The following is a 918,154-nucleotide window of genomic DNA, read 5'->3' as shown; positions in this document are numbered from 1 at the left end:
CGCTGGCGTGAACGAGACTGCCATCGGCCGTGACTACGTCCGCCCCTAAGAGGTTGTCCGCTGTGAGACCGTACCTGCGGGAGAGCCAGCCGAAGCCCCCGCCGAGCGCCAGGCCGGAGATGCCCGTTGTCGAATTGTATCCGACGGGCGTGGCGAGGCCGAACGCCTGCGCCTCGTGGTCGAACTCTGCGAGTATTACGCCCGGTTCGACCCGCGCAGTCTTCGCCTCTGGGTCGATACGGACGGACTTCATGGGCGAGAGGTCAATCACGAGCCCATCGTCAACGCTGGCGTTCCCGGCGATGTTGTGGCCCGCGCCCTTCACGGCGACGGGCATGCCCTGTTCGCGGGCGAAGTTCACCGCCGCGATGACGTCGGCGACGCCCGCACACTGGGCGATCAACGTGGGCCGTCGGTCGATCATGGCGTTCCAGATCGTCCGGGCTTCGTCGAACTCCGCCGTCTCCGGTGAAAGGAGTGCACCGCGGAATCTCGTCTCAAGTTCTGATACTGTACTCTCGTCTAACGGGGTGGCGTGAATGGCCAAGATAATTTCTCCGAGGTAGTGTAGGCGGTGTGAGTATATGTAGTTATGCAAGATTATTAACCATATATTTTCCGTCATCTGTCTTGATTCCAGGTGGAGATTTCTTCCGAGTCATGGGAAATATGCCCACTCTATCTCGCAGTGCCACAACGAACTACCGGGGAGCTGTCAGTAGGGACGTGCAAGATAGAGGATGTAGTCTGCAGAGACGGTTCCGTGTTTCCACTTATTTAGGGAACAGTCGGGGTGATTTCATACTCCAACAACCGGCTGACAACGGTTGACAGAGGCACGCTCCACAGTGGTGGGCTCAGTGCCACGACAGGACGAAACATCTATTCTCGATCACCCGGGGAGAGAAAATTCTCAGTGAGGAACCGAGATTGAGCGGTTGATGCTCGGTCAAACGTCTCGCTGGGGTAATACAGCAGTCCGAAATGACCACCTGGAATATCGACCCACTCTTTTGATCCGGCGAGTCGCTCGAAGGCGTCGCGTGCCACGGCAGGGTTGGCCCGGGCCATCTCGTCCGTGGGCGACACCATGAACAACGCCGGACAGGAAACGTCCGGCGCGCACAGTCCGGGCGACCACTCGGGATCCGTGGGACGAACAATCGTAACCTCATTCTGCCAGTTCGTTCCCGGACGCGTTCCGTACCCGGTGAACCACCGAAATGCCGTCTCGGGTTTGAGTGCCGACGGGCTTCGATCTTGGTCGTCCCACACGACCGGCATTGGACCCGCGATCTCGTTCGCCCCGGGGTCGATAGTCCCCGAGCGTACCATCCGTTTCATCGATTCCCGGAGGGATCCATTGGAATCGGTCGGCGGCATATCCTCTCCGAGCGCTGGGCACTGAACGACCAGCGCCACAACTCGTTCGTCGAGAGCGGCCACGACCAGCGCAGCACCGCTACTGTAACTATCGCCCCAGACAGCGATACGAGTCGGATCGATGTTATCGAGCGTGGTCCCAAAGGTGATCGCATCACGATACCCCCGTGACTGGATCCAGGGGTTGATCTGCTGACGTGGCTCACCCCCACTCGCACCGAAGCCTCGGTGATCGTACAGCAACACCGCAAAGCCTGCTGCCTCAAAGACCTCCGCATACCTATCGAGCACCATCTGTTTGGTTGCGGAGGTTCCATGAGCCATGACAACCAACGGCCACGGTGGCGACGTGTCCGGCGAATAGAACCATCCGCTCAGTTCCGCGCCTTCCGATTCGAATGCCACGTCTTGTCTCATACGATTTAATACGCTGCGTGTGGCGAAATACTCGGTTGGCCTCTATCTGTCAGAACCGACCTGCGAGATTCAGAGCGTGCATGCAGCATGCTGGGAACTGGGGACAGGCACTCATTCTCTATTATTAATAACATAGGTTTATCCTCTCGCGAGCCGTAATTCTTTGTGACTCTCCGAGTTCGTCTCCTTGGTCAGTGTCGTCGAGACCCAGTAGGATTTTCTCAGAGGTTCAAACACCAGAGAAGCCTATGGCAACAGCACAAGAAACCCTGAAAGGGATCGTCACGCAACGGAACATGCGAATCCCTTGGAACATCGAATCCCAGCTCAGAGAAGAGCAAGTGGCCACGGAGGTGGCCGATGGGGTCTACCAGCTCTGTTCGACCATGACCAACATATACCTCATTGAGGACGATGATGGACTCACATTGGTCGATGCAGGAGTCCCTGCGCAAATGGAACTGCTGGAGGCCGGACTCGAGTGTATCGGCGCCGAAATGACCGACATCAAGGCGGTGATTCTCACGCACGTCGATCCGGATCATATCGGACTCGCAGAACCGCTACGCAAGGCCGGGATTCCCGTTTGGGTCCCCGAAGAGGGGTACGAGACAGCGTTGAACGGCTTAGGCAAGCCACCGCTCGCACTCTTCTTCTTCATGTGGCGGCCCGCGTACGCGCGATTCATCCGCGCGCTGATGCAGGCTGGCATGACCGACGCGGAACCCATCGCTGAGGCACACACATTCACCGACGGGCAGGTATTAGACGTCCCCGGTCACCCAGAAGTGATCGCTACACCTGGACATAGGAAGGAACACTGTTCGTTCTGGTTGCCAGAGAGACGAATCCTCTTCTCTGGCGACGCCCTGATTACGATGGATATCATGAGTGGGAAGGCTGTGGCGCCTGAGCCCGTGCGAGGCGGGAACCTGTTCAACTACGATAAAGGCCAACAGATGGAGTCCGCACGAAAATTGGGTACGCTCGGCCACGTCACCCTGCTCCCGGGACACGTGCAGCCCTGGGAGGGGGATCTCGGGGCGCGGTATCCTTCCGCAGAGTAACGGCCGGATTATGCGGTTCCATCCGCGCTGCATATGCGCCCTCTATTCAGCACGACCGCTGAGACCTATCACTAAATAATCGTTTCAACAAGGTCATGATATTAACATAACAGGGCTATACGTGATGGTTGTCACGGTAGGCTCGGAGGATTACTCCTCCCCTGTCAGAGGCACTACGTGGCCGGGCAAGACCCCTCAACTCCCCCCTCTCCGCTGTTCATGTTGTGTGTACTACGGACTCCCGTGTGATATCCGTCCCACGACGAACTCGCAGACGGACAAGCGCTACTCTACACATCATAGCCGTATATCGAAGCGCGATGATGACCCCAATCGTCAAACCCGGAGACACCGATACTCTACGTAATGGAGAATTCGCGGCCCCGATCAACTCCAGTGAGGAAGCCGCGCTCGATCATCTCGAGCAGTACTTCGACAGCGCGGGGACTGACGAGACTCTCACGCGCGAGGACGCCGTCGCTCATCAGAGTATCGAACGTGCCGACGCACGAGCACACATCGAGCAGCTGCTCCTGAAGGGCTATCTCTACGAGGTCGATGACGAACTGCGGCTGCCATCACGCCCCTGAGGGGATGGACGTCGACCGTCTCTCGCTTTCGTCCCTTACAGCCAGACCATCGCGACGGCAACAGTGAGGAGCACGAGTACAACCCAGGCCTTCGTTGCCCAGAGCTGTCGCCCGACCTGCCTACACAGCTGGCAGAGTTGATCCCGAAGGGCTGCATGGCGTTCTGCTTCGAGAACCTGCACTTCGTCGTAGTAGTCGCGTCGATCCGCAGGCAGCCTCCGCGTCTGTGGGGCCTCGAACTGGAGGACAATCCGGTCGATTCCCTCCTCTGAGCGGACGACCGTCTGTGTGACGCTGAGGTGCTGGTTTGTCGTGACGACCACTGGAGTGCTGTCCTGGACCGTGTGCGAGAGGGTGAGCGTCTCATCAGCCGTCGTATTCGATGGCTGCCAGCCACCGCCGTCGCGGGCATACGACGTCTTCTGAACGGTGACGGTCGAGTTGATCGTCGCGCGTACCTCCATTGTCGTCGGCTCGGTCGCGTTCGCCCCAGCGTACTCGAGTTGGCGCGGCGACGCTGAATCACTGTCCCACGTCTGAGTGCCGATTCGGACGCTCCGGTTGACCTGCTGATCGAGGAGCGTGTACGAGAAACAGGTCTTGGTGTCGCTGACGACGGTACACGTCCGGTTCGGAAGGAGCGTCGAGTAATCGAGATAGGTCAGGACCGTCCCGTTTCGGGGAATTAGCAGTCGATTGCTGGCGTTTTCGGTTTGGTTGCCCTCGCCAGTACCGATGCGTGTCTGTGCACCTTCCTTCGTGCCGAGAATCGTGATGTGGGCGTCTTTGACGACCGTCCCGTTCGAACGCTGGGAATCGGGCAACCAGAGGCTCGTCGATTCGTTGCGCCGAATCGAGTCCAACTGGGCGCGGCGATACTCACTGAGTGTCTGCTGGTTCGGGCCGGCGCGATAGGGCGGCTGTGTCGTCGCATACGAAAAATCACGCATCCGACTGATGTTCGCCAGCGAGGCGTTCTCCGTGCGGACGACGTCGTCGATGCCGGGGAGCACGAACGGGGGGAGCGTTCCAGCATCCGGGTCACGGTCGTCGGAGATGAAGGCGTGCGTCGAACCGTTGGGCGCGTCACCGACCGGTGCCGTGACCGCATTCCCGAGCGGGAGCGCGAGCAGGGCAACGACCAGCAGGCCAGTGAGAGGACGACGGTCCATCATAGAGGCAATGTGAGAGGTGGCGGAGTGGGGATCGACCACGGTACCCCGTACCCCGAATGCACTGCTCAGGGCAGGAGTGGGACAACCATCCCTGGAGCGAGGTTTTCGAAGAGACTGACGAACACGTTGTAACTGACCGAGAGGACGATCATCCCGGCACCACCCCACATCGCCCGCCAGCCCCATTGTGCCCGATCAGCACTCCGGCGGGAAACAAACCAGAGGGCCGCGCCGATGAGAAAGACGATCACGCCGATCTGGCCGAGCGTGGTCGCCACGAACTCCTCGATCTGAGTGAGCGAGCTGTTGATTTCGCTTTGTTGGGCGGCAGCGATGCCTGTACTTGCACTGAACGCGAGCAGGACGATCAGGGATCGTGCGACACCGTCACGATGGCGCATACGTGGTTTATTATAGTGACGGTACTAAAAACCTCAGATAACAACATCGATGTAACTTTCCTGGATGATAACAAGCGATTTCGGCACACAACATTAGCAAGAATACTCCGCCGAGACGGCTACCTATTGTGTTCCGATACCGGTAATCGAGCGTTATTCAGCCCAGCAGTCTTGCAGAGATACTCATTCAGAACAACCCGTGACCATACTTCAGTAGTAGACCATCTACCGTCTTCGGTACGTATGAATGGCCGAGGAGGTGCCACAGCAGGATCACGAACAGGAGCCGTACGTGATGACACCTCTGGGTGAGGACCACCGACGAACCGATCGTCCAATGCCTTATCAAATGTGATAATATTTCCTCCCGATCTAAATTGAAACGCAGAATTTTAAGTATTGGTACTAGAACGGTGGGGCATGGCTGATTCAGATCCACCAGACGAGACCGGATCTGCTGGCGGGAACCCCCCGAGCGCCAGTTCGGTTGATTTCTCGACGTATAATCTGCCGACAGACCTCACGGCCTTTCAGATCAACTTACTCTGTCTCATCTATCGATTTGGACCAGTGGCGGGCGTGACTCTTCAGAACGCGCTTGAGGAGCTCTATCCAGAGGACATCAATCACGGGCGATTGTATCCGAGTCTCGATCGCATGGTCGACTCTGGGTTAGCCAGTAAACAGACGAAGGAAAGCGATAAGCGCCGGAAGGAATACGACCTCACTGGTCGGGGGGAGTGGGTTGCTGAGGAGTATCTTCGGTTCGTTCGTAAGACGATCGTTCACGATAGCTGAAACAGCTAGCTAAGCTCTCTTTTATGAGATAATAGGAGACTACATGGATTCAGTAGACAGTACGTGATCGACCGGCGGTCGACACCCGTTCCCCATCGATCCATGCTCCAGCGTCAGCACAGCTGATGAGGCGGCCGTCGTTCGTGCCCGCCAATACTCTAGTCAGTACATCACCTGTACGTATCAAGCGTTTTGTCGTCATACTCCGCGAGAAAGCGGGAGATGCGATCGCGTCGCCAGCCGATGGGCGAGAAGACGCTCTCAGCCGCCCGAACGAGCAGGTCGCGATAGAACTCTACATCATACTCCTCGGGGTCTTCATGGATGAGCGCAACACGATCGCGGCCACTCGCGTCGTCGTCGAGTACCACGTACGTAACCGATTGGCCGGGCGAGTACTCGATTCCCTTCTGGGCCGCTCTGTCAAGTGCCGCCACCGACCGCGTCGCCTGGGTGTACTCCTCACGGAATTTCGACACTCGCGTTGTTATCGCCAGCTGGTCGGCCGGAATGAGTCCAGCCTGGAGTCGGCCGAGATGTGTCCGAAGCCGATCACAGACCGCTTCCGGCGATCGTGATCGATCGAACGTTCGGATGAGATCGCGTTGGACGGCGGCGACGAAGGGGGGTGTCGAGCGCTGGCGGCACTCGATCCCTCGATACTTGAACGCCTCGTCTGACTTGGCTGGCACACCCGCTCGTCGACCGAAGTAGTGGGTAAGCGTGCCCGCCTCTGAATCACGGAACGGACAGAACGCGATCCAGTCGTAGGCGGTCTCGTATTCGAGTCGAATCCCCACCTCCTCGGTAATTGCGTCGACGAGCGTGGCCAGTGGTTCTGGCTCCCGGTCCGGACTGGGCGTCACCCAGAGACTGTCGACGATGCCGTGAACGACGTGCCACCCGCCGGCTTCGAGACGCTCTTTGGCCGTCAGCGGGATCTCTCGCGCGTACGCGTTGATCGCCTCGTGACACTCGATCCGACCGAATTTCGCATTACTGAACCCCTGGTAGCCGAAACACGAGACGAGAATCCACTTGATCGCCGCCGACCGCCCGTCGAGAGCTGCTTTACGCTTTGCATCATCTGTCTCCGCCAGTTCCCGTTTCATCGCATCACGATCCGCGATGAGCGGTGCGAGGACGTCCGGCAGGTATCCTCGCTCGTCACAGATTGCATACCCGAGTTCGGGAACGTCCTCGCGTTCCTCGTGGCAGGCACACCGAATTGTCTCCGGCGAGACGTTCCGCGTGACGATGATGTTCGGATAGAGCGAGGAGAAGTCGAGTTCGTGAACGTCCTCGTGAACGCCGACCTCGGGGGCGAAGGTGAACCCGCCGCGGTCGGCGGCGTGCAGCTGGCGCATCGTCTTGAACTGCTCCGGCCGCCACGCCCGCCACGGCACGAGCACGTTCTGTGAGAGCGCTTCGCGGATCTGAATCGCCGTCAGGACGTTCCCGATCGACGCCCACGCGAGTTCCTGCAGGGGTTTTCGCGAGCGCCCGACGAGATCGAGTAAGCCCTCGAGGTTCGTTTCCCGCCAGAAAAACGCGTTCGACTCGTCGATGATCACCCGACCAGGAAGGTTATATCGCGCGGGCGAGTGACCAACGCGGCCGTAGGATTCGTACGTTGAACGCCCGGCGAGCTGTTGTATCCCGGGGAGCCGGCCGAGCTGGTAGTCTGCACGGCCAGCCAGCCGAGCCTCCTCGAAGAGCACCGGGAAGAGGTCGCTCGTCGAAACCACCAGCACATCTGGATCCCGCTTGAGCACGTACGCTTTGAGGGTTTCGGCGATGGTGAGGACGTCACCCTCCAGCGGGTCGCCGTCGACCGTCAGCGAGAGGTGATCCTCGCCGAGTGAGTGCGGTGGGACGTCGATCGTACAACGCGTCAGTGGAGCCTGCGGCGTTGGGTCTGAGTCCGTTTCCAGGCAGTAGCGGAACTCGCGAGAAAAATCCACGTTAAACAGTCGGAACTCGCCGGGCTCACCCCATCCTCGGATCGTGGTCGCCGTCTCCTGCACTGCCGATAGTGAGTCGAGATCGAGGCGTAAGACCGGTTCTGGTTCGTAACGGAAGCCGCGGCGCCACTGCTCGACGTCCGTCGCGACAACCCCCGGGAGGGTGCGGAGGTACTCGTGGATGGATCCAAGCGCGGACTGTGTGGTTCCGGCGACGTAGATCGTCGGGTGATACTGCTCGTGGCGGTCAGAAACGGCACCGGCATCCGTCTTCGACCAGACGTGCACCCCATCGTCGAGGTAGTCAATCGTGAACGGCATCGACGGACGTCGAGGGCTCGTCGGCTTCGAGATCGCTCAGTCGGGCTTCGAGATCGTCGAGACGGTGCTCCTGTTCCAGATCGACCGAGAACAGCAGCGGAAAGAGTGGCTCGCTTGAGTTGAGGTAGCCACTCGCATTGGCGTGTTGACGCGCGTACTCGAAGAGCTGATCGAACAGGGATTGATCCACCTGCCGGAGCGCTCGTCGATAGGCCTGCCAGCGATCCTCGTACGCCCGAAGGAGATCCCGGAACGTGGGATTAGTACGACCCATGGCTCACCCCCACCCCACTACCGCTGGCTGCCGTGTCTTCCCTGCATAAGCGGTCGCATGGCGCGTCTGAAGAACGCGCTCCCAGAACGCGAGCGTCGTCTGCAGATACCCGCGATCAGGATAGACGAGCGTTTCGAATCCGTCGGCCGTGAATCGCGGCCCGAACTGCGTCTGTTCACAGTGGATGGTCTCGACGGCAGCGCTCGTGATTGGTGCGCTCAATTCGTCGGCCTGCTGGCGCGTCACGAGAACGGGGACGTCGTACTCGCGCGCGAGCCCGGCCAGTCGCGCGAGCGTCTTCAGCAGCATCGTCTCCCCCTCGCCCCGGTGGAGTTCATCAGCGCGATACTGTCCGTCGAGCGCCGGGCACACGAGGAGTGTAAGCTCCTCACCGCCTGTCTCGGCGAGATGTTCGCATAGGTAGTTGACGAGCTGGTAGTGTTGCCCCGGCGTGAAGCCCCGGGCGACGTGAATCCGATCGAGGAAGCGATCACTCGGTGCCAAGCGTGTCAGTACAGAGGTCGTCGCGTGGCCGTGCGAATCGACCCAGTAGGCGCACCCCTCGTTCAGGAGTAGGTGATCGACGACGAGTGACTGTAACGGCCCGACGATCTCGTCCTCAGTGTCAAGTAATTGAATCCCCGACCCCAGTGCTGGCAGGTCAGGGCCGCCAGTTGTGTTGTGTCGCATGGGTCGCTAGTCATCAGTGGCTCGGATAAGCGACGGCGTGTCGCTTCCAGAGCTTCCAGATACCGCTGCAGTCGTACACCAGCGCTACTGTCGAACGCCTCTTAGCGGCAGAGAGATCGGGCTAAGCAAGTAATTTCAGACGTCAGCAGGACGTCGTGACGACAGGGTTTCCAGATACGTTTCCACGGCCTTGTTGAAACCCTCAACAACTGATACGAGTCGTGTGCAAGATGCAGCGGGCGTATCGCTCACCGCGGGTGATCTAGCTCCACGGTAGGATGAGTCAGACCGCGTGAGATGGCAACGTTCGCGAGACTAGCCGTTCTCAGACTCAGGACCGACATCGAACTCGACTACGACTGCTGTAGGAGTCCATCCGCCGATCCGGTATAGCTCGGACGAGGCGGCTGCTGCCGTGTCCTCAGCGTCAGGTGGTCGACGACGTACTCTGCATCCCTGCCGACGCCGGTGAACAGCCCTGACGTCATCGCGTACAGGAAGAATAGGCCGACGAAGTACAGTCCCGGCTCGTCCGGGACGACGCCGCGCACGTGGACGGGCTCCTTGGGCTGTTCCTTCCCGTCGAAGATCGGAAGGTCTATCCACGAAAAGTCAGGGCGGAAGCCAGTGCACCAGATGACGTTTTCGACGTCGAGAACGTCGTCGTCTCCGACGACGGGGCGACCGTCGCGGACGCCGGTCGTGCGAGGCACCCGTTCGACGCCGGCCGCGGCCAGGTCACTCGGCTTCGTGCGCACCAGCGGGCCGCCCTGTGAGAGCACCTTCGGGCGGATACGGCGCCCGATCGGCGTCCCCGTCGTGAAGATCCGGTGAAAGAGCACGCGCATCACGAACGGGACCCCAAGGTGACGGCCGACCCACGAGTCGATGTGGAACGGCACGTGGCCGACGTCCCGGCCTGACAGCCACGTCTCGTGTCCGTCGGCGACAGGGCGAGACGCTCCGCGTCTCGCTTGCAGCCGGCGCGAAGCGCCGGCGACGTCGAGGGCGATCTCGGCACCGGAGTTGCCCGCACCGACGACGAGCACGCCCCCATCTTGGAGCTGATCGGGGTTGCGGTAGCCGCTCGTGTGCAGCTGGACGATGTCGTCGGAGAGCTTCGATGCGAAATCCGGGACCTTCGGGACTTGATAGCTCGCCATCGCCACGACGACGTTGTCCGCCTCGAACCGCCGATCGCCGGCGCTCACGAGGAAGCCATCGCCGCTCCGTTCTAGCCCGTCCACGCGGACGCCGAGTTCGACGGGTAGGTCGAACCGCTGGGCGTAGGTCTCCAGGTAGTCGGCCACCTCGTCCTTCGTGGGGAAGGCGTACGGTGAGCCCGGAACGTCCATCCCTGGCAGGCTCGAGTAGCGAGCGGGCGTGAATACCCGGAGGGAGTCCCAGCGGGCCCGCCATGCGTCGCCGACGCGGTCGCCCGCGTCGAGGATGACGAAGTCCTGGTCGTGCTGCTGCAGGTAGTACCCGGTCGCCAGTCCGGCCTGGCCGCCGCCGATGACGACGGTGTTGTGTCGTTCGATCATGGTTCGTTCCTCGGCAAGCGTACGCGCCGGAAGGAAGTGATGATGCCGCGTGCAGAATTTCACGCCTTGAAATCTCGGGCATGACGGGTCCCTGCTACGCCAGAGGCAATCGGCAGACCGGTTTGCCAGTCCGACGGCGGCGGTCGTCGCCAGGGGTGTTACGACGGTGCACGGGATTCGAAGGCGGCGGGGTCTACCGGGGTCGCCTCCGCGCGAACCTGCTCGAAGACCGAGATGGCCCAGTCACGGGCCTCCGAGGCGTCGGTGTCGATGACCGCCACGAGCGCCCCGGTCTCGGCGTCATGGCAGCAGATTCCGGCCCGGTCGTCCACGATGCCGAGGCCGCAGCGGTCGCCGTCGGGGAGGTGGTCGTGGACGAGGACGGTCGCGTTCTCGCAGGCGGCGACCTCTATGATTCGGTCCGGATTCCAGGCAAACATCCCCTCCAGGGCCTCGGGCGTGAACACGTACTCGAACGTCATTTCCTCGAGGACCGCGCCACAGGCTGTCTCGAGGTTGCTCGACTTGTAGACGATGTTGTCGAACCCGCGCAATGACGAGGTCGACGCGATGAGCTGGCCGAGCCGCTCGACGGGCTCGTAGGGGTACCCTGGCCCGGGGTAGGAGACCACCGCGTCGGCGAAGAGGTCGACGGAGAAGCCCGGCATCTCGACCGGCAGCCACTGCCAGACGTCGCGGAGCTTCTCTTCGATTTCCATCGCGTCCCGGAGAGCCAGGAACCGGTCGGTGACGTACTCGCCGAGGGGGGTCAGCCCGTACGTGGGGCCGTCCCTAACGAGCCACCGACGCTCTTCGAAGTCGGCGAGCACCCGTCCGACGGTTGGCGAGGAGGCGCCGGTGGCCTCACACAGCTCTCGACGGTCGGCCGGTCCATCGCGCAACACTTCGAGGACGCCGACGCGGTGGGCCGACGTGGCCAGGAACTGGATGTTGTCGATTCCCACAGTCATATTCGGTGTAGGGAGGCGAGGAGCTTAGCGTTTCTACCGTGGGAATAGACAGGGTCAATGATGCAGATCCATCCCATCATACTGATAGAATAGGCCTGCTGATTCGAGGAGATATATTCACCACAGAGATTGACGGAACGGGTCGATCGGTCACCTCGCCAGTGGTAGAGCGGTAGCCCAGGGGCCTCAAACTGGACCACGAGGGATGCTGGCTCGTCGATCCTTCTCAAGGTCCTGGGCCCGACGTACCTTACTTAAGCAAATGCTTAAGTACTCTGCCCACAATAGTTTAGAAGATGCTTAAGCATCCTGACGTTGATCTGGACGCAGTCTTCGCCGCGCTCTCCCACCCCACCCGGCGCTCGATCATCGAGCAACTCGCCGAGGGTGAACAGAGCGTGAGCGAACTGGCCGAGCCTCACGACGTCAGCCTGTCGGCGATCAGCCAACACCTGCGCGTGCTGGAGGACGCCGGACTGCTCCGGCAGACCCACGAAGGTCGGGTGCGCAGGTGCGCGCTCCAGGGCAAGCCCCTGTCCGAAGCCTTCTCCTGGATCGTCCAGTACCGGATCTTCTGGGAGGACACGCTGGAGGCCATCGCGCAACAAGTCGAAAGAGACGATCAGTCATGAGCAACCAAACAGACGAACCGGAGACGGGAAGCATCGAAGTGAGCCGCGTAATCGATGCGCCGGCCGAGCGCATCTACAACGCGTTTCTGGACGCAGACGCCCTGGCGAAGTTCTCCCCACCGGCGGGCTACACCGCCACGTACGACCACGCCGACGGTGAGGTCGGTGGAACGTACCGCGGGACCTTCACCTCGATCGACAAGAGCGACGAGCACAGTTTCGGTGGCGAGTACGTGGAACTGGTGCCCCACGAGCGCATCGTCCAGACAGACGAATTCGAGACGGATGCACCCGAGATGCAGAGCGAGATGACCGTGACCATCACTCTCGAAGAGGTTGAGGGGGGGACCGAGGTGACCGTGCGCCAGGAGGGCATCCCCAAGCCGATCCCCGAAGAAGACGCCGCGACGGGCTGGGGCATGTCCCTGGAGAACCTCGCCCGGCTGGTGGAGGTCCCGAAGGCGGAGTAAGGCGGTCGCCGCCGCCCGGGCTACGGGCTTCACGCCGCAGCCTCCGTTGCTGACTGGCAGCCCACCCATCTATATCACGAATCAGCGGGGAGTCGCCACCCTGCGTTAACTACGCGGATATGCATTACAGCAATTCGGCCGTGTTGAAATCATCAATCAGTGATATGTTTCAGCGGTCGTGGTGAATATAGAGCGCGTATCGTGCACGGACAAGTTAGCGAACCTGGTGGTAACTACACCCGCGTACATATCGAAGACGCGTTATTCCATCCCTGCTGGCCGGTACGTGAGAGAGACAACGCCTGTACTGAATATCTGGGAATCCACTAAATCGAGGTCCACCCGCTCACTACCGTCCCCAAAGAGGCGCTTGCCACTTCCCACGAGCAAGGGGTGAACCAATATCATGAGCTCGTCGAGGAGACCATCGCTAAGCAACGATCGGACGAGAGCACCACTGCCGAGTATCGTGAAATCCTGATCTGACCGCTGTTTCAACTGAGTGATCTCTTCTACGATATTCCCGTTGATGAGTGTCGAATTGTTCCACTCGAGCGGTTCTTCCAGAGTCGTCGAAACAACGAACTTAGAGACGATATTAATGTAGTCCGCCATCGGGTCACCCTCCGGTTGGTTGGGCCAGTGGGAGACGAGGTCCTCGTACGTTATTCGTCCCAGCAATAACGCACCCGAATCAGTCATCATCGATGCACTTGCTTCCGCGATCTCGTCATTGTGAAAGGCGGACGCCCACTCTTCGGGCGTCTCCATGACGCCATCCGCCGATATCAACTCCCACGCAGTAATTTTGCCCATGTCTCCTAGTCTGGGCAAGGGAAAATAAACATGATACAGTTCAATCAATCCGCCTCGTTATCACCCTCCGCTGTGGAAAGCACTCTACTGAATATATCCTCTGTATGCAGCACGTCTGTTCGAGCCGATCACCGCTTGAGGGGTTCAACAGAGCCGTTTCCACCTACTCGCGGCGCTCGACGACGTAGGTCCGATCCCGACTCGTGCCGGTGATCGTGATGAGGTTGTACTGGGCGAGTTTCTGGAGGTAGTTCCGCACAGTGCGATCAGTCTTCGGCTCGTCGACGCGTTCCTGGTAGGCGGCGTACAGATCGGCCGGTTCGAGTTCACCCTCCTCGGCCAGGATGTCGTAGAGTGCGCGCTGGTGGGGCGTGAGCGTCTCGATACTCGTCACTCAGATGAATCCAACTTCGCTTCTCCGCTCTCCTGTTGCTCTTTATCTCAGCAAGTGGCGAAGACGATATGTGGCCCTCTACTCAGTGCTCGCACCAATACACCTCTGAACACGAATTCTTCTCAAGTGGTGAGACGGAGGAGCAGGAGCATTACAAGTCCCGAAGCAATGAGTACAGACCACGCACTAAACCCAGGCCCGTTTGCGACTGTCTGACCGCTATCATTCGGGGTGAAGGCGGTGACGTGTCTGGCTCGTCAGACGCCGGAGGCGTAGCAGGCGTCGCCGAGTTCGATCCTTCTCCCCTTCCTCGTTGCCGTCGTTAGTCGGCGTCTCTGAGGGAGATTCTGGAGGTTCGGACGGGTTCTCCGTCAAGAACGGGTCGAAGTGGACGTTCGACTCGTTGGGGTCGCCATCGACCCGACCACTAATTGGATTCCCGCTACTGTTTGCCAGCCTCCCCGTCACAGGATCAGCATAGTAGTGATCAGGCGTGTCGGTATTGCTCGACGGGCCATCGCTTGCCCCCCAGTAATTGTGCGTCGCATTGACTGGCGTATCTGGCTCGTCATCGCGGAAGAAGGGAATCCACGCCCCAATCCCGACAGCGTTCCCGGCGATGACACTGTGGTGGACTGTCGCGCTGCCAATGGCAATCGAAACGCGGGGGAGGGACGATGGCATTACGTCCACTATCTCAACAACCAGAAATTGTTATTGAAAACATATTTCTAATGTCTGACGTAATCACTTGGCGGGTAAATCTACAGAATATTATAGTATCATCTAATTTAGACCGGTTCTAATGGATAAATGATACCTGCGCACCAGAGAGAGTACTACCCTGGATACTATTCTACGGTATGTTGACGTGTAGTCACCTAGTAAACGCAAGCTAGGCTGTCGGTGGAGAGTGATATTATGCGAGTTCATATACTACTATTCGAGAGTTATCCGTGGTACCAGTGTACGCCTCCGAAACGGGCCGCTCGTAAAGCTGACGCTCTCTTTGATGACTGATCGGGGTTTCTATCAACAGCACGTCATCCTTACGATGCAGTATTATGTTCGAAGCGGCTAAGGAAGATATGGTTAGCGACCGCCTCACGGTCTCCCTTGACAAAGATTCGCGGGAGGCGCTCGACGATCTCGTGAGTCAGACGGGACAAGGACAGAGCGAACTTGTACGGCAAGCACTGCTCTTCTATGCAGCGAACTTTCAGGCTGCGAATACAGCTACAAGCACGAACCTGCAACAGTACCACAAGATGCTTTCGAGCGGAGAACACGTCCTACTCGACATCGATTTCCTTCACGGATTGCTCGACTACGTCGAGGTCTCGGCTGGAGAACCCGATCCAGAATTTGCCAAAGTCATCGATCGCGTCGCCGAGTACCATGCAGAGGAGTATCGCTCGCGGTTCTCGACACTCAGCGAGCTACTGGACTGGCTCTCGGTCTGTGGCTTTTTGAAGGTCAGGCAGGCCGATACGAACACCTACCACGTAGTATTCCCAACGGAGAAGATCAAATGGTTTATGACGAAGTTCATCCAGCAGAGTACGGCGAAACTCCCGTTCGAGATCGAAATCGCACAGGGTGTTTCGAAGGTCATCGTTACCGAACACAGAACTAGGTAGTCCGACTCCTCGAACAGCACACCTTCATACGGGTTCATATCCGCGAAGGGTGGGTTCTTAATCACCATTTTAGCGGTTCGTTGCTCACTGAGTGACAATGATTGCACCGCGGATGGGCGACCGGCCACTATTGATCGTGTATCGACACCCGATGGAATCACATGGGGTGTTGCAATGATCGAGGCCAAGATAGGTGTTGACGTTGGTGGAACCTTCACCGACGTCACACTCGTCGTTGAGGGGGATTTGATCACGGCGAAGGTTCCAACCACAACTGACCAGAGTAAGGGTGTCATGGATGGTGTCGAGAAGGCATGTCGGAAGGCTAACACCGAACCTGCCGATATCGGGGAATTCACGCATGCAATGACCGTCTCAACGAATGCACTTTTGGAAGGAAACGGTGCGAAGACAGCGCTCGTCACGACTGCTGGATTCCGTGACGTACTCGAAATTGGCCGTCAGTCACGACCTGATCTCTACGACCTCGATGCCGAGAAGCCGACGCCGCTGGTGCCACGGCGGCGTCGGTTCGAACTCGCAGAACGGACCACAACCGACGGTGTCGAACGGTCCATCGACCAGTCAGAACTTAACGAACTTGCGGTCGACCTCGGAGATAGCGACATTGAGAGCCTAGCGATCTCGTTCCTCCACGCGTATGCATCACCGGAGAACGAGCAGACCGCTGTCGAAATGCTCCGCAAGCGTCTAGACATCCCAGTCTCGGCTTCCCATGAGGTCCTCGCCGAGTTCAGAGAGTACGAGCGCACGTCGACTACGGTGATCGACGCTTACGTAACTCCAGCGATCGACGCATATCTCAGCCAGCTGGAGCGGCGCGCGACGGCCGTGGGTATGCCACAGCCGCGTATCATGCAGTCAAACGGCGGCATCGCTGATGCCAAGACGGTACGCCAACACGCCGTGACAACGGCGCTCTCAGGCCCAGCAGCAGGTGTTGTCGGCGCGAACCGGACCGCATCGAGCGTCACCAATACTTACGATCTCGAGGGCCTCGTTACGTTCGACATGGGTGGCACGTCGAGCGACGTCAGTCTCATCCGCGACGGATGCATCGAGCGAACGACGGATACGTCCATCGGCGGGCACCCCATCCGCGTTCCCGTCGTTGACATCAACACTGTCGGCTCCGGCGGTGGCAGCATCGCCTGGGTCGACGCCGGGGGCGCGCTCCGGGTAGGGCCCGACTCAGCCGGCGCAGAGCCCGGTCCGGCGAGTTACGGCAAGGGTGGTGAGGAGCCGACCGTCACAGACGCAAACGTCGTTCTGGGCTACATCGGCGAGAGCACTTCGCTCGGCGGCGAACTCTCGCTCGACAAGGCAGCGGCTGACGCTGCACTGGTGAACCTTGCGGCCGAAGCCGACATCGATACGGCGCTCGATGCAGCCGCCGGCGTCTATCAGGTGGCGAACGCGAAGATGACGCGTGCAATCCGTGCCGTGACCGTCGAACGGGGATTCGATCCACGGAACTTCGGACTGGTGGCGTTCGGTGGTGCTGGTCCACTCCACGCGGCAGCGCTCGCCGAACAGCTCGATATTACGACCATCGTCGTTCCGCTTCCGAGTGGCGTTCTCTCGGCGTACGGCCTCCTCGCTGCCGATGAAAAGTACGACTCTGTACGGACCTACCGGTCCCCCCTCTCGGAAGTCGATCCGGTCGATGTCGACCGCGTATACGAAACGCTCGTCGAGGATACGCTGACGGAGGTCGATGTAGCAGACAGAGCCACGGCGACGGTCGAGCGAGTCGCGGATCTTCGGTACCACGGACAGAGCTTTGAGCTGCAGGTTCGAGTCGACGACTCGTTCGACGCGAAGACGATTCGGGATCGATTTCATGCTGCCCATGAACGCGCCTACGGCTACCATCTCGACGAGGAGATCTACCTCGTGAACCTGCGGACGACGGCGACAGTCGAACGACAGACACCACCTACGACGTTTTCTGCTGACGAGCAGACGATTGAGACTGCACGCGAGGCGTACTTTGAGGGCGAGTGCTACGAAACGCCGGTGTACGACCGAGAGACGCTCCCGGTTGGTAGCGAGATCGTCGGCCCGGCAATCCTGGAGCAATCCGAGAGTACGACGGTCCTCAAACCCGGTTGGATCGGTACGGTTCAGCCTGACGGGACCCTCGTTATGGAGGTGAACGGGGATGAGTGAATGCATCGACCCCGTCTTGCTCGAAATCCTCCGGAACCAACTCGAGAGCGTCGCCGAAGAGATGGGGCAGGTCCTCATCCGAAGCGCCTACTCGCCGAACATCAAAGAGCGTCAGGACTGCTCGACCGCCCTGTTCGACGCGGATGGTCTGATGGTCGCCCAGGCTGAGCACATCCCTGTCCACCTTGGCGCGATGCCGCAGGCCGTCGAAGCAGTCCGTGGACGCAACCCGCAATCCGGTGACGCGTTCCTCCTCAATGATCCGTTCGCGGGCGGCACACACCTGCCGGACATCACTATCGTCTCGCCAGTTGCGCCCCGTGGCGAGATTCTGGGGTACGCCGTGACGCGTGCCCATCACGCCGACGTTGGTGGGATGACGCCCGGCAGTATGCCTGCTGATTCGACCGAGATATACCAAGAAGGTGTTCGGTTGCCGGGTGTACGCTTGCGGGCTGCCGGGAAGACAAATACGGATGTCCTCGAATTACTGCTGGCGAACGTCAGAAACAGTGCCGAACGGCGTGCCGATATCCAGGCGCAACTCGCGGCAAATGATCGCGCTGAGACGAGACTCGGTGATCTGCTCGACGAACATGGTGAGGTGCGCGTACTCGAGGCGTTCGACGCTGTGGTAGCGTACTCCCGAACACGTATAGAGACCGAGATCGAATCGTTTCCGGACGGCACGTACACCGCACGAGAAGTTCTTGAGGGCGACGGTGTCACCGAGGCGGACATTCCAATCGAAGCTCGGGTGACTGTGGATGGGCCGTCGATAACGGTGGATTTCGAGGGGACTGCGCCGCAAGTCGCGGGGAACATGAACGCGCCTCTCGCGGTGGCCAAGAGTGCCGTCTACTTTGTCGTACGAAGCGTGACTGATCCGAGTATTCCGCCAAATCACGGCTGTTATCAGCCCGTCACCGTGACGGCGCCCGAGGGTACCGTGCTGAATCCTCGCCCCCCAGCAGCAGTCGTCGGTGGGAACGTCGAAACCAGCCAACGGGTAATGGACGCGGTCTTCGCTGCGTTCGCCGAAGCAGTTCCCGACCGCATCCCCGCACAGAGTCAGGGGACGATGAACAACGTCATCATTGGAACCCGTGACGGCGAAGGCTTCACGTACTACGAGACGATCGGCGGCGGATTCGGCGCTCGCTCCTCGAAAGATGGAATGGACGGCGTCCAGGTCGGGATGACGAACACGCTCAATACCCCGATCGAGGCGCTTGAAAACGAGTATCCACTCCGGATTGATACGTACGCCCTACGGACAGACAGCGGTGGTGTTGGTACTTATCGAGGCGGTCTCGGTCTGGTCCGCGAAATAACCGTACTGACCGACGCGGTCGTCTCGTTGCTCACCGAACGGCGGCGTCATGCTCCCCGTGGTATGGTAGGTGGCGAAGCCGGTGCCAAAGGTGAGAATTACATCGGGAATAAATCCGTTTCGGCGAAGACAACCGTAGACGTGCCCGCCGGAACGACCATCACTATCTGTACCCCCGGTGGAGGTGGATATGGCGATCCAGCGAACCGGTCGCAGGATGCCCGACTCGAAGATAATCGCGATGGGAAGATCGTAGACCCAGAAGCGACGATGACGACCCGCAATTCGACCACTAAGGAAACCTATGACAACTAACGATCGCGGTTCGGTTTGGATGCAAGACCTCACCTGGCAGGACGTCGACCAATACATCGAGGACCACGACAGCCCGGTAGTGCTGGTTCCGATCGGCTCGACCGAACAACACGGTCCGCACCTCCCGCTCGGCGTCGATGCCTATCAGGCGCTTGACCTAGCCGAGGGTATCGCTGAGACTGCAAACGTCCTGACGACCCCTCCGATCTGGTTCGGTGACGCCGCTCACCACCTCGGCTTTCCGGGTACGATCTCGCTGTCCACGGAAACCGTCGTTGCACTCCTCACAGATGTCTACGACAGTCTCGCCCTCCACGGGTTCGAGAACATCATCACCATCAACGGGCACCGCGTCGCGAACCTTCCGGCCATCGAGACCGCGACGAAGCAGGCCACCGAAGCTCATCCAGAATCCCACTTTGCCATCGTCGATCCGCTCAGGATCGGAGTACAGGTCCATGAACGCCTCCGAGATGGAGGAGCCGAAGATGGTATGCACGGCGGTGAGTTCGAAACGTCGTTCATGCAAGCCAAACATCCGGAGCTGGTCAAAGAGAAAGCGTTCGTCCGTGAAACTCACAAAGGCTTCTCGCGGTTCCACTCAAACAACCTCATTGATCTCGACGACACCGTCTTGTCTCCGAGCACGCGTCGTCGCCCGGAAGAGGGGTATCTTGGACACGTCGGTGATCCGACGAAGGCCAGTCCAAAGAAGGGCGAACAGATCTATGACACCGTCGTCGAGAACACAGTGACGTACATCGAGGAGCTTCTCGCATCGCAGGAGGGTTAACCCGCTTCGCGTCGATTTCGAGGACGAGAGTGCCTTCCTTATACAGGCACGGTAGGGATAATGGCCGTCTCACTGGAAGTTCGAAGTCGGTCAGTTCGGCACGGCAGGCGTGAGGCGGTTAGGATCACTCTATGCGTCCGTTACTCGTGGGTCGTCGCGAGGTAGCGAAGCATGGTTTCGATCCCAGTCCGCATCGTCTCGAACTGCATGCTCGGATCGTCGGTCCCGCGTCGAGCGACCTGTTCGTGTGAGAACGGAGTGTGGACGAATCCCGATCTAATCGAGAGGCCGTTCGTCTCTATATGATGGCGGGTCGCGTAGAGGATGTTGTTACAGAGGTGTGTACCGGCGGTGTTCGAGATGCGAGCCGGCACGCCAACTGCCTGCAGCTCTTCGACGAGCTCGCGGACTGGGAGCGTTGCGAAGTACGCGTCCGGCCCCTCAAGATCCACGGGTTGGTCGACCGGTTCGGCCCCCGTGTTGTCCGGCACACCATCGTAATCGCGGACGTTGATGCCCACACGCTCGACCGTGAGCACGGCGCGCCCCGGCATCAATCCCGTCGAAAGTACTGCAACCGGCTCGTGTTCTTCGAGATAGCCGCGGAGAGCAGGGAGGGCATCGTCGAAGACGACGGGGAGTTCACGTCCGACGACCGTCGCTTCTCCTGTTTTGGTTCCGTCGAGCGCCTCAACCAACCGACTCGTGGGGTTCGTCTCGTACTCTCCGAACGGTTCGTATCCAGTGAGTAGAAGCGTCGTCATGGCGTGTCTTCCTCCTGTGTTTGGATGACCAAGTAGCCGACGACTACCAAAAGCACGATCGAAACCACGATCGTCACCCCGGAAATCGCGTATACAGTCGGGTCAAGCCCGAGGTTCTGGACGCGTCCCCAGATATACGTCGGCAGGGTGTCGGTTGCACTTCGCACAAAGACGGTTCGCGAGAACTCGTTGAACGAGAGTGTGAACGAAAATATAGCCGCACCGAGTAGTCCTGGCTGGATGTGCGGGAGTTCGATGTCGAGGAACGCGCGGATCTCGTTCGCACCGAGATCGTAGGCAGCCTCCTTCAGATGTGGATTAAACGAGGCCATGCTGGTGAGAATGATAATGTACGCAAACGGGAACGTCCAGAGGACGTGTGCGACGAGCATCGTCCAGCGCGAGAGCTCCACGGAAAGCAGCTTGAAGTAGACCGCTAACCCGAGACCGACGCTGGTCCCGGGCATGAATACTGGAAGGAGAAAAAACCCGATGACGGCACTCTTGCGGGCGACGTTGCGCGTCCCGGCAGCCGCGAGAAACGCGAGCGGTGTCGTCACGGCGGCCGTCAACAACCCGAGAGTAATCGACTGGCGTAGTGCCGCGATAAGCGCCTGGTTATTCAGGATGTCCGTATACCATCTGAGACTCGGGTTTAACGGAATTCGTGCCAAACCGGCAGGGTTGAGTGAAACCGGCAGGAGATACAGCAACGGAAGCAGCAACACGAAGATGACAAGTGCAGTATACATAGCGAAGAGGTTATCGACGGTCTTCTCTGAGAGGTCCGGTAGCGACTCCCACCGAGATCGACTGACGCTCACGGATTCGGTCGTGTCCGCCATTTAGTATCCACCTCCAAGCGTGATCATTTCCTCAAGATCGAAGAAGTACACCCACAATCCGAGCAACACCAACATCGTGACGATCGATATCGTGCTAATCGCGGCGGCGAGCGGATAGTTGAGTACCCCCAACACACTCGTGATGGCCGTGCCGATCGTGCTGAACCCACCGCCGCCCAACAGCACTGGAATTGCCGTCGAGCCGAAGGCCGTGACGAACACGAAGATGCTCGCCGCGAATACGCCAGGGAACGACAGGGGCAGAGTGATGCGACGGAACGTAGTGAGTGGGTGCGCTCCGAGGTCCGCGCTCGCCTCCAGCAATGAGTCACTGATGCTCCGAAGCGAGAGCCACACGGGGAAGATGACGAACGGAATAGTGGCTGTCACGAGTCCGATGATGACGGCTCCCTCGGAAAACAGTAACTGGTCGATTGGTCGACTGATGACCCCACTTGCCATTAGTATCTGGTTGATCGGACCGTTTCGACCCAAGAGGAAACGCCACGCGAACGTACGGACGATGCTGCTAATGATAAACGGGAGGACGAACACGAAGAGAATCGGGAACGCCACGTTTTCATCGAGTTTGCGGGCGAGGTAGTACGCGACGGGATAGCCGACTCCGAGCGCACCGACGACAGTTATAACACTGAGCTTGAGACTTCGAAGATAGATGTCGACGCGGCCGGTTTCGAAAAACGCTCGATACGCTTCAAGGGTGAATCCTGGCTGCATCCAGAAATCCACGCGAGGCCAGAATCCCCACAGGAACGTCATTACGAGCGGCACGACGAAGAATAGGCCAAGAAAGACGACTACCGGCAGCAGTTGGGCATAGGGAGCGTTATGTCGAGTGATAACATTCATGCTTAATAACACACTAGCTAGGCATTCCGAAGGCGCTGCCAGTGTCGTTCGTAGGCTTCGCGGTTATCGGGCCATCGTTGTTGCCAGGATCCGCCGACCTCCTGAAACTTTGCTTTGACGCCCTCGTGAATCTCCTCGATCTCCGAAGCGTCAAACTCATCGTCGTTCTTCGCGTATTCAATTGCTGCTGGATTAGTCATATATCCCGTCTGTGCCGTTATCTTGGCGCCATACCAGCCATCGAGTTGCCAGTCGACGAAGCTGTATACGAGGTCTTCGTGGCTATCCGACCACTCCTCCTGGGGGTTGATGAGGTAATCGACCATTGCCCACAGGAGATACCCCTCATCAGGAATGCCGTACTCGGCCTTTATCCCCTTATCGCGAAGCGAGAACACCACGGGCTCCCAGGTGTCCATGACGACGACCTCTTTCTCGGCCATGAGGTTGACGGCTGTCTGGAATCCACTCCACATCGTCCGGAACTGACCGTCTTTTTTCTGCTCAATGAGGAAGTCAACCACCGACGCAAACTCGGCCTCGGTCATGTTCCGCGGATTGTCGATATCGGCCTTTCCCGTCGCCTTCAGGTACATCGCCGTCTTTTGACCCGCGGTCGTGTAGTTGTCCTCGATAGCGGTCCTGCCCTTGAACTCCTCGTCGAACAGTGCGCCGTAGGATGTAATTTCTCTACCGGTTTCATTAGGGAGATACGCTACCGAATCACCTTGCCAAACGATAGGAATTCCATAGATATCACCGCCGTGACTTATGAAATCCCTTCCCTGGTCGGTCTGCCAGTAATCGTACTGGCGGTCCCAATTCTTCAGCTTATCAGTCTTGATGGGTTGAATGAGTTCCTGGGATGCCAGTGGCGGCTGAATTCCGCCGACCGGTGCTATGAGGTCATATAGCTGCCGGCCACCTCCTGCAAGGAGCGTGCTAAGCAGGTCCCCCGGTGAATTTCCGATAGTAACAAAATTGACGTTTGCGCCGTGCTGCTTCTTGAAATTTGCCCAGTCACCGGCGTTAACTGTCGCGATTCCACCATAGTTCACTGTTCCGCCCCCTGATTGCGCGTCAGCACCGTCCGACGGCGTACTCTGCGTCGAGTTCCCCGATCCGTTACCTGCAGGTTCGTTACTGAAACAGCCGGCCAGCCCAGCTGTTGCCATCGCCGCCAGTGTGCTCGTCCCCTTCAAATAGGTTCGTCGGGGTATGCTATCCGGTGACATTACTGGCATATGAGCCAAATCGTTAGATAAAGGTTGTTATGAATGCTTCACCAGTCCGCTTACAAGCGTTATGAAAACCTCACACGGCAGATTTGCTTCTGGGCAGTTGTGTACTACTATAATAAATAGGTATAACTACGAGAGTGGTCAACGCGACGCAAGAGCATGAGTAGCGTTATTGACTTGGATGGGGTTCAAAAGGAATTCGCGGACGTAACCGCCGTCAAGGACGTCGATCTCCAGATTGAAGACGGCGAATTCTTCACGCTTCTTGGGCCATCTGGATCGGGAAAGACAACTGTTCTCCGGATGGTCGCCGGATTCGAGCAGCCAACCGAGGGCACCATTCGCCTCGCTGGAACAGACGTCACCGACAAACCACCTTACGACCGAGCCGTTCATACTGTCTTTCAGGACTACGCACTGTTCCCACATATGACCGTTCACGAGAATATCGCGTATGGCCTCGAACTCCAGGGGGTCAGCGCGGGCGAGATTGACCGACGCGTGACGGAGTTACTCGACCTCGTGTCACTTGCTGGCCTCGGCGGCCGGTCTATTGACGAACTCTCCGGCGGCCAACAACAGCGCGTCGCCCTCGCTCGAGCGCTCGCGGTCAAACCGAAAGTGCTTCTCCTCGATGAACCGCTCGGCGCGCTTGACGAGAAACTCCGACGCGAGATGCAGGTAGAACTGAAAGACATCCAGGAGACCCTCGGAACGACGTTCCTGTACGTGACGCACGACCAGGAGGAGGCACTGAGTATGAGCGATCGTCTCGCCGTTCTTGAGGCGGGCAACGTCATTCAAGTCGGTCCTCCCGAAGAAGTATACGAACACCCCCGGACAGCGTTCATCGCGGAGTTTTTCCGAGGATCGAATATCTTCACTGGAGAAATAACGAGCAGCGACGAAAGGATGGTTACCCTCTCGTTCGCTGGGATCGAAATCGTCGTTTACACGGAACCAGACCGCTCGCTCGCAGTGGGTGAAAACGTGACGTTCTTTGTCCGGTCGGAGAACATCGTTGCGGGGGATGGCCGCTCAAACGCTGTGGACGGCGAGATCACGAATATCGTGTATCGCGGTAGTGTCACTGACTACACTGTTCGGATCGACGCTGATCACGAGTTTGTCGCCTCGCTTGGTGATGAACGCTTTAGTAAGGGCGATAAACTTACACTCAGCTGGGCACCAAGCGATGCTATTATCCTTCACGACGAGCCTACACAGTGCTGACCGAGCAATCTTGAGTAATATCATGGACGATTACATTAACGTTTTCCTTGCGCTCTCACCGCGTGTGTAGCGTCTTATAGCAGGCTTATATCACCTCCCGGGTCGTTCATTCCATGTAGCCACTACGTATTTCTATTGTCCACCCACTACGGAACGTACGTGATGGCCCTGACGACGCTCGACCTGTTCATCGACCTCAAACGCCTTGAAAACGAGTTAGGCCGGCTGCCGCGGGCGAACGACGTGGTGCGTGATGGCGCCCACAGCGTCAATACCTACTACAAACGCTTTGATGGCAACTGGCGGCGCGTCGAAACAGCCTATCGGCACTGGCGTGAGACTGGCCGACTGCCCGCTGATGCACCGTAAACGGCACGCTGATCGTGGCCGCACGTCTCTAAATGGCGGCGACATTCGCCCCGACCAGATACTCGAGAGTCATCACGACGGGCCGTCAACCAATCCGTTCCGGTCTCTGTTACTGTTCGAGTGCGCGCAGCGCGCCGACATCGATGTACTGGTCTATCCACGCGGCGCGGTCGGCGAGTTCACGCCGCCCACGTCGCGTGATCGTATACTCGTTGGTGCGGCGGTCTTTCTGGGATTTCTCGACGAGGCCTTTCTCGACGAGGACATCGAGATTGGGATATAAGCGCCCGTGGTGGATCTCCCGTTCATAATACGTTTCGAGGTCGTCCTTGATCGCGAGGCCATGGGGTTCGTCGAGGCCGGCAGTCACGTATAACAGATCACGTTGAAACCCAGTCAGATCGTACATTACATCACTGAAGAGTCTCCTTTTCGACGTAAAGATATGGGTGGTGATCGGTCACACCACGAGGACGAAGGTCACCTGACACTACATGGTAATGACCGCAACAGCGCCGGTCGTAGTGACTCGGCTCTCTCTCTAACCATCGCGACGGCTCCCTCGCTGCGATGGCTATGAATGTACGTAGCCAGTCACTGGCTCGTTCCGACTAGCTATCGTTGGCCTCTCTTTACTGTTCGAGAAGCATGGCGATGCTTCGGTCCAATGCACTTCATCGCCGGACACAGGTGGGGCGAGAGGGAGCGTCACAGCACATCGTGGGGATACTGGGAACGCCGCCCCCTCCGGATCCGAATTGCAACAGCCCCATTCCCACGTCTTCCTCCTCGTAGTTAGGCGGTTCTAATCGAATCGAGAGTGTATTTACTGGAATAAAAGTAGGTGTCCGTGAGGGTTACGTCACGGACGGTGGCTTCGGGGGGGAATCGCCAGCCAGTCGCAACCGGCGTTAGACACTCGCCAGCACTCACTACTGAGAGCGATAGAGTCACCGCTGTGACTCCCTGTCGGCCGCGAGCGAATCCGTTCATGCCCTCTCTTGGCAGACGATGAGCGGCTGGTTATGTCGGGGCGGCTGCTTCAAAGGGCAGGTAGTTATCTTCCCACTCGTGGCGCTCGACGAGGGCCTCTCGGCCGTTCTCGGAGAGCGCATACCAGTTGGTGCGCCGATCGATCTGGCCTTTGTCGACGTAGCCCTGATTCACGAGCGTATCGAGGTTGGGATACAAGCGGCCATGCGTGATCTCGCGGCCAGTATGGGCCTCCAACTCAGCTTTGATCTCCTGTCCCGACGGCTGGTCGAAGCCCGCGATCACGTACAGCAAGTCGCGCTGGAACCCGGTCAGCTCAAACAGTGTCATGTGCACTCACACGCCCCTAGTGTTGAGACGAGGATATTGTTAAGCAGGTGATACAGAGTCACCCAGATCGTTGCCCCGCACAACGATCACAAGCGTCTCGCTCTCACACCAGACATCAACGAAGAGATTCTATGACCGGTGTATGACGAGTACTAACCGGAGCCTCCTCTGCTCCGAATGATCACTCAACGAGGACTCATTGGTGGTAAGATGATATTTCACGGCGACTGTGCCGTGTTACGTGCCGACGCAGGAGCGGAGGGCACGTCGACAGCCCCCATCGGGGAGCCGCGATCGGGGTGAGTCAATGACCGGGCGCGGGGAGCACCGTAGCATGACGGACTCCGAGCGAGTGTGGGGACCAGCCGTCGACTCCCTCGGGTCATGCTAAGTGATCGAGACGGCTCGTATCGGCGGCCGTCCGATCGCTGACTGCCGACGCCTGCCGTTTCGCCCCCCTTGGCATCTGCTTTGTGGTCAGTGAAATAGACATTGCACGTATCACACGACAGCTCCAGACGCCGGATGGCTCGTAATCCAGTCAGGAAATCATTCACAAATGCGTCGAAAGTATTTACTCGAAATAAATGCGACACCATCGACACCGGCCGTGTCTGAGACGTGGCGCTAGACAAGATATGCGCCACGGCGACACGTCGGGCACAGCGTTACGAGGTGAATCAGCTAGTAGCCTCCAGTCGAGAATCGACGCGGTACGCCACTCTGTGGGGGTTCGCCGCTCCTGAGCAGTACCGCGGATGGGGCGCGTTGAGACAGGCCGATTCTCTCGCTGACGCGACTGAATCCTGCAACGCACACATCTTCGTTCTCGGCACATGCGCAGTATGAGCAGTCGGTGCAGGCCGTTCGACACCGGAGACCGAGTGAACGAGCACGCAATCGGACGTACCTGTGGCAGATCGGAGGTCAGGGCGTCGAAGCGACGGGTGTCGTACTTGCGGGAAGGACAAAATGAGATTCACCGTACTGAGATGATCGATGCGACCTCCGTCATCCAGTGCTGCGTCCGTGAGTGGGCCAGGGCGTCCACGGGACGGCAGACAAGCAGTATGCGTGCAAAAACACAAGTCACCAGACGCGTGTGTTCTCGAGCAATGTACTTCCCGTCGGTCACGTACCGAGGGTTCGTCGAATCCCGTCGGTCCCGCTAGCACTTGTTCGTCGAGCGACGGCCTCAGTTACGCGACGCCGCCACTAGATAATCGAGTAATTAGAATTAACTCTACCATGAGTGTCTTCGTGGACTTGAGTGATCTGACGCGATGAGTGCGTCTCGTGAGCGGAACGACGACCCGTTACGCATCGCGTCTAACCGGACAGCGCTGACGATAGGCGAACCTTGATGCACATTGCGTCCCTCTCTTCGCCTACAAACCGCACCGGCAGGTCGTGCGCTCACCGAGCTCTCGAGCGTCGCTTCCTGCCCGCCGCCTGTCCCCACGGATTCCGTATGCCTCGCCCGTCACTCACCCCGATCGACTCTGCCCGCACCCTGCTCACGGAAGAGTACGCACAGGTGCATGTTGAACGAACGGCGTTCGAGACGTTCGCCGAGCGGGTGCGCGCCCTCGACCCGGTACCAGTACCGTCCCAGTCACCGCTCACAGCCCCCTCCCTTCGCGATCGATCGCGAGCTCACGCAGGCGTAGCCACGACTCGTGATGTGCGCACTGCCTATCGGGAGACGGTGCTCGCGGTGGAGCACTACGCGAGCGTGTATGGCGAATCGCTCATGACGAACCTCGCCGCCGAATTAGGGCCAGAACTCGCAACGGCGGTCAAGGAGGAACGACTGCTCACACGAGCGGTCCTGCAGGCGGCCATCGCGAGCGTGGCCCACGCCATCCAGGATCGTCGCGCGTTCCTCGAGGTGCTTGATGCCGAGCAGGTAGCGCTCGATGAGGCCTACCGTGAGGGAGACGCCATCGCTACCGAACTCGCCCACCTCGATGAGCTGGATATTGTGACATCTAGGGGCCGCAATACCGCCTGTGAGCTGCTCGCCGAGCTCACCGAGCGGTGTCGCCAGCTCATCGACGCGCGTCAACAGGAGATACAGGAGCGAGTCGTCTCCCGATACACCGACGGCCATGATCTCTGTACGTACCTGTATGCGGACGGCCCGGGCGACTGGACCTATCCCGTACTCACTGTCGCCGTCTCACTCTACCGGGATCTCACGGCGGTACGGCATCGTCTCGGGCGACGTGGAAGTACTATTAACTGAGCGGTATTCCACGTGCTCCGAAACCGTGGTGATGTATCACACTGTGATGTTTGGCCCTCTAAAGTGACGGTATATCTGTAGGCCCCGACGGCACAGTCTCAATCTCAGATACGAGTACCATCGAACCCGGAGTGCCGTCGAACGTATCTTTCGAGAGATAAAACGGAGAATCACTACATTCAACGATAATTCACGCCTAGTCCAATGGATGGGACCCGCTCCGAAACCGGCGTTATTGCCGACCAGAGGGGACGAACAACGAACTACGTGTAGAGGGTCGGCGTAGGGTTCAGCGAGCGTAGCGTGTTTTAAACTCACGTTATCGGGAACTGGAACGACCGGTGGTTCTGGAACGACCGTTCGTTCTGCAAGCTCGCCACCCCAGCCAGAAAGCCCTATCGAACTTCCTACCGAAAATAGACAGTCGCCGCACTAAATGGCGGAATTTTCCGTAACGTGGTTTCCGGGTTCGAATGTCGCAACCTCGGCGTTGACATCGGTGACGGTTCCGCTGAACTCGTATTCTATGATCTATGGAGGTGTCTCGCCGGGTATGGGGGTTTATACGCTGGAATCGCGGTCGGATCTGCTTGGTACTTGTGGACATCCGACTCGTATATTCCGCAGTGCGCGACCTCGATACTGACGTCAGTTGACCGGACGATCGAGTTGAGACGATCCCAATGGGAGATCGCCTTTTCCGTGATAGACGGCGCCACGCATAACCGCTCATTAAGGGTGGAGAACAAATAGCTATGATCTGGACGAATGCGATCCAGACGGAGTGAGAACGAAGTTCAAGTTCGTCGCAGTCAGAACGGTTGTTTCGGGATACGAATAGCAACCAGCGACGGCGACTATTTTAATGATGTGACTGACCGGTTAAAGGCTTTGGAGCCCCAATAGCGCCGAGCCCTCTCGGCGGATCCCGGAGTTCGATCGAGCCTTTCAGTTGGTGTATCCTGACGGGAGAGATAGCTCTAAGTCGTTCCAAATACGGTCTACTGCACAGATGGTTAGCAGTAAGACTGACGCAGCCGACCTCGTAGTTGTCGGTGCCGGTCCGGGAGGCTACGTCGCTGCAATCCGCGCTGCACAGTACGGACGAGATGTCGTCCTCATTGATGAGGATACGTACGGAGGAACGTGTTTGAACTATGGATGTATTCCGTCGAAGGCGCTCATTTCAGGAGCCGAAGATGCTCATCGCTTAGGACACAGTCGCTCGCGAGGAATTTACGGAGAACCCTTCGTCGATACCGCCGAACTGGCCGCTTGGAAAGACGGCGTGATCCGCCAGTTGACTGGCGGCGTAGAATCGCTCTGCGTCCGTCACGGCGTTCGGTTCGTTCGCGGGCGCGCCTCATTTGCAAGCGACATGGAGCTGCGTATCGACGGCGACGGACCCGACAAGCTCACGTTTGAGGAGTGTATTATCGCCACCGGTAGTCGCCCGATCGAACTTCCCGGATTTCCATTCGACGACAAGAGCGTCCTCGATTCACGGACCGTCCTTGAGTTGGACCCGCTTCCGAGGGACCTGGTCGTCGTCGGTGGGGGGTACATCGGAATGGAGATCTCGACAGCGCTCGCGAAACTCGGAGTGGATATTACCGTTCTCGAGGCGTTGGAGTCGGTATTACCGACCTACGACGCTGATCTGACCGAACCGGTCGAGCAACGTGCGTCCGAACTCGGTATCGAGTTCGGCGTGAATCACCGCGTCGAGGGGTACGAGTCCACAGAGCACGGTGTACGCGTTCACGCATCGGTAGACGGTGAAGAACGGTGGTACGAAAGCGAACAGGTACTCGTCGCGATCGGTCGGGAGCCGGTGACTGATACCATCGGTCTCGAAGCGACTGACGTGGAGCTCGACGAGGCTGGATTTATCCGAACGAACGAACGCGGCCAGACGAGCGTCGAGGGGATCTACGCGATCGGCGACGTCGCTGGGAACCCAATGCTCGCCCACGCAGCTAGCGCTGAGGGAAAGGTCGTAGCGGCTGCCCTCTCAGGGAAAAAATCGGAAATCGGTCCGATTCCGACCGTCGTTTTTACCGACCCAGAGATAGCTACCGTCGGTCTCACCCTTGAAGAGGCCCGAACGAAGGGACACGATGTCGTCGTCGGAGAGTGTGGATTCGGCGCGAATGGTCGAGCGTTGACGCGCGCCGATCCCGACGGGTTCGTCCGGCTCATCGGCGCGAAAGACGGCACCGTCCTCGGAGCGGAACTCGTCGGACCAGAGGTCTCAGAGCTGGTCGCAGTACCGACCGTCGCGATGTCGATGGGAGCCTCACTCGAAGATCTCGCAGGCACGGTGTACGGTCACCCGACGTTGTCGGAGGCGGTGTCGGAGGCCGCAGAGAGCACGCTGGGTAGAGCGATCCACACGAACTAAATGCGAACGACCGAACTGAAAGGGTGGGCGGAACGGAGAGCGATCAGATGCCGAGATACGACTCACGGACCTTTTCGTCGTTCATGAGGTCCTTCGCCCGGCCCTCGAGACGTATCTGCCCCTTCTCCATAACGTAAGCTCGATCCGAGATACTCAACGCCTTGTTGACGTTTTGCTCCACCAGGAGGACAGTCATCCCCTGATTGGATATATTCTCTATTTCCGATAGGATGTCGTCGGCAAGCATGGGCGCCAGCCCAAGGGACGGCTCGTCGATGAGGAGCATGTCGGGATCGCGCATCAGTGCCGACCCGATATTTAACATCTGTCGCTCCCCTCCAGAGAGAGTGTCGGCGTACTGTCCGGTGCGTTCCTGCAGACGAGGAAAGAGGTCGTACACTCGCTCAAGTCGGCGACGTCGTTCCTCTTTATCGACGCCATACGCACTGACCCGAAGGTTCCCCTTGACGGTCATATCCGGGAACACGGCGTCGTCCTCTGGGGCGATCGTGAGACCGAGTCCAGAGCGATCCTGCACTGATACCTCGGTGATCGACTCGCCACGGAACCGAACATCGCCCCCGAAGAGCGGTAGTATTCCCATGATCGCCCCAAGGGTGGTCGTCTTACCGGCGCCGTTATTGCCAAGGAGGCTGACGAGTTCGCCCACCTCAACACGGAGCGAAACGTCCCAGAGCACCTGTACATCGTCGTACCCAGTCGAAACGTTATCAAGTTCAAGCATATTCGGCGGCGTCCTCCCCTATGTACGCTGCGACCACTTGGTCGTCATTTGCGACCTCGCTGGGAGGACCGTCAGCGATTTTCTCCCCGCTCTCAAGGACGACGATCCGATCGGAGATATCCATGATCGCTTTCATATCGTGTTCGATGACGAATACGCTTCGGTTTTCTCCCAGTCGGTCGATGAGATCGAGAAAGTTTCTCGTTTCGGCGGGGTTCAATCCGGCCATTATCTCGTCGAGCAGGAGAAGGTCGGGAGCCGTCGAGATGGCTCGTGAGAGATCCAGTCGCTTCTGTTCGACGATGGTCAAATCCCCGGGCGAGTCAGCTTCGCGGTGTCTGAGGTCCATGAGTTCGAGCACCTCGTACGCCCGTTCCACATTCGACTCCCCGTTTCCGAACCGTTGACCGACCAAAACGTTCTCCAGGACGGAGAGACTCTTGAACGGTCTGGGCGTCTGGAACGAGCGCGAGATGCCCCGTCGGCAAATTTCGTGCTGGGGGAGGGACGTGATGTCATCGCCCCGGAACCGGATCGTACCGGCCGTCGGTTTGATCGCTCCCGATACGACGTTGAACATCGTCGTTTTTCCGGCTCCGTTCGGCCCGATTAGACCGCATATCTCCCCGTCGTCGATATGGAGGTCGACGTCATCGAGGGCGACTAGTCCGCCGAACTCCTTTCGGATTCCTCCACAATCTAGTAGTCGGTCACCCGACGTGAGAGTCCCTGAACTACTCATCGCCTTTCACCTCTATTTTCTCCTGACTAACCGTTTCCGGCGGATCCGAACTCTTCCGCAGAGATCTCGTCGTGGCGCTCTGTTTCTTGCTGCGGATGTTGATAACCCTGTTCACTACCCCTTCAGGCATCGTCAATACGAAGAGCAAGAACAGCCCACCGAAGACGAGCCCGTGCAAGAACGGGAATTGAGCCCGCGTCTCGGCTCCGAGGGGTGTGAGAACCGTAGCTCCGATAAGGGGTCCCGCTACGGTACCCATCCCGCCAAGCACCGACATGATCATCATCTCCCCCGAGAGTATAGGGTCGAACACCGTCGACGGGTTGATATAGGTCCAGTAGATGGCGGCGATTCCCCCTGTGAGTCCCGGGAAAAACGCACTGACGGAAAACGCCAGCACCTTGTACCGGGTCGTGTTGACGCCCATTGCCTCCGCCGCGTCCTCGTCGTCATGGATGGACCGAAGTGCCAGCCCGATGTGTGAACGGGAGATGAAATACGACGTCAGGACGGTTACGACACACAGGAGGAACATAGATACGTAGACCAGCAGCGCGTAATCGCCAATCGGTAACGCCAGTCCTCTGACTCCCTCGGTGAGCCCCTCGAACGTCTGCGAGGCGACGAGCAGTATCTCCGCGAAGGCTAACATTACGATGGAGAACTGGACGTCGTCCAGTCGGAGTGTCGCCGTCGCCAAAGGTAGCGATCCGATAACGGTCACAACACCCGCGATGAGGATAGCGAGAAACGGATTGATTCCCGTTCTGATGACGAGGAGGGCCGTCGCATACGCGCCGAGCCCGAAGAAGGCAGCGTGGCCGAACGATATGTAGCCGGAATACCCAGAGAGGATGTTCCAGGAGCTAGCAAGTATGCAGAACATCAGAATTGAGAACATTAACCCGCTCACGTACGAGTTGAAGATGAACGGAACACCCAGTACGAATACCGAGAGGAGCAGACCGACGACGGCCCACCGTCGATCGTTTTTCCGGGGTCTGAAGACGAGATCGAGGCTCATACCCGCGCCTCCCCGAACACACCGTCCGGTTTGACGAACAACGTGACGACGAGGATACCGAGCAAGATCAAGTCTCGAGCGCCGGAGCCGAAGAAGTAGGCCCCAGTGGACCCGATCATGCCGAGTACGAGCGCGCCGGCCATCGCCCCGACGAAACTCCCCATTCCGCCGAAGACAATGACGAGGAACCCCATTACGACGAAGGAAAATCCCACGTTGACGGTGAACGGGTATATCATTCCAACCATCGAGCCAGCGAGCCCTGCAAGGACAACCGAGATGCCGAACGTGATGAAGTATACGCGTCGCGTGTTAATACCCGCGACCTCAGCCATCTGTCGGTTCTGAACGGTAGCGCGCATCGCGTACCCGAACTCCGTCTTCGTCGCGATGACGTACAGCAACACCATGGTGACGATAGCGACAACGATCGAGAACACCCGAGCGTACGAGACCCCCACGCCGAACACATTCACCGTCTGCGAGATGAACTCGTCCTGTATTGCCTCCGTGTCCGTGGACCAGATCGCCCGACCGACGTTCTGCATGATTAATAGGAGGGCGAACGTCGCCAGGAGCGACATGAGTTCGGCGTTCTCCGTTTTGATGATGCGCTCGATGACTAGGTAGTGGGTAACGAGACCGAGCACGAAGAACACCGGGATCAAGAGGAAAATGCCGATAAACGGATGGATTCCGAACTGAAGTTGGAGTTCGAGTGTAAGGAACGCGCCGAGCATCAGGAACTCTCCGTGAGCCAGGTTGATGACCCGCATTACGCCAAAAATGAGATTCAACCCGAGCGCGACGACTCCCCAGAGGACGCCCAACAGGAGACCTCCAGCGAGAACCTGCGATATTGCGCTGATATCGACCATGGGAAATTAGTTGGGTGCCGAATCGCGTTCGTTCCAGACCGGCGCTGGCGCCCACAGTTCACCGTCCGAGAACTCTGTCGGCGCGAGCAACGCAGGCTCACCGTTTTGCCACTGACGGACTGCCTCGTTTTCGCGGTGGTGAGGGTTGTACCCGTTCTCGTGGAACTGGATTCGGCCCATCACTCCTTCGATATCGAGATTCTGAAGTTCTTCGTTCACAGCGTCGGCGTCGGCCGTCCCGGCGTTTTCGATGGCAGCTTTGAACGCCTGCACTGCGCTCGGTCCGTACGCCGACGCCATCCCGACGAGAACATCAGGATGGCGAGACTCCCACTCCTCCGTGAGGTAATCGACGCCTGGGTAGTCGTATCTGGGATCCCACCAGGAACCGTGTAGCATGTAGTTCGCTCGCTCGCCGAGCGTTTTCGTGATGACCTGGTTCGAACTATAGTTCTGATAATGAAACTTCACGTTGAGGTTTGCGGAACGGGCTTGATCTGCGAACGTCGCCTCGGATTCAGGGAATCCGTAGACCGCGAGTAAGTCAGGGTCGGCTTGTTTCACCCGACTGATGAGATTCGAGTAGTCTTTCTGGTCCACTGGATGCTTCTGGTCGCTCACTACCTCGATTCCAAACTCCTCGAAGTTCTTGATGGCCGAGTTGCCCATGTCTGTCGTAAACGCCGACTCCGTGTACATGACGGCGGCGGTCTCCGGAGCACTCGTGTCGAAGTTCGACCAGTCCACTTCCTCCGTGAGATACCGAGGTAAGGCGCGAGCGTACATAGTGGTCGGTGCTTGGGTGCTGTAGTACATCTCGAGTCCGCGCTCAAACAGTCCCGGGTCGGAGGCAGCACCAGTCACCATCGGCGTGTTGTGCTTCGAAGACGCGTTGGCCGCCGAGTAGTTGATCGGACTCCCGAAGGGGCCGATAAGCAGATCGACATCGTCCTGATTAACGAGTCGGTCGTACTGGTTCAGCGCATTATCTGAGCTACTCGAATCGTCGTAGTGGACCAACTCGACGTCTCGGTCGAGAATCCCGCCGTTCTCATTGATCCGATCGATCCAAATCTCGATCCCTCGGAGGTAGTTCGTCCCAAGACTCGCATTCGACCCCGATAGCGAGGTGGTAAGCCCAAATCTGATGGGACCGCTATCCGAAGAACCGCTCCCAAAGCTGGAAGTACAACCGGCAACCAGGGCCGCGACCCCTGCGGTACCGGCACTGATAGCCTCTCTGCGAGTCGGTGGCATAGCACACCATTTATAGATATATGTATTATAGTTTTCGCATGAACAGACCCAACAGTAGTAGTATTACCGGGGTATCGAACGGTGCCTTCCGAGAACTCGAAACGACGGCGAAGGATTGCGCGGTGACGTCGGACGCGAATCCCGCATCAGCCCCATCTCCCCGTCAGGAGCGGTTGAACACCGATCATCGTCCGTCTGCTCCCCGTGCTCGAACACCTCGAAGTACCTCACCTCGTAGGACTCCATCGGAGATGAGAGTGCCGATGCGACTGACGGCAGGGGGACTCCTGGCGTCTGATCCAGGGGAGGCATGTGCAGCTTTAAATACTCTCTGCCCGACAATACATTGGGTGTAATCGCATGAGTACGTTCCCTTCGCTAGAGTGGTTCCGTGAGTTCACGGAGGTCCTCGAGGACGACCCGGAATTCCGACAGTCGATGCGTCATTTCGACGGATCGATACGCCTCGAGGTTGGCGATCAGACCATCTGGATGAAAATTTACCGTGGTCGAGTGATCGAGGTGCTCGACCAGGAGGCGGAGTTCGGCACCACATTCACCATCTCCGGGCCATCGGAGGAGTGGGAGCGCCTTTTGACCGCCGATCACAATCCGTTCGGCGAGCAACAAACCTTGGGGAAGCTCGTCTTCTCCGGGAATGTTCTGGAGTCGACCCGACTCATCGACGGTATCAACGCCTTAGTGGATTGTCTACGGTTGCAGGCGGGCAGCGATATCGTCATCGCTTCGGGAGGTGGTGAGTGATGGCCGACGACGGGATTACCGCAGGATACGTCGCCATCGACGGAGTTCGAACGTTCTACGAGGAGACAGGGCCAGACGACGGGGAAGATGTCGTCCTGGTCCATACTGCCGGGGCCGATTCTCTCGAGTGGCGATACGTACTGCCCGAACTGGGCGCGAACGGCTATCACGCGTACACGCTCGACCTGCCCGGCCACGGCAAGTCGCTTCCCCATCCGGACGGTCACCTGGCCAATATGCACGCTATAGCCGAGTTCGTTTGGTCGTTTGCTGACGCCGTCGGGGTCGATGCTCCGGTCGTCGCTGGCTGTTCAATCGGGGGCGATGTCGTCCTCGACCTCGCCGCACACCACGCCGATTCGCTGACCGGTGTCGTCTGCCTCGAAGGAGCACTTCGAACGCCGACGTACCCAGAAGGTTTCCTCGCGATGATGGAGACGGCGAGTGGGATGCCCGCGTTCGAGCGGTTCTACCACCACGCATCCATCCACTGTCACGGGGAGGATGCCATTCGAGAGCGCGTAGAAGAACACGCGTTCTTCCATCAGCACGCCATCCAGGAGGTCACCCACGCCGATCTGACGGCGTGGAATAAGCACGACGTCCGCGAGCGCGCCGACGAAATCACCTGTCCAGTGCTCTACGTCTACGGCGAGTACGACTACTTTCTCCTTAGGGAGTACGTCGAAGAGACGGCCGACGCACTTCCCTCCTGTCAACTGCTGACGATGGAGGGGATCGGCCATTACCCCATGCTCGAGTCCGACCAATTCGTCGACGAGATGCTTTCGTTCCTCGAACAATCATCCGACAGGTAGATCCTCGGACGGGGCATACTATCCCCTCTTCGGGGATCGTCGACTACTTCACTCGCGCCTCGCGAGGCCGCAGCCTGACCGAGGCGAACGGCCCGCTGGAGGTGTCCAACAATCCCTCATTGACCACGATCGATTCGCCGTTCACGTACCCTGAGAGGTCACTGGCCAGAAATACTGCGACGTCAGCGACATCATCCGGTTGTCCGAACCGCGAGGAGGGAATCGACTGCAGCGTCCGTTCGTCGCGGGCCTCCCAACTTGTGGGGCGTCTTCCGTCGTCATCGTTGCCTCGACGAGACCTTGATGAATCGCGTTAACGCGGATACCATCGAATTCGAAGGGTTCGGCTACGTAGGTCATTATCTTGACGGCCCTTTCGAAGCACAGTACGGGACGAACGTACCGACACCGACAATGCCCGCTTCGCTCAAGGTGTTGACACTGGTACCCTCTGATATTAAACCATCCGTTCAGCGATAATTTGCACCCTCGAAAAAGACTCCCTAGGCGTTGACGACCGTTGTCCTGCCAAGTTATTCCTCAGTCAACTTGAACAGTGGCATGGCGGAACTGATACCGACGATGTTGACCATGATGTCGATTCTCTCGACCGCTCTACTTCGTCAACAGCGATTCGGATATCGTCAGTGGACGTCACGTCACACTTGACGTACGTCGCCTCGCCGCCCCGCTCGCGGATGAGGTCATCGGTTGGCGTTCCATCTTCCTGGGGGGTCGCCTGAACGTCGACGACCACGACGCTCGCTCCGTGAGCCGCGAATTCGAGCGGGGTGCTACGACCGATTCCGCTGGAACCGCCCGTGACCGTCGCCACAGTATCGACCAGGAGGTCTGACATGGGGTGAGTCGCCGCCGACCGAGTTAAAACTCACCTGTGAACCCTCGGACTGACTGCCCGGTTCTCACATAACTATATCACGGTGAAGGTGACACCTAGTGAGCATCCGAATATGGTCGAATTTCCACGCCTCGATGCGTACCATTTCCATGAACGGAAGTGGGATAGCTACGAGAACCTGATGTCGGAGTTCGAGTGGGAAGTTCCGAATGAATTCAACATTGCGGACTACGTGTGCGACCGCTGGGCCGACGATCCCGGTCGCGTGGCCCTCTTCGCCGACAGTGAGGACAGCGGACGGCGAACGCTGACGTTCCGCGACATGGAACGATCCGCGAACCGGCTAGCCCACTATCTGACCGAGCTGGGAATCGACCGAGGCGACCGCATCGGTCTGAGCGGTCCACAGAAAGCTGAAACCGCGCTCACCTACATCGCCGCGTGGAAAGTGGGCGCGGTCCCCGTCCCGCTGAGTACGAAGTTCGGCCCGGAAGCCATCGGCTACCGACTCGACGACGCCGGAGTAAAAGGGGTTGTCATCGATGAGGAGTCCATCCACCCCTTCCGGGAGGTCAAGGACGACCTCGGAACGCTTGAGTTCGTCCTCACCGTCGGCGACGTAGTCCTGGAGGATGGCGAGGGGGAGTTCTGGGAGGCGCTTCGCGGCCGGCCCGATTCATTCGAAAACGCTGACACGGCCGCCGAAGACGACGCGGTTATCATCTACACCAGCGGGACGACCGGGGAACCGAAGGGCGTTCGTCACGCCCATCGATTCTTCCTCGGCCATCTGCCGCTATTTGTCTTCGATATCTGCAACATGACGATCGAGGAGTCGGACGTGTACTGGATGCCCTCGGAGTGGTCGTGGATCGCCGTCTTCGACATCATCTTCCCGGCCTGGTTCTATGGGCGTCCCGCGCTGGCATACAGCGCAACGCGCTTTGATCCCCAGAAGGCGTTCCGACTCATCGACGAGTACGAGGTGACTAACGCCTTCATCCCGCCCACCGCGCTACGGATGATGAAGGGGATCGAATCGCCCGCGCGCCGGTATTCGCTCGACAGCGTGCGAGTTATCGCGAGCGGCGGGGAAGCCCTAGATAGCTCCACGTACGAGTGGGCGTCCGACGCATTCGGCAATGTCGCCGTTCACGAGGGATACGGACAGACGGAGGCGAACATGCTGATTTCCAACTGTTCGGCGCTGGGGGAGGTCCGTCCCGGTCGAATGGGTCTCGCCGGCCCCGGCCACGTCATTCGAATTCTCGATCCAGAGACCGGGGAACCAACGGTACCGCGGGGAGAGGTGGGTGAAATCGGCGTCAAGTACGAGAACGATCCTGTTTGCTTCAAGGAGTACTGGAAAAAACCGGAGGAAACTGGTAAAAAAGTTCAGAACGGATGGGTGCTGACCGAAGACCTGGCCCGCCGTGACGAGGACGGATACTTCAGCTTCGTCAGCCGGAAGGACTACGTGATAATCAGCTCAGGCTACCGGATTAGCCCCGAAGAAATAGAGGAGTCGCTCTGCACGCACAACGCCGTCGAACAGGCCGGTGTCGTCGGAATCCCGGACGAGAAGCGCGGCGAAGTTCCGAAGGCGTACGTCCAGCTTTCCGACGGCTACGACGCGTCGGACGACCTGGTATCAGAGCTCCAGCGCCTCGTCAAGGAGTACCTCGCCCAGTACGAGTATCCCCGAGAGATCGAAATACTCGACGAGCTCCCGACGACGACAACCGGAAAGATCCAACGCGAACGGCTCGAACAGCGAGACAAGTAGCCAGAGAAACGAACGGGCGCTATCAGTACGTCAGTTTCAACTCTATAGTGTTCGCTGCACCCAGTACGGCATCCGGGATTTCCTCGGTGAATTTCGAGCCCTTCATTCGGTTCGCTGGCCCGGCCACTGTCACCGACCCGTGGACGATATCATCGACGATGATAGGTGCTGCGATGGCGCTAAGTCCATCGATGCCCTCGCTTCGGTCCTGCGCGTAGCCCCGTTGGCGGGTCCGTTCCAACTCCTCGGACAGCGTCTCACGGTCGGTAATCGTTCTCGCCGTCAGTCGCGGAAGCCCCCTCCGGTCGATGATTTGATCGACGCGCTCCTTTGGGAGGTGCGCGAGAATCGCCTTTCCTGCCGCGTGAACGTGCAGGTAGGTGCGCCATCCGACCCGCTCGGCCGTTCGAACGCCACGGTCGCCCGTCGCCCCCTCGAGGTTAATCCCCCACCCGTGTTCCTCGACGATGATCCACGCGGATTCACCCGTATCGTCCGCGAGTTGGCCCAGCGCGGGCTGGGTAACGCTCGTCACCGCCAACTGGTCTTTCGCGTGGATTCCAAAGTCGAGAAACCGTAAGCCAACATTGTATTCGTAGCCGTCTCGTCGAAGGTACTCCATCGACTCGAGTGTCGATACGTGACTGTGGACCGTACTCGGTGCGAGACCCGTCTGCTCGGCAATTTCTGAAATACTCGCACCGTCGAGGCGCTTGATCGCTTCGATGATGCCGAAAACCGATTTGGTAGTTTTAATTTCCCCTCGTGTCATGGTGTTTGTTGTATGTTGACGAGGGGCTCCGCATAAATCTTTCACCTGTCTGCGCAGCGAGCCGAGTGCGAAGATATTTTCGATGCTGTCGAAGAACCACACCCTGTCAGGGAGCGAAGAAGTCTGGCTACTCGTAAGCGGCACCCCATGGCTGGAACCGTCAGCGAACGAACGACCTCAGGACCGAACGGTTCGTAATCGTATCACATATGTACACTTGTGACGGCAAGGTTCGACATTGAATCAATCGGGGGCAGGTCGATGGCTGCCGGCGAGTCGGCCGAGTGAGCACTGTCCTCGACATCAATTCGACGTCGTCGAAAAGACGGCTGCTCACCGTCCTGCCTCTCACCTCCTCGAATTACGATATTTCGGCTTTCGGTCGAGAGTCAGTGCACCGCTGGATTCGTGAATCAGTGAGTCCGCCTAAATGTACACCCGTTTCAGCGTTATCGAATGCATCGAGACATTTCCCTCGTTATCTATTTGTCTCATATGAGTGAAAACATGGAATAAGAGATGCCGATTTCGATAGCTTCGACACTTCGGTGAACCGTGAACCGACCGTCAACGGTACGACGGCGAACTCAACACTTATTGAGAAGAGGGTCCGAACGACGCATTATGAACCTCTCCTCACGGACGGTTCTGGTAACCGGCGGGAGCGCAGGGATCGGACGCGCCATCGCTCTCGCAGCTGCTGATCGTGGTGCGAACGTCGTAGTCGCCGACATACGTAGAGAGCCGAGAGAATCCGGACGGACAACCGTCGAGGAAGTCGAGGCGCGTGGACAACGGTGTACGTACGTCGAGGCGGACGTCACGGAGTACACCGACCTCGAACGCGCGGTGGAGGCGGGCGAAACGTTCGGCGGGGTCGACGCCGTCGTAAACAACGCGGGGTTCGCTCAGTCGTTCTCGCTTACGGATACCGAGCGGGGGAACTGGGCGAAATCAATCGAGACGAATCTTACGGGCGTCTATCACGGCTGTCTTGCTGGCGTTGCGCGGATGTTAGAAGGGGACGGTGGCGCTATCGTCAACATTGCAAGCGGTGCCGGCGTCGTTGGCCTCGTGAATACGTTTTCCTATAGCGCTGCGAAAGGGGGCGTCATCGCACTCACCCGACAGATAGCTGTCGACTACGCGGACCAAAACATCCGTGCAAACAGCGTCTCTCCGGGATTTACCGACACGGAACTGTTCAGAAACGACACACATGACGGCACGCGCGAGTACGCGGAACGCCGGACCCCGATGAGACGAGTCGGTGAGCCGGATGAGATCGCGAATGCTGTAGTGTTCCTTCTAAGCGATGCCGCGAGTTTCATCACAGGCGAGAACCTTCTCGTCGACGGTGGGTACGCCGCCCAGTGACATAACCGCGGTATGGTAGTAAAAGGTAAGAGAGTGGAAGGCGCAAGAGATTGCCATACTGGACTATGAAAAGGGTAGATACGTACGACGACTTACGCAAAGAGTTCTCGTGGGATAAGTACCGGGACGCCTGCGACTGGGACGGTCGAACGGAACTGAACATGGGTCACGAATCGGTCGACAAGCACCGGGACGACCGATCGCGCGTGGCCCTGATCTGGCTTGACGAAGACGGAACCGAAGAGCCGTACACCTTCGGTGAGATCACCCGCGAATCGAACAAGTTCGCGAACGCGGTGACCGAACTGGGCGTCAGCGAGGGGAGTCGCGTGTTCACCCACCTTCCCCGTATTCCGGAGCATTACGCGTCAATGCTGGGAGTGATGAAGGCCGGTGCGATCTTCGGTTCGATCAACGAGCGGTACGGCGTCGACGGTGTAAACCACCGTCTCGCCGACAGCGAGGCAGACACGATACTCACGACACCGGCGAACCTAGAGAAAATCCAGAAGGCGACCGCCGACATCGACTCGATCGAGGATATCGTCGTCGTCGACCGGAATGACGTCGGGTATGATGGTGATCACGTCGACTACTATGAGCTGGTGGAGGGTGCAGACGAGACGTTCGAGACCGTCCGGACGGGGCCCGAAGATCCGGCGCTGCTCTACTACACCTCGGGGACGACGGGCCCCGCGAAGGGCGTCGTACACGGCCATCGCTTTGCGCTCGGCAACGCGGCCTTCCTCGACCAGCCGGCGGACCTCGAGGAGGACGACCTCTACTGGCTGACCGCTGACCCCGGTTGGCTCACAGGCCTCAATATGTTAGGGGCCTGGTTCTGGGGGGTCCCCGTGGTCATCTACGCCGGGGAGTTCGACCCTGAGATGTGGGTAAACATACTAAACGACTATCCAATCACCGTCCTCTGGAGCGTTCCGACCGCATACCGGATGTTGAAAGATCGCGACGAGTTATTCGAAGGCAAGGACATCGATCTCCGAAACATGCTTTCCATCGGCGAACCACTCAACGCACCAGTTATTGAATGGGCCAGGGAGAGATTCGGAACCCCCATTCTCGATGGCTATGGGACGTCGGAGACGTATGGGACTGTCGTGAGCAACTTCCCGTTCATGGAGGTCAAACCGGGCAGCATGGGCAGACCGTATCCCGGTATCGACGTCAAACTCGTCGAACCGGGGACGCTCGAGGAAGTCGAACAGGGAGAGATCGGTGAGATCGCCGTCCGCGAGTTCCCCAGTTCGTTCCAACGCTACTGGAATCGCGACAAGGAGACAGCCGAGAGGATCCGCGACGGCTGGATACTCACCGACGATCTAGCGGAGATGGACGACGATGGCTACTTCTGGTTCCAGGGTCGGGCCGACGATGTCATCCTCAGCGCCGGCTACCGGATCGGTCCCTTCGACATCGAGTCGACGCTCGTCGACCACGAGTCGGTCGCGGAGGCGGCCGTCGTCCCGAAGGCCGACAAACAGCGCGGGAATATCATCGTCGCATTCGTCGTCCCTTCGAAGAGTGCCCCCTTAGATGACGACCTGAAAGCCGATATCCAGCGATTCGTCAAAGAAAAGTTAGCGGCCCACGAATATCCCCGCGATATCCGATTCGTCGACGAACTCCCCAAGACGATGACGGGGAAGATCAGACGGACCGAACTGAAAGAGCAGATGCGGCGAGACAAGAACTGAGAAACATGGTCGAAATCATCACGCTTCCGAAGCTGGGTATCAGTGACGAAGGCGAACTCATCGCGTGGGAGTTCGACACCGGCGAGCACGTCGAAGATGGTGACGTCATCGCGGTGCTCGAATCGGATAAAGCGACCGCTGAAGTGACGGCGACGGCTAGCGGCATCCTCCTGGAGACGTACCTCGACGAGGGAGACGTCGTCCCGATCGAACCCGGCAGACCCATCGCGGTCGTCGGCGAGGAAGGTGACACTGTCCCCGATTACGAGGACCTTCTGGAGCGGGGGAGCGACGTCGACCGGAAAGCGGTCGAGTTGTCCGAAGAGGAGACGGTGACGTCGGCCGGCGACCGAGGGGAGTCCGACGGCCCTAATCGGGATGAAGCGGACGTCAAAGCCACGCCGCGAGCGAAGCGGCACGCGAGAGAGCAGGGCGTCCCCCTAGAGTCCGTCGACGGTACCGGCCCCCAGGGAGTGGTCACCGAGGCAGACGTGAACAACTACCTAGATGCCACCGACGGGGCGGCCACCATCGAGCCGACCGACTCCGACGAAGAGACTCGTACTGCGTCGGTGGACCGAAGCGCCGACGTGAAGGCCACGCCCCGAGCGAAGAAGATCGCCAAGGAGTGCGACGTCGATCTCTCCTCAGTCGAAGGGACGGGACCGCAGGGTGCCGTCACCGAGGACGACATCCGCGAACAGGGCGAGCGAGCGAGCGAACGGAGTGAACGGGGACTGACCATCACGGAACGGCGGTCGCTCACCGGAACTCGCCGAACTATCGCTGACCGACTCGCACGAAGCGCCCGAGAGAAACCGCACGTCATGGGAACCCGGGATATCTCCATCGAACAGCTCCTCCGCGTAAAACGGCGACTTGACGAGGAACGCTCCGAGGACATCTCGCTGAACGACCTCATCCTCGCCGCGGTGGTCCGGACGCTCGGAGATTTCCCTGAATTCAACGCTCTCTTCGAGGACGACGCTCACAAACTCGTCGAGGAGATCAACGTGGGCTACGCCGTAGACGCACCGAAGGGTCTCGTCGTCCCCGTCGTCCGAAACGCCGCCGAGAAGTCGATTTTCGCGCTGGCCGAGGAACGGCGGGCCGTGGTCAGGCGTGTCCTCAACGACGACCACACGAGCGAGGACCTCACCGACGGGACGTTCACCGTGACGAATATCGGCGTGTTCGACCTTGACGTCTCGTACTCCATCATCAATCCGCCGCAGGTCGCCATACTGGCCATTGGGCGGCGTAAGCCCGCAGCCTTCGAGCGCAACGGTGAGGTACGGTTCGAGAAGGCCATCACGTTCAGTCTCACTATTGACCATCGGGTGCTCGACGGAGCAGACACCGGAGCCTTCCTCGCTCGCCTGGCGGACTACATCGAGTATCCCGGGTTCGCCATTGAGGAACTCAACGGGGCGAACCGTAATACGGACGGTAGTTAGAACGCCGCTCGAATCGCGTCCACCACCTCGTCGGCGGAAGGGATCACCTCGTCTTCGAGGGCCGGGCTGAAGGGAATCGGGACGTCCTTCACCCCGACAGTCTTCGGCGGCGCGTCGAGGCTAAAGAAGTTGTTCGACGTGACTTCGTTGGCGATGTATCCTTGCGTTCCATAGCGAAGCGGTGTCTCGTCGACGACGACGATCCGGCCGGTCTTCTGAACACTCTCCGCGATGGTATCCAGGTCGAGCGGTGCGTACGTCCGCGGGTTTACGATCTCCACGTCGATGTCACCCTCCAACTGATCGGCCGCTTCGACAGCCCGGTAGTACATCAGTTGCGTAGCGACGACAGTCACGTCGGAGCCCTCACGCTCGACGCTCGCTTCGCCGATGGGGAGTGTATACTCCTCTTCGGGTACTTCGCCTCGCACCCCCATCAGCTTCTTGTGCGGGAGAAAGAAGACCGGATTGTCGTCGCGAATCGCGCTCTTGAGAAGTCCCTTCGTGTCGTACGGGGTAGTCCCCGTGACGACGACGAACCCGGGCTGGTGGCCCATCCAAGCGTGGACGCTTTGGGAGTGCTGCGCCCCTGCTCTGATACCCGCTCCCGCGGGTGCGACGATGGTCAACGGTAGCTTCACCTGTCCACCGGTGATGTACGGCATCTTGGGGATCTGGTTGATCATCTCCTCGCCGGCGGTCGCCGCGAAGTCCGAGAACTGAAGCTCCGCGACAGGACGGAGGCCTGCGAGTGCGGCACCGATGGTGTGGCCGGCGATACCGATCTCGGAGAGCGGCGTGTCGCGGACGCGCTCGGTGCCGTATTTGTCGACGAGGCCCTGCGTCTCGCCGAAGTTACCGCCGAACTCGCCGACATCCTCACCGGCGATGTAGACGTCGTCGTCTCGCTCCAGTTCCTCGTCGAAGGCTTCGCGGATCGCTTCCACGAGGTTGAGTTCGCGCATCTCACTCCCCCTCCCCGTAGAACGGCCGCACGTAGATATCCTCGTAGGCGACATCCGGGTTCGGCGGTGGGCTCTCCTCGGCGAATTCTACCGCATCCCGCACTTCGGCTTCGATTTCCTCGCGAATCGCGTCGTACTCGTCTTCGCTCATGAACTCGCTCCGAAGTAGCTCCTTCCTGAACCGGACGATCGGATCCCACTTCTCGGACGATTCCTGTTTTTCCTCCGCCGTGCGGTACACTTCCTTGTCTCCCTCGAAGTGACCGCGAATACGCCGGACGCGGATCTCGATGACTGTCGGCCCGCCGCCGTCACGCGCCCGGTCGAGCGCCTCCGAAACCGTCTCGTACACCTCAAGCGGGTCCCGGCCGTCTATGGACGTCGACGGAATTTTCAGCGGTTTCCCGTAGTCCGAGAGGCGTTCGATCTTGTAGTTTCGCTGCGTGTCATACGAGATGGCGAACCCGTTGTTCTCGATGACGAACACGATCGGGAGATCCCAGACGGACGCGAACACGAGCGCCGTGTGGAACGACCCACGGCTCGTCCCACCGTCGCCGATGGTCGTGACGACCGCGTTGCCCGTCTCGTTCATCTGTTCGCCGAGTGCCATCCCAACAGCGGGATTCTGGCCAGACCCGATGGTCGCGGCGTGTCCGTAGAGGCGCCGATCGATGTCTGCGAGGTGCATCGACCCTCCTTTCCCCTTGTTCGGCCCTGTCGCCTTCCCGTAAATCTCCGCCATGATCTCGGTCATCGGGACGCCCTTGACGATGTACTGACCGTGGAGGCGTGAGCCACCGACCGCGAGCCAGTCGTCGTCCCGCAGCGCCGCCCCCATTCCCGCGTGAGATCCCTCGTGTCCGTGACAGAGGTGCAGGAATCCGGGGATATCCCCTTCCTTGAACTGTTGGAGCGCCACGTCGTCGAAGATACGGATGCGGAGCATATCCCGGAGGAGATGTTCGACCGTCTCCGGTGAGTGCTCGTGTATGGTAGTCTCTCTCTCGCTGGCCATTAGCTCAGTTATCGGTTCTACCTGTCACCACCATAAATGTACCTACCGGTAAACTTGAGGGCGGCGATACAGATATGGGGGTTCGGTCGCCATCGGGCCCATGGACGTAATTGGTGTCGACCGTGTCATCATCGCTACCGAAAATATTGACGCCACCAGGAGCCAGTTCGAGGCGCTACTGGGGCTGTCGTTCGGGGACCTGCTAGAACCGACCACGAACACCGACGCGGGCGACGAAAACGTGGCGAACGTACTCAGCGCGTCCGGTATCGAGCTCGTTACGCCGCGTGAGGACAGCGCGGAGGTTGCGCGGTTCCTCGAAGAGAACGGACCGGGGCTGTACGCAGTCTCGATCCGCGTCCACGACTTGGACGGCGCGATCGAGGAGTTATCCCGGAAAGGCGTTGATCCTGTCGGCGAGTACGAGGCGAACGACTTCGCGGAGGTGTTCTACCATCCCCAACACTTCGGCGGTGCGTTCGTCATTCTCGCAGAGTACGACGCGCCTCACCCGGCCGAAACGGCATCTCTGTAGAACTGCCCGACAGTGTGGCGGATGACAAAAGCGGGACGCCGCCCCTCACGAAAAACGTTAAGAGCGTCTGGAGCACGCGTTCAGGTGCCATGAACTTCGAGCTGACGGACGAACAAAAGCTACTCGAACGGACCGCGGTCGACCTTATGGACGAGTACGGGCTTGACTACTGGTACGAGAAAGACGAAACGGAGGAGTTCCCCGAGGAGATCTGGGAGGACCTTGTGGATGCCGGGTTCATTGGGATGAAGATCCCGCAGGAGTACGGGGGAGAGGGATTCGGAATGAGCGAACTCGCCACGGCGTCGCTGGCCGTGGCGCGCAATGGCGGGGGTGTCAGCGGAGCGAATCTCCTCACGTCGCCAGTGATCGGGTCGACCGCGATCATTGAACACGGCACCGAAGAGCAGAAACGGCGACTCCTCTCGGAGATCGTCGACGGGTCGTTCGTCGCCATCGGCCTCACCGAACCGAACGCCGGCCTCGACACCGCGGGTATCGAGATGCACGCCGAACGTGACGGCGACGAGTACGTTCTGAACGGGACGAAAATCTGGACGACCGGTGGTAAACGAGCCGACTACATCCTCACGGTAGCGCGGACCTCCTCCCCAGAGGAGGGGGCGCGCCACGGGGGGATCTCCCTGTTTTTTGTCCCTACCGATGACGACGGTTTCGAGTTTAATAAGATCGACAAACTGAGCATGCGAGCGCTCGGTTCCTACGAGACGGTGTTCGATGACGTCCGGGTGTCCGCCGAGAACCTCATCGGGACAGAAGGTGAGGGATTCTTTCACGTGTTGAACACGCTGAACACGGAACGCATCAACTGGGCCGCGATTCCGGTCGGGGCCGGCGAACTCGCGCTCAATCTGGCGGTGAATTACGCCGGCGAACGGGAAGCCTTCGAGCGACAAATCGGCCGAAATCAGGGCATCCAGTTCCCACTGGCCGAAAACAAAGCCGATCTTGAGACGGCTAAGCTAATGATCTACAAGGCGGCGTGGCTCTATGACAACGGTCATGATTGTGCGATGGAGGCGAACGCGGCAAAACTCGTCGGTGCCAAAGCAGGATTCGACGCCTGCAATCAGGCGGTGCAGACATACGGTGGGATGGGGTTTGCGAACGAGTATCATGTCGAACGACTCTTTCGTGACGTCCGACTCGCCCAGGTCGCGCCCGTCAGCGACGAACTCGTGAAGGCGTACATCGGAGAGCACGTCCTCGACTTGCCCCGGTCGTACTAGAGGGTTGATTTCTAGGATCGACTGGAAGTGTATCGCAAAAGGTTAACTCCCAGGGCGAGGGAATCTCACATATGGGAGGGTCGTTCGACAATCTCGATATCAGTACCGCACAGTCCGTGACGACGATTTCCGTCGACCGGGTCGACACACGTAACTCGCTCAACATCGAGACGCTGACGGAGCTATCGACTGCTCTCGATGCCGCGATGGACGACCCCGAAACGAGTGTGCTCGTTCTGACTGGGGGGGGAGATGAGGCCTTCGTCTCCGGTGCGGATATCGGAGATTTTCATGGCCAGGATTCGCTCTGGTTCATCCGTGACTTCCGTCGCGCGTTTCGCGAGGTAGAAGAGGCGATCGAAGGGGGGCCGAAACCGGTTATCGCCGCCCTCGACGGGATTACCTTCGGTGGAGGGTTAGAACTCGCACTGATGTGCGATCTCGTCTACGCGTCCGATGCGTCGGCGCTCGGCTTTCCCGAGAGTAAACTCGGTGGGATCCCCGGCGTTGGTGGCACGCAGCGTCTGGCGCTCATCGTCGGATACCTCAAAGCGAAGGAGCTAGTGCTCACCGGACGAACGGTAATGCCCGAGGAGGCAGCCTCGTTGGGGATCGTCAATGACGTCTTTCCAGACGAGGAGTTCGACGACCGCGTCTACGATATCGCCCGGGATCTCGCAACCGGCGCTCCGTACGCCCAATGGTTCGGCAAGGAGGTCATTAATCAAACTCGAGAAGGTCTTGAGAAGGGACTCGCTCTCGAAGCGGCCCTAGGAGCCGTTCTCTTCGAAACAGACGACATCCACGAAGGCTTCCGAGCGTTTCTCGAACAGCGAAACCCAGACTTTTCAGACTGGAGCGAGTTCTAACTCGTCCACCTGTTCGAGGATAGCTAAATCAACCCCGGTTCGGGCGATCCACGCGGCTTGTTGGCTGGAGGCTATTCGAGCGTCGACGAGAACGGTAAGCGCTCAATGCCAGTGCCGATGTTTGACCGAATCCTTGACAGCGGCGGACAAATTGCCTCTCTAACTACACCGTTACGGTGTAACCGCCGGATAGAGCATCTTAAGCGAGCTCACAAGGCGTAATACGATTGATTCGCGTTCGCTTAGCCGAGTGCGCTGAACCACGTTCACGTCATCAAAGCCCCCGTCGAAATCCAGAGGCCCATTCCAAACGAGGGCTCACTCGCGCAAACGAGTACTTTCCCGGTGGACGACTGAAGACATCCGTTTCCGACTCAAGGCCGATGAGGATATCGTGTTCGATGAGATGATTCTCGGTACGGTTGCCCACCGGCGGGCAATCCCCGACAATCGGCCATATATCGTTTAGAAGAGAAATATATTTATAAGATATATAGTTAAGATATTTTATATTTCTTGGGCAACCCGTTGGGTCTTGGTCCAACACGACCGTTAGATCGACCAGTTGAACCCCCGGTCGAAGCGACCTCGTTTAGGCGCCATAGGGTAGTTATCAATCGAGTCGGTAACGAGACGGAGAGGTTATTTGATCAAGTTATCGATCTTCGAGATACTGCCGAATCATGCCGACGATACCATCGGAAGCGAGCAGGATAATGAGGATGAAGACGACCCCGATAAGTATTGTCCCAACGTTCGACAGGTCACGCACACCTTCTCGGAGAAGAACGAGGAAGAATGCACCGATGATGGGTCCGACCAGCGTCGTACTTCCACCGATGATAGTGGCAACGAGCACGTCGACCGACTGCTGCCAGAAGAACAGCCCCGTCGAAACGAATTGATTGTTCATCGTTTGCAGAATGCCGGCGATGCTTGCCAGTGTCCCCGATAGGGCGAACACGGTGAGTTGAACGCGCTTTACCGGATACCCGATGGCGCTGGTCCGGTCGTCGTTTTCCCGGATCGCCCCCATCACCTTTCCGAACGGGGAGTTGAGAACGCGATACATCCCGACCGTGAGTAAGGCGAGTAGTACGAGCGAGATGTAGTATACGTTTTCAGGTCCAGTAACTTTTATCCCGAGAATATCCGGAATCGTAACGATGAGACCGTCATCCCCACCGGTGAATTCAGTCCACCTGAACACGACTTCGTAGAGGAACTGTGCGAATGCGAAGGTGAGCAATGCGAAGTAGATCCCGCGGCCACGGAGTGAGGCGATTCCCATAAACAGGCTGAACACCAAGGCTGCTAGCAGTGCGACGATGACCGGAATCACGAGCGTTCCGGGTTCGAGATGCTCGAACACCAACGCGACTCCGTATGCTCCGAGGCCAAAGAAAGCGGCGTGTCCAAACGACGGGAGATCCGTGAACCCGAACGCGAGGTTGAACGACATGGCGAAGAACGCGAGTATGAATATTCGCGTGAGGAGATTCACCTCGTACGGTCCGATAAACAGCGGAAGCACGAGGAAAGCGATAAACGCAACCGTTCCGCCACCGACGATCGGCCAGTCGACTTCTCGGTCGTCGAAGACGTCGCGAAGGCTCATTCCTCCATCACCCCTTTGACGCCGAATAATCCGCGTGGCTGCAAGAGTAGCACTACGAGGAGAACCGCGATAATCGTGATCCCGCTCAATCGAAACGAGATGTACCTCGCGACGAGGACGTCAATCATTCCCAGTCCGAGCCCAGCCACGACACTACCCCGATAGCTCCCGAGTCCGCCGACGACAACGACGATAAACGCCTGGAGAAGAATTGACGCACCAGTTCCGGGCCCGATTCCACGGATTGGGGTCATCAACGCCCCCGCGAAAGCGGCGATGACAACGCCACTCGCGAACACGTAGGTATAGATTGTAGGGATGTCATTCCCAAAGGCCCGGGCCATCTCCTTGTCAGTGAGACTGGCTCGGATAACGAGGCCGATCCGACTGCGTTCGAGGAACAACCAGACACCTATTATGAGGACGCTTCCAATGGCGACAAGTGCCAGCCGGTAGATCGGGTACGTGCTACCGAACACGAGAACCGATCCGGAGAGCATGTTCGGGATCGCCACGCCCTTCGCCTGCTCACCCCATATGTAGATGACGGCGCCTTCGATCGCTAGTGCAAGACCGACCATGATGAGCAGTTGTGTGATCGGCCCGAAGTCGTACGAGCGCCGCAACAGCAGTCTCTCGGTTAGAATCCCGAGAATAGCGACGATGACGATGGCTCCGGCCACCCCGGCGAAGAATCCGTACCCGGCACTGATAACGGCGAAGACCATGTATCCCCCAAGCATGTAGAAGCCACCGTGTGCGAAGTTGACGACCTCAAGGAAGCCAAAGATGAGCGTCAATCCCATAGCGATGAGGACGAGCATTACACCCCAACTGAGACCATCGAGCAAGGGAGTCACGAACAGCGGAAAGAAGGACAACACGTTCATTGCACCCCCAGGTACTCTTCTTGAAGTGTGAGATCGGATGCGATACTTGCTGCGTCGTCAGAGTGAACGATGTGACCGTTCTCGATGATGTATGCACGGTCTGCCAGTTCGAGCGTCTCATCCGTTTTCTGGTCCGCAATCAACATAGTAATGTCTCTCTGGGAAAGCTCTGATAGCACATCGGCGACGTCATCAACGAGTGAAGGCATCAACCCCTCGAACGGCTCATCGACTAGAACGAGGTCCGGATGGGAGACGAGCGCGCGTCCGATAGCCAACATTTGCTGTTCTCCACCACTCATCGTGCCTGCCTGCTGGTCGACTCGTTCTTCGAGTCGGGGGAACAGGTCAAAGACCTCCTGGAAGCGTTCTTCACGCTGGTCTGGTTCGGTCAGGCCCATCATGAGGTTCTCGGCGACAGTGAGGTTCGCGAAGATGCGACGTCGTTCCGGAATCCAGGCAATCCCGTGGTTGTATACCTTATCTGGTGGCAAACCAATAATATCCGTGCCGCTCATCGTAATCCGTCCCTCGATACGTGGTAGGACCCCCATGATTCCACGACACGTGGTCGTCTTTCCTGCCCCGTTGCGACCGAGCAACGCGATGATCTCGTTGGCCTTGATTTCGAGAGACAAGTCCTGCAAGATGTGACTCTTCCCGTAGTACCCGTTGACGGAGTCAAGTACCAGCATCAATCACCACCTAGGTATACCTTCTGTACCTGTTCATTGTGAGCTATCTCGTCCGGTGTTCCTTCCGTTAAAATTGCTCCCTGATGGAGGACGGTGATCTCTTCGGCGAGGTTCATGATGATGTCGAAGTCGTGTTCGGTAATCACGGTTGTCAGCGAGGGGTCGTTGGAGAGTTCTTGGAGCACGGTCAGCATCTCCCGTCGACCGTCCTGAGACATTCCTGCAATCGGCTCATCGAAGAGGATAACATCGGGGTCCGTTGCGAGGGCGATCCCGATCTCGATCTTCCGCTGGAGACCGTGTGGAAGCTCGCCAGCCATCCGATCACGCTCGTCTGTGAGACCTACGCGCTCTAGTACTCGCTCCGTTTGATCGTTTACGGTCGTCAGATCACTCGCTTTCGACCACATGTTGAACGTCGTCCGATTCGTCTGTGCCGCGATGCGGACGTTATCGAACACCGTACTCTCCTCATAGATATTCGTTGTCTGGTGTGTTTTGACCAGTCCCCGCCGGGCGATTTTGTACTCCGGGTTGCCGGTGATCCGTTCGCCATGGAACTCGACCTCACCGCTCGTTGGTGGCAAGACACCGCTAATGAGATTAAAGAACGTACTCTTTCCGGCTCCATTTGGGCCGATAATCGCTTTGGTCGCCCCGGATTCAATGCCCCAGGAGACGCTATCGACGGCAGTCAGACTCCCAAACCGTTTCGTGAGGTCTTCTGTTCGAAGTACCACTGAATCGTTCATCGTCTACAACATCCACGTTCAGAACTCACACTCGACGTCCTCACACGGAGTTGTGAAATCAGCGCTGTCGAACTTGTCGATGATCTCGTGCGTTCCGAGACCGAGCTCATCGTCGACGCCGGTTACCTGTGCAATGTATAGCGGGGGCGTTCCCTGATGATCGCAGCCGCGGACGGTGTTCTTGCCCCGAGCGGTCTCGAAGGTAAAGTCTTCGAGCGCATCCCTTGCCTCCGACGGAGCGAGAGTGCCGGCTTCGTGGAGCCCCTCACCGAGGAACCGACCAACCATGTACCCTGTCTCCGAGCTATAGTTCGGGGGATGACCATAGGCGTCCTCGAACTCACTGACGAACGTCTGGTTCCGTTCGGTGTCGATCTCGCGCGTATAGAGTAACGGTGTTCGGTAGAGTTCACTGAACTGATCGATGATGTCGGATCCCACCTCCCCTGTTGCGTAGGAAGGCAGACTCTGGTTGCCCATCGGCATGTCGAGGCCGCGGTTAGCTGCCTGGGTGAGGAACGCAGTTGAGCCGCTCCCGGTGATACCGAACAGGAGCCAGTCAGCGTTACTCGACTGAATGCGGCCGATAACGGACTGGAACTGTTGGTTACCGAGTGGAACGGCTGCTTCATCAACGATCTCTCCGCCGGCTTCCTCGATCCCCATGCCAACTGCCTCGCGTGTCGCTTGGCCGTAGCTGTAATCTTGATAGAGGACAAACGCTCTCTCACCGAATTGCTCGGTACACCACCGTCCCGCAAGTGTGCCTGCTTGGTGAGTGTGGGGGTTCGGACGGTACGAGGTCATCTGGCAGTCTTCTCCACTAGTCAGTGCCCTATCGGCCGCTTGAATCATCGAGAAGAGCATGTCCTGGCTCATCGCATATTCACTGAGAACAGAGGCGACGGAACTGCTCGTCGCCCCAGCCATTAAGTCGATGTCCTCTTGCTGAACCAGTCGACGTGCCTCCGAGAGTCCCGTATCCGGGTCCGTCTCTGTATCACCGGAGACGATTTCCAGTGTTGTGTCCGGGAGGTACTTGTCGGATCCGTTGATCTTATCGACTGCGAACTGAAGCCCTTCCCGCTGGAATTCCCCAGCGAAACCGTACGCCCCTGAAAGTGGGGCTAACAGTCCGATCGTGATCGTTTCTGGGAGACCATCGCCACCGCCGCCACCGCCGCCATTGCCGGTGATACCGGTACATCCCGCCAGGAGCGATATCGTGCTACCTGCGCCAAGTGATTTGAGAACGGTCCGCCTGCTGGACCCTTCGGACCTTGTATTGCGTACCATGTGAGCGTCCACCAGTGGTTTCCAACAACATACGTATAAATGTATTTGTAATTTATTTTATATTTGTACGTCTAAATGTAGTGGTAGGGTAGTAAGGTCAGCGACTTGCGTGTCACGGAAGTCGGCATCTTGGGCCACAACCGCTACTCATCTTCCCTGATAAGTTAACGTGTCCCTCTTGGTTTATTGAAATTGATCAGTGTGATCGTGTTCCTGCTTGTAGCCCCGGTTCAGAGCTTCCTATACGTATCCACCGTCGACTTTGAGTGCACGTCCCGTCACAAACGAGGCGTCGTCGCTCGCGAGAAAGGCGACGCAGGCAGCCACCTCCTCGGGTTGTCCGTGGCGGTTGAGCGCGTTCTTTTCGCGCATTGTCTCCCTGATCCCCTCGCCGTAGAACGTCCGGAACATAGGGGTCTCGATAGTGCCCGGACAAATCGCGTTGATTCGGATGCCATCCCGACCCAACTCTTGGGCCACCGAGCGACTGAAGTGGAGTACTGCGGCCTTCGTCATCGCGTACGTCGTGATTCCGGCCGGCACCCACCCGGCCATCGACGAAGTGTTGACGATTGCTCCACCCCCCTGTTCACGCATTATCGGGATAACCGCATGACACCCGTTCCAGACACCGTTGATGTTGACATCAACGAGTCGATCGCGATGCTCCACCGAGCTCTCCGCGAACGACTGAGCCTCGCCGACGCCGGCGTTGTTGAACAGAACATCCACCCCACCGTACCGATCGGCGGTCGCTTCGAGCGCATCCTCGAATGCCTCGTAGTCCCGCACGTCGAGTCCGTGGAAAATCGCTTCGCCGCCGGATTCACTCACCATCCCGACGGTGTCGCGACCACCGTCAGCGTCCAAGTCGGTGACGACGACGGTTGAACCTTCCTCGGCGAACCTAACCGCCGTAGCGCGACCGATCCCGGATGCTCCACCCGTGATGAAGACGGTCTTATCATTGAGTCCACGCATGGTGCCACTGTCTCATTCATCCAACATAGAGTTACGGCCCTCGGTCGGACGGTGTCCAGTCAGTAGTCTATGTTACTGTCGGTGAGTAGCTCACGTTCTGCTTCACTATCGATCGCATTCAATACAGACTGACTACGGCAAGTTTCTCGATGCATCGGCGGATCGCCTCGAGTGCTCTGGTCGGATGTTCGACGCGTTCTAAGATTCGATCAGTAGCTTCACCGCGTCCTGTTCGGGATCGAGGAGCACTTCGAACGCCGTTTCGATCTCCGAAAGTGGATGTACGTCGCTAATCATCGGTTCGGGATCGAGACGACCGTCGGCAAGCATCTCCAGTACGGCGGGAAACTCCCCCCGATCGCGCTGGTGGCCGCCGCGAAACGCGAACGACCCGACGACGGTCCGTTCCGCCTGCATCACGTCGTTTGGGTGTATGGTCGCCTCCTCGACGAATACCCCCAGGACCGCAGTCGTACTACCGTACGCGCCGCTCCGGATCGCCTGAGTGAGCGTTTCGCTGCGACCTACCGCCTCGATGGTGATGTCAGCACCACCGTCCGTGCGCTCCCGAACGAAGGTGACCGGGTCAGTCTCGGTAGGATCCACGACTGCGTCCGCTCCCATCGCGAGTGCTGCCTCGCGGCGTGCCGCACGGGGTTCACTGACGACGATATCCCGCGCGCCAGCGGCGGCCGCCAAGCCAACGATACCGAGACCGATAGCACCTGCTCCGAAAATAACTGTCGTGTCCCCCGCTCTTAGCCCGGACTGGCGGACGCCATGGAGAGCGACGCTGAGGGGTTCAGTCAGCGCGGCATGTCGCGCCGAGACCGCCTCAGGAACGACGACTGTCGTCGACGCGGGAACGACGATAGAGTCGGCGAACCCCGGAGTCGCGACCGGACCGGTGATCCGTTCACAGAGGTGGTATTCTCCATCGGCACAGTACCGACAGTCGTCACACGGGAGGATGAGACAGAGTGTGACACGGTCGCCTGTCACGACTCGATCGACCCCGTCGCCGATCTCGGTCACGGTCCCGACGATCTCGTGCCCCATTGGCATCGGTAGGTGATCGTCCCACTCCGATTCCGGGATTCGGTGTTCTCGGTCTTCGGCACGAATCGGAGCGGGACCATGCTTGTACTCGTGGAGATCAGAGCCACAGACGCCACAGTACTCGATATCGATACGTACCGTTCCAGGACGAACAGGTCGAGGGGCGACCTCGTCGACGGAAAGATCCTCCAGTCCGTGCAGGCGGGCCAGACGCATACTCGTTCGAACGGGGTATCGTCACAAAAACGTATGGACTCGTCAGGGCGTGACGACGAGCTTCCCGAACACCGACCGATCGTTCATGTCGGCGAATGCTTGACTCGTTTGGTCGAGTGTGTACGTCTCGTTCACCACGGGATCGAGGTCGCCGGCAGCGATGAGATCGACGAGTTGTTCGAGGTCGGTTTGAGTCCCCATCGTGTTTCCGAGGACTCGCTTCTGATTCAGGAACAGGTCCCCGAGCGTCAGTTCGGAGGTAGGGCCGGCCGTCTGTCCACAGATGACCATTCGGCCGCCGCGCCGGAGGACGTTCAACCCAACATCGGAAAACGGACCTCCGAGGTGGTTGAGAGTCGCATCGACTCGGCTAATCTCGACGACGGCCGATCGGATCTCGTCAGGGTCGCCCGACTCGATTGTGTAATCGACACCGAGGTCCTCAAGTCGGTCCAGTTTCTGCTTCGATGTCGATGTCCCGATGGAGCGAGCGCCGATCGCGTCGATCAGCTGGATCGCTGCCACCCCGACGCCCCCGGTCGCCCCCGGAACGAACACGAGATCACCAACCCCGACCTCGGCCTGTTTGAGCATCCGAAGCGCCGTCATGTAGGCGACGGGGAGGGCAGCCGCGTCGACGAGATCGACGTCGTCCGGAAGGTGAACGAGTCGGTCCGCCTGCACGGACGCCTGCTCCGCGAGCCCACCGTGATACAGGCTAAACCGCTTACAGTGACTCTCCGGTCCCTCCCTACAGTACCGACAAGAGCCACAAGTTTCGTTGGGACAGAGAAGTACCCTGTCGCCCGGTTCGACGTTGTGAACGTCGGCGCCGACGGCAGTGACCGTCCCTGCGACATCCATCCCAGCGACAAACGGGAGGTCGTCCTCGCCGATCCAGAGGTCGCCATTCAGGATCCAGAGGTCGTGGTGGTTGATCGAGCAGGCACCGACATCAACGATTGCCTCGTCGGGTTCGGGATCAGGGTCGTCGAACGGCTCTACGGAGACGTGTTCCGGGCTGCCAAACCCGGTAAAGGCTGCTGCACGCACGAGACGACGGAAGACCACACCCCACAAATAGGTGTGGGTCCGACCGATTGATCCTCACGAACCGAACAGTTTTGACACTCGAACTGCACTATCGACGTGCATGCCAGACACTGTCAAGTACGAGGTCAGGGAAGACGCCACCGCCCACATCACGTTGGACAGACCCGACAAAATGAATGCACTCAGTGGTACACTCATCACGGAACTGCGTGATGGAATCGAACGGGCCGAGGACGACGACGACGTCCGTGTCGTCGTCCTGACCGGCGCCGGCGACGCTGCGTTCTCCGCCGGATACGACATCGAACCGGGCGACAACGCGGACGACCCTGTCCCGACAGTCGATAGCCTGCTAGACAAGTTCGAGGACTCAACGGTACACGTTCACGCGATCTGGGAGTGTAATAAGCCGGTCATCGCAGCCGTGAACGGATATTGCCTTGCCGGTGGAAGCGACATCGCGATGGCCTGTGACCTGGTTATCGCCTCGGAAGATGCCCAGTTCGGCTACCCGGGACTGCGCATGGCTGGCGTCCCACCGACGCTCGTGTACCCCTTCGTGATGAATCTCCACGAAGCCAAGGAACTGCTGTTCTCCGGGAAGGTGGTCGATGCCGAGCGTGCGAAGGACCTCGGGATGGTCAACAGAGTCGTCCCCGACGATGAACTGTTCGACGCCGTAGCAAACGAGGTCGAAGAAATCCGAAAGATGCCGGGGAACAACGTTCGCATCCTCAAACATGTCGTCAATGGGGTCGCCGAGATGCAGGGGGCCAAGCCGATGTTCAAGTACAGTGAACTGTTAGACACACTGGGTCACCATACGGAGTACGGAAAAGAGTACTATCGAATCGCAGAATCGGAAGGTATCGAAGCGGCACTCGAGTACATGAACGAACGGAATAAAGGAATGGAAAATCCGGACTCGGATTAGTCGGTAGCCGTGTCCGCGTCACTCTCGCGGAGCTTGAACTTCTGAATCTTCCCACTCGGGTTGCGCGGGAGTTCCTCGATAACGTAGTATTCTCGGGGGCGCTTGAAATCCGCGAGTCCATCGTGGTCCCGGCAGAATGCGTCGAGCGTGTCGGCGTCGAGGTCTTCGTCACCAACCACGTATGCGACCACGCGCTCGCCCCACTCGTCGTCCTCCTCGCCGATCACTGCCGCTGCTTCGACGGCGTCGTGCTCGTAGAGGACGTTCTCTATCTCCGTCGGGTAGATGTTCTCGCCACCGGAGATGATCATGTCGTCGATCCGATCGACGAGGAAGAGGTAGCCGTCCTCGTTGAAATAGCCCGCGTCACCCGTGAAGAACCAGCCGTCACGAATCGCGTTCCCCGTCTTTTCGGGGCGGTTCCAGTACTCGCTCATCATTGGAGGACCTTGGAGAATGATTTCACCGGTATCTCCCTGCGGAACGGTGTCGCGGGGAGTAACGGGATCAGCAGGACACTCAGTCTCCGTCGGTTCGACGATCCTGACTTCGTGGTTGGGGGCGGCCCGCCCAACGCTTCCCAGTTGGTCGCGGACCTCGTCCGGTCGGATGAACGTCGCACAGGGCCCCATCTCCGTCATGCCGTAAGCCGTCGCGTAATCCTCACAGAAGACCTCCATGCACCGCTCAAGCAGCGTGGGCGGCATCGGTGCCGCACCGTAGACCCCGAGGCCGAGGGACCCCCCGTCGAAGTCGTCCATCGTCTCGGCCGCCGCGAGCAACTCCGACCAGGTTCGGGAGGCGACGAACAGGTGGGTCGCTCGTTCATTATCTACCGCTTCTAGGACGCGCTCGGCGTCGAACTGGTGAAGGACGACCGTCTTGGCGCCGAGGTTCACCCGTGGAAACAATCCGCAGTTGAGTTCGGCGTTGTGGTAGAGAGGCATCGCCGACACTCCCACGTCCTCGTAGTCGAGGTCCATCCGACCGAGGTACATCAAGTTGTGGTAGGTCGCGTCTCGGTGGGAGTGGACGACACCTTTCGGGCGACCGGTGGTGCCGGAGGTGTACATGATGGCGTACTGGTCCTCCGATTTGACATCTATCTCGATGGGTGCAGTGCTCGCGTTTGCGACCGCACTGTGAAACCCCTCGGCGTACTTGGGCGTCGCCTCGACGTCATCGTCGACGTAGAGATATCTGTCGACCGTATCGAACTGGTCAAGCGCGCCCTCGACGGTGTCGCGCGTCACTTCCTCGAACAGTAGGACCGTCGATGCGGAATCGTTGAGGATGTAGGCGACCTCGCCGGGGGCGAGACGATAGTTGATGGGATTGAATACGGCACCGGCGCGGAGGAGGCCGAACACCGCAACCGCGAACTCCGCGGAATTGTGCATGAGAAGCGAGACGCGGTCGCCTTTCTCTACACCTGCCTCCCGGAGCGCATTGGCGAACCGCGTGACTCGTTCGTCAAATTCCTCGTAGGTCCATCGAATGTTCTTACGAGGGTACACAATCGCTTCTCGATCCAGATACTTCCGCGTAGTCCTTGTCAACGTTTCCGGAACCGTGGGAAGGTAAGCCATGTCGAACAACTGGGAGGGACGGCCTGTTAGAGTTTTCGTCTGGTCCAGTTTGCTGGAAATCGTTTATCTTCGTTCAGCTCTCGGCCACAGTGCCGTCCTCTTCGGATAGGTCCTCGTGCTCCACGATAGACATCCGCCAGAGGTCCGGGAGTGGACAGGCCGTATCGTTCTCGCTGTCGAGCGAAACCTGAACAGTTCTCGCCGTCGCAGCGGCTTCGCCGTCGTCGAGAAAGCGATATTCAAGGGGGAAACTCGTTCGACCGAGTTGGGGGACGCGAACCTGAACCGTCAGTCCCCCACCGTACCGAACCTGACGTTTGAACTCAATATGGCTACTGACAACCGCCATCTCAAGATCGTCGAGACCGACGTTGAGAACGTCGCCGAAGTAATCGGTTCGAGCTTGCTCCATGTAAGTCGCGTACATCGCGTTGTTGACGTGGCCCATGTGGTCGAGATCACGGACTCGTACCTGTAGTTCCGTCTCGTACCTGAACTCGGTATCGTCAAACATACGAAACGGTATCGATAGATGAACTATTTAGAGATTTCCCCTCCACACGAACCTTTATTATCCGTTCTATCGACGGTCGACTCGTCATGCGGGAGTACGACCACCTGGACGTGAGTCTCTCTGACGACGTCCTGACGATCGAGATCGACCGCCCGGACAACCTCAACGCCGTCAACGACCCCCTACACGCGGAGCTGTCGACGGTGTTCGACGACGCCTACGAGATGGACGCCCGGGTTGTGGTTCTGACCGGAAAGGGTGACGCGTTCTCGGCTGGCGGAGACGTCAACTGGATGAAGGACAACATCGAGAACCCCGAGAACTTCCACAAGACGATCCGGGAGGGGGAGCAGATCGTCGAGTCCATCGTCAATCTCGAGAAGCCTATCATCGCGAAGGTCAACGGCGACGCGACCGGACTCGGTGCGACGCTGGCGCTGTTCTGCGACATCGTTATGATGAGCGATGATGCCCGAATCGGGGACCCGCACGTGAAGGTAGCGCTCGTCGCCGGTGACGGCGGGGCCGTCATCTGGCCGTTATTGACTAGTCTCAATAAGGCGAAGGAACTGTTGATGACTGGCGACCTGATTTCGGCGAAGGAAGCCGAAGAACTGGGGCTCGTCAACCATGTCGTTCCGGCGGAGGAACTCGACGAGCGAACCGCCGAGATGATCGACAAGCTTGCGTCCGGGCCGCAGACGGCGATCCAGTTCACGAAGAAGACGCTCAATAGCTGGCTCGAACTCGGCAACACCATCGCGCTGCAGCGGGGAATCGCGCTCGAGGCCGTCGGGCAGCAACACCCCGACCACGAGGAGGCGGTCGATGCGTTCCTCGAGCGCCGGCGTCCGAACTTCCCGAGTGGGCGACCCCCGGAGAAGTGACCGGTAGGCGTTTCCGGCCCGCCGTTCGATAGTTTAAACAGAGTCCGCCGACTCTAGTGACGCTATTGGTGGATACGACGCGGCTCATTCTGTTCGCCGTGATCCCGCCCATGGCGACTTTTGACCGTTAATTGAGAGGTTCTGAAAAACGAGCGACCACAGACCGTACTGAGGTGACGGCCGTGGCGACACGTGTCGATCTTGGTCCTACACCTCGACGAGTATCTTGATGTCATCGCTCTCCGGGTCTCGAAGCGATTCGAATCCAGTGACGATATCGCTAAGCGAGATCACGCTGGTCACGAGCTGGTCGGGAGCAAGCTGCCCGTCCGCGAACATTTTTGTGACGGCTTGAAACTCGCCGTCAGCACGGTCGTTCGCTAGGTAGGACATCGTTCCTCGAACGGTTCGTTCAGCCATGACGATGCTGTTCGGGTGTGTCTCGACGGTGTCCTCGAATACGCTGACGACGACGACGGTCCCGTCCCGTTTAGTGCTCGAGATTGCAGCGTTGTACGTCTGCTCGATGCCGGCTACCTCGAACGCGGCGTCCGTGCCGCCGTCCGTGGCTGCCTTCACCCGTCGCACCGCGTCGCTCTCGATCGGGTTGATCGTCATAGCACCGAAATCACCAGCCAATTCTCGTCGAGCGGCGCGCGGTTCCACCACGAATACATCGGTCGTACCGGCAGCGTGGAGTACCTGGACGATCGCCAGTCCGATGGGCCCGCTCCCGTATACTGCCACGGAGTCGCCAACTGTCAGCTCTGCCCGCCGAACGGCGTGAAGCGCTACGCTGAATGGTTCAATCAGCGCCCCTTGTTGGGGAGGCACCGACTCCGGCAAGGGAACGACGTTCTCGGCAGGTATGACCGATCGTTCGGCGAATCCGCCACCATCGGCCGAGACGCCGATGAGCGCGATCGACGCACACAGGTGGCGCTTTCCCGCAGCACAGAATCGACAGTTCCCACACGACTGGATCGGGTTGACCGTGACGGTGTCACCGACGGAGAGATTGGTGACATCGCGGCCGACTTCGCTTATCCTGCCGGCGAACTCATGACCCATCCGGAGTGGGAGGGATACGCCGGTCATCGGGTGGGGGGCGTTAGGGACGAAAATCGGTCCCGCGGTGTACTCGTGGAGATCCGAGCCACAGATACCACACGCGGCGACGTCGACGAGAACATCCCCGGGACCGACGCGATCGGCGTCGACTGTCTCGACGCGAACGTCCTCCTGGCCGTAGTAGAGCGCTGCCTTCATGACGTTAGTATCTGAACTGATTAATGGTAACTGTTTGGTCCGATAGGAGTTCCATCCGTCGCGTCAGCGCCGAGCGCTATGGCCTTCGGCTTTATCATCCCCGACAGCGATTCGCTATTCGATGTCAGCAGATCACACAGCCGTCGTTACCGGCGGCGCCTCGGGTATCGGTCGCGAAATCTGTCGAGCGTTCGGTGAAGTTGGAGTGAACGTCGTCGTCGCGGACGTTCGGGAGGAACCATACGAGGACGTCCCGTCCGTCGCCGACCTGTTTGAGTCGCTCGACGGCGAAGTGGTTCACGTGCAGACGGACGTGACCGACGAGGAGACAGTCGATTCGATGTTTGAGTCAGCAGTGCAGCGGTTCGGACACGTAGACATTCTTGTCAACAACGCCGGTATCGCTCGGTTCGGTTCCGTTACTGAGACATCGACCGAGGACTGGCACGCGGAACTCGCCGTGAATCTGACCGGCGTATTCTACTGCTGCAAACACGGCGTTCCGTTGCTTACACGGAACGAACACTCCGCGATCGTCAACATCTCGAGTCTATACGGTATCCGTGGTGGTGTTGGAAACTTCGGATATAGCGTTACGAAAGGGGGTGTCGCGGCGGCGACCAAACAACTGGCCGCGGACTTCGCTGCCGACGGTCTGCGCACCAACGCTGTCGTCCCAGGATTCATTGACACACGGATGTTCCACGAGGACACCCCTGACGGAACAGAACAGTACGCGGTCAGGCACACGCCACAGAATCGTCTCGGTGACCCGGTAGAGGTAGCCCGAGTCGTCCGGTTTTTAGCCAGTGACAACGCCAGTTTCGTCAATGGGCAGATCCTCCCCGTTGACGGCGGTTTTACAGTTATTTGAGACGTCGGTCAGCGATTGTATTAATTCGTTTGAACGCACCGCAACTTCCCGAACCATTGAGAGGAGTTACTATATACCAGGCACCGAAAGACACGGTGACAATGACAGGGAGCCTGTCTGCGGAACACGAAGCCGTTCGCAACGCCGTTCGCGAGTTCGCTGAAGGGGAGATTGCCCCGGTTGCGAGGGAGTACGACGAACCGGGCGAGGTTCAGTTCCCGTGGGAGATCTTTAAGAAGTCCGCCGAACTGGATTTCCTCGCCCCGCACTACCCGGAGAAGTACGGCGGTTCTGGAATGGATTTCCTCTCGACGATCATCGTCCACGAGGAGTTCAACAGGGCGGACCCAGGAATCGGGACTGCCGTACTCTCCGGCAAGTTCGGCACCGAGATGATCCTTGAATACGGCGACGGGAGACAGAAGGAGGAGTTCGTTGAACCAGTTCTCGCGGGGGAGATGGCCTGTGGGACGTCTATCAGCGAACCCAATGCGGGAAGCGACGTCGCGGGAATGCGGACGACTGCCGAGAGAGAGGGCAACGAGTACGTTCTCAACGGGTCGAAGACGTGGGCCAGCACGAGTCCGGTCGCGGACTTCATGGTCGTCATGGCGAAGACGACGCCTGACGCCGGACATGGGGGTATTAGTGCGTTCATCGTCCCTACGGAGACGGAGGGGTTCACTATCGAGAAGGATATCCCGAAGATGGGACTTCGGGCCAGTCCAACAGCGGAGATCAGCATCTCTGACGCGCGTGTGCCCGAGGTGAACCTCGTCGGCACGGAGGACGAGGGGTTCTATCAGCTGATGGAATTTTTCAACGAGAACCGCATCATGGTCGCCGCGAATGCACTTGGCGCTGCCGCAGGCGCGTATCGCCACGCATACGAATACGCTCACGAACGGGAAGCGTTCGGACAGCGAATCGCCGACTTCCAAGGGCTTCAGTGGATGCTCGCCGACATGGCGACGAAAGTCGAGACGGCCCGCTCGACGATCTACCGGGCGGCAAACCAACACATGGCAGGTGAGGACCCGCGACAGCTCGCCTCGATCGCGAAGTACTATGCGAGCGAAATCTGTGAAGACGTCTGTTCAGATGCCATTCAAATCCATGGCGGCTACGGGTACACGCGGGACTTCCCCGTCGAGAAGTTCTACCGCGACTCGCGCGTCCAGAAGATCGTCGAGGGGACCAGCCAGATCCAAAAGAACATCATCTACGGCAGCATCGACCCGAACGACCTGTAACGCCGCCGGTTGAGGTCGTATTGCCGACGTCAGCGACGACGCCCCACGACGTGCGTTGTTAGCGGACCACAAATTCTATCACCCCTATCTATGGATACAGAGATATGGGTGTCATCGAAGACGTAACCCCGCAGCGGCTTTCAGAGGAACACCGGAATCGCTACCACGAACGGGGTGCCTGGGGCGACGAAACGCTAGTCGACATGTTCGACGCGGCCGTCGAGGAGCATCCGGAGTCGGTTATCGCCGGCCCTCGACGAACGGTAACGTATCGTGAACTGGCCGACGAAGTGCGGCGCGTGAGTGCTGGTCTCCAGAAGCTAGGTATCGAAGCCGGAGACATCGTATCGTATCAGCTTCCCAACTGGACCTGTGCGAGCGCCGTTCATCTCGCTATCTCCTACGTCGGCGCCGTTGCGAACCCGATTGTCCCGATCTATCGGCGCAGCGAGGTCTCATACATCCTCGGTGACGCTCAGTCGAAGTGTATCGTCGTTCCCGAGAAGTTCAGGGGGTTCGACTACCCCGAGATGATCGCAGGGGTGGTCCCCGACGTGCCGGACCTAGAACACGTTGTCGTCGTCGGAAATGCTCCCGAGATACACGACGATGTCGAGTCTGCAGCCTACGATGACCTTACGGTGACCGAGAGTGACTACACTCGACCGACACTCGAAGCGGACGACATCCACGCCCTTCTATACACGAGCGGGACGACTGGAGACCCGAAAGGTGTTCTTCACACACACAACACGACTCTGTTCGAGTTGCGGCGGACCGTCGAACTCCTTGGCTTATCGTGGGAGACGACCGTATTCATGCCGTCGCCGGTCACCCACGTGACGGGAATGCTGTACGCGCTCGAACTCCCGTACACCCGCGGGATGGACTTAGTGATGATGGACCAGTGGGACGCGGCGGAAGCAATCGAGCTCGTCGAGGAGTACGATTGTAATATGACCATCGGTGCAACGCCATTTCTACAGGGGATGACCGAAGAAGTATCAGAGGACTGGGACTCTTCACTCCGGCTCTTCGGGTGCGGAGGTGCGGACATTCCGCCAAAGCTAATTCGTGAGGCGACGGATGCCCTCGATTGCACCGTCCAGCGGGTGTACGGTTCCACTGAATTTCCCACGGCGACGTGGTCACCGTTAGATGCCCCCCTTGAGAAATTCGCCGAAACCGACGGTCCTCCTGCCCCAGCTGTCGAAGCAAAAATCGTCGACCTCGACACGGGTGAGGAATTACCCACCGGTCAGAAGGGTGAGCTTCTGGCACACGGTCCTGAACTCATGGTCGGGTATCTCGGAGACGACTACAACGACGAGGCGTTCGACGGGAGGTGGTTCAAGACCGGCGATCTGGCAGTGGTGGACGAGGACGGGTACATCGAGATCACCGGTCGAAAGAAAGACATCATCATCCGCGGCGGCGAGAACATCCCCATCAAAGACGTCGAGGATCGACTCTACGAACACCCCGCGATCGCGGAGGTCGCCGTCGTCGCGATGCCAGACCGTGAGATGCAGGAGAAGGGGTGTGCCTACGTGACGGTCAGAGAGGGCTACGAGTTCACCTTCGAAGACATGACTGAGTATCTGGACGAGCAGGGGATCGCGAAGCAAAAGTATCCCGAGCGTCTCGAGATAATCGACGAGTTCCCGAAGACCACGAGCGGCAAAATCCAGAAGAACGTCCTTCGCGAGCGAATCGCCGGTGAACTCGGCATGGATCCCGTAACGCGCTGAGGCAATATCGTCCGAGGGTCTACCCTTCCGCGGATTTCCCGGTGGACGACTGCTGGTTCATCAGACTGATACCTTTTTGCACTCCGCAGTCATACCGATGGTATGTTAGAAGCGGGGGAACCGGCAGTTACGGAGACGACGATCGAGACGAACGGCTTGAGGTTCGACACCATTCGTGCCGGTGACGGAGACCGGCTTGTCGTCTTGTTACACGGCTTCCCCGACAACGCTGGGTCGATGGCAAGTTTGGCAGCCGCGGCTGAACGAGTAGGATACACGGCGGTAGCACCAAATCTGCGCGGGTATGGGACGGCGGAGACGGAAATCATTCCCAGCGACGAATTCCACGTCGCATACGTCGTACTTGACGTGTTAGACATCATCGAGACGCTCGGATTCGAAGAAGCAGCTCTGGTGGGCCACGATACGGGGGCGATAGCGGCCTACTTCGCGGGGAAATTTGCCCCCGATATCGTCACCAGTATCGTCCCGATGGCGGTGCCGCCGCTGTTCTGGGAGAACATCAGCGATTACCCTCAGCAGCTGTTCCGGAGCTGGTATATCGCATTCTTCCAACTCCCCCAGATTCCGGAAGCCGCGTTACGAGCCGACGACTTCGCGCTCGTCGAGCGCTTCTGGCGGGAGTGGAGTCCGGGCTGGGACTACCCTGCTGAACGCCTTGAATCGGTCAAAGAGACGTTCCGCACGCCCGGAACGGCCGAAGCAGCTCTATCGTACTACCGGCACATGTTCCACCCGATCTCGGAGGTAGACGACTTTACGACGGACGAACGCGTCTCGCCGACCGACGCGATTGAGGTACCGACGCTCGTCCTCGGTGGAGAGACCGACGGGTGTATTGGGCCGGAGCTATTCTGGGACATCGACCGGGCGTTCGACAGAACGTGGGAGCGGGAGATAGTTGCCGATGCCGGTCACTTCCTACATCACGAGCGTGCAGCGCACGTCGAAGCGCTCGTCACCGAGTTCCTAACGCAGTCGTAGCGTCCCCGTCTGTATCGCTCCCCGGGACGAACGTTCATCGCTCCCCGGGACGAACGTTCAAATCGGTCGTTTCAGTTGAGGTAATATTGACAGAGCCACCCCGCCACCGACACTCAACAGAGTATCTGTGGTGGCTACACGAGGATCTTTCTTCGATTGTGTCGCCCTAGAACTTACAAACCGACTGGTAGAACATCGGTGCGATGGCTTACGACACGATTGTGGTCGAAGAGTCCGACCGGCGAATGACCGTGGTACTTGACCGTCCGGGGAAGAAAAACGCGCTGACGACGGCGATGTTCGAAGAGATGAGAGAGGCCGTCGAGACTGCTACCGAGCGGGACGTGGGAGTTGTGACGCTCCGGGGTACTGGTGGCGACTTCTCGGCGGGCGTCGATATGAGTAACGTACCGACGTGGATCGAGCAGAAGCCACTAGAGGTGCGCGACCAGCTCGAAGCGGTCCACGAAACGCTCGAGTACTTCGAATCGGTAAGTCTACCACTCGTCGCCGCGCTGGAGGGGTACGTCCTCGGCGGCGCGCTCGAACTCGCGATTAGCTGTGACATCCGAGTCGCCAAGAGGGGCGCACGGTTCGGACTACCCGAGTCGAAACTTGGGCTCGTGATGAACTACGGCGGTGCCCAGAAATTGCCGGGGCTAATCGGCGAAGGGATGACCAAGTACCTCGTCATGACCGGCGAGACAATCGATGCTAGGCGTGCTCACGAAATCGGGTTGGTCGAGACACTAGCGGAACCGAGTGAGTTCGAGGGTGTACTCTCAGATCTGGAGGAGACACTCGCCGAAAAACCCCGATACGTACATGATATGGCAAAGCGACAGATCCACTCGGCCCGTCCGCTGAACATAGACGAGTCGATGCAGCAAGCGATCCACCACGCGGTTGCGGCCTACCAAGAAGAGGAAACTCAGCAGCGTTCACTCGACTTCTTGACGGAGTAGAGTACCGCGTGCTCTCTCTGTCATGCTGACGGTGTCACTGCGAGTATCTACCCGGATGAAGGTCATTGATCGACCAAGTAGTGAAGGTAGTTGTGAGCGAGTATCTACACCGCTGTGACGAAACAGCGTCCGTTCATAGGGAGTCACTCCCAGTTCGAACTCCGTTTTGAAGGACACGACCGTCAACCACGGAGAAGGTATCCAGCGTTGCTGGCGATAGCGGTTGTAGAGTTCCATTCCGAATTCGGGTTTGCCTTGCACGACAGGTTTCTCTCCCTGAAAAAGACAGCATCACTAGACCAGAGTGGAGGACGGGCGGTTCAGCTACGTCGGAGTCGTGTGTCAAACGGGAGGTAGTTGTATTGTCAGTCGTGACGCCCGGCGAAGGCCGCTCGACCCTCCCTGAGGGGATTCTGTCGATAAGAACATCTTACACCGCCAACTCATAACGTCTAGGGGCAACGCAGGAGCGGAGAGGGATGGCGGCAGATAGGGCGCGCCGAGGGAGGCCACGATCAGGCGTGGGGCACTGACTGAGAACGGACTCCTTGGCGCGCCGCGATCCGAGAGAAGACGGGACACAGCTATCGGACCTTTCAAGACGCGCCGGGAGGTGGGATACATCAGTATCCGTCTATTCGTTGTCTGCTGACGCCTGCCGTTTCGGCCATTTCGGCTTTGCTTGGTGGTCAGTGAAGTAGAAGTTAGACGTTTCACGCCACTCTACCCTATCGTCAGTTCAGGTCACGCCGCTTATCAGATATGGATTGGAAGTAATTACTCGTACAGAGAACCACTTGATCGAACAATGAAGTATGCTTGGTACTGAGATATGGGTGTCGTGCGATCCTCAAAAATAACCCCAAGACCACCGCTATTGATTGTTTTAGATCCTATATTCCACCATATCTTGGGATCGATGCCTCGCTACCTATAGACTTCACCGCTCTGGATGCTCCACCGCGAACGAAAAACGGTGAAATAGACGCGCTCCCCCACTGCACACTGCTGAGTCCTCCAACGGCGTCAGTTCACGCCGTACGCACAACGAGAACTGTTTTGGTAAGCGGTTGGACACCGGACGCCAAATGAACGAACAAGCGGAGTCAGCGCACGGGATAGAGGGTAATCAGATCAGCGATAAACATTATACACTCATGGAGGAATCACTACGTGATAGCCATGATGCTGAAATTATCAGTATTACGTCTACTCCAGTGTGTGGCCGTGAGCGATCGCTGTCCTCCATGGTACGGCAGTTGAGCGGTATATGTGCGGAGACACCGGTAACCGGACGCGTGTATGAGTTCTCAAGAGATGGGCGCCCCATTACCCACATATCGAGTTCTCACTGTACCGTACTACGGCTATCCCTCTGACACTCGTTCGTCGAGACACGGTCTCGTTGAGCAATGCGGTCACTAGATAATTGAGTAATTAGAATTAATGCCACTACGACCATCATCAGGGGTTCGAGTGGTGTGATGAGACGACCGCCGCGCGTCGTGAATGGAGTATTACCACAATTATCTGAGACCGCATCAATCGCTCAACGGACCAACGCCGGTCAAGGAGGTCTTAAATTTGATAGTACTCACTAATCAATTACCCCAATAAAACGTCTGCTTGATATCTGCCTGTCTTCATGTGATTAGATCGTCATCTCCGGTCAGAATTTGCAGAGAATGTGCTTGGCCATCCGTAGAGCAGACTATTCGGGGATATAGTTGAGTTGGATGATGTTCGCGGCGTCCCGGACGAGCTCTGGAAATGTTTCAGTGAGCCGTTCTTCGGTCATCCGGCTCGTCGGTGACGCGATACAGATCGCTCCGTAGACAGACTGACGTCCCCCTTCACTACCGACGATTGGTGCAGCCACACACTGTAGCCCTTCGAGTTGCTCCTCGTGATCGAACGCGACACCGCTCTCCCGGATCTCCTCGAGTTCCTTATGGAGGACGTTGGCGTCTGTGACAGTGTTTTCGGTAGTCGCCGGCAGTCCGTGCCTCTCAAAGATCTCATTGACCCGCCTCTGCGTCAGGAATGCTAGGATCGACTTCCCCAGTGCGTTGTCATGGAGGTGACACTGATTTCCGAGCCAGTCAGCGCGAATCACTGCACGATCACCTCGCTTCAGGTCGAGGTAGATACCCTTGCCGCCCTCTTCAACCATGAGCAGCGCCAACTCCCCCGTCTCATCGGCCAGTCGGCTCACCTGCTCGCGGGCCGTGTGATAAATCGGTTGCTTATGCCGCACATCCGTCCCTAGGCTGAAGAAGCGAAGTGCAAGCCGGTAAACACCATCGTTGTCAATGACATATCCCGCGTCCGTTAACGTCTGCAGGTGGTAGTAGGCGGTGCTCTTCGAGACGCCTAGTTCGGCAGCGGCTTCGTCTGCTGTAGTGGAGTCGCGCTCTTGTAGGATCTCCATAATCTCCATGGCCCTCACAACAGCTTTAATCCGCTTTCGCTTCGACTCCATACTTGAGCGATACGACGGTTACGTATGAATATCCTTCTCTCATTTTTGATTTCCTGCTTCATGCAACCACACCACTGGGAATCCCCAATATATCCATTAACATCAGAATATGTACCTGTCTAGTTTAGCACTCCTCGAGCGGTGTCTTTCCATCGAGAGCTTGGTGCGGTCGCTGGCGGTTGTAGTAGTGCATAAACTGTTCAAGCCATTCACGGACGCTCGCCCGACTACTCACCCGCGAGTTATGGAAGCGGTTGATGCGCATTTTGAGGGTGTAAAACCACGTTGCGATCAAGTTTCGGTCGGTGTGATTGACCCAACCGCTCAATCCTAATTGAGCGAGTGCAGTCCGATAGCCGAATTGATCGACGAGGAACTCAGCCTCCGAGAGATCATGTTTCTCGCGGAGTCGATGCAGGAACGCAGCCGCCGGCTCGGTGCCGTGACGACCGAACGATGCGACATCGAGAATCAACGTTGTCTCAATGTCTATTGCAGCGTACAACCAAGACCACTCACCGTTAGTCTTGACAGCGGTTTCGTCAACGGCGACCCGCTTCGGCTGCGCCTCAGGTGGGTCACAACCGCTGTCAGCCAGCTAATGCACCCAATTCCAGACCCCTCCAATCGAACGTTCAACGCCTGATTCAGTGAGGATCGTTGTTGTCTCCCTGAGTGAACAACCGGTCGCGTGGAGGCGGGCGGCGACCGCACTGACGGGCGTTGCCGTCCACTTATCCGCCCAAGATTCTTCTAAATCCGCCGCATAGCTCTCGATGAGCAGGTCTGTGAGCATCGTTGGTCAAGATACTCAACGACCTACTCACTTCTCAAACTGATTCAACTAGACAGTACCCAGAATATGGCACTGTCTAGATAAGCGTCAGCGCGTGAATTCGGGACAGTGAAGCAGTCTCGGGGCAGAGCACAGTTTAACAGTTCTACAGCCGAGCGAGCACGGTCAGTGCTTCTGAATTCGATCGATCGAGAAGCAGTGGCAACGTCGAGTACCCCTTGACCGGAAACAGTGATTCGCGTCAATGGATAGCGTCACTGGTTGTTTGCGACGGTCGATCCCGCTATGAACCGGTTCCATCATGCTCGGCTATTTCAGACTCGAATGACGCAACTTACGCTGCTGTGTCTAATACCATGGTTTGTTATGCGTTATTTCCCGCGCCTGGATACGTGTCGATCCAAGGACGGTCGCGCTCCACGGCTGCAGCAGCCGCGAGCACGAGGTCGTCGCGGAATCGGGGACCAACGATTTGCATGCCGACGGGGAGGCCATCGACCAGGCCCGCCGGCACCGACGCCGCAGGGTGGCCCGTCATGTTAAACGGCCACGTAAGACACCAACCGAAGACGGGGTCGATCTTTTCACCGTTCACATACTCGGGGCCGAGGCTCTTCTTGTCGAACGGGGGGATCGACAACGTCGAACTGACTAATAGGTCATACTCCTCGAACAGCGATTGCACAACATCGAAAACGGCCGTGCGCGCGATATCTGCTCGCTTATATGTAGTAGCACTGTAACTGTCGCCGCGCTCAATTAGCGTCCGGAGGAGGGGGGTCACATCCTCCTTGAGCAAATCAATTCCTCGCTCGGCTCGAATCACCTCGCGAGTCCGCGCAAGCCGAACCTCGAACCCGCACTGCCAGGCCTCGCGCAGTTCCTCCCGGGAGTGTTGGAAGTCGGGATCGACCCGCTCGACGATTGCGCCCGCGTTCGCAATTGCCGTGACGGCCTCGCCGACAGTCTCACGCACCATGGGCGCAATAGGGAAGAGGCCAAGTGTCGGTGTCCAAGCCACGCGCAGGTCGACCGGGCGCTTGACTGCGTCGCAGAACTCACCCGCCTGTGTCGGCTGGCAGAGTGGATCAGCGGAATGTGGACCAGCAATCGCGTTGAGCACGGTCGCTGCGTCTGCGACCGTCCGGGTGATTGGGCCTACCTCGACGAACGGCGTGTGTCCGAAGCCATCCGGTCGGCTCCGACTCGCCACTAGGCCCGCTGATGGCTTGTGCCCATAGACACCACAGGCGCTCGCCGGGATGCGAAGCGACCCCCCGCCGTCCGTCCCCAATGCGACCGTGGCGAGTCCGTCGGCAACTGCCGCCGCGCTCCCGCCTGAGGATCCCCCGGCCGTCCGCATTGGGTCGAATGGTGTACTCGTAGGACCGTATAGCGGGTTGTCCGTCGTGCTGCGGTGGCCAAACTCGGGGGTGTTCGTCTTCCCGATGACGATCGCGCCCGCGTCCTCGACGCGCTCGACCGCAACGGCGCTCCGCCTAGGGACGTTGTCTGCCATCGGCACCGCGCCGAACGTCGTCGGTACGCCCGCCACGTCGATGTTGTCCTTGACCGCCACGGGGACTCCCTGGAGTGCGTCGCCATTCGTCCCATCACCGACGCCATCGGCCGCCGCCTGAGCGCGCTCCGATAGGACGTGGACGTAAGCGTTTGTGACGTCATTGCACTGGTCGATGCGTTCGAGGAAGTCCTCCACGTGATCGGTCGCAGCACGCTTGCCCGACCGGACAACCCTTGAGAGATCGGTAGCAGACCGGAACCACGGGTCGCTGGCCATATCTCTGGGATAGCGCCGAGCGACAAAAGGTTCCGGGGGGAGCCTAAAGTGAGATCGGCCGACGGAGCTACGATTGATGGCAACTGGCTGAAAAGTTAAAAATGTTCGCTTCTTTCGGTCGATCGACGCCTCTTTGTCGATTTACCTCCTGACTGGTGCATGGAAGCTGCGATGTCGATTACCCTCGCTGCGGTACTAGTTGGCATCGCCTTTCTGGCCGGCATCGGCTGTACGACGCTCGGTCCCGGCGGTATCTTTACCACCATCGCGCTTTATACGCTCACCACCGTTTCCTCATCGACAGTCGCAGGCACGGCACAGCTCACCTTCATCGGCGTCGGACTGCTTGGCAGTTTCGCCTACCTCCAATCAGGCGAGCTCGCAATCGAGGGAAACGCGCGCATGGCGGGACTGTTGAGCGTCTCAAGTATCCTCGGCGCACTCGCCGGAGCTGAACTCAACGCCTACGTCTCCCGTGAGGAGTTCGGATTGTTGCTTGGCGGCTTCGCCATCGTGACTGGGTTCCTCATTATCTACCGCGAGCGCTCGACGCGGCTTCCCCAATTCAACGTCGACCTTTCGACGTCGAGCGGGATGGCACTTATCAGCGTAATTGGTCTCATCCTTGGCTGTCTCAGCGGTCTATTGGGTGTCGGCGGGCCTGTCATCGCCGTTCCCGTGTTGATCGTACTCGGAGTGTCGATGCTCCCCGCACTAGCCGTCGCGCAGGTCCAATCAATCTTCATTGCGACGTTTGCGACCGTGGGCTACGCGTTGAACGGCGCAGTCTCCCTCCCGCTCGCACTCCTCGTCGGCATCCCTCAGCTCGTCGGTGCGTTCCTTGGGTGGCGCATTGCCCACTACGTCCAGCCGGATCGCCTAAAGATCGCCCTCGGAGTGACGCTGATCGTCGTCGGTCCGTACCTCGCGCTCCAGTAGTAGCACATCCGTCCTTGCGTCTCCTTACCGCGGAGTTTTTGTAAGCAGCTCCTGAGTGGAGGATATGCTAGCGCTCGCTGATATCTCCCTCTCCATCCAGACGCTTGTCCTTGTTGCCGTCTTTCTGCTGTTCGTCGGAGTAGTGAAGGGGTGTACGGGGTTCGCCATCGGCCTTCTCTCGGTGCCAGTGCTCGTCCAACTCTTCCCGCCGAAGATCGCGCTTGCTGCGCTTACACTGCCCATGTTCCTTTCAAACGTACCGTTACTCGTCTCTGACGGGATCCCGTGGCGTTTTCTCACTGACCGACCCGAGTTCTTCATCGCAATTCTCGTAGGCACCGTCGTCGGGGTATTGGGTTTCATCACCATCCCCGTCGTTATCATCAACCTCCTCCTAAGCGTCTATCTTATTGGCTTCCTTGTCAACCGCCACCGGTCGGGGAACCTCGGGAGCTGGACAACGTCGCGGGCTGCCGGCGCCGTTGTTGGTGGCATCGGCGGTGTCGTTTCCGGCGCCTTTCTGACCGGCGGGCCGATCTTCGTCAGCTTCCTCTATGGGTCCCGGGCGAAAAGGACGGGGGTCGCGACCCGGCTGGCATTGATATTCCTTATTATCACTGGCCTGCGTATCCTCACACTCTACCCGCTGGGTCTCTTCGGTCCGACTGAGGTTCTGCTTGGTGTGGGGTTTCTCGTCCCGCTGACCGCAGGCATCCTCCTCGGTATCCGCTTCCGGCCCTACGTTCCTCAGAGGAAATTTAATATTTTCGTCGAGATACTTCTCCTCGCCATCGCGGCGAAACTGACTTATGAGGTCGTCATAGCATTCTAGTGACCGCTACCGAACTAGGAGCCGACCCTTTACAAACATGATGTCCGTGTACTTATTGTGATGACCGACAACGTCGACCGTCCAGACCCGCTCCCAGGCTGGTGGACGCGGAACCAGCGGCTTCGCAAGGATCGCGGGCTCCCGCCGTACCAACCCCCGTGCTTCGCGGACGGCACTCACACCCACGAGATCGTCCCCGAATTAGAGGAGGAGTTCAACTGCTCGATCCTTTTCGCCGGCACTAACACGAGCTACCCGGACGACTGGATGGTCGAGGTGGACGGCCGACCGCTTTTTCGAATCGGCCGCCACCGAGACGACTCGGGCAATACGGTATACGAACTCTCCGCCGAGGAGTTCGAGACCTCCTTCCGATCTGCGGTGTGTGACGACGCATAGTGGCCAGAGGCTCGGTCAACACCAGTCAGAGGTCGATGACGATGTTTTCATCCTTGACGCTCACCGGATAGGACGGAAGCTTGACCTTCTGCCGGGAGAGACATGAGCCGCTCCGGATGTCGTACTCCCAGCCGTGCCAAGGGCAGTTGAGGACGTAACCCTCTTCACACCACTCCAGTTCATACTCCAGTGTTTCACGGTCGAACGACGCCTCGTACGTCCCGGTGATGTTCCCCTCGCAGACTGGACCGGATTGGTGGGAACACCAGTTGCTGTATGCGACGTACTCGCCATCGACGTTGAACACGCCGATTTCCCGCCCCTCGAGCTGGACGACCTTTCGATCACCAGGCTGTAACTCATCTACTTGAGCAACGATATGTTCTGTCATTTATAATGATGTGTGGATTAGATGTCGAGCTTGAACGCCTCGACGGGCGTGTCGTAGAGTACCTGCTTGCGCTGGTCGGCGGAGAAGTGACTCCGGAGGTGCTTGTCGACACCACTCGGATGGTCGAAGTCCCAGTGGGGGTAATCAGAGGCGTACATGAGATTCTCCGTACCGAGCATCTCGATGAGCCCGTTCATATGTGTAGGGTCGTTCGGCTCGCCTAGGGGCTGAGTAGCGAAGTAACAGGATTCGCGGATGTACTCCTCGGGGCTCTTCTCCAACAATGGGGCTTCGTTGCGCCGGATGGAGTACTCCTTGTTCAGCCGATACATGGTGTACGGTACCCAGCCGATGCCAGACTCAAGAAAGATGAAGTTGAGACTGGGGAACTTCTCTGGGACTCCCTCAGTGATGAGGCTAACGAGTGTGAGTTCTTGGCTCCATGTGTGCGCAAGAGTATGGACCTGAAGGAACTTGTTCAGTGCTTGGTTCTGTCGCGGAAACTCGAACATGAAGTCCTCGGCGTTCCCATGGAACGCGATCGAGAGGTCGTGGTCCTCCGCAGCCTGGTACATTACGTCGTAACTAGGGTCGCCGAGTGGCGGGTGCGATCCGGTAGTGCCAATGTACGCGCCGACGAATTGGTCCTCATCACCCAGTCGGTCGAGTTCCTCGGCTGCCTTCTCGGGGTCTTGGGTCGCTAGCGCGATGAGCGCCTTGTACTCGTCGTTCTCGCCGAGGATCCGATCAAGGACGTAATCGTTGTATCCACGCATTAGGTCGATCGCGAGTTCGTTCTGTGGGAACTTCCCGAGAGGATCGAAGGTGTTGATGATCGGATAATCGATGTGGAATTCCTCGCAAAACTCCTCGATGGCCTCTGTTGTAGTGAACGTAGACCAGTTGTCGTCGATCTTCCCACCCATCCACTGATCCCACCCGCTAGAGGGGAACGGTGTCCCGTATGTAGTGTTGCTAACATGCGTCCGGTGGGGCTCGTGGAGGTACTCCGCGAGATCCTCCGGATGAACGGTAAGATGGACGTCGGAGTCGATCACGGTCACCTCGTTTAAAGTGTTCTGTCTCGTTTGCGCCATGGTAATAAGAGACAAGGGGCAAATGGGCATTAAAACTAACGGATACACTAACGACTATTTCTCAAGGATCCTCCACTCTGTTTCACTCCTCCGAGAACTGGAAGTCATCTAGCGCCAGGGCGCCGACAACCAGTGTTCGAACGACGCCGATGGCGTCCAGCGGGTCGTATGCCCGCTAGGAAAAGATGGACTCGGCCGCGAACAGTTCTCCGGCCGAGACGATGACCTCGCCCTCTTCGGTATCAACGTGGGGGTGCCCTTGATGACGTAGAAGACTTCGTCCTGTTCGGTGCGGTAGTGATAGCACACAGCAGTGCTCGTTCGCCCGGCACGGTCTCTATGAGGTCACACCCCTATCCACGTGAACCGGAGGCGGGCAGCGATCGAACGACGCATGGCCGAACGATCGTCGTCTTGCGAGACATCGGCCGGATTGAGATGATGGTATCCCATACAACGAACGACCTGTTAAGGATTGTACGGTGTACGGGAAGAACGGAAAACGGATTCCGGCTCAGATCGACTCAGAGTGCGAGCATCAGCGCGATGACGACTACTGAGACGTAGATAGTCACGATCGCCGTGTAGCGCAGGTACTCGCGCCATCCAAAGCCGGAGATGCTCGAGATGAGGCCAATGAAGAGGAAGCCAAGCCAGAGGTTTGAGACACCTGCGCCGTACATCACCGAGATGAGCGACGGGACTAGTTCGGCGCCCGCCGAGGTTAGGGCGGGCCCCTGAATGACCCACAGTGAGCCGGGGTCAGGTACCAGTAGTCCGACGATCAGCGCGACGATGTACGAACTTACCTGAGTGACGCCGGTTGAGGCGAGAGCATCGCCAATCGGTGCGTACAGATCCGCCTTCGAGAGCAGCCCGTACACGGACGCGTAGAGCAGGAATGGGATGGCGAGATGGTTTACCCACCGGACCGCGCTATTGACTTTCTCGACGAACGCCATCGGTGGAAAGTTGACGACGACCCCGAGTATCATCAGCGTGAACAGGGCCCACAGCATTGTCAGCTTCCCATCTGTAAGAAAGTACGCGACGATCGAGATCGCGCCTAACAGGCCGGTGAGGACACTGATAAGTCGGGACTGTTCGATCTCATCGGCAAACACCCACTTATCGCGATCCGGCGGCACGTAATGGTCGAACGTATCCGCGATGCCTCCCTCGAGGACATCGGCGAACTCCGAGATGGATTTCCGGTCGTTCTCCGCCGATGGGGCAAGCAGCGACAGCAACATCGGGAGGGTAAAGAGGAAGATGACACACGAGACTATGTTCACCGGGGTGAAGAGGAACGCCCCCATGTCGATCACGAGTTCCCCCTGGTCGGGGTTCACGAGGAAGTTTGTTGTTCCCGAGGGGTCAGCCATCAGCAGCGCACCAGGGCTCGAGAGGCCGACGTTCGTGATGACAAGCGAGAGGAGCCCAGCCATCAGCACGAGCGGGTAGTGGACCCGGACGCCGTTTTCCTCGGCCGTCCTACAGAGGTGACGGCCGATGAGGATCGCACCGATGAGCCCCAGTGCCCAGTTGATCCACCCGAACAGCAGGGCGAGGAATCCGGTCGAGTAGATGATAGACCGCTGGCTTCCGGTCGGCAGAAGATGCGCCACCCAGTCGAAGAATCGACCGAAGAGGACTGACTCGACGACAGCCGCCGAGAGCAGCCATAGCAGGATCAGCGACATCTGTACCGAGATTAACGGGATAAACCCCGTCGCAAGCATCTCCAATTGCGTCATCGGTTGGAGGTACGGAATCGTGACGAGCAATGCGAGCACCGCCAGCAGGGCGGCGAGCGTCAGCGACTCCGGGAAAAACTGTCGCAGGAAGGGGACGAATCCCTCCTCGGCTTTCGGCACCGCGGACTTTGAGGTGTCGGCGGACATCTCAGATCACCCCCATCCCCATGAGCAGTGCACCACCACCCATGACGATACCGCTGAAGACGAGCAGGACGACACAGTACCCCATCATGTCGCGGATCGACAGTCCGGCGATGCCGAGCACGGGCAACGCCCAGAACGGCTGGATCATGTTTGTCCACTGGTCACCCATTGCGAAGGCGATAATCGTCTTCGACATCGTCGTTCCCGGGATCCCCTCCGTGGCGTTGACCAACACCGGTCCGGTGACGATCCACTGGCCGCCGCCCGCGGGGACAAAGAAGTTGACGATGCCCGACGCGAGGAACTCGAAGAAATACCACGTCTGCGGAGTTGAGTACTGCGCCGCGGTCGCGGCGATGAGTGTCGCCAGTCCAGACCAAGTCATGATCCCCATGATCCCGCCGTAGAACTGAAACTGGATCATGATCTGGCTTGCACCCCGGAGGGCGTCTCGGAAGACGGCGATGTAGCTTCGGAGCGTCCCGTGGAAGATGAAACCTAGACCGAACATCACTGCGATGAACATGTTGAGATCAAAGACGCTCATGAAGTCGTTCGTCGTGAACAGGTAGAGGAGGTACACCCAGATCAGCACGCCTATCCCCACGCCAATCACTCTACTGTTGAGGAGGAAGGATTTGTACCCCGCCTCTGAGCCGTGACGCTGTTCCGTCCCGCCGTCCGCCATGATATCCTCCGCCTCCCGGAGTTTCTCCTCTGGAACGGTAATGATGTCCTGCTTTGGCGTCATGAGGGGCATGACGATCAACGTCGTGATTACGACCGCCGCGGCCATGGTTAGACTCGTCAAACTGAACATGGTCTGGGAGACCGGGATGATGCCGATCTGGTCCTCAAGTGGGTGCCCTGGCGTGGCCGAGAGCAACTGCGATGCACCGGAGAGTCCCAAGTGCCACGGGAGCAACCCGGCGTAGCCAGTTGCGACAACCAGCGGATAGTGGACGTCGACGTTCTTGCGCTCCATTGCGACCCCGATCTCGCGGGCGAAGATCGCCGCCGCAATGAGGACGACGCCCCAATGGAACAGGCCGAATACCTGTCCAACGATGGCCGTCGCGAAGATGGCTTGTCGCTGCGTGTTCGGGATCTCCGCGACCCGACGGAGAACACGTTTGATCGGGGGGGAATCGGCGAATGCCCACCCCGTTAGCAGTGCGAGTGACGATTGCATCGAGAACGCGAGCACGAACCAGAAGCCTTCGCCCCAGTGTGTCACCACTTCAACCGCCCCCTTGTCTGTGAAGGCGGTTGCGAGGATCATCGTCGCGAACGTAAGTAGGATCGTGAACAGGAACGCATCTGGCAGGTACCTCTTGACGAGGGCACTCGACGCGTCGCCGAGTACCGTGAAGACCCCTCGTCTCGATTCGGTCGTTGGACTCATTCGTTCACCCCTCCCCCGTCTTGGAATCGGGTCTCGTACGTGCGCATGAGTAGCACAGCCGACAAAATAATCATTATCATATATGTATTTACCCCTTCTATCCGTCACAGTAAAGTCAGAACATAGAGGAATGGTCGTAGGATCTACGCTGTGTGTCCCCCGGCCGTATCGGATCACGACGTGGAGGACGATTTCTAGTTAATCTCCTGTGTACGTTACTTCTCTTCGGCTCGTTTGGCCGCGTGTTTCCCCGCAACTCGTCCACTGGCGAGCGCCATCGACAGCCCACCCGCCGCATAGTATCCCCGGTTCGGATTGCCGATGTCGACTCCCGTGGCGTACAGTCCCTTTATTGGTTGATAGAAGATATCCTCATCAAAATCGGGCTTCTGGAGAAGCCTACTTGTGCTCGTTGCTCGACAAAGAACTTCTGCATTTGCGTTGATATCGAGTCCGCCCATTGTGAAGGAGAGGCCAGGTCGGACATCTACAGCATAAAACGGCGGCGTATCGATAGGTTCCTGATACCGCCCTCGGGGTGGTTCTAAGCTCTCACCCTTGTTTGCCTCGACGGATTCATTGAACTCATTGATTGTAGCGACTGCCTCAGAGCCCTCAACCCCGTTTTTAGAGAGTTTTTCCCCGAGCTCCTCAAGCGTCTCGGCCATCAGGACGGTACCACCGAACTCCTTCGCGCGTTCGACCATTGAACCGACGTGTCCATTCACCCAAGAGTCGTTGTAGATATCCTTATCAATCACGAGGAAAACTTGTCCCCCGACCTCCTTGGCCATCGCATCGATCAGCTCTCGCTCGAAAATGTTAATCGACTCGTCGGTAAATCGGTTTCCACTCTGATCGATCGCGATTGATCGCGCTCCGTAATACTGACTCGCTTCCTCGAATTGGGCCGGGGAGTATTCTGCGGGAGGGGCAATCATCGGATGTCCGTCGAACTTCGAAAGCCCTGTCGTCGCTTTTGCACCCACTTCTTTGGCGGCCATAAATCCATCACCCGTGCTCCACGGATCACATCGGAGGACGAGCTCTTCCGTATTCTCGGTGATGTACTGCTGTATTAGTTCCTCACTCGCGCAGAATCCGCCGGTCGCCAAGATCACGTTCGGCGCGGTGATTTCGATCGGACCCTCATCACCGTGTGCAATAGCGCCAGCGATTTCCCCGTCTTCATCGGTGATGAGTTTTTTGAATGGAGTCTCTAGAAGGATTTTACCGCCCATCGATTCGATCTTGTCACCCATATGCTCGATGAAATCGGAGACATCGACTTCTTTTCCGCTCCACGGGACGTCCAGCGTCATCTCTTTGACATCCACCCCCATCTCTTCCAACCAATCCGTTCCTTCCTTGAGGGGCTCATATACGTCCATGTTGGCGTCCATCTCCTCGTCAACCATCATCGCCCCGGCCGTCATGATCGTTTTCCCCCCCATTCGAGGCGCCTTCTCAAGGACGATAACGTCCGCGTCGTGCTCAAGAGCTCTTACAGCAGATACGAGACCGGCCATTCCAGTCCCGGCAACGACGACATCCGTTTCTCTGGTTACGCGAACCATGGTGCGACTCTCTGTAGTACGATATATAAAACTTCGGTTGTCAGTGTCTAGCTAGTTTGAACTTGGCGGGCCAAACTGGAGTATCACATTTTCCATCACTTAGATTCGACTTCCGTTTCTCATCCTGCACGATCGGTCTTGCCCTCGTGACCATTGTCTCCGCGATCATTAAAAGCGCTCATTAGACGACCAAACGGTGCGGCGGTGAGATAAGGTATATCACTTCAAAGTTCACCATGTATGTACCACCAGTTCACATTCCTTCTGCGAATTTAATGCCTCGAACGTCTCAGTCCCGCAATAACGTTCTCTTTTGTAAGGACGAATGGGGAGGTATTTTTTCAGTTGCCAACGATCTGGCTATTCTTTTGCATAGAATCGAAGCTTGCTCCAGGTATCAGTTCTACGATCGACGTAAGCATCGTTTGCCTATTGTGGATGCCTCGTCCTCAGGTGCTTCCCCATGAGGATATTCGATAATGGTGATTGATCCGGTGGTCAGCGCTATTTTTGGTCGAAAGTATATAAATAATAGTGGTGATATGCGGTTTGGGTGCAAATCTGGTGAGACATCCTAATCGAGAGTCTACTAGGTCATATTCAATAATAGTGGTTACAGTACCTAATCTCTACTCCTGACAAGAACTCCGTTAAGTACTATCACAGACGTACATTTGTGAAGAGATGAAAGTAGAAATCCCTCCTCGTCATGAAGCTATAATCACTATTATTGACCGAGTCCAAAATGCCCTAAAGACCGGTTCCAGCTACCGATTTGTAATCAGAACCTAGCAGGATGATGATTCCCATGTGTTTTTACTTATTGAAGATAGAAGGGGGACTGCATATGGACAGTACACTTGACCATGTGATGATTCGCGTCGCAGACCTCGAAGAATCACTAGGCTGGTACCAGAAACACTTTGACTACGAAGAACAGGATCGCTACGAGGGGGACGGATTCACGATTGTCTACCTCGGCCCTCGAGAAATGCACGAGGGTAGCGCCATGCTTGAGATCACGCACAACGAAGGAGAGGATCCCGAGTTGGGCGACGCATGGGGCCACATCGCCGTTCGCGTCCCTGAGGGCGAACTTGAGGCCGTTTATAAGCAACTGATGGAAGAGGGCGTTGAGGACTACCGCGATCCCGAGTCCTGTGGTGGACGCTACGCGTTCATAAAGGACCCCGACGGCCACGAAATCGAGCTCGTCCAGCGCGATCACGGTGAAAAGTGGTCCCTTGACCACACGATGATCCGTGTCGAGGATGCTGACGCGGCACTAGGTTTTTGGACGCGAAAGTTCGAGTACCAAGAGGTCGGTCGTTGGGAAGCCGATACATTTGCGAACTACTTCGTCCAACCCAAGGATGCGGCACCCGAAGAAATGGCTGTGGAACTCACCTATAACTACGACGGCCGGACCTACAACTCCGGCGACAGCTGGGGTCACCTCTGTGTCCGGGTCGATGACCTCCATGACGATTGGAAGTTACTCATGGAACGTGAGGCAGAGGATTACCGTGATCCGACGGAGTGTGACGACCTGTACGCGTTCACAAAAGACCAGGATGGTCATGAAATCGAGTTGCTGAAGCGGGACCCCCAAACTGACTCGCTGTTTCCGTTCTAAGTGAAGTCAGCTTTTTGATTTATTGATCATAACGTTCGATTCGTTGTTACCTTTGCTCCCGAGAACTTGAGAGAGGAACTGGGGCAGCGAACAACGGCTGCCCACTCTGATCGAGATTCGTCCCCCAACTTTACCGTTGTTGAGCGTGTTTCACGCAAAGGTGAATGCGTACGACCAGCTTCCGGCGGACGTTGCTTCAGTAGTCACGAACTGATCAGTGAAATGGCTCTTTATACGATCCACCGTTTGATTGATGATCCTTAATTCGCATAGGCCTCCCAGTGGGATCAGCAAAGGGTGTCAACGTTAGCGCGGAGAGTGTGGTCGAAATGGTGAGTTGGTGTTTCAACAATGCTCAACCACGTGGTCAAGAAGGCGCACGAGCAGGAAGTACTTTCACATGAAGACACGCCAATCAAGGATCGTGTCTGGGCGGCGTTTTTGTACCACGCCGGTACTGTTCGAGTTCTTCATCGCGTTCGCGAATCTCGTCGGGTTGGTACTCCTCGTCGAGGACCATCGCATTGTCAAACACCGACGTGGTCCGCTCGAACATCCCCATAGATATGCCCTCTTTCTCAACTAACATAAACCTAGCCGTCCTAAGCATCCTAAGAAACGATGTTTAAGTACCACTGCATCCGATGCTGATTCTGTTTAAGTACACACCTCCTCCATACCATCCGATGCTTCGCCACGAACGAGGGAGTCCTAACTGGTTATCTTCTAGACTGAGCGAAAATATTAAGTCCTAGCTTATAGAATGATGTCCGTAGTACTCAGAGGAAGATAGAAGAAGAAATCATTCTGATAAAATATAAACAAATCTAAATATACTCTCGCTCCTCCTTGGAGGTCTTCCGGCATCTCACTTGCTTGAACTCTGTTCTACCAGACGTTCTTTCGAAAAAAGCTTCGGACGCGGTGGAGGGAGGGAGGTCGTTCATTAGTTTTCTTAATCTTCTATTGACACTCTATTTGATGAAATCAGCGCGATTTTCCGTTCCGAAAAGCTTCGGACGGATTGGTTCATCGATTTGGCCGGTCTCTATCCTACTCATCATCGTCGAGTCGCCCGAAAAGCTCCGGACGCACTGGCGTGTGTCCGACATAAACCGAGAGATATCTTATACTTTCTGAGGGCTATAGCGGGCTAAATCCTAGAGGGGTGATCTTGCTAAGGAAGATCCACCGGGAACCTTGATGACCAGTGATCGGAAAAGTAGAGCTAGCTTACCCCATGACATCATTTCACATCACTGACTGTGCTGACTACGATACCTTCGCCCGCTCGTGGCACCCCCACTCCCTCGACCGGGATGATGTGTCGCTGGCGACCGCTCGCGATCGGGGGCTTATCACCGAGGACGAGACGCGATTGTTCTGGCAGTTACTCGGCCAGCTCGCTTCTAATGAACTGCTGTTTCGCGTGCCCGAGTGGCTGGCCGAGGAGAAGGTCGGCTTCGTCGAGGGAGGCACACCGACGGTATTTGTTGGTCGGATCGAACGCGAGACAGATAAGGCGATTCTCGTCGTCGAATCAGCGGCCGCCCGCCCACTCGCGAAACTCGCCCACCGTATTCATCATCTCGAGGAAGCGCTTGAGACGCTCTCGGACGCCGATCCAGAACGGCGAACGTGGTTAGCGCAACGCCTGGAGACAGCGCGACGAGAATTCGAGCAGCGCGAGGATGTCACTGGTCTCCGTGAGGGATGGCTCCCGAAAAGCCAACTTCGTACTGTGATCAGACGGGTCTGACCAGACTTTGTCTCTCCACCGATGGCATCGTCTTGAGCGACACTCCCTAATCCTGGTCAAGGATGGTGAGCGAGCTCAGCGGCTACTGGGATAATAGTCGTAGAAGTACTTACTCATATCTAGTCTAAAATGTGCTCAGATATGGCTTTATCTGTGTGGAGATGAGAGCGCACGTGGAGCGTTGCGTACTGCGTCTCGCCTATCTGGTTCCGACTTCGCTCACGAGCTACTGAATCGCTTGTACTGTAAGTGGTGAAGAGAATCCTAGGATGACTCTAGGTTTTCCCGTCTTCAACTGCCCTGTCGTAGATATGTCCACGGTTGCACTGACGATCCCTGATCGATGGTACACACAGCTACAGATGAGGACGAGGAAAATTGATTACGCAGGAGATCGGCGAACAGCAGGATCCAGCACACCGAGACGACTCGCTGGGTGATAGTACACCCTCTACCTATCGGATACTCGATGAGTGATTACTTTTACCATCAGTGGAGAGACCAAAGAGTGCTTCTTTCGTTATCGATGGACCAGTGGAACTCCAACACGGTGTCGTCTGTCGTTGACGTATAACAAGCAGAAGCCCCGTCCTTCAGGGTGGGGAGGATGTCAATATTGATAGTCCTCGAAGACATCCTTTTCGTGGGTTATCGACTCAACCGCGAGATCGATGAGTCGCGCCCCAAGCCCACTGATCGCATAGTATGAGTAGGGCTGATGTCTGTCAGGATCGGTCTGCTTCCAATTCGTGATCAGGTTAGCCTCCACGAGCGTGTCGAGATGCGTATGGAGTGCGTTTCCGCTCCGCCCGGTGAGCGTCGAGAGTTCTTTTGCACTCATCCCATCAGCGTCACGCAACCGATAGAGAATGGCGAACCGAAGTGGATGAGCCAGCGCCTTGAACCGATCTGTGAAATCAGCGAGCTCGTGTGGGTCACTGTCGTCGAGCAGCTCTGCTGTGACAGCAGCTATCAACTGCGCTGCTGCAGTTTCTTCCTCGTCGGCTCCCGTTTGAGTGCTTGCCATGTAGACTGATACACGGTCAATAGACAAGAAGGTAACGACTGTTACTTTCTTCAACATAGCCGGTCTACAGCAGTCGTAGCGCGAGAAACGAACAGATGGTTTTTACTCACATTCGCAGTAGTGGTTAGCATGCGTGAGTATGATGGACGGCCAATGCGAGAGGTCCTCCTCGAGCGGCTTGCTGCCCCTGCCTTTGCGGACTTTCTCGTGTATCTCATGGATCCCTACACGACATTCGAACCGGACTACGTTCTCGCACCAGAGACGGATTCAGAGCGTCTCAAGGCGGATCTCGGCGCGTTCACAGCTGCTGACCGGGGATTTATCACGGAGCTCGAAGCGCCCTGTTCGGAGCTTCGTGCCGACCCAGGCGTGAATGCGTTCATCGCGACGGATCCTGCCATTCCATTCCCCGAGGATGAGAATGCGACCGCTGACACCCCGACAATGAACGCGATTGCACAGTCGAAGGCCTTCGCTGAAGCCAGCAATGCGGTCGGGTTCATTCTCCCGATTGCTGGCGTCCGAGACGGCGTGAGCGCTGAAATCGGCGCCGTCTTGGAAGCGATGGATCTCGAAAACGATGATCCAAGACCGCCGATAAAGGATCCACGGCGCTTTCGTATCTTTGTCGAAACCGGGATCACGAGTACCACAATTCACGCGACAGAAGACGAGTACAGCGTGCCGATCGTCGAATACGAGACGAAAGCGCAACTACGGAAAGAACTCCACGACTTTGTGACGGATGTCGCCACGCTCGAAGCCACGGGGATTCTCCCGTCGGTCCAGGACGAACTCACGCGCGACCATGTCTAATCCGTGGCACTCGTCTGCTAGTGATGGAACTGATGTCGATACATTGCGCTCATTACTAGTCCCCGAGTGAACGGTCAACATGCAAAAATTCGTACTGGTTTGCGTGACGATACACGCGAACGATCGTCACTAACCAGCCGACGCCCTCAGTGAGAGGACCTGTGAAGTGGGATGAAGCACACCTACTTCTTGTACCGCCTTCGGCGTCATGACGACACTCCTTCTACACCGTGGTTATGGTCCTTCTCGAGAGTGTGTCCCTTCTCTCTATTGCACTCGCTCGCATTCGACTGTGCCTCTCTGAGAACGATCGACGGTGAGGCGCCGGTGGACCCTCTAGGCGATCACGAGCGTAAGAACCCTCGTCCACGGGAACGTCGGTATCAGCCTGGAGTGAGATAGAGATGGTCGTTGACTTCGTAGAGATAGCCCCGACTGAGCAATTGCGTGAGCGCGACATCCGCTTCCGCCTCGGTAAACCCCTGGTTCCGCAGTACGTTGCGTACGGTCGCTGAGCGCATCCCGTCTGTTTCTTGCATGGGCGATTCGAGCTGTGCGAGTGCGTCGCTGGCGAGCAAGCCGAGTGGGGTTTGTCGTGATGAGGTAGGGTCCATGAGCGATCGTGGGGAGCGGGTAGATCGGCTGAGTAGATGATTGCGTAGTGTACTCTCTTGGGCAACACGTCTTGAAGCTTTGGCCGTCCGCTCCTCGCACGCTCCGATCTAACAGGGTACTCTCACATGCGTGGCCACCGTACTCTGGACGTGGCTGCCCCATTAGCTGTATGTCGAACTACCGATCGCTTCCTGTGTTCGTATGCGGACATCACGGGGGATGCCCGGCAATGCGGGGAGACGCAGACACCCCACATTGCAAGCGAAAATCGGCCGTAACGGTTGCGTGAGTTGGTTTCCAGGTGATCACTCCAGATCACCTGCGTTGTCAACTCCGGGGCTCCGCCGGTGGCTCAGACTGATCACTCGGCCGTGACGGGGTCTCGAAATGCCCTATGAATATCGCGATGCCGGCGCTGGCTGCGGTCACTCGTACCTTTCAGCCAGTCGATACTCGAAGAACGCCGTTGCCCGCTCCTCGAGGTGCTGCTGGACGTCCCATGGCTCCCCGTCGATCTCAAGCCCGGCGGTATGAACCGTATACATCCCACGGACGTGCTCGAGAAACGCCGAGCGCGCCGCCTCGACCGACTCGAAGTCGGTCGCTGGTCGACTCACAAGCAGGTTTCTGGCGTCGTGAAACGTCTGCTCGCGGACAGTCTCGAAATCAGGTTGCTGCTCCTCGCTGGCTGATTGCTTGTCTGCTCGCATGGGTACTACCGTTCAAAGCGGCGGAATCACGCTGAACCGTGGTCCCGTCGGCATGTGTGATACTAGTCAGACAACCTGAGTAATAACGTTTGCTCGTGTCGAAGGTACTGCCCAGGTGTACTTATACGGCCGCGTCGTAGCGAGCGCCATGACCGGCGACGAAGAGCCAACCCAGCACTGTGACGTGTCTGCCCCTATCGATCTCGAGGGTGTACTGTCGAGGGCTGGCATCGAGCATCTCGAGGTCGACGAGCAGCGGACGGTGGTGATCTACCAGACGGCCATCCTCATGCTCATCGTCATTGAGGGGGAGGCGACGGCCACCCAGCGGTTCGACGTCGAACTCTGGAAGGAACCAGCAGATGTACCCGACCGCGATCCGGCCGACCTCTTCTCGACATTTCTCGACGATCTGCTGACGGCCGCTGATAGCCCTCGTCAGTGAATAGCGAGTGAGCGCTCACATCAGCAACTGTGTCGACACATGCCGAGGTGCGGCGTCTTTCTGTGTCGTGTTGATCGCGCTTGCTCGGTTGATCGACTCCTCCACTGGTGTGTCTGCAATACCCTCTTTTTATGCGCTCACCGGCGGACTACCGCCATGCATGTCTGGCCTAATCGTCATATCGGTCGTCAAGGACTCTCCCGATGAGATGAACGTCGCCCGACGTCTACGACGCCCTCGATGAGCGCGCAGCAGATGTCTTAGACGATGCCACTCGTCGTGCCCAGGCAAAGATCGCAAGCCCGTCTAGCCCCGCGACCTCGAAGCAAGCACCTCGACGGCATCCTCATGTATCCCGAGGGTGTACTGGTTCGGCGCCGTCTCTCCCCAATGCCCGACCCAACAGACACGATCACAATCGAAAACGTGGTTGCGTCGACTGCACTCGACCAGGAACTCGATCTCGACCAGCTCACTGCTGACCCCCCCAGCGCCGACTACCATCCAGAACGGTTTCCCGGCCTCATCTACCGCATTGAGGAGCCGACGGCCACGACGTTGCTCTTTCGATCGGGGAATATCGTCGCCACCGGCGCTCAAAGCACCGATGCTATTCACATCGCGCTTGTGCACCTCTTCGACGCGCTTGCCGAGCTTGGATTGTTGGTGCCTGACCATCCCACGATCACCATTCAGAATATCGTCAGCAGCGCCGACCTCACCCAACCGCTCAATCTCCACGCGATCGCCCTCGCGGTGGGCCTGGAGCGGATCGAGTATGAACCGGAACAGTTCCCGGGCCTGGTCTATCGGCTTGACGACCCGCTCGTGGTCGTGCTGCTCTTCGGCAGCGGGAAACTCGTGATCACCGGTGGGACGACACCGACCGACGCAGAAGACGCGATTGAGACACTGCAGGCACGACTTGCAGCCTTCAATCTGCTCGACTAACTGTTCTGGCTGGCCATATTGGCGTATCACACCGACACTTCTCGCAGCTTCTCGTCCACGTCTCCCACGGACCCACACTTGGGCGGAGCCGCGTGCGGGGCGTATCCTGGGGCGTCTCCGTCGAGACAATTCATCATCGAATGTGTGCGCTCACCGCTCACCGACGCCGAGAGGAAGACACCACACTGCCTCCATGTGAGCTCCTACTGGGTCAGTGGCTCTGCGGCCCGAGCTGGCTGTCTCAACCGTCCACTGCCAGTGCTGCCTAGCCGATGGGGATACTGATTTCGGCGGCCATCCGCCGTAGGACCGACAGCAGGGCAACTGTTAACACGCACATGCTCGAACGTCTTACTGACCGGCTCGCGCGTGAACAAGTGTACGAGGTGTATGGCGAGCCGGTCTCTACCGAAGCGTGCTCCCGAAGCGGTGTGAGGATACTACGCGTAGCGACGCATCCATCGTCACCCTCGACAGAGACACTTCTCACCGGCTGACCGAGAGCCGGGGGGTAAACGACTGAGCGGCTCACTTGGGGGGCTTGGTCACCGGAACTGCCTGGTAGAGTTTTTTGCGCGCGTCCGGGACATACACGGAGTGATCGACGAGATCTGCAGACCGAAGATCGGTCAACGCATACCGAGCGGTTCGAGGAGCGAGTCTCGTTCGCTCGCAGAGTTGCTGTTGGGTGAGTGGGCCTTCGTTGGCAAGAACGAGGTAGACGAGTTTTGCACTCGGTGGTAACTCTAGCAGTCGCTCATAGCGGGCGGGCTCCGCCAGCTCAGGCGGCGTGGTGCTGTCCGCGAGGAACACGAACATTGGTGGTCCGTCTCTACGACGCTCTTGCGTAAATAACAGTACATCAGTATCCCTCTATAGAACCTAGACCGTCAGTGAGCCACATCCGTGCTAAAAGCTCGTCACGTGGCGACCGGTGAGCGACCGCTCCTGTCTTGTCCGGCGAGGCAAACCACCTATGCCCGAATTCCGGACACACCCCCTCCAATACTCCGGGCTCAGGAGTCGCCGTATGGATGGCCACAGGCCGCATACCGAGGGGCCATCTCCGCAGTTGTAGAATCCTGCGCTCTGCGTCCCACAGCGCGGACACCAGTACCCTGCAGTGCTTCCTGTCTTCTCTCCACGGCCTGTATGACGGGACCACCCTCTCTTCCACTCTGTGACTATCAATCCGCTGAGTGACACCGCCACAAGCGAGAACACATCCAGGAGGACACGGACGTCGTTCAGCGCCATGCGATGCGGTTCTGGGGAGACGGTCTTGAGTGTTCTCCTCTCTGTAGTGAAATAATTGTCTACGGATCAATCACATTTCTTTTGATGTTCCCCGGTTGCATCATTCTGTCTCTCTCTCTCTGGCGGAGACGATACGCTGCCCCGCTTCACTAGCTCTTTTCGACTCATCTGTTACGCTCGCAGTCGACGATGCGGCGTTCTGCCTGCTGTATCTCGGCGATATCAGAGCGCACAACCCGTTTTAGTGTTCCTTCGCGTTGTTCTGCCATGCTCCCGAACTCGACCGTATCCTTGTCCTGGTGATAGTCGACGAGACGGGCGTCGACCAACGCCGGCAGATGATCGTGGTAGAGCGCCATGTAGATCTGGAGTCGTTCGTCGAGGTGATCGTCCGCAGGCTCGCCGATCTCCCAGATTGTGAGTTGGTGGGCGATATCGGCGAGTTGCAACGGTGGTGTAAAGCGATAGAGACAGTAGAGGAGATACCGCCGCCGTCGATCGGCGAGCAACGCCTCCCACCTGTCAGCTGCAGACTCTTCATTCATCGGCTCGGATGAGCCCCGACGGCCGCTTCCGCTCCGCTCGGGGCGAAGCGTGGCGTTCGGTGATCGACGAGTCGGGAGACTCGGCCGGCGCTGCGTCTCGGGGCGTCATTCAATAACTCACTAAAGCTCACGGGTATCACTGAGTAGTCGTACTGGTCAGGCAGCTCCCCTAAAGCGATTGATGCTGTCAGTTCCTGCCGGGGACGATGAGGCTGATCGGTGACTATACCCTCTCCACCGAGAACCCATCCCAATCGCTCCGTCACCGTCAACACCGATACATCAGCTGTCGGCCTTTGGAAAGACGCTCAGTCATGGCGTCCTCTAACCCTTAACGATTGGAGTGTTCACCATGCTGGCTCGCTTCATTGTTGGCGCACGCTGGGCGCGGTCACGACGCCGGTTCCCAGTAGCTAGGAACCGAATACACATCACGACCCCTTCAGCGGCGGCGTTTCCTGACGGCAACTCTCCCCGTGAACTGACCAATACTCATCCACGGCCATACAAGAGGTGAGGGGGCAATAGTGGACACATATCACAACTACCCCCTCGTTCTCCCCTCTCAGAGACCTCTTACACGATAAGACCGTGTAGTACCCTCCCTCTCTCACCGTCACCGGAGAGAGACTCATCCCCGGAACTCCCTCCTTGTTCCCGAACGCAACAGCCGGGGCCGGCGGACGCAGGCGCACCGACGATGACAGCAGGGCAAGCCCCGTCGAGGTGGAGTGGTCGTTTACTTACCTCGTGGCGTACGAGTAGACCCCGCCCAGCACAGCGCCGTAGACGACGTGTCCGACGAGGCTCATCGGATTGAAATTCGGTAGCGGCGGTGCCATCGGGAACCCGACCGCCTGGAGCCAGATCGGCATCACGATGCCCGCCGCGACGATCCAGATCACGACGCCGTAGGCGACCCCGACGGCCGTCGTCCGTCCGAGCGAACCGGTGTACTGACGCACGGGCGGGGAGGCGACGATGGCCGCGAAGACCAGCCCGAAGATCGCGCTGTTCACGAGGTGGACCCCCCATCCCGCGGCGAGACCATTCAGGCCCCAGAGCGCCGGGATGGCGGCTGCGATGACCGGTCCCATCATGACGGTGAGCATGATCCCCATGACGACGCCGGCAACGAGGCCCGCACCGATCCCCGCCTTCCACTGGACGTCCGTTTCCTGTTCGGTACTGACTTGGGAGTCTACCTCTACTTCGGATCCCATGGGTGAGGGTGGATGACGAATTTGTAAAGCACTTTGCCAGTAGTGCGACCTGTGTGCACACTTGGCAGAGGCACTGGTACCCGTGTTCATTAGGGTCCGTTTTGGGACGGCGATGACCAGCGCACAGGTTGCGCTCCGTTTCACGCCGAGCAACGCGACGAAATGTCGCCCTCGAATACGTTCGCTAGTGTCGGTACAAGGGACATTTTCCACTACCCCATGTAGAGAAATGATCTATGGGCAGGCGAACGCTGTTACGGCTACTAGGTGTCACGACGGCCGCCAGACTCGCCGGGTGTACGAGTCAGGAAAGCGACGCCGAGGGCACCCCACCGACCGAAACGTCATCCGCCACCGAACGATCACCGAATACATCGATGAACGATAGTTCCGAGACGACGGCCGCGACGGAGACAGAACAGATGAACGCCGGATTCGTGACGGTCGCTGGCGGCGAGAGCGTCGATGCGACCGTTGAGCGCATCAAGGGGGACATCGAGGGAAGCCCCTTGACCTTCGTCACGACGGTCGATCACGCGAAGAACGCGGCCTGGGTCGATCGAACGCTACCGCCGCCGCCGTGCTGATCTTCGGCAATCCCGAGATCGGAACGCCGCTGATGGAGGCGTCCCGGACGGTCGCCATCGACCTCCCCTAGAAGGTGTTCGTTTAGGAGGACGGCGACCAGGCCAAGGTGACCTACAACGATCCCATGTACCTCGCCCGGCGACACGGTATCGAGAGTCAGTCCGATCGGCTCGAACAGATCGCTACGGCGCTCGAGGGGCTCGCCATAGGCGGCAACTGAGTGGACACAGGACCGGTATGGGGCGATGCCGGACACGCCTTCGATACGGAGGGGAGGGGGTACCTTCCGCTTCTGGGGGCATGAGGACTACGCCGAGGCCGAGCTACAACACCTGCTTGACGTTTTGGGAACGTGTCCGATGACCTCCTAGGGTTCGCGTTTTTGCTACTCGATTTTGGAAAGTAAGAAGGGAGTGATAACCGCTTGCCGTCAATCGGTCGCAGTGCTTGGGTATGTCTAGTCATGGTTCCCGGTGCGGGCCCTAGATCTGAGCGAACCGTTCCAGCATGCGCAAAGACTGTATCGGGCCGATCGGTTAGAGGATCATATCCGGCTTAACCGATAGAAAGGCTCTATCGCTCGTCATCTACGTGTTTTTTGAGCGTGGAGCTGGTGACGTGTTAGGAATCAATCCCAGGTGACCCAGGTGAGGAAGAAGAGGCCACCGAACTCACAGAGGCGGAGCACCGTCATGGCTCCTTGCGCGATCGGCGGGATGGAGGTTACCCAGACCCGCAGCGTCGGTTCGAACATGTAGAAATAAAGCGCCAGAAGGTTCTCGAGGAGTAAGAAGCCCGTGAAGAAGACGAGCCCGAGGGTCTGCTTCGACCGGAACCGACGGTAATTGTGGCCCCACACGTACCCTAGTGCAAGCATGAGCAGGATGTTTGCAACGATGGCGACCCGTGCAATGTCAACCCACAGCGTCATCTCACTCCCCCCTTACGAGCGGTGCGATCGTCGGTGCTAGTCAATCTGTTCGATGTCATTCAATCTTCTCGATGATCTCTTCGACGAGGTCCCAATTACGTTGTGCCTCGCCGGTTGGGAGATAAATCGCTCCGTAGTCGTCACCACTGTTCTTGACGATCCCGTTGTCGACGAGGACGTCGAGGTGGTGGCGGACCGTCTCGTAGTGGAGGTCAAGTCCCTCGGCGAGCTGGTTCGCGTTTCGTGGCTGCTCGTCGAGCGTCCGGAGGATGCGTGCGCGGTTCTCACCACCGCGTGTCCCAGTGAGCACGTACCAGAGGACGGCCTCCATTGAGGGTGCTCACCAAGCATAGCCACGTAAGTCCATCGACACCCACTGGGCTGTTCGGGTGGGCGACGAAACCGCGGGCCGACCAGAGCGATCCTTGGTAGGCATCCGCATTGATCGACGGGCCGTATAAATCATTGTTACAGGTGGGGGAAGGGAAGGCCAGTGCTGTCAACCGGAGACCGTAGACCGCGCTACGATCGTCGTCACTTCGCCAACGGGTATCCACTGGTCATCGGCCAAGACCACTGCGGTCGGAGGGCCCTCCCTGGGATCTGTTGTCCCGATCGCGGACGAGAGTGCGCCACTTCCTCCGAGAACGATGGCCGTGCCTGCGGAGGATGCTTGCTGTGAGTGGATATGCCCCTTCGTGCCATCCACTATCGGCGTGCATCCACATCGTGGGGATTCGGAGTGCTCGTCCGTCATGGGCCGATCTGTGCGAGTTATCGCACGAAAGAGCCGTCGATCTGCAAGCATATGATTGTTTTCAGAACTGCGGTCGAACTCAGACCGAAATTCGTCCAGAGTCTCCGGCCCGTACCGCCCGCACGCTCGCAACTGTTAGAACACGAGGGCGCAGAGCAGAGCGCCCTCGGAACGCGGCCGGTGACGTCCCTGCCGTTACTCGTCGCTGACGATGAACTGGCCGGCGGCGGCGAGGACCTCGTCCATCGTCTTCGCCGGATCGAAGGCGTTCGGATAGGGCAGGCGGAACTCGTGGAGGTTGAGGTAGCCGGCGTGGCGCGCCTCGACGCTGTGGATGCTGAGCGCCGCCGAGAGGATGTCTTCGTCGTCGATCAGGGGGGCGGCACCGGCGTACGCCGCCACCCCGAGGTTCTCGAAGGTCGCCGCGAGCCCGATGAACTCGTCGAGGGTCTCGTAGGGGAAGCGGAATTTCAGCCCGCTGACCGGCGTACCGCCGAGGTCCTCGATCGTCGCCGTGATGGCGTCGACGTGCGCCTTCTCGTGGTCACGGATCCTCTCGAAGCGCTGGTAGGTCCCGTACCGGGGCCGCGGGCTGTTGAACACCATGTCCCCCGGACTCCCCGGCCCCTCGAAGTCCTCCTCGGTGAACGTCTGGAGGCCGTCGCGGTAGAACGTGAACTCGAGTTTCTCGAGCGTCAGCGCGAAGTTCAGGATCTCCACGTCGCTCGGCCCGCCGTTCGCGTCGCCGTCGCCGTCTGTCGCGGCGGCCAGGCCGGTCCCGCCGAGCGAGAGCAGCGTCGCCCCGCCGCCGATCTTCGCCGCCGTCGAGAGGAACCCTCGCCGATCTGTGCTTCCATCGCTTCCGTCGGTAATGTCGTTCGACATGATACATTCAATCGCCAACGTGACGCGACAAAAGTGTTTATTGAATGTCATGATTCTGGGTATTGTTTTTTATACGTTCAGTGGAGACAGCGGTACGGTCTCCCTCCGGAGGATTGCCGGCGGGACTGTTCGGCCCCGCGTACCCGCATCGAGATCGGGACGACAGTCAGACGGCACCGTCGCGACGTTTCGAGCTACTTAGGCCGGAATTCGGTGTAATCTCGAAAAATACTCATCAGGGTGTTCATCCCTTGGTTAGCCTGTACCACTGCACGGTGCGGTGGGGTGGACTCGACATGAACGAGAACGACACCGACGTAGAGAGCGAGCATGGGCGTATAGACATCAAACGAGTGATCGACGAAGTCCAAGATCGAGGGCCATCACGCCGGACCTTCCTCGCCGGCACGGCAGTAGCAGGCGCTGGGGCGCTCGGACTTAGTCCGCTCACGGGAGCGAGCAGCGATGACAACGAAGGCAACGCGACCGCCGGCGGCAACAAGACGGCCGGGAAGCAGATGGGGATGGGGGACGTTCACGAGATGGGAACGGACGTGGACGTGCTCAACTACGCCCTCACGCTGGAGCACCTGGAGGACGTGTTCTACCGGGAGTTCCTGAACGACGTCAGCAAGGAGGAGTTCGTCAACTCCGAGGCGCTGCAGAACTTCAACGCCTGGGAGAAGCGCGCGTCATACGACTTCATCGAGAAGGTCGGCGAGCACGAATCGACGCACGTCGAGGTCCTGACGAAGGTGATCCAGACGCTCGGCGGCGAGCCGGTGCCCGCATGTACCTACAACTTCGGCGTCGAGAGCGTCGGCGAGTACCTGACGGTCGCCCAGGCGCTCGAGAACACCGGCGTCGCGGCGTACGACGGGGCGCTCGCGCTGATCGAGAGTCCGGATCTCACGACGGCCAGCGCGACCATCGCGACCGTCGAGGCGCGCCACGCGTCGTTCCTCAACTTCCTCAACGGCGACGTCCCCTTCCCGGGCGCGTTCGACGACGCGAAGGCCGCCGAGGAGATCCTCGCCATCGCCGGCCAGTTCATCGAGAGCTGCCCGGAGGAGATGGGCGCGAAGCCGGAAAACGGCACGCAGAACGGCTGACAACGTGGGGGAAGTCCCCGCTCGTCCTCGGTTTATTTAAATCGCAGGCGCTACCATCTGTCCTTCAAAACGGGGCTACAGCGCCGTTTTTGATCTCAACCCTAGACTCGCAAGGTATCGTCGTTCCGATTAGATCTACTGTTCTTTTTCGTGGAGAGGTCCGCATTGAACGAGGTCGTGGTAGGTACCATTGACGAAGGCGAACTGACGCCATCGTCTCTCGTCCGTAAAACCAGGTCAGATGGTCCTCTTCGACCGCTATGTTCGTGTGCTCGCTGGGGGGTTGGCAGTAGAGTGAATAAATACGAGAGACCGGTAATTGCGATGAGACAGCGGTAGCCTCGCCGAAGATGTCTTTCTCGGTTTCCGTATCATACTGAATATGGTAGAGACGAGTACCACCGATGAGTTCAGTCGCGAGGAGTTCGAGAGGGACCCTGCAGTCGAAATCGGACTCGGGAACAAGCGAGTGCGTTTCCAGCCGCCTGCACAGGTTGACTGCGAAACGACGATGGTCTGTTGATGAGCGAACACGAGACAGTCGAAATCTCTTAGAAACCAGAAAGACAGACGAATCGTCCCCGAACTCGGCGAAACAAACACACTTCGCGTGATGCCGCGATGCTCATGTCGGTTCACTGAACTCGATAAGATCACGTACTATTATTATAAAACGGGGTCGAACTAGTGTCGTCATGGGTCAGAGTGAGACGGAGTCACTGTTTGAGCGCCTCGGTGGTGTCTACGGCATCGCCGCGGCGGTGGACGATCTAGTCGATCGTCTGTACGAGAACGAGACAGCTAATCAGAATCCTGCGGTGAAGGAGTTTCACGAGAACTACGGAAAACCCGGCTTCAAGTACCTTGTGACGGCCTGGTCGATCGAACATTCCGGCGGACCTGAGGTCTATCCAGGCCGCGGCATGGAGGAGGCCCACGAGGAGCTCGAAGTTACCGAACGCGAGTTCGACGTCGTGCGTACCGAGATCAAGACCACCCTCTACCAGGTGGGCGTACCGGAACAGGAGATGAACGAGTTCATGGAGATTATCGACGAGTTTCAGGACGAGGTAGTCGCCGACAAGCACCGCGACGAGAGTTGGGAAGCCGCCGAGTAAACTACTCCCCTACGTCACTCGGTCTGTCGGTCTCACCCGTTGAGGTGGCCTTTCGCGTGGACTCTCGTTCTATGCCATCCCCAGATCCTCCGGAGCTGATGGGTTGCGCAAGACCTGTGGTCTTGCGAACACTGTCAGCGGTAACAGGGGGAACGTACTCCCCCACTCACCTTCAGCATCCCGTAATTCGAGCGCACGTCCACAGGTGCACCTCCATTGTCTGCGTTTTGTCGCCGGCGGAGATATCGAAAGCCGATGTTCTTCGTCGTCGCACTCGAGGAGGTCGAGCGGCCAATCGTACCGGGGGCCGCGATCGGCCCGCACCAGCGGACGACCGCGGCACCGCTTGAGAACCTCTCTGAGAAACAGCAACGCATCAAGGCTTGACCGACCGGGCGAGACGTCTACAGCCAGTACTTCCAGCGTGGCACGGTCGACTGCCGCCCAGACGTAGACCTCCTCGCCGTCGATTTCGACGGTCGTCTCGTCGATGGCGATCTCGTCTCGCTGCCGGCAGTCGGACTCGAACAGGTGCTTCAACCGGTGAAACCACTGTCTGATTGCCTCATGTGAGCGATCGACGAATGGTTCGATCTTCCGGCAGGACAGGCCAGCATGATACAGAAACGCCGTGAGGACACGCCGACGGAGCGGCGTGTCCTCACGCGAACATACGTCCTGCTGGCAAGCCTTCTCGACCATGCGGTCGAGCATTCTCTGACCACCCATCAGACTGCTCGACCGTGTTCTCCTTCACGCTACGGTTGACCCCTCTCTCGGTGAGCCGTGCAAGGGAAGTGTTTTACTGCTGCGCTCACAATGTACACACATGAGTTCCAAATCGGAGAAAAAGCGCGTGCAGTTCCGAGCGCCCCGAGGATTGGTCGATCGGGCCGACACCCTCGCAGCGGTGTTCGAGACGGACCGCACGGATATTCTCATCTCTGCCCTCCATGAGTACCTGCGGGACGCGGCACACTCCGACGAGGTGAAACAGGAGATTGCGGAGGCCTACTACGACGACGACATTACCTTCGAGGAGTTGAAAGCCCTCGTCGGTCACGAGGAGGCGGCGAACTTTCGCCTCCTGAAACAACAGCTGAGCGAGACGTTCGTCGACGAAGTGGCGGAGGAGCTGGCCGATCCATAGATGGTACGCATCGTCTCCGATACGTCCGCCCTCGTTAGTCTCGGAACCGTTGCAGATACCACACCGAACCCACTCGACCTCCTACTTGACTCACACGACGTCATCCTTCCCGAGCAGGTCGTTGACGAACTCGCTGAGACTGCCTCCTACGCCGATGCGTCGGGAGAAGCGGCACAGGCCGTCCTTGACCGTCTGGCTACGTTCGAGGTCCGTAGTGTCGAACTGGACGAAACGTTTCCGCTCGACGATGGCGAGAACGCGGCGGTCACACTGGCCAATGAAGTCGATGCCGTCCAGTTACTCTGTGACGAGTTCAATCGATTAGCGCTAATTCACGCATCGCTGGCGGACACACGCCTCGTGACGACACCGATTGGCCTCACGGCGCTCGTCCGAAACGACGTGCTCTCCCCGGACGCTGCCGAGGCATTCTTGGACGAAATGAGCGACGCCCGGAGCTGGTCAGCGAACACCTATGTCGCACGTGCGAGAGCCACGTTACAACAGCAGCGAGACGACGGCTGACATCCTCCCACGACTGAAGTCGTGGGGTTGCCCCGCCACAGACGGGGGCCGCCCCACGTCGGGAGGTTCGCAGGTCCACTCTATCCGCATCCGAGAGCGACCTGCGTTCAGGGCTGTGCCAGTCCGGCCCCCGACCGAGATAGCGGGCTTCATCTACCCCGTCCACCGCAGGACGGGTGCATATCCTTACCTCGGACTCGGTATCCCTCCCGTTCCGAAACGGGACACCAATATGGTAGTTGATGCTATGCACCACGTAGGTGTCGGATTCAGCCCACGACTTTAGTCGTGGGCCTTCTCCTCGAATCTCTGTAAGACGATTCGAGGAGATGACCTGTGGCCTCGCGTATGAGATACACATGGCTCCGTTGAAGTCCGCCGCTAACAGGCCCTGACCATCGATCGCTACGTATAGAGCGCTTAGCGAACAGATGTCGGGACTCGGAGTGAATGGTCGTCGAGCCGTTAGCTCGATTCATGGAGAAACGCGAGTACTTCGTCGATGAAGCGTTCCGGCGCGGTATACATCGTGGCGTGACTGTATCCAGCAAAGATAGCAGGACGACTGTTCGGAAGTGCGTCGTTGAGCACGTCCGTTACGTCCGTGAGAAACGGCGCACTCTTGTCCCCGGACAACAGCAAGGTCAGAACAGTCGACCCTGCGAACCACGCAGCACTGAATCCGTATGCCTTCTCCGCCCCTTCCTCTGGATGACCGTATGGACAGCGTCCACTTGGGCTGGCCAGTCCGGTGATGCCCGGTACGCGTAGAGTTCTGTGGGGAGGAACCGACGGTCTCCAGTGGACGCTCTGAACGAAATCACCGGAATCGAGTGAGGATCTGGAGGCAGTCCCGACGGTTGATGATCTCTCGCTCGTGGTCAAGGTCGTCGTCAAGCGGACGGATATGATCGAGGGCGACCCCGAGCTGACCAGGCCCGAAGAGCGCCAGGTACGAATCGCTAGGGTCTTCGTTCGCTGCTCGGGACCTGGAAGACGATATCGGACGGGTCTAGTCTGAATGTGAGAGTGCGTCGTCGTCGCCGAAGCGGGCACCACCGGTTTATACACGCCACGCAAAGTAACTGGAAAATGTCTGAAACGTACGACGACATCATCGTCGGCGGGGGGCACAACGGTCTCGTTGCTGCGCTATACCTCGCAGACGAGGGACGCGACGTCTGTGTGCTCGAACGTAACGAAGCCCTCGGTGGCGCCACTCGTAGCGAGGAACTCACACTGGAATCGCAAACTCATTCGGTTTCCTCAGCATGAACCCTGTGAGCGCGGGTATTGTCGACGACAGGCCCGCCAAGAAGTCGAACACAATACTCAGCTAACTGAGGACGCGACTGGATTACGCTGGCATCCGAAGACGGTTACCTCAGCGCGGTCGATTCCGTTTGACCTCTCACTTTGGATCGAACTGTGTATCGAACGCTTTGCCAATCGGTACGACCACTTTCCTCGATCGAGGTCAACGATCAATAGACGAATACAGGAGGCAACCGCCGACGCAGATCTCTCTGGTCGAATCTATCCCCGCGGTCTGCGAGCAACAGCCGCGAGCTATCATGCGTACAAGGGTGTAGCTCCAGTTCCTCTCCAAGCGTTAATGGGCCGGAGCGATCTCGCTACTGCTCAGAAATACTTCCGGATCTCGGGGACAGCGACAGCCGATGCCCTACGGCAGGTTCATCATCGGTAGCAAAACGCTTCGTCTCTGCTGATTCTATCAGCACACGATATAGAAAATAAATTGCCCAGCCGGAATGCCGGCTGGGTTGGGGGAAGACAGCTTTACCAGTGATCGGCTTTCACTCACCCTGTGAGAGAAGATTCTCGGTGAGGAATTGCGATTGAGCGGACGACGCCTGGTCGAACGTCTCGCTCGGGTAATACAGCAGCCCGAAATGGCCACCAGGAATCTCGACCCATTTTTTTGGCCCGGCAAGTCTCTCGTAGGCGTCGCGTGCTACAATAGGCGTAGAGCGAGGCATCTCATCCTCGGGAGACACTACGAACATGGCCGGACAAGACACGTCCGTAGCGCACAGCCCGGGATACCACTGGACTGGTCTCTTTGGACGTACGAGCGTGACTTCGTTCGTCCAGTTAGTGCCCGGACGATTCCCGTACGCGATGAACCATCGAAATGCCGTCACGGGTTTGAGCGCTGACGGACGACGATCCTGATCGTCCCACACGACGGGCATCGGACCGATGATCTCGTCCTCAGCCGGTTCGACAGATCCGGACCGAACCTTCTGTTTCATCGATTCACAATGGGACTCATCGAGATCGTCCGGGGGCAGCTCCTCTCCGAGCGCGGGGACCTGGACGACCAGCGCCGCGATCCGGTCGTCGAGAGCGGCCACGACCAGCGCAGCACCACTACTGAAACTATCTCCCCACAACGCAATCCGAGTCGGATCGACTTCGTCGAGTGTGGTCGCAAACGAGATTGCGTCGCGATACCCCCGGGCTTGGACCCAAGGGTTGATCTGCTGGCGCGGCTCACCCCCACTCTCGCCGAAGCCCCGATGATCGAACAGCAACACAGCCATCCCCGCTTCGTCGAAGACTTCCGCATACCTATCCGTTACCATCTGTTTGGTAGCGGAGAATCCATGGGCCATCACGACCAGTGGCCACGGCGGCGATGAATCGGGCGAATAGAACCAGCCACTCATCTCTGCCCCTTCCGATCTGAATGTCGCATCTCGTCTCATGTACCTCCGTACGAGACGTTTGAGGATATATTCTTGGCAGTCCAGTACCCCTAGCGAGTAGTTACCGTCGACTTCGTTCCTGATGAAGGTGCAAGATACGCGCGCTATATGCTACATGCCTGTTCGAGCCGATCACCGCTTGAGGGGTTCAACAGAGCCGTTTCCACCTACTCGCGGCGCTCGACGACGTAGGTCCGATCCCGACTCGTGCCGGTGATCGTGATGAGGTTGTACTGGGCGAGTTTCTGGAGGTAGTTCCGGACAGTGCGATCAGTCTTCGGCTCGTCGACGCGCGCCTGGTAGGCGGCGTACAGATCGGCCGGTTCGAGTTCACCCTCCTCGGCCAGGATGTCGTAGAGCGCCCGCTGGTGTGGGGTGAGCGTCTCGATACTCTTGCGGCGGACCTCGGCGCGCCCCTCGGGGATCGCCTCGTGGAGCATTTCGTAGGTGATCGCGCGGCTCTCGGCGCGCTGGGCCTGCCGGGCTGCATTCCGAAGGATGCCGATCGCGACGCGGGCATCGCCGGCGGCCGCATCCGCGATGATCGCCAGTTGTTCACGGGCGACCGCGCCCGTCGTCAACCCTGACTCAGCACGGTCTTCGAGGATGGCGACGAGTTCGTCGACCGAGTACCGGTCGAAATGGACTCGCTCGGCGGTATGCAACCGACTCTGGATGCGATCGTCGAGGCGGGCGAACAGCTCCTCCTCCCGGTTGGCGATGAGGATCATCGAAAACCGCGGGAGGTGATAGAGGTCGTAGAGGATGCGCATGTCCTCGAGCTGGTCGACCTCGTCGAGGATCACCACGCAGGGCGGTCCGTCGTACCGTTCGAGGCGTTCGAGCAGTTCGTCACGCGGCGTCGACTGGCGGTGAATGTCGATCGTCTGGCCGAGGCCGTCGAGGATGCGATAGAGCGCGCGGAAGCGCGAGTAGTTCTGCCAGCAGTTGACGTACTGCGTCTCGATGTCGAGCACGCGCTCGCGGAGCCGCGAGACCGTATATTGCGCGATGCAGGTCTTGCCCACGCCGGACGGACCAGTCAGCAGCGCCGTCTCTGCCGGTTCGCCATCCAGCAGTGGCGAGAGGGCTGCTGAGAGGCGGTTAGTTTCGGCGTCGCGATGGACGACCTCGCGCGGGACGAATTCGTCGCGGAGGACACGCGCATCGACGATCATCTACTCGACCGCTTGCACGCCGACTGGTATAATGGTGGAGGGGTCGCTTCCAGAACTTCCAGAAGTGGTGTCGACGCAGTCGTGATGTTTCCAAACACTCGTTACGAGTTGTTCATTCAGGGTATGGTACGAGCAGCAGCGTCAGGGGACGTCCTAGCGGGTTCCAACGGAACCGTGGCGTCGATTCTCTTAATGTGGGGTCGGCATCGTTACAGTGGCCACTCCGTGTCTAGTGGAGTACTCGGTCGAGATTCTAGCCCGTTTTGGCGTTGCAGTACATCAGTCCGATAATGATTGAAATTCCGGATTCACTGCGGCTGCTGTTCGAAACCACGCTCGAAGCGCACGACGATCGCTACGTCATCTCGATCCCGCCCGAACTCGTTGAGAACAGCTCGCTATCCGTCGACGAGTCGTATCGCGTTGCACTCCTTCCAGCCGCGGCCACCGCTTCCCAGGCAGAACCCTCAACCGCCACAGAACGGGATGTGACCGAGACCGCCTCGTCACAGTCGCGTGCGTCGGCTGCTTCGCCGTCACAGCCGTCGGAACGATATCAGCAGACCCCGCCGGTTGAGGAGGGAGAGATTCGCTCGGTCACGATCGACACGCTCGGCGACCAAGGAGACGGCATCGCGAAGGTCAAGCGCGGGTTCATCCTCATCGTGCCCGGCACCCAGCCGGGCGATCAGGTCGACGTCGAGATTACGGACGTCAAGGAGACGGTGGCGTTCGCTGAACCCGTGAGCGAAGCCACAGTCCGTTAACCTGCGACTGACACGCAAACTGCGGTTAGGACCGATCCATATCCACTACTTGAGAAGACGGTATTGACAGTGTTCTTTCACGAATCGGCCCTGATCGACAATCCAACCAACGCGTTATCCGTCTCGGTCTCAGTTCTCGAAGGTCACTGAGATCGCCTCGTCCAGGACCGTCAGCGCCCGTTCGAGGTCATCCCGATCCGCGATCAGAGGGGGCGAGAGGATGATCTGGAACGCCGGGCGGCCGCTACCGAAGATCACGCCTCGTTCGCGAGCGACCGCGATCACGTCGCCGACCGGATTGTTACCCTCGTCGACGCGGGGGTCGTGGAACCGCTCGCCGGTGTCGGGGTCGGCGAACTCGACGCCCCAGAGGAATCCCCGGCCGTGGACGGCGTTCACGACGTCGTGTTCGTTCCCGATGGTTCGGAGGCCGTCCCGAAGGACAGGTTCGAGATCCCGAACGTTCTCAACGACCCCGTCCGCGTACTCGTCGATGGCGGCGACTCCGGCGGCACAGGCGACCGGGTGACCGGCGAAGGTCTGGCCGAGATCAAAGCCCTCCCGACCGACGAACTCCGCCAACTCGGGGCCGATGACCACACCGGCCAGCGGCGAGTACGCGCCCGTGATACCCTTTGCGAACGTCAGCATATCCGGCTCGACGCCCTCGGTGCCAATCCCGAACCAATCGCCGCAGCGACCGAAGCCGGTGATGACCTCATCGGAGATGAGGAGAACGTCGTACTCGTTACAGAGATCCCGGAGGTGTTCGAAGTACCCCGGCGGAGCGGGGAACGCGCCGCTCGTCCCGGCTACCGGTTCGGTGAGGATCGCGGCGATCGACTCCGGCCCCTCGTTGCGGATGACGAACTCGAGGTGCTCCCCCGCTAATCGGGCGAGTTCCGCCGGGTCGTCAGTGCCGAACGCGTTCGGTAGGGGTGGAAGGAACTTGCTGACCCCGGACGTCGCCGCGTGACGCTCGATCGTCGCACGCGTATCCGGATCTCCCGTAAGGCTCCCGGCGCCGTAGGTTCCGCCGTGGTAGGACCGCCAGCGGGTGAGCACTTTCGGGGCGTCCTGGTACTCCCGCGCGAGTTGGACCGCAATTTCGTTGGCCTCGCTCCCCGAGACGGAAAAGAAGGTGTGAGAGAGTCTGCCGGGGGTGATCTCGGCTAACCGGCCGGCGAGTTCCTCGCGAACGGGCGACTGTTTCGCGGAGGAGACGTACGGGATCCGCCGGGCCTGCTCGTCCATCGCCCTGATCACCGCCTCGTTGTCGTGACCGAGGTTCGCACAGTAGAGTTGTGAGCAGAAGTCGAGGTACTCTCTCCCCTCATCGTCCCGCACGCGAACGTTCTCCCCATCGGCGACGGTCATAATGTCGTTCTTCGGGTCGTACCAGTGGGGAATGCTCGTCACTTTAGTCCGCGTCGTCGGCTCCTGTCGTGACATGTGGAGATAGTCTGTCTCCAAGTATATAAGCTTTATTCGGATTCCGTTCAATTATCTGCTGAAACGCGTAACCAGATCCAACAGAGATGGTGGCCGAGTTCTGCTGCAGTGGACGCTATTCCCGCAGAGGAGAGCAGTCGGAGCGGTGCTCGCCTCCTCGACGTACTCAGATCCGAGGGATCAGTTTCCGAGATTCGGCGAGGACCGACTCGAACTCGCCCACTGACTGCGAATATCCGGGTAGGGGAGGCACAACATCATACACCGCTACAAGCTTCGCCGAAGTTCCGCAATACACGTGTCGCGTTGCACTGATCGAACGAGTAGTTACCGCCATTCCAGTCACTCGGCTGTCCCGCAACCCGTTCCGTGAACTCTGGGTGGAATTGAACCGTCCAGACGGGTGCGTTCTCGTGTCGGGTGCAGAAGTAGTCGTTGTAGTCGGTCCGAGCGGTCGCGATCATGTTCTTACCGCACTCGGTCACAACGTCGGCGTGCAGCACGGGGACGACTGGGTTCACCCCCTCGAGGATCTCGTCTTGCCGCGAGTCGCTCATCTCGACAAACGTCGCCCGGCGACGGTCACCGTCGACTCGGCCTCCGAGCGCTCGATTGATCAACTGATGGCCGAAGCAGATACCCAGGACGGGCACCCGTTCGTCGATACATCGGTGGAGTAAGTCGGCCTGTGTTTCCACCCAATCGGCGTGTTCCTCGTCGTAGACGCTGGCTGTACTTCCGCTTATCACGATCCCTTCATAAGCGTCGAGGTCGGGATCGAACGGCTCGTCGACGTAGACGCGGTACTCCGCAGTCGGCAAAAAGCGCGCGATCTCGGGCGCGAGGTACCGATAGCCGGGTCGGACTTCGTTGTCCATGACCAGTATCATTACGCACCCTATTGACGCTGGTCCCAATAAATCGTTACGTCATTGGACTACATTCAGTGACTGGGCGGGGCGCGACGAGTTAACCCCGGGAGCGTGGTCGAGCCCAGGTGGTGCACGGAACGGTGTATATATCTCAGTTGGCCATCCTCTCGCGTGATCGCCGTATGGATCAGCAATAGGTGACGGGCGATGGACGCGCCGAAAGGTGGTCTACTGAACCATGTACATCGATAGAAATCTCGCTGGATCACTGTCCATCTCCTGCCACAGAAAATAGAATCTTATTCTAATACGGGGAAAATTATAAATACCCCTCCGACATCGACTCGACCATCCGCCGTTATGGCTACCACTGCCGCTGCCGATGAGATGGAGACGTGTTTGCGGGAGGAGGAGATCGAGCACGTGTTCGTCGAGTTCGTCGACGTAAACGGGATCTCTCGCTCGAAACAGCTCAGCGCCGATCACTTCCTCGAGTCCTGGCGGGAGGGGTTCACGATGAACGCGCTGTTGCTGGCCCAGACACCGCGCAGCGAGGTGCCCAAGGGGACCGGACTGGGCGCGGAGATCGACTACGGTGATGCGACGGTCTATCCGGAGCCGGAGACCTTCACACGGCTCCCCTGGCGACCAGAGACTGCACGGGTCCTGTGCTCGTTCGAGAGAGAGGACGAACCGCTCGAAGCCGATCCTCGGCGGGTTCTCCGTCGCGTACTCGACGAACTGATCGTCCCCCTCTCGCTCGAGTTCACCGTCGGCAGCGAACTCGAGTTCTACCTGCTCGACCCGACCGACGACGGTTACGCCCCGGCGACTACGCACAAACACGAGTGTGTCACCTGGGCAACGGAGTCGGTCTCACCGTTCTACGACCGCGTATCGGAGTGGGCTCCCGACTACGGGATCGAACTCCACTCGCTGCAGCACGAACACGGTGCCGGTCAGCTCGAGGTGCTGTTCGACTACGGCGACCCACTCGGACAGGCCGATACGACCTTCGACTTCAAGCGGTTGGTAAAACGCGCCGCTCACGAGAGCGGTCAGCACGCGACCTTCATGGCGAAGCCGTTCGGTAGCCGAGCGGGGAGCGGCTATCATCTCCACATCGGGGCCGTCGAAAACGGCGAGAACGTCTTCGGCAGCGAGACGACGGACGGTCTCTCCGAGCGAGGCCGTCATTTCGTGGGCGGACTGCTCGAACACGTAGATGCGCTGGTCGCGATCGGCACACCGACGCTGAACGGGTTCAAACGGCACGAAGCCGGCTCGTTCGCACCCTATTCAGCCTCCTGGGGCTACGATAATCGTATGGCCGCTCTGCGGATTCCGCAGGGAACGCCCCGGATCGAGAACCGCATCGCTAGCGCCGATGCTAACCCCTATCTCCTCATCGCAGCCACGCTCGCGGCCGGTATCGACGGCCTCGAACGAGACCTAGAGCCGACCGCGCCGGTCGACGTGACGTCCGAGAGAGCGAGCCCACGCCTCCCACACGCCCCTGAGCTCGCGCTTCAGTCGCTCGAGAACGACGATGTACTCGTTACCGCACTGGGCAGGGAGATGGTTCGAGCGTATACCGCCACTAAGCGCCACGAACTCGCGATGTTCCGTGATACGGTCACCGACTGGGAACGTGAACAGTATCTCGAGACGCTGTGAGCGCAGTGGTAGTCCCACGACCACGGCGGGAGAGCGACGAAGGATGTAACCGGAGGTACCGGTGACCGTTCCGAGGAGCGATCCCGCCACTCGCGGGCACGTATGTGCGTTTTGGCGGAACGGACGAGATTTCGGAGGTTGCGACCGGCGTCCCGTTTCCTCACCCTGACGGCGACGCCATCACGTCTGTGCGTCCTCGACCCCGGAGCCGTACTACCGCGATCGGACATCGGCACTCGTTCTCCATACAGCGTTGATCACCCGTGGACGACGCACCGACGAGGTTTCAGGGGGCTGCCATTGTATAGGATTTAGTCCAATCTAATACTAGATGATCGTAGCAGAGCTTAATACATAGTAGAATATAGGACGTGCTATGATGGACGATCGAGTCCCGGACGGAACGAGGATCATCAGCGCGGCCGATGTGCGAAAGCATATCGACATGTTGGAGGTCATCAACGGGGTCGAGACCGCCTTTTGCAAGCATCATCGTGGAGAGACCACGATGCCGCCGAAGTCGTACGTCGAACTTCCCGACATCGACGGGGATTTCCGATCGATGCCGGCCCAGGTCGGCGACAGCGCCGGCGTCAAGTGGGTGAACGTTCATCCCGACAACCCCGAGAGGTTCAGATTACCGACCGTCATGGGTCTCGTCATCTACAGCGACCCTGAGACGGCGTACCCGTTGGCGGTGATCGATGGGACGGAACTCACCCGCTACAGAACGGGCGCTGCCGCCGGCGTTGCGACCCGTTACCTCGCCCGACGGGGTGCGGATTCGTTGGGTCTCCTCGGGACAGGGATTCAGGCACGAACACAGCTAGCCGCCGTCGCAAGCGTACTCGACTTAGAGAGGGTCGTCGTCTCCGACCTCGATGATAGCGCACTAGAGGCGTTCATCGAGGCCGAATCTGATCGCGACTGTGACATCGTCAGGGGGACGCCACAGGAACTCTGCGAATGTGACGTGATCTCGACGACGACACCGTCCCGCGAACCCATCCTCGAAGCGGACTGGGTTCGGGAGGGGACACACATCAATGCGATGGGGGCCGACGCCGCCGGGAAGCAGGAGCTAGATCCAGCGCTCCTCGCCCAAGCCGCAGTTGTCGTCGACGACTGGGAGCAGTGTTCACACAGCGGAGAGATCAACACGTCCGTCCAGTCGGGGACCTTCACTCGGGGAGACGTCGCCGCAACGATGGGGGAAGTCGTCAGTGGGAGTCCGGAATCGCTCCGAAATTCCACGACCGTATTCGATTCCACGGGACTGGCGATCCAGGACATCGCCACCGCGAAACAGGTGTACACTACCGCCGAAGAGACCGGTACCGGGTCGGTTGTCGATATCGTCCTCTCCTAAGCGCCGCGCGGGGCCAATAGGAATCGGCCTCGGCCGAGGACCATCGAAGCGGTACGCCCGATCGCTTCGCCCTCACGCAAACGGACGGTCGTCAGCGTTCGAGAGGTTCGAATTCCTTCATGTAATGGACGAAGGATCCTGGAAACGCTCGCTGAGCACGAACCGCTCCACGTCGTGGAGATAGCTGCGCACGTCGGCGGTCACCCGGTCACGGTCGAGCGGACGTGTGCGCGCCTCTACCGCCACGACGAGATCCTGCCTGTCGGTCGCGGATGCTATCGTCTCACTGATCGCGGAAAGCGACGGGTCGAGGACGTGTCACCGTGATGAACGCCTTCACGCTTTGGGTGCTTCGACACAGACCACTAGATCTGCTCTCTCCGCGCACTCGTTGAACGTTCTTCTCGGGCTCGTACACAATTCCGAAGGAATTGAATTGTATTCTTAATCTCGGTCGAAAACAGGACCACAGCTAATAAAATATCTAAAACACGACTTTGTATCCATTTTGAATAGTTTTATTAGAAGTCCTATGGTAGGGGGTCCATGACTCATGAAGAGAGGTCACTCGTTCCGATCGACTCGCCTACCGCCATTGTTCGGGAGCAATCGGCAACAGCGGTCACTACGTTCCGGACCGCGGTAGTAGGGGGAGGCGCGTGATGGACGACAATCCATCTACTCGGGCGACGAGGTTCCGCGAGGCGAATCCCGGATCCAACGTCGAGCTCGCCTATGCGGGCGTCAGCACGTTTTTAAAGGCTCCGTATCGGCGAGTGGACGAGGTAGAGACAGAAGACGTGGGAGTCATGGGTATCCCGTATGACGGTGCGGTGAGTAATCGGCCGGGGGCTCGTTATGGACCGTCGGCGATTCGGGAAGCCAGCGGCTGGTGGGCGTACCTGTACGGGTACAAGGGTGGTCTGACGAACATGCAGACGGAAAAGCAGGTGGACTTCGGTGCCCTTTCGATTGCCGACTGTGGAGATGTCCCGGTCTTCCCGATGGACCGGGAGCGAACGGCGGAAAGTATCGAGGCGCACGTGGCGACGCTATCGGAGCGCGCGTTCCCGGTCCTACTCGGTGGGGACCACTACTGTACCTATCCGTCGTTCTGCGGGTTCGCCGAGGGGACGGCCGCAACGACGGTCGGCCTGGTGCAGATCGATGCGCACACGGATACCGTAGAGGAGAGTGCCGTGTTCGGCGAGCACTTTCACGGCTCGAGCACCAGCCTCATCGCTAACTCGAAATATTCGGACTACGAGCACGTGAGCCAGGTCGCGATTCGCGGTTACGAGGCGCCCTCCTTCTTCGAATTCGCGGAAGAAGTCGGACTAAACCTCTATACGATGCGCGACATTGAGCAATCGGGTATAGCGAGCGTTATCGAAGATGCCATCGCAGCTGCCGCGGCAGAGGCGGATGTAGTATACGTGACGTTCGACATCGACGGGGTGGATCCGAGCGTCGCCCCGGGAACGGGCACGCCGGTTCCTGGGGGATTGTCGGCACGGGAGGCGCTGACCGCCGTCGAAGTGATCGGTGCGAGCGATGCCGTCGGCGCCTTCGACGTCATGGAGGTCGCTCCGACGTACGATCCAACCGAGGGGACACAGCGACTCGCGGCGAACCTCTTGGTGACTCTTCTCGAACGGAAATTTGCGGAACGTGTATCGGAGTCGAATTAGAGGGACTCCGTATCGTTTGAAGCGGGATCGAGCGGATCTCTGGTTACTTCCGGAGATACGTCGTCGCGGAGATCGGGGCCGATGATAGAACTCTGCGCTAACTGACCGAGGGTAGAAGGGCGACGTCGAGACACACGGAATGTATCGCCACGCCCCTAGGTCCGAACGACCTCCGCCTCATTCTATCTAATACGACCTGAGTCCAGAAGTTAGCAGTTATATCAGATTACGTCCGGCAGCTACCATTAACTATATATTGCCGGCTATCCGTGTCCAAGTCAGTGACATGCGGAAACACAGCACGAACTCTGACCCTATGAACCGTTCCTCGCGGCGCCGGTTTCTGATCACTACCGGCGCTGTCGGTGCGTCAGCTTTCACTGGGTGTGCGCAGCGAGATCTCAGCGGAAACACTGGCGGAAGCACCAACAGCGGCAATAACAGTGATGGGGGTAGTCAGGGAGGAGAGCGAGTCGTCAATGTTCTAACGTGGGAAGGATACGGCGAGGAGGCGATCGTCCGTGAGTTCGAGAGGGAACACGATGCGACGGTCAACATCAAACTGATCTCGAGCGACCCCGAAGCGTTTAATGTCCTCAAAAGCGGCGGTGTCGACCAGTTCGACGTTCTGACGCTCAACAACACGTGGGCGCAGCGCCACGCGCAGGCGGGCACGATCGAACCGTTAACCCCGAAGGATTTTCCGGCAATGGAGGGGTTTCTCGAACAGTTCCAGTGGCCCTTTAAATCCTTCGAGTGGGAGGATGACATGTACGCTCTTCCCACACGGTGGGGATGGGACACAATGACAATCAATTCACGGAAGGTCCCGAAGGAGCACGTTTCTTCGTACGAGGTTCTCTGGACGGGGGGCCCTGATGGCCAATACGAGAACAAGATCGGGATCATGGACTGGCCGACCTGGAATATCCCGAAAATCGCGCTCACGCTCGGCTACCCGCCGTTCGAACAGACCGATGAGCAGTTAGCGGACATCAAGCAGAAACTCGTCGCGATGTTCTCCAACATGAAGGCGGTGTATACGGGAACTAGTGCCATTCGGCAGGCGTTCCTCCAGGGAGACATTACAATGTCTCCCGTTGGGAACTTCACGATGTCACAGTTGCGCGCCGAAGGGAACGAGTGGATCAATGTCGTGATCCCCGAAACCGGTGGAATGCAGTGGACGGAGGGGGTGTGTATGGTGAAAAACCCACAGAACCGCGATCTTGTCATCGAGTTTATGAAGAAGGTCGTTACTCCAAAGGGGCAGTTTAACATCGCGTGGAAGCCCTCGGCCAAGAGTCCACCGGTCAACACCGAATCGTTCGACCTATTCAACAAAGAACAGCAGAACGCGTTGATGTTCAATGATGCAGGATTTGACGCCGCAGATACGATCCTCGATAAGACGGTCCCGTACGAGTTCTCGCCGATCACTAACACGTGGACCGACCTGTGGACCGAGGCCAAGGCTCGCGCGGGGGTCTGAGATGAGGTCTACGGAGATCTCGGCAGGGATGAGCGATGTCGAGGAGGGTCAAGCAGTCACGGGGACCGTCGAACTGCAGGGTCTGAGAAAGGAATACGACGACATCGTTGCGGTCGACGGGGTGGACTTAGAGGTCGCCTCCGGAGAATTCCTGACGTTACTCGGCCCCTCTGGTTGTGGAAAATCGACGACGTTGCGGATGATCAGCGGACTCGAAACGCCCACGGAGGGAGACGTCTTCATCAGCGGCGAGCGCGCGACCGCACAGCCCGCAAACAAGCGAAACACGAGCATGGTGTTCCAGGAGTGGGCGCTCTTTCCGCATATGACCGTCGAGGAGAACATCGGGTTCGGCCTGCGAATGGACGGCGTACCGAAGGACGAGCGCAAGGGCCGAATCACGGAAGCGCTCGAACTCGTCGAACTGCCGGGCTTTCACGACCGAAACGCGACCGAACTCTCGGGTGGGCAGAAACAACGCGTCGCGATGGCCCGATCGATCGTCCGCGAACCGGATGTACTCCTGCTCGACGAACCGCTCGCGAGCCTCGACCGGAGGCTTCGCCAGCACATGCAGGTCGAACTGAAGGCGATCCAGGAGGACCTCGGAATCACCTTCCTCTACGTCACGCACGATCAGGAGGAAGCACTGACGATGAGCGATCGTATTGCCGTGATGAACGAGGGACAGATCGAGCAGGTCGGCGAGACGACTGAACTCTACGAACGGCCGACCTCGAAGTTCGTCGCCTCTTTCCTCGGCGAGACGAACCTCTTTGAGGGAGAGCTGCGCCGCGAGAATGGTCGGTTTTTGGTCGAGACCGGAGAGTTGACCGTCGAGACGACAGACGATGGCAATGATATCGATTTTGACGGGAATGACGTTGCGCTTACCATCCGTCCCGAACGTGTGATGCTCGCACGCTCGACGCGGACGCTCGACGCCACGAACGCCTGGGAAGGGACGGTAGTGGAGGCCGTTTACAAAGGGTCGCTGAAGCAGTACAATATCGATATCGGTGGAGTCAACGTACACGTCGAGAAACAGATCAACGATGAAACCGAGGTCTTCGACGTGGGAGATCGCGTCGTCGTCGGATTCCCCCGAACGGCCGTACGGCTAGTCCACAGTTAACGCGACGAGATCATGAAACAGACTACCATGCCGGCCACGTCTGTGTGCTGGCGTCACGGAACTCCGAATTCCCTGGGTGATCGCTATGTCAAGTGAATCGATCGGTCGAATACTTCCCGTTCACGGAGCGAGCGAACGCTTCGCGAAACTACGAAAACTGGCGGTGACGGCAGGTCCCTTGGTAGCGCTCGAACTGCTGTTTTTCATCGGACCGCTCGCGATCATGTTCATGATCGCGACGATGGAGATGCAGTCGTTGGTACTGATCCCGAACTACGGGATCGACAACTTCGTCTCCGTCTTCGCGGAGTACGTGAATCGAGTCGCGTTCACCAACACAGTGACGATCGCCGTCTCCACGACGGTAACCGCGGCGATCGTCGCGTATCCGATCGCCTACTACATCGCCCGGTTCGGCGGCGCACACAAGAACCAACTGCTTATCCTGGTCATGGTTCCGTTCTGGACGAACTACATCGTCCGGATCTATGGGTGGAAGATCATTCTCGGCTCGCAGGGCGTGGTGAACTCGGGGCTCATGGCCCTCGGCGTGATCAACGAACCGATCGGGTGGTTGATCAACACGAAGTTCTCCCTCTGGCTTGGCCTCACGTACCTCTGGCTCCCCTTCATGATTCTACCCCTATACTCGAGCCTCGAGAAGATCGATCGGTCGATCATCGAGGCGGCGTACGACCTCGGTGCTTCACGAACCAGCGTGTTTCGACACGTGATCTTTCCGATGTCGCTGTCTGGACTCGTCGGTGGATCGATCTTCGTGTTCATCTTCAGCATGGGCGCGTACATCGTTCCGGCGATGCTCGGTGGGGGCGAATTATTCGTCGGGACGCGAATCGCATACGAGTTCGGTATTGGCGGTGACTGGCCGATGGGTGCCGCGATCGGGAGCGTGCTCGTGCTGCTCGTCGGTGGGACGCTCTGGGCGCTGATCGGGTACGTCGATATGGAGGAGATGTTCTGATGAGTACACGTTCTGAATCACGCTTCGATGCAACGATGTCGCTCGAACGAGTCTGGGGCACCGTTGAACGCCATTGGATCGGTGTCTGGGCTGCACTGGTCTTTCTGTTCCTCTATGCTCCCATCATCGTGCTGATCGTCTTCTCGTTCGAACGAGGGACCTTCTCTACGCTACCGTGGAGCGGATTCACCCTCGAGTGGTACGGGCGGCTGTTCACGAATCAACAGATAATCCGGTCGACGATGAATAGCTTCTACGTCGGGGGGATCGTGACGATCGTCGCGACGTCGCTTGGTACGCTCGGTGCGATCGCGTTGGTCCGCTACGATTTCCGTCTCGCCGGCGTCTACCGAGCGCTCGTGATCGCGCCGATGACTCTTCCCGGTTTGCTCCTCGGCGTTGCCCTGCTCATCTGGTTCCGCTACGTCGGCGTGAGCACGACGCTTATGACCGTAATGATCGGCCAACTCGTGTTCGTGACGCCGTTCGTACTGATCACGGTCAGTTCTCGACTGCGGGGATTCGATCCACAACTCGAAGAAGCCGCCCGTGATCTAGGTGCGACGCGATGGCAGACGTATCGGCACGTGACGCTTCCCTTCCTGATGCCAGGGATCGTGAGCGGCGCGTTGTTCGCCTTCACCCTCTCGTTCGACGACTTCCTCATCGCGTTTTTCACGAGTGGCGTCGAAAACACGCTCCCGATCTATATCTGGTCGAAGATACAGCACGGAACGAACCCCGTTATCAACGCGATCAGTACGCTGGTGCTTCTCTTCAGCATCACGCTGATCATCATCAGCGAACGGCTGGGCGGTCGTGACTGAGGACAGTACTCCCGATTAGGCGGTGATGCTCCACGTACCGCCCCGTGGTGCCGTCTATGGCTTCCGACGACGCTCTGTCGATGGTGGTGGTGGGAGCAGACGCCGTGCCGGGCAGATGCCCGACCGATCACGCGACTCGTCTGCCTGTGACGCCCATCGTGTCGATAGCCCTCAAAGTAGCAGTTCGAGTAGCGTCTCTAGCTCGTAGTCGGCTACCGCGTTCGACTCGCTCTTCACGGTGCTGATGACGAACGTGGAACTCGTTCGGTGGATCTCATCAGTCGCCTCGAACTTCTCGACCATCCGTTCTACTTGCTGTCGGGATGGAAGGTGGGAGATGACGATAAAGTCCGTGTCACCGAGCGTGAAGTAGACCTGGTTTACGCCCTCTATCTCACTGAGTTTGTTCCCCACCGACTCGTGATATCCCTCCTCGAACTCGGCCCACACCTCCGAGATGAGCGTTATCGAAAGTCCGATCTTGTCCAGATCGACGTCGAGCAGGTCGTTCGTGATTACTCCCTCCTCCTTGAGTTGTTGTATCCGGTAGTGGACCGTCGATTTCGGAATGCCTGATATGTCGGCGATTGCGTCCGGACTCCCGGTCTTGTGCTTCGCGATCGCACTTAGAATACGAATATCTTTCTCATCAATGGACACAGTTCAATCTCGATCGGCTCTTTTGCTCTGCGTCAAAAAAACTTTATCGGTCTTCTCACTCCAGCCAGAGCGCCGAGAGGGAACCTCCGTCCGAATAAGCGCTCGCTGCAGAAAGCGATCGTCGCGATCGATTCATTCCCACCCCTATTTAATGAACCAGATTCTATAATATCTAACTTAATCGGACTTGGTACACGATAGTGAATATTTATTAGATAGTAGTGAATAGAGACGGGTATGCTTCACGCGGAAGGGCCGCTTCTCTCGATCGATGTAACCGACGGGGTCAGCGAGACGATCACGGTCGACGATGTCTGCTCGTCGTATATCGGCGGCCGTGGCGTCGCGACCAGACTCGCTTACGAGCGTATCCCGTTCGACGCCGACCCGTTCGGGCCGGAGAACCGCCTCGTATTCACCACCGGTCCGATGCAGTCGTCCCGGATGAGCTTCACCGGGCGGACGAACTGTACCGGCGTGTCGCCGCTGACCGACGGCCTGCTCTCGTCGAATGCCGGCGGATTCGTATCGCGGAACCTTGCGGCGACGGGCTACAGTGCCGTCGAATTCGTCGGCGCGAGCGACGAACTCGTCGTCGTCCACGTCACCGACGAGGGCGTCGAGATCGAGGCGGTGCCTGATCTCGAGGAAGCACCCGTTTCGGAGACAGTCGAGTACCTCGCATCCGTGCACGACCTAGACGCAGAACACGTCGCTTGCATCGGGCCTGCGGGCGAGAATCTGGTCCGCTTCGCGGCGATCATGACGTCGGAGAGCCGCGCGTTCGGCCGCGGCGGCCTCGGCGCGGTCCTCGGATCGAAGAACGTCAAGGCGATCACGTTCCGCGGAAACTCGCCTCCGGAGGTCGAGATTCCACCGGTACAGATGGACGTCCACCGCGAAGCCGCGACGAGCGATAATATCATGAAGCGTCAGGGGACGACCAGCATCACCGAACTCGCCAACGAGGTCGGGGCGCTCCCGACGCGCTACTTCTCGGAGTTGGCGTACGAGGGGGTCGACGGCATCAGCGGCGACCGGGTCGAGGAGAAGAAGTTCAAGAAGGGCACCTGCTCCGCGTGTGCGTTCGCCTGCAAACTCCCGACTCGCGACGAGGAGACGGGGATCGAGACCGAAGGCCCCGAGTACGAGACCGTGATGGCGTTCGGGAGCAACGCCGGCGTCGATGACGTCGTCGACGTAATGCGATCCAACGAGCTGTGTGATGAACTAGGGCTCGACACCATCAGCGCTGGCGACGTCGTGTCGGCGTACCTCGCGGCGGAGGACGAGTTCGGCAACGTCGACCTCATCCACGACCTCGTCGAGCGGATCGCCTACCGCGAGGACGAGGGGGACCGCTTAGCCGAGGGCGTCGCTCGCTGTCACGAAGAGTTGGGCGTTGAGAACTGGACAGTTAAAGGGATGGAGTTTCCTGCCCACGATGGACGGACGCTCAATGGACAGGGCCTCGGATTTGCGACGTCTAACCGCGGTGCAGACCACATGTTCGCCGTCTTCTACTCCTATGAGTACCCACTCGTCTCGTCCGACGACGCGCTCGATCCCGAAGGGTTGGCGAATAAGGCACCGCTGCTCGTCAAGCAGGAGAACGCTCGCGCGCTTGAGGACTGTGGAATCATCTGTCGGTTCTCCCGGGAGTTCATGACGCCTGAGCGAATGGAACAGCTGTTCGATGTCGATTACGAAGATCTGCTCGCGATCGGCGAGCGAGTCATTACTCTCGAGCGTCACTTCAACAACCAACGGGGGGTCGATCGCACGGACGACACACTGCCGTACGACCTCCCGAATTTCGAGGCTGCGCTCGATGAGTACTACGGCGTCCGTGGGTGGAACAACGACGGAACGGTACCGGATCACACGGTCGCTGACCTCTGAGGTACACGTCTCAGATAGTGTCGAGCAGTGCGCGAGGACTTTCGATGGATTAGCACGAGGCGAGTCGGATCACGTCCAACTTTAGGTAGCTCAATAGAACTAGGTTAAAGTTATATGAGCAGAAGATGGCTTCCGAACGCATGAGCGACGAGAGAACAGGTGGCAACCTCAAGCGAGTCCTGACGAAACGTGATATCTTCGTCCTGGCGTTCGGGGCGATGATCGGTTGGGGGTGGATCATTCAATCGGGCTACTGGATCAACGAGGGCGGTGTTCGCGGATCGATACTCGCATTCATCTTAGGTGGGATAATGGTTACCGTTGTCGGCCTCATCTACGGCGAACTGGCGTCCGCGATGCCGTACGTCGGTGGTGAACACGTCTACAGCCTGCGTGCGCTCGGACCGATCGGCTCGTTCGTGTGTACCTGGGCGCTCGTATTAGGTTACGTCGGAGTCGTCGTTTTCGAGGTCGTCGCGTTGCCGTCCGCACTCGCGTATATCGTTCCGGGGTTCAACGCGGTCCACCTCTGGACCGTCGCCGGGGAACCGGTCTACGCGACCTGGATACTCGTCGGGGGGGTCGGAGCGATCGTGATGACCTACCTGAACTACCGTGGCATCCGCCCTGCAGCGCAGTTCCAGACGCTACTCGCCGTCGTGATCGGGCTGGCGGGAGTCACGCTGGCCGTCGGTGCGGTTCTGAACGGTACCTCGCCGTCCACGCCGCCGTTCGGCGGGGTGGGGGTAGCCGGCGTGTTCACCGTCGCCATCATGACGCCGTTCATGTTCGTCGGTTTCGACGTGATTCCACAGGCCGCGGGCGAGGCCGACGTCTCGCCGCGAACGCTCGGACTCCTCATCCCGGTCGCGGTGGGGTTCGCAGCGCTGTTCTACATTGCCGTCATCTGGGCGTCCGGCCAGTCGATGACGGGTCCGCAGCTAGTCGAGAGTCCGCTGCCGGCCGCCGCTGCGATGGAGAGTCTGTTCAGTAGCCAGCTCATCGGTCGCATTATGGCGCTGGCGGGGATCGCGGGTATCCTCACGAGCTGGAACTCCTTTATGCTCGGTGCCAGCCGTGCCGTGTACGCGCTCGCCGAGTCGGAGATGCTACCTCAGCCGCTGAGCGAACTCCACCCCGAGCACAACACGCCCGTGAACGCCCTCCTTCTCATCGGGGGGATCTCGGTGTTTTCGCCCGTGTTTGGCGAGCAGATGCTGATCTGGATCGTGAACGCGGGCGGGCTTGGGCTGGTTTTCGCCTGGGTCTTGGTGGTCTTCTCGTTCTTCGTACTACGTCGACGCGAACCCGATATGGACCGGCCACTCGAACTCCCCTACGGCCACGTTCTCGGCGCGCTTGCGCTCGTGTTGACGGTGTTTTTCGTCGGGCTCTATCTCCCCGGAGCACCGTCGGCGCTCTCGTGGCCCTTTGAGTGGGGGATCATCCTCCTCTGGGCTATCCTCGGTATCGGCCTGTACGTCTTCTCGAGGAGCTCTCATTCCCGTGCGGAAACCGGTGTAGAAGAGGTCGACAGCTGATCCTTACCGGGATTCTTACGCTAGTCCGTGTCTGCCGGCATCTCGCCCAATGTGATCACTGGCGAAGGGAACATCTTCCCCCCACTCAATATACGGCAGGAAAGACGGCAGTATACTGAACCTAAACCTATATCTTTCCGATATATCGTCCGGAGTTCGATTCAGTGGAAAGATTTATGTGAGATTGGTATGGCTTCACACGTGGGATGATACTATGACTCGATCGGGCGTCGATATCGGGGGGACCTTCACGGACGTGATAGTCTTCGACGAGGAGACCAGGGAGATAGAAATCGCGAAGACGCCGTCGACGCCGGCGAATCCGGCGGAGGGGGTCGTCAACGGCTTGACGAAGGCCGAGATAGACATTGCGGACCTAGATTTCTTCTCCCACGGGTCGACGGTCGGGACTAACGCCCTCATCGAACGCGATCTCCCCCGTATCGGACTCATCACGACCGAGGGATTTCGCGATGTCCACGAGATACGCGATGCGACGAAAGACGAACTCTGGGACGCCTACGAGGACGTCGCCGATCCGTACGTCCAGCGGCGGGACCGCCTTGAGGTTCCCGAGCGTGTCGACGCCGCCGGCAATATCGTAGAACCGCTTGACGAAGACGTAGTTCGGACGGTCGCTCGGATATTCAAAAAGCGGGGTATCGACACGATCGCTATCTCGCTGATCAACGCCTACGCCAACGGTGAGCACGAGCGGCGGGTCGCCGAGATCCTCGCGGAGGAACACCCCGAGGCGTTCGTCTGTACCTCCCACGAGATTCTGCCAGAGATGTTCGAACACGAGCGGACCAGCACGACGATCATCAACGCGGCACTGGTCTCGGTCGTCCGTGGGTACCTGACAGATCTCTCGACGCAGCTCGCCGATCGCGGCTACGACGGCGATGTCCTCGCGATGCATTCCGGCGGTGGCGTAATGACGACAGAGGCCATCGCCTACTACGCCGCCCGCATTGCCAACTCCGGACCGACGGCGGGTGCCATCGCCGGCCAGTACATCGCTGAGCAGTGTGGCTTCGAGAACGCCATCGGCTTCGACATGGGCGGGACCAGCGCCGACGTCTCGCTCACCTACCGAGGCACCGTCGAGATGACCGACGAGTGGGCCGTCGAGTACGGCTACCCCATCATGTTCCCCTCGACGGACATCGAGACCATCGGGGCCGGTGGCGGATCCATCGCCTGGATCGACGATGGCGGATCGCTCCGGGTCGGCCCGAATAGTCAGGGCGCTGATCCCGGCCCGGCCTGCTACCTCCGCGGCGGCGACAAACCGACGACGACCGACGCGAACGTGGTGCTAGGGTGGGTCGATCCCGACAAGTTCCTCGGCGGAGACATGGAGGCGACGGCCGATCCTGCTCACGAGGTCATCGAGCGCGATATCGCCGACCCGCTCGGCTTCGACCTTACCGAGGCCGCCTCGGCCATCGAGCGTATCGCCGTCGCTAACATGTGCAACGCCGTCCGCCTCGTGTCGACGAGCAAGGGATACGACCCTCGCGACTTCGCGCTGGTTGCGTTCGGCGGTGCCGGTCCGATGTATGCCGCCCACGTCGCAAGCGAAATGAACATTCCGAAGGTCATCGTCCCGCCATACCCGGGCATCAACTCGGCGCTCGGCTGTCTGCTGGTCGATGTCGAGCACGACCTTTCGCAGACATTTATCGCCGACGCCACGGAGGATGTCGTCGACGATATCGAGAGCGCATTCGGAGAAATGGAGAGCGAGATCCACGAACGGCTCGCCAAGGAGGGCATCGATGACGAGGAGATGCGGATGGACCACGAGGTGAAGATGCGCTACGCCGGCCAATGGCGCTCGCTAGATGTATCCTGCTCACGGCCTCTCGACAGTATCGAGTCCGTTCGGTCGCGGTTTCACCGCCAGCATCAGCGGGCCTACGCCTACTCCGACGAGGACCAACCGGTCGAAATCTACGGCCTCCGCGTCACCGGCCGGGGCGTCGTCGAGAAACCCGCCTTCCCCGAGATCGAGGGAGGCGAGGCGGTGGGAGCTCACCGAGGCATCCGCGAGGCGTACTTCGAGAGAGTCGGTGAGTACGTCGAGACGGACATCTACGACCGCGACGCTCTCGGTGCTGGCGTCACCCTTGACGGGCCAGTCATCGTCGAACAGATGGACTCCACCGTCGTCGTTCCGCCGAGTGCGACGGCCGAGGTGGACAAAACGGGCAACATCATCATCACGGTGTAATCATGTCGGAGACACAATCACGGACGGACATCGACCTCGATCCGGTCACCTTCGAGGTGCTGCGCAGTTCCTTCAGGAACCTCGTCGACCGAATGGCAGAACAGATTCAGCGGACCTGCTACTCGTTCGTCATCTACAACCGCGACTTCAGCAACTGTCTGAACGACGCGGACGGTAACACGGTGATGCAGGGCTCACAGGACATCGCCGTTCACGTCGGAACCCTCCACTACACCTGCAAGGAGACCCTCGAGTACTTCGAGGGGAACATCAATCCAGGTGACGTCTATATCGTCAACGACCCGTATCTCGGCGGGACCCACATCAACGACGTCCGTATCATGCGGCCGGTGTTCTACGACGGGAAACTCATCGCCGTCACCCAATCCAACGGCCACTGGGCCGACGTCGGTGGCCCCGCGCCGGGGTCGTTCAACATCGGAGCCAACGATCACTTCGCCGAGGGACTGCGCATCCCGCCGCTAAAGATTTGGGACGCTGGAGAGTTCCGGAAGGATGTCGCGAACGTCCTGACGACCAACATGCGCCTCTCCGAGGACCGTATGGGCGACATGCGAGCCCAAGCCGAGGCGACGCGCATCGCCGAAGAGCGCCTGCTCGAACTCGTTGAGAAGTACGGCGTTAACACGGTGATGACCGCCTTCGAGGAGTCAAAGGACTACGTCGAGCGTATGATGCGCGAGCAGATCCGCGACCTCCCCGATGGGACCTGGCGCACGCAGGACTACATCGATGCCGACCCTAACAAGAAGGAAGGGTTCGTCACCGTCGACGTCGAGATGACCATCGATGGCGACGAGGTCCACTATGACCTCTCGGGGTCGGACGAGTACGTCGGCAACTTCCTGAACGCGACGTTCGGCACCGCCTTCTCGGGGGTTATCGCCGGAACGAAGATGTTCTTCCCCGATGTTCCACTGAATTCGGGTATGTACCGCGTCGTCAGTGCCGACCTCCCCGAGGGAACGGTTGTGAACGCACCGGAACCGGTTCCCGTCACCGGTTCGGTCGCCGGAGCCTATGAGAAGGTGATGAACGCCATCTTCGAGCTCTGGTCGGAGGTGTTACCCGAGCGCGCAATGGCCTGCGCGTTTAACCTCGAATATCTCCTCGCCGGCGGCCGGGACCAGCGCCCAGGTCGTGATGACCAGGAGTTCGCGTGGTACGACTGGATGGCCGGCGGCTGGGGTGGCCGCGACGGAAAGGACGGCGCGAACGCCACCGCGCCGGTGTTCGGCGCTGGCCTCGCCGTACAATCCCTGGAGGGCCAAGAGCGGGACGCTCCGCTTCTGACGAGCGAACACTCCATCGTCACCGATTCAGCCGGTCCCGGGAAACACCGCGGCGGCTGTGGTGTCCGGAAAGGTGGTCGCATGCTCGCGTGTGAGAATAGTGTTATCTCCTATTGCTCGGACCGCGCCCGTTCAGTCACGTGGGGTATCAACGGGGGGCTCCCCGGTATCCCCCACGGCGTCACGCTGAATCGCGCCTCTGGGGAATCCGAAGAGATGGGCACCGTGTTCTCGAATGTGCCCATCAAGGAAGGCGACCGGTTCGTCCGCCCTTCATCGGGCGGTGGAGGCTTCGGCGATCCGCTCGAGCGCGACCCTGATGCGGTCCTCGAGGACGTTAAAGACGAATACGTCTCCATCGAGCGTGCAGAGCGGGATTACGGCGTCGTCATCGAGCCGATCGACCCAGAGATCTGCGAGTACAGAATCGACCGCTCGGCTACGGAAAAGAAGCGAACGTTCATCCGCGAGAATCGGTCCGCCTGGCTCCGGGAAGACCCGGAGGATGTCGTCGCACGGTACCGTACAGGGGAACTCGACAGGCTCGACCTCATTCGGCAGTACGGAGTCATTCTGGACTGGTCGACGGACGAACTACTGGAGCGGACGACCGAACAGTTCCGCGAGATGCTCGAACAGCGTGCCAGATCCGAGTGGAAACAGTAGGACGTGCACACGCTGACTGCTGATTTTTTGTGTAATGCTGTTCTGTCGGATCTCATAATGACGTTCTGCACGGAGGGTATGAATTTAGCGAGAAGGTCTGAATGACGCACTGCGGTCGTTATCGGATAATACCATAGAGTCTAGTGATCAGTCCTATGGCCCATCAGGGCAAAGCAGAGTCGAGTGAGCGGCGTCGCGAGTATGGGTGCGCAATTGAGCGTCCGGATGTCCCCGACGAATATCCGCCTCCAGCGGCGCGAGGAGGCCGAGCGATGCACCCACAAGCCCGAGCACAAGGAGGCTAACGTCGAGCGCGAGGTGATCGGCCTCTCGTCGCTACTGCTTCAGAATCCGGCACTGTGTATACGTTCAGCACATTCCGTTCCCACTCCATCGGTGATCGTCTACTCGTCTGTGCGATCTCTCGTACCCCAGCGTATAGTTGTGTCTCCGAGTGCGATGTGTCTCGCGGGCGATTTAGATCACTGCGCGAGTCGTTCATTCCATGTAGCCACTACGTATTTCTATTGTCCATCCACTACGGAACATACGCGATGGCCTTAACGATACTCGACCTGTTCATCGACCTCAAACGCCTCGAAGACGAATTAGGCCGACTGCCCCGGGCGAACGACGTGGTGCGCGACGGCGCCCACAGCGTCAATACCTACTACAAACGCTTCGACGGCAACTGGCGGCACGTCGAAACCGCATACCGACAGTGGCGTGAGACCGGTCGACTGCCTGCTGACGCGCCGTAACCTGTGCTGCGGCTCGCGCGACCGCGTGTTGGATGAACAACCCATTATCGTTCAGCCCACTAAGAATCGGGTCTCGTCACGACGTCGGAGGGGCACTCGTCGCCAAGCCTGTTCTCCTACCAAGGTGAACGCAGTGCAGCGGTATCGATGTACTGGTCCAGCCATGCGGCTCGGTCGGCGAGTTCACGGCGACCCCGTCGCGTGATCGTATACTCGTTGGTCCGGCGGTCTTTCTGGGATTTCTCGACAAGGCCTTTCTCAACGAGGACATCGAGATTGGGATACAAGCGCCCGTGGTGGATCTCTGATTCATAGTACGTTTCGAGGTCGTCTTTGATCGCGAGGCCATGGGGCTCCTCGAGGCCGGCAGTCACGTACAACAGATCGCGTTGGAACCCAGTCAGATCGTACATTACATCACTGAAGAGTCTCCTTTTCGACGTAAAGATATGGGTGGTGATCGGTCGCACCACGAGGACGAAGGCCACCTGACACTACATGGTAATGACCGCAACAGCGCCAGTCGTAGTGACTCGGCTCTCTCTAACCATCGCGACGGCTCCCTCGCTGCGATGGCTATGAACGTACGTGGCCAGTCACTGACTCGGTCACGGATACCTGTCGGTGGCCTCTCTCTATTGTTCGAGAAGCATGACGATGCTTCGGTCCAATGCACTTCATCGCTGGACACAGGTGGGGAGAGAGGGTGCGTCACAGCACATCGTGGGGAGACTGGGAACGCCACCTCCTCTGGATCCGAAGTACAGCAGCCCCATGCTCATGTTTTCCTCCTCGTAGTTAGGCGGTTCTAATCGAATCGAGAGTGTATAAGTTGGAATAAAGGTAGGTGTCCGTGATGGTTGCGTCAGGGACGGTGGCTTCGGGTGGATCGTTAGCCACTCACGAAGCTGGGTCTAGTACATATCCATCACTCACTGCTGAGAGCGATAGAGCCACTGCTATGCTCCCCTGCCGCGCCGCAAGCCAGTTTCTTCATGCCCTCTCTCGGCAGACGATGAGCGGCTGGTTATGTCGGGGTGGCCGCTTCAAACGGGAGATAGGAGTCTTCCCACTCGTGACGCTCGGCAAGGGCTTCCCGGCCGTTCTCGGAGAGCGCATACCAGTTGGTGCGCCGGTCGATCTGGCCCTTCTCGACGTAACCCTGATTGACGAGCGTATCGAGATTGGGGTACAGGCGGCCGTGGGTGATCTCGCGGTCGATCTGCGCTTCTAACTCGGTTTTGATCTCCTGTCCTGACGGCTGGTCGAAGCCGGCGATCACGTACAGCAGGTCGCGCTGGAACCCGGTGAGCTCAAACAGTGACATCATCAACCACATGCGTCTAGTATTGGGCATGGAGTATTGTTACACAGGTGATACAGAGCCTCCCAGATCGTTGCTCTGCACAACGATCACAAGTGTCTCGCTCGCACACTAGACATGAACGAAGAGATTCTATAACCGGTGTATGACGAGTACTAACCGAAGTTCCATACGGACCGAATAATCACTCAACGAGGACTCATTGGTGGTAAGATGATATTTCACGGCAACTGCGCCGTGTCACGTGCCGACGCAGGAGCGGAGGGCACGTCGGCAGCCCCGCCGAGCGGGCCCGCGATCGGGCGTGAGTCAATGACCGGGCACGGGAAACACCCTGGCACGGCGGACTCCGAGAGAGTGCGGGGACCAGCCGCCGACTTTCTCGGGTCATGCTGAGTGATCGGGACGGGTCATATCAGTGGCTGTCCGATCCCTGACTGCCGACGCCTGCCGTTTCGCCCCGCCTGGCATCTGCTTTGTGGTCAGTGAAAAAGAGATTGCACGTATCACGCGACAGCTCCAGACGCCGGATGGCTCGTAATTCAGTCAGGAAATCAGTCACAAATACGTCGAAAGTATTTACTCGAATAGAGGCGCAACCATTGACACCGGCCGTGTCTGAGACTGAGTGCTGGACGAGAGATGCGCCACGGCAACACGTCGGACACAGCGTCACGAGATGAGTCGGCTGATACACCTCGTCCGAGCATCAACGCGGTACGCCACTCTCTGTAGAACTCACGGCTCTGAAGTACCCATCACGGACGAGACGCGTTGTTACAGACCGACTCCTCCTCGGCACGCGACTGGACTCTACATCGATCTTCGTTCGTAGGACACGCGCAGCATGAGCGGTCTTGGTAGGTGGCTGAACACTAGATACCGAGTGACCGAACAAACAATCGGAAGCGCCCGAGATGGATCGAGAGTCAGGACGACGAAGAGAGAGACGTCATACGCCCGTGGAAAGTACGATATAATACCCATCGGACTGAGATAATTGATGCAATATCCGTTATCCAGTGCCGAGTTCGTGAGTGGGGGCAATATCTCCCACAGCACGGCAGTCAAGCGGTATACGCGCGAGATACTGATCACCGGACGCATGTGTGTTCTTGAGCGATGTACTCACCGGTGCTCACATCCAGAGTGCTCGCCGTACCTCGTCTGTCCCGCTGGCGCCGTTCGTCGAGATACCGTCTTAGGGACGCAACTCGACCACCAGCTAAGCGAGTAATTAGAATTAATGCTATTATGAGTGTCTTCGTGAACTCAGGTAGTATGATGAGATGAGTACGGCTCATGATGGAATGACAATACATTACTCATCACCTCCGACCGGACAGCGCTGACGACACGCAAAGCTTGATGCGCGTCGCATTCCTTCCTTCGTCTACGAACCACGCCAGCAAGTCGCGCGCTCACCGACCGCCCGAGCGTCGCCTCCTGCCTATCACGCGGTCCCACGGACTCGGTATGCCTCGCCCATCACTCACCCCAATCGACACAGCCCGCGCCTGTCTCGCAGAGGAGCATGCCCAAGTGCGCGCCGAACGAGCGGCGTTCGAGACGTTCGCCGAACGGGTGCGCGCCCTCGACCCGGTACCAGCACCGTCCCAGCCACCGCCCACAGCCCTGGCCCTTCGCGATCGATCGCGAGCTCACGCAGGCGTAGCCACGACCTGTGACGTGCGAACCGCCTATCAGGAGACGGTGCTCGCGGTGGAGCACTACGAGAGCGTGTATGGCGAATCGCTCGTGACGAACCTCACTGCCGAACTGGGGCCCGAGATCGCAACAGCGCTCCAAGAGGATGGACCACTCGCATTAGCGGTGCAGCAGGCAGTCATCGCGAGTGTGGGCCCTGCGATCCAGGATCGCCGCGCATTTCTCGAGGTGCTTGATGCCGAGCAGGCCTCGATCGATGAGGCCTACCGTGAGGGAGACGCCATCGCTACCGAACTCACCGAATTCGATGAATCGGAAACAGCGACGTCAATGGACCACAGTACTATCTGTGAGACGATCGACGAGCTGCTCGAACGGTGTCGTCAGCTCATCGACGCGCGCCAACGGGAGATCCAGGAGCGAGTCGTCTCCCGATACACCGACGGCCATGATCTCTGTACGTACCTGTATGCGGACGGCCCGGGCGAGTGGACCTACCCCGTACTCACCGTCGCCGTCTCACTCAACCGACATCTCGAGGAAATACATCATCACCTCGAAACAGATGGCTCCACTGGCTCAACCATTCGGTGACTGCGTGGTGAGATGGATCGTTTCGCAGAGTAGTAAGTTTTCGACTGAAGCGTGTGGGGATGAAGTGGTCTCCGGGCGGGGTGCCACTACCTAGATTCCCATTGGACGTTGATGCCAGTGACAGGCGTCCCCCTCACTGACTGGCCCCGTCGCACACCGGCTTGCGCCGTCGGAGACCACTCGCTACTCACTCGTACTGACTACTAATGCCTCCCAAACACGCAAGGATTGGACTAATTAGCCCCTTCCTGGAGCGGGATCCCAGATACCTATATCCACGAAGCTGACTGGTAGGAGTGTGTATTAGTTGTAATCACGAATTCCCGGATACAACCGAAGAGGACGGTCATGCGGAGATGTTCGGTATTCTTACGTCGTGTGACTGTACGACAGAAATCCGTCCGAAATACGCTGAGTGGGTTATCACCGAGGTCTAGGGTTCACACTCAGTGAAAGCTGTCGTATGCACAGGGACAGGACCCACGTTCGGAGTGTCGGCTTCCTTTCGTAAGAAGTGGTCCAGAGCTGACCATCTGGGATCAAGACCGACAGACGCCTGCCACACCAACACCGGAACGGCCTGAGTTAAGGGGACAACTGTGGCTCTTCGAGATCTGTGAACGCGTCAACGAGGGTGGTAGGAAGCGGTGTCTCGGTCACATCGATCGAGAGCAACCGATACGCCTGGTCATGTGATAGCGGCAGCGCGATGAAAAGGTGCTTCATATCGAGACAGGCGAGCAGCGTCGACACCGCCTCGCTGTACTGACAGTGGATGTATGGCTGCTGCTCGGGGACTGGCCAGAATGTTTCGTCCTGGAGCGTACTCTCGGGATGGAGGAGGAGCGACACCGGCACCCCACGTTCGACGACCGCCGAGAGTGCCTCCCCAAAACGTCGTGCCTCGTCGGACGAGAGCCCCGGAACTTGGGCGGGAAGAGCAAGGTAAATGGCCTGCTGGGCGGTTGAGAGCGTCTCGATGAGGCGCTCGGTCGACTGCTCAAACCCGATCAACGCTGGATAGGAGGGAGAGTCGACGGGATCGAGCGCGTTGAAGTCCGCTGCGACGTCTCTGATCGTCGCTTCGTACTGCTCTGCTTGCGTCTCGAGTTCATCGCGTTTTGCCGTGAGGAGGCGATCGAGCGCGATCGCTGGCGGGACGGCCGTATATCGTTTCGGTCGGTGTTCATCCCACACCTGCACGATCTCCCGCTGGGCGAGGCTGTTCAGCACGTCGTAGATGCGGCCCTCTGGCACGTCCGTGAGGTCGGCGAGGGCGGGGGCAGTTGCTTGCCCATGCTCAACGAGCCCGCGATAGGCCTGAGCTTCGTATGTGGACAGACCGAGATCGCACAGACTGGCCATAGCGGAAGATACGTCGGGGCTGCTGGTTAACTGCTTCGGCTGGCCTACATATTACAGATAGACCACGATAGACCCGAGCTTCGTATATTTTTAGAAATCATCTCGGCAGAAAGCCACTCTTCGACAGAGGACGCTAAACGGTAAGAGACAATAGGTCGGAAGATAGGTTGAATCATAGACAACAATATCCCCGTTGAATGGGTTTACTATCCACCGATACTAGAGGGACGGTGCTGTCGATGATTATAGGATCAATGCCGGGGCCGTACCTTTTTAGGGAATTATTCTGATTCTTATTCGAGGCGCTAATTCGAATTCTAGGGGAGGGACAGTAACGATCAAGAGGCTATGGTAGTGTTCCCTAGCCATGATCGGTACTGGATAAATGGTAAAGTATACCATGCCTGGAAACAACATGATAGTTAGGAGGATGCTTCGAGAGATCGCTGTTGAGGAGGTGAGTTCTATTCCGAACGATGCGGCGGTGTATCACTACGACGAACTCGATGAAGAACTCAAACACGCCTTCCCCATGCTCGTACAAAAAGGGCGAGGAACACTCGTGAATCGATCCGAATCCCTCATTTCACACGGCGACTACGTGAAATTCACTGGATTCTACCGAATTACGTTCTAGTCCCGATGAGCCATCTCTTGGCGTACCTCTCGAATTATATCAAGATAACAAATCCTTGAACATCTCATCAGGACCCACTATTACACCTACTTCTCACTCACCGTCGTGCCTATAACCGGACAGCCTCATCCGACGGATCTCGGGAAACGCCAGACAGACCACTCCCGGGGGTCGTCTCTTATTACTAGTTACAATTAATCGTATTATTCATGCCACTTGTTAATTCTCGTCCCCCTGTACCTCTACTCATAAAGTTCTCCTGTACCAAGGTCGAATAGTGTACAATCATACAAGCAGCGCCAGAGAGGGAAGTTACACAGTCCTTAAGGAATGGCGGTTCGCGAGGGCGGAAATCAGGCTGAAGATCCTGACACGTGGGCTGAATCTCTTCGACCCACCTTAATAGACGATTTTCCGTCTCATATGCTATTTCAGGGTTTCGTTGCTGTGAACGAGTGACTGCGAAGGGAATTTCTGCTGTGTCACAAATGTATCTTTGTTATTTTCGTTTTCAGTCGGTCAATGGTCGTACGATCCGTTTGTCGTGGTTGCCTGATTAGCTCGGTGTTGTTCGCCTCCAGGAGGTGGTCTGGAACCGAATTTACACGGTCAGAGCGCGGACCGACCCGCCGATTGCGGAACCGTCACGGGTCACCGTTGACGAGAAACGGATTGAGACCAACGGCGAAGCGAAGTGGCTTATGAGGCCATCGAAACGGCGTCAAAGTCCCTCGTGGAGATCGGCGTGTTCAGCCGCTATAAGACCGATTCCGCGGCGTTCGCAGGGGACCGCCGTCGCGTGGCGCGGAAGACGGGTCGTGCCGTCCGTGCCCCGGAAACGGCCTTGTCGTATCTTCCACTGCCGGATCCCTCGATATGACCGATCCACAGCTCAGGAATCCCCGCTGACTCCCGGAACGAGAGGTCAGCTTCGTGGAGACAGACGCGAACACCCTGCCGGGCATCGCAGTCCGCTTGCGTTACCACTACTGAAAAGCTTCATCTCTAGCGTCTCTTTGATCAGGTCTTGCAGTTGCACAGACACCGACCGCTACAACCTACTCACTCCTCAATCTATCTGACTAGACAGTCCACCCAAGACTGTACTTCATTTCACTATCTGATTTTCGTCGTGGTCCGACATTTCTCCGATGGATCCATCACGCATCCCCTGTGTCCATACATTTTTCTTATCTGCCTGTGTGGGAAGACCACATGGAGAGACTATCGCTATCTAATGGCGCGTTTGAAGGAAACAACAACGCCTATCTCTTTCACGACACCGGAGAGACGGTCCTGATCGATACCGGCGATTGGATGGCGACAACCCAAGCACAGTTACATGAGCACCTCCGCGAATACGGCGTCACGTTCGAGGATATCGATCGCATTTTCCTCACGCATTGGCACGGCGATCACGTCGGTCTTGCGGGAGAGATTCAAGCAGAGAGCGGCGCTGAAGTACATGTACATACCGCGGACGCGCTGCTCGTCGAAGGCGACGAAGACGCCTGGGAGGACCTCCACGCGCTACAGAAATCCTACTTCGACGACTGGGGCATGCCAACGGAGAAACAGGAGACACTTCGTGATCGAATGGCCGGCCCAGATATGTCGAGCGAATATCCGACGGTGACGTCGTTCGAAGACGGGGACACCTTTTCGTTCGACGGCTTCGAACTCGGGGTCGTCCACGTTTCCGGGCATGCAGCTGGACTCTGTATGTTCGAATTCCAGACTGAAAACGGACGGGAGGTCTTCTCCGGTGACGCACTGTTACCTATATACACACCCAACGTCGGAGGGGCCGACGTCCGTGTCGATAACCCCCTTGAGAAATATCTCCGTGGGTTGCGACGGATCGTCAATTCGAACTACGTCCGAGCATGGCCGGGCCATCGCGAGCCGATCGATGAGCCGGCCGACAGGGCGGCGTACATCATCCATCATCACGAAGAGCGTGCCTGGCGGGTGCTCGATACGCTTCGTCGTCAGGGAGCGTGCGACACGTGGACCGTGAGCGCCGAACTGTTCGGTGAACTCAACGGGATTCACATCCTTCACGGCCCCGGTGAGTCGTACGCACACCTCGAACATCTCGAACAGGAGGGAACGGTCGTTCGCGATGGGACGGAGTACCGTCTCGCCGACGGCATTGCAGAGAAACTGGTCGAACTCGAGGACGATCGGTGGCCCCTGCCATACTAACACTTGATCGATCATCGTGTACAATCAGCTAGATGTAGATAGAGTAAACTACCCTACCCAACCGCTTGGGCTTGTGCCCTCGCGTCTGTGGGTAGGCTTCCTGCTTCCACGACAAGCTATGCATACAAAATGTGTCCACTGGAAGCGCAGTCTCCACAAGTCGGACGGAGGACGCTTCGCGTCCTCCGTGATGCTAAAAACCTTCTATTTTTTGGTTTGTTGATTCGGAACGTCTCGCCTCCCCCTTCTTTAGACCGTGAGAAAGAATGTTCCATGCCACATTCGGATCTCTATCCGGCTTGGACTCGCAAGTAGGGAAGGAGTGTTCGCGAGCCCATAGCGGCTTGACTGTCTCGACACCGCACAACCCACACTCCTTCGTCGTCTCCACCGAGTCTACCGCCACGAAGTGCATCTCTTCGCGTTCGCACTTGTATTCAGGCATCCGTGTGAACCTTTCCCGGACGGCGCACACTCGGTTGTGAGCGTTCTCCGGCAGTTTGACCAAGCTGGCGGTGTACAAGTTCCCCATTGTTATTAAATCGCACTTGCTGACGTAGTAGTTCGAGAGCTTGGAGGGAGTTCCGACGCTTGCGCATCAGTCGGCGTGGAAGTCGGTCAATTCAGTTTCATTGACAATGTATCGAAGCGCAGTGGACCGTCCCATCGGTCAGTTCGGTCGTCTTCATCTTACCTTTAGTACCCCTTCTTCGAAATTTGGTATTATTTCCCCTCGAACTCAGGGTCTCGCCCTTCGATCCTAGCTGTGAACCCTTCGGTGTAGTCGTTCGTTTCTGTTAATCGTTCCCCCATTGCAGATTCGAATGCGAGTCCCTCGTCGAGAGGCATCTCGAGTGCGGAATTAAGAAGTTCGCGCGCACTCTTCATCCCGAGTGGAGCGTTTTCAGCCAGGTCGTCTGCGTAGGCCATCGCCCGTTCGTCCGTCTCGTCGGGGTCGTCGACGATCTCATGGACGAGACCGATCTCCTTGGCATCCAGGGGATCGATATAGTCTCCCGAAAGAACGATTTCCTTGGCTTTCGAAAGACCAACAAGCCGGGGGAGCCGCTGGGTTGCCCCACCAGATGGGAATACGCCGAGAGTCACCTCAATAACGCCGTACTTCGCATCTCGGCTGATAATTCGAAAGTCCACGGGAAGGACGAGTTCAAACGCCCCTGCGATCGCCCCTCGCTTGATACTCGCCACCGAGACGACGTCCATCTCGTCGATAAAGTGGGTGATATCATCAAGTCCAACATCAAGAGTTTCACTGTCGTCTCTCCCTAGCTTGCGCATCATCTCTAGGTCCATCCCGGCACAGAACACTGACCCCTTCCCCTGGAGGGTCATAACGCGTACGTCGTCAGCCGCATCAACTTTTTCGAGGGCAGTCCTGAGATCACGGAGTAGGGATTCGTTCATCGCATTTCGTTTCTCCGGCCGATTAAGGATGACATCTGCTCGATGCCCCTCGACGTCGAGTAGAACGTTTCCATTGCCAATCTCTTTCATGGCATAGTACGTATCGGATTGTGCTAATAAGCATTTCCCTCAGGAGGCTAAGAGGGGACCATATCGTCGATCAACTGTTGGATAGAAGCAGCAACTGCTCGTCGATTGACCGTCGAAACACCCAGTCGATGCGTACGAACCCTTGAACGGAGACCAGTTCGACGCCGTCACCAAAACGTGGAGGCACTAAGCGAAGATGAGGGAGACTGTCGGCGACGGATGGAGACTCAGTGAAGCAACGCGAGGAGAATCTCCAATCAAGTAGTATCACGACACCTCGATCGCAGTCCAGACTCGCTGTATTGGGATGGTATATCGAGGCCGTCGGTCCCGGACGGTTCGAATGTATCGACGATGATAGTAAGGTAACGATGGCACCGGCTTCGTCGACATTCTCTAGCTTTGCCAACCAACTCAGTGTAATCCCGTTCACCGCTTTACCAAGCGGCATTCAATCTACAAACCATTCCATTTAACGATGGTGAATTGTATTGAGGAGTGACCCCGAGGTAATCTACCTCGATTATCTGAAGATCTATCCGAAGTAGCCGTCATGAGTATGTCGCGTCTGACAAGGCATCAGGAGTTCCGAGGACGGTAAGGTGACGGTCGCTGCCCTTATCTGACACTCATCCCACGAGCGAGTAGCGTCTCTCGCTCGTAGTTCCCCGGGCGATGCCAACGATCGAATAGTTAACCCAGTGAATAATCTCACCCGTGGAACGTTCGAACGAATAGAACGGGTGACGACACCGTGAACGGTCGGTTCTACGGACGAACGATCTCTATAGATGGCCTGTGTGGGTCCTTCTACGCATTTGCTCGTTCGATAGTCTAGAACGGTTGACGGACCCTGAAGGAGACGACGATTCCCTATCTCGTCGGTCTCGATGGCACGAGAAGCACCGAGTACGCTATTCTGGAGCCATCGACCGACGAACCTCTGTCTTCCCTCCTGAATAGTTTCTCGTAGAGCGAACTATCCGCGACTGAGTGAAGAAACAATCCAGCCGGTCGCTACATTGGTCCCATGGTTATCTCCAGACACTTGTCGCTGCCCCCGGATGGCACAGATGAGGGCTATATACTTCGACGGACTCCCCAACCCAAATCTGTAACTGCGTGGTGCATAACAGATATAGTGCCGTTATGGATCCCTCCTCCCTCAAATTCCTTGTTCCACGTTGTCCTCAGGGGATGATAGTGGGCCATCGCTGCTCGAATTGTCCGTCGTGGCTTCGTCTCGAAAATCGTTCAATGTCATTGAATACCATATGACCAATTTCGTTTAAATACGACCAATGTTAAGTAGCTGTCTCACGGATTAAACCATTATTACTTACGGTGTTCGGAGACCGGTAGACGTGATGACCAATTAGCCGGATGCGTCCAAGTTGCGGCCGTTACTGGTCGGCGTCGCGTCCCCGATCTAGGCGCGACGACTCCCCTGTTCAATTCGGTAGGACGATTTCTTATTGACAAATGAGGATGTAATCGTGCTGTGGGATGCGTTAGGGACTGTCAAGGATTCCTGGGTAGAATCGCTTCGACAAACACCATCGCATTCGAACTACACCGTTCCACCGCATGAAGGGGACTAGCGACCCTCGAACTCCGGGGTTCGTCCCTCACCGAACGCGCGGACACCTTCCCGGAAGTCCTCCGTCTTCGCCGTCTCTGCGATTTTGTCTGTCTCAGCGGCGAGTTGTGCCTCGATGCCCCGCGAGGTACTTTCGGTGAGTAACTGCTGGGTCCGCCCTAGGGCAACGGTCGGTCCCTCGGCGACACGGGCAGCGACTTCACGAAGTCGTTCGTCGAACTCGTCGTCCGCAACGGTCTCCGTCGCCAATCCCAGGTCGACGGCTTCCTCGGGCCCGACGCGCTCGTTGAGCAGGGTGATGCGTTTAGCCTGTCTGAGACCGGCGACCCGTGGCAAGAAGTACGTAGAGGCGCCGTCGCCAGTCGCGCCGATGCCGGGGTAGCCAAACTGGAAGTACGACGCGTCACTGGCGAGTACGAAGTCCCCGAAGATACCGAGACTGAACCCTGCACCGACCGCCGCGCCGTTGACGCCTGCGATAACCGGTACCTCCGTCTGGTGTAACTGAACGATGGCATCGTGGAGCAGCGAGGCCCCTTTGCGCATCTCGCCTGGGGCGTCCTCGCTGGCGAACGTCGTTACGTCGCCGCCCGCACAGAACACCCCGTCCGAACCAGTGAGCACGAAACATCGAACCGATTCGTCATGGAGGCAGACCGCGAGGTCCAGCAACTCCTCGGACATCGTCTCGTTGAGCGCGTTCATCTTCGAGGTGCTGTGAATCTCGGCACGCAACACGCCATCCTCGAACGTCGTCTCGAAGTTCTCGTAGCTAGCGTTCACCATGCTATCTACTCCGAGCACAGGGACAAAAATGGTAGGTACGACGATGAGTATTCGAGTCGATCCGAGACCGACCTGACGCGTTCAGAGGCTACACCCGGTCTCCTCGCAGGGCCGCAGGTTCGTGTCGGCTTTGTGCTCGGCGAGGAACTCCGGAATTGGGTAGTCGAAGTCGGTGCCCTCGGGCGAGACGAGTTTTGACGACCAGAGCGCGTTCGTCGCCTGATGGTCGCAGGACCGAATCTTCATCTCTCCTTTTGGACCGGTCAGTGACACCCCTTCGAGCGCGGAGACGAGGTCATCCGCGCTCGTCGACCCCGCTTCGATGGCCGCCTTCGCGAGGAAGCGAACCCCCATGTAGGACGTCAGGGAGTACGTACTGGGGTCAGTCCCGTCGCCGATATCACGGTAGTCCTTGACGAACCGTTCGTTCTGGTCGTTGCCGGTCTGTTCGCTGGAGAGCGCTGCGTGGTAGGGGACGCCGCCATAGTTCCCGACGCAGGCGTCTCCTGCACCCTGTGCCAGAATGCTCGTCTGATTGGTGACGACGTCCATCTGCTCTTTCAGACCAAAGGAGGCGATCTGCTTCGCGGAGTTGATGCCGTCTGTTCCCGAACACCGGACGAGGAAGAAGTCGGCGTCCGTCGATGCGACGCGCTGTATCTCCGTGGAGTAATCCGTCGCACCTAGCTTCGGCCACACCTGTTCGACGACCTCACCGCCGTTCTGCTTGGCAACATCGACGAATGCCTTGACGCTCGCCCGACCCCACGCGTAGTCAGCACCCATCGTCGCGAACGTCTTGCCGAGGTTCTGCATCGCCCACTCCGCGTTCGGCTTCTGGTTCTGGTATGTGTGGGTGTTCGACCGGAACGTGTACTGGTTGCAGTCCTTGCCCGTTAACGACTCGTTGGTCGCCGTGGTGATCATCAACGGTATCTGGTTTTGCTGGGCGTAGTTGGAGACGGCGGAGGCGACCGACGAACTACCGAGGCCAGTGAACACGTCGATGTTTCCGTTGGATAGCTCGCGTGCTCGCCGAAGCCCCTGTTCTGGATCAAGTTGCGTATCCGCGACCTGCGTCTCCACCGTGAGTTCCGCTCCATCCTCTTCGAGGTGGCGGAGGGCGACTTCCATCCCGACGCGCTGATCCACGCCGATGGCGGAGTACGGGCCGCTGGTCGGGAATAGCCCTCCGATTCGCAGGGTGAGATCACCCCCGCCACCGCCCGTTCCATTGCTCGACCCAGTCGAGTTGTCGCCACCACCGTCGCCGCCGCCGGCTTGCTCGCTAGTACAACCTGCGAGCACTGCTATTCCCCCTGCCAACGCAGCCCCGCTGGCACGCTGGAGAAACTGTCGTCTCGTGTCCGCTGGCTCGCCTCGTGACATGAGCTATCATAGCGTAGACGAGCGGCCTTTTAAATGTTGCCCCGATTCACCTAGCGTTCTCGCGTGACCGGCCGATTCGTCACGGTGAGCGGGTCGGTTCCGGTAACTCATTGAACGACCAGGCGAGAAGTGGGCTCATGACGACTGAGAGTTGGGTACGACGAAGGTGGTGGGGTCGGCTGTTAGCTCTCGTCGCTCTCGTCACTTCCCCGGAGGTCGGAGACGACGTCCCACGCGGAGCGACTTCGGTCGGTCAGGAAGCCGGCAATACCGTCGGGGACGAACAGGACGAACAGGACGTACACGACCCCTAAGACGATGGGCCACCCTTCGATGAAGCCCGTCAGTAATTCACGTGCGCCCAGCAGGAACACTGCACCGAAGATGACGCCCCAGAGCGTTCCCATACCTCCAATGAGCGTCACGAGCAGGGCGTCGCCACCGGTCGACCAGTACATCATGTTCGGCGTCAGGATGTTGAGGTACAACCCCTGCAGGATGCCCGCGACGCCAGCGAACAGGCCCGCGACGACGAACACGGCCAGTTTGTAGTGGTTCGTGTCGTACCCGAGGAATCGCGCGCGGTCCTCGTTTTCGCGAATGCTGACGAGCACCCGCCCGAACGGCGAGTTCGTGAGCCGTCGCATCAGCAGGAACGAAACTAGGACGATCCAGAGAGTAAAGTAGTAGTACGTCACGTAGTCCGAGAGCGGGAGACCGAGCAGGTCAGGACGGGTGACGAGCATGCCGTTGTCCCCGCCGGTGAACTCGGTCGACTCGAACACGGCGTAGTAGCCGACCATCGAGAACGCCAGGGTCAGCACCGCGAAGTACACGCCCGACAGTCGAAACGCGAGCCACCCCGTTATCAGCGATATGATGACGACTGCGAATAGTGCGATTCCGACCGCCACCGGGAACGAGACGCCCGCTTCGGGGATCAACGGAAGAGGTCGGCCCGTCATCGCCATCCCCATCGCGTACGCCGCCGCACCGTACGGGAGCGCGTGGCCGAACGAAACGACACCAGTATATCCGATGAGCAGGTCATAACTGGCCGCAAACAGCAGGAGGACGAGGAGTTCGACCGCGAGTCCCGTCTGGTAGCTGCCGTACACCTGCGGAACCGCGAGGAAGGCGACCAAGAGGGCGACACCGACGACCCACTGGACGCGACCGGAGAGCGACGCGACGCGCTGACTGAGACCGACCGCCATCAGTGTTCCACCTCCGGGTCACCGAAGAGACCGCTCGGCCGCACCAGCAACACGACGATCATCAGCGTGAAGATGATTATCGAGGAGAGCGTCGGAACGTAGAAACTCCCGTACGCCTGTGCCAGTCCCGCGAGTAACGCCCCGACGACCGACCCCCGAAAACTTCCCAGTCCACCGATGACTACGACGATGAACGCCTCGATGACCATATCCAGTCCCATGGCGGGGTAGACACTCAGCATCGGCCCGGCGACGACGCCACCGACGGCGGCCATCCCCGCGCCCACCGCGAACATGATGGTGAACGCCCGCTTGACGTTGATACCGTTGGCTTCTACCATCGTCCGATTGGCGGTGCCGGCCCGCACGACCAGTCCGTAGCGGGTCCGTTGCAGGAACAGGTAGAGTCCCACTGCGATGACCGCCCCGAGACAGATGACGAACACTCGGTAGACCGGGAGCGCGGCCCCGGCGACGTTGAACACGCCCGTGACCCACGACGGGGCCGCGAAGTTGAGCGCGTTCGGCCCCCAAACGAGGATGACTATCTCATCAAGGATGAGGGCAATACCGAACGTCAGGAGGATCTGATAGAGTGGATCGCGCCCGTACAGCGGTCTGAGCGTAAGGTACTCCATCAACACGCCGATGCCGGCGACGAAGAACGGTGCGACTAGGAGCGCGACCACGAATATCCCCGTCCGGTCGAACAACACGAGGCCGAAGTAGGCTCCGAACATGTACAGCGACCCGTGGGCGAAATTGACCACGCCCATGAGCCCGAAGATGAGCGAGAGTCCAGAGGCGACGAGCAGGAGCAACATTCCGATGGCGATACCGTTCAGTGTGAGGCCAACCAGGACGCTAGCTGATGTCATACACCCTCTGCAAGAGCAGGGAAGGGGGCACGGTTAAACTTATGGGTGGTGAACACACACCAGACGATAGGTTACCATGAGAGCGCCGACTGACCTGGGAGGGACATAGATGGGTGTACTGGAGACTAGCGGATTGACGAAGCACTTCGGGGGGGTGACGGCGGTCGACGACGTCGACCTCTCGGTACCGGAGGGTGAAATAACCTCGCTAATCGGACCGAACGGCGCGGGCAAGACGACACTGTTCAACATGCTGGCAGGGGCACTTGAACCCTCGGCCGGCGTCGTTCGGTTCCGCGACGAGGAGATTACGGGCCTCCCGCCGGAGGCCATCGCGCGCAAGGGTATTGCGCGCTCGTTCCAGATAACCAACGTCTTCGAGGGGCTCTCGGTCCTCGAGAACGTCTGTGTGGCCGTTCAAGCGCGTCACAGGGGCGGCTGGAACGTCTACCAGCACGTCGACAACCGCGACGACTACACTGAGGAGGCGCTGGAGATTCTCTCGGTTGTCGGACTCGAACACGAGCGCGACCAGCCGGCCAGCTCGCTGTCCCATGGGGATAAACGTTCGCTCGAAATCGGCCTCGCGCTGGCTATCGGCCCCGACCTGCTCCTTCTGGACGAACCGGCGGCGGGGATGAGCCAAGTGGAAATCAAGGAGATGCTTGACCTCATCAACGACCTCTCGGGGGAGTACACGATACTATTCGTCGAGCACAATATGGACATCGTGATGAACATCTCCGATACGGTAATGGTGTTACAAAACGGTGCGATCATCGCCTCTGGACCGCCAGCCGAGGTACAGGCGGACGAGTCGGTGCAGGAGGCGTACCTCGGAGGGGTGGCCTGATGGCGGGATTGACGGTCGACGCCATCGACACGTACTACGGTCAGAGCCAGGTGCTCCACGATGTCTCGCTGAACGTGGACGACGGAGAGGTCGTCGCCCTGCTGGGGCGCAACGGCGCGGGGAAGACGACGACTCTGCGCAGCGTCGCTGGTATTGCTCCCCCACGGAGCGGACGAATCCAGTACGACGGTGACGACATCACCAAACTATCTACTTTCGAGATAATCCGCCGTGGGATCGGTTACGTCCCCGAGGACCGGCAGGTGTGGGAACCGCTCACGGTCGCCGAGAACCTGGAGATGCCCGCCGGGCGGGGCGGCGAGTGGACGGTCAAGGACGCTTACGACCTATTCCCGACGCTCTCGGATCTCCGCGAGGCGAAGGCTGGCGACCTCTCCGGCGGCGAACAGCAGATGCTCGTCATCGCTCGCGGCTTGCTGGGTGGGACGGACCTGCTGTTGCTCGACGAACCGAGCGAGGGGTTGGCCCCACAGATCGTCGCCGACGTCCGGGACGCCCTCGTGGACCTGAAAGACGACCTCACGATCCTCATCGTGGAACAGAACGTAAAGTTGGCGTTAGCGATCGCCGACCGTGTCTACGTCCTCGCGAACGGACGGATCGTCTACGAGAGCGTGGTCGACAACCTCGACGCCGACGATCCGGCACTCCGCGAGCACATCGCCGTCTGAGGACCTCCAGGTGGGTGTGACGTGGCCGGTTGGGCGGTGAGGACCGCCCACGCCAGAAATGTAGGGAAAAGTCCTGCTTTCCGTTCTCGGCGCTCACCCGACCGTCATATCGACCTCGATCTGGTTCGCCGAGGAGAGGAGCTGGTTTGCCAATTCGGTCTCCGGCTGATCTTTCGTTATACGCATCGCTGGACCGTACACTGTGAGTGATCCGTGGATGCACTCCTCGCCGCGAATTGGTACGCCGATCGAGGCGACACCTCGCCGGTACTCGTGTTGACTGAAGAACACCCCTCGCTCTCGCCCCTTTTCTAATTGTTTTCGTAGCTGTTCGCGGTCCGTGATAGTGTGCTCGGTGAGCTGTGACATCCCCCAGCGGTCAAGTATCGCCTCGACTCGGTCATCTGGAAGATACGCGAGAATAGCCTTGCCGGCTGCTGCACCGTGCATATAGGTGTGAGTCCCAACACGGATATTGGTCTGAACTGCCCGTTCTCCCGCCTCGGCACAGAGTGCCGTCGCCAGTCCCTCCTGTTCAACCCAGCAGAACACTAGCTCTCCGGTCTGTTTAGCCAGGTCCTCGACAGCAGGTTTAGCTGCCTGATAGAGTGGTTGTGAGCGTTTGACATACTCACCGTAGTTTACGAATCGCAATCCGAGTTCGTACTGTCCGTCAGCCGAGACGACATAGCCCTTCTTCTCTAAGGTAGTCAGATGGACGTGGACCGTACTCTTCGACAGATCCAGGTGTTCTGCGAGTTCGGTAACGCCAGCGCTATCAAGTTTCCATAATCCTTCAATAATGTATAGGGTCTTATTCACCGATTCAATCGTTTTCGCATCCCCGTGCATGCCTACCATATGGAGACTTATTCTATAAAAATGTTCAACACAGTCATACGGAGAACTGAATTCGTTCAATCCAGTCGAATTGGATCCCGAGGAGGCGTATTTGCAATTACTGTGAGTAGATGAGGAGAGATGTGAAAGCTCTGGCTTGAACCGAGTGGTATCGGCGTGGCTATTGATCCCCACTTACTGTATCGAGAGCGTTGTTATAGGTCAAGGATTAACATTTAGGAGCCTACACATAGGGTTGATGTCCAAGGACTTCGAGACCGATGTGACACTTACCCCTGACCGTCACAGCTCGCTCCAGGAACTAGGGTCAGTTGCCCAAGACGCCGAGAAACTGGGTTTTGCCGTCGTAGGTTTTGGGGAGACGACCGGCTGGGACAGTGTCGTAGTTTTAACAGTTCTTGCCGAACAGACAACGACCATCGGAATCGCAGACGATGTGATCGGCCCCTTCTCGCGCTCGCCAAGTCAGATCTCTCAGGCCGCTGCGTCCATTCAATCACTTGCCCAGGGACGGCACAGACTTGGACTCGGGACGAGTTCGCCAGCGCTCGTCGAGGGGTGGCACGGGTTGTCCTTCGAACGGCCGCTTCGTAGACTGCGCGAGACGATCGACATCGTAAAACGCGCGGCGGCCGGTGAGAACGTAACATATGACGGACAAGAATTCACCCCAGAGGGGTTCCAACTAGACCTTCCGACGCCCATCGAGATACCCATCGACGTGGCCGCGCTTGGGCCGAAAGGTGTCGAATTGACTGGTCGATTCGCAGACGGTTGGGTACCGCAGTTGTTCACCCCTGCTGGCCTTGAACACCGGTTAAATGATCTCAGACGGGGGGCCGAACTCGGAAATCGCGATCCCAACTCACTCCGTACGTCGGTGTTACTTCGAGCGTGCGCCCTCGAGGATGGCGACCGGGCCAGACAACTCGGTCGCCAGCACGTCGCGTTTATGATTTCACTCTACGGCCCGTTTTACCAGCAGTCGATAGCCGAGCAGGGATACGTGGAGATGGTCGAGGAAGTCCGTGGTCATTGGCAGGATGGAGACCGCGAAGCGGCCGTCGCGGCCGTCGACGATGAGGCGCTCGACGGACTCGTCGCCTGCGGAACGCCTGAAGAGGTAAACGCTATCATCGACGAGTTCGCCGCCATCGACGGCTGTGATGCCGTCCGGATTGGATGGATCGGCCCCGCCGACGACGAAGCCATCGAGATGACGATGCGAGCCGTCGCGCCAGCGAATCGGTAACGAGATACGCTCACAGTGCCCTCGGCGTCCGCAGTCGCTGTTTCCTCACGCCGGGCGCTCGAACTCGGGGTCGAACAGTTTCGCGGAGTCGGGCCCAGGGTCTCCAGGTGTGCAGTTGTATCGGGAGAAGTTCTCGACGTCAGCCTCACGGAGGATCTGCTCGTCGTAGACAGAGTGACCGGTATACTCACTGGGATCGCGACGCAGCAGTTCGAGGACTGTGTCCGCGAGGATGTCGGGCGTCCGCCAGTCCTCTTTAGACCCCAGTCCGAAGTACCGGGTCGCACGCGTCTCGATGGTAGTTACTGGCCAGAACGTGTTGGCCGCGACGCCGTGATCGCGTAACTCCCCAGCCAGCGAGAGCGTGACGAACGTCATCCCCATCTTCGACCACGCATAGACGGCCTGTCCCGGTGCGCTCGTGACGGTGATGGGCGGGGCGTTCGTCAGAATGTGGCCGCCACCGATCTCTTTCAGGTGTGGAACAAACGCTCGTGAGGTCGCGTACGTACCGCGGACGTTGACGTCGGTCACGAGGTCGAACCGGTTGGCCGGCATCTCCTCGACCGAGGCGATCTGAATCGCGCTGGCATTGTTGATGACGATGTCTACCTCGCCGAACTCACCGATGGCCTCCTCGACGGCGGCTTCCACCTGGTCGACGTCCCGAAGGTTCAACTGGATTGGAAGCGCCTCGACGCCGCGCTCCTCGCAGGCGTCGGCCGTCTTGTAGATAGTACCGTCGAGGTCGGAGTCGCTGTCGTCGACGGTCTTACCTGTCGAAACGACGTTACAGCCGGCGTCGGCCAGCGAGAGTGCGATGGCCTTGCCGATTCCGCGCGTCGTCCCGGTGATGAAGGCGGTCCGTCCGCTCAGGTCGGGCGTTTCGAGTGTCATACGAGGGGCTGGACGAGACTGATTGTCAAACTTGTCCTCCCGGCAACTGTCGAGGTTACGACGGTAGTGATCGGGACTGCCGTCCGCGGCGACAGGTCACCTGCCCACCGCGGTCACGCTTCGCCCTCGACGATCCGTAGCGCCCGGTCGGCGAGTTTCGGCACGCGAGTTTCCATCTGGGGGTAGGTATCGTCGTCGGCGTTGCCTTCGAGGTGCCGGCGGAAGAACATCTCCCCGAGTGCCCCGAGTTTGTACACCGCCAGTGTCCGGTAGAACCGCTCATTCTCGAACGCGAGTCCGGTTACGGACTCGTACCGGTCGACGAGTTCGTCACGCGTTGGGTAGCCGTGTCGTCGGACGAAGGCCGCGCTGCTGGCGGTCCCCACTGCCGCCGACCGGTCGTCAGCGTCCGGCCAGTAGGAGAGGAGCCACCCGAGGTCCGCGAACGGGTCGCCGAGCGTCGACATCTCCCAGTCGAACACCGAGCGCACCATCGGCGGCGGGGAGTCACCGAACATGACGTTGTCGAGTTTATAGTCGCCGTGGACGAGGGCGTGGGGTGGGTTGTCGGGGACGTGGGCCTGTAACCAGTCGGTCACCTCCTCGACCGCTGGGACCTCGCGTTCGTCGGCGGTGACCTCGAACGCCCACTCGTACTGCCGCTGCCAGCGGTCGACCTGCCGCTGGGTGAATCTCTCCGGACGGCCGAACTCCGCTAGCCCGACGGACTCGTAGTCGACGCGGTGAATCTCCCCGAGGGTGTCCACCATCTCTTCCCCGATTCGGCGTCGGTGGCTCGGCTCCGCGAACTGGTCGGGTTCGGCGTCGCGCATCACGACGCCGTTTTCGCGCTCCATGACGTAGAAATCGCACCCCAGAACGTCGTGATCCTCGCAGGCGAGGACCGTCTCCGGGACTGGAACACCCGTCTCCTGGAGCGCCTCCATGACGGTGTACTCGCGGAGGACGTCGTGGGCGGTGTCGGCGGTCTCGCCCGGCGGTGGTCGCCGGACGACCAGCTCCCGGTCGCCCCACGTCACGAACAGCGTCTCGTTCGAGTGGCCGCCGGCGTGGCGGTTCACCTCGAACGTCTCCGCCGACCCGAGGTGCGTTTCGAGGTGCGATTCGAGCGCGTCGACATCGACGAGGCGCTCGAAGTACGATTCGTCACCGTCACTCATGGGATTCGACCCTCCGGTCGCTGCATACGACACCATGTGAGTCCCTCCCACATAAGCGTGGACGTACTGACTGACCGCGTCAGCGGACGTCCGCCCCAGGTTGCGTGAACGTCGTGAACGACTCGCCCGAAGGCGGAATCTCGATGTGGAGGTCCGGTGAGCGGAGGTCTGGTCAGCGTGTCCGGTCGTCAGTGATAGTCGTCAACAGGTCCTCGATCTGGCCCGGGACGATGTACTGGAACCAGGCGCTTCGGACGTCGTCGCTCTCCCCCGTGTGGTACCGATGCGCGCCGGCGACGCCCCTGGTCATCATGGTGAACGTCGAGAACGCCTGCCAGTAGCGAACCCGGTCGCGGTCGACCGTCCGACCGGTTCGCTGCTCGTACTCGTCGTAGAACCACTCGCGGTCGACCAGCGCGCTCGCCAGTTCCGGCCGCTCGGTCGGTTCGATGAGTTTCCCGGCGAAGTACCGCGTGCTGGCGTACCCGAGGTCGTACAGTGGGTCGCCGACCTGCGCCAGCTCCCAGTCGAGAACGCCCGTCAGTTCGTCGTCCGTCACGAGGACGTTCCCGATGCGGAAGTCGCCGTGGACGAGCGTCGTCTCGGTGACCTCAGGCTTGTTCACTCTGAACCACCGCAGCGCCTCCTGCACTGCCGGTTCCTGTTTCAACTTCGTCTCCTCGTAGATGCGTTCGTACGTGTCGAGTTCGCGGTCGACGACCGCCGCCGGATCCGTCTGGGTCAGGAACGGGACGTCCTCGGGGAGGACCGTGTGGATGGCGGCGACGGCGTCGACGAACTGGCTCGGCAGCGTGTTCTCCGGGTCGTCCCACGCGTCGTACAGCCGCTGACGGTTGCGGGGGTCCCAGGTGATGAGCGCGTCGCCGGCGAGGTGTTCCACGACGAAGAATGGCCCGCCGAGGACGGACGGGTCCGACTCGTAGAGGTGTGGCTCCGGGGCAGGAACGCCGGCCTCGTAGGCGGCCTTCATCGTCCGGAACTCCGTCTCAACGTCGTTTCGCGTGTCCGTGCTGTCGTCGACATCGTCGTAGTCGGTGCTGATTCGGACGACGAACTGTCGAGACGTCTCCGCTCGGTCGTCGTTCCAGTGAGCGGTGAACGACACGGTGCGACGCGACCACCCCTCCGTGTGACTCTGGACGTCGGTGACGTCGATAGACTCGTCGACCAATCGTCCCGAGAGGTACGTCGAGAGCGTCGCCGCCGTGACGTCGGCGTCTTCAGTCATCGTTCGTCTCGGCCGAGCATCACTAGTTGCGACTCGACACGGGTCTGGAGGAATCCATAGAGCGGCTCGCGGACGGCCTGTGCCGTCTCCCGGTCGAGATCTTCTTCGACGGTTTCGAGGAGGTCCGAACTGGCGCCGACGAGGACCCGTTCGTGTTCGTAGACGTCGGTGCGCGGAGCGTTCGACACGCGTTCTCGCGTCGCCTCGACGCTGGTCCGAACGTCGTCCACGTCTCCGTCCGCCTCGTCTACCACCTGCTCGACTCCGTCCAGGGCGTCGAGCAGCGCTTCGCGTTGCGTCTCGACGGCGTCGCCCCTCCCCTCCAGTTCCTTCGAGAGGAACGACATCGTACTCGACATCGATCCGACCTGCGCTTCGAGGAACTCGTCGCCCTCGCCGACGATAGAGGGACGAACGTCGTCGCGTGCGAACGCCGAGAAGCGGTCGAGGATCAGTTCCGGACGAAGGTATGGCATAGCACACGACACTCGGTGAACCGGTAAGTAACTGTCGTCAGCCGAGACGGGGAGCGGCCGTCGTGACGGGCACAGTGCCCCGCGCAACAACACTTATCCGGGCTGGTTCTGAATGCTGCAAGGATGCGTGCAAGCAACGTTATCGGAGAGATTGACTTCTCCGGCCAGACAGCGATCGTGACCGGCGGGGCCTCAGGAATCGGACGGGAGATCTGTGACACGTTCGCCGCACTCGGGGCGAACGTCGCCGTCGCCGACATCGAACAGGGGCCCGCCGAGGAGGCGGCGTCGGAACTGGAAGCCGACCACGGGGTAGAGGCTATCCCAGTGGAGACAGACGTCTCGTCGTACGATGCCGTCACCGAGATGGTCGAAACCGTCGACGAGGCGTTCGGGCGGATCGACAGTCTCGTCAACAACGCCGGCATCGGGGAGAGCAAGCCGTTCACAGAGACCGAACCGGACCTGTGGGAGAAGATCGTCGGCGTCTGTTTCTACGGGACGATGAACTGTACGCACGCCGTGTTGCCCCACATGATCGATCAGGGCGACGGCGGCGCTATCGTCAACTTCGCCAGCGACTCGTACAAGGGCAACGACCCGGGTCTCGCCGTCTACGGCGCGGCGAAGGCTGCCAACGTCTCGCTCACGCGGACGGTCGCTCACGAGGTCGGGGACCACGGTGTCCGGGTGAACTGCCTGTCACCGGGGACGACGAAGACGCCGGCCACCGCCGACTGGATCGACGAGTACGAAGACCGCATCCTCGAATCGTACGCGCTCGACCGTATCGGCGAACCAGCGGACCACGCCGACGCCGTGGCATTCCTCTGCAGCGACGCAGCCGACTGGGTCACCGGAGAGGTGCTCAGCGTAAACGGCGGGTACATCCGCGGGTAGCGCGACGACACCATCGAGCGGCCGTCACCGGCCGCCGAGTCGAGGAAGTGGTCGGTCCGTCGTCGTTCGGTCAGTCGCGCAGTTCCCTGACGATGGTCTGTTTCTGCATCTCGTCGGTTCCCTCGGTGAGTCGCTTCCCTCGAGACGTCCGGTAGCGCTCCTCGATGGGTTCGCGTCGGGAGTACCCCGACCCGCCGTGGACCTGCATCGCGACGTCTGCAGCCCGGTTCTCGAGGTTCGCTGCTGACAGTTTCGCCATCGCAATCTCCTTGCGAGCGTCGCGACCCTCGTCCGTCTTCCAGGCGGCGAACCGGTAGAGCTGGCGCGTCCGCTCGACGTCGGTCGCCACCTCCGCGAGTGGGAACGAGATACCCTGCCGTTCGACAAGGGGTTTGCCGAACGTCTCGCGGCGCTCCGCGTAGTCCAAGGCCTTCTCGACGAGGAACTGCGCTGACCCGACGCAACCGGCAGCGACGTTTAGCCGAGCGTTTCCGATCCAGTCCATCGCCTGGTAGAATCCTGCGCCCTCCTCGCCGAGGAGGTCGTCGTCTGTCACGCGGCAGTCGTCGAACCGGAGCTTCGAGGGGGCGACCCACGCGTGCCCCATCGGCCGGTGGATGTCGCCGACCTCGAAGCCGGGGGTGTCGGCGTCGACGAGGAAACAGGAGATGCCGCCGACCTCGCCGGGGGCACCGCTCGTCCGGGCGAACACCATCGCGAAGTCGGCGTACGGACCGTTACTGATCCAGGACTTCTCGCCCTCGATGACCCACTCGTCTCCGTCCTTCTCGGCGGTCGTCTCCAGAAAGTTCGCGTCGCTTCCGTGATCCGGTTCGGTGAGCGCGAAGCAGGTGGTTTTCTCGCCGGCCATCAGCGGGTCGAGGTACTCCGCTCGCTGGTTGTCGTCACACGCCAGCAGGATGGGTGTCGGTCCACCGCCCGCTCCCTGCACGGCGTACGTGTGGAATCCAGGGGATCGGTTCTCCAGGAACTCCGAGACGATGGCCGCGGTGAGCGTATCGACGCCCCGACCGCCGACCGACTCGGGCATGCTCATCCCCCAGAAGCCCGCCTCCGCTGCGCGTTTGCGGATAGTCTCTTTCAGGTCGAGGTACTCGGGCACCTGTTCGAAGTTCTCGTCGAAGATGTAGCGCTCCGCGTCGGGGCCGAGGAACTGAGCGTGTTCTTCCTCCAGCGGTTCGATTTCACGTTCGATGAACGTCGATAGCTCCTCCTTGAGCGACGTCGCCGCTGCCGGCTCGTCGAAGTCCATGGTACGGGATGGCATCACCACCGACATAAACCCCGGTGTGCGAACGGTTGGTAGTGGGAAGGATTTACATACCACAGCGCGGATTGGTCGCTCATGGACGGGATGACCATCGGCTACGTCTCGGAGCGTAACGCCCGCAGGTGGCCGGACCGGGAGGCGGTCGTGTACCGGGAGGACGGGGCCCGAGCCGTCACTCGCACGTTCGCCGAGTTCGACGACCGAACCGACCGACTGGCGACGGGCCTGGCCGACCGCGGCGTCGAGAAGGGCGACGCCGTGGCACTGTACATGAAGAACAACGCTGAGACGCTCGAGACGTTCATGGGGACGATGAAACTCGGGGCGCTGGTCGTGCCGGTCAATCACCGATTCAAGGGCGACGAGGTTCGCTACGTTCTCGAGGACAGCGACGCGACGGTCTGTCTCGTCGACGACTTCGGCGCGGAGACGCTCGCCGACATCCGCGACGCCATCGACCACGTCGTCACCGTCTCGGACCGGCCCTCGTTCGCCGAGTCCTACGAACAGGTGCTCGCCGAAGAGGGGGTGAGCGTCGACGCCGATGTCGGCCGTCAGGACGAGGCCGGCATCATGTACACGTCCGGGACCACCGGCGACCCGAAGGGCTGTATCTACACGCACGACAACCTCGTCCAGTTGATGCAGGACGCTGCCGAGGCGTGGGCGTTCCTCGCTCCGGGGAACCGCCACCTTGTCTCGACGCCCCTGTTCCACGTTGGGGCGTTCATCCCGTTTCTCAACAACTTCTACGTCGGCGGGGCAACCGTCGTCGTCGACGGGTTCGACGCCGAGCGAACCCTCGCGCTCGTCGAGGACGAGCGGGTGAACTCGACGTACCTCGTGCCGACCCAGACGCGAATGCTACTGGACCTCGACTCGTTCGAGGACTACGACGTTTCCACCCTCAACACGTACAGCACGGGTGCGGCACCGGTCGGCGCTGACCTCAAACGGGCGACGATAGAGCGCTTCGACTGCGACGTCCTGGAGACGTTCGGGCAGACCGAGGCGCTCTGTCTCCACCTGCTCCCGGAGGACGCCATCGAGAAGGCCGACAGCGTCGGTGAACCGATGTTGAACCTAGGAGCGAAGGTCGTCGGCGAGGACGGTGACGAACTGCCTCCCGGCGAGATTGGTCGCATCGCCTACCGCGGACCGACCGTCTTCGACCGGTACCACGACATGCCCGAGAAGACCGACGCCGTCTTCGACGACGGGTGGTTCGTCTCCGACGACCTCGTCCATCGCGACGAGGACGGCTTTTTCCACTTCGTCGGCCGCGCCGACGACATGCTCATCACCGGCGGCGAGAACGTCCACCCCGCCGAGATCGAAGAGGTACTCCACGGCCACTCTGACGTCGGCGAAGTGGCCGTCGTTGGCGTCCCTGACGACGAGTGGGGCGAAGCCGTCAAGGCGTGTGTCGTCCCCGTCGAAGGTGCCTCGCTCTCCGAAGACGACGTGGTCAGGTACGTCGCATCCCGGTTGGCGGACTTCAAGAAACCGCGGCAGGTCGAGTTCTACGACGAACTGCCGCGCAACCCGACCGGGAAGGTTCTCAAGAGCGAACTGACCTGAGGTGACCGCCGACCGGCGAGTCCCTTCGTTCTGCGCTCAGGCCTCGCGGAGGTCGGCGAGCACGTTGGCCCAGAACTCGCTGCCGTCGAACTGTAACTGAACCCGGTCGGCGACGCCGCCGTACTTCGCGAGAATCTCCTCGCCGAGGTGCTCCGGCGGTGCGCGGACGGCGAACGCGTCCACCATCTCGTCGGTGACCAGTTCGGTCATCTCTCCCCAGGCGTCCCCCTTCGAGAGTTCGTGGAGTTCCATGCCGATATCCTTCCAGCCATGGAGTTCGAGGACGTCGTGGTAGGTCCGCGTCGACCCGTAGAACGCGATGCGCTGTTTGGCCTCTTGGAGCATCGCCTGGCGCTCCTCATCTGTCTCGCCGGTCACGAGGAACGGACTGGCAGAGAGTTCGACCGCATCCGGGTCGCGGTCGCCGATGTCGGCGCCCTCGGCGACGAGGGGAGCGATGACCTCGTCGGTGTACTTCGGCGTGTTGAACGCATGCATACAGAGGCCGTCGGCGACCTCGCCGGCCATCTTGAGCATGTACTGGTTCACCCCGGCGGTCCAGATCGCCGGCGGGCCTTCCTCGATGGGTCCAGGATTGAACTCGTTGGTCATCAGCGAAAACTGGTAGAACTCGCCGTCGAAGTCGAGGTCGTCGGCCTCTCCCTGGAACACGTCGAAGATGTGGCGGAGCGCCAAGACCTCCTCGCGGAGTCGAGGGCCGGGGCTCTCCCACTCGAAGTCGACGGAGAACCGCCGTTCGTTGTGGCCTTTCACCTGCGTCCCGAGGCCGAGGATCATCCGGCCGTTCGAGTATCGCTGGAGGTTCCACGCCATGTACGCCAGCACCATCGGCGAGCGGGTGAACGAGGTAGCGATACGGGTTCCCAATTCGACGTCCGCCGTTTGTTCGGCGACGAGCGGCAACGGCAGGAACGGGTCCGTGTCGAGCTCCGGCGTAAATACGCCGTCGAAGCCGAACTCCTCGGCCCTTGTCGCGAGGTCGACGGTCTCGTCGGACAGTCCCTGTACACCGACGTCTATCTTGAGTTCGCTCATGCGGCTACACTAACCGGGTTCAGACTGTTAACTGTACTCATCTGTGCCCTCTGACGCGATAGATCCCACCGGTGCTCGGTGGAGCCCTCTCGGAGCGAGACGGGCGACCGACCGTCGTACCAACATTTATACGAACCGCCACGGTGGGTGAATCAGTGCTAGAGAACGACACAGGCGACGCCGTCCTCCTCGACGTCGGGGACGGGGTCGCCACGGTCACGCTGAACAGACCCGAACGCCGGAACGCGCTCTCCCCGGATGTGATGGACGGCCTCACCGACGCGTTCGAGGAACTCGAATCGAGCGACGTCCGCTGTGTCGTCGTGACGGGCAGCGAGGGCGTGTTCTGTGCCGGCGGGGACATCGAGAGCATGGGCGAACGCGAGCGAGCGGACCCAGCCGAGGCGGTCGAGCGCATCACGAACAGCGCCCACGAACTCGTCGAGACCATCGCCTCCCTCCCGCTGCCGGTCGTCGCGAAACTCGGCGGACCAGCGTTCGGCGCGGGCGGCGCTATCGCACTGGCGTGTGACGTCCGAGTAGCGAGCACGGACGCGAAGATCGGGTTCGGGTTCCGGCAGGTTGGCCTCACCATCGACTCCGGCATCTCACACTTCCTGCCGCGGATGGTCGGCCGGGGACGGGCCAAGGACCTCGTGTTCAGCGGCGAACTGCTCGACGCGGAACGCGCGGCCGACCTCGGCCTTTTCGAACGCGTGTTCGATGCCGAGGAGTTCGACGAGCGTGCCGATCAGTACGTTCAGCAGATCGCCAGCGGACCGACGGCGGCGCTCAGACACTCGAAACGACTCCTCGATAGCGGCGGTGACCGAGCCCTCCGGGACGCCCTTCAGTTCGAGGCGACCGCACAGGCGACGCTCATGGAGACTGCCGACCACGAGGAGGGCGTCAGCGCCTTCCGCGAAGGGCGCGCCCCCGAGTTCGAGGGGCACTGACGACTCGGGTCGGACCCGTCCGCCGGGTCGACGGTCGGGCGAATCTATTTGTCGGGAAGGACGTAACGACCCCTATGGAGTTCGGTCCATCGGAGGAGACGCAGGAACTGCTCGACGACCTCGACGAATTCATCGAGGAGGAGATCGACCCGCTCGAAGAGGAGCACAAACAGTTCTTCGACGAGCGGCGCGAACACGCCCGAACGGACTGGGAGGCGGGCGGCGCGCCGGCCGAGGAGTGGGACGACCTGCTCGCCGAGATGCGCCGTCGCGCCGACGAGGCGGGGTTCTACCGGTACGCCCTCCCCGAGCGGATGGGCGGCATGGACGGGACGAATCTCGGGATGGCTATCATCCGCGAACACCTCGCCAGCAAGGGCCCCGGCCTCCACAACGTCCTCCAGAGCGAGGCGTCGATCGTCGGTAACCACCAGTTCCCACAGATCCTCGACCGCTTCGGTACCGAGGAGCAACAGGAACTCATCGAGGACGTCATCACCGGCGACGTGTTCGTCGCGTTCGGCCTCACCGAACCCGAACACGGGTCGGACGCGACGTGGATGGACACGACCGGCGAACGCGACGGCGACGAGTGGGTCATCGACGGCGCGAAACGCTGGAACAGCGGGATGCACATCGCCGACTTCGACCTCGTGTTCGCCCGGACGAGCGGCGAGGACGGCGACGCGGAGGGCATCACCGCCTTCCTCGTCCCGACCGACGCCGACGGGTTCGAGGTGGAGTACTTCTGGTGGACATTCAACATGCCGACCGACCACGCGGAGGTATCAATCGACGGCGTGCGCGTCCCCGACGGTGCCATCGTCGGCGAGGAGGGACGGGGGTTACACGTCGCCCAGCGGTTCGTCCACGAGAGTCGCATCCGTCAGGCGGCCGCCAGCCTCGGCGCGGCGCAGTTCTGCATCGACGAGGCGGTCGAGTACGCCAAGGAACGAGAGACGTGGGGCGAACCGCTCGCCACCCGGCAGGCGATTCAGTTCCCGCTCGCGGAACTCCATACGGAGGCCGAGATGCTGCGCAACACCGTCCGGAAGACCGCCGCAGCGCTCGACGACGAGGGCCAGATGATTACCGAGTCGGGGTCGTCGGTGAGCGAACTGGTCGCGATGTGTAACTACACTGCGAACAACCTCGTCTGTCGGGCGGCCGACCGCGCGATGCAGATCCACGGCGGCGTCGGCTACAGTCGTCACAAGCCGTTCGAGCACATCTACCGCCACCACCGCCGCTACCGCATCACCGAGGGCGCAGAAGAGATTCAGAAACGCCGCGTCGCCGGCCACCTCTTCGACTTCATATGACGCGACGAGCGGGTGACGAGGACGAACGGGCCGCCGGCGAACGCGTCGTCGGCGAACGCGGCACCGACACCACGGCACCGACGACGCGTGGACGGCGACCCGCTTCCGTCGTCCCCATCACCCTTTATTGGTTGGCCAGCGCGTCCACGTCGAGGTCCACGTCGTGGCGGATGGATTCGTCCTCCGGGGCTAGTTCGTAGTCGAACAGCGTCGCGCAGTTCGGACAGAGTGCCCCGGGCGGCCGGGCCCGGTCGGGGCGATCGACGAAGGCCCTCCTCCCGGTACGGGTGCGTGTCCCCGTTTGGCGACAGTGTTAATACGCAGTGTCGGGATGCGTCAGGACATGACTCGATTGGAATCCTATCACTTCTACGAGCGCGACTGGGAGAGCTACGAGCAGCTCCGCGAGTCGTTCGAGTGGGAGATACCGGACCGGTTCAACATGGCTGAGTACGTCTGTGACCGGTGGGCCGAGGACGAGGACCGGGTTGCGCTCTACGCCGAGTCGAGCGGCGGCGACCGCCGGACGGTGACCTACCGCGACGTTCAGCGCGCGGCGAACCGACTGGCGAACTACCTCTCGGAGGCCGGAGTCGAGCGAGGAGAGCGTGTCGGCATCTGTCTCGGTCAGCGCCCCGAGGCGGTCGTCGGTCACGTCGCCATCTGGAAGCTCAACGCAGTCTCCGTCCCGTTGAGTACCCAGTTCGGGCCGGACGCACTCTCGTACCGACTCGGCGACTGTAGCGCGACCGCCTGTCTCGTCGGGAAGCGGAGTATCGAGACGCTCCGCGAGGTTCGCGAGGACCTCGATGCCCTCGACACTGTCGTGACGGTCGACGAAACCGACCGCCCGGAGGAGACGGACTGGAACATCATCCAGGAGGCCTCGCTCACATTCGATCGAGCGCCAACGGACGCCGAAGAAGACGCCATCATCATCTACACCAGCGGCACGACGGGCGACCCGAAGGGTGTATTGCACGCCCACCGACTGTTGCTCGGACACCTCCCATCGTTCGGCGAGAACTTCCTGAAGGAGGGGACCACCGATGGGACCGTCTTCCGGACGCCTGTCGAGTGGTCCTGGATCGGATCGCTGTTCTCGATGGTGATGCCGACGCTGTTCTACGGCCGGCCGGTCGTCGCCTACGACGCCGACCGGTTCGACCCGGAGGCGTCATTCGACCTCGTCGAGCGGTATGGCATTACGAACTGGGGGGGCCCGCCGACAGCCCTCCGGATGATGATGCAGGTCGAGGATCCGAACGAACGCTGGGACCTGACCTCCATGCGGGCCGTCGGGGCGGGTGGCGAGGCGGTCGGCGAGAGTGTCGTCTCGTGGGTCGCCGAGACGTTCGACGGTGCGTCGTTCGAGGAGGCGTACGGACAGACCGAGGTCAACCTCGTCGTCGGTGACTGTACCGCGCTCCGCGAACGCAGGCACGGCAAGATGGGTCTCGCGGTGCCCGGCCACGAGGTGACCATCGTCGACCCGGAGACCGCCGAACCGACTGTCGAACACGGTGAGGTAGGTGAGATCGCCGTCCGCTACGCCGACGACCCGGTCTGTTTCGTAGAGTACTGGCACAAACCGGACGCGACCGACGCCAAGGTCCGAGACGGCTGGTTGCTCACCGAGGACCTCGGCACGATGGACGAGGACGGCTATCTCTCGTTCGAGGGGCGCACGGACGACGTCATCATCACCTCCGGGTACCGCGTGAGTCCCACGGAGATCGAAGAGACTATCGCGAGCCACGAGGCAGTCGCCGACGTCGGCGTCATCGGCGTCCCCGACGAGCAGCGAGGGGAGGTCCCTAACGCGTTCGTCGTCGTCGCCGACGGGGTGACGGCCGACGACAACCTGAGAGCGACCCTCGAAACGCGCGTAAAGGACCGACTGGCCCCCTACGAGTACCCGCGCCGCATCAAGTTCCTCGACGAACTCCCGAAGACATCGACCGGGAAGGTGCGTCGAGAGTCCCTTCGCGAAGAGTTCGACACCGACGGCTCGTGAGTAGCTGATTCGGTTGGACAGACGGCAGATGGAAACCCGCCGCCGCCTCGTCGCTATCACCAGGTAATTGTTAAGTGCGCGACGGTGAATATTCTCCACAAGACATGTACACCCTTGGCATAGACATCGGAGGGACGTTCACCGACTTCACCCTCGTCGACGAGTCGGAACGGGAGGTCACTATCGAGAAGGAACCGACGACGCCGGACAACCCGGCGCTCGGTGCACTCGCCGGAACGCGACGACTATTGGACGAGCAGGGTATCTTCGCCGACGAGGTGGGAACAGTCATCCACGGGACCACGCTCGTCTCGAACACACTCATCGAGAAGACCGGTGCGAAGACGGGCCTCCTGACGACGAAGGGCATCAGGGACGCTCTCGAACTCCGTCGCGGGTCGCGCTACGACATGTTCGACTGGGGAATGGAGTATCCAGACCCGCTCGTCCCCCGCGACCGACGACTCGAACTCGACGAACGACTCAACGACAGCGGCGAGGTAGTCCGACCCCTAGACCGAGAGGAGGTCCAGTCGCGTGCGGCGATACTCGTCGAGGACCACGGCGTCGACTCCATCGCGGTGTCGCTGTTACACTCGTACGTCGACGACGACCACGAACGGGTCGTCGGGGACGTCCTCGCCGAGACGTACCCGGACGTGAACGTCTCGCTCTCCTCCGTCGTCGTCCCAGTCATCCGCGAGTACGAACGGACCTCGACCACGGCCATCAACGCCTACGTCGCACCGGTCGTCTCGGAGTACCTCGACTTCCTGCGCGCGGAACTGCGCGACGAGGGGTTCGACGGCGAGGTCTACCTGATGACCTCCAGCGGTGGTGTCGTCGACATCGAGACGGCAAAACGAGAGCCGATTCGACTCGTCGAATCCGGGCCCGCCGCAGGCGTCCTCGCCTCGCGTATCTTCAGTGCCGACCACGGCTACGAGGACATCTTCTCGTTCGACATGGGCGGGACGACGGCGAAGGGGGCTATCGTCCGCGACGGGGCCGTCTCGATGAAGTACCAGACCGACGTCGCCCGCGTCCACCGATTCCGCGAGGGCAGCGGCTACGATATCATCTCCCCGCAGGTCGACCTCACCGAGATCGGTGCCGGCGGCGGGTCGGTTGCTTCCGTCAACGACGCGGGCCTCGTCGAGGTCGGTCCCGAGTCCGCGGGCTCTGATCCCGGCCCCATCTGCTACGACCAGGGCGGCGACCGGCCGACGGTGACCGACGCGTCGCTCCTACTGGGCTACCTCGACCCCGAGACGTTCTACGGCGGCCGGATGGACCTCGCCGCGGAGCGGACCCGGTCCATCTTCGAGGACGAACTCGCCGACCCGCTCGACGTATCGGTCACCGACGCGGCCTGGCGAGTCTTCGAGGTAGTCAACGAGAACATGGCGACGGCGTTCCGTCGACACGCTGCGAGTCGTGGCGTCGATACGCGCGGGCTGAACATCACCGCCCTCGGCGGGGCCGGACCGTCACACGCGTTCCGCATCGCCCGGAAACTCGACTTCGGAGCCGTCATCTGCCCGTTCGGTGCGGGGGTAGGGTCGTCCATCGGGCTGACTGAGGCCCCACGGCTCTACGAGACCAGTTCGACGAACCAGTCGGTCGTCGACGTGCTCGACCGGAAGGCGTTCGAACGCCAGTTCCAACCACTCTACGAGGAGGCCGAGGACGTCCTCTCGCGAGCGAACGTACCGGACGACCGGATGGAGGCGAGGCTCAGCCTCGACATGCGCCACGTCAATCAGGGCCACGAGATCAAGGTCCCACTGCCGGGCTACGACATCAACGAGGTCACCCCCCAGGTCGCCGGCGAGGCGTTCGAACGCACCTACCGTGAGAAGTTTAACCGCGACCCCCTCGACTTTCCGGTCGAGGTGCTGAACTACCGCCTTGAACTCCGCGAAACCACCGACGAGACGGAGGTCGCCCAACTCGCGTCGCCGGACGGTGACGCTTCGGAACCGGACCAGCGGAGCGTCTACTTCGGCGACGAGTACGGGTCGGTCGACACCGACATCTACGGGTGGGTCGACCTCGACGCCGGCAGCGAACTCGACGGCCCAGTTGTCGTCGAAGCCGACCAGACGACGGTGGTCGCCGACCCGGATTCGACGGTATCGGTCGCGGAGAACTACGACATCACCATCGATCTGCACGACTGAGCACTCACGACGACCAACGAACGAACCCCGCCAAGCGTCGACGAATTCGAGACGCAGGTGCTGTGGAATTGTCTGCGCGCGACCGCAGACGAGATGTACGAGACCGGTAAGCGCCTCGTGTTCCCGCTGTCTATTCGGAGTGGTAGCGACATTTGCTCAACAGTGATGGCCGCCGACTGGAGGTAATCGGCCTCTCGAACAAGAGCGTCCCGGTCTTTTCGGGGGCGCTCTCGTCGACGACGTAGACCGTGCTCGAGGACAACTTCCCGCCGGAAGGCCTCGAACCGGGCGACGCCATCGTCACCAACGACCCGTGAATCGGCGCGGGCCACCTCTCGGATTTCGCCGTGCTCACCCCGATTCAGCGACGGCGAACTCGTCGGCATCGCCGGTATGTTCGGCCACACGGACGACGGCGACGGCAACCGTGGTGGCTGGTCGACCAACGTCGAGCAGTGGAGCCGAACCCCCAAGACGGTCGAGGAGTTCGGGCTGTTGACCATCGGCACGGGGGCTTAGCGCGCATATCGATCTCGTCGCACACCTCCTCGTAGTGGTCGAGGGTCATCATCGTCTCGCGGTACGCTCGCCTGATAGCGTCCGTTCCGGCGCATCGAGCGCCGTCGACGAGCGGCAAACTGTTCGACGGCAGAACCGCGACCGTCGGCCGTCTGATCTCCGGCGCAGCGATGCGGTCGGCGAACGCTTTGAACATGGTTCGCTCGGCGCTGAGTTGGTCGCGCTCCCTGGCGAGTAACCGCTACGCGGTGTCTCGATCGGTCCGAGTGCGTGACGGTGGATAGTCCAACGGCCCACTACCGTTCGACCGCGGCCGAACTGAGGCCGCGAGGCCGGATACTGTGCCGTGCTAACTCACACCTGAAATATAACTGTTGCCCTTGTACTCGTCCTGGCCAGACGACCAGTTCATCCGGCGGGGCGTCGAACGCGTCGATACCTCACGAACGCACCGCCGTAAATGTTAGACATAGATGTATTACGAGATCGAGATAGGCGTGAGCTATAGGTGGCCGTGTGATGAAGGTACGCACGATCGAGATGTTCACAAACGAGTCCGCCCCCGATGAGTCGATTTCCGCATGCGCCGACGACCGTCTCGACGGGAGACAGCCATGAGCAACGTCGATACGACGCCGAGCGACTTGGAGACCCAAGTGCTGTGGAACCGTCTGCAGGCGACCGCCGACGAGATGTACGACGCTACCGAACGGCTGGCGTTCTCGTTCAGCATCCGCGAAGCGGCCGACGCCTCGACGGCGGTGATGACCGCCGACGGGGAGGCCATCGGTCTCTCCGCCCAGAGCGTCCCCGTCCTCTCGGGAAGCCTTTCGCGGACGACGCGGACGATCCTCGACGAGCACTTCCCGCCCGAGGACCTCGAACCGGGCGACACCATCATCACGAACGACCCGTGGATCGGCGGCGGCCACCTCTCGGACGTCGTCGTCCTCAACCCGGTGTACGTCGACGACGAACTGGTCGGAATAACGGGGGCACTCGGTCACACCGACGACGTCGGCGGCAATCGTGGCGGCTGGTCGACCGACGCGGGCCAGGTGTACGAGGAGGGGCTGTTGATACCGCCGACGAAGCTCTACGAGGCCGGCAAGCGCAACGACGCGGTCGACGGGTTCGTCAGGAGTAACGTCCGCATCCCCCACCAAGCAATGGGCGATATTGAAGCGCTCCGTTCGGGCAACACCCTCGGCGAGCGCCGACTCACGGAGGTCGTCGAGGAGTACGGGCGCGAGACGTTCGACCGGGTGACCGAACAGGTCATCGACCGCTCAGAGCGCGCGCTCCGCGAGCGACTCGCGGACCTGCCCGACGGTACGTACGAGAGCGAGGTGTCGTTCGCGGTCAACGACCTGGATGTTACTATCGCGGTTGCCGTCACCGTCGACGGCGACGACCTGCTCGTCGACTTCGAGGGCACGTCCGACCAGGTCGACGGCGGTATCAACTGCCCGTTCGGGAACGTCGTTACCGTCACCGAGTACATCGTCAAGTGCATGCTAGTGCCCGACCTTCCGAACTCGGAGGGGTACTTCCGACCCATCGAGGTCCGCGCCCCCGAGGGCTCGGCGCTCAACTGCGACCGACCCGTGGCGACGATGGGGCGCCACCTGACGTACTCGCAGGCCGAAGACGCACTTATCCGCGCTCTCGGGCAAGTCGTCCCCGAGTCGGCGCTCAGCGAGATGGCGGGCATCCAGCTCGCTGCGTTCAGCGGACAGGACGAAAACGGCGAGGAGTTCATCGCCGTCTCCGGTACCGCCGGCGGGATGCCGGCTCGCGCGGACAAGGACGGGACGCCGGCGGTCTTCTTCCCGTACAACGGCAAGTCGACGCCGATCGAGATGTTCGAACGCTACGGCCCCATCCGGTGGGAGACGACCGAGATGGTCCCGGACCGCGAGGGAGCCGGCGAGCACCGCTCGGGCCCAGCGATGCGGGTCGCCATCCACAACCCGACCGACCGACCGGTTTACTACAGCCTCACCTCCGGCCGGGCCGACGAAGGCCCCGAGGGGTTCCGCGGGGGCACCCCCGGCCGGCCGGCGACCGTCTCCTCCGACGCGGGCGACGACGTCGCACTGAACGGTCCGGGCGTGCTCCGTCCCAATGAGACGCTCTCGTTCATCTCCGCCACGCCCGGCGGGTACGGCGACCCGGAGAAGCGCGACCCGGCGCTCGTCGAACGCGACGTCCGGTTGGGGTACGTCTCGGCAGAGCGGGCCCGCGAGGTGTACGACCACGACCCGGGAGAGGAGTCGTGACTCCCGCCTCATCAGTGAGCGCGGCCGGCGACGGCGAGATGCCCCCGCCTCGGGTCGACGGAGCGCTCACTACCACGACGGGAGGCGACGAGCGATGACGGGGTTCGTACGGTCGAACGCCGAGGTCGCCGCGATTCGAGACCGGATGGCGGAGAACCGGTTCGTCGACACCCGGTCGGTCTCAGTCAGGTATCTCACCCGACCTGACGTCGTCGAGGAGGTCCTTCCCCCGGGACTGACACCGACCGACGAACCGCTGGTCGAAGCGGAGGTCGTCGAAGTCGGTCGGAGCAACTGCGTCGGGTCGTTCGCGGGCGGTGGACTGTACGTCCAGGCTGAACACGAGGGCACGGTCGGCTTCTACTGCCTGTGGATGCCGATGTCGACGGACGCCGCGGTCCGGTGGGGTCGGGACCTGTTCGGCGAACCGAAGAAGCGGGCCGCCGTCCGACTGGACCGCGACGGCGACGAAGTCGCCGGTCGGGTCGCCCGGCACGACGAGTACCTCCTCGACGTCGACGCGACGATGGAGACACGACGGGACGCGACCCCCGCGCCGCGAACGGTGTTTCACTACAAGTACCTGCCCGACGCGACCGGCCGAGCGTTCCAGTTCGACCCGACGCTGGTTCGCGTCGACTTCGAGAGCGACCTCCACCGCTTCGAGACCGGTCCCGGATCGGTGACGCTCGGTCGGACCGCACACGACCCGTTGGGTGACGTAGCGGTCGAGGAGACCCGCGGGGCTGCCTACATCGAGGCCGACCTGGCGTCGAGTCAGACAGTGCTCAAGACGGTCGACCCGGACGTATTCGCCCCGTACGCCTTCGCCCGTGGAGCCGACGACTGGCTCGCACTTGACGACCTCTCGGAAGCCGAGGCGAGTCAGGGCCCGACGTAGGTCCCGCTCCGTCGACTTACGCCGCTCTGTCGTCTTCGGCGTCCGCGCCGTCGACCTCACGGTGATCGGCAAAAAACTCCCTGAGGTCGTCCACGAACAGGTCGGGTACCTCCATGGCGGCGAAGTGACCGCCCTCGGGCATGTCGACCCAGTGGTCGATGTCGTACACCGCGTCGGCCCACGCTCGAGGCGTCCGCGACACCTCGACCGGATAGCGGGCGTGGCCGGTCGGGACGTCGACGCTCTCGGGGACGGCCTTCGCGAACTCCGTCTCGTAGTACAGCCGTATCGAGGAGTTGATCGTCCCCGTCAGCCAGTAGACGCTCAGGTTGTCGAGCAGTCGGTCTCGTTCGAAACTCGACTCGACGTCGCCGTCGCAGTCGCTCCACGTCCGGAACTTCTCGACGATCCACGCCGCGAGACCGACCGGCGAGTCAGTGAGTCCGTACGCCAGCGTCTGCGGTTTCGTCGACTGTATCGCCTGGTACCCCGTCTCCCCCTCGCGGGCCGCTTTCGTCGCCCGGTAGTCTGCCATCCCGTCCTCGTCGAGCATCCCGGTCGGGTCGTCGAACTGGGAGGGGGCGACGAACAGGAGGTTGGCGTGAATCGCGGCCACACGGTCCGGGCGGGTCGCCCCCAGTATCGCGGTGATCAGCGCACCCCAGTCGCCCCCCTGGGCGACGTAGCGGTCGTAGCCGAGGCGGTCCATCAGGTCGTCGAACGCGTCGGCGATCCGCCGAGCGTCGTAGCCCGGTTCGTCGGTCGGTCCCGAGAACCCGTACCCCGGCAGCGACGGTGCGACCACGTGGAACGCGTCTCCGACGTCGCCCCCGTGGGCCGCCGGGTCGCTCAGCGGGCCGAGGACGTCGAGGAACTCCGCGACCGACCCGGGCCAGCCGTGACTCAACAGCAGCGGAACGGCGTCCGGTTCGGGCGAACGCACGTGGTAGAAGTGAATCCGCTGGCCGTCGACATTCGTCGTGAACTGGTCGAACCGGTTCAACCGGCGCTCGAACGCCGCCCAGTCGAACTCCTCGCGCCAGTACTCACACAGCGTCTTGAGGTACGTCGGATCGGTTCCGTACCCCCAGCCGTCGACCGGCGGGTCGTCGGGCCAGCGCGCGTTGGCCAGTCGCTCCCGGAGGTCGGCGACGGCCTCGTCGGAAACGTCAACCTCGAACGGTCGTATCGAGTCCTCTTCAGCGGCCACGGTACTCCTCCGTTCTCGCCGCGGTCCACGGTCGCCCGTCCCCGTCGTCCGAGCGGCAGACCCTGGAGCGTGCATCGCCTGTCCGTCGGTCGTGGTAGTTCATCCGTGCAATCGTGCGGGCCGACGACATATACCGTTTCACCCGCCGCGAGTAGCGCCCTGTGCTCGTGCGTGTGTGACGAATTCATCTCTCCGCCACGTCCATCTCTCCGTCACCTGTCGCCGAGTGGCGTTCGTGTCGCCACTGTCGAAACACTTTAGTAACGTTGTGACAAGCTATCGCACACCATAACGATGGGAACGAGAGAACGATCCAGACGAACAGTGTTGCGTCGAATCGGGTCGGGAGCGACCGTGGGCGGGTTGATGGGATTGGCGGGGTGTACGAGTGAACAAGCCGGTGGCGGGGGTGGAGGCGGCACTGGACAGTCGAACGGCAGTAGTTCGAACGGGACCGACGGCGGTGGATCCGGCAGCGCGTCACTCAAGGTTGGGTTCCTCTACCCGCTCAGCGGCCCGTACTCCAGCCTCGGTGAGTATCAGGTCGGGGGCACTGAAGTCGCACTCGAACAGATCGGCTCGGAGATGGACGTCACCATCGAGAACGTCGGCGTTCTCGATACGAAACTCGACCCGACAAAGGGGCTACAGCGGGCCCGTGAACTGACCGACCAGGAGAACGTCGATGTGCTCGTCGGGACGAACAGTTCGGCCGTCGCGGCGGCGGTGTCGGAACACGCCCAGCAGAGCGGAACGCCGCTCATCATCACTGGCGCGGCCGCAGAGCCACTCACCGGGGAGAACTGTAATCGCCACACGTTTCGGACCATTGGGAGCACGTACCAGAACACGCGGGCGCTGGCCGAGTGGTCGATGCAGAACCTCGGCAAGTCGTTCGCGACGATGGGGGCTGACTACTCGTGGGGGCGCGCGAGCGTCGGCGGGTTCGTCGAAGTCGCCAAGCAGAACGGTGGCGAAGTCGTCCAGCAGGTGTGGCCGAAACTGGGCGCGACGGACTACTCGACGGAGATTCAGAAGGTGGCGAGCTCCGACGCGGATCTCGTCTGCGTTCGCGCCGCCGGTTCCGACGCAGTGAACGCGACCAAGCAGATGGAGAACTTCGGGCTGATGGACCAGATGGACGTCCTCATCCTGAACTCGGTCGACGTGATGAAGGGTGCTGGGCAGGCCGCCGTCGGCACGTACGGCGCGGGCTACTACTTCGAGCAGGACACCGATGTCAACCGTGAGTTCGTCAACAGGTACATGGAGAAAAACGGCGGCGCAGTGCCCGACACGTGGTCCACGACTGCGTACCTCGCGACGCGCCTGGCCGCGAAGGCTGCCAGTGAGACGGGCACGTCCGCCGGTTCTGCCGATTCCGCGGCGCTCGTCTCCGCGCTCGAAGGGATGAGCGTCCAGGGACCGACAGGCGAAGTCCGCCTGCGGGAGTGCGACCACCAGGCGACCGCCAACATCTGCGTCTCAGAGACGGTCGAGAGCAAGGAGGGCTGGTGGGGGGAAAAGTCGTTCCCGACTCGCGAGATTCTCACCGTCTCGAAGGCCGGCGAGAACCTCCGACCGTGCGAGGAGAGCGCGTGTAGTTTGCCGGAGTGAGTGTGTTACCGGAGCGGATGACGGACCCCGCTTCGACTCCCTTGGCAAATTCCGGTCGGTGAGGCCGCCACGGCCCCGCCGTTGAGGATCGTGGTGACGCCATAGTAGAAGAGACAGCTCCGACTGTTCGTGTACGGCTTCCGGGCTCTGTCAACCGGTGCGTCGCCGTCCGGTCGAAAGTGGAGTTGGCCACTCGGCCACGCCGGATCGACAAGAAAGCTGTAACTCGGTCGACGAGGGGTTAGACGCGTTCGACGAGGGTGGCGATGCCCTGGCCGAACCCGATACACATGGTGCAGACGCCGTACCGACCGTCGCATTCCTCGAGCTGATAGGGCAATTTCCCGAGCAGCGCCGCTCCGGTCGCACCGAGCGGGTGACCGTGGGCGATGGCGCCGCCCCAGACGTTCGTCCGTTCCCAGTCTGCCCCCGTCTCCGCGAGCCACGCCGATACGACGGAGGCGAACGCCTCGTTCACCTCGAAGCGGTCGATGTCGTCGACCGTAAGGTCGTTCTCTTCGAGCAACTCGTTCGTCGCGGGAATTGGCCCCCTGAGCATCGTCACCGGGTCGACACCGACGACGTGCGTATCGACGATGCGGGCTTTCGGCTCCCAGTCGTGCTCCTCGCAAGCGTCGCCGGATGCGACGAGCGTAGCAGCCGATCCGTCGACGATACCCGAGGAGTTGCCTGCGTGGATGACACCGTTACCCTTCTCGCGGAAGGCGAGGGGCAGTTCGGCGAGCGTCTCGACGTCCGTCTCGGGTCGTGGGTGTTCGTCTTGTTCGACCATAACGTGCTCGCCGTCCAGTTCGACCTCGACCGGGACGACCTGCTCGTCGTACTTACCGCTCTCGGCAGCCTCACCCCAGCGATGCTGGGAGTCGACGGCGATGGAATCGAGCTTCTCACGAGTGTATCCACCGTTGGCCGCGATGCGCTCGGCACCCTCTCCCTGAGTCGTCAACTCGTCGAAGTACTCGAAGTAGCTGTTGGCGATACTATTACCAGCCGACCCCATCGGGACGCAGGTCATATGCTCGACACCGCCCGCGATAATGACGTCATGGAATCCCGAGCGAATCTGCCCCGCGGCGAAGTTAATCGCTTGCTGGCCCGATCCGCACATCCGGTCGAGCTGGACGCCCGGGACGTCGTCGCCCCATCCGGCGATCATCGGTGCGAGCCGTGCGATGTTGTTCGCCTGCTCGTCTACTGGATCGACACAGCCGTAGATGACGTCTTCAATGTCGTCTGGCCCCGTGAAACCGTTGCGCTCTTCCAGTGCCACCAGCGGTTCCGCCGCGAGGTCCTGTGGATGCGTGTCACGGAACGAACCGTCGCGCTTCCCGAAGGGGGTACGGACCGCGTCAACGATGTACGCGTCCTGCATAAGTGAACGGTTTGTCTCGACAGGCTTTAGTGTTCGTGTTGTATTTCCGAATAGTTTGCCCGGCCCGGATACGGACGCCAGCCGGGACGAGGAGAAGAGGAATTATGTGTCCGCTCACGCACGTAGGTACCACAGCATGGCAGAAGCTACAGGCGGCGCCTCGGGCGTCGCGTTTGATACCGACGAGGAGACGCGCCTCATCCAGCAGAGCCTCGATGACTTCGTAGAACAGGAGGTCGCACCTATCGCCGACGAGTTGGGGGAAACGCTAACCAACCCCCGCCTCGGCCACGAACCTGACGGTCGACTGACCGACGAGGTCATCGAGGCGATTCAGGAGGTCCGCCAGAAGAGCGCGGAAGCAGGATTCTACGCGATGAACCTGCCGGAAGATGTCGGTGGTGAGAACGTCTCGACGGTCACATGGTATCAAGCCAACAAACACCTCGCGTCGAAGGGTACGCCGCTGACTGAGCAGGTGCTCGCCGGCCCCGAGGGACCGAAACCACTGCTCGCACAGGCCGAGGGCGGGCAGATCGAGCGCTACCTCGATCCCGTCGTCCGCGCCGAGAAGTCGACGGGATTCGGTCAAACAGAACCTAGCGTCGGCTCGGACTCGCCGAACATGGCGACGCGCGCCGAACGTGATGGTGACGAGTGGGTGCTCAACGGGACGAAGCAGTGGATAACCAACGCGCCGTACGCCGACTTCCTGCAGGTGTTCGCGCGGACGACACCACAGGAGGAAGCCGGTCGCTACGGCGGTATCACCTGCTTTCTCATCGAGGCAGATGAGTACGACATCGGTACGCTCAACAACGCCGTCGGGTCGGAAGGTCTCCAAGCGGAGGTTCACTTCGATAACGTGCGACTGAGTGACGGGCGCGTCCTCGGAGAGGTCGACAACGCATTCTACGAGGCAATGGGCTTTCTCTCGCTTGGACGTGTCGAAATCGGCGCACAGGCGATTGGTAACACCGAATGGCTGCTCGACCAGGCAATCGAGTACGCCAATGAGCGCGAAGCGTTCGGCCGGCCTATTGGAGAGTTCCAGGGCGTCTCGCACAAGATTGCAGAGGGACGCGCAAAGGCGTACGCGGCTGACGCTGCCGGGCTACGCTGTGCCTGGACTATCGACCAGGGCGAGCAGGCGATTGCCGACTCCTCGGTTCTCAAGTGGTTCGCCACAAACACGTTCTGGGAAGTCGCCGACGACGTCGTACAGATCCACGGCGGCAACGGTCTCGCCGAGGAGAACGGTCTCATGGACCGACTTCATGAAGCACGTATCTTCCGCATCGTCGAGGGGACCGACGAGATCCAGCTCAACACCATCGCCGGACAGGAGGGTCTCGGACAGTAGGCCGACGGAACTGCTGTGGTGACTAGTGACCTCGCTCCGCCGCGTTACTCCAACTGCGCTTTGATGACTTTCCCGGTCGGGTTGCGCGGGAGGTCGTCGCGGAACTGGACCTCGCGGGGTTTCTTGAAATCCGCGAGTCGTGCCTCGACGTACGTGGTCACCTCCTCCGCAGTAAGCGTCGCACCGTCTTCGAGGACGATTACAGCCTTGACGCGCTCGCCCCAGTTCTCGTCAGGGACCCCAACGACAGCCGCCTCAGAGATCAATTCGTGTTCGTGGAGTACCTCTTCGATCTCGGCGGGGTGGACGTTCTCGCCGCCGGTGATGAGCATGTCGTCGGCGCGGCCGACGAAGTGGAAAAAGCCGTCCTCGTCGCGGCGGACGAGGTCTGAGGAGACGAACCACCCGTCGTCGAACACCTCTGCGGTCTTCTCGGGCATCCCGAGGTACTCTCGGAACGCCGTTGGCCCCTTGTACGCCGCCCGGCCGACGTCGCCCTGTACAACCTCCTCACCCTCCTCGTTGACAACTTTCAGTGAGACGTTGATGATTGGCTTGCCGATACTGCCGGGTTTTCGGAGCGCGTCCTCCGGGTGGAGGATGGTCGTAACCGGCGACATTTCCGTCTGGCCGAATACTTCGTAAAACTCCGCGTCGAACGCCTCGGTGACTGCCGCCTTTAGTTCCTTGCCCGAAGGGGCCGCGCCGGTCATGTAATACTGAAATGAAGCGACGTCGTAGGAGTCGAAGTCGTCGACGGCTAACAGTGCGCGGCTCATCGTCGGGACGAAGAACGAGCCGGTGATCGACTCTGCTTCGATGATCTCCATCGTTCGGACCGGATCGAAATCCTCAACGACGTATGACCTCGACCCGGTGTAGAACGTATTGTTGAACAGCCCGAACGCCGCGATGTGGAACAACGGGGTGACGACGAGGAAGGAGTCATTGGTTTCTTCGAACCCAGCGCTGTACACCGTGTTGACCGAGTTCTGGATGAGGTTGTCGTGAGTGAGGACGCACCCCTTCGGATCGCCGGTCGTCCCGCTAGTGTACATTAGCGCAGCGTTATCAAGGCGGCCGGGGACGACCTCGACCCGATCAGTCGAGGCTGCTTTGCGGGCGGCCGTGAAGTCCTCGGCGTAGTTAGGGCGCTCGTCGCCGACGTGGAGAAACTCGTCGACCGGCGTGTCTTGGTCGACAAGCGTCCCAACGGTGTCCGCGACATCGTCGTCGAAGACGATGAGTTCGGCCCCGCTGTCCCGGAGGACGTAACGGACCTCCCGGTCTTTGAACCGGTGGTTGACGGGCATGGGGAGCGCACCGAGTTTCATCGCGCCGTAGTACGTCTCCAGCGTCTCGACGTTGTTCTGCATGTATACCGCCACCCGGTCGCCCTTCTCGATACCGAAGTCCTCAAGGACGCGAGCGGCCTGATCGGCTCGCTGATTGAACTCGGAGAACGTGAGTCGCTCGGTGCTCGCCGCCGTCTCAACGACGAGGCACTCGCCGTCGGGATACTTCCGTGCGTTCGTTTCCGCGACGTGACCGAAGGTCAGTCCACGCATAGCGCTCGTTAATCAGCCACCCTACAAATAGCTGTGTTCTCGGAGTGTCCGCGTTGCCCCTCCTGGAACTCGATGACAGGCGGTCAGTAGGACCGTGGGAGACCGAGGTGGTGTTCGGCAATGTAGTTCCTCGCCATCTCGTTGGAGACGGGAACCGTCTGGGTCACTCGCGCGTTTTGCCAGATGTCGTACACCTCGTACTCGCGGGTGAACCCGTTACCGCCGTGAGTCTGGATCGCCCGGTCGGCGGCCTCGGTGGCGAACTCGCTGGTGAGCAACTTAGCGGCGTTCGTCTCCATTCCGCAGTCCTCGCCCGCATCCCACTTCCGCGCGGCTTTGTACAACAGTTCCCGAGACGAGAGGAGTTTCGCGTACGAGTCGGCGAGGGGATGCTGGATAGCCTGATGGGCGCCGATTGGTTGGCCGAATACCTCCCGGTCGTTCGCGTATTCCACTGCGAGGTCCACTGCTCGGAGACCGCCGCCCAGTGCGCTCGCCGCGCCGGCGATGCGTTCAGTGTTGAGGGTGTCGAATAGTAAGCGCAATCCCTCGTCCTCCTCACCGAGAACATTCTCCTCGTGGATCAGCAGATCGTCGAAATGGACCTGATACTGGTCTTCGAACCAGGGAACCGCCGTGTCGAGCGTTGACAGGGAGACGCTGTTCTGATCTGCAGGATCCGGAACGAGAAACAGTGAGACGCCGTGAGTCGGATTCGAGGGGTCAAACCCACTAGTCCGGGCAACGAGTAGCATCTCGTCGGCCGTCTCGACGCTACTAATGAACGTCTTCTCTCCGTTGACGACAAATTCGTGTCCCTCCTTTTCGGCGTAGGTGTCGATGTTGAGCGTGTTCGTCCCGGCGCGCGGTTCGGTCAGGCCCATGCAGAAGCGCATCTCGCCGTCCGCGATCTTCGGCAGGTACTCCGCTTTCTGCTCTTCGGTGCCATGGCGGGTGATGCCGATGCCGCCGAAGACGGGCGTTAGGATGAAGATGATACCGCCTTGCCCGCCGGCGCGCGCGAGTTCCTCAATGACGATGGCCATCTCCTCCATCCCGAGGCCCTCGCCACCGTACTCCTCGGGGATGGCGACGCCCAGCCAGCCGTCGTCGGCGAGCGCCTGCCAGTACTCTTCGGGGAATCGCTTCTCGTCGACGTGCTCGCGCCAGTACGACCGGTCGAACTCACCGGCAACGTCGCGGACGGTCTCGCGAACCATGTCATGCATCGCTGTCTCCGCAGTACCCATAGCTGATACATCTAGGGGAATGGTAATGAAGCCGTCGCAGTTTCAGTCGTCGACGGGCCGAACACGACGGGACGGTCGGCGTTCGAGCGATGGAAGACGTCGGACGACCACGGGCTCCCGTCTCGACCAGGTACGGGTACGAAGGTGCGTGACGTCCACTAACAGCCTCTGTTCAACCCCTTCGAATGCCGTCGGAACATCGAAACCTCCCAGCTCCGACGCAGACAGCTCCTAATACGGGGTGAACGGGGAGAATCCGACCCCTCGACAGCTACGCCGACTCCGTGAGCGACGAACCACGTTCAATGTTGCCAAACAACACTATGTGGTTCTGCTGGAGATCCTCCCAAAGTGCGATCTGCCGGGACAACGAACAGGCGCGTTGGCCTTCCTGAATCACAGACGTGGCTCTGTTATGCAGAATGCAGAGACGATGGATCCGAAGCATCGACCGACGGCGTTCAAGTCACAAACATAGTATTGTTATAAATAGATAGAGCAGGGTTCGTGAGATCGGTCCGGGGAGCGTGTCACGGGACGCGGTGCGGGTGCAGAGAAGTTCCGCGAGTCCGAGGCGTGTGACGTCGAATCCCCCCCGAACCCCTGGGGGTGTGGGCGGACCGACCGCAGAAATCGTCTCCGGACCGGAACGGCCGCTATTTCCGTGCGGTCGACACCCAGGCACGGTACCCGGACGCACCCGTGGGTGGAGATGGCGGGACGGTAGCGGGGCATCTGTACGTCAGCAAACGCTCACTGTCCAACGCACTCGGACGACACGCCTCGACGCCATCGAACGAGAGATGGTATCACCCACAAATCCGAATGTCAGCGACCATGTCGCTCGTTCGACTCGACCGTCTCCGGGGGTCGAATAGGTGTATCGGCCATGTAGACCGGTACGTAGCCCTCTCTAACGCCGACGACCGCGTTCGCCACAATTGGATGGAGTGTTGTCGCTCGTCGAGCAAATTCTGCCGGCAACATGGGGGAACGCAGGCGCAGAGCGGGGTATGTGAGAAAAACGCCGTCAAACGTGGAGGGAACGCGGTCATCCGCCAACGCTGGACCGTGGAAACGACACTGGACCGTCGCCGGAGTCGCGTCACTCCTCGACGGTCGAACGCCCGCTCCGACGTGCACATTTATTGCGCTCGCCCCGTCACGAGGTATCACGGTTCAAGGAAACTATGAACTTCGAGTACGACGACGAACACGAGGCGTTCCGGCGGGAGCTCCGCGAGTGGCTAGCGGAGAACCTACCGGCGGGCTGGCGAGACGGTGAACGGGAGATGTTGGAGGGTGACGAACGCGAACAGTTCCTTCGCGATTGGCAACGGACGCTCTACGACGGCGGGTGGGCGGGCGTCCACTGGCCCGAAGAGTACGGCGGCCGCGGCGCGTCGCTCATCGAACAGACCATCTACCGCGAGGAGATGGCGCGCGCGAACGCACCGCCACAGATCAACGTCATCGGCATCAACTTCGTCGGGCCGACGCTCGTCGCGGCCGGCACCGAGGCGCAGAAAGAGCGGTTCGTGCCGAACATCCTGAGCGGCGAGGAGATCTGGTGTCAGGGCTACTCGGAACCCGACGCCGGGTCGGACATCGCTAGTCTCACCACCCGAGCCGAGAAGCAGGGCGACCAGTGGGTCATCAACGGGCAGAAGATATGGACGAGTTACGCTCAGTACGCCGACTGGTGTTTCCTCGTGGCGCGGACGGACGACTCCGGCTTGAAACACGAGGGCATCACGACGCTCCTGGTAGACATCGACCAGGAAGGCGTGTCGATGGACCCCATCCACCAGGCCAGCGATGAGGAAGGGTTCAACCAGGTGTACTTCGACGACGCGGTGACCAGCGCCGACAACATCGTCGGCGAGGTCGGTCGCGGCTGGGAGGTGGTAATGACGCTCTCGGCGTTCGAACACAGCACGACGACCATCTTCTCCATCGAACAGAACTACCTCGACCTCCTCGAGTACTGTCGCACCGAGACCAGAGCCGGGGAACCGTTGATCGAGGACGCTCGCGTCCGCCGCAAACTCGCGGACCTCGACGCGCGGGTCCAGGCCGCGAAGGTCTCTCACTACCGGAACGTCAGCGAACGCAGCGAGACCGGCACGCCCGGCCCCGAAGGGTCGATGGACCTGGTCGTCGCCGACGAACTCAGGAACGACCTCACAAACGTCGCGATGGACGTCCTCGGCCCCGAAACGGCCCTCTGGGAAGACGGCCCGAACGACGGGCGACTCGCCGACGACTACCTCGGCTCCTACGGTTCGTGGATCGCCGCCGGGACGGGCGACATCCAGCGCAACATCATCGGTGAGCGGGTACTCGGACTACCGAAAGACGACAAGAGCCAGGAGAGCCACAGAACGTAATCACCATGGACGCAACACTCACCGACGAGCAGGAACGAATCCGAAAGACGGCCCGCGAGTTCATCGAATCCGAGGGCGGTATCGAACTGGCGCGGCGACGAATGGACGGCGATGCGAGCGTCGTCGACGACCTCTGGAGCGACCTCGCCGACCTCGACTACACCGCCATCACCGTCCCGCCGGAGTACGACGGGTTCGGCGAAGGGATGGTGTACCTGACCGCGCTGCTGGAGGTTACCGGCCGGTACGCGCTGCCCGGTCCGCTCCCGGAGACGGCGGCGTTCGCCGTCCCGCTCCTCGACGAACTGGGCACCGGCGATCAGCGCGAACGCCACCTCACCGCCGTCGCCGAGGGCGATCGAACGCTCTCGTTCGCGCTCTACGACGACCGCAACGAGTCGTTACCTGGGGCGGTCGACCTCGACGTCGACCGCACCGATGACGGCTACCGGCTCTCGGGGACGAAGACACTCGTCCCCTACGGCGGCGAGGTCGACCACCTGATCGTTGCGGGCCGGTCCCGCGACGGGCCCGGCCACGACGGCATCTCGCTGTTCGTCGTCGGCACGGACGAGGAGGCGGTCGAGACGAACCAACTCGACAGCCTCGACCGGACGCGCCCGATGTACGAGGTGACGTTCTCGGACCTCACAGTCGGCGAGGAGGCCCTGCTCGGTGACCTGCACGAGGCTGGAGACGCGCTATCCGCCGCCGCCGACCGGTACACGGTCGCGAGTTGCGCGATGCTCGTCGGCGCGGCAGACAGGGCGGTCGAACTGTCGACGGAACACGGTAACGAGCGGGAGCAGTACGGCCAGCCGGTCGGCAAGTTCCAAGCGGTCAAGCACCGCATCGCGGACATGTGGATCGAGATGCAGAGCGCGCGGTCGCTGGTGTACTACGCGGCCTGGGCGCTCGAAGCGGGCGAACCCGACGCGACCCGTTCGGTCTCGGCGCTAAAGGCCTACGCCGCCGACCGACTCCACCGGGTATTCGGCGACGACATGTGGAACCACGGCGGGATGGGGTTCACCTGGGACTACGACGGGCATATCTACCTGAAACAGGCCAAGGCGTGGCGAAACTTCCTGGGGTCCCCCGAGTATCACCAGGACCGACTCATCGAGGAACGGCTCGCCGAACGGTAACACGGCTTCGTTTCCTCCCCGTCGTCTCACTTGCCGGCGTCCGGACGTTGGCGATTACTCTCGAACTGGGTCGGCGGTCGGCCGAACGACGGCGAGCGTTCATCTCGCAGGGCGACGGTGTCTCGTCCAGTAGAACTATACTCTACCTCTGATATGCGCATCCATGGAGGAGTTCGACACGGTCGACGCGGAGTTCGACGAGGAGACGCACGTTGGGTACCTGACGCTGAACCGCCCCGACGCGCTGAACGCGCTCAGCGACCAGCTTCGACGGGACATCGTCGAGGGACTACGGTGGCTGGAGTCCCAGAACGAGGACGCCGAGGGTATCGCGTTGCGTGCGGTCGTCGTGGAAGGGGCCGAGGGGAACTTCTGTGCCGGTGCGGACATCACGGAGTTCAGCGAGGCGTCGCCCGGCGAATCCTCGGAGCGCCACCACTATCAGTTCGTCCAGGAGTTCCCGGTGCCGATCATCGCGAAAATCCGTGGATATTGCCTCGGTGGCGGTCTCGAGACCGCGATGGCCTGTGACTTCCGGTTCGCCCACACCGACGCCCGCCTCGGACTTCCGGAAGTGGACCTGGGGCTCATCCCGGGGGCTGGCGGCGTCCAGTACATCAGTCGACTAGCCAACCCGTCGGCGGCGAAGGAGGTGGCGATGACCGGCGACCACCTCTCGGCCGAACGCGCTCACGAACTGGACATCGTAAACCGCGTATATGACGAGGACCTCGACGAGGCCACACAGGGATTCGCCGAGACGCTCGCGTCCAAGCCGCCGCTGGCAATCCAGGCCATCAAGGACGCCGCGAACGTCTCGACCCAGATCGGTCTCGACGAGGGGCGCTCGTACGACCGCCGTCGGTTCGAACCGCTACTCGACACCGAGGACCACCAAAAAGGGGCGCGAGCGTTCGCGGAAGACGACTACGAGCCCGAGTTCGAGGGTCGGTAGCGACCGGGACGACCGGCGGACATCGACTGAACGTATAACGGGCTGTCGTACGAAGCGGTATCGTGTCACACGACTGCGGCGCTGACGACCGCACTCTCGAGGTTCCTTCGGCGCAGCGATGGCCGACCAGCGCGAGTACCTCGATCGACGGTACGACGAGGAACGATTGGCTCGGTTCCTCGAAGCGGAGGTCGGGCCCGGTGGGCCGCTCACCGTCGAGTACCACCAGGCCGGGCACTCGAACGAGACACTGTTCGTCGGGGGGGGGACGCCGAGTTCGTCCTCCGGCGCCCCTCCGCCGGGGAGACCGCCGACGCGGCTCACGACGTGCTCCGGGAGTATCGCGTCATGTCCGCGCTCGCGGACACCGACGTGCCGGTGCCGACGACGGTTGCCGCCTGCGAGGACCACGACGTCGGCACCGTCGGCCGCCGTGGCGTTCTCGACGCGGTCGATCTCTCGCTAGGGGCCGCGCTCCGAGAGGCGCGTCCGGTAGTCCTGTACGCGGTCAGCTGCTTTTCTCGCGTCGCGTGAGCCGACAGTGACTCGGTGGTTTGTGCCGGCGGCGTAGCGAAGCGCCAGTCCCTCGCCGATGTCGCCGGTTCAGCCGATGATCGCTATGTACCCACCTACCGTGGTGCGAAACCGAATGAAATCGGTTCCGGTTCGCAAACCGAGAGTTCGAGGCGCACGCATCTTCGAGGCTTCGACCCGTGGCTCGTCGACGGCGAGACGTTCCTTCCCCGTGAGCATCGCTCGACAACGCTTATCGGGCCGACGCGACGTCCGGTCGTCGAATTCCCCGAGCCAGGAGGCGCAGTGAGGACGACTGAATTGACATCCACTGGAGAGGCGAGACACATTAGGACGACCCGGCATAAGATCTATACTCCGGTCCGAAATATCTGATAACGTATGACATATTCCAGCGTTTACGAAGCAGTGTACGACCAGTACGACGTCGAACAGAGTTGGGACGAACACGTTCACGTGGGTGACAAACAGTCGTTGAATATCGCGGAGGAGGCACTCGGTCGACACGTCGACTCGGAGGAGACGGGGCTCAGGATCCGTGACTTCGAGAGTGGTGACACCGAGACGTACACGTTCGCGGAACTGAACGCCGCCGCCAATCGGGTTGCGAACTACCTCGAGACTCACACCGAGCGTGGCGACCGCATCGCGGCGATACTGCCGACGCAACTCGAACTGTACGCGGTGGTGTTCGGCAGCGTCAAAGCGGGACGGATATACGTGCCGCTCGCACCGGTGTTCGGCCCGGACGCGCTCAACTACCGCCTCAAGGACTCCGGCGCAGCCGTGCTGTTCGCAGGGGCGGCCGGCAGCGAGGCAGTCGACGGGGACCTCCCGGACCTCAAGCGAGTCGTCACCGTCGGCGACGTGGCCGACGTCCTGGGTGACGTCGTCGTTGACGACTACGACGTCGTGCGCGAGGAGGACGGGGCATTCGAGGCCGTCGAGACGCACCCGAACGACCCCTACTCGCTGACGTACACCTCGGGGACGACCGGACACCCTTCGGGTGTCCCGTCGACGCATGGCGGCGTCGTCGAACTCCACGCCTACGCCGAGTACGTCGCCGACATCCGTCCCGACGATGTCTACCTCGTCGCCGCGTCCCCGTCGTGGTCCTACGGTCTCACTATGGGGACCATCATGTCCGGACTCCGAGGGACGGCGATCGGGTGCTACCGCGGGAAATTCGACCCGACGACGTTCTTCGAGACGCTCGAAGCGTGGGACGTCGACAACACGATGATTCCGCCGACGGCGCTTCGGCAGTCGCGGGCGGCGGGTATCGACCTTCGAGAGTGGGACATCGACCTCCGAGTGCTAATCTCCGCGGGCGAGTCCCTCGACGAGGACACCGTCGGGTGGTGCGAGGAGGGACTCGGGGCGCCCCCGCAGGACGCGTACGGTCTCACCGAGGCGGGCATGGCGATCTGCAACTTCGCCTTCGATGACTGGGAGGTCAAACCCGGGAGCATGGGGAAGCCCACTCCCGGCTACGAGGTGGCGCTGTTGGACCCCGAGCGGGAGGCGGTTCCACAGGGCGAGACTGGCGAGATCGCGGTCCGGCGCGAAGAGGGCGACTTCGGGTGGTACTGGGGGCAACCCGAGAAGACCCTCGAGACGTTCACCGGACAGTGGCTCCGGACGGGCGACCTGGCCCGTCGGGACGAGGACGGCTACTACTGGTACGTGAGCCGTGCGGACAACGTCATCATCTCGTCGGGGTACCGCATCGGTCCCGAGGAAGTCGAGGCGACGCTGCTCAACCACGAGGCCGTCCAGGAGGCCGCCGTCGTCGGGAAGTCAGACGAAACACGGGGGGAGATCGTGAAAGCCTTCGTCACCCTCGTCGGTGGTCAGGAGGCGTCCCCCGAGTTGCGAGACGAGATCAGCGAGTTCGCACGCGAAAACCTCTCGAAACACGAGTACCCCCGCGAGGTAGAGAGCATCGACGAGCTTCCGAAGACCGCGAGCGGGAAAATAAAGCGGGCGCAGTTACGCGAGTGACCGACTAGCCCCCTCAAGGCGCGGTCATCCACGTCCATCGCCACCGACGGGGTCTGGCGGGTGGGTAACCTCGAACAGGGACTCTCAAACCGCGTCGCTGAAACGTGACGACCACTACTGGGCTTTATTATCTGTGTGTACGTCGGGGAGTCACATGGACCTGCAGTCCATCACGGTACTCGACTTGACACGCCTACTGCCCGGCCCGTATGGAACACAACTGCTCGCCGAGATGGGCGCGGACGTCATCAAGGTAGAAGCGCCGAACGGCGGCGACTACGCTCGATACTCCGAACCGACCGTAGAAGGCGACTACGGTGCGATGTTCGCGGCGATCAACCAGGGAAAAGAGAGCATCACGCTCGATCTCAAGTCCGACGAGGGTCGAGAAACGTTCCTGCGACTCGCGACCGAAGCAGACGTCGTCTTCGAGCAGTTCCGCCCCGGAGTCGTCGACCGATTGGGTATCGGGTACGAGGACGTCGTAGAACGCAATCCCGACATCGTCTACTGCTCGCTGTCCGGGTACGGGCAGTCCGGACCGTACAGGGAACGGGTCGGCCACGACCTGAACTACGCCGGCTTCGCCGGGCTCGTCGACATGACGCGTCGTGACGAGAGCGAGCGCCCCCGGATCACCGGCTATCCCATCGGCGACATGGCCGGCGGCGTGTTCTCGGCGCTCAGCATCGTCGGTGCGCTGCTCAGTCGTGAATTGGGGAACGCCGGCGGGAACTATCTCGACGTCTCGATGACGGACGCCGTCCTCTCGTTCTCGCAGGCGGTCGGGGCGCTGGCGAACGCCGGCGAGGACCCGCGCCCTGGCGAGACGAACCTGACGGGACTGTACCCCTGTTACGACGTCTACGAGACGAGCGACGGTCGATACCTGACGCTGGCCGCGCTGGAGCCGAAGTTCTGGGAGAATCTCTGTGCGGCCATAGATAAACCGGAGCTCGTCGAGAAACACCAGTCCGACGACGCGTCGGTCCGACAAGCCGTGCGCGACGAACTGCGCGATGTGTTCCGGTCGCAGAACCTCGCGGAGTGGGAAGACGAACTCGGCGAGAAGGACGTCATGATCGGGAAGGTGAACACGCCGCACGAGGCGCTTGACGACCCACACCTCAGGAACCGCAGCGTCATCAACACCGACAGTGAGGGGTTCCCGAAGATCGGCTACCCTGCGGAGGTTCACCACGGCCTCTCGGGTACAACGAGCGAGGCTCCCAAACGAGGCGGACAGACGAGTGACGTGTTGCGGCGGTTTGGCTTCGAGCAAGCCGAAATCGACGCGCTGTTCGAAAGCGGCGCTGTCGGGGGCTCTTGAACGTGACCACCCTATCGAGTCGCCTTCAGAACCGTCCGCGCTGAAGCGACCCCGACGCGACGGTCACCGACCGAGCTACCGCAATCTGTCTACACGTCGGGGTCACGCACCTCCATCATCCCGAGGCCGATCCAAGAGATGACGACCTCACCGTCCTGGTTCACACCTTCCATCTTGTTGTCCACGTAGCCGCGGTGCGGGTTGCTCTCGGAGAGTCGTTTGTCGACGATCTCGGCCCGAATGTGGAGCGTGTCGCCCGGTTTCACTGGCTTCAACCAGCGGAGTTCGTCCACGCCACGTGCACCCATGCTCGCCTGGTCCCGAAGGTAGCCGTCGACGAGCATTCGCATACACACTGCGGCAGTCTGCCACCCACTCGCGACGAGTTCGCCGAATACCGACTCACGAGCCGCCTCCTCGTCGGTGTGAAAGGGCTGTGGGTCGTACTTCTCAGCGAATTCGATGATCTCCTCCTTGTCGAACTGGTACTCTCCGAATTCCTCGGTTTCTCCGACCTCCACGTCTTCGTAGTATTGCACACTGGTGGTGAAGGGGTAGAGAGATATCAATGGAGGGGGCGGTGGGGGAAGTTCGAGTCAAGCGACCGGCGGCCGCTGATTCGCGTTTCCGACTACCCCAATAGGATTCCACGACCGTAACACGTCGGACCTTCATCATCGATCGACCGCTTCGGACTGCTCGCGCCCGGCCTCGACGGTCTCGTGGGTCGCCTCCTCGAATAGGAGGACGTTCGACTCGGCGTCGTCGAGGCTGTACGTGACCCTCCTGACGTGAGGCGGTAGTTGATGGGGTTGAACACCGCCCTGGCTCGAAGGAGGCCGAAGAACGACATCACAAACTCAGCGGAGTTGTACAGGAACAGCGAGACCTGGTCGCCGGGATCGATACTGAGGTCACGGAGCGCATTCGCACACTTCGTTACTGGCTGGTCCAGTTCCTGGTACGTCAACCGAACGTACTTCCAGGGGTAGACGATTGCCTTACGCATCGGGTACCTGCTAGTCCTCTGGGCGAGCGTGCCCGGTAGTGTTGGCAGGTGAGTCACGTCGGCACCTCGTCCGATCTGCTGTTAGAGCTTTCGTCCATTGAGCATACTCCGCAGCAGTGGCTCGGCCTCCGAGCATCGTCCGGTCCACGAGGTTCGGCTTCGAGTAGCGATCGAAATACGAGCGAACGCGGGGGTTGAGTGAGGTCGTCGACACCGTTACAGCGCTCACAGGGCAAGCCGAAAGTTACAATATCACAGCGTGAACGGGTAGTGCCATGGAATACCATGACTCCGAGAAAGCGAAGGAAGTAGCGACACGTGTCGAAGCGTTCATGGAAGGCGAAGTGCTCCCCCGCGAGCGAGAGGCCCTCCGTACCGGCGATCGGATTTCCTTCGACGAACTCGAGGACTACTGGGAGATGGCCAAAGACCGCGACCTCTTCGCACCCCAGATGCCCGAGGAGTACGGCGGTCAGGGACTCGGGTTCCGAGACATGCTCCCGTCGTTCGAGCAGGTCGGCCGGTCACTGTTCGGCGCGCTCTCCATCCGAGCCAATGCCCCGGACGAGGGCAACATGCACACGCTCGAGATCGGAGCCAACGAACGGATCAAAGAGGAGTACCTTCGCCCGCTGGTCCAGGGCGAGATGTGGAGCGCCTTCTCGATGACCGAGCCGATGAACGGAGGGGGCGCTGATCCAAAGATGCTCCAGACGACGGCCGAAAAAGACGGCGACGAGTGGGTCATCAACGGCCACAAGTGGTGGACCTCACAGGCGAAGATCGCGGACTTTCTGCTGGTAATGGCACGGACGGACCCCGACGCCCACCCCTACGAGGGTGCGTCAATCATCCTCGTCCCCGTGGACACCGACGGCGTCGAGATCGTCCGGAACTACGACCACCTCGGCGGTCACGGAATCATGGAGACGGAGTTCGGCCACGCGGAGATAACGTACGACGACGTTCGAGTGCCAGTGGAGAACACGATCGGCGAAGAGAACGGCGGCTTCCGGCTGGCCCAACTCCGGCTGGGCGGCGGGCGGCTGACCCACTGTATGCGCTACTCTGGGATGGCCGAGCGTGCACTCACCATCGCGAAGACGTACATGAGCGAGCGGGAAGGGTTTGGTAGTCCGATCGCGGACAAGCAGGCGCTGCGCCACCGCATCGCTGACGCCGAGACGAACCTCCACGCCGCACGAACGGTGTCTCGCCACGCCGCGCGGGAACTCGACCGGAGCGATGCCCGTATCGAGGTGGCAATGGCGAAAACATTCACCGCAAACGTAACGAACGAAATCATGGACCTCGCGGTCCAGTGCTGTGGGGGGAACGGCATCGCCAAGGACCTCCCACTGGCTCACTTCTACGAGGAGGTCCGCGCATTCCGTATCTTTGATGGACCCGACGAGGTTCACCGCCGCTCCATCGCGCGCGAGGTCTTCGAGGACACTGCGCCCGAGGAACTGGAGAACGTCCTTCGGTTCGGCGAACGATGAAGTGAACGATAGCGGCTGAACCGGTGTCCCGACATCGAGCGCCCCGGTTGTATCGGACATCGACAACGATGCTATCGCTGTTGTCATCGCCGTATAGCACCTGCTAATCTAGTGCCAGCGGTATCGGTTTCCGGTTAAGAGGTGGAACCAGCATACAGCGATTCATTCACCCCATCAAGAAGTATTTGGCGTGCTGGAGATGATTGTCTCGCTTCTAACACCCCGTATCTGGAAGATTCGGTTCGTAGCTCTATGAACTGACGATCTCAAAGAGAACTCGCCGGCGTACGACTAAAAGGTCGTCGCCCAGTATTCCGTCGGAAATACGCATTCGTTCCCCTGTTCGTGGGCGTGATCGACGGACAACCGAAAGACGGCTCTGCTGACCACCAGCGTCAGCAGAGCCGCCGTCACCTGGATCCAGACGATGTGTTCTTTCTCTGGAATCGGCCAAGGCTGTACTGCGACTTTAGCTCTCGAAACACCAGGTCGACGACCCACCGAGCACGGTACAGCGTCGCTATTTTCTTGGGACTGAACTCATCGCTTGGCATGTTCGTGGTCTACAACCGAAAGCCGTCGGCGGCCTCAGCGATTCGGACATCGACGATACGGAGCCACTTGCTATCCTACGACGTCCGCTCGTTATACTCCGGCGTTGGAACCTGACTTCGACCTCAACATCGATGTGTTCCCTACCGGTCACCGATAACATCGAAGACTCGCCCTCCTTCGAGTAGAATGGCACGACCGCGCCATTCCCGCAGTTCTTGGACGACCACCAGATTCGCACACTGTTTCAGTCGGCTGACGAAAAAGCCGTCATGCTCGTCGATCAGCGCGAACCGACGGTACCTGAAAAGCCGAGATCAAGCAAGAACAGCCGTCCACGCAGCCATGACCCGTCTTGAACAGGGTACTCTCGTGGGTTCGCTCATCGGCGATCGCCTGCACGCTCATCGACTAGCTGGTGGCACTGTGGACGAGATAGCGCTCGAGTTCAGAAACGTCTGGATACGTCGCAGGGAACGCTAAGAGGATAGATATAGCCGCACTACCGTGGCATCGGCGACGACCACGTCCCACAATCGATCGAAGGCTGGAGCAATCGTGAGAGGGACCGCGACCTCCTCGACAGGTGATCGAGGAGGTCGCGTAGGAGTTGTTCCACTGGTTTGGTGAACCAGTTGTAGAAGTTGGATGCGAAGAGTTTCTGGCCGGTAGCGCCGATATCCGTACGGCGATATGTGGCAATTGAGCGGCTTCGCCGATAACAGCGAAGCCCACAATGTCCGTCCAGGCGAGTATCTTCGCGTCGCGTTTTCGCTTTCGAGTAGACACAGAACGTAGAGTCAAAAACAAGATAGGTTGCGTCGGTTTCCAGCGAGGATTACAATAAAAGTAATTACTCGGGTAGAGAACTACTACAGTAAACAACGAGCGTGCTTGGTACCGAAGTGTGGATGTTATGCAGATATTGAAAATACACCGACATACGGGCTATAATTTGTTTCGTATCCCGTCTATAGCCCGGTATTGATCGAATACATTCAATAAAACCATGGAATCCCGTGTGCATACTACCTAGCTCTCGCAACTACTTCTCAGTGGGTACGCGATGTGAGGATTGTCTTCGCAGGTAGCGAGATACCGCAGACCGAGCGAGCAAATGAGCGGTAGTGCGTACGTTAGACAGACAATATTCTCTATAGTGGCAGCTGGGTAGTATAAGTGCGCAGAACCAGTCGTTTAGACACATGGATCTCTGAGAGACGCACTCATCGCGACGCCGAAAACGAGTTCTGGTCCTTTTTTGACGGTTGTTTTTCTAGCACTGCCACGTCAACATTTACCACCACTGGAGCAGCGCATCTCTCAGTAAATCGAGTAATTAGTATTACTGCTACCGCTGCTGCCGTCATAAGCGCGAGTAGCGTGCCGAAAGTGTCATTACGTATTATGAATGGCATGGTCGTGAGCCACCTACAGAACACCATCGAAGTAGCGCTGTCGACATACGAACCTTGATGCGTGTCACCTCCCCTCCTTCGTCTACGAACCGCACCGGTAGGTCGCGCGCTCACCGAGCCCTTGAGCGTCGGCTCCTGCGCACATCAGATGGCCTCAAGACACCCGTATGCCTCGCCCGTCACTCACCCCGATCGACACCGCCCGCACCCTGCTCACGGAGGAGTCCGCACAGGTGCATGCTGAACGAGCGGCGTTCGAGACGTTCGCTGAGCGGGTACACGCCCTCGATCCACTGCTCGCACCAGCCCAGAAACCGCTCACTATCCCGTCCCTTCGCGATCGATCACTGGCCAGTACTGGTGAAACGTGAGCAACTAGTCGTTAACGAGTTGCTCGGCAAGGATCATGAACGGAGGACAGTTGAAAGCTGATACTAAAGGCCCGACGACATTTTATCATAGGCACTGACGTTATGAGAATCCTGCCTGCTTAAGCCCCAGCAGTGTAAGTGAGGGACGGGGCTCGAGGAGGCCGGTACGAGACATGTGGCTTCGACCACGCGGCACTGACTGGCCGCTTGCAATGATGCAACCTCATGTGCCACCGAGCACGAATAGGTGTCTATCAGACTCACACGCCCCAGGACAGTCGCGTTCAAATCACTCGGACGGCGCGATCGCGTCGCGCCGTCCAAGGAGGTGCCAACCCGAATCGGAACGCAACTCCCACGCCGGCATCGTTGGCTCGTGAGGCCGCCGAAACCGGCCTCACGGACGCGAGCACGCCTCCGTCGAGCTACAGCACCGCTCTCACGTGTCCTCCGTCTGTCGGTAGAATCAGTCCCGATCCGTCCGCTGTTGGCCGCTTTGCACTCAAGCAGTACGCCTTCCGACACATCCGAATCATTATCGACTCACACCGCCTTCGATCAATCGGCAGGATTCTCATAGGTGTCTAGTTTAGCACCTCAGCTGGCGTTTGATCGTCGAGCGCTTGATGCGGTCGTTGCCGGTTATAGTACTGTACGAACTGTTCAATCCAGTCGCGGACACTCCGCCGACTGCCCACCCACGAAGTATGGAAGCGGTCGACACGCATCTTGAGGGTGTGAAGCCACTTCTCGATGAGGTTTCGGTCGGTGTAGTTGACTCGACCGCTCAGTCCTAACCGAGCAAGGGCAGTCCGATACCCGAATTGGTCGACGAGCAACTCAGCCTCCGAGAGATCATGGTGCTCGGTGAGGCGATGGAGGAACGCCGCTGCCGGATTGGTGCCGTGTCGTCCGAACAACTCGACACCAAGAATCAATTTAGTGTCGAGGTCTATTGCAGCGTACACTCACGACCACTCGCCGTTTATCTTGACAGCAGTCTCGTCGACCGCGACCCGATGGACCTACTGCCAGATCGCCTGATGCGACCGTTCAACGTCGAGAAGCCGTAGAATTTCTTCTGTTTCTCTGAGCGAACAACCGGCGGCGTGGACGCGAACGGCGAACGCCCAGACAGGTGTCTTGAGAGCCGTCCGCTCGTTCCCCCAAGATTCATCAAAATCCGTCTTTAAACTCTCGCTGGGCAGGTCTGCGAGCATCGTTGGACAAGAAACTCAACGACCTGCTCGTTCTTCAAACTGGCTCAACTAGACAGTGCCCGCTGCCCGAACACCTCGAAACCGAGATAGTGTCGCTCGACAATACATACGCATCTCTCGTCGATCTCACTGCCGAATTAAACACCATCATTTTACCGAATAGAGCTCAAGACTCGTCAGAACACCAACTCGTGCTCTGTTCCACTAGCAATATCGGGCGGTAATCGAGACACGGCAGGTACCCATCCAAGAGCGGTCAATCTTACCGCTCTTGGATGGGCATGATCTCTGTGAGTACCTCTACGGAACCGAGTCGACAGACGGGACGTATATCCCGTTCTGACGGTCGCAACAAAACTCGCGACGGACGCCGCTGGCATCAACCCCCGGTAACGGCCAGATCGAGTAAAGGTCCTGTCTCCTCTGAAACCATGCTCGATGTTTTTTGTGGTGCCGGGGCATCCTCCTGAGCAGACGGCTGCTGTTCGTGAGGTGCGAACAACTTTGTATGAGGACTGTATACGTCCACCTGACCCATGACAACCGTTGATTCACCACGGACCGTCCAAGCAGTCCAGATTTCGCTTGATATCGTCAACGCGTTGAAGCAGCGACGGGGGGCGGGCGTAACCGAACTCGCGGAGGAACTCGAGTACGCAAAAGGGACAATTCACAGCCACCTCGCGACTCTGATCGAGAACGAATACGTCGTGAAGGAAGAAGGGACATACAGACTGAGCCTCCAGTTCCTCGAACTCGGGCAACTGGTGAAAGACCGCATCAACGCCTATGATGCCATCAGGAATGAACTCGACGACCTCGCCGAAGAGTGCGATGAGCTGGCCCAGTTCGCGACACACGAGCACGGGCGGATCGTCTACCTCTACAAGGCGCGCGGCGAGAACGCAGTTCAGACTGCCTCGAGAGTCGGAATGCGAGAGTACATGCACTGCACCGCGCTCGGGAAGTCGATGCTCTCACAACTCCCGGAGGAGCGGGTCGACGAAATCGTCGAGCGACACGGTCTCCCGAAGTTTACTGACCAGACGATAACGTCGAAACCGACGCTAAAGATGGACCTCGAATCGATCCGGGAGCGGGGCTACGCGTTCGACGAAGAGGAGAAGATCGAGGGGCTTCGATGTGTCTCGACACCGATCCAGACGAACGACGGAGAAATCCTCGGGGCAATTAGCGTTTCGGGGCCGTCGAGTCGAATGGAAGGTGATCTCTATCGTGAAGAGATTCCACAGATGCTCGAACGGTCGGCAAACGTTATCGAGATCAATTCGCAGTTCGGGTGAAGTGGGCCCAGCCCCTTACCCGGAGTTCTTCACTCCGGCGGCGATTCCTTTCACCCTCAACCGCAGAGTTCACTCTTCGTGGACCGACCGTTCGTCGTCGTCGAGCAAGCGGACCTGCAGCAGGTGGGGCCGACGTAGGGGTTGAGCCGCTGAAGGCCCTCTTATACTATCCACCGTCGAGTAGGGAGTAGCGGCCGGGATGTCGCGCACGAGTTCTGCACCGCGGTCGTGCTCCCGACGCAGTCGGTAGAAGAAGCTCTCACGGAGGTCATCGTCGGCCAGCCCTGCATACTCGGCGGCGACGTCCATGTCGGTTCGGGCGAGCGCGAGTGCGGCGTTGTCGACCGTCTTCCGAAAGAACGTCCACTCGTCATACATCTCTCTGCAGGTTTCCACGTCGTCGCACGAATCGAGGTAGGTGTCGAGGCCCGAGGCCAACGAGTACCAGCCCGGCACCGTGCATCGCGACTGCATTCACGAGAACATCCACGGGATGCCCGCAGGTCCTCGGCGGACCGCCCGTCGGAGCGGGAGGCGGGCCGGGACCAGAGATTCAGATCCGCGATGACCGTAATGGGCGTCGCCTGCTTGAAGTATGACACGAACCGCGCTGTCGCTATGAGGTTATGGTATTCCTCGCGGGCCCCCCTCGCCATCGTCCCCATCGCGTCGAGCCACTCGTTAGGCACCTCTTTGGCCGGGGGCTCAAGGGGATACCCAGTGTGATGACACAGGTTGACATACGCTTTACTCCAAATGGATTCTCAGCTACTCACCGACGGTGGACGGACAGAGCGACAGTGGCCAGAATTATATTGGCTGCGCCCATCGAGTGGTCCGTATGGCGGACATCAGCTATCACTACGAAGACGAGACAGTGCTGGTCACCGGTGCTAGTTCAGGGATCGGTCGGGAGATCGCTCTGCGGTTCGGTGACGCGGGAGCGACCGTTATCAACGCCGACCTCCGGCGCGACCCGAAGGACGTCGGCGAGGAGGTCCCGACCGACAAGGCGATTTCCTGGGGAGCGGGAGAGGGACGGTACGTCGAAACGGACATTTCCGACCCTGAACAGCTCGAAGCCGCCGTCGCTGTCGGTGACGAGTACGATGGCATCGACGTGATGGTCAACAACGCCGGTCTGTTCATCAAGGGCGGCCTTTTCGAGACGACGGAAGAGGACTTCGAGCGCATTCACTCCATCAACGCGAAGGGGACGTTCTTCGGCTGTCAGGCCGCCGCGGCCGACATGGTCGACCGGGGGACGGCGGGGACCATCGTCAACGTCGCGTCTATCAGTTCGACCCACGCACAGAAACGCCAGATACCGTACGACTCGACGAAGGGCGCGATTCGGATGATCACCCGGGGGGCTGCGCTCGAACTCTCGGACTACGACATTCGGGTGAACGCGGTCGCACCTGGTCACGTTGCAACTGAGTTCGGCAGCGGAGCCGAAAAGAAAGTCGAGGCGGTCGCCAACGACGAGGTCAGTAAGACGGTCCCGCTCGGTCGGGCGGGCTTCCCCGAAGACATCGCCGGTTCGGTCCTCTTTCTCGCGAGCGAGGACGCGGGCTACCTCACCGGCGAGATGGTATACGTCGACGGCGGGTGGCAGACCTACTGATCTCCGAACTGGGCCACTGCGACGTGCTTCGTCTTCAGACCCCGTGTTTCCAACTGTCGATGGATTGCTGACCGCCGTCCACGTTGGAATTCGTTCCTGAGCGTCGAATTGTCCTTCTCCCGTGGGAAGGGCCCGGCTCCGCCGATACCGGCACTGTTGACGAGGATGTCAACAGTGCCGAAACCCTCGACGACTTGGTCCACCATCTGGTTGACTGCATCTGCGTCGCTAACGTCCTCCTCAGCGGCCATCGCTTCTCCCTCCTCGTTTTCGATTTGTGAGACTGTTTCGCCAGCGATGTCCTCGTCGATGTCGTTCACGGCGACCTTCACGCCGTGTTTAGCGAGCGACTGTGCAGTCATCCGCCCATTTCCTCTCGCTCTACTCGTCTCTACAGCTACATGGCCTGTCCAATTGGTATCTATGCTTGCGTCTGGCTGTCGAACTGCATTAGCGCTTGTGCTGTCGGACATTCCAACCGCTGCACGAACGTTCGTGAGATGCGAACGTCATCTTGGTGGACAGAGCTGTAAGGGGGTCGAGCCGGCCTAATATAACACAACTACACTTGTTACTCTGATTTGGCGAAGCACGGATCAGAACACAGTGTGTCATTGCCCAGTGTAAGGACCGCGACCCTGCGGAATTTGCGAAGAATCAGTCCGTTCGTCTCTTGCGAACTATACTTTCCGATATCTTCGTATATAGAGTCCCCCCGCATTCCCGTTCGTATCTCACGAACACCACTCAGCGAACACGAACTCCACCACTGCCGGATGCAGCAACCGGAACCACTCTTGGAAACATCAGAGATGACGCCCATGCTACGTGTCGGGGGACCACCCCGCTGTGCTACTTACGTGAACAGGAGAAGAGGCATCGCGAGCGGCCGGTCGTTATTCCGATTGGAGGTCCGCGAGGTCCCACTCGCCGGTGACGATGGCCCCCGAGTCCTCGTTGTTCGGTTCGACGATCGCCTCGACCATCGCCGGGCCCTCGTGTTCGATAGCCTCGCCGAGGATTTCAGCGAGATTTTCGGGCTTGACGACTCGCTCTGCGTACCCGACGTTGAACGCCTCGGCGAACTGCATGTAGTCGACGTCCGTCTCCTCGTTGAACTCCGTGTCGAGGACACGGTCCCAGCCGTACTTGCTGACCTGCAGGTTCCGGATAGACTTCCAGCCGTGGTTGTTGAGCACGAGGTACGTCACGTCGACGTCGTGTTCGACCGCGCAGGCGACCTCCTGGTTGCACATGAGGAAGCTTCCGTCGCCCTCGATGTCGACGACCGGCCGGTCGGGCTGGGCGAGTTTCGCGCCGATGGCCGCCGAGACGCCGAAGCCCATCGTCGAGAACCCACCACAGGAGATGTTCGTCCGCGGGTCGAAGACTGGGAACTCGGGGTTGGTCGTCTCCTGGGGCTGGCCGGCCGAGGAGACGACAATGCCTTCCTGCGGGAGGACCTCCCGGAGGGCCGCGAGCACGCGCGAAATACTCATGGGCACGTCGTCGGTGTGGCGCGCCTGGACCTTCTCCTGCCACTCGGCCCAGAGCCGGCGGATCTCCTTGTAGTACTCGTTGTCCTCCTTGTCGACCTCGTCGACGCGGCGCGAGACGCCGTCGTAGAGCTGTTTCGTGACGACCTTCGCGTCGCCCTGGATGCCGACCTCGACCGGATAGTTCTTCCCGATCTCCGTCGGGTCGATGTCCACGTGGACGAGTTTGCCCGGCGGGATGTCGAAGCTCACGCCGTCCTCGAACGAGGAGGTGTGCAGGTCCGAGAACCGACAGCCGATGGCCAACACGACGTCAGCGTTGCTCGCGAGTTCGTTGCCCGCCGTACTACCGATCCACCCGGCATAGCCGACGAACAGGTCGTGGTCCTCCGGAATGATGCCCTTCCCCTGGAAGGTGGGAATGACGGGCGCCTTCAGGTGCTCCGCGAGCGCCTGGACCTCCTCCCACGCACCCGAGAGCATCGTCCCGCCGCCGGGGACGATGACCGGCCGCTCGGCCTCGGCGAGCAGTTCGGCGGCCTCGGCCACCGAGTCCGGGTCGCCGCCCGGGCGGCTGTGGGGGCGTGACGTCGTCGGCTCCGGGAGTTCGACGTCCGCGACCGCTCCCTGGACGTCCATGGGGATGTCGACGTGGACCGGCCCGGGTCGGCCGCTCAGTGCGATCTGGAACGCGCGCCGAAGCGCGCGGGGGAGCTGTTCGACGCTGTCGACGACGATGCTCCGCTTCGTCACCGGTTCCATCACGCTCGGGAAGTCCCCCGGTTTCTGTCGGTCGAGTTCCTGTAGGATGCCCTGTCCGTACTCGTGGGTCTGGGGGGCGCCCGTGAAGATGACCATCGGGATGGAGTCCACGTACGCCGTCGCCGCGCCTGTCACCGTGTTCGTCGCACCGGGACCGATTGAGGTGAACACCGCCAGCGGCTTGCCCGACGCGCGCGCGTACCCGTCCGCGAGGTGTGTCGCCCCCTGCTCGTGGCGAGGCTGGATGACCTTAACGTCTGAGTCATTGAACGCGTCCAGCAGGTTCGTACTCCCGTGGCCGGGGATGCCAACCAGGTACTCTACGCCCTCCTTCTCGAGATACGTGGCGATAATCTCGCCACCGTTCAGCCTGGGCATGTCTCGTTAGAACGAGTGATATCATCCCTCATAAAGATTCGGCACACGGCCGAGGAACGTGTCAGTACTGTCGGCCCATCACACCGAGGGGATGACCTCGTCGCCCATGACCTCGAACAGTCGCTCCGGTTCGGGGCTCGTGTTCCCGATGGCGATACGGTCGAAGCCCATCTCGGCGAACTCCTCGAGTTTCCCCGCGAGCGTCGAGGGATCGTCGGCGATGAGGCACTTCGCCTCGATCTCCTCGCGCGTGGCCTTCTCGCCTTCGGCCTCGATCTCCTTCGGATTCGCGAGCGCGCGGTCGAAGACGTTCTGTGTCGTCGCCCACCACGGCCGGGTCGACTGAACGGCCTCGTCGTAGTCCTCGTCGTACGACGCGATGACGAGCAGCGTCGTCTCGATGGCGTCGGGGTTACGCCCCTCCTCCTCTGTGTAGCGCCGGACGGCGGGGTAGAGGCGGTCGGTGTACTCCTCGCCCTTCTTGACGGTGATGAACCCATCGCCGTACTCGCTGGTCAGCGAGGCGGTCGCCGGACCGTTGGCTGCGATGTGGATCTCCGGTTGTTGCTCGGGCTCCGTGTAGAGTTTCGCCCCGTCGAGATCGAAGTGCTCGCCCTCGTAGTCGGCGAAGTCCTCGGACTCCCAGAGAAGGTGGATGATCTCTAAGGTCTCCTCGAGTCGGTCGCGCCGGACGTCATACTCGGGCCAGTCGTGACCGAGAGGGATCTCGTTCATCGCCTCGCCGGTCGAGAGGCCGAGGACGACCCGTTCGTCGTGCATCTCCTGAAGCGTCGCGAACGACTGGGCCATGAGCGCGGGATGATAGTGCTCGCTAGCCGGCGTGACGCAGGTCCCGATCGGCACGTCAAGGCGCTCTACGGCCGCACCGAGCCACGACCACGCGAAGCCGGCCTCGGCGTCCGTGTGGTACCACGGGTGGAAGTGGTCGGAGGTCCAGATGAAGTCGTAGCCGGCCTCCACGGCCAGTTCGGAGTAGCGGAGTAACTCGCTGGGGCTGTACTGCTCCTGGTGGGCCATGTAATCGATACTGACCATCGCTACCTACGCCGTATGGAGACCGGGACTAAACCGTTTTCCCTCGTTCGCCCAGGGTTCGCTTCGGCCGTCCCCAACCTATATGAGCACCCCCGGGCCTTGTAGGGATACGGGTTCACCATGGGTATCGGATACACCACCATCATGTACGACACGACGGCGATCGAGGAGGCCATGAACGACGTCGCTGCCTGTCGGTACGGCGGAATCGAGATCGGATTAGAGAAGGTTCGGGCAAACGGGGCGACGTCCATCCGAAACTGGCTCGACGAGTACGGCCTTGATCTCTATCTCGTGATGAGCGAGTGGGTCACCGACGAGGCAGCTGTTGACCGGATCACCAGCGATATCGAGATGGCTGCGGAGACGGGGGCAGAGGGCTTCGGCATCCTCCCGCCGCAGCGCCACTGGTACGACGATGACACTGTCGCGCAGTGGCTCGGGACGATCGCCGACGCTACCGCCAGCGCAGGAATGACGCCGTTAGTCCATCACCACGGGGCGACCGCTGTCGAACAGCCCTCGGAGATACAGCGGTACCTCGATTCGTCCGACGACTTGCAGCTCCTGTTCGACACTGCTCACTACTTCCCCTACGGAGAGCACTATCCCGACGGGGACGTGACCGACGGTATCGAACGGTTCGCTGACGACATCGGATACGTTCACCTGAAGGACATCGCGCCAGCCTCGACGTTCAGCGAAAATCGGGACGCACTGACGGAAGGTAATTTCCATCTCGACAATATACTCAACTACTTCCGTTCGTTTACCGACCTCGGAGAGGGTGTCATCGACTTCAGTGCGGTCGAGAGTTCGCTCAGGAGCCACGGGTACGACGGCCACTACACGATCGAAGTCGAAGACCAGACAGAACAGCCGCTCGTTCACGCGAAACAAAACATCGACCACTGGCGCACGGTAACTGAGTGAGCCAGATACGGAGCACTTCCACGGAAGTCCCAACCCCTACTGATGTACTGCCCATGTCTCCCGTCTCTGATTAGCTAGAGCGACTGTTTCCGAAGGACGAACGATGTTTTCCGACGATTCGGGAGTTACTCTGATGTGGGTCACCATTACGTCTCAAGTTGTATCGAACACTGATTGACCGGCGGCCGCTGTCAGAGCCCGGCGGATAACCGGGCCGTCTATGACGCTGCTAAGCCTAGACTGCGATGACCAAAACGGTTAATAACGTCCTGACAGTATTACCGTCCATGGCTCGACAAGTGAAATCGCTACTGCTCGCGGTGGGACCGAACGACCACGACCACGTCACGGTCCTCCTCGATGAGGCCATTGGAATCGCAGAGCCGACAGGCGCGACCGTCTATCTCCTTCACGTGTTCCCGCGAGAGGAATACAACGATCTTCTCAGTGAGATGGACGTCGAACCGACGACCGGGCAACTGCCGCCGGACGAGCTCGCCGTGAGGCACGAGAGTATCAGAACCCCTGCCGGTCTCTTAGAGAAGCACGGTATCGATTACGCGGTCCGTGGCATCATCGGCAACCCGGCCCGTGAGATCGTTCACCTCGCCGAGGAAATCGACGTCGACCGAGTACTCCTCGGCGGTGCAAAGCGTTCGCCGGCCGGTAAAGCCGTGTTCGGCGACCACGCACAGCAAGTTCTACTGAACGCACCCTGTCCGGTCACCTATATTCAGCGCGATTGATGTCGGTTAGGCCTATCACTCCTATTACGATTTACGATACCAGATGCTTGCACGCTCTTGTGCACGCTAGCTATCACGACCACTCCATCCGTACGTCGGTTGTGGACTATCTAACCCCCCCGAGAGGCATGCCGTGGGTATCGCCGGAGAACCGACTGGCCATACGTAACGAACGAACGTATCGGATCGTTGAATAACACTACCGCGACTGTAATCTACCGCCCAGAAGGTGAAGAACCGTGTTAGATACGGGCCAATTCGTTCGCGTGTTACGAACCGTTTGGCCCGATTGCCCGACTGCGGCGGCAATACGTACTGTTCGTCCGTTGGGCTGATCGGATACCTGTGAGAAGGCCGATCAACGACGAAGCGTTTCGGACATCGTCGTGGGAACGGCGATGAACCATTGGATAGTAGATGATAATGCTTATATAGATGACCTCGGAAAGAGGCTGACGTATGACAGCGGATGACAGCCGAGGCGATGGGGACGACGTTATCTCGATCGAACTCGGCGTTTCGCGACGGAAGCTGATGAAGCAACTCGGGGCAGCCGGGTTGGCGGGCGGTCTGTCGGCACTCGCTGGATGCAGCAGCCTGCGCTCTTCACCGGGGAGCGACGCCGCACAGATGGGCCAGAACGACAACAGCAGTGGCGCACAGGGCAGCGGCGGAGATGGCTCTGATCTCCCGTCTGCACTCCGGGTACCACTGAATCCGCCGCCGACTGCGGACTCGATGAACCTCTCGAGTCCGACTCATGAAAAGCGAGAGATGGTGTTCGTCACGCACGTCGTCGACGAGTTCATGACCGGTATCATGGTCGGTATGAACGACGGGCTCCACAACCTCGGGTGGACCGGCGAGTTCATCGGGCCGTCGAGTCACGACCCCGCACAGCAGGTGGAGACGCTCAACACGACGATCGGCCGTCTCAGGAACGGACGGGACGCGATTGCGACCAGCATCCTGAACCGGTCGCAGTACAAACGACCGATTCAGAAAGCCCTCGAGAACAACATACCCGTCGCGTCGTTCAACACGAGCGTCTACGCCGGGGAGTTCAACGAGATGATGGAGACGTTCGGGAATGTCATTCCCTATGTCGGACAGAAGTTCGTGCAGGCAGGGGTGGCAGTCGGACTCACCGGCTACGAGCGGATCCGGGAGATGGTCGGGGATGGTACGCAGATCGTTGCTCAGCCGACGACCAGTGCGCCGGATCACCCGGCGCTCTCCGCCCGTGCAGAAGGGATCAGGATGGCGCTCGAGGCACAGGACAACACGAAGGTACTCGACACGCTGAACGTGAGCGGAGACCAATCCCAGGCGATCAGCCGGGTTGACACACAGTACAGGGCGAACCCCGGTATCAACCTCATCCTCGGCACTGCCCTTCAGGGTGCCATCGCCGGTGGTCGACTCGTCGGCAACAACGACCTGCAGGACGAGGTGGTCGTCGGGGGCTTTGACCTTCCAGAACCTACCTTGGAGGGGATCCGGAACGGGACCATCGAGTTCACCGCAGGACAGGACCCATACAGTCAAGGGAACATGCCCGTCCAGATGATGTGGCAGTACATGGAACGTGGCATTCCGATGAAGGACTTCAACACCGGTATCTCGATCATCGATGAGGAGAATATCGAGTTCGCGGCCAAGCGGTCGGGGTCCTGGGGCGCCTTGGAGAACTGGCAGAATCAGAACTACTAGACACTCCGGAGCAGAGGGAGGAAGCGACGAACGACCGATTCGCTCGGGCAGCGGCGCGACAGCCGTGGTTGACATTCATCCGTTCTGTTCACTTCATCTCCGAGGTTTTCCCGATGTTTTATTAGGGACGACTCTAATTGCCCAGTCATGGCAGAGGTAGATGCCTCGGTAACAAGAGACAGTGGGCCGAGCCTCGCTGCGAGGTTAGCCCAACGACGTGAGGTGGGAGCGATGCTCGCAGTGCTCGTGTTGCTGTTGTTGGGAGGGCTCGTTCGGTCGGACGTGTTCCTCAGTACGAATAACATGCTAGGAATCGTCAGGAACACCGCCATCACGGCAATCATCGGTTACGGGATGACGCTGTTGATGGTGTCGGGGGAATTCGACCTGTCAGTCGGGTCGCTCATGGCGCTTTCGGCCGCGCTGGTCGCGACACTGTACACTGGAGGGCTTTCAATCTCATTCGTCGTGCTCGTCGTGTTTCTCCTGGCAGCCCTGCACGGGCTGTTCCAGGGGCTTCTCATCACCAAGCTCGGCCTCCCATCGCTCATCGTCACCATCGGGACACTGACACTACTGCGCGGGTTGACGCTAGTGATACTGGGCGGTCAGACCGCCTCGATCACCGACGACATGTATCCGCAGTTGTTGTTCTACATCGGCGGCATCCTTGACGTGAGTGGCGTCCTGCCCGTCGTCGGCCAATTTCCGATCCAGATTGTCTGGACGTTAGCACTGATGGGGGTCGGGTACTACGTCCTCAACAAGACGGCGTTCGGCTACCGGTCGATGTTCACCGGTGGGAATCAGGAGAGCGCCCAACGGACGGGGATCAAAACCGACCACGTGAAGATCATCAACTTCATGCTCGTCGCCCTGCTGGCGGCATTCGCCGGTATGGGGCAGCTCGCGTTCACGCAGGCAGTGTCGCCGTCGACGGGGCAGGGAGTCGAACTCATCGTCATCGCGAGCGTCGTCATCGGCGGCACGAACCTGTTCGGCGGGGAGGGGTCGATCCCGGGAACGTTCCTCGGCGCGCTCATCTTTGCGCTCACCCAGAACATCCTCGTATTGGCGGGCCTCGGCGTCCGTCTCTTCCAGGTTTTCACGGGAATCTTCATCATCGCGGCAGTGCTCATCGAGGTCCTGAGCCGCGACCTCCGTATCGAGTACTTCACTGAGGGATACCTGCAGCCGCTTCGGCGGATTGGTACAGATACTGAAGGGTTCTTCGAGTACGTCGACCACGACGTGCAGCGGATCGACGAGCCGCTCGTCTTCGCCGCCGTCGGAACCGTCGTCTGGACGGTCATCACACTCGTCCTGATGATGGTCGTCAACGCGGTGTTGGGCTGGGAGTTCTCGCTCCTCATCGTTAGTGCTGGCATCGAGGCCATCGGGACGCTTCCGCTGGTAGCCTTCATGCTGATGGCAGGTCTCATCCTGCTGACGACCGTGATGCTCCATGCGTCGGCGAAAGCTATCGGGACGAGGGGTGACTTCGACAGGAGCCTTCAGTGTGTGATTTACAGCTTCGCGCCGACGGTGCTGCTGTTCGTCCCTGTTCTACTGTTCGGCTGGTATTTCGTCCTCCCGGTGGTGTACGCAGCCGTCGCAGTGATCGCACTCCCGTCGATCTACCTGCTCTACCGGTCGACACGGGTCCTGCACGGGTTCGACAGCCGCAAGGCTGCGATGGCCGTCGGAGCGACGGTCGTACTCTGGGGCCTCGTGGCGATGTACACGATTACACAGTTGGGCGCGTGAATCGACCCAAACTCCAGCATGGGCGGGACTACGCGTACTCTGTCTTCGGCGTGGATCAGAGGGGAGAGCCTCGCACCTACCACGAGTTCGTGTGATATCCTCAGATTTATTATGGTGGACAATAACACAGCACGCATGTCAAAAGCAGACGGACCAATCGCTAGCGGGAGCGGAGAAACGGCCGTGCAGTCCGATGTGTCGCCATCAGTGGACGCGGACGACGACGCGATCCTCGCCGTCGAAAACGTCTCGAAGCACTACGGCAGCATCGTCGCACTGGAGGACGTCAGCCTCTCGATAAAGGACAACGAAGTCCTCTCGATCGTCGGGGACAACGGCGCCGGGAAATCGACGTTCATCAAGCTCCTGTCTGGCGTCATTCCGGCGACTGCCGGCGAGTTCTACATGCGCGACGAGGAAACCGGGAAACTCGGGCAGATAGTACTCGACTCGCCGACGATGGCCAAACGCTCGGGGATCGAAACGGTGTTCCAGCACATGTCCCTCTCGATGCAACACGACGTCGCCGCGAACGTGTTTATGGGCCGTGAACCGCTAAAGGACGGTGTATCCGGGAAGGTGCTACGCCGCATCGATCGGGAGCAGATGGAACGGCGGTCCATCGAGGCGCTCGACGAGATCGGCTTCGAGATCGACCCGAGGGCGATCACCGGGGAACTCTCCGGGGGACAACAGCAGGCGATCGCAGTCGCCCGCGCGCTCATCACCGACCCGCGAGTGGTGATCCTCGACGAGCCGACCGCCGAAGTCTCCGTAGAGGGCTCGCAGAAGATCCTCGATCTCATCGAGGAACTCCAGGCCTCCGGGAAGACGGTCATCTTCATCACGCACAACCTGGAGGAGGTGTTCGAGGTCGCCGACCGCATCGCCGTTCTCCGGTCGGGGAGCCTCGTAACGGAACTGGAGAACGACGGGACCATCGATCGCGAGGAACTCGTCGGCCACATGACCGGCGCTATCCAGCAAGGATGACGAGCGCTGTTCTAGCGAGGCCTCGGCGTCCTTTCGGGCCACTGGTGGCAGTATCGGCTGATGTCGTTCGGCCGGACCAGGACCGTTCAGAAGTCTAATCCGAACCTATTTACTGACCTGCGCTATCAGTGAGCGTATGGGAGTCGGCTACACGACAATCATGTACGAATCGCTACTGGACGGCGTCGCGGAGATCAGCGCCAGCCAATACGACGGCGTCGAGACGAGTCTCAGCGAGATATCGGCCGTCGGCACCGACGCGTTCCGGGAGCAACTCGGCGACTACGACCTCGACCTCTACTGTGTGATGGGGTCGTGGCTCGAATCCGAGACCGTGGCCGACCGCATCGTGTCGGGCACGGAAACCGTCGCCGACCTCGGTACCCCCTACCTCGGCATCCTCCCACCCCACCGAGGGACGACCGACGACGAAGACCTGGAGCGGTGGCTCGGACAGATCTGTGACGCCGCCAGCGATGCTGGGATCACGCCCGTGCTCCACCATCACGGGGGCACTCGCATCGAGCGGCCGGACGAAATCGAGACGTGGCTCGATCGGACGCCGGACAACCTGGGTCTGCTATGGGACAGCGCACATCACTACCCGTACGGGGAGCACTACCCCGACGGGGACGTAACCGACGGCATCGAGCGCTTCGCCGACGATATCGAGTACGTCCACCTGAAAGACATCGCGCCCAGTGACGGCTTTGAGGACCACATCGAGGCGCTCTCGAACGGCCAGCGTCATCTCGATACGGTGTTCCTCTACTACGACTCCTTCACCGACCTCGGGGACGGCGTCATCGACTTTCATAGCCTCTACGAAGCACTGGAGGCCGCTGGATATGACAGCCATATCACTATCGAGATCGAGAACCGAACGGAGCACACACTCGTCCACGCCAAAGAGAACCTCGACTATTGGCGGGCAGTGACTGGTGACATGCAGTCCACCTGAAGCATCGACGTGAACTGTTGGAAGGTGATGAGTAGGCGGCGGGGAACTGCGGCGGTGAGTCAGCCGCGCGATAAAACTCTGTCAGCACCCTCTTTTCGCCAGTGTCCGTCTCGGACACGCCCAATCCGTCGAGGGAAAACTATAATTATGGTACTGTGTAACCAACGCACGCCATGCAAGTCGGACTAATAGGTGCCGGTAACATCGCACAGATAATGCACCTACCGTACCTAGTGGAGATTCCCGAAACCGAGGTCGCCGCCATCGCCGACCCCGGGACGAACGTTGTCGAGGAACTCGGCGACCGGTACGACATTCCCGGCCGATACACGAACAGTGACGACCTGATCGCCGAGGAGGCCGAGAGCCTCGACGGGGTCGTCATCGCCACGCCGATGCACACGCACGCAGAAACGGCCATCACCGCGCTTGAGGCCGACCTACACACCTTTGTCGAGAAGCCGGTCGCTGTGACCCCGGAAGACGCCGCGGACGTCGTCGCCGCTGCAGACGACACCGACGCCGTCTGTATGATCGGGTACATGAAGCGCTACGACCCCAGTTACAAGCGGTTCGCCGAGGAACTCGAGAACGCGGAGTCCATCGACCTCATCACGAACACGGTTATCCCGCCGGACGTGGGCAGTGTCATCGGGGAGGTGTACGACAATATCCCAGCGGACCTCGACGACGAGTTCCTCCAAGCCAGCGGAGAACAGCGCGCCGCGCAGCTACAGGCGGCCATCGGGACCGACGACGAGACGCTCACTCGCGCGTACGGGTATCATTTAGAAAGCATCTGTCACGACGTGAACGCGCTTCGGGGACTGTTCGGCGAGGTGACCGCCATCGACCACGTGGACGTGTTCAACGGCTGGCAGTATCTCACCGCCCAGCTCCGATACGAGGGCGACCGGCGGTGTACGCTCCAGTCGGGGGCGACCGAGCGTAAGTGGTACGACGAGCGCATCCGCGTCGACGCGCCCGAGGGGTCGTACGCCCTCGAGTTCTCGAACGCGTTCATCAAGAACACGCCCACAGAGATCAAGATCAAGCGCGGGGGCACGGAGGAAATCGAGGAGTCCCGTCAGACCCCTTCCCACGAGGAGAGCTTCAAGCTTGAACTGGAATATTTCGTCGAGTGCGCCGAGGGGCGCGAGGAGGTCCTGACCGGCCCTCGGGAGGCCAAGCGGGACGTGGAACTCATCGCCGACCTGATCCGGGCGCACGACGGTCGGGACCCCGTCGGCTCGTACTGACCGGTCAGCCGTCGTCATGGCGGGCTGGCGTGTGACGTTGTCCCACAGAGACCTCGTCGCTTACGCGGAGCCGTCCATCGTCACGTTACGATGTGCAACGTTTGTAGCACCGTCAGGGACGTCCCGACCCGGCCGGAGTAGAACACCGGGAGAGAAGTAGTGCGGTCTGCTCGGACTGGCGTCAGGGCGTGACGAGGACCTTTACCTGGTCGGTATCCGATGCAAGGAGGGCCTCGAAGCCCGATTCGACGATATCAGAGAGGGCGATGCGGTCCGTGACGTATGCATCGACGTCAATGTCCCCGTCGGCGAGTGACTGGATGACAGCGCCGAACTCGGTCCGGTTGGCCCGCGGCGGGAACCCATAGCAATACGTTCCTACGACGGTTCGCTCCGTCGTGACGATGTCGTCGAGATCCGTCGACACCGGTCCCCGGCTCATGCTCCCGACGGTCACCGTGCCGCCGCGGCGGGAGCTGTCGATCGCCGCGTTGAACGTCGCCTCTACGCCTGCGAACTCGAAGGCCACGTCGACTCCCCCATCGGTCGCGCTCGAAATCGCCCCGGGCGCGTCAGTTTCGAGTGGGTCGATAGTGACGTCGGCACCGAAGGACCCAGCGATACCGCGGCGGGTGTCGTTGGGTTCGGAGACGAAGACCCGCTTCGCGCCGGTCGCCGTCGCGGCCTGCACCACGGTCTGTCCGATGGGTCCGCACCCGAACACGGCGGCGGTGTCACCGGGCTGGAGACCCGACCGACGGACGGCGTGGAGGCCAACGGCGAACGGTTCGACGAGCGCGGCCGCCTCCGCCGGAACGCTGTCGGGTAACGGATGGACCTGTCCCGCAGGAACAACTGCGCTTTCGGCGAACCCGCCCTCGCCCAACTGGAAACCGACGGCGACGACATCCGGACAGACGTTGTACCGGCCGTCCTCACAGTAGCGACACTTGCCACACGGGATATTTGGATGGACGGCCACGCGGTCACCTTCGTCGACGCGCGTGACGGCCGACCCGACATCGGTGACGGTGCCGCCGAACTCGTGGCCCATGGGGACCGGCAGGCTAGCGCCGGTCACGGGGTGTGGTTTCTCGGGGGTGTGAAGCGGGCCTCGCTGGTACTCGATGAGGTCCGAGCCACAGATACCGCAGGCAGCGACGTCGATGCGAACATCCGTCTCGCCGACCGGCGACGGGTCTACCTCGTCGATGCGTATCTCTTCATTGTCGTGAAATCGTGCTGCTCTCATAGTCGTACTGTGAATCATCGTGGGTCATGCCGCCGTCCGTAACGTCGCACGTGTTCTGTGTCAGACGACCACTCGCTTGCCACGTCTATCACTCTCCTGTATGGCCTCGACGACACGCTTGACCCGGCAACCGTCGTCGAAGTCCGGGTGGTAGTGCGTGCCGTCCGCAACGGTACGGATGAATTCCTCGTTCTCGTGGACGAACGTGTGCTCCCAGCCGATGATGTAACCGTCGGGCCACCAGTCTCCATGTAAGGGTCGGCCGGTTCCGTGACCAACAGCTGCTGGAAACCGCGTCGTCGGGCCCTTTTACCTGTAACTCGTTGAGCCGGGGCAGGGAGAACGTCACTGTCCCCTTGGAGCCATAACCCGTAACTCTCGACAGCGTTGTCCGCCTTCCGCCCGGTCGCGATCTGTGACTCCTCCAGAACGCCCCTACATCGCTCTCAAACTCAACCAGCACCGAGTGTTCGTCGTCCGTAGTCACCTCTCGGACCCCGCTCCCGGTCGGGACGGATCGTTGGGTGACCCACGCCGACAGACTGCCGCTCAACCGCACGAGTCGTGAAATCGACGGTACGGTACTGTCAGCGACGCCTCGCTGTGGCGGTCCTGTCCGGGTGTGTTTCATACTGTCTGTGTCGGCAACGACGTTCGGCGATCATGTGCGGTCAGTATCCAGTCATCCACCGAAGCGTTCGGCAGTCACGAACGGGCGGTGACTGGAGTAGCTCACTACTCCTTTCGGTGTGCTTCGACGGCGTCCCAGTCGAGTTCGATACCGAGACCCGGGGAGTCGGGAATCTCGATACGGCCGTCCTGAATGAGTGGTACCTCCTGCACAAGGAGGTCCTCCCACCATGGGACTTCGCGGGCGTGGTACTCCAGCCCGTAGAAGTTCGGCACCGTCGCGCCGACGTGGGCGGTGGCAACGGTCGCGACTGGGCTACCGATGTTGTGCGGGACGAGCGTCTGGTAGTACGTCTCGGCCATGTCGGCGATCTTCTTCGTCTCGGCGATGCCGCCGACCTTCGGGACGTCCGGCGCGAGGAACGAGACGCCCTGTCCCTCAATGAGGTCGCGAAAGCCGTGGCGGCCGTAGCAGTTCTCCCCGGTGAGGATGGGGACGTCCACGCGGTTCGCGAGTGCCGTCATCGCATCCGCGTTCTCCGGCGGCAACGGATCCTCGACCCACGCGAGGCCGTACCCCTCGATAGCCCGACAGAGGCGGGTCGCCGTCTCCGGACTGAAGTTCCAGTGGAGGTCCACCGCCACCTCCGCGTCGTCGCCGATCTCCTCGGTGACCGCCGCGACGATGTCACGCTTGTGCTCGATTTCCGGACCGTCGAAGTGCCGCGACTTGCGGTTCTGGGACCGACCGGAGGGGACGTCGAGGTCGAACTTGACCACGTCGAACCCGTCGTCGACGGCGGCGCGGGCGGCCTGTGCGTACGCCTCGGGCTGGTAGGTCTCCTGCTCCTGGCCCTCCTGTGCGGAGGAGACCATCGCCTCCCCGGCGTGGCAGTCGGCGTACACCAGCACCGACTCGCGCATCTTCCCACCGAGCAGTTGGTAGACCGGCTGGTCGAGTAGTTTCCCGGTCAGATCCCAGAGGGCGATCTCGACGCCGCTGATCGCGATGGTCCCGACCCCCTGCTGGGAGCCGCGCCCCGAGAGGCTCGCACGCATGAGGTTGTACAGGCGCTCGACGTCCGTCGGGTTCTCGCCTTCGAGGACTGGTTGCAGGTAGTCGGTGATGATCTCGTGGACGCCCGGCGAGGGATAACACTCGCCGACCCCCACAGTCCCGTCTTCCGTTTCGACAGTGACGATGGTCCAGGGGAAGTTCCCGTCGACGACGACGGTCGAGAGATCAGCGATCGATACGGTCGGACCGTCACGGGCGGGCGTTTCGTCGAAATCGGCCCACATCGTGACGGCGAGGTCGGAAGCGAAGTCTTCGTACATTGGTGTTCCCTCCGTGGTTCGACGGTGAGTAGTTACGAGGAACACGATTTATACGTTGGGGTGAACGGGCCGCGTCGACTCCTATCGGCGGTTCCTTACTATTCCTGTATCCCTCCCACATCTTTATACACAATCGAACTAAAGGAGCTAGCGAACCACCATGAAGGCGCTAGTGGTCGATGCGGAATGGAACCCGCATCCCGACTATGACCTCACGAAGAGCGAACAGGAAACCAGAAAGGCACACAACAGTTCGAAGGTCTGGCAACACCCGGAGCTAAACGTTGAGGATACGGAGCGGCCCGAACCGGCAGCTAACGAGGTCCTCGTGAGAGTCGAGTACGCCGGCGTTTGCGGGAGCGATTGCTCGATGATCGGAACGGACGACGAAGGATACATGCACTACTCGGCGTACACCCAGTTCCCGAATATCACCGGCCACGAGTTCTCGGGGACCGTCGCCGAGACGGGGGACGACGCAGACCTATTCGAGGTGGGCGAACCGGTCACGTCGGAGGTCGTTGAGTACTGTGGTCGCTGCCAGCAGTGCCGGCGTGGGTTCCACGGTCATTGCGAGAACTTCGAACAGGTGGGGTTCACGATTCCGGGCGCGTTCGCCGAATACCTCGTTGTTCCGGAGAAGATACTGTGGAGCGTCGAACCGCTGGCCGACGCGTACGACGACGAGGATGACCTCCTGCGAGCGGCTGCGACGATAGAACCGAGCACCATCACCTACCACGGGATGTTCGGACGGGCCGACGGGATCTGGCCCGGGGACCACCACGTCTACCACGGAACCGGCCCCATCGGGCTCACCGGAATGAACGTCTCGCGCGCTGCGGGTGCCGGGAAGGTCATCGGGTTCGAGCCGTCGGCCGAACGTCGAGAGATCGCCCGGAGTATCGGGTTCGAACACGTGTACGACCCCTTCGAGGTCGATCCCGTCGAGAAGATCGACGAACTCACCCACGGTCGGGGTGCAGACGTACACCTCGAGACGGCAGGCGCGGTGCGACAGACGTATCCAGTCATCGAGAAGACGCTCGCTGAAGAGGCCAACGTCGTCCACATCAGCAACGCGAGCAGCGCTCCTGAACTCGACACTCGAAAGTACCAGGGGGCCAGCGCACAGATGTACGGCTCCGAGGGACACACTGGCCGGGAGATTTACCCGCGCGTAATTCGGCTGATGAGCGCCGGTCGGCTGGATAACCTCCCGCTCGTCACGTCGACGTTTCCGCTCTCGCAGGCGGATAAGGCAGTGGAGAAGGCTGCGGAGCGGGTCGACGGGAAGGTCCTTATCGACGTGTAGCGTCCGAATCCGACATCGGTTTGTAGGTGTGTCGGTCCTCGGAAGGGGAAGTACACTAGTCGGAATAGGGAGAACCGGAGGATGCTTACTTCGACCCGTGTTTTTATTGCGGGTGAGTGAATATCGCTCACACAAGCCAACGTGACTGGTAACCGCTCGGACAGAGCACCGCCACTGGAATCCAGTGGTGAGCCCGGGCAAGCGAACGACCACATCAACCATGAACACGAACCTGAAAACCGCACTCGAAAAAGAAACGTATCCGATGGGGACGTGGCTGTCAGTCGGTCACCCGGCTATCGCCGAGGTCAGTGCCTCGTCCGCCGTCGACTTCGTCCTCATCGACACCGAGCACACGACCATCTCCCTCGAAACCGTCGAGAACATGGCGCGGGCCGTCGAAGCGATCGACAGCCCCACAGACACCGTCGTCCGCATCCCGTGGAACGACCCAGTCCGCCTGAAACGCGTGCTCGACATCGGTATCGATGGCGTGATGGTTCCGATGATCGATACCGCCGAGGAGGCGCGAAACCTCGTCGAGGCGATGCGCTACCCGCCAGAGGGCACTCGGGGCATCGCCTCCGGGCGCGCCGCCGAGTACGGTGACAGCTTTACCGAGTACGTCGAGAACGCCAACGGCTCGTTCACTACTATCGCACAGATCGAGAGCAAAGCCGGGTTGGAGAACGCCGAGGAGATCGCCGCCGTCGGGGGCATCGACGCGTTGTTCGTCGGCCCCGCCGACATGTCCGGCGCGCTCGGCGTCTTCGGTCAGGAGAACCCACAGGAACTCGCCGACGCGATGGACCGGGTCATCCAGGCCGCCCGAAACGCTAGAATCGCCGTCGGGACGCTGACGGTCAACACCGACGACGTCACGGACCGCATCCAGCGGGGGTTCGACTTCCTCATCGTCGGCAAGGATACGGCGACGCTCTCGACTGCGAACCGTGAGGCCCGCGAGATCTACGACCAGGCAGTAGCGACACAGCACAAGACGCAATAGAACCGGCAGTAGCAGCGACCGTATTTTCCTGTCAGTCCTATAGCGGTGAGCTATGCGAGAGCCGAGAGAGGAGGCTCGTCCGTGTTAGCTGAACCAGCGTTCGATCTCGATGGTCTTCTCCGTATAGAAGTCGATCGCGTCCTCGCCCTGGGCGTGCAGATCACCGAAGAACGAGGCTTTCCGACCCCCGAAGTGGAAAAAGCCCATCGGCGCACAGACGCCGACGTTCACGCCGATGTTGCCCGCATCGACCTCGTAGCGGTACTGACGGGCCTCGCCCCCTCGCTCGGTGTAGATCGTTGAGGCGTTGCCGTAGTCGGTCGCGTTGACCATCTCGATGGCACCCTCAAGGTCGTCCGTCGAGGCGAGACAGAGTACCGGACCGAAGATCTCCTCCTGGGCGATGGCCATCTCGCTGGTAACGCCCTCGAGGAGGACCGGCCCCATAAAGTTCCCCTCGGGGTACTCGGGATGTTCGAAGTCGCGTTCGTCGAGGACGAGTTCGGCGCCCTCTGCGACGGCCTCGTCGACCATCTCGTCGATCCGGTCGCGCGACTCGGGCGTGATGACCGGGCCGATGTCGGTCTCCTCGTCGAGGCCGACGCCGACGGTCAGGTCCTCCGCACCCTCGACGAGGCGTTCGCGTAGGTCATCGTAGACGTCGCCGACGCCGACGACCACGTCGTTGGCCAGACAGCGCTGGCCGGCGTTCCCGTAGACCGATCCGAGGACGTTCGGCACCGCACGGTCGAGGACGGCGCTCTCGGTCACGACGGCGTAGTTCTTCGCGCCGCCCTGGGCCTGAACGCGTTTGCCGGACGTAGCAGCCGTCTCGTAGACGTGGCGCGCGACGCTCGAACTCCCGACGAACGAAATTCCCTCGATGTCCTCGTGTTCGAGCAGTGCGGTCACCGTCTCCTTGCCGCCGTTGACGAGGTTGACGACCCCGTCGGGGAAGTCGACGGCGTCGACGGCCTCGAAGATGAGCTGCGAACTCAGCGGGACGCGCTCGCTCGGCTTCAGGATGAAGGTGTTGCCCGTCGCGACGGCATACGGGAGGAACCACAGGGGGATCATCGCCGGGAAGTTGAACGGAACGACGGCCGCGAACACGCCCAGCGGTTGGCGAACGGCCGATTCGTCCATGCCGCTGGCGACGTCCTCGACGATTCCGCTGCCCTCCCGGAGCATGTTCGGGATGCCCGCCGCGACTTCCACGTTCTCGATACCCCGGCGGACTTCACCGCGCGCTTCACCGACGGTCTTGCCGTGTTCGCGACTCAGCGCCTCGGCGATGTCGTCGGCGCGCGCTTCGAGTTCCCCCTTCAGGTCGAAGAGGTACTGCGAGCGCTCGACTGGCGGGGTGCGCCGCCACTCCTCGAAGGCCTCGTGTGCGGTGCCGACCGCGGCATCGACGTCGTCCGCGGACGTGTAGGTGATCTCCGCGAGGTCCTCGACGGTCGCCGGGTCGACGACGGGGTGGGTCTCGCCGTCTATCGTCGTCCAGCCACCGCCAACGTAGTTCCGAACCGTATCAGGGGTAGTAGTCGCTACTACCTCCTCGTGCTGACTCGTCATACAGTTTATTTCTCTGGACGGCTGAATATATGTGTTACGGCGCACCGAGGTTCTGCCTCATCGGTCGGAACATCCAGGAGATCCGTCACGGACGATCCTGATGACTCCCCGTCCCGTCCGCCCCGGAGGATGCCGAGTCGGTCTGTGGGGTGTTCGCGACACACGAACGCGTCGATCACATTCACGAGCCGTCACAGGAGGCCACTGGTGGCCGGAACCCACACAAACCTGTACGGCCCGCCTGTGGGCATCAAGGTGGCACGCATTAGGGAGGTGTAGCCAACCGATTACGACATCGAGGAGGGACAGTTCGAGTCGGTCGAGGAGGGGTGGACGGTCGACATCGGTAAGTTCGCCGTCCGTGCCGAACCGGCGTACGACCCAGACGCCGAGCACCCGGCGTCGTACGTATTCGAGGACGACGTGGGGGCGTTCTTCTACGGCGGCGACTCGAAGCCCCCTTGGAGATCACCGGGATCGGCGAGCGATACGACATCGATCTCGCGGGCCTCGCGTACGGCACGGTCGGGGGAACGCCCGTCCACGAGACGGGCGAACAGAAGCTCACCAAGTAGTACAACGACGAGAACGAGTTCGTCAAGATCGCGGCGGCCTCCGGACCGATCGACTTCTCTCGAACCACTGGGATATGTGGAAACGACTCACTGGGGACCCAACGACGCTCTACCACCACACCCAGAGCTTCGAGCACCTACGACGGCTCGAATTACTCGAAGTCGACGACTGAACGGTGCTGTGAGCAGGATCCGACCATCAGATCAGAGATAGGAGCGATTCACGGCAGAGCAGTGACCGCTAACGGACGACAGTGGCGGACCAATAGCTATTTTTTCGGCCCCCACGAACTCGTACGCGTGTTCGAAAACGACAACTACAGGCTTGGTTTCGGGACGTACAGCCTCACAGGTGAAGACGGAACGGCGACCATCGAGACAGCTATCGAGGCGGGGTTCCGGCACGTAGACACCGCTCGGCTCTACGAGAACGAGTCGGAAGTCGGTGACGCTCTCGATCAGGCGTCCGTGGACCGCGAAGACCTCTTCGTCGCGACGAAGGTCGCTCACTTCGAGGAACCGGAGAAGACGCCCGAGTACGTCAGGAGCGCTGTCGAGGAAAGCCTGGACCGACTCGGCGTGGACACCATCGACCTGCTATACCACCACTGGCCGCGTGGCCGCGACGACATCGACACCGTACTCCCGGTCCTCGAGGGGTTCGTCGAGGACGGTAGAGTCGAGCGACTCGGCGTGAGCAACTACACCATCGAGGACGTCGACCACGCGTGTGATCTCATTGACATCCCCTTGTACGCGAACCAGGTAGAGATTCACCCGCTGCTCCAGCAGGAGGAGCTTCGGTCCCACCTCCGCGACAACGATATGTACGCTGTCGCCTATTCGCCGCTCGCACAGGGAAAGGTCTTCGATGTCCCCGAACTTCAGGACGTCGCGGAGAAACATGAGACGGCCCCTGCGGCGGTCAGCCTCGCCTGGCTCCTCGCTCAGGACGGCGTGGCCGCTATCCCGCGGACCAGTAGCGAGGAGCACATTCGGGTCAACCTCGCCGCGCGGGATCTCGAACTCGACGAAGAGGACATGGAGACGATAGCGTCTATTGAATGGACGGTTCGGTGTGAAGATCCTAACTGGATGGAGTGGTAAACTGAAGGATGCGTTCGTGACTCACGAACGGAGTTCGTGGCTTGTGGCTCTACCCCTGGAACGCGGATACGGGGCCGAGACAGGCGACGAAGCGCCCTAAATCAGTGAATCTGAATACGCCCACGATACTCACCGCGCCGTCGAAGACTGCCATAACAAGGCTATATTTGTTATTCAGAGTGCGATGGAACGATAGCCAACGGAACGATTTCCCATGACTGGGCAGTATGGCCCGTCGTCTCGAATTGGCGATAGCGAAGGAGGTGTTCGTAGGTCACGAACAAATTCCCTACCGTCGCGATCGAGGTTTTACTTAGCACCGACAGCTTTCGACTGCCGAGAGTGAGCGGACCACCAAGACCGGCCGGGGGATCTTCGTCGCGTCATCAGTGACCGATCGGACCGAGCCGATGCTCGCAAAGTGCGATGCTGACCGTCTTTAGTTGTTACTCCCTAAACTATCGTTTAGCCGACTTTCTCATCTAATGCCCTGCTGGTCAGATGTTCCGAATGCGGGGGTATCCTGCGTGAATCGGAGGACAGTCGACCGGTTGAGTATGTTCTAGCCACTGTACGAGCAGTAGGTTCAGAAGTTGAGAGTAGTGTTCTCAATGCATGCGATCACGGTGTGGGCTAACCGCTCGAGCGATTCGTGCCTGACGGTGAAATCGATCTGACGAGCAGTCGATCTGCTCGCCCAGGTCGGACTGACCGGAGAGTACGAGCACTCACCGATTGTGACGGCGGACAATACACTCACACGACTCAAGAAGGAGACCAATATCGGATGACCAATCTCTTAGACCGAGAGAAAGCCAGTTCTGAGTGGTAATGCTGTGAGCGGCTCGAGGAAATCGTCGGACCAGTTGAAAATTCGACAAGAGATTGAGTCTGGGAGTCGATTTGCAGCAGCCCTAGCTCAGAAATTCGTCCGATAGCACGCATTTCAGGTCCGATAAACCCGTTGTAGCCTCAACTTTGATCGGGCAGAAGTTCCGAATACGGAGGTGTTATGCATGGACCAGGGGCAGTCGGCCGGGTGAGTACGTGCTAGCCAATGCAGGAGCAGGTTACTATCAACCGCGACGTACCCGAGATATGCTCCCACAGAAACAGCGTCCACGGCCACACTCGCCTCCGCAGCCGACCTCGACACACAAGTACGGGAGCACTTTAACGCTGAAGCACTCCTGTTCGCCGCCCTCACCGACACAGACATTCCAAAGACAGCAGCCGACGACCAGTATCCCGCGTGGCACATCGGTGTATATCCCTTCGACGTGATCGTGAACGCTCTGTTCGTTCAAATAGCTGCGTAGGTTCAGCTACGCGCGGCTCCACCGGACACTCACCGCACAGCCTAGTCACGCAACTGTAGTCGGCTTCGATTGCGACCAGATTCCATATCGATCGGTGCTCGCGCGCGCTTAGCGGTATCGCCTCACCGACGAGGTTCGAACCCTTCTCACCGAGAGTGCAGAGCAGATCATCGCTGAGACGCATCCGCAGACACTGCAATAGCCGTCTCTCGCCGATGCCAAGCCATGAGCGTCTGCCGCTCCTGATCAACCGGTCGGAAACGGGTCCGCGGCGGAGAGCGATCTGATCACGACGCAGCAACTCACGGCTGTGACGACACAGCTCCGCCGACACGTCACTGCACAATAGGACGTTGGTGAGCACGCGTACGCAGGGCTAGGAATGAAATCGAGGACAAGCACGCGTGGGTGTATCGGGTTGTCACGCGAACGGCCGTGAGTGAGACGGTCGCATTCACCACTGCGATGGTGCCTGTCGAAAAGGGATAACCCAGGGCGACATCGTTTGCACTCTCGTTTCGACTGCTCAGGGGTACCTCCGGATTCGAACAGTACCGGTCGCCAGTGAATTCTCCCGAATCGGCGTGATTCACACGGTAGACGAGCTTGGCGGCGAGGATCTGATCGAACAGCCGCACAAGCGCCGTGAGGAACGGTTAAGCAGCTGATAGAACGGCGAGGTTGCGACAAAGCGGGACATAGAACATACAATCAGGAAGAGACAGGTCACGTCGGTTATGAGCAGTAGATTATATCAAAAGTAATTGCTCAGATAAAGAACCACTACAGTAAACAACGAGCGTGCCTGGTACCGAGGTGAGGATATTATACGGATATCGAAATTCACCCAATATATGTGTCATTAATTGTTATATACTCCATATAAATACTAATAGTGATTATATTATCTCAATAAATCCATAGAACTCGATGTACATTCTACTACGTCTCGTAACTACCTCATCCTACTCGGTACGCACGGTGAAGATCATCTCTGCAGGTAGCGAGAGACCACATACCGGGTGAACGAACTAGCAGTAGCCTTCGCGCTAGCCAGACAATGTCCGGCCTAGTAACAATTGAGTAGTATAAACGCGCAGAAACAGTCGTTTAGACACCGGGATTCTGAGAGCCGCACTCATCGCGATGCCCAAAACGAGTTCTAGCCCTCGCAGATCACGGTTGTCCGTCTAGCACTGCCGCGTCAATATCTCTCTCGACTGGAACAGCACACCGTCTTCAAAATCTGAGTAATTAGTATTACCGCTAGCGCTGCTGCCGTCATAAACGTGAGTGGGGTGATGAGAGTACCATCGCGTGTTGCGAATGGCGCGATTGTAAGTCGCTCTCAGAATACCGTCAAAGTAACTCTGTCGACGTACGACCCTTGATGTGCATCACAGTCTTTCATCAATCCGTCTCAAACCCGATCTTGAAGCATCCCGACACACGTTTCTATGGCTGGTATCGCCCTTGACTTGGCTGCCGGTCCACAGCGGAGAATGAACAGCACCACGACCTGACCGCCCTCGGCGAAGCGCTTGCTACGCTCGCCCATCACGACGACCTGTGGGGCTCGTGTCTCTGTACAACATCCAGCGGCACTCGATCGTCGGCCTCTCTGTTGTACCCCCTATCGGGCGTGCCGGTCTAACCAGCAGCGATCACTGGCCTCCGACAGCGGTACCGACGCTGTGAAGAGCCAGTTCGAGTAGGTCGATACTGGCGCCGGTCGGAGGCAGTAAGCTCCGAGGAGGGCTGCTCGCATAGTGAATGTGGGCGCGAGCGACATGGCCTGCCATCAAAAGGAACGGTGTCGCATGAGCCAAATGAGCAGGTAACATTCGTCGTTGTAACCACCCATAAATGATCGACCGATAAAAGGAGATCATGCCGAGATACTCGGCATTCCTCGCCCTTGGACTCACAGAGGGCCTTCTCAGCGGCCTGCTCACGTGATTTATCGTCGAGGCCTTCCTCCCCATTTCTTCAGTGGCTGCAATAAGCCTCGGGCTGACTACGTCTCTCCTGTTCTCGGTTAACCGTTTTCCACTATGAGCTGAGCCGAAGCGTCTGCGATCCCACGTGTCGGTGAGGGGTTCCCGCGAATATCCTCACCGATAACCCCATTTCACTGGGCAGCCTGCGTCTTGGATATACCCGAAACGAGAGTGACAAGGAACGCACACAGAAGTTGCTCCCCGTCCATGATTAGTGATACTGATTTCCCATTCAATGGTGCCGACCGTGCTATGTCAGTCAGTATCGCAGTTGCTCGGTCTCAGAGTTCACTCGGTGAGTCCGCCGTGTCCCTTTGTGAACTAACCGGGTGAATTTAGGTCGGTCCGACGAATCGGTCAACCGATGTCACAGCACACCCACCGTGATCCATCCCGTCTCAGGGATCGACTCGTTCGGGTTCTAAACCACTATTACCCGGACTGCATCGACACCCGATTCGGTGGCTACGTCGCGCAACTTGACGAGCGGGACGGACACGTCTACGACGGCCTGACCAAGCATCTCGTCGCGACGTGCCGGGCGATTCATAACTTCAGTGTCGGTATTAAACGCGATGGGCCGACCTACTGTCGAGCGACCGCCGAACACGGTCTGCACTTTCTTCGCCACGTCCACTGGGACGAGACTCATGAAGGATACAACTGGATCCTCGCCGGTCGCGAACCGCGCGAGCGGACGCGCTACTGTTACGGCCACGCCTTTGCCGTCCTTGCGGCGGCAACGGCCGTTGATGTCGGCCTCCCGTCTGCTCGCAAAGAGTTGGAGCGTGCAACGTCCGTCCTCGACGATCGATTCTACGAACCTGCCCACGGCCTTTACGCCGATGTGGCCGACCCGGAATGGGAGGAACTGGGCGCCTACCGTGGACAGAACGCGAACATGCACGCCTGCGAGGCGATGCTCGCCGCGTACGAGGCAACTGGGGAGAAACAGTACCTCAACCGCGCAGCCGAGATCGCCGACGCTCTCGTTTGTGAGAACACGGATAACGGTTGTCTCTGGGAGCACTTCGATGAAACCTGGACGCCGGATTACGAGTACAATTGGAAGGACCCAGACCATCAGTTCCGTCCCTGGGGCTACCAGCCGGGACACCACGTCGAGTGGACGAAGCTCCTGTTACACCTTCACGACCACCGGCCACAGGACTGGCTCGTCGAGACGGCAACCGACCTCTTCGAAACGGCGGTCGAAACCGGCTGGGACGACGAGTACGGCGGTTTCTACTACACGGTCGACCGGGAAGACGAGCCAGTGAGCTCCGATAAATACGGCTGGGCCGTTGCCGAGGGGATCGGTGCGGCAGCGCGTTTAGCCGTCCACGATCGGTCGTATCTCGACTGGTATGACCGGCTGTGGACCTATGCCGACCGCGTCCTCGTCAATCCACGGAACGGGAATTGGTACGAATCAGTCTCTCGAGAGGGCGAACTCCCCGACCAGACCCACGACGTCGCCGTCGAACCCGGATACCACCCGATCTCGAACATTTGCACCGCGATCGACGTGTTTGAGGCGAATCCAGGGCTGCTTGAGTAGCTCCCAACGGGTGAGACGTCACCGAGTCGGTCTCCGACACTGCACGACAAGCCGTTGCCCGCCGCTCGCCGGGAAATGCCGCCTCCGGACCGTTCCTAGATCCGTTATAAAAGAGATTCGATCGGTAGACAACGGTTCCCTTCACTAGAACGTCGCTCCGGGTATGGCGGGCGACGAGCCATCCTGCTGAGGCCCACCCCGGGACACGACAGCCGGAAAAGTTCCCATCGGGAGGACACGCACTCCTCGCGGCCCAAGATAGTTACTTAATTGATACTATTGAAATATATCCATTCAATACTCACTCGGGTGCGGCGTCGACGACACAGCGAAAGCCAATGTTGCTGGTCGAACTGTCGGGCGTGTTCTTCGACCGGGCGGCGACGCGGTAGCGGTTACACCACGAACGGTGACACAGATGTGACCCGCCTCGCATCACCCGCTGGTCACCCTCGGGCGGCCCCGTCGGGTTTACGAGGTCGTAGGCGTCGGTCGTGTGGTACTCGGCGTCGAACCAGTCCGCGCACCACTCCCAGACATTGCCCGCGACGTTGTACAGGTCGTAATCGTTCGGCTTGTACTCGTTGACCGGTGCGGTGGCGAGGTAGCCGTCCTCACCCGTGTTGTTTTCGGGAAACTCTCCTTGCCAAATATTACAGCGATGCTCACCGTCGAGGGTCAGCTGATCACCCCAGGGGTAACGCTTGCCCTTGAGGCCACCGCGTGCGGCGTACTCCCACTCGGCCTCGGTCGGCAGGCGTTTCCCGGCCCACTCGGTGTACGCCCGGGCGTCGTTCCAGGAGACATGCGTGACGGGGTGGGTGAGCAAGTCCTCTTCTACGACGTCCGAACTCGGACCGTATGTACGGAACCACGACGCACCCGAGACGGCGAGCCACCACGGCGCCTCTGAGACGGTCTGCAGCACCTGTTCGCGGTCGGCGTCGTTCACGAAGTCCTGGAAGACGAACGACCACCCGTACTGCTCTGCGTCGGTGGTGTACCCCGTTTCGCGGATGAACTCGAGAAACTCGGCGTTCGTCACCGCGTACTTATCGACGAAGAACGGGTCGACAGTGACCTCCCGGGCCGGCCCCTCGCCATCCTGCGGGAAACCCACGTTGTCGTCTGTCCCCATGGTGAACGTTCCCCCGTCGAGGTGGACCATCCGATCCGTCGAAGCGTCGGCGGAGTAGTCGCTGGTCTGGGCGTCATCCGATGCATCGCCGAGGGGCGCCGTCTCGCCGCGGCTCGGAGCAGCGTCGGACTCGCGAGAGGCCCCACAGCACGCCGGTTCCTCGTCGGTCATGGAGATGACTCGCCGGCGCACACAATAAATGGTTACGGTGACCTGGGACTGAGAATCGGGGTGGATAGCACGCGGAGAAGACGCACGAGACGGCGGTGACACGAAATAAACTGGTCGAGCCATTCGTCTTCGCTGTAGGAGTTGTCCCTGTCAGGGGTCTTCTAGATGGCCCCAGGATCTGGATGCTGACGGACTGTTATGGTTCACTCTAGATGTAACCTCAGAGGGCGGTCACACCGGATTTCCTGCATTTTCCGAGACTCGAGTATCCCTGGGAGTGGGACCACCGTCTATCGTGTTAGGCCAAGTCGGGCCCACTGGGTGGGCGGCGCATCGAGATCGCCGAGCCCCCGCTTAAGCAGCGTCCGCATTCGGTCCGCCGTGGTGGTTTCATCGTTAACGAGGTTTGTTTCCTGGGGCGCGTCCCGACCGGTTTCGTACAACCGCTCGTCTCCGTGCTGGAGCCAGGAGTCGGCGTTGTACCGCCACACGGTCGATTCGGTGTATGGGAGGTACTCACCTGCGTCAGCGTCGCTCCGTACCGTCGGTGGGGTGAACCAGGAGTGCGGGTTGATCAGGGACATCGAGTAACAGGCAGTCTCAGAGCCGGCCACTGGCGGCCGGTAATACGCGTACTCACCGTCAGTGACGTTGATGGACGACCCCCAGTAGCCGAAGAGGACGTAGTCCCGATGGTCCGTCGTATCGCCACGAACGAGGGGCATCAGGGACCGACTGTGTGTCTCGGACGGCATAGGAACGTCAAGCGAATCAAGTACGGTCGCGTAGAGGTCGACGGCCGTCGTTAGCGCGGAGACGCGCCCGCCAGCCGTCTGGTCCGGATGCCAGACCAAGAGCGGCGTCCGGGCGATGACGTCGTAGAGCGTGAAGTCGTTCTTGCCCATCCAGCCGTGGTCGCCAAGGGCGAATCCGTGGTCGGACGTGACGACGACCATCGTCTCGTCCCACAGCCCTTGCTCGTCCAGCGTGTCGAGGACGCGCCCGAACCACTGGTCGATCATCGTCACGTTGCCGGCGAACTGCGAGCGGACGAAGTCGAGTTGCCTGTCAGTTACTTTGCTCTGGCCCTCGTCAGTGCGGCCGTAGTACGGCCAGATGGGCATCTCGGGATCCGTCGGGTCTTCGTCAGTATACATTGACGCGTACGGCTCGGGGACGTGAAACGGCTCGTGGACGTCGAAGCTGTCGACGTAGCAGAACCACTGGTCCCACTCCTGATTCTCGGCCAGCCACTCCGCCGTCCGGGAGAACACCTTCGGAGCGAAGAAATCCTCCTCCTCGGTGAAATCGGCGACATTGCGCGCGTAGGCGTGGCGGTTGAGATACTGCATCGAGTCGGCCGGGTCGGTCTCTCGGTCGAGGATCTGGTCGATGAAGTCCGCAGGCGGCTCCTTCGGACTCGTGTGCCAAGCATCGTACTCGTTCCCCCGAAAGAACTCAAAGCCATTGAAGTCCTCGTAGTACCCGTGACTCCCGTGCTGGAAGTAGTGGAAGTGGTCTGTGATGAGCTTCGTGAGGATCTCTTCGTCGCGGGCAAGTTGGGGGACTGGGTCGTCGAAGGGCTCGATCGGGCCCCAGGGCCGCCAGAGGAACTCCTGGGTCCCCGTCAACCACTCGCGCCGGGCAGGCATGCAGGGGAGGCTCCCCGCGAAGTGTGTGTCGAAGACCGTCGCCCGCTCGGCAAACCGGTCGAGGTTGTCCGTCTCTACGTCGTAGTCGACGACGCTCGGCCGGTTCCGGTACGCTCCGAGGAAGTCCCGGCGCAGACTGTCGATGGAGACGAAAAGGACGTTCATTCGCGCTCACCCCACGTCCCGTCGGCGAGCGTACGAATGGCGCTCGACAGATCGGCCCCCGTGACCAGGTCACCGTCGACGACGGCGAACGGACCCGTCCGGCAGATTCCGCAGTGTTCTAGGCAACGGCGCTCTCGCAACTCGACCTCGCACTCACCTCTCAGCGCGTCCAGGTCAGCATGGTGACCGCTGAGGCAGTACTCGACTATCGGTGGCATCGTTCGTACGTGGGGATACCGGCGTTTAAATGAACGGGTCGGGTGTCGCCACGTTCCCTCGATGGCCGGAACAGACCGGCTGGTCACGCCCTGAACGACCTCACTCGACGGGCCTGCGCGGTGACGTAAGACACGAGTACGTTGTCCTCCTCGGTGACGCTACCGGTCAGGAAGAAACTAGCGACGAAGAAAGCCGTGAGGCCGAGGGACAGGACCACGAGACCGAGCGGGGAGACGGAACCCTGCACGGCCGTCGATAGGGCGGCCGCGACGCCGATGGTGAGCCCTAACGGCGCCAGTAGCGACCGCCGGACTGCGTGGATTCGACCGACCCGGTAGAGGAGCGCGAGACGGAGGAGGTTCCTGAGGACCATCGCCACGGTTGTCCCCATGGCAGCGCCCAGCAGTCCGATCTCGGGTATCAGCAGGACGTTCAGCCCGAAGTTAACAAGCGCTGCGACGAGGTTGAACCACATCAGTACCCTGGTGCGACCCATCGCGATGAGTGTCGCGCCGGTCGGCCCGATCAGGTTGCCCACGCAGAAGGCGACGGCGAGTAACTGGAGTGCCGGCGCCGCGACGACGAACGAGGGGCCGAACACCGCATGGAGGGTACTCGCCGGGAAGAACACGAAGACCAGCACGAGGGGGACGGTCGCCGAAGCGAACCATTTCGTGAGAACGTAGTAGACGCGCCGAATCGACGTCAGCTGCCCCCTAGCGGACATGGCCGACACCAGCGGGATGTACATGAAGATCATCCCGCGCCAGACGATCGGGATGACGCGAACCAGCGGCCGGACGCCGTCGTAGAGCCCGACCATCCGCGACGTCGCGAAGTACCCGAGCATCAGGATGTCCATCCAGGTCATCAGCTGGTGTAGCAAGGCGGTGAGCATCAGTGGGTAGGAGAACCGGACGAGGGTGACCGGAATCCGGACGTCCCGGAGCCGAGCGACGACGTCGTCCCTGAACCGCCCCGGGTTGTCGCGGTAGAGATGTGCGACAAACGCCGCGGTGGAGAGCGCGAGCGACGCCGGGAGCATCGTTATCGCCGCGAGGTAGTCGAGTTCGACCACGACAACTCCCAAGAGGAGTACGAGGAACGCAACGTTGCGTCCGAGCTCCTGGAAGACGACGCGTTCGTGGGGGCTGCTGTATCCACGGTACGCCGCCGACGCGATGCGGGTCAGCGTGAACAGCGGGATAGCGACGGCGACGAGGGCAATCGGCAACGCGTACGCCTCGTCGTGGAAGACGTGCGTCGCGATCTCCCAATTGAAGTGGAAGATGAGCGTCCCGACGACCGACCCGACCAGGCCGGCCAAGGTGAGCGACCAGAGGATCTGCGAGCCCGCCTCGTCTGACTCCTTGCCATCGGCCTCGTCGAACGCGATCTGTCGCGGGAGCCCGTTCCGGAGCCCGACCGTCGCAATCATCGAAAAGATCAACAGGATGGTGAAGCTGAGCGAGAAGACACCGTACGCGGCGGGGCTATAGGCACGCGCGAACACCGCTCGCGCTCCGACGTTGATCCCCATGCTGAGGAGGCTGCCCACGGAGACGAACACAGCGCCGCCGAGGACGCTCTCGAGGTCGCAGGTCACGTCGACATCGCTCGGACTATTCACGTCGCTCACCACCGGCGTCCGGATTCGCTGCCGGCCCGTCGTTCGTTCCAGCTCCGATACCAGTCCGTAGACTGATCGGCAGGGGTCGCTGAGCGCCCACGCGCTTTGACAGGACGAACAGGGAGGATACCAACCTTTCGGAACAGCCGATTCTCACCCCTTCCCTGGTACGATGTCGCTATGTCCGTTCGCGCGTCCGGATGCGAGGGCAGGTCGGACCGGATTGGGCATTCGTGCCGACGACGGACCATCGGGATGATTGAGGAGAGATATTTATTTGACCGGTCAGGATGAATTCGAGGTATGTCGAGGTCGCAGAACGTACTCTTGATCCTATCGGACGAGCATCGCCCGGGCGCACTCGGCTGCGCCGGCCACCCTCACGTCGAGACGCCCACCCTCGACTCACTGGCCGCGGAGGGCGTCCGTTTCACCGACGCGTACTGCTCCAGCCCGCTGTGCGTTCCCTCGCGCGCCAGTTTTGCGACCGGGCGATATGTCCACGAGATCGGGTACTGGGACAACGCCGCACCGTACGACGGGACGCCGCCGTCCTGGGGGCACCACCTAACCGACCACGGGGTCGACCATACGACCATCGGGAAGCTCCACTTCCAACCGGACGTCGACGACGGTTTCGACGACCAAGTGCTGACGTCGCACATGGAAACCCAGGACACCTTCGGGCTCTATCGCGACCCGCCGCACGTCCGACCTGGCGGCCGCGCCCGGATCGAACGGGCCGGCCCGGTACCGGACGGGGAGGCGTGGTACAACGCCGACGGTCCAGACCACGTCTGCGACGAAAACCGATTCGAACGCGCCGTCGAGTGGATAGAACGCCGCGGGGAGCGGGATGACGACGAGCCATGGCTGCTTTCGGTTAACCCCCTGATACCGCACTTCCCGCTCGAGGTTGAGCAATCCTACTACGACCTGTATCCCGTAGCGGACATGGATCTTCCAGTCGACTGTCCATCCGTCGACGACCACCCAGCGCTCGAACAGCTCCGGAACCACTTCGACGGCCGGGACCTCGACGAGGAGGCGCTTCGCCGGACCCGAAGCGCGTACTACGGGCTCGTAACCGCGCTTGACGACTACGTCGGCGACCTACTCGACGCCCTAGACCGGACGGATCAGGCTGAGGACACACTCGTGATCTACACCAGCGACCATGGTGAGATGCTCGGCGACCACGACCTGTGGTGGAAGTGCTGTATGTACGAGCAGTCGGCCGGCGTCCCCCTCATCGTTCGCGGCCCCGACATCGACGTGGGTCGGACGGTCGAAACGCCCGTCTCGCTGCTCGACGTACTCCCCACGATGACGGATGCGCTCGGTATACCCGCGGACCCCGCCTGGCGTGGGACGTCGCTCCTCCCGTTCGCGACCGGAAAACGGGAACCCAACCCGGATCGGACCGTCTTCAGCGAGTACCATGCGCACGGCGTCGGGCGCGGCTTCTACATGATCCGGCGCAGTTGCTACAAGTACGTCCATTATCTGAACGGACCGGACCAGCTGTTCGACCTCGACGCGGACCCGAAGGAGCTGGAGAACCTGGCCGACCACCCTGACCACCGGGACGTGCGGAAATCGCTCGAAGCCGCGCTCCGGGACCTTGTCGACCCCGTCGAGGCCGATGCGCGGGCTCAAGAGGACCAGCGGCGGCGCCGCGAACTGTCCGACGACGACGGACCGTCCAATACCGACCCGCACTAGGGCAGTTTCGTCGGACGGGACCGCGTGTTATCAGCCGCGCGATCGCCTCGTCTCGAACGTCACTCATCCTCGTCGACTCGGGGGAAGTACATCGGTGACAGGGCGGGGTAGAGCCACTCATCCTCCGGCAGTTCCGGGTCCTCCCGGTCTCGGAGGATCTCGCCGAGCCGGGATTCCAGGTGCTCCCTGGTGTCGGCGTAGTCGGGGTCGGCGACCCGATTCGTGAGTTCGTGAGGGTCCGCCTCCAAGTCGTAGAGTTCGCTCACGTCGCCAGCGTTGAGGACGAACTTGTAGCGGTCAGTTCGGAGCATGCGCTGCTCGTAGGGGTAGTTCAGGCCATGGAACTCGGCGACGACGTGGTCGCGCCAGTCGTCGACGCCGCGCCCGATGTCGAGGAGGCTGCGGCCCTCGTAGACGCCGGGGATGTCGACGCCAGCCAGGTCAAGGAAAGTAGGCGCGAGGTTGAGGAGAGAGGTGAACTCGTCTGTGACGTCTTCGTCGATGCCGAGGTTGCGTCCGATCATTGGAATATTGTAGATATCCTCATACATCAGCGGGCCCTTATCGAGGTTCTTGTGGGCCGTGACGAACGAACCGTGATCCGTGGTGAACAGAACGGCCGTGTCGTCGGCGAGGCCCTCCCGTTCGAGGGTGTCGAGGATACGCCCGATCTGATCGTCGATGAAAGTGACGTAGCCGTGGTAGAGGGCGATGATTTTGCGCCACTGCTCGACCGAGAGGTTCCGAAGGTCCGTCTTTTCATATCGGTGCCGCTGCACCCGCGGCTTATTCTCGAAGCACTCTTTTACCGCCGATTCCGGCAGGTGAACGTCGTCGGGATCGTACATCTCAAAGTACTCCTTCGGAATGAAGTACGGCCGGTGGGGACCGAAGAAGTGCGTCCCGATGTAGAAGGGGCGCTCTGGATAGTCGTCCGCGTACGACTCGATGCGCTCGATCGCCCGCTCGGCGATGAAGTACGTGAACGACGCCTCCACGGGGCGGGTGTCGATCCCGCCAATAGCGTACTCCGCGTCTGCAGACGGGTACTGATCGATGACGTCCTCAGAGTAGCGCTCGAACCCATGTTCGTCGAGGTAGACCTCGTAGTCATCGTGGTGCATCGGGTGCATGAAGCCAGGGTAGTGTTCGCCGTCGAACCCGAACGCCCCTGGGGTTTTTCCAGCGTGCCACTTCCCGTCCAGTCCAACGTTGTAGCCGGCGTCGCGGAGCAACTGCGGGTAGCAAGGGAAGTCCTCGTCGATGGTAGTCTCCCCGCGGAGATTGCGGGTGATGCCGTGCGTTGTCGGCGAAACGCCAGTGACGATCGACGCCCGCGCCGGTGAACAGATAGCGGTCGGCGTGTACCCCCGATCGAAACGGGTTCCTTCGGCTGCGAGGCGGTCGAGATTCGGCGTGCCGACGAACTCGTTGCCGTACGCGCCGATGCTGTCCTGACGCTGCTGGTCGGTGACGATACACAGGATGTTGTCAGGAGTTCCGTCGGTATTCGTGGGGGGCATACAGTCCCACGAAGGCGTGGAACACCAAGAAAGTACGGTATAGCGGGTGATGACGCCGGGATCGAATGGCCGCCTCGCCGCTCTCGGGAGCGACGGGCGAGAGAATGGCGCGTCGACGGAGTCGAATGCGTCAGGCAGCGTCGGGCGCCGGTTCGAAACCGAGCCGTTCGTACTGCCACTCTGGGGCGTTGAGGTCGGCCAGGGCCTCGAGGAGGAGCGCTTGCATCTCCTCAACGATGTCGGACCGCTCGGCGGCGATGTCGCGTTCCTGGTCCGGGTCCGCCTCGGTATCGAATAGCATCGGTTCATCGTGGCGGCCGTGCGAGGGGCCGGCGTACCGCCATACGGGGCTACCCGTGTACGGGAGCGAATCGGGTTCGGCATTGAGGTGGGGCTCCGGCGGTGCCATCCAGTCGACGGTGTTCATCATGCCGGCGGAGTAACAGTACGAGTCGACCGACTCATTGCAGGGGTGGAAGTACGTGTATTGCCCGTCGGTCACGTTGACCGACGACCCCCAGTAGCCGTAGACGGCCCAATCCCGGTGGTCGTCTGTCTCCCCGGCTAAGAAAGGGACGAGGCTCCGGCTGTGCCGGTGGTCAACATCCTCGACGCCCATTGCGTCGAGTACCGTCGCGTACACGTCTACGGCCGAGGTGACCTCCTCGACGCGCTCGCCGTTCCGCTCGCTCTCGGGATGCCAGATCATGAGCGGCGTGTGGGCAAGCACGTCGTACAGCGGCGCGAGGGGCTTGCCAACCCAGCCGTGGTCGCCAAGGTAGTGTCCGTGATCGGACGAGACGATGACCACGGTCTCGTCCCACAGCCCTTGCTCGTCCAACGTATCGAGGACGCGCCCGAACCACCGGTCGACCATCGTCGTCTTGCCGGCGAACTGCGAGCGGACGAATTCCTCCTCCCGTTCGGAGAGTTCGGAGTCCCCCGGTTCGGCCGGACCGGTCTCCGTGTCCGCGTCCGACGGTTTCCCGTCCGTCGGCCCGTAGTCGGGCCAGAACGTGAGTTCGGGATCCGTCGGATCTTCGTCAGTATACATTGACGCGTACGGCTCGGGGACGTGAAACGGCTCGTGGACGTCGAAGCTGTCGACGTAGCAGAACCACTGGTCCCACTCCTGATTCTCGGCCAGCCACTCCGCCGTCCGGGAGAACACCTTCGGAGCGAAGAAATCCTCCTCCTCGGTGAAATCGGCGACATTGCGCGCGTAATTGGTGTTATTCTTCTTCTTCCCGTCATACGGGTCGTCGTCACCCTTTAGTTTGGCCAGAAAGTCGGGGTCGAGGTCGTACGGCGTCGTCTTCCACGCGTCGGTCTCGTGGCCACGGATCTGCTCGTACGCCTTGAAATCCTCGTGGTAGCCGCGAGCGCCGTGTTCGAAGAGGTGGTAGTGGTCGGTGATCAGCTTCGAGACGGTGTCGTGTCTCTGAATCGCCGCCGGGAGCGTCTCGTCGAACGGTTCGACCGGACCCCATGGCCGCCAGAGGAACTCCTGGGTTCCCGTCAACCACTCGCGCCGGGCAGGCATGCAGGGGAGGCTCCCCGCATAGTGGGAGTCGAAGACCGCCGCCCGCTCGGCAAACCGGTCGAAGTTGTTCGTCTCGACGTCGATGCTGAAGGATTCGTTGTACGCGCCCAGACAGTCTACGCGGAGACTGTCGATGGTTACGAGGAGTACGTTGAAATCGTTCATTCGAATGGTAAGTCGTGGGTTCCTTCGGTCGGTTGGGAGAGGGTGGAATGCGGTTCTAGGTCAGAGGTTTCCCGTGATCTCGACGTCGTCCTCGGACTTGACGATCCGGAATTTGAATGTCTCGCCGTCCTCATCGAACAGGTAGGCCTGTTCGGGCGGGAAGTCGATACCGACCGCGTCACCCTGTGACGGGAAGATGTGTTCGCCGACCCGGGCGACGACCTGCTGACCCATGAATTCGAGGTGGAGGAGATTCTCGCTCCCGAGTCGCTCTACGACCGAAACCGTGGCAGTCGCCAGCCCACCGTTTGGGTCGGGGTCGATGACGATGTCTTCGGGACGGATCCCCAGGCGGATCCGCTCGCCGTCGCGTCGGTCGTTCACTTCGTCGACCGGCAGCGTGAACTCGTCGGTCTGGACGGTTCCGCCCTGGACGGTCGCGTCGAAGACGTTCATGCTGGGCGAGCCAATAAACTTCGCGACGAACTCGTTTTCGGGCTGGTTGTACACCTCTGACGGTGTCCCGACCTGTTGGACGTGCCCCTTGTCGAGAATGGCGATGCGATCGCCCATCGTCATCGCCTCAGTCTGGTCATGCGTGACGTAGATCATCGTCACGTCGAGTTCAGCTTGGAGCTGCTGGAGTTCAGCCCGCATCTGTGTGCGGAGTTTCGCGTCCAGGTTGGACAGCGGTTCGTCGAGCAACGAGACCTCGGGGTCACGGACGATGGCGCGCCCGAGCGCGACGCGCTGTTGCTGCCCGCCGGAGAGCTGCCCAGGCTTCTGATCGAGGAGGTGGTCAATGCCAAGCAGTTCGGCGACCTCCTCCACCTTCCGTTCTCGCTCGTCCTCGGGCATGTCCGTCGAATATTTCAGGCCAAACAGCATGTTACCGCGGACCGTTTTGTGGGGGTACAGGGCGTAGTCCTGGAACACCATCGCGAGGTTCCGGTCCTGCGGCGGTATGTCGTTCACGATCTCGTCATCGATGACGACCTCGCCGCTCGTCGGTCGCTGGAGACCGGCAATCATCTCGAGGGTCGTCGTCTTCCCGCAACCCGACGGCCCGACGAGGATCAGGAACTCCCCGTCCTCGATGTCAAGTGCGATGTCTTCGGCACCGATTACGCCGTCGTCGTACTGCTTCGTTGCGTTCCGGAGACTAACAGTTGCCATAGACTCTCCTCCGGTCTAGTCGCTTCTCGATTACCATTGTATTGATCATGGGGTAGCTCCCATAACTATTAAAGATTTCGTCGAGTATGTGTGCGATTCGTCGCGTCGCGCGCCGATCGATCAGGATTCCCTGGGTGCACGAACCGAGAGGAGAAGGAGGAACCTTTAGAGCGACGACCTGCCGGTGATCCCCTTAATGAAGTAGTTCTGGGTCAAGAGAAACAGGATAGCGACCGGGAGCATGAAGATGAACGACATCGCCATCATGAGGCCCCACTTGATCGTGTACTGGTTCGTGAGGCTCAGTAGGGCTACGGGCATCGTGTATAGGCTGTCGTCCTGGAGGAAAGTCAGCGCCAGCAGGAGTTCCTGCCAGGCGATGACGACGGAGAACAGCGCCGTCGCGATGATCCCGGGACGAACCATGGGAAGTACGATCTCAACGAAAATCTGAAGTTCGGAGAAGCCGTCTACGCGGGCTGCCCGGATCACGTTGTCGGGGATGTTCTCGAAGAACCCCTTAAGCATCCACGCGGTGAGGGGAAGCGTGTACACGAAGTACGAGAGTACGAGCCCTGGGTGCGTGTTCAGCAGGCCGAGCGTCTTCAGGATCTGGAACAGCGGTACCAAAATAACCACGATAGGGAAAATGCGGCTGAGGATGACGAACGTCGACGTGAACGTTGAGCCGCGGAACTCGAACTTCGCCCAGCCGTAGCCGGCGAAGACGGACAGCACGACGGACAGGACCATCGTGGTCAGCGTGACGATCACGCTGTTCAGGAAGTAATTCATCATGGGCCCGTCCAGTACAGCTCGATAGTGCTGGAACGTCAGCTCCCCTGGCGCTGGGAACAGCTTTGGCGGGGCAGAGAAGATGGTCGCCGGCGGCTTGAGCGACGAGCTGACGATCCAGAACAGCGGGAAGAGTACCAGTCCGAGCAAACCGTAGGCCAGCAGGTACCGGAGGTACCGCCGCGCCTTGGATTCGTACTCCGCGTTCGCACCGCTCATAGGTCGACCCCCCGGTTACGGAGGACGCGCATGTAGACCATCATGAACACGAGCATGATGCCGAACATGAAGACCGACAGCGCCGTACTTAGGCCGAAGTCGAGCTGTTCGAAGCCGAGTTCGTACACCTTCACGGGGAAGATCATCGTCGACCCGACTGGGCCGCCGCCGGTCGCGGCGTAAATGATCGCGAACTGGTTGAAACACCAGATGACGGAAAGCAACACGACAATCTTCAACACGGGCATTAGCTGTGGCAGCGTCACGTGACGCATCCGGGCGAGGTACGGGGCTCCGTCGATGATTGCTGCGTTTTGCAGCTGGTCGTCGACGTCTTGCAGTCCAGCGAGGAGCATGATCATCACGAAGGGGAACCGCTTCCAGAGCCCCGCGATGACGAGCGAGAACAACGCGAGGTCAGGGTTCGACAGCCACCCGATAGCCGAGTCGATGAGTCCGATCTGGATGAGCGCGTGGTTGATGATCCCGAACTGGGGATTGTACATCCACTTGAACACCAGCGCGACAACGACAGCCGGCGTGATCCAGGGAAGGAGATAGAGACCGCGCAGGACCTTCTTCCCCGGGATCTTCGTGTTCAAGAGGAGGGCCAGTGCGAACCCGAAGGTGATCTGGAGCAAGGCACCGAGGAGGACCCAGACGACGCTGTTTCTGATGAGCGGAACGAACCAGTCCGCCGAGACCATCGCCTCATAGTTCGCAAACGTGAACCCTCCCTCGGTGATCCCGAGACTGAGGAGGAAAGTATTGATCATCGGGTACAGGAGCAATCCCGCGATGAGCAGGAACGTCGGCAGGATGAAGACGACCCCCGGACTGAACCCGGTCTTCTCCAGCCGGTCTCTGATCCGACCGTAGACGGTGGCTGACTGTGTTGACTTGGTTTCTGACATGGTGTTTCGTGGATTGCGCCGAGATGCGTTCGTCAGTGTGAACGAGGTAGGGGAAGTAAAAGCATTTGGGGATGGGGATTTCGTCCTCGGCGCCCTTATAGTAGGTCGCGGACCTTGTCAGCCAAGTCGCCCATGGCTTGGTCTGCGTTCTTCTGACCGAGTAACAATTGCTGGTACTCCTGGCGTTGTGCTGCCCACATCTTCCCCTGGTTCGCGTGGATGGTCGGGAAGGCTGCGTTCAGGATCTCCTTGACGAAGATGTCGCCGACGTCGCGGCCGAGGCCGTCCTGGAACCCGTCGAAGGTGTTTTTCAGACCGTCGGTAAGGATCGGCGGGAGCTGGGCCCACTTGCTGATGTTCTCAACCTTCATGAGGTGTTCGATGAGGCTCCACGCCTCGTCTTGGTGTTCTGCGCCCTTGGGGATGGTGAAGAACCAGCCGCCGGAGAACCCGGACGGACGCCCATCGGGGTGCTGTGGGTTCCAGGTAATTCCGTAGTTGACGTCGGACTGCTCGTCGAGGATGGCCTTCTCCCAGCTCCCGGTCTGGTAGGCGAAGAGTTTCTCCGATTTAAACAGTTCACGAAGATCGATTCCGTTCATGTTCACGATGCCGTCCGGAACGAGACCGTCCTCGACGGCAGTCTGAGCGAACTTCGCTGCGTCGATACCCGGCTGGGAATCGAGTACTGTGTCGGACTTGTCGTCGGTCAGCCAGGAGTCGCGACCGGTAGTGTGGAAGAAGCCAGACCACTGGACCGTCGTCTGAATATGGTCGGCGCCCGAGAGTCCGATCGGTTTCACGCCAGTTGCGTCCTTAACGTCGCGCGCGACGTCAAGGAACTCGGGCCAGGTCTTGAAGTTCGGCTTCTTCGGATCGTAGCCCGCCTGTTCGAGCATGTCCGGATTGTAGTAGAGAGAACCCCAGTGGCCGGACATGGCGGGCACACCGTAAATTTCCTCACCGCCGAGTGACGCGATGTCGAACTTCCGTTCTCGGGTGAAGTCCGAACGGCTGAACGTTTTCGCCGAGTCGATGCGGTCCCCGACTGGTTCGAGGAAGTCGTTGGTGATCATGCCCAGGAGCCCGCCCGCCGGCATGAAGGCGAGGTTCGGCGGCGAACCGGCCTGTACCGCCGTCTGGGTCTGGTTGATGACTTGTCCGGCCTGCGCGATACCCTTGATTTTGACCGAGTAGCCGGTCTGCTCCTCGAAGGCGGCGACAGCTTCCTCGAAGGCCTTGATGTTCTTGTCCGTCGCTTGCCCCGTGAACATGTTGATGGTCAGCGAGACGCCCCCGTCGCCGTTCCCGCCGCCGTTCGACCCACCGTCGCTGCCACCTGTACAGCCCGTGAGAAGCGTCACACCCGCGGCACCTGTCGCCGAAATGAATCTTCGTCTATCGACACGATTATTGTTGGTAGTGAATGGCATACTGTGGCGAAATGCAGTCCCCGGTAATAAACGTTTCCCTGACAATACCGGGAAACTGAACGGGTTCACGGGCAATCAAGATCTCGATCGAGCCACGTGGGGTCACTCCACGGATAGTATAGTGATGCGAGTCGCCCTGATGTCCTCAAGGATGGCGCCGTAGCCGCCGATGGTGTAATCGCGCGACTCGTCGGTGACGACGATGGCGGCTTGTATGAACGGCTGGCGGAACGGCTGGTCGGTGGCGGCGTTAGAGTCCACGTACATGATGTCGTTCACCTCGCCGGTAATCGTGACTCGGTCGCCTGTCAACGTCTCGATCCCCTTGACCCGCACGGTCACCGTCTCGCCAGTGTCGCGTACGGATTCGAGGTCGCGGATCAGCTCGCGGATGCTCACGTACGTCATCTCGTCGACCTCCGAGGACGAGTACACTACGTCCCAGGGCTCCCAGAGCTGGATCTGGAAATACCAGTGGAGGATGGACGAGAGGACATGGTATTTGACAACCATCCCGTACTCCCTGCCGCGCTGGCTCTGCACTCCGAGTATCGTCAGGTCCCCATCGATCAACACGATGAACGGGAGTAGGGACGCGCAGAATCGCACTTCGGTCGCCACGTCGGGATACAGCGAATCGAACGCCGCCGGCCCTTCGAACCCGTCCGAACCCTCGTGCAACACGATCTGAACGACGACGCCGCGTTCTCGCAACGTCTTAAGAGAATCGCTGATCGCGTTCAGTTCGTCGGGCGAGACGGCCAAGTGAACGATGTTTTTTGCCTCCGCCAGCTGCTGGCGCGCGTGTGCGATAACGGACTCGTGTTCCTGGAATACCCGAACACTGTTCTGCGTTATCTGCGGTTGCTCCCAGGTCTCCTCGATACCGTCTGCAGCCTCAGCGAAGTCGCGCGAACGTTCCGTGAGGGTCTCGACGACGGCGGACGGATCTCTGATCCGTGCCCGTAGCGAACCCCTTTCGTACGTCTCGAGGTATCCTTCACGTTTGAGGTTACGGAGTACGTCGTACACCCGCGATCGGGGGACAGGAGAGACCTCCGCAATGTCTGCGACGCTCGCATCCGTGAGTTCGAGAACCGAGAGGTAGACCTCGGCCTCGTACTTCGAGAATCCCGCGTCAGTGAGGATTTCTTTTAGGGATTCGCGGTCTTCCATACCGTATCCACTGGACTCGCGATCATAAGCGTTGCCTGGCGCTCCGTCACCGATCAACGGCGCCGTGGGACCCGGGGTCAGCGGTCACCTCGCCCGTTCGGTCCGACCGGGGCGAATCGATGCATCCCGTAATGCAGCTCGCTAATCTGATAATCACCGGTCTCGCGGGCGATCTGCCACATCCGTTCGGAGAGCGCCTTCTTCATCTCCTCGTACTCCGCGTCGTCGACGACGTTCAACAGTTCGTTCGGGTCCGCGGCGAGGTCGTAAAGTTCGTCCTCGGCGAACGTGTTGAACACGTACTTGAGGTCGTTCCTCCAGTACACGCGCTGGGTCCAGGCGAAGTCCTGCCCGTGGAACTCCGCGAACGCTTCCTGCCGGTGGTTGGCCGGCCGCTCGTCGCGGAGGAAAGGGACGAGGGACGTGGCGGTGAACGACGGCTCCTCGTCGAGCGCCGCCACGTTCTCGCCGCCACGAGCGTGCGGATTCTCAGGCCCGATCCGTGACGTCGGGGGGAAGTCTTCGCCCGTCGCGATGTTGACTATCGTCGGGGCTAGGTCTTGGAGTTGCACGATGTCGTCCCGGACGACGCCGTCCGGATACTCGGTCGGCGTCCTGATAAGGCACGGAACCCGATACGCTTCCTCAAACGGTGCGACGCCCTTGAGGAACATGCCGTGAGCCCCGAGGTAATCGCCATGGTCGGACGTGTAGACGATTATCGTGTCGTCGAGTTCTCCCGTTTCCCTGAGTACTTCGATCACGCGACCGACCTGCAAGTCGATGAAGCTGCAGTAGCCGTAGTACGAGGCGATGGCCTCGGCATATTCCTCCCACGAGAGATCTTCCCAGATGTCACGCTGGCGGCCGTATATTCTTGGCTTGTCCTTCAACGTGTCGTGGAAGTTCGCCGGTTTCTCGATTTCGTCGATGTCGTACTGCTCACGGAACTCGGTCGGCGCGAGGTACGGGTCATGGGGAGCGTAAGTACTGATAACGGCGCTGAACGGCCCGCCGTCCCTGGCCGCATCTCGGATGAAATCCAGCCCCTGCGAGTAGACGAAGTGGTCGGACATCCCTTCGACAGGTTCGTCGATGTGACCGCTGAGGAGGTAGTCATCGTACCCCTCGTCCTCCACGACTACCGGATCCACGACACCGGACCGGGACCGGTTGGGGACGGGTGGGAGGTCGAGCGAGGCGCGGTAGTCATGGAATGTAGACTCGAACTCCGCTGAGCGTCTGATGCTGTACCGGTCGAAGCCGAACGCCTCCAGTTCGCCGGTCCGCTCAACGTGCCACTTGCCGAAGTACCCGTTCGTGTAGCCGGCCTCGGCGAGTTGTCCGCTCCACGTGTCCAGATCGGACCGGAACTGTGCCCCGTACGGTTCGACGCCGTGGGTGACGTTGATCATGCCGTGGACGTGCGGAAGGACGCCGGTCATGAAACTGGCTCGCGAGGGCGAGCAGATCGGATTTGGCGAGTAGCAGCGGTCGAATCTGGTTCCGGATTCCGAGAACTCGTCCAAGATCGGGGTCCTACAAGGCGAATTAGGGTGGACCGTCCCGGCCTGTTGTTGATCCGTAAATAACACTACAATGTTTGGCCTGGACATTCTGATACTAAGAGAACCCAACGGTTCTATTTAAATTTTTTGTGCCACCGTCGGTGAGTCCCCGATATCGGTAGGCGGGCGCTGATCGGACCGACTCCGAGTCGCCGCGTCAGTTCCCGTGTCACGCCGATGGCAGTGATACCGTCTCGTTCTTCAACGACATTGTTCGAAGATAGCGAACGCTTATTGACACTCGCCATGTGATTCTGGGTATGATCGCCGACGAGCGGTACCACGTCACCGCCATCGACACGGCCGTGAGCATCCTGGAGGTCCTCCAAGACCGCAAAATCACGGGCCCGACCGAAATCGCGCGGACGCTCGACGTCTCAAAGGCTAACGTCCACAAGCACCTCGTGACCCTCCACGACCATGGTTTCCTGCGTCGTGACGGTGACAAGTATCGACTCGGATACCGGTTCTATGAGTTCGGGTCGACCGTTCGTAACGAAGAGCCTCTATTCCAGGAGGCGATCGCTAGCCTTCAGGAGCTTGCGACGATCGCGGACGAAGTCGCGACGTTACTGATTCGCGACGGCGACGTGGGCGTTTACATCCACTCCATCGACCCGGACCGCGACGGCCAACCTGGCGTCAAAGCAGGGACTCGGATCTCGCTCGACGAAACCGCTTCAGGTCGGGCGATTCTGGCCAGTCTCGACAGAGTTGGTTCAGACTCGCCCGTCGGTCCGTCCGCAGCTAACGGCACCGGGCGCTTGGGGTCGGCGGGCGAGGGCTGGATCGCACAGACCGACGACGAGACTGGCCTGCGGGAGATCGCCGCACCGGTGACGATGGACGACGGCGAACCAATCGGCGCAGTCGCCCTGTTCGTCGACGCTCCAAGCGTGAGCGAACAGGTTGAGTCAAATTACACGAAACTCGTCAAGAAGACGGCCCAAACCGTCTCGAAACGGATGGGTATTCGCGGCGGCAACCGGAGGTCTCGATAACCATCGTCAGAGACCCATCCCGTTCAATCGTTATACTGTTGTTGCCGGAGTGCTCACACGTCAGTCCTCCCGATATAGCCCGGAAGACCGTCGTCGAGAGTGTAGGCGGCGTCCGGGCCAAGTGACTGAACCGTTTATAGACTTCGACCTCCTACCGCCGATCGATGCGCGTAGTCTACATCGACATCGACTCCCTGCGCGCCGACCACGTCGGCACCTACGGGTACGACGCGCCGACGACACCGAACCTCGACGAGTTTGCCGCGGACGCGGTCGCGTTCGACAACGCGTACGTCGCGAACTCGCCGTGCCTCCCGTCTCGGGCTGCCCTCCTGTCAGGCCGGTACGGAATGCGCAACGGCGTTGAGACGCACGGCCCGCGATCCCAGCGGCTCGACCATCCCGTCAACGACGTCGACTGGGCCGGCACCTGGAGCGACCACGTCCCGAGCCGGCCCTGGTGGAGCTTGCCGCGGCTGTTCTACGAGGAACGGGTCCCGACGCTTGCCGTCTCCTCGTTCCCACGACACCCCGCGCCCTGGTTCCACGATACATGGCACGAGGTCCACCAGCCTCAGGAACCGTCCGGCGGTTATGAGTCTTTCCAGACTCCGCGCGCGGAAAGCGTCGTCGACCGGGCGATCGACGTCCTGACCCGGTACGAGGACCGGAACTTCTTCGCGTACATTCAATTGTGGGATCCGCACGGGCCCTACCTACGGTCCCACGAGGAGGTAGAGGCGTTCGCGGACGTCCCGATGCCCGAGTATCCCACCGCCGACGCGATCGCCGATCACCAGTGCTGGAACGCCTGGCGCTCCGCCGACCACATGGACGTCAACGACCGAAACGACCTCCGCGAACTCATCGCAAACTACGACGCAGAGATCCGCTATACTGACCGGCACGCCGGGCGACTCCTCGCCTATCTCAAGTCGAACAATGTTTACGACAACTCGCTAATCGTCGTCACCGCGGACCACGGTGAGGAGTTCGGCGAGCACGGCCTCTACCGTGAGCACTGGAGTACGCACGACGGGACCCAGCGAGTCCCGCTGCTGGTGAAGCCGCCAGCAGACACCGACTACGAACCCGGCCACCGGCCCCAGCTCGTTACCAACGTCGACATGGCGCCGACCCTGGCGGCCTATGCCGGCCTGGATGCGCCTCCCCGGTGGCAAGGCGATTCGCTCCGGGCGGTCCTCGAATCGGCGGACGAACCCTGGCGCGACGCCGTCGTCTTCGACCACGGCCTCTACACTGCACAGCGGGCTATTCGGACGGACCGGTGGAAACTGATTAAGACGTACCACGCCGGCATGTGGGAAGGTCCGATCCCCGACGTTCAGCTGTACGATATGGAGGCAGACCCGTGGGAGCAATCGGACCTGTCCGAATTGGAACTAGAGGTGGTGGACCGGCTGGAGTGTAAGATGGCCGTCTGGGTCGAGGAACACCTCGGAAGCGACGAAGATGCGCTTCGAACCGTCGCGACGCATGGACCGGCAGGGTACCGGGCATTCCGTGACGAGTTCGAGGGCGTCACCTCGACTGACGGGAACTGAGTGAGCGCATATCTGACGGAAATCATCATATTGACCGCACGCGACAGCCCTTGGACTACCGCACTGACTTTCGGGGAGGTGACGTCCCGAACCGGCACCGAGTCGTTTGCAAACAGAGAACACGATCCGACTTCGACCCGCTCCTATGCGCTTTCCGGACCGATTCGAGAGCACGCGGGCGGCGACGAAGCCGATTTATATGGTCTAAAATGGTCGTTGACAATAGATTTGGATCGCCGTCGTCTTTGTCGCTGCGGCTGCAACAACAGTAATAACCCGATTCGGTCATAATAACATAACTACCTTTGTTATGCGTGGGCACTGTCTAGTTTAGCACCTCCTCGACCGGCATTTTCCCATCGAGCGATTGATGCGGTCGCTGGTGGTTGTAGTAATGTACGAACTGTTCAAACCATTCGCGTGCGCTCGACCGACTTGCCCACCCACGAGTTGTGGAAACGGTCGATGCGCATTTTGAGGGTGTGAAACCATTTCTCGATGAGGTTTCTGTCGGTATTGTCCACTCGATCGTTCAATCCTAATCGAGCAAGGGCAGTCCGATACCCGAACTGATCGACGAGGAACACGATCTCTCCGACGCCGTGTTTCTCGCAGAGACCGTGCAGAAACGAGCCGCCGGCTCGGTTCCATGCCATCCGAACAGCTCGACACCGAGAATCACTTTGGTGTCGAAGTCTTTTGCAGCGTACAACCACGACCACTCACCGTTGATCGTGACAGCGGTCTCGTCAACCACAACCCCTGGCGGCTGTGCCGCCGGGTGAGTCGTGTCCGCTATCAGTGAGTCGATGCACCCAATCCCAGACCACGCTGTGCAAGCCTTTCATGCCTAATCAACCAAGAATCGCTGTTATCTCCTGATGCTAACAACTGATTTGGTCAAGACGGACGGCGAATGCCCTGACAGGTGTCTTGAGAGCTTCCGCTCGTTCTTCCTACCTTTTCCTAAATCCGCCTCTCAGCGCTCTCTGAGCAGATATACGAGCGTTAAATCGAAATGGCGGGCAGTCAATCTACTGATACAGGTCGCGCTGACCGCTGAGTACGAACGCTCACCCTGCTAAAGAAGCAAACTGGTATTGGCTAAACCGCCGTCGGAACCGGTCGCGTGCCCGAGTCGGAGTAGCAAGACGATCCCGAGTTGCTTCGAATCGGCAGAATAGTTGCTTGAACGAGACGACACGCCGGTTTAGACGCAACTATTTGCGCTTCAGCGTCCCCAATTCTGCTGAAATCGCACATCAGAACCCCTCTAAACCCGGTGTAGTCTCAGCTTCACCAGTCGTCGATTTAATATCGCGCTATACAGTTTATGAAATGGCGTTCGTCCTAATTCGCCCGTTATTGTAGCCATATCGCGTGTTTTCTCCGGAAGCGGTGGTGTCTGGTGTTACTGCCGCGTAATTTAGTACACGACAGTAACCCTCACATATTCCCATTTAAAGTATCCAGAAAAGTGCTGGATGAGAAGGAAACTACCAGTGCGAGTTGATTATACCGACTCTATTAATAACTTATTAAGTGTAGTCATGAATTTAAAATGGTCGAGGTAGTGTTCGAGAAAGCCGTCGCCATTGTCCAAGAGAGAGGTGAGATAAGGGGTTCAACGACAACATTATGCACGACGACCGTTGCTACGCGCAATACCTCTAAAACCGCGACGTCGGCGGAGTAATTCATCCCTCGAACGATGCCCAAGAACTCCACTTTCGTCCATACCTCGTTCAACTCGTGGCAGGACGCCGATCAAAGCGCGTAGGAACCTCCAGCCCCAGACAGGATAAATAACGACTCGTATTGAGCGCCGGTTCAAGAGGCATGGCGTTGAGTTATCGAAAAAAGCCACCTACACTACATATCCGGTTGCGTTACACGGTGTGCACTCCAGTCGATCCCTCCAACTGTCGCTCGTCGGTTTACAGTCGGGAGATATCCTCGCAAAAAATATTGACTCAGGGGGTGATAGTCCTCTTCCGTTCCCCTGTAAAGTATAAAAGTGCCCGGATAGTGCGACTAGCAGTGAAGCCAGCTGATACCAGGTAAGCGTCTAAACGATAAACGTGCGGTCACTCACGATTTGTACGTCACGGGCCGGTACAGCCGCCTCGGCCGATCATATATCTCGGAGAAACTAGCGACGTCAATTGGTCAGTCAGCCCGAGGGACAGCGTGCCGGGATCGGTGAATCCCCGCGACCTTACCGTTTACATACGGTGGTTCTTCCTCGGCATTCCTAGCGACGTCACCCTCATGACGAAAGGCCCAGATCACCCGAACCACTGGCTCTCTCGTAGCGGCGAAAGGGAGACGAATATACCACTCATAGACGAGCAATTACTAGTAACTCTGTTTCGATCACCCCCCTCTATCGTTGTACGCCATGTAACATTCGCCGAGTAAGTAGGACGGTCTACCGTTCGCGTTCCGCGATAGCTATCGGCTTCCCGTCCTCCCGCGATCCAGTGAACCGGGGAACATGAACCTATTTCCCGGACGGTGCCGTCCTTTCTAGCGAATGAAGCTCGTAACGGAGACCGCGCGGACGTCGGTCGCGCGGGAGGCCGAGCGTGGGATCAGGTACGGACTCCTGGCCGTGTTCGTGGTCGGTCTCCGCCGGCGGAACGCGGGTGCGGTCGTGAACGCCGTACTCGCGCTCGCCGCCGCGTACCTCCCCGACGTTCTCGAACGCGAGTACGACGTCGAGTTTCGACCGTGGCAGCGCGTGTACGCGGAGACCGCGATGCTCACGCACGCCGTCGGGATGCTGGGCCCGTACGACGACGTCTGGTGGTGGGACCACCTCACCCACGCACACTCCGCGACCCTCCTCGGCGGGATCGTCCACGTCGTCGCCCGCCGACGCGGCCGCGATCCCGGGGCGCGCGTCGTCGGCGTCGTGATGTGCACCGGCCTCCTCTGGGAGCTCGCGGAGTACGCCATACACACCACCGCGAACCGCCTCGGTCTCGAACCGTTTCTCGTTTCCTACGGCAGGACCGACACCCTGCTCGATCTCGCCTTCAACCTCGTCGGCGCGGCGCTCGTCCTCGCGTTCGGCGATCACGCCCTGAAGAACTTCGCCGAGGACGAGACGTGATACCGCCGACCCGCGGCGAATTCCGAGGTCGGCGTCGGTGAAGGGAGAGACGCGGGGGTTAGAAGTAGAGGTCCGCGATGCGGTCGGCGGTGCGCAGCGCGAGCGCCTGCCCGCTATTCGTCGGGTTCGGTCCGCCGACGCCGTTCGCCAGCGCGGAGTGGTCGCCGACGAACAGCCGATCGACGTTCCTCGCCTCGGCGTTCGAGTCGAGCACCTCGCCCATCCGCATCGAGGACTGCATGTGCAGCAGGAGCGGCGGCCAGTCGCACCGGTGGACGTGCTCTGCGCCGGCCGCCCGGTGGATGCGCGCCGCGATGCGGGCGAGTTCGTCGCGCTTCGCGTCGTCGTCCGGGTGCGGCTCCCACCTGACCTTCGGGACGGCCCCGTGCTCGTCGGAGAAGGTGTCGTCGAGCGAGACGCCGTTGTCCTGACGGGGCAGGTCGTCGGTGAGTATCAGGAGCGCCTTCGTCTGCCGGTAGTCGGACATGCGGCGCTTGAGTTCCTCGCCGACGACGTAGCCGCGGGTGTCCCACGGCTCGTCCGGGTCGACCTCGACGTCGAAGCTGTAGCCGGCGCGCGTGAACAGGTAGTCGGCGTAGGAGACCAGCCCGGGCGACATCCCGATGTCCTCCATTCCGCCGACGCCGGGCTTGTCGAACCGGACGGCGGAGTTCTGCCCGACGTACGGGTCCATGTGCCGCGCCTCCGGGTTGATCTCCGCGATCGTCTCGTCGGAGTAGACGCCGACCACCCAGTCGAACCAGTGGGTGGTGAGGCCCCTGCCGACCCAGCCGTCGTCCGGCAGTCCGGAGTTGAGCCACAGCCGCGGCGACTCGATACAGCCCGCGGCGAGGACGACCGCGTCGGCCTCGATGGTGCCGGTCCGCCCCGACCACGTGTCGCGGTAGTCGACGCCGGTGGCCTCGAGCGCGCCCGCCCCCTCGACCGTGTTGATGTTCGTGACGAAGGTGTTCGGCCGCAGCGCCACGTTCCCCATCTCGGAGTCCGCGGTGGCGTCGAGCGCCCGCGGCACCCAGCCCACGTTGCTCGACTTGCGCGCCTTGTCGCGGACCGGAGCGTCGATCGGCGTCGAGGAGCCCTGGAAGTGGTCACCGACGAGGGTGTCGCCGCGGAAACCGTCGTCGTAGCTGAACGAACCGTCGTAGTCCGAGTCGAGCGGCTTCCCGTTCGAGGTCTCACGCCCCGGCACCTCGACGGAGTTGATCTGCGGTCGCCACCCCGTCTCGGTGACGTTCTTCGTGTCGATGAGGTCGTAACCGGCGTTCTTCGCCCCCTCGATGAACACCTCCTCCTTGGCCGTGATCGGCGCCTGCTGGCTGCTCGTCACCTCCTCGTTGAGCTGATAGTACGGGACGAGTTCCTCGTACGAGATGGGCCAGTGTGGCTGCTCGTCGATAGCGTAGGGGTACGCCCGCGGGTGGTTCCCGAAGTAGTGGATCGAGGTGCCGCCGACGGCGGACACCTGCCAGATGAACGCGTTCTGGTGGAGGTTCCGGAACCACGGGGCCCGCGAGTGGTCAGCGGGGCCGACGCGGAGGTATCCCCACGTGGGATCGTTGGCGTCGGCCTCGCGGTGGGTGAACTGCTCGTCCATCAGCTTCCCGTCCAAGTCGTCCGGGTTCGTACTCACGGTGCCGCCGGCGTCGGCGTGCGGTTTCGGCCACTTCGAGTTGCCGTGCCACGGACCGGCCTCGAGGACGAGCACGTCGAGGCCGTGTTCGCGGGCGAGGCGTGCGGCGGCGGCCGGCCCGTCGGCACCCGCACCGACGATGACGACGTCGGGGTCCTCCATCAGCTGTCACCCCCGACGCCGTCGAGCACGTCGTCGCCGGACAGGTCGTCCGGGAGGTGCAGGTTCTTCGCCTTCGGGTCCTTGAACCCGCCGGGGACGGCGTGGCGCCAGTCGGCGGCGTAGCCCGGGGCCGGACCGGGGTAGCCGCTCTGCCGGCGACTCTGTACCTCGCCGGCGGGCGTCTCGAGTTCCCGGTCGTTCGGCGTCGCGGTCTTCGTGCTCCCGTAGCCGGACCACTCGGTGTAGTAGCCGAAGCCGTGGAGGCCGTTGATCGCCATCACGACGAACTTCAGGATGCCGACGTCCGGAACCATCGGCGACAGCAGCTCGTCGAGCCGGTCGACGGCCCCGCCGTCGACGATGGTCCAGAGACACCGCAGCCGGTCGCGGGGGGCGAGCCGGGTGAACGTCCCGCCCCCGGGGAACTGTCCGTTGGGGGCCGGGGACTCCTCGTTCTGCCCGCGCGCGAGGAACTCCGCGGCCACGAGGTCGAACACGACGGTGAACACGGGCGCGTAGGGATAGTTCCGAAGCACCTGGTGGTACTCTTCGTCCGAGGTGGTGACGCGGATCTCGAAGTTCGCGGCCCCCTCGGCGGCGTCGAGGTCCTCGAAGGCGACCTCGAACCGCTCGACGGGACCGAACGTGAGGTGCTCCTCGAGCGCGTCCCCGTCGAGGCCGAGGTCGGCGAGATCGAGAAGACTGAGGTCGGCGAGCTCCAACACGGCGTCGAGGTCTGACCCCGGCCCGGTCGCGTCGATGGTGACCTCGAACGTACCCCGGGGCATCTGGAGACCCGTCGACGATCCGGCCTTCTCGGTGACCATCTCCGAGCGGATCTCCTGGAAGTGGTTGAAGTCCCAGATGAGGAACTTCTCCAGTTCGACGTCGAGCCCGCCCGGGACGTGCTCCGGTCCGAGTTCGTCCTCCAGTTCCGGCGTCCGGGGGACGATCGCGTCGACGATCGACCGGTAGGTGTCGGCCGTGTGCGGGTCGCTGGGGAGCGAGTCGGCTACGGCTGCCTGTGCCTCTGCGAGGGTCGCGTTGGACATCGACAACGCGGCGATACCGCCGACGCCTTTCATGACGCCGCGCCGTGTCATCGATGGAGTGTCGCGCTTTTTCATGATTTTTTCCGTCATGCCGCGCGTCGTATTTCGACATTCAAGACTTAACGACATCGCTGGTCATACGCGGGGGTTTAAGTCAAACGACGAAATGGTAAAAATAGTGTTCAGTATCCAGTCTGAACACCGTCGTCCCCCGGATAGAATACGGAGTATCGGACGTCGTCACGGTTCTCCCGATTCCCCATCTAGCCTTTTTACGGCCTGAATTGCGCTGTTAGCGGTTTTCAAGCGGTGCCGAGGGTCGGTGACTGCCGTCGGTGAATCTTCCCACCGCGCAGGTACGATAACCGTCGACACCTATGTCAATATTCTGAATAGCAGGGGTAAACTCGGTCAGTCGCTCTCGCCGAAACGGGACGCGTTCCCACATCGTGGGACAGGGCTAAGTGCGCTCTCGCCGAGAACGGGGTATGGACGACCCCGAGGTTCCGATCAACTCGGTGAAACGCTCCTACCAGGTGATCGACGAGATCCGCGAACGGGGACGAGCCGGCGTGACCGAGCTCGCGGCGGCGCTCGACCTGCCGAAGAGTACGGTCCACAACCACCTCCGGACGCTGGAGCGGCTCGACTACCTCGTCGAGGACGGCGGGCGGTACCGTCTCGGCATCAAGTACTTGCACGTCGGTCGGGAGTCGCGCAACAGCCGCGAGGTGTTCGTCCGCGGCCGCGAAACGGTCAGACGCCTCCAGGAACAGGCCGACGCGCACAGCCAGCTCGTCATCGAGGAGAACGGTATGGGTGCCATCCTGCTGGCGACCCGCTGGGACTACGAGGACCTCCCGCCGACGGCGCGACACGTCTATCCGACCCGCGCGCACCTCCACTCCAACGCCCCGGGAAAGGCGATCCTCGCGCACCTCCCCGACGAGCGGGTCGACGAGATCGTAGCGCGCCACGGCCTCCCGTCGCGGACGAACCGCACCGTGACCGACGCGGACGCGCTCCGGGAGGAACTCGAAACCGTCCGCCGGCGCGGACACGCGGTCGACTGGGGCGAACTCATCGAGGGGATGGTCGGCGTCGCCGCGCCCATCCTCACCGGGGAGACGGTGTACGGCGCGCTCGCCGCCTACGGTCCCGCGGCCGAGATCCAGCCTAGCATCGCCAGTGGCGAACTGGCCTCGCTCGTCACCCAGGGGGCCGACGCGATCCGCGCCGACATCGTCTTCGCCGGGATCGAGTAACGGGCGCGCGGCCGGGCGTTCGACAATGCGGGACGCAGCGCTCGACCGCGGTCGAGCGTCGGCCGCCCCGGTCGTCACGTGCTCGCGACCTCGTCGATCCTCGACACGTCAGACAGTACGCAAAGGAAGATATTGCTGGAGACAGTACCGTCGCGCGTGAACTTCGCTAACTTCGTCGACCTCGCGGCGCGGAACGCGGCGGTGAAGCCGGCCGTGGGCGACGAGACGGAACTGCTGACCCACGCCGAACTATCGGAGCGGACGGCCGCGGCCGCGAACGCGCTGGCGTCGCTCGGGGTCGAAGCCGGCGACCGCGTCGCCGTCTGTCTCTCGAACGGCGTCCCGTTCCTGACCGCCCACCTCGGCGCGATGAAACTGGGCGCGGTGTCCGTCCCGGTCAACACCCGGCTCAACGTCCCCCAGGTCCGCTACGTCCTCGACACGAGCGACGTCACGGTGCTCGTGACCGACGCGGCGTTCGCGGACGTCGCCGCGGGCGTCGAGACGGCCGTCACCGTCGACGGGAGCGTCGGCCACGACTACCGCGAGTTGCTCGACGACGCGGCCGAGACGTTCGCCGTCGAGCCGCGCAGGAGCGACGAGCTCGCGGAGGTCGTCTACACCAGCGGCACGACCGGCCGGCCGAAGGGCGTCCGGCACACGCACGGCAACCTCCTGGCGAACGCGCTCGGCATCGTGACGTACTTCGATCTGACTCGCACCGACGTTGGCCTCACGGCCTGCCAGTGCTTCCACGTCACCGGACTGAACGTCACGACGACGCCGCTGCTCGTCGCGGAGGCGGAGAACCGTCTGCTCCCCTCGTGGGACCCCGCTGCCGCGCTCGCCGCGATCGAGAATCACGGCGTCACCTGCACGTTCCTCACCCCCGGCATGCTCATCGACCTCGTCGACCACGACGCCGTCGACCGCTACGACGTCTCCGCGCTGGAGACCGTCTGCGTCGGCGGTACCCCCATGCCGACCGGCCGGGTCGACGACGCCGAGACCGCGCTCGGCTGTCCCGTCCTCGAGGGGTACGGCATGACCGAGACGACGCCGCTCGCGGCGTTCAACCGGCCGGGGGACGACCGGAAACGGGGGAGCGTCGGCCCGCCAGCGCGGGAGGTCGTCGAGCTTCGGGTCGAGGATCTCGAGACCGGCCGCGCCGTGGATCGGGGCGAACGCGGCGAGTTGGCGTGGCGGGGCGACACCGTCACGCCCGGCTACGAGCGTCTCCAGCACGACAGCGCGGCGTTCGTCGAGCGCCACGGCGAGCGGTGGCTCCGCTCCGGCGACGTCGGCTACCTCGACGACGAGGGCTACCTCCACGTCGTGGACCGCCGCGAGGACATGTTCACCACCGGCTGTGGGAACGTCTTCCCCCGCGAGATCGAGGACATCCTCTACGACCTCGAGGGCGTCGCCGCCGCGGCGGTGATCGACGCCCGCGACGACATCCGCGGGGCGGTCGTCACGGCCATCGTCCGCCCCGTCGACGATCTCGCCCCCGGCGACAGCGACCTCGCGGCCGAACGGGTGCGCGAGGTGTGCGAGGAGCGCCTCGAGCCGCACGAGGTACCACGGCGCGTCGAGTTCGTCGACGAGCTCCCCAGGACGGCGACGGGGAAGATCGACCGCGTGGCGCTGCGCGAGGCGTTCGGGACGACGAAGTCGCCCTGAACGCCAACGACCCCGTCGCCGAGTGCGGACGGCCCAGCGGGTCGCCAGACGCCCGTCGTCGGTAATCGAATCCCGCGCAATAATAGTACGTGTTATACCGGGGCCGGTGGGACAGCGTGATGATCCAAACACCCCTCGAACGTGTTCGTTTCGCGGAGTCGTGCGAGCGCCTCGGAGGTACGTACTCGTTAGTAGTTTATACTCGATCGTAGCGCGGAACGCGGTCGACCACGTCCCGTCCTCGCGTTCCGTCGAGGACGTCGACACAGCGACTCCGAGCGCGCACACGGAGAATCCGGTGGCGACGCGCCCACCGCGCTGCGCTACACCGAAAACCGGTGCGCTTCCGTCAGTTGTCCGGGGGCGACGCTCGACCGCCGGGGCGATCCGGTCAGCAGGGGGCAGGAGGGCGAGACCGGTACGGACGTCCTCGAACCGTGGAGCGCTCCAGAGGGAGAACCTCGTTCGACGAATCCGACGACGCGATTCCGCTTCGTCCTCGGACGAACGGCCATACAGAACGGGCAGATACATCCGATGTACTTGATCGCTCCGGGTGCCGCTCGCGCTCGTCGAGTCGGCCACGAGTTCGGAACGTTCGACGCGTTCAACACGTTTGGACCCCGCGTGGGACATCACGCGGGGTCCGTCGCTGATCGCCTCGCTATAGCCGCCGTACGCCCTGTCGACTCCCTCCGCATACCCCCCAGGATACCGGGACGAGTAGCACCCCGAGAACCGGACTGACCGGCCCGTTGGAGTGGACTACCCCCGATCGGATGGGATTACGACGTCCTTGACCCACCAGTCCCGTCGAGGGTAACGCCGAAGGGTCCACGAGGGAGAGGAAGACTGCTGTCGCGACGGGGTGTTCTCGCTACCGGTGCTAGCGTACTCGCCGGAGAGGTAGCTGACGGCCCGCCTCAGCGGGTGGAGAATTTCGTTCCGACGGGACGACACGATCGCGAGTGGGAGCCGAACGCGGGCATCACCCGTGAGATCGTCGAGACGGCGCGAACGAGCGCGTCCGCGAGGACTGACAGACGCGGGCCGACCGCGCCGTTCAGATGCTGGAAGACGGCGACGCCGACACGCACCTCTTCGACGATTCGCTGGGGCGCTCGTGGCCCCGGTCGCCGGTCCGCGCAGGTCTCGAGGCGCTTCTCCCGGTCGCTCGTGACCTCGGTCCTCCTCGCCGGACTCGCGGTCCGACCGGGGATCGGGGAGGCGTCATACGCCGAGGCGACCGGCGACGTCATCGTCCTCGTGGCGGTCGCGATCCGCGCCGCGTGCGTCGCACTCGGGTAACTGCTGAGGCTGATCGGGAGCGATCCTTCGCGGTCGGGCGTCGGTGCCGTCGAGACGGAACGGGCAGATCGCACCCCGTCTGACCCGGCCGTCTCTCCCCCGTCGGGAGGCGGCGGTAGATAACAGCGGTATTTTTGTTACAAGTACGGTCGGCGCTCGTACGCGGGAGCGTCGATAGATCACGGGGCGGGGCCGTTCGTCGCCCGTCGATTCCGACTGACCGACGTGGTGATCGAAGGCGGAACAACTTTACGGGGAGGGGTCATACACCCATCAATGACGAGTTCGAAAGTGAGAGGGTCGGGGAGGTCACCGAAAGTCAAGCGCATGATCGACAAGTACGGCCTCGGAGACGCCGGCGAGGAACTCGAAGCGCGGTGGACCCGGATCGACGACCGGTGGAGCCTCCGCGATCTGGCCGCGTGGTTCAACAAGCGGCTGCTGCGGAACGCGATGAGCGAAGCCGGCATGAACTCCGTGGAGGAGGAGATCGACAACCTCTATCGCCTTCTGACGGACGACGAGGTGAGCGGTGCATCGCGCATCCAGATCGAACGGCGACTGGAACGCGCCGGCCTCGAACCCGACGAACTGCAGCGCGACTTCGTCTCGTACCAGGCGATCCGCACCTACCTGCTGAAGTACCGGAACGCGGAACGGGTAAAGGACGACCGCGACCAGCGCGAGAAGGTCGCAGAGCGCGTCCAGAAGCTCGCCGGACGGACCGCCACCGTCACGGAGAGTCAACTGGAGCAACTACAGGCGGGCGGCGACCTCGACGTCGGTCCCTTCCGCACCATGGTCGACGTCCGGATCTACTGTGAGGACTGCAACACCCAGTACACGGTGGACGAACTGCTCGAGGAGGGCGGGTGCGATTGCGCCGCCGGTACGGCGTAGCCGCCTCGCGTCGGCGCTCGCTCCATCGGTCGGAAACGCGTTCCGAGATCGGTTGATTTATGCTCGTCTCGCCGGTTATCGGTAACCATGGAACAGAAGACGAAAGCTGACGTCGACCTCCACGTTCGCAACGTCGGCGGGATCGAGGAGACGGCGACGTCGCTCTCACCGGGAGTGAACGTGCTCTCGGGGCGAAACGCGACGAACCGCACGTCCCTCCTCCAGGCGATCATGGCCGCCTGCGGTAGTAACGGCGCGTCGCTCAAGGGGGACGCGGACGAGGGTTCAGTCGAGCTCGCGATCGGCGATGAGACCTACACGCGGCGGCTCACGCGGACCGACGGCTCGCTCACCTTCAGCGGCGACCCGTATCTCGACGACGCGGACGTCGCGGACCTCTTCGCGTTCCTGCTGGAATCGAACGAGGCGCGACTCGCCGTCGCGCGCCAGGAAAACCTGCGCGACATCATCATGCGGCCGGTCGACACCGACCAGTTGCAGGCGGAGATCGAACAGCTCGAAGCCGAGAAGCGCCAACTGCGCCAGGAGCTCGAGGACCTCGACGGTCTCGACGAGCGCCTTCCCGACCTCGAACAGGAGCGCAAGCGTCTCGAACAGCGGCTCGAGGAGAAGCGCGAGGAACTGGAGGAGAAGCAGGCGGAACTCGACGCGGCGGACCGGGACGTAGAGGAGACGCGGGAGGAGAAATCCGAACTCGAGTCGAAGTTCGAGGAGCTCCGCGAGACGCGCTCGCAGCTCGAGGACGTTCGATACGACATCGAGACCCAGCGTGAACGGCTGTCGTCCCTGCGGGAGGACAGAGCCGACGCCGAGGACGACCTCGACGAGCTCTCCGAGACGCCCGCGGGCGACATCGCGGACATCGAGTCCGACATCCGCCAGCTCCGCGAACGGAAGCAGCGCCTGGAGGCGGACATCAGCGACCTCCAGAACATCATCCAGTTCAATCAGGACCTCCTGGACGACGCGAACAGCGACGTGCTCGAGGCGTTGGACGCGAACACCGACACTGACGCCGAATCCGGCGGTTCGGTGACCGATCAGCTCCTCGAGGAGGAACAGGTCACGTGCTGGACGTGTGGCTCCCCGGTCGAGGCCGACCAGATCGAGGGGACGGTCGACCGCCTGCGTGAACTGTCTCAGCGCAAGGTCGGGGACGTCCGGGAGGTCGAGTCGGAGCTCGACGACCTCACCTCGGAGAAGCGGGAGCTCGAACGCGAACGGCAGCGGCGCGAGCAGCTGGAACGCTCCGTCGACCGGCTGGACGACGACATCGAGGGGACCGAAGGGCGCATCGCGGAACTGGAGGAGCGGCGCGACGAGCTGCAGTCGGAGGTCGATTCGCTCGAGACAGCGGTGGAGGATCTCGAGACCACCGATTACGGCGAGGTGCTGGATCTCCACCGGGAGGTGAACCAGCTGGAGTTCGAGATCGACCGCATCGGGAGCGACATCCACGACATCGACGAGGAGGTCGCGAGCATCGAGAGCCGACTCGCCGAGCGCGAGCAGATCGAAGCCCAGCTCGAGGAGCTTCAGGACGAACTGACCGACCTGCGGACGCGCATCGAACGGATCGAGGAGGGGGCCGTCTCCGAGTTCAACGAACACATGGAGACGGTCCTCGACATCCTCGAGTACTCGAACCTCGAGCGCGTATGGATCGAGCGCACCGAACGCGACGTTCGTGAAGGTCGACGGAAGGTCACGAAGTCCATGTTCGACCTGCACGTGATTCGGGCGTCGGAATCGGGAACGGCGTACGAGGACACGATCGACCACCTGAGCGAGTCCGAACGCGAGGTCACCGGCCTCGTCTTCGCGCTGGCGGGCTACCTCGTCCACGACGTCTACGAAACCTGCCCCTTCATGCTCCTCGACTCCCTCGAAGCCATCGACGCCGACCGCATCGCACGACTCGTCGACTACTTCGCCGACTACGCGAGCTACCTCGTCGTCGCCCTCCTCGAGGACGACGCGCAGGCGCTCGACCAGGACTACCACCGCGTGACCGAGATCTAACAGGTAGAGTAACAGACGTATACCTGTTAGCGGATCTCGTGGGCGACGGTGTCCATCCCCGTAGTCCACGCCGAACGGTCGGAACCGATTATAAGTTATCACTCGTTAACGGATCCCGACGAGAGGCCGCCGGCGTACATCGACGCGGGCGGATCGAGGGCTTCTCGACGCGCGTTCGCTCGACCCCGACTCGCCGGAGGTGCTAGCGGTCGGTGGAGTCGTACAGAGGAGTCGCATGTCGACGCCCACGACTCGCGGAGCCGGGTAGGCGGTCGAGTGAACTGCGCCAGTCTGACCGAGCGCTGCACGCGTTGCACTCGGGTTCGACGGTGAGGAAGGAAAGAAGGAAGGAGGGAACCACGGATCACCGTCACCCCGTCTGGACGATCCGAGGGCTGGAACGGTTTCGTCGAACCGGGACCGTCTACAGGGAGGCCCAGCCCCCTCGCCGTCGCGACCACGGCATCCACCACGTTCACAGTATCCACCACGTTCACGGCATCCACCACGTTCACGGCATCCACCACGTTCACGGCATCCACCACGTTCACGGCATCCACCGCGCCCACTACGTTCGCAGTCGAGGAACCCGAACGTTCACCGCGAGACCACCTCCGTAAGACGCCGAGTTCCCACGATCAAACCAGGCAAGTTTTCACGGTGTAATCGGGTAGATACTTTCGACGAGGCCTCGTCGTCGTCCGTCCCGTACCGGCGATCGATTCGACGATCCCTCATCCGAAGTGACTCGGTCGAGAGAGCACCTTTGGACGGCCTCACGGGGTCCGACCCCGGGCGCGTAGCCGAGTCGCGGACTCCGAATCGACCACCCCGAGGCTGGCGGATCGACTGCGTGCTCGATCGGATCACGGACCCTTGCCGAGCGCCTCAAGCACGATCTCCGGTTCCTTCATCAGGCGATGTGCGAGGTACGATCCCTGCCCCTTACCGCCGCCGGTCAGGTGCGATTCGGTGATCCCGAGAAACGACTGTTCCTTCAGTAGCCGGTACACCCGGTCGTGCGACAGCGGTTTGGTGTCGTCCCGCTCCGCGAGCCGTTCGTACAGGCTGTAGATCTCACTCGTCGAGAACATCTTCGTCTCGCTCTCCTCGCTCTGGGCGGTCAGCAACGCGAGCGCTCGAAGCGCGTACTTCACGTGCGGGGTGGATCCGGAGACGAGGTCCTGGAACCGCTTGACCTCCGTTCGCTGTTGGGCGTCGTCGACGTGATCCGACGTCACCTCCCCGTCCCCGCTCGCTTCTGCGAGTGCTCCGGCCTCGAACAGGATGTCGATGGCCTTCCGCGCGTCGCCGTGCTCCCGCGCGGCGAGCGCGGACGTTCGCGGGATCACGTCCCTGCTGAGGACGCCGTCGTGGAAGGCGTCGCGGCGATTCTCGAGGATGTTCCGGAGCTGCTCCGCGTCGTAGGGGTGGAAGGTGAGTTCCCGATCCTGTAGGCTCGAGTTGATCCGCTCGTTCAGGCGCTCCCGGTACTCGATCTTGTTGCTGATCGAGATTACGCCGACGAACGTGTTCGTCTTCCCCGACTCCTCGGCCCGGGACAGTTGCATCAGCACCTGATCGTCGCGGAGTTTGTCGATCTCGTCGAGGATCACGACGAAGACGTCGATCTCGTCGAGGAGGTCCCACAGATACCGGTAGTACTCCGAGGCCCCGATCCCCGCGATCGGGATCTCCCGGTCGGGGTCGATCTCGTCGCGGACCTGAAACGTCATGTCGCGGACGACGCGCGTTTCGGTGTCGGCGTCGGAGCAATCGACGTACGCGTGGAGCAGTTCCACGCCGTTCGCCTCGGCTCGGCCGCGTGCGCGTCGACAGATGTGTCGGGAGACGAGTGACTTTCCGGTCCCGGTCTTGCCGAAGATGACGAGATTGCGGGGCGGGTCGCCGTGCGTCGCGGGACCGAGGGCGTTCCCGACCTGCTGCATCTCGTTGTCCCGACCCACGATCCGGTCCCGGTCGGGGACGTGACCGACCCGGAGGAGCTCCCGCCGGGCGAAGATATCGCCAGTGCTGAACAGGTCGTCGTCCGACACGGGGTCGGGGTCGACCTGATCCGCATCCGGGGTCGCATCCCGGCCGGGCGATCGCGACGGGTTTTCTGTCATGGAGGGTTACTCATGAAGAAGCGTATTAAGCCTACCGACCTGATACCGAGTGTATCGGACGTACGTCCCGTATTAGATCACTGCCGCCTGTTTTTTGCCGATCAAGCGGTTGGAGGTGAGACACCCCGCAGGGACCGAGTGAACCGAGTGAAAGCGCAGGCGACCGAGTCCTCCGTCCGGGGGTCCGGCCTTCACTCGCGCTTCACTCCACTCCATTGACTCGTACCGGGACACGCTCGTCCGTTCACCCCCACCCCTCACACCGAGTGAAAACGGTGTGACTGTACCGGGCGACTCCTCCACACTCGATCCCCCGTCCCTCGACCTATCGCTCCCGCGGTCACCGCCACCCCCACCCCTCGCACCGAGTGAAAGCGGTGGAACGGGGGAGGGGGTGGGCCTCGTCCGTGGGTGAGCCTCGGTCCGTTGTGCGGCCGCGCGCACGCAGGCGGGGACATATCTCGAGCACCCCCTCCCCTCGCACCGAGTGAAAGCCGTGAGCGGTGGGGACGAGTGAAGGGGGAAGCGAGAAAGGGGCGAGAAGAGGGAGTAAGGAGAAACGTAGAGACGGAACGAAGGGTTCCAGCCGTTCCGGGGAGTTTTTCCCTGCTCAATCCTTGTTCTCCCTTCTCCCTCCCCCTTCCCCCCTCGTACCGAGTGAATACTCCGAGCGTCTACCCACCATCACCGAGCCCTCGCCACTTACCACCCCCTACACCGAGTGAAAGCCACTCGATTACGCTCTCGATACAGATGGCACGGTAGAACAGTGCGACAGGGTAGACTGCGATAAAGAGGACTCTGTGGAAATCGACCGTTCAAGAACGTACTGCGCCGATCCGTCCGATAGACGTAGTGAGAGACGACGCTTACCGCTCCCCCTCGTACCGAGTGAAACGGCGACACGGCGCGTCGTCTGACCGACGGCAGACACCCCTCACACCGAGTGAAAACGTAGAGGGTACATCCGACGCTACCCTACGTTACAGGGTATATCGCGTGCGGCCTTGACCTACATTTGTCCGTCCCCCGTGCGTTTTCTCCCTCTCGTCCCTTTCTTCCTCCTCTCTCCTCTTCTTTCCTTCTTCTCTTCTCTAGCACTAGTGCTAGTTAGTAGTATTTATACCTTACTGTAAGGGAAAATATCTGGTTGGTCCGGATCGGCTATGTCTAGCGATTACGTCACGGTTAGCGACTAGAATGGATTGCAATTTATATATCCAAAATGCGTGCGCGTTTCTACGGCCTCTACCCACTCGGGTTCTCTCGCGCTTTCACTCGGTGTGAGGGGTGGGGGTCTCCGATACGTTCCCTCCACCGACCCCGTTTCCTTCCGCCCCGTTCAGCATACACTCGGTACGCGGGGTACCTCCATCACCCTCCCCCGTTCCCCCGCTTTCACTCGGTGCGAGGGGTGGGTGAGTTGATCCGTACGGTGTTACGTCTGCCTCGATCCGGCGTCAGCTCGGATACACCTGTCCGAACAGGTATCGTTCCCACGGTGTACCACCGGCACGTCGTCGGATACAGTCGGGATTCGAGGTCGGAGCCGTCCGTCTTTCACTCGGTGTCGGGGGTACCGCTTTGCACGGCAGACCGACCGTTCCGATCTCCTCTCGTCGGACGATCGGCAGCGGAATCATCGTCGCCAGCGTGACCCAACGATCCGATGCCCGTCCGTCGTCCTATCGACCCGGAGCCGACGGCCGCGTGTGCACTCGTCAGCGAGGGGAGGCGGTACCTCGGCGTCCACGAGAGACCGACTCTGGTTCGAGGGTGCAACGTACGTCTAACGGAGCATAACCAGTGAGACAGCAGCTATCAGGTAGTGTGACTGGATAGCCACGCTATTAAGTCATACCATTCAGTTACACTATCTAGTTACACTGCGCAGTCACACTATTCAACAGTGCTTTTCGATGGCGCTACGTAGTCGCGTCCAGTCGCCGATCTACAAGGGGCCAGCGAGTCCTGATAGATCTCCTCTGGGGGTCCTCCGACGTGCCGGCGTCGGGTTCCGACGGGGTCGGGTCCCCCTCGTCCGGGAGCGAATCCGGTTGCACCCCGTGGCGGGTACGGCTGTCGAGATCGCCGACGTGATGGCGGGGCTCGAGGACGAGGGTTATTTCGCTCCGGACTGATCGACCCGCTCCGCCGCCGATTCCGAGACGAGTGGAACCGGGACGCGAGAGCCGCTCGTCGTTCCGCGAGACGGACGAGACGTGCGAGTGCGTCGTCTGTGGGAATCGGTACCGCGAGTCAGCTTCGAATACGTTTTGGCGTAGTGGGCGATGGAGCACGTATGACCGAAGGCGACTTCGAGGGCTACGGCGGGCGACACGTTCCCGAGCCCCTTCGAGAACCGCTCGAACGACTTGCGACTGCCTACGACGACGTCAGCGCCACCGACGGGTTCCGGACCGAGTTCCGTGACCTCCTGGCGGAGTACGCCGGGAGACCGACGTCCCTCTACTACGCCCGTAACCTGAGCGGGCGCTACGACGCCGATATCTACCTCAAGCGGGAGGACCTGCTCCACGGCGGCGCGCACAAGATCAACAACTGCCTCGGCCAGGCGCTCCTCGCGGAACGGGCCGGGAAGGACCGCCTCATCGCGGAGACGGGCGCGGGCCAGCACGGGACCGCGACCGCGATGGTCGGGGCGCTCTTCGGCCTGGACACGGAGATCTACATGGGGAAGAAGGACGTCGAGCGCCAGAAGATGAACGTCTTCCGGATGCGGCTCATGGGGGCCGAGGTCAACGCGGTCACGCGCGGCGACGCGGGGCTCGCCGACGCCGTCGACGCCGCGCTCGAGGACTTCGCCGGGAACATCGACGACACGCACTACCTGGTGGGGAGCGTCGTCGGTCCGGACCCGTTTCCCCGGATGGTCAGGGACTTCCAGAGCGTGATCGGCGAGGAGGCGCGGCAGCAGTTCCTCGACCGGACGGGCGACCTCCCCGACGCGGCGGTCGCGTGCGTCGGCGGCGGCTCCAATGCCATCGGACTCTTCCACGCGTTCCGGGACGACGACGTCGCCCTCTACGGGGCGGAGGGGGGCGGCGAGGGGGCTGATTCGAAGCGTCACGCCGCACCGCTCGCGCGCGGCCGGGACGACGTGATCCACGGGATGCGCACCCGGGTCATCGACGAGGACGTCGACGTGCACTCGGTCTCCGCGGGGCTCGACTACCCGGGCGTCGGTCCGGAACACGCGATGTTTCGCGCCGTGGGTCGGTGCGAGTATCGGGCGATCACCGACGACGAGGCCCTGTCTGCCTTCAGGGAACTGAGCGAGACCGAGGGCGTCATCCCGGCGCTCGAATCCAGCCACGCCGTGGCGCGGGCGATCCAGCTCGCCGAGGCGGGCGAGCACGACACGATCCTCGTGAACCTGTCGGGGCGAGGCGACAAGGACATGGAGACGGCGGCGGCCAGATTCGACCTGTAGCCGGCTCCCGCTCCGACTCGAGGGGAGCGACGAGGAGCACCACGCCGCACCGCTCGCAACACGCTCTTCGGCTCGCGGGCGAACGGGGGGAGGGGGAAACGGTCGTCTGATTGGGGTAGATCTGACAGCACCGAGCACCCGACACCTCCGTACTATCGAAGCGCGTGGATGTTCGGCTGATCCGAACGGTTAGCGGGTGCCGCTCTCGGGATCGGTCCAGATCGAATCCGACGACCAACCGACGTTCCGCGCGATGTTCGGCAGTACGACCGTTTTACCCGGAAGTGGGGGATGCCAGGTACGGCAAGGCGGCTCTCGCGATCGTTAGGCTCCTTCGAACAGCGGTCGAATCGGAACGGGGTCCGGCGCGCACCTCGCCGGTCGCGAACCCTGCTCGGAGGGCTGTTCGGTACGACGCATGGATAAACAAATAGAATTTGATACAATTGATCGAGTGGTAACTCGAGTAAAACCGGCGGGCTGCGGACGTCCGTTCGACTCTCTTGAACATATGCCTGTCTTTACTGTCTGATCAGATACAATAGCTTTATAATAAACAATTAGGAAGTACGTGCGTACTCATGACACGCAGAACGAGGGGCGGTCACACCCGCCGTGGGATGTTAAAGACGACAGCGACGGCTGCGGGTTTCCTCACGCTCGCTGGCTGCGCGAGCTCGGACGGAGCGGGGAACGATGGGGGAGACGGGTCGAACGGATCGGGCGGATCGGACGGGTCGGGTGGCACGGGTGGAGGAAGCGGACCGGCAAAGCTGACGCTCGCGACCTCGGTCGAGGGGTCCACCTCGTTCCGAATCGGCTCGTCGTTCGGTCAGTATCTCAAGCGCGAGGGAATCGAGGTCCCCTTCACCTGGAACGCCGTCGTCTCTCCGGGGGCGACCGGCGGCTACCGGATGATGGACAAGGGGGAGGTGAATCTCTCCGGACCGTCGACGTACGGACTGAACGCCTCCCCCGATCAGGGGCCGTTCGCGGAGCAGCCGCTCGAGCGCTTCGACGATGTGCGTCAGATCCGGGGGTTCTTCAGCGTCCAGCCGTTCGTCGTCGTCCGTGCGGACTCCGGCATCGAAGCGTGGGACGACCTGGCGGGAAAGACGATCTCCGTCGGTTCGGCCGGTGCCGGAACGCGCGTTCCGAGCGAGCGGATGGTCGAACTGGAACTCGGCGAGGGCGGCGCACGGATCGAGTACGTGAGCTACGGGGAACAGCCGGCGGCCCTGCGCGGCGGCCGCGTCGACGCTATCTTCGGCTACGTCAACAACGCCGGGACGTCGAGTACGGTCGTTCCCGGGTGGATGCAGGAACTCGATTCGACGGTGGAGTGGCGACACGTCCCCTTCACGGAGGGAACGCTCTCGTCGTTCGACGAGGAGTTGTCGTACGCCTCGACGCTCACCGTCGACGGGAAGGACCTGTTCTCCAAGTTCACCGGCGAGATCACGGTGTACAACCTCTCGTACGCCTGGGTCGGGCACGCCGATCTCGATGCGAGCGTGGTGAAGGAACTCGCGCGCGTCTCCCACGAGCACGGCGAGAAACTGATCGAGGCGGACAGCGCGATGGGGTTCTTCCCGGACGCCGACTGGTTCCTCGGGACGCTTCATCCCGAAGTTCCCGTACACGAGGGGGCGTACGAGTATTATCAGGAGGCGGGCCTGTGGGACCAGTACGAGCTGACGCCCCCGCCGGAGGCTGGTGAATGAGGGTGAACCGCGATCGGTCGGTCCCTCACCGAACGATCCAAGCATGAACGGTGGGGCAGGCTCGGACGAGTGGGTCACCGCGGACGACCTCGAGGCGAAGATCGACGAGCAGTTCAGCGTCGCGGCCGAGCGCCCGCTCTCCGAGAAGATTCGACGGGAACCCGCCGAACTCCTCGTGTACGTACTGGGGATCGTCTTCTTCGCCTACCACCTCTGGTACGCGTACTCGCTGCCCATCGTCCGCGCCAGACACGGCATCGTTCACCTCGCGCTGGTCCTGATGGTCTGGGGAACGCTCGGCCTCCTCGGAGCCGACCGGACGACCGTACGGGGGAAAGTCGCGACCGTGGGCTATGCGCTGTACACCGTCGCGACGGCGGTGCCGTTCTACCTCCTGTACGCGAGCTACCAGCGCCTCCTCATCAGCGCCGGCCTCTACAGCGACACCGATCTTCTCGTCGGGGCCACGATCATCTGTCTCCTGCTCGTCGCCCTGGCGACGCTGTCGCGATTGATCCTCGCCGTGGTCGTCCTCGGGCTCGTCTACTCGTACTTCGGCCCGTACATGCCGGGGATCCTCGCGCACGGCGGGCTCTCGCTCGAACGCATCGTCACGATGAACACGGTCGAGATGCAGGGGGTCTTCGGGACGCTCCTCCAGGTCGTCGCCACGTGGGTGGTCATGTTCGTCATGCTGGCGGCGTTGATCGAGCGCTACGGGGGTATGGCGACGTTCATCAAGGGCGTCACGCGGGTAACGGCCCGCTACCCTCGACTTCGCATCGGTCAGGTCGCGGTCTTCTCTAGCATGATGTTCGGATCCATCAACGGCGCGACCACGGCGAACGTGGTGACCACCGGCTCGTTCACGATCCCGCTCATGAAGGAGAACGGGTATCCCCCGCGGGTGGCCGCCGCGCTCGAGGCGGTCGCCTCCTGCGGCGGACAGGTGCTGCCGCCCGTGATGGGGACGAGCGCGTTCATCATGGCCGAGCTCATCGAGCCGAGCTACACGGAGATCATCGTCGCGGCGCTCCTTCCGGCCGTCCTGTTCTACGCGACGATCTTCGTCTCGATCGAACTGTACGTTCGGCGCTTCGGCGAACGGACGCGCCGCGCCGCCGTCGAGAGCGCCGGACCATCTGTCGGCGGCTACCTCGTCTCGTGGCTCCGCCACTACGAATACCTCGGCACCTTCGTCGTGCTGATGTACTGGCTGGTGTACGTCCAGTCGGACCCGATGCTGGCCGGGCTCTACAGCATCGCCACGCTCGTCGTACTCCGCTTCGTGAAGGTCCTCGTCGGGGTAGCCATCGCCCGCCGGGACGGCGAGACGGCGGCGGCCGACCTGACGACGGCGATTCGAACGTTCGCACGGGAAACCCTCGAGGGAACCCGGCGGAGCGCCGAGGCCGTCGTCGGCATCACGATCATCGTCGCCGCCCTCGGCATCGTCGTCCGTGCGTTCATCGTCACGGGGTTCGCCCAGAACCTCTCCGCGCAACTCATGGCCCTCGCGGGCGGGAGCGTCGTCCTCATGGTGGTGCTCGCCGCGCTCGCCTCGATCGTCTTCGGGATGGGGATGCCGACGGTCGCGGCGTACCTCCTGGTGGCGCTGTTCGTCGCCCCGCCGCTGATCGACGTGACGGGGATCGGGGCGCTTCCGGTCCACCTGTTCGTCTTCTACTTCGCGATCGTCTCGAACATCACGCCGCCGATCGCGGTCGCCGTCGTCATCGCACAGGGCCTCGCCGGGTCGAAGTTCCTGGAGACGACGGTCGACGCGCTCCGCATGGGCTTTCCCATGTTCCTGCTGCCGTTCGTCTTCATCTTCAACAGCAGCCTCCTGGGGATCACCCTCGAATCGGTGGTGCTCGCGGCGGTCATCGCCGTCGGGTTCACCTCGCTGGCGATCGCCGCGGTCGGGTACGACGACAGTCCGCCCGTCGTTCGAGCGGGATTCCTGCTGGCCGGCGCTGGCGCGGTGTTCATCCCCTCGTTCGCGGTACAGATCCCCCTCGTGACCGTCGTCATCGGAGCGCTCCTGTACCTGAACCCGACCGTGATCCGCTCGGTGCGCAACGTCGGAGGCCGTTAGCCGAATGACCACTACCACACCATGACACGAAAGATAATCACCGACATCGACAGACCGACCGAAGAACTCCTCGCCTCGTTTCGAGGCCACAGCGCGGCCGACGTCCACGAGGCGATGGGCAAGACGAACGCCATGTCCCCGGAGATCGGGCGGGTGACCGGCCGGCGGACGATCTGCGGACCCGCGACGACCGTTCGCCTCCCGACCGGGGACAACATGATGATCCACGTCGGCTCACACCTCGCCAGGCCGGGCGACGTGCTCGTCATCGAGGCCCGGACCACTCGCGCCGCCACGTGGGGCGAACTCGCGACGAGAAACGCCCTCCAGCGCGAACTCGAGGGCGTCGTCTCCAGCGGGAACGTCCGCGACGTGGACGCGATCGACGATCTCGGCTTTCCCGTCTTCAGCCGGGCCGTCTCCCAGATCGGTGCGGTCAAGGAGACCGTCGGCTCGGTGAACGTGCCCGTCACCGTCGGCGAGGTCGTCGTCGACCCCGGCGACATCGTCGTCGGGGACGCGGACGGGGTGACCGTCGTTCCTCGACGGGAGGCGCGCGACGTCCTCGACCGCCTCGAGGCGCACGTCGAGAGAGAGGAGTCGATAAAGCAGCGCATCGACCGCGGGGAGGCGTTGTTCGACATCGCGGGCTTCGACGAACTCCTGAGGGACCGAAACGCCGCGATTCCGCAGGACACGGATGACTGACACCGACACCACCGGCGGTGTTCGCGTCGCTGACGCTGTCGGCGGCGATCGCGGTGGGCCGATGCGGTGCGGGTACCGGAGACGAACGAGAGTACTTCCGAGACGGAACGACCAATGACACGAGAAGCGGAACCGAAGCGAGAAGCGGAACCGATGCGAGGAGCAGAAACGACACGAGAAGCGGAAGCGAAGCGGCGAGCGGAGAAACCGGGGCGTCTGAAGGGCCTCGAGGAGATCGTCGACTGCGACTTCCACCTGACCGAGCGCCAGGAGGACTTCCTGTCGTACCTCCCGGAGCCCTGGAGCAAGGTGTTCGGGCGGCGACAGGGCGATGACTACGGGTTCCTGAGTAGCCTCTACCCGTCGGCGGGGCTCGTCAACCCGATCACCACCGGGAAAGTCCAGTCCGACGCCGTCCGGAGCAGGGACGACGTCCGTCGGGGAATGGAGCTGATCCACTCCGACAGGGTCGTCGTCACGCCGACGCTGAACCTCTATCTCGGGTGCGTACGGAACGAAGACCTCGCCCCGGCGCTGGCACACGCGTACAACGAGTGGGTACTGGACGAGATACTCGACGCCGAGGAGGGGATCTACGGCGGGGCCGTCGTCGCGCCTCACCGTCCGGACCGCGCCGCCGAGGAGATCGACGACCGCGCGAACGAGTCGGCCGTCGCCGGGGTGTTCCTCCCGATGGGGGGCGTCTTCCCGCTAGCGGGCGACGAGAAGTACTACCCGATCTACGAGGCCGCGGAGGCGGCGGACCTCCCGGTGATGTTCCACAGCGCCTCGGGGAACATGATGTCGGCGTTCCCGAGTCCGTTCCGCCACCTGACCCGGTTCCTCTCCGCACACGTCGTGGCCCATCCCATGATCCACATGTGTACCATGGCGGACATGCTGACGCGGGGCGTGCCGGTGCGCTTCCCGGAGTTGAAGTTCGTCGTTCAGGAAGCGGGCCTCGGTTACGTCCCCTACTTCATGCGTCGGTTCGACCACGAGTACCACTCGAAGAAGGAGGACGCGCCGATGCTCGAGATGGAACCGAGCGAGTACGTCCGACGGAACTTCTACTTCACGAGCCAGCCCGTCGAGGGGACCGGCGATCCGACGTACGTTCAGAGCATCGTCCGGTTGATGAACGGCGAGAGCAACCTCCTGTTCTCCTCTGACTACCCCCACCTCGACTTCGACTACACGGACGAACTGATGAAACTCCTCCCGTCGTTCTCGGACGAGGAGATCAACAACGTGTACGGCCGGACCGCGCTGGAGGTCTTCGACTTCTGAGTGATCACGATGACGACGAAAGACGCTGACGACACGGAACGATCGCACGGCAAACGACACCACGTCATCGCCGCGGCCGCCCTCGAGGACGGCGAGCGCGCGATCATCGAGATCGAGGGACGGGAGATCGCGGTGTTCAGAATCGGAGACGAGTTTCACGCCCTCCTCAACTACTGCACCCACCAGGGGGGTCCCCTCTGCGAGGGGCTCGTCGACGGAACGCTCTCGATGGACGAGAACTGGGAGTTGACCTACGAGTGTGAGGGTGAGATCGTCTCGTGTCCCTGGCACGGCTGGGAGTTCGAGATCAAGACGGGGCGACACCTCTCCCACAGCAGGTACCGCATCCCGACGTACGAGACCGAACTCGACGACGGAGAGGTGTACGTCCGTGTGTGAGGTCACGGCGCGACGGAACGGAGCGCGCGGGTCGTCGCACCGCGATTCGCCGGACAGGAGCGCGGACGGTCCGCGTACCGGAATCCGTGCCGAGTGGAGGGGATCCGACGCGTGAGGGTCGGAATCCTCGGTGCGGGCGCGCTCGGCGGGCTGTTCGGGGGGTACCTCGCGGCCGACGGCGCGGACGTCACCCTCGTCGACGTCTGGGAGGACCACGTGGCCGCGATCAACGCCGAGGGACTGTTGATCGAGCGTCCCGACAGGGACGACCTCAGGGTGACGGTCCCGGCGACGACCGATCCGGATTCGGTCGGTCCGGTCGACGTCCTGTTCGTCTTCGTCAAGAGCCACCACACCCGTGAGGCGCTGCGCGACGCCGCGACTCTCCACGACGAAGGTACTCTCGTCGTGACTCTCCAGAACGGCCTCACGAACATGGATACGATCCGCGAGTTCGTGGCGGAGGAGCGGCTCCTCGGGGGGGCGACCACGATGGGCTCGAGCACGGAGGGTCCCGGTCACCTGCTCCACACCGGATGGGGGGAGACGAAACTCGGGGGCGTCGACCGTTCCGCGGCGGAGCGCATCGCTCGAATGCTGAACGCGGCGGACCTCCGAACGACGGTCGTCGACGATCCCGAACCCCACATCTGGAGCAAGCAGTTCGTGAGCGTCGGGATCAAGCCGGTCGCCGCGCTCACCGGGCTCCTCGACGGTCCACTGAGCGAACTCGAAGAGCCCGCCCACGTCATGGAGACGCTGGTGACCGAGGCCGCGGCAGTCGCGCGGGCGAAGGGCATCGAGATCCTCCTCGACGATCCCGTGGCCGAGACCCACCGAACGTGTCGTATCAACTACGATACGACGTCATCGATGCTCGAGGACGTCACCCTCGGGCGGCGGACGGAGATCGACCACATCAACGGTGCGATCGTCGAGTACGGTGAGGAAGTCGGCGTCGACACGCCGTACAATCGGATGGCGACGGCGCTCGTGAAGGGCAAGGAACACAGCTACTGACCTCGGCTGTCGGGTCGGTCGTCTGCGTCGAGTTCGGTTCGCACCTGCTCCGCGAACCGGGTGGACGACAGTTCGAAGAGAGTGTATCCCTCGGGGGTCCGACGGCGGTCGGTCTCGAAGGCGGGCTCCCCGTCGAGGAACACCGTCCAGCTATCACCGACCCTGACGTTTACTCCCATGATCGTTATCTCGACGCCGTGTTCGTCCTCCAGGCGCTCGATCTCCGGTTCGAGGAGGACGCCGTCGCTGAACCGCGGGGGGAGGTACGGTCCGAGGTCGTAGCGCTCGTGTTCCCGGATGGCGGCCCGCCACCACGGTGGAACGTCCTCGACCTCGGCGTTATCGGAACCGAGGGGGTCGCACCGCTCGGACGGACGACGCGAATCGGCGTGTGATCGGTCGGTCATCGTTCTCCCTCTGTGAGATCGGTGCCGGAACACATCGCCCCTACCGATGCGGACGGGTGTACTTGATGTTTAGTTCGAGTTCGTTGACCGCTCCCAGGAGCTGCTGGGCGAGGTCGGCCGTCCGACGGTCCCCGAGCCGATTCGACGGACCGGAGATGCAGAGCGCCCCAAGGACCACGTCGCCCGCGCCGATCACGGGTGCGCCGAGCGCCATCAGGCCGGGAATGTGTTCCTCGTCGTTTACCGCGTAACCGCGCTCGCGGACCGTCGCGAGGTCGGCCAGCAGTTGGTCGGTATCTTCGACGGTGGTTTCGGTGTGCTTCGGCAGCCCGCGTTGCCGCACGATGCGTCGAACCCGCCGCTCGGGGAGACACGAGAGGATCGCCTTGCCACCGGCGGTCGTGTGGAGGTACAGCGGCTTGCCAATCCTCGAGCCCGTCTCGACCGCCGACGGTCCCTTCTCGCGACAGAGGATGTAGCACCATCCGTTCTGTTCGACCATGAAGTTACACAACTCTCCGGTTTCGTCGGCGAGCGTCGCCGTGCGCGTCTCGGCGAGTTCGATCCACTCGATCCGCTCGCGGGCGTGGATTCCGTGGTCGAGAAACCGCAGTCCGACGTGATACTCGCCGTCCGTCTCGACGAGGTATCCCTGGGATTCGAGGTACCGTATGTGCCGGTGTGCGGTGCTCTTCGCGATGTCGAGATGGGCGGCGACGTCCGTGAGCCGCGCTCCCCGTGACTCCTGCACGTACGAGACGATCTCGAACGCCGTGTGAACGGTCGCGACGCGCTCCCCCGGTTCCTCCGTCACCATACCTGCCCATCAGGGTAGACGGTAATGAACCTTCAGGGGCCACCGGCCGGCAGATGCGGGTAGTGACTCCCGTTCCCGCCGAGTGCGACCCCGAGAACCGGCCGACAATGAACGAATTTCTACATATTGTTTATGTATTACTGCCGCCCACGTTATCAGTAGAATGCCCTCGGCCGACAGACCATCCGATCTCGGGTTTCCCGAACGCCGGGGAGCGTCGCCCCTCTCGGCGACGCTCAAGCGACTCAAGCGCGAGGGTTGTTCGGTGCTCGTCTGCGGCGTGGTGGGAGACGCCGTCCGCGCGGAGATGACGCGGCGGCTCTTCGGCTCGACGGAGGCGGACCGGTGGCGGATCCTCGGCCGCACGAGCACCGCCTCGCTCGCCCCGAGCGCGTATTTCCCCGTCGACCTCCAGTCCGACCGTCGCGCGGTCGTCGTGTCACACCCCGATGCTGCACGGACGAGGGCAACGGCCGACGGAATCGAGGCAGCCCCGGTCGCGTCCGAGCGCCAACAGACGCGAGCGACGTCCTCCGAGATCGCCGAGTCGGACGCGCTTCGCGCCGCGCTCACGGAGGCAGTCCTGAAGGTCGCCGGGCACAATCACCTGTCGCCGGGCGTCCTCCGCGTCGGCGTGACGTCGGTCGGTGCGTTCCTCGACAGCGGCGTCGACGAGGTGATCGAGTTCGTCCGAACGGTCGAGAGCCCCGTTCACGCCGCGAACGGTATCTTCCACGTGCACGCTCCGCTCTCCCACGACGACGACCGGATCGCCGCCCTCCTCCCGCACTTCGACGTCCGCATCGATCTTCGAATTTCCGACCCGCTGCCCCCGGAGCACCGGTGGTACCTCCCGGCCGTCGACGAGCGGACGACGTGGATGCGACTCTGAGGCGACGATCTCATGAAGGACGCGCTAACGATCACCGAGACGGAAGACCCGTACGGCGTACGAATCATCGACGACATTCAGGGCGTGCAGACGCAGCTCCGCCTCCCGTCGAGAGCCGCGATCGAGTCGTGTTCGACCGATCACTTCACCTTCCCGGTCGACCGCGCGGTCCGTCTCGACGCGACCGAAGTTCGCGTTCCGCACCTCGTCAACGTGATCGTCCGGAACGCCGACGCCGACGTCGTGGTCGAAGCGGCGAACAGAAAGCGCGCCGAGACCGAGTGCGGGTCGTACACCGTCGAGATCACCTCGCTGAGCATCGTGACGTACCTCCACGTCGAGGGTCGGCTCGTCATCACCGACGACGGCGGCGAACGCGTCATCGAGGCCCTCGACACCGACCACGTTCGGCTGGGCGTTCGGTCGCGCCACGAGTACCCCGCGGCGACCGTCACGACGACGGAGGATCCGATCGACGTGATGCGGGCGCTGTCGACGCTCGGGTCGGCGCTCAAGACCACCTCGGCGGAACGGTCGTGGCCCTCGCTTCGCGGACATCCGCCCCTCATCGAGTTCGGCGATCGCTTCGACCGGCCGTCGTCGCTCCGCGACCGGGAACACACCACGACGCTCGAACTCCCGCCGGAGTACGAGTACGTCTTCCCGGCCGCGTCGCTCGCCTACTACCTCGACGCGGAGGTGAGACCGGGGGACGCTCCCCGCCTGCTGCTCGACGACTCCGTCCACGAACTCGACTCGGAGCGCGGGTACGAGACGGCCGTCCACCGGACGCTGAAGCAGGTGTTCCTCCTCGACTGCGTGACGCGCACCGAAGGGTACTACCCGGTCGAGCTGAACGTTCGCGAACGTCTCGAGGAACGCCTCGACCTGGACTTCGCCGACCTCTATGACCGATCCGCCGGGAATCGCCTCGCGGCGTACCTCGACGTCCCGTTCGACGCGGTCGCCGACGAGATCCCGACGTGGAAACAGACCGCGGACGTCGCTCCCAGGGCCGACCACGTCGAGTACCTCCCGTTTCTCGCGGCGGACCTCGCGCTCGTCCGGTGTCCGCCGACGCGTCGTCCCACGGAGGCCGAGACGCCGGTGGTCCTCGCCGACTTCTTCCGATCCGGGGGCCGGTCCGTCGCGGAGTCGAACGTGTGGCGCGAGAGCGGCAGGGCGGAACCCACGCGACGGAATCGGGACGACGACATGGCCGAGCGCGTCATCGGCGTACCCCCCTCCGAGACGATAGAACACACCTGGATCGGCGACGGGTACCCGCTGGCCGCCTCGAAGCCGACGATCGCCGCGTGCAAACGGCGGCTGGCGGCGAAGCCGAGCGGAAGCATCCGGGTCGCGGTCGTCTCGAACTCCCCGGAGATGCGAGCGGAGAACGACGTCAGCGAGTACTACGGTCTCCGCGAACTGGTCGAGTTCGACGTCGCCCTCTACGAGGACCTCACGCGCGAGGAGCTGGCCGATCTGTTCGCGACCGAACTGGACTTCGTCCACTACGTCGGGCACGTCGACGCCGAGGGCGTGCAGTGCGCGGACGGGTTCCTCGATACGGGGACGCTCGACGCCGTCGGCACGCGCGCGTTCGTCCTCAACGCCTGCAACTCCTACGAACAGGGCATGCGCCTCGTGCGGGCGGGGGCGATCGCCGGCGTCGTGACCGCCTCGAAGGTGGGGAACGAACCGGCCACGCGGATCGGCCGCACCACCGCGCGGCTACTCAATTCCGGCTTCTCGCTCGCGGGCGTGCTCGACATCGTCGGTCGGACCACCGTCACCGGCCAGCAGTACGGCGTCGTCGGGGACGCGCAACTCGCGCTGACGGACAATCGGGCGGGAACGCCGATATCTATGGACCTGACCCGGGTGGCAGCCGACCGATACGCGGTGGCTCTCTGGGGGTATCCGACGCCGCGTGTCCCGCTTGGCACGCTGTATACACCGTACATCGCCCAGAACGAGCGTCGGTACCTCAATTCCGGTAGGATCTCGGAGTTCGTCGTCACGCACTCCGAGCTCGAGGAGTTTCTGGCGCTCGAGCGCTTCCCCGTCATGTATGAGGGTGTGCTCTACTGGAGCGACCGACTGCTAAACGGGGGAATAGACGACGTACTGAACCGAGAATGAGTGATCCGCTTCGTGGGGGTAGTACCGTTATGGGGAAACGACCACGATATTCACGGGCCGGTGGTCGAGCTCCCGTGCGCCGCGACGACGGCCTGCGCCTGCGTGAGGAGAAGGAGCGTCGTGAACAGGACGCCGGTCATCTTGGGGTGCTCTGCCAGGTACGTTGCGACCGCGGAATCGCCGGTTCTCTTCTCCGACATACACCTTCTACATCGGCACTACAAAAATAAAATTATCTTATTAAATTATACGAGTGGCTGGTTAATTTTAAATTCCCGGAAGTTCCGCCCTCGATGTTATAACTATTTCGAAACTGTTTGCGATGCGGTCCCTGTGTATAGGGAACGCGCGGACCGACGACGCGCGGTGACGCTTCACTCCCGCCGTTCGAGGACCGTCGACAGGACAACGTCGACCGTCGGTACGCCGCCCGCGGTCAGTAGCCAGACGCCGATCACCGCCGCGATCAGCACTAGCCAGTGGGGGTACGGCCCGATCGGTGACGCGCCGCCCCCGTGCAGGGGAACGGCGAGGAGCGGAATCACGCTCGATCACCTCGACTCGGCTCCCGAGCGCCCCGTCCAGTAGACGTACGCGCCCGCGCCGACGATAAGCAGGCTGATCACCGCCCAGTGGGGGTCGTAGTACCCCGGACCGTCCGTCGCGTGGTGGAGACCCAGCAGGGTGTGGTTGACGACCACGTCGAACAGGTCGAAGAGGCCGAGGCCGATCACCGCGGCTCCGGCGATCGGGCGCAGCGCAAGCGGTGCGCTCGCGCGTCGCTCCGCGCGCCAGAGGAGTCCAGCGCCGACGCTCGCGATCACGAGCGTCGCGACGGAGAAGAGGCCGTCCGCGCGGACGTTCGTGCGCAACCCCGCCACCGTCGACGTCGGGTAGATCCCCGACACCAGGTGGTGAAGCTGGAGGACGTGGTGGAGGACGACGACGTCGATCAAGCCGCTGAAGCCGAAGCCGAAGATCCCCGCGGCGAGAAGCGCCCGCCGCGTCCGCTCGCCGTCGGGCGCCGGACCTTCGCTGGCGGGTCGGTCGCTCATGTGGCGTCTAGGTGGGGTCACTCGCCCGGGCCACTCGACTGTTGTGCGTACCCTCGCAAGGTACCCTCACTGTACCCGGAAACCGACAGCTACCACGGTCGCGTTCCGATCGGCGGGTACGACGTCGGGTCACGGTGCGGTGGTCGCGCGGCGGGACCGACCCCCCGTCGCGTCGGCGATCACGTCGCCGACGCGCGCGCCGAGCGTCTCCCAGCGGTGGTGCTCGGAGACGAACGCCGCGCCGCGCCGACCCATCTCGGCGCGCGCTGCGTCGTCGGCGAGCACGTCGCGCATCGCGTCGGCGATCGCCGCCGGGTCGTTGTCGACCGCGACGCCGGCCCCCGAGCGCTCGGTCACGACCTCGATCTCAGTCACTCGGCTCGCCACGTAGGGCGTGCCGACGGCCATCGTCTCGAGGAGTTTCGTCGGCCGCGCGTAGTCGAGGCTGTGCTCCGTCTTGAGCGGCACCCAGCTCAGCGCGGCCGAGCGAAGGATCGACGGGATCTCCTCGCGCGGGACCGGCCCCTCGAACGAGACGCGGTCCTCGATCCCCAGGTCGCGGGCGAGGCGCTCCAGTTCGTCGCGGCGGTCGCCGAACCCGACGACGAGCAGTTCGCGGTCACCGTCGAGGCGGGCGAAGCCCCGGAAGAACGGTTCGAACGCCTGTGCCTGTCCGAACTTGCCCGTGTAGACGACGGGTCGGTCGTCGAGGGGGTCGGTTCCGTCGGCCGTCGCGGTCGTCGTCGCGAACTCGTCGAGGTCGATACCGTACGGGACCGGGGTGAAGTCGTCGTCGGGGGCGTCGTGCTTCGCGGCGTACTGTTCGGCCATCGTCGGCGTGAGTACGACGACGTGGTCGGCCAGCGCGAACGCGCGCCGTTCGAGCGCCTCGACCGCCCGGTGGACCGCCGAGTCGCGCTCGATGAACCCGAGATCGACCGCGTTGTCGATCCACAGATCGTCGACGTCGACGATCCAGGCGCGTCCGAGCGCCTTCGCGACGATTCCGGGAACGAGCGTCGAGTGCGGCCCGACGAACGTGACCACGCAGTCGTAGCGCCGCCAGTTCACGACGACGTACAGCGAGGCGAGGAGCGCGAACACCAGGTAGTTGAGGATCCGGCCGACGCCGGCCCAGTCGTCGTCGCCGGCGGGCTGGTACGTCCAGAGCCGCGTGACTGAGACGCCGTCGACGGTCTCGCGTCGCCACGGCCGGTTGCTCCGCTCGAACGTGCCGAGCGGCACGATCGGCGGCGGCGCGATCACGTGACACTCGAACCCGTCCGGGAGGTGCCGGGCCAGCTTGTGCCACCGATGAGCGCCGCCCATCGACTCCGGGGGGAACAGTTGCGAGATCGCGAGCACCCGTATCGGGTCGTCGCCCCCTCGATCGGTCATGGGCTGGGCTCGGGCTCGGGCTCGAGTTCGGGTTGGGGTTCGGGATCGACCGGGTTCCCGGTGCCGAACTGCAGCACGCGGATCCCCTCGGACTCGAGGGACGGGCGCAGTTCGTCGAGTTCGGCGACCGACTCGCCGTGCGGGACGAGCTGGAGCACGACGTCCGGGGACTCGCGGTCGATCAGCGCGGCGAGGTCGTCGTATCCCACCTCGTCGGCGTACCGGTCGTAGTGAACGACGTCGTAGCCGTCGGCGTCGAGGTCCTCGACGACCGTGACCGCCGCGCTGTTCCGGAGGTCGTAGGTGTCGGGCTTGTACGTCGCGCCGAGGGCCAGTATCCGCGGGTCAGAGAGGTCGGCGACCGCGCGGCGCACCTTGCCGGCGGTGACCTCGGGCATCCGCTCGTTGATCCGACGCGCGGTCGTGATGAGGTCCGTGTACTCCGGGGTGGCCTCGTTCAGGAACCACGGATCGACGGGGAGGCAGTGGCCGCCGACGCCGATGCCGGGCGTGAGGATGTCGACGCGCGGGTGGTGGTTCGCGAGGTCGATCACGTCGTTCATGTCGACGCCGAGCGCGTCCCCGATGAGCGCGAACTCGTTCGCTATCGCGATGTTGATGTCGCGGTACGTGTTCTCGAGGAGCTTACACAGCTCGGCCGAGAGCAGGTCGGTGTAGTAGATCTCCCCCTCGAGGAACGGTTCGTAGATCATCGCGGCCCGGCGGCGGCTCGCGTCGTCCGCGCCGCCGATCACGCGGTCGTTGTTGACGATCTCCTCGAACACGTTCCCGGGGAGGATCCGCTCGGGCGAGTGCGCCAGCTGGACGTCCTCGCCGACCGCGAAGCCCGCGTCCTCGAGCAGCGGGACGATCACCTGCTCACACGTGAGCGGCGGGATCGTCGACTCGACGTTGATGAGGTCGCCCGCTTCGAGGTGCGGCAGGATCGACTCGACGGCACCCTCGACGTGGGCCAACTGGGGGCTCTTCGTCTTCTCCGCGAGCGGCGTCGGTACCGAGATCACGAACGCGTCGCCGTCGGTCGGCGTGGTCCGCGCGACGAGGTTCTCGTTCACCCCCTCGCTGTCGAGCAGCGCCTGGAGGCGGTCCTCGTCGAGGTTGAGCGTGCCGTCGTTGATCGCGTCCACCAGGTTCTCGTCGATGTCGACGCCGACGACGCGCTTGCCGCGCTCGGCGAGGAGCAACGCGAGCGGCAGCCCCACGAACCCGGTCCCGACGACGACGACCTCGTCGATCGGGTCGAGTCGCCCCGCCTCCGTACCGCCGACCGCGTCGCTACTCGACGTCATAGACCTCGCGCATCCACTCGATCGTCTCCGGTACGCCCTCCTCGAGCGTGATCCGCTGTTCGTGGCCGAGGTCTCGCTTGGCCTTCTCCACGCTGGCCCGTTTGTTCAGCGTGTTGTGCTCCTCGGTGCCCCGGTACTCGACGAGGTCGTCGTCCTTGTCGAGGTAGTCGAGGACGATGTCGGACAGCTCCTCGATGTTCCGGTAGCGTTCGCCGCCGATGTTGTACACCTCGCCGGGGTTGAAGTGTTCCACGACGTTCGCGAGCGTCACGATCGTGTCGTCGATGTAGGTGAACGACCGGTGGTGGTCCTCGTAGACGTGGTACGGCAGGTCGTGGAGCGCGCGGTAGCAGAACTTCGCGACGACGCTCCGGTACTCGCTGTAGTACTCGCCCGGGCCGTACGTGTTGAAGAACCGAACGCGAACCGTCTCGGTGCCGTATCGGTCCGTCGCGTTCAGGATCTGTTGCTCGTTCACCCACTTCGAGATGGCGTAGTCGTTGAGCTGTCTCGGGCCGACCCGGCGCGGCACGTCCTCGACCATGACGTCGTCGTAGTCGCCGTACACCTCGCTGCTCGACGAGAACACCATCCGAAAGCCGTGCTCGCGCTGGAGCCGGAGCACGTTCTTCGTCCCGATGGCGTTCGACTTCCACATCGTCTCGTAGAAGTCCTCGCCGTTCTTCCGGCCGAACTCGGCGGCGAGGTGGTAGACGTAGTCGAAGTCCCGGTCTTCGAACACCGATTCGAGCTGGCGGTACTCGCTCACGTCACAGCGGTAGTACCGCTCGCGCTCGCTCCACGGCAGGTCGGCGATCCACACCTCGTGGCCGCGGGACTCCAGTTCCTCCGTCAGCGGTGCCCCGATAGCACCTAGTCCACCCGTGATCAGCACCTGAGACATTACAATCGCGTGATACCGTTGACGCGTAATTAATCTACGGATATATCAACCTATGTTTAAGTGTTTAAGAGATCATTAAATCCTCATAAGTAGTGAAATAATCTCGGCGACCGGCGCGGGGGACGCGGTCTGACGTCCACCTCCGTCGGCCCACGAGGGGCTTCGGTTGCGCTACCCGCACTCGTGACCGGCCGCGGCCCGGTACGCGGCGACGTGGCGCTCGACGCACCGATCGAGCGAGAATTCCTCCTTCGCGCGCTCTCGGGCGCGCTCGCCCCACCGTCGCGCGACGGCGGGGTCAGAGAGGGCCTCCCCGATCGCGGCGGTCAGCGCGTCCGGGTCGGCCGGCGGCACGAGCCGCCCGTGGACGCCGTCGTCGAGTTGCTCGGGGACGCCGCCGACGCGCGTCGCGACGATCGGCCGCTCCATCGCCATCGCCTCGAGCACCACCATCGGGCAGGCCTCCGCCACCGACGGGAGCGCGAACACGTCGAACAGCGACAGCAGCTCGGGGACGTCGGAGCGCCGTCCGAGGAAGTGCACCGACTCCTCGAGGCCGAGCTCCGCCCGGAGCGCCTTCAGGTCCCGAACGTATTCGGCGCGCGTTTCGGGTGCGCCGCCGACGATGAGTACCGTCACAGGCCCGAACTGATCGGTGAGACGCCGCGTCGCTCTCAACAGATACTCGTGTCCTTTCACGGGGTTTATATTCCCGATCGTACCGATGATCGGGCGACGGAGGTCCGCCCCGATCTCGGCTGCGAGCGTCTCTCGGCTAGCGGTTACCCGGTCGGGATCGAATTTATCGAGGTCCACTGGCGCGTGGATCACCCGGGCTTCAACCTCGTCACCCGGGAAATAATGGTCGGCAACTGCGTCAGCGACGACAGTCACCTCGTCGGCTATCCGTGCCGCGAGTACTGCCGCCGTTCGGCCGACGGGCCACGGCGTGGAGACGTCCTCGAAATTCCACAGGAGCGGGAGATCCGAGAACCCTGCGGCCAATCCCGTCGGGATATCGGTCGGCATGTTCGCTTGAACGAGGTCCACTTCCTCCTCGTCGAGTAACGTCCGTATCTTTAACACCGCTCTCGGCAGGTCGAGTACGTACTGCACGTTGGCCAACACTTGCCGAGGCGGACGCATCGTCCGGATGCCCGGACGTCGGACGGTAAAGCCCTCGGCGGTCGCCATCTCAGCGAAGGTGTCATCACCCTCCGGTAACAGGAAGACGGTTTCGATCCCCTCGACGCGTAATCCCTTAGCGACCTGAAATGAACGTAGCTGCGGCCCCCCCACGCGAGGGTCCGGGAGACTGTTGAGTACGCGCATCTGGTAGTGGAGTCCCATCCTGGACCCATATTTATTCCCATCATATACTGCTCGGATTTAGAACCGATCCCGCGACGGTGCCGAAGGGGCCCGTAATGACCGTTCGGAATAATCGGGCTTCCGTCCGGGGTGTGTGGCGGTTCGTCCCGGGATCGATACGCCCCTCTAGAGGGGACGTTGTCGGGGCCCTCTATCACCGTTGGGAGCAACTGCGTAATTTCGGTCGTTTCGAGAGTGACTGGGGAGAATCAAGGACGTGATCCGCTCAGTGGATCCGTCCGCACGTATCGCGCGACACGACCCTGGCCCCGTCACCAGGTACACCGACCAAAGTCATTAATAACGTACTCTACGACGACATACACGATGGAAAAAAGGAGGGGCGCGGGGGACGTCGTCTACTATTCACATCACGTACCCGATATTAGCAGTACGACACGGTACAATCACGCGGTAGCGCTTGCGAGACGGGCTCGGTCGTCGGTTCTCCTTACGAACCGGGCTCCCCCGGAGCGCGTTCAGGACGAGTACGACACCGTGCACGTACTCGGTGATATAACGAGCGGCAAGCACGTACTGGAACGGACACTACAGGCGCGAAGAATCGTCAATACCGTCCGCGATCGGTCGGCAGATGGTGACGTTACATACGTCACCGAGTTCACGTACGCACAGGTGCTTTCGGGATATCTCTCTAACGCCAAGTGGGTTGTCGATGTCTTCGATGACCCGTTACAGCTGTCGATCCGTCGTCCGATCTATTCTCCACACCAGATCACATCGCGCATGTTGCTTCGGGTGATCGACAGGGCGGATGTCGTAGTGACCACGTTACACCCCGATGGTCCTCGCTCGCATCTGGGCCGGTCCACGCGGTTCGCGCTAAACGGTTCCCCGGTATCGTCGATAACTCACGAACGAAAACCGACGCAGCCGCCCCTGCGTTGCGTCTGGGTGGGGAAAACCGGTCGCGGGTGGGGGATCGAGTCGCTACTCGAAGCGCTCACGTACGTCGACACGGACCTCGTGGTCGACGTGTACGGGGAACCCACCTCCCGCGCGGAAGCAGTGTCCGCCGAACTCGGTCTGAGCGATCAAGTGCGATTTCACGGAAACGTATCTCACGAACAGGTCTGTCGATCTATCGAAAAGGCGCACGTAGGGCTGTGTACGCTGACAGCGTTCGACGACTTTCGGTACGCGTACCCGATAAAAATTGGCGAGTACCTAGCGGCGGGTGCCATCCCCGTGATGTCCGATTTCCCTGGTATGCGAACGCTCGCACGCGAAGCGGGCGTCTACACCGACCCGACGCCGCGGGACATCGCTACGGCGCTTCGAGGGATTGCCGCGATGAGCGCGGATGAACTGGAGCAATTGGCCGTCTTAGCTCGTGAGCGGGCAGAGGATATCTCTTGGGAGAACGAACGAGAGCGGTTCGCAGAACACGTGTTCAGCGCGGGGTGAGTCGTCCCTGCTTCCGTCGACCGTTTACGATCCAGGCGAACTACGTCACGACGGGTGGCTGCTCGACGTACCCACGCTTCGACAGCTGATCACGTGTATAGGCGTCGACCTCGCGATCCGCGTCGGGGCGATCCTCGAACGTCGCCGGTAGCGTGTCGTCGTCGGGTGACACGGACGGTGGCCCGTACTGACGGTGTGAGTGAGCGTACGTGCGACTGAACGCGACGTATTGCCTCGGACTCCATTCGGAGCGCATCAGTGCAGCGTGAGGGGCTGCGTAGTAGTGGTGGTAGTGGGCGTGGACGATTCGGGCTACCGAATTCCCGCGATGGAATACGACGCCACTGTCGTCATCCGGTGCCCACACGGAGGTCGCTGCGTAGGCCGTTATCTCACGCTTTCGGCCCGACACGCTGTGAGTGGCTGGGTAATTGCCCGAGAGCAGTGATGGTATGCTGGAACCGGTGTGTGTACCCGGCGCAACTACCCGTGAGGTGACGCCACGCTCGGAAACGACTGCTGGCAAGGCATCGTAGCGAAGACTGTCCCGATGAATACGACATTTCTCACTGTCTCGGAATCAGTAAGGCTGCCGACCGAGAGGTCGCGACTCTTCGGACAGCGGACTCCGTTCGAGATGATCGTCGATCGAAGCGACAGGTCACGTGATCATTCGTTTCGAGAGCGGCCTCACTCGCCCCTACGAGTGTATAACGTGACGTCATTGTTCGAATAAATGCGGGAGTACTCCCCATCGAGGTAGCGTTGCGCGTCCCAGGTCACTCGCCACGTTTTCCCCGGCGTACGGTGGGTATCAACTCGTTCTCGATACAGCACGTAATCGTGTCGGGAGAGGTTTTCAGACTGATTCAACAGTTCCTCACCCATCGAGATGTACTTCTCCGACTCGCCTGATCGGGACGGATCGGCAGGGGGCTTAACCGCGTAGAAGAAATCGGTGTGCACCTCGCCGGGAACGTGGGCATGAGTAAACCTCTTCGCCTGCTGTTCACCCGCTGTGAGCCCGTCTGGAGAGCTAACGGGGTGATTCGGGAGCGCGACCGTCGCGAACACCTGCGTGCTCAGTAGAACGAGCAACAGCCCGAAAATGATCGCGCCCGTTACCGGTGTTCGGCCGCGAGCACCGGTGGCAACTAGCCGACCGATGACTACGGCGACGAGGACGAGGAGCAATACCTCCGCGAAGAACGTGAATCGTCGGGGATTCACCGCGACTCGCTGAACGTACCCCAAGACGACGAGGAACGAGATGAGCGCCGACGCCGTCAAGAGTACCCGGGTTGCCGGATCCGATCGGTGGCGAACGAACAACGCTACCCAGCCGATCGCTGCGAGCGGAAAGAGGACGACGGCGTACAGGTTGTTCATGAGGAACACCACTAGTGGACTGACGATGGCCTCGGAAGCGGGCCCCCCTGACGCGGCACCGCCTCCGAACAGCCTGAATACCCGTTCGAGGAAAATAGTGAGGAACGTAGGGGAGAACAATAGCGCTATCCGAAAGAGTACCCGGTCGATGAACTCGGCGATAAACGTCCAGTGGGCGAACAACGTGACGCCGGTGAGTAACAACAGCGAACGAACGGATCTGTCCCGCCACGCGTCCTGCATCTCGCTGACGCTGTGCGTAGAGAGCGTCCCCACGAACAGAAGCAGAAAGGTCCCGACGACCAGGACACCCGGGACTTTGTGAGTACTCAACATCGCCATGAGAAGTAACATGATCACCAGGAAATCGGCCGACGTTCGGTGTACATAGTACCTCGTAACCGATATAACGAACGCCAGCCAGAGTACGACCGCCAGCGTTTGCGCGAGGGGGTGGAACCCGTAGTGGAGGGACAGTGCTGCGACGGTCGCGGGGGCGGTGCCCACCGTGGCGGTTCGCAGCGGATCGACTGGCGCGATCCGACGTATGATCGCGAACGCCGACACGGGATACATGACGCCGACGATCACCGGGTACACGATCATAGCTGCCTCCGGAGTCACTCCACCGACGAAACTGATGGCGGCGACCAGAAGAAGGAAGAAGGGGGCCTTCGAATAGAAGCTGATCTCGGTCTCGTCGATAGCGCTGACCCTGTTCGCCTCTATCAACTGATCGATCTGTTGGACGTACAACCCCGGATCGTATCCGATGAGGCTCGCCGGAAACGAAAATATATACACTTTGTGTAACGTCGACAGTAGGACGAACATCGACAAGACGGCGTACGCCGTGCGGCGGTCGACGGTGGACCGTCGAAGTACTGCGAACAACGGTATCCCGACCGCGATAACTATCCCAACAGGAAGTATTGGGAAGAGGGAATTGACGGTGTGGGAATAAAGGATGGCGATCGAGAAAACACTGATCGACAATCCAAGACTTACTCTCATGTCCATTACGGATGAATTCAATACTCGCCGCCAAGTACGTTTCGAACGCATCGACCGATTCGTCATTTCTCGCCCGCCGCTCGTCGGAGCCCTCGCTTGAGCCGACTGGATTCGAAGTCGAAGCGGTGCTCCAAGCTCTCGAAGAGGGCGAGTTCGTCGGGACCGATCCCGAAGCGGAGAACGATTACAACGTAGGCGATGGCGAACAGGGACGCGACGACTACTACGGCGGCTAATCCCTCAACGCGTAGCCAGGAGGTAACGACCCAAACGAACGCGGCGAACGACCCGGTACCGGTGATCCCGATTCGAACTGTGTCGCTCGATATCGGAAATACCTGACTCCGCCGGTAGAGCTGTCCCGATACGAGTACGTTCAACAGAGTGAACGAGAGTGCCGTTGCGATAGCGGCCCCGAAGTACGAGTAGCGAGGGATGAGGAGAGCGTTGAGTGCGATATTAACGCACGCGATCAGGACGTGATCGACCAGTACCAATCGACTGGCGCCGAGGGAGGTGAGTGCCTCCGTATTCGGCCCGACGGCTGAGTGGACTAAGTACGCGAGGGAAAGTACCGCGAGCGTCGGTCCAGCGACAACGTACTCCGAGCCGAGGGTGTACAGGATGGCGGTGCGCGGAAAGGCGAGGAAGACGAGCCCGACGGGGAGCGTGAGAACGAAGATCCACTTCACCGTCGTCCGGTAGACTCGCCGGATCTCTGCGGTGTTCCCGTCGCTGTCGAGTTCGGAGAGTGCTGGCAGCAAAATGAATCCGAACGGTCCGGCGAACATGGAGAGGAGCTTCGAGAGCGGATACACTGCCTGGTATATGCCGACGGGTCGGGTCGTCGGAAGGTAGAAGCTCAAGAGGAACACGTCGATACTGGAGAGGGCGGTGAACGCCAGCGACGAGAGTACTAATGGCGTCGAGAAGACGAGCAGTCGTCGGTACATCCACTCCGGGCGGACACCGCGATCGAACAGGGAACTGTACTGGGCAAGGAACACCACGGAGAGCGTTGCTGCCAGGGCATACGCCGCGAGATAGGCGTAAGCGACATCGAGGACGGTACCTCCTGCGATGATAACCGCCGCAATGAGGGCGAGGCGTGCGACGGGTAGCGCGATGTCCTGGGAGTATACCCGGGGCATCGCCCGTTGGAGGCCGCGCACGCCACCGACCGAGAGGCGGAGCATCGCAGCGAACGGTACTACCAGGCCGAATATCTGGAGGACGGCGGCAGCGTCCGGAGCACCAAGCATACGTGCCGCAGTGTGTGGAAACAGGGCGATCGCTATGCCGGTGAACCCAGCGACGGGTGCGCTGATCGAGAATGCCGAGATGAGTACACCTCGTCGCACCCCTCCGTCGTCGAACCGAGGAAGAAACCGGGCGACTCCGATATCAGTGCCGAGTAAACAGATCGTAGAGAGGAAAGTCACGAGGGTGATCCCGAGTGCGAGTGCTCCGTAATCGACGCTACCGAGATAGCGGGCCGCTATTACCCTCGCAACGAAGCCGAGAGCGAGTTGAACTGCTGTCCCAACGAGTATCAGGCTCCCACCGCCTAAGACCGTCTGCAACGATTTACTGGTCATACGCACTCTCGTCCCGCCATCTCCGGGAATTCGATCCCTCCCCCCGGCACGTCTGGTCCCTTTGTGATCCTCCCGGAGCGTTTCTCATATCCATGAATGGCGGTTAGATGACCTCGGTAGCGTACGAGTCCCGAGGCCGAATAACACCCAGAGGCACTGGCGCTGTCCGAGGAGGCGTCCGAGTACGAAACCGCGACCCCTCTCGCGGCCTCCGACCGGGACGAGACCTCCGAAAGCGTACACACGACCGATTAGTCGATAGCCGGGTAGTGATGGGTTCACATTCGGTATTTTCGCGGGTTTCTCCTACATGTCGTTGCCCCACTCGATCCGTGGAACCGCCGCTCAAGCGTGTTGCGCCCGTACGGTCACTCCCTGACACCCTTGAATCTCACACCATTCTAGCATTATTTTAATACCCATCTGATCATATTTCGCAGTGGATATAGTTGTATATTTTGACCGAGTGTCGGACTGTTCCGTGACGTTGTCGGTGAGAATACGAGCAGCACGTACCTCCCGTCATTTGGCACCTCACGACCGCCGAACGACGATCCCCTCAGGCCGATTCGACGAGCGAGTGGAACGCCGCGGGATCGTTCCAGAGTTCGCCGACCGTCGCCGCGGCCAGATACCGGGTCGGGGCTACCACCCACTCGGAGTTCACGTCCGACTCGGGGTCCGGTGCCTCCGTGTCGAACCACCACGCGACGTAGCGTCCGTCCTCGAGCTTCGCGGTCGGGTACATGTCGCCGTTCACCGAGACGTCGACGCGGGTACCCGACTCCACGGAGGGCGTCTCCGTCCCGTTCGCGACGAGGATGTCGATCTCGATCGGTCGTCGGTTCATGTCGCGGACCCCCTGGTGGGTGCACCTCCGTTCGCGCTCGTTCCGATACGCCGCGCTCGATAGTAGACCATAGAATCACACGACGGCGCTCCCTCATAAGTTTCCGTCAGGCGCGTGTCTGGCGGGCGTCAGACGCGGTCCGAGATCGAGAACGAGCGGGCGCGGCCACCGCACTTATTTCGATTCGCGACAGTCAGCAGTCATAGACATGGGACGTCAGAGGCACATCTGCCCCGAGTGTTCGGAACCCCGCGTCGTCGTGCTGATCGAGGCCTCCGGAGAGGAGCGACGCGAGTGCGCGGAGTGCGATTGGCGGGACTACAGGACGTTCGGCGAGCGGAGGCTCACGGGCGACACGTGATCGGACAGCGGAGCCCGGAGCGTCTGACTGTTCACCTCCCGGGGCGCGACGATCGCCGGTCTGACGACACCGATCCCCGGTAGAGCCATCCCCGCGGACCGCGTAGCGAACACCCGCAAGGAGGTACAGGACCCACGATGACCGGACGAATCAAGCGCGTCGCGCGGGGTATAGACGACATTACGAGAGCCGTCTGGGACGACTCCGGACCGCTGCTGAAGGTCGGAATCGTCGTCGTCCTGGTCGTTACCGCGACGGCGATCCCGCTGATACCGATCGCCCTCGCCGCTCGGTACATCGCGAACCGCTGACTGCGATACCCCTGCGTGACACCGCGCCGAGCGTGTGAGGACGAACGACCGCCGGATCGAATTCCACCGTTGAACGTGTCTTCCCGATGGCTGTTCTACTGTCCCGTTCGATCAACGTCTCGCCCCGACGACGCCGAATTGATATCGCGACATACGGTGTACGAGGTCCGGGCGCACTCGATTTGCTCCCGGTGTCACTCGAGGGGGCTCCACTACCGTCGAATCCGCGTTCGGACTCTCGACGGGCAGGCTCCGGCCGTCGACGGACCGGGAAAACGACGCGACCGACGTATCGACGAGCACCGTGATCCGGGGGCGACAGCCCCGGGTCGTCGGGTCGGTAGGGACCGTAGCGCGGGGAGAGATACGCCGACGGTAAGCAGCGTCAGTAACACTGATTAGTTATTCTAACTATTCATACTAAATAGCATCACTAAATCAACCCACTATTCGGTGTCGATGATCGGCCCCGCTGTACCTGCTCCACGGGTCGAAGAGATACACGATCCGGTCAGAACGTCGGGTCAGTAACACCGGTCAAACTCACTGCCGGGGCAGCGTCACTACGAAACGTAACTATACAGCGCCACCAATCAATGTAACCAGATAGTGTTACAAATCAGTGTGACTGTATCGTTTGAATAGGTGACGTAGATGGACAGTGTGGTTATCCGGCGACACTGTTCAGTGAGCGAATCCCTCGTACCATTCCGCCGGCGGTCACAGTGTGCCGCCACATCGAACCGAGGCGGGCGCTGCGCGCGCTCGGCGACCTGCGAACCGCCGATCCCTCCGACCACCGGCGCAGAACCGGCTCGTCGGCCGACCGGTCCCTTCGACTTCCCACGGCGGGTGAGAAACCGACGGCGAATGTCGGGGCGACCCGACGTTGCATGACGCTCGCCGGGTCCACGCGATCCCGGACCCACCCCTGCACGCCGGCGGTTGCCCGCGTCCGCGATTGGTCTCCGTCGACCGTGGGGGTGCGTCCGTAGCCGCCGGGTCCCCTCGCGTCACCGATTCGAACGCGTCCGTCGACGTCGCCCGCCGATCCACGTATCCGACGTAACGCTAGCTCGAATAGACTCTCTACTGGTATCCTCTGTGATATTAGGCTGGATACCGGCAGATATGCGCTAGTACCCTCTCGGATTAGGGCACTTATCTCACAGAGTACGGTACACTCAATACCGATGCCCTCGTACGCCGGACAATGGCCGATCGCGACACGTCGCGTACGCAGATCACCACCTACCTTCCCGTCTATCAGAAGCGGGAGTGGCAGGCCCACGCCGAGGAGCTGGAGATGAGCCAGTCGGAGTACCTCCGCACGATGGTTCAGGCGGGCCGCCGGGGCTTCTCGCTCGACGTCGACCGGGAGGTGTCCGCGGACGCCCCTGCGGACGACGGTACCCCCGGGGGTGACGGTCTTCGAACGCGCCTCCTCGGGATTCTCCGCGAGGGCGACTATCGCTCGTGGGACGCCCTCGTCTCTGCACTCACGGCGGACATCGAGGACGACCTCGAGGAGGAACTCGAGCGCCTCCAGGCCGAGAACGTGATTCGGTACAGCGGACGCCGCGGCGGGTACACGCTCGTCGAAGCGGGGGGTGACGACCGGTGAGCGAGTCGGATCCCGCACCCGCGCGACGGGACGACGCCGTAGACGATCCGATCGCGTACTTCCTGCGGGACCTCGAATACCACGGGAAGAGCGAGCGCACCCGACGGGCCTACGGGCGCGTGCTTCGCACCTTCCGGACGTTTCTTCGGGAACGCGGTGGGACGCTCGCCGCCGCCGATCGGCGCGACTGCATGGCCTACGTCCACGGCCTCAGGGAGGAGCACGCTCCCAGCACCGTCGCCACCTACGCGTCGTATCTCAACCGCTTTTACGCCTACATGACGCAGGTCGGCGCGTTCGACGCGAATCCGATGGCCCTGGTCATAGAGGAGATGGACGAATCGGTCGACGCGGATCCCACCCGCCGGGAGCTCTCGATCCCCCAGATGCGCGCGTTCGTCGGTCGCCTCGGTCACCCGCTCGATCGGGCGCTCGTCGTCACCCTGCTGAAGACGGGGATGCGCGTCGGGGAGCTCTGTAACCTCGACCTGCGGGACGTCTCCCTCGACGACGAGGAGGTGCGGGCCGCCTACCCGGTGACGCCACGCGGGGCGCTCGACGGGCGACCCGATTCGATCTTCGTCGCGAGCGAGGTCGCTCGCGGCCGCGCGGTGAACGGCGAGGAGCGATCGGCCTCGAACAAACGCAAGCGCTCGACGGTGATCCCGATCGACCGGGAGCTAAAGCGGGTGTTGAAGGTCTGGCTCGCGATCCGCCCCGAGGCGGTGTCGCCGGCGGAACCGCTGTTCGTGTCGACGAGCGACGCGTGGGGCGAGCGGGTGACGACGGGCCTCGTTCGGCAACGCGTCGTCAGGCAGGCCGAGCGAAACGGCTGGTATCGGCCGGGCGGGGGGGCAGAGGAGAACGTGACGCCCCACTACTTCCGGCACTTTTTCACGACGCACCTGCGCGACCGCACCGGCGACCGCGGGATCGTCAAGTACCTCCGCGGGGACGTGGCCGCCGACGTCATCGACACCTACACCCACAACTGGGGCGACCGCGTCCGCGAGGTATACGAGGCCAACGTCTACTCGGTGGTGTAGAGTGGATTCGACGCCCGACGATCGCCAGGCGACACATATATCGCATTTCGCTATACCAAACTTCGGTCATGGAGTGGCGAATGCCGGTGTTTTGCCGAACCGGTACCGCTCGTCGTCACCGGGTGCTCCGATGAGCGTCGTGGTAGCGCGCTCGTTCGATGCACCGTGCTTCACGGGGCCGTAATGGAACACGGGGTCGGGTGAGTGACCGTCTCTGATGGGTGAGAGATCGGTCGAGAGCGTGTCGGCCTCGGCGTCTCTGTGCTTCCCTCCGTGGGATGAATTCTGGTTGGAGCACGCACCATCCGTTATCACGGGCTGTCGACGCAGGTCCGAGGTAATGAGTGGATGTGGGTAATTCCCGAATCGTCCGAACGGACCTGTAGAATCGCCCGATCACTTTTCCGCAGGTCGAAATGGGTATAGGCAAGTCTCATACGGGTAGCGGGGGTATAACTCGATAATGCGCGAGTTCGTCTTCGCCCTCGAATTTGAACCCGAAACTAACCCGGTCGCCGATCTCTTGGCGCAGTACCCGGAGACGAAACTCCGGTCGTTATCCTGCCACGTCACCGCCGAGACGCTCTGGCGAGTCGATCACGTTACTGGCTCCGAAGAAGCGCTCAATGCCGTTGTAGACGCCGTTACGACGGCGGACTACTACGCTGATTGTCTCGTGCGACGTGACTGCGAAGGTGAGTGGGAGACCCGAACGCTGGACCGGTCTGCTGAGACACTCATTCTCTATTCTTACTGGAACCGAACCCAGTCCTGTACGTCGATTCCGCACCTTGCGCTCGAACACTTCGGCGACGGACTTATCTTCGAAACGACGTGGCGTGGCCGTCGGTATCAGTGGCGGCTCATCCTTCCGGGCGATGTAACGCTCTCGGAATTCCACGGGGCGCTCGACGCGGAGATCGCGGACACTGGCGGCGTCGATATCGTTCGTGTTCGGGGCACCGGCGCGGACGAACTTGGGATGAGTGACCCGGACTCCGAGACGGTGCTTTCACCCGAGCAAGACCAAGCGCTTCGCGCCGCCGTCGAACGCGGATACTACGAAACGCCACGAGCGATCGAAACGTACGACCTCGCCGAGAGCCTCGGCGTTCCAGGTTCGACTCTCTCGTATCGACTCCGCCGCGCTGAAGCTAAACTCGCAGTTGCACACGTCGAAAATCGCCCGCTCTCCTCACTCAATGACGTGACCCAGTGACCGGACAACCCGCCTGGTTTGGTGTGTACCAACCGAAGCGGTAAGCCACCGAGAAGCCTACCGCTGGTAATGCGTAAGGAGTCGAACCGGGACTCGTCGTCTTCGGACGGTGGCCCACTCGAACCTGTTACCTTCGAGGTTCCCGAGATGGACTGTCCGTCGTGTGCGGAGAAAATCACGAAGAGCGTTACCTCCCTCTCCGGGATCCAGACTGTCGAGCCACGGGTGATGAGTGGGGTCGTGTCGGTCACGTACGATCCTGGGAGAACGAATCAGGCAGCGATCACGGATCGTATCGAAGCCGCCGGCTATACCGTACGTTCGAACGAAGAACTCGACTCCGCTTCGTTCAGCGTCCCGGGGATGGATTGCCCATCCTGTGCTCGGAAAGTCACGAGCAGTGTCGAGCGACTCTCGGGTATCCGGACAGTCGAACCGGAAGTAACCTCCGGAACCGTCCACGTCGAATACGAGTCCTCGGAGACGAGTCCGGAGCAGATCCAAAAGCGGATCGAGGTTGCGGGGTACTCGGTCGCGACACGCCAGAACGAGCGAACCGATACGTTCGACGTGCCCGGGATGGATTGCGCGTCCTGCGCTGGAAGGATCGATAACGCGCTCGAAGGCCGTGACGGCGTTCTCACATTCGACACGCAACCGACGACCGGAACGGTTACTGTCTCCTATGATCCCGACCGGCTTCCACAGCAGGCGATCATAGAGGTCATCGAAGGCGCTGGATACCCTGTCGAAGGAACGCGGACGGAAGGGGCAGATGAGGGCGGTGCCCGTCCGCGAGACGATCCGTCGGCGGTCTGGCGGAGCACTCGGGCGGTGAAAGTCTACACAGGTGGACTTTTCCTCGCCCTCGGACTCGCCGTCGAATTTCTCATCCCCGCGCTCGACGTGACGCTCGTAAGCGCGGTCGGCCAGGAGTTCGTTCTCGCAGAGCTCCTTTACCTGATCGGGATCGTCGCGGGCGGCGAGCGAATCATTCGCAACGGATACTACTCCGCGCGGAACGTCTCGCTCGACATCGACCTGCTGATGAGCCTCGGCATTCTCGGTGCCGTCGCTGCCAGCCTGCTCTTCGGCGAACCGCTCTACTTCGAAGGCGGTACCCTCGCGGTGCTGTTCAGCGTCGCGCAGTTGATGGAGCGATACTCGATGGGACAGGCGCGGAGCTCGCTGACCGAACTTATGGAGCTTGCGCCGGAGACCGCGACGGTCCGCCGTGACGACGGCGAGGTCACGCTCCACGTCGATGATATCGCTATCGGGGACGTGGTCACCGTCCGTCCCGGGGAGAAAATCCCGATGGACGGCGAGGTGCTCGACGGAGAGAGCGCCGTCAACCAGGCTCCCATCACTGGCGAAAGCGTTCCGATAGACAAAACCACTGGCGACGACGTCTACGCCGGGACCATCAACGAAGAGGGGTACCTCGAAGTCCGCGTTACCGCGACGGCCGCTGACAACACGATCGCTCGAATCGTCAAACTCGTCGAGGACGCCCAACGAGAGAAGACCGAACACGAACGATTCGTAGACCGGTTCGCCAGTTATTACACGCCGGTCGTGGTGACGGCGGCCGTCGCCCTCGTGTTCGTCCAGCCGCTCGTGTTCGGTGCGACGTGGCGGACGGGCTTCGTCCAGGGACTTACGCTTCTCGTCCTTGCGTGTCCGTGTGCGATGGTCATCAGTACGCCAGTCACCGTCGTATCGGGTGTCACGAGCGCGGCGAAGAACGGGGTCTTGATCAAAAGCGGGCCTGATCTCGAAGCAGTCGGCGGCGTCGATGTGGTCGCCATCGATAAGACCGGGACGCTCACGAAGGGGGAACTCACGGTTACGGACGTGATTCCGCTCGGGAGCGCAGGTCGTGACGCTGTGCTCCGAAGGGCGGGACGTGTCGAGGCGCGAAGTGAGCACCCGATCGCGGAAGCCATCGTGGAGGCAGCAGACGGGGGAGTAACGTCCGATCAGCCCGTCGAATCGTTCGAGAGCGTGACCGGGAAAGGCGTGACCGGTGTTGTAGACGGTGAGACGTATTACGTCGGGAAGCCGGGACTGTTCGAAGAGCTCGGGTTCGATCTCACTCACGTTCACGTTGCAACCGACGGCGGCGCAGCCATGGAAGGCCACCAGTGCGAACACGGGGCGTATCTGGATTTGGTCGATGACGCGATCCCTCGGCTCCAGCAGGAGGGGAAAACCGTCGTGTTCGTAGGTACAGAGGACCGGCTCGACGGGATCATCGCGGTTGCTGACGAGGTTCGGCCAGGTGCCAGGCGTGCCATCGAGCGACTCCATGCGAATGGCATCGAGCGCGTGGTGATGCTGACTGGTGATAACGAAGGGACCGCCCGCGCGATTGCCGACCAGGTCGGCATTGACGAGTACCGTGCGGAACTGCTCCCCGACGATAAGGTGGCCGTCGTTGAGGAGCTCGTTGAGGAATACGACGGGGTAGCGATGGTCGGTGACGGGATTAACGATGCACCGGCGCTCGCTACCGCGACCGTTGGAATCGCAATGGGCGCTGCCGGGACGGACACGGCGCTCGAAACGGCGGACATCGCGCTCATGGGCGACGACTTGACGAAGCTGCCGTATCTCTACGGGCTCTCCGGAACGGCGACGTCGGTGATTCAGCAGAACATCTGGGCGAGCCTCGGCGTGAAAGCGCTCCTGGCGATCGGCGTGCCGTTCGGTCTCGTGAACGTCATCGTCGCGGTCGTCGTCGGGGACATGGGTATGAGTATCGGCGTGACCGCGAACGCGATGCGGCTCTCACGGCTCAAACCGGACCGGTTCCTCTAGCGCCCGTACCCACTCACGATGATCATGCGTTCCGGAACCCGCGCTGGTGTGCGAATTCGCCGAGTAACCGTGGCGTGCTCGCTAACCCCTGCTACCGCTCCCGGGAAAACGCCAATCGAGACGAGGCCCGAAGAGGGCGGATACGGGCGGTGATAGGCGTCTTCGCTCACTGGCGTAAAATTCGAGCGCAAGCCGCCCTGAAGGGCGGGGAAGGATGTCAAATCGGGCGAGACGCTCGGCTACGTCACACTTGAACACCCCGGGGAAGTCACGGCACCGGAGATCTTGGCCGACCTGCGGATCGGCCTGTCGTTCGACGAGCCGGAGGTCGGAGAGAAAGGGGCGAAGGCGCTCGAACACGTCGCGCTGGGTGATCCGAATCGACTCCGCCATCAAGCGTCGAGCCTCGCCGAGCACATCGGCGACGGGGACAACCCGTCAGATATCACCCGTGTACCGCGCTGGTCGTGGTCGGGTGCGAATATCCGACGAAGCTCGCGGCGGTGAGCGACGCGCTCGCGGAGATCGTCACCGGAGGCCGCTGACACGCGAACCCGACACGACCGTTCAGTCCGCCGACTCGACATCCTTCCGCCCCGTCAGCGTCTCGGGGACGAGCCGGAACGGCCGGAACGTGATCTCCTCCGGCGGGCGTCGAAGATGTCGACGCGCGGGATCCGGACCGCCCACGTCCCCTGACCGGCGGACGATTCGTGCGGTGCCTCCGCCAACTCCTCGAGCCGGCCAGTGGCGACGACGCTTCGCCACCCGTCGTCAGTGTGGGCGTGCGCGACGAAGGAGACGGCCCTGCCGAGCACGTCCGCCTTCCCGCTGTCCGGCGGGGAGGCGAGGCGGTAGTAGAGGCTCCCGCTGTCCGCGTTGTAGCCGTACGACACCGGCAGCGAGAACGGCGGGTCGTCGCCCCCCGTCGAGAACGAGAGGACTCCCGTGCCGCCTCTCCCGAGGAACTCGTTCAGCTCCCCCTCGGCCATCTGCACCAAGCGGATCCCTTGCATACGATCGCCACGACTCGACGACGGTAGAGGGCATGGTCGGGGACGGCGACTGTCCCCGAGCGATGTGGGGAGCCGTCCGCTCTGCGATCACTCGGCCGCCCGATCGGGCAGGACGGCGTCGGCGAGCGCGTTCCGGTGGAGTTCGTTCGGGCCCCCCGCGATCGTGAGCAGGCGGGCGTCCCGGAGGTAGCGTTCGACGTCGCGCTCGGTCGTGTAGCCGATCCCGCCGTGGATCTGCATCGCGTCGTTCGCGTTCGCGACCGCGGCCTCGGTGGCCTGGATCTTCGCCATGCTCAGCTCCCGGCCGACGTCCATCCCCCGGTCGGCGCGGTCGGCCGCTCGGAGGGTGAGGAGGCGGGCCGTGTCGACCCGTCGCGCCATCTCCCCGATCTTCCACCGAATCCCCTGGAAGTCGCCGATACGTCGTCCGAACTGCTCGCGGTCGGTCGCGTGCGCGACCGTGTCCTCGAGGGCCGCGCGCGCGATGCCGACGCCGCGGGCGGGCACGTTGACGCCGATCGCGCCCTCGCCGCGCCGGGCGTACGCCTCGCCCACTCGCCCGACCAGCGCGTCCGCGGACACCCGGACGCCGTCGAGCGACACCCGCGGGGACTTCACGCTGCGCGCGCCGAGCGTCTCCCAGACCCGCTCGACCTCGAACTCGTCGGTCGGGACGAGAAACGCGCTGACGTTGTGCGGCGCGTCGGCGTCCGGGCCGGTCTTCGCGTAGGTGAGGACGACGTCGGCGTCGAGGAAGTTCGTCACCCACTGCTTGTGGCCGTTCAGCACCCAGTCGTCGCCGTCCCGAGAATCGTCCGCTCCTCGGGGATCGGCCGAGGAACCCTCGTCGGAGTCCCGAGAGGCGGTCGTCTCCATCGCGAGCTTCTCGCTCCCCGCGTTCTCCTCGCTCAGCCCGAGCGCGCCGACCGTCTCGAACCGCGCCATCGCGGGCAGGTACTCCTCCCGCTGGCGCTCCGTGCCGAGGCGTTCGATCGCGGTCGCGACGCCGAGGTGGAGCGCCAGCGCGCTCGCGACGGTCATCGTCGCCGCGGAGAGTTCCTCGATCACCACGGCGAGTTCGACGAGCCCCTCGCCGCGGCCGCCGTACTCCTCGGGGAGCGTCAGCCCCGCGAACCGCCGCTCCCCGAGCTCCGCGAGGATGGCGGCCGGGTACTCCTCCCGCCGGTCGAGGTCGGCGGCCCGCGGTTCGATACGCTCTCTCGCGAACGATCGGATTTCGTCGCGAAGGTCGCGTTGGTCAGCCGTCAGCACGGATCGCATACCTCCGTCTGTGCGGGAGCCGTCAAGAAGATTTGGCGTCCGCGGCGCTCGGGAGCCGGGCGGTCTCCGCGGACGGGGGCGAACACTTAACGTCGGTACGCGCTACCAACGAACATGGAGCCGGACGAGATCGCCGAGCTGGGTGTCCTGGGGATTCTCGCGGAGGAAGACGCCTCGCTCCCGCGGATCAGGGAACGACTGCAACACGGCTTCGGTCGGCACTGGACCGCCGGGCACGGGACGCTGGGACCGACGCTGTCGAGGCTCGAAGGCGCGGGCCGGGTCGGTCGAGACGGGGAGACCTACGCGCTCACGCGGGAGGGACGCGAGCGGCTGCTATCGCTCCTGCGGCGACCGATCGACGACGTCCTCGATCCGACGCAGCGACGGCACCTCCGCATGAAGATCGGCTTCCTCCACCACCTCCCGCCGCGCGAGCGGGACGAGGAACTCGCCCGCCTCGAGGACCAGTTCTACCGTGCGCGCGAGGAGCGGACCGCGGTCTATCGGGCCCACGAGCGACAGCTCGGCCCCGAACGGAGCTACCGCCGCGACATGCAGGAGCTGACCGTCCGACTCCTCGACGTTCACCTGGAGTGGATCCGCGAGCTGCGGGACCGGCAGCGACCGCCGGCCTGAGCGAGGGAGTCGAGAACGCCGGCGAGCCGAACGTGTTCGCCCGATTCCAGGGTGTCGAGAATCGGACTACCACGTCTTGAGGGGCGTCCCCGTATTCTGAGGTGTACTATGACGGATTCCATCGGCGCACCCGGGAAGGGCCTCTCCCGTCGCCAGTTCCTCGCCGCGACGGGGAGCGCCGGATTGTTCGCGACCGCGGGCTGCACGGCGGCGATCTCGCCGAGCGCCCAGCAGGTCGACCTCGACGGTGCCGCGACGGCGGGGGCGGACCTGCCCTCGACCGGTCGCCCCGAGGTCGTCGACCTCGACGAGCGCGGCCACGAGGTGACGATCAGGTCGGTGATGGCCCGCCACGACGTCCACCCCCTGGAGACGATGGGCGGTCCCATCTCGCTCCCGGTCGTCTGGGCGTTCCAGGCCGACGACGGCACGCCGAGCGTGCCCGGTCCCGTCCTCCGGACGACGGAGGGTAACGACCTGAAGATCACCCTCGACAACTCGGAGATGGAGGTCCCCCACACGCTCCACTTCCACGGCGTCCGGAAGTCGTGGAAGAACGACGGCGTCCCGACGACGACCGGCGTGACGGTCATGCCCGGGGAGAGGCACACCTACGCCATCCCCGCGAACGTCCCCGGCACGCACCTCTACCACTGCCACTACCAGACGCCGATGCACATGGACATGGGGATGTACGGGATCCTCCGGGTCGACCCGAAGGGGTACGAGGAGGCCGACAAGGAGTACTTCATGACGGCCAAGGAGTGGGACACGCGCCTCTCGCGCCAGCACGGCGGCGAGGACGTCGCGTACGACCTCCCCAGTCGGCGCGCGGACGCGTTCACCCTCAACGGGAAGTCCGCGCCCGCGACGCTCCACCCGGAGACCGGTTCGCCGCTCATCGTCGAGTCGGGCGACACCGTCCGGGTCCACTGGGTCAACGCCGGGTTCATGAGCCACCCGCTGCACACCCACAACCACCGCTTCCGCGTGGTCGAGAAGGACGGCAGCCCGATGCCGGAGGCGCTGCAGTACGAGCAGGACGTCTGTAACGTCGCCCCCGCGGAGCGCTACACCGTCGAGTTCGAGGCCGACGCTGACCCCGGCATCTACCTCCTGCACTGCCACAAGGTCGATCACGTGCGCAACGGCTCGTCGTACCCCGGCGGCATGCTCACCGGCATCGTCTACAGGGAGGCGATGGACACCGAGGTCTTCCGGCAGCTCATGACGTACGCCGGCTACGAGGGGTGATCGCGGTGAGCGACGCGCGCCACCCGATCGCGACCCGGCGACAGTTCCTCGCGGGCACCGCGGGCGCGGCGCTCGGCGCGGGCCTCCTCGCGAGCCCGGCGGTCGCCCAGAGCGGCGGGGGAGGCGGCGCCGACCTCGCGACGTGGTTCGAGAACACCGACAACGCCGACGGGATCGTGGACGAGCGCGGGACGTCGTCCGTCGAGATCACGGTCGGTGCTGAGGGCAACGGCGGGGCGTTCGCGTTCGAGCCCGCGGCGGTCCGAGTCGATCCGGGGACGACGGTCGTCTGGACGTGGACCGGCGAGGGCGGCACCCACAACGTCGTCGCGACGAACGGCGAGTTCGAGTCGGAGTACTACCAGACGGCGGGCGAGACCTTCGAGCACGCGCCCGAGGGGGAGGGCCTCCTCACCTACGCGTGTGCCCCCCACGAGTCGGTGGGCATGAAGGGCGCGCTCGTCGTCGGCGACGTCTCGGCCTCGCTGGGCGGAGACGGTGGGACGAACGCCGCGAACGCCACGAACGAGACGGGCGGCGGGGAGTCCGCGAGCGGCCCGGAGCGGACCTTCGGCGGCTGGCTCGAGAACACCGACAACTACGCCGGGGTGGTCGACGGGCGGGGCGAGGACCGCGTCACCGTGAAGGTGGGAGCCGAGGGCAACGGCGGGGCCTTCGCGTTCGACCCGCCGGCGATCCACGTCGACCCCGACACGATCGTCGTCTGGAAGTGGGTCGGCGACGCGGGCGCGTACGACGTCGTCGACGAGCGCCTCGGCTACCGGAGCGACCGCGTTTCCGGGACCGGCCACCGGTTCGCGGTGGCGTTCGGCGGTGGCGGCGTCAGCAAGTACGAGTGCGAGGCGTACGGCGAGCGCGGCATGCGCGGGGTCGTCGTCATCGGCGACCCCGACGACCGCGTCATCTCGGAGACGGGCACGGCCGCGCTCGGCGGGGGTGCCGCGCTGCTCGCCGCGCCGCTGCTTTACGGCCTGCGGTCACACGCGAAGAACACGACGGGGCCGAAGTCCGAGTAGAGTAACCGCCTCGCCGTCCCCCTCGTTCCGCTCAGTGCCGCCCGTCGGCCGCCTCGCGCCGCGCAGTCGCCTCGCACCGTTCGCCCGCCCACGCGGAGAGCGCGTCGTACCCCCCGCCCCGCCGCTCGACGCCGTGGACGTGATCGGCGATTCCGATCCCGTCGCGATCCGCCCGGGCGGTCGAGCGTCCAGGTCCGACGGCGTCACCCGTCGTATCGGGTCAGGGCGTCGAGTTCGGCGCGGTCGACGTCCTCGAACGCGTCGCGCGCGATCGTCCGCCGGTGGACCTCGTCCGCGCCGTCGATGATGCGGAACTGGCGGGCGGTCGCGTAGAAGTCGGCGAGCGGCAGGTCCCGCCCGATGCCGCTCCCGCCGCACAACTGGAGCGCCGTGTCGACGATCTCCTGGACCGCGGTGGCGGTGAACACCTTGGCCATCGCCACCTCGGTGCGCGCCTCGTGGCCGGCGGCGATCCGTTCGGCGGCGTTTCGGACCGTCGCGCGGGCGGCGTGCAGGTCCGTCTCCGCGTCGGCGATGGCGAACCGAACCGCCTGCTTGTCCGCGAGTCGATCGCCGAACGCCTCGCGCTCGGCGACGTACGCCGCCGCCACGTCGAGCGACCGGCGCGCCATCCCCGAAAAGCGCATGCAGTGGGTGAGCCGCGCCGGGCCGAGGCGCTCCTGGACGTGTCTGAACCCCTCGCCCTCCTCGCCGAGCAGGTGCTCCTCCGGCACCCGAACGCCGTGGTACCTGATCTCGGCGTGGCTGATCCCGGTCGGGCCGCCCCCGAGGTGGGGGATGTTCCGCACCACCTCGACGCCGGGCGCGTCCGACGGCACGAGGAACAGCGAACAGCCCGAGTAGGGATGCGCGTCGGGATCGGTTCGGGCGAAGACGATCAGTACGTCGGCCTCGACGCCCTGGGTCGTCCACCACTTGTGGCCGTCGATCACCCACTCGTCGCCCTCCCTGCGGGCGGTCGTGCGTATCGTCTTCGGGTCCGACCCCGCGCCGGGGAGCGGCTCGGTCATCGAGAAGCCGGACGCGATCTCGCCCGCGACGAGCGGTTTCAGGTAGTGTTCCCGCTGCAGGTCGGTCCCGACGAGTTCGAGCAGGTGCATGTTGCCCTCGTCGGGCGCGTCGACCCGCATCGCCGTCGGGCCGAGCAGCGAGCGTCCCGCCTCCTCGAACGTCGGGAGGACGTCCCGGAAGTCGATTCCCATCCCGTCCCACTCCTGGTCGATCTGTGGGGCGTAGACGCCGTACTCGCGCGCCGCCGCCCGGAGGTCGGCGACCGTCCCGGCGGAGACGGTCGCGCCACCGGACAGCGCTCGCTCCTTCGGTACGACGACCTCGTCCATGAGCGCCCGGGCCCGCGCCGCGAGTTCGGCCGCCCGCTCCGAGTCGTTGAACTCACTCATCCACGAACACGGGGCGCGGCTCGACCGTCACTGTGCCACCACCGTATCGGGGGGTTTTATAACGACGTGCCCGCGCCGTCCCCGGCGACGACACGTAGCCTCGACGCGTCACGGCGGGGGAGCGGGCGCAGTGGAGACGACGAACCGGCTCACGCGGTCGTGGTCACCGCGTCCGGTTCGGGGTCGGGATACAGGTCCGTCGAGAGGTAGCGCTCGCCGGTGTCCGGGAGGACGACGACGATCAGCTTCTCCCGGTTCTCCGGACGTCGGGCGACCCGAAGCGCCGCTTCGACGGCCGCACCCGAGGAGATCCCCGCCAGGATCCCCTCGTCGTAGGCGAGTTTCCGCGCGGCCGTGACCGCGTCCTCGCGCTCCACGGCGACGACGTCGTCGATCAGCCCCGGTCGAAGCACGTCCGGCACGAACCCCGCGCCGATCCCCTGGATGCCGTGGCTCCCCGCGGTACCGCCCGAGAGGACCGGCGACTCGGCGGGTTCGACGGCGATCGACCGGAAGTCCTCCCTCCCTCGCTCCTCCTTCACGTACTCGGAGACGCCGGTGATCGTCCCGCCGGTCCCCACGCCCGCGACGAGGACGTCCGCCTCGCCGTCCGTGTCGTCCCAGATCTCCGGTCCCGTCGTGGTGCGGTGGATCCACGGGTTGGCGAGGTTCGCGAACTGCTGGGGGACGACGGCGTTCTCGCGCTCGCTCGCGATCGATTCGGCCCGCTCGATCGCGCCCGCCATCCCGTCCTCGCCGGGCGTGAGCACGAGTTCGGCCCCGAGCGCGCGCAACAGCCGACGCCGTTCCTCGCTCATCGAGTCGGGCATCGTGAGGATCAGCTCGTAGCCCCTCGCCGCCGCGGCGGCCGCGAGGCCGATCCCGGTGTTCCCGCTCGTCGGTTCGACGATCGCGGTCCCCTCGTCGACGAGTCCGGCCTCCTCGGCGCGCTCGATCATCGCGACGCCGATGCGGTCCTTGACGGAGCCGGCCGGGTTGAACGCCTCCAGCTTCCCGACGATGTTCTCGCCGAACGAATCGAGGCGGACGAGGGGCGTGGTACCGATCAGGTCGGTGACGTCATCTGCGACGTTCATCGCCTGATTCGAACGGCGGCGACGTCCTTCAGTAGAGTACCAGGGTATGGCGGGGGTTCAAGGACGTCGCGTTCGCCGCCGGGGCGATCGTCCCCGGGATCAACCCCCCGGATATGATGGTCCCGCCTATTCGCTCACCGCGCTCCAACCGTCGGATCGTGACGCGAACCCACCTCGAGGCGGCGAACCGGGCGCTCATCCGCGCGATCGAGACGCCGCCCGACACCGGGATCGAACCGCGACTCGATCGGATCGCCGGGTCGCTCTGGGCGCTTGCGCGCCGCGAGTGCCGACCGCCGGATCCCGAACGCCTCCGTCGGTTGCAGCGCGAACTGGCGGCGCTCCGGGCGGAGGCGGCCGCGGAACGGGCGGGTCACATCGACCGGGCGCTGGTGTGCGTTCGCGCGCACCGGGCCTCGGCGGAGGTACCGGTCTGAGGTCGCGCGAGCCGGTCCGGCCGGGGCGATCCGGTCGCGCCACGGCGTGACGTGCCCGCACCGCGGGTTCGGACGGCTCCGGGTGAGCGGTGCCCCTTACTCGCCGTCGGCGCGCGGCGCGAACACGACGAGCGCGACGCTGTCGATCAGCGCGCGCGGCGAGATGTCCGCGTCGCCGTCGAAGCGGGCGACGTCGCCCGCTTCGAGTTCGCGCCTCTCGTCGCCGACGCGCAGCGCGAGCCGACCCTCCACGAGAAAGAGCACGACCTGTCGGTCGGGGTGTCGGTGCGGTTCGACGCGCTCGCCGGCCGCGAGCGCGAGCCGGATCGTCGTCGGTTCCTCGCCGGGGAAGACGTTCGCGTGGGGTCGCCCCTCGAGGTCGTCCAGTCGCTCGACCGACGTCATGGCCGGGGGTCGGTCGCCGTCGCGCTCATCGGTCCGGCCCCTCCCGCGACGCGAGCGGGTCGAACTCGTCGCGCCGGATGCCCTCGTGGACGGGGGCGTGCTCCTCCTCGGTGGGCGGCGGGGCGGTCACCAGCGCCGCCTCCAGGCGGGTCGTCTCGTCCGCGCGGACGCCCCGTTCCGTCCCCGCCTCGACGACCACCACGTCGCCCGGTTCCACGGCGTGCTCGTCTGCTCCGTCGCGGCCCCGGCCCGTCCCCGCCTGGACGACGACCGCGACGTCGCTGTCCGGCGCGTGGACCGGGATGAACTGCCCCGGTTCGAAGTAGCCGAGTACGACCTTCATCCGCTCGCTCTCGAAGACCGTCCTCGCGGTGAAGCGGTCGTCGTCGTAGCGTCGTTCGCTCGCGAAACTCGCGTCGACCATCGGTCACGCCCCCGCGCCGCTGCCGGTCGATCGGCACCCGACGCCGCGCGCGACGGACGCGCTCGTCTCTGCCCTGCGTAGATACATGCGTGTGAACGAAGCGGGGTGGAGTGCCTGTACCTTGCGCCGAAGGTGTTCGCTCCGGCGGGACTCCCGCCCTCAACACTCGATTCGCGAGCCGACGAGGCAGTGTTCGGCTCGGGCGGGAAGCTCCGGACACGACCGCTCGCACGGGCGTTCGATGCGGGTCCGGAGTCGGGCCACGCTCCGTTCCGGTAACGTGTACCCGATCAGGTAGGCGTCGTCGTCGCCGATGGCGGCGTCGAGCTCCGTCGCGAAGAACGACCGGACGACGCACTGTCGCCACGCGAGCTCCCCGGCCGCCCGCTCGCCGCGGTCGGTCAGCTCGACACCGCGGTGCTTCTCGTAGTCGAGGAGCGCCGCCGCGGCGAGTTTCGAGAACATCTCGGTGACGCTCGCCGGGTGCACGCCGAGGTAGTCGCCGACCGCACCGGTCCGGACGCGGGCCCCGTCGATCCGGCCGAGCCAGTACACGGCGAGGAGGTACCGTCCGGGTCGCCGCTCGACGGGGCGCTCGGAGCGGGCGGTGTCGCTGGGGTCGGCGGGTCGGTCTGACGTCGACGCCATGGCCGGAGTACTCGGCGGGAGGACGAAAGCATCGTGCCGAACTGGTTCGTCGGCCGGCTACGATCCCACCGCGTCCGCCGCCCTTCATCGCCCCCACCTGACGAACGCCGGTGCCGGTTCACCGTGGAAACAAATTAGAATTCGTTACTCGATCTTCCGTTTAACGGTCGTCGTCGGATCCCCTCTCCCCGCGCCCGCGAGCGCAGTGGCGAAACGCCAATCGGGGTCGTTGACGGGCGCCGAACCCGACAGATCTCCCGCCGTGGAGCGGCGACGATCGTTCCCACGTCGTTACGGGAGCCATTCACCCGGGTGGGATCCGTTGCGGGTCCTCCGTGCAGGACTGCCAGTGCCCTTACGGGGGTAGCGGGCCGGTGATGCCCGAACGAGCGACGGCCGGTACGGTTACGACGACGGAGCACGACCCGCCTCGGTAACGCGAGACGAATGCGGGTATTAGCGGGTTGTAACTTCTAATTGGAAATCCAGACGTGGCGACAGTCGTCCCGGTGACGCGCCGGTCCGTCACAGATCACGACAACACTTATCACGTGTCACGGCTTGGGGAGGCCGTGAGTTTCGACCATGTACGACACAGTGGTCCGTAACGGAACGGTCGTCACCCCCGAGCGCGCCTTCGAGGGGGACGTCGGCGTCCGCGACGGGGCGATCGCCGCGGTCGGCGCGCCGCGCTCGCTGAGCGGGGAGACGGTCGTCGACGCGACCGGACTGACGGTCTTCCCCGGGTTCGTCGACTCGCACGTCCACGTGAACCTCTCGCTCGGCGAGTTCACGACGAACGACTCGTTCGCGGACGCGACGGCGGCGGCCGCCCGCGGCGGAACGACGACGATCGTCCCCTTCGCGATCCCCGACGAGGGCGAATCGCCGCTCGCCGCGTTCGAGCGGCGGCGGGAGGAGGCAGACGGCAGCGCCTACGTCGACTACGGGCTGCACGGCTGCGCGACGCGCGCGGACGACCGCACGCTCGCCGAACTCCCCGACCTGATCGACCGCGGCGCGGCGAGCGTCAAGGTCTTCACCGTCTACCGCGACCGGCTGATGCTCACGCACGGCGAGATCCGCGACGTCCTCGAGGCGGTCGCCGCCGGCGGGGGGCTGTGCCTGGTCCACGCCGAGGACGAGGCGATCATCGCCCACCTGATAGAGCGACTGCGACGCCGCGGCGAGACCGACTACTCGGTCCACGCCGCGACGCGGCCGGCGGTGTCGGAGACGACCGCGATGTGGGCGGTCGCCGACCTCGTCGAGGAGACGGGCTGTCCGACTCTCCTTGTCCACGTCAGCGCCGGCCGTGCCGGGACCGTCCTCGAGTCCGCCCGGGACCGCCGCCTCCCGCTGCTCGCGGAGACGTGCCCGCACTACCTCGCGCTCACGGAGGAACTCTACGACCGGAGCGACGGCGAGAAGTACGTCTGCAGCCCGCCACTCCGCGACGGGACCAGCCGCGACGCCCTCTGGTCGATGCTCGAGGACGGCCTCGTACAGACCGTGAACAGCGACCACTGCGGCTACGACGCGGCGCAGAAGCGCCGGCACCGCGACGACGTCACGCGGGTACCGAACGGGTTGCCGGGGGTCGAGACGCGCAGCGCGGTCCTCTATTCAGAGGGGGTCGCAACCGGCCGGCTCTCCCCGACCGCGTTCGTTCGGCTGACCTCGACGAACGTCGCGAGGATGCTCGGGCTGTACCCGCGAAAGGGGACCGTCGCCGTCGGCGCGGACGCGGACCTCGTCCTGTTCGACCCGGACGCCGAGTGGACGGTCGACGGGTCGGCGCTGCGGCAGGCGTCCGACTACTCGCCGTTCGACGGGCGCGAGGTGCGCGGGAGGCCGGTGACGACGCTCGTCCGCGGCCGTCCGGTCGTGGAGGGGGGCGACCTCGTCGGCGCGCCCGATCACGGGACGTTCCTCCCGACCTCCGGCGCGGACGCGCCCGACCTGTTCTCGGGGTGGCACCGCCCCTGAGCGCTCGCTCGCGTCCGGTCGCCCGCCCGGGGCGCACGGTTAACCGTCGCCGAGACCAGTGGGACCCATGGACGAGGAGGCTCGATCCGGCGGATTCGTCGCGCGGAACCTCGCTGACGGCGAGCGGACGACGTTCCCGAACGGCGCGGTCGACGCGGTCGCGATCGCCGGCGTCACGGTGAAGCGGGCGACGATGCGGCCGGGATGGGAGTGGGAACGGGACGAGTCGCCGCTCGTCGGAACGGACAGCTGTCCGAACGCGCACCTGCTCTCCGTCGTGGCCGGCCGACTCGGATGCAGGCTCGACGACGGGACCGAGCACGAACTCGGACCGGGTGACGTCGCCGCCGTTCCCCCCGGCCACGTCGGCCGGACGATCGGCGACGAGGACCTCGTCTACCTCGACTTCGACGCCGGCGTCGATCCGTCGGTCTAGTCAGCGCCCCCCGGTTCGGGGGCGATCCAGGCGAACGCCAGGCCGGCGACCGCGAGCAGCGCGGCGTAGCCGAACGCCGCGTCGAACGCGCCGGTGTCCTCGATGAGCGTCCCGGCGACGACCGGGGCCGTGAACGACCCGAGGATGCCGACCGTACTGACGAACGCGACGGTCGTTCCGCCGACGGCGTCCGGGACGAGGTCGCGGGCGTAGCTGAAGAACACGCCGATGCCGAACTGGACGAAGAAGCCGACGAGCACGAGCAGGACGACGACGAGCGTCGCGTCGTTCACGGCGAGGAGGGCGGCGGTGGCGGGCGCGACGACGAGGAACGAGGCGCGGGCGATCGGGCGTCGACGGCGTTCCATGAGGCGGTCCGAGACGAGGCCGCCGCCCGACCGGGAGAGGATCCCGATCGCCGGAACCAGCGCGACGAGGAGGCCGCCCTCCTCGAGCGAGAGGTCGAAGGTCGCCGCCAGGTAGGACGGCATCCACCCGCTGAAGAGCAGGAGGAGCGAGTACGCGACGAACGCCATGGCGGCGACCGGCCACACCCGCCGGTTCCCGAGCACGTCCGCGAGCGCGCCGGCCGTCGGTCCGGGGCGGGCGTCGTTCGAGGGAGGGTCGGCGGTTCCGCCGACGAGCGCAAACGCGACGAACGAGAGCGTGAGGAGACAGCCCAGGACGGGGAAGGTCGCGAGCCACCCGGCACCGGACGCGGCGATCGGTGCGAGCGCGAGGCCGAGCGCGAGGCCGGCCGGGCCGCTCGTCGTGTAGAACCCGAGCGCGGTCGCCTCGTTACGCGGGTCGACCGACCGGCCGACGAGGTCGATGCTCGCGATCCAGAGGGCGGCGAACGCCATGCCGCCGAGGAAGCGCGACGCGAGGAAGGACGCGTAGTCGCCCTCGCCGCCGGCGAACCAGCCCCACACGATCGCGACGAGGAGCCCCAGCACGGCGGCCGTCACGACGCGGCCGGCGTCGAACCGGTCGAGGACGCGCCCCGCCGGCAGGCCGACGACGGCCTCGGCGGCGTAGGGCACGCTCACGATCCAGCTCGCGGCGGCCGCGCCGATCGCGAGCTCCGCGGTCAGCACTGGGAGGATGCCCGCCGGCGCGATCAGGTAGGCGGATCCGCAGACCGCGAGCAGCCAGGCAGCGAACAGGAGTCTCCGGGGGGATTCTCGTCTCTCCTCCATGCGTATCGAGGGGCCGATCCGCGTCGGACCGGACCCCGAGAGCACCGGAGAGTCGGCGGACGGGGTACATGTACGTTTCGCACGCCGCGACATCCTCCCCTCGCGTACTGTCCCGCGGCTGGACGCGAACGGCCGACGCATAGCTTTATCACGGGCTGAGGGGATAGTTAACGCGAGCCATGCGAATAAAGGCCATCAATCCGAACACCACCCTCGAGATGACGGAGAACATCGGGAAGGTGGCGGACAAGTACACGAGCGACGAGGTCGAGGTCGTGGCCGTCTCTCCCGAGCGAGGTCCGATCAGCATCGAGTCCTACTACGACGATTACCTCGCGATCCCCGGGCTGTTGGAGGAGATACGGAAGGACGAGGGGGACTTCGACGCGTTCATCAACGCCTGCTGGGGCGATCCGGGGATCGACGCCTGCCGCGAGGTGACCGAGAAGCCGGTCGTCGGGATCGCCGAGGGGTCGATGTACGTCGCCAACATGCTCGGGGCGACGTTCTCGGTCGCGACGATCCTCCCGCGGGCGAAGGACCTCATCGAGGAGACGGTCCTGACGACGGGACTCGCCTCGAAGTGCGCGTCCGTCAGGTGCACGGACCTGACCGTCGTCGAGACGGAGACGGCCCGCGACGCCGCGGTCGAGGCGCTGCTCGAGGCGAGCACGCTCGCGGTCGAGGAGGACGGGGCGGAGGCGATCTGCCTCGGCTGTGCGGGCATGGGCGGCCTCGACGAGGAACTCGAGAAGGAGCTCCCGGTGCCGGTCATCGACAGCGTCGGCGCGGCCGCCGTCCTCGCGGAGGGGCTGGTCAGGCTCGGCAAGTCGACGAGCAAGGTCATGACGTACAGGCCGCCGGAGCCGAAGGAGATCAAGGGGTATCCCGACGTCTACCAGTTCACGGAGCCTGCCCCGTCCGCGGACGACTGAACTCGCGACTCGTCCCGACGGTTTCGCCGTCCCATTTCTGTGCCGCGACGCGAACCCGAGCGTCGGCGTCGCGGACCGAACCGCGAACGGGGCGGCGGGAGGGCGCTGCGTCGCCGCGACTCTCCGTCCCCGTCAGCCGCGCAGCCGCCGGGTCTCCTCCTCGTCGACCTCGAGGTCGTCGGTGAGCGCGACGCCGTAGACCTCGCGCGCGCGTTCGACGCCGACGAGACCGTCGAGGACGTCGGCGCGGACCTTCTCCGGGTCGCGCTCGGTCGGGTCGCCCCACCCGCCGCCGCAGGGACCCACCAGGCGGAGCCGTTGGCCGACGTCCATCGACCGGTTCTCGAGCTTGGAGGTGAGCCGCCGCTCGCCGTCCGTCCCGGGATCGAGGATGATCCGCCCCGTCGTGCCGTCACGCCCGCCGTCGAAGCCCCACGGCGGGTACTTGTTGCCGTCGCCCTCGATGGAGACGCGGGCCGGGGTGACGAACTCCATCTCGCGAATCGTGCCGATGCCGCCGCGGTTGCGCCCGGCCCCCTCGCTGTCCTCGCGGAGCTCGTACCTGCTCACGCGGAGCGGGTAGTGGCTCTCGATGTCCTCGATCGGGTTGTTCCGCGTGTTGGCGTAGAGCGTGTCGACCGCGTCGAGACCGTCCTTCGCCGGCCGACCGCCGTAGCTGCCCGAGGAGATGTCCATGTACACCCAGTACTCGTCGTCCTCCGTGACGCCGCTGAACGTGCTCACCTTGAGGTTCCCGATGCCCGCGCAGGTCTTCTCCGGGACGACCTCCGCCAGCGCCTTCAGCGTGAGGTCGGCGATCCGGTTCCCCGGGCAGAACCGCGCGATCGTCGGCGCGGGGAACCGCGGGTTGACGATGGTCCCCTTCGGCGCGTGGACGGAGACGGGCCGGGTGATGCCGTTGTTCTGCGGGACGAGCTCGTGCTCCTCGGTGTCGAGGAGGGTCGACCGGATGACGAGCAACACCGCCGGGATGACGGTCCCCTTGAACGGCATGTTGATCGGTCGGTTGTCGATCTGCCCGTCGCACCGCGAGAGGTCGACGCGGATCTCCGACCCGTCGACCTCCAGGTCGACCGCGAGGAACACGTCCCTCTCGTTCGGATCCGGCGAGTCGAGGAACCCGTCGATGTGGCCCTCCGCGGAGTAGGTGCCGTCGGGAAGCCGCTCGATCTCCCGGCGCAGGCGCTCCTCCGAGTAGTTCATCATCGCCTGCCCCGCGAGCTTGACCGTGTCGTGGCCGTACTCCTCGAACAGCTCGTGCATCCGGTCGACGCCGACGCGGGCGGCGGAGATCTGCGCCTCGATGTCCCCCATGACCATGTCGGGCACCCGGATGTTGTCGGCGATGAGCTGCCAGGCGGCCTCGTTGCGCACCCCGTCGTCGACGATCTTCAGGGCGTCGAGCCGGATCGACTCGCTGTAGGCGTCGATGGTGTCGATGATGCACGTCCCGGGCTTGTCCGCGCCGACGTCGAGGTGGTGGGCCGTCGTCACCGAGAACCCCGTCAGCTCGCCGCCGTGGAAGATCGGGACGACGATCCCGAAGTCCGGGGCGTGGCTCGCGCCGTAGTAGGGGTCGTTGTGCAGGACGACGTCGCCGGGCCGGAAGACCTCGCCCCGCTCGTCGAAGACCTCGATCACGCCCTCCACGTAGGCCGGGATCGGACCCATCTGGAGCGGCGTGCTGTCGGTCTCACAGAGCTGTCGGCCCTGCTCGTCGAGGAGCGCGCAGCCGAAGTCCTCGGACTCCCGGATGATGCTCGAGTAGCTCATCCGGGTCAGCTTGTGACCCATCTCGTCGCAGATGTTGACCAGGCTGCCCGAGATGACCTGCTGCGTGATCGGATCGACCCGTCGGTCGGGGTCGTCGACCTCGAGTCGAGGCGCGGTCTGCTGTCTAACGTCGGTGCCGGTGAGGTTCCGTGTTTCGTGTACTTCTGCCATAATATCTCGTCTCCGTTTCACGCTCCCCGGGTCAGTTCGATGTCGCCGTACTCCAGCACGCGCGCCGAGAAGTCCGGCGGGACGATCGTCGTCGAGTCCTTCTCCCCGATGACGACGGGGCCGTCTATCTCGTGGCCGGCACCGAGCGCCGCCCGCTCGACGAACGGCGTCTCGAACGAGCGCGCCTCGCCGTCGACGCTGAAGTAGACGTCCTCCGTGAACAGCGCGAGGTCGGCCACGTCGCCCTCCGCGTCGGGGATCGGCACGAGCTTCGAGGAGGGGAGGCGACCGTACGCCGTCACCCGCTCGTTGACCAGTTCGACCGGGTTCTCCGGGAAGTTGTGGCCGAACTCGCTCCGGTGGATCTCGTCGAACGTCTCGCGGACCCGATCGACGGGCAGTACGCGCTCGCCGTCGCCCACGACGACGTTCAGCTCGTAGCCCTGTCCCTGGTAGCGGCAGTCGGCGGTCAGTTCGAGTGCGATGTCGTCGTCGCTCACGCCGTCGGCGCGGAGGCGGGTTCGAACCCGCTCGACCAGGTCGTCGTAGTCGGCCTGGAGCGTCTCGCGGTCGAGGTCGGCCAGCATCGAGAACTCGGTTGCGATCTGGTCGTACTGGAGGTCGGTCGTCGAGAGCCCGATCGCCGACAGCACCCCGGGGCTGGCCGGGATCAGCGTGCGCGGGATGTCCAGTTCGCGCGCGATGTCGGCGGCGTGCATCGGCCCCGCGCCGCCGAACGAGACGAGCGCGAACTTCTTCGGGTCGCGCCCCTTCTGGATCGTCTTCGACCGGATCGCGTTCGCCATGCCGTTGTTGACGATCTGGAGGACGCCGAGGGCGGCCTCCATGGTGTCCATCCCCAGCGGTTCGGCGAGACGCTCGCGGACGACCTCGCGCGGCTCGTCGGTCGAGAGGTCCATCTCGCCGCCGAGGAAGAACTCCGGGCGGATGCGCCCGAGGGCGACGTGGGCGTCGGTGACCGTCGGGTCGGTCCCGCCGCGCCTGTAGGCGACGGGACCGGGGACCGCGCCGGCGGACTTCGGCCCGACGCGGAACGCGCCCACCTCATCGAGGTAGGCGATGGAGCCGCCGCCCGCGCCGATCGTCTCGATGTCGATCATCGGAATCATCACCGGGTATCCGCCGATCTGCGTCTCGCGGACGTTCGCCTCGACGATCTCGCCGCCGGAGACGATGCCGATGTCGGCGCTCGTCCCGCCCATGTCGAGCGTGATGACGTTCGTCCCGGCGTCGTCGACGGGGTTGGCGTCGCCGCGCCACTTCCCGCCGAGGATGCCCGCCGCCGGCCCGGACAGCAGGAGCGTCACCGCCGTCTTCTTGATCATGTCCTCCGTGGCGATGCCGCCGTTCGACTGCATCACGTGGAGGTCGGCGCTCACGCCGAAGGCCTCGAGTTCGCGCTTGAAGCGCCCGATGTACTCGACCACCTTGGGGCCGATGAACGCGTTCATCGCGGTGGTGGTGAACCGCTCGAACTCGCGGAACTGCGGATAGACCTCGCTCGACGTCGTCACGTACGCGTCCGGGTGAACCTCCTCGACGATCTCCTTCGTCCGGCGCTCGTGCTCGTCGTTCAGGTAGGAGAAGAGGAACGAGACGGCGACGGACTCGACGCCCTCGGATCGCAGTTCCGCGGCGCGCTCGGCGACCGCGTCCTCGTCGAGCGCGACCGCGACCTGGCCGTCCGCGGTCACCCGTTCGGGCACCTCCTTCCGGTGTCGCCGCCTGACGAGGGGGTTCTTCTGCCACGGGATGTCCTGCTGGATGGAGTAGTTCTGCGGACGCTGGTGGCGTCCGATGTGGACCACGTCGCGGTAGTTCTCCGTCGTGATCATCCCCGTCGCCACGCCGTCGTGTTCCAGCACGGCGTTGGTCGCGATCGTCGTGCCGTGGAGCACGTAGTCGACGTCGCCCGGATCCGTCCCGGTCATCTCGCAGATCTCGCGTATCCCCGTCAGGGCCCCCGCGGAGGGATCGTCCGGCGTCGTGCTCACCTTGTGGATCGTCTGTTCCCCCGTCTCGTTGTCTATCAGGTAGATATCGGTAAAGGTCCCCCCGATATCCACGCCCAGGATTTTCATCGGCGTGTAGGACGATAGCGGCGACCGCTAAAAAAGATTTGCCCCTTGTTTACATGCCACGAGGTGGGGTGTTCCGCCCGGGAACGGGGCTCGACGTATCGGCCGACGCTCCGCGCGCCGTCGATGCGACGGCCGCCGACGGTCAGTCGGCGATCGGTCATCGAGGGCTATCGGCGGTCAGTCGGCGTCCAGGTCGAAGCCGTCTGCGATGGCGTCGATGCCGTAGCCGACGTTGCCGCCCATGACGCTCGGGACGACGAAGTCGAGGCCGTAGTCGAAGAACGCGGCGAGCCGCTCGACGCACTCGTCGGCGGTGCCGGCGGCGGCGAGTTCCTCGACCGCCCAGTCCGGGACGTACTGGGCGGCGCTCGCGCTCCCCTCGGCCTCGGTAGCCTCGCGCACGGGTCCCATGACCTCCTCCCGAACGTCGTCGCGGTCGAAGAACGGGTCGCCGACCGCCCGCCTCGCCCGCTCCAGCCCGGGGAGGTTGCAGACGTACTCCGCGACCATCGGTTTCACCGCCGCCCTGGCGGTCTCGCCGTCGGCGTCGATGGAGAACGCGGGCACCATCCCCACGTCGGGGCGTTCGCGGCCGGCCTCGCGCGCGCCCTCGTCGACGAGATCGAGGGCGTTCCTCACGTACCCCTCGCTGACGAAGACGTTCAGCACGACGCCGTCGGCGATCGCCCCCGCGAGTTTCAGCATCTTCGGGCCGGTAACGCCCATGTAGACCGGCACGTCGGCGCGCGGCGGCGGGACGTCGAGCCTCGCCCCCGAGATCGAGATCGTCTCCCCGTGGTAGTCGACCCGTTCGCCGGTCAGCAGGGCGCGGACCGCCTCGATGGTCTCTCTCGTGCGCGTGAGCGGGCGGTCGAAGGATTCGCCGTGAAACTCCTCTATGAGCATCTGATTCGCGGCCCCGATGCCGAGGACGGTCCGGTTGCCCGAGAGTTCATCGAGGGTGGCGACGGTCTGCGCCAGCAGCGTCGGCGTCCGAGTGTAGGGGTTGACCATGGCCGTTCCCAGTTGTATGCGTTCGGTACGCGCCGCCCACGCCGCGAGCGGCGCGACGGCGTCGCGCAGCAGGCGTGATTCGAGCGCCCACGCCGACTCGAACCCGCGGTCCTCCGCGAGGCGAACGTACGTCCCCTGCCGGGGTTCCGCCGGCTGATCGACGAAGGCGACGCCGAGTCTCTTGCGGGACATTACCACGCTCAAGGACGGAGGTGCCCATAACTGTTTGCCGGAGTGAGCGCCGACCGACGGAATCCGCACGATCGCGTCGCATTCTGTAATTCCGACCACAGAAAACTATTAATCGACCGGTACCGAACACCTCTCCGGGTATTGTCATGGCAAACCAAGGCATACTCCCCCTAGTGGGGATCGTAGTAGTCGCAGTCCTGCTGCTGGGGCTCGTATACGCCAACGTCACCGGGATGCTGTCGTTGTCCGGGGCCGAAGTGGTGGACAGTAACACGGCGACGCTCGTCGTCGCCGCGCTGTTCCTGCTCATGGTGCCGTGGGTGTACCGGCGCATGAAGACCTCGTAGAACCGGCACGACGACCAGAGATCCGAACGAAGATGGAGGACCCGATCCAATAATGGCGGCTATCGAACTAGAAGACCTATCGTTCCGGTACCGAAACCAGCGCGGCGAACCGGCGCTCCGCGACGTCTCGCTCACGGTCGAGGAGGGCGAATTCCTCGGCGTCGTCGGCGAGACCGGTGCCGGAAAGACGACGCTCCTCTCGGCGATGTGCGGCGTGATCCCGTTTCACACGTCGGGGGATCGAGCGGGGACGGTGCGGGTGAAGGGACGGGCGGTCGAGGCGTACGGCTCGCTGAGCGCCCTCTCCTCCGCGATCTCCATGGTGCTCGACAGCCCGGAGAACCAGCTGTTCAACCTGCACGTGTTCGACGAGGTGATCTGGGGGCCGGAGAACATGGGGTTCGACCGCGAGGAGATCATCGAGCGGGGCGAGCGCGCCCTTCGGCTGTTCGGCCTGGAGGGTTTCGAGGACCGGATCACCTACACCCTCTCGGGGGGCGAGAAGCAGAAGGTCGCGATCGCGTCCATCTACGCGCTCAGCCCGGAGATCATCCTCCTCGACGAGCCGACCAGCCAGCTCGACCCCATCGGCACCGAGATGGTGTTCGAGGCCATCGACCAGCTGATCGCGGAGGGCGTCACCATCGTGATGGCCGAGCACAAGATCGAGGAGCTCGCCAAGTACGCCGACCGGATCGCGGTCCTTCGCGGCGGCGAGCTGACGCACGTCGACGAGACGCGGGCGTTCTTCCTCGACGGGGCGGACCACGGCGTCGCGCCGCCGCAGGTCACCGAACTCGGCCTAGAGCTGTCCCGGAGCGGCGTCGACGGGTTCCGCATACCGCTCACGCTGGAGGAGGCCACCGCGGAATACGCCGGCGTGCTCCGGCGGGAGGGCCCGCGATGATAGCGGACGGCGCGCGCGCGCTCCGGTTCGACGGGGTCGAGTTCAGTTACGTGCCCGGAACCCGGGTCCTCCACGGGATCGACCTGACCGTCGACGCGGGCGAGTTCGTCACCATCATCGGGCAGAACGGGTCGGGGAAGTCGACGCTCGTGAAGCACATCAACGGGCTGCTGACGCCGGACGCGGGCACCGTGGAGGTGGCGGACCGGGACGGGACGACCTACTCGACCGACGAGCACCCGATGAACGTGCTCGCGCGTATCGTCGGCTACGTGTTCCAGAACCCGGACGATCAGATCTTCCACACGACGGTCCGCGAGGAGATCGAGTACGGGCTCAAGAACGTCGGCGTCCCGGCGTCGGAGCGCGCGGCCCGCGTCGCGACGGTGCTCGACCGGGTCGGTCTCCCGATCGACGGGAGCGAGAACCCCTTCAGCTTCAGCAAGGGACAGCGCCAGCGCCTCGCGATCGCGTCCGTGCTGGCGATGCGCCCGCAGCTGATCTGCGTCGACGAGCCGACGACCGGCCAGGATCGCGCCGAGAGCGTTCGCATCATGGAGATCCTCCGGGACTACAACGAGCGGGGGCACACCGTCGTCGTCATCACGCACGACATCGCCCTCGCGGCGGCCTACACGGATCGCGTGATCGCGATCAAGGACGGTCACGTCATCGCCGACGGGCCGCCCGAGCGGGTGTTCCTCGACGCGGGGAACCTGGAGGAGACGAACATCAGACCGCCCCAGATCACGCAACTCGGGCTCGCGCTCGCGGACGAGGCACCGCCGGGCGTGCTGGAGGAGATGTGGCTGACGACGGCCGACGCGCTCGAGGACGTCACGTCGTTTCTCGGGCGGAGCGAGCGGACCGACCCGGCCGACGTGACCGACCCGACCGTCACGGAACGGAACTACAACAACTGATCGCCAAAACAGCCGATCGCCGACCGAACCGACGACCGACCGACGACCGACCGAACGCAGAACACGGAGACAATGAACGGAACCACCGACGTAGGAACCGAGGTACCGACTTCAGACAAGACTATCGCGGAGGACACCGCGCCGGGACCGCTCCCGGACAACCTCTACGGTCAGCTCCCGGACTGGGAGTTCAAGCTGTGGCCGAGTTCGACGACCGTGATCATGGCGTCGCTGTTCCTGGCGCTCGGGTTCACGGTGAACATGCAGATCACCGAGCGCATCGACACGGCGATGTGGGGCGGCATCTCCCCCCTGTGGGGGCTGTTCTTCTTCTCGCTGTGGAACATGCCCGGCGCGATCTTCTTCGGCCTGCCGGGGGCGCTCATCGTGGCGAACATCAACCCGATCGTCGCCAACCTGACCGCGACGAACCCGCTCGCGCCGACGTTCTTCGCGACGAACACGCTCTACGCCGTCCCGATGGCGCTGTGGGCGTGGTACTTCAAGCGTCCCGGTGAGGGACTCACCTTCACGCAGATTTCGATCGCGCACTTCCTGTCGATCCCGCTGGCGGTCGTGCCGCTCGCGCTCATCTGGCTGTTCGTGCTCAACTTCACGATCGAGGTGATCGCCCTCTGGTTCGTCGCGTCCGCAGTGTTCGGCTGGGCCGGCATCTTCGTCGCGTACCCCTTCGCGAAGAAGTTGCTCGAATCCGGCGTCGTCCAGCGGTAGTGCGATGAAGTCACTGTTCCAATTTTCGGGCGGCAACTCGTTCCTCCACCGGCTCGATCCGCGCCCGAAGTTCCTCCTGGTGCTCGCGGTGCTGGCGTACGTGCTGCTGTTCGAGCGGCCGAGCTACATGCTCGCGGCCTTCGCGGTCGTCGTCGGTATCATCTGGGCGTTCGGCCGCATCTCGCCGTTCGAGTACGGGACCCTGTTGCTCCTGTTCACGCCGCTCATCGTGGCGGTCGCGCTGATACAGGGGTTGACCCAGCACCCGCCGCACGCGACCAACGTGGTGGAGGTCGGCCCGATCGGCCTCTCCGACGTGGGCCTGCTGCTCGGCGCGAGCATCGGTCTGCGGCTCGCCACGATGGGGCTGACGTTCATGATGTTCTCGATGACGACGACGCCGCAGGACGTCGGCCTCGCGATACACAAGATCGGCGTCCCGTTCCGGTACGCCTACCTGGCGACGTTCGGTCTGCGGTTCCTCCCGATGATGCAGGAGGACCTGCAGACGATACAGAACGCCCGGGCGGTCAGAGGTGACGTGGACGTGGGATCGCGCAACCCCCTGCGACGGTTGAAGAGCCTCCCGATGTCGTTCTTCCCGCTCGCGGCGAACTCGCTCAGACAGAGCAGCGAGACGGCGAAGGCGCTCGAACTGCGGGGGTACGGTTCCGCAGAGCGACGGACGACGGTGTTCGACCTCTCGCTGACCGGCCGGGACTACGCCACCGCGGGCGTCGCGGTGATCGTCATCGCGGCGGTCGCGTACGCCCGCGTCGTTCTCGACCTGGGCGGACTCGGGTGATGTCCCCGTCACGATCCGAACGCCGATGACGGAGGGACGCGAAGCGGGTAGCGAGCGACGAACGGAACTGTATCAGTCAACATGACGAACGAAATCGCGATACGGAAGGACCGGCTCTGGGATTCGATTCAGACCCTCGGCCGGATCGGAGAGACCGACGACGGGGCGATGATGCGCGTGACGGGGAGCGACGCCGACAGGCGCGCGCGCGATCGGGTGGTCGAGTGGTTCCGGGCGGCGGACATGGACGTCGCCGTCGACCCGGTCGGCAACGTCGTGGCGCGGCGGGCGGGCCGCGTCGACGCCCCGCCGGTCGTCACGGGGTCGCACATCGACACCGTGCCGGCCGGCGGAAAGTTCGACGGAACGGTCGGCGTCCTCGGCCCGCTCGAGATCGTCCGGGCGTGGAACGCGGCCGGTCTCGAGACCGACCGACCGATCCACGTCGTCGTCTTCACCGAGGAGGAGGGGACGCGGTTCGGCACCGGCCTCCTCGGGAGCCTCGTCGCCACCGGACGACTCCGGACGGACGACGCGCTGGCGCTCGAGGACGAGGACGGCGTCACGCTCGCGGAGACGCTACGGGAGATGGGCTACGACGGGAGGGCGGACCTCGGACTGTCCGACGCCGCCGCCTTCATCGAGATGCACGTCGAACAGGGCCCCGTTCTCGATCGGAGCGACACGGCGGTCGGCGTCGTCGAGACGGTCGCGGGCATCACGCACCACCGGGTGACCTTCGAGGGGGAGGCGGACCACGCCGGCAACACGCCGATGGAGATGCGCCGCGACGCCTACGCCGGGGCCGCGGAGTTCACGCTCGAACTGGAGCGGACCGCGCGGCGACACGCCGAGACGTCGAACACCGTCGGGACCGTCGGGAAGTCGACGGTCGCGCCGAACGGTACGAACGTGATCCCGGGCCGAGTCGACCTCGGGGTGGACATCCGGGACACGGACGGCGAACACCTCCGCGACGCGGTCTCCTCGGCCAAGGACCGGGCCCGCGAGATCGCGTCGCGACGGGAACTCGACTGTCGCTGGCGATCGCTCCTCGACGTCTCCCCCACCGCCATGTCGCCGGAGATCATCCGACGCCTGATCGGGGCGGTTCGGGACAGCGGCTACGACTACCGGCGGATGCTCTCGGGGGCGGGCCACGACGCGATGAACGTCGCCGCCGTCGCCCCCACGGGACTGCTGTTCGTTCCGAGCCGGGACGGCGTCAGTCACAGCCCCGCCGAGTACACCTCGCCGGAGGACCTGTACGCGGGGACGCGCGTCCTCGAGGCGGCGCTGCGCGACCTGGCGACGAGCGAGTGATCGGCCGGAGCGCCCGGGGAACCGGAACGATCCCGGGTGAGCGCGCAGGGGGACGGGACCCGAACGCTACGGGACCAGAACGAGTTTTCCGGGGAAGCTGTCCTCCACGACAGCCCGCTGGGCCTCCGCGGCGTCCCCGAGGTCGTAGGTCCGTGCGACCTCGACCGTCAGTCGGCCGACGTCGAGGAGGTGAGCCAGGCGTTCGAGGACGACGTCGATGTTCGGCTCGTTGAACATGTCCATCGGTTGGATGGTGAGGTCCTTCCCGATGGCCGCGGTGAGGTCCTCGATGACCGGCGAGTCGTAGTTCCCGCCGATCGCGACGACCGTCCCGCCGTAGGCGGAGACGTCGATGTCGAACTGCGCGTACTCGCCGAGCATGTGATCGAGGACGACGTCGACCCCGCCGGACGCCGCATCGGTCACGGCGTCCCGCAGGTCGTCGCGGCGGTAGTCGAGTACGACGTCGGCACCGAGTTCCGCCACCGTCGGGGCGTGGTCGGCCGACGCGGTGGCAACGACGGTCGCTCCGAGGGTGGCGGCCAGCTGGACGGCGACGTGCCCGACGCCGCCGCTCCCGCCGTGGACCAGGCAGGTCTGTCCGGGTTCGAGATCGCCGAAGTGGAGGAGCGCGCGCCAGGCGGTGATGCCGACGAGGCCGAGGCCGGCACCGACGTCGAACCCGACGTCGTCCGGGAGCCGGGCGAGGCGGTCCTCGCGGGCGACGACGAACTCCGCATAGGTTCCCTGTCGATCGCCGCGAGCGCCGCTCACGTTCAGGTGCGGGATCGTCCCGAAGACGCGATCGCCGACGTCGAACCGCGTGACGCGCTCCCCGACCCGCTCGACGACGCCCGCCACGTCCGATCCCGGTATGAGGGGTAGCTCGTCGCCCCAGAGCCCCTGTCGGCGCAGCGTATCACACGGGTTGACGCCGATCGCGCGGGTCGCGACGAGTACCTCGTCGGCGTCCGGCGAGAGCCGCTCTACGGTCTCGAGTTCGAGGACGCTCGGATCTCCGAATTCGTGGTAGCGAATCGCACGCATATCATCGTGGAGTCTCCCGTGGTACTTAGCGTTACGCGTACCCGGTCCGGGAATGGCCAGGTGCGATCGGCGGAGCGTCGTCGAGGGCGGCGCGACAGAGAGTTCGATACTATCGAACCCCGTCGCGGGGGTGAATCGGTCGAGAACGCCGATGGGTCGGCCGTCGCCGTTCCCGCGTTCGACAGACCAGCGGGACGAAAACGCATATGTTACTGCGGGATGAGTACACGTACCATGAACGAGGTCAGAACGATAAAATCGGCGGAAACGGTGTTCGATATCCTCGAACATCTGCGTTCCGAGAACGGTGCCCGACTCACCGGGGTCGCGAACGAACTCGGGATGGCGAAGAGCACCGCACATCAGTACCTCGCGACGCTCGAACTGCGCGAGTTCGTGGTCCGGGAGGGCGACGAGTACCACATCGGCTTTCGGTTCCTCGACTACGGCGAGTTCGCCCGCAGCCGTAACCCCGTCTTCGAACTGGCAAAGGACGCCGTCGTGGAGCTCGCGGAGCTGACGGAGGAACGGGCCCAGTTCGTGATCGAGGAGCACGGGAGGGGCGTGTACGTCTACACGGCGACCGGCGAGCGCGCCGTCAAGACCGACTCGCGCATCGGGAAGCGCGTGTTCCTCCACGCGACCGCCGCCGGGAAGGCGATCCTCGCGCACCTTCCCGAGGAGCGGATCGACGAGATATTCGAGCGGCCAGGGCTCGAACCCGTAACCGACAACACGATCGTCGACCCGGCGGCGTTGCGCGAGGAGTTCGAGGAGATCCGCGACCGCGGCGTCGCCTACAACGACCAGGAGGACACCCTGCGACTGCGGGCCGTCGGCGTGCCGGTCAAGGACGCGGAGGGCGCCGTCCTCGGGGCGCTGAGCGTCTCCGGCCCGACCCACCGGTTCAAGGGCGAGGTGCTGGAGCGGGAGATCCCGGACCTCCTGCTCGGCACCGCCAACGAACTCGAACTCAACATCGAGTACATGTGAGCGACGTCGTCTCCTCCAAATACGTTACGATCGTACGTCTGTAATGGATTGTGTGGTCCCCTCCCTCTCTACGGTTTCCCTGACACTATCGCGCTCCTCCCGGTCTACGGTAACGATATTCGATAATATCGAACGCGTCGCGTCGCGGCTGTTCGCCGAACCGCGACCGGGGACGCGAAGTATAAAATCAAAATTTTTTGCTCATATAAGGTCGCGCTCGTGGCGGTCGCTGGCGTGCCGTCTCGAAGCGGGCGGGGTCGCGGGCTCGTGACGGAGCACTGCCGACCGGAACCGGGTATGGCGCGCCGAGCGGCCGACCGTGATCGTTCACACCCCGCGAGACGTTCGAGATCGCACGTTCGGCCGCGAGCCGCGGATCCGTCGGACGCGAACGCTCGGGGAGTGAGTCGAGTGCCGTCCGGTGGCGCGCGTCGAGCGCCGGCGTCGCGTCCCCGCACGCTCGACTGCGTCATCGGCTCCCGAGGGCGAGTGTGGGTATCCCCAGGTACAGATCTCGACCAAAACGAGTTACTACTTCTAATTAGATGCGCGCCGGTCGATCGCCGTAGCTCGGCCGGGGAGGCGAGCGCGGATCGCGGGGAGCTCCTCGACCGTCTCCCTCCTAACCGACACGGTTCGCGGGGCTGATCGCGCGGAATCGAAGGTCGAGGGTTCCGAGTCAGTCGCCCGTTACGCCCCGGCCTGCGGGGCGAACACCGCCGGGTTCTCGGGTCCCTCCGCCCGGATGATCGCGAGCGCGCCCTTGCGCACTACCCGGCTCAGCGCGTGGTCGACGAGCTTGTAGTCGCCGGGCACCGGGAACGTCGAGGTCACCACCGTCGCGCTCCCGGGGAGGACGGGCGTCGTCTGGACGTAGCGCTGGGGCTCGCTCGCCAGCGCCCCCTGCTGGTACACCTCGTCCCAGACGCTCCCGATCGGGTGGAAGTTACACCCGAGGTTCGGGCCGCCGACCGCGAAGAAGACGCGGACGGTCTCGCCCGTCTTCACGGTCATCTCGTCGTACCCGTCGGGGGTGATGGCGAACTTCTCGCCGTTCATCAGCACGTACGTCGGGTCCTCGGCGGCCATCCTTCCGAAGTCGAACTCGTGGTGACCCTCCTCGCCGGTCTCGCCCTCCGTGTACAGTTCGTGCTGGCCGAGGTAGAACTCGTGGTCGACCTCGGGGAGCCCCTCCTCGGGCTCGACGAGGATGAGGCCGAACATCCCGCTGGATATGTGGTAGTCGACGTCCGCGGGGGCGCAGTGGTAGACGAACGCGCCGGGGTAGGTCACCGTGAACCGGAGCCGCTTCTCCTCGCCCGGGGCGACGGTCGTCGCCTCCGCGCCGCCGCCGGGCCCGCGACAGGCGTGGAAGTCGACGTTGTGCACCATCCCGCTCTCCGCGAGGTTGCGGATCGTGAGGTTCACCGTGTCGCCGACGCGCGTCCGGACGAACGGCCCCGGAACCTGTCCGCTGAAGGTCATGTACGGGAACGTCACGCCGGGCTCGACCTCCGCGATCACCTCGCGCGTCTCGAGTTCGACGTCCACCTCCGCCGGCGTATCCCGCGCGATCGGCTCGGGGATGTCGCGGGGGTCCGCGGCGATCCGATCGACGTCGACCTCCTCCGCCGGGGCGAGCCCGTCCGCGCCCTGGGTCTCCGTTACCGACAGGTCGTTCGGTCGTTCGGTGGAACAGCCGGCCAGCGCCACGGCGCAACCGGCCCCCACCGCCTGTAGCATCCGTCGTCGGGTCGTCGTCTGTAGCATTTCGATCGTCCTCTCTACACGTACATATTGGGACAATCGGGCCATATAACGTGGATACGGTTCCCAAACTGTTGGAAATAGCCGTCGAGATATGTACCGCCCCCGCGTCGTATCGAACGAGGGATCACCCATGCGAACCACCACTTCGACGTCGGTCGGGCTCGACCGACGCGCATTCCTCGCGGGGGTCGCCGGGACGACCGTCGCCGGCGTCGCGGGGTCGACCGGGCTGGCCGAGGCGCAGTCCGGGGCGGACGACGAACTGGCGGCCTGGTTCGAGGGCGTCGAGAACTACGACGGCGTCGCGGATCGCCAGGGCGAGGACCGCGTCACCGTGACGGTCGGTGCTGAGGGCAACGGCGGGGCGTTCGCGTTCGAGCCGGCGGCGGTCCGGGTCGACCCGGGGACGACGGTCGTCTGGGAGTGGTCGGGAGAGGGGGGCGCGCACAACGTGGCCGCGGACGACGGGGCCTACGAGAGCGACCTGCTGAGCCGCGCGGGCGCGACGTACGCGCTCACGTTCGACGGTCGGGGCGTGAGTCGGTACGTCTGCGCGCCCCACGAGGCGGCAGGCATGAAGGGGGCGGTCGTGGTCGGCGGCGCGACCGGCGGTGGGCCCGCGGTGTCGCCTGAGGTCGCGATGTTCGGCGGGGGCCTCCTCGCGGCGGCGCTGTCGCCGCTCGCGTTCGGACTCTTCCTCCTGCTACGCGGCGGGGGCCGCGGCGGCCGGAGCGACGACGTGGCGGCCGTCGAGCCGACGTCGAGCGCATCCACCGCGTCCGGCGGCGGCGACCGTCGCCCTCGGCGCACGGATTGAACCGACCGCTCGATCGGGATCGGTCGCCGCCGACCCTCGCCGACCGCCGTCCGTCACGACCCGCCGTCGACGCGTTCGTCGCGTTCGTCGCCGCCGTCGGGAACCGTCGTCGTCAGGCGTCGATCGAACCACGCCCACTCGTGGGTCGACAGCCCGTGCTCGTCGAGCTTCCACGGGTCGCCGTCCTCGACGACCGGCCCTTCGAGCCACGACTGAACGACGTTCCAGACGAAGATCAGCTGGCCGAGCGCGAGGACGAACGCGCCCAGCGTCGCCAGCTGGTGGAGGGCGGCGAAGTACGCCTCCGGCCCGACCGACAGGACGTAGCCGGCGTACCGCCGGGGCATCCCCTCGTAGCCAAGCAGCAGCATCGGGAAGAACGTGAGGTTCGTCCCGACCATGCTGAGCCAGAAGTGCCACTTCGCGAGCATGCGCTGGTACATCCGGCCGGTGAACAGCGGGAACCAGTAGTAGATCGCGGCGAAGACGGCGAACGCGATGGCCCCCATGATGACGTAGTGGAAGTGGGCGACGACGTGGTACGTGTCGTGCAGGAGGAGGTCGACGGGGATGGCGGCCTCGAAGACGCCCGTCACCCCACCGATGATGAAGTTGAACACGAACCCGACGCAGAACAGCATCGGGGCGGTCAGCCGGAGCTGACCGTTCCACATCGTCGTGATCCAGTTGAACGTCTTCACCGCGCTCGGCAGCGCGATGGCGATGGAGACGGCCATGAACGAGGCCCGTATCCTGGGGTCCATCCCGGTCGCGAACATGTGGTGGGCCCAGACGCCGAAGGAGAGCACGCCGAGCGCGAGCGTCGAGTAGACGACGAACTTGTACCCGAAGAGCTTCCGCCCGGAGAACCGCGGCAGGATGTAGCTGACGAGGCCCATCGGCGGGAGCACGAGGATGTACACCTCGGGGTGGCCGAAGAACCAGAACAGGTGCTGCCAGAGCAGGGGGCCGCCGCCGTCGACCGCGAAGAACGCGGTCCCGAAGTTCCGATCGAACAGCAGCATCACGAGCGCCGCGCCCAGGAGCGGGAACGCGAACACGATCTGGGCGGACTGGACCAGTACGGTCCAGGAGAACAGATCCAGGTTCGCCCAGGTGACGTCCGCCGCGCGCTCGGTGACGATGGTCGCCGTGAAGTTGATCGCGCCCATGGTCGCCGAGACGCCCGTGAGGTGCAACCCGAGCAGCAGCAGGTCGACGCCGGGGTTCGGCTGCTCGATCGAGAGCGGTGGGTAGATCGTCCACGCCGTCTGCGCCCCCTCGATGCCGATTCCGAGCGGTTCGAGGAGGAGTCCGCCCCAGATGAGAAGCGCGCCGGGCGGGAGCAGCCAGAAGGCGATGGCGTTGATCCGGGGGAACGCCATGTCGTCCGCCCCGATCAACAGCGGGATCAGATAGTTCGAGATGGCCGCGAGGATCGGCGTCCCGAACAGGAACAGCATCGTGATCCCGTGGGTCGTCAGCAGCGCGTTGTAGAGCCCCTCGCCGAGGAGGTCAGCGGGCGGCGTCGCGAGTTCCGCCCGCATCAGCACGACCGCGATGCCGCCCCAGGCGAACGAGAGCAGCGCGAACGCGCCGTACATGAGGCCGACGTCCCGGTGGTCGACCGTGGTGAGCCACCGGGTGAGCCCGCCCGGCTTCTCCTCTGTCGCGTACCCCGACTCCCCCAGTCGCTCTCCGCCCCCCACGGGCGTGTACGATCGCCACCTCTCGACCGTCCTGATCCACCACAGGATACCCAGCAGGAGCGCCCCCATGAGTGCCGTCAGTACGAGTTGTGCCGTGATCGCCATCATGTGGCGGGGGTTCCCGACGGCGACGCAAGGTGATTGTCGCGCACATGTTCGGAACCGACCCCCGTCCTCGTCGCGCCCCCGTGAGGGGCGGACCGGGCTTGACGTGACCGGCCGATTCCCAGTTCGTGGGAATCGGTGCGTTCGTACTTTACGCGTGCGTCCGAACGCCGCGCTAGTGACACTCAATCAGGACCGTACCCCCGCGAGCACGCCGCGCCCGGCGAGTCATTCGCACGGAGTACCATGAGTGAGCGAGTGAATCGAACGCGGGGGGTTCGGCGACGCGACCGGACGGCAGAGACGGACGCCCCCGCCGAGCGCGCCGAGTCGGCCTGTCCGGAGTGCGGCGGCGATGTCGTGTCCGATGCCGAGCGGGCGGAACGCCTCTGTGCCGGGTGCGGACTGATCGTCGAGGGCGAACGGATCGATCGGGGTCCGGAGTGGCGTGCGTTCGACGCCGAGGAGCGGGAGGACCGGAGCCGCGTCGGCGCGCCGACGACGAACATGCTGCACGACAGGGGACTGAGTACGACGATCGACTGGCAGGACAGGGACGCCTACGGGAAGCTGATCGGACCGCGCCGGCGGGCGAGGATGCAGCGGCTTCGCGTCTGGGACGAACGGTTCAGGGCGAAGAACGGCCGGGAGCGCAACCTCAAGCAGGCGCTCGGCGAGATCGACCGCATGGCCAGCGCGCTCGGCCTCCCCGAGAACGTCCGGGAGACCGCCGGCGTCCTGTACCGACGGGCTCTGGAGGCGGGACTCCTGCCGGGCCGGTCGATCGAGGGGATGGCGACGGCCTGCCTGTACGGCGCCGCCCGGCAGGCGGGCGTCCCGCGCAGTCTCGGCGAGGTCAGCGACGTGAGCCGGGTCGCCGAACTCGACGTGCAGCGGACCTACCGGTACCTGAGCCGGGAGCTCGGACTCGGGATCGTGCCGACCGATCCCACGACGTACGTGCCGCGGTTCGTCTCGGCCCTCGAACTCGGTGAGGAGGTCGCCCGCGTCGCGCTCGATCTCCTCGAGACGGCGAAGTCGCGGCGCGTCCACAGCGGAAAGAGCCCGGTCGGACTCGCGGCCGCAGCGGTGTACGCCGCCGCCTACCTGGCGAACGAGTCCGTGACGCAGGCGGCGGTGAGCGACGTCGCGGGGGTGAGCGAGGTCACGATCCGGAACCGCTACCAGGAACTGCTCGACGCACAGGCCGACCGCTGACCGACGAGAGCGCATGTACCGCGAACGACGATCCCGCGCCGTCGACACCACCGAGACCGCGGTCCTCGAGACGCTCGGATCGAGCGGTCCGCTCCGCGCGATCGACGTCGCCGCCGAGATCGACGCCCACCCCGTCCGCGTCGATCGGATCTGCGCCCGCCTCCGGAGCGAGGGATACGTCAGTGCGATCGGCGGTGGCGTCTACGCGCTGACCGCCGCGGGGGAACGAGCCCTCGAGGCGGCGCGTACCGACGAGGAACCCGACTGAGAACTGTCCGGCTCGCCGGACCCCCGGCCGGCGCGGCCGCGGATCGCCGACCTGGATCGCCGACGGATCGAACGTGTTCGGCGGTAGGGCGAGGACCGCGGCGGCCGTAGCCGCACCATGTCCGTTGTCCCAGGCGGGCTGGAGACCGAGCGCCAGCCGCCGATGACGGTTCCGCTCCGGCACTTCGTCGTCGGGTTCGGTTTCCTACTCCTCGGCGGGATCGCCGGCCTGCTCGACGCGCTCGGCGCGCTCCCCGGTCGAGGAACGCTCGCTCACGTCCACCTCCTGCTCGCGGGATGGGTCTGTCTCACGATCATGGGTGCCATGACGCAGTTCGTCCCCGTCTGGTCGGGCGTCCCGTTGCACTCGCGGCGACTCGCGGCCGGTCAGCTCCCGCCCGTGGCCGTCGGGCTGCTCGGCTTCGCCGCGACGCTCCTCTCGGGCGACCTCCGGTGGCTCGCGGTCTTCGGCGGGCTGCTGCTCCTCGGCTTCCTGACGTTCGTCTACAATGTCGGCCGGACGCTCGCGGCGGCGCGCCCCCTCGACGTGACCGAGCGCCACTTCGCGCTCGCGCTCGCGTACTTCGTCGCGCTCGTGGCGCTCGGCTACCTGCTCGCGCTCGACCTCGCCCTCCCGGTGTTCGATCGGTGGGGCGTGGACCGGACGAGCGTCGTCGCGGCCCACGCGACGCTCGCCGTCTTCGGCGCGGTGCTGACCACGGTGCTCGGCGCGCTGTACCAGCTCGCCACGATGTTCACGCAGACGAAGCTTCGCGGCGTCGACGAGTCGCTCCGGCGGGTCGAGGAGGTCGGGTACCCCGTCGGCGTCGTCGCCCTCGCCGCCGGGCGGCTCTTCGAGGTCGCCCCGCTCGCCCGCGTCGGCGGGCTACTCGCGACCGTCTCGGTGCTCGCGTTCGGCGCGATCCTCGCCCGGCGGCTGTACGAGACCCGCGTCGACCGGACCCCGATGCTCTCCCGGTACGCGGTGGCGGCGGCGGCGATGGCGCTCTGGGCCGCGCTGACCGCGCCGGCGTGGGCGACCGACCCGCTCGGGTTCGACGCGCTGTTCGGCGCGCCCGGAACGGTCCACCTGCTCGTCCTCGGCGTGATCGGCTTCGTCGTCCTCGGCACCCTCTATCACGTCGTCCCGTTCATCGTCTGGGTTCACCGGTACAGCGATCGGCTCGGCTACGAGCGGGTGCCGATGATCGACGACCTGTACGACGACCGGATCGCCGCCGTCGACTTCGCCGCGGTGCTGGGCGGTGGTGCTTCCGTCGCGCTCGCCGAGTTCGCGCCGCCGCTCGCGGGGCTGTTCGCCGTCGGGGGGCTGCTCGCGGCGCTCGGGTTCGCCCTGTTCGTCGCGAACATGGCGCTGGTGATCCGGCGGCACTCGCCGTACACGATCGTCGGGCTGTTCGTGCCGCGGCGCGCCGATGGGGAACGCGTCGCCGCCGATACCCCGTCGGAGCGATGACGGCGCGGCGATACGACGGCGCGATCGAACGGCCGTGCTGCCGCGCGACGAGCGTCGACTACCGCTCGTGGAACACGCCGGCGACGAGATACGCGTACAGCCCCGCCCCGACGAGCGCGACCGACTCGCCGACCGTCGTCGCGAGCGCCGTACCGCTCGCCAGACCGAGGACCTCGACGAGGAGCCCCCCGCCGAGACAGAGGATCGACGCGAGGGCGGTTCGATCGTTCGCGCCGGGGAACGAACCGATGGCGGGCGGGTAGAACTGGTACGCGACGCCGACGATCGTCAGGCCGAGAAAGCCCAGGAGGTTGAGCCGGAGGTGGGCGACGGTCAGCGGCGCGGAGATCGACCCGAACGCGAACGAGAGTCCGAGCAGCGCGGCGAGCACGCCGCTCAGCGCGCCCAAGAGCACGCCGTATAGTCCGACCCGCCGCCGATCGGAGCGGTACCACGTGGTCGCGTAGGCCGCCCCGAACCCGATCACTGCGACGGCTTCGAGGAGCGCCGCGACGCGGAACGACGGGCCGCCGCCGAGGGTGGCGGCGAGGAGGACCGGCCCGATCGCCCCCGCCGGGAGGACGACCGCGACGAGCGGCCGCGGCGGCGAGGCGACCAGGAAGCGCGGGAGGAGCCGGAAGCCGATCGCGAAGACGAGCATCGCGCCCGTCCCGGCGGCGAGCAGGTGCGACCCCCGGGGGAGGACGCCGTGGAACGGCGAGGGGAGGCCGATGTGGGCGGCGAGCGTCTCGTAGGAGCCCAGGGCGAGGTACGCCAGCGCGACCGGCACGAACGCGTTCGCCGCTCGATCGACCGGCCGCCGAGCGGCGTTCGCGTCCCCCGTTCCCGTCTCCCGTCCGGAGAGGTTGTCGCGCACGCTCCGGAGGAGCGCCGCGAGGAAGACGCCGACGCCGATCGCCCACGCCGCGGCCCCGAGCGTTCCCAGGATCGGCGGGATCGCGTCGACGGTGGCGAGCGCGAGTCCGACCGTACCGCCGGCGGTGAACGGGAGGTGCAGGGTCGGCGCGCGCGGAACGGCGAGCCGACGGGCGAAGTAGGAGGGAACGAGCGAGTACGCCTTTCCGGATATCGTGTGCAGGACGAACCCGTAGAGTCCGAGGACGACCTCGGTCCGCCGGGGGATCCCGACGAGCGCGCCGACCTGCCAGGCGAGCAGGAACCCCGCGCCGACGAGCACGAACCGACGGGCCCGGCGCGAGGCGGTCGCGGCGCTCATCGGCGGCGCGGGTGGCGGCAGCCCGCTCGCCGTCCGCTCGCCCGGAGCCGCGTCGGGGGGCCGTAACGGTCACGCGAGCCGTTCGGCCCGACCCCCCGGCTACGGGGGCGCGTCGCCGTCAGAACGGGGCGTCCCATCCCCGATCGGCCCCCGGTCGTCGTTCCCCGGGAGGGGACCGACCGGCGTCGACGGTCGCCCGATCCACGGACCCGGTCTCCGAGTACGCCGCTTCGAGCGCCGCGAGTTCGTCGTTGATCCCGGCGGCCCGGTGGTGCATCTCGTGGACGCGCACCCGGACGAGGTCGTACTCGTGTCGGTCGGACTGGCCGTTCCACGCGCGAAACGAGCCGAACGCGAGGGTGTGACTCTGCGGACAGAACGGCGTCGTCGGCGTGAACTCCGCCCGGAGGACGGTCGGGTCGTCGACGTCCGCGGCGTACCGGTAGCCCGCGTTCGGGTGGCGGCGGTCTAAGTTGAGCCGGGCGAGATTGTAACCGAACGTCACGTCGTAGACGCCGCGCTCCTCGAAGAGGTCGCGGGTGAGCCGGTGGAACGCGACGTGCGCGTCGTCCCGCAGCACTTCGTGTCCCTCGAGGAACGCCCCGGCGGACGGGACGTGCTCGGGGACGAACTCGTCGTAGGCGTCGAACGGCCCGTCGTCGCGCCTCGAAAACGGAGCGGAGAATCCTGCCATGACCGGGGCTACGGGGTCCGCCCCGCTATATCTCGTCCCGAACGTGTTCACCGCTTGGGGAATCGGGCGACGAACTCGGTCGGCCCGTTCCGCTCGACCCGGTAGTTCTCGGCGTCGAACGCGTCGACCTCGGCCTTCATCTGGTAGAACAGCGGCTTCGGCTCGTGGTCGTTCACGATCTCGAGCGTCTCGCCGGCGCTCATCTCGTCGAACAGCTCGAAGATCCTGGAGTGGCGCTCAGGCGGCGGGATCTCGCGAACGTCTAGTCGTGGCATGCGGTCGTGAGTATCCGGCGGATCGACCTCTCACTTCTCCCGAACACGTTCGAACGGCGGTCGCCCCGGTCGCCGCGGAGCGCGAGGCGGGGGGTTACCGGTTCGACCGCCCGGTCGACCGTCGGACGCCGCAGTGCGCCCCGAGCGCGAACATCGCGAGCAGCGCGCCCACGAGTCCGAGGCCGCCGCCCACGGCGAGCGCGTCCTCGAGATCGAGCGTCGCCGGCCCGCCGGCCTGCGCCTCACCGACGACGAGCGCCCCCTTCATCCCCATCGCCTCGTGGGGCACGCAGGCGTACTTGACGACGCCCTCCTCGTCGAGGGTCCGCTCGAACGTGAACCCGGCCTCGTCGGTCGTCTCGCTCTCGAAGCTCCCGTCGTCCGCGGCCACGTTGTGCGCGCCCCCCTCTCCCGACCACTCCCAGACGACCGTCGTCCCCGGGTCGACCCGGACCGCCGCCGGCTCGAACGCGAACGCCCCCTCGTTACCCTCCGCACCGACGGCGATCGTCACCCGCTCCCGACCGGTCTCGTCGACCGTTCCGTCGTAGTTGCTCACGTCCTCGAACCAGTCGCCGTAGTCGGGTTCGGCGGCTCCCTGGGCCGCCGCCGGGGTGGGGACGGCGGCAACCGTCGCCGCGGCTACCGCCCCGCGCAGCAGCGCCCGCCGGGAGACGGGCCGGTTCGCCGGGGCGGTCGATCGGTCCGCGAGCGCCTCGTGGACCGATCCCCCGCGCTCCGCGCGCTGTCCCTCGCGGCGGGGGGACCGTGCCTCGGTCCCCTCCGCTTCCGACACTTCGGGTCGCGCTCTCTTCGGCATGCGCGCCGCTACGGGATGCCCCGGTATAGTGGACGACGTCGGTTCTCACGAACGGGGAACGGAGCCGAACATCATCGGGGGAAGGGTGTTCGGGTCGCCGTCCGAACCGTCCGCCATGGTGGAACGACCGGAACGGTACCGGATCGGCGAGTACCCCCGCGACGCGATCGACGCGGAGTGGGAGGTGTTGGTCCGGGGACGCGAGGGGAATCCCCTTCGACACGTCGGGAGCGTGAGCGCGCCGACGGCGCAGGCCGCCTACGAACGGGCGACGAAGCTGTTCGCGTGGTACGCGACCGACGTCTGGCTCTGCCCCGCGCGCGAGGTGCGTCGGTACTCGACGCACGCGCTCGACGAGCGGGCCGAGCCGGCGGGGCCGAACGCCGGCGACGAGGCGCGGACCCACGAGCTATGATCTCGATCAGCAAGCTCCTGTGCGGCCTCGACGCGGAGGGCGACGGCCTCCGGTACGACGCGGCGGCCGAGTCCTCGAAGCCGCAGATCGCGGACCGCAAGCAGCGCCGGCCGGTCGTCGTGTGGAACCTGACCAGGCGGTGTAACCTCTACTGCGCGCACTGCTACGCGTCCGCCGACGCCGAGACCGCGCCCGGCGAGCTCGGGACGGAGGAGGGGCGGCGACTGCTCGACGACCTCGCCGACTACGGCGTCCCGGTCGTGCTCTTCTCCGGCGGCGAGCCGATGGTACGTGACGACCTCGCCGAACTGGTCCGCTACGCCGACGAGCGGGGCATCCGCCCGGTACTCTCGACGAACGGGACGCTCGCCACGCCCGAGCGAACGCGACAGTTGCGCGACGCCGGACTCGCGTACGCGGGCGTCTCGGTCGACGGCCTCCCCGAACGGAACGACGCGTTTCGGGGCCGGGAGGGGGCGTTCGACGCCGCCGTCCGCGGCATCAGGGCGTTCCTCGACGCCGGGCTGAAGACGGGTCTCCGCTACACGATCACGGGACGGAACGCGGCGGACCTCGAGGGCGTCGTGGACCTCCTTCGCGAGGAGGGCGTCGACCGGTTCTGCTTCTATCACCTCGACTACGGGGGGCGCGGGGCGGACGTCGCGTCCATCGACCTCCCGCCCGCGGAGAAGCGCGCCGCCGTGAAGCGGCTCTGCGACCTGACCCGCGAGTACCACGACCGGGGGAGGAGATCGAGACGCTGCTGGTCGGGAACTACGCCGACGCGGCGTACCTCGTCGAGTACGCTCGTCGGTACCTGGACGAGGCCGCGGCCGAACGCGCGTACGACTACCTCGAACGCAACGGCGGCGATCCGACCGGAACGCGCGTTGCGGGCGTCGACTACCAGGGAAACGTCCACCTGACGCAGTTCTGGCAGGGGTACAGCCTCGGCAACGTGCGCGATCGCCCCTTCGGCGCGATGTGGGAGGACGAGACGAACCCGCTGCTCCGTCGCCTGCGCGACCGCGACCGCCACCTGTCCGGACGCTGCGCCCGGTGTCGGTACCGGGGGATCTGCCGGGGCGCGTCGCGGCTTCGCGCGCTCGCCGCGCACGGCGACCTCTTCGCGCCGGATCCGCAGTGTTACCTCTCGGAGGCGGAGATCGCGCCGTCCGCGGCGTCGACCGGGAGCGCCGACTGACCGCGCCGACGTCGCGTCGACGTCGTTCCCGGGTCGAATCGGCCTACGCGTGCGTGATCGATACGCGCCACTCCCCCTCCGCGCCCCGCGTCGTCTCGTACGCGAACCCCCGCTGCTTCAGCACGGCGTACAGCGGTTCCGGTTCGAAGCTGTTGACGAGGACGAGCGCGTCGCCCTCTGCGAGCGCGTCGAGCGCCGTCACGATCGCGCCGAAGGGCTCGCCGTCGATCTCGCGGACGTCGAGTTCGCGAACCCCGCCGTCGACTGGTTCCGTGCTCATCGACGCCACGTTCGCGGCGGTTCCGGATGGTCGTTCCGCCGATGATGTTCGAAGCGCGACCGAACGGCCGTCGGGCGCGTTCGACGGCGCGACGGCCGCGACCCCGGCGACGCCGGAAAGATATTCGGGGAAGCGTATATCCCGACCGCTCGCGCAGTTCGTACCGAGATGACTGCCGGTCTTCGGGTCGAAATCGCGGTCGGAGCGCCGGGGGACTGCACGGTCGCGGACGCCTCCGCCCGGGCGAGCGCGCCGGTCTCCTCGGTCTCGCGGGCGTCGATACCGGACGCGACCGGGCGGATCGCGGAGGAGTTCGCGATCGAGGAGGACGGGGGGCTCGAACGGCCGGGGGTCGCGGCGGTCGCCGCGTACGGCGACCGGACGATCTACCGCTTTCGGCGGTCGCGGGACGAGGGGTGCGTCTGCGAACGGATCGAGGCGGTCGGGTACCCCGTCTCGGCCGTCCACGCGCGGGACGGAACGCTGTACGTCTCCTTCCACGCTCCGGACGTCGACGCGGTCCGGACCATCGTGGGCACGTTACGGGAGGGTTTCTCCGGCGTCCGCATCCGGAAGCTCACTCAGTTCGACGGCGGATCCGACCGCGACCTCGTCTTCGTGGACCGCGGTCGGTTGACCGATCGACAGCGCGAGGTCCTGCGGACCGCCTACGACATGGGGTACTTCGAGCACCCGAAGGGGGCGAACGCCGGCGAGGTCGCGGCCGCGATCGGGATCTCGCCGTCGACGTTCGCGGAGCACCTCGCCACCGCACAGCGCAAGGTCATGGACGCGGTCTTGACGCCCTGACCGCCCGCTCGGGGCCGGTTTTTCGACGATCGTGCGAGGTGCTCGGAACCCGCAAGCGCACGGAGGAGCGCCGACGTTCCCGAGCGTCGCACGTAATGACCCCCTATACGGTGCCCTCGGCTACATTACCCCACGGTATACTAACCAGTAGATATATGCCTAAAAAGCATGAATCCGGGTTCGCCACTCGGAGTATCCACGCCGGACAGGAGCCAGACTCGACGAACGCGCGCGCACCGCCCATCCACCAGACGACCTCGTACGTGTTCGACGACGCGGAGCACGCCGCCTCGCTGTTCGCGCTCGAGGAGGCCGGCAACATCTACAGCCGACTCACGAACCCGACGAACGCGGTGCTCGAAGCGCGGCTGGCGTCACTCGAAGGCGGCGTGGGTGCGGTCGCGACAGCGAGCGGCATGGCCGCCCTGGATCTGGCGACGCTGGTCCTCGCCGAGAGCGGCGACAACGTCGTGACCGCTTCCTCCATATACGGCGGCACGTACACCTACCTGACCCACACCGCGTCGCGGTGGGGGATCGAGGCGCGGTTCGTGGACACGCTCTCGGTGGACGCCTACGCGGAGGCGATCGACGAGGACACCGCCTACGTCCACCTCGAGACCATCGGCAACCCGGCGCTCGATACCCCCGACGTCGAGGCGGTCGCGGCGGTGGCCCACGCGGCGGGCGTTCCAGTACTGGTGGACAACACGTTCGCGACGCCGTACCTGTGTAATCCGATCGAGCACGGGGCGGACCTGGTCTGGGAGTCGACGACGAAGTGGATCCACGGCTCGGGCACCACCGTCGGCGGCGTCCTCGTCGACGGCGGCACCTTCCCGTGGGAGGACGGCGACTACGCCGAACTCGCCGCGGACAACCCGGCGTACCACGGGGTGAACTTCCGCGAGCGCTTCGGTGACGCCGCGTTCGCGTACGCGGCGCGCGCCCGCGGGCTCCGCGACCTTGGCAACCAGCAGTCGCCCTTCGACGCCTGGGTGACCCTCCAGGGGCTGGAGTCCCTCCCGCTGCGGATGGACCGTCACTCGGAGAACGCGCTGGCCGTCGCCGCGTTTCTCGTCGACCGCGACGAGGTCGCGTGGGTGAACTACCCCGGACTCGAGACTCACCCGACCCACGACAACGCCCGACGGTACCTCGACGGCGGCTACGGCGGGATGGTCACGTTCGGCCTAGAGGGCGGCTTCGACGCGGGGCGACGCCTCACCCAGGAGACGGAGCTCGCGAGCCTGCTCGCGAACGTCGGCGACGCGAAGACGCTCGTCATCCACCCGGCGAGCACGACCCACCAGCAGCTCACGGAGCGCGAGCGACGGGCGAGCGGCGTGACGCCCGACCTCGTGCGGCTCTCGGTCGGTCTGGAGGACGTGGAGGACATCGTCGCGGATCTCGACCGCGCGATCGACGCCGCGGTCGCGGCGGGGCGGGCCGACTAGGCTCCCCCGCGACGGTCACCCCTCGCCGCTCGTGTGATCGCGACGGACGAACAGGGAAACGGCGCGCCGGAGGGCCGGATCGTGCGGCTCCCCCTCGCACGACGCTTCCACCGTCACCGCCCGCTCGAGCGGCGTCGCCACGAGTTCCGTCACGAGTGCGTCCGCGAGGTCGGCGAGGACGGCCCGTCGCTCGTCCGTGAGTTCGCCGCGGTCATCCAGCCGCGCCAGCGCCCGGTCCAGTTCGCGGCGCTCGATCGACGCCGCCTGGGAGAGGACGCGGGCGACAGGCGCGCCGGAGGCGTCCGGTTGCTCCGTCGGCTCCACCCGACTCCGGGGGGCGTCGCCGCGTCGCCCCTCCGTCGGTTTCGCGTTCGCGGTCACGCCGTCGTCACCCCTGCTGGGTCGCCGGGAGCGGTCCGTCGTACCCGTCGGGGACGTACGGGCACAGCGGGTCGCTCTCGAACGGGTCGCCGGTGTACGCGTACGCGCGCGATCGGCTCCCACCGCAGACGTGGCGGTAGGGACACGCTCCGCACTTCCCGCGGAGGGCGTCCCGATCCCGGAGCGACCGGAACAGATCCGAGCGGCGGTACGGCTCGACGATCCCCCCCTCGCGGACGTTCCCCGCGGACTTCGGGAGGAACCCGGACGGGTAGATCTCCCCCGTGTGACTCACGAAGGCGAATCCGTCGCCCGCGACGATGCCCGTCCGGCGACCGATCCCGTCGGGTGCTCGCTCGGCTCCCCCCGCGCGGCGCTCGATCGCCACCCGCCGGTAGTGCGGTGCCTCCGTCGTCTTCACGCCGAAGGGCGCGGTCTCGCTCACCTCGCGGAGCCACTCCATGACCCGCTCGGCCGCCCCGGGCGGGATCGGATCGAGGATCCGCCCCCGGCCGACGGGGACGAGGAAGAACACCGACCACAGGACGGCGTCGAGCCCGGTCACGAGTTCGCGGATCGCGGGGAGCTCCTCGACCGTCTCGGCGCAGACCGTCGTGTTGATCTGGAGGGGGAGTCCCGCCTCTCGCGCGTCGCGGGCCGCCCGGAGCGTCCGCTCGAAACTCCCGGGCTCCCCCCGGAACTCGTCGTGGGGTTCCCCGCTCCCGCCGTCGAGGCTGAGCGCCATCCGCCGCAGTCCCGCGTCGCGCAACTCGTCGATGCGCGCCCGCGTGAGCGAGCCGGTCCCGCTCGGCGTCACGGTCATCCGGAGGCCGCGGTCGCTCCCGTAGCGTACGAGCTCGACCGCGTCGGGTCGCGCGAGCGGGTCGCCGCCCGAGAGGACGACGAGCTGTCCCTCCCCGAAGCGGCGGGCGTCGTCGAGGAGGGCCGTCGCCTCGGCCGTCGTGAGTTCGTCGGGGTGGCGGCGGGGCTGTGCCTCCGCCCGGCAGTGCTTGCAGGCGAGGTCGCACGCCTGCGTCATCTCCCAGACGAGGACGAACGGCCGCCGAGCGGTGTCGAGAGACGGCACCGCCGACTGGCTGTCGGGGCTCGCGGTCATGCTCGGTGGTTACCGTTCCGCCGTCGGCGATTCGACGTGCACCCGCGTCACGTGACCGCCGCAGCCGCACTGCTCGACGTACTCCCACGCGACGCGGTCGCCGAACGCCGCCTCGAGCGCCTCGAACAGGTAGTCGGACGGGTGGCCGTGGTTCCCGTGGGTGACGAGGTTCACGTGGTGGCCGTGGGCGGTGTGCTCGACCGCGTCGAGCGCCTCCTCGACGACCAGCCCGCGGTCGTCCGCGTGCCGCGGCTTCTCCAGGTTCGCGGACCAGGAGTTCTCGTGGACCCGATCGGTGACCGGATCGACGTCGTCGTGTGACACCGAAGTCATGCGCGAACGTTCGCCCCGGCCGGGGGAAAGCGAACCGCCGAACACGTTCGGCGAAGCGTCCGTGTCCCCGCGGCGCGACGGAACCGACATGACCGACGTCGACCGTTGCGTCCGCGCGACGGACGCGCCCGGGGACCGGCCGCGCCACCTCCTCGACGCGCGCGACCTGCCGCCGCCACAGCCGCTGCAGAACACGCTCGAACGCCTCGTCGAACTCGACGACGGGACGGTGCTGGTGCAACTCAACGACAGAGCGCCCCGGCACCTCTATCCGAAGCTGGCGGATCGGGGGTACCGGTACGAGACCGTCGAGGAGGGGGACGACGTCGTCACCGTCGTCTGGCGACCGACGGTCGACGGCGAGTGACGGGCCGTCGGAGAACCTCCCGGTATCGCTATCGCTCCGGAGGCGTCGCGCCGAACTCGTCCGGGGCGCGTCGTTCGACCGCGTGGCCGCCCGCCTCGAACGACTCGACCTCGGCGCGGAGCTGGCAGAACAGCGGTTTCGGGTCGCGGCCGGGACGCACGAGGGAACCGACACCCCGGTTACGCGAACATGTTCGGAGATACGGACTGGGGGCCGTGCCGGCAACTACTAACCGAACACGAAATGCCACGAGCGAACCTCACGCTGTCCATCCCGGAGGGGGTCTGGGTCGGGGACGTGTCGCGGGCCCACCCCGACGCCCGATTCCGCATCCTGGCGGCGCTCACGGGCGACGACTCCGGCGTCGCCCTCGCGGAGATCACCGCCGCCGACCTCGGGGCGGTCCTCCGCGACGTCGACGCCGACGCCGCCGTCACCGAACTCGACGTGCTCCGACGGCAGGGGACGACGGTCCTGATCCAGTTCGAGACGACGACCCCGCTGTTACTTCTCCCGGTGCAGGACTCCGGCGTCCCGCTCGAGATGCCGTTCACTATCGAGAACGGCGAGGCGGAGTGGGAGGTAGTGGCTCCCCAGCGCCGCCTGTCCGAACTCGGCACCCAGCTCGAGCGGTTCGGCATCCCCTTCACTGTCGACCGGATCCGTCACCGGACCGAACCGAAGCAGCTGCTCACGTACAGCCAGCTCCGACTCGTCCGCGCGGCCGTCGAGCACGGCTACTACGACACGCCGCGGCGGTGCTCGCTGACCGAACTCGCGGGGCGGGTCGAGCTCGCGAAGTCGACGTGCAGCGAGACGCTCCACCGCGCGGAGGAGAAGATCGTGAAGGAGTTCGTCGAGGACCTCGACGAACTCGCCCGGCCGCCCGCCGAGCATGACTGATCTCCCACCCCCCGCGCCGACGGACGACCGCCGGAGCCCCCGCGGAGTACCATGACCCCCGGACTGATCGCCGACTCGGAACCGACCCGATCGCTACCGATGAAACAGGACCCCTTCGCCGTCGACGGCCCCCGGCTGACGGCCGTACTCGACGCGCTCGACGACCCGGACTGCCGGGCCATCCTCGAACAGTTGGACGAACCGATGACGGCGAGCGACCTCTGTGACGCCTGCGACATCCCCCGCTCGACGATGTACCGGAAGCTCGACCTCTTGAGCGAGGCCTCGCTGCTCGAGGAGCGCATCGAGATCAACCCCAACGGTCGCCACCCCACCTGCTACGCCGTCGGGTTCGACGAGGTTCGCGTCGCCCTCGACGACGACCGCTCGCTCACGGTCGAGGTCGATCACCGGCGGATGACCCCCGAGGAGCGGCTGTCGGAGCTCTGGTCCGAGGTGCGCCGGGAGCTATGACACCGCACGTCACCGCGGCCGTCACGGTGCTCAAGACGCTCACGCTCCTGCTCGGCGGGAGCATCACCTACTACTCCTACGGGGCCTACCGGCGCACCGACGCCCCGGCGCTCCGCGCGCTCGCCGTCGGCTTCGGCGTCGTCACGCTCGGCGCGCTGCTCGCCGGGATCGTGGACCAGTTGCTCCCCCTCGATCCGAACCTCGCGCTGGCGGTCGAGAGCACGTTCACGACCATCGGCTTCGGGGCGATCCTCTACTCGCTGTACGTCGACTGAGCGCGTCGGTCGCACTCCAGTCGCGCCCGTCCCCGGACGTGACACCCCGAACGCGACGACGACCTTCCGGCTCCCCTTCGGTCCGTCCCGACGGTCGCCGAACGGGTTCGGGGATACGCTCTCGGTCCTGGCGGTAGATCGGGGGCGAGGTACCCCGGCGGGGTGCCTCGGGATGCAGGAGGCAGGACGCGGTGGGCGGTGGGCCGGGGGGTCCTCCGTCGGCCGAACGTATTCGGCCGCGTTCCCGGTCGCCGGGAATCAGGGCGACACGGAGGTCGGTGGCGTTCGAAGCGCCCCACGAGATGGAAGTGAAACGACGAACGCTCGCGAAGATCCTCGCCCTGGTCTTCGTGTTCAACCTCGTGATCATGGGCGTCGGGGCGCTGTACTCCTACCAGCAGGCCCCGCCGATCCCGCAGGAAGTCGTCGGACCGGACGGCGAGACGGTCGTCACCGGAGAGCAGGTCCGGGCGGGAAAGGTGACGTTCCAGAAGAACGGACTGATGAACCACGGCTCGATCCTGGGTAACGGCGCGTACTACGGCGTCGACTACACCGCGGACGCGCTCGAGCTGAAGACGGCGTTCATGCGCCAGTACTACGCGCAGGAGCGACACGGCGCGGAGTACGACGCGCTCCCCGCCGCCGATCAGGCGGCGGTCGACAGCGTCGTGAAGGCCGACCTGGAGGGCGCGGAGACCGGCGAGCGGATCGAGTACTCGGCGGCCGAGGTCTACGCGCACCAGCAGGTCAGGGAGGTGTACGTCGAGCGGTACCACGAGGGGAGCGCGGAGCGCGGGATCCCCGCGGGGATGATCGAGACCGAGGAGGAGGCCCGGCAGTTCGCGGACTTCGCGCTCTGGACGGCGTGGATGGCTCACACCGAGCGCCCGGGGACCGACCACAGCTACACGAACGACTGGCCGTACGCTCCCCTCGCCGGCAACGAGCCGACCGGCGCGACGATGACCTGGAGCGTGATCGCGATGGTGCTGCTGGTCGCGGGCGCGGGGATCGGCGTCTGGCTGTACAAGTCCGTCGAACTCCCGGAGCCGAGGACCGCAGGGATCCGCGTCCCCGAACCGGACGAGATCAGCCTGACGCCCGGCCAGCGCGCCGCGACGCGGTTCATCCCGCTGGCCGCGCTCCTGTTTCTCGCGCAGGTGCTCCTCGGGGGGCTCCTGGCGCACTACTACATCGAGCGTGACGGGTTCTTCGGCCTCGGCGAGCTGTTCGGGGTGGACTTCCTCGAACTGTTCCCGTTCGCGCTGGCGAAGACGTTCCACCTCGACCTCGGCATCCTCTGGATCGCCGCGCTCTGGCTCGGCGCCGGGCTCTTCCTCGCGCCGCTGCTGACGGGCTACGAACCGTCGAACCAGAGGCGGTACGTCCACGTCCTGCTCGGCGTCGTCGTCGTCGCCGCCGTCGGCGGCCTCGCCGGCGTCTGGCTCGGCGCACAGGGGTACGTCGACGGGCCGCTGTGGTGGCTGCTGGGCAACGAGGGCCTCGAGTACCTCGAGGTCGGTCGCGTCTGGCAGTTCGGGCTCCTCGCGGGCTTCGGGCTGTGGGCGGTGCTCGTCGCGCGCGGCTTCAAGCCGCTGCTCGACCGCGAGCCGCGCTACGGGCTCGCGCACATGATCCTGTACGCGGGTGGCTCGATCGGCCTGCTGTTCGCCGCCGGGATGCTCTACACGCCGCGGACGAACATGGTGACGACCGAGTTCTGGCGGTGGTGGGTCGTGCACATGTGGGTCGAGGGGGCCTTCGAGTTCTTCATCGTCGCCATCGTCGGCCTGACGCTGGTCTCGATGGGGCTGCTGCGTAAGCGCTCGGCCGAGAAGGCGGTGCTGTTCGAGGCGCTGTTCGTGATGGGATCGGGCGTCATCGGCGTCTCCCACCACTACTGGTGGATCGGCCAGCCCGACGTCTGGCTCCCGCTCGGGAGCGTCTTCTCGACGCTCGAACTCATCCCGCTGGTGCTCATCCTCTTCGAGGCGATCAACGAGTACCGCGCGCTCGCCGCCGCGGACGAGACGTTCCCATACACGCTCCCGTTCATGTTCATCATCGTGTCAGGGATCTGGAATTTCGTCGGCGCGGGCGTGCTCGGCTTCTTCATCAACCTCCCGCTCGTCAACTACTACGAGCACGGAACGTACCTGACCGTCGGGCACGCCCACGCCGCGATGTTCGGAGCCTTCGGCTTCCTCGCGCTCGGGATGGCGACGTACATGCTCCGCATCTCGACGAAACCCGCGGAGTGGACCGAACGTCGCCTCAGATGGGCCTTCTGGCTCTGGAACGGCGGGCTCGCCCTCATGGTGTTCGTCTCCGTGCTGCCGGTGGGGTTCCTCCAGCTGGAGGCGGCCTTTACTCAGAGCTACGCGGCGGCCCGGAGCCTCGCGTTCTACGATTCGGCGATCGTCCAGACGCTGTTCTGGGCGCGGCTCCCCGGCGACGCGATGATCATCCTCGGGACGCTCGTCTTCGCGTACGACATGGTCCGCAAGCGATTCACGCTGCGCGACGTGTCGCTACCGGGTGAGACGCCCACCGCCGACTCCGTTCCGGGTCGACTCCTCTCGGAAGGCGACGACTGAGAGCCCTCGGAGCGGCGTCTCCCCCGCACCCTCGCTCCCCGCAGAACCGTTTTCCCGAGGACGCCGGTCCCCCCGGGACGTCGTACGCTGCGACCTCCCGCGCTACCGACACCTCGTCCGCCTCACGGAGCTCTCGATAGCGGACCCGATCGAAAATGGCAAGTGTTATCTGCTCCCAGCAAATTCATCATCTAGAAAATATCATGGATAGAATGGTGTTGAACGGTGGAAAAAACCGCCAAACGGCGACGGAGTGCGTCGCGTGCGGGCTCGGGGCGGGCTTCAACCGCGCCGTCCTCGACGTCGTGACGGGCGACCTCCTCGGCGGGCTCTGCGTCGGGTGCGAGGAGCGGAACTTCGGGAAGAGCCTCGTCCGGGGCGACTGGTCGCTGGTCGAGGGGTGCGCGTTCTGCGCGCGGGACGGGTTCTACGCCCTGCCGCTGTGGAGGCCGTACACCGAGAACCGGGGTGGCGATACCGTCTGTCGGGTCGCGCTCAGCGTCGACGGGGCGACGCTGCGCCTCTGCGACGAACACCTGACGGCGATAGCGGGGGAGTCGGCGCGGACGGACGACGGGGACCGGAGACCGAACAGGGTGGAGTGAATGGCGGGACGCGACTCGACCGGTCCGCGCGGGGGAGCGATGCGGCGGCACGCCGAGTGGATGGGGAAGGCCGACGATCGCATCCTCGAACTGCTCCAGACGGACGGGCCGAAGACGCCCCACGAACTCCGCGACGAGATGGCAGCCCGCGGGACCGGGACCGTCTACCAGCGGACGGACATCGAGCGGCGGTGCGAACGCCTCGCCGCGTACGGGCTGATCGCGTACGACGGGTACGGCAAGTGCGAACGCACGGCGCTCGGGGAGCGGTACCTCCTCGGCGAACTCGACGCGAACGAACTCGACCGATCCGACGGGTCCCCCGGGCGGGGACGGGCCCGCGACTGATTCCGGCGGCGGGCACCGTCGTCCGGTCCAGAAAACATATACCGAACAGCACTGCATCCCGAGGTGGGCGCGGGATCGTTTCGACGACCCTGGCCCGCAGGCGTGGCCACGAACGCAACTGGCACGACGGACATCCGCGGCACGGGTGTCCCCGGCAACGGCGCTCGATCGCCGTTTTTTCGCCGTCGCTCGCGCTCTCACCGCGAAGGCTACCCGCTATCGAGGTCCGAGCGGTCCGCCCGCCGACGTGGCGGTGGTCGAGACGGGCCGCCGAACGGATCCTCCGACCGTTCCCGTCACACGGACCACTCCGACGACGGCTGGTTCCGCGAGCGATGCCGCCACACCGGTAAAGCGGACACGATCAGCGCAACGGGAACCGTTCGCCACACCCGAGACGATCACGAGGCTTTAAACAGCGACCCCTTTCGAACGGATCGGGGGAAGACGGGGAAATAAGTGAACTATCACGAATTCAATACATGTAGATGAATTTGTACCATACATCGTATAACACGTAAGATCAGCAGCCTTTCCGGGAACTATTTGATATATAGTGGCTAATAAGAGGAAATATTGATGTTTATGGTGTGAGGATCGGGGTATTAATTTTGAAAAATACGGTCAAAGAGTGGCTTTACGTAACAACTCTGTCAAAGGCGCCCGGGCGATTCGACGCGATTGCGCGCCTCCGGGGGTGTCCCCGCCCGCGGCCGAGTGCTCCGAGCCAGGCGACGGTTCGAGCGTCGACCTCTACCGGGGGCGCGGGGGTCCCCGAGTGTCTCGCCCGGCCGGCCGGCCGCCCCCTCCGCGCTCACTCGACGACCGATCTGACGGCCGAGACGACGGTCTCGTGTGCCTCGCCGTTCGAGGCGACGATCCCGCGGCCGTCGGGCGTCCAGCGGTTCCCCTCCAGATCGGTCACCGTGCCCCCCGCCCGTTCGACGAGGTACGCGCCGGCGACGGTGTCCCAGGCGTTCGGCCGCGGATCGAACGACACGGCCGCGTCGAGCGCCCCGCTCGCCACCAGCGAGAACGTCAACTGGGCGGAGCCGAGCCGTCTGAGTTCGCCGAACCGCTCGACGATCGTCCGCGCGAGCGTTCCGATCGCGGCGCCGTCCGCCGCGTGCCACCTGAGCGTGGGCGCGACGAGGAACGTCTCGGGGTCGGTCCGATCGCTCACCGAGATCGGCGCGCCGTTTCGCGTCGCGCCCGTCGGCGTCGCCCGGTAGGTGTCGCCGAGCGCGGGAGCGACGTTGACCGCGCCCTCCGGCTCCCCCTCGCGGACGACGGCGACGCTCGTCACCCACTCCGGCATTCCGCGGACGAAGTTCCCCGTCCCGTCTATCGGATCGACGATCCACGCCCACCCGTCCGGAACCGTCTTGCGCTCGTCGCCCTCCTCGGCGACGATCTCGTCGTCGGGGAAGCGCTCCTCCACCGTCGACACGATCCGTCGTTGGGTCGTCCAGTCGACGTCGGTGACGAGGTCCGTCTTGCTCGACTTCCGCTCGACGGCGAGCGACGTCCGGAAGTGCCGGCGCGCGTAGTCGGCACCGGCGCGGGCGGCGTCCATCGCGATCGTCTCTCTCGACGGCATACGCCAAGTGCGGCCCGCTCGCATAAATAAGGGCCTGGCTCTCCGTCTGTCGATGTCCTGTGACGGGGTTTCGGTACGTCGCTCGGAACCTGTTACGTACGTACCGTCGTAACGTGTCTGCGCCGATCGCAGTGCCCGACCTCTAGCCGAACACGCGTTCGTAAGCGGCGAACGCACCCGTGCGATCAGGAGTAGGTCGCCTTGATGCCGATGATGCGCGCCGCCTGCGTCACCTTGTCGGGAACCTCCTCGCGGAACCACTCGCCGTTCATCCGGGTCGTCGGCCCCGAAACGCTGAGCGCCGCGAGCACGCGACCGTCGTCGGAGAGGATCGGCGCGCCGACGGCGCGCATCCCGGCGATGCGCTCCTCGTCGTTGAGCGCGAACCCGCGTTCACGGACGAGCGTCAGTTCCTCGCGGAGGGACTCGCGGTCGGTCAGCGTCCGGTCCGTCCGCGCCGCCAGTTCGAGCGTGTCGAGCAACGCTTCGAGGTCGTCGTCGGGCAGGAACGCCAGGTAGGACTTCCCGACGGCGGTCGCGTGGAGGTCGACCACCGTTCCGATGTGCGAGTCGGTCTGGATGGCGCGCTCGGTCTTCGCCTGGTAGATATACACCCCCCGACCGTTCTCCTCGACCATCACCTGCCCGCGCTCGCCGACGGCGCTGATCAGCTCGTCGACCTCCTGCTTGGCGATGTGATAGAGGTTCTGGCGCGTCCGGGCGTGGTCGCCGAGGTCGAGGAACTTCAACCCGAGGTGATACGTGGGCCCCTCCTTCACGACGTAGCCGAGGTCGACGAGCGTCCAGAGGTGGGCGTGGGCCGTGCTCTTCGAGATACCGACCCGGTCCGCCACCTCCGTCACGCCGAGTCCCCCCTCCTCCCGCAACTGTTCGACGACGGCGAACGACGTTTCGGTCGCGCCGACCCGCTTCCCCCCTGACGTGTCGCTTTCGGCCATGAACGTCTCCAATGGGACACGTTGACAAAAGTCTATCCCAATCGTTCGACAGAGGCGAACCGCCGTTCGCTTCGATGCGGACGGATCTCAGGCGGTTCGGAGGGCGGCGGTCACGTCGCGGACGGGCCGCTCGTCGACCGCGAGGACCGCGTCGAGCGCCGCCTCCGGGTCGTCGAGCGGGTCGAGCAGCCGCCGACAGCGATCGCGGAACTCCTCCTCGGAGAGCGGGTCGCGGTAGTCCCCGCGGGGGTAGGCGCGCTCGCCGGTCCGGACCTCGCCGCTCGCGAGCGTGACGCGGACGCGCGCGCCCCAGTCCTCGGGGAAGGCAGCCTCGAACGCCTCGTCCACGTGAAGGGTGACCCGCTCCGCGAGCGACTGGACGGCGGGGTCGACCACCCGCTCGGGCTCGAAGTCGGCCAGTTCGACGGCCCCGGAGTGGAGGTAGCGCGCGAGGACGTACGGCGTCGAGAACTTCGCGCCGGTGAGCGTCGTCGGGCGGGCCGCGTCCATCTCGGCGGCGTTCGCGAACGTGTGGACGTCCACCGACTCGACCTCGGCGGGGTCGATCTCGCCGGCCGCGCGCAGCGCGTCGAGCGGCGGGTGCGTGTACCGACAGGAGGGGTACGGCTTGAAGTAGTTGCGCGTGATCTCCCAGGTCTCGCCGAGCTCGGCGAACTGGCGCGCGAAGACGCCCTCGTCGAGGAGTTCCTCGAACGGGTCGTACACCTCGGCGACGGCGGTCGCCGACCCCGACAGGCCGGCCCCCGCGAGCACCGCCGCGTCCACGCCGGCCTGCGCGGAGAACCCGGCGGTGAAGTTCCGCGCCGGCGCGCCCTCCTCGAAGGGATCGTGCATCGAGACGACGGCGAGGTTGGCCGCCACGCGGAACGTCTCGCGCAGCTCCTCGGACGCGTGGCCGAGACACTGCGCCGCGGTGAGCGCCGGTCCGACGGTCGTCCACGTGGAGTGGGGATCGCGGAGCAGCCACGGCACCGCCTCGTTGAGCCGCGCTTTCATCGCAAAGATGGCGAATTCGAGGCGGACACAGAGTTCGTAGCTCCGGACGCACGCCTCGACGAACTCGCGACCAGAGCGGTCGGCGGCCTCCGCCGCCGCGAGCCCCCCCGCGACGATGCCCGCGCCGACGTGGCCCCCGGTGTTGTGCCCCTCCTCGATCTCGGGGGTGATGGCGCTCGCGCCGTTCACGAGCGCGGCGTGCCCCGGCGCGACGCGCCGGTCCGTCCCGACGACGGTCGCCGGCCCGTCGGCGAGCGGGGCCGTCGTCGCCACCTCCCGGTTCGTCGGCTCGTCCGCCCCGGCAACCATCGCGCAGAGCACGTCGGACACCGTCTTCGCGCCGCGCGCCCGCACCTCGGCGGGTACCGGCCTCTCGATGAACTCGTACGCCTGTGCCTCCCACTCTCGTACCGGCTGGAGATCGGTCATTGTCGTGTCGTATCGGTAGCAGCGTCGTGTCAGTCGTGTCACATCGGTAGTGCCGCGTGTGGTTCGTTTCTCGCGATCACGCCCGCGTCAGCGCGCACAGCACGCGCGGCGCGGCCGGTTCGCGCGCCGCCGCCCACAGGTCGTCGACGCGCCTGTCCCCGACGACGGGGGCCGCGAGCGCCTCGAACTTCTCCCGCAACTCCGCCTCGGTGAAGGGGTCGCGCTCGCCGCCGCGGGCCTCCTCGACGGTCCGCGAGACGGTCGTCCCCGCGCGGTCGCGGATCCGGACCCGCGCCCCGCGGGCGTCGGGCACTCGCTCCGCGATGTCGTCCGCGACGCGGACGGAGACGCGCTCGGCGAGCGCGAGCGTCTCGTCGGTGAGCGCGCTTTCCTCGAACGCCTCCTTTCCCGTCCCGCCGGTGACGAGCGCGGTGGCGACGGCGAACGGGACGGAGAACTTCGCCTGCAGCGCGTTGCCCGGGCGCGTCGCGGCCAGCGCGGCCGCGGCGGGGTACGTCTCGACCTCGACGCGCTCGATGCGCGCCGGGGGCGGTACCGATCCGGCGTCGTCGAGCGCCGCGACGGCGTCGAGCGCCGGGTGGGTGAATCGGCAGGCGGCGTGGCGCTTGAAGTAGCCCTCCGCGAGCTCCCAGTCCGTCCCGAGCCCCTCGCTCAGCGCGGCGGGGTCGACGCCGTCGTCGGTCGCGGCGTCGAGGTGGCGGGCGATTCCCTCCGACAACCCGGTGAACCCCGCCCCCGCCTGATCGGCCGCGACGATCCCCGAGAGGTTACTCATCCCGGCGAACGAGTTCCGCACGGTCGCGCCCTCGGTGGCGGCGGCGAACCTGGTGTGCTGAGCGTAGTTCGCCGCGATGCGCAGCGACGTCAACGTCTCGTCCGGGTCGAACCCCCGGTACCGGCAGACGGCGGCCGCCGCGCCGACGGCTCCCCACACGCCGTGGGGGTGGTACCGCGCGTCGAGCGGGGTCGCCGCGCGGGCGACCCGCACCGCGGCCTCGTAGCCCGCGACGAACGCCGTCAGGAACGCCTCGCCGCCCCCGTAGTCGGCTTCCGCCTCGGCTAGCGCGGCGGGCAGGACGTGGATCGCCGGGTGGCCCGCGGCGTACTTGTGCCCCTCGTCCAGTTCGAGGGCGGTCCCGCTCGTCCCGTTTACGAACGCCGCCTTCGTCGGGTCGGCCCCCAGGTCGTCCGTCCCGAGGACGGTTGCCGTCCCGTTCCCGTTGGGCGTCCCCGCCCAGCGCTCGACGAGCCCGGCGACCGCCGGGTCCGACGCGCCGCCGAGGATCGCGCCCACCGTGTCGGCGACGACGAGCCCCGCGCGGTCGCGGATTCGCTCGGGCACGTCCGCCGGGTCGAGGTCGGCGACGAACGACGCCAGTTCCCGCTCGTGGTCTGTCGGTTCGGCCATCTCAGACACCAAGGTACGCCTGGACGACGCGCTCGTCGGCGAGCAACTCCTCGCCGGTCGCGCTCATCGTGATCTCGCCGTTCTCCATGACGTAGCCGCGGTCGGCGAGCCGGAGCGTCTGCTTGACGTTCTGCTCGACCATGAGCACCGTCAGCCCGTCGGCGTGGATCTCCTCGATGACGCGGAACACCTCCTTCACGAGGTGCGGCGCGAGCCCGATGGAGGGTTCGTCGAGGATGAGCAGGTCGGGCTCGCCCATCAGCGCCCGCGCGATGGTGAGCATCTGCTGCTCCCCGCCGCTCATCGTCCCGGCGCGCTGGTCGCGGCGCTCCTCCAGCCGCGGGAACAGCTCGAAGGCGTACTCGACGTTCGCCTCCCGGTTCTCCCTCGCGCCGGGGGTCTGCGCGCCCAGTTGCAGGTTCTCGAGGACGGTCATCCCGGTGAAGAGGTCGCGGTCCTCGGGCACCTGGACGATGCCGCGCTCGACGACGTCGTGCGGGGCCCGCCCGGCGATCTCCTCGCCGCGGTAGGCGACGCGCCCGGCCGTCGGTTCGAGGACGCCGCAGATGGTCCGCATCGTCGTGGTCTTGCCCGCGCCGTTCGAGCCGATGAGCGCGACGATCTCGCCCTCCTCGACCGCGAGGTCGACGCCGTGGAGCACCTCGATGCCGTCGTAGCCCGACCGGACGCCGTCGAGTTCAAGCATCGGCACCGTCGTCACCTCCGATGTACGCCTCGATCACGCGCTCGTCGCGGGCGACCGCCTCGGGCGACCCGAACGCGATGCTCCGTCCGTTGTCGAGCACCTTCACGCGATCCGATATGCTCATGATCGCGTCCATGTCGTGTTCGATGACCAGCAGGCTCGTCCCGTCCTCCCGGAGCCCCCGGAAGAGGTCGAGCATGCCCTCCGTCTCGGCCGGGGTCAGCCCGGCCATGATCTCGTCCAGCAGCAGCACGCTCGGGTCGGTCGCGATCGCGCGGGCGAGTTCGAGGCGCTTCTGCGCGCCGACGGTGAGTTCGTCCGCGCGCTCGTCCGCCCGCCCCGCGAGGCCGACGAACGCGAGGCGTTCGCGGGCGATCTCCCGCGCCTCGGCGCGCCGTCGAGTGTGGATGTGCGCGCCGACCATCGCGTTCTCGAGGACGGTGAGGTCCTCGAGGGGCCGCGTGATCTGGAACGTCCGCGCGAGCCCGCGGCGGGCGATCTCGTGGGCCGCCAGACCGGTCACGTCCTCGCCGTCGAGGACGATCCGCCCCGAGGTCGGCGGGAATACGCCGCTGATGCAGTTGAACAGGGTCGTCTTGCCCGCGCCGTTCGGGCCGATCAGTCCGACGATCTCGCCCCGTCCGACGTCCATCGAGACGCCGTCGAGGGCGACCAGGCCGCTGAACGTCTTGCCGACGTCGCGCACCTCAAGGATGGCGTCCGCGTCGTCGGCCGCGTCGGTCGTGGTAGTGTCAGTTGGTTCGGTTGCCATCAGTCGTCACTCGTGGTGTCCGCGGCGGGTTCGTCGTTCACGCGTCGGTGCAACAGGTCGCGGATCCGGTCGGGCCAGTTCACGACCCCCTTCGGGCTGTAGATGACGATGAGCACGAGAAAGAGCCCGTAGATGATGCGATCGAGGCCGTTCACGTTGTCGAAGGTCGTCCGGGCGATCTCGCTGATCGGCGTGACGACGAACGAGCCGACGATCGGCCCGACGAGCGTACCCGGCCCGCCGACGACGGCGGGCAGGAGCAACTCGACGTTCTTGAACAGCGCGAACACCGTCGAGGGCCGAATCGTGGTGAAGTACATGCTCCAGTACGCGCCGACGAGCGCGGTGAAGAACGCGCTCACCGCGACGCCAAGGAGCTTGTAGCGGTAGGCGGGCACGCCGACGCTGGCGGCCGCGCGCTCGTCCTCGCGGATGGCGAAGAAGTACAGCCCCACCCACGAGTTCTTGATGAGCCACGCGACGACCGTCACCGCGAGTAGGAACCCGAGGATGACGTAGTAGTACGGCAGGTCGCTCTGGAACTGGAGCGCGAGCAGGCCGTAGTCCGCGCCGTACTCCTGGGGGAACGGCTTGAAGTAGCCGTTCGCGCCGTTGAGTTCGGAGGCGTTCACCACGACGAAGCGCAGCAACTCGGCGAACGCGAGCGTCGCCAGCGCGAAGTAGTGGCCCTTCAGGTCGTACCGGAAGCAGAGGTGCCCGACGACCAGGCCGTACAGCGCGGCCAGCGCGCCCGCGACGAGCATGCCGATCCACGGGTTGACGGCGGCGTCGATCAGGAGCTTCTGAGTCGCGTACGCGCCGATGCCGAAGAAGGCGGCGTGCCCGAACGAGAACTGTCCCGTGTAGCCGGACATGACGTTCCAGGCCTGCGCGGCGGTCGCGTAGATGAGCGTGAGGACGAGCACCTTGAGGCTCAGCACGCTCGCCAGCTCCATCCCCGCGACGTCGATCTCGATGACGTACGGCAGGGCGGCGAGGAACCCGAAGCCCGCCGCACCCTTCACGAGCGGCGCGTAGGACCGTTCGTCGAACGCCTCGTAGCCGCTCCTGACCGAGTCGAGCGTGCTCATGCGCTCCCCCCGAACAGCCCCTCCGGCTTCACGAGCAGCGTCAGGATGAAGATGAGGAAGATGAGCACCTGCGCGGTCGTGCCGGGGAAGTAGTACGAGCCGAACACCTGCACCAGTCCGATAAGGAGCCCGCCGACGAACGCCCCGGTGAACGAACCGAGGCCGCCGAGGACGACGATGACGAACGCGTTGATGAGGAACGTCTCGCCGGTGAACGGATCGAAGCGCTGGAACAGCGCGACCGCCCCGCCGGCGACCCCCGCCAGCGCCGCGCCGATGCCGAAGGTGAGGTAGTTGATCCGCGGGACGTTGATGCCCACGGCGCGCGCGCCGTCGCGGTTGTCGGCGGTCCCCCGGATCGAGCGCCCCAGGTCGGTGTACCGGAGGAACGCCCGCACGGCGAGCATCGCCACCAGCGCGATGAGGAGCGCGTACAGCTCCCCGACCGGGACGTAGACGCCGAGGACGTCGAGGCTCCCGAGGTCGAGGTTGATCGTGCGCGGGTTCGGGCTGAACCAGATCTCGATGCCCGACTGGACGATGAACAGCACGCCGAGCGTGGCGATGAGCTGGTTCTGCTGGGGGGCTTCGATTATCGGTTCGATGGTCGTGACGTGGACGACGACGCCGAGCGCGAACAGCACGGCCGCCGCGATGGGGATGCCGAGAAACGGGTTGAGCCCGAACGAGACGGCCGCGAACCAGACGGTGTACATCCCGACGACGAGGAACGCGCCGTGCGCGAAGTTGATGACGTCCATCACGCCGAAGATCATCGTCAGTCCGAGCGCCGTCAGCGCGTACACCCCGCCGAGCAACAGGCCGAAGACGAGCAACTGGAACAGCACCGGCTCGCCCGCGGCCACGTCCCCCGCGAAGTCGGCGAACGGCTTCGTGAGTCGGTCGACGAGTCCCGCTCCCTGGAGCGGAACGTGCGTTATGCTACGTTGAAACATGGTGGCCTTTCTCTAAAGCTGTCCTCGTAGTTCGACGGTATAATCCCAGCGGTGTGCGTCACACCTGGGGTTTCGCCTCGGCGTACTCCTCGGGGTAGACGACCTTGACCGCTCCCTCCTGGACCTGGTTGACCGGGGCGAGGGCGTTCTCGTTCTCGCCGTTCTCCTTGAACGAGACCGGCCCCATCGCAGCGATGTGGTCAGCGTACTCCAGTTTCTCGAGCGCGGCGTTGATCTCGTCCTTGTCCGTGCTTCCGGCGGCCTCGATGCCCGCGATGGCGACCTCCGCGGCCGTGTAGGCCATCCCGACGGTCGCGCTGAACCCCTGGTCGAACTGCTTGTTGAACTGCTGTTTGACCTCCTCGGTCTTCTCGATCGTCGGGTTGAGCGCGTAGTTGTTGTCCATGACCCCGTTGGCTGCCTGGCCGAGGTCGGCCACGGCGTCGTCGTCGGTGAACGTCGCGCTGGCGCAGGCCGTCAGGTGCGGCGGCCGGTAGTTCTGGTCCCGAAGCGCCTTCATCAGCGTCACGCCGCCCGGGACGTACGTCGTCGCGATGATGGTGTCGGGGTCTGCTCCCTTGAGCTTCGACACCTGCGTGTTGGCGTTGCTCGCGCCGAACTCGAGGGCGGTCTCGGCGACGACCTCGACGTCGTTCTCCGGGAGGAACGTCTTGAGGTGGTTACGGATGGCCTGCCCGTAGCTGTTGTTCACGTAGAACAGTCCGGCGGTGTCGAGGGTGCCCCCGTTGTCGCGGATCGCCTCCGGGACGAGCGTGGCGTAGTCCTCGGCCATCTTCTTCGCGGGGGGCTGGGGCCGGTAGACGTAGTTCAGTCCCCGCCCCTGGAGGATGTCGTCGTCGGCCGCGACGCTGACGACGAACGGCGTCTTCGCGCGCTCGGCCACCTGCGTCGCGCTCGTCGTCGCGGGCGAGGCGTAACACCCCGTCAGGAGGTGCGCGCCCTCCTCGATGAGTTCCTGGGAGACCTGGCCGCCGAGTTCCTGCTTGCCCTGGTTGTCGCCCTTGATGACGGTCACCTGTGCGCCGCCGAGCGACTCGATGCCGCCGGCCTCGTTCTTGCGCTCGGCCGCGAGGCGCACCGCGTTGTGCATCCCAGTGCCGGTCGAGGCGAGACCGCCCGAGAGAGGGTGGTTCGAGCCGATGACGACCTCCTCCGCGTTCCCGCCGCCGGCCGTTCCACCGCCGCTCCCGTTCCCGCCACCGCCGCCGTTCCCGGCGTCGTCGCTGGCGCACCCCGCGAGCCCCGTCAACCCGATGGTGCCGGCCGCTCCGGCGTACTTGATAAAGCTCCGCCTGCTGGTCGCTGTGTGCCGCTTGCGATTACTCGGCATGGTAGCCATCCGCTACATTTCTGTAAGGCGTATTAAGTCCTCGCCTGATATGTATATGTATTCTAATACGAACAAAAGAAAATCAAGAATCGGCACCGGGTCACGTCCGGTCCGGCCGTGCGTCACTCGGCGAGCGACTCACGCGCATGGATCCCCGCCAGCCGACCCAGCCCCAGCGCGGCGGTCAGGCCGTTCCCGCTGAGGTAGCCCCCGGCCCCGTGTCCGCTGATGCCGACGGCGGTGCCGCCGCCGGCGTACAGGTTCTCGACGATGCTCCCGTCGGCCCGGAGGACGCGTGCGTACTCGTCGACGACGAGTCCGCCCTGCGTGTGGAACAGCGCGCCCGTCACCTCGGCACCGTAGAACGGGGGTTCGAGGACGTGGGTGCCGTCCTCGCGGCCCGTCCCGTCCGGTTCGCCGGCCTCGACCGCGTCGTTGTAGCGTTCGACCGCGGCCTCGGCGGCCGCGGCGTCGAAGCCGTAGCGATCGGCCAGTTCCGCGACGGTGTCCCCCCGGACGTACGCGCCCAGTTCGACCGCCTCGTCGAAGTCGTCGAACGCGCCCTCCAGTCGGCGGAAGATCCGCTCGTCGAACAGCTCGTAGGCGACGCCGCCGGGCTGGCGGAGCACGTCCACGGCGAACTCGGAGTAGCCCGCCGACTCGTCGCCGAAGCGCTCGCCGTCGGCGTTGACCATGATCCCGCCGTTCATTATCACCGCGTACGTCGAGAGCGCGCCCGTCTGGTAGGCGACCGACGCGTGGCCCTGGTAGGCGTCCATGCAGGCGAGTTCGCCGCCGAGGTGCGCGCCCCAGCGGATGCCGTCGCCGGTGTTGCCGTCCGCCCCGAAGTAGAGGGCGTCCTCCAGTCCCTCGGTCCACTCGGTTACCATGCGCTTGTTCCCGGCGAAGCCGTCCGTCGCGAGGATCACCCTCTCGCAGGCGATGGCCTCCTCGCGGCGCTCGCCGGCGACGCACCCGACGACCGCGCCCTCCTCGGCCACCAACTTCGTCACCGGCGCGTTGGTGAGCAGTTCGATGTTCGACGCACCCTTGACGCGCTTGCGCAGCTCGGCGACGAGGTTCGCGCCGTTGCGCCCCGGCGGGGCGTGCATCCGGTACTCGGAGTGCTTGGGGTACCGAAAGTCGTCCACGAGCGACAGCGAGACGTCCCACTCGTCGACGAGGTAGTGGATCAGGTTCGCGCTCTCCGTACAGAGCCGCCGGACCATCGCCTCGTCGGCCTCGCCGCCGTTCTTTTCCATCACGTCGCGCATCATGTCCTCGGGGGTCTCCTCGATGCCCGCCTCGCGCTGGAAGCGCGTCCCGGCGGCGGGGATCATCCCCGTCGAGAGCGAGGTGTTCCCGCCGACCTCGTCGGTCTTCTCCAGCACCGTCACCTGGAGGTCGGGGGCCTCCGAGGCGACCAGCGCCGCGACCAGTCCCGTCCCGCCGCCGCCCGCGACGAGGACGTCCGTCTCCACGTCCCACTCGACGCTCGCGGCGTCGACGATCTCCGATGCGCCGTCCTCCAGCGTGCGCTGCTCCGCGCTCATACGCCTCCCTCCGCGCTCTCCCGCGTAAAGCTATCGCAACCCACGCGAACTTATGTCCCCTCGGCCGATCCGTGAGGTATGGCACCCCAGCAGTCGCCGCGGGCCGTCGTCGAGTCGTTCTTCGAGCGGATGGCCGACGATCGGCGCGACGCCGTCGACGAACTGTTCGCCCCGAACGCGGTCGTCACGCTCCCCGGCGCGCGCTTCGAGGGTCCGAACGCGCCGCGCGCGTTCCTCGACTTCCTCGCGCCGCGCTACGAGCGGGCGGACAAGGAGTTCGACCGCTGGATCGAGGCGGACGACTCGGTCGTCTCCATCGGGACGCTCCACGGCGTGGCCAACGGCGGCGACGAGTTCGAGGGCGTCCGGTACGTCGACGTCTACGAGGTGCGCGACGGCCTGATCGAACGCCTCGATATCTGGAACGACCTCGCGGTCGACGGCGTGGTGGAGCCGTGACCCGCGAGCGGACCGGCGTCCTGTTCGCGCTCCGGGACGATCCCGACCTCGCCCGCCGCGCGGAGGAACTGGGGTACGAGAGCGTCTGGGCGGCCGAGGGGCAGGGCCGGTCGGCCTTCGGCAAACTCGAACGCTGGGCGACCGTCACCGACGAGGTGGGACTCGCCACCGGCATCGTCAACATCTACTCGCGGACGCCCGCCGCACTGGCGCAGTCGACCGCCACGCTCGACGCCCACTCCGGGGGTCGGGCGATCCTCGGCCTCGGCGTCGCCCATCCCGGTGTGGTCGAGGGGTTCCACGGCGTCCCGTTCGAGCGCCCGCTGGCCCGCCTGCGCGAGTACGTCGAACTCGTCCGCCGGTACCTGGGCGGGGACGCTTCCGCCTTCGACGGCGAGTTCTTCGCGCCCGAGCGCACCTCCCTCTGGTCGGCCTTCGAACCGGTCCGCGGGGAGGTCCCGATCTACAACGCCGCGCTGGGTCGGGGGAACGTCACCCTCACGGGCGAGTGCGCCGACGGGTGGCTGCCCAACCTCTACCCCCGCGCGCGGTTCGATGAGGCGCGAGGGTGGCTCGCGGAGGGCGCGTCGCGTGTCGGCCGCGCGCCCGACGAGGTCGACGTTGCGATGTACGTCCTCGCGGCGGTGGACGACGACCCGACCGCCGCCCGGGCGTCGGCTGCGGAGCACGTCGCGTACTACCTGCGCGACGTCCCGGGCTACTACGGCCGGGTCGCGCGCGAGGCGGGGTACGGGGAGATGGTCGAGGCCGTCCGCGCCGCCGACACGACGCCCGAGGGGGCGACCCGGGTGAGCGAGGCGTTCCTCGACCGCGTCGCGCTCGCGGGGACGCCCGGGACGGTGCGCGACCGCCTCGACGACCTCCGGTCGATGGGCGTCGACCTCCCCGTCGTCCGCGCGCCGTCGGGCGCGACCGACGAGCAGGTCCGACGGGTGCTGGAGGCGTTCGCGCCCGACTGAATACCTGTCTGGACACCGACACCTGTCGAAGACGAAATTTTATGCCCGCCCCCGTCCCAACCTGAGAGTGATTCACGTACATGACAGCCCACGTCTGGGATGACCTGCTGTCCGAGCGGGACCGGCAGGTCATCTCGAAGGCCGGATACGACGAGGAGGGCGCGTCGAGTTGGGAGTCGCGCGGCCTCGGGGAGAACCCGCTGGTGTTGGTGATCGACATGCAGCGGCTCATCGTCGGGGAGAACGTGCCCATCCTCGACGCCATCGAGGAGTACCGCACCGCGATGGGACACGTCGCGTGGGAGGCCATCGACCACATCGCGCCGTTCCTCGACTTCGCCCGCGAGCGCGAGGTGCCGGTCGCGTACACGCGGGTCGTCCCGTCGAGCTACGACGACCCCGACCACGAGGACCTGGAGATCGTCGAACCGCTCGCGCCGGCGGCGGACGAGCCGGTGATCGACAAGTCCTACGCCAGCGCGTTCTACGGGACCGACCTGCTCTCGCGGCTGGTCCGCGGCGGTCACGACAGCGTGATCGTCGTCGGCAACTCCACGAGCGGCTGCGTCCGGGCGACCGCCGTCGACGCGAAGCAGAACGGCCTGGGTGTGATCCTCCCCCAGGAGTGCGTCTTCGACCGCATCGAGGCCTCGCACAGGGTCGGCCTGCTCGACCTCTGGATGAAGTACGCCGAGGTGCTCGAGACCGAACAGGTGCGGGAGTACGTGGCGTCGCTATGAGCGCCCAGTACGACCTCGTGCTCTCCGGGGGAACCGTCGTGACGCCCGAGGCGGGGACGTTCCGCGCCGACGTGGCGTGCGAAGGCGAGACGATCGCCGCCGTCGGCCGCCCCGGCTCGCTCTCGGGGGAGACGGAGATCGACGCCGCCGGCAGGCACGTCCTCCCGGGGGCGATCGACCCGCACACCCACCACGGCATCTACCGCGGCCTGGACGAGGACGCGGCGAGCGAGTCGCGCTCGAACCTCGTCGGCGGGGTCACCACCACCGGGAACTACTTCCGACGGGCGGGTGCCTACCGCGACATCATGGACGACTACTTCGCGCAGGCGGAGGCGAACTACCACCACGACTACTTCTTCTCGCTCGGGCTGCTCTCCTTCGAGCACGTCGAGGAGGTCCCCTACATCGTCGACGAGCTGGGGATCACGACGTTCAAGTGGTACATGAATTACAAGTACTCGGCGGCGGAGAAGTTCGGCGTGGACTGCGAGATGCGCGACGACTTCGGCGACGCCTTCGTGGAAACGCTCGCCGAGCAGGACGTGCCGACGACCCTCGGCTACCACTCCGAGAACGTCGAGATCACCAACGCGCTCGCGGGCGGCAACGTGTACCTCGCCTCCGAGGACGACGGGACGGAGGCCGACGCGGACGAGGACTACTCGGTGATGGTCGAGGAGTTCCCCGCGCGCGCCGAGGCCCAGAGCATGATCGCGGGCGCGGCGCTCGCCCGCCAGCACGACTACGACGGCTTCTACGCCGTCCACATCAGCGCCGGGCGCACCGCGGACGAGCTCGCGACGCTCAAGGAGGCGGGCTACGAGATCACCGGCGAGACGTGCACCCACTACCTCGCGCTCACCACCGAGGAGTGCGACGAGCGCATGAAGGTGAACCCGCCGGTCCGATCGAAGGCCGACCAGGAGACGCTCTGGCGGCGCGTCGCGGACGGGACCATCTCCTGCATCGGCACCGACCACTGCTGTAACCTCGCCGAGGAGAAGTTCGGCGAGGGTATCCGCGACAGCCTGCTCGGCTTCCCGAGTTCGTCGACGATGCTCCCGCTGATGCTGTCTGCGGGGGTCGACGCCGGGCGCATCTCGCTCGAGCGCGCCGTCGAGGTGACGAGCACCAACACCGCCAGGGCGTTCGGGCTGTACCCGAAGAAGGGGACGATCCGCGTCGGCAGCGACGCCGACCTGGTCGTCGTCGACCTCGACGAGACGAGGACGGTCACGCCCGAACTGCTGAAGAGCGTGGCGGGCTACTCGCCGTACGAGGGCCGCGAGGTGACTGGCTGGCCGACCCACACGGTCGTCAAGGGGACACTCGCGTACGCCGACGGCGAGATCAGGAGCGAACCGGGCCTCGGCACGCACGTCGACCGCCCGGTCGCCGAGTGACCCGGAACCGAACTGCCCAGGACACCTATCACACCACACCCACGATGAACACGGACGCATCACGGACGGAGCCACGAGTGGAGTCGACATGACGAACGAGATGGACGGGACGAGCGACGTGGACGGAACGGACGAGCCGAACGAGGCGGACGGGAGAGTCGCGACGGACGGAGCCGACGGGCCGCTGCGCGGCCTGACGGTCGTCGAGGCGGGGTCGATGATCTCCGGGCCGACGGTGGGCCGTCTGCTCGCCGACTTCGGCGCGACGGTGATCAAGGTCGAACACCCCGAGTTCGGCGACCACATCCGGAACTTCGGTCCGCAGAGGGGGGAAACCGGCCTCTGGCACAAGTACCTCTCGCGGAACAAGCGGTCGGTCACGCTCGATCTGAGCGCCGAGCGCGGACAGACCGTGTTCAGGGACCTCGTGAGCGAGGCGGACGTGCTGATCGAGAACTTCCGCCCCGGTACGTTCGAGCGGTGGAACCTCGGCTACGGGCGGCTCCGCGAGGTCGCCCCTGGCCTGGTGATGCTCCGGATGTCGGGGTTCGGGCAGGACGGTCCCTACGCGGAGAAGCCGGGGTTCGGCACGCTCGCGGAGGCGATGAGCGGCTTCGCCTACCTCAACGGCTTTCCCGACCGCGAGCCGCTGCTTCCGCCGACGGGCCTCGCGGACTCCATCGCGGCGCTCTACGCCACCTTCTCCGTGATGTTCGCGCTGTACGACCGCGAGGTGAACGGCGGGAGCGGCCAGTGCATCGACGTGAGCCTCATCGAACCCATCTTCAACGTCCTCGGTCCCCAGCCGCTGCGCTACCAGCAGCTCGGGGAGGTCGAGGCGCGCTCGGGCAACCGCTCTACCTCCTCCGCGCCGCGGAACGTCTACCGGACGAAGGACGACCGCTGGGTCGCCATCTCCGCGAGCGCGCAGCCCCTCGCCATGCGAACCTTCGACGCCATCGGTCGGCCCGATCTCAAGGACGACCCGCGCTTTTCGACCAACGAGCGCCGCCTCGAGAACGTCGAGGAACTCGACGCGATCATCCAGGAGTGGATGGATGAGCACACCCGGAAGGAGGTGCTCGCGGCGTTCGACGCCGCGGACGCGACGCTCGCGCCGGTCTACAACGTCGAGGACATCCTGCACGACGAGCACTACCGGGCGAGGGAGGCGACCGTGACCGTCGACGACCCCGACCTCGGGGAGGCGGTCGTCCAGAGCGTCGTCCCGAAGTTCTCCGAGACGCCCGGACGGGTCCGCCACCTCGGGGCCGACCTCGGCGAGCACAACGACGCGGTGTACGGCGACCTGCTCGGCTACGACGAGGAGTTGCGCGCGGAACTCGGTGAGGAGGGGGTCGTATGAGCCTCGATCTGCCCGACTCTGCGACCGTCGTCGAGATGCTGCCCCGCGACGGCTTCCAGCGCCTCGACGAGTTCGTCCCGACCGACGAGAAGGTCGAGATCGTCGACCGGCTGAGCGCGACCGGCGTGGACGAGATCGAGATCACGTCGTTCACCCACCCGAGGGCGGTGCCGACGCTTCGGGACGCGGACGAGGTGGCGGCGCGCGTAGAGCGCCGCGACGGCGTGACCTACCGCGCGCTCGTGCCGAACCGGGTCGGGATGGAGCGCGCGATCGACGCCGATGTGGACAAGGTGAACGCGCTCGTCACGGTGAGCGAGACGTACAGCCGGAAGAACCAGAACATGACCGTCGAGGAGATCCTCGGGGAGATCGAGGCGATCTGCGAGCTCGCCGCGGACCACAGCGTCGAGGTCGAGGCGGGGATGGGGACGAGCTTCTACTGTCCCTACGAGGGGCGGGTCCCCCGCGACCGGACCCTCGACGTGGTCGACCGCGTCGTCGAGGCGGGCGTCGACGAGGTGACGCTGGCGACGACGATGGGCCTCGCGAACCCCGTCCAGGTCGCGGAGACCTTCGGGGCCGTCTTCGAGCGCCATCCCGACCTCGACGCGGGGTTGCACCTCCACGACACGAACGGGATGAGCCTCGCGAACACGCTCGCGGCGATGGAGTGCGGCGTCTCGCGCTTCGACGCGTCGGTGTGCGGGCTCGGCGGGGGCGTCGTCCTCCCCGGCGAGATGAGCGGCGTCGGCAACACCCCCACCGAGGACCTCGTCCACATGCTCGCCGCGATGGGCGTCGACGCGAACGCCGACTTAGGGCGCGTGACCGACGTCGCGCGCGACGTGCGCGACCGGCTGGAACTGTCCACCGCGAGCCACGTCCTCGCCGGGGGCACCGTCGAGGGCGTCCTCGACGCGGTCGCCGCGGGGGAGGGGAACGACTGATGTCCCCCCCGCGCGAACGGACGCGTATCGGTCGCCGCGGCCGTATCGACTGTGCCGACCGCACTGGCGGTATCGACCGTACCGACCGCACCGGCTACGCCGACCGTATCGACAACAGACCGTCCGACCGACGCCCCGACGTGGCGGGCGTCGACGACCTGCGACCGACGACCAGCGATCCATGACCGGAAAGACCCTAGCAGAGAAGATCCTCGCGGAAAAGTCGGGGACCGACGCCCGCGCCGGCGACTACGTCGAGGCGGCCGTCGACGTGATGATGGCTCACGACGTGACCGGCCCGCTCGCCTTCCAGACCTTCCGGGAGGTGACGGGCGACGACGCCGAGCTCTTCGCCCCCGAGCGGACCGTACTGACGATCGACCACCACGCGCCCGCTGACGGCGTGCGGGCGGCGAACAACCACAACTCGGTGCGCGGCTTCGCCGAGGAGTTCGGTGCCGTCCAGTACGAGGTGGGAGACGGGATCTGCCACCAGGTGCTCGTCGAGGACGGCTTCGTCGCGCCGGGTGACCTCGTCATCGGCGCGGATTCCCACTCGACGACCTTCGGCGGCGTCGGCGCGTTCGGGACGGGCGTCGGCTCGACCGACCTCGGCACGGCGTTCGCGACGGGCGAACTCTGGTTTCGCGTTCCCGAGACGAAGCGCTTCGAGGTGGGCGGCGACCTCCAGGACGGCGTCTACGCGAAGGACCTGATCCTCAAGTTCATCGGCGACGTCGGCTTCGCCGGCGCGACGTACGACGCCGTGGAGTTCGGCGGCGAGGCGATCCAGGCCCTCCCGATCCACGAGCGGATCGTCCTCTCGAACATGACCATCGAGATGGGCGGCAAGGCGGGTCTCGTCGAACCCGACGGGCGCGTGGCGAGGTTCCTCGCGGCGGGGAACGGGGACGTCCGCGCGGCGGAGGTGGCCACCGGTCTCGGGCCGGACGCGGACGCCGAGTACGACGCCCGGTTCACCTACGAGGGGAGCGAGATCGACCCACAGGTGTCGAAGCCGTCGAACCCCGAGAACGCCGTCCCGGTGACGGAGGTGGCGGGGACGGCGATCGACCAGCTGTTCGTCGGCACCTGCACGAACGGGCGCTACGAGGACATCAAGATCGTCGCAGACATCCTCGAGGGCGAACGGCTCCACCCGGACGTCCGCATGGTCGTCGTCCCCGCGTCGAAGGCGGTCTACCGGAAGGCCCTCGAGGCCGGCGTCCTCGGGACGCTCGTCGACGCCGGCGCGATCTTCCAGACCGCCGGCTGCGGTCCCTGCTTCGGGACGCATTCGGGCGTGCTCGGCGACGGCGACGTCTGCCTCGCCACGGCCAACCGTAACTTCCCCGGCCGGGAGGGGTCGATGGAGAGTCGCGTCTACCTCGCCAGCCCCGCCACGGTCGGCGCGTCGGCGCTCTATGGGGAGATCACCGATCCGCGGACCGTGGAGACGAGGCGCTATGACGACTACCGCGTCGCGGAGGAGGTGTCGTCGTGACCGATCCGAGCACCCCCGCCCGGGCGTGGGTCTTCGGCGACGACATCGACACCGACCAGATCATCCCCTCGCGCTTTCTCGTCTCGAGCGACCCGGCCGACCTCGGCGAACACCCGTTCAACGACCTGCGCCCGGAGTTCTCGGAGGCGGTCGAGCGGGGCGAGTTCGTCGTCGGTGGGCGCAACTTCGGGAGCGGCTCCTCGCGCGAGCACGCTCCCCTGTCGCTCGTCGGCGCGGGCGTCGCGGGAGTCGTCGCGCAGTCGTTCGCGCGCATCTTCTTCCGCAACGCCATCAACCTCGGCCTCCCGGTGCTCATCTGTCCGGACGCGGATCGCATCGCCGACGGCGACGAGATCGGCATGCACCTCGAAGCCGGGACGGTCGTCAACCACACCGCCGACGAGGTGTACGACGCCGAACCCCTCCCCCCGTTCCTGCAGGACCTCGTCGAACAGGGGGGGCTGAAGGCGTACACGAAGAGGAAGATCGCAAGCGACGGACAGTAGAATTGTCGGCTAGTTTAGTGGTCTGATCTCGTATATAAACGCGGCTCGGTTTCTCGTACTTCGATCGAGGCGTGTCATTCACCGGATCGTACTGCATTAGCAGCCCCTGAACGTCGCGGTAGCGTCCGACTAGGCGGCTACCGCGCCGCGTCGAACCGGAGCGATCGAGAGCGCCTCCTCCGGAGAGTAGTAAACTAGTACGCGTTTATTTACGACTCGTGACAGCTGTCGTCATCCCGTCACGTGTTCGTCCGTCGGTGGAACCGAACCGACGCCGAACCGCCGGTGGCCAGCGGCCGTATCACCGAGACGACTGGTTCCGGGGCGTCGATCGCCCGGCGAGGAGGAGCGTGCCACCGCCGACGTACGTATCGGCGTGTCTCGGCTCCTCGCTCGGGCGGCTCGAAAAGGAATGCAACGTGGGGATGCACTCTGGAGCGTCGGTTTCGGCCCGCCGTCGCGAAGCCTCACCGACGGTTGAATCACGGGATGCGGTGGTTTTGTTATGCGGTGACTGTCCCGGCGCGCGTCCCTTGGTCGGGAGGTAGTCGGTCGCTATGAGCGAGTCGGACGCGTCTCCGCCGCGAACCGTCGTCGCCTCGCTCGACGTCTCCTCGGGGTGTCGACAAATCCGTCACGGCGGCGTACGCCGTCCGTCGCCGACCGTCGGGAGGTCGAAACGTACGTCGCTTCCCGCACGATTGTCACCGATTAAAAATAAATTAGTATGGACGTTACGGGGGTCCGGGGAGCGGCGCGTGATCGTCGACGGACGATCGAGGGCGTGAATCGGCGACCCCGTCACTCGAGGCGGACGTGCCGGGGATCGAGTTCGACCGGTTCGCCGCGGCGGGCCGATTCGTAGGCGGCTTCGGTGACGGCGGTGACGCGGACGCCGTCGCGCAGGGTCGCCGGCGGTTCGGTCCCCGTGCGGATCGACTGGATGAACGCCCCGGCCTTGCTTTCCTTCGATCCCAGGTTGAAGTACGGCCGCCGCTCGCCGCTCTCGTCGTCGATCTCGGTGAGTTCGCGGGGGTCCCACTCCTGGCCGTCGAGATATATCGCTCCCTCCTCGTCCCAGACGTGGATGTGCTCCCGCACGGCCGGGGCCCGCGCGTAGGTCGTCATCGTCGCCCGGGCCCCTTCCTCGAACTCGATCGTGAGGGCCGCCCAGTCGTCGATCCGCCGTTCGTCGTCGGCGTAGGTCATCCGCGCGGAGACCCGCTTCGGCGTGAGCCCCGTCGTCCACAGGACGGCGTCGAGGACGTGACTCCCGGTGTCGTAGAGGAAGCCGCCGCCGCTGAGGTCGGGGTCGAGCCGCCACGTTCCCTCCCGCGTTCCTATCCAGCCCTCGCAGATCTCGGCGGTGATCCACGTCGGCGTGAGGTCGCCCCGCCACCGTTCGCGCGCCGCGATGAACGCGGGGTTGATGTGCCGCTGGTAGCCGATCATCACCACCTGGTCCGTGTTCGCGACCCGGTCCTCGATGTCCCGCGCCTCGTCGAGGTCCGTCGTGATCGGTTTGTCACAGAGGACGTGCATTCCGCGATCGAGCGCCGCGACGATCTGTTCGTAGTGGAGCGTGTGCGGCGTCCCGATCAGCACCGCGTCGAGCGGAGTCTCCTCGAGCATCGTCTCGTGGTCGGCGTACTGCGCCTCCGGCGACAGACCGAACAGGTTCGCCGCCTCCTCGCGCGCCGACCGGGACGGATCGGCGACCGCCGCGACCGTCGCGCCCGCGTGGCGATGGAACTCCCCGCCGACCGTCTGTCCGATGTAGCCAGCACCGATGACGCCGACGCTGAGCCGTTCGGATGAATCGCCGTGTCCGCTCATTGCTATGAGTATGAACGGGCCACCCTATAACGTCTGTTGCCGTCGCGAAAGCTGCGGGCGATCGGGGACGGTGCGTGCGGCGATCGAACGGTCGAACGTACCGGTACGCCGCGGCTGGAATCAATCGACCGATTCGGGCGTCCCGACCAGGCTGATGCCGTTCTCGCGGAGCGCCCGTCGGACGGCTTCCGGGAGGAGTTCGGCGGGCCATCCCCTCCTGGGACGGCGGATCGACTCCTCGTCGACGCGAAGCGACGCGAGAACGGCGTGCGCCCCGTCGAGCAGGGCGAGCGCGTAGCGGTACTCGCGACCGCTCGCGTCGCTCGCGTAGATGACCGCCTCGTCGCCGTCGCGTCGATCGGCTTCGAGGTCGTGGCGCCGAAGCACGACGCGTCCGGACGGCGACACCGCCCGCGAGCCACACTCGGGACACCGGCCGGGGTGGACCTCGGAACCGATGTAGGCGTACGTGATCCCGCAGCGGTAACACCGGACGCCCGGCGTCCTCTCCATCGCTCAGGCCACCCCCCGCTCGCGCGCCGCCGTGAGGAGTTCGCGGTAGCGGTTACGGATCGTCACCGCGCTCACGTCGGTGACCGCCGTGACGTCCGACTGGGTGAGCTCGGCGTCGGTGAGGAGCCCCGCGGCGTAGATCGCCGCCGCCGCGAGTCCGATCGGGGACTTGCCGACGTGGACGCCCTCGCGCGTCCCGGCGTCGAGGATTCGGCGGGCCGTCCGCTCGGTCGCGCTCGACGCGTCGAGGTCGGACGCCACCCGGGGGAGGTAGTCGCTCGGGTTCGCCGGCGGCACCCCCAGTTCGAGTTCGCGGGCGAGATACCGGTAGGTGCGCTCGAACTCGAGTTTCTCGACGCGGCTGACCGACGCGAACTCGCTGGTCGAGCGGGGGACCTGCCCCAGCCGACTCGCCGCGTAGAGCGCCGCCGTCCCCATCCCCTCGATCGATCTACCGAGGAGCAGTCCCTCGTTGAGCGCGCGGCGGTAGATGACGCTGGCGGTCTCCCGGACGTTCTCGGGGAGGCCGAGCGCGCTGGCCATGCGGTCGATCTCGCCGAGCGCCTGTTTCAGGTTGCGCTCCTTGGAGTCGCGGGTGCGAAAGCGCTCGTTCCACGTGCGCAACCGCTGCATCTTCGCGCGCTGTCTGGACGAGAGGGAGTTGCCGTAGGCGTCCCTGTCCTGCCAGTCGATGCTGGTCGACAGCCCCCTGTCGTGCATCATCGTGGTGATGGGTGCGCCGACGCGGGACTTCCGGTCGCGCTCGGCGGAGTCGTACGCCCGCCACTCGGGGCCGAGGTCGATCCCCTCCTCCTCGACGACGAGGCCGCACTCGGAGCAGGCGAGTTCTCCCCGTTCGCCCTCGCGCACGAGGCTTCCGCCGCACTCAGGACACGTCTCGACGCCGTCTGTGACCGTCCGCTGCTGTTCCGTCTCGTCCGTCTCGTCCGTCCGATCTGTTTGGCGTGTCGAGTGCACGAATGTCACCGGCGGAAGCGCCCTCCGACGTCGGTTGTCATCGACCGACGGTGGGCGCGCGCGGACCCTATAACTTGATTTGGCTATAACCAACGTACACGATCTATTGACATGGATCGGTGGCGAATATCGGTTCGGACGTCCGGTTCGTTGCCGAAGGGCGTCGATGTCGGTCGTCGACCTGCGACCGGGCGCGCGAAAGCGCTATTTGGTATTGGCCGAATATCGTCGGTATGAAGGAATACGCGTTCGCCGTCGAGTACCCCCCGGGCGTCGATCCGCTGGCTGACCTGTTCGTCGAGTATCCCGGCGCGATGGCGAAGTCGATCGCGTGCGTCGTCAGCGACGACTCGATGTGGCGCGTCGACCGGATGACGGGCCCCGCCGAGGCGATCGACGCGATCGAGGCGTGCGCCCTGGATCCGGAGCGGTGTAACGAGTGTCCGCCGGGCGACTGCGCGTCCCACCGCGAGTACGAGGTTCTCGCCCGCGACTCGACGACGTGCACCTACTACAGCTACCGGACCGACATCGACCACTGCCCGTCGGTGCCGTCGCTCGCCGCGGACCACCTCGGCGACGGCGTCCTCTACGAGTCGGTCCGCCGGGGACGAAACTACACCTGGCGCGTGCTCGTCCGACGGGACGTCAACGTCGGACGGCTCTTCGACGCGCTGCAGGACGCGTACCCCGACGGCGTCACGGTCTCGCTCTCGCACCTCCGGTCGCCGACGCACTGGGGGGACGAGGCCATCTCCATCGCGGACCTTCCCTACGAACAGCGCGAGGCGCTCGAGGCCGCGGTCGAACACGGCTACTACGCCACGCCGCGCGCCGCGAACACGGGCGACATCGCCGAGCGACTCGACGTACCGCAGTCGACGCTCCAGTATCGCCTCCAGCGCGCCGAGTCGTGGCTGGCGAACAACTTCGTCTCCGAGTGCCTGCAGCCCTGAGTCGTCCCATCCCGCCGGGGGTGTACGTGTCTACGCGGGTCGCGGTGTTCGACGTATCGGAACCGCCCGGCGTAGCGACTCGACCCGCGCGGGGCGCTACCGAGACGAACGGGAGCGCGGTCGCCCTCCGTCAGAGGCGCCGCTTCAGGCTCTCGACGAACGGGACCGCGCTCCCGAGGTTCGTGGCGAGGGGTGTCTCGTGGACGTCGCAGATCCGGAGCAGCGCCGTGATGTCCGGTTCGTGGGGCTGTGCGCGGAGCGGATCGCGGAGGAAGATGATCCCGTCGAGGGCGTTCTTCGCGACCTCCGCGCCGATCATCAGGTCGCCCCCGATCGGTCCGGACTCCATGCGGTCGACGGTGATGTCCGTCTCCTGATTGAGGCGCTTTCCGGTCGTCCCGGTGGCGATCACCTCGCACTCGCGGAAGGCGTCGACGTGCTCGTCGACGAAGTCGATCAGCGCCGGTTTCTTTTCGTCGTGCGCGATGAGCGCGATCCGTGGCATGGCGGTCCTACAGCGGCCGCCGGCATGAGCGTGTGGTCGGGAACCGACCGAACCGACCGCGACCGGTCGGAGATCGAGTCGCGACCTACCTGTCGTCCAGCGAGCGACGTTCCGACCGGCAGCCGGCGGGCTCTCGCGGGTGCCGTCGTCAGGACCCCGTCGATCGACTCCTCTACGTTCGCCCCTCGTCGTGAGACGGCCGCCGAGCGTGGAACGGGACCGACTGTCGATTATGTTCTCTATATCTATACTAGATTACAATAAATATATTCATGAATTGATATAGTACCGGTCGGGGTACTCTCATCGATCGAGAGGCGTACGGGGGATGGTCCGACACGAATCCCGCGCCGACGCGGGTGAGGCCCAGCGGTACGGTTCCGCGGGGCGTTCGCCGACGCTTATCCCTCTGATCGTGGCTCTCGGGTCACCGGTCGACCGGTACCGTATCGGCCGAGGAATCGACGTTGACGAACATAATTCCGGTGTCAGTCCCGACGATCCGTCCCTCGGCGAACGCTCTCTCCGTCACGCGGCGGAGCGTCCGTCGGAACGCCTCGAACCGGGAGCGATCGAGGGACGTCCGCGGGGCGCGTCCGACATCGCGTCGCGGATGGGGGACGAGCGGCGCGGTCGGTTCCGTTTCGCTGCCCCGGGAGTCGAGGTCGAGTGACATGACCAAAGTCAAGGGTTTGACAATAATAAACCGTCGAGATTGTCCCACCGATAAACTCGTGCCATACCGGACTGCGTCGGAATTAATGGCACATTGACGAGTGCGCGACGTCTCTCGATCGTCGGTTATTCCTTCCATTACGCGCCGTCGCTCGCTCCCACCGCCGTATCGCTCCCGTCACTGTTCACGGAGTGTGTCGGTGCGGCCGAAGACGCTTACTGTGTCGTCGGTGAACGTGCCCTATGGAGTACACGCGACTGGGGAAGACCGGGCTGGAGGTGTCCCGGCTGTGTCTCGGCTGCATGAACTTCGGGACCGAACAGCCGTGGATGGTGCACGACCGCGAGGAGGGGATCGCCGTTATCCGGCGCGCGCTCGACGCGGGCGTCAACTTCCTCGACACGGCGAACGTCTACTCGAACGGCGAGAGCGAGGAGATCGTCGGCGAGGCCATCGAGGGCTACGACCGGGAGGAGCTCGTCGTCGCGACGAAGGTGTACGGCCGGATGCGCGAGGGACCGAACGGGCGCGGGCTCTCGCGCAAGCACATCGTCGAGCAGGCGAACGCGAGCCTGGACCGCCTCGGGCTCGACTACATCGACCTCTACCAGATCCACCGCTGGGACGAGCACACGCCGATCGAGGAGACGCTCTCCGCACTCGACCACCTCGTCGAGACCGGGAAGGTGCGGTACGTCGGCGCCAGTACGATGGCTGCCTGGCAGTTCATGAAGGCGCTCCACGTCAGCGAACTGGAGGGCTACGAGCGGTTCGTCACCATGCAGGCCGAGTACAACCTCGTCGATCGCCACGAGGAGGCGAACGTCCTGCCGCTCTGTCGCGATCAGGACGTCGGCGTCATCCCGTGGTCGCCGCTCGCCGGCGGCTTCCTCGCCGGGAAGTACGAGCGCGGGGAGGCCCCGGATCACGGCCGCGCGGCGCACGACGAGTTCATGGAGAAGCGCTTCACCGACGAGAGCTGGGCGGTGCTCGACGCCGTCCGCGAGATCGCGGAGCGCGAGGACGCCTCGCCGACGCAGGTGAGCCTGGCGTGGCTCCTCCACAGGGAGGTCGTCGACGCGCCCATCGTCGGCCCGCGGACGATCGAGCACCTCGAGGACAACCTCGGCGCGCTAGACGTGGAGCTCACCGACGACGACCTCGCCCGCCTCGAGGAGCCGATCACGCCGGTCTGGAACCCCGAGATCGGGGACACGTGACGCCGACCGACGGTCGGCGACGGCCGCGCGGCCGCGCGGCGTGCGACATCTCGCGCGGGTCACCGCTGCGTGCCCACGCGGCCTGGTGTGCGAGTTCTTCGTCGAAGTAGGCGTTCCCCTCGTCCGTGATCCGATAGAGCCCTTTAGCGAGCATGCGGACGAGGCCGTACTCTGCAAGTACGCGAAGCCGGTCACCGGCATACTTGCGAGCAGTCTTCACCCGAGGTACCATCGGAAATACCGGTATTTGTGGGACGTATCGAAACGAACCTACACCCACGCTATTACATCGTCTCATTTCGCCTCGAATCGTCCACTGAGTTCCCAGTGGATCAATCCAGTTAGCAACAGAAATATCGAATCTAACCCGAACATACTGGTTCCGGCGAATGATTATCTCTGTGTAGTGGGTTGTACAGCACGATGTCCGAGGACTTCCCCCTGCCGGACGACCTACCAGTACCGGAAGACGATGGAGCGGCCGACCACCTCCTGGGAATGGAGATGCCCGACGTATCGCTCCCGGCGACCGACGGCACGACGGTCAACCTACGAGACCTCCCCCCTCGCACGGTGATCTACGTCTACCCCTTGACAGGGCGGCCCGACGAGGACGTGATTCCGGAGGGATGGGAGGACGTGCCGGGTGCCCGCGGCTGCACTCCCGAGTCACGCGGCTTCCGCAGCCACTACGACGAACTCGTCGACAACGGCGTCGGGGAGGTGTTTGGCCTGTCCACGCAGACGACCGAGTACCAGCGTGAGGCTCGCGATCGGCTGCACCTCCCCTTCGAGATGCTCAGCGATGCCGAATGGGAGCTGGCGAGCGAACTCGAATTACCGGCTTTCACTATCGAAGGGGACGAATACCTGAAGCGGTTAACGCTGGTCGTCTCCGATGGACGTATTGAGCACGTCTTCTACCCGATCTTCCCACCGGACGAACACGCGAGTGAAGTCCTCGAATGGGTGAACGAAAATCCCCGATAGATGGAACGCCGAGTTGTACTCTGCTAGCTGACCCGTCCTGTTGTCTGAGGATTTTCGTATTGGGTCGGGATGCTATACGGGTGGATCGGCGTCGTCACCAAACCCACTCCCGTACGCCTCGACGACTTCTGTAACGGTGACTTCGTACGCGTCGTACCACTCTGTCCACCGCTGTTTCGCCTCTTTGTGCTCAGAATCTGCGCCAAACGACTCAAGCGCGTCCAACGACTCCCAGTAGTACACGACGAGAACCTCTTCACTCTCAGGGGCATGCCACGTCCGCTTGCCCAGATACCCCTCAGTGTCCTCGGCAGCCACTTGTATCGCGTCATTCAACCCGTGAAACTCCGCATCGTACTCCCCCGGATCGAGACGGAACGTGACGAGATACACTATGATCGATTCACCCTCCTGCGCAGATAAGACTCTTCCCGTCCATGGATACACGCCCTCAACGAGAGACTCTGTTCTCTCGACGTTCTCACAATTCCGGCTTTGGTCACTCTCGCCTCGAACTCCACTCCTATGCAACGCGACCGTGAACACGAAGAACGGACAACCGTCTCGGGAGCACAGTCATCCCGGATACGTCCGATGGTGATTCGGCTATGACGCAACACGAGGACAAATCCGAGGAGAATCGATTCGCGACGATTGCCGTCGGTGCATCGGAATCCGCGACACACCCGCATAGAGACGGCACGAACGACGTCATCCCGCCCATCCACCTTTCGACGACCTTCGAATGGAGTGGTGGGGCGGACGGTAACGAACACGACTACTCCCGCGAGAGCAACCCAACACGGGCAGCCCTCGAAGACCGATTAGCCCGCATCGAAAACGGCGATCACGCGCTTGCGTTCGCTTCAGGGATGGCCGCCATCTCGACCACAGTTCTCACGCTTGTCCCACCTGGCGGGCACGTCGTCTCCTCGGACTCGATCTACAGCGGAACCGAAAAACTGTTCGCGGAACTCGCCGCCGACCACTTCGACATCGACATCGACTTCGTTGACGCCCGCGACCCCGAAACCATCGCTGCCGCTGTCGATACGGACACCGACTTGATCTGGGCGGAGACACCGACGAACCCACTGATCCGGCTGTGTGACATCGAAGCGATTGCCGCCGTCGCCGACGAGTACGGCGTCCCATTCGGCGTCGACAGCACGTTCGCCAGCCCGTACTTCCAAGCACCACTCGATCTAGGTGCCGACATCGTCATCCACAGCACGACCAAATACATTAACGGGCACTCCGATTCGATTGGCGGTGCCGTCATCACCGACGACGATCGGGTCTTTGAGCGGTTGGCGTTCGCCCAGCGGGTCGGACTCGGGAACGTGCTTTCGCCGTTCGACTGCTATCTGGTCGGTCGGGGGCTGAAGACGCTGCCGGCGCGGATGGAACACCACGAAACAAACGCGATGGCAGTTACGCACTTCCTCGAAGAACACGATCGAGTCGCACGTGTCTATTATCCCGGACTTGAGAGCCACCCGCAACACGACCTCGCGAGCGAACAGATGTCCGGATACAGCGGAATGCTCTCCTTCGAGTTCGACGGGACGATGATCGAACTCGAAGCATTCGTCGAGGGTCTTGACGTATTCACGCCGGGAGCGAGCCTCGGCGGGACTGAGAGTCTCATCGAGGTGCCGTCGTTGATGATCCCCGACGAGATCGGGCACGGGGAGGCGACAGCGGAGGTCCCTGATACACTGGTCCGAGTGTCGGTTGGCCTCGAAGACGCTAACGGCCTCTGTGAGGATCTTCGGACAGCGTTACCGTAGGTGCACTCCCGGTCCTCCCGATTGGAGAAACGAACATCGGTGGTCGATACGCACACCTACCTAATGGCTGTTTCAGCGGAGAAGGTATTGAGACAATAGGATTTCAACGGAGCCAAAGCACTTGATTCAATCGGCAGTCAGAATACTTGCAGATGGGAGGGGGCAAAGAAGACGGGCATTCCGGAAGCATGTTCACACGGTAGAGCGCTCTTCGGGGATACAGTGATCGTGTCGGACGGCGAACGATCCGCGCGGGCGCTGGCCGCGCCCGCGACCGGAACTGGGACGATCGATCCCGCGTAGCCCGCTCGTCGGCTACGCGTGTATCTCGATCCCCCTCGCGAGCGACGGTTCGCTCGGAGAGGGGTATGAGTATATACGGCACGCTCAATTCCCCCGGGATCGAAGGGGGGCGCATGGTTACCGCCTACTGCTCCGAGTGCGCGTGGACCGCACGGACGAGCGACGGGGGGTCCCGTCGCGACGTCAGTCGGAGGATGATCTCACACCACGTCGAGACCGACCACTCGCCGATCGGATCGACCGATTATCGGCCGTCGTCGCCCCGTTGCCGCTGTCGATTCGTCGGATCGGAGGAACGCTGTCGCTGCCACCTGCTTCGGAACTAACCGTCGCGCGCCGCCACGGGGTGGAGCGATCCGTCGATCACCAGGTGCTGTAGCGCTCCTCGCGCCACGGGTTCGCGGAGTCCGAGTAGCCGCGTCGCTCCCAGTATCCGCGCTTCGGTTCCGTGAGGAACTCGACGCTCGTCACCCACTTCGCGCCCTTGTAGGCGTACTTGTGCGGCGTGACGACCCGCAGCGGTCCGCCGTGATCCGACGGGAGCGGTTGACCGTCGAGTTCCCAGGTGAACAGCACCTCCTCGCGCATGCACTCCTCGAGCGGGAGGTCCGTCGAGTAGCCGTCGAGCGACCGGAACACGACGTGGACGGCGTCCTCGCCGACGCCGGCTTCCTCGGCGATCGTCGGGAACGTGACGCCGGCGAACTCGTTGTCGAACCGGCTCCACCCCGTGACGCAGTGGAAGTCCTGTCGCTGGGTCTCACGCGGGAGGTCGGTGAACTCGGACCACGAGAGCGAGCGTTCGTCCTCCACGGCTCCCGTCGCCGTGAACCGCCACGTCTCCGCGTTCCAGCGTGGCGTCCCGCTCTTCGAGAGGACCGGGAAGCGGTCGGTGCGCCGCTGGCCCGGCGGGAGGCGGTCGCCGCCGAACTCCTCGTGAATCGCGGTGGCGTCCTTCGCGACCATGGGGTCACGTCTCACGAGACGGGGATAGAGGTACGGATACCCCCGCGTCGATGAGTAGTCGGCCGCGGAACGCGTCGCGCCCGGGGACTCTCGGCTCCGCGTTGACGTCGGTTCACGATTTATGCCCGTGGCGTTCGAACCGTCGACGGGTGTTATCGTGCCACTCCTTCGATTCGAAACCGCGGACTCGACGGAACGGACGCAGATCGGCGAGGGCCTCGTGCGGTTCGCGGTCCAGGCCGGCCGCCTCGACACCGGCCACGAGGAAGGGAGGTACTTCCTGAACCACGCCGACGGGTGCGGCGTCGACGGGAAACGCATCATGCCGGGCGATCCGTTCCTCTTCGACACGGAGACCGGCGACATCCTCTGTGTGGATCACGCTGACGATGGGGACCGCGCGGACGACGCCGGCGAGGACCGCTGACGCCGCCTTTTCGTCGAGCGCGCGAGTATCGCGGGCGGAGTCACGACTGTCGGACGGAGACGAGAACAGAACGGCTATGGTACGCGCCCGCGGAGATTGTCTCGATGTTCGAGGCACTATTCGAAGACATCGGGTTCCTGCTGTTCGGTATCGGGGCGATCGGTGCCGTCGCGTCGCTCGCCGTCTGGATGGTCGGTATCGTCGCGCTCGAGGGCGCGGCCGTCGCGATGACCGCCTTCACCCTCGGCTGTCTCGGCGGCCTGTTCAAACACCTGCTCGACGCCACCGCGGGCCACGAGGCCCCCGTTCGCTGACGCGGCGTCACCCGCCGGCGGCCGTCGACGCCTCGTGGTGGTCGATCAGTTCGGCGACGAACCACGGTTTCAACGCCATCACGGCGGCGGTACAGACCGCCGTTCGCACGGGCTTCCGGGTGTACGCGGCGTAGAGCCCGTAGACGAACACGGGAACGGTGAGCGTGTTCAGCAATTGCGGGAACGTACACCCCATCACGCCCCTCGGCCAGCCAGAACCGCTCGGCCCTGACCCCGCGGGTCATCCAGTCGTCGGTCCTCCCTGTACCGCCTCCCCCTCGGGACCCGCACGATAACTCAAAATATCTTCACTAATGGTTTGCGTTCGTGGCGCGTTGCCGGAGAGCTATTTCGGAGGAGGAACCGCGCCACGATACGTCCGTCGCGCCGATCGGATTCGGTCCCGGCGTCGTGTGGATCCCCCCGGCCGAGTAGTCCCGGTGTCGAACGACGGCGTCCGTGCACCGATCCGCCGGAACCGAAGGGACGCTCCGTCGGGGGCACCTGCGGCGAAGCCGGCCGAGATCGTTGACGGACGAGCGCCGACGGACGATGCGCCCACCCGCCCCCACGCGAACTACCGACCCCGATCGGTTACGGCGCCTCGGTGACGAGCGGGCCGAGCGCCGGGAGTCCGGGTCCCGTGGCTCTGCTCCGAGGAGTCATCGTGCCGGAAATACGAGCAATCCCTTTTGCGTCCGTAGGTCGGTCCCCGCCGTCAGATCTCGTCGATCCGCCGGTACCCGTCGTCGAGCGCCTGCGCGTCCTCGGGCAGCAGCGCGACGACGAGGAACTCCGCCTGGGACTCGAAGTAGTCGACGAGTCGTGCGATGCGGTCGGCGTCGATGGCTTCGAGGGAGTCGAGGAGCATGAAGGGGCAGGTTTCGTAGACGTCGTGGACGAGGTAGCCCGCCAGCGCGAAGACGAGGCCGGTGACCTCGCGTTCGGACTCGCTCAGGTGGTCGATCGTGTCCTCGTACGCCGTCCCGGACTCGGTCGTTCGGACGACGTGTAGCTCGAAGACGGTCGACTCCACCTTTCGCCGCCCCTCGCGGACCGTTCGTTCGGTCCGCTCGAGCCAGATGCGGTCGAGGTTCGCGTACTCGAGCAGGTCGAGCACGGTGGCCATGTGTTCGTTGAACTGTTCGACCGCCCGCGTCTCCAGGGTCTCGATGCGGGTCCGCAGGTCGGTCAACTCCTCGCTGACCGCCTCGCGCTCGCGCTCGAGGCGCTCGCGCTCGTCGAGGCGCGATTCGAGGGTGTCGATGCGGTCCGCCGTCTCCTCCAGGTCGGACTCCAGTTGACCGAGCTCGAACTCCAGTTCGTTTGCCTCGCGGTGGAGAGCGAGGACCGTCGAGTAGTCCTCGCTCTCCTGCTCTTCGACGGCGGCCTCGAGGTCCTCGATGCGCGCCTCCTGCTCCTCGCGGCGCGATTCGAGCGTCTCGAGGCGGTCGCGCCGCCGATCGAGTTCGTCCTCGATGCGGCTCAGGCGGTTTTCGAGCCGCTCGCGGCGCCCGCGGCGCGCCTCGAGCCCGTCCAGTCTCTCCTTTACCTCCCGCAGTTCGCTCCGGACCGCGTTGCGCTCGTTCAACTTCTCCTTGCGGAGCGACTGCAGGCGGTCGATCGTCGTCTCGACCTGATCGACGTCGACCTCCGTCCCGCAGGTCCAGCACACCGTCGTGTCACCGTCGAGCAATCGATCGGTGACCGGCCCCTCGTCGTCGGCGAGCGCCTCGGTGACGTCGGTCGCGGTCCCCTCGACCATCTCGCGGTTGAACTGGACGATGCTCTGGAGTTCGTTGATGGTCTGCTCCAGCGAGCGCTGGCGCGCCCTGAGCTGTTCCTGTCGGGTTTCGAGGTCGCCCGTCGCCTCCGGCTCGTCCGGGAGCTCGGCGAGTTCGGTTTCGAGTTCGTCGCGCTCCGCCTCGAGCGCGTCGATGCTCTCGCGCTCCGAGACGCTGTCGAACCGGGCGGTCTCGAGGGCGGATCGGGCCTCGCTGAGTTTCCCGAGCGTCTCCTCGAGCGCGGACTGCTCCTGACGGGACTGCTTGATGTCGGCGTCGGCCGCCTCGATCTCGGCTTCCTTCCCCTCGAGTTCCTCGCGCTTCGCCTCGATGCGGCGCTTGAGTTCCTCGCGTTCCGCCTCGAGGTCGCCCAGCTCGTCGTCGAGCGATTCGATGGCGTCGAGTTCGTCGTCGAGTCGGCGCTTCTCCGTCTCGAGTCGGTCGATCTCGGCCTCGATCTCGTCGGTATCGACCGGCCGCATGATGATGTCGTGGAGGTCGTCCCCCCGGGCGACGGTGCGGCGCGCCTCGTTGTTCTCTAGGAGGAACGCGAACAGTTCGGCCGTCGTCGGATCGTCGAGGTAGGCGTCACCCTCGAACGCGACGGCGGACCCCTCGCGCCGGAGCGTCCGGCGGTACGTCTCGCCGTCGACGGTCAACTCGACTGCCCCCTCGTCCGCGTCACCCTTGAGCGAGACGTCGGTGCTTCCGAGTCCCGCCATGAGCGCCTGCAGAAGCGACGTTCGATTCGTCGCGTTGCGTCCGCGGAGTATCGTCACGCCAGGAGAGAACGTCACGTCCGTCTCGGTGATACCACCGACGTTACGGACGTCGACCGTCACCTCCTCGGCGACGATCTGTGGCGACTTCATACGAGTGGGGATGGGACCCGGAGTTATATCTGTTTTCGAACAGTCGGGGTGGTTCGGCCGTCACTCGTCGGACCGTTCCGACCGACAGTCACACCCGCCCGCCCGCAGCAGTTCGCTCGCCTCGTACCGCGTCCCGCAGTCCTCACAGACGACCTGCACGTTGACGAACACCGAGAACGAGTCGAGCGCGAGGCGGTCGGTCCGGCTGAGCCGGCCGACCGTCTCCTCGGTCACCGCGAACGTGCGGTTGCGGAGTCGCTCGAGGCGGTCGCGGTCCTTCCGTAGCTGTCCCTCGTCGCTCGTCGTCGGCGCGGATGCCCCCCGGACCTTCGTCAGGTACGAGTGGATCGCCTGGTGGGTCACGAAGTCGCGTCGGAGCGACTCGACGTCGACGCCCGTCCGTTCGAGCCGCGCCTCGACCTGCCGGCGCTCGCCCCCGGTCACGTCGTCGTCCGACAGCAGCCGATACGTCTCCGCCACGTCGCGCTCCGAGGGCGGGACGCCGGCGTCCGCGAGCGCCGTCTCGAGGACGCGACGGTTGAACCAGTCCGCGAGTTCCCGCAGGCTCCGTCCGTCCTCCGGGGCGGTCCACTCGGCCTCGAGTCGAGCCCCCGTGTCGCCCAGTCCGTACGCCTCGATCACCCGCACGACCTTGTTCCGCGGCCCGGGTCGTCGGCGTTCGGACGGCCCCTCGTCGTCGTTCGGGGTGTCCGTCATCGTCCGTGAATTACCGCGAAGGGGGATAAGTACCCCGAGTACTCCAACTCTCCCGGGTACCCCGCAGTCGCGCCGGGCGGCCCGGACGGTCGTCCCGTCGCGGCGCGAGCCGACTCGACCCCGTCGTGACAATCCTTATCCCGTCGCCCGGTGAACGGCGAGCTATGGTCGACGTAGCGATCGTCGGTGGCGGGCCCGCGGGCCTGAGCGCCGCCCTGTTCGCGGCGAAGAACGGGCTCGACACCGTCGTCTTCGACACGGACGAGACGTGGATGCACAAGGCGCACCTGTTCAACTACCTCGGCATACGGAGCATCGCGGGGGACGAGTTCATGGCGCTCGCGCGCGGGCAGGTCGAGGACCGCGGGGCGGACCTCCGCGCGGGCGAGGGGGTGACCGGCGTCGAGGTGACCGACGACGGGTTCCGCGTGACGACCGACGACGGCGAGTACGACGCGCGCTACCTCGTGCTGGCGACGGGTACGGACCGGGAACTCGCGGAGGACCTCGGCTGCGACACGGACGGCGACACGGTCGCCGTGAACCTCAGCATGGAGACGAGCGTCGAGAACGTCTACGCGACCGGCGCGCTCGTCCGAAACCAGGAGTGGCAGGCCGTCATCTCGGCCGGCGACGGGGGCGCGGCCGCCCTCGACATCCTGAGCAAGGAGAAGGGGGAGCACTTCCACGACTTCGACACGCCCGCGGACGTTCCAGAACTGTAGTCGTCCGTCGGAGGGGCGACCGGGCCGCGACCCGGATCGTCGCCGCACCCTCGCAGTGACGACCGTCCGGCGAGAGGTCCGCCATGGCGAATCCGACGCGACTGGGGACGGTCGAGGACGGCGAGAGCTACCTGACCGACGCGGGCTGTACGTTCCTCCACGAGGGTGGCATCGACGATAACGACGTCCCTGGTTCGTCGTCGCACCTCACGTTCCGAGACGAGCGGGTTCCACCCCGTCGCGGGTTTGCGATCCCGGCGTCCGCGCCGATCCGAACTTTCGAATTCCACGCGCGGACGCGCGCAGATTTCGGTATCGTGTGCCCGATGTGGTGCCGGGCGCGCCCGGACCGGGTGTGCGCCCTGCGACCGGGGCGAATCTCGCGGTAGCGGGCGAGAACCGGCCGACCCTCGGCGGCGGCACCGCGAGTCTGGATTTCGTTCTCGTAACCGCAATCCGATTGGGCGAGGCGCGCGTACGTCCCGTCGAACCATGGACCGATGGGAGTACGGATTCCTGCTGCTGGTCGCGGCGGCGACGGTCGCGATCGGCGCGCTGACGACGACTCGGCCGCTGGGTACCTTCCTGATCGAGGGGGGACGGGAGGCCGCGACGACGACGCTCGCGATGGCGTGGATCACGTGGTGGGCGCTCGTCGTCGGCTTCGCCATCGCCGGCGGCGTGGAGGCGTGGGTCTCGAAGGAGCGGATCTCCGACTACCTCGACGGCCACGGTCCCCGCGAGATCGGGGCGGGGACGTTCTTCGGGTTCGTCTCCTCGTCCTGTTCCTACAGCGCCATCGCGACGGCGAAGAACCTCTTCAGGAAGGGGGCGTCCGCGTCGGCGGCGCTCGGGGCGTTCATGTTCGCCTCGACGAACCTGGTCATCGAGATCGGCGCGGTGATCTGGATCCTGCTCGGGTGGCAGTTCCTGCTCGCCGACTTCGTCGGCGGCCTGCTGCTCATCGCGCTGATGGCCCTCGGGTTCGTCCTCCTCGTCCCCGACGAACTCGTCGAGGCGGCGCGTCGGAACGCGGCTGACGACGAGGAACCGACCGCCCGCGATCCCGTCTGCGGGATGGAGGTGACCCCCGAGGAGACCGAGCACAGACTCGAACGCGACGGGCGGACGTACTACTTCTGCTCTGTCTCGTGCAGGGAGAGCTTCGACCCCGAGGAGGCGAACACGACGATCCGCGAACGCGCCACCTCGCTCGCGGGCTGGCAGGCGCTCGCGGACAAGCAGTGGAAGGAGTGGGGCATGCTCTGGGACGAGATCGCCATCGGGTTCGTCTTCGCCGGGCTGATCGCGGGGTTCATCCCCGACTCGGTGTGGACGAGCGTCTTCGCCGGCGCGGCGTCGAACGCGCCCGTATTTATCCTCTGGACGAGCGCGCTCGGCGCGCTCATCGGCGTCGTGACGTTCGTCTGTTCGGTGGGTAACGTCCCCTTCGGGACCGTCCTCTGGACGCGCGGGCTGCCGTTCGGATCGGTGCTGTCGTACATCTACGCCGACCTCGTCGTCCCGCCCATCGTCGACGCCTACCGGGAGTACTACGGCGCGCGCTTCGCCGCCGTCCTCTCGGCGATGATCTTCGCCGCGGCGGTGGCGACGGGGGTCGCGGTCCACTTCCTGTTTCTCGGCCTCGGGCTCGTCCCCGACCCCTCGACCGCGCGGATCGCCGAGGTGAAGGTCGAGGTAGACTACAAACTCGTCCTGAACGTCCTCGCCACGGGGTTCTTCCTGTTCCTCTACTGGCTCCACCGCCGCGAGCCGATCGAGCGCGGGGAGGGAGCGACGGCGACCTCCGCGGACTGAGATCGGTCGCGCGGTACCCCGCCGATCGTCTCGTCCTTCGAACCCGATCCCCCGACCCGTTGGACGAGATAATAGTATTGTGGAGCCAACCCATTTATGTACATCGACGACCAACGGTCGGGTATGAGCTATCGAATGCAACGGCGGGTCGACGACGAGTTCGATCGGGTCGTCTCGCGGACCGAGGCGGCGCTGTCGGAGGAGGGGTTCGGCGTCCTCTCGGACATCGACGTGCGGGCGGCGTTCGAGGAGAAGCTCGGTCTCGAGGGCTACCCGCGCTACCGGATCCTCGGGGCGTGCAACCCCGCGCTCGCGCGCGAGGGACTGGACGCCGAACCCGACCTCGGCGCGCTGCTGCCGTGCAACGTCGTCGTCCGGGAGGAGGCGGCCGGCGACGTAGTGGTGAGCGCGGTCGATCCGGGCGCGATGCTCTCGGTCGTGGAGAACGCCGCCCTCGACCCCATCGCGGAGGACGTGGACGCGCGCTTCCGGCGCGTGCTCGACGCCGTCGCCGACGGCGAGTGAGCGTGGTCGAACGCGCCTCCCGCGATGGTGGAGGCGCGTTCGACCGGGCCGCCGATCGGTTCCCCGTCCTCGGCGGTACGGGGTCGTCGTGACTCGCCGTACGAAGGGACAGTAGCAGGGGGCGTCCGGAGGGCGACCCGGAGAACCCAGCGATACGCTCCGACTGACGGGTCGCCGGCCGGTCGTCCCTGTCACGGGGGTGTCGGGGGTCACGTGCTATCGTTTGCCGCCGACGTACGGCCCATTCGAGGCAGTCGTAATGAACTTTCTGTTATCGATGACATTTTCCGATACTTGACTGTCGTGTAGACGCAACGGTGCGTCGGCGGATGTCGGCCGTCGCCCCCTGCGGCTGCGCTCACAGCCCCGTGGGATAGAGCTCTGGCACCGTCTCGCGGTCGGCGTGGGTGTGAAGGGGGTGTAGCGCGCGCGTCTCGTCGAGGTGGACGAACGCGTCGTACCGGTCCGGAAGCACCGTCGGCACGTAGTTCGCCGCCTCGCGGTCCGGGTGGTAGACGACGCCGATCGCGCGGTGACCCCGGGACTCGGCCAGCGCGGTGTCCGCCGCGAGGTCGTCGGAGAGCAGCAGCCGGTTCCGGGCTCCCGCGCGGTGGAACAGCTCCTCGTGGCTCCCCCGGCGGGCTTCCGGGACCGACATCTCCTCCATCGGCGATCCCCAGGCGTCGGCGGCGATCACGCTCCCCTCGTACGAGCCGAAACCGACGAGTGCCGTCTCGTCGGCGCCGTGACGTTCGCGGGCGAGTTGGCCGATGTTGAGCCGCCCGGCGCGTTCCATGTCGGTCGCCCGCGCGTCGCCGACGTGGGTGTTGTGCGCCCAGACGATCCCCCTGGCGTCCGCGCCGTGGTGCTCGCGCAGTCGGTCCAGCGTCTCGACCATGTGCCGGTCCCGGACGTTCCACGAGTCCTCGTGCCCGCTCACCATCGCCCGGTAGTACTCCTCCGCGTTCCTGGCAACGAGCGCGTTCTGCTCCGCGTCGAAGCGGTCGTCCCGGTGGTCGCCGCGTTCGCCGGCCCCCTCGCGCAGCCGCGCCAGCACGTCGACGACCTCGTCCTCGCAGGACTCCGGTACCATCCGCAGCGCCCGCGCGTACTCCCGTGCGTCCTCGCCGTAGGGCTCGAAGCAGCGATACGCGGCCCGGGCGTCCTCGGCCGCCGCCGGGTCGACGTCCTCGAGGTACTCGACGACCGCCTCCATCGACTCGTACAGGCTGTACACGTCGAGTCCGTAGAACCCGACTCGCTCACCCTCGGGACGCCGCTCGTTGTGGGCGGTGAGCCACTCGAGGAACGCGAGCACCTCCCAGTTCGCCCACATCCACGTCGGCCACCGGTCGAACGAGTCGAGGACCTCCCGGACGCTTTCGCCCGATCCCGACAGCCCCTTCACGTGGCGGTTGATCGCGTAGCAGTCGGGCCAGTCGCCCTCGACCGCGACGAAGTCGTACCCGTGCTCGCGGACGAGACGCGCGGTCAGCCGCGCTCGCCACCGGTAGAACTCCGACGTTCCGTGCGACGCCTCGCCGAGCAGGACGTACCGCCGGTCGCCGACGCGGTCGAGGAGGCGGTCCAGGTCGTCCGCGGTCGACACCGGTTCGGTCGCCGTCCGTATCTCGTCGACGACCGCCTCACGATCGCCGGGTTCCTCCCGCGTCGCTCGCCCGATCACCATCGTCGCACCACCTCGGGCGTGCCGGTGTCCGTGGCAGCGTCGGCCGGCCGTCCCCGACCGGGGTCAGACCCGGTCGGGGACGGCGTCGGTTCGGATCGCCTCACTGGAATCCCTCCAGTCGCTAGCACCGGTCACGCCGGTAAACGCGTTGTGCCGACACTCGCCGGTAGCCGCGAACGCCAGTGTCACGACGTCAGCGCGGCGATCTGCGCCCCGTTCGCGTGCGACCGGTCGCACGCGAACGGCCGGGCAGAGCAGGTCAAGCCCCAGCAGCTCCCGCTGGACGGCCTCGCCCGCCCCGATCCGACAGTCGGCGCGGGGGACGCGCTACAGAGCAGCACGTAGCCGCCGGCATCATGCAGGCCGCCTTCGACGAGGCGCTCGCGTACGCGACCGACCGCGAGACCTTCGGCAAGGCGATCGCCAAGCACCAGCTCGTCCAGGAGAAGCTCTACGACATGCGGGTCGGGCTGGAGACGTCCCGACAGCTCTCCCGCCGGGCGGCCCGCTCGCCGAGGGCGCTCCGGACGCGCGGCTCCTCTCGTCGATGGCGAAGGGGTACGCGAGCGAGACGAGCGTCGAGGTGACCTCGGACGCCATTCAAGTTTTCGGCGGCGAGGGACTGAAGACCGGAAACCGCCTCGAACGGTACTTCCGCGACGCGCGGGTGATGCCGATCCCCGACGGGGCGACCGAGATCCAGAAGCTCGTCGTCGGCAAGGAGCTCACGGGGATGAGCGCCTACGGGTGACGGTGTCCGGTCGCAGGCGACGCAGGGTGGTGCGACCGACGATCGACCGCCGGTCGCCCTCGACCATAAACCCGCCACCTATACCCGGCTCAATCCTTATCGAGGTTCGGTCGGTGCCTGTCGCGTAGTGCCGCCACGCGGCGGCAGTGCTCACACGGAGGACCACGACAATGGCGTACGATTTCCCGACCGAGGAATGGATCGAGCGATGGGAGGAGGTCGTCGCGAACGACGAGGATTACCGCGAGACGAGCCGGGGCTGGGGCGTCGACTTCAACGGGAACTTCGTCTTCCACCTGCGGGCGGACGACCGCCTGCCCGAGGACCGCTACTTCTTCGTGGGCCTCGAGGACGGCGACACCTTCGGCTGCCGCGCGGTCGACGACCCCGAGGAGACCGACTACGGCTTCGTCTACCGGGGCGACTACCGCGACTGGGTCCGCATGACGCAGGGCGAGATCGGCGCGATCGACGGCCTGATGAGCGGCACCTTCGACATCGACGGCGACATGCAGAAGGTGCTACAGTACTCGGACGCCGCCGCGCGGCTGGTCGAGTGCTCGAACGAGGTCGAGAGCACGTCACCGATCGAGGCGCGGTACTCGCCGTTCGACTCGAGGGTCACCGCGAGCGGGTCCGGGATCGTGGCGACCGCCGCCCCGATCGTCGCGTCGTCGCCGACGAGCGTCGCGCGGACCCGGCCGTCGGCCGTGAACTCGAGCGGCACGTCGAGGACCACTTCGGACGCGGACAGCGCGGCGAGGAGGCCGCTTACGGGTTCCTCCAGTTCGCAGTGGACGCACGCGTCCCCCGCTTCGACGGGGTCCGGAGCGAGGAGCGGAACGGCGACGTGCGCGCTGGCGACGAAGTGACGAAGGGGGTCGGGCGACCGGGGCGATCGCCGACGGCCGCTAGGAGAACGACGGGAGGACCTCCTCCTCGTAGAGGTCGAGCAGCGCCCCCTGATCGTCGCCGACCTGGTGGACGTAGACGTGATCGTAGCCGGCGTCGATCGCCTCCTGGATGCTGTCCAGGTGGGGCTGAACGTCGGGACCGGTGATGGTGCTCCCGCTCGCGATGTCCTCCTCGGTGACCATCGACGTCGCCTGCTCGAAGTGGGCGGTCGTGGGGAGGATCTGGCTCAGCTCCCCGGGTAGCGCCGTGTTCGGCCACATCTCGTGCACCGTCTCGACGGCCTCCTCCTCGGTCTCGGCCACGCACGCCGAGAGCTGGCAGAACCGGGGTCCCTCGCCGCCCTCCTCCTCCCACGTCCGGACGGTCTCCTGGGGTCCGACCGCCCAGAACCCGTCGCCGAACTCGGCCGCCGCCCGCGCGGCCCGCTGGCCCACCGCCGACACGCAGACCTTCGGCGGTTCCTCGGGGAGCGTGAACAGTCGCGCGTTCTCGACGGTGTAGTGCGGCCCGCGGTGGCTGACCTGCTCGCCGGTCCAGAGCTTCCGGATGACCTCGACCGCCTCCTCGAGCATCTCCATCCTGACCGCGTGCTCGGGCCAGTGGTCGCCGAGGACGTGCTCGTTCAGGTTCTCGCCGGCCCCGACGCCGAAGAAGAACTCCCGACCCTCGAACATCACGGCGGCCGTGGCCGCGGCCTGCGCGTAGATCGCCGGGTGCATCCGCATGATCGGCGCCGCGACGCCGACGCCGACGTCGACCTCGTCGGTCGCGTGGGCGACGCCGCCGAGCGTCCCCCACACGAACGGCGAGTGGCCCTGCGCGCTGACCCACGGGTGGTAGTGATCGGAGATGGAGAGGAAGTCGAATCCCGCCTCCTCCGCCCGCCTCGCGTGCTCCACGAGGTCGTTCGGGCTGTGCTCCTCGCTCGAAAGGGTGTAGCCGATCTCGGTCATGGCTGGGTGTGCTCCTCGGTCGACCGCCGACCGGTTCCGTAATTCGGCCGACCGCGGCGTAAGTCTACTGCCGGCGTACGAATGGCCGTCCGCGCCGGATTCGCGGTTCGTCACGGGCGTGCGACTGGCTCGAACGGCGCTCGTAGTGCAGGGACTCGCCGGGGTGTCTCTTATGTGAGTCAACCGTCTAACTCGAGACGGGATCTACCATGAACTTCGACGAGTTCACCGGTCAGGTTCAGAACCGACTCGAACTGCCGGGCACGGGCGAGTCCGTTCGCGCGATCCGGGCGACGCTCACGACGCTCGGCGAGCGCCTCCAGGCGGGCGAGGCCGAGGACCTCGCCGGGCCGCTCCCGATGGAGATCGATCGGTTCCTGATCGAGGCGGAGTCGGGCCAGCGGTTCGACTACGACGAGTTCATCGACCGCGTCTGGGAGCGCGAGAACATGACCGACCCGGACGACCGGGCCGACGCCGCCTACCACGCGCAGGCGATACTGGACGTGGTGAGCGGGGCCGTCCCGCCGGGGGAGCTGTCGCAGGTCCGCGACCAGCTTCCGGCGGACTTCGACGACCTGTTCGAACTGGTCGATGCCGACGTCGAGTAGCGGCGCGGACCGATCGACGGCGCGGGGACGACAGCACGGGAAGCCCCCTGTTTTCGTGTGAGGGTCGGCAGGGGATCGGGGACGGCCCGCAGTGCCCAGTACGGTCGAGGAGCCGCCGATCCGGCGGGGATCGGCGGCACTGGGGCCTCTCGGCCCAGCGGGTCGTCCGCGCACGGCGTCACGTAACACGTGACAGTTATACGCCGTCGCGGACTGCGTACAGTCAGTATCCATGGCGACAATCGTCAGCGCGTCGATCCCGGCACAGGAGTTCGCCCTGTACAGTACGCTGTCCGCGCTTCCGGGGGTGGAGTTCGAGACCGAGCAGATCGTAGAGACGGGGGAGGACATCGTGATGCCGCTGATGTGGGCCCGGGGGGCGGACCACGAGGCCCTGGAGGGGGCGATCGAGGAGGACCCGAGCGTCGACAACCTGTCGAAGCTCGCCGAGTTCGACGAGGAGATCCTCTATCAGATGGACTGGATCGACCAGGTGCAGCTCGTCATCCAGATGGTGACGAACGCGCGGGCGACGATCATGGACGCGCGCAGCACCGACGAGAGGTGGCAGCTCAGGATAATGTACCCGGACCGCGAGTCGCTCTCCGCGACCCACGACTTCTGTAAGTCGAACGATCTGACCTTCGACGTGCGGTCGATCCACGACATGGAGGGGGAACCGGCGCAGCTCTACGGCCTCACCGACGAGCAGTACCGGGCGCTCGTGCTGGCCTGTCAGCGCGGGTACTACGACGTCCCGAAGAAGGTCGAGCTGAACGAACTCGCCGATGAACTCGACCTCTCCCACCAGGCGCTCTCCGAACGACTGCGCCGGGGCAACCGGGCGCTCATCCGGAGTTCGCTCCGGATCGGCGACCAGCCGGAACAGGAATCGGTCACCCGCTCCTGACGCGGCGAACTCGTCAACGGGCTCCGACAGATCGTCCGGAACAGCGCGCGGAGCCCTATCGTTCGCGGCGGTCGGTTGCCGATATGCCCTCCCACTTGAGGTGCCGTTTCCCTGCGGGAGTAGGGGACGGCCCTCCCTGGTGCGATCCCTCGTACTCCGCGCAGGGGACGCGTCGTTAGTAACACTATTCAGTCTAAATATTCAGTAACACTACTTAGTCACACCGACACGTCTGACTAGTCTTTATTATCGTACAGTCGATCTGATCGGACAGGATGCTCACGTACACGACCTACTCCGAGGCGGGCGGCGTCGGGAAGACGACCGTCTCGGCGAACTGCGCGGTCGCGCACGCGCGCGCCGGACACGACGTGCTCGTCATCGACATGGATCCGCAGGACGGGAGCCTGAGTTACCTCCTCGACGTGGACGACGAACGGGCGACCGGCGGCGCGGACAACCTCGTTCGGCACATGATCGGCCGCCCGCAGGGTCCGTTCGAGGACCTGGTCCGCGAGACCGAACACGGCGTGGACGTGATCCCGTCGCACAACATGCTCGAACGGCTCACGGAGCTCCTGATGAAGACGGCCGACCTGGAGGAGGACACCAACCCCGACCCGGGCTACGCCTACCCGATGCACGAACAGCTCTTCCGGGTGATCCGCGAGGCGGACGTCCCCTCGCGGTACGACGTGCTCGTCGTCGACCCGCCGGCGACGGCCGGGCCCCACCTCTACAACGCGCTCTTCGCGACGCGAAACCTGGTCATCCCGCTCGAACTCTCCGGAAAGGGAGAGCAGTCGGTCGCCGGACTCCAGGACCTCGTCGACGGCCTCGAGGCCGAACTCGGCATCAACATCGGCGTGCTCGCGGCGGTCCCGAACGGGGTGAAGGGGACGTCGGATCAGGAGACGTACCTCACTGACCTCCGGGAACTCGGGTTCGACGTGCCGGTCGTGATCCGCGACCGGACGTCGCTCATGGAGGGGTGCTGGCGTCAACAGTGCTCGGCGTTCACCTACGTCGAGGAACACCGCCGGCGCAAGCGCGACTACGAACTCGAGACGCTCTCCCAGTTCGAGACGCTCGCGGAGCACCTGGCCGCGCAGGTCGGACTGGAGTCGCCCGAGACGGCGCGCGCCGAGGTCGACGCATGAAGCCCGGCGCTGGAGACGACCCCTTCGCCGACGACGGGCCGGGCGACGAGGGGTCGAACGACGGGTCGGCGGAGCCCCCGGCAGCCGAAGCGTCGTCGTCGGAACCGTCCCCCGACTCCACCGGGGCGGCTCAGCCGCCGGAGGCGATGTCGACGCCGCCCGACGCCTCTGGGGAGGGTGGGGCGGAGGACGGACCGGACGCGTCGAACGACTCGGCCGCCGAACCGGAGCCGAACATCCCCTGGGTCCTCCGCCGGGGATCGGTCAAGAGCGACCGCGACAACGTCCACCAGTTCTTCCTCCGGGACGACACGGCGAGGGGCGAACGGGAACTCCGGAACGCGGTGGAGCGGCTCCTGGAGAAGGAGGTCTCGAAGCTCGACCTGCGGGAGGCCGCCTACCTCGTCGCGATGGAGCACCCCGAGGAGGTCGCCGCGACCCTGCGGTCGTGGGGATACGACTACCTCGAGTGATCGCCGGCGGCGAAGGAGTAGCGTCCCCGAAGGGACCAGCGGGGAGCGGTGGTGGTGGTAGATCCGCCGGGTCGCGGACGACGAGTACCTCACGCCTGAAAGTGAAGTCGCGTCGTGGCCCCCGCCGGTTCGCGTCCGACCGCGTCGCTACGGCGGCCACGGGGCGATCCTCGTGGGGTCCGGGACGAGACCGAGGTACCCCGCGACGATGTAGAGCGCGAACGCGAGCGCCAGTAGGACGATGAACGCGATGTAGTAGGTGAACATCCCGCTGACGGTGGTCAGGCTCGGTAGCTCCATGTGTCGCGCTTGGCGTCTCAGCGTATTAAACGTCGGCGTACCCCACCGGTTCGGATACACTCCCGTGCTCGGTACGATCGTCGGGCGAGGGCCGTACGCCCGCCGAACCGCACGGACCGTTACGCCGACTTCGCTGTAACGCTCGCCGTCCCCGCGTTCACCGACGGCGAACCGTTCCCCCGACGACGGCCGGCAACACACTTTTCGCGTCCCCTGCGGAAGGAGCATACGACCGTACCGTCGGCCGTACGCCGACGCGGGGCCTCGGCGCTCCCGGCACCGTGGACCGTCGCGTCGGGACAGCCGACACCGTAGCCCGTTCGAAGACACATGCACGTCCTCATCACGGCCCACGATCTCTATCCCGATCCCGGCTCCGGCGGGACGGGACGGTACGTCTACGAGACCGCCCGGCGGCTGGTCGACCGCGGTCACCACGTCTCCGTCATCACGCGTCGCAGGGGCGATGTCCCCGCAAGGGACCGTATCGAGGGGATCGACGTCCGCCGGTATGACGTCGCGATCGCCGGCGAGTCGGCCCCCTCGATCGCCGCACAGCTCCCCGGCGCGGTCGCCGCCGTCGCGCGAGCGGTCGACGACCTCGGCGCGACCAGGGGGACGGGACGCGGCGGGGTCGACGTGCTGAGCTTCCAGGGACCGGTGACGTCGTCCCTCGCACACTTAGCCGCGGATGGAGGCATTCCCCGGACGTGTACCTTCCACAGCCCGTGGCCGACCGAGTACCGGATCCGGGCGGGCCACGAGGCGACGATCGGACCGACGCGCCGGCGACTCAACGCCCGCCTCCGTCGCGCGATCGAGGCGCGAGTGCTCGACGCCTGCGACGACGTCGTCACGCTCAGCGGGTTCATGGCCGACGAACTCCGCCGGGTGTACGGGGCCGGAACCGCCTCGCCGACCGTCGTTCCGGGGGGCGTCGACACCGACCGCTACTCGCCGAACGCCGGCCCGTTCGATCCGATGGACACCGCGGACGGCGTCTCCCTCCTCACCGTGCGACGGCTCTCGCCGCGGATGGGTCACGGGATCCTGCTCGAGGCGTTCGCGCGGGTCAGAGAGCGGCACCCGGACGCGGAGCTGTACGTCGCCGGCGACGGTCCCCTGCGCGCCGAACTGGAGGAGGCGGCCGGACGACTCGGCGTCGGCGGCGCGACCACGTTCCTCGGGTACGTCCCCGACGCCGACCTCCCCGCCGTCTACGCCAGCGCGGACGTGTTCGTCCTCCCGACGCTGCGACTCGAGGGGTTCGGGCTCGCGACGCTCGAAGCCCTCGCGAGCGGAACGCCCGTCGTCGGAACGGCGGTCGGGGGGACGGTCGAGATACTGGCGGAGTACGCGGACGGGGCGGCCGCCCCCGCGGACCCGCTCGTTCCCGAGCCGACCGTCGACGCGCTCGCCGAGGCGATGGCAGACTGGGCCGCGCTCTCGCCCGAAGAGCGGGCCGCCGCGGGTCGCGCCTGCCGTCGCCGCACCGAGGAGCGGTTCACGTGGGAGCGGACGGTCGACGCGCTCGAAGGGCGGTACGAGGCTCTCGCGCGGCCGTAGGTCAGTCGCGGTGCCTGCTCGATCCGCGGCGGCGGTCGGTGGGACGTGTACGGCGACGGCGGGAGACGTCACGCGTCCGACGTCGGCCGGGCTTCGACGATGTGACCTGCAAGTCAAGGCGACAGCGTTCTACGGCCGGCGCTTTTAGTTCCGCTACCGGAGGACGATTCCATGGCCGAGCATCCGTTTCCAGACAGTCTCGTTACGACGGTCGCGAACGAACGTTCCGTCGATCCGGAACGGCTACGCGCAGTCCTCGACGACGTTCAGCGCCGATACGAGCGCGACGACGGCGAGTACGAGTACTCGACCCGGCACAACTACGGGTGGCGAGACGAGCAGGCGTACTACCTCTACGGGAGCGAGAACGTCTGGCAGACCGTGCAGCGGGACCTCTCGGTCGCCGACGAACTGACCGACGCCGCCCGTCACGTCCACGAGCGAGCGATGCTACAGTCCGCGTCCGGTCGAGGGACGGAGCGGACCGTACGGGAGATGTTCGACGACGGGAACGAGCCGCTCGTGGTCGCGAACCCTGACGGGGGAGGCCCCCGATTCGGCCAGGACGTGTAGGCCGGCGATTCGACCGGACGAGACCCGGTGGACGACTGTCGGATCGACCCCGAGCGGGACGAAGGACGGCGACGTCGCGGTACGCGACGACACGGTCGTCCGTGCGCCGGCGCGACCCCGGTGCTCCGCCGTAACGACCGTCCGATCGCCGCACTCCTCCGAAACGACGGCGTCCGAAAGTGCAAGGAAGCACGGTATCCGCGGAGCGCGCCTCCCGACCGCTCGAGCGCCGAGCGCCCCGATACTCCCCGTCCGACCGCCCGCTCCGCCCTTCGGGGGAGGCGGCGGGCTGACAATGCTGGCAGAAGCCCTATCGCCCGCGCGGGACCACGGCCTAGGTATGGCACCGCTCGTTCCAACGGACGCGGAGATCGACCGAGAGCGCCTGCTGGACATCTCCGTCAACCTGATCCCGATGGGGATCCTGGCGTTCTTCGTCGTCCTGTTCGCCGTCTACTCGCCCTTCAGGCACAACCTGTTTATGTTCCTCATGAGCCACTTCCTCACCGTCTTCCCGCTGCTCCTCCTGGGGTTGCTCACGTACGTCTCGGCGAAGGTCATCGCCCGCGACGAGGAGCGGGCCGAGCAGTCGAGCGAGGGTGCGGCGACGCCGGAGGAGGAGTACGAGCGGTCGGACGTAGAGGAGACCTACGGTCAGGGGACGGACGACGAGGGGACCGGTGCCGCGGCCCCCGACGAGGGGGCCGACGCCGAGGGCCGGCCGGCCGACGCCGAGACGAGCGAGAACCGGTGAGTTCGACGGTGATGCGGTAGGGCGCGGGGGTCGACGGAATAACACCCCGCAAACACAGGCACGACCGTTAGCGCCCCTCCCGTCGTACGACCGACGACATGAGACGCATCGGCGTGGTCCACATGGATCTGATGGCGAAGGGCGGCGGCGAGGCGGTCGCGATGAACGTCCTCGAGGCGTTACAGGACGACTACGAGGTGACGCTGCTGACGCTGACCGATCCCGACTTCGACGAACTGAACGGCTACTTCAACACCGAGGTCGACGCCGTGGACGTCCGCCAGGCCGGATGGCTCGCGCCGATGATCAACGAGTGGTTCGGACTCAAGTACTACGTCCTCCAGAACGCGCTCCTGGGACGGTACGCCCGTCGCCGGGCCGACGAGTTCGACCTGCTCGTCAGTACGATCAACGAACTCGGGCTCGAGGCGGACTCGATCCAGTACATCCACTTCCCGTTCGACTGGACGGTGAGCCTGGACAACCGCGAGCACATCTTCCACCCGACCGTCGAGGACGACTCGCTCTACGAGCGCCTCTGTACGTGGGTCGCCGGCGTCACCCGGCAGGACATCCACTCGAACACGCTGTTCGCGAACTCCCCGTGGACGGCCGATGTCGTGGAGGACGCCTACGGAACGCGACCGGACGTGCTCTACCCGCCGATCGACACGTCCGACTTCGACCCGCTCCCGTGGGAGGAGCGCGAACACGGCTTCGTGACGATCGGCCGCGTCGAGCGAAGCAAGCGGATCGTCGAGACGATCGAGATCGTCGACGGCCTGCGCGAGCGCGGCCACGACGTCGACCTGCACGTCATCGGGCCGACGGTCGACGAGGAGTACCGCGAGGAGGTGGCGGCGCTGGCCGGCGACCGCGAGTACGTGGACCTGGAGGGCGAGATCCCGCGCGAGGAGCTGGTCCGGCGCGTCTGCACGCACCGGTTCGGCATACACGGCAAGCGACACGAGCACTTCGGGATGGCCGTCGCCGAACTCGCCGCCGGGGGGACGCTCCCCTTCGTCCCCTCCGACGGCGGACAGCACGTCATCGTCCGGGACGACGAGCGGCTGCTGTACGACTCCGTCGACGACGCCGTCGAGAAGATCGACCGCGTCCTCTCGGACCCCGGCCTCCAGCGTGAGCTCCGGGTCGGGCCGGAGGAGATCGAGCGGCGATTCGGCCGCGAGCGGTTCAAGGAAGCCGTCCGAAGGGCGGTCGACGAGGCGTTCGTCGCCGGCGACGAACGCGCGTCCAGCCCCGCCCCTCGCCCGATTCGGGACCCCTCGGCGGGCGACTGATCCGATGCGCGTGCTCGTCGTCCCGGAGGTGTACCGCCCGCGCGACGCCACCGCCTGCGGGACGCTCCGGGACGCCGTCGCGTGGATCGGTCGGTGGCTCGATCTCGACCCGGCGCTCCACGTCTACTGGCTGCTCCCGCCGCGGGCGGCGGCCGGCTACGAGCGGGCGGACGTGCTCGCGGACCGGGAGCGCGTGACGCTCCTCGAGGCGGAGTCCCTCGGACGGGGCGCGGACCGCGACCTGCTCACGGACACCGGTTACACCACGGCGCAGCTGGAGGCGATACGGGAGGGGATCTTCGAGGCCGACGCCTACCTCGACGCGGTCGTCGACCAGCTCAGGAGCGGTCGCTTCCTCCTCTACAAGTGGCTGCTCGAACACGTCGATCACTGGGCCGCGTCGGTCCGGCCGTTCGACGTGATCGCCAACGTCCACGACCTGCAGGTCCCCCTCAAGTACCGGTACTGCTCGTACCGCAACGACTTCCAGATGTACATGGAGTGCTGTGCGGTGGCGTTCGCCGACGGTCGGTGGTTCACCGCCGACGTCGACCGACGGCAGTTCCGGGCGCACGCGCGAGGGTTCCTCCGCCCGGAGGTCGTCGCGCGCGCGGACGCGGACGCCCTGTCGATCGGCAGCCCCATCGACGTCGACGCGTTCGACGAGACGTACGCGAGCGCCCCGCGCACCCTCCACCTCGCGGGGTCGATGTGGTCGAAGAAGAACGTCGATCAGTTACTCGCGATCGGCGAGCGCCTCCACGAGCGGTTCGGCGTCGGGACGGTGCTGACGAGCATGGAGGCGATCCCGGCGGCCGCCAGCGCCCCCGAGTGGGTCACGGCGTACCCGAACGCCGACCGCGCGACCTACGAGCGGACGCTACGCGAGGGCGACCTCGCCGTCTGCGCCAGCGAGTACGAGACGATGGCGCGGACGCCCTTCGAGCAGGCGGCGAGCGGACAGGTGCTCCTGCTGCGCGACGAGCCGTGGATCGAGGAGTGCGTCCCGGCCGACCACCCGCTCGTCGCTCCCCTCGACGGCCTCGCCGACCTCGCGGTCAGTGCCGTCGAGCGCTGGGGGGAGGCGGTCGCGGCCAACCGCCGACTGGTCGAGTACGTGACGCGTGAACGCAGCCCAGAGGCGGTCGGCGAGCGGACGTACGCCGACCTCCGCCGCCGCGTCGAGCGCAAGCGTCGCGCCTACGAGGCCGCGCCACCGCCCGCCCTCGAGGTCGTCGCGCGCGTCCTGACCGACGTGGAGGGAGCCGTCGCGCTCGACTCGCTCGTCCGGCGGACCGCCGAGTACACGGCCGACGGCCGACCGTTCACCGCCGACCCGGATCACGCGTTCGTCGACCTCGTCTACGCGCTCCGCTCGCTCGGGTACGTCGACGCGGGCAATCCGGGGACGCCGGTCTTCCGGCCGGCGTAGGCGGCTCCCGCCCGTCGGCCTTCGGTTCGCGCGCCGAACCCTTTTGCGACGGGCCGGGGTACCTCCGTCGGTATGACCCTCCGAACCGGAGTCGTCGGCGCGGGCATCGTCGCCGGGAACAACCACTTCCCCGCGCTCGCGCGTAACCCGCGAACGACGCTGGCCGCGATCTGCGACACCGACTCCGAGCGCGCGGCGGAGGCGGCGGCGGAGTACGGTGCGCGCGCGTACGCCGACGCCGAATCGATGCTCGACGAGGTACCCCTCGACTGGGTCCACGTCGCCACGCCGGTGCAGACGCACTTCGACCTCGCGCGGTTGGCGGTCGAGCGCGGCGTCCCGGTGACGGTGCAGAAGCCCGCGACGGCCACGCGCGCGGAACTCGAGGAGCTCGTCGACCTCGCCGGGGCGCGCGACGTCCCCGTCTCGGTCGTCCACAACTGGCTCTACTACCCCGTGATGCGCGAGGTCCGCCGCCGCGTCGCCGTCGGGGAGATCGGCCCCGTGCGCGCGGTCCGGACCACCGTCACGGGCGAGGGGCGGCCGGACGAGACCTACCGCGGCTCCTGGGTGCTCGACCTGCCCGGCGGCTCGCTCGAGGAGGGGATGGCCCACCCGCTCTACCTCACGCTCGCGCTCGGCGGCCTGCCGCGCGACGAGTCGGCGGTCGACGTGCTGACCCGCTCGACCGACGAGTACGACCACGGCGTCGAGTACGACGGCGTCCAGTTGCAGTACGTCGGGCGGAACGACGAGCTCTGCTCGATCACGTTCCTCGCCGGCTCCTCGCGCGGCACCTCGGTCCGCGTCTTCGGCGCGGACGGCTCGATCGCGGTCGACTTCCCCTCGATGACGATCGACGCCCGCAACGCCGAGGCCGGTCCCTACCACTTCTGGAACGAGCGGTTCCGGCGGAACGTCGAGTGCGCGCGCGACGCCGTCGAGGCCGGCGCGCGAAACCTCCGCAAATACGCTCGCGAGCGCGTTGAGGACGACCTCGGCGTCCACCTCGCGGAGAGCCCCGACGGTCACTACTACCTGTTCGACCGGACGGCCCGCGCCCTCGAAGCCGGGGAGGCTCCGCCCCGCGGCATCGAGGAGAGCCGCTGGGCGCTCGCGCTCGTCGAGCGGGTGCGCGAGGCGGCGACCGAGCGCGAGCGGTAGCCGCCGCGGCCGGCGCTCGATGAGCTCCCCCGGCGCTACCGGAGCCCCAGGTTCTCCTCCAGTCGATCCGCGACGGCGTCGGTCGAGTAGCGCTCGCGGACCGTCTCGCGGGCGTTGCGGGCGATCCGCTCGCGGAGGCGGTCGTCCTCGAGCACGCGGACCGTCGCGTCCGCGAACCCGCCGGTCGAATCGGGGACGAGCAGGTCATCGCCGGGCGTCGCCTGGACCCCCTCGAAGCCGCTCGGGGTGGTGACGACGGGGGCCCCCCACGCCATCGACTCGAGCACCTTGATGCGGACGCCGCCGCCGACGCGGAGCGGCGCGACCACGGCGCTCGCGCTCCGCACCAGCGGCGCGAGGTCCCCCACCTCGCCTGCGAACCGGACGTTCGGGCGGTCGCCGAGCGCCCGGACCGACTCCGGGGCACCGCGCCCGGCGACGAGCAGTTCGACGTCCGGACGCGCCCGCCTCACGGTCGGGAGGATGTCCTCGACGAACCACGCGATCCCGTCGCGATTCGGGAACCAGTTGTAGGACCCGAAGAAGAGCAGGCGGTCGGGGACCGCGTCGGCGGGGTCGGCGGGGCGGTAGTCGTCCGCGTCGAGCGCGACGCGCTGGACGCGCACGTCGCCGACGCCGTCGAGTCGCTCGCGGTCACGCTCCCCGAGGACGAGCGTGCGGTCGGAGGCGTCGTAGACGGCCCGCTCGCTCGCGCGGAGGAGCGGGATCTCGAGCGCGAGCTCCGCCCGCGTCCGCGGGTCGTCGGTGCACTCGCGGTAGCGTCGGTGGGCGGCGTACTCGACGACGTGCGCGTTCGTGACGACCCGAGCGCCGGCCTCGTCGATCGCGCGCGCCACCCGGTCGTCCCGGACGACCTGGCCGATGTAGGGGTGCTGGGCGAGGACGACGTCCGGGTCGACCTCGCGGACGCGGTGCGCCGCGACGACGCGGAACGCCCACGAGTCGAACATCGCCATCACGTCCGAGCGCCCCCGCGCGTAGTTGAGTGCCTTCCGAGCGGTCGGCGGCAGCGGCGAGTCCGCGGACGGGACGCGCCGCACCGACGCGCAGTACTCGCGCAGCGCGGACGCGCTCGGCTCGTCGTCGTCGCGTCGGTAGGCGAGCACGTGCACGTCGTGTCCGCGCGCCGCGAGCGCGCGGACGAACCCGTAGGTGACGATGCGGTCGCCGGCGTTCGGCGGGTGGGGCAGCTCGCGGGCGAGGAGGAGGACGCGGCTCATGGGGCGTCGATCAGTCGTCGATCGACACGCCGGAGGGGCGCTCGGGGAGGACGGTCGCGGCGTGGCGGTCGACGTAGTCGTACAGGAGGCCGAACTGTCGGGTGAGCGCGTGCTCGCCCACGGCGATCGGCGCCTTGAAGAACGACGCCAGGTGCGGCTGCAGCCCGCCCTCCCCGTGGCCGTCGGCGTGGGCGAGGAGGCGCACGAGGTCGAGGACGAGCGGGGCGGCGAGCGCCGAGTCCGCCCCCTCCCACGTGAACTGCATCTTCATCCGCGTGTCGAGAAAGCCCTCGAAGCGGACGTCGTCCCACGCGGTCTTGCGATCGCCGAGCGACGGCGCGTAGTCGATGCGCACCCTGTTGTGCTCGATGTCGGGGAGGATCCCGTCGAGGATGCCGCCCTTGCTCGCGAGCTTTCCCGCCTCGTTCGCCTCGTCCTCGAGGACGAGGCCGTCGGTGTTGCCGAGGATGTTGTGGCCCTCCCACGATCGAACGCGGAGGTTGCGCCCGGCGAACATGGGCGCGAGCGCGGCCTTCACGAGCGACTCGCCGGTCTTGCCGTCGTTGCCCATGTGGGGGACGCCCTCCTCCTCGGCGAGTTCGCGCAGTCCGCCGACAGCGCTGCCGATCCCGGGGGTGAAGTTGGCGTAGGGGCAGCCCTCGACGAGCGCCGCGTACGCGTAGAGGGCGCTGGCCGGGAGGTCGCGGTCGTTCTCCGCCACCGCCCGTTCGAACGCCGCCCGCGAGTCGTACCGATCGGGATCGGACAGCATCGGTTCCGTCGAGGCGACGTTGACGACCACGACCCGTTCGAGGCCGTGGTCGCGCCGGAAGCCGCGCAGGTCCTCGCGAAGCCGCTCGACCACCTCCTCGACGGTCCGGTCTGCCTCGAGCGGCCGCTGGTCGGCGAGTTCCGAGACGGCACCACAGTTGAGCGTCGTGCCCCGGCAGATGTCGTCCTCCACGGCGGCGAGGTCGTCCTCGACGGCCTCGATCACGTCCCGACTGGCGATGCCGCTGCGCTCCGCGAGCCGCACGGCGGCGTCCGGGACGCTCCCCGATCGAACGTCGTGCCCGCCGAACGCGAGCGAGTCGACGTCGACGAGGGTGAGCCGCGAACACGGCTCGCGTTCGGTCACTAGCCCGGTCGTCGAGGTACGCCCGTCGGCGATCGCTCGCGCGCCCACCATCGCGGTCGTCGCGATGTTCCCGCGGGCCCCGACGAACCAGACCCCCGTCTCGGCGCTCGCGCTCATGGCGTCCCCCCGACGCACGTGCGACGGTGCTGAAGCTGTCGAGGGACGTTGCCGGCGTGGAAGTAGGTGGTGATACCGATCATAGTGAGTTGGTGCGGTCGCCGTGTCCGCCCGTACGGCACCCTGCTACCGAACGTATCAGCGTGACGCTGGGTATCAGCGCCGAGGAAGTGTACACTCTGCTTGCGTACTCGGCCGCTCGATCGGGGTTCCCGTCCCATCGAGCGGTCGATTCGCCGGAGCCGTCACCGTCGTTCGACGGTGAGGTCCAGCAAATGCAAGGTGTGCGGATAACCGAATGACTGCCCTCGTACTGAACGAGGACCCATGCCAAACGACCGTTCTACACCCGACGACGAGCAGAGACGGGCCGAAGAGGAACTCGACGAGGCCGAAGAGATCGAGCGAACGGAGACCGTGTCGGCGCGAGCGACGGTTCACTCGGAGATCGTCGACACCGAGATACTGGAGCGGACGCCCGTCGACACGGAGATCGTCAGCCAGGAGATCGTCGGCATCTCGATCGTCGACGGCGAGGGGGGAGGCGTCGATCCCTCGGAGCTCCGAACGGACGCGTCGACGGCGGAGGCGCCGCTCGGACTGGAGTCGACGACCGGGGCCGGCATCGACCGGGGGACGCACATCGCCTTCGAGATCGACGAGGCGTCCGTCGTGACCGAGGAGGTCGTCGAACGGATGCTCGTCGAGAGCGAGGTCGTCACCGAGGACATCGAGGAGGAGACGGTCGTCGAGAGCGGCGAGGTCGACATAGCGGACCTCGACGAGGAGGTCGACGACTTCATCCGGGCCGAGTCGGTGCTCGAGATGCTCGACGACGAACTCATCGCCGCGGAATTCCTGAAGGACGACGTCATCGAGACGGAGTTCACCGAGCGCAAGACGATCGAGCGGGACGTCGCTCGCCGGAAGATCGTGACCGCCGAGGTCACGGAGATCAGCGAGATCGACGAGGAGGAGATCGACGTGGAGGTCATCGAGAGCGAGATCGTCGAGGGCGAGGACCTCGGGGGGCGCTCCGGCGCGATGACCGGATCGACGTCCGGGACGGCCGCCGGGACCGGCGCGGAGTCGTCCGAGGGCGAATCGCCGACCGCCGGGGACGAGTCGACGATGGGTGAGCCCGCGTCGACGACGGGCGAACCCGGCAGCGCGACGCCGTCCACCGGTGTGGAGGGCGGTCCCGTGGCGGGCGAGTCGACCACGACCCTCTCCGACGGCGACATCGGGAAGGAGGTCGTCGACACCTCCGGCGAGAAGGTCGGCATGATCGTCGACGTACGGGACGGAACCGGCTACGTCGATCCCCACCCGAGCATCACCGACAAGATCAAGGCGACGCTCGGTATGAGCAGCGATCACGAGGGGGACGACGACACCTTCGCCCTCGACAGCGGTCGGATCGAAGAGGTCACCGGTGACAAGGTCACGGTGTTCCACTCCGAGCGGTGATCGGCGAGCCTCGGCCGAATTCGCCTTTTTCGCGGCTCTGTCGAACCCACAGGGGTCGAAGATCCGACCGCTCGTCCGGGCGGATAGCTCTCGTCCACCCCCTCGAGCCCTTCGGTCATCCCGAACGTCACGTTGGCCCGCCTGAAAACGACGGAAGCGGATCTAGTCCCTCCATTCAACTAAAAGGTTAAATAAGGGGGCGACCCTACATTCAACCGGATGGTTGAACGAGAGCCGAACGATCCGGACCTCGACGCGATCTTCGGGGCGCTGGCGCACCCGACCCGACGGGCGCTCATCGAGCAGCTAGCGGGCGGTCCGGCCAGCGTCGGCGACCTGGCGGAGCCCCACGACGTCTCCCTGGCGGCGGTGTCGAAGCACCTACAGGTACTCGGTGACGCGGGTCTCATCGAGGTCGAGAAGGACGGTCGCGTCCGCCGGTGTCACCTTGACGCCGCACCGCTTTCCGACGCCTTCGGCTGGCTGACCCGATACCGGGTTCTCTGGGAGGACCGGTTCGACGCGCTCGCCGACCATCTGGAGAACGAAGAGCAATGACAGACCACGAGGCGATAGACGAGGAGGAGTTCGACCCGACCGAGTACGACGTGACGATCCACCGAACGTTCGACGCGCCGCGCGAGCGCGTGTTCGAGGCGTGGACCGACCCCGAACGGGTCTCCCAGTGGTGGGGGCCGGAGGGGTTCACGGTCCCCCACTGTGAGATGGACGCGCGACCGGGCGGCGGCTTCCGGATCGACATGCGAGCACCCGACGGGACCGTCTACTCGAACGCGGGTGAATTCAACGAAGTCGTCGAGCCCGAGCGACTCGTAGTCACGAGCCGCGCCTTCGAGGACGAGGACGGTAACTTCGGGCTCGAAGTTCGCCAGACCGTGACGTTCGTCGATCGCGACGGCAAGACGGAGCTCACGCTACGGGCAGAGGTCGTCACGGCGACGCCCGACGTGGCCGAGGCGCTCGAGGGGATGGAGACGGGCTGGAATCAGAGCCTGGACAAACTCGCCGAGTTCGTCGACCGGTCGGGGGACGGTTCCGAATGACGGCGACGGTCGCCGGCGGCGACGGTCGCCGCGGTTCGGTTCAGTCGTCGTCGCTACCCGAGATGCTTGACTGACCGCCGGAACCGGCCATCTGGGAGGACTTCTGTCTGGCGCTGCCCGCCCACCGGCCGATGTTCTCGCTGACGTAGCCCCGCCCGCCCAGGCCGATCGCGAGGCCCAGGCCGATCGCGAGCGCCGCACCGAGGCCGTAGGCGACCGCCTGAGCGAGGACGTAGAGCAACTCCGTCTCGATACCCATGGTGTCGAGCCCGATCGTGATCGCCGTGAAGTACAGGAACAGTCGCACGCCGGTCGAGAACGCCGACGCGTAGCGCGACTGTCTCCCCGCCTCGCTCCGGGTGATCGCCCGACCGATGAAGTCGGCGACGACGAATCCGAGGATGATCACCAGCAGTCCGGCGATGAAGGCCGGCAGGTACGACGCGGCCGTCGAGATCCACTGGGACAGAAGCGGGATCGCGAGCGCGTTGGCCGCCGCCAGGATCGCCAGGAAGTAAATGTAGTACGCCGCGATCTTCCCGAACGCCCGCGACACCGCCTGTTCACTTCCGCCCATCACCCGGCCTAGCGGTGTATTGAGCACCAGGCGGTCGAGTTCCACGTGGTCGACGACCGTCCGGACGACCGCCGCGACGACGCGCCCGATGATCCAGCCGATCAGCAGGATGATTATCGCGCCGACCAGTCGCGGGATGAACGCGACGATCTGCGATATCGTCTGCTGGAGGAACTCGGGAATTCCCAGTTGTAGGACTGTACTTCCGACAGTGAATGATCCGGTCATGATTACTCTCCTCTCTCTCGGGGAACGCGGAACTGTTCGACTCGCCCGACGTCCCCACGTGTCACCTGGGACGAAAGCGATTAACGTCCGTTGCCTGCAGGTGTAAGCATCGCGGGAGAGAGCGTCCGACGCGCCCGGCAGGGGGCATTTCGAGACGTGCTTCGAACGGGGGTACGGGGCGGCTGGCCGTACTCTTCGGTTACCGCCACCGCTCGACCGCCCGCTCGAGCCCGTAGATGCCGTTCATCCCGGTCACGAACGGCGTCGCGCTTCCCGTCAGCGCGCCTGTCAGCGCGAGCGCGAGCGCGAGCGCCACCTTCGGTCGAGCGGGATCGAGTCGCAGCGATCGGAACAAGTAGGGGAGTCCGTCGCCGACGCGACGAGCCTCGCAGTGGGTGATCCCCACGTCGGCGAGAAAGCGGGCGCGAGCGTCGGCCGTGAGGTCGTGGCGACGGTCGATGCGCTCGAAGGCCCGCGCGAGGCGGTCCGGCTCCGCCGAGATGTTCCCCCCGTCGGTTCCCTTCACGACGAGCGGCTCGTCCACGAACGCGAACGTGCGCTCCCGGGCGAGCCGCAGGCACAGCTCCCAGTCCTCGAAGCACCCGATCGACTCGTCGAAGCCGTCGACGGCGACGAGCGCCGACCGTCGCGCGAGCAGCGTCGAGGTGTACGTCGGGAGGGCGAGGTGTCGGATCGCCTCGCGAACGTCCCCGGACTGCCCCGAGCGGGTGCGCGGCTCGCCGGACGACTTCTCGACCCGGGTGAGCGAGACGCTCGCGCCCTCCCGGTCGAGCGCGACGACCTGTCGTCGGAGTTTCTCGGGCCGCCAGCGGTCGTCGGCGTCGATGAACGCGACGAGCCGACCCTCCGCGGCCCGGATTCCGACGTTGCGCGCGACGCTCGGGCCGGCGGGAGACGGGCGCCGCACGACCCGCAGCCGATCGTCGCCAACGGCCCGGAGCACGGCGTCGGTGTGGTCGGTCGAGCCGCCGTCGACGACGATCAACTCCAGCGGGTCGTGCGTCTGCCCGAACACGCTGTCGACGGCCCGCCCGATCACCGCCGCCCGGTTGTACGTGGGGAGGACGACGCTCACGGTCGGCTCGTCCGGCGGAGGCGCGGACCGGGATGGCTCCGATCCGCGTCGATGCGCCCGCGGTCGCGTCCGTCGACTCACTCTCGGTCACCTCGGGGAGCGTCGCTCCGGGTGGACGCACTCGCCGGACGTGCTTACAGTTATCGGCACGCAAACAGCACATTTATTCCGAACCCCCACGTTCTGATAGAATAATTTTCGGGTCGCGTGCGGTTCACCGCCGAACGGGATAAGTACGGTAGAACCGTACGGAGGTGACTGTAGGGGAGACGGCGCTCGACCGGCCCCGTCCGGAGCCGGTAACGAAACAGGTGGTGGAACACGCGGACCTCGCACAACGATGATCGACCACGCGCGCGCGGTAGAGAGCGGTGACGGATCGATCGAAGAACTGCTCGGCGTCCTCGCCGCCCCACGGCGGCGGGTCGTCCTCGCTCACGTCACCGAGCGGCGGGCGGCGTCGCTCGACGAACTGGCGGCGATCGTTCGATCCGAGGAGCGACTCGGCGGTCGCTCCTCGCTCGACGACGAGCCGACCCTGCGACTCCTCTCCGAGATCCGGTCCGTCCACGTCCCGGCGTTGATCGACGCGAACCTGGTCGAGTACGACGTCGAGCGCGAGGTCGTGATCCCCACGGTGACCGCCGACCTCCTGTTCACGTGCCTCGAACAGGTCGCCGACGACGGACACCGGGGCGACTAGTCCGCGGGCACCCCATCGCGTTCGTCCATCGACGGCTCGCGCGGAGCGCTGCCCCGCTCCGCACTTCGGACAACCGGACAGACACACAGTCACAAGGTTGAAAAACGACCATCGTCTATCCCCTATCGCATGGACCATTGTCGGATGGGCACGGATGACGGAAGGCACACCGTCAATTGCAACTGCAAGGTCGGTAGCGTCGCCGAGAGCTACGACATCGGAGGTATCACGTACGAACTGGAGGACCTGTGGACGGCCGACGGTGACGAGGGGTACAGCCTTCGGGAACTGGCGGACTACTTCAACCGGGCGGTCCTCGAATCCGCCATGCGGGGGGTCGGGATCGATCCCCTCGACGGGGACGTGGCAAACGTCTACCGGCTACTCACGGATGACGAGGCGAGCCCCGGTAGTCGGGTGGAGGCGGAGCGTCGCCTCGAACGCGAGGGGACGTCCGCGGACCGGTTGCGCGACGACTTCGTCACGCACCAGACCATCTACCGCCACCTGAAGAACTGCCTCGAGGCGGAGTACCAGCGTCGCGAACCGAACCCCCGCACCCGGATACAGCGGGACATCGAGCGGATGGAGGGGTTACAGAACCGAACGACCGTCATCGTCGAGGAGATCGTCAGACGGCTTCACGACGCGGAGCTGGTGTCGATCGGGGGGTTCGACGTCTACAACGACGTCCGGATCGTCTGTGAGGAGTGTGCGAAACAGTATTCCCCGCGAGAACTCCTCCAGCGCGGCGGATGCGGGTGCGGCGTCGACGGCAGTTCGTGACGGTCCGAACTGCCGTCGGTCGGAAGTTCCGTCCCGGCGCGACCGGACGTCCGAGACTACCCGGTCAACTCGTCGGCGTCCGCGACCCGGGCGACGTAGTAGTCCGTCCCGTCGGGCACCTCGGCGACGACGGTGACCGTCTTCTGCTCGTCGGCGTCGATCGAGACGTCGCCGCCGGAGACGCGCCCCACCTCGTCGCCGTCCTCGGCGTAGAACGCCAGTTCGACGCCGACGGTTCGGGGCTCCGCCGAGTTGACCAGCGTGAGCCAGAACTCCGTCTGTTCGTCGCGGACGTCCTCGTCGAACGACGCGCCCGCGTCGGCGCGGCGCACCTTCGACTCCAGCACCGTGACGCCGTCCGCGGCGGTCGAGAGCGAGTCGCGGAGGAGGTGGATGCGGTTTCGCGCGGCGCGGAGGCGCTCCTCCGCGATCCCGTCCGCGCGCTCCTCCAGTCGGAGCAGTTCGTTGTCGATGTCGTCCAGCAGTCCCTCGCGGTCGCGCGACCTGTCGGAGTACGCTTCGACGCGCTCCTCGACGGCGGCGAGTTCCTCGCTCACGTCCTCGTCGCTCGCCTCCCGTGCGCGCTCGAGGTCGTCCCGGATGTCGATGACGTGGGGTAGCCCGGCCATAGCGTACCTGTCGTTCGACGGGCCCCGCAATGGACTTTGCGGGCCGGGCGGGCGACGGCCGCGGGGGTAAGGGTAAGGGCAGGGTTCAATGGGATCGGGCGAGTACGGGGGGACGTTGTGACCGACCTCACGGACGAAGACTGCGAGATCCTCGCTCGCCTCGCGGCGGGCGAGCGCGACGCGGCGACGCTGGCCACCGAGGGCGGCGTGCCCGTGGACGCGCTCGAGCGGCGACTCCCCCGGCTCGTCGACGACGGTCTCGTGTCCGCCGTCGGGGACGATCGGTACGCGATCACCCGGAGCGGCCGGCGCGCGCTCCGGGCCCGCGGCGACGACCCGAGCGGCGAGACGGGCGACGTCCCGCCCCGCGTCGAGCGCGAGATCGAGGGGTTCGACCTCCGGCCCGACGCCGAGGACGCGATCCGGCGGGCGTTCACGTTCCTGCGCGACTGGCGGGAGGCGACGGCGAGCGAGATCGTGGACGCCGCGTACAGCGAGGACCCCGCGGGGTGGGAGACGCGCGACGGCTGGTGGCGCGAACTCGTCCGGGAGCGCCTGGCTGCGCTGCCGGACGTCGTCCCGCCGGACGACGAGGGCGGCCGGTGGCGCTACGCGGGCGAGGAACGGATCGACGAGCCCACCCGGGACGGCCGACGGATGCTCGATCCTCCCGACGGGGAGCGCTACGGAAGCGCGAAACAGGCCATCGAGCACGCGGCGGGGAGCGAGGCGCAGGCCGACGCGCTCTCGGCCGCCTTCGCGCTCGTCTTCGAGCGGGGGAGCGCGACGGCCGACGAGCTGGCGACCGCGCTCGACCTCGAGGATCGGGACGAGGTTCTCGACCTCCTCGAGACGATACCGGACGTCGAGCGCGTCGAGGACGGGACGTGGCGGTACGTGCCCGCAGCGGGGAGCGACGACGGCGGACGACGGTGACGGCGGACGGCGGACGGCGAGGGGATGACGGCGAGCGGGACGTCGACGAGGGGGACGACGGCGGTCGAGGCCGGCCCGGATTCGCGCGACCGCCGGACCGCTTTTCGGACTGCGGCTCCAACCGCCGCCGATGACGACCCAACCCAGCTTCGAATCCGCGTTCGGGAACGTGCTGTCGACGGTGCCCGACGAGTACTTCGACCGCAGCCGGTTCGTCCCCGCGACCGGTTCGTTCGACGCCGAGGCGGTGCTCGTGGGGGAGGCCCCCGGCGCGCAGGAGGTCGAACGGGGCGAGCCGTTCGTCGGGAACGCGGGCAGACGCCTCGACTCGGCCCTCGAGGAGGTCGGCGTCGACCGAGACTCGCTCTACATCACCAACCTGGTGAAGGTCCGCCCGGCGAACAACCGCGACCCCCGACGGGCCGAGATCGACGCGTGGTGGCCGGTGCTCGAGGCCGAACTCGAGCGCGTCGATCCCGCCGTCGTCGCGCCCCTCGGTAACTTCGCGACCCGGGAACTCCTGTCCGTCGACGAGGGGATCACGGACCTCCACGGACGCACCTTCGACCGCGACGGCCGGACCGTCGTCCCGGTGTTCCACCCCGCGGCCACGCTGTACGATCAGAGCAAGCGCGCCCTGCTCGTGGAGGACCTGCGGACGGTCGCGGCGGAGGCGGGACTCGGCTGACGGCTGCGAGCGTCCGCCCCGAAGGATATCCAAGCAGAACGCCTTCATACCGAGCCGCCGAACCCGCCGGACAGAGACATGCAATCCCCCTTCGAGCAGTACGATCTCCCCCCGAATTGGACGCCCGGGCGCGTAGAGAACGGACTGGTCGAGTTCGTACACGCGGAGCGGTCGCTGGCCGTGCAGATCCGGCTGGTCGAACTCGGCTCCCAGATCGCGGACGCGCCCGACCAGCGAATGTGGGTGATGAGTTGCGACCCCGGCGGGGCCGCGACCCCGAGCGACACGTTCATCTGCAGCCTCACCACGTGGCAGGCGGCCGCGGCGGCGCTCGTCTCCTGCATGGAGCAGTTCGACACCGTTATCGAGTACGCCGGGGGTGCCACCGGCGAGGAACTCGACGTCGACGCCGTTCTCGGGGAGTTGACGGTGCGAGACTCGCTCGGGGGGAAGTTCGATCGCGCCTGAGTCGACGGGCCCGTCGGACCTGACAAATGCAGGGAGCACGCTTAGTGAGACCGGCGACGGATCACCTACTGTTATGGCCATCGGAAAACTCGCGACGCGGGACGTCGTCACGGCGGAGAGAGACGCGACGCTGATCGACCTGGCGAAGACGATGGAGTCGGAGGGCGTCGGTGCCGTAGTGATCGCCGAGGACGAACGGCCGGTCGGGGTCGTGACCGACCGCGACGTCGCCCTCGCCGTCGGTCGCGGCGAGGAACCGGAGTCGTGCTCGGCGGACGACCTCATCGGCGGTGAACCCTTCACCATCGAGGAGGACACGGAGGGGTACGACGCGATCCGGCAGTTCGGCGAGTCGCGCGTCCGTCGCGCCCCCATCGTCGACGACCAGGGGACGCTCACCGGCATCGTGACGCTCGACGACGTCGTGGCGACGATCGGGGAGGAACTCAAGTTCGTCGCGGACGTAATCGAGGAACAGTCGCCCGATTACTCGCCCTGACGGCGACTACCCGTCGTCCGTCGTCCGCCGCGCCGTGCCGCGTCGATACGTCGAGGTGACGTCCGACTTCCCGTCCGGTGGGACACCCCCACCGTTACGGTGATATCTCTGTAACGCGGGTGTTTCAGCGGCGTACGAATGACTCGATTAAAAACACCCTATCGGTGCCGAACAGTTCGACGGGCGGGCCGCGCAAGGACCGACGTAGCATTGACGAAGGCGGGAACCGTATCCGGGGCCATGAAGGCGATCACTGCCGACGGGGAGTCGATCGAGTGTACCTCCATCGAGGAGACCGAACACGGCGTTCGCCTCTATGACGAGGCCGACGAGCTCGTCGGCTACGTCCCCTACCCGAATCTCCTGTACGTGACCCGGTGGCGGATTCCCGTCTCCTCGAGCAGTATCGAGAGCGTCGGCTACGACGACGCAGAGATGACGCTCGAGATCGCGTTCGAGGGCGACCGGGTCTACCGCTACCTCGACGTGCCGCGAGGGGTCTACGAGGGGATCCTGAGCGCCAGTTCGAAGGGTCGATACTTCCACGACCACGTTCGCGGGAAGTTCCACTACCTGCGCGTCGCGTAGTGGCCAGGCACCGCGTCGATCGGCGTATCCGCCCCCAGCCGGGACCCGGGCGCTTCGCGCCCGGTCGTCACTCGTCCGTCTCTCGACGCTCCCGATACTCCCCGAGCAGCCGTTCCGCGTTTCGGATGTGACCGCTGGTCTCGCCCTCCGATCGGTCCCGGAGTCCAGCCAGCTTCTCCTCCAGTTCGGCGAGGCGGTCCTCGTGGGGTGGCTCGTCCTCCGTCTTGTCGCCGCCGACGAGTTCCATCAGCCCCTCGTCGAGCGAACGGAGCTGCTCCCTGACGTCCCTGTCCTCGTTCGCGGTGTCGCTGGCGCGCTGTAGCTCCTCGCGGATGCGCGTCGGTCTATCGGCCATATCGCGGATACGATGGCCGCGAGAATAGGTCTGGTGGTGGTTCCCCCGGGGTGCGTGTCACCGTGTGGTTCGAACCGGTAGCCGCGTCCGCGCTCGGCGGGTCACTCGAAGCTGGGCGGTTGCCCCTCGAGCGAGGTCTCGATCAGGGTCTGGTGTCCGCGGCGGAACCGCTCCGAGAGCGCCTGGTGGGTGATGCCGAGCTTCTCGGCGAGTTCCTCCATCGTCGTGCGTCGCGGGATCTCGAAGTACCCCTCCTCGACCGCGGTCATCAGCGTCTCGTACTGCTCCTGGGTGAGTTCGCCCGGGCTCGCCGACTCCGAGTCCAGTTCCGTGATGCGTACCACGTCGATCGAGAAGTCGTGCTTCCAGGCGTTGTCGACGATCCGCGAGAGGGTGTTTCGGTCGAGCACCATGACCTGCACCACCCAACTGCCGTTTCGGCCCTTGACGGACAGGATCATCGCGTCGCCCTCGAAGAGGATCTCACGGAGGACGCACAGCCGAACGCTCTCCCAGTCGAGCTCGTACAGCCAGCTGTCCCCCCGCTGGGAGACGACGGTGTACCCGGCGACGCTGGGGTCCAGTTCGAACGCCGCCTCGACGTCCTCCCTGCTCGGCCCCCAGACGCGAACGAACGACATCGTCGTCCCCTGTTCGGCGGCGACGACCTGCGCCATCTCGAACCGGAGGTCGGGGATCGTTTCGAACGTCCGTTCGAGCGCCAAGTCGCCTGCCGGTATGCGGAATGTGGCTACACTCATCGTATCTCTCCGCCGGATGGACGGCCCAGTTGAATATATAAGTTTTTCCCTTTCGATATGAACTTGTTCGACGGTATTTCCCCTGCGCTAACGTGACGCTACGGGGCGTTCGCCCCGAACCAGGTGCCCAGGGTGAGGCCGTAGACGACGTGACTGACGTGAAAGACGAACCGCTCGTCGGGCTCGAGATCCAGGCCGAGCACGCGCTTCAGGACGACCGACACGCCGAACCCCGAGAGGAGCAGTCCGTAGACGAGACCGAGCAGCGTCCCCCGTCGTTCGCTCTCGCTCTCCGAGTCGGAGTCCGACTCCCGCGCGGCGACGATCGCCCCGAACGCGCCGCCCCCGGCGACGCCGTAGAGCAGGTGGAGGATCAGTCCGGGAGCGACGTGCTCGTGGGGATCGCCGTCACCGACGTACTTCGCCCAGAACCAGGCCGTCGGCGGGGGTGACTGCGAGATCGGTGTCCGAAAGCACGACATCACCACCGCCGCGATGCCGCCCGCGACGAGTCCGGTCACGAATCCCCGCGAACGCCGCCGCTCGAAGAGCGAGGTAACCCACCGTTCGAACCCCGTGCGACGCTCGACCTCCGTCCCCCCGTTCGTCCGCGTCTGTCGTGACGTCATAGCTCTCACTCGCGCCTCCGGGAACGGGGTTCGGCGCATGCGTCAATAAGTCTTTGCCGGCCGAGGAGCGTCGGGACCACGCTTTTGGGGGGCCAAACCGAACGGCGTAGTGAACGCCCCCGGTACGAAGGGGGACCGGTGATACGCATGAGTACGAATTCCACTCCGGAGGTAGTCGTCGTCACCGGCGCGTCGGCGGGCGTCGGCCGAGCGACCGCCGAAGCGTTCGGTGCGCGGGGCGCGCGCGTCGGCCTGATCGCGCGCGACGAGGAGGGACTCGACGGCGCGCGTCGCGCGGTCGAGGAGGCCGGCGGCGACGCCCTCGTTCTCCCGGCGGACGTCGCCGACGCGGAGGCGATCGCCGACGCGGCCGGCGCGGTCGAGGAGGCGTTCGGTCCGATCGACGTCTGGGTCAACAACGCGATGACCGCCGTCTTCTCCCCGGTGGCGGAGATGACCGCAGAGGAGTTCCGTCGGGTCACGGAGGTGACCTACCTCGGGTACGTGCACGGGACGAAGGCGGCGCTCGATCGGATGCGCCCGCGCGACCGCGGGACGATCGTCCAGGTGGGGTCGGCGCTGGCGTACCGGGGGATCCCCCTCCAGTCCGCCTACTGCGCGAGCAAGCACGCCATCCAGGGGTTCACGGAGTCGCTACGCTCGGAACTCATCCACGACGACAGCGCGATCCAGCTGACGATGGTCCAGCTCCCGGCGATGAACACCCCGCAGTTCGAACAGGTCAGGAACCGCCTCCCCCGCGATCCCAGGCCGGTTTCGCCGATCTACCAGCCGGAGGTGGCCGCCCGGGCGATCACCTGGGCGGTCGATCACGACCGCGACGAACTGTGGGTGGGGTGGCCGACCGTCAAGTCCATCGTCGGCAACCGCCTCTTCCCCCGTCGACTCGACCGTACGTTGGCACATCAGGCCTGGGACGCGCAGATGACCGACGAGCCGTCCGACCCGGACCGACCCGACAACCTGTTCGAACCGGTCGATACCGACCTCGGCGCGCACGGCCCGTTCGACGACCGGGCCAGGCAGACGAGCCTCACGCTCTGGGCGACGACCCACCGCGCGCTCGTCGCGGCCGTCGGCACCGCGTCCGCGTCGCTGATCGCGCTCCTGGCGTGGGTCCTCCTCGACCAGGGGGACGGCCGGTCGGGGTGAGGTGACCGCGCACCCTGCTATCGCCAGCGCCAGCACTACGGTCGCGGTTCCCCCTAGCTCCCGACGATGTCCGACGACCAGTCCGGCGAGAGCACGCAGACGACGGACCACGAGACGATCAGGGAGTGGGCCGAGGAGCGCGACGTCCATCCCGCGAGCGTCGAGGGGACCGGCGAGGACGGCGACCCCGGCGTCCTCCGGTTCGACTTCGAGGAGGGCTCGAACGGGGGCGACGACTCGCTCGAGCGGATCTCCTGGGACGAGTTCTTCGAGAAGTTCGAGGGGAACGACCTGGCGATGCTCTACCAGGAGACGACGAACGAGGGCGAGACGAGTCGCTTCTTCAAGTTCGTCGACCGCGAGTAGCGACGGACGGGCGGTCGCCGCTCGGGATACAGACGTGACCGTCGCCGCGATAGAGCCGCCGAACCGCGCCGACGCCTCTCGGACGCGTCGGCGCGCGAGTCACGCGAGAGCGTTCGGCGCGTCGACGAGCCCCCGGAGGACGTCGAGGTAGGCGTCGATCTGTCCCTCGACCGTGAACGACCGTTCGACCTTGCGCCGACCCGCCGCCCCGTAGGCCGCCGCGCGCTCGGGATCGAGGAGGCGTTCGAGCGCGTCGGCGAGGCGATCGACCTCGCGCGGGTCGACCACCAGTCCGTCCCGCCCGTGGTCGACGAGTTCCCGGGCCCCGCCGAAGCGGGTCGTCACGACCGGCGTCGAACCGGCGAACGCCTCGAGGTTGACCGTCGGGAACGGGTCGAGGTGCACCGACGGCGTGGCGACGACGGTCGCGACCCGGAGGGCGGTGCGGAACGCCTCCCGCGAGATCCACCCGGTCGGGACGATGCGGTCGCCCGCGGGGCCCGCGACCTCCCGCGTCCGGGCGACGTACTCCGAGTCGCCGGTCACCAGGAGCCGGGGCGGGTCGTCGAGGTCGAGGCGGGCGAAGGCCGCGGCGAGGTGGCGACCGCCCTTGTTGTAGCCCGTGCGCCCGCCGAACAGCACCGCGGGCGACGACCCGAGGCCGTGTTGTCGGCGGAACGCCTCGGCGTCACCCGTCGCCCGGTCGAAGGGATCGACGTCGATGCCGTTGTGGATCACCCGCTCGCAGGCGATCCCGTTGGCGACGAGCGCCCGCCGGAGCTCGCGGCTGACGGCGACGCCGACGTCGACGCACTCCTCGACGCAGCGTCGGTTGCGGTGGTTTCGAAGCGGGAAGTACCGGAGCCGCTGGCGCTTCAGCTGGTACCAGGGGTCGACCCGGTAGGCCGCCACCGGTACTCGCCCCCCGCCGGCGCTCGCGTCCCCCTCGAGGAAGTGCGTCAGCTCGCCGTAGGCGACGGTGCCGGCGTCGTGGAACGTCTTGACGACCGGGATCGACCGCGCGGCCGCCGCGCGCAGGCAGCCGTTCGACAGCCAGTGGACGTTGTGGGCGTGGACCGCGTCCGGCGAGAGGCGATCGAGCAGGCGGCGACACGGGCCGACGGTGAACGGGTTGTGGACGGTCAGGTAGGGGAGGAGCGGCTTCGGACGGGGACTGTGCGTCCGGTAGACCGTCACTCCCCCCCTCGCGCTCCGTCCGACGGCGTCGCGATCCGCCACCGTGGCGAGCGCGGACACCTCGTGGCCCCGGCGCGCGTACCCCTCGGCCACCTGTCGGGCGATCGCCTGCGCGCCGCCGCAGTCCCACGGCGGGTACCCGTCGGAGAGGACGAGGACGCGCATCAGCGGTAGCCGAGGTCGTCCAGCCGCCGCTCGACGTGGCTCGGGATCGATTCGTCGGGCGTCCCCCCCGGGCGGTGTGCGCCGTCGAGCGTCGCCTCCAGCGCGTCGAGGGCCGCTTCGGGAAGCTCCCCCTCGTCGACGGTGACCTCGCGGTTCGACGCCCAGTCCACCCTCGCCGCCCGTCGTTCCTCCCCGACCCTATCGAGCTTCCACTCGCCGGCGATCGCCGTCGTGCGGGGGCGCAGGAGGCGGTCCGCGCGGAGCTGTTCGGGGGGATGGGAGGCGACGACGCCGGCGTACTCCGCGAGCGCGGCGACGCGCGTGTACCCCGCGTCGCGGTCGAGCAGCGACCGCGAGGGACGGTATTCGAGACCGGCGAGCGCGCGGACGGTGTCCGCGACGTAGTTCGTCTGGACGAGGTCGTCGCGCTCGCCGCCGTCGAACGCGCCGGGGTAGCGGAGCACGAGCGGTACCCGGAGCACCGGGAGCCGGACCGACGTCTGGTGGCCGAGGAGCGTCCGCCCGTCGACCGCCTCGCCGAGGTGCTCGCCGTGGTCCCCCGTGAGGACGACCAGCGTCTCCCCGGCGTGGCCGTGTCTTTCTAAGCTATCTAAGATACGCCTGACGACCGAGTCGGCGTACGCGACCTCGTCGGCGTACCGCGCCCTGAGGTATCGGATCTCCGCCTCCGCGAGCGTGCGCTCCCCCAGGCGTACCTCCCAGAGGTCGTCCATCAGCGTCCGCACGTACTCGCGCTCCTCCTCCGCGGTCGTACACCCCGGCGGCCGGACGTCGGATTCGAACTCGGGCGGGACGTAGAACGGCAGGTGGGGGTCCATGAGGTGGGCGTACAGGAAGAACGGGCGGTCGTCGTCGGCGAGCGAGGCGAAGCAGTCGTCGGCGACGGCGGCGGCGCGCTCGCTCGCTCTGACGTCGTCGGCCCAGACGTCCCCCGTCGCCTCCGACAGCTTGAACGCGGCCGCGTTCGCCAGGCTCCGGACCGGCGACGAGGACGAGAGCGACCGCCTGATCGCGGTCGCGTACCACTCGATCCCCCGGGAGACGCCCTCGGTGAGGTCGCGGACGTCGCGGCCGCCGTCGAAGCGGCGGTGCTGCGGCCCGGTGAACTCCTCGACGCGGTCGAACCCCCGCCCCTGCGGGAGCCAGTCGCCGATCCAGGTCGTCGGCGAGAGGTGGACGCAGCGGTAGCCCGTCGCCGCGAGCTGGTCTACGAGCGTTCGCTCCGCCCGCATCGCGAAGCCCCGCGAGGTCGCCCCGTGTTCGTGGGGATAGTCGCCGGTGAGGATGCTGGTCACGCTCGGGAGCGTCCACGGGGCGGCGCTCACGGCGCGGGTGAAGACCGTCCCCGCCCGGCCGAGCGCCCCGATCGCCGGCGTCCGGTCCACGTCGGACGCGTAGGGGGACGTGTAGTCGGCCCGGCACGCGTCGATCACGAGGAGGAGGACGTTGGGTCGGCCGTCGGGCGACGCCGATGCGGCGTCGCCCGTCGGGCTGGTGCGTTCGGTCATCGCGCCCGCACCGTCACAGGTTCTCCCGCGAGACCAGGTGGATGTCGTCCCTCGCGTCCTCGGCCATCGACGCGGGATAGACGAGCGCGAGTTCCTTCTCGTCGAACTCCTCGAAGAACTCCTCCCACGACAGCTCCTTCACGTCGTCGTCGCCGATCGTGGACCCACCGTCGCGAAAGCCGACGCACAGCAGCCCTCGATCGCCCTCCCCCTCCGACCCGCGACGGTGGGCGGGGTAGCCGTCGTACTCCCGGATCACGTCCCTCACCAGGGCGCGTTCGGTCGTCGCGGTGCGCTCGGTCGAATCGCCGTCCGCGTGCTCGTCGTCACTCATCGTTCGTGTGCCGGTGTTCCGCGGTGTCGACCTTAGTTGCTATGTAAGGAGGCGTGACGGTATCGCGAGTGTCATCTAGCCCGTTACAGGTATACGATCGTAACAGTCTATCGGCGATGGAAGTCAGCGCAGCCGATCGTTCGACGGCGGCGGGCAGGTCGTCCGGCGACCGTCGCCGGATCATTCATTAGCCTCGGCCCCGTCACGGACCGTACGACCCGAACCACCGACCCGAGACCGGGGCGGGGCCGATCGGGGTGGTCCGTCTCGGGTGGTGGCCGCAGTACACGGGGACGATTCACCATGAGTTACGAACGAACCATCGAGTCCGAGGGCGAGCGCGTCCGCGGCGTCGATTACGACGGGCTCGCGGAACTGCTCGGCGATCGCGTCGTCGGTCGCGAATCGCACGTCAACGCCGAAGCGTTCGTCGTCCGCCCGGACGAGGTACAGGAGGTGCTGTTCGCGCTCCGCGACGAGGCGGGCTTCGACCACCTCTCCTGTCTCACCGCCCAGGAGTACGAGGACCGCTTCGAGAGCATCTACCACCTGAAGAAGTTCGACGACCCGACCCAGGAGGTGAGCGTGATCGTGCCGGTGCCGACCGACGATCCCGCGAGCGAGACGGCGGTTCCGGTGTACGAGACGGCGAACTGGCACGAGCGGGAGGCGTACGACCTCGTCGGCATCAGGTACGACGGCCATCCGGACCTGCGGCGGATCCTGCTGCCCGAGACCTGGCAGGGCCACCCGCTCCGGCTGAACTACGACGTGGAACAGCCCCAGATCGTCGCCCTCCGCGAACACGCCAACCTGCTCCAGTCGGAGACGCGGACCGAGGACCCCGACACGCTCTTCATCAACGTCGGCCCGCACCACCCGGCGACCCACGGGGTGCTCCACCTGAAGACGACGCTCGACGGCGAGCAGGTCGTGGACGTCGACCCCGACGTCGGCTACCTCCACCGCTGCGAGGAGCAGATGTGCCAGCAGGGCACCTACCGCCACCAGATCATCCCGTACGCCGACCGCTGGGACTACACCTCGAACCTCCCGAACGAGTGGGCCGTCGCCCGCGCCGTCGAGGACCTCGCGGAGATCGAGGTGCCGGAGTACGCGCAGGTCCTCCGGACGATGTCCACCGAACTCGCGCGGATGCTGGGCCACTTCCTCGCCGTCGGCACGTTCGCGCTCGACGTCTACGGCGACTTCACCGCCATCTTCCAGTACGCGTTCCGCGACCGCGAACTCGTCCAGAGCATCCTGGAGGACCTCACCGGCCAGCGGATGATGTTCTACTACTTCCGGCTGGGCGGGGTCTGCTGGGACCTGCCCGAGCCCCGCGAGGAGTTCCTCGAGAAGACCCGTGACTTCCTCGACGGCCTCCCCGCAACGATGGAGGAGTACTTCGACCTCCTGACGAACAACGAGATCCTCCAGATGCGCACCGTCGACACCGGGGTCCTCGAACCGGACGTGGCGAGGGACTACGGCTGCACGGGACCGGTCGCCCGCGGTTCCGGCGTCGACTACGACCTGCGGCGGGACGACCCCTACGGCTACTACCCCGAACTCGACTGGGACGTCGTCGTCGAGGACGGCTGTGACAACTTCGCGCGCGTCCTCGTGCGCCTGCGCGAGGTCGAGGAGTCGGCGAGGATCGTCGAGCAGTGTCTCGACCTGCTCGAGGACTGGCCCGAGGACGACCGCGTGCTCCAGTCGAACGTCCCGCGCACGCTCAGGCCGGAACCCGACCGTGAGGTCTACCGCGCCGTCGAGATCCCGAAGGGCGAACTCGGCATCTACGTCCGCTCGGACGGGACGGACAGTCCCGCCCGCTTCAAGATCCGCAGCCCCTGCTATCACAACCTGTCCGCCCTGCCCGAGATGAGTCGGGGGGAGTACGTCCCGGACCTGATCGCGTCGCTCGGCAGCCTCGACATCGTCCTCGGGAGCGTCGACCGGTAGATCGGATCGGCCCCTCCCTTCCGGTTCCCGGAATCAATCGCACGCCGCGGGCGGCGTCTGGCACCGAACGCGAAGACTCCCCGCGCGGCGTCTGTCCCCGCCACCGGTCACAATCCGAGCGGCGATATACTCTCCCCGGCCTCTCTCGCCGCGGCTGACCAAATACTTTAGGAGATGACAGGAGTAGCCGTGAGTGCAATGGACCTATTCCAGCAACAGTCCGGCCGATCGAGCCAGATGGCCGAAGAGGAGATGAAGATGGCGGGGGAGGCCAGCACCGACCCGGCGTTGCTCGCGGCGGCCGCCTCGGTGCTGCTCGCGTGGTACCAGTTCTACCTGCGCGGAAACAAGGCCGGCGGCGTGTTCGTGGGTCTGTGGCCGCCGACTATCCTCGCGTTCGCCAGCTACTACAAGCAGACGGACATGTCGGACCGGATGGACCGGATGCGCCGCATGATGTGAGGCCGCACTGGAACGGCGAGGCGACTTCTTTTCGGCCCGCGACGGGTCTGGTCTCGACGGACGGATCGCGACGGCGACCACCTTCGCCCGACGGCGGCGTACCGTCAAAAGCGAGCCGCATTTGCAGGGTGAGGGTACAGCCCCGCCGGCCGTCACCGTAGCGTATGGAGCGGGAGTTCACCTACCGGTGTCTGTCGTGTGGTCGCCGCGCGACGGCGACCCGACGCCCGAACGGCTGTCAGCACTGCGGCGGCAGCCTCGTCAACGAGACGCTGGATCGCTGGCGACTGCAGGACACGGCCTGAGCGAGCGGGAGCGATGCGAGTTCTCCTGGTCGTCCACGCCCTCCCGCCGGCGACCTACGGCGGCACCGAACTGTACACCGCACACCTCGCCGAGGCGTTCGCGCGCCGGGGCCACGAGGTCGGCGTCGCCACTCCCCGGGGGACCGCCGCCGCCGACCTCGACGGCGTCGCCGTCCACGACCTCCCCGAACCCGTCGCCGCGGACGTGCAGACGGACCGCGGCCTCCCGACGGGTCCCGTCGACCCGGCCGTCGACGCGCGGTTCGACGACCTGCTCGCGTCGGTCGATCCCGACGTGGTCCACCTGCAGCACCTCAAGGGGCTATCCGCGACCCTCCCGTCGCTGTGCGAGGCTCGCGGCGCGGCGTGTCTCCTGACGCTGCACGACTACTGGACGCTCTGTCACCGCGAACAGCTCCACCGACCGGACGGGACGCGGTGTGTCGGCCCCGAATCGACGGCGAAGTGCACGGACTGCTACCTCGCGGATCGACCGTTCTCGGCGGTCGAGTCGGCGGTCGAGTCCCGGCCCCCGGGCGAGGCGCGGCCCGGAGCGGGCGCACCCTCCGCCGGCGAACCTCCCCCCCGGCGCGACGGTTCCGGGGACGCGGTCCGCGAGTTCTACGTCGACGCCGTGGCCGCGCGCGGGCGCGCGCTGCGCCGGGCGCTTTCGGCGGCCGATCGGCTGATCTCGCCGTCGGCGTTCCTGCGGGATCGCTTCGTCGCCTTCGGCGTCCCGCCGGCGCACGTCGTACAGCGGCGCAACGGCATCCTCGTCGACCGCTTCGAGGACACCGGCTTCGACGGTCCGCCGGTGCGGATCGGCTACGCCGGGCGCATCGCGCCGGAGAAGGGCGTCCACCTCCTGCTGGAGGCGTTCTCGGACCTCGACGGCGACGCCACGCTGGAGGTGTTCGGTGGGTTCGACCCCGACGGCGACGACTACCACGCCCGACTGGCCGCCGCCGGCGACGGCGTGTCCTTCCACGGCCGGTACGACGACCCCGCGACGCCCTACCGGGCGATGGACGTGTTCGTCCTCCCCGCGGTGTGGTACGAGAACAGCCCGCTCGTCATCCAGGAGGCGCACGCGTCGGGCGTGCCGGTCGTCACCGCCGACGTCGGCGGGATGGCGGAACTCGTCACCGACGGCGTCGACGGGGCGACGTTCGCCGTCGGCGACGCCGACGCGCTCGCGGACGCGCTCGCACGACTGGTTCGCGATCCGGCCCGCCTCGAACGACTCCGCGACGGCGTTCGCGAGCCGAAGCGCCTCGCCGACCACGCCGACGACCTCCTCGCGCTCTACGCTGACTGCCGGAAGAACGGCTGACGTCGCCCGGCGACGGTCGCGAGCGCGCCGACGGCCCCGTCGCGGCGTTGTCCGACGCCGCGTTCAGGATTCGATCTTTTCGACGATCTTCTGGGCCTGCTCTCTGGCCTCGTCCTCGCCGTCCACCTCGTCGATCGGAACGAGGACGCTCTGGATCTCCCAGTCGTCGTCGCCGCCCTCCTTCTCGTGGCCGGTGCGGACCTCGCTCCCCTCGACGACCGACCCGGCGGCGTTCTCCGCCCAGTCGGGCGTTCGGATCGTGTCGAACTCGTCGGGGTCGCGGAACCGGACGTGATAGTAGTCGTCGCCCCTCTCGACCTCCTCGGGGGATGGCGTCTCTGCCATGTCTCCGCACAGGAGCGCCAGGACCGAAAAGGGTCCGCAGGCGATCGCAAGGGGAGGCGACCACAGGGGAAATCGCGCCCCCGCCGGGCGCTACTGGAGCGCGTCGCCGAGTACCTCGCGCACTTCTCGCTGGAAACGCTCGCGACCGAAGCGCCGCTCCACGGACTTCGGGTCCGGACGGAGGTCCGTCCGGAGTTCGGGCGAGGAGAGCACGCGGTCGATCGTCTCGATCGCCCCCTCGACGGTGTCGTAGGTGAGGTGGTCGCGGCCGTCGACGATGTCGCGCTGCCCGCCGTTGGCGGGGACGAACGGCAGCGCGCCGCCGGCGACCAGTTCCGCGACGGCCAGCCCGAAGTGCTCGTGGCGCTTCGCGTGGAGGCCGTAGCGGTGCGCGCACACCAGTTCGACCAGTCGCTCGCGCGGCAGTTCCCCCTCGATCGAGACGTGCGGCCGCTCGGCGGCGAGGGAGGCGAGGCGCTCGCGGTACGCCTCGTCGTACGCCGGCCCGACGAGGTGGAGGTGCACGTCGTGGCCCCGCTCGCGCACCCCGTCGACGATGGCGATGACGTCCTCCAGGTTCTTGTACCGGGCGAGCCGGCCGATCGTCACGAACCCCTCCTCGCGCTCCTCCCACGGGCGCGGTTCGAACCCCCGGGTGTCGACCGGCGGGTGAACCACCTCGGGTCGCGCGTCGTAGGCGTCCTGTACGACGTCGGCCATCCACGAGGAGTTCGTCAGGAGGTGGCTCCCCCTGATCGTCTTCGCGTCGTACCCCCCGATCCGGTAGGAGAGGCGGTCGTAGGCGTGGTCGACGAAACTGTCCTCGCCGACGCGCTTCGAGACGACGAGCCGGGCGAACCGCGGCGTGTGGACGTACTGGACGAGCGGACCGGGCACGCTCAGTTCGTTGTCCGTGCCGACGGTGGCGTCGAACGCGGCCGCGTGACGCGCGACGAACCGGTTGAGGAGCGCGTTTCGGAGGTTGTACAGCGTGACGCCGGCCGCGCCTTCGAGCGCGTCGAGCAGTCGCTTCGAGCGGCGCGGCCGGCGGACGGCGATGTCCCCCACGTCGGTTCGGTAGTACGCGTTCAACTCGTCGAAGTCGGGGTCGGTCAGCGTCAGCAGCGTCACGTCGTGCTCCGACCGGAGCGCCTCGAGAACGTTCATGCACACTGCCTCGCCGCCGCCCTTCGCCCCCAAGTCGACGTGCGCGACTGCAACCTGAGCCATGATGTGATCTCCGGGGGTCCGGCGCGGCGGGCCCCGGCGGAGGTGCGAGGGGAAACTCGTTAAGCGACGGGTCTGCCCGTTGCAGGGCGCGCAAATGCAGACGCGACGGAGATGCCGTCGACCGCCCAAGGCTGCTCGATGGCAGAACGCCCCGCAGTATCGGTCGTCGTTCCGACGTACTACCGCAACGAACGGCTCCGGGCGGCGATCGACAGCGCGCTCGCCCAGCGACCGTCGGTCGAGCTGATCGTCGTCGACGGATCGGGCGAGGCGCACGCGCGACCGGTCGTCGAGGCGTACGACGGGGTCGAGATCGACTACGTCGCCCAGGAGCGCGACGAGGGGCCGCACGCGGCCCGGAGCATCGGCGCTCGACGCGCGAGCGGCGCGTACGTCCAGTTTCTCGACGACGACGACCGCCTCCTCCCGGGGAAGTTCGATGCGCAACGCCCGCTCCTCGCGGACGAGCGCGTCGGCGTCGTCTACTCCGGCCTGCGCGACGAGGAGTGGGGCGTCGTCGATCCGATCCCCGACGTCCGCGGCGACGTCCTCGAACACGCGCTCCGGCTCCGAACGTTCCCCTGCATCCCGTCGACGATGCTCGTCGAGCGGGCGGTGATCGACGACCTCCTCCCGTTCGAACACCGCCACGGCGCGGACGACTCGGGGATGAAGATCGAACTCGCGCGCCGTACCCGGTTCGACTACGTCGACCGACCGCTGGTCGAACGCGGCAAGCCCGACGCGACGCTCTCCTCGTCGTGGGCGCACGTCGAGGGGCGGCGGTCCCTCCTCCGGCGCTACGCCGACCTCTACGACCGGTATCCCGACGACGTTCGACGGACCGCGGTCCGGGGGACCCACTACCGCGCGGGGAACAAGTACCTCGAGGAGTCGGCGTGGTCGCCGAGCGCGCCAGTCGAGTTCGCGCGGGCGGCCTACCACACGCCGGAGGAGCGGTCCCGCTACGCGGCGACGGCGGTCGCCTCGGTGTTCGGCCGTCCCGGCCTCGAGACCGTAGATCGACTGGGGATCGCGCCGTGACCCGCGCGCCCCAGCGGCGTCCGCCCGGCGCGCGGGAGGCGTCTCGGTTGGCGAAGGCGGGCGCTCGCATCCTCGGGGAGGGACTCCGTCGCGCGGCCCCGGCGCGGGCGGTCGATCGCGCGTCCGACGTCCGGACGGCGCTCGAGACTCGACGGCGCGAGCGGCGGGCCGATCGCCGATTCGACGCCCGGAGACGCGCCGAACGCGAGCCGCGTTCCGACGCGCCGCGGCACGTGGTCTGCGTCGTCGTGGACGCGCTCAGGGCGGACGCCCTCGACGGGACCGTCACGCCGTTCCTCTCCGGACTCACCGGCGGCGACGCGATCTCCACCTCGACGTGGACGTTCCCGGCCGTCTCGTCGCTCCTGACCGGCCGATACCCGTACGAGCACGGGGCGACGCGCCGCTCGGACTCGTTCGCGGACTCCGTGCGGGACGTCACGGGCCTCCCACGGGCCGTCCCCGACGACGAGCCGCTCCTGTCCGACGCACTCGCGGGTGCCGGCTACCGAACCTACGGGGCGTTCGGGTTCGTCGTGCCGTTTCTCGCCCTGCGCGGACGGTTCGAGACGCACGCGCTCTATCGGGACGCGCCCGCCGAGCGGATCCTCGCGGACCACGCCGAGTGGCTGGCCGAGCACCGCGACGAGCGGACGTTCTCGTATCTCCACCTCGCGGACCTCCACGAACCGGTCGACCCGCCGACCGGCTACTGGTCGGCCCACGGGGTGGCCGACCTGCCCGGGATACGCGGGTGGCGACACGAGGACGTCGTCGAGTCCACGCCGACGGTCGAGCGGTTCCGACGGCACCGCCGCCGGCTCTACGACGCGGCGGCGGAGTACGTCGACAACCGGTTGAGCGCCCACCACAACCGCGTGGCCGACCTCGCGGACGGGGGCGTCGCGCTCGCGGTCGTCGGCGATCACGGCGAGGGGTTCTGGGAGCGCGCTGGGTTCCACGCCGACAACTTCGCGGATCCGCGACCGGCCCACTGCGTCGGCCACGGCGGCGCTCCGTACGAGGCCGTCACGCGCGTCCCGCTCCGCACCGCGGGCCTCGGGGACGGACCGGCGGCCGCCGACGCGGACGGGCGGCTCTCGTCGCTCGTCGACGTCGCGCCGACGATCGCGGAGGCCGTCGGCGTCGAACTCCCCGAGTGCTCCGGCGTCCCGCTGACCCGGTCGCCCCCGGACGACCGGGTGGTGCTCGTCGAAGGGGTTCGCTACGGGTACGAGAAGAAGGCCGCGTACACGCGCGAGGACGGGCGCGCCTGGAAGCTCGTCGTCTCCCGGGGCGACGACGTGGCGGCGACGTTCGCCCTCCCGGCGGAGACGCGTCGCGCACCGCCGGGGAACGTCGAGGCGCGCCTCCGCGACGCGCTCCCGCCGTGGCCGGACGAGGCGACGACGGTGGACGAGCGGACGGACGACCGACTCTCCTCCGACGTCGAGCGACGGCTCGAACGGTTGGGATACCGGTGATTCGCCCGCTCCCGTTCGCTCCCGTCCGTCCGCTGCGAGCGCGACGGCTCGGGTTCGCGCGGGCCGAAGGGGTGAGAAACGAGGCGGGTGTCCGCGCTCAGGCCCCGACGACTCCCGCCGCGTCGGGGGCGACGATGCCGAGGACAGCGAGGACGTAGAGGATGGCAAGCGACGCCAGCCACGCGATGAGCGCGATGCCGCCGGCGCTCAACCAGCCGCCGGGGTACCGCCAGTTGATCACGCCGAGGTACGCCACCAGCGCGAGTAGCGGACCGAGCAGCGGGATCCAGCCGAACAGGAACGCGACGACCGCCCAGACGACCGACGCGATGAGGGCTGTTATGATGGCGTAGCTGAAGTCCTCCGCGCCGGTGATGACGCGCGCGCCGACGTAGATGCCGACCGCGCCGACGAGCAGGCTGATGACGAAGACGAGTATCGAGTCGATGAGCGCCATATTTTCACTTGGTTCCGCCGCCGGATCAACGTTCTATCTTCACACGCAGGGTGGCTCGTTGCGGCGGTCGACGGGTGACGCGGGGCACCACCCGGAACTCGGGCGTCCGAGTCGCCGCCGAGGGTCCCTTGCTACCGGCAGCGGTGGGCCGCTCCGTTACGGCGATATCGCCGTATCGCCGCTCGTCGAGCGAGCGTCTCACGGCCGCCCCGAGGGTCACCCGTCGAACGGTCGCGTCGGGAGGTCCTCCACGGCCGGACCGTCCAGGACCGCGCCGTCGGGGTCGAAGCGGGAGCCGTGACAGGGGCAGTCCCACGACTTCTCGGCGTCGTTCCAGTTGACGATACAGTCCATGTGCGTACAGACCGCGGAGACGGCGTGGAGGTCACCGCCCTCGTCGCGGTACAGGCCGACCGGCCGCCGGCCGCGTCGGACGACCCGCGCCTCGCCGGGTGCCGGCGTCGTCGCGTCGTCGTCGCGCATCCCCTCGGCCCACCCCCCGACGAACTCCTTCGCCACGTGCGCGTTCTCCCCCAGCGCGGTGCGGAGCGCGGCGACCGAGAACCGCGTCGGATCGTACACCCGCCGGTAGGGGGCAGAGCGACCGAGCGCCAGGTCGGCCAGGAGCCTCCCCGCGGCGGTGCCGTTGGTCATCCCCCAGCCGCCGAAGCCGGTCCCGACGAGGATCCCGTCGGTCGTCGGCCCGACGCGGCCGACGAACGGGATCCGGTCGGGCGTCGAGTAGTCCTGCGTCGACCAGCGGTACGGGATCTCCTCGACGTCGAACCGCTCGCGGGCGTACCGTTCGAGGCGCTCGTAGCGCTCGGGGCCGTGTCCGTGTCCGGTCTTGTGGCCCTCGCCGCCGACGAGGACGAGGTCCTCCTCGCCCGCGACGTGCGTTCGAAGCGACCGCATCGGCTCGCCGGGCCTGTAGTACAGCCCCTCCGTCGGGACGTCGCTCGCTCGAACCGCGAGTACGTAGGACCGTTCGGGGTACAGCCGCGCGAAGAACAGGCGACGGTCGAGTATCGGGAAGTGCGTCGCGACGACGACCGTCTCGGCGGTCACCGTCCCGCGATCGGTCACGACGCGGTTCCGCCGACCGCCCTCGATCTCCCGCGCCTTCGTCCGTTCGAAGACGTGATTCCCGGCCCCCGCCACCGACTCGGCGAGCGCGAGCAGGTACTCCCGCGGGTGAAAGCGGGCCTGATCGTCGACGCGGATCGCGGCCTCGACGTCGAACGGCAGCGGCGTGTCCTCCACGAAGCGCGCCGGGAGGCCGAGCGCCTTCGCGGCCTCGACCTCGGCGGCGATCTTCCCGCGCTCGTCGGGCGAATCGGTGTACGTGTACGCCGGCGTCCGTCCGAAGTCGCAGTCGACGTCCCGCCGCTCGACGGTCTCGGCGATGTGCTCGATGGCCCGCTGGTTCGCCTCGGCGTACCCGCGGGCCAACTCGTCGCCGACGGTGGAGCGGAGGTGATCGTAGATGAGCCCGTGCTGGGCCGTGACCTTCGCCGTCGTCCGCCCGGTGACGCCCCGGACGATGCGGTCCGACTCGATGACGGCCACGTCCTCGCCGGCGTCGGTAAGCTCCGCGGCCGCCGTCAACCCGGTGATGCCGCCGCCGACGACGGCGACGTCCACCTCGCGGTCGCCCGAGAGCGGCTCGTACGACGTTTCGGGGGTCGTGTCTATCCAGACCGACGCCGGCGGCGGCAGTGCGGTACCGTCCCTGGGGTGTTCGTCTCCGTCCATGACTGTCAACCCGGAGCTCGAGCCCCGGAGAGGTACCGTCCGTTTCACTTCGGCGTCCGATAAGCGTGCGGGTGGCGAATCGACGGCGCGATCCCGCCGTCGACCTACCGCATCGCTACGCGGTGGCGCGATAGCCGACATATGCAAGTCGAAGGATCAGGACGACGGTAACGCTATCGAGAGGCACATGACGGAGTACGATTTCGACGGGAGAGTTGCGTTCGTCACCGGCGCGGCCAGGGGGCAGGGTCGCTCGCACGCCCTCCGGTACGCCGAGAACGGCGCGGACGTCGTCGTCACCGACGTCTGCGAGACGGGCGAGGACTCGACGTACGAGCTATCGGGCCGCGAGCAGATGGAGGAGACGGTTCGGCTCGTCGAGGAGCGCGGGCGGGACGCCGTCGGCGTGCAGATGGACGTCTCCCGGGAGTCGGAGGTCGAACGGGCGGTGGACGAGGCCCTGGAGGCGTTCGGCCGGATCGACATCCTCGCGAACAACGCCGGCGTCGCGCCCGTCTCCGGCCTGCTCGATCTCGACGAGCGAACCTGGGACTTCACGATCGACGTGAACCTGAAGGGGATGTGGCTCACCGCGAAGCACGTCGGTCGGCACATGGTCGACCGCGGCGAGGGCGGACGGATCGTCAACACCTCATCGACCGCCGGGCTCGCGGCCTCGCCGGGGCTCGGCCACTACACCGCCGCGAAGCACGGCGTCATCGGGTTGACGAAGACGCTCGCGGTGGAACTCGCCCCGCACGACGTCACGGTCAACGCCGTCTGCCCGACCGCGGTCGACACGCCGATGACCAGCGGCATCGTCGAGACGATCGACGAGGACGTCGCCGCCATCGCCGAACAGTCCGGGCCGGACAACCTCTTCGCCGACATCCTCCAGCCGGAGGACGTCAGCGCGGCGTTCATGTGGCTCTCGAGCGACGACGCCCGCTTCGTCACCGGCACCGCGCTTCCGGTCGCCGCGGGAGCCACCGCCCTCTGAGGCGGGCGGGACTCCCGCCGGTCCCTCCGGCGGCTCGCGCCGTCCGCGCGGGGTGACGCCGTCGTCCCGGCGGCGAGCGTGCGACGGCGTTCGCCCGCCGAGATCGCAGACCCAATCCTCTTGGGTCACCTTACCGTCCAGTGATACGATGCTGTCGAGTACCGAAGACAAGGCTCGGCGTACCGGGGGGAATCGACCGGGAATCGGCGGGGGCGGAGTGCCCGTCGGGAGGTGGGTGCAGGTCGCGATGCGCGAGGTGGTGAAGGAGGCGATCAAGGACGCGGTCGTCGAGGGGATCGAGGAGGCCGAGCGGCGAAGGCAGGCCTCGCAACCGACGACGAGGGGACGCGAGCGCGGTCGGCGGTCGTCCCCCGCCGACGGGGGCGGTCCGTCCGCGCCGGCCGGAGCCCTCTTCAAGACGGTGCTGGTCCTGGGACTCGCGTACGTCTCCCTCAAGCGACGGGAGCGGCTCGAGTCGGCGGCGAAGGGTGCGCTGGGACGGATCAGGGATATGTCTGACGGCGGGGAGGGCGGGTCGTCCGGCGGGAAGGAGCGGAACGAGCAGCGCCCGACGGCCGGGGCAGAGCGGACCGATCGGACGGGCGGACCCGAGGCGGCCGAAGAGGGCGTCGAGCGGGGGACGTCCGATCGACGCGCCGGGACGGAGCGGTCGGAGTTCGTCGAGGGCGAGGAGTCCGGAGCCGAACCGGAACCCGGGGAGCAGGAGACGACGAACTGAACGTCCTCGCGGTTCGCGTCGTCGGTCGTCACACTTCCGGTTCTCGCGGGGTCCAGCGCAGCCACGGGCGCGACTGGATCACCTGCTAGCGAAACCTCGGGCTTAATGTGTCGACGGAACGAAGGCGGTACGCATGAGTGGATTCGGAGAGACGCCGCCGGACGAGGACGAGGAGGAAGTGCAGCAGCTCTCCTTCGGACAGACGCTCTACACCGAGGACGGGACCCCCGTCGGCGAGGTCCGCAGCATCGAGGAGGGCGGCGTGTTCGTCACCGTCCGCGAGGGGGTCGAGGCCCTCACGGTCGAACACGCCCGCTCGGGCCACGAGTTCGGTGCCGCCGAACTCGTCTGGCGCTGTACCGAGTGCGGCGAGATGGGCGAGATCGACGAGGGGCTCCCCGAGGAGTGTCCGAACTGCGGCGAGCCGAAGGAGAGCCTGATGTACTGGACGGAAGACTGATCGACGCGGAGGCGGTCGGACCGGCGGTCGGCCGGTCGCTGGGGTGTTTCGACACCCCCGCGCTCGCGTTCACCGCGACGTACCGACCTGCGTCGGCGTCCCGGGCGGTTCGTCAGTACATCGAGGTCACCGCGTCGATCTCGTCGGCGACGGAACTCCTCCGGTTCACCTCGCGGATCCCCGCCTGGATCGTTCCGTAGTCGAGTACGATTCCGCCGTCAGTGTCGTCCGATCGCCCGGACGTCTCCAGTCCCGTGTTCTCGGCCTTCGTCCTGAGTGCTGTACGGATCGTCGTGTAGTCTACTCGATACATGTGGTGGCTCGATGAGCGTGGATTCCAGTCCGAACCGTCCGTTCGATAGTCCGTCCCTCCCGGGGGATGGGCGTCCGACGCGGTAGAATCACCGTCGTCGCGCGCGGGTGCTCCCGCCGACGCGAACCTTCGACTCGCAGCTGGGACAGACCCGGGGGTTGCGAACGCCGTCGGGCGTGAACACCCGGACGTACTGTGCCGATACGAACGAATCGCAGTTCTGGCAACGGGGCATGTCCACACCTGGGCGGCGTTCCAGCATACGTTCCGTGCTTGCACTCGCCCGCCGCTTCCTCGGTACTCGGCGCGTTAGACGACGTCAGCCTCCGACGGCGTCGAGTACGGCAGCGCCGCCCCTTCGATCCGACGAGCGCGGTGACTGTACGCGCGACCCGTATTTGGCGGCGCGTGACCGGCAACGGGTTTTCGCGAGGGGAGCGGCTATCGCACTGGAGGGAGAGACACATGGCAAGTAACGACATCGGTTCGAGACACCTGCAGGTGTGGGCTTCGCTGTTTATCGGCGGAGCGCTGCTCCTGGTCGGGATCGCTGGCTTCCTACAGGCACCGGAGGAGGGTCTGCTCTTCGGCGTGTTCGGCGTCAACGCGTTCCACAACGCCTTCCACGCGGTGACGGGCATCGCGGGGCTCTCAGCCGGTTGGTATCGCCGCGGCGCGTACGCCCCGACGTTCAACCTCGTCGTCGGACTCGTGTTCCTGCTCCTGTTCCTCTCGGGGCTGGTCGCGAGCGCTACGATGAACGAACTCCTGAACGCGAACACGGCGGACGACTTCCTCCACCTGTTCCTCGGTATCGTCCTCCTCGGCGCCTGGATCGTCGCGGATCGCGTCCCCCGCGAGCGCGCGGCCCGCACCTGAGAGCGGTCCGCGTCGCTGCGGTCCGTCGCCCCTTCGATCGGCTCGAACCGGGTGGCGTCGCCGTTTTACGTCCGTCGAACGGCAGGACGTGGCTCCGGGAATATCGACGGAACGTTACACGACAGTCGATCGGACAGCTGCCTTACGATTCGTCGACCTCCGTGGAGACGACGGGCCGTTCGGAGACGGCGGTCGCCGACGGCGACGATCGTTCACCGACCGATGGCTGGATGGGAACTGCGAGTACGTACGGCCGGTGCGACCGACGGCCGACGGCCGACGAGGGGACCGGGACCGGACGAGGATCGAGGTACACGAGCGGACGGTCGACCGTCCGCCCCGGCCAGGTTACGGGAGAAAGTATCAAACGAAACGGGGCAGATCGAAACTTGATACGACGCCCGTCGACCCGTCGTTCTCGGGAGAGCTGATCGCCCGATATCCTCCAAATCAATCATAGATATAGGACAGTAACGAATTAGAGAATGTAACGGAGAGGATCGATACGCGTAAGGTTCATAGTTTGCTGTCTTCTTTCCTCTGGTAAATTCCATGTTCGGTAACAGTGGGGATCAAAGATAATGTCGTCTCGAAAACCGCCTCAGTCGCGAGGACGTAACGACCCGTCGGACGCACTCTCGGAGTACGGTACGGTAGCTATCGTCGGCGCTGCCGCGGTGATCATCCTGATCGCCGTCTCGGCGTTCGCGGTGTGGGGCCTGCCGGCGCTCGTCGGAGGGGACGATCTCGAGAACGGCTCGAACGGGACGAACACCTCGAACGGGTCGACGGGCGTCGGTGCCACGCCGGCCAACAACTCGTCGGCCCCGACGACGGACGCCCCGGCGACGCCGACGAACGGATCGACGGACGACGGGACGAACGGGACGAACGGGACGGACGGCGGTGACGGAGGAACCGAGACGCCGACCGAGGAGGAGCCGACGGCGACGCCGACTCCCACGGAGGCAGAGGAGTGGCACACCCTCGTCATCGACGGGCAGAGCTCCTCGGTCTCCGAGTACAGCGTCACCGTGAGCGGGAAGCTGGAACCCGTCCGCGGGGGGACGGGGAACGATCGAGTGAGCGACGACGGGCGGACGCTGAACGGGCAGGTCACCGACGGATACGACTCGTACCGGTTCACCGGCGACGTACAACAGGTTCAGGTGTCCGGCAAAGCGCTGGTGAAGGTCGACGGGGAGGTCGTCCTGCGTTCGGGCGGCGCGACCGACCAGCGACCCGACGACGGGTCGGACGCCGAGGGCACCTACGCGGTTCGCGTCATCGGCGGTGAAAAGGGGACCGGTCCGCTGGTCACGGTCGACGGCGAGCGGCACGTCGTCGAGCCCGGCGAGACCTTCCAGATCCCGGCCGGGGCGGATCGCGTCCGGGTCGAAGCGATGGAGTACGTGTCGGCGAAGCGCATCCAGTTCCTCGAGGGGGGGAACGTCGTCGCCGAGCAGCGACTCGACAACGCCGAACTGCAGATGGAGTGGAAGCGCGGCGACGGCGACGGTAACGCGCGTCTGCCCGGTGACGTCGAGGTCTCGGCGACGGGGCCGGGCATGAAGTCGGGGGATCCGGTGCTCCGCACCACCGCCCGCTACCCGACGAGCGACGGGACGCTGACGGTCGCCACGACTTCGGGGCAGGTCTACGGTCAGCCCCAGACGGTGACCGCCGAGGTGGGCTACTACGGTTCCCCGCCGGACGAGGAGGTCACCCTCTCGGTCCGGAGCGGCGACAGGGCGACGAGCGTCACCGAGGTGCCGGAGGACGGAACCGTGAAGGTCACGCTTAGCGCCTGACCCCCGATCCCGGCGCGGCCACCGCTCTCCCGACGGTCCGGCGAGCGCGATCGCCGCTAGAGCTCGACGGTGCCGCCGGTCCGGTCCGCCCGGTGGATCGCCTCGATCACCCGCATGTCGATCAGCCCGTGGCGGCCGTCGGGACGGATGGGAGCCCCGCCGAGCACTCGGTCGGCGAAGTAGTCGAACTCCAGTTCCATCTCCGAGCCGGCGTCGAGCGAGTCGTGCGCCGCCTCGACCGTCACGTCCCCCTGCGTGAGCGCGAGCGCGCACTCGCCGCCGAACGCGGGCCGGAGGTCGATCTGTCCCTCGGTGCCGGTGATCTTCAGCTGGGAATCCCGCTGGGCGTTCTGACTCGACGTGGCCACCATGTGCACGTCGTCCTCGAAGTGAAGCAGCAGCGACGAGCGCTCGTCGGGCACGTCGGAGAACGCGTCGTGCGACGAGGAGAGTCGCGCCTGGACGGCGACCGGGTCCCGGCGGAGCAGGAACCGCGCCGTGTTGATGGGGTAGATACCGAGGTCCATCACCGACGTACCGTAGCCGACCAGATCGGGATCGAGACGCCACTGATCGGGATCCGGTATCATCTCGAGCAGCGGCTGGGAGTTGTTCCCGTAGACCTGGACGGGATCCCCGAGGAAGCCGTCGTCGATCAGGCGACGGGCCCGACGGACCGCCGGCTCGGTCTGCATGCGGTAGGCGACCATCAGCGGTACGTCGTGCTCCTCGGCCGTCTCGACCAGCCGCTCGGCGCGCTCCACGGTCGCCTCCATGGGCTTCTCGCAGATGACCGCCTTGTCGAGGCGGGCGGCCGTCTCGACGTACTCCAGGTGGTAGGCGTTCGGCGTCGCGATGTACACCGCGTCGTACGCGTCCGCGGCCGCGCCGTCGTGGAACTCGTCGTAGGTGATCCCGTGCTCGACGCCGCTGTCGGTCGCCGCTCGCTCCGCCTTCTCGGCGGAACTACTCACGAGGACGGTCGTCCGACACAGCTCCGTCGACTCGAGGGCGGGGATCGCCACGTCCGTCGTCCACCAGCCGATGCCGATCAGCGCGAACCGGACCGTCCCCTCGACCTCCGTGCGCCAGTCGCGCTCCACGTAGCCGCCGGCGAGTTCTCGGATGTCCATGCGCCCACTACGACGCAGGCTTCAATAAACGTCGGTAGTCGGTCGACGCGCGTCGGCCGATCCCCGTTCGTCCCATCCCCGCTCGGGGCCGTACCGATTCCGAGCGCCGCGAGCGGACGGTCGCGGTCACTCGGCGGGGCGGGGATCGGCGGGGAGCGTCCGCTTCATCCAGCGGACCGGCCGCGCGGCGCGGTCAGAGAGGGCCGTCGCGTCCCGGACCGCGCTCGGGACCATCGCGGGGTCACAGCCGCAGAACCCGAGTTCGGAAAACGCGTCGGGGTCGTCCGTTCGGAGGTAGATCGCGGTCGCGCCCGCCTTTGAGAGCCGACGGAAGAGTTCCGTTCGGATCGGTCGCCGGTACCCCCTGCCTCGGACGGCCTCGTCGACGACGACCGGACGAAGGAGGGCGTCCATCCCGTACCGCTCGTAGCCGCCGGCCCCGACGTAGTCGCCCTCCGCGATCCCGATACAGAAGGTGGTGCGGTAGTCCCTCACGCCCACCGTGGAACGGTCGTTCGCCTCGAGGAGGTGCTCGATGTACGGCGCGTCGGCCTCGGTCGCCTCGATGATCTCCATTGTTTTCTAAAGAATACTCGATGAATAATAGATATGGCGTCGTTTTCGATCGTTAGCGAGTCATTATCGTGGCGTGAGAGGGGCGGAAACGTCGCCTCCAACCGTCCGCGTTCGGCGCGCCATCGTCCCGTCCGAGCCGACCGACGCCGATCAGGATCCGACGGCGCGGACGGCGAGGACGTGTACCGCGAGACAGGTAGAGAGGATCCCGGCGAGGACGCCGAACACGACCTGCCAGCCGGCGACGGTCGCTGCGGTTCCGAGTACCGCGCTGCCGAGCGCCCCGACGAGGAGGTAGATCGTCCGAACGAGGCCGAAGCCCGTCGCCCGTTCGTCGTCCGAGAGGTGCCGGAGGATTCGCGACTGCACGGGCGTCGCCCACGTCCGCGAGAGGCCCGCGAGGCAGACCGCCCCGACGACGATCGCCCCCCTCCACCGGTGGATCAGGAGACCGAACCCGACGACGCCGACGAGCAGCGTCCCCGCCACGGTGGGTGCGTTACCGTAGCGGTCCGCCAGCCAGCCGACCGCCGGTTGTCCGAGCGCGCCGGCCACGAAGTACGCGCCGTAGGCGCTCGTCGCCACTGCCGGCGAGAGGCCGTGATACCCCTGGAGGCTCGCCGGGAGCAGTGCGAACGCCGCGACGTCGACGAACTGAACGAGACAGGCCAGCGCGACCGAGGCCGCGATCGGCGGTCGGGTCAGGACGGCTCGCAGCCGTTCCGCGGCGATACGGGGGGTGACGGCGGTCCCTATCGGTTCGGCCGGTCGCACGAACAACTGGAGACCGAGCGCGATCGGGACCAGCAGGACGCCGGCCAGCAGGAGCGCGCTCCGCCACCCGTGTCGAACGCCGAAGCCGACGACCAGCATCGGCGCGACGATCCCCGCCACCTGTCCGCCGACTCGGAACACGCCGATGGCCCGACCCGTGCGTTCGTAGAGGCTGTCGAGCAGCGCCGTCGACGGGCTGTAGTAGAGCCCGCCGCCGACCCCGAGCAGTATCGCCAGCGCCAGGAACGCCCCGTGCGACGGTGTGAACGCGAGCAGAACCGTTCCCGCGCCGGCGATGAGGACGGCGCTCGTGATGACCCGACGTTCGCCGAAGCGGTCGCTGAGCAGCCCGCTCGGGAACTGGAGAGCCGCGGCCGTGATCCGGATACAGGTGATCGCGATCCCGAACGCGCCGAGCGTCATCCCGAGCGCGGCGACGATCTGCGGGCTCAGCGCGCTCACCAGCGCGGTGGTCAGCCTGACGCCGAAGTAGACCGCGGTACAGAGCGTGAGCACGCCGGCCCGATACCGCCAGGGCCACAGGGCCCCCGCGATCCGTCGGATCCACACGCTCACCACCCGCTCGTCGGACAGGCGGGGACCCGTGCCGACGGAGACGCGCGATCGCACCGATCGACCGTTTCGAGGCACCCGCCGCTCCCGGCGTCCGACGTTCCTTCGTTGTTCATGGGGATTGAGCCGTCAACGAGTATCCAAATAAAACTTGAGATCTTGTAGATTTAATTTAACTATCCCGCTTGGTAAAACACGCGTGCCGACTTGTACGTATATTTCGAAACGATTCTATATACCCGATCGTACCGGCTGGATGCGGCCCGTGCCGGGGACACGAGTGCGACCTGCGCGACGTCCCCTCCGTCCGCGACCCGAAACCGTACAAGTAGCCGAGTCGGGGGATGAGTACGTACCGCACACGAAGCGCCCCGGCCCACCGCCGGGGCGACGTCACCCCGGGAGGACGTCGATGATCGCGACGCCAGCGAGCGACGCCGGTTCATCGGCGACTGGGCGGTTCGGTCGGGCGGTTCGTCGCCCGACCGCCGCGGATCGGCAACGGAACCGTCGAGTAGATATCCGGATTAGTTTCGGCGCGGTTAACGGAACCGAGAACGCCTGAAGCACTCGTTAACAATAACAAAGCTTCGTGAATACTACGACGATGACGCTGTTCGAGCTCACCGGGTTTCAGCGCGACCTCCTGTACGTGATCGCCGGGCACGATCGACCATCGGGTCAGCAGCTCAAGGACGAACTCGAAGCCTCGACGGAGCGGGAGATCACCCACGGACGGCTCTATCCGAGCCTCGACACGCTCGTCAACGCCGGGCTCGTCGAACGGGGGGAGATCGACCGCCGGACCAACTACTACGACCTCACCGAGAAGGGGCGAGAGGCGTTGAAAGAGCGAATGGAGTGGGAGAAGACGTATCTCCCGTCCGATCTGACGTCGAACCGATAACGTGGCCGTGCGCCCGCAGCGCGGTCGGGAAACGCCGCCCGACCGAACGGCGGCGGGCACGGCTCGGAGCTGCGGGCTCCCCCGGCAGCACTCGCGGAACGGACGAGGCTTCGGCGGACGCGGTCCGGGCCGGTCTCTCCCGTGTCCGTCGTGACGAACGGCGTCTACCGCGCGCACCGCGAAGCGGTGTCGGACGCGCACCGACTCGACATTCCCCGGTTTTGATGACCACCGGAAGGCGTCCTCGGCGAGACCTCGCTCGGCGGTGCGGCGAGGGAACGAGAGGGGACGGAGGAGAGAGGTACGTCGGGTCACCCCGGCGGACGGTCGACCGCGTGCGACGCGTCAGTAGGCGCGTCGCACGAACATCGACCGGCCGAACTTGTAGAGGTTCCAGCCCGGCTTCGACAGGCCCTTCTGCCACTGCAGCGTCGGCACGAGGTCCCCGCCGTACTTCTGCTTGAAGCGGAAGACGCTGTCCGTGTAGTCGGTACCGGTTCCGCCGAAGTCGTAGTGGGCGTAGCCCTGCGACTTCGCCCACTTGATCGCGTGCTCGTGGAGGAGTTCCGAGGGATAGTACTTGAACTTCGACTCGTCGGGGATGGCGGTGAAGTAGTGGTGGACCGCCGATCGTTCGTCGTCGAGGAAGTGGACGTACCGGCCGACCTCGATCCCGTCGACGACGGCGGTGAAGACCTGGAGACGGTCGCCCATCCGCTCGGTGAGCAGGTCGAAGAACGGCCTCGGAAAGACGAACCCGTCGATGCGATCCATGTTCCTGACGTACGCGTCGTACGTCCGGTCGAGGTCGGCCTCGCCGAGCGGCGTCGACTCGACGCGGTACTCGTTCTCGTGGGCGTCCCGGAGCGCCTTGCGGCGCTCCTTGTCCATGTTGGAGCGGATCTCCTCCCAACTCTGCTCCAGGTCGATGACGAAGCGACAGTTGAGCGTTATCGGTTCGTATCCGCGCTTCTGGAGGTGCTTTCCGTAGCGCAGGTAGTTGAGATCGTTCGTCCTGATGAGGTGATAGAGGACGTTCCGGCCGCAGGTCGCCTCGAGTTCGTCGAGCAGGAGGTCGAGGCACTCGGACTCGTTCGACAGGACGATCGGGCCGCCGTAGCCCGGTCGCGTCGACACCGCCTCCTTGAGCCCCAGCGTCTCGGTGACGGTGGTGGCCGCGTCGATCGGCGCGTCGAAATCACGGACGAAGACGGGCAGGATCGCCACTGGATTGTCCTTCTTCGAGACGACGACGTGCTGCGGCCGGTGGTCGAACGTCCTCTCGACGATCTCCAGCCACTCATACCGCTGGAACACCGTCCCCTGGTTCGACTGCTCGACCAGGTTGTTCCACTGGTTTTCGTTCAGCGCCTCGATGCTACTGTAGGTGGTAACGTCTAGATCACTCATTCGTCTTCGATCCTCGTGAGGGGGTCTGCGTACCGCCGCGGGGGCGAACGCGGTCGTCGCTCGACGGCCGCGTCGACGCCTCCGAGCGTTCAGCGTCAGCGTGCGATCCGGCAGGGCCGGGGGAGTTCGGTACCTCGATTACCATGACACTGGTCTACCTATGACCGTACGGCGATTTTGTTACACAGGCACTGATACAGTTACCAAGAGGGTGAGCTCGTACTCCGCACGTGGGCAGCTCCGTTTAATTACAGGATAATCCCCGCGGTGATAGGACCCCGCGAACGCGATGCGAAAGGCGAGTCGTCCCCCGGAGAGGCGGTTAATCGGGGGGTTACCCGCCCCCTCCCGTGTACCGCTCGCCGCATTTCGCGTCGGTCGGAGGGTCCCCGTCACTTCCCCGTACGGACCTGCTCGGGGCGAGCGCCGGTTTCGATCCCCGGTTCGAGGCGCTCCGTGGTCGAGCGCCGGGGGTGGCGGGTTATTCGAACCCTGTAACCGTCGACGTGCTCCTCTTGACACGTTCGATCGGAGCGGTCCTCCGCGCCCGTGTCCCGCGTCGGCGACGACGAACGGTCGGCGAGACGGGCCGACGGACCGGATTCGACCCCGCCCGGCGGGTCGTCCGGAGCGAGATCCACCGCCGACGCTCCCAGATCTCTCGGTGATCTGACTGATCGTCCGGCGAGCCACGACCGCCTCGCACCGTTTCTAGTACTCACGAGTGACTTTCACGTTTACGTATAAACTACTTATTGGACAAGGTTGGCTGGTCGTAGTCATGGTTGGAGTCTGTGCGAGTCTCGGCGACGATCCCGCGTTCGTCGACGACCTCTCCCCGCAACTCGAGGTGTTCGGTACGGAGTCGACGGGTCGAGTTCTCGACGGCGACGTCGGCGTGGCGAGCGTCTATCACACGGCGGACACGGGCGGATCCCCGGCGACGACCGACGAGGGGTACGTCTGGGCCTGGGGGGACGTAGCCGGGTTCGACCACCCGAGCGGGTACGTCCCGCGCTCCGCGAGCGAGACCGATTCCCTGGCCGAGTACTGCGCCGAGCTATACGCGGAGTACGGCCCGGAGTTCGTCCGGTGGCTCAACGGACGCTTCGCGATCGTCACCCTGAACGAGAGCGCCGGGACGGTGACGTTCGCGACCGATCGCCTCGGGACGATGCCGCTCTACTACGCGCGCGCCGGGGGGACCCTCATCCTCTCGACCGCGGTCCAGAGCCTGACGACGTACCCCGACTGGACGCCGTCGTTCGACAGCGACGCCCTCGGTACGTACTTCACGCACCAGCTCACCCCGGGGACCGGGACGCCGTTCGAGGGCGTAGAGCGGATGTCGCCCGCGTCGACGCTCACCGTCGATCTGAACGACCTCGGACTGGAACGCGAGTGCTACTGGACGCCGACGTATCGTCCCGTCGATCGACCGGCCTCGTACTTCGCGAACCGACTCGCGACCCTGCTGTCGCGGGCGATCGCGGAGCGGACGACCGACGGGACGGAGTACGGTCTGTTCCTGAGCGGCGGCGGGGACTCCCGCGTCGTCCTCGCGGCCATGGACCGCAAACCGGCCACGTACCACCTCAACGACTGGCAGAACGCGGAAGCGCGAACGGCGGAGCGGGTGGCGCGCACCGCGGGAGCCCCCTTCGAACTCCTCCTGCGCGACCGCGACTACTACCCCGACCTCCTCGAGGGGAACGCCGCGCTCTCGAACTTCGTCGGGACGTTCCACGAGGGCCACGCGATGGGGTTCGCGGAGCAGATCAGGGACGACGTGGACGCGCTCGTCACCGGCCACATGTCGGACTCGATGTTCTCGGGGCACCACCTCCCGAGTCGGTCGTGTCGGCTGGGCCCACTCGGGCGGCTCTCCCTCCCGTTCGTCGAGCCGACCCGGACGATCGAGGAGTACGTCTCGCGCAAACGACGCCCCACGCCGGCGTACTACCGTGGGGCGGAGGACAGCGGAACGCTGCTCCGTCGGAACCTCGCCGTCACCGGCGACGGCGTCGAGTCCCACGGCGTCGCGTACCGGTCGGTTCAGGACCTGGTTCGGTTCGGCTCGTACTACCCGCACGCGAACGCGCCCGTCTTCTTCCAGCAGACGCTCGATCAGATCCTCCCGTTCCACAACCCGTTTCTCGACACCCGACTGATCGATCTCCACCTGACCGTTCCGCGACGCGTCCGGCTCCGTCGGAACCTGATCGGTCGCGCCCTCAAGCGGCTCGACCCCCAGCTGGCGAGGATCCCGCACGCCGAGCGACGGACGCCGCTCTCGGCGCCGTTTCCCGTCCAGTACGCGGGTGAGATCGCCACGAGCGTGCTCGAGGAGCAGAACGTCCTCCGGACGCCCTCCTCCTACCAGACGAGCGGTCCGTGGCCGAAGCACGACGAGCTGATCCGGTCGCACGGGTTCGTCCGCGAGGCCATCGAGGAGTGCGCCGACGTGATCCGCGCCGTCCCGTTCCTCGACCGAGAGGGGATCGAGGAGACGTACGCGGCGCACGTAAACGGCGAGAACAGGCGCAACGAACTCTACTCGCTCGTCACGTTCCTCCGCGCACCCGCGACCAGGCGCGTCGTCGCGAACGCCCGGCCGAAACCCCGCCTCTAGGGGGAGACGGGGAGCGAGGGCTGTGAGGGCGTAGAGCGCGTCCATCCGGCTCCGTCGAGTCGGCGGCGTCGCGGTCGGACTCGACGCGCTCGACTCAACATTTAATCCGGACTCCGTGAAAACGATCCGTATGGAGACACACCGGATCCCGAAACAGAGCGGAGCGGCGTTCCACGTCGACGGCGGAGCGACCTTCGACGTGATCACCCCGGAGGAGCGGCAGGTCGCTGACCTCGTCGCGTTCGACCGCGAAGACCCCACCGAGTCCTTCTCGCAGGCCTATACCCGGGATCTCAACGGAAAGGTCCGGATCTCGACGGGCGATCACCTCTACACGACCGCCGGAAACGAGATCCTGACGATCGTCCGCGACGACTGCGGGGTCCACGACATCCTGTTCGGCCCGTGCACGGAGTGGATGCTCACCGATCGACCGATCGAGGGCGGCGTTCAGGACGAACCCGGCGGCTGTCGGGAGAACCTCGCGCTGGCGATGGCCGAGGTCGGCCTCGACGAGCACGCCGTCCCGGACGCGATGAACGTCTTCCAGCAGTCGACGATCACGGATCAGGTCTACTTCGACGTGCGCGAGAGCCCCGCGGACGCGGGCGACACCGTCACGTTCCGCGCCGAACGTGACGCGACGGTCGCCGTGTCGGCGTGTTCGGCGAAGGGGATCGCGAGCGGTACGACCCTCACTCCGATCGATCTCCGCGTCCCGGACGCCACGACGGTCCACATCGCGTCGGTGCTCGACGGGGACGGGGATCCACACCGGAGCGGAACGATTAGCCGATAATTACCGCTGATAAGATGAATTGTAATTAAGGGAGCGGCCGACAGTCTAGCGGCCACTGGTGATTCGTCTTGCTCCGAAGGGATGAAATCGAAGACAGGATAATGACAGGGGAGCTAGGGGAGTGGAAGGCGAAACGCTACCTCGACTTCCACGACACGATGGTCGACACGTCGTCGCCGTTTCCGTGTTACTTCGCCGTCGACGCTCACAGGAACGGCCGACTGCGGTACCTCTTCGCCCCGTCGCCGCCGACCGCCGAGGGGGGTGAAACCCTCGCCGAGGGCCTGCGCGAGTACCTCGCGCAGGCGGATTCGATCGGCGACATCACCTCGCTCGTCGCCTTCTTCGAGCCGCCGTCGCGCGAGCGGTCGGCGGACTGGTACGAGTCCGCGTTCTGGGACCTGCTCGCGTCTCTCAGGGAGGCCGACACGGAACCGTGGCCGTCGTCGATCCCGAAGGATCCCACGGATCCACAGTGGACGTTCTGCTACGACGGTACGCCCCTGTTCATGGTCGCCCGCGCACCGTTCTACGACGAGCGGAAGAGTCGCTACACGCCCCACGGTCTCGAGATCACGATCCAGCCGCGTTCGGTGTTCGAGGGGCTGGGTGCCGAGACGGTCGAGGGACAGCGGGCGCGACGGGCGATCCGGGCCCGACTGCGCGCCTACGACGACGTCGAACCGCATCCCGACATCGGCGACTACACCGATCCGACGAGCTACGAGTGGAAACAGTACTTCCTGCCGGAGTCGAACGAGGAGACGACCGAGCGGTTTCCGCTGTCGGACGTGTTCACCCGACAGTTGCGGGAGCGAATTGGCGGGGACTAACGCGAACCGGTCCCCTTCCGCCCGGACGCCGAAGCGCACCTCGAGCGCGCCGCGCGCCGGTTAACGGGGGACTTACCGCCGGACGACGTCGGGGTCCAGCCGCGAGAGGAGCTGGTGCCCGGCGTTTCCGCCCATCGTCGCGACGACGCCGGCGATCGAGAGTCGTCCCGGAACGCGCGTCACGCCCGCCGCTCTCCTCGGGGTGGCGCTTCGGCCACTCGGTGTCCCGTCTCGCCGTCGGGTACACGTCCACGTCGACGCCGAACGACCGTAGCCGTTCGAGCCCCGGTCGAACGGCGTCGTCGGCGCGTGGGACGGGGAGAGCACCGCGGCGGTGTCACCCTCCTCGACCGGTGCCGGATACCGACGCGGTTCCATGCGCTCCCTACGCGGGTGAGGGGGTCGGTACGTGCGTCCGAGACGAAACCCGCACCACCACCTCCGTCCGACGGTACCCGCACGGCGATCGGGAGAGCGCGTCGACCGTCGCGGTGCGAGGGGGCGACCGTGTAACGGTCCGCTGGCGGGGCAGAATCGCATCACTGGGGCGCAGTCCAGCACAGAACCACACGACGGCAGCGTGTCTGACGGTAGGTCGCCCTCGACCCCGGTACCGTCACCCCCTTCCGCGCGAATTTGTCTTACATTACTCCGTCGCAAGTCTGACGGGGGTTTATGGCGGTTGACGGTGTCGAACTGCAGTACCAGACAGCGCGTCTCCCGATCCGTGAACGAGCGTGGTATCCGAACGACGCGGCGAGGAGCCGCGGCTCTCCACGGGCGGATCGGAACGGGACCCGCGGATGCTGACCAATGACAGAGAACGGACGACCTCGAGACCGAGCGGCCGAGTACCACCCCCCGACCGACCGACCGCGGTCGCGCGAGCCCGCCGTCGAGGTCGCGGAGGGTCTCGGAAACAGGGAGCGCTCCGCCGGCCTCTTCGAGCCGCTGCTCGGTCGGGGGACCGTGTTCGAGGACAAGGACCTGCTCCGCCCCTCGCACACGCCCGACCTGCTCCCCCACCGGGAGCGACAGATCACGGAGTTGGCGGAGCACCTCGGTGCGACGTTGCGAGGGGACACGCCCTCGAGCGTCCAGATCTACGGGAAGACGGGCACGGGAAAGACGGTGTGCGTGCGGTACGTCGCGGGGGAACTGCTCCGGGCGGCGGGCGGCGCGGGCGTGCCCTGTCACATCGAGTACGTGAACGGCGAGGTGACCGACACCGAGTACCGGGTGCTCGCGCGCCTGACGAACCGCGTCGCCGCCGCGAGCGGGACGGCCGAGGACGACCGCCCGGTTCCGCCGTCGGGCTGGCCGACGGGGCAGGTCTATCGGGCGTTCGTTCGCGCCGTCGATCGGCAGGAGCGGAGCGTCGTCGTCGTCCTCGACGAGGTCGACAGGCTGGTCAGAAAGGGCGCCGGTGACGCGCTCTACAAGCTCCTCCGGGTCAACGCCGAACTCGAACGGTCCCGGGTCTCGGTCGTCGGCATCTCGAACGACCTGACGTTCACCGAGTCGCTCGACCCGCGGGTGCGATCGAGCCTCGGCGACGTCGAGGTCGTCTTCCCGCCGTACGACGCGAACCAGCTCCGTGACGTCCTCCGCGTCCGCGCGTCGACCGCGTTCCGGGACGGCAGCGTGGCCGAGGGCGTCATCCCGCTCTGCGCCGCGTTCGCCGCCAGGGAACACGGCGACGCCCGCCGCGCCCTCGACACGCTCCGCACGGCGGGGGAGGTCGCCGACGCGGCGGGCGCGGAGCGCGTCGAGGAGCGACACGTCCGTCGCGCGAGGGAGCGGACGGACGTCGATCGGGCCGGCGAGGCGAGCGACGCGCGCGATCCCTCTACCGATCGCACCTGACGGCGGCGGTGTGCGTCGCCGCCGCCCGACTCCGACGCCTCCGAGCGCGGCGGGGCGGCTACGGTTCGAACGCCGCGACGCCGGCCTCCGCGACGGTCACGTCCTCGTCCACGCTCCCGCCGCTCACGCCGATCGCTCCGACGACCGTCCCGCCGTCGCGGAGCGGGACGCCGCCGCCGAAGACGACGATCCGGCCGTCGTTCGTCGTGTGGATCCCGAAGAGCGACTCCCCGGGCTGGGCGACCTCCGCGAGGTCCGCGGTCGGCATCTGCAGGCTCACCGCGGTGTAGGCCTTGCCCCGCGCGATGTCGACGCTCGCGAGGAGCGCGCCGTCCATCCGTCGGAACGCGACCAGGTTCGCGCCCTCGTCGACGACCGCGATGCACATCGGTACCTCGATCTCTTCGGCCTCCTCGACCGCGGCGTCGACGACCGCGGTCGCAGTGGATAGGTTCACCATGGCACTCACCGTACACCGTCCCGAAGGCGTCACCCAACTTATACTATTACGTACGTATCGACCTGCCGTCATCTCCGATCGAGGCCGGACCGTGGGTCGCCCCACAGCGGGGCGCACGCCCCCGGCACGGTCGGACGGGTGGTACACCGGTCCCCTCGTCGCTACGTGACCCCGACGCACATTCATGTAATTACGAGATTCATGAGGTACGTAACAAACGTGGTTTGGATTATCTCACCGAATTTGTCTACGCGCCGGAAAGAACTATGGGGTCACACTCGATACCATATCTCACATGTCCGACGATCAGCTTCGTCCCGACGGAGCGAGAGCGGAACGGCCGGCGGGACCGCGGCGGTCGCGGCGGTTCGAGTTACTGGACGAACGGCCCGTCAATCAGGACGGGTTCGCCCGGGAGTGGCCAGAGGTGGGCCTCGTCGCGACGGACGGGCCGAACGACCCCGAACCGAGCGTGACCGTGGAGGACGGGACGATCGTCGAGATGGACGGAACGCCCCGCGAGGAGTTCGACTTCCTCGACTACTTCATCGCCGACTACGCCCTCGACGCCGAGCGGGCCGAGGAGGCGATGGCGATCGACTCCCTCGAGTTCGCCCGCAGGCTCGTCGACATCAACGTCCCGCGGACGGAGATCGTCGAGTACACGACCGCGATGACGCCGGCGAAGCTCACCGACGTGGTGGGACACCTCAACACGCTCGAGATGATGATGGCGCTCACGAAGATGCGGACGCGCCGGACGCCCGGCAACCAGGCGCACGTGACGAGCGTGAAGGACCACCCCGTCCAGATCGCGGCCGACGCCGCCGAGGCGACGCTCCGTGGATTCGACGAGATCGAGACGACCGTCGGCGTCGCCCGGTACGCGCCGTTCAACGCGCTCGCCCAGACGGTCGGCGCGCAGGCGGGCCGCGGGGGCGTCCTCACGCAGTGCGCCGTCGAGGAGGCGACCGAGCTGGAGCTGGGAATGAAGGGCCTCACCGCCTACGCGGAGACGGTCTCGGTCTACGGGACGGAGTCCGTGTTCGAGGACGGCGACGACACGCCCTGGTCGAAGGCGTTTCTGGCCTCGGGCTACGCCTCGCGGGGGCTCAAGATGCGCTTCACCTCCGGCTCCGGCTCCGAGGTCAACATGGGCCAGGCCGAGGGGAAGTCGATGCTCTACCTGGAGACGCGCTGCGTCCTCGTGACCAAGGGCTGCGGGGTGCAGGGGCTGCAGAACGGCGGCATCAGCTGTATCGCCATCCCCTCCTCCGTTCCCGGGGGCATCCGGGGCGTCCTCGCGGAGAACCTCATCACGACGATGGTCGACCTGGAGGTCGCCTCCGGCAACGACCAGACGTTCTCGCACTCCCACAAGCGTCAGATGGCTCGCACGCTCCCGCAGTTGCTCGCGGGCACCGACTTCATCTTCTCCGGGTTCAGCGCCGTCCCGAACTACGACAACATGTTCGCGGGGTCGAACTTCGACTCCTACGACTTCGACGACTACAACGTCATTCAGCGGGACCTCGCCGTGGACGGCGGGCTGAAGCCCGTCGACGAGGAGGACGTGATCGCCGCGCGCAACAGGGCGGCGCGGGCGCTCCAGGTCGTCTTCCGGGAACTCGGCTTCCCGCCGGTCACCGACGAGGAGGTCGAGGCGGCGACCTACGCCGACGGCTCCGCGGAGATGCCCGACCGCAACCAGGCGGAGGACCTCAAGGCCGCGGGCGAACTGATGGAGGGCGGAGTGACCGGCGCGGACGTCGTCGCGGTTCTCGCCGACAACGGCTTCGAGGAGATGGCGGAGAACCTCCTGAACATGCTCAAACAGCGCGTCTCCGGCGACTACCTCCAGACCGCCGCGGTCATCGACGAGTCGTTCGACGTCGTCAGCGCGGTCAACGACGCGAACGACTACGAGGGACCGGGGACGGGGTACCGCCTCTCGGAGGAGCGCTGGGAGGAGATCAAGGACATCCGCCAGGCGTTCGACCCCAAGGAGGTGTGACATGAGCACGCACGCACGACGGACGGTACGGCTCGACCTCTCGGAGGTCGGTCCGGCAGAGAAGGGACAGGCGGCGGACGAGGTGGTCATCGCGGTGAGCCCCCAGTTCGGCGTCGAGCAGACGGAGACGATGGTCGGCGTCTCCCACGCGGACGTCCTCCGGGAGACGATGGCCGGCATCGAGGAGGAGGGCGTCACCGCCCGCGTCGTCCGCTTCTCCGACACGGCCGACCTCGGGCAGATCGGCAGTCGCGGCGCGAAGCTGAGCGGTTCCGGCATCGCGATCGGCATCCAGTCGCGCGGGACGACGCTCGTCCACCAGGCGGACCTGGTGCCGCTCGACAACCTCGAACTGTTCCCGCAGGCGCCGCTGCTCGACGAGGAGAAGTTCCGGGCGATCGGCCGGAACGCCGCCCGGTACGCGAAGGGGGAGTCCCCCGCGCCCGTGACCGTCGAGAACGACGAGATGGCGCGGCCGAAGTACCAGGCGCTCGCCGCCGTCCTGCACATAAAGGAGATGCAGTCGCTCGACCCGGACCGACAGCCGACCGAACTCGCGGTCGAATTCACCACGGAGGGGGACCGATGACCGACACGAACGACGACCACGATCCCACGTACCCGCTCGCGGAGACACCCGACGCCGTCACCACGCCCGAGGGCGTCACGCTCTCGGAGATCACGCTCGACGCCGTCGCCGACGGCAGCGTCGAGGGCGACGACATCCGGATCACGCCGGAGACGCTCGAGAAACAGGCGAAGATCGCCGAGGCAAACGGCCGACCGCAGGTCGCGCGGAACTTCCGGCGGGCCGCAGAGCTCTCGACGGTGCCGGACGACCGGATCCTCGAGATCTACAACGCGCTCCGCCCGAGCGGTGCCGAGAGGGACGAGTTGCTGGCGATCGCGGAGGAGCTCGAGAGCGAGTACGGCGCGACGATCAACGCGGCCCACGTCCGCGAGGCCGTAGACATCTACGAGAAGCGCGGGCTGTTCTGAGCGCGACGCGCGAGGGCGGCGCGGTCGCCCTCGATGCGTCGCTTCCGGTGATACACAACTCATGCACTACATCGCAGGTATCGACATCGGCAACTCGAGCACGGAGGTCGCGGTACTCCGGCACGCGAACGACCGCTGGGAGTTCGTCGCGACCAGCCTCTTTCGGACGACCGGTCTGAAGGGGACGACGGAGAACGTCCCGGGGATCGAGAACGCCCTCCGCGGGGCGACCGACCGCGCGGGGATCGCGCTCTCGGACCTCGATCTCCTGCTGCTCAACGAGGCGGCTCCCGTCATCGGCGACGTGGCGATGGAGACGATCACGGAGACCGTCGTCACCGAATCGACGATGATCGGCCACGACCCGTCGACGCCGGGCGGGGTCGGGATCGGGCGGGGGACGGTCCTCGACGTCGACGCGTCGTTCGACGCGGTCGAGGCGGGGTCGGCCGTCATCCTCGCCGTTCCGGGCTCCGTCGACTTCGCGATCGCCGCCGCGCGGATCAACGAGTGGTGGGAGGCGGGCTTCGACGTCGAGGGGGCGATCCTCGAGCGGGACGACGGCGTCCTCGTCGCCAACCGACTCGACCGGGAGATCCCGATCGTCGACGAGGTCTCCCGGCTGGAGGCCGTCCCCCGCGGCCAGCCGGCGGCCGTCGAGGTCGCCCCCGAGGGTCGAACCGTCCAGGAGCTCTCGAACCCCTACGGCATCGCCACCCTGTTCGACCTCTCCCCGGAGGAGACGCGGAAGGTCATCCCGGTCGCGCGGGCGCTCGTCGGGAACAAGTCCGCCGTCGTCATCGAGACGCCGCAGGGCGACGTGGAGGAGCGGAGCATCCCGGCGGGGACGATCCGCGTCACCGACCGGAACGGGAACACGGAGGCCGTCGACACGGAGGACGGGGCGGACGCGATCATGGACGCCGTAGAGCGGGCGTGGCCGATCAGCGACGTCACCGGCGAGTCCGGGACGAACGTCGGCGGGATGCTGAACCGCGCCCGCGCGGAGATGGCCCGGATCACCGATCAGGACCCCTCGGCGATCCGGATCCGCGACCTCCTGGCCGTCGACACGCTCGTCCCCGCCGAGGTGAAGGGGGCGGTCGCAGACGAGTTCGCGCTCGAGAGCGCCGTCGGCGTCGCCTCCATGGTGAAGACCAGTCGGTTGCCCCTCCGGCAGATCGCGGACGCGCTCGAGGAGCGCCTGGACGTCGAGGTCCGCATCCAGGGCGTCGAGGCGACCATGGCCGTCCTCGGTGCCCTGACGACGCCCGGGACCGACTTCCCGCTCGCGATCCTCGACATCGGCGGCGGTTCGACCGACGCCGCCTACATGAGCGCGGACCAGACCGTCAGCTCGATCCACCTCGCCGGGGCGGGGGACATGGTCACGATGCTCATCGACTCCGAGCTCGGCCTCGACGACCCCGAACTCGCGGAGGCGATCAAGGTCAACCCGCTCGCGAAGGTCCAGACCCTCCACAGCATCCGGCACGAGAGCGGGTCGGTCGAGTTCCTCGACGACCCCGTCTCGCCGGAGTTGTTCGGCCGGGTCGTCCTGCTCCGCGACGACGGCTCGATGGACCCGATCGTCGCCGATCACGACCTCCGGACGATCCGGGACGTGCGCCGCGAGGCGAAGTCGAAGGTGTTCGTCGAGAACGCGCGCCGGGCGCTCGAGCTCGTCACGCCGACGCACAACGTCCGACACCTCCCGTTCGTCGTGATGGTCGGCCGGTCCGCGCTCGACTTCGAGATTCCCGAACTGATCTCCGACGCGCTCGCCGAGTACGGGATCGTCTGCGGGCGGGGGAACGTCCGCGGCGGCCAGGGGCCGCGAAACGCCGTCGCCACCGGCCTCGCGCTCTCGCACATCGACGGCGGCGAGTACCTGGAGATCGACGAGGGGTTCGGCTGGAGCGCCTCGGAGGGCGACGCCGGATGACCCACGCTCCGGACGCCCCGCCCGCGGTGTGCCTCGTCGCGACGCCGGACTGCGGGGCGCTCCCCCAGCGGGTCGAGTACGGCCTGGAGGAGGAGTCGGTCCCGGTTCGGGTCGCCGAGGCCGCGTTCGACGACCCCGTGGCGGCCGCGTTCGAGGCGGCGGCCGACTCGAGGCTCGGGATCGGCGTCGCGCTGTCCCCCGCGCGCGGGGTTCTCCACCACGAACGGTTGGCACGATCGGAGCCGCTGCTCGCGGTCGATCGCCCCTCGCCCGCCGACGCCCGCCGGCTCGGGACGAACGCGGGGCGGCTCGCCAAGCGTCTCCCGCTTCGGTTGTAACGCGGCGGCGGACCGCCCGTAGAGCGCTTCGACGCCGCGCCGACCTCGCGGACGCCTACGAGCGCTGCCGCGACCTGCTGTACGACGGCCTCCGCGAGGTCGGTCTCGACCCGGTGAACCCCGGCGGTGCCTACTACATGCTCACGCGCTACCCCACCGACGAGGCGGACACCGACTTCACCCTGCGGCTCGTCCGCGAGGCGGGCGTCGCGGTCGTCCTCGGCAGCAGCTTCTACACCGAGAGGGGTGCCGACTGGGTGCGGTTCACCTTCTCGCGCAACGAGGCGACCATCGAGGAGGCGCTCTCCCGCCTCGAGGAGGGGCGCTTCTGGTAGGTGGATCGCCTCCCGCACCGTCCGACGCGGCGTCGCTCCGGCGGGCCGAGCGTCCCACCACGCCGCTCGACGCGCGCTTCAGTATTACTGAATTATTTCACTGATTTATCAATATAGGTAGTTTTACTGAATAGTGTTACTATAGGGGTGGCGTCGCGGAGCGACGCCGTACAGACGTCGCTTGACGGGGTCGGACACTCCCGGCGGGAGCCAATCCCGCGTCCGGGGCGGGTGCGACGCCGTCCAGGGTGACGGACCGATCGTCCCGGGGAAGATTTACGACGCCCGTTCCCGTGGCCGTGGTATGTCCGCTCCGCACACCACGACGATCCAGGTTCGCTTTCGCGACATCGACTCCATGGACCACGTCAACAGCGCGGTCTACGTCACCTACCTCGAGCAGGCGCGCTCTGCGTTCTTCCGGGACGTGCTCGACGAGCGCCTCGACCGCGTCGACACCGTGATCGCCCGCCAGGAGATCGAGTACCGACGCCCGATCGACCTCGGCGACGCCGTGCGCGTCGACCTCGAGGTGGCGCGGTTGGGCGAATCGAGCGTCACGATGGCGTACGAGGTGTACGCGAACGACGAACTCGCCGCGACGGCGGAGTCCGTCCAGGTCGCCTACGACCGCGAGACGGAGCGGTCGCGTCCGCTGCCGACCGCCTGGCGCGAGCGCCTCTCGGCGTACGACCGGAGCGAGTGACCGCCCGCGGTCCGAGCGAGCCCCGCGGAGCCCGACCGCCCTCCGATCGCTTCCCATTCGAAACGGTCCCGGGACGGTCCGGACGACCGCGGTGAAGCGTACCCCGGCCTCTGCACGGCACGTAACGAGTGAAGCGACGGCGCGTTCCGTCGGTCGGCGACCGTCCCGCAACCGTCACTTTCGTTACGAGGGTATCTCCGTAACGGGACTCGTCGAACCTCCGCGCGATGCCGTGACCCATGCCGCCTCCACCGATCACCGTGACCGTGGCCGGCGGTGCGCGCTCGTCCCGGATCGCCGCGCTCGGAGCTACTTCGTCCGGAGGTGGCGATCCGATCGGCGGTTCGCACCCCTCGACGATCCGGTACCGCCACGGTCCCCGAGGGACAGAACTCCTTTCACCGTCGTAGCGCAAGGACCGTCATGGGAATCGAATCGAGGTTCGCCGAGGATCGCTCGCAGGTCGCGTGGTGGGCGATCACGGTCGTCGTCGGGGCGGTGCTCCTCTACGCGGTCTATGAGTACCTCGGCGCGTTCGTCCTCGGGGTGTTCATCTACTACGCGACACGTCCCGTCTACGAGCGCCTCGGCGATCGGCTCCCCTCGCGGTCGCTCAGGGCCGGCCTCGCGCTCGTCCTGATCGTGCTGCCGATCCTCCTGCTGCTCGCCTACACCGTCGCCGTGGGCGTGCGGGAACTGAGCGGCATCGCCGCCGCCGACCTGAGCGCGTATCAGGAGACGCTCCGGCCGTACGTCGGCGACGCAGTCCTCGGAAGCCCCCGGGAACTCCTCTCCTCGGTCCTTTCGAACCCCCAGCAGATACAGGAGTTCGCGACCCCCGAGACGGCGCGACAGGTCGCCGAGGCGGCCGGGGGGTACGCGGGCGTCTTCGCCGCCGGGCTGATACAGCTGTTCATCGCGCTCGCGGTCGCGTTCTACCTGCTGCGGGACGACTTCAAGCTCGCGGGGTGGGTCCGCTCCGCGCTCGCCCGCGACGACCCGGCGTTCGTCGCGTTCGGAACCGCGGTCGACCGCGACCTCAAGACCGTCTACTTCGGCAATATCCTGAACGCGTTCGTCGTTGCGGTGGTCGCCGCCGTCTCCTACAACGCCCTCGACGTGATCGCGCCGCCCGCGCTCTCGATCCCCGCGCCGACGCTCCTGGGGTTGCTCACCGGTGCGGCGAGCCTCATCCCGGTCGTCGGCATGAAGGTCGTCTACGTGCCGGTCGTGTTCTACCTGTTCGGGCTCTCGCTGCTGACCGATCCCGCGCTTCTCTGGTACCCGATCGCGTTCCTCCTCGTGAGCCTCGCGGTCATCGACGGGGCGACGGAACTGCTCCTCCGACCCTACATCTCCGGGCGGAACCTCCACGTCGGCCTCGTGCTCTTCTCGTACATCCTCGGTCCGCTCATCTTCGGCTGGTACGGGCTCTTCTTCGGTCCGCTGATCCTCGTGGTCGCGGTCCACCTCGCCCGCATCGTCCTCCCCGAACTCGTTCACGGCGAGCACGTCGACCCGGCGGCCGTCGGCCGCGACCCGATCCCGGACGCCGACGGATCGGTCTACGAGCCGGGCTCCGACGAGGGCGACGCGGACGCCGTCGCGTGTGAAGAGGCGACGGAGGGAGCCGGCGTCGAACCCGACGCCCGCGACGACCTCGACGCCGAGCGCGCTCGGGATAGCGAGGGGTGAGCGGAGGACGGAGAAAGCGCGGTTCGCGCGGCACCACGAGTGCGCGGCGGCGCTCCCGGCAATCCGTGAAGACTGAAGGCTCGATTACACCCTCCAGAGGAGTAATGATGGCTACAGACAACGGTCGGACGATGTCTGAACGGCGGTCAGAGACGGAATCGGTCACCGAACAGCGCCCCGCCCTCCGCTCGTCACGCGTGACGAGACACGCGGACGGCGTCGTCACCTACTTCGACGGCGAGACGGTGCGGGAACTCAGGGGAATCGAACGGCTGATCGCGATCGCGGCGCACTGTCTGGTGCGGTAACGTCGCCTGCCACCGTCGGCACGTCGCACACCCCTTCGGTCGCGGCAACCGAGCCCGCGATCGGTGCGCGTCGACTGCCGTCCGGGCAAACGTATTTCACCGCTACCGCCGACCTATGGGGGGATGAAGAAGCTGATCAACGACCCGGCGGACTACGTGGACGAGATGCTCGACGGGATGGTCGCCGCCCACCCGGACGAGATACGTAGAATAGATACGACGAAGGTGCTGGTCAGGCGGGAGATCCCGGAGGGGAAGGTGGCGGTCGTGAGCGGCGGCGGAAGCGGCCACGAGCCGACCCACGCGGGGTACCTCGGGCCGGGGATGCTCGACGGGGCCGCGGCCGGCGAGGTGTTCACCTCCCCGACCGCGAACGAGGTCCAGGAGATGATCGACGCCTGCGACGCGGGCGCGGGCGTCCTCCTGGTCATCAAGAACTACGAGGGGGACGTGATGAACTTCGAGACGGCCGGCGAGATGGCGGAGATGGGGGACGTCGAGGTTGCGCAGGTGGTCGTGAACGACGACGTCGCCGTCGAGGACTCGACGTACACCTCCGGTCGGCGGGGCGTCTGCGGGACGATCTTCGTCCACAAGGTGGCGGGGGCGATGGCCGACCGCGGCGGCGACCTCGAGGCGGTCGAGCGCGCCGCACAGAGGGTCATCGACAACGTCGGAACCATGGGGGCGGCGCTCACGTCCTGCGTGACCCCCGAGAAGGGGAGCCCCACCTTCGACCTCGGCGAGGACGAGATCGAGATCGGCATCGGCATCCACGGCGAACCCGGCGTCGAGCGGACGGGGATGATGTCGGCCGACGAGATCGCGGACCGGCTGGCGACCGCCGTGCTCGACGACGTCGAGCCCGAGGGCGAGGTCGCCACCATCGTCAACGGAATGGGCGGCACGCCGCTCTCGGAGCTCTACATCGTCAACCGGCGGCTGCAGGAACTGCTCGGCGAGCGCGGCCTCGAGACGTGGGACGCGTGGGTCGGCGACTACATGACCTCCCTCGACATGCGGGGCTGCTCGATCACGATCCTCGACCTCGACGACGAGCTGAAGGAACTCCTCGCCCACGAGGCCGACACGCCCGCGCTGACGGTCCGGGACTGACGGCCGGCCGAAGGCCGAAGGGAACGCTTACCTGATTCCGAGGCGACCTGGGAGCCATGACCGACGCTGCGCGCGAACCGGGGGCGATCGTGGCCGCCGTCGAGCGGATCGCCGACCGGCTCGCGGAGGAGCGGGAGTACCTGACCGAGCTCGACTCGGCGATCGGCGACGCCGACCACGGGACGAACGTGAACCGCGGCTTCCGGGCCGCGCTGGAGGCGGTCGAGGAGACGGACGACGCGAGCGCGCAGGACCTCGTACAGACCGTCGGCATGACGCTCGTCTCCGAGGTCGGCGGGGCCGCGGGGCCGCTGTACGGCGGCTCGTTCATGCACGCGAGCGGCGAACTGGCGGAGGGGATCACCGCCGAGTCCACCGTCGCGTTCGGGGAGGCCTTCCTCGAGAAGGTGCGGGACCGTGGCGGTGCCGAGGTGGGCGCGAAGACGATGGTCGACGCGCTCACGCCCGCCGTCCACACCTACAAGAAGTCGATCGAGCAGGACGACCTGACCCCGCTTGCCGCGCTCGCGAAGGCCGTCGACGCCGCCGAGCGCGGCGTGGACTTCACGCTCCCGATCCGGGCGACCAAGGGCCGGGCGTCCTACCTCGGCTGGCGGTCGGTCGGCCACCAGGACCCCGGCGCGACGAGCACGCTCTTCATCCTGGAGGAGATCCACGCGACCGCCGAGGAGTACCTGAACGGCGAGGACGAGCGGGACGCCGGGTCCCCCTCGACGCCCGACGACGGGGAGGGCGAGTAGATGGTCGGCGTGCTCGTCGTCTCCCACAGCCGACGCGCGGCGGAGGGGATCGTCGAGGTGGCGGCGGAGATGGCCGGCGACGTCGCCATCGCGGGGGTCGGGGGCGACCCCGACGGCGGTATCGGGACGAGCGCGCCCGCGATCGGCGAGGCGCTCGACGCCATCGACGACGACCCCGTCGTCGTGCTCGTCGATCTCGGGAGCGCGGTGATGAACGCCGAGATCGCCATCGAATCCTACGACGGCGAGGCGGTCATCGCGGACGCGCCGGTGCTCGAAGGGGCGGTCAACTGCGCCGTCGAGGCGGGGTCGCCGAAGGCGACCATCGAGTCCGTGCGCGAGGCCGCCGAGGCCGCGGGCGACGTCGCCAAACTATAAACGCCGCTCCGACGGTCGCTCCGTCGTACGCGTAGCCGGCGCTCGGGGCGTCGGGTCACAGGTGGGGCGAGTCGAGGGCGATCCCATGGTTACCCGCTCGCCCTCGACCGCTCGCGTATTCGCGATTCGAGACCGTACACTTTAATGTGACGGTATCCGACGGGTGCGTTCATCGTCGGCCGACCGGCCCGGCCGGCGTCCGTCGAGGCGCTGAGCCGAGCTGTCCCCGTACGGCGGAGGACGACGACTCGCACTACTCGCCGTAGGCGTCGAGCAGTTCCCACTCCTCGCGCATCAGCGCGCGGACTCCCTGTTCGAGGATGCCCTGGCCGAGCGACGTCGCACGGTAGTAGGAGTAGAGCCCTTCGCGCGTGCGCTCCTTGCGCTTTCGGTTCTCGACGAGCCCCACGTCGACGAGCGCGTCGAGGTGGTAGTGGAGCGTGTTCGAGGGGACGTCGAGCGCCTCGCCGAGTTCCTTCGCGCTCCGCGGGCCCGCCTCGACGAGCAGGTCGAGGACGCGAAAGCGCGTCTCGTTACCGATCGCGCGTTGCATGTCGAGGTACTCCTCGATCGAGAGGAGGCTGTGCTCCGGGAGGAGGGCGGTCCTCCCGTCGGCGTCGTCCCCCGACCGCTCGGTTTCGGCCATGCGAGCACTTGCATCGACGACCGTATAAGCGTTCTCTGACTCAACGATCGTTGAAATCCATCTGTTTTATGTATTACCCCTCCGCAGGGCGCGCATGCGCGACCGGCTGATCGATACCCTCGGGGGACTGGCTCACTCCCGGTTTCTCGTCTACCTGATGGGGCCGTACAAGGCGTTCGACGTGGAGGGCGTCCTCGACGCGGGCGACGGCGGCGTCGACCTCGCCTCGATCCCCGACGGCGTCGACTTCGGGGCGCTCGTCGGCTCCGACGTCGACCTCGAACGGCGCGAGGCGGCGTTCGACCTGCTCGTTCACGTCCGCGATCGGCTCCGGACCGACCCCGGCGTGAACGCGTTCCTGGCCGTCGACGCCGACGTGCCGCTGGAGGAGATGGACGCCGCGACCCAGAGCATCGAGTTCGCCCGGGCGAGCAACGCGATCGTCTACGTCGTTCCGAGGGTCGGCGACAACCTCGGCGTGGGTATCGAGGTCGGGTCGGTGCTCGAAGCGATCTTCCGGGGGGACGACGCGACGGCGCACCGCGAGCGGGTGGTCTTCGTCCACGAGTCGGGCGTCCGGAGCGCGATGATCGCCGCCGTCCGGGACCGCTGGGAGGCCCGCGTCTACGCCTACGACGACCGCGACGACCTGGTCCGGCAGGTCCGCCTGTTCGTGCGGGACCTCGCGCGGCGGGAACTTCGCGGGGACCTCCCGTCGCTCGACGGGGGCGAGTAGCGCGGCCGCGCGGACTCCTCGACCACCGACGCCGAGGCCGGAACTGGCATGGCGGATCGAACCGCATCCGAACGCGTGACTCGATTTCGCGCGGTCCTGTTCGACATGGACGGGGTGCTCGTCGACTCCGAGGCCCACTGGCAGCGGGTGTGGCGCGAGGAGGTGTTCGCCCACGTCGCGGGGGACCCGAGCGTGCGGGAGGTGACCGGCCGCAACTACCGCGAGAGCCTCGCCGACCTCGACGAGGACTACGGCCTCCCGGGGGGAGCAGAGCGCTTCGCGCGCCGGTTCGAGGCCGCCGCGGACGCCGTCTACGGCGAGGCGGTGTCGCTCACGCCGGGTCTCCCCGACCTCCTGGACGCGCTCCGGGGGCGGGATCTGGCCGTCGGCGTCGTCTCCTCGGCCCCCGAGGCGTGGATCCGAACGGTCGTCGAGCGCTTCGACCTCGACCCCCTCGACGTCGCCGTGAGCGCGGAGCACCTGGACGGACCGGGGAAGCCGGCCCCCGGGATCTACGAGCGCGCGGCGTCCGCGCTCGGCGTAAATCCCGTCGAGTGCGTCGTCGTCGAGGACTCCGAGAACGGCGTCAGGGCGGCGGCGCGGGCGGGCGCGACGGTCGTTCGCTTCCGCCGCGGCGACGACGTCGATCCCACGACGGGGACCGACGCGGTCGCCGCCGACCCCGCGGAACTCCGGGGGACGCTCCTCGATCTGGTCGGCTGACGGACGCCCGACGGTCCGCGACGGGCGAACGAGTACGGTCCCTGTGAACACGTATTATAGCGGAGGGCGTCGTATCCGTCCCCGAACCATGACCGACGAGAGTTCGCTTGCGGGTGCGGTATCGATCGTGACGGGCGCTGGCGGACAGATCGGCGAGGGGATCGCGCTCGCGCTCGCGGCCGCCGGGAGCGACGTGGTCGTCGCGGACGTGAACGCCCTGGAGACGGCGTACAACCAGCAGTCCTCGCGCGAGGTCGGCGGCGCGACGCGGGCGCGGGAGGTCGCGGATCGCGTCGAAGAGCGGGGGCGGCGCGCGCACGTCGTCGAGTGCGACGTGACGAAGGCCGACCAGGTCCGGGCGATGGTCGAGGAGACCGTCTCCGAGTTCGGACGGCTCGACGTCCTCGTCAACAACGCGGGGGTCATCACCGTCGCCCCGATAGAGGAGATGGCGGAGGAGGAGTGGGACTCCGTGATGGACGTGAACGTCAAGGGGGTGTTCCTCCCCTCGCGGGCGGCGATCCCGCACCTGCGTGAGTCCGCCGGGAGCATCGTCAACACCGCCTCCATCGCGGGGAGCATCGGGGCGGCGGGCCTCGGGCACTACTGCGCCTCGAAGCACGCCGTCCTCGGGCTCACGAAGTCGCTCGCGCTCGAACTCGCGCCCGACGACGTGACGGTGAACGCCATCTGTCCGGGGATCGTCGACACGCCGATGTGGGAGCAGGTGCTGACGCCGACGCTCGAGGAGTCCTATGAGGAGACGGTGAAGCGCGTCATCCCGCTCGGGCGCGACCAGACCCCGGAGGACATGGGTCGGCTCGCCGTCTTCTACGCGACGAACCGGAACGTGACCGGCCAGGCGCTCGCGGTCGACGGGGGGATCCTCCAGAACGTTATCTGATTGATCCCCCGTCGGGACTCGACGGAGAGAAGAGCGGGCCGCACGGTGGAGCGGGTGGGTAGCCGTGGGGGCGACGTAACGCGCTCGAAGAGCTCATTCACTACTCCCTGACGTCGAGCGGTCACGCACGGTCGCTCCGACGGCCACCTCGACCGCTCGGTCGTGCCGGTCCGTCGCGGCCCACCCACATTGATGGATGCTACCGATTAACGGGGAGGGCTGACATGGCAAGGGTTTAAACGTGTGGTCGGCCGAACCGTCGGTTCGGCGTCGTCGGTGACGGGGACGTTCGTCGACGACGGCAGCCGAAACGGTCGCGTCGCGGGTCGGAGACGTTGGAACCGAGCGCGAACGGCGGACGTCGAGTGGGTGACGTCCGCCACGTCCCACGGTACTGTAGAGGTCGTCCGGTGGTGAGCTGACCACCGGCCCTCGATTAGCTCCCCGAACGTGTAGTCGACCGTCAAATTTGAGGTCTGACACGAGGGTCGGGGCGCGTGAACGATTACGGCCGGTGGGACCGTACCGGGGGAGAGTACGGTGTGACGCGTCCTTACGACCGTCATACAACCGGAGGAGCCAGTCCGCGAAGCGGTGACGTGATGCCGGCGCGACGAACGCCCCCGATCGTACGCCATCGTTATGCTGACCACCGGACAACCTCTCGCATGATCGGTTCCGAGGCGGAACTCCCGGCGGCGACGCGCGTCGGCCGAGTCGCGCTTCGCGTGAACGACCTCGACCGGATGGTCGAGTTCTACCGCGACGTGATCGGCCTCGTCGTCCGACGCCACGAGGACGGGCGGGCGTCGCTCGGGACGGACGACGAACCGCTGCTCGAACTGTACGCCGCCCCGGACGCGCCGAAGCGAGGGCGAGAGGAGACCGGACTGTTTCACACCGCGTTTCGGGTCCCGTCGCGCACCGCGCTCGGGGACGCCCTGGGGCGCGTTCGCGAGCGATGGCGACTCGACGGCGCCTCGGACCACCTCGTGAGCGAGGCGCTCTATCTCACCGACCCCGAGGACAACGGCGTCGAGGTGTACCGCGACCGACCGCGGGGGGAGTGGCCCCTGGCGGCGGACGGGACCGTCCGCATGGCCACGCTCCCCCTCGACACCGACGAGATCGTCGACCGCCGTCGGGGCGAGACGACCGTTCGGCCCCGGACGACCGTGGGACACGTCCACCTCGAGGTCTCGTCGCTGTCGGCCGCGCGCGCGTTCTACGTCGACGCGCTCGGATTTCGAGTCCGACAGCGATACGGACCCTCGGCGCTGTTCGTCGCCGCGGGCGACTACCACCACCACGTCGGACTGAACACGTGGAACGGCCGAACCGCGCCGCCCGCCGGGCGCGGTCTCGACTGGTTCGAACTGCTCGTCCCCCGGCGGGACGACCTCGACGCGGTCCGGGAACGGTGCGCCGACGGGGCGGGTCGCGTCTCCGACGAGGGCGGCCGGACGGTGTTCGACCCCGACGGGATCGAGCTCCGCCTGCGCGTCGCCGCGGGTTCGTAGCGCCGCGGTCCAGCGCCGCGCCCCCGTTCGGCGAACGGACGAAAGCACCAGCAAAAACTCTTTACTCGTCGCGTAGATCGGGCACTCATGGACCATCTCGAGGACATCTCGGTCGAGGACCTGCGACGGGCGCTCGCGGACGTGGAGGGGAGTAAGCCCTCCCAGCGCCTGATCGCGGCGATCGCGTACAAACACGGCGTGACGCAGACCGAACTCGCCGAGTGGTTCGACGTCGAGCGACGCACCATCTACAGCTGGCTCAGGCGACTCGAGGAGGAACCGCTCGACCGGGCGGTGTACGACGCCCACCGCTCGGGGCGCCCCCGTAAACTCTCCGCGGAGCAACAGCGTCAGTTAGAGCGTGCCCTGCACGAACCGCCGACCGAAGCCGAGTACGACGCGCCGGCCTGGACGCCGGAGCTCGTCCGGCAGTTCGTGCGCGAGAGGTTCGACGTGGACTACTCGCTTCCGAGTTGCCGCCGGCTGATGAAGGAGGCCGGACTGCGCTACCGGACGCTCGGTCGGCCGAGTGTGGACGCGGACCGGACGGATCGGGGGGCCTCCGACGACGAGAACCCGAGCGGCCTCTGGTTACCGCGGTAGAGGGCGCGTCTTCGGAGGGACGACGGCCGTATCGGTCGAGCGCGTCGTCGCGCGTCCGCCCCTCGTTTCCCTCATCCTGGCAGCACTTCGAGCAACTATTTTTCGATCAGAGAGCTCCACCGATCGCCGCCAGGCTCCTGCAACCGTAGTGGCGCGCCGGATCGCTACGGTTCCCGTCCGTCACGGGGGTACGGCTGTGATAGAGCTACGGGTAGACGGCCGCGTTTAGAGCGGGTAGGCGCGGGAAGGGCCACCGAACGTGACGCCGCCTCGATTCGTCTCGCCGTACCGAGAACGTGGTCCGTGGCGCCCTCTTCTGAACCCTCCGGGGCCCGCGATCGGTGCCCGGGGGTGACGTCGGTCGCGAGAACCGAACCCGACTATCTGGGGGCGCGGGCCCCGCCGGTAGTCCGCAGCACCTCGTAACAGGCGTTGATCTGGTGGTACCCGACCTTCACCTCGGGGGTAGCGTCGATCCCCTCGTGCACCTCGTTCTCCGGCGTGAGCTTGAAGTACCAGTTGCCGTGGCGTCGGTTGACCACGTGGTCCCAGGCGTACGTCCAGATGCGGTCGTACCACTCCCGGTATCGCGCGTCGCCCGTCGCCTCGGCCAGCAGCGTCGCCGCGCCGATCCCCTCCGCGAGCGGCCAGTAGTACCTGTCCGCCACGATGGGCGCGCCGTCCCGGTCGAAGTTGTAGACGAAGCCGCCGCGGCCGTCGTCCCACCCGTGCTCCACAGCGGCGTCGAAGAACCGCACCGCGCGAGCGAGGAGCCACGCCTCTGACCGGTGGCGCGCCAGCGAGAGGAGGAGCTTGCTCCACTCGAGGAGGTGCCCCGGCTGGTAGCCCCACGGGCGGAACAGGTGGTCCGGGCGGTCGCGGTTGTACGCCGGATCGATCTCCCAGTCCTCGGTGTAGTGCTCCCACACGAGCCCGTCGCCCTCGTCCGCCAGCGTTCTGGCGATATTCTCCGCGATGCGGGAGGCGCGTTCGAGGTACCGCTCGTCGCCCGTCGCCTCGTAGGCGGCGAGGTGCGCCTCGCACATGTGCATGTTCGCGTTCTGTCCCCGGTAGGTCGAGACCGGCCGCCACCGCGAGTCGAGGTCCGACAGACAGAGGCCGGGGTCGGGCTCCCAGAACCGCTCGTCGATCAGCGCGTACGTCTCGTCGAGGTGGTCCCGGGCCGGCGGGACGCCCGCCTTCGCCGCCGTCGCCAGCGCGAGCAGGACGAACGCGTGCCCGTATGTCGACCGCGTCCCGTCCGCGACGCGGCGGCCGTCCATCACCCAGGCGTAGCCGCCGTCATCCCGTCGGTGCGCCGAGAGCAGGTACCGGAGCCCGTGCTCCGCGGACGCCGCACACCACGTCGGCCCGTCAAGGAGGTGCCCGACGCTGTAGTTGAAGACGAACCGGCACGTCGCGACGAGGTGCTTCGTCCGGCCGTCGTAGATCGTCCCGTCGCGGTCTCCGAGCTGCGCGACGTACCCCCCGTGGGTCGTGTCGATGCACGTCGGATGGTAGAACGAGAGGAGGTTCGTCAGGTGCTGGCGGACCCAGCGTTCGTCGCGAAAGAGCCCGTCCGCGGTCCCCCAGTCGTCCATCCGGTCAGTCACCCTCCGGGGAGAAGTGCGCGGCGAGGTGTTCCGCCCAGCGTCGGTTCGCGTCGTCGGTTCGACCCGCGAGGTGCGGCGTGTGGACGACGTTGTGCCGGTTCAACAGCGGGTCGTCGAGGGGGAGCGGCTCCTCGTCCCAGACGTCCGCGGCCAGCGCGATCTCGTCGGCGAGGACGCGCTCGCGGACGGCCGCCATGTCGCAGATCTCCGCCCGCGTGACGAGTACCACGAGGGCTCCGTCGGGGAGGGAGTGGACGTGATCGGCGGTGATCACCCCCCGCGTCGCGTCGGTCAGCGGCACGGTCGGCGCGAAGATATCCGCGTCCCCGACGAGCGCGGACAGGTCGTGCACGCGCCGCGCGCCCGCCCGGTGGAAACACGGCTCGTCCGCGTACGGATCGTAGGCGGCGACCTCGGCCCCGAGGAAGTCGGCGACGCTCGCGTAGCGGCTCCCGATGTTGCCCACGCCGGCGACGCGAACGCGCTTGCCGGCGATCGTGCCGTTGACGAACGCGGGGTCGTCAGCGAACTGGTGTCCGCGAGCGCCGGGGAGAGCGTTGTCGAGCAGATCGAGGTCCCACGGGTCGTGTCCCTCGATCATCGCCCGGTACTTCTGGGGGATTTTCCGGAGGGCGTTGATCGTCAGCGCGACGCCGAACTCGGACACCGACTCGCCCCAGAACCCCTCGCCGGTGTGGTCGTGTACGGTCACGCCGCGTTCCGCGAGCGCGGCGGCCACCGCCTCGTCGACGGCGTACATCGAGGTCGTCATCACGAACGCCTCCCGCAGGTCGACGAAGGCCGACAGGCGCTCGTCCTCGACCTCGACGCCGAGCGAGACGAGCTGCGTGACGTCCGCCGGGTCGGGAACGGCCTCCGCGAGCGGGGTCTCCCGTTCCGCCTCCAGGCGGACGAACTCGACGGGGCCGTCCCGGCTCCAGATGCGACGCAGGTGGTCGGCCGCGCGCGGCCAGACGTCCTCGAACAGCGGATCGACGACGACGTATCGGGTCATGGCGTGTGGTCCTCGTTCGGATACGAACCCTCGAAGAGGTAACGGAGGTTCTCGATCACCTGCGCCGGCATCCGGCGCGGCGACGAACGGTACGGCGGGACCTCGGCGGTGATCCACCCGTCGTATCCGATCTCGGCGAGCGCGTCGACGACGCTCGGCCAGTCGACGTCGCCCTGGAGGGGATAGGTCGGCCGGTGGGCGTCCGTGAGCCAGTCCTTGACGTGCACCCTCGAGATCCGCGCTCCCAGCTCACGAATCCACCGGTCGGGGAGCCCCCAGCGGAGGCCGTTACCGACGTCGAAGTAGACCGACACCGGTCCCGCCTCGCCCGCCCGCTCGACGAACCGCGCGAGTTCGCCCGGCGAGTACAGGAAGTCGTTCTGGACGTTCTCGACCGCGATCCCGACGCCTCGATCGTCGCCGTACCGGGCGAGGTCGCGCACCGCGTCGAGCGCGCGTTCGTAGCACCGCCCGTAGGACGCTGACGGCTCGACGACCGCCGGGACGATCAGTACCTCGTCGGCACCGAGCGCGGCGGCGGCGTCGATCATCCCCTCGCCGATCGCGAGACCGCGCCGTCGCGTCCCCTCGTTCGGGCTCGACAGCGGGTACTCCCAGTGGAGGGTGGTCGACACCGCCGGGATCGAGAGCCCGTTCGACTCGGCCGCGCGGCGCATCGCCCGACGGCCCTCCTCGGTCGCGATCGGACCGTCCGCCGCGTAGTTCGGTTCGACGCCGTCGTACCCCGCGGACGCGAGCACCGCGCACGCGTCGGCGAAGTCGTCCGTCGGGAAGCCGGCCCCGTTCATTCCGAACTTCATGGCGCGGACGAGCGACGGACGAGCGCCGTCAGAAATTCGGCGTGACTCCACGCGAGCGGGAGGGCGAAGCGCACGACCGAGCGCTCCTCGAGTTGCGCGGCGAGGTCCCGATACGCGTCGCGCATGTGACCGAGCTCCTCGACGATCAGGTCGAACGGGACGTCTCGCAGCACCGCCTCGTCGAACTCCTTCTCGAAGTCCCGCCGCGTATGCCACTCGTCCCGCATGAAGGCCTCGAAGCGCGCGCGCGTCGTGAGGTGTTCCGGCACGTGGCCGTCCTCGTCCGCGTGACGGGCGATCGCGCCGAGCACGTCGTCCCCGATCCCGCGCTCGCCGCGGTCGTAGCGATACTGCGCGTGCCACGCCGTGTACTGCATCCACGGTCCGTTGCCGCCGTGCTGTTGGACCTCGTAGTCGCCGTGGAACCCGAGGAACCGCTGGAGGCCGCCGAGGACGGGGTCCTCGAGGGCGGTCGTCGCGCGTTCTGCGGCCGCGTCGAGGCCGTCGCCGAACAGGTCGCCCAGGTCGTAGTAGTACGGGGCGAGGAGGGTGACGTCGGGGCGCACGTCGACGTCGCCCGTCGGCGAGTACCGCCTCGGAACCTGCGGGGGACTCGTGAACGCCCGCCGGACGCCGCCTTCGAGCAGCGTTCGGAACTCGTCGACCGCCCCCTCGACGGCTCGCGTCTCCCCGGGCAGCGCGTCGAGTGCCGCCCGAGCCTGCCGCAGCGCGGCGACGTAGGTGCAGTTCACCCAGAGGGTGTAGCCCGACTCGATGCGCCCCTCGTGGATGCTCGTCGTGCTCTCGACGAGGTGGGCGTTCGGGTCGTACAGTTCCTCTCGAACGTGCGAGACGGCGCGGTCGATCGCGTCGGCGGCCGCCGACGCGAACGCGCCGTCGACGTCGTCGAGCGCCGCCGTCGCGTCGAGCGCGCGGATCGCGTGGGCGATGACGCGCAGGCCGTGGCCGGTGTTGTCCTCCTGGACGTAGATGCCGCGGTCGGCCCCGTCGAGCCCGTACCGCTGCTGCCACGTCCCGTCCTCGCGCTGGACGGCGAGGTGGAACCGGGCGGCGTCGACGACGCGCTCGCGGCACGCGTCCGGGCGGATGCCCGCCTCGATCGCCGCGACCCACGCTCTGGTGATGCAGGCGACGTCCCGCGGGTAGGCGTAGGGATAGCGGTTGTCGGGGAAGCTGGCGAGCGGCACCGCGCCGGCGGGGTCGGCTGCGTGGACCAGTTCGTCCAACACGTCGAGGTGGTGTCCGGGGTCGAGGAGTCGGTCCGAGAGCTGTTCACTGTCGCTCGAATGGCGGCGTAGCGGATAGTCTGACATGGAGTGGTACATCGGTTATTCGGGTGTCGATACTGGTCTACGTTCGAACGAGCGGGCGTCGAGTCCCCGCGTCTTCAGCGCCGCGCCGGAGGTGGGATCGAAGAGGTACACATCCGCGGGATCGACCGAGACGCCGACTGTCTCGCCCGGCGACGGATACACCGAGGGCGGAACCCGCGCGGTGAGCGTCAGGTCGTCGGCGGAGAGGTGGACGAAGTTGTCGTTGCCCTGGTACTCCGAGACCGTCACGGCGGCCTCGAACCCCCCCTCCCCCGGCGCGTCGTCGAGACGGAGGTCCTCCGGTCGCAGGCCGACGCGGACGGCCTCGACGTCGTCGAGGGAGACCGCGTGGGCCGGGATCGTCGCGAACGTCGTCCCGTCGCGACGGAGGGCGAGTTCGTCGTCGGCCGCCTCGACGGTCGCGTCGAACGTGTTCATCGCCGGGCTGCCGAGGAACGTCGCGACGAACTCGTTCGTCGGGTGGTCGTACGCCGTCTCCGGCGGATCGACCTGCTGGAGTTCGCCGTCGTCCATGACGGCGATCCGGTCGGCCATCGTCATCGCCTCCGTCTGGTCGTGGGTGACGTAGACGGTGGTGACGCCGAGGTCGGTCTGTATCCGCTTGAGTTCCGTCCGCATGCGGGCGCGGAGCTTCGCGTCGAGGTTCGAGAGCGGCTCGTCGAGCAGGAACACCGACGGATCGCGGACGATCGCCCGCCCGAGCGCGACGCGCTGTTTCTGCCCGCCGCTCATCTCGGCCGGCACGTCGTCCAGCAGGTCGACGATGTCGAGCAGTTCTGCGATCTCCTCCACCCTCCGCCCGCGCTCGCGCTCGTCGAGGTCGGTCGAGTGTTTGAGCCCGTAGGCCATGTTCTCGCGGGCGGTCATCTTCGTGTAGAGCGCGTAGCTCTGGAACACCATCGCGATGGAGCGCTCGCTGGGCGCGAGATCCTGCACCTCCCGTCCGTCGATCTCGATCGTCCCCGACGTCACCGTCTCGAGGCCCGCGAGCATCCGCAGGGTCGTCGACTTCCCGCAGCCCGAGGGGCCGACGAGGACGACGAACTCCCCGCCGGCGGCGCTGAGGTCGAGGGAGTCGACGGCGGTCTCGCGGCCCTGTGCGTCGTCGTAGATCTTCGTCACGCCGTTCAGTTCGAGCGTCGCCATCACGGACACCTCCGTCGTCGATCGCTCTCCATCCACGTCCCGGTCCGTTCCGCCGGCGGCCGACGGCGCTCGCTCATCGGATCGACCCCCCGCTCTCGTCGAACGCGTGGAGTTCTGCGGCGTCGAAGGCGACCTCGACGGTCGCCCCCGGGACCGCCGACTCCGGTAGCTCGCGGAGCCGAGCGACGAAGGGTTCGCCGCCCCGGATCAGCCCCAGTTCGTAGGCGTTGCCGAGCGGTTCGATCACGTCGACGGTACACGCGAACGGCTCACAGCGGTCGTCCGTCGCCCTCGTTCCGTCCCGATCGCCCACGAGGTGGACGTGCTCCGGGCGCACGCCGAGGGTCGCCGCGTCCGCCGGCACCGACGCGTCGAGATCGACGGGGTCGTCGGGGAACACGCGCGTCCCCTCGCCGGCGTCGACCTCGAAGAAGTTCATCGGCGGGTTCCCGATGAACCCGGCGACGAACTCGTTGGCCGGCCGCTCGTAGATCTCCTCCGGCGTGCCGACCTGCTGGAGTTCGCCGCCGTCCATCACCGCGATGCGGTCGGCGACGCTCATCGCCTCCTCCTGATCGTGGGTGACGTAGACGGTCGTCGTCCCGAGGCGCTGCTGGAGTTCGCGGATCTCGAGGCGGGTCCGGACGCGGAGCCTCGCGTCGAGGTTCGAGAGCGGTTCGTCCATCAGGAACGCCTTCGGCTCGCGGACGATCGTCCGGCCGACGGCCACGCGCTGGCGCTGGCCGCCCGACAGCTGCCCCGGCTTCTTCTCGAGGAGCTCCGCGATCTCGAGGAGCTCCGCGGTGTCCTCGATCTTCCGCTCCCTCTCGGCCGCCGAGAGGTCCATCTTCCCCAGCGGGAACGCGAGGTTCCCCCGGACGGTCTTGTGGGGGTAGAGCGCGTAGCTCTGGAACACCATCGAGAGGTCGCGCTTCTGTGGGAGCGTTCGCGTGACGTCCTCGTCGCCGAGTTCGATGGTCCCCCCCGTCGGGGTCTCGAGCCCGGCGATCATCCGGAGCGTGGTCGACTTCCCGCAGCCCGAGGGACCGAGCAGGACGAGGAACTCGCCCGACTCGACCGTGAGCGAGAGCCCGTCGACGGCGACCAGCCCCCCGTACTCCTTCCTGAGTTCGTCGAGGACGATGGCCGCGTCCCCGTCGTTCGATCCGATCTCCGCCTCCGGGTGGGTCTCCGCCGCCATGTCAGCCCTCCACCGAGCCGAACGTCAGTCCCTCGACCATGTACTTCTCCAGGTAGACGAACATGACAATGATCGGAATACTGGTCATGAGCGAGGCCGCCATGATCTGTCCCCACACCTGGTGGAACCCGGAGGAGAGGGCGTCGAGACCGATCGGCAGCGTGAAGTTCCCCTGCGTGCGCAGGAAGATGCTGGCGAAGAGGTACTCGTTCCACGCGATCATGAAGGTGTAGATGAACACCGCCACGATCGCCGGTGCCGAGAGCGGCAGCGTGATGCGGAAGATGACCTCGACCCGCGAGTAGCCGTCCATCATCGCCGCCTCCTCGATCTCCGGGGGCACGCTGCGGAAGTAGTTCCCGAGCATGTAGAGCGAGACCGGGAGCGTCTGGACGAGGTACGTGATCACGAGGCTCGACGGCTTGTCGACCAGCCCCAGCCAGACGACGATCTGGAACAGCGGGACGACCAGCAGGATGCCCGAGAACATGTACACGAGGAGCACCCCCCGCGAGAACAGCCCCCGCCCCCGATAGTCGAGGCGGGCGAAGCTGTACGCGCCGAACGTGGCGACGAGCACCGACAGCCCGGCCGTGATCAGCGAGATGATGAGGCTGTTCTTGAAGTACGTGACGAAGGGGAACGTCTCGGGGCTGAACACGCTCGCGTAGTGGTCGAGCGTGAACGCCGTCGGGACGAGCGTCGGCGGGAGCGAGTAGATCGCGCTCTCGGGCATGAAGCTCGTCACGACCATCCAGTAGAACGGGAACAGCGAGACGAGCAGCACGGTGACGACCGCGAGGTAGAACACCGCCCGCTCCAGGAGGCTCGTCTCGATGCGACCGCGTCCGAACGCCGCCCTGAACCCGTCGACCGTCGTGGTGAGTATCGTCTCTAACATAGTTACCACTCCAGGATCCAGGTGACGTAGAGCAGGACGAAGCCCATGAGCGCGAGGAACAGCACCATCGCGATGGCGGCCGCCTGCCCCTGGTTGTAGTTCGCGAACGCCGTCTGGTAGGCGTAGATCGGCAGCGTCTGGACCTCCCGCGTCAGGAGCCAGATGTCGGCGAACTTGTTGAAGTTCCAGATCCAGCGCAGCAGGAACACGGTCCCGAGGACGTACTTGAGCTCCGGGAGCGTGATGTCCTTGAACCGGGCGACGCGCCCCGCGCCGTCGATCTTCGCCGCCTCGTACATGTCGGCCGGGATCGCCTGGAGGCGGGCGATGATCATCAGGAAGGCGAAGGGGAAGTACCGCCAGGCGTCGAAGGCGATGACCGCCCACAGCGCCGTCCCCGCGTCGTTGAGCACGTCGAGCTGCCCGATCCCGAGGCCGAGCACGTCGCCGAGGACGTACGGGACGAGCCCGTACAGCGGGTCGAGCAGCCACTGCCAGATGTACGCGACCGCGATCAGCGGCGCGACGTAGGGAAGCAGCATCAGCCCCCGGACGAGGCGTCGGCCGCGGAACGCCCGGTTGAACAGCAGCGCGACGCCGAGCCCGCCCGCGGTGGCGAACACGTCGCTGAAGAACGTGAACACGATCGTGTTCGTCAGCGCGCGCCAGAACGCGTCGCTCGACAGGAGCGTCCGGTAGTGCTGGAATCCGACCCACGTCGGCGACTCCGCGGGCGAGATCGGCACCCGCGTGAAGCTCAGGTAGACGTTGTACGCGACCGGGTACAGGATGACCGCACCGACGAGGAGGATCGCCGGCGCGACGAGCAGGTAGCCGAGGATCGCCTCCTTCTGCTCGATCGTGTAGTCGCCCGAGAGCAGGCCGGCCCTGGTTCGTGTGTTCGTGGCCATGTTGTGTTGGTTGTAACTCAGTTACCGGAGCGCCGGTGTTACTCCTCCACCGCCCGACGCATCTTCTCGGCCTGTTCCGTCGCGACGGTCTCGGCGTCCTCGCCGCCGGCGACGCGGGAGACGGCCTCGGCGATGAGGTACTCGTTCGTGATCGCCCCGAGTTTCGGGAACGCCTTCCCGTCAACGTAGCCGAAGCGCTCGATGTTCTCGAACGCGCCCGAGATGTCCTCGACCGTGCTCCCCCAGGCCTTCAGCGTCTCGTTCTGCGTGAACGCCTCGCTCTCGGCGGTCGGCTTGAGGACCGGGTTCATCCCGCCGGGGGCCATGTGGAGCCACTTCACGTACTGCTCGCCGGTTATGAGGAACTCGGCGTACGTCTTCGCGGCCTCGAGCGCCTCCGCCGAGGCCGAACTGAAGAGGTTGAGGGCGACGATCTGGCCGAACGAGCTCTTGCGTTTCCGCTCGACGTAGGGTGAAAAGCCGGTGTCCTCGACCATCTCGGTACCCTTTCCGGCGACGTCGCTCATGATGTACGTCGAGTACTCGATGAGGTGGCACTGTTCGTTGAGGTAGGTGTTGTTCGCCGTCTTCCAGGTGTCCTTCCCGGGCGGCGTGTACTCGGCCAGCTTCCCGTAGAACTCGAGGGCCTCGACCATCTCCTCGCTGTCGAAGACGATCTCGCCCTCCGCGTCGAACACCCGGGCGTCGTTCGAGCGGGCGAACGGCGTGAAACACTGGCGGGCGAACGACGTCTTCTTCGTCCCCACCACGACCCCGTACTGGTTCTCGTCCGGCCTGTGAAGCGTCTCCGCGGCGTTCAGGAGCGCGTCCCACGTCGTCGGTCGGTCGAGGCCGTGCTCCTCGAGCACGCTCCGTCGGTACCAGAACCCCTCCACCCAGCCGTGCATCGGCACCGCGTAGTGACCGCCGTCGGGCGCTCGCGTCAGGTCGAGCGCACCCCTGTAGAACGCGTCCTCGCCGACGGCGCTGATCACGTCCGCCGCGGCCTCCTTCGAGAGGAGGCCGCCGCTCCCCAGCTTCTGCATGGGGGAGAGGCCGAACTCCGCGATCGCCGGGAGGGTGTTCGACGCGCGGGCGGAGGCGATTCGCGTCGGCAGGTCGTCCTCCTGGACGGCGACCATCTCGACGCTCGTCGAGTGCTCCGACTCGTAGCTCCGGATCAACTCCTTGATCACCTGCTTCCGGTCGTTCTCGACCTGCGTCGTCCAGAACGTGATGCCCGAAGAGCCGCCGTCGCTCCCGTTGTTCGCTCCGGAACCGTCGTTCGTCTCCCCCCCGCCGCCGTAGATGCCGTCGAGGCAGCCCGCCAGGGCGGTGACGGCGGCCGCCCCGCCGAGTCCCTTGATGACGCTACGCCGCGACGCCGCCGCGTTGCCGTGTTTCCGAGTCATGTCAGAGGTTCGCATCCACGTTCTGGATAAAAATATATAAAGTTTCCTCTGTTAGTTGGTACTGCTGTGAATACAAGTGTCGATGGAGATCGCCGGGGAACTCCGGCGGACGAGTTCCGAGCGACGGAGGGCGTGACGCCCCGAACGGTTCGAAGCGCATGAACGACGACGAGCTGCGCGACGGGTTGCGAGAGGCGGGACTGTCCCAGTATCAGATCCGGGCGTACGTCACGCTCCTCGAACTGGGGACGGCGGCGGCGACGACGCTCGCCGAGGAAGCCGACGTCCCCCGGTCGCGGATCTACGACGTCCTCCAGGACCTGGCGGAGGAGGGGTACGTCGAGACGTACGAACAGGACTCCCTGCGGGCCCGCGCCCGCGAACCGACCCGGGTCTTCGAGGAACTCCGGGAGCGCGCGCGGGTCCTGAGCGACACCGCGGAGGAGATCAGGGGTCGGTGGGAACGGACGAGCGTCGAGGGCCACCGGATCAGCGTCCTCAAGCGGGCCGAGACGGCGTTCGAGCGGGCCGAGTCGGCGATCCGCGACGCCGAGAACCAGGTCCAGCTATCGGTCACCCCCGAGCAGTTCGAGCGGCTGCGGCCCGCGCTGCGGGACGCCCTGCGCGACGACCTCTTCGTGCTGGTCTCGATCAACACGTCGCCGGAACGACCCACCGAGCCGCCCGCCGACGAGGCCCTCCGGGGGGCGACCACGGAAGTGCGCCACCGCCACCTGCCGGCCCCGTTCGTCGCCCTGATCGACCGGAGCGTCGCCTGCTTCGCGCCGCACAGGCGTCCCGTCGATCGGTACGGCGTGATCTTCGAGGACGAGACGCTGACGTACATCTTCCACTGGTACTTTCAGGCGGCGCTCTGGGAGTCGTGGCCGGTCGTCTACACGACGCGCGACGACGGACTCCCCGCCGAGTACGTCGACATCCGCGAGTGCATCCGCGACGTCGCCCCCCTCCTGACCGACGGCGCTCGCATCGCCGCCCGCGTCCGGGGCGAGGAGATCGGGCGGCGCGAGCCGTTCGACCGGCGGGGCGAGATCGTCGACGCCCTCTACGCGACCGCGCCCGGCGACGAACCGGTCGCTCCGCCGACGCTCTCTAGCCTGGCCGGTCAGGCGACGCTCGTTCTCGAGGTCGACGGGGAGGAGTACGGGATCGGCGGCTGGGGGGCGATCCTCGAGGACGTCGAGGCCCAGCGGGTGGTCGTCGAGTCGGTCGAGTTTCCGGACGGACGGGAGGCCAACTGACCGATGCTACCCGACGAGTACGCGCTGGTCGCGGGGAACGGCCGTCAGGTCGTCGTCGACGCCGCCGGCGAGTGCGGTCGGAACGCGCCGTACGCGGGGGCGTACTCGGCGGACCACCGCCTCCTCGCGGGGATCGAAACCCGCATCGGAGAGACCGACTCCGGGGACGACGAGTGGATCGTCCTCGGCCGCGAGATCGGGGACGGCTCGATCGCGACGACCCTCGCCAGTTCCGCCTCGGGTGCCGGTCGCGGCGAACAGCGGGCGTGGCTGCTCACCAGGTCGTTCGCGATCCTCGACGGCGGCATCTCGGCGACCGTCGCGCTTCGAAACAACACCGCTCGGCGGCGGACGACGGCGCTGACCGTGACGCTGACGCCCGACTTCCGGCACGTCTTCGAGGTCGAGGAGTTCTTCGCCCGGCGGGAGCGGCCGAACCGATCGATCAGTATCGGCGAGGGGAAAGACGGGATCGAACTCGCCGTGAGCTGCGCCGACGGCGTCGTTCGCTCGGTCGCGGTCGACGCGGATCGACGGTTCTCCGGGACGCTGCGGGCCGACGCCGCGTCCCTCGCGGCGACGGCCGACCTCGCGCCGGCGGCCGAAACGGCGTTCACGATCCGACTCGCGTTCGACGACGGCCGATCGTCCGCATCGGCCGTCGCTCCCGCTCCCGCGACGAGAACCGGGACGGAGACGGACTCCGGGAGGTACGCGGCCCTCGCGTCGGCCGCGGCGCGAGCGCTCGACGCGCTCACGCTTCCGGAGGGAGTGCCGGCCGCCGGCGCGCCCCGGTTTCTCGCCCCCTTCGGGCGCGATTCGCTGGTCGTCGGGTATCAGCTCCTGCCGGTCGACGCCGCGGTCGCGGAGCGGACGCTGCGGTTTCTCGCGGCGCGACAGGGAACGGAGGACGATCCCGAGACGCTCGAGGCCCCCGGGCGGATCATGCACGAGTACCGTCGGGGGGACCTGCCGGCGGTCGGCGACTCGATCCGGAGGCCGTACTACGGGAGCGTCGACGCCACGCCGCTGTTCGTCGCGCTGTACGCCGACGCGGTGGACGGGACGAGCGACTCGTCGCTCGCTCGGGACCTCTACCCGAACGCCGTCGCGGCGTGTGAGCACGTCCTCGCCGAACTGGACGGGCGGGGGCTTCTCTCCTACGCGGCCCACGATCACCCGCGGGGACTCGCCCACCTCGGGTGGAAGGACAGCGCGGAGGCGCTGGCTCGACCGGACGGGACGCCCGCGAACGGGGCCGTCGCCCTCGCGGAGGTACAGGGGTACGTCCACCGGGCGCTCCGGCGGTTCGCCCCGCTCGCCCGCCGCCGCGGGGACGCGGACCTGGCGGCCCGCTGTGACCGGCGCGCGGACCGAGTCGCGGCCGCCTTCGAGGAGCGGTTCTGGCTACCCGAGCGCGGCTGTTACGCCCTCGCGCTCGACGACGCCGGCGTCGTCGACAGCGTCGCGTCGAACCAGACCCACGCGTTCTGGGGCGGCCTCGGGCGCGACGACCGCGTCACGAGGGCCGTCGAACGGCTGCTCGAACCCGACGTGTTGACGACCGGCGGGTTGCGCACGTTCGCCGCGTCCCACGACGCGTTCGACCCGCTGTCGTACCACCGCGGAAGCGTGTGGCCCCACGACAACAGCCTCGCCGCGATGGGGTTCGCGGCGCGCGGCCACCCCGACGCGGCGACCGAGGTCGCGACCCGAGGACTCGCCGCTCTGAATCGGTATCACACCGCAGGCGCGCCGGACCGCTACGGCTTCCCCGAACTCATGGTCGGGGGCGGGGACGGTCGCGCCACGGTCGGGACGCTTCGACACCCGGACGCGTGCGAACCGGCCGCCTGGAGCGCGGGCAGCGTGTTCGCGTTCCTCCGGCACGCGTGACCGGCGGGCGAGCCGAATCAGACGGCGTCGCTCGCGGTCCGGGTCGCGACCGCGGCGCGAACCCGCCGCGCTCCGGCGGCGAGTCGATCGCCGCCGAGGACGGCGAACCCGGCGAATATCGTCGCGAAACCGACGAGGGAGAGCGTCGACACGGACTCCCCGAGGAGCGCCGAACCGCCGAGAGTGGCGACGACGGGAACCACGTAGAAGACGAGGTTCCCGCGGATCGCGCCGACCTCGTCGAGTAGGCCGAAGTAGGCGATGTAGGCGACCGCCCCGGCGAGGATTCCGACGTAGCCGAGCGCCAGCACCGCCGCGGGGGTCCACGCGATCGCCGCCGCCGACTCGCCGGCGGCGACGCTGAAGCCGTGCGAGAGGAGGGCGCTGACGGGGAGCGCCCACGCCGTGCGGACGGTACTCGAGAGGGACGTGTCAGCCCAGCGGATGAGGACGCTCCCGAGCGCGCCGCTGACCGCCCCCGCGAACATGATACCCTTCCCGACAGCGCCGCCGCCGAGCAGGTTAGCGGGATCTGGCTGCACGACGAGCGCGACGCCGAGCAACCCGACCAACAGCCCGAGCGCCCCCCGAGCCGAGAGCCGCTCGTCGGCGAGCAGCACGGCCGCGAAGACCGGCGTCAGGATCGGGTTGAGGCTGAATATGATCGACCCGACGCCGCTCGTCACGTGCTGCTGGCCGACGAAGAGGAGCGCGTTGGCGAGGCCGATCGCGAGGACGCCGGTCGCGAGCACCCCGATCACGTCGTGCACCGTCCGCGGGAGCAACTCCTCGCGCGACGACGTGGCGGCGACGTACGCGAGCAGCGCGACGGCCGCGACGTCGAATCGGAGCGCGACGAACAGCAACGGGGGAAAGTAGCCGAGTCCGGCCTTCGCCGCGACGAACGTTCCGCCGAAGAGGACGCTCGCCAGGGCGAAGAAGGCGAGCGAGCGGCCCCCTCCGGTCACCGCGTCCCTCCGCCGAGTAGATCCGCACCGACTGCCGATACGGGAGTTCGAGTAGCGTTCGAGATCATCACGTGCGTCGGAGTAGACGGGCGAGGTTTATACAATAATTCAGAAATCATTTCGCGACAGGAAAGTCGGTCCGCGGGGGGAACGGGAGTTCAGGCTATGAAATTATTTCACGGTGCGAAACCGATATGTTACAGGAGTGTGAGCTACCGCTATGGAATCGACGCTGGAGGAGATCGAGTTCCTCGCGCTCTCGCGGAACCGCGTCGACGTGCTCGCGCTCCTCGCCGAGCGGCCGCGCACCCGGCGCGAGCTCGTCGAGCTGACCGGCGCGTCGCAACCGACGCTCGGCCGGATCCTCGGCGATTTCGAGGACCGAGCGTGGGTCGTCCGCGAGGGGGGCGAGTACGCCGTCACGGCGACCGGTCGGCTGGTCGCGACGGGGTTCGGCGACCTGATCGAAATCATGGAGACCGAACGGCGGCTGCGCACGATCGTCCGGTGGCTACCGACCGACGCCCTGACCTTCGACCTCAGACACCTCTCGGCGGCGACGATCACCGTTCCGAGCCAGGTGCGGCCGAACGCGCCGGTCACGCGGGCGCTCGATCTCCTCCGCGACGCGGCGGAGGTGTCGATCTTCTCGTACGCGTTCAACGAGCAGAGCCTCGACGTCGTCCGGGAGCGGACCGCGACGGGCGAGCAGCGGTTCAGGGGCGTCTTCTCCGCGAGCGCGATCGACGCGCTCGCCGACGACGATCAACTGCGGCGGCGACTGCGGGACCTGCTGACGTCCGAGGGTGCGGAGATCCGTATCACGGACGAGGAGATCCCACTCGCGGCGACGGTCGCCGACGGGAGCGTCCACCTCTTTCTGCGGGACGGGAGCGGCGTCCTGCGGGCGTCGATCGACACCGACGACGCGACCGTCCGTTCGTGGGCGGAGGAATCGTTCGAGCGGTACTGGCGAACCGCCACGCCGCTCGACCTCGGGACGCTGTAGCTCGGTCGCTCCGTCGATCGTCGCCGCCCGGGTCGAGCAGTGACCGGGGGACACGGCGATCGGTCACGAACGACGGACGCCGTCGCCGAACCGTACCGCGAATGCGGGCTAACGGAACCACCTCCGATCGTGACGGATGGGGAATCGCTCGCGATCCCGACTCGGAGAACGGGGCAGTCGAACGGTCGAGACTAATCGGGCCATTTGATATTAGAAGTAACTTCCCGAACTAGTTGATCGAGATCGTCTCTCGCGCCGCCGTCTACTCGGCGGAGAACGAACTCGTCGACGAGTCGGCGGGTCGATCGTCGAGGGGGGTAAAAGCGGGTCAGACGCCGCTCGACGGAGATCGCTGGAGTGAACGTCGGTGATAACGCGGGGTCGTCTCCCTCACGGTGGAAGCCCCGCCCTCGGGGGCGGACGTAGGTACCCCAGGCCGCTCACTCGGCCGCCTCGGGGGCCGAGACAGTCAGCTCGCCCTGGGCGACCGCCCGGTCGGGTAGCTCCGGGTCCGGTCTCCGACCCAGCGTGAGGAGGCGCTCGGTGAGGGTCAGCTCCTCCGTCCCCGGGCTGGGTTTCTCGATCGCCTCGTACCGGACGACCACGCCCTCGGATCCCGCGGCGATGCGGACGGCGCACAGCTGATAGGACGGGTAGAAGACCGGCGGCAGGAGGCCGATGACGCCGTCGCGGCGGTGGAGGCGCTTGAGCCACGTTCCGCTGTTCACTACCAGCCCCTCCCCGACCGCCTGCACCGACGGGCGGTGGGTGTGGCCGTAGCAGAAGACCGCCGTCTCCGGGCGCTCGTCGAAGACCTCGCGGGCGGCCTCCTCGTAGGGTGCCTCGGCGTCGACGGTGAGTTCGGTCTCGAAGACGCCGAAGCGGTCGATCGTCTTCCTGATGTCTCGACGCAGGAAGTGCAGCGGTATTCCCACGAGCAACAGCAGTCCGGCGACCGCCACGTTGATCCAGAGGAGGAACCAGATCACCGTCCCCGCGGCGCCGAACCGACCGAGGAACGCGGTGATCCACTCGACGGGTATCGACCAGACGCCGATCAGATCGAGCCCCGCGAACACCGCGAGGGCGGCGCTGACGTTGAACAGGAGCAGGAACGGGACCAGGGCGTACCGCAGGAGCGGGTTCATCTCGCGGTAGAAGTACTTCGAGAACAGCCAGACCGGCATCCGCTCGGTCGGCGTGACCGCCTGGACGTCCTTCAGCCAGTTGTACCGACCCCGGTGGGAGAGTTGTCCCGCCCGGCTGGTCACGAGCGTGTTGTAGTAGTAACCGAGCGGCGTCGCGTCGGGGTCTCCCCAGTTCTCGATCCGATTGTTGGGGTCCCGCTGGTGGCCGTGTTCGAAGTGGATCGCGTAGTCGCCGACCGGTCGAACCATCGACTCCGTCTGGACGAGCTCGACGTTGTATTCGTCGAAGCGCTCGACGTACTCCTCGTAGGCGGCGAGTTCGTGGTCGTGATTCCCCGGCAACAGCGTGACGGGGACGTTCTCGCCGGTCGCGCGCAACTGTTCGAACAGCTCCGGGTACGTCTCCTCGAGGACGTCGAACTTCTCGGTCCCCTCGACGGCGGTGAACTCCCAGAGGCCGAAGGCGTCGCCGTTGATCACCAGTTCGGCGTCCTCGTCGGTCCGCTCCAGGCGCTCGAGGAAGCCGAGCAACTCGTCGAGGAACTCGACCTCCTCCAGTTGCTCGTCGCCGCCGATGTGGAGGTCGCTGATCACGTAGTAGACGCGATCGTCGGCGTTGCCGACCATCGGATCACACTGTCGGACCCATCGCTAAAGGCCTTGTTCTTCGTCGGGGTGCGTGCTCGTCCCGCCCCCCTCGTTCCCCTCCGTCTCCGCCGTTTCGACCACGCCTCCGGCACGTCTCGGCGACGTCTCCGAGCGCTTCATCGGTCGTCTTCCCGAGGTCGGTGAGCGCGTGGCGTACCGCGCTCCAGTAGACGACGTGACCACCATCGCGAACGCGGCAGTTCCACACATACGCTCTCACGTCTCGAGTAATTATTTTTGATGGAGACGCACGTCTCGGAGGGTTCGAGTCAACGACTGCCGTCGCGGGCGAGCAGCGAAGTCGCCGACCAGCGTCGCGCGCCCCCTCTACGGACGGCGCGCGGTCCGACCGGGACGCGCGTCGGCCACACCGCGTGAGGGTTCGGCTTTCGACGCACGCGAAAAGCTTTTGCGACACCTTCGCGAACCCATGATACGACACCACTATGTCCCGAGCGGTCTTCGACGGCGACGAGTACGAGCGGCGGATAGCCCGGACCAGGGAGCGGATGGCCGAGGCCGACCTGGACGCGATCGTCGTGAGCGATCCGGCGAACATGAACTACCTCACCGGATACGACGGCTGGTCGTTCTACGTCCATCAGGGCGTCGTGATCACCCGAGATCGTGACGGGCCGGTGTGGATCGGTCGGGACATGGACGCCAACGGGGCGCGGGCGACGACCAGCCTCGCCGACGAGGACATCCTGGCGTACAGCGACGACCACGTCCACTCGCCCCGCGACCTCCACCCGATGGACTTCTTCGCCGGGGTGCTCGCTGACCTCGGCGTCGACGACGGCCGGATCGGGCTGGAGATGGACGCCTACTACTTCACGGCGAAGTCATACACGCGCCTGCGGGAGACCCTCCCGGAGGCCGAGTTAGAGGACGCGACGCTGCTGGTCAACTGGGTGCGCGCGACGAAGACAGAGCGGGAACTCGAGTACATGCGTCAGGCCGCCCGCATCTCCGAGAACGCGATGCGGGCCGGCCTCGACGCCGTCGCGGAGGGCGTCCCCGAGTACGAGGTCGCCGAGGCCGTCTACGCCGCGCTCGTCGACGGGACCGGCGAGTACGGCGGCGACTACCCCGCGATCGTCCCGCTCATGCCCTCGGGCGACCACACCGGCACGCCCCACCTCACCTGGACCGACCGCCGGTTCGAGGACGGCGATCCCGTCATCCTCGAACTGGCGGGCTGTCGGCACCGGTACCACTCCCCCCTCGCCCGGACTGCGTTCGTCGGCGATCCGCCGGCGGCGGTCGAGGAGACGGCCGAGATCGTCGTCGAGGGGATGGAGGCGGCGCTCGACGCGGTGGAACCCGGGGTCACCTGCGAGGCCGTCGAGCGCGCCTGGCGGGACACCGTGGCGAAGTACGGCATCGAGAAGGGAGATCGCATCGGCTACTCCGTGGGGCTGGGCTATCCGCCGGACTGGGGCGAGCACACCGCGAGCCTCCGCCCCGGCGACGAGACGGTCCTCGAGGAGGACATGACGTTCCACACCATCCCGGGGCTGTGGTTCGAGGACTTCGGGGTGGAGTTGAGCGAGACGTTCCGCGTCACGTCGAACGGTGCCGAACCGCTCGCCGACTTCCCCCGGCGGTTGTTCAGCGTCTGATCGCCGTTGGCGTCTGCGGGGATCGGCGGTCGTCAGCGCGATCCCGGGGCGTACACCAGGTTTACCAGCTCCGCCCCGGCGTCGAGTCGCTCGACGTTCCGCGCGACGATGTCGGCGAGCCGGTCCCAGTGTCTCGGCGTGTGCCCCCCCGTGTGCGGCGTGATGAGGCAGTTCTCGAGGGTCCAGAGGGGGTGGTCGGCGGGGAGCGGTTCGGGGTCGGTCACGTCGAGCGCGGCCCCCCGGATCCCGTTCGAGCGCAGCGCGGCCACGAGCGCGTCGGTGTCGACGAGGCCGCCGCGGGCGACGTTGACGAGCACCGCGTCGGTCCGCATCGTCGCCAGTTCGGCCTCGCCGATCAGCCCTCGCGTCGCGTCGGTGAGCGGGCAGGCGAGGACGACGTACTCGCTGCGCGAGAGGGAATCGTGGATCGCGTCGTCGTCGAAGCCCACGACCTCGTCGGTCGGACCGCCCTTCGAGGGGGTGTAGCGGACGCCGATCGTCCCCACCTCGAACCCCCGGAGGCGCTGTACGAGCGCGCGGCCGATGGACCCCAGCCCGACGACCGTGACCGTGCTGTCGGTGAACTCGCGCGACTGGAAGTGCCGCCACTCCGCGCGCTCCTTGCGACGCCACCCCTCGTGGAGCCGACGGGCGAACACGAGCATGTTGCCGATGGCCTGCTCGGCGATGCCCGGGGCGTGGATGCCGCCGGCGTTGGTGACGGCCACCCCGCGTTCGGCGAGGGCGTCCATCGGAACGTGGTCGGTGCCGGCGAACGTGCAGGCGAACAGTTCGAGGCGCTCGGCGCGGTCGAGCAGGTCGTCGTCGACGGTGATGCCCGTGACGACCCGGGCCTCCGGGACGAGTTCGCGCTCCCGCCTCGGCGTCCGGGCGAGCGCGACCGTCCGGTCGGGGAGGCGCTCGCGCAGCTTCTCTGCGTACGATTCCATCGACAGCCCTTCGGTCCCCTCGCGGAGGACGACGACGTCCGGTGTCTCGGTCATGTGGATGCCCTCGTTCGCGATCGTACGGTCGCGAGTTCGGACCTTAGTCCTTTCGCGTGTCCGACAGACGCGGAAACCGTCTGCAGTTAAGTGGGTGGACCGTGTCACTGTCGCGCATGGCAGAGTCGATACGCGGGCGACTGAGCGACCTGCGACGCGACCTCCACCGGTACCCCGAGCCCGGCTGGTGCGAGTTCTACACGACCGCCCGGCTCGTCGAGGAACTGGAGGACCTCGACGTCGACGAGATCGCCGTCGGCGCGGAGGCGTACGACCCCGACGACCGGATGGCCGTCCCGGCGGCGGACGAACTCGACGAGTGGTTCGACCGCGCGCGGGACCGCGGCGCGGATCCCGGCCTCCTCGAACGGATGGCCGGCGGAAACACCGGCGTCGTGGCCGTCCTCGACCGGGGTGAGGGGCCGACGGTCGGCCTCCGGGTCGACATCGACGGGCTCTACGTCGAGGAGGCCGCGGACGGGGACCACGCGCCGACCGCCGAGGGGTTCCGCTCGGAGACCGGCGAGACGATGCACGCCTGCGGACACGACGTCCACATGACCTGGGGGCTCGCCGCGCTCGAAGCGATCGAGGAGCGCGGCTTCGCCGGGCGACTCGTAGTGTTCTTCCAGCCCGCCGAGGAGGTGTCGGGCGGCGGCTACCCGATGGCGGAGAGCGGGTATGCCGCCGACCTCGACTACCTGTTGGCCGCCCACGTCGGCCTCGATCACCCGACCGGCGAGGTCGTCGCCGGCATCGAGCGCCCGCTGGCGATGTGCCACGTCGACGCGACGATCCGCGGCACGGCGGCCCACGCCGGGAAGGCCCCCCAGGACGGCGACAACGCGATCCAGGCGCTCGGCACCGCCATCCAGAACGCCTACGGCATCCCCCGCCACGCGGACGGGATGACCCGCGTGAACGTCGGGCGGGTCGAGGGCGGCACCGCGAGCAACGTCGTCGCTGAGCGCGTCGAGGCCGTCGCCGAGGCGCGCGGCGAGACGACCGAGCTCATGGAGTACGCGAAGGATCGCCTCCGGCGGACGTTCGAGACCGCCGCGGAGATGCACGGCTGCGCGGCCGACGTCGAGGTCGTGAGCGAGAGCCCGCGCGCCGACAGCGACCCCGAACTCGTCGACGTCGTGGCCGACGTCGCCCGCGGCGTGGACGGCGTGGACGCCGTCGTCCCCACCGCTGACTTCGGCGCGAGCGAGGACGCTACCTTCCTCATGCGGCGCGTCCAGGAGGCGGGCGGGCTCGCGTCCTACCTCGTCGTCGGCACCGACCACCCCACGAGCCACCACACGCCGACGTTCGACGTGGACGAGCGCAGCCTGGAGACCGGCGTCGAGGTGCTCGCCGGTTCGATCCTCGCCGTCGCGGAGGACCCACCGTGAGCCCGTCGTCGGAGCCCGACGACGCGACCGCGGACGCGATCCCGGCGGCGGACGAGGTCGTCACCGTCGCCGACGTCGAGGCCGCCCGCGACCGCCTCGAGGGCGTCGTCCACCGGACGCCCCTCGACGGGTCGACCACGTTCGCAGAGCGCAGCGGCGCCGACGCGGTCCACCTCAAACTGGAGAACACACAGCGCACCGGCTCGTTCAAGATCCGCGGCGCGTACAACGCGATGGCCCAGCTCCCCCCGGCGGTCCGCGAGCGCGGGGTCGTCGCCGCCAGCGCCGGCAACCACGCGCAGGGCGTCGCGCTCGCCGGGCGGGCGCTCGACGTCGACGCCACCGTCGTCGTCCCCGAGGTGACGCCGGCGGCGAAGATCGAGGCCACGCGGGGGTACGGCGCGAGGGTCGTCGTCGAGGGGGCGGACTACGAGCGCTCCTACGAGCACGCCCTCGACCTCGCCGAGGAGGAGGATCGGGAGTTCGTCCACCCGTTCGACGACGAGGGCGTCATCGCCGGGCAGGGGACGGTCGGCCTCGAACTCGTCGAACAGGCTCCGGGCCTCGACACCGTCCTCGTCTCCGTCGGCGGCGGCGGGCTCGTCTCCGGGATCGCGACGGCGCTGAAGGCCCGCGACCCCGACGTCCGCGTCGTGGGCGTCCAGCCCGAGGGGGCCGCCCACGCGAAGCCGTCGCTCGACCGCGACGAGATCCGCGTGCTCTCCGAGGTCGACACCGTCGCCGAGGGGATCGCGGACGTCCGGCTGCTGGGGAAGACGTTCGCCGTGATGCGAGAGCGCGTCGACGACGTCGTGACGGTGAGCGACGTCGACCTCGCGGTCGCCACGACGCTGCTCGCCGAGCGGGCGAAGACCGTCGCGGAAGCGGCCGGCGCGGCACCCGTCGCCGCGCTCCTCTCGGGCGCGGTCGACGTCGAGGGCGAGCGGGTCGCGGCCGTCGTCTCCGGCGGGAACGCGAACCTCACCGACCACGCCGAACTCGCTCGAACCGGGTTGTCGGGACTCGGCCGCTACGTCGAGGCGCGCCTCGGACTCGCGGGGTGGCCGACCGCCCTCGGCGACGTGGCGCGGACCGTCGAGGGGTGCGGTGCGGAACTCGACGCCCTCGAACGCGCGCGACCGGGCGCGGCCGACGACCCTAACCGCACGCCGGTTCGGATCGGCGTCGAGGGGAGCGGTCCCGCCCACCTCGGGGACGTGCTCGCGGCGCTCGACGACCTCGACGGGGTCACCGTCGTCGAGCACGGCCTGAACGTCGAGCGCGTCGAGGGTCTCGACTGATCGGACGTCGACGCTCCCCCGGCGCTCGACGAACTCGATCCGTTGGCGGGGAAAGAGGGACGGGTCCGGAGCACCGGTCGGCGAAACCGGGGCGTGCGCGTCGTCGGACACCGCGCGAGCGACGATCTCAGGTGGTGGACGTCGCCGCGACCGCCTCTATCGCCTCGCGGAGGATGCCGACGCCCATCTCGATCTCGCGTTCGGTCGCGTCGAGCGGTGGGAGCAGGCGGATCGTCTTCTCCCCGCAGCCGAGGGTGAGTAACCCGCGGGAGAGCGCCGCCTCGACGACGGCGTCGCGACGCTCGGGCGCGTCCAGCTCGACGGCGAGCATCAGCCCCAGTCCGCGCACGTCGACGACGCCGTCGGGAGCGTCGTCGCGGAGGAGTTCGGTCGCCTGCCGGCCCCGCTCGGTCGCGTTGTCGAGGAGGTCGTGCTCCTCGATCGCCTCGAGCGTGAACGCCCCCTGCATCGAGGCGAGGAGGTCGCCGCCGCCGAACGTCGATCCGAGGCGGTTCCTCTCCGAGGGGAAGATCTCGGCGCGCGAGATCGTCGCGCCGACGCGCAGCCCCTTGGCGCTGGCGATGACGTCGGGGTCGATCGGGAAGTGGTCTGCGGCCCACATCTCCCCGGTGCGGCCGACGCCCGACTGGATCTCGTCGACGACCAGCGGGATGTCGTACGTCGCACAGACGTCGCCGACCTCGGCCGCGAACTCCCGGTTCGGGAACCGGTAGCCGCCGACGCCCTGGATCGGCTCGACGATCACGAACGCGACCTCCTCGGGGTTGACGTGGCCGCCCTCGGGCGCGAGCGCGTCGCGGAACGTCGAACCGCCGTCGCGGGCGAACCCGCACTCGCAGTCGCCGGCGCAGTCGCAGAACGGCAGCGTCTTGACCCCGGCGATCTCCGGGTAGTGGCGCGTGTACACCTCCTTCGAGTTGGTGAGCGAGAGGGTGCCGAGGGTGCGGCCGTGGAAGCTCCCCTCGAACGCGAAGGCGTACTTGGCCGCGGGCCGGTGATCGTGGGCGATCTTCATCGCGTTCTCGACGGCCTCCGCACCGGAGTTAGAGAGGAAGACGGTGTCCATCCCGTAATGGTCGGAGACGTCGACCAGGCGCTCCATCAGGTGGCTAGAGCCGGGAAACGCCGCCGTCTCCGGGTCCGCCCCCGCGCCGAAGTACACGTCCTGCCCAGCGACCTTCATCGGCTCGACGAGGTCGAACGCCCGCAGTTTGGAGACGATCTTCTCGTTGTTGTAGCCGAGCGGCGCGGCACCGATGTGACACGTGAAGTCGAGGAGGACGTTTCCGTCGACGTCGGTGACGAACGGTCCGTCCGCCTCCGCGGTGACGTCCCAGACGAACTCGTGGGAGTACTCGCTCGGGGCGGCGTGTTCGCTGTGGAACTCGATCCACTTCCGCGCGTTCGGCCCCGGTAGGGCCCCCGTGTCGGGGGCTACGCTGTCCCGGTCCATGCACGGAGAATGTAGACACCGTCAATTAAACCTTGGTGTCGGGGCGACCGACGCCCGGAGCCGCCGTCAGTCGTCGTCGGGGCTCGCGGGCTTCTTGTGCGTCGGCGTCTGGTCGGCGTCGTTCGGCGACCCGACGATCGTCGTCCGGTCCTGGAGCAACACGCGGCCGTGGTTCGAGCTGAACTCCCTGACGAGCCCGAGCAGCGCGACGAAGCAGACGAACGCGAAGGGCGCACCCGTGATGATGACGGCCGACTGGAGCGCGTTGACGCCGCCGAGCGTCATCAGGATCGCGGCGAACATCCCGAGGACGACGCCCCAGAAGATCCGGTTGATGTTCGAGGGGCTGGCCTTCCCGCCGGTCGTCATCATCGACACCGCGAGCGTCGAGGAGTCGGCCGACGTGATGAAGAACGTGGTTACCAGCAGCATGAACGCGATCATGAACACCGAGCCGAACGGGAACGCCTCGAACAGCGCGTAGCCCGCGACGGCCTCCCCGTGCGTGTTGATCGGGCCGAGCAGGTCCGCGATGCCGTTGTGTTGGGCCCAGACGGCCGATCCGCCGACGACGGTGAACCAGGGGATGGTCGCCGCCGACGTGGCGATGATGCCGGTAAACGCGACCTCGCGGACGGTTCGACCCTTCGAGATGCGCGCGATGAACAGGCCCGCGAACGGCGACCACGAGAGCGCCCACGCCCAGTAGAAGACGGTCCAGGAGTTCATCCACTCCGTGGCCGCGGGGTTCCCCGCGCCCATCGCGCCGGCACCGGTGAAGAGGCTCATCGAGACGAAGTCGGTGATCATTCCGCCGACCGCCTGAGTCCCGAGCAGCACGAGAAACACCGACGGACCGACGATGAACGTCGCCACCGTCATGACCACGAACAGGATCATGTTGAAGTTCGAGAGCCGACGGATGCCCCTGTCGACGCCGAGCACCATCGAAAGCGTGAACAGCAGCGTCATCGCCGTCACGACGAGGATGACGCCGGTGTCCCCGAGGTCGATGCCCCACTGATAGTCGAGCCCGGTGATGAACTGGCTCCCGATGAAGCCCAGCGACGTCGCCACGCCGCCGATGGTCGCGAAGACGGCGATCACGTCGACGACCTTCGCCGCGACGCCGTCGAGGTTGTCCTTGCCGAGGATCGGCGCGAGCGCCGAGGAGACCCGGAGCGGGATGTGCTCGTAGTTGTAGGCGAAGTAGCCGATAGCGATACCCATGATCGTGAAGACCGCGAGCTGCGGGAGCGCCCAGTGGAACAGCGTCTGCTGGACCGCGATCACCATCGCCTCCGGCGACCCGGCCGACACGTCGAACAGCGGCGACGGGGTGTCGTAGTAGAACAGCGCCTCGGTCGGTCCCCAGAAGACGACGCCCGCGGCGAAGCCGGCCGAGTACAGCATCGCGAAGAACGACAGGAAGCTGTACTCCGGCGGTTCGTCGCCGAGCGTGACGTTACCCCAGGGGCCGACGATCAGGTACAGGAGGAAGAGGACGACGAGGAAGACGATCAGCAACAGCGCCCAGTTGAGGTACTGGTTCATCACGTCGTTGGCGATGCCGATGCCGTTCTGGACGGTACCCGGGCTGATGAAGTACAGCGCGATCAGGCCGACCGTCAGGGTCGCGCCGAAGAGGAACACCACCGGGTCGAGTTCCTCGCGGAAGCGGCCGACCGGCCCCGGGTCGTCTGACGCGCTCATCCGTCACCACCTCCCCCTGAACGGGGGTCCGACCGCTCGGACCCCCCGACCCGTTCGGCCCGTTCGACGTCTTGCCGATCTGCGTACTGTACTCCGTCTCGTTCGCCGCGTGGATCGAAGTCGAAATGCATGAGTCCGTCCCCTGTTGACCCCCGGTATGCTATTCTGTATCGCACGTCATGGGTATGACTGAAGAGGCAGTTAAATATTACGGTCGCTGGAACCGACGAACACGGTATCTGTGTGCCACGATTCGGCCGAAACGAAGGCCGGTCGCTCGAAGATCCGTCTCCGCGACCGGTTCCGACCTACCCGAGGTACGCGACGGCGTCCATCTCGACGCGGACGTCGTCCGGCAGGCGCGACACCTCGACGCACGCGCGAGCGGGCGGATCGCCCGCGAACGCCGCGCCGTAGGCCTCGTTGACCCGGTCGTAGTCGTCGAGGTCCGCGAGGTAGACCGTCACCTTGACGACGTCGTCGAGGCCGTCGCCGCCCGCCTCGGAGACGACGGCGGCGACGTTGTCGAGCACCCGCTCGGTCTGCGCCCGGACGTCGCCCTCGACGTCGGTTCCCGTCTCGGGATCGACGGGGCCGAACCCGGAGACGTACAGCGCGTCGCCGGCCCTGACGCCCTGGGAGTAGGGGTTGTCGTTGCGCGGTGCCTCGTCGGTGGTAATTCGCTGCGTGGACATGTGTCGTGGATGGATCGGCGTGCCCGGTCGATGCCGTTCTTCGGTCGATTCTGATCCGCGTGCTGGTGCGGCGAGTTCCGTCGACGCGATCGTTTCAGTCGGTACGAGGGGTGGGGTGGGACCGGGCCCGTTCAGCGCCGCCGTCTCCCCGCCGTGACGGACTCTACGGCGTCGACCACGACGTCCATCGCCGCCTCGGCCAGTTCCTGGGTGAGCACGAGCGGCGGGAGCAGTCTGAGGACGTTCCCGTGCCGACCCGCCTTCCAGACGAGGACGCCGCGTTCGAAGCAGTAGTCCTGGACGGCGTCGGCCGCGCCGTCGTCCGGGGCCCCGTCGGCGTCGACGAACTCCGCGCCGACGAACAGGCCCCTCCCCCGCACGTCGACGACGCGCGGGGTCCCCTCGGCGGCCTCCTCGAGGCGCGTCCGGACGTACGACCCGACCTCGCGGGCGTGCGCCAGGAGGTCGTGTTCCCGGACGTACTCGATGGCGCGGGTGCCGGCGCGCATCGCGACGACGTGGCCGCGGTAGGTGCCGGCGTGGTCGCCGGCACCCCACGTGTCGAGGTCCTCGCGGTAGATCGTCGCGGAGAGGGGAAAGCCGATCCCGCCCAGCGCCTTCGCGGACGTCATCACGTCGGGCGTGACGTCGTACCACTCGCAGGCCCACCACCGCCCGGAGCGACCCAGGCCGCTCTGGATCTCGTCGAAGACGAGCGGGACGTCGTTGTCGTCCGCGAGGTCGCGCAGTCCACGGAGGAACCCCTCGGGGGGGACGACGACGCCCCCCTCGCCCTGGATGGGCTCGACGAAGATGCCGGCCGGGTTCGCCAGGCCGCCGTACGGGTCCTCGAGGATCGCCTGCACCTCCTCGAGGGCGTGATCGACCGCCTCCCGTGGCCCCTTGTCCATCTCGATCGGGTTCGGGTAGGGGGCGTGAACCACGTCCGAGAGCAGGGGCGCGTAGCGACCCTTGAACCCCCTGTTGCCGGTGAGGCTCATCGCCCCGCTGGTCGCGCCGTGGTACGCGCCGCGGAAGGCGATGAGGCCGGTCCCGCCCGTGTTATACTTGGCGAGTTTGATCGACGCCTCGACGGCGTCGCTCCCGGTCGGCCCGCCGAAGACGACCCGGTTGTTCCCCCGCAGGTCGCCGGGGGCGATCCCGTCGAGCGCCTCGATGAGTTCGAGGCGGGCCTCGCTCGGGAAGTCTACCGTGTGAACCAGCTTGTCCGCCTGCGCGTGGACCGCCTCCAGCACGTAGGGGTTCGCGTGGCCGACGTTCAGCACGCCGATGCCGGCGAACATGTCGATGAACGTGTTACCGTCGACGTCGCGGACCGTCGCGCCTTTGCCCTCTTGGAACGCGATCGGGAGGTCCTCGGGATACGCGACCGCGCTGCTGTCGACCCGCCGCTGTTCCTCCAGGAGCGCCCGGGACTCCGGGCCAGGAACCGCGTCAACGCTCGGCGCGTCGTCGTAGTGGAGTTCGTGTATCGATGGGCCTGCGGCCATATCCGAGACCATGAGGAACAGTCGTAAATAAGTTGTCTACGCTTCCCGTGGAAGACGTACACATTCGTGGGCGACGCTCGAGGTGACGTACCGCGGCCGGAGTCGACGTCCGCGCGACGATTCATGCGTGTACGTTCGGACGACCGTAACCGATTTCACGGTGCGCGGACGACGCTCACGCCGATGGTACGCACACGCCGACGACTGCTCGCGATCGACGTGGGCTCGCGGGAGGCGCGAACCGAGGCGATAGACGACGTGCTCGAGTCGTACGTCAGCGGTCGTGGCGTCGGGACGAAGCTCGCACACGACCGCGTCCCCTTCGACGCCGACCCTTTCGGACCGGAGAACCGCCTCTACTTCGCGACGGGGCCGATGCAGGCCTCGAACATGAGCTTCACCGGGCGGACGTCCTGTACGGGCGTCTCGCCGCTGACCGACGGCCTGCTCTCCTCGAACGCCGGCGGGTTCCTCTCGCGGAACTTCGCCGACGCGGGGTACGCCGCGGTCGAACTCGTCGGCGCGAGCGACGAACTCGTCGTCGTCCACGTCACCGACGAGGGCGTCGAGTTCGAACCGGTACCCGACCTCGCGGGCGCGACCGTCCCCGAGACCCTCGCCTATCTCGACGCCGAGCGCGGTATCGGCGCGGATCAGACCGCCGTCGTCGGCCCGGCCGGCGAGAACCACGTGCGGTTCGCCTCGATCATGACCAGCGGGGAGCGGGCGTTCGGCCGCGGCGGCCTCGGCGCGGTCCTCGGCTCGAAGAACGTGAAGGCGCTCACCTTCGGCGGCGACTCCGCCCCGGAGGTCGAGCTCCCGGCGACGGGGATGGACGTCCACCGCGAGGCCGCCACCGACGACCACGTCATGAAGCGCCAGGGGACGGTCGCGGTGATGGACCTCGCGAACGAGGTGAACGGGCTGCCCTCCTACTACTTCACGGAGCGGCAGTTCGCGGGCGTCGAGGGCATCAACGGCAGCGCCGTCGAGCGGAAGAAGTACAGGAAGGGCACGTGTTCGGCCTGCGCGTTCGCGTGCAAGCTCCCCACGCGCGACGAGGGGACGGGCGTCGAGACCGAGGGGCCGGAGTTCGAGGTCGCGATGGCCTTCGGGTCGAACGCCGGCGTCGACGACGTCGTCGAGGTGATGCAGTCCAACGAGCTGTGCGACCGGTACGGGCTCGACGCCATCTCGGCGGGGAACACGATCGCCGCGTACCTGGCGGCCGAGGACGAGTTCGGCAACGCGGACCTGATACACGACCTCGTCGGGAAGATCGCCCGCCGCGAGGGGGTCGGCGACACGCTCGCCGAGGGTATCGACCGCTGTCACGACGACCTCGGCGTGGAGAACTGGACCGTGAAGGGGCTCGACTTCGCCGCCCACGAGGGGCGCGTCCTCCACGGCCAGGGGCTCTCCTACGCGGTGGCGAACCGGGGGACGGACCACATGTACGCCACGTTCTACGCCCAGGAGTACCCGCTCGTCGACGAGTCGGACGCGATGGACCCGATCGGACTCGAGGGCAAGCCCCGGCGACTCGTGGAGAAGGAGGACCTGATGGCGCTCAACGACAGCGGCATCGTCTGCAAGTTCTCCAGGGATTACATGACGCCCGAGCGCTACGAGGCGCTGTTCGGCGACGACTTCGAGGACCTCCTCGCGGTCGGGAGCCGAATCGTCACCCTCGAGCGGCACTTCAACAACCGACGCGGGTTCGACCGGGCGGACGACACGCTCCCCTACGAGATCGAGGGGTTCGAGGCGGCGCTCTCCGAGTACTACGACATCCGGGGGTGGACGGAGGCGGGCGTGGTCCCGGAGGAGGCCGTTCCGGCCTGATCGACTGACCGACCGAGGCGGTTCACGCCTCCTCGTCGGCCGGCGACGGCGCTCGGTACATCTCCCTGATCTCGCGCTCGAACGATTCGGCCGCCCGTTCGAGCAGTTCGACCTGTGCCGCCTTCGTCTCGTCGTCGACCGCGTACGCCGGGCCGCTGAGGTTGAGCGACCCGTACACCTCCCCGCGGGGCGACGTCACGGCTTTCCCGACCGCCCACAGCCCGCCGATGGCCTCCTCCCGGTTCTCCGCGTACCCCTGCTCGCGGACCCGTTCCAGTTCGGCGAACAGTTCGGCCCGCGTGGTGATCGAGCGCTCGGTCGCGGCCGGCAGCCCCCAGCGGTCCACGATCTCCCGGACGCGCTCCTCGTCGTACTGGGCGATGATGGCCTTCCCGGACGCGGTCGTGTGGACGTGGAAGGGACTCCCGTCGATCAGGAACCGCGGGGAGTTCGCGAAGTCGAGGTTGCCGTACAGCGAGACGACGCGACCGTGCTCCTCGACGGCGAAGTCGGCGTCGAGGGGCGACTCCGCGGCGAGCCGCGAGACGGCCTCCTGGGCGATGCGGTAGTACTCCTTTCGCGTCCGCACGTAGTCGCCGAGGTGGCAGAACTTCGCGCCGAGGTGGTAGCGGTTGTCCTCGTTGACGACGTAGCCGTACGCCGCGAGCGTGGCGAGGTGGCTGTGGACGGTGCTCTTCGCGAACCCGGAGACCTCCGCGAGCTCGGCCAGGCTGGCACCTTCGAGTTCGAGGATGTGGTCGACGAGCTGGAGCGAGATGGCGGTCGTCCTGAGCCCCGGCGACGGGTCGTTTGCTACCATGCGCCGTACTCCGGGAGCCGACCCTAAATCAGTATCTCTCGGGTGGTGGACGTCGTCGATCCGTCGCGACGTTCACGACTTCACGACGAGTTCGCGCGGGAAGGCCGCGAACGTCTCCGCGCCGTCACCGATGACGCGGAACGACTCGCTGATCTCGATGCCGTAGTCGTCGAACCAGACGCCGGCGAGCGGGTGGAACACCATGTTCTCCTCGAGGATCGTCTCGTCGCCGGGACGGATGTTCGCCGTCCGTTCGATCCACGTCGGCGGGTATCCGATACCCGTGGAGTAGCCGATACGCGACTCCTTCTCGACGTGCGTCCCCTCGATCTGCTCGCGCCACACGTCGATCGGCTGCGCGGAGTCCGGCGTGACGATCAGGACCTGGGGCGTGTCGAAGGAGTACGCGTCGTACCCCGACAGGTAGTAGACGTTCGCCGGATGGGTGACGAGGAGGACGTCGAGACCGCGCTCCGTCACGCGTCGCTGCGTCTCCCGGAGTCGCTCGCGGTACTCCGCGTCGTCGAACGGTCGCCTGACTAGCTGACCCGTACCACCACCTCCGCGCGGGCCCCGATGGATCCTGCCCGGCGCGTCCGCGATTTCGCCCGGGAATCCGCTTTGGGCCTCGCACTCGACGCCCGGCCGCAGTGCGGTTCTTAATCATTCTCGAAGGCCGGACGTTTATATACTACGCTCGTCAGCGACGCTGGTCGACGACGCGATTCGGCCTCGATCGCCCGAAGCGTCCCGCTCTCTGCGGGGCGAGCGACGGTACGTACGGTCCTCCCCCGGGTGCTCGTTCGGCGCTCGGGAACGGAAGGCGGGGACCGAGCGAGGTACCCACCGCTCGACGGTCGATCCGCCCGCTCTCGAACCGACTCCGCTACCGGTTCCTGAGAGACGAACGATTAAATAGTGGCGGGCGTTGGAGCGGTCCGCGGATCGCAGTGTCTCCGACGGCGACGTTCGGCTTACCGGTGCCCGATCGACGCACTTCTCACCGTTCCCGTCGTGGTCTGCCCCGTCACCGGGAGGGTAGGGTGGGCCGTCTCGAGCGTGACGCCCCTCGTGGTAGGTCGTAGCCGTGCGGGGGCGCTGATCCTGGTCCGGCTCATCGGCGGCGTCCGGCCGACCGGGAGTAACAGCGATACAGGTGTTATTACTGTCCGTGCTACTGACCATCACATTAAGGGGGCGGGGGCGCAGCTACAGATTAAAATTATCTACTCGTCTTTGGCGAGTTCCGACGGGGGAGTTCGCGGACCCCATCGTGATCCCCGGTGGACGGGCGTCGAATTCCGGAACGACGGCGATACGGCGCTCGTTCGCCGGAACAGGCCGAACCGCGGGGGATTACGTGACCATAGGGACTGGGCTCGGGATCGATCGAGTCACGGGTTCGTTTCCCATGTACGCCCACGCTTTTACGTTGTATCGCAGCAAGCACCGGTGGAATTACGTTCGCAGCCGAGAGACGACCAGTTCAGCGACGAGTCGGTTGGGGCGGCGGTAGTTTCCGTCGGACCTCCCGACGTACGGTTCCCGCACGGTGCACGAGCGTCGACCTCTCGAACGGACGGGAGTGCCGTAGATCGGGCGTATTCACCGTCCTCTGCCCTCTCGTTTAGTCGGCATCGAAAGTGGTTTTCCGACCTCCGCGAGTCCAGTACCGACACGCCAGTGCAGAGTCCCTCGACGAGCGACCGGCGTAGCATCCTACCGATTCAGAACGAATTTGAGTAATTATTTTTGTATCATATGCGGGATCCCCGGATCGGGGTTGGGGCGACCACCAGTGACTCAACCGAGCGTGAACTCAGGTGGTGTCTAGTCGTGTCGGGCAGGGGAGTCAGCAGGCCGCCGAGCACCGTGACCGAGCCGTTCACGGACCGCCTCGGTGAGAGCGTAGAACCGGCGTTGGAGCATCTCGGAGCCAGCGAACCGACGGCGAACGCCCCGCCGTGCGGCGACGCCCGGTCCACGCAACCCGGGTCCGATCGGAGAGACCGCCGCTGCGAGCGTTCGATCCTGAACGCTCGCAGCGGGCGATCTTTCGGGGAGGAGATCCGCGTCCGAGGGGACGAGTGCGCGTCGGTCACGAGGTTCGAGCGCTCGCGGTGAGTCGTAGCGGCTCCGCTAAGGCGAGACCGGGGACCGGTCGACTGCCCGTCGAGGCTTACAACAGTCGATCCGCGAGGTCGTGGAAGTCCTCGACGACGAGGTCGGGGGCCGGACCGAGCGACTCCGTCGGGAGGTAGCGATCCGGACGTGAGACCCACGCCGTCTGCATTCCCGCGTGCTTCGCCCCCCAGACGTCGCGCATCGTCCCGCCGGAGGCATGCAAGATCTCCCCGATGGGGGTTCCCGTTCGGTCCGCGGCGTGGTGATAGATGGCCGCGTCGGGCTTGTACGTCTCGACTTCGTCGGCGCTGATCGCGTCGGTGACGACCTCCTCCAGGTCCGCCGCCTCGATCAGGTGAGCGAGCATCTCGGGGGTACCGTTCGAGAGGACGTACACCTCGTATCCGGCGTCCGTGAGCCGGCCGATGCCGTCGGTCACGTCCTCGAAGACGGCGAGTCGCTCCTCGTAGACGGTGCGGCGAATGTCGTCTCGGACGCCCTCGGGGACGTCGTGACCGTGGGCTTCGAGCGCGTAGCGGAGGCCCTGACCGATGAGGTCCCAGAACGGCCGGTACGCGTCGATGTCGTTCGCGATCATCGAGTACTGGAGGTACTGGCTGCGCCAGAGTTGCGACACGCTCGCCGCGTCCTCGATGTCGTCCACGTACTCGTTCAGCGCGGGTTCCTGCGAGTCGATGTCCACCAGCGTCGAGTACGAGTCGACGGTCACCGTCGTGACCAGTTCCGGATCCATGCCGGTAGTACGAGCGACCGTCCCATAGGTCTGCTGTTCGGAAAGCGACACCTCGCTCCGTGGATCGGCGAGAAGCGGCGGCGAACGTGCGGGCGAACGAGCAGAAAGCTGACCGCCGGGCTAGCCGACGCGGTCGATCGCCCGGGTGAAGTACGGCTTCAGGAACGGGCCGAACAGCACGATCATGATCATGATCACGAGCATGAGCGAGAGCGGTTGGGTGACGAAGATGCTGTACGATCCCTGCGAGATCTGCAGCGATCTGAAGAAGTTCTGCTCGGCGATCGGGCCCAGCACGATACCCAGCACGAACGCGATGACCGAGTAGTTGTACTGGACCATGTAGTAGCCGAGGACGCCGAGGACGAGCACCGCGCCGACGTCGAACCAGTTCTGGTTCAGCGTGTACGCCCCGGCGTACGAGAGTACGACGACCACGGGGATGATGACGTGCGTGTCGAGCTTCGTGATGAGACTCAGGTACGGGGTGAGACTGTAGCCGACCAGGAGGATGAGGATATTGCCCAGAAACAGCGTGATGAAGAACGTGTATGTGACGTTCAACTGCGCCTCGAAGAGGCCCGGCCCCGGCTGGAGACCGTGCATGAGGAGACCGCCGAGCAGGACGGCGGTCGATCCGCTACCGGGGATACCGAACGAGAGCGTCGGGACGAGCGATCCGCTGACCGTCGGGTTGTTCGCCCCCTCGGGGGCGATGACGCCGCGCGGGTCGCCCTGACCGAACCGACCGTCCTTCGCGGAGGAGCGGGCCTCCTCGGCGTACGCGACGAACGTCGAGGTGGTCGCGCCCGACCCCGGGACCATCCCGATGCCGAGGCCGATGAGCCCCGACTTGATGGTTGTCTTCGGATACTTGAACACCGCCTTGATGCCGTCTTTGATGCTACCGGAGATCTCGACGTCGTCGCTGGCGATGCTCTTCTTGCCGGCCAGCTTCATCATCTCCGCGAACGCGAACATCCCGATGAGGGCGGCGACGAAGCTGATCCCCTCGTAGAGGCCGAGTTGACCGAAGGCAAAGCGTGGACGTGGACTCATGCTGGCGACCCCGATGGTCGAGATCATGAACCCGAGCGCGCCCGCGAGCAGGCCCTTGACGATGGACCCCTCCGTGACGATGGTGATGAGCGCGAGGCCGAGCACCGCGAGCAGGAAGTACTCCGGCGATCCGAACAGGAGCACCAGACCGATGAGGATCGGCGAGATGACGACGAGGATGAGCGCCCCCGCGAAGCCGTTCAGCGCCGACGCGGTCGTCGCGATGGCGAGGGCGTTCTTCGCGAGCCCCTGCTGGGCCATCGGGTAACCGTCGAGCGTCGTCGCCGCGGCCGATTCGGTCCCCGGGGCGTTGAGCAGGATGGCGGCGATACTGCCCCCGAACATCGCGCCGCTGTAGATAGCGATGAGCAGGACGATGGCCGACGTCGCGTCGAGCGGGAGGGTGAGCGGCAGGACGATGGCCATGCCGACCGGCGATCCGATTCCCGGGAGTGCCCCGAGCAACATCCCGAGCAGCATTCCGACGATCAGCCAGAGGATGATGTCGGGCGTCAGCGCCGTCTCCAGGCCCTGGAAGAACGCGTCGAGCGCTTCGGCCTGCATCTACGCCACCCCCGTGAACGCGGTGACGGTCAACTGCGCGCCGATGACGATGATCTCTCCGCGATCGAACGGCAGGAGGAGGAACTCGATGAAGCCGACGATGACGGCCGTCGACGCCGCGGCGAGGATCACCCCGATGTACCAGGGAACCCGGAACCAGAGCGTGTAGAGCAGCACGTAGACCGGCGTGACGTAGAACAGCCCGATAGCATATCCGAGGAGGAGATACAGGGCGGCCGTGACCGTCACGAACACCGTATTGTTGATGGTGTAGCCGTACTTCGCGCCGAGCGTCCGGTCTTCGGGCGCGCCCTCCTCTTCGGCTTCCGTCTCCCCGGCTTCCTCCGCCTCTTCGATTCCCTCTTCCCCGCCGCCCATCTCGGTGATGCTGACGCTCTCCGCGACGAACGTCTTGATCGGCCCAGGGAGGTAGTTCCGGGCCAACAGCAGCACTGCGCCGATGATGACGACCGCGGAGGTCATCCGCGGGAAGATGGCCGCGTTCTCCGGGTAATCCTCCAGCACCGGTACGACGAAGAAGACGATTCCCACCGCTAGAAGGACGACGAGCATGGCGTGTTCGACCGTCAGGCCACTGAGCCGTCCTTTGTCGTTTTCTCCCATTGTTGTATAGATGTGGTTGGTGACGACGGCCGACTCTCGGCCGTCCGGCTTCTCGGTCGGTTACCCGGAGTGCTCTTCGACGAGGTCGACGACCTGGAACTCCTCGAACTGGGTGAAGGCCGCGTCCATGACCTCCGTGGCCGCCTCGGGCCCCTCGTGCCAGACGGGGTTCCCGGTGTCCTCGGACCACTTCTGGACCTTGTCGCTTTCGACTGCCTGCTTCAGCGCGTCCGAGAGGCCGGCCCGGATGTCTTCGGGGGTCTCCGGCGGCGCGTACATACCGCGCGTCAGACCGCCGATCCAGTCCATCTCCTCGTAGCCCAGGTCGGTGACCGACGGGACGTCGGGAAATACCGGGCTACCGTCGCTGACGAACGTGGTGGCCGGATAGATGCGGCCCGTCTCGACGACCGACGCGGTGCCCGCGTCCGTCCCGATACCACAGGGGACCTCGCCGCTCGCGACGGCCTGCGCGACCGGGCCCGTCCCGTTGTAGCGAACGCGACTCGACCACTGCCAGTCGTAGCTGTCGAGTTCGTACTTCGCGAGGAGGACGATGATGTCCTGCGAGCTACCGGGAGCCTGGACGCCGATGTTCTCCCACTCGCCGGAGTTGTGCTTCTCGATGACGTCCTCGAGCGTCTCGACTTCGCCCTCGTACTGCTCGTTGACGACGAGCGTCCAGGCCGACCCGCCGAAGGTGCCGACGCCCGTCGAGTCACGCTGATCGAACCCGGGATTCTCGAGCAGTTGCGGGGCCACTTCGAGGGGGGTCGCGGAGCCGAGGATCGTGTGGCCGTCGGGTTGCGCACGCATCAGCTGTCCGAACCCGTTCAGGCCGCCCGCACCGGGGATGTTGTCGATCTGGATGTTCTGACCGAGCGACTCGGTGAAGGCCTCGACGATACCGCGCGCGTAGGTGTCGGTGCCGCCGCCCTCGGCGTACGGGACGATGTAGCGCATCGCCTTGGACGGACGCCACGAACCGCCGCCGTTCCCGCTACCGTTTCCGCCGCCGCCACCACCGCCACCGCCGCCGCCGTCGTTGTCACCGCTGAGACACCCGGCGAGAGCGGCGACGGACGTGACGCCGGTCGCCTGCAGGAACCGTCGCCTGTTTACCGTCTTTCCGATACCTGTACCGTCTGTCTGTCTCCGTTGATTGTCGTCGGACATGTTCGAGTCTCTTTCTCCTGATCGGATCGTTCGTCAGTCTTGTGACCTGGAGTGGCATCGAGTCGGACCGAGCGGACGTCCGAGCCGGACAGTTCGTGCGTCGACGTCGTACGGTCGGACCCTCTATACGTATACTGCACCAGGGTATCCCTTACCTTGCCACTTGGTCTCGACTGTGGTTTATAGAGATTTATTATAAAACTTTCTATCGGCAGTATCGCCACGTAGTGACGTTCCTGATACACTTTCGGATCGGTGCCCCGACGGCGTCCGATCGGGGCATACGCCGGCCGCCGCGGTCAGGGTCGTGGACCTCGACTGAGCGGACGAACGCCCCCTCATTTATATCGTCCGGGACAGAACGAGTATCATGCCAATCGTTGCAGCGGTTGACCGGACCGACCGAGCAGGCGTCGTCGTCGGCGAAGCACGACGCCTCGGGGGGGCGTTCGACGAACCCGTCCACGTGGTTCACGTTCTCACGAGGAAGGCATTCGTCTCCCTCCAGCGGACGAACGTCAGCGAGACCGGCTCCGCGGTTCCGGTCGACGAGATAGAGGCCATCGCCGCCGAGATCGCTGCCGAAGCGATCGAGGAGACCGGCGCGGACGCGGAGGCCGTCGGGCTGGTCGGTGATCCCGCGGAGGAGATCGTCAGCTACGCGGATCGGGTCGACGCCGACTACGTCGTCGTCGCGGGGAGAAAGCGCTCCGCGGTCGGCAAGGCGCTCTTCGGGAGCGTCGCCCAGTCCGTAATCCTCTCCGCCGAGACGCCCATCGTGATAGTGGGGACCGAGAGCACCGAGTGAGAGATCGCTCACGGGGGCTCGGGCGGGAGGCACGGTGAACGACGTCCTGGTCAGCGTTTTCGCGACTGCTATCAGCGAACCGATCAGAGACGCGTCTCGAGTGCCTCGACGACGGCGAGCGTCGTCGAGTCGCCGCCGAGATCGGGCGTCCTCGGGGCCCCCTCGTCGGCGAGGAGGTCCCGGACCGCCGCCCAGAGCGCCTCGGAGACGGCCGTCTCGCCGACATCCTCGAACAGCATCGCACCGGAGAGCACCGTCGCGAGCGGGTTCGCGACGCCCCGTCCAACGATGTCGGGGGCGCTCCCGTGGACCGGTTCGAACATCGAGGGGTACTCGCCCTCGACGTTGATGTTCCCCGAGGGTGCGAGTCCCATGCTGCCCGTCACGATGGCGCCGATGTCGGTGAGGATGTCGCCGAAGAGGTTCGAGGCGACTACCACGTCGAACGTCTCCGGCCGCCGGATGAAATCCATGCTGGCCGCGTCGACCAGCAGGCTCTCGACTTCCACGTCCGGGTAGTCGGCCGACACGTCGTCGACCACGTCGTCCCAGAACACCATACTGTAGGCCTGCGCGTTCGACTTGGTGATGCTGGTCAGGTGCCCCTCGCGCTCCTCGGCGGCCTCGAACGCCGCCCGGAGGATGGCCTCGGTCCCCGCGCGCGTGAACACCGCGCTCTGGACGGCCACCTCGTGGTCGAAGCCGACGTGCTCGCGCCCGCCGATGTCTGCGTACTCGCCCTCGGTGTTCTCGCGGAAGACGGTGAAGTCGATGTCACCGCCCTCGTAGCCCCGGAGCGGGCTCTCGACGCCGTCGAAGAGGATAGCGGGGCGCTCACACACCTGCTGATTGAACCCCTTTCGGATCGGCAACAGCAGACCGTGGAGCGTGACGTGATCCGGTACCTCGGGATGGCCGACGGCGCCCAGCAGGATGGCGTCGCTGTCCTCAAGGTGGTCGAGCGCGTCGTCGGGCATCATCGTTCCCTCCTCCAGGTACCGCTGGCTCCCCCAGTCGTAGCGGACGAACTCGACGTCCACGCCGCGGGCGTCTGCCGCCGTCTCGAAGAGCGGCAGGGTCGCGTCCACGACTTCAGGGCCGATACCGTCCCCGGGAATGGTCGCTATCCGGTGAGACATACCGATCAGACCGGATGAGAGGGCGTAAAGGCTTGGGATCGCGTCAGCAACTGCCGACCCGGGGACGGTCGCTGACACAACCTTTTTCTCCCCCCCACGGCCTGCAGATACATGGCACGCTACTCGGCCTACGAGAGTATCACCGTCGACGTCGAAGACGGTGTCGCGACCCTGGAGTTCCACCGGCCAGAGGTGTACAACGCCCTGAACGACGACGTCATGCACGACGTCACCCGGGCGTTCGACGAGATCCAACTCGACCGGAACATCGACGTCGTCGTCATCACCGGCGAGGGCGAGGAGGCCTTCTCGGCGGGCGCGGACATCACGGAGTACGCGGGGAGCCCCGAGGAGCACGACCCGCGACAGCGCGACCGGCAGGACCTCTTCTACGACATGTACCGCAAGACGCGGGAGTGTCACGCACCGGTCATCGCGAAGATCAACGGCTACTGCGTCGGCGGCGGCCTCATCCTCGCGATGTACTGCGATATCCGCGTCGCCGTCGAGGACGCGAAGTTCGGCGTCCCGACCGCGAACATCGGCCAGATACCGACCGGCGGGTCGAACCGCCGGGCCATCGAGCTCGTCGGCGAGGCGAAGGCGAAGGAACTGGTCTTCACCGCCGGGTTCATCGGTGCCGACGAGGCGGAACGAATCGGTCTCGTCAACCACGCCGTCCCGCGAGAGGAACTCGATTCGACGGTGCAGAGCATCATCGACGGCATCCAAGACACTGGTCGACTCGCGGTGAAGAACTCGAAGCGTGCGCTCAACTTCGCCGCGCAGGCGCCGGACGAGGCGACCGCGCGGGAGTTCGAGGCCGACCTCTGGTGGGATCAGTTCGCGACCGAGGAGCGCGAGCGACTGGTCGACGCGTTCAACGAGGGCGATGAGTGAGGGACCGCTCGCCGGCCTACGGGTCGTCGAGATGACCGGCCACCGCGCCGGCCCGTTCTGCGGCGCGCTGCTCGCCGACATGGGGGCCGACGTCGTCAAGATCGAGCGTCCGGGGGTCGGCGACCCCGCCCGGACGCAGGGCGTCGGCCCCGACGGCAAGTCCGGTTACTTCATGGCGAACAACCGGAACAAGCGGTCGGTCACTCTCGACCTCAAGACCGACGCCGGCACCGAGGCCGCCCGGTCGCTGCTCGCGGACGCCGACGTCTTCGTCGAGAACTTCGGCTACGGCGTCACGGACAAACTCGGCATCGGTTACGACGACGTCACGTCCCTGAACCCCGAAATCGTCTACGCCAGCATCAAGGGCTACGGCGAGACCGGTCCGTTCCGCGAGAAACCGGGACTCGATCTCATCCTCCAGGCGGAGGGCGGCATCATGAGCGTGACCGGCCCGGAGGGCGGCGATCCCGTGAAGGTCGGACAGGCCATCGGCGACCTCACGACGGGGATGTTCGCGGCCATCGCCGTCCTCGCACGGCTCTACGAACGCGACCGGGTCGACGCCGACGCCTTCACGGGCAAGTTCGACGTCGGCCTGTTCGACTCCATCGTCGTCCTCATGAACGAGTACCTGACGAACTACTCCATGACCGGCGAGATCCCCGGTCCGCAGGGGACGACCCACCAGACGCTGGTCCCCTACCAGGTGTTCGAGACCGCCGACGGATACGTCGTCACGGGCGTCCCGAGCGACGACCGCTGGGACGACTTCGTCGACATGCTCGGCCGGGAGGAACTCCGCGAGTACCCGACGAACGACGACCGCCGGGCGAACGAGGAGGCCGTCGTCGGCCTCATCCAGGAGGAGTTCGAGCGGGAGCCGACCGACCACTGGCTCGACCGGCTCACCGAATACGGGTTCCCCAACGGCCCCATCAACGACGTCCGGGACGTCGCCGAACACGAACAGAGCCGGGCCCGGGACCTCGTCGTCGAACACGACGACCCCGACTGGGGTGCGTGTCTCCTCCCCGGCCACCCGGTCAACTTCCCGGACTACGACGCGACAGTCCGGTCGCCCGCGCCGCGACTGGGCGAACACACCGACGAGGTGTTCGCCGAGGTCGCGGACGACCAGACGCGCCTCGACGAGTGGACGGCCGACGGCGCGTTCGGCGACCGATCGACCTGACCGGCCCCACCGGGGCGACCGCCGGCCGCGCCAACGGTTATTACTCCCGTCGCCGTCTCGACGGTCGCATGGGAGACGGTGACTACCCGACCAAGCGGCCGACGGCCGCCATCAGCGACGAGGCGGCCGAGTACGAGCGACCCTACCCGCCCGAGGCGAAGGACATCCCCTGGATCGACATCCATCAGCACACCGGGACGTTGAGCTGGGAGCACCACGAGAAGATGGACGCGAGCGGCGCCCGGGCGGTCGTCATGATCGCCGCGTCGTACTTCCAGGTCCCCTACCGACCGATCCACACGGACGACTGGCGGTTCCTCTGGGACGAGGCGCTGCACCGGGCGGGGGAGATCTCCCGCAACCACTTCTTCGACGTCCACCTCGCGACGGGCATCCACTTCGGCGCGCGGATCGAGGGGGCCGACGAGTTGCTCGACGTCCTCCCCGAGTACTGCGAACTGGAGGAGGTCGTCGCCATCGGCGAGACCGGCATCGATCCGGTGCAGTCGGTCGCCGCCTGGCCGGTCGACGACCAGCGTCGCGTGCTGGGCGAGCAGATGCGCCTCGCGGACGAGCACGGCCTGCCCGTCATCCTCCACACGCCGGGGAACCGCGAGGGGCCGGGGTCGGTCCCCGCGCAGTTCGGGCGGACGTTCGACCACAAGTTCGACTACGGGGGCGCCCCGGACGCCGACCCCGCCCCGGGGTTCGATCTCGCCACCGCCAAGCGGGACGCGGTGGAGATGGACGTGGCCGTCGCCGACGAGGTCGGTCTCGCACACGACCGGGTCGTCGTCGACCACGGTCACCCCGACATCGCCGAGTACGTCCTCGGAGAGACCGGGTGTCATCTGAGCTTCTCGCTGGTCCGCAAGACGGAGGCCGTCGGTCCGGAGGACGTCGCCGCGGTCATCGACGAGTACGGTTCCGAGCGCGTCGTCGTCGACTCCGACCTGCTCGCCGGACTGTACGCCGACGACGCGGCACTGACGATGCGACGGATGACGCTCGACCTCCTCCGACTGGGCGTCGATCCGGACGACGTCAGGAACGTCGTCTACGAGAACCCGAAGGCGATACTGGGGCTCTAGGCCAGCGCAGCGGCGAGTTTCTCGACGGGGTGTGGCGGCTTCTCGCCCTCGTGGTCGCCGATCTGGGTCCGACAGGACGCCCCGGGCGCGGTGACGCCGTCGGCGTCGCTCGCCTCGATCTGCTGGAACAGCACGTTCCCGATCGCCTGGCTCATCGAGTAGTGTTCGGCCTCGTAGCCGAACGTACCGGCCATGCCACAGCAGGTGGAGTCGAGGGGATCGACCTCGTAGCCCGCCCGGCGGAGCACGCCCACCGCGTGGTGGTCCTTCTTCGTCGCCTTCTGGTGGCAGTGGCCGTGGTAGGTCAGGTGCTCGGCGGGCGCGTCGAAGGCCATCGCCTCGTCCAGGCGGTGGGCGTCGACGTACTCCATGACGCCGTAAGCGTGGGCCGCGACGCTCTCGACGGCGGCGCCGGAGAGCAGGTCGAGGTAGTCAGACTGGAACATGACGGCGTCGGAGGGTTCGACGACCACGACCTCCCAGCCGCCGCGGACCATCGGCGCGAGGGCGTCGACGTTCCGGCGAGCCTGCTCGCGGGCCTTCCCGACCAGCCCCTTCGAGTGCGCGGGGCGGCCGCTGCCGGTCACCCCGTCCGGGATCCGGACGTGGACGTTGGCGGCTTCCAGCACGCGGACGGCCGCCTTCCCCGCCCCTGGACTGTTGTGGTTGGTGTACGTGTCCGGAAAGAGCAGGACGGACCGGTCGGCCGCCTCCGGAGAGATCCGTGACCCTCCGCGGGCCTCGAACCAGTCCTCGAACGTCTCGCGGTGGAACTCCGGAAGCGAGCGTTCACGGGCGATGCCGAGCGTCTTCTCGATGAAGAGTCGCGATCCGGGGAGTTTCCCGGCCCAGTTCGAGACGGGGGCGAAGGCGCTGCCGAGCGCGGAGAGGCGGTCGATGTTGGCGAAGACCTTGGTGCGGAGGCTGACGCCGTTTCGCCGCTGGTACTCGTTCTCTACTTCGACCTTCATCTTCGCCATGTCCACCTCGCTCGGGCAGTCCCTCGCACAGCCCTTACAGCCGACGCAGAGGTCGAGCACCTCTCGCATGAACTCGACGTCGAGGTGTTCCTCGTCGGGAAGGTCGCCGCTCATCGCCTGCCGGAGCATGTTCGCCCGCCCGCGCGTCGAGGTGATCTCCTCGCGCGAGGCGCGGTACGTCGGACACATCACGCCGCCGGTGCCCTCCTGACTGGTGCGACAGCCGCCGCAGCCGTGACAGAGCTCGACCATCCCCTGGAAGCCGTTGTCGTTCTCCCAGGAGAGCGTCGGCTCGAAGCCGGCGTCGAACTCGTACTCCGGGCCGAACCGGAGGTTCTCGCTCATGTCGAAGTCGCCGCAGACCGAGCCGGGGTTGAGCAGCCAGTCGGGGTCGAACGCCGTCTTCAGGCCACGAAAGACGTTCCAGAGGTGATCGCCGTACAGCTTTCGGTTCCACTGGGTGCGCGCGCGGCCGTCGCCGTGCTCGCCGGAGACCGATCCGCCGTACTTCACCGCGAGGTCGGTCGCCGCGTCGGAGATGGATACCATCGTCTCGACGCCCTCGGCGGTCTTCGTGTTCACGAGGGGACGGACGTGCATACAGCCCGGTCCGGCGTGGGCGTAGAAACTGCCGAACGTGTCGTGATCCTCGAATATCTGCAGGAAGTCCGCCGTGTACTCGGAGAGGTGCTCCGGCGGGATAGCGACGTCCTCGATGAAGGCGATGTGCTTCTCGTCGCCGGTCCGCGAGAGCAGGATTGGCGTCGACGCCTTGCGCATCTTCCAGAACGACTCCTGCTCGTCGGGATCGTACGCCTCGAGCCCGTCGAACGCCAGTTCGCCGACCCGGTCTTCGAGCAGCGCTTCGACGCTCTCGCGGCGCTCGGCGTCGCTGTCGGCGTAGAACTCGACCAGCAGGAACGTGTCCGTCTCGTCGGGGAGGATGCCGATGACGTCCTTGAAGTCCTCCAGCCCCCGGGCGAGTTCGACCAGGACGCCGTCGAGCACCTCGACCGCGGCGGGATCGTGTTCGAGGATGGCGTCGACGTCGTCCATCGCGTCGAGGAGGCTGTGGTAGGTGAGCAATCCGAGCGCCTTCGTCTCCGGAACCGTCTCGAGCGAGACGGTCGCCTCGGTGACGATGGCGAGGGTTCCCTCGCTGCCGACCAGCAGGCGCGCGAGGTTCACCGCTCCCTCGCGTGCCTCGTCGATCAGCACGTCGAGGTTGTACCCCGAGACGTTGCGCTTCAGGCTCGGGTAGCGCTCGTCGACGGCGTCGGCCTCCTCGTCGATGATGCGCACGACCTCGTGGTAGATGCGCGCTTCGAGGTCGCCGTCGGGGTCGGCGCGCTCCCGGAGGTCGTCGAGGGGCGTCTCGCCGACGGTGACGACGCTCCCGTCGGCGAGGACCGCCTCGATCTCCTCGACGTACGCGTCGGTCTTTCCGTACAGCAGCGAGTGCGCCCCGGTCGTGTTGTTGCCGATGGCGCCACCGAGCGCGCTCCGGTCGGCGGTCGACGGGTCCGGCGCGAACTTCAGTCCGTGGGGCGCGAGCGTTCGATCGAGTTCCCCGAGGGTGATGCCCGACTGGGCCCGCGCCAGCCGCGCGTCCGGGTCGACGTCGACCAGCCGATCCATGTAGCGGGTGAAGTCGAGTACGACCGCCTCGTTGACCGCCTGCCCCGCCAGACTCGTACCGCCTCCGCGCGGGAGGACGGGGATCTCGCGCTCGGCGCAGTAGGTCATCACCGCCGCGACGTCAGCGGTCGACGTCGGGTAGACGACGCCGATGGGAGTCACCTCGTACGCGCTCGCGTCGGTCGCGTACAACTGCTTCGAGTACTCGTCGAAGCGGACGTCCCCCGAGACACGGGTCTCGAGATCCGCGACGAGAGCCGGTCGGTCGGTCGGTCCGTTTCGGTAGTCGTACTTTGCCCGGCTGTCGGTCGCCGGATCGCCGTCCGCTGTCTGCTTGCGTGTTCCCATTTATCCTCGACTGTAGTGTTGCAGCGTCGTCACACCCGTCGAACCGGTGGTCGTACGTCGGTCACCCGCCGGTTGTCGGGACCGACCGCCGGTCCGACCAGTGCGGTCGAAGCGGCGCGGGTGACGGCGACCGAGCGACCGATACGGGCACCGCGTGTGATACAACCACCCATTCTCCGCACATAACTGTTGCGCCATCGCCGGTGGGTCGTCAGTCGCGGTCGGGGATCGCCCCTGCCTCGCGGAGCGACGCGATGGCGTCGTCGTCGTAGCCGGCGGCGCGGAGCACCGACTCGGTGTCCTCTCCCAGGAGCGGCGGCGCCTCGTCGAAGCCGCTAGCCGCGCTGTCGAAGTTCAGCGGGTGTTCGATGACCGGCATCTCGCCGGCGGCGGGGTGATCGAGCGTCCGGACGACGCCGCGAGCGTCGACTTGCTCGTTGTCGAGCGCCTCCCCCACCTCGAAGACGGGGCCGACGGGGAGGCCCCGCTCGTCGGCGAGTCGGTCCACCCACTCGTCGGTCGTCCGCTCGCGGAGCGTCGCGGAGAGTTCGGCCTCGAGTTCGGCCATGTGCTCGACCCGGTCGGGGTTCGTGACGAACCGCTCGTCCTCGACGAGGTCGGGTCGGCCGATGCCCTCGCAGAACTCGACCCAGAGTTTCTGGTTACCACAGGCGACGTTCAGGTAGCCGTCGGCCGTGGGATAGCTCTGGTAGGGGGCCAGGACCGGGTCTTTCGTCCCCATGCGGCCGGGGGACTCGCCGACGAACGCCTTGGCCGCCTGCTTGGTCAGCCACGGGAGCGCCGCGTCCAGCATCCCGAGTTCGACCCGCTCTCCCTCGCCCGTCCGCTCGCGACGGAACAGCGCGCCGAGGATACCGAACGCCGCCCACATGGCCGTGATGAGGTCCGTCTGGGGGAGGCCGACCTTCGCGGGGTCGCCGTCCTCCGGGCCGGTCACGCTCATGATGCCGCTCATCCCCTGGATGAGCAGGTCGTATCCCGGACGCTCGCGCCACGGCCCGGAGTCGCCGAACGCCGATATCGAGCAGTAGACGACGTCCTCGTTGACGTCGCGGACGTCGTCGTATCCGACGCCGAGGCGCTCGGCGGTGCCGGGGCGGAAGTTCTCGACGACCACGTCGGCCCCCTCGATGAGGTCGTACAGCGCGGCCAGTCCGGACTCGGACTTGAGGTTCAACTCGACGCTCCGCTTGTCGTAGTTGACCGTCCAGAAGTACGGCGACTCCCCGTGTTCGGACGCCGACCGTCCCGGGCCGTCGTACCCGTCCGTCGAGACGAACGGCGGCCCGGAGTGACGGCTGTCGTCGCCCGCTCCGGGGCGCTCGATCTTGATCACCTCCGCCCCCTGGTTGGCGAGCATCAGCGTGGCGAACCCTCCCGTCACGAACGTCGTGAGGTCGATGACGGTGATGCCGTCCAGTATGCTATCTCGAGACGCGTTCTCGGTACCCATGGGACGACAATGCCGTGTTCCGTGCTTAAACGTTCCCGTCGGCGACGATGTGCCGACGCGCGCCCCCGAACAGGAACCGGCGCACTGCGCCCCGTCGGCGCACCGCTCCGTGCGGTAGACGGCGCGATAATCGAGCCGGAGCGGTCAGGTGAGACGGTTCTACTCGAGGTCGGGTCGCGACAGTTCCGTCTCCTTGGCCGTGACGAACTCGAGGAGTACCGGCGTTCCCTCCTCGGTCTTCCGGATCGCACGTTCGATGGCCGGGGCGACCTCCTCGGGGTCCTCGACCCGTTCGCCGTAGCCGCCGAGCGCCTCGCCGACGTCGCCGAAGTCACCGCTGAACGGCGTGTCGTAGGACGCCATCTCGTAGTTGTTCAGATGGATAGTCAGGATCGGGAGATCCTCCCTGACGGCCGTCTCGAAGTCGAGGCCGGTCATGCCGATGGCACCGTCACCCATGATGTTGATGCAGAGCTTCTCCGGGTGGAGTAGCTTCGCACCGAGCGCGAGGCCGAGACCGTAGCCGAGCTGCGTGGTCTTCCCCCACCCGATGTACGAGAGCGGCTCCGTACACTCCCAGAACGGCGCGAGGAAGTCCCGCGGGTTGCCGGCGTCGGCCGTGATGATAGTCTCGGCGGCGTCGACGACGTTCGTCAGCTCGTGGATGACCCGGTAGGGGTTGATGGGGGTCTCCTCGGAGGTGAGCTTCGCGTCCCACTCCGCGAGCCACTCCGACTTGACCGACTCGATCTCGGCAGCGACGTCGTCGAAGCGGCCGCGGTCGCCGTCGATGCGCTCGTCGACCGCATCGACCAGCGCCTCCAGGGTGAGCTTCGCGTCGCCGACGAGGGCGTACGCGGCCTCGACGTCCTTGTCGATGTCCGTCGGGTCGAGCGTCGAGTGGACGATGGTCTTGCCCTCCGGGACGGTGATGCCGTAGGCGGTGTCGGTGAAGCTGCAGCCGACGCCGAAGATGACGTCCGCCTCGCGCAGGAAGTGCGCGAGCTGACCGGGCTCGCTCTTGCTCCCTGCGCCGAGCGAGAGCGGGTGGGTCTCCGGGAACGCGCTCTTGCCGTTGAGGCTGGTCGCGACCGGTGCCTCGAGGGATTCGGCCAACTCCTCGAGAGCGTCCCACCCCTTGGCGTAGTGGACGCCCTGGCCGGCGAAGATGACCGGGCGATCCGCCTCGAGCAGCACCTCGGCGACCTCCCGGACGCTGTCGGGGTCGGGACCGGAGCGGTTCGACGAGGTCGCCGAGTAGTCGAGACCGTCGGGGACCTCCTCCCAGAACACGTCCTTTGGAACCTCGACGACCGCCGGCCGTGGGCGGCCGTTGCGCGCCGCACTGAACGCACGTCGCATCGTCTCTCCGACGGCGTCCGGATCGGTGAGCTGCTCGCAGGACTTACTTACGTGCTGGTAATTGAGTAGCGAGTTAAATTTGGGATCGACGTCCGTCTTCGCCCGATCGTACCCCGCGGGGATGGCGACCATCGGTGCCGACTCTCCGTACGCCTGGGCGATGCCCCCGATGGAGTTCTCGGTTCCCGGTCCGTGCTGGCAGGCGAACCCGGCGATCTGCTCCCCCGAGGTGAGCCGGCCGATGGCGTCGGCCATGTGGGCGGCGGTCCGCTCCTGTCTGGTGATGATCGTTCGGATTCCGACCGCCTCTGCGATCCCCGTGTCGAACAGGGGATTGCTCGGAAAGCCGAGCAGATACTCGACTCCTTCCTCCTTCAGTACGTTCGCGATCGCGGTGTTGACATCCATAAGATTCACTTCGCTCCGGTGATCGTCTACAGTCCTTCCCCAGGGGATACATAAATTCTTCTACTTACCCGACCTCTTGCCGCTTCAGCCGCCGTCGCCAGCGAGCTGACGGTCGGGGGCCTCGAAAGGTTCAATACGGTACACTCCGCACCCGCCGAGCATGGCCGAACGGCCCCCCCTCGAACAGTTGTACGTACACGAGTCGGTCGACAGCGTAATTCCCAAATGGGCCTTCGTCGAGGCGTTCGACGGTCTCTCGATACCGGTCGAACTCGTCGGAGACGATCGGGAGTACGAGGAGACCGACGGCGTGGTCTCCTACGTGCCGCGGCCGGAGTACCTGAACGCGGGCTGGGTCCACTGCGCTCGCGCCGGGTACGACGAGTTCGACACTGAGGCGTACGCGGCCGCCGGCGTCCCGCTGACGAACAGCAGCGGCATCCACGGGGCGACCGTCGGCGAGGTGGCCGTCGGGTTCATGCTCTCGTTCGCGCGACTCCTCCACGTCTACCGGGACCACCAGGGGCGTCGGGAGTGGTACACGCCCGAGTACGAACGTCCGTTCACCGTCGAGGGGGAGACGCTCTGTGTCGTCGGGCTCGGAACCATCGGCGAGGGCATCGCCCGGCGGGCCGACGCGCTCGGCATGGACGTCGTCGGGGTGCGCCGCTCGGACGATCCCGTCCCCGGCGTCTCGGACCTCTTCGCCCCCGACGAGTTGCACGACGCCATCGCCGACGCGCGGTTCGTCGCCATCGCGCTCCCGCACACGCCGGTGACCGACGGGATGTTCGCCGAGGACGAGTTCGCCGCGATGCGCGAGGACGCCTACCTCATCAACGTCGCCCGCGGCCCCATCGTCGACGAGAGCGCGCTCGTCTCGGCACTGAAGTCGGGGGCCGTCGCCGGCGCGGGGGTCGACGTCTTCGAGACCGAACCCCTTCCCGAGACGTCGCCGCTGTGGGACTTCGAGGAGGTCATCGTCACGCCGCACAAGGGATCGGCGACGAACCGGTACCACCTCGACATCGCAGAGCTGGTAAAGGAGAACGTCGTCCGGTACCGGGACGGTGACGACCTCAGGAACCGCGTCGCCTGAGGTCGAGTCCGCCCGAGCACGTCGGAGCCGCTGGCTGCGTCACGGCCTCCGGAGCAACACCACGACGAGGATCGCCGCGACGAGCGCGATGACGCCGAGCACCCCGAGGAGCGCGGGCGCGTCGAAATAGGTGAGGAGCGTTCCGGCGAGCGCCGCGCCCGCGGCCCCGAACCCGAACATCCCCAGGTAGGTGAAGCCGTAAGAGAGGCCGTGGACGTTCTCGTCGGCCCGTTCCGCGATGACGACCTGGTAGATGGGTGCCGTCGCGTAGAGGGTGAACCCGAGCAGGGCGCAGACGAGCAGGAACGGCGCGACGCCGACGGCCGACGAGGGCAGGAACACGAACGCCAGGCCGGCGAGCACCGCGAGCGACGCGAGCAGGGCGTACTCCGTCCGCACGTGGTCGGTGATCCGGCCGCCCGTATACTGCCCGAGGATACCGACCATTAGCAGCCCGGTGTAGATGTACTGCGCGGGGTCGGCGGTTTGGCCGAACACCGAGACGGGTTCGAACCGTGGAAGGCCGGCGATCATGTCCGGTAGGAAGGTCAACAGTCCGCGGTAGTAGGTCCCGTACAGCATGACGACGACGAACGCGAGCGTGAAACCGGTCGTGAACAGCAGGCGCGACTGCGCGAAGACGCCCTGGAGGTCGAACGATTCGCGACCGCCGTCGGTCGAGGACGGCTGAACCGCGTCGTCGAAGCCGATCCTCGATCCGAAGAGGACGACCGGTACGGCCGGAAGCGCGAGGAGACGCACCACCCACTGCCAGTCGAGAAACACCAGCAGGAGCGCCGCGGTGAGCGGCCCGAGCGCCGTCCCAACGTTCCCGCCGACGCCGTGGTACGCGAATACCGTCCCGCGCTCGTTCGCACACCGGCTGATGAGCGAGAGGCCGGCCGGGTGGTAGACGCTCGCCGCCGCCCCCCAGATCATGATGGCGATCGCCAGGACGTAGACGTTCGGCGCCAGGCTCAACAGGAAGAACCCACCGCTCATACCGACGACGGAGGCGATGATGAGTGTTCGCGAGCCGTAACGGTCCGCGAGGATGCCGCTGGGAACGGCCCCGATGCCGATGAGACCGTACCCCAGCCCGATGACGGTCCCGAGAACGGCCGCGGAGACATCGAAGACGTCGAGCCAGATGACGATGAAGATCGGAATCGACAGCTCGTAGGTGTGGAACATGCCGTGAGCGAGCATCGTGAACCCGGCGATCGCGTTGTCGTCGTCGGCCACTGTTACTGACCTCCGGCGTAGCGTGTGAGTGTCATGATCGACGGTACTGGAGAGTCAGACCGGAGCCTCTTAAGGGAATCTGTCCGAGCAGTTTCAACCGTACTCGACGGCCAACGTGACCCCGCTCGAGGGCGCATCCCCGTCTCGAACGCGACAGGAGACCGTGGGAGCCGAGGACAGTTATCGATTCACGCAGCCTGAACGGGACAGTATCGGACACTACACGTCGATCTAGGCCACTCGAGACGTTGTATTTCAATAAACTATGGATAAGTTGGATGAAGTTCGTATTTTTCACGGGGAGTGCGGTCAGTCTGGAGGCCGCGTTCGGTCAGCAGAGTTGAACAAGAAGTCATCAGAGTAGCGGATCGACGCGGTGAAAACTGAACGATCGGTCCGTTAGTCCGTGTTTCCGGCGTGTGGGACAGATCCTATGACTACAAATACCATATCTACGCATACATACTCGCCCTGATGTACGTTCTGTTCATTACAGATGAACAGTTGGTTCGCCAGAGGAATTAAGAGTCCTACTCGCAAAGGCGGCCTATGCAATCAAACGCCCCAACGGTGCAAGCAACCGAAACGAGCTTTCGAATCATCGAAGCGCTCATGGAACGCGAGGGCGCCGGATTGACGGAGTTGGCGTACCACCTCGAACTGCCGAAGAGTACCGTGTACAACCACCTGAAGACTCTCGAACGAAACGAGTACGTCGTGAAACGCGATGACACCTACGATATCGGGCTGCGATTCCTCCATCTCGGAGAGTACGCCCGCAACCGACGACTCCTATCACGGGTCGGCCCCCCGGAGATAGATACGCTCGCCGAACAGACTGACGAGATGGTGAACCTCCTCGTCGAGGAACACGGGCGTGGCGTGTTCATCTACAGGGAGAAGGGTTCGGACGCCGTCCACATGGACACTCACGCGGGCAAGCGCGTCTACCTGCACACGATGGCGTTCGGCAAGGCGGTCATGGCTTACATGCCCGAGGAGCGCGTCGACGCTATCATCGACCAACACGGCCTTCCGAAGGCGACGCAACATACCATCACCGACCGCGAGGAACTGTTCGCGGAGCTCGAAGTGATCAGAGAGCAGGAACACGCGTTCGACCGCGAGGAGCGGCTCAAAGGGCTTCACTGCGTCGCCGCTCCGATCATCACGGACGACACTATCGTCGGTGGTGTGAGCGTCTCGGGTCCGAAGAGTCGCATGCGCGGCGAGTGGTTCACCGAGGAACTACCAAGGCTCATCAAGAGCACGGCCAACGTAATCGAAATCAATCTCACGTACGGACGCGACGACATTACGAACGTACTTCTGTAACGCCCGCGCGGCCAGCGTCCGGGGCACTCTCGGCGCGTCGGTGGGCAAGTAGACCGGTGCGACGCACCCACTGTCGATCGGGGCACTTTCCTTCCTTCCGACTCCGCCTCTCCCGAAATACGCCGGCGGATAAGCGCCCAAGGGAACGATGGTACCGTGTGTCGTCGTCGTCGAAGCGCCGGCGAACGACGTTTAACAACTCTTATGCGTCGCGTCGCCGAGTGACGCGTGTATCATGACACCGATCGACGAAGAGACGATACGGGAGGAGTGTAGAGTCCTCGCGTTCGACCTGTGGGATACGCTCCTCGACCGAGAGGCGACTCTCGTTCCCGCGCTCGGGGACCTGCTCGACGCCAACGGCAGCGACTACGACCCCGAAATACTGCTCCGGCGGTATCTGGCGATGCACTTTCGCGATTCGATGATCGACTCACTCGTCCCCGGCCCCCACACCCCCTTCAAGGAGATCAGCCGGCGGGCGCTCACCTACCGACTCGAACAGCTCGGACTCGACGTACCCGACGCGGAGGTCAGAGCGGTCATCCGGGCCTGGAAACAGCTGCAACCGTACCCAGACGTCGACGCCGCCCTCGAACGACTCGGGGAGGAGTACACGCTAGTCGGTCTCTCGAACGGCGACCCGGACATGCTCGACGCCGTCCGCCCGAACTTCGGGGCGGAACTCGACGGCGTCATCTCCGTCGCGGAGGCGGGCGCGTACAAACCACACCGCGCCTCCTATGACCTGTGCTGTCAGCGCTTCGGCGTCGCCCCGCACGAGGTCGTGTTCGTGACCGCGCACACGTTCGACCTGGTCGGCGCGAAGGCAGTCGGGATGCGCGGCGCGTTCCTCAATCGTCACGACAACCCCTACGGCGGGTGGATTCACCGGCCGGACATCGTCGTCGACGACACTGACGGCTTGGCCGACGCGCTACTCTGAGTCGCACCCGTCGTGCGGATCGAGGGACGCAGGCGTCACGCCGACCGCCGACCGCCGTCCGGCCATCGCCCCGGCCTATCGGACGACGATGACAGACGAAACACGTCGCCCACGTCGCCGTCCTCACACGTGCCGCCTCGCAAGACGGCGTGGTCGTGATGGACGAGACGTACTGACGAGCCGGCCCGCGCGAGGACCGACGCGAGCCGGTACTGCGCGCCGGACCGCTACGCGAAGATCGTTCGCAAACTCGACTCGCTCGCGGATTGACGCGGTCTCGCACGGCCGCGTCCGGAGCGTCGGACGCCGTGACGCCACCGTCGCGGCGGAGAGGGAGGAGGGTAGCCGTTCGTAGCGACGGTTACTCTTCGTCCCGATCGTCCCAGACGGTGCTCACCTCCTCGATGAGATCGATCTCCAGTTCGATCAGGAGAAGGGCCACGAGCAGCCCGACGAGGAGCGTCTGAACGGTCTTGTCGAACACTCCGAGGGCGAAGCTCCCCATCCCCGTGAGCACCCACAGGACGATCTGAACCCCGAGGTACGGGACCCCCATCGCGTACAACAGCCGACGGGGGAACGCGGTGAACAGCAGCCCGACGCCGCCGAAGAACCCCGCTCCGGCGAGCAGGAACGGGAGGAACCCCGTCCGCAGGAACAGGTACACGTGAATGAGACCCGTCACGACCGCCAGAAACGCCCCCAGCCACTCGAGCGGGCCGAGCGGCGTGACGTTCAGCCGTACTCCCCTCGCGTGCCGTCCGAGACGTGCGGTGATTCCCATCGTCGACCACTAGTAGAGGTCGGTCCTCCGGGGACATAAACCCGCGAGTCGCGGGTCGCCGAACGGTGGCGTTCAGTCGTGAGCGTCGTCCTCCGCCGGACCGACGGATTCGGCCACGTGGCGATGGGTGGCGGCCGCTCGTTCGACTCGGACTGACGGTGACCGGGGACCGAGCCGGCGGTCCGAACCTCCGACGGGGACGCCTCCCGCGGAGCCGAGTACGCGAGGGTGCGCGGTGTCCGCTCAGTCCTGCGCGGCGGCCTCGGGGGTGGGTTCGACGTCGCCGACCCACGAGCCGCGAGTGAAGTCGACCGCGCCGTTCCACTTCGCGACGAGCGTCGTGACGGCGAGGTCGCCGCTGACGTTCGTCATCGTGCGGAGCCGGTCGAGGATGGGGTCCACGCCCGCGACGAACGCGACGACCTCGAGCGGCAGTCCGAGCTGGGTCAGCACGAGCGTGAGCATGATCAGCCCCGCACCGGGAACGCCCGCGGTGCCGATGCTCGCGAGGACCGCGATCAGGACGACGGTTAGCTGCTCGCCGAACCCGAGCTGGACTCCGGCGAGGTTCGCGGCGAAGACGGCGGCGACACCCTGGTAGAGGGCCGTCCCGTCCATGTTGATCGTCGCCCCCAGCGGGAGCGAGAAGCCGTAGACGCTCTCGTCCACGCGGAGGTTGTCCTCGGCGTCGGCCATCGTGACGGGGAGCGTCCCGCTGCTCGACCGAATGCTGAGCGCCGTCACGAGCGCGTCCCGCGATCCGGCGAGAAACGAGATCGGCGACTGACCGACCGCGAGCGAGACGATCCCCACGAGGTGGACGACGACGATCTGCAGGACGACGGCGAGGAGGAGGGTGAGGATGAGGACCGCGAACGTCGAGATGGCGTCGGGTCCGGCCTCACCGAACGTCGCGGCCATGAGCGCGAAGACGCCGACGACGCCGTACTCCATCACGCCCCACACGATCTTGAACATCGCCTCGGCACCGGCCTCGAAGACGTCGAAGATCGTCCGCACGCCGTTGCGGACGTCCTCGTTCGTCGTCGACTCCGCGAGCATCGCGAGCGCCAACCCGAAGACGACGGCGAAGAAGATGGTCGGCAGGACCTCCCCCTCGGCCATCGCGCCGATCGGGTTGTCGGGGACGACACCGAGGAGCACCTCCTGCAGCGCGGGCGGACTCTCCGTCTCCCCCTCTCCCCCGGTCAGGGTGAGTCCCGTCCCCGGATCGAAGAGGTTCGCGACCGCGAGGCCGAAGAAGACCGCGAGCGCGGAGGTGAGCAGGTAGAGGCCGACGACCTGCCCGCCGACCACTCCGAGCCGACCCGGGCTCAACCGCCGCATCCCCATGACGAGGGTGAACACCACGATGGGGATCACGATCATGCTCAGCAACCTGATGAACAGGTCGCCGAGGGGCTGGAGTCGGGTCGCCGGTTCGCCGATCGCGAGCCCCAGGACCGAACCGAGGACGAACGCCGCCCCGATCCGGTAGACGATCGGGATCGATCGATACCGTCGCCACGCGCCGACGATCGAACGTTCACTCATTGCGTATCCACCACCATTTCTTATCGTGATATTCGATCGTATAAAAAACTACTCCGAAGACGTACTTCGGAACAGGAACGACGACGAGAGCCACGCCGTACGAGGGGTGGTTGCGGTCGTCGTCCGGATTTTAGTACGCCGACCGCGTACGGCGAGGTATGGAGTTCACGGTCATCCGAGGCGACATCGCGGACCAGCGCGCCGACGCGCTCGTAAACGCCGCGGGGACGAGCCTGCGAATGGGCAGCGGCGTCGCGGGCGCGTTGCGGCGGGGCGCGAACGGGCCGATCAACGAGGAGGCGACGTCGAAGGGCCCCGTCGACCTCGGCGCGGTCGCCGTCACCGACGCGTACGACCTGGACGCGGAGTACGTCATTCACGCGGCGGCGATGCCCCACTACGGCGACGGCCGGGCGACGGCGGAGAGCATCCGGGACGCGACGAGGAACGCGCTGGAGCGAGCCGACGACCTCGGCTGCGAATCGGTCGTCGTGCCGGTCCTGGGGACCGGCGCGGCCGGCCACTCCTTCGAGGAGGGAGCGCGCCTCGTCTGTGAAGAAGTGTGGGGATACGAGCCGACTGGGTTGACCGACGTGCGGGTGATCGCCTACTCGCAGTCCGACTACGAGACGCTCGCACGGATCGCCGAGGACGTCCGGTCGACGTGAGGTGACTGCTCCCCGGATGAACCTCGCACGCGGCCTCGCTTAGTCGGGCCAGCGACTGTCGAGTTGTAAGTAACTACCCGCCTATTGGACCCCAGACGAGCGACGCTGCGCCGACGGTGTCACGTTCCGCGAACGAGGTGCGGAACCGACCACGAAACCCCACTGCTGTCGGGCGTCAGCGCTCTTCGACCACGATTCGGCGGAGCCGGCGCGTCGAACGCCTCCGACCGTGTCGGCCCGGGAGTGCGGCTGACGACCGCGGACCGTACGAGAAGAGCGCGGCGTCCGATTCGGTCTGCGGAGTATCCCGTCACTCGCCCCGAAACGGTGTTCGGAGGGATTGTCGCGGTGAAGCACCGCTCTCAGGTCCCGTCGACCACGGCGGACGGTCGACCGTTTTCTCTCGACAGGGTCGTCCGAATGGACCGCGTCACCTCAGAGAGAACATTTCGAGTAAATACTTCTATACTACTTCTTCGACTACCAGTGATACCGTTCGCGCTCGATCGAGGTGGGACGCCGGGAGAACGACGGGGAGTGAAGGCGTCGTTGCGATCCCACGCGTATCTCCCGGGTCCCCGACGGGCCGCCCCTCTCTGCGCTCCGGGGCACCCGATCGACGCGCCGAGGCGCGCCAGGGACGGCGCGCACCCGTCCGATATCGTTACCACCAGTAACTGAGTAATCAGACGTAACTATATGGTGATCCGGGTTCAACGACGGCCATGGAGGAGTCGAGACCCCGGTTGGAGGTCTGGTGTGCGGGAAAGGAGTGGTGTCCGATCACGTCCACCGCGACGCTGATCGGGAAGAAGTGGCATCCGGTCATCGTCCACCGGTTGCTGAAGAACGGCCCACTGGGATTCAACGCGCTCAAGGAGGAGGTCGACGGGATCTCGAGCAAGGTGCTGTCGGACTCGCTCGAGGACCTGGAGGACAAGCGGCTGGTGGATCGGGCGATCGTGAGCGAAAAGCCCTTCCGGGTCGAGTACTCGCTCACCGATCACGGCGAGTCGCTCCGGCCGATCATCACGGAGATGCGCGATTGGGGACAGGAGTACCTGAAGCCCGTGGAGAACGAGGAATCGTCGATCGGGTAGCCGACGTCGCCTTCGTGACGACGTAGCCCGCCGTCGGCGGCGTCGTGTCCGTCGACGACGCGGCGGGGGCCTACGCACCCTCTACGGTTCGCCGGTGGACCTGTCGCTCGTTCGACCAGCACCGGGACTGCGGAGCGTTCGACCGACCTCGACGTGCTCCCGAGGGGTATCCTCGACGTAACCTACTTACCGTGCGCTCAGCTTACAGTTAACACGGCCGGCGTAGAGGGAGTTACTGGAGGTCATCTAACGACATGGCAGCTGAAACCAGGACCGGACCGGCGTTCGGAACCGTTCGCGCGAACGAGTGGATAGCCGGAGCGGCGGGCGGATTCGTCGGCAGTATCCTGTTCGGACTGATGATGCAGTACGTGATGCCGCCGCCGCTCCTCGAGATCGTCATCCCGGCGATGTACGGCATCGAGGGGCCGGCGCTTCTCGCCGGGTGGGCGCTCCACCTGTTTCACGGCGTCGTGCTCGGACTCGTCTACGTGGCGCTCGTACAGTTCGCGCCGCTCCGCGCCCCGGCGCGTCGACTCGGCGGAAGCGTCGCCCTCGGCGTCGGGTACGGGATCGCGACGACCGCCGTCCTCGCCGTGCTCGTGATGCCGATCTGGCTGTCCGCCGTCGGGTTCCCCGCGGCTCCCCCGTTCCCGAACGTCACGATCCCCGGAACGATCCTCAGCCTCGTCGGGCACGTCGTCTACGCGCTCCCGGTGGCCGTGCTGTACGCGCTGGTCGCGGGAGAGTGAGACTCCGGCGGTCGGTGCGGCGGGAACGGGTTCGGACTCCCGACCGTCGGATCGGACCCGGTCCGGCGGTCCGAGTACGCGGGCCGGCTGACCGTTGACGATCTCACCGTTCGACCGAGGCAGGCGACGCCTGGGATGCCGAGAGTCGGTTACGTGTCCTCACCCGGCCACCCATTCGTTACAGGCGTACGGTTGTTATCTCCGTCGGAGGAGAGATTCTCGGGGGAAAACCGTTCGCGGCGCGTTTTGTGAGGTCTCGACGGCGAGGGAGAATCCGGGGCCGTGATCGAGTTCGGACGTGCCGGCTCCCTCGCTTCTCGTCCGCCGACCCTGATCGACGAGCGCGGCGGCCTCAGAGGAGGAAGTCGGTCAGGTGTTCGACGTAGGCCTCGGGTCGGTCCTCGGGCACCCAGTGGTTGGCTTCGTCGAGTCCGACCAGTTCGGCGTTCTCGATGTCCGCCTCGAGGCGCTCCGCCCACGTCACCGGTTGGAACTCGTCGTTCGTCCCCCACAGCAACAGCGTGTCGGCGGTGACGTCGCTCGGATCGACCTCGGTCGTGTGGTTGGTGTTCGTCGCGACGGCGTTACGCACGATCGACGTGACGCCCTCCTCGGAGGCCCACGGGGCCTTCATCCCCTCGAGGAACTCCTCGTCGTGATCGTCGCCCCGGAGCGTCTGGCGGAACAGGCCGTCGAGCATCCCCTGGACGTCCTCGGGGCTGTTCTCGCGCGCGGACTCCGGGAGTCCGAGGTCGGTGATGGTCTGGATCGGCCAGGAGTCGTACGCGACGGAGTTCGACAGGACGAGCTGTTCGACCGCGTCCGGTTCGTGGCAGGCGTACCGGAGGAACACGCCGCCGCCGAGGTCGTGTCCCACCAGCGAGACGGCGTCGAGGCCGAGGTCATCAAGCAGACCGTCGAGCGCGATCTCCTGGGCGCGCAACGACCGGTCGAAGCCGTCGAACATCGACGAGTTACCGTAGCCGACCATGTCCGGGGCGATCACGTGCCGTTCCTCGGCGACGGCCGGCGCGGCGTGTCGCCACAGGTACGAGTTCGTCGGGATTCCGTGCAGGAACACGACCGGGTCGCCGTTCCCCGCGCCCGCCTCGTAGTACGCGACCTCGAGGTCGTGCCCGTTCACGTCCACCGTCGTCGATTCCTGTGACGCCGTCCACTCGGAGTAGGTTCGCATCGTCGGACACCTCGTCCGCACATGGGTGGCACGGCGACAAACGCCTGCTCCCTATGAGGATAGGTGCCGCGGTGGACCGGCGCTCGGCGGTGGCCGACCTCGCGGACGGAACGCGGGGCGCGGGCAACGCGGTGACCGACGCCGTGGGGCGCGACGCGGTTCACCGCTCCGGCGCGGACGGCTCGAACAGCCGTCCGAAGACTCTCTCCTGGGCGGCTCGGATGTGCTGACTGAATGTCGGCTGGGCGATGCCGAGCGCGTCCGCGCAGTCGTCGGCCGTACTCGCACGCGGCCAGGCGAAGTAGCCGCTCAGGTACGCCGTCCGGAGCACCTCTCGCTGTCTCTCGGTGAGATCGTCGGCCAGCGTCGCCCGCGCCCCGCGTTCCGTCCGCACAGGGATCGAGCGGTCGGAGTCGCGGCGCGCCACGAGTTCGGAGTCGGGGTGGCGGTCGCGGAACGTCTCCGCGACCCGGCGGACCTCGGCGTGCGGCGGAACGACGGCGACGACGCGGCCGGTCCCGCGCTCCGCGGCGACCGTCCCCGCGATCGCCCCCGCGTCCGCCAGAGTCGTCGTGACGCACCGACCCGAGACGACGAACTCGAAGAGTCCTCCGTCGGCCCCGCGACTGACGAGCCTGGCGTCGGAGATCGCGGGCGCGTCGGCGACCGTCGAGAGCACCCGGTCGGGGGCGACGCCGTCGATCGTGAAGTACTCCAACAATCGCCCGTCAGACCGGTTGACGAAGTGTTCGAGATGCACCAGACACTCGAGGGTAGCGGACATCTCGACGAAGAAGCAGTTCCGGTCGCGCACCCGGAATTCGAGTTCCACGAGGGGGTCGGTCGTTCGCGTCGTCCCGGCCTCCATGCCTCCTGTGACGGTAGCGCCGGTAGTAACGATTGGGGTCGCCGAGAAAGGGGTCCGCGAGGGACGGTACGACCCCCGTCCGCGCCGTCACTCCCCCGTTCGCTCGAGGGGGACGAGATACGCGTCGTCGAACGGCGGATCGTACGGGACGTCCAGCCGCCGGTAGACGGTTCGGGGGATGCCGATGTCGGCGAGCGTTACCGGACAGTCGACTCCCCGGAGGCCGGTCTTCGGGAGGGCGAGCGTGATCACCTCGGCGGGATCGACGACGGGACCGGTCGACTCCCCCGTGGTCGCGTCGAGCCCCGACGGCACGTCGAGGGAGACGACGCGCGCGTCGGTCCCGCCGCACGCCTCGACGAGATCGCGCGCGATGCCGCGGACCGCGCCACTGAGACCGTACCCGATGACGGCGTCGACGACGGCGTCCGTCTCGGGAGGTCCGGCGGGCCCCTCCCGCACGGGGACGCCCATCGCGTCCACGACGCGGTGCTGGCGCGCGGCGGCCCCGTCGAGGGCGGCGGGGGGACGGTCGAGGACGACTTCGACGGCGACGTCCCGGTTCGCGAGGTGTCGCGCGCAGGCGAGTCCGCCACCGCCGTTGCCGCCGTCGCCGGCCAGGACGACCGCCCCGTCGGCTCCCGTCGCCCGCACCGCGGACGCGAGGTTCCGGCCCGCGTTCTCCATCATCTGGAGCAGCCCGAGGCCGACCTCCTCGGTCGCCACGCGGTCGACCTCGCGCATCTCGTCGGCCGTCACCGCCGTCACGGGCATTCCGCCCGCCGTCCGATACACGGCTCTCTCCATACGCTCCGTTCGGCGGCCACCGACATGAACGCTAGCGCCCCCGTCGCGAGGGACGCCGTACGCTCGTGCGACGCCGATACCTCACCGCACAACACAAGTGACCGTTACGTGAGTACACCGTACGCATGGAAGGACCGTTCGTCGTCGTCGGTGGGGACGCTGCCGGGCTCAGCGCCGCGAGCAAATTCAAGCGAGAGGACGCGGATCGCGACGTGATCGTCTTCGAGAGGGGACGCTGGGTGTCCTACGCCCACTGCGGGACGCCGTACTTCGTCAAGGGCGAGGTGGAGGCGTTGACGGACCTCCTCTCCCTGTCGCCGGACGAGATCGAGGACCGCGGGATCGACCTGCGTCGGGAACACGAGGTGATCGGGATCTCCCCGGACGAACGGACGGTCACGGTGCTCGGCCCGGACGGCGAGGCGTTCGACCAGCCGTACGGGGATCTCCTGGTCGCCACCGGCGGCCGGGCCGTCTCGAAGCCGATCCCCGGCACGGACCTCGACGGCGCGTTCACGCTGCACGGGCTGGACTCGGCGGCGAACGTGCGGGCGCTCCTCGCCGAGCCGGACGCGTTCTCGGTCGAGTCACTCGGCGGCGACGGCTACGTGGACGAGGCGGCGGTCGCTCGATACGGAGCGATGGCACCGCCGGAGACCGTCGCCATCGTGGGGGGCGGCTACGTCGGCATCGAGATGGCGGAGGCGTTCTCCGCGTGGGACCTCGACGTTCACCTCTTTCAGCGTGCGGAACACGTCCTCCCGCCGTTCGGCGAGGCGGTCGCCGAGCGCGTAGAGCCGCACCTCGAAGAGCGGGGCGTCACCCTCCACCTCGGAACCGAGGTCGCGGAACTCCGGGGCGAGCGCGGACGGGTCTCCGCGCTCGCCTGTTCCGACGGCACCGAACTCGCCGTCGACGCCGCGCTCGTCGGGATCGGGATCCGGCCGAACGTCGAACTCGTCGCCGAGACGGGCGTGGAGCTGGGCGAGTCGGGGGCGATCGCCGTCGACGAGTACGGTCGGACCTCGGTCGACCGCGTCTACGCGGCCGGCGACTGCGCCGAGATGCCCCACGTCGTGACGGGCGAGAACGCGTGGGTCCCCCTCGGTCTCACCGCGAACCGCGCCGGGCGGGCCATCGGTGAGACGGTCGCCGGAACCCCGACCCCGGTCGGCGGCGTCGCCGGGACCGCCGTCCTCAAGGCGTTCGATCTGGAGTGCGGTCGGGTCGGCATCACGGACCTCGACCGGGCGCGCGAGGCGGGGTTCGATCCCGTCGCGGAGACCGTCACCGCCGGCTCGCGGTCCGGCTACTACCCCGGTGCGGCCGACACCACGGTCAGACTCGTCGCGGACCGGGGGACCGGACGGCTCCTCGGCGGGAGCATCGTCGGCGAGGACCGGGCGGCCGTCCGGATCGACACCGTCGCGACCGCGCTCGAGGGTGAGATGACCGTCGAGCAGGTCGAGCGGCTCGACCTCGCGTACGCGCCGCCGTTCAGCCCGGTGTGGGACCCCGTCCTCGTCGCCGCCAAGGTGCTCGGCGGGCGGCTTCCCTCGTGACACCCGCGACCGCCGTCGGTCATCACCGGGCGGGCGATTGGTCGCCACGCCGACGTTCGAGCGCTCTCTTCGATAGATCTATTGATGGAGGGCCAGCAATTGAATTGCACAGATGCGTCACTATCCCGATAAAGATCATATTTACGCCTCCCTTCCGCCGATTCGGCCGGAATAGTGCCCGGGGAGCAGCGTGAGAGAGCGCGTCTCGGGAGGTGGCGGTACCGGCCGTACGAGCGCGATTCTGTCCCTTTTCTCCCTGACCTCCTCACTCACGCGGTCCGATCAGGTCACCTCGTAGGAGTGGGTGGCCGAGCAGTCCATCGGTGCCGAACGGCGCGAAGACGGGTGCGCCCGACGCCGGAATCCCGGCCCCGTACTCGTTCCGGCGAGAGGTCGGTTCGGCGGGGTGCGGTACGGACCGGCCTGTACCCGCCGACGACCGGGGGACCGCTCGGTCGCATTGCTCGTCACCGCCGACCCCCTCGAACGTCGGGTGAGCCGGGCGATAATTCCACTTCGCCCACATTTTTTGTTCTCTCAACACCTGAACAAAAGGGTTAAGCGGATCCCCCGGTTCATTGCGCTTCATGCTACCAAAGACCACTGCCGGCAAGGTCACGGTCGGCTTTCTCGTCGCGTTCACGATCGCGATGAACCCCCCGGTCATCACGATCGTCGACTCCCCGACGACCGTGTTCGGCATCAACCTCCTGTACCTGTGGACCGTCGTCTGGGGGCTGCTCGTCTCCCTCGTGCTCGTCTGGGCGGCGCGGCGGGACGCGTTCGCGCTCACGGAGGACCAGGTTCCGCCCGAGTTACGGGCGGCCGAGGGCGTCGACCCGACCCGTCCGAGCGCCGGCGAGGAGGCGACCACCGGCGGTGGGAGCTGATGGTCTCGTTCCAGGCGACGGTCGCGCTGGCCACCATCGGCGTCTACCTCGCGGTCATCCTTGCGATCGGCTATCGCGGCTGGCAGGTCGGTAAGCTCGACGTCGACGACTGGATGGCCGCCGGTCGCGGACTCGGGATCGTCGTCCTCCTCTTTACCTTCGCCGCCTCGTACCACTCCGCCTTCGCCTTCCTCGGGATCGGGGGGTTCGTCTACGGGAACGGCATCGGGATCTTCAGCGCCTCGACGTTCTACCTCGCGATCTCGGGCATCATCCTCTGGGTCGTCGGGTCGCGCGTCTGGCTGCTCGGAAAGAAGTACGGCTACATCACCCCTTCGGACCTGCTCGCGGACTTCTACGAGTCGCCGCTGCTGGGGAAGCTGGTGAGCCTCACGCTGATCGTCTTCACCTTTCCCTACATCGCGACCCAGATGATCGGCAGCGGGATCATCTTCGAGACGGCCACCCGGGGGCTGGTGAGCTTCGAACTCGGCGCGGCCGTGTTCCTGCTCGCCGGCGTGGTCTACGTCTGGCTGGGCGGGCTCCGCGCCGTCGCGTGGACGGACGCCGTCCAGGGCGTGTTCATGTTCGGGGCGATGTGGATCGCGGGGTGGTTCTTCGTGTTCTCCGCGTACCGCGGGCCGCAGGACTTCTGGACCGAACTGACGAGGGAGTTCGCGGCGTACGTCTCCCTCCCTGGACCGGCCGGCGTCATCACGCCCGAGTTCTACGTGTCGTTCGCGATCATGACCGGCATCGGCGTGATGATGACGCCGCACATCTTCCTCCGGTACGTCTCCGCCCGCTCCCCCCGCGTCCTCAAGTGGGTGGCCGCGTTCGGGACGGCGTACCTGATCCTGTTCTACGTGCCGACCGCCTTCCTCGGACTGGGCGCGGTCGAGGCGTTCCCGAACCTGCAACAGGCGGACTCCGCGATCCCCGCCGTCCTGTATCGCTTCACGCCCACCTGGTTCGCCTCGATCGTCGTCGCCGGAGCCGTCGCCGCCGCGATGAGCACCGCGGACTCGCAGCTGCACGCGGTGTCCGCGCTCATCACCCGCGACTGGTACCAGCCGTTCGCCGGCGACGAGGTGGACGAGCGGACCGTCACGCGCTTCGCCCAGGTGCTCGTCCCGATCCTCGGCGCGATCTCCTACGTGATCGCGATCCAGCAGTTCGACTTCATCATCCTGCTGACGGCGGTCACCTTCTACGGCGCGGCGCAGATATTCCCGATCCTCCTCGGCGCGCTCTACTGGCCCGGCGCGTCGCGCGAGGGGGCGCTCGGCGGGTTCGCGCTCGGCGTGCTCGTGACGTCGGCGCTCGAGTTCGGGCTCGTGACGCTCCCGGGCGGCTTCCCCGGGTTCGTGAGCGGCTTCTACGGGCTCATCGTCAACGCGGTCGCGTTCGTCGGGATCAGTCTCGCCGTCGGCGGGGTCTCCGCGGACGCGCGCGAGCGAACCCAGGGGTACATCGACTACGCCGTCTCCCGCCGCTGGGAATCGGCACCGAGCCGCGAGCCGGCGACCGAGGACGACTGATGCACGGAAACACATACGTAACCCCCGTGCGCACTCGCGCCATGCGTCGCGCAACTCTCACGTTCGAGCGGGGTGACCGATGACGGACCAGCGCCGGCTCCGCGTCGGCGTCGACATCGGAGGGACGTTCACCGACATCGTCACGATCAGCGCCGGAACACTCCGCGTCACGAAGACGCCCTCGACGCCCGCGGCCCCCGAGGAGGGCGTGATGAACGGCCTCGAAAAGACGCGCGAGCGCGCCGAGGTGTCCCTCGAGGCGACCACCTTCCTGGGACACGGCACGACCGTCGCGACGAACGCCGTCCTCGAGGAGGAGTGGGCGGAGACGGCGCTCGTGACGACGGCCGGCTTCCGGGACGCGCTCGAGATCGGCCGGCAGGCCCGACCGGACATCTACGACTTCCAGGCGGAGAAGCCGACGCCGGTCGTCGAACGCGACCGGCGGTTCGAGGTGGTCGAACGCCTCGACGAGCGGGGGAACGTCCTCGTCGCACTCGACGAGGGGAGCGTCGACGCGGTCGCGGAACGGCTCCTGACGGCGGGCGTCGACAGCGTCGCGATCTGCCTGCTCTTCGCGTTCGAGAACGACGCCCACGAGCGGCGGGTGCGCGACCGGTTGCGCGAGGCCGGCGTCCAGGCGTCGTGGTCCCTCTCGAGCGACGTCCTCCCCGAGATACGCGAGTACGAGCGCACGCTCATCACCGCGCTGAACGCCGCGCTCAAACCGGTGATGGATCGGTACATCGGCAACCTGGGGACCGAGGTCGACGCCGCCGGGATCGACGCCGACCTGAAGATCATGCAGTCGAACGGCGGCGTCATCGACGCGAGCGTCGCGCGCGAGCGCCCGGTGAACACGCTGCTCTCCGGCCCCGCCGCAGGCGTGCAGGGCGCGACGACCGTCGCCGAGCGCTGCGGTCTCTCGGACGTCATCACGATGGACATGGGCGGCACGTCCTGTGACGTCTCCCTGGTCGAGGGGGGAACGCCGCTCGTCGCGACGGACGTCGCGGTCGGCGACTACCCCGTCAGCGTCCCGATGATCGACATCCACACGATCGGCGCCGGCGGCGGCTCGATCGCGTGGCTCGACGCCGGCGGCGCGCTCCGCGTCGGGCCGCAGTCCGCGGGGGCCGACCCGGGGCCGATCTGCTACGGCCGCGGCGGCGACCGACCGACGATCACCGACGCGCAGCTGCTGCTCGGGCGGTTGAACCCCGACGACTTCCTCTCCGGCGAACTCGCCGTCGAGACCGACGACGTCCGTCGCATCGTCGAACGCGACCTCGCCGACCCGATGGGACAGTCGGTGGAGGAGGTCGCCCAGGGGATCGTCGACGTGGCGAACGCGACGATGCAGCGCGCGCTCCGCGTGGTGAGCATCGAGCGGGGGCACGACCCCCGCGAGTTCGGCCTCGTCGCCTTCGGCGGCGCTGGCCCCCTGCACGCGTGCGAGCTCGCCCGAGAGCTCGACGTCCCCAGAGTCCTCGTACCGCGGACCGCCGGCGTCCTCTCGGCGCTCGGGTTGCTCACGAGCGACGTCCTCTACGACTACAGCACCTCCCGGGTCCGTCGCCTCGGCGACGTCGACCCGGCGGCCCTCCGGGAGACGTTCGAGGAGTTCGAGGCGGCCGGCCGCGACCGGTTGACGCGGGAGGCGCTGTCCGAGGACCGCATGCGGTTCGAGCGGTCGGTCGACCTGCGGTACCTCGGCCAGTCGTTCGAACTCGCCGTGGCGGTCCCCGACGGGGCGATCGACGAGGCGACCCTCGATACCGTCGCCGAGCGCTTCCACGAGCGACACGAGCGGCGCTACGGCCACGCCTACCCCGAGGAGCCGATCGAACTCGTGACGCTCCGCCTCCGGGCCCGCGGTCTCGTCGATCCGGTAGATCTCGGCGGGACCGACGTCCACGGGACGCTCGACGACGCGCTCAGGGAGACGCGGGACGTGGTGTTCGACGGCGAGTCCCGCGAGGCGCGCGTGTACGATCAGTCGAGGCTCCCGCTCGAGTGCGCGTTCGACGGCCCAGCGATCGTCGAGGGGGCGGAGAGTACCGCCGTCGTCCCGCCCGCCCACCGCGTCCGCGTCGACGCGGACGGCAACCTCGTCGTGGAGGTGGAAGATGTCTGAGATCGAGATCGACCCCGTGACGCTCGAGATCATCCGCAACGCCTGCACCGCGATCAGCGAGGAGATGAACGCCAACCTCATCCGGACGGGCTACTCGCCGAACATCAAGGAGCGCCGGGACTGTTCCTGCGCCCTCTTCGACGCCGACGGCGAGATGATCAGCCAGGCGGAGAACATGCCCGTCCACCTCGGGTCGATGCCCTTCTCGGTCGCGTCGGCGATCGAGCGGTTCCCGCCGGAGACGCTCGCGCCGGGCGACTCGGTGCTCCTCAACGATCCGTTCCGGGGCGGGGCGCACCTCCCCGACCTGACGCTCGTGACGCCCGTGTTCGTCGCGGACGAGGTGGTCGCCTACGCGGCGAACCGCGCGCACCACGCGGACGTCGGCGGGGCGCGGGCCGGCAGCGTCGCCGCGGACTCGACGGAGATCTACCAGGAGGGGATCCGCATCCCCCCGGTCAAGCTCTTCGAGGGCGGGCGGGCGAACGAGACCGCGATGGAGGTGATCCTGGCGAACGTCCGCACGCCGGACGAGCGCCGCGGCGACCTCCGGGCGCAGCAGGCCGCCAACGAGACGGGCCGCCGTCGGTTCGAGAAACTCGTCGAGCGGTACGGGCGCGAGCGGCTGGGGGCGGCGCTCGCGGAGATCAAGGACTACTCGGAGCGGCGGATGCGCGCCGAACTCGGTTCGCTCCCCGACGGCGCGTACCGCTTCGAGGACGTGCTCGACGACGACGGGCGGGGGAACCGGGACCTCCCCGTCGTCGCCGAGGTGACCATCGAGGGCGACGCCGTGACGGTCGACTTCGAGGGGACCGCGGCGCAGACGGCGGGGCCCGTGAACGCCGTGTTCGCGGTGACGGCGTCGGCGACCTACTACGTGGTGCGCTGCGTGACGGACCCGGACATTCCCCCGAACCACGGCTGCTATCGCCCGATCGAGATCCGCGCTCCCGAGGGGACGATCGTGAACGCCGCGCCGCCGGCGGCCGTGGTCGGCGGCAACCTCGAGACCTCCCAGCGCGTCACCGACGTCGTCCTCGGCGCGTTCGCCGAGGCGGACCCGGACCGCGTCCTCGCCGGCTGTCAGAGCACGATGAACAACGTCACCTTCGGCGGGACGGATCCGCGCGACGGCACGCCGTACGCGTTCTACGAGACGCAGGGGGGCGGGTTCGGCGGTCGGGCCGGCAGGGACGGCATGGACGGCGTCCACGTCCACATGTCGAACACGATGAACACGCCCGTCGAGGTGCTCGAGACGGCCTATCCGCTCCGGGTCGCGCGCTACGAGTTCCGCGAGGACTCCGGCGGCCCCGGCACCTTCCGCGGCGGACTCGGACTGCGCCGCGACATCGGCGTCCGCGATCACCGCGCGACGTTCAGCTTCCTCGCCGAGCGCCACCGCCACGCGCCCTACGGACTGGTCGGCGGAGCCGACGGCGAGCGGGGCGCGGCGTACCTGTTCGCGGGCGCGGAGCCGTTCGACCGCCCGGACGACGCCGACGGCGAGCGGTTACCGCCGAAGACCGTGCGCGAACTCGGGCCGGGCGACCTCGTGAGCGTCCGGACGCCGGGCGCCGGCGGGTACGGCGACCCGACGGCCCGGGCGCACGCCGCGGTCCGTCGCGACGTCGAACTCGGAAAGGTCTCGGCCGAGACGGCCCGCGCGGAGTACGGGCTGTCGGACGCCGAACTCGCCGACTCCGATCCGGACGACCGCGAGGAGTGAGTCCCGCGGACCGGGCGGTGACCGTTCGCGTCCGATCACCGGGTGGTCGGGGGTGGGTCACCGACGCGTCCGCCTCTGCCGATGGAGACCGCGGCCGCTTCCCGCGATCGTCTTACGCGACTGCGGCCTCCCTCGCACGTGTGCCCAGTCCGTCGACCAGTGGGTGACGGGACGACCGAGGTGCACGCGCTACGCCGAGACGGACGCTACGGGAGAGAATATCACCCACGCCCTGTCGTTGTATTCAACGGAACGAGAATACCATGCCTGGGGGACGATGCTAATTGGTTTCTGTCTACCTGACGAGTACCATTCGAGGGATCGACGATGGAAGGACCACGCGATAGTGACCGGACACGGGAACAGGGGATCGATTTCGGCAGTCTCGCCGAGGACCTCGCCACGCACGAGTACCCGGCTACGACGGCGGAACTACTCGCAGATTATGGCGACGCTGAACTCAGCTGCTCGAACGGTACACAGACCTTCCAAAGCGTGCTTGAGCCCTTCGCAGAGATGCAGTTCGATTCTGCTGGGGAAGTCCGGCAAGCGGTGTATACCATGGTCGATGACGCCGCGATCGGGCGGAAATATTACAGCGATCGAACGCCGCCTGCCCCTGGAGAAGACCGGGAAGGACCCGACGAGTCATTCTGAATAGGTATGCTCGCGTGTCGACGTACGTGGCGCTTCTAGCGCCACGGGACACCCACGTACCGAGGGAGAGCCCCTCCGTTCGAGGCCGTGGGAACGGGTCCTACTGCGCAGGCAGCCCCGCCGTTTACGGCGGGCGAGGATGTTACGCACGCTAGAATCTCGAGTGACTAACGTCGGTCGGTCGTCGGTGGCTGGACCGGTTCCCAGGCGTCGTATCCACCTGCCATACTTGCGACTCGCTCGGTGTCACCGTATTTTTCGACGAGGCGAGCCGCTTGAATGGACGTTTCACCGATGTAACAGTAGACGATGACATCGTCGGCCCAATCCCGGTCGACGACCGTCTCTTCGAGGGCCTCGATCGTGAGGTGTTCCGCGCCAGGCAGATGTCCTTCGGCGTACGCCTCTCGATCGCGGATATCGATGAGATCGAACTCGTCGCCCCGTTCGATCCGTTCACGTACCGTCTCCGGTGGTACTTCCTGGGTCATCACTGTTTACGGAGATAGATGTGATAGGTTCCGTCGCCACTACGCCACACTCGCGCCTCGGCGTCGTCGCCGACGGCCTTGGGCACGTTCTCGGTACAGGGGACGTGATCGGTCTCCTGAACGAGGAGATCTCCCAATTCGAGGCCCTGTAACCCCTTTTTCGCCTCGATCTGGGGATACGGACAGACCTCGCCCATCATGTCCTGGACGAGATCGGCCTCGTTCAAGAGTCGTTCAGCTTCTTCGTCGCTCAGTTCGTCCGGTGCGTCGATGACGTCGTCGATGGATGGCATCGTGGTGTATTCGTGTGTAGTTGGTTGGCGCACAGTTCAGATGGCACAGCCGACCTCGCGGTAGATCCAGTGGGTCATCACGTAGACGCCGATGACGATTCCGGCCGCCGCGATGAACGAGTGGATCGAGAGTTCCGCGATACCCGAGTAGATGTTCCCGATGTTACACCCCGGGGCGAGTCGCGACCCGGCTCCCATGAGGAAGCCGCCGAAAACGGCGTTCGGGACGCGCCGACGCTTCGGCACGCGCACCGAGAAATCACCGCTCCAGAGGGCGGCGAGGAACGCGCCGACGATGACGAAGCCGATCATCACCATGTCGACGGTGACGCTGACGCCCTGCCCCTGGAAGAGAACGGAGCCCCAGTACTCGAAGGAGGCCGCGTCCACGCCGATCTGCGACAGTAGGTACCCCGTCCACCGGGCCTCGGGGCCGGTGATGCCGACGATGGACACCTGCGTGAACCAGAGGACGGCGGCGGCGGTGATCCCGAGGGCGGCGGTCCGCGGATCCCACGGACGCTTACTCGACGCGACCGGCTCACGCCACGCTCGTAGGAGTCCTCGGAAGTACTCCCTCGTACCGTGTGCGAACTGCCGGAGCCCCGCGATTGACGCGGGAAACACTGTGATCCACACCGACGCCACTGGTGTTCCCCCACTGAGGTCGGCGTCGTGCCCCGTCCGTCCGATCAGCGTCGCGTAGACGAGCACGCCGATAGCCGCGATCAGCAACGCCAGGAGCCCGGCCGGGATGGGCGAAACGGTGAACAGGCTAACGCCCTCGCCAATCGTGAGCGGCTCGAAATAGGTGGCTTGGAGCGTCGGGAACGCGACGGTGAAGGCCGCGTAGCCGACGCCCATGAACAGGAGCGTGAGCCAGAACTGCAGGTAGCCCTCGCCGGCTCGGTAGAGCGTTCCGCTGGCGCAGCCGCCGGCGTAGGTCATCCCCACGCCGAAGATGAAGCCGCCGACGAGCCCGGTCAGGCCCCATCCGGGCGTCCAGAAGCCCCGATAGTAGCCGAGTTGATACGCGATACCCCAAAAGACCATGGTGAGCAGCGTCGCAGCGAGGACGCCCTTGGTGACGCGGGAGTCCTTGTACGCGAAAAAGTCCCGGAAAGCGTTCACGAAACAGAATCGTCCCTTCTGCAGGAACGCTCCGAGGCTTAGTCCGACGACCGCCGCGACGAGCACTGTCGGAATCACGTCCAACGCTACGTTATTGTACGGTTTAACCGATCTCGAACCGGGAGTACCTGCCCTGACTCAGAACGTGCCGTGTTTTCGAGAGCGGAAGAATTCAACGTGTGAAGGGTCATCACGGCGAACAATCGCTATTTCGCCCCTCGTAGGTGCCAGCAGTATTTGCTGGAGGACCCATTATATGATAGCCCACCGTATTTATCACCAATCCATATCATATTTACCGACCGATCTCAGCGAGATAGAACAAACCATAGAAACGAGCACGTACTTTAGAGCTTGAAACGTCATAGAGAGCACGCCGAAGAATTAGTGTGTTTAGTGATATGACCGGAGGCGGAGATCGCTACCAGCAGATGAGTGCCGAAAAACGCTGCTTCGGTAGCGACATCGAACGGCTCGACTCAGGTTTGCTGACCAGTAATTCCTTTAACACTATCTCGTAACTCGGCTACTGCTTCTCGGACATCCGTTCTGAAAGGGGCCTATGCGGATCCCTCCGTATAGCGCGCTATATCGAACTCACAATCGAGACCCTCCCGAGATGTCTTCGATCGTCTCGATCACGTCCTTCCTCGATTCACTCAGTCAATCACTCTATTAGCTATCTCTGCGAAGATGGGTTTCTACGGTCTACGATCGGACCGCATCGCCGAATTCTTCAACAAGAGCGTCGTTGAGGACCGCTCCATCATTACGGCGTTTGATGACGGCAAGCCATCGGCCATACTTCCCTCGCTCGTCATCTTTGCTCGTTTCGATAAAAAATGGCCACTCTCGATCCGCTCCCTGGGCGACCCACTCCTCGACAAACTCTTTATGTCGCTGGCCAGTAGCGTACTCCTCGCTGTCCTTGGAGGACCCAAAGATTTCCGCGGTATCGATATCACGGAGTCGAACCCGAGCTTCATCGCCCGTGAGTATCACGCCGAACCCCAGATCGATACTGAGATCGAGCGTGTCACCGTCGACCACGCGCTCAACATCAGCGCGATATTGCCAGAGATCCATGGCTTTTCATCACTATATGCACAAATAATATTAACGAATGAGGTACTATTCACGCATTGGGTAGACGTTTTCGATGAGTTCGACGGTGTTCCCTGTTCAGGCGCGGTATGAACCCACTCGATCATTCTCTGGTTATTTTCTCTAACGGAGTGATCCAAAGTCGGGGGGCAGGGCGAGTGTTACAGACGTGTCACGTGCCAAATAACCCCCCGGCAGGCGGGACGCGAGCTTCACCGGTTGGGTGGAGAGGGTTGTCGCCCCGCAGGCGGTAGAGACGTCTCGGATCTGAAACTCATCTGGCTAGCTATTTACCTAGAGCATGCGGCTGGGCCCCTCGCTGGTCCCGGTGAGGGGGTGGAGGGGGTGGCATCACGGTGGGGACTGATCTTCCGTTCTACGCACGCATGCACGCTCAGTACCCCTGCTAACAGTGTGTGGGCGTCTCGTGCTGTGACGCCTAAGAGCGGGCAACCGTGTGTAGATCGATGGACACACCGGTCGCTACTGGAGTCACTACTACCGGTGTCATCGGCTTCAATGGGTTCAAACCGGCGAGAGAGATCACCGCTGCCGTCGAAGAGACGTCGGTCAGTGGAGCAGCGCATGAAGTCACGGCTGTCTCCCCGTGAATGATCCTTACTAGTTTCCACGACGAACGTTACGGCGACGAGGATATCACGAGTCATGGCTGGTCCTCGTCAGCTCCAACTGGCTCAACGAGGACGATCCCTTGTTCTTCGACGGCGACGCGACAATTAGCGTAGGTGAACGCGACGAGGCCCCGATCGAACGACGCGAACGTGCCGTGAACGTCCCCCGCCCCCGCTAGCACCGAGTGAAACGAGGCGCGCAGCGTGGTCCTCGTGAGCGGAGCGCACAAAGGCAGGGAAGCCACAGCCCGCGCAACGGAGTGAGCAGGACCGCCTTCCCGTGGTCGCGGGATGCCGAACGGCTGCGGGCTTTCAGACATGCGGTCTCAGCTGGTTTGCTTCGCGTTCAGCTCTCGCAGGAACCTGCCGGCCGTCGTTCCGATACGCACGCCATCGATGTTGCGCATATCGAGGTCGACCGTGGCTGTCCGAACCGGGTAGTGCTCGACGAGAAGACGGTGGATACCGGTTCGGACGGTCTCCGTTCCATACTGATCGACAATTGCTGCCATCACCTCGCCGAAATGGACGTCGTGGTGGTCCGCACGCGGCGTCTCGGCTCGCTAAGTCCTCCCCGGAGGCGTGTCCGCGATGGAGGAGATAGAACTGCATACTGCGCTCGACAGCGACGAACGATGCCTCGATCACCGCTGTGTAGTATCCGTTCTGCTCGCGGAGCGTCCGCGCTGCTTCGAGGAGTCGACAGACCTTCCGTCGCTGGACGAGGGCGGGTCAGAGACGTCCAGATCGGATTCGCCTAGTTCGCCCACGGGTCTCCTGAAAGGCTGCCTCGGCGTCGGTGAGCGCATCGTCGACGTAGCTATCGTCCATTCGTGGGCACCTCCTCTTCGAGTTGCGTGAGCGTGTCGGAGGTTGTGAGCGTCAGGCCCGTCGTGAAGATCTCGCGCAGTCGATCCCCGTAGTGGCGTACGCTCTCGACGGATTCGACGAGGACGTGGAATTCGTAGCGGTCACCATCGAAGGAATCCTCGTTCAGCTCCGACGTGATTTCGTGGGGGGTTTGCTGGGCTGTCGCCTGGGTTCCGTCCACGAGTACGAAGCAATCGATATCGCTTCGCCGGTCGGCGTCCCCTCGGGCAACACTGCTAAAGAGGACGATTCCGTGGATCTCCTCGATCTCGTCAGCTAACCTTCTAACGAGTTCTCGAACCACGTCGACTGTAGTAAATAATATAGTTATGACTTATAGTCGAGATAAACGACTATATCCTATAGCCAGGAGCGTTGCCTCGCCGGCTGTCGGTTCTCACCCACTGATGAGCAGCAGATCCAGCATACGACGATGAATTATGGCTATAAAGTATGACGTTATATCATAGTCAGATACTACAGCCAGGGACTATAGCTAGAGGATATAGCTGTGGTTTATAACGAAGAGTGAGAGCGACCACCGTCTAGACGACCCGATTCCGACGGGTCAGGTGGCGCGGGGGACTTGGCCGTAGAGCGCACCGATCTCCGCGGTCGAAAAGGACAGAACAACTGATGAGGACTCCCGGTCGGGCGTCGTGGCGCTCGAGTTGTCCCTCGACGCGAACCCGGCTGTGGCGACGAACGGCGAGTCGACGCCCGTGCTGAACGCACGGAGAAATTCCCGGGGAATCCCGTGTCGAACGCCGATCAGGTGGCGTCGAGATCGTATCCCCACTCGCGGAGCACCTCGGCGATGAGCTCCGGATTGCGCTGTGCGACGACCATCGCGGCCTCCCGGTAGTCGGACTTGTAGACGTCCTCGCCGAGGAGCTCTTCGAGCGTATCCTGGAGCTCGTCCTCGGCTTCGATGATCTCCTCCCGCAGGAAGTACGGGACCTGTTCGCGCCCCTCGTTTACCCTATCGCGGCGGAGTTTGTACGGGATCGAGTCCATCGTGAGGCGCTGCGATCCGGTTCCGGAGTCGAGCGAGGGGTCCGTGTCCGCGTCGTTCGTTTTTGTGGGTGACGGGTCGGCCGGCGTCTCGCGTTCCCGGTTCGGGACGTCCGTCTCCCGCTCGTCGGAGCGTTCCACGTCGCTTCCCGATTCGTCGAGGCCGGCGTCCCGGGAGCCGGATTTGAGCCCCATTACGCCACCACCTCGGGGGGCTCGATTCCCGCCTCCCGTTCGAGATGCCGGGCGAGTTCGTCGAACTGGTCGAGCGTCTCGAGTTCGTAGTCGCGTCTTCGTTCACGGTGGTTCTCGACGTACGCGTAGGGACTGCACTGCTGCTTCCAGCTCCCCTCCATCAACGAGCCGCGCTCGCCGACGACCACCGGCACCGGGAATCCGCTCCCGCGGAGGTCCCCGAGGATCTCCCGCTGATCGCGCGTGTCTCGGTATCCGATCGGGACGACCGCGAGTACGCCGACGTCGACGTCGATGCTCTGTTCCAGTCCGTCGACGAGGTCGTCCAACCCTTCGATCGATTCCTGGCCCTTCGCGGTGGCCTCGAACGGGATGACGACGTTCCGGACCGCGACCAGCGCGTTGTAGAGGATCGGCCCCGCCTTTCCGGCCGAATCAACGATCACCACGTCGTACTCGTCGCGGACGTTCGCCTCGCGGAGGACGCGGTGGAGCTGGTGGTACATGCTGTAGGACTCCCCGAAGTTCTCGGCCTGGTTCTTCTCGTTGAGGAGGAACTCGTGGAGGTCCTCGAGCATGTTGTGCGACGGGATCAGATCGACCCCGCCCTCCACCTCGAGAGCGAGATCGTGGAAGTCGCCCTTCGGACGCCCGACCAGGTGGCGGACGAGATTATCGACGGTCGGGTCGCCGCGGTCGTAGTCGGGACCGAAGAAGTACGTGAGGCTCCCGTTCTGGGTATCCATGTCGATGGTGAGGACGTCGTGACCCGCGCGCGCGTGGCTCGCCGCGAGCGTCGCGGCCGTCGTCGTCTTCCCGACGCCGCCCGCCTCCGATACGGGGGTGTAGGTGAGCATTACCGGATAGTCGAGGAACGAGGATATAAATCTAAGTCAGACAATACAGCTATATCAGTTGAATATCGCGTAGAGCTACAGGAGATAGCTATACCATTCAACTATACCCACCAGCAACAGCGTTCGAGCATTGTCGACCGCTACCGCCTACGGCGACTGCACATCGTCGCATATGACGCCTCATCCGGGTGTAGAACCTCGTCGGTAGACCTCACTGCCGCCTGTTCCCTCCCCCGTACGGTATCGAGCACGCGCAAGAGAAGATATAACTATGATATACACCTATACTTTATAGTCATAGATTATAGCTGTTATTACTCCCAGGATCACCCGCCCGAGCAGCGCCCCGTCGGCGCTAGTCGTGACAGTCGAGGAGGCCGGCGGAGAACCGTACGCCGAGGGAATGACGCGCTCGCGGAGGGTCGAGATCGACCGGCGTACCTCGTAGACGGGCGTGCCTCGGCTGAACTGAGTTCACAGGAGGGGTAGACAGCGGTGACAGCTGCCCCAGTGGTGATACGAGCGAGGGGCGACCAGCTCATAAATCCTATGCCGCGATATGAATGAGCGTCCCTAGGGAGTTGAGACTGGCTCTCTCAATGCACAGCGATCTCAATCAATACGTTTGGCTCCCGCGGACGGAGCTCTGCTCATGTCCTTAGATGGCATGTAGCACGGTATAGGAGGAGATGGGTGGTCTTCCTCTGAGGCACAGTTCGTTCCCCTACTTTACTCAAGTTGGCGGGTCACCTGATCGAATGCTGTGGCAGGTTCCTGAAGACGACCCACTAGTGTCGGATCGCCATAGCTGACGTAGCGGTACTCGGGAATGGACTGTAGGTCGCGATAGAGGTTGTTGAACGCGACGAGGTCGTCTGTCTCGAAGTAGGTGATGAAATCGACATCGTCCAATCCGCTCGCGTGATAGAGTTGCCGACGGACACTGTCGAGATACTCCAACGTTGGTTCGATGTGACCTCGCATCAGTTCGAGCTGTTTCTCATTCGACAAGTTCCACCACTCGGCCGTCTTCCGAACTGGAATGACAATCGCATACTGTGGTGGTTCGGGACCGTCGTAGGTTGTCACCTCCAGTTCCGCATTAAGGTCGGGGGCATCTGGCGTATACACGGCTTCACGGATGAGGCCGACTAACGCTTCGGTTTGTTGGGAGTGCCCACCAAGTGTTGTCTCGCGGAAGTCCTGCAAAAACGCCTGTGCAGTCGTCAATTCGCGAGCATGAATCCTCAGCATATAGTCCGCGTCGGGTGTCAGTCCTTCCAGTACATACGCGTCCACGAGGACGTCATCTTCGTAGTTGGTGAGAAGGTCCGTAACCCCATCCGGCGTGATATCGGGTGATTCTCCCGCGTTATTCGTCCGTACTGGAGTAACTGTGAACGCTGCGAATACTCCAAACACCCCCGTTTCGTCAAGCATTGGCGCACCGTGACTGGACATGTTCTGTCGGTTTGGTAATCATGCGCAAAGTTTTTTAGGGTTGTCCGCAGTCGAAGGATCTTCTCAACTGGCGAACGTTCTTGACCTACTGTCAGTCTATCCAGTGTACTTGCCGTTGACAATTATTCTACCGGTGAGCATGGCGTTCTAGTGACAGAATCCCTGTGACTTTTTCGGGCAGTCGGGTTCGTCTTTCTATAGATGGCGCCGTCGCAGTCTACACACCGCGCGGTTTTCCGGGATATCGCACAAATCGCCTACTCCGAGTGGCCCGCGTACGATTCAACGCCGTTGTACGATCGCACCTCGCTGGCAGGACTGGAATCAGATGTTCGCATGGTCTCCGACCAGTGGTTCAGACACGACGTCCACGATTCAGTTGATGAGTTCGTCTGCTCAGTCCCGTTAGCTTATTTCAGGTTCGGCGTCCACGACCGCTATGCAGGTTCGACACGCTACGAGATGGACACACTCTTTCGCGTGTTCGTTCTGAAAGAATCCCACGGGTGGAGTCACGAAACAGCACTCATTGAATACCTCAACCGCCATCCCTCACTCTGTGATCAGTTGGGGTTGGAGACGATTCCAGACCAATCGACACTGTGGCGTAGTTGGAACAAGCGATTCACTGCAGATCTTCGCGAGACGATTGAAACGGCTGCTCGAACGATTCTCATCAAAGCTCAGAATGCAGGTATTGCAGTTCCGCGCGAGCCAGAACGGAATCTTCCGCCTCGCGGTGAGGGCTGTGAGATTCACGAGAACGCCTACTGGGACTTACAGACCTATCTTGGCCTCCGCGAGAACTTGGCTGCGAACGAGGGGGCTCGTAGCTTCATTTACGAGTCACCTCGTGATCGTACTCCACTGGGCCACGCTCATCGTGACCACCTTCGGGATCTCTCGATACCGGAGATTCGAGAGATGTACCGACAGGCGGTTGATCGGCTGTTGGGCGAAGTAACGGAGACAGAGGAGTTCTTCCGGGCGGGAATCGTCGCGATCGATATCACCGAAGCTGACCCGTTCACGGGTGACCGAAGTGGGCACGAGGACGAGATTCTCGGGACGAAAGAGAACACCGACGAGTACGCCTACCAGTGGGCAACAGTACAGCTGGTGGGCAATGTGGTTCCAATCGTGCTCGATGTGCGGCCTGTGCGGCGCGGGGAATCCCGTAAAGAGATCGTTGAGGATCTGCTTGATTCGGCCCAAGACGCCGTTCACGTCGATAACGTCCTGATGGACCGGGAGTTCGACAGTCAGCATATTCTCGAGATGCTCAACCGGCGTGGGTTGTCGTACGTCGTCCCGAAACGAATGCAGACCAGCGAGAAAGCCCAGGCCAAGCGATTGCTCCGACGTGACCAAGATCGATACGAGACCGATCGGAAGCTGCATCTCGGGAACAACGAGTGGCACGAGACGTCGCTGATCTACCGACGGAAGGAGAACTCTGAGCACGACGACCACCGACAGTATTCGGTGTTCATGACGAATCGGGGGTGCGGGCACCTCACCGAGTACGGTTACAGGTGGGAGATCGAAAGCGGCTACAAGTCGATCAAACGTTTCATGGCCGCCACCACGTCGAAGGATTTCGTGCTACGGTTCTTCTATTTCGCGTTCGCGTCTCTGTTGTACTCGATTTGGCGAGCGGTCGATCTGCTCGTGCAGGTCGAGTTAACTGGTGAGTACGAGCACGCACCAGTCGTGACGGCCGACAATACGCTCACACTGCTGAAGAAGGAAACCGGAATCGGGTAGTGAGGCGCTCAGTCTGGAATAGAGCCGGTGTGAATGGCAACGCTGTCGGCAGTCTCAGAAATTCGGCAATACAGTTGACTGTGTGACAAGACGGCGCAATTGAGAGGCGATCTGAAGCAGTTTTTACTCACGGATTCGTCCGCAACCACGCATTACAGGCCCGCTAAATCCGTTGTAGTCTCAACTTGCAGCGTCCCTCGAATCCTACGAGTTCGGAGGCCGGGGTTCTGATCCGTGCCCCTAGCGAGGCGCGTGGAGTACGTGTCTCGGGGTCCGGTAGGCGAACGGTAGCTACGGTGGTTTCGCGGGAGGGGAATAGCTCGAGCATCCCCCACGGGTATGACGCGGAATGTCACGCCGAGAGGCGGTCATCAAGTCGGTCGAGCGGCCCGCGCAGGTTACGATCGACAGGGTCGACCTCAGGCACCGCTCGTTCTTCCGGACTGGCGGTAACCGAGCAGGAGAAGTACCGCAGTCACGCCTCCGACGCCGGTGACCGCGAGGTACGTCAGCCCCGTCGAGAGCCCGATCGTCGCGGCGAGTCCGCCGAGAATAGCTGCGCCGCCGAGCAGTTCGAGCACGGCACAGCACACGACGACGCCACCGAGTCCGGCGTACGGCAGGAGCGAGTCAGCGTCGTCGCCATCACGAGTCGTCATCGTCCCGCACGATCTCGCAGCCGAGGACGCTCTCGATGTTCTGGCGGATACACTCGTCGGCGAGTTCGACCAGCCGGATCCCCTCCGTCCGGGCGACCTCGTAGAACCGCTTGCGGCCGTCTCGTTCGACCGTGACGAGCTGGCAGTTCTTCAGACACTGGAGGTGGTGCGAGACGAGGTTCGCCGAGAGGTCCGTTCGCTCGCAGATCTCGGTCACGTTCAGCGGACCGTCGGCCTCGACGATCGTCTGGTAGATGCGAAGCCGCGTCGCGTCCCCCAGCGCGCGGAAGATGGTCGCTCGGGCCTCGTTGACGTCGTCGGTCGATTGCAAGAGTGAGACGCTCATTATAACATGTGTTGATGTATAGGGGCATAGGCGTTACGGAGCCACGTCGCCGTCGAAAGTCGGCATTGATTTAAACTTCGATGCTCAAACGAAGGTTGAAATGAGTGCTGAGTGCGAGTACGACCTCGTCGTCCTCGGCGGCGGGGCCGCGGCGTTCGCCGCGCTGACCGAAGCGAGCGGACGCGGACTCTCGACCGCCCTCGTGAACGCCGGGCTGCCGCTCGGCGGGACCTGCGTGAACGTCGGGTGCGTTCCGAGCAAGCACCTCCTCGAGGTCGGGAAGGTGGCGTTCGAACCGCCCCGGAACCCGTTCGAGGCGGTGCAGTACGGGGAGGGCGAGCCGACGACGGACTGGGCGACCGCGCTCGACGAGAAGGACCGGCTCGTCGCGCAGTTGCGCGAGCGGAACTACGTCGACGTCGCCGAACACTTCGAGATCGACGTCTACGAGGGCTACGGCCGATTCGCCGACGGGGAGGGACGAAGTCCCTCCGGCAGTCGGGCTGCGCCCGCCGACAGCCCGACGATCGAGATCGTCGACGGGGACGACGAGGGGACCGCCATCACGGGCGAGAAGGCGCTCATCGCCACGGGGAGTTCGCCCCGGATCGCCCCTCTCGACGGGATCGAAGACGTCCCCTACGAGACGAGCGAGACGATCCTCGCACGACGTGATCTCCCCGAGAGCATCGTCGTGATCGGCGGGGGGTACATCGGCCTCGAGTGGGGCCAGATTCTCCACCACGTGGGGACGGACGTGACGATCCTCCAGCGCTCCGAGCACGTCCTCTCGAAGATGGAGGGTCAGCTCGGACGCGAGCTTCGACGCTGCTTCGAAGCCGAAGGCATCGAGGTCGTTACCGACGTCGATATTCGGCGCGTCGAATCCGCAGACGCCGTCGCGACGGACGGTGGGACACGGGCGGCCGAACGAGGCGTCGCCGTCACTGCCGACGTCGACGGTGAGCACCGGCGCTTTACCGCGACCGACCTGTTCGTCGCCACCGGCGTCCGCCCGAACAGCGAGGACATCGGCCTCGATGCGATCGGCGTCGAGACCGACGGGTCGGGGGCCGTCGTTGTCGACGAGTACCTCCGGACGGCGAACGCCGACGTCTACGCGGCGGGCGACGTCGTCGGCGAGCCGATGCTCGAAACGGTGGCGGCGAAAGAGGGCAATCACGCGGTGAAGAACGCGTTCGGCAGCCAGGAACGCCGTGCCTCGGACCGTTCGAGCGGGCGAAGCCCACGAGAAGAGACCGGGGGGAAGACCATCGACTATAACGCGGTTCCGAAGGTCGTCTTCACGAGTCCAGAAGTCGCCGCCGTCGGGACGACCGAACGCGAGTACGTGGCGGAACACGGGACCTGTTCCTGCCGGACGGTCGACATGGAGGACGTACCGAAGGCGATGGCCGTCGAGGATACGCGGGGCCTGCTCCAGGTGGTCAAGCACCACGAGACCGACGAGATCGTCGGCGTCCACGTCGTCGGCCCCCGGGCGGCCGATATGATCCCCGAGGCGACGCTCGCCGTCAAGTTCGGGCTGACTGTCGACGACATCATCGACACGGTCCACCCGTTCCCGACGTTCAGCGAGGCGTTCAAGCACGCCTGCCAGGCGTTCCATCGGGACACCTCGACGATGAGCTGCTGCGTCGAATGATCGACAAACCCGTCCTCCCCCGTCGATCGACAAGTGCGCGATGTCGCTGTAGATACAGTCGTCGAGCGTCTCTCGGGGAAGCGCTCACCTCGTTCACCCTGTTGTTCAAGTCCCGCTAGGGATCGCCGGTGGTTCTTTGTGATTCGACGTACAAACGAACATTAGAATGAGTACCGCCGATACCTACGACCTCATCGTCCTCGGTGGGGGCATGGCCGGGCTCCCGGTGAGCATCAGAGGTGCACGAAGCGGCCTGAAGACCGCACTGATCGAAGACGGCGATCTCGGCGGGACGTGCCTGAACCGGGGGTGCATTCCCACGAAGACGATGATCCGGAGCGCCGAGGTCGCGCACCTCGTCGACCGCGCGGAGGAGTTCGGGATCGTGCGTGAAGGGGAAGCCCGGACCGATATGGAGGCCGTCGTCGAGCGCAAGCGGCGCGTCCTCGAAGGCATCCGCGAGGGCGCCTACACCAACGTCGAGAACACGGAGGGGCTCGACCTCGTCGAGGGGCGCGGGGTCTTCGAATCGCCGACCGAGATCGCGGTGAACGACCGCGTCCTCACCGCGGACACGATCGTGGTCAACACGGGTGCCCGACCGACGAAACCACCTATCGAGGGGCTCGATGAGGTGCCGACGTTGGACAGTACGAGCGCGCTCGAACTCTCGGAGGTCCCGCGGCACCTCGCGGTCGTCGGTGGCGGATACGTCGGGTGCGAGTACGCCCAGCTGTACGAACGGCTCGGCGCAGACGTGACGGTGTTCCAGCGGGGCGACCGCCTGCTCCCGGGGGAGGAGCCGGACGTGAGTACCGTGATACGGGAGGCGTTCGAATCCGAGGGGATCGACGTGCGGACGAACGCGACCGTCGAACGGCTCGAATCCACCGGATCGGGGATCGAGGTTTCCGCGACCGAGGGCGGAAGGACGACGACCGTCGACGCCTCGCACGTACTCATCGCGACCGGGCGGCGACCCAACAGCGACGAGATCGGTCTCGAAGCGACCGACGTAGAAACCGACGAGGGGGGATTCATCGAGGTCGACGAACAGTTCCGGACCGCCGAGGATTCCATCCGGGCGCTGGGTGACGTCGTCGGCGGGCCGATGTTCACCCACTCGGCGCGGGACGACGCGGCTCTCCTCCATCGCCACCTCGTCGAGGGCGAGACGATCGACGCCCGCGATCGAATCGTTCCCCACGCCGTCTTCACCGACCCCCAGGTCGGCCGCGTCGGGCTGACCGAGGAACAGGCGAACGAGCGGGGCTACGAGGTCGCAGTCGGTCGATCGGACTACGCCGACCAGGGGAAGCCGAAAGCCCTCGGTCTCACCGAGGGCTTCGTCAAGATCGTCTCCGACGCGGACAGTGGCGAAATCCTCGGCGGCCACGTCGTCGGCGAGCAGGGAGCCGATCTGATCCACGAGATCGTCATCGCGATGAAGCTCGGCGGGACGGCCCGGGACGTCGCCGAGACGATCCACGTCCACCCGACGCTCCCCGAGGTCGTGAACGCGGCGGCGGGCGGCGTCCACAGGCCGTCGTAGCAGATCGCACACGAGCCGCCCGAGAGCGGCGGATCGGCGGCAGCCTCGAAACGATCGCCCCCGTCGGTCGCGACGGGGCGATCGACTGGTGCCGTCCTCCGCACCTCGAGTCCCATCGCCTCTTCGCCAGTATCTCGGACGTTGGAACCGAGTTCTGTCCGACTCCTCCTCCCGCGGGTGAGGTCGAAACCGACGGTCATTCGACGTCGGATCGTGGGGCAGTCCCGCACCTGACTACCTCCTCGCTGGGTAGCGAGAGCGGCGCATTCAGGCAGCTTCTATTCTATGCATAGTTTAAGGACAACGAGTTTAAACCGCGAGTATGGTTCATAATAGTGGTGAGAGTGGAATGGACATAGAGTATACGGACGTAGAATGGGACGAATATGACAATAGGGTCGGAAGGGCGTTCGATGGCTTCCTGACCGCGTCGGACGATCTGGAAACCGTCCGGGCGGAGGCGGTCGCGTTCATCGGGGAGACGGTCGCTGCCGCCGGCGCTGACGGCGTCGTCGTCGCCATGAGCGGCGGCGTCGACTCGACGCTGACCGCGGCGCTCGCCGTCGAGGCGGTCGGCGGCGAGAACGTGCTCGGGCTGGCGCTGCCCTACAAGAAAACCGACGGCAGGCACACGAACGAGGCCCGGACGATGGCGGAGGGCCTGGGTATCGAGTTCCGCGCCGTGTCGCTTCGTCCGGTGCTCGACCGGTTCGAGGACCTGATCGCCCCCGCGATCGACCCGGACGGCGACGTGCGGACGATCGGAAACGTGATCGCGCGGCTCCGGATGCTGTGTGCGTACTACGCGGCCAACGCCGGCAACCGACTCGTGCTCGGGACGAGCAATCGGTCGGAGCTGTTGCTCGGCTACTTCACCAAACACGGCGACGGCGCTGCGGACCTCTACCCGATCGGGGACCTCTACAAGCGCGAGGTTCGCGCGCTCGCCGATCGCGTGGGCCTCCCCCAGCGGCTCCTCTACAAGGAGCCGACCGCCGGTCTCTGGACGGGCCAGACCGACCGCGACGAACTGGGGGCACCCTACGACGCGATCGACCCGATCCTCCACTCGCTGGTCGAACGGGATCGGGGCATCGACGAGACCGCCGAGCGCCTTGGCGCGGATCGTCGGACGGTCGAAGGGATCGCGCGTCGATGCGTCGAGACGTGGCACAAGCGGTCCCCGATGCCGACGCCCGGACGCGGGGAGCGGTAGTCCGGGGCGTTCCCCGACGACCCGGACGGTCGAGGGGGTGTAACGGGGAGGATCAAGAGCTATGACGATCCCGGTGCGTGAGGGGGGTATGGGCGGGAGTGGTCGAGTGACCGGGGACGAGCCACCCGTCGTCGCAGCCGCGGAAGTGACGGCGGCCCGAACGGACGAGGCATCGCTCCCGTCGGTTGCCGGGGTGGTGCTCGCCGCGGGGACGAGTTCGCGATTCGGCGCGGGAAACAAGCTGCTCGCCGAACTCGACGGCGAACCGCTCGTCCGCCGCGCCGTCCGAACGCTGCTCGATGCTACGCTCGGTCGGGTCATCGTCGTCCTCGGTCACGAGTCGGCGTCGGTTCGCGAGGCGCTCTCCGACCTCGACGTGCCGTTCGTCGAAAATCCCCGTTACGAGGCCGGCCAGTCGACGTCGGTTCGAGCGGGAGTCCGCGCGGTCGCGGAGACCGACGCGACCGCGGCCGTCTTCCTCTCTGGCGATATGCCGTTCGTCGACCCGGAGACCGTCGATCGCCTCGTCGAAGCCTACAGCCTCGGCGTCGGTGACGCGATCGCGGCCGCTCACGCCGGGCGGCGCGGCAATCCGGTGCTGTTCGACCGCCGGCACTTCGACGCACTCCGCGGTATCGAGGGGGACGTCGGGGGCCGGTCGGTGCTCCTCGGGAGCGACGCCGCCGCGCTCCTCGACGTCGACGATCCGGGCGTGACGACCGACGTCGACACCCCCAACGATCTCGCTCGACACGGCTGATCGGCCGACTCGGCCTCCGGATCGCTGAATCGCAGGGGAGCGGCGGTCACGCGACGCGTAGATGTATAGTCAGGGTTTCTCCGGCGGGGGACGACGTTGGCGCCATCCGCGGCCCTGGACCGTCGCGTCGAGGCTCGAACCACTCGGATAGAAAGTAGAATCAATTTAACCGGATAGTCCCGAGTTACTGTCTGACAAGGTTATATATAGCATCAGTCTGAAGCTATGAGCGTCTTTATCATGACAAATAAAAGCACGCATCAAGGTACAGAAGACGGAGTATCCCGTCGCCGTATACTCGTCGCCACAGGGACGCTAGGCATGGCTGGTCTCGCCGGTTGCAGTGGACAGAGCGACAGTGGTGCTAGCGGTGACGGCCGGACCCTGGAGACGAAGTTCCGCAACGAGTGGCCGGTCGAGACGAAGAACAACGACAACATTCCCTTCGAGTACACCGTGACGGAAGGAGCGGAGCTTGAGGCGATCACGGTCAACTTCGCGAGCGACGAGGAGCCGTGGATGCGCGAGCACGCCCTGATGATCCAGCGCGCCTTCGAGGATATCGGCGTACCGGTGGAACTCGACGACGTACCCACGAACGTCATGTACGACGAGTACTGGGCCGCCGACACCGGCCAAACGGTGTCGGTGTCCATGAACACGCACGGGCCGGACCCCGCTCGCGGTCTCGATCCGAACCCTTTCCTGATGCGGATGCACCCCGAAACCGCCGGGAACTACTACAACTACTTTAACGAGGAGATCACGGAACTCCTCGACGAACAGGCCGCGGAGATCGAAGACCAGCAACGTCGGGTCGAGTTGTGCCACGAGATCCAGCGGAAGGCCAGCGAGGACGCGTACATCCTGTCCATCGCGTTCACCGACGTCATCATGGCGGCCAACACCCAGGAGTGGGAGGGGTACGTCCCCACGCCCGGCAACGGCACCAACCGGGACTCGTTCGTCTGGACGCAGGTGAACCTCCAGCCCCGGGGCGGCTCTTCCACGTGGGTGAAGGGCGTCCTGGCCGCCATGGGCGGGCTAAACATCGCATGGGCAGCCGGCGGGCCCGAGGCGAAGCGGCTCACCAACCTCTACGACGGACTCTACGATGCCTCCCCCACACTGGAGATCGTTCCCGGGCTCGCGACCAACGCCGAGGTCGTCGACGAGACGACAGTCGAGATGGACCTCCGCGAGGGCGTCGAGTGGCACGACGGCGAGTCGTTCGGCCCCGACGACGTGAAGTTCAGCGTCGAGCTGTTCGAGGAGTACTCCTCGCCCGAGATGGGGCCGTTCGTCGGTCCCATCGAAAGCGTCGAGGTGCTCTCCGAGAGCGGGGGCGGCAGGGTGCGATTCAACCTCTCTCAACCCGACGCCGCGTTCCTCACCCAGCGCGTGGTCCGGAGCGTCATCCTGCCCGAGCACCGATGGAAGAACGTCGACAATCCGGCCAAGCACAACCCCGACACCCCGGTCGGCACCGGGCCGTTCAAGTTCGTGAACTGGGAGCAGGGTACCCGCTTCGAGGTAGAGAAACACGGGAGCCACTGGATGTGGGACGAGGAGATCCGCAAGGAATACCTGGGCGAGTACTTCGTGCCCGGTGACGGCATCGACGGGATCGTCTGGTCCAACGTCGGCAACGTCGACGCACTCATCGGCGCTATACAGAGCGGTGACATCGACGCGATCGGGACGACGCTGACGAACGAACAGGCAGGACGTGCAGCCGAGGCCAGCGGGGTCGAGAAACAGGTTTCGGAGAACTTCGCGCCCCTCGACGTTCACATCAACCACATCAACCCGCTCATCCGGGACAAGGTGTTCCGCAAGGCGCTCAGCCACGCCGTCGCCAAAAAAGGGTTCGTCGATAGCGTCCTCGGCGGTCGCGGGACCGTCATCGAGGGACAGAACCTCATCTCGCCGATGATGAGCCCGTTCCACACCGACGACGTCCCGACCTACGAATACGACCCCGAAAAGGGGAAACGGCTGCTCGAACAGGCCGGGTACACCTACAACGGAGGCACCCTCCGGGCACCCTCCGGTGACGCCTGGGACGCGTTCGTCGAGCGCGTCGAGGACGGGCACGCGGACCGGTCCGACCTGGACCAGTCCGACTTCTCCTGAAACCTACACCGAACTCTCACCCTCACACATGAGTTTCAGACGGTACCTGGTCAAACGAATCGCCATTTCGATAGCGCTGACGCTGGTCTCCGTCTCGATCATCTTTCTCACCCTCCGGTTGCTCCCGGGAGACCCGTTCAGTTCGCTCATCACCTCCGGGGGGCTCTCACAGGAACAGGTCGACGCGCTACGCGCGCAGTACGGCCTCGACGAGCCGATATACGTCCAGTACGTCAAGTACGTCCAGAGCCTCCTGACGCTGAACTTCGGATACTCTATCGCACAGAGTCGGCCGGTCGGGGACATTGTCTTCCCGAGGCTGCTCAACACGATGATCCTGCTCGTCCCGGCGCTGGTGGTGACCGCCATCGTCAGTTCGACGCTCGGTTCCTACGCGGGGTGGAATCGGGGCTCCTCGTTCGAGCAGTTGAGCATCGTCGTGACGACGTTCTTCCGTTCGACGCCGGTGTTCGTGACGGGCATCTTCTTTCTCATCGTCTTCTCCTACCAGCTCGACCTGCTCCCCGCCTTCGGGATGCGGAACCCGACGGCGAGCCCCGAGGGGTTACGGGAGACGTTCCTCTCTACGGACTTCGCCATCCACTACGTCCTCCCGTTCGTCACCGTGGTCCTCTACTACAGCGGCGACTTCCTCATGCTCGCCCGCAACTCGGTGGTCGAACGCAAGGGCTCTGAGTTCCTCACGCTCCACCGTGCGAAGGGGCTCTCGGAGATGGAGCAGCTCGCGCGCGCCGGCCGGAACTCGATGCTCCCGCTGATAACGTACTTCGCGCTCCGGCTGGGGATGATGTTCCAGGGGCTCATCACCCTGGAAGTGGTGTTCGCGTGGCCCGGCATCGGCCGCGCGCTCGTACTGGCCATCGACCAGAAGGACTACCCGACGGTCCAGGCGGCCGTGTTCATCATGGCGTTCACCGTCATCGTGATGAACCTCCTGGCCGACGTGATGTACGCCAAACTCGACCCGACGGTCGCGGAGGGTGACGTCTGATGTCCGAACTCGCGTTCGACGTGAACGAGACGAGAGAACGCCTCGCGGAGAACCTCTCCCGTGCCGGGGAGATCACGCGCGTCGTCCTGCAGGACGACGCGGCAAAGGTCGGCGTCGCCGTCCTCGTGGCGTTCACCTTCCTGGGGCTGTTCGGGCCGCAACTCGCGCCCCACCATCCGATCGAGGACACGCTCCGCACGAGTGATGGGGGACTGCTGCGCATGTCGCCGCCCACGTCCGAAGCGCCGCTCGGCACCACGACCTACGGGAAGGACGTGCTGAGCCAGTTCCTCGCCGGCGCGCGACCGACGTTCATCGTCGGCGTCTTCGGCGGCCTCGGGACCGGCGTCATCGGTTTCCTCGTCGGACTCACGAGCGGCTACTTCGGCGGCGAGGTGGACGAGGTGCTGATGCGCATGACCGACCTGACGTTCGCGCTGCCGTTCCTGCCCATGGCGCTGCTCGTCCTCACGTTCGTCCAGCCGAGCGTCTTCCTCATCACCGCCATCATCGTGGCGTTCTTCTGGAAGATGCCCGCCCGGGTCATCCGTTCGGAGGTGATGACGGTCAGGGAGCGAACCTTCGTGAAGTCGGCCCGCGCCAGCGGGGCGGGTCACGGCAGGACCATGTTCCTGCACGTCGCGCCGAACGTCCTCGGCATCGGTTTCCTCTACACCGCGTACGCGGTCTCCTGGGCCATCGCCGGGCAGGCGTCGCTCGCCTTCCTCGGCTTCGGGGACCCGACGGCCACCTCGTGGGGCCGGATGCTCCAGCAGGTGTTCGAGTCGGGCGGTATGCGGGAAGCGTGGTGGTGGGTGTTACCGCCGGCCATCGGCATCGCAGCGGTGACGACGTCCGTCTTCCTCGTGGGACGGGCGTTCGAAGAGATCGTGAACCCCGAGCTACGGAGTGAACAATGAGCCTACTCGAAGTCGAAGACCTGAAGATCACGTACGGAACGTCGGTGTCCGACGTCCACGCCGTCAACGGCGTCTCGTTCGAGATAGCCGCCGGTTCGAACTACGGGCTCGTCGGCGAGTCCGGTTGCGGCAAGTCGACCATCGCCCATTCCGTCCTCGGCCTGCTCGACGACAACGCACGGATCGAGTCCGGGACGGTCACGTTCAACGGGCGGAGCCTGTTGGACCTCTCGGAGAGGGAGTGGCAGGAGGTGCGCTGGGAGGAGATCTCCTACATCCCCCAGAGCGCGATGGACTCGCTCGATCCGGTCATGACCGTCGGCAGCCAGATCGTGCAGGCCGTCAGGAAACACCGCGACGTCCCGAAACGCGAGGCGCGCGAGCGCGTGGCCGAGGTGTTCGACATCGTCGGTCTCGACCCCGATCGAGTGGGCGATTACCCCCACCAGTTCTCCGGCGGGATGCGCCAGCGGGTCACCATCGCGATGGCGCTGGTACTCGACCCGGATCTCATCATCGCCGACGAACCCACGACGGGCCTCGACGTCATCGTCCAGGACAAGATCATCCACAAGCTCCTGGAGATCCAGGACGAGATCGACAGCTCCCTGCTCCTCATCACCCACGACATCGGCGTCGTCTCGGAGACCTGCGACGACGTCTCCGTCCTGTACGGCGGGAAGGTGATGGAGCAGGGAGCGACCCGGGACGTGCTGAAACGCCCGACTAACCCCTACACGATGGGGCTGAAGAACTCCTTCCCGGACATCGAGGAGTTCGACCGGCGGGCGGTCTCGATTCCGGGGTCGCTGCCGGATCTCACCCGGGAGCTGGCGGGCTGCGTCTTCCGGAACCGCTGTCCGTTCGCCACCGAGGAGTGCGAGAACGGTCACCCGCCGATCAGGGCGGTCGAGAACCAGCGCTCGGCCTGCTATCACACGGATCGGGTCGCGGAGTTACGCGAGGCGGCGACCGACCCCGAGACGTGGGGGCTGGAGGTCAGCGAAGGCGCGGGCGATCGCGAACCCGGGGAGACGATAGTGGAGACCGACGACCTCTCCAAGTGGTTCCGGCAGACCCAGGGGATGCTCGACCAGCTTCTGGGCAGGGAGCCGAACTACGTGAAGGCCGTCAACGACGTCGACATCGACGTCCGTGAGAACGAGATCGTCGGCGTGGCCGGCGAATCAGGTTGCGGGAAATCGACGCTCGGCGAGGTCATCTCCGTGCTCCAGCCGCGAACGAGCGGGGAGATAACCTTCCGCGGCCGATCGGTCGACGAGTACCTCGAGGAGGGGGCAACGGAGTTCCGCTCGAAGGTACAGTTCATCTTTCAGGACCCGTTCGACTCGTTGAACCCGCGCCAGACGGTCAGGGCCGCGGTGGCGGAACCCCTGAAGATACAGGGTCGCGAGCGCACCGCCATCGAATCGGAGGTCCAGGAGACCCTATCGGATGTCGGGCTCGACCCGCCCGAGAAGTTCCTCGACAGCTACCCCTACCAGCTATCGGGCGGGGAGCGCCAGCGCGTCGCCATCGCCCGGGCGCTCGTGCTCGACCCGGAGCTGCTCATCTGTGACGAACCGGCCTCGATGCTGGACGTGTCGCTGAAGGCGAGCATCCTCAACATCCTGCGTCAGATGGCCGACGAGCGCGACATCGGGATCGTGTACATCTCCCACGATCTGGCGAGCCTCTCGCAGATCACCGACCGCCTGGCCGTGATGTACCTCGGCCGTATCGTCGAACTCGGCGACACGGCCAAGGTCGTCCGGGACCCGAAACACCCCTACGCGGCCTCGCTGCTGTCGGCCTCGCCGAACGCCGATCCAACCGAGGACCGAAAGCGGGTACTGCTGCCGGGGGAACCGCCGAACCCGGTGAACCTTCCCGACGGCTGTAACTTCGCCCCGCGATGCCCCAAGGCGACCGAGGAGTGTCGGGGGGAGGAACCGGATCGTTCGACGTTCCGGGACGGCGATCACGAGGCGGCCTGCTTCAACCCCGTCGAGAACGTCGCGGGCGAACTACTCGCGAGGTACGAATGAGCGACCGCCCCCGCCGGTCGGCGCTGTTCACGCCGGCCGACGACGTCGACATGCTCTACAGGGCCGCCGAGACCGAGGCCGACGCGCTGATCTTCGATCTGGAGGACGCGGTACCGCCCGACGCGAAGAGCGCCGCCCGCGAGAACCTCCGGACGGTCGTCCCCGATCTAACCGCCGACCGCGAGATCGCGGTCCGGGTCAACGCTCGCCGGACCGACTACTTCGCGGCCGACGTCGCCGCTGCCGTCGACGCCGCCGCCGATGCGGTAGCGCTCCCGATGGTGGAATCGGCCGCGGACGTCCGCGAGGCCTGGGCGGCGCTGACGGCCCTGACCGACGACCCGCCAGCGCTCCGGGCGACCATCGAGACCCCGACCGGCGTACACGCCGGCCGCGACATCGCGGCGGCCTGTCGGGAGACGGGTACCGTCAGCCTCGCCTTCGGCTTCGCGGACTACTGTAAAGCCATCGGCGCACCGGGCACCCCTGACCGGGTCCGTGAACGCCTCGAGCTGCTCACCGTGGAGTACGCCGCGATGGCCGGCGTCGACCCCGTCGCGTCGGTCCACCTCGACGTCAACGACGGATCGGGCCTCCGACGGGTGGCCGAGCGCGCGAGAGAGACGGGGTTCGTCGGCATGACGGCCATCCATCCCGCGCAACTGGCGGTCATCAACGAGGCGTTCACCCCCGAGGAGGAGGAACTCGCCCGGGCCGAGCGCCTCGTGGAGGCGTTCGACGCGTCCGAGAGGGACTCGCTGCTGGTCGAGGGCGTGTTCCTCGATACGGCGACGGTCGACAGGTACCGCCGCCTACTCGACCGTGCACCAGAGTAGATGATCAGGCGTATGGACGAATAGGCGTATCGAGGGATCTCTCCCTCGAGGCTAGCTCACTCTCCGGTCCGAACGAGGGCGTCGACGGCGACCGGACCGTCCTCGGTGACGAGCACCGGGTTGAGGTCGAGTTCGGAGACGGAGTCGACCGACGCCGCCAGATCGCCGACGTTCACGAGCAGGTCCGCGAGTTCGTCGACCGACAGCGCGGGGCCGCCGCGCCGGTGTTGCAGGAGATCCGCCAGCGCCGTCGCCTCTATCGCCGCTACCGCGGCGGCCCGCGAGAACGGCGGCACCAGTACCTCGCCGTCGTCCAGCGCCTCGACGAGGACGCCGCCGGGGCCGACCGTCACGAGCGACCCGAACACGTCGTCGCGGGCGACCCCGAGGATGGCCTCGACGCCGTCGTCGACCATCGATTGGACCAGGACGCCCTCGACGTTCGTCGGATCGACGTTGGCGAGGACGGCGTCCATGATGTCGTCGAACGCCTCGCGGGCCGCGTCCGCCGAGTCGACACCGACCTTCACGGCACCGACGTCGGTTCGGTGCGGGAGGGCGGGCGAGTCCACCTTGAGGACGACCGGGAAGCCGAACGACTCGGCGACGGCCGCCGCCTCGTCCGCGTCGGTCGCGAGACGCGTCTCCGCGACCGGCACGTCGAACGCCGAGAGGAGGTTCTCGGACTCGGCCCAGGTGAGGACGCGGCCGCGCGGGAGGTCGAGGTCGGGGGAGTCGAGCGCCGCCTCGACGTGGGTCCGGGCGGGACGCCCGGCGAGACGCTCGCGGTCGGCGACGAAGTCGATCGTCGAGGCGACGGCGTCCATGCACCGGCCGGGATCCTCGTACAGCGGGACGCTCCGACGGAGTTCGGCGTGCGGCGGCGTCTCCGCCGGATCGTCGGGTTCCTTCCGACCGGTCCAGAGGACGAACACCGGCTCCTCGGCGTTCTCGACGATGGTTTCGAGGTCGGCCGCCACCTTCTCGGCGCGGTCGTCGACCCCGGAGAGGCCGATGGCGAAGACGTAGGCGTCGTACGCGTCGTCGTCGAGGAGAACGTCCGCGATCTCGGGCAGCACTTCGGCACCGTAGCCCCGAATGTCGGCCGGGTTGTGAAACTCGCCGAACGTCAACAGTTCCTCCATTTCGAGGAGGGTTCGCTCGGTTTCGGCGTCGATGTCCGGGAGGTCGAGCCCCCGCTCGTCGGCCAAGTCGGCGAGCAAGCTCGCCAGTCCGCCGCTCGTGGAGGCGATGGCGACCCGGTTCCCCTCGGGGTGGTCGTAGTATGCGTGGGCGCTAGCCCGCGAGAGCAGGTCCGGGATGTCGGGTACCCGTTGGACGCCGGTCTGTCGGAACGCCGCCTCCCACGCATCGTCGTCGCCGGTCAGCGACCCGGTGTGCGAGAGCGTCGCCTCCTCGGCGATGTCCGACTGACCGATCTTCACGGCCAGGACGGGGGTCCCGCTCCGGGTCGCCTCCTCTGCGACGCGCATGAATCGCTCGGGGTCGGCCAGCCCCTCGACGTACGCGCAGATGACGTCGACCGTGTCCTGTTCGGCGAGGTAGGCGACGTAGTCGCTGGTGGTGAGGTCGGCCTCGTTGCCGGTCGAGACGATGTGGCTGAAGTGGACGTCCTCGTCGGCCGCGCGTTCGAAGAAGGTCGTGAACGCGAGTGCGCCGGACTGGCTGACGAGGCCGATGGAACCGGGCTCGGGCTCGCGTGAGCAGGTCGCGGTCAGCGTCGCACCGCGTGCGGCCATCAGACCGATACAGTTCGGTCCGACGACGTCGATTCCGACCTCGGTCGCGATCTGGGCGAGCTCCGCCTCTAACGCGGCACCCTGCTCGTCCGCCTCGGAGAAGCCGGCGGTGACGACGAGTGCGGCGGGAACGCCGCGCCGACCCGCAGAGCGCACCACGTCGACGACGTAGTCGCGGGGGACGCTGACGACGACGAGATCCACGACCTCGGGCACGTCGTTGATGTCGTCGTAACAGGTGCGACCCCACACTTCGTCGCGCTTCGGGTTGACCGGATACAGCGGGCCGTCGAAGCCGTAGTCGAGCAGGTTGTCGACGAGGTTACCCGCGTAGAACGAGTCGGGGCTCGCGCCGACGACGGCGACGGACCCCGGGTCGAACAGTGGATCGAGATCCGGTGCGTTGGCGGACATTACCTATGTCGTGAATACCGTCCTGCATAACGTTTGGTGAACCGGCGCACGCGTCGGGTGATTCGAGCGCGGCCGCTCGTGGTCGAACGCGACTTCACGGTAGGTAGCTTCCCTGTCGGTCGAGCGCTGGAAATGCGCCCGGCCGAGATCGGGGTGATCATCGTCCTGGTGCCACCCGGCGTGGAATTCCGTGTTCGGATCGCCGTAGTCGACGCGAAACCAGTCGTGCGGCGTCTGTCGGTGCCACTCGGTCGCGAGTTCGGGTACCTCCGGCCCGGTCGGCGGTTCGAGACGATCCGGGTCGAAGGTCGCTCTCAGCTGTTCGGCTTCGACGTCGTCCGGAACGTACTCGACGGTCGCAACGTGAGGAACTCGGTCGAGGACGTCGCGTTCGAGTTGTTCGTACAGGTGCGCGTTCGGATCGCCACCCGGATGGGGGACCGACATCCGTCAGTTCGTGGCCGTCGCGTGTTCTGCGCCCGGCGTAAGGAAGTCCCACTCGCGGATCGCAAAGCCGACGATCCGAATGCGTCGCTGGAGGTGCTCCCAGTCACGGACGATCTCTCGCCGCTGAGCCTCCTCCTCGGGGCCGAGATCCTCGTCAGCGAGCGTCGCCCGCAGTTGGTTCGGCGACTCGACGGCGAACTCGTCCCCCCACTCTCGAAGTTAGGCGTTCATCTCGGCGAGTCGGTCAGTCAGTTCCTCGACGGTTCGATCGCCGTCGCGAAGCCGCATCGCCTCCTGCATCGCCTGCCGTCGGTAGTCGCGGAAGTAGGTCGCGTGTGCGCCGCTCTCGTCGCAGCGAAGCACCCCATCGTCTGCGAGTCGTTCGAGGACGCGCTTCGTCGGTTCGTGAGACCACTCCGCTCCGAAGCGACCCGGTTCGCAGTACGGGGTTCCGAGAGCTGGCGAGCGACCATCCTGACACGGTCTTCCCCGGTGCTCCGACGCTCCGTGAACCCTGTCCCGGAGTCTTCCGCGTTCTCGGCCATGCGGTACCGTTCGAGCCTCGAGTTGATATAGACCGAGGGGTGATCATCCTATATCGAGATAGTTCGTCGCCGGTGGCGCACTGCTCGGCGAGAACGGCGAGCACCCGAGCGCGGTCGACAAACGTTCTGCACGCGATCATATGATCGCGTGCAGAACGCAAAACGGGGGCGATCCCACGATCCACCTACGACCGTTCACGATCGTCCCCGGTCGGTGTGAGGTAGAGATCCCCGTTGACTTCGTAGAGATACCCTCGACTGAGGAGTTGCGTGAGCGCGGCGTCGGCCTCCGATTCGGTGAACCCCTGGTCCTCCAAGACCTCGCGGGCAGTTTCGCGATTCGTTCCCTCTGCCTCCCACATCGAGGGTTCGAGATGCTCGAGCGCATCGCTCGCGAGCGGGCCGAGCGGGGTGTGTCTGGGTGAATTGAAGTCCATATAGTACGGTTGCCGTGGGGCGGCACGTCGAGGGACCGGCAGTGCTGTCTCGTCGAGATACGTATTGAAACTTCGGCCTCGCGCACCGCGGATCGCTCTCACCCTCATCACTACGCTATCGGGGTGAACTCCTCGCCGGAGTCGGGCAGATACTCGATGATGCTCCGGTGAGCGCCGTACTCACTGATGACTGTCTGTGGCGCGTCGACGACGGTCGCGATGTCGCGGTTGAGGTCGCAGAGAAACTCCGCATCCGCCGGGCCGTGCGCGGATCGCGTGGAACTCGCAGAGTTCCTTGTAGCTTGTAGCGCTGGTAGACGACGCGCGACCGGGCCGGCGTCGGAGGTGCCGTCCGCCAACAGTTCGACGACAGCCGGCGCGTCCCACGATACGGCGCGAAATCGGAAGAGGAACTACCAAACCGCACGTGGACGAATCGATCACATCGATGTCGGATAGCGTCGTGACTCGCGCCGCGGCCCTCGTCGACGAGTATCTCCTGCTCTGGGTGCTCCTCTCGGTCGGCGTCGGGCTGGTCGTCCCGTCGGTGGCCCTCCTCGCTCCGCTGTCGACGCCGATTCTGGCCGTCATGATCGGGGCGGTTTCGCTGACGCTCGCGCCCGAACGGTTCCGCCAGCTACGCGGGCGGACCGTACTCACGGTCCTCGTCGTTCAGACGGCGATGCCCTTCCTCGCGTTCGCCATCGCCCGAGTTCTCGGTCTCTCCCCGGCGCTCACGGTCGGGTTCGTGGTCCTCGGCGCGGTGACGCCCGAACTGGTGACGCCGACGATGACCGAGCTCAGCGGCGGCGATACGGCCCTCGCGACGGTCGTCCTCGTCGCGGTCGGACTCGGGACGCTCGTGCTCGTCCCCGGGGTCGTCACCGCCTTGCTGGGTGCGTCGGTCGATGTCGATCCGCTACTGATCGCCGAACAGTTGTCGCTCGCCGTGGTCGCTCCGATGAGCCTCGCGGTCGCGGTCCGGTATCGGTGGCCCGACCGCATCGGGCGGTACGACGACCTCTATCCGTCGGTGTCGGGGCTCATGGTGATCCTCGTTATCGGGATCGTCGCCGCGGCGAACGCGTCGCTCGTTCGCGATGGCGGCGGAGTACTCCTCCTCGTCGCGGTCGGCGCAGTCGTTCTCAACTGCACCGGCTACGCTGCCGGGTGGATCGCGGGTCGGCGCTTCACCCGCGGAGAGCGCATCGCCGCGACTCTCTCGATCGGGATGCGCGACTTCGCCGTCGCCGCCGCGCTCCTCGTCGGAGCGGGCTTCCCGACCGCGGCGACGCTCCCGGCGGTCGTCTTCGGGATCGTGGAGATGGCGACGAGCGCGGGGCTCGCGAAGTGGTTCAGCCGATCACCCTGAGCCCTGCGGTTGCTCCTGTTCGTCCGCCCATTCGAGGAGGGGGTCGAGTTTTCCGCGGAGTTCGTCACCCCTCTCGGTGAGATCGTACTCGACGCGGGGCGGGATCTCCGCGTACTGCTCTCGCGAGAGGTACCCGGCCCTGACGAGGTCATCGAGGCGGGTCGACAGCGTCGAACTGCTCACCTCGCCGAGCGTCCCCTCGATCTCGCCGTATCTGGCCGGCCCGATCGCTCCGACGACGCAGATCACCTGCATCGCGTACCGACGACTGAGCAGCTCCATCACGCCACCTGACGGACAGTAGCACGTGATCTCGGCGTTCCGTACCTCCGGGGCGTCAGGTGGCGGGTCGGGCGTCTCTGCCATAGCTATCACTCACCGCACTTGATGCAATACTTCGGACTTGACAGTATAAACATTCCCGCATTCGAAGTAACAGTGAATCATGAGTCCTGACGACTCGTCACGGGAAGTCGCGTGTACGCTGACCGACGAACAGGAACGAGAGCGGAGTGAGGAAGTCCGGACACGTCTCGTCGCGAACTACGTCGGGTTCGAGGAGACCGAGGACGGGCTGGCCGTTCGGTTCGCCGGGACCAACGAGTCGCTGCTCGCGGTCGCTCGGTTCGCGTCGTGGGAATCGACGTGCTGTGCGTTCGCCGAGTACGAGATCACGGTAGTGCCGCCGTACGAGGAGACGGTGTTGAGCATCACCGGCCCCGACGGGACGCGACAGATGTTCCGTGACGGTCTGGTCGAGCGACTGGAGGCCGAGACGGCGTAGACGCCGCCCCGTCTCACCCCGGGACGTCCTCCCGGTCGGCCTCGGTCTCTTCCCCTCCGGTTTCGTCGACGTCGCCGCGTCCATCGAACTCAGCTGAATTCGATCTACCCGCTCCCGGAGGATGTCATTCGACGACCACGGTGCCGGTCATCCCCGACCCCTCGTGCGGGATACACACGTAGTCGTAGCTGCCGGTCACCTCGAACGTACGTTCGTACGCTTCGCCCGCGGCGAGCAACCCACCGCTGACGTCGTTTCGGGCGGCACGCTCCGACTCGAACCCTCCACTGGCGAAGTACGGTGCGCCGGCGGGAATCCCATCCGCATAGGCCGTAACTGTGTGGCCGACCTCACTGTCGTTCACCCATCTGACCGTCGTGCCGGAACTGACCGTGAGCCTCTTCGGATCGAAGGCGAAGCTGTCGTTCATCGAGACACGCGTCGCCCCGCCTGACCGGCCAGGAGACGAACAGCCCGCGGAAGCGGGCGCTACGAGTGCTGCCCCGACCGATCGAAGTACCTGCCGTCGGTTCATATTATCGTGTGAAACGCGGTCCGGAGATTAGAGCGCGACGAAGAGGTCGGTGACGTACATCACGACGAGACCGACGAGGAACGTGACGAGGTTCAGCGCCGACGCCACCCGTCCGTTACGGCTGATCATCCCGCGCAGTTCCCAGATGACCTGCAGGATCGCCCCCACACCGACAGCGAGGAAGAACGCCCCGAGCGTCGGCGAGAAGGCGAGGCTCCCGAGCCAGCCGCCGAGGATGACGGGTGCGCCCGCGAGAGCGCCGAGCCCGAGGAAGTGACGGATACTCGGGCGCTCACCACGCGCAATAGGTGCGACGACGGCCGGGCCCTCAGTCACGTTGTGGAGCATGAAGCCGACGACGAGGAACGCACCGAGTGAGACGCGACCGAGCGCGAACGAACTCCCGATGGCTAGCCCCTCGGCGAGGTTGTGCAGTCCGACGCCCAGCGCGACCAGGTAGGCGACCCACAGGCCGCTCTGTGCCCGGGAGTCCCCGTCGGCCGCACGCCCCTCCCGCCACGCGCTGACGGACTGGATCGCGAGGAGCGCGCCGACGATACCGAGCACAACGAGGGCAGTCCCCTCGAACGCGCCCGGGACCTGTTCGCCGAGCTCGAACGCCTCGATCCCGGCGTCGATGGCGAGGAACCCGAGTATTCCCGCCGAGAAGGCGAGAATCGCGTGGAGCCACCGGTCGCTCATCGATCGCAGGAACGGGAACCACAGCATCCCGAGCGCGACGGGGATGACGCCGACGAACAGGCCGATGACCGCCATCGTCAGCAACAGGTCACCCGTCAGCCCCGGCGACTCGCTGGGCGCGACGACGGTGTGATGGACCGTGCTCCCGTCCGAGAGCATCAGCGCGACCTCGAGATCCCACCCCGGGTTCCAGTGGTACGGGACGACGACCTCGGCGCTTTCGCGGGGGGCGAGTGTGGTATCGCCGCCGGCACCTCGGACCGTGAAGTCCCAGTAGGCCTCCGCGACGAGGACCTGCGAGATAGTCACTTCGTTCGGGCCGTTGTTCGTGACGTGGACGACGACCGTCTCGTCGTTCGGGAGGGTCGTGTGCGTCACCGTCACGTCGGGGAGCGGCTCACCTCCGGTGTCGAGCGACGCGAACGGTGTCGCTGCGAAGAACCCGCCCGCGACGAGACCGAGGAGGAGGATCGGGAGGAGTGCAGCGACCCACTTGGGAAGCCCGAGCGGGCGCTCCGTTCGGTTCACCGTCGTACCGCCGTCCGTGTTGGGTTTACTCATTCAGACCACCTCGAAGAAACTCATCCAGCCGAGTTCCGCGAATTCGGACTGGTGGGCGTGGAACATGTACAACCCCGGATCGTGATCGGAGTAGTCCAGTTCGACGATGCCGCGCTGGGCCTGACACTGCATGACCGTGTCGACGGTCCGCAGCGTCGGCGTCAGCGTCGTCCCGTGGTCGTAGTAGTCGAAGAACTGCGAGTGCGTGTGGAGCGAGTTGATAGCGTCGAACTCGATCGCGTTGACGAGGTACACCCGCTGGCGTTGATCCCTGTCGATCCGGATGGGACGTTTGGTCTCACCGGCCTTCCAGTTGCCATTGCCGTCCGTGTCGCCGACACCGTAGGCGAACGCGCGGGTGTTGGCGGCGTACACTTCGTTGTCACCGTCGAAGTTGGTGTCGAAGCCGTTCATCACCATCACCATCTCGTTGACGGTGTCGTTCTCGGGGGACTCGTGGTGCCGCGTCTTCGCCTCGGCGACGAGGTCCGCGCGGAGTTCGTCAGTGATCTGTGACGGGTGGTAGGTGCAGTATCCCTCGGGATTCGCCGCGACGCGCTCCGGGTCGGGGTCGATGATGATGGCGCCGTAGAGCCCGCGGTGGATGTGCTCTTTCAGCGGGAGCGAGTGGCAGTGGTAGAAGTGCACGCCCGCGGGCTGGGCGATCCACTCGTAGGTGAACGACTCGCCGGTGTCGAGGACGCCGGGGCCGTTCTGCGGGACCCCGTCCATCTCCGGATCGAGGTTCCGCAGGTGCGGGTGGACGGTGTGGGCGTGCCGGCCGAGGTTCTCGAACTCCACACGGATCAGGTCGCCCTCGACGGCGCGGATCGTCGGGCCCGGAACCTGGCCGTTGTACGCCCACGCCGGGAATTCGATCCCCGGGGCGATGCTGACCGTGGTGTCGACCGCTCGAAACGTGAACTCGCGCACCGTCCGTCCGTTCTCCTCGTACGTGTCCTGCGGGACGTTCTCCTGTTCGCCCCGTCCCGTGTTGAATCGGTAGAGGAACTCGTGGGGGTCGAAATCCAGGTCGCGATACTCGCCGACTGCACCGAAGTTCCCGTGCGAATCACCTCCGGCTCCGTGGGTTCCGTCTCCGTCCGCCCGGCCGATACCGACGAGAGCGGCGCTTCCCGCTATACCGAGCCCTCCGAGGACTGCTCGACGGGTGGTCCCGTGATCCGATTCGAGGGAATCGACCAGTCTCTGCTCCAGTCTCTTCGAGAGTTCCGCCGCTCGTGAGTAGTCTGACGATGGCATCTAGGTCATCTCGTTACGTCGTTCGGGTCCGCCAGCGGCCGCTTCGCCGGGCCGTGAGACGGAGACGCTCGCAGCGGGCTCAGCCGGGAGCGAGGGTCGTCCAGCGGTCGATTCCACCTCCACCGTAACCATCCCGAAGGGGGCGGTCTCGACCACCCCGAGCGCCGTTCCAGGTGACGTGCTGGCGTCCCCGAGGTCCGTGAGAACGTCCGGGTCACCGTCTCGAACCCCCGAGATGGCAGCGACGTCCCCCAGTTGACACTGTGCTAACGGCTGTTGTCTCCCGCTCCGCTGAATTTCGAGTCCGGTCGTTGGAATCGGTTCTCCGTGAGAGTCGACGGTAGGAACTCCGAGGCGGTCCGCGATTCGCCCCTCCCCCCTCGCGCCGATATGACGTTCCAGTACGCCCGCCCCGTCGCGAACTTCTGACCGATCGTACCCGGACTCCTCGGTCAGGGACAGTTCGAGCAGTCGATGATGACGGAGTGCCTCGAGAGCGTGCTTCTCACCCCGTTCGGTGAGACGAGCGCCCCGGTAGGGCTCGTACGCTACGAGCCCGTCGTCCACTCGCTGCAACGTCTCCGTCACGGTTGGCGGTCCCACCCCCACCGAGGTCGCGACCGCAGACGGCGCGACCGGCGTGTCTCCGTCCTGAATACGGGGAATCGACTTCAGACGACTCCCTGTTTTCGACATCACTGTAAACTAGGTTTAGACACATCTAATAAAAAGGTTTGCCATCTGCCCTACCGCGCTCAGGGGGGACATCTATCTCGGAAGTCCGCCGGGAACGGGAGGGGAGATAGTCACTCCCCGCCGGTATCTGCCCGAAACGGTCACAGTAACGAGCGGGAGGATACCGTGCGGATACCCACACGCGGTACTCGGATGCGAGATCCCGCACCCTCGCTCATCGCTCACTCCGTGCAGTTCTGAAAGAGGATCTCTTCGCTACCGCTCGACCGTCGAATCGAATCGCTCGATTCCCGCGCTATTCTCCCCCTCCCCTACCCGTGTCAAGCGAATCAGTCAGGTAAAAGTGACCTGCCGTCCAAGACGGCGTGATGTCACCGGAACAGCGCCAAGCGCGGGGAGGGGGCACCCGCGAGCGTTCTCCGTACACCGGGTCCTTACGACCGCTCTCCGTCTCTCTCGTCTTCGTTCTCACACTCGCACAGATACCCACCGCATCCGCCCACGAGGCAACCGCGGCGGCGGGTCTCTCTCAGGGACACGGACTCCTCCTCGGTCTCGTCGGCGTCCTGTTCGTCGGAGGGGCCATCATCTTCAAGCGAACGGACCGAATCTCGCCGACGAACGCACTCTACGGCGTACTCGTGGGCATCGCCGTGGCCGCGCTCGGTGCTGTCCTCTTCGAAGGGCTCTCCCCCGACCCGACGTACACAGCGAGTTCGATGCCGTTTCCGCGTTCGTGGTACCAACCGCTCGGGCTGTCGGTCGGCCTCCTGATCACGGTGGTGAGCTTCATCGTCGGCTGGCTCCGCTGGCCGACCCGTCCACGCTACACCTTCTTCGGCATCCTCATGGGGTTGTGGATCTCGTATCCCTACCTCGTTCCCGGGGCGGCGAGCGAATCGCACCCGCTCGGATACGCTATCGTTCTGGGTACCCCGATCCTCGTCGGCTACGTCGTCTTGAAGGACGCAGGGGATGTCCTCCGGGCGGTCCTTCGCGATCCGGTCGCCCGTCGCTTCGGAATCGGCGTCGGAACCGTGATGGCGCTGTTTTTCGTCTCCGTAACGGGCTACCTCTCGTTCTTCCCGGAGGAAGGATTCCCACACGAGGTGACCGTTGTCGTCCTTCCCACCGTCTATCAGCTGGTCACGTGGCCCACGCTCGAGATCGCGATCCCGCACGTCCCGTTCTTCCTGGCCGTTTCCCCCGGACAGGTCGTCGTCGTCGGAATGCTGAGCGTACTCATCGGATTGAACGCCGCCCTCATCGCCCGCCACTGGCGCGTCGAGGAACGGGCCGGGCTGGCGGAAGGTACGGCCGGGAGTGCCGCGATCGTGGGGACGTGTACCTGCGGGTGCTGTGGCCCGTTGGTCGCCAAAATCGCGGTGTTGGCGGCTGGCCCCACCATCGCGGCACCGCTGTACTGGGTGTTCGTCGACTCGGCCTCGCCGCTCAGTGCGCTGTTCATCGTCGGGAGTCTCGCCCTGTTCGCCGGGAGCCTCGTCTATTCGGTCGAATCGGCGCGGCAGTCCGGCCGGTCGACGTCGGTCATGTCCGCGGACTGATACGGACTGCCCGGCTAGTACACTGTCGCCCGTCGTTCGCCGAGCACCACTGATCGACGGTACTGCCCCGGGAGCGTGCTCACTCCGGACTAGCTCTCTCTAAGATCCACCGTCGATATCACGGATACGATTCCTATACGTAGATACTTTAGCCGCGGTACCGCACTAGGGCTCGATGCCCCTACCCAGTCAGGCTACCGAGGAGCCCCATCTCTACTGTAGTGCGTCGGAGGAAGCGCTGAGTACGGCGATCGTCGAGGCGCTGAGTACCGTCACCGGTGAGCCCGTGAGCGACCTTCCGCCGCTGTACTCGGTCGTCGACCCGGACGCGCTAGACGCGTTCGTCGCGTCGCTAGATCGCGGCCTCGTCTCGTTCACCTACGCCGACTGTCGAGTCGCCGTCGAAGAGCAGGGGATCGTACTCGTCGAGCGGCTTGACGCCGACGATGAGCATCCGTAGCTCGCGTCGGCCCCCTCCCCGCTCCCGACGGCGACTCCCACGCCCACGCCGACGTAGCTCGACGCCTCGTCGGACGCGCGTTCACCGTCAGCTGCGACACCGCCGGTCATCAGAAGTGCGATCGCGAGCACGACAAAACCGGGGGTCACGAACCGGTGTCCGGCCGTCGATTAACATAACTGACCGCGCTCTACGGAGAACGGGACGAATCTCGCTTATTTCGCTCTGGGCGTAACCCTCCTCGTCATCGCTGTCACGGACCTCCTGTGGACGACGCTCTGGGTCGAGGGGGTGCTGGCCCGCTCACCTCTCGGTCGATGGCGTGGGCGTGGCGGATGCTACGACGGGTCGGGGAGCAGAACCCACGGATGCTGAGCCTCTCGGGCCCGCTGATCCTTGGCATCGGCCTCGTCGCCTGGATGGCGCTGATCTGGGCGGGATGGACGTTCATCTTCGCCGGCGCCGGGGACGCGATCGTCGATACCCGTAACGCCGGTCCGATCTCCTGGTCCGAACGGCTCTACTTCACCGGTTATTCGATCTTCACGCTGGGAAACGGCGATTTCGCGCCGAGAGACGGCGTCTGGCAGATCGCCACGGTGCTCGCGACGGCGAGCGGGATGCTCCTCGTCACGTTGAGCGTCACGTACATCCTCTCGGTTCTCGACGCCGTCACCCAAAAGCGGTCGTTCGCCAGCGGTGTGAGCGGGCTCGGTGCGCGGAGCGAGGCGATCGTTCGGACTGGCTGGAACGGTGAAGAGTTCCGGAGCCTCGAGCTCCCCCTCAATTCGTTCGTCTCACAGCTCAATACGCTCACGGCGAACCACAAGGCGTATCCGGTCATCCACTACTTCCACAGCGAGCAGCGCGATCGGGCCCCGGCTGCCAGCATCGCCGTCCTCGACGAGGCGCTGACGCTCCTCACGTTCGGGGTTCCGGCGCGAGATCGCCCCAACGAGGCCATTCTGAAGAACGCACGCGCGAGCGTCGGGAGCTACCTCGATACGCTCAGCAACGCGTTCATCCGACCCGCGAATCGTACTCCGTCTCCGCCGGAGCTCGCTTCCCTTCGTGACGCGGGTATCCCGACCGTTCCCGACGAGGAGTTCGCCGCGTCGCTCGATGAGCTAGACGGGCGACGGCGGCGGTTACTCGGCCTCGTCGAGTCGGATTCCCGGCGGTGGCCGTCGCGGGACGAGAACTGATCGAGCGGGGCTCCAGCGGTCGGGGTCGTCCCCCCGGAACCTCCCGATGAACGGCGAATCCGTCGAGACGGTCGCACCGTAGATGTCGGTCTAGAGACGCATCCCGTCACGAGTAGTCCCGCCGAAGAACGTGACCGCAGACGGTGCGAGCGTTCCGCCGCTCCCTCCCGGGACTGCCGCGCACTCTCGCCACGAGCGCGTCGGTGAACCCAGCCTTTACCTCCGTGGACGTTCCAGTCACCGGTATGCCCACGTTCGAACTGACGATCCCGGACCAGATCGACGGTCAACTCGACCGCCTCGTCGAGCAGGGGGAGTTCCTGAACCGGGAGCAGGCGGTCGAAGAGCTCCTGGCGATGGGGGTGTCGGTGTACGACACGACCGACGACGCCACGGACGAGATCGAGGAGGACCTGTTCACCCAGGTGGTCGACGAGCAGCAGGACCCGGCGCAGTTGGACGAGCAGCGAGACGAACGCACCTTCTAATCGCGCTCGCTGACCCCAGCGATCGTGCTCCTCGCTCGGCGCAATTCCGAGCACCGTCTCGCGTCCGCCCCGGCCCGGGCGTTCGACCGCGTGGATGCACCAGCCTCAGTCGTCGGCTGCCGTCGCCGGGCGGTAGGCGCGACTGATGCGCTTCCAGCGGCCGGTGTGGTAGCGATAGTAGCGGCCAGCGCGTATCGCCGCTCGCGCGGAGCGGTCCCGTCGCGTCGTTGGTCCCGCCGTAGAAGACGACGCTGACGCAGACCGCGTGGACGAATCCCCCGACCAGCGGGACGACCGCCGGATCGGTGACGAACAGCCGCCCGACGGGCCCGGCGACGTCGACGGCGACGACGTCGATGGCGACGGGACCGAGCGCGAGGCCCACCATCGCGACGTCGACGGCCGACTCCGACATCCGGGCGAGGCCGGTGACGACCCGCGGCCAGGTGAGGTCGGTCGTCCGGACGGCCCGCGCCCGGTCGAGGAGACCGAGGCGGGCGAGCGACCGGCCCACCCACAGGATCACGCCGCGAATCGGATTGAACGGGACGGAGGACACGAAGGGCGGAGGTTCGGCTATTCGACCGTAAGTCCCGTGGGTTCCGCCCGCACGACGATCCGGTCGTCTAGTGCTCGGGATCGGTGATGCGGAGTTCGCCGTCGGCCTCGTAGAGCCACCCCTGATTCAGCAGGTGGTCGACGGCGTACCGGACGTCCGCGGGCTCGTCCACGAACCCCTCGTCGGCCAGCAGCAGCTCGTACGCCCGCTCTCGGGGGAATCCCCCTCGCCGCCCGTCGATGCGGGCGGCGAGTAGCTCGTAGGCGTGCTCGATCCAGTCAGGTAACGACTTGGGGTCAGGGTTCCACATTGTAGTTCACGCGTGTTGTAATGTTACGCCGATATTCGGCCCAGCGACGCTTAAAACGGCAGGTCGACGTATGACGTGAGGCTGACGAGGAATGTGGTCCCTGATCTGGACGTGCGACGACTCGGCCGGTCCATCTCCTCCCCCTCACCGACGGGGCATGCCGGGGGGTGGATGAGGCTCCCGACCGGTCGGGAGACCGACGGGCGGAACGGTCGTGACCCGGGGGTCGAAGTAGGCGCGTGACGCTCGAGGTGTATGAGTCCTAACCCTTACCAGCTCGGCTGGTAGCCCCGCCGGGAGGGAAGGCCCGCCGTTTACGGCGGGAGGATGTCACTCGACAGCCACGACCGCGTTCGTCTCGGCGCTCTCCCGGATCGCGTCGAGGATCGCCAGGGTCCGCGCCGCTTCGGTCGCGTTCGTCCGCGGCGTACGACCCTCCTCGATACAGCTCACGAAGTGTTCGACCTCGCGCCGGTACGGGTTGTGCGGCGGGAACGTCTCGGTGATGCGTCGACCCGCTCGCTCGTAGTCGATCGACGTGTTCGCGTCGGGCGAGGAGAACGCGGGTTCGGCGGTCACCCACCCGTCCGTACCGATCACGTGGTAGTACTGCGACTCCGCCGTATCGAAGGACGAGGAGACGGTCGCCGTGGCGTTCGCGTCGTACTCGAAGAGCGCGGTGGCCTGCGTGTCGACGCCAGTGTCGTGGGAGTCCATCGCGTGGGCGTAGACGCGATCCGGCGTTCCGAGCGACAGTCGGACGGCGTCGACCGCGTACACGCCCACGTCGAGCAGGCTGCCGCCCCCGAGCGCCGGGTCGAACCGGATCCCCGTCGGGAGGCCGCGTAGCTCCGAGTGGAACGTCGCCGTCGCCGAGCGAATCTCGCCCAGTTCCTCCCCGACGAGTTCGATCACCCGTTCGGTCCGTGGCGCGTAGCGGTACATGAGCGCCTCCATCAGCGTCACGTCGCGCTCCGCGCAGTACGCACCGACGTCGCGGGCCTCCTCGGCCGTCACGCCGAGCGGTTTCTCGCAGAGGGCGTGGAGGCCCTGGTCGGCCGCCCTGCGTATCCACCGCGCGTGTTCGCTGTTCGGCAGCGGAACGTAGACCGCGTCGACCACCTCGTCTCGAAGGAGCGCGTCGTAACTGCCGTACGCGTGGGGGACGTCGTGTTCCGCGGCGACGGCCGCCGCCCTCTCCTCCGTGCGGGAGGCGATCGCGCGGACCGCGTGGTCGGTGTCCGCCACCGCCGGGATGAATCGCTGGCGTGCGATCGTCGCCGTCCCCAGCACCCCGAAATCCATACCGAACGTTCTACGAGGACGGAAAAAGCCCTTACGACCCCCGTGATCGACGGCCGGTACCCGCTGTCCGTAGAACGTCTCCCGAGGCGCTCACACTGTGTGAGGTATGGTCTCGGAGGTACGGTCCCGTGTACGTCACTGGGTATCCGAGAGCACCGATTCCGGATCGCGGCCGAAACGCGCGGCGTAATCGCGGCGATGGTCGGGGTTAGACGCGAGGCGTCGACGAGAGGGTCCCGGACGGCGGCGTCCGTCCCGGCGACTGTCGACCTCGATCTCACCGATCGAATTCTAGCCCGTTTTTACGCTGGAGATCGTTCGGTCAATAATGACCGAGATTCCGGACTCGCTTCGGCTGTTGTTCGAAACCTCGCTCGAAGAGCGAGCGGGTCGCTACGTCGTCTCGATCCCCGAGGAACTCGTCGAGAACGGGTCGCTGTCCGTCGACGACACGTACCGCGTCGCGCTGCTTCCGGCCTCGGACCGGCTTCCCCGCTCCGAGCCCGCGACCGACGCCTCGCGTGACGTGACCGAGGCTGGCCCGTCCCGGTCGCGCGAGGCGGCCGCGCCGCCATCGGCGTCGTCGGAGCGACGGCAGCAGGCCCCGCCGGTCGACGTGGGGGAGGTTCGCTCGGTCACGATCGACACGCTCGGTGACCAGGGCGACGGGATCGCGAAGGTCGAACGCGGCTTCATCCTCATCGTCCCCGGTACCCAGCCGGGCGATCAGGTGGACGTGAAGATCACGGACGTGAAGGAGACGGTCGCCTTCGCCGAGCCGGTGAGCGAAGCCACCGTCCGCTGACTCACGCGGTTGGATACCGGCGCACGAACGGTCGGCCGGCCGTACGGCCGTACGCCCGTCGCTCGGACCGGTTCCGCCTCGTTTTCCGTCCGTGGGCGTCGATCCCGTTCGTCGCGCCGGGGGATCGAGGGACCCCTCGAGTATCACGGCGACTTACGACGCGTCGGCGAGGGCGTTCGCGATCGGCTCCGCCCACGCGAGCAGGCGCTCGTCCGCCCCGAACCCCGCGACGCACTGTACGCCGACCGGCAGGCCGTCCACGTCTCCGGCGGGAACCGCGACCACGGGCAGTCCGGCGTGCGTCCACGGAAGGTTCATCACCGGATCGCCGGTGCTGTCGATGCCCGCGGGAGCGGGTCCGGGGGCACCGGGGGCGATCCACGCGTCGATACCGCGTTCGCGCATCGTCTCCGCCAGCGACGTTCGGAGCCGGACGCGATTGCGCCGCGCGTCGGCGAGCGCCTCGACCGACACCGCCCGACCGTCCCGGATGAGTTCGGCCGTGCTGTCGGCGTACCGGTCCGAATACTCGTCGAACCGCTCGTGGTGTGCCAGGGCCGCCTCCGCGGCCACCAGTCCGTCGTGCCGGTCGTTGACGGCCTGGATGTCGTCGAACGCCACCGTCCGTCGGATCTCGAACCCGGCGCGCTCGAGGGCGTCGACGTGGTCCTCGAAGCGGTCGAGGCCCGTCTCCGACACCTGCGCCAGGTACTCCCCCTCCGGGACGCCGAGGACGGGCCGCTCGTCGCCCGTCGACGGCTCCCAGTCGTCGACGCAGACCGAGGCCGCGAGTTCCATCCCGGCGACGTCCTGGGTGAACAGACCGACGTGATCGACGGACGCGGCCAGGGGGAGCACGCCGTCGAGCGGGATGCGGCCGTAACTCGGTTTGTAGCCGACGACGCCGCAGAACGTCGCCGGCCGAATGACCGATCCGATGGTCTGCGTGCCGAGGGCGAGGGGGCACGTCCCCGCCGCGACGGCGGCCGCCGACCCGCTGCTGGAGCCGCCGGGCGTGTGCGACAGGTCGTGGGGGTTCCGGGTCGGTCCCGGATCGAAGTAGGCGAACTCGGTGGTCACCGTCTTGCCGAGGACGAGCGCGCCGGCCGCTCGGAGCGACGTCACGACCGCGGCCTGCCGTCCGACCAGCTCGCCCGGCGGGAGGGTCGACCCCGCCCGCGTGGGCAACCCGTCCACGTGGAAGATGTCCTTCACGCCGACCGGGACGCCGTACAACGGCGGCCGGTTCTCCGGCTCGGGGTATCGCTCCGCGACGGCGGCCGCCTCGGCCGCGACCTGCTCCCGCGGCTTCGGTCCTCCGACCCACGCCCGGACGTCGGATTCGAGCGCGTCGACGCGCTCGTACAGCTCGGCGACGTAGTCGGCCACGTCGCGCTCGCCCGTCCGAAGGTCCGCGGCCACCTCGCCGAGCGGCGTCCGTCGGACCGTCACGTCGCTTCCCCTCCGGAAGGCCCCGTCCGCGATCGGTTCGTGCTACCGTCGTGCATGTAACCAGTACCGTCGACGGACAGTAAAGAGGTGTCGGCATCCGGAGAGCGTCGACCGTTCGGGCCGCTCGTCTTCGAAACGCGTCGACGCGTCTTCGCATCGCTCGGGCGACGCGTTCTGCGTTCGCCCGGCGGCCGGCCGTCGCGCTCGCTCGGAGCACGTCGGCGCTCGGTCGACAACCGTCCGTCGACCGGGCACCGATCAGAGGGGTTAGTCCCTGACGAACCGTACCCGTAGCCCCCTCGACGAGACAGCCGAGCTGTGGCTAGTCCGCTCGGAGCGGCTGGAAGCGAGGACCGGTCCCCCGCCCGAACGCCAGCGCCCTCTCCCTGACCTCCGGAGGAGGGAGCAGGCGTCCCGGACGCAACTGCGGTACTCCCTAGTCACCCCACCGGTTGCGCTCGCCTCTCCCGGCCACCGAGATATTTTCTGCAATATCTTGTGACTAACTAATTATGACCGGGCCGATGTTCGACTGTCACCGTGGGGTACCGCGCCTCGCGCGTGACGCCCGTGCGTCCGTCAGCGCGGGATTCGGTGGAGAATCGCAACGAGTCACCAGCCTCTGACACTCGACCCCTCCCTCTGTGCCAGGGAGGGGTTGACCCCCCGAGAAGCGACGAGCCGACGCCGTCGCTCGCGCGGCTTCAGGAGACTCCGACCAGAGATGGGGTGATGGAACGCCGCGAGCACCGACGATCCTCGCCGAGGTGGACCCACATACCCACGGGCCGCCCGCTCCACGGGGGAGGACGAAACGACACCGCAGTACGGCCGAACCGTACGCGGTCGGTTCCGGATCAGAACCCCTCGGTTCCCTCCAGTCGGTGTTCCTCGACGGCGTCGTAGTCGAGTTCGATCCCCAGACCGGGGGCCTCGGGAACCTCGATGTAGCCGTTTTGGATGAGCGGGTCCTGGGCGGTCACGAGGTCGTCCCACCAGTCGACCTCGAGGGCGTGGAACTCTAACAGGTCGAAGTTCGGTACCGCCGCGCCCAGGTGGACGCACGCCATCGTGCCGACCGGGCTGCAGACGTTGTGGGGCGACATCGGGATGTAGTTCTCCTCCGCGCGGTCGGCGATCCGCATCGTCTCGGCGAGCCCGCCGACCGTCGTCGGGTCGGGCGTGACGATGTCCACGCCGTGGTCGTAGATGAGGTCGGTGAGTTCGAAGACGCGGAAGCGGTTCTCGCCGGTCGCGATCGGCGTTCGGGTCGCACCCGTCACCTCCTTCTGGGCGTCCATGTTCTCCGGGGGGATGAGGTCTTCGAGCCACATCAGCTTGAACTCCTCCAGTTCGTATGCGAGACGCTTCGCGCTCTCGACGGTGTAGTCCCAGTGACAGTCAAAGGCGAGGTCGATCTCGTAACCGATCTCCTCGCGAACGGCCTCGACGATCCGTCGCTTCTCCCCGAGGGCCGCGTTGGTGAGGCGGCCGTTGAACGGGTCGGGATCGTTGTCCGCCGGGAGGTCGAGGTCGAACTTCAGCGCGGTGAATCCCATGTCAGTGACGCGCGCCGCCTCCGCCGCGTACGCCTCGGGGGAGTAGGCCGCCGCGTCCGCGTAGGCGGTCGCCCCGTCCTCGACGGCGTACGCCTCGCCCGCGTGGCAGTCGCAGTAGACCCGTACCTCGTCGCGGTACTTCGACCCGAGGAGCTGGTAGACGGGGAGGCCGAGGATCTTCCCGGCGGCGTCCCAGAGCGCGATCTCGAGGCCGGAGGCCGCGGTGACGACCTTGCCGGTCGTCCCGCCGTGTCCGGACATCTCCTGGAAGACGTATCGGACGATGCGTTCAACGTCGAGCGGGTTCTCGCCGACGAGAAACCGCTTCGTGTACTCGACGAGTTCCGGGACGCCGCCCCCCCGGTAGGACTCCCCGATACCGGTCACGCCGACGTCGGTTTCGACCTCGATGAGGTTCCACTCGAAGTTCCCCTCGACGACGCAGGTCCTGATATCGGTGATCGCGACGTCCCGGTCCGAGGCGCGGTTCGTCGTCTGGCCGGAGAAGTCTCTCATCGTTCGAAGTCGTGCAGGGGGCGTTCGTTGAGCGATACGTCGTCCCGTTCCGCGAGTGCGGCGTCGGTATCCGACGCCGGCGACTCGAGCGCGCTCGACGTCGGATACGGCGCTACGTCACTGATCTCCATGCCGGAACGGCGAAGCAGGCGGAGTTAAGCGGGCCTGTACGGGCAACGCTTTCCGGCGAGCGCGGCTTACTGTGTGTGCACGCGTCTTAGGGGGACATGGAGTTCCCCGATCGAGCCGAGATCGAACGGCTCATCGAGCCGCAACCGCTTCCGTCCTTCGTACGCGTCCGCTACGATCCGCCGGCGGACACCGTCACGGACCCCGTGTCGACGACGCGCTCGGAACTCGACCGTCTCGAGTTCGACGGCCTCGACCCGGGCGCGACGGTCGCGGTCGGCGTCGGCAGCCGTGGCATCCACAACCTCAGTGCGATCGTCGAAGCTACCGTGTCGTACCTCGACGAACGGGGATTCGAGCCGCTCGTCGTCCCCGCGATGGGGAGCCACGGGGGCGCGACGCCCGAGGGACAGCGGGACGTACTGGAAGCACTCGGCGTCACCGAGGCGCGTCTCGGCGCGCCGATAGACGCCGCGATGGAGGTGGAGCGACTGGCGGACGTGGACGTCGGGGGAACGTCGATCCCCGTGTACTTCTCGACGGTCGCCCTCGATGCGGACGCGGTGCTGGTCGTGAACCGGATCAAACCTCACACGAATTTCACGGGCAGGATCGAGAGCGGGCTGGGTAAGATGACGGTCGTCGGCCTCGGGAAACAGCAGGGGGCGAACGCGTTCCACTCGACGGCGATCGCGGAGGGCTACGTCGAGACGCTGGACGCGGCGCTCGGGGCCGTTCTGGAGTCAGTGCCGGTCGTTGGCGGTGTCGCGCTCGTCGAGAACTTCCACGAGGAGACGGCCCACATCGAGGCGATACCGGCGTCGTCGTTCACCGAGCGCGAACCCGAACTGCTGGAACGCGCCAGAGCCGAGATGGCGACGCTCCCGGTCGACGACGTCGACCTGCTCGTCGTCGACGAACTCGGCAAGGAGATCTCGGGAGCGGGGATGGACACGAACGTCATCGGGCGATATCGCGTCCTGAACGCCGACGACCCCGAGACGCCGGCCGTCAAACTGATCTACGTGCGGGGGCTCACGGAGCGCACGAAGGGGAACGGGATCGGCATCGGGCTCGCGGACGTCACGCGGCGGGCGGCCATCGACCAGCTCGACCTGCAGAAGACGTACGCGAACGCGTTGACGAGCGGGTCGCTGGAGAAGTCGAAACTCCCCGTGGTCGCCCCGGACGACGAACTCGCGATCCGAATCTCGCTGTCCGCTCTCGGCGGATACGACCCCGAAACCGCCCGGATCGCGTGGATCAGGAACACCCAGGACCTCGTCGAAGTACGCGTATCGGAGGCGCTCGTGGACGAACTCCCGGAGGGGGCGACCGTCCTCGACCGCGAGGAACTGCTCTTCGACGACGGGACCCGATCGTTCGAGCGCCGCTAACTCACCCCCGGGCTGTCTGATCGATGTCGGCGTGAACCAGTTCCGAAGCCGAGCCTCGGGCTCTCCGCCTCGATCCCGATAGAGCCGCGGATGGTTAGTGTCGCAGTACACTGACGGTTGTACGTCGGTAAAGAGTATTCGGCACGTGACGTGCCCGATCCTTGAGACGTACCGGTCGACAGTGTATTCGTGACGGTACCCCCACCGGGTTCGGAAGAACGTCTTCACCGGCGCTCTTCGGGGCCGGGTGTCCGGTAGTGTGGTCACTTATTTGTCAGAAGACACAAAACGTTATTAAAATATTACCAATTACCTCCAGGATGGTAGAGGTAGGTTGATATAGGATGTCACATAACACCATACTCGTCCATGGTCGAGAAAGAAATGCGGCGACGACGGTTCCTGTCCGGAGCAGTAACGGCGGGCGTCGTCGGTCTCGCCGGATGTACTGGCGGCGGCGGTGATGCCGACACGAACGTTACGGACACCGGTAGCGGCGGCGGGGGCGGGAGCGGCGGTGACATGACCCTCCGCGTCGGGACGTCCGCCGGCGGAACGAAGGACGTCGGCCTCGCCGTCGAACGTGCCGTCAGCCAGCACAGCGACGACCTCGAGTACTCGACCGTCGAGAGCCCGGGATACATCGGTACCATCTACCGGATGGCCCAGGATCAGTTCAACGCGGGCATCACGGACAACAACTCGCTGACGAAGGCGCTCGACGGCCGCGGACGCTTCGGGGAGCAGAGCGTCGACCGGGTTCCCTACTACGGGTTCTACGCGTTCCCCTACAGCATCTACGTCATCGCCCGTGACGGTACCGGGATCGAGACGTTCGACGACCTCGCCGGCAAGAACGTCTATCCGGCCGAACCCGGTTACTCGACGCGCGCGACGACGCTCGACGTCTGGTCGCAGGATCCGACGGCGGATGTCTACGAGCAGATGAACATCCAGAACATGGGCGTCGACTCCGCGCCGGGGGCGATGGAGGAGGGAAACATCGACGCGGCCATCGCCTACGGTACTCCGGGCGTCCGGTACACCGGCTGGGTGCGGGAGATCGCGTCCCGCGTCGAGGTCCACTACGTCGAACCGACCGACGCGCTCATCGAGTCCGCCGAGTCCTACGGCGGTGCCGGTAGCGGCAGAACCGCGTACAGCGAGTGGGACATGGGGCAGGACATCGGTACGGACGAGGTGTTCCACTGGGACCTCCAGGTCAACTACACGTTCAACCCGGGGGCCAGCGCGGACGCGGTGTACGAACTCTGCCGCGTGGTCGACGAACACAACGACACGGTCAACGAGGCGGAGGAGCAGTTCAACGACTTCGAATCGACCGGCGACATGCTCGGGTCCGCCCGCGAACGCATCCCGGTGCACCCCGGCGCGGTGCAGTACTACAGGGACAACGACGCGTGGGACGACAGCCTCCAGGAGGGCGAGTGAGCGCGCCGCGCGGCGGGCCCCCCCGTCTCGAACGAGAGATAAGATGTCTCTGACACAATCGCTATGACGCCACGAACGGAACAGAGTACCCGGATGTCGCGGCTGCTTCGGGGGTTGGACGTCACCGTGACGAGTGCCGCCGTCGCGTTCTGGGGCATCGTCCTCGGCTGGGCGTACACCCAGACCTGGTCGCCCGTCAGGTACGGCACCGTCTTCGTCGGCGGCATCATGACGGTGTACGCCCTGAACGAGACGCGAGAGGCCATCGAGGAGGGTGACTGGCTAGACGGCGCAGTGCTGTTGCCGTCCTCGCTCGTTCTCATCACGGCGTCCGCGTACTTCGCGTTGAACTTCGAGGCCGTCTACCTCCTCCGACAGGGGTTCGCCCTGGAACACGAGTACATGCTCGCGCGGCTGATCATCGTCTCGCTGCTGTATCTCACCTGGCGGGAGTTCGGCAACCTGTTTCTCGGGCTCGTCGTGGTCGTGCTGCTGTACGCCGTGTACGGCAATCACGCGCCGGGCGTCCTCGGCCACGCCGGCATGACGGAACTGACGCTCCTGCAGGCGACGGTCACCGACCTCTACGGGTTCTACGGTCAGCTCACGCAGATCACCGCGTCGTGGATCGCCCCGTTTCTCCTGTACGCGGGGTTGCTCTTCGCGTACGGCGCGTTCGACCTGATCCTTCGAATCGCCATCGTGTCCGCGAGATACGTCGAGTCCGGCGTCGCCCAGACGGCGGTGCTGGCGTCGGCCGTCATCGGATCCATCAACGGTTCGTACACCGCGAACGCCGCCATGACGGGGTCGTTCACCATCCCGACGATGAAGGACAGCGGGATGGCCGGCCACCGCGCGGCGGCCATCGAGGCCGTCGCGTCGACCTCCGGGCAGGTGTTGCCGCCGGTCATGGGCGCGTCGGCGTTCGTGATGGCGTCGTACCTGGGCGTTCCGTACCTCAGCATCGTCGTCGCCGGTCTCGTTCCGGCGGCGATCCTCGTGGCCTGTATCGGCATCGCCGTCCACTACACGGCGCTCAGCGACGGGAGCAGCCGGGGGATGGAGTTCTCCGAGTTCTTCGACGACGAGCTCTCGTCCAACGAGAAGCTGTTCGAGGCCGTCCGGTTCGGCGTCCCGTTCGGCCTCCTGGTATACCTGCTCGGCGTCGCCCAGTACACGGTGATGACGTCCGCGCTGTACACCGTCGTCGCGATGGTGCTCACCGGCGTCGCGATGCCGGCCGTACAGCGTGGGATCTACGGGACGGTGACGGACGCGGGCGCGGAGGTAGGAACCCAACTCCGCAACACGGTTTACGGGTTCCGCCGCGGAGCCGTCATCCTCGCCCCCATCGCCATCATCCTGGTCGTCATCAGCGGGGTCGTGAACATCTTCTCGACGACCGGCGTCCCGGCGAAGATCGCGTTGATGTTGATCAACGTCTCGGGCGGCGTCCTGCTGTTCGCCGTGCTCCTCGGGATGGCCGTCGCCATCCTCATGGGTATCGGGATGCCGACGGTCGCGGCGTACGTCATCGCCGCCATCCTCATCGTGCCGACGTTCGTCGCCGACTTCGGGGTGTCCGCCATCACGGCGCACTACACGGTGTTCTACGCCGCCATCCTGGCGGGCATCACGCCGCCGGTCGCGACCGCCGCGGTCGTGGCGGCGGGCATCGCGGAGGCGAACTTCTGGCGGACGTGCGGGGCGGCGATCAAGATCGCCGCGCCGCTGTTCGTCCTCCCCGTCGCGTTCATCTACAACCCGGCGCTCGTCTCCTTCAGCCTCGGGTCCACGACCGTCCTCGTCGGAACGCTGGTACTGCTGGGCGGTATCACCGTCATCTACGGGTTGAACTACCCGTTCGAGATGCAACCCGGTCGACGCGTCGCGCTCCGGACGGCACTCGCGGTGATGGGCACCCTCGTCATGGTGTACCCCGGTACCCTGGCGAAGGTCGCCGGCGTCCTCGCGTTCGCCGGCGTCTTCGTCGGCGAGAAGGTGATGGTTCGCGGCCTCGAGATCCCCCTCCTCGGGGAGGTGATCCCATGAATGGAGACGATTCCACGAGTTCGGACGGCGATGCCCCCGAGGACGCGATCGACACGGAGAGCGTCGGCGGTCTGGGCGAACTCGTACCGGAGCCGTTGCTGCCCGCGTGGCGTCGCGTGGAGGCGGTCCAGGCGTTCCGCGCGACCTACGGCGACACGTACGTCGGCCTCCTGGAGGCGCTCACCGCCGTCGTGCTCACCGGCGGATACCTCTACTGGGCGTTCCTCTTCCTGACGCAGTAGCCGCCGGATCCCCCGGTCGCGCTACTCGAACCACTCCGCGGCTCGCCGGACGTCGTGGGGGATGTGATCGTCCCGTTCTCTCACGTCGTCGAGGTAGCTCCGGAGCGCCGGTCGGAAGTCGGGATGGGCGCAGTTCTCGACGATCAGCTCCGCGCGCTCGACCGGCGAGCGACCCCGGACGTCGGCGACGCCCTGTTCGGTGACGAACACGTCCACGTCGTGTTCGGTGTGGTCGACGTGGAACGCCATCGGGACGACCCGCGAGACGTCGCCGCCGCGCAGCGTCGAGGGGAGGGCGCAGACGGTGACCAGGGAGTTCCGGTTGAAGTCGGCGGAGCCGCCGACGCCGTTTATCATCCGCCCCCCGCCGACGTGCGTCGAGTTGACGTTGCCGTAGATGTCGAACTCGATGGCGCTGTTGACGCCGACCACGCCGAACTGGTCGATCAAGCCGGGGTTGTTCGAGACGTCGGCTGGCCGGAGGACGACGTCCTCGGCGTAGCGCTCGACGTCCGCGAACAGGCGCTCCTGGCCCTCTGTCGTGAGCGCGAGCGACGTCGCGCTCGCGCATTCGAGCCGGCCGGCGTCGAGCATGTCGAACAGCCCGTCCTGGATGAGTTCGCCGAAGTACACGACGTCGCGGCCGCCGAAGTCGAGGTCCTTCAGTTCCCCCATCAGCGCGTTCCCGAGGGAGCCGACGCCGAACTGGAGGTGGATATCGTCGTCGAACACCGCCGAGCGCTCCATCTCGTCGGCGAGGAACGTTCCGAGGTTGGCCGCGATGGCCAGATCGTCGTCCGTCGGTTCCCGAAAGGTGTACGTCGAGTCCGAGCGGTCCGTCTCCACGACCGCGACGAGCTTCTCGGGGTCGAAACGCACGTACGAGTCGCCGATTCGCTCGCCGGGGTCGGTGAGCGGGACGGGAGTGCGGTTCGGCGGAGCCTCGGGGCGGTAGACGTCGTGCAGCGCCTGGAGTCCGAGGGGCTGGGCGCGGTTCAGTTCGACGACGAGCGCGTCGGCGGCCTCGACGAACGCCGGCGTCTGTCCGAGCGACGTCGAGGGGACGAACCAGTCCTCCCCGACCGCGACCGCCTCGACGACGGCGACGTCTGGATCGACCATCCCGCCGTACTGGACGTCGTCCCCGATGGAGGAGACGTTTCGGTCGCTGAACGCGACGTCGCGCCGGTTCGTCATCTCCCGGGCGACGGCGGACGACTGGTATGAGAAGCGCCGGGCGATGGCGCCCGATTTGACGAGCGCGACGTCGATCTCGTCGCCGACGTTGCCGCTGCTCACGACGGTCAGCGACAGGTCCCGTTCGGAGTCGGCGAGGGCGAGCGGTACCAGTTTCGGGTAGCCGACGCTCCCGAAGCCGCTGGTGAGCACCGTTGCGTCGTCGGCGATCCGCGCTGCCGCGGCGTCCGCGTCGACGAGCGGGAGGTCGCCGTACAGCCGTCGCGTGACGATGCCCGCGTCGGGCGGTCGCCCGCCGGTCATGGCCGACCACGCCGGCTACCGGGGGTTCGCGACCGCGTCGGTCGATCACCGTCGACCCGGCGGTGGTTCGTGTCGAGCGTCGTACCGTCACCGTCGAGGGATGGATGCATGCTGTGTTCGAGTGGTGCGGCCTCCGCCGCGGTTCGCGCGCCACGTCTCCGAGAGGGACGTGCGGACCCGCGGACTTCGACCGTCGAGAGTGGCCGACGAACGACAGTCTGCGTCGGACGTAATAAAAAAACACGTCCGACTGCGATAGTGGTATCCGAGACCGTTACAGCTAGCCGTCTTCGGCGCGAGTAGCGCGGATTCGTCGACGCGATCCCTACCTCGCTTCTTCGAGCGCGTAACGTCTCGGGAGATTTTATATCGACCACCGGATCGTTCATTATACGTAGCCACTACGTATATCCATCTGGCGCACCGTCTGGAACGTACGTGATGGCCCTGACGACGCTCGACCTGTTCATCGACCTCAAGCGCCTCGAAGACGAACTCGGCCGACTGCCGCGCGCCAACGACGTCGTGCGCGACGGCGCCCACAGCGTCAACACCTACTACAAACGGTTCGACGGCAACTGGCGGCACGTCGAAACCGCCTACCGGCAGTGGCGTGACACCGGCAGACTCCCCGCTGACGCGCCGTAAACAGCGGCGAGGAGCACGGCCGTGCTCCCTGCGGACGGGCGGGCGGCCGTCGCCCGATCGGCCGCCCCGCGGCCAGCGACGATCTCTTCCTGGGGGGCGAGCGCGCTACCGATCCGACGGACCTCGGACGGAGCGCAGCGCGTCGACGTCGACGTACCGATCGAGCCACTCGGTGCGATCGGCGAGTTCGCGGCGCCCGCGTCGCGTCACCGTGTACTCGTTCGTGCGGCGATCCTTCTGTGATTTGTCGACGAGCCCCTTCTCCACGAGCGTATCGAGATTGGGGTACAATCGGCCGTGGTGGATCTCCGTTTCGTAGTACGTTTCGAGTTCCTCCTTGATGGCGAGGCCGTGAGGTTCGTCGAGTCCGGCAACCACGTACAGGAGATCGCGTTGAAAGCCGGTCAGATCATACATTCCGTTGAAGGCGAGTCCCCTCTCCCACGTAAACATGCGTGTTTCTTCCGCCCTCGGATTCGTACTGTGAACGGTGTGACGAATCGCCCCCGAAAAACATCAAATATCGGCGATTTTACCACTACTCCGGGGAAGGAGCACAGTACGTCGTACGCACTTGGACCGTGAAACCGACTGCACTATTCTACCTCAGCGCGCTCTCCGGCCGACCGCCCGGCCCGCGTCTGTCGACGGTCTCAGTTTCGTCTACTGCGGTATCTGCTCCGTGGAGGGTCGAATTTACGTTGTAGTCACCGATCGAAGGTAGCGCAGTCGTCCCCGTTCGCACTGGGATAGCGACCCTATCAAGGTAAAAGTAATAACTCGGATCCTTGGCAGCGTTCGGATGTCGTCTAGTCGGTTGTAGCGAGACGCTCGGTGATTGAGTCGACGACTCGGCCGTTGTACGTGACTTTCCACTAACGTCGGACTCCTCCGGAGAACTGCCGTTTGGTCCACTACGGTGAGTGGCGAGAGCGGAGTCGACACGCCGACAGGGCCGCGACAGCCGCCGCTTTGAAGGGCAAGTGCCGACCGTCGCGACGTCGCGGACGTCGTTGGCATCTTCCGGGTCGCGCGAAGCCGACAATTCTCCGCGAGGGAGTCTCGAGAACTCCCGTTTCCTGAATGTGCGGACAATCTACTTACCGTCTCCGGGATCACGCCACATAGCTATGTCCAAGCGCGTGAATCGAGAGAGTCGGCGACCTCTCCGCCGAGGGAAACGTCTCGATTCGCAGCGGTGCGTTGGGTAGATCTGGGCGATCGACCGCGATGTTGAGCTTCGGTCGTTTTTCACGTCACCGTCGAAACGCGTACTGTCGAGAGGGTGGACGTACCTTCCGTGTACAACTTAGCGGACGAATGCCGACGCAGTACGCCGGATCGCGTCGGTGCTCGTAATCGGTGTCCTTGCCCAATCCTATCGCTGAACGTATCTCTACCATCGATCTCCTCTACACGTACTGGCGGCTGCGGGCCGTCCCATCTTTTGCCCGTCACCGTGGCGTCGATTCTGTCCTCTCTTTAACATGATCCCCGGGACGGAAATCAGTATCACTGGCGCTAATAGACGAGTAATTATTTATACATCTAATTGGACGGGAAGGGGATTATTGCGCTGCATTTCCACAATTAATACGCGGTACGTGATACGGACGAAGGGGTGTCGGCGGAAACGATGTTCTCTCGCGAAGTCGGTCAGTCGACTTGCTCTTCGACAATAGACGGCCGAGGTCGCCTGCTACGAGGCAGTTCGATCACGAATCGAACGGCAGCTCCATCAGTTTGACGATGTTCCCGTTCGGATCGCGTAAATACGCGATCTCTCGTCCTTCTCCGACTATCTATGGGTCATCGATACAGCACTCCTCGTCCAAACGAGTATATCAGGACCGGATGTCGTCGACTTCGAGGCAGAAGTAGGGAACGCCGACGTCGTGCAGGGCTGCGGTCCGGTTGATGTTCCCGTTCGGCGGCGTGTCGTAGGCGATGAGTTCTATCGTGAACCCGTTCGCGTCGAGGACCTCCGACGCACGTTGCCGTCGTCCGTGATGTAGTTGAGCGTCCGTCCGGCGATCAGTCCGCTACCGTGCATGAGTCGGCCCCCGATCCGTTCTGATCATATTCGCGTGGACACTCCATACAAGACGATTTTTCACAACGGTGACGCGCGTTTGACGATATCTGTAGGTAACATTCGTCGTGGTAACCAATCATATATCGCCTCCTGTGGAAGCACGACTATGCCGAGGCGTCAAGCGTTCCTAGCCCTTGGCCTCACAGAGGGACTCCTCAGCGGGATCCTCACGTGGCTCATCGTGGATGCTCTCCTTCCCATCTCGTCAATTGCCGCAGCGAGTATAGGAACGACCATCTGTGTTCTGTTCTCGTTTGCCTTTTTCAAGGAATGGTCGGAGATCGATCGTTCGTGAGTACGGTATGCTGATCAAGATGGTTATTCCCGAGCGAAACCGTGTAATTGGAGCGTGTATATGAGGAATCTCGTATTCGCACAGTGGACGTCGGTAGCTGACTTATTAAAATTCTATTAATACTTGCCAGAATAAAATATATTTCGTCGGATGGTCTCTCTATCAGATAGTTGGGGAAATCCCCCAATCGATACGGTCCCAAAGTCGCTCGTACAGGTAGTACGTCACTGTCTTTACGAGATTCGTCGCGATACCAATATTAAGCGCGTCGCTCACATCCCCGACGATGAGTAGCGCGACACAGACCGTGACCACGATCATGAAGCCACGATAGCATACAGTCTTCGCGACAGCGCGTGATCGCAGTTGATACGGTTGGGTCAAGCGAAACAGCGGCCGCATGACGACCAGCACTATCGTGTACTATAAAAAATTGATGTTCGTCACTATATCACGGTTTCAAAACCGAAATTGATTTCTTGGTCTGTGCAGATAAAGATTCGGCTCCCTTTATGTGAACCTCACCGTCGGTATCGCCTGATCTAGCATGGAGTCAGTTCAAGTTTTAGTGGAGGACCTCCTCCAGAGGGGCATCTTCACGTCGCAGATCGTCATTCACAGCCCGGTGAAAGCAGGATCGGCGATATCGAGGATCGATATCGATGTACTACGTTTGCTAAGTGCTCACGGATGGCGAGTCGTTCGGGATTAAACACCCTATTGTTCTTCAAACTATCTCTGTGCTATCTTTGTCCAGAAAAGAGGGTGAGGGATTATTTTCACGAGAGCGGAACCATCTACGGCAACGGATAGGCAGTTACTGGCACGTAGAAAGGTAGATCCCGGTCAACTGTGCTTTCAGTCGCAGGAGGTTGTACGCTAGCATAAGTGTCCCGAGTAATGATTGGCTTACAGATCGACGATGATTGTTCCGTCTTCGACTCTGACAGGGTATTCTGGGAGTTTGACTTTCGGCCGCGAGAGACACTCACCCGAATTGACGTCGAACTCCCAGCCGTGCCATGGGCAGTTGAGAATCTCGCCCTCGCGGTCCCACTTAACGGCCACGTCGAGCGTCTCGCGATCGAAGCACGATGTCTGCGTCCCGGTCACGCGGCCCTCGCAGACAGGGCCGCCCTGATGTGGGCACCAGTTCAAATAGGCCCGGTATACTCCGTCGGTGAAGAAAACGCCGATCTCTCGTCCCTCTAACTGAACGACGAGGTGTTCGCCGTCGGCGAGTTCCCCCTCCTCCGCGACGACGTACTCGGTCATATACCCAGATCGAACACTTCGTTCGCGTTTCCGTGGAGTACCCGCGCGCGCTCCTCCGGGGAGAACATGTGGTGGAGGTATTTATTCAGCTCGCTCGGGTGCTCGAAGTCCCAGTGGGGATAGTCCGAAGCGAACATGAGCGACCGCACCCCGATAATGTCGATCATCTGTTGGAGGTGAGTCGGGTCCATCGGCTCGCCGAGTGGCTGTGTCGCGAAGTAGTAGGACTCCCGAATGTATTCCTCGGGCTGTTTCGTGAGTAGGGTGACCTCGCTTCGCCGCATTGCGAACTCCTTGTTGAGACGGAACATCATGTACGGTACCCACGAGATGCCGGCCTCGAGGAAGACGAAATCGAGGCCGGGGAACTTCTCGGGGAGTCCGTTGGCTAGTGTACTCGTCAGTGTCATCGTCTGGCTCCACAGGTGGGCGTTGACGTGGGCTTCGACGAATTTCTCGAACGATTGGTTGTGGCGGGGGAACTCGATGTCGAAGCCGCTGTTGGTCGCTCCGTGATAGACGATCGGCAGATCGTTGTCCTCCGCCGCCCGGTACATGATGTCGTAGGCGGGGTTGCCGAGCGGCGGGTTCGGCCCAGTCGACGTCAGAAATACCCCGACGATGCTGTCCTCGTTCCCGATCCGATCGAGTTCCTCGGCCGCCTTGTCCGGCTTCTGCGTCGCGACAGTCGCGAGCCCGTAATAGTCGTATTCGTCGAGGAACTGATCCAGCAAGAGATCGTTAGCGGCCCGCTGAAGGTGCACCGCCGTCTCGCTCTGTGAGAGCCGCGAGAGGTTCACGAACGCGTTTATTATCGGGTAATCTACGTGGAGCTCCCCGCAGAGTTCCTCCTCTATCTCCTGTGGGCGGAGGAGTTTGCGCTGTTCGATCTTCCCGCCGAGCGTCGGGTCCCATCCCGGACTCTTCAATTGGACGCCCTCTGCTAACAGGTAATCACTGTAGGGCTTATCGGCGTACTTTGCGAGATCCTCGTTCGGCGTCGTCAGGTGGATATCCGTATCGACGAGCGTTTCCTCTCTGAGGACATCTACGTTCTCGGCTTGAGCCATGCTGAGCGGTATCGCGGTACCATCCAAACGGTGTTAAAGTTACTGCTCGGGTCAAGGATTGAAGCGAGTCCACGAGACCGAACGGCGCCGATTCGCACCAGAACCGGATCATGCTAAATGAGAACGATGGACAAGGTATATACTACCGGAGGAGGAAAGCGAGTCATGGACACGCTCTCCGACGTTCGAGCGATCACGTTCGATTCGTACACGACCATCGTCGACATTGACTCGCAAGCCTCGGTATTAGCGGACCTAGTCGATGGAATGACGGACGCAGGATCAGTCTCGCGGTTCTGGCGGGCGCGGAACATGATGTACACCGTGATCGCCAACGATATCGACGCGTACCGGCCGTTTTACGAGATACAGGGCCTGTCGCTCCGTTATGCGCTCGAGTCGTACGGCTACGATGTCCCCGAGGAAGTACGAAACGAGATCCGCCGAACGGTGTACAAGGATCGTATCAGCGTGTTCGGGGACGTACGAGAGGGTATGGAGAGGCTCTACGAAGCAGGATATCCGTTATATGTCGTCTCGAATGGCGATCCGGTGATGCTTGATGCGATGGTTCGTCAAGCCGGTATCGCCGACATGCTAGAGGACAGCATCAGCGCCGACGAGGTCGAAACGTTCAAACCTGATGTCGAGATCTATCGACACACCGCCGCCCGAACGGGAACGCCGATCGACCGAATCCTTCACGTCTCAGGCGGCACCATGCGAGATATCTGGGGGGCGAAACACGCCGGGATGCGGACAGCGTGGGTCAACCGTGAGGAGAAGTTCTATCCGCCGGAGTATCTGGGTGAGGAACCGGATCTTATCGTCACGGACTTTCACGACCTCGCCGACCAGGTTGGCGCGTGAACGAAACAGCCGTCAGCGTCCCCTGGTGAGCAAGAATTATACGGACTCCCCAGCCAATTCCCGGACGAATACGTGATGTCGATTAGAACACCACGATCCCCGGCAGGAGTACGGTCCGTCCATGCTGTCGACGGGCGGCAAGTAGGGGTTCGATGGCGGCGCATCGCGCGGATACGGCAGCGAGTTGGCCTCTTGAGTACGTCTGCGGTTACGAGAGTACCCACCGGGGGAGCACCATGAAACGGGTCTCGGAACGAGAACTTTCCGGGCTTGGTGAAGCGTTCGACGTGGCAGTGCGCGACGAGGAGAGAGCAGAACTCAGAGATCAGGTCAACTCGATGCTGGCGGATCTCGACGCGATCGACAATGTCCCCGTTACGCAGGGAGGCATCGACGTGACCGATCGTTCGTGGAGTGATCCCGAGGACGATCCGCACAACGCGTTCAGCGTCCGTTGTCGTGTTTCTCCCACTGGAGGAGATGACGGACCCCTTGCGGGTGAGCGCGTCGGTGTCAAGGATATCATCGCTGTTGCGGGCGTCCCGATGGAGTGCGCATCGGAGGTGATGCAGGGGTTCGTGCCGGGGGTGGATGCTACCGTGGTGCGACGGATGCTTGATTCGGGCGCAACGATTACAGCGAAGACGAACCTCGACGAGTTCGCCGGCGCTCCTCACGGCGTCACGGCGTCGGACGGACCGACGACCAATCCATACGACGGCGATCGACTCGCCGGGGGTTCTTCGAGCGGAAGCGCGGTCGCAGTGGCGCTCGACGAAGTCGACATCGCCCTCGGGACCGATACCGGCGGGTCGATTCGAATCCCCGCGGCGTTCTGTGGCCTCGTCGGCTACAAGCCGACGTACGGTCTCGTCCCGCTGAGCGGTATCATCGAGAACACCTATACGCAGGACCACGTGGGACCGCTCTCGACGTCGATCGAAGAAACCGCGCGGGTGCTGGAGGCGATGGCGGGAGTTGACCCTGCCGATCCGGCGAGTCTCCAGGCGGCGGGCCGTAGCGAGTATCGAGTCGGTGGCTACGTCGACGCGGTCGAGGCGCCCCCGTCGCTCGACGATCTCGAACTGGGCATTCTCGAGCAAGGGACGGGTAATGGGATCGACGACGAAGTTACCGAGAGGACGCGAGAAACGGTGGATCGACTGCGTGATACCGGGGCGTCCGTTCGTCGCGTGTCGGTCGATCACTTCGCATACGGGAAGGCGATCAAGAACTGCCTCAGCTTCGCCGAGATGGCCGCTCACTGGCGTGCGGGAGGAGCGCCCTACCGTCGAGGAGGACGCGTCGACCCCGGCTTCCAGGTCAGCCTCGCGCGTCGAGCGAGCGCCGGGAGCGGGGAGCTCGGGACCTTCTATAAGAGCAAGCTCCTGGCCGGCGCGAAACTCATCCGAGATCTGAACGGGCGTCCGTATACTCGGGCGCAACTCGCGAGAGAACGCCTCCGCTCGGAGTTCGACGATGCGCTCGCGGATGTCGACGCGATCGTGCTTCCGACGGTGCCGTCCGTCGCTCCACGCGTTGAAGACGCGTTCGAGCCGGAGTTCGACTACGCGAGGAACACGCGAGCCGCAAACGTGACGCGGTTACCGGCCGTCACCCTTCCGAACGGTGCCGTCGACGGCCTACCGGTCGGCCTCCAGCTCGTGGGACGGGCGTTCGAGGATGACCTGCTTCTAAGCATAGCCGCGAGCATCGAGCCGCACCTCCCACAGACGTCGCCCGAGTGACCTCGTCGATTACCTAATGATATCGAGAGGAGAAGTCAGGTGCGTAGCGACTACGAGTGCCGCTGTCGAGGTGCGCGTACGATGATTATCGCCGCGGCCGATGATCGGCGTAAGAAGAGCGCGTCGTCGAGCGAGCGTGAGTGCTGATAGAGGCGTACGGCGGTTCACTCACCTTCTTCGAAGGTCACCTGTCCCCGCCGGATGCGATCCATATCAGCCCTCGCCTCCGTGCGCACTATTCCCAGGTCCACCGGATCGCCGGATCGGAAGTAACTGAGCGCCAGGATGGTGAGCAGCGCCGAGAAAGTCGCCGGTACCGCGGCCTCCAGAGTCCCCTGACCGAACAGTGCCGGCTCGCCCAGCCCGAACTGCCAGATGACGAAGACGATACCGCCGACGACGAAGCCGGGGAGGCCTGCGTCGCGCTTGGTGCCCCGCCAGAGCATCGAGAGGATTCCGGCGAAGAGCACCGACATGATCCCCATCCCGAGCGTGTTGATGGCGATAATACTGACTCCGCTGAGCGCGATGAGTGCGGCCCCGATGCCAAAGACGAGAATCGTCAGTCTCGTTACCTTCACGAGGTGGGCGTCCGTTACGTTTTCCTTCCCTCCGCGGTACGGGACGTAAAGGTCATTAACGAACGAAGTCGCCCCCGCGAGCAGGAACGAATCTGCCCCGCTCATCACCGACCCGACGGCGGCGGCGAGGAGCAGGCCTGCGATAGGCGCTGGCAGCGTATTCTTGAGCGTCCATGCGAACGCTAGCGAGGAGTCGATGTCGGCTCCCTGGGCGCTGGCGATCATCCCCGCTGCCGCCGTCATTACGCCGTACCCGGTGATGACGGCACCGGCGAGGAACGTGCCGATGATGGCGACGCGCCGGTTTCTCGCGGACCACGTGCGTTGGACCATCTGCTGCTGCGCTCCAGCGACCGTGATGTACATCAGGTACCAGGAGCCGATCTGAATCAGGCCGACGCCGAACCAGTTCATGTGACCCGACGGAACACCCCCCGTTATAGCGCCGACACCGCCGGCGTTCATTACCGCGATCGGGATCGCGACGAACATCCCCAGTATGATGATGACGCCGTGGAGCGTGTCGGCCCACGCCACGGAGTTCATTCCACCGTAGAGGGTGATGCCGACGAAGACGATAGTACTTAACCAGAACGCGACCTGGAGCGGGATGTCCGTGGTGACGGCGATGACCGACGCCATACCGATCGTCTGACCCGCCGTCAGTGCGACCTGTCCGACGACGGTGAACAGAGCGGCGAAGAACTTCGTGTAATCTCCGAACACCCGCCCGAGGAGTTCGGGAACGCTGACGACGTCGAACGAGTAGAGAAAGCCGATGAGAACGGTGATAGAGATCCAGGCCAACCCCTCGGTCATCGCGTACCACTGGGCACTGATGCCATCCAAGAACGCCCGCTGTGCGATCCCCATCGTCAGTCCGCCGCCCGCGAACGTAGCGAAGTACGTCATCGTGTATACCGGTAAGCTGAGATCCTTGCCTGCGAGGGTGAACTCAACGTAACTCGAACCGCTTCCCCGCCCGAACCACCAGGCTACGAGGATCGTTAACAGGAAATACAACCCCATGACGACGATCAAGGGGTCAGTTAGATTCGCCATCGAATCACTACTCCTCCAGTACGCTTATCGTTGCACTGACTCCGATTTGTGGTATGTTGTACCATGACGCTTCGGGGGTAGCTCTAGCAGCGCGATTCATTTTGATATTCGTGCGAGCAATATTTTCCTTAAGATATTTTCCTTAAGATATGCTACATCGGTCAGTGAGTCCCAGCTGAGAGGGCGATCGCTGTCACGTTTCCTCGTCTTCTTGGGCGACTATGGAGCCTCGTGTGCACGATGCATCGCCATCCCCCAAAATCGGCGCGCCGAATACACTTACTCCCGTTCGTCTTTTGATAGGAGCGTCGCCTCGAGTTCGGCCCTCACCTCGTCACTACTCGCTTCGAAAACGGTATTCCCGTTACGGTCTCTATGCCGACCGATCTCTCTGACTGGTTCGCCGTCGACTCTGATCTCCCAATCGTCTTCGTATCGTGTATCGACACCGACGAAGCGAATCGTCGCGTCGTATGCGGCCTCCAGGCGAGAGATTACATCGTACGTATAGACGCCGTCCGCAAACCGTGGCGGTTCGTAGTTCGGGAGTCCCATCGTCCGCCGGAGTTCCGCATTCTCTCGCCACCAGTCGGGTACGTCGTAGTTGGGTGGTTCGGACATTGGTCCACGATCTCAGGCGTTGAGAGTTGATGTAAATCGGATAGGTTGGTCGACTCACTCAGAGCCTTCCCTCCGAAGTACGGTGACGACCGGGCAGTCGGCATTCAGTAGTACTGACTGGGTGACACTGCCGAAGACCGCCTTCCCGATCGGCGTCCGCTTGCGCCCCCCGAGTACTAAGTACCGTGCATCCGTCGTCTCTGCGTACCGAACGATGCGCTTAGCGGCCTCGCCGATTAAGCCGACGGCCTCAAACTCGTCCGTCACCTCGCTCGCGATGTCAGACGCGATCTCGGCCGCGATTTCCTTGACTTCGTCCTGACCGGCAGGATGTCCCGTATCCTCCACGTTATGCTCTTCAATGTCCCGGAGTTCAGATTGACTGAGAACGTGGACGACGCGTAACTCGTCTTCGAACGCCTCCGCGAGCGTGTGCCCCTCCTTAACGATCGGTGTTCCGTGATCTGTCCGGTCGACCGCGACTACAATTGTCATGTGTCTCCGTCTGTGTTATTTAGAGGAGTACAAATAGCTAACGTCCTCTCACGAACCAGGCCCTCAGAAAGTTACATTATATCACTGTGTAGAATATGTGTCATACCTGCCGTCTCAACCGCAAAATGCCCTATGCTCGCACCTATTCATCCAGTAGTGCGGACTGTCGAGCCAGAGCGTTTACGCGCGCCGCGACGGCCGTCGCCATCGTTCGCGCCGCACCCCGCGTCCCGCCCCCGTATCCTGCTCCGTCCTCGCGGAGGGCGATAGGAGGGAATCGGCCACCCTGCTCGCGGTGCTCCTGTGAGCGAGGGAGGGCTAACCGCCCGACCAGCGGCAGAGTAACACCCCGTTCGTCCGGTTCCGATTGCTCGGACAGAACCCCAACGGCGGGATCGAGTGGAAGCCGACCGAGTACCGGGATCTCGAACTCCTCGGCGAGGCGCGTCCCACCCTCCCCCCCGAAGATCGCGTGTTCGTGCCCACAGTCGGTGCACGTGAAGCCGCTCATGTTCTCAACGACCCCCAGGATCGGCACGCCGTACTTCGCGAACATGCGCAGTCCTCGTCGCGCGTCGTCGACGGCGACCGACTGTGGGGTCGTGACGATCACCGCCCCTGTCACCGGCAGGTGTTGCACCAGCGAGAGTTGGGTATCGCCCGTCCCCGGCGGAAGGTCCACGACGAGGTAGTCGAGATCGCCCCATCGCACGTCGCCGAACAGCTGCTTGAGCACGTCGTCGACGATCGGCCCCCGCCAGATGATCGGATCGTCCTCGCCGACGAGAAAACCCATGCTCATTACCTTAACCCCGTGGGCTTCACGTGGGACGAGGTCGTCCCGGTGTGTCGTCCGCGGCGAGGCGTCAGAGAGGCCCAGTAACGCCGGCGCGTTCGGGCCGTAGATGTCCGCGTCGAGTAGGCCGACGGCCGCCCCCGCGTCCGCGAGTGCAACGGCGAGGTTCGCCGCGACGGTGCTCTTGCCGACCCCGCCCTTCCCGCTCGAAATCGCGATGACGTTCTTGACATCTGGGATGAATGCGACGCGCTCGCCCGCGTCCGCAGGGTCAGCCCGCCACCCACACACAACCGTCTCGACGCCGGGGACGGCCGTGGCCGCGTCGGCGATCTCCCCCTCGATCCGCGCGCGAATCCCCGCGTCCGGGACCGGAAGCGTGATCTCGACGTGCGCGACCCCGGCGGCGACGTCCACCGCCCCGATACCATCGAGTTCGGCGAGGTCGCCGAAAAGATCTCCACGGCCGATCTCGGCGGTGGCGAGCGCCTGTCTGACGCGCTCTGCTGTCGAACCGGGGGCGGGCTCCGTCATTCGTCGTCCTCGGTCGTCTTCGCGTCCGGATCCCACCGCTCGTGGCGACCGACCGGCCCGTCGACGTACCACGCGTCGTCCTCGCCGGGGGTGGTGGGCGGGGCGATGGGGCGTTTGAGCCACTTGGGTCGGCGCAATCCGTCCGGTCCCGGGGCGGGCTGCGTCTCCTCGAGCCACTCCCGGTAGATCTCGAACGCCCGGTCAGTGTCGACGTAGATGTCCCCGTAGTAGTCGTCCGCCTGTGCCGGGCGCACCGTGACCGTCTGGTGCCAGCAGTGCATCCCCGAGATCGGATCGGGATGCGGTGCGTGGGTGAGGTTCTGGGCGACGCCGCCGTCGGTCCACCAGACCCGCTCGCTGTCAGGGTCGGTGCTCTCGAAGGGCGTAATCCCCTCGGCCTGGCGCATCCCCCACTGATTCTCTTCCTGGTGAAGATCCACCGTCACCTTGCCGAACCCGTCTCCCCCCTCTTCGACGTCCGAGTCAGCCTCCTCGCGGTTGACTTTCCACTGGCCCATGTGGTGGGACATGGCGACGATCCCCGGCTTGATCGATTCGGTCACCCACACCTCGTTGACGAAGTAGCCGATCTCCGTCTCCACCCGACACAGATCGCCCGTCTCCAACCCCAGGCGCGCGGCGTCCTTCGTGTGAACCCACACCGGGTTGTTGTGACTGATCTCCTCGAGCCACTTCGAGTTCGACGAGCGCGAGTGGATCTGCGTCGGCAGCCGGAACGTCGGCACCAGCACCAACTCGCCGTTCTCGTAGTCGATGTTCTCGGGATGGACGTGCGATTTGAGGTAGTGCGGCAGCGTGTATTCCGGGGCGTCCCAGCCCCACTCCGCCAGCGTCTTGGAGTAGAACTGCTGTTTGCCCGTCGGTGACGGGAACCCCTGCTTGGGTTCGCCGTCGATCATCACGCCCAGCACCTCCGTCTCGACGCCGTCGAGCGTCTCTACAGCTACCGTATCATATTCGTATCCTCGATCGTCGTCGCTCTCGTGGTCGTGTTCGACACGACCACCGTTCGCCGTGACGGCGAGGGGCGCGTCGTCGAGTACGCGGTGGATCGTCCCGTACTCGTCGACCACTACGTCCGCCTGGTTCAGCACGTCGGGATCGAGCGGTTGTTCGTGAAGCTCGTAGTCGTTAGTCGAGGCTTCGAACGCCCCGTGGTGTTTCATGTACTCCAAGGGCTCCATGTCGTGGGCGGCGGCGACCTCACAGAGGCGGTCGTCGTGTTCGAAGACGTACTTGTAGTACTCGTCGACCGTCATCTGCACCGCCTCGCCGTCGTCTCCCTCCCGATAGGGTGACTCGAAGTACTCCCGGATACCGAGCTCGCCGTCCGGATCGAGCCGCCAGGAGAGGTCCAGCCAGAACTCGTCTTCCTCCCACACCTCCCCCGGATTCGCCTCGTAGGTCCGCTCGATCGCCTCGCCGTCGCGCTCGGCGTACTCGCGCAATACCGGCTGACGGTAGGTCACCCACGTGCCCGCGTGGGTCTCCTGGCTCTGGATGTCGTGGCGTTCGGGCGAATGGCCCATCGGGAGGACGTAATCGGCGAAGTACGCCGTCTCGTTCCACGTGGGAGTGAGCGCCACGTGCAGGCCTACCTTCTCCTCGTCGGTGAGCGCCTCGATCCACGAAAACCCGTCCGGATACGTATAGACGGGATTGAACACGCGCGTGAAGTACACCGACAGCTTCCCTCGACCCTCCTTCAGGAAGTACGGCAGCAGGAAGCTCATCTCGTAGTGGGCGAACGGGTACTCGACGGGGAGTTGGAGTTCGTCCCACAATCGCTGACGCGGGGGGTCGTTCGGCAAGTGCGGGTCATATTTGTGCCAGGCGTTCGGCGACGTCCCGCCCTTCGTTCCCACCGATCCGGTCAGCACGGAGAGGAAGTGCAGCGTGCGCGAGACCTGCCACCCCCCGAGGTTGCCCGAGGCGGCCGACCGCCAGATGTGACTCGCGAAGCGATCGCCCGCCACGCCGATCTTCCGCGCGACCGTCCGGATCGTCTCGGCGGCGACGCCGCTCTCCGCCTCGGCGTACGCGGGCGTGAACTCGGCGTACACCTCCCGAAGGATGCGGATGTACTCCTCGAAGGTGCGCGGTCGCTCGGGGTATTCGGCGTCGAGGAACTGCTGCCAGTTGACCCACCGCTCCATGAACGCGGCGTCGTACAGTCCTTCGTCGAGGATGACGTTCGCCATCGCCAGCAGAACGGCCGCTTCGCTTCCCGGCTGGGTCGGGAGCCAGTAGTCGGACATCGCCGCCGTGTTCGAGAGTCGCGGATCCAGCACGGCGAGTTGGCCGCCTTCGAGGATGCCCTCCATGATGCGCTGGGCGTGAGGGTTGAAGTAGTGCCCCGATTCGAGATGGGCAGACAGCAGCAGGATGAATTCGGCGTTGGCGAAGTCGGCGCTCGGCCGGTCGTACTTGTGCCAGAAGGCATAGCCCGCACGAGCGCCCGCCGAACAGATGTTCGTGTGGGAATTGTGGCCGTCGAGGCCCCACGCGTCGATCACCCGATCCATGTACTCCTCGTGACCGGGCCGGCCCACGTGGTAGGTGATCTCGTTTTCCCGATCATCGGTGATGGCCTCACGCATCGCCCCGGCGATGTCCTCGAGCGCTTCATCCCAGCCCACCCGCGTCCACTGGCCGCTGCCCCGGGGCCCGTCCCGCTTCAGCGGATGGAGGATGCGCTGGGGGTCGTTGATCTGGTTGACGGTGGCCGGCCCCTTTGCGCAGTTGCGCCCGCGGCTGCCCGGATGCTCGGGGTTGCCCTCGATCTTGCGGATCTCGCCCGTCTCCTTGTTTATGTACGTCAGCAATCCACAGCCCGCCTCGCAGTTGAAACAGGCCGTGGGTACCAGTGAGTACTCCGTGGGCTCACCACTCGAATCGTACTCGGTCCAGTCGTGCCACTGGCTCGGCTCCGGGTAACTCCCGAGGTGGCCCTCGGGGGCGATGGGATCGACGCGGTCGGCGTCGGCCTTGCGGCGCTGGCGTTGTTTAGTCGTCTGTTCGGTGCGATTCGAGAGGAGACCGAGCTTCTCGGCCACCCGCTCAATGCGACTCGGAGTGAAGTCCTGTCCCATGATCTATCACGCAAGTGAGATGGTTTGCGGGGCGGTGATCCAGCAGTACTCGAAGGCGAACAGGCCGGCGAGCGCGAGCGCCCCAGCGGCCGTGACGACGAGGGCGCTCCCACTAACCGCAAGTGCAACCAGCGGGAGGGCGATGCCGACGGCGACGCCGCCCGCCCAGAAGGGTACGCGGAAGCGCCCGCGGACGATCCGGGCGGCGGCCTCCTCGGCGTCCTCGGTCTGATGCGGCGTGAAGATTTCAGAGCCGACCAACGCGAGGTGTGTGAGCAGGCCGGCCGCAAGCACCCAGCGGGCGGGACTCACGAGGCCATCGAAGGCGAGGAGGCCGAACGCGGCGGTGACGGCACCGCCGGCGATGACGGCCTGCGTGACCATGTGCAGCGGCATCGCCGGACTCTGCCAGAGATCGCGCCCCTTCGACTGGCTGAACAGAAACGCCGTGTAGACCGCCGTCGCGGTCGCACCAATAGCACCCAGTGCCAGGACGACAGGGTTGGTGACGAGAGTGTCGAGGCCGGCGAGCCAGGCGGCGAGCAGCAGCGTTAGAAAGCCACCGTAGGCCGTCAGGATGTAGCCGCCTTTGACGAGCCAGGAGTTCCAGTTCGGGCGCAACAGCACCCAGTGGAACCGCCGGGGCTGTTCGAGATCGAGGATCAGGAGCACAGTTGTCACGCCGAGAAAGAGGAGACTGACGGCCGCACCGATTCCGATAAGCGCGGCGTTCGGTTCGATAACGCCGACGAGCGTGAGCAGCGCGGGGATCAGGAGTGCTCCGGCGGCGATGGCCTTGGTCCACGTGTAGGAGTAGACTTCCCAGCCCCACGAGCAGTAGTGGCTCTCGCCGATGTCGTAGACGCGGCGAGCCTCCTCGTGGAGCAGTTCGTAAGCGTGCTCAGTTTTAGATTTCTTCTCGGCGGGCTGGCCGCTCGCGGCCTGGGTGCTGTAGCCGCCGTCGGAGGCGAAACGACCGGAATTGGAACTGTCCTGACTCTGCCCACCGCTGCCACAGCGACAGTTGCCGCCACAGCCGCACTCGCCGCCACATCCGCAGCCCCCGTCCGTGCGGGCGTCAGCGTCGGCCTCGGCGTCGGTCGAAGCGTCGGGGAGCGAGACGTCGGAGTCGGCGAGTGATTCGGCGGCGCGCTGGAGATCGAAGTCCTCGCGCGCCCCGCCCTGAACCTCGAGTTGGTTAGGCGCGTCCGACCACATGTAGTGTTCTTCGCGGGCGGTGGTGCCGGGGGTGACGGAGGCTTCGTCGCCGTCGACGTAGAAGAGTTTCGGTTCGGTGCCCTTCTCGGGCTTGCGCGCTTGCACCTCCTGGTCGGCGATCGTCTGTGTGATCTCGGTGTCGGGATTGTCCATGTCGCCGGCGATGATGGCGTCCTCGGGACAGACGGTCACGCAGGCGGGCTCTCGACCGGAATCGACGCGATGGGAGCAGTAGTTGCATTTGGCGGCCGTATCGGTGTTCGGATCGATGTAGAGGGCGTCGTAGGGACAGCCCTGCATGCAGGCCTTACAGCCGATACAGCGCTCGGGATCGAAGTCGACGATGCCGTCCTCGCGTTCCCAGAGTGCCGTGACGGGACAGACGTCGGTGCAGGGCGAGTCGTCGCAGTGGTTGCAGCGCATCACCGAGAAGTTGCGGTTCGTGTTCGGAAACTCGCCCTTCTCGATGTACTTGACCCACGTCTTGTTGACGCCGATAGGGTCGTCGTGTTCGGCTTTACACGCGACCGTACAGGCGTGACAGCCGATGCACTTCCGGTTGTCGATGACGAAGCCGTAGTTCGTGATAGTGATACACCCGCGTTGTCTAGCGAGAGACAGCGATCGACTTATACTTTCTCCCCGTGCGCTCAACGGGCTCGTACGAGGCGGAGTACGACAGCCACGTTCGCTCATCTATCGACGAGTGACTGTCAGAACTGAACGCCGCTGGACTTCTCGTTTTTGCAGGCGGTGCGTTACCGTACACGCGATGCGACCACTCAAGGACAGGTAATTTCTCGCCGATAGTGTCAATGACATTCCGAAAGATTAAAACCCGTGATTGACAATACCATACCAACCATGTGTCATGTTGTCATGGGCTCGCCATGACAGCATCCGATGCAGATGGTGGAAGGTACTACGAGCAATGAAAGGACACCGTGTGAACCGACGAACGTTCATCAAAGCAGGTATTGGCACCGGGGCGATCGGTCTCGCTGGCTGCGTGGGAAGTCTTCCGGGAGAGGGCGGCGGAGGGGGCGGCGGTAACGATTCCGGTGGCGGCAGCTACCCCTCCAAGGAAATCACTGTTATCGTCCCGTGGGCGCAGGGTGGCGGGACCGACCGCTCGACTCGCGCGTTAACCCCTACGTGGTCGAAGAAGATCGGGGCGAATTTCGTCGTCCAGAACTACCCGGGCGGCTCGACGCAGGTCGGCGGCGAGAACCTCTACAACGCGACCCCCGATGGGTACACCGTCGCCATGTGGAACCTCCCACAGATGCAGGCGACGTGGCTGTTCCAGGACGCACCCTACACCGCCGACGACTTCGATTTCATCGGGACCAACCACTGGGATCCGACGATGTGGTTCGCACCGAAGGACGTACCGTACGAGGACATGAAGGAGTTCATCGACTACGCGAAGGAAAACAGCGTCACAGTCGGTACGACTGCAGCTATCGGAAACACGGCCTTATCGGCCCTTCTCGTGAAGGACACCTACGACGTGAAGATGAAGCTGGTAAATATGGAGGGTGGAACGCCGACCCGCCAAGCGGTACTGGCGGGCGACGTCGACGCCGCTGTAAACCAACCGTGGGCGTTCAATCCATCCAATATCGGAAAAGTCACCTCGCTAGGTAGCCACACCCCAGAACCGCAGGAACTCTGGCCCGACACTCCGAGCTTCAAGGAGCTCGGGCTGACGGATCTCCCACGTGTCGAGGAGGGACTGGGGCAGTGGAAGCTCCAGGTGACGCCCGGCGGGCTTAAAGACGAGTACCCCGATCGCTTCGAAAAGCTAGTGACGAGCTACGAGGAAGCGATGAAAGCCGACGAATACAGGCAGCGAGCGAAGGAGCAGGGGAACCTCGACAAGATCCTCCGGTACAACGGGCCCGAGAAAACCCAAGAGATCGTGGACGAGAACACGGAATTCATGCGAGAGTACAAACCGCTCTTCGATGAGTTCCAGCAGGGCTAATCACCCCTGATCGAGTATCGATGAAAACGAACCTCTCCCGTTTTCGGACGGTTAGCGTCGGTGTATCGGGAAGAACGATCACCATCCACCCCGGGGAACTCCTGCTGCCGTTGCTCGTCCTCCTGTTCGTGGGTGTGTACTACGTGGGTACTCGCGGACTCCCCGACCAATCGATGATGTACGCCGGTCCGCTGATGTACATCACGCTGGCGTTGGCCGTCGTCACTCTGCTCCAACACGGGTTCAGCATCGACGGTGACGAACGAACCGTGGAAGATTACCGACGGGAGCACGAAGCTCGTAAGACAACCGATGCGGCGGACACTCGGTCTGAGGAGGGAAACCGCCGATACTTCAATCGTCGTTCCGCGATCGGGCTAGTGATCCTGACGCTCGGATACATCCTCACAATGGCTACATTCGGGTTTATCCTGTCGACTAGTGTCTTTCTCGGGGTGTTGCTCTTCCTCTTCGGGGAGCGACGGCCCCTCGTGCTCGTCGCGTACTCGGTCGGGTTCGCACTGCTTGTGTGGGGAGTGTTCATCTACTGGCTAAAGGTGCCGTTATGATCGAAACGATAGCGACTCTCCCGTCACTCATCCCCCAAGCGAGTGCGATGAATCTGGGGATCGGTATGTTGTTCACTCAGTCGATCCTTCTCGCCATTATACTCGGAACTGCCATCGGGATCGTCTTCGGCGCTATTCCCGGTTTCTCCGCCACGATGACCATCGTCCTTCTGACCCCCGTTACTATTCCGTTCGAGCCGGCCGTGGCGCTGATCCTGCTCGTCTCCGCCTACGGTGGAGCCGTCTACGGGGGATCTATCCCGGCGATCCTCATCAACACGCCCGGGGCCCCTGGATCGGTCGTCACCTGTTGGGACGGGTACAAACTCACGCAGCAGGGGAAGGCCGTCTACACGTTGGCCGTTTCGGCCTTCGCATCCGGGCTCGCCGGGCTCATCGCCGCCACGGCACTGCTGTTCGCCGCGCCGATTATCGCGGACATCGCGCTCGAGTTCGGTCCGCCGGAGATGTTCCTACTGGCCGTCTTCGCATTGACGATTATCCCGGCAGTGAAGGACGCTTCCCTCTCGAAGGGGCTGCTAGCCGGACTCTTCGGACTCCTGATCGCGACTGTGGGGAACGATCCGCAGCTGTCACGTCCCCGTGCCACGTTCGGCGTGACGATCCTCCAGAGCGGGTTCGACTACATCGTTATCCTCATCGGGCTCTTCGTTCTCACCGAGATGATTCGTCTCGCGATGCGCGGGTCGATCATCGGTGGCGATGGGGATGGAAACACAGCAGGGGGGTACGACCAGGTCGTCGACGGGGTGCGGGCGGTTCTCAGCCGTCCCGTCGATTTCTTGCGGGCGACGTTCATCGGTACGTTCGTCGGGTCTCTTCCCGGTGCCGGAGCGGACGTGGCGAACTTCGTTTCGTACAACGAGGCCCAACGCTGGTCGAGCGACGAGAAGGCGGAGCAGTACGGGACCGGCATCATCGAGGGAGTCATCGCTGCTGACTCTAGCAACAACGCCACGCAAGGCGGTGCCCTCATGCCAACGCTCACCCTCGGTATTCCCGGTAGCGGGTCGACGGCCGCGCTCATTGGTGCCCTCGCAATTCACGGCTTGAACCCTGGCCCGGGACTCTTCGAGCGATCCGGGCCCATCGTCTACGCGATGATCTTCTCGCTGTTCATCGGTAACCTGCTCATTATCGTCTACGGTCTCTCGGGTTCGCGGTACTTCGGGAAGGTCGCCTACATCCCGATCCGGTACATTATTCCGGTAGTTACGGTCCTCTCCGTCATCGGCGCCTTCGCGGTACGAAACTCGGGATTCGACCTACTCATCATGCTCGCAGCCGGCATTCTCGGCATCCTCTTCGTGAAGTACGACTATCCCCTGGTCAGTCCAGTTCTCGGCGTCATCGTCGGCAACATCGCCGAAACCGGCTTTACCAGGGGCTGGCTGCTAAACGGACAAAACTGGGTGGCGTTCCTGACCAGCAGCGAGATCTCCATCGGATTGACGCTACTCATCGTCCTCTCCTTGGGTGTCACCGCCGTTAAGAACCACGCCTGAGTACGATCTCCACCCTTCCACCGTTCCGTTCGGTCCTTTGAACCGTCGTCCACTCCTAGATTGGCAGCTACTGGCAGTGCCCCTGTCGAGAACGCTCCCGAGCTGCCGACTCCCGTGTGATCACGGTGAAGCAAAACCGCACAAGGTATCACGTGGTGACGGCGGTTTTCGGGAGGCCATCAGGGGGCTTTTATATGACGCCCTCGTCCTCCAGTTTCCTGATTTCGCCCTCCGATAACCCCAGTCGTTCGCGGTAGATCCGATAGTTGTCCCGACCTTTGCTCGGCGAGGGATCGATATCCGGCATCGCCGACTCCGATAGCCGAATCGGCGATCCAGGGACGCGAATCGGATCGTCGTAGTCCGGGTGGTCGATCTCGTTTACCATCTCCCGCGTCTCGAGGTGAGGGTCGTGGATCACCTCTTCGACCGTCTGGACGGCACCGCAGGGTATCCCGGCCTCGAGCATGGCCGTCTCTACTTCCTCGCGGGTGTGATCTCTTGTCCACTCCTCGATAATCTCGTCGATCTCGTCGATGTGTTGGAGTCGCTTGACGTTGGTCTCGTACTCCGGGGCCCCGACGAGATCGTCGCGGCCGATCACGTCGAGTAACCGATGCCAGTGTCTGTCCGACGCACAGAGGATCGCAACGTGACCGTCGCTTGTCGCGTAGGCGTTGTAGGGACATTTCGCGAGACCGCTGTGCCGGTTTCCAGTTCTGGGTGGAACGTCCTCGTCCTTGAAATACGATGCGAGCTGCGACATGAGTGAGGGGTAGACGGCGTCGTACATGCTCGCCTCCACGAACTGCCCCTCGCCTGTTCGCTCGCGCTGGTAAAGCGCCGCCAGCACGCCCGCCGCGAGATGGATACCGCCGAGGAAGTCACCGGCCGCAATACCCGTTTTCACGGGGGGGCCATCCGGAAAGCCGGTCACGTCCATGACCCCGCCGACCGCTTGGACGATGAGGTCCATCGCGAGCCGCTCGCTTCTCGGTCCCGACTCTCCGAACCCGCTGCCGTGTGCGTAGATCAGTTCCGGATTGATCTCGGAGAGCGTCTCGTATCCCAACCCGAAACGATCCATCGTTCCCACGGCGAAGTTCTCGACGACTACGTCGGCGTCGCGAACAAGCTCTTTGAACAATTCCTTCCCCCGTTCCTCCTTGAGATTGAGGGTGATGCCGTCTTTCGAGGAGTTCAACATGATCAACTCGGGCGGTTCACCGTCCTCAACGCGCGAGCGAAGCGGCTCGCCGAACGGCGGTTCTACTTTCGTGACGTCCGCGCCGAGATACGAGAGCATGAGGGAACAGTACGCTCCGTTGTAGATCTGGCCTAGGTCGATGACATCTACACCATCCAGTGCATGCCTTCGCATACCACTATGAAAACCGACCCTCGGTATAACACTTATGTAAAATATGCAATACTACCCGCGAGCGGCGTTCGACCGTCGATGGAGCACCGCTAGTATCTAGATCTTCGAATCGGGGGCATCCGCGTCCGCATTGATCGAAGTCTCTCGTCGGCGTAGCAGTCCCGTGGTAAGGATCTCCCCTTCGTCAGAGAAATCCCCCCGTGCCACCTGACAGGCGGTGACAGTCAGGATGTCGTAGATGTCGTCCGCGCTCGCCCCCCGCGACAGATCACTCACCGGCCGCGCATACCCCTGCAGGATCGGACCGAGCGCCGTCGCTCCAGAGAGCCGTTCAGTAAGTTTGTACGCGATATTGCCCGCGTCCAGGTTCGGGAAGATGAAGATGTTCGCGTCGCCTCGAATCGCCGCCGCGTCCGTCTTCCGGTCGGCGATATCCGGTACCAGCGCCACGTCGGCCTGCAGTTCCCCATCCACGACACCATCATCGACCTGCCGCCTCGCAACCGCCGCGGCGTTCGCCACCCGCTCGCTCATCTGATGCTGGGCGCTCCCCTTCGTCGAAAACGATAGCATCGCCACCCGCGGCGACCAGCCGAACAGCTCGCTCGCCGTGCTCGCGGTCGTCACCGCGATGTCCGCGAGTTGCTCCTCGGAGGGTGCAATGTTCACCCCGCAGTCCGCGTACAGCAGGACACCGTCCTCACCGATCGTCTCGTCGTCGAACTGCATGATGAAGTAGCTCGAGGCGGTGTCGATCGCCGGGTCCAGCCCGATCACGCCGTTGGCGACCGCGACCACCTCCGCGGTCGGGGACACTGCCCCGGCGACTAGCCCGTCGACCTCGTCCAGCCGGGTCAGAAGCGCAGCGAGGACCAACTCGTCGGTCAACAGTTCTCGGGCGACTGCAACGTCGACGTCGCGTAACGCGGCGTACTCCGCAGCGTACTCGTCGAGGACCGCACCCTCGGGGTAGGGGAGGAATTCCAGGGCGTCGATGTCGATCCCCAGTTCGGCACACAGCTGTCGCGTCTGGTCGTCCGGTCCGAACAGAACAGGTTGGGCGATACCATCGGCTTGTGCACGCGCTGCCGCATCCAGAACGCGACAATCGTGGGCCTCCGGGAGGAGGATCCGCGCCGACTGCGAGCGAGCACGCCGTCGTAACGTCGTGAGTAGGTCTGTCATTGGTGCACTTAGAGTGGTCCTACAGAGAATATGGACGAAATGCCCCCTGTTCGACCGAGTTAGCCCTCGTAGTTGGGATCCCCGGGCTGGCGGTACTTCTCGAGGACGCGCTCGGGTTCGTCGAGGGCGTCGCGGCGGAACGGCTCCAACAGTTCGGTCCCGTCAGTACGGATGTCGACCACGACGGGTTCGTCCGCCGCCACCGCCTCCTCGGTGGCCGACCGGACCTCGTCGGGGTCCTCGACGCGAATCCCCTGGGCGCCCATGTCGCGGGCGAGTTGCGCGAAGTCGGGGTTCTCCGGGAGGTCGGTCCCGACGAATCGGTCCTTGTAGAACCAGTACTGGTTCTGTTTTTCCGCCCCCCACTCCATGTTGTTGAACACGAGGGCGACGACCGGGATGTCCTCGCGGACGGCCGTCAGCACCTCGTTCATCTGTTGCATCCCCCACGCGCCGTCGCCGGTGATCGCGACCGCCGGATCGTCGGATCGCGCCACCTTCGCTCCGATGGCGGCCGGGTAGGAGAAGCCGCAGTTGCCGTAGGTGCCGGCAGCGAGGAAGTTACCGGGATGGTCGAACTCGAGGTAGGCGTTGGCCATCGAGCAGGTGTTGCCGATGTCGGTGGCGACCATCGTGTTCTCCGGGAGGGCCTGGGAGACCTCCCACAGCGCCCGGCGGGGGTGAATCGGCGTCTGGTCGGACTGGGACATCTCCTCGAGTTCGTCCTTCCACGCCGCGTAGGTCTCTTCGATCTCCGCGACGCGAGCGTCGGACGCGCCCGCGGTGGCGTCGAGTTTGGCGGTCAGCGACCGGACGGTCTCGGCAGCGTCGCCGACGAGTCCGAGTTCGACGCGGGTAGTCCGCCCGATCTGAGAGGGGTCGACGTCGATCTGGATGATGTCGGCGTCCTCGGGGAACCAGTCCATACCGTACTGCGGGAGGAGGCCGAAGCCGCTGAGCCGACTGCCGACGGCGACGACGACGTCGGCCTCCGAGAGCGCCTGCATCGCCGCCTTCGATCCGCCGTAGCCGAGCGCCCCGACGGCGAGCGGGTGACTGATGGGGAAGCTATCGTTGTGCAAGTAGGAGTTGGCCACCGGCGCGTTCAGCAACTCGGCGAGGTCTGCGACCTCGCCGACGGCCTCCGAATAAATGACGCCGAGGCCGGCGATAATAGCTGGATTCTCGGCGTCGGCGAGCATCTCGGCCGCCTGCTCGACGTTGGCCTCGGCGGCCCCGCCGACCTCGGACTGGCGGTACTGGCTCGGTCGGAGGACGTCGACGTCGATTTCGCCGTAGAGCTGGTCGCGGGCGAAGTCGATCTGGGTGGGACCCATCTCCGTGAGTGCCTCGCGATAGGCGGTCCGGACGTACTCGGCGATGCGGCTCTTGTCCTCGAGGCGGCCCTGCCACTCGACGCAGTCGTCGAAGATCGACATCGTATCGGCCTCCTGGAACCCGTCGGTGCCGACCGAGCCGGTGGTGGCGGTCGGCGAGAGCATGATCACCGGCGAGTGGTTGAGTTGGGCCGCTTTGATGCCGGTGACCATGTTGGTGACGCCGGGCCCGTTCTGGGCGACGCAGATCCCCGGTTCCTGCCCGCGGAGTGCTTCGGCGTACCCGTCGGCCATGTGGGCGGCGTTCTGTTCGTGGCGGACGGGGAGGTAGCGGATGCCCGCGTTGGGCATGATGTCGAGAAAGTCCATGAACGCCGAGCCGACGATGCCGAACATCACCTCGGCGTCCTCGGCGACGAACTGTTCGAGGATGGCCTCGCTCGGCGTCATGCGTTCGTTTTCGTGCAGTGCGGTCTCGTGAGTCTCGGCCGTTTCGTATTGCTCTGCCATGCTAGGTCGTCTCGTAGAAGCTACGCATGCGACGACTTATATTTTAGGGGGCGAGGGTCCGCCGACGTGCTCCTCGTCGAAAATGATAGCTATGGTCCCCGACCTTCTAGAGTGACCGCTCAAGTACCCCCTCCAGGTCAGTCTTAGTCATACGACGGACATTCTTCGACAACAACCGATCAAGGCGCGAGGCCTTTTCGGCTATCTGTGGGACCTGATCCCTGGTAATGTCAAACGCGTTGAGTCCCCGTGGGAGTCTGACGTCAGCTCTGAGATTCGCGATCGCGTCGCCGGCACTCGTCTCGTCAGGGTCTTCGCCCAGCAGTCGGACGATGTCGTCGCATCGGTCAGGTACGCTCGGTGCGTTAAACCGGACGACTTCCGGCAGAAACATGGCAACCGCGATCCCGTGTGGAACGTCGTACTCCGCGCCGGTCGCCATCGCGAGGGCGTGGGCGGCTGTGGTCCCGGCGTTGGTGAAGGCCATCCCCGCCATCAGACTCGCGAGCGCCATATTACGCCGTGCTTCCACGTCGTAGCCGTTGTCGACCGCCCGGCGGAGGTTTCGTCCGATAAGATCGATCGCCTTCCGCGCGAACTGATCGGTCAGTATGGACCGACCGTTATACTCCGGTCGATCTCTCGGCGTCGACGGTCGCGGTTTAGCGTCGAAGGGGATCGCGGTGTACGCCTCGACGGCGTGCCCGAGTGCATCCATCCCGGAGAAGGCCGTCGGCTCAGGAGGGAGCGAGATGGCGAGATTCGGGTCGACGATCGCTAGCTGGGGGAGAAGGTGTCGGCTCGAGATACCGCCTTTGAGAGCTTCCTCCGGAACTGAGATAACTGCGACGGGGGACGTCTCCGACCCGGTGCCGGCTGTCGTAGGGAGACAGAAGCAAGGTATCCCCGTATCGGGGAGTGGCTTTCCGTCTCCCGTTGGCGGGGTGGCGTACTCTAAAATACTGCCGTCAGCAGCGGTGACGGCGCTCGTCGTCTTTGCGACGTCCATTGAGCTTCCACCGCCGACTCCGATTACGAGGTCGGGGGAACGATCCTCTGCTAGTTGAATGGCAGACTCGTAAACGCCGAGCGACGGCTCGGGTTCGACATCGGTGTAAACGTGATATTCGACGTCGGCGGCGTCGAGAAGCCCCGTAAGATACGTAACGATACCGGCGTCCTCGATCCCTGGGTCTGTTAGGAGGAGTACCGATTCCGCGTTTCGTTCGGTGATGGCCGACGGGAGTTCTTCGGCGGCACCGACACCGAATTTCACCCGCTCAGCCATAGAGAATTCCCAGACGGTTTCTGATTGGTGCATGCTATCACATTCCTGGGCGTTCGATGTAAGGGTGTCGGCGTTGGTCGCGTCGCGGTCCTCGTACACCGAGTGAGGGGTTGGCTACTTACCCCGGTCAGGAGCGTCGCGAGAGGTCAACGAGCTCACCGAGGATCAGGAGGTGGGCATCTCATCTTCCGTACTTCTCGTGGTACGATCCGAACAGTTCCTCTTCGGTCGGAACGGACTCCTCAATCACTTCGGAAACGGTGGTGATGTTCAGGAAGTGTGTGTAATCGAGGTTTTCGTCGAGTTGATTACCGCCCCACGTACCCGCACCCATTGAGAGGGTGAAGTTCAGTCCATTGTTGAAGTTTCCACCGTTGCCGTAGCACTGTGGCTGATTGATCAGGAGACGACAGACGTCGATTTCGTGGCCGATTCGGTCGACGTGTTCTTCGTCAGTAGTGTGCAAGCCGCAAGAGTGGCCAGTTCCTTCGAAATCGAGGATATCACTCGTTATCGAGAGTGCCTCCTCGAAATCAATCGCTTTGTACAGCGTCAAGACGACTGAGAGCTTCTCCCCCGAGAGCGGATGATCGGGCCCGACTCCTGTTCCTTCCACCATGAAGAACGCGGCCTCGTGGGCTTCGGGTGCTTCGAGTTCGGCCGCCTCGGCGATCTGCTTGGGCGGTTTGGCGATGACGTCACCGCTCAACGAACCGTGCCCTTCCGGGAACATCGCCTCCTCGAGTTTTTCGCGTTCTGTGGCGTTACAGAGGTACCCACCCTCCGCCTCGAGGGCTGCGACCATCTCCTCGTAGACCGATTCGACAATAACGGCCGAGTTATCGCTTGAACAGCTCGTCGCGTAGTCGAAGGTCTTGCTCTTCTCGATCCGACTGGCCGCGGCTTCGAGATCCGCGGTGGCGTCGACGACCGAGACGACGTTCCCCTCGCCGACGCAGTAGTTCGGAGTCCCGGACTGCTGACCGTGCGCGACGTTGTTCGATGAACCGGTGACTTGCAGGAGATCGACTTCCTCCATCAGGGCGTAGGTCTTTTCCTTGTTGACCGGTGGAGGAACCATCTGAACGAGATCTCGAGGAGCACCCACCTTGTCGAGTTCCTCGTGAATGGACTCGACCACGAGTTCACAGACGCCGAGTCCGCTCGGCGACGGCGATAGGACAACCGCGTTCCGTCCCTTTAACGCTATCATGGCGATGTTCGCCGGCGTTGCTCCAGGGTTCGTCGAAGGCACGACAGCGCCGACAACTCCGACAGGTTTCGCGATCTCCGTGATGCCCCGCTCCTCGTCGACGTCGATAATGCCGACCGATGGTTTACCCAGGATATCGTTGAGCGTCCCCATCGTCTTACGCTGCTTTTTCGTTACCTTGTCCTCGACGTTACCGAACCCCGTCTCCTCGACAGCGACCTCGGAGATCTTCCGCGCGTTCTGTTCCTCGTACACCGCCCATGCGACCGCCTGGACGAGTTCGTCTACCTGCTCTTGCTCGTAATCGGCAATGGACTCCATGGCTTGGCGGCCTTGGGCCACGAGTTGACCGATAACCTCGTCGGCGCTAGTCGCATCGGACTCACGGGTCTCTAGGCTCATACCGGGGTAGGTTCCGCGACCCATCCGAATATAAGTTGTGGTTGTTAGGTTACATGTTCTCTCGAAGATGGGTGGAGACGAGCGGAGGTGTCGTTGTATCTCTCCCCGTCGAAGATCAGTGATGCGTCAGTAAGCGTTCGCATATCGTGGACACTATAAGATATCGCCGACGGTGTTCCTGCCGTATTGTCGAATTTATCCGATCACCGACGGTACAGGTACAGCACCTGTTACAGTCTCACGGGGTGCCCAATCGTTTGGCGGGGGGATTTGATAAGAGCATCGTCCGAAATATGCGACGGAGAGGCAGCGCAACCCTACGGAGGATCTCAGGCAGTCAAGCGGGCCAGAATGGCCACAAATCGCCGGATAGTGGATTCTGTGCGGGAATACGCAGTCCAGCGAAGAACGTTTGTATACCGCTACGAGGAGACGTAGCAGGTCCGAATCTACCTAAACGAACGGGCATACGGGGTTTCTCGATCTCCCGTGTTCTGGATTCGATATAGAGGAACATTAAATAGGGATCGGATCTAGAGACAGGATACCATGGTATCTCCCGGCTCGAATGGACGGTCGCTAAAAACGATCGAGAGGTCGTTCGAGATCGTTGAACACCTGATGGAACGAGATGGGGCGCGAGTATCCGAACTTGCGTCGCATCTCGGTCTACCCAAGAGTACAGTTCACAGCTACCTTACGACCCTTCACGGAATCGGCTATCTAATCAAAGAGGGAGACGAGTACCACGTTGGATTACGCTTCCTCGATGTCGGTGGTTACGCGGCGAATCGCAAACGCGCATACAGGATGGCAGGTCCGAAGGTGAAGGAGCTCGCCGAGGAGACCAAGGAACGCGCTCAGTTCATCGTAGAGGAGTCCGGATACGGTATCTACCTCCACCACGAGATCGGGAGCCAAGCCGTTCGAACGGATGTTCGCGTCGGAAAGCGGACGCATCTCCACACAATCTCGGCCGGTAAGGCTATCCTCGCGTACCTCCCCGAACACGAGGTCCGGCGGATCATCGACGAGCGTGGTCTGATTAGGAAGACTGCGCACACGATAACCGACGAGGAAACTCTGTTCGATGATCTCGAGCGCGTTCGGGAGCAGGGTTACGCGCTCAACCGCGAGGAGCGGATCGATGGGCAATGTGCGATCGGCGCCCCGGTTCGGATCGATGACCGCGTCATCGGCGCCTTTAGCGTTTCCGGTCCTACTCACCGGATGAAGGGCGAGCGACTCGAGCGGGAGATCGCCGACCTCCTGCTCGGGACCGCCAACGAACTCGAACTGAACATGGCTTACTCATAGATCCCATTTTTATCAACATCCGCGGAAAAATCCGGGAGGATGGTAGTATACTACATCGGACGGTTCACTCTGTACACCCTAACAAGTCCAGTTAGGAAGGGATGGAAATAAAGCACGTAACTCTGCTCACGCCGAAGGTCACCCCACTGGGTAAGAGAGTTAACGAAGGTGAAACTCTTAAGTAAGATCGGGGATCGCTGCCCGGAGATCGACCGTATCTGTTAGGCACTACGCGACACTTTTGCGTAACGACTGTACTTATGTTATCCACATCAGGTGTTACTTCCGGAAGGGAGAGCCAGTCATTCAGTAGATGAAAGAGTGAGCGTTTTCATCTGCGATATCCGGATCTAGTACGCGAGAACCCCATTACGGAGCCTTCCCTTACAAAACCACGCATGTTTGGACATCTGCAACTGCAACAGATAAAATAGTCTGCTATAGCCGAACCATCATTACCACCGACCGGAGGTAACACATCAACGAACACAGTTAAGGTCGTAAATACTCACAAGAAATGTTCGATCCCATGGTCCTGAATTATCGTCGGTTTCTCCGTGTAGTAGAGTGCTCACTGGCTGTGACCCTGAACTCGGACATATATTAAAACGAGTTCAACAACTATCTCGACTCCATGCCGCAACTAGCACCCCCAAGCAGCAGATTTCATTAACGATAACTCACTTGATGATAACGCTTATATATCGTTAGGTGCATGTCGACATAGATCATGGCAAAACAAGGCATCACAAGGTCCCGCCGCGAGGCCCTAAAACGAATTGCGGGAGCGGGAAGCGTTGGTCTCGTCGGCTTCTCCGGATGCATCGGTACCGAGGGCGATGGAGGTACTAACGGGAGTTCCGGCGGCAAATCCGACGCCACACTCAAGTTCGCACTATCGGGAAACCAGCAGAGTGCCCACTACAAGGGGGCAGAGCTCCTGGCGGAAACGGTGAATGAGAAATCAGACGGTCGCTTGCAGCTCGACGTCATTTGCTGTCAGAAAGCCGGTGGCCCCCCCGAAATTGCGAAATCCGTCCAGCAAGGAACGTTAGACATGGGGCTTTCAGCGGTGAACAACCTCGCCGGATTAACTTCAGCGTGGTTGTTCGTCCAGCTGCCGTACCTCTGGAAGGACCATCGCAACCTCTATTCGTTCTTCAACGAGGCAGATGTCGTCAAACAGATCAACGAGAACGCCTACGAAAACCTCAACAACATCCGAATCAAAGCTTACTGGGGGAGCAATGGGGGGAGTATGCGTCACCTCCATCTAACCTCTAACGCCGGACTCAAAGTACCAAGTGATGCGAGCGGGCAAAAGATCCGGGTTACCGAATCACCCATCGAGAAATCGACTGTCGGGGCGTGGGGATTTAGCCCCAGTCCGGTCGCGTGGAGCGAGACCGTTCCGGCGATGAAACAGGGCGTCGTCGACGGGATCCACATCCACTACTGGTGGCTCTACGATTCGGGCATGTACAAGCAGATTCAGTACACCGTTGAGACGGCAACTCAAGACAGCCCCGCTGTCCTCTACGTCAACCGTGGTACGTGGGACGGGCTATCCGAGGACCTTCGAAACGTCCTCGATGAATCGCTCGACGAGGTCACGCCCAAGCAGATCGAGATGGACCTTAAACAGGGCAAGACAGGGAAACAGAGGATCAAAGAAGAGCATCCCGACATCGAGATCTACCAACCTTCGGATAACGAGATGGAAGAGTGGCAGCGAGTCACCAGCGGGGTTTACGAAGAGTGGCTCGGCAAAAAAGGGGTCGAAGAGGAGGTCGTCAAAAAGGCACTCGAGTTCCAGGACTACACTCCCCCGGGTGTAAACCTCTGATATGATATTACGACCGACAGCAGGAGGGGGCTCGATGGTAAATGTAGTTAACGATGGATGAAGCATGAGTACGATCACACGTACGGGAGACGGACTGCGGGAAGGACTTGAACGACTCGAGCCCGGACTCGATCGAATCGAATGGGGACTGCGGCTATTATTGAAGTGGATCTCGATCGCCGCGTTAGTCGGTATCGTAGTGTTCGTTAACGTCAACGTGTTTTTCCGCTACGTTCTCAGTAATTCCCTCTCGTGGCCGGGGGGAACGTCGGTCATCCTGAACATCTGGGTCACGTACGTCGGCGGCGCTGTCGCCTACTACGTCGGGGACCACGTGAGCGTTCAATACATCCATCAGAAGCTCCCGGCTAACCATGCGAGAGCCGTCACAGTGTTCATCAACGGGTTGGTCGGTCTCCTGGGATTCGCCATGCTCTGGTGGGGGAGCCAATTAGCCATCTCACAGGCGAGTAGCCGAACTGTCTACGAAGTTCTCGGAATTACTTCGATCTCGCTGTTCTGGACCCGTATCCCGTTGGCGATCGGCGGCTGTTATCTCGTCTTCGAGGCGGGCCGACAGATTCTCAAGACGCTGATCGACGACCTAGAGGACGACAGCTACGCGGCAGCCATCTCACTGGCGTTGTTCATCGTCCTCGCGATGACGTTGTACCTCGCTCGGATTCCGTTTCCGGGGCAAGGGGTGCTCGAAATCGCCGCCATCTTCGGACTCCTGATCGTGCTAATCGTCATCAATACGCCCATCGCGTTCGCGATGGCGCTCAGCATGCTGATCTTCCTCCTGTTCTTTCCGAATTCGCTTGATATCCTGATGCCGCTACTCGTGATCCAACAGATGGGGCAGGCGCTCAGCGGGTTCTCGATTCTCGCTATCCCACTGTTCATCTATGCAGGTCGGATCATGACCATCGCGGGGATCACGAGTCGGATCATCGAGTTCGCGAACCTCCTCGTCGGACGGATGCGAGCGGGGCTTTCGCACGTCAACGTGGTCGCGAGCATGCTGTTTGCGGGGATCTCCGGATCCGCCGTGGCGGACACTGCGGCCGTCGGTAGTATCCTGATCCCGGCGATGGAGGACGAAGGATACGACACTGGCTACACGTGTGCGGTCACGTGCTCGTCGTCGGTGATCGGTCCGATCATCCCGCCGAGCATCATCATGATCATCTACGCGATCACCGTTCCCTCCGTCAGCGTCGCCGGCCTGTTTATGGCCGGTGTGGTCCCGGGGCTGCTGTTCGGACTCGGCATCATAGCGACGACGTACGTCGTCGGATACCGGACCGACTGGGAGAAGTTTCCCGAAGTCGAACACCGCGACCGACCGACCGCCCGCGAGGCCGGCGGGATCGTCAAAGATACGGTGTTCGCGCTGATCATGCCGCTCATCATCATCGGAGGGATCCTCTCAGGAGCGTTTACGGCCACGGAAGCAGGCGGCGTCGCCGTACTCTACGCGATCGTCGTCGGCCTGTTCGTCTACCGCGAGATGACCCTCGCCGAGTTCATCGACGCCTCGTACAGCGCAGTTACAATGTCCGGAGTGACGCTGTTCATCATCGGTGCGGCGAAACCGATCACGCAGGTGATGGCGATCAAGGGGGTCCCCGAACAGATCGCCGCGATCCTGCTTTCGACGACCAGTCAGGGGATTCTTCTCGTTCTGCTAATCGTTGCACTCCTCTCGATACTCGCCCTCTTCATCGAGTCCATCGCCAATATCCTCCTCTGGGCACCCGTTTTCGCACCGCTCGTCGTCGAGGTCGGCATCGATCCCCTCCACTTCGCCATCGTGATGATCATGACCCTGGCGATGGGGATGATCACCCCACCGCTCGGTGTGACGCTGTTCGTCGCCGCACCGATCGCGAACACGAACATCGAAACCATCGCGAAGAACATCGTCTTCTTTTTCCTGATCGAATTTTTGGTCCTGGTTACGGTCATCCTCGTGCCCGAAATCGCACTTTGGTTGCCCCGAACCCTCGGATATGGCTGATTGATCCCACTCCCGTTCTGTGGTTCCAGCGTCTATCAGACATCCATTTCCCACTGAATCAGGTTCGGAAGTAAATGGTAACGATGGTTTCTGGTTATACATGACTCTTATGAGGAACTACAGAAGATGGAAAAGGACGACGATCACTGGCTAACGTAGCAGAACTGTATAAATATTACAATAACGCTTAATAGTGAACGGATCAACCAGAACGATACACCCATGAGTATGCTCGAATCAGAGGAGATAGCGAAGCATGGAACCCTAATGATCGATCGTACGGAGTTGGATGAGTGCGTCGATATGGCGAAGGTGATCGACGCGGTCGAAGACGCGTTCGTCGGATACGAGCAAGGGACCGCGGTGATGCCCCCGAAAACGTACGTCGATCTCCCCAAGCGCAACGGCGATTTCCGCGCGATGCCAGCGTACGTGAGCGGCGCGGCGGGCATCAAATGGGTGAACGTGCACCCGGACAACCCCGAGCGGTACGGTCTCCCGACCGTGATGGGTGTCGTCATCTACTCTGATCCCGAGACCGCATATCCGCTGGCGATCATGGACGGAACGAAACTGACCCGCTATCGGACTGGTGCCGCGGCGGGAGTCGCCACCCGCCATCTCGCTCCGTCCGACGCGACTAGTTTAGGGCTACTCGGGGCAGGAGAGCAGGCGCACACCCAACTGGCAGCGATCGCCGCGGAAGTGGATCTGGAGCGAGTCGTGGTCACGGATCTCGATGCAGATGCGATCGAACGGTTCTGTGAGGACGAGGCCGATCGCGCCGACGAGGTCGTCGGTGGGACGCCCGAGGACGTCGCGGGCTGTGACGTCATCTCGACGACGACACCCTCCAGAGAACCGATCTTGAAGCGCGAGTGGATCGACGCCGGGACGCACATCAACGCGATGGGTGCCGACGCCGAAGGAAAGCGAGAACTTGATCCAACTATTATCGAAGACGCCGCCGTGGTCGTCGACGACTGGGAGCAGTGCTCGCATAGCGGCGAAATCAACGTCGCCGTCGCCGAAGGACAGCTCTCGCGCAGAGACGTCTACGGGAACCTAGGCGAGATCATCACTGACGCGCTATCCGCGCCTGTCGACGGGATCACCGTCTTCGATTCCACCGGGTTAGCGATTCAGGACATCGCCACTGCGCGACTGATTTACGAAACCGCCCAGGAACGCGGTGCCGGCTATACGTTCGATCTCGTCGGGACATGAACGACAGACGCACGATGTCGCAGTTGTCTCGAGATCCCTCAGACGGACAACGACTCGCGTAAGCGTCCCGGCAGGCTACATCGGCGATAGCTAGCGCGAACGCACTTTTCCTCCCATTCCGGATCGACTCACGGTTCGCGGCGATACTGTATCAATAGGCTGGCCGATCCTCGATTGCCGGCCCTCGGACATCGGCGAATATCCAGGAACCAATCCACCGGTAGAAAGCGCTCGGATACTAGTCGGAGAATCGCCCCCGATTCAGTTACATGACCACTAGGGGAGAACGGGGGAGTTTGCGAGCATCACACTCTCGACCGACCGATCGTGATCGTCCGCTGCTCACTTGACGCGATCTACGATGATTGCGTCACTCGAACACCTCGGTGATCCCCGCGTCGAGGGCGGCGACCGCGTTCTCGATATCACGCTCATCTACGCAGAACGGTGGCGAGAGGGTGACCTGAATGGACGGCCGGCCGCCACCGATCAGGACACCCTCCTCACGTGCGACGGCAACGATGTCGTCCACAGGATTGTGTCCGTGTTCGATCCGCGGATCGAACACTGGTTCCCCGGTATCGGGGTCGGCGAACTCGACGGCCCAGTGGAAGCCGCGGCCGCGAACATCACAGACGGCGGGGTGTCTCTCCAATTCCTCGAGTTTCTCTCGGAGAGTGGGAGCGAGTTGCCTGACGTTCGGGATGAAGTCCTCGTACTCGTCGATGGCAGCCACGCCAGCCGCACACGCGACCGGGTTGCCCGCGAAGGTCTGGCCGATGTCCATCGCGTCCTCCCGGAGGGCGTCGCCGAGTTCCGGGCGCATGAGGACACCCGCCAGCGGCGCGTACGCGCTCGTGACCCCCTTTGCGAACGTGAGCATGTCCGGCTCAAGGGCTTCTGTCTGACTGCCGAACCAGTCGCCGCAGCGACCGAACCCGGTGATCACCTCGTCGACGATCAGGAGGATCTCGTACTCGTCGCAGAGGTCGCGGACGCGCTCGAAGTATCCCGGCGGTGCAGTGAAGGCCCCGCTCGAACCGCCCACTACCTCGGTGACGAGGGCCGCGATCGAGTCCGGGCCCTGATTCCGGATAACGTATTCGAGATGGTCGGCGGCTCGCTCTGCCAGTTCCTCGGGGGAGTCGGCATCGAACGCCGGATCCGCACCCTGGAACGGAGGCAAGAACTTCACGTTCCCAGTCGTCTGGGCGTGAGATTCGACCGGCAGGCGTATCGCAGCATCGCCCGTGATCCCCGCCGTCGTGTACGTCCCGCCGTGGTACGAGCGCCATCGCGTCAGTACCGTCGAGGCGTCCTGAAACTGACGAGCGATCTGGAGTGCCGCCTCGTTGGCCTCGCTGCCAGAAATCGAGAAGAACACGTCCTCGAGGGAGTTCGGTGCGACGTCGGCCAGTCGATCGGCGAGTCGCGTCCGCGCGTCGTTGTGCACCGCCGACGAGACGTACTGGACCCGATCGAGCTGGTCGTTCATCGCCGAGACGATGGCCTCGTTGCCGTGTCCCGCGTTCACGCAGTACAGCTGGGACGTGAAATCAAGGTACTCGTTGCCGGCCGAGTCACGCACGTACGCGCCGTCGCCATCGGTGATCGTGATCGGCGTATCGCCCATGTGGCCGAAGTGAGCGAGCACGCTGCTCTCCTCTACCTCAACCTGTTCGCGCTGCGCCATACCCCACGTTCCTTTTCGGAATGTTTTATAAGTACCGATTCGTGTAAATAAAGTAACTGCTCTGATCTGCCGCTAGATCGATATCGATCTTCAATTCCACCGACCCGTGCGTAGCAGATTCTATGTTCTTTGTCTTTACGACGACGCTCGTAGCGTTAGGTGCTGGTGTGGGACTTTACTACAATCGGAACGACGCTCCTCGCACGCCGATTCGACTCGGTCGGGCGATCGGTGTTCATCGCGTCGTCGGTCGGGCTGCCGGACTGGCTGCGCCGGCATTCGTTGCGGCGATTGGGACCGTCCGTGACTAGCGAGTCGTTCTTCTTGTTGAGGCTATGGTGTCACCAATAGTGTTCGTTCTCGCCGCTCGACATCTCTATACAGCTCAGACCAGTCATTCGGCGAGGCACCCCGATTCGCGTATTGATTGCACCTGTCTCGTCCGATTTCTTTCGAGCCATTTTTAGTACTCATGACCGGTCTATCTGCTCTTGGAGAGCTCGTGGATGTGGCGACGGGAACGTTCCTACCGGCGATGCTCGTCGATCTGTACTCGCTCTCCGTCGGGCAGATTAGGCGGTTTAGCATATAAACACTACCGATGGTATCCTGTCTGCACTACTTTTCTCAGACATGTTTTCGGTGATGTCTCGTTGTCGTCGATCAGTATGTAGATCGAGTGGGGGTAATCTCGGGATACACGTCAAATCGAGCGGGTGATCGCACACGTACTTATGAGTATATCGTGGGTCAACCATCTTGTAGGAGTGAAACACGCTATCTGTCTTCGTGGCCAAGTACGATCCGTCGGCGAATTATCTCCGTACGGTTCGGAGAGCCAGTTTTACGGCCAATCGCTCGTTCTGGGAGGACATCGAGACCCTTGGTTAGAGGAATTCACCGAGATACGTCGCGCAGAATCCACTAGCGGGAAACCATTATTAGTGCACCCCTTCGGATAGTGACTATGAATAATAAACGAAAAACGATCAACGCGACGATAAAATCGATTCGGATAATCGAAATGATCAAATCAGCGAACGGTACGCGGCTCCCAGACCTCGTTCAGGAATTGGGGTATTCGAAGAGTACTGTCCACAGTCACCTCAACACCCTCCGTGAGCAGGGGTACGTCACGAAAGAGGGGGAGATATATCATCTGAGTCTGAAATTTTTTCACCTCGGACAGTACACCCGTGACCGGGACGAGCGATATCGTCTAGCCAAACAAAAAACGGAGGAGTTAGCAGAGGAACTGAATCAAGCGGTCGATTTCGATGTCGAGACCAACGGCCGGATTATCACGCTCTTCCATAAAGCGGACGAGTCGACCGAGATCGGGTTCACGGAAGGCGACTATTTCTACGTCCATACAAGCGCCACCGGGAAGGCTATCCTCGCGGAATTCTCTGAGCGACGAGTCCTCGAGATCCTCGATCAGTGGGGGATGAAACGAAAGACGGAGCACACGATCACGGATCCCGACGAACTGCTAGAGGACTTAGAACGGACACGGGAGCGTGGATACTCTATCGTCGATCAAGAATGGCTTGAAGGACTTAGAGCAGTCGGCGCCGTAGTCAATCTACCGAACGGTAGACCACTCGGTGCGTTGAGTACGGGTGCCCCCACGTACCGACTTACTGACGAGACGATCGAAGACGAGATCGGACCGAAGCTGGTAAAAGCTGCGAACGAACTCACCGAAGACGTCAGCGAGATACTGCAGTAGCGGTCACCAGCTGTCCAGACACTGCGTGTTTCTCTCCGTCGAACGTTGGAACCAAAGTGGGAACCACTGCGTTGTCTCTAATCCGTATAAAAGCGAGTGCTGTCTCTCGGCAGGTCAAGCCTAAAACAGTTGGCGTTACCCGACAGCGTTTATTATTCCAATGTATACTGTTCCAGACCGGTACCGCGCGATCTCCCCGGCAGGTGATTCTTGAATAGTTTTCCCTGTTAAGTTCGTATTTAGACTATCTAGGAAACGACGGCGCCAATCCGAGCACGTAGTGAAGTGACCCCCATTGCTCGGTCATCACCGCACATTATAAGGGTGGAAAAAGGGTTTGGTAGAGAGATACCATTAACACTGCCCCTCCCATGCGCGCATATTTGATAACACATGTATTACTGTTACCCCTTACCGCTACATCCGTCCCTTATCACCGAGGTGGGTCGGTGTTGCGTTGTGATTATCGGAGTATCGTCAGAACTCACGTCACGATACTCGTTCTGAAACGCAGAACTCATCGTGGGACATTCGCGCCAGTCCCTCATAACGATCGAGTTCGCTCTCACGGTCGTAGAAACACATATAGGAGGTGGAAGTGCGAATCCCCTAGATACGCCATCGCCTTCCCGTCGGCATGGCGAACAGTGAACGTCGAAACGGCGGTTTCCAGCGTCAGTAACGGGAGTAACTCACGTTCAACTCCAACTCGTTGGAGACATCCAGTACGAGGTCGGCGACCTCCCATTCGTACTCGGGGTTCCGGAGTCGATGAGCGGGTCCGGCGACGTTCAGCGCACCGAGGACCTCGCCGTTCGTGTTCGTGATCGGGACCACGATAGCGCGTAGTCCCTTGACGTACGCCTCGGCGGCGGCGACGTACCCGTCGGTTTCGAGCGCCGTTACGATCTCTTCGTCGGCACCCTGTCGGCCGGACGCCGCGGTCAGCACTCGCCCCGCTGTGAGTTCGTCGAGGGAAGTTCGCCGCCCGACACGCGCATTCGTCTCGACCGCCTGCTCGCCGCGCTCCATGAACACGACGATCGCGGCACCGCACTCGCTGACGAGGAACTGGCAGATCTCCCCCGTCTCTTCCGCAATCTTTCGTACTTTGGGTTGGATAAAGCGGAAGTCGGGGTTGCGATCTCGGACGTGCCCCCCGAGGTCGAGATACCGGAATCCCAACTGAAACGTATCGTCCTCCTGGATGACGTAGTCGTGCCGTTCGAGCGTCCGGAGATGGTTGTGGACGGTACTCTTGGCGATGTCGAGTGCCTCGGCGAGTTCGGAAACGCCCGCACCGTTCCGGGCCTGTATCTCCTCGACGATACCCAGCGTCGTCTCCACCGACCGCACCGGCACGTTGGGCGAGTCGTTCATGCGCCATCCAGCGTTCTCGAACTACAAGAAGGTTCTGTTGCTCAGAACAGAAGTCCCTCGAAACAGATCGAGGTATCCCCACCGGACGAACACCATCTAGGGATAGGGAGGTTCTAAACGCCACCGGCGAGTGGTGGACGTTCGACTATCGTTCTATGAAGCAGAACGGCTCTGGTGGCGCGTCGAAGCGTTGATGTACCCGACGTCTGTAGGCGGGATATGGTTCGACCCGTGGTAAGGATGCGGCGGTCGGACGCCGTCGAACGACCGACGGACGAACGAGCGAAGGATGTCGCTCCGCGTGACGAGACGGCGGCACGTGAGCGAGTCCGATGAGTGAGACGTATCTCGTCGGTATCGACCTCGCGCTGTCGAGCGTTCGCGTCACCGCCTACGATTGGAACGGCGACGTCGCGTTGAGCGGCACCGCCGACATCGCCGAACAGTCCCCCGCGGGCTGGGAGCGAGCGGTGCGCGAAGCCGCGGTGTTCCTGCCGCGAGCGCGGATCGTCGTTTCGACTATCGGGACCTCGGGAACGGTGGTTACCGTCGACGAGTACGGGAACCCTATATTTGAGCCTCGCTGGTACTACGAAACCGAACCCGAGCAGGCTGACGAACTCCTCGATCTGGATACTGTGCAGGAACTCTCCTCGAAGGGACTCTCACTGTCCGCTGCTAGCCCGCTCGCGAAGGTGCTGGCCCTCCGCGAACGGAACCCTGACCGATTCGACGACGTCGAGTGGATACTCAGTCCGGCCACGTGGCTGCTCTATCGCCTTCGCTACCCAACCGGCCGCCGCTGGACCGACCTCGAAACCGACTGGACGAACGCGCTCAAGTTCGGTGCGGACATCACGAGGTCGGCTCCCGATTGGTTCGAGCCGCTGTTCGACGCGGTCGACGTACCGCTCGACCTCTTACCGGCGATCCGTCGACCGGGCACGACTGTCGGCCACGCGGAGAGCGAATTCGCGGCCGATGTCGGCCTCAGGGACGCGGAGCTGTACCACGGACTCACGGACGGTAACGCGTCGGTACTCGCGTCCGGTTGCCTCTACCCCGGCGACTGTAGTATCGTCTGCGGGTCCACGAGCGTCGTCAAGTACGTCTCGGAGACGATCGAACCGCACGACGCCCTCTACTACCACCGACACCCCATCGAGGGATATCTTCCGGGCGCGGCGTTCGATACCGGCGTCGTTCTGAGGTGGCTGTGCGAGCAGGTCCTCGACATCCGTCAGGAGCGTGGCCTCGAACTCGCCCGCGCCGTCGATTCGGACGACGAGCCGCGCGTATATCTACAGGGGAATCGGAGTCCGTTCTTCGACCCGGGGATGGGTACAACTCTGCTAGATCTCTGGCCCGACGACGAGCGCTCGATCGGGGAGACGCGAGGGCGTCTCGTCAGAGGACTGGTGAGCAGTATCGCGCTCTCCGAGTACACGTACTTCCCGATCCTCGAGGAACACTTCGGGGAGGCGGTCGACCGGATACACCTCGTCAGCGGCGGGGAGCCGGCGGGCGACGACCCCTTCAGCTGGTGGAACACGCTCCGGGCGTCTATCTGGGACCGCGAGGTGCTGAAGATGGAGCCTCGCACGACGGTCGGCCCTCTGATTCCGGCCGCGCTCACCGCATCGGTCTACGAGGACGTCGACGAAGCCAGCGAGCAACTCCTACGAGTGAACGGTAAGGTCCGGGCCGACGACGATCTCCGCGAGGAGTACGAACCGGTCAAACGTCGATTCGCCAGCGAGTGGCGGTTGATCGCCGACCTCTACGAGGACCTGAAGTAACCTCCAGATCGGGCGCCCGCGTTTCGATTTCCCGTGTTCGTCGTCGCACACCGATCGGCACGGATACCACGTACGTTCCCCGGCAAGCTAGCGTGACAATCGTCGCCAACACCCAAACTATTATTACTCCCATCGTAAACTATCATCAACTATGACGCAGGTACTGCTCGGTATAGACGCGGGGACGACCGTCATCAAAACGGTCGCGTTCACGCTCGACGGCGCTTCTCTTCACCGGAGTAGCGTCGAAAACGCGGTCGAGAATCCGGAATCGGGGTGGGCCGAACAGTCGATGGAGACGACGTGGGGGAAGACGGCCCGAACCGTTCGAGCCGTCGTCGAGTCGTTGGAAGAAGATGCCGAAATCGTCGGGCTCGGAGTCACGGGTCAGGGCGACGGCTGCTGGCTCATCGACGAGGCCGGCGACCCCGTTCGCCCCGCGATCCTGTGGTCCGACGGCCGCGCCGGCGAATACGTCAAACGGTGGCAGGAGGAGGGAATCGAGGATCGACTGTACGACATCTGCGGTGGCAGTCAGTTTCCGGGGAGCAGCCTCGCCATCCTCCGCTGGCTGAAAGACAACGAACCGGAAACCGTCGAGGCGGCCTCCACGGTCTTCTGGTGCAAGGATTGGCTCAAATACCGGCTGACGGGAGTACGGGCGACCGACTTCAGCGACGCGTCACTGCCGTATCTCGACGTCGCGGCACAGGAGTACTCCGACGAGGTACTCTCCGTCGTCGACATGCCGGAAATCGCCGACATGCTACCGCCGCTCGTCCCCGGAACGAAACTCGTCGGCGAGGTGACCGAGGCGGCGGCGAGACGGACCGGGCTTCCGAACGGGACGCCGGTCGTCTCCGGCTTCTTCGACGTCCCCGCCTCCGCGATCGGGAGTGGCGCCGTTATGCCCGGCGACGGTTCGTCCGTCGTCGGTACGACGTCGCTCAGTCAGACGCTCCTCGACGAGCCGATCACCGGACCGGGGCGCGTCGGCATGACGGCCGCGCTCGACGAAGGCAGGTGGAGTCGATTCATGGCCTCGATGACCGGGACGCCGAACCTCGATTGGGCCATCGAGGAGATCATGGACAAGACGGAGTTCGACCTCGTCGAGGAGGAAGTAGAGTGCGTCCCCATCGGATCGGACGGCGTCCTCTACCACCCGTTTCTCAGCGTCGCGGGCGAGCGGGCTCCCTTCTCCGACCCGAACGCCCGTGCCCAGTTCATGGGGCTCACGCAGGAGCACACGCAAGCTCACCTCGTCCGCGCGGTGTACGAGGGTATCTCGCTCGCGATGCGGGACTGCTACGACAGTCTGCCGTACGACGCGAACGAGATCTACCTGAGCGGCGGCGGAGCCAACTCCGACTTCTGGTGTCAGATGTTCGCCGACTGCCTCGACGCGACGATACTCGTTCCCGAGGGCGAGGAGTTCGGCGCGAAGGGCGCGGCGCTGCTCGCGGGAATCGCGACCGGGCGTTACGACGACCTCGAGAGTGCCGTCCGGGAAACGTCGTCGGTTAGCCGGTCGTTCGAACCGCGACCGGAGTGCGTGGAGCAGTACCGGCGGTGGTACGACGTGTACAAGAGTGCCTACGAGGCGACGTTCGACGTTTGGGATCGGCGTATCGACGCCCTCGACGACCTCCGACGGATGGCCACCGATACCGCCGGGATCGAACCGAGCGAGACGGACGCCGCGGGAAAGATCTGAGCCGCCGATCGAGCCATACCCGGATCGGAGCCGACGTGATACGAGCGAGCGGGGGAAAAGCGGTGAATACCCTGCTCGTGGCCGTGCGAGAGCTATCGCGGAACCGAACCTTGAATAGCACTCGGGGAGGACCGTGGTACCGGTGTATCACTCTTGACAGCGATCCCCACCCGGACGCTCCCGAGCGGCGACGAGATGCCGCTACTCGGCTTCGGGACGTACGACATCAACCCCCAGACCGTCCCGGCTGCGGTTCGAACGGCGCTCGACGCTGGCTACCGCCACATCGACTGCGCCGAGGGGTACGGAAACGAGTCGGCCGTCGGGGAGGCACTCGCCGACTACGACCGAGACGACCTCTTTCTGACCTCGAAGGTCGTCCCGTCGAATCTCCACTACGAGAACGTCCTGTCGGCCTGTCGGGCCTCCCTCGACCGACTGGGCACGTCGTATCTGGACCTCTATCTCGTTCACTGGCCGAACCCGGCCGTCTCGCTCCGGGAGACCCTCGACGCCATGGCGACCCTCCACGAGGACGGGTTGGTCCGCAACGTCGGCGTGAGCAACTTCACGGCCTACCAGCTCATGTTCGCCCGGCGTATCTCCGACGTGCCGATCGGCGTGACCCAGGCGGAGTTCCACCCCTGGTTCCAGCAGGAGGAACTCCGCGCGTACTGCGGCGAGAACGACGTCGCGCTGACCGCAGCCGCACCGCTCGCCCGGACTCGCGTGTTCGACGACGAGGTGATTCGGGAGGTGGCGGAGGACTACGGGAAGCCCCCGGCACAGATCGTCCTCCGCTGGCAGATTCAGCAGGGAGTCGCCACGATCCCCCGTTCGACGACCGAGGAGCACATCCGGTCGAACCGCGCGATCGACGACTGGGAACTCGACCCGGAGGACGTCGGGCGAATCACCGCGATCGATCGACGAGAGCGTGTGTACATGATCGACGCCGATCACGAGACGTACGGTATCTCGCGGTGAGACGAGATCCCCTCGACCCATCCACCTGTCACAGCATAGGGGACGACGTCTGCCGCCGGACGCTCAGAGCGTGGCGAGGGCCCTACGCCGACGCTTCCAAACCTCGACCATCGCCTCCCGGCTCTCGCGGTAGAACTCGAACCACCGATCGTACTTCGTCGCGGAGACGGGACGCGGCTCGTAGGACCGCTTGACGCGGGTGGTACGATCGATGGCGTCCGTGAGATCGTCGTACGCATCGGTCGCCAGACCGGCGAGGAGCGCCACCCCTCTCGCGCCGAACTCCTCGCCGGCGGGGACGGCGACCGTCGCGTCGAGACAGTCGGCGAACAGCTGACACCACAGCTCCGAGCGCGCCCCGCCACCGCTGAGCGACAACCGATCGACGTCACCGGGGAGCGCCGCACAGCAGTCGCGGGCCGCCAGCGCGACTCCCTCGTAGACCGCCCGCAGGAGATGCTCACGGCCGTGTTCGGGCGTGAGCCCGGTGAACTGCGCCCGCGCGCCCGGAGCGACGAACGGCGCTTTCTCGCCGGCGGCGCTGAGGTACGGGTGGTAGGCGACGCCGTCTGCCCCGACGGGTGCGGCGCGCGCCATCGTCTCCGCGCGGTCGACATCGACGCCGAGCGTCTCGGTGGCCCAATCGAGGTTCGGCGTCCCGGCCATCGCGCCCATCGCGCGCAGTCCCAGCCCCTCGACGCCGAGCGCCAGCGTGTACCCCGCCCGTGGCGGCTCGAAGACCGGTTCTGCGAGCACCGTCTGACACTGCAGGGTCGTCCCGAGGACCACGGAGTTGGACCCGGGAGTCGCCGCACCGCTGCCGAACGCCGCGGCCGCGACGTCCATCACGCCCGAGATCACCGGCGTTCCGGCGGGCAGATCGGTGGCGGCGGCCGCCGACTCGGTGACGCGACCGACGACGTCGGTACCCCTCGCCAGTTCGGGGATGCGCTCGGCGAGTCCGCCCGCGCCCAACCGCTCGACGACCGCCGCGTCGAACTCGCCGTCGGCGGGACGATAGTGCATCAGTGATGCGTCGCTGGGATCGGTCGTTCGTTCGCCGGTCAGTCGGAACTTCAGCCAATCCTTGCAGGCGAACGCCGTCGTCGTCCGATCGACCGCGTCGGGGGCCTCTTCGCGTAGCCAGCGAAAGATCGGCAGCGCCATTCCGGGGAACAGTCCGTAGCCGAACGTATCGAAAACGGCGTCGTACGTGCCGTCGGTCCGCCACTCGTCCACGTAGTCGGCCGCCCGCCCGTCGGACCAGAGGACGGCGTTTCGAACGGGGTCGCCGTCTGCGTCGACGAGCCAGCAGCCGCCACCCTGTCCGGTGACGCCGACCGCCGCTACGTCACCGTCCGCGACTGCGACGACGTCGCTGATCGCCGCGGCCGTCCGTTCCCAGGTCACCGCCATGTCCTGTTCGACCAGCCCCTGACCGGGACGAACGACCGGCGTCGGCCGGGTCCGTCGCACCAATTGATCGCCGTCGAGGGTGAACGCGACTACCTTGATCGTCGACGTACCCGCGTCGATACCGATGATCGCTTCGGTCACAGTGACTGTAGTCGAACAGATCGTGATAAACGTTGCCGTGGGATGACTTCGACCGGTCCGAACCAACAGCCGAGCGATCGGACCGGTTCTATCCCCAATATTTATGGTAGATCACTACAGAGGTGGTTAGTAGCGCACGTCAGTGTGTGACAAACAACGTCGGCCGGTGGCTCTCGTCAGCGTAGGAGTCACGTCGTCGGTCGACGGAGACAACGATGAGCGACAGGAATCAGACATCACGGATTGTGAGGCGACGCTTCCTCCACTCGGTCGGAGCTGCATCAGCGGTGGGTATCGCGGGCTGTCTCGGCGGTGGCGGTGACAGCGGTAACCTGAACGTGGACGACGGTTCGGGTAACAACAGCTCGTCCGGTGGGAGTGACCTGCCGTCGAAGTCAGAGGCGGTCGGGGAGTGGGGTACTCGAATCAACGAGCACGCCCGCGAAGCGGGCATTGACTGGGGCCAGTTCGAGGGGACCTCGCTCACCTTCGGTATGAACGTTCACCCGTTCACCGAGGTGACGAAACCGCTTCTGCCATACTTTAAGGAGCTAACCGGTATCGACGTCACGTTCAACACCTACCCCGAGGACCAGCTCTGGCAGAAGCTCACGCTCGACCTCAATTCGAAGAACGGGAAGTACGACGGGTTCTTCCTCGGGCTCTGGCCGAGTGCGCGCTATCACAACGCCGGATGGGTACGGAACCTCACCCGGTACATCGACGACTCGTCGATCACCGACAAGAGCTGGCTCCACCTGGAGGATTACCCGGAGAGCGCGCTAAAGGCGTTCACCTACCAGGGCGAGCAGATCGCGATGCCGTTCGGTGTCGAGGCGTACGGCTGCGTCGCATACGACGAGCCGACGTTCGAGAAACTCGGTATCGGCGAGCCGACGACGCTGACGGAGCTACGCGACGCCGCCAAGACCATCCACGAGTCGGAGGAGGTGAATCGTTCGGGTATCTGCTCGCGAGCGAGCTCGACCACGCTCTCTTCGGCCAACTGGGCGACGATGTTCAAGTCGTTCGGGGCGAACTGGATCGATCGCGACAACCGCAAAGCGATGCTGAACTCCGAGCAGGGGATCGCGTCGCTCGAACTGTTCGCCGAGATGATGGGCGAGTACGGGCCGTCCGACATCGGGACCTTCGACTGGTACAAGGCCAACCAGGCGTTCGGAAACGGCCAGGTGGGCATCGCCTACCACACGCCGAGTGCGGTCGGGACGTTCACTCGACAGCAGTATCGGCGAACGAAATGGCTGCCTCCCCTCCCCGGACCGGACGGGGACGTCGTCGCCGATACCTGGGAGTGGGCGCTCGGCGTCAGTCAGTACTCCGAAAACCCGAAGGCGGCGTGGCTGTTCCTCCAGTGGGCGACCTCACGACCGGCGATTCTACTACAGAACACGGCGCAGTGGCAGGATCAGCCGACGTACGGGCCGGCGCGCAGCAACTGGCTGTTCGAACAGAAGGGGTTCAACGAAAGTAACAAGGAATCCTGGCGCACCGCACACAGCGAGGGCATGGACGCCGTCCCGTCGAGCCCACCGCCGGTACCGCTCGACACGCCACAGAACATGGACATCATGAGTCGAGCCGCCATCGCCATGAACGCTGCCGTCACCGGTACTAAGTCGGCCGAACGGGCGCTCGACGACGCCGCGCCGGACATCACGAAGATCGCGGAGAAGATCCCGGATGCGTACATCTCACAGTAGAGGCGATCGACGATGCTAGGACTCGGCGCGCTGGCGGACGACCACCGACGCGAGCCCGTGCTGAACCGCCTGCAGATCTCGGATCGGGCGCTGAAGTGGTCGTTCCTGCTACCCTCCGTACTCATCCTGATGTTCCTCTCGCTGTACCCCTTCCTGCAGGGTATCTGGATGAGTCTACACCAGTGGCCGCTCGGCGGCGGTGAACGGGCGTTCGTCGGAACCGCCAACTACGCCGCGCTGCTCGGCGGGGAGCGGTTCCACAACGCCCTCTGGAACACGGTCGTGTTCACCGGCGTCTCCGTCACCGTCGAGCTGATCCTGGGAACGGCCCTCGCGCTGTACCTCTTCTCGCTATCGAAGCGTTGGCGGCCGATCTTCCGGACGATCTTCATCGTTCCGATGGTCGTCACGCCGATCGCGACGGGGCTGATGTGGCGGCTCATGCTCAACGGCCGTATCGGGGTCGTCAACTACCTCCTGTATCTGGCCGGTCTCCCGATCCCCGAGTGGACGTCTAGCCCGTTCATGGCGATGTTCACGGTCATCGTGATCGACGTCTGGCAGTGGACGCCACTGGTGATCATGATCGTCTTCGCCGGCCTGCTGTCCATCCCGGAATCGCTGTACGAAGCGGCGCGCGTCGACGGCGCGCCCCGCTGGGCGATCTTCCGGCACATCACGTTACCGGGGATCAGGTACATGCTCGCCATCGCCGCCGTCTTCCGGCTGATGCGTAGCTTCCGGAGCTTCGACATTATCTGGCTCGTCACCCAGGGCGGGCCGGGAACGTCGACGGAGATCCTGAACGTCTACCTCTACCGGGTGGCGTTCGTCTTCCTCCGGGGGGGCGAGGCCGCCGCGCTGGGGTTGATCCTGCTCGTCGTCACGATCGTGACCACGATGGGTATCCTGCGAGCGGTGGGGGTGCAGTGAGATGGCGACGAGAACCGATACGCGCCTGGAAACGGTCACCGACGATCCCGTCGCGTTCGTGAAGCTCGCGGTCAAGTACGGTTTCGGCGTCCTCGTCAGCCTCTGGATGCTGTTCCCGATCTTCTGGATGGTGACCACGGGGCTGAAAGAGCAGTCCTCGATAATGAACCTGCCGCCGGATTGGCTCCTCTTCGAGGTCACCTTCCAGCATTTCACCGATCTGTTCACGCAGCTGGGATTCCAGCGGTACCTGTTCAACAGCTTCGTCGTCGCCGGCGGGTCCGTAGCCGTCAGCGTCATCGTCGGCGTACCCGCGGCGTACGCGCTCTCGCGCCTGAACGTCCCCGCCGACGACGATATTAGCTTCTACATCCTCTCGACGCGGATGGTCCCGCCGCTCGCCATCCTCGTCCCGCTGTACATCTTCTACACGTCCGTAGGGCTGACCGACAGCCTGCTGGGGCTGACGATCACGCACCTGCTGATCACGCTGCCGATGGTCATCTGGATCGTCAAGGGGTTCATCGACGAACTCCCCTCCTCGCTCGAGGAGTCGGCGCTGGTCGACGGTTGTAACCGCGTTCAGGCGTTCCGCGAGATCGTGGTACCGCTGGTAACGCCCGGCATCGCCGCCGCGGCGTTCATCGGCTTCATCTTCTCCTGGAACAACTTCATGTTGGCGCTGGTACTCACGAGCGGCGGCGACAAGACCGCCCCGCTGGTCATTCAGTCCTCGATGGGCTACCTCTCGATCAACTGGGGAATGCTGGGCGCTGCCGGAACGCTGACGATCCTCCCGCCGATCGTACTGAGCCTCCTCATCAGGGATTACCTCGTCGAGGGCATGACCATGGGGGCGGTCAAGGAATGACCCTCGACGGCTGTGGCAACCACGGGCCGAAAACGACTACCGTCCGACAGACGTACCGTCCGATGAGCGTATCACTACCGACCGACGAACGACATACCGCATGAAGGCACTGATCACCGCAAACCTCGACGAATCGAGCCGCGACCGACTGACCGACGACCTCGGCATGGACATCGAGTACCGTCCGATCGACGACCGCACCGAGCGTCTCGCGCCGGGGGAACTCGAACCGCTACTTGACGGCGTCGAAGTGTTCGTCGTGGGGTTCGAGGGCGTCTCCGCGGACGTGATGGACGCCGCCCCCGACCTGAAGATCATCGCGTGTACGCGCGGTGGTCCCGACGCCAACGTCGACATCATCGCCGCGACCGAGCGCGGAATCCCGGTGCTGTACGCCCCGGGACGAAACGCCGTCAGCGTCGCCGACTTCACGCTGGGGATGCTCCTCGCGGTCACCCGACACATCGCCCACAGTCACCACCTGTTGCACGTCGGCGAGTACACGGGCAAACCGCGCGACGACTCGGCCGCCGGCGGCGAGCGCGAGGACGTGACGTGGGGGGTCGCGAAGGGCTCCCCGTACGTCGAACTGAAGGGGCCCGAACTGGAGGACAAGACCTTCGGTATCGTCGGCCTGGGCGCGATCGGCCGGAAAGTCGCCCAGCGCGCGAAGGGGTTCGACGTGGAACTCGTCGGCTACGACCCGTTCGTCGACGGCGACACGATGGCCGAATTGGGGGTGGAGAAAGTCGAACTGGGGGAGCTCTGTGAACGCTCGACGTTCGTCTCCGTCCACGTTCCGGTCACCGACGCGACCCGCGGGCTGATCGGCGAAGAGGAGTTCGCGCTGATGTCCAGCGAGACGTATTTCATCAACACGGCTCGCGGAGCCATCGTCGATCAGGACGCGCTCGTCGCAGCGCTGGAGGCCGGCGAACTACGGGGGGCCGCCCTCGACGTCTACGACCGCGAACCGCTCCCCGACGATCACCCGCTCTTGCAGATGGAGAACGTCGTGACGACGCCCCACCTCGCGGGCGCCGCCGAAGAGGTCATCGACCGCCACTCGAAGATGGTCGTCGACGACATCGCCAGCGTGCTCGACGGCGAATCCCCCGAACACGCCGCCAACGAGGAAACGCTTACGCTAGCGTCGGACGTAGGTGACGATTGAGATGGCGCGCCTCGACATCGAGAACGTCACGAAGGTGTACGGTTCCGGCGACGGGGGTATCGTCGCCGTCGACGATCTCTCGCTGTCGGTCGACGATGGCCAGTTTCTCGTCCTGGTCGGCCCCTCGGGGTGCGGGAAGTCGACGACGCTGCGCATGGTCGCCGGCCTCGAATCCATCACCGAGGGCACGATCTCGATCGCCGGCGAGCCCGTCAACGAGAAGGAACCGCGCGACAGGGACGTCGCGATGGTGTTCCAGAACTACGCGCTCTACCCCCACATGAGCGTACGCGAGAACATGGGGTTCGGCCTGAAGTACTCGAGCGATCTTTCGAAGGACGAGGTGCGGTCCCGCGTCGAGGAGGTCGCCGAGATGATGGGTATCGAGGACCTCCTCGACGACAAACCGTCGCAACTGTCCGGCGGGCAGCGCCAGCGTGTCGCACTCGGGCGGGCGATCGTTCGCGAACCGCGGGCGTTCCTGTTCGACGAGCCGCTGTCGAACCTCGACGCCAAACTCCGAACGCACATGCGGACGGAGATCACCAGACTCCAGCGTGATCTCGGCGTCACCTCCATGTACGTCACCCACGATCAGGCCGAGGCGATGACCATGGCCGACGTCGTCGCGGTGATGAACCACGGCGAACTCCAGCAGGTCGCCCCCCCGAACGAAGTGTACGACCACCCCGCGAACCGCTTCGTCGCCGGGTTTATCGGATCACCGTCGATGAATTTCTTCGACGTGCGCATCGAGGGCGACCACGGAGACTATCGGCTGGTCGCCCGACGTGACGAGTCGGCGACCTACGCGGTCGGCGACGATTGCATCGCTGAGGCCGGCGTCGAACCAGGGACGAACCTCACGCTGGGCGTTCGTCCGGAGGACGTGGAAATCGTCCCTGATGGGTCGAGTGACGATCCACTGCTGCTCAACGCGCTCGTCGACGTGGTTGAACCGATGGGTAGCGATAACTTCCTCACGCTCAGCCACCCGGCGGGCGATAACTGGATCGCCCGCGTCGACTCGGGGTACACGCCCGAGGACGGGACGCCGGTCACCTACACCTTCGACGAGAGTGCGTTGCACCTCTTCGACGAGGACGGCCGAACCCTGAAATCCCAGGGGACAGACGGCAGGTCCTACCACGACCGAGCGGCGGCCATACCGCAATGAGGTGCCGTCCCGTCGGATGGCCGACGATTGTATCGTCGGCCAATTCAGTTGAGAACGGTACGATCGACGCCGAACGCGATCGATACGGAATACGACCAACGTAGAACACGACCACCATGACACTGCAAACGGAACTCGAGACGGAACGACGGGAGATCAGCGACTACGGCCGACGGATGCTCGAACAGGGGCTCACGACGGGGACAGGCGGGAACGTCAGCGCCCGGAACGGCGACCACATCGCGATCAGCCCCTCGGGGATGCCCTACGATGAGATCACCCCCGACGACGTGCCGATCGTCGATCTCGATGGTGAGTGGATCGCCGGCGATCGTACGCCATCGAGCGAACACCGGATGCACGCGGCGCTCTGCCGCGAGCGCGATGACGTGGGGGCGGTGGTCCACACCCACTCGCCGTACGCGACGACGTTCGCGAGCCTCGACGAGGCGATCCCCGCCTCCCACTACCTCATCGCCTTCGTGGGCGAGGAGATACCGGTCGCCGGATACGCGACCTACGGGACCGAGGACCTCGCCGAGCTGGCGCTCGATGCGCTGGGCGAGGCATACGACGCGTGTCTGTTGAAGAACCACGGGACGATCGCGGTCGGCGGGACCGTCGAGGCCGCCTTCGAGCGGGCCCTGATGGTCGAGTACTGTGCCCGGATCCACTACCAGGCGACGACCGTCGGCGAGCCGACGCTCCTCCCCGACGAGGAGATCGACTGGCTCCGGGGCGTCTTCGAGAACTACGGGCAGAGCGCACGGGACGACGTCGACCCCGTCGCGCCGGTTCCCGGCGCGGACGAACTGCCCGACGAGCGGCGGGCCGTCGCCGACTTCGGCGTGCAGTTACTCGAACAGGGGCTCACGACGGGGACGGGTGGGAACGTCAGCGCCCGGAACGGCGACCGCATCGCGATCAACCCCTCCGGCGTACCCTACGAGGACGTGACCCCCGCCACCGTACCGGTAGTCGACCTCGACGGCGAGCAGACCGCCGGCGAACTCAAAGCGTCCAGCGAGACGCCGATGCACGCGATGATCTACCGCGAGCGCGATGACGTGGGGGCGGTGGTCCACACCCACTCGCCGTACGCGACGACGTTCGCGAGCCTCGACGAGGCGATCCCCGCCTCCCACTACCTCATCGCCTTCGCGGGCGACGAGGTCCCTGTCGCCGGATACGAAAAGCCCGGTAGCGAGGAACTCGGAAAATTCGCCGTCGACGCGCTGGGCGAGGCGTACGACGCGTGTCTGTTGAAGAACCACGGGACGATCGCGGTCGGCGGGACCGTCGAGGCCGCCTTCGAGCGGGCCCTGATGGTCGAGTACTGTGCCCGGATCCACTACCAGGCGACGACCGTCGGCGAGCCGACACTCCTCCCCGACGAGGAGATCGATACGCTCACCGAAAGGTTCCGCAGCTACGGGCAAGCGAGCGGTAATTGACGCCCGTCGGCCATCGACAGCACCGACGATCGGAAACTAGCCTCACCGCAACTACCGGCGCTGTCTACCGGCTTACTCCGGTAGTAGAACGGTATTCGGAGTTCGTACTACTAGCAGTAAACGAATGAAGACCCCTGTTCCACGAGATCTCCGTTACATCAGTCGAAGGCGCGTCATTCTCCAGTTTAGCCGCTCTCCGATCAAGTAGACGCTCTTCTCGCCTCCTTTCGCTCATCATGTCGTAGCCACTCGCCTCCATCTCCAGATAGCATGTACGTGACGTGTATCACTTGACAATCATTTATAATTAATTACTCGAAAACTGAATTGCTGTCGGACATCGTCTACACGTTCATCACTGTACTCGGATAATAAGCGAAGGAACGGGTCACTGGGTGCGCTATTTAGCTACTTCTTATGTTTCTCGATGGGACAACTCGGTGAACTGCGTTAATGATCACGCAGAGGAACGGGCTTTGGGGTCGATCCATGAATAACCATTGATCGTGTACGTCGGACTGTTGATGGATAATTACGGTGAGGATGTTCGCACATCCTACCTCCGTCGTGCCGACGACATGACGCTCAGTAGATTATCTGTCGTATTTGTGCATTAGACGAGGCGTATTATAAAAAAGATTGAGGGGTTTCTGTGCGGTGTGGAGTATTTAAAACGCTCCCCGGTCTGGGCGATGATGGCGGACGTACTACCCTCCGCCGCTCATCCCTAGAAGGCCCCCGTCTACAGTACTCTGAGTATTCAGATACCTCGATGATATAAACCGATCAGTCGGCACTGTTCTCGAGCCGTGGTATTGTACTCGTGACACTGTCTTCCAGACCCTCCGCCAAACTGACGGCGGATAAACTGCTCTGAAGATTGAGTAATTAGTATTGAGGTTATCCGCCTGCTACTTCTAGTAATACTGGTATTATACATATTCCTGAAAACTCAGTAGGGCGGTGAAAATCGTCTTTGTTGGGGTTGACGATATCCCTCAGAGCGGTGTTTATCCCTTGACCCTCGGTTGGTGCTGTTCGCATCACTAACTCCTGTTCGGAGTAGCCGTACTGACGCCAAATTCATCGAACGAGTGCATATCTGTGTCGCCCCGTTCGCTCGCAACACCGCGAGTGTCACCCTCCCTCTCGAGGAACGCCCGCGCTCACTCGGACGCTCTAGGCGACGAAGTCTCCGGACGCCGCCGGACGATACTGTACAGGAGCAGCGACAGCACCGGATCGCCGTCGTCGTTGCGGACGCGTTGTTCGAACGTGACGTCTCCGCGCTCGGGGTGCCTGTCAGCCCTCGACTTCTCGACGACCTCGATCTCGACAGCGAGCGTATCGCCGGGGAGCACGGGTCGAAAGAACCGGAGCGAATCCATTCCGCGGCCACCCATGTTGGCGATGTCGTCGAAGGGCCCCTCGACCGTCAGCTTGCTCGCGATGCACATGGTGTGGAGCCCGCTCGCCACGAGTTCGCCGAACATCGAACCTTCGGCGGCCGCCTCGTCGGTGTGGAACGGCTGGGGGTCGAACCGCTCGGCGAATTCGACGATCTCGTCCCCGGTGAGGGTGTAGCTTCCGGCCTCGAAGACGTCGCCGACGTCGAGGTCCTCGAAGTATCGGGTCATACGTACTCCCCGCCCGGAGGTGATAAATCAGTTCGGGGGAGCCCCGGCTGATCGTCCGGCCGCCTGGATCAGCCACCGGGCGTCCATCGGAGTTCGGCGTCCTCGTATCGGTCCCGTACCACCTTCTTGTCGAACTTCCCGGTCGCCGTTTTCGGCACCTCGTCGACGAACACGACCTCGTCGGGGAGCCACCAGCGCGGGTAGGTCCGACCGAGGAAGTCGCGGAGTTCCTCGGCGTCCACGTCGGCGTCGGATCTCCTCACCACGCAGGCGAGCGGCCGTTCCTGCCAGCGATCGTTCGAGACGCCGACGACGACGGCTTCGACGACCGAATCGTGCTTCATCAGTTCGTTCTCGAGTTCGATACTCGAGATCCACTCGCCGCCCGACTTGATGACGTCCTTCGCGCGGTCGACGATCTCGATGTAGCCGTCCTCGTCGACGGTAACGACGTCGCCGGTCTTCAGCCAGCCATCCTCGAAGTCCTCCTCGTTCGCCTCCGGTTGATTGTAGTATTCGTCTACGACCGTCGGTCCGCGGACGTAGAGTTCCCCGAACGACTCGCCGTCCCAGGGTACCTCCGACCCGTCGTCGTCGGTGACTTTCATCACGAGCCCCGGCGACAGTAGCCCCTGCTTCTGTCGGATCGCGTACCGCTCCTCCGCGGACGCCGACCGCATGTGGGACTTCGGCCGCGAGTAACTCCCGACGCTCATCGTCTCGGTCATTCCCCACGCGTGTTCGATGGTCACGTCGTACTCTTCGTCGTAGCGTCGCATGACGCTCTCCGGGACCGCGCTCCCGCCGGTGAGGATGCGCTCGAGACTGGAGAGGTCGGCGTCGGCGCGTTCGAGGTGTTCGAGCAGATTGATCCAGACGGTCGGAACGCCCGCGGTGAACGTCACCGCCTCCTCCTCGATGAGCCTCGCCAGATCGGCCGGCTCCGGCGACGGCCCCGGGTACACCTGCTTCGCACCCGTCACGGAGGCTGCGTACGGGAGTTCCCAGCCGTTGACGTGGAACATCGGTACGACCGGCATCACGACGTCCGACTCGTCGACGTCGAAGGTGACGGGCGCGATAGCCATCAGCGAGTGGGCGTATATCATCTCGTGGGTGTACTCCACGCCCTTCGGCCGCCCCGTCGTTCCCGACGTGTAGCACATGCCGGCCGGGTGGTCGCCGGGAAGCTGCGGCCACGGGAACGCCTCGTCGTGTTCCTCGAGCACTGCGTCGTAAACGGACACGCAGGGGAGCGCCGTCTCGGGTCGCTCCTCGCCCATGACGACGATCCCGTCGATCGTGTCGAGACGGTCCCAGAGCCGCTCGATCGTCCGGAACGGCTCGCCCGGATCGACGAACAGGACGTCGTCTCCGGCGTCGTTGAGGATGTACTCCACGTGGTCGTCCGGCAGCAGAACGTTCGTCGTGTGGAGCTGCGCACCCATCAGCGGAACCGCGAAGTACGCCTCGAAGTGCCGATGGTGGTTCCAGCCGAACGTCCCGACGCGAGAGCCCCGTTCGACCCCCAGTTCCGAGAGCGCGTTCGCCAGCGCGTGGACCCGTTCGCCGAACGCCTCGTAGGTGTATCTGTGCGTCCCCTGGCCGTCGCCGCCTCTGGAGACGATCTCCTTCTCGGGGAACAACCTGGTCGCACGCCAGAAGTGGGGGTAGACGGTGAAATCGCTCGACGGCATGACACCCTGTACCAAATGATGGGGGATAAGTGTTTTCCAGCCCCGGGAGCGGACCGGGCGCTCGGGCGGGTCGAGACGGCGATCGGGATCACGGCGACGGCGGGTACGCGTCTCGCCAGGGGTTGTGCCGCTCGCAGGCGGCGCTCGCCGCGAGTACGTCACCGTCGGCGAACCGTCGGCCGACGAGCTGTGCGCCGATCGGAAGCCCGTCCCCGGTGAATCCCGCAGGGAGGGACGCTGCCGGGTGGTCGGTCATGTTGAACGGCCAGCTGAGGATCCAGTCGATGAACGGATCGACCGCCTGGCCGTCGATCTCGCTCGGACCGACGAGGTCGGCGTCGAACGGCGGTACCGCCAGCGTCGGCGTCACGAGCAGGTCGTGGGCCGTGAGGACGGCTTGGATCGAGTCGTAGACGTCTGTACGGACCACGTCGGCGCGTTTGTACTCCACGGCGGAGTACCGTCGACCGGCCTCGACGATCCTGACGAACAGCGGATCGATCCCGTCCCGGTGCTCCTCGAGCAGATCCATCCCGTGCTGGACCTCGATCTTCATCGCGACGTCGGCCATCAGAACCTGGAAGAGGGTCCGCCACGCGTCCCGGATCTCCTCGGGGGAGTGGTCGTACGTCACGTCCACCTCCACGACGTCGGCTCCCGCGTCGGCGAGGGCCTCGACGACCGCCTCGACGGCCGTCCGGACCTCGGGGTCCACGACGAACGTGCCGAGGTCCGGCGAGTACGCGACCGTCATCCCGTCGATCGGTCGGTCGACCGCGTCCAGGTACGACTCGTCGGGCGACGGAAGGGTGAACGGGTCGTCGGGATGGGGGCCGGCCACCGCGTCGAGCATCACCGCGGCGTCGGCGACGGTTCGGGCGAGCGGCCCGTGCTGGACGAACGGGGTGTGCTCGGCGAAGGCGTTCGGGCGGGACCCGTTCGGTACCCGCCCGAAGGAGGGTTTCAGCCCGTAGACGCCGCAGCACGACGCCGGGATCCGGATCGATCCGCCGGCGTCGGACCCCTGTGCGAGCGCGGCGAGCCCGTCGGCGACGGCCGCCGCGCTGCCGCCGGACGTTCCCCCGGCCGTCCTGCCGGGCGCGAACGGCGTCACGGTCGTGCCGACGAGCGCGTTGTCCGTCGTCGCCCGGTTGCCGAACTCCGGCGTGTTCGTCTTCCCGAGGACGATCGCGCCGGCGCGTTCCAGTCGCTCCACGACGGGCGCATCGCTGTCCGGAACGTACTCGCGCTCCGCGAAGACCCGGGAGCCGAACGTGTGCCGCACCCCCGCTTTGAACGCGAAGAGGTCCTTGATCGCGATCGGGACCCCGTGTAACGGACCGAGGTCGTCGCCCCGGGAGACCGCCCGCGCAGCCTCGCGGGCCGCCCGGCGCGCGCGGTCCCCGGTGATCGTGACGTAGGCGTTGACGACGTCGTTTCGACGCTCGATCCGGTCGAGATACGCATCGACGACCTCGACCGGCGAGAGGTCCCCGCTGGCGATCCGCTCCGCGAGTTCGGTCGCCGGAAGGAAACAGCGCTCTTCGGCCATCACTCCCCCCATCAGTCGGTCGCGTAATAACTCTGTGCGTAGCGCACGGCGAAGGTGCGTGTCGATCCGAGTTGAGATCACGGACCGACGCGGCCGCTCGTCCCGCGGAGTGACAACAGTCATTAGCCGAGCGGTCCCCTGTAGGGCGAATGCACTCCGACTGGCGTCGCGTGCTCGCCGACCGCGTCTACTACGGCTGGGTCATCGTGTTCGCCAGCCTGCTGGCGTCGATGGCGGTGTTCGGAACGAGCTACGCGTTCGGCGTGTTCTACGACGCCTTCGCCGGGGCGTTCGACGTCTCCCGGTCGCTCCTGGCGGGCGTATTCGGGCTCCAGACCGCCCTCCTCTACGTCGTCGGGGTCCGGGCGGGGCAGTACGTCGACCGGTACGGACAGCGCCGCGTCGGCGCGGTTTCGGGACTGCTGTTCTCGGCGGGGCTGGTGTGGACCGCGCTCGCGCGAAGCTACCTCGAAGTCCTCGCCGCGTTCGGCGTCGTCACCGCGGTCGGGATGTCCGGGCTCTTCGTCATCAGTTTCGCGACCGCTCCCCGCTGGTTCTACCGACGACGGGGCGCGGCGACCGGGATCGCCTCCTCGGGGCTCGGCGTCGGCCTCCTCGTCTTTCCGTGGGGGGCTGACGTACTGATCGCGTCCTTCGGATGGCGCGTCGCGATGGGCACCCTCGCGGCCGTCGTCGCCGCCATCTCGGTGATCGTCGTGGCGCTCTTCGTCGACGACCCCGCGGCCGTCGGCGAGGAGTTCGAAGACGCGACTCGGCGGTCGGTGAACGACGCTGATGAGGGGTCGGATCGCCCACCCGGGTCGGCCCGGGACGTCCCCGCTTCGAACCGGATCCCGCCCGAGGTGACGACCCGGCGCTTCGTCCTCGTGTTCTCGGGGTGGGTGCTCCTGTCCGCACCGGTGTACGTCCTGGTCAGTTACGTCGTCCTCTTCGCCACGGATGCCGGATTCGGGCGGGCTGCCGGCGTCGCCTCGATCACTCTCGTCGGCCTCACGTCCACGATCGCCAGGTTCGGCATCGGCAGCGTCTCCGACCGGGTCGGCCGGACTCGCACGTTCGTCACCTGTGGCGTCCTGATGGGGGCGGTCATCTGCCTCATCGCCGGCGCTCCCGACGCCACGGCGTTGTTCGCGCTCGTCGCCGTCTACGGCGTCGGATACGGCGGGTTCAGCGGACTGTTCAGCGCGCTCGTCGCGGATCTGTTCGGGAGTTCGAACCTCAACACGCTGTTTCCGCTCATGTCGCTCGCGTTTGCCGTCTCGGGCCTCGTCGCACCGCCGCTCGCCGGCTTCGGGTTCGAACTGCTGGGTAACTACGACCCCGTTTTCGTCGCGTTCGGCGGGGGCGCCCTCGTCGGTTCCGGGTTCGTCGCGCTCGCCGGACGGATCGGGGAGCGACGGCACCTCGGCCGCGACGACGCTCCGGGGTAGGCCGTCGACCGGAACCGGTCGCTTGGATGGTAAGAGTCTTTGACGGCCGATGCCAGTCGACGGTATGCTCCGGAAGGTGCTCACGCTGTACATCGGCCGCCGTTGGCGCTCGTTCTGCGGGATGTCCCGCGAGCAGTTCCTCTCCCGTGCGACCGACTCCCTCGATGCCCTCGGGTACGAGTACTCGACGGAGGTGATCGATACGACGGGCGCCGAGAAGCTGATGCTCGGTGCCGGCGACGAGGGCGTCCGCATCGACGTCGAGGCTCCGGTCCCGTTCACCGTCGAGGCGGTGACCGCCAAGAGCAACCCGGTCGTCGGCTACATGCTGAAATTCTTCTCCACCGAGGAGATGCGCGAGGAGATGACCGCCGACGTCTGCGTCGTCGACGTTCGAGGGATCGACGCCGACAGCCGGCCGGCCATCGCCTCCTTCGTGTCGGAACTGGTCGAGCGGAGCGACCGTCCGCCGTGGCGGCTCACGCACCACGTGGGGTTCCGCCTCGCGGTGCTCCTGCGCCTGAAGGTGAAGCTGCTCTGGCGCTACTGGCTCGGGGTGGACCGATCGACGGCTACTACTCCCAGTTGACGGGGGCACGAGATCGGGAGGGGAGGTCCCGGTGCGGTAGCTCAGTCGTCGGCCTCGGATTCGAGGAACGACTCGCGGGAGTGGAACTCCATGAACCCGGCGAGTTCCTCGCCGGTCGGTCGTCGCGTCGCCAGGCTGACGCCGATGTACGTGAGCAGTCCCAGCGGGATGGCCACCAGCGACTCCGTGTACGGCACCGGCATGACGTTACCGAACAGGAGGACGCCGTAGGTTCCGAACCCGACGATCATCGACGCCATCGCTCCGTAGGAGTTACCGCGCTTCCACCACGTTCCCAGACCGAGCGCCGGGAACAGTCCGCTGGCGGCGCCTCCGGCGACGAGGGTCGTCATGAGACCGATGATGGCGGGCGGATTGAACGCCACGACGGCGGCGGTCAGCGCGCCGGCCCACGTGACCCCGACGCCGAGGAGCGTCTCCCGTCGCTCGTCGAGATCGAAGCCGAGCGATTGAGGGATGTCGTGTGAGACGCTGGCGCTGAGCGCGACCAGCAACGCGTCGGTCGTTGACATGACGGCCGACAGCAGCCCCGCCGCGCCGAGCCCCTGCACGACCGGACCGAAGTAGCTGCTCAACACCTCGTAGTAGAAGTAATCGGGGTTGGCGAGGTTCGGTTCCAGCACCTTGGCGGCGCCGGCCACCCAGAAGATCGAGAGCGTGAACGAGAAGATGTAGAGGATGTTCATGTACATGAAGCTCCGGCGAGCGGTTCGATCGGAGTCGCTCGCGAGGACGCGCTGTCCCATCTGCGGGAGCGCGAGAAACGCGAGGATCCACACGAGACCGATGCCGAGGTGCATCAGCCCCGGCGCGCTCGTCGAGCCGAACGCCGGGTCGATCTGCATCGCGGCGTCGAGCGTCCCGGTGACGCCGAGTTGCGCCCACACGAGAGGGACGGGCAGGATCGTGAGAACGAACATCATGATGCCCTGGAAGAAGTCCGTCCACGTGACGGCCCACATCCCGCCGAGCGAGACGTACAGCGCGAAGACGATGGCACCGACCAGCACTCCCAGCTCGTAGCTGAGCTGCGGGATGACGAAGTCGATGGTGATGCCGCCCGCGGTCATCTGGGGGATGAGGTACGCCCACGCCGCGATGGTGAAGATGATCGCGGCCAGGAGGCGGACGTTGCTGCTCTGATAGCGCTGGCGCAGGTAGTCGGGGACCGTGTAGACGCCGCTCCGGCGGATCGGGGCTGCGATGAAGATCATCATGAACAGGCCGCCGGCCGCGACGGCGACGAGGACGAACTCCGCGAACGCCGCGCCGAACGCGTACGCGAATCCGCCGTAGCCGAAGAACGACCCGGCGCTGGCAGTGACCGACAGGACGGCGAACACCTGCACCCACAGCGGGATGCTCCCGCCCGCGATCCAGAAGTCGGCGGTCGACTCGCGGGACTTCCGGTAGAAGTACACCCCGATGCCGATGACGACCGCGAAGTACGCGAGCACGATGCCGATGGCGAGCGGCCCGCTCGACACCTCCGGGGTCACGCCGTCCTGAAGCGGGACTATCGGAAGCATCACCGACCCTCCTCGTCGTTCTCGAGGGACGTGACCCAGTACTCGTAGACGAATCCCAGGACGATGATGACGACGCCCCAGAGGACGCTCGTGTACGTGAACAGGGTGAGTTCTCCGTCACCCGACTGCCAGTATATCGGGAGCCCCGTCAGGAGGATCCACGATATCAGCACGAGCGCGGCGGTCACCATCATCGGGCGGAGCCCCGCCGAGCGCTGAATCTCTACGTCACTGTACCCTATCTCCGGACTACCCTGGCGCGAACTGGATTCGGTTTCCGTACTCATGATTGCATCATCCCTCGTCTCGGGACCTCTCCGCTCGTTCTCGTCGACCCATTCGTGCGTTACGATACCAATAGGCACTATAAATCTGACCCTTTCTTATCGCACCATACATGTTCGCACACATGAGTGTCGTCAGTCGTCGGATCGTCCGCCGGTGATCATGACGGGGACGTCCGTGTGGAGCACGATCGATTGGGTGACGCTCCCGAACAGAAGCTTGCCGGCCGGCGAGCGCTTGCGGCCGCCGATGACGACGACGTCGATGTCCGCCGCGTCGATGTAATCGAGGATGGCTTCGGTCGGGTCACCCTCGCGCGTCACGGTGACGCAATCGACCCCCGCCTCCCTCGCCCGGTCGGCGACGTTCCCGACGATGCGATCGGCCCGTTCCTGAAGGGACTCCTCGCGGTGTTCGGCGGACTCTATCGACAGGGCTCCGTACCGACTCCCTCGGCTGAAGGCGCACAGCGCATGTACCGTCGCATCACGATCCTCGGCGAGGTCGAACGCGTGGGGGATCGCCGTCTCGGACTGGGCTGTCCCGTTGACCGGCACCAGGATGTTCCGGTACATCACGATCGACCGTTACGTCGAGAGCATTTAACACTTTTTCAAAATTTGCTACACGTTACCGCACTTCGTCACCTCGGCGGCGGCGATCGTCGAATCTAGAACTGCGGGAGCCGTTCCAGTTCTGCCTCGTCCACCTCCTCGAATGCGTCGCGGGCGATGACGCGCCTGTGGACCTCGTCGGGCCCGTCGACGATGCGGAACTGGCGGACGTTCTCGTAGAAGTCGGCGATGGGGAGGTCCTTGCCGACGCCGCTCGCCCCGCAGAGCTGGAGCGCGGTGTCGATTGCGTCCTGAACGACGTTGGCGGTGAACACCTTGCACATCGACACCTCGACGCGGGCCTGCTCGCCCCTCGATATCTGGCGGGCGGCGTGGCGGACCATCGTTCGGGCGGCGTGGAGCCTCGTCTCGGCGTCCGCGACGGCGAACCGCGGCCCCTGCTTCTCGGCGACGCGCCCGCCGAACGCCTCCCGATCGCTGGTGTAGGCCTTCGCCACGCCGAGCGCGCGCTGGGCCATCCCGGAGTAGCGCATGCAGTGGGTGAGCCGGGCGGGACCGAGACGTTGCTGGGCGATGGAGAACCCCGCGCCCTCCGCGCCGAGGAGGTTCTCGGCGGGAACGCGCACGCCGTCGTAGAACACCTCCGAGTGGACCATCGAGGTGACGTCGTCGCCCATGTGCGGGATGTCGCGTTCGATCTCGAGACCGGGCGTCCCCGCCGGTACGACGATGAGCGAGCAGCCCTCGTACGGGTGTTCGTCCGGGTCAGTCCGGGCGAGGGTGATGAGGAAGTCCGCCTCGGAGCCGTTGGTGATCCACCACTTGTGGCCGTCGATCACCCACTCGTCGCCCTCCCTGCGGGCGGTCGTCCTGATCAACTTCGGGTCCGCGCCGCCGCCCTGTCGGGGTTCGGTCATCGAGAACGCGGAGCGAATCTCGCCGGCGACCAGCGGCTTCAGCCACTCGTCCTTCTGGGCCTCCGTGCCCGCGATCTCCAGCGTGTGCATGTTGCCCTCGTCCGGCGCGTCGACGCGCATCGCCGGCGCGCCCAGCAGCGACCGCCCCGCCTCCTCGAATACGGGGAGGACATCGCGGAACGCCTCGCCCATCCCGCCGTACGCCTCGGATATCTGCGGACAGTAGATGTCCCGTTCGCGGGCCTCCTCGCGGAGGTCGGCGATCGTCTCGGCCGCGACCGTCTCGCCCCCCTCCAGTTCACGCTCGCGGGGAATGACGACCTCGTCGACGAACGCGCGCGCCCGTGCAGCCAGTTCCTTCGCTCGCTCGGAGTCGTGGTACTCCATGGGTGGACGCTCGGAGGAGGCTCACGTAAAGTTACCCCCCCGGGGGCGTCGCCCCCTGTCTTTATGTCGCACACGGGAAATCACCGACCATGTTCGAGCGATCGGAGGAGCAGCGGATGCTGGTCAGGAGTGTACGGGACGCCGTCGCGCGCGACATCGATCCCATCCTGGACGACTACGGGAAGGACGAACCGCTCGAGAAGCCCGACGTCCTACGGGTGGCGTCGGTACTCTCGGAGCAGGGCGTCCTCGGTCGGGACGTCCCGGAGGAGGTGGGTGGTGCGGCCCTCGATCACACCACCTGGGCGCTCATGTTCGAGCAGCTCCCGATGCAGGTCGATCTCGTCGCGATGATAACGAGCGAGACCGCGCGGATGGTCCACGCCGCCGGCTCCGATCCGGTCAGGGAGACGTACCTCGAGCCCCTGCTGACCGGGGAGATGATCGGCTGTGCGGGGATCTCCGAACCGAACGTCGGATCGAACCCGCGAGAGATAGCGACGACCGCCGAGCGCGACGGCGACGAGTGGGTCATCGACGGGACGAAGACGTGGATCTCGAACGGCGAGATCGCCGACGTCGCCGTCGTCGTCGCCGATACCGACGCCGGCGCGACGCACTTCCTGGTCGACACCGACGCCGACGGCTTCGACCGCGAGCGCCTCGACATGCTCGGCCGTCGCTACGATCACATGGGCCAGCTCTACTTCGACGACGTCCGCGTTCCCGAGGAGCACGTCGTCGGGTCGCCCGGTGACGCCCTCGGCAGAACCTACCGGTCGTTCGAACTCGGCCGCGCGAACGTGGCGCTGCTCGGCGTCAAGACCGCGCAGCACGCGCTCGACGCCGCCGTCGAGTACGCCCGCGAACGCGAGCAGTTCGGCAAGCCCATCGGAGCGCACCAGCTGGTCCAGCGGCTCGTCGCCGACAGCGCGACGTACGTGGACGCGGCGCGCCTGCTCGCCTACCGGGCCCTCCACCGCTTCGACGCCGGCGAGCGAGCGGCCGCCGAGGGAGCGATGGCGAAGTGGTTCGCCACCGAGATGGCCGTCGAGGTCGCCTCGAACGCCGTTCAAATCCACGGCGCGATGGGACTGTCGCGCGACCTCGACGTCGAGCGGTACTTCCGCGACGCGAAGATGCTGACCGTCCCCGAGGGAACCACCCAGATAAACAAGCTCATCGTGGCGCGCGACCTGCTGAACCTGTCCGCGTTCCGGTGAGAGGGGAAATCGAGCCGGGGGAGGGGCACAGCAACTGTTAACCCCGTGGAACCCGCTCCCCGGTACGATGGCTGTCGAGTGGTCACCGACGACGGGGAGCGTCCTTTCGGGCGACGAACTGCGCGAGAACTTCCGGGCCGCAGCGGACTCGTTCGTCGACCTGACCGGAACCATGCTCGGCCCGCGGGGGATGTACAAGCTCGTCGTCCCGAAGGAAGGCGGAGCGATCGTGACCCGCGACTGCCTCAGGGTCCTCCGGACGGTCGAGGTCGACCACCCGATCGGGAGGCTGCTGTACGGCGTCGCGAGCGGCCAGGGCGACCGGTGTGGCGACGGCGTCGTGACGAGCCTCCTCCTCGCCTCCCGGCTGATTACGGGCTCTCTCGACGCCGTGACGGAGACGGGACTTCACCCCCGGACGGTCCACGCCGGACTCGACCGGGCGCGGGTGATCGCCGAGCGGACCCTGGCGGACGTCGCCGTCCCGGTCGATCCCGATCCGACGACCGACCACCTCCGGGCGGTGGCGACGGCGCAGGTGCGGACGAAGCTCCTCGACGGGGCCGAGTTCGCCCCGCTGGTCACGGAGACGCTCGCCGCCCTCGCCCGGGACGCCCGCCCCTCCGAGTCGGGCGGACTACTGCTCGACACCGAGAACCGCGCGCACGTGTTCGCCCGGACCGGTCCCTCCCGCCGGGAGACCCGGCGGTTCGACGGCGTCCTCGTGAAGAAGGAACTGCAGAACGCGGACCGCAAGTCGGTCCGGGACGCCCGCGTGGCGACGGTCGACCGGAAGCTCTACCTCGAGACCGTTCGGGGCGACGAGGAGACGGGGCGACGGTTGAGGGCCTCGACGCCCGAGACCCTCGAGGCGTTCCGCCGCGCCGAGGACGCGGTCCACGAGCGCCTCGTCCGACCGCTGCTCGACGCGGGGGTCGACGTGCTCGTGACCCGGAAGGGTATCGACGACCGCGTCACGAACGCGCTCGTCCGCGAGGGCGTCCTCGTGATCCGGCGGGCCAGGCCCGAGGGGATCCTCGAGAGCGTCGCGGCGGCGACGGGTGCGACCGTCGTCGGCGACGTCCGGGACCTCGGGCCCGCCGACCTCGGCCACGCCGGGATCGTCGAGGAGCGACGGTTCGGACCGCTCGCGTACACCCTCGTCGGCGAGTGCCGCGGTGCGGCGGCGAACAGCATCCTCACGCGCGGCGGGACGTGGACCGGCGCGGAGGACGTAGGGCGCGGCCTCGAGGCGGCGCTCCGGGCGACGGCGGCGGCCGTCCGCGAACCCGCGGTCGTCCCCGGTGGCGGGTTCGCGGAGATCCGCGTCGCGCGGGCGCTCCGATCCGCCGCTGCGCGGACGTCGACCCGGGAGGCGCTCGTTCTCGAGCGCGCCGCGTCGGCGTTCGAGGCCGTGGTGCGGACGCTGGCGGGGAACGCCGGGCTGGACGAACTCGACGCGTTGACGACCCTCCGAGCCCGCGTCCCCGCGGAGACGGCGGGCGTGGTCGACGCGGACGACGGCCCGGCAGCCGTCGGAGACGTCCGCGCTGCCGGCGTGCTCGACCCTCTCCGGGTGAAGCGCGGGGCCGTCTCCTCGGCCGTGCAGGCCGCGACGTACGCGATCCCCGTCGACGAGGTCATCGCCGTCGAGTAGGGATCGCCGCGACCGGCGGTATCGCGTCGCCCGTCCGACGTTACGAACGTCGATGTTCGAAGTTTCGACGGTCGATGCGGCCGATCGCTTACAGCCAGTTCTGTCCTTCGGGTTCTCTGACGGGGGTCGTGTTCTTGACGGAGTCGAAGACGGCCCTCACGTTGGTCGTCAGCGGTTGCAGGTAGAACCCGCCGGGCGGATAGTCGTGTTGCGTAAAGCAGAGCATGGAGCCGAGAAACGGCGTCACGTAGCGTCCGAGCACGCCGTGTTCGCCGTGGCTCATCATCACGAACGGGACGTCGAGTTCGCGATCCATCCTGACGGCGGCCTGGAACGTGTCTACGAGGTCGTCCCAACTCATGTCCACGCCGACCACCTTCACCATGTCCGCACCCCGCTCTTCGAACTGCGTCCCGATCGCCACGGCCTCGTCCGGGGTCAGGTGGACCCGCGTGTGCGCCGTCATCTGCACCTCCCCGCCGAGGTCGTGAACCGCCCGGATCTCCTCGCGCTGGCGCTCTACCGCCTCCGAGTCGGCGAAGGCTTCCCTCGGCGGGGAGTCCCCGTCGAGGGAATACTCCGTCGCCTCGTCCGAGAACTCCGGCGGTCCCGGGGTCGGGTCGAAGGTGTCCCCGACCATGTCGACGGCGTCCGCCCCCGCTCGAACGGCCGTGCGGAGTATCTCCATCCGCTCGGGATCGGTCTCGGGGACGCGTCCGCCGTCGTACTGCCACCGGTAGTAACACGCCAGGACGGGAAGGGCGGTACTGCGGAAGAGTTCGCCGAGGTCGTCCTCGTTGAGGTACTGCCTCTCGAGCCCGAACCGACCGTCGCCCATCAGGTTGACGATGAACGCGTCCGCCCCCTCGAACTCGGAGTGTTTCATCACGCTCGCGGCAGCGTCGATCGTGGGTTCGGAGATCATCGTGCAGACGAACGGTCGCTCCAGTTCGGTGAACGCCGGTTTCGTGTTCGACATCCCCGAAGAGCAGGCCGACCACGTAAAAAAGCGTTGTGCGGTCGGACGGACGGTACCGTCGACGATGCCCTCCCCGACGCGAGGGACGGCACCGCCGAGGACACGGCGGTTCGGCCCGACGGTCGGGCAAACATTTTTCCTGCGTTGATTCGATACGGAGGACGGTTATGACGCGTGCGACGCTCGACGAGACGGACGACGTGATAGCGACGCTTCGGGACGCCGCTCGTCGGCTCTACCGGCGTGGGCCCTACCGGGAGGCGTTCGAGGAGGCGGGTCTCGAACCGGACGACATCGACTCCATCGACGCGTTCCGCCGGCTCCCGACGATGGACGCGGGCGACCTCGTCGCGGACATCGAGGCGAACCCGCCGTTCGGGAGCCTCGTCGACGCCGGCGACGTCCTCCGGTGTAACTTCACCCCGAGCCCGTACATGGACCACCGGATGCCGGTGCCCGCCACCCGCGACGACGTCGAGCGAGACGACGAACGCCTCGCCGAGGCGTACCGCGCGGTCGGCGTCACCGAGGACGACGTGGTGCTCAACACGGCGGGGATGATGCCGTACCCGTTCGGGTGGGCGATCGCCGGCGCGACCGAGACCATCGGCGCGACCCACATCCCGATGGGACCGGGCGACGCCGAGGAGCAGGTCGACGTCATCGAGCGGTACGGCGTCACCGTCGTGAGCGGGTTTCCGAGCTTCGCGCTCGAACTCGCGAACACCGCGGAGGGGGTCCTCGACGGCGTCGAGGTCGTCATCGGCGGCGGCGAGCCGTTCACGGCCATCGAGGGCTATCGCGAACAGGTCCGCGAGGCGTACGGCGGGGACGTGACCGTCGTGGACAACTACGGCCTGAGCGAGGTGGGCTTCGTCGGCTTCGAGTCCCGCGAGGAGGCGGGAATGCACGTGTTCACCGATCTACTCTTCCCGGAGGTGATCGACCCCGAGACGGGCGAGCTCGTCGAGCGGGGCGAGAAGGGAGAGCTCGTGGTCACCACCGTCAGCGACGACTCGACGCCGGTACTCCGGTTCCGGACGGGTGACCTGACCGTCCTCGACAGGCGCGAGTCGGAGTACGGCGACTACGTCCTTCCGCAGGGCGTGTTCGGGCGCGTCGACACCATGAAGAAGGTGAAGGGGGTGAAGCTGTACCCCGACGAGCTCACGATGTACGTCGCCGGCGTGGACGCGCTCGACTACGAGAACGTGGAACTCCGGTTAACCCGTCCGGAGGGGACGACCGACCACGTCGCGCTGACGGTCGCGGGCGACCCCGACGGGGTCGATCGGGAGGCGTTCGCGAGCGAGGTCCGACGCATCCTCAACATCTCGGTGGACGAACTGACGATCGACTCTGACTTCGAGACCGACGCCGACGGCGTCGTCGTCGACGACCGATGACCGGAACTGAGCTGGAGGGGAGAACGGCGGTCGTCACGGGCGGCGGTCGCGGCATCGGACGGAATATCGCCCTCGGGCTGGCGGCCGAGGGCGCGAACGTCGTCCTCGCGGCCCGGAGCGAGGACGAGATAACGAACGTCGCGGACGTCGTCCGCGAGCGCGGCGGCGAGGCGATCGCGGTTTCCGCGGACGTGACCGCCACGGAGGACGTAGGGACGCTCTTCGAGCGTGCTCGGGAGAGCTTCGGGCAGGTCGACCTCCTCGTGAACAACGCCGGGACCGCCGCCCACGGGAACACGTGGGAACTCTCGGACGAGGAGTGGACCCGCGTGATCGACGTGAACCTCAACGGAACGTTCCGCTGCACCCGCGAGGCGCTGAACGGCGGGATGCTCGAACGCGGCGAGGGGACCATCGTCAACGTGGGGTCGCTCACGGGGAAGATCGGGTTCGCCGGCACAAGCGCCTACGGCGCGTCGAAACACGGCATTCAGGGGCTGACCAACACCCTCGCCAAGGAGCTGAAGGACAGCGACGTTCGGGTGCACACCGTCTGCCCCGGCCAGGTGAGGACCGAGATGACCGACGACATCGCGGAGATCGACCGGCTCGAACCCGACGACGTTACCGACATCGTCGTGTTCCTCGCCACGCGCCCGGCGCGCGCGTACATCCCGGAGGTCGTCGTCGTGCCCCCGGACACGATCCCGGTCGTCTACCACTGATCCGAGTCGACACAACGCCTACCTCCCCGCCGGCCGTACCGATCGGCCATGTCCACCACGCACGTCGAGACGGCGGCCGGCGACTTCCCGCTTCCACCCTTCGAGTTCACCGACGGCGACGCCCGCGAGGTGCTCGTCGCACCCTACGAGGGGGGACCGGGCGACGACGAGTTCGAGGCGCTCCGCTCGATGTACGACGGCTGGCCGCGGGATACCCAGTCACAGGGGCTCCCGCCGATAGCGCGCACGCGCACCGAACAGTGGCTCCGTGACGTCCTCGACGGCGTGAACACGGTCGCGTGGCACGGCGAGACCGCGGTCGGCCACGCGATGCTCGTCCCCGACCCGGACGCGGGGGGCGAGGAGTACGAACTCGCCGTCTTCGTGCGGCCCCGCTATCAGGGTGCGGGCGTCGGGACGCGGCTGGTGGAGGGGCTCCTCGCGCAGGGGTACCGAGCCGGCGTCCGGGTCGTCTGGCTGACCGTCGGAAGCTGGAACGACCCCGCCCTGCGCCTCTACCGGCGACTCGGGTTCGAGACGACGAGCTTCCTCCAGCCCGGCTGGCTCGACGAGGGGCCGGACGCGCACATCGCGAGGATGGAACTTCGGCTGTAACGTAGATGGGGCGGCGGGGCGGCGAACGGCGGGGGAGCAGCCCTCAGCGCGCGCTGAGGACGGTGACCGTCGAGACGCCCCCCTCGCCGAGGAGCGCGCCGCCCGAGTTCTGCGCCAGCCCGATGGAAGCGCCGTCGACCTGTCGCTTCCCGGCCTCGCCGCGGAGCTGCCAGACGAGTTCGCACACCTGCGCGACGCCGGTCGCGCCGACGGGGTGGCCGCGCGACTTGAGTCCGCCGCTGGGGTTGACCGGGATGCGGCCGTCGAGCATCACGTCGCCCTTCCGGACGAGCGACGCTCCCTCGCCGTGGCTCGCCAGTCCGAGCCCCTCGTAGTGCATCAGCTCGCCGATCGTCGCCGCGTCGTGGACCTCCACGACGTCCAGGTCGTCCGGGCCGATACCTGCCTCCCGGTAGGCCCGTCGGGAGACGCGCTCGTCGAGTTCCTCCCGCCAGTACTCGAGGTCGCCGTCGAGGTAGTGGCCGCTCGACGCCTCGACGGCGTCGACGTACACCGGCTGATCGACCAGCCGTTCGGCCACCTCCCCCCGGGCGAGGACGGCCGCGGCCGCGCCGTCGGACATCGGACAGGCGTCCAGCAACCGGATGGGGTCCGCGATCATCCGCGAGGAGAGGACGTCCTCGCGGTCGACGTCGAGGTGGAGGTGGGCGCGCGGGTTCGCCAGCCCGTTCGAGTGGTTCTTCACCGCGATGTCCGCCAGTTCCTCGCGCACGTCGCCGAAGCGGTCCGCGTAGGCGTTCGCGCGCATTCCGTAGACGCCCATGAACGTCATCCCCATCGGTCCCTCGACCTCCGCGTCGGAGGCGCCGCTCATGTCCCGCAGGGCGACGTCGGTCGGGACGCCGGTCATCTTCTCGACGCCGAGCGCGAGTACGACGTCGCGCTCCCCCGACCTGATGGTCCTGTAGGCCTCCCGGAACGCGCAGGTCGAACTCGCACAGGCGTTCTCGACGCGCGTGATCGGGAGGCCGGTGACGCCGACCTCCCGGAGGACCGCCTGGCCGACGACGCCCGTCTGTCGCTGGGCGGCGCTGGCGACGTTGCCGACGTAGGCCTCCTCGATCGCGTCGCTGTCGAGGCCGGAGGCGAGCAGCGCCTCCCTGACGGCGCGTCCCCCGAAGTCGGTCACGCGCTGGCCCTCCAGTTCACCGAAGTCGGACTGGCCGACGCCGACGACGGCGACCTCCCCGTCAGTCATCGCCGTCACCCCCGAGGAGGCGGAACTTGTGGCCGAACAGCGGCTCGTCGGTCCGCGGGTCCCGCGTGATCTCGTCCAGCGTCAGCTCCACGGGTGCCCCGACCGCCATCGTCGCCGACTCCCACCCCTCGATGAGCGAGTAGAGCCTGACCCCCTCCGGGAGGTGGACGAAACCGAACGCGTAGGGCGGTTCGAACCCCTCCTGTCCGGTGTGGGCGACGGTGTAGGTCCGCAGTTCCCCCTCGCGCGAGAGGTCGACGTCGGCGACGGTCTCCGAGAGACAGTTCCGACAGAACGACCGCCTCGGGAAGACCACGAACCCGCAGTCGTTGCACTCCGTGCCGACGAGCGCGGGGGCACCGTCCTCGGCGACGCGGATCGATCCGTCCACGACGAGCCGCGACGACTCGTCGTACGCGGGGTGTACTCGTCCTGCCATGTGGTACCATCTATCCATCTGCGATTAAGTGTTTGGATCACCGCGGCCGTCGCTCGCTGCCCGGTCGGCCGAGGAGCGCGGTGCGCGGGGCGGAGACAGAGGTTGACCGAGCCGAGGGAAGGAGGGCGGGGTTACACGACCTCGCGGTCCTCGAGCTCGGCGATGCGCTCCTCGGAGAGCACGCGGGAGAGGACCTCGCGAGTGTGCTCGCCGAACTCCGGGGCGGGCGAGTGCATGTCCTCGACGTCCTTCGAGGACTTCGCCGGGAAGCCGACGTAGGAGAACGTCTCCCCGCCGCCGACGTCCATCTCGCCGACCATCTCGCGGGCTCGTATCTGCGGATGGTCGAACACCTCGTGGAACTCGTTGACCGGGGCGAACATCGTCTCGTCCGAGAGGTACTCCTCCCACTCCTCGCGGGTGCGCTTCTCGAACTCCGACTGGAGCTCGGCGCGCGCGTACTGGCCGTCCTCGCCGCGCGCGAACCGGTATTCGAGCAGGTCCTCGCGGTCTATCTCCGCTAACAACTGCTCCCAGAACTTATCCTCGCGGGCCGCGATGGTGACGTACTCGCCGTCCCTGGTCTCGTAGACGTCGTAGCAGGGGGCGTGCATCCCGGCGAGCGAGCGCTCCTCCTCGGGGAGTTCCTCGCGCATGAACGCCCGCCAGCTCTGACCGGTCCCGAGCGAGGCGACCACGTCGGTCATCGAGACGTCGAGGTACTGGCCGCCGTTGCCGGCCTCCCGGTCGAGCAGCGCCGAGACGATGGCGAACGCGCTGAACAGCCCGCCGACCGTATCCGCGATCTGGTAGGACGGGAGGGCGGGGAAGCGACCGTCCTTCGAGACGGTCTCGCGGAGGAGGCCGGCGAGGCCGACGTAGTTCACGTCGTGACCGACGCGATCGCTGTACGGTCCGTCCTGTCCGTAGCCCGACAGCGAGCAGTAGACGATGTCCTCGTTGACCTCGCGGACGTCTTCGTAGCCGACGCCGAGGCGGTCGACGACCCCCGGCCGGAACTGCTCGAAGACCACGTCCGCCTCGGCGGCCAACCGGAGGAACGCCTCGCGCCCCTCGTCGGCCTTCAGGTCGATGGTGACGCTCTTCTTGTTCCGGTTGACCGCGTGGAACAGCGCCCCCGAATCGGTCGGTTCGACCTCGGGTTCGAGCCAGCGGGCGTAGTCCCCCCGCGTCGACTCCTCGACCTTGACGACCTCGGCACCCATGTCGGCCAGGAGCATCGTCCCGTACGGCCCGGGTAGCAGCCACGTCAGATCGAGGACGGTGTAGTCGCTGAGATCCATCGGACCGTCCTACTCCTCTCCCTCCTCCCGGATGAGGCGGTACTTCCACTGACCCTTCATCGGGATGTCGTCCTGCTCGATGTGCTCCAGTTCGACGGCGTCGTCGTCGAGCCCGAGGTTCTCGGCGAGGTCCGCCGCGATGGCCGCCCGTTTCTCGTCGGAGACGTCCGCCGAAAACAACACCCGGAGGAGATCCTGTGGCTGCTTGGCCTGACGGACGAGCTGGTACGGTGCCTCCGGGTGGCCGTGCTCGTCCCGGACCACCTCGAAGTCGCGGGGGAACACCGAACGGTCCCGGACGTTGACCTCCTGGACGGTCCGTCCGAGGATCTGCGTCCGCATGTGACAGCGGCCGCAGGAACAGTCGTAGCCGCCGTGGACGCCCGCGTCCTCGGAGCGCCAGCGGAGGTACGGCGTGCTGTCGAGGTGGAACGTGGTGTAGGTGTGTTCGCCGCGCTCGCCCTCCGCGACCGGTTCGAGCGTGTCGAGGTCGAGCACCTCGTTGAATCCCTGATCCTCGAAGAAGTGACCCCACCCCTCGGTACGCTCCTCGCAGAACGTGCCGACGAACGCGAGCTGATCGGTCGGGCCGCCCTGCTCGACCAGCGGGACGCCCCAGAACTCCTCCAACCGCCGCCGGGCGGTCCCGGTGACGACCGCGCCCGCCGTGACGACGGCCCTGAGGCTCGGGAACGCCTCGGCCGGGTCGACGTCGTGCTCCTGCAGGAGCGTCGTCGCCTTCTGTAGCGACGAGTGGGTCATGTTGATGACGGCGGGGTCGGCCATCTCCCACAGCTCGGCGTCCTCGCCGAGGTCGCCCTCCACCTCGAACGGGAGCCCGCCGCGGTTGAAGTGGACCATGTCCAGGTGGTCGCGGTAGGCGCTCTCCATCATCCGACTGTAGAGGTGGTAGTAGAGCCCGGCGTTGAGCGCGACGTCGCCCGACTCGAGTCCGTGCGGGTAGAGCGTCCGCGCGAGCAACTCCCCGCCGGCCCGGACCTCCTCCTCGCGGACGGGCATGAACGTCGGCGTCCCCGTCGTCCCCGTCGAGGTGTGGAGGTAGTCGAGTTCGTCCCGGTCGACGGCCAGGAACCCCCCGAACGGATCCTCGACCGAGCGTTTCCCCCTGACGTCTTCCTTGAGCATCGTGGGGACGAGCCGCTGGTAGTCGTCTATCGTCCTGACGTCCGACGGGTCGATCCCCTCCTCGTCGAACCGCTCGCGGTAGTGCTCCGTGTTCTCGTACGCGTGTCTCACCTTTTCCCGGAGCATCCGCTCCTGCCGGTCCGCTATCTCCGCCCGGTCCATGAACTCACGCTCGGCATTGAACGCGTCCGTGGCGTGCGACGCTACCATAACAGGCGGGAGTCAGTCAGTACGCTATTAAAGATTTGGGAGGGCGTGACACGGTTCGCGGCCGACGGCGCCCGAAACCGAGGGACTGGACGACGGTTCCGCCGCGTGCGGTCGGCCGGTTCGCGCCGCGGGCCGCGATCGGGGCGGCCCGTCGACGATATCGACGGGCTGGCTTCCGGCCGCACGTGCGGGACCGGTGGGATCAGCGGTTCGGATCGGCGGCTGTCCGTCCCGCGGGCCCGACAAAGGAGATAAGTGCTCGGCTGTGGACGATCACCCATGCAGCCCGCACGCAGCCTCCTGTTCGTCCCCGGCGACGACGAGGACCGCCTCGACGCCGCGATGCGCTCGGACGCAGACGGTCTCATACTCGATCTGGAAGACACGGTGGGTCCGACTGCCAAGGAAGCGGCCCGCGCTTCGACGGTCGAAACCGTCGGGGGGTGGGCCGACGAGCGGACGCGGTGCGTGGTCCGGATCAACGGGCTCGACACGCCCCACGGGCTCGACGACGTCGAAGCGTTCGTCCGGGCGGACACAGCGCCGGACGCCTTCCTGGTTCCCGACGTCCGCGACGGGACTGAACTGGAGATAGTCGCCGACGCCCTCGCGGAGGCGTCGTTCGACGCGTCGCTCGTCGCGCTGCTGGAACGCCCCGGTGCCGTGCTCGACGCCCACCGCATCGCCCGCTCGACGTCGCGGCTATCCGCGCTCGCGTTCGGGTCCATCGACTTCCAGACGAACATGGGGATGTCCGTGCTCGATCCGGACACGGACGTCTACCCGCCCCGCTACCTCGTCGCGATGGCCGCGAGCGCCGCCGGCCTCGAGGCGTTCGACACGGTGGTCCTCGACACCGGGGACGACACCCGGCTCCGCGAGGAGGCGCGGACGGCGCGGATGCTGGGGTACGACGGGAAGGCGGCCGTCACGCCCGACCAGACCGCGGTGATAAACGAGGTGTTCACCCCCTCCGAGGAGGAGGTGGCGCGCGCGACGCGGCTCGTAGAGGCTTTCGAGGCGGCCGGCGACGACACCGGCCTGATCGAGTTCGAGGGAACGTTCGTCGACAAACCCGTGGTGGATCAGCAGCGCGCCCTCCTGGCGCGGGCGCGGGCGGTCGACCGCGACGCCGAGTGAGGCCGCGCGACGACCGTCCGAGGGGTCCGAACCGACCGATGGCTCCCCCACGCGGAGTCAGAGTTAAACCGCCGTGGCTCCTGCATCGACCAGGGAACATGACGGGAAACGAAACGTACCTTGACCAACTCGTCGACGAGGACACGCTGCGGGCCTACCTGACGTCGACGCTCGGTGAGGCCGACCGCTATCGGGTCGAACACCTCGCGGAGGGTCACTCGAACGAGACGCTGTTCGTCACGTGGGGCGAGCGCGACCTCGTCATGCGTCGACCGCCGGCCGGCGAGACCGCCGAGAGCGCCCACGACGTCCTCCGCGAGCACCGGGTCATCTCCGCACTTCAGGGGACTGACGTCCCCGTGCCGACGCCGGTGCTGGCGTGTGACGACGCCTCGGTCATCGGCGGGGAGTTCTACCTGATGGAACGGCTCGACGGCGACGTCATCCGCGGCCGAGAACCCGACCGGTTCGCCACGCCGGAGCACCGCCGGCGGATCGCAGAGGAGCTTATCGACACGCTGGCGGCCATCCACACGCTCGACTACGAGGCGGTCGGGCTCGGCGACCTCGGCCGACCGGAGGGGTACACAGAGCGGCAGGTCGAGCGGTGGGGCAAGCAGTTCGACTGGGCCTACGAGACCACCCGCGAGGATCGCGAGGTCCCGCACGTCGGGGAGATCGGCGAGTGGCTCGCGGCGAACGTCCCCGAGTCGTACGAACACACGTTCGTCCACGGCGACTACAAGCTCGACAACGTCATGTTCGCGCCGGGGACGCCGCCGCGCATCAACGCGGTCATGGACTGGGAGATGGGGACGCTCGGCGACCCGCTCAGGGACGTCGGCTGGATGCTCTGTTACTGGGACGTCGACCCGCTCAGCGACGAGCTGATGCCGACGTTCATCGACCGTCCGGGCTACCTCGACCGGGAGGCGCTCATCGACCGATACGAACGTCGGTCGGGCATCGAGTTCGTCCACCGGGAGTTCTACGTGGTCCTCGGCCTCTACATGCTGGCGGCCGTCTGCGAGATGTTCTACGCCCGGTACCTCAACGGGAACAGCGACGACGACCTCTACCCGAAGATGGAGACGCTCGTCCCGAGGATCTGCCGCCGGGCGAAGGCGCTCGTCGACGGCAAGCGGACGGTCTGACCCGGCGGTGGGAGACAGCGTTACACACCCCTCCGGAACGGGTGACCGAGGAGGAGACGGCGACGCGGTCGTCGAGATCGACGTCGACGCGGGACTGGACTGCGGTCGTTCGCGTTCCGCGTCCACTCAGAGTTCGTACGAGAGCCTGTAGTCGTCGCCGCCCTCGGGGTCGTACTCGTCGGGCGCGTGGTTGAGGTGTGCGACGGCCTGCTCGTCGAGTTCGTAGGGGTACTCCCCGTGGAGCAGGTTCCTCGCGGCGGTGATCTGCTGGATGGAGGGGGTGCCCTCCTCCAGCCAGTTGAGCCGAGCGTCGCGATAGAACCGCTGGATGGGTACCTCGCGGTAGTAACTGAGCCCGCCGAACACCAGCATGGCGTTGTCGGTGACCCGCTGGGTGACGTCCTTGGCCAGCAGCTTGCAGAGGTCGGCCTCGATGCCGGCCCGGCCGTTCTCGTCGACCTTCCGGGCGGCGTCCTCGACGGCGAGTCGGAGCGCGTAGACGTCCCGGGCCATCTCCCCGAGGTACTGCTGGACGGCCTGGCGCTCCGCGATGGGCTTGCCGAAGGTGACCCGCTGTTTCGCCCAGTCGACCGACTCCTCGAGACACCGCTCTGCGATGCCGAGCGCGTTCGCGCCGATGTAGATGCGACTCACCCGAAGGTGATCGACCGCGTCCCGGACGCCGCTGCCCTCCTCGCGGCCGAGCAGGTTCGCCTCGGGGACGCGCACGTCGTCGAAGTGGAGGTAGGCGTGCTCAGAGCCGTGGCTCCCCATCGTCTCGGGCATCTCCCGGATGGTGAACCCCTCCGCGTCCCGGGGGACCACCAGGATGGAGAAGCCGCTCTCGGTGCGGGCGATGACGTTGAAGTACTCGGTGAAGTCGGCGTTGGTGATGTGGTGTTTCTCGCCGTTGAGGACGTACTCGTCGCCGTCCCGCTCGGCGTTGGTCTTGATGTCCGTTCCGGACCCGGCGTGGGGCTCGGTCAGGGCGAAGGCGAACGACGCGCCGTCCTCGACGATCTCGGTGAGCCAGCGCTCCCGCTGGTCGTCGGTGCCGACGTGCGCCAGCAGTTCGACGTTCGTGTTGTGGACGTGAAGGATGACCCGGAGCCCACCGGAGACCTTCGCCCACTCCTTCTCCAGTTCGACGTACTCCCGGTGGGTCAGGTCGAGCCCCCCGTACTCCTCGGGGGCCATCGCGCCGAGAAAGCCCATCTCCTGCCACTCCCCCCAGCGCTCCTCCCGGGGTAACTCCCCCGTCTCGGCCCACTCCTCGGCGTAGGGGTCGACGTCGTTCCACAGGTAGTCGAGCATCGCCTCCCGGTACTCCTCGAAGTCGCGGTCGCCACGCATACACCATGGCGTTTGGTACCGTTTGTAATAACTGTGCGGGTGCGCGGAAACGCCGGCCCCGTCCGTTTCGCGGGGGGAAAAGTATAACACCGCCGCCGGGAGTCACGGCAGACGAGCAAGATGAGTCGACACCTATCGGAGAACATCGACACCGTCACGGTCGTCGGCGGCGGGACGATGGGCCACGGCATCGCCCAGGCGTTCGCGACCGCGGGGTACGATGTCGTGTTGAACGACGTGGACGAGGAGGTCCTATCGACGGCGCTCGAGCGGATCGAGGGGAGCCTCGCCAAACTCGACGTGGACGACCCGGACGCGGTCCTCGGGCGCATCGAGCCGACGACCGGGGCCGACGAGGCGTTCGCCGACGCGGACCTCGTCGTGGAGGCGGTCCCCGAGGACATCGGGCTGAAGCGGGACGTGTTCGGGACCGCGGACGACCTGGCGCCGGAGGGCGCGGTGCTGGCGACCAACACCAGCACGCTCCCGATCACCGAGATCGCCGAGGCGACCGGCCGGCCGGAGCGGGTCGTCGGGATGCACTTCTCGAACCCGGTGCAGCTGATGCCCATCGTCGAGGTCATCCGGGGCGAGCACACCGCCGACGAGGTGTTCGACGCCGCCCGCGAGCTTGGCGAGAGCGTCGGGAAGACGCCGGTACTCGTCGAGCGGGACGTCCCCGGGTTCCTCATCAACCGCATCAACCTCCGGTTCTGGCTCGAGGCCGTCCGGCAGGTCGAGGCGGGCCTCACGGACACGAAGACCGTCGACGCCGCCGCTCGCCGCCTCGGCCTCCCGATGGGACCGTTCGAGGTGCTCGACTTCAGCGGCATCGACGTCGCCACGATGGCCGCCCGCTCGATGGCCGAGCGGGGCGTCGACCTCCACGTCCCCGACCTGCTCGTCGAGAAGACCGAGGCCGGTACCTACGGGATGAAGAGCGGCGAGGGGTTCTACGAGTACCCCGAGGCGGGGGCGTACTCTCGCGTCGACATTCCCCGCGAACTGCGGTACGGCTTCGACCCCAAGCACCTGCTCGCGCCGGCGGTCAACGAGGCTGCGTGGCTGCTCGAAAACGACGTCACCACGCGGGACGAGATCGACAAGGCGATGCGGATCGGGATGAACTGGCCGCGCGGTCTCCTCGAACTCGCCGACGAGTACGGCGTCGACCGGCTGGTCGAGACGCTCGAAACGCTCCGCGAGCGCTCGGGGTGGGCGGAGTACGAACCCCATCCGCTCCTGCGCGAGATGGTCGAGAACGACGAGGTCGGCCTCGCCTCCGGGTCGGGCTTCTACGGGTGGGAGTACGAGCGAGAGCGGTTCGAGACCGTCCGGTACGAGCGCCGGGAGTACACCGCGTGGATCACGCTGAACCGCCCGGACAGGCTCAACGCGCTCGACGAGCCCAGCTGGGAAGGGCTTCGGGCGGCGCTCGAACGCGCCGCCGCGGACGACGACGTGCGTGCGACCGTCCTTCGAGGGGCGGGACGGGCCTTCTGCGCCGGCGACGACATCGGCGAGATCCTGAGCTGGGAGTCCACCGACGACGCCCGCGAGATGGTCGAGGGGACGCTAGCGCCCACCGTCCGGGCGCTGCGCGAGCACCCGAAGCCGGTCATCGCCGCCGTCGACGGCGTCGCCAACGGCGGCGGGTGCGAACTGGTGTTGCTGAGCGACCTCGCGGTCGCGTCGACGGGGAGCGACTTCGCGCTCCCGGAGGCGAAGATCGGCGCGCTCCCGCCGATCGGGCTCACCTACGGACGGACGAGCCTCGGGAAGAAGGCCATCATGGAACTCGCGCTCACGGGCGAGCAGCTGTCGGCGCGCGAGGCCGAGGAGATGGGCGTCGTCAACTACACCGTCGAGAGCGAGCAGGTCGAGGACGTCGTCCGCGAACTGGCCCGGGCGACGACGGCGTCCAGTCCGGGGGCCGTCGCGGACGTGAAGGAGCTCTGGATCGGGATGGAGGACGAACTCCTCGATGCGTGGTTCGACCGCGGGCTGGACACGCTGGTGACGCGCAGCCAGTCCGCGGAGGCCGAGGAGGGGCTAGCGGCGTTTCTGAACAAGGAGTCGCCGTCCTGGCAGCGCTGAGCTCAGCCGACGCGACCGAATTACCCCCACTACTCGCCCCGGAAGTCGGGCGCACGGTTCTCGCGGAACGCCTCGAGCCCCTCCCGTGCGTCGTCGGTACCGAACACGACGCCGGTCGCGAGCGCCTCCATCTCAAGTCCCGACGCGAGCGACGCCTCGAAACCGCCGTTGACGGTCAGCTTCGCGAGTTCCATCGCGACGGGCGGGCGCACCAGGTACTCCTCGACGACCGCCTCGAGGGCGTCCTCGAACCCCTCGTCGTCGGTCAGTTCGTGGACGAATCCGTACTCCCGCATCGTCGCCGCGTCGTGGTGTTTCCCGCGGAGGATCATGTCCCGGGCCCGGGAGAGGCCGATGAGCCGGGAGAGCCGTTGGGTGCCGCCGCCCGCCGGAATGACGCCGAGCGTGATCTCGGGGACGCCGATGGTCGCGCTCTCGGCGGCGACGCGCGTGTCGCAGCAGCACGCCAGTTCGCACCCGCCGCCGAGACAGTACCCCTCGATGGCGGCCACCGTCGGTCGGGGGAACCCCTCGAGACGGTCGAACAGCCGCCGGAGCCGGCGGAACCGGCGGGTCTGCTGGTGGGGCTTGGTCTCGGCGGGGGGCGACCCCACGTCCGCGCCGGCGCAGAAATTCCCGTCGCGCCCTCGAACCACCAGCACACGCACGTCGTCGTCCTCCTCTACTCGGTTCAGCGCGTCGAGGATCTCGTCGGCCATCCGGTCGCTGAGCGCGTTCAGGGAATCAGGACGGTCGAGTGAGAGCACCGCTCGGCCGTCGTCCCCGACGGCCACGTCGATGTCGTCGTACTCACGGGACATGGCATCCGAAGGATACGGAGGGTCGGAGTAATAGCTGTTCCTCGATGACTCCTCGGACCGACCGTCGTCGGGATGGGGGGCGACCTGTGACGTCGTCGTTCAGGCGAGGTCAAGGGTTAACACTCCCCCCGTCGACGTGTCGAGTGATGACTCAGGACAGGACGGCGGTCTACGAGCGCGCCGGGATGGACAATCGGGTCGGATACGGCGACGCGCCGGCGTTACTGGTCGTCGATCTTCAGACTGGCTTCACCGACGAGACGAATCCGCTCGGCAGCGACCTCTTGCGGGTCGTAGAGCGGACGAACGCGCTCCTCGACGCGGCCCACGAGGGGGACGTACCGGTCGTGCTGACGCGCATCGTCACCAGGCACAACGACGCGCGGGACCTCGGCGTCTGGGGCGAGAAGGTGCCGAGTCTGGCGACGCTCACGGAGGGGGACGAGTGGGTCGATCTCGACGCTCGCCTCGCGGTAGACGAGGACGACCACGTGCTAGACAAGCGACAGGCGAGTGCGTTCCACGAGACGGAACTCGACTCGATGCTGAACTACCTCGGTGTCGACACCACGGTCGTCGCCGGTTGTACGACGAGCGGGTGCGTCCGTGCGACGGTCGTCGACGCCTGCTCGCACGGCTTCCATGCCATCGTTCCCGAGGAGGCCGTCGGCGACCGCGCGCGAGAACCGCACGAGGCCAATCTGTTCGACATCGACGCGAAGTACGGAGACGTCCGACCCGTCGGCGAGGTCGTCGACTACCTCGCGGGTGCGGACGCGGGGACCTCCGCGCCGGACGGCGACTGAGCGGTCGTCGGGTCCCGGCGGCGACGTCCTCGCCCGCGCCACCGGTCGGGTGCACCGAAGGTTTATTCGTCATCGATTGCCAGTATCGGACCGCCCATGAGAGCGCAGACGACTGCCGAGAGGATAGACTTCGAGGGGCAGGTAGCGGTTGTCACGGGAGCCGCGCAGGGGATCGGCCGGGGCGTGGCCGAGACGTTCGCCGGCCTCGGTGCCGACGTCGTCGTCGCTGACGTCGCGGTCGACGCCGCGACGGAGACGGCCGCCGAGATAGCGTCCGAGTACGACGCCGCCGTCGAGGTCGTCGAGACGGACGTGACGGAGTACGAGGACGCCCGGAACCTCGTGGCGACGACCGTCTCCGAGTTCGGCCGCCTCGACGTGCTCGTGAACAACGCGGGGCTGACGGAGGCCAAGCCGTTCCTCGAGACCGAACCCGACGAGTGGGCGTTCTGGGTCGGCGTCTGCTTCTTCGGGACGATGAACTGCACGCACGCGGCCCTCCCGCAGATGATCGATCAGGGGTCGGGGGCGATCGTCAACTTCGCCAGCGACTCGTACAAGGGCAACGACCCGGGGTTGGCCGTCTACGGGGCCGCGAAGGCGGCCAACGTCTCGCTGACGAAGACCGTCGCGCACGAGGTCGGCAAGGAAGGGATCCGGGTGAACTGCGTCTCGCCGGGCACCACGGAGACCCCCGCGACCGAGGACGTGGTCGAACGGTATCGGGAGCGGATGATCGAGCACTCCTACGACCTCGATCGCCTCGGGCAGCCCACCGACATCGCCGACGCCGTCGCGTTCCTCGCGAGCGACGCGGCCGACTGGATCACCGGCCAGACGCTGAGCGTCAACGGCGGGTACGTCCGCGGGTGACTCGCCGCCGACTCACCGATCGTCCGGACCGAGGGCGTCGAGGAGATCGAGTATCTCCTCGAACGACGCGGCCATCGACGGCATGGCGACGACGACGTCGGCACCGGCTTCGTACCACCTCCCTAGTTGCTCGCGGACCTCGGACCGGGTGCCGTACACCGAGAGGTCGTCGAGCATCTCCCGACTGATGGCCTCGATGGCACCCTCGCGGTCGCCCGCGCGGAACCGATCGTGGGCCTCGTCGGGGGCGTCGCCGAACCCGTACTCGCCGACCTGCTCGTTGTACCCCATGGCCATCTCCTGGGCGAGGACGTACCGGGCCAGGTACTCGGCCCGGTCGGGGTCCTCGTCGACCGCCGTGGGGACCCACGGCGCCACCAGGAGGTCGTCGGGGTCGCGCCCGGTCTTCCGGGCGCTCGAGCGGACGTCGGAGAGGTTCTCCCGGAACGCGGACAGGGGGGTGAACCCGGGGAGCCACCCGTCCGCGTACTCGCCGGTGAGCCGCCTGTTGGTCGGACCGATGGCCGCGTTGAGTAGCGGAACGTCGCCGAGCGGATCGAGCGCCATCGAGTAGGGACCGACGTCGAACACCTCCCCCTCGTACTCGACGGTGCCGCCGGCGGTGACCTGCCGAACTATCTCCATCGCCTCTCGCATGCGACGGAGCGGCCGTTCGAACTCCGTACCGTGCCACGTCTCGACGAGCGGCGGCGAACTCACGCCGAGGCCGAGCAGGGCGCGACCGTCGGAGAGTCGGTCGAGCGTGACCGCGCTCATCCCGAGCAGCGCGGGCGTCCGGGAGAAGACGCTCGCGACGCCCATCCCCAGTCGAACGTCGGACGTGCACTGGGAGATCGCCCCGAGCGTGAGGAGACCGTTCGACCCCGACGCCTCCTGTTTCCAGACCGAGTGGAACCCGGCGTCGTCGGCCCGCTCGGCGAAGTGGAGCGTCTGGTCGAGCGAGAAGTGCGAGAACTCATCCGGTAATACGAGTCCGATGGCGGACATCGTTCGAGAGTCGGCCCATCGAGACTTGAATCCTCCCCCGCTCCGTCCACCGGAGTGTCGGGATGGATCGATCAGGAGTAGGTGAGGCTGACCTGAACGACGTTCGCCACCTCGAGGATCCGCTCCGGAAGGTCCTCGCGTAGCACGGTGTCGGTGAGGCGATGTGCGGGACCGTAGAGCCCGATAGCCCCGACTGTTTCGTCCGGCTTGCTCACGACGGGAACGCCGATACCGCGCATTCCCTCGAAGCGTTCCTCGTCGTCGATCGCGTACCCCACGTTCCGGATCCGCTCCAGCTCCTCGAACAGCTCGTCCGGATCGGTGATCGTGTTGGCCGTCTTCGACGAGAGGCCGTACTCGTCCACGATGTGCCGCGTCCGCTCCTCGGGGAGCCGTGCGAGAATAGCCTTTCCCGTGGCGGTCGTGTTGAGCCGCGTCCGCGTTCCGGCGTACGTCCGGTGGATCTTCACGTGCGAGGCCATCTCCCCCTCCTTCATGCTGAGGATGACCCCGAGGCCGCCCTCCTCTATCATCAACGCGATGTACTCCCCCGTGTCGGCAGCCAGTTCCGTCAGTTCGGGTTCCGCGACGGTGTACACCTCGTACCGGTGGCGCACCTCGTTTCCGATCTTGAGATACCGGGTGCTCACCCGATACCGACCGTCCGGTAGCTTCGTGAGGTAGTTCAACGACTCGAGCGTCCTCACGTAGTCGTAGACCGTGCTCAGGGGCATGTCAAGCTCCTCGGCCATCGTTGTGACCGACGCCATCTCGGACTCGACGAGCCACTCGACGAGTCGATCGGCGCGCCGGAGCGATCGGACGGTGTTCGTCATACGAGTACACGCGACACGCGACACCATTATCGTTCCGGTATATCCGTAACGCTAGTTCCGGGTCGCCACGGGGCGAGCGAGAGCGCACCAGTTCGCTGTCCGGTCCGACGAGTGACATCCACGGGTCACTCTCGCGTACGAACGAGTGCCGCTACTTTCTCTGACAAATTATGCGAACCACGCCGTGAGAGCGGCGATAATCGTAGAATGTCACGTGTAGTGTCGCGGTACGATCTGTCACGAAACATCGCGTATACCGGAGCCAGGTGTAACAATCATACTGGCGTTATAAATCGTAGCGGGACCGGGATACGGTAGTGTTTCGTTTCGGTGATGGTTACGCGTATTCGGCTGGGTCGGGGGTCACGGGTCCTTCGCCGTCGGTCGCGGCCGTTCTCCGTCCGCCGACCCTCACTTCGGTAATACCGGAACATCGGCTGCCGCGAGGGCGCATCCGTCCCGCCGGAACGCGCCTGTCGGTCGGAAAGCGTCCTCGACGTCGCTACGTACACCGTCGTCCTCGACGCGGAAGCCGCGCGGATCGGCCGCGCGACCTGCTCGCTACATCCGGATCACGTCGCCCGGCGTGCTGCCCACGACGTCACCGTCTCGAACGGCGAATTCCCCGTCGACGAGGACGTGCGGAATCCCCCGTGGGCGACGTTTCGGCTCCTCGTACGTCGACGGACTCTCGACGAGGTCGGGGTCGAATACGACGAGGTCGGCGTCCATCCCCGGCCGGACGATCCCCTTCGTCTCGAAGCCCATGGCTCGCGCCGGGAGCGACGTCATCTTTCGGATCGCCTCCTCGAGCGTCAGCAGGTCCCGCTCCCGCACGTATCGCCCGAGTACCTCCGGGAACGATCCGTACACCCGGGGATGGGGCGTCCCCCCGAAGAGCCCGTCCGTCGCGACGTTCACGTGCTCGAAGGACAGGATCTCTCCGACGTCCCGCTCCGCGAGCAGGTGTAACAACATACTCACGCCGAGTTCCTCCTCGACGAGTAGATCACACACGGCCGAGACCGGATGTCGCCCTCGCTCTCGGGCGATCTCCGCGACGGTCATCCCCTCGAGGTGCGCGTTCGCCTCGGAGGGTACGTTGGTGACGACGATGTTCTCCCACCCCGCGAGGGCGCCGAAGTTCTCCCACCCCTCGATTCGCCACTCCTCGATGTCGCGCCTCATCCGCTCCCGGGCGTCCTCGTCGCGCAGCGTCTCGAGGAGTTCGTCTCGCGGATTCGCGTGCACCCACGGGGGAAGGACCGTCGAGAGCTTCGTGCTCGCTGCGGTGTACGGATACTGCTCGACCGTGATATCGACGCCGCGCTCCCGGGCCGCCTGGATGATGCTCAGCCCGCGGTCCGCTTTGCCGTGTTGCTTCGAGCCGGCCATCTTGAAGTGCGTGAGGTGCAGCGGGACGGACGCCTCGCTCCCGATCTCGACGAACTCGGAAAGCGCGTCCCAGATCCACCGCCCCTCGCTCCGGATGTGGGGTACGAACGGCCGACCGTACGGTGTAAGCTGTTCGGCGACCGCGATCAGTTCGTCGGTCCCGGCGTAGCTGCTCGGCGGATAGATGAGCCCGCAGGAGAGGCCGATGGCACCGGCTTCCAGGCTCCGCGCGACGAGCTCCCTCATCTCCTCGACCTCGGAACCCGTCGGCTCGCCGTCGTCCATCCCCACGACGTTGAACCGCACGGTCCCGTGGCCGACGAGCGTTGCGACGTTGGGCGCGACGCCGTTCTCCTCGACGGCGTCGAGGTATTCCCCTATATCCCCCCACGTCCACTCCACGTCGACGGTGCCGGTGAGCGCGCTGACCTGCGTCTTCCACTCCTCGATCCGGTCGTCCCCGTGGATCGGCGCCATCGAGAACCCGTCGTGACCGAGGATTTCCGTCGTGATCCCCTGGCGGAGTTTCGGGGCGAGCGTGGGATCGGCGAACAACTGCAGGTCCGAGTGGGAGTGCGTGTCGATGAACCCGGGTGCGACGACCAGACCGCCGACGTCTACGGTTTCGGTCGCTGCGGTCTCGCTCTCCGTCTCGCGGGAGACGTGGGCGATGCGACCCCCCTCGACGCCGACCGTTCCGCGAAACCAGGGAGCACCGGTACCGTCTACGATACGCGCGTTCACGAGTTCGATGTCCACCGGCATGTGGCAGGTGTTTCACGGGTCGGTATTTCTCCCTTTCTATCAGGCACCTATCAATAGGGGGACCGGACGTGCCCGACCCTCGGGCACGTCCGCGGACCGACGACTCCCGTCTCGCCGGCCGCGGGAGTTACAACTAAGTTCTCCGGGAGTTCCAGACTACACCATGCGACACCTGAACGGCCCGCTCCTGACAGTCGACGTCGGCGACCGGACAGCAGAGCGGACGGAGATCGACGGCGTGCTCGAGGCCTTCATCGGCGGTCGGGGCGTCGCGACGAAGCTCGCGGCCGAGCGGATCCCGACCGACGTCGACCCGTTCGACCCGGAGAACCGAATATACTTCACCACGGGACCGATGCAGGCCTCGCAGATGAGTTTCACCGGTCGGATGAACGCGACGAGCGTCTCGCCGCTGACCGGCGGGCTGCTGTCGTCGAACGCCGGCGGCTTTCTCTCGCGGAACTTCACCGCCACCGGCGTCGCTGCCGTCGAGATCGTCGGCGCGAGCGACGAACCGATCGCGATCCACGTCCGCGACGACGGTGTCGAATTCGAGGAGGTGACGGCACTCGAGGGCGCAGAGGTCTCGGAGGTCGTCGAATGGGCCGAGAACGAGCACGACCTCGGCTCCGAACACACGCTCTGCATCGGGCCGGCCGGCGAGAACCTGGTCCGCTTCGCCTGCGTCATGACGAGCGAGTCGCGCGCCTTCGGCCGCGGCGGGCTCGGTGCCGTCCTCGGTTCGAAGAACGTGAAGGTGGTGACGTTCGACGGCTCGGCGTCGCCCTCCGTCGAGATCCCGCCGGAGGCCATGGAGATCCACCGCGACGCCGCCAGTTCCGATCACGTCATGAAGCGCCAGGGGACGGCCTCGGTCGTCGACCTCGGTAACGAGGTGGAGGCGTTCCCGACGCGGTACTTCAGCGAGCGCTCCTTCGAGGGGGCCTCGAAGATCAACGGCGACGTCGTCGAATCGAAGAAGTACAAGAGGGGCACCTGCTCCGCGTGCGCGTTCGCCTGCAAACTGCCGACCCGGGACGAGGAGACGGGGCTCGAAACCGAGGGGCCCGAGTACGAGACGTTGATGGCGTTCGGCGGCAACTGTGCCATCGACGACATCGTCGACATCATGCGGTTCAACGAGCGCTGTGACCAGTACGGGATGGACACCATCTCCTGTGGGGATACGGTCGCGGCCTATCTCGCCAGCGAAGACGCGTTCGGAGACGCCGAACTGGTCGACGAACTCGTCGAGAATATCGCTCACCGCGAGGGGATCGGCGACACGCTCGCGGAGGGCGTCGCCCGCTGTCACGAGGAGCTCGGCGTCGAGAACTGGTCGGTGAAGGGCATGGAATTTCCCGCCCACGACGGCCGCGCGCTCAACGGCCAGGGGCTCTCGTTCGCCACCGCGAACCGTGGCGCCGATCACATGTACGCCACGTTCTACGCCTACGAGTATCCGTTCGTCCCCCGCGAGGAGGCGTTCGATCCGAAGGGCGTGACGTCGGAGAAGGCCGAGAAGCTGGTCGAGCTGGAGAACACCCGCGCCCTCGAAGACTGCGGCGTCGTCTGTCGGTTCTCCCGGGGTCAGATGACGCCCGAGCGGTTCTCGGCGCTCCTGGACGCCGAGTGGGAGGAATTACTCGAGGTGGGCGACCGCGTCGTCGAACTCGAGCGGGCGTTCAACAACCAGCGCGGTTTCAACCGCGGAGCCGACGAGGACCTCCCCTACGAACTGGAGGGGTTCGAGGAGGGACTCGACCGCTACTACGAGGTTCGCGGCTGGACCGAAGACGGGGTCGTCCCAGGGAGCGACGTCGGGGCGTCCGGGGACTGAAGTATACGCCCCCGTTCCGCTCGCAGGGACGGTTTATCAGGGTCGGAGTGAGAGTCCCGACGGATAATCGCCCGGATTGTCCCTCTACATTCGCGTGTATACGGAGATCCTCGTGACGCGCTCCTCGTCATCGTCGAACTCGAACACGTCACAGAACGCACCTTCGATGGGGCCCTCTGGGGTCTGCCCCCGTACGTTCCCCTCACAGACGGATGCGTTCTCCGCATGGATTCGACGTGTCACCTCGTGCACCGAGTCGGAGATCATCCGACTCTCCTCAGTGTACTCGCGGAATCCTTCGAGACTCGATACACTACCGCTGGCGGATTCGAAGCGGATATTTTCCGAGATGGCCGGCTCGACCAGTTCGAAGTTATCATTGTCCATCGCTGCGAAGTAAGCGTCGATCAGTTGGTCCCGTCGCTCTCTCGTCATGGTCCGACCGAACGTCGAATCGAACCGTAATAACTGCTATTACACCGCTACGACCGTACATGATCGGTCGAAGACACGAAATGTTTATAAGTAATTACTCGAAACCGACACGAATAAACGGACGCGTCGGTGATCATCTCTCGGTCGAAACTGGAAACGCGAACTGGGCTACCTATCCCGCGCAGAAGTTGTCCTTGCCGCTTCACCGGAGGCACTCCGGACAGACGACTCGATTGCGGTTTATCCACCGTCTCACGTGGTTCTTCAAACGAGAGAGGAGCGTTTCGTATTCGTCGTCGCCGGCGGTTCCGCCCGTGGGTAGAGGGACACACGCGTGGCGTCCTAGACGCGTCGAAGAGACACCCTCACGCGCACTACCCTGAACTCGCTGACGACTCCGTCTCAGGTACGGGCCGAAGGGACGCGGCACCAACGGTCTAACGCCCTGCCCTCTCCGGACTCTTACGAAAATCATCGATTAGGGTCAGGTTCATTACTGAGTGATTAGTAGTAATCTTCGATCGATCGTCCCTCCGGTGTCACGCTACGGCCGACGTTGTTCGCACGGGCGGCGGGACGTATTTATCCGTCTGGTCGGGGTCGAACTACCTAGACTATACTCAACAACTATAGACCTAGACTATACTCAATGACTGGGACATCCGATTCAACGGCAACCTTGATTTGCGTGGCAATCGTACGCGCCCTCACAGGAGTCGAGAGGTTAACGTCGCGTATCCGACGTGCCGACGAGTACCGTCCGGTGACCACCTCGAGCATTCGACCGTCCCAGTATGCATCGCCACACGCTCGCACCGATCGAGAGAGCCCGCGTCCTGCTCGACGAGGAACGCGCTCAGGTGCGCGCGGAACGGGCCGCGTTCGAATCGTTCGCCGAGCGCGTCGTCGGACTCGAACCCGAGCCCGGCCGGTCGCAGGGACCGACCGCCTCACCGTCACTCCGGGAACGATCCGCGGCCGCTCCCCGATCGAGCGCGGCGACGCGGATCCGGACGGCGTACCGCGAGACCGTGATGGCCGTCGGGCACTACGATGCGGTGTACGACGAACCGATCGCGACGAACCTCACCGCCGAACTGGGCCCCGGCATCGCCGCGGCCCTCCGGGACGACGTCCCGGTGACCCCGATGTTACACCGGGCGATCGTGACCGGCGTGAAACGCGCCATACACGATCGCCGGGCGTTTCTCGAGGTCCTCGACGCCGAACGTGCCTCGCTCGACCACGCTCGCGCCGAGGGTCGGGAGATCGTCACCCGACTCTCCGAGCTCAGCGAGAGAGCGACGACGACGACGACGACGGCGACGAACGGTGCGCGAGAGACGGTAGACGCGCTCGCCGACCGGTGCGCCCGGCTCGTCGAGTCCCGCCAGCACCGCATTCAGGAGCGGTCGGTCTCCCGGTACATCGACGGCCACGACCTCTGCGCGTATCTCTACGCGGACGGCCCGGACGACTGGACGTACCCGGTGCTCACCGTCGCCGTCTCGCTACAGCGCGACATCGACGCGGTACGTCGCCGACTCGACCGCGAGGGCAGTGCCCCCACCTGACCGGCGCCGTCGAGGCGCTCCTGGGCCGGACCGCCCTCCGTGAGGGATCCGACCGGTTCTGCGGTCTGTCCCCCTCTCTCACCGAGTTCGTCGGGATCGGGGGGTGGCACGCAGCTCACCGGATTCCGAACCCCGGACGCGAAACCGGCGACGGGTCACGGTCCGAGCAATCTCGGTCGGAGTTCACGGCCGCGCGCCTTCGGACTCGTCTACCGGTTGAGTTATGGGAGAACGTTACCAGGAGGGGGTGTGAACGACTTCGTTATCGACTCGGCCCCCTCGTCGAGATCACGTACGTTCGTGCGAGGCCGCCCGTATGAGAGCTCGCGCGGTCACGGAGCGACGACTGTCGGCGGGGCGTCGAAACCCGCGGGCGACCGCTGACGGTGCCGTCGCTCACGACGCTCTTCGGCGACGACGCCGCCATCGTCGACGACCGGGGGTTCAGACTGCTCCTGCTCGCGAACCTGAGCCCGCCGCTCGGAACGGCGCTCGTCTCGCCGCTCCTCGACGCGCTGACGAGCCCCTACGCCGTCTCGGAGGCGCGCATCGGGTTGATGATCACGGCCTTCACCGCACCGAGCATCGTCCTGATCCCGCTCGTCGGTGCGCTCTCGGACCGTGTCGGACGCAAGCCGGTGCTGCTCGTCGGGTTGCTCCTCTTCGGCGTCGGCGGGACCGGCCTGGCGTTCACGGCCGACTTCCGGGCCGTCCTCGCGTTACGGTTCCTCCAGGGTATCGGCTTCGCCGGCCTCACGCCGGTGATCGTCACCAGCCTCGGCGATCTCTACGAGGCGGGCGAGGAAGCGACGGCTCAGGGGATCCGCTTTGCCACCTCGGGGCTCACCCTGATGGTCTTCCCGCTGCTGGCGGGCGTGCTGGTGTCCGTCGCGTGGAACGTCCCCTTCCTGCTGTACGCCCTCCCGTTTCCGGTCGCGGTACTCGTGTGGCGCTACTTCGAGGAGCCGTCGTCGCCCGGGCGGGGACGAACGAGCGAGCGGGGCCAGACCCGGGCGCTGCTGCGCCTCGTCAGTCAGCCGCGGATCGCCGCGGTTCTCGTCGGCAGGAGCGTCCCGAACTTCCTCTACATCGCCTTCCTCACCTACAATTCCTTCATCGTCGTCCGTGCCGTCGACGGGTCCCCCGAGCAGGCCGGGATCCTCGTCGCGGTGACGAGCATCGTGCACGCGAGCGCCGCCACGCAGGCCGGGCGCATCACCGCGCTGTTCGAGTCGCGGCTGTGGCCGCTCGTCGGCGCGACCCTCTCGATGGGCGTCGGCCTCGCCGTCATCGGACTCGCGCCGGCGCTGCCGGTCGCCCTCGTCGGAGGCGTCGGCGTCGGTGCCGGGTTCGGCGTCTCGCTGTCGCTCTACCGGAGCGTCATCACCGGCTTCACCGCGTCGCTTCGCGGGGGCCTCGTCAGCGTCGGCGCGTCGCTCGGCCGGATCGCGGCGACTGTCGCCCCGCTGGTGATGGGGATCGCGGTCGCCAACCTCGCCGGGGCGCTGGGGTTCGTCGCGGCCGTTCGCTGGACGGTGGCGGCGACCGGCCTCCTCTGTGCGGCGGTCGGCGTCGCCTGTCTGGCAGTCGCCCGGGCGTCACCCCCCGTCTACGCCGATTCAGTGACCGGTCGGGTCAGGGACGCGTGAACTCGAATAGCTTCGTCCGCTCTCCTCCACGCCGTAGCGACGCGCCGCGTCGACGTCGCAGGGATTCATCCGCGGGGAGGATGGCCGCTGTGTGCCGGCCAGTGCACGAGGAGTGATCGGCGGACGCCGCGACCGTCGGGCGTCTCGCGGCGCGGCCGCTCCTCGTCCGGCCGCCCGCCGACGACCGCGCCGCCTCGCTCCGAAGCGATCGCATCGACCGTCGGGGCCGTCCCGCTCACCGGCACTCGAACCACGGACGACGGCCGTACGGACCCTACACCGTCGTCGGCGTCTCGAACGTGATGGTCTCGAAGTCGAACTCGGCCGCCATTTCGGGGTGAACGGCGGCGACCAGAACCTCCGTTCGCTCGGCGAAGTAGTCGATGAGCCGTTCGGTCCGTTCGGCGTCGAACGCGCCCAGCGAGTCGAGCAGCAGGACGGGCGTCACCTCGGCCACGTCGAAGGCGACGTACCCGGCCAGGCCGAGGACGAGCCCGATCATCTCGCGTTCGCTCTCGGCGAGGTGTTCGAGGCCGTCGCGGCGGGTCGTCCCGTCCACCTCCCGAACGACGACGAGGTCGAAGTCGCCGTCGAGCCACACCCGATCGATGCGCTCGAACTCGAGGAGTTCGATGAGGTCGTCCATCGCGTCGTTGAACGTCTCGCGGAGCTCGGTCTCGAGGTTCTCGATGCGGTCCGTCAGCTCCCGTATCTCCTCGGTGAGTTCCTCCACGCGCTCTCGCTTCCGGTCGCGCTCGACCCGCTTCTCGCGCAGGGTCTCACAGGCCGCTTCCAGACGCTCCACGTCGCGGCGCAGAGTCCCGAGTTCGACCCGCGTCTCCTCGATCTCGGTCGCGACGTCGGCCTGCTCGTCGTTCCGCGTGGCCTTCACGTCGGCGATCTCGTCGTCCAGCGCCTCGATCTCCCCGCGCACCGACTCCAGCTGGTTCTTCGTCTCCTCGAGCGAGTCGCGCCTGCTCTCGAGTCGATCTTCGACGTCCCGCTTCCGCGACTGGAGGCGTTCGAGGTCGCTCCTCGCCTCCTCGGCCGCCTCGATGCGCCGCGTGAGCTCTTCGATCTCCGGCTCTCGATCCTTCACGCGTCGCTTGTCGTCCGCGATGAGTCCCTGGAGCTGATCGACGGTCTCCTCGAAGTGGTCCGGGCCGGCGCGCTGCCCGCAGGCCCAGCAGGTCACCTCGTCGCCCATCACCCCCGAGTCGCGTCCGAGAGCGCCGGTGAACCCCGAACCGATCATCTCCCGGTTCGACGTCAGTACCGACTGCAGCACCTCGATGCGCCGGGTGACGTCGTCGAGGTCCGAACGGATCCGGTCGCGCTCCCGTTTCAACGCCCCCGGATCGTACTCCGCTGCGGCCGCCTCCGCCTCGGTGATCTCCTCGACGAGTTCCGCGCGGTCGTCCTCCAACCGCGATACCGCTTCGGCCGCGTTCTCGCGCTGTCGTTCGTACTGTTCACGCTTCGTACGGAGGTCGGCGCGACGGTCGCGGAGTTCCCCCAGTTCGTCGTCGGTCGCGCCCGACTCCTGTTCGCGACGGAGGGCGGCGAGGCGATCCTCGAGGTCGGTGAGGTGCCCCCGCTGCTCTTCGAGCGCGTCCCGTTTCGTCGACAGTCGCTGATCGACGTCGTCCAGTTCGTCGAGTTCCCCCTCGAGCCGTCGGCGTCGATCCATCACGCGCGACTGCTCGCGTTCGATCGCCTCGATGTCCATCGGCTCTTTCAGTAGCGCTTCGACGTCACCGCCGGTCGCCACGGCGACCCGGAGTTCGTTGGTTTCGAGCAGCGACCCGAACCGTTCGAGCAAGAGCGCGTCGTCGCCCTCGATCCAGCCGTCGCCGAGCCGACGGGTGCCGTCGCGGGTCCGCTGGGCGCGCCGTTCGACCGTCGTTCCGTCGTAGGTGAGTTCGACGCTCGCCTCGTCGGCCCCGCTCCGTATCGGTACGCTCCGCGCACCTAGTCCGAACGCGATACTCTCGAGCAGTGACGTCTTGTTGGAGGCGTTCCGTCCGGAGACGACGTTGGTCTGCCCGTCGAGTTCCAGCGTGAGTTCGTCGATGCCGCCGACGTTCCTGGCGCGGATGCCCAACGTGTTCATACGGAAGCACTATCGTTCGGCGCATACATAACCACGGCGGATCGCGCGCTCCGCGGGAACCCGCGCGTGACACTCCTCGCACTCGAGTTCGACGGAGACGTGAACCGTCACGTCCCCCTCGGCGGCGATCTCGCCCTTGTTCACGAGCGAGCGGACGGCCTCCTCCGCCTTCCGTTCGGCGTGCGATCGGGTGATCTCGATGGCCCTGGGTTCCCACTCCGTCGACTCCCGTTCGCGGTCCAGTTCGAGACATCCCTTGAGGTGCGTGCGGACGACGCCGTAGGAGACGAAGTCGCGCTCCAGCGAGTCGACGTCGACACCGCCGTCACGGAGCCGATCGCGCACCTCGGCCGCGACGGCCGTATCGTCGGCGGTCAGGCGGTCGTACTTCGAGGCGGGCTCCTCCCCGAGCGTCGGAAGGCCGGCCCGGTCCATCTCGCGTCGCAGCATCAGCACGTTGAGCCAGGTCGCGAGCTGCCGGTACCCCTTCCGCCGGGGACGGTCCGCCCGCCACTGTTCGACGATGCGACGTTCGTACCGCTCCATCCCCCGTTCGTCGAGCACCCGGCAGACCTTACAGCCGTGTTCGGCCATCGAGAGCGGTTAGACCGGACGGAAGTTATGCCCTGTGGTCCCCGGGGGACGTCAGGAGAGCTGTTCCGGCGAGAGGTAGTCGTCGACGTTCGTGTCCCGCTGGGTCTCGATGGAGTAGTCGACGCCGACGACCGAGTCGAGTTCCTCGACCTCGCGCAGCAGCGAGTCGACCTCCACGTTCGACGGCGCCGTCGCCGCCGCGTACAGGTCGTAGCTACCCACCCCGCGGCAGACGAGCCAGAAGGGCATCCCGGAGACGGCCTCGAACGCCGCCTCCTTCGCGCCGGGCTCGTCGGAGACGGAGATGGCCAGGCGGACGATCTCCCAGTCGTGACCGCCCGGCGACAGGAGGAAGAAGATCGAGGTCTGATCGAGCAGTTTCGAGACGCGGTAGCGGATCCCCTCGCTCGACATCTCGTGTCCCTCCTCGGCGATCGCCTCCGCGATGTCCGAGTACGGCGCGCGGGGATCGTTGGCGAGAACCTTCAGGATGAGCCGATCCAGTTCGTCGATGTCGCCGATCTTTCCCGTGGACATGTGGCCACCACTCACACGCCGGGGTGATAAACCGTTGCCGATGTACCGCCGGTTCGCGCGCTCGACGGAACTCACCCGCCGTCGCCCGCCACGTCGACGACGGCCTCCCCGGTGAGCACCGCCTCGCCGTCCTGGTTCACCGCGTCCAACGCGACGGTCGCGCGCTCGCCGACCGTCACCTCGATCACCTCCCCGCGCACGGTGACCGTCTCCCCGGGGAAGACCCGCGATCGGAACCGCGTCTCGAAGGTGCGGACGGCACCGACGCCGAACCAGTCGGTCACGAGCTTCGAGGCGAACCCCGCGGTCAGCATCCCCTGCGCGAAGACGCTCGGGTTGCCGGCTTCCCTCGCGAAGGGTTCGTCGTAGTGGATGGGGTTGAAGTCGCCGCTGGCCCCCGCGTACCTGACGAAGTCGCGGCGTTCGAGGTCGGAGACGGTGAGCTCGCGCGCGTCGCCGACGGTCACGTCGGCGGCCGAGGGCCGTTCGGTCTCAGCCATCGACCTCCTCCGCGATGGCTCCCCCCGTCTCGATTATCGTCGCCTCCTCGGTCACCACGAGCTCGCCGTCCGCGTCCCGGTACTCGGTTTCGAGCACCGCGAACGTCATCGTCCCGCCCCGGGAACCGTCGCGACGGAAGACGTCAGTCAGGGTCGTGGTTCCCGTGAGGACGTCCCCGACCAGCAGCGGCCGTTCGAACTCGTAGGCCTGCTCGCCGTGAACCGAGTACTCCGGGTCGAACCCGAGGTCGAACCCCCGGTAGCTGTCCACGCCGGCCGGCCGGTAGCGCGGGAACAGCGTCGTGCGCGTGAACGTGAGCGGTGCCGGCACCGCGTCGTACCCGCGGTCCGCGGCGACGGCCTCCTCGCGGTAGACGGGATTGTCGTCCCCGATGGCGCGGGCGAACTCCTCTACCTTCCCCGCCTCGACGGTGAGGTCCTCCGCCGTGACGACGGAGGTACCGACCAGCGCCTCCAGTTCGGCGAGCGAGCGCGAGGGCACTAGCACGCTCCCCCGACCGCGTCCGGAGCGGCCACCGGTCGTTCGGCGGGCTCGGACAAACTGACGGCACCTCGACGCCGCCCCGCGTCGACGCGGGGCGGAACGGTTCCCTTGCCGGATGACATACGCCCGTATCTCTGCCCGCGGGGTGATAAACGCTGCTGTCGTCGCGGGGGTAGTGTTTAGTTAAGCCGGTTCGAGCGAATTCGGCGGGAAGAACCGCTCGAAAGCCCCGACGGTCTCGATGAGCGAGGCGACGCAAGAACCGCAGGACGAAGTCCGAGGATCGCAGCGAGCCGCAGCCATCGAGACCGTCGCCCCTTTCAGTCCCACCCGCGGCGGCTGATTGACCGGCAATCACGTAACTAAACACCGCCGTCGCGGGGACCGTTGGACAACGTTTTTAACGAGGCTGGTCGGTCGTACTGGTATGGCAGAACGAGCCATAGGTGTGATCGGCGCCGGAACGATGGGCAGCAACATCGCCCAGCTCTGTGCACAGTACGACTTCGACGTCGTCCTCCGCGACGTCGAGGACGACCTCGTCGCCTCGGGTCTCGACCGCATCGAGACCGGCCTCGCTGCCGCCGAGGATCGGGGGATCATCGAGGACGCGTCCGCCGCGTTCGCGCGCGTCACCGGGACGACCGACCTCGACGAGGTGGTCGAGGCGACGTTCATCGTCGAAGCGGTCCCCGAGCGGATGGATCTGAAGCAGTCCGTCTTCGAGGAACTGGACGCGGAGACCGAACCCGACGTCGTCCTCGGGACCAACACGTCATCGCTTCCCGTGACGGAGATCGCCGCCGCGACCGAGCATCCCGAGCGGGTCATCGGGACGCACTTCTTCAACCCCCCCGTGAAGATGAAGCTCCTCGAACTGATCACCGGTCATCACACGAGCGACGAGACGGTCGACCGCGCGGAGGCATTCGCCGAGGACGTGGGCCGCGAGAGCATTCTCGTCGACGACTTCCCCGGGTTCGCCACGTCGCGGCTGGGCGTCGCGCTCGGGATGGAGGCCGCGCGGATGGTCCAGGAGGGCGTCGCCTCGGCCGAGGACATCGACCGCGGGATGGAACTGGGCTACAACCACCCCATGGGACCGCTCAAGCTCGGCGATTACAACGGCTGGGACGTCCGCCTCGAGATCGCCGACGCGCTCGCCGACGAACTCGGCGAACGGTTCCGCCCCCCGCAGATCGTCCGGAAGATGGTCCGGGCCGGCGACCTCGGGAAGAAGACCGGGCGGGGCTTCTACGACTGGGAGGGCGGGCGATGAGCGCCTACCCGTCCGCTGATCCCGAGACGCTCGACACCGTCCGCGTCGAGGTCGAGGACCGCGTCGCCACGATCACCATCGACCGCCGGGAGAAGCGCAACTCGCTCACCGAGGAGGTCAAGGACGACCTCCGGGGTGCGCTGGGACACGTTCTCCACGAGACGGACGCCCGGGCGGTCGTCCTGACCGGTGCCGGCGACAAGTCGTTCGTCTCGGGCGCGAACATCGACGACTTCGAGGGGAGGACGCCGCAGGACCAGCGGGACGTCCTCGCGGTGCCCGCCATCTACGAGGACGTCGAGCGGTTTCCGCTGCCCGTCATCGCGGCGATCAACGGCTTCGCGCTCGGCGGCGGCTGCGAGATGGCGCTCGCCTGCGACGTCAGGGTCGCCTGCGAGAGCGCCAGGCTGGGACAGCCGGAGATCAACCTCGGTATCATCCCGGGCGGCGGCGGTACGCAGCGCCTCCGCCGCCTCATCGGCGAGGGGCTGACGATGGATCTCGTCCTGACGGGGCGTCTCGTCGACGCCGAGACCGCCCGCGAGTACGGCATGGTCGACCACGTCGTCCCCGACGACGAACTCTACGGGAAGGCCGAGGAGCTGGCGGGTATGATGGCCGAGAAGAGTCCCGTCGCCCTCCGATACGCGAAGGAAGCCGTCCTGGCGTCCAGTCGGCAGTTCCTCGAGGAAGGCCGTCGGACGGAGGTCGACCTCTGTTCGATGTGTTTCTCGACGGAGGATCAGACGGAGGGCGTCCGGGCGTTTCTCGAGAAGCGAGACCCGGTGTTCGAGGGGCGATAGTCACCGGATCGCGACGGGATTGGCGGGCGCGGCCGTCCCGCCGACGATCTTGAGCGGGCCGCTGACGAACAGACACTCGTAGCGCCCGTCCGCGGCACAGGCCTCGGCGAGCGCGTCGAGCCGCACCAGCTCCGTGATCACGACGCCCAGATCGCGCAACAGCGCTGGGTGCAGCGGGATGAGCGTCCCCGTCTCCTCCGAGCGCGTCTGCTCGGCGGTGATCGTGTCGGCACAGAAGGCGGGGACCTCGTTGTCGCGGAACCACTCGACCACCTCCGGCGTGTACGTGATCCCGGGTTCGAGGAGCGCGTCGGAACGCTCGGAATCGCCGTAGCGGTCGTAGAACGCGTCGGCCCCCTCGGCGTAGAAGTAGTCGAGACACCCCGTTCTCAGGAGGAGTATCTCTCGGCCGCCGAGTTCGACGCCCTGTTCGTCGAGACAGCCCTCGAGTTCCTCTAGCGTGATCCGCTCGTCCGCGTCGAGCGCGCGGACGCCGCGGTAACGCGCGACGTCGACGAGGACGGCCCGGCCGACGATCCCGTGGTTTGCCACGTGTTCCGCGCCGCATCGCTCGAGACCGCCGTTCGTCGTCCGCGCGTCGAACCCGTTGTAGAGGCGGTCGTCGTACCAGACGTGGCCGAGCGCGTCGTGGTGAGTCGTCCCGTGGGTGTGCAGGTGGACCAGGTCGTCCGCCGACCCGGTGTGACCGAACGGCTCGCGGTCCCGCTTGCCCGCGTCGATGGTTCCCTGGTCCTGCGTCACGTAGTGGCCGGCCGGCGCGCGCGTCGGCCAGACGGGGTCCCCGTCGGATGCACCGATGGGAACGCCGAGAGTGAACGTCTCCCCCGTCTCGACTGCCCCGACGCCGCGAAGGACTTCGCCCGCCGTGAGCCAGTTGAGGGCCCCGAGTTCGTCGTCGTCGCCCCACCGACCCCAGTTGTCCGGCGCGTCGGCGAGCAGTTCCGAAACGTCGACCATCCTATCGCCCCGCGACCCCGGGATCGCGCCCGCCGGAACGCTCGGCGGCGATCGTCGCCGCGAGTCCGGCGATGCGGGTGGACCTGGCCGACGGACGGTTTGCCGACGGTAGCTGCGTCATGTGGCGACACCACTCGCGCGCGACGGCAAAAGTGTTCCGCGGGGTATCGAACCCCACCGCACGCCCGCGCGTAACTGTCGGCGCGAGAGCGGACGGACGGCTCCGGGTCGGCTGTCGCGGCGCGGGTCGTCGCATACGGTGTAACCTCGGTCGACCGCGGTCGGGGCGCGAACGACAGCGGCGCACATCGAGGGATAACTGCGTCGCTCCGGCGGGGTGGTCGTCGCTCACAGGGAGTATCGTAGCCAGCCGGGGACACGGCGAGTCTCGACCGGGGACGGTGTTCGATTCTCCCGGAGAGAATCGATGAACCCCTACGATACTCCCTATCAGTAACTCGCCCCGATTTCGTCGAAGAACTTCTTAGCGCCGTCGTGGAGGGGGATGTTCGGGTTGAGCTTCCCGCTGAGGAAGGACTTGTCAGCCCACGCTCCCGCCAGCGCGTGGTACTCGGCGAGTTCCTCCATGTTCTCCCACATCGTCGAGAGCAGTTCGTAGATCGGGTCGGCGGGAACGGACGCCTTCGTGAAGACGACGTAGACCGTGTCGGTCCACCACTCCTCGCTGCGGTCGCCGTACTCCGGCCCCTCCATCTCGCTGGCCGGGTAGTAACTCCCGTTCACGCGGTCGTCTCCCTTGATGGATTCGACGACGTCGTCGGGCCAGTGGAGCAGCCACGCGTCGTCGACGATCGAGTACTGCTCCTGCACGTAGGAGGGCGTCAACTGCGCGTTGATACGGATATCGGTGACCACGTCCGCTCGACCCTGCTTCAGCGCCGACGCCTCCTCGCCGTAACCGAGCGCGAGCTGGTCCATCTTGTCGGCCCCCTCGGCGTGGGACAGGTGCGTCATCATCACGTCGCGCATCGCGGTGCCGACCGGGTTCGGCGAGACGGCCCTCCCCGCCAGATCGTTGACGGTCTCGATACCGGACGACTTGCGGGAGACGAGACCGCCCTGGATGTCGTAGTAGTGAAACACCTGCTGTATCTCGCTGTCGAACGGATCGTCCGCGTACTCGCCCTCCTCGTTGACGATCTTGTGGGCGTTCAGCGTGTCCGTGTACGCCATGTCGAGCTCGCCCTTGTCCATGAGGCGCATGCTCTGTTTCGCGCCGTCCGACGGCCGAGCGTCGAGGTTGATCGAGTCGCTCTTCTCGTTGACGACCGCCGCGATACCCTGGGACATCTGGTACGCCGACGTATCGGACGTGGACGTCGCCATCCGGAGGTTGTTCGTGCCGCCCCCGCCCAGTTCGTTGAGACGGCTCGTACACCCCGCCAGGCCGAACGTAGCTGCCGCGCCGATACCGGCCACTGCCCGCCGCCGAGACAATCTCCGTGACATGTCCCCACGTATCAAACAATATGGTAAATAGGTACCGGTTCATACCACGGTACGATCCTGTGTACGTAATTCGTCGCGGTCGGCGCGAGCGGCCGTCGCCGAAATAGATCCTCGGGGACATGTGTCGCAATCATCATACAAACTCTTTAGGTAGGGTGGAGGACAGTGTGAGTGGAGATGGCATCCACCGAGTCAACGACCCGTTCCCTGGAGCCGATACTACCGCGAAGCCGCGACGACCTCACGGTTCGGCGCACAGTCGAGCTACTCCTCTACGTGCTCGGGGTCATAACCCTCGCGTGGCACCTCTATTACGCGTACCGGGGGGGCATGCCCCGTCAGCAACACGCGAACATCCACCTCGGCCTGATGCTGTCGGCGTTCTACCTCGCCACGCTGAAGTGGGATCCGCAAGGGTGGCGAGAGTACGTTCGTAACGCCCTGTCGGTCGTCCTACTCGTCGGTGCCGTCGCGTCGACGGCGTACGTTCACGCGAACTTCTGGCGGTGGTTGAACGAGGCCCGCGAGAACCTCATCTACACCGACCTCGATCTCCTGATCGGCCTCACTGTCATCGTCGTCACGATCCACGCCACGTGGCGGGCGTACGGAAAGTTGCTCGGCCTGGTCTCGGTCGGGGCGATGTTCTACGGGTTCGCCGGACCGTTGTTCCCGGGAATCCTCTATCACGGTGGGATGTCGATAGAGCGGATCGTCTACGTCAACTCCGTCGCGCTGAACGGCGTCTACGGGTTCATCCTGGGCGTCGGGGCGACGTGGGTCGCCATCTTCATCCTCTTCGCCGGTATCATCGAGGCGTACGGCGGGATGGAGTACGTCATCGGCCTCGGAAAGAACATCGGCAGTCGATTCAGTTCGGGGATCGTCCAGGTGGCGGTCATCGCCTCGATGCTGATGGGTTCTATCACGGGCAGTTCCGCGGCGAACGTCGCCACCACCGGCTCGTTCACCATTCCACTGATGCGCGAGGAGGGGATCGAGGGGCGCTTCGCCGGCGCCATCGAGTCCATCGCGAGCACCGGCGGCCAGATACTCCCCCCGGTGATGGGCTCTGCGGCCTTCCTGATGGCGGACATCCTCGGCGTCTCGTTCTTCGAGATCCTCAGAGCGGCGATCCTGCCCGCGCTGCTGTTCTACGTCACCGTCGCGTTCGTCGTCCACCTCGCGGCGGTGAAGAACGGCTGGACAGGCGGGTCGACCGCGCTGGTCGACGAACGTGAATCCGGTCCCGAAGACCGATCCGTGGTACGGACGCTCGTCAACACGTTCCCCTACACGGGCCCCCTCGTCGTTCTGATCGTCACGCTGGTCGTCCTCCGTTACGACCCGATGTCCGCGGGGATGTACGCCATCGTGAGCGTCGTTCTGTTCGGCCTGGTCCGCGACCTGGTTCTCGGGAACGGACTCTCCACCGTCAAACTGTGGTGGCGTCGCACCGTGGAGGGTGCGAGGATCGGGATGGTCAACATGGCGCCCCTGACGGCCGTGCTCGCCTCGCTCGGCATCGTCATCCGCATCATCACGCAGACGGGCTTCACCCAGCGGTTCTCCGTCCAGATGATAAGCCTCGCGGGGGGCGTCTTCGTCCTCGTTCTCCTCCTGGCGATGGCGGCGAGCATCCTGTTCGGGATGGGGATGCCGACACCCGCCGCGTACGTCGTCGTCGCCATCCTGACCGCGCCCGGTCTCGTCCAGCTCGGTATCGGTCCGATCACGGCCCACATGTTCGTGTTCTACTTCGCCCTCCTGTCGACCATCACGCCGCCGGTCGCGCTGTCGTGTGCGGTCGGCGCCGGCATCGCGGAGGCGAAGTTCTGGGACACGGCGAAGGAGACGCTCCGACTGGGTCTGTTCGCGTTCGTCGTCCCGTTCGTCTTCGTGATGAACCCCGAACTGATCTACTGGAACGGGCTCCAGACCGCGTCCACGTTTTTCCTGTCCACCGTCGGCCTGCTGGGCCTCGGTGTCGGCATCGTCGGCTACGACTTCAACGCCCGCATCCCGCTCTGGCAGCGCACCATCTACCTCGTCGTCGCCGCGGGGATCTTCTTCACCCCGATATACAGCGTCCAGCTCGCGCTCACCGGCGTTCTGCTCGTCTGGCTGGTGCTACGCGCGATGCGATCCTCCGGGGTACGGCTACCCGAGTTCGACGTCCGGTGATCGGTCACCGATCCGATCCGATCTGATCCGGAGGCCACCGCGCTCTGGCTTCCACTCACTCGACGACCGCGAACGCCCTGACCGGACTGGCGGTCGCCCCGTCGAGCGGGAGCGGGGCCGCGCTGAACGTGAACCGATGGTCGGGGATGCGGTCGATGTTCCGGAGGTTCTCCACGACGAGGGTGTACGTCTCGGGGACGTCGTCGCGCAGGAACACCCGGTGGGCGGGAAGCGCCGCGTCGCCCGCGACGTCCACGTTGCCGCAGTCGATGCCGACGAGGTTCACGTCGCGCTCGTGCAGCCAGACGGCACCCGACTCCGAGAGCCCCGGATGGTCGTCGAGGTAGGTGTCGGGGTCGTCGGGGACGTGTCTGTCCCAGCCGGTACGGAGCAGAACGATGTCGCCCGCCCCGACGGTCACGTCCGCGTCCGCCGCGGCCTGCTCCAGTTCCTCGGGTCCGATGCGTCCCTTCGGGCCGACCTCCGCCAGATCGAGCCAGACGGCGGTGCCGTGACACTCCTCCAGCGGTACCTCGTCGATTGACGCGCCGTCGGGGTGGACGTGAACGGGCGCGTCGAGGTGCGTGCCGTTGTGTTCGGCGATGTAGACGAAGCCGTTCTTGAACGACATGTCCTCGACCCCCTTCCCGCGCCACGTGTCCTCGGATTCGTCGTGATTCATCCGCGTCCCGGTGAGAAACAGGGGGCTCCGCCCGTGATTCGGGTGGTTCGCCATCCCCTCGACGATGTCGGCAGTCAGGTCTATCAGTTCCGCCATACCCTGAGATCCGGCGACGACGACATAAGTGTAGTCCCGAGCGGTCAGGCCGCGGCCCCGCCCGCTTCGAGCATCCGGTCTATCTGCTCCGCCGAGTAGCCGAGTTCCGCCAGCACCTCGCGCGTGTGCTCGCCCCGTCTCGGCGGCCGATCGCCGAGGTCGGGCCGGCCGGAGGCCGTCTTGAACGGTGCGTTCGCCGTCTTGACCGGCGCATCCGTCCGGAGGTTGCGCGTGTCGGTCAGCATCCCGCGGGCGGCGACGTGTTCGTCGTCCTCGACGAGCTCGTCGACGGTCTGGAGCGGTCCCGTCGGAACGCCCGCCTCCGCCAGCAGCGCCGTCAGTTCGTCGCGGTCGTACGTCTCGAACTCCGCGCGGAGTTCGTCGCGGAGCGCCTCGCGGTTCTCCCACCGGTCCGCGTTCTCGACGAACCGCTCGTCCGTGACCAGGTCCTCCCGGCCGATCGCCGTACACAGCCGGCCGAAGAGTCGATTATTGACCACGCTCAGGTAGAACGGTTCGCCCCGAGCCGCGTCGAACACCTCGTTCGGCGCGAGTCCGGCGAACCCCTGTCCCGAGGGCTGCGGGACCTCCCCCGTGCCGGTGTAGTGGGCGATCCAGTACCCCATCCACGAGACGGCCACCTCGAAGAGGTTGACGTCGATGAACTCACCCCGGCCGGTTCGCTCACGCTCGTGGAGCGCCGCGGCGACGAGCATGGCCGCCGTCGTCCCCGTCCCGTAGTCGATGACGCTCGCGCCGATGCGGACCGGCGGTCGGTCGGGGTACCCGATGGTGGACATCAGGCCGCTCATCGCCTGGACGACGGGGTCGTAGGCCGGCCACTCCCGGCAGGGACCGTCCTCGCCGAACCCGGTCAGCGAGCAGTAGACGACCTCCGGGTTGCTCTCGGTGACGGAATCGTAGTCGAGACCGAACTTCTCGACGGTTCCCGGGCGGAAGCTCTGGACGACGACGTCCGCCGTCGCCGCCAGCTCGTGGGCGGCCGCCCGCCCCTCGTCGGTCGTGAGATCGAGGCAGACGCTTCGCTTCCCCCCGAGGTTGACCGAGGCGAACATCGCACCGTCGAGGAGTCCGCGGAAGGCGTCGCCGCCCGGCGGCTCCACCTTCACGACGTTGGCTCCGAGCGTTCCGAGAAACTGGGTCGCGAGCGGTCCGGCTATCGACTGGGTGAGGTCGAGGACGTCGATCCCCTCGAACGGTCGCATGACTCCACGTGGACGAAGAGCGGTAAAACAGTACCGGTGGCATCCACTACCCCTCGATGACGCCCGCCTCCTGCAGGCGATCGAGCGTCGCGGGTTCGTACCCGAGTTCCGCCAGCACCTCCCGGGAGTGCTCGCCGAGTTCGGGAGTGTGTCTGCGGATCGCCGGCGGCGTCTCCGACAGCGAGAGCGGGGTGTCGGTGAGGACGAGGTCGCCGAGCCGCGGGTGATCGACGGTTCGAAACACGCCGCGGTGAGCGACGTGGTCCATCTCCGCGGTCTGATCGATCGTCTGGTGGGCGGCCGCCGGGATGCCGGCGTCGTTGAGCACGTCGACGGCGTCCTCGACCGTCCGTTCCCGGAGCCACGTCTCGAAGATGGCGGTCAGTTCCTTCGCGTCGGCCAACCGCCCCGCGTCCGTGCGGTAGCGCGGATCGTCCCGCAGGTCGTCGCGATCGAGGAGGTCGCAGTAGGCCTCCCACATCGAATCCGAGTAGAGCAACAGCGCGACGCAGACCCACCCGTCGGCGGCCTCCGCCGCGCCGTAGAGCATGTCCGGATTGAAGAACGCGTTGCGCCCCGCGCGCTTCGGTACCTCGCCGAGGTTGTTGTAGTACTCGAAGGCACCGTCCATGTTGTGCATGAGCGACTCCAGCAGCGAGACGTCGATCTTCTGTCCGCCGTTACCGGCGTCACGGTGTCGGAGCGCGGCCAGCGCACTGATGGCGGCGTGGCACCCGGCGTAGTAGTCGGCGACCGACGACTGCGACCGGATGGGCGGCTGGCCCTCGTATCCCATCAGGCTCGACAGGCCGGAGAGGTGCTGGATGATCGTGTCCATCGCGGGCTTGTTCGCCAGCGGGCCGGTCTCGCCGTATCCCGTCACGTGAACGTAGACGAGGTCCGGGTTCAGTTCCGCGAGCGTCTCGTAGTCGACGCCGAGGCGTTCCGCGACGCCCGGCGGCCAGTTCTGGACGAACACGTCCGCCACCTCGACGAGGTCAAGCAGGGCGTCGCGGCCTGCCTCGCACTTGAGGTCGAGACACAGCGACCGCTTGTTCCGGTTGAACTGCTCGAACGCGGGGTTGAACGGTTTCCCGTCCAGCTCGCGGCGCTCGTTTCGGAACACCTCGCCGTCCGGGCGCTCTATCTTCACGACGTCGGCCCCGAGATCGCCGAGGTAGGTCGCACAGATGGGTCCGGCTATCGCCTGTCCACAGTCGAGAACGCGCACGTCGGACAGCGGCATACCCTACCCTGCGTGCGGGACGGTATGAAGGCACCGGGTCAGTCCTGCCGCGCGCCCGAGTCGACGTTGATGTCCTGTGCGGTGATGTTGCGGGCGTACTCGCTCCCGAGGAACGCGACCAGCGCGCCGATGTCGGCCGGGTCGACGATGGAGTCGAGCGGTAGCCGGTCGGTCACCCGATCGCGCATCGCCCGCTCGAAGGAGACGCCGCGCCGGTCGGCCTGGCGCTGGATCATCCGTTCGACGCGCTCGCCCTCCACCGCCCCGGGACAGATAGTGTTGACCGTCACGCCGTCCTCGCCGAGTTCGTACGCCAGGCTGCGACCGAACCCGATGAGCGCCGCCTTCGAGGCGGCGTAGGGCGTTCGACTCGGGTAGGGGTCCTTGCCGGCGATGGAGGAGATGTTGACGATCGACGCGCAGTCGCTCTCGCGGAGGGACGGGACGGCGTGTTTGACCGTGAGAAACGACCCGAGGACGTTCACGTCCTGGGTCTCCTGCCACTCCTCGCGCGAGACGTCCTCGACCATCGCCGTCGGTCCGCCGATGCCCGCGTTGTTGACGAGCAGGTCGAGGCCGCCGAGTTCCGCGACGGTCTCCTCGACGGCGGCTTCGACCGCCGCCTCGTCGGTCACGTCCGTCTCGACCGGGAGCGTCGGTGCGGCGTCGCCGATCTCCTCGGCCGTCTCGTAGATCCCGTCCCCGCGCGCCGCGAGGGCGACGGACGCGCCGCGTTCCGCGAGCGCGACGGCGATCGCCCGCCCGATACCCTGACTCGCTCCGGTGACGAAGGCCACGTGGCTGTCGAGCATGCCCGAGAGTGGGCGATGCTCGACTTAACTGTTGGCGCGCCGCGCGTCGCACCCGTGGAACCCCGCTCCCCGCTCGACCGGTTCGCGCTCGAGGCCGCGATGCGCGACGTCGCACCTCGCCAGCGCGACGCCCCCGTGATCCCGTGATCCATCGCGCCAGTAGAGGTAAGGGACCTCGCGCAGAGTGGGATCCATGGTTGCAGTGGACACGGACGCGGTCGTGACCTCCGTGGAGGACGGTCTCGTCAGCGTCGAACTGAACCGCCCGGAGAAGCTGAACGCGCTGACACCCGAGATGATCGACGGACTGCACGGCGCGTTCACCGAGCTGAACGAGGACCCCCCGGCGGCCGTCCTCCTCGCGGGCCGGGGCCGCGCGACGTGTGCCGGTATGGACGTCGAGATCGTCTCGCAGGACTACGAGACCGACTTCGCGGACGTCGACGCGCTCGCGCAGGAGCTGTACGCCCTCGTCGAGGAGCTCCCCTGTCCGGTGGCGATGGCGGCCCGCGGCGCCCTCGTCGGAATGGGGTTCGTCGTCTCGCTCTCCTGTGACTTCCTCGTCGTCGGCGAGGGGACGACGCTCTCCGTGCCCGAGGTCAAGTACGACATCGCCTCCGAACGGACGGCGCGGCGGCTCCCCGAACTCGTCGGTCACCGCCCGGCCGCCGAGCTCCTGCTGACGGGGGAGCCGATATCGCCGGCTCGGGCGCACGAACTCGGCCTCGCGAACGCCGTCGTCCCGAGCGATGAGGTGGATGACCGCGCCCGGGCGCTGCTCGCGTCGATAACGGAGCACGACCGGGAGACGGTCACGGAGCTGTGCTCGCTGCTCCGCGGGGGGGAATCGAATGGTCGCTGATCGCGACGCGTCGTACGTCGCCGACGCCGACGCCTGGCCCGAGGGGCTCCCCCGGACGCTTCCCTTTCCACGGGGGCGGCGTCCCGGCCACGAGTGCCTGCGGGCGCAGGCGACGGAGCGACCGAACGCGCCGGCGGTGACCTTCTACGGACGGACGCTCACGTGGGGGGAACTCGACGCGCACGTCGACGGCTTCGCCGCGGCCCTCGAGGGGCGCGGACACGGTCTCGGCGACGTCTGTGCGCTCTACCTCCAGAACTCCCCGCAGTTCCTCGTCGCCTACCACGGCGCCCACCGCGCCGGGCTCGTCGCGACGCCGGTGAACCCCCAGTCGAAGACCCCCGCGCTCCGGCGACAGTTGGCCGACAGCGGCGCCGAGGTGATCGTCGCTCACACCGATCTGTTGACGACGGTGCGGGAGGCGACCGCCGCCTCGGGCCCCGACGACGTGATCGCCGCCGAGTACCGCGCGTTCGCCGATCCGTCGTCGTCGTCGATCCCGGTTCACCCGGTCGTGACCGACGAGCCGTCAGCCCCCGGGGACCTAGAGACGGTGGCCGATCTCTCCGCGACCGGGGGAACGCCGTCGGAGGACGGTCCGACCCTCGGCGATCGGGCGCTCCTCCAGTACACCGGCGGGACGACCGGCCTCCCGAAGGGGTGCGTCCACACGCACTGGAACGTCCTGTTCAAGGCGACGACGACGGCCGCCGTCCGCCGATACGACGAGTCGGACGTCCTCCTCGGCGCGATGCCGACGTTCCACGTCGCCGGAAAGCAGCGGTACTGCGACGCCCCTCCGGTGGCCGGCTGTCACGTCGTCCTCCTCGCCCGGTACGCCCCGGAGGCCGTCCTCGCGGCCGTCGATACGTACGGGGTGACCTCGACGTGGTTGGCCGTCCCCGCGGTCGAGGAGCTACTGTCGCACCCCGAGCTCGACGCGTACGACCTCACGTCGCTGTCCGCCAACCGGGGCTTCACGAACTGTTCCAGTTTCGGAACGATGCTCACGCGCGATCTGAGCGACGACTGGGAGGCGGCGACCGGCTCGATCCTCCAGGAATCGGGCTACGGGCTGACGGAGACGCACACGACCGACACGCACACGTTCGGGACCGATCGCGTCGAACCGGGGTTCGTCGGTCTGCCCTGCTACGGCGTGGACGTGGAGATACGGGACGTCGAGACGGGGGAGGCGCTTCCGCCGGGCGAACGGGGCGAGATAGTCGTCTCGACGCCCGCGACGATGGTCGAGTACCACGGCCGGCCAGACGAGACGGCGGCGGTCCTCGACCCCGACGGCGCTCTCCACACCGGCGACGTCGGGTTGGTGACCGAGGAGGGGTACCTCTACTTCCTCGGCCGGCGGAAGGACGCGATCAAGGTATCCGGCCACACCGTCGCGCCCCGGGAGGTCGAACTGGTCGTGGAGGCGTGTCCCGGCGTCGCCGACGCCGTCGTCGTCGGTGCGCCCCACGAGCGGCGCGGCGCCGTCCTCGAAGCGCACGTCGTCCCGGCCGACGGGACGGTGACGGAGGCGGAGATCCTGGACTACGTCGCCCCACTGCTCGCGGAGTTCAAGCGACCGAGGCGGGTCGTCTTCCGGGAGTCGTTTCCACGTACCGACGTCGGGAAGGTCGACCGGGCCGGCTACTACGAGACGCTCCCGGACGGCTACGAGTGAGTCAGCGCATCAGTTGCCCGCCGTTGACGTGAGCCGTCTCGCCGGTGACGTACCGGGCGTCCCGGAGGTAGGCGGCCGCCGTCGCGACGTCCTCGGGTCGGCCGAGGCGACCGACGGGAATCGCCTCCCTCCGGCGCTCCTTGTCCGCCTCCGAGTTGTTCGCGTCCGTCATGTCGGTCACGACGTACCCCGGAGCGACGGCGTTGACGCGAACGGCGGGTGCGAACGCGCGGGCGAGGCTCTTCGTGAGGGCGACGATGGCGGCCTTCGACGCGGCGTAGTGACACTCGTAGTCCGCGCCGTCGAAGGCGAGCCGGGAGGAGAGGTTGACGATCGACCCCTCGCGGTCCGGGTGCTGTCGAAGGTGGGGGAGCGCCGCCTTGCTGACCGCGAACGCGCTGTTGACGTTCGTGTCCATCACGCGGTCGAACCCCTCGGGCGAGAGCTCCTCCGGGTAGCGGTGCTCGTTGACGCCGGCGTTGTTGACGACGTGCGCGACGTCGCCGAAGCGCTCGACGGTGGCCTCGATCAGCGCGCTCGCGGCTGCCGGGTCGCTCACGTCGGCCTGCAGTGCGGCGGCGGCGCTGTCGGTCGTCTCGCGGACCTCCGCCGCGGCGGCCACCGCGGCGTCGGCGCTGCGCCGGTAGTTGATAGCGACGTCGTACCCGTCGCGCGCGTACTGGATCGCGATGGCGCGCCCGATCCCCCGGGCGCCACCGGTGATGACGGCTGCTGGCATGGACGACCGATCCGTAGCGGGCGACGGTACTAACTGTTCGGGCGAGCGGCGAGGGCCGGTAGACCGAGGCTCCAGAGGACCGCCAGGAACATGCATCCGCCCAGAAACAGGAACGCGCCGTCGAAGTGACCGGCGTCCGCGAGTACGCCGACGGCGACGGATCCGAGCGATCCCACGAGGAGATAGACCGTCCGCAGTAGTCCAAGCCCGGAGGAGCGCACCTCCTCGGGGAGCGTGCCGATCGTGTAGGAGAAGGCGATCGGCCAGAAGCCGAGTTGGGCGCTCGACAGCACGGAGAGGACGGCGAGCGAAGCGACGTCGTCGGTGAACGGAAGCAAGAGGATGAGCCCCCCGCTCACGCCGACGAGCAGCGGGATGAGGCGGTGGGGCGGGTACCGGTCGCCGAGATTGCCGAACGCGACCTGCGCGAGGATGCCGCCCGCGAAGAAGGCGCCGTAGAGCGTCGCGGCGACGTCCTCGCTTAGCGACTTCACCTCGACGTAGTACGTCGGCAGGAACGCCGTGAACCCCTGATAGACGAAGAACACGACCATCATGACGACCGTCGCCCGCACCACCGTCGAGTCGCGCATGGCACGTAGCACGAGCCGACCGTCACCGCGGACCGTCCGCTCACCGCCGCTCCGCTCGAGGTCGGCCGGGACGACGACCCAGACGGCGGCGGTCGTGGCGACGAACAACGGGAGCGCGAACGCGAAGCCGTTTCGCCAGCCGAACGCGACGGCGACGGCGGTCGCGACGACCGGGAGAACGGCCGTACCGACGTTGCCGGCGGCGGACGTGATACCGATGGCGGTCCCGTCACGCTCGGGAAAGATCGTCGAGAGCACCGTCACGCGGGGCGTCCCGTAGAGCCCGGTTCCGAGCCCGAACAGACCGACGCCGACGACGAAGGCGACGAACAGGGGTGCGACAGTCATGAGCAGAACGCCGAGGCCCGTAAACAGGAGGCCGAGGAACAGCACCGCCCGACCGCCGGCCCTGTCCGCTAGCACGCCGCCGGGGAACTGCATGAGGGCCGCGACCACTAACAGTAACGTGAACAGCGACCCGCCTACCGTGTGACCGAGACCGAACTCCGCGCTGATCCGGGGCAGCAGGGTCGGAATGACCAGTCGAACGCCGAGGACGAGGAGCCACCCGAACGCGACGGTCGTCAGGACGCGACCGCTAGCGCCGGCGAACATCGTGACGCGAAGCCGCCGAAGCGCGTCCAGTGGACGGTGAAGGGGACGAGACACACGCGTCACTGTCGCGTCTCGTCGCATGAATCTTTTGACGACACCTGATGATCGTGCGGGTGGTTAGCGCAAAACGCTGTTTGGGAACGCCAGGTCGGGGGACGTCGAAATAACACCCTAAGGTCGTTATTTCTCTCGGCAGTTCGCTCACGTGCCGGGGAGTGAACCAGATCCTGATCTGGATGTCCCGGTCGTCGCCGTCGATAGGGCCTCCGCTACGGGGCGTTGGTACGCTCGGAGAGGGGGAGTATCGCCGTCTACTCGTACAGTTGATTGCTGATGACGATGCGATTGACCTCGTTGGTCCCCTCGTAGATCTGCATCCCCTTGGCGACGCGCATGTAGCGCTCGACGGGGTAGTCCTTCGAGTAGCCGCGCGACCCGTGGATCTGGACGGCCTCGGTCGCGGCGTCCATGGCGACGTCCGTCGCCTTGGTCTTCGCCATCGCCGCCTCCCGGGTGACGCGCTGGCCGCGGTCGCGCTCGGCGGCGGCGTGGAGCGTCAGGAGGCGGGCGGCCTCGACCTCCGTGGCCATGTCGGCGAGCTTGAACCCGATACCCTGGAACTCGCGGATGGGCCTGCCGAACTGCTCGCGCTCGTCGGCGAACGCCCGGCTCGCCTCGAAGGCCGCCTGCGCGACCCCGACGCCCTGCGCCGCCGTTCCGATCCGCCCGATGTCGAGGCCCTCCATGATGTATCTGAACCCCTTGCCCTCCTCGCCCACGAGGTTCTCGACGGGAACCCGAACGTCGTCGTACCGGATCTCGCTCTCGACCGCCGCCTCCCCCTCCATACAGGGGATGTCACGGACAACCTCGACGCCGTCGCGCTCCAGCGGGTTCGGGACGCCGATGAGGCTCAGTCCCCGGTAGTCGTCGTACTCGTTCGTCCGGGCGACGACGAGGATGAGGTCGGCGACGGCACCGTTCGTCGTCCACACCTTGTGGCCGTCGATGACCCACTCGTCGCCGTCCCGTTCGGCGGTCGTCCGGAGGCTCCCGGCGTCGCTGCCGGCCTCCGGTTCGGTGAGCGAGAGCGCGGCGATCGACCGGCCGGTGGCCAGTTCGCCGAGCCACTCCTCGCGCTGCCACTCGCTCCCGAACTCGTTCAGCGGGTAGCCGACGAGACAGCACGCCCCGGAGACGGTTCCAGCCAGGAGTTTCCACGACCGGGCCAGTTCCTCGACGGTGATGGCGAACGATCGGTAGTCCTCGTCCGCACCGCCGTACTCGGCGGGAAACGGGACGCCGTGGAGGCCGGCCTCGCCGACCGCCTCGACGATCTCGCGGGGAAACGTTCCGGACGACTCGTGCGCTTCGACGTGGGGATCGACGTGCTCCTCGCAGAACTCGCGAACCGCGGTGCGCTGCTCTCTGTGCTCGTCGCCGAGCTCGAAATGGGTGATCATGGTGTTCTGAAGTCGGGTGCGGTCCTCGGGCGTCCCTCGGAGCGCGAGAACATAACATTCACGGGGGCGACACCCTCGGTACCCAGTAACACTATTACGGCTGAATTCGATCGTAGGGCGTATGGGACACCCGACCGTTCGAGAGTTACTCGCCCAGTGTGCGGCGAGCGTCCCCGAGGCGACGGCCCTTCGAGACCCCTCGGTCGACGCGTCGCTCACCTACGCCGAGTGGGACGAGCTGACCACCCGCGTCGCCAACGGACTGCTCGACGCCGGCGTCGGCCCCGACGATCACCTCTCGATCATGACCAAGGACTCCGTCGAGATGATGACGCTCCTCTTCGCGGCGCTCGAGATCAACGTCACGGTCAATCCGGTCAGTTACCGTGCGCCCGCAGGGCGGCTCTCGTACGTTCTCGACCACGCGGCGTCCGACGCGCTCGCGTTCGACGCGGCGAGCGGCGAGACCGTCCGCTCGCTCGCCCCGGACGAGCTCCCCCCGATCACCATCGCCGTCGAGGGCGGTGTCGAGGGGGTGGACCACACGTTCGACGACCTGACCGACTCCTCCCCCGAGTCACCGCACGTACCGCTCACCGAAGACGATCCGGCGCTGCTCCTCTACACGTCCGGCACGACCGGCAAGCCCAAGGGCGTCCGTCACACGCACCGGAACGTCGTCGAGGCGGATCTGCTGTGTCTCCCGTTCAACCGCCTCCGGCCGAGCGACACGAACGTCGCGCTCGGCCCGCTCTATCACGTCGGTCCTCTGCTCGCGAACTTCATGCCGGCGCTCCACGTCGGCGCGACCAACGTCATCCAGCGCGACTTCGACCCGGCGGTGACGCTCGACTACATCGAGCGGGAGGGCGTCACCTCCATGTGGGGCGTCCCGACGCACTTCAACGCTATTCTCAACGAGGGGTCCATCGACGAACGGGACACCGACGGCGTCCGCATGATCCAGTACTCCGGCTCCGCGATGCCCCCCGAGGTCGTCCGGCGGTGTCGGGAGCACTTCCCGGGGGTCGACTTCGTCAACGCGTACGGGACGACCGAGATTATCTTCGCGACCGTGATCTACCCCGAGGAGCACGACGATCACCTGGGGAGCATCGGCCGCGCGGTGCCAAACGCCGAGGTGCGGCTGGTCGACCCGGACGATCCCGTCCCGCGGAAGTCGGTCCCCCGGGGGGAAGTCGGCGAGATACTGGTGAAGACGCCGACGTGCATGGAGGGCTACTGGCGGGCGCCCGAGAAGACGGAACGGGCCACGGTCGACGGGTGGTATCGGACCGGCGACCTCGGCCGCCGCGACGAAGCGGGGTTCGTCTACTTCGTCGATCGTAAGGACAGCATGATCGTCAGCGGCGGCGAGAACATCTACCCCGCGGAGGTCGAGAACGTCCTCCACGAGCACGACGGCGTCGACTCGGTCGCCGTCGTCGGTGCGCCCGACGAGGAGTGGGGCGAAGTCGTGACGGCGTTCGTCGTCCGTTCGACCCCCGACGTGACCCGGGAGGACCTCGAGAGGCACGTCCTCGAGTCGGACGACATCGAGGACTTCAAACGCCCCCGTCGTTACGTCTTCCGCTCCGAGCTGCCGAAGACGGAGAGCGGGAAGATAGCGCGGCAGACGCTGGTAGAGGAGGTCACCGCCGGATGACGTTCGAGTATCCGCGGACCGGCCTCGTCCTCCCCGAGTACGCGGCCGTCGAGGACGACTGGCTCGTCGACTTCGCGGTGCGAGCGGCCGACGCGGGCTTCGACTCCGTCTGGTGCGGCGAGGGCTGGGGATACAACCCCTTCCAACTGCTCGCACGCGTCGGCGAACGGACCGACGTCTGCCTCGGCACCTGTATCGCGAACGTGTTCGCGCGCAGTCCGACGGCGCTCGCGGCGAACGCGCTCGCCCTTCACGACCTCACGGGCGGGCGGTTCGTCCTCGGACTCGGAACGAGCACGCCACAGGTCGTCGAGGCGTTCCACGGCGGCTCGTTCGAGCGTCCGCTCCGCCGCCTCCGCGAGACCATCGAGATCGTCGATCTCGCGCTCTCGGGCGAGCGCATCGACTACGACGGCGAGGTGTTCTCGCTGCGCGGCTTCGCGCTCAACCACGCCGACGGCGACGAGGTGCCGATCTTCAACGCCGCGCTCGGCCCGACGAACGTGGCGCTCACGATCGACTTCGCCGACGGCCTGCTCCCCCACGTGATGCCGCTTCCGGCGCTCGAATCGGTCATCGCCCGGGGGGAGGAGCGCGCCCACTCCGCCGCGAACCTCCACGTCTCGCCGTCCGTCCCGACGAGCGTGAGCGCCGATCCGGCGGAGGCCGAGCGCGTCCTCGCGAAGCACGTCGCGTACTACGCCGGCTCGACCGACTTCTACAACGACGTCATCGCCTCGAACGGCTTCCGCGATGAGGCCGAGGCCATCCGATCGGCGTGGCGCGGCGGCGACACCGAGGGGGCCGCGGCGGCGGTCTCCCGCGACCTCGTGGACGCCGTCGGCATCGCGGGCACGCCGGACGACGCTCGCGAGCGAGTGCGCGAACTGCTCGACGGTACCGTCGACACGGCGCTCCTGTCGTTCCCCCAGGGGGCGACGGACGAGATGTTCGAACTGGCGCTGGAGGCGCTCCCGGAGGAGGAGCGGCCGTGACCGGGTTCGGCGCGGACACCGTCCGCTGGACCGACGGTCGAGTCCACCACGACGCGGACCGGTTCCCCATCGAGCGGATCGAACGCGACGGACACGACGTCTACGGATACGTCGACCGGCCGGACTCGCTCGACGCCATGCTCCGCCGGGCGGTCGCGACCGCCCCGGACCGCGAGGCGTTCGTCTATCCCGATCGGGGGGTTCGCGTCACCTACCGCGAGTTCGACGAGCGCGTCGACCGCCTCGCCGCGGGGCTGGCCGCGAACGGCGTCGAACCGGGCGACGTCGTCTCGGTCCTCCTGTCGAACCGGCCGGAGTTCGCCGAGACGTTCTTCGCGTGTGCGCGCGGCGGTGTCGTCTCGGCACCGATCAACACCCGCGTCTCGCCGCGCGAGTTCGGGTACCTGCTGGGCGACGCCGACCCGGCGTGCGTCGTCACCGAGGAGTCCTTCGAGGCGCTGCTCGACTCCCCGGACTGCGGCACCGACATCCCGCCGATCCTCGTCGATTCCGATCGAGGGCGTCCGTACGCGGACCCGTCGATCGAGGAGACGCCGCCGTCGGTCCCGACGGCGGCCGACGACCCGGCGAGCCTCCTCTACACGTCGGGGACGACGGGCGAACCGAAGGGGTGCGTCGCCGAGCACTTCCACCTCGTCAACGGCGCGCTGAACTACCGCACGTGCTTCGACACCGGCGACGGCCTCAGAACGCTCGTCACCGTCCCGCTGTTTCACGTCGCCGGCCTCGTCGCGAACCTCCTCCACACCGTCGCGAACGCGGGGACGACGGTCGTTCTCGACGGGAGCGATCCCGAACGGTTCCTGCGGACGATCGAGGACGAGCGGATCGAGTTCGTCCTCGGCGTCCCGACCAACTACGTCCTCGCGATGGAGCGGGCCGACCCGACCGCCTACGACCTCTCGTCGTGGCGGATCGCCGCGTACGGCGGCGCGCCGATGCCCGCCGATTCCATCGGACGGCTCCGCGACGCGTTTCCGGGCGTCGCCCTGTGCGACGCCTACGGAACGACCGAGACGGTCGGCGGACTCGTAACGATGTGCCCGGACGAACGCACCGACGACTACGCCCACACCATCGGGCTCCCGACGCCGCCGGTGGAGCTGGCCGTCGTCGACGACGAGCGCGAGCCGCTCGGGCCGAACGCCGTCGGCGAACTCGCCGTGCGGGGGCCCATCGTCGTACAGGAGTACCTGAACCGGCCGGCGGCGACCGAATCGGCGTTCGACGGCGGCTGGTACTTCACCGGCGACCTCGCCAGCGTAACGGAGGCGGGGTTCGTCGAACTCAAGGGACGGAGCCGGGACAAGATCGTGCGGGGCGGCGAGAACATCTACGCGCTCGACGTCGAGGAGGTGCTCGTCGTCCACGACGGCGTGCTAGAGGCGAGCGTGACGAGCTTCCCCGACGCCGTGCTCGGCGAACGGGTACTCGCGGCCGTCGTCCCGAAACCGGGCGTCAGGCTCACCGAGGACGCCCTGTGGGAGCACTGCCTGGAGAACCTCGCGGACTACAAGGTGCCGGAACTGTTCCGCATCCTCGATGAACTGCCGAAGAACCCCGGCGGGAAGGTGCTGAAGGCGGACATCGTCCCGGAGCCGCTCAAGTACGGCATCCGGGCCGGAACGAGCGAGTAGCTGACCGTCGCGCTACTCGGTCCCGACGTTCGCGACGGAGAGGTACCGACCGATGAGATCGTCGCGGGACTGTAGTTCCTCTATCGTTCCATCCCACTCCACCCGTCCCCTGCTGAGCAGGAACGCTCGGTCGGCGAGCGAGAAGGCGAAGTTCGTGTTCTGCTCGGCCAGGAGGACCGTGATTCCGGTCTCGATGACGTTTTCGAGGAGCGTCTCGAGGTCCTCGACGATCGTCGGTGCGAGCCCCTCGCTCGGTTCGTCGAGCAACAGCAGGTCGGGGTCGGTCACCAGCGCGCGGGCGATAGTCAGCATCTGCTGTTGGCCGCCGCTGAGCTGGCCGCCGAGTCGGTGAGCGTGCTCCTCGAGCGCGGGAAACAGCTCGAAGGCCCGCTCGACCGACCAGTCGGAGTCCCGGTCCAGGACGACGTTCAGGTTGTCCTCGACGGACAGCTCCGGGAACACCCGTCGGTCCTCGGGGACGTAGCCGATACCGCGGCGAGCGATTCGGTAGGGTTCGAGCCCGTCGATGCGCTCGCCCTCGAAGCGTATCGTTCCGTCGCGGGGAGGCGTTAGCCCGATGACGCTCCGGAGGGTGGTCGTCTTTCCGGCACCGTTGCGGCCGAGCAGCGCGACGATCTCGCCCCGTTCGACGTCGAGGGAGACGCCGTGAAGTACGTGGCTCTGTCCGTAGTAGGTGTGGACCCCCCGAACCTCGAGCATCAGACACCACCTCCGAGATACGCGCGCTGAACGCGCTCGTCCCGCCGTATCTCCTCCGGGGTCCCGTCCGCGATGACGCGCCCCCGATCGAGAACGAGGATGCGGTCCGCGATGGAGAAGATGATGTCGATGTCGTGTTCGGTGACGAAGAAGGACATGTCGGTCTCCCCGTCGAGTCGCCGGACGAGGTCGACCATCCGCTCCGTCTCCGTCGGGTTCATCCCGGCCGTCGGCTCGTCGAGGAGGACGAGGTGGGGGTCCGTCGCGAGGACGATACCGATCTCGACGCGCCGCTTGTCCCCGTAGGACAGTTCCGTGCAGACCAGTTCGGCGATGTCCTCGAGTCCGACGAGGTCGAGCACCCGTTCGGTCTCCTCGGCGACGCCACCCGCAGCACTTGCGCGTCCCAGCGGATTCCAGCGATGCTCCGAGCGCGCGATGACCGGCGCGCGGATGTTCTCGCGGACGGTCAGACCCTCGAAGATGTTCGTCACCTGGAACGACCGGCCGATACCCCGGTGGGCTCGATCCGCGGGGGACTCGTTCGTGACGTCTCGCCCGTCGAACCGGATGTGCCCCGACGTCGGCGCTAGCCTCCCGGTGATCAGGTTGTACAGCGTGGTCTTTCCGGCACCGTTCGGACCGATGAGCGCCGTGAGACCGTCGCGGTCGATACCCCAGGTGACGTCGTCGACGGCGACCAGTTCGCCGAACTTCTTCGTCACGCCGTCGAGTTCGAGCAGTGGCGCTCCCATCTCAGTCGTCCTCCGGTGGCGCGTCGCTCGCGGCGTCCGTTTCCCCGTTCCGCCCCAGGAGCGACCGTACCGGTGTCCCGCCGTCACCCGTGACGAGCCCGACGAGTCCGCCGGGCACGAACAGGACGATGGGTACCAGCACGAGGCCGAGGCCGATCTGCCAGAACTCGGTGATGCCCGTCAGCCATTCCTCGAGGAAGACGAACATGAACGCGCCGATGGCGGGGCCGAAGAACGACGACGGCCCCCCTAACAGCGTGATCAGGACCGGCTCCGCGCTCATCGACCAGTGGAGCGTTCCCGGCGTGACGATGAAGTTCCGAACGGAGAACAGCACGCCGGCGATGCCGGCGAACGTTCCCGCGATGACGAACGACGAGAGCTGGTATCGCTTGACCGGGACACCGATCATCTCGGCGCGATCGGGGTTCTCGCTGATGGCGACGAGCAACGCCCCGTAGGGCGAGTGCACGATCCGCCACAGAACGGCGAGCGACAGGACGAGCAGGCTGAACGTGAGGTAGTAGAACGTCACCGTATCGAGGAAGTCGACGGTGATCCCGGCGAGCTCCAGGGGCGGCGGGCTGACGGTGATGCCGTTCGCCCCGCCGGTGACGTCGTCCCACTGATAGGCGACTTGATAGAGCATCATGTTGAATGCCAAGGTCAACATGGCGAAGTAGATCTCGCCGCGCTGGACGCACAGGAGACCGAACGCGGCCGCGCAGCTCCCCGCCACGAGGACGGCGAGAGCGGCGGCCGGGACGATCGACCCGAGGGACTCGGGTACGAGATCGAGTCGTCCGCTGAGGAGGATGCCGAGTACGTACGCCGCCACGCCGAAGTAGGCCGCGTGCCCGAACGACAGCAGACCGGTGTACCCGAACAGGAGATTGAAACTCGTCGCGAACAGCGTCAGGATCATCACCGTGATGAGCAGGCCGACGGTGTATCCGCCGAGGTAGTCCAGCGCGACCAGCGGGAGCGTCCCGAAGAGGACCAGCGCGAGCCCGATGGCGACGCGGAATCTCGACCGGAAGAGCCGCGTCGGGGCGACGTTCACGCCGCCACCTCCTTGCCGAACAGGCCGACGGGCATGCTCAACAGGACGACCGCCATCAGGACGAACGGGATGACCGGCTGGAGCGCCGGAGCGAAGAGGAACGCCAGCGAGTTGACGACGCCGATGAGTAACGCTCCCACGAACGCACCCGCGAACGACCCGAGCCCGCCGATCACGACGACGATGAACGAGTTGATGATGATGTTCTCGCCCATCGTCGGCTGGATCGTCTGATACGGGGCGGCGAGCGCGCCGCCGACGGCGGCGAGGACGCTCCCGGTGACGAACATCGCGGTGAACAGTGCGGGGACGTTCACGCCGAGAGCGTTGGCCACGTCGCGATCCTGAGCGGCCGCCCTGACCGTCTTCCCGACGCGCGTTCGCTCGAAGACGAGCCACATCGCGCCGGCGAAGGCGACCCCGACGACGATGAGAAAGAGGTTGTACGCCGGGTAGTTACTCCCGAACAGCGGGACCTGGAAGGCGAACGCCCGTGGGACGCTGATCGACCGGAAGTCCGTCCCCCAGAGGATGCGCGCCGCGTTGTCGATGACGAGTACGAGCGCGAAGGTCAGCAACAGCTGAAAGACGTGGTCGCGTTCATAGATCGGACGGATGATGAACCGCTCCATCAGGCCGCCGATGACGGCCACGAGGACCGGCGCGACGAGCACCGCCAGCCAGAAGTTGCCGTTGAAGAACGCGAGGGGGCCGCCGGCGTTCACGAGGAAGAACGTGAAGTACGCCCCCAGCATGTACAGCGATCCGTGCGCGAAGTTCAGCACCCCGAGCACGCCGAAGATGAGCGTGAGCCCCACGGCCGCCAGGAACAACAGCATCCCGTTGGCCATGCCGTTGAGGAGGGCGACGGCGATACTGTTACCGTCTACCATGGGTCGTGAGTTCCGCCCGCGTTCGCGCGACTGTCCCTGACGAACAGAGGGTTCTACTCGTCATCGGAACGTACAGTTCGGTGCCGGCGTGACGCTCTCTCCCGGAACCGGGGCCATCTCCGTGAACCCGTAAAAGTCGGCGTAGTCGACGGGGCCGACGCGTCCGGTCCAGATGTTCTCGTCGATGGCCTGGTGGTCGGCCGCCCGGATCTTCTTCGTCCCCTCCGGGGCTTCGAACTCCAGGCCCTCCAGTCCGCTCACCAGCGAATCGACGTCCGACCCCCCGCTCTGCTCGATGGCACGTAGCAGGGCGTACACGCCAGCGTAGGTCTCCTGGCCGACGTTGACCGGGATCTCGTCGTAGTCGTCGCGCCAGGCCTCGACGAACGCCCTGTTCCGCTCGGTGTCGGGATAGCGGAAGAAGTATCGATCCAGCGCGATCATCTCGACCATCTCGTCGCCCAGCGAACGGGAGACGTCGGTGATAGCGCCGCTCCCGGCGACGAACTCCGGTATCTGCTCGAAGAAGTCGTACTGCTTGGCCTGCTTGATGAAGCTGATCAGATCGCCCGCCCACAGCGACGTGTAGACGATGTCGGGGGCGGCGTCCAGCACCTTCTGGATCTCGTTCTGGTAGTCGCCCTTCCCGAACTTCGGCAGCGTCTCCGCGACGACCTCGGCGTCGGCGCGGTCCTTCATCTCCTCCTGGAACACCGCCCACGTCGCCTTACCGAAGGTGTAGTCGGGGACGATGCCCGCGATCTTCGATCCGTCGGTCATCTCCGCGGTCGTCTTCGACAGGCCAGTCGTCAACTGGTCGAGGTTCGACGCCGTTCGGAACGTCGTCGTACGACACTCCTCGCCGGTGATGGCCGGCGTCTGTGCGATGGTCGCCACCGCGAGCACGTTCTGACTGGCCGCGAACTCGGAGACCGCCTTCGCGACCGAACTGCTCCCGAACCCGAGCAGGACGTCCACGTTCTCCTGTTGGACGAGTTCCCGAGCGCGCTTGACGCCGGTGTCCGGCGACGACTCGGTGTCCTTGTGGAACACCTCGAACTCGACGTCGTTCTCCGTCGAGTTGATCTGCTTGACCGCGAGGTCCGCGCCGTCGCGCGAGGGTTTGCCGATCGTCGCGAACGGACCAGACAGCGGCACCAGATGTCCGATCTTCAGCGCCCGCGTCGACGATCCGTTACCGCCACCCCCGTCGCTGCCGTCGTTTCCGCCCCCGTCACCGTCGTTGGTACATCCCGCGAGCGCTCCGATGACGCCCGCCGAAGCAGTGCCCGTCGCTCGAAGGAACGTACGCCTCCCTATGCGTGGCATGGACAGCCATACGAAATTATGTTATTTAAAATTGTGTATTTTGTACGTATCTATAAAAATCGGAATATTTCTCGGGTCCTCAGAACGAGGGGGTGACCTCGCGGGCGAACCGCTCGACCTGTTCGACCTGCTCGTCGATGTCGGTCGTGTAGAAGTCGAGGACGACGCGGGTCACGCCCGCGTCGACGTAGGCCTCGACGTCCGCGACGACGTCGTCCGCCGGCCCGGTGAGGAGCGTGTCGCGCTCCGCGTCCGCGCCGACGTGGACCGCGCGGACGACCGCGATCTCCGGTTCGCCCGTCCGGTCGTAGTCGCGCCACGCGTTCAGAATACGTTCGCGCGACGCGGCGATGTCGTCGGGGTGGTCCCAGAAGATGGTCCAGCCGTCGCCGAACTCGGCGACGCGCCGGAAGGCGGCCCCCGACTTCCCGCCGATCCACACCTTCGGTCGCCCCGACTCCGGAACGGGGTGGAAGCCGGTCGTCCGAAACGAGTGATGGGGCCCGTCGAACGAGACTTCGCCCTCCTCGCGGACCCGATCGAGGAGGCGCAGGAACTCGTCGGTTCGCGACCCGCGCTCCTCGAACGGGACGTCCAGGACCTCGAACTCGGTGCGCAGCCAGCCGGGGGCGACGCCGAAGTCGAACCGGCCGTCGGAGAGCTGTTCGAGCGTCAGCGCGTTTCGGGCGAGCACGACGGGGTGTCGGTAGGGGACGATGCAGGTGTTCGTCCCCAGGTCGATTTCGTCCGTCACGGCGGCGAGGTGCGAGAGGACCCCGAACACGTCGTACGTGTCGAGGCCGACGTGAAACGGCGACTCCCCGCTGCGCGAGAACGGGTAGTCGTCGGGGATCGCGGCGGGGAAACTCACGTGATCCCCCGCCCAGACCGCGTCGAAGCCCTCGCGCTCGGCCGTCGCGGCGACGCGGCGAAACGCCGCCGGGTACGCGTGATCCCCGAACGTCGAGAGCATGACGCCGAACTCCGGTTCAGAGCTCATCGTACAGGACCTTGCCGATGGTGTTGCGCTGCACCTCGCTCGTCCCCTCGTAGATGGTGCCGGCCTTCACGTCGCGGTAGAAGTGTTCGACCTCGTTTTCGCGGGCGAATCCCTTGCCGCCGAACACCTGCACGGCCTCCTCAGCGACGTCGCACGCCATCTCCGTCGCGAACAGCTTCGCGATGCTCGCCTGCTCGATGAGGCTCTCCTCGACGTCGACGCCGTCGCGCTCGGCGGCGTCGACGAGGCGCGCCGCGTGATAGACCTGCGACTTCGCCACCTGGCAGCTCGTCCGCATGTCGGCGAGCTTCCAGCGCATCCCCTGGTAGTCGCCGATGACCCGCCCGCCCTGCTCCCGTTCCTTCGAGTACGCCAGCGCGCGGTCGTAGGCGCCCTCGGCCATCCCGAGGTGTGCGGCCGCGATGTCGACGCGGCCGTGTTCGAGCCACGCGAGCGTCTGATAGAAGCCCTGACCCTCCTCACCGAGGAGGTTCTCCGCCGGAACGCGGACGTCGTCGTAGCTGATGCGTGCGTGTTCGGCCGCGTCGAGACCGAGACGGTCGCGGGGTTCGGCCTCGTAGCCGTCGGCGTCCGTCGGGACGACGATCAGGCTCAGGCCGCGGTGGGGCTTCTCGGGATCGACGTCCGGGTCGGTCCGACAGAGGGTGGCGACCCAGTCGCCGCTGGCGCCGTTGGCGATCCAGTCCTTCTCGCCGTTGATCACCCACTCGTCGCCGTCCCGAGAAGCGTCTGCTTCTCGGGGATCAGCCGAGGCTTCCTCGGCGGAGTCGCGGACGGCCGTCGTGGACAGCTGCGACAGCGCCGACCCGGTGTCGGGTTCGGTGAGACCGATCCCGGTCGTGATCTCGCCGCGGGTCACCGGTTCGAGCCACCGCCGCTTCTGCTCGTGGGTGCCGAACGACGACAGCACGAAACAGCCGGTCATCGACCCGTGGAGCGCGATGCCGACGGAGGAGTCGGCGCGGCAGAACTCCTCGGCGACGAGACACTGTTCGACGAGCGACGCCTCCTGCCCGCCGTACTCCGCCTCGAACGGAAGACCGATGAGTCCCGCCTCGGCCGCCCGCTCGTAGACGTCCCACGGCCACTCGCCCGACTCGACGTAGGACATCGCGACCGGCTCGATGTGTTCCTCGCCGAACGCGCGGGCGCGGGCGCGTACGTTTCGCTGCGCTTCCGTCAGTTCGACCGTCATGAATGTGACTATCCGGACGCGGTGATAAGTGTTCTCCCGCACCACGACGCCCTCCCGTCGCCACCGGAACGGGTGTAACCCGGGTCCGGTGCGCGTCGAAACGTCGATCTACGACTCGACCGGCGCGAACACCGGGATCGCGATCGCCTCGTCGTCGGTGGGGACGAACCGCACCTCGACCCGCTGGCCGATTTCGAGGTCGGTCGGATCACAGTCGACGATGTCGGTGATGACCCGCGGTCCCTCGTCCAGTTCGACGTAGGCGTAGATCAGCGGGAGGGCCTCCTCGGGCCAGCCGGGGGCCCGGTCGGTGACCGTGTAGGAGTAGAGGTCGCCGGTTCCCGCCGCCTCGATCCAGCCCACGTCACCGCTCAGGCAGTCCGGGCACACCAGCCGCGGGTAGTAGTAGACCAGCCCGCAGTCCTCACACTCACAGAGGAGGAACCGCCCGTCGGCGGCTCCCTCCCAGAAGGGAGCCGTCTCGGGCGTCACGTCGGGTACCGGGCGTGGCTCCCACGTCATCGGTCTTCCCTCCCGAGGAGCACCGTCACGGAACCGTGACGGGTCCCGAGACTTCCGCCGGTGCCGTGGGCGAGCGCGACGTCGGCGTCGACCTGCACCTCGGGGTTCGCCTCGCCGCGCAACTGACGAACGGCCTCGATGACCTTGGTCATCCCGCCGCGGTTCGCCGGGTGGTTCGAGCAGAGCCCGCCGCCGTCGGTGTTGAACGGTAGCTCGCCGTCGGGCGCCTCGAGGGTCCCTCCCTCGACGAACGTCCCCCCTTCCCCCTTCCGGCAGAAGCCGAGGTCCTCCAGCGTCTGGAGGACGGTGATGGTGAACGAGTCGTAGATGGAGGCGTAATCGACGTGCTCGGTGCCGAGGCCCGCCTCGGCGAACGCCCGTTCGCCGGACTGACGAGCGCCGGTGTAGGTCAGGTCGGTCCGTCCGGCGTCGAGGTGCTTGACCGCCTCCCCGTGGCCGAGGACCTCGACGCACTCGCGGTCGAGGTCGGCGCGGACGTCCTCGGAGACGACGACGAGCGCCCCCCCGCCGTCGGAGATGACGCAGCAGTCGAGCAGGTGCAGCGGATCGGCGATCAGGGGGGACTCGACGACGTCCTCGACCGTCACCGGGTCGCGGTACATCGCGTGCTCGTTGTGCCGGGCGTGCCGGGAGGCGGCCACTCGAATCGCCGCCAACTGCTCGCTCGTCGTCCCGTACTCGTGCATGTGTCGACGGGCGGCGACCGCGTACTTCGTGAGGGTGCTGGCACCGTAGACGACCTCGAAACTGTCCTGCATCGTCCGGAGGGGCGGCCCCTCGTCCCCGTCGGACTGCCGTTCCGACCGCGGCCGACCCGCGAGCGTGACGAGGGCGACGTCGCACTTCCCGTCGCGGATCGCGCTCGCCGCGTGTCCCACGTGACTCACGTACGACGATCCGCCGTAATCGGTGGTGTCGGCGTACGACACGTCGAGCCCGAGGTAGTCTGCCATGACGAGCGGCGTGAGACCGTGTTCGTACCACGGCATGCCGGCCGTGAGGTAGGCGTCTACGTCGTCCTTCTCGACGCCGGCGTCGGCCAGCGCGCCCTGTGCGACCTCGCCGTGGAGTTGCATCGTCGACTTGTCCGGCGCTTCTCGCGTGGGGTGCTCGTAGGCACCAGCGATGTACACCGGCTCCTCAACTGCCATGCTCAGTGCGTCCGTGCAGTGGTACGTAAGTCTTTGCTACAGTCCGGATCGCGCCGCTGACGACCCCGTCACCGATCGCTCACCGCGTGACACCGGGAGCACGGGAGCCGTTCGACGCCTCGCGGTGGAGAACCGCCGACCCGCGGGACGGAGAGATCCGTCGCCCCGCCGGGGAGGGCGGGCGGTCGAACCCCGGCTAACTCAGACGTAATCGCGGTCGTAGTCGGGTTCCCGCTTCTCCCTGAACGCGGCGGCGGCCTCGTGGTGTTCCGCGTCGTTCACGCACGCCCACTGGTACTCGATGGCCCGTTCGCAGTAGTCCTCGAACGACCGCTGCGGGTCGACGAGCTCGTTCGTGTACCGGACGGCGGTCGCGGGAAGGTCACGGATCTCCTCGGCGAACGCGCGGGCCGCCGCGAGCGGGTCGTCCGCGATCTCGACGGCGAGGCCGAGTTCGACGGCGTCCTCCGGAGTGATGTCCCGCCCCGTCAGGAGGTACTCCTTCGCCTTCGACTCCCCGATGAGCCGCGGTAACAACCACCCTCCGCCGTCGCCCGGGACGAGACCGATGCGGACGAACCCCTCCCTGAGTACGGCGTCGTGACCGACGACGCGTACGTCGCACGCCAGCGCGAAGTCGCAGCCCGCACCGATGGCCGGCCCACCGACCGCGGCGATCGAGGGCTCGTTCATCCCCCTGAGCTGGCGGACGACGTTTTGAACGCCCCACAGGTAACCTGCGTAGTCCTCCTTAGTCATCTCCTCGTGCCAGTCGGGCATGTCGTTCACGTCGGCCCCGGCACAGAACCCGTCCCCGGCCCCCGTCAGGACGACGACGTAGACGCCGTCGTCCGCCGTTACGTCGCGCAGGGCGGCGTTCAGCTCGAGAATCGTCTGTCGTCGGAAGGCGTCGTACACCTCCGGTCGGTCGATGGTGATGGTCGCGATACCCCGGTCGATCTCGCAGCGGATGTCCTCGTACATGGTCGCGGTCCGAACGACGGCCGCTCGTCGGCCCCCGGACACGCACCACGGTTCGCGGCTACCCACTTGAGTCTGTCTCTGGTCGATGGCGGTCAACCGCGAGCGGCGATGCGGACGACGATCCGCCGCACCCGCCGTCGAGCGCGCCGGTCCCCTCGGTCCCGTCCAGCGACGTCGATCGAGCGGCCGTCGCGTACCCGGACACCGCACCCGGCCCTCGAACTACTCGCCGTCCCCTGATCCCGTCCCCGGGAGTCGACTGCCGCTCCCGGCTCGACGAGCCGAAGCGGTTTCGCCCGAGTAAACGCATATATACGCGGTTCTCGTCGGTACGCCGTGATGTACGAGATCGATCACGTCGCTCACGCAGTGTGGGACGCGTCGGACGCACTCGAGGCCGTCACGGCCGCGGACGGCGTCGAACACGTCTGGACGCTCGAGAGCGACAAGTGGCACTACCGAACGGCGTACCTGCTCTTCGGCCGGGACATGTTCACCCTGCTCGCACCGACGAGCGAGGAGAGCTTCGTCGCCGACTATCTCGAGGGCAACGGCCAGGGGCTCCATCACATCGGGGCGAACGTTACGGACCTCGACGCGGCCGTGGATCAGCTGACGGCCGTCGGCGGGGAGGTCATCATGGAGGACTCGATCCCCGGCGTCCGAGACGAGGCCACCCTGCATCCGAAGTCGCTGTTCGGCCTCCAACTGCAACTCATCGAGTGGGACGACGACGTCGGCCCGACGGCGCGCGATCACGTCGAGGCGATGCGCTCGGCCGCGGCGGACGGTCGGATCTAGGTCGCGAGGTCGGCCCCGCTCGCACGCGCCCGAGGCGTCGGGTCGACCTCCCGACGAGCAGGCCCCTCCGTCCCTCGCGACCCCGGCGATGCGACGAACGGCTCACCGCTACCGAGTCGTCCGCGAGCGAACAGAAGGTTTTACTGCAGACGGTGTGATGGCGACTGTGATGCTATCCCTCTCGGCGGAACAGGAGATGGTCGTATCGTCGCTGGAGGACCTCGCCCGGCGGGAATTCTCGGACGCGGCGTTCTCGTGGGAAGGGGACCTCCCGGTAGAGAACATCGAGCTACTCGCCGACCGCGGATTTCTGGGGCTGAATATCGCCGAGGAGTACGGTGGCGGCGGGATGGGCGAGTTCGAGGCGATGCTCAGCATCGAAGCCGTCGGGCAGGTCTGTCCCGATACCGCGGAATATCTCTACAACCAGCAGATGGTTGCGCCCCGGGCCATCGAGATGTTCGGGAGCGAGTCCGTGAAAGAGCGGTACCTCCCGGGCGTCACCGCCGGCGAAGAGAGCATCGCGATCGCCATCTCGGAACCCGAGGCCGGATCTGACGTCGGCGCGATGACCACCGCTATCGAGGAGGAACATGGCGAACTGGTACTGAACGGCGAAAAGGTGTGGGTAAGTAACATCCCGCACTCCTCGGCCGTCGTGGTGTGGGCGAAATTCCCCGAGGGGCTCGGCTCGGTCGTCGTCGACCTCGAGGACGATGATCGCATCGAGATCGAACAGCACTACACGAACATGGCGAACCACACCCAGACGCAGTTCCGCATGCACGACGTCGTCGTCCCCGAAACGCACGTTCTGACGCGGGGGAGAGACGGGTTCAAACAGCAGCTACAGGCGCTGAACTGGGAGCGACTCGGGAGCGCGACGTTGGCCAACGCCATCGCGCGATGTGCGCTCGACAGGGCGCTGGAGTACGGTCAGCAGCGCCGACAGTTCGACCAGCCGATCGCGGACTTCCAGGGCATCGAGTGGAAGCTCGCCGACATGGCCAAGGAACTCGAGGCGTCGCGATCGCTCACGTATCGGGCGGCGATCAACGCGGAGGAGCGGGGTCGGATCCCGGACCGGATGGACGCCTCGCTGGCGAAACTCTACTCCGGCGAGATGGTCGAACGGGTCGTCAGCGAGTCGCTCCAGATCCACGGCGCGAACGGCTACCAGCAGGGACACGCGCTGGAGTACCTCCACAGACTGGCCCGGGGACGGCGTCTCGCGGCGGGGACCGACGAGATCCAGAAGAACCAGATCGCGGCGGCGCTGAAGCGCGACGGCCTCCCGTCGCTCACGTAACTGCCCGTCGCCTCAGCGACCGCGTTTCGAGGCTCTCACCCCGCTCGGCGTCCGTACAGCCGCGAGGGGCGTTACGTCCTCCACACGCCCCTCTAGCCGGCCGTCACCTGGCGGTACGTCTCGTCGCAATCAGCGAATCCTTCCGTACGTCGGGCGATACTGGGGAGTCCCGGCCGAGAGCGGCCCGCGCTCGGTGTTCCCGTTCCGATTCCTCGGTGCTCTTCCGCTACCACAAACGGTATCTCTACACCGCGTGAGTTCCTGTCGATGCAGGCGCGGACGCGAACGCTGTTTGTGACCTGCGTCTCGCTGCTGTTGTCGGTGCTCGTCTGGTTCAACTACTCGGCGGTGTTGCCGCTCATCGCCGACGAGTGGGGCCTCTCGGGGACCGAGGCGGGGATCGTCTTCGGGTCGTTCCAGGCGGGCTATCTTCTCGCGATCATCCCGATGGGACATCTCGCCGATCGACACTCGCCCCGGGTAGTCATCGGGTTCGGAGCGGCCACCACCGGACTGCTCAGCGTCACGTTCGGGCTTGTTGCTAGCGGATTCCTCTCCGGGTCGGTGCTCCGATTCTTCGCGGGCGTCGGGATGGCCGGCGTGTACGTCCCCGGGATGCGCTTTCTCAGCGACTGGTATCCGACGGAGGACCGCGGACGGGCGATGGGGATGTACGTCGGGTCCTACTCGCTGGCGAGCGGACTCTCGTTCCTGTTCGCTACGGCGGTCGCGGACGCGGTCGACTGGCGCGCTGCCATCGTCGTTACGAGTATCGGAGCGCTGGCCGTCGCACCGCTCATGCTCGGGCTCACGAGGGATCATCCGAGTCAATCGACGGCGGACCGGTCGGGGTTCGATCTCACGGTTCTACGGAATCGAGCGTACCTGTGGTCCGTGAGCGTCTATTCGTGGCACACGTGGGAACTGTTCGGGATGCGCAACTGGATGCTCGCGTTCCTGCTGACGGTTCCCGCCGTGGTAGTCGTCGATTCGGGGGCGTTCGCCGGCGTACTCGTCGGGGTCACGATGGCCGTCGGCGGCTTCGGGAACCTGATCGGCGGCCACCTCAGCGACAGGGTCGGAAGGCTCCCGACGATCGGGACAGCACTGGCCGTTAGCGGCCTCATCAGCGCGGTGTTCGGGTTTTTGGGCGCGCTACCGCTGTGGGCGATCGTGCCGGTGCTCCTCGTCTACGGCACCGCGCTCACCGCCGATAGCGCGCCGACGTCGACGATGGTGACGGAAGTCGTCGACGACGGTCACGTCGGGACGGCACTCGCCCTACAGTCGTTCGTCGGATTCGCCGCGAGCGTCGTCTCGCCGATCGCCTTCGGCGTCGCGTTAGACCGGGGCGGATACGTCGTCGCCTTTCTGACGTTGGCGATCGGCGGGGCGCTCGGACTCCTCTCGCTCGCTCTGTTGCGCCTTCGAACGGATGCCGCGACGGACACGGTCTGAGACACCCGCCTCGCCGCAAACGGCGAGACGTTCCACACACGGCGATGACAGCCATCCGTCGTCTCCGAGGGCGGCTCTTCGCGTTTAGTACCCCAAGTTCAGTGCCGCGTTGGTGACGATGCAACCGAAAGCGAACAGACAGAGGACGGCCAGGACGCCGAAGGACACGCCCCATCCGAACAGATCGGCGAGGAGGCTGGCTCCGAACGATCCGGTCGAACCGACCGCGAGGTAGATCGTTCGAACGAGTCCGAACCCGGCACCGCGCTCGGCGTCGGACAGAACGTCCATAAATCGCGGCTCCAGCGAGGCGAAAAAGCTCGAACCGACGCCGAACAGCAGGACTGCGGCGGCAACTGCGACGAGGCCGGGGCCGGCGACGAACAGCGCGAGCCCGCCGGCCCCGGAAAACAGGCAGGTCGCGATGGCGAAATCGCGACCGATTCGATCGGAGAGAACGCCGACGCCGATCTGGGTACCACCCCTGACGACGAAGTACGCGGAGAACACGACGCCCGCCAGCGTCGGCGAATATGCGCGGTGTTCGACGAGAAACGTCGGGAGGAACGCGACGATTCCGTTCACGGCGAACGTCGCGATGATGGCAATGGCGATGGTGAAGGTGATCGGTGGTCTCGAGAGGTATCCCACGAGCGGTGCGACCGCAAACCGTTCCCGCATCGGTCTCCCGGGGTGGCGCGGTTCGGTCGCCCGTACGCGCCAGCTGAAGAGGGCTAGCGTGGGGACTGCGACCAGAGAGGCGAGGGCGACGGCGGGACGCCACCCGAACCGAACGCCGACCCAGGAGGCCGTAACTGGCGCGAGCAAACCCGCAAGCGGCGCGCCGAACGAGTGGAGCCCGAGCGCGGTCCCGATGTCGTCGTAGGTGCGAGACAGCAGCGTCGTCGCTACGCTGTAGTGAAGACCGGCAACGCCACCGAGTAGGACGACGCACGCGGCGAACACCACGAACAGGGGCGCCATGGCGGTGAGGAGGCTGACAATCGCCGTTCCACCCAGCGCGATCGCGATAACGCGCTTCTCACCGTAGCGCTCCGCCAGCACGCCGCTCGGGAACTGCGTCACGCCGTAGGCGATCCACATCCCCGACAGTGCGATGCCGATCTGCGTGTTGGAAACCACGAAATCGTCGACGATGAACGGGACGACGGGACTGACGACCAACCGCGCGAAGTACGTCACGAAGAACGCGAACATGCAGAGGAGCAGGACCGTGTCTCGATACCTCCAGTTCATCCTCCTCATCGCGACGTGCCCGTCATCGGTATTCCGTCGGGACTATATGGGTGTGGCGGATTCAGTACCGGAAGTGGGGCGAGCGCGGTTCCCACCTTCCTCGGAAACCGATTGGAGACGTCGATCCCTCCCTGATCGCGTCGGTGAGGTTCCCGACCGCCGGTGGGTATAAGTCGCCCTGCCGAAAGCTTCACCGTATGGACTTCGAACTCAGCGTCGAGCAGAACCTCATCAGACGGCAGGTGAGGGACCTCTGCGAGCAGTTCGGCGACGAGTACTGGCGCGAGAAGGACGCGGAACACGAGTTCGCCTGGGAGTTCTACGAGGAATTCGCGGACGGCGGCTGGTGTGGCGTCACCATTCCGGAGGAGTACGGCGGGCAAGGGTACGGCGTTCAGGAGGCGAGCATCATCCAACAGGAGATCGCCCGGTCGGGCGCGGCGATGGCCGGCACGTCCATCACGTCGCACCACGTCTTCAGCTCCGCCCCGCTGGTGGAATACGGGACCGACGAACACAGGGAGCGATACCTGCCGAAGATCGCCGACGGGGAAGTCATGGTCTGTACCGGCGTCACGGAACCGAACGCGGGGACGGACACGTCACAGATCGAGACGTTCGCCGAGCGCGACGGCGACGAGTACGTCGTAAACGGGCAGAAGATCTGGACCTCGAAGGCCCAGGAGGCGGACGTCATCATGCTCCTCACCCGCACGCGACCGCGCGAGGCGCGCGACCGCTTCGGCGGTCTCACGCTGTTCTTCACCGAGTTCGATCGGGACATGGACGGCGTGGACGTGAGCGAGATTCCGAAGGCCGGCCGTGGCGCGGCGGACTCGAACGAGGTCTGGTTCGACGACTTCCGGATCCCGGCCGAGGACCGAATCGGCGAAGAGGGCGAGGGGTTCACGTACCTCCTCTCGTTCGCCAACTCCGAGCGGATCAGCATCGCCGCGAACGCCGTCGGTATCGGGCAGGCCGCGCTCGAGAGGGCGACCGCCTACGCCAGAGAGCGCGAGGTGTTCGGGAACGCCATCGGTTCCTATCAGGCCATCCAGCACCCGCTCGCGGACTCCTGGAGCAAGCTCTCGCAGGACGAACTGATGATCCGGAAGGCCGCCTGGCTGTACGACAACGGCGAGAACGCGGGGCCGGAGGCGAACGCGGCGAAGCTCCGCGCGAGCGAGGACGCCATCGAGGCCTGTGAGCGCGCCGTCCGGGTACACGGTGGCATGGGATACGCGAAGGAGTACGACGTCGAGCGCTACTGGCGCGAGGTCATGATCAACGTCATCGCGCCGATCTCGAACGAGATGGTCAAGAACTACATCTCACAGCACGTCCTCGACCTCCCGCGGTCCTACTAGGCGCATCGGCGAACGCGAGTGCGCCCGATTCACGTCCTCGGCTACCCTCGGCAGAGGCGAGAGGGAAGGCCGCGCTACCGCCCCTCGAACGCCGGCTCCCGCTTCTCCAGAAACGCGGTCATCGCCTCGTGCTGGTCGTAGGTGTCGAAACAGGCGGCGATCGTCTCGAGGCTGTGATCGATGCCGGCTTCGACGCCGTTCGATCGGAGCGCCCGGAAGACGCGCGTCTGCCACCGGAGGACGAGGGGACTCTTGCCGGCCAGCGTCTCGACCAGTCCGTCGACGGTCGTCTCGTACTCGGCCGGCGGGACGGCGCGGTTGACCAGGCCCAGTTCCTCGGCCTCCAGCCCGGAGACCGGCTCGCCCGTGTAGACGATCTCCTTCGCGGCCTGGAGGCCGACCAGCCGAACGAGGAGTCCGCCCTGGATGCCGGTGACGAGCCCGACGTCGATCTCCGGAAGGCCGAGCGCGGCGTCCTCGGTCGCGACGCGGAAGTCACACGACATCGCCAGTTCGAGCCCGGCGCCGAGCGCGTACTCACCGCACCGGCAGACGGTGACCGCGTCGAGGTCTCTGACCCGCTGCATGGCCTCATAGAGCGTCGTCAACAGAGCCCGGGCGTCGGAAACCGAGTACTCCCGCACCTCGTCGAGCTTGAGCCCGGCCGTCAACCCGCCGACGTCGTCCCCGGAACCGGAGCCGACCGTCACGACCGAAACGTCGTCGGGAACGGACGCTATCGCGTCGCGGAGGTCGACGATCGCGTCGGGCGAGAGCAGGTTCAGGTCACCGAAGTCCATCCGGAGGTGCGCCACGTGGTCCGTGTTAGCGTCCCGATCGACAGTCACCGTCATGGCAGTGCGTTCACGGCAGGGGCAGGTTAATCTTTATGCACGGTACCGAATACCGCAGGACGGTCGCCCGTCGGCCGAGCGGTATCGGCCGACGGGCGGGGGTGCGAGAGCAGCGGGGTCGATCGCGAGCCCCCCGTGGTCCACCGTTACGCCCCTCGAAACTCCGGCGTTCGATCCTCGACGAACGCGGCCACCGCCTCGGCGTGATCGTCCGTTTCGCGACACTCGCCGAGCGCCTCGATCGCGTGTTCGAGTCCCGTCTCCATAGTTACGTCGTGCGCCTCGTTGACGAGACGCTTCGCGCGCCCCAGTGCGACAGTCGGCCCGTCCGCCAACTCGCGGGCCCGGTCGAGGGCGACCTCTCGGGTGCGTTCTGCGTCCCCCTCGACCACCGTGGAGGCGATCCCGAGCTCGTGGGCTTCCCTCCCCGTGATCCGGCGGCCGGAGAGGATCAGGTCCTTCGCGATCTCCTCGCCGACGAGACGGGGCAGCAGGTAGGCCCCGCCGTCCCCCGGGGGGAGCCCCACGTTCACGTACGACTGACTCATCTCGGCGTCGGCCCGGACCACCCTGACGTCACAGCCCAGGGCGAGATCCATCCCGGCGCCCATCGCGTATCCGTTCACTCCCGCAACGACCGGGAGCGGCGTGCGCCGGAGCGCCTTGAGCAGGCGCTGCGCCCGGTGGACCGTATCGAGCGCTTCGGGGGTCGATCGATTGATCCCCCCTTTGTCGCCGAGGTCGACCCCTGCACAGAAGGCCCGGTCGCCGGCCCCCGTGAACACGATCGCACGGACGTCGTCGTCCGCCTCGAATGACTGGACCGCCTCGAGTAACCCCTCGAGGACGCGGGGAGTAAACGCGTTCAGACTCTCCGGCCGTTCGATTCTCATACGGCCGACGCTTCCCGTGACCACGGTGACGACCTCCTCGGACATGTGCGGTCCGACGGAACGTCGGCGAATAACGTTTTCCCCCGGTTCGCGCCACACCGCCGGCGGAGATACCGACCCGGGCACGTGCGATGAGCGCGCGGCGCTACCGAATGCGGTCGGACGGTGGCGATCTCCTCGTTCCTTCGAGCCCGACTACGCGCCCTCGCGATCGTAGGTCTCGATCGTCTCGTCGGCGGGCTCCCAGCCGACGAAGGGCGTCTCGGGTCCCAACGCCAGCGCGTCGATCACGACCGCGGTACCGAGGTAGTGGCCGACCAACGATGCGATACCGGCGATCGTCTCTTCGTCGAAGTGGGCCTCGATCGCCCCGTGAGCGTCGTCGTCGACGTCCCGCCGGGCGACCCGTCGCGCGTAGTCGAGGAGCGCGCGGTCCCTCGCGCCGAATCCGTCGTGGCGTTCGGCACCGATCGCCCTGATCTCCGTGCTTTCGACGCCGGCGTCCCGCGCGATACCGACGTGCTGGTGCCACTCGTACTCGTTGTCCAGTTCCCGAGCGACCGAGAGAATCGCCAACTCGACCTCGCGCGACGAGAGCCCGGCGTGCTCCCACAGCGCGGTTCCGTGGCGCATGTACGTCTGGAGGACGCGCGGGTTCGACCCGATCGCCCGCAGCAACTCGAGTTCGCCCAGCGCGTCCTCGCCGAGGAGGTATCGATACTCCTCCGGGAGGTCCGACTGTCGCGGCAGCGTGATGCGCGCCATGGTTGAGACCTCTCGTAGACTGACTTAGCTGTTCGGGACTACGTGACACGCCGGACCGTCGTCGACCGCGCGGAGGAGCGACCGTCGAGGCTGCGCGCGACCCGCTACGCCTACTCGATGACGCCCGCCTCGCGAAGTCGCGCGAGTTCGTCCGCCGAGTACCCGTGACGCCGAAGGACCGCGTCGGTACTCTCGCCCAGTCGCTGCGGCGCTATCTCGAGGCGGGTGTCGAGTTCGGCGAAGTGGACGGGCTGGTCGATCACGTCGGCGTCCTCCCGGTCCTCCCGTTCCATGACCTGATGCAGACCGCGCCGTTTCACGTGTTCGTCCTCCCAGACGGTCCGGGTATCGTAGATCGGCCCGGCGGGAACGCCCTCCTCGTGAAGCCGATCGATCCAGTAGTCGCTCGGTCTCGATTTCAGGACGGGTTCGATGACGTCGTCGAGTTCCCCCCGGTTTCTCACCCGGTCGTCCATCGTGGCGAACCGGCCGTCCTCGAGGAGGTCCGGTCGGTCGAGCGCGCGGCAGAAGCCGCGCCAGAAGTCCGGCGTTCCGGCCGCGATGACGATCGACGAATCGGAGCAGTCGTACTTCCCGAACGGGACGATCGACGGGTGGTGCGTCCCGAGGCGGGGAAACGGTTCGCCGTAGCCGAACGTGTAGCCGGCGCGGGCGGTGAGCCACGTTACGGCGGCGTCGAACATGGGGACCTCTATCCACTCGCCGTCGATGTCCCCGCGCTCGCGGGCGTACAGCGCAGCGAGAACGCTCTGACTGGCGTACGAGCCGGCGATGAGATCGCCGCTCGGAAGCCCCGACCACAGGGGTTCTCCGCCCTCCTCGCCGGTGATGCTCATGATCCCGCTCATCCCCTGGATCAGCATGTCCCAGGCCGGCAGGTCCTCGTACGGGCTGTTACGACCGAACCCGGATATCGAGCAGTAGATGATTCCCGGGTTCAGTTCGGCGACGGCGTCGTAGTCGAGACCGAACGCGGCGGCGCGTCCCGGTTTCGTGCTCTCGATAAACACGTCGGCGTCGGCGACGAGACGCCGCGCCGCTTCCCGTCCGGCGTCGCTCTTGAGGTCGATGGCGACGCTGTACTTGTTCCGGTTGACGGTGTCGAAGTAGGCGGGCTTCGGTTGGATACTGCGACTCCGGTCGCCCCGCCCGACGGCCTCGATCTTGATCACCTCCGCACCGAGATCGCCGAGCCCCATCGTCGCGAACGGTCCGGCCACGACCTGCGTCAGATCGACGACAGTGACGTCCGAGAGCGGTAACACGCCGTTCTCCGATCGACGTTCCGAATCCATATCTACGACTGTTCTCGGTGTGGTGTAAGTACTTGCGGTCGGTCTCGACCTCGGCGTGGCGGACGGGAGGGAGAGGACGAACGGTGCCGATCACCTAAATTTCGAGGCGGAGGCCCCTTCCTCAACGGAGTGAGCGAAGCGAACGGAGTAGGGAGGGGAGGAGCCAACAATTCCGCAGCGAACCACGTTCTCCGGCAGCCCCATTTCCGAATGTTTAAGTAACACCGCCTAGTTATGTGAAACGTCGTGGAATACCGTCGCACCGCCGTAATCAAGCTCGACGTGCCTCAGGACGCCGATTCGCCCCTCCGCGAGACGGTCGAGCAATTCAAACACTGTGCGAACACCGCGAGCGAATGGTGTTGGCATGGTGACGACGGATACCACGTTACCTCGAAGGCCAAAGCCGAACGTGCCTTGTACGACCAACTACGGGACGAAACTGACCTTACCGCGAACCTCGTACAGAAAGGAGTTCGGAGGGCGGTCGAAGCCGTCAAGAGTGGTGTAGCACGACTGAAGCGTGGTGAACGAACGTCGCAACCCTACTTTTCCGCCGAGAGCGCGGTCTACGATAAACGTAGTGCGACGTTCCACCGCGACCACGTCTCCCTTTCGACCGTCAACGGGCGCGTCGAGTGTGACTACATCCTTCCCGACGACCCCAACCGCCATCCACGGACGTACCTCGATGATGAAGACTACGAGTTCCGCATGGCGACCCTGCAGCGTCGGGACGGCGAGTGGTTCCTTCATGCGTCCATGCGGAAGGTCGAAGCCGACGACCCCGAACCCTATACCGAGCACAGAACAGTCCTCGGTGTGGACATCGGAGTGAACAATATCGCAGTTTCGTCAACCGGCACGTTCTGGTCCGCCGATGAGTTCAACCACTGGCGACGGGAGTACGAGAAGCGCCGTGGCTCGCTTCAACAGCGAGGAACGCGAGCCGCGCACGAAGCCATTGGAGGCGTCGGTCGCAAGGAGTACGGACGCTTCGAAATCTACCTCCACGGCGTAGCGAACGAACTCATCGAGGAAGCCGTCGAATACGGCTGTTCGCACATCGTCTTCGAGGACCTAACGCACATCCGCGAGAACATCCCGCAGGCGACGTGGCAACACGTCTGGGCGTTCCGTCGGTTGTTCCAGTACGTCGAGTACAAGGCGGCGGAACACGGCGTCGAAGCCGTGCAAGTCCCGCCGAACCACACGTCCCAACGCTGTTCGACGTGCGGCTGTACTCATGAGGATAACCGCGACGGCGAGCACTTCGAGTGCTTGAAGTGTGGGTATCAGAACCACGCGGATTACAACGCGGCGAAGAACATCGGCTTTCGGTATCTCCGTCGGAGGCAAAACGCAGCCGACGGAGGCGCACCTGTAGACGTGCGCTTGAATCGCGGGACGTTGAACGTAAGTGGGGAGTACGTCCCCCCTGCTACCACGGACGGTGGCATAGAACGGGAGTCCACGCGAAAGCCCTACCCTCAACGAGCGAGGTCGTCAGACCGAGCGAAGTAGGGTAGGGTAGTTTACTCGTTCATCCAGATGCTCGACTGGGGCTCGTAGGGGTCGGTCGGGATCTCGACGAGCGTCGGGCCGTCGCTCGCGATCGCGTCGGCGACCGTCGTTTCGATCTCGTCCGGCGTCCCCGCCCGTTCGACGTCGACGCCGAGTCCCTCGGCGACGGTCGCGTACGAGACCGGCGTCCCCTCCCAGCCGTACTCGCCCTCGTCCATCCGGTAGCTCCGGCCGGCCTCCTCGCTGATGATGGCGTAGTCGCTGTTGTTGAGGACGACGACCGTCACGTCGATCCCCTCGGCCGCCAGCGTGTGCAGTTCGTGGAGGCACATCAACAGCCCCCCGTCGCCGGTGAGCGCCACGACGTCACGCTCGGGGTTGGCTAGCTTCGCACCGATCGCGGAGGGGACCCCCGACCCCATCGTCGCCCACGACCCCGGATTGACGTAGTCGCGGGGCTCGTACGCCGGGAACGTCAGGAGCGTCCACAGCCGAAACCCGCCCGCGTCGACGGCGACGATCGCGTCCCGCGGCGTTCCCGCTCGAATCGCGTCTAGCGCCCGCACCGACGTCAGCGGCGCCTCCGTCACCGTCCGCAACTCCTCGAGCCGAGCGTCGACCGCCTCCCGGGTCTCGCTAGCCCGCTCCCGTCCGTTCGCGCCCGCGATCGACCGCCCCGCCAGCGCGTCGTCGAGCGCCTCGAGCGTCCGGGCGGCGTCGGCGACGATGCCGATCGCCGGGTCGTAGCCGGTCCCGATGTCGTCCGCGTCGAGCGTCACGTGGACCAGGTCGTCCGGGATCTCGATCGACCAGTTGTGCGTGGTGACCGCGTCGAAGTCGGTCCCGACGCCGAGGGCGGCGTCCGCGTCGGCGACGAGTCCCTTCACGGCCGTGCCGGTGCCGCCACAGAGCACGCCGGCCATGAGTTCGTGATCGTCGGGGAAGACGGCCTTCCCCTTGTACGTGAGTACGACCGGTGCCTCGAGGCGCTCGGCGACCGCCCGCAGTTCGTCGCTCGCGTCGGCCGCTCGAACGCCGCCGCCGGCGACGATGATCGGACGCGCCGCCGACGCGAGAAGGTCCGCCGCGGCGGCGACGTTGGCGTCGGGAACGCCGCTGAACGACTGGCGGTCGATATCCCCCCGTTCGGCGAGCGGGACGTCCATCTTGAGGAAGTTCTTCGGGATGCCGATCCGGACGGGACCCTTCGGAGCCGTCTGCGCGACGTCGATCGCCCGCCCGAGTTCGGCGACGGTGCTCTCGGGCGTCTCGACGGTGATGTTCTCCTTGACGACGTTGTCGTAGGTGTCCGGCGGTGTCTCGTGGATCCCGTCGCCGCCGCGGATCTCCGGTTCGGTCTCCACGGCGATGTGCAGGAGCGGCGTGCAGTCGTTCAGGGCGTTCTTCAGCCCGTTCATCGCGTTCATGTCGCCCGGCCCCGGAATGACCACCGTGGCGGCCATACCGCCGCTCGTCTCGGCGTAGCCCCACGCCTGATGCGAGACCGCGGTCTCGTGGCGGGCCATGACGAACCGGACGTCGTCGCGGTCGCTGATGGACTCGTTCAGCGGCAGCGACTGCTTGCCCGGGATACCGAACAGCGTGTCGACGTCGTTCTCGGCCAGACAGTCCACGATCGCCTCGTTGACCTTCATAGACGCAGTGAGAGTGACGACAGTGTAAAGGTGTAGGGTCGTCCGACGAGGGATCGGCGCTGTTCGCTCACGGCGAGTTCGCCGCCGTCGTTCCGCGTCCCGGACCCGCGGCTGTGCGTCCCGCTCTCGCTCGGCTCTCGAAACGAGACAAACCCTCCGCAATCGCAACAGGTAGGTCGCCGAGGGGGTGACTGGAAAACGTGAACTGGCGCTACGCACACCGCTCGTTGCTCCTCTGTACGCTGGCGTTCATGGTGACGATGGTCGCGCGGCTGGCGATCAGTCCGCTGGTCCCGGCGATCACCGACGAGTTCGCCGTCTCGAACGCCGCGGTCGGCCTGGCGCTCTCGATCATGTGGGCGACGTACGCGTTGATGCAGTTTCCCAGCGGCATCCTCGGCGATCGGTTCGGCGAGCGAACGGTGATCCTCGCGGCGATCGGCCTCACCGGCCTCTCGAGTCTCTGCATCGCCATCGCACCCTCCTACGGCGTCTTCGTACTCCTCGTGAGCGTCCTCGGTATCAGTGCGGGCCTCCACTACACGGCAGCGACGACGTTTCTCGCGAGGCAGTACGACGACATCGGTCGCGCGATCGGCATCCACGTCGCCGGGAGTCCGGCCGCCGGGCTCGTCGCCCCGATCGCGGCGACCGCGATCGCCGTCCGGTACGGCTGGCGCGCCGGGGTGTTGCTCGGGGTCGGGGTGGCCGTTCCGGTCTTCGCCCTCTTCGCGAGCGGGATCCGACCGACAGAGCCGGACCGGCCGGACGAACGGTTGCGCGACCGGTTCGCCCTCTCGACCATCGGCGAACTCCTCTCCCGTCCGTCGATCGCCTTCACGACCGTCCTCGCGTTCCTCTGCGCGTTCACCTGGCAGGCCACGGCGTCCTTCCTGCCGGCGTTCTTCACGAGTGGCCAGGGGCTCTCGCCGGCCGTCGCGAGCGGTCTCTTCTCGCTGTACTTCCTCGTCCACGGCCTCACGCAGCCGGTGATGGGCTCGCTCTCGGATCGCGTCGGACGGGAACCGACGACGGCCCTCTCGATGGTGGCGGGGATCGTCGGCTACGGCGCGCTCGTCGGCGGTGACGGGCTCGCCGTCTACGTGGTCGGCGTCTGCTTCGCCGGGATCGCGATGAGCTGGGGTGCGCCCCTCCAGTCGCGGTTCATGGACCTGTTCACCGCCGCCGATCGCGGCGCGGGCTTCGGACTCGTCCGAACGGTGTACATGACGACCGGCGCGTCCGGCAGCGTGGTCGTCGGCGCGCTCGCCGATCTCTACGGCTGGGACGTCTCGTTCGGCGTTCTCGTGGTCATCATGACCGTCGTTCTCGGCTCGCTCGCCGTCAACCGCGCGCTCGGGCTCGGCCTCTGACGCTGGTCGCTCGCGGTGCCCCCGAATCCGACCGCCGCCCGGAGGGCGCGCGACGTTACGAGTGAATCGACGCGATGGTCCGTCACGCCCCCGCGAGACGGTGGCCGACGACGGTACGTTTTTACGTGACGAATCGATAGTGCCCGAAAGAGATGCCTTCCACAGCCGTCCGGACCGACGACACCGAAGCGCGCCCGGCCGTTTCCCGCGACGGGCCCGGACGCGGTACGCGCGAGTTCGATCCCGATGACCGTCGGCTCGATGACTGTCGGACACGTCCGTCGACGCGCTCGAAGGCGGATCGCCACGAACCGTCATGAGTGATGAACGAAGGGGGCCCGTCGAGCAGTTCCTCGAGGCCGAACGGCAGTTCCACGAGTTGATGCCCGTCAAGGACAGCTACAGCAAACTGTTCTTCCGGACGATCCTGTGGTTCGTGCTCTTCAGCACCGTCTATCTCGTTCTCACCGGCCTGTAGCCGCGGCCCTCGCGCCGGTCGATCCGCCGCCGACCGATCTGCCCCCTGCGCCCGCGTTCGGCGGTCGAACGCGAGGGTATATGGTCGCCGCTCGCGTCGCCGCACGTGTGACGCCGAACGCGACGGATCGAATGACTGCGCTTCTGAAGACGCGCCCCGAACCGGGGATGACGCTCGAGTCCGTCCCCGTCCCCGAACCGGGTCCCGGCGACGTTCGGATCCGCGTCGAGTCGGTCGGCATCGACGGCGGGGCGGAGGCGCTCATACACGACTGGCACGAGAGCAAACGACACTACGCCGACGAGCTACCGCAGCTTTTCGGCCACGAGTTCGCCGGCACGATCGACGCGACGGGCTCTGACGTCGACGGGGTCGCGGCGGGTGAGCGCGTCGCGGTGGAACCGGTCGTCGGCTGCGGTCGCTGTCGGTGCTGCCGGTCGGGTTCGTCCTCGATCTGCCCGGACCGGCGCATCCTCGGCCTCGATCCGGAGATCGACGGCGCGCTCGCAGAGTACGCCGTCGTTCCCCGGGAGGCGCTCTACCCGATCGGCTCGCTGAGCGCGGACGAGGGCGTCTTCCTCGAACTGCTCGGACTGGCCGTCCACGGAATCGAGCGGTCGAGCTTCGAGCCCGGCGACAGCGTTGCGATCACCGGTCCCGGGGCGGTCGGGATCGGCGCGCTCGTCGCGGCGGTCGCCGGCGGCGCGAGTTCGATCACCGTCGTCGGGACGGAGGCCGACCGCAGGGATCGACTCCCGCTCGCGCGGGAGCTCGGCGCGACGCGCGCGGTCACGGTCGAGGACGCCGCCGAGGGGACGGAGGACGTCGACGTCTTCGTCGAGGCCTCGGGCCACCCGGAGGCGCTCTCGCTCGCGTCGTCGGCCACCCGTCGGGGCGGCGAGATCGTCCAGATCGGCATCTTTCACGGCGCGGAGACGGTTCCGGTCGACCTCACCCGCCTCGTTCGACGGGGCGTCTCGGTGACGACGGTGTACGGCCGTCGCGACTCGAGCTGGCGGCGGGCGATCGCGATCGCGGAGGGAGTCGACCTCTCGCCGGCGCTCGGTCCCGCCTTCCCCCTCGCCGACTACGAGGCGGCCTTCGAAGCGACTCGACAGCGCAAGGGGGTCAAGATCACGCTGCACCCCTGAGTGACCGGTCGTCGGACCCGGTACTCCGCGGACCGCGAGTCCTCACTCCGCCGGTCGGCGCAGCGTCCGTGGGCGGACGCTACCGCTCACCCGTAGGTTCGCCGCCCGACCTCGCGGGATTCGATCGCGTCCCAGTCGTACTCGACGCCGAGCCCCGGCCCGTCCGGCACCCGCACGCGGCCCTCCGCGTCGACCGCGTCCAGCATGTCCGAGTAGTCGTCCGCGTACACCGGCGGCTGGGTGTTCGGACAGATGGGGTGGACGAGCGCCACCTCGTAGTAGTTGGTGTTGCGGGTGGCGGCGAGGCAGTGGCGCTGGGCGGGCCCCGGCGCGTGAAACTCACAGTCCAGCCCGAACCCCTCCGCGACGCGAGCGATCTTCATCGCGCCGGTGATCCCGCCGTCGTACTCGGGATCCGCCCGCACGAAGTCGGTCGCCTCCGCCGCGACGAAGTCGGTGTGGGGTTCGAGCCCGCGGACGTGCTCGGTCTGGAGGAGCGGCGTCTCGAGGTGCTGTCTGAGTTTGCGGTGGGCGTGCTGGGAGACGCCGCCGTCGCGATAGGGGTCCTCGTACCAGAGGAAGTCGGCCTCGTCGCAGGCCCTCCCGATCTTCAGCGCGTCGGCGAACGTGACCGGGTTGCACGCCGGATCGAGCATCAGGTCCATCTCGTCGCCGACGCGGCGGCCGACCGCGCGGACGGTTTCGACCGTCTCCTCGGGGTCCGTCCAGTCGCCGCCCCAGTCGTGGATCTTGAAGCCGGGGTACCCCATCTCGAGACACTCCTCGGCGAAGTCGGCGTACGCCTCGGGCGAGTCGAGCCCGCCGTTCCTGTCTCCCTGATACGTCGAGGCGTAGGCGGGAAAGGAGTCGCGGTACGTGCCGAGCAGTTCGTGGATCGGCGCACCGCGGTACTTGCCGGCGAAGTCCCACAGCGCGATGTCGATCGGTCCCATCCCCATCCAGTCGTACTTTCGCAGGGCTCGCTTGAGGGCGCTCCAGTGGCGCTCGCGTTCGAGCGGGTTCTTCCCGACCAGGTAGTCGGCGACCATGTTGAGCTGCGCGGCCGCGGGCGAATTGCCGCCGACGTACTCGCCGGCGATCCCCTCGTCGGTGTGGACCCGCAGGGCGAACAGCCGTCGTTCGGTGGTCGCGCCGGGTTCGTAGACGACGCTGAAACCGTTCGGCGCGTAGCCGACGTCCGGGAGGTCGTAGCCGAACTCGATCGACTCGATGCGCGTGATCGTGGGTGCCATCGATACGCCAGCACACGGCGAACGGCCCCAAATGGCTTTGCATCGCGGTGATACGCCGTTCGAACGCAAAGGGTTAGGACGGTGCCTCGAGAAGGGTGCGACATGGTATCGCACGGGTTCGTGTTGCCGACCCGCGGCGTCGTACTGTCTTCCGACGACTCACTCGAGCAGGCCGCCCGCGTGCAATCGGAGGTGATCGGTCTCGCTCGTCGAGCCGAAGCGCTCGGCTTCGACGGCGTGTGGGCGGGCGACAGCGTCCTGGCGAAGCCGCGGCTCGAGCCGCTGTCGACCCTCGCCGCGGTGGCGGGCGCGACGGAGTCGGTCACCCTCGGAACGGCGGTCTACCTGCCTCAACTCCGGAATCCGGTCCACGTCGCCCACCAGACGGCGACGGTCGATCTGGTCAGCGGCGGCCGCCTCGCGCTCGGCGTCGGCGTCGGCGTCGGAGCGGGGGTGGCGACGGAACACGACCAGCTCGACATCCCCTACGACCGCCGCGGGGCGGTACTCGACGAGGGACTCGAGATCGTCGAGGGGCTCTGGGGCGACGAGCCGGTCTCCGTCGACGGCGAGTTCTTCGAACTGAGCGACGCCGACGTCGGGATCCGCCCCTGTGGGAGTCCGCCGCCGGTCTACGTCGCGTCGGCGACGTTCGACCCCAGGGACGGGTTTCCGGCCCGGATACGGGACCGCATCGCCGCCCGGGGTGACGGCTGGCTCCCGATCGGGATGTCGCCCGAGATGTACGCCGCCGGGATCGAGCGGGCGCGCGACATCGTCGACGACGCCGGCCGCGACGCCGCCGGTTTCGACGCCGCCTACTACCAGGACGTCGTGATCGCGGAGACCGAAGCGGCCGCGATCGAGCAGGCGCGGGGCTTCCTCGACCGGTACTACCCCTCCTGGGGCGAGCTGAGCGACGACGACATCCGACGACGCGGCGCGTTCGGCCCGCCGTCGGTCGTCGCGGACCACCTCGAGCGCTACGCCGACGCTGGCGTGGAGACGTTCGTCACCCGATTCACGGCGACCGACCAGCGCGAGCAACTGCGCCGGTTCGCCGATATCGTCGCCTGACGCGTCGCTTCGGCGGTACGACCGACCCTCGCGGCGGTACGGATGGAACCTTTATGATCCACGCGCCGGATCTCCCCGTATGTCCTCGATGGCGCTTCGGATGCGGGCTGCCGGTACGAGGCTGGTCGCCGAACGAGCGCTCATCGGGTGTCTCGTCGGAACGTGGCTCCTGACGGCGGCGGCCCACTATTACGTCGTGGCACCTGCGAGCGTCCTCTCGCAGGTGGCCGGCGACCTCGGGGTCGCGCCCGCCGTGGCCGTCTGGCTCGTGAGCGCGGTGCCGGCCACGTGGGCGCTCACGAACTTCGCACTCGGCGTCTGGATCGACCGACTCGGCGATCATCGAACGATAGCCATCGGGGCCGCGGTCATCACCCTCGCGGGGCTCTGGAGCTGGTCGGCGGGCCGTCGAGGGTCGTTCGACGCCCTGCTCGCGTCACGCCTCGTCGCCGGCGTCGCGGTCGGCGTGGTCTGGACGGCGTCGACGAACCTGCTCGGGAGCGCCGTCTCGGGTGCTAATCGCGGGACGGCCATCGGCATCTTCGTCACGAGTGCGCCGGCCGGGTTCGCGCTCGGGCAACTGTTCGGGCCGGTCGTCACGGCGAGGGCCGGTTGGCCCGCGAACTTCCTCGTGATGAGCGCCGTCGCCGCGCTCGTGATCGGACCGATCTCGGTCTCGATCCGCCGCCTCGGCGTCGAGCCGACGACGAACGCCGCGCCGATGCGGGCGAACTTCGCGACGGTCCTGCGTCATCCGGTGGTGTGGTACGGGTCCGCGATGGCGTTCGCCGCGTACTCGTACTACCTGTTCATGAACAGTTGGATGCCGACGTATCTGGGCCGCGAGTTCGCGCTGTCGGCGGAGTTCAGCGGTCTCTTGACGGCGGTGTTCCCGGCGATGGGCGTGCTGTCCCGGGCCGGCGGCGGTCTCGTCTCGGATCGGCTCCTCGACCAGCGCCGCGTCCCCCTGCTCCAGGCGTCCTTCCTGATCTCGCTGCCGCTGGTCGTCCTCATCGGGTGGACGCGGCGGCTCGCGGTCGTCGTCGCGGCGCTGGTCGCCGCCGGGTTCATCATCCAGCTCACGTTCGGCGTCGTGTACAGTTACGTCCAGGAGGTCGTCGAGACGAGTATCTCGGGGACGGCGCTGGCGTTCGTGACGTCGGCGGGCATCTCGGGGGCGTTCTCGGCCCCCCTGATCACGGGTGCGCTCATCGGATGGACCGACGGCTACCTGCCGGCGTTCGCCTACGCGACGATCCTGACCGCGTTCGGGGTGCTCCTCTCGTGGGTGGCACCGGAGTCTCACGCAGTGACGGAGTACCCATAACGGATCCGTTACGTCGCGGAGGCCGATAGATGCGGCGCGCTACCCCCGGACGGTGCGGCCGTCGAAGTCGAATTCCGCGAGGAGTACGCCCCGACTCACGGGGACGCGAGAGCCGGGTGTGGAGCGGGGTAGTACGGAAACGGTCCCCCATACGTTTATACGATATCCGGGAAACGAGGCGGACATGGTCGTGACTATCGACGACATCGAGACCGTGGCGGTGGTCGGTGCGGGACAGATGGGGCGCGGAATCGGCGCCGTCGCGGCGCTGGCCGGGTACGAGACGACGATCACCGATATCGACGAGTCGCAACTCGAGGAGGCGGCCGAGCGGGTCGAGTGGTCGTACGGGAAGCACGTCGAGAAGGGCGGCGCGACCGAGGGGGAGACGGACGCCGCGCTCGGGCGGCTCACCTTCACCACCGAGTTCGACGACGCCGTCGGAGACGCGGACTTCGTCACCGAAGCGGCGGTCGAACGGCAGGCCGTCAAGGAGGACATCTTCGCGGATCTCGACGCGGCAGCGCCCGGAGACGCCATCCTCGCGACGAACACGTCCGGGCTCAACATCACCCGGCTCGCCGAGACGACCGCCGATCCCGAGCGCGTGATCGGGACCCACTGGTTCAACCCGCCGATGTTGATGGAGCTGGTCGAGGTCATCATGACCGAATACACGCCGGACGGCGTGGCCGACACCGCGGAGTCGCTGGTCGAGTCGTTCGGGAAGACGCCGATCCGCTGTCGGATGGACATCCCCTCGTTCATCGTCAACCGGCTCATGCGGCCGTACGGCGAGGAGCCGGCGTGGATGGCCTACCGGGGCGAACACTCGTTCGAGGAGATCGACTCGGCGATGAAGTACGGGGAGGGCTTCCCCATGGGGCCGTTCGAACTCGCGGACTTCACGGGCGGCATCCAGATCCGCGTCGAGGGCGAGGGGGATCACCTGACCGACGACCGACCGATGGCCTACGACACGGAGGTCTGTCCGCTCCTCCACCAGCTCTACGAGAAGGGGCGATACGGCCGGAAAGCCGACGCCGGTTACTACGAGTACGACGAACGCGACGAACCCCGCATCCCGGTCGACGCCGGGCAGGGCTTCGACGCGCTGTCGGTGTGGGCGCCGATCGTCAACGAAGCCGCCAAGATGGTCGAAAACGGCGTCGCCACTGCCGAGGATATCGACACCGGCGCTCGACTCGGCGGTAACTGGCCGATGGGACCGCTGGAGAAGGCCGACGAGGTCGGCGCCGATGCCGTCGTGCGGAAACTGACCGAGGTGGCGAGTCGCCACGAGGACACGAACAAGCTCGCGGAGACGCTCCCGTGCGACCTGCTCGTACAGAAGGCGAAGAGCGGCGAGACGTTCCACTAGAACAGCTCCGGACGCTCGTGCTCCCGACGGATGCTCGCACCGTCCGCTCGACACGGGAACACCGGTGCCGACTCACCCGTTCGAGGTTACCGTCGGCGGACGTCGAGGTCGGATCGCGCGTCGAGATCCGATTCGTCGATGGGGGCGCTTCGGACGTCGCAGGACCGGTGTTCGCCCCCCTCGACGACCGACGGCCCGCTCGCGTTCGGTCATCGATCGCCGGCGCGTATTCGTCCTCGGCGTTCGCGGTTCGCCCTACGGCAGCCGGCCGGTCAGCGCCTCGCTGGCGGGCGCGACGGAGAGTGCCGTACCGAGCCCCTCGTCGCGTGCCTTCTCGTACAGCATGTGGGCGGCCGCGACCGTCTCGATGCCGGTCCCGCCGCTGTCGAAGACCGTGATCTCGTCGTCGCTCGTCCGGCCGGGGGCGACCCCCGCGACTACCTCGCCGAGTTCGGCGTGGACGTGGTCCTCGTCGACGACGCCCGCTTCCAGCGCGGCGAGGAACGATCCCGCGTCCTGGGTCGCACGGTCGCGGAGGTCGGGAACGTACGTCGACCGCGCGACGGTCGTCGCGTCGAGTTCGCGCCGGCCGGGGGTGTACTGGCCCATCGCCGTCACGTGCGCGCCGGGTGCGAGGTCCTCGCCGTCGAAGACCGGATCGGCGGCCTTCGTCGCCGTGATCACGACGTCCGCGCCCGAGACGGCGGCCCCGCTCGAGTCGACCGCCTCGACGGCTGCGTCGAGGTGGTCGTCGAACTCCGCGGCGAACGCCTCCCGGTTCTCGCGGGTCGGCGAGAACACCCGGACCGACTCGAAGTCGCGGACGGTCGCCGTCGCGTGGAGTTGGCCGCGCGCCTGGGCGCCGCTGCCGATGACGGCGAGGTCGCTCGCGTCGTCTCGGGCGAGGGCGTCGACGGCGACTGCGCCGGCAGCCCCGGTCTTGAACGGGTTCATGCTGGCACCGTCGACGAGCGCGAGCGGTTCGCCGCTCTCGGCGTCGAACAGCGGCGTCACGAACCAGGCGTCGGGTCCGCTGAACCCCGACGTGTACGTGTAGCCGCCCATCGCCCCCGTCTCGGGGAGGATTGCCGAGTAGCTGGTGAGCTTCCCCTCGGGGTCCTCCCGACGGAAGGTCTGTCGCGGCAGGGCCGGCGCTCCTTCGCCGCGCTGGCGGTACCCGTCGCGGACGACGTCGACGTACTCGGCGGGCGTGGCGAGACCGGCAACTTCCTCGCTGGTGAGAAACAGCGCGTCTGTCATACCTCGGGGAAGACGGGCGACGTAGAAAAAGACACACGGTCCGAACCCGGTACCGAACCGGCCGCGAGCCCGTCGTCCGACTCGATCTCCCGCGGGGGGTCGCTCGGTTCCCAGCACCCGGTCGATCACCGTCTCGTTCGAATCGTCGGTCGTCTCTCGTCCCTCAGAAGACGGCCTCGATCGCCGCCTCGAGCGTCTCGACGGCCGTGTCGATCTCGTCGGCGGTCGTACACAGCGGCGGCGCGAGGATGACCTGCGTCGTCGGCCGGCCACCGCCGACGAGAACGCCGCGATTACTCGCCTCGCCGATCACGTCCTTGACCGGATTGTGGCCCTCGTCGACCCGTGGATCGTGGAACGGCTCCCCGGTCGTCGGATCGGCGAACTCGACGGCGTGGAGGAAGCCTCGTCCCCGGACGTCGGCGACCACGTCGTGTTCGCGCTCGAGCGCGGAGAGACGGTCGGCGAACGCGCCCTCCGTGGCGCGGACGTTCTCGATCAGCCCGTCGTCGTACTCGGCGAGGGCGGCCACGCCGGCGGCGCAACTCACGGGGTGCCCGCCGAACGTCTGTCCGATGTCGAAGCCGCCGGATCGCACGCGTTCCGCGATCTCCGGGCGCATCATCACGCCCGCCAGCGGCGCGTACGCGCTCGTCACGCCCTTGGCGAACGTGAGCAGGTCGGGCTCGACGCCCTCCGTCTGGATGCCGAACCAGTCGCCGCAGCGACCGAACCCGGTGATCACCTCGTCGACGATCAGGAGGATCTCGTACTCGTCGCAGAGGTCGCGGACGCGCTCGAAGTATCCCGGCGGCGCCGTGTACGCGCCGCTGGTGCCGGCGATCGGTTCGGTCAGGATCGCGGCGATCGTCTCCGGCCCCTCGTTTCGGATGACGAACTCGAGGTGGTCGGCCGCGGCCGCGGCGAGTTCCTCGGGGGTCTCCGCGTCGAACGGCGACCCGTACGTCATCGGCGGCAGGAACTTCACCGCGCCCGTCGTCGACGCGTGCGCCTCGAGCGGTCCGCGCGTCGCCGGGTCGCCGGTCATGCTCCCCGCGCCGTAGGTCGAGCCGTGGTAGGAGCGCCACCGGGACAGCACCTTCGGCGCGTCCGCGTAGTCGCGCGCGATCGTGACCGCGAGTTCGTTCGCCTCGCTCCCCGACACGGAAAACATCACGTTCGACAGGGAGTCGGGCGCGACCGCGACGAGGTCGTCGCTCAGTTCCGCTCGCGCCGGCGTCCGCTTCGCGGACGAGACGTACTGCACGCGCTCCAGTTGCTCGATCATCGCGTTCACGATGGCCCGGTTTCCGTGGCCGGCGTTGACGCAGTACAGCTGCGAGACGAAGTCGAGGTACTCCGTCCCCTCGTCGTCGACGACGCGCGAGCCGTCGCCGTCGGTGATCGTTACCCCCGTCGACGAGGGATCGTACCAGTGGGGGATGGACGTCTGCGCATCGGTGTCCTCCTTCGCGGAACTGTGTGGCATGGTTCGTGCGTCGTGGTATCGGAGTAAGTAACTTGCTGTTGTCGGCACCCGCCTCGGCGGTCGATAGTCTCTATCGACGCGTCGGCGGTCGTCGCCACGACGGGGTGCCCGCCCGCCGCATCTCGAACGGTAGCCGCTATCACCGAAGATATTATCCTGGCGGTCACGATAGCCACCCCATGGTCGAGCTAGAGTCGATCGGTCAGGGCGGTAGGGTACGAAATTACGTGGGCGGTGACTGGCGGGACGCCTCGGGCGACGAGTCGACGAGCGTGAACCCGGCGACGGGGGAGACGCTGGCGACGGTCCCGTTCAGTTCCGCCGGCGACGTCGACGAGGCCGTTCGCGCCGGGAGCGAGGCGTTCGACGCGTGGTCGGCGCGACCGGTCGAAGAGCGGATCCAGCCGCTGTTCCGCCTGAAGAGCCTCCTCGAGGATCACCAGGACGACCTCGCGGCGCTGCTCGTCCGGGATCACGGCAAGACCCTCGCGGAGGCCCGGGGCGAGTTGCGTCGCGGTATCGAGAACGTGGAGGTCGCCTGCGGCATTCCGTCGATGATGCAGAGCGGCACCCTGCTGAACGCGGCGCCCGGGATCGACGAGAGCGCGGTTCGAAAGCCGCTCGGCGTCTTCGCCGCGATCACGCCCTTCAACTTCCCCGGAATGATCCCGCTGTGGTTCCTCCCCTACGCCGTCGCGACGGGCAACAGCTTCGTCCTCAAGCCCAGCGAGCAGAACCCGCTCGTCGCCCAGCGGCTGTTCGAACTCGTCGACGAGGCGGGCTTTCCCGACGGCGTCCTCCAGCTCGTAAACGGCGGTCCCGACACCGTCAACGCGCTGCTCGACCACGAGGGGGTCGAGGGGATCTCGTTCGTGGGCTCGACGCCCGTCGCGAAGCTCGTCTACGAGCGCGCGGCGAAACACGGCAAGCGCGTCCAGGCCCAGGGAGGCGCGAAGAACCACATCGTCGTCACAGGGACGGCCGACCTCGAGTTCGCCGCCGAGAAGACCGTCTCGTCGGCCTTCGCGTGCGGCGGCGAGCGGTGCCTCGCCAACGACGTCGCCCTGGTCGAGGAGTCGGTGTACGACGAGTTCGCCGACCTCGTCGTCGAGGAGGCCGCCTCGCAGGTCGTCGGCTACGGCCTCGAGGAGGAGACCGACATCGGGGCGCTCATCAGCCCCGAACACGAGCAGACGGTCCGGAACTACGTCCAGACCGGCGTCGAGGAGGGTGCGAAACTCCTGCTCGACGGCCGAGACGTCACCGTCGAGGGACACGAGGGCGGCAACTTCCTCGGCCCGACGGTCTTCGGCGACGTCACCGAGGACATGGTCATCTCCCGGGAGGAGATCTTCGGTCCGGTACTCGGTCTCGCACCCGTCGCGGACCTCGACGAGGCGCTCGGACGGATGAACCGGAGTCGCTTCGGGAACGCCGCGAGCCTGTTCACGGGGAGCGGCGCGGACGCCCGGAAGTTCCGACACGAGGGCGAGATCGGCAATCTCGGGGTCAACGTCGGCACCTCGGCCCCGATGGCGTTCTTCCACTTCGGCGGCTGGAAGGACTCCTTCTTCGGCGACCTCCACGCGCAGGGCGAGGACATGATCCACTTCTACACCGACAAGGCCATCTACATCGAGCGCTGGCCGGAGGCCTGAACAGCGATAGTCGCGGGCCGCTCGCGTCGTTCGAACGGGGACGCCCCCGAAATCACGCGCACGGACGTTCGACGCGAACTACGGTCGTGACGACTACTCGCGTGAGGATTCCGTCTCCGCATCGCCGGAGAGGATCTCCCGCGACGCCCCGAGCAGGGCCCGGAGGCCGCTCGTAGCGGCTTCGAGATCCACGTGCTCGTCGTACGTGTGCGCCTGCGTGATGTCGCCCGGACCCCAGGTGATCGCCTCGATCCCCGCGTCGTTGACGAAGTTTCGAACGTCCGTCGACGCCTCGATCCCCCACGGCTCGGCCGGAACGTCGTCGACGTCCGCGGAGTGCCGCCGGAAGACGTCCGCGAGGCTACTGTCGGCGGGGATCTCCGCGGACTCGTACGTCCGGGTCCGCCTCCACGAGGTCTCGACGCCGTGGTTCGATTCCACCTCCGCGAGCAGCGCGTCGATCTCCGCGTCGATCTCGTCGATCTCCTCGTCCGGGAGGAACCGCCGATCGACCGTGATCGTCGCGGCCTCGGGGAGTACGTTCTCCTTCGTCCCTGCCTCGAACATCGTCACCGTCGAGTATGCCCGCCCGACGAGGTCGTCCTCCCGCTCCCGGACGTCCGCGTCGTACTCGGCGAGCGCGTCGAGTACCGGACGAGCGTCGAGGACGGCGTTTCTCCCCTGGTCCGGTCTGCTCGCGTGGGACGGAGCGCCGGTGACGCGGATCTCGTACCACGCGAGGCCCTTCTCGCTCGTCGCCGTCCGAAGCCCCGTCGGTTCGAGCACGACGCCGTAATCGCCGTCGTATCCCCGCTCGAGCAGCGTTCTCGTCCCGGGTTCGGCGGTCTCCTCGCCGATCGCCGCGTGAAACACGATCGACCCCCGGAGTTCGCCGGACTCGATCGCTCGCGCGAGACGGGCGGTCGCCAGCATCCCGATCGCGACGCCAGTCTTCATGTCGGCGCTCCCTCGACCGAACAGCGATCCGTCGACGACCGCCGCTCCGTAGGGGTCGTGGGTCCACTGCGCTCGGTCACCTGCGGGCACGACGTCGATGTGGCCGTTGAGGACGAGCGTCGGATCGCCGTCTCCGATTCGGACGGCGACCTGCGGCCGGTCTTCGTACGGCTCCTCGATCAGGTCCGCGTCGATTCGACGATCGGCGAACCAGTCGACGATGTACTCCGCGCACGCCCGCTCGTTCCCCGGCGGATTCTCCGTCTCGATGCTCACGAGCGCCGCGACGAGTCGCTGTACGTCCTCCTGTGATATGCTATCCATGACCTCACCATTTCGGGTAGCCGTAAAAAGGATTCCGCCCCGGCTGCGCGCCGACCCCCGGTCGCCGTCCGAGGTCGAGACGGCGGAGGACGGTCGGGTCGAAGCCAGCCTTACTCCCTTCGGTGCTCCTCGACGACGTCCCAGTCGAGTTCGATGCCGAGCCCCGGCTCGTCGGGGACTTCGATCCGCCCGTCCCGGATGAGTGGCTCGTCGGACGCGACGAGGTCGTCCCACCACGGCACGTCGCGGGCGTGGAACTCGAGCGCGAGGAAGTTCGGGACCGTCGCGCCGACGTGGACGCCCGCCATCGTCGCGACCGGGCTGCCGATGTTGTGCGGACACGTCGTCAGGTAGTAGGTGTCCGCCAGTTCGGCGATCTTCTTCGTCTCCGCGATGCCGCCGGTCTTCGGCACGTCGGGCGCGACGAAGGAGACGGCCTCCTTCTCGATCAGGTCGCGAAAGCCGTGGCGACCGTAGCGGTTCTCCCCCGTGAGCAGCGGTTGCTCGACGCGCCGGTTGAGCGTCGCCAGCGCGTCCGCGTTCTCCGGCGGGAGCGGGTCCTCGATCCACGCGAGGTCGTACGGTTCGAGCGCCGCACACAGCTTTTCGGTCGCCTCGACGCTGAAGTTCCAGTGCAGGTCGACGGCGACCTCCGCCTCGTCCCCGACCTCCTCGGTCACGGCCTCGACCAGCCCGCGCTTGTGTTCGATCTCCGGGCCGTCGAAGTGCCGCGCGAGCGTGTCGACGTCCCGGCCCGACGGCACGTCGAGGTCGAACTTGATCAACTCGTAGCCGTCGTCGACTGCCGCCCGCGCCGACCGAGCGTAGGCCGCCGCCTCGTAGGTCTCGCCGGGCTGTTCGTTGAGCGCCGCCTCGACCATCCCCTCGCCGGCGTGGCAGTCCGCGTACACGCGGACCTCCTCGCGCATCTTGCCGCCCAGGAGCTGATACACGGGCACCCCGAGGACCTTCCCGGCGGCGTCCCAGAGCGCGATCTCGATGCCGCTGATCGCGATCGTGCCGATCCCCTGCTGGGACCCTCGCCCCGAGAGGCTCTCGCGCATGAGGTGGTAGAGCCGTTCGACGTCGAGCGGGTTTTCGCCCACGAGGACCGGCTCGAAGTAGTCCGTGATCACCTCGTGCACGCCGGGGGAGGGATACGATTCGCCGATCCCCGTGACGCCGGCGTCCGTCTCGAGGCGAACGATCGTCCACGGGAAGTTGCCGTCGACGACGACCGTCGACAGGCCGGTGATCTCCGGCGTCTCGGTCGACCGATCCGGCGTTCGACCGAAGTCCGGCCAGATGCTCGATGCGAGCCGCGCCGCGAAGTCCGAGTACATGCTATCGCGTATCCCTCTCTCGAGTCGTCACATCAAGTTATGGGGCGAGAAGCTGACACGACCCGCCCGGCGACGATCCCGCCGATCGCGCGGGTCGTGCCGCGACGACGGGCCTCAGGCGTCGGGGAGCACCTTACCGGGGTTCAGGATGCCGTTCGGATCGAGCGTCCGCTTGACCGAGCGCATGAGGTCGATCGCCGGACCGTGCTCCTCGTCCATGAACTGTCGCTTCCCGATGCCGACGCCGTGTTCGCCGGTCGCGCTGCCGCCGAGCCCGATCGCCGTCCGGACGACGCGCTCGTTCAACTCGCGGGCCCGCTCGACCATCTCCCCGTCGTCGGGGTCGACCAGCGACGTGAAGTGGAGGTTCCCGTCCCCGGCGTGACCGACGCAGGCGGTCAGCAGGTCGAGGTCGTCGCTGGCCCGAGCGACCGCCTCGACGATCTCCGGGTAGCTGGAGATCGGTACGACGACGTCGCCGACCAGCGCGACGTCCCAGTCCTCGCGGTACGCTTTCGTGGCGTGGTACTTGTCGCGGCGCGCCTGCCAGATATCGTCCAGGTTCTCCTCGTCCGCCGCCTCCCACGAGCGCATCCCGTGGTCCTCGCAGAGCGCCCTCGCGAACGCGAGATCCTCCTCGATCCCGCCGTTGTTCGCGTGCAACTCGATGATCAGCGTCGGCCGCTCGGCGAACGTTACGTCGTCGTGATACGCGTTCAGCATCTTCATGGACGTGGTGTCGATGAACTCGATCGCGCCGGGGACCAGCCCCGAGCCGATCGCGTCCGCGACGGCCCGGGACGCGTCGGCCCGCGACGGGAACGTCACCAGCGCCGCCCGGCGGTGTTCGGGAATGCCGACCAGCCCGAGCGTCACCTCGGTGACGACGCCGAGCGTCCCCTCGCTACCGACGAAGAGGTCCTTCAGACTGTACCCCGCGGACGTCTTGACGACGTCCCTGCCGCACTCGACGACGCGCCCGTCGGCGGTGACCACCTCGAGGCGGCGGACGTGGTCGCGCGTCTCGCCGTAGCGGACCGCGTTGAACCCGCTCGCGTTCGTCGCCACCATGCCGCCGATCGTCGCGACGTCGCCGCTCGAGATCCCGGGCGCGAACCGCAGTCCGTGCGGGGCCAGTCGCGCGTTCAGCTCGTCGTAGACGACGCCCGCGCCGACGGTCGCCCGAAGGTCGTCCGGCGACACCTCGACGCCTCCGATCTCGGCCGTGCTGAGAACGATTCCGCCGGCGATCGGGATGGCGCTCCCCTCGAGCCCGGAGCCGCCCGAGCGCGGCGTGACCGGCACGCGACGCTCGTCGGCCGCCGCGAGGACGGCCGCGACTTCGTCGCTCGAGGCCGGCCAGACGACGGCGTCGGGCACTCGGCCGGGGTACGGGCTCTCGTCGGACGCGTACTGTTCGCGCACGCTCGCTCCGTGTGCCACCCGGCCGTCGGTGATCGCGTCGTCGAGGAACGCGCAGTCGTAGTTCGAGTCGGGGTCCTGCTCCATGACACCGCCTGGGCCGCGAACCCGCTTAAACGCTCTCCAATCCCGGCGGCAGTCGAGACCCTGCCTCACCGGTAGGTATTCGTAGGCGGGCCGTCTCGGGGGGACTATGACGTGTCCATATCTGTCGTATCGCCGGTCCGACGGCGACCGGACGTTCGACACCGAACGCGCCTACTGCGAGGTCGTCGAGAGGTTCGTCTCGCCGATGCGAGCGGACGTCTGCAACGACCGCCACGAGCTCGACCACGAGCGCGACTGCGAGTTCTATCGCGAGGCCGAGTCCGACTGACCGGCGACCATCGATCCGGCCGACTCCCGTCGAGTCCCGTCGAGTCCCGATCCCCGAGGTCGGACCCGCGGTCACCGGGACGGAATCCCGAGGAGGTCGCGCGCCTCGGCGGGCGTCGCGAGGTCGCGATCGAGTTCGTCGGCGATGCGCACCGTGCGCTCGACGAGTTGCGCGTTGCTCTCGACCGGCTCGCCGCGTCGGTAGTAGAGGTTGTCCTCCATGCCGACGCGGACGTGCCCGCCCATCACGATCCCCATCGTCGTCAGCGGGAGCTGGTGGGGACCGATCGCCAGCACGTTGAAGATCGAGTTCTCCGGGAGGTTGTTCACCATGTTGACCATGTTCTCCGGCGTGGGCGGCGTGAGCGTCCCCGGCCCGAAGATGAGGTTGACGTAGTACGGTTCGTCGAGCAGCCCCCTCTCGATGAGGCGGTACACCTCGTTGAGGTGGCCGTTGTTGAACACCTCCATCTCGGGTTTGATCCCCTTCTCCTGCATCTCCGCGGCCAGCGTGTCGATCATGTGGCGGGTGTTCTCGGCGGTGAGGTGCTGGTACCGGTTCATCGGCCCCATGTCGAGCGACGCCATCTCGGGCAGCGGGTCGGTCCGGATTCCCTTCGCTCGCTGCTCGAGCGGGATGCCCGTCCCACCGGTCGTGTTCTGGATGATGATGTCGTCGCAGCGATCCCGAACGGCGTCGTTGATCTCCTGTAAGCGCCCGGCGTCGCGCTCGCCGCGTTCGTCCCGCCCGTGAAGGTGAACGATGGCCGCGCCGAGTCGCTCGCACTCCCGGGCCGCCTCCGCGATCTCGTCGGGCTGTTCCGGCAGATTCGGGTTCGCCTCCTTTCCCTGCACGCCGCCCGTCGTCGGGACGGTCAGGATCAACTTCCCGCCCTCGAGGTAGTTCTGGTAGCTCATCTCATCGTCTGCCAGACGGCCCACCACGAAAGCGTTACTGGACGCGCCGTGGACGGTCGGCCGCGGAGAGTCAGCCGGAGGGTGACTGTGAGCCGGCTCCCCGTCCCGTGGTCGTCGGTACCACGACGGCGGGACGCGACCTCGCGGTCGCCAGCGATCCGCCCGAACTGCCCGCCGATCCCGATCCGTCGCGCCGCGGCCAGTGGGTGCCCCGCGGTCAGCGCCGTTCGGGGATCTGCGCGTACGATTCATATACTAGGGGGCCGAACCCTACCGAGAGCGCATGTACCACATCGTCATTCCGGTGGACGAAGAGGAGACGCGAGCGGCGGCCGCGGCACGGTTCGTCACGGGTCTCGGCGACGAGTCCGGCCTCAACGCGGACCTCGGCGGGATCACCGTCTCGGTCGTGAACGTGTTCAAGGAGTTCAAGGCGGTCGACGACGGCGGGAACGTCCGGTCCGAAGACCTCTACGACGAAGACGAGTTCCCCGATTCGGCCGTGACCGTTCAGGATCACCTCGTCGAGGCGGGCGTCGCGGTCGAACTCGTTCGCCGTCACGGCGACCCCGCGGAGGAGATCGTCGACTACGCCGAGTCGGTCGACGCGGACGCCATCGTCGTCCCCGGCCGGAAGCGGTCGCCGGTCGGCAAGGCGGTGTTCGGCAGCGTCACCCAGGACGTCATCCTCAACGCCGATCGGCCGGTCACGATCGTCTAGGGACGACGCGGAGCCGGTCGCTCCGTCGCGCTCCCGCCGAGTGTTCGATCCCGAGTGCGCCTCGAGCGGGTTCAGAACCCGATCGCCACCCCGTCCTTCCGCGGATCGGTGCCGCCGGAGAGCGTTCCGCCCGCGTTGCGCGTGATCTGGCCGCCGCCGAAGTGCAGCGGCGGCATGACCCGGACCTCGTGACCGCGCCGTGCGAGTTTCGTCAGCACCGAGCCGTCGAACCGCCCCTCGACGGCAAGTTGGCCGTCGACCTGGTAGCGCCAGCGCGGGAAGTCGAGCGCCTCCTGGATAGACATCCCGTCGTCGATGAGGTTCATCAGCACCTGGAGGTGGCCCTGGGGCTGCATGTAGCCGCCCATCACGCCGAAGGCCGCCCAGTCGTCCTCGTCGAGCCGTGCGACGCCGGGGATGAGCGTGTGGAACGGCCGCTTGCCCGGTTCGAAGCGGTTGGGGTGGTCGGGGTCGAGCGAGAACGAACTCCCCCGGTTCTGGAGGGCGATGCCCGTGTCACCGGCGACGACGCCGCTGCCGAAGTCCTTGAACCGGGAGTTGATGTACGAGACGACGTTCCCCGCTTCGTCGGCGACCGTCAACAGCACGGTGTCGGCACCTTCGACGCGGTCGTTCGGGAACCCGACGTCGACGGCCGCCGTCGCGTCCGCGTCGATCTCCGCGGCCCGATCGCCGGCGTACGACTTCGACGCCAGTTCCGGGATCGCTTCGAACTCGGGATCGGTGACGTGGTGGAGGCCGTCGGTCAGCGCGCGCTTCGTCGCCTCGGCGGCGAGGTGGATCCGTTCCGGCGAGTCGGCCGGGTACGCACCCGCGTCCAGCGCCTCGGCGATGTTGAGCGCCTCGAGCGCGACGATCCCCTGATTGTTCGGGGGGAGTTCGTAGATCTCCGCGCTCCCGTAGGTCGTGCTGACGGGTTCGACGAACTCCGGCTCGAACGACGCGAGATCGTCGTGCGAGAGGAACCCGCCCCGCGATCGGACCTCGGAGACGATCTCGTCCGCGATCTCGCCCTCGTAGACGACGTCGGCGCCCTCGCCGGCGATCCGCCGCATCGTTTCGCCGAGCCGGGGGAGGCGGACGCGCTCGCCGACGGTCGGCGCGCGACCGCCGGGGAGGTACGCCGACCGCGCGTTCTCGCCGCGGAGGACGTCGGCTGCCTCGGCCCACTGGCCGGCGATGATCTCCGAGACGGGAAAGCCGTCGGTCGCGTACCCGATCGCCGGCTTCAGCGCCCGCGCGAGGCTCAGCTCGCCGAGTTCCTCGACGGTTCGCTCCCAGCCGCGGGCCGTTCCGGGGACGGTCACCGTGAGCGGTCCGTACTCGGGCATCTCTGCGGCCTCGGGGGCGACGTCGCGCGTCTCGGCCACCCGTTCGCGGACGTCCCCGAGCGTCGCCGACGACGGCGCGCCCCCGCAGCTTCGAAGCGCGCCGATCTCGCCGTCGGCGGTCCGGTAGAGCGCGAACACGTCCCCGCCGAGGCCCGTGCTCGTGGGTTCGACGACGTTCAGCGCCGCCGCAGTGGCGACGGCGGCGTCGAACGCGTTTCCGCCCTCGCGGAGCGCTTCGACGCCGGCCGCCGCAGCGAGGGGCTGGCTCGTCGCGACGACGCCGTGCGGCGCGTACACCGTCGAGCGTCGTGACGTGAATCGGTCTAAATCTGGCGTCCGGTCCATGGGAACGGATCGACGGGCCTCGACTAAAGCGTTGGTATGTCATCACGCGGCACTGAATCGTCGGGGCTAGCGTAGTGGACGCGTCCGAGGCGTTCGACGCTACGCCTCGAGCGTTGTCTCCGACAGTTCCCGGAGCAGCGCGACGGTCGTTCGTGCGCCTGCCCGGAAACACGACAGGGCGATGTTCTCGTCGGGGGCGTGGTTGTTCTCGTCGGCGTTAGCGTACGGGACGACCAGACACGGGACGTCGAGGGTGTCCGCGAAGACGTACGTCGGCACGGAGCCGCCGAGAGAGGGCTTGAGAATCGGCTCCTCGCCCCACCCCTCGCGGACGGCTCGCATCGCCGGCTCGACGACGGGGTCGTCCGCCGGCGTACGCTGGGGGGCCATCGCCGCGACGCGCTCGATAGTCACGTCGACACCTGCGGGCGCTCGCTCCTCGACGTGACGCGAGAGCGACTCGAAGACCGCGTCGGGGTCCTGATCGGCCACCAGGCGGACGTCGATCTTCGCCCGGGCTCGCGACGGTAACACGGTCTTCATGCCCTCGCCGTCGTAGCCGGCGGTCAGTCCGGCGACGTTCAGGTTCGGGCGGCAGAGCAGCCGTTCGACGTACCCCTCGCCGGGGTCCGTAGCGAGCGCGGAGAGGCCGAGGTCGGCCTTCACCGCCTCCTCGTCCAGCGGGATCGCCTCGAGCACCTCGCGGTCGCGGTCGGTCAGCGGACGCACGTCGTCTTGAAACCCCTCGAGCGCGATCCGCCCGTCCTCGTCCCGGAGCGACGCGAGCAGTTCGACGATCGCGCTCGCGGGGTTGGGGACCGGTCCGCCGAAGTTCCCCGAGTGGAGGTCGCGATTCGCCCCGGTCGCCTCGACGTCGACGTAGAGCAACCCGCGCGAGCCGAGCAGCACGTGCGGTCGGCCCGAGGGGTCGATCGGCCCGTCCGCCACGAACGCGAGGTCCGCGTCGAGTTCCTCGCGCCGCTCGCGGACGAGCCACTCGAGGTGTTCGCTACCACTCTCCTCCTCGCCCTCGATGAGCAGCGTCACGTCGGTCGGGAGTCCCGTCGTCTCGCGTAGCGCTCGGACCGCACAGAGGTGAGCGAACCACTGTCCCTTGTTGTCCCCGGCACCGCGCGCGTACAGGCGCTGCTCGCCGTCGGGTCCCTCGCGGACGGTCGGTTCGAACGGCGGCGAACGCCACTCCGAGGCATCCGCCGGCTGGACGTCGTAGTGGCCGTAGAGCAGCACCTTCGGTCCGCCGTCGTCCGCTTCGCCGTCGGGGGACGCGTGGGCGACGACTGCCGGCCGCCCCGGGGTCTCGACGATCTCCGCCCCGTCGAACCCGTACTCGAGACACGACTCCCTGACCACCGCCGCGCAGTCGTCGATCCCCTCCCCGGTCGCGCTGATCGACGGCTGGGCGAGCAGCGACCGGAGGTCGTCGAGGAACGGTTCGTCGTGACGCTCGAGGAACGCGCACGGCTCCGAGACCGTCATCGGTCGGTCACGCTCCGGGGCGATCGGACCACGGCGGTCGTACTCTGGTTCATGACACGCAGCGGATACCGCGGTGGAGTACAAAGTTCTAGTGTCTCACTCTCTCGTCCCTTCACCGTTTTATTACGCGAGGGGACGAGACGCCTCTCGAACCGCGGTATTCGAGCGGCCGTGGTAGCCTACCGGATCAGATTTGCGAGTGCGTCGCGACGAAGTCCACACCTGTCGTGGGCCCCCATCAATAGAGTCGGAGTCTCGTCGGTGGGGCACAGAAAGAATTATATACCGGTGGCCAAATCACATGTACAACAATGGCTGAGAATGGCAGACAGACACGTAGGAACGTACTGAGGGGAGCGGCTGGGGTCGGAGCTCTATCACTTGCGGGCTGTCTCGGCGGAGGTGGCGGAGGCGGCGGTGGCGGTGGCGGAGGTGGCGGTCAACAACCGGTGGACCTGACCGTCGGCTCGTCGTCCTCCGGATCGTCGACGTACGGGAACTCGCAGGCGATTCAGCGGGTAGTAAGTCAGCAGTCGGATTACCTCAGTTTCATCACCCAGGACGCGGGGGGTGACCCCCAGTCGATCCGGCTGTACGCCGACGGGGAGATCAACTCCTACTCCGCGGGGAACTACATCATGAACCAGGCGCTCTCCGAGACGGGCCCGTTCGCGCCGCCGGACAACGTCGACACCTTCCCGCAGCTGGGGTTCGGTCACCTCTCGCTGAACCTCTACTGGATGGCCCTGGAGGACAGCGACATCGAGACCACCGACGATCTCCCCGGGAGGGATGTCTACTGCCTCCCCGCCGGATGGGGGCTACGCGCCATGACCGAGGAGATGTACGGCAAGGCCGGTCTCTGGGAGGGACTCTCGAAGAACGTCGTCAACGTCGAAACGAGCCAGGCGGCGAGCGCGCTCGCCGAGGGGCGCGTCGAGGCGTTCATCGTGTACACCTCGAACTACACCCAGCTCCCCTCGTGGGCGTCGGAGATCGACTCGCGCGTCTCCGTCAGGGCGATCGAGATGACCGACGAGTACGTGCAGGCGGCGAAGGACTTCGCCGGCGCGGGCTACGAGGAGGTCGACGAGATCGGCGGCTGGGAGCAGGACGTGCAGGGCGGCGACTTCCCGAAGCACACGTGGACGGAGACCTACCCGTACTACTTCAGCCCGGACATCCCCGCGGACGCCATCTACGACCTGATGGAGATCTGCCACAACAACTACAAGTCGATGCAGGAGGCGAACCCCACGATCCTCGACTGGTCCGATCCGTCGAACTTCACGTTCGCGCTGACCCACACGGACGAGATCCCGATTCACCCCGGGGCGGCGGACTGGTACGAGGAGAACGGCGTCTGGGACGACAGCTGGACCCGCGGCGACGAATAGCACCCCGGAACCCCCGTCACCGATCACAGACATAATGGTATATTCCATCTCGAACAGGAGCCGGTTGGAGCTCGCCAACGACGTAGTAACGGGATTAGCGATCATCACCTGGGTCTGGGTCCTGTACTACGCGTTCACGCAGGGGATCCAGCGGATCCTGTTCACCGTCATCTTCCTGGGTTCTATCATCCTCGTGTATCTCGGGAACGAGCTCATCGAGGCGTACGAGGACGGGGAGACGCTGGAGCTGGTGGGGCTCTCCCTCTCCGCCATCGTGACTGCCGGAACGACGGCGTACATGATCGCGTTCTACGATATACTGTTGCGAGTTCGCGTCGGTACGGCGTTGCCCCGCGAGTACGCGATCGCCACGGCGTTCTTCCTGGTGATCCTCTACCTGTCGTATCGGGCCTACGGACTCACGTTCCTCGCCGTGATCGTCGGCGTGCTGCTCTACGGGCTCTACGGTGACCTCGCTCCGGGGATCCTGCGTCACGGCGGGTTCAGCGTCGATCGGATGATGAGCATCATGGTCCTGGACTTCCAGGGGGTCTACGGATCGATCTCCCGGATCATCGCGACGTGGGTCGCTCTCTTCCTGCTGTACGCGGGGTTGATGCGCGGCTTCGGGGCGTTCGACCTCATCATGCGGATCGGTCTCCGGTCGGCCAACTTCGTCCGATCCGGCGTCGCACTCTCGGCGGTGACCTCGAGCATCATCATCGGCTCGATCACCGGCAGTCAGGCGGCGAACACGGCGATCACCGGTTCGTTCACGATCCCGCTGATGAAGGAGACGGGGATGAAGGGCGAGACCGCAGGTGGGATCGAGTCCGTCGCCTCGACCGGCGGACAGATCATGCCCCCGATCATGGGCGCGGCGGCGTTCGTGATGGCCTCGTTGCTCGGTATCACGTACCTCGACGTGATCGTCGCGGGCGTCATTCCCGCGATGATCTTCTACGGCTCCGTCACCATCGCCGTCCACTACAAGGGTATCGGACAGCTCCGTGGAAAGACGGCCAAGATCGACGTCGAGAGCCAGTTCGACGAGCGGATGTCCCAGAGGGAGTTCGTGATCCAGTGTGTCCGGTTCGGCATCCCGTTCGCGATCCTGATCTACATGCTCGGCGTGCTCCAGTACACGGTACTCACGGCCGCGCTGTACACCGTCGTCGCGATGGTCGTCACCGGCTTTACGTTCCCACTACTGCAGACGGCGACGGAGAGCGGTGACCTGGGGTCCGAGTTCGTGACGCTGCTCGGCGACGCGGCGAACGGCTTCAGGGAGGGCGCGATGATCCTCGCGCCGATCGCGATCATCATCGCGGCCATCAACGGCGTCGTCGACGTCTTCGAGGCGTCGGGCATCCCGGGCGTCCTCTCGCTGGCTCTGCTCGACCTCTCCGGCGGCGTCATGTTGAACGCGGTCGTCCTCGCGATGGTCATCTCGATCGTCCTGGGGATGGGAATGCCGACCGTCGCCGCGTACGTCATCGTTGCGGCGTTGATCGCGCCGGCGTTGATCCAGCAGTTCTTCGTCCCGGACCTCGCCGCACACTTCTTCGTGCTGTACGCCGCGATCCTGTCGGGCCTGACGCCGCCGATCGCGATCGCGGTCGTCGTCGCGACGGGGATCGCCAACAGCAACTTCTGGCGGACGGCCCACGAGGCGCTGAAGATCTCCGCGCCGATCTACGTCCTGCCGTTCGCGTTCATCTACAACCCCGAACTCGTCGTCGGTGGCTTCGGGCTCGAAACGTTCCTCTCCGGAGTCATCGCACTGTTCGGCGCGCTGGGCATCTCTCACGGCCTCAACTACTACGGTCGGTTCTTCCACGAGAGCCCTCTCGTGAAATTCCCCGTCAAGGGGCTCTTCTTCGTACTCGGGTTCCTCGCGATGGTCTATCCGGACATCCTGATCCGCCTCGGCTGCGTCGCGGGCATCCTCGGGCTGATAACGATCCAGCTCCGGAAGCCGATCCGCGAACGGGTCAGCCGACAGTTCGCGGCTGACGCCGCTTCCCCCGCCGAGGACTAGCGGCGGATCGACCTCCGGTCCGTTCGTCTCCGTGTTCGTCTCCGTTCTCGGTATCGAACGCGACTGCCGCCACGGCCCCCTCGGCCGCGAGAGGAACGAAGGAACGAAAGGAAGTCGATCAGTCCTCGAGGACGCTCGCCGCGAAGAACGGATACCCCTCGAGCCAGCCGCGGTCGTAGTCGGCGTCGTACTCGGTGGCTTCGACGGCGACGCGGTCGCCGATCGTGAGGGCGTCGTACGACTCGTCGATCGGTGCGAGCAGTCGGGGCCCCTCGTCCAGTTCGACGACCCCGACGACGAGTTCGTCGTCGAACGCCGCCGCCGTGGCGTGGGTCCGCGTGAACGAGAAGAGCGTCCCCCGACCCGCCGCCTCCGTCCACTCGACGTCCGTCGAGTGACAGCGCGGGCAGATCGGGCTCGGCGGGAAGAAGCGCTCCTCGCAGCTCTCGCAGGCGTGGATCAGGAACGTCCCGTCCCGGAGGGACTCCCAGAACGGTCGCGTGTACGGGTCCATCGGTCACACCTCCGCGGCGAACACGGTCGCGGTCACACCGTTGACGTGGCCGTGTTCCGCGGTCGTGAGGACGCTCTCCGTTCCCGACACCTGAGTCGACGCCGTGCCGCGAAGCTGTTTCACGGCCTCGACGTAGTTGAAGAGCGGCGTCACCATCGGCGGGTGTCCCCGGCCGAGACACCCGCCCGACGGGCTTATCGGGAACTCGCCGTCCGGCGCGGTCCGGCCCTCGAGGCAGGCGTCGACGCCGCCGCCGCGCTCGACGAGGCCGAACTCCTCCGTGACGATCGCTTCGACGTGCGGAAACGGCGCGTACGGCTCGAAGACGTCGACGTCGGCGAGAGGGACGCCCGCGTCTTCGGTCGCCCTGTCCGCAGCGCGTCTGACGGCCGGGAGCTCCGTGACCCGGGGATCTCGGCTCATCAGGAAGTGACTCGGGGCGTGGTGGAATCCGGTCCCCGCGACCGATATCCGCGGCGACGCCGACTCGGCGCTGTCGTCCCCGGTGAGGAGTATCGCGACTGCGCCGTCACAGGGGGCCGGACAGTCGAAGAGCCGGATCGGGTCGGCGATCGGTCGCGAGTCGAGGACCTCCTCCCGCGTCGGGGCATCGTCGAAGAGGCCGTGTGGATTCACGGCGCCGTTCTCCCGGTTCTTGACGACGATCTCGGCGAAGTCCTCGCGGTCGACGTCGTACTCGTACGCGTACCGCTGCATGCTCTGGGCGTACGCGGCCGGAACGGTCATCCCGATCGGCGACTCGAACTCGGTGTCGAACGCCTTGAGGATGTACTCGAAGTACGGCCCCGTCGTGTCGATCAGCGAGTTCCGCTCGAACGCGAGCACGAGCGCGGTGTCGACCGTTCCGGCGCGGACGTCCGACACCGCGGCGTGAAAGGCCTGTCCGCCGCTGGTGCCGCCGGTCGAAACCTCGAGCGACCGATCGACGTCGAGCCCCAGCAAGTGGAGGAGGTACGTCGAGAAGAACCCCTGCGGCGTCCACGGGCGCGGGGCGGGCATGTAGAGCCCGTCGACGGCGGAGAGGTCCGCCGACGCGTCTTCGAGCGCGTCTCGGACGACGGTCAGGGCGAGGTCCCGCTCCGGCACCGAATGCGTTCCGTTCGGAATGATCCCGACGCCTGCGACGGTCGGGGTAGTGACCCGTGTCATGCTACGGTACGGCATACGCCGTCGGGGCATATACGTTTGGATTCCGCGAGGCGATCGGGGGGAACTCTCGCCCTCCGGAGTCGCCGAACGGGGTTCTCCCCCGAGCAATACGTATAACTGAGTGGCGACGGACAGCTACGTCCATGGAACTACCACTATCGGGGAAGACGGCGTTTATCACCGGTGCAAGCGCTGGGATCGGGAAGGCGGCGGCGGAGACCCTCGCGTCGGAGGGAGCGAACGTCGCTATCGTCGCCCGGCGGGAGTCGAAGCTACGGACGGTGGCGGACCGGATCGAGTCCGAGACGGCGGGAACCGCCCTCGTACTCCCGACCGACGTCAGCGACGAAGCGGCCGTTCGTGACGCCGTCGAGCGGGCCGTCGAAGCGTTCGGTCGGTTGGACGTGCTGGTCAACAACGCCGGGATCGCCACCGGGGGGGACGTAACGGTCGAAACGATGCCGGCCGAGCAGTACCGCACCGTCATGGGGGTGAACGTCGACGGCATGTTCTTCGTCACGCAGGCAGCGCTCCCCCACCTCCGGGAGACGTCCGGTATCGCGATTTTCGTCGCCAGCTTCGCCGGGCAGTACCCGCGCCCGGGCGCGCCGATCTACGCGGCGACGAAGTGGTGGACGCGGGGGTTCGCACACAGCCTGGCGGGAGCGGTCGGTACCGACGAGATCGGCGTCACCGTGATCAACCCGAGCGAGGTCCGAACGGAGTTCGGAAAGGAGTACAGGGACGAGGTTTCGGAGGACCGGTACGAACCGAACGAAGTGACCGAGCCCGAGACGATCGCGGACGCGATCGCCTTCGCAGCCAGGCAGGAACCGCCGAACGTCGTCGCCGAACTGGACCTCTACCGGCGAGACAAGCTGTCGCACTTCTAGGCGAACCGGTGGCGAGGTCGCGGTAGCGTCGTAGATTCACCGACTACGTTCGACGAGAGCGAACGGGTGACGATCCCGACGGTCACGTCGGACGGGGCCGATCACGAATCGGCGTACTCCACCATCTTCCGGTGGTCCCAGACCACACAGACGTCGTCGGCCTGATTGTAGACCGTCGTTCGAAGCGTTACGACGCCGCCCTTCTCCTTCTCTTCGAGGTCGGTGACCTCCTGGACGGTCCGAACGGTGTCCCCCGGGAAGACGGGGGTCGGAAACCGCATGTCGTCGACCCCGTACAGTCCGACGACCGTTCCGTCCGTGTACCCGATCTGCGTCGTCAGACCGAGGCCGATGCTGAACACGAGCGGGCCGTGCGCGATCCGGGAGCCGAAGATCGTCCCCGCCGCGTACTCCTCGCTGACGTGTATCTCGTTGTAGTCCCCCGACAATCCGGCAAAGGACGTCACGTCCGCCTCGGTGACGGTCCGGGTCCTCGATTCGAACGTCTCTCCGATCTCGAACTCCTCGAAGTGTTTTCCACTCATCTGCACGCCGTAACTAGCGAGGTCAGCCTATAGCGTATCGGTATCGTTGCGCGAAGGGAAACCTCAGGCGGAGGCGACCGGGCTCGGCGAGTTGCGCTCCATGTAGTGGAACGCAGCGATGACGAGCACCGCCAGAACGAACCCGCCCGCCTGGATCGTGGTCGTCCCCCAGAACATGATCGCAGTCAGGACGGCCACTGCTACGGTTTTGACGGCGGCGGACACGTACTCGTTGTAGTTCAGGTCGAAGTGGATGACGGTGACTATTCCGGTGAACGTCGTGAGCAGGTAGACGAACGTCAGGGGCGTAGTGCTGTCCCACATCGAAATGTTCGGATGGTAGATGATCGTGTAGGGGAGGATGAACAGTGGTGCTCCCATGATCATCGCCTTCTTCGCCACCTTGGCGAAACTCGCTTCGGCGATACCGCTGGCGATGACGGCCGCCAGCGCGACCGGCGGCGTGATCGCCGAGAGGATCGCGAAGTAGAACACGTACAGGTGCGTGTTGAACTCCGGGATGCCGAGGTCCGCGACGGCCGGCGCGACGAACACCACCACGACGACGTACGCCGCGACCGTCGGCATTCCGAGCCCGAAGATGACCGAGAGGATCATCGCGACCAGGAGCAGCGAGAAGAGGAGCCCTCCCGAGATGTCCAGCATGAGGAACGACAGCACCTGCACGACGTTCCCGCTGCCGAGCATGCTGATGAATATCGCGATCGCGCCGAGGACGACCATGATCTCCGCGCTGGCGATCGCACCCTTCTGGAGTCCGACCACCAGGTTGCGACCGTAGTCGTTCAGGGCCCGCCGCCTGTCGTCGGTGAGGAGCAGGTTCCAGCCGAGTTGCAGCCCGACGAGGACCACGACCGCGTGGAAGCCGGCGGTGAGCGGTCCGACCTGCCTGATCCCGAGGTCGTAGATCAGAAACAGGACCGACGCCAACAGCGGTACGTAGACGTACCACGGTTGGTTTGCCTCCTGCACCGTTTCGAGGAGTTGCTCGTCGGAGTCCGGCTCGGAGAGGTCGTACCCCTTACTGACGTAGTAGACGGTGATCGCGACGGTGAGGTAGAAGATGATCGCCGGGAGCAGCGCGCCGACGATGACGTCGAGATATCTGATGTTCAGAAACGAGGCCATGACGAAGGCCGAAGCGCCCATGACCGGCGGGAGGACCTGTCCCCCCGAGGACGCGTTCGATTCGATGGCCGCGGCCGTCTCGCCGTCCATCCCGTAACTCTTCATCAGCGGTATCGTCACCGCGCCCGTCGTCGCGGTGTTGGCGGCCGCGCTGCCCGAGATCGACCCCATGATGAAGCTCGTGACGACCGCCAGTTGCGGCACGCCGGACTGGAGGTGCCGGTTCATCCGTCTGCCGAAGTCCATGGCGAGTCGGAGCGCGCCGAACTCGATCAGGAGACTCGCGTAGACGAGGAAGATGACGATCCACTGGGCGCCGACCCCCGGCAAGAACCCGAAGAGTCCGATGTCGAACACGAGCGCGGATCGCTGGAGCACCCGCGCGAGCGAGATGCTGCTGTGTCCTAACGCGCCCGGGATGTACGATCCGAACATCGCGTATCCGAACGACAGGATCACGACGGACGTGATGAAGACGCCGTATCGCAGGTACGTGAAGAGGAGAATCAACGCCACGAGTGCAAGCGCGAACATGTACTCCTGCTGCGTGTAGTTGAGGATCCGCGTGAGCAGCGTGGAGTACATCGTCACGAAGTAGTACGTGATGTACAGCATCAGCGCCGAACCGAGTACCTTCGCAACGAGGAGGGCCTTCCCGGTCAGCTTAGAGAGGTCCGCCTCGACCAGCTGAATCATCAGGAAGACGGAGAGCCCGAGCGAGAGTATCGTGTGTTGGTCGCTGTTCACGATGTACGCGTAGCCGTTGAGGATGTGGTATACCGAGAACACCACCGCGCTGAGCGTGAGCAACAACCACTGGGCGTTCTCGAGGGTGAAGTCGAGGGCCGGTAACCGGTCGCCCTTCTCCTCCCACGTCAGCTCTTGATCGGGTGTAGGGTTCGACATTGGGTGATTAGGTCAACGGGGATAATTACCCCTCGATCAGGTCGTCGTTCCAGAGGTCGTTGTCCCTGTACCACTGGGCGGCACCCGGATGCACCGGCGCTTTGGCGAGACCCTCCACCGCGTATTCCGGGTTGAACAGCCCGAGCGCGTCGTGGACGCCCTGGAGTTCGTTCACGTGATTGAACGACACCTCACAGAACTCCTGTACGTTCTCCGCGCTGAGGTCGGGGTGGACGTACCACTGGTACTGCGCCGTGGGCGACTTGACCGTGTCGACGTTCGTCTCGAACGGGAACACTTCGCTGACCGGGACCTCGGTGACGTTGAGATACGGATCCTCCTGGAACTTCTGTACGTGACTGTCGGAAAATTCGAGGATTCGGAGGTTGTCCATGCTGGCCAACTGCTCGGCCCACCCCGGAAGCGACGTCCCGCTCGCCATGACGTACGCGTATGCGGCGTCGACTCGCCCCTCCTCGAGCGCGAACGGAATGTCGGACCAGTCTCCCTGCATCAATTCGACGTTGTTCAATCCGATGCTGTCGAACGGAATCGCGCCGACGAACCGGGAGCCGGCGGCGCCGTTGTGAACGGTCTTGCCCTGCAGGTCTTCGATCGATTGAATGCTATCGTCAGGAGTAACCCAGAACGGGCGGAGGTCGCTGACCGCCATGACCTGCTGGGGGACGGTCGGAACGGCGTTGTCGCTACCGAAGTTGGCTCCCGGTCGACTCTCCTCGTTGTAGGACGCCATCCCCATCGCGCTCGTCCCTCTCGTGATGTGATTCTCGCCTGCGGCACAGAGCCTGTACGCCTCCTCCGATCCGCCAGTCGTGTTGAGGGTCAGGGAGATCTCCGTGTCCGCCTGGTCGAAGACGCGAGCCCAGCCGCTGGCTTTCACGTATCCGATGGTCCCCTCGCGCGTAATGCCGAAACTCCAGTCGGTAGCGTCGCTGGAGATCCCACTACCACCACCGATGTCCCCGCCGATACAGCCCGCCATCCCGACGGCTCCCGTTACCCCGACGGCCCTGATAAACTGTCTTCTGTTGCACGACATCCGTGCCATGATAACCCAGTCCACAGTTTAAATACGTTTCGGGCACTATCGGATTGAGTCCTGCGATATCATAGGTGTCCGAAGGGAACCATCCGTCGATCCGGGGTCGGACTCACGTACGTACGGCCGACGGTACCCTCTACCGACTCCCCGACGGCCGCTAACGGGGGCAGGAGTACGGCCGCTTACTCCCGTGGTCGACTCGGACGGCGTGGATTCCGCCGATCCAGCGACGGTCAGGGACCGGTGGGACCGTTCGGTGGACAGGAGAGCGGGTTCCGTGGCAAACCGCCCGCCGATCACTACGTACAGTACTATTATGGATTTAATACGGTACGCCTCGTACCCGCGCCGTACGATCATGATCGGTGAAGACACGTCTCTGACGGCGGACGAGCGGGAGTACTTCGAGCGTACGGTCGATACGCTCGAGAGCGAGATCTTCGTTGATACGCTGGGGCAGGAACACTTTCGCGAGCTCGACGCCAATCGGGAGTCGCGTGGGAACTGGGAGAAGTACGTCGAACGGATGGGTGAGCGCGATTTCGCCGGCATCACCGTCCCCGAAGCGTACAACGGCGCCGGCGGCACGTACGTCGAGACGGTGTTGACCGAACAGGCGATCGGGTACTGCGGAACGATCGTTCACGCGTGCCAGACGTCGTTGACACAGCACGTCGGGCGCACGATGTACGAGCACGGGAACGATCACGTCAGAGAATCGTATCTCGCACCCATGCTGGACGGGGAGCTGATCGTCTCTCAGGCCTACACGGAACCGAGCAGCGGAACTGACCTCGCCCACCTCGACACGACGGCCGTAAGAGAGGGTGACGAGTGGGTCGTCGACGGCCAGAAGCGCTTCATCGACTTCGCTCAATACGGTGACTTCTACTTCCTGCCCGCCCGGACGAGCGGCAGTGACGGTCACCGCGAGGGCGTCTCGCTGCTCGTCGTCGATAGTGACGCGGACGGCGTCGAAATCCTCGAGGATCAATCGGACTGGCACGGGTTCCGCGGAACCGGTGCCGCGTGGATGACGTTCGACGGCGTTCGTGTCCCCGAAGAAAACCTCGTCGGTGAGGAAGGCGCTGCCTGGTCGTACATCACCGACGAACTCAACCTGGAGCACCTGACGGTCGCCCGCTACTGCCTCGGTGCGAGCCAGAACGCGCTCGAGATCGCGGCTAATTACACCGAGAACCGAGTCGTCAACGAGCGAGCGATCTCGGAGTACCAGGCGGTCAACCACCGGGTCGCCGAGATGGCGACGAAGCTCGATGCGGCGTACCTGCTCAACACGCGAGCCGCCCGGCTGATGGACGAACGTGGTATCTCCGCCGGCCGGATGGAGAGCGCGATGGCGAAGTGGTTCGGCAACGATCTCGCACACGAGATCGCGGATACCTGTATCCAGCTTCTCGGGGGGATCGGGACCACGACCGCGTACCCGATCGAACGGATCCAGCGTGACGTGCGCGCCGGACGGTTCCTCGGCGGCGCGTCAGAGGTGATGAAGAGCGTCGTTCAGCACGACGCGTACCAGATCCTCGCCGACGACGAGTTCGAGGGTGAGTACGTCGGCAACGAAGTAGAGGGATCCCCGTGGCGGGGGACCGACGCCCGGAGGTCCCCTGGACCCGACGACGATCGATGACGTCCGGTTCGACACGACGGCTCGGCCCTGCTTCCGTCTCTCTCACCGGTTCTACGCGGAACGCGGCGGGTTCGATCCGTCTTCGGACCGATCGCTGTACGACCGTCGACCCGGCCGGGAGCGCGTTCGACAGAGCTACCCCGAGAACCGGACGGTCATCGACGACCTCGCGTCTCTACGGACACCGAGAGAGAACCTACCGCGTCCGACTACCGGACCGCCAGCGAAGGCGCGATGGGGCGATCACTCGATCGCCCCTTCGTCTCGAAGGGTCTCGATATCGGAGTCGGACCACGAGAGGCGCTCCAGTACCTCCGCCGTGTGTTCCCCCTTCCTCGGCGGGAGACCGCTGAACCCGGGCCGTCGCCCGTCGGACGCGAAGTGGAAGGGGAGGGCGGCGATCTCCACCGGTCGCTCTGCCTCCGGGTTGTACGACTCGGCGAGCATGGATCGCGCCTTCGCGTGGGGGAGTTCGACGACTTCGTCGATCGACCGGACCGCCGCCGCGGGGACGCGCGCCTCCAGGAGGAGGCGCTCTAGCTCCTCGGCGGCGTACGTGGCGAATTCCTCCTGCAGGTCCTCCCGCAACTCCGGCCGGTTTTCGATCCGGTCGTCCATCGTTCGATACCGATCGTCGTCGATCAGGTCGGGACGGCCGACGGCCTCGCAGAGGCGTTCGAACATGGCTTGGGTCATCGTGATCATGTACACGTACCCGTCGGACGCCGCGAACAGACCGTTGGGGGCGCTGCCGATCCCCTTTTCCCCGTTCCGCTCCGGGATCTCGCCCGTCGCGTCGTAGTTAGCGATCCAGTACGACATCCAGGAGATCCCCACGTCGAAGAGCGAGACGTCGATGTAGTCCCCCTCGCCCGTGGTATCCCGCTCGCGCAGCGCGGCCATGATAGCGAAGGCGGCGTTGGTTCCAGTCCCGCAGTCGATCAGGCTCGACCGAATACGGACGGGCGGCTGGTCGGGATAGCCCGTCGTCGCCATCAGTCCGGACATCGCCTGAATACACGGATCGTATCCGGGATAGCTCCGATACGGACCCGTTTGCCCGTAGCCGGACAACGAACAGTAAACGACCTCCGGGTTCTCGGCAGAGACGGTCTCGTAATCCAGTCCGTACTTCTCCAGCACGCCCGGACGGAAACTCTCGACCAGGACGTCGGCCTTGCCGGCGAGGTCCGCGAGGACCTCCCTTCCCCGCTCCGTCTTCAGATCGACGCAGATACTCTTCTTGCCGTTATTGTACGCGGTGAAGAGGCTTCCGTTCATGAGCGGCCGAAAGGCGTCCCCGGTCGGCGGTTCGACCTTTATCACCTCCGCGCCCATCTCGCCCAGCATCTGCGTGCAAACCGGACCGGCGATCGACTGCGTGAGATCTAGGACGTCGACGTCCCGTAACGGCTCCATGCGAAGTAGTCGCAGAGACGGATATATAAACATTCGGTCGAGGGGGCGTCCCGCGTTTCCCGCGTTTTCCGTGGGGACGCTCGGGCGTCTCGGAGACACGGTTCGACGAGAACGCTACCGCTCCCCCGGCTCGGTCCGTCGAGGAGGACCACCGGAAATACGATAACGGAGGGGTCCGATACCCGAGGGGAGAGGTCATGAAAGCCCACGAAGCGGTCATCGGACTGATCGACGAAGCGGGCGTCGAGACGGTATTCGCGCTGATGAGCGAGGACACGATGCGTATGCTCGCTACGTTGCACGAACGGTGGAGCGGCGAGATGCGCGTCGTCCACTCGCGCCACGAGCAGAGCGCCGTAGCGATGGCCGACGGGTACGCACGCGCGGGTGACGACGTCGGCGTCTGCATCGTCGGCCGGGGGCCCGCCGTCGCGCAGACCGGCACCTCGCTCGTCACGGCCCGGAGGAGGGGCTCGAAATTGCTCCTGCTCGTCCCGGAGACGCCGGTGTCCGACACCTACGACGTAAAGGCATTCGAACAGGAGTCCTTCCTGAAGTCGACGATCGGTACCGTCCTCTCCGCTCGAAGCCCCGAGACGCTCCTCCCCACTCTCGAGGAAGCCCTCCGAAGCGTTCGAGTGGGTGAAGGCCCGGTGGCGGTACAGGTACCCTGGGACGTACTGGACGGGGAACTGTCGGTCCCCGCAGACGGTGGCGAGCGTCGTCGATCGGGCGCGGTGGACAGCGCCGCCACGTCGGACGCTCGGCTCCCCCCCGACGACGATGCGATCGAGAGGGCCGTCGACTGCTGCCTCGACTCAGACGCGGCCAAAGTCCCGGTGATCATTGCCGGGCGCGGCGCGGTGGAGGCGGACGCGAAGGACGCGATCGAGGCGTTGGCCGAGCGGACGAACGGCGTCCTCGCCACCACTCTTCAGGCCCGGGGATACTTCGACGGTCATCCGTTCTCGCTCGGCTTCGTCGGCGGTTTCGGGAGTACCATCGCGAACGAACACCTCGATCGGAGCGACTTCGTGCTGGCGATCGGGTGTAGCCTGGACCCGTGGACGACGGATTCCGGGCACCTCGTCGACGACGAGACGACCGTCGTCCACGTGGACACGGACGCCGCCGCTATCGGCCGGTACGAGTCCGTCGACCTCGGCGTACTGGGGGATGCCCGTCTCGCGGCGGAGGCGCTGACGGCGGAGCTGGAGGATCGGGGGATCGACCGGAGCGGCGAGTTCTGGACGGACCGGCTGAGAGATCGCATCGCGGCGACGCCGACGCTCGACGCCGGGGACTTTCCGGAGCAGCGGGGACGGATCGACCCCCGGGACCTCGTTTGGGGTCTCGATAGGATACTGCCCGAAGACCGCGTGGTCGTCACTGACGGCGGGCACTTCGTGCGGTGGGTGCTCGACGGGATATCGACGCCGACGCCGGGGGATCTGCTCTGGACGCTCGACTTCTCGGCGATCGGCCAGGGGCTCCCCCACGGGATCGGCGCCGCGTTGAATTCGGGGGACCGTACTACCGTCGCGATCTGTGGCGACGCGGGGTTCATGATGGCGCTCCAGGAACTGGACACCGCCGTCCGCTACGGGGTACCGGTGACGGTCGTCGTCATGAACGACAGTGCCCTCGGTACGGAGTACCACAGCTTACTGACGGCCGACGAGTACGCCGACGTCGCACTCATCGACGCCCCCGACGTTGCGGACGTCGCGCGCGCGCTCGGCGCGGACGGCTACACCGTCCGCTCGTCTGCTGACCTGGAGGCCATCGGCGACGTCCTCGGACGGCGACCGGACCGGCCGCTCGTCGTCGATTGCAGGACGAACAGCGCCGTTCGCCACCGAAGCAAGATGTAGCGAGCGCCCGGATCGACGTCAGATCGAACCGATTCGCCGTTCGAGGTCCGCGAGGGGTTTCGACGGCAGCGGTCAGAACGCGTCTCCCGATTTGTCGAGGGGCAGTCCGCTCCCGATCTCGTCGGTGAACCGTTCTGCGAGGTCCTCGGGGGTCCACCCCCCGTTTTGATAGCCGAGGCGGACGACCTCCGGATCCGACACGAAACCGACCGCGTCGCCGGCCGCTCGGACGGTCCAGCCGTTGATCTCCGACGCCTCGTCGCTGAACATGTACGCGACGAGGGGGGCGACCTTCTCCGGTGGGAGCTCCTCCTCGGTGAACGGTCGCTGGTCGTCCGGGATGTCCTCGATCATCCGCGTGTAGGCGGTCGGCACCAGGGCGTTCACCCGAACGTTGTACCGTCCCAGTTCCTTCGCTGCCGCCCGCGTCAGGCCGAGTATGCCGGCCTTCGCCGCGGAGTAATTGGCCTGACCGACGTTTCCGAGCGCCGACCGACTCGACACCGAGAGGAACGACCGTCCGTCGTCGAGGTAGTCGTCGGTCTCTCGCGCGACCTCCCGCCAGTGAGCCGCGAGGCCTCTGAGGAGTGCGAAGTGGCCCCGCAGATGGACGTCGACCACGCTGTCCCACTCCTCGTCGCTCATCCGATACAGGATGGAGTCGTTGAGAATCCCGGCGAAGTTGACGGCGCCGTCGATCCGCCCGTGCTCCCGGACGGTGTCTCTCACCAACCCCTCTGTGTACTCCGTCGAACTGATATCGCCGAAGTGGGCCTCCCCGCGACCGCCCGCCGCTTCGACCGCCCTGACGGTCTCCTCGGCCGGTTCCGTGCTTTCACCGTCACCGTGGACGTCCGATCCGAGATCGTTGACGACGACCGTCGCACCGGCGGCACCGAGCTCGACCGCCGCACACCGGCCGAGACCGTGACCGCCGCCGGCCACGATGATCACCTTGTGGGACAACATCACTACTGCAGGACTTCCGGCGCCTAATAAACCCACTAGATTGGCTGGGGATCGCTTCGAGGGGTACGGGAGGGCGGCGCTCCCCCGTCGCAGGACGCCTCCGAGGTCCCCGACGCCGGGGACCGTGGCTAGCGCGGAGAGGGATGCGCCGCCGTCCCGGCCGCTCAGAGGACTTCGAGGACGCGCGCGACCGAGGATTGCCCGGAGAGGGCGTCGAGTCGCCGGTAGGCGGCGTCGGCGTCGATATCGGCGTCGGCGCGCGCGACGCACATGCGGAACTTCGCCGCCAGTTCCTCGTCGCTCAGGGGGTCCGACGGCGTTCCGGGGGGACGTTCCTGTGTCCGCTCGTACGTCTCGCCGCCGGTCGTCTCGATCGCGACGTTCGTGTGGTACGGTTCGTAGGCGAGGTCGGGGTCGACCTCGAAGACGACCCGCTCGCGGACGGCCTGGACCTCGGGGTTCCCTACCGAGTCGTCGTCGAACGCCTCGAGCCCGACGCGGTCGCGGACCGCGGCGGCGGCGACCGTATACGGCATCGAGAACTTCGCCTCCAGCCCGGAGGCGGGGTCGTCGTAGTGGAGCGCGTCGGCCGCTCCCTGTGAGGCGCGGACGCGGACGGACTCGACGTCGCGGGGGTCGACGCCGTGGGTGTCGACGAGGCGCTGGGTCGCGTACACGGCCGGGTGGGTGAAGTAACAGCAGGGGTACTTCTTGACCTGGATGCCGTCGCGGTCGAGCGCCCACCCCTCGCCGAGGCGGGCCATCGCGTCGGGGTGGACGCGTTCGCCGGCGTAGAGGTCGAGGAAACCGCGATCGGTGCCGAGCGCGCCGGCGGCGGCGGTGTGCCCCCGAGCGGCGAGGAGGGCGGCCGTCAGCCCGGAGCGAGCGGCGTGGCCCGCGTGCATCGGCTTGGTCGTCGTCCCGAAGTTCTTCTTCAGGCCCGCGGGCATCGACGCGGCCGCGTTCACCGCGTGACGTGCCGCCTCCTCCCCTACGTCGAGAAGGACGGCGCACGCCACGGCGGCACCGACGGTACCGAACGTCGCCGTCGCGTGCCACCCCCGCTCGTAGTGCTCCGGCAGGAGCGCGTCCGCGAGGTAACACTGCGCCTCGTAGCCCGCGACGTAGGCGGTGACCGCCCGTCGTCCCGAGAGGCCCTCGGCCTCCGCCAGCGCGAGGATCGGCGCGACCATCGGAACGCTCGGGTGCCACACGCCCCGGGTCACGTCGTCGAAGTCGAGGCCGTGGCCCGCGGTGCCGTTCGCGAACGCCGCGTCGGTGACCGACGCCCCACCCGGAACACCGATGAGCGAGGCGGGACCGCCGTCGCCGATCGCCCGGGTCGTCTCGACGGCGATAGCGCCGGCTCCCTCGACGGCCCCGGCGACGGTGACGCCCACCGTGTCGACGAACGCGCGCTCCGCACGCCGAACGAGTTCCGGGGGCAGATCGTCGTCGCCGATATCGGCTACGAAGGCGGCGAGCTCCTCGTCCGGGCTACGTGGTGATGTGGAACGCATACCTCGGGGTTCGCCTCGACCCTCATAATACCACCGTCGATTCGCCCCGCTTCTAGTGCCACACCCCCGCAGTCGTGTCTCCCAGACGAGGAGTGAAGCGAACGATGGCGAAAACGGCGTCCGACGGGGGGAGCAACCCCGCGGAACTCGCTCCCGCCCGGGCGGAGTTATTCGCGAGGGCGGAAACGGTATCGGGAGGGACGAACCGCGAATAAAACCCTTTAACGGCCTTTCGTAGCCAATACGGCGGCTCAAGGGGTGATTTCGCGGGGTCCGGCGTCGCGAACGGTCGGTCACCCCTCCGTCCGCCGAACTCGATCACAATCGTACCCTTGTTATCGCCCTTCCGCTACTCGTACATGATGTTCAGCTCGAGTTCGTTCGCCGTGCCGAGGAGGAGGTCCGGGAGTTCGTGATCCAGTCGATCGCCCTTCATTCGGTGGGTCGGCCCCGAGACGCTCAGGGCACCGATCACCCGTCCGTCGGGACCCGACACCGGAACCCCGACTGCCCGGATCCCCCGCGTGTTCTCCTGGTTGTTGACGCTGTAGCCCCGCTCGCGTATCTCCGCCAACTGGGCGAAGAGGTCCTCGCGCTCGGTGAGCGTCTGGTCGGTCAACTGTTCCAACCCGTGTTCGTCGAGGAGTCGCTCGACCGCCTCGTCGGACCACCGCGCGAGGATCGCCTTCCCGGCCGAGGTCGCGTGAAGCGGGATCCGTTTCCCCACGCCGGAGTCGGTGTGCACCGCGTGCGCGCCCGTCTCCAGGTGGACGTACACCCCCTGGCCGTGCTCCTCGACGATGAACTGCGCTCGCTCGGCGGTCTCCCGGGCGAGCTCCTCGACCTTGTCGCGCGCCAGGACGTACTCGCGTCTGCGGTCACGCGCGTGCTCGGACAGCTCGAGGAACCGGAGCCCGACGTGGTACTCGTGGCCCTCTCGCGTGATGTATCCGCAGCGATAGAGCGTGTTGAGGTGGCGGTGGACCGTGCTCTTGGCCATCCCGAGCTCCGCCGCGAGCTCCGTGATCCGCGCCCCCTCGCGTTCGCGGAGCGTTTCGACGATCGCGAACGCCGTTTCGGCCGATTTCACGACCGTATCGTTCGTATTTGCCGTTGTCATGGTGTATCATGACGTACGAGCCCGGAAGGATTAGTGTTTCGGTAGCTCGAACGCCGACGGTCGGCGGTTTCGGTCGCGCCCGAGGGTGGCCGAAACCGGGCGCCGATCGGCGGGACCGCCAGCTCTCCGGGGGAACGCGCGACGAGAATCCGTGAGGGAGTCGGTTTCGAGCGTCGACGACGAACGCCCTTCGGGGCGTGTCGCCGTTCCCCGATCGCTCTCCGGGGTCAGGCCCAGTCGAAGACGGTCTCCAGGTCGTGGGGCATGTGCCCGCCTCGCCCTCGCGCTCGATCGAGGTACGCGCGGAGCGCGGGGCGGTCGTCCGGGTGCGCACACTCCTCGACGAGCAGGTCGGCTCGCTCGCTCGGTCCGAGTCCGCGCAGGTCCGCGACGCCCCGCTCGGTGACGACGACGGAGACGTCGTGCTCCGTGTGGTCCACGTGCGGGACCATGGGAACGATCCGCGAGACGCCCTTCCCGCGCACCCTCGACGGGAGCGCCGTGACCGAGACGAGCGCGTTCCGGTTGAAGTCGCCGCTGCCGCCGACGCCGTTTAGAACCCTCGTCCCGCCGACGTGGGTCGAATTGACGTGCCCGTACAGGTCGACCTCGAGTGCGCTGTTGACCGCGACGACGCCCAGCCGCCGGATCACCTCGGGGCTGTTGGAGACGTCCGCCGGGCGCAGGACGATGCCGTCCGCGTACCGCTCTACGTCCTCGAACAGGCGGTCCTGGCCCTCCGCGGACAGCGCGAGCGAGGTCGCACTCGCCACGGAGAGCGTCCCGTCGTCGATCAGGTCGAGCAGGCTGTCCTGGATCACCTCGCCGTAGTACGCGACCGTTCGATCGCCGACGTCGACGCCGTCCAGTTCGCCCATCAGGGCGTTTCCGAGGCTGCCGACGCCGAACTGGAGGTTCACCGACGACGCGAACGCGGGATTGCGGGCGATCTCCGTCGCGAGGAACGCAGAGAGGTTCGCCGCGATCGCCCGGTCGGTCGACGAGGGGTCGCGGAACGCGTACGGCGAGTCGCGCCGATCCGTCTCGACGACCGAGACGAGCTTTTCCCGGGGGAACGAGATCCGCGACTCGCCGATCCGGGCGTTCGGTGCGGTCAGCGGTATCGGCTCGCGATTCGGCGGGCGGCCCGGTCGATAGACGTCGTGCAGTCTACGGAGCGAGAGCGGTTGCGCGCGATTGACCTCCACGATCAGCCGGTCGGCCGCCTCGACGAACGCCGGCGTGTGACCGATCGACGTCGACGGTATCAGCCAGTCCTCCCCGACGGCGAGCGCCTCCACGACCGCGACGTCGGGTGCGACCAGCCCCCCCGACACCACTTCGTCGCCCAGTCCGGCGATGTGGCGGTCCTGAAACGCGATCCGACGCGCGTTGACAGCCTCCCGGGCCGCCGGCCGGGCCTGATAGGGGAACCGACGCTCGATCGCGCCGGCCTCCACGAGTGCGGTGTCGATCTCGTCGCCGACGCTCCCCCCCGAGACCACGGTCAGCGATAGGGTCCGGCCGGTCGACTCGGCGAGTGCGAGCGGGACGGCCTTCGGGTACCCGACGCTCCCGAAGCCGCTGACGGCGAGCCGGCCGTCGTCGGGAACGCGCGCGGCGGCCGACGGCGCGTCCTCCACCGGGAGATCGACCGCCACTCGGTTCATCGCGCCCCCGTCTCGGAGGGCGTGCCGTCCGCGTCGCGCTCCTGCGTGCCGATCCCCTCGGGCCAGCCGGGGGGCTGGGCGGGCGAGGGCTGGGCGTGCGCGCGCTTGAGCACCATCGGCGTGCGTTCGAGCGAGAGCACCAGCGTGTCGTCCTGGTTGTACGCGCGCAGTTCGGTGGTGACGAGCCCGACGTGTTCGCGCGAGTCCGACTCGCGTTTCGCGAGCACCTCGCTCTCGGCGAAGAGCGTGTCGCCGTGAAAGACCGGCGCGTGGTGGCGCACCTCGTCGTAGCCGAGGTTCGCCGTCGCGTTCATCGAGACGTCGATCACGCTCATGCCGACCGCCAGCGCGATGACGAACGTGCCGTTGACCAACCGCTGGCCGAACTCGGTCTCGGCGGCGTACGCCTCGTTGAAGTGCATCGGGTTCACGTTCATCGTCACGTTCGTGAACCACACGTCGTCGGTCTCGGTGACGGTCCGGCCGTACGGGTGCTTGTACACGTCGCCCACCGCGAAGTCCTCGTAGTAACGCCCCTGCCAGCCGGCTCGGAGACGTCGCTCCGCCGACGGGGCTGTATCTCTATCTGACATTCGACACCTCGTACCACCGGTCGAGAGCGTACTAAGTGTTTCTGTGCGGTAGCACGTACCACGACCGCGGGACTCCCCACCCGAGGCACACTGAGGGGAGCTATCACCCACCAGTACGCTTATTATCGGTTCGCCGGAGAGGACAGGCATGAGCGACTACCAGACGGCGCTCTCGACGTACGACGCCGAATCGGTCACCGTTCGCGACCGCGACCTGACGAGCGAGATCATGGGCGAGCTGGACTTCGGCTCCACCACCTACCTCCTCCTGAAGGGGACCCCGCCGCGCGACGGCGAGGGGCGCCTCGTGAACGCGATGCTCGCGTCACTGATGGTCCACGGGGTGACGCCGCACGCGCTCGCGGCTCGGCTGACCTACCTGGCCGAACCGGAGTCGATCCAGGGGGCCGTCGCGAGCGGGCTACTCGGGGTCGGGACCCGGTACGTGGGTGCGATGCAGGAGTGCGCGGCGGTCCTGCAGGCCGCCGGTTCGGAGCCGGATCGGGAGTCGGCCGTCCGTGCGATCGTGAGCGAGTACGCCGAGCGCGGGGACCCGTTTCCGGGGATCGGACACCCGTTTCACAAACCGGTCGATCCGCGGGCGGAGCGCCTGTTCGCCCTCGCCGAGGAGGAGGGACTCGCGGGCGACCACGTCGCGCTCGTTCGGGACGTCCAGTCCGCGTTCGAGGAGCGAACGGGGAAGGAACTCCCGGTGAACGTCACCGGCGCCATCGCCGCCGTCTGCTCCGACATCGACCTCCCCCCGGAGGCCGCGCGGGGACTCGCCGTGATCAGCCGCGCGACGGGGCTCGTGGCGGAGGTCATCGAGGAGCAGTCCCGCCCGATCGCGGCGGACGTCTGGCACCGCACCCAGGAGCGGATGACGTACTCGGGGGATCGATGAGTTGGCCGACGACGCTGCCCGAAGTCCTCGGCAGGAGCGCCGAGGAGCACGGCGAGCGCGAGGCGATCGTCTGGGACGATCGGCGAATCACGTACGCGGATCTTCAGCGGCGCGTCGACCGGTTCGCCCGGGGGTTACTCGCGATGGGCGTCGGCCACGGCGACCGCGTGGGCGTCCTCGCGGAGAACCGCCCCGAGTGGTTCGTGGCGAACTACGCGGCCCAGCGGATCGGTGCCACCATGGTCGGGCTGAACACCTGGTACACCGCCGACGAGCTGTCGTACGCGCTCGCGGCGACCGACGTTTCGACGCTCGTGACGGTCGATTCGTTCCTCGACACCGACTACCGGAAGCTGCTTACCGCCGTCGCCCCCGAACTCGAGGGATGCGCCCCCGGCGCACTCGACTGCGAGCGCCTGCCGTACCTGCAGCGGGCGATCGTCGTCGGCGACGCCCCGGAGTGGGCGTTCCGCTGGTCGGACGTCCTCGACCGCGGGGAGTCGGTCGGCGAGGCCCGTCTGAGCGCCGCGACGGAGACCGTCAGGCCCGACGACGACGCGTACGTCCTGTTCTCCTCGGGGACGACGGGGCGGCCGAAGCCCATCGTCCTGCGCCACGACGGGCTGGCGACGAACCCCCGAAGCGTCGGCGCGCGGATGGGCGTGTCGGCGGACGACTGCGTCTGGCTCGCCGTTCCGCTGTTCTTCAGCTACGCGGCGTGCAACGCCTCGGTGACGGCGCTGTCTCACGGGGCGACGCTCGTCCTCCAGTCGGAGTTCGACGCCGACGCCGCGGTCGAACTCATCGCGGAGGAGCGGTGTACCGTCCTCTACGGGATGGGGAACATGTACCGGCGGCTCGAACGGTCCGACGGCGTCCGGGACGCCCTCGATTCGGTCCGCGTCGCCATGGCCATCGCCCCCCGCTCGCTCCGCGAACGGCTCGAAGCCCTCGGAGCGGACGTCGCGCTCACCGGGTACGGCCTCACGGAGGTCTGCGCCATCTGCGCCGTCACGGACCACGAAGCGCACGAGGAAGCCCGGCTCGGGACGGTCGGCCACCCGCTCGCGAACGTCGACGTTCGCGTGGTCGACCCCGATACGGACCGGGAGGTCCCGCCGGGCGACGAGGGCGAGATCCGCCTCCGGGCGCGGACCCTGTTCCGGGAGTACCGGACGATGCCCGAACGGACGCGGGCGGCGTTCGATCCGGCCGGCTACTTCCGGACGGGCGATCTGGGGCGGTTGACGCCCGCGGGCCGCCTCGTGTTCGAGGGGCGACTGAAGGACATCATCAAGACGGGGGGTATCAACGTCTCCCCGACGGAGGTCGAGAGCGTCATCGGCGATCACCCCGCCGTCGACGCGGTGACGGTGCTCGGACTCCCGCACGACGAACGGGACGAGGTCGTCGCCGCGGTCGTTCGCCCGGTCGAGGGGGAGACGCTCACCGCGGACGCGGTTCGCGAGCACTGCCGCGAACGCCTCTCGTCGTACAAGGTCCCGACCGTCGTCGAGTTCCGCTCGGACCCGTTCCCGCGGACGGCGACGGGGAAGGTTCGGAAGGACGTCGTCCGCGAATCGCTCTAGAACTCCAGTAGCGTCGGGACGCCCTCGCGCTTGATCGCGTCCGCGATCTGGTTCTTCTGGATCTCGTCGGTCCCGGCGCCGATGCGCCAGCCGCGGACGAAGCGGTAGAGGTACTCCAGGGGGTGCTCCCGCTGGTAGCCCGTCGCGCCGTGGACCTGGAGCGCCTCGCTGACGACCCGTTCGGCCATCTGGGCGGAGAAGAGGGTCGCGACGGAGGCGTCGAGCCGGTGGGGGACGCGGTCGTTCGCGACCCCGCGTTCCGCCGCCTGGTAGGCCAACGCGCGGGACGCCTCGAACTCCGTCGCCATCTCGGCCAGTTTCCACTCGATGCCCTGGAACGCCGCGATCGGCCGGCCGAACTGTTCGCGTCCCTTCGCGTAGGCGAGCGCCGCGTCGATGGCGTAGGCGACCATCCCGTTGGTCATCGCGGCGTTGCCGAGGCGCTCCCAGTTGAGCGCTCTGAGTTGCTCCTTGAACCCCTCGGCACCGCGGGTGAGGACGTTCTCCTCGGGGATGTGGACGTCGTCCATGAAGAAGTGGGTCTGGTGGTGCCCCGCCATGTTCGTGTAGTGTTCGTTGACGTCGACGCCGTCGGCGTCGAAGTCCATGACGACGGAGCCGAGCGAGTCGTCGGGGAACCGCGTCCAGACGACGGCCGCGCTCGACTCCGGGACGTCGCTCACCCATATCTTCTCCCCCGAGAGGTAGAGATCGCCGTCGTCCTCCTCGAGACGGGTGTTCATCGCGCCGACGTCGCTGCCGGCGTGCGGTTCGGAGATGGCGACCTGGAGCGCGTCCTCGCCGGCGACGACCGGCGGGAGGTAGCGCTCCTTGAGCGCCTCCGACCCGAACATCTCGATCGCGCGCGGTGCGAGCATCAACTGGGTGTTGAGCAGGTAGCCGGTGTCGGGACAGACGCGACCGACCGTCTCGATGAGCATCATCGCCTCCAGTTCGGTGAGCCCGCCGCCGCCGTACCTCTCGTCGAAGTTGATCCCGTAGAGGCCGCGCTCGGCGAGCGCCTTCGCGTTCTCCCAGGGAAGCTCCCCGTCCCACGTCCCCGCTTGGTCGGCGAACTCCGACTCCGCGAGGTCGCGGACGGTTCGCAGGACCATCCGCTGCTCGTCGGTCAATGAGACCATGGTACGCGCTGCGTGGGTGACGGGATAAATCCTTCCCCCGGGGGATCGGAGCCACGGGGAATCGACGCGGCCGGACGACGCGCGGTCAGTACGACCGGGGGAGACCGAGCACCTTCTCGCCGATGTAGTTGAGCACGAGTTGCTGGGTGATGGGAACGAGGCGGGTCAGCCGCGCCTCCCGGAAGTAGCGGTCGACGTCGTACTCCGTCGCGACGCCGAACCCGCCGTGGGTCTGGACGGCGGCGTCAGCCGCCTCGAAGGCGGCGTCGGCGGCGAGGAACTTCGCCATGTTCGCGTACGCGCCGAGATCGGCGTCGCGGTCGCTCGCGCTGGTGTCGGCCGCGGCGTAGGTGAGCTGTTTCGCGGCCTGGAGCCGTGCGAACGCCTCCGCGAGCGGGTGCTGGACGGCCTGGTTCTGCCCGATCGGGCGGCCGAACACCTCGCGCTCGTTGGCGTAGGCGACCCCGCGCTCTATGGCCAGCCGTCCGAGACCCAGACACTCGGCGGCGATGACGAGGCGCTCCTCGTTCAGGCCGTCGAGCACCTGGTAGAACCCGCGGCCCTCCTCGCCGATGAGCGCGGACGCCGGCAGCCGGAGCCCGTCGAAGTAGAGCTGGTAGGAGTGGACGAACTCGCTCGCGGACTTCTCGATCACGTCGTACTCGAGTGCGCCCTGCTCGACGGCGTCCGCGAGGTCGACGAGGAACATCGAGATGCCCCGGGTGCGCTTCTCGACCTCCTCCTTCGGGGTCGTCCGCGCGACGAGCACCGCGTAGTCGCTCACGTCGACGCGGGAGATCCAGATCTTCTGCCCGTCGACGACCCACTCGTCGCCCTCCCGACGCGCGAACGTCTCGATGCTCGTCGAGTCGGACCCCGCGTTCGGTTCGGTGAGACAGAACGTCTGGATCGCGGTCTCCCCCCGCGCGACGCGGGGTAGCAGGTCCTCCTTCATCGCGTCGCTGCCGTACTTCACCAGCGGGACGGTGTTGTAGATGCCGCCGTGGATGGCCTGGGCGGCGGCGAATCCGCCGCCCCCGGCGGCGATCTCCTCCATCATGACGACCGTCTCGGGCGTTCCCATCCCGGCGCCGCCGTACTCCTCGGGGACGAGCGCCCCCATCCACCCCTCCGCCGCGAGCGTGTCGACGAACTCGTGGGGGTACTCGCCGTTCGCGGACTTCTCGCGCCAGTACTCCCGGTCGTACTCGCTGCAGACGTCCCGGATGCTCTTTCTCACCAGCCGCTGGCTCTCAGAGAGCTCTAGACTCCCGTCTAACTGCTCGGGCATACACCCACCAACGAGGGGGGCGACAAAAACATTGCCGTTACCGCGGCGAAATCTTTTGGTCCCGCGCTCGAACGGGGAGGTATGCTCCGCTGGCCGGACGCGACCATCTACCAGGGACTGTCGGAGATAGCCACGCGAACGCCGGACGCCCCCGCGGTACTCTTCGACGGCGAGGAGACGACGTACGGGGAACTGATCGAGGAGGCGCGGGCCGTCGCGAACGGACTCTCCTCCCTCGGCGTCGGGCGCGGCGACACCGTCGCCGTCTGGTTGAGCAACCGACCGGAGTGGCTCGTCACCCAACTGGCGGCGTCGTATCTCGGTGCCGCGGTCGTCGCCGTCAACACCCGCTACCGGACGCACGAACTGGAATACATGCTCCGCGATTCGGGCTGTCGCGTGCTGGTCACCGAGGAGTCGTTCCTCGAAAAGGACTACCTGGGGATGCTCGCCTCGCTGCTGCCGGAACTCGAACGACGGTCGCCGGACGCGTTCTCGACCGACGAGTTTCCGAACCTGGAGGCGGTCGTCGCCCTGTCGCGCAACGACGATTACCCCGCCGTTCGGGCGTTCGAGGACGTGCGCCTCCCGGGTGAGACGCGCGCCGAGGGCCCCGCCGACGATCCGCTGGCGACCGCCTGCATCTTCTACACGTCCGGAACGACGGGGGAGCCGAAGGGCTGCCTCCAGACGAACCGCTCGCTCCTGAACCACTCCTACCAGGTCGGCGTCCACTTCGGCCTACGGGAGGACGACGTCGGACTCGGGGTCCTCCCGTTCTGCGGGATCTGGGGGTACAACGTGTTCATGAGCGCGCTCGCCCACGGCCTCCCGCTCGTCGTCCAGCCGTACTTCGACGCCGAACGAACGATCCGACTGATCGAGGCGCACGGCGTCACCTACTGCTCGGCGCTGGCGACCATGTACGTGCGGATGCTCGAGGACGAGGCGTTCGCCCCGGAGCGCGTCGCCACGCTCCGGCGCGGGGCGACCGGATTCATCAGCATGGGCTACGACGAGGCCGTCTTCGACCGCATCGAGGCGGCCGTCGGCTTTCCGCTCGTCCAACCGTACGGTCTCTCGGAGGCGAACAGTCAGGTGTTCGTCGGCGACCCCGAGGATCCGATCGAGCGCCGGAAGCGCGTCGGCGGGCCGATGGTCCACCCGGAGGAGGAGGACGCGAGGGTGGTCGACCCGGAGACCGGGGAGGAACTTCCGCCCGGCGAGAAGGGGGAGTTGCACCTCCGGGGGTACAACGTCATCTCCGGCTATCACGAGAAACCGGAGAAGACCGCCGAGGACATCGTCGACGGCTGGCTGCGGACCGGCGACCTCGTCACGTACGACGAGAAGGGGTATTTCTACTACCAGTCGCGGCTCGACGACGCGCTCCGGGTTCGCGGCTTCCTCGTCACCCCGCGGGACATCGAGTCGGCGATCGACGCCCACCCCGACGTGGCGCTCTCGCAGGTCGTCGGCGTCCCCCACCCTCGACACGGACAGGTTCCCGTCGCGTTCGTGCGCGCCGCGGCGGAGACGCTGGACGAGGCGGCGCTGGTCGACTATCTCGACGGTCGCGTCGCCGACTACAAGATCCCGGCGGCGATCAGGTTCGTCGACGAGTTCCCCCGGTCGGAGGGGCCACACGGGGAGAAGATCCGGAAGAACGAACTCCGTGATCAGGTGGCTGACCTGTTCGAATAACGTTCGAAGCGGGTCGCTCGACGGCGGGGACGGCGATAGTTTTATCACGTGTAGGTTTCACCTCTCACAGGAGAGACAATGACAGACAGGTCACGCAGGTCGTTCCTTCGACGCGGGAGCGCGGCTCTCGGTACCGCCGCGCTCGGGGGAATCGCGGGGTGCATGGACAACGTCGGGCTGGGCGGCGCTTCCGGGAGCGTGAAACTCGGGGCGATCAACCCGCTCTCCGGCCCCGCGTCGTTCTTCGGCGAACTGGCGACGGAGACCCAGAGCGCGTGGGCCGAGCGGGTGAACGAGGGCGGCGGTATCCAGGTCGGCGACGAACAGCGACAGGTCGACATCGTCGAGTACGACGACCAGTCGCAGAACAGCGAGGCCCGATCGGCCGCCCAGCGACTGGTTACCGCAGACGGGGTCTCGGCCATCCTCTCGTCCTGGCGATCGACCGGGGCGATCGCCATCAGCTCCATCGTCAACGAGAACCAGGTACCGACGTTCACGCACGGGTTCACGCCGGAGGTCAACACGCCCGACACCTACGTCCTGCGGCTGACGGTGAGCACGATCATGGACGCCTACCCGGCGCTCACGTACATCTCGGAGAGCAACGACATCGAGAATATCGGGGTGATCGCCGAGGAGGGGGACTGGGGCGACGACACGCTCGACCTGATGCGGTGGTGGTTTCGGGAGTCGGATCACGCGGGGGACTTCAAGAACCTCGGTCGGTTCAGCTTCGACCAGCAGGACTTCTCCTCGTTCATCACGCGGATCAAGCGGGAGCTCAACAACGGTAACATCGACGCGCTGTACGTCCAGACCTGGGCGAGCGCCATGGAGCGGTTCCTCATCCAGGCCAACCGGAACAACCTCAACGAGGCCCTGCCGATCTTCACCGGACTCGGCGGCGCGGACTACAACAACATCGGGAACGTGGGTGCCGGGATGGCGAACGTCCACGCGCTCGGGTTGTACACGCGACTGGACTACCGGGACGTCCCCGCCATCGAGGAGACCCTCTCGCAGGAGTCGCTCGATCAGTTCGACGCCTACCGGGAACTCGGCGCGCCCGAACACCCGACCGCGTACAACGTCTACGCGGACGCGCAGGCCACCCAGTTCGCGCTCGAACAGGCCGGCAGCACCGACGGCCAGGCGCTCCGGGATGCGCTCGTCGGGAACGAACTCACGACGATCCTCGGGACGGTCTCGATGAACGACCGCGGACAGCCCGCTATCCCCGGCGCACTCATCCGATTCGGGGCCGACGGGGACTCGGCGACCGTCGACGAGGTCGTCTGGGCCGATCAGATCCCTCCGCTGACGAGCATCCCGCCGGAGGAGGACATCTGAGATGGTCCTGGTGGAGAGCCTCGTCAACGGCCTGATACAGGGAAGTATCTACGCGGTGTTCGCGGCGAGCTTCACCATCATCTTCGGGGTGATGGACATCCCGAACATGGGTCACGCCGCCCTGTTCGCCGGCGGTGCCTACGTCTACTTCCAGGTCGTCCAGCTCTCCGGCTTACCGTTGGCGGTCGGGATACTGGCCGCGATCCTCGCCGTCGCGCTCCTCGGAGCGATCATCGAGCGGGCGCTGCTCGCACCGCTCTACGACAGGGACGAATCGGGGTACATCTTCGGCGTCATCCTGGTCACGCTCGGCGTCGCCCAGATACTGGAACGGGCGTTCGCCCAGACCTGGGGACACGAACCCCACTACCTCGCCTTCGGCGGTCTTCACAACACTCCGATCGCGTTTCTTGACACGTCGGTGACGGTCCTCGAACTGATCGTCTTCCTCTTCGCGCTCGCCAACTTCGCGTTCCTCTACTGGCTCATCAACTCGACGACGCTGGGGCTGAGTCTCAGGGCGATCGTCCAGGACCGCGAACTCGCCCGGATGAAGGGCGTGAACGTCCGACGGGCGTTCCTGTCGGCGTTCGTCCTCGGGAGCGCCATGGCGGCCGTCGCAGGGGTCCTGAACGCGGCCATGTTCTCGCTCACCCCCACGATGGGGTTCGATCTGCTCATCAAGGCGTTCATCATCGTCATCCTCGGCGGCATCGGTCGCGTCTTCGGGGCGATGCTCGCCGGGTACGCTCTCGGCCTCTACGAGGCGTTCGCGGTCCTGACGCTGTCGTCGTACTACATCTTCGCCTCCGAGTTCGCCGTGCTCATCCTGTTCTTCCTCGTGAAGGCCGTCGTGCTCAGGACCGGCACGGAGTCGCTGACGGGTGCGCTGCGTCAGCGGGTCGCCCGAGTACGGGGGGTACGATGAGCGGCGTCGAGGCCGAGTCGGGGCGCGTCGCCTCCGAGGAGGAGTTGAACGTCGACCTCCGCGGCGTCGCGTGGTCGAGCGTGACGCGGGCGACCGTCCTCGTGCTCGTCGCGGGACTGCTCGCCCTCCCGCTCGTGTCCGGATCGGCGTTCGTCGGGTTCGTCTCGCTGCTCGTCCTCGTGTTCGCCGTGATGGCCTCCGGGTACAACCTGATGCTCGGGTGGCCGAACCTGTTCGTCTTCTGTCCGGCCGCGCTCGCCATCATCGGCGGAGTGACGTTCGCGCTCCTCATGCAGGCGTTCGGCGTACCGTACCTGCTCGCGATACTGTTCGCGGGGGCCGTCGCCGCCCTGGTCGGCCTCGTCATCGCCTTCTCGGCGGTACTCATCGGCTCCGCCTTCGAGATCATCATCGCCACGCTCGCGTTCGAGCAGGTGGTGTTCTACGTGCTCACGAACTGGGGCGAGGTCGGATCGACCGGGATCAGCGGCGTTCCGAGCCCCTCCGCCGGCGTGCTGCCCGTCTCGCCGCTCGTCGAGCAGTACCTGTTTCTCGTCCTCGTTCTGACGGTCGTCACGGCGCTCGTCGCCGTCTTCGACAACTCGCTGACCGGCTCGCTGGCCATCGCGACGAGCGAGAACGAGGACCTGCTCCGTTCGATCGGGTACAACCCGGCGAGATACAAGCTCATCGCCGTCTCCCTCGGCGCGTTCGTCCTCGGCGTCGGCGGGAGTCTGTTCGCCTCCGTCAACGGCCTCATCACGCCAGCGGACTTCACCCTCCACCAGACCGTCTTCCTCCTCGTCATCACCGTCATCGGGGGACGCCGGACGATCCACGGGCCGATCGTCGGGGCCCTCGTGATGGTCGGGCTCCCCGAGGTGATCCGGTCGTTCGGGTTCGGGGACTACCGGGCGTACTTCGTCGGGGCGACCCTCATCGTCGTCGTCCTGCTCCTCCCCGGCGGTATCCTCGGAGGGCTCTCGGGGCGGTTCGGGATCGACGACCGATTGCCGGATCTACGCGGGCTCTGGGGGTCGGACCGATGACGCTCCTGGAGGTCGAAGACGTGCGGCGAACGTTCGGGGGTATCGTCGCGCTGGACGGCGTCACGTTCGACGTGACCGCGGGCGAGACGCACGTGGTCATGGGGGCGAACGGGGCCGGCAAGACGACGCTGTTCAACTGCATCACCGGCTACTATCGCCCGGACAGCGGAACGGTCCGCTACCGGGGGGAGGACATCACGGGGATGCGGGCCGACCGCACCGCGCGCCTCGGCATCCGTCGGACGTTCCAGGAGGTGGACGTCTTCGACGAACTGACCGTCGCCGAGAACATCAGCCTCGCGTCGTTCGAGACACAGCCCCGCGAGATCATGGCGCGTCTCGACCTGATCGAGATCCATGACAAGTACGGCGACGAACTCACCCTCTTCGAACGAAAGCGCGTCGCGCTCGCGCTCGTCACCGACGGGGACCTGCTGCTGCTCGACGAGGTGTTCTCCGGGGTCAATCCGTCGGAGAAGCCCGCGATGCTCGGCTACCTCGAGGAGCTCGCTCGCGACCACACGCTCGTCCTCATCGAACACGACATCGAGACGGCGTTCGAGCTCGCGGATCGGATGGTCGTCCTCGACCAGGGGCGCGTCCTCGCCCACGGCAGTCCGGGGGAGATACGAACGGACGAGACGGTCCAGGAACAGTACCTGGGGGAGATGGCGATATGACCGACCGAATCCTCGACGTCGACGGCGTGTCGGTCTCCTACGGGGACCTCACCGTGCTTCGGGACGTGAACGCCGGCGTCGCTCCGGGGAGCGTCGTGGCGATCGTCGGCGCGAACGGGGCCGGCAAGACGACCCTGCTGCGCACGATCGCCGGCGTGAAGTCCCCGGACGCCGGCACCATCACGTTCCGCGGGGAGGAGATCTCGGGCCGAGAACCCCACCAACTCATCCACCGGGGACTGACGTACGTCCCGGAACGCCACCGGGTCTTCCCCGAGATGACCGTTCAGGAGAACCTCAGGACGGCGCTGGTCCCGGTCGAGCGGGATCGCCGGGAGGCGTTCGAGCAGGTCTTCGAGCTGTTCCCGATCCTCCGGGAGCGGCGCGATCAGGAGGCCGGGACGATGAGCGGCGGCCAACAGCAGATGCTCGCCATCGCGCAGGGTCTCGTCACGGACCCGACGCTGATCATGCTCGACGAACCGACGCTCGGTCTCGCCCCGAAGATCGTGGAGGACATCAGAGACACGATCCTGGCGATCAGCGAGAGCGGCGTGACCGTGCTGCTCGTCGACGAGAAGGTCGAGATGGCCGCGGCCGTGAGCGACGAGATGTACCTCATGCGGAAGAACACGCTCACCTACCTCGGCGAACGCGGGGAGTTCGAGGCGGCGTACAACCGCATCCTCGAGGAGACGGTCGGGTAGTCGCGGCCGCTAGCCGCCACGACTTCCCCCTCGCCACACACCCACACTACACTCTCATCACACACCCACATCACCACACGAACAATGGACATCACTGACCCGTTTCTGAAGATCGCCGGCCGCCCGACCGATGCGGGCTCGTTCGTCGACGTTCGACTCGCCCGTCCCGACAAGCAGAACGCGCTCCCCGGAGAGACCGTTGACGCGCTCGTCGACGTGTTCGACGCGGCCGCCGCCGGCGAGGCCGACGCGCTCGTCGTCTCCGGGGACGGGGAGAACTTCTGCGTCGGCGCGGACCTCGCGGACCTCGCCTCCGAGGCCGACGAGGACCCGGCCCGGATCGCCCGTCGGGTCCAGACGCTCGTCGACGCGGTGCGATCCTGTCCCGTGCCGGTCGTCGTCTCGGTTCACGGCCGCGCGCTCGGCGTGGGGTGTCACCTCTGTCTCGGCGCGGACGTCGTCGTCGGAGCGACGTCCGCGACGTGGGGCTTCCCGGAGGTCGCACTCGACCTGCCCGTCACCGGGTACGTCGTCCCGCTGTTGACCGCGCAGATCGGAGAGCGGCGCGCCCGCGATTGGTTACTCACCGGGCGCACGGTCGGAGCCGAGGAGGCAGAACACGCCGGCTTCGTGACGCGCGTCGTCCCCGACGACGACCGCGCCGACGCGGTCGAGGAGTACGTCGACACCTTCGCCGCCAACGGGAAGTACACCGTCTCCGTCCTCCGCGAACGCTTCGCGGCGGGCGCTACGACGGATCTCGACTCGCTGCGTCGTAGCGAGCGGCGCGCGTTCGATCGGGCGTTTCGCGACGGGACGGCGGGGGAGCGCATCGACGCGTTTCGAGGCGGGGATCAGGGTTAGCTTCATGTCGCGCGCCGCCGTCCGTGCGAACATGCCGTTCGACAGTGAGACGTGGCTATCGGACCTCGTCGCGTCAGTCAATGACGACGAACGTTTCGGGACAGCGACCCGCGAGTTCGACGGCTCGATCGAACTCGCGATCGGCGACGAGACGGCCTGGCTGAAGATCTATCGCGGGGCCGTCATCGATACGGAGCCGTACGTCCCCGCCTTCGGGGCGACGTTCCGGATCGCCGGTTCGGCGGACGCCTGGCGCGCCCTCGCCCGCGGGGACGCGTCCCTCTCCGAGCAGTTCTACACCGGGGCGCTCCGGACGGAGGGGAACAAGCTCGAGGCGAACCGGCTCCGCGAGGCGACGGAACTGCTCGTTCGCCACCTGCAACTGATGACGACCGGGACGACGCGACCCACGGGGGTGGTCGAGTGAGCTGCCCCGAACTCCTCGGTCGCTACGTCACGGTCGACGAGACGCGGATCTACTACGAAGCGGTCGGCGATTCGAGCGATCCCCCGGTCGTCTGTCTCCACACCGCCGGAGCCGAGGGGCGACAGTGGCGCTACGTCGCGCCGCAGCTCGCCGAGGCGGGATACCGCGTCGTCGTGCCGGATCTCCCCGGACACGGGAAGTCGTACCCCGTCGATTGGCGCGTTCACACGTCGATCCACGAACACGCGGAGTTCGTCGTCGCCTTCGCGGCCGCGCTGGGTCTCGAGCGCCCCGCCATCGCGGGCTGTTCCATCGGCGGGGCGACCGCGCTCGACGTCGCCGTCCATCACGCGCCGGAGATCAGCGCCGCCGTGGTCATGGAGGCCGCCGGGCGGACCCGCGGGGCGGCCCTGGGACGGTTCGCACACCCCCACGCCTGTCCCGGATGGCAGAGCGTCCTCGACTACTCCGTGATCGACTCGACGGGCGACGTCGGCCCGGTCCGACGGGAGGAGCTGAAGTGGCAACACCGCGGCGCTCAGGCGGCTGCCACGAACGACCTCCAGGCGTGGGCGGACCACGACGTCACGGACCGACTCGCGGACGCGACCTGTCCCGTCCTGCTCGTCCGGGGGGCGGCGGACTTCTTCGTCCAGGACGACGTCTTCGACCGGACCGTCGAGGGTCTGCCCGACGTCGAAACCGCCGTCCTCGACGGCGTCGGACACTACCCGATGATGGAGGCACCCGACCGCGTCTCGACCCTCGTCTCTGGATTCCTCGACGACAGCGTTCGGTGAGGACACGTCGACTTCTCCCACGGTCAGTCCGACGAGAGGCGACCTCGCCAGCGCTCGTGCGGTCCGAGACCACGGCGTCCCGAATCACCGTTCGAACGCGGACCTCCTCGCGGCCTAACCGGAAGCAACCGTTCGAACCGTGCATGAGAAATCAGAATTTTTTACTCTTATTTCGTGGTGCGTCGTCACCGGCCGTCTCGGCAGGGGCCCCACCGAAACCCTCGCGGGCGCTGATGCGGTGACGATGCCGATACGGGCCGGTGTGCTGGCCCGTACGCGCGAGCGGCGTCTCACTGCGCTGTCCGCAGGGGTCGACGGTCGGTCGGTCAACCCCTCCGGGCGGACGGGTCACCCCAGTGACCTCACCGAGGGACCCCTGCGACCGGACCCGGTGGATCGATCCCGCCGGGCGCTGGTCGGTGGCCCGGGGGCGTCCGGTCCGGCGGTCGTCTCGGACCGCCGGCGCATGCGGCCCCCTTCGCGCTACTCGAGCCCGCTGGAGATCGTGCGTCGCCGCACGTCGTACCACGTAGCGAGTTCGGTGGCTGCCGTATCGCCTCTGTACGCGATCGGTGCCGTCAGCCGCCTATCGGCTCTCCTCCGACTCCCGGGAGTACTCGTGGGCGTTCTTCGACAGAGATCCCGTCGAAGTGCCCGATCACGTCTCGGGAATGAGCGGGTAGAATGTTATGATGGATACGGCGTGCGGTGTTCGGTGCGTCCCGGGCGCTGTCCCCGGTGCGCCCTCTCTCCATGTTTTGACAGCGGACAGAGAGCACCGTACGAACGCTTTTGGTCGCGAGGAACGACGCACGCGTATGCCGGAGAACGGTAGCGACCACGTCAGGATCGAGTACGACGGGCGGCGCGCGGACGTGATCATCGACCGACCCGAGAAGCGCAACGCGATGAACGAGACAACCGTCGCCGAACTCACCGCGGCCGTCGAGCGCGTCGACGGCGACGACGAGGTTCGCGCCGTCACCCTGCTGGGGAGCGGGCCCGCGTTCTGCGCCGGGTTCCAGCTCGACATGATGTACGAGAAGAGCGCCGAGGAACAGGACGAGTTCCAGCGCGCGTTCCGGGCCCTGCTCAACGCCATCGACCGGTCGACGACGCCGACGTCGCCGGTATCAAGGGCGCGGGCATCGCCGGCGGGTTCGAACTGACGCTGCCGGCTGACCTCCGCGTGCTGGGCGAGAACGCGAAGTACGGCGTCATCGAGGTCGACCTCGGCATCTTCCCCCACCAGGGGTCGACCCAGCGACTGCCGCGGCTCGTCGGCATCGGGAGGGCGAAGGAGCTCGTCCTCACCGGCGAGTACATCGACCCCGCCGACGCCGAGCGGTGCGGCCTCGTCACCGAGGTCGTCCCGGACGCGGACGTCGACGAGCGCGCCAGGGAGCTCGCCGACGACCTGACCGAGAAGGCGCCGCTGGGTATCCAGAGCGCCCTGGAGGCGTTCGGGGCCACGTTCGACGTTCCGCTCGAGGACGGCCTCGACATCGAACACCGGCTGGCGATGCGGGTGTACGGTACCGACGACCGCAGGGAGGGCTTCGAGGCGCAACTGGAGGGCAGGGAGCCACAGTTCGAGGGGCGGTAGTTCCGACGCGGGCCGGGGCAGGACGGAAGAGGACGGAACGAGATGGGATGGGAGAGGACGGAACGGGACGGGACGGGACGGAACAGACTTTTTTATGTATCCGTCGCCTCGAGAGGACGTATGCGACTCGCTGGCAAGACGGCGTTCATCACCGGTGCGGGTTCAGGACTGGGGCGCGCCGCGGCAGAACGGTTCGCGGCGGAGGGCGCGACCGTCGTCGGCGCGGATATCGACTACGAGGGCGTCCGGGAGACCGTCGAACGGATCGACGGCGAGGCGACGGCGCACGAACTCGACGTGCGCGACGGCGAGGCGTTCCGGGACGCCGTCGACGCAACCGTCGACGGGTACGGACTGGACATCCTGCTGAACAACGCGGGGGTCATCCACGACCCGACGCCGATGGAGCGCCTCGACCGCGCGACCCTCGACCGGATCGTCGACGTGAACGCCAAGGGCGTCTGGAACGGCTGTGCGGCGGCGCTGCCGCATTTCAAGGACCAGGGGTCGGGCGCGATCGTCAACACGGCGTCGCTGGCGGGCGTCATCGGGTCCCCGCAGTTCTCGGCGTACTCGCTGACGAAGGGGGCCGTGGTCAACCTCACTCGCGCCGTGGCCGCGGAGGCCGGCCCCCACGGCGTCCGCGTGAACGCGGTCTGTCCGGGCGTCACCGAGACGTCGATGCCGAGGGGCGACCGGTCGGACGACGAGTGGGCGGAGCTCGCCTCGCGGATGGCCGAGGCGTACCCGCTCGGGCGGCTCGGACGGCCCGAGGACGTCGCGAACGCGATGCTGTTTCTCGCCAGCGACGAGGCCGACTGGATCACGGGCGAGACGCTCGTCGTCGACGGCGGCTTCTCGTGTGCGTGATATCCAACCTCAGCCGGGTCGTCGCGATGCCGCTCGACCGGGCTACGCACGACCTGATGCCCACGGAGGCCCGAGTGACGTGAGCTGATCGTTCGGGGCGCTACGACTCGAGCGCCTCGACGTCGATTTCGATGTCGTGGATGATGCGGTCGCCCTCGAGCGCGAACCGGTGGTCGAACAGCACGCCGCACCCCGGACAGAACCACTCGCGGAACTCGTAGCCGGGATCCGAACCGAGGACGCGTTCCGGGGGCTGGAACAGCGGACCGGCGTCCGTCACCGGACCGGTGCGCATCGAACTGTGTTCCTTGTAGTTCTGGTCGGCGTCGCACAGCACTTCGCCGCACTCGCTGCAGCTGATCGTCGCCGCCTGCGCGTCGAGTTCCAGGTATTCGTGTATTTTCATCGTGATCACGCTCCCTCCGCGGGGACGACGCCGTCTTCGAGCCGTTGCCGGCGCAGTTCCTCCCGACGCGCTGCGGTCTCGTCGTCGATCACCTCGACGGCAGCGCCGTCGCGGTCGACGACGACACCGTAGATGTCTCGGGCGGCAGTTTCGCTGACGACGTTCTGGACGATATCTTCGGCGACCCGTTCCGGATCGCGCTTCAGCGGGTCGCCGTATCCCGACGGCGTTCCGTTCCGAGCCTGGACGACGTCGTTCGGGTTCTGGGTGTATTCGGATTTGGGTGCGAACTGTCGTACTTCGGCGCCGAACTCGTCGAGCGACTGGGGGATGTCCTGGTTCTCGAGGCGTTCGGTCACGTCCGTGTCCTCGACGACCTGGTTGAGCGACGGCGGCCCCGGATAGGACGCGAGGCCCGCCGAGATCGGCGTGACGCCGCTGTTCCCGCAGAACACGTTGTGTATCCGTTCGGTTTTATGCGGGATGAACCCGTACTGCATCGTCGCGCCGCCTCTGCGCTCGCCCGGTGCGCCCGAATCCTCGACGATCTCCTTGTAGAGGTAGAGGATCGGGTAGTCCTGTTCGTTGTTCTCTATGTTCGGCATCGGTCCCTTCGGTCCCCAGAGGTAGCCCCCGGCGTCGACACCATCCTTGTTCGGCGTCGCGCCGATTCCGGCACCCATGATGTCCAGGTTCATCGTCCCGAACGGGTTGCCCCACTGGTCGACTCCCGCCTGCGCCATCGTGCTGAGCGACGGGGTGTCACTGACGATGTCGGCCTTCAGATCGGGTGCCGCGGACAGCATCCGTCCCATCACGTCCTGGATGAGGCCGATCGAGAACTCGATGTTCGTCGTCCCGCCGGGACTACACCCTGCGGGCCACTCCGCCCGATTGAGGGTCCCCGGCGTCGTCTCGATCTCGATGTGTCGGAACGCGCCGCTGGCGACGAACAGCTCGTCGTACAGCATGAGCGGGTTGAGGACGCTCATGATCGCGGTCCGAAAGCCGGCGTAGCTGATGTTCATCACGCCCTGGCTCTCGGCGGTCCCCTCGTTCCGGAAGGTGAGGGTGTCGCCCCGCTTGGTCATCTGTATCTCGACCGGGTAGACGTCGCTGTCGCCGGTCTGCGACCCCTCCATGTACTCCCGTGCGCGCCAGGTTCCGTCAGGGATCTTCCGAATCTTCTGGAGGTACCGGTTCTCGGAGTCGTCGATGACCTGGTTCATCACGCCCTTGACCGTCTCGGCGCCGTACTCGTCGATGACGTCGTGGATGCGGTCGCGTGTGACCCGGCACCCGGCGACCTGCGCGTTGAAGTCCAGCCCGACCAGGTTCGGGAGGCGGGAGTGGCGAAGGTACATCTGCCGGATGTCCTGACGAACCTCGTCGTCCTCGACCACCTTCGTCGGTGGGATCGGCGTCGGTTCCCCGAACACGTCGTCCGCACTCGGACAGAAGCTCCCGGCGCTGATGCCACCGATATCGTACTGGTGGAGCGTGTTGACGACCCAGCAGAACAGTTCGTCGTCACGGAACACGGGTGCCAGGAAGAACACGTCCGGCTGGTGCGTGCTCCCGACCCACGGATCGTTCGAGAAGAACATGTCGCCGGGTTCGATACCGGGGTTCCCGCTCCGGTTTTCCAGCACCCACTTCACCTGGAGTTCCGCGATGGGTGAGAAAAACTGGATGTACGGGCCCTGGAACACGACCTCGCCGTCGGCCGTGAGGATGGTCGGGTTGAAGTCCTGCGCGAAGTACGCGACCGGCGACCCGGAGACGTTCTCGAGCGTGTGGCCGTGTTCCTCGTTGATAGTGTACAGACGGTGACGAAGCACGTTGTACGTGACCGGATCCACGTCGTCTTCGGCCTCTCTGTGCAGCGTCACGTCCGGATGGATGTCCAGCTCGTCGCGAGGGACGTAGCCGTGTCGGAAGTCGTCCCAGACGTTCGTCCCCTGATGCTGTTCGTCGTTCCCGTCAGCGTGTGATGCCATGTCAGTTCCCTCCGATGGAGATGTTGAAGTTGCTGTACGAGTCGATCTCGCAGGTGTCGTTCGGTGGAATCGCGATCGTCGTGTTCTCCATCCGTACGACGGCCGGTCCCGCGATGCTGGTTCCGGGCCCGACATCGGCGTCGTAGTAGATGTCGGTCTCGATGCGTCTCGACTCCCGAGGCCAGAAGACGTCCTCCGTCCCGTCGGGTGATCCCTCGCCGTCAGCGCCGGACTGTTCGAGTTGGGGTTTGGTCGTTCGCCCGTAGCCGTCGACGCGAACCGCGACGAGCTCGAAGCCGCTCTCGCTGGCGCCTGCCCCCTTACCGTAGAGCTCCTCGTACTTCCTCTCGAAGCGGACGATCATGTCGTCGACGTCGTCCCGACCGAGCGTCCCGCCCGGCATCGGAACTGGAATCTGGTGGACCTGGGCCCCGTAGCGGAGGTCGGCGTAGCGCTCGATTCGAATCTCGTCCTCGGTGAAGCCGTTGTCGCGGAGCTTATCCACGACGTCGCTCTCGACGTCTTCGAACCGGCGTGTGACGCTCCCGGGATCGAACGGCGCGACCGTCCGGATGTTGGACACCTCGTTTCGGTGGAGGACGTCCGACGAGGAGATTCCGAGCGCCGACCAGACCGAGGACGCGCTCCCTCCAGGGACGACGACGGTCTCGATATCCAGTTGATCCGCGACGGCGGCCATGTGTAGCGGGCCGGCCCCCCCGTAGGCGTAGAGGACGAAGTTCCGCGGGTCGTACCCGCGATTGATCGTCCGCTGCCCCACGAGGTCGGCCATCTGGGCGTTCGCGATTTCGACGATACCGCTGGCGGTCTCGGTGACGCTCATGCCGAGCGTATCGGCCAGGTCCCCGATAGCCGCCTCGGCGAGCCCTCTGTCCAGGGTCATACGCCCTCCGAGGAACTCGCCCGGGTTGAAGAACCCGAGCAACAGGTCGGCATCGGTGATAGTCGGTTCTGAACCGCCCTGGTCGTAGCAGGCGGGGCCGGGATCCGCCCCGGCGCTCTGCGGGCCGACCTCCAGACGATCGGTGTCCTGGTCGTACCACGCGATAGAGCCCCCACCGTTGCCGATGGAGTCGATGTCGATGTTTCGGATGGCGTAGTCGTACTTGTTGATGACGTTCGTGGCGTTGGTCAGCGGTTCGCCGTCGGTGAGCAAGCCGACGTCGAAGCTCGTCCCGCCCATGTCCGCCGCGATGATGTCCTCGTGACCCAGGTGGTCTGCGAGGTAACTACAGCCGATCATCCCGGCGGCCGGCCCGGAGTCGATGGTCCGGACCGGCTCCCTGATGGCGTCCGCCGCCGGCGCGACGCCGCCGCCGATCAGCATCACCAGCAGTTCGCCCTCGTACCCCCTGTCGGAGAGTTCCTCGTCGATGTCGTTGATGTACCGTGAGGTGACCGGCCCGATGGCGGCGTTGATCGCGACGGCCGTCGTCCGTTCGTACTCTCCCCACTTCGGAACGAGTCGATTGCTCCGCGTGAGGAAGACGTCGTCGTCGAGTTCGGACTCGAGTATCGAGATCATCCGCTCTTCGTGGTCCGGTTCGAGGAAGGACCACAGGAAACTGACCGCGACGGATTCGACGCCCGCATCGTGCAGCGTCCGGGCCACGTCCCGGGCCTGTTCCTCGTTGAACTCGACGACGACGTCGCCCATCGAGTCGATTCGCTCGTTGATACCGTAGACGCGCTGTCTCGGAACGATCGGTTCCGGCTTCTCCGCGTGCTGGTATCTGAGTACCCTCTCGATCGGGAGCCCGCTCGTCCGACCCGGCGCCCCCCGCATCAAGAACAGGGTATCCTCGGTACCCCGCGTCGTGACGAGTGCCGTCTCCGATTCCTCGCCCTCGATCACGGCGTTCGTACCGACGGTCGTCCCGTGTGACACCAGATCAGAGGACTCGAGCAGTTCGGTCGTCCCGATACCCAGTTCGGACGCGATGGCGTCGAGCGAGTCCAGAAATCCTCGAGCGAAGTCCCCCGGCGTCGACTGGACCTTGGCTCCGGTGATGGTTCCCTCCTCGTCGATCACCGCCACGTCCGTATGAGTACCACCGATGTCAACATTGCACAAGTATCCCATTGCGGTGGTGGCACCACGACCAGGTTCCACTTATATGTTCGGAAAAAAATAATTAACATTGTAATTCATGCATATTGATCACATTGCGGTTCCCCCGAGACGACTGTCGCGTGCGCCCCCGAACCGAGTCGGGGACGCGCAGTCGGGTGTTCGAGTATCAGTTGCGAACCCGCGTCCGTTCGTCGGTCACCGGAATCGCTCCGACTTGAGGGTTCTACCCGAATAATAATGTGCGTGGGGGGCTACCGAGACGTATGGTAAGCGTAGACAGTTTCTACTTCCCGACCGGTATCGACGCTGCCAGGAGGTACGCTCGATTCCTCGAGGAGAGCCTCTTCGAGTCGATCTGGGTCGCCGACTCCCAACAGCTGTACACGGACGCGTACGTGACGCTGGCGGTCTGCGCGATGGAGACCGAGACGCTCGGTCTCCGTACGGGCGTCACGAACCCCGTCAGCAGACACCCGTCGGTAACAGCGAACGCGATCGCCACGGTCAACCAGCTCTCCGGCGACAGGGCCGGTATCGGTATCGGCGCGGGAGACAGCGGCGTCTACTCGATCGGGAAACAGCCGGCCAAAGCGAGCGAACTCCACGAGGCAGTCGAGCAGATACAGACGCTGCTGTCGGGGGACGCGGTAGAGTTCGGTGGCGAGGAGTTCGTCCTCAAACAGGCCAACGGGACGGTGAAGGTCCACGTCGCCGCCGAGGGCCCCGTTACGCTCCGGATGGCTGGCCAGGTCGTCGACGGTATCATGTTTGGTGGTGGTTCGGCCCCCGATGTCATCCGGAGCGTGGCACACGAGAACCTCCGCGTCGGTGCGGAGCGGGCCGGGAAATCCCTCGACGACCTGGAGATCACGACGCTCACTCCCGGCTGTGTCGCCGATACCAGAGAGGAGGCGACGAGGACCCTCATGCACATGCTCGAGCCGATCGCCTACCACAACTTCAGCCACTCGGTGGAGAGCGCGCCCGAGGAACTCCACGACGACCTGAGGAGGCTCGTTGAGGCCCACGAGTTTCGGGAGCACGGCGATCAGGACGCCCGATCCCCGGAGGAACTCCCACAACGCGTTCAGGACTACCTCGGTGAGCGGTGGGCGATTGCCGGCCCCCCCGAGTACTGTCGGGAGCGGCTCCGAGCGCTGGACGACGTCGGTGTCGACAACGTGATGATCACGTTCCCGACGGGCGCTCCACTCGAGCACGCGCGGGAGTTCGACCGGACGGTCCTGCGACCGATGAGCGAGTGACGACGGGAGCAATCGCCGTCCCGCCGAGAACGCGGGGTCTCCTCGGCGGAGGGGTGATGTGCGGATCGCACCCGCTACACTCTCGAACTCCGACCTTCGGCGGTCGCGGAATCGTCGATCCCCTCGTCGGTGTCTCCCCTCGTCCGCGTCGTTTCGGCGTCGTACCGGTCGACGGGCGGGAGAACGACGCGTCGTTCGCCGACGCCGCGTCGAAACTGACGGCCATCTCTCACGCCGGACTGTCGAGGTACGGCTTCATCTGCCCGAAGACGGTACATGCGGTGCCGGCGTCAGCCCCCTCCGATGATCTGCATGAGTTCTTCGTCCTCCTCGACCGAGGCCGGATCGTCCGTCTCGGCGATGATCTCGCCCCGATCGATGACGTACAGCCGGTCGACGACGCCCTGCACGTGATTCAGCTGGGATTCGGCGATGAACACCGACGCGCCGAGTTCGCTCCGGATGACCCCGATGCTCTCGCGCAGGTCCTTCTTGATGCTGGGTGCGAGCCCCTCGAAGGGCTCGTCGAGGAGTACCAGGTGGGGCTGGGAGACGAGCGCGCGCGACACCGCGACCATCTGCTGTTGGCCGCCGGAGAGCTTTCCGGCGGCCCGGTCGAGGAACTCCCCCATCGCGGGGAAGACGTCGAGGACCATCGAGAGACGCTCCTCGGTGTCGACGTCGGACTCGTCGTCCGACCCCCACAGCGCCATCTCGATGTTCTCCCGGGCCGTCAGCTTCGAGATCAACTGTCGGTTCTCCGGGGCGAACCCGATGCCGAGTCGCTTTCGCTCGTGGGTCTCGTAGTCGGTGATGTCCTCGCCGCGGAACGTGACCGTCCCGTGGTCGAGGTCGCGGAGGCCCATCACCGTCCGGAACGTCGAGGTCTTGCCCGCGCCGTTCCGTCCCACGATGGCGACGCTCTCCGCCTCGCCGACGTCGACGTCGATGTTTCGAAGGACCGTGACGTCCTCGATCGTCGCCTCGACGTCGTCGAGTTCGAGCAGCATCACTCCTCACCCCGAATGCGACGCTTCACCGTGGAGTCCTCGAGGACCTCCTCCGGCGTGCCGTCGACGAGCTTCCGCCCCTGATCCATCGCGAACACCCGTTCGGCGTACTGAGCGATGAGTTCCATGTCGTGTTCGATGAACAGGACCGCCGAGTCGGTCGTCTCGAAGTACTCCTGCAGTCGGTTCATGATCTCGTGTTTGTTGTCGGTCGCGACCCCGCTGGTCGGCTCGTCGAGGATGAGCAGCTTCGGCCGCATCGCGACGCTCATGCAGACGTCGAGGATCTTCTTGTCGCCGTGGGGGATCGTCTCCGCCTTCACGTTCCGCCGTTCGGCGAGTCCGAATGTCTCGAGTAGTTCGACGGCCTCCGCGCGGCTATCGTCCTCCCAGAGGAGCACGGAGAACAGGGAGTTGCTCCGTCGCTCGCGAGAGAGCACCGCCGAACGGACGTTCTCGAGCAGCGTCAGGTCGTTACACACCTGCGGGATCTGGAACGAGCGGACGAGCCCGCGCTTCGCGCGGTCGTGAACCGGCGCGTCGCCGAGCGTCTCGCCGGCGAAGACGACCTCGCCGTCGGTCGCTTCGAGGACGCCGGTGAGCAGGTTCACGAACGTCGTCTTCCCGGCCCCGTTCGGGCCGATGATGCCGACGATCTCCCCGCTCTCGATCTCGAAATCGACGTGATCGACGGCCGTGAGCTCGCCGAACTTCTTGGTCAGCTCCCTCGTCTCGAGGACTGTCATTCCCGTCGCCTCCCCTCGATCAGTTCGCTCGCCTTCCCGTGTACCCGTCTGGCGATCCCCGCCACGCCCTCGGGCTCGAACACGACGATGAGAAACAGGACCAGCCCCATCACGAAGTGCCAGTACTCGGTGAACTGCTGGGCCTCCGAACGGATGAGGATGAACGCCCCCGCGCCGGCGATCGGCCCGAAGAAGGACCCCACGCCGCCGAGGACGGTCATGAACGCCAGTTCGCCGGACCGCGACCAGTGGAGGACGGTGCCCGGCGTGACGTGGCTGTTGAGGAAGGCGTACATCGCGCCGCTGACCCCGGTGAAGACGCCCGAGACGATCGTCGCGTACCAGCGGTACCGCACGACGGGGATCCCGATGGCACGGGCGCGTTCGGGGCTGTCGCGGATCGTCTTGAGCGTCAGCCCGAACGGGGAGTTCATGAACACCCACATCAGCGCTATCGAAACGAGGAACGACAGGAGGATGACGTAGTAGAGGACGCCCTGGAGGTAGCCGCTGTAGCCCCAGACCGCGACGTAGTCGATGCCGGCCACGGTCGGCGACGAGATCGGAACCCCGTCCGTGCCGCCGGTGTAGGTGTACAGCTTCACCGTGACGACGTACAGGAGGAAGCTCAGCGCGAGCATCAACAGCGCGTAGTACACCTCGGTGTGCCTGACCGAGATGTACCCGATGACGACCGCGAGGACGGCCGCCGCGAGGATCCCGATCGGGAGCAGCACGAACAGCTCGCGGACCTCCGTGTACCGGAGGACCAGACCGATCGCGTACGCCGATCCGCCGAAGAACGCGGCGTGACCGAACGACAGCAGTCCGGTGTACCCGAGCAGCACGTTGAACGCGACCGCGGCGATCGCGAACGCGAGGATCTGCGCCGTCAGGAAGACCTCGAACTGCCCGGTGCCGGGGAGGTACGGCAGCCCCAGCGCGAGCACGACGAGCCCGGCGGTCGCGAGACCCGACGGGGTCGTGAAGCCCTCCCGAACGGTACCTGCAATCCCGACGTCAGTGTCCTGACTCATGCTTTGATGTCTCCGAATAGACCGGTCGGTTTGATCAGCATCACGGCGGCCATCAGCAGGAACACGATCGCGAGCGCCAACTGCGGAACGTAGTAGGTGCCGAACGACCGCATGAAGCCGATGAGCAGGGAGGCGGCGATCGCCCCCTTCAGGCTACCGAGTCCGCCGATGACCAGCACCGCAAACGCCAGAATGACGAACTGGAGCGAGAGCCCGGTCGTCATCGACGCGTTCGGCAGGTACAGCGCCCCGCCCAGCCCCGCCAGCGCGACGCCGATGACGTACACCTTGAGGTGGACCGACCGCGTGTCGATGCCGGTGACGCCCACGATCTCCGCGTCCTCGGCCATCGCCAGCGTGATCTTGCCCAGGCGCGTCCCCTCGAAGAAGTAATAGAGGGTGACGGCGATCACGGCGGTAACGCCCGTGGCGAACAGCGTCCACAGCGGGTAGCGGGAGCCGAACAGCGTGACGCCGCCGAGGAGGTTGGACGGTGCGGTCGCGGTCACCGGCTGTCCGCCCCAGATGAACTTCATCCCGTCTTCCATCATCAGGATGACGCCGAACGTCGCCAGCAGCTGGTAGTCGTCCTCGAGCCCGTATATCGGCCGGAACATCGTCCGTTCCATCGCGAGCCCGACGATCGAGACGACCGCCGGCACGACGAGGAGCAACCCGACGAGGAGCACGACGAACAGGACGCCGCTCCCGACCGACCCGCCGAGCGCGGTGACCACCCGCGTGATGACCGTCGCGGACACGTAGGCCCCGAGGACTAGGAACGCGGCGTGCGCGAGGTTCAGGAAGTTGAGCATCCCGTAGATTATCGAGAGGCCGGTCCCGAGCAGGAACAGCACCGACGCCAGGAACAGCGCGTTCAGGACGAGCGGCACCTGCTGGGTGAGTAGGTCTATGGGCATCGTCGCTGGTCAGATGCTGTCGAGCCACTCGCCGGTGGTCTTGTTGACGGGCGGGTTCACCTCTTCCTTGGCGATCCAGACGGGGTCCCGCAGCGAGATGTTCTCGCTGCTGGTGTCCGAGAACCCCCAGAACGACGGTTCGACCGCGTTGTGGCTCCCTCGGGGAATGCTGAGGAAGCCGCTCGCGGTGTCGAAGCCGATACCCTCCATCGACTGGATCCACGCCTCGGGGCCGGGGTACTCCCCGCTGAGGTTGTACGCCCGCTCGACGGCGTGGACGTAGCCGTGCAGCGCCTGCCAGGCGTGGAAGGCACCGTGCGCGTACGGCGACGCGTCGTACCGCTCCTCGAAACTCGTGACGAACTCCTCGTGGAGCGAGTTCCACCCCAGGACCCCGTAGGGGAAGTGGGGACCACGGGCCCCGAAGAGGAGGCCGTCGGGGACCTGCTTCGGCGCGTCGGCGAACACGTGCGTCCCGCCGCTGAAGCAGGGCAGCGTGTCGTCGAACAGCCCCCGACCGTTGGCCTGCGTCATGAAGTTCACCAGGTCACCGCCCCAGAGGCTGGAGAAGAGGTAGTCGGGGTTGCTGTCGTTGAGGGCGCTGATGGTCGAGCTGAAGTCCTCGTTGGGGAACGGCGTGAACCGCGACTCGACGACCTCGACGTCGATGCTGAACGCATCGATGGCCTTCCTGAACAGGTTCCAGTTGTTCCGCCCGTAGGCGTAGTCCTGGTTGACGCCCGCGACGGTCTCGACGTCCGGGAGCGCGTTCTTCAGGACCAACGCCGCGCCGACCGCGTCGGTCGAACTGCTGGCGCACGTCCGGAACACGTACTTCGGGTCGGTGATCGCGTTGTCGAACAGCTCCGTCGTCCCCGTGTCCCAGATGATCGTCGGCTGGCCGAGTTCCTCGGCGATCGGCCCAACCGTGAGGGCGTTCGCGCTGGAGATGTATCCGATGATGATGTCGTAGTTCTCCTGGGTGGCGAGCTGGCGGTACTGCTGTGAGATGTTCTCGTTGTTCTCGTCGTACTCCTCCATCTCGATCGTCCGCTCGCCGAGGATACCGCCGTTGTCGTTGATCTTGTCGACGATCATTCGGGCGGCCTGCATCATCGGCGTGCCGAACACCGCCGCCGGCCCGGAGGTGAACCCCACGCACGCCATCCGAAGCGGTTCGCTGGGAATCTCGCCGCCACCGCCGCCACCGCCACCGCCGCCGTCCGCCGCCGGGTTCGAGCAGCCCGCCATCGACGCCGCGATCGTCGCGGCGCCGGCCCCCTTCAGGAACGTCCGCCGGTCGAGGTGGGGGTCGACGGGGGGGATTCCGCGCTGTACGATGTCTCCGTCCGGCTTGAGGGGTGGCCGCATGGACCAACCGTATGTAAGTATCGTTAATAACTATTCCCCTTGTCCCGGACCCTCGACGGGGAGAGAAAAACCGGTAGAGCGGCACTGATCTCCCAGGGCCTCCCGTACTCGGATGATTCGAAACGTCTCACCGGGCGGTATCCCGCGTCGCCCGATCACTCCTCGCGCGCTTCGAGCGACGTCCGGCGGACCTTCCCGGAACTGGTCTTCGGCAGGTCCTCGATGAACTCGATCTCGCGGGGGTACTCGTACTCGGCCAGGCGATCCCTGACGTCCCGCTTGAGCGCCGATTCGAGGTCCGAACTCGGGTCGTACCCGGCAGCGAGGACGACGAACGCCTTCGGCACCTCCCCGCGCTCCTCGTCGGGCACGCCGATCACGCCGGCGTCGGCGACGGCCGGATGGGCCGCGAGCGCCTCCTCGATCTCGACCGGCCCGATCCGGTAGCCCGCGCTGATGATGACGGTGTCCTTCCGGGAGGTGAACTCCAGGTAGCCGTCCTCGTCAAGGGTACCGAGGTCCTCGGTGAGGAGCCACCCGTTTCTGACCTTCGCGTCCGTCTTCTCCGGCTTGTTCCAGTACTCCTTGAAGCAGACCGGGTTGCCCTCGAACCGAACGGCGATTTCGCCGATCTCACCCGGCTCGACGGTCGGTTCCGCCGTCTCGGGATCGACGATGGCGATCTCGTGGCCGGGTGCGCGACGACCGATCTTCTCCGCCCGCGATTCGACGAGCGCCGTGCAGTCGCCGACGATCATGTTCGCCTCCGTCTGCCCGTACGCCTCGTGGACGGCCGCGCCCTCGAAGACGTCCTGCGCCCAGTCGACGATGCTCTGACCGAGCGACTCGCCGCCGCTCGGGACGCACCGGATGCTGGAGACGTCCCACCGACCCGGGTCCTCCAGTTGCTCCATCATCCGCAGCGCCGTCGGCGGGGCGAAGTAGTTGGTCACGTCGTACCGCTCGATGACGTCCATCGCCGTCGCCGGGTCGAAGGTCTCGTCGGCCGTGTAGGCGACGACGGGCCGACCGTAGAACAGGCCGGGGAACACCACGTCGAACAGGGTGGCGACCCAGGCCCACTCGGAGGGCGTCCAGAACACGTCGGTGTCGCGGAGCTCCAGATTACAGAACCCGGTGACGAACAGGGGGAGGTTCCCGAGCAGGACGCGGTGGGCGTGGCGGACGCCCTTCGGGTCGCCGGTCGTGCCCGAGGTGTAGATGATGATGGCGTCGTCCTCGGCGTCCGTCCGGACCGTCTCGAACGCCGACGAGTTCGCCTCGACGACCTCGGCGAACGCCGCCTCGCCGTCCCCGGAGGCGGCCGCGCCGACCGTCACGACGGTTTCGAGCGACGACACCTCCCCGGCGACGGCCCGGAGGGTGTCGACGTTGGAGTCGTCGACGACGCACGCGACCGCCCCCGCGTCGTCGAGCCGGTACCGGACGGCGTCGGTGCCGAACAGCGTGCTGAGCGGGACGGACACCGCGCCGAGCTTCCAGCACGCGAGGTGCGCGAGGACCGTCTCCGGCCGCTGTCGCGCGTTTATCCCCACGCGGTCGCCGCGTTCGACGCCCCGCCGCCGGAGGTAGTTCGCGACGGCGTTCGCCGCGTCCCGGAGCTCCGAGAACGTGTAGGTCTCTCGCCCCCCGTCACCGTCGTCGGCGTAGACGGCGACCCGCTCGCCCTCCTCGGCCCAGCGATCGCAGACGTACGTCGCCATGTTGAACGACTCGGGGACCTCCCACTCGAAGGCGTCGAGCAACTCGTCGTAGCTGTCCCACTCCCGCTCGTAGAAGTGGTACGCGTCTATCCGGGTCTCCTCCAGCATGTGCCACCAGATAGCGAGCGGAACTATACAACTTGCGGTGGGGTCGCCGGCCGCCGGTTCGCGGCGACGTCCTTCCGCGACGGGGACGCGTCGGTGGTCCGCCCACCTCCGACCCGCTCCGCCGAAAAAGTATAAGTGTCCGTCCGAGAATCATCGTCCACTTCGCCATGCGAGCCTCAGTCATACCGGAAACCGGCGGTCCGGACGTCATCGCGGTGCGGGACGTACCCGACCCGGAGGTCGGGAGCGACGACGTCCTGATCGAGGTGCGAGCCAGCGCGGTCAACCACACGGACGTCTGGATACGACGCGGCTACGAGGGCGATCCGCCCATCGTCACCGGGATCGACGTCGCCGGCGAGGTCGCCGAGGTCGGTGCGGACGTCGACGACCTCGCGCCCGGCGACCGCGTCGTGCTCTACTGGAACACGACCTACTGCGGCGGGTGCGAGTTCTGCAACGACGGCGAGACGACGATGTGTCGCGACTACGGCGGACTGGGGGTCAAGCGCGACGGCGGCCACGCCGAGTACGTCGCCGTCGAGGCGCGCCACGCGGTGGAACTCCCGGACCACGTCCCCTTCGAGGAGGCGGCCGCGGTCCCCTCGAACTTCGGGACCGCGTGGCGCGGCCTGCTCACCCGCGCCGGCGTCGGCTCGAGCGACGAGGTGCTCGTCCTCGGAGCGAGCGGCGGCGTCGGCCACGCCGCCGTCCAGATCGCCGCGCACGCGGGGGCGACGGTCTACGCCGCCAGTTCCTCGGCGGAGAAGGCCGAACGGCTCCGCGACCTCGGCGCGGAGCGCGTCGTCGACTACACCGAGACGGCCATCGACGACGCGGTCGCGGACCTCACCGGCCGTCGCGGCGTCGACGTCGTCTTCGAGTCGGTCGGCGGCGAGACCTACGAGCAGGCGGTGCGGAGCCTGGCCCGCGGCGGCCGACTGGTCACCGTCGGCGCGACGACCGGCGATGCCGATCAGGGGATGCTCCACCACGTGTTCTGGAAGCAACTCGAGGTGATCGGGGCGACCGGCGCGACGATGGGCGAGTTCGAGGACGTGCTCGGGGCGTTCTTCGACGGCGACGTCGAACCGGTCGTCGATTCGGTCATCTCGCTGGAGGAGATACCCGCGGCCCACGAGCGACTGTCGAGGGGCGACGGCTTCGGGAAGATCGTCGTGAGGCCGTAGCCGATGTCGAACCGGACGCTCGACCGGCTGGAGTCACGGGTGGGCGCCACCGTCGAGTCGGTCGAGGGGTTCACCGTCGAGGGCGGTAAGGTCGCCGAGTTCGCGGCCGCGGTCGGCGACGACGATCCCGTGTTCCGCGACCCGGAGGCGGCGGCCGACCGCGGGTTCGAACGCCGACCTGCCCCGCCCACGTTCACCCGGTCGTCGATGTTCCCGCGGTACCGGCCCGACGGCGTCGGTCGGCTCGGGTTCGACCTCGGGTTCGACATCCGGTACGAACTCCACGGCGAACAGGCCTACGAGTTCGCGCGACCGGTGTACGTCGGCGACACGCTCTCGGCGACGACGACGCTGACCGACGCGTACGAGCGGGAGGGCCGACAGGGCGGAACCATGACGTTCGCCGTCCTGGAGACCGAGTACGTCGACGCGGGCGGCGCGCCGGTCGTCACCGAGCGGGAGACGCTCATCGAGACCGACGGCCCGGTGGCGGAGAGCGATCGGGACCCCGACCCGATCGATCGAGACGCGACTCCCGACGGGGCCAGCGTCCGGCAGCCGGTCGCCGGATTCGAGCCGGTCGACTCGGTCGCCGACGTCGCGGTCGGCGACGCCGGCCCGACGGTCATCGTGGAGGAGCTGGTGCCGCAGGACTTCGTCCGGTACGCCGGGGCGAGCGGCGACTTCAACCCCATCCACTACGACGAGCGGTACACGCGGGCGCTCGGAAACCGAAGCGTCTTCGGCCAGGGGATGCTCGTGGCCGGCTACGCCGGCCACCTCGTCACCGACTGGTTCGGGGTCGCCGCGATCCGACGGTTCCGGACCCGGTTCACCGCCCGCGCCTGGCCGGGTGACACGCTGACCGTGACCGGGGAGGTGACCGGCGTCGACGCGCCGGAGGTGACCGCCGAACTCACCGCGACGCGCCAGACGGGACAGACGGTCCTGCTCGGGGACGTCACGGCGACGATCCCGACCGCGGACCGCGCGTGACGCTCGGGGGCGGGTCTCGCCCCAGTTCGGGATCGGCGTCCACGACGTCTCCGTCGGGAAACTCGCGCGAGCGACCGGGCGAACCGCCCCGTCCGTTCCGGCGACGCCGACGCTCACTCCCCGAACCGGGGGAGCGACTCGAGTTCGGCCGCGTCGACGTTCTCGAAGGACTCCCGGGCGAGCGTGCGCTTGTGGACCTCGTCGGCCCCGTCGACGATGCGGAACGACCTGACCGAGGCGTAGAAGTCTGCGATGGGGAGGTCGTTCGACATCCCGCTTCCCCCGCAGAGCTGGAGCGCGGTGTCGACGGCGTCCTGCGTGACGTTCGCCGTGAACACCTTGCAGGCGGACACCTCGTGGCGGGCGGTCTCCCCGCGGGCGATCTTCGTCGCCGCGTCCCGGACCATCGTCCCGGCGGCGTGCAGCCGTATCTCCGCCTCGGTGACGGCGAACCGAGGACCCTGTTTGTCGGCCAGCGTCCCGCCGAACGCCTCGCGCTCCGAGAGGTACGCCTTCGCGACGTCGAGCGCGCGCGTCGCCATCCCGGTGTAGCGCATGCAGTGGGTGAGCCGGGCGGGACCGAGGCGCTGCTGGGCGTGCGTGAACCCCTCGTTCTCGGTCCCCAGCAGCGCCGATTCGGGGACGCGCACGCCGTCGTACTCGATCTCGGCGTGGCTGGAGTGGACGGTCGACGGCCCGAGGTGGGGGATGTCGCGGACGATCTCGACGCCGTCGGCGTCGGCGGGGACGAGAAAGAGCGACGTACCGGCGTAGGGGTGGGCGTCCATGTCGGTGCGCGCCATGACGATCAGCACGTCGGCCTCGCTCCCCTGAGTGGTCCACCACTTGTGGCCGTCGATCACCCACTCGTCGCCGTCGCGCTCCGCCCTCGTCCGCATCATCTTCGGGTCCGACCCCGCGCCGTCGCGCGGTTCGGTCATCGAGAACGCCGAGACGATGTCGCCGGCGACCAGCGGCTTCAGGTACTCCTCCTTCTGCTCCTCGGTGCCCACCAGTTCGATCGTGTGCATGTTCCCCTCGTCCGGCGCGGCGACGCGCATGGCCGGCGCGCCCAGCAGCGACCGCCCCGCCTGTTCGAACAGCGGCAGGACGTCCCGGAAGTCATGGCCCATTCCGCCCCACTCCTCGCCGATCTGCGGGCAGTAGACGCCGCGGTCGCGGGCCTCCTCGCGGAGGTCGGCGACGACCGCCTCGGAGACCGCCTCGCCGCCCGGATGCTCGCGTTCGACCGGCAGTACCACCTCGTCCATGAACCGCCGCGCGCGCTCGCCGAGCTCTCGCCCCGTCTCGGAGTCGTTGTACTCCATGGACCACCCTGTGGCCGCACCCACATAGTTTAGTGGGCCGGGGGAGAGTCGAGTAGCAGACGTTCGAGCATGTATCGAGCTACCCCACTGGAGTCCGTACGTCCGTTCGGCGCGAGTACCCATGAGTGACGAGTACCTGAACAGGATCGTCGACGAGGCGGCCCTGGCCGAGTACCTGGACGCGGAGCTCGGCTCCGCGACGGCGTTCGAGGTGACCCGCCACCGGGCGGGCCACTCGAACGAGACGCTGTTCGTCACGTGGGGCGAGCGCGAGCTCGTCCTCCGGCGGCCGCCCCCGGGAACGACGGCCGACACGGCCCACGACGTGCTCCGGGAGTACCGGGTGATGGACGCGCTCCAGGGGACCGACGTTCGCGTGCCGCGGACCGTACTCGGCTGCGACGACCACGGCGTCATCGGGTGCGACTTCTACCTCATGGAGCGTGAACGCGGCGACGTCCTCAGGGAGGACGAACCCCCCCGGTTCGCGACGCCGGAGCGCCGACGCCGGATCGGGGAGGAACTCGTCGACCGGCTGGCGGAGGTCCACGCCGTCGACTACGAGGCGGTCGGACTCGGCGACTTCGGGCGGCCGGAGACCTACACCGAGCGGCAGGTCGACCGGTGGCACCGGCAGTTCGACTGGGCCTTCGACGTCACGGCGGCCGAGCGGGACGTGCCGACGATCCGGGAGGTGGGCTCCTGGCTCGACGACAACGTCCCGGAGTCGCATCCGAACGCGCTCGTACACGGCGACTACAAGCTCGACAACGTCGTGTTCGGGCCGGGCGCGCCCCCGAATATCGCCGGCATCTTCGACTGGGAACTCAGCACGCTCGGCGATCCGCGGTTCGACCTCGGCTGGTTGCTCACCTACTGGCGGGACCCGGGCGACCCCGAGGCGGCCATCCCGGAACTGGTCCCGACGTTCACCGACCGGGACGGCTACCCGACAAAGGGGGAACTCGTCGAGCGATACGAGGCCGCCACGGGGATCGCGTTCGAGAACGGCCGGTTCTACCGCGCCCTCTCGGTGTACAAGCTCGCGGCGCTCTGCGAGATGTTCTTCCGCCGCCACCTTGAGGGGAACGCCGACGACCCGATGTACCCGAAGATGCGCGAGCGCGTCCCCGCGATGGCTGACTGGGCGATGCGGATCGTCGAGGGTGACGAGCCGATCTAGCGGTTCAGGTCGTACCCCCGCTGCCGGTCCCAGACGTTCGCGCTCGCGGTGTCGCCGAGCCGGTCCTTCCGCACCTTCCCCGACGGGGAGCGCGGCAGGTCCTCGCGGATCTCGACGTACCGGGGGAGTTTGTGGTACGTCAACTGCTTCTCGCAGTGCTCGCTGACGTCGATCGGGCTCAGCCGCGCACCCTCCTCCGGGACGACGACCGCCTTGATCGCCTCGTCGTCGTCCCCCGCCGACACGCCGAAGACCGCGGACTCCCGAACCGCCGGATGGGTGTCGATGACGGTCTCGATCTCGAGCGAGGAGATGCGGCCGGCGACGCGACCGAGGTGGATGGTGTTCGTCTTGCTCGCGACGAAGTAGAGGTAGCCGTCATCGTCGACGTAGCCGACGTCGTTCGTGTGGATCCACTGGTTCCGGCAGACCTCGACCGTCAGTTCGTCGTCCCCGTCGAACCCCCGAAACATGGCGTTCGGGGCGGTCGGACGGATGAGGATCTCGCCCGTCTCCCCGGTGGGGACCTCCCAGTCGTCCCCGTCGACGATCCTGATCTCCGCGTGGCCCACGGGTTTACCGACGCTCCCGAGCCGCCGATCGCCGGGGCGGTTCGACGTTGCGAGGGTCGCGCTCGGCGTGATGCCGTAGGCCTCGAGGACCGTCACGCCGAACCGCCGCTCGAAGTTCGCGATCATCGTCTCGTCGCTCCCGAACCCGAAGCCGTGACCGACGGCGTACGCCACCGGGTTCTCGTCGTCGCGCCGGCGCTCCTCCTGGTTGTACAGGACGGACAGCATCCGCCCCAGGTAGAGGAACACGGTCGCGTCGTACTGTCGGATCCGCTCCCAGAACCGGCCGCAGTCGAACTGCTTCTCGAAGGTGAACTCGGCCCCGCTGCTCAACGCGCCGGCGACGCCCATCTGCATCGGGTAGCTGCTGTAGAACGGCAGCGTCGTGAAGATGCAGTCGTCCCGTGTGAGGTCGAGGAGATCACGGCACGACTCCCGGCCGGTGTTGACGTAGGAGTAGTGGGGGAGCGCGACGCCCTGCGGGTGCGTCCGCCGGTACCGCTGCACGTAGATCACCGAGCAGGTGTCCGCCCCCCCGACATCGGCGTCGGGGGGCGCGGAACCGTCGCCCGCGAGTAGCTGATCGAAATCGCGATAGGGTCCGTCGGGACCTCCCTCCCCGGCGAAGAACTCGGTACCGACGGTGGACGTCTCGTTCCTGACGGCCTCGTACGCCGACTCGGTGTCGGCGTCGAGAACCACGATGTCTGCGTCGGTCGCTGAAAGCACGTACGCCAGCGTCTCCCCGGTGAACCGCGTGTCGACGGGGGCGGCGATGGCCCCGATCTTCGCGAGCGCGAAGACCGCGTACAGGTACTCCGGGCGGTTGTACATGTAGAGACAGACCGCGTCACCGGCGGTGACGCCGTTCGAGACCAGTTCGTTCGCGATCGCGTTCGCCCGCGAATCGAGGTCGGCGTAGGAGTACGCCGCGTCCTGGTAGCGGAAGAACGTCTCGTCGCCGCGCTCCGCCGCGCGTCGCTCCAGGAGTTCGCCGAGCGTCCGGACCGAACCCGATCCGCCCGCCATCTCACTCCCCCTCGCTTCGGGGCCGCCGCTCGAGTTCTCCGACCGCCTCGACCAGCCGCTCGCCGATGTTCTCCGGGTGGTTTCCCGCGAAGTCACGCGAGTGCCCGAAGACGCCGATCGCGTGGCGTCGGTCGTCCGCGTCCCGGAACCCGACGCCGACGGAGAGGATCCCGAGCACCGCCTCCCCCTCGCTGACCGCGAAGCCGCGTTCGCGAACCGTCTCGAGTTCGGCGATGAGGTCGTCGACGTCGGTCGTCGTCCGTCGCGTCTGCTCCGGGAGGCCGTGGTGGTCGGCGACCCGCTCGACGTACTCGTCGGACGACCCCGCGAGGATCGCCTTCCCCAGCGCGTGCGTGTGGAGGTACGAACGCTTCCCCACGCTCCCGTACGTGGTGGTCGCATCCGCCGGCGTCGCGTTCTCCATGAAGTAGCCGCGGCCGAACTCCTCGGCGACCCCCCACGTCGACTCCGCTAGCTCCTCGGCGACGGACCGGACCGTCCGGACGATGGGCCGCTCGACGCCCGCCGCGTACTTCGCCGCCGTTCCGTGGGTCAGAAACCGGAGCCCGAGCCGGTACGTCCCGCCGTCGTTGACGAGGTACCCCTCCACCTCGAGCGTGGCCAGGTAGTTGTGGACCGAACTCTTCGAGAGGTCCAGTTCCTCCGTCAACTGGGCCGGCGTCGCTCCGCCGAGCGCCTGCAGCCGATTGATCAACTCGAACGCCGTCCGAACCGACTGGACCTGCCGGGATGGGGTGTTCGCGAGCATTGCACGATACATCGGGACTGTGTACATAGCACTTTCGCTAATTGTAAACGATTTATGGCGAATCGAGGCATCAATCGGACGATGTCGTCCACTTCTAGCGGAAACCGTCGTCATACTGTGTTTCGTTGGAACGTGGGTTCGATTTGAGGGCACGTTTCTACTCGGTTTCTGGGGGTTCGACGATGCCGGATGCGGACGAAAACGACGGGATAGGTGGCGATCCGAGCTGTTGCGTCCTTGTGATAAGGTTGGAAATGAGGACTGCTCGTCGGACGGTCCACGAATAGTAGATATAATCTATAGATTATATTAACTACAGTATACAGATACTGGACTGGTCCGCTATCCGTTCAGAGGTAGGAAACCTGTCCTCTGGTGGCCATATCACTCATCATGGAGTCGGTTCGCGTACACATGGCAGGTGTTGCTACTAGCATCGGCCGGTTAAACCGGTTTGACAGGGAGGGGTTTGTGGGTCGAGTGTCCGTATCACGGTGAGACCCTAAAAGGAGTATAGAACGGAGAGCCTGTTGAGGACTCGTAGCATGTGTGGGCGATGGCGTCCGTTAGAGCGTTCGCCGTCTATCGCCATGCTCTAGGGCTCCCGCTCAAGGAACAGTCGCCATCTTACAGCTACTCGATGGAGATCCGTCGTACCAGGTGCTCTTAACAGAACCCGGCCCAGGCCTCGTTGAACGTATAACGACTGTACTCATGTTACGACATTTGTCGAGTTCACTATAGAATTTGCAATTAAACAATGTTATGAGCCCTGTTATTCCATTTTGTGGCTAGAAAAAGATGAGGAGCGTACGACCACCATCTTGCACTTTATTCTCGGCTAGATCAACCGCCTCGGACGAAAACGAAAAGATTAGCGAAAGGAGATGCGAGATCGCGCGCAGTTCCAGATGGAAGTGCGGTGAGATATTGTCGATCCATATATGCTAACCATCGTTAAGGACGGTTCTGAGTCCACTAACCCAACAAAGGAGGGTAACGAGGGAGACTAACGTGTTTGTTACCACCACCCCAGTAGGCTGTCTCGTCTTATACGATGAGGTGCCCGACAACGAAGAGAGAATCCAAATCAGCCGTACCGCCTTGGGTGCGTTTGGTGTGTTCAAACAAGATGGGGTAGGCGAAAAGAGGAGCTCAAGTGGGGGTCCCCACGTGGTCAATAAACTAGAGTCGCGGTGGCGATGTCCTACTCTACCAGTATACATTGGAACAGTAAATGGAGATGTCTATCAGGTCACGTATCACTGGGTCCTCTGGTCGAGAGGATCGTCAGTAGCGGTGTAACACTTCCGTTTACCGTCGACGTTTGTCAGTTAACGGGATGGACCGGGCTGTCCCAAACAACCCGAGATCGTGCTCAGAGACGGACCCGCGAACGGTGCTTCCTGACTGTTAGAGAGTGACAAGGGGTGATCGCGTCCTCTTCCGCGCCACTTCAACCGAGGCGGTGTTCCGAGACCAGTACACAACAGTCAGTACAGCCGTCAGGCATCTGTGAGGATGGAGCGACATCCACCGGTACAGCAGGATGCTGATCATGCCGTGTATCGGAAGGGGAGACATCGGGGCGTTTGACCGCCACAAACGTCCTATCGAGACCTCAAACCAGGTTCCCACAACTCGCGTCAGGGCTTTTCGCTTGGAGGTTAAACATACGGAGCCTTACTACTCTCCGGTATTCGTACTGCGACATCGAATATTGTGATATTCGGTAACGTCAAACGTAACCTCCTATTCTCTCAACCGTGACGATAGCTGCGACCGATCGCCGAGTGCCTGTCTAGTCCTCACCTTCGTCGGCTCTCTAGGACGACCGCGAACCGCGACCGGGACTCGGAGCGCGAAGTCATCGTTCAGTACCGTAAACGAGGCGCGTATGGTAGTCCACTCGTACCGGTGATGATCGCGGGACCCTGACCGCACCCCGAAACGTGGTCGATGCTCGCTCACGCGGGTTCTGCGTCAAAAACCGTGAACCGGCGTTTGAATGGACCAAACCGCCATCGGCCAGTTCCCTCAGACATGTGTTCTCGTCTTAGCCACCGTAGGATGACAATTCCCGACACGGGCGTAGTGGAGTTCGAGCCGAGAGCGTGATAGTGCATGGCTGTAGTGATAACTCGACGCCCCGTCGTATTTCGGGATAGATCATCGACGGTTCGTAGGATCTTCGAGTGCTGTGCGTATTGAGCGTCACTACAGGGAGTGTACGCCAGACCCTCGATCCCGCTCGCTGGACCGCGACGGAGTCACCCTACGCGGAGCACGATCGCTTAACTCCATCCGGCCTGAGCAGAGACCATGGACGACCCAACTCCCGCGGCGGCAGAACTCCAGTTCACGACACCGGACATCACGTTCGGTGACGGCGCCACCGACCGTCTCGACGATGCACTCGGCCGTCTCGGCGTCGAACGTCCGCTTGTCGTGACGGACCGCGGTGTCGATGAGGCGGGCGTGCTCGATGCCGTGCTCGATTCCCTGCCCATGCCGGCGGAGACGTACTACGCGACGACCGAGCCCTCGACGGGAGATTTCGAGGACCTCCCCGAACAGGACATCGACGGAGTCGTCGCGGTCGGCGGTGGGTCCTGTCTCGACTCGGGGAAACTCGCGGCACTCCTGCTCGTCCACGGCGGCACGCCCGTAGACTATGTCGGCGTCGATGCCGTCCCCGGCCCTATCGCGCCGCTCGTAGCTGTTCCGACCACCAGCGGAACCGGATCACAGGCCACTCAGACCGTCGTGGTGACCCACGAGGGGATAAAGCGGGGAATCAGCGACGAGTACCTCCGTCCAGACATCACGCTCGTCGACCCGGCGGTGACGATCGGACTGCCACCGAGAGTCACCGCTCGATCCGGCTTCGACGCGTTCGTCCACGCGCTGGAGTCTCTCACGGGACGAGACTACCGCTGGGTGCCGGATCGGGCGATTACTTACCAGGGGGCTAATCCACTGTCCCGTCCTCTTTCGAGACGGGCGCTCCACCTTGTTCATGGGTCACTTGAGCGTGCAGTCTTCGACGGTACCAACCGGGACGCTCGACGGGCGATGTCGCTGGGATCCCATCTCGCCGGCGTCGCGTTCTCGAACGCGGGGCTCGGCGCGATCCACGCCATCGCCAGCACCGTCGGCGGCATGACCGGTCGACCACACGGCGAATGCCTGGCCGTATCGCTCCGCCCGGGCCTCGAGTACAACCTCCCCGCCCGCCAGCGAGAGTACGCGGCCATCGGTCGAGGACTGGGCGTCACCATACACGACGACGACGAGCGGGCAGCGCGGGCGTTCATCGACGAGGGGGACCGCCTCCGCAAATCGCTCGGGCTCCCGGGATCGTTCGCCGCGCTCGGACTCGACGCGGGCGACCTCGACACGATGGTCAAGAACACGCTGGTCCAGGAGCGTCGCCTCGTAACGAACCCACGGACGGTTACCGAGGACGTAGGCGACACGTTGGCGCGATATCTGGGGTGACTGATACGCGTACGACCGACTGGCCGTCGATGGTGACGGGAGCATGGGAGTTATATCGACTCTTTCGGATAGCTACTGTATGCGTGTTGCCGCGTTCACCAGCTACGACAGTCCGTCCGATATCGAAGTGCAGACCCATGCCGACCCGACGCCGGAGAGGGGCGAGGCGGTCGTGGCCGTCCATGCCGCGTCGCTCAATCACCGTGACCTCTGGAAGCTGAAGGACGAACGACGGACCGACCGCCAGGAACTCCCGTTCGTTCCGGGGAGCGACCTAGCTGGCATCGTCGAGCGAACTGGCGAGGGCGTCACGGGCGTCGAGGAGGGGGACCGGGTGGTCCTCTGTCCGCTTCGGACGTGTGGGACGTGTCGGTTTTGTCGCGAGGGGCCTGAGAACGTGTGTAGTCACTACGATATTTACGACGGCGCGTTCGCCGAACGCGTCACCGTCGATGCTGACCGTCTCGTCGTCCTCCCGGATTCCGTCGGCTTCGCGGCGGCCGCTGCCCTCCCCGTCGCCTACATGACCGCCTATCGGATGCTTGCACGGGGGAACGCCACGGTGGACGACCGTGTATTCGTTCCCGGGGCGACCGGCGGGGTCGGCCTCGCCGCCGTCCAACTCGCAAACCTCATCGGAGCCGAGACCATTGGGACGTCCTCGTCGGGCGAGAAGCTCGCCCGCGTCGAACGAGCGGGACTGACACACGCGGTCCAAACCGGCGCCCCAGAGGAGATGCACGCGGCGGTCGAAGCCATCGGAGAGGTCGACGTCACCATTAACCACCTCGGCGGACCGTTCACCCGCGTGGGCGTCGACGTGTTACGCAGAGGTGGGCGGATGGTCGTCTGTGGCCGCACCGCCGGCCGATATCCCGACTTCGACGCTCGTGACCTCTATCTCGGCCACAAACGCATCATCGGGAGCACGCTCGGGACTCAGACCGACCTCGAGCGGCTGGTGGCCTACGTTGCCGACGGACGTCTGCGACCCGTTGTCGGAAAACAGTACCAGCTGGCAGGAACTCGAGAGGCGTTCGATGACATGGCCGACCGCCAACTGGTCGGGAAGCTCGTCGTCCGTCCACACGAGTGAGGTGTGGGGCTCGACACTACAGAGATGTGTCGATGAGATTCGTGTAAGCGGTGTCACCCGGCCGGAGGACGGTGCTCCGGTGTTCGGATCGTCGATCGCCATCACGTCATCAGAGAAAAGACTTTGCTAGATGAGCACAAGGATCAGAGCATGACGCTTGACACCGAGCCGTTTCTGTACGAGTTTACGCCCGGAGCGATCAGGTTCGGACGCGGCTGTACCGCCGAGATGGGATCAGACTTCGCCGACCGCGGGTACGAACGGGCACTAGTGGTAACGGGGTCGAACGTGGGAGCTAACGAAGCGGTCATGGATCCGATAGCCGACGGCTTAGGAGACCGGCTGGTCGAGGTGTTCGATCGGACGACTCCGGAAAAGTCGATGCACACTGCGTACGACGCCCACGAGGTCGTCGAGGAGAACGACATCGACGTGCTGGTCGGCGTCGGAGCGGGCAGCAGCCTCGACATCGCGACGATGACGAGCGCGCTCTACGCACGCTATCGACCCGTAAGCGAGATACAGGCGGAAGTCGACCGGACGGGCCACGTAGTCGTCGAGGAAGCGAAAAACGAGTTCCTGCCGCTCGTATTCGTTCCGACGACGCTGACCGGGGCGGATCTCTCCGCGGGCGCGGGGATCAAGGTCCCCGAACGCCCGGGCGAGCGCGGTGTTCTGAACTCGGCGCTGACGCTGTCGGCGGGCTACTACGACCCCGATCTGTTCGAGACGACACCCGAGCACATTCTGATCGGGTCGGCGATGAACAGCTTCGATAAAGGTATCGAAGCACTGTACTCCAGACACGGCGAGCCGATCACCGATGGAACCGCGATCAGAGGGCTCCGGTACTTCCGGTGGTCGCTCCCTCGACTCCGCGAAGCTGACGACCCCACAGTGATGGAGCGAGCGGTCCTCGGTGGAATTCTGACGCAGTTCGGCGTGACCGTCCCTCACGCGACAAAGCTCGCGGTGGTCCACGCGATGTGTCACGCACTTCGCCATCAGTTCGGCGTTCAGCAGGGCATCGCCCACGCGCTCATCGTTCCGCACGCGCTACGATGGGTGCTGGACGAGTCAACCGGTGACGAGGCGAAACTCGCCGAAGCACTCGACGTGGCCGGCGCGGACGATACGAAAAAGGCCATCGTCGAAGCGGTGACCGCCGTCCGGGACGGACTACAGTTGCCGAGCCGACTACGGGACATCGACGGCGTGGCCAGAGGAAAACTTCGAGAAGCCGCCGTGCTCGCCCACGAGGACGCGCTCATGCGGAACGGACCGGACGACCTCGAGCCGACGGTCGATGCCATCGAAGCAGTCTTCCGGGCAGCCTGGTAGTCTGACTGTCCAGTGTGGACGAGCGAGCGCTCTGCGGGGCATCGACGTAGACAGACCGTCTGCCCGACTGCACGTCCGCACGTCCGGTGAATCGAGTTCGAGCGCAGCATGATCCGGGATTCGATCCCCGAGATCCCCATCACCCCGGCCGTTTTCGGGGCCGGCGGAGCGGCGTCACCCCCCGTTCTGTCTCCGTTCGACGATGTTGTGGGAAAGAAGAGAGAGCACGCGCTCGCCGTCGTCAGTATGGATAACTCGTTCGAAGTCGACGTACCCCCGGCCCGAGTGAGATGTCGACGGGGAGGTCTCAAGTACTTCGATGCGTAGCGAGAGCGTGTCTCCGGGGGTTACCGGTCGGTGCCACTGGAGGTCGTCCATCCCGAGCCCACCCATATTGGCGATTCCTTCCTCCCCACGGACAAATTCGGTGACGAACAATCGGACGGAGATACACAGCGTGTGGAGACCGCTCGCGACGAGTTCCCCGAACAGCGACTCCCTGGCCGCTTCCTCGTCCACATGGAACGGTTGAGGATCGAATTGCTCGGCGAACTCGATTATCTCCGCCTTCGTGACGGTGTAGCTGCCCGCTGTGAACGTATCCCCCACCTCGAGGTCTTCGAAATAGTACGTCATACGGAACCGAAACAACCTCCGGTACGATAATACTTCCGTGGAAACCGACACAGCTACTCGCGTGGTGTCAGTCCTCTGCCTGCAGGTCACGATTCGGACCGGTCGGACCCGGCCACTCCGGCAGCACGTGCTCGGTCCAGCGTCGAGAGAGCTTCGATGTCCGCACCACGTTCCACATTCGGAAGGACAACGTACGAGGGGCCCGACGTTCCTGCGAGTGCATCGGGATCGACACCGCCATCACGATCCAAGGGATTGATTCGGACACCGATAATGAGGTCCGTCACCGATACCGGTCTCGCCACAGGGACGAACGCCTCGCGAACGGTCGGCTTCTCGGCGGAAGCGACGGCGTCTTCCAGGTCGAACGTGACCGCATCGGCGTCGCTGCGAAGCGCGGTCCACATCATCGACGGATCGAACGCGGGCGTGAAGAGCGTCGAACGGACGGTCATCGAACACCACCCGTAGTCCGTCTAGTGACGGATGCCCGGTTCGGCGACCGCCAGGATCTCGACGGTACGTACGTAACTATCTCGTCGCAAGAGGACAGACGTTGCTGATCGACCGGGAACCCCCGGACGCTGCGATGAGCCGTGTGATCGTGGGATGCTCGGACGAGTGGGAACCGAGCATGTGGGAAACTACTCCGGGCGGACGTACTCGTTATCCTCGTTGAGACAGGGGAAGTCCCCCGGGTCGGGGACCCCCTCGGCGGGCCACGGCGGGGAGAGGTCCTTATCTGCGGGGTAGTGGAGCCGCCCACTGCCGTCCCACCCCCAACCGGCATCGCTGAGCGCCTTCCGTGCCTTGTCCTCGCTCCCCTCCGCGGGAGCCATCTTTGTTAGCGCCGACTTTTCGGGACGTGCTGGGTGGGCGTCCATTAGCGGACACGAGTAGAGTTGTGGTTCGGCTGCACCGCGTAGCGCTGTGGCGCTCATTCGCTTCCGGTCGATGGCCGCACCGACGGCCGCCCGGAACTCGCGGAACTGTCCGGGAGACCACGACTGCTGTGGGTAGAGGATGAACGGCATGAACCCGGGTTTCGATACCGTCTTGGCGACGTCACCTAGGTCGTTCTCGATGTTTTGGATCGACCCTGGCGAGAGATTCGGTGCGAGCTGGACTTCGTTGGCCCGGAACGCCTGGACTGCCGTCTGCTCGTTCCGGTAGGCCTGCAGGAACAACTCGTGGCCGGGTTTGTGAACGGGATGTCCGTCGTGGGGAACGAGGTCCAGGTGCGACCCGATCGAGAACTCGCGGATCGCGAACGGGCCGGCGCCGATGATGGTGTCCGGATCGAACCCTTCCGCGTTGTCCGGTGCGCCGCCTCTCTCCCACGACGACTTGTGCATGATTCCCCAGCGCGGCCATACCTTCTGAATCAGCGGTAGGTACGGGCTGTTGAAGACGAACTCCGTCGTCTTATCGTCGACGACGTTGATCGACTCGTAGTCAGGGGAACTGGCTTGGGGGTAGGCCCCCGGGTGGTCCCACAGTTGCTTGTAGGTGAACTTGACATCCTCGGCAGTCACCGGGTCGCCGTTGTGGAACGTCGCGTCCTTAAGCTCAACCGTGATGCGCTTCGCGTCGTCTTCGATCTCGTATGTTTTTGCCAGTATATCCTGTAGTTCGAAGTTTTCGTCGTACTCGGTGAGCGTTGAGGTGACGAGGTGGTTCCAGATCGCCTGTGCGCCCGAGGAGTCGATGATCGGGTAGTTTCCCGTCTCCATCGCGACAGGTGTGTCGACGGAAGCGATCTGCTTCATGTCCGTCTCCGACTGGATGTAGATGTGTGGGTTCGTCCGCGTAACACCCGCCTCTCCGACGGCGTTCAGCGTCACCGAGTCGGTCCTGACGGCACCGAACTCGTAGTTGGGGAAGATCGGCAGCGTCGAAAGGTCCTCGCTCATGATCGAGTGAGCTTTCGTCACGAGCTCCTGTCGTTCCTCCTCGCTCGATGCGTTCCCCTGCCCGACGGCTGGGTCGGTGTACTCACAGCTCGCGTAGTTCGGTGGGTTCGCCTGCCCGTTTCCACCGGCCCAGTCCGCACAGTACCGCCGCGTCATCTCCTGTGGGTCGAGCCGGTCCGGCGTGTTCGTGTGGTACCAGAACCCGATGTGATGCGTTCGCTTGTCCTGAATGGTGTTGTTGATCTGTGTCGTAAATTCGACGGGCTTGACCTCGACGGTTATCCCGAGTCGTTTCTCGAGGTTGTTCTTCATGATCGGCGCGGAGTCCTCCATGATCTTCGAGAGCCCCCCGAGGTTCGACCAGTACTCAATGGTCACCGTCGGTACACGCTCACCGAGATTCCCTCCACCGCTCCCACTCCCATCGCCTCCCATACAGCCCGCCAGGGAGATAGTCCCGCTTGCTCCGAGCGCCTGTATCAGACGCCGCCGACTGACAACCGACTTGTGTGAACTGTTCTCACTACCCATGTGTATGGTCATCTAGAACCTATCGTATATATATTTTGGGAGTGGTGTAGTAACACTCCGCTAGTACAACCGTGATAGTCAATCGGAGAATCCTGTAAGTTGGACCCTGTCACTGAGACAGGTTTTCGCCGATCGACCTGAGTCGGCTCAACTTCTGGCGTTCCGAGCGATGAAGCGCCGCTACGGAGAGAAGACCCAGCCCCGCCGCCACCCCGAGGGTCGCTAACGCCACCCCATAGCCGCTCGTATCCACGGCGAGACCGAAGACGACTGGCGAGACGACGGTCCCCCCGAAACCGACGAGCGACTGGAGGGAGAGGGCCGTCCCCATCGACGCTTCGTCGACGACTTCGGTTATCGTTGCGGACGTCGGTGCGCTGTCGGCCGTGAGCGCGAGGCCGTACACCGTCAGTAATACGACGAGTACGGGCAGCGAGGGCCAGTCGAGAAAGCCCAGCGAGAAGCTGACGGTCGCGCTGATCGCCACGCGGTACCGACAGTCGTCAGGCGCCCCGCGTAGTCGCTTAGCCATCCACCGAGGAGGTTCCCTGGGCCACCGACTAGCATCACGATGGCCATCAGGCCCCCGGCACCGAGTGCCGAGTTGCCTCCAGTCACTACGGGAAGCGTCGTGAGGAACACTAGTAACCAGCTCCTGACTCCGAACAGTTCCCAGGCATGCCAGGTGTAGGTACTTACCGCGAAGAGATACCGCCGATTCCGCAGCACGGCGAAGCGGGACGGGTTGTCTGTAGTGTCGTCCGGGCCTTCGTGTCGTTTCCCGCCATCTGACTCGGCAGTAGACGGCTCACACGTGTCCGGCGGGTCGTCGGTAAGGGCGAGAACAGGGGTGCTGCGAGAAGCGCACCGACGCTCGTCACTGCGATCGCAGTTCGCCAATCGACGGCGGCCGCGACCGACGATGCCGCGAGAAACGAGACGCTGCTACTAGTCGAGTACGCCCCGACGTACACACCGAACGCTCTACCCCGGGTCTCCGTCGGGAACCAGGAACTGACGAACCGCATTCCGGGGACGTACACTCCTACCATGAACAGTCCGGCGACGAACCGTAGTGCCGTCCCCGAGAGGAATCCTCGAGCGCCGAACGCGAACGCCAGGCTCGCGAGACCAGTCCCGAGGGCCCCGACGGCAACCAGCCACCGCTCTGAGTACCGATCCGCGAGCATCCCCGCAGGGACGATGACCAGCAGGTATCCTGCCTGGAACGCGGCGAGGACGATACCCGCATCTAGCCCGGTCAATCCCCACTCGTCTAGCACCTGTGGACGGACCGCGGGGTAGGTGAACCAGACCGGCACCGTCAACACGAGCGCGACGCTGGTGACCCCGAGTGTCGTAGTGGATTCACGGACCATGGTGTTATAGTGCGAATGGCGGCCGATCGCGTTCGGTGCCACATCAGAATCCATCGAGTTATACTTATCGACATCCCAGCGTATCACCTCGCTCTCGCCACGGAATCATCGCGATCGGTGTATCGCCAGCAGCGGCGTGCGACCGGCGTTCCGGGCTCGACGTTGTTACCACGGGGCGCGTCCTCGTACTGACCGTGATCGCGATGGCCTCCATTGCCCGTTGTGGGTAAAGGGTATAACGAAACGAGCGACGCCAGCGGAATCGACGCCGTCACGGCGGTCGACTCGAGGAACGCTACGGACGGAAGCGACGGAAAACAGAGACGGTGCTCGCACTTCGCTCGTCGGTCGAGCGGGTACAGATCCCGACAGGGCCATGGATCGGCGGGAAACCCGATCCCAGTCTCGTAAGAAAGTATAAGCTACCGGGGCGGACAGACGGATCATGGTCCGAATCCCGTATGTCGATCCGGATGACCTTCCGGAGGAGAACCGGAATCTGTTAGAGACATCGATGGACGCCGGGGATCTCGAGGAGGCCCACGAGCACCTGTTCAGCACGGAGACGCGCAACGTCCACCGTGCCATCGGGAACAACCCTGCCGTTCTGCGCGGGTTTCGGTCGTCGAATACGACCCTGTGGAACGAGTCAGGGGTGACCGAACGACAACGTGAGCTGGTGATCCTCGCGACTGCGCGCGCAATAGACTCGCGCTACGAGTGGCACCAGCACGTCCGACACGCGCTCGGTGCCGGGCTCACACCCGACGAGATTCGAGCGATCGCGCGCGAGGACTACGACAGCTTCTCGGATCCCGAGGCTGCACTCCTCACGTACGTTGCCGCACTCACCCAGGGGGAGGTCGAGGACGACCAGTACACCGGGGTCGCAGCACAGTTCGACGATTCGACGGTCGTGGGCATCACCATGCTCGCCAGCAAGTACGTCGGACTCGCCAGAGCGCTGGCAGCGTTCGACGTCGATACCGAGGAGCCGTTCGTCGGGTGGGGCCTCGAACGACTGTGACGGTGCCAGTACAGGACAGCCCGATCACCCGAAGCTCCACGGTGCATCCTCGGGATCGATCGACCACGCGTTGGGGGTGGTCCGGAGCCACTCGACGTACGTTTCGACTGCCTGCCCGGGGCGCAGCGTCGGCTCCCAGCCGAGGTCGGCTTCGATCCGACTAGTGTCAGTCGGTGGAAGGCCCTCGAACTCGTCGTCGGCGCGTCGGTCGGCGATATTGATCTCCGCGTCGGGAATCAAGTCACGGAGCCACTCAGCGATATCGGCTAACGTGATCAACTCGCCTGTCCCGATGACGTAGCGGTCGTGGTCGAGGTCCACATCGTCAGCCACCGCTGCCACGACGAAGGCGCGTGCCTCGTCGCCCACGTAGATAGGTTCGTACGGGCGGTCCACGTTCGGAACGGTCAGCGGCGTCCTGTCGACAGCCGCCTTGATGAGATACGCGTCCTCGACGTTGCCGCGGACGCGGTCTGGTCCGATACCGTGGACCGGTTCGATGGCCACGAACGGGACGTCGTGTCGGTTCTCGTACGTTCGTCCGAGCCGTTCGACGGTGTACTTCGTCACGCCATACACGTTCCGCGGCTGCTGGACGACCGTCTCGTCGAGCCGAGCGACGGAATCCGGGACCGACCCATACGCGGCGACGCTCGAGGCCGCGACGACGCGCTCGATATCGAAGGTGACCGCGGCCTCGAGTACGTTGATGGTTCCGGTCACGTTCACGTCGTAGGCGCGGCGCGGGCTCAACTCGCTCGGCCGGCCGAGCAACGACGCGAGGTGAATGATTCGATCCGGCGCGGTCGCCGCAACGGTGTCGTACACGGCGACGGGGTCGGTCACGTCCCCTCGAACGAACGTCGTCTCGTTGGCGACGGACGCCGCGATCGGGCTGGTCTCTGCGATGTCGAAGCACGTTACTTCATGCCCAGCGTCGACGAGCTGTCTGAGGACGTGCGAGCCGATGAACCCGTGGCCCCCGGTAACTAGGAGTCGCATACCACGCAGAACGTGTCGGTGGGTGATAAATCAGCCGCCGACCTCCGGCGGAGTCGCGGCTAGACGGACCGTGCGGCGGTCAGGAACTCTCGAAGCGCCCCGGGTTCCTCAAGGCGGGCGAGGGCGTCGGCGACACGCTGGACCTCCTGACGATCGAGGACGACCGAAGCGCACTCGGAGAATTTGGCCGCCCAGCGCTCCTCGGGGAGCGGATTACTCGGGCTTCCCGGGGCGCGTTTCTCCTCGGCCGTGTGGTTCGTCCCGTCGGCGGTCTCCACGACGACCCGCGCCCCGTATCCGGCGAAGGAGCCGCCGAAGAGGTCCGGTTCGAATGCCCGCTCGACGAGGGCCATCGTCTCGCGGGTTGCCGGCGCGTTCACGTACTCGTCGGAGAACTCGCTAACGCCGACGTCCCGTTCGCGCAGGATCGCCGCGAGGCAGAACTCGATGGAGAACTTCGCCTGCAGTTCGTCTCGCGGATCGGCGTGGATGAGCATCTCGGATGCCGCTTCCTCCAGCGTGACCGTGACCCGCGTGACGTTCTCGGGCGTGAGGTCAGCGTCCACGACCAACCGACGGAGCGCCTCCATAGCAGCGTGCGTGATGACCCCCGACGGATAGGGTTTGAACCCGACATCGCTGACCCCCCATCGCTCGCCGAGGTCGGTCGTGATGATCGACGGGTCGTACTCCCCGCTCGGGTTCATCACCGACCCGTACCCGAGCTCGTCCTCGAAGATCGCCTCGTCCGCGGTGAAGCCGCTGTCGGCGAGGAGTGCAGCACGTATCCCCATCTGCGCCGCGTGGCCGGGATGGAGCGGTTTCGTCATGGTCCCGAAGTTCTTTTTCAGCGACGAGGAACACGACGCGGCGATACCGAACGCCCGCGTGATGGCGGTGGCGTCCAGCCCGAGTACCGACGCCGCGGCCGCCGTCGCCCCGAATGTCCCGACCGTCCCCGTATTGTGCCAGCCGTTGTCGTAGTGGCCGGGATAGATGCTGTGGCCGACGCGGAACGCGACCTCCACGCCGGCGACGTAGCCGGCCAGTAGCTCTTCCCCGGTCCCATCGCCGTGCTCGGCAGCAGCAAGCGCGGTGGGGAACACGGGCGCGGTCGGATGGAGGACCATCGACTCGAACGTGTCGTCGTAGTCGATGGCGTGTCCGAACGTCCCGTTAGCGAGTGCCGCCCCTGCGGGACTCGCCGTCGATCGTCCGAGCACGGTCGCGCCGGTCCCAGGCGCGGTCGCGTCGACGTACGAAGCGATGCGCTCGCCCGTCGGGTGCTGTGACCCGTAGAGCGCGACACCGGCGAAGTCCCGGATTGCCAGCTTACTCCGCTCTACAACCTCCTCGGGAACGTCAGTCAGCGAGAGGTCGGCAGTGAACGCCGCTAGCGCTGCGGTTTCGGACATGACGCTCTCACAGGCAGAGTCGTCGGTAATAGTTCTACCGGTGGTTGGGTGAGCCACCAGAAACACTGTTACCCCATCGCACGTTCGGGAGAGTGGTATGAAGTCGACAGCGACTACGGAGACGACCAACATCGTGCGACATCCGGATCTGCTGATCCCGGCCGCAGGCGAGGAGGTAGCGGCGACGAGGTACGAGCCGATCGACGCCGGCGAGTCGCTACCCGCGGTGCTGGTCGCGACGCCGTACCGGAAGGACGACCGGATCACCTTCGGAAGCTGGGAACCGTCGCTCCAGTACATCGCGAGACACGGCTACGAGGTTATCGTCGTTGATCTCGTCGGCACGGGAGCATCGACCGGGACGAAAGAGCCGTTCACGCGCGCCGAAGGGGCGGAACTCGCCGAGGTCGTCGAGTGGCTCGCCGAACAGCCGTGGACGACCGGCCGGGTCGGCATGTTCGGCCTCTCGTACGGTGCCTGGACACAGTACGCCACGGCGGCCCACGCACCGGAGGCGCTGGAGGCGATCGTGCCGGTCGCCGTCTCCCCGTCCGTCTTCGCGAGTTCCTGTACGGGCGGCGTGTTCAACCCGCTCAAGCGTGCGACGTGGGCCGCACAGATGCAGGCCACCCGCGCCCTGCCGCCCAGCCGCCGCGACGACGACGGTCGATGGGCAGGGATATGGCAGTCCCGCCTCGACGCGCTGCGCGACGGGACGCCGTGGCTGTTCCAGTTCCTCGACCACGAGCGACGAGACGCCTTCTGGGACGATCGGTCGGTCGCACCCGAGGAGATCACCGTCCCGACGCTCGCCGCCTGCGGCTACCGCGACGTTCACACCGGTCCGATGGTCGAGTTCTTCGGCGACATCGAGGGACCGAAACGGCTCCTGCTCGGTCCCTGGCGGCACACGATGCCCGAACAGGGACGCGAGTGTGCGATCGACTTCCGACGGCAGGTCGTCGAGTGGTTCGACCGCTTCCTCAAGGACGCGGACAACGGCGCACTCAACTACCCGACGGTCGCCTACTGGACCGAGCGCAATGGCGGGTGGCAGGTCGGCGCGGGCCTCTGGCGCGGCGCCGACCGGTGGCCGGACGTCACGGCGACGGGCCGAGGGGCGCTTACCTATACGCTCGCCTCTGACGGACTCATCGCCGGTGAGACGGTCCCCGGAACGATCGAACGAGATTACGAGTACGACCACACCGTCGGCGTCGACTCGGTCGACCGTGTCGGGAGCATCGTCAACACCGGTGTCGACACGAACGCCGACGACGCCCGCTCGCTCACGTTCGAGACCGATCCGCTCGATACGCCGGTCGAGTTGACCGGAAGCGGGGCGGCGACCCTCCGAGTCCGGGCGACGACCCCGGAACCGGTCGTCGCCGTCCGGATCGGGGACGTCGCTCCCACCGGGAGGACCCGGATGGTGACCGGTGGGTACCTGCGCGCCAGTCACCGCGAAGGACACGAGGCCCCCCGACCGCTCGCCCCGGACGAGGAGGTCGAACTGACGGTCCCCCTGAAGCCGAAGTCTCACCTCTTCGAACCCGATCATCGAATGCGTGTTGCTGTCAGTGCTGCGGACTTCCCCCGCGCACTCCCGCCGAACGAACAGGGAACGCTGACGGTGGTCTCACGTCCGGAGGCCCGGTCGACGGTTCGCTTCCCGGGACGGACACACGGCGGAATCGAGTTCACGGACACCGTCTCGCTCAGGTCACCCGACGAGTCGGTGCCGCTGCGATCGCCGTACGTCGTCGATAGCGACACCACGTGGGTGACGGCGCGTGAGCACGTGAACGACACTGTCGAGTTCCGGACGATGGAGCAGTACACACTCGACCTCCCGCACGCACGCGGAATGACCTGGAGCAACGAGGTCGTCGCCAGCGTCGCGGCCGCGGAGCCGGGGACCGCCTACCTGCAGACGGAAACCGAGGCGACGCTCGACTACCCGACCGAACGAGTTCGCGTCGAGACGAGCGCGCGCGTCGCCCGCTCGACGGCCTCCATCGCCACCCGCGTCTCCGTCGACGAGCAGCTATTGTTCGACGAACGGTGGCGACGTTCCGGGCGGTAGCGTCAAGTAGGTCGCCACCTCAGACAGAGGCCTTGGCTATCCCTATGTCACCGACCCCCGACCCGACCGAGGATCCCGCCCCGCGGACCACCCCTGGTGCGGACCGACCCGTCAACGACGTGACCTGCGACGGCCCAGACGGGATCGACCTCGCCACGGCCGTCGATCCACTCGATAGCGACGACGATGCGACGCGCGCGGCCAGTGCAGAGGCGCTCGCCCGGGCCGGCGCACAACGGCCCGACCGGCTCCGGCCGTTCGCCGCGCATCTCGCAAACCACGTCAGCGACAACGACCTGGAGGTGCGGGCCTTCGTGCTGAGCGCGCTCGCGGCGATCGCCAACGTTGCCCCCCGAGGCGGTCGAACCGGCGGCCGATGATCAGGTGGCCCCACTCAACGACGAGGAGCGAGCGGTCCGAGAGTGGGCGGCGCTCGTCCTCGCCTACGTCGGGTCTGCGTCCGCGTCCGACGTTGAGCCCGCGGTGCCGAAGCTCCTCGAACTCCTCAGCGACGAGCACGGCTCGGTCCGCAAGAACGCCAGCCTTGCACTGCTCGCGGCCGGTGCCCAGTCGACGCTTCCGGCCTTAAGAGACCCCAAGGACGACCAAGACCCGGCGGTCCGTCGCGTCGTACTGAGTGTACTCGGGGAGAGATGAACGGGTCGGCGGCCGGCCCGCCGACCGGGGCGAAACGACGATGCGGGTGAAGATTTATGTTGTCGTTCTCTCTCCCTACGGTATGCCTATCCTGGCAGCAGTGGCCGGTACCAGATCGGAGGACCCTGTCGTGTCCGTCGGGTACGACCTCGCGACGGCCTACGGCGATGACCTGATCGTGCTCAACGTCGTTCCGGAGGAGGAGTTCGAGGCACATCGAGAGGAGATTCAGCGGATCGACGAGTTCCGGGACTACTCGTTCACACAGGAGGAGGAGAGCGCGGCGACCATCTCCGAGCGCGTCGTCGATACCACACTCGCAGCGTACGAACCGGAGACCGTCGAGACCGTCGGGCGGATCGGTTCCCCCGACGAGGAGATCCTGACGGTGGCGAGCACCGTCGACGCTACGTACATCGTCGTCGGCGGGCGGAAGCGTTCGCCCGTCGGAAAAGCGCTGTTCGGAAGCACCACGCAGGCGGTGTTACTGAACGCCGATCGGCCTGTCGTGACCGTCATGCAGGAACGCGAGTAAGGGCACCCCGGGTGCGAACCGCGAACGCGCTCCCGTCTGCTCGCATCGCCGGAAAGTATAGATACCCACTCGACAAGTAACCGGATATGCCTGCAGAGTCGAGCGGGCCGCTCAGCGGATTGCGCGTTCTGGATCTCTCGACGATGATCAGCGGCGGGTTCGCCACCACGGTGCTCGCGGACTTCGGTGCTGACGTTATCAAAGTCGAACACCCGGAGTACCTCGATCCGATTCGGGCCTGGGGCCCGTTCTACGAGGGGGCGTCGCTGTGGTGGAAGTCGCTCTCGCGGAACAACCGGTGTGTCACCCTGAACCTGAGTACGGACGACGGCCGCGAACTAGCGCTCGAGCTGGCCGCAGATGTCGATATCGTCTTCGAGAACTTCAGGCCGGGCACTATCGAGCGCTGGGGCCTCGGGTACGAGGACTTCGTCACGGTCAACGAGGATATCATCATGGTCCGACTGTCGGGCTACGGCCAGACCGGCCCCCGATCGCAGGACCGGGGGTTCGGGAGCATCGCCGAGGGGCTATCCGGATTCGCACACGTCAACGGCTTTCCCGACAGCGAACCCCTCCTTCCCCCAATGCCTCTCGCCGACCTGACGGCCGCACAGTCGGCCGTCCACGGGGCGATGTTCGCGCTCTTCGAGCGGGAGATCGGTCCTGAGGGCGAGGGCAGCGGTGAGGGACAGGTCGTCGACGTGAGTCTCTACGAGCCGTTGTTTCGACTATTCGTCGGCGACGTTGAGGCGTACGATAAGCTCGACTACGTCCGTGACCGCGTCGGGAACCGATCGACGACTACCGCGCCGCGGAACCTCTATGAGGCGGCCGACGGCTACGTCACACTCTCGGCGTCAGCCCAGTCCATCTTCGAGAACGTGATGGATGCCATCGGCCGGGACGACCTCGTCGACGATCCCCGCTTCGAGACGAACGAGAAGCGGGTCGAACACGTCCGGGAACTCGACGCCGTGATAGAGGAGTGGACACGCCGGCGACCGCGCGAGGAAATCATACGGACGATGACCGAATACGGCGCGATCGTCGGACCAGTCTACGACATCACGGACATCTTCGACGACGAGCAGTACGCCGCGCGCGACGACGTCGTCGAGGTCGAGGACCCGGAGGTCGGCGACCTGAAGACGCCCAACACCTTCCCGAAGCTCTCGCGCACCCCCGGGAAGGTGCGACACGCGGGCCCGAGTCCCGGCGCGCACAACGAGGCGGTGTACGTCGGCGAACTCGGGCTCGGCCGAGAGCGCTACGAGCAACTCGAGGACGAGGGGGTGATCTGAGTGGAGCTGACCGACGTCACTCTCCGCGAGGGCGCACAGATGCCGGGGCGGTCGTACACGATCGAACAGCGGATCGCGGCCGGTCGGGAACTCGACCGGCTGGGGCTCGCCGCCGTTCAGGCCGGATTCCCGGCCGTCGGCGACGACCACGCGGCGGTGACCCGACGGCTCGCTGCGGATCTCGATGCCGACGTCAGCGGGCTCGCTCGCGCCGTCCCCGGCGACGTCGACGCGGTCATCGACGCGGAGGCGGACGTCGTCAACGTCTTCGCCGCCGTGTCCTCGGCGATGCTCGATCGCGTCTTCGACACGTCCCGCGAGGCGGTCCTCGATATGCTCGACGACGCCGTCGCGCGGGCCCGGAATGCGGGAGTTCCGGTCCGGGTAGGGCTGATGGACGGGTTTCGTACCGAGGTCGAACACGTCGTCACCGTCTCCGAGCGGTTCCCGGACCTCCCGCTCGGCCTCGCGGACACGGTCGGCGGGCGGACGCCAGCGTTCGTCGAGACTTTCCTCGAGGAACTCGCCGAGGCCGGAGTCGATCTCGCGCGTCTCGGCGTCCACTTCCACGACGATCTGGGTGTCGCGACCGCGAACACGCTAGTCGCGGCAGGGGCGGGCGTCGGAAGCGCTGACGTCAGCGTCGCTGCGCTCGGCGAGCGGGCCGGAAACACGCCGCTCGAACAGCTCGTCGTGGCTGGCGACCGCGGGTCCGGCGATACGTTCGGCATCGACACCGCGGCGCTCATCCCCGCCTGTCGGGGGGTACTCGATGCACTCGACGAGGCCGTCGATCCCCGACGCCCGGTGTTGGGCGAGGAGGTGGTGCGTCACGAATCGGGGCTCCACACGACGGTCATGCTCGAAACGCCGTGGGTGTTCGAACCGTTCGACCCCGCGACGTTCGGAGGCGAGCGCGAACTGGTCTTCGGCCGGCTTACGGGGCGAGGAGCCGCCCGGCGACTCCTCGCCCGCGTGGGCGGCGAACAGTCGGAGAGACGGGTCGATGCACTGCTCGACGCGCTCGCGAAAGCGGGTCCAGTCGGGCTCGAGGGCGCACTCTCGCTCGCGAGGGACGTCTCGGCCGACGAGGGCAGGTAGCGACGCTAGGCGTGCGTCTCCCAGTGGAGGAGTTCGTCGACCGGTTTCCGGCCTGGATGGTCGAGCTCCCCGTCTTTGTCTACGCCCTCGATCGTCTCGTCCTGGGTCGAGGCCGGGTACCCCACCGCGAACCCGATGAGCACGCGCTTGTCCGGTGGCAGATCGAGGAAGGAGCCCGCACTCCCCCGGTCACGCAGGCCCTGCGGGACGGTTCCGAGTCCCGCCTCCGCCGCCGCGAGCATCAGGTTCTGTCCCGCACGACCGCAGTCGAAGACGTTGTGCTCGCGGCGGTGTCGGGAGTCGCTCCCGTCGACCGCGAGGACGAGACCGAGCGGGGCCCGCCGCAGGGGGGTGGTGTACTCGCCGAACGCGGCGAGGGTGTCGATGTTCTCGCGCTCCCGAAGCGCGATGAACGTCCACGGTTGGCGGTTGTGTCCGCTCCCCGCTCGGCGTGCGTAATCGATGAGCCGTTCGACGGTCCTGATCGGGACGGATCGGTCGGCGAAGTCCCGGGTTGCACGATCCGCACTGAGGCACTCTCGCAGCTCCATACCACGGCTCTCGACCGTACTCGCATTAACCTACTGGCGAACACCGTGCCACCGGTACCGACCCGTCACCGGCAGCGAATCCGCGAGCTCGGTCGGCGCGGACGAGCGGGCGACGGGGTGATCCCGGGCGTCGTTGGCGTGAAACACCGACAGGCACATCGAACACAGCTATTTAGCCCCCGATGCTGTAGCCGATACCTATGTCGGAGATTACCGATATCGAGGTGACACCCATCGCGGTCCCCGTCGCCTCCGAGGCCAGCGGGAGCAGTTACACGAAGGCACAGCGTGGGACGATGGTGGTGACGGTCCGGACGAGCGACGGTGTCATCGGACGGACGTACTCGGGGGACGTCACTGACAGTAGCCCTGAGAAGGCGAAACGGCTCGTGAAGTTCATCGAGGACGAGATCCGACCGCGCGTCGTGGGTCGGCCGCTCCTGTCCCTCGAGGCCATCTGGGAGGATCTGTTCGTCCGCTCCTCGCAGTTCTTCGTCTACCAGCCCGAAGATCGGCTCCTCTATATCCACGCGCTCGGTGCAGTCGATATCGCGCTGTGGGACGCCGTGGGGAAGACCCTCGATACCCCGCTGTACAAACTCTGGGGTGGCTACCGCGACTCGCTGCCCATCATCGCCATCGGCGGGTACTACGAGGATGGGAAGACGCGAACCGACCTCGTCGACGAGATGGAGGAGTACCGGCAGATGGGACTCGCAGGAGTCAAACTAAAGGTCGGCGGGCGTTCGGTCTCGGAGGACCTCGAACGGTTGGCGGCGGTCAGGGACGCGATGGGCGAGGAGTTCATCATCGCCTGTGACGCCAATCAGGGGTACAGCATCGAGGAGGCCGTCGAGTTTGGGTCGGCCGCCCGCGAGTACGACATCGAGTGGTTCGAGGAACCGGTCGTCTGGTACGATCAATACGACGGAATGCGGGAGGTCCGACGGCGGGCGAATGTACCGGTGACAGCGGGCCAGAGCGAGTCGACGGCCACCGCGTGTCGCCGTCTCATCGAGGCCGAGGCGGTCGACGTCATCAATCTCGACGCGAGCATCGCTGGGGGGCCGACCGCCTGGCGGAAGGTGGCAGCTACCGCGGACCTTCACAACGTCGAGATGGCCCACCACGAGGAGCCACACGTCTCGATGCACCTGCTCTCGAGCATTCCGAACGGCCGTTACGCCGAGTGCTTCCACCCGGACGTCGACCCGGTCTGGCATCGCCTCGTCACGAATCTGCCGAGGATCGCGGACGGCCTGTTGCACCTCCCCGACGGACCGGGACTCGGCATCGAACTCGACGAGGGGTTTATCGAGGAGTTCACCGTTCACGAGTTCCAGTGATACGGTAGGCCGACGAGCGCAGCATACACTTATGCCGCCGGTCGCATATCGTCGGATATGGGTACGCTCAGCGACCGCTCGCTCGTGGAGATCCGCCGTGACCTCCACGCCCATCCGGAGGTCGGATGGACGGAGTACCGGACGACTGCGCTCGTCGCCGAAGCACTCGCCGACCTCGGGTTCACGCTCCATCTCGGGGAGGCAGCGCTCGACCCGGCGGACAGGATGGGGGTTCCGCCGGACGGGACGCTGGCGAGCGCGCGCGCTCGCGCCGAGGACGAGGGCGCACCGGCCGACTACGTGGACCGACTCGACGAAACTACCGGGCTCGTCGCGACGCGGACGTTCGGCGACGCCGGGACGACGGTCGGTCTCCGGGTCGATATGGACGCCCTCGAACGGGAGGAAGACGCCGACCCCGACCACCCACCCTACCGCGATGGGTACCACAGCCGCCATCCGAACGAGATGCACGCCTGCGGACACGACGGTCACGTGGCCATCGGGATCGGCGTCGCTCGGGCGCTGACGGCCACCTCGACGTTCGACGGGACACTCAAGCTGTTCGTCCAGCCCGCTGAGGAGGGGTGTCGCGGCGGGCTCGCGATGAGTCGATCCGGACACCTCGACGACGTCGACCACCTGCTCGCGGTCCATCTCGGACTCGGGTACGGGACCGGTACGGTCGTAGCAGGGTTCGACCGACCGTACGCGAACGCGAAACTCGACGTCACCTTCGAGGGCGAGGCGGCTCACGCCGGCGTCGCGCCCGACGCGGGACGGAACGCACTCCAGGCGGCCGCGACGGCCATCACCAACCTCTACTCCCTCCCCCGTGACGCCGACGGCCTGACGCGGGTCAACGTCGGACAGGTGCACGCGCCGAACGCACAGAACGTCATCGCCGAGGAGGCCAGCCTCCGACTCGAAGTCCGTGGTGAGGGTGAGCGGATCAACGAGCGACTCCTCGATCGGGCGCGGACTACCGTGGCGGCCGCCGCGTCGATGCACGATGTCGGCCACCGCGAGGCGCTGTACGGGAAGGCGACGACGTTCGAGGCCGACGCGCCGATGATCGACGCCGTCGCCACGACCGCGGAGGCCGTCGACGAGGTGACGCGGGTCGTCCGCCGGGCGCGTATCCCCGCCAGCGAGGACGCCGCCTACCTCGTTCGGCGCGTCCAGGAACGGGGAGGGACGGCGACGTACGTCGGGATCGGGTCGGAGATCCCCGCGGGACACCACGAGTCGCGGTTCGATATCGACGAGGACGCGCTCGCTATCGGCGTCGACGTTCTCGTCGGGGCGATTCGCCAGCTGTCCGCCGCAGGGTGATCCTCCCGGGAGTAGGATTATATAATAGCCCTCGCGAGTACTCACGCATGTCCGGACTGACACGGCAAGTACTCACCGGAGCACCGCACGAACGCGGCGTTCGGCACGGGGAATCGTACGCAGCCGAGATCGACCACAACGTCGGGACGTACTTGGACGTGTTCGAGACGCGTGGCGTGGACACCGACCGGGTGCGCGAACGGGCCGCGGCGTTCATCCCGCGACTCGAGGCTGACAACGCGGACTACGCCGAGGAGATGGCCGGCGTCGCCGCCGGCAGCGACCGTCCGATCGAGGAGATCGCGCTCATCAACCTCAGATACGAAGTGATGTACGACGCCTACACGGACGGATCCGAGCGACCGGCGGCGACCGACGAGATGGTCGACGGCTGTACGAGTTGCGGCGTCGAGCCGAAAGCCTCCGCCGACGGCCACACGTACATCGGACAGAACTGGGACTGGCTCCCGGCCGTCGAGACGTTCGTCATGGACGTCCGCCGGGACGACGGTCCGAACTTCCTCGCGGTGACGGAAGCCGGGATGGTCGGCGGAAAGTTCGGCCTCAACGAGTGTGGCATCGGCTACGTGGTCAACGGCCTCGCGACGCCGCGGGACGGTGAGAATCCGTCGCGGAAGCCGACGCACGTCCGGGGGCGGGAGATACTCGACGCCGAACGCCTCGACACGGCTATCGAGCCCGTAATCGCCACCGATCGGCCCGGCTCCCGCAACTACTTGATCGGCCACGCGAATGGGGAGCTACTCGATCTCGAGACCGCACCAGAGGTTGTCAACTACCGCTACCCCGAGAACGGCCTGCTCACCCACACGAACCACTTCGAGGACCGGACGCGCGTCGAAAGCCGACTCGAACGGCGGAGCCCCCACTCGTTGGTCCGCGGGATGCGCGTCCGGCGGCTCCTCGAACGCGAGGTCGGTTCTATCGATCCGGACACGCTGAAGCGCACGTTGCGCGACGACTTCTGCCACCCGACGGGGATATGCCGGTACGTAACCGAGTCCGAAGACGCGCAGGCTGACTTCCACACCAAGGTGAGCGTCATCATGGATCTAAACGAGGGCCGCATGGCGCTCACTGATGGCCCGCCACGCGACGCAACCTACGAAACCTACCAGGTCGCCTGACCGACCTAGGCGCGTTGAGGCCTCGGAATCGGTGTCTTTGTCCGGGGCCGTGATTCGTTCGACCAAAACACATAAGCGACCGACGCGGACTGACAAGGTATGGAGACGGAAACGACGATCGAGGTGCTCGTCGACGCTGGCGTACTCGAGTGCGTCCCGACCGGAGCGGGGTACGAGGTCGCTGCGTCCTTCGTGGAGGCGGTCGACGACCGACACGAGGAGGAGGTAGCTGATCTCGGCCCGTCTGCGCTTCGAGAGCACGTTCGGGCCGTGTTCGACGACGAAGAGGTCGTCGCGATCGTCGGTGACGTGGGCGAGGACGACCGGGAGTTCGCCACGATCTGCCTGGTACTCGGCGAGCGCCTCGGTACGACTGACGACGTCGCCCGGATAGCCTCGGTCGTCCAGCAGTACCGCCGCGGTGTGCCCCGAGATGAGGGGGCTCCGGAGACGTTCCTCGCCGTACACGGTGACCGGCTCGAAACCCTCACTCGACTGTACGAGCGGTCGGTAGTGTACATCTGGCGCGAGGACTGTGAGCCCTGTGATGCGATGCGCGAGACGTTAGAAGGTCAGTTCGAGACAGATCCCGACGATGTCGCGCTGTTCGCCGTGTACGGGCCCGACTACGCGCGGACGCTCGCCGACGCGTTCGGCGTCGTCGGGGGGCCGACGACGCTGTTCGTCCGCGAGGGACGAGTCGAGTCCCGGCTCCAGGGGGCACATCATCCCGAGTCCGTCGGGAGCGAGGTTCAGGTCCTCCGGGAGGAGTGACTACTCGCCGAGGTCGGCAAACTCGACGACGAGGTCCGCCAGTCGGTCGGTGAGTTCCTCGAACAGTTTCTCGCCGATTTCGGGCGTCGCGAGCGTGGGCTCGCCGCGGACGCCGTCCTCGGTTAATCGGTCGTACGTCCGTCGCATTCCCAGGGGGCCGCCGTCGAACATGTCCCGCCCGGAGTACGGTGTCAGGCGTGACTCCGGTTCGTCGGTCGCGGCACTCATCTCCACGGCCGCCCCGTGGAGATACAGCATGAGGGCCGTCTCGAACTCGCCGGCGTGATAGGCGCTGCCCGAGTCCCCCTCTCTGAGTTCCGAGAACAGATCCGCTGCCAGGGTGTTGTACGAGAGTCCCCCCACGTCGGCCTCGTCCTGCCGCGTGCCGAGATCACCCGCCGCGAGCGAGACAGCGGGACGGTTGCCGCCGTGCCCGTTGACGAGCAGCACGTTGCGAAAACCCATTCGGATGATCGACTCGCACACGTCGTCGAGCAGGGCCAGCAGCGTCTCCTTGCTGATCGTAACCGTCGCTCCCAGCGGGACGTGATGCGGGGAGAACCCCGTCCAGATAGCGGGGAATACGACTGTATCGACCCCGCGATCGGTCGCGACGTCGGCCGCACCCAGGGAGACGGCCTCCGCTAGCAGGCTGTCGGTACCGACCGGGAGATGCGCGCCGTGTTGTTCGAGGGATCCCGTCGGGACGATCGCGACGCCGCCGCCGATCGCGGCGTCCGTCAACTCCCCTCTCCGCAGTTGCAGTGCGTTCCGGCTCATGCTTCACCAGTACTACCGGAGACGCCCGGTAAATAAGTTCCCACGAACCACCCGAACGGCTATGTGCTCGTCAGCTCGTGTCATCATATGTCATGACAACACGAATCTGTGTCTTCGAGGGCGACGACGCCGCCCCCGAAGCCGTCACGGCGACGTGCGGACTGCTCACGTCGCTGGACGTCGACCTCGAGTTCACCACACCGCACGTCGGGGGCCATGCCGACGCGCTTCGTGCGGGGACGCTACCGGAGGAGCTTCGGTCGGCTATCGAGTCCGCCGACACCGTACTGTTCGGCGCGGGGAGCGACCTGCACGCTACGATCCTCCGGTACCTCCGCTGGGAGTACGGCGGCGGCACGTACGCGAACCTCCGGCCGGTGTGCCACTTCGAAGGAGCGACGAGTCCCCTGAGCGACCCGGAGGGTATCGACTACCTCGTGGTCCGGGAGAACTTGGAGGGGCTCTACGTTCGCGCCGAGGGCGACCTGCCCGAGGCAGCCGGTACCCTCGACGCGACGAGCGTCGGTGGGACGTCTCTGAAGGACCTCGGTCCGGGACAGTACGCGCTCCGGGTCACGAGCGAGGCGCACACGCGACGGTTCGCGCGGTTCGCCTGCGAGACGGCGGCCGACCGCGTCGAGGAGACCCAACCCATCCGGCTGACGTGTGCGACGAAGTCGAACGTGCTACCGGGGACCGACGGACTCTTCGAGCGAACCGTCGAACGGACCGCCGCGGAGTACGATCAGCTCACCTACGAACATCTCCACGTTGACGACGCGGCCCAGCGACTCGTCACGGACCCGCGTCGGTTCGACGTGATCGTCACCCCGAACTTCGCCGGCGACGTGTTGTCGGACGTCGGAGCCGGGACGACTGGCGGACTCGGGGTCGCGCCGAGTGGCTGTTACGGCGACGACGTCGCGTACTTCGAACCCGTACACGGAAGTGCGCCGGATATCGCCGGGGAGGGAAGCATCAACCCGACTGCGACGCTACTCTCGGCGGCGATGCTGTTGGAGTACGTCGGAGCACCCGCCGAGGCGACGCGACTGGTTCGGGCCATCGAGGCAACGTACCGCGACGGCGCGTCGCTCACCCCTGACCAGGGCGGGACGGCAACCACGGAGGCGTTCACCGCAGCCGTCACCGACCACCTCTGACGGCTAGAACTAAGTGAGCCCTCGCCGCGGCTGTAGTATGGATAGTGGTAGCAGGCTCAGAGCACTGATCCGGGACGACGACATCCTCGTCTGTCCCGGCGCACACGATCCAATGACGGCGATGGCGATAGAGCGAGCCGGGTTCGACGCGGTGTACATGACCGGCTACGGGACGTCCCTGTCGCGTGCGGGGGTCCCGGATGCGGGACTAATCACGATGCCCGAGATGGTCGCCAACGCGAACGCCGTCCAGGAGGCCGTCGACGTTCCCGTCCTCGGGGACGCGGACAACGGCTACGGGAACGCGACGAACGTCGTCCGCACGGTGCGGGAGTACATCAAGACGGGAGTAGGCGGTATCCACATCGAGGACCAGAGCTTCCCGAAACGGTGTGGCCACGTCGGCGGACGCAGGGTCATCTCGCGCGACGAGGCGGTCGGCAAGTTCCGGGCGGCGGCGGACGTACGCGACGATCGCGACGAGGACTTCTACATCGTGGCCCGGACGGACGCACGCGGTGCCGTCGGCGGGTCGCTCGAAGAGGCGGTCGAGCGGGCGAACGCTTACTGTGACGCCGGGGCAGACGCGGCGTTCGTCGAGGGACTGGCGGACGAGGAGGAGGTCGCACGCGCTAGTGAGGCGGTGGACGCGCCGCTGCTGTACAACCTCGCCGGAATTTCACCCCGACTGGATCCCGAGGAGCTGGAGGTACTCGGCTACGACCTCGTCATCTATCCGGGGTTGGCGATGCAGGCGACGGTTACGGCCGTCTACAACTACGCGTCGAAGCTCGACACCGCGGGGACCGAAGCGTTCGTCGAGATAGAGGAGGCGTTCGAGGGGCTCCCGTTCGGATTCCACGAGTTTTCGGGGTTCCCCGAGATCGTCGAACAGGAGGAGCGCTACATGCCCGCCGGCGAGACTGAGAAGTACGATGGAACGCTCGGCGCCGACGTTCGTGAGAAGTGACGCCGCCTCCCACCCCATAGAACAGGGCTGGTGGGGCTGACCCCGGTCGGCGGTCTACTCCAGGCGCAACTCGCCGGGGGTCGTTCGGTATAGTTCGATAAGGCCGCCGCGGTCGAAGATGGATTGAACCTCCGGGGGCAGCGATTCCGACTCGAAGCGCTCGCCGGTCGTGCAGTTGCGAACGGTGCCCGCACCGATGTCGACCGCGATCTCGTCGCCCTCCGAGACCCCACCGGTGACGCCGGGACAGGTAACCGCCGGGAGGCCGATCGCGACCGCGTTGCGGTAGAATATTCGAGCGAACGACTCGGCGACGACCGCACCGATACCCGCCGCCTGAATCGCCGCGGGGGCGCTCTCGCGGCTGCTCCCGGAGCCGAACCGGTCACCGGCGACGACGATGTCGCCCGCGTCGATGGTCGAGACGAACTCGGGGCGCTCGGGTTCGAAGACGTGCTGTGCCATCACCGCGAGCGGCTCACCGAAGTAGTCGCTCGGCGTGATGACGTCTGTGTTCACGTCGTCGCCGAAGACGCGCGCGACTCCTCGCATCGTCACACCTCCGCGGGGTCGGTGATACGACCCGTAATCGCCGAGGCCGCGGCGGTGGCCGGACTCGACAGGTAGATCTCGGAGCTGTCGGCACCCATTCGCCCCCGGAAGTTGCGGTTCATCGCCGCGAGGCACACCTCATCGTCCCCCAGGACCCCGAGGCCCATCCCGATACAGGCCCCACAGGTCGCGTTCGTCGTGGTCGCTCCGGCGTCGGTGAACACGTCGACATGTCCCTCGCGGACTGCGCGGCCGTATATCTCGCGGGAGGCGGGCGTGACGATCAGACGGGTATCCGGATCGACCGTCTCCCCCTCGAGGATCTCGGCTGCCGCCTTCAGGTCCTCGAACTTCCCGTTCGTACAGGAGCCGATGAACACCTGGTCGAGTTCGACGCCCGCCGCCTCGTCGACGTCGACGACGTTGCCGACTTTGTGCGGGAGCGCGATCTTCGGACGGAGGGCATCTGCGTCGATTTCGTGGACTGCTCGGTAGGTGGCATCCTCGTCGGCCCGAAGGGGGTCGTACTCACCGTCGGTGCGGTCGTCGATGTAGTTGGTCACCGCCGCGTCGACGGGAGTGAACCCGAACTTCGCACCGAGTTCGATTGACATGTTAGTGAGGGTGAATCGGCCGTCGAGCGGCAGACCCTCGATCGCTGAGCCGGCAAACTCCAGCGAGCGATATTGGCCGACGCCGGTACCGTGTTCGCCGGCGATGGACAGCAGGAGGTCCTTGGACGTGACGTGTTCGCCGAACGTCCCCCCGATCTGGAACTTGACGGTTTCGGGTACGCGAAACCAGTTCTGCCCGGTGGCGTAGACGTACGCCATGTCGGTGTGACCGAGTCCGGTACCAGCGACGCCGAACGCGCCGGCACTCGTCGTGTGTGAGTCGGTGCCGACGAGCAGGTCTCCCGGCTTGTAGTGGCCACGTTCGTGGAGCACCTCGTGGGCGATGCCGGTGCCGACCTCGTAGAAGTTCTCGATCCCCTGTCGCTCGACGAACTCGCGGATCCGGCGTTTGTCGTTCGCGTCGTCGATGGAGTGTGACGGGGCGACGTGGTCCATCGGGCAGACGATACGCGAGGGATCCCACACCTCATTGACGCCCATCTCCTCCAGTCGTGCGATTACGCCGAGGGTTCCGAGGTCGTGGGACATCGCGACGTCGATGTCACAGACCACGTGGTCACCCGGGGCGACCGCGCTTCGACCCGCGGCGCTCGCCAGTATCTTCTCCGCCATCGTGCCACTCATGCTCATGGATTTCGACCCTGATCGCTTAACCCTACCGGCGTATCATCGGCGAGCGGCGGAAGAGCGAGAACACCGTCAGTCGTCGCCGACGGAGACGCGGGGGTCGATGATGCCGTAGATAACGTCGACCCCGAAATTCGCGATGATGACGAACGCCGCAACCAGGAAGAAGACGAACTGGACGACGGGGAAGTCCCGTGAGAGGACGCCCTGTACGAGCGCGTAACCGATTCCGGGCCAGTTGAACACGATCTCGATGAGGACGAGACCGCCGATGGCCCGCGTCATCGACACCGGGTAGAGCGTGATGACCGGAAGGCTGGCGTGCTTCAGAAGGTGGCGCATCCGATTGCCCCCGGGGATACCGGTCATTCGGTGGTAGAAGAAGAAGTCCTGGCCGAGTACCTCAACGACGCTCGTTCGCATGATGAGTACCGGCAGGTAGAGATACCTGAATACGACCGCCGTAAACGGGAGGATGTAGTGGTGGGCGAAATCGGCGGTGAGGTACGGTCGCCACCACGGCGCGTCGGCGAACCGGCCCGCCGACTGGAACCCGAACATGCCGGACGTGGGGAACAGATTGAGCCAGCCCGCGAAAACGATTATGAGCACGATGGCGATGAAGAATTCCGGGAACGCACCCGAGAAGACGATCGGCGGGAGACCGTACTTCTCGATCGCTTGGCCGCGCTTTTCGCCGAGGTAGCCACCGATGAGCGACCCGATAATGTACGTGACAGTGATCGCGGGGGCGACGAGGATGAACGAGTTGAAGATCTTCATCTTCACGAAGTCCCAGACCGGTTGGCGGAACTGGAGCGACATGCCAACGTCCCCAACCAGAAAGTTCCGCATGTACCGAACGTACTGAATGTGGAGCGGGTCGTTGAGTCCCCACTTCTGTTCGAACGCCGCGATGGTCTCTGGGCTCGCACCACGGAACATCATGATATCAGTGAAGCTTCCCGGCAGGAGCCGGAAGAAGAAAAAGATAAACGTCAGTGCGAACCAGAGCATAAACACCGTCTGGAGAGTCCGGACGAGGAGGAACCGCGCACGTCCCATTACAGTTCACCCCCTATTGCAATTGTCGCAGGCGTCTTCTTCGAGCGGTCGTGGTCGTGAGTGGATCGTTCGAATACCATGGTTAGTCGTTCCGTGTAGCGACGTCCGCCGTGTTCGTCATCGATTCGTCCGGCATCGCGTCCGAAGCCGGCACGTGCTCCTCGTGATCGTAGTAGAGGTGGCAGGCAGTCTCGACACCGTCCTCCACCTCGACGAACGCAGGCATCTGCTCACAGATGTCCATCCGCTTGCCACACCGGTCGCGGAACCGGCACCCCTGATCGAGGCCGATCGGGTCACGCGGTGCGCCTTCGAGGGTCGTCCGCTCGCGCCCGTGGTGCGGATCAGGGATTGGGATGGCGTTGATCAGCGCCTGCGCGTACGGATGGCGAGGATTATCGAGCAGTTCCTGTGTAGGCGCTCGTTCGATGATCCGTCCGAGGTACATGACGTTTATCTCTTGGCAGATGTACGAAACCGTCGAGAGATCGTGGGAGATGTAGAGCATGGACGCGCCGACGTCCTCCATCAAGTCGGACAGGAGGTTGAGGATCGCAGCCTGCGTCGAGACGTCTAGCATGGACACCGGCTCGTCGGCCAGGATGAGGTCCGGTTCTACGATGAGCGCTCGCGCAATGGAGACGCGCTGTTTCTCACCGCCGCTGAGCTGCCGCGGGAATCGATCGACGTACTTCTCGGGAGGCTGGAGTTCGACGCGCTTGAGTACCTGTTCGACGCGGCGCTCCCGGTCGTCCATGCCGTGGATCTTCAGGGACTCGAGGAGCGTCTCCTTGACAGTCATCTTCGGATCCAGCGCGTTGAACGGGTCCTGGAAGATGATCTGGACGTTGCTGCGGAACTCCTTCCAGTCGCTACGGCCGAACTCGGAGACGTCGCGCCCGTGGAAGAGGATCTGGCCCTCTGTCGGTTCGTGGAGGCCGATCAGCGTCTTCAGGAGCGTCGACTTCCCGCAACCGCTCTCGCCGATGACGCCGTGCGACTCGTTCTCGTGGAGAGTGAGGGAAACGCCGTCTACCGCCTGTATCATGTCCTGCCGTCGCCGCAACAGGGTGTCGAGTACGCTGGTACTCTGGCTAAAGTACTTTTTGAGGTTGCGGATTTCGAGGACGGGAGTCCCGTCGTTCACGAGACATCACCCCGGAGGGATCGCTCGTTCGCTCGGTCCACCTTTAGCTCCTCCTCCTTGCGGAGACAGGAGGCGAGGTGGGGCTCCGTGCTCGTCGAACTGCTGGTTGATTCGAGCGGCGGCGAGTTCTTCCGACACTCGTCGACAGCCCACGGACACCGATCGACGAACGTACAGTAGTCCACGTTACCCATGTTCTGTGGCGGGTTCCCCTCGATGATACCTAAGTCCCGGTCCGGATACCGAACGTCCGGGAACGCCTCCTGTAAGAGGATGGAGTACGGGTGACGCGGGTTGTCGAACAGTTCGACGACGCTGCCGACCTCGGCGACCTGTCCGGCGTGCATGATCGCCATCTTGTCGCACGACTCGAAGACCACGCTGATGTCGTGGGTGACGAGTACCATGCTCGTGTCGTGGTCTTCCTTGATCTCGTCGAGGTACTTGAACACCTGGTCCTGCATGATGACGTCGAGCGCGGTCGTCGGTTCGTCGGCGACGATCACCGCCGGTTTGAGGAACAGGGCGAGCGCGATGAGCGCACGCTGTTGCATCCCTCCTGAGAACTGGTGGGGGTAGTCGGAGACCCGGCTCTTCTGGAGCCCGACGATATCGAACATCCGCTCGATCCGCTCGCGGATCTCCTCCTTCGAGAGGTCGGTGTGCGTCCGGGCGATCTCGATCGCCTGCTCGTCGATCCGCTGCAGCGGGTCGAGACTGCTCATCGATCCCTGTGGGATCCAGGAGATCTCCTTCCACCGGAGTTCTCGGTTCCGTTCCTCGTCAGAGAGGTCTTGGATCTCCTCGCCGCGATACTTGATCTTCCCGGAAGTGATCCGACCGTTGTCGTCCAGACCACCCAGAATCGCCTTGATGATGGTGCTTTTTCCGCAGCCGGATTCGCCGACGAGCCCAAAGTACTGTCCCTCCTCGATGGTGAACGACGCATCTGAAACAGCCGTCAGGAGGCCGTTGGAAGTCCTGTACTGTACGGTGAGGTCTTCGGCTTCGAGTAGTGGTTCGGTCATGTATGGTCACCCCGCTTGCACGAACGCGTCGTCAGCGCCCTGTCCCGCGATGTTCTCGTAGCTCCTCCCGAACATGAACGTCGAGAGGACGGTCAGTGCTATCAGTATCCCTGGTGTCAGCGACCACCACCACGCGTCTGCCATCAAGCCGGAGTTGTAGGCGTTCCGCACCATTATCCCCCAAGACGGGACGAACGGGCTCGAGACGCCGATGAACGAGAGGCTCGCCTGTAGGATTATCGTGTAGCCGACACCGAGCGAAAAGAACAACACGGCCATCGTAGCCACGTTCGGGAGGATATGCTTGGCGAGTATCCGGGGCGTACTCGCGCCGGTCGCTTTCGCCGCGAGAACGAAGGGCCGCTCCTTGATCTGAAGCACCTGTGAACGCAAGACGCGCGCGTTCCCCCGCCAGAGGAGTAACCCGATGACGACGATTGACGGGATGAATCCGACGCCGAATAGCGCGATGAGCACGATCGCGAAGGGGATCAGCGGCACGCCATAGACGATGTCGGTGAACCGCATGAGTAACGTATCCACCCAGCCACCGAAGTAACCGGCCGTGACTCCGATAGTCATCCCGATGCCAATTATGAGTGATCCACCGAGTAGACCGGTTATTACCGTCGGTCGTGCGCCGTAGAGGATACGCGAAAAGACATCGAGCCCCGTATCCGTCGTCCCAAGCGGATGGTCGAGCGATGGAGGGGCAGTCCGAAGGAGATCCCCGTCCTCGGCGTATATTGGCTCGTCGTACTCGTAAGGTGCGAGTGACGGTCCGATGACCCCGAGTGTGAGTATGAACAGGAGAAAGAGAAGATACATCGCAGTAGACCGATCCTCGAGCATGAGCTCCAATGCTCCAGCGACGTTCCTCACAACGTAGTTGTCCCGCGCTTTCCCAGCGATCGAGGATACGGCCTGTGTGGACATCACTATCATACTGTATTCGAAGTGGTTTTAAACGTTTTGGTGGTATACGACCCCATAACCCCGTGCCGTGATCGGCCGATCGGGTGACAAGACTGATTATCTCTCGGATGGGAGGGCGTATCATGAGCAGTGAAACCACTCACCGCAGTCACGAAGCGCCAGCAGCAGAGATCGCGTCGTTCGTCTCGAACTTGACCTACGACGGCGTCCCCGCCGATGCGGTCCGAATCGCGGAGCGCTGCTTCGTCGATACGGTTGGCGTAACCCTCGCGGGTGCGGTGGAAGGCGCCGGTGAGACTGCGGCGACGGCAATGCGTGCTACCGGCGAGGACGGAGGACCGGCGAGCGTCCTCGGCCGGGGGACGACTGCATCCGCGGTCGGGGCAGCGTTCGTGAACGGGACTGCCGGTCACGGTCTCGACTTCGACGATGTTTCTGACGGAGTGAACGGCCACCCGAGCGTGACTCTCGTCGCCCCGACGCTGGCGGTCGGCGAGGCGGTCGGAGCCTCCGGTCGGGCGGCCCTCACGGCATTCGTCGCGGGGTTCGAAACCGAGTGCTACCTCACTGCACCGATATCACCGGACCACTACGCGGCGGGATGGCACGCGACTTCCACCATCGGTACCTTCGGGGCCGCCGCGGCGGCCGCGAGTCTCCTCGACCTCGACGAGGAGCGGACCGCCCACGCGATCAACATCGCCGCGTCCATGCCCGCCGGTCTGAAGCGCAACTTCGGGACGATGACGAAACCGATGCACGCAGGCCAGGCGGCCCGGTCGGGAGTAACCGCCGCGTACCTCGCCGCCGACGGGTTCACGGCCGACTACGACGCGATCCGCGACTCCAAGGGGTTCATCGAGCTGTACGGCGGGACCGACGACCCCGACTTCGACGCCATGCACTCGCTGGGGGACCACTGGGCGATCACCGAGTACGGTGTCGGCGTAAAAAAGTATCCGTGCTGCTACTTCACGCACACGGGGATCACCGCGGCGTCACGGCTCATGGGCGAACACGATCTCGACGCAGAGGACGTGGTGGCTGTCGATGTCCTCGCGTCGAGGGGGGCCGGCGACGCCCTCCACAACGACGATCCGGACACCGGACTCAAGGGGAAGTTCTCGATGCAGTACAGCATCGCCAGCGCCATCGCCCGCGATCGGGTCGGACTGGCGGCGTTCGACGACGAGAACGTCGACGACCCGGCGGTGCAGGCCGTCCGTGAGAAGGTGTCGTTCGACACCGACCCTACCGTGCCGTACGGGTCCTACACAACCACCGTGACCATCGAGACGGTCGACGGTTCCCACTCGAAGACACTCGACGAACCCGAAGGGACCCACGACAACCCGCTGTCGGAGGCCGAACTCCGCGAGAAGTTCCTGATGTGCGCCGACCGCGCGCTCGACCGTTACGAGAGTGAACGGCTATACGAAGCCGTGAACGACCTCAGGGGGTGCGGCGACGTGAGCGACATCTTCTGAGGGCCGGGCGGGCCTACAGTTAAGACCCCTCGGTCGTTACGGCATGCCATGGAGTTTGGACTCTTCCTGGCCAATCAATTCGAAATGGACCGTTCGTTGGACGGGATCGCCGACGAACTGATCGCACAGACGAAACTCGCCCGTGACACTGGGTTCTCGTCGCTGTACATCGGCGAGCACCACGCGACCGACGACCGACAGTACCTGTTGAACGAGCCCCTCCTCGCCTATCTCGCCGGCCATATCGGAGAGATGACGATAGAGACGGGGATGTGCCTGCTCCCGTACCACAATCCGGTTCGTATCGCCGAGTACGGGGCGACGATGGACGTTCTCACCGGCGGGCAGTTCCGCCTGGGCGTCGCCCAGGGGTACCGACCGAAGGAATACGAGGTATTCGGCGTCGACAAAGCGGATGGGCTCGCCCGGTTCGTCGAGGGTATTCAGCTGATCAAGCGACTCTGGACGGAGGACGGCGTCACCTACGACGGGAAGGTGTACTCGTTCGACGATGTGACGATTAATCCGAAACCGATTCAGGACCCTCGTCCGGAGATCATCGCCGGTGCGAGCAATGAGTCGAGCGTCCGTCGAGCGGCCAAACTGACCGACGGTTGGCTCGGCGCGCACGTTCCCTTCGACCAGGCTACGGACCAGGCTGCAGCGTTCCGTGACGAGCGGAACAAACAGGACGCCGACGAAGGGTTCGTCGGTATCGCCCGCGAGGTGTTCGTCGCCGACACGACCGAGGAGGCCGAATCGGCCGTCAGGGATCACCTGACGGCCAAGTACGAGTCCTACTCGGCGTGGGGTCAGGACGACGTTATCGAGGGGGACGACTTCGGCTCGCCGTGGGAGAAGCTCAAACACGGACGGTTTATCGTGGGGACGCCCGCCGAGGTCGTCGCCGAACTCGAACGTTACCAGGAGACGATGGATCCGGATCAGATCATGATCCGCACGCAGTTCCCGGGGATGGGCTTCGGGGAGGCGAATCGGTCAATCGAACTCCTCGGCGAGGAAGTCCTGCCGGAAGTGCAGTAACACTAAAGCAGGGGCCGACTGTCGGTACATCTATCTCTAGGGTGACCGAGAGAAGAACCTGTGACGATCTGATCCTCCGGAGCAGATCGGGATGGATCCTCAGCCCAGTTCGCGTAGCCACGGCAGTGCCCTGCACTGCCGGTCCAAACATATAAGTCACCTCCTGCGACTTGGTAGCAGTATGCGGTTACGCAGAAGCGAGTTGACGACGCCAGGCAGTAGTACGAAGATGATGGAGAAGGCGGCCTCCTCGGACGCCGATGAGGTCATGTTGGACCTCGAGGACGCCGTTGCTCCCGCCGAGAAGAAGGAGGCCCGGGGGAAAATCGTCGAGGCGATCCATGATCTCGACTGGGGCGAAAAGGTCATCGCCGTGCGGATCAACGACCTCGACACACGCTACGCGTACGGTGATCTCGTCGAGGTCGTCTCGGGAGCCGGCGAGGAGATCGACGTGATCATCGTCCCGAAGATACAGGTCGCCGCCGACGTCTACATGGTCGACAAACTGCTGGGCCAGATCGAGGCCGACGAGGGAATCGAGAGCCCGATCGGGATCGAAGTGCTCATCGAGGAGACCGAAGCGCTCCAGCACGTCGACGAGATCGCGGCCTCGAGCGACCGCCTGGAGTCGCTCATCTTCGGCCCGGGCGACTACTCCGCGTCGCAGGGTGTGAACCTCGACAGCATCGGCTCCGGTGACGAGGGACTCTACCCGGGTGACGTCTGGCACTACGTGCGCAACCGAATCGTCGTCGCCGCGCGCTCGAACGGACTCGACGCCATTGACGGTCCGTTCGGTGATTTCTCCGATCCCGAGGGGTACCGCGAGGAGTGCGTCCGCTCGAATACGCTCGGATTCGTCGGCAAGTGGGCGATCCACCCGAGCCAGATCGAGATTGCCAACGACGTGTACGCCCCCACCGAAGGGCAGGTAGCGTACGCACAGAGGGTCGTCAACGCGATGGAACGCGGGGTCGAGGAGGGACTCGGTGCCGTGCAGGTCGATGGTGAGATGATCGACGAGGCCTCTGTGAGGAGTGCGCGACGACGACTCGAACGGGCCCGACAGGTCGGCATGGTCGACTGACGCTGGAGGATTAGACCCAAACCTTGCCGTTTTCCGTGCCGTCGACCGAGAGCACCGCGGCGGCCATCGGCCCCGTCCCGGCAGTGACCCCTAGCCGAACCGGGGGATGGAGCGGGGAAAGACTCTTAACCCGAATCGCCTACTATGGAAACGCGCATGGCAAGGAGTACCAGTAGTACGAAAACTGAAAAGATAAACTACTTCGAGGATTTCGAAGAGGGACAGGAGTTCGAGCACCACTGGGGGCGGACGATCAACGAGGGGGACAACAGCCTGTTCTCGACGTTGACGATGAACGCGAATCCCACCTACTTCAACGCCGACTACGCGGGGGACCTGGGTCACAACGGGGTGGTGGCGAACCACCTGCTGGCGTTCAACGTCGTCTTCGGCATGAGCGTTCAGGACCTCTCCGAGGCAGGAGGTGCGTTCCTGGGGGTTGAAGGGCTCAAGTTCCACGAGACGGTGTATCCCGGCGACACGCTGTACGCCGATAGCGAGGTCCTCAGCAAACGCGAGAGCGAGTCACGCCCGCACCAGGGCATCGTCCACTGGTACACGAAGGGGACCCGTCCCGACGGGGAACTGGTGCTCGAGTACGAACGGAAGAACCTGATCGGCAAACGGGAATACAACGAGGAAGGCGGACAATGAGCTATCTGAACGACGAACTACGGATGGTCCGACAGGAGGCGAGACAGTTCACGGCGAACGAGGTCCTCCCCGAGGCCAACGAGCGGGACTCGGAGAACGAGCGGATGAGTGACGAACTCGTCGCGAAGCTCGGTGAGATGGGGTACTTCGGCATTACGGCCCCCGAGGAGTACGGGGGACTCGGGATGGGTCCGCTCGCGTACGCCGTCGTGACGGAGGAACTCGCACGTGGGTGGATGAGCGTCGCCAGCATTATCGCCCGCGGCCAGAACCTCGCCGGCGGAACCGAGGAGCAGAAAGCGAAGTACGTCCCCGACATGGTGACCGGTGAGCGGCTTCAGGCGACGAGCATCTCGGAGCCGGGAGCGGGAAGCGACGTTGCGGCCATGAGTACGACCGCCGAGAAGGTCGGTGACGAATACGAGATCAGCGGCCAGAAGACGTGGTGTACCTACGCGAAGGGTGCTGACTTCATCATCCTGTACGCGAAGACGGACCCGGAGGCCGATCCGAAACACCGGGGCATCTCCTCGTTCATCATCGACAAGACTCCCGGCGAGTTCGACGTGGACGGGCTCTCGGCGACCAAACTGAACACCATAGGGTACCACGGTTGGTACTCCTGGGAACTCAATCTGGACAACGTTCGAGTCCCCGAGGATAAGCTCATCGGTGGCGAGGAGGGCAAGGCGTTCTATCACATCATGGAGTTCTTCGAGCCGGCGCGGATTCACACGGCGGCGCGTGCGATCGGGCTTGCACGCGGCGCCCTGGAGGACTCGTTCGACTACGCTCAGGATCGCGAGCAGTTCGATCAGCCGATCGGCGAGTTCCAGTCCATCCGGTTCAAGCTCGCGACGATGGCGACGAAGATCGAGGCAGCCCGCCAGCTCACCCACTACGTCGCGAAACAGAAAGAGAGCGGGCGTCGGTGCGACCGAGAAGCGTGTATGGCGAAGTACTTCGCCAGCGAGATCGCCGAGGAGGTGACCAGCGAAGGAATCCAGATCCACGGCGGGAACGGGTACACGACCGACTACCCGCTGGAACGCTACTGGCGGGACGCCCGGCTGACGAAGATATTCGAGGGAACGAGCGAGATCCAACAGCGTGTCATCGCCGATCGGATGTTCGAGAACGGCGTGCACAACGAGGCGTGACGATGGGACGAACGAGCGACAACAACTACTACGAGGACTTCGAGGTCGGCGCGGTGTACGATCACCCTCGGGGGAAGACGATGACCGAGATGGACAACGTGCTGCTGACGAACCTCGTGTTGAACACTGCACAGGGGCACTTCAACGAGGATCGGATGCAGGACAGCGAGTTCGGCGAGCGCATCGTCTACGGCGGTATCAACCTCTCGCTGGTCTGTGGCCTCGCGTCCGAACACATCTCGGAGAACGCCATCACGATTCTCGGTCTCGACGACGTGCGGTTCGTCACCCCTGTCTTCCACGGCGATACGCTGTACGCCGAGAGCGAGGTGCTGGATAAGCGCGAATCCGACGAGCGTCCCGACGGCGGGGTCGTGACGTTCCGCGTCCGGGGCTACAACCAGGACCAGGAGGACGTCCTCGAGGCGACGAAGAAGGTCCTAGTGAAGAAAGCCGAGTACCACGACTAGGGACCATGGCCCGACAATCCGAAGGCGACGACCCGGGCACTGATGGTTGCCGAGCGGGGCCACTCACGGACGTCCGGGTCATCGACCTCACTCAGATGCTCGCCGGTCCGTTCGCGACGATGGTGCTCGCGGACCTCGGTGCGGACGTCATCAAAGTCGAACGACCACAGGGTGATCTCACCCGGACGAACCCGCCACATCTCGAGGACGACGAGGCGTACGGCGGGTACTTCAACAGCGTCAACCGGAACAAGCGGAGCATCGTCCTCGACCTGAAATCGGAGGAGGGCGTGTCGACGCTCAAGGACCTGGTAGCGGACGCGGACGTCCTCGTCGAGAACTTTCGCGTCGGGACGATGGACCGACTGGGACTCTCCTACGAGACCCTCAAGGAGGTGAACCCACAGCTCGTGTACGCCTCCATCCGCGGGTTCGGCGACCCGCGCGGCGGCGAGAGTCCCCACGCCGACCGCCCGGCGTTCGACATCATCGCACAGGCGATGGGCGGCCTGATGAGCATCACGGGGACCGAGGAGTCGGGACCGGTCAAGGTGGGCCCGGGCGTCGGCGATATCTTTCCGGCCGTCCTCTGTGTCGTCGGCGTCCTCTCCGCGCTGCACGACCGGGAGCGGACCGGCGAGGGCCAGTACGTCGACGTCGGCATGGTCGATTCCGTCCTCTCGCTCACCGAACGCATCGTCCACCAGTACTCCGTCGGCGGGGAAGTCCCCGGGGTGCAGGGGAACACTCATCCGCTCTTGTTCCCGTTCGACCGGTTCGAGGCCCAGGACGGCTACGTGATGATCGCCGCGCCGACGAACAAACAGTGGCGTGCGCTCTGCGAGCACATGGACCGGCCGGATCTCGCCAACCAGTACCCCGACGAGCAGGACCGCGTCGACTACGCCGACGACCTCCGACCGATCGTACGTGAGTGGACCGGCGACCACACCAAAGACGAGCTGTTCGAGCTCCTCGCCGGCGACGTTCCCTGTGGCCCCGTCAACACTGTCGAGGATGTCTTCGAAGACGAGCACTTCTATCGAAGGGGCATGTTACCCGAGGTGGAGCACGCCGACACGGGTGAACATGTGCGCCTGGCGGGCACCCCGATCAAACTCACGAGGACCCCTGGCGGGGTGCGCCATCGCGCGCCGTTACTCGGGGAGCACACGCGTGCGGTGCTCCGGGAGCTAGGGATGGGCGCGGACGAGATCGAGGGTATGCTCGACCGGGAAGTGGCCACGGAGTCCTCCCATCGTGATGTAACCGACGACGAGTAGTGCCATCTAACAGTTAGGTTTCGATAGCGTTTTGTTCCGAGTCCCACACAGTAGGGATATGTTTGAAGACGGACTTCTGGAGGGAGAGACGGCGGTCGTCACGGGGGCGAGTCGTGGAATCGGTCGGACGACGGCGATGCGACTCGCCGAAGCAGGTGCGAACGTCGTCGCGGCTGCGCGCTCGGCGGACATGCTCGAAGACGTCGTCGCGGAGATCGAAGCCGAGACGGCTGCGGAGGCGATGGCCGTGCCCGTCGACGTCCGCGACGAGGAGGGGGTGCACGCCCTCGCCAAGGAGGCGACGGTGTTCGGAGACGGGTCCGTCGAGGTCCTCGTCGCCAACGCGGGTGCGAACTTCCACGTCCCCGTCGCGGAGATGAGCCTGAACGCGTGGAAGACGATCGTCGACATCAACCTCAACGGGACGTTCCTCACCACGACAGCCTTCGCCGACGCGCTCGCCGACGCGGAGACCGGTCGCGTGGTGACGATGGGCAGCGTCGTCGGTCGCGATGGGGCCGCCGAGAGCGCCCACTACGCGTCCTCAAAGGCGGGGATCGAACTGTTCACGCGCACCCTCGCGATGGAGTGGGGTGAACGGAACGTCCGCGTCAACTGTGTCCGCCCCGGGTTAGTCGCGACACCCGGTGTCGAGGAGAACCGTAACGTCACGGCGGGCGACATCGACCGGACGCGGGTCGAGCGTGACATCGGCCACCCCTCGGAAATCGCGGATCTGGTCCTCTTTCTCGTCTCACCGGCGGCCAGCTACATCACCGGCCAAACCTACACTGCGGAGGGCGTCCCCGAGAGCGAGTCATAGGCCAAGCGCATCCACGAGGCTCCGCGCAAATCTCGGTCGACCCGACGTCACGCGCCGAGGTACTCGTCGGCGGATTCGGCAGCGAGTTTTCCGTAGACGGCGGCGTTCATCAGTCCGGTCCCACCGGGGTAGTTGTGGTGGAAGAGACCGCCGGTGCTGTTGCCCGCCGCGTACAGCCCGGGAACGACCCGTCCCCGTCCGTCCACAGCCTCGGCACGTGGCGTGATCTCGATTCCGCCGAACGTGAACGTGATACCCCCCGTAATCGCGTACGCGTAGTACGGCGGGTTGTCGATCGGAAGCGCCCAGTTCGTCTTCGGCGGTGTGACGTCGGTGGCGGCGTTCCCGTCTAGTACCTCGGGGACGAATTCGTCCGGATTACACGCCTCGTTGTACCGTTCAAGTGTGTCGAGCGCCCGCTCCTGGTCGATAGCGAGCTGTTCGACGAGGGCATCGAACGACTCGGCAGTCACTGGCTCCGACGGACCCGTCGCCCGGACGAGGTCGTTGATAGGGTCGTCGACCACGATGTACGCGCGGTGGTCGGGTTGCTGGAAGACCTCCCGCCCGAACTTCGCGTAGGTGTGTGCGCGGGCGTCCTGTCCTTCATCGACGAAGCGCTCCCCGTTCGTGTTGAGGATGACGCCGTACTGGTAGCCGTCGACGCGGTTCGCACCACCTTCGACGTTGGGTGCGTTCGCGTCGATCAGAGCCATGTGTGCGCCACTCCACTGGCCGGTCGCAGCGGCTCCCGCGTCGAGCGCGGCGTCGATGCCACCTCCCGTGTTGTAGCGGCTGCCGCGGACCTTCATATCGTCGAAGCCGGCGCCCATGTAGCGGGCGCGACGCTCTGAACTGGATTCGTACCCGCCGCAGGCTAGGACGACGGCACCGCACTGGACGTCCTGGCGTTCGTCCCCGATCATCGCCTCGACGCCGGTGACCGCCGTGTCGTCCCGACGGATACGTTCTACGTCCGCCTCGTAGAAGACGTCGGCACTGTGTTCCCGTGCCCGATCGATCAGCGTCGCGACCAGCTCCCTGCCGTCACACCACGTCCGGCCGGCAACGTAGCCGACGGCCAGTGGCTCCATGTCCCACGACACGCCGTGGTCGGTCAACCACTCGATGGTTTCGGGGGCGTTCTCCACGAGCGTCCGTGCGAGCTCAGGGTCGGCCCGTCCCTTCGTCTTGTCCATGATGTCATCGTAGAAGTCGTCGACGGTGTAATCGTCGACGGCGAACTCGTACCCGTACTCGGAGAGGTCCGCCGCGGCCGACGGGACACGGAACGACTCGCTGAACTGTGTCTGCCCACCGCGTCGGTCCTCGGGGGCTTTCTCCAGTATGGCAACGTCACGTCCTAGCTCCGCCGCTCTGACGCCCGCCGCAAGTCCGGCCATACCGCAGCCGATAACGACGACATCGTAGCTGTCTTCGCCCATACGTCACGAACTGACGCGGCGTCCATATGAACTTTCGTGACAACTGCCACGGCGTGTGAGCGGGGAAACCGTACGTGACCCTAGTCGGTGGCAGGGGGGGCTGACCTCGCCGACGGTCGCTGCTCCGGAAGCTGGGTGTAGAGGAGTGCTGCAGCCCCGCTGACGGCCGCGAGGACGATGAATGCCTCGTCGAAGAACCCTGAATCGGCGAGGAAGCCAACGAAGACTGCACCGGTCGAGCCGACGACGATGTGAAGGGTCCGGACTAGACCGTAACCGGCCCCCTGGACATCTGCCGGGAGCGCAGAGACGATGTAGGCGTTGTTGATGGGTCCGAGCCCGAGACGGGTACCGAGGACAGTCGACAGCAGTAACAACGGCCCGACACCGCCGACGAACGCGAGCGCCAGCAGCGGGAGGACAGTCGCCCCCGCAATGCTGGCGAGGATCGTCCCCTGACCGTAGCGGTCCGCCAGCGCGCCCGCGACAGGTTGACAGATCGCCCCGCTGAGAAAGAAGACGCTAAGCATCGTCGCCGCGGTACTCTCGGGGAGATCCTTCGCGACGACGAGGTACGTGGGGAGAAACGAGGTGATGGCCTGAAAGATGAACAGCGACATCGCGATACCGGCCCACGCGATGACGATGGCTCGGTCGGAGACAGCGTCGACGAGATGGGCGACCGCGGCCCGTCGACCCCTCCGTTCGTCGGAGGGTGTTCCCCCGTCAGCGCTGACGACCCCGGCGTCGACTGTCTCGTGGGGCACGGCCCACCAGAGCCCGATGGCCAAGAGAACGTACACGGGTAAGGCAAAGGAAAACGCTGCTCTCCACCCGAACTGTGGCGAGATGATCCCGGCGACGAACGGCAGTGCCGCCGAGCCGACGCTCCCGGCCGCGAAGGTCAGCGCGATAGCCGTCGAGTCGTGGCGGGCGAAGACGTTCGAGAGGGCGATCACCCGCGGTGGCCCGTACAGCCCCGTTCCGAGGCCGAAGAGGATACTCGCAGCGACGAACACTGCCAGCGAGTGAAACGCGACGACGAGGCAGACGCTGGCGAACGAGGCGACCATGCTCGTGACGAGAACGGACCGTTCGTTGAAGTAATCCGATAGGAGACCCGCTGGGAGCTGTGCGACGGCGTAGGAGACCCAGATGGCCGTGATGATCGAACCGGCGAGCGCGTTCGACAGCCCGAACTCGACGCTGAAATACGGGAGGACCGCCGGGAAGACGAACCGCATTCCGAATACGAACAGCCACCCGGAGGCGATGAAGGTCAGTACGCGACCACGACCGCCGCCACACAGCTCGGCCAACGTCTCCAGAAGCGAGGACTTCCAGGACGAGACGAGCGCTATCATCGACGGGCCGTCGTCCGGGGGTGTGGTTGATGTACTGGTTCGAGGGATATGTAGCAGAGTTCGATGGGGCGCACAGTGCTCGTCCCCGCGGTACTAACAGACCGACCGGACCTCGCTGATCCGGTCGGCCGCTGATTCCGAACGCATCGGTCCATATATTGGGTCTGAGTACGCACCCGCATAATTCATCCGCCGCGACGGACACGAGGGATGGCCACGGAACGGTGGTCTCTCGCCTGAAAATGAAACAACCCGACAGCTCGTCCCCCTCCAGATGCGTTTGATCACGTCGAACGGATAGAGTGGTCACCGGGTGGCGCACTAACCGCGAGACTGACGTGGGGACTCCGTGTACGGAAGTGTCACGGGAGTAGGGTTCCCAGTAGACCGATGAGACGGGGAAGGACAGCCGACGAGGACGCCCGTCGACCCTCGGCCTGGCTAGACCGACTAACTCGTCGACATCTAGACCCCGAGACGAGAACGTTTGATTCTCTCGAACGTTATAGTGGTGTAGGTTACCATTACACACCCGGCCGTGTCGAGAGCCGCGCCTACGGTGACCGGCGAAGCGTCGAATGACAGGTCCGGGGCGAACGAGCTTGCCTGTAATCCGGTGTGGCGTACCCGACGCACGCGTACGAGATCGTCGTCTAACCGAGCCATCGACGTTCTGCAAGACGTGAGCCACGCCGAGTACGTGACGTAGATGGAGCGGGCCCGACTCAGCTAGCTGAATGACGAATTCGATAGGGAGGCGTACGGGGACGATCCGGTGGTAGGCCTTAACTCGACGACGAACGGCCGATCCACCGTGGTGACGACGTCGCAGCCGACGGACGCAGCTGTGGCTCCGGCATGATCAGTTTCCGAACGGAGTACGAACTCAGAGCAGGCATAGAGAGTAGGCCAACAGCAGGAGGATGGCCGACAGGGCGAACCCGACGAGTTGCCGGTGAAACCGGCATCCCGACACCGGCCGGGCGACCGAGGCCGATGTCCCGCGACAGAAAGACCTAAGCGGTAGCTTACGAGACACCGAATCACGGTAGTTGGTGACAGGGAATCACGGTCGAGTCCTGCCCCACTACCGACGCACCGACATAACATGGAACTCGATATAGACGACCTGACCCCGCGCGAACGGTCCCGCATCGTCAAGAGCGCGGTCACCCCCCGTCCTATCGCCTGGATCAGCACCGTGGACGAGGAGGGAGCCGATAACCTCGCGCCGTTCAGCTCCTACAACTACGTCTCCTCGAGCCGGCCGGTGGTGCTGTTCAACTCGCCGACCGGGGACGCCGGCGGCCTGAAGGACACCGCGCGGAACGCGCTGGTCACCGGGGAGTTCGCCGTGAACGTCGTCACCGAACCCCACCTCGAACAGATGGACCACACATCCGCACCCGTCCCCGCTAACGAGAGCGAGTTCGACCTCGCCTCCGTCCGGCGGGCTGAGTGCCGGCGGATCGACGCCCCCCGAGTGGCGGACGCCGCTGTCACGATGGAGTGCACCCTCTATGACTCCATATCGATACACGATCGGCTGATGGTTCTCGGCGTGGTCCAGTACTTCCACGTCGCCGCGGAGGTACTGACCGACGATGAGATAGACATGACCAAACTCGAGACAGTGGGTCGACTCGGTGGGCCGTACTATACGGTCGCCACACCGGGGACGTTCAAACGCCGATTCTGATGTATTCTGGACGACGACCGAGCGTACCGTCCCACGATCACTCGGTCGGAGCAGCATCCTCGAGCGGGGGCGTGGCCACCCTCGGTATCCCCCTGCGATACCTACGCGATATGTGAATCCCGATCACGTGTCCGGACCACACACTTATGTTCTCGAGAGGGGCACCTACGGTCGATGACAGGGGAACTCGAAGGACAGACCGCAGTGGTCACCGGAGCCGCTCGCGGGATCGGTTTCGCCATCGCCGAGCGATTCGGTGAGGAGGGCGCGGCCGTCGTTCTCGCGGACGTATCGGACGACGAACTCGAAGAGGCGGCGGCCGTGCTCGACGACCGCGACTTCTCGGTGGCCGCAATCACGTGTGACGTCACCGACCGGGCGGAGACAACCAGTCTCGTCCGTGAGACGGTCGAACGGTTCGGCGGCGTTGACATCCTCGTGAACAACGCCGGCATCGCGAGCCACGCGTCGTTCGCCAACTTGGAACCGGGAGAGTGGGACGAGGTCATCGACGTAAACCTCACTGGCGCGTTCAACTGCTCGCACGCAGTCGTACCGGAGATGGTAGCCGGCGACGGCGGCAGCGTCGTCAACATCTCGTCGATGGCCGGTCGGAACATCAGCTACCACGCGGCCGCGAACTACACGGCGTCCAAGTGGGGCTTGATCGGCCTGACCAAACACATGGCCTGGGACCTCGGCCAGCACGACATCCGGGTCAACGCGGTCTGTCCAGGCTCGACGCTGACACCGCTCACCGAGGGAGCGACGACCTCCGAGGACCGCGAGGAGACGGAGCGAAAGATACCCCTCGACCGGTGGGCGAGACCCCACGACCACGCGGAGGGCGTACTCTACCTCGTCTCCGATGCCGCATCGTACCTGACGGGAACGGTACTGGAGATCGATGGCGGGAAACAGCTCGGCGTCCGCCTCGAGATCTGATCGTCAGAGCCCCGTGAGGTCCCACCCCACGAACGGCTCCTCGGTTTCGAGGGCGAGGGCGTCGCCAAGCTGGGCGATGGTCGTGTAGATCCCGGCCAGCAGGCTCACGCCGATTAGCGACGACTCGTCGAACGAGTCGATGAAGGCGTCGAGAGCGTCATCGTCCACGTTTCCGAGGACGTGAGCGCGCGTATACGCGATGAGTGTCCGATCCGCGGCGTCGAACGGATCGTCCGCTCCGGCACCGATCGCCGCAATCTCTTCGGATGTCAGGCCTTCCTGCAGCCCGATTCGGACGTGCTGATGCCACTCGTAGGCAGCATCGAGTGCACGGCCAACGGTGAGAATGGTTATTTCGCGGCGACGAGGAGAGAGACCACAGTCGGCCCAAACCGTCCGTCCGAACGTACGGAAGGCTTCGAGTAGCGGAGGAGACAGCGCCAGTGCCCGGTAGACGTTCCGCGTAGAGTCCTGAATGAGGTGGCGATACGGTTCCGGAAGCCCTTCCTTTGCCGAGAGTGAGGCGACGAGGTCTCGTGACTCCGGTGGCAGATCCGACCGGTCGGCGAGTTCAATGCGAGCCATGCTAGGCCACTCTTTCGCCTAGCTAATAAACCCGACTCGCACGGGAATCGGTCAGCGGCATCACCTACTATGGATGTCTTCGAGTTTGAGAGTGCAAAACAATAATTTTCGCCCGTTTCGTTGCATCGAAATCCGGATACGGGAAACTAACGCCGTCACGTATACGCTTTCGGTTGAATGACGGCCAAAAGGCCGTTTGACGGGGGCAAACACTAAGTGGTGTGGTTACTCATGCCACCCTATGGACGACACCGCGGATGGCGGGAACTCGCCACGGACGATAGAAGCAGTGGACAAGACGTGCCGGATCGTCGAGGCCGTGCACGAACTCGGCGGGGCGGGCGTCACCGAACTCGCGGAGCGACTCGACATCTCGAAGGGGACGATACACACCCATCTCGCGACGCTCAGTCGGAACGGCTTCATCGTGAAGGACGGCGACACGTACCGCGTCAGTCTCCGATTCCTCGATATCGGGGAGGACGCGAAGATCGGGTCACAGATATACCAGGTCGCAAGGCCAGAGATCAGGGAACTCGCCGAGCAGACCAACACCAGGACACAGATCACCATCGAGGAGTTCGGGATGGTCGTCGTACTCGCGATCGAACGCGGTGAACACACGATCCCGGCACCCACTCGGATCGGAAAGCGGGACTACATGCACTGTATCGCGTCCGGCAAGGCGATACTCGCTCATCTGCCGGAAGAGCGCGTTCGGAGGATCGTTCGCCACCACGGGCTGCCGGCGCGTACCCCCAACACAATCGTCGACGAAGACGATCTCATGGGGGAGCTCGCCGAGATACGGGACCGCGGATACGCGTACAACGACGAGGAGAAAATCAAGGGGCTTCGGGCAGTCGGGGTGACTATTCGAAACGACAGCGGTACCGTTCTCGGGGCAGTTAGCGCATCGGGGGCGACGAGTAAAATGAAGGGGAGTCGGTATCGGGAGGAGATCCCCGAGGCACTGCTGAGCGTAGCCAACACGATCGAGTTCAATATCCGTGTCGAAGAGGGGCAGTTCGAAACGTCGACCTATTAAATGGCAATTGAAACTGATCTAGCGCGACAAGTACCCGAAGCTATTTATTCCCACCATTATGATCCACGATATCGACGGCGAAAGCGGATAACAGTGGTAATCTTGTTATCTCCGTCCCTGATGCGGGATCCCAGAGTGCTCCGACCTCGCTGAGGAGCTCTCCTTGGAGGGCCTTTCGCTCCCCGCCACCAAGCCTCTTCTTCGAGATTCTAACTCTCCGTGAGCGCATTCTCCCGGTTCGAGAGTATCGTGTGGGTCCTCAAGCTCATACCAAGACTCCTCTATCCTCTGCGGTACCTGAAGGACTCCCGAAGAACCGATCTCGAAATCGACTGGACAAACGCCCTCAAGTCCAGAGCAGACATCACCGTGGAGACACCGCACTAGCGTATATGAAAGTTGGGAGATAGAACACAGTAACGGTGGTTCGTATTAGAAGTGATGACTCAGATTCGAACTGCACGTAATCATCGGTCGAATGTGCCTGTAGGCTAAGTGGTAAGACTATCGCTGTCGTCGGCAGCCCGCGACTCGTGAAACTCGCCCATCGTACTCGTCACCCCGAAGAAACCCTCGCTACGCTTACGGACGCTTACAGGCGCTGACCCGGAACGATGGACGTAGTTAGTGCACTGGTCTGAGACGGCGGGATGCGGGTTCGAATAGTGCGATGATGTTCTCACTAATTTTTCTCAAGCGACTGCTTCGGTAATCGTAGTCAAGAGCCGACTCAAGCGGCTCATTTAGGGTTAGTTACGCCAGCTGTTGATCGTCCAGCCTTGATATCGTATTATTTAGTAGGGTGAAAATGCGGGTGTTTGTGCCCCTTTTCTTCTGCCTTACAATAATATAATTAATAATAATATTTTTAGTCGTCTTGTTCGCTCGATTTTGAGTACTCATAGGCGAGATACGCTAGCTATTGTTCCCGTAGCAAGTGCCATCGTAGCGCTCTGTTCCTATCTTCCTCGTCACGAACTTCGTCGAACTATCACCCGTACCGGAGCAGCGTCCTTCCCCACGTGATCGAGTAATTAGTAGTAGTGCAACTACTGTCATCTCTATGAACTCGCGCGGCGTGCGGAGAATATCACACTGTGCCTTAAATGTGATCGGCCTCACGCCGCTCACCGAATTCGGCCACGGTAGATTCGGCCGTACACGGACCTCGATGTACGTCGCATCACACTCGTCTGTATAACGATTGGACTTACGTGCCGTGGGCTTGCTGTTCCAAGGACTGTCACGCGTTAACCACCACGGGTATCCGACTATTCCGTATGCATCGCCAGCTATACTCACCGATGAAAACTAGTCCACACGCTGCGCGATGAGGAGCATACTCAAGTATGCGCCAGAAGGACCTTTCGAGACGTTCACCGGGCAGATCAGCGTTCTCAATTCCACAGTCCCTCTGCGCCGACCGCGCTTGCAGCCTCGGATCTCAGAACGCGAGTCGGCCCTGCATCGTGATCGGTAGCAGTATACCCGCTCTGCTTGCGGGAACCCTTGCTTAGCGTACGAATAGAAGGGCAGTTATTTCTGAAGAGCCCGTTTACAGTGTATGCTGGATGGGTGAAGGCACTACTACAACAGACGCTCTAATGGGAGCGAGAAAAGCGCTAAGATCGTTATTTAACCGGATGATATACGAGCGAAAGTATACCATGATTCAGGAACGAAGGTCACCACGACAGGTCGTGGCACGAGAAACTGTGTGCACCGACCATAATAAATAGACGCAGGAATAGTAGAACGGAGGAAGAAGGACAATACCAGCAGAATTGATCCGTAGAGGCGGTAGTTCCCGACCCAATTAGAAGTACCTACTCGTACCAAGGCGATACAAATCCGACATCTATGGTATCACTGTCTAGGGAGCTGGTGCGTGCCACGGAGTAGATAGCCGAATAAAGCATAATTCCGGCTCGCTACCGCGGTAACGCGAACGACGGTGGTTCGACGGGGGGCCGCCCGAACGACGGCCTAGTCGTCCGTTTCGACGGCCTCCGGAGACGTGACGCCCTCCCGCTCTCCCGTGATCGGCGTTTTGCGCCAGATGGTGGCCCCATAGATCACGAACAGGGACTCGAGGACCAACGAGCCGATGATCACCCAGGTCCAGAGCGGGAGGCCCAGCGCGGCTCGCGCGTTCCAGCTCTGCGGAGCGTACCAGGGGACCATGAGAGCGAGAACGACGACGAGGCCGATCCAGAACGACCTGTTCTGCGCGGGAAGGATGTACTTGACGCCGTTCTCGTCGTCCGGGTACTCTATCGAATTGTAGTGCAGGATCTCCCGGGCGCGCTCCGTCTCTTCGTCAGTCCCCGAGAGGTAGCTGCCGCCCAACAGTACGACGGAGTTGACGAGGAGTCCGATGATGCCCGCATGGATTCCGAAGGGTTCGGCGTGTCCCGTAAAGTAGAGGGCCACGGCTACCGCAGCGCCGACGAGCATCCCCGCGATCGCGGGGTTGCTCTTCACCCGCGAGGAGTAGAGGCCGAACACGAACACCGGCGTCGCCTGGAGCAGGAACTCGAACTTCAGTTGGGTCCACCCCCAGATCGTGAGATTCGGCGTGAAGGAGATCACGATGGCGAGTCCCAGGAAGATCGCCAGGAACGCCCGACTCACGTTGATGACCCGCTGGTCCGGCGCGTCGGGGTTGACAAACCGTTTGTAGAGGTCCTTCGAGATCGCCATCGAGAGCACCATCACTGCGGCCCCCGCCGTCGAGAGCGTCGCCATGATCACTCCCAGAGAGATGAGCGAGGGCAACACGGTCCCCCCCTGGGTCACGGCGAACGACCCCATGAGATACGGGACGAGTTTCTCCGACTGCAGTTCCGACAGGCCGGGGAACACGCCGGCTCCGAACATCCCGATCACCCACAGCGTGAGCGCCGCGAAGAGGAAGATCGGCGCTTGGAGTTTGAAGGTCGTCCTGAGGTCCTTCGCGTCGTCCACGCCGAGGTAGAACTGCTGGATGTGGAGATACGTGGGCAGCCCCAGCAGTACCAGTATCACCGTGCTGTACCAGCCCACCATCGTCGAGTCCGTGGGAAGCGTCAGCTTGTCCGGGGCGGTCTGCCAGACCGTATCGATCTGTGCGGTGAACCCGCCGAGATAGCCGACGAGGACGAGCATCAGGAACAACGCGAACAGCATCAGCGCCCCCTGTACGGCGGCAGCTAGTGCGGTCCCTCTGAAGCCACCGAGTCCCACGTAGACCAGGATGATGACCCCGAAGAGGATAATCACCGCCTCGTACGGGATCAGGCCCCCCGAGGCGACCTTGCCCAGATAGCCCATCGCGAAGAACTGCTCCGTGAACTGGACGAACGTCCCCCAGATCATGAAGAGCAACGCCAGTCCCGCGACCCTGTTGTCGAACCGATGCTCCAGGTAGTCGACCGGGGACGTGTACCCCCACTCCTGTCCGAGATTGATGAGCGGTGGTGCTATGATGAGCGCGCCGATGACGCCGGCCACCATGAACTGGGGGTACACGAGGAACCAGGCTCCGGACCGATACGTCGCCGCGGCGTATCCGAGAAACGAGTTCCCGCTGTAGGAGTCGGCGAATATCGAGAGCGCGATGACCACGAAGCCGAGTGACTTGCTCGCGGAGAAGAAGTCGTCCAGGTCGGCACCGACGCTTTTCCGGTACGAGTACCAGCCGATACCCACCATTCCGGCGAGCGCGGTCGCCGTCAGGACGATCATCGGCCAACCGAGTGAGACTGTCTGTGGCTCTACCATTGCTACGATTCGGGGGTGACTGGGTTCGTGACGAGCGCGATACCGCTATCGTTGTGATCGAGTGCCATACAGTACCTGTCTCATCATCGTGGATTATATACCTTGGGTTATGCGCCGAGCATAACTAGCGAGCGACGAGTCGGAAGACCGTTCCCGGCGAGACATCGTCGGACGGTTCGACGACGGATGGTTCGCCCACGACAGCGGCGGTGAGGTTCCCGTTCTCGTCTCCACAGTCCAGCGTCGACGAGTCGAGCCGGCGGCCCGAGAGGGGCCATCTAGCATCGCACAGAGGCCGGCGACCGCTCCGAACGTGGAGCGATCAGCATCTCCGTTCCGACCGACTCCCCTGCCTCTAGGCTCTTAGAGGGGGAGTACGCCGAGGCCGTTCGACAGACGGCCAGCGAACTATCGTTACAGTTGAAGCACAACTGACCCTCGTACTCTTACGGGCGAGCCCGTGTTGAACGTGTGAGGAGATCGTTGTCGATATCGGGCGACAATCGGATTCTCGGGTGCGGTAGTAACGGAATCTTCCCTGACGGATGGGTAACATTCATACGGATGTTATGTGAGCACGTTTCCAGGCTGCTCCCTCTCCGGGAGTCGAGGTATCGGTGAACTTCGGGCGGGAGTACTACCACGCGTCAGACGATCCGCGACGTTCCGACGGACAGGGGTCCATTATCTCCTACAAAGGGCCTCGCTCTGAGCAGTAGTGACGAGGGCTCTGTTTTGCGGGAGTCGTCGACCAATCCTGAAAGCGCGTAGATCCGGTAATGCCGGACACCGAATCACCGTGTCAAAACGTGACATAGGGTCTTCAGGTGGAGCACACATTTCGAAAGGTGTAGAGATACAGCACAGTCGGTTCGTTTTCGGAGAACGCCATCGGCGTTCGCGACCTAGTAGTCCGAGTTACGACAGTGTTGTATACGATAGTAAACACTACCGTCCGGCAGTACCGGAAAGTTGATGCGGGCGGGGGATAGACCGGGAGTATGGCGCGAAAACTCCCCGTCAACTCCCTCCGGATCACGTTCGAGGTTCTGGAGGAGATAGTCGACCGCAACGGAGCCGGAGTCTCCGAACTGGCGGAAGCGATCGGACGCCCGAAGAGCACGATATACGACCACATAACCACCCTGTACGAACTCGAATACCTCGATCAGACCGATGGGAAGTATCACATCACGTCCGACTTCCTCAGGATGGGCGATCTCGACCGGCAGAACCGAAAACTGTACCAAGCGGCGAACAACGAACTCCGACGACTCGCCGATGAGACCGGGGAGCACGTGAGCCTCACGGTCGAAGAGCACGGACGAGCGGTCATCATCGCAACCGAGGAGGGTGATCAGGCGATTCCGGTTCACATCTTCGACGGGATCCCGATGAACATGCACACCGCTGCGCCCGGAAAGGCGATCCTGGCTTTCCTTCCGGCCGACCGCATCACGGAGATCATCGAACAACACGGCTTGAAGCGCCGCACGAAGAACACAATCACGGACCCGGACACCCTCTACGAGGAACTCGAGTGGATCAGAGAGAACAACTACGCGCTAGACGACGAAGAGCGGCTCACGGGTATGCGGTCGCTCGCCGTTCCCGTTATCGATCGCGACGACCGAGTTCGAGGCTCCCTGACGATATACGGTCCGACGAACCGCATCGACGACCACCTCTTCCACGAGGAATTCGTCGATCTGCTCCTCCGGTCGGGGAACATCGTCGAGGTCCTGATGAACTACGATTAGTCACCCTGCTTTGAGGATACGATCTCCGCCCATCCGTCGTCGTAGTCCGCGAAGTAGTTGAAATCGGCGACGACGGAGGCGAACTTCCAGCCGCTTCCCTCGTTGGTGTATTCGTCGCGATACACCCCCTGTATCCAGCCGGCGTTGCCATCGCGGAACGTGCACGGGACTTCGAAGTACCACCGACCGGTCGCCGAGCGACCATCGATCGTGAGTATCGGGTTGTGGACCATGTGCGCGAGGAACGGGTGTTCCTTCCCGACGATATTCTCCGCGAAGTCACGGATCGCGTCCCGACCGTTGAACTCCCCGACAGGACCGAAGTTCATGTGTGCGTCGTCCGTGAAAAGATCGACGAACCGGTCCCATTGCCGGGCATCGATACGGTAGCAGTACTCCGCCCGGAGTTCTTTGATCGCCTCTCTGTGCTCGAGTCGAGTAATGCGTTCTTCTACGTTCATTGGATTAGAGACGGGGTAGTGATCGGATTGTTTCTTCGATATCGTCAGCGCCCGGAACGACCGCATCAGCGAGTGCTGGCGAGAACGGGATCGGCGTATCGTCGACACCGATCACTTCGACGGGTGCCTCGAGGTGATAGAAGGCGGCCGACTCGACGCGTCCGGCAATATAGGACGCCGGTCCGTTCTGGATGACCGACTCGTCCGCGACCACGACCCGGCCGGTCTTCTTCGCGCTCTCGACGAGCGTTTCGCAGTCGAGCGGCTTCAGCGTGCGAGGGCTGATGACCTCGAGGCTGATCTCGCCTTCGAGGGAATCGGCGAGGGCGAGCGCGTGGTGCAGCATCAGTTGCGTCGCGATCACCGTCACGTCGTCACCCTCCCGTTCGACGGCTGCCTCGCCGAGGGGTATCGTGTACGACTCCTCCGGCACCTCGCCTTCGCGATTGTACAGCTCCATGTGTTCGAAGAACAACACGGGGTCGTCGGAGCGAATGGAACTCTTGAGGAGTCCCTTGGCATCGTACGGGGTGCTAGCGAGCACGACCCGGATGCCCGGCATGTGCATGAACAACCCGTGGAGGCTCTTCGAGTGCTGGGCGGCGGCATTGAATCCGGCGCCACCGTTGACCGTTCGAACGGTCAGTGGAACCGTCACGTCGCCACCGAACATGTATTTGAACAGTCCCGCCTGGTTCATGACCTGATCGGCAGCCAGACCCATGAAATCAGCGTACATGATCTCGGCGATGGGTCGCGATCCGATCAGCCCGGCGCCGGCACTGCTCCCCACGATCGCTGCTTCACTGATCGGCGTATCGATGACGCGCCTGGATCCGAATTCGTCGTGGAGGCCCCTGGTCACACCGAAACTCCCGCCGGCCTCGCCCACGTCTTCCCCGATCAGATAGGCCGACTCGTCCCGGGAGAGTTCCTCGTGGAGTGCGTCGTTTACAGCGTCCCGCATCGATCGCTCGGCCACTCAGATCACCTCCGTGTAGACACCCTCGAACGCAGTCCCCGGATCAGGATAGTCGCTCTCCCGGGCGAATTCGACGGCTTCGTCGATGCGCGTGGCCGCGCTCTCACGCATCTGTTCGACGTCGTCTTCGGTGAGGTCTCCGGAATCGAGCAGTGACGCTTCGAGAGCCTCGATGGGGTCTCGTTTCTGCCACCCCTGGAGTTCTTCCTCGGTACGGTAGGTCATCGGATCACCCTCGTAGTGGCCCCGATAGCGGTACGTTTCGCAGACGAGAAGGGAAGGCCCCTCGCCGTTACGCGCCCGCTCGACGGCCGCGTTCGTCGATTCGTAGACCTCCTGGACCACCATTCCGTCGACGGTTTCGGTCTGCATTCCGTAGGTCTCACCCCGCGACGCGAAGCCCTCGACGTGATGCTGCTTCTCGGCCGGCGTCATCTCGCCGTACTGGTTGTTTTCGCAGACGAAGACGACGGGGAGGTCTCTCACCCCGGCTAGATTCATCGACTCGTGAACGGGGCCCTCCGCCATCGCTCCCTCCCCGAAAAAGGAGAGACAGACGTTATCGCGGTCGCGTTGCTGAATCGACAGGCCGGCCCCGACCGCCAGTGATGGTCCGGCGCCCACGATTCCGTTTGCGCCGAGCATTCCCCTATCCACATCGGCGATGTGCATACTCCCGCTCTTACCGCTGCAGTAGCCCGTTTCCTTGCCGAACAGCTCTGCCATCATCCTGCTCGGGTCGAGCCCCTTCGCTATCGAATGCCCGTGACCGCGGTGGGTGCTGGTGATATAATCGTCGTCCTCGATGGCCGAACATGCGCCGACGGCGACCGCCTCCTGACCGATGTAGAGGTGGACGAATCCGGGGAGTTCGTTCCCCTCGAACAGCGAACTCACCCGGGTTTCGAACTCCCGGATGAGTATCATCTCACGGAGTTGGTCGGTGAGGAGGTCTGGATACTGCTCTACGGCATCTGGCATACTGTCTTAGCTCGATGCCAACTACAAAAAGCTATGCGTCGGCCGGTGGTTCGCTACTCCCCCCGGAATTCCGGATTCCGCTTCTCGACGAACGCTGCGTGGCCTTCCTCCTTATCAGCGGTCTCGAAGAGGAGTCCGGCTAGCGCCGCCTCGAGCTCCAGCCCGGTTTCCAACTGTGCCCGACTCTGGTTGACGGCCTTCTTCGCGAACCACTGGGCGATCGGTGGGCCGTCGGCCAGTTCGTCCGCGAGCTCGTACACCCTGTCTTCGAACTCGTCGTCCATCACGACTTCGTTGGCGAGTCCGATGTCCTCCGCCTCGGCTGCGGGTACATGCCGCCCGGTCAGTATCAGTTCCTTCGCCTTCAAGTAACCGACGAGGTGGGTCAGCCGCTGAGTACCGCCCGCTCCCGGGATAAAACCCAGGCCGATCTCGGGCTGTCCGAACCGGGCGCTTTCGGTCGCGACGATCATATCGCACATCATCGCGATCTCGGTGCCACCACCCAGAGCGACCCCGTTGACAGCCGCGATGACGGGGGCGCGGCTCGACTCGATCGCGTCCTCGAGGCTCGCCATCGTGTCCCGGAACTCCTCCCGGAACCAGACGCCCGATCGGTTCTGGAAGTCCTTGATATCGCCACCCCCGATGAACGCTCGCTCTCCCTCTCCGGTGAGGACGATCACTCTGGTCCCGGAAGACAGGTCTGAGATCGCCTCGGAAAGCTCGGTCAGGACCTCGGTGTTGACCGCATTCATCGCCTCGGGACGGGCTACGCTGACGGTGGCGACCGCTCCATCCTGCTCTACCGATATCGTGTCGTAGTCGGTCGACATCACTCTCCATTGTACGAGTCCCGTGTTAATTGTTCCCCACACCCCAGAGTGCGTACTGGATAGAAGGATGATGCGAAAGGGCGGGGTTCGGTCCTTCAGGGGGTGACGACGAGTTTTCCCACGAAGTCACGCGACACCATGTCCGCGAAGGCCCGTCCGGTCTCTTCCAGTTCATACGTCGCGTGTACCGGTGGTTCGAATCGGTTGTTCTCGACGAACTCCACGACGCGTTCCAGATCTGCCTGGGTCCCCATCGTACTCCCGACGATCCGCTTGTGTTCGAGGAACAGGTCCTGCGTATCGATGGTGGAGTGTCGGCCCGCGGTCCGCCCGCAGATGACCATGCGTCCACCCCTGCGCAGGACCGAGACGCCGGCGGCAGTGAACGCACCGCCGAGATGGTTAAGGACCGCGTCGATCGGTCGGAGGCCGGCGACGGCGTCCTCAAGAGCGTCGGGAGCCTCCACCCTCAGACGGTAGTCTGCACCGAACTCCTCTAGCCTCTCGAGTTTCGACTCCGAGGTCGACGTGCAGATGGAGCGCGCTCCGAGCGTGTCGATGAGTTGGACGGCCGCGACACCGACACCGCCAGTGGCACCGGGAACGAGAACGGTATCGCCGGCGGCGACGCCCGCTCGTCGGAGCATCTGCCAGGCAGTCATGTACGCGACCGGGAGCGCCGCCGCCGAGACGAAATCTACGTCTGCGGGGAGCGGCACGAGACGGCTCGCGTCGACCGCCGCTCGTTCCGCGAACCCGCCGTGGAAGAGGCCGTAGTGCTCACAGAGGTTTTCCGGTCCGTCGCGGCAGAACTTACACTTACCACACGTCTGCATCGGCGAGAGAACGACCCGGTCACCCACCGAGACCGAGTCGACATCCGTGCCGATGTCGATCACCTCCCCCGCGACATCGACGCCGGAGACGAACGGTAGGTGTTCTTCCCGCAGTCGGAAGTCCCCCTGTAGATAGAGTAGATCGTGTCGATTTAGCGCCGCCCCGCGGACGCGGACGAGCGCCTGGTCGGCAGCGACGGTGGGTTCCGGCGCGTCAATCACTTCAACGTTGGACGGTCCACCGAGGCCGGTGAAGGCTGCAGCACGCATGGCTGTCGGATCAGCCGGTAGGGTGATATACTTTAGCCTGCTTCGAGGGGGCACCGTTTCTCATCCTCGGCCACCACGTCGGCGATCGCTGGGGGGTCGTATCGAAGGCTCCGCCGACTACAGGGGGTGAGCCTCCGCCCACTTCTGCCAGCCGTACAGGAGGGAGCCATCGGAGGGTATCGCGTCGCTCTCAGCCAGCGGACATCGTGAGGATTCGTCCTAGTACCTGGGGGTACTGTACCCTAGTAGGACCGCGGGAGGCCGAGGACGTTACTCCCGACGAAGGCCTTCACGAGTTCGTCGCTGACCGGTGCGACGCGTGCGAGGCGGACGTCACGAAACAATCGTTCGACGTGGTACTCGTTCGCGAAGCCCATTCCGCCGAGCGTCTGGACGGCCTGATCGCAGGCCTTGAACCCGGTTCGAGCGCCCATGAACTTCGCCGCGTTCGCCTCCATGGAGCAATCCTCGCCCGCGTCGTACAGCGAGGCTGCCTTGTAGATCATGAGCTTGGCCGTTTCGAGTTCTATCTTGCTCTCGGCGAGCGGGAACTGGACGCCCTGGTTCTTCCCGATCGGCCGTTCGAAGGCCTCGCGCTCGCCCGCGTAATCCACCGCCAGGTCGAGCGCGAGTTCGCCGGCCGCGAGCGGGATAGCCGACCACGTGATGCGCTCGGTGTTGAGCGTACCGAGGACGTGGTAGAACCCCCGGTCTTCCTCGCCGAGGAGGGTGTCCTCGGAAACACGGACATCGTCGAAGACGACCTCGCACGAGCCGAGACAGCGCATACTGAGTTTGTCGATCTTGTTCGTCGTGATCCCGTCGTTGTCGGTCGGGACGACGAACAGCGAGATCCCCTCGTGCCGGGATCCATCGCCCATCGGCGACGTCCGAGCGAGCGTGACGATGTAATCCGAGACGTGGGCACCAGTGGTCCAGATCTTCGTACCGTTCAACACGTACTCGTCCCCGTCCCTCTCGGCGGTCGTCTTGATCCCGGCCGTATCGAGGCCCGCGTCCGGTTCGGTCAGACCGAGCGAGATGACTGCCCCGTCCGCCACCTCCGGGAGCCACCGCTCTTTCTGCTCCTCGTTCCCGTGCTCGTTCAGTGAAATCCCTCCGAACACCGGTCCCAGCGTAAGGAGGTTGGGGCCGCTGACACCACCACCGTTCCGTCCAAGAGCCAATCCGACCGCAGCAACCTCCTCCATACCCAGTCCTTCGCCGCCATACTCTTGGGGGACAGTAAGTCCCATGAAACCAGCCTCAGTGAGATCGTCCCAGATCTCGTGCGGGAATTCTTCGGCTTCGTCCTTTTCGCGCCAGTATTCCAGACCGTAGTCTGAACAGATATCCCTGGTGAGACGCTGCATCATCTGCTGCTCCTCGGAGAGCGTGAAGTCCATCAGGCCTACGTCACCGTCTCACGTCTTAGTGTTTTTGTTGGGTCTCCGTCGAATGACTACCGACTTCTCACTCGACGGTTATCTCGGGGTCTCGAAGTCCCGTGATGGCCTCTGCGTAGACTGACTCACGGCACGCAGCATAGGCGAGACGCTTGGTGTTCGCCCGCGAAATCGTCCCTGGAGCCTGAACGGTGATCGATGGGTGCCCGTCTTCCAGGTGCACCTCGAACGTCGGGACCGACCAATCGTGGGCGGCCGCGATGTCACCCGCCCGCTCGCGCAGGTCCCGGCGAACGAGTTCGTCCATCGATACGGGCTCGTCGTCCCCGGGCGCCCGACTGTCGGTCGCGCTGCTGGTGTCGCTCACCCCCCACTCACCTGCCCCGGCTGCCGACCGCTCGGTGACGACGACCGCTGGGGCCTCGATACCGGTCGTGAGCGCATCTAGGAACCGCGCCGCATCCGCACCATCGACGACGCGATGGTCGAACGACAGCGACAGTGTACACGACCGCTCATCGCCGTCACGGACGCGACCGACCCCGAGGATAGCGACCTGTGGCGGGTTAATGATCGGATCGAACGAATCGACACCGAACATGCCGAGGTTGGATATCGTGAACGTTCCACCCCGGAGATCGTCCATCGAATACTCGCCGTCAAGGACGGCATCCGTTAACCTCCGCCGCTCTCTGGCTATCTCCACGAGCGAGCGGCGTTCCGACTCCCGTATCACCGGCGTCACCAGCCCTGCCGCCGCGTCGACCGCGATCGCCACGTTCACCTCCGAAACCGATCGTAGTCGGCCATCCTCGAACCAGGCGTTGAAGTCGGGATATCTCTCGAGTGCCCTGACTGTTGCGGCGACGAGGAGGTCCGTGAATCCGATCGAGCCGTCCCCTGCCTGTGCTAGTTCCTCGGCCGTTTGGAGTGCACGCTCGACCTCGACTTCCCGATTTAACGTGACGTGAGGTGCTTCACGGGCGGAGCGGGACATCCGCGCCGCGATAGTCCGGCGCACCCCCGAGAGAGGTCGCTCTTCGTCGATCGTCACGCCCAGCGCGTCGGCGTCGTTTCTCGTCGGTTCGGTCGCCAGTCCCTCCGAACGCGCCGTCCCGATGCCTGGAGTCGATTCCCGCCCATCGGCGTTGCTGGCCGCAGCCCGGACGTCGGATTCGGTGACTCGACCGCCGATGCCTGTCCCCCCGACGTCGGTGAGCGAGACGCCGAGTTCGCGCGCGAGACGCCGAGTGCTCGGGCTCGTGAACACGCGACGCTCCGTCACGGAACTTCGATCGGTCCGTTCCGCGGGTACCGGCTCCGTCTGGTCGAGGTGCTCTTCGACATCGGTCTTCAAGACGGCCCCGTCGGGTCCGGTGCCGTCGAGGTCGGTCAGGTCGACACCGTGTTCCGCTGCGAGTCTCCGAGCGCCAGGTGCCGCCGGAACGTCGCCGGTGGTCTCCGCGCTCGCTACGCCGCCGTCGGGATCCTGCTCGCTCGTCGTCCCCGTCGGCAATGCCGCCTCTGGCGCCGTCCCGCCGTCGATCTCTCCGGGTTCGACGCGGCTCCTGGGGGCCGGTGCGCCATCGAGGCTTTCGTCGCGACCTAACACGATCCCGAGTACGGTACCCGGCGGGACCTCCTCTCCCTCGCCGACATCGACGCGAGCGAGCGTTCCGTCCTGAGAGGCGACGACGTCGGCCACGGCCTTCTCCGATTCGACGACCGCGATGACGTCGTCCTCTTCGACGCTGTCCCCCTCGTCGACGACCCATTCTGCGAGGAGTCCGATCTCCATCGTATTGCCCATCATCGGCATCCGTATTGCCTGCACCATTAGTTCGTCAACCCCTGGTGTCCGGAACACTAAAACAGTAGCGTCACCGCGGGTTCCGTCCCTGGATCTGCGTCGAGGGGCTCGCGATCACCAGGCCGATTTGAGGATGTCTCGGATGTCTCCCTCGGTTACGGGACGCGGATTGCTCGCCATGGCGGAGTCCTTCGCTGCGATCTCGGCCATCGCCTCGAAGTCATCCCGGTCGACGTTGACGTCCCGGAGTCGATACGGCACGTCGATTGCCGTCTGCAGGTCACGGATCTCTTCGAGAACCGATCTCACGACCCAGTCGTCACCCCGATCCTCGGTGTTGATCCCCATCGCCGCGGCGATGCGTCGGATGCGTTCCGGGACCGTCGACGCGTTGAACTTGACGCCGTGGGGAAGGAGGACGCTGTTGCCGTCACCGTGGGAGACAGGGTGGCGCGCACAGAGAGCATGGTTGATCCCATGATTGATACAGATACCGCCGATGAGGCCGAGAGCACTCAATGCCGCACCGATCTGAGCCCTCTCGATCGCTTCGGTGTGAGACGGATCCGTGACTGCGCTCTCGAGGTTTGTCATCAACAGATCGATAGCCCGTGTCGCCGTCGCCTGATAGAAGGGGTTCTCCCCTCGCGGATCCGAATAGAGGATCTCGACGGCGTGATCTAGTGCGTTCATCCCCGTACTCGCGATGGTGTTCGAGGGTGTGGTTGCCGTCAACTCCGGGTCATAGTAGTTGGCGACGGGTCGTACCTTCTCGTCGACGATGACGCCCTTTTCGCCGCGTTCGTGGTCCGTAACCCCGAACGCGTTGCTCACTTCCGCTGCCGAAAGGGTCGTCGCGATGGTGAAGATCGGGACCTTCGTCTCCGGTAGTTCAGGGATGTGCGCGTCACCCCGCTCGGTAGTTCGTGTCTTCATATCGTCCATCGAACGTCCTTCCTCTGCATCGAAGGTCGCAATCGCCTTCGCCGTGTCACTGGCACTACCTCCGCCGACACTCACCAGAACGTCGATGTCGTGTTTACGTTTGCGTTCGACCCCACGATGGACGGTTTCGAGCGGGGTGTCGCTCCGTACCCCCGTGTACGTACAGACTAGGGTGTCTCCGAGTACGCCCTCTATCGCATCGAGGAGCTCTTCGTTGTCCCCGACGTTCTCGCCGCAGACGAGCATGGCCCGTCCCGAACCTTCGGCTTCGATCATGCTCGGTAGTTCACTGACGCAGTTAGAACCCCACACGAAGGTGTTGGACTCGTAGGCGTGAGTTGCCATACCACGCCATCCTCGGGAGGTGAACATAATCGTTGTGGTGGGTCGGAGACGGTAGATGAAACGGGCAGTGTTGCGGAGATGGGAGGGGCAGTCGGTATACATTCAAGGGACCCCGCGTGAATCGGCTAGACACGATGCGAGTGATCGGTATAGACCGCGTGGTTATTGCGACGGACAGCGTGGAGCGAACAGCTGAAACGCTCGACGATCGCTTGGGAATCGGCTTCGGTGACCTTCTGACCCTGACAACAGAGACCTCGGGGGGAGAAAACACCCTCAACAGCGTCATCGACACGGCCGGGATCGGCGTAGACATCGTCCAACCGGATCCGAAAGACGATGACAACGCTATCGCGAACTTCGTCGAGGAGCACGGAACCGGGCTCTACGCGATCGCGTTTCGGGTAGCCGATCTGGAGACCGCGCGCGCGGACCTAGCTACGGACGGTATCGAGCCGGTCGGTGAGATCACCGTGGGAGAGTTCACCGAGTTACTCTATCACCCCCATGATTTCGACGGGTTGTTCGTATTCTTGGCCGAGTTCCCCCACGCCTTTGAGACGGCCTCTCGGATGGAGGCGCTTGGCGGGGAGGACCGATAGGGAGTATGCGCAATCGATAATACCGATCGCCCGTACCAGAGGGGTATGCGGCAAGCTAACTTCGGGTACATCATCCGGAAGAAGTCGTACTACTTTCCGAACGAGGTAGCCATCGTCGAGCAGGCGACACGAGACGAGTACACCTACGAGGAGCTGGAGCGGCGATCGAACAGCGTCGCACGGGAGTTGACGGACAGAGGGATCGGGGAGGGGGATCGAGTGTGCGGATTGTTCCGGAACTCCGTCGAGTTCTTCGACCTGTTTTTCGCCACGTGTAAACTCGGTGCTGTCATTGCGCCGTTCAACTACCGTCTATCCGCGGACGAACTCGAATACCTGCTGGCCGACGTCGATCCAGCCCTCTTCGTCTACGAGGGGGTCTTCGAAGACACCGCGTCCAGACTCTCGCTGGACGAAATTCCGACGGTCCGGATCGGAGACCCCGGAGAAGAGCACGGCCTCGACGCCGACGATTGGACGGCCTTCTACGAGAACCCCGGCACCGAGGTACCAGTCGCGGACGGGTTCGACGATCCCGCCATCTTGCTGTACACGAGCGGATCGACCGGAAGACCGAAGGGCGTCCCGCTGTCCCACAAGAACATCTTCTTCTCCTCGGTGAGCTACATCGTCGATACGGAGTTGAATAGCGATGACGTGACGGTGACCTCCAGTCCGGTCTTCCACGTCGGCGGGCTCAACATCTTCACGCTTCCACTCCTGCACATGGGCGGGACCGTTATTCTACAGCAGGAATTCGTCCCCGAGGAAACGTGGGAGGTGATGGCTGAGTACGACGTGACAAAGCTGTTCGCGATCCCGACGATGCTGAATTCGATGGTTCACGTAGATGGATGGCAGGACCTCGACCTCTCTGCGCTCGATCTGGTCGTCGGGGGAGGAGAACCGGTTCCGAGTGAACTCAAAGCGGCCTTTCGGGAGATCGACGTACCGTGTGTCGCCGCGTACGGTCTCACGGAGACGACGGACGGATCGCTCGTGCTTCGACCGGAACACGCGATGGAGAAACCTCCGAAGTGTAACGGGATGACGTTCACTCACGTGGATGCGAAGGTGGTCGATGAAGAGGGAGACGAGGTTTCGTCCGGTGAAGCCGGCGAGTTGCTCCACCGGGGGCCGACCGTGTCCGAGGGCTACCTCGGCCTGCCCGAGAAGACCGAACAGGCATGGACGGACGGGTGGTTCCACACGGGGGACATCGCGGAGGTCGACGAAGACGGGTTCTACCACATCCACGGTCGCGTGGACGACATGATCATCTCCGGTGGGGAGAACATCTACCCGAGCGAGGTCGAGGAAGCGCTCTACTCGCATCCGCAGGTGGAGGAGGTCGTGGTCTTCGGCGTCCCGGACGACCGATGGGGACAGATCGTGAAGGCGGTGATCGCGACGGTAGATGACGAGGCGATCCCGACCGAGGAAGTACGAGAGTTCCTCGAAAGCCGACTAGCGCGGTTCAAGCACCCGAAAGAGTTCGTTTTCGTCGACGGACTCCCCAAGAGCGGAACCGGAAAGATCGAGCGCCAGACGGTGCTCGAACGGTACGGGGCGACCGACATTTGATCCCCGAGCAGTGCGTACGCTCGGCGGAAACACTCCACCGGTCGGTCAGCGTCACCGTTGATTCCGTCGTCGGTCACGGTAAGGTTTCGAAAACAAAACCCGGATCGCGACTTGAATTCTCACCACGAATCCGTTAGATATGTTACATAGATCGGGTAATCAACTCGCCGGGTAGTTGTTGCTATACGCAATAGTTAATATGGACTAATTCACTAATCAACTATCGCATGTCAGGTAATGGCAGGACAGACGGCGGTACATCGAGGCGCAACTACCTCAGAGGAGCAGCAGGTAGCGCTACCCTGGCGGCAATAACGGGTTGTCTCGGCGGTGGTCTCGGAGGAGGTGGTGGTGATTCAGTGACCATCGGGGGGACTATTCCGACGAGCGGGCCGTACGGCGAGATCGGTGGGAACCAGAAGCAAGCGGTAGAGTTAGCCGTCAAACACGCAAACGAGGACGGCGACGCGGGTGACAGGGAGATCGAGGTGGTCTTCCGGGACACTCAAACGGACCCCCAACGAGCGACGCAGGTCGCACGCGAACTGATCACCCAGGAAAACGCCGACTTCCTCGCGGGGAATTTCTCCAGCAGCGTGGCGCTTGCGATCGGCGAGCTGGCGCAGCGGGAGGACGTGATCTACACCTGCGTCGGGGGGAGTAACGCGCTCACCGGGAAGCAGTGTCGAGCGAACGTGTTCAATGCGGGCAACAGCGCCGTGATGCAGACCAGCGGCGGTCTACGATACGTTCTCGAACAGGGGCTCGGAGAGAGCGTGTACGAGATCACGGCGGATTACTCGTGGGGGCAATCGATCCAGAACTGGAACGAGACCCAGATCGTCCCCTCGTTCGATGGCGTAGAATATCTCGGTAACACGTTCGTCGACTTCGGCGCGACGGATTACTCACAAGCCATTACGAAGGCCCGGAACTCGGGGGCCGACATCATCAGCTTCAACCTGTTCGCATCGAATCACGTCCAGAGCGCCCAGCAGGCGGGCGATTTCGGTCTGTTCGAAGACCACGTCTGCGTCTGGCCGGCAACGGGGATTATCGAGGCGGCACAGATCGGTCCGCAGATACTCAGCCACGAGAACTTCTACGCGAGCGCACCGTGGTACTGGCAGCACGACGTCTCCGCCGCCCGGGAGTTCGCCAACTCGTTCAACGAGGAATACGATACCCGACCACTCGGTTTCTCGGCGAGTATGTATGCGGGCGTGCGGACGACCCTTCGCGCGATCAACGCCGCTGACGGGACCGAAGCTAACGCCGTCCGCGACGAGATGGAAGATCGAGAGCTCTTCCCCCAGCTGTGGAACGTCGGTGAGCGGTTCCGCGCCTGCGATCACCGTGCGACGATCGCGACGATGACGGTAAAGGGACGGCCGCCGGAGGAAGTCGACGGACAGAACTATTACCGCATCCTCGAAGTCCCGCAGGACCCCGAGGAGACGCAGATGCGAACGTGCGAACAGACCGGCTGCAGCTTCTAGACCCATAATGATCGAGCTCTCTACAGTATTCAACACCGCCTTTCAGGGAGGGTTGACGTTTCCGGCCACACCGCTTCAGACGCAGTATTACGCGACCCAGCTGTTCAACGGGCTCATGCTCGGGATGACGCTCGTACTAGTGTCGCTCGGACTCACGATCATCTTCGGTCTCTTGGGTGTCATCAACTTCGCCCACGGCGACATCCTGCTGGTGGGGACGTACATCGCTTGGACCGTACAGAGCGCGACGGGGAGCTTCGTGTTCGCGATCGTCGCCGCTGTCGTCGGCACGTTTCTCACCGGGATCGTCATCGAACGGACGCTCCTCAGATACACATACGGACGCTACGATGCGCTCCTGCAGTTGCTCTTGACCTTCGGCATCGCGGAGTTCCTCAGAGGGGGAGTCATGCTGGTCTGGGGCCAGTCGGGCAAGAATTTCCCGAATCCGGCCTGGGCGCAGGGAGCGGTGGATCTGGTTCTCTTCTCCTATCCCCTCTACCGGGTATTCGTCATCGTGGTTGCGGGGTTACTCATCGTGGCGCTGTATCTGTTCCTCAATTGGACAGACCTCGGGCTACTTATCCGAGCAGGGACACAGGACCGTGACATGGTCGACGCCCTCGGCATCGACGTTTCCCGGATTTATCTCCTGGTCTTCGGTATCGGGGCGGCGCTGGCAGGAATCGCCGGCGTCCTGATTGGCCCTATCCGAGCGGCCCACCCGACGTTAGGCATCGAACTGTTGATTCCGGCGTTCGTCGTGGTGGTCGTGGGGGGCCTCGGTAGCTTCCGGGGGACGATCATCGCAGGTATCCTCATCGGCGAACTACAGGTCCTGACGGGGATGTTCTATTCTCAAGCCGCAGAGGTCGTCGTGTTCCTCTTTATGGCGATCGTCCTGCTAGTCAGACCGCGTGGCCTCTTCGGCAAGGAAGGGGTGATCGAGTGATGGCGACCGTTTCGACGTCCTTCGGGGCGATCGTGGATAGGGTCGGTCAGAAGCGGTTGACGTACCTCGGCGTCTTCGGCATCCTCGTGGCTCTACCGTTCATCGCAACCCCGTTTCTCAGCACTGAAATAGTCGTGATGGGAATCTTCGCGATGGGGTACAACATCATTCTCGGCTACGGTGGTGAACTCTCGTTCGGGCACGCCGCCTTTTTCGGCCTCGGAGCATATGCGACGGTTCTCATCGTCGAGCACGCAGTACAAAACCTCTATCTCGCAATCCTTAGCAGTGTCGTGATAGTGACGGTCGTGAGCGTCGTGTTCGGCTACCTCAGTCTTCGACGGCGGGGTATCTACTTCGCGATGATCACCCTCGCGTTGGCCCAGATGACCTACACCATCGTCTTCCAGTGGTCCGGGCTAACCGGCGGTTCGAACGGGCTTTCACTTCCGACCAGCGAGGCACCGCTCGGACCACTGACACCGTTACAGAACGATCTACACTTCTACGCCGTCGTGAGTGTAGTGTTCCTCGTCCTCTTTGTGGCTATTAGTCGCGTGGTCAGTTCCCCGTTCGGCCGCACACTGAAGGCAATCAGAGAGAGCGAGGAACGAGCGCTTCACCTGGGTTACGACGTCAACAACTACCTGTGGTTGGCGTTCGCGATGTCGGGGGCTATTTCCGGCTTCGCCGGTGCCCTCTATGCCGTACTGTTCATCTTCATCTCCCCGAACCTGCTCTTCTGGACGATGTCCGGCGAGGTCGTCCTGATGGCGATTATGGGCGGACTCGGAACGCTCATCGGGCCACTGGTCGGTGCCGCCGTATTCATCCTCCTGTCGGATACGTTCGCGCAGATCACCCAGAACTGGCAGGTGCTCTTCGGGATCGTTATCATCGCCGTCGTTCTGCTGGCCCCCGAGGGCATCGTCGGGTTGGCGAAATCGCGACTCCAGGGGGACGACGCCGGGGTCGACGTGAGACGATTGATCGACCGTCTGCGACCGTAACACCCAGGCGGGGGATCGTACTCCCCTTCAACCGAGCGCCAGATAGCGGCTCTTGATCTCCTCGTCTCGTTTGAGTTCCACGCTCGGCTTGTGGGCTTTAATTTCACCCTCGTCAATAACGTAGCCGTAGTCGCTTATATCGAGAGCGAGTTCGACGTTTTGCTCGACGAGGAGGATCGTGATACCGTCTTCGTTGATCTGTTGTAGGATGTTCCGGAGTCTCTCGACGAGCGATGGCATCAGCCCCTCGGTCGGTTCATCGACGAGGAGCAATCTCGGATCGGAGAGAAGCCCTCTCGCGATGGCGAGCATCTGCTGTTCGCCACCGCTCATCTGCCCAGCGCGTTGCTGTTCACGTTCTTCGAGCCGCGGGAAGTATCCGTACACCCGGTCGGTCAGTTCGTCGATCCTGTCCGCCTCGATATCGTGTCCCATATGTCCGAGCCGGAGGTTCTCACCGACAGTCAACTCGGGGAACACTCGTCTATGCTCCGGAATCAGAGAGACACCGGCCTGTGACGTCTCGTGGGGTTTGTTCCGCGTAACGTCCGTACCGTCGAAGCGGATCGTTCCGGATCGAGGCGTCTGGAAACCCATGATCGACTCTAACGTCGTCGTCTTTCCAGCGCCGTTCCGTCCGACGAGCGTCACGAGATCGCCCTCATCGACGGTCAGTGAAAGATCGTGGAGGATGTGGCTCTGCCCGTAGAACGTGTTGATCCGTTCGACTTCGAGTAGGCTCATGCGGTTCCCTCCAGATACACGCGACGAACCTCTCGATCCTGTCTCACTGCGTCCGGGACATCGTCGGCGATCTTCTTGCCGTTATGGAGTACCAGGATTCTGTCCGCGACTTCGTTGACGACGCTCATCTTGTGCTCGATGAGGATGATGGGAAGGTCTCGTCGGAGTTCGCCGATGAGTTGGATCACGTCTCGAGTTTCCTCCGGACTCATTCCGCTCGTCGGTTCGTCGAGTAGGAGCAGCTTCGGGTCGGTCCCGAGTGCGACAGCGATCTCGAGCGTTCGCTGCTCACCGTGGCTAAGGTTCGAAGCGAGGGTATCCGCCTTGGGGGCGAGATCGACCCGTTCGAGGATCTCGTGGGCCCGGTCAGTAATCTCCGGGGGTGCCTTCCCCCAGAAATTGTACGAGTTCTCGTTCGTTTGGACTGCGACTGCGACGTTCTCCAACACGCTGAGGCCATCGAAGAGTTTCGTCACCTGGTACGAGCGAATGAGACCTCTCCGGGCGATCTCGCTCGGAGGGACACCCGTGATCTCCTCCCCGTCAAACACGATCGTCCCGCTCGTCGGCGTCAGCGCACCGGTCAACAGGTTGAAGAAGGTTGTTTTGCCAGCGCCGTTCGGTCCGATGATAGCGTGAAGCTCATCCTCGTAGAATCGGGCGGTTACATCATCGACGGCGACGATACCGTCGAACTGTTTCCTCAGGTCATCCACGCTCAATATCGTCTCTCCATCGTCCATTGATGACTACTATCGCGTTCTCCGTCTTAAATACCGGTGCTAGGGGTCGACACTGGTGGGGAAACACTTACTCACCCCGGAACGAGAGACGGTACATGCGACTTGCGGATACCACCGTCGTCATCACCGGTGCGAGTTCCGGTCTCGGTCGAGCAACTGCACTCCTAGCTGCCGAAGAGGGGGCGCGTGTCGTTAACGCGGACGTTCAACGGGATCCCCGTAGCGGTGGTACGCCTACCGACGAACACATTACAGAGAGCGGTGGAGAGGCAACGTTCGTTGAAACGGACGTCACAGATATCGAAGAGGTGAACGCGGTCATGGACGAAGCCATCGACCGGTTCGGGAACCTCGATGTCGTCGTCAACAACGCCGGGAGGGCGGAGTCCTACGCAATAACCGATACGGACGCGACAAACTGGCGGGACACCGTCGAACTGAACTTGACCGGGGTCTACCACGGCTGTCTCGCAGCCGTCAAACGGTTACAGCGGTCGGGAGGTGGTGCCATCGTCAACATCGGCAGTGTGTTCGGTGTCGTCGGCGCGCCGAATTCGGCCTCCTACAGCGCGGCGAAGGGGGGCGTTATCGCGCTCACCCGGCAGGTCGCTCGCGACTATGCGGCGGATGGCATTCGCGTCAACGCCGTCTCGCCGGGATTCGTAGATACGCCGATGTTACGGGAGGACACCCACGCGGGAACCATCGAGTTCGCCGAGCGACAGACCCCGATGCGAAGGATCGGGACTTCCGACGAGATCGCGGAAGCCGTCGTCTTTCTCGCGAGCGATGCGGCCTCGTTTGTGACCGGTCAGAACCTCGTCGTCGATGGCGGGTACGGGATGGCCTGACAACGGGAGATATCGGTTCGAGAATAGCTCCCAATACAATAATCAACGTGGACGCGTATCACCCCACTATGGAGATCGACTTGAGTCAGTACGACTCGTACGACGAAGCGTATCGGCAGTTCGAATGGGACATCCCAGGAACGTTCAACATGGCTGACGCTGTCTGTGGTCGGTGGGCCGATCGTGAGGACGGGAAACGTCGTGTTGCTCTCTTCTACGAGGACGAGGATGGATCACGTGAGACGTACACGTTCTGGCAAGTTAAACGGATAGCGAACGAGGTTTCGAACGTTCTCGCCGACGCTGGCGTTGAGCGAGGGACGCGCGTTGGTATCGTTCTCCCACAGCGGCCAGAGACGTTGTTCGCCAACCTCGGTGTGCTCCAGATGGGGGCGGTGTCAGTACCCCTCTCGGTCCTGTACGGGTCAGAGGGACTCCGCTACCGACTAGATCACTCACAGACGCAGGTCGCAATCGTCGATCGACAGCGTGCGGACGTCCTCGACACCCTCCGTGATGACCTCGATCACCTCGAAACGGTGATCACTCTCGACGACCCCGACGGGATCGACGGGCAGTCGTGGGAAGACGGGGTCGAAGCTGCGTCACCGAGGTTCGATCCTCTCGTGACGGACGCCGAGGACTCCGCGTACATCATCTACACGAGCGGAACGACTGGAAGACCGAAGGGGGCCCACCACGCCCACAGGAGTCTGCTCGGATACATCCCCGGGTGGCAGATGATAAACGAGTTCCCGGGTGAGGAAGCCGTCCACTACACGCCTGCAGGCTGGTCCTGGGTAGGGGGTCTGTTCGCCGTCGTCTGGTGTGCTTGGTACCACGGACATCCCGTCGTCGGGTACGGTGGGCAGTTCGACCCGGAGACCGTCTACGATCTCATGGAACGATACGGAGTCACGAATCCACTCCTGACGTCTACGATGATCCGGATGCTAAAGGGCGTTGATCGTCCAACGGATGAGCTCGACGTCCGAGTAGTTCCTAGCGGCGGTGAAAAGGTGACGGAGGACATCTTCGAGTTCGTCGAAACCGAATGGGGGGCTCGAGTGAACGAAATCTACGGTCAGACCGAGTGCAACTTCCTCGTTGGGACGAACCACTCTCTCATGGACGTCAATAAGAACGCGTCCGGGAAACCGTGCCCCGGACACGAGGTGGCTATCGTCGATGATAATACCGGAGAGCGGAAGGCCGCGGGGGAGATCGGCCATATCGCGGTCAAACGGCCAGACCCGTCCATGCTGCTCGGCTACTGGAACCAGCCCGATCTCACGGAGGACCTCTTTGTCGACGACTGGATGAAAACCGGCGACGCGGGTTCATACGACGAGGATGGGTACATCTACTACGAGGGACGGGCCGATGACGTCATCATCACGAGCGGCTACCGGGTCAGCCCCCTCGAAGTGGAAGACAGTTTGCGTGAACACGACGCGGTCAACGACGTCGTCGTCGTGGGAATCGAGGATAGCGAGAGGGGGACCGTCATCAAAGCGTTCGTCAAAGTAGAACCGAACGAGACTGAGTCCGACGCGCTGATCGACGAACTCCAACGTTTCGTCAAGGAGCGAGAAGCCGCCTACAAGTATCCTCGTGTGATCGAATTCGTGGACGAATTCCCGACGACCGTCTCCGGGAAGATACAACGCCACAAACTCACCGAGTAACGTCTTCACCCCTTCCAAGACCGTTTGGTTGCATATCAGACGGGGAGTCGTTGGGAACACAACTTTCGAGGGGCCGAATTGGAGGGACCGGAAAACGGTGAGCCACGGCAGTAGTCAGGTAATGCGAATAACATAATGATTATTAAAAATAGTTATCTGCTCTGGCGTATCAGAGTAGTGTGAGCCATGGATTTCCCATCAGCAGAATGGCTAGAAGAGCTACAAGAGCGCTGTAACGAGGACGAACAGTTCAACCGGGCGGCAGAGTGGTCGGACGTGAATGTCGTCATCGGAGTCGATGAAGAGCGATACTGGTTGAAACTGTACGGCGGTGAAATCATCGATACCATGACGTACGAACCGATGTCCAATCCGCTCGGCTACGACGTCGTGGTGTCCGGGTCAAAGGAAGCGTGGGAGCCAGTAGTCGCCGGCGACGACACCTTCTGGAAGGCCTACAGCAGTGGAGGGATCCTGATCGACGGGGATCTCCTCGAAGCGAATCGCATGCACGAGGCCCTCGTTCGAATGGCGGAGCTGATGGCTGAGACTCAGCAGGCGGAGGTGACGGTATGACCGAGATCACGGGTCACTACGTGGACGTGGATGGAACGAGGATCTACTACGAGGAGTGCGGGGAGGGGATTCCCCTCTTCTGTATCCACACCGCCGGCGCTTGCTCGATCGAGTACTACGAATTCCTCCCCATTATGGCCGACAACGGTTTCCACGCAATTGCCGTCGATCTTCCGGGACACGGGAAGTCGTACCCCGTGAACTGGGAGCCGTTCAGGGAAATGCACGAGTACGCCGAATTCGTCTGGAGGATAATCGAGGAAGTGTGCGAGGACAAGCCCGTCGTCGCGGGCTGTTCGATCGGTGGCAACATGGTCACGGACATGGCCTGTCACCATTCGGACGATATGCGAGCGGCGCTAGCCCTCGAAGGCGCCGCGTACACGCCGACGTTCCCGAACGTGAACGTCTACGAGCACCCTCACGCGTGTCCCGGGTGGCGCGACATCATGGAACGGGCCGCAGAACAGTCGATGTACCGGCCAGTCCCGGAGGAGAAGATAACGGAGACGAGGTGGATGCATCGGTATGCGCCACAGGAGATCGCGACGGGCGATCTCCAGTGCTGGGTGAACCACGACGTTCGAGCGAGACTCGGGGACATCACGTGTCCCTTCCTGAACTTCAAGGGTGAAGCCGATTTCTACGTTCCTGAGGAACGGATGGAAGAGACCATCGAGGGGATCGCGGACGATCTCGGGGAGATGGTGATCGGCGAAAAGATGGGCCACTACCCGATGTTCGAGGATCCCGCAGGCCTCGCTGACGTCTGTATGGATTTCTTGAAGGATAAAAACGTCGTGGAGGAGTAGTATCTACATAAATCAGCAGATACATCCCCTATACGTGCAGATATCTAGGGTACAGCCGCCGTCACCGGCGCAATCTGGGCCTGGAAAAACAAACGATCGGTTTTTTGCGTTACGTATACACTGCGGCCAGGGACGACGGCATAGATGTAGAACAGCGGGGAAGGGCGAAAGTGCAGGGCGACGTTCTGGTGCCAGTGGCGAGTCCCGTAGTACAGCGCGAGGACGCAGTAGATCCCGTTCGAGGGGATCAAGCTGAGCCATCGACCGAGGCCCGGGACGGTTGCGACGTAACCCTACCGTACGCCGGCAGCTACCGAACGTTTATACATTCTCCGTTACCACCCTCTGACATGGTGCTCGACGCGTTTTCGCTCGAAGGTTCGGTCGCCGTCGTTACCGGAGGGAGTCGCGGTATCGGTGAAGCGATCGCCGTCGCGATGGCCGAAGCTGGCGCCGACGTCGTTCCCGTCGCTCGCTCGGAGGACGCTCTGACCGCGACGGTAGATCGAATCGAGGCGATCGGCGGTGACGCCCTCGCCTATCCGCTCGACGTGACGGATGTGGGAGGTATCGAGGAGATGTTCGACGAAGCGGAATCGACGTTCGGTGGCGTCGACGTTCTCGTCAATAACGCCGGCGTGAATCCGTACTTCGGAGACGCACGGAATCTCGACATCGAGACGTGGGAGCAGATCCTCTCGGTGAACGTGACTGGTTCGTTCAAGTGTGCTCGCGAGTTCGGCCGGCGAGTGTTCGACCGAGACGGCGACGGAGCTATTGTCAACGTTGCGAGCGTGGGCGGAGTCGTCGCGCTCCCCTATCAGACGCCATACACCGCGTCTAAGCACGCCATGGTCGGGATGACCAGGTGTCTCGCCGTCGAGTGGGCGCCGGACGTCCGGGTCAACGCCCTCGCGCCGGGGTACGTAGCGACGGAGTTCACCAAGGGGGTCCGCGAGAACGAGAGCATCCGCCAGGACATCCTGCAGACGATTCCGCAGGACCGGTTCGCGGAACCTGAAGAGATCGCACATGCCGCAGTCTACCTCGCTAGCGATGCAGCGAGGTACGCCACCGGCGAAGTGCACGTAGTCGATGGCGGAATCTCGGCGCAGTAATATCACGTTACGTATAACTGCACGGAGATCCACTCTCCCCAACTCGGAGGTCGAATCCCCCGAATTCAGAGCGCGCCGTTCTCCTCGCTGGCGACAAGGAGTCGATGCGTATCGGTTAGAACGGTTTCATCATTTTGATTGATAAGTTCCACGTTAGCGGTAATGAGTCCCCAATCCTCGTCACGTCGAGCTTTCCCGGTGATCTCCACGGTCGCGTGAACACTATCGCCGGGGGAGACCGCGCCGAGGTAGCGAACTCGATCGTGGCCGTAGTTCATCGCTAGGGCGGCATCGGTAGCAACAGCGTCGACGAAAAACCCATCAGCAATTCCGAGAAGTAGGGTTCCCTGTGCCACAACATCGTCCACGAGGGGATGAGTGGCCGCGTACTCCCGGTCGATATGGATCGGATCCGTTGATCCCGTGGCTCCGATAAAGGCCCGGATATCGGAATCAGTCACAGTTCGCCCATGGGTAACGTACTTCTCACCGATCTCGAAACTCTCGTAGACTCGTTGCTCGATCACGTGAACGTGATTCGGTCGATGTCGCATAGACCTTTGCGTAGGTCGGGGTGGGTAAGCTACTGACGGGGGTTTCTGACAAAATTCGACGATTCTCCGCTCACCATTGTGAGCCCCGCGGCTATAACCGGAAACGAAGAGAACGGGCGGCAAACGAGTCTGATCACAGACTCCTTCGGCCATGGATCACCGAAATCGCCCCCTCGAGATCCCCTGCAAGATTTCACCAGATTTCCGTATTCACGAGCGAGAGGGTCGGACTACTGACCCGAGAACGGTTGTAAGGCTGTCGTCTCTACCCACCCCCCATCTACAACCGAGAGAAAACGGCTACTACGTCTTCTCGATCGAGTTCCTGACGGGGCACCCTCTGCATATCGCTTACGGAGAACTGTGGTCTTTCGGTCGCCGGCCTTATCGCTATCCCCTCGGTGTGGTCCAGAGTATCGTGACTCATGGGTCGTGACGAGGCTCGGAACGGGCATGAATCCATGGCCAGAGAACGCTGGGCAGTCTCATCACGTACCCCGGCGAGTTCAAAGAGTGAGAGACCCGTAACGAGAAGGTTCCTCGCGACGACCAGATCATATCCGAGTGACGGGAGCTATCGGACAGCCACGGCCACTCGGATCGAACGCTGGCACACAGCATCAACCCAATAGTCGTAGAAATACTTGCTCGTCCAGGATACTAACGTGTCGGGGACATCTTCGCTCGTTGGAGAGGAAAGTGCGCCCTAGCGCTACGTGCAGCGTTCACCCCGTACCGTCACCCTTCCTACCATATGATATCTTAGAAGTGTTCAGTATCAGAGGGTGACGTCGGGCGTTCGTTCGTTAACAGACCTCTACGGCGCGTGTTCCTACACTCGCACCGACGGTCTCTGATCATATCGACGGTCGACTCGAATAACCCGTCGAGGATGCGTTCTCGAACCGGGAGCAGGCACCGAAGAACGCCTCACGATAGCGTCTCAGTACGGAGATGACCGATGGAGTTACGGGCGAGACAGAAGGGGTGTAACTCACGCAGAGGCCCGGTGGGTAGCAGGACCAGAGCAACTGGACGACCTGCAGGGTGATCAGTCGGGTGGCGTAGTAGTCATCCTGCAGACACCGCCTGATCGACGAGCATTTACGAGTAATTACTTTTATACATACTCGGCGTGCACGGCCGATCTGATACTCCGGACGGTGTCGCAGGAACCCACCCGAGAGGACCCCGACGAACAGTCAAAAGCGAAGGTGCAGACCGGTCTTTCGGCCGTCTCGGCGGAACCTCCGCCGATTTCGGACTACCTGCTGCGAGACGGCACCGACCGGATTCGTTTCCGTGAGAGGTGCCGAGAGGCGACGGCTCGAACTCGTCGGCCGACTCGTCCCCCGCCTCCAACGTAGACTCGGCTCGATGGACGTGAGAACGTTCAACTACGGACCGTCACGGCGACCTCGTGGTCGCCGGGGCACCTCGACCGGCGTGACACCGTCGTCAGTGGCGAGCCGAACCGTCGTCGTTGTACTCGCCGACACGGAGACGTCACAGCGCTCGGGTGTACGACGGCACCGCCAGATCCAGCATCGTCGCGACGCCGGGAGCGGCCGCTCGAACCCGCGGAACGACGTTCACGACGATAGCCGGGGTCGTACGATCCCCGTGAAACCCGCCGGCGACAACGACGTCGAGGGGCGGGCGACCGGTGATCCGAATCCGGTCGTGGGGGTCAGGCGCATCCAGGTACATTCGCAGGTCGAGTTCGATGACCGCATCGCCGTCGACGATTCCTCGCACACGCTGACGGATCCCCGCGACCGCCCCCGGATCGACCGTAACGTAGTCGCTTCGAACTCGCTCGTCTGCGATCACCGGTTCGATGTCCCGTTCCGTCGTCTGTAACGTCCAGCCGAGCGCATCGGCGAGCATCGCGGTCGACTCCGAGAGGCCGACGTGTCCGCCAGCCGTCGCGATCTCCCTCTCGAACGTTTCGACATCCAGTCCCGCGCCGATCTTCTCCTGGAGCGGCCGGCGGCGCTGGGCGGCGTCCTGCACGCGCTCGACCCGGATCGATTGGACGACCTGACAGGGAGTCGAGAGTACTGCCGGTAGCGTGTCCATGGCGAATCCGGGGTTGATCCCGGTGCCGAGACAGGTCACACCGTGCTCTCGCGCGGTCTCGTCGAGCTCGCTGGCGAGACCGCGGTTGTCCGGATCCCACCACGGATAGGAGAGCTCTTCGGTCGTCGAGATCACGTCAGCCTCGGCGGTCAGGGCGTCCGTCAATTGCGGAGATACCGCGGCCAGTGACGACCCGGTCGAGTGGAAGACGACGTCCGGTTCCGCCTCGAGCGCGGTCTGCGCGTCGTCGGTCACGTCGACGCCGAGGTCGCGCTCCAGACCGACGACGCGTCCGAGGTCCCGTCCGACCTTCGTCGGGTCGATGTCGATCCCGCCGACGAACTCGATTCCGCGGTCGACGGCAACCCGGACGATCCGGGAACCGATCGGACCGACGCCGTACTGGACCGCGGTTAGCCGGGGGCGCTCGCCCGCGTTCCCGCTCATACTCGCCCCGCCCCTCGAAGCTGTCCGACGACGGTACGGGTTGCGTCCAGGAAGCCGTCCAGTTGGGCGTCCGTGGTCTGATACGAGACGCTCCCCATGTGTCCCGGGAGGAAGTAGTAGCCGTGCTCGAGTAACCGCACGTGGTACGCACGCAGTGCGTCACGGTCGGTCTTCGTTTCGACCGCGCCGACAGAGTCGAGCGGGCCCTCGGGGGCGAAGTGCGGCAGGAACAACGAGCTCTCCCCGAGGACGACGCTGTCGACGTTCAGCTCCTCGAACAGCGCGGCCAACTCCGTCCGGACACGTTCCGCCCGCGATTCGGTGTACGCGAACACCGGCTCGTCGTCGAGCACGCGAAGGCTCGCCACGCCGGCGGCCGCGGTCATCGGGTTCATCGAGAAGGTTCCGCCGCCGGCGATCACCCGTTCGACCGGCGGCACGTCGATGTCCGGGCGCGCGGGCTCGAACAGTTCGGCACGCCCGGCGAGTGCGCCCACCGGGAGGCCGCCGCCGAGGAACTTCCCGAGCGTCGTGAGATCCGGTAACACGCCGATACGCGCCTGATAGCTCCCCGGAGAGACGCGGAACCCGGTGACGACCTCGTCGAAGATCAGTACGCAGCCGCGGGCGTCGCACTCCTCGCGGAGCGTGCGGAGGAACTCGTCGGTCGCAGTCACCCCACCTCCGGCGAGCAGCATCGGCTCGACGATGATCGCGGCGACCTCGCCGCGATATCGCTCGAGGAGGTCGACAACTGCGTCCGGATCGTTGACCGGGAACGCGTGAACCTGCTCGGTTACCCCCGGCGGGAGACCGGCCGTCTCCGGTTGGTCGTACGGCGCGTGGATCGCCACCGAGAGGTCGGTGTTGCCGCCGTGCCACCCTCCCTCGGCCTTCAGGATCCGGTCGCGGTCCGTGTGCGCGCGCGCGAGGCGAACGGCGTACATCGTCGCCTCCGTGCCGGACGCGCAGAACCGAACGCGCTCGGCGGAGGGGACGAACGTCCGGACGAGCCGTCCCAATTCGAGTGCGACCTCGTTCGGCGCGCCGTAGTGCAGTCCGTCCCTCGCCTGCTCGGTCACCGCCTCGACCACGTCGGGATAGGCGTGACCGAGCACGCTCGCCATGTGGTTCATCCAGAAGTCGACGTACTCGTTGCCGTCGACGTCCCAGATCCGGCTGTCGCTCGCTCGCGCGATATAGATCGGGTGCGGTTCGAAGTAGCGGATGTTGTGCGAGACACCGCCCGGGAACACGTCCAGGGCGGCCGCGTGTAACTGTTCGCTCGTCGTTAGCGGGTGCTGTGGGTCGTGCATCGTTCCTGTCGAGGGGTGTGTCGGTCGCGGGTCATTTATCTGTCATTACTACGCGTGTTTCCGAGAGCGAAGCTGCGTCCGGTTCCAGAACTCGGCGCGCCAGTCCGGCTTGGCGATGCGGTAGACGCCGATCGTGAGCAACGGCACGGCGAACAGCGCGATGAAGAAGTACGCCATCAGCGTGTACCCCGTGGCGATGAGTTCGATGATGCCCACGCGAGCCAGCAGCGTCGCGCCGACGAGGATACCCGCACCGAGCAGTCCGCTCTGCACTCGGGACAGCCCGTCGGCGCCCGCCAGGCGACCGACGTCGATCTGTTTGAGGTCCTCGTCCACGCGGTCGATGATCGCGTGGATGAGCCCGACGCTCGTCTCGACGAGCGTCCAGCCGACTACGAGCCCGTAGAGACCGATCACCACCGTGCCGCCGGCGCTCTCGAGCATCGGTAACCAGGGCACGGGCGCCCCCATCACGTCCTCGGAGGGGTAGAACCCCATCAGACAGAGGTACGTCAGCAGGAAGGGGAGCGTCATGAGCGTGCCCGCGAGTACCCCCGAGAGGATCGCCTCGCGCCGCGTCGTCTGTCGGTGGAGGGTGAAGAACACCGCCGGGTACACCGCGAGGTTGTACCCGACGTAGAGGATCCCCGAGAGCAGTACGGCGTCCGCGCTCGCGTCGGCGACGTACGAGGTATCCCCGGCCGCGAACGTCGCGGTCACCTCGGGCCAGACGGCAACGAGAACGATCGCTCCGAAGGTGAGATATCCGACGTACAGGAGCATCGTCCCGACCGTCTTGAACTCCTCGATGACCCGGGCCCCGTAGTACGTCAGTACGGCGACGATCCCGATGATGCCGACGATCCCGACCAGATAGGGGATACCGATCGTCTGCTGCATGATCTCTCCGGCGGCGGACGCCATGATCGCGATGATGAGGACGGCCATCACGAGGAACAGGAGATCGAACAACGGCCAGAACTTCCAGATGAGGCCCTTGACGAAGCTCTTGTAGTCGTAGACGTGAAACACGCGGGCGAACTCGAAGGTGAGGATCGCCATTACGGTGAACCCGACGAAGATCGCGACGATGGCTATCCACCCCGCCGCTCCGAACCGGGCACCGAACTGGACGATCTCCCGACCGCTCGCGTACCCGCCGCCGATCAGCACGGATTGGAGGATAATGGCGGGAAGGACTAGTTTCCCGAACGGACCCTCGACGAGACGAGTGAAGACAGCGGTCAGACCCTGTACATCCGATGTGGGGTGGTCGACTTGACTTGCCATACGTTAACAGGTAACGCTAGAGGCAATAATTGTGTCGGTCCGCTCGATAGCACGGAGTGTCGATCGAACGGGCTCTCGAACCGTCCGGAACGGTGGACTATCGGGGTATACGAACGTTCCGGGCCGGTCGCCCCGACCGGGCGGGAGAAGCGGTTCGTCGGGGGCCACGGGACGTGGGGGACAGTAATTAACACGGAGGGGCTCCTACCGCCGGCTATGACCACAGTTGACACGGTCACGTCACGTTGTCTGCGGTGTGGTTTCGAAGCGCCGGCCGGCGACGCCACGTGGGGGCGCGTCGAGGTTCCGCCGTTGGGGAGGATGACGCAGTGCCCCGAGTGCGGCAGCACGAACATCATCGGTCGACGGTAGCTATGGCGTCGGGGAGGGCGGCGGCAGGTCGCGCCCTTCCTCCACCTCTCTCCCCGAGAAGCACGGTCCCGTAGCCGGGGTGACGGATCCGACTTCCGCGAGTCGTGATCGAGCGGGATCGATGCCGACGATATCCGCCCGCGACTACCGGCCACCGGACGAGTAACGCCGTCCGATCACTCGCTTTCCTCGTCTTCGATCGCTACCCTGGTCCCCTCTTCCTCCTCGTCTTCTCCGTCCTCGACCAGCAGTTGTGCGTCGATGAGCCTCCCCTGGATATCGTCCAACCGCTCGTGCTCGTGTTTCAACTGCTCGATCTCCTCGTTCAGTCGTTCTATCTCCCGAGTGTGTCGCTCGACTTCCTGCGTCTTCTCCTGAATCCGGTCCTCGATCGCCGAAGCGTGATCCACTGACGCCAGATACACCTCCCCGAGGGCGTCGTACGCCTCGCCGAGGAACTGTTCCGAGAGGGCCGACTCCTCCGATTCATACGCATCCCCGTGTGAATCTTTATCCCAGAGCACACTGATCGTTACCGGCCAGTACTACTAATCTCTACTGACGGACACGATGATATTCACCGCTCCGTGGGTCCCGCGCCCCTTCGCCGACGGAGGGGCAGTCGTCTTCCTCGGTCACGGATTCGAGGGAATAGTCGTCGGGACACGGGTTACCCCGGGTGACGTCTCCGAGGGACTGATACAGAACGGGGCGGGAGAGGGAACATCGTTGACGTCGCGGAACCCCTCGTCGGACCGTCGCGGTCCCACGCGACGGTCACTCGCGGGCCGTGGGTCTCAGAGATCGCGTGGCTGTACCGTTTTGCGGTCGTTCGCGTCTGCCCGTCGGGCCGCATCGTCGAGCAGTGCCGACACCCGACCGTCCAGGGCATCGTAGAAGTCGGCCGCGACGTTGTGGTCCTCGAGCCTGTCCTTGACCGCGCTTTTGACGACCAGATCGGTCATACGCGTGCATTTACCGACCGAACATACTTGAAATTATCTATGTGCTTCGCGGTAACGCCCGGCGAGAAGCGGTCCCCTCGAACGGCACTGGAAGCCCGGCCGCCGTCCAAGAGCGCCACGAGGGGCGATTTCGGTCGGCAGCTGCGGACGCTCGACCCCGACGAGGGGACTCCCGGGGACCACCTGAACGAGCGATATCGGCGGTGGGCGCACGGCGTGCGGCAGCGCCAGCGCATCGACAGCGCTGGCGACGCGGCTCTCCACGGACCCGGTAACGAGAAGACGAGTGTCGGGCACGAGGTCTCACGGTGAGCGCCACCGTCTGACCGTGACCTTACTCGAGTCGTGGACGGAATTGACCGTCCGGGGGCGACCACCGTCCTCCCACCTGTGCGCTAGACACTCGGATCCAAGGAGTAGCGAGTATCACTTAATACTTCAGCTTGCCTGAGAAGGTACCCTCGCGTAGACTATTCAGACGGGGGAGTAGTCGCCGTTCGAGTGCACCTCCCGCAGCGAACCCCACTCGCGAAAGAATAGCGCCGGACACTGGACAGTGTCTCACATGGAGTTACGTGCGGCTCGCGCTCGTCGGAGTTGGTCGGAAACACAGGTGGGGAGGGACGGCCGAAGCACGGGCGGGGCGTCACGCGCACAGATGCCCGGAGTTGTGGGGGAACTCCTCTCCGAGCGGCAGTTGCCGGTGCACCCCTGGTGGCTTCGCGTCTCCTCCACAGGGATCGGGTACACGGCTCGTAATAAAAATTACGATGTCATCTGCGTAGAACGCTACCCGAGGGTCGGTCCGGGCCGTGCGACGAGGGTCGTCGGCCAGCGTGCTGTTCTCCTCCGGAGCCATCGTCGGGAAGCCGATGCCCGAACAGTGTCGGCCGGTGTTTCAGCGGTTCGAACCACGCTTCGACGTGTGACTGTCCTTCCCTGGTTCTCCGGTCTCCCCACACGCACAGAGCGCCGGCGGTGGTCGTACCACAGGCCCAGGTCCGTGCTAGATCCGGGACGACGCCGGATTCGCGCTCTCGCCGGTGAACGGATCACGTCGGGAACGCAGCGGTCGAAATGCGGGGGGTGCACTCGACCGCTTGCACAACGACTGGTATACTGGTAGAGGGGTCACTTCCAGCGGTGTCAGATCCAGTTGAGCAGTAGAATCGTCTTACCGAACGCTCGAGAGGGATCGCTCCTTCGATCAGTGGTAAGAGGGGTGCGTTGGGTCGAGTTCCAGTGGACACGTGGTGTCCCTGTCTCGAGGGATATAATCGTCGTAGGGGTCGTCTCTCAAGTGTGTATGTCGTGCTACGTCCGTGAGGACTGAGTCACCGAGCCACCGGTCCTGATCGTACTGGATCCGCCGGAGATGTACTACTGACGTCTTACGAGTGGCAAACCGATCATCCACGTCGAGGCGCAGGGTGTTCGTATCGTTCGGAGAGAGCCCACGAGTGAACGAAAGCGGGGTTAATTCGAACTTCTGATCTGTTCCGTACCGTGGGAGTGCTCGTCGGCAGAAATCGAACAGAGGTCCGGCGCAAGAGCGTTCGCTGAATAGACGAAGCCGCCAGTGAGAAGTGCAACACTCCCGACGAAGAAGAACGCGCCGACCGGCGACGAGAAATCCACGAACAGCCAATACAGGGGAGCAGCAGCCGAGGGACCGATGAGTACGACGGCGAGCTGTGCGAACATCGGACCGCAGCACCCGCATGTGTTCGGGCCGACGAGCGCTGCTGCGCCCGCTGCGCTCTGCGTCGAGGACGTGCGTTTGACCCGTAGCCACTGATAGGCCGCGAGCATCGCGTTCATGCTCACAAGCGCGCCGAGGAGTCCAACGATCAGGAGCGTCCCGACGGAGAGCATGCCGCTGAGCGGGATTTGGGGGAACCAGAACTGAACCGCCGGCCAGACGACGAGGGGATTCGCCGTCGGAACCGTATCGACGAACGCTGGCGTATGGATCGTCGTCTCACCGTTGATGATGCCCTCTTCGGGGACGAACGAGAGCAGGCCCGTCGAGAAGATGAAAAAGATCACCATGACGAATCCCACGCCGAACCCGAAGCGCCGCGCGACTGGATCCCGTGCCACCTCTCGGAGGACGTCCTGACCGTCGCGCCGGATGATGTAGCCGACCGTCAGTGGGACGGCGAGTGCAATCATGTATCCGATTGGGTGGTGATAGACGGCGAGTCCACGGACGAGCGCGGGATAGGCGACCCACAGTCCTAACAGACCGCCGAGGATCGCGTATCGCGGCCGGGTGGGCCAGCGTAGTTGACCGAGAAAGACGCTCGCCGTGATGATCGCGAGCCCGACGCCCAGGGCAAGTGGGAGGTATAAGGTTCGCGAAAACGGCATGGTGTTCCCCGATAACTCGTTAATGGGGGAGAGTTGGACGATCAGAATGCCGCCGAGAGCCGCGATGACGACGCCGAGGAACACGCCGGCGAGAGCGTGTTCAGTCCTCGCCAGTCGGTCTCGGCGGTTCAGCGCAACGCTCGCGCCGAGGACGCCGAATCCGAGGAGAAGAACGACGAGGCCGTACCACTGCGGGATACCCGGAGTGTGTTCGCCCCCGTGGGCAGAGACGACGCCCGGAACAGTACTGACACCGATGAAGAGTAACAGTCCGAGACTCACCGCCTGGAGACGCGAACAGCGATAGACGATGCTCCGTCGATGTGCCGTACGTTGTTCGTCTGACGGTGTCCCGAGTCTCATCGCTAGCTCTCAGCGCACGAATCGACTTCTATGTGCCGAATTTCCCCCCTCAAAGGGCAGAGATTCATCTGACGAGCGGTATAAACGATGATCTATAGCTGACGATCGGTAGTGTAGGTGTGATGACGTCTAACCCGTGTTCGAGGAGGTGATGCGTCGTCGAAGCGACGACCCCTGTGATCGTACGTCTGGTGATGGCGGCTCAGATAGTGGAGGGTCGCAGGTGCGAGGGTGACGACCGATACGACGGCGCGCGGTGGTGTCCAAGTGCTGCTACGGCGAGGCTCGAGAACGGATCCTACACCAACAGACGTCGACAGGAGGAGCGGCCTTCGTCGAGTAACGACAACGGGTATACGCAGACCACACGTCGTGATTCGCGCAGAATCCGTCATCGGTGTTGCTATCCAGTGACGATCGGTCGGGAGACGATCCACAACGAGAGGACGGTGTAGCCGATCATCAGGAGCGTCAGCGGAACGTGTCCGCGGCGGGCAGCCGTGACTGTGGGATAGCGAGCCATGGCGACGTAATGGGCCGCGATCACCGCAACGATGTGTCCGACGACGATGAGCAGGACTTGCGACCACCAGTACGCACTGAGTGATAGCCAGGCGAGCAGGTCGACCGACGGTCCGTGCCCAAGCCCCATGAACGACCAGAGGACGGCTACTAGCTGGCCGGCGTTCCCAAGTACGAACGGATAGTTGTGCGCGATTTCGTAGGCGGCCGCGATCGGCAGGACTGTCGGCGCGAAGGCGAAGACAGCCACTGCCCACTCGACCTGCTGCGCACCGGCGAGGCGCTGCGTGAGGCGACTCACGGAGATGAAGACGGCTACGAACCCACTGAAACCGAGAAGATAGAGGAGGACACTCACGCTCCGTCCGACACCGAGGGCCTCTCTGACACCGAAGAGGAGTATTTGGAACTCCGGCGTGCTAGTAAATCCATCAAAGCTCACCGTGTACACCGTTGCAATGACGAACGCCGCCACCGCGATGCTAGATACCGAATACAAACATCCCAGCCACGGCCACCGCAGGTCCATCCGACACCCGCCAGAAGTAGTCGACTCGAGGGTGATCGGAGCAACGCGCCCGAACAATCGGTAGAGGACGGCCAACGCGTCTGCCCGTCGAAACCATTGGGGACCGAATGCGAGCCCACCGACGAGCATTACGACTGTGTAACTGGTGATGAGGAGCGCCGTTAAACGAGGAGAGCGGGGGGCGACAGTGAGATTTTCTAGGATTCCAATCCAAATGAGAAACCCGCCGAGCGCTGGCCACACGTCCAACCATGAGGGATATTCCCCGAGAACCGCTATCGGTTCACCTTCGAGATGCACGAGGCCATCGTAGAGCGTTTTCCAGGGTGAGAGGACAGCCCACGGGCTCCCGATAAGCGCCGACACGATAGCCACTCCTTTCAGCCAGACGGGCCAGAGGAAGATCGTCGCGAAGTTCTCTGCCTGCACTTGCTTCCCCAGGAAACCGATAACGATGACGAGGACGAACGCGATAAAGAAGAGTCCGCGGCTAGCTACACGAGCCCCAGTTGCGACTGACGGCGAAACCCTCCCGACAGACAGGCCGGTTGGATCTGTGGGAGGTTCGTTCACAGTGAAGGCGAGCAAGAGGGCAGTGATGGCAACAGTTACCGCTGCACCGCCAAACAGTAGTTCGAGTGGAATCGGGGCCGTAAACCGTCCTCCGACTTCATGGGCGCTCGCTGTTCCTGAAATGATAATGACAAAAAGAGGCGCCGCAAGGAGAACATCACGAGTATGATTCATGTGTGGCTACAGTAGGTGATCAATCAAAGGCCCAGCGAAAGACCGCGAATGACGCCTCGCGATCGTACATGAACGGGCTTTTAGCAGCGCCTCCACTCGTTTCACTTGGATGAAACCAAGGACGTTCATCGTGGTGTTTGCTCTCCTCTTCGTTCTCATACTCGTCGGCGTCCTCGGGGCATTCCAGATTCTCGGGAGCGGTGGGACCCTCACGGAGCTCTGGGTATCGGATACGGCGCGGAACTATCAGGCGAACCATCATCCAGTCGCTGCCGAGAGGACGGACGCTGGCGTCCTCATCGTAGCACCACTCAACGAGATCGGTGATGACGTCGAACTCACGGAAACGTCCTGTTCGCTCGCGCGGCTCAACGCAACGACCGGCGCTGTGATGTGGCGTGCAGGAGTACCGCCAGCGAACTGCACGAACCACGCACTCCCGAGTCCGACAATCGCTGATGTCAATGACGATGGGACTGCTGAGGTCCTGATCGTCCGAGGAGATCGCACTCTCACGGTCCATAGCGCCGTCACCGGTGCCGAAGTATGGCGACACTCAACGTCTGAACTCGGCTACAGCAGACCGGCCGTCGCTGATCTCCTATCAGCACCGGGAAGGGAGATCGTTGTAGTGGATCTCTCCGGGCACCTTTTCATGATCCGCGCGGATGGATCGACCGCCTGGGATCGTGAACTCGGAAGTACGGTGTGGGCCGATCCGGCCGTCGATGATTTCGATGGGGATGGGGCGTCAGAGATCGCAGTCGCCACCGGAGAATCCGTGTTCCTGCTCGAGCCCGATGGCGAGCAAGTGTGGCGAACAAACGTCTCGAGCCTTTGGATGGCCACTGGCCAGGCCGACGCGGATACGGCTCCTGAACTCTTCATCGCCGACAACGTCGACAACACAGTGTACGCACTCGACGGGGGGGCTGGAGAGATACAGTGGTCGCGTACGTTTGACGGAACGCCCGCGCTCCACGCGGTCGGCGACGGTGATGCCGACGACACGCCGGAGGTGTACGTCGGTGCCAGCGGTGGGACGCTCATCGCGCTCAATGCGACTGACGGGGTCACCGAATGGACAACACGCTTACCCGGGGCTGAACAGAGGATTACGCCACCGCCCGCGCTCGGAGATATCGACGGAGACGAAGCGTCTGAACTGGTTGCCGGGACCTCCGAGGGCGTCGTCGTGGTTGTCGATCCCGCGACCGGTGAGCAGGTGGCAACGTATGAACGAGAGGTACCGATCAAGACTAACCCGACACTCGTCGATATCGACGGTGATGGCGATGACGAAATCCTCGTCATCTACGGCGACGGTCGCGTCGTTGCGCTCTCATTCGAGACGGGGTAACCGCCTCCAAAGACCACCGACACCCTTACCGCTCCATGGAGAGACGCGGACCCGAAGCTGGCCTATTTAACAACGATGTCGGCGATTATTTCGGACCTTGTGTGAGGTACAGCCGTTATGACATGTCCAAGGACGCAAAGTCACTAGCCGCCCAGCACAAAGCGTTATAACCGTATGAACTCGCGGTAGGAGCCGTCTTTAGAGATGGCGTAGATGGCGAACGCTTCGGTTTTTTCGCCCGGCATTCCCGGCGATCCAGCGGGCATGTCGGGCAGGGCGATGCCGGCGATGTCCGGTTCCTCCGCGGCCAACTTGCCGATGGCCTCGCGGGGGACGTGCCCTTCCACGAAGTACGACCCGGTGTCCATCGTGTGGCAGCTCTCAACGTCCTCAGGGACAGCAGCCAGCGAGTCCCACGAGAGCACCACTGCTCGCTATTCGGAGCGGACGGCGTCGCGTGAGTGACTGTTGATCCGAAGGGGGAGTCAGATCAAACGAAGGGTGCGTGCACGCTCCCGGAGGGAGTCCACGGACGGAATACCACTCTGACTGATCACGATCGGGAGCGTTCGAATGGACCGACGCTCAGTGACAGTCCATTCCGGACATACCACCGTGCATCATCCCGTTCATCGTCGAACCGTTCCGGTGAGATGCCATGTACTCGTCCATCTCCTCGTGGCTCATACCCGCCCGATCTTGCACTTGCGCGGCCGTCTGCGCGCCCATCTGCTCGGTCATGTGTTGTTCCATCCAGGTAGCCCACCCGGCCGCGGTGCCGTTGTGGGGTCCAGTATCGTGGTCAGCAGCGCTGCTGTTCATTCCGTGTGCGGCGGCGGCACCCACGGCAAGCAGGAGGATCGCAAGGACGGCTGTTATCGCGAGTGTGAAAGTGCGCATGTTGTCGTTCACCAACACCCGCTCGTAGGACTGCTCCGGATTTATGGCTGTGGGCGTGAACGATGCGAGGAGATCGGCCTAGATCGTTTATACGCGGCTCTGAGCGTGTCTCTCGGAGAGGATCGTTCATCGCAGCCGTTTCCAGCGGTACGGGACGGTAGATAGGCGACTGAATACGTGACCTGGCAACAGCCAGTAGGACAACGGAATCGCGCCAGCGAGGAACAGACTCGGGGCGAGAACACCGAGAACGCGGGCGAGGCGGTGAAGGTTTCACGGTGTGGACTCGAGTAGAGGGGCTTCGGTCCCGCCCTCACCGTGGGTAGTAAAGTAGGCGAGATAGGTAGGGAGCAACCCGACACGACGCGGAGCACAGAGGACGAGCACGCCAGTGCACAGGCCACGATGAGCAGAGAGTGCTGTCCGAACTCGATCACGAGTAGCGTTCTTTCAGTAGTTCGCCGGGATAGACGCGATACGTCCGTCCCTGCTTCTCGCGGTAGATCAACCCTCGGTCCTCGAGTTCGCTCACGGATTGGCTGACCTTCGCCTTCGAGAAGTCCGAGCGTCCTCGAAGTTCGACCTGCGTCAGACCGGGTGATTCCAGAATCGGTTCGATGATGCGTCGTTCGTCCTCCGGGAGAAGCGTCAGTGCAGAGGGTCGTTCCGAGGACGAACCATCCATCGACAACTCCTGAGAGGATTGCTCCGACGCACGCTCGGACGAGCGACTGTGAGGGCCTGTGGACGTGTCGGACTCGTCGCGGTTAGCTGCCGCTGTGCCCGCTGGGGTCGATGTCGAGAGCATATCAGCGAGTTGTTTCCGGCTGGTAACGTAGACGCCGAGCACGACGCTCACTGCGATGAGCGTCCCGAAGAGATACCAGACCGGGGTCATCCCCGGCACCGTTTCCATCATCTGGCCCATCATCCCGTCCCGTGCGAGTGCCTGCCGCGTCGCTCGCCACCAACTGTAGCTCCCGAATAGGACGACCCCGATTGCGAGGAGGCCGATGAGTCGGTCGATTGTCTTGAGTGTGACCATCGGTGTCCCTTTCGCTGCCTCTCGGTTTACGTGTTCGATTCACCCTGGCACGGGTGTACGGATCTCGTTTGACGCTGTACGCGAGCAGGTCACCGACCACGACCACAACCGGACCGAATACGTCTCGGAACCACCGAGTACGACTTTCGGTTGCGGAATGCTCACCGAGACGCGCTCGGCCGGCGTCGTACTCATGGTGTTTCCCTCTGAAGCACCGCCGAGCGCCGAGCGGGGGAGAGGGACGGAACGTCGGCGCTCACACGAACCGCGAACGGCCTACGTCGCTTCGACCAACGCGACGAGTAGTTCGGCGGCGTCGAGGGGCGTTTCGCCGAGGACGTAGGTGATCGGTTCGATACCGAAGTCCCCCTCGTGATAGAGCACCCGGGCGACGCCGCGGCGTTCGAACAACTCGCGGAGCCGTTCGTCGCGGTCGTCGTAGCCGGCGTCGAACGACTGCGGCTCGATCCCGCGATCGCGCGCCGCCGCGAGCAGCCGATCGTCGGTTGCGACGTTGATGCCGCCGCGGATCGACGGATCGACGGCCGCGGCCGCGAGGATGACGCTCGCGACGTGGCGGGAAGCGCCGAACTCCGGATTCGCGGGCACCTCGACGCGCCCGGCGACGGCGTAGATCCGGCCCGGAATCGCCGCAACGTCGCTCTCGTCGGTCGCGCCGGGGAGCGCCGCCCCCACGTTAGTGCCGACGTTGGGAACGTACGCCGCCACCCCCGGTGCCGTCGCGAGACGCCGTGCGGCCCGGCGGACGGCGTCGAGGGCCTCGCGCTCGGCCCGTACCGTCGCGTCCTCGCCCCGGACGCAGAGATCACAGCCGAGTCCCCGCAGTTCCGGCATCGCCTCCTCGTGGAGTTCGCAGATCGGGCCGCGGTCCTCGAACGCCCGGATCAACCCCAACAGTTCCGCGAGCGCCTCGTACCCGTCCATCGTCCCCGTCTCGAACCCCTCCGCGATCCGCGCTACGGTCTCTCGCGTCCGCGGGTCCTCGCGGAACCGCTCCTCGATCGTCCCGCCGCCGCCGACGTACTTGCTCACGGCGGCCTGCGTCACCCCCAGATGAGCGGCGATCTCCTGCTGGGTGAGCCCCCGGGCGTCGAGTTCGACGGCGAGCATCGCCCGGACGGTCGGAAGGAACCGCTCGACGACGATCTCGCTCGGCAATCGCAGCGACATGCCACGCCCTTCGGACGCGGCCCGTATTAACGACCCTCACTCGTACCGGCACGACTATAACGCAGTAATATAATAGAGTTTTAGCATGGGTGTGAACGCGCTCGACCGCGGGCTCTGGATCGGGTTCGCGGTCCTGTTCGCCGTGGTCGCAGGCGCGTCGGTGTTACCGGTCGAACCGATCCTCTGGGTCTTACCGGCGTGGGGCGTCGTCGTGCTCCTCTCGATCCTCGCCTCGATCGGGGTAGCCGTCGTCGCGGTCGCCGCGGGATGGCCCCTGGAGGGTGACGGATGAGCGCGGTCGCCGTAGCGATCACGGCCGTCTACCTCCTCGTCACGCTCGCCATCGGCTGGTACGGGTACCGCCACACCGGCGCGACGCCGGCGGAGTACTTCCTCGCCGGCGGGACGCTCGGGCGCGTCGTGTTCCCGCTGACGACGTTCGCGACGCTGATGAGCGCGTTCGTCTTCCTCGGCAGCGCCGGGTTCGGATACATCCACGGCGTGGCGTGGTTCGCGATGATCGGCGTCGAGGCGATCGCCGGGATCCCGCTCGCGCTGATCGGACTGCGGGCGTGGCGTCGCACCCGCGCGGCCGGCTACATCACGCCGACCGAACTCCTCGGCGATACGTTCGACAGCGACGCGGTGAAGCTGACCGTCCTCGCCGTCCAGTTCGCCTGGGCGATCCCGTATCTCGCCGTTCAGGCGATGGGCGGCGGCCTGCTGTTCGAGACGATCTCCGAGGGGGCCGTACCGTTCTGGGCCGGCGCACTCGTCGTCACCGGCGTCACCGGCGTCTACCTCGCGCTCGGCGGCCTCCGCGGCGTCGCGTGGTCGGACGTCCTCCAGGGGATCGTCCTCGTGACGTTTCTCTGCGTCGCGTTCGTCTACGTTCTCCCCGCGATCGATCCCGTCGGGATCACGGAGCGATTGGCTACGTCGACGGAGCTGCTGACCCCCGCCGGCCAGCAGGGGTTCTTCACGCCGCGAATCTGGGTTTCGTTCCTGTTGATGAACGCGATGGCGATCGTCGCCTACCCGCAGATGTTCCAGCGCTTTTTCGCTGCCCGGGACGAACGATCGTTCCGGGCGCTGATGCTGTGGTGGCCGATCATGGTGCTCGTCGCCGCCGTCGTCCCCGTCCTCCTCGGCGTCTGGGGGACCGAGCTGGTTCCGGCGGTCGACGACCCCGACGCCGTCGTCCCGGCGCTCCTGCAGTCGTACGCGCCCGCGTGGCTCGTCGGCGTGATCGTCGGCGGCGCCCTCGCCGCCATGATGAGCACCGCGGACAGCCTCGCGCTGACGCTGTCGTCGCTCGTCTCCCGGGACCTGTACCGCGACCACGTCGAACCGGACGCCTCCGACGCCGCCGAAACGCGCGTCGGTCAGCTCACCGTCGCCGTTCTCCTCGCCGGCGGCTACCTGCTGGCGTTGCCGCAACTGGGGACCATCGTCGAACTCGCCGTCTACTTCATCCAGGGGAACGCGCTGCTGCTCCCGGTGTTCCTGGCGGCGCTGTACTGGCCGCGGGCGACGGCGTCGGGGGCGCTCGGCGCCGTGCTCGTCGGCCAGGGGTACTTCCTCGCGAGCGCCTTCGGCCCCGCGCCGGCGTTCGGCTTCATGCCGTTCGTTCCGGCGCTGGCCGCGGCGTGTCTGGCGCTCGTCGGCGGGTCGCTGCTCACCGCCCGGGGAACCGAATCCGTCGCGACGGGGGCCGAAACGGGATGACGACGAACCCGTACGCGGCGACCGACGCCGACCTCGACGCGTGGACGCGGGCGGTGATCGGGACGCACTTCGACCCCGAGACGGGAACGCCGTACTGGCTCGAGTGGGCCGCAGACCGGGGCGTCGACGTCCGCGCCGAGATCGACGGGTTCGCCGACATTCGCCGGGTGTTCGAGCCGTTCGACGAGGATGTCCTCCGGACGCTGCCGGTCGAGGAATTCGCGCCGCGCTCGTTGACCGGCACCCGCCGGGTCTACGAGACCGGCGGTACGACCGGCGCGCCGAAGCGCGTCGTGATGGCGGAGTACTGGCGCGAACAGGCCGAGTGGGCCGCCGACCTGCTCGCAGCGGGTGGGTTTCCGACGGGGAACGTACTCATGCTCGGCCCGCCCGGCGGGGCGAACAACGCCGGCACGTTCGTCCGGCATCTGGCCGCCGCGTGGGACGCGTTACCCTTCTACGTCAACATGGATCCGCGGTGGGCGAAACGTCTCGCCCGGTCGGATCCGACCCGGCTCGACGACTACGTCGATCACCTGATCGAGCAGGCAGGGCGGGTACTCGACACCCAGCGCGTCACCGTCCTGTTCACGACCTCGCGGCTGCTCGAACGTACCGCCGTCCGCGACCTCGTCGCCGACACCTCCGTCGAGGCGGTCTACCACGGCGGGACGGCGCTGGATCCGGACACCCACCGCGTCTTCCGCGAGGAGTGGTACGCCGACGTCGCCTTCGTCGGCGAGTACGGCAACACGCTGATGGGCGTCGCCCAAGAGCCCTTCCACCTTCGGCCGGCCGACGGGCGGGACTACAGCCTCGATTACGCCCCCTGTTACCCGTACTTCGTCCCCGAAGTCGTCGACGGCGACGACCTCGTCGACTACGGCGAGCGCGGCCGGGTGCGGGTGACCGTGCTCAACGAGGAGTTCTTCATCCCGCTGTTGTCCGAGCGCGACGAGGCGACCCGCGTCCGAGGGGAGGCCCCGCTGGAGTGGGACTGGCTGCGCGACCCCGCGCCGGCCACCGACGCCGCTTCGAGGGGGATCGAGGGGGTGTACTGAGGTGGTAGACCGGCGCCCGACGGTGCCGGTGATCTCCGGCGGCGAGACCGAGACGCTCCGGACGACGACGCTGGGAGGGATCGACGGGCCGATCGCCGACGTCTCGCGCACCCCACGCGTCTCCGTCCGCGACGCCGTCGAGACGGCTCGCGAGGAGGGATTCGACTCGCTGCGAGCGCTGCCGGTCCGGGAACTGCTCGCCATCCTCGGGGAGGCGAGTCTCCGGTTCGAGGGCGTCGGACCGCCCGGAACCGACGCCGCGGGGTACGAACGGCGGGTCGCCCGCGCGACCGGGATGCCGGTCGGCTGGGTTCGCGTCGGCGCTCACTGGCTCGCCTACGGGTTACGCCACGCCGGCGAGGCGCTGCGCGCGCAGTCGCCGACCGCCGACCTCGACGTGTACGACGATCCGGCGTACACCCGCGAGCGGAACGTCGGGCTCGCGTTCGCACCGCGGGTCCGGGTCCTCGGCGCACTCATGCCCGGCAACGACCCCGGCGTGTACGCCTGGCCCGCACTGGCGCTCGCGATGAAGATCCCCATCGTCGTCCGCCCGTCCGACCGCGACCCGTTCACCGCGGTCCGGCTCGCGCGGGCGCTGCTCGACGCCGGCCTGCCGCCGGAGGCGATCCACGTCCTGCCCGGCGCGCGGTCGGTCGGCGAAACCGTCCTCCTGGAGGCCGATCACGGGATGGCGTTCGGCGACGACCGAGCCGTCGCGCCGTTCCGTGACGATCCGACGGTCGAGACGTACGGCCCGGGGAACAGCGTCGCGGTCGTCGCCCGCGAGCCGACCGACGGCGAACTCGACACGCTCGCGCGCGGGATCGTCCGCGCCGGCGGTCGAACGTGTTACAACCTCACCCGGATCGTCGCGACGGGGGCGTGCGACGCCGACGCGCTCGCCGACGGACTCGCCCGACGCGTCGCCGACGCCCCGATCGGTCCGGTCGAGTCGCCCGACGCGGACGTCCCCGCCTTCCCCGACCCCGCGACCGCCGAGGCGATCGACGACCGGATCGAGGCCGGCGGCGGAACGGACGTCACCGCGGCGTACCGCGAGGGTCCGCGTCGGATCGAGGCGCACGGGGCGGCCGTGCTCCGACCGACGGTGCTCCGGATCGACGGGCTCGTCGACGAACTCCCGTTCCCGTTCGCCGGCGTGACGCGGCTCCCGGCGAAGGCGATCCCCGGCGAACTCGGCCGGTCGTATCTCGGCGTGTGTATCGGCGACGAGGGCGTGACGCGGCGGCTCGTCCGGTCCCCACGCGTCAGAAAGGTGTACGGGGGGCGGTACCCGGCCGCCGTGGACCTGCGAGAGACCCACGAGGAGTACCTGGCCTCGTTCCTCTACGAGACGACGACGTACGACCCCTGACGCGGGCCGCCCCCTGTGGTCCCGTGGTCCCTAGAGCGAGAGGCCGCCGTCGACGCGGAGCGTCTCGCCGGTGACGAACTCGTGAGTCGCGAGGAAACGGACCGCGGTCGCGACCTCCTCGGGCTGGGCCTCGTAGCGGTCCAGGAGCGCGTCGACCGTCCGGTGACCGCGGAACCGCCGCGATTCGAGGTGTTCGAGGATCGCGTCGTTCATCGGCGTGTCGACCGGCCCGGGGCAGACCGCGTTCACCCTGATGCCGTCGCCGCCGAGTTCGCGGGCCAGCGCTCTCGTCGCTCCGAGAACGCCGGCTTTCGACGTCGCGTAGGAGACGTCGACGGTGCCGATCTCGGCGGCGACGCTGCTCACGTTGACGATCGCGCCACCGTGCGCGCGGAGCCGCGGCACCGCGGCGCGCGCGACGGCTATCGCGCCCTCGGCGTTCACCGCGAGGCTCCGGCGCACCGCCTCGGACGACAGCTCCTCGATCGCGTGCGGTTCGGTGACGCCGGCGCTGTTGACGACGACCCCGAGCGGTCCGAGTTCGACCGTGCGCTCGACCAACCGCCCGACCGCCGCCGGGTCGGTGACGTCGGCCTCGACGATCTGCGCGTCGCGTCCGTGCTCCCGGACGGCGGCGGCGGCGGCGTTCGCGCCGGCCGTATCGGAGCGGTAGCCGACGGTGACGTCCATGCCGGCGCGGGCGAGTTCCGCGGCGACGGCCGACCCGATCGCCCCCGATCCGCCGGTCACGAGCGCCCCCGTGTTCGCTTCGTCCATGCGCGCCGTAGAACGGGACGACGAATAACAGTAACAGTCCCGTCGGCCTCACGCTTCGCCTCGGGTGACGCGACAGATTCGAGCGGGGCGATCCGTTCGGAAACTAGCAATCGGCGCGCTCAGTCGGCGGAGCTGACCGCGGGATCGTCACCGGCGAGCCGCTCGCGGACGAACAGCGCGAGCAGGAACAGCGTCGCGACCCCGAGCGCGACGGCGAACAGGAGGACGAACAGCGTTATCGGGTCGAACCCGCCCGCGACCTGCTCGCGCAGGAACGCCCCGGCCGTGATCGCGGTGACGGCGATCAGCACGACGCCGCCGACGTTGGTGGCCGTCGGGGTCCTCTCGGGGACCGCCTCGCCGTCGTTGAGGAGGTAGAGAACGAGCGCGAGCGCGAACGGCGTCCCGACGAGGCCGAACGCGAGCGTCAGGACGAGCAGCGGGAAGAACTGCCCGCCGACGAACACCCCGCCGATCCCCGCGAGCGCGGTGACGACGATCGCACCCCGATAGCGCGGGTCGGAGACGTCGCGCTCCCAGCCCAGCTTGTCCGCGAGGAGGTACGGCGGGACGACCGTGTTCCCGCCGAGCGTCGAGACGGCCGCCCCCCACAGCCCGAGGAGGAACAGCCACTTCGCGTGTTCCCCGACGAGCGGGCCGAGCGCCTGTGCGGCCGCGGTCGCGGTCAACCCCCCGGCCGAGACGCTCGGGTCGTGTAACACGGTCGCCGCCACGAGGAAGATCCCGAGACTGTACACGCCGAAGGCCGCGAGCATGGACGCGCCGATGTCGAAGGTGGCGAGGCCGTACTCCTCGCGGGTCCACCCGCGGGCCCGCATGGTGTAGGAGTGCATCGTCACGAGCGTGATGTGGACGGCCCCGCCGAGGATCCCCGCGGCGACGAGCGCGCCGTCGACGCCCGCGGGGATTCCCGGGACGAGTCCAGTCGCCGCGGCGGGGACGTCGACGGGAACGACGAGCAGCGAGGCGACGAAGGCGAGGACGACGAGCGAGACGAGCACCTTCGCCCCGAGTTCGGCGATGCGGTAGCCGCCGCCGGCCAGGCCGGCGGCGAGGACGAGCCCCCAGCAGACGGCCCACAGGCGGGCATCGAGGCCGGTGACGGTCGCGGACACGTCGGCGACCGTCTTCATGATCACGAGCTGCGCGAGTCCGGAGGCCAGCACCGTGTCGGCGACGAGCAGCCACGCCCAGCCGCTGCCGAGTCGCTCCTCGACGACCGAGACGATGCCCGCCTCGGTCAGCAGGCCGAGCCGCATCGCGAGGTACTGGGAGAGCGCGCCGAGCCCCGCCGAGAGGACGACGATCCACAGGAGCGCGTAGCCGAAGCCCGCGCCGGCGGTGACGAGGCTCGCCATCGTGGCCGGGCCGGCGGCGATGGCCCCGGCGAGCCACGCCGGCCCCATCCGGGCGACGTAGGACTCGACGCGGTCGAACGCGACCATCTACACGCACCCGGGGAACTCCTCGCCGGTCACGCGCAGGCTGTCCACCCACTCCGGGGGGTCCTCCGTGGTGAATCGCGACCGGGCGCGCATGTAGGCGACGATGAACGCCCGCCGCCAGCGCTCGCTCTCGTTGGGCGCGGTGTAGTGGGGGAGCAGGCAGTGCTGGAACAGGGCGTCCCCCGGTCCCATCGGGAGCGCTACGGTGTCGCGCTCCCCGTAGTCGGACCCGGCGAGCGCGATGTCCGTTTCGTACTCGAGTTCCTCGTGGCGGAGCAGACCGTCCGTGTGCGCGGCGGGGACCACCTGCATGCAGCCGTTCTCGGTCGTCGCCTCGTCGAGCGCGATCCAGACCGTCACGTGGTCCATCGGACGGATCGGATAGTAGGCCGCGTCCTGGTGGAACTTCTTCTCGCTGCCGACGCCGGGAGGCTTCAGCATGGCCGCGCTCCGCAGCAGCTTCAGGTTCGGCCCCTGTAACTGGGTCACGGCCTCGACGACGCCGTCGTGAAACGCCACCTCGCGGAAGACGTCGTCCTCGCGCACCATCCCGACCCCCTCGAACTTACGGACCGGGTCGCCCGGACGGTCGAACTCGAACCCGTCCTCCTCGGCCGCGGGTTCGAGCATCCGACCGAACTGACGCTCCTCGCGCTCCCCCGTGACGTAGTCGTCGAGTCGACGCCGGACCCGTTCGACCTCGTCCGCGGTGAGAACGTTCTCGACGACGACGTACCCCTCTCGCTGGTACTGCTCGAACTGCTCGTCGGTAAGCGACATACCACTCAGTTTTACTTCTAGGTGATTACTCTTGTGGTGTTCGAGGCCCGAGGCTCGCGGTCCGGAGCGACGGCCGGGGTCCGTCGGATCACTCAGGAGGGATAGTCACTGGTGCCGACCGACGTGCTCGGTCGATGGGGCCGTTCGGATTCACCCTCGAACGGTCGTCTTCGTCAGTACTTCCGAGGTCCCGATGTGGTACGAGTGGGCCCTACCCCAGGTGGTCTCGACGACCTCGTAGTCACGTTCGCCGTCGGCGATCTCGCGGAGTCCTTCGAGGAGTTCGTCGAGGACCGAGAGCTCCGCACCGGCGAGCGGCTCGTTGTGGCTGGTGACCAGGACGTCGAAGACGCCGTCGTCACGCAGATCTCTGAGCGTGGCCAACGACTCGAGATAGTCATCGAGGCTGCAACCCTCGAACAGGACGTACAGGCCGCGATCGACGTGGACGATATCACCTCCGTAGAAGACGCGGGTCTTCGGGTCCAGCACGCCGAGGTGGCCGGGGGAGTGTCCCGGGAGGTGGTGGACCTCGAGGGAGCGATCGCCGAGGGAGAGACCACCCGCCGTCGGAACGGGCGACGCCTCGAACGGCTCGATGGCGTACTCGTCGGGGTCGACTCCGTCCGGGAACGCGTTGCCCTCGGCGGTCCACTGTCGAGCGAACTCCCCCGGTCGGTGGGTGAATTCGTCCGAGATGCTGTCGACGGCGATCCGACCGTCGGGCGGACGTTCGATCGGACTGACGAGCACCTCCTCGAACTGTGACGCGGCCCCGATGTGGTCCCAGTGGGTATGAGTGAGCACCACCGTGACGGGGGTGTCGACCAGTTCGGTCACCAGCCCCCGGAGGTCACCGACTCCGACGCCGGTATCGATCAGGACCGACCGATCGGTTCCCTCGACGAGGTGCATGCCGTACTTGGTGCACTCGTCGATGTCGTAACTCCCCTCCGTCAGTTGCGAGACGTCGTACCAGTCGTCCGTCGCGTTCATGTCACTAGTTGTCGTGCCAGAACGCGAAAAAGACTGCTTCCGATCCGACCGATGGTAGTGCCGTGACGTGGGAGTAGTGCTGCGATAGCAAGGACTATGCGAGCGCGTGCGTCCCTCTCCGACATGGAACGGCTTCCGTACGTGACACCGGACGACCTCGACCCGGAGTACGAGGACCTCATCGTCTCGTCGCTCCAGCCGGGCAAGACCGTGAACGTGTACAGCGCCATCGGTAACAATCAGGAGGTGCTGAGCGGCCTCCGTGCGTTCCTCGGTGCGCTGTGGACTCACTCCGGGCTCACCGATCGCCAGCGCGAGATCGTCATCCTGACCGCCGCCTCCGAGATCGGCTCGGAGTACGAGTGGCAGCAGCACGTGAACATCGGCACCGACGCCGGTCTCACGACCGAGGAGATCTCCGCCATCGCCCGCGACGACCGACGCCCGTTTTCCGACGAAGAGCGGACGCTCGTCGCGTACACGCGCGCCGTCACCCGCGGCCGCGTTACCGACGCGCTCCACGACGCCCTCCTCGCCCACTTCGACGAGGCGACCGTCGCCGGGACTGCGTCGACTGCCGCCGGCTACGCCGCACTCGGTCAGGTCATCGACGCGCTCGGCGTCGAGATCGAAGCGGGCGACGAGTTCGTCGGGTGGGACCCCGAGTAGTCAGTCCCCGCACTCGTCGGCCGTCATCGTCTCGCGGAGGTAGTCGTAGACGTCGGTCATGTCACCGTCGTCGCCGAATCGCGTTCGCGCACACCCCACCTGACTGCGGACGACGCTCCCGAGCAGCAGCGGGACGCGGTTGTCCTCGGCGAACTGGAGCAGGAGCCGGAGGTCTTTCTCCATCAACTCGAGGGCGAACCCGACGTCACGACCGGCCGAGATGTGGTCGGGAAACTTGTCCTCGGTGGCGGAGTTGCGGCCGGTGCTGACGTTGAAGATCTCGCACATCGTTTCGACGTCGAGGCCGACCTGTCGTCCGAGGACGATCGCCTCGGAGGTCGCGACCATCGCCGTGTTCGACAGGTAGTTGTTGAGTAGCTTCACCGCGTGGCCGTGGCCGGGGTCGTCCCCGACGTGAACGACGTTCGTCGCGAACGCGGCGAAGTACTCGCGGCAGGCCTCGAGCGTCGCCCGGTCCCCGCCGACCATCACGGTGAGGGTTCCGTTCTCGGCGCCCGAGGCACCGCCGCTGACGGGGGCGCCGAGAACGGTCACGCCGTCGTCGGCGAGTCGATCGGCGATCGACCGCGTCACCTCGGGCGTCGACGTCGTGGTGTCGACGATCGCAGCGCCCGGATCGAGCGTCGGTTCCAGTTCCGACACGACCGCGTTCACCGCGTCGGGGTCCGGCAGGGAGAGGAAGACCACGTCCGCTTCGGCTCCGACGTCCGCGGTCGACGCAGCCCCGCTCGCGCCCGCGGACTCGACGGCGTCGATCGCGTCCCGTCTGCGGTCGAAGACGACGACGTCGTTGCCGTCCCGAGCGAGGTGCGCCGCCATCCGTCCGCCCATCCGTCCGAGTCCGACAAACCCGAGGGACGTCATGCGACACGCATCAGCGCCTCGGAATAAGTACCTACCGTCGGTGGATACCTGCCGTAGGGGAGGACGTGATTCGACTCGCGGCTCGAGGCGCGGTGCGTGCCACCGGAGGGAGTGCCGGTAAGTATTAACAACGCGGTATGCTATGACGTCACTATGGACGGTATCCACGACCTCGGGGGGATGCAGGGATTCCCCCCGGTGGACCCGCACGACGACGTCGTCGGATATCACGACGACTGGGAAGGGCTCGTCCACGGCGCCTTCACCGGGACGCTCGGCTCCGGCGTCCACAACTTGGACGAGTTCAGACACGCCATCGAGCGGATGGACCCCGAGCACTACCTCACGGCCGCCTACTACGACCGGTGGCTCGTCGGCGTCTCGACGCTGGCGGTCGAGAAGGGGGTTATCTCGCCGGCGGAACTGCGCGAGCGGACGGCCGCGATGGCCGACGGCGAGGCGACGGTCACCGAACGTCGCGATCCGACGCTCGTCGACGACCTGATCGACGGCGTCGTCGACGCGTACGCAGCGTGGGAGGACGACCGGGAGCCCGCCTTCGAGCCGGGGGACAAAGTGCGCGTACGGCACATGCATCCGGACGGGCACACCCGCTGTCCGGGCTACGTGCGCAACGCGCGCGGGACGATCGTCGAATACCGCGGAACGCACACCCTTCCGGACGCCCACGCACACGGCGGCGACGAGGCGGAGCCGGTGTACAACGTCGCCTTCGACCTGAGCGCGCTCTGGGACGCCGACGGCGAGAGCGACGGTGACTCGCAGTCGGACGGCGCGGGCGACACGATCCGCGTCGAACTCTGGGAGAGCTATCTGGAGGACGTAGACGGATGAGCGATCGAGACCACCCCCCCTACGACGAATCGACTCGGGCGTCGATCGACGAAACGGTCGAAGCACTGGCGAAGGAGTACGACCCCGAGCCGCGAGCGCGGGCCCTCCAGTCGCTGTTGATCGAGAAGGAGCTGCTGTCGACCGACGCCGTCGACGCCGTCGTCTCCACGTATGAGCGAGAAATCGGCCCGCTGAACGGGGCGAAGGTCGTCGCCCGCGCCTGGTCCGACGAGGAGTACCGACGACAGCTGCTCGAGGACGGTATGGCGGCGATCGAGCGACTCGACGTCGAAGTCAACGGCGACGTCATGGAGATCGAAGTCCTGGAGAACACGCCGGACACCCACAACGTCGTCGTCTGCACGCTGTGCTCGTGTTACCCGTGGGCGGTCCTCGGCCTCCCACCGACGTGGTACAAGTCGCCGTCGTACCGCTCGCGCGTCGTCAGAGAACCCCGCGCGCTGCTGCGCGAGGAGTTCGGGGTCGACCTCGACGAGGACGTGGAGATCAACGTCTGGGACAGCACCTCCGAGCTCCGGTACATGGTCCTCCCCCAGCGACCGCCGGAGACGGAGCACCTGGACGAGTCGGAACTCGTCGAACGCGTGACGCGCGACTCGATGATCGGTGTCGATCGGTTAGCATGACCGACGATACTCGTCGGTCCGACCGCGAGGGTGCAGCGTCGGCACCGGAGGGGGTGCTCCCTCCTCCTCCGACTGACACCCCCGAACCGACGTTCGAGGCGCCGTGGCAGGCCAGAGCGTTCGCGCTCGCCGTCGCGCTCTCCTCCTACGATGCGGACGTCTATTCGTGGAAGGACTTCCAGCGGAAACTCGTCGAGGAGGTCCAGTCGGAAACGGACGCTGGGGACGCCTCTAGCGCCGTAACGTCCGATACGGAGCGCGCGTACTCCGAGTCGACGTACTACGAACAGTGGCTTCGGGCGCTAGAGCGGGTCCTGCTCGAAGCGGGGTTGGTCGCCCCCGACGAGGTCCGGCAGCGGGTGCGAGCGTTCGCCGACGGCGACCGCGACGCGTCCGAGTTCGTCGAGGGCGACCACGGCCACGACCACGCCCATCCGCACGACCGGCCGCACGCCGACGGCCACGATCGCGACCACGCACACGGTGGGGGCGATCGGTGAGTGTTTCGCTGGAGGGTGCGGTCGACCTCCACGTTCACTCGGCCCCGGACCTCATCGAGCGATACGCGTACGACCTCGACATCGCCCGCGAGGCGCGGAACGCTGGTATGCGTGGCCTCGTCGTGAAGAGCCACGTCCTTCCGACCGTCGGGCGAGTCGACCAGGTGAACCGCGCTCTCGGCGAGGAGATCCTCTACGGCGGCGTCGCGCTGAACGCCGGGACCGGTGGCGTCAACCCTGAGGCGGTACGAATCGCCCTAGAGCAAGGGGGGCGGATCGTCTGGCTCCCGACCGCATGGAGTGCGAACCACGCCCGACAGGAGCGACGGGCCGGCGCGGACTCGTTCGTCGGCCAGCGACTCCCCGGACCCGACGAGGAACTGTCGGTCGCGAGAGACGGATCGCTGCTGGACGAGACCCGTGCCGTCATCGACCTCGTCGCTGAGCACGACGCAGTCCTCGGGACCGGACACGTCACCGCCGACGAGATCGAGACAGTGGTGTCCGCCTGCGCCGACAGAGGCGCCGACGTGCTCGTCAATCACCCCTTCTTCCGGATCACGGATCTGTCCATAGCGACGCAAGAGTCGCTGGCGGACAGGGGGGCGATGCTGGAGTACTGCGCGTACGCGGTCGACAGCACGGCTGAACACTCGGCGGAACGCGTTGCAGCGGCCGTCGCCCGAATCGGGCCCGAGCACTGTCTGCTCGCCACCGACTACGGACAGGTGGGCAACCCGCCCGTCGACGGTCTGGCCGCGTTCGCTCGGAGCGTCGTCGATGCCGGCCTGTCCGAGACGACGGTCCAGCGACTCATCCGCGATCGGCCGGCGGACTTGCTTGGACTCTAGACCATCGGGATTAGTCGATCGAGCGGGAAGCAACTCCTCGCCAGGTACGACGAGGTCGCCTCGAGTCGACGAGATACTCCGGACGTCTCCTACCGCGCACGGTCGTATCGCTCGGGCTCGATACCGGTGGAGTTCCCCGTACCGTCGCCGGCCTCATCGTCCAGTAATCGCGCGTGAGAAGTTGTCCCCACGAGCAGGGAGGCGCCAAGATCCGTCGGACGTCACCCTCTGTCGAAAGGCGCGCCGCTGTTCGATACGCTTGAGCGGTACCTTTATTTGAAGTGGTTACACGGATAGATGTATGCCTGCCATACCCAAGCACTACCCGTATCGACTGAATTACGCTATCGGTGGTACGTATGTCTAGTTTGGAACTGCGCGCCTTTCCGATTATCCCGCGGTCGAGGGCCGGGAGGGTACTCTTGACGATCGTCGTAGTAGCGTTCGTCGCTATCGGGCTGTCGGTCTTCGGTCTCGTCTTCAATGAACCCCGGCTGTTCGGTCCGCTACCGGAGAGCGTGTTCTGGCACTACTTCTGGTACGGAATAATCTATCTCGTACTGGTGGCGACGTACTTCCTGCTGTTCGAACCGTGGGCTGACGCGGCCAGCGAGCTGGAAATCGCGGAAGTGGGATCGACCCCGGACATAGAGGAACCGGAGGCGGTGTCGGATGACTGAACCACTGGTGCTACAGGGAGGGATTCTCACGCTTCAGAACGTCTTGCTGGTCCTCGGTCTCTACATGGCCGTCGTCCTCGTTATCGCGTACTACGCGAACAGGCACCTCAGCGTCGAGCCGGAGGACTACTACCTCGGCGGGGGGCTGGGGACGCTGGTTCTGACGGGGACCGTGCTCGCGACGTGGTACAGTACGTTCGCGTTTCTCGGTGGACCGGGCACCTACTACACGAGCGGAACCTCGTGGTTGTACTTCGCCTTCTTCAACATCACCGGCGCCTTGCTGATCTGGGTCGTCGGAACCAGGTTCTGGCTTCTCGGACAGAGGTTCGACCACATCACGCCATCGGACCTCGTCGCTGGCTTCTACGAGGAGGACGACGGCGTCCGAATCCTCGTCGCGCTGATCGCCATCCTCGCTCTCGTCCCGTACGCAGTGATTCAGCTCACGGGGGCCGCGCAGGCGCTCGTTGGTGCAACAGGGGCCTCCGAGTACTTCGTCTGGGGTGTCGTCGCGCTCATGGTGATGGTCACGTTCTATCTCTACGTCGGCGGGCTCCGAGCAGTGGCTTGGATCGACACCTTGCAGGGGGCGATCTTCATGAGTCTGCTCGTGATTACCGCGGGCGTGGTCGTGCTCTGGGCGGGGGGGATCGAAACCGGGTTCTCGCTCGCTCTGAAGAACAACGAAGAGCTGTGGGTCTTTACGGCGTCGGAGTCGCCGGGCGAGTGGTACACCGGAGCGCTCATCTGGACGGTCGCCTGGGTATTCATCCCCCACATGTGGCAGCGGATGCTGATGGCGAAGAATCCGAAGGTCATCGCGAAAACGTCCATCCTCTCGGGGACCGCCGCTCTGTGGATAATCACGTTCTCCGCGGTCATCATCGGCGGGATCAGTTCGGGGATGATCCCCGAACTCCCGGACGGCGTGCCGGCGGACGGGTTGATGGCGTACGTCTACACGGAGATCTTCCCGGCGGGAGCGCTGTTCATCGTCGTGGCTGCGTTCGCTGCGGGGATGTCGACGATCAGCAGCCAGATCCTGACCTCCAGTTCGATCTTCGTTCGGGACATCGTCAAACGGCCGTTCCGCCCGAACATGGAATCGACGCGGGAGGGGCAGATCGGGCGGTACTTCACCGTCGTGTTCTCCGCAGTCGTGCTGGCGTTCGCGCTGAGCCCGGCAGCGGAACAGGCGATCATCCCCCTCGCCACTGACGGGGTGGCGCTCGCGCTGCTCTACGTCCCCTGTGTCGTCGGGCTTCTGGTCTGGGAGAACGCGTCGACTGCGGGCGCGAAGTGGTCACTATTGCTCGGTCTCGTCTTCATGCAACTCTCCATCTGGACCCCGTTCGGTGACGTCTTCCCGTACTTCGGACCGCCCGTGTACGGTCTCGTGTTCGCAACGCTCGTCTATTACGTCGTATCGAAGGCGACGACGCCGGTCCCCGAGGACCATCAAAACGAATATCGCGAGGTGCTGATCAAGGGGATGCGCATCCACGACTCGTCCGCCGCTCAACCGGTGACGAGCGACGGCTGACTCACGAGTTCCCTACCCGAACCACGGCGATCCCCGCCCTTCAGGTCGAGCGTGAACCGGACGACGAAGGCCGCTACACCGTTCCTCGGAGGCGCCTCCGAGACCGTGGTGACACGGCAGCCGAAAGGGGCCCGAACGGGGCCGCCATGCTCGAGTACCGCAGGTCGGGCGAGGGGGCGGTGAACCGACGACCCGGTGCCGGCACGCTCTCTCGTCGAAGCGATCGGTCACCTCACGACCCGGAGAGCTCCGGGCCGGGGCCAGGGAGGGACCGGCGCGCTTCAGCCTCGCTCGAGGACGACGTTGTCGAGGTAACTCCTGTCGTCCCCTCCCCGGTATTCACCGCGGATGCGGATGACCTCTAGATCCTCGAGGACGGCACGGAGCGTGTCCTCGGTCGCGAGCGGTTCCTCGCTCGCGAGGTCGATCCACGGGGCGTCCGCGGTAAGCGGCACCTCGAACGACGTCCACTCCGTGCCCGGCGTGGCGTCGGGACCGCGGAATTCGTAGACGAGCTTCCGTTCCCCGCTCACGAGCAGGACATCTCCCCCCTCTGTCGGCTCGGCGTCGAACTGCCGATCGGTCTGTTCCTGCCGGAGATCGAACGAGAGCGTCCCCCCGTAGAACGCCGCTCGATCGCCGAGGAATTTGAACGGTGCCTGGTAGTACCACGCGACGCCCCCCTTGTTCTCCGCATCGCCGATGTGCCCGCCGGGATTGCCGCCGCTCTCGAAGTACTCCGGCAGGTTACTCCCGCCGTTGTTCGAGACGAGCCACCCCTCGGCGTCCTCGTCGAACGTGCTCTCGACTCGATCCGGCGGCGAGGTGGCGGCATCGGCCTCCGTCGCCGCGATCGTCTTCGTGAACTGTTCCGTCCCCTCCTCGTCGTAGATGCCGAGGGTGAGCGTCTCCCCCGACTCGTCGACGGTAACGGTCCCGAAGTTAGTGTACTCGCCCTTGGAGAAGAACTCTGTCGGATTGAGCGGCGGGTACAGGTCGTCGGGTTTCCCGGCCGGTGCGCCGAGCGGACCGGCGATGGCCTCGTAGAATTCGAATTCGCCGTCGTCGTCCGGGTCGAACGCGCCCACGACCGACTTGTGAACGTCGCCGGCTACGACGACGAAATTCGAAACGGGTTCGGTCTGGACGTGCCTGACGACCTCGAGGAGTTCCGCTTCGTACCCGGTTCGGTCAGCCGGAGTCGCCCACGAATCCGAGGGGTACCCCAGCGGCGCCGGCGAGGCGAGCACCTTCCACGTCGCGTCGGACTGCGAGAGGGCGTCTTTCAACCAGTCCAGTTGCTCGCGACCGAGCAGGGTCTTCGAGTCCAGCTCGACGTTCGGATCGCGATACTGACGCGTATCGATGACGAACAGCTCCAGGTGTTCGCCCCAGCGGAACGACCCGTAGAGCCGGTTCGGGTCCCCGGACCCCCCACTTCCGGCCCGGTCGAGCGGCCAGTACTCTAGGAACGCCCGCCGACCCTCCGGCATCAACGGCTCGATCGGGCCGGCGAAGTTGTTGATGACCTCGTGGTCGTCCCAGACGCTGTAGACGGACGTGGCTTCGAGCAGCATCCGCAGGTTCGTCCGCTCGGCGACCTCCGCCGGCGGATCGCGCATCTCCCTGTACTTCCCCCGGTAGATGTCGAGCGCGTCCTCTATCGGCGTGTTCTCGGTGATCTTCCCGGCCGGCGTGTTCGCGTCCGCGTAGATCGTGTCCCCCAGATAGAGGAAGAAGTCCGGCTGGCGCTCCGCGATCGTCCGGAGTCCCGGATAGGGCGGTTCGACGGGGTCGTCCCCGTAGCCCCACGTGTCCCCGCTCCACGCGAACGAGACGCCACCCGCCTCGTTCCGTGCCGGTGCCGTGACGAACGTCCCCGTGACCGCCGACTCCGGGGCGGACGCGGCGTTAGCGCCGTCGCTTCCGCCGGCGGACGTCGCCCAGACGCGGTAGTGATAGCGCGTCGCCGGCTGGAGTCCCGTCAGCCGAATCTGGCCGGTGAAATCGGTCGACGAGTCGACGGTCGTGCGTTTCCGCCGAGACGTCGAGAACGATTCGTCGGGGCCGAACTCGACGTGGAGCGTCGCTTCGTCGGCCGCTCGCGCCCAGACGACGGCCGTCCGTGCCGTGACGTCACCCGACGCAACGCCGTGCGTTATCGGTACCGTGTCGGTCCGGCCTGCCCCGGGTCGGTCGGTAGCGCTCGCGGTCCCGGAGAGACCGGCCGTGGCCGCTGCTGTGCCGCCGACGGCGCGGAGGAACGTCCGGCGGTCGGCTTCCGGTTCGTCGCTAGAGTGCGTCTGATCTGACATCGTGTCCTCAACGAGCGCGTCGCGCCCATCCGAGAATAAATTCTGTATTTGAACAATGTAATAATATGTTGTCTATGTTCGCGGTAGGGATGAGAACGGCAGTCTCGGTACGGTCCGAAAGGCGGCCGTATGAGATGACCGCTCGCCGAAAATATGGTCGGCCAATCTAAGAGGGGGGTGGACTAGGGGAAAACGTCACACCCCGCTACGGTCACCGCACGACTCGTCTGCGAGACCGGACCGGGGCCCGTGGCGACACGCCGTCGAGACGTCGCCCACGGCGACCGACCCGGCGGCTCGCGGCTCAGCTCACTCGAGGTCGAAGCGATCGAGGGTCATCACTTTGTCCCACGCGTCCACGAAGTCGCGCACGAATTTCTCCTCGGCGTCGTCGGATGCATAGACGTCCGCGATGGCTCGAAGCCGGGAGTTCGACCCGAAGACGAGATCCACGCGGGTCCCCCTCCACTCGACTTCGCCCGTTTCACGGTCGCGCAGTTCGTAGATCTCTGGGGCGTCCGAGGCCGCTTCCCACTCCATGATATCCTGGGATTCCGAGGCCGCTTCCCACTCGTAGTCCATGTCGAGCAGGTTCACGAAGAAGTCGTTGGTCAACGTCTCCGGCCGATCGGTGAAGACACCGAGGTCGGACCCCTGATAGTTCGCGTTCAGCGCGCGCATGCCGCCGACCAGCACCGTCATCTCGGGAGCCGTCAGCGTCAGGAGGTCGGCCCTGTCGACCAGCAACTCCTCCGCCGAGCGGTCGTGCTCGTCCCCGAGGTAGTTACGGAAGCCGTCGGCTTCCGGTTCCAGCGCCTCGAAGGACTCGACGTCGGTCTGCGCCTGCGAGGCGTCGGTACGGCCCGGTTCGAACGGAACGTCCACGTCGTACCCGGCATCCCTCGCCGCCTGCTCGACGGCTGCGCAGCCGCCCAGAACGATCAGGTCGGCGAGCGAGACCCTCGTTCCGTCGGATCTCGAGCCGTTGAACTCCTCCCGGATCCCCTCCAGGGTCGAAAGCACCGTCTCCAGCTGCTCGGGTTCGTTCACCTCCCAGCTCCTCTGGGGTTCGAGGCGGATGCGGGCCCCGTTCGCCCCGCCGCGCTTGTCGCTGTCGCGGTACGTCGACGCCGACGCCCAGGCGGTCTTGACCAGTTCGGAGACGGACAGGTCCGAAGCGAGGATCTCCTCTTTGAGCTCGGCGATCTCCTCGTCCCCGATCAGATCGTGGTCGACGTCGGGGAGGGGGTCCTGCCACAGCATCTCCTCGTCGGGGACCTCCGGGCCGAGGAACCGGATCGGCGGGCCCATGTCGCGGTGGATCAGCTTGTACCACGCCTTCGCGAAGGCATCCTGGAACTCGTCGGGGTTCTCCCGGAAGCGCTCGATGACCTCCCGGTACTCCGGGTCCCGCTTCAGGGCGATGTCCGTCGTCAACATCATCACGTCTTCCCGCTCCGACGGGTCCTCGGTGCCCGGTGCGACGCCGTCGAGTTCGCCGTTCCGTGTGGTCCACTGCCACGCGCCGCCGGGGCCCTTCTCCGGCTCCCACTCGTAGTCGAGCAGGTTGTCGAGGTAGCCCGTGTCCCACTGGGTCGGCGTGGCGTTCCACGGCCCCTCGATCCCGCTGGTGATCGCGTCGGCCCCTTTACCGGAGCCGTGGCTACTCTCCCAGCCGAGGCCCTGCTGGTCGATGGGGGCCGCCTCGGGTTCGGGGCCGACGTGCTCGTCGGGATCGTCGGCACCGTGGACCTTCCCGAACGTGTGTCCGCCGGCGATGAGCGCGACCGTCTCCTCGTCGTTCATCGCCATCCGGCCGAACGACTCTCGAATCCGCCCGGCCGACTTCTCCGGGTCCGGCTCACCGTCCGGTCCCTCCGGATTCACGTAGATGAGACCCATCACGGTGGCGGCGAGCGGCTCCTCGAGTTCCCCGTCGCCGTCGAAGCGCTCGGACGCTTCCCACTCGTCCTCGGGCCCCCAGTCGACGGCCTCGTCGGGCTCGAAGGCGTCCTCGCGCCCGCCGGCGAAGCCGAACGTCTCGAATCCCATCGACTCCAGGGCGACGTTCCCGGCCAGGACTATCAGGTCGGCCCACGAGAGCCTGCGGCCGTACTTCTGCTTGACCGGCCAGAGCAGCCGGCGCGCCTTGTCGAGGTTCGCGTTGTCGGGCCAGCTGTTGAGGGGCGCAAAGCGTTGCGTGCCGCCGGACGCGCCACCGCGGCCGTCGCTGGTGCGGTACGTACCGGCGCTGTGCCACGCCATCCGGATGAAGAGCGGCCCGTAGTGGCCGTAGTCCGCCGGCCACCACTCCCGGGACGTCGTCATCACCTCCTCGATGTCCGCCTTCACGGCCTCGAGGTCGAGCTTCTCGAACTCCTCGGCGTAGTCGAACTCCTCGCCCATCGGATCGACCTCGCGAGCGTTCTGGTCGAGGATCTCCACGTTTAGCTGGTTCGGCCACCAGTCTCGGTTGGACTTGCTCATCACCGAGAAATTGTTGCTTTTGCCTGTTAAGGTTATCTACTCCGGTGACGAAGTCTTCGCTGCGGCCCAAGCTATCTATCGAGTCTCTAAACTTTCGTTAGCGGTGGGTGCACACCCCGTATTCAGTACAGACTATCTCGACAAAATACCATTCGTCACGTTCCGAGGTGAAAAGTTCGCACAGTCGCGAGCGGCGCGGCGGGCGGTGTGCGGCGAGCGGATTCGCCACCGCATCGAGGACATCGCGAACTGCTCGCCACGGTCGCCTGACGGGGTCCCCGTCCGTCTCCACGCTCGTGACCGACCGGTCGTCGGCGGGGTACCGCGCTCGATCACGCGCGCTCGACTCGTTCCGCGACCCGAAGGTATACTCCGCGTGGGACCGTCGTCGCGCCCATGCGCGTCGCAGCCTTCACCGGATTCACCGGACCCGACGACGTCGCCGTACTGGAACGAGATGACCCCGCGCCGAGCGCCGGCGAGGCCGTGATCGACGTCGAGGCGTGCTCGATCAACCGCCACGACCTGTGGATCCTCGAGGGCGACTCCGCGATGGTCGGCACCGACGAACTGCCGTTCGTCTCCGGACTCGACGTCGCCGGCACCGTCAGCGAGGTCGGCAGGGACGACGCGACGGTCGTGGCCGGCGATCGGGTCGTGCTCTGTCCGAACCAGACGTGCGGGGTCTGCCGCTACTGCCGCGAAGGTCCGGAGAACCTCTGTGAACGCTACAGCCTCTTTCACGGTGGCCTCGCGGAACGCGCACTCGTCGACGTAGATCGCCTAGTTCCCCTCCCCGACTCGGTGGACGCGACGACCGCGGCGGCGATCCCCACGGCGTACATGACAGCCTATCACATGCTCCGACGCGCCGAGACCGCACCGGGCGACCTCGTGTTCGTCCCGGGAGCGACCGGAGGCGTCGGCGTCGCCGCCGTCCAGTTGGTCGACGTGCTCGGCGCGCGCTCCGTGGGGACGACGTCGTCGGCGGCGAAGGCGGCCCGACTGCGAGACCTCGGCGCAGATCACGTGATCGAAGCGAGCGATCCCGAGGAGATCGCGACGGCCCTCGGGGAGCGTAGCGCACCTGATGCCGTGCTCAACCACCTCGGCGGTGAATTCACCGAACTAGGGCTCGACGTGATGCGTCGCGGCGGGCGAATGGTGATCTGTGGACGGACCGCCGGCGACCGGTCGGCGTTCGACGTCCCGCGGCTGTTTCTCTCCCACCAGCGGATCATCGGGAGTACGATGGGCACGCAGGGCGACCTCGAACGCCTGGTCCAGCTGATCGCGGAGGGGGCGTTCGAGCCGCCGGTCGACGCGACCTACCCGCTCGAGGGAACGGGCACGGCGTTCGCGGACATGCAACGGCGCGACGCCTTCGGGAAGCTCGTCGTCCGACCCTGATGACGGCCCTCGGTCGTGTCACATCGCACGATCCCCTCGACGCGTCTGGGGACCAGGCTTGTCTAGGACGAGTAGAGTCCCGAATGGCTCTTCGCTCCCGCTAGCTGCTCGATCCTCTCCGTGTCGATCATCCGTCGAGCGTTTCTCATGTACCGATGAGCTCGTGAATCTCCGAAGCGAGCTCCTGGTGGTCGCCAACGCGCACTGTGACGACCGGGATCGGCGAGACGCGAACGACCTTCTCGGCGACGCTCCCCAGCAAATAGCGCTCGAATCCGGTCTTCCCTCGCGTCCCCATCACGATCAGATCGATGTCGTTTTCGAGGGCGTAGGCGATAATCGCGACCGCAGGATCACCCCAGCGAACCTCGCGGACGACGTCGAGGTTCCTCTCCAGTGCGCGTTGAGCAATCGTCTTCGTGGCACTCAGACCGTCCTGTTCCAGGGCGTCGCGGACGCGGTCACGAGCGTCGTCAGGGACCGTGACGTAGGCCTGCTCGTCGACGACGTAGATGGCGTGGACCGTCGCGCCGCACAACGCCGCGAGTCCCAGCGCGTGGTCGCTAACGCGCGCCATCCCGGCACTTCCGTCGGTGGGAATGAGAATCTCGTCGTACATTACGAAGCGGTTGCGCTCAAATGATAAAAAAGTAGGCGAGGCGGAGGGGAGCGAGTCCACCCGGCGTCTCGGGCGCGTTCGACGCCACAGCCGTCCTGGACCCCTCGTGAAGACGACCGAGCGAGGCGTCCTTGGCGTCTCGGTCTGTGGGCGACCGCCTTCCCGGTGGAAACGGGCCGTAGGTGGTCCCCGAAAGCCTCGCTCGAAGAGCGGTGGTTGAGCGAACCGGACGGTCGATCGCCGAGTCCGCGCTCACTCGAGGTCGACCACGCCGTCGTCGAGCAGGGTACCGAGGACCTCGCGAGCGTGGCCGTTCGGCTTGACGTCCGTGTAGACGGCATAGACCTCCCCGTCAACGACGACGAACGTCGTCCGCTCGGTCTCGCCGCTCGCCCGCCGGTCGACATCGAACGCTCCCGCGATCTCGCCGTCCGGGTCCGCGAGCAGGTCGAACTCGATGCCGTGCTGCTCGGCGAACGCGGCGTGAGAATCGACGTCGTCGACGGACACTCCGTAGACCGACACCCCGGCCTCGCGATACGCCCCCTGTTCCTTCGTGAACTCCGTCGCCTCCGTCGTACAGCCCGGCGTGTCGTCCGCGGGATAGAAGTAGACGACCGTCGGCTCGTCGAACGGCACGGTGATCTCCGCGCCGTCTTGGTTCGGTGCCGAGACCTGCGGCGCGGGATCGCCTGGCTCGAGTGGCATAGCTACCGGTACACCCGGCGTATGCAAAACCCTTTGTCCGGACGGGCGGCGGGAGCGAACCCGACGAGAGAGAGCGACCGATCGCACCGTCGCCGAACAGCACGATCCTCCTCCCTCCACCGCGCTCTATCCGACGTCGTGTTCGATTCGAGGGACGCTCTCGTGACGTCATCCCCGAGCGCATCCCGTCCCCCGAGGGATTCAGCCCACGGTTTGGTTCGTGGATAGAACCCCCTCGTGTGTCGATCAGACGTGTACCGTCCGGAACGTACGTGATGGCACAGACGGCGCTCGATGCCGAGCACCGACGCGGGAGCGGAGGGAGCGTCGACAGACGTGCCGGGGGGCGCGATCGGGCGTGAGTCAATGACCGGGCGCGGGACCACCTCGGCACACCGTGGCTCAAGGGAGTGGGGACCAACCACCGGCCCATCGAACAGAGGGAATCCGGGACGGCGGGTATCGATGCCGTCCGGGCCCCGTCTGCCGACACGTGTCGTTTCGCCCATCCCGGCATCTGTGTTGTGGTCAGTGAAAGGGAGATTGTACATATCATGCCGTGTCCCCGTCGGCGGAATCGGCTCGCGACGGTTACAGTCGCGATTATCATTAGAACTAATTGCTCGTTTATTTGGCCACCACGTCGGCGGAGGCGGTGTCCGATACCGGGAGTGGACCCGCGCGAGCCACGGAGTGGCGTCTTCCGCGCAGTTACTGGCCGACCCGTTTCGATACCTCGTGCGGTACTGGAACCGACCCCTAGCTGGTCGCAGCGGTCTCTCCGTCGATAGGGCCGTTCTGGAGTGTCCGTGTGGGGGAGACGTACTGAGACAGATGGACCACTCCTCCGCACGCTGCTGAACCCCGAGACCTTCTCGTTCCGCAACATACGCGCGACGAGTGCCGCCCGCGCCGGCAGTAGAAGGTCACGGATTCGCGCGAGCGGGCGGTAGTCGGTGCCCGAAACAGACGACGGTCAGTGCGACCGGCGACTAGCTCCGTACGTTCGTGGGGGAGAACACCGCTCGAACGGACGATGCCACGAGGATCGGTGCGACGTCCGCCGTCCCGCTTCTACTACCCGAGCGGTCCCGCGCCGTCCACTGTCCGGCGGTCGAACAGTATACGGGCCGAGAACAGCGTTTAGACGCGCGTTCTCGGAAGACGCACAGCCGCCGTTCCCGCGGCGAATCCGACGCGCGCGTCACGTCCGTGGCGTTGCCACCGGCCCGTCGGTGCACACCCCCGGGAGTAGCACAGCCCGAGAGACTGAGTAATTAATATTGAACTCCTCGTGAGGGGTGTCCGACTGGTCCGTACGCGTCGCCGCTCACTCCACCGTTCCACACAGCGTGAGAACGCGACCGACTGGGCGATCATCCGGGCCTGAGATCACAGTGCTATCGCCGCACGGTATCCCTTTCCGGGGAGCGCAGTCACGTGCGGGTAGTCGCGCTGACCGAACTGTTCTTCGCTCGTCTCCCGTGTGGGCCACAAACTGCTCGCGAGTCCGCCACAGGGACGACCCGTGAGAGGCTGCCTCACGATTGAGAATGTCTATCGGGTAATGCGTGTACGCCTATTACCCTGGTCGCGTCCCCTCGTGGCTCCGTACTCCGTCGTGAACCGCGCGAACGCTGCTGGTACAGCGCAGCGCGTCGAGGTCCTCCAGTATCCGCTATTTCGTGGCGGCGCAACGCGGTCAGCGAACGTCGGACGATATCATGGAACCACGAAGCGGCCCGGATCAACGGTATCGAACTCCACTACGTTCGCGAGGGGTCCGGGCTTCCGCTCTTCCTGATCCACGGCTGGCCGGAGTACTGGCGATCGAGTCGTTCTTCAGTGGTCTAGCCTGAGTCCGTCGGCTGCCCGCTCGTCCCGGTGATCGCCCCGCAGTAGTGCCCGCTATCGCGACGGTGACCACGGCTTCACGCGCTGTAGATCGGGATTCCGGAGACGCCACCGCAGGCCACTCCTCCGGGCCGTCGAGCAGCGACCGCCGTTGGTAGTGGATCACGTGTTCGCGCTTGCGCTGCCAGCCGGCGGACACGCGACCCGATCCGGGGAAGCCGACCGACTCGAGGCGACCACTGCGTCAGCGGAACGGAACTATTAATCCGCAGCCCGAACACGGAGAGATATGCCGGGGATCGTCACCCGAAACGCCGACGAACTCGATTGGCCGGAGTTCGACCTCGCGTTCTACGAGGTGAAGGACGTGACCGGTCGACGGGCCGAACCGATGCCCGAGGGCATCAGTATGATCTCCTGCTTCGGCGATAGCGCCGAGGCGGAGTCGAATCCGTCGCTGGTTCCGGTAGGCGAGGACGGGGAGCGGGCGACCCGGGAGCGGACCTACTTCGATTGGTCGTACGTCTGCCCGACCCGGCCCGAGTACCGACGGGAGCTGTTAGACCTGATCGAGAGGGCGACGGCCGTCAATCGGGACGTTCGCCTCGACGACGTCGGGTTCCCTCGGCCGGAGTACTGCCACTGTGACACCTGCAACGCGGCGTTCGCCGACAGCGACCACGACGACCGGTTCGAGTGGCGGGCGAGCGTCATCACCGACTTCGTCGGGGCTGCTGCCGAGCGGATACCCGACCGCGTCTACATGACGCTGTATCCGGACCCCTATCCCGGTCATCTCTACGAACGCGCCGGGATCGACGTCGAAGCGCTCTCGGCCTCGGTCGACGAATTCGTCGTCCCGCTGTACGACCTCGAGTACTCGACTACCTACTGGCTCGAGGTGATCGCCTCCGGCTTCGAAACCCTCCTCGAGACCCCGTTCAGCGTCGAACTCTACGCCGTCCACGTAGAGACAGGCAACCTCGTCCACGCAACAGAGGTGGCAGCGGAGTACGCAAATACCGTCCTCTATGCCTACGAAGCAGGGAACGCTCGCGAAGTTATCGAGCAGATGAACGAAGGTGACGGGGTCGAGGGACAGTAGCACTCCGACATCCCGACCCCCTTGTTCGGTGAGGGCTGGCTCCATCGAATCCGCGGAGGGCGACGGGTTCGACCGTTCGACGGCTCGTTCGACGAAGCGAACGGGGGCCTCTCACGACGTGGCGCTCGACTCTCGGTCCTCTACGCACCGTCGAACGGACGCAGGGAGCGGTGTCGGCTCGAAATCGGCATCGACGAGGATAAAGACGGCCCTGCCCTCGGCGGCCCGTCTCCCGTCAGCTTCCCGCGTGACCGTGAAGGTCGCGGTTAACGAACGCTCGCCCACTTCGATCGCGGTCTCGATCCGAGCCGTGTCGCCGGCGCGAAGTGGAGTCGTGAAGGACGCCGAGGTTTCGACCACGGGGAGGACGTACCCGTCGGCGCGTAATTGCTCCATCAGGTGGTCGGCGACGGGAGTGAAGTAGTCGTTCAGGGCGACGACGAAGAAGTGAAAGAGTCGGGGATAGTAGATCAATCCCCCCGCGTCGGTGTCCCCCCAAGTGATCGGAACGTCGGTTCGATGCGGCATCGTTCCCACCTACAGTAACGGCGTTGATAACCCTAGGGGTCGTGCGGGGCATGCGGTGGGTCTTGCCCCGTGGAGGCAACGAACGTCCGTCGAGTCTCTCCGATCTCGTCACGGGGACAAGCACAGTGTGGACGACGCTTCCGGGCACGCTAGTCGTCGAGCGGCCTGTGAGGATCGAGCCATCGACCGCCTCGTTCGGACCGATACGACTAATGGCGGCGAGGAAGAGAGTAACCGATATGCACCGTGAACCGGCGGAGGACTGGCCGGACGCCCCGTTGACGAGGGCCCAGGCGCGCGATCTACTCGGCGGGGAGGTAGTCGCGGTTTGGATCATGGACTACGAGGAGAACACCAGAGCGGTACTGCTCGACGCGGATACGCCGGACGACGTCGTTCTCGACGTCGTCCTCGAGACGGACGATCGGTACGACATGTTCAGTTACACAGACTACGAGGGGGAGATGACGTGGCTCTCCTTCGGCAGCGAACGGAAGGGAACGGAGGGCGGCGAGATGATGCAGGAGACGCTCGAGAGTTACCGACTGCTCGTTTCCGAGGGAGACGATACCTGACGTTCGCCGACCGATCCGTCCCGGGGAGATCCCAGTGGATATGGACGGGGGATTCGGACGTACCCCCGACTGAACCGCTACGGGGTGTCGATCGCGAAACTGCCGCGAGAGCGGAAGCGAACCGTAGGAGTCAGACAGGGCCTCGTATCGCTCTATTCGATCAATCCGTGATAGCGGAGAAAGCCACGAGTCTGGAAACGGGCTTCGAAACTCTCGATGTCGTCGTGATAGGGGTCGAGATCGACGAGCTCCGACCGGACCGCCCGCTCCGTCTCCATCAGGTCGCGATCGTGTTCCGTGTAGAGTTCGGGGATGCGCTCGTCGAACAGCGTCAGACGCTCGGCGGCGGTATCGATCTCGGCGTGCGGATCGTCTCGGCTACCGAAGTGCGAGAGCGCGAGTCGCTCGGCGTCGAACCCGCGCAGTCGATCGATCGTCTCCCCGACCGCCGCGACGTCGAACCGCGGGAGGGTGGCAGGAGGAAGCCAGACGCCTGCACGGGGATAGTACGAACCGATCGCTTCGTTGGCGAACAACGTTCCGCTCGTGGGGTCCCAGACCGCGAGATGGTCCGGAGCGTGTCCGGGGGTATAGACGAGGTCCAGCGCGCGATCACCTGCGGACAGCGATGCTCCCTCGTCACCCACACGAACGAGATTGTCCTCGGGGATCGGTTCGGGGCTCCCGAACTCCTCGAAGTGCCGTCCCATCGCTCGTTTCGTACTCTCGATGAGGGCGTCGGGGCTGATCAGGAACTCCGCGGTCGACTCGTGGACGTACACGCGGAGATCCGGCGCGTCCTCGACCAGGGCTGCTGCACCACCCGAGTGGTCGAGGTGGATGTGCGAGACGACCGCGTGGTCGAGTTCCTCGGGGGGGATGCCGACGTCGCGTAGCCCGGTACGAAGGGTCTCTACCCCCCGTGCGTAGCCGGTTTCGACGAGGACCGGTTCGGGACCGTCGACGACGTACGCAGCCAGCACCTGTTCGTCGAACATCTCGAGGTCGATACCGTAGATATCGCCGGCGACATCGAAGGCCATGTGTTACGGATACAGTGAGAGGGGGATAACTGTTCCCATGCTCCCGGATTCGGGGAGGCGGGGTGGAGACCGAGCGTCACGTGTCGACCGCGTCGACCGGGATCTCGAACAGTTCGTGAGGCATGGTCGAGAGTCGCTCGACACCTGTCGCCGTGACGAGGTAGTCGTCCTCGATCATCACAGCGCCCCGGTCGGGATGTACCAGTTTCGGCTCGACCGTTACCACCATTCCCTCCTCGATCTCCTCCGTGTTCCCCTGCATGAGGGTCGGTTCCTCGTCGACTTCGAGACCGATCCCGTGGCCGATATACGGAGCCTGCATCTCGGCGTAGCCGCACAACCAGTCTTCGACGCCAGCAGCGACCGCTCGCTCCCGTGCAGCGAGATACGGTGTCTCGGCTGCCACTCCGGGTTCGATGGCGTCACGCGCTGCTTCGTGGATGGCGAGCGTCAGGTCGAACCACTCGCGCTGCTCCTCGGTCGCCTCGCCGACGACGTACGTGCGAGCGACGTCACCGTGGTACCCCGCGTAATTGAGCGCGAGGTCGGCGACGAGGAAGTCCCCCGCTTCGAGCCGCCGATTCGACGGCCCCCAGGGCATGCTCCGGGAGGTGCCCGTCCCCGTAATCGTCATCGCGTGGCCGGAGATGAGCGGGAGCGTGTCACCGCTCGCGATCAGTCCCGCGGCCGGGAGCCGTGCGTCCCAGCGCCGAAAGAACACCCGATCGTCCATCCCGGCCGAGACGAGCCTGTCGGACACCGCGCCGGCGACTTCCTTCTCCGTCACGCCCGGCGCTGCACGCGCCCGAATACCCGCATGGGCGTGCTCGTACAACGTCGCGGCCGTTTTCAGCATACCGATTTCCTCACCGCTCTTGACGGCGCGTAGATCGAGGAGTAGATCGGAGATACCGACGACAGTCGCGTCCAGCGCCTCCGCGAGCTTATCGCCCAGCGAGACGGGAACGACGTCGGTCGGCAACCCGACAGTCCCGACAGCCCCGACCTCACTGACGTACTCAGCGAGCGCCGACAGACCGCCGTGACGCACCTGCTGGTCGGGGAGTCCGACTTCCTGCTCCGCGAACCCCATCCCCCGTCGGACGAACACCCGCGCCGCTTCGGGGCTGCCCGCCGGGACGTAGAGGTTCATCGGTTGACCGCTCCCCGCGAAATACGTCAGGTCGATGTAATTCGGCAGGACGGCACCGTCGACGTCGGCGTCGTCCAGCGCCGCTGCAAGGGCGGCTAAACGTCGCTCGTACCCGAACTCGGGGTACTCGTGTCTGTGTTCGTCGACGTCCCGTTCGTACGCGACCGTTCGATCGTATCGTCTCTCGCGAGTCATACTCTCTCACCCTCGTACACCACGAACCGCCCCGCTAACGTCGTGCTGATCCGTTCCTCGCAACCCGCGGCTGCGAGGAGTTCCCGCTGCTCGCTGCGCGTCGGCACCTCGTTTCCCCAGACGAGTTCCGACCACTGCGTCTCGACGCCCGCGACGAACGGGGGCAGGTCGAACTGGTCGTCGTCCTCCGGGTACACTTCGTCGAACGCTGCGATCACGCCGTCGTCGGTGAGAACCGTGCGCAACCGCTCGAAGAGCTGTCGACGACCGTCCGGATCGATCTCGTGTAGGCTCATAAAGAGGACGACGGCGTCGTACTCGCCGACGACCTCGACGGCGTCTTTCGTCCGAAACGTGGCTCGATCGGACACCCCGTAGCGCGCCGCTCGCTCGTTCGCGCGCTCGATCGCGTCCCCGTCGAGATCCAGCCCGACGACCTCCGCGTCCGGGTAGCGATCGCAGAGTCGGCAGGCGAGGTGTCCCGTCCCGCAACCGAGATCGAGTACCCGACCGCCTCGGGAGAGCCGCGACTCGAGCGCCGAGAGCAGTTCCGGCAGCAGTTTACCGACGAAGATGACCTGCAGTCCGCGGGTAGCCCCCTCGACGACGTCCGTGAACGCCGCGCCTCGTGCGGTGAACGGTCGCTCCTCGCCGCTTCCGAAGTACGCCGGGTACGCAGCGTAATCCTCGCTCAGATACGTTCCGGCGAACCTGAACACGTCACCCATGTACTGAGGGGCGTCCGCGTTCGCCAGCGGCGTGACGAACTCCTCCTCGAGACGGAAGGTGACGGGGGAGCCCGTTCCATCGACGTCGGATCGCGGCTCGGCACTGAGCAATCCCCATCGGAGCCCGACCTCGCAGAACCGTCGCACGTACGGACGGTGCAGGTCTAGACGGTCGGCCAGGTCGTCCGGCGTCCGTGGCTCGACGAGCGCCTCGAATAACTCGCACTCGACCCCCGTGTACACGTAGTACGTGGCGTGAAAACCGCTGACGAAGCTGTGGAGCCGTTCAACTGGATCCACGATCTACCTCCGAGCGGTCGTTCTCGTCGATCTCGGTCTCTACAGCTCGTCGCAACGGAAGCGCCAGTTCGCTGGCCAAGGTGTATGGGTCCACCTCGTCGTCGAGCCGTTCGCCGTGGGCGGCCAGCAACCGCGTTCGTAACTCCTCGACCTCGGTCGCCAGATGGACGTCGACTTCCTGCTCGAACCGCGCAGCCCGTCGTTCTTCGAGTTCCCCGCTCGATTCGAGATGCTCGTAGTGGGCGTTCAGGGCGTCGATGAGCTCGTCGATCCCCTCCCGTCGCGTGGCGACCGTCGTCTCGACCCTCGGTACCCACTCTGCGGCCTCATCAGTCCGGTCAGCGCCTTCGCGGTCCAGGTCCTGCCCGATACGAATCATCTGCGCGAGTTCCTGGGCCGTCGCGCTCGCTCCATCGAGATCCGCTTTGTTGACGGCGAAGACATCGGCGATTTCGAGGATCCCCGCCTTGTTCGCCTGCACGTCGTCGCCAGCGCCCGGGATCGCAACGAGACAGACGGAGTCCGCCGCTCGGACGATCTCGACTTCGTTCTGGCCCGCACCGACTGTTTCGACGATGATGATGTCCTTGCCGAACGCGTCCATCGCGCGGATGACGTCGAACGTCGCGGCTGCGAGCCCTCCGGAGTGGCCTCTGGCGCTCATCGAGCGAAAGAACACGTCGGGATCCTCCGGACGGGAGACCTGACGTACGCGATCGCCGAGCACGCTGCCGCCCGAGTACGGCGAGGACGGATCGACCGCGATGACACCGACGGTGAGGCCGCGCTCGCGGAACCCGTCGACGAGTTTGTCGACGAGTGTCGATTTCCCCGCACCGGGCTGCCCGGTGACGCCGATGGTGCGCGTTCCGTTCGCGTGCTGGTACAGTGCTTTCACTGCCTCCTGATAGTCGGGCGATCCGTTTTCGATGCGCGTGATGAGCCGCGAGAGGGCGAGTTGCTCACCGGCCAGGACACCCTCGACGAGGCCGGCCAACTCCCCGTCTAGATCACCGGCTGGGTACTCCGATGTGGTCATTACTTCGTGGTTTGGCATGCATATCGGTCACTCACCCAGTTCGTCCTGCACGTACTCGACGATCTCGTTGATGTCGCTATCCGGACCGAACACTCTGTCGACGCCCACGTCGAGCAGTTCTCGCTTGTCCTGGTCTGGGATCGTTCCGCCGACGAGTACGAGGACGTCCGTCATACCGCCCTCTTCCAGCCGATCCAACACCTTCGGGACGAGCGTGTCGTGTGCGCCACTCAGGATGCTCAGACCGAGGACGTCGACGTCCTCCTGGATCGCGGTCTGAACGATGGCCTCCGGCGATTGCCGGAGGCCGGAGTAGATGACCTCACAGCCGGCGTCGCGGAACGCCCGAGCGACGACCTTCGCCCCGCGATCGTGGCCGTCCAGGCCGGGCTTGCCGATCAGCACGCGGATGGTCTTCGACCAGTCGCCCGTATCCTGTGATGAACTCACGTCAGAACACCCCGGGGTCTTCGTAGGTGCCGTACTTCTCACGAAGCACGCCCATCATTTCGCCCTCGGTGGCGTAGACCTTCGCGGCGTCCACCAGATACGGCATGATGTTTTCGTCGTTCTCGACGGCGTCCCGTAGCGCCCCGATCTTCGCGTCGACCGCTTCCTCGTCCCGCTCGTCTCTCACCGCTCGCAGCCGCTCGATCTGACGTTCCTCGGTCGCGGGATCGGCCGTGAACAGCTCGACGTCCGCCGCATCGCCACCCTCGGTGTAGCAGTTGACGCCGACTTTCTTCAACTCGCCCCGCGTTTTGCGCTTCTCCCACTGATAGGAGGAGTCGACGATCTCCTGTTCGAAGTAGCCGCTTTCGATGCCCTGAAGCATGCCTTCTTTCATGTTTCCGTCGCCCATCTCCTCGATGTCCGTGAGATACTCGAGGATCCGTTCCTCCATGTCCCGGGTCGCCCTCTCGACGTAGTAGCTCCCGCCCACTGGATCGATCGTTTCGCTGATACCACTCTCGTGGGCGATGACCTGCTGCGTGCGGATCGCGATGCGCATCGCGTCCTCGCTCGGGATCGACAGCGCCTCGTCGTATCCGTTCGTGTGCAGCGACTGGCACCCCCCCAACACCGCCGCCATCGCCTGAATCGTCGTCCGCACGATGTTGACCATGGGTTGCTTTGCGGTGAGGCTCTCGCCGGCCGTCTGAACGTGATAGCGCATCCGCTTTGCGGCGTCAGTCTCGACGCCGTAGCGCTCTTCCATGATCCGCGCCCAGATGCGCCGGACCGCTCGGAACTTCGCGATCTCCTCGAAGAAGTCCGTCTGCGAGACGAAGAAGAACGACATGCGAGGGACGAAGTCGTCGGGATCGAGCCCGCGCTCGATGCCGGCGTCGACGTAGCCCATCCCCGCGCCGAGCGTGAACGCCGCCTCCTGGGCCGCCGAACCGCCGGCTTCCCGGGTGTGATAGCCGCTGACGTTCGCCCAGTACCAGTTCGGCACCTCCTCGGTGCAGTACTCCATGACGTCCTTGACGATCTCGATGTTGGGACGCGGCGGGAGCGCGAACGTCTTCTGCGCGATGAACTCCTTGAAGATCGAGTTCTGGATGGTCCCGCGGAGTTTCTCTCGATCGACGCCGCGCTTGTCGGCCAGCGCGACGTAGAAAGCGAGCATGATCGGTGCGGGGGAGTTGATCGTCATACTCGTCGAGACCTCGTCGAGCGGGATATCCTCGAACAGGTCCTCGACGTCGGCGAGCGTGTCGATGGCGACGCCGATGCGGCCGACCTCACCCTCCGAGTGGGAATCGTCGGAGTCGTACCCGGTCAGTGTGGGGTGATCGAAGTCGGTCGACAACCCCGTCTGTCCAGCCTCCAGGAGGTACTTGTACCGCTCGTTGGTCTCCACGGCGGTTTCGAACCCCGCGATCTGGCGGTGGGTCCACAGGCGTCCCCGGTACATCGTGGGATACGGACCGCGCGTGAACGGTGGATCCCCCGGGAACCCGAGGTCACTCTCGTAATCGAGGTTCTCGAGGTCTTTGGGCGTATAGAGGCGCTTGCGTTCGTATCCCGAGAGCGTCTTGAACATCTCCCGACGCTCGGGATGGCTCTCCAGCCACTCTTCGAGCGTACCGCCCTCCCAGCTATCGTATGCCTCGACGAACTCCCTGAGTCGGTGTTCGTCGAACATCGAGGCGGTCCGCTGCTCGTCCGGATCGTACATCCCCGTCGCTTCGTCCAACGGGGACTCCTTTTCGTCGTCTCGTGTTTGCGGGCTCATGTCGTGATTTCCTCTCAGATATCGACCGGGATCTTTCGTCTGTCTTCCACCCGATCCGCCTTGAACTGTGTTCGCTCAAGCGTACCCTTTTTTACGACTGTCACGTTCGGGCTGAGGCCGATCTCGGCCTTGATCGACCTGCGGACGAGGGCGCGAAACTCGTCGTCTTCCACGTCGCTGTCTTCGTCCCGTTCGACGACGAGCTCGAGGGTATCGAGCGCCTCCTCGTTCTCGACGACGACGCGGAACTCGTCGCCGAACGCGTCGAGGGCGTGGAGCCGATCCTCGATCTGGGAGGGGAAGACGTTTTTCCCACGGATGACCAGCATATCGTCGACCCGGCCGTACACGCCCCTCGGAAGCGTCGGATACGTCCGCCCACACTCACAGTCCGTCTCCTCGGGGCTCTCCCAGTAGGAGATGTCCCCACTCCACAGGCGGATCATCGGCTGGGACGTCCGCTCGAGGTGCGTGTACGTCGGGACTCCCTCCTCTCCGTACTCGAGGAACGCTTCCGTCTCCGGGTCGAGCAGTTCCGTGTACACGATGTCCTGCCAGACGTGCATTCCGTTTTCGAGATGTCGGCAGCCCGAGTTCGACATCCACGGTGTCATCTCGGCCATGCTCCCCTGGTCGATGACCGTGCAGTCGAACAGCGTCTCGATCCGTCTGCGCGTCGAGGGAACGCTCGCACCCGGTTCCCCCGAGAAGAACATGACTTTGAACTCGAAGTCCTCGGTGGGGTCGTACCCCTTCTCCTCCGCCGTCTCTCCGAGATAAATCGCGTACGACGGCGTTCCGTAGAGCGCGTCGGGACGGAGATCGGCGATCCATTCGACCGCCTGTTCCGTCTGGCCTTCCATGCCGGCACCGAACGGGAACGTCGAGCAGCCGAGCCGGTCGACGCCCTGAAGCGCACCCCACGAACCGAGATACTGGATGAACGGACTGGTGATGATGACGCGATCGTCCGGTCGTAAACCGATACTCCAGAGGATCTGGGCGTGCCACTCGGCGATTCGATCCCAGTCCCCGGCCCCGATGCCGAACACCTTCGGTCGTCCGGTCGTCCCGGACGTGCCGTAGATACGTTCGATCCCGTTCTCGTCGATGCAGAGGAATCGCCCGAACGGGGGATGCTCCTTCTGCTCCCTCTTGATGGCCTCGTTCGTCAATACTGGCAACTCCCGGAACTCCTCGAACGAGGTGATATCGGTCGGATCGACGTCGACGTCCTCGTAGTACTCCCGGTAGAACCCACTGTTTTCGTAGGCGTACCTGACTTGCTCGTTTATCTTCTCGAGTATCACCGTCCGTCGTTCGTCCGGTGGACGGGTCTCTTGGTCCCTCTCCCAGTACTCGCTGTCTGAAGCAGGGATCGGTTTCCCGATCTCTGTCGGCGGCCAAGATATCACACGCGGAGTATCCCACTCGACTATGATATAGGTTTCGCATGAGCTACCAAGTGTCAGAGTAACACGCACCGAGGCGACACGACTCGCGCGTTCCGTCTACAGCGACTCGATCACTCTACGGACGGATCGTCCCAGGGCGCGGGACGAACCGCGTCCCACCACCGGAAACGCCGTCCGTCGCAGTTTCGGTCGGGAACTCACTTCGCTGCGCGATATTCGCGCTCTAGTCTGTCCCAGAGATCGAGGGGCTGGTAGTCCGGGACGCGTGCGAGCCCGTTTGCAGCGTCCGGACTGACGACGTCCGGGTCGACGGGAACGTCGACCACGACCGGGCCGTCCCGATCTATGGCGGTCTCGACGGCCCGGTCGAGGTCCGCCACGCCGGAAACGGACAGCCCACGGGCACCCATCGCCTCCGCGACCTCGTCGTACGCCACGTTCTCGAGGCGGACGCCGACCTCGCGACCGTAGTTCTCGACCTGATCGTAGCGCTCGATGTTCCATCCGGCGTTGTTCGCCACCACGATGGCTACGTCGGCGTCCTCACGGACCGCGGTCTCGATGTCAGCGAGATTGAACCCGAGCGAGCCGTCGCCGGTGAAGCAGACGACGTCCGCCTCCGGGCGGGCGAGCGAGGCGCCGATGGCGAACGGGACGCCGACACCCAGACAGCCGAGCGGTCCGGGGTCGAGGTAGCGCCCCGGACCGGACGCCGCTAACGCCACTCGACCGAACGACAGCGCGTCGCCGCCGTCGCACACGATGACGGTGTCGTCGCCCAGTGCGCGCTCTATGGCACCGCAGACCCGATACGGGTGGAGTGGCTCGGCGTCGGCCCGCTTCCGATCGGCGAGTCTCCGTGCGCGCTCCGCGTGAGTGTCCCGTACCTCCTCGACCCAGGTCGCACTGGCGACCGGCCCGTCGATCCGCGCTTCGAGCCCGGGGACCGCCGAAGCGACGGTTCCCTTGATCGCGACGTCCGGCGTCCTGTTCTTCCGGAGGGCTCCGGAATCGACGTCGACCTGAATGAACGCCGTGTCCTCGAAGACGGCCGGACTCGCGTACCCGAGCGTGAAATCCATTCGCTTGCCCAGCAGGAGGAGCGTGTCCGCCTGCGCCATGACGTCCCCTCGGGCACCCGGAACGCAGTACTCGTTCGACCCGGAGACGACGCCCTTGCTACCGGCGGTCGTGAGGACCGGTAACTGCGCCGCGGCGACGAACGATCGGACCTCCGCCGCCGCGGCGCGCGCGCCGCGGCCCAGCACGACCGCCGGCCGCTCGGCCTCGTTCAAGATCGTAGCAGCCCGGTCGAGTGCGTCCCCGTCGGCACTCGTGTCGTGAGGTCCGGTCGGGACGGGTCGCTGGAAGTTCGCCCGTCCAACATCGCGCAGCACGTCGGTGGGGACCTCGACGACCGCGGGCGCTCGCTCGTCGAGCGCCGCGCCAGCGGCCTCGACCAGGTGGTCCCGGATCCGATCCGGTTCGAACGCTGTTCGGTCCGCTACCGTTATGGCGTCCGCTATGGCCCGGTGAGGGGTCCCCTGCAGTGCTCCACGATCGAATTGCGGAATTGGCGGTCGACCGGTCACGACGAGTACCGGTACACCCGACGTGTGGGCGTTAGCGATTCCCGTCACCGCGTTCGTAAAACCCGGCCCCGCGGTGACCATCGCCACGCCCAACTCGCCCGTGACTTCGGCGTGGGCGTGGGCCGCGTGGACGGCCGCACGCTCGTCGCGCACGTCCACGAGATCGGCGTCAGTGTCCGCGATCTCGTCCCAGATCGGCTGGACGTGTCCACCACAGAGACCGTACACCCGTTCGGTCAACTCGGACAAGGTTCTGGCTGCTATGCGAGCTCCCGTGTGAGTGGTTGCCATCCAGAGCAATTGTTGCTGGACGACGTATTATTTTTTCGGTGCTCGAAGGCGGGTAAGGCGCGATTACGCCCGAATACGTTCGCGAGGACGAGTCGATAGAGGGGCCTGAGCTTTTTTATCTACTCCCGCTCTGGAGTGACGTGGAATGGATCACTCCAGACCCTACCACCTCTACGAGGTCGGTGAACAACCGATCGACGACAGACTCGGCATCGGCATTCAGTTCCTGATGAACGCCAAGGACCGCGATGACGCGCAGATGTTCGACCAGGGTATCATCCACGTCGAACCGGGCGAGAGCGTTACTCGCCACGTCCATCGCTACAGTGGCGAGACCTTCTACGGACTCGAAGGCGAGGGGGAGATCGTCATCGAGGGCGAGCCAGTCCCCTGCCACGCGAACGAGCATCTCGTGTTCATCCCGCCGGGTGTTCCGCACTATCCGCGCAACCCCGGCGACGCCGGCGAGACGTTCCGGGCCATGTTCATCCACTCGCCGGCGATCATCAACGGAGACACGTACACGGTCGACGAAGCGGGCAACCCCGTAGACGGCGAGAAGTGATCGGAAAAGCCGCGCTATGACCTGTCGTGACGTTCGCGTCCGAAGCGTCGACCTCTCGCACGTTAGACGGACGCGCACCTCGAGACGCTAAGCGTCTTGCGTGCCCACGAGAACCGAAGGTTCTCGGGACGTCAGAGACGTTCCTTCGGGAAAACAGCGATAGCGAAGTCAGGCCGATGGCACGGCCCGTGCGATTCGAGTGGGACGACCGCGACTGGTCGGGGACACCATACCCTCACGACAGTCCCAAAGAAGTGCGCACGAACCCGCCGCCCCCGTGGGTCGTAGCCGAACCCCCGACGTGAGGAATCCTCGCGCTGTAGCGCGGGGAGGACGTCAAACGCTCAGGTACTTCTTGCGGAGATCGGGGCTCGCCCGGAGTTCGTTCGGCGTCATCTCGTCGACGATGCTCCCCTGGTCGATGAAGTAGTGGCGGTCGCTCACGTCCATCGCCATGACGACGTTCTGCTCGACCAGGAAGATCGTGAGCCCCTCCTCCTCGTTCAGGGTCGTAATGATGTTCTCGACGTCACGTACGATGAACGGTGCGAGCCCCTCACTGGGCTCGTCCATGAGCATGATCTCGGGGTTGCTGGCCAGGGCGCGACCGATGGCGAGCATCTGTTGCTCGCCGCCGCTGAGGTTCCGGGCGGCCTTGTCCCCCAGCTCTCGGAGCCGGGGGAAGTATCCCATGACCTCGTCCATCGACAGCGGGTCGTCCGCGTTGTTGATCGCCATCCGGATGTTCTCGCTGATAGTGAGACCGGGCCAGACGCGGCGTTCCTCGGGGACGTACCCGATCCCTCTATTTATCCGCTCGTACGTCTTCAGATCGGTCACGTCGTCCCCGTCGAGACGGATCGCTCCGTCCTGTACGTACGGCGGTTTCGCGCCCGCGACGCAACGCATGGTCGTCGACTTTCCGGCGCCGTTACGCCCCAGTAGCGAGACGACCTCACCCCTCTCGATGTCGAGCGATACGTCGAACAGTACCTGTCCGGTTCCGTACCCCGCACAGAGGTCCGCTATTTCGAAGAACGTCATGGCTACTCTATCCCCTCCTTCAGGCCACCGAGATAGGCGTCCTGTACGTCCTCGTTCCCTCGAATCTCCTCTGGAGTGCCCGTGGCGATGTGTTCACCGTTGTACAGCACGCTGATACGGTCGCTGATTCCCATCACTACGCTCATGTCGTGCTCGATGAGCACGATCGAGATCCCCAACTCATCGCCGATGGTCCGAATGAGTTCCGCGGTTTCGTCGGTCGCCTCGGGGCCCATTCCGCTGGTCGGTTCGTCCAGTAACAGCAGGTCCGGATCCGTCGCCAGCGAGATCGCGATACCGAGACGGCGCTGGTCACCGTGTGAGAGGTTTCTCGCTTTCGTGTTGCGCTCGTCGGTGAGACTGAGCCGCTCGATTAGCGCCTCGGCCCGGTCCCGCTTCATAGTGTCTGCCCTCGAGAACACGTCGAAGCTGAACGACCCGAGTTCGGCCGTCTGCGCGGCGATTCGGACGTTCTCGAAGGCGGTCCGGTCGAAGAACAGTTCGTTACTCTGGTACGAACGGCCGAGGCCGCGCTGTGCGCGGTCCTCGATCGAAACGCCCGTAACGTCCTCGCCCTTGAAGTGGACCGTACCGTCCGTCGGGGCCAACACGCCGGTTATGAGGTTGAAGAACGTCGTCTTCCCGGCGCCGTTCGGGCCGATGATCGAGCGCATCTCGCCGCGCTTCACGCTGAGGGAGATAGCGTCGTTGGCCACGACTTCGCCGAACTTCTTGGTGAGGTCTCTCGCTTCGAGCACCGTGTCCGCTTCCACGTCCGCGTCTCGTCTCACGTCAGTTGACTCTGCCATCGTTCACTTCCCTCCCAGGAGTTCGTTCGCGATCCGGCGGATGCCTCCCTTGATCGCTCCGTAGCCTCCCGTCCGAGGTGCGACCAGGATGACGGTGACGAACAGCAGGCCGAGGCCGAACTGCCAGAAGTGACGCAGTTCGCCGATGGCCTGTAACCCGCTGAGGGACTCCTCGGCGAGGAACCAGAGAAAGACGCCGAACATCGGGCCGGCGAAGGTATTGATACCGCCGAGGATCGACATTATGACCACTTCGCCGCTGGTGTGCCACGTCAGTTGGCTCGTCGCGACGCTCTGATTGACCACCACCAGCATGCAACCCGCAGCGGCGGTGAAGATAGCGCTGATGACGAACGTGTGAACCTTGTACCGGTAGGTGTTGACGCCGATACTCCGGGCGAGTTGTTCGTTCTCCTTTATCGTCAGGAGCGTTCGCCCGAACGGCGAACGAACGATGCGGTACAGGAGGAAGACCCCGACGACGAACAGGAGCGCGACCGCCCAGTAGATGTCGACCTGTACGGAGCCGACCACGACCTGGAGATTGCCGCGGAACGCCTCCACGAACGGGGGGAGCATGCCGGAGGAAAGCCCGTCGTTTCCCCCGGTGAGGCCGCCCGGATTCGAGTTCCCGATGTACCAGACGAGTTCGCCGAAGGCGATCGTCAGCAGGGCGAAGTAGATCTCACCCTTTTCGGCGATCAGTCGCGCGATCACGTACGCGAGGAGGCCCATCGAGAGCAGCGCCAGGGGTGCCCCGACGACGATCATTACCGGACCGAGCTCTCTCATTGTGATCGCCAGAACGTACATACCGCCGCCGAAGAACATCGCGTGCCCGAACGATAGCAGCCCGGCGTACCCCAAGAGAAGATTGAACGCGACCGCGAACAACATCCAGATGAGGACGTTCGCGGCAACACCACGGAACCCCATCAGCGTCTCTGCGACGACCGGCATGATCAGCACGAGCATCCCCAGCGAGGCGATGACGAGGAGGTCGGCCCGCCACCCCGGTACCGTCGTCGTTCCGTTGACGAACTGCCTGATCCGTTCTTTCCCCGTGGACGCTCGTCTACTCATCCGTGATCACCTCCCGGCGGGGGGTCACCGTAGCGACGACCGGTCGAAGGGTGGATCCGCGCGTGATGATCATTCGAGGAATCCCTCCTGACCGAAGAGGCCGCGCGGCCGGTCGAGCAACACGACGATCATGACGATGAACGGGATGACCCGCCGGACTCCCTGGAGTCCGAGCCAGGGAAGGCCGGTGTAGATCGCGAGCGTTTTGAACATTATAGGCGCTAAGAGCATCGATTGTCCGATGAGAAGACCGCCGACGACGCTCCCGAAGAAGCTCCCCATACCGCCGACGACGATCACGACGAACGCGATGATGATGAACTGCCCTCCCATCCCGGGGTTGATTCCCGTTGCGGCCCCCCGGAGCACACCTGCGAGCCCGGCGAGGAGCGACCCGAAGAAGAACAGCGCCGTGAACTTGATCGGCAAGTTCTCACCGACGAGTTCCGTCATCTCGGCGTCCTGCACACCTGCTCGGATGGAAAGCCCGAAGTCAGTCCGGACGATCAAGAGGTACGACGCGATGACCGCCAGGATCCCGACCGTAGCCGTGAATATCCGTATCCCGGCCACCGACGTGATCCCCAGGGAGATCGGTCGGCCGAGGATTTCGGCCGGATACGCGAGGGGAGAAGCTCCCCACGTGTACCGTATCACTTCTTCGAGCATCAGCGCGACGCCGAACGTCAGCAACAGGCCGTTGATCGGCTCAGTGCCGTAGAGCCGCCTGAGCAGGAACCGCTCCATGACGGCACCGAAGAGTCCCACGGCGATCGGCACGACGAGCAGCGCGACCCAGATCGACATGCCGGACTGCACGACGACGGCGTACGACAGGTACCCGCCGAGCATGAAGAACCAGCCGTGGGCGAAGTTGATCACCCCCATCAACCCGAGAATGAGCGCCAGCCCGAGCGCGATCATCACGAGCGTCATTCCGAACACGAGCCCGTTTATGACCTGCGTGAAGAACAGGTCCCTGTAGACGGCGATCGTCAGGAGGATCCACCCCGCGAGCAGGGCGTAAAGCACCTTCCAGGTCGTTCGCATGTTCGCGAGCGCCTCGGTGAGATCGCTGTGCCATCTCCCCTGTGACGCTGTTTCACTTGACATAGTTACACACCCACATGGCCGATAGTGGAAAACGGAGACTGTTAGCTGTTACGGTCCGACAGTCACTCGAACTGACAGCCGGTCTCGTCGCACGATCGGACGACCTCGTCGGCCTGTTTCTTCGCCGTCTGTTCGAACCAGACCCGCGGGTGCTCGCTGCCCATCTCGCTCGCGTCCTTCGCTTTGACGGCGTAGGTCGGCTTCAGGTTCTGGTGGTCGCACTCGCGCCACTTCTGGGTCCCCTCGAGGAGACCGCCGTCCGTGTAGTCGTGACCTTCGAGCGCCTCCGTGATGTCCTCGGCCCTCACGGAACCCGCTCGATGTGCCGCACGGACGAGTTGGTCCATCGACGTGTATCCGAGATAGTGTCGAGAGAACGCGGTTCGGTCGTACTCGCTGGCGACGCGCTCCACGAGCTCGCCCGTTTTCCCCTCCTGGATGGCGGGACCCCAGACGGTACCCCAGACACCCATCTTCGCTACACCCTCCGGTCCGAGGGCGAAGAGGTTCTCGTCTTCCAGCAGTACGCCGCTCATTTTGACCTGGTCCGAGATACCGCTGTCGAGGTACTGCTTACAACTCCGAGTCGTGTCCGCGCCGGCCGTGATGTTCGCCATCGCTTCCGCGCCCGAGTCCGCGATACGGCTCAGAGCGCCGCTGTAATCGTCCGCACCGAGCGGCACGGCGATCTCGCCGACGACCTCGACGTCCTGTTCCTCGAGGACCGAACGCACGGCGTCACGCGCCGTCTGTCCCCACGTGTAGTCGGCGTACATGAGCGCGTACGAGTCGGCGTGCTCGGCCATGGCATTGCCCGCCGTCCGCGCGAGCATCG

807 protein-coding genes and 23 pseudogenes (2 of these 830 only partly in view) are annotated in these 918,154 nt (G+C 64.8%); 407 read left to right on the top strand and 423 right to left on the bottom strand.

Translation table 11 applies throughout. The annotated features are described in order from the left end of the window. Positions 1–547, bottom strand: the 5' portion of a protein-coding gene (locus tag P1K31_RS19945; RefSeq protein ID WP_276306108.1) for an FAD-binding oxidoreductase. The gene continues 851 nt to the left of window position 1, outside the view; the window shows 547 of its 1,398 coding nt (coding positions 1–547); its start codon is at positions 545–547; its stop codon lies beyond the left edge, outside the window. 335 nt (positions 548–882) lie between these two features. Then, complete coding sequence (locus P1K31_RS19940; RefSeq protein ID WP_276306107.1) at positions 883–1,800, bottom strand: alpha/beta hydrolase; 918 nt, start codon at positions 1,798–1,800, stop codon at positions 883–885. Positions 1,801–2,048: 248 nt separating this feature from the next. Here P1K31_RS19940 and P1K31_RS19935 point away from each other — a divergent pair, with 248 nt between their 5' ends. Together P1K31_RS19935 and P1K31_RS19930 are read left to right on the top strand one after the other, a co-directional pair. Next, entirely contained in the window at positions 2,049–2,867 is an 819-nt protein-coding gene (locus P1K31_RS19935) for an MBL fold metallo-hydrolase (RefSeq protein WP_276306106.1), read from the top strand. 323 nt (positions 2,868–3,190) lie between these two features. Continuing rightward, the gene (locus P1K31_RS19930) at positions 3,191–3,457 is read left to right on the top strand and encodes a hypothetical protein (protein WP_276306105.1); all 267 of its coding nucleotides are present in this window, start codon (positions 3,191–3,193) and stop codon (positions 3,455–3,457) included. 35 nt (positions 3,458–3,492) lie between these two features. Here P1K31_RS19930 and P1K31_RS19925 read toward each other — a convergent pair whose 3' ends face one another. Further along, the gene (locus tag P1K31_RS19925; RefSeq protein ID WP_276306104.1) at positions 3,493–4,671 is read right to left on the bottom strand and encodes a DUF8186 domain-containing protein; all 1,179 of its coding nucleotides are present in this window, start codon (positions 4,669–4,671) and stop codon (positions 3,493–3,495) included. Positions 4,672–4,697: 26 nt separating this feature from the next. Continuing rightward, entirely contained in the window at positions 4,698–5,033 is a 336-nt protein-coding gene (locus P1K31_RS19920) for a hypothetical protein (protein ID WP_276306103.1), read from the bottom strand. Positions 5,034–5,453: 420 nt separating this feature from the next. Between P1K31_RS19920 and P1K31_RS19915 the strand changes: the two genes are divergently transcribed. Further along, positions 5,454–5,831, top strand: a complete 378-nt coding sequence (locus P1K31_RS19915; RefSeq protein ID WP_276306102.1) for a helix-turn-helix transcriptional regulator — start codon at positions 5,454–5,456, stop codon at positions 5,829–5,831. Positions 5,832–6,001: 170 nt separating this feature from the next. Here the strand turns inward: P1K31_RS19915 and P1K31_RS19910 are convergent, their stop codons facing one another. The 5 genes from P1K31_RS19910 to P1K31_RS19890 form a co-directional block, all read right to left on the bottom strand. Next, complete coding sequence (locus P1K31_RS19910) at positions 6,002–8,116, bottom strand: type B DNA-directed DNA polymerase (RefSeq protein WP_276306101.1); 2,115 nt, start codon at positions 8,114–8,116, stop codon at positions 6,002–6,004. Further along, positions 8,100–8,390: a DUF8156 family protein gene (locus tag P1K31_RS19905; RefSeq protein ID WP_276306100.1), complete on the bottom strand. Its 291-nt coding sequence runs from the start codon at positions 8,388–8,390 to the stop codon at positions 8,100–8,102. The genes P1K31_RS19910 and P1K31_RS19905 overlap by 17 nt, the downstream gene beginning before the upstream one ends. 3 nt (positions 8,391–8,393) lie before the next feature. Then, complete coding sequence (locus tag P1K31_RS19900; protein ID WP_276306099.1) at positions 8,394–9,080, bottom strand: hypothetical protein; 687 nt, start codon at positions 9,078–9,080, stop codon at positions 8,394–8,396. A 353-nt stretch (positions 9,081–9,433) separates the two neighbouring features. Next, positions 9,434–10,624 carry a flavin-containing monooxygenase gene (locus P1K31_RS19895; RefSeq protein WP_276306098.1) on the bottom strand — a complete coding sequence of 397 codons (1,191 nt, stop codon included), beginning with the start codon at positions 10,622–10,624 and terminating at the stop codon, positions 9,434–9,436. 158 nt (positions 10,625–10,782) lie between these two features. Then, positions 10,783–11,595: a helix-turn-helix transcriptional regulator gene (locus P1K31_RS19890; RefSeq protein ID WP_276306097.1), complete on the bottom strand. Its 813-nt coding sequence runs from the start codon at positions 11,593–11,595 to the stop codon at positions 10,783–10,785. Between the two features lie 296 nt (positions 11,596–11,891). Here P1K31_RS19890 and P1K31_RS19885 point away from each other — a divergent pair, with 296 nt between their 5' ends. Together P1K31_RS19885 and P1K31_RS19880 are read left to right on the top strand one after the other, a co-directional pair. Next, entirely contained in the window at positions 11,892–12,227 is a 336-nt protein-coding gene (locus tag P1K31_RS19885; protein WP_276306096.1) for an ArsR/SmtB family transcription factor, read from the top strand. Then, entirely contained in the window at positions 12,224–12,697 is a 474-nt protein-coding gene (locus P1K31_RS19880) for an SRPBCC domain-containing protein (protein WP_276306095.1), read from the top strand. The genes P1K31_RS19885 and P1K31_RS19880 overlap by 4 nt, the downstream gene beginning before the upstream one ends. Positions 12,698–12,958: 261 nt before the next feature. Here P1K31_RS19880 and P1K31_RS19875 read toward each other — a convergent pair whose 3' ends face one another. Next, positions 12,959–13,513, bottom strand: coding sequence for a dihydrofolate reductase family protein (locus P1K31_RS19875; protein ID WP_276306094.1), 555 nt, complete (start codon positions 13,511–13,513; stop codon positions 12,959–12,961). A gap of 163 nt (positions 13,514–13,676) precedes the next feature. Further along, positions 13,677–13,907, bottom strand: coding sequence for a hypothetical protein (locus P1K31_RS19870; RefSeq protein ID WP_276306093.1), 231 nt, complete (start codon positions 13,905–13,907; stop codon positions 13,677–13,679). 1,088 nt (positions 13,908–14,995) lie between these two features. Here P1K31_RS19870 and P1K31_RS19865 point away from each other — a divergent pair. From P1K31_RS19865 to P1K31_RS19850, 4 genes are all read left to right on the top strand, one after another. Beyond that, positions 14,996–15,547 (top strand): ribbon-helix-helix protein, CopG family, encoded by a 552-nt coding sequence (locus tag P1K31_RS19865; protein ID WP_276306744.1) that lies wholly within the window; start codon positions 14,996–14,998, stop codon positions 15,545–15,547. A gap of 174 nt (positions 15,548–15,721) precedes the next feature. After that, complete coding sequence (locus P1K31_RS19860) at positions 15,722–17,740, top strand: hydantoinase/oxoprolinase family protein (protein ID WP_276306092.1); 2,019 nt, start codon at positions 15,722–15,724, stop codon at positions 17,738–17,740. Further along, positions 17,733–19,388, top strand: coding sequence for a hydantoinase B/oxoprolinase family protein (locus P1K31_RS19855; RefSeq protein WP_276306091.1), 1,656 nt, complete (start codon positions 17,733–17,735; stop codon positions 19,386–19,388). The genes P1K31_RS19860 and P1K31_RS19855 overlap by 8 nt, the downstream gene beginning before the upstream one ends. 19 nt (positions 19,389–19,407) lie before the next feature. Next, positions 19,408–20,181, top strand: a complete 774-nt coding sequence (locus P1K31_RS19850) for a creatininase family protein (protein WP_276306090.1) — start codon at positions 19,408–19,410, stop codon at positions 20,179–20,181. Between the two features lie 140 nt (positions 20,182–20,321). Here P1K31_RS19850 and pcp read toward each other — a convergent pair whose 3' ends face one another. The 4 genes from pcp to P1K31_RS19830 all read right to left on the bottom strand — a co-directional run bounded on the left by pcp (position 20,322) and on the right by P1K31_RS19830 (position 23,895). Beyond that, positions 20,322–20,945, bottom strand: a complete 624-nt coding sequence (pcp, locus tag P1K31_RS19845; protein WP_276306089.1) for a pyroglutamyl-peptidase I — start codon at positions 20,943–20,945, stop codon at positions 20,322–20,324. Then, entirely contained in the window at positions 20,942–21,790 is an 849-nt protein-coding gene (locus P1K31_RS19840; RefSeq protein WP_276306088.1) for an ABC transporter permease, read from the bottom strand. Before P1K31_RS19840 ends, pcp begins: the two co-directional genes overlap by 4 nt. Continuing rightward, positions 21,791–22,570 carry an ABC transporter permease gene (locus P1K31_RS19835; protein WP_276306087.1) on the bottom strand — a complete coding sequence of 260 codons (780 nt, stop codon included), beginning with the start codon at positions 22,568–22,570 and terminating at the stop codon, positions 21,791–21,793. It abuts the gene before it with no gap. Between the two features lie 107 nt (positions 22,571–22,677). Next, on the bottom strand, positions 22,678–23,895 hold the full coding sequence (locus P1K31_RS19830) for an ABC transporter substrate-binding protein (RefSeq protein WP_276306086.1): 1,218 nt from the start codon (positions 23,893–23,895) through the stop codon (positions 22,678–22,680). A 165-nt stretch (positions 23,896–24,060) separates the two neighbouring features. Here P1K31_RS19830 and P1K31_RS19825 point away from each other — a divergent pair, with 165 nt between their 5' ends. Together P1K31_RS19825 and P1K31_RS19820 are read left to right on the top strand one after the other, a co-directional pair. Further along, positions 24,061–25,134 (top strand): ABC transporter ATP-binding protein, encoded by a 1,074-nt coding sequence (locus P1K31_RS19825; RefSeq protein ID WP_276306085.1) that lies wholly within the window; start codon positions 24,061–24,063, stop codon positions 25,132–25,134. A 162-nt stretch (positions 25,135–25,296) separates the two neighbouring features. After that, positions 25,297–25,503: a homing endonuclease associated repeat-containing protein gene (locus P1K31_RS19820; protein WP_276306084.1), complete on the top strand. Its 207-nt coding sequence runs from the start codon at positions 25,297–25,299 to the stop codon at positions 25,501–25,503. Between the two features lie 109 nt (positions 25,504–25,612). Here P1K31_RS19820 and P1K31_RS19815 read toward each other — a convergent pair whose 3' ends face one another. Both P1K31_RS19815 and P1K31_RS19810 read right to left on the bottom strand, forming a co-directional pair. Further along, positions 25,613–25,912, bottom strand: coding sequence for a PadR family transcriptional regulator (locus P1K31_RS19815; RefSeq protein WP_276306083.1), 300 nt, complete (start codon positions 25,910–25,912; stop codon positions 25,613–25,615). A gap of 614 nt (positions 25,913–26,526) precedes the next feature. Continuing rightward, complete coding sequence (locus tag P1K31_RS19810) at positions 26,527–26,820, bottom strand: PadR family transcriptional regulator (RefSeq protein ID WP_276306743.1); 294 nt, start codon at positions 26,818–26,820, stop codon at positions 26,527–26,529. Between the two features lie 1,369 nt (positions 26,821–28,189). Here P1K31_RS19810 and P1K31_RS22175 point away from each other — a divergent pair. From P1K31_RS22175 to lpdA (P1K31_RS19795), 3 genes and pseudogenes are all read left to right on the top strand, one after another. Next, entirely contained in the window at positions 28,190–29,074 is an 885-nt protein-coding gene (locus tag P1K31_RS22175) for a DUF7260 family protein (RefSeq protein WP_438268326.1), read from the top strand. An 85-nt stretch (positions 29,075–29,159) separates the two neighbouring features. Beyond that, positions 29,160–29,261, top strand: a pseudogene (locus P1K31_RS19800) (IS6 family transposase); the annotation flags it as partial. An 825-nt stretch (positions 29,262–30,086) separates the two neighbouring features. Continuing rightward, positions 30,087–31,478, top strand: a complete 1,392-nt coding sequence (gene lpdA, locus P1K31_RS19795; RefSeq protein ID WP_276306081.1) for a dihydrolipoyl dehydrogenase — start codon at positions 30,087–30,089, stop codon at positions 31,476–31,478. Between the two features lie 43 nt (positions 31,479–31,521). Here lpdA (P1K31_RS19795) and P1K31_RS19790 read toward each other — a convergent pair whose 3' ends face one another. Genes P1K31_RS19790 through P1K31_RS19770 form a run of 5 tightly spaced genes read right to left on the bottom strand, consistent with a single transcriptional unit; the run spans position 31,522 to position 36,124 of the window. Beyond that, the gene (locus P1K31_RS19790; RefSeq protein ID WP_276306080.1) at positions 31,522–32,223 is read right to left on the bottom strand and encodes an ABC transporter ATP-binding protein; all 702 of its coding nucleotides are present in this window, start codon (positions 32,221–32,223) and stop codon (positions 31,522–31,524) included. Then, positions 32,216–32,965 carry an ABC transporter ATP-binding protein gene (locus tag P1K31_RS19785; RefSeq protein WP_276306079.1) on the bottom strand — a complete coding sequence of 250 codons (750 nt, stop codon included), beginning with the start codon at positions 32,963–32,965 and terminating at the stop codon, positions 32,216–32,218. The genes P1K31_RS19790 and P1K31_RS19785 overlap by 8 nt, the downstream gene beginning before the upstream one ends. Next, positions 32,958–33,989, bottom strand: a complete 1,032-nt coding sequence (locus P1K31_RS19780; RefSeq protein WP_276306078.1) for a branched-chain amino acid ABC transporter permease — start codon at positions 33,987–33,989, stop codon at positions 32,958–32,960. Before P1K31_RS19780 ends, P1K31_RS19785 begins: the two co-directional genes overlap by 8 nt. Continuing rightward, a complete protein-coding gene (locus P1K31_RS19775) occupies positions 33,986–34,867 on the bottom strand; it encodes a branched-chain amino acid ABC transporter permease (RefSeq protein ID WP_276306077.1) in 882 nt (293 codons plus the stop codon). The genes P1K31_RS19780 and P1K31_RS19775 overlap by 4 nt, the downstream gene beginning before the upstream one ends. A gap of 6 nt (positions 34,868–34,873) precedes the next feature. Continuing rightward, complete coding sequence (locus P1K31_RS19770; protein ID WP_276306076.1) at positions 34,874–36,124, bottom strand: amino acid ABC transporter substrate-binding protein; 1,251 nt, start codon at positions 36,122–36,124, stop codon at positions 34,874–34,876. Positions 36,125–36,484: 360 nt separating this feature from the next. Here P1K31_RS19770 and P1K31_RS19765 point away from each other — a divergent pair, with 360 nt between their 5' ends. Both P1K31_RS19765 and P1K31_RS19760 read left to right on the top strand, forming a co-directional pair. Next, positions 36,485–36,889: a hypothetical protein gene (locus P1K31_RS19765; RefSeq protein WP_276306075.1), complete on the top strand. Its 405-nt coding sequence runs from the start codon at positions 36,485–36,487 to the stop codon at positions 36,887–36,889. Further along, a complete protein-coding gene (locus P1K31_RS19760) occupies positions 36,889–37,707 on the top strand; it encodes an alpha/beta fold hydrolase (RefSeq protein ID WP_276306074.1) in 819 nt (272 codons plus the stop codon). Before P1K31_RS19765 ends, P1K31_RS19760 begins: the two co-directional genes overlap by 1 nt. Before the next feature lie 43 nt (positions 37,708–37,750). On the opposite strand, the gene P1K31_RS19755 is transcribed toward P1K31_RS19760, so the two are convergent. Together P1K31_RS19755 and P1K31_RS19750 are read right to left on the bottom strand one after the other, a co-directional pair. Continuing rightward, positions 37,751–37,939 carry an SDR family oxidoreductase gene (locus P1K31_RS19755; protein ID WP_379794838.1) on the bottom strand — a complete coding sequence of 63 codons (189 nt, stop codon included), beginning with the start codon at positions 37,937–37,939 and terminating at the stop codon, positions 37,751–37,753. Between the two features lie 312 nt (positions 37,940–38,251). After that, complete coding sequence (locus P1K31_RS19750) at positions 38,252–38,566, bottom strand: SDR family NAD(P)-dependent oxidoreductase (protein ID WP_276306073.1); 315 nt, start codon at positions 38,564–38,566, stop codon at positions 38,252–38,254. 112 nt (positions 38,567–38,678) lie between these two features. On the opposite strand from P1K31_RS19750, the gene P1K31_RS19745 reads away from it, so the two are divergent. After that, on the top strand, positions 38,679–40,352 hold the full coding sequence (locus P1K31_RS19745; protein WP_276306072.1) for an acetate--CoA ligase: 1,674 nt from the start codon (positions 38,679–38,681) through the stop codon (positions 40,350–40,352). A 22-nt stretch (positions 40,353–40,374) separates the two neighbouring features. Here the strand turns inward: P1K31_RS19745 and P1K31_RS19740 are convergent, their stop codons facing one another. Then, complete coding sequence (locus tag P1K31_RS19740; RefSeq protein ID WP_276306071.1) at positions 40,375–41,226, bottom strand: IclR family transcriptional regulator; 852 nt, start codon at positions 41,224–41,226, stop codon at positions 40,375–40,377. A 522-nt stretch (positions 41,227–41,748) separates the two neighbouring features. Between P1K31_RS19740 and P1K31_RS19735 the strand changes: the two genes are divergently transcribed. The 3 genes from P1K31_RS19735 (at position 41,749) to P1K31_RS19725 (ending at position 45,673) form a co-directional block, all read left to right on the top strand. After that, the gene (locus P1K31_RS19735) at positions 41,749–42,501 is read left to right on the top strand and encodes an SDR family NAD(P)-dependent oxidoreductase (RefSeq protein ID WP_276306070.1); all 753 of its coding nucleotides are present in this window, start codon (positions 41,749–41,751) and stop codon (positions 42,499–42,501) included. Positions 42,502–42,566: 65 nt separating this feature from the next. Continuing rightward, positions 42,567–44,216 carry an acetate--CoA ligase gene (locus P1K31_RS19730; protein ID WP_276306069.1) on the top strand — a complete coding sequence of 550 codons (1,650 nt, stop codon included), beginning with the start codon at positions 42,567–42,569 and terminating at the stop codon, positions 44,214–44,216. Between the two features lie 5 nt (positions 44,217–44,221). Then, on the top strand, positions 44,222–45,673 hold the full coding sequence (locus tag P1K31_RS19725; protein ID WP_276306068.1) for a dihydrolipoamide acetyltransferase family protein: 1,452 nt from the start codon (positions 44,222–44,224) through the stop codon (positions 45,671–45,673). On the opposite strand, the gene P1K31_RS19720 is transcribed toward P1K31_RS19725, so the two are convergent. Together P1K31_RS19720 and P1K31_RS19715 are read right to left on the bottom strand one after the other, a co-directional pair. After that, positions 45,670–46,638, bottom strand: a complete 969-nt coding sequence (locus tag P1K31_RS19720; RefSeq protein ID WP_276306067.1) for an alpha-ketoacid dehydrogenase subunit beta — start codon at positions 46,636–46,638, stop codon at positions 45,670–45,672. The genes P1K31_RS19725 and P1K31_RS19720 overlap by 4 nt on opposite strands. A gap of 1 nt (position 46,639) precedes the next feature. After that, a complete protein-coding gene (locus P1K31_RS19715) occupies positions 46,640–47,656 on the bottom strand; it encodes a thiamine pyrophosphate-dependent dehydrogenase E1 component subunit alpha (RefSeq protein WP_276306066.1) in 1,017 nt (338 codons plus the stop codon). Positions 47,657–47,756: 100 nt separating this feature from the next. On the opposite strand from P1K31_RS19715, the gene P1K31_RS19710 reads away from it, so the two are divergent. The 3 genes from P1K31_RS19710 (at position 47,757) to P1K31_RS19700 (ending at position 50,310) form a co-directional block, all read left to right on the top strand. Beyond that, positions 47,757–48,191 carry a VOC family protein gene (locus P1K31_RS19710; RefSeq protein ID WP_276306065.1) on the top strand — a complete coding sequence of 145 codons (435 nt, stop codon included), beginning with the start codon at positions 47,757–47,759 and terminating at the stop codon, positions 48,189–48,191. 89 nt (positions 48,192–48,280) lie between these two features. Continuing rightward, a complete protein-coding gene (locus P1K31_RS19705) occupies positions 48,281–49,441 on the top strand; it encodes an acyl-CoA dehydrogenase family protein (protein WP_276306064.1) in 1,161 nt (386 codons plus the stop codon). A gap of 71 nt (positions 49,442–49,512) precedes the next feature. Continuing rightward, positions 49,513–50,310 carry an enoyl-CoA hydratase/isomerase family protein gene (locus tag P1K31_RS19700; protein WP_276306063.1) on the top strand — a complete coding sequence of 266 codons (798 nt, stop codon included), beginning with the start codon at positions 49,513–49,515 and terminating at the stop codon, positions 50,308–50,310. Positions 50,311–50,965: 655 nt separating this feature from the next. Here P1K31_RS19700 and P1K31_RS19695 read toward each other — a convergent pair. The 8 genes from P1K31_RS19695 to P1K31_RS19660 form a co-directional block, all read right to left on the bottom strand. After that, positions 50,966–51,928 (bottom strand): branched-chain amino acid ABC transporter permease, encoded by a 963-nt coding sequence (locus P1K31_RS19695; protein ID WP_276306062.1) that lies wholly within the window; start codon positions 51,926–51,928, stop codon positions 50,966–50,968. Then, positions 51,925–52,818: a branched-chain amino acid ABC transporter permease gene (locus P1K31_RS19690; protein WP_276306061.1), complete on the bottom strand. Its 894-nt coding sequence runs from the start codon at positions 52,816–52,818 to the stop codon at positions 51,925–51,927. The genes P1K31_RS19695 and P1K31_RS19690 overlap by 4 nt, the downstream gene beginning before the upstream one ends. Beyond that, on the bottom strand, positions 52,815–53,513 hold the full coding sequence (locus tag P1K31_RS19685) for an ABC transporter ATP-binding protein (RefSeq protein ID WP_276306060.1): 699 nt from the start codon (positions 53,511–53,513) through the stop codon (positions 52,815–52,817). The genes P1K31_RS19690 and P1K31_RS19685 overlap by 4 nt, the downstream gene beginning before the upstream one ends. Beyond that, a complete protein-coding gene (locus tag P1K31_RS19680; RefSeq protein ID WP_276306059.1) occupies positions 53,513–54,265 on the bottom strand; it encodes an ABC transporter ATP-binding protein in 753 nt (250 codons plus the stop codon). Before P1K31_RS19680 ends, P1K31_RS19685 begins: the two co-directional genes overlap by 1 nt. 18 nt (positions 54,266–54,283) lie before the next feature. Beyond that, positions 54,284–55,573 carry an ABC transporter substrate-binding protein gene (locus tag P1K31_RS19675; protein ID WP_276306058.1) on the bottom strand — a complete coding sequence of 430 codons (1,290 nt, stop codon included), beginning with the start codon at positions 55,571–55,573 and terminating at the stop codon, positions 54,284–54,286. 228 nt (positions 55,574–55,801) lie between these two features. Then, complete coding sequence (locus P1K31_RS19670; protein ID WP_276306057.1) at positions 55,802–56,542, bottom strand: SDR family NAD(P)-dependent oxidoreductase; 741 nt, start codon at positions 56,540–56,542, stop codon at positions 55,802–55,804. Between the two features lie 198 nt (positions 56,543–56,740). Next, positions 56,741–57,817, bottom strand: a complete 1,077-nt coding sequence (locus P1K31_RS19665; protein WP_276306056.1) for a zinc-binding dehydrogenase — start codon at positions 57,815–57,817, stop codon at positions 56,741–56,743. A gap of 42 nt (positions 57,818–57,859) precedes the next feature. Next, positions 57,860–58,870 (bottom strand): alcohol dehydrogenase catalytic domain-containing protein, encoded by a 1,011-nt coding sequence (locus P1K31_RS19660; protein ID WP_276306055.1) that lies wholly within the window; start codon positions 58,868–58,870, stop codon positions 57,860–57,862. Positions 58,871–58,970: 100 nt separating this feature from the next. Here P1K31_RS19660 and P1K31_RS19655 point away from each other — a divergent pair, with 100 nt between their 5' ends. Beyond that, complete coding sequence (locus P1K31_RS19655; RefSeq protein ID WP_276306054.1) at positions 58,971–59,804, top strand: enoyl-CoA hydratase/isomerase family protein; 834 nt, start codon at positions 58,971–58,973, stop codon at positions 59,802–59,804. On the opposite strand, the gene P1K31_RS19650 is transcribed toward P1K31_RS19655, so the two are convergent. After that, a complete protein-coding gene (locus tag P1K31_RS19650) occupies positions 59,801–61,393 on the bottom strand; it encodes a long-chain-fatty-acid--CoA ligase (protein ID WP_276306053.1) in 1,593 nt (530 codons plus the stop codon). The two genes, P1K31_RS19655 and P1K31_RS19650, sit on opposite strands and share 4 nt — an antisense overlap. A gap of 73 nt (positions 61,394–61,466) precedes the next feature. After that, positions 61,467–61,907 (bottom strand): acyl-CoA thioesterase, encoded by a 441-nt coding sequence (locus P1K31_RS19645; RefSeq protein ID WP_276306052.1) that lies wholly within the window; start codon positions 61,905–61,907, stop codon positions 61,467–61,469. An 86-nt stretch (positions 61,908–61,993) separates the two neighbouring features. On the opposite strand from P1K31_RS19645, the gene P1K31_RS19640 reads away from it, so the two are divergent. Beyond that, complete coding sequence (locus P1K31_RS19640; protein WP_276306051.1) at positions 61,994–62,794, top strand: enoyl-CoA hydratase/isomerase family protein; 801 nt, start codon at positions 61,994–61,996, stop codon at positions 62,792–62,794. A gap of 207 nt (positions 62,795–63,001) precedes the next feature. Here the strand turns inward: P1K31_RS19640 and P1K31_RS19635 are convergent, their stop codons facing one another. Then, entirely contained in the window at positions 63,002–64,063 is a 1,062-nt protein-coding gene (locus tag P1K31_RS19635; protein ID WP_276306050.1) for a 2,3-butanediol dehydrogenase, read from the bottom strand. Positions 64,064–64,184: 121 nt separating this feature from the next. Here P1K31_RS19635 and P1K31_RS19630 point away from each other — a divergent pair, with 121 nt between their 5' ends. The 5 genes from P1K31_RS19630 to P1K31_RS19610 all read left to right on the top strand — a co-directional run bounded on the left by P1K31_RS19630 (position 64,185) and on the right by P1K31_RS19610 (position 69,911). Beyond that, positions 64,185–64,937, top strand: a complete 753-nt coding sequence (locus tag P1K31_RS19630; RefSeq protein ID WP_276306049.1) for an SDR family NAD(P)-dependent oxidoreductase — start codon at positions 64,185–64,187, stop codon at positions 64,935–64,937. 101 nt (positions 64,938–65,038) lie between these two features. After that, on the top strand, positions 65,039–66,190 hold the full coding sequence (locus P1K31_RS19625) for an acyl-CoA dehydrogenase family protein (protein WP_276306048.1): 1,152 nt from the start codon (positions 65,039–65,041) through the stop codon (positions 66,188–66,190). A gap of 104 nt (positions 66,191–66,294) precedes the next feature. Further along, complete coding sequence (locus P1K31_RS19620) at positions 66,295–67,941, top strand: AMP-binding protein (RefSeq protein WP_276306047.1); 1,647 nt, start codon at positions 66,295–66,297, stop codon at positions 67,939–67,941. Between the two features lie 102 nt (positions 67,942–68,043). Continuing rightward, positions 68,044–68,946 carry an alpha/beta fold hydrolase gene (locus P1K31_RS19615; protein ID WP_276306046.1) on the top strand — a complete coding sequence of 301 codons (903 nt, stop codon included), beginning with the start codon at positions 68,044–68,046 and terminating at the stop codon, positions 68,944–68,946. A 203-nt stretch (positions 68,947–69,149) separates the two neighbouring features. Beyond that, the gene (locus P1K31_RS19610) at positions 69,150–69,911 is read left to right on the top strand and encodes an enoyl-CoA hydratase/isomerase family protein (RefSeq protein ID WP_276306045.1); all 762 of its coding nucleotides are present in this window, start codon (positions 69,150–69,152) and stop codon (positions 69,909–69,911) included. A gap of 1,711 nt (positions 69,912–71,622) precedes the next feature. On the opposite strand, the gene P1K31_RS19605 is transcribed toward P1K31_RS19610, so the two are convergent. From P1K31_RS19605 to P1K31_RS19595, 3 genes and pseudogenes are all read right to left on the bottom strand, one after another. Then, positions 71,623–72,393 (bottom strand): IclR family transcriptional regulator, encoded by a 771-nt coding sequence (locus tag P1K31_RS19605; protein ID WP_276306044.1) that lies wholly within the window; start codon positions 72,391–72,393, stop codon positions 71,623–71,625. A gap of 124 nt (positions 72,394–72,517) precedes the next feature. Beyond that, a pseudogene (locus P1K31_RS19600) lies at positions 72,518–73,189 on the bottom strand (IS6 family transposase). A gap of 364 nt (positions 73,190–73,553) precedes the next feature. Then, positions 73,554–74,987 carry an amidase gene (locus P1K31_RS19595; protein WP_276306043.1) on the bottom strand — a complete coding sequence of 478 codons (1,434 nt, stop codon included), beginning with the start codon at positions 74,985–74,987 and terminating at the stop codon, positions 73,554–73,556. A gap of 159 nt (positions 74,988–75,146) precedes the next feature. On the opposite strand from P1K31_RS19595, the gene P1K31_RS19590 reads away from it, so the two are divergent. From P1K31_RS19590 to P1K31_RS19580, 3 genes are all read left to right on the top strand, one after another. Then, positions 75,147–75,926 carry a sulfite exporter TauE/SafE family protein gene (locus P1K31_RS19590; protein WP_276306042.1) on the top strand — a complete coding sequence of 260 codons (780 nt, stop codon included), beginning with the start codon at positions 75,147–75,149 and terminating at the stop codon, positions 75,924–75,926. Between the two features lie 64 nt (positions 75,927–75,990). Beyond that, entirely contained in the window at positions 75,991–76,758 is a 768-nt protein-coding gene (locus P1K31_RS19585) for a sulfite exporter TauE/SafE family protein (protein ID WP_276306041.1), read from the top strand. Positions 76,759–76,818: 60 nt separating this feature from the next. After that, positions 76,819–77,157, top strand: coding sequence for a hypothetical protein (locus P1K31_RS19580; protein ID WP_276306040.1), 339 nt, complete (start codon positions 76,819–76,821; stop codon positions 77,155–77,157). 25 nt (positions 77,158–77,182) lie between these two features. On the opposite strand, the gene P1K31_RS19575 is transcribed toward P1K31_RS19580, so the two are convergent. From P1K31_RS19575 to P1K31_RS19555, 5 genes are all read right to left on the bottom strand, one after another. Beyond that, on the bottom strand, positions 77,183–77,548 hold the full coding sequence (locus P1K31_RS19575) for a Rieske (2Fe-2S) protein (protein ID WP_276306039.1): 366 nt from the start codon (positions 77,546–77,548) through the stop codon (positions 77,183–77,185). Positions 77,549–77,565: 17 nt separating this feature from the next. Continuing rightward, the gene (locus tag P1K31_RS19570) at positions 77,566–78,606 is read right to left on the bottom strand and encodes an amidohydrolase family protein (RefSeq protein ID WP_276306038.1); all 1,041 of its coding nucleotides are present in this window, start codon (positions 78,604–78,606) and stop codon (positions 77,566–77,568) included. Between the two features lie 563 nt (positions 78,607–79,169). Next, positions 79,170–80,549, bottom strand: a complete 1,380-nt coding sequence (locus tag P1K31_RS19565) for a TIGR00366 family protein (protein WP_276306037.1) — start codon at positions 80,547–80,549, stop codon at positions 79,170–79,172. Position 80,550: 1 nt separating this feature from the next. After that, entirely contained in the window at positions 80,551–81,954 is a 1,404-nt protein-coding gene (locus P1K31_RS19560; protein ID WP_276306036.1) for a short-chain fatty acid transporter, read from the bottom strand. Between the two features lie 215 nt (positions 81,955–82,169). Beyond that, the gene (locus P1K31_RS19555) at positions 82,170–83,531 is read right to left on the bottom strand and encodes an FAD-dependent oxidoreductase (protein ID WP_276306035.1); all 1,362 of its coding nucleotides are present in this window, start codon (positions 83,529–83,531) and stop codon (positions 82,170–82,172) included. A gap of 847 nt (positions 83,532–84,378) precedes the next feature. Between P1K31_RS19555 and P1K31_RS19550 the strand changes: the two genes are divergently transcribed. Beyond that, entirely contained in the window at positions 84,379–85,167 is a 789-nt protein-coding gene (locus tag P1K31_RS19550) for a VOC family protein (protein WP_276306034.1), read from the top strand. Positions 85,168–85,582: 415 nt separating this feature from the next. Here the strand turns inward: P1K31_RS19550 and P1K31_RS19545 are convergent, their stop codons facing one another. Beyond that, positions 85,583–85,729, bottom strand: coding sequence for a hypothetical protein (locus tag P1K31_RS19545; RefSeq protein WP_276306033.1), 147 nt, complete (start codon positions 85,727–85,729; stop codon positions 85,583–85,585). Between the two features lie 678 nt (positions 85,730–86,407). Between P1K31_RS19545 and P1K31_RS19540 the strand changes: the two genes are divergently transcribed. Continuing rightward, positions 86,408–86,926, top strand: coding sequence for a hypothetical protein (locus tag P1K31_RS19540; protein ID WP_276306032.1), 519 nt, complete (start codon positions 86,408–86,410; stop codon positions 86,924–86,926). 610 nt (positions 86,927–87,536) lie between these two features. On the opposite strand, the gene P1K31_RS19535 is transcribed toward P1K31_RS19540, so the two are convergent. Then, positions 87,537–87,953, bottom strand: a complete 417-nt coding sequence (locus tag P1K31_RS19535; RefSeq protein ID WP_276306031.1) for a winged helix-turn-helix domain-containing protein — start codon at positions 87,951–87,953, stop codon at positions 87,537–87,539. A gap of 153 nt (positions 87,954–88,106) precedes the next feature. On the opposite strand from P1K31_RS19535, the gene P1K31_RS19530 reads away from it, so the two are divergent. Then, a complete protein-coding gene (locus P1K31_RS19530) occupies positions 88,107–88,772 on the top strand; it encodes a DUF7509 family protein (RefSeq protein WP_276306030.1) in 666 nt (221 codons plus the stop codon). A 1,040-nt stretch (positions 88,773–89,812) separates the two neighbouring features. Here P1K31_RS19530 and P1K31_RS19525 read toward each other — a convergent pair. Next, entirely contained in the window at positions 89,813–90,097 is a 285-nt protein-coding gene (locus P1K31_RS19525; RefSeq protein WP_276306029.1) for a hypothetical protein, read from the bottom strand. A 148-nt stretch (positions 90,098–90,245) separates the two neighbouring features. On the opposite strand from P1K31_RS19525, the gene P1K31_RS19520 reads away from it, so the two are divergent. Next, entirely contained in the window at positions 90,246–90,542 is a 297-nt protein-coding gene (locus P1K31_RS19520) for a hypothetical protein (RefSeq protein ID WP_276306028.1), read from the top strand. Between the two features lie 390 nt (positions 90,543–90,932). Continuing rightward, positions 90,933–91,493 (top strand): TATA-box-binding protein, encoded by a 561-nt coding sequence (locus tag P1K31_RS19515; protein ID WP_276306027.1) that lies wholly within the window; start codon positions 90,933–90,935, stop codon positions 91,491–91,493. A 528-nt stretch (positions 91,494–92,021) separates the two neighbouring features. On the opposite strand, the gene P1K31_RS19510 is transcribed toward P1K31_RS19515, so the two are convergent. The 3 genes from P1K31_RS19510 to P1K31_RS19500 form a co-directional block, all read right to left on the bottom strand. Further along, complete coding sequence (locus P1K31_RS19510; RefSeq protein WP_276306026.1) at positions 92,022–92,312, bottom strand: MarR family transcriptional regulator; 291 nt, start codon at positions 92,310–92,312, stop codon at positions 92,022–92,024. Positions 92,313–92,914: 602 nt separating this feature from the next. Continuing rightward, positions 92,915–93,295 carry a DUF7344 domain-containing protein gene (locus P1K31_RS19505; protein WP_276306025.1) on the bottom strand — a complete coding sequence of 127 codons (381 nt, stop codon included), beginning with the start codon at positions 93,293–93,295 and terminating at the stop codon, positions 92,915–92,917. 743 nt (positions 93,296–94,038) lie between these two features. Continuing rightward, the gene (locus tag P1K31_RS19500) at positions 94,039–94,518 is read right to left on the bottom strand and encodes a histidine kinase (protein ID WP_276306024.1); all 480 of its coding nucleotides are present in this window, start codon (positions 94,516–94,518) and stop codon (positions 94,039–94,041) included. Positions 94,519–94,895: 377 nt separating this feature from the next. On the opposite strand from P1K31_RS19500, the gene P1K31_RS19495 reads away from it, so the two are divergent. Then, positions 94,896–95,105: a DUF302 domain-containing protein gene (locus P1K31_RS19495; RefSeq protein WP_276306023.1), complete on the top strand. Its 210-nt coding sequence runs from the start codon at positions 94,896–94,898 to the stop codon at positions 95,103–95,105. After that, entirely contained in the window at positions 95,099–95,176 is a 78-nt protein-coding gene (locus P1K31_RS21975) for a DUF302 domain-containing protein (RefSeq protein ID WP_368410928.1), read from the top strand. Before P1K31_RS19495 ends, P1K31_RS21975 begins: the two co-directional genes overlap by 7 nt. A 558-nt stretch (positions 95,177–95,734) precedes the next feature. Here P1K31_RS21975 and P1K31_RS19490 read toward each other — a convergent pair. The 3 genes from P1K31_RS19490 to P1K31_RS19480 all read right to left on the bottom strand — a co-directional run bounded on the left by P1K31_RS19490 (position 95,735) and on the right by P1K31_RS19480 (position 97,679). After that, positions 95,735–96,037, bottom strand: a complete 303-nt coding sequence (locus P1K31_RS19490) for a DUF8036 family membrane protein (RefSeq protein WP_276306022.1) — start codon at positions 96,035–96,037, stop codon at positions 95,735–95,737. A 55-nt stretch (positions 96,038–96,092) separates the two neighbouring features. Then, positions 96,093–96,368, bottom strand: a complete 276-nt coding sequence (locus P1K31_RS19485; RefSeq protein ID WP_276306021.1) for an ArsR/SmtB family transcription factor — start codon at positions 96,366–96,368, stop codon at positions 96,093–96,095. 621 nt (positions 96,369–96,989) lie between these two features. Beyond that, complete coding sequence (locus P1K31_RS19480) at positions 96,990–97,679, bottom strand: ferritin-like domain-containing protein (RefSeq protein ID WP_276304586.1); 690 nt, start codon at positions 97,677–97,679, stop codon at positions 96,990–96,992. 296 nt (positions 97,680–97,975) lie between these two features. Here P1K31_RS19480 and P1K31_RS19475 point away from each other — a divergent pair, with 296 nt between their 5' ends. The 3 genes from P1K31_RS19475 (at position 97,976) to P1K31_RS19465 (ending at position 99,909) form a co-directional block, all read left to right on the top strand. Beyond that, entirely contained in the window at positions 97,976–98,791 is an 816-nt protein-coding gene (locus P1K31_RS19475) for a ferritin-like domain-containing protein (protein WP_276306020.1), read from the top strand. Between the two features lie 382 nt (positions 98,792–99,173). Beyond that, on the top strand, positions 99,174–99,314 hold the full coding sequence (locus P1K31_RS19470) for a hypothetical protein (protein ID WP_276306019.1): 141 nt from the start codon (positions 99,174–99,176) through the stop codon (positions 99,312–99,314). A gap of 172 nt (positions 99,315–99,486) precedes the next feature. Then, positions 99,487–99,909 (top strand): group I truncated hemoglobin, encoded by a 423-nt coding sequence (locus P1K31_RS19465; RefSeq protein ID WP_276306018.1) that lies wholly within the window; start codon positions 99,487–99,489, stop codon positions 99,907–99,909. A gap of 69 nt (positions 99,910–99,978) precedes the next feature. On the opposite strand, the gene P1K31_RS22170 is transcribed toward P1K31_RS19465, so the two are convergent. Next, a complete protein-coding gene (locus tag P1K31_RS22170; RefSeq protein WP_379794456.1) occupies positions 99,979–100,623 on the bottom strand; it encodes a DDE-type integrase/transposase/recombinase in 645 nt (214 codons plus the stop codon). A 115-nt stretch (positions 100,624–100,738) separates the two neighbouring features. Here P1K31_RS22170 and P1K31_RS19450 point away from each other — a divergent pair, with 115 nt between their 5' ends. The 3 genes from P1K31_RS19450 to P1K31_RS19440 all read left to right on the top strand — a co-directional run bounded on the left by P1K31_RS19450 (position 100,739) and on the right by P1K31_RS19440 (position 102,859). Continuing rightward, a complete protein-coding gene (locus P1K31_RS19450; RefSeq protein ID WP_276306017.1) occupies positions 100,739–101,059 on the top strand; it encodes a hypothetical protein in 321 nt (106 codons plus the stop codon). Then, positions 101,060–101,584, top strand: a complete 525-nt coding sequence (locus P1K31_RS19445; RefSeq protein ID WP_276306016.1) for a PIN domain-containing protein — start codon at positions 101,060–101,062, stop codon at positions 101,582–101,584. Positions 101,585–102,607: 1,023 nt separating this feature from the next. Then, positions 102,608–102,859, top strand: coding sequence for an FAD-dependent oxidoreductase (locus P1K31_RS19440; RefSeq protein WP_379801563.1), 252 nt, complete (start codon positions 102,608–102,610; stop codon positions 102,857–102,859). A 542-nt stretch (positions 102,860–103,401) separates the two neighbouring features. Here P1K31_RS19440 and P1K31_RS19435 read toward each other — a convergent pair. Both P1K31_RS19435 and P1K31_RS19430 read right to left on the bottom strand, forming a co-directional pair. Continuing rightward, positions 103,402–104,316, bottom strand: coding sequence for an alpha/beta hydrolase (locus P1K31_RS19435; RefSeq protein WP_379794461.1), 915 nt, complete (start codon positions 104,314–104,316; stop codon positions 103,402–103,404). Between the two features lie 167 nt (positions 104,317–104,483). Next, positions 104,484–105,494, bottom strand: a complete 1,011-nt coding sequence (locus P1K31_RS19430; RefSeq protein WP_276306014.1) for a Cdc6/Cdc18 family protein — start codon at positions 105,492–105,494, stop codon at positions 104,484–104,486. Positions 105,495–105,784: 290 nt separating this feature from the next. Between P1K31_RS19430 and P1K31_RS19425 the strand changes: the two genes are divergently transcribed. Then, positions 105,785–106,261, top strand: a complete 477-nt coding sequence (locus tag P1K31_RS19425; RefSeq protein ID WP_276306013.1) for a TRAM domain-containing protein — start codon at positions 105,785–105,787, stop codon at positions 106,259–106,261. A gap of 129 nt (positions 106,262–106,390) precedes the next feature. Here the strand turns inward: P1K31_RS19425 and P1K31_RS19420 are convergent, their stop codons facing one another. Next, on the bottom strand, positions 106,391–107,713 hold the full coding sequence (locus tag P1K31_RS19420; protein ID WP_276306741.1) for an aminotransferase family protein: 1,323 nt from the start codon (positions 107,711–107,713) through the stop codon (positions 106,391–106,393). A 257-nt stretch (positions 107,714–107,970) separates the two neighbouring features. Continuing rightward, complete coding sequence (locus P1K31_RS19415) at positions 107,971–108,603, bottom strand: type 1 glutamine amidotransferase (RefSeq protein WP_276306012.1); 633 nt, start codon at positions 108,601–108,603, stop codon at positions 107,971–107,973. Between the two features lie 369 nt (positions 108,604–108,972). On the opposite strand from P1K31_RS19415, the gene P1K31_RS19410 reads away from it, so the two are divergent. From P1K31_RS19410 to P1K31_RS19380, 7 genes are all read left to right on the top strand, one after another. Next, positions 108,973–110,262: a glutamine synthetase family protein gene (locus P1K31_RS19410; RefSeq protein ID WP_276306011.1), complete on the top strand. Its 1,290-nt coding sequence runs from the start codon at positions 108,973–108,975 to the stop codon at positions 110,260–110,262. Between the two features lie 379 nt (positions 110,263–110,641). Next, positions 110,642–111,631, top strand: coding sequence for an ornithine cyclodeaminase family protein (locus tag P1K31_RS19405; protein ID WP_276306010.1), 990 nt, complete (start codon positions 110,642–110,644; stop codon positions 111,629–111,631). A 662-nt stretch (positions 111,632–112,293) separates the two neighbouring features. Next, the gene (locus tag P1K31_RS19400) at positions 112,294–113,322 is read left to right on the top strand and encodes an agmatinase family protein (RefSeq protein ID WP_276306009.1); all 1,029 of its coding nucleotides are present in this window, start codon (positions 112,294–112,296) and stop codon (positions 113,320–113,322) included. A 286-nt stretch (positions 113,323–113,608) separates the two neighbouring features. Beyond that, positions 113,609–114,814 carry an ABC transporter substrate-binding protein gene (locus P1K31_RS19395; RefSeq protein WP_276306008.1) on the top strand — a complete coding sequence of 402 codons (1,206 nt, stop codon included), beginning with the start codon at positions 113,609–113,611 and terminating at the stop codon, positions 114,812–114,814. Next, the gene (locus P1K31_RS19390; protein ID WP_276306007.1) at positions 114,696–115,949 is read left to right on the top strand and encodes an ABC transporter ATP-binding protein; all 1,254 of its coding nucleotides are present in this window, start codon (positions 114,696–114,698) and stop codon (positions 115,947–115,949) included. Before P1K31_RS19395 ends, P1K31_RS19390 begins: the two co-directional genes overlap by 119 nt. An 85-nt stretch (positions 115,950–116,034) precedes the next feature. Then, positions 116,035–116,931 (top strand): ABC transporter permease, encoded by an 897-nt coding sequence (locus P1K31_RS19385; protein WP_276306006.1) that lies wholly within the window; start codon positions 116,035–116,037, stop codon positions 116,929–116,931. Continuing rightward, positions 116,931–117,758: an ABC transporter permease gene (locus tag P1K31_RS19380; protein ID WP_276306005.1), complete on the top strand. Its 828-nt coding sequence runs from the start codon at positions 116,931–116,933 to the stop codon at positions 117,756–117,758. The genes P1K31_RS19385 and P1K31_RS19380 overlap by 1 nt, the downstream gene beginning before the upstream one ends. A 171-nt stretch (positions 117,759–117,929) precedes the next feature. Here the strand turns inward: P1K31_RS19380 and P1K31_RS19375 are convergent, their stop codons facing one another. Further along, positions 117,930–118,412, bottom strand: coding sequence for an Lrp/AsnC family transcriptional regulator (locus tag P1K31_RS19375; protein WP_276306740.1), 483 nt, complete (start codon positions 118,410–118,412; stop codon positions 117,930–117,932). A gap of 243 nt (positions 118,413–118,655) precedes the next feature. Between P1K31_RS19375 and P1K31_RS19370 the strand changes: the two genes are divergently transcribed. From P1K31_RS19370 to P1K31_RS19350, 5 genes are all read left to right on the top strand, one after another. Beyond that, on the top strand, positions 118,656–120,320 hold the full coding sequence (locus P1K31_RS19370; protein WP_276306004.1) for an aldehyde ferredoxin oxidoreductase family protein: 1,665 nt from the start codon (positions 118,656–118,658) through the stop codon (positions 120,318–120,320). Between the two features lie 140 nt (positions 120,321–120,460). Next, a complete protein-coding gene (locus P1K31_RS19365) occupies positions 120,461–121,861 on the top strand; it encodes an APC family permease (RefSeq protein ID WP_276306003.1) in 1,401 nt (466 codons plus the stop codon). Positions 121,862–122,075: 214 nt separating this feature from the next. After that, positions 122,076–124,100: a hydantoinase/oxoprolinase family protein gene (locus tag P1K31_RS19360; protein ID WP_276306002.1), complete on the top strand. Its 2,025-nt coding sequence runs from the start codon at positions 122,076–122,078 to the stop codon at positions 124,098–124,100. Between the two features lie 2 nt (positions 124,101–124,102). Beyond that, on the top strand, positions 124,103–126,079 hold the full coding sequence (locus P1K31_RS19355) for a hydantoinase B/oxoprolinase family protein (RefSeq protein WP_276306001.1): 1,977 nt from the start codon (positions 124,103–124,105) through the stop codon (positions 126,077–126,079). A gap of 554 nt (positions 126,080–126,633) precedes the next feature. Next, positions 126,634–126,840, top strand: a complete 207-nt coding sequence (locus tag P1K31_RS19350; protein ID WP_276306000.1) for a homing endonuclease associated repeat-containing protein — start codon at positions 126,634–126,636, stop codon at positions 126,838–126,840. Between the two features lie 116 nt (positions 126,841–126,956). On the opposite strand, the gene P1K31_RS19345 is transcribed toward P1K31_RS19350, so the two are convergent. Both P1K31_RS19345 and P1K31_RS19340 read right to left on the bottom strand, forming a co-directional pair. Then, positions 126,957–127,253 (bottom strand): PadR family transcriptional regulator, encoded by a 297-nt coding sequence (locus P1K31_RS19345; protein WP_276306739.1) that lies wholly within the window; start codon positions 127,251–127,253, stop codon positions 126,957–126,959. 614 nt (positions 127,254–127,867) lie between these two features. Further along, positions 127,868–128,161 carry a PadR family transcriptional regulator gene (locus P1K31_RS19340; RefSeq protein WP_276306738.1) on the bottom strand — a complete coding sequence of 98 codons (294 nt, stop codon included), beginning with the start codon at positions 128,159–128,161 and terminating at the stop codon, positions 127,868–127,870. A 1,371-nt stretch (positions 128,162–129,532) separates the two neighbouring features. On the opposite strand from P1K31_RS19340, the gene P1K31_RS22165 reads away from it, so the two are divergent. Continuing rightward, a complete protein-coding gene (locus tag P1K31_RS22165; protein ID WP_438268325.1) occupies positions 129,533–130,426 on the top strand; it encodes a DUF7260 family protein in 894 nt (297 codons plus the stop codon). Positions 130,427–131,011: 585 nt separating this feature from the next. Here P1K31_RS22165 and P1K31_RS19325 read toward each other — a convergent pair. After that, on the bottom strand, positions 131,012–131,791 hold the full coding sequence (locus P1K31_RS19325; RefSeq protein ID WP_276305997.1) for a TrmB family transcriptional regulator: 780 nt from the start codon (positions 131,789–131,791) through the stop codon (positions 131,012–131,014). 400 nt (positions 131,792–132,191) lie between these two features. Between P1K31_RS19325 and P1K31_RS19320 the strand changes: the two genes are divergently transcribed. Beyond that, positions 132,192–132,428 (top strand): DUF7979 domain-containing protein, encoded by a 237-nt coding sequence (locus P1K31_RS19320; protein ID WP_276305996.1) that lies wholly within the window; start codon positions 132,192–132,194, stop codon positions 132,426–132,428. Positions 132,429–133,643: 1,215 nt separating this feature from the next. Then, positions 133,644–134,636: an MBL fold metallo-hydrolase gene (locus tag P1K31_RS19310; protein ID WP_276305995.1), complete on the top strand. Its 993-nt coding sequence runs from the start codon at positions 133,644–133,646 to the stop codon at positions 134,634–134,636. Between the two features lie 193 nt (positions 134,637–134,829). On the opposite strand, the gene P1K31_RS21970 is transcribed toward P1K31_RS19310, so the two are convergent. The 6 genes from P1K31_RS21970 to P1K31_RS19285 form a co-directional block, all read right to left on the bottom strand. After that, positions 134,830–135,081, bottom strand: coding sequence for a zinc ribbon domain-containing protein (locus tag P1K31_RS21970; RefSeq protein WP_379801569.1), 252 nt, complete (start codon positions 135,079–135,081; stop codon positions 134,830–134,832). 278 nt (positions 135,082–135,359) lie between these two features. Continuing rightward, entirely contained in the window at positions 135,360–136,151 is a 792-nt protein-coding gene (locus P1K31_RS19305) for an enoyl-CoA hydratase/isomerase family protein (protein ID WP_276305994.1), read from the bottom strand. Between the two features lie 1,597 nt (positions 136,152–137,748). After that, on the bottom strand, positions 137,749–138,537 hold the full coding sequence (locus tag P1K31_RS19300; RefSeq protein WP_276305993.1) for an enoyl-CoA hydratase/isomerase family protein: 789 nt from the start codon (positions 138,535–138,537) through the stop codon (positions 137,749–137,751). An 81-nt stretch (positions 138,538–138,618) separates the two neighbouring features. Next, entirely contained in the window at positions 138,619–139,926 is a 1,308-nt protein-coding gene (locus tag P1K31_RS19295; protein WP_276305992.1) for an ABC transporter substrate-binding protein, read from the bottom strand. 182 nt (positions 139,927–140,108) lie between these two features. Beyond that, positions 140,109–141,143 (bottom strand): branched-chain amino acid ABC transporter permease, encoded by a 1,035-nt coding sequence (locus P1K31_RS19290; RefSeq protein ID WP_276305991.1) that lies wholly within the window; start codon positions 141,141–141,143, stop codon positions 140,109–140,111. Continuing rightward, a complete protein-coding gene (locus P1K31_RS19285; protein ID WP_276305990.1) occupies positions 141,143–142,021 on the bottom strand; it encodes a branched-chain amino acid ABC transporter permease in 879 nt (292 codons plus the stop codon). Before P1K31_RS19285 ends, P1K31_RS19290 begins: the two co-directional genes overlap by 1 nt. A gap of 109 nt (positions 142,022–142,130) precedes the next feature. Between P1K31_RS19285 and P1K31_RS19280 the strand changes: the two genes are divergently transcribed. Both P1K31_RS19280 and P1K31_RS19275 read left to right on the top strand, forming a co-directional pair. Continuing rightward, the gene (locus P1K31_RS19280; RefSeq protein WP_276305989.1) at positions 142,131–142,874 is read left to right on the top strand and encodes an ABC transporter ATP-binding protein; all 744 of its coding nucleotides are present in this window, start codon (positions 142,131–142,133) and stop codon (positions 142,872–142,874) included. After that, on the top strand, positions 142,874–143,566 hold the full coding sequence (locus tag P1K31_RS19275; RefSeq protein ID WP_276305988.1) for an ABC transporter ATP-binding protein: 693 nt from the start codon (positions 142,874–142,876) through the stop codon (positions 143,564–143,566). The genes P1K31_RS19280 and P1K31_RS19275 overlap by 1 nt, the downstream gene beginning before the upstream one ends. Positions 143,567–143,659: 93 nt before the next feature. Here P1K31_RS19275 and P1K31_RS19270 read toward each other — a convergent pair whose 3' ends face one another. Next, positions 143,660–144,418 (bottom strand): IclR family transcriptional regulator, encoded by a 759-nt coding sequence (locus P1K31_RS19270; protein WP_276305987.1) that lies wholly within the window; start codon positions 144,416–144,418, stop codon positions 143,660–143,662. A 247-nt stretch (positions 144,419–144,665) separates the two neighbouring features. Here P1K31_RS19270 and P1K31_RS19265 point away from each other — a divergent pair, with 247 nt between their 5' ends. Beyond that, entirely contained in the window at positions 144,666–145,679 is a 1,014-nt protein-coding gene (locus P1K31_RS19265; protein ID WP_276305986.1) for a TIGR04024 family LLM class F420-dependent oxidoreductase, read from the top strand. 45 nt (positions 145,680–145,724) lie between these two features. Here the strand turns inward: P1K31_RS19265 and P1K31_RS19260 are convergent, their stop codons facing one another. From P1K31_RS19260 to P1K31_RS19245, 4 genes are all read right to left on the bottom strand, one after another. Then, a complete protein-coding gene (locus P1K31_RS19260) occupies positions 145,725–146,576 on the bottom strand; it encodes an SDR family oxidoreductase (protein WP_276305985.1) in 852 nt (283 codons plus the stop codon). Positions 146,577–146,689: 113 nt separating this feature from the next. Then, a complete protein-coding gene (locus P1K31_RS19255; RefSeq protein ID WP_276305984.1) occupies positions 146,690–147,757 on the bottom strand; it encodes a phosphotransferase family protein in 1,068 nt (355 codons plus the stop codon). A 172-nt stretch (positions 147,758–147,929) separates the two neighbouring features. After that, positions 147,930–149,006, bottom strand: a complete 1,077-nt coding sequence (locus P1K31_RS19250; protein WP_276305983.1) for a phosphotransferase family protein — start codon at positions 149,004–149,006, stop codon at positions 147,930–147,932. After that, a complete protein-coding gene (locus P1K31_RS19245) occupies positions 149,003–149,482 on the bottom strand; it encodes a hypothetical protein (RefSeq protein ID WP_276305982.1) in 480 nt (159 codons plus the stop codon). The genes P1K31_RS19250 and P1K31_RS19245 overlap by 4 nt, the downstream gene beginning before the upstream one ends. 123 nt (positions 149,483–149,605) lie before the next feature. On the opposite strand from P1K31_RS19245, the gene P1K31_RS19240 reads away from it, so the two are divergent. Then, positions 149,606–150,382, top strand: a complete 777-nt coding sequence (locus P1K31_RS19240) for an SDR family NAD(P)-dependent oxidoreductase (RefSeq protein WP_276305981.1) — start codon at positions 149,606–149,608, stop codon at positions 150,380–150,382. 70 nt (positions 150,383–150,452) lie between these two features. On the opposite strand, the gene P1K31_RS19235 is transcribed toward P1K31_RS19240, so the two are convergent. After that, positions 150,453–151,655: an acyl-CoA dehydrogenase family protein gene (locus tag P1K31_RS19235; protein ID WP_276305980.1), complete on the bottom strand. Its 1,203-nt coding sequence runs from the start codon at positions 151,653–151,655 to the stop codon at positions 150,453–150,455. Positions 151,656–151,748: 93 nt separating this feature from the next. On the opposite strand from P1K31_RS19235, the gene P1K31_RS19230 reads away from it, so the two are divergent. Then, entirely contained in the window at positions 151,749–153,254 is a 1,506-nt protein-coding gene (locus tag P1K31_RS19230; RefSeq protein WP_276305979.1) for a class I adenylate-forming enzyme family protein, read from the top strand. Between the two features lie 36 nt (positions 153,255–153,290). Here P1K31_RS19230 and P1K31_RS19225 read toward each other — a convergent pair whose 3' ends face one another. Beyond that, a complete protein-coding gene (locus P1K31_RS19225; RefSeq protein WP_276305978.1) occupies positions 153,291–154,310 on the bottom strand; it encodes a TIGR03617 family F420-dependent LLM class oxidoreductase in 1,020 nt (339 codons plus the stop codon). Between the two features lie 155 nt (positions 154,311–154,465). On the opposite strand from P1K31_RS19225, the gene P1K31_RS19220 reads away from it, so the two are divergent. Both P1K31_RS19220 and P1K31_RS19215 read left to right on the top strand, forming a co-directional pair. Next, on the top strand, positions 154,466–155,266 hold the full coding sequence (locus P1K31_RS19220; RefSeq protein ID WP_276305977.1) for an enoyl-CoA hydratase/isomerase family protein: 801 nt from the start codon (positions 154,466–154,468) through the stop codon (positions 155,264–155,266). Positions 155,267–155,340: 74 nt separating this feature from the next. Then, a complete protein-coding gene (locus P1K31_RS19215; protein ID WP_276305976.1) occupies positions 155,341–156,588 on the top strand; it encodes an acyl-CoA dehydrogenase family protein in 1,248 nt (415 codons plus the stop codon). Positions 156,589–156,712: 124 nt separating this feature from the next. On the opposite strand, the pseudogene P1K31_RS22160 reads toward P1K31_RS19215, so the two are convergent. After that, a pseudogene (locus P1K31_RS22160) lies at positions 156,713–156,805 on the bottom strand (hypothetical protein); the annotation flags it as partial. Between the two features lie 126 nt (positions 156,806–156,931). Here P1K31_RS22160 and P1K31_RS19210 point away from each other — a divergent pair. The 3 genes from P1K31_RS19210 to P1K31_RS19200 all read left to right on the top strand — a co-directional run bounded on the left by P1K31_RS19210 (position 156,932) and on the right by P1K31_RS19200 (position 161,307). Then, positions 156,932–158,605, top strand: a complete 1,674-nt coding sequence (locus P1K31_RS19210; protein ID WP_276305975.1) for an acetate--CoA ligase — start codon at positions 156,932–156,934, stop codon at positions 158,603–158,605. A gap of 104 nt (positions 158,606–158,709) precedes the next feature. Then, on the top strand, positions 158,710–160,788 hold the full coding sequence (locus tag P1K31_RS19205) for a hydantoinase/oxoprolinase family protein (protein WP_276305974.1): 2,079 nt from the start codon (positions 158,710–158,712) through the stop codon (positions 160,786–160,788). 393 nt (positions 160,789–161,181) lie between these two features. After that, complete coding sequence (locus P1K31_RS19200) at positions 161,182–161,307, top strand: hypothetical protein (protein WP_276305973.1); 126 nt, start codon at positions 161,182–161,184, stop codon at positions 161,305–161,307. Positions 161,308–161,332: 25 nt separating this feature from the next. On the opposite strand, the pseudogene P1K31_RS22155 reads toward P1K31_RS19200, so the two are convergent. Continuing rightward, positions 161,333–161,533, bottom strand: a pseudogene (locus P1K31_RS22155) (DUF7260 family protein); the annotation flags it as partial. A gap of 388 nt (positions 161,534–161,921) precedes the next feature. Between P1K31_RS22155 and P1K31_RS19195 the strand changes: the two are divergent. Both P1K31_RS19195 and P1K31_RS19190 read left to right on the top strand, forming a co-directional pair. Next, positions 161,922–163,589, top strand: a complete 1,668-nt coding sequence (locus P1K31_RS19195; protein WP_276305972.1) for a hydantoinase B/oxoprolinase family protein — start codon at positions 161,922–161,924, stop codon at positions 163,587–163,589. Positions 163,590–163,683: 94 nt separating this feature from the next. Beyond that, positions 163,684–164,490 (top strand): acetoacetate decarboxylase family protein, encoded by an 807-nt coding sequence (locus P1K31_RS19190; protein WP_276305971.1) that lies wholly within the window; start codon positions 163,684–163,686, stop codon positions 164,488–164,490. Positions 164,491–164,506: 16 nt separating this feature from the next. On the opposite strand, the gene P1K31_RS19185 is transcribed toward P1K31_RS19190, so the two are convergent. Then, positions 164,507–165,700: an epoxide hydrolase family protein gene (locus P1K31_RS19185; RefSeq protein ID WP_276305970.1), complete on the bottom strand. Its 1,194-nt coding sequence runs from the start codon at positions 165,698–165,700 to the stop codon at positions 164,507–164,509. 294 nt (positions 165,701–165,994) lie between these two features. On the opposite strand from P1K31_RS19185, the gene P1K31_RS19180 reads away from it, so the two are divergent. Continuing rightward, positions 165,995–167,317 carry an ABC transporter substrate-binding protein gene (locus P1K31_RS19180; RefSeq protein ID WP_368410890.1) on the top strand — a complete coding sequence of 441 codons (1,323 nt, stop codon included), beginning with the start codon at positions 165,995–165,997 and terminating at the stop codon, positions 167,315–167,317. Positions 167,318–167,558: 241 nt separating this feature from the next. Here the strand turns inward: P1K31_RS19180 and P1K31_RS19175 are convergent, their stop codons facing one another. After that, positions 167,559–168,710 carry a thiolase family protein gene (locus P1K31_RS19175; protein WP_276305969.1) on the bottom strand — a complete coding sequence of 384 codons (1,152 nt, stop codon included), beginning with the start codon at positions 168,708–168,710 and terminating at the stop codon, positions 167,559–167,561. A gap of 136 nt (positions 168,711–168,846) precedes the next feature. On the opposite strand from P1K31_RS19175, the gene P1K31_RS19170 reads away from it, so the two are divergent. Further along, a complete protein-coding gene (locus tag P1K31_RS19170; protein ID WP_276306736.1) occupies positions 168,847–170,073 on the top strand; it encodes an acyl-CoA dehydrogenase family protein in 1,227 nt (408 codons plus the stop codon). A 44-nt stretch (positions 170,074–170,117) separates the two neighbouring features. Here the strand turns inward: P1K31_RS19170 and P1K31_RS19165 are convergent, their stop codons facing one another. Beyond that, on the bottom strand, positions 170,118–171,641 hold the full coding sequence (locus P1K31_RS19165; protein ID WP_276305968.1) for a class I adenylate-forming enzyme family protein: 1,524 nt from the start codon (positions 171,639–171,641) through the stop codon (positions 170,118–170,120). Positions 171,642–171,724: 83 nt separating this feature from the next. Next, on the bottom strand, positions 171,725–172,891 hold the full coding sequence (locus P1K31_RS19160) for an acyl-CoA dehydrogenase family protein (protein ID WP_276305967.1): 1,167 nt from the start codon (positions 172,889–172,891) through the stop codon (positions 171,725–171,727). 1,190 nt (positions 172,892–174,081) lie between these two features. On the opposite strand from P1K31_RS19160, the gene P1K31_RS19155 reads away from it, so the two are divergent. The 6 genes from P1K31_RS19155 to P1K31_RS19130 all read left to right on the top strand — a co-directional run bounded on the left by P1K31_RS19155 (position 174,082) and on the right by P1K31_RS19130 (position 181,255). Continuing rightward, complete coding sequence (locus tag P1K31_RS19155; RefSeq protein ID WP_276305966.1) at positions 174,082–175,281, top strand: acyl-CoA dehydrogenase family protein; 1,200 nt, start codon at positions 174,082–174,084, stop codon at positions 175,279–175,281. 5 nt (positions 175,282–175,286) lie between these two features. After that, positions 175,287–176,429 (top strand): acyl-CoA dehydrogenase family protein, encoded by a 1,143-nt coding sequence (locus P1K31_RS19150; protein WP_276305965.1) that lies wholly within the window; start codon positions 175,287–175,289, stop codon positions 176,427–176,429. 163 nt (positions 176,430–176,592) lie between these two features. Continuing rightward, positions 176,593–177,384, top strand: a complete 792-nt coding sequence (locus P1K31_RS19145) for an enoyl-CoA hydratase/isomerase family protein (protein WP_276305964.1) — start codon at positions 176,593–176,595, stop codon at positions 177,382–177,384. A gap of 42 nt (positions 177,385–177,426) precedes the next feature. Next, entirely contained in the window at positions 177,427–177,918 is a 492-nt protein-coding gene (locus tag P1K31_RS22150) for a phosphotransferase (RefSeq protein WP_379801568.1), read from the top strand. A 381-nt stretch (positions 177,919–178,299) separates the two neighbouring features. After that, positions 178,300–179,925, top strand: a complete 1,626-nt coding sequence (locus P1K31_RS19135) for an acetate--CoA ligase (RefSeq protein WP_276305963.1) — start codon at positions 178,300–178,302, stop codon at positions 179,923–179,925. Positions 179,926–180,079: 154 nt separating this feature from the next. Beyond that, entirely contained in the window at positions 180,080–181,255 is a 1,176-nt protein-coding gene (locus tag P1K31_RS19130; RefSeq protein WP_276305962.1) for a CaiB/BaiF CoA transferase family protein, read from the top strand. An 89-nt stretch (positions 181,256–181,344) separates the two neighbouring features. Here P1K31_RS19130 and P1K31_RS19125 read toward each other — a convergent pair whose 3' ends face one another. Beyond that, positions 181,345–181,794, bottom strand: a complete 450-nt coding sequence (locus P1K31_RS19125; RefSeq protein ID WP_276305961.1) for a MaoC family dehydratase — start codon at positions 181,792–181,794, stop codon at positions 181,345–181,347. A 92-nt stretch (positions 181,795–181,886) separates the two neighbouring features. Further along, positions 181,887–182,321, bottom strand: a complete 435-nt coding sequence (locus P1K31_RS19120; RefSeq protein ID WP_276305960.1) for an AMP-binding protein — start codon at positions 182,319–182,321, stop codon at positions 181,887–181,889. Between the two features lie 218 nt (positions 182,322–182,539). On the opposite strand from P1K31_RS19120, the gene P1K31_RS19115 reads away from it, so the two are divergent. Continuing rightward, positions 182,540–183,766 (top strand): acyl-CoA dehydrogenase family protein, encoded by a 1,227-nt coding sequence (locus tag P1K31_RS19115; RefSeq protein WP_276305959.1) that lies wholly within the window; start codon positions 182,540–182,542, stop codon positions 183,764–183,766. A 410-nt stretch (positions 183,767–184,176) separates the two neighbouring features. Here P1K31_RS19115 and P1K31_RS21965 read toward each other — a convergent pair whose 3' ends face one another. Further along, positions 184,177–184,320 (bottom strand): transposase, encoded by a 144-nt coding sequence (locus tag P1K31_RS21965; protein ID WP_368410889.1) that lies wholly within the window; start codon positions 184,318–184,320, stop codon positions 184,177–184,179. A gap of 1,583 nt (positions 184,321–185,903) precedes the next feature. On the opposite strand from P1K31_RS21965, the gene P1K31_RS22145 reads away from it, so the two are divergent. After that, positions 185,904–186,107 (top strand): DUF7260 family protein, encoded by a 204-nt coding sequence (locus P1K31_RS22145; RefSeq protein ID WP_438268324.1) that lies wholly within the window; start codon positions 185,904–185,906, stop codon positions 186,105–186,107. 584 nt (positions 186,108–186,691) lie between these two features. Here P1K31_RS22145 and P1K31_RS19110 read toward each other — a convergent pair. Further along, positions 186,692–187,327 (bottom strand): annotated as a pseudogene (locus P1K31_RS19110) (IS6 family transposase). A gap of 536 nt (positions 187,328–187,863) precedes the next feature. Between P1K31_RS19110 and P1K31_RS19105 the strand changes: the two are divergent. Next, positions 187,864–188,631 (top strand): IclR family transcriptional regulator, encoded by a 768-nt coding sequence (locus P1K31_RS19105; protein WP_276305958.1) that lies wholly within the window; start codon positions 187,864–187,866, stop codon positions 188,629–188,631. Positions 188,632–188,700: 69 nt separating this feature from the next. Here the strand turns inward: P1K31_RS19105 and P1K31_RS22140 are convergent, their stop codons facing one another. Then, positions 188,701–189,105, bottom strand: coding sequence for a phosphoenolpyruvate carboxylase (locus P1K31_RS22140; RefSeq protein WP_379801560.1), 405 nt, complete (start codon positions 189,103–189,105; stop codon positions 188,701–188,703). Between the two features lie 80 nt (positions 189,106–189,185). Then, positions 189,186–189,287: pseudogene (locus P1K31_RS22135) on the bottom strand (hypothetical protein); the annotation flags it as partial. Between the two features lie 185 nt (positions 189,288–189,472). Between P1K31_RS22135 and P1K31_RS19095 the strand changes: the two are divergent. Continuing rightward, positions 189,473–190,258 carry an SDR family NAD(P)-dependent oxidoreductase gene (locus tag P1K31_RS19095; RefSeq protein ID WP_276305957.1) on the top strand — a complete coding sequence of 262 codons (786 nt, stop codon included), beginning with the start codon at positions 189,473–189,475 and terminating at the stop codon, positions 190,256–190,258. Here the strand turns inward: P1K31_RS19095 and P1K31_RS19090 are convergent. From P1K31_RS19090 to P1K31_RS19080, 3 genes are all read right to left on the bottom strand, one after another. Beyond that, positions 190,252–190,731, bottom strand: coding sequence for an SDR family NAD(P)-dependent oxidoreductase (locus tag P1K31_RS19090; RefSeq protein WP_379794489.1), 480 nt, complete (start codon positions 190,729–190,731; stop codon positions 190,252–190,254). The two genes, P1K31_RS19095 and P1K31_RS19090, sit on opposite strands and share 7 nt — an antisense overlap. Positions 190,732–191,154: 423 nt before the next feature. Beyond that, positions 191,155–192,894, bottom strand: coding sequence for a thiamine pyrophosphate-binding protein (locus P1K31_RS19085; RefSeq protein ID WP_276305955.1), 1,740 nt, complete (start codon positions 192,892–192,894; stop codon positions 191,155–191,157). A gap of 78 nt (positions 192,895–192,972) precedes the next feature. Continuing rightward, positions 192,973–193,950: a TIGR03557 family F420-dependent LLM class oxidoreductase gene (locus P1K31_RS19080; RefSeq protein WP_276305954.1), complete on the bottom strand. Its 978-nt coding sequence runs from the start codon at positions 193,948–193,950 to the stop codon at positions 192,973–192,975. A 144-nt stretch (positions 193,951–194,094) separates the two neighbouring features. On the opposite strand from P1K31_RS19080, the gene P1K31_RS19075 reads away from it, so the two are divergent. The 7 genes from P1K31_RS19075 (at position 194,095) to P1K31_RS19045 (ending at position 202,322) form a co-directional block, all read left to right on the top strand. Beyond that, on the top strand, positions 194,095–194,883 hold the full coding sequence (locus tag P1K31_RS19075) for a sugar phosphate isomerase/epimerase family protein (RefSeq protein WP_276305953.1): 789 nt from the start codon (positions 194,095–194,097) through the stop codon (positions 194,881–194,883). 287 nt (positions 194,884–195,170) lie between these two features. Further along, positions 195,171–195,629: a universal stress protein gene (locus P1K31_RS19070; RefSeq protein ID WP_276305952.1), complete on the top strand. Its 459-nt coding sequence runs from the start codon at positions 195,171–195,173 to the stop codon at positions 195,627–195,629. 459 nt (positions 195,630–196,088) lie between these two features. Then, positions 196,089–197,342, top strand: a complete 1,254-nt coding sequence (locus tag P1K31_RS19065; protein ID WP_276305951.1) for a substrate-binding domain-containing protein — start codon at positions 196,089–196,091, stop codon at positions 197,340–197,342. Positions 197,343–197,489: 147 nt separating this feature from the next. Further along, positions 197,490–199,109, top strand: a complete 1,620-nt coding sequence (locus P1K31_RS19060; protein WP_276305950.1) for an ABC transporter permease subunit — start codon at positions 197,490–197,492, stop codon at positions 199,107–199,109. A gap of 135 nt (positions 199,110–199,244) precedes the next feature. Next, positions 199,245–200,102, top strand: coding sequence for an ATP-binding cassette domain-containing protein (locus P1K31_RS19055; RefSeq protein ID WP_276305949.1), 858 nt, complete (start codon positions 199,245–199,247; stop codon positions 200,100–200,102). 136 nt (positions 200,103–200,238) lie between these two features. Next, positions 200,239–201,063, top strand: coding sequence for a sugar phosphate isomerase/epimerase family protein (locus P1K31_RS19050; protein WP_276305948.1), 825 nt, complete (start codon positions 200,239–200,241; stop codon positions 201,061–201,063). 173 nt (positions 201,064–201,236) lie between these two features. Next, a complete protein-coding gene (locus P1K31_RS19045) occupies positions 201,237–202,322 on the top strand; it encodes a Gfo/Idh/MocA family protein (RefSeq protein ID WP_276305947.1) in 1,086 nt (361 codons plus the stop codon). 181 nt (positions 202,323–202,503) lie between these two features. Here the strand turns inward: P1K31_RS19045 and P1K31_RS19040 are convergent, their stop codons facing one another. Continuing rightward, positions 202,504–203,574, bottom strand: a complete 1,071-nt coding sequence (locus tag P1K31_RS19040; RefSeq protein WP_276305946.1) for a 2,3-butanediol dehydrogenase — start codon at positions 203,572–203,574, stop codon at positions 202,504–202,506. A gap of 57 nt (positions 203,575–203,631) precedes the next feature. Here P1K31_RS19040 and P1K31_RS19035 point away from each other — a divergent pair, with 57 nt between their 5' ends. After that, positions 203,632–203,829, top strand: a complete 198-nt coding sequence (locus tag P1K31_RS19035) for a hypothetical protein (RefSeq protein WP_276305945.1) — start codon at positions 203,632–203,634, stop codon at positions 203,827–203,829. Positions 203,830–204,309: 480 nt separating this feature from the next. Here the strand turns inward: P1K31_RS19035 and P1K31_RS19030 are convergent, their stop codons facing one another. Next, positions 204,310–205,542 carry a mandelate racemase/muconate lactonizing enzyme family protein gene (locus tag P1K31_RS19030; RefSeq protein ID WP_276305944.1) on the bottom strand — a complete coding sequence of 411 codons (1,233 nt, stop codon included), beginning with the start codon at positions 205,540–205,542 and terminating at the stop codon, positions 204,310–204,312. 160 nt (positions 205,543–205,702) lie between these two features. On the opposite strand from P1K31_RS19030, the gene iolM reads away from it, so the two are divergent. Together iolM and P1K31_RS19020 are read left to right on the top strand one after the other, a co-directional pair. Continuing rightward, complete coding sequence (gene iolM, locus P1K31_RS19025; protein ID WP_276305943.1) at positions 205,703–206,857, top strand: scyllo-inosose 3-dehydrogenase; 1,155 nt, start codon at positions 205,703–205,705, stop codon at positions 206,855–206,857. A 220-nt stretch (positions 206,858–207,077) separates the two neighbouring features. Continuing rightward, positions 207,078–207,866: an HpcH/HpaI aldolase family protein gene (locus P1K31_RS19020; RefSeq protein WP_276305942.1), complete on the top strand. Its 789-nt coding sequence runs from the start codon at positions 207,078–207,080 to the stop codon at positions 207,864–207,866. An 84-nt stretch (positions 207,867–207,950) separates the two neighbouring features. Here P1K31_RS19020 and P1K31_RS19015 read toward each other — a convergent pair whose 3' ends face one another. Then, positions 207,951–209,444 (bottom strand): CoA-acylating methylmalonate-semialdehyde dehydrogenase, encoded by a 1,494-nt coding sequence (locus tag P1K31_RS19015; protein ID WP_276305941.1) that lies wholly within the window; start codon positions 209,442–209,444, stop codon positions 207,951–207,953. Positions 209,445–210,319: 875 nt separating this feature from the next. On the opposite strand from P1K31_RS19015, the gene P1K31_RS19010 reads away from it, so the two are divergent. Together P1K31_RS19010 and P1K31_RS19005 are read left to right on the top strand one after the other, a co-directional pair. Beyond that, a complete protein-coding gene (locus P1K31_RS19010; protein WP_276305940.1) occupies positions 210,320–211,126 on the top strand; it encodes an aldo/keto reductase in 807 nt (268 codons plus the stop codon). Positions 211,127–214,809: 3,683 nt separating this feature from the next. Then, entirely contained in the window at positions 214,810–216,006 is a 1,197-nt protein-coding gene (locus tag P1K31_RS19005) for an AGE family epimerase/isomerase (RefSeq protein ID WP_276305939.1), read from the top strand. Between the two features lie 301 nt (positions 216,007–216,307). Here the strand turns inward: P1K31_RS19005 and P1K31_RS19000 are convergent, their stop codons facing one another. The 4 genes from P1K31_RS19000 to P1K31_RS18985 form a co-directional block, all read right to left on the bottom strand. Beyond that, the gene (locus P1K31_RS19000; RefSeq protein ID WP_276305938.1) at positions 216,308–217,315 is read right to left on the bottom strand and encodes a formylglycine-generating enzyme family protein; all 1,008 of its coding nucleotides are present in this window, start codon (positions 217,313–217,315) and stop codon (positions 216,308–216,310) included. 290 nt (positions 217,316–217,605) lie between these two features. Beyond that, positions 217,606–219,132: a sulfatase gene (locus P1K31_RS18995; protein WP_276305937.1), complete on the bottom strand. Its 1,527-nt coding sequence runs from the start codon at positions 219,130–219,132 to the stop codon at positions 217,606–217,608. Beyond that, positions 219,129–219,350, bottom strand: a complete 222-nt coding sequence (locus P1K31_RS18990; protein WP_276305936.1) for a DUF1450 domain-containing protein — start codon at positions 219,348–219,350, stop codon at positions 219,129–219,131. Before P1K31_RS18990 ends, P1K31_RS18995 begins: the two co-directional genes overlap by 4 nt. A gap of 83 nt (positions 219,351–219,433) precedes the next feature. Next, complete coding sequence (locus P1K31_RS18985) at positions 219,434–220,981, bottom strand: flippase (RefSeq protein ID WP_276305935.1); 1,548 nt, start codon at positions 220,979–220,981, stop codon at positions 219,434–219,436. 303 nt (positions 220,982–221,284) lie between these two features. Between P1K31_RS18985 and P1K31_RS18980 the strand changes: the two genes are divergently transcribed. Continuing rightward, entirely contained in the window at positions 221,285–222,706 is a 1,422-nt protein-coding gene (locus P1K31_RS18980) for a sulfatase family protein (protein ID WP_276305934.1), read from the top strand. Positions 222,707–222,765: 59 nt separating this feature from the next. On the opposite strand, the gene P1K31_RS18975 is transcribed toward P1K31_RS18980, so the two are convergent. The 8 genes from P1K31_RS18975 to P1K31_RS18940 form a co-directional block, all read right to left on the bottom strand. Further along, the gene (locus P1K31_RS18975) at positions 222,766–224,463 is read right to left on the bottom strand and encodes a sulfatase family protein (protein WP_276305933.1); all 1,698 of its coding nucleotides are present in this window, start codon (positions 224,461–224,463) and stop codon (positions 222,766–222,768) included. Further along, positions 224,360–225,937, bottom strand: a complete 1,578-nt coding sequence (locus tag P1K31_RS18970) for a sulfatase family protein (protein ID WP_276305932.1) — start codon at positions 225,935–225,937, stop codon at positions 224,360–224,362. Before P1K31_RS18970 ends, P1K31_RS18975 begins: the two co-directional genes overlap by 104 nt. A 60-nt stretch (positions 225,938–225,997) precedes the next feature. Next, the gene (locus P1K31_RS18965) at positions 225,998–227,113 is read right to left on the bottom strand and encodes an ABC transporter ATP-binding protein (protein ID WP_276305931.1); all 1,116 of its coding nucleotides are present in this window, start codon (positions 227,111–227,113) and stop codon (positions 225,998–226,000) included. Positions 227,114–227,278: 165 nt separating this feature from the next. Next, positions 227,279–228,127: a carbohydrate ABC transporter permease gene (locus P1K31_RS18960; protein WP_276305930.1), complete on the bottom strand. Its 849-nt coding sequence runs from the start codon at positions 228,125–228,127 to the stop codon at positions 227,279–227,281. Beyond that, positions 228,124–229,041 carry a carbohydrate ABC transporter permease gene (locus P1K31_RS18955; protein ID WP_276305929.1) on the bottom strand — a complete coding sequence of 306 codons (918 nt, stop codon included), beginning with the start codon at positions 229,039–229,041 and terminating at the stop codon, positions 228,124–228,126. The genes P1K31_RS18960 and P1K31_RS18955 overlap by 4 nt, the downstream gene beginning before the upstream one ends. Positions 229,042–229,136: 95 nt before the next feature. After that, entirely contained in the window at positions 229,137–230,474 is a 1,338-nt protein-coding gene (locus P1K31_RS18950; RefSeq protein WP_276305928.1) for an ABC transporter substrate-binding protein, read from the bottom strand. A 102-nt stretch (positions 230,475–230,576) separates the two neighbouring features. After that, positions 230,577–231,650 (bottom strand): TrmB family transcriptional regulator, encoded by a 1,074-nt coding sequence (locus tag P1K31_RS18945; protein ID WP_276305927.1) that lies wholly within the window; start codon positions 231,648–231,650, stop codon positions 230,577–230,579. Positions 231,651–231,727: 77 nt separating this feature from the next. Continuing rightward, positions 231,728–233,266 (bottom strand): sulfatase-like hydrolase/transferase, encoded by a 1,539-nt coding sequence (locus P1K31_RS18940; protein ID WP_276305926.1) that lies wholly within the window; start codon positions 233,264–233,266, stop codon positions 231,728–231,730. A gap of 212 nt (positions 233,267–233,478) precedes the next feature. Here P1K31_RS18940 and P1K31_RS18935 point away from each other — a divergent pair, with 212 nt between their 5' ends. Further along, entirely contained in the window at positions 233,479–234,219 is a 741-nt protein-coding gene (locus P1K31_RS18935) for an IclR family transcriptional regulator (protein ID WP_276305925.1), read from the top strand. A 164-nt stretch (positions 234,220–234,383) separates the two neighbouring features. After that, complete coding sequence (locus P1K31_RS18930) at positions 234,384–235,784, top strand: sulfatase family protein (RefSeq protein ID WP_276305924.1); 1,401 nt, start codon at positions 234,384–234,386, stop codon at positions 235,782–235,784. Positions 235,785–236,109: 325 nt separating this feature from the next. Here P1K31_RS18930 and P1K31_RS18925 read toward each other — a convergent pair. After that, positions 236,110–236,728 (bottom strand): annotated as a pseudogene (locus P1K31_RS18925) (IS6 family transposase); the annotation flags it as partial. A gap of 1,592 nt (positions 236,729–238,320) precedes the next feature. On the opposite strand from P1K31_RS18925, the gene P1K31_RS18920 reads away from it, so the two are divergent. Then, on the top strand, positions 238,321–238,902 hold the full coding sequence (locus P1K31_RS18920; protein ID WP_276305923.1) for a DUF2238 domain-containing protein: 582 nt from the start codon (positions 238,321–238,323) through the stop codon (positions 238,900–238,902). Between the two features lie 58 nt (positions 238,903–238,960). On the opposite strand, the gene P1K31_RS18915 is transcribed toward P1K31_RS18920, so the two are convergent. Both P1K31_RS18915 and P1K31_RS18910 read right to left on the bottom strand, forming a co-directional pair. Continuing rightward, positions 238,961–240,715 (bottom strand): GMC family oxidoreductase N-terminal domain-containing protein, encoded by a 1,755-nt coding sequence (locus tag P1K31_RS18915; protein WP_276305922.1) that lies wholly within the window; start codon positions 240,713–240,715, stop codon positions 238,961–238,963. Continuing rightward, the gene (locus P1K31_RS18910; RefSeq protein WP_276305921.1) at positions 240,715–241,818 is read right to left on the bottom strand and encodes a hypothetical protein; all 1,104 of its coding nucleotides are present in this window, start codon (positions 241,816–241,818) and stop codon (positions 240,715–240,717) included. The genes P1K31_RS18915 and P1K31_RS18910 overlap by 1 nt, the downstream gene beginning before the upstream one ends. Positions 241,819–242,255: 437 nt before the next feature. Between P1K31_RS18910 and P1K31_RS18905 the strand changes: the two genes are divergently transcribed. Further along, a complete protein-coding gene (locus tag P1K31_RS18905; protein ID WP_276305920.1) occupies positions 242,256–243,032 on the top strand; it encodes an IclR family transcriptional regulator in 777 nt (258 codons plus the stop codon). Between the two features lie 156 nt (positions 243,033–243,188). Continuing rightward, positions 243,189–244,715 (top strand): class I adenylate-forming enzyme family protein, encoded by a 1,527-nt coding sequence (locus P1K31_RS18900; RefSeq protein WP_276305919.1) that lies wholly within the window; start codon positions 243,189–243,191, stop codon positions 244,713–244,715. Between the two features lie 923 nt (positions 244,716–245,638). Here P1K31_RS18900 and P1K31_RS18895 read toward each other — a convergent pair. Continuing rightward, positions 245,639–245,974 (bottom strand): c-type cytochrome, encoded by a 336-nt coding sequence (locus tag P1K31_RS18895; RefSeq protein WP_276305918.1) that lies wholly within the window; start codon positions 245,972–245,974, stop codon positions 245,639–245,641. Positions 245,975–246,299: 325 nt separating this feature from the next. Here P1K31_RS18895 and rdfA (P1K31_RS18890) point away from each other — a divergent pair, with 325 nt between their 5' ends. Together rdfA (P1K31_RS18890) and P1K31_RS18885 are read left to right on the top strand one after the other, a co-directional pair. Next, a complete protein-coding gene (gene rdfA / locus P1K31_RS18890) occupies positions 246,300–246,923 on the top strand; it encodes a rod-determining factor RdfA (RefSeq protein WP_276305917.1) in 624 nt (207 codons plus the stop codon). 87 nt (positions 246,924–247,010) lie between these two features. Continuing rightward, positions 247,011–248,966 carry an archaea-specific SMC-related protein gene (locus tag P1K31_RS18885; protein ID WP_276305916.1) on the top strand — a complete coding sequence of 652 codons (1,956 nt, stop codon included), beginning with the start codon at positions 247,011–247,013 and terminating at the stop codon, positions 248,964–248,966. A gap of 866 nt (positions 248,967–249,832) precedes the next feature. Here P1K31_RS18885 and P1K31_RS18880 read toward each other — a convergent pair. Further along, positions 249,833–251,095: a Cdc6/Cdc18 family protein gene (locus P1K31_RS18880; RefSeq protein WP_276305915.1), complete on the bottom strand. Its 1,263-nt coding sequence runs from the start codon at positions 251,093–251,095 to the stop codon at positions 249,833–249,835. Between the two features lie 2,302 nt (positions 251,096–253,397). On the opposite strand from P1K31_RS18880, the gene trpB reads away from it, so the two are divergent. From trpB to P1K31_RS18845, 7 genes are all read left to right on the top strand, one after another. Continuing rightward, positions 253,398–254,549: a tryptophan synthase subunit beta gene (gene trpB, locus P1K31_RS18875; RefSeq protein ID WP_276305914.1), complete on the top strand. Its 1,152-nt coding sequence runs from the start codon at positions 253,398–253,400 to the stop codon at positions 254,547–254,549. A 581-nt stretch (positions 254,550–255,130) separates the two neighbouring features. After that, entirely contained in the window at positions 255,131–256,273 is a 1,143-nt protein-coding gene (locus P1K31_RS18870; RefSeq protein ID WP_276305913.1) for a TAXI family TRAP transporter solute-binding subunit, read from the top strand. Positions 256,274–256,316: 43 nt separating this feature from the next. Then, on the top strand, positions 256,317–258,371 hold the full coding sequence (locus P1K31_RS18865; RefSeq protein ID WP_276305912.1) for a TRAP transporter permease: 2,055 nt from the start codon (positions 256,317–256,319) through the stop codon (positions 258,369–258,371). A 21-nt stretch (positions 258,372–258,392) separates the two neighbouring features. Further along, positions 258,393–259,079, top strand: coding sequence for a 4-carboxy-4-hydroxy-2-oxoadipate aldolase/oxaloacetate decarboxylase (locus tag P1K31_RS18860; protein WP_276305911.1), 687 nt, complete (start codon positions 258,393–258,395; stop codon positions 259,077–259,079). A gap of 153 nt (positions 259,080–259,232) precedes the next feature. Beyond that, entirely contained in the window at positions 259,233–260,369 is a 1,137-nt protein-coding gene (locus P1K31_RS18855) for an amidohydrolase family protein (protein WP_276305910.1), read from the top strand. A gap of 9 nt (positions 260,370–260,378) precedes the next feature. Further along, the gene (locus P1K31_RS18850; protein ID WP_276305909.1) at positions 260,379–260,768 is read left to right on the top strand and encodes a Rieske (2Fe-2S) protein; all 390 of its coding nucleotides are present in this window, start codon (positions 260,379–260,381) and stop codon (positions 260,766–260,768) included. A 111-nt stretch (positions 260,769–260,879) separates the two neighbouring features. Beyond that, a complete protein-coding gene (locus tag P1K31_RS18845; RefSeq protein ID WP_276305908.1) occupies positions 260,880–261,788 on the top strand; it encodes a ketopantoate reductase family protein in 909 nt (302 codons plus the stop codon). On the opposite strand, the gene P1K31_RS18840 is transcribed toward P1K31_RS18845, so the two are convergent. Both P1K31_RS18840 and P1K31_RS18835 read right to left on the bottom strand, forming a co-directional pair. After that, entirely contained in the window at positions 261,782–262,195 is a 414-nt protein-coding gene (locus tag P1K31_RS18840) for a hypothetical protein (RefSeq protein ID WP_276305907.1), read from the bottom strand. The two genes, P1K31_RS18845 and P1K31_RS18840, sit on opposite strands and share 7 nt — an antisense overlap. A gap of 40 nt (positions 262,196–262,235) precedes the next feature. Next, positions 262,236–263,012: an IclR family transcriptional regulator gene (locus P1K31_RS18835; protein WP_276305906.1), complete on the bottom strand. Its 777-nt coding sequence runs from the start codon at positions 263,010–263,012 to the stop codon at positions 262,236–262,238. A gap of 163 nt (positions 263,013–263,175) precedes the next feature. Here P1K31_RS18835 and P1K31_RS18830 point away from each other — a divergent pair, with 163 nt between their 5' ends. Then, complete coding sequence (locus P1K31_RS18830) at positions 263,176–263,904, top strand: DUF7504 family protein (protein ID WP_276305905.1); 729 nt, start codon at positions 263,176–263,178, stop codon at positions 263,902–263,904. A 12-nt stretch (positions 263,905–263,916) separates the two neighbouring features. Then, positions 263,917–266,052: a hypothetical protein gene (locus P1K31_RS18825; protein WP_276305904.1), complete on the top strand. Its 2,136-nt coding sequence runs from the start codon at positions 263,917–263,919 to the stop codon at positions 266,050–266,052. A 50-nt stretch (positions 266,053–266,102) separates the two neighbouring features. On the opposite strand, the gene P1K31_RS18820 is transcribed toward P1K31_RS18825, so the two are convergent. From P1K31_RS18820 to P1K31_RS18790, 7 genes are all read right to left on the bottom strand, one after another. Further along, positions 266,103–266,252, bottom strand: a complete 150-nt coding sequence (locus P1K31_RS18820) for a DUF7503 family protein (RefSeq protein ID WP_276305903.1) — start codon at positions 266,250–266,252, stop codon at positions 266,103–266,105. A gap of 174 nt (positions 266,253–266,426) precedes the next feature. Continuing rightward, positions 266,427–266,597, bottom strand: a complete 171-nt coding sequence (locus P1K31_RS18815; RefSeq protein WP_276305902.1) for a hypothetical protein — start codon at positions 266,595–266,597, stop codon at positions 266,427–266,429. A 6-nt stretch (positions 266,598–266,603) separates the two neighbouring features. Beyond that, positions 266,604–267,107, bottom strand: a complete 504-nt coding sequence (locus P1K31_RS18810) for a DUF2243 domain-containing protein (protein ID WP_276305901.1) — start codon at positions 267,105–267,107, stop codon at positions 266,604–266,606. Between the two features lie 129 nt (positions 267,108–267,236). Beyond that, complete coding sequence (locus P1K31_RS18805; RefSeq protein ID WP_276305900.1) at positions 267,237–268,505, bottom strand: glycosyltransferase family 4 protein; 1,269 nt, start codon at positions 268,503–268,505, stop codon at positions 267,237–267,239. Then, positions 268,502–269,815, bottom strand: a complete 1,314-nt coding sequence (locus P1K31_RS18800; protein WP_276305899.1) for a nucleotide sugar dehydrogenase — start codon at positions 269,813–269,815, stop codon at positions 268,502–268,504. The genes P1K31_RS18805 and P1K31_RS18800 overlap by 4 nt, the downstream gene beginning before the upstream one ends. Next, entirely contained in the window at positions 269,802–270,719 is a 918-nt protein-coding gene (locus P1K31_RS18795) for an NAD-dependent epimerase/dehydratase family protein (protein ID WP_276305898.1), read from the bottom strand. Before P1K31_RS18795 ends, P1K31_RS18800 begins: the two co-directional genes overlap by 14 nt. Before the next feature lie 171 nt (positions 270,720–270,890). Then, entirely contained in the window at positions 270,891–272,069 is a 1,179-nt protein-coding gene (locus P1K31_RS18790) for a glycosyltransferase family 4 protein (protein ID WP_276305897.1), read from the bottom strand. 519 nt (positions 272,070–272,588) lie between these two features. On the opposite strand from P1K31_RS18790, the gene P1K31_RS18785 reads away from it, so the two are divergent. Then, positions 272,589–273,518, top strand: coding sequence for a glycosyltransferase (locus tag P1K31_RS18785; RefSeq protein ID WP_276305896.1), 930 nt, complete (start codon positions 272,589–272,591; stop codon positions 273,516–273,518). A gap of 40 nt (positions 273,519–273,558) precedes the next feature. Here P1K31_RS18785 and P1K31_RS18780 read toward each other — a convergent pair whose 3' ends face one another. The 4 genes from P1K31_RS18780 to P1K31_RS18765 all read right to left on the bottom strand — a co-directional run bounded on the left by P1K31_RS18780 (position 273,559) and on the right by P1K31_RS18765 (position 278,369). Then, the gene (locus tag P1K31_RS18780; protein ID WP_276305895.1) at positions 273,559–273,690 is read right to left on the bottom strand and encodes a hypothetical protein; all 132 of its coding nucleotides are present in this window, start codon (positions 273,688–273,690) and stop codon (positions 273,559–273,561) included. Between the two features lie 518 nt (positions 273,691–274,208). Next, positions 274,209–275,927 carry a hypothetical protein gene (locus tag P1K31_RS18775; RefSeq protein WP_276305894.1) on the bottom strand — a complete coding sequence of 573 codons (1,719 nt, stop codon included), beginning with the start codon at positions 275,925–275,927 and terminating at the stop codon, positions 274,209–274,211. 56 nt (positions 275,928–275,983) lie between these two features. Further along, entirely contained in the window at positions 275,984–277,519 is a 1,536-nt protein-coding gene (locus P1K31_RS18770; RefSeq protein WP_276305893.1) for a flippase, read from the bottom strand. A gap of 559 nt (positions 277,520–278,078) precedes the next feature. Continuing rightward, positions 278,079–278,369, bottom strand: coding sequence for a hypothetical protein (locus P1K31_RS18765; protein ID WP_276305892.1), 291 nt, complete (start codon positions 278,367–278,369; stop codon positions 278,079–278,081). 208 nt (positions 278,370–278,577) lie between these two features. Between P1K31_RS18765 and P1K31_RS18760 the strand changes: the two genes are divergently transcribed. From P1K31_RS18760 to P1K31_RS18730, 7 genes and pseudogenes are all read left to right on the top strand, one after another. Next, positions 278,578–278,730, top strand: a complete 153-nt coding sequence (locus P1K31_RS18760) for a YheV family putative zinc ribbon protein (protein ID WP_276305891.1) — start codon at positions 278,578–278,580, stop codon at positions 278,728–278,730. A 137-nt stretch (positions 278,731–278,867) separates the two neighbouring features. Then, a complete protein-coding gene (locus P1K31_RS18755; RefSeq protein WP_276305890.1) occupies positions 278,868–279,041 on the top strand; it encodes a hypothetical protein in 174 nt (57 codons plus the stop codon). A 1,213-nt stretch (positions 279,042–280,254) separates the two neighbouring features. Continuing rightward, a complete protein-coding gene (locus tag P1K31_RS18750; RefSeq protein WP_276305889.1) occupies positions 280,255–280,665 on the top strand; it encodes a DUF5805 domain-containing protein in 411 nt (136 codons plus the stop codon). Then, a complete protein-coding gene (locus tag P1K31_RS18745) occupies positions 280,662–281,711 on the top strand; it encodes a tyrosine-type recombinase/integrase (protein WP_276305888.1) in 1,050 nt (349 codons plus the stop codon). Before P1K31_RS18750 ends, P1K31_RS18745 begins: the two co-directional genes overlap by 4 nt. A gap of 463 nt (positions 281,712–282,174) precedes the next feature. Further along, a complete protein-coding gene (locus tag P1K31_RS18740; RefSeq protein ID WP_276305887.1) occupies positions 282,175–282,930 on the top strand; it encodes a helix-turn-helix domain-containing protein in 756 nt (251 codons plus the stop codon). Between the two features lie 69 nt (positions 282,931–282,999). After that, positions 283,000–285,753: a heavy metal translocating P-type ATPase gene (locus P1K31_RS18735; RefSeq protein WP_276305886.1), complete on the top strand. Its 2,754-nt coding sequence runs from the start codon at positions 283,000–283,002 to the stop codon at positions 285,751–285,753. Between the two features lie 219 nt (positions 285,754–285,972). Then, a pseudogene (locus P1K31_RS18730) lies at positions 285,973–286,274 on the top strand (hypothetical protein); the annotation flags it as partial. Positions 286,275–286,320: 46 nt separating this feature from the next. Here P1K31_RS18730 and P1K31_RS18725 read toward each other — a convergent pair. After that, positions 286,321–286,769 (bottom strand): annotated as a pseudogene (locus P1K31_RS18725) (pyridoxamine 5'-phosphate oxidase family protein). 87 nt (positions 286,770–286,856) lie between these two features. Then, on the bottom strand, positions 286,857–288,050 hold the full coding sequence (locus P1K31_RS18720) for an acyl-CoA dehydrogenase family protein (RefSeq protein WP_276305885.1): 1,194 nt from the start codon (positions 288,048–288,050) through the stop codon (positions 286,857–286,859). A gap of 114 nt (positions 288,051–288,164) precedes the next feature. Here P1K31_RS18720 and P1K31_RS18715 point away from each other — a divergent pair, with 114 nt between their 5' ends. From P1K31_RS18715 to P1K31_RS18705, 3 genes are all read left to right on the top strand, one after another. Further along, positions 288,165–288,689 (top strand): helix-turn-helix transcriptional regulator, encoded by a 525-nt coding sequence (locus P1K31_RS18715; RefSeq protein WP_276305884.1) that lies wholly within the window; start codon positions 288,165–288,167, stop codon positions 288,687–288,689. 108 nt (positions 288,690–288,797) lie between these two features. After that, positions 288,798–289,943 (top strand): multicopper oxidase domain-containing protein, encoded by a 1,146-nt coding sequence (locus P1K31_RS18710; protein WP_276305883.1) that lies wholly within the window; start codon positions 288,798–288,800, stop codon positions 289,941–289,943. A 5-nt stretch (positions 289,944–289,948) separates the two neighbouring features. Next, positions 289,949–290,980 carry a halocyanin domain-containing protein gene (locus P1K31_RS18705; protein WP_276305882.1) on the top strand — a complete coding sequence of 344 codons (1,032 nt, stop codon included), beginning with the start codon at positions 289,949–289,951 and terminating at the stop codon, positions 290,978–290,980. 203 nt (positions 290,981–291,183) lie between these two features. On the opposite strand, the gene P1K31_RS18700 is transcribed toward P1K31_RS18705, so the two are convergent. Then, complete coding sequence (locus tag P1K31_RS18700) at positions 291,184–292,401, bottom strand: acyl-CoA dehydrogenase family protein (protein ID WP_276305881.1); 1,218 nt, start codon at positions 292,399–292,401, stop codon at positions 291,184–291,186. A gap of 149 nt (positions 292,402–292,550) precedes the next feature. Further along, positions 292,551–293,498, bottom strand: coding sequence for a cysteine synthase A (cysK, locus tag P1K31_RS18695; protein ID WP_276305880.1), 948 nt, complete (start codon positions 293,496–293,498; stop codon positions 292,551–292,553). A gap of 158 nt (positions 293,499–293,656) precedes the next feature. On the opposite strand from cysK, the gene P1K31_RS18690 reads away from it, so the two are divergent. Beyond that, on the top strand, positions 293,657–293,935 hold the full coding sequence (locus P1K31_RS18690; RefSeq protein WP_276305879.1) for a DUF7553 family protein: 279 nt from the start codon (positions 293,657–293,659) through the stop codon (positions 293,933–293,935). A 96-nt stretch (positions 293,936–294,031) separates the two neighbouring features. Here P1K31_RS18690 and P1K31_RS18685 read toward each other — a convergent pair whose 3' ends face one another. From P1K31_RS18685 to P1K31_RS18675, 3 genes are all read right to left on the bottom strand, one after another. Continuing rightward, positions 294,032–294,340, bottom strand: coding sequence for a cupin domain-containing protein (locus tag P1K31_RS18685; RefSeq protein WP_276305878.1), 309 nt, complete (start codon positions 294,338–294,340; stop codon positions 294,032–294,034). A 25-nt stretch (positions 294,341–294,365) separates the two neighbouring features. Then, the gene (locus P1K31_RS18680) at positions 294,366–294,764 is read right to left on the bottom strand and encodes a cupin domain-containing protein (protein ID WP_276305877.1); all 399 of its coding nucleotides are present in this window, start codon (positions 294,762–294,764) and stop codon (positions 294,366–294,368) included. A gap of 159 nt (positions 294,765–294,923) precedes the next feature. After that, positions 294,924–295,412, bottom strand: coding sequence for a metal-dependent transcriptional regulator (locus P1K31_RS18675; RefSeq protein WP_276305876.1), 489 nt, complete (start codon positions 295,410–295,412; stop codon positions 294,924–294,926). Positions 295,413–295,997: 585 nt separating this feature from the next. On the opposite strand from P1K31_RS18675, the gene hydA reads away from it, so the two are divergent. Together hydA and P1K31_RS18665 are read left to right on the top strand one after the other, a co-directional pair. Further along, positions 295,998–297,401, top strand: a complete 1,404-nt coding sequence (gene hydA, locus P1K31_RS18670) for a dihydropyrimidinase (protein WP_276305875.1) — start codon at positions 295,998–296,000, stop codon at positions 297,399–297,401. Between the two features lie 67 nt (positions 297,402–297,468). Beyond that, a complete protein-coding gene (locus tag P1K31_RS18665; protein WP_276305874.1) occupies positions 297,469–297,837 on the top strand; it encodes a cupin domain-containing protein in 369 nt (122 codons plus the stop codon). Here the strand turns inward: P1K31_RS18665 and P1K31_RS18660 are convergent. Further along, positions 297,834–299,036, bottom strand: a complete 1,203-nt coding sequence (locus tag P1K31_RS18660; protein ID WP_276305873.1) for an MFS transporter — start codon at positions 299,034–299,036, stop codon at positions 297,834–297,836. The genes P1K31_RS18665 and P1K31_RS18660 overlap by 4 nt on opposite strands. Positions 299,037–299,215: 179 nt before the next feature. Here P1K31_RS18660 and P1K31_RS18655 point away from each other — a divergent pair, with 179 nt between their 5' ends. Further along, positions 299,216–299,971 (top strand): aspartate/glutamate racemase family protein, encoded by a 756-nt coding sequence (locus tag P1K31_RS18655; RefSeq protein WP_276305872.1) that lies wholly within the window; start codon positions 299,216–299,218, stop codon positions 299,969–299,971. Between the two features lie 132 nt (positions 299,972–300,103). On the opposite strand, the gene P1K31_RS18650 is transcribed toward P1K31_RS18655, so the two are convergent. The 3 genes from P1K31_RS18650 to P1K31_RS18640 form a co-directional block, all read right to left on the bottom strand. Further along, entirely contained in the window at positions 300,104–301,936 is a 1,833-nt protein-coding gene (locus P1K31_RS18650) for a hydantoinase B/oxoprolinase family protein (RefSeq protein WP_276305871.1), read from the bottom strand. 17 nt (positions 301,937–301,953) lie between these two features. Next, the gene (locus tag P1K31_RS18645) at positions 301,954–304,038 is read right to left on the bottom strand and encodes a hydantoinase/oxoprolinase family protein (RefSeq protein WP_276305870.1); all 2,085 of its coding nucleotides are present in this window, start codon (positions 304,036–304,038) and stop codon (positions 301,954–301,956) included. 177 nt (positions 304,039–304,215) lie between these two features. Next, positions 304,216–305,244 carry an LLM class flavin-dependent oxidoreductase gene (locus P1K31_RS18640; RefSeq protein ID WP_276305869.1) on the bottom strand — a complete coding sequence of 343 codons (1,029 nt, stop codon included), beginning with the start codon at positions 305,242–305,244 and terminating at the stop codon, positions 304,216–304,218. A gap of 173 nt (positions 305,245–305,417) precedes the next feature. On the opposite strand from P1K31_RS18640, the gene P1K31_RS18635 reads away from it, so the two are divergent. The 6 genes from P1K31_RS18635 to P1K31_RS18610 all read left to right on the top strand — a co-directional run bounded on the left by P1K31_RS18635 (position 305,418) and on the right by P1K31_RS18610 (position 310,281). Next, positions 305,418–305,591: a hypothetical protein gene (locus tag P1K31_RS18635; RefSeq protein WP_276305868.1), complete on the top strand. Its 174-nt coding sequence runs from the start codon at positions 305,418–305,420 to the stop codon at positions 305,589–305,591. 52 nt (positions 305,592–305,643) lie between these two features. Further along, positions 305,644–306,498, top strand: coding sequence for an energy-coupling factor ABC transporter ATP-binding protein (locus P1K31_RS18630; protein ID WP_276305867.1), 855 nt, complete (start codon positions 305,644–305,646; stop codon positions 306,496–306,498). Beyond that, complete coding sequence (locus tag P1K31_RS18625; RefSeq protein ID WP_276305866.1) at positions 306,495–307,421, top strand: energy-coupling factor ABC transporter ATP-binding protein; 927 nt, start codon at positions 306,495–306,497, stop codon at positions 307,419–307,421. Before P1K31_RS18630 ends, P1K31_RS18625 begins: the two co-directional genes overlap by 4 nt. Before the next feature lie 72 nt (positions 307,422–307,493). Continuing rightward, a complete protein-coding gene (locus tag P1K31_RS18620) occupies positions 307,494–308,153 on the top strand; it encodes a hypothetical protein (RefSeq protein ID WP_276305865.1) in 660 nt (219 codons plus the stop codon). A 4-nt stretch (positions 308,154–308,157) separates the two neighbouring features. Next, positions 308,158–308,958, top strand: a complete 801-nt coding sequence (locus P1K31_RS18615; protein WP_276305864.1) for an energy-coupling factor transporter transmembrane component T family protein — start codon at positions 308,158–308,160, stop codon at positions 308,956–308,958. An 81-nt stretch (positions 308,959–309,039) separates the two neighbouring features. After that, positions 309,040–310,281 carry a Zn-dependent hydrolase gene (locus P1K31_RS18610; protein WP_276305863.1) on the top strand — a complete coding sequence of 414 codons (1,242 nt, stop codon included), beginning with the start codon at positions 309,040–309,042 and terminating at the stop codon, positions 310,279–310,281. Between the two features lie 66 nt (positions 310,282–310,347). On the opposite strand, the gene P1K31_RS18605 is transcribed toward P1K31_RS18610, so the two are convergent. Beyond that, a complete protein-coding gene (locus P1K31_RS18605; RefSeq protein WP_276305862.1) occupies positions 310,348–311,328 on the bottom strand; it encodes a quinone oxidoreductase family protein in 981 nt (326 codons plus the stop codon). 234 nt (positions 311,329–311,562) lie between these two features. Here P1K31_RS18605 and P1K31_RS18600 point away from each other — a divergent pair, with 234 nt between their 5' ends. Then, positions 311,563–312,321, top strand: a complete 759-nt coding sequence (locus P1K31_RS18600) for an IclR family transcriptional regulator (RefSeq protein WP_276305861.1) — start codon at positions 311,563–311,565, stop codon at positions 312,319–312,321. Positions 312,322–313,011: 690 nt separating this feature from the next. Here the strand turns inward: P1K31_RS18600 and nirK are convergent. After that, positions 313,012–314,091 carry a copper-containing nitrite reductase gene (gene nirK, locus P1K31_RS18595; RefSeq protein WP_276305860.1) on the bottom strand — a complete coding sequence of 360 codons (1,080 nt, stop codon included), beginning with the start codon at positions 314,089–314,091 and terminating at the stop codon, positions 313,012–313,014. Positions 314,092–314,221: 130 nt separating this feature from the next. Between nirK and P1K31_RS18590 the strand changes: the two genes are divergently transcribed. Then, positions 314,222–314,908 (top strand): halocyanin domain-containing protein, encoded by a 687-nt coding sequence (locus tag P1K31_RS18590; RefSeq protein ID WP_276305859.1) that lies wholly within the window; start codon positions 314,222–314,224, stop codon positions 314,906–314,908. 53 nt (positions 314,909–314,961) lie between these two features. On the opposite strand, the gene P1K31_RS18585 is transcribed toward P1K31_RS18590, so the two are convergent. Beyond that, positions 314,962–316,722 (bottom strand): cbb3-type cytochrome c oxidase subunit I, encoded by a 1,761-nt coding sequence (locus P1K31_RS18585; protein WP_276305858.1) that lies wholly within the window; start codon positions 316,720–316,722, stop codon positions 314,962–314,964. 246 nt (positions 316,723–316,968) lie between these two features. On the opposite strand from P1K31_RS18585, the gene P1K31_RS18580 reads away from it, so the two are divergent. From P1K31_RS18580 to P1K31_RS18570, 3 genes are all read left to right on the top strand, one after another. Beyond that, positions 316,969–317,940 carry a transcription initiation factor IIB gene (locus tag P1K31_RS18580; protein WP_276305857.1) on the top strand — a complete coding sequence of 324 codons (972 nt, stop codon included), beginning with the start codon at positions 316,969–316,971 and terminating at the stop codon, positions 317,938–317,940. A 13-nt stretch (positions 317,941–317,953) separates the two neighbouring features. Then, entirely contained in the window at positions 317,954–318,208 is a 255-nt protein-coding gene (locus P1K31_RS18575; RefSeq protein WP_276305856.1) for a helix-turn-helix domain-containing protein, read from the top strand. A 117-nt stretch (positions 318,209–318,325) separates the two neighbouring features. Further along, a complete protein-coding gene (locus tag P1K31_RS18570; protein ID WP_276305855.1) occupies positions 318,326–319,684 on the top strand; it encodes a hypothetical protein in 1,359 nt (452 codons plus the stop codon). Positions 319,685–319,742: 58 nt separating this feature from the next. On the opposite strand, the gene P1K31_RS18565 is transcribed toward P1K31_RS18570, so the two are convergent. The 4 genes from P1K31_RS18565 to P1K31_RS18550 all read right to left on the bottom strand — a co-directional run bounded on the left by P1K31_RS18565 (position 319,743) and on the right by P1K31_RS18550 (position 322,710). Then, a complete protein-coding gene (locus P1K31_RS18565) occupies positions 319,743–320,921 on the bottom strand; it encodes a hypothetical protein (RefSeq protein WP_276305854.1) in 1,179 nt (392 codons plus the stop codon). Between the two features lie 118 nt (positions 320,922–321,039). Continuing rightward, positions 321,040–321,615, bottom strand: coding sequence for a DUF7998 family protein (locus P1K31_RS18560; RefSeq protein ID WP_276305853.1), 576 nt, complete (start codon positions 321,613–321,615; stop codon positions 321,040–321,042). A gap of 47 nt (positions 321,616–321,662) precedes the next feature. Then, positions 321,663–321,890, bottom strand: a complete 228-nt coding sequence (locus tag P1K31_RS18555; RefSeq protein ID WP_276305852.1) for a DUF2249 domain-containing protein — start codon at positions 321,888–321,890, stop codon at positions 321,663–321,665. 94 nt (positions 321,891–321,984) lie between these two features. Next, positions 321,985–322,710 carry a halocyanin domain-containing protein gene (locus tag P1K31_RS18550; protein ID WP_276305851.1) on the bottom strand — a complete coding sequence of 242 codons (726 nt, stop codon included), beginning with the start codon at positions 322,708–322,710 and terminating at the stop codon, positions 321,985–321,987. Between the two features lie 115 nt (positions 322,711–322,825). Between P1K31_RS18550 and P1K31_RS18545 the strand changes: the two genes are divergently transcribed. Both P1K31_RS18545 and P1K31_RS18540 read left to right on the top strand, forming a co-directional pair. After that, a complete protein-coding gene (locus tag P1K31_RS18545; protein ID WP_276305850.1) occupies positions 322,826–323,125 on the top strand; it encodes an Htur_1727 family rSAM-partnered candidate RiPP in 300 nt (99 codons plus the stop codon). Then, positions 323,122–324,329, top strand: a pseudogene (locus tag P1K31_RS18540) (TIGR04347 family pseudo-SAM/SPASM protein). Before P1K31_RS18545 ends, P1K31_RS18540 begins: the two are co-directional and overlap by 4 nt. 43 nt (positions 324,330–324,372) lie before the next feature. On the opposite strand, the gene P1K31_RS18535 reads toward P1K31_RS18540, so the two are convergent. After that, positions 324,373–324,609, bottom strand: coding sequence for a DUF2249 domain-containing protein (locus P1K31_RS18535; RefSeq protein ID WP_276305849.1), 237 nt, complete (start codon positions 324,607–324,609; stop codon positions 324,373–324,375). Positions 324,610–324,777: 168 nt separating this feature from the next. Here P1K31_RS18535 and P1K31_RS18530 point away from each other — a divergent pair, with 168 nt between their 5' ends. Together P1K31_RS18530 and P1K31_RS18525 are read left to right on the top strand one after the other, a co-directional pair. Beyond that, entirely contained in the window at positions 324,778–325,419 is a 642-nt protein-coding gene (locus tag P1K31_RS18530) for a helix-turn-helix domain-containing protein (RefSeq protein ID WP_276305848.1), read from the top strand. Positions 325,420–325,574: 155 nt separating this feature from the next. Further along, positions 325,575–326,876 (top strand): O-acetylhomoserine aminocarboxypropyltransferase/cysteine synthase family protein, encoded by a 1,302-nt coding sequence (locus tag P1K31_RS18525; protein WP_276305847.1) that lies wholly within the window; start codon positions 325,575–325,577, stop codon positions 326,874–326,876. Between the two features lie 15 nt (positions 326,877–326,891). Here P1K31_RS18525 and P1K31_RS18520 read toward each other — a convergent pair whose 3' ends face one another. The 3 genes from P1K31_RS18520 to P1K31_RS18510 are packed head-to-tail and all read right to left on the bottom strand — an operon-like array spanning position 326,892 to position 328,707. Then, a complete protein-coding gene (locus P1K31_RS18520) occupies positions 326,892–327,257 on the bottom strand; it encodes a glutamyl-tRNA reductase (RefSeq protein ID WP_276305846.1) in 366 nt (121 codons plus the stop codon). Positions 327,258–327,264: 7 nt separating this feature from the next. After that, on the bottom strand, positions 327,265–328,374 hold the full coding sequence (locus tag P1K31_RS18515; RefSeq protein WP_276305845.1) for a radical SAM protein: 1,110 nt from the start codon (positions 328,372–328,374) through the stop codon (positions 327,265–327,267). A 9-nt stretch (positions 328,375–328,383) separates the two neighbouring features. Then, on the bottom strand, positions 328,384–328,707 hold the full coding sequence (locus P1K31_RS18510; protein WP_276305844.1) for a CGCGG family putative rSAM-modified RiPP protein: 324 nt from the start codon (positions 328,705–328,707) through the stop codon (positions 328,384–328,386). Between the two features lie 88 nt (positions 328,708–328,795). Here P1K31_RS18510 and P1K31_RS18505 point away from each other — a divergent pair, with 88 nt between their 5' ends. After that, positions 328,796–329,074, top strand: a complete 279-nt coding sequence (locus P1K31_RS18505) for a DUF2249 domain-containing protein (RefSeq protein ID WP_276305843.1) — start codon at positions 328,796–328,798, stop codon at positions 329,072–329,074. A 28-nt stretch (positions 329,075–329,102) separates the two neighbouring features. Here the strand turns inward: P1K31_RS18505 and P1K31_RS18500 are convergent, their stop codons facing one another. Next, complete coding sequence (locus tag P1K31_RS18500; RefSeq protein WP_276305842.1) at positions 329,103–329,234, bottom strand: hypothetical protein; 132 nt, start codon at positions 329,232–329,234, stop codon at positions 329,103–329,105. Positions 329,235–329,317: 83 nt separating this feature from the next. Here P1K31_RS18500 and P1K31_RS18495 point away from each other — a divergent pair, with 83 nt between their 5' ends. The 6 genes from P1K31_RS18495 to P1K31_RS18470 all read left to right on the top strand — a co-directional run bounded on the left by P1K31_RS18495 (position 329,318) and on the right by P1K31_RS18470 (position 334,279). After that, positions 329,318–329,977 carry a helix-turn-helix domain-containing protein gene (locus P1K31_RS18495; protein ID WP_276305841.1) on the top strand — a complete coding sequence of 220 codons (660 nt, stop codon included), beginning with the start codon at positions 329,318–329,320 and terminating at the stop codon, positions 329,975–329,977. A gap of 99 nt (positions 329,978–330,076) precedes the next feature. After that, positions 330,077–330,451 (top strand): winged helix-turn-helix domain-containing protein, encoded by a 375-nt coding sequence (locus P1K31_RS18490; protein WP_276306735.1) that lies wholly within the window; start codon positions 330,077–330,079, stop codon positions 330,449–330,451. Further along, entirely contained in the window at positions 330,448–330,726 is a 279-nt protein-coding gene (locus tag P1K31_RS18485) for a DUF7521 family protein (RefSeq protein WP_276305840.1), read from the top strand. Before P1K31_RS18490 ends, P1K31_RS18485 begins: the two co-directional genes overlap by 4 nt. Before the next feature lie 302 nt (positions 330,727–331,028). Continuing rightward, positions 331,029–333,326 (top strand): nitric-oxide reductase large subunit, encoded by a 2,298-nt coding sequence (locus P1K31_RS18480; RefSeq protein WP_276306734.1) that lies wholly within the window; start codon positions 331,029–331,031, stop codon positions 333,324–333,326. A 212-nt stretch (positions 333,327–333,538) separates the two neighbouring features. Then, a complete protein-coding gene (locus tag P1K31_RS18475; RefSeq protein WP_276305839.1) occupies positions 333,539–333,931 on the top strand; it encodes a hypothetical protein in 393 nt (130 codons plus the stop codon). Then, positions 333,932–334,279: a winged helix-turn-helix domain-containing protein gene (locus tag P1K31_RS18470; RefSeq protein WP_276305838.1), complete on the top strand. Its 348-nt coding sequence runs from the start codon at positions 333,932–333,934 to the stop codon at positions 334,277–334,279. It abuts the gene before it with no gap. An 814-nt stretch (positions 334,280–335,093) separates the two neighbouring features. Here P1K31_RS18470 and P1K31_RS18465 read toward each other — a convergent pair. The 10 genes from P1K31_RS18465 to P1K31_RS18420 all read right to left on the bottom strand — a co-directional run bounded on the left by P1K31_RS18465 (position 335,094) and on the right by P1K31_RS18420 (position 346,142). After that, entirely contained in the window at positions 335,094–335,879 is a 786-nt protein-coding gene (locus P1K31_RS18465) for an inositol monophosphatase family protein (RefSeq protein ID WP_276305837.1), read from the bottom strand. Between the two features lie 185 nt (positions 335,880–336,064). Next, a complete protein-coding gene (locus tag P1K31_RS18460; RefSeq protein WP_276305836.1) occupies positions 336,065–336,838 on the bottom strand; it encodes an IclR family transcriptional regulator in 774 nt (257 codons plus the stop codon). 87 nt (positions 336,839–336,925) lie between these two features. Continuing rightward, on the bottom strand, positions 336,926–338,284 hold the full coding sequence (locus P1K31_RS18455) for an MmgE/PrpD family protein (RefSeq protein WP_276305835.1): 1,359 nt from the start codon (positions 338,282–338,284) through the stop codon (positions 336,926–336,928). A gap of 76 nt (positions 338,285–338,360) precedes the next feature. Next, positions 338,361–339,713, bottom strand: coding sequence for an MmgE/PrpD family protein (locus P1K31_RS18450; RefSeq protein WP_276305834.1), 1,353 nt, complete (start codon positions 339,711–339,713; stop codon positions 338,361–338,363). Between the two features lies 1 nt (position 339,714). Then, positions 339,715–340,419 (bottom strand): ABC transporter ATP-binding protein, encoded by a 705-nt coding sequence (locus P1K31_RS18445; protein ID WP_276305833.1) that lies wholly within the window; start codon positions 340,417–340,419, stop codon positions 339,715–339,717. Next, positions 340,412–341,191, bottom strand: a complete 780-nt coding sequence (locus tag P1K31_RS18440; RefSeq protein WP_276305832.1) for an ABC transporter ATP-binding protein — start codon at positions 341,189–341,191, stop codon at positions 340,412–340,414. The genes P1K31_RS18445 and P1K31_RS18440 overlap by 8 nt, the downstream gene beginning before the upstream one ends. Further along, on the bottom strand, positions 341,191–342,282 hold the full coding sequence (locus P1K31_RS18435; RefSeq protein WP_276305830.1) for a branched-chain amino acid ABC transporter permease: 1,092 nt from the start codon (positions 342,280–342,282) through the stop codon (positions 341,191–341,193). Before P1K31_RS18435 ends, P1K31_RS18440 begins: the two co-directional genes overlap by 1 nt. Continuing rightward, positions 342,279–343,238, bottom strand: coding sequence for a branched-chain amino acid ABC transporter permease (locus tag P1K31_RS18430; protein ID WP_276305829.1), 960 nt, complete (start codon positions 343,236–343,238; stop codon positions 342,279–342,281). Before P1K31_RS18430 ends, P1K31_RS18435 begins: the two co-directional genes overlap by 4 nt. Positions 343,239–343,296: 58 nt before the next feature. Continuing rightward, positions 343,297–344,589: an ABC transporter substrate-binding protein gene (locus P1K31_RS18425; protein ID WP_276306733.1), complete on the bottom strand. Its 1,293-nt coding sequence runs from the start codon at positions 344,587–344,589 to the stop codon at positions 343,297–343,299. 122 nt (positions 344,590–344,711) lie between these two features. Beyond that, positions 344,712–346,142 (bottom strand): FAD-dependent oxidoreductase, encoded by a 1,431-nt coding sequence (locus tag P1K31_RS18420; protein WP_276305828.1) that lies wholly within the window; start codon positions 346,140–346,142, stop codon positions 344,712–344,714. 78 nt (positions 346,143–346,220) lie between these two features. Between P1K31_RS18420 and P1K31_RS18415 the strand changes: the two genes are divergently transcribed. The 9 genes from P1K31_RS18415 to P1K31_RS18375 all read left to right on the top strand — a co-directional run bounded on the left by P1K31_RS18415 (position 346,221) and on the right by P1K31_RS18375 (position 354,053). After that, entirely contained in the window at positions 346,221–346,601 is a 381-nt protein-coding gene (locus tag P1K31_RS18415) for a nuclear transport factor 2 family protein (RefSeq protein ID WP_276305827.1), read from the top strand. Continuing rightward, positions 346,598–347,581 carry an LLM class flavin-dependent oxidoreductase gene (locus P1K31_RS18410; RefSeq protein ID WP_276305826.1) on the top strand — a complete coding sequence of 328 codons (984 nt, stop codon included), beginning with the start codon at positions 346,598–346,600 and terminating at the stop codon, positions 347,579–347,581. The genes P1K31_RS18415 and P1K31_RS18410 overlap by 4 nt, the downstream gene beginning before the upstream one ends. An 80-nt stretch (positions 347,582–347,661) precedes the next feature. Next, entirely contained in the window at positions 347,662–348,321 is a 660-nt protein-coding gene (locus tag P1K31_RS18405; protein WP_276305825.1) for an isochorismatase family protein, read from the top strand. Next, positions 348,318–349,727, top strand: a complete 1,410-nt coding sequence (locus tag P1K31_RS18400) for a dihydroorotase (protein WP_276305824.1) — start codon at positions 348,318–348,320, stop codon at positions 349,725–349,727. Before P1K31_RS18405 ends, P1K31_RS18400 begins: the two co-directional genes overlap by 4 nt. An 88-nt stretch (positions 349,728–349,815) precedes the next feature. After that, a complete protein-coding gene (locus P1K31_RS18395; protein ID WP_379794532.1) occupies positions 349,816–351,093 on the top strand; it encodes a CaiB/BaiF CoA transferase family protein in 1,278 nt (425 codons plus the stop codon). Next, the gene (locus tag P1K31_RS18390) at positions 351,090–352,043 is read left to right on the top strand and encodes a hydroxymethylglutaryl-CoA lyase (protein ID WP_276305823.1); all 954 of its coding nucleotides are present in this window, start codon (positions 351,090–351,092) and stop codon (positions 352,041–352,043) included. Before P1K31_RS18395 ends, P1K31_RS18390 begins: the two co-directional genes overlap by 4 nt. Further along, positions 352,043–352,228, top strand: coding sequence for a hypothetical protein (locus tag P1K31_RS18385; RefSeq protein ID WP_276305822.1), 186 nt, complete (start codon positions 352,043–352,045; stop codon positions 352,226–352,228). Before P1K31_RS18390 ends, P1K31_RS18385 begins: the two co-directional genes overlap by 1 nt. Then, on the top strand, positions 352,225–353,547 hold the full coding sequence (locus P1K31_RS18380) for a 3-isopropylmalate dehydratase large subunit (protein ID WP_276305820.1): 1,323 nt from the start codon (positions 352,225–352,227) through the stop codon (positions 353,545–353,547). The genes P1K31_RS18385 and P1K31_RS18380 overlap by 4 nt, the downstream gene beginning before the upstream one ends. Then, positions 353,544–354,053, top strand: a complete 510-nt coding sequence (locus tag P1K31_RS18375) for a LeuD/DmdB family oxidoreductase small subunit (RefSeq protein WP_276305819.1) — start codon at positions 353,544–353,546, stop codon at positions 354,051–354,053. Before P1K31_RS18380 ends, P1K31_RS18375 begins: the two co-directional genes overlap by 4 nt. 801 nt (positions 354,054–354,854) lie before the next feature. Here P1K31_RS18375 and P1K31_RS18370 read toward each other — a convergent pair. From P1K31_RS18370 to P1K31_RS18360, 3 genes are all read right to left on the bottom strand, one after another. After that, positions 354,855–355,889, bottom strand: a complete 1,035-nt coding sequence (locus P1K31_RS18370) for a Gfo/Idh/MocA family protein (RefSeq protein ID WP_276305818.1) — start codon at positions 355,887–355,889, stop codon at positions 354,855–354,857. A gap of 120 nt (positions 355,890–356,009) precedes the next feature. Beyond that, on the bottom strand, positions 356,010–356,402 hold the full coding sequence (locus tag P1K31_RS18365; protein WP_276305817.1) for a hypothetical protein: 393 nt from the start codon (positions 356,400–356,402) through the stop codon (positions 356,010–356,012). Positions 356,403–356,405: 3 nt separating this feature from the next. Further along, entirely contained in the window at positions 356,406–357,389 is a 984-nt protein-coding gene (locus P1K31_RS18360; protein WP_379794534.1) for a transcription initiation factor IIB, read from the bottom strand. Positions 357,390–357,613: 224 nt separating this feature from the next. Here P1K31_RS18360 and P1K31_RS18355 point away from each other — a divergent pair, with 224 nt between their 5' ends. After that, a complete protein-coding gene (locus P1K31_RS18355; protein ID WP_276305815.1) occupies positions 357,614–358,336 on the top strand; it encodes a helix-turn-helix domain-containing protein in 723 nt (240 codons plus the stop codon). 130 nt (positions 358,337–358,466) lie between these two features. Here the strand turns inward: P1K31_RS18355 and mgsA are convergent, their stop codons facing one another. Both mgsA and P1K31_RS18345 read right to left on the bottom strand, forming a co-directional pair. Then, a complete protein-coding gene (mgsA, locus tag P1K31_RS18350; protein ID WP_276305814.1) occupies positions 358,467–358,841 on the bottom strand; it encodes a methylglyoxal synthase in 375 nt (124 codons plus the stop codon). Positions 358,842–359,268: 427 nt separating this feature from the next. Beyond that, entirely contained in the window at positions 359,269–359,517 is a 249-nt protein-coding gene (locus P1K31_RS18345; protein WP_276305813.1) for a hypothetical protein, read from the bottom strand. A 242-nt stretch (positions 359,518–359,759) separates the two neighbouring features. Between P1K31_RS18345 and P1K31_RS18340 the strand changes: the two genes are divergently transcribed. Both P1K31_RS18340 and P1K31_RS18335 read left to right on the top strand, forming a co-directional pair. Continuing rightward, positions 359,760–360,737, top strand: a complete 978-nt coding sequence (locus tag P1K31_RS18340) for an aldo/keto reductase (RefSeq protein WP_276305812.1) — start codon at positions 359,760–359,762, stop codon at positions 360,735–360,737. A 423-nt stretch (positions 360,738–361,160) separates the two neighbouring features. After that, the gene (locus P1K31_RS18335; RefSeq protein ID WP_276305810.1) at positions 361,161–361,727 is read left to right on the top strand and encodes a peroxiredoxin; all 567 of its coding nucleotides are present in this window, start codon (positions 361,161–361,163) and stop codon (positions 361,725–361,727) included. Positions 361,728–361,799: 72 nt separating this feature from the next. Here P1K31_RS18335 and P1K31_RS18330 read toward each other — a convergent pair whose 3' ends face one another. Further along, entirely contained in the window at positions 361,800–362,120 is a 321-nt protein-coding gene (locus tag P1K31_RS18330) for an antibiotic biosynthesis monooxygenase family protein (RefSeq protein WP_276305809.1), read from the bottom strand. A gap of 215 nt (positions 362,121–362,335) precedes the next feature. Between P1K31_RS18330 and P1K31_RS18325 the strand changes: the two genes are divergently transcribed. Continuing rightward, complete coding sequence (locus P1K31_RS18325) at positions 362,336–363,520, top strand: trans-sulfuration enzyme family protein (RefSeq protein ID WP_276305808.1); 1,185 nt, start codon at positions 362,336–362,338, stop codon at positions 363,518–363,520. A gap of 666 nt (positions 363,521–364,186) precedes the next feature. On the opposite strand, the gene P1K31_RS18320 is transcribed toward P1K31_RS18325, so the two are convergent. Then, positions 364,187–364,789, bottom strand: coding sequence for a sulfite oxidase-like oxidoreductase (locus P1K31_RS18320; RefSeq protein WP_276305807.1), 603 nt, complete (start codon positions 364,787–364,789; stop codon positions 364,187–364,189). A 157-nt stretch (positions 364,790–364,946) separates the two neighbouring features. Here P1K31_RS18320 and P1K31_RS18315 point away from each other — a divergent pair, with 157 nt between their 5' ends. Both P1K31_RS18315 and P1K31_RS18310 read left to right on the top strand, forming a co-directional pair. Next, positions 364,947–365,216 (top strand): DUF8075 family protein, encoded by a 270-nt coding sequence (locus tag P1K31_RS18315; protein ID WP_276305806.1) that lies wholly within the window; start codon positions 364,947–364,949, stop codon positions 365,214–365,216. 104 nt (positions 365,217–365,320) lie between these two features. Then, on the top strand, positions 365,321–365,530 hold the full coding sequence (locus tag P1K31_RS18310; protein WP_276305805.1) for a hypothetical protein: 210 nt from the start codon (positions 365,321–365,323) through the stop codon (positions 365,528–365,530). 7 nt (positions 365,531–365,537) lie between these two features. Here the strand turns inward: P1K31_RS18310 and P1K31_RS18305 are convergent, their stop codons facing one another. The 3 genes from P1K31_RS18305 to rdfA (P1K31_RS18295) form a co-directional block, all read right to left on the bottom strand. Then, on the bottom strand, positions 365,538–365,726 hold the full coding sequence (locus tag P1K31_RS18305) for a hypothetical protein (protein WP_276305804.1): 189 nt from the start codon (positions 365,724–365,726) through the stop codon (positions 365,538–365,540). A 522-nt stretch (positions 365,727–366,248) separates the two neighbouring features. Then, complete coding sequence (locus P1K31_RS18300) at positions 366,249–368,186, bottom strand: archaea-specific SMC-related protein (RefSeq protein ID WP_276305803.1); 1,938 nt, start codon at positions 368,184–368,186, stop codon at positions 366,249–366,251. 60 nt (positions 368,187–368,246) lie between these two features. Beyond that, positions 368,247–368,903, bottom strand: a complete 657-nt coding sequence (gene rdfA, locus P1K31_RS18295) for a rod-determining factor RdfA (RefSeq protein WP_276305802.1) — start codon at positions 368,901–368,903, stop codon at positions 368,247–368,249. A 164-nt stretch (positions 368,904–369,067) separates the two neighbouring features. Between rdfA (P1K31_RS18295) and P1K31_RS18290 the strand changes: the two genes are divergently transcribed. From P1K31_RS18290 to P1K31_RS18275, 3 genes are all read left to right on the top strand, one after another. Continuing rightward, positions 369,068–369,628 carry an NAD(P)/FAD-dependent oxidoreductase gene (locus P1K31_RS18290; RefSeq protein ID WP_276305801.1) on the top strand — a complete coding sequence of 187 codons (561 nt, stop codon included), beginning with the start codon at positions 369,068–369,070 and terminating at the stop codon, positions 369,626–369,628. A gap of 492 nt (positions 369,629–370,120) precedes the next feature. Continuing rightward, complete coding sequence (locus P1K31_RS18280; RefSeq protein WP_276305800.1) at positions 370,121–371,446, top strand: permease; 1,326 nt, start codon at positions 370,121–370,123, stop codon at positions 371,444–371,446. A 123-nt stretch (positions 371,447–371,569) separates the two neighbouring features. Next, entirely contained in the window at positions 371,570–371,971 is a 402-nt protein-coding gene (locus P1K31_RS18275; protein WP_276305799.1) for a DUF302 domain-containing protein, read from the top strand. A 358-nt stretch (positions 371,972–372,329) separates the two neighbouring features. Here P1K31_RS18275 and P1K31_RS18270 read toward each other — a convergent pair whose 3' ends face one another. Then, on the bottom strand, positions 372,330–373,661 hold the full coding sequence (locus P1K31_RS18270) for an erythromycin esterase family protein (protein ID WP_276305798.1): 1,332 nt from the start codon (positions 373,659–373,661) through the stop codon (positions 372,330–372,332). A gap of 150 nt (positions 373,662–373,811) precedes the next feature. Between P1K31_RS18270 and P1K31_RS18265 the strand changes: the two genes are divergently transcribed. From P1K31_RS18265 to P1K31_RS22130, 3 genes and pseudogenes are all read left to right on the top strand, one after another. Then, a complete protein-coding gene (locus tag P1K31_RS18265) occupies positions 373,812–374,006 on the top strand; it encodes a hypothetical protein (protein WP_276305797.1) in 195 nt (64 codons plus the stop codon). A gap of 11 nt (positions 374,007–374,017) precedes the next feature. Continuing rightward, positions 374,018–374,412 (top strand): annotated as a pseudogene (locus tag P1K31_RS18260) (acyl-CoA dehydrogenase family protein). 170 nt (positions 374,413–374,582) lie between these two features. Continuing rightward, positions 374,583–374,936, top strand: a pseudogene (locus tag P1K31_RS22130) (SCP2 sterol-binding domain-containing protein); the annotation flags it as partial. Here P1K31_RS22130 and P1K31_RS22125 read toward each other — a convergent pair. Both P1K31_RS22125 and P1K31_RS18250 read right to left on the bottom strand, forming a co-directional pair. Then, entirely contained in the window at positions 374,837–375,166 is a 330-nt protein-coding gene (locus P1K31_RS22125; protein WP_438268329.1) for a hypothetical protein, read from the bottom strand. The pseudogene P1K31_RS22130 and the gene P1K31_RS22125 sit on opposite strands and share 100 nt — an antisense overlap. Positions 375,167–375,323: 157 nt before the next feature. Then, complete coding sequence (locus P1K31_RS18250; protein ID WP_276305795.1) at positions 375,324–376,280, bottom strand: TIGR03557 family F420-dependent LLM class oxidoreductase; 957 nt, start codon at positions 376,278–376,280, stop codon at positions 375,324–375,326. Positions 376,281–376,489: 209 nt separating this feature from the next. On the opposite strand from P1K31_RS18250, the gene P1K31_RS18245 reads away from it, so the two are divergent. The 4 genes from P1K31_RS18245 (at position 376,490) to P1K31_RS18230 (ending at position 379,434) form a co-directional block, all read left to right on the top strand. Next, complete coding sequence (locus P1K31_RS18245) at positions 376,490–376,891, top strand: DUF2267 domain-containing protein (protein ID WP_276305794.1); 402 nt, start codon at positions 376,490–376,492, stop codon at positions 376,889–376,891. A gap of 232 nt (positions 376,892–377,123) precedes the next feature. Next, a complete protein-coding gene (locus P1K31_RS18240; RefSeq protein ID WP_276305793.1) occupies positions 377,124–377,801 on the top strand; it encodes a helix-turn-helix domain-containing protein in 678 nt (225 codons plus the stop codon). 275 nt (positions 377,802–378,076) lie between these two features. Further along, on the top strand, positions 378,077–378,961 hold the full coding sequence (locus P1K31_RS18235) for a ParA family protein (protein ID WP_276305792.1): 885 nt from the start codon (positions 378,077–378,079) through the stop codon (positions 378,959–378,961). Next, the gene (locus P1K31_RS18230; protein ID WP_276305791.1) at positions 378,958–379,434 is read left to right on the top strand and encodes a DUF7970 domain-containing protein; all 477 of its coding nucleotides are present in this window, start codon (positions 378,958–378,960) and stop codon (positions 379,432–379,434) included. The genes P1K31_RS18235 and P1K31_RS18230 overlap by 4 nt, the downstream gene beginning before the upstream one ends. Positions 379,435–379,581: 147 nt before the next feature. Here the strand turns inward: P1K31_RS18230 and P1K31_RS18225 are convergent, their stop codons facing one another. Continuing rightward, positions 379,582–379,734: a hypothetical protein gene (locus P1K31_RS18225; RefSeq protein ID WP_276305790.1), complete on the bottom strand. Its 153-nt coding sequence runs from the start codon at positions 379,732–379,734 to the stop codon at positions 379,582–379,584. A gap of 330 nt (positions 379,735–380,064) precedes the next feature. Between P1K31_RS18225 and P1K31_RS18220 the strand changes: the two genes are divergently transcribed. From P1K31_RS18220 to P1K31_RS18195, 6 genes are all read left to right on the top strand, one after another. Further along, positions 380,065–381,300 (top strand): glycosyltransferase family 4 protein, encoded by a 1,236-nt coding sequence (locus P1K31_RS18220; protein ID WP_276305789.1) that lies wholly within the window; start codon positions 380,065–380,067, stop codon positions 381,298–381,300. Between the two features lie 171 nt (positions 381,301–381,471). After that, positions 381,472–381,873, top strand: coding sequence for a DUF8048 family protein (locus P1K31_RS18215; RefSeq protein ID WP_276305788.1), 402 nt, complete (start codon positions 381,472–381,474; stop codon positions 381,871–381,873). A 340-nt stretch (positions 381,874–382,213) separates the two neighbouring features. Beyond that, entirely contained in the window at positions 382,214–382,627 is a 414-nt protein-coding gene (locus P1K31_RS18210; RefSeq protein WP_276305787.1) for a DUF6684 family protein, read from the top strand. A 98-nt stretch (positions 382,628–382,725) separates the two neighbouring features. Continuing rightward, positions 382,726–383,928 (top strand): glycosyltransferase family 4 protein, encoded by a 1,203-nt coding sequence (locus P1K31_RS18205; RefSeq protein WP_276305786.1) that lies wholly within the window; start codon positions 382,726–382,728, stop codon positions 383,926–383,928. A gap of 4 nt (positions 383,929–383,932) precedes the next feature. Then, the gene (locus tag P1K31_RS18200; RefSeq protein WP_276305785.1) at positions 383,933–385,360 is read left to right on the top strand and encodes a hypothetical protein; all 1,428 of its coding nucleotides are present in this window, start codon (positions 383,933–383,935) and stop codon (positions 385,358–385,360) included. Between the two features lie 72 nt (positions 385,361–385,432). Next, positions 385,433–386,524, top strand: a complete 1,092-nt coding sequence (locus P1K31_RS18195; RefSeq protein WP_276305784.1) for a Gfo/Idh/MocA family protein — start codon at positions 385,433–385,435, stop codon at positions 386,522–386,524. A gap of 35 nt (positions 386,525–386,559) precedes the next feature. Here P1K31_RS18195 and P1K31_RS18190 read toward each other — a convergent pair whose 3' ends face one another. Continuing rightward, on the bottom strand, positions 386,560–387,765 hold the full coding sequence (locus P1K31_RS18190; protein ID WP_276305783.1) for a glycosyltransferase family 4 protein: 1,206 nt from the start codon (positions 387,763–387,765) through the stop codon (positions 386,560–386,562). Positions 387,766–387,775: 10 nt separating this feature from the next. Beyond that, on the bottom strand, positions 387,776–389,020 hold the full coding sequence (locus P1K31_RS18185) for an inositol-3-phosphate synthase (RefSeq protein WP_276305782.1): 1,245 nt from the start codon (positions 389,018–389,020) through the stop codon (positions 387,776–387,778). Between the two features lie 327 nt (positions 389,021–389,347). On the opposite strand from P1K31_RS18185, the gene P1K31_RS18180 reads away from it, so the two are divergent. From P1K31_RS18180 to P1K31_RS18170, 3 genes are all read left to right on the top strand, one after another. Continuing rightward, on the top strand, positions 389,348–390,490 hold the full coding sequence (locus P1K31_RS18180) for a DUF8593 domain-containing protein (RefSeq protein ID WP_276305781.1): 1,143 nt from the start codon (positions 389,348–389,350) through the stop codon (positions 390,488–390,490). A 219-nt stretch (positions 390,491–390,709) separates the two neighbouring features. Further along, positions 390,710–391,048, top strand: a complete 339-nt coding sequence (locus tag P1K31_RS18175; RefSeq protein WP_276305780.1) for an ArsR/SmtB family transcription factor — start codon at positions 390,710–390,712, stop codon at positions 391,046–391,048. After that, positions 391,045–391,554, top strand: a complete 510-nt coding sequence (locus P1K31_RS18170) for an SRPBCC family protein (RefSeq protein ID WP_276305779.1) — start codon at positions 391,045–391,047, stop codon at positions 391,552–391,554. The genes P1K31_RS18175 and P1K31_RS18170 overlap by 4 nt, the downstream gene beginning before the upstream one ends. Before the next feature lie 40 nt (positions 391,555–391,594). Here P1K31_RS18170 and P1K31_RS18165 read toward each other — a convergent pair whose 3' ends face one another. Beyond that, on the bottom strand, positions 391,595–392,359 hold the full coding sequence (locus P1K31_RS18165) for a mechanosensitive ion channel family protein (RefSeq protein WP_276305778.1): 765 nt from the start codon (positions 392,357–392,359) through the stop codon (positions 391,595–391,597). A 199-nt stretch (positions 392,360–392,558) separates the two neighbouring features. Next, complete coding sequence (locus P1K31_RS18160; RefSeq protein WP_276305777.1) at positions 392,559–393,455, bottom strand: glycosyltransferase family 2 protein; 897 nt, start codon at positions 393,453–393,455, stop codon at positions 392,559–392,561. 340 nt (positions 393,456–393,795) lie between these two features. On the opposite strand from P1K31_RS18160, the gene P1K31_RS18155 reads away from it, so the two are divergent. Next, positions 393,796–394,158: a DUF7344 domain-containing protein gene (locus tag P1K31_RS18155; protein ID WP_276305776.1), complete on the top strand. Its 363-nt coding sequence runs from the start codon at positions 393,796–393,798 to the stop codon at positions 394,156–394,158. A gap of 144 nt (positions 394,159–394,302) precedes the next feature. Continuing rightward, positions 394,303–394,944 (top strand): rod-determining factor RdfA, encoded by a 642-nt coding sequence (gene rdfA, locus P1K31_RS18150; RefSeq protein WP_276306722.1) that lies wholly within the window; start codon positions 394,303–394,305, stop codon positions 394,942–394,944. A gap of 56 nt (positions 394,945–395,000) precedes the next feature. Here the strand turns inward: rdfA (P1K31_RS18150) and P1K31_RS18145 are convergent, their stop codons facing one another. Next, positions 395,001–395,573, bottom strand: coding sequence for a DUF7553 family protein (locus P1K31_RS18145; RefSeq protein ID WP_276306721.1), 573 nt, complete (start codon positions 395,571–395,573; stop codon positions 395,001–395,003). A 117-nt stretch (positions 395,574–395,690) separates the two neighbouring features. On the opposite strand from P1K31_RS18145, the gene P1K31_RS18140 reads away from it, so the two are divergent. The 5 genes from P1K31_RS18140 to P1K31_RS18120 all read left to right on the top strand — a co-directional run bounded on the left by P1K31_RS18140 (position 395,691) and on the right by P1K31_RS18120 (position 398,752). After that, positions 395,691–396,509 (top strand): hypothetical protein, encoded by an 819-nt coding sequence (locus P1K31_RS18140; protein WP_276306720.1) that lies wholly within the window; start codon positions 395,691–395,693, stop codon positions 396,507–396,509. Positions 396,510–396,639: 130 nt separating this feature from the next. Then, entirely contained in the window at positions 396,640–397,197 is a 558-nt protein-coding gene (locus P1K31_RS18135; RefSeq protein WP_276306719.1) for a uracil-DNA glycosylase, read from the top strand. Between the two features lie 78 nt (positions 397,198–397,275). Then, complete coding sequence (locus tag P1K31_RS18130) at positions 397,276–397,665, top strand: hypothetical protein (protein WP_276306718.1); 390 nt, start codon at positions 397,276–397,278, stop codon at positions 397,663–397,665. Positions 397,666–397,738: 73 nt separating this feature from the next. Further along, a complete protein-coding gene (locus P1K31_RS18125) occupies positions 397,739–398,164 on the top strand; it encodes a CBS domain-containing protein (RefSeq protein WP_276306717.1) in 426 nt (141 codons plus the stop codon). A gap of 240 nt (positions 398,165–398,404) precedes the next feature. Next, positions 398,405–398,752, top strand: coding sequence for a KTSC domain-containing protein (locus tag P1K31_RS18120; protein WP_276306716.1), 348 nt, complete (start codon positions 398,405–398,407; stop codon positions 398,750–398,752). 67 nt (positions 398,753–398,819) lie between these two features. Here P1K31_RS18120 and P1K31_RS18115 read toward each other — a convergent pair whose 3' ends face one another. From P1K31_RS18115 to P1K31_RS18105, 3 genes are all read right to left on the bottom strand, one after another. Further along, the gene (locus P1K31_RS18115; RefSeq protein ID WP_276306715.1) at positions 398,820–399,107 is read right to left on the bottom strand and encodes a DUF7553 family protein; all 288 of its coding nucleotides are present in this window, start codon (positions 399,105–399,107) and stop codon (positions 398,820–398,822) included. A 101-nt stretch (positions 399,108–399,208) separates the two neighbouring features. After that, positions 399,209–399,868 (bottom strand): helix-turn-helix domain-containing protein, encoded by a 660-nt coding sequence (locus P1K31_RS18110; RefSeq protein ID WP_276306714.1) that lies wholly within the window; start codon positions 399,866–399,868, stop codon positions 399,209–399,211. Positions 399,869–399,966: 98 nt separating this feature from the next. Beyond that, a complete protein-coding gene (locus tag P1K31_RS18105) occupies positions 399,967–400,497 on the bottom strand; it encodes a hypothetical protein (RefSeq protein WP_276306713.1) in 531 nt (176 codons plus the stop codon). Between the two features lie 147 nt (positions 400,498–400,644). On the opposite strand from P1K31_RS18105, the gene P1K31_RS18100 reads away from it, so the two are divergent. Then, positions 400,645–401,670 carry an SDR family oxidoreductase gene (locus tag P1K31_RS18100; RefSeq protein ID WP_276306712.1) on the top strand — a complete coding sequence of 342 codons (1,026 nt, stop codon included), beginning with the start codon at positions 400,645–400,647 and terminating at the stop codon, positions 401,668–401,670. A gap of 66 nt (positions 401,671–401,736) precedes the next feature. Continuing rightward, on the top strand, positions 401,737–402,036 hold the full coding sequence (locus P1K31_RS18095; RefSeq protein WP_276306711.1) for a hypothetical protein: 300 nt from the start codon (positions 401,737–401,739) through the stop codon (positions 402,034–402,036). 99 nt (positions 402,037–402,135) lie between these two features. On the opposite strand, the gene P1K31_RS18090 is transcribed toward P1K31_RS18095, so the two are convergent. Genes P1K31_RS18090 through P1K31_RS18080 form a run of 3 tightly spaced genes read right to left on the bottom strand, consistent with a single transcriptional unit; the run spans position 402,136 to position 405,261 of the window. Then, positions 402,136–403,398 carry a glycosyltransferase family 4 protein gene (locus P1K31_RS18090; protein WP_276306710.1) on the bottom strand — a complete coding sequence of 421 codons (1,263 nt, stop codon included), beginning with the start codon at positions 403,396–403,398 and terminating at the stop codon, positions 402,136–402,138. Then, positions 403,398–404,927, bottom strand: coding sequence for a sulfatase (locus P1K31_RS18085; RefSeq protein WP_276306709.1), 1,530 nt, complete (start codon positions 404,925–404,927; stop codon positions 403,398–403,400). The genes P1K31_RS18090 and P1K31_RS18085 overlap by 1 nt, the downstream gene beginning before the upstream one ends. 13 nt (positions 404,928–404,940) lie before the next feature. Further along, positions 404,941–405,261, bottom strand: coding sequence for a hypothetical protein (locus tag P1K31_RS18080; protein ID WP_276306708.1), 321 nt, complete (start codon positions 405,259–405,261; stop codon positions 404,941–404,943). Between the two features lie 303 nt (positions 405,262–405,564). Here P1K31_RS18080 and P1K31_RS18075 point away from each other — a divergent pair, with 303 nt between their 5' ends. The 4 genes from P1K31_RS18075 (at position 405,565) to P1K31_RS18060 (ending at position 409,329) form a co-directional block, all read left to right on the top strand. Further along, positions 405,565–407,229 carry an NADH-quinone oxidoreductase subunit D gene (locus P1K31_RS18075; protein ID WP_276306707.1) on the top strand — a complete coding sequence of 555 codons (1,665 nt, stop codon included), beginning with the start codon at positions 405,565–405,567 and terminating at the stop codon, positions 407,227–407,229. A 198-nt stretch (positions 407,230–407,427) separates the two neighbouring features. Further along, the gene (locus P1K31_RS18070; RefSeq protein WP_379794535.1) at positions 407,428–407,691 is read left to right on the top strand and encodes a hypothetical protein; all 264 of its coding nucleotides are present in this window, start codon (positions 407,428–407,430) and stop codon (positions 407,689–407,691) included. 164 nt (positions 407,692–407,855) lie between these two features. After that, a complete protein-coding gene (locus P1K31_RS18065; RefSeq protein WP_276306706.1) occupies positions 407,856–407,996 on the top strand; it encodes a DUF7129 domain-containing putative zinc-binding protein in 141 nt (46 codons plus the stop codon). A 13-nt stretch (positions 407,997–408,009) separates the two neighbouring features. Further along, on the top strand, positions 408,010–409,329 hold the full coding sequence (locus P1K31_RS18060; RefSeq protein WP_276306705.1) for a glycosyltransferase family 4 protein: 1,320 nt from the start codon (positions 408,010–408,012) through the stop codon (positions 409,327–409,329). A 63-nt stretch (positions 409,330–409,392) separates the two neighbouring features. On the opposite strand, the gene P1K31_RS18055 is transcribed toward P1K31_RS18060, so the two are convergent. Both P1K31_RS18055 and P1K31_RS18050 read right to left on the bottom strand, forming a co-directional pair. Then, complete coding sequence (locus tag P1K31_RS18055) at positions 409,393–409,674, bottom strand: hypothetical protein (RefSeq protein WP_276306704.1); 282 nt, start codon at positions 409,672–409,674, stop codon at positions 409,393–409,395. A 90-nt stretch (positions 409,675–409,764) separates the two neighbouring features. After that, positions 409,765–410,904: a glycosyltransferase family 4 protein gene (locus tag P1K31_RS18050; protein ID WP_276306703.1), complete on the bottom strand. Its 1,140-nt coding sequence runs from the start codon at positions 410,902–410,904 to the stop codon at positions 409,765–409,767. Between the two features lie 138 nt (positions 410,905–411,042). Between P1K31_RS18050 and P1K31_RS18045 the strand changes: the two genes are divergently transcribed. Continuing rightward, positions 411,043–411,948 carry a glycosyltransferase family 2 protein gene (locus P1K31_RS18045; protein WP_276306702.1) on the top strand — a complete coding sequence of 302 codons (906 nt, stop codon included), beginning with the start codon at positions 411,043–411,045 and terminating at the stop codon, positions 411,946–411,948. Continuing rightward, entirely contained in the window at positions 411,945–413,432 is a 1,488-nt protein-coding gene (locus P1K31_RS18040; protein WP_276306701.1) for a sulfatase-like hydrolase/transferase, read from the top strand. The genes P1K31_RS18045 and P1K31_RS18040 overlap by 4 nt, the downstream gene beginning before the upstream one ends. 97 nt (positions 413,433–413,529) lie before the next feature. Here the strand turns inward: P1K31_RS18040 and P1K31_RS18035 are convergent, their stop codons facing one another. Further along, positions 413,530–413,889 carry a hypothetical protein gene (locus P1K31_RS18035; protein ID WP_276306700.1) on the bottom strand — a complete coding sequence of 120 codons (360 nt, stop codon included), beginning with the start codon at positions 413,887–413,889 and terminating at the stop codon, positions 413,530–413,532. Positions 413,890–414,105: 216 nt separating this feature from the next. After that, positions 414,106–415,644, bottom strand: coding sequence for an FAD-dependent oxidoreductase (locus P1K31_RS18030; protein WP_276306699.1), 1,539 nt, complete (start codon positions 415,642–415,644; stop codon positions 414,106–414,108). Between the two features lie 187 nt (positions 415,645–415,831). Here P1K31_RS18030 and P1K31_RS18025 point away from each other — a divergent pair, with 187 nt between their 5' ends. The 3 genes from P1K31_RS18025 to P1K31_RS18015 all read left to right on the top strand — a co-directional run bounded on the left by P1K31_RS18025 (position 415,832) and on the right by P1K31_RS18015 (position 417,843). Further along, a complete protein-coding gene (locus P1K31_RS18025; RefSeq protein WP_276306698.1) occupies positions 415,832–416,644 on the top strand; it encodes a mycofactocin-coupled SDR family oxidoreductase in 813 nt (270 codons plus the stop codon). Positions 416,645–416,861: 217 nt separating this feature from the next. Further along, positions 416,862–417,383, top strand: coding sequence for a hypothetical protein (locus tag P1K31_RS18020; RefSeq protein ID WP_276306697.1), 522 nt, complete (start codon positions 416,862–416,864; stop codon positions 417,381–417,383). A 133-nt stretch (positions 417,384–417,516) separates the two neighbouring features. Beyond that, complete coding sequence (locus P1K31_RS18015) at positions 417,517–417,843, top strand: DUF7130 family rubredoxin-like protein (RefSeq protein WP_276306696.1); 327 nt, start codon at positions 417,517–417,519, stop codon at positions 417,841–417,843. Positions 417,844–417,955: 112 nt separating this feature from the next. Here the strand turns inward: P1K31_RS18015 and P1K31_RS18010 are convergent, their stop codons facing one another. Further along, positions 417,956–418,156: a hypothetical protein gene (locus P1K31_RS18010; RefSeq protein WP_276306695.1), complete on the bottom strand. Its 201-nt coding sequence runs from the start codon at positions 418,154–418,156 to the stop codon at positions 417,956–417,958. Positions 418,157–418,244: 88 nt separating this feature from the next. Then, entirely contained in the window at positions 418,245–418,391 is a 147-nt protein-coding gene (locus tag P1K31_RS22120) for a DUF7563 family protein (protein ID WP_438268327.1), read from the bottom strand. Between the two features lie 230 nt (positions 418,392–418,621). Between P1K31_RS22120 and P1K31_RS18005 the strand changes: the two genes are divergently transcribed. Together P1K31_RS18005 and P1K31_RS18000 are read left to right on the top strand one after the other, a co-directional pair. Then, positions 418,622–419,035, top strand: coding sequence for a DUF4383 domain-containing protein (locus P1K31_RS18005; protein ID WP_276306694.1), 414 nt, complete (start codon positions 418,622–418,624; stop codon positions 419,033–419,035). 677 nt (positions 419,036–419,712) lie between these two features. Then, the gene (locus tag P1K31_RS18000) at positions 419,713–420,846 is read left to right on the top strand and encodes a hypothetical protein (RefSeq protein WP_276306693.1); all 1,134 of its coding nucleotides are present in this window, start codon (positions 419,713–419,715) and stop codon (positions 420,844–420,846) included. A 56-nt stretch (positions 420,847–420,902) separates the two neighbouring features. Here P1K31_RS18000 and gfo6 read toward each other — a convergent pair whose 3' ends face one another. The 3 genes from gfo6 to P1K31_RS17985 form a co-directional block, all read right to left on the bottom strand. Continuing rightward, positions 420,903–421,973: a D-xylose 1-dehydrogenase Gfo6 gene (gene gfo6, locus P1K31_RS17995; RefSeq protein WP_379794818.1), complete on the bottom strand. Its 1,071-nt coding sequence runs from the start codon at positions 421,971–421,973 to the stop codon at positions 420,903–420,905. A gap of 132 nt (positions 421,974–422,105) precedes the next feature. Further along, a complete protein-coding gene (locus P1K31_RS17990; RefSeq protein ID WP_276306691.1) occupies positions 422,106–422,555 on the bottom strand; it encodes a GNAT family N-acetyltransferase in 450 nt (149 codons plus the stop codon). A gap of 150 nt (positions 422,556–422,705) precedes the next feature. After that, entirely contained in the window at positions 422,706–423,905 is a 1,200-nt protein-coding gene (locus P1K31_RS17985; protein WP_276306690.1) for an MFS transporter, read from the bottom strand. A 610-nt stretch (positions 423,906–424,515) separates the two neighbouring features. Between P1K31_RS17985 and P1K31_RS17980 the strand changes: the two genes are divergently transcribed. Beyond that, positions 424,516–424,809: a PadR family transcriptional regulator gene (locus tag P1K31_RS17980; RefSeq protein ID WP_276306730.1), complete on the top strand. Its 294-nt coding sequence runs from the start codon at positions 424,516–424,518 to the stop codon at positions 424,807–424,809. Positions 424,810–425,154: 345 nt separating this feature from the next. Here the strand turns inward: P1K31_RS17980 and P1K31_RS17975 are convergent, their stop codons facing one another. Beyond that, positions 425,155–426,219 (bottom strand): lipid II:glycine glycyltransferase FemX, encoded by a 1,065-nt coding sequence (locus P1K31_RS17975; protein ID WP_276306689.1) that lies wholly within the window; start codon positions 426,217–426,219, stop codon positions 425,155–425,157. A 781-nt stretch (positions 426,220–427,000) separates the two neighbouring features. Between P1K31_RS17975 and P1K31_RS17970 the strand changes: the two genes are divergently transcribed. The 4 genes from P1K31_RS17970 to P1K31_RS17955 all read left to right on the top strand — a co-directional run bounded on the left by P1K31_RS17970 (position 427,001) and on the right by P1K31_RS17955 (position 432,349). Further along, the gene (locus P1K31_RS17970) at positions 427,001–428,851 is read left to right on the top strand and encodes an asparagine synthase-related protein (protein ID WP_276306688.1); all 1,851 of its coding nucleotides are present in this window, start codon (positions 427,001–427,003) and stop codon (positions 428,849–428,851) included. A gap of 130 nt (positions 428,852–428,981) precedes the next feature. Continuing rightward, a complete protein-coding gene (locus tag P1K31_RS17965; RefSeq protein WP_276306687.1) occupies positions 428,982–429,650 on the top strand; it encodes a DUF1989 domain-containing protein in 669 nt (222 codons plus the stop codon). A 101-nt stretch (positions 429,651–429,751) separates the two neighbouring features. After that, entirely contained in the window at positions 429,752–430,483 is a 732-nt protein-coding gene (locus P1K31_RS17960) for a YqcI/YcgG family protein (protein ID WP_276306686.1), read from the top strand. Positions 430,484–431,296: 813 nt separating this feature from the next. Then, complete coding sequence (locus tag P1K31_RS17955; protein ID WP_276306685.1) at positions 431,297–432,349, top strand: Cdc6/Cdc18 family protein; 1,053 nt, start codon at positions 431,297–431,299, stop codon at positions 432,347–432,349. Positions 432,350–432,407: 58 nt separating this feature from the next. On the opposite strand, the gene P1K31_RS17950 is transcribed toward P1K31_RS17955, so the two are convergent. Next, positions 432,408–432,809, bottom strand: coding sequence for a GlcG/HbpS family heme-binding protein (locus tag P1K31_RS17950; RefSeq protein WP_276306684.1), 402 nt, complete (start codon positions 432,807–432,809; stop codon positions 432,408–432,410). Between the two features lie 295 nt (positions 432,810–433,104). On the opposite strand from P1K31_RS17950, the gene P1K31_RS17945 reads away from it, so the two are divergent. The 12 genes and pseudogenes from P1K31_RS17945 to dhaM all read left to right on the top strand — a co-directional run bounded on the left by P1K31_RS17945 (position 433,105) and on the right by dhaM (position 443,404). Further along, positions 433,105–434,823 (top strand): propanediol/glycerol family dehydratase large subunit, encoded by a 1,719-nt coding sequence (locus P1K31_RS17945; protein ID WP_276306683.1) that lies wholly within the window; start codon positions 433,105–433,107, stop codon positions 434,821–434,823. 1 nt (position 434,824) lies between these two features. Next, positions 434,825–435,412: a propanediol/glycerol family dehydratase medium subunit gene (locus P1K31_RS17940; protein ID WP_276306682.1), complete on the top strand. Its 588-nt coding sequence runs from the start codon at positions 434,825–434,827 to the stop codon at positions 435,410–435,412. Further along, entirely contained in the window at positions 435,409–435,822 is a 414-nt protein-coding gene (locus P1K31_RS17935) for a diol dehydratase small subunit (protein WP_276306681.1), read from the top strand. The genes P1K31_RS17940 and P1K31_RS17935 overlap by 4 nt, the downstream gene beginning before the upstream one ends. A gap of 61 nt (positions 435,823–435,883) precedes the next feature. Then, positions 435,884–437,767 carry a diol dehydratase reactivase subunit alpha gene (locus P1K31_RS17930; protein WP_276306680.1) on the top strand — a complete coding sequence of 628 codons (1,884 nt, stop codon included), beginning with the start codon at positions 435,884–435,886 and terminating at the stop codon, positions 437,765–437,767. Next, positions 437,764–438,105, top strand: coding sequence for a glycerol dehydratase reactivase beta/small subunit family protein (locus P1K31_RS17925; protein ID WP_276306679.1), 342 nt, complete (start codon positions 437,764–437,766; stop codon positions 438,103–438,105). Before P1K31_RS17930 ends, P1K31_RS17925 begins: the two co-directional genes overlap by 4 nt. 41 nt (positions 438,106–438,146) lie before the next feature. Next, positions 438,147–438,440: pseudogene (locus tag P1K31_RS17920) on the top strand (aminotransferase class I/II-fold pyridoxal phosphate-dependent enzyme); the annotation flags it as partial. 304 nt (positions 438,441–438,744) lie between these two features. Next, positions 438,745–439,146: an acyl-CoA thioesterase gene (locus P1K31_RS17915; RefSeq protein WP_276306678.1), complete on the top strand. Its 402-nt coding sequence runs from the start codon at positions 438,745–438,747 to the stop codon at positions 439,144–439,146. A 423-nt stretch (positions 439,147–439,569) separates the two neighbouring features. Next, positions 439,570–440,841, top strand: coding sequence for an AI-2E family transporter (locus P1K31_RS17910; RefSeq protein WP_276306677.1), 1,272 nt, complete (start codon positions 439,570–439,572; stop codon positions 440,839–440,841). 107 nt (positions 440,842–440,948) lie between these two features. Then, a complete protein-coding gene (locus P1K31_RS17905) occupies positions 440,949–441,149 on the top strand; it encodes a hypothetical protein (protein ID WP_276306676.1) in 201 nt (66 codons plus the stop codon). A gap of 123 nt (positions 441,150–441,272) precedes the next feature. Continuing rightward, on the top strand, positions 441,273–442,265 hold the full coding sequence (dhaK, locus tag P1K31_RS17900) for a dihydroxyacetone kinase subunit DhaK (RefSeq protein ID WP_276306675.1): 993 nt from the start codon (positions 441,273–441,275) through the stop codon (positions 442,263–442,265). 56 nt (positions 442,266–442,321) lie between these two features. Beyond that, a complete protein-coding gene (gene dhaL, locus P1K31_RS17895; RefSeq protein WP_276306674.1) occupies positions 442,322–443,026 on the top strand; it encodes a dihydroxyacetone kinase subunit DhaL in 705 nt (234 codons plus the stop codon). Then, a complete protein-coding gene (gene dhaM, locus P1K31_RS17890) occupies positions 443,027–443,404 on the top strand; it encodes a dihydroxyacetone kinase phosphoryl donor subunit DhaM (RefSeq protein ID WP_276306673.1) in 378 nt (125 codons plus the stop codon). Positions 443,405–443,657: 253 nt separating this feature from the next. Here the strand turns inward: dhaM and P1K31_RS17885 are convergent, their stop codons facing one another. Further along, a complete protein-coding gene (locus tag P1K31_RS17885) occupies positions 443,658–444,050 on the bottom strand; it encodes an ArsR/SmtB family transcription factor (protein ID WP_276306672.1) in 393 nt (130 codons plus the stop codon). Between the two features lie 94 nt (positions 444,051–444,144). Here P1K31_RS17885 and P1K31_RS17880 point away from each other — a divergent pair, with 94 nt between their 5' ends. From P1K31_RS17880 to P1K31_RS17860, 5 genes and pseudogenes are all read left to right on the top strand, one after another. Then, positions 444,145–444,786 (top strand): DUF7509 family protein, encoded by a 642-nt coding sequence (locus P1K31_RS17880; RefSeq protein ID WP_276306671.1) that lies wholly within the window; start codon positions 444,145–444,147, stop codon positions 444,784–444,786. A gap of 75 nt (positions 444,787–444,861) precedes the next feature. Further along, entirely contained in the window at positions 444,862–445,509 is a 648-nt protein-coding gene (locus P1K31_RS17875; protein WP_276306670.1) for an HAD family hydrolase, read from the top strand. Positions 445,510–445,597: 88 nt separating this feature from the next. Continuing rightward, positions 445,598–446,413, top strand: coding sequence for an SDR family NAD(P)-dependent oxidoreductase (locus tag P1K31_RS17870; protein ID WP_276306669.1), 816 nt, complete (start codon positions 445,598–445,600; stop codon positions 446,411–446,413). 668 nt (positions 446,414–447,081) lie between these two features. Further along, positions 447,082–447,933, top strand: coding sequence for a VOC family protein (locus P1K31_RS17865; RefSeq protein ID WP_276306668.1), 852 nt, complete (start codon positions 447,082–447,084; stop codon positions 447,931–447,933). A gap of 87 nt (positions 447,934–448,020) precedes the next feature. Further along, positions 448,021–448,506: pseudogene (locus P1K31_RS17860) on the top strand (helix-turn-helix domain-containing protein); the annotation flags it as partial. Positions 448,507–448,916: 410 nt separating this feature from the next. On the opposite strand, the gene P1K31_RS17855 reads toward P1K31_RS17860, so the two are convergent. From P1K31_RS17855 to P1K31_RS17815, 9 genes are all read right to left on the bottom strand, one after another. Further along, positions 448,917–450,137 (bottom strand): AGE family epimerase/isomerase, encoded by a 1,221-nt coding sequence (locus P1K31_RS17855; protein WP_276306667.1) that lies wholly within the window; start codon positions 450,135–450,137, stop codon positions 448,917–448,919. A 4-nt stretch (positions 450,138–450,141) separates the two neighbouring features. Continuing rightward, the gene (locus P1K31_RS17850) at positions 450,142–451,164 is read right to left on the bottom strand and encodes an NAD(P)-dependent oxidoreductase (RefSeq protein ID WP_276306666.1); all 1,023 of its coding nucleotides are present in this window, start codon (positions 451,162–451,164) and stop codon (positions 450,142–450,144) included. Beyond that, positions 451,161–451,985 (bottom strand): sugar phosphate isomerase/epimerase family protein, encoded by an 825-nt coding sequence (locus P1K31_RS17845; RefSeq protein WP_276306665.1) that lies wholly within the window; start codon positions 451,983–451,985, stop codon positions 451,161–451,163. The genes P1K31_RS17850 and P1K31_RS17845 overlap by 4 nt, the downstream gene beginning before the upstream one ends. Next, positions 451,982–453,319, bottom strand: a complete 1,338-nt coding sequence (locus P1K31_RS17840; RefSeq protein ID WP_276306664.1) for a glucoamylase — start codon at positions 453,317–453,319, stop codon at positions 451,982–451,984. Before P1K31_RS17840 ends, P1K31_RS17845 begins: the two co-directional genes overlap by 4 nt. Before the next feature lie 15 nt (positions 453,320–453,334). Further along, entirely contained in the window at positions 453,335–454,486 is a 1,152-nt protein-coding gene (locus P1K31_RS17835) for an ABC transporter ATP-binding protein (RefSeq protein WP_276306663.1), read from the bottom strand. A gap of 73 nt (positions 454,487–454,559) precedes the next feature. Then, a complete protein-coding gene (locus tag P1K31_RS17830; protein ID WP_276306662.1) occupies positions 454,560–455,687 on the bottom strand; it encodes an ABC transporter ATP-binding protein in 1,128 nt (375 codons plus the stop codon). A 1-nt stretch (position 455,688) separates the two neighbouring features. Further along, positions 455,689–456,588 (bottom strand): carbohydrate ABC transporter permease, encoded by a 900-nt coding sequence (locus P1K31_RS17825; RefSeq protein WP_276306661.1) that lies wholly within the window; start codon positions 456,586–456,588, stop codon positions 455,689–455,691. Positions 456,589–456,590: 2 nt separating this feature from the next. Further along, the gene (locus P1K31_RS17820; protein ID WP_276306660.1) at positions 456,591–457,499 is read right to left on the bottom strand and encodes a carbohydrate ABC transporter permease; all 909 of its coding nucleotides are present in this window, start codon (positions 457,497–457,499) and stop codon (positions 456,591–456,593) included. Positions 457,500–457,537: 38 nt separating this feature from the next. Then, positions 457,538–458,911 carry an ABC transporter substrate-binding protein gene (locus P1K31_RS17815; protein ID WP_276306659.1) on the bottom strand — a complete coding sequence of 458 codons (1,374 nt, stop codon included), beginning with the start codon at positions 458,909–458,911 and terminating at the stop codon, positions 457,538–457,540. A 158-nt stretch (positions 458,912–459,069) separates the two neighbouring features. On the opposite strand from P1K31_RS17815, the gene P1K31_RS17810 reads away from it, so the two are divergent. After that, positions 459,070–460,173 (top strand): TrmB family transcriptional regulator sugar-binding domain-containing protein, encoded by a 1,104-nt coding sequence (locus tag P1K31_RS17810; RefSeq protein WP_276306658.1) that lies wholly within the window; start codon positions 459,070–459,072, stop codon positions 460,171–460,173. A 3-nt stretch (positions 460,174–460,176) separates the two neighbouring features. After that, positions 460,177–462,069, top strand: a complete 1,893-nt coding sequence (locus tag P1K31_RS17805; protein WP_276306657.1) for an MGH1-like glycoside hydrolase domain-containing protein — start codon at positions 460,177–460,179, stop codon at positions 462,067–462,069. Between the two features lie 17 nt (positions 462,070–462,086). Here the strand turns inward: P1K31_RS17805 and P1K31_RS17800 are convergent, their stop codons facing one another. After that, positions 462,087–463,037 carry a DMT family transporter gene (locus P1K31_RS17800; RefSeq protein WP_276306656.1) on the bottom strand — a complete coding sequence of 317 codons (951 nt, stop codon included), beginning with the start codon at positions 463,035–463,037 and terminating at the stop codon, positions 462,087–462,089. Positions 463,038–463,257: 220 nt separating this feature from the next. On the opposite strand from P1K31_RS17800, the gene P1K31_RS17795 reads away from it, so the two are divergent. Then, positions 463,258–464,046, top strand: a complete 789-nt coding sequence (locus tag P1K31_RS17795; protein ID WP_276306655.1) for a helix-turn-helix transcriptional regulator — start codon at positions 463,258–463,260, stop codon at positions 464,044–464,046. Positions 464,047–464,486: 440 nt separating this feature from the next. Here P1K31_RS17795 and P1K31_RS17790 read toward each other — a convergent pair whose 3' ends face one another. Then, positions 464,487–465,821: a metallophosphoesterase gene (locus P1K31_RS17790; RefSeq protein ID WP_276306654.1), complete on the bottom strand. Its 1,335-nt coding sequence runs from the start codon at positions 465,819–465,821 to the stop codon at positions 464,487–464,489. A gap of 467 nt (positions 465,822–466,288) precedes the next feature. Between P1K31_RS17790 and P1K31_RS17785 the strand changes: the two genes are divergently transcribed. Continuing rightward, positions 466,289–467,467 (top strand): M24 family metallopeptidase, encoded by a 1,179-nt coding sequence (locus tag P1K31_RS17785; RefSeq protein WP_276306653.1) that lies wholly within the window; start codon positions 466,289–466,291, stop codon positions 467,465–467,467. Positions 467,468–467,499: 32 nt separating this feature from the next. Here the strand turns inward: P1K31_RS17785 and P1K31_RS17780 are convergent, their stop codons facing one another. Next, complete coding sequence (locus P1K31_RS17780) at positions 467,500–468,471, bottom strand: D-2-hydroxyacid dehydrogenase (RefSeq protein ID WP_276306652.1); 972 nt, start codon at positions 468,469–468,471, stop codon at positions 467,500–467,502. A gap of 116 nt (positions 468,472–468,587) precedes the next feature. On the opposite strand from P1K31_RS17780, the gene P1K31_RS17775 reads away from it, so the two are divergent. Then, positions 468,588–469,868, top strand: a complete 1,281-nt coding sequence (locus P1K31_RS17775) for an amidohydrolase (protein ID WP_276306651.1) — start codon at positions 468,588–468,590, stop codon at positions 469,866–469,868. Further along, entirely contained in the window at positions 469,865–471,169 is a 1,305-nt protein-coding gene (gene ilvA, locus P1K31_RS17770) for a threonine ammonia-lyase (RefSeq protein WP_276306650.1), read from the top strand. Before P1K31_RS17775 ends, ilvA begins: the two co-directional genes overlap by 4 nt. Before the next feature lie 127 nt (positions 471,170–471,296). Here ilvA and P1K31_RS17765 read toward each other — a convergent pair whose 3' ends face one another. From P1K31_RS17765 to P1K31_RS17750, 4 genes are all read right to left on the bottom strand, one after another. Next, a complete protein-coding gene (locus P1K31_RS17765; protein ID WP_276306649.1) occupies positions 471,297–472,643 on the bottom strand; it encodes an aminotransferase class III-fold pyridoxal phosphate-dependent enzyme in 1,347 nt (448 codons plus the stop codon). Positions 472,644–472,709: 66 nt separating this feature from the next. Next, positions 472,710–474,356 carry a BCCT family transporter gene (locus tag P1K31_RS17760; protein WP_276306648.1) on the bottom strand — a complete coding sequence of 549 codons (1,647 nt, stop codon included), beginning with the start codon at positions 474,354–474,356 and terminating at the stop codon, positions 472,710–472,712. A 308-nt stretch (positions 474,357–474,664) separates the two neighbouring features. Continuing rightward, the gene (locus P1K31_RS17755) at positions 474,665–475,051 is read right to left on the bottom strand and encodes a Rid family detoxifying hydrolase (RefSeq protein ID WP_276306647.1); all 387 of its coding nucleotides are present in this window, start codon (positions 475,049–475,051) and stop codon (positions 474,665–474,667) included. A 131-nt stretch (positions 475,052–475,182) separates the two neighbouring features. Continuing rightward, positions 475,183–476,562 carry an aspartate aminotransferase family protein gene (locus P1K31_RS17750; RefSeq protein ID WP_276306646.1) on the bottom strand — a complete coding sequence of 460 codons (1,380 nt, stop codon included), beginning with the start codon at positions 476,560–476,562 and terminating at the stop codon, positions 475,183–475,185. Between the two features lie 183 nt (positions 476,563–476,745). Between P1K31_RS17750 and P1K31_RS17745 the strand changes: the two genes are divergently transcribed. Beyond that, positions 476,746–478,407 (top strand): aldehyde ferredoxin oxidoreductase family protein, encoded by a 1,662-nt coding sequence (locus P1K31_RS17745; RefSeq protein ID WP_276306645.1) that lies wholly within the window; start codon positions 476,746–476,748, stop codon positions 478,405–478,407. A gap of 22 nt (positions 478,408–478,429) precedes the next feature. Here P1K31_RS17745 and P1K31_RS17740 read toward each other — a convergent pair whose 3' ends face one another. From P1K31_RS17740 to P1K31_RS17710, 7 genes and pseudogenes are all read right to left on the bottom strand, one after another. Further along, a complete protein-coding gene (locus P1K31_RS17740) occupies positions 478,430–479,227 on the bottom strand; it encodes an IclR family transcriptional regulator (protein ID WP_276306644.1) in 798 nt (265 codons plus the stop codon). A 72-nt stretch (positions 479,228–479,299) separates the two neighbouring features. Next, positions 479,300–479,569 (bottom strand): annotated as a pseudogene (locus P1K31_RS17735) (ectoine hydrolase DoeA); the annotation flags it as partial. A gap of 27 nt (positions 479,570–479,596) precedes the next feature. Next, positions 479,597–479,809, bottom strand: a pseudogene (locus P1K31_RS22115) (aminopeptidase P family N-terminal domain-containing protein); the annotation flags it as partial. 1,597 nt (positions 479,810–481,406) lie between these two features. Then, the gene (locus P1K31_RS17725; RefSeq protein ID WP_276306643.1) at positions 481,407–482,105 is read right to left on the bottom strand and encodes a haloacid dehalogenase type II; all 699 of its coding nucleotides are present in this window, start codon (positions 482,103–482,105) and stop codon (positions 481,407–481,409) included. A 120-nt stretch (positions 482,106–482,225) separates the two neighbouring features. After that, positions 482,226–483,728, bottom strand: coding sequence for a tripartite tricarboxylate transporter permease (locus P1K31_RS17720; protein ID WP_276306642.1), 1,503 nt, complete (start codon positions 483,726–483,728; stop codon positions 482,226–482,228). After that, positions 483,729–484,352, bottom strand: a complete 624-nt coding sequence (locus tag P1K31_RS17715) for a tripartite tricarboxylate transporter TctB family protein (RefSeq protein WP_276306641.1) — start codon at positions 484,350–484,352, stop codon at positions 483,729–483,731. 60 nt (positions 484,353–484,412) lie between these two features. Then, positions 484,413–485,528: a Bug family tripartite tricarboxylate transporter substrate binding protein gene (locus tag P1K31_RS17710; protein WP_276306640.1), complete on the bottom strand. Its 1,116-nt coding sequence runs from the start codon at positions 485,526–485,528 to the stop codon at positions 484,413–484,415. Between the two features lie 370 nt (positions 485,529–485,898). Between P1K31_RS17710 and P1K31_RS17705 the strand changes: the two genes are divergently transcribed. Beyond that, positions 485,899–486,336: a universal stress protein gene (locus P1K31_RS17705; RefSeq protein WP_276306639.1), complete on the top strand. Its 438-nt coding sequence runs from the start codon at positions 485,899–485,901 to the stop codon at positions 486,334–486,336. 83 nt (positions 486,337–486,419) lie between these two features. On the opposite strand, the gene P1K31_RS17700 is transcribed toward P1K31_RS17705, so the two are convergent. After that, positions 486,420–487,475 (bottom strand): isocitrate/isopropylmalate dehydrogenase family protein, encoded by a 1,056-nt coding sequence (locus P1K31_RS17700; RefSeq protein WP_276306638.1) that lies wholly within the window; start codon positions 487,473–487,475, stop codon positions 486,420–486,422. Between the two features lie 111 nt (positions 487,476–487,586). On the opposite strand from P1K31_RS17700, the gene P1K31_RS17695 reads away from it, so the two are divergent. From P1K31_RS17695 to P1K31_RS17685, 3 genes are all read left to right on the top strand, one after another. Then, positions 487,587–488,375, top strand: coding sequence for an enoyl-CoA hydratase/isomerase family protein (locus P1K31_RS17695; protein WP_276306637.1), 789 nt, complete (start codon positions 487,587–487,589; stop codon positions 488,373–488,375). After that, the gene (locus P1K31_RS17690) at positions 488,368–489,570 is read left to right on the top strand and encodes a CaiB/BaiF CoA transferase family protein (protein WP_276306636.1); all 1,203 of its coding nucleotides are present in this window, start codon (positions 488,368–488,370) and stop codon (positions 489,568–489,570) included. Before P1K31_RS17695 ends, P1K31_RS17690 begins: the two co-directional genes overlap by 8 nt. Before the next feature lie 68 nt (positions 489,571–489,638). Beyond that, positions 489,639–490,661 (top strand): TatD family hydrolase, encoded by a 1,023-nt coding sequence (locus P1K31_RS17685; protein ID WP_276306635.1) that lies wholly within the window; start codon positions 489,639–489,641, stop codon positions 490,659–490,661. On the opposite strand, the gene P1K31_RS17680 is transcribed toward P1K31_RS17685, so the two are convergent. The 3 genes from P1K31_RS17680 to P1K31_RS17670 all read right to left on the bottom strand — a co-directional run bounded on the left by P1K31_RS17680 (position 490,658) and on the right by P1K31_RS17670 (position 496,919). Beyond that, the gene (locus P1K31_RS17680) at positions 490,658–493,627 is read right to left on the bottom strand and encodes an FAD-binding and (Fe-S)-binding domain-containing protein (RefSeq protein WP_276306634.1); all 2,970 of its coding nucleotides are present in this window, start codon (positions 493,625–493,627) and stop codon (positions 490,658–490,660) included. The genes P1K31_RS17685 and P1K31_RS17680 overlap by 4 nt on opposite strands. Before the next feature lie 211 nt (positions 493,628–493,838). Continuing rightward, positions 493,839–495,101 (bottom strand): CaiB/BaiF CoA transferase family protein, encoded by a 1,263-nt coding sequence (locus P1K31_RS17675; RefSeq protein ID WP_276306633.1) that lies wholly within the window; start codon positions 495,099–495,101, stop codon positions 493,839–493,841. A 159-nt stretch (positions 495,102–495,260) separates the two neighbouring features. Then, positions 495,261–496,919, bottom strand: coding sequence for a thiamine pyrophosphate-requiring protein (locus tag P1K31_RS17670; protein ID WP_379794820.1), 1,659 nt, complete (start codon positions 496,917–496,919; stop codon positions 495,261–495,263). Positions 496,920–497,031: 112 nt separating this feature from the next. On the opposite strand from P1K31_RS17670, the gene ddh reads away from it, so the two are divergent. After that, the gene (gene ddh / locus P1K31_RS17665; RefSeq protein WP_276306631.1) at positions 497,032–497,970 is read left to right on the top strand and encodes a D-2-hydroxyacid dehydrogenase; all 939 of its coding nucleotides are present in this window, start codon (positions 497,032–497,034) and stop codon (positions 497,968–497,970) included. Positions 497,971–498,009: 39 nt separating this feature from the next. Here ddh and P1K31_RS17660 read toward each other — a convergent pair whose 3' ends face one another. Further along, on the bottom strand, positions 498,010–499,215 hold the full coding sequence (locus P1K31_RS17660) for an MFS transporter (RefSeq protein ID WP_276306630.1): 1,206 nt from the start codon (positions 499,213–499,215) through the stop codon (positions 498,010–498,012). A gap of 549 nt (positions 499,216–499,764) precedes the next feature. Between P1K31_RS17660 and P1K31_RS17655 the strand changes: the two genes are divergently transcribed. Together P1K31_RS17655 and P1K31_RS17650 are read left to right on the top strand one after the other, a co-directional pair. Then, the gene (locus P1K31_RS17655; protein WP_276306629.1) at positions 499,765–500,550 is read left to right on the top strand and encodes an IclR family transcriptional regulator; all 786 of its coding nucleotides are present in this window, start codon (positions 499,765–499,767) and stop codon (positions 500,548–500,550) included. Between the two features lie 235 nt (positions 500,551–500,785). Then, positions 500,786–501,496, top strand: coding sequence for a haloacid dehalogenase type II (locus tag P1K31_RS17650; protein ID WP_276306628.1), 711 nt, complete (start codon positions 500,786–500,788; stop codon positions 501,494–501,496). A gap of 361 nt (positions 501,497–501,857) precedes the next feature. Here P1K31_RS17650 and P1K31_RS17645 read toward each other — a convergent pair whose 3' ends face one another. Both P1K31_RS17645 and P1K31_RS17640 read right to left on the bottom strand, forming a co-directional pair. Beyond that, positions 501,858–502,280, bottom strand: coding sequence for a hypothetical protein (locus P1K31_RS17645; protein ID WP_276306627.1), 423 nt, complete (start codon positions 502,278–502,280; stop codon positions 501,858–501,860). A 243-nt stretch (positions 502,281–502,523) separates the two neighbouring features. Further along, on the bottom strand, positions 502,524–503,834 hold the full coding sequence (locus tag P1K31_RS17640) for a dicarboxylate/amino acid:cation symporter (protein ID WP_276306626.1): 1,311 nt from the start codon (positions 503,832–503,834) through the stop codon (positions 502,524–502,526). A gap of 158 nt (positions 503,835–503,992) precedes the next feature. On the opposite strand from P1K31_RS17640, the gene P1K31_RS17635 reads away from it, so the two are divergent. The 3 genes from P1K31_RS17635 (at position 503,993) to P1K31_RS17625 (ending at position 506,354) form a co-directional block, all read left to right on the top strand. Next, positions 503,993–504,502 (top strand): macro domain-containing protein, encoded by a 510-nt coding sequence (locus P1K31_RS17635; protein ID WP_276306625.1) that lies wholly within the window; start codon positions 503,993–503,995, stop codon positions 504,500–504,502. A gap of 725 nt (positions 504,503–505,227) precedes the next feature. Continuing rightward, entirely contained in the window at positions 505,228–505,602 is a 375-nt protein-coding gene (locus tag P1K31_RS17630) for a winged helix-turn-helix transcriptional regulator (RefSeq protein WP_276306624.1), read from the top strand. Positions 505,603–505,856: 254 nt separating this feature from the next. Further along, on the top strand, positions 505,857–506,354 hold the full coding sequence (locus P1K31_RS17625) for a histidine kinase (RefSeq protein ID WP_276306623.1): 498 nt from the start codon (positions 505,857–505,859) through the stop codon (positions 506,352–506,354). A 352-nt stretch (positions 506,355–506,706) separates the two neighbouring features. On the opposite strand, the gene P1K31_RS17620 is transcribed toward P1K31_RS17625, so the two are convergent. The 3 genes from P1K31_RS17620 to P1K31_RS17610 all read right to left on the bottom strand — a co-directional run bounded on the left by P1K31_RS17620 (position 506,707) and on the right by P1K31_RS17610 (position 509,224). Continuing rightward, entirely contained in the window at positions 506,707–507,549 is an 843-nt protein-coding gene (locus P1K31_RS17620) for an alpha/beta fold hydrolase (RefSeq protein WP_276306622.1), read from the bottom strand. A 160-nt stretch (positions 507,550–507,709) separates the two neighbouring features. Further along, positions 507,710–508,417: a bacterio-opsin activator domain-containing protein gene (locus tag P1K31_RS17615; protein WP_276306621.1), complete on the bottom strand. Its 708-nt coding sequence runs from the start codon at positions 508,415–508,417 to the stop codon at positions 507,710–507,712. A gap of 87 nt (positions 508,418–508,504) precedes the next feature. Then, a complete protein-coding gene (locus tag P1K31_RS17610; protein WP_276306620.1) occupies positions 508,505–509,224 on the bottom strand; it encodes an NAD(P)H-hydrate epimerase in 720 nt (239 codons plus the stop codon). A gap of 125 nt (positions 509,225–509,349) precedes the next feature. On the opposite strand from P1K31_RS17610, the gene P1K31_RS17605 reads away from it, so the two are divergent. The 6 genes from P1K31_RS17605 to P1K31_RS17580 all read left to right on the top strand — a co-directional run bounded on the left by P1K31_RS17605 (position 509,350) and on the right by P1K31_RS17580 (position 517,743). After that, positions 509,350–510,786: an FAD-dependent oxidoreductase gene (locus tag P1K31_RS17605; protein ID WP_276306619.1), complete on the top strand. Its 1,437-nt coding sequence runs from the start codon at positions 509,350–509,352 to the stop codon at positions 510,784–510,786. Positions 510,787–511,373: 587 nt separating this feature from the next. Beyond that, positions 511,374–511,676: a hypothetical protein gene (locus tag P1K31_RS17600; protein ID WP_276306618.1), complete on the top strand. Its 303-nt coding sequence runs from the start codon at positions 511,374–511,376 to the stop codon at positions 511,674–511,676. Next, positions 511,676–513,217, top strand: coding sequence for a sodium:solute symporter family protein (locus tag P1K31_RS17595; RefSeq protein ID WP_276306617.1), 1,542 nt, complete (start codon positions 511,676–511,678; stop codon positions 513,215–513,217). The genes P1K31_RS17600 and P1K31_RS17595 overlap by 1 nt, the downstream gene beginning before the upstream one ends. 79 nt (positions 513,218–513,296) lie before the next feature. After that, positions 513,297–515,354 carry a hydantoinase/oxoprolinase family protein gene (locus P1K31_RS17590; RefSeq protein WP_276306616.1) on the top strand — a complete coding sequence of 686 codons (2,058 nt, stop codon included), beginning with the start codon at positions 513,297–513,299 and terminating at the stop codon, positions 515,352–515,354. After that, a complete protein-coding gene (locus P1K31_RS17585) occupies positions 515,347–517,086 on the top strand; it encodes a hydantoinase B/oxoprolinase family protein (RefSeq protein WP_276306615.1) in 1,740 nt (579 codons plus the stop codon). Before P1K31_RS17590 ends, P1K31_RS17585 begins: the two co-directional genes overlap by 8 nt. Positions 517,087–517,413: 327 nt before the next feature. Then, positions 517,414–517,743 carry a DUF5789 family protein gene (locus P1K31_RS17580; protein ID WP_276306614.1) on the top strand — a complete coding sequence of 110 codons (330 nt, stop codon included), beginning with the start codon at positions 517,414–517,416 and terminating at the stop codon, positions 517,741–517,743. A gap of 167 nt (positions 517,744–517,910) precedes the next feature. Here P1K31_RS17580 and P1K31_RS17575 read toward each other — a convergent pair whose 3' ends face one another. The 10 genes and pseudogenes from P1K31_RS17575 to P1K31_RS17535 all read right to left on the bottom strand — a co-directional run bounded on the left by P1K31_RS17575 (position 517,911) and on the right by P1K31_RS17535 (position 525,770). Then, positions 517,911–518,234, bottom strand: coding sequence for a rhodanese-like domain-containing protein (locus P1K31_RS17575; RefSeq protein WP_276306613.1), 324 nt, complete (start codon positions 518,232–518,234; stop codon positions 517,911–517,913). Further along, complete coding sequence (locus P1K31_RS17570) at positions 518,234–518,527, bottom strand: sulfurtransferase TusA family protein (RefSeq protein ID WP_276306612.1); 294 nt, start codon at positions 518,525–518,527, stop codon at positions 518,234–518,236. The genes P1K31_RS17575 and P1K31_RS17570 overlap by 1 nt, the downstream gene beginning before the upstream one ends. Before the next feature lie 36 nt (positions 518,528–518,563). Continuing rightward, positions 518,564–519,736 carry a YeeE/YedE family protein gene (locus P1K31_RS17565; protein ID WP_276306611.1) on the bottom strand — a complete coding sequence of 391 codons (1,173 nt, stop codon included), beginning with the start codon at positions 519,734–519,736 and terminating at the stop codon, positions 518,564–518,566. A 630-nt stretch (positions 519,737–520,366) separates the two neighbouring features. After that, positions 520,367–520,744 (bottom strand): thermonuclease family protein, encoded by a 378-nt coding sequence (locus P1K31_RS17560; protein ID WP_276306610.1) that lies wholly within the window; start codon positions 520,742–520,744, stop codon positions 520,367–520,369. Positions 520,745–521,720: 976 nt separating this feature from the next. Then, positions 521,721–521,957, bottom strand: a pseudogene (locus tag P1K31_RS17555) (DUF8158 family protein); the annotation flags it as partial. A gap of 49 nt (positions 521,958–522,006) precedes the next feature. Continuing rightward, a pseudogene (locus P1K31_RS22220) lies at positions 522,007–522,063 on the bottom strand (DUF8154 family protein); the annotation flags it as partial. Between the two features lie 151 nt (positions 522,064–522,214). Continuing rightward, positions 522,215–522,568: a nucleotidyltransferase domain-containing protein gene (locus tag P1K31_RS17550; RefSeq protein WP_276306609.1), complete on the bottom strand. Its 354-nt coding sequence runs from the start codon at positions 522,566–522,568 to the stop codon at positions 522,215–522,217. A gap of 467 nt (positions 522,569–523,035) precedes the next feature. Continuing rightward, positions 523,036–523,473 (bottom strand): DUF7970 domain-containing protein, encoded by a 438-nt coding sequence (locus P1K31_RS17545; RefSeq protein ID WP_276306608.1) that lies wholly within the window; start codon positions 523,471–523,473, stop codon positions 523,036–523,038. Next, the gene (locus P1K31_RS17540) at positions 523,473–524,330 is read right to left on the bottom strand and encodes a ParA family protein (protein ID WP_276306607.1); all 858 of its coding nucleotides are present in this window, start codon (positions 524,328–524,330) and stop codon (positions 523,473–523,475) included. Before P1K31_RS17540 ends, P1K31_RS17545 begins: the two co-directional genes overlap by 1 nt. A gap of 729 nt (positions 524,331–525,059) precedes the next feature. Beyond that, positions 525,060–525,770, bottom strand: a complete 711-nt coding sequence (locus P1K31_RS17535; RefSeq protein ID WP_276306606.1) for a chlorite dismutase family protein — start codon at positions 525,768–525,770, stop codon at positions 525,060–525,062. Between the two features lie 222 nt (positions 525,771–525,992). Here P1K31_RS17535 and P1K31_RS17530 point away from each other — a divergent pair, with 222 nt between their 5' ends. Next, positions 525,993–527,558, top strand: coding sequence for a transposase (locus tag P1K31_RS17530; RefSeq protein WP_276306605.1), 1,566 nt, complete (start codon positions 525,993–525,995; stop codon positions 527,556–527,558). A 419-nt stretch (positions 527,559–527,977) separates the two neighbouring features. On the opposite strand, the gene P1K31_RS17525 is transcribed toward P1K31_RS17530, so the two are convergent. Both P1K31_RS17525 and P1K31_RS17520 read right to left on the bottom strand, forming a co-directional pair. Beyond that, positions 527,978–528,217, bottom strand: coding sequence for a hypothetical protein (locus tag P1K31_RS17525; RefSeq protein WP_276306604.1), 240 nt, complete (start codon positions 528,215–528,217; stop codon positions 527,978–527,980). Beyond that, positions 528,204–528,563 (bottom strand): ArsR/SmtB family transcription factor, encoded by a 360-nt coding sequence (locus tag P1K31_RS17520; protein ID WP_276306603.1) that lies wholly within the window; start codon positions 528,561–528,563, stop codon positions 528,204–528,206. Before P1K31_RS17520 ends, P1K31_RS17525 begins: the two co-directional genes overlap by 14 nt. Before the next feature lie 100 nt (positions 528,564–528,663). On the opposite strand from P1K31_RS17520, the gene merA reads away from it, so the two are divergent. The 9 genes from merA to P1K31_RS17475 all read left to right on the top strand — a co-directional run bounded on the left by merA (position 528,664) and on the right by P1K31_RS17475 (position 540,709). Continuing rightward, a complete protein-coding gene (merA, locus tag P1K31_RS17515; protein ID WP_276306602.1) occupies positions 528,664–530,229 on the top strand; it encodes a mercury(II) reductase in 1,566 nt (521 codons plus the stop codon). 166 nt (positions 530,230–530,395) lie between these two features. Further along, positions 530,396–531,781 carry a dihydrolipoyl dehydrogenase gene (gene lpdA, locus P1K31_RS17510; RefSeq protein ID WP_276306601.1) on the top strand — a complete coding sequence of 462 codons (1,386 nt, stop codon included), beginning with the start codon at positions 530,396–530,398 and terminating at the stop codon, positions 531,779–531,781. 349 nt (positions 531,782–532,130) lie between these two features. After that, positions 532,131–532,997, top strand: coding sequence for an NAD+ synthase (locus tag P1K31_RS17505; protein WP_276306600.1), 867 nt, complete (start codon positions 532,131–532,133; stop codon positions 532,995–532,997). A gap of 88 nt (positions 532,998–533,085) precedes the next feature. Further along, the gene (locus P1K31_RS17500; RefSeq protein ID WP_276306599.1) at positions 533,086–533,757 is read left to right on the top strand and encodes a nucleotidyltransferase family protein; all 672 of its coding nucleotides are present in this window, start codon (positions 533,086–533,088) and stop codon (positions 533,755–533,757) included. A gap of 321 nt (positions 533,758–534,078) precedes the next feature. Then, a complete protein-coding gene (locus P1K31_RS17495; RefSeq protein WP_276306598.1) occupies positions 534,079–535,893 on the top strand; it encodes an ABC transporter substrate-binding protein in 1,815 nt (604 codons plus the stop codon). Positions 535,894–535,921: 28 nt separating this feature from the next. Then, complete coding sequence (locus tag P1K31_RS17490) at positions 535,922–536,905, top strand: ABC transporter permease (protein WP_276306597.1); 984 nt, start codon at positions 535,922–535,924, stop codon at positions 536,903–536,905. Next, on the top strand, positions 536,905–537,825 hold the full coding sequence (locus P1K31_RS17485) for an ABC transporter permease (RefSeq protein WP_276306596.1): 921 nt from the start codon (positions 536,905–536,907) through the stop codon (positions 537,823–537,825). The genes P1K31_RS17490 and P1K31_RS17485 overlap by 1 nt, the downstream gene beginning before the upstream one ends. Further along, complete coding sequence (locus P1K31_RS17480) at positions 537,822–539,873, top strand: ABC transporter ATP-binding protein (protein ID WP_276306595.1); 2,052 nt, start codon at positions 537,822–537,824, stop codon at positions 539,871–539,873. Before P1K31_RS17485 ends, P1K31_RS17480 begins: the two co-directional genes overlap by 4 nt. After that, positions 539,870–540,709 (top strand): HpcH/HpaI aldolase/citrate lyase family protein, encoded by an 840-nt coding sequence (locus P1K31_RS17475; RefSeq protein ID WP_276306594.1) that lies wholly within the window; start codon positions 539,870–539,872, stop codon positions 540,707–540,709. Before P1K31_RS17480 ends, P1K31_RS17475 begins: the two co-directional genes overlap by 4 nt. A 56-nt stretch (positions 540,710–540,765) precedes the next feature. On the opposite strand, the gene P1K31_RS17470 is transcribed toward P1K31_RS17475, so the two are convergent. The 5 genes and pseudogenes from P1K31_RS17470 to P1K31_RS17450 all read right to left on the bottom strand — a co-directional run. Next, positions 540,766–542,883 (bottom strand): acetate--CoA ligase family protein, encoded by a 2,118-nt coding sequence (locus P1K31_RS17470; RefSeq protein ID WP_276306593.1) that lies wholly within the window; start codon positions 542,881–542,883, stop codon positions 540,766–540,768. A 69-nt stretch (positions 542,884–542,952) separates the two neighbouring features. Beyond that, positions 542,953–543,330: pseudogene (locus P1K31_RS17465) on the bottom strand (hypothetical protein); the annotation flags it as partial. Between the two features lie 3 nt (positions 543,331–543,333). Further along, positions 543,334–543,875 (bottom strand): annotated as a pseudogene (locus P1K31_RS17460) (DUF7342 family protein). A gap of 185 nt (positions 543,876–544,060) precedes the next feature. Further along, positions 544,061–544,312, bottom strand: a complete 252-nt coding sequence (locus tag P1K31_RS17455) for a hypothetical protein (protein WP_276306592.1) — start codon at positions 544,310–544,312, stop codon at positions 544,061–544,063. Between the two features lie 110 nt (positions 544,313–544,422). Then, positions 544,423–544,652 (bottom strand): annotated as a pseudogene (locus P1K31_RS17450) (cell division control protein Cdc6); the annotation flags it as partial. A 108-nt stretch (positions 544,653–544,760) separates the two neighbouring features. On the opposite strand from P1K31_RS17450, the gene P1K31_RS17445 reads away from it, so the two are divergent. Beyond that, a complete protein-coding gene (locus P1K31_RS17445) occupies positions 544,761–545,684 on the top strand; it encodes a bile acid:sodium symporter family protein (RefSeq protein WP_276306591.1) in 924 nt (307 codons plus the stop codon). Here P1K31_RS17445 and P1K31_RS17440 read toward each other — a convergent pair. Further along, positions 545,676–546,050 carry a winged helix-turn-helix transcriptional regulator gene (locus tag P1K31_RS17440; protein WP_276306590.1) on the bottom strand — a complete coding sequence of 125 codons (375 nt, stop codon included), beginning with the start codon at positions 546,048–546,050 and terminating at the stop codon, positions 545,676–545,678. The two genes, P1K31_RS17445 and P1K31_RS17440, sit on opposite strands and share 9 nt — an antisense overlap. Positions 546,051–546,129: 79 nt before the next feature. Here P1K31_RS17440 and P1K31_RS17435 point away from each other — a divergent pair, with 79 nt between their 5' ends. Then, entirely contained in the window at positions 546,130–546,468 is a 339-nt protein-coding gene (locus P1K31_RS17435; RefSeq protein ID WP_276306589.1) for a hypothetical protein, read from the top strand. Between the two features lie 124 nt (positions 546,469–546,592). Here the strand turns inward: P1K31_RS17435 and P1K31_RS17430 are convergent, their stop codons facing one another. From P1K31_RS17430 to P1K31_RS17415, 4 genes are all read right to left on the bottom strand, one after another. Next, entirely contained in the window at positions 546,593–546,898 is a 306-nt protein-coding gene (locus P1K31_RS17430) for a plastocyanin/azurin family copper-binding protein (protein ID WP_379794561.1), read from the bottom strand. Between the two features lie 132 nt (positions 546,899–547,030). After that, positions 547,031–548,266, bottom strand: a complete 1,236-nt coding sequence (locus P1K31_RS17425) for a ZIP family metal transporter (protein WP_276306587.1) — start codon at positions 548,264–548,266, stop codon at positions 547,031–547,033. Next, the gene (locus tag P1K31_RS17420; RefSeq protein WP_276306586.1) at positions 548,267–549,529 is read right to left on the bottom strand and encodes a multicopper oxidase domain-containing protein; all 1,263 of its coding nucleotides are present in this window, start codon (positions 549,527–549,529) and stop codon (positions 548,267–548,269) included. Next, a complete protein-coding gene (locus tag P1K31_RS17415; protein WP_276306585.1) occupies positions 549,530–550,225 on the bottom strand; it encodes a metal-dependent transcriptional regulator in 696 nt (231 codons plus the stop codon). Between the two features lie 368 nt (positions 550,226–550,593). Between P1K31_RS17415 and P1K31_RS17410 the strand changes: the two genes are divergently transcribed. The 4 genes from P1K31_RS17410 (at position 550,594) to P1K31_RS17395 (ending at position 553,943) form a co-directional block, all read left to right on the top strand. Continuing rightward, a complete protein-coding gene (locus tag P1K31_RS17410) occupies positions 550,594–551,790 on the top strand; it encodes a hypothetical protein (protein WP_276306584.1) in 1,197 nt (398 codons plus the stop codon). A gap of 175 nt (positions 551,791–551,965) precedes the next feature. Next, a complete protein-coding gene (locus P1K31_RS17405; protein WP_276306583.1) occupies positions 551,966–552,250 on the top strand; it encodes a HalOD1 output domain-containing protein in 285 nt (94 codons plus the stop codon). Between the two features lie 335 nt (positions 552,251–552,585). Further along, complete coding sequence (locus P1K31_RS17400) at positions 552,586–553,455, top strand: potassium channel family protein (RefSeq protein ID WP_368410924.1); 870 nt, start codon at positions 552,586–552,588, stop codon at positions 553,453–553,455. A 245-nt stretch (positions 553,456–553,700) separates the two neighbouring features. Further along, complete coding sequence (locus tag P1K31_RS17395; RefSeq protein ID WP_276306582.1) at positions 553,701–553,943, top strand: DUF7120 family protein; 243 nt, start codon at positions 553,701–553,703, stop codon at positions 553,941–553,943. 325 nt (positions 553,944–554,268) lie between these two features. On the opposite strand, the pseudogene P1K31_RS17390 reads toward P1K31_RS17395, so the two are convergent. From P1K31_RS17390 to P1K31_RS17380, 3 genes and pseudogenes are all read right to left on the bottom strand, one after another. Continuing rightward, positions 554,269–554,502: pseudogene (locus tag P1K31_RS17390) on the bottom strand (MATE family efflux transporter); the annotation flags it as partial. A gap of 67 nt (positions 554,503–554,569) precedes the next feature. After that, positions 554,570–554,812 carry a hypothetical protein gene (locus P1K31_RS17385; RefSeq protein ID WP_276306581.1) on the bottom strand — a complete coding sequence of 81 codons (243 nt, stop codon included), beginning with the start codon at positions 554,810–554,812 and terminating at the stop codon, positions 554,570–554,572. A 330-nt stretch (positions 554,813–555,142) separates the two neighbouring features. Then, a complete protein-coding gene (locus tag P1K31_RS17380; protein ID WP_276306580.1) occupies positions 555,143–556,117 on the bottom strand; it encodes a Gfo/Idh/MocA family protein in 975 nt (324 codons plus the stop codon). A 328-nt stretch (positions 556,118–556,445) separates the two neighbouring features. Between P1K31_RS17380 and P1K31_RS17375 the strand changes: the two genes are divergently transcribed. Beyond that, positions 556,446–556,922, top strand: a complete 477-nt coding sequence (locus P1K31_RS17375) for a TRAM domain-containing protein (RefSeq protein WP_276306579.1) — start codon at positions 556,446–556,448, stop codon at positions 556,920–556,922. A gap of 153 nt (positions 556,923–557,075) precedes the next feature. On the opposite strand, the gene P1K31_RS17370 is transcribed toward P1K31_RS17375, so the two are convergent. From P1K31_RS17370 to P1K31_RS17360, 3 genes are all read right to left on the bottom strand, one after another. Beyond that, positions 557,076–558,374, bottom strand: a complete 1,299-nt coding sequence (locus P1K31_RS17370; RefSeq protein ID WP_276306578.1) for an amidase — start codon at positions 558,372–558,374, stop codon at positions 557,076–557,078. Positions 558,375–559,231: 857 nt separating this feature from the next. Then, positions 559,232–560,449, bottom strand: a complete 1,218-nt coding sequence (locus P1K31_RS17365; RefSeq protein ID WP_276306577.1) for a mandelate racemase/muconate lactonizing enzyme family protein — start codon at positions 560,447–560,449, stop codon at positions 559,232–559,234. Further along, positions 560,446–560,580, bottom strand: a complete 135-nt coding sequence (locus tag P1K31_RS17360; protein ID WP_276306576.1) for a hypothetical protein — start codon at positions 560,578–560,580, stop codon at positions 560,446–560,448. The genes P1K31_RS17365 and P1K31_RS17360 overlap by 4 nt, the downstream gene beginning before the upstream one ends. Positions 560,581–560,676: 96 nt before the next feature. Here P1K31_RS17360 and P1K31_RS17355 point away from each other — a divergent pair, with 96 nt between their 5' ends. The 4 genes from P1K31_RS17355 (at position 560,677) to P1K31_RS17340 (ending at position 565,724) form a co-directional block, all read left to right on the top strand. After that, a complete protein-coding gene (locus P1K31_RS17355; protein ID WP_276306575.1) occupies positions 560,677–561,975 on the top strand; it encodes a nickel pincer cofactor-dependent isomerase, group 22 in 1,299 nt (432 codons plus the stop codon). Between the two features lie 369 nt (positions 561,976–562,344). Beyond that, the gene (locus tag P1K31_RS17350) at positions 562,345–563,427 is read left to right on the top strand and encodes a TAXI family TRAP transporter solute-binding subunit (RefSeq protein ID WP_276306574.1); all 1,083 of its coding nucleotides are present in this window, start codon (positions 562,345–562,347) and stop codon (positions 563,425–563,427) included. Positions 563,428–563,520: 93 nt separating this feature from the next. Beyond that, the gene (locus P1K31_RS17345) at positions 563,521–565,482 is read left to right on the top strand and encodes a TRAP transporter permease (protein WP_379794566.1); all 1,962 of its coding nucleotides are present in this window, start codon (positions 563,521–563,523) and stop codon (positions 565,480–565,482) included. Continuing rightward, the gene (locus P1K31_RS17340) at positions 565,479–565,724 is read left to right on the top strand and encodes a hypothetical protein (protein ID WP_276306572.1); all 246 of its coding nucleotides are present in this window, start codon (positions 565,479–565,481) and stop codon (positions 565,722–565,724) included. The genes P1K31_RS17345 and P1K31_RS17340 overlap by 4 nt, the downstream gene beginning before the upstream one ends. 21 nt (positions 565,725–565,745) lie before the next feature. Here the strand turns inward: P1K31_RS17340 and scpC (P1K31_RS17335) are convergent, their stop codons facing one another. Then, on the bottom strand, positions 565,746–567,224 hold the full coding sequence (scpC, locus tag P1K31_RS17335) for a succinyl-CoA:acetate CoA-transferase ScpC (protein WP_276306571.1): 1,479 nt from the start codon (positions 567,222–567,224) through the stop codon (positions 565,746–565,748). Between the two features lie 441 nt (positions 567,225–567,665). On the opposite strand from scpC (P1K31_RS17335), the gene P1K31_RS17330 reads away from it, so the two are divergent. Further along, positions 567,666–567,872, top strand: coding sequence for a homing endonuclease associated repeat-containing protein (locus P1K31_RS17330; protein ID WP_276306570.1), 207 nt, complete (start codon positions 567,666–567,668; stop codon positions 567,870–567,872). Positions 567,873–567,977: 105 nt separating this feature from the next. Here the strand turns inward: P1K31_RS17330 and P1K31_RS17325 are convergent, their stop codons facing one another. The 4 genes from P1K31_RS17325 to P1K31_RS17310 form a co-directional block, all read right to left on the bottom strand. After that, positions 567,978–568,289 carry a PadR family transcriptional regulator gene (locus tag P1K31_RS17325; RefSeq protein WP_276306729.1) on the bottom strand — a complete coding sequence of 104 codons (312 nt, stop codon included), beginning with the start codon at positions 568,287–568,289 and terminating at the stop codon, positions 567,978–567,980. Between the two features lie 2,135 nt (positions 568,290–570,424). Continuing rightward, positions 570,425–570,664, bottom strand: coding sequence for a DUF2061 domain-containing protein (locus P1K31_RS17320; RefSeq protein WP_276306569.1), 240 nt, complete (start codon positions 570,662–570,664; stop codon positions 570,425–570,427). A 507-nt stretch (positions 570,665–571,171) separates the two neighbouring features. Then, positions 571,172–571,537 carry a Rieske (2Fe-2S) protein gene (locus tag P1K31_RS17315; protein WP_276306568.1) on the bottom strand — a complete coding sequence of 122 codons (366 nt, stop codon included), beginning with the start codon at positions 571,535–571,537 and terminating at the stop codon, positions 571,172–571,174. After that, positions 571,534–572,607 (bottom strand): amidohydrolase family protein, encoded by a 1,074-nt coding sequence (locus P1K31_RS17310; RefSeq protein ID WP_276306567.1) that lies wholly within the window; start codon positions 572,605–572,607, stop codon positions 571,534–571,536. Before P1K31_RS17310 ends, P1K31_RS17315 begins: the two co-directional genes overlap by 4 nt. A 165-nt stretch (positions 572,608–572,772) precedes the next feature. Here P1K31_RS17310 and P1K31_RS17305 point away from each other — a divergent pair, with 165 nt between their 5' ends. Both P1K31_RS17305 and P1K31_RS17300 read left to right on the top strand, forming a co-directional pair. Next, the gene (locus tag P1K31_RS17305; protein ID WP_276306566.1) at positions 572,773–573,477 is read left to right on the top strand and encodes a haloacid dehalogenase type II; all 705 of its coding nucleotides are present in this window, start codon (positions 572,773–572,775) and stop codon (positions 573,475–573,477) included. 236 nt (positions 573,478–573,713) lie between these two features. Continuing rightward, entirely contained in the window at positions 573,714–575,225 is a 1,512-nt protein-coding gene (locus tag P1K31_RS17300) for an amidase (protein WP_276306565.1), read from the top strand. 164 nt (positions 575,226–575,389) lie between these two features. On the opposite strand, the gene P1K31_RS17295 is transcribed toward P1K31_RS17300, so the two are convergent. From P1K31_RS17295 to nrfD, 6 genes are all read right to left on the bottom strand, one after another. Then, positions 575,390–576,868, bottom strand: coding sequence for a sodium:solute symporter family protein (locus P1K31_RS17295; RefSeq protein ID WP_276306564.1), 1,479 nt, complete (start codon positions 576,866–576,868; stop codon positions 575,390–575,392). Positions 576,869–577,147: 279 nt separating this feature from the next. Continuing rightward, positions 577,148–577,489, bottom strand: coding sequence for a hypothetical protein (locus P1K31_RS17290; protein WP_276306563.1), 342 nt, complete (start codon positions 577,487–577,489; stop codon positions 577,148–577,150). 54 nt (positions 577,490–577,543) lie between these two features. Continuing rightward, positions 577,544–577,984, bottom strand: coding sequence for a universal stress protein (locus P1K31_RS17285; protein WP_276306562.1), 441 nt, complete (start codon positions 577,982–577,984; stop codon positions 577,544–577,546). 142 nt (positions 577,985–578,126) lie between these two features. Beyond that, complete coding sequence (locus tag P1K31_RS17280; protein ID WP_276306561.1) at positions 578,127–579,314, bottom strand: Mrp/NBP35 family ATP-binding protein; 1,188 nt, start codon at positions 579,312–579,314, stop codon at positions 578,127–578,129. Then, positions 579,311–582,427 carry a molybdopterin-dependent oxidoreductase gene (locus P1K31_RS17275; protein WP_276306560.1) on the bottom strand — a complete coding sequence of 1,039 codons (3,117 nt, stop codon included), beginning with the start codon at positions 582,425–582,427 and terminating at the stop codon, positions 579,311–579,313. Before P1K31_RS17275 ends, P1K31_RS17280 begins: the two co-directional genes overlap by 4 nt. Positions 582,428–582,433: 6 nt before the next feature. Continuing rightward, a complete protein-coding gene (nrfD, locus tag P1K31_RS17270) occupies positions 582,434–584,233 on the bottom strand; it encodes an NrfD/PsrC family molybdoenzyme membrane anchor subunit (RefSeq protein ID WP_276306728.1) in 1,800 nt (599 codons plus the stop codon). Between the two features lie 358 nt (positions 584,234–584,591). Here nrfD and P1K31_RS17265 point away from each other — a divergent pair, with 358 nt between their 5' ends. The 3 genes from P1K31_RS17265 to P1K31_RS17255 are packed head-to-tail and all read left to right on the top strand — an operon-like array spanning position 584,592 to position 587,730. After that, complete coding sequence (locus P1K31_RS17265) at positions 584,592–585,635, top strand: tripartite tricarboxylate transporter substrate binding protein (protein WP_276306559.1); 1,044 nt, start codon at positions 584,592–584,594, stop codon at positions 585,633–585,635. A 20-nt stretch (positions 585,636–585,655) separates the two neighbouring features. Beyond that, positions 585,656–586,204 carry a tripartite tricarboxylate transporter TctB family protein gene (locus tag P1K31_RS17260; RefSeq protein ID WP_276306558.1) on the top strand — a complete coding sequence of 183 codons (549 nt, stop codon included), beginning with the start codon at positions 585,656–585,658 and terminating at the stop codon, positions 586,202–586,204. 47 nt (positions 586,205–586,251) lie between these two features. Beyond that, complete coding sequence (locus P1K31_RS17255; RefSeq protein WP_276306557.1) at positions 586,252–587,730, top strand: tripartite tricarboxylate transporter permease; 1,479 nt, start codon at positions 586,252–586,254, stop codon at positions 587,728–587,730. Between the two features lie 190 nt (positions 587,731–587,920). Here the strand turns inward: P1K31_RS17255 and P1K31_RS17250 are convergent, their stop codons facing one another. The 5 genes from P1K31_RS17250 to sauS form a co-directional block, all read right to left on the bottom strand. Then, a complete protein-coding gene (locus P1K31_RS17250; RefSeq protein ID WP_276306556.1) occupies positions 587,921–589,111 on the bottom strand; it encodes a CaiB/BaiF CoA transferase family protein in 1,191 nt (396 codons plus the stop codon). Positions 589,112–589,207: 96 nt separating this feature from the next. Further along, on the bottom strand, positions 589,208–590,296 hold the full coding sequence (locus P1K31_RS17245; RefSeq protein WP_276306555.1) for a phosphotransacetylase: 1,089 nt from the start codon (positions 590,294–590,296) through the stop codon (positions 589,208–589,210). Positions 590,297–590,355: 59 nt separating this feature from the next. Further along, positions 590,356–592,143 carry a sulfoacetaldehyde acetyltransferase gene (gene xsc, locus P1K31_RS17240; RefSeq protein ID WP_276306554.1) on the bottom strand — a complete coding sequence of 596 codons (1,788 nt, stop codon included), beginning with the start codon at positions 592,141–592,143 and terminating at the stop codon, positions 590,356–590,358. 106 nt (positions 592,144–592,249) lie between these two features. Next, complete coding sequence (locus tag P1K31_RS17235) at positions 592,250–593,464, bottom strand: hydroxyacid-oxoacid transhydrogenase (RefSeq protein WP_276306553.1); 1,215 nt, start codon at positions 593,462–593,464, stop codon at positions 592,250–592,252. Between the two features lie 148 nt (positions 593,465–593,612). Then, positions 593,613–595,046 (bottom strand): acylating sulfoacetaldehyde dehydrogenase, encoded by a 1,434-nt coding sequence (gene sauS / locus P1K31_RS17230; protein WP_276306552.1) that lies wholly within the window; start codon positions 595,044–595,046, stop codon positions 593,613–593,615. A gap of 549 nt (positions 595,047–595,595) precedes the next feature. On the opposite strand from sauS, the gene P1K31_RS17225 reads away from it, so the two are divergent. The 4 genes from P1K31_RS17225 to P1K31_RS17210 all read left to right on the top strand — a co-directional run bounded on the left by P1K31_RS17225 (position 595,596) and on the right by P1K31_RS17210 (position 601,459). Then, the gene (locus P1K31_RS17225) at positions 595,596–596,363 is read left to right on the top strand and encodes an IclR family transcriptional regulator (protein ID WP_276306551.1); all 768 of its coding nucleotides are present in this window, start codon (positions 595,596–595,598) and stop codon (positions 596,361–596,363) included. 730 nt (positions 596,364–597,093) lie between these two features. Then, positions 597,094–598,209, top strand: a complete 1,116-nt coding sequence (locus tag P1K31_RS17220; protein ID WP_276306550.1) for a TRAP transporter substrate-binding protein — start codon at positions 597,094–597,096, stop codon at positions 598,207–598,209. A 64-nt stretch (positions 598,210–598,273) separates the two neighbouring features. After that, positions 598,274–600,232 (top strand): TRAP transporter large permease, encoded by a 1,959-nt coding sequence (locus P1K31_RS17215; RefSeq protein WP_276306549.1) that lies wholly within the window; start codon positions 598,274–598,276, stop codon positions 600,230–600,232. 222 nt (positions 600,233–600,454) lie between these two features. Beyond that, positions 600,455–601,459, top strand: a complete 1,005-nt coding sequence (locus P1K31_RS17210) for an ornithine cyclodeaminase family protein (RefSeq protein WP_276306548.1) — start codon at positions 600,455–600,457, stop codon at positions 601,457–601,459. 370 nt (positions 601,460–601,829) lie between these two features. Here the strand turns inward: P1K31_RS17210 and P1K31_RS17205 are convergent, their stop codons facing one another. Beyond that, the gene (locus tag P1K31_RS17205) at positions 601,830–603,152 is read right to left on the bottom strand and encodes an aminotransferase family protein (protein ID WP_276306547.1); all 1,323 of its coding nucleotides are present in this window, start codon (positions 603,150–603,152) and stop codon (positions 601,830–601,832) included. 967 nt (positions 603,153–604,119) lie between these two features. Here P1K31_RS17205 and P1K31_RS17200 point away from each other — a divergent pair. Further along, the gene (locus P1K31_RS17200) at positions 604,120–604,884 is read left to right on the top strand and encodes an IclR family transcriptional regulator (RefSeq protein WP_276306546.1); all 765 of its coding nucleotides are present in this window, start codon (positions 604,120–604,122) and stop codon (positions 604,882–604,884) included. Between the two features lie 675 nt (positions 604,885–605,559). Here P1K31_RS17200 and P1K31_RS17195 read toward each other — a convergent pair. Then, a complete protein-coding gene (locus P1K31_RS17195) occupies positions 605,560–606,264 on the bottom strand; it encodes an IclR family transcriptional regulator (protein ID WP_276306545.1) in 705 nt (234 codons plus the stop codon). A 332-nt stretch (positions 606,265–606,596) separates the two neighbouring features. On the opposite strand from P1K31_RS17195, the gene P1K31_RS17190 reads away from it, so the two are divergent. The 3 genes from P1K31_RS17190 to P1K31_RS17180 all read left to right on the top strand — a co-directional run bounded on the left by P1K31_RS17190 (position 606,597) and on the right by P1K31_RS17180 (position 610,767). After that, positions 606,597–608,063, top strand: coding sequence for an FGGY family carbohydrate kinase (locus P1K31_RS17190; RefSeq protein WP_276306544.1), 1,467 nt, complete (start codon positions 606,597–606,599; stop codon positions 608,061–608,063). A gap of 151 nt (positions 608,064–608,214) precedes the next feature. Continuing rightward, positions 608,215–609,780 (top strand): FGGY-family carbohydrate kinase, encoded by a 1,566-nt coding sequence (locus P1K31_RS17185; protein WP_276306543.1) that lies wholly within the window; start codon positions 608,215–608,217, stop codon positions 609,778–609,780. Positions 609,781–609,933: 153 nt separating this feature from the next. Continuing rightward, positions 609,934–610,767, top strand: coding sequence for an aldo/keto reductase (locus P1K31_RS17180; RefSeq protein ID WP_276306542.1), 834 nt, complete (start codon positions 609,934–609,936; stop codon positions 610,765–610,767). A gap of 63 nt (positions 610,768–610,830) precedes the next feature. Here P1K31_RS17180 and P1K31_RS17175 read toward each other — a convergent pair whose 3' ends face one another. Continuing rightward, entirely contained in the window at positions 610,831–612,324 is a 1,494-nt protein-coding gene (locus P1K31_RS17175) for an FGGY-family carbohydrate kinase (RefSeq protein WP_276306541.1), read from the bottom strand. A 287-nt stretch (positions 612,325–612,611) separates the two neighbouring features. On the opposite strand from P1K31_RS17175, the gene P1K31_RS17170 reads away from it, so the two are divergent. From P1K31_RS17170 to P1K31_RS17145, 6 genes are all read left to right on the top strand, one after another. After that, positions 612,612–614,048: an extracellular solute-binding protein gene (locus P1K31_RS17170; protein ID WP_276306540.1), complete on the top strand. Its 1,437-nt coding sequence runs from the start codon at positions 612,612–612,614 to the stop codon at positions 614,046–614,048. 12 nt (positions 614,049–614,060) lie between these two features. Further along, positions 614,061–614,981, top strand: coding sequence for a carbohydrate ABC transporter permease (locus tag P1K31_RS17165; protein WP_276306539.1), 921 nt, complete (start codon positions 614,061–614,063; stop codon positions 614,979–614,981). Between the two features lies 1 nt (position 614,982). Further along, positions 614,983–615,852, top strand: a complete 870-nt coding sequence (locus tag P1K31_RS17160; RefSeq protein ID WP_276306538.1) for a carbohydrate ABC transporter permease — start codon at positions 614,983–614,985, stop codon at positions 615,850–615,852. 100 nt (positions 615,853–615,952) lie between these two features. After that, positions 615,953–617,026, top strand: a complete 1,074-nt coding sequence (locus tag P1K31_RS17155; protein ID WP_276306537.1) for a 2-hydroxyacid dehydrogenase — start codon at positions 615,953–615,955, stop codon at positions 617,024–617,026. Between the two features lies 1 nt (position 617,027). Continuing rightward, positions 617,028–618,203 carry an ABC transporter ATP-binding protein gene (locus P1K31_RS17150; protein ID WP_276306536.1) on the top strand — a complete coding sequence of 392 codons (1,176 nt, stop codon included), beginning with the start codon at positions 617,028–617,030 and terminating at the stop codon, positions 618,201–618,203. Positions 618,204–618,319: 116 nt separating this feature from the next. Then, complete coding sequence (locus P1K31_RS17145) at positions 618,320–619,657, top strand: class II aldolase/adducin family protein (protein ID WP_276306535.1); 1,338 nt, start codon at positions 618,320–618,322, stop codon at positions 619,655–619,657. 1,166 nt (positions 619,658–620,823) lie between these two features. Here the strand turns inward: P1K31_RS17145 and P1K31_RS17140 are convergent. From P1K31_RS17140 to P1K31_RS17130, 3 genes are all read right to left on the bottom strand, one after another. Further along, positions 620,824–621,294 carry a MaoC family dehydratase gene (locus P1K31_RS17140; RefSeq protein WP_276306534.1) on the bottom strand — a complete coding sequence of 157 codons (471 nt, stop codon included), beginning with the start codon at positions 621,292–621,294 and terminating at the stop codon, positions 620,824–620,826. A 68-nt stretch (positions 621,295–621,362) separates the two neighbouring features. Further along, positions 621,363–622,991, bottom strand: coding sequence for a long-chain fatty acid--CoA ligase (locus P1K31_RS17135; RefSeq protein WP_276306533.1), 1,629 nt, complete (start codon positions 622,989–622,991; stop codon positions 621,363–621,365). A gap of 88 nt (positions 622,992–623,079) precedes the next feature. Beyond that, positions 623,080–624,543 carry an amidase gene (locus P1K31_RS17130; protein WP_276306532.1) on the bottom strand — a complete coding sequence of 488 codons (1,464 nt, stop codon included), beginning with the start codon at positions 624,541–624,543 and terminating at the stop codon, positions 623,080–623,082. A gap of 149 nt (positions 624,544–624,692) precedes the next feature. Here P1K31_RS17130 and P1K31_RS17125 point away from each other — a divergent pair, with 149 nt between their 5' ends. Beyond that, on the top strand, positions 624,693–625,994 hold the full coding sequence (locus P1K31_RS17125) for an MFS transporter (RefSeq protein ID WP_276306531.1): 1,302 nt from the start codon (positions 624,693–624,695) through the stop codon (positions 625,992–625,994). Between the two features lie 49 nt (positions 625,995–626,043). Next, positions 626,044–626,583, top strand: a complete 540-nt coding sequence (locus P1K31_RS17120; protein WP_276306530.1) for a hypothetical protein — start codon at positions 626,044–626,046, stop codon at positions 626,581–626,583. Between the two features lie 41 nt (positions 626,584–626,624). Here the strand turns inward: P1K31_RS17120 and P1K31_RS17115 are convergent, their stop codons facing one another. The 4 genes from P1K31_RS17115 to P1K31_RS17100 all read right to left on the bottom strand — a co-directional run bounded on the left by P1K31_RS17115 (position 626,625) and on the right by P1K31_RS17100 (position 630,297). Next, entirely contained in the window at positions 626,625–628,133 is a 1,509-nt protein-coding gene (locus P1K31_RS17115; protein WP_276306529.1) for a sodium:solute symporter family protein, read from the bottom strand. Beyond that, on the bottom strand, positions 628,133–628,420 hold the full coding sequence (locus tag P1K31_RS17110; RefSeq protein ID WP_276306528.1) for a hypothetical protein: 288 nt from the start codon (positions 628,418–628,420) through the stop codon (positions 628,133–628,135). Before P1K31_RS17110 ends, P1K31_RS17115 begins: the two co-directional genes overlap by 1 nt. A 132-nt stretch (positions 628,421–628,552) precedes the next feature. Further along, positions 628,553–628,993, bottom strand: a complete 441-nt coding sequence (locus P1K31_RS17105) for a universal stress protein (protein WP_276306527.1) — start codon at positions 628,991–628,993, stop codon at positions 628,553–628,555. 95 nt (positions 628,994–629,088) lie between these two features. Next, on the bottom strand, positions 629,089–630,297 hold the full coding sequence (locus P1K31_RS17100; protein ID WP_276306526.1) for an acyl-CoA dehydrogenase family protein: 1,209 nt from the start codon (positions 630,295–630,297) through the stop codon (positions 629,089–629,091). Between the two features lie 89 nt (positions 630,298–630,386). Here P1K31_RS17100 and P1K31_RS17095 point away from each other — a divergent pair, with 89 nt between their 5' ends. Together P1K31_RS17095 and P1K31_RS17090 are read left to right on the top strand one after the other, a co-directional pair. Further along, positions 630,387–631,520: an acyl-CoA dehydrogenase family protein gene (locus P1K31_RS17095; protein ID WP_276306525.1), complete on the top strand. Its 1,134-nt coding sequence runs from the start codon at positions 630,387–630,389 to the stop codon at positions 631,518–631,520. 67 nt (positions 631,521–631,587) lie between these two features. After that, positions 631,588–633,177, top strand: coding sequence for a TCP-1/cpn60 chaperonin family protein (locus P1K31_RS17090; protein WP_276306524.1), 1,590 nt, complete (start codon positions 631,588–631,590; stop codon positions 633,175–633,177). A gap of 88 nt (positions 633,178–633,265) precedes the next feature. On the opposite strand, the gene P1K31_RS17085 is transcribed toward P1K31_RS17090, so the two are convergent. Continuing rightward, a complete protein-coding gene (locus P1K31_RS17085; RefSeq protein ID WP_276306523.1) occupies positions 633,266–634,156 on the bottom strand; it encodes a type I 3-dehydroquinate dehydratase in 891 nt (296 codons plus the stop codon). Positions 634,157–634,323: 167 nt separating this feature from the next. Between P1K31_RS17085 and P1K31_RS17080 the strand changes: the two genes are divergently transcribed. Genes P1K31_RS17080 through P1K31_RS17070 form a run of 3 tightly spaced genes read left to right on the top strand, consistent with a single transcriptional unit; the run spans position 634,324 to position 636,902 of the window. After that, complete coding sequence (locus P1K31_RS17080) at positions 634,324–635,562, top strand: phenylacetate--CoA ligase family protein (protein ID WP_276306522.1); 1,239 nt, start codon at positions 634,324–634,326, stop codon at positions 635,560–635,562. Then, positions 635,559–636,287 (top strand): SDR family oxidoreductase, encoded by a 729-nt coding sequence (locus P1K31_RS17075; protein ID WP_276306521.1) that lies wholly within the window; start codon positions 635,559–635,561, stop codon positions 636,285–636,287. The genes P1K31_RS17080 and P1K31_RS17075 overlap by 4 nt, the downstream gene beginning before the upstream one ends. A gap of 48 nt (positions 636,288–636,335) precedes the next feature. Next, a complete protein-coding gene (locus P1K31_RS17070; protein ID WP_276306520.1) occupies positions 636,336–636,902 on the top strand; it encodes a GNAT family N-acetyltransferase in 567 nt (188 codons plus the stop codon). Positions 636,903–636,945: 43 nt separating this feature from the next. Here P1K31_RS17070 and P1K31_RS17065 read toward each other — a convergent pair whose 3' ends face one another. From P1K31_RS17065 to P1K31_RS17050, 4 genes are all read right to left on the bottom strand, one after another. Then, positions 636,946–638,121 carry a thiolase C-terminal domain-containing protein gene (locus P1K31_RS17065; RefSeq protein WP_276306519.1) on the bottom strand — a complete coding sequence of 392 codons (1,176 nt, stop codon included), beginning with the start codon at positions 638,119–638,121 and terminating at the stop codon, positions 636,946–636,948. Then, a complete protein-coding gene (locus P1K31_RS17060) occupies positions 638,114–638,560 on the bottom strand; it encodes a Zn-ribbon domain-containing OB-fold protein (RefSeq protein ID WP_276306518.1) in 447 nt (148 codons plus the stop codon). Before P1K31_RS17060 ends, P1K31_RS17065 begins: the two co-directional genes overlap by 8 nt. Before the next feature lie 131 nt (positions 638,561–638,691). After that, the gene (locus P1K31_RS17055) at positions 638,692–639,864 is read right to left on the bottom strand and encodes a CaiB/BaiF CoA transferase family protein (RefSeq protein ID WP_276306517.1); all 1,173 of its coding nucleotides are present in this window, start codon (positions 639,862–639,864) and stop codon (positions 638,692–638,694) included. A 9-nt stretch (positions 639,865–639,873) separates the two neighbouring features. After that, positions 639,874–641,220: a phenylacetate--CoA ligase family protein gene (locus tag P1K31_RS17050; RefSeq protein ID WP_276306516.1), complete on the bottom strand. Its 1,347-nt coding sequence runs from the start codon at positions 641,218–641,220 to the stop codon at positions 639,874–639,876. A gap of 279 nt (positions 641,221–641,499) precedes the next feature. On the opposite strand from P1K31_RS17050, the gene P1K31_RS17045 reads away from it, so the two are divergent. After that, on the top strand, positions 641,500–642,360 hold the full coding sequence (locus P1K31_RS17045) for an HpcH/HpaI aldolase/citrate lyase family protein (protein WP_276306515.1): 861 nt from the start codon (positions 641,500–641,502) through the stop codon (positions 642,358–642,360). Positions 642,361–642,458: 98 nt separating this feature from the next. Beyond that, on the top strand, positions 642,459–643,514 hold the full coding sequence (locus P1K31_RS17040; RefSeq protein ID WP_276306514.1) for a phosphotransferase family protein: 1,056 nt from the start codon (positions 642,459–642,461) through the stop codon (positions 643,512–643,514). 126 nt (positions 643,515–643,640) lie between these two features. Here P1K31_RS17040 and P1K31_RS17035 read toward each other — a convergent pair whose 3' ends face one another. Then, a complete protein-coding gene (locus P1K31_RS17035) occupies positions 643,641–644,867 on the bottom strand; it encodes an acyl-CoA dehydrogenase family protein (protein ID WP_276306513.1) in 1,227 nt (408 codons plus the stop codon). A gap of 120 nt (positions 644,868–644,987) precedes the next feature. Here P1K31_RS17035 and P1K31_RS17030 point away from each other — a divergent pair, with 120 nt between their 5' ends. After that, positions 644,988–646,964, top strand: coding sequence for a 3-hydroxyacyl-CoA dehydrogenase/enoyl-CoA hydratase family protein (locus P1K31_RS17030; protein WP_276306512.1), 1,977 nt, complete (start codon positions 644,988–644,990; stop codon positions 646,962–646,964). Between the two features lie 29 nt (positions 646,965–646,993). On the opposite strand, the gene P1K31_RS17025 is transcribed toward P1K31_RS17030, so the two are convergent. Further along, positions 646,994–647,785 (bottom strand): enoyl-CoA hydratase/isomerase family protein, encoded by a 792-nt coding sequence (locus tag P1K31_RS17025; protein ID WP_276306511.1) that lies wholly within the window; start codon positions 647,783–647,785, stop codon positions 646,994–646,996. Positions 647,786–647,931: 146 nt separating this feature from the next. Between P1K31_RS17025 and P1K31_RS17020 the strand changes: the two genes are divergently transcribed. Continuing rightward, positions 647,932–648,591, top strand: a complete 660-nt coding sequence (locus tag P1K31_RS17020; RefSeq protein WP_276306510.1) for an isochorismatase family protein — start codon at positions 647,932–647,934, stop codon at positions 648,589–648,591. A 96-nt stretch (positions 648,592–648,687) separates the two neighbouring features. Beyond that, complete coding sequence (locus tag P1K31_RS17015) at positions 648,688–649,464, top strand: SDR family NAD(P)-dependent oxidoreductase (protein ID WP_276306509.1); 777 nt, start codon at positions 648,688–648,690, stop codon at positions 649,462–649,464. A 12-nt stretch (positions 649,465–649,476) separates the two neighbouring features. On the opposite strand, the gene P1K31_RS17010 is transcribed toward P1K31_RS17015, so the two are convergent. The 3 genes from P1K31_RS17010 to P1K31_RS17000 form a co-directional block, all read right to left on the bottom strand. Next, positions 649,477–650,472 (bottom strand): LLM class flavin-dependent oxidoreductase, encoded by a 996-nt coding sequence (locus tag P1K31_RS17010; protein WP_276306508.1) that lies wholly within the window; start codon positions 650,470–650,472, stop codon positions 649,477–649,479. A 71-nt stretch (positions 650,473–650,543) separates the two neighbouring features. Continuing rightward, complete coding sequence (locus P1K31_RS17005) at positions 650,544–651,308, bottom strand: IclR family transcriptional regulator (RefSeq protein ID WP_276306507.1); 765 nt, start codon at positions 651,306–651,308, stop codon at positions 650,544–650,546. A gap of 561 nt (positions 651,309–651,869) precedes the next feature. Next, positions 651,870–653,468 (bottom strand): N-acyl-D-amino-acid deacylase family protein, encoded by a 1,599-nt coding sequence (locus P1K31_RS17000; protein WP_276306506.1) that lies wholly within the window; start codon positions 653,466–653,468, stop codon positions 651,870–651,872. Positions 653,469–653,631: 163 nt separating this feature from the next. On the opposite strand from P1K31_RS17000, the gene P1K31_RS16995 reads away from it, so the two are divergent. Continuing rightward, the gene (locus tag P1K31_RS16995; RefSeq protein ID WP_276306505.1) at positions 653,632–655,308 is read left to right on the top strand and encodes an aldehyde ferredoxin oxidoreductase family protein; all 1,677 of its coding nucleotides are present in this window, start codon (positions 653,632–653,634) and stop codon (positions 655,306–655,308) included. An 84-nt stretch (positions 655,309–655,392) separates the two neighbouring features. Here P1K31_RS16995 and P1K31_RS16990 read toward each other — a convergent pair whose 3' ends face one another. Then, complete coding sequence (locus P1K31_RS16990; protein ID WP_276306504.1) at positions 655,393–655,743, bottom strand: nuclear transport factor 2 family protein; 351 nt, start codon at positions 655,741–655,743, stop codon at positions 655,393–655,395. Positions 655,744–656,537: 794 nt separating this feature from the next. Between P1K31_RS16990 and P1K31_RS16985 the strand changes: the two genes are divergently transcribed. Together P1K31_RS16985 and P1K31_RS16980 are read left to right on the top strand one after the other, a co-directional pair. Then, positions 656,538–657,317, top strand: coding sequence for a DUF7260 family protein (locus P1K31_RS16985; RefSeq protein ID WP_276306503.1), 780 nt, complete (start codon positions 656,538–656,540; stop codon positions 657,315–657,317). A 386-nt stretch (positions 657,318–657,703) separates the two neighbouring features. Continuing rightward, on the top strand, positions 657,704–658,966 hold the full coding sequence (locus P1K31_RS16980; protein ID WP_276306502.1) for an MFS transporter: 1,263 nt from the start codon (positions 657,704–657,706) through the stop codon (positions 658,964–658,966). Positions 658,967–659,240: 274 nt separating this feature from the next. Here P1K31_RS16980 and P1K31_RS16975 read toward each other — a convergent pair whose 3' ends face one another. The 5 genes from P1K31_RS16975 to P1K31_RS21955 form a co-directional block, all read right to left on the bottom strand. Further along, a complete protein-coding gene (locus P1K31_RS16975) occupies positions 659,241–661,079 on the bottom strand; it encodes an archaea-specific SMC-related protein (RefSeq protein WP_276306501.1) in 1,839 nt (612 codons plus the stop codon). A gap of 9 nt (positions 661,080–661,088) precedes the next feature. Next, positions 661,089–661,673 (bottom strand): rod-determining factor RdfA, encoded by a 585-nt coding sequence (gene rdfA / locus P1K31_RS16970; protein ID WP_276306500.1) that lies wholly within the window; start codon positions 661,671–661,673, stop codon positions 661,089–661,091. 51 nt (positions 661,674–661,724) lie between these two features. Next, the gene (locus tag P1K31_RS16965; RefSeq protein ID WP_276306499.1) at positions 661,725–662,210 is read right to left on the bottom strand and encodes an Lrp/AsnC family transcriptional regulator; all 486 of its coding nucleotides are present in this window, start codon (positions 662,208–662,210) and stop codon (positions 661,725–661,727) included. Positions 662,211–662,281: 71 nt separating this feature from the next. Beyond that, the gene (locus tag P1K31_RS21960; RefSeq protein ID WP_368410921.1) at positions 662,282–662,710 is read right to left on the bottom strand and encodes a MaoC/PaaZ C-terminal domain-containing protein; all 429 of its coding nucleotides are present in this window, start codon (positions 662,708–662,710) and stop codon (positions 662,282–662,284) included. Then, positions 662,703–663,218: an FAS1-like dehydratase domain-containing protein gene (locus P1K31_RS21955; protein WP_368410920.1), complete on the bottom strand. Its 516-nt coding sequence runs from the start codon at positions 663,216–663,218 to the stop codon at positions 662,703–662,705. The genes P1K31_RS21960 and P1K31_RS21955 overlap by 8 nt, the downstream gene beginning before the upstream one ends. A gap of 424 nt (positions 663,219–663,642) precedes the next feature. Here P1K31_RS21955 and P1K31_RS16955 point away from each other — a divergent pair, with 424 nt between their 5' ends. Both P1K31_RS16955 and P1K31_RS16950 read left to right on the top strand, forming a co-directional pair. Continuing rightward, entirely contained in the window at positions 663,643–664,494 is an 852-nt protein-coding gene (locus P1K31_RS16955) for a 3-hydroxyacyl-CoA dehydrogenase family protein (protein WP_276306498.1), read from the top strand. Then, positions 664,491–665,297 (top strand): enoyl-CoA hydratase/isomerase family protein, encoded by an 807-nt coding sequence (locus P1K31_RS16950; RefSeq protein ID WP_276306497.1) that lies wholly within the window; start codon positions 664,491–664,493, stop codon positions 665,295–665,297. Before P1K31_RS16955 ends, P1K31_RS16950 begins: the two co-directional genes overlap by 4 nt. On the opposite strand, the gene P1K31_RS16945 is transcribed toward P1K31_RS16950, so the two are convergent. Continuing rightward, positions 665,298–666,275, bottom strand: a complete 978-nt coding sequence (locus tag P1K31_RS16945) for a cyclase family protein (RefSeq protein ID WP_276306496.1) — start codon at positions 666,273–666,275, stop codon at positions 665,298–665,300. Between the two features lie 450 nt (positions 666,276–666,725). Beyond that, on the bottom strand, positions 666,726–667,745 hold the full coding sequence (locus P1K31_RS16940) for a TAXI family TRAP transporter solute-binding subunit (RefSeq protein ID WP_276306495.1): 1,020 nt from the start codon (positions 667,743–667,745) through the stop codon (positions 666,726–666,728). 177 nt (positions 667,746–667,922) lie between these two features. Here P1K31_RS16940 and P1K31_RS16935 point away from each other — a divergent pair, with 177 nt between their 5' ends. After that, complete coding sequence (locus P1K31_RS16935; RefSeq protein ID WP_276306494.1) at positions 667,923–669,929, top strand: TRAP transporter permease; 2,007 nt, start codon at positions 667,923–667,925, stop codon at positions 669,927–669,929. A gap of 55 nt (positions 669,930–669,984) precedes the next feature. On the opposite strand, the gene P1K31_RS16930 is transcribed toward P1K31_RS16935, so the two are convergent. The 5 genes from P1K31_RS16930 to P1K31_RS16910 are packed head-to-tail and all read right to left on the bottom strand — an operon-like array spanning position 669,985 to position 674,186. Continuing rightward, positions 669,985–670,707, bottom strand: a complete 723-nt coding sequence (locus P1K31_RS16930) for a cyclase family protein (protein ID WP_276306493.1) — start codon at positions 670,705–670,707, stop codon at positions 669,985–669,987. 44 nt (positions 670,708–670,751) lie between these two features. Beyond that, entirely contained in the window at positions 670,752–671,933 is a 1,182-nt protein-coding gene (locus P1K31_RS16925) for a CaiB/BaiF CoA transferase family protein (protein WP_276306492.1), read from the bottom strand. A 46-nt stretch (positions 671,934–671,979) separates the two neighbouring features. Beyond that, a complete protein-coding gene (locus P1K31_RS16920; protein ID WP_276306491.1) occupies positions 671,980–673,179 on the bottom strand; it encodes a CaiB/BaiF CoA transferase family protein in 1,200 nt (399 codons plus the stop codon). 38 nt (positions 673,180–673,217) lie between these two features. Continuing rightward, positions 673,218–673,991, bottom strand: coding sequence for an SDR family NAD(P)-dependent oxidoreductase (locus P1K31_RS16915; protein WP_276306490.1), 774 nt, complete (start codon positions 673,989–673,991; stop codon positions 673,218–673,220). A 24-nt stretch (positions 673,992–674,015) separates the two neighbouring features. Continuing rightward, positions 674,016–674,186 carry a hypothetical protein gene (locus P1K31_RS16910; RefSeq protein WP_276306489.1) on the bottom strand — a complete coding sequence of 57 codons (171 nt, stop codon included), beginning with the start codon at positions 674,184–674,186 and terminating at the stop codon, positions 674,016–674,018. Between P1K31_RS16910 and P1K31_RS16905 the strand changes: the two genes are divergently transcribed. Continuing rightward, positions 674,185–674,853: an enoyl-CoA hydratase/isomerase family protein gene (locus P1K31_RS16905; RefSeq protein WP_276306488.1), complete on the top strand. Its 669-nt coding sequence runs from the start codon at positions 674,185–674,187 to the stop codon at positions 674,851–674,853. The two genes, P1K31_RS16910 and P1K31_RS16905, sit on opposite strands and share 2 nt — an antisense overlap. Then, positions 674,843–676,537, top strand: a complete 1,695-nt coding sequence (locus P1K31_RS16900; RefSeq protein ID WP_276306487.1) for an AMP-binding protein — start codon at positions 674,843–674,845, stop codon at positions 676,535–676,537. The genes P1K31_RS16905 and P1K31_RS16900 overlap by 11 nt, the downstream gene beginning before the upstream one ends. A 1-nt stretch (position 676,538) precedes the next feature. Here P1K31_RS16900 and P1K31_RS16895 read toward each other — a convergent pair whose 3' ends face one another. The 3 genes from P1K31_RS16895 to P1K31_RS16885 form a co-directional block, all read right to left on the bottom strand. Continuing rightward, positions 676,539–677,276: an SDR family NAD(P)-dependent oxidoreductase gene (locus P1K31_RS16895; protein ID WP_276306486.1), complete on the bottom strand. Its 738-nt coding sequence runs from the start codon at positions 677,274–677,276 to the stop codon at positions 676,539–676,541. 29 nt (positions 677,277–677,305) lie between these two features. Then, positions 677,306–678,538, bottom strand: a complete 1,233-nt coding sequence (locus P1K31_RS16890; RefSeq protein WP_276306485.1) for an MFS transporter — start codon at positions 678,536–678,538, stop codon at positions 677,306–677,308. A 257-nt stretch (positions 678,539–678,795) separates the two neighbouring features. Beyond that, on the bottom strand, positions 678,796–679,947 hold the full coding sequence (locus P1K31_RS16885; RefSeq protein WP_276306484.1) for an acyl-CoA dehydrogenase family protein: 1,152 nt from the start codon (positions 679,945–679,947) through the stop codon (positions 678,796–678,798). Positions 679,948–680,068: 121 nt separating this feature from the next. Between P1K31_RS16885 and P1K31_RS16880 the strand changes: the two genes are divergently transcribed. From P1K31_RS16880 to P1K31_RS16870, 3 genes are read left to right on the top strand one after another with little or no spacing between them, the layout of a single operon-like run. After that, on the top strand, positions 680,069–681,613 hold the full coding sequence (locus tag P1K31_RS16880) for a class I adenylate-forming enzyme family protein (protein WP_276306483.1): 1,545 nt from the start codon (positions 680,069–680,071) through the stop codon (positions 681,611–681,613). Beyond that, a complete protein-coding gene (locus P1K31_RS16875; protein ID WP_276306482.1) occupies positions 681,610–682,608 on the top strand; it encodes an LLM class flavin-dependent oxidoreductase in 999 nt (332 codons plus the stop codon). The genes P1K31_RS16880 and P1K31_RS16875 overlap by 4 nt, the downstream gene beginning before the upstream one ends. Continuing rightward, on the top strand, positions 682,605–684,266 hold the full coding sequence (locus P1K31_RS16870) for a class I adenylate-forming enzyme family protein (protein ID WP_276306481.1): 1,662 nt from the start codon (positions 682,605–682,607) through the stop codon (positions 684,264–684,266). The genes P1K31_RS16875 and P1K31_RS16870 overlap by 4 nt, the downstream gene beginning before the upstream one ends. Positions 684,267–684,278: 12 nt before the next feature. Here the strand turns inward: P1K31_RS16870 and P1K31_RS16865 are convergent, their stop codons facing one another. From P1K31_RS16865 to P1K31_RS16820, 10 genes are all read right to left on the bottom strand, one after another. Further along, positions 684,279–684,986: an ABC transporter ATP-binding protein gene (locus P1K31_RS16865; RefSeq protein ID WP_276306480.1), complete on the bottom strand. Its 708-nt coding sequence runs from the start codon at positions 684,984–684,986 to the stop codon at positions 684,279–684,281. After that, entirely contained in the window at positions 684,986–685,741 is a 756-nt protein-coding gene (locus P1K31_RS16860; RefSeq protein WP_276306479.1) for an ABC transporter ATP-binding protein, read from the bottom strand. The genes P1K31_RS16865 and P1K31_RS16860 overlap by 1 nt, the downstream gene beginning before the upstream one ends. 1 nt (position 685,742) lies before the next feature. Then, complete coding sequence (locus P1K31_RS16855) at positions 685,743–686,804, bottom strand: branched-chain amino acid ABC transporter permease (protein ID WP_276306478.1); 1,062 nt, start codon at positions 686,802–686,804, stop codon at positions 685,743–685,745. Next, the gene (locus tag P1K31_RS16850; protein ID WP_276306477.1) at positions 686,801–687,697 is read right to left on the bottom strand and encodes a branched-chain amino acid ABC transporter permease; all 897 of its coding nucleotides are present in this window, start codon (positions 687,695–687,697) and stop codon (positions 686,801–686,803) included. The genes P1K31_RS16855 and P1K31_RS16850 overlap by 4 nt, the downstream gene beginning before the upstream one ends. A gap of 60 nt (positions 687,698–687,757) precedes the next feature. Beyond that, positions 687,758–689,026 (bottom strand): ABC transporter substrate-binding protein, encoded by a 1,269-nt coding sequence (locus tag P1K31_RS16845; RefSeq protein ID WP_276306476.1) that lies wholly within the window; start codon positions 689,024–689,026, stop codon positions 687,758–687,760. A 79-nt stretch (positions 689,027–689,105) separates the two neighbouring features. After that, positions 689,106–690,026, bottom strand: a complete 921-nt coding sequence (locus P1K31_RS16840) for a TIGR03619 family F420-dependent LLM class oxidoreductase (RefSeq protein ID WP_276306475.1) — start codon at positions 690,024–690,026, stop codon at positions 689,106–689,108. After that, on the bottom strand, positions 690,016–691,242 hold the full coding sequence (locus P1K31_RS16835) for an acyl-CoA dehydrogenase family protein (protein WP_276306474.1): 1,227 nt from the start codon (positions 691,240–691,242) through the stop codon (positions 690,016–690,018). The genes P1K31_RS16840 and P1K31_RS16835 overlap by 11 nt, the downstream gene beginning before the upstream one ends. A gap of 108 nt (positions 691,243–691,350) precedes the next feature. Beyond that, on the bottom strand, positions 691,351–691,764 hold the full coding sequence (locus tag P1K31_RS16830; protein ID WP_276306473.1) for a Zn-ribbon domain-containing OB-fold protein: 414 nt from the start codon (positions 691,762–691,764) through the stop codon (positions 691,351–691,353). Then, positions 691,761–692,936 carry a thiolase domain-containing protein gene (locus tag P1K31_RS16825; protein WP_276306472.1) on the bottom strand — a complete coding sequence of 392 codons (1,176 nt, stop codon included), beginning with the start codon at positions 692,934–692,936 and terminating at the stop codon, positions 691,761–691,763. Before P1K31_RS16825 ends, P1K31_RS16830 begins: the two co-directional genes overlap by 4 nt. A 201-nt stretch (positions 692,937–693,137) precedes the next feature. After that, positions 693,138–693,920, bottom strand: coding sequence for an enoyl-CoA hydratase/isomerase family protein (locus P1K31_RS16820; protein ID WP_276306471.1), 783 nt, complete (start codon positions 693,918–693,920; stop codon positions 693,138–693,140). A 339-nt stretch (positions 693,921–694,259) separates the two neighbouring features. On the opposite strand from P1K31_RS16820, the gene P1K31_RS16815 reads away from it, so the two are divergent. The 3 genes from P1K31_RS16815 (at position 694,260) to P1K31_RS16805 (ending at position 697,488) form a co-directional block, all read left to right on the top strand. Further along, positions 694,260–694,721, top strand: coding sequence for a VOC family protein (locus P1K31_RS16815; protein ID WP_276306470.1), 462 nt, complete (start codon positions 694,260–694,262; stop codon positions 694,719–694,721). A 169-nt stretch (positions 694,722–694,890) separates the two neighbouring features. After that, complete coding sequence (locus tag P1K31_RS16810) at positions 694,891–696,030, top strand: acyl-CoA dehydrogenase family protein (protein WP_276306469.1); 1,140 nt, start codon at positions 694,891–694,893, stop codon at positions 696,028–696,030. 267 nt (positions 696,031–696,297) lie between these two features. Beyond that, a complete protein-coding gene (locus tag P1K31_RS16805; RefSeq protein WP_276306468.1) occupies positions 696,298–697,488 on the top strand; it encodes an MFS transporter in 1,191 nt (396 codons plus the stop codon). A gap of 84 nt (positions 697,489–697,572) precedes the next feature. Here the strand turns inward: P1K31_RS16805 and P1K31_RS16800 are convergent, their stop codons facing one another. After that, positions 697,573–698,745: an MFS transporter gene (locus P1K31_RS16800; protein WP_276306467.1), complete on the bottom strand. Its 1,173-nt coding sequence runs from the start codon at positions 698,743–698,745 to the stop codon at positions 697,573–697,575. Between the two features lie 197 nt (positions 698,746–698,942). On the opposite strand from P1K31_RS16800, the gene P1K31_RS16795 reads away from it, so the two are divergent. Then, the gene (locus tag P1K31_RS16795) at positions 698,943–700,112 is read left to right on the top strand and encodes an acyl-CoA dehydrogenase family protein (RefSeq protein ID WP_276306466.1); all 1,170 of its coding nucleotides are present in this window, start codon (positions 698,943–698,945) and stop codon (positions 700,110–700,112) included. A 74-nt stretch (positions 700,113–700,186) separates the two neighbouring features. Here the strand turns inward: P1K31_RS16795 and P1K31_RS16790 are convergent, their stop codons facing one another. The 4 genes from P1K31_RS16790 to P1K31_RS16775 all read right to left on the bottom strand — a co-directional run bounded on the left by P1K31_RS16790 (position 700,187) and on the right by P1K31_RS16775 (position 703,940). Then, positions 700,187–700,966 (bottom strand): enoyl-CoA hydratase/isomerase family protein, encoded by a 780-nt coding sequence (locus tag P1K31_RS16790; protein WP_276306465.1) that lies wholly within the window; start codon positions 700,964–700,966, stop codon positions 700,187–700,189. A 146-nt stretch (positions 700,967–701,112) separates the two neighbouring features. Further along, complete coding sequence (locus tag P1K31_RS16785) at positions 701,113–701,904, bottom strand: enoyl-CoA hydratase/isomerase family protein (RefSeq protein WP_276306464.1); 792 nt, start codon at positions 701,902–701,904, stop codon at positions 701,113–701,115. A gap of 150 nt (positions 701,905–702,054) precedes the next feature. After that, entirely contained in the window at positions 702,055–702,624 is a 570-nt protein-coding gene (locus P1K31_RS16780) for a carboxymuconolactone decarboxylase family protein (RefSeq protein WP_276306463.1), read from the bottom strand. 110 nt (positions 702,625–702,734) lie between these two features. Next, the gene (locus P1K31_RS16775; RefSeq protein WP_276306462.1) at positions 702,735–703,940 is read right to left on the bottom strand and encodes a CaiB/BaiF CoA transferase family protein; all 1,206 of its coding nucleotides are present in this window, start codon (positions 703,938–703,940) and stop codon (positions 702,735–702,737) included. Between the two features lie 246 nt (positions 703,941–704,186). Here P1K31_RS16775 and P1K31_RS16770 point away from each other — a divergent pair, with 246 nt between their 5' ends. After that, complete coding sequence (locus P1K31_RS16770; RefSeq protein WP_276306461.1) at positions 704,187–705,464, top strand: RNA-guided endonuclease InsQ/TnpB family protein; 1,278 nt, start codon at positions 704,187–704,189, stop codon at positions 705,462–705,464. Positions 705,465–705,475: 11 nt separating this feature from the next. On the opposite strand, the gene P1K31_RS16765 is transcribed toward P1K31_RS16770, so the two are convergent. Beyond that, positions 705,476–707,119, bottom strand: a complete 1,644-nt coding sequence (locus tag P1K31_RS16765; RefSeq protein WP_276306460.1) for a thiamine pyrophosphate-binding protein — start codon at positions 707,117–707,119, stop codon at positions 705,476–705,478. Between the two features lie 200 nt (positions 707,120–707,319). Here P1K31_RS16765 and P1K31_RS16760 point away from each other — a divergent pair, with 200 nt between their 5' ends. From P1K31_RS16760 to P1K31_RS16750, 3 genes are all read left to right on the top strand, one after another. Beyond that, the gene (locus tag P1K31_RS16760; protein ID WP_276306459.1) at positions 707,320–708,492 is read left to right on the top strand and encodes an MFS transporter; all 1,173 of its coding nucleotides are present in this window, start codon (positions 707,320–707,322) and stop codon (positions 708,490–708,492) included. A gap of 316 nt (positions 708,493–708,808) precedes the next feature. After that, positions 708,809–708,970, top strand: a complete 162-nt coding sequence (locus tag P1K31_RS16755; protein ID WP_276306458.1) for a hypothetical protein — start codon at positions 708,809–708,811, stop codon at positions 708,968–708,970. Positions 708,971–709,101: 131 nt separating this feature from the next. Next, positions 709,102–710,121, top strand: coding sequence for a zinc-dependent alcohol dehydrogenase (locus tag P1K31_RS16750; RefSeq protein WP_276306457.1), 1,020 nt, complete (start codon positions 709,102–709,104; stop codon positions 710,119–710,121). An 86-nt stretch (positions 710,122–710,207) separates the two neighbouring features. Here P1K31_RS16750 and P1K31_RS16745 read toward each other — a convergent pair whose 3' ends face one another. Further along, positions 710,208–711,374, bottom strand: coding sequence for an enolase C-terminal domain-like protein (locus P1K31_RS16745; protein ID WP_276306456.1), 1,167 nt, complete (start codon positions 711,372–711,374; stop codon positions 710,208–710,210). Positions 711,375–711,476: 102 nt separating this feature from the next. On the opposite strand from P1K31_RS16745, the gene P1K31_RS16740 reads away from it, so the two are divergent. The 3 genes from P1K31_RS16740 to P1K31_RS16730 all read left to right on the top strand — a co-directional run bounded on the left by P1K31_RS16740 (position 711,477) and on the right by P1K31_RS16730 (position 715,159). Continuing rightward, positions 711,477–712,451 (top strand): LLM class flavin-dependent oxidoreductase, encoded by a 975-nt coding sequence (locus P1K31_RS16740; protein ID WP_276306455.1) that lies wholly within the window; start codon positions 711,477–711,479, stop codon positions 712,449–712,451. Between the two features lie 79 nt (positions 712,452–712,530). Then, a complete protein-coding gene (locus tag P1K31_RS16735; protein ID WP_276306454.1) occupies positions 712,531–713,778 on the top strand; it encodes an MFS transporter in 1,248 nt (415 codons plus the stop codon). A 184-nt stretch (positions 713,779–713,962) separates the two neighbouring features. Continuing rightward, positions 713,963–715,159 (top strand): 3-hydroxyacyl-CoA dehydrogenase, encoded by a 1,197-nt coding sequence (locus P1K31_RS16730; RefSeq protein ID WP_276306453.1) that lies wholly within the window; start codon positions 713,963–713,965, stop codon positions 715,157–715,159. A gap of 255 nt (positions 715,160–715,414) precedes the next feature. On the opposite strand, the gene P1K31_RS16725 is transcribed toward P1K31_RS16730, so the two are convergent. Further along, on the bottom strand, positions 715,415–716,419 hold the full coding sequence (locus tag P1K31_RS16725; RefSeq protein ID WP_276306452.1) for an ornithine cyclodeaminase family protein: 1,005 nt from the start codon (positions 716,417–716,419) through the stop codon (positions 715,415–715,417). Positions 716,420–716,582: 163 nt separating this feature from the next. Beyond that, the gene (locus P1K31_RS16720; protein ID WP_276306451.1) at positions 716,583–717,908 is read right to left on the bottom strand and encodes an aminotransferase family protein; all 1,326 of its coding nucleotides are present in this window, start codon (positions 717,906–717,908) and stop codon (positions 716,583–716,585) included. A 179-nt stretch (positions 717,909–718,087) separates the two neighbouring features. On the opposite strand from P1K31_RS16720, the gene P1K31_RS16715 reads away from it, so the two are divergent. Further along, positions 718,088–719,566: a CoA-acylating methylmalonate-semialdehyde dehydrogenase gene (locus tag P1K31_RS16715; protein WP_276306450.1), complete on the top strand. Its 1,479-nt coding sequence runs from the start codon at positions 718,088–718,090 to the stop codon at positions 719,564–719,566. A 93-nt stretch (positions 719,567–719,659) separates the two neighbouring features. Here the strand turns inward: P1K31_RS16715 and P1K31_RS16710 are convergent, their stop codons facing one another. The 3 genes from P1K31_RS16710 to P1K31_RS16700 all read right to left on the bottom strand — a co-directional run bounded on the left by P1K31_RS16710 (position 719,660) and on the right by P1K31_RS16700 (position 723,699). Next, positions 719,660–720,847: a M20 family metallopeptidase gene (locus tag P1K31_RS16710; RefSeq protein WP_276306449.1), complete on the bottom strand. Its 1,188-nt coding sequence runs from the start codon at positions 720,845–720,847 to the stop codon at positions 719,660–719,662. A gap of 110 nt (positions 720,848–720,957) precedes the next feature. Continuing rightward, entirely contained in the window at positions 720,958–722,190 is a 1,233-nt protein-coding gene (locus P1K31_RS16705; protein WP_276306448.1) for a mandelate racemase/muconate lactonizing enzyme family protein, read from the bottom strand. Positions 722,191–722,304: 114 nt separating this feature from the next. Beyond that, entirely contained in the window at positions 722,305–723,699 is a 1,395-nt protein-coding gene (locus tag P1K31_RS16700; RefSeq protein ID WP_276306447.1) for an FAD-binding oxidoreductase, read from the bottom strand. A 106-nt stretch (positions 723,700–723,805) separates the two neighbouring features. Here P1K31_RS16700 and P1K31_RS16695 point away from each other — a divergent pair, with 106 nt between their 5' ends. Next, positions 723,806–723,988 (top strand): hypothetical protein, encoded by a 183-nt coding sequence (locus P1K31_RS16695; RefSeq protein WP_276306446.1) that lies wholly within the window; start codon positions 723,806–723,808, stop codon positions 723,986–723,988. Between the two features lie 71 nt (positions 723,989–724,059). On the opposite strand, the gene P1K31_RS16690 is transcribed toward P1K31_RS16695, so the two are convergent. After that, positions 724,060–724,905 (bottom strand): beta-keto acid cleavage family enzyme, encoded by an 846-nt coding sequence (locus P1K31_RS16690; RefSeq protein ID WP_276306445.1) that lies wholly within the window; start codon positions 724,903–724,905, stop codon positions 724,060–724,062. A 283-nt stretch (positions 724,906–725,188) separates the two neighbouring features. Here P1K31_RS16690 and P1K31_RS16685 point away from each other — a divergent pair, with 283 nt between their 5' ends. After that, complete coding sequence (locus tag P1K31_RS16685) at positions 725,189–725,626, top strand: universal stress protein (RefSeq protein WP_276306444.1); 438 nt, start codon at positions 725,189–725,191, stop codon at positions 725,624–725,626. Between the two features lie 71 nt (positions 725,627–725,697). On the opposite strand, the gene P1K31_RS16680 is transcribed toward P1K31_RS16685, so the two are convergent. Further along, positions 725,698–727,323, bottom strand: a complete 1,626-nt coding sequence (locus P1K31_RS16680; protein WP_276306443.1) for a gamma-glutamyltransferase family protein — start codon at positions 727,321–727,323, stop codon at positions 725,698–725,700. Positions 727,324–727,422: 99 nt separating this feature from the next. After that, positions 727,423–728,820, bottom strand: a complete 1,398-nt coding sequence (locus tag P1K31_RS16675) for a M20/M25/M40 family metallo-hydrolase (RefSeq protein WP_276306442.1) — start codon at positions 728,818–728,820, stop codon at positions 727,423–727,425. Positions 728,821–729,269: 449 nt separating this feature from the next. On the opposite strand from P1K31_RS16675, the gene P1K31_RS16670 reads away from it, so the two are divergent. Both P1K31_RS16670 and P1K31_RS16665 read left to right on the top strand, forming a co-directional pair. Further along, positions 729,270–730,217, top strand: coding sequence for a TAXI family TRAP transporter solute-binding subunit (locus P1K31_RS16670; protein WP_276306441.1), 948 nt, complete (start codon positions 729,270–729,272; stop codon positions 730,215–730,217). Positions 730,218–730,251: 34 nt separating this feature from the next. Further along, on the top strand, positions 730,252–732,258 hold the full coding sequence (locus P1K31_RS16665; RefSeq protein WP_379794613.1) for a TRAP transporter permease: 2,007 nt from the start codon (positions 730,252–730,254) through the stop codon (positions 732,256–732,258). A 118-nt stretch (positions 732,259–732,376) separates the two neighbouring features. Here the strand turns inward: P1K31_RS16665 and P1K31_RS16660 are convergent, their stop codons facing one another. Continuing rightward, a complete protein-coding gene (locus P1K31_RS16660) occupies positions 732,377–732,772 on the bottom strand; it encodes a Zn-ribbon domain-containing OB-fold protein (RefSeq protein WP_276306439.1) in 396 nt (131 codons plus the stop codon). Between the two features lie 3 nt (positions 732,773–732,775). Next, positions 732,776–733,942 (bottom strand): thiolase family protein, encoded by a 1,167-nt coding sequence (locus P1K31_RS16655; RefSeq protein WP_276306438.1) that lies wholly within the window; start codon positions 733,940–733,942, stop codon positions 732,776–732,778. Between the two features lie 143 nt (positions 733,943–734,085). Between P1K31_RS16655 and P1K31_RS16650 the strand changes: the two genes are divergently transcribed. Then, positions 734,086–734,835 (top strand): SDR family oxidoreductase, encoded by a 750-nt coding sequence (locus P1K31_RS16650; RefSeq protein ID WP_276306437.1) that lies wholly within the window; start codon positions 734,086–734,088, stop codon positions 734,833–734,835. A gap of 101 nt (positions 734,836–734,936) precedes the next feature. Here the strand turns inward: P1K31_RS16650 and P1K31_RS16645 are convergent, their stop codons facing one another. From P1K31_RS16645 to P1K31_RS16635, 3 genes are all read right to left on the bottom strand, one after another. Continuing rightward, positions 734,937–735,380 carry a MaoC/PaaZ C-terminal domain-containing protein gene (locus P1K31_RS16645; protein WP_276306436.1) on the bottom strand — a complete coding sequence of 148 codons (444 nt, stop codon included), beginning with the start codon at positions 735,378–735,380 and terminating at the stop codon, positions 734,937–734,939. 63 nt (positions 735,381–735,443) lie between these two features. Further along, positions 735,444–737,435, bottom strand: coding sequence for a TRAP transporter permease (locus tag P1K31_RS16640; RefSeq protein WP_276306435.1), 1,992 nt, complete (start codon positions 737,433–737,435; stop codon positions 735,444–735,446). A 25-nt stretch (positions 737,436–737,460) separates the two neighbouring features. Continuing rightward, positions 737,461–738,495 carry a TAXI family TRAP transporter solute-binding subunit gene (locus tag P1K31_RS16635; RefSeq protein ID WP_276306434.1) on the bottom strand — a complete coding sequence of 345 codons (1,035 nt, stop codon included), beginning with the start codon at positions 738,493–738,495 and terminating at the stop codon, positions 737,461–737,463. A 280-nt stretch (positions 738,496–738,775) separates the two neighbouring features. Between P1K31_RS16635 and P1K31_RS16630 the strand changes: the two genes are divergently transcribed. Beyond that, positions 738,776–740,152, top strand: coding sequence for an acyl-CoA dehydrogenase family protein (locus P1K31_RS16630; protein ID WP_276306433.1), 1,377 nt, complete (start codon positions 738,776–738,778; stop codon positions 740,150–740,152). Positions 740,153–740,395: 243 nt separating this feature from the next. On the opposite strand, the gene P1K31_RS16625 is transcribed toward P1K31_RS16630, so the two are convergent. Beyond that, positions 740,396–741,571, bottom strand: a complete 1,176-nt coding sequence (locus P1K31_RS16625) for a CaiB/BaiF CoA transferase family protein (protein ID WP_276306432.1) — start codon at positions 741,569–741,571, stop codon at positions 740,396–740,398. A gap of 197 nt (positions 741,572–741,768) precedes the next feature. On the opposite strand from P1K31_RS16625, the gene P1K31_RS16620 reads away from it, so the two are divergent. After that, entirely contained in the window at positions 741,769–743,445 is a 1,677-nt protein-coding gene (locus P1K31_RS16620) for a thiamine pyrophosphate-binding protein (protein ID WP_276306431.1), read from the top strand. A gap of 72 nt (positions 743,446–743,517) precedes the next feature. Here P1K31_RS16620 and P1K31_RS16615 read toward each other — a convergent pair whose 3' ends face one another. From P1K31_RS16615 to P1K31_RS16595, 5 genes are all read right to left on the bottom strand, one after another. Beyond that, on the bottom strand, positions 743,518–744,414 hold the full coding sequence (locus P1K31_RS16615) for an SDR family oxidoreductase (protein ID WP_276306430.1): 897 nt from the start codon (positions 744,412–744,414) through the stop codon (positions 743,518–743,520). Between the two features lie 164 nt (positions 744,415–744,578). After that, positions 744,579–745,934 (bottom strand): MmgE/PrpD family protein, encoded by a 1,356-nt coding sequence (locus tag P1K31_RS16610; RefSeq protein WP_276306429.1) that lies wholly within the window; start codon positions 745,932–745,934, stop codon positions 744,579–744,581. A gap of 349 nt (positions 745,935–746,283) precedes the next feature. Further along, positions 746,284–747,054 (bottom strand): IclR family transcriptional regulator, encoded by a 771-nt coding sequence (locus P1K31_RS16605; RefSeq protein WP_276306428.1) that lies wholly within the window; start codon positions 747,052–747,054, stop codon positions 746,284–746,286. A 227-nt stretch (positions 747,055–747,281) separates the two neighbouring features. Beyond that, positions 747,282–748,724, bottom strand: coding sequence for a succinyl-CoA:acetate CoA-transferase ScpC (gene scpC, locus P1K31_RS16600; RefSeq protein WP_276306427.1), 1,443 nt, complete (start codon positions 748,722–748,724; stop codon positions 747,282–747,284). Then, positions 748,721–749,317, bottom strand: coding sequence for a MaoC family dehydratase (locus tag P1K31_RS16595; RefSeq protein WP_276306426.1), 597 nt, complete (start codon positions 749,315–749,317; stop codon positions 748,721–748,723). The genes scpC (P1K31_RS16600) and P1K31_RS16595 overlap by 4 nt, the downstream gene beginning before the upstream one ends. A gap of 148 nt (positions 749,318–749,465) precedes the next feature. Between P1K31_RS16595 and P1K31_RS16590 the strand changes: the two genes are divergently transcribed. Further along, positions 749,466–750,221 (top strand): citryl-CoA lyase, encoded by a 756-nt coding sequence (locus P1K31_RS16590; RefSeq protein WP_276306425.1) that lies wholly within the window; start codon positions 749,466–749,468, stop codon positions 750,219–750,221. Then, positions 750,218–751,810: a class I adenylate-forming enzyme family protein gene (locus P1K31_RS16585; RefSeq protein WP_276306424.1), complete on the top strand. Its 1,593-nt coding sequence runs from the start codon at positions 750,218–750,220 to the stop codon at positions 751,808–751,810. The genes P1K31_RS16590 and P1K31_RS16585 overlap by 4 nt, the downstream gene beginning before the upstream one ends. On the opposite strand, the gene P1K31_RS16580 is transcribed toward P1K31_RS16585, so the two are convergent. Both P1K31_RS16580 and P1K31_RS16575 read right to left on the bottom strand, forming a co-directional pair. Continuing rightward, positions 751,807–752,952, bottom strand: a complete 1,146-nt coding sequence (locus P1K31_RS16580) for an acyl-CoA dehydrogenase family protein (protein ID WP_276306423.1) — start codon at positions 752,950–752,952, stop codon at positions 751,807–751,809. The two genes, P1K31_RS16585 and P1K31_RS16580, sit on opposite strands and share 4 nt — an antisense overlap. Positions 752,953–753,037: 85 nt before the next feature. Beyond that, a complete protein-coding gene (locus P1K31_RS16575; protein ID WP_276306422.1) occupies positions 753,038–754,243 on the bottom strand; it encodes an acyl-CoA dehydrogenase family protein in 1,206 nt (401 codons plus the stop codon). Positions 754,244–754,324: 81 nt separating this feature from the next. Between P1K31_RS16575 and P1K31_RS16570 the strand changes: the two genes are divergently transcribed. From P1K31_RS16570 to P1K31_RS16520, 12 genes are all read left to right on the top strand, one after another. Next, a complete protein-coding gene (locus P1K31_RS16570; protein ID WP_276306421.1) occupies positions 754,325–755,947 on the top strand; it encodes a class I adenylate-forming enzyme family protein in 1,623 nt (540 codons plus the stop codon). A 78-nt stretch (positions 755,948–756,025) separates the two neighbouring features. Further along, positions 756,026–757,300, top strand: a complete 1,275-nt coding sequence (locus P1K31_RS16565; protein WP_276306420.1) for an ABC transporter substrate-binding protein — start codon at positions 756,026–756,028, stop codon at positions 757,298–757,300. 1 nt (position 757,301) lies between these two features. Then, positions 757,302–758,228 (top strand): branched-chain amino acid ABC transporter permease, encoded by a 927-nt coding sequence (locus tag P1K31_RS16560; protein ID WP_276306419.1) that lies wholly within the window; start codon positions 757,302–757,304, stop codon positions 758,226–758,228. After that, entirely contained in the window at positions 758,225–759,277 is a 1,053-nt protein-coding gene (locus P1K31_RS16555; RefSeq protein ID WP_276306418.1) for a branched-chain amino acid ABC transporter permease, read from the top strand. Before P1K31_RS16560 ends, P1K31_RS16555 begins: the two co-directional genes overlap by 4 nt. Then, positions 759,274–759,957, top strand: a complete 684-nt coding sequence (locus tag P1K31_RS16550; RefSeq protein ID WP_276306417.1) for an ABC transporter ATP-binding protein — start codon at positions 759,274–759,276, stop codon at positions 759,955–759,957. The genes P1K31_RS16555 and P1K31_RS16550 overlap by 4 nt, the downstream gene beginning before the upstream one ends. Next, positions 759,954–760,664, top strand: coding sequence for an ABC transporter ATP-binding protein (locus tag P1K31_RS16545; RefSeq protein WP_276306416.1), 711 nt, complete (start codon positions 759,954–759,956; stop codon positions 760,662–760,664). The genes P1K31_RS16550 and P1K31_RS16545 overlap by 4 nt, the downstream gene beginning before the upstream one ends. A gap of 84 nt (positions 760,665–760,748) precedes the next feature. Further along, positions 760,749–761,528: an enoyl-CoA hydratase/isomerase family protein gene (locus tag P1K31_RS16540; protein ID WP_276306415.1), complete on the top strand. Its 780-nt coding sequence runs from the start codon at positions 760,749–760,751 to the stop codon at positions 761,526–761,528. Positions 761,529–761,559: 31 nt separating this feature from the next. Continuing rightward, positions 761,560–761,955: a hypothetical protein gene (locus P1K31_RS16535; RefSeq protein WP_276306414.1), complete on the top strand. Its 396-nt coding sequence runs from the start codon at positions 761,560–761,562 to the stop codon at positions 761,953–761,955. Then, positions 761,952–762,755, top strand: a complete 804-nt coding sequence (locus tag P1K31_RS16530) for an alpha/beta fold hydrolase (protein ID WP_276306413.1) — start codon at positions 761,952–761,954, stop codon at positions 762,753–762,755. Before P1K31_RS16535 ends, P1K31_RS16530 begins: the two co-directional genes overlap by 4 nt. Positions 762,756–763,573: 818 nt before the next feature. Then, entirely contained in the window at positions 763,574–763,924 is a 351-nt protein-coding gene (locus P1K31_RS21950) for an enoyl-CoA hydratase/isomerase family protein (RefSeq protein WP_368410919.1), read from the top strand. Next, positions 763,888–764,361: an enoyl-CoA hydratase/isomerase family protein gene (locus P1K31_RS21945; protein WP_368410926.1), complete on the top strand. Its 474-nt coding sequence runs from the start codon at positions 763,888–763,890 to the stop codon at positions 764,359–764,361. The genes P1K31_RS21950 and P1K31_RS21945 overlap by 37 nt, the downstream gene beginning before the upstream one ends. 120 nt (positions 764,362–764,481) lie before the next feature. Beyond that, the gene (locus P1K31_RS16520) at positions 764,482–765,231 is read left to right on the top strand and encodes an SDR family NAD(P)-dependent oxidoreductase (protein ID WP_276306412.1); all 750 of its coding nucleotides are present in this window, start codon (positions 764,482–764,484) and stop codon (positions 765,229–765,231) included. A 100-nt stretch (positions 765,232–765,331) separates the two neighbouring features. Here P1K31_RS16520 and P1K31_RS16515 read toward each other — a convergent pair whose 3' ends face one another. From P1K31_RS16515 to P1K31_RS16505, 3 genes are read right to left on the bottom strand one after another with little or no spacing between them, the layout of a single operon-like run. Next, positions 765,332–765,637 carry an acetone carboxylase subunit gamma gene (locus P1K31_RS16515; protein WP_276306411.1) on the bottom strand — a complete coding sequence of 102 codons (306 nt, stop codon included), beginning with the start codon at positions 765,635–765,637 and terminating at the stop codon, positions 765,332–765,334. Between the two features lie 5 nt (positions 765,638–765,642). After that, a complete protein-coding gene (locus P1K31_RS16510) occupies positions 765,643–767,637 on the bottom strand; it encodes a hydantoinase B/oxoprolinase family protein (protein ID WP_276306410.1) in 1,995 nt (664 codons plus the stop codon). Between the two features lies 1 nt (position 767,638). Continuing rightward, on the bottom strand, positions 767,639–769,771 hold the full coding sequence (locus tag P1K31_RS16505; protein ID WP_276306409.1) for a hydantoinase/oxoprolinase family protein: 2,133 nt from the start codon (positions 769,769–769,771) through the stop codon (positions 767,639–767,641). A 224-nt stretch (positions 769,772–769,995) separates the two neighbouring features. On the opposite strand from P1K31_RS16505, the gene P1K31_RS16500 reads away from it, so the two are divergent. After that, a complete protein-coding gene (locus tag P1K31_RS16500; protein ID WP_276306408.1) occupies positions 769,996–770,997 on the top strand; it encodes an LLM class flavin-dependent oxidoreductase in 1,002 nt (333 codons plus the stop codon). Positions 770,998–771,287: 290 nt separating this feature from the next. Here the strand turns inward: P1K31_RS16500 and P1K31_RS16495 are convergent, their stop codons facing one another. The 6 genes from P1K31_RS16495 to P1K31_RS16470 all read right to left on the bottom strand — a co-directional run bounded on the left by P1K31_RS16495 (position 771,288) and on the right by P1K31_RS16470 (position 777,913). Then, positions 771,288–772,007, bottom strand: coding sequence for an ABC transporter ATP-binding protein (locus tag P1K31_RS16495; RefSeq protein ID WP_276306407.1), 720 nt, complete (start codon positions 772,005–772,007; stop codon positions 771,288–771,290). Continuing rightward, entirely contained in the window at positions 772,007–772,753 is a 747-nt protein-coding gene (locus tag P1K31_RS16490) for an ABC transporter ATP-binding protein (protein ID WP_276306406.1), read from the bottom strand. Before P1K31_RS16490 ends, P1K31_RS16495 begins: the two co-directional genes overlap by 1 nt. After that, a complete protein-coding gene (locus P1K31_RS16485) occupies positions 772,750–773,790 on the bottom strand; it encodes a branched-chain amino acid ABC transporter permease (RefSeq protein ID WP_276306405.1) in 1,041 nt (346 codons plus the stop codon). Before P1K31_RS16485 ends, P1K31_RS16490 begins: the two co-directional genes overlap by 4 nt. After that, the gene (locus P1K31_RS16480) at positions 773,787–774,710 is read right to left on the bottom strand and encodes a branched-chain amino acid ABC transporter permease (protein WP_276306404.1); all 924 of its coding nucleotides are present in this window, start codon (positions 774,708–774,710) and stop codon (positions 773,787–773,789) included. Before P1K31_RS16480 ends, P1K31_RS16485 begins: the two co-directional genes overlap by 4 nt. A gap of 9 nt (positions 774,711–774,719) precedes the next feature. Continuing rightward, a complete protein-coding gene (locus P1K31_RS16475; protein WP_276306403.1) occupies positions 774,720–776,081 on the bottom strand; it encodes an ABC transporter substrate-binding protein in 1,362 nt (453 codons plus the stop codon). Between the two features lie 155 nt (positions 776,082–776,236). Then, the gene (locus P1K31_RS16470; RefSeq protein WP_276306402.1) at positions 776,237–777,913 is read right to left on the bottom strand and encodes an acetate--CoA ligase; all 1,677 of its coding nucleotides are present in this window, start codon (positions 777,911–777,913) and stop codon (positions 776,237–776,239) included. Positions 777,914–778,080: 167 nt separating this feature from the next. On the opposite strand from P1K31_RS16470, the gene P1K31_RS16465 reads away from it, so the two are divergent. Together P1K31_RS16465 and P1K31_RS16460 are read left to right on the top strand one after the other, a co-directional pair. Further along, complete coding sequence (locus P1K31_RS16465) at positions 778,081–779,103, top strand: zinc-binding dehydrogenase (RefSeq protein ID WP_276306401.1); 1,023 nt, start codon at positions 778,081–778,083, stop codon at positions 779,101–779,103. A gap of 3 nt (positions 779,104–779,106) precedes the next feature. Further along, complete coding sequence (locus tag P1K31_RS16460; RefSeq protein ID WP_276306400.1) at positions 779,107–780,099, top strand: FAS1-like dehydratase domain-containing protein; 993 nt, start codon at positions 779,107–779,109, stop codon at positions 780,097–780,099. 113 nt (positions 780,100–780,212) lie between these two features. On the opposite strand, the gene P1K31_RS16455 is transcribed toward P1K31_RS16460, so the two are convergent. After that, on the bottom strand, positions 780,213–781,427 hold the full coding sequence (locus tag P1K31_RS16455) for an acyl-CoA dehydrogenase family protein (protein ID WP_276306399.1): 1,215 nt from the start codon (positions 781,425–781,427) through the stop codon (positions 780,213–780,215). A 121-nt stretch (positions 781,428–781,548) separates the two neighbouring features. On the opposite strand from P1K31_RS16455, the gene P1K31_RS16450 reads away from it, so the two are divergent. Next, entirely contained in the window at positions 781,549–782,610 is a 1,062-nt protein-coding gene (locus P1K31_RS16450) for a phosphotransferase family protein (RefSeq protein ID WP_276306398.1), read from the top strand. Here the strand turns inward: P1K31_RS16450 and P1K31_RS16445 are convergent. Both P1K31_RS16445 and P1K31_RS16440 read right to left on the bottom strand, forming a co-directional pair. After that, positions 782,607–784,211 carry an AMP-binding protein gene (locus tag P1K31_RS16445; RefSeq protein WP_276306397.1) on the bottom strand — a complete coding sequence of 535 codons (1,605 nt, stop codon included), beginning with the start codon at positions 784,209–784,211 and terminating at the stop codon, positions 782,607–782,609. The two genes, P1K31_RS16450 and P1K31_RS16445, sit on opposite strands and share 4 nt — an antisense overlap. A gap of 1 nt (position 784,212) precedes the next feature. Continuing rightward, complete coding sequence (locus P1K31_RS16440; protein WP_276306396.1) at positions 784,213–784,980, bottom strand: IclR family transcriptional regulator; 768 nt, start codon at positions 784,978–784,980, stop codon at positions 784,213–784,215. 2,322 nt (positions 784,981–787,302) lie between these two features. Here P1K31_RS16440 and P1K31_RS16435 point away from each other — a divergent pair. The 3 genes from P1K31_RS16435 (at position 787,303) to P1K31_RS16425 (ending at position 790,918) form a co-directional block, all read left to right on the top strand. Next, positions 787,303–788,481: an iron-containing alcohol dehydrogenase gene (locus P1K31_RS16435; protein ID WP_276306395.1), complete on the top strand. Its 1,179-nt coding sequence runs from the start codon at positions 787,303–787,305 to the stop codon at positions 788,479–788,481. A 79-nt stretch (positions 788,482–788,560) separates the two neighbouring features. Continuing rightward, positions 788,561–789,577, top strand: a complete 1,017-nt coding sequence (locus P1K31_RS16430) for an alcohol dehydrogenase catalytic domain-containing protein (RefSeq protein WP_276306394.1) — start codon at positions 788,561–788,563, stop codon at positions 789,575–789,577. A gap of 150 nt (positions 789,578–789,727) precedes the next feature. Beyond that, positions 789,728–790,918: an iron-containing alcohol dehydrogenase family protein gene (locus P1K31_RS16425; protein ID WP_276306393.1), complete on the top strand. Its 1,191-nt coding sequence runs from the start codon at positions 789,728–789,730 to the stop codon at positions 790,916–790,918. 174 nt (positions 790,919–791,092) lie between these two features. Here the strand turns inward: P1K31_RS16425 and P1K31_RS16420 are convergent, their stop codons facing one another. The 5 genes from P1K31_RS16420 to P1K31_RS16400 all read right to left on the bottom strand — a co-directional run bounded on the left by P1K31_RS16420 (position 791,093) and on the right by P1K31_RS16400 (position 795,464). After that, on the bottom strand, positions 791,093–791,554 hold the full coding sequence (locus tag P1K31_RS16420) for a MaoC family dehydratase (protein ID WP_276306392.1): 462 nt from the start codon (positions 791,552–791,554) through the stop codon (positions 791,093–791,095). Between the two features lie 86 nt (positions 791,555–791,640). Continuing rightward, positions 791,641–792,009: an aldolase/citrate lyase family protein gene (locus P1K31_RS16415; protein ID WP_276306391.1), complete on the bottom strand. Its 369-nt coding sequence runs from the start codon at positions 792,007–792,009 to the stop codon at positions 791,641–791,643. Between the two features lie 189 nt (positions 792,010–792,198). Further along, positions 792,199–793,998: an ABC transporter substrate-binding protein gene (locus P1K31_RS16410; protein ID WP_276306390.1), complete on the bottom strand. Its 1,800-nt coding sequence runs from the start codon at positions 793,996–793,998 to the stop codon at positions 792,199–792,201. Positions 793,999–794,107: 109 nt separating this feature from the next. Beyond that, the gene (locus P1K31_RS16405; RefSeq protein ID WP_276306389.1) at positions 794,108–794,485 is read right to left on the bottom strand and encodes an MFS transporter; all 378 of its coding nucleotides are present in this window, start codon (positions 794,483–794,485) and stop codon (positions 794,108–794,110) included. Between the two features lie 208 nt (positions 794,486–794,693). Further along, positions 794,694–795,464: an MFS transporter gene (locus P1K31_RS16400; RefSeq protein ID WP_276306388.1), complete on the bottom strand. Its 771-nt coding sequence runs from the start codon at positions 795,462–795,464 to the stop codon at positions 794,694–794,696. Between the two features lie 358 nt (positions 795,465–795,822). On the opposite strand from P1K31_RS16400, the gene P1K31_RS16395 reads away from it, so the two are divergent. Continuing rightward, positions 795,823–796,404: a carboxymuconolactone decarboxylase family protein gene (locus P1K31_RS16395; protein WP_276306387.1), complete on the top strand. Its 582-nt coding sequence runs from the start codon at positions 795,823–795,825 to the stop codon at positions 796,402–796,404. A 24-nt stretch (positions 796,405–796,428) separates the two neighbouring features. Here the strand turns inward: P1K31_RS16395 and P1K31_RS16390 are convergent, their stop codons facing one another. Further along, positions 796,429–797,406 carry an NAD-dependent epimerase/dehydratase family protein gene (locus tag P1K31_RS16390; RefSeq protein ID WP_276306386.1) on the bottom strand — a complete coding sequence of 326 codons (978 nt, stop codon included), beginning with the start codon at positions 797,404–797,406 and terminating at the stop codon, positions 796,429–796,431. A gap of 59 nt (positions 797,407–797,465) precedes the next feature. Continuing rightward, positions 797,466–798,821: an MmgE/PrpD family protein gene (locus tag P1K31_RS16385; RefSeq protein WP_276306385.1), complete on the bottom strand. Its 1,356-nt coding sequence runs from the start codon at positions 798,819–798,821 to the stop codon at positions 797,466–797,468. Positions 798,822–798,918: 97 nt separating this feature from the next. Between P1K31_RS16385 and P1K31_RS16380 the strand changes: the two genes are divergently transcribed. The 6 genes from P1K31_RS16380 (at position 798,919) to P1K31_RS16355 (ending at position 804,504) form a co-directional block, all read left to right on the top strand. Continuing rightward, positions 798,919–800,907, top strand: coding sequence for a CocE/NonD family hydrolase (locus P1K31_RS16380; RefSeq protein WP_276306384.1), 1,989 nt, complete (start codon positions 798,919–798,921; stop codon positions 800,905–800,907). Positions 800,908–800,951: 44 nt separating this feature from the next. Next, positions 800,952–801,287: a hypothetical protein gene (locus P1K31_RS16375; RefSeq protein WP_276306383.1), complete on the top strand. Its 336-nt coding sequence runs from the start codon at positions 800,952–800,954 to the stop codon at positions 801,285–801,287. A 4-nt stretch (positions 801,288–801,291) separates the two neighbouring features. Next, a complete protein-coding gene (locus P1K31_RS16370) occupies positions 801,292–801,564 on the top strand; it encodes a HEAT repeat domain-containing protein (RefSeq protein WP_276306382.1) in 273 nt (90 codons plus the stop codon). Further along, the gene (locus P1K31_RS16365) at positions 801,545–802,099 is read left to right on the top strand and encodes a universal stress protein (RefSeq protein WP_276306381.1); all 555 of its coding nucleotides are present in this window, start codon (positions 801,545–801,547) and stop codon (positions 802,097–802,099) included. The genes P1K31_RS16370 and P1K31_RS16365 overlap by 20 nt, the downstream gene beginning before the upstream one ends. A gap of 86 nt (positions 802,100–802,185) precedes the next feature. After that, a complete protein-coding gene (locus P1K31_RS16360) occupies positions 802,186–803,403 on the top strand; it encodes a CaiB/BaiF CoA transferase family protein (protein ID WP_276306380.1) in 1,218 nt (405 codons plus the stop codon). Beyond that, positions 803,404–804,504 (top strand): LeuA family protein, encoded by a 1,101-nt coding sequence (locus tag P1K31_RS16355; RefSeq protein ID WP_276306379.1) that lies wholly within the window; start codon positions 803,404–803,406, stop codon positions 804,502–804,504. It begins immediately after the preceding gene. Between the two features lie 5 nt (positions 804,505–804,509). Here the strand turns inward: P1K31_RS16355 and P1K31_RS16350 are convergent, their stop codons facing one another. Then, positions 804,510–805,055 (bottom strand): nitroreductase family protein, encoded by a 546-nt coding sequence (locus P1K31_RS16350; RefSeq protein ID WP_276306378.1) that lies wholly within the window; start codon positions 805,053–805,055, stop codon positions 804,510–804,512. 200 nt (positions 805,056–805,255) lie between these two features. On the opposite strand from P1K31_RS16350, the gene P1K31_RS16345 reads away from it, so the two are divergent. From P1K31_RS16345 to P1K31_RS16330, 4 genes are all read left to right on the top strand, one after another. Beyond that, positions 805,256–806,401, top strand: a complete 1,146-nt coding sequence (locus P1K31_RS16345) for a mandelate racemase/muconate lactonizing enzyme family protein (protein WP_276306377.1) — start codon at positions 805,256–805,258, stop codon at positions 806,399–806,401. 57 nt (positions 806,402–806,458) lie between these two features. After that, positions 806,459–807,736 (top strand): amidohydrolase, encoded by a 1,278-nt coding sequence (locus P1K31_RS16340; protein ID WP_276306376.1) that lies wholly within the window; start codon positions 806,459–806,461, stop codon positions 807,734–807,736. 47 nt (positions 807,737–807,783) lie between these two features. After that, entirely contained in the window at positions 807,784–808,884 is a 1,101-nt protein-coding gene (locus tag P1K31_RS16335; protein ID WP_276306375.1) for a C45 family autoproteolytic acyltransferase/hydrolase, read from the top strand. A 99-nt stretch (positions 808,885–808,983) separates the two neighbouring features. Continuing rightward, positions 808,984–809,658, top strand: a complete 675-nt coding sequence (locus tag P1K31_RS16330) for a thioredoxin family protein (protein ID WP_276306374.1) — start codon at positions 808,984–808,986, stop codon at positions 809,656–809,658. On the opposite strand, the gene P1K31_RS16325 is transcribed toward P1K31_RS16330, so the two are convergent. After that, complete coding sequence (locus P1K31_RS16325) at positions 809,659–810,438, bottom strand: creatininase family protein (protein ID WP_276306373.1); 780 nt, start codon at positions 810,436–810,438, stop codon at positions 809,659–809,661. Positions 810,439–810,530: 92 nt separating this feature from the next. Between P1K31_RS16325 and P1K31_RS16320 the strand changes: the two genes are divergently transcribed. Together P1K31_RS16320 and P1K31_RS16315 are read left to right on the top strand one after the other, a co-directional pair. Beyond that, a complete protein-coding gene (locus P1K31_RS16320) occupies positions 810,531–811,601 on the top strand; it encodes an isocitrate/isopropylmalate family dehydrogenase (protein ID WP_276306372.1) in 1,071 nt (356 codons plus the stop codon). Between the two features lie 37 nt (positions 811,602–811,638). After that, a complete protein-coding gene (locus tag P1K31_RS16315; protein WP_276306371.1) occupies positions 811,639–812,571 on the top strand; it encodes an isocitrate lyase/PEP mutase family protein in 933 nt (310 codons plus the stop codon). Positions 812,572–812,625: 54 nt separating this feature from the next. On the opposite strand, the gene P1K31_RS16310 is transcribed toward P1K31_RS16315, so the two are convergent. From P1K31_RS16310 to P1K31_RS16285, 6 genes are all read right to left on the bottom strand, one after another. Beyond that, the gene (locus P1K31_RS16310; RefSeq protein ID WP_276306370.1) at positions 812,626–813,123 is read right to left on the bottom strand and encodes a LeuD/DmdB family oxidoreductase small subunit; all 498 of its coding nucleotides are present in this window, start codon (positions 813,121–813,123) and stop codon (positions 812,626–812,628) included. 2 nt (positions 813,124–813,125) lie between these two features. Then, on the bottom strand, positions 813,126–814,382 hold the full coding sequence (locus tag P1K31_RS16305) for a 3-isopropylmalate dehydratase large subunit (RefSeq protein ID WP_276306369.1): 1,257 nt from the start codon (positions 814,380–814,382) through the stop codon (positions 813,126–813,128). 75 nt (positions 814,383–814,457) lie between these two features. Continuing rightward, positions 814,458–815,450: an ABC transporter permease gene (locus tag P1K31_RS16300; protein ID WP_276306368.1), complete on the bottom strand. Its 993-nt coding sequence runs from the start codon at positions 815,448–815,450 to the stop codon at positions 814,458–814,460. Positions 815,451–815,532: 82 nt separating this feature from the next. After that, a complete protein-coding gene (locus P1K31_RS16295; RefSeq protein WP_276306367.1) occupies positions 815,533–816,498 on the bottom strand; it encodes an ABC transporter ATP-binding protein in 966 nt (321 codons plus the stop codon). A gap of 95 nt (positions 816,499–816,593) precedes the next feature. Next, positions 816,594–817,625 (bottom strand): ABC transporter ATP-binding protein, encoded by a 1,032-nt coding sequence (locus P1K31_RS16290; RefSeq protein WP_276306366.1) that lies wholly within the window; start codon positions 817,623–817,625, stop codon positions 816,594–816,596. Between the two features lie 6 nt (positions 817,626–817,631). Then, the gene (locus P1K31_RS16285) at positions 817,632–818,561 is read right to left on the bottom strand and encodes an ABC transporter permease (protein ID WP_276306365.1); all 930 of its coding nucleotides are present in this window, start codon (positions 818,559–818,561) and stop codon (positions 817,632–817,634) included. A gap of 122 nt (positions 818,562–818,683) precedes the next feature. On the opposite strand from P1K31_RS16285, the gene P1K31_RS16280 reads away from it, so the two are divergent. The 8 genes from P1K31_RS16280 to P1K31_RS16245 all read left to right on the top strand — a co-directional run bounded on the left by P1K31_RS16280 (position 818,684) and on the right by P1K31_RS16245 (position 826,572). Beyond that, positions 818,684–820,048: an MmgE/PrpD family protein gene (locus P1K31_RS16280; protein ID WP_276306364.1), complete on the top strand. Its 1,365-nt coding sequence runs from the start codon at positions 818,684–818,686 to the stop codon at positions 820,046–820,048. A 48-nt stretch (positions 820,049–820,096) separates the two neighbouring features. Then, positions 820,097–821,092 (top strand): LLM class flavin-dependent oxidoreductase, encoded by a 996-nt coding sequence (locus P1K31_RS16275; protein WP_276306363.1) that lies wholly within the window; start codon positions 820,097–820,099, stop codon positions 821,090–821,092. A gap of 181 nt (positions 821,093–821,273) precedes the next feature. Next, the gene (locus P1K31_RS16270; RefSeq protein ID WP_276306362.1) at positions 821,274–822,182 is read left to right on the top strand and encodes an HpcH/HpaI aldolase/citrate lyase family protein; all 909 of its coding nucleotides are present in this window, start codon (positions 821,274–821,276) and stop codon (positions 822,180–822,182) included. Positions 822,183–822,338: 156 nt separating this feature from the next. After that, complete coding sequence (locus P1K31_RS16265) at positions 822,339–822,836, top strand: MaoC family dehydratase (protein ID WP_276306361.1); 498 nt, start codon at positions 822,339–822,341, stop codon at positions 822,834–822,836. Next, positions 822,833–823,996 carry an acyl-CoA dehydrogenase family protein gene (locus P1K31_RS16260; RefSeq protein WP_276306360.1) on the top strand — a complete coding sequence of 388 codons (1,164 nt, stop codon included), beginning with the start codon at positions 822,833–822,835 and terminating at the stop codon, positions 823,994–823,996. The genes P1K31_RS16265 and P1K31_RS16260 overlap by 4 nt, the downstream gene beginning before the upstream one ends. 2 nt (positions 823,997–823,998) lie before the next feature. After that, the gene (locus P1K31_RS16255; RefSeq protein WP_276306359.1) at positions 823,999–824,466 is read left to right on the top strand and encodes a MaoC family dehydratase; all 468 of its coding nucleotides are present in this window, start codon (positions 823,999–824,001) and stop codon (positions 824,464–824,466) included. Positions 824,467–824,471: 5 nt separating this feature from the next. After that, positions 824,472–825,749, top strand: a complete 1,278-nt coding sequence (locus P1K31_RS16250; RefSeq protein ID WP_276306358.1) for a CaiB/BaiF CoA transferase family protein — start codon at positions 824,472–824,474, stop codon at positions 825,747–825,749. 58 nt (positions 825,750–825,807) lie between these two features. Further along, positions 825,808–826,572: an SDR family NAD(P)-dependent oxidoreductase gene (locus P1K31_RS16245; RefSeq protein WP_276306357.1), complete on the top strand. Its 765-nt coding sequence runs from the start codon at positions 825,808–825,810 to the stop codon at positions 826,570–826,572. A 47-nt stretch (positions 826,573–826,619) separates the two neighbouring features. Here P1K31_RS16245 and tcuA read toward each other — a convergent pair whose 3' ends face one another. Further along, the gene (tcuA, locus tag P1K31_RS16240) at positions 826,620–828,017 is read right to left on the bottom strand and encodes an FAD-dependent tricarballylate dehydrogenase TcuA (protein ID WP_276306356.1); all 1,398 of its coding nucleotides are present in this window, start codon (positions 828,015–828,017) and stop codon (positions 826,620–826,622) included. Between the two features lie 80 nt (positions 828,018–828,097). After that, complete coding sequence (locus P1K31_RS16235) at positions 828,098–829,381, bottom strand: MFS transporter (RefSeq protein WP_276306355.1); 1,284 nt, start codon at positions 829,379–829,381, stop codon at positions 828,098–828,100. A gap of 1,108 nt (positions 829,382–830,489) precedes the next feature. Between P1K31_RS16235 and P1K31_RS16230 the strand changes: the two genes are divergently transcribed. Together P1K31_RS16230 and P1K31_RS16225 are read left to right on the top strand one after the other, a co-directional pair. Next, a complete protein-coding gene (locus P1K31_RS16230; RefSeq protein WP_276306354.1) occupies positions 830,490–831,080 on the top strand; it encodes a flavin reductase family protein in 591 nt (196 codons plus the stop codon). 174 nt (positions 831,081–831,254) lie between these two features. Continuing rightward, positions 831,255–832,025 (top strand): SDR family NAD(P)-dependent oxidoreductase, encoded by a 771-nt coding sequence (locus P1K31_RS16225; protein WP_276306353.1) that lies wholly within the window; start codon positions 831,255–831,257, stop codon positions 832,023–832,025. Positions 832,026–832,028: 3 nt separating this feature from the next. Here the strand turns inward: P1K31_RS16225 and P1K31_RS16220 are convergent, their stop codons facing one another. Beyond that, positions 832,029–832,610, bottom strand: a complete 582-nt coding sequence (locus P1K31_RS16220) for a carboxymuconolactone decarboxylase family protein (protein ID WP_276306352.1) — start codon at positions 832,608–832,610, stop codon at positions 832,029–832,031. A 241-nt stretch (positions 832,611–832,851) separates the two neighbouring features. Between P1K31_RS16220 and P1K31_RS16215 the strand changes: the two genes are divergently transcribed. Beyond that, the gene (locus P1K31_RS16215) at positions 832,852–833,658 is read left to right on the top strand and encodes an IclR family transcriptional regulator (RefSeq protein WP_276306351.1); all 807 of its coding nucleotides are present in this window, start codon (positions 832,852–832,854) and stop codon (positions 833,656–833,658) included. 1,986 nt (positions 833,659–835,644) lie between these two features. Here the strand turns inward: P1K31_RS16215 and P1K31_RS16210 are convergent. Further along, positions 835,645–837,384, bottom strand: a complete 1,740-nt coding sequence (locus P1K31_RS16210) for a sodium:solute symporter family protein (protein ID WP_276306350.1) — start codon at positions 837,382–837,384, stop codon at positions 835,645–835,647. Positions 837,385–838,421: 1,037 nt separating this feature from the next. On the opposite strand from P1K31_RS16210, the gene P1K31_RS16205 reads away from it, so the two are divergent. Continuing rightward, the gene (locus P1K31_RS16205) at positions 838,422–839,180 is read left to right on the top strand and encodes an IclR family transcriptional regulator (RefSeq protein WP_276306349.1); all 759 of its coding nucleotides are present in this window, start codon (positions 838,422–838,424) and stop codon (positions 839,178–839,180) included. On the opposite strand, the gene P1K31_RS16200 is transcribed toward P1K31_RS16205, so the two are convergent. The 8 genes from P1K31_RS16200 to P1K31_RS16165 form a co-directional block, all read right to left on the bottom strand. Next, positions 839,177–839,641 (bottom strand): nuclear transport factor 2 family protein, encoded by a 465-nt coding sequence (locus tag P1K31_RS16200; RefSeq protein WP_276306348.1) that lies wholly within the window; start codon positions 839,639–839,641, stop codon positions 839,177–839,179. The genes P1K31_RS16205 and P1K31_RS16200 overlap by 4 nt on opposite strands. A gap of 4 nt (positions 839,642–839,645) precedes the next feature. Further along, positions 839,646–840,608 carry an alpha-ketoacid dehydrogenase subunit beta gene (locus tag P1K31_RS16195; protein WP_276306727.1) on the bottom strand — a complete coding sequence of 321 codons (963 nt, stop codon included), beginning with the start codon at positions 840,606–840,608 and terminating at the stop codon, positions 839,646–839,648. A gap of 15 nt (positions 840,609–840,623) precedes the next feature. Further along, a complete protein-coding gene (locus P1K31_RS16190; protein WP_276306347.1) occupies positions 840,624–841,604 on the bottom strand; it encodes a thiamine pyrophosphate-dependent dehydrogenase E1 component subunit alpha in 981 nt (326 codons plus the stop codon). A 53-nt stretch (positions 841,605–841,657) separates the two neighbouring features. Then, on the bottom strand, positions 841,658–842,440 hold the full coding sequence (locus tag P1K31_RS16185; protein WP_276306346.1) for an enoyl-CoA hydratase/isomerase family protein: 783 nt from the start codon (positions 842,438–842,440) through the stop codon (positions 841,658–841,660). 95 nt (positions 842,441–842,535) lie between these two features. Continuing rightward, positions 842,536–843,546: an alcohol dehydrogenase catalytic domain-containing protein gene (locus tag P1K31_RS16180; RefSeq protein ID WP_276306345.1), complete on the bottom strand. Its 1,011-nt coding sequence runs from the start codon at positions 843,544–843,546 to the stop codon at positions 842,536–842,538. Positions 843,547–843,788: 242 nt separating this feature from the next. Continuing rightward, positions 843,789–844,952, bottom strand: a complete 1,164-nt coding sequence (locus tag P1K31_RS16175; protein WP_276306344.1) for an acyl-CoA dehydrogenase family protein — start codon at positions 844,950–844,952, stop codon at positions 843,789–843,791. A 67-nt stretch (positions 844,953–845,019) separates the two neighbouring features. Then, on the bottom strand, positions 845,020–846,819 hold the full coding sequence (locus P1K31_RS16170; protein WP_276306343.1) for a dihydrolipoamide acetyltransferase family protein: 1,800 nt from the start codon (positions 846,817–846,819) through the stop codon (positions 845,020–845,022). Positions 846,820–846,876: 57 nt separating this feature from the next. Next, entirely contained in the window at positions 846,877–848,052 is a 1,176-nt protein-coding gene (locus tag P1K31_RS16165) for an iron-containing alcohol dehydrogenase family protein (protein ID WP_276306342.1), read from the bottom strand. A 134-nt stretch (positions 848,053–848,186) separates the two neighbouring features. On the opposite strand from P1K31_RS16165, the gene P1K31_RS16160 reads away from it, so the two are divergent. The 5 genes from P1K31_RS16160 (at position 848,187) to P1K31_RS16140 (ending at position 853,699) form a co-directional block, all read left to right on the top strand. Then, positions 848,187–848,654, top strand: coding sequence for a VOC family protein (locus tag P1K31_RS16160; protein WP_276306341.1), 468 nt, complete (start codon positions 848,187–848,189; stop codon positions 848,652–848,654). A 45-nt stretch (positions 848,655–848,699) separates the two neighbouring features. Continuing rightward, positions 848,700–850,238 (top strand): AMP-binding protein, encoded by a 1,539-nt coding sequence (locus P1K31_RS16155; protein WP_276306340.1) that lies wholly within the window; start codon positions 848,700–848,702, stop codon positions 850,236–850,238. 359 nt (positions 850,239–850,597) lie between these two features. Beyond that, positions 850,598–851,737: an ABC transporter substrate-binding protein gene (locus P1K31_RS16150; RefSeq protein ID WP_276306339.1), complete on the top strand. Its 1,140-nt coding sequence runs from the start codon at positions 850,598–850,600 to the stop codon at positions 851,735–851,737. A 7-nt stretch (positions 851,738–851,744) separates the two neighbouring features. Then, the gene (locus tag P1K31_RS16145; protein WP_276306338.1) at positions 851,745–852,689 is read left to right on the top strand and encodes a branched-chain amino acid ABC transporter permease; all 945 of its coding nucleotides are present in this window, start codon (positions 851,745–851,747) and stop codon (positions 852,687–852,689) included. Beyond that, positions 852,689–853,699 carry a branched-chain amino acid ABC transporter permease gene (locus P1K31_RS16140; RefSeq protein WP_276306337.1) on the top strand — a complete coding sequence of 337 codons (1,011 nt, stop codon included), beginning with the start codon at positions 852,689–852,691 and terminating at the stop codon, positions 853,697–853,699. Before P1K31_RS16145 ends, P1K31_RS16140 begins: the two co-directional genes overlap by 1 nt. Before the next feature lie 27 nt (positions 853,700–853,726). Here the strand turns inward: P1K31_RS16140 and P1K31_RS16135 are convergent, their stop codons facing one another. Together P1K31_RS16135 and P1K31_RS16130 are read right to left on the bottom strand one after the other, a co-directional pair. Next, positions 853,727–854,443, bottom strand: coding sequence for an ABC transporter ATP-binding protein (locus P1K31_RS16135; RefSeq protein ID WP_276306336.1), 717 nt, complete (start codon positions 854,441–854,443; stop codon positions 853,727–853,729). Beyond that, positions 854,440–855,186 (bottom strand): ABC transporter ATP-binding protein, encoded by a 747-nt coding sequence (locus tag P1K31_RS16130; protein WP_276306335.1) that lies wholly within the window; start codon positions 855,184–855,186, stop codon positions 854,440–854,442. The genes P1K31_RS16135 and P1K31_RS16130 overlap by 4 nt, the downstream gene beginning before the upstream one ends. Positions 855,187–855,281: 95 nt before the next feature. On the opposite strand from P1K31_RS16130, the gene P1K31_RS16125 reads away from it, so the two are divergent. The 5 genes from P1K31_RS16125 to P1K31_RS16105 all read left to right on the top strand — a co-directional run bounded on the left by P1K31_RS16125 (position 855,282) and on the right by P1K31_RS16105 (position 860,231). Continuing rightward, positions 855,282–856,037, top strand: coding sequence for an SDR family NAD(P)-dependent oxidoreductase (locus P1K31_RS16125; protein ID WP_276306334.1), 756 nt, complete (start codon positions 855,282–855,284; stop codon positions 856,035–856,037). Positions 856,038–856,105: 68 nt separating this feature from the next. Continuing rightward, positions 856,106–857,725, top strand: a complete 1,620-nt coding sequence (locus P1K31_RS16120; protein ID WP_276306333.1) for an acetate--CoA ligase — start codon at positions 856,106–856,108, stop codon at positions 857,723–857,725. 186 nt (positions 857,726–857,911) lie between these two features. Beyond that, positions 857,912–858,301: a hypothetical protein gene (locus P1K31_RS16115; protein ID WP_276306332.1), complete on the top strand. Its 390-nt coding sequence runs from the start codon at positions 857,912–857,914 to the stop codon at positions 858,299–858,301. Further along, a complete protein-coding gene (locus P1K31_RS16110) occupies positions 858,298–859,113 on the top strand; it encodes an alpha/beta fold hydrolase (protein WP_276306331.1) in 816 nt (271 codons plus the stop codon). The genes P1K31_RS16115 and P1K31_RS16110 overlap by 4 nt, the downstream gene beginning before the upstream one ends. A 350-nt stretch (positions 859,114–859,463) precedes the next feature. Beyond that, positions 859,464–860,231 (top strand): SDR family NAD(P)-dependent oxidoreductase, encoded by a 768-nt coding sequence (locus P1K31_RS16105; RefSeq protein ID WP_276306330.1) that lies wholly within the window; start codon positions 859,464–859,466, stop codon positions 860,229–860,231. 65 nt (positions 860,232–860,296) lie between these two features. Here P1K31_RS16105 and P1K31_RS16100 read toward each other — a convergent pair whose 3' ends face one another. The 9 genes from P1K31_RS16100 to P1K31_RS16065 form a co-directional block, all read right to left on the bottom strand. Further along, positions 860,297–860,758, bottom strand: coding sequence for a MaoC family dehydratase (locus P1K31_RS16100; protein ID WP_276306329.1), 462 nt, complete (start codon positions 860,756–860,758; stop codon positions 860,297–860,299). Between the two features lie 1,533 nt (positions 860,759–862,291). Next, positions 862,292–863,314, bottom strand: a complete 1,023-nt coding sequence (locus tag P1K31_RS16095) for an NAD(P)H-dependent amine dehydrogenase family protein (protein ID WP_276306328.1) — start codon at positions 863,312–863,314, stop codon at positions 862,292–862,294. After that, entirely contained in the window at positions 863,311–864,630 is a 1,320-nt protein-coding gene (locus P1K31_RS16090) for an aspartate aminotransferase family protein (RefSeq protein WP_276306327.1), read from the bottom strand. Before P1K31_RS16090 ends, P1K31_RS16095 begins: the two co-directional genes overlap by 4 nt. Before the next feature lie 48 nt (positions 864,631–864,678). Next, positions 864,679–865,920: a YkvI family membrane protein gene (locus P1K31_RS16085; protein WP_276306326.1), complete on the bottom strand. Its 1,242-nt coding sequence runs from the start codon at positions 865,918–865,920 to the stop codon at positions 864,679–864,681. Between the two features lie 548 nt (positions 865,921–866,468). Beyond that, the gene (locus tag P1K31_RS16080) at positions 866,469–866,816 is read right to left on the bottom strand and encodes a hypothetical protein (RefSeq protein WP_276306325.1); all 348 of its coding nucleotides are present in this window, start codon (positions 866,814–866,816) and stop codon (positions 866,469–866,471) included. Positions 866,817–867,089: 273 nt separating this feature from the next. Beyond that, on the bottom strand, positions 867,090–867,257 hold the full coding sequence (locus tag P1K31_RS16075) for a DUF1931 domain-containing protein (RefSeq protein WP_276306324.1): 168 nt from the start codon (positions 867,255–867,257) through the stop codon (positions 867,090–867,092). A gap of 1,476 nt (positions 867,258–868,733) precedes the next feature. Beyond that, a complete protein-coding gene (locus tag P1K31_RS16070) occupies positions 868,734–869,912 on the bottom strand; it encodes a hypothetical protein (RefSeq protein ID WP_276306323.1) in 1,179 nt (392 codons plus the stop codon). 145 nt (positions 869,913–870,057) lie between these two features. After that, positions 870,058–870,189 (bottom strand): DUF7471 family protein, encoded by a 132-nt coding sequence (locus tag P1K31_RS22110; protein ID WP_438268328.1) that lies wholly within the window; start codon positions 870,187–870,189, stop codon positions 870,058–870,060. 207 nt (positions 870,190–870,396) lie between these two features. Continuing rightward, a complete protein-coding gene (locus tag P1K31_RS16065) occupies positions 870,397–871,791 on the bottom strand; it encodes a hypothetical protein (protein WP_276306322.1) in 1,395 nt (464 codons plus the stop codon). A 133-nt stretch (positions 871,792–871,924) separates the two neighbouring features. On the opposite strand from P1K31_RS16065, the gene P1K31_RS16060 reads away from it, so the two are divergent. Continuing rightward, entirely contained in the window at positions 871,925–873,151 is a 1,227-nt protein-coding gene (locus P1K31_RS16060; RefSeq protein WP_276306321.1) for an outer membrane protein assembly factor BamB family protein, read from the top strand. A 164-nt stretch (positions 873,152–873,315) separates the two neighbouring features. Here P1K31_RS16060 and P1K31_RS16055 read toward each other — a convergent pair whose 3' ends face one another. The 4 genes from P1K31_RS16055 to P1K31_RS16040 form a co-directional block, all read right to left on the bottom strand. Further along, on the bottom strand, positions 873,316–873,576 hold the full coding sequence (locus P1K31_RS16055) for a DUF411 domain-containing protein (protein WP_276306320.1): 261 nt from the start codon (positions 873,574–873,576) through the stop codon (positions 873,316–873,318). A 160-nt stretch (positions 873,577–873,736) separates the two neighbouring features. Next, on the bottom strand, positions 873,737–874,063 hold the full coding sequence (locus P1K31_RS16050; protein ID WP_276306319.1) for a hypothetical protein: 327 nt from the start codon (positions 874,061–874,063) through the stop codon (positions 873,737–873,739). A gap of 421 nt (positions 874,064–874,484) precedes the next feature. Further along, positions 874,485–875,096: a helix-turn-helix transcriptional regulator gene (locus P1K31_RS16045; protein ID WP_276306318.1), complete on the bottom strand. Its 612-nt coding sequence runs from the start codon at positions 875,094–875,096 to the stop codon at positions 874,485–874,487. Between the two features lie 276 nt (positions 875,097–875,372). Then, on the bottom strand, positions 875,373–876,287 hold the full coding sequence (locus tag P1K31_RS16040) for a thiamine-phosphate synthase family protein (protein WP_276306317.1): 915 nt from the start codon (positions 876,285–876,287) through the stop codon (positions 875,373–875,375). An 85-nt stretch (positions 876,288–876,372) separates the two neighbouring features. Between P1K31_RS16040 and P1K31_RS16035 the strand changes: the two genes are divergently transcribed. From P1K31_RS16035 to P1K31_RS16020, 4 genes are read left to right on the top strand one after another with little or no spacing between them, the layout of a single operon-like run. Continuing rightward, on the top strand, positions 876,373–876,579 hold the full coding sequence (locus P1K31_RS16035) for a hypothetical protein (protein WP_276306316.1): 207 nt from the start codon (positions 876,373–876,375) through the stop codon (positions 876,577–876,579). Then, positions 876,576–878,015 carry a sodium:solute symporter family protein gene (locus P1K31_RS16030; RefSeq protein WP_276306315.1) on the top strand — a complete coding sequence of 480 codons (1,440 nt, stop codon included), beginning with the start codon at positions 876,576–876,578 and terminating at the stop codon, positions 878,013–878,015. Before P1K31_RS16035 ends, P1K31_RS16030 begins: the two co-directional genes overlap by 4 nt. Beyond that, positions 878,012–879,076, top strand: a complete 1,065-nt coding sequence (locus tag P1K31_RS16025) for a phenylacetate--CoA ligase family protein (protein ID WP_276306314.1) — start codon at positions 878,012–878,014, stop codon at positions 879,074–879,076. Before P1K31_RS16030 ends, P1K31_RS16025 begins: the two co-directional genes overlap by 4 nt. Before the next feature lies 1 nt (position 879,077). After that, complete coding sequence (locus tag P1K31_RS16020; RefSeq protein ID WP_276306313.1) at positions 879,078–880,454, top strand: aldehyde dehydrogenase family protein; 1,377 nt, start codon at positions 879,078–879,080, stop codon at positions 880,452–880,454. A gap of 30 nt (positions 880,455–880,484) precedes the next feature. Here the strand turns inward: P1K31_RS16020 and P1K31_RS16015 are convergent, their stop codons facing one another. The 4 genes from P1K31_RS16015 to P1K31_RS16000 all read right to left on the bottom strand — a co-directional run bounded on the left by P1K31_RS16015 (position 880,485) and on the right by P1K31_RS16000 (position 884,473). Further along, complete coding sequence (locus tag P1K31_RS16015; protein WP_276306312.1) at positions 880,485–881,231, bottom strand: SDR family NAD(P)-dependent oxidoreductase; 747 nt, start codon at positions 881,229–881,231, stop codon at positions 880,485–880,487. Positions 881,232–881,350: 119 nt separating this feature from the next. Beyond that, a complete protein-coding gene (locus tag P1K31_RS16010) occupies positions 881,351–882,697 on the bottom strand; it encodes an NRAMP family divalent metal transporter (RefSeq protein ID WP_276306311.1) in 1,347 nt (448 codons plus the stop codon). Then, positions 882,698–883,477, bottom strand: coding sequence for a phytanoyl-CoA dioxygenase family protein (locus tag P1K31_RS16005; RefSeq protein ID WP_276306310.1), 780 nt, complete (start codon positions 883,475–883,477; stop codon positions 882,698–882,700). Positions 883,478–883,627: 150 nt separating this feature from the next. Further along, a complete protein-coding gene (locus P1K31_RS16000) occupies positions 883,628–884,473 on the bottom strand; it encodes an MBL fold metallo-hydrolase (RefSeq protein ID WP_276306309.1) in 846 nt (281 codons plus the stop codon). A 123-nt stretch (positions 884,474–884,596) separates the two neighbouring features. Here P1K31_RS16000 and P1K31_RS15995 point away from each other — a divergent pair, with 123 nt between their 5' ends. Continuing rightward, positions 884,597–885,142: a carboxymuconolactone decarboxylase family protein gene (locus P1K31_RS15995; protein ID WP_276306308.1), complete on the top strand. Its 546-nt coding sequence runs from the start codon at positions 884,597–884,599 to the stop codon at positions 885,140–885,142. On the opposite strand, the gene P1K31_RS15990 is transcribed toward P1K31_RS15995, so the two are convergent. Continuing rightward, entirely contained in the window at positions 885,143–886,027 is an 885-nt protein-coding gene (locus P1K31_RS15990; protein WP_276306307.1) for an NAD(P)-dependent oxidoreductase, read from the bottom strand. It abuts the gene before it with no gap. Positions 886,028–886,180: 153 nt separating this feature from the next. On the opposite strand from P1K31_RS15990, the gene nthB reads away from it, so the two are divergent. The 6 genes from nthB (at position 886,181) to P1K31_RS15960 (ending at position 891,106) form a co-directional block, all read left to right on the top strand. Continuing rightward, the gene (gene nthB, locus P1K31_RS15985; RefSeq protein WP_276306306.1) at positions 886,181–886,882 is read left to right on the top strand and encodes a nitrile hydratase subunit beta; all 702 of its coding nucleotides are present in this window, start codon (positions 886,181–886,183) and stop codon (positions 886,880–886,882) included. Then, positions 886,879–887,529 carry a nitrile hydratase subunit alpha gene (gene nthA / locus P1K31_RS15980; protein ID WP_276306305.1) on the top strand — a complete coding sequence of 217 codons (651 nt, stop codon included), beginning with the start codon at positions 886,879–886,881 and terminating at the stop codon, positions 887,527–887,529. Before nthB ends, nthA begins: the two co-directional genes overlap by 4 nt. Continuing rightward, positions 887,526–888,029, top strand: coding sequence for a nitrile hydratase accessory protein (locus P1K31_RS15975; RefSeq protein ID WP_276306304.1), 504 nt, complete (start codon positions 887,526–887,528; stop codon positions 888,027–888,029). Before nthA ends, P1K31_RS15975 begins: the two co-directional genes overlap by 4 nt. Then, positions 888,026–888,880, top strand: coding sequence for a DUF6282 family protein (locus tag P1K31_RS15970; protein WP_276306303.1), 855 nt, complete (start codon positions 888,026–888,028; stop codon positions 888,878–888,880). The genes P1K31_RS15975 and P1K31_RS15970 overlap by 4 nt, the downstream gene beginning before the upstream one ends. 368 nt (positions 888,881–889,248) lie before the next feature. Further along, on the top strand, positions 889,249–889,560 hold the full coding sequence (locus P1K31_RS15965; RefSeq protein WP_276306302.1) for an Asp23/Gls24 family envelope stress response protein: 312 nt from the start codon (positions 889,249–889,251) through the stop codon (positions 889,558–889,560). Further along, positions 889,553–891,106: a sodium:solute symporter family protein gene (locus P1K31_RS15960; protein WP_276306301.1), complete on the top strand. Its 1,554-nt coding sequence runs from the start codon at positions 889,553–889,555 to the stop codon at positions 891,104–891,106. Before P1K31_RS15965 ends, P1K31_RS15960 begins: the two co-directional genes overlap by 8 nt. Positions 891,107–891,387: 281 nt before the next feature. On the opposite strand, the gene P1K31_RS15955 is transcribed toward P1K31_RS15960, so the two are convergent. Then, positions 891,388–893,421: an alkaline phosphatase D family protein gene (locus P1K31_RS15955; RefSeq protein WP_276306300.1), complete on the bottom strand. Its 2,034-nt coding sequence runs from the start codon at positions 893,419–893,421 to the stop codon at positions 891,388–891,390. Positions 893,422–893,730: 309 nt separating this feature from the next. Continuing rightward, positions 893,731–895,908, bottom strand: a complete 2,178-nt coding sequence (gene katG / locus P1K31_RS15950; RefSeq protein ID WP_276306299.1) for a catalase/peroxidase HPI — start codon at positions 895,906–895,908, stop codon at positions 893,731–893,733. Positions 895,909–896,304: 396 nt separating this feature from the next. On the opposite strand from katG, the gene P1K31_RS15945 reads away from it, so the two are divergent. After that, positions 896,305–897,318 carry an alcohol dehydrogenase catalytic domain-containing protein gene (locus P1K31_RS15945; protein ID WP_276306298.1) on the top strand — a complete coding sequence of 338 codons (1,014 nt, stop codon included), beginning with the start codon at positions 896,305–896,307 and terminating at the stop codon, positions 897,316–897,318. 145 nt (positions 897,319–897,463) lie between these two features. Here the strand turns inward: P1K31_RS15945 and P1K31_RS15940 are convergent, their stop codons facing one another. Together P1K31_RS15940 and P1K31_RS15935 are read right to left on the bottom strand one after the other, a co-directional pair. Then, complete coding sequence (locus P1K31_RS15940) at positions 897,464–897,937, bottom strand: universal stress protein (protein ID WP_276306297.1); 474 nt, start codon at positions 897,935–897,937, stop codon at positions 897,464–897,466. 252 nt (positions 897,938–898,189) lie between these two features. Continuing rightward, a complete protein-coding gene (locus tag P1K31_RS15935) occupies positions 898,190–898,645 on the bottom strand; it encodes a peroxiredoxin (RefSeq protein ID WP_276306296.1) in 456 nt (151 codons plus the stop codon). 2,143 nt (positions 898,646–900,788) lie between these two features. Here P1K31_RS15935 and P1K31_RS15930 point away from each other — a divergent pair. Then, positions 900,789–901,604 carry a hypothetical protein gene (locus P1K31_RS15930; protein WP_276306295.1) on the top strand — a complete coding sequence of 272 codons (816 nt, stop codon included), beginning with the start codon at positions 900,789–900,791 and terminating at the stop codon, positions 901,602–901,604. Positions 901,605–901,715: 111 nt separating this feature from the next. Here P1K31_RS15930 and P1K31_RS15925 read toward each other — a convergent pair whose 3' ends face one another. Beyond that, positions 901,716–902,132 carry an acyl-CoA thioesterase gene (locus P1K31_RS15925; protein WP_276306294.1) on the bottom strand — a complete coding sequence of 139 codons (417 nt, stop codon included), beginning with the start codon at positions 902,130–902,132 and terminating at the stop codon, positions 901,716–901,718. Between the two features lie 50 nt (positions 902,133–902,182). On the opposite strand from P1K31_RS15925, the gene P1K31_RS15920 reads away from it, so the two are divergent. Beyond that, positions 902,183–902,707, top strand: a complete 525-nt coding sequence (locus P1K31_RS15920; protein ID WP_276306293.1) for a hypothetical protein — start codon at positions 902,183–902,185, stop codon at positions 902,705–902,707. 152 nt (positions 902,708–902,859) lie between these two features. Here P1K31_RS15920 and P1K31_RS15915 read toward each other — a convergent pair whose 3' ends face one another. The 8 genes from P1K31_RS15915 to P1K31_RS15880 form a co-directional block, all read right to left on the bottom strand. After that, positions 902,860–903,750 (bottom strand): MBL fold metallo-hydrolase, encoded by an 891-nt coding sequence (locus P1K31_RS15915; protein ID WP_276306292.1) that lies wholly within the window; start codon positions 903,748–903,750, stop codon positions 902,860–902,862. A gap of 76 nt (positions 903,751–903,826) precedes the next feature. Further along, positions 903,827–905,098, bottom strand: a complete 1,272-nt coding sequence (locus P1K31_RS15910; RefSeq protein WP_276306291.1) for a M24 family metallopeptidase — start codon at positions 905,096–905,098, stop codon at positions 903,827–903,829. Beyond that, positions 905,095–906,126, bottom strand: a complete 1,032-nt coding sequence (locus P1K31_RS15905) for an SAM-dependent methyltransferase (RefSeq protein ID WP_276306290.1) — start codon at positions 906,124–906,126, stop codon at positions 905,095–905,097. The genes P1K31_RS15910 and P1K31_RS15905 overlap by 4 nt, the downstream gene beginning before the upstream one ends. After that, the gene (gene meaB, locus P1K31_RS15900) at positions 906,113–907,165 is read right to left on the bottom strand and encodes a methylmalonyl Co-A mutase-associated GTPase MeaB (protein WP_276306289.1); all 1,053 of its coding nucleotides are present in this window, start codon (positions 907,163–907,165) and stop codon (positions 906,113–906,115) included. The genes P1K31_RS15905 and meaB overlap by 14 nt, the downstream gene beginning before the upstream one ends. A gap of 27 nt (positions 907,166–907,192) precedes the next feature. Then, positions 907,193–907,615 carry a cobalamin B12-binding domain-containing protein gene (locus tag P1K31_RS15895; RefSeq protein WP_276306288.1) on the bottom strand — a complete coding sequence of 141 codons (423 nt, stop codon included), beginning with the start codon at positions 907,613–907,615 and terminating at the stop codon, positions 907,193–907,195. 1 nt (position 907,616) lies between these two features. Next, the gene (locus P1K31_RS15890) at positions 907,617–909,317 is read right to left on the bottom strand and encodes an acyl-CoA mutase large subunit family protein (RefSeq protein WP_276306726.1); all 1,701 of its coding nucleotides are present in this window, start codon (positions 909,315–909,317) and stop codon (positions 907,617–907,619) included. A gap of 104 nt (positions 909,318–909,421) precedes the next feature. After that, complete coding sequence (locus P1K31_RS15885) at positions 909,422–910,717, bottom strand: phenylacetate--CoA ligase family protein (RefSeq protein ID WP_276306287.1); 1,296 nt, start codon at positions 910,715–910,717, stop codon at positions 909,422–909,424. Between the two features lie 302 nt (positions 910,718–911,019). Then, the gene (locus P1K31_RS15880) at positions 911,020–912,705 is read right to left on the bottom strand and encodes a thiamine pyrophosphate-binding protein (RefSeq protein WP_379794671.1); all 1,686 of its coding nucleotides are present in this window, start codon (positions 912,703–912,705) and stop codon (positions 911,020–911,022) included. Positions 912,706–912,850: 145 nt separating this feature from the next. Between P1K31_RS15880 and P1K31_RS15875 the strand changes: the two genes are divergently transcribed. Next, positions 912,851–913,270 carry a cupin domain-containing protein gene (locus P1K31_RS15875; RefSeq protein WP_276306285.1) on the top strand — a complete coding sequence of 140 codons (420 nt, stop codon included), beginning with the start codon at positions 912,851–912,853 and terminating at the stop codon, positions 913,268–913,270. 122 nt (positions 913,271–913,392) lie between these two features. Beyond that, positions 913,393–913,575: pseudogene (locus P1K31_RS22105) on the top strand (hypothetical protein); the annotation flags it as partial. A 31-nt stretch (positions 913,576–913,606) separates the two neighbouring features. On the opposite strand, the gene P1K31_RS15870 reads toward P1K31_RS22105, so the two are convergent. The 5 genes from P1K31_RS15870 to P1K31_RS15850 all read right to left on the bottom strand — a co-directional run. Beyond that, positions 913,607–914,314, bottom strand: coding sequence for an ABC transporter ATP-binding protein (locus P1K31_RS15870; RefSeq protein ID WP_276306284.1), 708 nt, complete (start codon positions 914,312–914,314; stop codon positions 913,607–913,609). A gap of 2 nt (positions 914,315–914,316) precedes the next feature. After that, complete coding sequence (locus P1K31_RS15865; RefSeq protein WP_276306283.1) at positions 914,317–915,123, bottom strand: ABC transporter ATP-binding protein; 807 nt, start codon at positions 915,121–915,123, stop codon at positions 914,317–914,319. 3 nt (positions 915,124–915,126) lie between these two features. Next, positions 915,127–916,206: a branched-chain amino acid ABC transporter permease gene (locus P1K31_RS15860; RefSeq protein ID WP_276306282.1), complete on the bottom strand. Its 1,080-nt coding sequence runs from the start codon at positions 916,204–916,206 to the stop codon at positions 915,127–915,129. Between the two features lie 69 nt (positions 916,207–916,275). Then, a complete protein-coding gene (locus tag P1K31_RS15855) occupies positions 916,276–917,319 on the bottom strand; it encodes a branched-chain amino acid ABC transporter permease (RefSeq protein ID WP_276306281.1) in 1,044 nt (347 codons plus the stop codon). Between the two features lie 62 nt (positions 917,320–917,381). After that, positions 917,382–918,154, bottom strand: partial view of an ABC transporter substrate-binding protein gene (locus P1K31_RS15850; protein WP_276306280.1) — the 3' portion only. Its footprint extends 502 nt past the window's final position; only the last 773 of its 1,275 coding nucleotides appear in the window; its start codon lies beyond the right edge, outside the window; it ends in the stop codon at positions 917,382–917,384.

It is taken from the genome of Halomarina halobia, assembly GCF_029338575.1.
Taxonomy (GTDB): Archaea; Halobacteriota; Halobacteria; order Halobacteriales; family Haloarculaceae; genus Halomarina; species Halomarina halobia.
Note: the sequence above shows the minus strand (reverse complement) of the source record. Positions and strands in the feature narration are given on the sequence as shown.

Excerpts from the sequence above, each read along its gene's own strand:
- P1K31_RS19940 (WP_276306107.1), bottom strand. The coding sequence starts at position 1,800 with ATGAGACAAGACGTGGCATTCGAATCGGAAGGCGCGGAACTGAGCGGA.
- P1K31_RS19935 (WP_276306106.1), top strand. The coding sequence starts at position 2,049 with ATGGCAACAGCACAAGAAACCCTGAAAGGGATCGTCACGCAACGGAAC.
- P1K31_RS19930 (WP_276306105.1), top strand. The coding sequence starts at position 3,191 with ATGACCCCAATCGTCAAACCCGGAGACACCGATACTCTACGTAATGGA.
- P1K31_RS19920 (WP_276306103.1), bottom strand. The coding sequence starts at position 5,033 with ATGCGCCATCGTGACGGTGTCGCACGATCCCTGATCGTCCTGCTCGCG.
- P1K31_RS19915 (WP_276306102.1), top strand. The coding sequence starts at position 5,454 with ATGGCTGATTCAGATCCACCAGACGAGACCGGATCTGCTGGCGGGAAC.
- P1K31_RS19910 (WP_276306101.1), bottom strand. The coding sequence starts at position 8,116 with ATGCCGTTCACGATTGACTACCTCGACGATGGGGTGCACGTCTGGTCG.
- P1K31_RS19905 (WP_276306100.1), bottom strand. The coding sequence starts at position 8,390 with ATGGGTCGTACTAATCCCACGTTCCGGGATCTCCTTCGGGCGTACGAG.
- P1K31_RS19900 (WP_276306099.1), bottom strand. The coding sequence starts at position 9,080 with ATGCGACACAACACAACTGGCGGCCCTGACCTGCCAGCACTGGGGTCG.
- P1K31_RS19895 (WP_276306098.1), bottom strand. The coding sequence starts at position 10,624 with ATGATCGAACGACACAACACCGTCGTCATCGGCGGCGGCCAGGCCGGA.
- P1K31_RS19890 (WP_276306097.1), bottom strand. The coding sequence starts at position 11,595 with ATGACTGTGGGAATCGACAACATCCAGTTCCTGGCCACGTCGGCCCAC.
- P1K31_RS19885 (WP_276306096.1), top strand. The coding sequence starts at position 11,892 with ATGCTTAAGCATCCTGACGTTGATCTGGACGCAGTCTTCGCCGCGCTC.
- P1K31_RS19880 (WP_276306095.1), top strand. The coding sequence starts at position 12,224 with ATGAGCAACCAAACAGACGAACCGGAGACGGGAAGCATCGAAGTGAGC.
- P1K31_RS19875 (WP_276306094.1), bottom strand. The coding sequence starts at position 13,513 with ATGGGCAAAATTACTGCGTGGGAGTTGATATCGGCGGATGGCGTCATG.
- P1K31_RS19865 (WP_276306744.1), top strand. The coding sequence starts at position 14,996 with ATGGTTAGCGACCGCCTCACGGTCTCCCTTGACAAAGATTCGCGGGAG.
- P1K31_RS19860 (WP_276306092.1), top strand. The coding sequence starts at position 15,722 with ATGATCGAGGCCAAGATAGGTGTTGACGTTGGTGGAACCTTCACCGAC.
- P1K31_RS19855 (WP_276306091.1), top strand. The coding sequence starts at position 17,733 with ATGAGTGAATGCATCGACCCCGTCTTGCTCGAAATCCTCCGGAACCAA.
- P1K31_RS19850 (WP_276306090.1), top strand. The coding sequence starts at position 19,408 with ATGCAAGACCTCACCTGGCAGGACGTCGACCAATACATCGAGGACCAC.
- pcp (WP_276306089.1), bottom strand. The coding sequence starts at position 20,945 with ATGACGACGCTTCTACTCACTGGATACGAACCGTTCGGAGAGTACGAG.
- P1K31_RS19840 (WP_276306088.1), bottom strand. The coding sequence starts at position 21,790 with ATGGCGGACACGACCGAATCCGTGAGCGTCAGTCGATCTCGGTGGGAG.
- P1K31_RS19835 (WP_276306087.1), bottom strand. The coding sequence starts at position 22,570 with ATGACGTTCCTGTGGGGATTCTGGCCTCGCGTGGATTTCTGGATGCAG.
- P1K31_RS19830 (WP_276306086.1), bottom strand. The coding sequence starts at position 23,895 with ATGTCACCGGATAGCATACCCCGACGAACCTATTTGAAGGGGACGAGC.
- P1K31_RS19825 (WP_276306085.1), top strand. The coding sequence starts at position 24,061 with ATGAGTAGCGTTATTGACTTGGATGGGGTTCAAAAGGAATTCGCGGAC.
- P1K31_RS19820 (WP_276306084.1), top strand. The coding sequence starts at position 25,297 with ATGGCCCTGACGACGCTCGACCTGTTCATCGACCTCAAACGCCTTGAA.
- P1K31_RS19815 (WP_276306083.1), bottom strand. The coding sequence starts at position 25,912 with ATGTACGATCTGACTGGGTTTCAACGTGATCTGTTATACGTGACTGCC.
- P1K31_RS22175 (WP_438268326.1), top strand. The coding sequence starts at position 28,190 with ATGCACATTGCGTCCCTCTCTTCGCCTACAAACCGCACCGGCAGGTCG.
- lpdA (WP_276306081.1), top strand. The coding sequence starts at position 30,087 with ATGGTTAGCAGTAAGACTGACGCAGCCGACCTCGTAGTTGTCGGTGCC.
- P1K31_RS19790 (WP_276306080.1), bottom strand. The coding sequence starts at position 32,223 with ATGCTTGAACTTGATAACGTTTCGACTGGGTACGACGATGTACAGGTG.
- P1K31_RS19785 (WP_276306079.1), bottom strand. The coding sequence starts at position 32,965 with ATGAGTAGTTCAGGGACTCTCACGTCGGGTGACCGACTACTAGATTGT.
- P1K31_RS19780 (WP_276306078.1), bottom strand. The coding sequence starts at position 33,989 with ATGAGCCTCGATCTCGTCTTCAGACCCCGGAAAAACGATCGACGGTGG.
- P1K31_RS19775 (WP_276306077.1), bottom strand. The coding sequence starts at position 34,867 with ATGGTCGATATCAGCGCAATATCGCAGGTTCTCGCTGGAGGTCTCCTG.
- P1K31_RS19770 (WP_276306076.1), bottom strand. The coding sequence starts at position 36,124 with ATGCCACCGACTCGCAGAGAGGCTATCAGTGCCGGTACCGCAGGGGTC.
- P1K31_RS19765 (WP_276306075.1), top strand. The coding sequence starts at position 36,485 with ATGAGTACGTTCCCTTCGCTAGAGTGGTTCCGTGAGTTCACGGAGGTC.
- P1K31_RS19760 (WP_276306074.1), top strand. The coding sequence starts at position 36,889 with ATGGCCGACGACGGGATTACCGCAGGATACGTCGCCATCGACGGAGTT.
- P1K31_RS19750 (WP_276306073.1), bottom strand. The coding sequence starts at position 38,566 with ATGTCAGACCTCCTGGTCGATACTGTGGCGACGGTCACGGGCGGTTCC.
- P1K31_RS19745 (WP_276306072.1), top strand. The coding sequence starts at position 38,679 with ATGGTCGAATTTCCACGCCTCGATGCGTACCATTTCCATGAACGGAAG.
- P1K31_RS19735 (WP_276306070.1), top strand. The coding sequence starts at position 41,749 with ATGAACCTCTCCTCACGGACGGTTCTGGTAACCGGCGGGAGCGCAGGG.
- P1K31_RS19730 (WP_276306069.1), top strand. The coding sequence starts at position 42,567 with ATGAAAAGGGTAGATACGTACGACGACTTACGCAAAGAGTTCTCGTGG.
- P1K31_RS19725 (WP_276306068.1), top strand. The coding sequence starts at position 44,222 with ATGGTCGAAATCATCACGCTTCCGAAGCTGGGTATCAGTGACGAAGGC.
- P1K31_RS19720 (WP_276306067.1), bottom strand. The coding sequence starts at position 46,638 with ATGCGCGAACTCAACCTCGTGGAAGCGATCCGCGAAGCCTTCGACGAG.
- P1K31_RS19715 (WP_276306066.1), bottom strand. The coding sequence starts at position 47,656 with ATGGCCAGCGAGAGAGAGACTACCATACACGAGCACTCACCGGAGACG.
- P1K31_RS19710 (WP_276306065.1), top strand. The coding sequence starts at position 47,757 with ATGGACGTAATTGGTGTCGACCGTGTCATCATCGCTACCGAAAATATT.
- P1K31_RS19705 (WP_276306064.1), top strand. The coding sequence starts at position 48,281 with ATGAACTTCGAGCTGACGGACGAACAAAAGCTACTCGAACGGACCGCG.
- P1K31_RS19700 (WP_276306063.1), top strand. The coding sequence starts at position 49,513 with ATGGGAGGGTCGTTCGACAATCTCGATATCAGTACCGCACAGTCCGTG.
- P1K31_RS19695 (WP_276306062.1), bottom strand. The coding sequence starts at position 51,928 with ATGAGCCTTCGCGACGTCTTCGACGACCGAGAAGTCGACTGGCCGATC.
- P1K31_RS19690 (WP_276306061.1), bottom strand. The coding sequence starts at position 52,818 with ATGAACGTGTTGTCCTTCTTTCCGCTGTTCGTGACTCCCTTGCTCGAT.
- P1K31_RS19685 (WP_276306060.1), bottom strand. The coding sequence starts at position 53,513 with ATGCTGGTACTTGACTCCGTCAACGGGTACTACGGGAAGAGTCACATC.
- P1K31_RS19680 (WP_276306059.1), bottom strand. The coding sequence starts at position 54,265 with ATGAACGATTCAGTGGTACTTCGAACAGAAGACCTCACGAAACGGTTT.
- P1K31_RS19670 (WP_276306057.1), bottom strand. The coding sequence starts at position 56,542 with ATGCGTGGACTCAATGATAAGACCGTCTTCATCACGGGTGGAGCATCC.
- P1K31_RS19665 (WP_276306056.1), bottom strand. The coding sequence starts at position 57,817 with ATGCGTCTGGCCCGCCTGCACGGACTGGAGGATCTTTCCGTCGACGAG.
- P1K31_RS19655 (WP_276306054.1), top strand. The coding sequence starts at position 58,971 with ATGCCAGACACTGTCAAGTACGAGGTCAGGGAAGACGCCACCGCCCAC.
- P1K31_RS19650 (WP_276306053.1), bottom strand. The coding sequence starts at position 61,393 with ATGGCTTACCTTCCCACGGTTCCGGAAACGTTGACAAGGACTACGCGG.
- P1K31_RS19645 (WP_276306052.1), bottom strand. The coding sequence starts at position 61,907 with ATGTTTGACGATACCGAGTTCAGGTACGAGACGGAACTACAGGTACGA.
- P1K31_RS19640 (WP_276306051.1), top strand. The coding sequence starts at position 61,994 with ATGCGGGAGTACGACCACCTGGACGTGAGTCTCTCTGACGACGTCCTG.
- P1K31_RS19635 (WP_276306050.1), bottom strand. The coding sequence starts at position 64,063 with ATGAAGGCAGCGCTCTACTACGGCCAGGAGGACGTTCGCGTCGAGACA.
- P1K31_RS19630 (WP_276306049.1), top strand. The coding sequence starts at position 64,185 with ATGTCAGCAGATCACACAGCCGTCGTTACCGGCGGCGCCTCGGGTATC.
- P1K31_RS19625 (WP_276306048.1), top strand. The coding sequence starts at position 65,039 with ATGACAGGGAGCCTGTCTGCGGAACACGAAGCCGTTCGCAACGCCGTT.
- P1K31_RS19620 (WP_276306047.1), top strand. The coding sequence starts at position 66,295 with ATGGGTGTCATCGAAGACGTAACCCCGCAGCGGCTTTCAGAGGAACAC.
- P1K31_RS19615 (WP_276306046.1), top strand. The coding sequence starts at position 68,044 with ATGTTAGAAGCGGGGGAACCGGCAGTTACGGAGACGACGATCGAGACG.
- P1K31_RS19610 (WP_276306045.1), top strand. The coding sequence starts at position 69,150 with ATGGCTTACGACACGATTGTGGTCGAAGAGTCCGACCGGCGAATGACC.
- P1K31_RS19605 (WP_276306044.1), bottom strand. The coding sequence starts at position 72,393 with ATGGAGTCGAAGCGAAAGCGGATTAAAGCTGTTGTGAGGGCCATGGAG.
- P1K31_RS19595 (WP_276306043.1), bottom strand. The coding sequence starts at position 74,987 with ATGGCCAGCGACCCGTGGTTCCGGTCTGCTACCGATCTCTCAAGGGTT.
- P1K31_RS19590 (WP_276306042.1), top strand. The coding sequence starts at position 75,147 with ATGGAAGCTGCGATGTCGATTACCCTCGCTGCGGTACTAGTTGGCATC.
- P1K31_RS19585 (WP_276306041.1), top strand. The coding sequence starts at position 75,991 with ATGCTAGCGCTCGCTGATATCTCCCTCTCCATCCAGACGCTTGTCCTT.
- P1K31_RS19580 (WP_276306040.1), top strand. The coding sequence starts at position 76,819 with ATGACCGACAACGTCGACCGTCCAGACCCGCTCCCAGGCTGGTGGACG.
- P1K31_RS19575 (WP_276306039.1), bottom strand. The coding sequence starts at position 77,548 with ATGACAGAACATATCGTTGCTCAAGTAGATGAGTTACAGCCTGGTGAT.
- P1K31_RS19565 (WP_276306037.1), bottom strand. The coding sequence starts at position 80,549 with ATGTCCGCCGACACCTCAAAGTCCGCGGTGCCGAAAGCCGAGGAGGGA.
- P1K31_RS19560 (WP_276306036.1), bottom strand. The coding sequence starts at position 81,954 with ATGAGTCCAACGACCGAATCGAGACGAGGGGTCTTCACGGTACTCGGC.
- P1K31_RS19555 (WP_276306035.1), bottom strand. The coding sequence starts at position 83,531 with ATGGTTCGCGTAACCAGAGAAACGGATGTCGTCGTTGCCGGGACTGGA.
- P1K31_RS19550 (WP_276306034.1), top strand. The coding sequence starts at position 84,379 with ATGGACAGTACACTTGACCATGTGATGATTCGCGTCGCAGACCTCGAA.
- P1K31_RS19545 (WP_276306033.1), bottom strand. The coding sequence starts at position 85,729 with ATGGGGATGTTCGAGCGGACCACGTCGGTGTTTGACAATGCGATGGTC.
- P1K31_RS19540 (WP_276306032.1), top strand. The coding sequence starts at position 86,408 with ATGACATCATTTCACATCACTGACTGTGCTGACTACGATACCTTCGCC.
- P1K31_RS19535 (WP_276306031.1), bottom strand. The coding sequence starts at position 87,953 with ATGGCAAGCACTCAAACGGGAGCCGACGAGGAAGAAACTGCAGCAGCG.
- P1K31_RS19530 (WP_276306030.1), top strand. The coding sequence starts at position 88,107 with ATGCGAGAGGTCCTCCTCGAGCGGCTTGCTGCCCCTGCCTTTGCGGAC.
- P1K31_RS19525 (WP_276306029.1), bottom strand. The coding sequence starts at position 90,097 with ATGCGAGCAGACAAGCAATCAGCCAGCGAGGAGCAGCAACCTGATTTC.
- P1K31_RS19520 (WP_276306028.1), top strand. The coding sequence starts at position 90,246 with ATGACCGGCGACGAAGAGCCAACCCAGCACTGTGACGTGTCTGCCCCT.
- P1K31_RS19515 (WP_276306027.1), top strand. The coding sequence starts at position 90,933 with ATGCCCGACCCAACAGACACGATCACAATCGAAAACGTGGTTGCGTCG.
- P1K31_RS19510 (WP_276306026.1), bottom strand. The coding sequence starts at position 92,312 with ATGTTCGTGTTCCTCGCGGACAGCACCACGCCGCCTGAGCTGGCGGAG.
- P1K31_RS19505 (WP_276306025.1), bottom strand. The coding sequence starts at position 93,295 with ATGAATGAAGAGTCTGCAGCTGACAGGTGGGAGGCGTTGCTCGCCGAT.
- P1K31_RS19500 (WP_276306024.1), bottom strand. The coding sequence starts at position 94,518 with ATGGGATCCGAAGTAGAGGTAGACTCCCAAGTCAGTACCGAACAGGAA.
- P1K31_RS19495 (WP_276306023.1), top strand. The coding sequence starts at position 94,896 with ATGAACGATAGTTCCGAGACGACGGCCGCGACGGAGACAGAACAGATG.
- P1K31_RS19490 (WP_276306022.1), bottom strand. The coding sequence starts at position 96,037 with ATGACGCTGTGGGTTGACATTGCACGGGTCGCCATCGTTGCAAACATC.
- P1K31_RS19485 (WP_276306021.1), bottom strand. The coding sequence starts at position 96,368 with ATGGAGGCCGTCCTCTGGTACGTGCTCACTGGGACACGCGGTGGTGAG.
- P1K31_RS19480 (WP_276304586.1), bottom strand. The coding sequence starts at position 97,679 with ATGTCGAACGACATTACCGACGGAAGCGATGGAAGCACAGATCGGCGA.
- P1K31_RS19475 (WP_276306020.1), top strand. The coding sequence starts at position 97,976 with ATGAACGAGAACGACACCGACGTAGAGAGCGAGCATGGGCGTATAGAC.
- P1K31_RS19470 (WP_276306019.1), top strand. The coding sequence starts at position 99,174 with ATGGTAGAGACGAGTACCACCGATGAGTTCAGTCGCGAGGAGTTCGAG.
- P1K31_RS19465 (WP_276306018.1), top strand. The coding sequence starts at position 99,487 with ATGGGTCAGAGTGAGACGGAGTCACTGTTTGAGCGCCTCGGTGGTGTC.
- P1K31_RS22170 (WP_379794456.1), bottom strand. The coding sequence starts at position 100,623 with ATGCTCGACCGCATGGTCGAGAAGGCTTGCCAGCAGGACGTATGTTCG.
- P1K31_RS19450 (WP_276306017.1), top strand. The coding sequence starts at position 100,739 with ATGAGTTCCAAATCGGAGAAAAAGCGCGTGCAGTTCCGAGCGCCCCGA.
- P1K31_RS19445 (WP_276306016.1), top strand. The coding sequence starts at position 101,060 with ATGGTACGCATCGTCTCCGATACGTCCGCCCTCGTTAGTCTCGGAACC.
- P1K31_RS19435 (WP_379794461.1), bottom strand. The coding sequence starts at position 104,316 with ATGAGACGAGATGCGACATTCAGATCGGAAGGGGCAGAGATGAGTGGC.
- P1K31_RS19430 (WP_276306014.1), bottom strand. The coding sequence starts at position 105,494 with ATGATCGTCGATGCGCGTGTCCTCCGCGACGAATTCGTCCCGCGCGAG.
- P1K31_RS19425 (WP_276306013.1), top strand. The coding sequence starts at position 105,785 with ATGATTGAAATTCCGGATTCACTGCGGCTGCTGTTCGAAACCACGCTC.
- P1K31_RS19420 (WP_276306741.1), bottom strand. The coding sequence starts at position 107,713 with ATGTCACGACAGGAGCCGACGACGCGGACTAAAGTGACGAGCATTCCC.
- P1K31_RS19415 (WP_276306012.1), bottom strand. The coding sequence starts at position 108,603 with ATGATACTGGTCATGGACAACGAAGTCCGACCCGGCTATCGGTACCTC.
- P1K31_RS19410 (WP_276306011.1), top strand. The coding sequence starts at position 108,973 with ATGGAGACGTGTTTGCGGGAGGAGGAGATCGAGCACGTGTTCGTCGAG.
- P1K31_RS19405 (WP_276306010.1), top strand. The coding sequence starts at position 110,642 with ATGGACGATCGAGTCCCGGACGGAACGAGGATCATCAGCGCGGCCGAT.
- P1K31_RS19400 (WP_276306009.1), top strand. The coding sequence starts at position 112,294 with ATGGACGACAATCCATCTACTCGGGCGACGAGGTTCCGCGAGGCGAAT.
- P1K31_RS19395 (WP_276306008.1), top strand. The coding sequence starts at position 113,609 with ATGCGGAAACACAGCACGAACTCTGACCCTATGAACCGTTCCTCGCGG.
- P1K31_RS19390 (WP_276306007.1), top strand. The coding sequence starts at position 114,696 with ATGCAGGATTTGACGCCGCAGATACGATCCTCGATAAGACGGTCCCGT.
- P1K31_RS19385 (WP_276306006.1), top strand. The coding sequence starts at position 116,035 with ATGTCAAGTGAATCGATCGGTCGAATACTTCCCGTTCACGGAGCGAGC.
- P1K31_RS19380 (WP_276306005.1), top strand. The coding sequence starts at position 116,931 with ATGAGTACACGTTCTGAATCACGCTTCGATGCAACGATGTCGCTCGAA.
- P1K31_RS19370 (WP_276306004.1), top strand. The coding sequence starts at position 118,656 with ATGCTTCACGCGGAAGGGCCGCTTCTCTCGATCGATGTAACCGACGGG.
- P1K31_RS19365 (WP_276306003.1), top strand. The coding sequence starts at position 120,461 with ATGAGCGACGAGAGAACAGGTGGCAACCTCAAGCGAGTCCTGACGAAA.
- P1K31_RS19360 (WP_276306002.1), top strand. The coding sequence starts at position 122,076 with ATGACTCGATCGGGCGTCGATATCGGGGGGACCTTCACGGACGTGATA.
- P1K31_RS19355 (WP_276306001.1), top strand. The coding sequence starts at position 124,103 with ATGTCGGAGACACAATCACGGACGGACATCGACCTCGATCCGGTCACC.
- P1K31_RS19350 (WP_276306000.1), top strand. The coding sequence starts at position 126,634 with ATGGCCTTAACGATACTCGACCTGTTCATCGACCTCAAACGCCTCGAA.
- P1K31_RS19345 (WP_276306739.1), bottom strand. The coding sequence starts at position 127,253 with ATGTACGATCTGACTGGGTTCCAACGCGATCTGTTGTACGTGACTGCC.
- P1K31_RS22165 (WP_438268325.1), top strand. The coding sequence starts at position 129,533 with ATGCGCGTCGCATTCCTTCCTTCGTCTACGAACCACGCCAGCAAGTCG.
- P1K31_RS19325 (WP_276305997.1), bottom strand. The coding sequence starts at position 131,791 with ATGGCCAGTCTGTGCGATCTCGGTCTGTCCACATACGAAGCTCAGGCC.
- P1K31_RS19320 (WP_276305996.1), top strand. The coding sequence starts at position 132,192 with ATGCCTGGAAACAACATGATAGTTAGGAGGATGCTTCGAGAGATCGCT.
- P1K31_RS19310 (WP_276305995.1), top strand. The coding sequence starts at position 133,644 with ATGGAGAGACTATCGCTATCTAATGGCGCGTTTGAAGGAAACAACAAC.
- P1K31_RS21970 (WP_379801569.1), bottom strand. The coding sequence starts at position 135,081 with ATGCCTGAATACAAGTGCGAACGCGAAGAGATGCACTTCGTGGCGGTA.
- P1K31_RS19305 (WP_276305994.1), bottom strand. The coding sequence starts at position 136,151 with ATGAAAGAGATTGGCAATGGAAACGTTCTACTCGACGTCGAGGGGCAT.
- P1K31_RS19300 (WP_276305993.1), bottom strand. The coding sequence starts at position 138,537 with ATGGTGAACGCTAGCTACGAGAACTTCGAGACGACGTTCGAGGATGGC.
- P1K31_RS19295 (WP_276305992.1), bottom strand. The coding sequence starts at position 139,926 with ATGTCACGAGGCGAGCCAGCGGACACGAGACGACAGTTTCTCCAGCGT.
- P1K31_RS19290 (WP_276305991.1), bottom strand. The coding sequence starts at position 141,143 with ATGGCGGTCGGTCTCAGTCAGCGCGTCGCGTCGCTCTCCGGTCGCGTC.
- P1K31_RS19285 (WP_276305990.1), bottom strand. The coding sequence starts at position 142,021 with ATGACATCAGCTAGCGTCCTGGTTGGCCTCACACTGAACGGTATCGCC.
- P1K31_RS19280 (WP_276305989.1), top strand. The coding sequence starts at position 142,131 with ATGGGTGTACTGGAGACTAGCGGATTGACGAAGCACTTCGGGGGGGTG.
- P1K31_RS19275 (WP_276305988.1), top strand. The coding sequence starts at position 142,874 with ATGGCGGGATTGACGGTCGACGCCATCGACACGTACTACGGTCAGAGC.
- P1K31_RS19270 (WP_276305987.1), bottom strand. The coding sequence starts at position 144,418 with ATGCACGGGGATGCGAAAACGATTGAATCGGTGAATAAGACCCTATAC.
- P1K31_RS19265 (WP_276305986.1), top strand. The coding sequence starts at position 144,666 with ATGTCCAAGGACTTCGAGACCGATGTGACACTTACCCCTGACCGTCAC.
- P1K31_RS19260 (WP_276305985.1), bottom strand. The coding sequence starts at position 146,576 with ATGACACTCGAAACGCCCGACCTGAGCGGACGGACCGCCTTCATCACC.
- P1K31_RS19255 (WP_276305984.1), bottom strand. The coding sequence starts at position 147,757 with ATGAGTGACGGTGACGAATCGTACTTCGAGCGCCTCGTCGATGTCGAC.
- P1K31_RS19250 (WP_276305983.1), bottom strand. The coding sequence starts at position 149,006 with ATGACTGAAGACGCCGACGTCACGGCGGCGACGCTCTCGACGTACCTC.
- P1K31_RS19245 (WP_276305982.1), bottom strand. The coding sequence starts at position 149,482 with ATGCCATACCTTCGTCCGGAACTGATCCTCGACCGCTTCTCGGCGTTC.
- P1K31_RS19240 (WP_276305981.1), top strand. The coding sequence starts at position 149,606 with ATGCGTGCAAGCAACGTTATCGGAGAGATTGACTTCTCCGGCCAGACA.
- P1K31_RS19235 (WP_276305980.1), bottom strand. The coding sequence starts at position 151,655 with ATGGACTTCGACGAGCCGGCAGCGGCGACGTCGCTCAAGGAGGAGCTA.
- P1K31_RS19230 (WP_276305979.1), top strand. The coding sequence starts at position 151,749 with ATGGACGGGATGACCATCGGCTACGTCTCGGAGCGTAACGCCCGCAGG.
- P1K31_RS19225 (WP_276305978.1), bottom strand. The coding sequence starts at position 154,310 with ATGAGCGAACTCAAGATAGACGTCGGTGTACAGGGACTGTCCGACGAG.
- P1K31_RS19215 (WP_276305976.1), top strand. The coding sequence starts at position 155,341 with ATGGAGTTCGGTCCATCGGAGGAGACGCAGGAACTGCTCGACGACCTC.
- P1K31_RS19210 (WP_276305975.1), top strand. The coding sequence starts at position 156,932 with ATGACTCGATTGGAATCCTATCACTTCTACGAGCGCGACTGGGAGAGC.
- P1K31_RS19205 (WP_276305974.1), top strand. The coding sequence starts at position 158,710 with ATGTACACCCTTGGCATAGACATCGGAGGGACGTTCACCGACTTCACC.
- P1K31_RS19200 (WP_276305973.1), top strand. The coding sequence starts at position 161,182 with ATGTTCGGCCACACGGACGACGGCGACGGCAACCGTGGTGGCTGGTCG.
- P1K31_RS19195 (WP_276305972.1), top strand. The coding sequence starts at position 161,922 with ATGAGCAACGTCGATACGACGCCGAGCGACTTGGAGACCCAAGTGCTG.
- P1K31_RS19190 (WP_276305971.1), top strand. The coding sequence starts at position 163,684 with ATGACGGGGTTCGTACGGTCGAACGCCGAGGTCGCCGCGATTCGAGAC.
- P1K31_RS19180 (WP_368410890.1), top strand. The coding sequence starts at position 165,995 with ATGGGAACGAGAGAACGATCCAGACGAACAGTGTTGCGTCGAATCGGG.
- P1K31_RS19175 (WP_276305969.1), bottom strand. The coding sequence starts at position 168,710 with ATGCAGGACGCGTACATCGTTGACGCGGTCCGTACCCCCTTCGGGAAG.
- P1K31_RS19170 (WP_276306736.1), top strand. The coding sequence starts at position 168,847 with ATGGCAGAAGCTACAGGCGGCGCCTCGGGCGTCGCGTTTGATACCGAC.
- P1K31_RS19165 (WP_276305968.1), bottom strand. The coding sequence starts at position 171,641 with ATGCGTGGACTGACCTTCGGTCACGTCGCGGAAACGAACGCACGGAAG.
- P1K31_RS19160 (WP_276305967.1), bottom strand. The coding sequence starts at position 172,891 with ATGGGTACTGCGGAGACAGCGATGCATGACATGGTTCGCGAGACCGTC.
- P1K31_RS19155 (WP_276305966.1), top strand. The coding sequence starts at position 174,082 with ATGAACTTCGAGTACGACGACGAACACGAGGCGTTCCGGCGGGAGCTC.
- P1K31_RS19150 (WP_276305965.1), top strand. The coding sequence starts at position 175,287 with ATGGACGCAACACTCACCGACGAGCAGGAACGAATCCGAAAGACGGCC.
- P1K31_RS19145 (WP_276305964.1), top strand. The coding sequence starts at position 176,593 with ATGGAGGAGTTCGACACGGTCGACGCGGAGTTCGACGAGGAGACGCAC.
- P1K31_RS19135 (WP_276305963.1), top strand. The coding sequence starts at position 178,300 with ATGACATATTCCAGCGTTTACGAAGCAGTGTACGACCAGTACGACGTC.
- P1K31_RS19130 (WP_276305962.1), top strand. The coding sequence starts at position 180,080 with ATGGACCTGCAGTCCATCACGGTACTCGACTTGACACGCCTACTGCCC.
- P1K31_RS19115 (WP_276305959.1), top strand. The coding sequence starts at position 182,540 with ATGGAATACCATGACTCCGAGAAAGCGAAGGAAGTAGCGACACGTGTC.
- P1K31_RS21965 (WP_368410889.1), bottom strand. The coding sequence starts at position 184,320 with ATGCCAAGCGATGAGTTCAGTCCCAAGAAAATAGCGACGCTGTACCGT.
- P1K31_RS22145 (WP_438268324.1), top strand. The coding sequence starts at position 185,904 with ATGCCTCGCCCGTCACTCACCCCGATCGACACCGCCCGCACCCTGCTC.
- P1K31_RS19105 (WP_276305958.1), top strand. The coding sequence starts at position 187,864 with ATGACAACCGTTGATTCACCACGGACCGTCCAAGCAGTCCAGATTTCG.
- P1K31_RS22140 (WP_379801560.1), bottom strand. The coding sequence starts at position 189,105 with ATGCAGTCGCGATGCACGGTGCCGGGCTGGTACTCGTTGGCCTCGGGC.
- P1K31_RS19095 (WP_276305957.1), top strand. The coding sequence starts at position 189,473 with ATGGCGGACATCAGCTATCACTACGAAGACGAGACAGTGCTGGTCACC.
- P1K31_RS19090 (WP_379794489.1), bottom strand. The coding sequence starts at position 190,731 with ATGTCCGACAGCACAAGCGCTAATGCAGTTCGACAGCCAGACGCAAGC.
- P1K31_RS19085 (WP_276305955.1), bottom strand. The coding sequence starts at position 192,894 with ATGCCCAGGCTGAACGGTGGCGAGATTATCGCCACGTATCTCGAGAAG.
- P1K31_RS19080 (WP_276305954.1), bottom strand. The coding sequence starts at position 193,950 with ATGGTCAGTATCGATTACATGGCCCACCAGGAGCAGTACAGCCCCAGC.
- P1K31_RS19075 (WP_276305953.1), top strand. The coding sequence starts at position 194,095 with ATGTACGACACGACGGCGATCGAGGAGGCCATGAACGACGTCGCTGCC.
- P1K31_RS19070 (WP_276305952.1), top strand. The coding sequence starts at position 195,171 with ATGGCTCGACAAGTGAAATCGCTACTGCTCGCGGTGGGACCGAACGAC.
- P1K31_RS19065 (WP_276305951.1), top strand. The coding sequence starts at position 196,089 with ATGACAGCGGATGACAGCCGAGGCGATGGGGACGACGTTATCTCGATC.
- P1K31_RS19060 (WP_276305950.1), top strand. The coding sequence starts at position 197,490 with ATGGCAGAGGTAGATGCCTCGGTAACAAGAGACAGTGGGCCGAGCCTC.
- P1K31_RS19055 (WP_276305949.1), top strand. The coding sequence starts at position 199,245 with ATGTCAAAAGCAGACGGACCAATCGCTAGCGGGAGCGGAGAAACGGCC.
- P1K31_RS19050 (WP_276305948.1), top strand. The coding sequence starts at position 200,239 with ATGGGAGTCGGCTACACGACAATCATGTACGAATCGCTACTGGACGGC.
- P1K31_RS19045 (WP_276305947.1), top strand. The coding sequence starts at position 201,237 with ATGCAAGTCGGACTAATAGGTGCCGGTAACATCGCACAGATAATGCAC.
- P1K31_RS19040 (WP_276305946.1), bottom strand. The coding sequence starts at position 203,574 with ATGAGAGCAGCACGATTTCACGACAATGAAGAGATACGCATCGACGAG.
- P1K31_RS19030 (WP_276305944.1), bottom strand. The coding sequence starts at position 205,542 with ATGTACGAAGACTTCGCTTCCGACCTCGCCGTCACGATGTGGGCCGAT.
- iolM (WP_276305943.1), top strand. The coding sequence starts at position 205,703 with ATGAAGGCGCTAGTGGTCGATGCGGAATGGAACCCGCATCCCGACTAT.
- P1K31_RS19020 (WP_276305942.1), top strand. The coding sequence starts at position 207,078 with ATGAACACGAACCTGAAAACCGCACTCGAAAAAGAAACGTATCCGATG.
- P1K31_RS19015 (WP_276305941.1), bottom strand. The coding sequence starts at position 209,444 with ATGACGAGTCAGCACGAGGAGGTAGTAGCGACTACTACCCCTGATACG.
- P1K31_RS19005 (WP_276305939.1), top strand. The coding sequence starts at position 214,810 with ATGTCACAGCACACCCACCGTGATCCATCCCGTCTCAGGGATCGACTC.
- P1K31_RS19000 (WP_276305938.1), bottom strand. The coding sequence starts at position 217,315 with ATGACCGACGAGGAACCGGCGTGCTGTGGGGCCTCTCGCGAGTCCGAC.
- P1K31_RS18995 (WP_276305937.1), bottom strand. The coding sequence starts at position 219,132 with ATGAACGTCCTTTTCGTCTCCATCGACAGTCTGCGCCGGGACTTCCTC.
- P1K31_RS18990 (WP_276305936.1), bottom strand. The coding sequence starts at position 219,350 with ATGCCACCGATAGTCGAGTACTGCCTCAGCGGTCACCATGCTGACCTG.
- P1K31_RS18980 (WP_276305934.1), top strand. The coding sequence starts at position 221,285 with ATGTCGAGGTCGCAGAACGTACTCTTGATCCTATCGGACGAGCATCGC.
- P1K31_RS18970 (WP_276305932.1), bottom strand. The coding sequence starts at position 225,937 with ATGAACGATTTCAACGTACTCCTCGTAACCATCGACAGTCTCCGCGTA.
- P1K31_RS18965 (WP_276305931.1), bottom strand. The coding sequence starts at position 227,113 with ATGGCAACTGTTAGTCTCCGGAACGCAACGAAGCAGTACGACGACGGC.
- P1K31_RS18960 (WP_276305930.1), bottom strand. The coding sequence starts at position 228,127 with ATGAGCGGTGCGAACGCGGAGTACGAATCCAAGGCGCGGCGGTACCTC.
- P1K31_RS18955 (WP_276305929.1), bottom strand. The coding sequence starts at position 229,041 with ATGTCAGAAACCAAGTCAACACAGTCAGCCACCGTCTACGGTCGGATC.
- P1K31_RS18950 (WP_276305928.1), bottom strand. The coding sequence starts at position 230,474 with ATGCCATTCACTACCAACAATAATCGTGTCGATAGACGAAGATTCATT.
- P1K31_RS18945 (WP_276305927.1), bottom strand. The coding sequence starts at position 231,650 with ATGGAAGACCGCGAATCCCTAAAAGAAATCCTCACTGACGCGGGATTC.
- P1K31_RS18940 (WP_276305926.1), bottom strand. The coding sequence starts at position 233,266 with ATGTCCAGGCCAAACATTGTAGTGTTATTTACGGATCAACAACAGGCC.
- P1K31_RS18935 (WP_276305925.1), top strand. The coding sequence starts at position 233,479 with ATGATCGCCGACGAGCGGTACCACGTCACCGCCATCGACACGGCCGTG.
- P1K31_RS18930 (WP_276305924.1), top strand. The coding sequence starts at position 234,384 with ATGCGCGTAGTCTACATCGACATCGACTCCCTGCGCGCCGACCACGTC.
- P1K31_RS18920 (WP_276305923.1), top strand. The coding sequence starts at position 238,321 with ATGAAGCTCGTAACGGAGACCGCGCGGACGTCGGTCGCGCGGGAGGCC.
- P1K31_RS18915 (WP_276305922.1), bottom strand. The coding sequence starts at position 240,715 with ATGGAGGACCCCGACGTCGTCATCGTCGGTGCGGGTGCCGACGGGCCG.
- P1K31_RS18910 (WP_276305921.1), bottom strand. The coding sequence starts at position 241,818 with ATGACACGGCGCGGCGTCATGAAAGGCGTCGGCGGTATCGCCGCGTTG.
- P1K31_RS18905 (WP_276305920.1), top strand. The coding sequence starts at position 242,256 with ATGGACGACCCCGAGGTTCCGATCAACTCGGTGAAACGCTCCTACCAG.
- P1K31_RS18895 (WP_276305918.1), bottom strand. The coding sequence starts at position 245,974 with ATGACGTCGCCGGTCGCCTCGGCGTATGACGCCTCCCCGATCCCCGGT.
- rdfA (WP_276305917.1), top strand. The coding sequence starts at position 246,300 with ATGACGAGTTCGAAAGTGAGAGGGTCGGGGAGGTCACCGAAAGTCAAG.
- P1K31_RS18885 (WP_276305916.1), top strand. The coding sequence starts at position 247,011 with ATGGAACAGAAGACGAAAGCTGACGTCGACCTCCACGTTCGCAACGTC.
- P1K31_RS18880 (WP_276305915.1), bottom strand. The coding sequence starts at position 251,095 with ATGACAGAAAACCCGTCGCGATCGCCCGGCCGGGATGCGACCCCGGAT.
- trpB (WP_276305914.1), top strand. The coding sequence starts at position 253,398 with ATGACCGAAGGCGACTTCGAGGGCTACGGCGGGCGACACGTTCCCGAG.
- P1K31_RS18870 (WP_276305913.1), top strand. The coding sequence starts at position 255,131 with ATGACACGCAGAACGAGGGGCGGTCACACCCGCCGTGGGATGTTAAAG.
- P1K31_RS18865 (WP_276305912.1), top strand. The coding sequence starts at position 256,317 with ATGAACGGTGGGGCAGGCTCGGACGAGTGGGTCACCGCGGACGACCTC.
- P1K31_RS18860 (WP_276305911.1), top strand. The coding sequence starts at position 258,393 with ATGACACGAAAGATAATCACCGACATCGACAGACCGACCGAAGAACTC.
- P1K31_RS18855 (WP_276305910.1), top strand. The coding sequence starts at position 259,233 with ATGCGAGGAGCAGAAACGACACGAGAAGCGGAAGCGAAGCGGCGAGCG.
- P1K31_RS18850 (WP_276305909.1), top strand. The coding sequence starts at position 260,379 with ATGACGACGAAAGACGCTGACGACACGGAACGATCGCACGGCAAACGA.
- P1K31_RS18840 (WP_276305907.1), bottom strand. The coding sequence starts at position 262,195 with ATGACCGACCGATCACACGCCGATTCGCGTCGTCCGTCCGAGCGGTGC.
- P1K31_RS18835 (WP_276305906.1), bottom strand. The coding sequence starts at position 263,012 with ATGGTGACGGAGGAACCGGGGGAGCGCGTCGCGACCGTTCACACGGCG.
- P1K31_RS18830 (WP_276305905.1), top strand. The coding sequence starts at position 263,176 with ATGCCCTCGGCCGACAGACCATCCGATCTCGGGTTTCCCGAACGCCGG.
- P1K31_RS18825 (WP_276305904.1), top strand. The coding sequence starts at position 263,917 with ATGAAGGACGCGCTAACGATCACCGAGACGGAAGACCCGTACGGCGTA.
- P1K31_RS18820 (WP_276305903.1), bottom strand. The coding sequence starts at position 266,252 with ATGTCGGAGAAGAGAACCGGCGATTCCGCGGTCGCAACGTACCTGGCA.
- P1K31_RS18810 (WP_276305901.1), bottom strand. The coding sequence starts at position 267,107 with ATGAGCGACCGACCCGCCAGCGAAGGTCCGGCGCCCGACGGCGAGCGG.
- P1K31_RS18805 (WP_276305900.1), bottom strand. The coding sequence starts at position 268,505 with ATGACCGATCGAGGGGGCGACGACCCGATACGGGTGCTCGCGATCTCG.
- P1K31_RS18800 (WP_276305899.1), bottom strand. The coding sequence starts at position 269,815 with ATGACGTCGAGTAGCGACGCGGTCGGCGGTACGGAGGCGGGGCGACTC.
- P1K31_RS18795 (WP_276305898.1), bottom strand. The coding sequence starts at position 270,719 with ATGTCTCAGGTGCTGATCACGGGTGGACTAGGTGCTATCGGGGCACCG.
- P1K31_RS18790 (WP_276305897.1), bottom strand. The coding sequence starts at position 272,069 with ATGGGACTCCACTACCAGATGCGCGTACTCAACAGTCTCCCGGACCCT.
- P1K31_RS18775 (WP_276305894.1), bottom strand. The coding sequence starts at position 275,927 with ATGGACATGAGAGTAAGTCTTGGATTGTCGATCAGTGTTTTCTCGATC.
- P1K31_RS18770 (WP_276305893.1), bottom strand. The coding sequence starts at position 277,519 with ATGACCAGTAAATCGTTGCAGACGGTCTTAGGCGGTGGGAGCCTGATA.
- P1K31_RS18765 (WP_276305892.1), bottom strand. The coding sequence starts at position 278,369 with ATGAACCGACGACCGATCGAGATCGACATCCTCGTCGCGAACGGGACG.
- P1K31_RS18760 (WP_276305891.1), top strand. The coding sequence starts at position 278,578 with ATGGGACGTCAGAGGCACATCTGCCCCGAGTGTTCGGAACCCCGCGTC.
- P1K31_RS18755 (WP_276305890.1), top strand. The coding sequence starts at position 278,868 with ATGACCGGACGAATCAAGCGCGTCGCGCGGGGTATAGACGACATTACG.
- P1K31_RS18750 (WP_276305889.1), top strand. The coding sequence starts at position 280,255 with ATGGCCGATCGCGACACGTCGCGTACGCAGATCACCACCTACCTTCCC.
- P1K31_RS18740 (WP_276305887.1), top strand. The coding sequence starts at position 282,175 with ATGCGCGAGTTCGTCTTCGCCCTCGAATTTGAACCCGAAACTAACCCG.
- P1K31_RS18735 (WP_276305886.1), top strand. The coding sequence starts at position 283,000 with ATGCGTAAGGAGTCGAACCGGGACTCGTCGTCTTCGGACGGTGGCCCA.
- P1K31_RS18720 (WP_276305885.1), bottom strand. The coding sequence starts at position 288,050 with ATGCGATCCGTGCTGACGGCTGACCAACGCGACCTTCGCGACGAAATC.
- P1K31_RS18715 (WP_276305884.1), top strand. The coding sequence starts at position 288,165 with ATGGAGCCGGACGAGATCGCCGAGCTGGGTGTCCTGGGGATTCTCGCG.
- P1K31_RS18710 (WP_276305883.1), top strand. The coding sequence starts at position 288,798 with ATGACGGATTCCATCGGCGCACCCGGGAAGGGCCTCTCCCGTCGCCAG.
- P1K31_RS18700 (WP_276305881.1), bottom strand. The coding sequence starts at position 292,401 with ATGAGTGAGTTCAACGACTCGGAGCGGGCGGCCGAACTCGCGGCGCGG.
- cysK (WP_276305880.1), bottom strand. The coding sequence starts at position 293,498 with ATGAACGTCGCAGATGACGTCACCGACCTGATCGGTACCACGCCCCTC.
- P1K31_RS18685 (WP_276305878.1), bottom strand. The coding sequence starts at position 294,340 with ATGACGTCGGTCGAGCGACTGGACGACCTCGAGGGGCGACCCCACGCG.
- P1K31_RS18680 (WP_276305877.1), bottom strand. The coding sequence starts at position 294,764 with ATGGTCGACGCGAGTTTCGCGAGCGAACGACGCTACGACGACGACCGC.
- P1K31_RS18675 (WP_276305876.1), bottom strand. The coding sequence starts at position 295,412 with ATGGCGTCGACGTCAGACCGACCCGCCGACCCCAGCGACACCGCCCGC.
- hydA (WP_276305875.1), top strand. The coding sequence starts at position 295,998 with ATGTACGACACAGTGGTCCGTAACGGAACGGTCGTCACCCCCGAGCGC.
- P1K31_RS18665 (WP_276305874.1), top strand. The coding sequence starts at position 297,469 with ATGGACGAGGAGGCTCGATCCGGCGGATTCGTCGCGCGGAACCTCGCT.
- P1K31_RS18660 (WP_276305873.1), bottom strand. The coding sequence starts at position 299,036 with ATGGAGGAGAGACGAGAATCCCCCCGGAGACTCCTGTTCGCTGCCTGG.
- P1K31_RS18655 (WP_276305872.1), top strand. The coding sequence starts at position 299,216 with ATGCGAATAAAGGCCATCAATCCGAACACCACCCTCGAGATGACGGAG.
- P1K31_RS18650 (WP_276305871.1), bottom strand. The coding sequence starts at position 301,936 with ATGGCAGAAGTACACGAAACACGGAACCTCACCGGCACCGACGTTAGA.
- P1K31_RS18645 (WP_276305870.1), bottom strand. The coding sequence starts at position 304,038 with ATGAAAATCCTGGGCGTGGATATCGGGGGGACCTTTACCGATATCTAC.
- P1K31_RS18640 (WP_276305869.1), bottom strand. The coding sequence starts at position 305,244 with ATGTCCCGCAAGAGACTCGGCGTCGCCTTCGTCGATCAGCCGGCGGAA.
- P1K31_RS18630 (WP_276305867.1), top strand. The coding sequence starts at position 305,644 with ATGGCGGCTATCGAACTAGAAGACCTATCGTTCCGGTACCGAAACCAG.
- P1K31_RS18625 (WP_276305866.1), top strand. The coding sequence starts at position 306,495 with ATGATAGCGGACGGCGCGCGCGCGCTCCGGTTCGACGGGGTCGAGTTC.
- P1K31_RS18620 (WP_276305865.1), top strand. The coding sequence starts at position 307,494 with ATGAACGGAACCACCGACGTAGGAACCGAGGTACCGACTTCAGACAAG.
- P1K31_RS18615 (WP_276305864.1), top strand. The coding sequence starts at position 308,158 with ATGAAGTCACTGTTCCAATTTTCGGGCGGCAACTCGTTCCTCCACCGG.
- P1K31_RS18610 (WP_276305863.1), top strand. The coding sequence starts at position 309,040 with ATGACGAACGAAATCGCGATACGGAAGGACCGGCTCTGGGATTCGATT.
- P1K31_RS18605 (WP_276305862.1), bottom strand. The coding sequence starts at position 311,328 with ATGCGTGCGATTCGCTACCACGAATTCGGAGATCCGAGCGTCCTCGAA.
- P1K31_RS18600 (WP_276305861.1), top strand. The coding sequence starts at position 311,563 with ATGAACGAGGTCAGAACGATAAAATCGGCGGAAACGGTGTTCGATATC.
- nirK (WP_276305860.1), bottom strand. The coding sequence starts at position 314,091 with ATGCTACAGACGACGACCCGACGACGGATGCTACAGGCGGTGGGGGCC.
- P1K31_RS18590 (WP_276305859.1), top strand. The coding sequence starts at position 314,222 with ATGCGAACCACCACTTCGACGTCGGTCGGGCTCGACCGACGCGCATTC.
- P1K31_RS18585 (WP_276305858.1), bottom strand. The coding sequence starts at position 316,722 with ATGGCGATCACGGCACAACTCGTACTGACGGCACTCATGGGGGCGCTC.
- P1K31_RS18580 (WP_276305857.1), top strand. The coding sequence starts at position 316,969 with ATGAGTGAGCGAGTGAATCGAACGCGGGGGGTTCGGCGACGCGACCGG.
- P1K31_RS18575 (WP_276305856.1), top strand. The coding sequence starts at position 317,954 with ATGTACCGCGAACGACGATCCCGCGCCGTCGACACCACCGAGACCGCG.
- P1K31_RS18570 (WP_276305855.1), top strand. The coding sequence starts at position 318,326 with ATGTCCGTTGTCCCAGGCGGGCTGGAGACCGAGCGCCAGCCGCCGATG.
- P1K31_RS18565 (WP_276305854.1), bottom strand. The coding sequence starts at position 320,921 with ATGAGCGCCGCGACCGCCTCGCGCCGGGCCCGTCGGTTCGTGCTCGTC.
- P1K31_RS18560 (WP_276305853.1), bottom strand. The coding sequence starts at position 321,615 with ATGGCAGGATTCTCCGCTCCGTTTTCGAGGCGCGACGACGGGCCGTTC.
- P1K31_RS18555 (WP_276305852.1), bottom strand. The coding sequence starts at position 321,890 with ATGCCACGACTAGACGTTCGCGAGATCCCGCCGCCTGAGCGCCACTCC.
- P1K31_RS18550 (WP_276305851.1), bottom strand. The coding sequence starts at position 322,710 with ATGCCGAAGAGAGCGCGACCCGAAGTGTCGGAAGCGGAGGGGACCGAG.
- P1K31_RS18545 (WP_276305850.1), top strand. The coding sequence starts at position 322,826 with ATGGTGGAACGACCGGAACGGTACCGGATCGGCGAGTACCCCCGCGAC.
- P1K31_RS18535 (WP_276305849.1), bottom strand. The coding sequence starts at position 324,609 with ATGAGCACGGAACCAGTCGACGGCGGGGTTCGCGAACTCGACGTCCGC.
- P1K31_RS18530 (WP_276305848.1), top strand. The coding sequence starts at position 324,778 with ATGACTGCCGGTCTTCGGGTCGAAATCGCGGTCGGAGCGCCGGGGGAC.
- P1K31_RS18525 (WP_276305847.1), top strand. The coding sequence starts at position 325,575 with ATGCCTAAAAAGCATGAATCCGGGTTCGCCACTCGGAGTATCCACGCC.
- P1K31_RS18515 (WP_276305845.1), bottom strand. The coding sequence starts at position 328,374 with ATGACCGCGAGCCCCGACAGCCAGTCGGCGGTGCCGTCTCTCGACACC.
- P1K31_RS18510 (WP_276305844.1), bottom strand. The coding sequence starts at position 328,707 with ATGACTTCGGTGTCACACGACGACGTCGATCCGGTCACCGATCGGGTC.
- P1K31_RS18505 (WP_276305843.1), top strand. The coding sequence starts at position 328,796 with ATGACCGACGTCGACCGTTGCGTCCGCGCGACGGACGCGCCCGGGGAC.
- P1K31_RS18495 (WP_276305841.1), top strand. The coding sequence starts at position 329,318 with ATGCCACGAGCGAACCTCACGCTGTCCATCCCGGAGGGGGTCTGGGTC.
- P1K31_RS18490 (WP_276306735.1), top strand. The coding sequence starts at position 330,077 with ATGAAACAGGACCCCTTCGCCGTCGACGGCCCCCGGCTGACGGCCGTA.
- P1K31_RS18485 (WP_276305840.1), top strand. The coding sequence starts at position 330,448 with ATGACACCGCACGTCACCGCGGCCGTCACGGTGCTCAAGACGCTCACG.
- P1K31_RS18480 (WP_276306734.1), top strand. The coding sequence starts at position 331,029 with ATGGAAGTGAAACGACGAACGCTCGCGAAGATCCTCGCCCTGGTCTTC.
- P1K31_RS18475 (WP_276305839.1), top strand. The coding sequence starts at position 333,539 with ATGGTGTTGAACGGTGGAAAAAACCGCCAAACGGCGACGGAGTGCGTC.
- P1K31_RS18470 (WP_276305838.1), top strand. The coding sequence starts at position 333,932 with ATGGCGGGACGCGACTCGACCGGTCCGCGCGGGGGAGCGATGCGGCGG.
- P1K31_RS18465 (WP_276305837.1), bottom strand. The coding sequence starts at position 335,879 with ATGCCGTCGAGAGAGACGATCGCGATGGACGCCGCCCGCGCCGGTGCC.
- P1K31_RS18460 (WP_276305836.1), bottom strand. The coding sequence starts at position 336,838 with ATGGCCGAAAGCGACACGTCAGGGGGGAAGCGGGTCGGCGCGACCGAA.
- P1K31_RS18455 (WP_276305835.1), bottom strand. The coding sequence starts at position 338,284 with ATGACCGATCTCCAGCCGGTACGAGAGTGGGAGGCACAGGCGTACGAG.
- P1K31_RS18450 (WP_276305834.1), bottom strand. The coding sequence starts at position 339,713 with ATGGCCGAACCGACAGACCACGAGCGGGAACTGGCGTCGTTCGTCGCC.
- P1K31_RS18445 (WP_276305833.1), bottom strand. The coding sequence starts at position 340,419 with ATGCTTGAACTCGACGGCGTCCGGTCGGGCTACGACGGCATCGAGGTG.
- P1K31_RS18440 (WP_276305832.1), bottom strand. The coding sequence starts at position 341,191 with ATGGCAACCGAACCAACTGACACTACCACGACCGACGCGGCCGACGAC.
- P1K31_RS18435 (WP_276305830.1), bottom strand. The coding sequence starts at position 342,282 with ATGAGCACGCTCGACTCGGTCAGGAGCGGCTACGAGGCGTTCGACGAA.
- P1K31_RS18430 (WP_276305829.1), bottom strand. The coding sequence starts at position 343,238 with ATGTTTCAACGTAGCATAACGCACGTTCCGCTCCAGGGAGCGGGACTC.
- P1K31_RS18425 (WP_276306733.1), bottom strand. The coding sequence starts at position 344,589 with ATGCCGAGTAATCGCAAGCGGCACACAGCGACCAGCAGGCGGAGCTTT.
- P1K31_RS18420 (WP_276305828.1), bottom strand. The coding sequence starts at position 346,142 with ATGAGCGCGGAGCAGCGCACGCTGGAGGACGGCGCATCGGAGATCGTC.
- P1K31_RS18415 (WP_276305827.1), top strand. The coding sequence starts at position 346,221 with ATGGCACCCCAGCAGTCGCCGCGGGCCGTCGTCGAGTCGTTCTTCGAG.
- P1K31_RS18405 (WP_276305825.1), top strand. The coding sequence starts at position 347,662 with ATGACAGCCCACGTCTGGGATGACCTGCTGTCCGAGCGGGACCGGCAG.
- P1K31_RS18400 (WP_276305824.1), top strand. The coding sequence starts at position 348,318 with ATGAGCGCCCAGTACGACCTCGTGCTCTCCGGGGGAACCGTCGTGACG.
- P1K31_RS18395 (WP_379794532.1), top strand. The coding sequence starts at position 349,816 with ATGACGAACGAGATGGACGGGACGAGCGACGTGGACGGAACGGACGAG.
- P1K31_RS18390 (WP_276305823.1), top strand. The coding sequence starts at position 351,090 with ATGAGCCTCGATCTGCCCGACTCTGCGACCGTCGTCGAGATGCTGCCC.
- P1K31_RS18385 (WP_276305822.1), top strand. The coding sequence starts at position 352,043 with ATGTCCCCCCCGCGCGAACGGACGCGTATCGGTCGCCGCGGCCGTATC.
- P1K31_RS18380 (WP_276305820.1), top strand. The coding sequence starts at position 352,225 with ATGACCGGAAAGACCCTAGCAGAGAAGATCCTCGCGGAAAAGTCGGGG.
- P1K31_RS18370 (WP_276305818.1), bottom strand. The coding sequence starts at position 355,889 with ATGAGCGGACACGGCGATTCATCCGAACGGCTCAGCGTCGGCGTCATC.
- P1K31_RS18365 (WP_276305817.1), bottom strand. The coding sequence starts at position 356,402 with ATGGAGAGGACGCCGGGCGTCCGGTGTTACCGCTGCGGGATCACGTAC.
- P1K31_RS18355 (WP_276305815.1), top strand. The coding sequence starts at position 357,614 with ATGAAGGAATACGCGTTCGCCGTCGAGTACCCCCCGGGCGTCGATCCG.
- mgsA (WP_276305814.1), bottom strand. The coding sequence starts at position 358,841 with ATGCCACGGATCGCGCTCATCGCGCACGACGAAAAGAAACCGGCGCTG.
- P1K31_RS18345 (WP_276305813.1), bottom strand. The coding sequence starts at position 359,517 with ATGTCACTCGACCTCGACTCCCGGGGCAGCGAAACGGAACCGACCGCG.
- P1K31_RS18340 (WP_276305812.1), top strand. The coding sequence starts at position 359,760 with ATGGAGTACACGCGACTGGGGAAGACCGGGCTGGAGGTGTCCCGGCTG.
- P1K31_RS18335 (WP_276305810.1), top strand. The coding sequence starts at position 361,161 with ATGTCCGAGGACTTCCCCCTGCCGGACGACCTACCAGTACCGGAAGAC.
- P1K31_RS18325 (WP_276305808.1), top strand. The coding sequence starts at position 362,336 with ATGACGCAACACGAGGACAAATCCGAGGAGAATCGATTCGCGACGATT.
- P1K31_RS18320 (WP_276305807.1), bottom strand. The coding sequence starts at position 364,789 with ATGGTCGCGAAGGACGCCACCGCGATTCACGAGGAGTTCGGCGGCGAC.
- P1K31_RS18310 (WP_276305805.1), top strand. The coding sequence starts at position 365,321 with ATGTTCGAGGCACTATTCGAAGACATCGGGTTCCTGCTGTTCGGTATC.
- P1K31_RS18305 (WP_276305804.1), bottom strand. The coding sequence starts at position 365,726 with ATGGGGTGTACGTTCCCGCAATTGCTGAACACGCTCACCGTTCCCGTG.
- P1K31_RS18300 (WP_276305803.1), bottom strand. The coding sequence starts at position 368,186 with ATGAAGTCGCCACAGATCGTCGCCGAGGAGGTGACGGTCGACGTCCGT.
- rdfA (WP_276305802.1), bottom strand. The coding sequence starts at position 368,903 with ATGACGGACACCCCGAACGACGACGAGGGGCCGTCCGAACGCCGACGA.
- P1K31_RS18290 (WP_276305801.1), top strand. The coding sequence starts at position 369,068 with ATGGTCGACGTAGCGATCGTCGGTGGCGGGCCCGCGGGCCTGAGCGCC.
- P1K31_RS18280 (WP_276305800.1), top strand. The coding sequence starts at position 370,121 with ATGGACCGATGGGAGTACGGATTCCTGCTGCTGGTCGCGGCGGCGACG.
- P1K31_RS18275 (WP_276305799.1), top strand. The coding sequence starts at position 371,570 with ATGAGCTATCGAATGCAACGGCGGGTCGACGACGAGTTCGATCGGGTC.
- P1K31_RS18270 (WP_276305798.1), bottom strand. The coding sequence starts at position 373,661 with ATGGTGATCGGGCGAGCGACGCGGGAGGAACCCGGCGATCGTGAGGCG.
- P1K31_RS18250 (WP_276305795.1), bottom strand. The coding sequence starts at position 376,280 with ATGACCGAGATCGGCTACACCCTTTCGAGCGAGGAGCACAGCCCGAAC.
- P1K31_RS18245 (WP_276305794.1), top strand. The coding sequence starts at position 376,490 with ATGAACTTCGACGAGTTCACCGGTCAGGTTCAGAACCGACTCGAACTG.
- P1K31_RS18240 (WP_276305793.1), top strand. The coding sequence starts at position 377,124 with ATGGCGACAATCGTCAGCGCGTCGATCCCGGCACAGGAGTTCGCCCTG.
- P1K31_RS18235 (WP_276305792.1), top strand. The coding sequence starts at position 378,077 with ATGCTCACGTACACGACCTACTCCGAGGCGGGCGGCGTCGGGAAGACG.
- P1K31_RS18230 (WP_276305791.1), top strand. The coding sequence starts at position 378,958 with ATGAAGCCCGGCGCTGGAGACGACCCCTTCGCCGACGACGGGCCGGGC.
- P1K31_RS18225 (WP_276305790.1), bottom strand. The coding sequence starts at position 379,734 with ATGGAGCTACCGAGCCTGACCACCGTCAGCGGGATGTTCACCTACTAC.
- P1K31_RS18220 (WP_276305789.1), top strand. The coding sequence starts at position 380,065 with ATGCACGTCCTCATCACGGCCCACGATCTCTATCCCGATCCCGGCTCC.
- P1K31_RS18215 (WP_276305788.1), top strand. The coding sequence starts at position 381,472 with ATGGCCGAGCATCCGTTTCCAGACAGTCTCGTTACGACGGTCGCGAAC.
- P1K31_RS18210 (WP_276305787.1), top strand. The coding sequence starts at position 382,214 with ATGGCACCGCTCGTTCCAACGGACGCGGAGATCGACCGAGAGCGCCTG.
- P1K31_RS18205 (WP_276305786.1), top strand. The coding sequence starts at position 382,726 with ATGAGACGCATCGGCGTGGTCCACATGGATCTGATGGCGAAGGGCGGC.
- P1K31_RS18200 (WP_276305785.1), top strand. The coding sequence starts at position 383,933 with ATGCGCGTGCTCGTCGTCCCGGAGGTGTACCGCCCGCGCGACGCCACC.
- P1K31_RS18195 (WP_276305784.1), top strand. The coding sequence starts at position 385,433 with ATGACCCTCCGAACCGGAGTCGTCGGCGCGGGCATCGTCGCCGGGAAC.
- P1K31_RS18190 (WP_276305783.1), bottom strand. The coding sequence starts at position 387,765 with ATGAGCCGCGTCCTCCTCCTCGCCCGCGAGCTGCCCCACCCGCCGAAC.
- P1K31_RS18185 (WP_276305782.1), bottom strand. The coding sequence starts at position 389,020 with ATGAGCGCGAGCGCCGAGACGGGGGTCTGGTTCGTCGGGGCCCGCGGG.
- P1K31_RS18180 (WP_276305781.1), top strand. The coding sequence starts at position 389,348 with ATGCCAAACGACCGTTCTACACCCGACGACGAGCAGAGACGGGCCGAA.
- P1K31_RS18175 (WP_276305780.1), top strand. The coding sequence starts at position 390,710 with ATGGTTGAACGAGAGCCGAACGATCCGGACCTCGACGCGATCTTCGGG.
- P1K31_RS18170 (WP_276305779.1), top strand. The coding sequence starts at position 391,045 with ATGACAGACCACGAGGCGATAGACGAGGAGGAGTTCGACCCGACCGAG.
- P1K31_RS18165 (WP_276305778.1), bottom strand. The coding sequence starts at position 392,359 with ATGACCGGATCATTCACTGTCGGAAGTACAGTCCTACAACTGGGAATT.
- P1K31_RS18155 (WP_276305776.1), top strand. The coding sequence starts at position 393,796 with ATGATCGACCACGCGCGCGCGGTAGAGAGCGGTGACGGATCGATCGAA.
- rdfA (WP_276306722.1), top strand. The coding sequence starts at position 394,303 with ATGGGCACGGATGACGGAAGGCACACCGTCAATTGCAACTGCAAGGTC.
- P1K31_RS18145 (WP_276306721.1), bottom strand. The coding sequence starts at position 395,573 with ATGGCCGGGCTACCCCACGTCATCGACATCCGGGACGACCTCGAGCGC.
- P1K31_RS18135 (WP_276306719.1), top strand. The coding sequence starts at position 396,640 with ATGACGACCCAACCCAGCTTCGAATCCGCGTTCGGGAACGTGCTGTCG.
- P1K31_RS18130 (WP_276306718.1), top strand. The coding sequence starts at position 397,276 with ATGCAATCCCCCTTCGAGCAGTACGATCTCCCCCCGAATTGGACGCCC.
- P1K31_RS18125 (WP_276306717.1), top strand. The coding sequence starts at position 397,739 with ATGGCCATCGGAAAACTCGCGACGCGGGACGTCGTCACGGCGGAGAGA.
- P1K31_RS18120 (WP_276306716.1), top strand. The coding sequence starts at position 398,405 with ATGAAGGCGATCACTGCCGACGGGGAGTCGATCGAGTGTACCTCCATC.
- P1K31_RS18115 (WP_276306715.1), bottom strand. The coding sequence starts at position 399,107 with ATGGCCGATAGACCGACGCGCATCCGCGAGGAGCTACAGCGCGCCAGC.
- P1K31_RS18110 (WP_276306714.1), bottom strand. The coding sequence starts at position 399,868 with ATGAGTGTAGCCACATTCCGCATACCGGCAGGCGACTTGGCGCTCGAA.
- P1K31_RS18105 (WP_276306713.1), bottom strand. The coding sequence starts at position 400,497 with ATGACGTCACGACAGACGCGGACGAACGGGGGGACGGAGGTCGAGCGT.
- P1K31_RS18100 (WP_276306712.1), top strand. The coding sequence starts at position 400,645 with ATGAGTACGAATTCCACTCCGGAGGTAGTCGTCGTCACCGGCGCGTCG.
- P1K31_RS18095 (WP_276306711.1), top strand. The coding sequence starts at position 401,737 with ATGTCCGACGACCAGTCCGGCGAGAGCACGCAGACGACGGACCACGAG.
- P1K31_RS18090 (WP_276306710.1), bottom strand. The coding sequence starts at position 403,398 with ATGCGCGTCCTCGTCCTCTCCGACGGGTACCCGCCGTGGGACTGCGGC.
- P1K31_RS18085 (WP_276306709.1), bottom strand. The coding sequence starts at position 404,927 with ATGACCGAACGCACCAGCCCGACGGGCGACGCCGCATCGGCGTCGCCC.
- P1K31_RS18080 (WP_276306708.1), bottom strand. The coding sequence starts at position 405,261 with ATGAGTGACGACGAGCACGCGGACGGCGATTCGACCGAGCGCACCGCG.
- P1K31_RS18075 (WP_276306707.1), top strand. The coding sequence starts at position 405,565 with ATGAGTTACGAACGAACCATCGAGTCCGAGGGCGAGCGCGTCCGCGGC.
- P1K31_RS18070 (WP_379794535.1), top strand. The coding sequence starts at position 407,428 with ATGGACCTATTCCAGCAACAGTCCGGCCGATCGAGCCAGATGGCCGAA.
- P1K31_RS18065 (WP_276306706.1), top strand. The coding sequence starts at position 407,856 with ATGGAGCGGGAGTTCACCTACCGGTGTCTGTCGTGTGGTCGCCGCGCG.
- P1K31_RS18060 (WP_276306705.1), top strand. The coding sequence starts at position 408,010 with ATGCGAGTTCTCCTGGTCGTCCACGCCCTCCCGCCGGCGACCTACGGC.
- P1K31_RS18055 (WP_276306704.1), bottom strand. The coding sequence starts at position 409,674 with ATGGCAGAGACGCCATCCCCCGAGGAGGTCGAGAGGGGCGACGACTAC.
- P1K31_RS18050 (WP_276306703.1), bottom strand. The coding sequence starts at position 410,904 with ATGGCTCAGGTTGCAGTCGCGCACGTCGACTTGGGGGCGAAGGGCGGC.
- P1K31_RS18045 (WP_276306702.1), top strand. The coding sequence starts at position 411,043 with ATGGCAGAACGCCCCGCAGTATCGGTCGTCGTTCCGACGTACTACCGC.
- P1K31_RS18035 (WP_276306700.1), bottom strand. The coding sequence starts at position 413,889 with ATGGCGCTCATCGACTCGATACTCGTCTTCGTCATCAGCCTGCTCGTC.
- P1K31_RS18030 (WP_276306699.1), bottom strand. The coding sequence starts at position 415,644 with ATGGACGGAGACGAACACCCCAGGGACGGTACCGCACTGCCGCCGCCG.
- P1K31_RS18025 (WP_276306698.1), top strand. The coding sequence starts at position 415,832 with ATGACGGAGTACGATTTCGACGGGAGAGTTGCGTTCGTCACCGGCGCG.
- P1K31_RS18015 (WP_276306696.1), top strand. The coding sequence starts at position 417,517 with ATGAGTGGATTCGGAGAGACGCCGCCGGACGAGGACGAGGAGGAAGTG.
- P1K31_RS18010 (WP_276306695.1), bottom strand. The coding sequence starts at position 418,156 with ATGTATCGAGTAGACTACACGACGATCCGTACAGCACTCAGGACGAAG.
- P1K31_RS22120 (WP_438268327.1), bottom strand. The coding sequence starts at position 418,391 with ATGCCCCGTTGCCAGAACTGCGATTCGTTCGTATCGGCACAGTACGTC.
- P1K31_RS18005 (WP_276306694.1), top strand. The coding sequence starts at position 418,622 with ATGGCAAGTAACGACATCGGTTCGAGACACCTGCAGGTGTGGGCTTCG.
- P1K31_RS17990 (WP_276306691.1), bottom strand. The coding sequence starts at position 422,555 with ATGGAGATCATCGAGGCGACCGAGGCCGACGCGCCGTACATCGAGCAC.
- P1K31_RS17975 (WP_276306689.1), bottom strand. The coding sequence starts at position 426,219 with ATGAGTGATCTAGACGTTACCACCTACAGTAGCATCGAGGCGCTGAAC.
- P1K31_RS17970 (WP_276306688.1), top strand. The coding sequence starts at position 427,001 with ATGGTTGGAGTCTGTGCGAGTCTCGGCGACGATCCCGCGTTCGTCGAC.
- P1K31_RS17965 (WP_276306687.1), top strand. The coding sequence starts at position 428,982 with ATGGAGACACACCGGATCCCGAAACAGAGCGGAGCGGCGTTCCACGTC.
- P1K31_RS17960 (WP_276306686.1), top strand. The coding sequence starts at position 429,752 with ATGACAGGGGAGCTAGGGGAGTGGAAGGCGAAACGCTACCTCGACTTC.
- P1K31_RS17955 (WP_276306685.1), top strand. The coding sequence starts at position 431,297 with ATGACAGAGAACGGACGACCTCGAGACCGAGCGGCCGAGTACCACCCC.
- P1K31_RS17950 (WP_276306684.1), bottom strand. The coding sequence starts at position 432,809 with ATGGTGAACCTATCCACTGCGACCGCGGTCGTCGACGCCGCGGTCGAG.
- P1K31_RS17945 (WP_276306683.1), top strand. The coding sequence starts at position 433,105 with ATGTCCGACGATCAGCTTCGTCCCGACGGAGCGAGAGCGGAACGGCCG.
- P1K31_RS17940 (WP_276306682.1), top strand. The coding sequence starts at position 434,825 with ATGAGCACGCACGCACGACGGACGGTACGGCTCGACCTCTCGGAGGTC.
- P1K31_RS17935 (WP_276306681.1), top strand. The coding sequence starts at position 435,409 with ATGACCGACACGAACGACGACCACGATCCCACGTACCCGCTCGCGGAG.
- P1K31_RS17930 (WP_276306680.1), top strand. The coding sequence starts at position 435,884 with ATGCACTACATCGCAGGTATCGACATCGGCAACTCGAGCACGGAGGTC.
- P1K31_RS17925 (WP_276306679.1), top strand. The coding sequence starts at position 437,764 with ATGACCCACGCTCCGGACGCCCCGCCCGCGGTGTGCCTCGTCGCGACG.
- P1K31_RS17915 (WP_276306678.1), top strand. The coding sequence starts at position 438,745 with ATGTCCGCTCCGCACACCACGACGATCCAGGTTCGCTTTCGCGACATC.
- P1K31_RS17910 (WP_276306677.1), top strand. The coding sequence starts at position 439,570 with ATGGGAATCGAATCGAGGTTCGCCGAGGATCGCTCGCAGGTCGCGTGG.
- P1K31_RS17905 (WP_276306676.1), top strand. The coding sequence starts at position 440,949 with ATGGCTACAGACAACGGTCGGACGATGTCTGAACGGCGGTCAGAGACG.
- dhaK (WP_276306675.1), top strand. The coding sequence starts at position 441,273 with ATGAAGAAGCTGATCAACGACCCGGCGGACTACGTGGACGAGATGCTC.
- dhaL (WP_276306674.1), top strand. The coding sequence starts at position 442,322 with ATGACCGACGCTGCGCGCGAACCGGGGGCGATCGTGGCCGCCGTCGAG.
- dhaM (WP_276306673.1), top strand. The coding sequence starts at position 443,027 with ATGGTCGGCGTGCTCGTCGTCTCCCACAGCCGACGCGCGGCGGAGGGG.
- P1K31_RS17885 (WP_276306672.1), bottom strand. The coding sequence starts at position 444,050 with ATGGCCGAAACCGAGCGGTCGGGGGACGACGCCGACGGGAGGACCGCC.
- P1K31_RS17880 (WP_276306671.1), top strand. The coding sequence starts at position 444,145 with ATGCGCGACCGGCTGATCGATACCCTCGGGGGACTGGCTCACTCCCGG.
- P1K31_RS17870 (WP_276306669.1), top strand. The coding sequence starts at position 445,598 with ATGACCGACGAGAGTTCGCTTGCGGGTGCGGTATCGATCGTGACGGGC.
- P1K31_RS17865 (WP_276306668.1), top strand. The coding sequence starts at position 447,082 with ATGATCGGTTCCGAGGCGGAACTCCCGGCGGCGACGCGCGTCGGCCGA.
- P1K31_RS17855 (WP_276306667.1), bottom strand. The coding sequence starts at position 450,137 with ATGGACGACTGGGGGACCGCGGACGGGCTCTTTCGCGACGAACGCTGG.
- P1K31_RS17850 (WP_276306666.1), bottom strand. The coding sequence starts at position 451,164 with ATGACCCGATACGTCGTCGTCGATCCGCTGTTCGAGGACGTCTGGCCG.
- P1K31_RS17845 (WP_276306665.1), bottom strand. The coding sequence starts at position 451,985 with ATGAAGTTCGGAATGAACGGGGCCGGCTTCCCGACGGACGACTTCGCC.
- P1K31_RS17840 (WP_276306664.1), bottom strand. The coding sequence starts at position 453,319 with ATGTCAGACTATCCGCTACGCCGCCATTCGAGCGACAGTGAACAGCTC.
- P1K31_RS17835 (WP_276306663.1), bottom strand. The coding sequence starts at position 454,486 with ATGGCGACGCTCGAACTGAACGGCGTGACGAAGATCTACGACGACGCA.
- P1K31_RS17830 (WP_276306662.1), bottom strand. The coding sequence starts at position 455,687 with ATGGCGGCGGAGACCCACCCGGAGGCGGAGATCGGATCGAACGACGGG.
- P1K31_RS17825 (WP_276306661.1), bottom strand. The coding sequence starts at position 456,588 with ATGTTAGAGACGATACTCACCACGACGGTCGACGGGTTCAGGGCGGCG.
- P1K31_RS17820 (WP_276306660.1), bottom strand. The coding sequence starts at position 457,499 with ATGGCCACGAACACACGAACCAGGGCCGGCCTGCTCTCGGGCGACTAC.
- P1K31_RS17815 (WP_276306659.1), bottom strand. The coding sequence starts at position 458,911 with ATGACTCGGAAACACGGCAACGCGGCGGCGTCGCGGCGTAGCGTCATC.
- P1K31_RS17810 (WP_276306658.1), top strand. The coding sequence starts at position 459,070 with ATGAACGACGACGAGCTGCGCGACGGGTTGCGAGAGGCGGGACTGTCC.
- P1K31_RS17805 (WP_276306657.1), top strand. The coding sequence starts at position 460,177 with ATGCTACCCGACGAGTACGCGCTGGTCGCGGGGAACGGCCGTCAGGTC.
- P1K31_RS17795 (WP_276306655.1), top strand. The coding sequence starts at position 463,258 with ATGGAATCGACGCTGGAGGAGATCGAGTTCCTCGCGCTCTCGCGGAAC.
- P1K31_RS17790 (WP_276306654.1), bottom strand. The coding sequence starts at position 465,821 with ATGGTCGGCAACGCCGACGATCGCGTCTACTACGTGATCAGCGACCTC.
- P1K31_RS17785 (WP_276306653.1), top strand. The coding sequence starts at position 466,289 with ATGTCCCGAGCGGTCTTCGACGGCGACGAGTACGAGCGGCGGATAGCC.
- P1K31_RS17780 (WP_276306652.1), bottom strand. The coding sequence starts at position 468,471 with ATGACCGAGACACCGGACGTCGTCGTCCTCCGCGAGGGGACCGAAGGG.
- P1K31_RS17775 (WP_276306651.1), top strand. The coding sequence starts at position 468,588 with ATGGCAGAGTCGATACGCGGGCGACTGAGCGACCTGCGACGCGACCTC.
- P1K31_RS17765 (WP_276306649.1), bottom strand. The coding sequence starts at position 472,643 with ATGGACCGGGACAGCGTAGCCCCCGACACGGGGGCCCTACCGGGGCCG.
- P1K31_RS17760 (WP_276306648.1), bottom strand. The coding sequence starts at position 474,356 with ATGAGCGCGTCAGACGACCCGGGGCCGGTCGGCCGCTTCCGCGAGGAA.
- P1K31_RS17755 (WP_276306647.1), bottom strand. The coding sequence starts at position 475,051 with ATGTCCACGCAGCGAATTACCACCGACGAGGCACCGCGCAACGACAAC.
- P1K31_RS17750 (WP_276306646.1), bottom strand. The coding sequence starts at position 476,562 with ATGGCCGCAGGCCCATCGATACACGAACTCCACTACGACGACGCGCCG.
- P1K31_RS17745 (WP_276306645.1), top strand. The coding sequence starts at position 476,746 with ATGGTACGCACACGCCGACGACTGCTCGCGATCGACGTGGGCTCGCGG.
- P1K31_RS17740 (WP_276306644.1), bottom strand. The coding sequence starts at position 479,227 with ATGGTAGCAAACGACCCGTCGCCGGGGCTCAGGACGACCGCCATCTCG.
- P1K31_RS17725 (WP_276306643.1), bottom strand. The coding sequence starts at position 482,105 with ATGGATCCGGAACTGGTCACGACGGTGACCGTCGACTCGTACTCGACG.
- P1K31_RS17720 (WP_276306642.1), bottom strand. The coding sequence starts at position 483,728 with ATGCAGGCCGAAGCGCTCGACGCGTTCTTCCAGGGCCTGGAGACGGCG.
- P1K31_RS17715 (WP_276306641.1), bottom strand. The coding sequence starts at position 484,352 with ATGGGAGAAAACGACAAAGGACGGCTCAGTGGCCTGACGGTCGAACAC.
- P1K31_RS17710 (WP_276306640.1), bottom strand. The coding sequence starts at position 485,528 with ATGTCCGACGACAATCAACGGAGACAGACAGACGGTACAGGTATCGGA.
- P1K31_RS17705 (WP_276306639.1), top strand. The coding sequence starts at position 485,899 with ATGCCAATCGTTGCAGCGGTTGACCGGACCGACCGAGCAGGCGTCGTC.
- P1K31_RS17700 (WP_276306638.1), bottom strand. The coding sequence starts at position 487,475 with ATGTCTCACCGGATAGCGACCATTCCCGGGGACGGTATCGGCCCTGAA.
- P1K31_RS17695 (WP_276306637.1), top strand. The coding sequence starts at position 487,587 with ATGGCACGCTACTCGGCCTACGAGAGTATCACCGTCGACGTCGAAGAC.
- P1K31_RS17690 (WP_276306636.1), top strand. The coding sequence starts at position 488,368 with ATGAGTGAGGGACCGCTCGCCGGCCTACGGGTCGTCGAGATGACCGGC.
- P1K31_RS17685 (WP_276306635.1), top strand. The coding sequence starts at position 489,639 with ATGGGAGACGGTGACTACCCGACCAAGCGGCCGACGGCCGCCATCAGC.
- P1K31_RS17680 (WP_276306634.1), bottom strand. The coding sequence starts at position 493,627 with ATGGGAACACGCAAGCAGACAGCGGACGGCGATCCGGCGACCGACAGC.
- P1K31_RS17675 (WP_276306633.1), bottom strand. The coding sequence starts at position 495,101 with ATGGGTACCGAGAACGCGTCTCGAGATAGCATACTGGACGGCATCACC.
- ddh (WP_276306631.1), top strand. The coding sequence starts at position 497,032 with ATGGCCGAACGGCCCCCCCTCGAACAGTTGTACGTACACGAGTCGGTC.
- P1K31_RS17655 (WP_276306629.1), top strand. The coding sequence starts at position 499,765 with ATGCAATCAAACGCCCCAACGGTGCAAGCAACCGAAACGAGCTTTCGA.
- P1K31_RS17650 (WP_276306628.1), top strand. The coding sequence starts at position 500,786 with ATGACACCGATCGACGAAGAGACGATACGGGAGGAGTGTAGAGTCCTC.
- P1K31_RS17645 (WP_276306627.1), bottom strand. The coding sequence starts at position 502,280 with ATGGGAATCACCGCACGTCTCGGACGGCACGCGAGGGGAGTACGGCTG.
- P1K31_RS17640 (WP_276306626.1), bottom strand. The coding sequence starts at position 503,834 with ATGAGTGAACGTTCGATCGTCGGCGCGTGGCGACGGTATCGATCGATC.
- P1K31_RS17635 (WP_276306625.1), top strand. The coding sequence starts at position 503,993 with ATGGAGTTCACGGTCATCCGAGGCGACATCGCGGACCAGCGCGCCGAC.
- P1K31_RS17630 (WP_276306624.1), top strand. The coding sequence starts at position 505,228 with ATGGAGGAGTCGAGACCCCGGTTGGAGGTCTGGTGTGCGGGAAAGGAG.
- P1K31_RS17625 (WP_276306623.1), top strand. The coding sequence starts at position 505,857 with ATGGCAGCTGAAACCAGGACCGGACCGGCGTTCGGAACCGTTCGCGCG.
- P1K31_RS17620 (WP_276306622.1), bottom strand. The coding sequence starts at position 507,549 with ATGCGAACCTACTCCGAGTGGACGGCGTCACAGGAATCGACGACGGTG.
- P1K31_RS17615 (WP_276306621.1), bottom strand. The coding sequence starts at position 508,417 with ATGGAGGCCGGGACGACGCGAACGACCGACCCCCTCGTGGAACTCGAA.
- P1K31_RS17610 (WP_276306620.1), bottom strand. The coding sequence starts at position 509,224 with ATGGAGAGAGCCGTGTATCGGACGGCGGGCGGAATGCCCGTGACGGCG.
- P1K31_RS17605 (WP_276306619.1), top strand. The coding sequence starts at position 509,350 with ATGGAAGGACCGTTCGTCGTCGTCGGTGGGGACGCTGCCGGGCTCAGC.
- P1K31_RS17600 (WP_276306618.1), top strand. The coding sequence starts at position 511,374 with ATGCTACCAAAGACCACTGCCGGCAAGGTCACGGTCGGCTTTCTCGTC.
- P1K31_RS17595 (WP_276306617.1), top strand. The coding sequence starts at position 511,676 with ATGGTCTCGTTCCAGGCGACGGTCGCGCTGGCCACCATCGGCGTCTAC.
- P1K31_RS17590 (WP_276306616.1), top strand. The coding sequence starts at position 513,297 with ATGACGGACCAGCGCCGGCTCCGCGTCGGCGTCGACATCGGAGGGACG.
- P1K31_RS17585 (WP_276306615.1), top strand. The coding sequence starts at position 515,347 with ATGTCTGAGATCGAGATCGACCCCGTGACGCTCGAGATCATCCGCAAC.
- P1K31_RS17580 (WP_276306614.1), top strand. The coding sequence starts at position 517,414 with ATGGAAGGACCACGCGATAGTGACCGGACACGGGAACAGGGGATCGAT.
- P1K31_RS17575 (WP_276306613.1), bottom strand. The coding sequence starts at position 518,234 with ATGACCCAGGAAGTACCACCGGAGACGGTACGTGAACGGATCGAACGG.
- P1K31_RS17570 (WP_276306612.1), bottom strand. The coding sequence starts at position 518,527 with ATGCCATCCATCGACGACGTCATCGACGCACCGGACGAACTGAGCGAC.
- P1K31_RS17560 (WP_276306610.1), bottom strand. The coding sequence starts at position 520,744 with ATGGATCTCTGGCAATATCGCGCTGATGTTGAGCGCGTGGTCGACGGT.
- P1K31_RS17545 (WP_276306608.1), bottom strand. The coding sequence starts at position 523,473 with ATGGGGCTCAAATCCGGCTCCCGGGACGCCGGCCTCGACGAATCGGGA.
- P1K31_RS17540 (WP_276306607.1), bottom strand. The coding sequence starts at position 524,330 with ATGCTCACCTACACCCCCGTATCGGAGGCGGGCGGCGTCGGGAAGACG.
- P1K31_RS17535 (WP_276306606.1), bottom strand. The coding sequence starts at position 525,770 with ATGCTTGACGAAACGGGGGTGTTTGGAGTATTCGCAGCGTTCACAGTT.
- P1K31_RS17530 (WP_276306605.1), top strand. The coding sequence starts at position 525,993 with ATGGCGCCGTCGCAGTCTACACACCGCGCGGTTTTCCGGGATATCGCA.
- P1K31_RS17525 (WP_276306604.1), bottom strand. The coding sequence starts at position 528,217 with ATGACGACTCGTGATGGCGACGACGCTGACTCGCTCCTGCCGTACGCC.
- P1K31_RS17520 (WP_276306603.1), bottom strand. The coding sequence starts at position 528,563 with ATGAGCGTCTCACTCTTGCAATCGACCGACGACGTCAACGAGGCCCGA.
- merA (WP_276306602.1), top strand. The coding sequence starts at position 528,664 with ATGAGTGCTGAGTGCGAGTACGACCTCGTCGTCCTCGGCGGCGGGGCC.
- lpdA (WP_276306601.1), top strand. The coding sequence starts at position 530,396 with ATGAGTACCGCCGATACCTACGACCTCATCGTCCTCGGTGGGGGCATG.
- P1K31_RS17505 (WP_276306600.1), top strand. The coding sequence starts at position 532,131 with ATGGACATAGAGTATACGGACGTAGAATGGGACGAATATGACAATAGG.
- P1K31_RS17500 (WP_276306599.1), top strand. The coding sequence starts at position 533,086 with ATGGGCGGGAGTGGTCGAGTGACCGGGGACGAGCCACCCGTCGTCGCA.
- P1K31_RS17495 (WP_276306598.1), top strand. The coding sequence starts at position 534,079 with ATGGCTGGTCTCGCCGGTTGCAGTGGACAGAGCGACAGTGGTGCTAGC.
- P1K31_RS17490 (WP_276306597.1), top strand. The coding sequence starts at position 535,922 with ATGAGTTTCAGACGGTACCTGGTCAAACGAATCGCCATTTCGATAGCG.
- P1K31_RS17485 (WP_276306596.1), top strand. The coding sequence starts at position 536,905 with ATGTCCGAACTCGCGTTCGACGTGAACGAGACGAGAGAACGCCTCGCG.
- P1K31_RS17480 (WP_276306595.1), top strand. The coding sequence starts at position 537,822 with ATGAGCCTACTCGAAGTCGAAGACCTGAAGATCACGTACGGAACGTCG.
- P1K31_RS17475 (WP_276306594.1), top strand. The coding sequence starts at position 539,870 with ATGAGCGACCGCCCCCGCCGGTCGGCGCTGTTCACGCCGGCCGACGAC.
- P1K31_RS17470 (WP_276306593.1), bottom strand. The coding sequence starts at position 542,883 with ATGTCCGCCAACGCACCGGATCTCGATCCACTGTTCGACCCGGGGTCC.
- P1K31_RS17455 (WP_276306592.1), bottom strand. The coding sequence starts at position 544,312 with ATGGACTTCAATTCACCCAGACACACCCCGCTCGGCCCGCTCGCGAGC.
- P1K31_RS17445 (WP_276306591.1), top strand. The coding sequence starts at position 544,761 with ATGTCGGATAGCGTCGTGACTCGCGCCGCGGCCCTCGTCGACGAGTAT.
- P1K31_RS17440 (WP_276306590.1), bottom strand. The coding sequence starts at position 546,050 with ATGGCAGAGACGCCCGACCCGCCACCTGACGCCCCGGAGGTACGGAAC.
- P1K31_RS17435 (WP_276306589.1), top strand. The coding sequence starts at position 546,130 with ATGAGTCCTGACGACTCGTCACGGGAAGTCGCGTGTACGCTGACCGAC.
- P1K31_RS17430 (WP_379794561.1), bottom strand. The coding sequence starts at position 546,898 with ATGAACGACAGCTTCGCCTTCGATCCGAAGAGGCTCACGGTCAGTTCC.
- P1K31_RS17425 (WP_276306587.1), bottom strand. The coding sequence starts at position 548,266 with ATGAGTAAACCCAACACGGACGGCGGTACGACGGTGAACCGAACGGAG.
- P1K31_RS17420 (WP_276306586.1), bottom strand. The coding sequence starts at position 549,529 with ATGCCATCGTCAGACTACTCACGAGCGGCGGAACTCTCGAAGAGACTG.
- P1K31_RS17415 (WP_276306585.1), bottom strand. The coding sequence starts at position 550,225 with ATGTCGAAAACAGGGAGTCGTCTGAAGTCGATTCCCCGTATTCAGGAC.
- P1K31_RS17410 (WP_276306584.1), top strand. The coding sequence starts at position 550,594 with ATGTCACCGGAACAGCGCCAAGCGCGGGGAGGGGGCACCCGCGAGCGT.
- P1K31_RS17405 (WP_276306583.1), top strand. The coding sequence starts at position 551,966 with ATGCCCCTACCCAGTCAGGCTACCGAGGAGCCCCATCTCTACTGTAGT.
- P1K31_RS17400 (WP_368410924.1), top strand. The coding sequence starts at position 552,586 with ATGCTACGACGGGTCGGGGAGCAGAACCCACGGATGCTGAGCCTCTCG.
- P1K31_RS17395 (WP_276306582.1), top strand. The coding sequence starts at position 553,701 with ATGCCCACGTTCGAACTGACGATCCCGGACCAGATCGACGGTCAACTC.
- P1K31_RS17385 (WP_276306581.1), bottom strand. The coding sequence starts at position 554,812 with ATGTGGAACCCTGACCCCAAGTCGTTACCTGACTGGATCGAGCACGCC.
- P1K31_RS17380 (WP_276306580.1), bottom strand. The coding sequence starts at position 556,117 with ATGGATTTCGGGGTGCTGGGGACGGCGACGATCGCACGCCAGCGATTC.
- P1K31_RS17375 (WP_276306579.1), top strand. The coding sequence starts at position 556,446 with ATGACCGAGATTCCGGACTCGCTTCGGCTGTTGTTCGAAACCTCGCTC.
- P1K31_RS17365 (WP_276306577.1), bottom strand. The coding sequence starts at position 560,449 with ATGAGAGACTTCTCCGGCCAGACGACGAACCGCGCCTCGGACCGGGAC.
- P1K31_RS17360 (WP_276306576.1), bottom strand. The coding sequence starts at position 560,580 with ATGGAGATCAGTGACGTAGCGCCGTATCCGACGTCGAGCGCGCTCGAG.
- P1K31_RS17355 (WP_276306575.1), top strand. The coding sequence starts at position 560,677 with ATGGAGTTCCCCGATCGAGCCGAGATCGAACGGCTCATCGAGCCGCAA.
- P1K31_RS17350 (WP_276306574.1), top strand. The coding sequence starts at position 562,345 with ATGGTCGAGAAAGAAATGCGGCGACGACGGTTCCTGTCCGGAGCAGTA.
- P1K31_RS17345 (WP_379794566.1), top strand. The coding sequence starts at position 563,521 with ATGTCGCGGCTGCTTCGGGGGTTGGACGTCACCGTGACGAGTGCCGCC.
- P1K31_RS17340 (WP_276306572.1), top strand. The coding sequence starts at position 565,479 with ATGAATGGAGACGATTCCACGAGTTCGGACGGCGATGCCCCCGAGGAC.
- scpC (WP_276306571.1), bottom strand. The coding sequence starts at position 567,224 with ATGACCGGCGGGCGACCGCCCGACGCGGGCATCGTCACGCGACGGCTG.
- P1K31_RS17330 (WP_276306570.1), top strand. The coding sequence starts at position 567,666 with ATGGCCCTGACGACGCTCGACCTGTTCATCGACCTCAAGCGCCTCGAA.
- P1K31_RS17325 (WP_276306729.1), bottom strand. The coding sequence starts at position 568,289 with ATGTATGATCTGACCGGCTTTCAACGCGATCTCCTGTACGTGGTTGCC.
- P1K31_RS17320 (WP_276306569.1), bottom strand. The coding sequence starts at position 570,664 with ATGCGGCCGCTGTTTCGCTTGACCCAACCGTATCAACTGCGATCACGC.
- P1K31_RS17315 (WP_276306568.1), bottom strand. The coding sequence starts at position 571,537 with ATGACCGAGTACGTCGTCGCGGAGGAGGGGGAACTCGCCGACGGCGAA.
- P1K31_RS17310 (WP_276306567.1), bottom strand. The coding sequence starts at position 572,607 with ATGGCTCAAGCCGAGAACGTAGATGTCCTCAGAGAGGAAACGCTCGTC.
- P1K31_RS17305 (WP_276306566.1), top strand. The coding sequence starts at position 572,773 with ATGGACACGCTCTCCGACGTTCGAGCGATCACGTTCGATTCGTACACG.
- P1K31_RS17300 (WP_276306565.1), top strand. The coding sequence starts at position 573,714 with ATGAAACGGGTCTCGGAACGAGAACTTTCCGGGCTTGGTGAAGCGTTC.
- P1K31_RS17295 (WP_276306564.1), bottom strand. The coding sequence starts at position 576,868 with ATGGCGAATCTAACTGACCCCTTGATCGTCGTCATGGGGTTGTATTTC.
- P1K31_RS17290 (WP_276306563.1), bottom strand. The coding sequence starts at position 577,489 with ATGTCCGAACCACCCAACTACGACGTACCCGACTGGTGGCGAGAGAAT.
- P1K31_RS17285 (WP_276306562.1), bottom strand. The coding sequence starts at position 577,984 with ATGACAATTGTAGTCGCGGTCGACCGGACAGATCACGGAACACCGATC.
- P1K31_RS17280 (WP_276306561.1), bottom strand. The coding sequence starts at position 579,314 with ATGACGGAGCCCGCCCCCGGTTCGACAGCAGAGCGCGTCAGACAGGCG.
- P1K31_RS17275 (WP_276306560.1), bottom strand. The coding sequence starts at position 582,427 with ATGGGACAGGACTTCACTCCGAGTCGCATTGAGCGGGTGGCCGAGAAG.
- P1K31_RS17260 (WP_276306558.1), top strand. The coding sequence starts at position 585,656 with ATGAAAACGAACCTCTCCCGTTTTCGGACGGTTAGCGTCGGTGTATCG.
- P1K31_RS17255 (WP_276306557.1), top strand. The coding sequence starts at position 586,252 with ATGAATCTGGGGATCGGTATGTTGTTCACTCAGTCGATCCTTCTCGCC.
- P1K31_RS17250 (WP_276306556.1), bottom strand. The coding sequence starts at position 589,111 with ATGCGAAGGCATGCACTGGATGGTGTAGATGTCATCGACCTAGGCCAG.
- P1K31_RS17245 (WP_276306555.1), bottom strand. The coding sequence starts at position 590,296 with ATGACAGACCTACTCACGACGTTACGACGGCGTGCTCGCTCGCAGTCG.
- xsc (WP_276306554.1), bottom strand. The coding sequence starts at position 592,143 with ATGGCAGAGCAATACGAAACGGCCGAGACTCACGAGACCGCACTGCAC.
- P1K31_RS17235 (WP_276306553.1), bottom strand. The coding sequence starts at position 593,464 with ATGCACCAATCAGAAACCGTCTGGGAATTCTCTATGGCTGAGCGGGTG.
- sauS (WP_276306552.1), bottom strand. The coding sequence starts at position 595,046 with ATGAGCCTAGAGACCCGTGAGTCCGATGCGACTAGCGCCGACGAGGTT.
- P1K31_RS17225 (WP_276306551.1), top strand. The coding sequence starts at position 595,596 with ATGGTATCTCCCGGCTCGAATGGACGGTCGCTAAAAACGATCGAGAGG.
- P1K31_RS17220 (WP_276306550.1), top strand. The coding sequence starts at position 597,094 with ATGGCAAAACAAGGCATCACAAGGTCCCGCCGCGAGGCCCTAAAACGA.
- P1K31_RS17215 (WP_276306549.1), top strand. The coding sequence starts at position 598,274 with ATGAGTACGATCACACGTACGGGAGACGGACTGCGGGAAGGACTTGAA.
- P1K31_RS17210 (WP_276306548.1), top strand. The coding sequence starts at position 600,455 with ATGAGTATGCTCGAATCAGAGGAGATAGCGAAGCATGGAACCCTAATG.
- P1K31_RS17205 (WP_276306547.1), bottom strand. The coding sequence starts at position 603,152 with ATGGCGCAGCGCGAACAGGTTGAGGTAGAGGAGAGCAGCGTGCTCGCT.
- P1K31_RS17200 (WP_276306546.1), top strand. The coding sequence starts at position 604,120 with ATGAATAATAAACGAAAAACGATCAACGCGACGATAAAATCGATTCGG.
- P1K31_RS17195 (WP_276306545.1), bottom strand. The coding sequence starts at position 606,264 with ATGAACGACTCGCCCAACGTGCCGGTGCGGTCGGTGGAGACGACGCTG.
- P1K31_RS17190 (WP_276306544.1), top strand. The coding sequence starts at position 606,597 with ATGAGTGAGACGTATCTCGTCGGTATCGACCTCGCGCTGTCGAGCGTT.
- P1K31_RS17185 (WP_276306543.1), top strand. The coding sequence starts at position 608,215 with ATGACGCAGGTACTGCTCGGTATAGACGCGGGGACGACCGTCATCAAA.
- P1K31_RS17165 (WP_276306539.1), top strand. The coding sequence starts at position 614,061 with ATGCTAGGACTCGGCGCGCTGGCGGACGACCACCGACGCGAGCCCGTG.
- P1K31_RS17160 (WP_276306538.1), top strand. The coding sequence starts at position 614,983 with ATGGCGACGAGAACCGATACGCGCCTGGAAACGGTCACCGACGATCCC.
- P1K31_RS17155 (WP_276306537.1), top strand. The coding sequence starts at position 615,953 with ATGAAGGCACTGATCACCGCAAACCTCGACGAATCGAGCCGCGACCGA.
- P1K31_RS17150 (WP_276306536.1), top strand. The coding sequence starts at position 617,028 with ATGGCGCGCCTCGACATCGAGAACGTCACGAAGGTGTACGGTTCCGGC.
- P1K31_RS17145 (WP_276306535.1), top strand. The coding sequence starts at position 618,320 with ATGACACTGCAAACGGAACTCGAGACGGAACGACGGGAGATCAGCGAC.
- P1K31_RS17140 (WP_276306534.1), bottom strand. The coding sequence starts at position 621,294 with ATGACCCGATACTTCGAGGACCTCGACGTCGGCGACGTCTTCGAGGCC.
- P1K31_RS17135 (WP_276306533.1), bottom strand. The coding sequence starts at position 622,991 with ATGCCGTCGAGCGATTTCACCGTCTACCCCCACTTCTGGCGTGCGACC.
- P1K31_RS17130 (WP_276306532.1), bottom strand. The coding sequence starts at position 624,543 with ATGGCCGAAGAGCGCTGTTTCCTTCCGGCGACCGAACTCGCGGAGCGG.
- P1K31_RS17125 (WP_276306531.1), top strand. The coding sequence starts at position 624,693 with ATGCACTCCGACTGGCGTCGCGTGCTCGCCGACCGCGTCTACTACGGC.
- P1K31_RS17120 (WP_276306530.1), top strand. The coding sequence starts at position 626,044 with ATGCCAGTCGACGGTATGCTCCGGAAGGTGCTCACGCTGTACATCGGC.
- P1K31_RS17115 (WP_276306529.1), bottom strand. The coding sequence starts at position 628,133 with ATGCTTCCGATAGTCCCGCTTCAGGACGGCGTGACCCCGGAGGTGTCG.
- P1K31_RS17110 (WP_276306528.1), bottom strand. The coding sequence starts at position 628,420 with ATGAGTACGGAAACCGAATCCAGTTCGCGCCAGGGTAGTCCGGAGATA.
- P1K31_RS17105 (WP_276306527.1), bottom strand. The coding sequence starts at position 628,993 with ATGTACCGGAACATCCTGGTGCCGGTCAACGGGACAGCCCAGTCCGAG.
- P1K31_RS17100 (WP_276306526.1), bottom strand. The coding sequence starts at position 630,297 with ATGGAGTACCACGACTCCGAGCGAGCGAAGGAACTGGCTGCACGGGCG.
- P1K31_RS17095 (WP_276306525.1), top strand. The coding sequence starts at position 630,387 with ATGTTCGAGCGATCGGAGGAGCAGCGGATGCTGGTCAGGAGTGTACGG.
- P1K31_RS17090 (WP_276306524.1), top strand. The coding sequence starts at position 631,588 with ATGGCTGTCGAGTGGTCACCGACGACGGGGAGCGTCCTTTCGGGCGAC.
- P1K31_RS17085 (WP_276306523.1), bottom strand. The coding sequence starts at position 634,156 with ATGTCGAACACGAAACCGGCGTTCACCGAACTGGAGCGACCGTTCGTC.
- P1K31_RS17080 (WP_276306522.1), top strand. The coding sequence starts at position 634,324 with ATGACGCGTGCGACGCTCGACGAGACGGACGACGTGATAGCGACGCTT.
- P1K31_RS17075 (WP_276306521.1), top strand. The coding sequence starts at position 635,559 with ATGACCGGAACTGAGCTGGAGGGGAGAACGGCGGTCGTCACGGGCGGC.
- P1K31_RS17070 (WP_276306520.1), top strand. The coding sequence starts at position 636,336 with ATGTCCACCACGCACGTCGAGACGGCGGCCGGCGACTTCCCGCTTCCA.
- P1K31_RS17065 (WP_276306519.1), bottom strand. The coding sequence starts at position 638,121 with ATGACTGACGGGGAGGTCGCCGTCGTCGGCGTCGGCCAGTCCGACTTC.
- P1K31_RS17060 (WP_276306518.1), bottom strand. The coding sequence starts at position 638,560 with ATGGCAGGACGAGTACACCCCGCGTACGACGAGTCGTCGCGGCTCGTC.
- P1K31_RS17055 (WP_276306517.1), bottom strand. The coding sequence starts at position 639,864 with ATGGATCTCAGCGACTACACCGTCCTCGATCTGACGTGGCTGCTACCC.
- P1K31_RS17050 (WP_276306516.1), bottom strand. The coding sequence starts at position 641,220 with ATGGTAGCGTCGCACGCCACGGACGCGTTCAATGCCGAGCGTGAGTTC.
- P1K31_RS17045 (WP_276306515.1), top strand. The coding sequence starts at position 641,500 with ATGCAGCCCGCACGCAGCCTCCTGTTCGTCCCCGGCGACGACGAGGAC.
- P1K31_RS17040 (WP_276306514.1), top strand. The coding sequence starts at position 642,459 with ATGACGGGAAACGAAACGTACCTTGACCAACTCGTCGACGAGGACACG.
- P1K31_RS17035 (WP_276306513.1), bottom strand. The coding sequence starts at position 644,867 with ATGCGTGGCGACCGCGACTTCGAGGAGTACCGGGAGGCGATGCTCGAC.
- P1K31_RS17030 (WP_276306512.1), top strand. The coding sequence starts at position 644,988 with ATGAGTCGACACCTATCGGAGAACATCGACACCGTCACGGTCGTCGGC.
- P1K31_RS17025 (WP_276306511.1), bottom strand. The coding sequence starts at position 647,785 with ATGTCCCGTGAGTACGACGACATCGACGTGGCCGTCGGGGACGACGGC.
- P1K31_RS17020 (WP_276306510.1), top strand. The coding sequence starts at position 647,932 with ATGACTCAGGACAGGACGGCGGTCTACGAGCGCGCCGGGATGGACAAT.
- P1K31_RS17015 (WP_276306509.1), top strand. The coding sequence starts at position 648,688 with ATGAGAGCGCAGACGACTGCCGAGAGGATAGACTTCGAGGGGCAGGTA.
- P1K31_RS17010 (WP_276306508.1), bottom strand. The coding sequence starts at position 650,472 with ATGTCCGCCATCGGACTCGTATTACCGGATGAGTTCTCGCACTTCTCG.
- P1K31_RS17005 (WP_276306507.1), bottom strand. The coding sequence starts at position 651,308 with ATGACGAACACCGTCCGATCGCTCCGGCGCGCCGATCGACTCGTCGAG.
- P1K31_RS17000 (WP_276306506.1), bottom strand. The coding sequence starts at position 653,468 with ATGCCGGTGGACATCGAACTCGTGAACGCGCGTATCGTAGACGGTACC.
- P1K31_RS16995 (WP_276306505.1), top strand. The coding sequence starts at position 653,632 with ATGCGACACCTGAACGGCCCGCTCCTGACAGTCGACGTCGGCGACCGG.
- P1K31_RS16990 (WP_276306504.1), bottom strand. The coding sequence starts at position 655,743 with ATGACGAGAGAGCGACGGGACCAACTGATCGACGCTTACTTCGCAGCG.
- P1K31_RS16985 (WP_276306503.1), top strand. The coding sequence starts at position 656,538 with ATGCATCGCCACACGCTCGCACCGATCGAGAGAGCCCGCGTCCTGCTC.
- P1K31_RS16975 (WP_276306501.1), bottom strand. The coding sequence starts at position 661,079 with ATGAACACGTTGGGCATCCGCGCCAGGAACGTCGGCGGCATCGACGAA.
- rdfA (WP_276306500.1), bottom strand. The coding sequence starts at position 661,673 with ATGGCCGAACACGGCTGTAAGGTCTGCCGGGTGCTCGACGAACGGGGG.
- P1K31_RS16965 (WP_276306499.1), bottom strand. The coding sequence starts at position 662,210 with ATGTCCACGGGAAAGATCGGCGACATCGACGAACTGGATCGGCTCATC.
- P1K31_RS21960 (WP_368410921.1), bottom strand. The coding sequence starts at position 662,710 with ATGGCTGAGACCGAACGGCCCTCGGCCGCCGACGTGACCGTCGGCGAC.
- P1K31_RS16955 (WP_276306498.1), top strand. The coding sequence starts at position 663,643 with ATGGCAGAACGAGCCATAGGTGTGATCGGCGCCGGAACGATGGGCAGC.
- P1K31_RS16950 (WP_276306497.1), top strand. The coding sequence starts at position 664,491 with ATGAGCGCCTACCCGTCCGCTGATCCCGAGACGCTCGACACCGTCCGC.
- P1K31_RS16945 (WP_276306496.1), bottom strand. The coding sequence starts at position 666,275 with ATGGTCGACGTTTCGGAACTGCTCGCCGACGCGCCGGACAACTGGGGT.
- P1K31_RS16940 (WP_276306495.1), bottom strand. The coding sequence starts at position 667,745 with ATGTCACGGAGATTGTCTCGGCGGCGGGCAGTGGCCGGTATCGGCGCG.
- P1K31_RS16935 (WP_276306494.1), top strand. The coding sequence starts at position 667,923 with ATGGCATCCACCGAGTCAACGACCCGTTCCCTGGAGCCGATACTACCG.
- P1K31_RS16930 (WP_276306493.1), bottom strand. The coding sequence starts at position 670,707 with ATGGCGGAACTGATAGACCTGACTGCCGACATCGTCGAGGGGATGGCG.
- P1K31_RS16925 (WP_276306492.1), bottom strand. The coding sequence starts at position 671,933 with ATGCGACCGTTCGAGGGGATCGACGTCCTCGACCTCACCCAGTCGATA.
- P1K31_RS16920 (WP_276306491.1), bottom strand. The coding sequence starts at position 673,179 with ATGCCGCTGTCCGACGTGCGCGTTCTCGACTGTGGACAGGCGATAGCC.
- P1K31_RS16915 (WP_276306490.1), bottom strand. The coding sequence starts at position 673,991 with ATGCTCGACAGCCACGTGGCCTTCGTCACCGGAGCGAGTCAGGGTATC.
- P1K31_RS16905 (WP_276306488.1), top strand. The coding sequence starts at position 674,185 with ATGGTTGCAGTGGACACGGACGCGGTCGTGACCTCCGTGGAGGACGGT.
- P1K31_RS16910 (WP_276306489.1), bottom strand. The coding sequence starts at position 674,186 with ATGGATCCCACTCTGCGCGAGGTCCCTTACCTCTACTGGCGCGATGGA.
- P1K31_RS16900 (WP_276306487.1), top strand. The coding sequence starts at position 674,843 with ATGGTCGCTGATCGCGACGCGTCGTACGTCGCCGACGCCGACGCCTGG.
- P1K31_RS16895 (WP_276306486.1), bottom strand. The coding sequence starts at position 677,276 with ATGCCAGCAGCCGTCATCACCGGTGGCGCCCGGGGGATCGGGCGCGCC.
- P1K31_RS16885 (WP_276306484.1), bottom strand. The coding sequence starts at position 679,947 with ATGATCACCCATTTCGAGCTCGGCGACGAGCACAGAGAGCAGCGCACC.
- P1K31_RS16880 (WP_276306483.1), top strand. The coding sequence starts at position 680,069 with ATGGGACACCCGACCGTTCGAGAGTTACTCGCCCAGTGTGCGGCGAGC.
- P1K31_RS16875 (WP_276306482.1), top strand. The coding sequence starts at position 681,610 with ATGACGTTCGAGTATCCGCGGACCGGCCTCGTCCTCCCCGAGTACGCG.
- P1K31_RS16865 (WP_276306480.1), bottom strand. The coding sequence starts at position 684,986 with ATGCTCGAGGTTCGGGGGGTCCACACCTACTACGGACAGAGCCACGTA.
- P1K31_RS16860 (WP_276306479.1), bottom strand. The coding sequence starts at position 685,741 with ATGGGAGCGCCACTGCTCGAACTCGACGGCGTGACGAAGAAGTTCGGC.
- P1K31_RS16850 (WP_276306477.1), bottom strand. The coding sequence starts at position 687,697 with ATGGTAGACGGTAACAGTATCGCCGTCGCCCTCCTCAACGGCATGGCC.
- P1K31_RS16845 (WP_276306476.1), bottom strand. The coding sequence starts at position 689,026 with ATGCCACGCATAGGGAGGCGTACGTTCCTTCGAGCGACGGGCACTGCT.
- P1K31_RS16840 (WP_276306475.1), bottom strand. The coding sequence starts at position 690,026 with ATGAGCTCTGAACCGGAGTTCGGCGTCATGCTCTCGACGTTCGGGGAT.
- P1K31_RS16835 (WP_276306474.1), bottom strand. The coding sequence starts at position 691,242 with ATGACGGTCGAACTGACGGAAGCGCAGCGAAACGTACGCGCCCGCGCC.
- P1K31_RS16830 (WP_276306473.1), bottom strand. The coding sequence starts at position 691,764 with ATGACGTGGGAGCCACGCCCGGTACCCGACGTGACGCCCGAGACGGCT.
- P1K31_RS16825 (WP_276306472.1), bottom strand. The coding sequence starts at position 692,936 with ATGGCAGTTGAGGAGCCGGTGTACATCGCTGGTGCCTACGAGCACCCC.
- P1K31_RS16820 (WP_276306471.1), bottom strand. The coding sequence starts at position 693,920 with ATGTACGAGGACATCCGCTGCGAGATCGACCGGGGTATCGCGACCATC.
- P1K31_RS16815 (WP_276306470.1), top strand. The coding sequence starts at position 694,260 with ATGTACGAGATCGATCACGTCGCTCACGCAGTGTGGGACGCGTCGGAC.
- P1K31_RS16810 (WP_276306469.1), top strand. The coding sequence starts at position 694,891 with ATGCTATCCCTCTCGGCGGAACAGGAGATGGTCGTATCGTCGCTGGAG.
- P1K31_RS16805 (WP_276306468.1), top strand. The coding sequence starts at position 696,298 with ATGCAGGCGCGGACGCGAACGCTGTTTGTGACCTGCGTCTCGCTGCTG.
- P1K31_RS16800 (WP_276306467.1), bottom strand. The coding sequence starts at position 698,745 with ATGAACTGGAGGTATCGAGACACGGTCCTGCTCCTCTGCATGTTCGCG.
- P1K31_RS16795 (WP_276306466.1), top strand. The coding sequence starts at position 698,943 with ATGGACTTCGAACTCAGCGTCGAGCAGAACCTCATCAGACGGCAGGTG.
- P1K31_RS16790 (WP_276306465.1), bottom strand. The coding sequence starts at position 700,966 with ATGACGGTGACTGTCGATCGGGACGCTAACACGGACCACGTGGCGCAC.
- P1K31_RS16785 (WP_276306464.1), bottom strand. The coding sequence starts at position 701,904 with ATGTCCGAGGAGGTCGTCACCGTGGTCACGGGAAGCGTCGGCCGTATG.
- P1K31_RS16780 (WP_276306463.1), bottom strand. The coding sequence starts at position 702,624 with ATGGCGCGCATCACGCTGCCGCGACAGTCGGACCTCCCGGAGGAGTAT.
- P1K31_RS16775 (WP_276306462.1), bottom strand. The coding sequence starts at position 703,940 with ATGGATTCGGAACGTCGATCGGAGAACGGCGTGTTACCGCTCTCGGAC.
- P1K31_RS16765 (WP_276306460.1), bottom strand. The coding sequence starts at position 707,119 with ATGAAGGTCAACGAGGCGATCGTGGACTGTCTGGCCGAGAACGACGTC.
- P1K31_RS16755 (WP_276306458.1), top strand. The coding sequence starts at position 708,809 with ATGAGTGATGAACGAAGGGGGCCCGTCGAGCAGTTCCTCGAGGCCGAA.
- P1K31_RS16750 (WP_276306457.1), top strand. The coding sequence starts at position 709,102 with ATGACTGCGCTTCTGAAGACGCGCCCCGAACCGGGGATGACGCTCGAG.
- P1K31_RS16745 (WP_276306456.1), bottom strand. The coding sequence starts at position 711,374 with ATGGCACCCACGATCACGCGCATCGAGTCGATCGAGTTCGGCTACGAC.
- P1K31_RS16740 (WP_276306455.1), top strand. The coding sequence starts at position 711,477 with ATGGTATCGCACGGGTTCGTGTTGCCGACCCGCGGCGTCGTACTGTCT.
- P1K31_RS16735 (WP_276306454.1), top strand. The coding sequence starts at position 712,531 with ATGTCCTCGATGGCGCTTCGGATGCGGGCTGCCGGTACGAGGCTGGTC.
- P1K31_RS16730 (WP_276306453.1), top strand. The coding sequence starts at position 713,963 with ATGGTCGTGACTATCGACGACATCGAGACCGTGGCGGTGGTCGGTGCG.
- P1K31_RS16725 (WP_276306452.1), bottom strand. The coding sequence starts at position 716,419 with ATGACAGACGCGCTGTTTCTCACCAGCGAGGAAGTTGCCGGTCTCGCC.
- P1K31_RS16720 (WP_276306451.1), bottom strand. The coding sequence starts at position 717,908 with ATGCCACACAGTTCCGCGAAGGAGGACACCGATGCGCAGACGTCCATC.
- P1K31_RS16715 (WP_276306450.1), top strand. The coding sequence starts at position 718,088 with ATGGTCGAGCTAGAGTCGATCGGTCAGGGCGGTAGGGTACGAAATTAC.
- P1K31_RS16710 (WP_276306449.1), bottom strand. The coding sequence starts at position 720,847 with ATGGATAGCATATCACAGGAGGACGTACAGCGACTCGTCGCGGCGCTC.
- P1K31_RS16705 (WP_276306448.1), bottom strand. The coding sequence starts at position 722,190 with ATGTACTCGGACTTCGCGGCGCGGCTCGCATCGAGCATCTGGCCGGAC.
- P1K31_RS16700 (WP_276306447.1), bottom strand. The coding sequence starts at position 723,699 with ATGGAGCAGGACCCCGACTCGAACTACGACTGCGCGTTCCTCGACGAC.
- P1K31_RS16695 (WP_276306446.1), top strand. The coding sequence starts at position 723,806 with ATGACGTGTCCATATCTGTCGTATCGCCGGTCCGACGGCGACCGGACG.
- P1K31_RS16690 (WP_276306445.1), bottom strand. The coding sequence starts at position 724,905 with ATGAGCTACCAGAACTACCTCGAGGGCGGGAAGTTGATCCTGACCGTC.
- P1K31_RS16685 (WP_276306444.1), top strand. The coding sequence starts at position 725,189 with ATGTACCACATCGTCATTCCGGTGGACGAAGAGGAGACGCGAGCGGCG.
- P1K31_RS16680 (WP_276306443.1), bottom strand. The coding sequence starts at position 727,323 with ATGGACCGGACGCCAGATTTAGACCGATTCACGTCACGACGCTCGACG.
- P1K31_RS16675 (WP_276306442.1), bottom strand. The coding sequence starts at position 728,820 with ATGACGGTCTCGGAGCCGTGCGCGTTCCTCGAGCGTCACGACGAACCG.
- P1K31_RS16665 (WP_379794613.1), top strand. The coding sequence starts at position 730,252 with ATGGTATATTCCATCTCGAACAGGAGCCGGTTGGAGCTCGCCAACGAC.
- P1K31_RS16660 (WP_276306439.1), bottom strand. The coding sequence starts at position 732,772 with ATGGACCCGTACACGCGACCGTTCTGGGAGTCCCTCCGGGACGGGACG.
- P1K31_RS16655 (WP_276306438.1), bottom strand. The coding sequence starts at position 733,942 with ATGACACGGGTCACTACCCCGACCGTCGCAGGCGTCGGGATCATTCCG.
- P1K31_RS16650 (WP_276306437.1), top strand. The coding sequence starts at position 734,086 with ATGGAACTACCACTATCGGGGAAGACGGCGTTTATCACCGGTGCAAGC.
- P1K31_RS16645 (WP_276306436.1), bottom strand. The coding sequence starts at position 735,380 with ATGAGTGGAAAACACTTCGAGGAGTTCGAGATCGGAGAGACGTTCGAA.
- P1K31_RS16640 (WP_276306435.1), bottom strand. The coding sequence starts at position 737,435 with ATGTCGAACCCTACACCCGATCAAGAGCTGACGTGGGAGGAGAAGGGC.
- P1K31_RS16635 (WP_276306434.1), bottom strand. The coding sequence starts at position 738,495 with ATGTCGTGCAACAGAAGACAGTTTATCAGGGCCGTCGGGGTAACGGGA.
- P1K31_RS16625 (WP_276306432.1), bottom strand. The coding sequence starts at position 741,571 with ATGGAGCCGTTACGGGACGTCGACGTCCTAGATCTCACGCAGTCGATC.
- P1K31_RS16620 (WP_276306431.1), top strand. The coding sequence starts at position 741,769 with ATGAAAGCCCACGAAGCGGTCATCGGACTGATCGACGAAGCGGGCGTC.
- P1K31_RS16615 (WP_276306430.1), bottom strand. The coding sequence starts at position 744,414 with ATGTTGTCCCACAAGGTGATCATCGTGGCCGGCGGCGGTCACGGTCTC.
- P1K31_RS16610 (WP_276306429.1), bottom strand. The coding sequence starts at position 745,934 with ATGCGTTCCACATCACCACGTAGCCCGGACGAGGAGCTCGCCGCCTTC.
- P1K31_RS16605 (WP_276306428.1), bottom strand. The coding sequence starts at position 747,054 with ATGACAACGGCAAATACGAACGATACGGTCGTGAAATCGGCCGAAACG.
- scpC (WP_276306427.1), bottom strand. The coding sequence starts at position 748,724 with ATGAACCGAGTGGCGGTCGATCTCCCGGTGGAGGACGCGCCGTCGGCC.
- P1K31_RS16595 (WP_276306426.1), bottom strand. The coding sequence starts at position 749,317 with ATGTCAGATAGAGATACAGCCCCGTCGGCGGAGCGACGTCTCCGAGCC.
- P1K31_RS16590 (WP_276306425.1), top strand. The coding sequence starts at position 749,466 with ATGAGCGACTACCAGACGGCGCTCTCGACGTACGACGCCGAATCGGTC.
- P1K31_RS16585 (WP_276306424.1), top strand. The coding sequence starts at position 750,218 with ATGAGTTGGCCGACGACGCTGCCCGAAGTCCTCGGCAGGAGCGCCGAG.
- P1K31_RS16580 (WP_276306423.1), bottom strand. The coding sequence starts at position 752,952 with ATGGTCTCATTGACCGACGAGCAGCGGATGGTCCTGCGAACCGTCCGC.
- P1K31_RS16575 (WP_276306422.1), bottom strand. The coding sequence starts at position 754,243 with ATGCCCGAGCAGTTAGACGGGAGTCTAGAGCTCTCTGAGAGCCAGCGG.
- P1K31_RS16570 (WP_276306421.1), top strand. The coding sequence starts at position 754,325 with ATGCTCCGCTGGCCGGACGCGACCATCTACCAGGGACTGTCGGAGATA.
- P1K31_RS16565 (WP_276306420.1), top strand. The coding sequence starts at position 756,026 with ATGACAGACAGGTCACGCAGGTCGTTCCTTCGACGCGGGAGCGCGGCT.
- P1K31_RS16560 (WP_276306419.1), top strand. The coding sequence starts at position 757,302 with ATGGTCCTGGTGGAGAGCCTCGTCAACGGCCTGATACAGGGAAGTATC.
- P1K31_RS16555 (WP_276306418.1), top strand. The coding sequence starts at position 758,225 with ATGAGCGGCGTCGAGGCCGAGTCGGGGCGCGTCGCCTCCGAGGAGGAG.
- P1K31_RS16550 (WP_276306417.1), top strand. The coding sequence starts at position 759,274 with ATGACGCTCCTGGAGGTCGAAGACGTGCGGCGAACGTTCGGGGGTATC.
- P1K31_RS16545 (WP_276306416.1), top strand. The coding sequence starts at position 759,954 with ATGACCGACCGAATCCTCGACGTCGACGGCGTGTCGGTCTCCTACGGG.
- P1K31_RS16540 (WP_276306415.1), top strand. The coding sequence starts at position 760,749 with ATGGACATCACTGACCCGTTTCTGAAGATCGCCGGCCGCCCGACCGAT.
- P1K31_RS16535 (WP_276306414.1), top strand. The coding sequence starts at position 761,560 with ATGCCGTTCGACAGTGAGACGTGGCTATCGGACCTCGTCGCGTCAGTC.
- P1K31_RS21950 (WP_368410919.1), top strand. The coding sequence starts at position 763,574 with ATGCCGGAGAACGGTAGCGACCACGTCAGGATCGAGTACGACGGGCGG.
- P1K31_RS16520 (WP_276306412.1), top strand. The coding sequence starts at position 764,482 with ATGCGACTCGCTGGCAAGACGGCGTTCATCACCGGTGCGGGTTCAGGA.
- P1K31_RS16515 (WP_276306411.1), bottom strand. The coding sequence starts at position 765,637 with ATGAAAATACACGAATACCTGGAACTCGACGCGCAGGCGGCGACGATC.
- P1K31_RS16510 (WP_276306410.1), bottom strand. The coding sequence starts at position 767,637 with ATGGCATCACACGCTGACGGGAACGACGAACAGCATCAGGGGACGAAC.
- P1K31_RS16500 (WP_276306408.1), top strand. The coding sequence starts at position 769,996 with ATGGTAAGCGTAGACAGTTTCTACTTCCCGACCGGTATCGACGCTGCC.
- P1K31_RS16495 (WP_276306407.1), bottom strand. The coding sequence starts at position 772,007 with ATGCTGCTCGAACTCGACGACGTCGAGGCGACGATCGAGGACGTCACG.
- P1K31_RS16490 (WP_276306406.1), bottom strand. The coding sequence starts at position 772,753 with ATGACAGTCCTCGAGACGAGGGAGCTGACCAAGAAGTTCGGCGAGCTC.
- P1K31_RS16485 (WP_276306405.1), bottom strand. The coding sequence starts at position 773,790 with ATGAGTCAGGACACTGACGTCGGGATTGCAGGTACCGTTCGGGAGGGC.
- P1K31_RS16480 (WP_276306404.1), bottom strand. The coding sequence starts at position 774,710 with ATGCCCATAGACCTACTCACCCAGCAGGTGCCGCTCGTCCTGAACGCG.
- P1K31_RS16475 (WP_276306403.1), bottom strand. The coding sequence starts at position 776,081 with ATGCGGCCACCCCTCAAGCCGGACGGAGACATCGTACAGCGCGGAATC.
- P1K31_RS16470 (WP_276306402.1), bottom strand. The coding sequence starts at position 777,913 with ATGCTGGAGGAGACCCGGATAGACGCGTACCACTTCTACGAGCGGGAG.
- P1K31_RS16465 (WP_276306401.1), top strand. The coding sequence starts at position 778,081 with ATGCGAGCCTCAGTCATACCGGAAACCGGCGGTCCGGACGTCATCGCG.
- P1K31_RS16460 (WP_276306400.1), top strand. The coding sequence starts at position 779,107 with ATGTCGAACCGGACGCTCGACCGGCTGGAGTCACGGGTGGGCGCCACC.
- P1K31_RS16455 (WP_276306399.1), bottom strand. The coding sequence starts at position 781,427 with ATGGAGTACAACGACTCCGAGACGGGGCGAGAGCTCGGCGAGCGCGCG.
- P1K31_RS16450 (WP_276306398.1), top strand. The coding sequence starts at position 781,549 with ATGAGTGACGAGTACCTGAACAGGATCGTCGACGAGGCGGCCCTGGCC.
- P1K31_RS16445 (WP_276306397.1), bottom strand. The coding sequence starts at position 784,211 with ATGGCGGGCGGATCGGGTTCGGTCCGGACGCTCGGCGAACTCCTGGAG.
- P1K31_RS16440 (WP_276306396.1), bottom strand. The coding sequence starts at position 784,980 with ATGCTCGCGAACACCCCATCCCGGCAGGTCCAGTCGGTTCGGACGGCG.
- P1K31_RS16435 (WP_276306395.1), top strand. The coding sequence starts at position 787,303 with ATGGACGACCCAACTCCCGCGGCGGCAGAACTCCAGTTCACGACACCG.
- P1K31_RS16430 (WP_276306394.1), top strand. The coding sequence starts at position 788,561 with ATGCGTGTTGCCGCGTTCACCAGCTACGACAGTCCGTCCGATATCGAA.
- P1K31_RS16425 (WP_276306393.1), top strand. The coding sequence starts at position 789,728 with ATGACGCTTGACACCGAGCCGTTTCTGTACGAGTTTACGCCCGGAGCG.
- P1K31_RS16420 (WP_276306392.1), bottom strand. The coding sequence starts at position 791,554 with ATGACGTACTATTTCGAAGACCTCGAGGTGGGGGATACGTTCACAGCG.
- P1K31_RS16415 (WP_276306391.1), bottom strand. The coding sequence starts at position 792,009 with ATGACCGTCCGTTCGACGCTCTTCACGCCCGCGTTCGATCCGTCGATG.
- P1K31_RS16410 (WP_276306390.1), bottom strand. The coding sequence starts at position 793,998 with ATGGGTAGTGAGAACAGTTCACACAAGTCGGTTGTCAGTCGGCGGCGT.
- P1K31_RS16395 (WP_276306387.1), top strand. The coding sequence starts at position 795,823 with ATGGTCCGAATCCCGTATGTCGATCCGGATGACCTTCCGGAGGAGAAC.
- P1K31_RS16390 (WP_276306386.1), bottom strand. The coding sequence starts at position 797,406 with ATGCGACTCCTAGTTACCGGGGGCCACGGGTTCATCGGCTCGCACGTC.
- P1K31_RS16385 (WP_276306385.1), bottom strand. The coding sequence starts at position 798,821 with ATGTCCGAAACCGCAGCGCTAGCGGCGTTCACTGCCGACCTCTCGCTG.
- P1K31_RS16380 (WP_276306384.1), top strand. The coding sequence starts at position 798,919 with ATGAAGTCGACAGCGACTACGGAGACGACCAACATCGTGCGACATCCG.
- P1K31_RS16375 (WP_276306383.1), top strand. The coding sequence starts at position 800,952 with ATGTCACCGACCCCCGACCCGACCGAGGATCCCGCCCCGCGGACCACC.
- P1K31_RS16360 (WP_276306380.1), top strand. The coding sequence starts at position 802,186 with ATGCCTGCAGAGTCGAGCGGGCCGCTCAGCGGATTGCGCGTTCTGGAT.
- P1K31_RS16350 (WP_276306378.1), bottom strand. The coding sequence starts at position 805,055 with ATGGAGCTGCGAGAGTGCCTCAGTGCGGATCGTGCAACCCGGGACTTC.
- P1K31_RS16345 (WP_276306377.1), top strand. The coding sequence starts at position 805,256 with ATGTCGGAGATTACCGATATCGAGGTGACACCCATCGCGGTCCCCGTC.
- P1K31_RS16340 (WP_276306376.1), top strand. The coding sequence starts at position 806,459 with ATGGGTACGCTCAGCGACCGCTCGCTCGTGGAGATCCGCCGTGACCTC.
- P1K31_RS16335 (WP_276306375.1), top strand. The coding sequence starts at position 807,784 with ATGTCCGGACTGACACGGCAAGTACTCACCGGAGCACCGCACGAACGC.
- P1K31_RS16330 (WP_276306374.1), top strand. The coding sequence starts at position 808,984 with ATGGAGACGGAAACGACGATCGAGGTGCTCGTCGACGCTGGCGTACTC.
- P1K31_RS16325 (WP_276306373.1), bottom strand. The coding sequence starts at position 810,438 with ATGAGCCGGAACGCACTGCAACTGCGGAGAGGGGAGTTGACGGACGCC.
- P1K31_RS16320 (WP_276306372.1), top strand. The coding sequence starts at position 810,531 with ATGACAACACGAATCTGTGTCTTCGAGGGCGACGACGCCGCCCCCGAA.
- P1K31_RS16315 (WP_276306371.1), top strand. The coding sequence starts at position 811,639 with ATGGATAGTGGTAGCAGGCTCAGAGCACTGATCCGGGACGACGACATC.
- P1K31_RS16310 (WP_276306370.1), bottom strand. The coding sequence starts at position 813,123 with ATGCGAGGAGTCGCGCGCGTCTTCGGCGACGACGTGAACACAGACGTC.
- P1K31_RS16305 (WP_276306369.1), bottom strand. The coding sequence starts at position 814,382 with ATGAGTGGCACGATGGCGGAGAAGATACTGGCGAGCGCCGCGGGTCGA.
- P1K31_RS16300 (WP_276306368.1), bottom strand. The coding sequence starts at position 815,450 with ATGGGACGTGCGCGGTTCCTCCTCGTCCGGACTCTCCAGACGGTGTTT.
- P1K31_RS16295 (WP_276306367.1), bottom strand. The coding sequence starts at position 816,498 with ATGATACAGGCGGTAGACGGCGTTTCCCTCACTCTCCACGAGAACGAG.
- P1K31_RS16290 (WP_276306366.1), bottom strand. The coding sequence starts at position 817,625 with ATGACCGAACCACTACTCGAAGCCGAAGACCTCACCGTACAGTACAGG.
- P1K31_RS16285 (WP_276306365.1), bottom strand. The coding sequence starts at position 818,561 with ATGTCCACACAGGCCGTATCCTCGATCGCTGGGAAAGCGCGGGACAAC.
- P1K31_RS16280 (WP_276306364.1), top strand. The coding sequence starts at position 818,684 with ATGAGCAGTGAAACCACTCACCGCAGTCACGAAGCGCCAGCAGCAGAG.
- P1K31_RS16275 (WP_276306363.1), top strand. The coding sequence starts at position 820,097 with ATGGAGTTTGGACTCTTCCTGGCCAATCAATTCGAAATGGACCGTTCG.
- P1K31_RS16270 (WP_276306362.1), top strand. The coding sequence starts at position 821,274 with ATGCGGTTACGCAGAAGCGAGTTGACGACGCCAGGCAGTAGTACGAAG.
- P1K31_RS16265 (WP_276306361.1), top strand. The coding sequence starts at position 822,339 with ATGGCAAGGAGTACCAGTAGTACGAAAACTGAAAAGATAAACTACTTC.
- P1K31_RS16260 (WP_276306360.1), top strand. The coding sequence starts at position 822,833 with ATGAGCTATCTGAACGACGAACTACGGATGGTCCGACAGGAGGCGAGA.
- P1K31_RS16255 (WP_276306359.1), top strand. The coding sequence starts at position 823,999 with ATGGGACGAACGAGCGACAACAACTACTACGAGGACTTCGAGGTCGGC.
- P1K31_RS16250 (WP_276306358.1), top strand. The coding sequence starts at position 824,472 with ATGGCCCGACAATCCGAAGGCGACGACCCGGGCACTGATGGTTGCCGA.
- P1K31_RS16245 (WP_276306357.1), top strand. The coding sequence starts at position 825,808 with ATGTTTGAAGACGGACTTCTGGAGGGAGAGACGGCGGTCGTCACGGGG.
- tcuA (WP_276306356.1), bottom strand. The coding sequence starts at position 828,017 with ATGGGCGAAGACAGCTACGATGTCGTCGTTATCGGCTGCGGTATGGCC.
- P1K31_RS16235 (WP_276306355.1), bottom strand. The coding sequence starts at position 829,381 with ATGATAGCGCTCGTCTCGTCCTGGAAGTCCTCGCTTCTGGAGACGTTG.
- P1K31_RS16230 (WP_276306354.1), top strand. The coding sequence starts at position 830,490 with ATGGAACTCGATATAGACGACCTGACCCCGCGCGAACGGTCCCGCATC.
- P1K31_RS16225 (WP_276306353.1), top strand. The coding sequence starts at position 831,255 with ATGACAGGGGAACTCGAAGGACAGACCGCAGTGGTCACCGGAGCCGCT.
- P1K31_RS16220 (WP_276306352.1), bottom strand. The coding sequence starts at position 832,610 with ATGGCTCGCATTGAACTCGCCGACCGGTCGGATCTGCCACCGGAGTCA.
- P1K31_RS16215 (WP_276306351.1), top strand. The coding sequence starts at position 832,852 with ATGGACGACACCGCGGATGGCGGGAACTCGCCACGGACGATAGAAGCA.
- P1K31_RS16210 (WP_276306350.1), bottom strand. The coding sequence starts at position 837,384 with ATGATCGTCCTGACGGCGACCGCGCTCGCCGGAATGGTGGGTATCGGC.
- P1K31_RS16205 (WP_276306349.1), top strand. The coding sequence starts at position 838,422 with ATGGCGCGAAAACTCCCCGTCAACTCCCTCCGGATCACGTTCGAGGTT.
- P1K31_RS16200 (WP_276306348.1), bottom strand. The coding sequence starts at position 839,641 with ATGAACGTAGAAGAACGCATTACTCGACTCGAGCACAGAGAGGCGATC.
- P1K31_RS16195 (WP_276306727.1), bottom strand. The coding sequence starts at position 840,608 with ATGCGGGACGCTGTAAACGACGCACTCCACGAGGAACTCTCCCGGGAC.
- P1K31_RS16190 (WP_276306347.1), bottom strand. The coding sequence starts at position 841,604 with ATGCCAGATGCCGTAGAGCAGTATCCAGACCTCCTCACCGACCAACTC.
- P1K31_RS16185 (WP_276306346.1), bottom strand. The coding sequence starts at position 842,440 with ATGTCGACCGACTACGACACGATATCGGTAGAGCAGGATGGAGCGGTC.
- P1K31_RS16180 (WP_276306345.1), bottom strand. The coding sequence starts at position 843,546 with ATGCGTGCTGCAGCCTTCACCGGCCTCGGTGGACCGTCCAACGTTGAA.
- P1K31_RS16175 (WP_276306344.1), bottom strand. The coding sequence starts at position 844,952 with ATGGACTTCACGCTCTCCGAGGAGCAGCAGATGATGCAGCGTCTCACC.
- P1K31_RS16165 (WP_276306342.1), bottom strand. The coding sequence starts at position 848,052 with ATGGCAACTCACGCCTACGAGTCCAACACCTTCGTGTGGGGTTCTAAC.
- P1K31_RS16160 (WP_276306341.1), top strand. The coding sequence starts at position 848,187 with ATGCGAGTGATCGGTATAGACCGCGTGGTTATTGCGACGGACAGCGTG.
- P1K31_RS16155 (WP_276306340.1), top strand. The coding sequence starts at position 848,700 with ATGCGGCAAGCTAACTTCGGGTACATCATCCGGAAGAAGTCGTACTAC.
- P1K31_RS16145 (WP_276306338.1), top strand. The coding sequence starts at position 851,745 with ATGATCGAGCTCTCTACAGTATTCAACACCGCCTTTCAGGGAGGGTTG.
- P1K31_RS16140 (WP_276306337.1), top strand. The coding sequence starts at position 852,689 with ATGGCGACCGTTTCGACGTCCTTCGGGGCGATCGTGGATAGGGTCGGT.
- P1K31_RS16135 (WP_276306336.1), bottom strand. The coding sequence starts at position 854,443 with ATGAGCCTACTCGAAGTCGAACGGATCAACACGTTCTACGGGCAGAGC.
- P1K31_RS16130 (WP_276306335.1), bottom strand. The coding sequence starts at position 855,186 with ATGGACGATGGAGAGACGATATTGAGCGTGGATGACCTGAGGAAACAG.
- P1K31_RS16125 (WP_276306334.1), top strand. The coding sequence starts at position 855,282 with ATGCGACTTGCGGATACCACCGTCGTCATCACCGGTGCGAGTTCCGGT.
- P1K31_RS16120 (WP_276306333.1), top strand. The coding sequence starts at position 856,106 with ATGGAGATCGACTTGAGTCAGTACGACTCGTACGACGAAGCGTATCGG.
- P1K31_RS16115 (WP_276306332.1), top strand. The coding sequence starts at position 857,912 with ATGGATTTCCCATCAGCAGAATGGCTAGAAGAGCTACAAGAGCGCTGT.
- P1K31_RS16110 (WP_276306331.1), top strand. The coding sequence starts at position 858,298 with ATGACCGAGATCACGGGTCACTACGTGGACGTGGATGGAACGAGGATC.
- P1K31_RS16105 (WP_276306330.1), top strand. The coding sequence starts at position 859,464 with ATGGTGCTCGACGCGTTTTCGCTCGAAGGTTCGGTCGCCGTCGTTACC.
- P1K31_RS16095 (WP_276306328.1), bottom strand. The coding sequence starts at position 863,314 with ATGAGCGGGAACGCGGGCGAGCGCCCCCGGCTAACCGCGGTCCAGTAC.
- P1K31_RS16090 (WP_276306327.1), bottom strand. The coding sequence starts at position 864,630 with ATGCACGACCCACAGCACCCGCTAACGACGAGCGAACAGTTACACGCG.
- P1K31_RS16085 (WP_276306326.1), bottom strand. The coding sequence starts at position 865,920 with ATGGCAAGTCAAGTCGACCACCCCACATCGGATGTACAGGGTCTGACC.
- P1K31_RS16075 (WP_276306324.1), bottom strand. The coding sequence starts at position 867,257 with ATGACCGATCTGGTCGTCAAAAGCGCGGTCAAGGACAGGCTCGAGGAC.
- P1K31_RS16065 (WP_276306322.1), bottom strand. The coding sequence starts at position 871,791 with ATGAATCATACTCGTGATGTTCTCCTTGCGGCGCCTCTTTTTGTCATT.
- P1K31_RS16045 (WP_276306318.1), bottom strand. The coding sequence starts at position 875,096 with ATGGTCACACTCAAGACAATCGACCGACTCATCGGCCTCCTCGCAATC.
- P1K31_RS16040 (WP_276306317.1), bottom strand. The coding sequence starts at position 876,287 with ATGTCGCTGCGATTGCCGAGCGAGATCGTCGTCGAGCGGTTCCTTCCG.
- P1K31_RS16035 (WP_276306316.1), top strand. The coding sequence starts at position 876,373 with ATGGGTGTGAACGCGCTCGACCGCGGGCTCTGGATCGGGTTCGCGGTC.
- P1K31_RS16030 (WP_276306315.1), top strand. The coding sequence starts at position 876,576 with ATGAGCGCGGTCGCCGTAGCGATCACGGCCGTCTACCTCCTCGTCACG.
- P1K31_RS16025 (WP_276306314.1), top strand. The coding sequence starts at position 878,012 with ATGACGACGAACCCGTACGCGGCGACCGACGCCGACCTCGACGCGTGG.
- P1K31_RS16015 (WP_276306312.1), bottom strand. The coding sequence starts at position 881,231 with ATGGACGAAGCGAACACGGGGGCGCTCGTGACCGGCGGATCGGGGGCG.
- P1K31_RS16010 (WP_276306311.1), bottom strand. The coding sequence starts at position 882,697 with ATGGTCGCGTTCGACCGCGTCGAGTCCTACGTCGCCCGGATGGGGCCG.
- P1K31_RS16005 (WP_276306310.1), bottom strand. The coding sequence starts at position 883,477 with ATGTCGCTTACCGACGAGCAGTTCGAGCAGTACCAGCGAGAGGGGTAC.
- P1K31_RS16000 (WP_276306309.1), bottom strand. The coding sequence starts at position 884,473 with ATGAACGCGACGGACGACTGGTACGACGTCTCGCAACTGACGGAGGGG.
- P1K31_RS15995 (WP_276306308.1), top strand. The coding sequence starts at position 884,597 with ATGGAACGGCTTCCGTACGTGACACCGGACGACCTCGACCCGGAGTAC.
- P1K31_RS15990 (WP_276306307.1), bottom strand. The coding sequence starts at position 886,027 with ATGACGTCCCTCGGGTTTGTCGGACTCGGACGGATGGGCGGACGGATG.
- nthB (WP_276306306.1), top strand. The coding sequence starts at position 886,181 with ATGGACGGTATCCACGACCTCGGGGGGATGCAGGGATTCCCCCCGGTG.
- nthA (WP_276306305.1), top strand. The coding sequence starts at position 886,879 with ATGAGCGATCGAGACCACCCCCCCTACGACGAATCGACTCGGGCGTCG.
- P1K31_RS15975 (WP_276306304.1), top strand. The coding sequence starts at position 887,526 with ATGACCGACGATACTCGTCGGTCCGACCGCGAGGGTGCAGCGTCGGCA.
- P1K31_RS15960 (WP_276306301.1), top strand. The coding sequence starts at position 889,553 with ATGACTGAACCACTGGTGCTACAGGGAGGGATTCTCACGCTTCAGAAC.
- P1K31_RS15955 (WP_276306300.1), bottom strand. The coding sequence starts at position 893,421 with ATGTCAGATCAGACGCACTCTAGCGACGAACCGGAAGCCGACCGCCGG.
- katG (WP_276306299.1), bottom strand. The coding sequence starts at position 895,908 with ATGAGCAAGTCCAACCGAGACTGGTGGCCGAACCAGCTAAACGTGGAG.
- P1K31_RS15945 (WP_276306298.1), top strand. The coding sequence starts at position 896,305 with ATGCGCGTCGCAGCCTTCACCGGATTCACCGGACCCGACGACGTCGCC.
- P1K31_RS15940 (WP_276306297.1), bottom strand. The coding sequence starts at position 897,937 with ATGTACGACGAGATTCTCATTCCCACCGACGGAAGTGCCGGGATGGCG.
- P1K31_RS15935 (WP_276306296.1), bottom strand. The coding sequence starts at position 898,645 with ATGCCACTCGAGCCAGGCGATCCCGCGCCGCAGGTCTCGGCACCGAAC.
- P1K31_RS15930 (WP_276306295.1), top strand. The coding sequence starts at position 900,789 with ATGCCGGGGATCGTCACCCGAAACGCCGACGAACTCGATTGGCCGGAG.
- P1K31_RS15925 (WP_276306294.1), bottom strand. The coding sequence starts at position 902,132 with ATGCCGCATCGAACCGACGTTCCGATCACTTGGGGGGACACCGACGCG.
- P1K31_RS15920 (WP_276306293.1), top strand. The coding sequence starts at position 902,183 with ATGCGGTGGGTCTTGCCCCGTGGAGGCAACGAACGTCCGTCGAGTCTC.
- P1K31_RS15915 (WP_276306292.1), bottom strand. The coding sequence starts at position 903,750 with ATGGCCTTCGATGTCGCCGGCGATATCTACGGTATCGACCTCGAGATG.
- P1K31_RS15910 (WP_276306291.1), bottom strand. The coding sequence starts at position 905,098 with ATGACTCGCGAGAGACGATACGATCGAACGGTCGCGTACGAACGGGAC.
- meaB (WP_276306289.1), bottom strand. The coding sequence starts at position 907,165 with ATGACCACATCGGAGTACCCAGCCGGTGATCTAGACGGGGAGTTGGCC.
- P1K31_RS15890 (WP_276306726.1), bottom strand. The coding sequence starts at position 909,317 with ATGTTCGACGAACACCGACTCAGGGAGTTCGTCGAGGCATACGATAGC.
- P1K31_RS15880 (WP_379794671.1), bottom strand. The coding sequence starts at position 912,705 with ATGGCAACCACTCACACGGGAGCTCGCATAGCAGCCAGAACCTTGTCC.
- P1K31_RS15875 (WP_276306285.1), top strand. The coding sequence starts at position 912,851 with ATGGATCACTCCAGACCCTACCACCTCTACGAGGTCGGTGAACAACCG.
- P1K31_RS15870 (WP_276306284.1), bottom strand. The coding sequence starts at position 914,314 with ATGACGTTCTTCGAAATAGCGGACCTCTGTGCGGGGTACGGAACCGGA.
- P1K31_RS15865 (WP_276306283.1), bottom strand. The coding sequence starts at position 915,123 with ATGGCAGAGTCAACTGACGTGAGACGAGACGCGGACGTGGAAGCGGAC.
- P1K31_RS15860 (WP_276306282.1), bottom strand. The coding sequence starts at position 916,206 with ATGAGTAGACGAGCGTCCACGGGGAAAGAACGGATCAGGCAGTTCGTC.
- P1K31_RS15855 (WP_276306281.1), bottom strand. The coding sequence starts at position 917,319 with ATGTCAAGTGAAACAGCGTCACAGGGGAGATGGCACAGCGATCTCACC.